We start from the raw sequence: 893,046 nt of genomic DNA, 5'->3' as shown, positions 1-893,046 counted from the left end.
CAGGAGCGATGTGCTTGTGCTGATCGACACGCTGCTCATGCAACTCGAAGCCGACATGCGGGGAGACGAAGAGTGAGCACCAGACACGGCCTGTCCAGGACTGCCACGGCGCACGCGCTGCGCGAAGCGCGCAAGCTGGTCGAAGAGCTGAGCGGCGTGACGGCGGTGGTGGTCGCCACCGCGGACGGCTTCGACGTGGCCTCCGCGTCCGCCGGCGACGCAGACCCGGCGCGCGTGGCCGCCATGGGCAGCTCCATCGTGGCGATCGGAGACGTGGTGTCGCAGGAGGCCCGCCTCGGCCGCCGCGAGAGCGTGATGGTGCTCACCGACTCGGGCTTCGCGGTGTTCCACAGCGTGCATCGCCGCGACGCCGACCTCGTGATCAACGTGCTGGCGCGAGACAGCGCCGTTCCCGCGATGGTGGCGTACCGCGCCGCCCAACTCGCCAAGGCACTCGCCGAGGTGTGACGACCGATTTCCTCGCGCGCGTCTGCGTGGCGCGCGGGTCTCTTCCCGTACGCAGCGACCCCCTCACTCGACTTCAACGACTTTTCTGGAGAAAAACTTGGCTTCCATCAAGCACACGCTCGAAGACATCCTCACCATCGACGGGGCCATGTGCGCTGCCGTCGTCGACGCCGGCAGCGGCATGATCCTCGGCAGCGTGGGTTCGGGCATGGACATGGAGATCGCCGCGGCGGGCAACACGGAGGTGGTGCGGGCCAAGCTCAAGACCATGCGCGCGCTGGGCCTGAGCGACGTGATCGAGGACATGCTCATCACCCTCGGCAGGCAGTACCACATCCTTCGGCCCTCGTCGGTGAAGGAGGGACTCTTCCTCTACGTGGTGCTCGACAAGCAGCGCGCCAACCTCGCACTCGCGCGCCGCAAGACGCAGGAAGTCGACAAGCTGATGGACTTCTGAGAAAGCCGCAGGCAGTCTCCGGTGCTGGATCTCAATGAAGTCGCCATGTTCGTGCAGGTGGCGCGGCTGGGCAGTTTTGCCGAAGCCGCGCGGCACCTGCGCATGCCTTCCGCCACCCTGAGCCGGCGGGTGCGGCAGCTGGAGGCGCACCTGGGCACCCGCCTGCTGCAGCGTTCGACCCGCAAGCTGGCGCTGACCAGCGGCGGGCAGGATTTTCTCGAGCGATGCCTGCCCGCGGTCGACGAGCTCATGGCCGCCGGGCAACTGCAGCTCGCGGGCAGCCAGGAGCCGAGCGGGGCGGTGCGGGTGGCCGCGCCCAGCAATTTCTTCGACTTCTTCCCGATGGATTGGGTGTCCGGCTTCCTCGCCGCGAATCCGCGCGTGCGGATCGACTTCGTCCTGAGCGACGCGGCGGCCGACCTCGTCGCCGAGCGCATCGACGTCGCCTTTCGCGGCGGCCCGCTGCGGGATGCGGGCAGCGCGACGCGCAGGATGTTCGCCAGCTACGGCGGCCTTTTCGCAAGCCCGGGCTACGTGGTCGCGCACGGCCAGCCTGCCAGCCTGCATGAGCTGGGCGAACACCACTGCGTGACGCCGCCGCCCGACGCGGGCAGCTACGCCACCTGGCGCCTGCTGGACGCCGACGGCGCGGAGCAGGACGTGCGCGTGCGGGGCCGCTTCGTCAGCAACATGCAGGACGTTCTGCGCAAGGCCGCGTGCGCGGGGCTGGGCATTGCCGCGCTGCCGTCGATCCTGGTGGCGTCCGACGTCGCCGCCGGCCGGCTGGTGCCGGTGCTGCCGCAGTACAGGCGGGCGGGGCGTGGCCTGAGCGTGATCTACGCCAGCCGCCACCACATTCCGCATGCGGTGTCGGCCTTCGTCGAGATGGCGATGGAGAAGCTTGCCGCCAGCCAGGACTGGGGTTCGGCTTCCGTGGGGGCTCCTGCCGGCTGAGCCGCGCGTCGATCAGCCGGCCTTGGCGGTCCGATCGAGGGCGGGGCAGCTCGACGGCGCGCCTGCCGTGTCAGTGCCGCACCAGTCGCCACCGAGCGCCTTCACCAGGAACACCGATGTCAGCAGCCGCTGCCCCTGCAGCTGCGCGGCTTGCCGCTCCACCGTCAGCAGCGACTGCTGCGCGGTGATCACGTCGAGATACGTCGATGCGCCGCCTTCGTAGCGGCTGGTCGCCATGTCGAGCACGCGCCGCGCCGCCGTCACGGCCGACTGCGCCTGCGTGGTGGCGCTGTCGAGCGCCGAGAGGCCGGTGATGCCGTCTTCCACCTCCTGCATCGCCGTGAGCACGGTGCGGCGGTAGTTGCCCACGGTGACGTCGTAGCCGGCCTTGGCGAAGTCAACGTTCGCGCGGATGCGCCCGCCGTCGAACAGCACCTGCGTGGCCGACACGCCCACCGACCACAGCAGGCTGGGGCCGTTGAACAGCGTCTCGATCAGGCGGCTGTCCACGCCCACGGTGGGCGAGATGACGAAGCTCGGATAGAAGGCGGCCGTGGCCACGCCGATCTGTGCGTTGGCAGCCGCCATTGCGCGTTCGGCCGAAGCCACGTCGGGCCGGCGCTGGAGGATTTCGGACGGCACGCCCAGCGGCACCGCGGGCGGCTTGATTTCGCGCAGGTCCACCGGCAGCGAGAAGTTGGGCGCCGGCGTGCCCGTGAGCGTGGCCAGCGCGTGCTCGTACTGCGCGCGCTGCTTCTTCAGCACGTCGACCTGCGTGAGCGTGGTTTCCAGCAGCGCCTGCTGCTGCGCCACGTCCAGGCCCGATACCGCTCCCAGGTCGTGGCGCGCCGTCACCAGCTCCAGCGCGCGCCGCTGCAGTCCGATCGAGCGCGAGAGCACGTCGAGCTCGATGTCGGTGGAGCGCAGGTTGAAGTAGTTGCTGGCGAGCTCGGCGCTCAGCAGCAGCCTGGTGTTGGTGAGGTCGGCGGCCGATTGCTCGGCGGAGGCCGCCGCGCCCTCGACGGTACGCTGCACGCGGCCCGCAAGGTCGAGTTCGTAGCTGGCGTTCAGCGAAACGGCGAAGTCGTTCTGCACCGTCGACGAATTGGCGGTGGCGTAGTTGGTGAGCGGCCGGTTGGCCGAGATCTTCAGGCGCGAGGCGCGCGCGCCCAGGCCCAGCTGCGGATAGCGGCTGGCCGAAGTGGCGGCCAGCGTGGCGCGTGCCTGCGCCAGCCGCGCGTTGGCGATGGCCAGCGTGGGGCTGCCGGCCAGGGCCTGCGCCTGCAGCGTGTCGAGCGTGGCGTCGTCGAAACGCTTCCACCAGGGGCCCTTGTCGGCGCTGTCGCTGGGCGTGCTCACGCGCCACGGCTCCTCGAGCTTCCAGCTCACGGGCAGGGGGGTGTCGGGCGTCTTGTAGTCGGGGCCGACGGCGCAGCCGGCTGCGAGCATGAGCAGTGCGGCGCAGGCGGCCGCGCAGGGCAGTCGCGCCAGCGTCACGCCGGCTCCTTCTTCGCCCCGGCAGGCGCCGCCTTGGCAGGAGGCTGATCAGGCGCGACAGCCACGATGTCGCCTTCGGCCAGCGAGTCGGAGGGGTTCAGCACCATGCGGTCGGTGCCTTGGAGCCCGTCGATCACTTCCACGTTCTCGCCGTAGTTGCGCCCCAGCGTCACAGCGCGCAGGCCGACGCGGCCCTGTGCATCGACCACCGCGATGCGCGTGCCCTCGGCGCGGAACAGCAGCGCGTTCGCCGGCACGGTGAGCGTGCGGCTCGCCGCCAGCGGCAGCGATACCTGCACATAGGCGCCCGGCAGCAGCGCGCCGTCCTTGTTGGGCAGCGAGATCTCTACCTGCATCATCCGCGTGGTCGTGTCGATGGCGCCCGAGGTTCGCGCCACTTCGCCCTTGAAGGCCTGGCCGCGCAGCTCGGCCTGCGTCACCACCACCGGCTGGCCGGCCTTCACCAGCTGCGCGTAGGCCTGCGGCACGTTGACGTACACGCGCAGCGGATCGGTCTGCGCCAGCATGAAGAGCGCGCGCCCGGCGCCGCCGCCCGCGCCCGCGTCGATCAGGTCGCCCACGTCCACGTTGCGCCGCGTGATCACGCCCGAAAACGGCGCCACCACGCGCTTGAAGCCCTCGGTCTGCTTGAGGCGCTGCACGTTGGCGTCGGCCGCCGCCACGTTGGAGGTGGCCTGCGCGACGGCGCTGCGGCGCTCGTCCAGGTCCTGCTGCGAAACCACGTCCTTCTTGCGCAGCGCTTCCCAGCGATCTGCCGTGCTGCGCGCCAGCTCCAGCCCCGAGGCGGCCTGCGCGCGGGCGGCGACGGCCTGCGAGAGCTGCTGGTCGATCTCGGGCGTCTCGATCTCGGCGAGCAGCTCGCCCTTTTCGACGCGGCTGCCGATGTCCCTGGTCCAGCGCTTGAGGTAGCCGCTGGCGCGCGCCGAGATGGGCGACTGCACGAAGCCCTGCAGCGTGCCGGGCAGCGACAGCGTCTGGCCCGCGGTGGGCATGCGGGGCAGGGCGGTCTGCACGTACTGCTTCGCGCGCTCGGCGGTGCCGGCCTCCAGCGCGCGGGCGTTGGCGATGCGCACGAACACGGTGCGCGCCGCGCCCAGCGCCAGCAGCACCAGCACGATCAGCACCAGCCAGCGCGTGCGCCGCACGATCTGCCGGCGGCGCAGCAGCTGCTCGCCGTCGCCTTCCTCGACGGCGATGGGGTGGATGGCCAATGCCGAATGGCGTTGCTCCGTCATGGAATCAGTTCTCCTGGGGGGCGGTCGTGCCCGCTGGCGGTTGATGCTGTTGATGCTGCGCGGCCTCGCGCGCCGCCCGGCGGTGCGCAAGCCGACTGTGCACTCCCGCGAACACGGCGGGCACGAAAAACAATGTCGACACCGTGGCGAAGACCAGGCCGCCGATCACCGCGCGGCCCAGCGGCGCGTTCTGCTCGGCGCCTTCGCCCAGGCCCAGCGCCATCGGGATCATGCCGATGATCATCGCCAGCGCCGTCATCAGCACCGGCCGGATGCGGGTGGCACCCGCTTCCAGCGCGGCCGACAGCGGCGGAATGCCCGCGGCCAGCCGCTCGCGCGCGAAGGACACCAGCAGGATGGAGTTGGCCGTGGCCACGCCCATGGTCATGATCGCGCCCGTCAGCGCGGGCACGCTCAGCGTGGTGCCGGTGATGAACAGCATCCACGCGATGCCCGCGAGCGCGGCCGGCAGGGCGGTGATGATGATGGCCGCGTCCAGCCACGACTGGAAGGTGACCACGATCAGCAGGTACACCAGCACGATGGCCATCGCCAGCCCCACGCCCAGGCCGATGAAGGACGACTGCATCGTCTGCACCTGCCCGCGGATCTCGACGCGGCTGCCGCGCGGCAGCGTGGGCCGCATTTCGTCGACCAGCTTCTGCACCTTCGAGGCCACGCTGGCGAGGTCGGTGCCCTGCACGCTCACGTAGACGTCGATCACCGGCGCGATGTTGTAGCGCGACATCACGGCCGGCTGGCGCGCGGCCTGCGCGTCGACCAGGTTGCCCAGCAGCTGCTGCGAACCGCCCGCCGCCGGCGTGCCGCTGGCGCCCACCGGGATGTTCAGCAGCGAATCCAGCGAGTCGACCACGTACTGCGGCGACTGCACCGCGATGCTGTAGACCACGCCGTTGGCCGGGTTCAGCCAGAAGGCGGGCGCCGTCTGCGAGCTGCCCGACAGTGCGATGAGCACGTTCTGCCCCACGTTGGCGGCGGTCAGGCCGTATTGCTGCAGCCGGGTGCGGTCCATCTGCAGGCTCAGCGCGGGGCCGTCCAGGCGCTGGTGCACGTGGGCGTCGACCGCGCCGGGGATCTGGCGGATCGCCTTGGTCAGCTCGGCCGCGCGCGCCGCGTTGCCCGCCATGTCGTTGCCGCTGAACTGCACGTCGATGGCCGCGGGCAGGCCGAAGTTCAGGATCTGCGTGACGATGTCCGCCGGCTGGAAGAAGAACTCGATGCCCGGAAAGCGCTTGGGCAGCTCCGCGCGCAGCAGCGACACGAACTGCTCGGTGGGCTTGTGGCCTTCCTTCAGCGACAGCAGCAGCTCGCCGTCGAAGGTGCCGATGGTGCCGGCGTTGCTGTACGAGAGGTTGATACCGCTGTTGGGCACGCCCAGGTTGTCGAGGATGGTCTCCAGCTGGTCGGGTGGCACCAGCTCGCGGATGGCGGCCTCCACCCGGTCGGTGAGGCGCGCCGTTTCCTCGATGCGCGTGCCGGTGGGCGCGCGCAGGTGCAGGCGGATCTGGCCGGCATCCACCGTCGGGAAGAAGTCGCGGCCCAGCGCGGGGTAGAGCAGGCACGACAGCAGGCAGAAGCCGAGGAACAGGCCGATGAAGCCCGCGCGCTTCGACAGCACCGCCGACAGCACCAGCGTGTAGGCGCGGCGCACGCGCTCGAAACGGCGGTCGAAGGCGCGGTAGAGGCGCTGCAGGGCGCTCTGCCTGGCGCCTTCCACCGGTTGCGCCGAATGCGCACCGCCCATCAGCAGCATCACCAGCGTCGGCACCAGCGTGCGCGACAGCAGGTAGGACGCGATCATCGCGAACACCACCGCCTCGGCCAGCGGCACGAAGAGGAAGCGCGCCACGCCCGAGAGGAAGAACATCGGCACGAACACGATGCAGATGCACAGCGTGGACACGAACGCCGCCGAGCCGATCTCGCCCGCACCGACTTCGATGGCTTCCTTCAGCGGCGTGCCCATGTGCAGGTGCCGCTCGATGTTCTCGATGGTCACGATCGCCTGGTCGACCAGGATGCCCACCGAGAGCGCGAGGCCGCCCAGCGTCATGAGGTTGAGCGTCTCGCCCAGCGCGTAGAGCACCAGGATGGACGCCAGGATCGACAGCGGAATGGTCAGCCCGATGATGAGCGTACTGCGCCAGTTGCCCAGGAAGATCAGCACCATCGCGGCCGTGAGGGCGGCCGCCAGGATGGCCTCGAACACCACGCCCTTGACGGCCGCCTTCACGAACACCGACTGGTCGAACAGCGGCGTGATCTTGATGTCCTCCGGCATCGTCTGGGCGGCGATGGGCAGCATCGCGCGGATGTTGGAGACGATGTCCAGCGTGGAGGCGCCGCCGTTCTTCAGCACCGACAGCAGCACGCCGCGCACGCCGTCCTGGCGCACCACGTTGGTTTGCGGCGAGAAGCCGTCGCGCACGTAGGCCACGTCGCGCAGGTAGGTGGTGGCGCCGTTCACCGTGCGGATCGGCAGGTCGTTCAGGCCCGCGATGGCATCGGGCGAACCGTTCATTCGCACGTTGTATTCGGTAGCGCCGAACTTGGCCGTGCCCGAGGGAAGGATCAGGTTCTGCGTGTTCACCGCGTTCACCACGTCGGCCGGTGAGAGGCCGCGCGCCTGCAGCGCCTGGGTGTCGAGGTCGACCGAGATCAGCCGGTTCTTGCCGCCATAGGGAAAGGGAATGGCCGCGCCCGGCACGGTGATGAGCTGCGGCCGCAGCTGGTTGACGGTGGCGTCGAAGAGGGAGTTTTCAGAGCGCGTGGGGCTCGACAGAGCCAGCTGGATCACCGGCACGCTGGAGGCCGAGTACTTGATGACCAGCGGCGGCGTGATGCCCGGCGGCAGCTGCCGCACCTGCGCCTGCATGGAGGCCACCACCTGCGAGATGGCCATCTCGATGTTGGCCGTGGGCTGGAAGAACACCTTGATGATGGCCACGCCCGCCAGCGACTGCGATTCGATGTGCTCGATGTCGCTCACCGTGGTGGTCAGCCCGCGCTCCACCTGGCCCGAGATGCGCTGGCCCATCTCCTGGGCCGGCAGGCCGGTGTAGTTCCAGATGATGCTGACCACCGGGATGTTGATTTCCGGGAAGATGTCGGTCGCCATGCGCGCCAGCACGAAGGGCGTGGCCAGCACGATCAGCATCGCCATGACGATGAATGTGTACGGACGACGCAATGCGAGCTGGACCATGGCGAAGGCTCTCTGCTTCCGGCGGAAAAAGGTTTTGCATCATAAGGAAGTAGATTTAGGTTTGCAGGCGCCCGCGAACGAGGTGTGGCGCTTTACCAAAAGGCCACGTGCGGGCGTGCGGCAGCAGGCCGGGGCCGGGCGCCCAGGGCGAAGGAAGGGGGAAGGTTCGGCCGCCGGCCGGCCGAAGCTCAGGCGGCCGGGGCCAGCGCGAGCCGCAGCCGCGTCACGTTCGGGTTGCCCGGATCGCGCTGCACGCTGAAGCCCAGCTTGCGCGCCAGCGCCAGCATGGCGGTGTTGTCGTAGAGGGTGATGTCGGCCAGCTGCCTCACGCCGGCCGCCCTGGCGGCGTCGATCAGCTTGCGCATGAGCTTGGACGCCAGGCCGCGGTGCTGCCAGGCGTCGGCGATGACGATGGCGAACTCGGCGACCTGCGCCGTCTCCGGCGTCTCGCCCCGCACGTAGCGCGCCACGCCCATCTGCTGCTCGGCGCCGTCGGCCATGGTGGTCGCGATGAGCGCCAGCTCCCGGTCGTAGTCGATGTGCGTCATGCGCCACAGCTCGTCGGGCTGCGGCGTTCGCGGCGAGAGCAGGCGCCGGTAGCCGGTTTCCTTCGAGAGGCCGTTCACGAAGGCGGTGTGCATCGCGAGATCTTCGGCGCGGATCGGGCGGATGCGCACCGGGGTGCCGTCGGGCAGTTGCCAGTCCTCGACCAGGTGGCTGGGGTAGTCGAGGGCCGGCATGGGGTCACACGGTGTTCAGCCGATCACTTCGGGCCAGTCGGTGTGGAAGAACTGGCCTTCGGGCTTGTCCACGCGCTCGTAGGTGTGGGCGCCGAAGAAGTCCCGCTGCGCCTGCAGCAGGTTGGCCGGCAGGCGCTCGGTGCGGTAGCTGTCGTAGTAGGCCAGCGATGCGCTGAAGGCCGGCACCGGGATGCCGTTGCTCACCGCCAGCGCCACCACTTCGCGCCAGCTCTGCTGGGTGCGGTTGAGCAGGTCCTTGAAGAACGGGTCGAGCATCAGGTTGGCCAGCGCCGGGTCGGTGCGGAAGGCGTCGGTGATGCGGTTGAGGAAGCGCGCGCGGATGATGCAGCCGCCGCGCCAGATCGAGGCGATGCCGCCCAGGTCGAGGCCCCAGCCTTTCTTGTCGCCCATGGTCTTGATGAGGTCGAAGCCCTGCGTGTAGCTGATGACCTTCGAGGCGTAGAGCGCGTCGTGCACCTTGGCCACCAGCGCCTTCTTCTCCACCGACAGTTCGATCTTCGGCCCCTGCAGCTGCCTGCTGGCAGCCACGCGCGCCTTCTTCTGCGACGAGAGCACGCGCGCTTCCACGGCGGCGTTGATGGTGCTGATGACCACCGCGTTCTCGGCCGCGTTGATCAGCGTCCACTGGCCCGTGCCCTTCTGGCCGGCCTTGTCGAGGATCACGTCGACGATCGGCTTGCCCGTCTCCGGGTCTTTCTGCTCGAGCGCCTTGGCGGTGATCTGGATCAGGTAGCTCTGCAGCTCCCCCTCGTTCCACTCGTTGAAGATGGCGGCCATCTCGTCGGTGCTGAAGCCGGCGGCCTTGAACAGGCTGTAGGCCTCGCAGATGAGCTGCATGTCGCCGTACTCGATGCCGTTGTGCACCATCTTCACGTAGTGGCCCGCGCCGCCGGGGCCGATGTGGATGACGCAGGGCTCGCCGTCCACCTTGGCCGAGATGCTCTCGAAGATCGGCTTCATCACCTCCCAGGTGGAAAGCGGCCCGCCCGGCATGATCGACGGTCCCTTGCGCGCGCCTTCCTCGCCGCCCGACACGCCCGCGCCGATGAAGCGCAGGCCCTTCGATGCGAGGTATGCGTCGCGGCGCTCGGTGTCGGTATAGAGGCTGTTGCCGCCGTCGATGACGATGTCGTCCTTGTCCAGCAGGGGAATGAGCTGCTCGATCACTTGGTCGACCGGCGCGCCGGCCTTGACCATGATCTGGATCTTGCGCGGCTTCGCCAGGCTTTGCACGAACTCTTCCAGCGTCTTCGCGCCGACCAGCTTCTTGCCCGGGTTGGCGGCGATGAAGGCCTCGGTCGTGGCCTCGGTGCGGTTGTAGACGCTGACCTGGAAGCCGCGGCTTTCCACGTTCAGAACGAGGTTCTGGCCCATCACGGCCAGGCCGATCAGTCCGAAGTCGCTTTGCTTGTTGCTCATGGCCTGTGGTGTCCTTCCTTCGTGTATGTGCAGGCGGGGCGGCGCCCCGCGCACCGGTTTGATTCGAGGGCCATTGTGCCGATGTGGCGCCCGGCGGGGCGTCGGAGGCGGTCTAAACCCGATTGGCAAGCGGGTCCGCCTTGGCTATGTTCATTCCCCCATGAGCCACGACGCCATCCACCGCTGGTCCACCGACGCCGTGCCGCCCTCGCAGCGGCTCGACTACTGGGTGGGCGCCGTCTGCGAGGGCTTCCTGGAGATGGACGTGACGAGCCCCAAAGCCGGCAGCTTCGGCGCCACGCTCGAATCGGCGCCGCTGGGCCCCATCGTGGTCAACCAGGTGCGCGGCAGCGCGCAGGACGTCTACCGCACGCGCCGGGCCATCGCCCACAGCCGGAACAACTACTTCTACCTGCTGTGCAAGGCCGACTCGGCCTGGGTGGCGGTGCAGGACGGCCGCTCGGCGCGGCTTCTCCCGGGCGACGCGGTGTTGGTCGATTCGCGCCGGCTCTACGAATTCCACTTGCTGCAGTCGGCCGACACCATCTCGATCGAGCTGCCCACCGCCTGGGTCGATGCCTGGATTCCCGATGCCGGCGACCAGGTGGCGCGGCGCATCGACGGGCAATCGGGCTGGGGCGGCGTGCTCAGCGGCTTCGTTCGGCAGCTGACGCCCGAGTTGGCGGCGAAGCCCCCGATGCCCGCCGAGCTGCTGAGCGACCAGCTCGGCAGCCTGCTGGCCCTGGCCACGGGCAGCGGCGCCGCAAATGAGCCGGACAAGGGCAGGGCGGCGCTGCGCCGCCGCGTGCTCGACGCCACGCGCGAGCGGCACGCCGAGTGCGGGCTCACCGCGGCGAGCGTGGCGCGCGGGCTGGGCATTTCCGAACGCAGCCTGCACCGCTGCCTGGTCGCCGGCGAAAGCAGCGCACAGGGGCCCACAACCTTCGCCGCCGCGCTCGCCGGTTTCCGCATGGCGGCCGCGCGCCGCATGCTGGCCGATGCACGTTTCGACCGTCTGGGCATCGCCCAAATCGGGTATCGCGTGGGCCTGGCCGATGCATCACACTTTGTTCGCCAATGCCGTGCGCACCTGGGCGCCACACCCGGCGAACTGCGGCGCCGGCGCTGAACTGGCGCGAACCGGCCATCCGCGTGGCAGGCATCGGCCATTCGCGGCATCGCCCCGTTCCTAAAGTCCCTCTGCATCGAAACAACGAAAGAGACTTCCCATGTCCGATACCTATGTCCTGGTCCACGGCGCGTGGCATACAGGCGCCGAGATCGAAGCCGTGGCCGACGGCGTGCGCGCGGCCGGCCACACCGTGTACTGCCCCACGCTGGCGGGCAACAACCCCGGCGACGACCGTTCCAGCACCGGCCTCGAAGACGCCATCGCCTCCGCCGTGCGCTACATCGAGGAGAAGGACCTGACGCAGGTGCGCCTCGTGGGCCACAGCTACGGCGGCATGGTGATCTCGGGCGTGGCCGACCGCATCGCCCACCGGCTCAAGCGGTTGGTGTACATCAACGCCTTCGTGCCGCTGGACGGCGAATCGCTCAACGACATGGTGCCGCCGCACTACGTGACGATGTTCGATGCCGTCGCCGCGGCCAACGGCAACGCGGTGACGCTGCCCTTCGAGATCTGGCGCGAGGCCTTCATCAACGACGCCGACCTCGCGACCGCGCAGGCCGCCTACGAGAAGCTCAACCCCCATCCGTACCGCACCTTCACGGACAAGATCCGCCTGAGCCAGCCGCTGGCGGCGCTGGCGCTGGGCAAGTCGTACCTGAACTGCCAGCAGGACACCGCGATGCCGCACGGCCTGCCGTGGCATCCGCGCCTGTCGGAGCGGCTCGGCCTGTTCCGCCTGGTGGAGTGTCCGGGCAGCCACGAGATGTTCTTCTCGAACCCGCAGCGGCTCGCGCAGGCCGTCATCGAAGCCGGGCGGGACTGAGCACGGGGCTCTTCAGCCGCCGCCGAAGAGCGCGTCGTACACGCGGATCGACGCCCAGGCGTCGTTCGCGGCGTAGCGGATCTGCGCCTCGGTGAGCTGCCGGTTGGCCCAGTTCGAGGTGGTCGCCTTGCGCGACTTGACGAAGCGGCGGCCGAACACCAGCGCCACCGCCGCCTTCACGCCCACCGACCTGCGGTAGCCGCGCCGGCGGAACTCGTCGTCGATGTCGAACACGGCCTTCGGCTCGATGTTCAGCCGGTTGCGGATCAGCGTCAGGTCGCCCGACAGGCCGAAGCCGACCTTGCGCAGCTCGGTCGAGGCGATCAGCGCGGCCACCACCGGATTGCACTCGGTGCGGTGCAGCTGGAACAGCCAGGCCGCATCGCGCGTGGCGAACTGCACCACGTGCGGGCCGCCCGACACTTCGTTCTTCGCGAAGGTGGGCTTCGATTCGGTGTCGAAGCCCGCGATGCCGGCCGCCAGCAGCGTGGCGGCGGCGCGCTCGGCCTCCTGCAGCGTGGAGACGACCACGACGTTCGCGGCGGTCAGGGTTTCGAAGGGGTCGAGCAGCGCGATCTGTTCGCGCTCGGGCAGGGGCGGGAGCGCGGGGTTGTTGCGGCGCTCGTTCACCGGGCGGCTGCTTTCGTCGTGGTCTTTTTCTTCTTCACGGGTGCTTTCTTGGCCGCCGCCTTCTTTGCAGCTGGCGCTTTTTTCGGTTTCTTCGGCTTCGGCGGCTGGCCCGAGCGCAGTGCCGCCTCGTAGGCGAGCCGGCCCCAGCGGGCAGCCTCCTCGCGGTCCTCGAAGAGGTCCGCCGGGGCGAGCCGGTACGACATCGGCATCGCCTTGCCCTGGCGCATGTAGGTGAAGGGCTGCAGGTTCAGCCTGTCGAAGTGCGGGGCGCTCTCGGCGTCGGACTTCAGGTAGAGCGTTTCGTTGGCGACCAGCGCGATCATCCGGCCCTCGTGCCAGACGCCATGGCCGCCGAACATGCGCCTGGTTTCGATGCGGCCCAGGCGCTCGAAGATCTCGTGCAGGCTTTGGACGAACTCGCTCATCGGCGTGCCTTCGTGCTTCGCACTGCGGCGCGAGCTTGCCTGGGGCGGCCCGGCGCGGCACTCATGCGGTGATCTCGATGCGGTTACCGTCCGGGTCGAGCACCACGCTCTCGTAGTAGCCGTCGCCGGTGCGGCGCGGGCCGTCGAGCAGCGGATAGCCGTCGGCCTTCAGGCGTTGCGTGAGTTCGTCCACGGCGGCGTCGGAGCCCACGCTGATCGCCAGGTGCGTCCAGCCCATGCGCTGGGCGCCGGCTTCGGCCGGCAGGGGCGAGAGCGTGCTGGTGGTCATGGCCTCGATGCGCGCGCCGTCGCCCAGGCTCAGGAAGCAGGAGGCGAAGCCCTTGGCCGGGTTGACGTAGCCCGCGCCCGCGGTGGCGCCGAAGTAGTCGACGTAGAAGCGCTTGCAGCGTTCGAGATCGGTGGTCCAGAGTGCGATGTGGTCGATGCGCATGGGGAAGCGAAGAAGGAAGGAAATCGGCCGCTCAGGCGATGCGCCACGGCGGGCGCGAGGGCGACCAATGGTAGGCGATGCGCTCGCGGCCGCTCGTGGGGTGGCGGTCGGCCGCGCCACGCTCCAGCCCGTAGCGTTCGTAGAAGCGCTGCGCCGAGGTGTTGCCGGCCGCCACGTGCAGCCGCCAGCCGTTGGGAATGCGCACGCAAGCCTCGTCGAGCAGTGCCTTGCCCAGGCCCTGGTTGCGCAGATGAGGCTCGACGAAGAGCTGGGCCACGTACTCGCGCCTCACGAGCAGCACCATGAAGGCCAGCACCTGGCCTTCGCGCTCGGCCAGCACCACGTCGGCGGGCGGGCCGAACTCGGTATGCACGCGATGCAGCCAGTGGGCGATGGGCTCGATGTGCGGCACGTCGCGGTTGGCGGAAATCCAGGCGCGCCGCCAGATGCCCGCCAGCACCATGTTCTCCTCGGCGCCGCCTTCGCGCGACCGCAGGTGGAAGACCGGAGTTTGGGCGGCGGACATGATGCGTTTCATGATACGGCGCGGGGCCGCCGCGGTCGATGGGCCGTGCTCTAGCTGGAGGCCCGCAGAGTCTGCGCGTGGTGCGCGATGTGGTCCGCCATGAAGCTCTGGATGAAGTAGTAGCCGTGGTCGTAGCCCGCGTGGCGGCGCAGCGTGAGCGGCTGGCCGGCGGCGAAGCAGGCGGCCTCGAAGGCCTCGGGATGCAGCTGCTCGGCCAGGAATTTGTCGTCCAGGCCCTGGTCGATGAGGATGCCCTGCGGATACGGCGCCGTGACCTGTGACTTCATGAGCGCGCTGGCATCGTGCGCCAGCCATTGCGCGCGGTCGGCGCCGGGCTCGCCCAGGTAGCCCGCGAAGGCCTTCTCGCCCCATGGGCACTGCGTGGGCGCGCAGATCGGCGCGAAGGCCGACAGCGACCTGAAGCGCCCCGGATGCCGAAGCGCCAGCGTGAGCGCGCCGTGCCCGCCCATCGAGTGGCCGAAGATGCCGATGCGCTCGCCGTCGATCGGGAAGTGCCTGGCCACCAGCGGCAGCAGCTCCTGCACGATCCAGCTTTCCATGCGCCAGTGCGTGGCCCAGGGCTCGGCCAGCGCGTCGAGATAGAAGCCGGCGCCGATGCCGAAGTCCCAGTTGTCCCTGGCGCCGGGAATGCCTTCCACCTCCGGGCCGCGCGGACTGGTGTCGGGCGCGATCAGCGCGATGCCCAGGCTGGCGGCCATGCGCTGCGCGCCGGCCTTGATGGCGAAGGTCTCCTCGTTGCAGGTCAGGCCCGCGAGGTAGAGCAGGGCGGGCACGCGCTCGTGCGCGGCCTGCGGCGGCAGGTAGACCGAGAAGCGCATCGGCAGGCCGATCTCGAGCGAATGGTGCTCGACGAAGCGCTGCAGGCCGCCGAAGGCGCGGTGCTCGGAAAGCAGCTTGGGGGTGTTGTCGGTCATTGGGGGTTCTTGTCGTTGCTGCGCAGTGCCGGCACGAACTCGAGCACGGCGTCGGCGAAGGTGCGTGGCGCTTCCTGCGGCAGGTTGTGGCCGGCCCCGGGCACCAGCCGGTGCGAGCGCGGGCCGCCGAAGCGGTTGGCGTGGGCGGAGGCATCGGCCGGCGGGCGCACGCCGTCGTCGATGCCGTCGAAGGTGATGGCAGGCACAGTGATCGTCGGCTGGGCCGCGAGGCGGCGCTCGATGTCGGCGTAAGCCGGGTCACCCGGCACCAGGCCGAACCGGTGGCGGTACGACTGGATCACCACGTCCACGAAGTCGGGATGGTCGAAGGCGGCGGCGCTGCGCTCGAAGGTGGCGTCGTCGAACTTCCAGGTGGGCGACCACAGCTTCCACAGCAGCTTCGTGAACGCCTTGCGGTCTTTCTGCAGGCCGGCGCGCCCGCGTTCGCTGTGGAAATAGTACTGGTACCAGAGGCTGTGCTCGTTGTCGGGCGTGTCGGGTTCCATCGCCTTGGCGATATTCTGGATGTTGTAGCTGTTGAGGGACACCAGCCCCGCGCAGCGCTCGGGCCACAGCGCCGCGACCACGCAGGCCGCGCGGCCGCCCCAGTCGTAGCCGGCCAGCACGGCGCGCTCGATCTTCAGCGCGTCGAGCAGCGCAAGCAGGTCGGCGCCCAGCGCAGCCTGCTCGCCCGAGCGCGGCGTGGCCTCGCTCAGAAAGCGCGTGGCGCCGTAGCCGCGCAGGTACGGCACGATCACGCGGCAGCCGGCGTCGGCCAGCATGGGCGCGACTTCGGCATACGTGTGGATGTCGTACGGAAAGCCGTGCATCAACAGCACCGGCGGGCCGTCGGCGGGGCCGGCTTCGTAGTAGGCGACTTCGAGGACGCCCGCCTCGATCCTGCGCAGGGGTTCCATTCTTTCCATCACGAGATCATCTCCAGTGAATGAGTAGATGCCTTTGCCAGGAACACCGCGGAACCGGCTTTGCCGGGCCGCAGGTGTTGCCCCCTGCAAGGGGGGTTGGCGCAGCGACACGAAGTGCGCGAAGCCTGGGGGTGAGTCCGAGGCCACCGCGGAACCGGCTTTGCCGGGCCGCAGGTGTTGCCCCCCTGCAAGGGGGTTGGCGCAGCGACACGAAGTGCGCGAAGCCTGAGGGTTAGTAAATCACCACGCCGCGGATGGATTCGCCGCGCTTCATCAGGTCGAAGCCGTCGTTGATCTTCTCCAGCGGCATCGTGTGCGTGATCAGGCTGTCGATGTCGATCTTGCCTTCCATGTACCAGTCGACGATCTTCGGCACGTCGGTGCGGCCGCGCGCGCCGCCGAAAGCCGAGCCTTCCCACTTGCGGCCGGTGACCAGCTGGAACGGGCGGGTGCTGATCTCGGCACCGGCCTCGGCCACGCCGATGATGATGCTGCGGCCCCAGCCCTTGTGCGTGCACTCCAGCGCCTGGCGCATCACCTTGGTGTTGCCGATGCACTCGAAGCTGTAGTCGGCGCCGCCGTCGGTCAGCTGCACGATGGCATCGACCACGTTCTCCGTGTCCTTGGGGTTGATGAAGTGCGTCATGCCGAACTTGCGGGCCATGGCCTCGCGCGCGGGGTTCAGGTCGATGCCGATGATCTTGTCGGCGCCCACCATCTTCGCGCCCTGGATCACGTTCAGGCCGATGCCGCCGAGGCCGAACACCACCACGTTGGCGCCGGCTTCCACCTTGGCCGTGAAGATCACCGCGCCGATGCCGGTGGTCACGCCGCAGCCGATGTAGCAGACCTTGTCGAACGGTGCGTCCTCGCGGATCTTGGCCAGCGAGATCTCAGGCGCGACCGTGTAGTTGCTGAAGGTGCTGGTACCCATGTAGTGGGCGATGGGCTTGCCGTCGAGGCTGAAGCGGCTGGTGCCGTCGGGCATCAGGCCCTTGCCCTGCGTGCCGCGGATGAGCTGGCACAGGTTGGTCTTGCGGCTCAGGCAGAACTTGCACTGGCGGCATTCGGGCGTGTACAGCGGAATGACGTGGTCGCCCTTCTTCAGCGTGGTGACGCCGGGGCCGACGTCCACCACGATGCCCGCGCCCTCATGGCCCAGGATGGCGGGAAAGATGCCCTCGGGGTCGGCGCCCGAGAGGGTGTAGTAGTCGGTGTGGCAGATGCCGGTGGCCTTGATCTCGACGAGCACTTCGCCGAACTTCGGGCCTTCGAGGTCCACGGTTTCGATGGTGAGCGGGGCGCCTGATTTCCAGGCGACGGCGGCTTTGGTCTTCATGATGTTCGATCTCGGAAGCGGGGAATGGGAGGGGATTCTCAGGCAGGGCCAGCAGGGAAGATACCCGACATGCCGATGAACCCCGGCAGGTGGCGGAAATCCCAGACCCAGTTTCGCAGCGCGGGAAACTCGTCGAGCGAGATGCCGCCTTCGCCCGCGAGCGCCACATAGGGAAAGCAGGCGAGGTCGGCAATGGTGGCCTCCGGCGCCGACGCGAGCCAGCGCAGGCCTTCGGTGGCTCGCTCGGCGAGGTGGTCGTCGAGCACGCGGAATACGGCGCGCGCGCCCGCGCGGCAGGCATCGATGTCGAGGTGGTGATAGCCGAGCGCATCGTGCAGCCGCGCGGCCGAGGCGGTTCGGGTGATCTCGTCGGCGGTGGCGAGCCACTGGGCGACTTCGCCGCGCAGCTTCGCGTCGGCGGGATACCAGCGGCCCTGCGGGTCGTGGCGGCTCGCGAGGTAGACCAGGATGGCCTGCGCGTCGCGCAGCACGAAGCCGTCGTCGTCGATCACCGGCAGCTGGCCCAGCGGATTGACGTTGGCGAGGAACGCGGCCGACCTGTGCTCGCGGCCGGGAAAGAAATCGACCGGCACCGCCTGGTACGCCACGCCCAGCCAGGCCAGCATCTGCCTCACCTTGAAGCAGTTGCCCGAGAGCGGGTAGTCGTAGAGCTTCAGTGTCGCCGTGCTCATGCCGCGGCCCTCACGCCGAAGCGCATGCCGCGCTCGCGCAGCCATCGCCGGTAGGTGACGGAGGAGGTGTCGCCGCGCGTGGGCGTCTCGGCGCGGCCTTCGAGCGGCATGCGCTTGAAGGCGTGGTTCTCCAGGATGGGCTTGTCCTGCCCGAAGATGGTGTGCTGGAAGGCGATGAGCTCGGCGTCGGTGGAATGGTCGTCGTAGCAGGCCAGCAGGGTGTGGGCGATCACGTGTTCCTCGTCGACCGGCTGCAGGAAGATGCCGATCGCATCGAGCTCGCCCGCGCGGAAGCTGCTCTTGTAGAGCATGGCCGAGAAGGGCTGCATCACGCGGTACTTGTAGAGCACCTCGCTGCCCGAGGCGTCGTGCGCGGCGGAGGCGCGCGGCTGCCAGAAGCGGCAGTCGGTGGCCCAGATCTCGCCGGTGGCGGGCTCCACCTGCACCTGGTACTGCGCCACCTCGGTGTGCGGCACCTTGCCGAGGTAGTCGGCATGCACGAAGGGAAAGTGCGCCATGTCGAGAAAGTTCTCGATCACCCGCAGGCCCGACACCGCGACGCCGATGCCGCCGCAGTCGACGCGACGGCGGCCGGGTTCGCCGTATTCGGGAAAGTCGAACAGCGGGCGAGCGGGGCGGCCGCTCGGGCAGACCCAGAGATAGCCGTAGCTGGATTGCACGGCGAGCGGGGTGTCGCCGAGGCTGCAGCGGGGAGTGCCGTCGGCATCGGTCGACAGCCGCACGGTTTCGCCGAGCAGCCGGGTTTCGCGCGAGGCCGTTGGCGCCGGCGCGGGGCCGACGACCAGCCAGTCGTCGAGCATGTTGGGATCGTCGGTGACGAAGGGCATGGGTTTCTCTTCTTTCAACCCTGGGGCAGGGCTTCGATTTCGGTGCGCAGCTGGCGGGCGGCCGCGTGCAAGGCTTTCATGGCGGCCGAGCCGGGGGCGGCTTCCGTCCACAGGTGGATGAAGGCGAGCCGGGGCTGGGCGTCAAGGACGAGGGCGACGGTTTCCGTGCCGCCGATCCGGCCCCGCCAGGAGGAGGAAACCCTGGCCATGCCGTGGCTCTCCAGCGCTTCACGAGCGGCCTGGGCGGGCGCGCGAACCGTCAGCGTGCGGCAGAAGTGCCAGCCGGTGGGAACGGCATCGCGCAGTTCGTCTGGAACCGGTGCAGCCTCGGGCGAAAGATTCACCCACAGCATCCCGGCCGCCTCCGCCGTGCCGAAGGTCTTCGCGCAGACGTTGCGCGGCGCCTGCATGGCCGGGTGCGCCGGAATGCTGGTGCACTGCCCGCTGCCGGCCTCGTACTGCCAGCCGTGGTACGCGCAAGCCAGGCGGTTGTCGATGACCTGCCCGAGCGTGAAGCGCACGCTGCGGTGGGGGCAGCGGTTTTCCCAGGCTTGGGCGGTGCCGTCGGCGGCGCGCCAGAGCGCAAGTTCCTGGCCTTCGGCGAAGCCGGCGACGATGTTGGCGCCCGGGCGCAGGTCGGCCGAGCGTGCGACGGGGTGCCAGGCGATGACGGTGTTTTCTGGAGTGCTCATGTCGTGGGGAAAGCGCGGAAAGGACGGCTGCGCGCCGGTGATACCGTACCGTTTCCGCCGCACCGATGAAAGTCACATGAAGAGACGCTGCTTTTCATTCCTGCAACGCTGGGCCGCATGAGCCGCATCGATCTCGCCCTGGTCGAGGCTTTCGTGCTGATCGCCAGGAGCGGCAGTCTCACCAAGGCCGAAAGCCTCTCCGGCGTTTCCAAGGCCACCCTGAGCCGGCAGCTCACGCGGCTGGAGGAGCTGCTGGGCGCGCAACTGCTGCTGCGCAGCCCGCGCCGCATCTCGCTCACCGAGGCCGGCCGCGCGTTTCTTGTGCGCGGCGAAGGGCTGCTCGACGAGGTGAAGGGCCGGCTCGAAGAGGCCAGCACCGAAGTCCACGCGTTGACGACGGGCGTGTCGGGCAGCCTCTCGCTGCTGTCGGACACGCAGTTCAGCACCTCCTTCGTCTGCCATGTGGTCAAGCTGTTCCTCGAGGAGCATCCGGACGTGCGCTGCCAGCTCGACGTGGCCAGCGGCTTCCATGCGCCTCGGATCGACGACGTCGACTGCTACGTGTGCTCCGAGCCGCCCGATGCGCCGAACCTCGTGGCTCGGCTGCTGGGGCGGCTGAACTACGGGCTGTACGCGAGCCCGCAGTACCTGGTGCGGCACGGGGTGCCCTCGTCACCCGATGAGCTGGTGGCGCACCAGTCCATCGTGATGAAGGAGCCTTCGGAGCGCTCGCAGGTGCTGCTGGTGTCGGGCGCGGCCAGCTTCGCGTTCGGCCCCGAGCCGGCCTTCGAGACCAACGACCACTGGGTGATGAAGACCTTCTGCATCGACGGCCTGGGCATCGCGCTGCTGCCCGCCTTCTTCGTGCGGCCCGAGCTGGAGCAGGGCGTGCTGGTGCCGGTGCTGCCGCAGTGGCAGCCGGAGCCGCGGCGCATCTACTGCGCCTACCAGCGGCAGCGCTACATGGGGCGGAAGCTGCGCTCCTTCGTCGACCTGATGGCGCGCTGCGTGGTCGACATCGACTCGTACAACTACTACGTCGGCTCGTCCGCCGCGCGCAGGCGCAGGACGGCCGCGAGACCATAATCGGCCTCCGTTCGCCAGATTCCCCCCAGACAACCATCATGAAGAAGATCCTCGTCCTCAACGGCCCCAACCTCAACCTGCTCGGCACGCGCGAGCCCGAACAGTACGGACGCGACACGCTGGCCGACGTCGAGCGCCTGTGCAAGGAAACGGGCGCGAAGTTCGGCGTCGAGATCGAATGCCGCCAGTCGAACCATGAAGGCGTGCTGATCGACTGGATCCAGGAGGCCGGCCGCGAAGTGGCGGCGGGCAACATGATCGGCGTGGTGATGAACCCCGGCGCCTACACCCACACCTCGATCGCGCTGCACGACGCCATCAAGGGCGCGAGCGTGCCGCTGATCGAACTGCACATCTCGAACGTGCATGCGCGCGAGGAGTTCCGCCACCACTCGTACATCTCGCCGGCGGCGAAGGGCATCATCGTGGGGCTGGGCGTGAAGGGCTACATCCTCGCCATCACGGCGCTGGCGGCCTGACCCGGGCCCGCGGCGCGCTCAGTAGAGTTGTTTGGGCGCCGAGGCCTTCCAGCTGCGGCTGATGCGGCCCTGGCTGTCGATGCTCTCCAGGTGCACGTCGAAGCCCCAGAGCCGGGCGACGTGCTTGAGCACCTCTTCGGCCGTGTCGTGCAGCGGCAGGTTGTTGCGCTGCGTGTGGCGCAGCGTCAGCGAGCGGTCGCCGCGCATGGCCACGTTCCACACCTGGATGTCGGGCTCGCGGCTTCCCATGTCGTACTGGCGTGAGAGCGATTCGCGCAGCGCGTGGTAGCCGCTGTCGTCGTGGATGGCCGACACCTCCAGTTCCGATTCGCTCTGGAAGTCGCGGATCGCGAAGAAGCGGAAGTCGCGCATCGTCTTCGGACTCAGGAACTGGCCGATGAAGCTCTCGTCCTTGAAGTTGCGCATCGCGTAGTCGAGCGTGCGCAGCCAGTCGGTGCCCGCGAAGTCGGGGAACCAGCGGCGGTCTTCCTCGGTGGGCTTCTCGCAGATGCGCCGCAGGTCGGTGTACATCGCGAAGCCCAGCGCGTACGGGTTGATGCCGCTGTAGGCGCGGTGGCCCACCGGCGGCTGGAAGATCACGCCCGTGTGGGAGCTGAGCCATTCCATCATGAAGCCGTCGGCGAGCTGGCCGCGGTCGTACATGGTGTTGAGCAGCGTGTAGTGCCAGAAGGTGGCCCAGCCTTCGTTCATGACCTGGGTCTGGCGCTGCGGGTAGAAGTACTGCGCGATCTTGCGCACGATGCGCACCACCTCGCGCTGCCACGGCTCCAGCAGCGCGGCGTTCTTCTCGATGAAGTAGAGCAGGTTCTCCTGCGGCTCCAACGGAAAGCGCTTGGCAGCGTCGGCCTCGGCCGCCTGCTCGCTCTTGCGTGGCAGCGTGCGCCAGAGGTCGTTCACCTGCTGCTGCATGTGGCGCTCGCGCTCGGCGCGCTGGGCGGCTTCCTGCGCCAGCGAGCGCTTCTGCGGGCGGCGATAGCGGTCGACGCCGTAGTTCATCAACGCATGGCAGGAGTCGAGCAGCTCTTCCACCGCGTCCAGGCCGTGGCGCTCCTCGCACTCGGCGATGTAGTGCCGCGCGTACACCAGGTAGTCGATGATGGACGAGGCGTCGGTCCACATCCGGAACAGGTAGTTGCCCTTGAAGAAGCTGTTGTGCCCGTAGGCCGCATGCGCGATCACCAGGGCCTGCATGGCCATGGTGTTCTCCTCCATCAGGTAGGCGATGCAGGGGTCGGAGTTGATGACGATCTCGTAGGCCAGCCCCATGTGGCCGCGCTTGTAGTTCTTCTCGGTCGAGATGAACTGCTTTCCGTACGACCAGTGCCGGTAGATCATGGGCATGCCCACGCTGGCGTAGGCGTCCATCATCTGCTCGGCGGTGATGACTTCGAGCTGGTTCGCGTACACGTCCAGGCCGTAGCCCCGGGCCGTCTTGGCGATTTCCGAGTGGTAGGTCTCGATGAGTTCGAAGGTCCAGTCGGAAGGGCTGGGCAGGCGCTCCAGCCGGGGCAGGCTGGTGGCCGGAGGAGGGGCGGTGATGGCGGTGTTCATGACGTGACCCCTTCCTTCTTGAACAGGTCGCGGAAGACCGGGTAGATATCTTGAGCGTCGGACACCTTGCGCATCGCGAAGTTGGGCTCCACGCCTTCGAGCTGCTGGTATTCCTGCCACAGGTTCTGCTCGGTCTCGGCCACCTGCACGTAGGCGTAGTAGCGCACGACCGGCAGGATGTTCTCGACCAGCAGCTCGCGGCAGCGGCCGCTGTCCTGGTGCCAGTTGTCGCCGTCGCTGGCCTGCGCGCCGTACACGTTCCATTCGCCGCTGGGGTAGCGCGCCTTGATGATCTCGTCCATCAGCACCAGCGCGCTGGAGACCACCGTGCCGCCGGTTTCCGTAGCGTGGAAGAACTCTTCCTCCGTCACTTCCTGCGCCTGCGTGTGGTGGCGCAGGAAGACCAGGTCGATCTTCTCGTAGTGCCGCGTGAGGAACATGTACAGCAGCATGAAGAAGCGCTTGGCCATGTCCTTGCGCGCCTCGTCCATCGAGCCCGACACGTCCATCAGGCAGAACATCACGGCCTTGGCGCTGGGCACCGGTGTCTTCACGCGGTTGCGGTAGCGCAGGTCGATGGGGTCGATGTAGGGCACGTGCCGCATGGTGCGGCGCACTTCGGCGATGCGCTCTTCCGTCTCGCGGATTTCCTTCTGGATGAAGGGCTGCTCGACCTGCGGATGCTTGCGCAGGCTTTCGAGGTGCGCCTCCAGCCGCTTGAGCTCCTTGCGCGGCTCGCCGCCCAGCGCGATGCGGCGGGCGAGGGCGCCGCGCATCGAGCGCACCACGTGCAGGTTGTTGGGCGAGCCGTCGCTGGTGAAGCCTGCGCGGTGGCTCTTCCACTCGGGCACATCGGCGATCTGCGTGCGGATGAGGTGGGGCAGCGCGAGGTCGTCGAAGAAGACGCGCATGAACTCCTCGCGCGTGAGGCGGAAGACGAAGTCGTCCTCGCCTTCGCCGCTGTCGCTGGCCTCTCCGCTGCCGGAGCCGCCTCCGCCGCCGCCTTCAGGCCGCTTGATGCGGTCGCCCTTCAGGTACTCCTGGTTGCCGGGGTGGACGTACTCGCGGTCGCCGCCGCGGGCGTGGCCGAACACGGGCTCCGACACGTCGTGGCGCGGCAGCGTCACATCTTCGCCCTGCTCCAGTTCGCGGATGTTGCGGCCGCTGACGGCGCGCCTCACCGCTTCCTGGATCTGACCCTTGTAGCGCCTGAGGAAGCGCTCGCGGTTGCCGATGGACTTGTTCTTGCCCGACAGGCGGCGGTCGATGATCTGCTGCAGGATGGCCACGATGTTGTCAACGCTCCTTGCAAAGAGAGAACGATCGGAAGGGCCGTTTTTCTATGAGCTTTTACGCACCCGCAGATACCACTCGCAGAGCAGGCGCACCTGCTTGGCCGTATAGCCCTTCTCGACCATGCGGGTCACGAAGTCCTCGTGCTTCTTCTGCTCGTCGGCGCTGCTCTTGGTGTTGAAGCTGATCACCGGCAGCAGCTCTTCGGTGTTGGAGAACATCTTTTTCTCGATCACCGAGCGCAGCTTCTCGTAGCTGGTCCACGCCGGGTTGCGCCCCGCGTTGCCGGCCCGCGCGCGCAGGACGAAGTTGACGATCTCGTTGCGGAAGTCCTTCGGGTTGCCGATGCCCGCGGGCCGCTCGATCTTCTCGAGTTCGGCGTTGAGCGAGGCGCGGTCGAAGACTTCGCCGGTGTCCACGTCGCGGAACTCCTGGTCCTGGATCCAGTAGTCGGCGTAGGTGACGTAGCGGTCGAAGATGTTCTGGCCGTACTCGCTGTAGCTCTCGAGGTAGGCGGTCTGGATCTCCTTGCCGATGAACTCCGCATAGCGCGGCGCCAGAAGCTCCTTGATGTAGCTGATGTACTTCTGCTCGACTTCCGGCGGGAACTGCTCGCGCTCGATCTGCTGCTCGAGCACGTACATCAGGTGTACCGGGTTGGCGGCCACCTCGGAGCTGTCGAAGTTGAAGACCTTGGAGATGATCTTGAAGGCGAAGCGCGTGGAGACGCCGCTCATGCCTTCGTCGACGCCCGCGTAGTCGCGGTACTCCTGGATCGACTTGGCCTTGGGGTCGGTGTCCTTGAGGTTCTCGCCATCGTATACCTGCATCTTGCTGAAGGTGCTGGAGTTCTCCGGCTCCTTCAGGCGGGTGAGCACCGAGAGTTGGGCCATCATGCGCAACGTTCCGGGGGCGCAGGGAGCGTTGGCGAGCGAGGAGTTGCGCACCAGTTTCTCGTAGATCTTGATCTCTTCCGAGGCCCTCAGGCAATAGGGCACCTTGACGATGTAGATCCGGTCGAGGAAAGCCTCGTTGTTCTTGTTGTTGCGGAAAGCCTTCCACTCGCTCTCGTTGCTGTGCGCGAGCACGATGCCGTCGAAGGGTATGGCGCCGAAGCCTTCGGTACCCTTGAAGTTGCCTTCCTGGGTGGCCGTCAACAGCGGGTGCAGCACCTTGATGGGCGCCTTGAACATTTCCACGAACTCCAGCAGGCCCTGGTTGGCCAGGCACAGGCCACCGGAGTAGGAGTAGGCGTCGGGGTCGTCCTGGGCGAAGGTCTCGAGCTTGCGGATGTCGACCTTGCCGACCAGCGAGGAGATGTCCTGGTTGTTCTCGTCACCGGGCTCGGTCTTGGCGACCGCGATCTGCCGCAGCACCGAGGGAAAGCGCTTGACCACCTTGAACTGGCGGATGTCGCCGCCGTACTCCTCGAGCCGCTTGACGGCCCAGGGAGAGAGAATTCGATTCAGGTAGCGGCTCGGGATGCCGTATTCCTTTTCAAGGATCTCGCCGTCCTCGACCGCGCTGAAGAGGCCCAGCGGCGATTCGTTCACCGGCGAGCCCTGGATGGCATAGAAGGGCACGTGCTCCATGAGCTGCTTCAGGCGCTCCGCGATGGAGCTCTTGCCGCCGCCCACCGGGCCCAGCAGGTAAAGGATTTGCTTCTTTTCTTCCAGCCCCTGCGCGGCGTGGCGGAAATAGGACACCACTTGTTCTATGGCGTCTTCCATGCCATAGAACTCCTTGAATGCCGGATAGATCTTGATGACCTTGTTCGCGAAGATGCGCGAAAGGCGGGGGTCGTTGCGGGTGTCGACCAGCTGGGGCTCTCCGATGGCCTTGAGCATGCGCTCGGAGGCAGTGGCGTACGCCATGGGATCACGCTTGCAGGTGTCCAGGTAATCCTGCAGCGAGATGACTTCCTCGCGGGTGCGCTCGTAGCGGGCGGCAAAGTTGCTGATCACATCCATGGTCACGCCTCCTTCAGGTCGGTGGGCTTTTGGCCCGATGGCGTGCAGCAAAGGCCTTGCGCAACATTTAAAGGTGTGCCTGCCCATGGCTGCATGCCGTGGAAAACTCCCTTACAACAATCTGCTAACAATCAGCATAAAGCAAAGATTGAACCCGGCAAATCATTTGTTAATTCAGAACCACGATGCCAAGTAAAGTTCCACAAAAAGCAAGGAACAAATTTCCAGATTTCAGGTAAATTCAAAGGCTCGCTTTCTTGATTCTCTCCGGGTGAAAACACCTATGCCGAATGGCCATCGTCCGTTTTTGCCTTTTCTCCGGGAAAAAATCGCCTATTGAGCTTCGAGGCTCAAAAAACAGGCGTTCCTGTTGCAATAACGCGCGATCTGCCGTTCGGTTTATTGCTCAACCCAAAAAAAATATAAAAGCAAACCCTGAGCCACCTTCGGATAGGTGACTCGCGTGAGTCGGTGTCGGTATCGCGCCCGGGACAGGGTCGGCCTGATCCTCTTGGTGCGGATGCACCGCCTCGGTGCGCTAGAGCCCTAGAGGCTGGTGCGCCGGGTCAATGAGGCCGGATTTGCTTCGGGGATGAAGTGGCCGATGGGGGAGGCTGCTTTCCAGCCACCCCATCTGGAGCGAGGCGGCGAGGTACCCCGGTTCGCATTGAAGCCGTGAAGTGATGGGCCCTGCCTCGCAACGGGACTCCACATCTCGAACCGGCCATTGCGGCCGGCCGTGAGCACAACGCCGGTCTCCTGCGCAGCGGCAGGTCCGGCGGGTGCAGGACGATCAGCTGAAGAATTCCTTCGCCTTGTCGAACCAGCCCTTGTCGGTGGGGCTGTGCTTCTCTCCACCCTTCTTGAGCGAATCGTCGAGGTCCTTCAGCAGCTTGCGCTGGTACTCGGTGAGCTTCACCGGCGTCTCCACACGCACGTGGCAGTACAGGTCGCCCGGGTAGCTTGAGTTCACGCCCTTGATGCCCTTGCCGCGCAGGCGGAACTGCTTGCCGCTCTGCGTGCCTTCGGGAATGTCGATGGCCGCCGCGCCCTTCAGTGTGGGCACGTTGATCTCGCCGCCGAGCGCGGCCGTGGTCACGCTCACCGGCACCACGCAGTGCAGGTTGTCGCCGTCGCGCTCGAAGATGTCGTGCTTCTTCAGGCGGATCTCGATGTACAGGTCGCCCGGAGGGCCGCCGTTGACGCCGGGCTCGCCGCTGCCGGTCACGCGCATGCGCTGGCCGTCGTCGATGCCGGCGCGGATCTTCACTTCGAGCGTCTTGTTGCGCTTGATCTTGCCCTGGCCATGGCACGCGGTGCAGGGCTCGGGAATGATCTTGCCGCTGCCGTGGCAGGTGGGGCAGGTCTGCTGCACGCTGAAGAAGCCCTGGCGCATCTGCACCGCGCCCGCGCCGTGGCAGGTGGTGCAAGTGATGGGCTTGGTGCCGGGTTTCGCGCCCGAGCCGTGGCAGGTCTCGCATTCGTCCCAGGTGGGAATGCGGATCTCGGTGGTCTTGCCCTCGGCTGCTTCCTCGAGCGTGATCTCCATCGCGTAGCTCAGGTCGCTGCCGCGGAAGACCTGCCGGCCGCCGCCACGGCGTCCGCCGCCGAACACGTCGCCGAAGATGTCGCCGAAGGCTTCAGCGAAGCCCCCGAAGCCTTCCGCGCCCGGGCCGCGCATGTTCGGGTCGACGCCGGCATGGCCGTACTGGTCGTAGGCCGCGCGCTTCTGGCCGTCGGACAGCATTTCGTAGGCTTCCTTGACCTCCTTGAACTTGGCCTCGGCCTCCTTCGCGGTGTCGCCGTGATTGCGGTCCGGGTGGTGCTTCATCGCGAGCTTGCGATAAGCCTTCTTGATTTCTTCTTCGCTGGCGTTCTTGGGGACGCCGAGGGTTTCGTAGTAGTCGCGTTTGGTGGCCATGGCAGGTCGATCGGGAGATCAGGGAAGCAGCGGGAACTCGGGTGACTTGAAGCGAGAAAGGCTGGAGCACCCTTTCAGGTGTTCCAGCCTTGGTCGGCGGGCTGGAGATCAGCCCTTCTTGACTTCCTTCACTTCGGCGTCGACCACGTTGTCGTCGGCCTGTGCGTGCGATGCAGCTTCCGCGCCAGCGGCACCGGAGGCTGCCGAGGCGCCGGCCGCGGCCTGCGATTCGGCATACATCTTCTCGCCGAGCTTCTGGCTTGCGGTCATCAGCGCGTTCGTCTTTTCCTCGATCGCGGCCTTGTCCTCGCCCTTGAGGGCTTCTTCCAGGTTCTTGATCGCGGTCTCGATCGCTTCCTTCTCGGCGGCTTCGAGGCTGGCGCCGTGTTCGCCCAGCGACTTCTTCACGCTGTGCACCATCGCTTCGCCCTGGTTGCGCGCCTGAACGATTTCGAGCTTCTTCTTGTCGTCGGCGGCGTTCAGCTCGGCATCCTTCACCATCTTCTGGATCTCGTCTTCCGACAGGCCCGAGCTCGCCTTGATGGTGATCTTGTTTTCCTTGCCGGTGCCCTTGTCCTTGGCGCCGACGTGCAGGATGCCGTTGGCGTCGATGTCGAAGCTCACCTCGATCTGCGGCGTGCCGCGCGATGCCGGCGGAATGCCTTCCAGGTTGAATTCGCCCAGCAGCTTGTTGCCCGCGGCGATGTCGCGTTCACCCTGGAACACCTTGATGGTCACGGCCGGCTGGTTGTCCTCGGCGGTCGAGAAGGTCTGCGCGAACTTCGTCGGGATCGTGGTGTTCTTGGCGATCATCTTGGTCATGACGCCGCCCATGGTCTCGATGCCCAGCGACAGCGGGGTCACGTCCAGCAGCAGCACGTCCTTGCGGTCGCCCGAGAGCACCTGGCCCTGGATGGCGGCGCCGACGGCCACGGCCTCGTCGGGGTTCACGTCCTTGCGCGGTTCCTTGCCGAAGAAGGCCTTCACCTTCTCCTGCACCTTGGGCATGCGGGTCATGCCGCCGACCAGGATCACGTCGTTGATGTCGCCCACGCTGATGCCGGCGTCCTTGATGGCCAGGCGGCAGGGAGCGATGGTGCGCTCGATCAGCTCGTCGACCAGGCTTTCCAGCTTGGCGCGGGTCAGCTTGATGTTCAGGTGCTTCGGACCCGATGCATCGGCCGTGATGTACGGCAGGTTGATGTCGGTCTGCGCGCTGTTCGACAGCTCGATCTTGGCCTTCTCGGCGGCTTCCTTCAGGCGCTGCAGGGCCAGCACGTCCTTGCTCAGGTCGACGCCCTGTTCCTTTTTGAACTCGCCGATGATGTAGTCGATGATGCGCTGGTCGAAGTCTTCGCCGCCCAGGAAGGTGTCGCCGTTGGTCGACAGCACTTCGAACTGCTTCTCGCCGTCGACGTCGGCAATCTCGATGATCGACACGTCGAAGGTACCGCCGCCGAGGTCGTACACGGCGATCTTGCGGTCGGCCTTGTCCTGCTTGTCCAGGCCGAAGGCCAGGGCAGCGGCGGTGGGCTCGTTGATGATGCGCTTGACGTCGAGGCCCGCGATGCGGCCGGCGTCCTTGGTGGCCTGGCGCTGGGCGTCGTTGAAGTAGGCGGGCACCGTGATCACGGCTTCGCTGACGGTCTCGCCGAGGTAGTCTTCGGCGGTCTTCTTCATCTTGCGCAGGATGTCGGCGCTGACCTGCTGCGGGGCGATCTTCTTGCCGCGCACTTCCACCCATGCGTCGCCGTTGTCGGCCTTGGCGATGGTGTAGGGCATCAGGTCGATGTCCTTCTGGACTTCCTTTTCCTCGAACTTGCGCCCGATCAGGCGCTTGATCGCGTACAGCGTGTTCTTGGGGTTGGTCACGGCCTGGCGCTTGGCCGAGGCACCGACCAGCACTTCACCGTCTTCCTGGTACGCGACGATCGACGGCGTGGTGCGCGCACCTTCCGAGTTCTCGATCACACGCGTGGTGTTGCCTTCCATGATCGACACGCACGAGTTGGTGGTGCCGAGGTCGATGCCGATGATCTTTGCCATGTTCTTACTCCTGAAAGCCTGAAAAATATGTTGTTATGAACTTGTGGATAACCCGTCGCGATTCAAGGCATGAAGCGGGGATTTCCTGTGGGAATCTTGTGCGTCGCCGAACGGCGGGTCACTTCGGGGCGCTGACCGTGACCAGCGCCGGGCGCAGCACGCGGTCGTTGATGGTGTAGCCCTTCTGCAGCACGGTGACCACGGTGTTGGGTTCCTGGTCGGCGGGGACCATCGAGATGGCCTGGTGCTGGTGCGGGTCGAACTTCGTGCCGGGCGCGGGGGCCACTTCGATCACCTTGTTGCGTTCGAGCGCGCTCTTGAGCTGGCGCAGCGTGGCTTCGGCGCCTTCGCGAATCTGCTCGGGCGTGGCGTCCTTGACGGCCAGGCCGGCTTCCAGGCTGTCGGTCACCGGCAGCAGGCTTTCGGCGAAAGCCTCGACGGCGAACTTGCGGGCCTTGCTGACTTCCTCGTCCGCGCGGCGGCGGGCGTTCTGCACGTCCGCCTGCGCGCGCAGGTACTGATCGGCAAGCTCGGCATTCTTGGTCTGCAGCGCGGCGAGCTCGCCCTGGGCGACGGCCAGGGCATCGAGCGCCTCGGCTTCGTTGGCGGCTTGCGCTGCCTCCAGTTCTTCGGGGCTGGGCTCGCCTTGCAGCATTTGAGAATTCTGTGCGGATTGTTGCGGGTCAGACATTTTTCAAAGAACCGGCACGTGCCGGAAAACAAACGATAGCCAGCCACTTGGGGCTGGCCGAAGGCATTTCAAGCGAAAAAATGGGGTCGAAACGACCTCCGAGACACGAAAAAGGCCCGAAACCGGGCCTTGGAGCCGTCAGCTGGGAGGCTCAGTGGGCGTCGAGCAGTTCGACGTCGAACTTCAGGGTGGCGTTCGGGGGGATCACGCCGCCCGCGCCGCGAGCGCCATAGCCCAGCGATGCGGGAATGATCAGCGTGCGCTTGCCGCCGATCTTCATGCCGGCCACGCCTTCGTCCCAGCCCTTGATGACCTGGCCCGCGCCCAGCGAGAACGCGAAGGGGTCGTTGCGGTCGCGGCTGGAGTCGAACTTGGCGCCTTGCACGCCGTCGTTGTAGAGCCAGCCGGTGTAGTGCACGTGCACGTGCTGGCCGGCCTTGGCTTCGGCGCCGGTGCCGACTTCGGTGTCTTCGTATTGCAGGCCGGAGGGAGTGGTGGGCATGGGAAACGCTCCTTGCGTCGATGTGAGATCCGTGGATCGAAGGCGCGGAGTTTACCGAGGCCCGACGGGCAGCCCCGCCGTCCGTCAGCCGTGGCTGCTGTCGTCGCCGGACGGCGCGGGTGTAGGCGCAGGCGCCGGAGGAGGTTCGGGGGAGGGCGCTGCCGGGGGCGCAACGGGAGCCATGGCGGGAGCGGCGGAGGCGGTTGCGGCCGGCGCAGCAGGCGCAGTTGCCGCAGCCTTCTTCTGCTGGCCGAGCTGCCATTTGCCGGCGAAGGCCTGCAGGTCGGACAGGCGCTTGAGCAGGTCCTGCCCGCTGAGCGTGAGGCTGTAGCCGTCGCTGCCATGGCCCACGAGGCCGGCCTCGCGCAATTCCTTGATGCGGGTGTTGAGCGTGTTGGGAGTGATGCCGCCGACGCTGTCCTGCAGCAGGCGGAAGGTCTGCGCATGGCCGTCGCGCAGGGCCCAGAGCACGCGCAGCGCATAACGGGCTTCGAGCAGGGCGAGCAGCTGGCTGATGGCTGCGTTTTCCTTGGTACTCATCGACATCATCTCCTCGAAGCTGGGCGGGCCGTCGACCTGCGGGAGCAGGGCGATGCCTCGCGTTCTTGTGGTTGGTTATGAACCGTCTCGTTGGGCGGCGACTATAGCGCAATCGATGAGGATGCTACTAGTTTTGTAGCTGTCAAGGCAAGCTGGATGCGGCTTGTGAGACAAAGCCTCACAAATTGGTGTATTCGGCCATGGCTTCGCCCAACCGGATCGCGCGGCCGGGCGACCACTGCGGGTTGAAAGCCAGCGCGGGCGCCGGGAAGAGCATGACGACGGTGGAGCCCAGCAAGAACCGGCCCATCTCGTCGCCCTTGCGGATGTCGATCTGCTGGTCGGTGTAGTGCCACTCGCGCAGCTCGCCCACGCGCGGCGGATTGACCACCCCATGCCACACGGTGGCCATGCTGCCGACGATGGTGGCGCCCACCAGCACCAGCACGAAGGGCCCGCGCGCCGATTCGAAGACGCACACCACGCGCTCGTTGCGCGCGAAGAGGCCGGGCACGCCGCGCGCCGTCGTCGGGTTCACCGAGAACAGGTCTCCCGGCACGTGGATCATGCGCACCAGCCGCCCGTCGCAGGGCATGTGGATGCGGTGGTAGTCCTTCGGGCTCAGGTAGAGCGTGGCGAAGCTGCCGTGCGCGAACTTCGAGGCCAGGGTGGCGTCGCCGCCCACCAGTGCGGTGGTCGTGTAGTTGTGGCCCTTGGCCTGGAAAATCTGGTCGCCTTCGATCGCGCCGAACTGGCTGATCGCGCCGTCCACGGGGCAGATCAGGTCGGCCTGGGCGATGGGCCGGGCGCCGGGCTTGAGCTCGCGCGTGAAGAACTGGTTGAAGCTCTTGTAGTGGCTGATGTCCGACTCGAGCGCCTCGCCCATGTCCACGCCGTACTTGGCCACGAAGCGCCGGATGATCCACGTCGTCACGGCGCCCCGTTCCTTGCCCGCGACCCAGCCGGCGAAATTGGTCAGGGCCTGCTTGGGAAACAGGTATTGGGGCAGTACGGCGGAGCGGTCGGACACGTGGGAATGATCTGGAAAGCGGATCGGAGGGGCATTCTATAAAGGGCTTTTCGCCCGGGACGTAGGAAGCTTCCCTTGGTTCTTCCGGCCAACCCCGCCGATCGCGCCGGATCAGTCGGGCTTGATTCCCGCAGCCTTGATCACCTGCGCCCACTTCTCCACCTCGGCCTTCTGGAAGGCCGCGATCTGCACCGTGCTCAGGTCGGCCGGCTCCATGCCGAAGCCCTTGAGCTTGTCTTGCATCTCCGGCGTCGCGAGGATCTTGCGGATCTCGGTATGCAGCCGGTCGACCACCGGCGCGGGCGTATGCGCGGGCACGAAGATCGCCTGCCACGACACCACCTCGAAGTCCTGCAGGCCCGGCACGCCCGACTCGGCCACCGTCGGCACGTCGGGCATCGAAGCCAGCCGCTTCGACGAGGTGACCGCGATCGCGCGCAGCTTGCCGCTCTGGATGTGCGGGCCGGCCACCACCGTGGTGTCGAACATCATGTCGACCTGCCCGCCGATCACGTCCTGGATCGCCGGGCCGCTGCCCTTGTACGGGATGTGCGTGAACTTCACGCCCGACTTGTAGGCCAGCAGTTCCAGCGCCAGGTGCTGCGAGGTGCCCGTGCCGGCCGAGGCCGACGAGAGCCCGCCCGCCTTGCCCTTGCTCGCGGCTATCACGTCCTTCAGCGTCTTGTAGGGGCTCGCTTGGTTCACCACCAGCACCACCGGGTTGGTGCCGATCAGCGTCACCGGCGCGAACGACTTCTGCGGGTCGTAGCCGAGCTTGGGGTACAGGCTCACGTTGATCGCGTGCGAGCTGATCGTGCCGCCCACCAGCGTGAAGCCGTCGGGCGCGGCGCGCGAGCCGATCTCGGAGCCCACGCTGCCGCCGGCGCCGCCCTTGTTGTCGATGATCACCGTGGTGCCCAGCGCGGGGCCCAGCTTCTGTCCGATCAGCCGGCCCAGCACGTCGGTGGTGCCGCCCGCCGGAAAGGGCACGAGGTAGGTGATCGGCTTGCCCGTGGGCCAGTTGCTGCTGCCTTGGGCGAATGCCGCCGGAAGCGCGGCGGCGACCGAAGAGGCGAGGGCGGTGCGGATGAGTGTGCGGCGTTGCATGCGAAGTCTCCTTGGGTTGTCAGTTGGCGCCGGCTGCCCTTCAGGGCAGGTCGACGATCTCGATCCAGTTCGGGTTCTTGCCCACCTCCAGGTGCTGGGGCGTGCCCAGCGCGCCGGTGTCGGCGTCGATGGCGTAGAGGGAGATGCCGTTCGATTCCTGTCCCGCCGCGATCAGGTAGCGGCCGGTGGAATCGATGGCGAAGCCGCGCGGCCCCTTCTCGGTCGGCGTCTGGCCCAGCGGCTGCAGCTGCCCCGTAGCGGCGTCGACCTTGAATGCCGAGAGCGTGCTCGAGGTGCGCTCCGACGCGTAGAGGAAGCGCCCGTCCGGCGTCAGGTGCAGGTCGGCGGCCCAGGGCTTGCCGGTGAAACCGGCGGGCAGGGTGGTGGTGCTCTGTTCGAGCCTGAGCGTGCCGCGCGCGGCGTCCCAGGCGAACACGTGCAGCGCGGCGTCGAGCTCGTCCAGCAGGTAGACGTGACGCTGCGCCTTGTCCCACACGAAGTGGCGCGGGCCCGACTTCGCGGCGGTGGTGGTCAGCGGAGGGTCGTTGGGCGAGAGCAGGCCTTTCTCGGCGTCGAAGCGCCAGCTCGACACGTTGTCGCCGCCCAGGCTGGTGGCGAGCACGAAGCGGTTGCTCGCGTCGGCGTGGATGGCGTGCGCGTTGGGCGCCGTCTGGATCAGCTGGTTGATCGGCCCCACCGCGCCGTCCTTGCCCACGGCGTTGACCGTGATCTTGCCGCCCTGGTAGGAGGCCGCGAACAGCCACTTGCCGCTCGCGTCGAGGTCGATGTTGGCCATGCTGTCGGCCAGTGGCGCCTCGCCCAGCTTCCGCAGCCTGCCGCTGGCGCCGTCGATCGACAGCGCGGTCACGCGAAACGGCTGCGAGCGCAGCGCGGCGTACAGCACGCGCTTGTCGCGGCTCACCACCATCGGCATCACCGTGCCGCCCACGTTCAGCGTCTGCACCGGCTTGAGCGCGCCCTGGCTCCTGTCGAGCTCGAGCACCGAGATTTCCTGGCTGTCGGCGTTCGACACGTAGACCCAGGTGGCGGCCGATGCGGGTACCGCCGCGGCCAGCCACAGCAGCGATGCGATGGTCGTCTTCTTCATGGCCGGGGCTCAGGGCTTGATGTTGAGTTTGGTGATGAGCTGCTTGAAGTACACGTTGTCCTTCGCCAGCGTTTCCTTGAACACCGCGCCGTCGGTGTAGACGTAGCCCAGGTTCTGCTTGTCCATCACCTCGTGCATCAGCGGTTCGGCGGCGGTCTTCGCGGTGATCTCGCGCAGCTTCGCCATCACTTCGGGCGGCGTGTTCTTCGGCGCGCCCAGGCCGCGCCAGGTGCCGATCGACAGGTCGATGCCGCGCTCCTTGGCTGTGGGTACCTTCTCGAAGCCCTTCACGCGCTTGTCGGCCATCACCATCAGCACCTTGAGCTTGCCGCCCTGCACGTGCGTCGTCACCTCGGCCGGGCTCACCGCTACGGCCTCGATGTGGCCGCCCAGCAGCGCCAGCACCGCGGGTGCAGCGCCCTGGAACGGGATGTGGCCGAACTTGGCGCCGGTCTTGTCTTCCAGCGCGGCGGCGGCAAGGTGCCAGATCGAGCCGTTGCCCGAGTTGCCCACGCGCACGCTCTCCGGCGATTTCTTCGCGGCGGCCAGGAACTCCTCGATGGTGTTCCACGGCGCGTCGGCCTTCACCGTGATCGCGGCCGGATCGGCGTTGAGCTGAGCGATCGGCTGGAAGTCGTCGTAGTTGAACTTGGCCAGCCCCAGGTGCGGCAGCGTCAGCAGCTCGACCGTGAGCACGGCGAGCTTGTAGCCGTCGGGCTTGGAATTGATCACCTCGGTCCAGCCGATGGCGCCCCCCGCGCCGGGACGGTTGACGATCACGATGCTCTGCGAGATGTGCTTGCGGCTCGCTTCCGAGAAGGCGCGCGCCAGGCCGTCGGTACCGCCGCCGGGCTGGTAGGGCACGAGCAGTTCGATGGTGCGGTTCGGAAAGTCGGCCTGTGCGGCGGCCGGTGCCGCCAGCCCGAGCGAGAGGGCGGCCGTGGCCGAGAGGGCGGCGATGCCGCGAATGAACTGCTTGCGTTTCATGATCCTTGTCTCCGTTGTTGTGGTTGAGCGTTGAAGTGTTGAAAAGCGTGGGTGCGCGTCAGGGCATGTACTGCCCGCCGTTCACCTCGATCACCTGCCCGGTGACGTAGCCCGAGAGTTGTTCCGATGCGAGGTAGAGGAATGCGCCCACGCATTCATCCGGCGTGCCGATGCGGCCCATCGGAATGCCGGCGCGGAAGTTCTCCAGCATCGCGGGAGTGGAGAAGCGGTCCTGGAAGGGCGTCTGGATGACGCCCGGCGCCACCGCGTTCACGCGGATGCGGTCGCCCACCAGTTCCTTCGCCAGCCCGTGCGTCGCCGTGCTCACGAAGCCCTTCGAGCCCGCGTACAGATAGGCCGAAGGCCCGCCGCCGGTGCGTGCCGCGACAGAGGTCACGTTGATGATGTTGCCGCCGCCGCTCTTGCGCATCAGCGGAACCACCTCGCGGCAGAAAGCGAGCACCGAGCGCGCATTGATGTGCAGCACTTCGTCGAAGAGTGCATCGTCGAACTCGGCGATGGGCACGCGCTTGACCAGGCTGCCCGCGTTGTTCACCAGCACGTCGATGCGGCCGCCGAACTGTGCCGAGGCCTGCTTCACGCACTCGCGGATCGCGCCCGTGTCGCGCACGTCGGCCTTCAGCGCGAAGGCGGTGCCGCCGGCCGCGCGGATGGTGTCGACCACCTGGTTCGCCGCGTCGGCGGAGCTGTTGTAGTGCACCGCCACGCGCATGCCGCGCGCGGCGAAGGCGATGGCCACCGCCGCGCCGATGCCGGTGCTGGCGCCGGTGACGAGGGCTGTCTTGTCCTTGAGGTCTTCCATGAGGGGCTCCGTTGATGAAGAGACAGGTCTGAGAAAGGAAATCAGAAAGACGTGAACCCGCGCGTCGCGCAGCGCCTTGCTCAGGTCACGGGCGCGGGGTTGAAAAGCACCAGCGCGTTGTGCAGCTTCCAGTGCTCGGCCCAGGTCTTCTTCCGTCCGCTGGCCACGTCGAGCATCAGGCGGAACATTTCCCAGCCGATGTCCTCGATGGTGGCCTCGCCGTCGGCGATGCGGCCCGCGTTCACGTCCATCAGGTCGTGCCAGCGGCGCGCGAGGTCGCTGCGGGTGGCGACCTTGATCACCGGCACCTCGGCCAGCCCGTAGGGCGTGCCGCGGCCGGTGGTGAACACGTGCAGGTTGATGCCGGCGGCCAGTTGCAGCGTGCCGCAGATGAAGTCGCTGGCGGGCGTGGCCGTGTAGATCAGGCCCTTGTGCGCCGCCTTCTCGCCGGGCGCGAGCACGCCGGTGATGGGCGCCGAGCCCGACTTGACGATGGAGCCCATCGCCTTCTCGACGATGTTGGAGAGCCCGCCCTTCTTGTTGCCCGGCGTGGTGTTGGCGCTGCGGTCGACCGTGCCCTTCTTCAGGTAGGCGTCGTACCAGGCCATCTCGCGGATCATGGCCTCGGCCACCTCGGGCGTGGACGCGCGCGAGGTGAGCTGGTCGATGCCATCGCGCACCTCGGTGGTCTCGGAGAACATCACCGTGGCGCCCGCGCGCACCAGCAGGTCGGTGCAGAAGCCCACCGCCGGGTTGGCGGTGACGCCAGAGAAGGCATCGCTGCCGCCGCACTGCACGCCCACCACCAGTTCGCTGGCGGGCACGGTCTCGCGCCTGCGTGCGTTGAGCCGGGCGAGGTGCTCCTCGGCCTGGCGCATGACCGAATCGATCATCGACATGAAGCCGACGTGCGCGTCGTCCTGCAGGCAGACCACGTCGAGCGCGGTATCGGGCGTGGTGCCGGCACGCTGGTCGGCGATGGGAATGCTGCCCGGCGGCAGCAGCCGCTCGGGCTGCAGCTTCTCGCAGCCCAGGCTCACCACCATCACCTCGCCGCCGAAGTTCGGGTTGAGGCTGATGTTGCGCAGCGTGCGGATCGGCACGACGGCGTCGGGTGCGTCGATGGCCACGCCGCAGCCGTAGGTGTGCTCCAGCGCCACCACGTCGTCGACGTTGGGGTACTTCGGCAGCAGCTCGGCCTTGATGCGCTGCACCGCGAACTCGGTGACGCCGGCCACGCACTGCACCGTCTGCGTGATGGCCAGGATGTTGCGCGTGCCCACCGAGCCGTCGGCGTTGCGGTAGCCCTCGAAGGTGTAGCCCTCCAGCGGCGGCAGGGCAGGGGGCTTGACCGTGGCGATGGGAAGGCCGTCGAGCTCGGGCGCGGTCGGCATCCGCATCACGCGCTCGTGCACCCAGCTGCCGCGCGGCAGCGCCTTCTGTGCGTAGCCGATCACCACGTCGTAGCGGCGGATGGCATCGCCTTCGGCGAGGTCGACCAGCGCGACCTTGTGGCCCTGGGGCACGTTGTCCACCAGCCGCAGGCCGTCAGAGAATTCCGCGCCGGCCTTCAGCCCGCCGTCGTTGGCGACGATGGCCACGTTGTCCGCGGCGTGGATGCGGATGTAGAGCGGAGGGCGGGTGGTTTCGGTCATCGCGGATTCCTTGCCTTGCTTACTTCACGACCATGAACATACTCGGGAGCCAGGTCGAGAAGGCCGGCACGAAGGTGACCACGCCCAGCGCGAAGATCAGCGCGCCGTAGAACGGCCAGATGGTGCGCATCACCGTACCCACCGACACCCCGCCGATCGCGCAGCCGACGAACTGGGTCGTGCCCACGGGGGGAGTGTTCAGGCCCAGCGCGCAGTTGATGAGCATCACGATGCCGAACTGCACGGAGGTCATGCCGTACTGCTGCGCGATGGGCAGGAAGATCGGCGTGCACAGCAGGATGGTGGCGGCCATGTCCAGGAAGGTGCCCAGCACGAACAGGATGATGTTGATCAGCAGGAAGATCACCCACGGCGTGCTCGTGACCTGCGACAGCATCTGGCCCGTGAGCTCGGCCACGCCGTACAGGCTGATGAGGTAGCCGAAGGTGCTGGAGATGCCGATCAGCAGCAGGATCACGCCGGTGGTGCGCACAGCCTTCGAGGCCGCCTTGACGAAGTGCTCCCACTTCAGCGTGCGGTACACGAAGATCGTGAGGGCCAGCGCGTAGAGCACCGCCACCGCCGCCGACTCGGTGGCCGTGAAGATGCCCGACAGGATGCCGCCCAGGATCAGCAGCACCACGAACAGGCCCGGCAGCGCCGCCGCGAACGAGCGCGCCACGATGGCCCAGCCCGGGAAGGTGCCGGCGGGGTAGCCGCGCTTGACCGCCACCAGGTAGGCGGCCGCCAGGTTGCTGACGGTGAGCACCGCCGCCGGCAGCAGCGCCGCGAGGATCAGCGCCGCGATCGACACCTTTCCGCCCGCGGCCAGCGAATAGATGATGAGGTTGTGGCTGGTCGGCATCAGCGCGCCGACCAGTGCCGCGTGGGTCGTCACGTTGACCGCGTAGTCGGCGTGATAGCCCTCCTTCTTCATCATCGGGATCATCACGGCGCCCATGGCCGAGACGTCCGCCACGGGCGAGCCCGAGACGCCGCCGAACAGCGTGCAGGCCACCACGTTCGACATGCCGAGGCCACCGCGCACGTGGCCCACGAGATCGCGCGCCAGGTTGACGATGCGGTCCGCGATGCCGCCGTAGAGCATCAGCTCGCCGGCGAAGATGAAGAACGGGATGGCGAGGAACGAGAAGATGCCCATGCCCGAGGTCATCTGCTGGAAGCCGACCGCCAGCGGCAGGCCTTCATACAGCAGCGTGGCCAGGGCCGACAGGCCGATGGAGAAAGCCACCGGCACGCCCAGCAGGAGGAAGAGCGTGAACGAGAGGCAGAGAATCAACAGAGGAATGGTCATGATCTGGCCGCGTCGCCGGTGGTGGGGGCGCTATGGACTGTTCGGGGAATGCCGCGGAACCGGCTTTGCCGGGCCGCAGGCATTGCCCCCTGCAAGGGGGTTGGAGAAGCGACACGAAGTGCGCGAAGCCTGGGGGTGTGCATTCGTTATCCCCAGGCGGGTTCCACTTCGCGGCCTTGGGCCAGGGCGATGATGTGTTCGATGGAGAAGAGGACGATCAGCACGCCCGCGACCGAGGCCGGCACGTACTTCCAGCCCTCGGAGATCCACAGCGTGGGCAGCCGGTATTCCCAAACCGAACCGGCCAGCTCGGCGCAGTTCCAGGCCATGGCCAGGCCGAACAGCAGGATCAGCGCGTGGATGAGGTATTCCATCTTCAGCCGCAGCCAGTCGGGTGCGAGCACGAGGAAGGATTCGAGCCCGATGTGGCCCGCGTCGCGCACGCCCACGGCCACGCCGAGCATGGTGACGTAGAGCACCAGCAGCAGCGCGAGGCTTTCGGCCCAGGTGGGGGTGTTGTTGAGCACGTAGCGGCCGAACACCTGCCAGCTCACGGCGCAGATGACCGCCACGAGACCGAGGATGCCCAACCACATGCAGGCACGCGCGAGGGTGCGGCAAAGTTTGGTGTACATATTTTCCAGCGCGAGAGATGGTGGGGAGGGCTGCGCATTCGTGAAACACCGAGGAGCCGGCTTTGCCGGGCCTCAGGTGTTGCCCCCGGTAGGGGGTGGCGGCTACACGAAATGAGCAAGCCTGGGGGCGAGCCCTATTTCGTTTCCTGGACGCGCTTCACGAGGTCCTTGAGCTTCGCGTCGGTGATGAACTTGTCGTACACCGGCTTCATCGCCGCCTGGAACGGGGCCTTGTCGACCTCGATGATCTCGGCGCCGCCGGCCTTCACCGTGGCCAGCGACTTCACTTCGCGCTCTTCCCACTGCTTGCGCATGTAGGGCACCGACTCCTTGGCGGCCTGGCGGATCCAGCCCTGCTCCTCGGCGGAGAGCTTGTCCCACACGCGCTTGGAGAACAGCAGCATCTCGGGCGCCATCGAGTGCTCGGTCTTGCTGTAGTACTTGGCCACTTCGAAGGCGCGCGCGCTTTCATAGGTGGGGTAGTTGTTCTCGGCGGCGTCGATCAGGCCGGTCTTCAGGCCCGTGTAGACCTCGCCCATGGGCATGGGCGTGGCGTTGGCGCCCATGGCTTCCAGCATCGACACCCACAGGTCGGACTGCTGCACGCGCACCTTCAGGCCCTTCATGTCGGCGAAGCTGCGCACCGGCTTCTTGGCGGTGAACATCGAGCGCGCGCCGCTGTCGTAGTAGGCCAGGCCCACGAAGCCCTGCTTCTCGCACGACTTCAGGATCTCTTCGCCGATCGGGCCGTCCAGCACCTTGTGCAGGTGGTCGACCGAGCGGAACAGGAAGGGCATGGTCGGCACCTGCGTCTCGGGGCAGATGTTGTTCATGGGCGCGATGTTCACGCGCACCATCTGCAGCGCGCCGATCTTGGCCTGCTCGATCGTGTCCTTCTCGCTGCCGAGTGCACTGTTGTTGAACACCTTGATGCTGTGCTTGCCGCCCGACAGCGCCTTCAGGCGCTCGCTCATGAACTTCACCGCGGTCACGGTGGGGTAGTCGTCGGGGTGGATGTCGGCCGAACGGAACTCGGTGGCGTGTGCAGCCATGGTGGTCAGCGCGGCTGCGGCGCACGCGGAAATTGCGATCAGGGTCTTCTTGGCGAATTTCATTTGTCTCGTCCTCTGGTTTGGTTTGGTGGTTGTTGAAAAAAAGGAATCAGCTGCCGAAGGCCGGCTCGGGCACGCCCTGCGCGCCGGGCCGCAGCGCGAACACGCCGCCGGCCAGCGGCTGGTCCGACAGGTCGATGCCGCCGGGGCGGATCGAGGTGACGAACAGGGTGTCGAGGCCCGCGCCGCCGAAGGCGCACATGGCGGGTTTCTTCACCGGCACTTCGAGCGAGCGGTCGAGCCGGCCGTCGGGAGTGAAGCGGTGCACCAGGCCGGCGTCGTTGCCGCAGATCCAGTAGCAGCCGTCGGTGTCCATGGCGGCGCCGTCGGGGCGGCCGGGCAGGGGCTTCATGTCGACGAAGAGGCGGCGGTTGCCTGGCGTGCCGGTGGCGGTGTCGTAGTCGAAGGCCCAGACGGCCTGCACCGTGGGGTGCGAATCCGAGAGGTACATCGTGCGGCCGTCGGGGCTGAAGGCCAGGCCGTTGGGCACGATGAAGTCGTCGAGGCGCTGGTCGGCCTTCGCGCTGCCGCTGGCGTAGCTGTAGAGGCGGCCGACGCGTGCGCCAGCCGCCATGTCCAGCAGCATGGTGCCGGCCCAGAAGCGGCCCTGGCGGTCGCAGCGGCCGTCGTTGAAGCGCATGGCGGGCGCGGCGTGGTCGACGGAGGCGAGCGGCGCGCAGGCCAGCGTGCCGTCGGCCTGCGGCTTCAGCGAGAAGAGGCCGCTTTCCATGCCGGCGATCCACTCGCCGGGCGCGTCGGCGCGCGGCGCGATGCAGGCGATCATTTCATCGGCCTTCCACTGCGCGTGGCCTTCGCCCGCATGCCAGCGGTTCAGCGTGCGCGCGGGAATATCGACCCAGTACAGCGCCTGCTCGGCGGCATGCCATACCGGGCTTTCGCCGGTGCCGTTGCGCGCGTCGAGGACGAGTTCAGCTTGCATCGCCTCAATCGCCGAATGGCCCCTGTGCAGTGAAGGCTCCGCCCTGGTAGATGGCGTTGGGGTCGGTCGGTGCCACCGCAGGCTGCTGCTCGACCTTGTCGCGGAACACTTCGGAGCTGTCCTGCGGCACGAAGCCCAGGTGCGCGGCGGCGCTGTTGTCCCACCATACGTCGCGATTGTTCGACATGCCGTAGACCACCGTGTGCTTCACGCCGGGGGTGAAGAGCGACTTCTCGATCAGCGTGGTGAGGTCGCGGTAGCTCAGCCAGGTGCTCATCATCCGGCGGTTGGCCGGCTCGGGGAAGGAGGAGCCGATGCGGATGCTCACCGTCTCGATGCCCCAGCGGTCGAAGTAGAACTGCGCCACGTCCTCGCCGAAGGACTTCGACAGGCCGTAGTAGCCGTCGGGCCGGCGTGCGGCATGGGCGTCGATGTGCTCGCTCTGCTTGTAGAAGCCGATCACGTGGTTCGAGCTCGCGAACACCACGCGCTTCACGCCATGGCGGCGCGCTGCCTCGTAGATGTGGAACACGCCCTTGATGTTGGCTTCGAGGATTTCCTCGAACGGCCGCTCCACCGACACGCCGCCCAGGTGGACGATGGCGTCGCAGCCTTCCACCAGCGCATGCACCGCGGCCTTGTCCGAGAGATCGCAGGGCACGGTTTCCTCGTTCGCGCCGGTGGCCGGCGCCAGCGAGGCGATGTCGGACAGGCGCAGCACGTTCGCATAGGGCTTGAGCCGTTCGCGCAGCACCTTGCCGAGGCCGCCGGCCGCGCCGGTCAGCAGGAGGCGGTTCATCTTGTTGTTGTCTGTCATGGTTGGCCGTCCTTGCATGCTGGAGTCATGGTTTCCGAGGGGCTGCCGTCGCGGCGGTTTCGCCGGAGCGGCCGGTACGATGCCGGTGAAGCAAGGTCGAGGTCGCTAGGTCGAAAAGGCGCTGCATTTCGGTGCCGTGGAAACCGAGGGCCGCTGGCGGACAAGCCCGCGACGCTTGGGAGTTGAGTGATAAGTTATCTGTTGTCGTACAACTAGTTTGGAGATTATCATCGTGGCCATGGTTCAGACGACTGCGGGTAATCCCTTGGTGTCGGACGCTCCGGCGGAGGCGGGCTCTTCGGCTTCTTCCTTCGTGGGGCGTCCGCGCCAGCGCGCGCGCGGCCTCGCGCACGGGCTGGTGGAAGACCTGGGCGAGAAGATCCGCAGCCAGTCGCTGCGGCCGGGCGACAAGCTGCCGACCGAGTCGGCCATCATGCAGGCCTACGGCGTGAGCCGCACCGTGGTGCGCGAGGCGCTGTCGAAGCTGCAGGCCGCGGGGTTGGTCGAGACGCTGCACGGCGTCGGCACCTTCGTGCTGCAGCCGCGCACCGGCGGGGTGTTCCGCCTCGATCCGGGCGAGATCGCCGCGTCGGTCGACGTGCTCGCCGTGCTGGAGCTGCGCATCAGCCTGGAGACCGAATCGGCGGGCCTCGCCGCCAGCCGCCGCACCGACGAGCAGCTGGTGGCCATGCGCCAGGCGCTCGACGACTTCGAGCGCAACGTGGTGGCGGCGGGCGACACGGTGGGACCCGACTTCCGCTTCCACCTGCAGATCGCCGAGTCGACCGGCAACCCGTACTTCGCGGACATCATGCGACACCTGGGCACCACGCTCATTCCGCGCACGCGCATCAGCGCCATCCGCACGCACGAGGGCGGGGCGCCTTACCTGAGCCGCGTCAACCGCGAGCACGAAGAGATCTACGCGGCCATCGCGCGGCGCGACCCCGAGTCGGCGCGCGCCGCGATGCGCATCCACCTGACCAACAGCCGCGAGCGGCTGCGCATGGCGCAGGAGGCTGCTCAGCAGAAGGCGAAGGCCGATGCCGCCGCGGCAGGCAGCGTCGATGCGACCGTGCCCTCGGCCCACGGCGCTTCCTCTCACTGATATTTTTCTTGTCCGCCATGCTGGACAAGTCATCTCTCTAGTTGTACGATGACTGATAACTTGTGCGGCTCGTCGCGCGCAAGGCCATGACGACCATCGAACAACTGGAGGCAGCATGACCATCTCCCGACGCGGCGCACTCGGCGCCGCACTGGCAGCCACCCTGGCCGCCACCCTGCCGGCGCGCTCCTTCGCGCAGGCCGCGGCCGGCGCGCAGGGCGGCACCGGCAACTGGCCCTCGAAGCCGATCCGGATCATCGTTCCGTACCCGCCGGGCGGTTCGTCCGACATCATCGCGCGGGCCATCAGCCAGCCGTTGTCCGAGGCGCTGGGCCAGCCCGTCGTCATCGACAACAAGGCAGGCGCCAACGGCAACCTCGGCGCCGACCTGCTGGCCAAGGCGCCGGCCGACGGCTACACGCTGATGCTGTGCGACCTCGGCGCGCTGGCCATCAGCCCGTCGCTCTATCCCAAGCTGCCTTTCGATCCGTCGAAGGACCTGCGCAGCGTTTCCATGCTGGCCTATTCGCCGCACCTGCTGGTGGTGCACCCTTCGGTGCAGGCGAACACGCTGAAGGAACTGGTCGAGCTCTCGAAGAAAAGCGATCTCAACTTCGCCGTTACCGCCAGCGGCAGCACCGCGCACCTCGCGGGCATCGAGCTGCAGCGCCGCATCGGCGCCAAGTGGGAGTACGTGCCCTACAAGGGCGGCGTGCAGGCCGTGCTCGACACCGTCTCGGGCCAGACGCAGGTGCTCATGAACGGCATGCTCGCCACCTACCCGCAGGTGCAGGCCGGCAAGCTCAAGCTGATCGCCGTGTCCAAGGCCACGCGCATGCCGCTGATCGGCAGCGTGCCGACCATCGCGGAGCAGGGCGCTCCCGGCTACGAGTCGGGCACCTGGCAGGGCATGGTCGCCGCGCGCGGCGTGCCCGACGCGATCATCAACCGGCTCAACCGTGAGCTGGTGCGCATCATCCGCACTGCCGACATCCGCGCCCGCCTCGCGGGCCAGGGCGCCGAGGTCGTGACCATGACCGCGCCCGAGCAGGACCAGTTCTTCGCCAAGGAGCGCGCGCGCTGGGCGCAGGTCATCAAAGAGGCGAACGTCAGGCTCGACTGACCGGCCTCATCCATCTTTTTCCTTTCCCAAATCTTCACTGGACTCTTCCCGATGAACCCGCAAGAACTCAAGACCATCATGGGCTCCGGCCTGCTCTCGTTCCCGTTGACCGACTTCGACAGCAACGGCGACTTCAACAAGAAGGGCTACCAGCAGCGCCTCGAATGGCTGGCCCCCTACGGCGCGAGCGCGCTGTTCGCGGCCGGCGGCACGGGCGAGTTCTTCTCGCTGACCGGCGACGAGTACCCCGGCATCATCCAGACCGCGGTCGACACCTGCCGTGGCGTGGTGCCGATCATCGCGGGCGCCGGCGGCCCCACGCGCTTCGCCATCCAGTGCGCCCAGGCCGCCGAGAAGGCCGGCGCGCACGGCATCCTGCTGCTGCCGCACTACCTCACCGAAGCCGGCCAGGAAGGCCTGGCCGCGCACGTCGAGGCCGTGTGCAGGAGCGTGAAGTTCGGCGTGATCGTCTACAACCGCGCCACCAGCCGCCTGAAGCCCGACACGCTGGCCGCGCTGGCCGAGCGCAATCCCAACCTCGTTGGCTTCAAGGACGGCGTGGGCGACATCGAGGCCATGGTCGCCATCTACCAGAAGATGGGCGACCGCTTCGCCTACCTGGGCGGCCTGCCCACCGCGGAGGTCTATGCCGCCGCCTACAAGGCGATGGGCACGCCGGTGTATTCCTCGGCCGTCTTCAACTTCATTCCGAAGACCGCCATGGACTTCTACAAGGCCGTCGCCGCCGACGACCTGCCGACCCAGCACCGCCTGCTGAAGAACTTCTTCATGCCGTACCTCGAGTTGCGCAACCGCGTGCCGGGCTACGCGGTGAGCATCGTGAAGGCCGGCGCGAAGATCGTCGGCCACGACGCCGGCCCCGTGCGCGCACCGCTCACCGACCTGAAGCCCGCCGAGATGGAGCAGCTCAAGGCGCTGATCGACTCGCTCGGTCCGCAGTAAGCCGGCACCCGGCGGACGAACCGACCCTCATCACAACAACGGAGACAAGACGCCATGTTCCTCAAGAAGCTCTTCCTGGTCGCCGCCTCGGCGGCCCTGTTCTCGGCCTGCTCGGTGATGCCCTCGGGCAATGCCGCGTCGGCCGCGCCCGAGGTGGCCGCCGCCGCCGAGCGCCTGCGCATCGCGATGATCGACCCCACCGGCCCCGCGCTCGGCGCGCTGGTGGCCGACGACCTCAGCTACGGCCACTCCGGCGGCAAGGTCGACACCAAGACCAGCTTCATCGCCGACCTGCTCGACGGCAAGTCCGACTTCGTGACCATCGCCATCACCGACCAGACCGTGAAGGTGGTCGACGGCAACACCGCCATCGTGCGCCACACGCTCACGGCCGACACCAACGATTCGGGCAAGCCCGGCAAGGTGGCGCTGAAGATCCTCGGCGTCTGGCAGAAGCAGGGCGGCAGCTGGAAGCTGCTGGCCCGTCAGGCCGTGAGGATCTAGTCCGAATGAAGAAGAGAGTCCTTCTCGGGGCCGCCCTCGCGGCCGCCTCGGTCGCGTTGTTGCCGCTGCCTGCCTCGGCGCAAGCCGATGCATGGCCCCAGCAGAAGCCCGTGACCATCATCGTGCCGTTCCCGGCGGGCGGTTCCACCGACATGGTCGCGCGCACCATCGCGCTGCAACTGCAGACCAAGCTCGGCGGCAGCTTCGTCGTCGACAACCGGCCCGGCGCCACCGGCACCATCGGCACCGGCCAGGTCAAGCGCGCCGCGCCCGACGGCTACACGCTGCTGGTCTCCTCTCTCGGCGCCTTCGTCGTCACCCCGCACCTGCAGAAGAGCGTGCCCTACGACGCGACCAAGGACTTCGACTACATCAGCGTGCCCGTTCAGGCGCCCAACGTGCTCGTCGCGAACGCCGCGCGACCCGAGCACACCGTGGCCGACGTGCTGGCGCTGCTGCGCAAGACGCCGGGCAAGGTCTCGTTCGCGAGTTCGGGCAACGGCTCGTCCGACCATCTTTCGGCCGAGCTCTTCTGGCAGCAGACGAAGACCGAAGGCGTGCACGTTCCCTACAAGGGCGGCGCGCCGGCGGTCAACGACCTGCTGGGCAACCAGGTCGACTTCTCGTTCCAGAACGTCAATGCGGTGCTGCCGCACATCCGCGGCGGCAAGCTGCGCGCCATCGCCGTCACGGGCGACAAGCGCTCGCCGGTGCTGCCCGACGTGCCCACGCTGGCCGAGGCCGGCGTGAAGGGCGCCGAGGTCTATTCATGGCAGGGCATGGCCGCGCCCAAGGGCCTGCCGCCGGCCGTGAAGAAGAAGCTGAGCGACGCGGTCATCGCGGCGATGCAGGACCCGGAGACGAAGAAGCGCATGCTCGACCAGGGCCTGGAGATCGTCGCCAGCACGCCCGAGGAATTCACCGCCTTCCAGTTGCGCGAATGGACGCGATGGAAGACATTGATCGAAGCCCGCCACATCACCGCGGATTAATGGCACTCCCCCAGGCTTCGCGCACTTCGTGTCGCTTCGCCAACCCCCTCGCCGGGGGCAACACCTGCGGCCCGGCAAAGCCGGTTCCGCGGTGTTCCCCGAATGGGGCAGCAAAGGTTTTGGATTGATTCAACGATGACGCTTTCAGATTCCACTTCGTCGCCGTCAGGCGCCCCCGTCGTCACCGGCATGCGCGTGGTCCCCGTCGCGGGCCACGACAGCATGCTGATGAACCTGAGCGGCGCCCACGGCCCGTTCTTCACGCGCAATCTGCTGATCCTGACCGACAGCGCCGGCCACACCGGCGTGGGCGAAGTGCCCGGTGGCGAGAAGATCCGCCAGACGCTGGAGGATGCGCGCGACCTCATCGTCGGCCAGCCCATCGGCCGGCACAACGCCATTCTCAACAGCATGCGCAGCGCCTTCGCCGGGCGAGACAGCGGCGGGCGCGGCCTGCAGACCTTCGACCTGCGCGTGACCATCCACGCGGTCACGGCCGTCGAAGCCGCGCTGCTCGACCTGCTGGGCCAGTTCCTCGAAGTGCCCGTGGCGGCCCTGCTGGGCGAAGGCCAGCAGCGCGACGCGGTGCAGATGCTCGGCTACCTCTTCTACGTGGGCGACCGCAGGAAGACCGACCTGCCCTACGAGAGCGACCCGAACGCCGACAACGACTGGTTCCGCCTGCGCCACGAGGAGGCCATGACCCCCGAGGCCATCGTGCGCCTGGCCGAGGCCACGCACGCACGCTATGGCTTCACCGACTTCAAGCTCAAGGGCGGCGTGCTGGGCGGCGAGGAAGAAGTCGAAGCCATCCGCGCGCTGCACGAGCGCTTTCCCAAGGCCCGCGTCACGCTCGACCCCAACGGCGGCTGGCTGCTGCAGGACGCCATTCGCCTGTGCCGCGACCTGCACGGCGTGATGGCCTATGCCGAAGACCCGTGCGGCGCCGAAGGCGTGTTCTCGGGCCGCGAGGTGATGGCCGAGTTCCGCCGCGCCACCGGCCTGCCCACCGCCACCAACATGGTCGCCACCGACTGGCGCGAGATGGTGCACAGCCTTTCGCTGCAGTCGGTCGACATCCCGCTGGCCGACCCGCATTTCTGGACCCTGCAGGGCTCGGTGCGCGTCGCGCAGCTGTGCCAGGCCTGGGGCCTGACCTGGGGCTCGCACTCCAACAACCACTTCGACGTGTCGCTCGCGATGTTCACGCACGTGGCGGCCGCCGCGCCGGGCAAGGTGACGGCCATCGACACGCACTGGATCTGGCAGGACGGCCAGCATCTGACGAAGGCGCCGCTGAAGATCGAGGACGGCTTCGTGAAAGTGCCAACGCGCGGCGGCCTGGGCGTGGAGCTCGACATGGATGCGGTCGAAAAGGCGCACCAGCTGTACCTGAAGCACGGCCTTGGGGCGCGCAACGATGCACAGGCGATGCAGTACCTGATCCCGGGATGGACTTTCGACAACAAGAAACCCTGCATGATCAGGTAGAGGCGTAGGCTCCGTTTCTCACATCTCGCAGCCGGAGCCCTCGCTCCGGCTTCTTTCTTTCTTTTTTCATCCATCGAGCAGCAAGGAACCCAAGATGCAGAACTTCGACAACCTCATCGGCGGCGAATGGCGTGCAGGCGCCGGCTACAGCCCCAACGTCAATCCGAGCAACCTGTCCGACGTGATCGGCCAGTACACGCAGGGCGATGCATCGCACGTCGATGCCGCCGTGGCCGCCGCCACGGCGGCCTTCCCGGCCTGGGCCACGGGCAGCGTGCAGGCGCGCTCCGACGCGCTCGACAAGATCGGCAACGAGATCCTCGCGCGCAAGGAAGAGCTGGGCACGCTGCTGGCGCGCGAGGAGGGCAAGACCAAGGCCGAGGGCATCGGCGAGGCCGCGCGCGCGGGCTACATCTTCAAGTTCTTCGCGGGCGAGTGCCTGCGCCTGTCGGGCGAGGTGCTGCCTTCGGTGCGGCCGAACATCGGCGTGGAGATCACGCGCGAGCCGGTGGGCGTGGTGGGCCTCATCACGCCGTGGAACTTCCCCATCGCCATTCCGGCCTGGAAGATCGCTCCTGCGCTGGCCTTCGGCAACTGCGTGGTGCTCAAGCCCGCCGACCTCGTGCCGGGCTGCGCGTGGGCGATCGCGGAGATCATCAGCCGCTCGGGCATTCCGGCCGGCGTGTTCAACCTGGTGATGGGACGCGGCAGCGTGATCGGCAATGCACTGGTCAACCACCCCGGCATCCATGCGATCAGCTTCACCGGCTCGGTGGGCGTGGGCCGCAACATCGCGGTGCAGTGCGTCACCAACCACAAGAAGGTGCAACTCGAGATGGGCGGCAAGAACCCGCAGGTGGTGCTCGACGACGCCGACCTCGCGCAGGCCGTGGAGCTCAGCGTGCAGAGCGCCTTCTACTCGACCGGCCAGCGCTGCACCGCGTCGAGCCGGCTGATCGTCACCGAAGGCATCTATCCGAAGTTCATCGACGCCATGAAGGAGCGCATGGCGAAGATCAAGGTGGGCGACGCGCTCGCGCAGGGCACCGACATGGGCCCGGTCTCGTCGAAGTCGCAGCTCGACCAGGACATGGAATACGTCGCCATCGGCAAGAGCGAAGGCGCCACGCTGGCCGCGGGCGGCGAGCTGCTGAAGCTGGAGACCGACGGCTACTACATGTCTCCGGCCCTCTTCAGCGAATCGGCAGCCACGATGCGCATCAACAAGGAAGAGATCTTCGGCCCGGTGGCCAGCGTGATCCGCGTGAAGAACTACGAGGAGGCACTGGCCACGGCCAACGACACCGAGTTCGGCCTCTCGGCCGGCATTGCCACCACCTCGCTGAAGTACGCCACGCACTTCAAGCGCCACAGCCAGGCCGGCATGGTGATGGTCAACCTGCCGACGGCGGGTGTGGACTACCACGTGCCATTCGGCGGCCGGAAGGGCTCCAGCTACGGTCCGCGCGAGCAGGGGCGCTATGCGCAGGAGTTCTTCACGACGGTGAAGACGGCTTACACGCTGGCCTGAGCTTCGGGGACCGGGAGCGGGCAGCCGGACGCAGAGGGCGCGAAGGTTTCGCAGAGGGCGCGAAAGGAATACCAAAAAAATGGTGTTCGGGTTCTTTTGCGACTTTCGCGTAGCTTTGTATTTCTTCTGCGTTCGGCTGTCCGCTCCCGTCTTCGCGACGGCGTCAAGTTGGCATCGACGATGGCGGTGCCCGGCGGCGCCTGCGCATGAGGTATTCGACTAGTTCGAAGACGCCTTCGCTCAGCAGGGCCAGTGCCGCCGCCGGCAGTGCGCCTGCCACCAGCAGTTCGCGGTCGTTGAGGGCCAGGCCGGTGACGATGCGTTCTCCGAAGCCGCCCGCGCCGATGAAGGCCGCGATGGTCGCGGTGCCGATGGCGATCGCCGTGGCCGTGCGCACGCCCGCCAGCAGCGTGGGCAGCGCGAGCGGCAGCAGCACCAGCTGAAGGCTCTGCGGCGGCGTCATGCCCAGCGCGGTGCCGGCCAGCCGCAGGCCGTTGGGTACCTCGGCCAGGCCGGTCACCGTGTTGCGCATGATCGGCAGCAGCGAGTAGAGCGTGAGCGCGATCAGCGCCGGCAGCGCGCCGATGGCGCCCAGCATCGAGATCAGCACGGCCAGAAGCGCCAGCGAGGGCACGGTCTGCAGCAGGCTCGCGAAACCCAGCACCACCGCGCGCAGCCGCATGTGCGGAAACACCAGGATCGCGATCGGCACGCCGACGAGGATGGCGATGCCCACCGACAGCGCCACCAGCAGCAGGTGCTGGCGCGCGAGCTTCCACAGGTCGGGGCCGAACAGCTTGGCCGTGAAGCCCCGGCGTTCTTCCTTCGGCTGCGCCTTCGCGTCCTTGCCGCCCGCGCTCGCCAGGAAGTCGCGCGCGATCACGTCGAAGGGCACGCCCTGCAGTTCGGCGCGCGCATTCATCGCGATCATTGCGTGCTCGTCGACCTTGCCTTCGAGTGTCTTCAGCGCGGCCCAGGCCTTGGGCAGCCGCTTGGGCAGGTCGAGCTTGTAGAGCACCACGGCGTCGTAGCGCGGAAAGTATTTCCTGTCGTCCTCCAGCACGCGCAGGCCGAGGTGGTCGATCTTGGCGTCGGTGGTGTAGATGTCGATCACGTCGATCTGCTTCGCGGCCACCGCGTCGTAGGCCAGGCCGTGGTCCAGGCCGGTGGGCGTCTGCGTGAAGCCGTAGCGCCCGGCCAGGCCCTTCCAGCCGTCGGCGCGGCCGATGAATTCGTTCGACAGGCCGAACTTCAGCTCCGGGTGCTTCGCGAGGTCGCTCAGCGTGCGCAGGCCCAGCCGGTCGGCGTCGGCGGCGCGCACCGCGAGCGCATAGCCGTCGTTGAAACCCAGCGGTATCGCCACGCCCAGGCCCATCGGCGCGAGCGCGGCGTTCATCTCCTCGCGCGTGCCTGCCGGCGCGCCCTTGAGGATCTCGAGCGCGATGGTGCCGGTGTACTCGGCGTAGAGGTCGATGGCACCGGATCGCAGCGCCTCGTACACGATGGCCGTGTTGCCCAGCCCCTGCCGCACGACGGGTGGCGTGGCCGTGTGTGGCGCCGCCGTCTGCGCCAGCAGCTCGGCGAGGATGTACGACTCGGTGAAGCGCTTGGAGCCGACGCGCAACGTCTCGTCCGCCGCCCGCGCGATGCCGCACAGGGCAATCCAGGCGAGGGCGAAGAGCAGGGCGGCGCGCAGGAGGCTGCGGGGCAGGTGCATCCGGGCCAGTGTATAGACAAGCTCCCGTTGCGCGTACCCGTCGATCTCCTACACGCCCTGGTGTGCGGTGCCGATGGGGCTGGCGGCCGTTCGGGACCACAGTGATCCGCGATGAAGAAAAAGACCCCCAAGACCCAGGCCGCGAAGGATGCCCCGCTCCCCGGCCCCGATGTCCACGGCCTGCGCGAACTGCCCGGCCTGCAGGTGGACGGCTACAGCCTCCAGCTGCGCGACAAGGATGGCTTCGTCGGCGACCAGGCCAGCCAGACAGCCTTCCGCGAACTGCTCGAACACTGGCGCAAGCGCCGCCGCCGCAAGGGCAAGGATCCGCTGGGCAACTCGCATTCGCGCGATCTCGGCAAGAAGGAACTCGACCGCGTGCTGCAGGAGAAGAAGGCGTCGGAAGCCACCGACCTGATGCACGTGGCCATCGAGGAGTTCGCGCAGGAGCTGGCCCAGGTCATCCAGCGCTTCATGCGCCAGCCCTCGTGGAAGAAGGTGCAGCGCATCGTGATCGGGGGCGGCTTTCCAGAGAGCGACGTGGGCGAGCGCGCCATTCTGCAGACCGGCGCAATCCTAGAGGAGCTGGGCGTGCACGTGCAGATCGCGCGCCTCTCGCACGACGTGGACGACGGCGGCCTGATCGGCTGGGTGCACCTGGTGCCGCCCGCCATGCTGAAGGGGCACGACGCGATCCTTGCCGTGGACATAGGCGGCACCAACGTGCGCTGCGGCATCGTGAAGACGCGCCACCGCAAGGCACCCGACTTCTCGCTCGCGAAGGTGGTGCGGCGCGAGAAGTGGCGCCATGCCGACGAAGGCCCCAACCGCGGCGGCATGGTCGATCACATCGCCTGCATGCTCGAGGACATGATCCTCTACAGCGAGCGCAAGAAGATCCGGCTCGCGCCCTTCATCGGCATCGGCTGCCCGGGCCTGATCCGCCCCGACGGCTCCATTACGCGCGGCGCGCAGAACCTGCCGGGCGACTGGGAAGGCCACGCCTTCCACCTGCCCAGCCAGCTGTGGCGCCGCATGCCGATGATGGGTTCGGGCCCGACGCTGGTGCTGATGCATAACGACGCGGTGGTGCAGGGCCTGAGCGAGCTGCCCTTCATGCGCGACGTGCGGCACTGGGGCGTGCTGACCATCGGCACCGGGCTGGGCAACGCGAGCTTCACCAACCGGGACTGAGCCGGGTCAGAGGTCTTCGGCGCGCAGGCCCTCGATGCGCATGCTGGCGGAGGTGCTGGCGATGTTCCCCGCCGCGTCCATGGCGCGCACTTCGATGTTCGCGGCGCCGGGGCGCTTCGGCGTCCATGCGCAGACATACGGCGCGGCGCGCAGCGTGCAGGCGGTCCTGCCGTCGACGACGAACTTCAGCTCGGCCACGCCCACGTTGTCGGATGCGTTGGCGGAAAGCCTTGCGGGCACGCCCACCGGCACGCTGGGCGGCACCGCCAGCGCCACGGCCGGCGGCACGATGTCCGAAGGCGCGTTGACTATCACGTTAGCCGACGCCACAGCCGAATTGCCGGCCGCATCGAGCGCGATCACGCGGATGGTCTGCACGCCGGGCGCACTCGGCGTCCAGCTGCAGGTGTAGGGCGGGGCGGTGAAAGTGCAGATCGGAATGCTGTCGCGGCCCACCACCTTCACGCCGACGATGCTCGCGTTGTCGACCACCGCGGGCGCGATGACGGTGAGCTGCCCCACCGTGGCCATCGACGGCGCCGCCACCGACACGGTGGGCGCAGTGGTGTCGGGGCTGCCGAGAGGGAGGTCGATGGTGAACATCGTCTGCCCGTGCACCGCCTTCTGCTCGAAGGCATCGAAGATGGTGAACCAGGTCGCGCCGGGCGCGCGGTTGGCGGCGCGCGCCTTCACCAGCAGGTTGGTCTTGCCGACGGCGAAGCAGCTGAAGCCGCAGTCCCAGTCGAACTGGTAGCGGCCCGAGGCGTCGGCCACGCCGGTCGCGAGCATCACCAGCGGCTTGCCGGGGCCTGGGTTGCGCCATACCGACACCTGTGCGCCGGGCAGGGCGGCGCCGGTGTCGCGGTCGGTGACGCGCACCTGCGTGGCTGCGGTGCCCGCCATGAATTTCGAACTGCCGAGCTTGGGCCAGTCGGTCCAGTCGGTGTCGATGTTGGCCTTGGTGCCGGCGGTGAAGCGGATCATCTCCAGCGTGGCGACGCGGTTGGAGGCCGGGTCGCGGCGCTGCTCGAAGACGGTGCCCAGCAGCGGGTCGAGCCGCCAGTGCTGGCGGCTCCACCAGTAGCGGTCGCTGTCGCTGGCCAGCGCGAGGTCGGTGACGGGCGCGACGCCGGTGGTGTCGGTCACCGCGACGCTGTTGTAGTACTCGCCCGAGCCCGCGCCGAACACGTGCTCCAGTTCGTGCAGCAGGGTCTTGAGCTGGCGGGCGAGGTAGTCCTTCTCGGTGGACTCGGGCGCGCCCGGCGTGGGGGCGCGCGTCAGGCGCAGCGGGTCGTGGATGGCGATCCAGTTCAGGTTCCAGGCCACGCCCTTCTGCGGGAAGGTCCAGCTCGTGGAAAGCCCGCCGTGGCTGTAGCCGCGGATGGATTTCGAGACGCACACCACCACCTCGCCATTGACCAACCCGCTGTAGCTGCACTGCGGCGCGTTGGCGGGCGCGGTCAGCTGCAGGTCGGCGGCGGGGTCGAAGGAGAAGCTGCGCACCGTCTCGCGCGTGAACACGGTGTTGACGTCGGCCACGTACTGCGCGAGCCGGCGGCCGGCTTCAGCGGGGCCGATGTCGGCGGCCAGTTCGGGATCGACGATGAACTTCAGGCGATGGGTGCTCGGGGCGGCCCGGCCGATCTCGTCCATGGCGGCGAAGGCGGTCGACGGGATTCCGGACAGTGCGAAAAGCATTGTCGCCAGCATCAGGGCCGGGTTCGCCAGATTCGCCAGGGCGCGCAGCGAGAAGAAAGCTCGCATCGGTTTTCCCCGGGGACCGGGGCGCAAGACTCCACGAACGGCGCTCCGGCGGGGCCCGGTGAAGGGTCGCGCCCGAGCGGGCTACCCCGCCAGGCAGGGGGTGCCGGGAGATCCGCCGGTGCCCGTCCGGTGATGACCCGGCGGGACGTGAAGGTTTGTCAATCCCCGAAACCGGTGGGTATTTTAGTGTGCTCGTTCAATTGGTTTCAGATTTGTTGCATCTGTACATCTTGAATTACAGAGCCGCTCCGGTCCTTGGGCACCTAGAGCTGGAAAGCAACAGTGAGCAGCAGCCCCTCGGCCACGTCGCGCAGCAGCCCCGGGCGCCGCGCGCGATAGGGCTCGCCGGCCGAAGCCGTGGTTTCGATCCACTCGGCCAGCCATTCGATGTGGTCCTGCCCGTAGAACACGACCGCCGCCTCGTGGTTGAGCAGCAGGCTGCGCAGGTCGAGGTTGATCGATCCGCACATCGCGAGCTCTTCGTCGACCACCACCGCCTTGGCGTGGGCCATAAAGGGCAGCATGCGAAAGCTCACGCCCGCGCGCGCGAGGTCGCGCATGGCGCGTGCGCGCACGAAGTCGGCCAGCCGGTGGTTGGAGCGGGCGGGCATCGCGATGGTCACCTGCACGCCGCGGCGCGCGGCCAGCCGCAGGGCATCGCGCAGGCCGTCGCCGGGCACGAAGTAGGGCGTGATGGCGAGGATGCGATGCTCGGCGCGAAAGCAGGCGTCGATCAGCAGTGCATGTGCCGTGTCTTCCGTCTGGTCGGGGCCGCTCGGCAGGAACTGCGCCATGGCCGTGCCAGGGCCTTCCGCATCGGGCGCGGTGATGGCTCGCGCCTTGCGGCTGCGCACCGACGCCCAGTCGTGGTCGAACTGGCGTGCCGCCGCGGCCGCCACGCTGCCGCGCAGGTCGAAGGAAAGATCGCGCCAGGCCTCTGGATGCTCGTCGTTGCCGGTGAAGTACTCGCCGGCGAGGTTGCGTCCGCCCGACCACAGCCAGCCGTCGTCGGCGATGGTGAACTTGCGGTGGTTGCGCAGGTTGCGCGGCCCGATGCGGCGCAGGCTGAAGAAGGGGCGGAACACCGCCACCTCGCCGCCCGCCGCGCGCAGCCGGTCGAAGTGATGGCGCGGCAGCGAAAGCGCGCCGAAGCCGTCGAGCAGCACCCGCACCTTGATGCCCTCGCGCGCCCGCTGCGCGAGCCGCTCCAGCACCGCGTGGCCCAGCGGGTCGTCGCCGATGATGAAGGTGCACACGTCGATGCGCTCGCGCGCGCCGTCGATCACCTCCCACAGCGCCTCGCGCGCGGCCTCGCCGTCGGCGTGCATGCGGATCGCGCTGCGCCCCGGCGGCGCGAGGCCGAAGCTCTCGATCAGGTCGGCGGCCCAATGGCCCGGCGGCACCGAGCGCGGCGGCCGGGGCGAGCCCGCCGGGCGCAGCTTGCGCTGGCCGAACAGCAGGTACATCGGCAGGATGAAATAGGGCATCAGCACCAGCCCCATGACCCAGGCGATGGCGGTGGTGGGAGCGCGTTGCTCGCGGCGCGCGCGCGTGGTCAGCACATAGACCAGCAGCGCGAAAGTGACGACGAGAAAGTGCTGCGAGGGAGAAGGCAGCCAGTCGAACTCTTTGGTCGGCATGGACTGGGATGATGCCTCAGCGCCTGGCGCGGTGCCTTCAGTGTCCCTTCAGCGCTGCAGGAAGGCCGGTACGCCCCGTCCCTGCGAGGCGAGGAAGCGCATCATCGGATCGACCGACGCGCGAACCGCGGGCCGGTCGCCCACGCGCGTGCGCCATGCCAGCAGTCGCGGCGTGGCCTCGGTCATGCCCGCGCCCTTGCGGTCGGCGAACACGCAGGCCATGTAGAAGGCGATGTCGGCGAAGGAGTAGGGGCCGGCCAGGTACTCGCGCGTGGCGAGCAGGCCTTCCATCTCCTCGTAGAAGCGCGCGCAACCGGCACAGGCCGCGATCGCGGGAGCGCTCTGCATGGCCTCCTGCAGGCCGAAGAGCTTGATCACGTTCGGGAAGAAGACCTCGTCGGACTTCTGCTCCAGCTGCCGCGCACGGGCCCGATCGGCAATGCCTTCGGGCCACAGCGCGGGGCTGGGATAGCGGTCTTCCAGGTACTCGAAGATCTGCGTCGAATCGAAGAGCGAGACCTCGTCGTCCACCAGCACCGGCACCTGCTGCTTGACCGGGTTGACCCGGAGCACCTCGGGGTGCTTGGGCTCATAGTGGTCGCCTTCGATGAAGGGCACCATGACCAGTTCGAAGGGCACGCCTTTCTCGCGTGCCGCGATCTCGACCTTGGCGCCGAACATGCTGAGGGGGCCTGAGTAGATGTGAGTCGTCATGGGCCCCGACTTCAACAGAAAGCGGGCTTCAGGTCGAGCCCCAGACCTCCTGCGCCGTCTCGACCACCAGGCGCAGCTTGTTGCGCTGCGCTTCCACCGCGATGTTGTTGCCGTGCACGGTGCTGGAAAAGCCGCACTGCGGCGACAGCGCGAGCTGGTCGAGCGAGGCGTACTTGGCGGCGTCCTCGATGCGGCGCTTGAGCTCGTCCTTGTCTTCCATCTCGCCGAACTTGGTGGTCACGAGGCCGAGCACCACAGTCTTGCCCTTGGGCAGGTAGCGCAGCGGCTTGAAGTCGCCCGAGCGGGCGTCGTCGTATTCCATGAAGTAGGCGTCGAGGTCCATCTCCTTGAGCAGCGCTTCCGCCACGGGCTCGTAGTTGCCGGCGGCGGCGTGCGTGCTCTTGAAGTTGCCGCGGCACAGGTGCATGGCCAGCAGCATGCCCGGCGGCTTCTGCGCCACCACCTTGTTGATGAAGGCGGCGTAGCGGTGCGGCAGTTCGTTGGGGTCGTCGCCGCGCTTGCGGGCGGCCTCGCGCATGTGCTCGTCGCACAGGTAGGCGAGGTTGGTGTCGTCCATCTGCACGTAGGTGCAGCCGGCGGCGGCCAGCGAGCGCAGCTCGTCGCCGTAGGCCTTGGCCACGTCGTCGTAGAAGGTCGGATCGAGCTCGGGGTAGGCGTCCTTGCTGATGCCGGCGCGGCCGCCGCGGAAGTGCAGCATGGTCGGCGAGGGGATCGTCACCTTCGGCGTGCGGCCCGCCGACACCTGGCTCTTGAGGTACTGGAAGTCGGCCAGCTGGATGTCCTTGACGTGGCGGACCTTGTCGATCACGCGCATCGCCGGCGGGGCCAGCTCCTCGGTGCCGTCGGGCTTGCGGATGGTGACCGGGATGTCGGTCTTCACGCCGCCGAGCTGGTCGAGGAAGTCGATGTGGAAGTAGGTGCGGCGGAATTCGCCGTCGGTGATGCTCTTCAGGCCGATGTCTTCCTGGAACCTGACGATCTCGGTGATCGCCTTGTCCTCGACGAGGCGAAGCTGCTCGGGCGTGATTTCGCCCTTGGCATTCTGCTCACGGGCTTCGAGAAGGTACTTGGGACGCAGGAAACTGCCCACGTGGTCGTAGCGGGCAGGCAAGGCGGCGTGCTGTGACATGGATGACTCCGTCGTGATCTTTGGGAGGAACGAACGGAACATCGTAGCGCCTGAGAAACGTTAATGACTGTATACAGTGAACTCGGTGTTTACCCTCGAATTGCTCAATTTCGCTGGAAATTTCGCCATTTATGTATACATTGGGTATTCATGAAAACGCCCACGACTGCCTTCCCCCTGAACGCCTGGTATGCCGCCGCCTACGACGTCGAAGTGCGCCACGCGCTGCTGCCACGCACCATCTGCAACCAGAAAATGGTGCTCTTTCGCCGCACCGACGGCCAGGTGGCCGCGCTCGAAGACGCCTGCTGGCACCGCCTGATGCCGCTGTCGCTGGGCCGGCTCGAAGGCGACGAGGTGGTCTGCGGCTACCACGGCCTCGTGTACAACAGCCAGGGCCGCTGCACGCACATGCCCAGCCAGGAAACGCTGAACCCCTCGGCCTGCGTGCGCAGCTTCCCGGTGGCGGAGAAGCACCGCTTCGTGTGGATCTGGCCCGGCGACCCGGCCAAGGCCGACCCGGCGCTCATCCCCGACATGCACTGGAACGACGACCCGGCCTGGGCCGGCGACGGCAAGATGATCCGGGTCCACTGCGACTACCGCCTCGTGGTCGACAACCTCATGGACCTGACGCACGAGACCTTCGTGCACGGCTCCTCCATCGGCAACCGCGAAGTGGCCGAGGCGCCCTTCGTCGCCACGCACGGCGACCGCTCTGCCACCGTCACGCGGTGGATGGAGAACATCGATCCGCCGCCGTTCTGGGGCGGCCAGATCAGGCATGCGCGCGGCTACACCGGCAAGGTCGACCGCTGGCAGATCATCCGATTCGAAGGCCCGTGCACCGTGAACATCGACGTCGGCGTGGCCGAGGCCGGCAGCGGCGCGGTGCCCTCCGACGGAAACCCGGGCGACCGCAGCAAGGGCGTCAACGGCTATGTGCTCAACACCATCACGCCCGAGACCGACAAGACCTGCCTGTACTTCTGGGCCTTCGCGCGCAACTACTGCCTGGGAGAGCAGCGCCTGACGCACGAGCTGCGCGAAGGCGTCGCCGGCATCTTCCGCGAGGACGAACTCGTGCTCGAGGCGCAGCAGAAGGCCATCGACGAGCACCCCGACCACCAGTTCTACAACCTCAACATCGACGCCGGCTCGATGTGGGCGCGCAAGCTGATCGACCGCATGGTCGAGAAGGAGAGGCCCGCGCGCGCGGCGATCCCGATCCGGCCGGCCGAGAAGGAGGCCGCGTGAGCCGTGTGAAGGTCGCGGCCGTCTCCGCTGCCGCCGAGCCCGGCGACAGCGGCAGCTCGCAGGCCGTGAAGGCACAGCTGCGGCTGCGCGAGATGATCCTCGCGGGCGAACTGCCCGGCGGCGCGCGCATCGCCGAGGTGGCGATCTCCGAGCAGCTCGGCGTGTCGCGCACGCCGGTGCGCACCGCGCTGATGCGGCTCGAACAGGAAGGCCTGCTCGAGGCGCTGCCCAACGGCGGCTATGCGGTGCGCACCTTCTCCGAACGCGACGTGGCCGACGCCATCGAACTGCGCGGCACGCTCGAAGGCCTGGTGGCCCGGCTCGCGGCCGAGCGCGGCGCCGCGCCGGTGGTGTTGCGCGAGGCGCGCGCCTGCCTGCAGCGCATCGACGAGCTGCTGCGCGAGCCCGCGCTCGACGACGCCGCCTTCTCGCGCTACGTGACGCACAACGAGCGCTTCCACGCGCTGCTGTGCGAGATGGCGGCCAGCCCCGTCATCGCGCAGCAGCTGGAGCGCGTGATCAACCTGCCTTTCGCCTCGCCCTCGGGCTTCGTCGTGGTGCAGGCCAATTCGCCGGCCGCGCGCGACATGCTCGTGGTCGCGCAGGACCAGCACGTGCAGGTGCTCGATGCCATCGAGGCCGGCGAGGGCTCGCGCGCCGAGGCGCTGATGCGCGAACACAGCCGCATCGCGCGGCGCAACCTGCGCGAAGCGTTGCACGGCACGCCCACCGCCGAGCAGCGTCCGCTGCCGGGCGTGCAGCTGATCCGCCGGCGCGGCTGATTTTCCTTCCTCTTCCTGCTTCTTTCTTTTTCCCCCTTGGTGTTCCCCGATGAAAAGCGATCTTCAATGGATGCAGGCGCAGGTCGTCGCTCTGCGCGACGTGACGCCCACCGTGCGCGAGTTCGAACTGCGCCCCGAGGGCGGATTCGCCGCGCCCCATGAACCCGGCGCCCACCTCCAGGTGCAGGTGCTCACGGCGCAGGGCAGGGTGCAGACGCGCTCCTACTCGCTGGTGGGCGAGGGCGACGGCCGCTGCTGGCGCATCGCCGTCAAGCGCCTGGACGACGGCCGCGGAGGCTCGCTCGCGATGTGGCGGCTCGCGGTGGGCGACCGCCTGCAGGTGAGCGCGCCGCAGAACCACTTTCCGCTCGACCTGTCGGCCCCGGGCTACCTGCTGGTGGCCGGCGGCATCGGCATCACCCCGCTGGTGCTGATGGCGCAGCGGCTGGCCGCGCATGCGAAGCGCACCGGCGTGCCGGTGAAGATGCTCTACGGCGCTCGCAACGCCGACGAGTTCGGCTACCTCCCGCACCTGCGCGAGGCGCTGGGAGACGAAGGCGTCGAAGCCCACGAGGGTGCAGCACCCATCGACTTCGCAGCCGCCATCGCCGCGCTGCCGCCTGGCGCCCAGCTCTACACCTGCGGCCCGGTGCCGATGCTCGAGGCCCTCAAGCGCGCCTGGCAGGCGGCGGGCCGTCCCATCGCCGACCTGCGTTTCGAGACCTTCGGCAGCAGCGGCCGGCTGGCCACGCAGTCCTTCGAGGTGCGCATTCCGCGCCACGACCTGACCATCACCGTGCCTGCCGACTGCACGCTGCTCGATGCGCTCGATGCGGCGGGCGTGCAGACGCTCTCGGACTGCAGGCGCGGTGAATGCGGCCTGTGCGCCATGGACGTGATCGCCGTCGACGGCGAGGTCGACCACCGCGACGTGTTCCTCAGCGAGCACGAGAAGAAATCGACCACCCGCATCTGCGCCTGCGTGTCGCGCGCCGTGGGCACGCTCACCCTCGATTCCGCCTACCGCGCCGACAGCTGATGCAAGCGGCCCGTGACGGGCCGAAGACTGCCTTGCGCGATGATCGCGCAGTTCATTTGTCAATCGCGCAACAAAGGTCAGCGACTGTGGCCGGCTAGGTGATTGCCTGCTGCGCCGGATGTTGCAAAGTGTTGAAAATAGCCCCGGTTCGCGTTCCGCCCCTCTAAGGAAAACACATGCAAAGACGCCATCTCATCCAGACCGCCGCCCTGTCGGCTCTTGCACTTTCGATGTCGCTGGCCAGTGCCCAGGACAACAAGTTCAAGATCGGCCTGATCCTTCCGATGACGGGCCAGTCGGCCTCCACGGGCCGCCAGATCGAAGCCGCCGCGCGCCTGTACATGGCCCAGAACGGCGACACCGTGGCCGGCAGGAAGGTGGAACTGATCGTCAAGGACGACACCGGCCTGCCCGACGTGACCAAGCGCCTGGCTCAGGAGCTGGTGGTGAACGACAAGGTCAACGTGCTGGCCGGCTTCGGCCTGACGCCCCTGGCACTCGCCGTGGCGCCCATCGCCACCCAGTCGAAGACGCCCGAGGTCGTGATGGCCGCCGCCACGTCGAGCATCACCGAGGCATCGCCCTACATCGTCCGTTCGAGCTTCACGCTGCCGCAGGTGTCGGTGGCCATGGGCGACTGGGCGCCGAAGAACGGCGTGAAGACCGTGGTGACGCTGGTGGCCGACTACGGCCCCGGCAACGACGCCGAGAAGTTCTTCACCGAGCGCTTCCAGCTCAACGGCGGCAAGGTGCTCGACAAGCTGCGCGTGCCGCTGCGCAACCCCGACTTCGCTCCCTTCCTGCAGAAGGTGCGCGACGTGAAGCCCGACGCGCTCTTCGTCTTCGTGCCCTCGGGCGCCGGCGCCGCGGTGATGAAGCAGTTCCTGGAACGCGGCATGGACAAGGCCGGCATCCGCATGATCGCCACCGGCGACGTGACCGACGACGACCAGCTCAACGACATGGGCGACGGCGCGCTGGGCGTGGTCACCTCGCATCACTACTCGGCCGCGCACCCCTCGGCGCTGAACAAGAAGTTCGTCGAAGCCTTCGAGAAGGCCAACCCCAAGATGCGTCCCAACTTCATGGCGGTGGGCGGCTATGACGGCATGCGCGTCATCTATGAAGCGCTCAAGGCCACCAAGGGCCAGGGCGGCGGCGAGGCGCTGCTGGCGGCCATGAAGGGCCAGGTTTTCGAGAGCCCGCGCGGCCAGGTGCTGATCGACGCGCAGACGCGCGACATCGTGCAGGACGTGTACCTGCGCAAGGTCGAGAAGAAGGACGGGCAGCTCTATAACGTCGAATTCGACGTGATCAAGGGCGTCAAGGACCCGGGCAAAGCCAAGTAATACGGGATCGGGCAGCCGAACGCAGAAGTCGCGAAGGTTCCGCGAAAGTCGCAGAAGGAAACCAAAGATGGTTTTCTCTGCGACTTTCGCGTAGTTTTTGTCTTCCTTCTGCGTTCGGCTGTCCGCTTTCGCGACTGCATCGAAGACCCTCGCATGCTCACCATTCTTTTCGACGGCATCGCCTACGGCATGCTGCTGTTCGTGCTCGCCGTCGGCCTGGCCGTGACGCTGGGGCTGATGAACTTCATCAACCTCGCGCACGGCGCCTTCGCCATGGCGGGCGGCTATCTCACGGTGTTCGCCATGCAGAAGCTGGGCGTGCCGTTCCTGGCGTGCCTGCCGCTCGCGTTCATCGTCGTCGCGCTGGCCGGCGCGGTGCTGGAGCGAACGCTCTACCGGCCGATGTACGGCAAGCCGCACCTCGACCAGGTGCTGTTCTCCATCGGCCTGGCCTTCATGGCGGTGGCGGCGGTCGACTACTTCGTGGGCTCTTCGCAACAGAACGTGCAGCTGCCCGAGTGGCTGCGCGGGCGCACCGAGATCGGCGACGGTGCGCTGCTGCTGGGCATGGGGCACTACCGGCTCTTCATCATCGGCGTGTGCACGGTGCTCACGGTGGTGCTGCAGCTGATCTTGTCGAAGACGCGCTTCGGCAGCCGGCTTCGCGCAGCGGTCGACGACCCGCGCGTGGCGGCGGGGCTGGGCATCAACGTGAACGTCGTGTTCCTGCTGACCTTCGCGGTGGGCTCGGGGCTCGCGGGGCTGGGCGGCGCGCTGGGCGCGGAGATCCTGGGGCTCGATCCGACCTTCCCGCTCAAGTACATGATCTATTTCCTGATCGTGGTGTCCGTTGGCGGCACCTCGTCGATCACCGGGCCGCTCGCGGCGGCGCTGTTGCTGGGCATCGCCGACGTGGCGGGCAAGTACTTCATTCCGAAGATGGGCGCTTTCACTGTCTACCTGCTGATGATCCTGATCCTGATGTGGCGCCCGCAGGGCCTCTTCACGCGCAAGGGAGGACGCTGAATGAGCGCGCCTCTTCCCGTCGTCGCCGATTTCCAGTCGGCCCTGCTGCGCAAGGCGCGCTGGCGCCCGCTCGAATTCGTCGTCTGGGCCGCGGCCTTCGCGCTGCCGCTCGTGATGCCCTCGCACTCGCTGCTGGTCAACGAGATCGCCATCGTCGCGCTGTTCGCGATGTCGCTCGACCTGATCCTGGGCTACACCGGCATCGTGTCGCTGGGCCATGCCGCCTTCTTCGGCTTTGGCGCCTATGCCGCGGCGCTGTTCGCCAAGCTGGTGATGCCCGACCCGACCGTCGGCCTGCTGTTCGCGACCGTGCTGTCCGCGCTGCTGGGCATGGTGGCGAGCGTGACGATCCTGCGCGGCAGCGACCTCACGCGGCTGATGGTCACGCTGGGCACGGCGCTGCTGCTGCTCGAACTCGCCAACAAGCTCGACTGGCTCACCGGCGGCGCCGACGGCCTGCAGGGCGTGGTGATGGGGCCGGTGCTCGGCATGTTCGAGTTCGACCTCTACGGCCGCACGGCCGCCTGGTATTCGCTGGCGGTGATGCTGGTGCTGTTCCTGCTCATGCGCCGCCTCGTGCATTCGCCCTTCGGCGCCACGCTAAAAGCGATCCGCGACAACAGGCTGCGCGCCATGGCCATCGGCATCCCGGTGGTGTCGCGGCTGGTGGTGATCTACACCGTGGCGGCCGGCATCGCCGGCGCGGCCGGCGCACTGCTCGCGCAGACCACCGGCTTCGCCTCGCTCGACGTGCTGGCCTTCGACCGCTCGGCCGACGTGCTGCTGATGCTGGTCATCGGCGGCGTGGGCTGGCTCTATGGCGGCGTGGCGGGCGCCATCGTGTTCAAGCTGCTGCAGACCTGGCTGTCGGCCGTGACGCCGCAGTACTGGATGTTCTGGATCGGCCTGATCCTGGTGCTGCTGGTGCTGGTCGGGCGCGACCGGCTGCTCAAGCCCTGGACCTGGATCGGCGCGGGCGGCAAGAAAGGCGGTGCGGCATGAGCGAAACCGTGCTTTCCACCCACGGCCTGGTGATGCGCTTCGGCGGCATCACCGCCACCAACAACGTGTCGATGGAACTCAGGCGCGGCGCGCGCCATGCCCTCATCGGCCCCAACGGCGCGGGCAAGACCACGCTCATCAACCAGCTCACCGGCGTGCTCACGCCCACCGAGGGCCGCATCACGCTGATGGGCGAGGACATCACCTCGCTCGCGCCGCACAAGCGCGTGGCGCGCGGGCTGGTGCGCACCTTCCAGATCAACCAGCTCTTCGACTCCATGACGCCGCTCGAAACGCTGGCGCTGGTGGTGTCGCAGCACCAGGGCGCCGGCGCGCAGTGGTGGAAGCCGCTGGGTTCGAGCAAGGCCATCGCCGAGCGCGCGGCGCAGCTGCTGGAGCAGTTCCACCTGAGCGACGTGGCGCAGCAGCAGGTGAAGCACCTGGCCTACGGCAAGCGCCGCCTGCTGGAGATCGCCATCGCGCTGGCCTGCGAGCCGCGCGTGCTGCTGCTCGACGAGCCGGTGGCGGGCGTGCCCGCGGGCGAGCGCGAGGAGCTGCTGCAGACCGTGGCCGCTCTGCCGGCCGACGTGTCTGTGCTGCTCATCGAGCACGACATGGACCTGGTGTTCAGCTTCGCCGACCGCATGACGGTGCTGGTCAACGGCACACTGCTGACCGAGGGCGACCCGGAGACCATCGCCAACGATCCGAAGGTGAAAGAGGTCTATCTGGGCCATGGCACGGCAACGGAGGCTGCCCATGTCTGAGCTGCTGAGAATAGAAAACCTGAGCGCGGGCTACGGCGAGGCCGTGGTGCTGCACGACGTGGCCTTCACGCTCGGCGAGGGCCAGACGCTGGCGCTCCTGGGCCGCAACGGCACGGGCAAGACCACGCTGATCAACACGCTCGCGGGCGCGACGCGCCAGCACGGCGGCAGCATCTCGCTGGGTGGGCAGGCCTTGCACAAGATCGCGCCGCACCTGCGCGCGGCGGCCGGCATCGGCTGGGTGCCGCAGGAGCGCAACATCTTCAAGTCGCTCACCGTGCACGAGAACCTCACGGCGGTGGAGCGGCCGGGCAAGTGGACCCCCCAGCGCGTGTACGAGATGTTCCCGCGCCTTGCCGAGCGCAAGACCAACCTGGGCACGCAGCTCTCGGGCGGCGAGCAGCAGATGCTGGCCGTGGGCCGCGCGCTGGTGCTCAACCCCAGGCTGCTGCTGCTCGACGAGCCGCTCGAAGGGCTGGCGCCGATCATCGTGGAAGAGCTGCTGCGCGCCATCCGCCGCATCACGCAGGACGAGGGCCTGGCCGCGATCATCGTGGAGCAGCACCCGCAGGCGATCCTCGCGATCTCCGACGAGGCGGTGGTGCTCGACCACGGCACCATCGTGCACACGGACAGTGCCGCTTCGCTGCGCGCTCAGCCGCAGGTGCTCGACCGGCTGCTGGGCGTGGCGCGGTAGCCAGCGCCGGTTTTTCTTCCGGGTCTCTAGCGGCCCGGCAATCGCGCAAAGACCTTGGCGTTGTCGGGCACGAGGTGGAAGCCGTGCTTCTCCTCGGCCCAGAACACCATCTGCGGACCTTCGAAGACGGCGGGGTCATCCAGCGCACCGACCTTGACGATCAATCCGGCGGGCGCCTTGGGTGAGCGCGAGGCGACATGCACGCCGCACTCGCTGCAGAACTCGCGCGTGGGTGCGTCGGCGGTCTTTGCAAAGCGGCGGGGCTCGCCGCGCGTGTAGCGGAAGTCGTCCGCCATGAGGCCGATGAACAGATTGCCGGCGCCGCCGGAAATCTTCTGGCAGGTCCTGCACAGGCACAGCGCGCGCATCCGCACGTCGCCTTTGATCTCGAACCTCAGCGCTTCGCAGTGGCAGCCGCCGGTCAGTGTCATGCGCGTGCTCCGGAATGGGGTCGCCGATTCTGGCGACCCCGCGAGCGGCGGGCAAGCCTGGCAGGTTCAGGTGCAGCTGTCGGGGCCGCAGACCGGCAACGACTCTTCGGCGCTTGAGGCCGCAGGCTGCGCCGCGCCGATCCAGTTGGCAAGCTGCGCCTTCCATTCGTCCGCGTGGCCGAGCCACGGGCCGATGTCGATGCGGCCGGCGCTGCCGTCGGGCTGCACCACCACGAAGGTCGGAAATCCCTGGCCCCCCGCGCGCTGCAGGAACTGGCGGCTTTCGGCGATGTGGCGGGAGGTGGCTTCGCCCGACTGGCTTTCGAAGGCGGAGGCAAAGGCCGCGGCATCGAAGCCGAGTTCGCCCGCGATCGCCTTGAGCACCTCCACGTCGGCGATGCGGCGGCCCTCGACATAGTGCGCGCGCTGCAGGCTGTGGATCATGTCCAGCCCGCCGCCCGGGCGAAGCGACTCGGCCGCTAGCACGGCGGTTGTCGGCGGCTCCGAGTCCATCACCGCGCCGGTGTCGCGCAGCAGTCCTTCGAAATAGCGCTCACCGAAGGGCTGGCCGGTCATCTCGGCGATGCGGTGGTCGTGCGGCAGCACGTACTCGCGCCACTGCGGCGTGATCGGCCGGCGGTTGGCGCCGGTCATCATGCCGCCGCCGTGGAACTCGACCTTCAGGCCCGGCACCTCGCGCGCCGCATCGACCAGCGGCGCGGCGGCGTAGCACCAGCCGCACAGCGGGTCGAAGATGTAGTGCAGCGTCGCGCCTGCGCCTCGTGCGTCGTTCATTGCGGCCATTTCATTTCTCCCTTGATGACCTTCGCGCCGAGTTCCAGCGAAGAGGCGTCTTCCAGCTTCGGGTAGCGCTTCTTCATCGCGGCGATGAGCGCGCCCGAGTCCTTGGCCTTGGCGGCTTCGACTTCGAAGGCCTTCAGGTAATCGCGCGTGAACTTCACCGAAGCGAGCGAGTAGGGCGCGCTGCCGTTCGCGTTCGGCAGGTAGTGGCCGGGCACCACGGTCTTCGGATGCAGCGCCTCTATGCGGCCCAGCGTCCTGATCCAGTCGCGGCGCGACTCGGGCGTCTGCGTGTCGGCCACCCACACGTGGATGTTTGCCGAGACGGGGATGCCGCCGACCACCGCCTTCAGCGAGGGAATCCAAGCGAAGCTGCGTTCGGGAGTGGGGCCGTCGAGGCCTACGACCTGGATCTTGCGGCCCTCGAGCTCGATGCTGTCGCCGGCCAGCGGCTGCGGCACCACCAGTGCCTTGGGCGCGTTGTCCTTCAGGACCGGGCCCCAGTGCGCGAGCTTGCCGTCCTTGGAGGCCTGGATGGCGGCCACGGTCTGCGGCGTGGCGACGATCTTCGCGTCGGGGAAGGCGGCCTGGATCACGTCGAGGCCGAAGTAGTAGTCGGGATCGCTGTGGCTGATGTAGACCGTGGTGAGCTTCTTGCCCGTGGCCTTGATCTTCTGCACCAGCGCCTCGGCGTCGTTGCGCTGGAACTGGGCGTCGATGAGCACCGCGTCGGTCTGGCCGGTGACGATCTCCGAGGAGACGGGGAACATCGATTTCGCGCCGGGGTTGTACACCTCGAGCTTGAGCGGCTGGGCGGCCTGGGCGGTGAGGCTGAAACCGAGGGCGAGGGCGAGGGCGGAGGAGAGGAGGGTTCTGCGGAACATGGTGGCGGGCTTTCTCTGTGTGATTCGACTGTGTGTGGATGGGTGACAGCGCTGAATGCCTCGAATATTAGGTTGCGCGAATCGAAACAAAAACCCGACGATCCACAACGAATAGTTTCCTAATTCGGTCGAATCAGTCCGTGGCACGGCGTTCCAGATGCGCCACCAGCAGCTGCGCAGAGGGCGACAGTTCCGTGTCGCCCCGGAAGCAGATCGCGAAGCGCCGCCGCGCCCAGGCGTCGGTCAGCGGCATCAGCCGCAGCCCGAAGGCTTCGGCGAAGGGCCGCGCCACTTCGGCCGGCACCACGCTGATCGCCAACCCGGCGCGCACCACGCGCAGCGCAGCATCGAAGTTGGACACCAGCACCCGGTACACCAGCGGCTTGCCCGCCACCGCCGCCTCGCGCGCCAGCATCAATTGCACGGCGCTCAGCGCCGGCATGCCGACGAATTCATGGTCGAGCACCTGCTCGAAGCGCACGCTCTCGCGCTGCGCAACCGGGTGGGAGGGATGCGCCACGATGGCGAGGTGGTCGCAGCGGTAGTCGCGACGCTCCAGGCCCTCGAGGTCGGCCGCGTCCCAGCACAGGCCGATGGAGGCGCTGCCCTCGCGGATGCCGCGCACGATCTCGGGGCTCACGCGCTCTTCCATGTCCACGCGGATGTTGCGGTGCGCCGGGTCCTGCAGGAAGTCGGCCACGTCCTCGGCCAGCGACTCGGCCATGACCGAGGCCGAGGCCAGGATGCGCACGTGCCCGCGCACGCCGCCGGCGTAGGCCGCCATGTCGCGCTCGATGCGGTTCACGCTGCCGAGCATCGCTCGGGCGTGCTCCAGCAGCGTCTCCCCGGCAGGCGTGGGCACCACGCCCCGGCGCTTGCGCAGCAGCAGCGGCGTGCCGACGGTTTCCTCCAGCTGGGCCAGCCGCTTGCTGATGGCCGAGCCGACGATGGCGGCCTGTTCGCCGGCGCGCGCAATGCTGCGCGTTTCGCAGACGGCCACGAAGAGCCGCAGGGTGGTCAGGTCGAGGTCTCTCATGATGTTCCGTTCTGGAATCGGATGGCTTCCAAAATATACCTTCTGGATCGAATTGGAACTCCTACCATCGGTGCCCTAGCCTGGATCACCCAGCATCACCACGGAGACAAGACTTGATTCACGCCTTCCTGCCGCCGCGCGCGGTCGTCCGCGAAGTGGGCCTGCGCGACGGCCTCCAGAGCATCACGCGCGTGCTTCCCACCGAACGCAAGCTCGAATGGATCCGCGACGCGCACGCCGCCGGCCAGCGCGAGATCGAGGTCGGCTCCTTCGTGCCGGCGCGCCTGCTGCCGCAATTGGCCGACACGGCCGAGCTGCTGGCCTACGCGAAGACGCTGCCGGGGCTCTTCGCCTCGGTGCTGGTGCCCAACCTCAAGGGCGCCGAGCGGGCCATCGAGGGCGGCGCCGACCTGATGGTGGTGCCGCTGTCGGCCAGCCACGCGCACAGCCTCGCCAACCTGCGCAAGACGCCCGACGAGGTGGTGGCCGAGGTCGGCCGCATCCGCGCGGCGCGCGACGCCGCGGGCTCCAAGACGCTGATCGACGGCGGCGTGGGCACCGCCTTCGGCTGCACGCTCCAGGGCCACGTCGATCCCGACGAGGTGCTGCGGCTGATGCAGGCGCTGCTCGACGCCGGCGCTGATCGCGTGAGCCTCGCCGACACCGTGGGCTACGCCGATCCGGCGATGGTGCGCAGCCTGTTCGAGCGCGCCCTGCGCATCGCGGGCGACCGGCTGTGGTGCGGCCATTTCCACGACACGCGCGGCATGGGGCTCGCGAACGCCTATGCGGCGCTCGAAGTCGGCATCACCCGCTTCGACGCCTGCCTCGCCGGCATCGGCGGCTGCCCGCATGCGCCCGGCGCCAGCGGCAACGTCGACACCGAAGACCTGGTCTTCATGCTCGAGAGCATGGGCGTCGCTACCGGCGTCGACCTGCCGAAGCTGCTCGACCTGCGCAGGCGCGTGGCCGGCTGGCTCGAAGGCGAGACGCTGCAGGGCACGGTGTGGCGCGCGGGTTTCCCGAAGACTTTCACGGCCATGGAAGGCGTTGCGGCATGAGCACGACGGATACGCAACAGAAGCGCCTGCCGCTCGCCGGCATCCGCGTGGTCGAGTTCACGCACATGGTGATGGGGCCGACCTGCGGCATGGTGCTGGCCGACCTGGGCGCGGAAGTCATCAAGGTCGAACCCATCGAGGGCGACCGCACGCGGCACCTGCTGGGTGCGGGCGCGGGCTTCTTCCCGATGTTCAACCGCAACAAGAAGAGCATTGCGCTCGACCTGCGGCATCCGCAGGGGCTCGAAGCCGCGCTGCGGCTGTGCGTGAGCGCCGACGTGGTTGCGCAGAACTTCAAGCCCGGCACCATGGACAAGTACGGCCTGGGCTACGCCGCCCTGGGCAAACTCAATCCGCGCCTCGTGTACGTGGACCACGCGGGCTTCCTGCCCGGCCCCTACGAACACCGCACCGCGCTCGACGAGGTGGTGCAGATGATGGGCGGCCTTGCCTACATGACGGGCCGCCCCGGCGATCCGCTGCGCGCGGGCACCAGCGTGAACGACATCATGGGCGGCATGTTCGGCGCCATCGGCGCGATCGCCGCGCTGATGCAGCGCATGCAGACCGGCAAGGGGCAGGAGGTGAAATCGGCGCTGTTCGAGAACAACGTGTTCCTCGTCGGCCAGCACATGCTGCAGTACGCCATCACCGGCCAGGCGGCCGCGCCGATGCCCGAGCGCATCTCGGCCTGGGCGCTGTACGACGTGTTCACCGTGAAGGACGGCGAGCAAATCTTCCTGGCGGCGGTGAGCGACGCGCAGTGGAAGACCTTCTGCGACGCGCTCGGCTTCGACGACCTCAAGGCCGACCCGGCGCTGGCCACCAACAACGACCGCGTGCGCATGCGCCCCACGCTGCTGGCCGACCTGCGCCAGCGCCTCGCGCAGCGTTCGGCGGCGGAGCTGTCGGCGATCTTCGAGGCCAGGGGCCTGCCTTTCGCTCCTATCACTCGGCCCGAAGACCTCTACGCCGATCCGCACCTGAAGGCCACGGGCGGCCTTGCCGACATCCGCCTGCCCGACGGCGAGCGCGCCGGAGAGATGGCGCAGACCACGCTGTTCCCGATCACGCTGGGCGGCGAGCGCCTCGGCGTGCGGCTGCATCCGCCGACCCTGGGCGAGCACACCCGCGAACTGCTGGCCGAGTTGGGCTATGCGCGCGAGCAGGTCGATGCGATGCATGCGGAGTCGGCGGTGGCCTGAGCAAGGCGCCTTTCCAGAAACATAAAGAAGAGAGACAAGACCATGACGAACACGCCTCCCCTGAAGATGAACCGCCGCGCGGTGCTCGGCCTCGGCGCCAGCGCAGCCGCGCTGGCCGCATGCCCCGCGTTCGCGCAGGGTTCGGACAAGCCCATCCGCCTGATCCTGCCGATCAGCGCGGGCTCGGGCGTCGACACCATCGCGCGCGCCGCCGCGCCCGCGCTGGGCAAGGCCTTCGGCCAGCCGGTGGTGATCGACAACCTGCCGGGTGCGGGCGGCATCACTGGCGCGGCGGCCATCGTCAAGGCGGCGCCGGACGGGCTCACGCTGGGCATGGTGTCGAACAACCACGTCATCAACCCGGCGGTTTTCAGGAAGATGCCCTTCGACGCGATCAACGACATCACGCCGATCAGCGTGGTGGGCGCGACGCCCCTGGTGCTGCTGGCCAACCCGAAGCTGCCGGCGAAGAACGTGCCCGAGCTGGTCGCGCTGCTGCGCGCGAAGCCGGGCGCCTACAACTACGCCTCGTCGGGCAACGGCACCATCATCCATCTGGCGGGCGAGATGTTCATGGACGAGGCCGGCGTGAAGGCGCGGCACATTCCGTACAAGGGCACCGGGCCGATGATGACGGACATGATCGGCGGCCAGGTCGAGCTGGGCGTGGTGGCGCTGCCGGCGGTGCAGTCGCACATCAAGAGCGGCGCGCTGCGCGCCATTGGCCTGTGCGGCGCGCAGCGCTCGCCGGCCGCGCCGGACATTCCGACCATCGCCGAGCAGGGGCTGCCGAACTACGCGGTCGAGGGCTGGTTCGCGCTGATCGGGCCGGCGAAGATGCAGCCGGCGGACGTCGCCCGCATCCATGCCGCCGTGGTCGCGGCTTTTTCCAGCGCCGAGGTGCGCGAGGCGATGGACAAGCAGGGCAATGTCGTCAGGCCCACCACGCCCGAGCAGGCCGCCGGCTATTTCCGCAGCGAGGCGGCCCGCTACGCGGCGCTGGTGAAGAAGGCGAAAGTGACGGTCGAGTAGGCGGGAAGGGAAGAAGAACTCAACCCTGGCTCGTGAACTTGAGCCCGATGATGCCGGCCACGATCAGCGCGACGCACACGAGCCGCGCCGCGTTGGCCGGCTCGCCGAACAGCACGATGCCCAGGGCCACGGTGCCCACCGCGCCGATGCCGGTCCACACCGCGTAGGCCGTGCCCACGGGCAGCGAGCGCATCGCCCAGCCCAGCAGCACCACGCTGAGCACCATCGAGATCGCGGTGCCCACCGAGGGCCAGAGCTTCGTGAACCCCTCGGTGTACTTGAGGCCGATGGCCCAGCCCGTTTCGAGCAGGCCCGCGATGAACAACACGATCCACGCCATGCGCGTGCTCCTTTCGCTTCAGTTGGGTTCGGGCCGCACGGCGCGGTAGAGGGCGCGCACGAAGTCCGACTGGGTGATCATGCCGGCCAGCCGCTTTTCGTCGTCGATGATGGGAATGTGGTGGTGGCCGCCCTCGGAGAACAGCGGCACCAGGTCGACCACGGGCCGGTCGGCGCTGGCCACGCGCACCTGGCGCGTCATGATCTGGCCCACCACTTCGGGCTTGCTCGACATCACGGTGCGGGTGGCGCGGATCAGGTCGCGCAGCTTGGCGGCGATGCCTTCGTGGTGCTGCAGGTCGAGCTGGCGGAAGAAGTCGGCCTGCGTGACGATGCCCACCACGCGGCGCGTGCGGTCGGTGACGGGCAGGGCCTTGATGCGGCGCTCGTGCATCAGCGCCCAGGCTTCCTGCAGCGGCGTGCCGAACTCCACCGAGATCGGCACGTTGGACATGATGTCCGCGCAGCTCAGCGTGCCCAGCCGGCGCTTGTACGACTCCAGCTCGGTCTCCCGGATCAGCGATTCGAGGTCGTCGCGGCTGATGTCCAGCACCTGGTTGTAGCGGGCGAGCACGGCGTCGATGTCGGCCTGGCTGAAGCGCGCATCGGAGCCCGGCGGGCGCGCGGCGACCTGCACGTGCGGATAGCGCCGCCCGGTCAGCGTGTTGTAGGCCACGCCGGCCAGCACCAGCAGCAGCGAGTTGGTGAAGAAGGGAAAGAGGGCCGACGAGAAATGCGTGGTGTGGGTCAGCACCGCCAGCAGCGCTGCCGCGCCGCCGGGCGGGTGCAGGCAGCGCGCGCTGAACATCAGGCCGATGGCGCCCGCCACCGCGACGGCGGCGGCCAGCTCGGGCTGGGGAATCCAGTTGGCCGCCGCGATGCCGACCACTGCCGACAGCGTGTTGCCGCCGATCACCGACCAGGGCTGCGCGAGCGGACTCGCCGGCACCGCGAAAACCAGCACGGCGCTGGCGCCCAGCGGCGCGATCAGCCAGACCGAGGCGTGCAGCGGCCCGGCCAGCCAGTGCGACAGCAGCGCGGCCACCAGCAGGCCGATGCCCGCGCCCAGGACGGCGCGCAGCCGCTCGCGCGCGTCGACGGTGGTGCGGCCCGGCAGCCAGGCGCGCGCGTGGGTGAGGAGGGCTGCGAAGCGCATGTTCTCAGCCCTCGTGCGCCACCTTGCGCCCGATGTCCGGCCAGCGGCCGTGCAGCCACACCCAGGCGACCAGCCCGATGGCGAGCATGCCCATGGAGGTCAGCGCCAGCGCGAGCGTGGAGTGCATCACCAGCGGCGCCACCGCGCCGGCCACGATGCCGTTGGCGGTGGAGCCGATCACCGCCTGCAGCGACGAGGCCATGCCGCGGCGCTCGGGGTGCAGGTCGAGCACCAGCAGCGTGACCACCGGCACCATCAGCGCCCAGCCGAAGGCGAACACCGCCAGCGGCCAAAGCGCCCAGGCCACGTGTGCGTGGAAGAAGGTGTTGGCCACCACGTTGACCACAGAGGTGGCCAGCATGATCACGAAGCCGTCGCGGATCTGCCGCTTGGGCGCCACCTTGCCGGCCATGCGCCCGCTGGCGCGCGCGCCGAGCATGATGCCGCCGATGGTCAGCAGGAAGAACCAGAAGAACTGCTGAGGCTGCAGCGCAAGGTGGTCGCCCAGGAAGGCGGGCGCGGCCAGCACGTAGAGGAACATGCCATTGAAGGGCACGCCGCTGGCGAAGGCCAGCAGCAGAAAGCGCGGGTCGGAGCACAGGCTCCAGTAGCCGCGCATCAGGTGGCGCACCTGGAAGGGCTGGCGGTGGTCCTTGTGCAGCGTCTCCGGCAGCAGCTTGTAGTTGGCCGCGAACAGCGCCACGCCCACCGCCACCAGGAACCAGAACACCGCGTGCCAGCCCGCGTGCACGAAGAGGAAGCCGCCCACGATGGGCGCGATGGCCGGCGCCACGCCGAAGTAGATCGTGACCTGGCTCATCACCCGCTGTGCCTCGGCCGGCGGGAACATGTCGCGGATCACCGCGCGCGAGACCACGATGCCGGCACCGGTCGACAGGCCCTGCAGCCCCCGGAACAGCACCAGCTGCGTGATGTTCTGCGAGAGCGCGCAGCCCAGTGAGGCCAGCGTGAACACCGCCAACCCCCACAGCACGACGGGGCGGCGGCCGAAGCTGTCGGACAGCGCGCCGTGGAACAGGTTCATGAACGCGAAGCCGAACAGGTAGGCCGACAGCGTCTGCTGCATCTCGGCCGGCGTCGCGCCGATGGACTGCGCGATGCCCGAGAAGGCCGGGATGTAGGTGTCGATGGAGAAGGGCCCGAGCATGCCCAGCACGGCGAGCAGCACGGCAAGCGCCCAGCGCGGGGCCTGCCAGAGTTTGTCTGCATCGGGATTCATGGTGAGGTTTGCTCCATTCTTCTTATGCGAGTCTTGCGAGTACCAAAAAAGAAAGCGCCCTTGCGGGCGCCTCCTCGTCGGGGGAAATACCGGGAGACCGGATCAGAGCGTATCAATAAAGCTGCGCAGCTTGTCCGAACGCGACGGATGCTTGAGCTTGCGCAGGGCCTTCGCCTCGATCTGGCGGATGCGCTCGCGGGTCACGTCGAACTGCTTTCCGACTTCTTCCAGCGTGTGGTCCGTGCTCATCTCGATGCCGAAGCGCATGCGCAGCACCTTGGCTTCGCGCGGCGTGAGGCTGTCCAGGATGTCCTTGACCACGTCGCGCAGGCCGGCCTGCATCGCGGCCTCGATGGGGGCCGTGTTGCTGCTGTCCTCGATGAAGTCGCCCAGGTGCGAATCGTCGTCGTCGCCGATGGGGGTTTCCATCGAGATCGGCTCCTTCGCGATCTTCATGATCTTGCGGATCTTGTCTTCCGGGATCTCCATCTTGGCGGCCAGGATGCCGGCGTCGGGCTCGAAGCCGAACTCCTGCAGATGCTGGCGCGAGATGCGGTTCATCTTGTTGATCGTCTCGATCATGTGCACCGGGATGCGGATGGTGCGCGCCTGGTCGGCGATCGAGCGGGTGATGGCCTGGCGGATCCACCACGTCGCGTAGGTCGAGAATTTGTAGCCGCGACGGTATTCGAACTTGTCGACCGCCTTCATCAGGCCGATGTTGCCTTCCTGGATCAGGTCGAGGAACTGCAGGCCGCGGTTCGTGTACTTCTTGGCGATGGAGATCACGAGGCGCAGGTTGGCCTCGATCATTTCCTTCTTGGCGTCGCGCGAGGACGATTCGCCCTCGTTCATGCGCTTGTTGATGTCCTTGAGCTCCGACAGCGGCACCACTACGCGCGACTGGATGTCGGCAAGCTTCTGCTGCAGTTCCTGCACCGGCGGAATGTTGCGCGCGAGCACCGAGCTCCAGGGCTTGCCCGCGGCGGCCTGCTTCTCGACCCACTTCAGGTTCAGCAGGTTGGAGGCGATGCGGTTGCCGTTCTTGTCGTAGCCGCTGAAGTCACGGATGAACTCGTCCTGCGGGAAGCCGCACTTGTCCACGATGATGCGGCGCAGCTCGCGTTCCTTCTTGCGCACGTCGTCCACCTGCGTGCGCACCAGGTCGCACAGCTTCTCGATGGTGCGCGCGGTGAAGCGGATGGTCATCAGCTCGTCGGACACGGCCTGCTGGGCCTTGGCGTACGCCGGCGTGCCGTAGCCTTCCTTCTCGTAGATCTTGTGGATCTTCTCGAACAGCTCGGCGATGCGGTCGAAGCGCGAGAGGGCCTCGTTCTTGAGTTCCTCGAGCTTCTTGGTCAGGGCCTTGGAGCCGCCCTTGCCGTCGTCGTCGTCTTCCTCGTCGAATTCGTCGAAGTCTTCCTCGGCAACGTAGTCGTCGGCCTCGTTGGGGTTGGAGAAGCCGTCGACGATGGTCGAGATGACGACCTTGCCTTCACGGATCTCGCCGGCCAGGCGCAGGATCTCGGCGATGGTGGCGGGGGAGGCCGAGATGGCCTCCATCATGGCCATCAGGCCGCCTTCGATGCGCTTGGCGATCTCGATTTCGCCTTCGCGCGTCAGCAGCTCGACCGTGCCCATCTCGCGCATGTACATGCGCACCGGGTCGGTGGTGCGGCCGAATTCGCTGTCCACCGTGGAGAGCGCGGCTTCGGCTTCTTCCTCGGCTTCTTCCACCGTGGTGGCAGTGGGCGCGGTGTTGTTCAGCAGCAGGGTCTCGGCGTCGGGCGTCTGCTCGTACACCGCCACGCCCATGTCGTTGAGCATGGTGACCACGACTTCCATGGTCTCGGCGTCGACCAGCTTGTCGGGAAGGTGGTCGGAGATTTCGCCGTGCGTGAGGTAGCCGCGGGTCTTGCCCAGCGTGATCAGGGTCTTCAGGCGCGAGCGGCGCTTGGCCAGGTCTTCTTCGGAGAGCACGGTCTCGTCGAGACCGAACTCCTTCATCAAGGCGCGTTCCTTCGCCTTGCTGATCTTCATGCGAAGCGGCTTGACCTTCTCTTCGGTCGCCGCAGCCGCGGGCTCGTCACCCGCCAGGTCGTCCTCGATGTCCGACAGGTCGATGTCGCTCTCGGGGGCTTCCTTGTCGGCCTTGGGCTTGCGGCCGCGCTTGGCGCCGGTGGTGGCCGACGCGGTTCCGGCAGCCTTGGGCGGGCGGCCGACCTTCTTGGCGGCCGGGGCGGCGGCCTTCTTGGGATCTTCGAGGGAGGTCGATTTCGTGGGCACGGTTTTCACTTTCGTAGCGGCGGCCGATTTGGATGCGGCGGCGGCCGTCTTGGTTGCCGGTTTCGCACCGGCTTTCAACGGTTTTTCTGCTGCGGGCTTGGTGGCGACGCTTTTTGCAAGTGAAGGAGCAGGCTTCTTTGAACTGGGCATACGACCTCGTTACGGCAAGAAAAGACAAGCGGAATCACAGGCGCACCGTCATGCGGACGGCGCCACCAAGCCCGTGCACAGGCACGGACTGGAAACAAATGGGAAAGAGGAAGTGATTCCTCAACAGGCAAGATGTCGGGCGAACATTTGGTGTGCAGTCCTTGCGGTTATTGACCCTTTCCGCCGGAATCTACCGTTGGAGTGCATTGCGCTAGGGGTCGGCCCGGAGGTGCTGCTGTCGCTCTTGCCTATATTTCGCCAATTGCGAAGCCCTACATTATAGCGTGTTGCGCAAATTTCAAGCAGTTTCTGAGCCCGAGGAGCGCAATCTGGCGCGCAATTCGAGCCGCCTTGCCTGAATTGCCCTGAAACGGTTCGGCGCGTCCGGGTCTTTCCCGAAAGCCGCAATTGCCTCGTTTTCCTGCTTTTTCAAGAGTTCCTCAAGCATGAAGTCGAGCACGCTGGCAAGCTCCCGGGCGGCATCGGCCAGGTGTTGCGCTTCTTCTCCCTCGGGAACGGGCCCGGCTTCGGCGACGGACATCAGCCGCTCGGCCAGCGGCTCGAATTCGAGGCCGCGCAGGCCTTCCCGCAAGGCTGCCCAGGGCTGGACGCCGTGCTCGTGCAACTGGCTGTCGAGCCACGTGAAGAGGGCGCCGTGCTGGCCCGGCAGGTCGCACAGCATCACGTGGAGCTCGTGCGACAGCGCCTCCCACTGCGCCATGTTCGACAGCAGCAGCCGAACCGCCACGTCCGGCCGGCTGGGCGGCGTGCCGCGGCCGCGCAGGGGCTCGATCGGCTCCTCGAACTTGCCGCCCCAGCGCTTGCCGCCCTTGCCCGTGAACTTGCGCTGCTGGAACTTGGGTTTGCTATCGTTTTCGTAGCGTGCAGGTTCGTAGTCCTGTGGCGGCGGCATGTCGGGGTAGTAGTCGTCCGCGCCACCGTCGCCGTAGTTCGGAGGCTCGTCGTGGCGACGCTGCTGCTGCGCGGGCCCGCCGCCGGCTTTGCGCGGACCGGGCGCGGAGGCCCACAGCTCCGACAGCGCCGGCGCGTCCAGTTGCACCAGCGTCGCGATTTCGCTCAGCAACTGCCGCTTGAGCGCCCCGTCGGGCATGGCGCTCCAGAGCGGGCGCACGTTGCTCGTCATGTGGGCGCGGCCCTCGGCGGTGGTCAGGTCGCAGCCTTCGCGGGCGGCCTCGATCATGAAGCGCGACAGCGGCGTGGCCTCGTTGACGAAGCGGGCGAAGGCCTCGGCGCCGTGCTCGCGGATGAAACTGTCGGGATCGTGCTCCGCCGGCAGGAAAAGGAACTTGATGCTGCGTACGTCGGTGGCATAGGGCAGGGCGCCGTCGAGCGCCTTGCGCGCGGCGCGGCGGCCGGCGGCGTCGCCGTCGAAGCTGAACACCACCGACTCGGTGAAGCGGAATAGCTTCTGCACGTGGTCCGTGGTGCAGGCCGTGCCCAGCGTGGCCACCGCGTTCGGAAACCCGAGCTGCGCCAGCGCCACCACGTCCATGTAGCCCTCGGTGACCAGCGCATAGCCCTTGTCGCGGAAGGCAGCGCGGGCTTCGTAGAGGCCGTAGAGCTCGCGGCCCTTGCTGAACACGGGTGTTTCGGGCGAATTCAGGTACTTGGGCTTCTCGTCGCCCAGCACGCGGCCGCCGAAGCCGATGCATTCGCCCTTCACGTTGCGGATCGGGAACATCACGCGGTCGCGGAAGCGGTCGTAGCGCTTGGCTTCCTCCTCGCTGAGCTTGCCTTCCTCGTTGTTGACGATCACCAGGCCGCTCTCGGCGAGCAGCGGATCGTCGTAGTCGGGGAAGACGCTGGCCAGCGCGCGCCAGCCTGCAGGCGCATAGCCGATGCCGAACTGCTTGGCCACTTCGCCCGAGACGCCGCGGCCTTTCAGGTATTCGATGGCGCCGGGCGCCTGCCGCAGATGCTTGCGGTAGGCGTCGCCGGCCTTCTCGAGCACATCGGTCAGCGTGGCCTGCTTCTGGCGCTGGCTGGCGGCGCGGGCGCGCTCTGCGGGGGAGACGTCGTCCTCGGGCACCTGCAGGCCGTACTGGCCGGCCAGGTCGTGGACCGCCTCGACGAAGCCCATGCCCCCATGTTCGATCAGGAAGCCGATGGCGTTGCCGTGCGCTCCGCAGCCGAAGCAGTGATAGAACTGCTTGGTCGGGCTGACGGAGAAGGAGGGCGATTTCTCGCCGTGGAACGGGCACAGGCCCATGAAATTGGCGCCGGCCTTCTTGAGCTGCACATAGCGGCCGACGACCTCGACCACATCGGCGCGCGCGATGAGTTCCTGGATGAATGAAGCGGGGATGGTCATGTAGGCGAAGAGCGGCAAATCATACGCAAGCGGCCGAACGTTCACTGCCGGGCGGCATACTGAAAGCGACCGGATTCACGCATGACGACGCCCAAACCCCTGCAACACGTCGCGCCGCTGCTGCGCCACCCCCTGAGGTTCATCTGGGAAGCCCTCAAGGAATTCCGCGCCAACCAGGGCCTGCTGCTCGCTGGTGCCGTGGCGTACTACGCGCTGCTGTCCATCGTGCCGCTGCTGATCGTGAGCGTGATCGCGCTGTCGCACGTCATCGAGCAGGCCGAGCTGCTGCGCACCATCGGGCGGTACCTCGAATGGCTGCTGCCGGGGCAGTCCAAGGCCATCGTGGCGGAGCTTTCGAGCTTCCTGGACCATCGCGACGTGCTGGGGCCGGTGCTGCTGGTGACGATGATCTTCTTCAGCTCGCTGGCCTTCAGCGTGCTCGAAAGCGCGATGGCGGTGATCTTTCACCACCGCAAGGCGGATCACAAGCGCCATTTCCTGGTGTCGGTGGCCATGCCCTACATCTACATCCTGTGCCTGTGCGTGGGGCTGCTGCTGGTCACGCTGGTGTCGGGGGCGCTGCAACTGGTGGGGCAGGAAAGCGTCGACCTGCTGGGGCGCAGCTGGTCGCTGTCGGGCGTATCGGGGCTGCTGCTTTACCTGCTGGGGCTGGGCGGCGAGATCTTCATGCTGACCTCGCTCTACCTCGTGATGCCGGCCGGGCGCATGTCGCTGCGCCATGCGCTGCTGGGCGGGGTGACGGCCGCGCTGCTGTGGGAGGCCACGCGGCGCGTGCTGATCTGGTATTTCTCGACGCTCTCGCAGGTGAACGTGGTCTACGGCTCGCTCACCACGGCCATCGTGGTGCTGCTGAGCCTGGAGATCGCCGCCACGCTGGTGCTGCTCGGGGCCCAGGTGATCGCGAACTACGAGCGCCTGGACCGCACCGGCACCACCAGGGTGCCGGAATCCGAAAGGCTCAGCGGGGAGCCAGTCGAATCGCTCCGTCCAGGCGGATCACCTCGCCGTTGAGCATGTCGTTCTCGATGATGTGCTTGGCCAGCTTGGCGTAGTCCTCGGGCGTGCCCAGGCGCGAAGGGAAGGGTACGCTGGCGGCCAGTGCGTCCTGCACTTCCTGCGGCATGCCGAAGAGCATGGGCGTGCCGAAGATGCCGGGCGCGATGGTCATGTTGCGGATGCCGCTGCGCGCGAGGTCGCGGGCGATGGGCAGGGTCATGCCAACCACGCCGCCCTTGGAGGCGCTGTAGGCAGCCTGGCCGATCTGGCCGTCGTAGGCGGCGACGGAGGCGGTCGAAATCAGCACGCCGCGCTCGCCGGTGGATTCGGGCTCGTTCCTGCTCATGGCGTCGGACGCGAGCCGGATCATGTTGAAGCTGCCGATCAGGTTGACCGTGACGGTCTTGCTGAAGGTGGCCAGCGCGTGCGGGCCGTTCTTGCCCACGGTCTTCTCGGCCGGAGCGATGCCGGCGCAGTTGACGAGGCCGGCCAGCTTGCCCAGCTTGAGCGCCGCGGCGACTGCAGCCTGGCCGTCGGCCTCCTGGCTCACGTCGCACTTGACGAACACGCCGCCGATTTCCCTGGCAACGGCTTCGCCCTTTTCAACCTGCATATCGGCGATCACCACCTTGCCGCCATTGGCGGCCAGCATGCGCGCCGTGCCCTCGCCGAGGCCCGAAGCGCCACCGGTCACGATAAAAACCTTGCCGTCGATCTGCATAAGAAGTCTCCTGGGATAAGCCCGCCATTATCGAAGACGCTCGCAGGACGAAAAAAAGGGCCTCATCCGGAGATGAGGCCCCTGAATTGGATCCGTGAGGACCCAAGGAGACAACTGGTGGTGGTCGGTCGCTTGCTTAGCGCTTGCGCGAGGCGGTAGCGGTCTTGGCAGCGGCGACGGCCTGGCTCGACACGGCGTTGAAGTTGGCTTCGGCGACGTCCGAAGCTTGCTTGACGGCCTTCTGAACCGATTCGAAAGCGTTGTTGGCGGCGGCCACGGCGCTCTTCAGGACGGCAACGGCGGTTTCCGAACCGGCGGGAGCGTTCTTGGAAGCGCTGTCGACCAGGCCGACGAAGGCTTGCTGGGCTTCGGTGGCCTTGGCTTCGAAAGCCTTGGTGAATTCGGCGCCGGTGCCCTGGGCGATGTCGTACAGGTGACGGCTGTAGGCGGCGGTCTTCTCGGCCAGGGGCTGGAACAGGCTGGCTTGCAGCGTCAGCAGCTCTTGCGCGTCCTTCACGCTCAGGGCGGCCTGGGCGGTGTTCTGGGCTTCGGCCAGGGCGGCCTTCGAGGCGGTCACGTTCAGTTCGACGAGCTTCTCGACGCCTTCGAAAGCCTTGGTGGTCAGGCCGAACAGGGTTTCGAGGTTTGCTTTTTGAGCGGCGAGGATTTGGTCAGCGGTCAGGGCCATTTGGGATCTCCAGAAGGGATGATTGAGTGGTCGGTTCACGTTGCGCTGTCTCGCCGTCAATGTTGCGGTGCAGCATGGGCTCAAGTATAGGCAGCTGGTTTCTGCGATCAAGAGGTTTTTGCTGCCATGCAGCAATTTAGAAGCGGCCTTCTAAATTCGGTTGCGCAGCGGTTGCCGGCTGGCTGCGTACCGGTCACCAAGGTTGCCTTCCGCCGCAAAAGCCGCTGGCAGAATGCCGCGCGATGAGCGCACCGACCACCAGACCCACTCCCCATTCGCGCAACGGCTACCGCGCATTCCGCAGCATCCCGACGCGCTGGGCCGACAACGACATGTACGGCCACGTCAACAACGTCGTCTACTACAGCTGGTTCGATACGGCGGTGAACGCCCTGCTCATCGAGCGCGGCGCGCTCGACATCCACCATGGCCAGACCATCGGCTTCGTGGTGGAGACCCAGTGCAACTACTTCGCGCCGATCGCCTTCCCGCAGACGGTGGAGGCGGGCGTGCGGGTGGCGCAGGCGAGCCGCTCCAGCGTGCGCTACGAGATCGCCCTGTTCGCCGAGGGCTGCGACACCGCGGCGGCGCAGGGCCACTTCGTGCACGTCTACGTGGATCGCTCCACCCAGCGCCCGGTACCGCTGCCCGAGGCTCTCCAGCAGGTGGTCGATTCGCTCAAGTCTCGAGACCCCTGAAGCCGTTTCCGCAAAGGAAAACGGCGCCCCGGGGCGCCGTTTTCACTGGGCTCGAGCGAAGACCTTACATCTTCTTCTTCATGGCGTTGATCTCGGCCTTGCCCTGGGCTTCGTCAGCCTTGGCCTGCTTCTCGCAGGCGGTCTTGGCTTCGCCCTTCTGGTCGTCGCACTTTTCCTTCGCGACTTCGTAGGCGGCCTTTACCTTTTCCTCGGCCACCTTGCGGGCGTGGCTGTCGCTGGGCTGGTATTGCTGCTCCAGTTCGGCCTTGGCAACGTCTTCCTTGCCCTTGGCTTCCTTCATGCAGACGTCCTTGGCGTTGTCCTTCATCGTGTCGCACTGGGTCTTGGCGACCTTGTAGTCGGCCTCGATCTTTTCCTTGGCGACCTTGTATTCGTCCTTGGTCATTGCGCTGGCCTGGGTGGCCACGAAGCAGGTGGATGCGAGGGCCAGCATGAGAAGGTGCTTTTTCATGGGATGTTCTCCTTCGGGGATTGGATGGATCGGATTCGGCAGGGATGCCAGGGGGATGTCCGGCGGCGCTCAGTTGCGCTCGAACCAGAGCGCGTCCGGCGAGCGGCCGTCACGCGATTCCCAGTCCTTGACCTGCTTCTCGGCTTCGTCGCGGCTGATGCCGTGGCGTTCCTGGATGCGGCCGAGCAACTGGTCGCGCTTGCCGGCGATGACGTCGAAGTCGTCGTCGGTCAGCTTGCCCCATTGCTCCTTGACCTTGCCCTTGAGCTGTTTCCAGTTGCCTTCGATGGTGTCCTTGTTCATGCGAATCTCCTTTGGGACTGTTGAGCCGGCGGGGCTTGTCCGCCGCCGTGAAAACAATGTCGCCGCGAGGATTCGCCGCGTCGGTAGGACGTGCTGTTCGCCCCCCGTAGGCAGAGGCCGACGCGTCCCGTGATAATCGAACGGCCGCCGAAAGTTTGAGACAACGCGCCCAGCACCATGATCATTCACAGCCTGCTCGACACCGACCTCTACAAGTTCACGATGATGCAGGTGGTCCTGCATCACTTCCCCGGGGCAAGGGTCGAGTACCGCTTCAAGTGCCGCAATCCGGGCGTCGACCTCGCCCAGTTCGCCGGGCAGATCCGCGAAGAGGTGCGCGGCCTGTGCTCGCTGCAGTTCCGCGACGCAGAGCTCGCCTACCTGCGCTCCATGCGCTTCATCAAGAGCGACTTCGTCGACTTCCTCGGGCTCTTCAGGCTCAACGAGAAGTACATCAACATCATTCCCCAGCCCTCGGGCGAGCTCGAGATCCGCATCAAGGGGCCTTGGCTGCACACCATCCTGTTCGAGATCCCGGTGCTGGCCATCGTCAACGAGGTCTACTTCCGCAACACGCAGAAGAAGCCCGACTTCGAGGAAGGCCGCCGCCGGCTCGAGACCAAGCTGGCGCAGCTGCAGGAGGCCGGCCTCGGCGACCTGAAGATCGCCGACTACGGCACGCGCCGCCGCTTCTCCAAGGACTGGCACGAAGAAGTGCTGCGCACTTCGGCCGCGCGGCTGGGCGCCGTCACCTCGCCGCCGGTGCAGTCGCAGCCGGGCGCGCGGCTGCCGCAGCTGGCGGGCACCAGCAACGTGCTGTACGCGATGAAGCTGGGCATGATCCCGCTGGGCACCATGGCACACGAGTACCTGCAGGCCTGCCAGGCACTGGGCCCGCGGCTGCGCGACAGCCAGATCTTCGGCTTCGAGAGCTGGGCGCGCGAGTACCGCGGCGACCTGGGCATCGCGCTGTCCGACGTGTACGGCATGAGCGCCTTCCTGCGCGACTTCGACCTGTACTTCTGCAAGCTCTTCGACGGCGCGCGCCACGACAGCGGCGACCCGTTCGTCTGGGGCGAGCGCATGCTGGCGCATTACATCGCCAACCGGGTCGACCCGCGCACCAAGACGCTGATCTTCAGCGACGGCCTCACGGTGCCGCGCACCATCGAGCTCTACCAGCAGTTCCGCGGCCGCTGCCAGCTGGCCTTCGGCATCGGCACCAACCTCACCAACGACCTGGGCTACGAGCCGCTGCAGATCGTCATCAAGATGATCGAGTGCAACGGCCAGCCGGTGGCCAAGCTGTCGGACACGCCGTCCAAGAACATGTGCGAGGACGAGAAGTACCTGGCCTACCTGCGCCAGGTGTTCGAGATCGAACAACCCCCGGCGTGAAGGCTGTACTGACCTGTCTGGTACGGTACGGCCTCCCCATGCAGAAAAAGATCCGACCGAAGGCGGCCGTGCTGCCGCTGCTGTTCCTGTTTCCCGCCCTGGCCTCGGCCGCCGAATTCGACGGCGGCAGCCTCTCGCCGCTGTGGGGCGTGCCCTTCGCGGGCATCCTGCTGTCGATCGCGCTGCTGCCGCTGCTCGCTCCGGCCTTCTGGCACCACCACTACGGCAAGGTGTCGGCCGCCTGGGCGCTGGCTTTCCTGCTGCCCTTCGCGGCGACCTTCGGCGTGGGCTTTGCGGGCGTGCAGTTCGTGCATGCGCTGGTGGCCGAATACATCCCGTTCATCATCCTGCTGACCGCGCTTTTCACCGTGGCGGGCGGCATCCACATCCGCGGCAACCTGCGCGGCGCGCCGGGGCTGAACACGGCCATTCTTGCCATCGGCGCGGTGCTGGCGAGCTTCATGGGCACCACGGGCGCCTCGATGCTGCTGATCCGGCCGCTTATCCGCGCGAATGACGACCGCGTGCACAAGGTGCACGTGATCGTGTTCTTTATCTTCATCGTGTCGAACGCGGGCGGTGCGCTCACGCCGCTGGGCGACCCGCCGCTGTTCCTGGGCTTCCTGAAGGGAGTGGGCTTCTTCTGGACCGCGCAGAACATCCTTTGGGAAACGCTCTTCATCCTGGCCGTGCTGCTGGTGCTCTTCTACGCGATCGACCGCCACTACTACCGCAAGGAAGGCGTGCTGCCGGTCGACCCCACGCCCGACACGCCCCGCATCGGGTTCGACGGCGCCGCCAACTTCTGGCTGCTGGGCGGCGTGGTCGCGCTGGTGCTGCTGAGCGGCTTCTGGAAGTCGCAGGTGGTCTTCGACGTGTTCGGCACCGAGGTCGGCCTGCCGGGGCTGGTGCGCGACATCGGGCTGATCGCGATCGCAGTGGTCTCGTACAAGCTGACCTCGCCCAAGGTGCACGCCGACAACCAGTTCGAATGGGGCCCGATGGCCGAGGTGGCCAAGCTCTTCGCGGGTATCTTCCTGACCATCATCCCGGTGATCGCGATGCTGAAGGCTGGTACGCAGGGGCCCTTCGGCGCCATCGTCTCGGCGGTGACGCGCGCCGACGGCCAGCCCGATCCGGCGGCGTACTTCTGGGCCACAGGCGTGCTGAGCTCCTTCCTGGACAACGCGCCGACCTACCTGGTGTTCTTCAACACCGCGGGCGGCGACCCGGCGGCGCTGATGACCACCTACGCGAGCACGCTCGCCGCCATCTCCGCCGGCGCCGTGTTCATGGGCGCCAACACCTACATCGGCAACGCACCCAACCTCATGGTCAAGGCCATCGCCGAGAGCCGCGGCGTGCGCATGCCGAGCTTCTTCGGCTACATGGCGTGGTCGTGCGCCATCCTGGTTCCGCTGTTCGTCCTGTCCACCTTCCTCTTCTTCCGCTGAGAGACAAACAAATCATGAGCAAGCCCAAGATCCTGGTCGCGCGCGCGATCTTTCCCGAGACCATCGAGCGCCTGTTGCAGCATTTCGAGGTCGAGTCGAACCAGACCGACGAGAGCTGGAGCAAGGAACAGCTGATCGCGAAGCTGCAGGGCAAGCAGGGCGCCTTCACCACCGGCAGCGAGCGAATCGACGCCGCGGTGCTCGACGCCTGCCCCGACCTGAAGATCTGCGCCAACATGGCCGTGGGCTACAACAACTTCGACGTCGACGCGATGGCCGCGCACGGCGTGCTCGGCACCAACGCGCCCGACGTGCTGACCGAGACCACGGCCGACTTCGGCTTCGCGCTGCTGATGGCCACAGCGCGCCGCATCTCCGAGAGCGAACACTTCCTGCGCGCGGGCAAGTGGCAGAAGTGGAGCTACGACATGTTCGCGGGCTCCGACATTCACGGCTCCACGCTCGGCATCATCGGCATGGGCCGCATCGGCCAGGGCATCGCGAAGCGCGGCGCGCACGGCTTCGGCATGAAGGTGGTCTATCACAACCGCTCCAGGCTCGACGCGGCGCTGGAGGCCGAATGCAAGGCCAGCTACGTGAGCAAGGAAGAGCTGCTGAAGACGGCCGACCACGTGGTGCTGGTGGTGCCGTATTCGGCGGCGTCGCACCACACCATCGGCGCGGCCGAGATCGCGCTGATGAAGCCGACCGCCACGCTGGTCAACATCGCGCGCGGCGGCATCGTCGACGACGCCGCTCTGGCCATCGCGCTGCGCGAGAAGCGCATCGCCGCGGCCGGCCTCGATGTGTTCGAGGGCGAGCCCAAGGTCCATCCCGACCTGCTGACCGTGCCCAACGTGGTGCTGACGCCGCACATCGCCAGCGCCACCGTGCCCACGCGCCGCGCCATGGCCGATCTCGCCGCCGACAACCTGATCGCGTACTTCGGCGGCAAGGGACCGCTGACGCCCGTGACGCCGGTTCCGGCGGCAAGCAAGTAAGCAGCAGGAGCGCAACCGGACCTTGGACTCCTCGCTGATCCTCGTCGGACTGGCCGTGCTCGCGGCCATCCAGCTCGTGCTGGTGATCTGGCTGCTGGCCCGCCGGCAGCCTCCGCCCGACCTCAGCGAGGTGTCGCGCATGCTGGCCACGCTGGGCGCGGCCAACGAGCGCACCGAGCGTGAGCTGCGCAACGACATCGGCGAGAGCTCGCGCGGTGCTCGGCAGGAAACCGCGCAGGCCTTCGCCACCTTCCAGCGGGCACTGGTGCAGCAGGGCGCCGAGGCCACGCGCACGCAGAACGCGCAGCTCGACGCCTTCGCGCTGCAGCTCGCGTCGCTGCAGAAGACGCTGGCGGACACGCTCAACAACCAGCTGCAGGGGCTGAGCGAATCGAACGCGCGGCGCCTGTCGGAAGTGCGCGCGACCATGGAGGCGCAGCTCGCGCAGCTGCAGCAGACCAACGCCGCCAAGCTCGACGAGATGCGCAAGACCGTCGACGAGAAGCTGCAGACCACGCTCGAAGCGCGCCTTGGCGAAAGTTTCAGGCAGGTGGCCGACCGGCTCGAGCAGGTGCACAAGGGCCTGGGCGAGATGCAGACGCTGGCCGTGGGCGTCGGCAGCCTGCAGCGCGTGCTGACCAACGTGAAGACGCGCGGCATGTTCGGCGAAGTGCAGCTGGAGGCGCTTCTCGAGCAGGTGCTCACGCCCGAGCAGTACGCCAGGCAAGTCGAGACCAAGCCGCGCAGCGGGCAGCGCGTGGACTTCGCCATCCGCTTTCCCGGCCGCGGCGACGATGGCGCGCCGGTGTGGCTGCCCATCGACGCCAAGTTTCCGCGCGACGACTACGAGCGGCTCATCGACGCGCACGAGCGCGCAGATGCAGCGGGCGTCGAGCTTGCGGCTAAGGCGCTGGAGGCGCGCATCCGCACCGAGGCCAAGTCCATCGCCGACAACTACCTTGCGGCACCGCACACCACCGATTTCGCGATCCTGTTCCTGCCCGTGGAAAGCCTCTACGCCGAGGTGCTGCGCCGGCCCGGCCTGATGGACGCGCTGCAGCGCCAGCACCGCGTGACGCTGGCCGGCCCCACCACCTTGCTCGCGATGCTCAACAGCCTGCACATGGGCTTTCGCACGCTCGCGCTGGAGCGGCAGGCCTCCGAGGTCTGGAAGGTGCTGGGCGCGGTCAAGACCGAATTCGAGCGCTACGGCGAGTGGGTCGCCCGCATCAAGGAGCAGGTGGCCAAGGCCTCCGACACCATCGACAAGGCCGACACGCGCGCCCGGCAGATGCGCCTGGCGCTGCGCAAGGTGGAGGCACTGCCCGAGGCACAGGCCCAGGCGCTGTTGCCGCCCACCACCTCCGGCACCGAAGCCGACAACAACGAGAAAGAAGAGGGCGAGAACTCCCCGTGAAAGGTTCCGAACTGCTGCGTGTGATCGGCGCCCAGGTGTGCCTGCACGCGACCATGGCCGGCATGCGGCTCGCCACGCCGCTGCTGGCGCTCCAACAGGGCTACAGCGCGGCGGCGGTCGGCGTGCTGATCTCCCTCTTTGCGCTGACCCAGGTTTTTCTCGCCCTGCCGGCGGGGCGCTTTGCCGACCGGTACGGCTTCAAGCGGCCGCTGTGGCTGTCCGTCGTCGCCGCGGTCGTCGGCGCGGGGCTGGTGGTGATCTTTCCGGTGTTCCCGGTGATGTGCCTTGCGGCGCTCTTGACCGGCGGCGCCACCGGCGCGACGGTGATCGCGCTGCAGCGGCACGTGGGGCGCTCGGCCACCAACGCGACGCAGCTCAAGCGCGTGTTCAGCTGGCTGGCCATCGCGCCGGCCGTCGCCAACTTCGTCGGGCCGTTCCTGGCGGGCATGCTGATCGACCACGCGGGCCGCGCGCCGGCCGACATGCTCGCGTTCCGAATCTCCTTCGCGGTGATGGCGGCGCTGCCCATCCTCTGCTGGATGCTTGCGCGCGGCGCGGACGAACCGCCGCCAGCTCCGCCGCCCGCCGGCGCCAAGCCGACGCGCGCCTGGGACCTGCTGCGCGAGCCGATGTTCCGCCGCCTGCTGTTCGTGAACTGGCTGCAGTCGTCGAGCTGGGACGTGCACGCCTTCGTGCTGCCGATCCTGGGGCACGACCGGGGCATCAGCGCTTCGGTGATCGGCTCGATCCTCGGCGCCTTCGCCATCGCGGCGGCGGTGATCCGCGTGGTGCTGCCGGTGATCGCCTCGCGCGCCTCGGAACGCAACGTGATCCTGACCTCGACAGCGGTCACGGCGCTGGTGTTCGCGGTGTATCCGCTGCTGGATTCGGCCTGGACCATGGGCATCTGCTCTGTGGTGCTCGGCTTCGCCCTGGGCGCGGTGCAGCCGATGGTGATGAGCATGCTCCACCAGATCACGCCGCACACACGGCACGGCGAGGCACTGGGGCTGCGGCTGATGACCATCAACGCGTCGAGCGTGGCGATGCCGATGCTGTTCGGCTCGCTCGGCGCGCTGATCGGCATTGCCGGCGTGTTCTGGGTGGTGGGAGGTGTGGTGGCGATCGGAGCGAGAGCGACCTGGGGCCTGAAGGTTTGATCGGGCGGGCGCGTGGCTCGTAATCCACATCCCGGACACGAGTACTTCCCGTCCCTTTGACAATCTACTGACCCGAAGTCAGTATCCAGGCCTTCATCAACGACCCGAAGGCGACGATAGATGACCCCGAGCGGCGACACCGCCACGAATCCCCCCGGCACCGATGGCGAGCTCTCTCAGCGCCGGCGCACCAAGGCCCCCGAGACGCGCGCCGCCGCGCTGATGGAGGCGGCCCAGCGCCTCTTCATCGACAAGGGCATCGCCGCCACGAGCATCGATGACATCGCCGCTGGCGCGCAGGTGGCCAAGGGCACCTTCTATTTGTACTTTCCGTCGAAGGAGGCGCTGCTCGGCGCCTTGCAGCAGCGCTTCGTCGACATCTTCTGCGAGCGGCTGCAGGAGGCCATGGACCGCCAACGGCCGGGCAACTATCACGCCCGGCTGAAGGCCTGGGTGGAGACGGGGCTCGAGATCTACCTCGACAACGTCGCGCTGCACGACGTCGTCTTCCACGAATACCGCCCCGAAGACCGCCGCATGCGCAACGACAACGCCGTCATCGCGCAGTTGGCGGGCTTGCTGAAGCAGGGCGATGGCGCTGGCTTCTGGGACGTGGAGGATGCGACGCTCACGGCCGTGATCCTCTTCAATGCGCTGCACGGCGTGGCCGACGATGCCGTGGCGACCGGGCAGACCGGCGCTTCGGAGCGCAAGCGCCGCGCGCGGGCGCTCACGAGGTTCTTCGAGCAGGCGCTGCATCCGGCGGAAGATGAGGACGACAGCGCCGATTGATGCACCGACCGAGGCGATGAAGCGGCGGCTTCAGGCGTCGTTCAGAGCTTGTAGAAACGCTTGATCGCGCTCCAGGCATCCTCGGGCGCATCGACGTATTCGAAGAGCTTCACGTCGCCCGGCGAGATCACGCCCTCGTCGACGAGGAAGTCGAAGTCGATCAGCCGCTTCCAGTAGTCGGAGCCGAAGAGCACGATCGGCACCGGCTTCGACTTCTTGGTCTGTACCAGCGTGATCACCTCGAACAGCTCGTCGAGCGTGCCGAAGCCGCCCGGGAACGCCACCAGCGCCTTCGCACGCATCATGAAGTGCATCTTGCGGATGGCGAAGTAGTGGAACTTGAAGCTCAGCGCCGGCGTGACGTACGGGTTGGCTTCCTCTTCCATCGGCAGCGCGATGGCCAGGCCCACCGAAAGCCCGCCGCCTTCGTGCGCGCCGCGGTTGGCCGCCTGCATGATGCCGGGGCCGCCGCCGGTGCAGATGAAGAGCTTGTCCTGCGGCTCCCTGTCGTTGCTGTACTGGGCCACCAGCTTGCCGAAGGCGCGCGCCTTCTCGTAGTAGTGCGAGTTGCGCGCCAGCCGGCGCCAGCGCTCGGACGCGGCCGTGTCGCCGCTGAGTTCGGCCTGCGCGATCATGGCCGCGGCGTCTTCCTCGCTGCGGAAGCGCGCACTGCCGAACACCACCACGGTGTTCTCGATGCCATGGGCGCGCTGCTCGATGTCGGGCTTCATCAGCTCGAGCTGCATGCGGATGCCGCGCGTCTCGCGGCGCAGCAGGAATTCGGGGTCGGCGAAGGCGATGCGCGAAGGATCGGGGTCGAGCGGAAGGCCCTGGTCCGCATGGGCCTGGAGCGTGGCCCAGGCATCGGCCAGGCGCTTGTCGTGAAGGTTGTGCGTGTTGTTCATGGAGAAAGCGGACAGGTTGTCCGGGTGATTGTGCAGCGTCGCAACCATCATGCCCGGAAACGAAAAAGGCTCCTTGCGGAGCCTTTTCGGGGTGGTGGTCAGCCGGCGAAGCCGGGACTCAGACGCGCTTGCGGTATTCGCCGGTGCGCGTGTCGATTTCGATGCGATCGCCTTGCGAGACGAAGAGCGGAACCGGCACTTCGAAGCCGGTGGCGATCTTGGCGGGCTTCATGACCTTGCCCGAGGTGTCGCCCTTGACGGCCGGCTCGGTCCAGGTGATTTCGCGCTCGACGCTGGTCGGCAGTTCCACCGAGATCGCCTTGCCTTCGTAGAACACCACTTCGACGGCCATGCCGTCTTCGAGGTAGTTCAGGGCGTCGCCCATGTTCTCGGCTTCGACTTCGTACTGGTTGTATTCGGTGTCCATGCAGACGTACATGGGGTCTGCGAAGTACGAGTAGGTGCACTCCTTCTTGTCGAGCACGATCTGGTCGATCTTGTCGTCGGCCTTGAAGACCACTTCGGTGTTGAAGTTGGCGATCAGGCTCTTCATCTTCATGCGCACGGTGGCGGAGTTGCGGCCGCCGCGGCTGTATTCGGTCTTGAGGACGACCATCGGGTCCTTGCCGTGCATGATGACGTTGCCGGCGCGGATTTCTTGAGCGATTTTCATAACAGGGTCTCTGGATGTTGGCCGCTCGGTGCGCGGGGCTTTGGTTTGCCGTTCGGCTGGCCCCGCGGTACATGTCCCGCGGCAGGTTTAGCGGAAGACATTCCGGATCGATGAAACCCGGGCCGAAATCCGCAAAGCCCGCTATTTTAGCTTTTTTGGGTGACGAATTTTCGCAATTGGGTAATCAGGTCGTCCTGCGCGAGCAGCCGCGCGCGGGCGTTCCGGGCTGTTTCCAGCCACGGGCCGTGCATTTCCGGCTCGGGGAGGGCTGCGTCGCCAAAGCCGTTCCACGCGTGGTGGAAAAGCCTCAGCGAGGGCGGTGCGCCTAGCCAGTCGAGCCAGGCGTTCAGCTTTTCATGGTGGGCGTCGTCGTCCTGCGGATAGATCTGCCAGATCAGCGGCGCTCCGGCCCAGAGCGCGCGCACCAGCGAATCCTCGCCACGCACGAAGTTCAGGTCGCAGGCCCACAACAGGTGGTCGAAGTCGGGCTGTGTGAGATAGGGCAGGTATGAAATTGATAGCGCGCCGCGGCCATGGAGCAGCGGCGCGCTTCCCTGCAGAGCCTGGACCGCCTGCGCGGCACGGCCGGCCGTTACCAGCAGGCGAGTGGGCTGCCTGCTTTCGGCGAGGCGAGCCAGCAGTCCGGCCAGCGCGGGGGGCTCGTAGCAGAAGAGGGAGACGAGGCGTTCGTCCTGCCGCCAAGGGATCTGTCGTGCCGACAGCCAGGATGCGCGATCGAAGCGCGACCTGCGCTCCATCAGGTCGGGCTCGCGAAGCAGTCCGCCGGTGGCGCTCGTGAAGCCGGGATAGAAGAAGCGCTTGGTCAGTCCGGCGCCGGGGCCCTTGAACACCGGCGAGGGCAGGCCGTGCAGCCGCTCCACGTACGGCTCCGCAGACAGGTATTCGAGGTTGATCCAGGCAATGCCCGGTCGCTCGGCGAAACGGGCGACCAGCTCCGGCGCCGGGTCGCAGCCGAAGCCTTCGATCAGCACGTCGGGCGCTGGCTGCGCCACGGCCGCCCGCAGCGCCGAGGGATCGAGCCAATCGATCACTTGCACGCCGTCATGGCCCGACGGCGCCATCCAGCCCAGCGCCGTCGCATCGTCGATCCATAGCCGCACGCGCTCGCCGAGGGCGGCCAGCTGGCGGGCAAGCCGCCAGCAGACGCCCAGGTCGCCGTGGTTGTCGATGACCTTGCAGAAGATGTCCCACTGCTTCGATTGGCTGGATTGCATGGTCGCGAGTGTGCCCGTGTTCGCCGATGGCGCTTGCTATGCTGTCCGGACAACCACCACCGGAGAGAGAACCCATGAGGATGCAGACCTTCCGCGCCGCAAAGACCGTGCTCGCCGTCTCCCTGGCCCTCTGCGGCTTCTGCGGCACGACAGCCGCAGTGGCGCAGCCGCAGGCTCCGCAGTCGCTCACGCCGCAGCAGCAGCGCTTCCACGACATCTACAAGGAGCTGATCGAGATCAACACCACCCACTCGGTCGGCGACAACACCGCGGCGGCGCGAGCCATGGAAAAGCGTCTGATCGAGGCGGGCTTCTCCCCCGGCGACATTCAGATATTCGAACCCTTTCCCAAGAAGGGCAACATGGTGCTGCGCTTGAAGGGCGACGGCAGCAAGAAGCCGCTGCTGCTGCTGGCGCACATCGACGTGGTCGAGGCCCGGCGCGAGGACTGGAAGACCGACCCGTTCAAGCTGCAGGAGACCGGCGGCTACTTCACCGCGCGCGGCGCCATCGACGACAAGGCCATGGCCGCGGCGCTGGTCTCCGTGGTGGGGCAGCTGAAGCAGGAAGGCTTCAGGCCGAAGCGCGACGTCATCCTCGCGCTGACCGCCGACGAGGAACGCGGCGACGCGCTGAGCAACGGCGCCTTCTGGCTCATCAACAACAAGCCCGAGCTGTTGCAGGCCGAGTTCGGCATCAACGAAGGCGGCGGCGGCGAGCTGCGCGGCGGCAAGCCCAACCTGCACCGCATGCAGGTGGCCGAGAAGATGTACACCACCTACATGCTGGAGGCGCGCGACGTGGGCGGCCACAGCTCGGTGCCGACCAAGACCAACCCGATCTACGCACTCTCGGCCGCGCTGGAGCGCCTGGGCAACTACAGCTTTCCGGTGAAGCTCGCCGACGTCACCAAGACCTACTTCGCGCGCAGCGCACCGTTCGCCACCGGCCAGCTCGCCGAGGACATGCGCGCGGTCGGCAGCGGCAACCCCGATGCGTCGGTGATCGAGCGCATGTCGGCCAACCCGGCCTACAACGCCCAGTTCCGCACCACCTGCGTGGCGACGATGGTGCAGGCCGGCCATGCCGAGAACGCGCTGCCGCAGTCGGCCAAGGCCACGGTCAACTGCCGCATCCTGCCGCACGACGACCCGGAAGAAGTCGAGCGCCAGCTGACCCAGGTCGTGGGCAACGACAAGATCGCGGTGCGCAACATGGGCAAGCCGCTGCGCAGCCCGGCCTCGCCGCTGAACGGCGACCTGGTCAAGACGGTGGAATCGATCACCCAGCAGATGTGGCCCGGCGTGCCGGTGATACCCGCGATGAGCACCGGCGCCACCGACAGCCGCTTCATGCGCAACGCCGGCATCCCGATGTACGGCGTGAGCGGCCTGTTCGTGGAGCCCTCCGACGCGCGCTCGCACGGGCTGGACGAGCGCATCGAGATCCAGCGCCTGTACGACGGGCGCGAGTTCCTGTACCGGCTGGTCAGCGAACTCGCGAAGTAGGGCGCAGCCCGCGCCTGCTCTATTGAAGGTTGAAGGGCGCGGCGCGGGAGCAAGGGTTTGCGCGCAGGCGGCCGCCGGGGCCGCATGGCGCGCGCCACAATAGCCGCCATGTCAGACGTGCATTCCGAACAACTGCTCAGCGAAGTCGCGGCCCTGCCGCAACTGCCCGGCGTGTACCGCTATTTCGACGCGGCCGGGGCGGTGCTCTACGTGGGCAAGGCGCGCAACCTGAAGAAGCGGGTCGCCAATTACTTCCAGAAGAACCACGGCGGCACGCGCATCGGGCACATGATCTCGAAGATCGTGCGCATGGAAACCACGGTGGTGCGCTCCGAGGCCGAGGCGCTGCTGCTCGAGAACAATCTCATCAAGACGCTCAAGCCGCGCTACAACATCCTGTTTCGCGACGACAAGAGCTACCCCTACCTGAAGATCGCCTCGCACCAGTTTCCGCGGCTGGCCTACTACCGCGGCGCGGTCGACAAGAAGCACCGCTATTTCGGGCCGTATCCGAGCGCATGGGCGGTGAAGGAATCCATCCAGCTGCTGCAGAAGGTGTTCCGACTGCGCACCTGCGAGGACACGGTGTACGCAAACCGCACGCGGCCCTGCCTGCTGTACCAGATCAAGCGCTGCAGCGGCCCCTGCGTGGGCCACATCGGCCCCGAGGCCTATGCGCAGGACGTGGCCAGCGCCGAAGCCTTCCTGATGGGCGACACGCAGCTCGTGCTCTCCAAGCTCGAGCAGCGCATGACGGCGCATGCCGAAAAGCTCGAATTCGAGCAGGCGGCCGATCTGCGCAACCAGATGTCGGCCATCTCGCGCGTGCTGCACCAGCAGTCCATCGAGATCGCATCCGACAAGGACGTCGACATCCTCGCGGTGAAGGTGCAGGGCGGAAAGGCCTGCGTGAACCTCGCGATGGTGCGCGGCGGGCGGCACCTGGGCGACCGGCCGTACTTCCCGGTGCACGTGGAAGACGCGGCGCAGATCCATCACGGCGAGCTCGACGACGAAGAGGGCGCGCCGCCCGCCGTCGCGGATCCGGTCGAGGTGCAGGTGCTCGAGGCTTTCATCGCCCAGCACTACATCGACGTGCCCGTGCCCGCCACGCTGGTGCTGAGCGAGCAGGTGAGCCGGGAGCTGATCGAGGCCATCTCGCAGCAGGCCGGCTCGCGCGTGACGGCGGTGTTCCAGCCGCGCGAGCAGCGCCGCCACTGGCTGGAAATGGCCGAGACCAACGCCAAGCTTCAGCTGGCCCGGCTGCTGGCCGAAGAGGGCTCGCAGCAGGCGCGCACGCGCGCGCTGGCCGACGCGCTGGAGCTGGCTTCGGACGACCTCGACAACTTCCGCGTCGAATGCTTCGACATCTCGCACACCGCGGGCGAGGCGACGCAGGCCTCCTGCGTGGTGTTCGAGCACCACGCCATGCAGAACAAGGAGTACCGCCGCTACAACATCGAGGGCATCACGCCCGGCGACGACTACGCCGCCATGCGCCAGGTGCTGCACCGCCGCTATGGCAAGCTGGCCGAGGCCATGGCCGCCGAGACCGACGCCCTGCCTCCGGGCGATGCCGAAAGCGATGGCAGCGAGGCGCCGCCCAAGCCGCGCACCGCCCGCATGCCCGACCTGGTGCTGGTCGACGGCGGCAAGGGGCAGGTGTCGATGGCACGCGAGGTGTTCGGCGAACTGGGCCTGCCGCTGTCGCTGATCGTGGGGGTCGAGAAGGGCGAGGGCCGCAAGGTAGGCCTTGAAGAGCTGGTGTTCGCCGACGGCCGCGAGAAGGTCTACCTCGGCAGGGACTCGGCCGCGCTGATGCTGGTGGCCCAGATCCGCGACGAGGCGCACCGCTTCGCCATCACCGGCATGCGGGCCAAGCGCGCGAAGGTGCGCGTGGGCGGCAGCCAGCTCGAAGACATTCCGGGCATCGGGCCGAAGCGGCGCGCGCGCCTGCTGCAGCGCTTCGGCGGCATCCGGGGCGTGGCGGCGGCGAGTATCGAGGACATCGCCTCGGTCGAGGGCATCGCCTCCGACCTGGCGGAAGAAATCTACAAGGCGTTGCATTGAGCGCCTGACCCCCGCGAGGGGGTGGCGCGGCCATGACACAATCAAGCGATGTTCTGGACCCTGCCGACCATCATGACCTGGACGCGCATCGTCGCGATCCCTTTGATCGTCGGTGTGTTCTACCTGCCGATGGCCGAGCCGATGCGCAACCTGATCGCCACGGTCATGTTCATCGTCTTCGCCGCCACCGACTGGCTCGACGGCTTCCTGGCCCGCCGGCTCAACCAGACCTCGGCCTTCGGGGCCTTTCTCGATCCGGTGGCCGACAAGTTCCTGGTGTGCGCGTCGCTCCTGGTGCTGGTGCACCTGAACCGGGCCGACGTGTTCGTGGCGCTCATCATCATCGGCCGCGAGATCGCCATCTCGGCGCTGCGCGAATGGATGGCGCAGATCGGCGCCAGCAAGAGCGTGGCGGTGCACATGATCGGCAAGGTCAAGACGACAGTGCAGATGATCGCCATTCCCTTCCTGCTCTATGACGGGCGCCTGTTCAAGGTGATCGACACCGGCGTCTGGGGCCAGTGGCTGATCTGGATCTCGGCCGTGCTCACCATCTGGTCGATGGTGTATTACCTGCAGAAGGCCATTCCGGAAATCCGGGCCCGAACCAAATAATCAAATGACACCGGCAACCCCGGCCCGCGGCGCGGGCTGGCTGCGGGCGATGCCCGCGGTCTTCGTGCTGATCTGGAGCACGGGTTTCATCGTCGCGCGCTACGGCATGCCGTACGCGCCACCCCTCAAGTTCCTCGCCGTGCGCTTCGCGCTGTCGCTGGCCTGCTTCGCCGCGTGGGTCGCGCTGGCGCGGGTCGAATGGCCGAAGCAGCGGGCCCAGTGGGCGCACCTGGCCGTCACCGGCATCCTGATGCAGGCGGGCTACCTCGGCGGCGTCTGGGCCGCGGTGCGCGAAGGCATGGGCGCGGGGCTGGTGGCGCTGCTGGTCGGCATCCAGCCGGTGCTGACGGCCGTGTGGCTCTCCTTCACCGGCGGGCGAATCACGGGGCGCCAGTGGGTCGGCCTGGGATTGGGCTTCGCCGGCCTGGTACTGGTTGTGCTGCGCAAGCTGGGGCAGGGCGGCGAGGTCAGCGTGGAGACGATGTCGCTCGCGCTGATGGCGCTGCTGTCGATCACCGCGGGCACGCTATACCAGAAGCGCTTCGTCGCGCCCTGCGACGTGCGCAGCGCGAGCGCCGTGCAGATGGCGGCCGCCGTGCTCGTCACCCTGCCGTTCGCGGCGCTGGAGACGGACAGCATCCGGTGGAACCTGCATTCCGGCGGCGCGATGGTCTGGTCGGTGCTGGCGCTGTCGCTGGGCGGCAGCTCGCTGCTCTACATGCTGATCCAGCGCGGAACTGCCACCGCCGTCACCAGCCTGCTCTATCTGGTGCCACCCTGTACGGCAGTGATGGCGTGGCTGCTGTTCGCCGAGCCGATCACGCTGGTGACGGTGCTGGGCATCGGGCTTACCGCCGTGGGGGTGAGCCTCGTGGCGCGAAGCGGCAGCCGCTGAGCTGCCTTCCTTTCTTATATCTAGCGTGATTCGGCCTTGCCCGGCTTCCAGGGCTCGCTGCGCAACTGCTCGACGAGGTGGTCGACCAGCAGGCGCACGCGGCGCGGTGTCTTCGGCCGCCAGGGCGCGATCCAGTGGATGTCGGCCTCCGCCATCGCGTACTGCGGCAGCAGGCGCACGAGCTCTCCGCTCGCGAGCTGCGGTGCGATGTCCCATAGGCTGCGCAGCATGATGCCGTGCCCGGCCATGCACCAGTCGCGCACCATCTCGCCCGAATTGCTGGCCAGCGGCCCCTGCACGCGCACGCGCGCAGTGCTGCCGTCGCGCGCGTGGCGCAGGCTCCAGACCGCGTGCTGGCGCTGGCCGCCGGCGTCGCCGTTCTCGCGGGCGACCAGGCAGTCGTGCGAGGACAGCGCCTCGATGGTGGCGGGCGTGCCGCGGCGCTTCAGGTAGTCGGGCGCGGCGGCCAGCACGCGCTGGTTGCGCGCGATGCGCCGCGAGACCCAGTCGGCAGCGTGGCGCTGCTGCACGGCCCAGAGCCACACCGCGCCGTCGTAGCCCTCGGCGCCGAGATCGGGCAGTTGCTCGGTGAGCACCAGCTCTATCTGCAGCGCCGGATGCCGCGCCTGGAAGGCGGCCAGCGCCGGGCCCAGCCAGACCCTGCCGAAGCCGAAGGTGGCAGCCAGCCGGAGCGTGCCGGTCAGCTCGTTCTGCCGTTCGCCAAGCTCGCTCTCCAGCGCGGCGAACCCTTCGAGCAGCGCCCGCGCATGCAGGCAGATGGCCTCGCCCTCGGCCGTGGCGCTGAGGCGCCGCGTGGTGCGCTCGAACAGGCGCTGGCCCAGGCGAGCCTCCAGCGCGCCCAGCCGCTTGGTGACGACGGATGGCACCACGTCGAGCGTGGCAGCCGCGCCCGCGAGGCTGCCCTGGTCGCGGATCGCGAGCACAAGCGCCAGGTCGCTTCGTTCCATCGAAGGTTGATTCATGCCAGATCGGAAAGTATGAATTGGCCGATTGTTGCTTGATGGCGAGAGGGGCGCAACGCACAATCGTCGCCGTGACGGCCACTTCCTTTCTTTCCTTCCCCACTTTCGACATCGAGCGCAACGGCGTGCGCATTCACGGACGCACCGGCGGGCAGGGGGCTCCCTTGCTGCTGCTCCACGGCCATCCGCAGACGCATGCGATCTGGCACCGCGTGGCGCCGGCGCTGGCCGAGCGGTTCACGGTGGTGGCGGTCGACCTGCGCGGCTATGGCGATTCGGGCCGGCCGGCGGCGGATGCCGAGCATGCGGTCTACAGCAAGCGCGAGATGGCGCTCGACGCGCTCGCGGCCATGCGGCACCACGGCTTCGAGCGCTTCGGCATCCTGGCGCACGACCGCGGTGCGCGCGTTGCGCACCGGCTTTCGATGGACCATCCCGAGGCGGTCGAGCGCATGCTGCTGCTCGACATCGCGCCCACGCTCGCCATGTACGAGCAGACCTCGGAAGCATTCGCCAAGGCCTACTGGCACTGGTTCTTCCTGATCCAGCCGCCGCCGCTGCCCGAGGCGCTGATCGCATCCGACCCGGTGCGCTACGTGCGCAGCGTGATGGGCGGTCGGCACGCGGGCCTCGCGCCCTTCGCGCCCGAGGTGCTGGCCGAATACGAGCGCTGCGCCGCCATTGCCGGCACGGCCGAATCCATCTGCGAGGACTATCGCGCCTCCGCCACCATCGATCTCGTGCACGACCGGGCCGACATCGCCGCCGGGCTGCAGCTGAGGCAGCCCTTGCGCGTGCTGTGGGGCGAGCACGGCGCGGTCGGCAAGGCCTTCGACGTGCTGGCGCTGTGGCGCGAGCGCGCCGCCGATGTGTCAGGCCGGGCCCTGCCTTGCGGCCACTATGTTCCCGAGGAGGCCCCGGACGAGCTGCTCGCCGAGGCCCTGGCCTTCTTTCCTCTTCTTCCATCTTCGCAACACGCACACGCAGGAGACACTCCATGAGCACCCACAGAATCGCAGTCATCGCCGGCGACGGCATCGGCAAGGAAACCATGCCCGAAGGGCTGCGCGTGCTCGATGCTGCGGCGCGCAAATTCGGCATCGACCTGAAGTTCGACCACTTCGACTTCTCGAGCTGGGACTACTACGAGAAGCATGGCCAGATGCTGCCCGACAACTGGAAGGACCAGATCGGCGGCCACGACGCCATCTTCTTCGGCGCGGTGGGCTGGCCCGAGAAGATTCCGGACCACGTGTCGCTCTGGGGCTCGCTGCTGATGTTCCGCCGCGAGTTCGACCAGTACATCAACCTGCGTCCGGCGCGCCTGATGCCCGGCATCATCGCGCCGGTGGTGCGCCGCGACGGCACGCCGCGCGAGCCCGGCGAGATCGACATGTACATCGTGCGCGAGAACACCGAGGGCGAATATTCCAGCATCGGCGGGCGCATGTACCAGGGCACGCCGCGCGAGATCGTGGTGCAGGAGACGGTGATGTCGCGCGTGGGCGTCGACCGGGTGCTGAAGTTCGCGTTCGAGCTCGCGCAGTCGCGGCCCAAGAAGCACCTGACCAGCGCCACCAAGTCGAACGGCATCTCGATCACCATGCCCTACTGGGACGAGCGCGTGGCCGAGATGGGCAGGAACTACCCCGGCATCAAGCTCGACAAGTTCCACATCGACATCCTCACCGCGCATTTCGTGCAGCGGCCCGACTTCTTCGACGTGGTGGTGGCGAGCAACCTGTTCGGCGACATCCTGTCCGACCTCGGGCCGGCCTGCACCGGCACCATCGGCATCGCGCCGAGCGCCAACCTCAACCCCGACCGCACCATGCCGTCGCTGTTCGAACCGGTGCACGGCTCGGCGCCGGACATCGCCGGCAAGGGCATCGCCAACCCGATCGGGCAGATCTGGTGCGGCGCGATGATGCTGGAATTCCTGGGCCACAAGCAGGCGCACGACGCCATCCTGTCGACCATCGAGAAGGTGCTCGCGCCCCAAAGCGGAGCACCGCGCACCCCCGACATCGGTGGCACTGCCAGCACCGCCGACCTGGGCAAGGCCATTGCCGATGCGCTTTGAGAGCCTTTGAAAAAGGACTTCACGAAACGCCCCTAAAATCGCGCGCTCCGCTGCTCTGCATGGCCTCGCGTCTTATTGACACCCTGCAGACCAGTGGTTGTAATCCTCGCTGGCAGCGCGCTGCCGAGGCGTCAGGCCTGCCAGGTTCTTGTGTCGCACCGTTTGCGGCCAGGTCGCAGCTGACGAAAGCCGACCAACTTTTTTCTTCTACAAGGGGCCCTTGTGAACAAGACCGAACTGATTGAGCACATCGCAAAGAACGCCGACATTTCCAAAGCCGCAGCGACCCGCGCGCTCGAATCCACCATCGGCGCCATTCGTACCACGCTCAAGAAGGGCGGTTCCGTTTCGCTCGTCGGTTTCGGCACTTTCGCAGTAGGCAAACGCGCGGCCCGCACCGGCCGAAATCCCCGCACCGGCGACGCGATTAAAATCAAGGCCGCCAAGATCCCGAAGTTCCGTCCCGGCAAGGCGCTGAAAGACGCGCTGAACTGAGGCGTTAGACTCGGAGAGTTTTCCGGTGGGGTGCTTAGCTCAGTTGGTAGAGCGGCGCCCTTACAAGGCGTAGGTCGGGGGTTCGAGCCCCTCAGCACCCACCACCACCCGATGCAAAGGCGAACCACAAGTTCGCCTTTTTTATTGCCGTCCGACTGCTGTCGAAAAAGAGTGTTCAAGCATGTTTGATACCTTCCGCAAGTACAACAAGATCGTGATGATCATCTTGTTCTTGCTGATCATTCCGTCGTTCGTGTTGTTCGGCGTCGAGCGCTATCAGGGCTTCGGTCGCGACGAGAAGGTCGCGCGCATCGAAGGGCACGACATCACCAAGCCCGAGTGGGATCAGCAGCACCGCGTCGAGACGGACCGCATCCGCCAGCAGTCGCCCAACGTCGATCCGACGCTCCTCGAGTCCGACGCCATGCGCTATGCCACGCTGGAGCGCATGGTGCGCGACCGCGTGCTGGCTGCTGCGGCGGCCAAGGCCAACATGACGGTGTCCGAAGAGCGCCTCTCGCGCATCTTCGCGCAGGACCCGGGCCTCGCCACCTTCCGCACGCCCGACGGCAAGTTCGACCGCGAAAGCTTCCAGCGCGTGACCGGCCGCACGCCCGAGCAATACGAAGCCTCCGTGCGCGCCGACATGGCTACGCAGCAGGTGTTGCTGGGCATCTCGGCCACGGCCTTCACGCCGCCCGCACTGGCCGCGACCACCATCAACGCCTTCTACGACACCCGCGAGATCCAGGTCGCCCGCTTCGCGCCCGATGCCTTCGCCTCGAAGGTGACGGTGAGCGATGCCGACATCGAGACCTACTACAAGGATCACACGGCGCAGTTCCAGGCGCCCGAGCAGGCCAGCATCGAGTACCTGGTGCTCGATCTCGACGCGGCCAAGAAGAACGTCGTCGTGAACGAGGCGGATCTCAAGACCTACTACGAGCAGAACGCTTCGCGCTTCGGCACGAAGGAAGAGCGCCGCGCGAGCCACATCCTGATCACCGCGCCGGCCAGCGCATCCGCTGCCGACCGCGAGAAGGCCAAGGCGAAGGCCGAGCAACTGCTGGCCGAAGTGAAGAAGGCTCCCAACACCTTCGCCGAAGTGGCGCGCAAGAATTCGCAGGACCCGGGTTCGGCGGAGAAGGGGGGCGATCTCGACTTCGTGACGAAGGGCGCGATGGTCAAGCCTTTCGAAGACGCGATGTTCGCGCTCAAGAAGGGCGAGATCAGCGGCGTGGTCGAAACGGAATTCGGCTATCACATCATCCACCTGACCGACATCAAGCCGGCAGTGATCCCGCCCTTCGAGCAGGTGCGCGCGACCATCGAGAACGACATGCGCTCGCAGCAGGCCACGCAGGAATTCGCGAAGGCCGCCGAGACCTTCACCGACGCGGTCTACCAGACGCCCGACAGCCTCAAGCCGGCGGCCGAGAAGCTGAAGCTCACGATCCGCACGGCCGACAACGTCGCGCGAACGCCCGCGCCGGGCACCAACGGCCCGCTGGCGAACCGCAACTTCCTGAGCGCGCTGTTCGCGGCCGATTCGCTCGAGCGCAAGCAGAACACCGAGGCGATCGAAGTCGGCCCGAGCCAGCTCGCGTCGGGCCGCGTGACGAAGTACACGGCGGCGCATCCGGTGCCGCTGGCTGACGTGAAGGACAAGATCCGCGCGCAGCTCGTCTCCGAGCGCGCCGCCGTGCTGGCCAAGGCCGAAGGCGAAGCGAAGCTCGCCGCGTGGACTGCGAAGGCCGATGGCGCGACCTTCGGCGCGCCCGTGACGGTGTCGCGCCGCGATGCGCAATCGCAGCCGCTGCCGGTCATCGACTCCGCGTTGCGTGCCGACGCCTCCAAGCTGCCCGTGCTCGTTGGCGTGGACCTGGGCGCGCAGGGCTACACGGTGGTGCGCGTGACCAAGGTGGTTCCGCGCACGCCGCCGCCGGCCGAGCTCGCGAAGCAGGAGCAGACGCAGGTCGGCCAGTCCGTGGCCGCCGCTGAAGACGCTGCCTATTACAACCTGCTGAAGGACCGCTTCAAGGCGGAGATCCTGGTCCCGAAGCCGGCGGATACGCTGCCGGTTGCAGCGGGCCGCTGATACGCGCTTCGCTCCCCCGCGAACGAGCAGACAAGGCCCGGGCCAATGGCTCGGGCCTTTTTCTTTGCCGCGCGAACAGGTCGCACGAGGGACAACCCGCACCTTCGCTTCTTGCCAGAATTCCGCCCATGGGAACCCTCTACCTCGTGCGCCACGGGCAGGCCAGCTTCGGCGCTGCCGACTATGACAACCTGAGCGAACTCGGGCATCGGCAGGCTGCTCGCCTCGGCGAATACTGGCGCGAGCGCGGCATGAAATTCGATGCCGTCATCACGGGCACGCTCAGGCGCCATCGCCAGACCTGGGAAGGCATCGCCAAGGGGCTCGGCCTGGAGCGCGACGACGTGCTGCCGTGGCCCGGCCTCAACGAATACGACAGCGAGGCGGTCATCGCCACCATCCACGAAGGCAAGCTGCAGAAGCCCGATACGCCCGAGATGTACCGCCATCACTTCCGTCTGCTGCGCGAAGGCCTGGGCGCCTGGATGCAGGGCAGGACTTCGCCGGTAGGCATGCCGAGCTATGTCGACTTTCTCGCGGGTGTGACGACGGCGCTCGACCATGTGCGCGACAGGCACCACGGCGCGAAGGTGCTGGTGGTGTCGAGCGGTGGGCCGATCAGCACGGCGGTGGGTCATGTGCTGGGCACGAGCGCGGAGACGACGATCGAGCTCAACCTGCGCATCCGCAATACCTCGGTGACGGAGTTCGCCTTCACGCCGAAGCGGCACATGCTCGTCACGTACAACACGCTGCCGCATCTGGATGGGCCGGCGTATGAGGACTGGGTCACCTACTCCTGAAGAGCTGGCGCCTGATTGCCAGGCTGAGCCTCAGGCCTGCCAGACGCCGTAGCCGGCCTTGCGCAGCGCGATGCCGAGGTCGACTTCCATCAGCCGGGCGTCCTCGTAGGTCATGGGGTTGTAGCGCTCGTAGAGCGCGGGCAGCAGGTGCAGGCCGAACTCCTGCACGAAGCTGTTGGCTTGGATGCCGGCCTTGTGCTTGTCGAAACGGATGTCCGGGTCCAAGCCGGTCATGCCGACGTAGACGAAGGGTTTGCCGAGCTGGTAGTCGGGGTTGGCGCGCCTGAAGCGGCCGTTGTTCCATACGCGGTCGTCCAGCTCGACCACATACACATGATGCTTGGCGCGCGCTTTGCGGGGCATCGCTGGGCGGCCGTGCGCACGAGGCGGCACGGCCTTCTTTCCTGTATCGATCAGCTCTTGCGCTTGATCATTCCGTAGATGAAGAGCAACACGATCGCGCCCAGCACGGAGGCGATGAAGCCAGCCCCCTGGCCCGCGGTGTACCAGCCCAGCGACTGGCCGACGTAGGTGACGATCAGCGAGCCGGCGATGCCGATGATGGTGGTGACGATGAAGCCAGCGGAGTCGTCGCCCGGCTTGACTGCCCGCGCCACAAGACCCACGACGAACCCGATCAGGATAGTCCAGACGATGCTCATGAAGATATTCCTTTGGTGTGGTGAAGTGGTGGAACTGGCCGTAAGCCATGCCCCTGCGCAAGGGGCGCATTCATGATAGCGGAGCGCTGTGCGTGCCGGCCGATGCTGCCGCGCAGCGGGCGCTGCACCCGAGAACTTGTGCCCGACTTCGTGACGCAGGTGCTGCGCGGCGTCCTACAGATTCGCCACTGGCGCGGCGGTACACCGTTCGCATGCTGGAAAAACTACCCGAAGTCATTGGGCAGGCCCTGCAGGGCGTGCGTGCCGGTCTGGACAACATCGTCTTCAATACCCTCGGAATGCGCGAGGGGCTGGGATCGATCGAACTCGCCAGCATGGCGTTCGCCGACCATGCGCCGCTGCCGCAGCGCTGCACCGCCGATGGAGAAGGTGTCTCGCCTCCGCTTCAGTGGAGCGGTCTGCCTGTGGGCACGACATCGTTGCTGCTGATCGTGGAGGACGCCGATTCGCCCACGCCGAATCCGCTGGTGCATGCCATCGTGGTGGACCTGGAGCCGCAGAGTGGGGCGCTGGCAGAAGGAGCGATTCCAAGCCAGGGAAACGAGGGTGCAGCGGGGCTGCATGTTGGACGCAATTCGGCCTTGCAGGCGGCCTGGCTGCCGCCCGATCCGCCACCTGGGCATGGAGTGCATCGGTATGCGTTCCAGCTGTTTGCGTTGGCAAGTCGTCCCGAGTTTTCCGAAACGCCCGGAAGAGACGAAGTCGTCGACGGCTTGCGCGAACATGCCGTCGCCAGCGGACTGCTGGTCGGTACTCACGAAAGATCCGATGGAACGATCAGGATTCCGGATGCCGTGCCACCGGGCGGATCGGCGATTGCGGGGTGAAATGCTGCTCTTTCGGGCTCTTTGTGCATTGCGCCGTCAAAACCGCGATTTTTAACGCTACAATCGTAGGCTCTGTGGTGGCTGTAGCTCAGCTGGTAGAGTCCCAGATTGTGATTCTGGTCGTCGTGGGTTCGAGTCCCATCAGCCACCCCAAAATATCTCCTTTGTGCTATTGCGCAATAGCACATTCAAAGGAACAAAAACGCCGGGTTTCTCCCGGCGTTGTCTTTTTCGGTCCCCGCATCTTCTGCGGTCCCTTCGCGCCGAAGCCTCTTTTTCTCTCTTGCCCAGCTATAGGCCGCTCACCGGCGCCCATCGCTTTATGTTGCGAGTTGTTGCACTAATGCAATGCGGCGCCGTTTTTTCACTCGTTAAGGCACTTGTGTCAAATGTAAACTGAATTAAAATCGCCCCGTTTTCAATTTCAGGAGTCCAAGAATGGCTTCGACCCTCGCCGATATCAATTCCCAGATCAAGAAGCACGACGAGCAGATTGCGCAATTGCGCAAGCAGGCCGAAGACCTGCGCAACCAGGAACGCGCCGGCGTGATCGAAGAGGTGCGCCGGAAGATCGCCGAATACGGTTTGACGGCCTCCGATCTGAAACTGACCGGCCGCGCTGCTGGTTCCGCCAAGCGCGGTGCAAGCGCCGCTCCGGCCAAGGCCGCCGCCAAATACCGCAGCCCGACCGGCGAAACCTGGTCTGGCGGCCGTGGCCGCAAGCCGCGCTGGGTGACCGAGGCGTTGGCTGCGGGCAAGTCTCTTTCCGATTACGAGATCAAGTAAGTGCCCCTGTTTTCGCTGGGCAGATGCCCAATAAAAAAGCCCGCTCATGCGGGCTTTTTTATTGGGGCGCAAGAAGCGCAGAAAGGCGGTGCGCTCAGTTCACCATCACCAGTTTTCCTTTGACGCCGCGCGAACCCATGTGGGCGTACGCGGCCTTCAATTCGGCCATCGGCATCGTGCTGTCGATCACCGGCTTGATCTTTCCCTGGCCGTACCACTGCGCCAATTCGGCCATCATCTGCGCATTGGCCTTGGGCTCGCGCTTGGCGAAATCGCCCCAGAACACGCCGACCAGCGAGGCGCCTTTCAGCAGCGTCAGATTCAATGGCAGAGACGGAATCGGGCCCGACGCAAAACCGACGACCAAATAACGGCCGCGCCATCCGATGGAGCGAAAGGCCGGCTCCGCAAAATCGCCGCCGACGGGGTCGTAAATGACATCCGGCCCTTTGCCGTCGGTCGCGGCCTTGATGGCATCGCGAAAACCGTTGGGCAGGGCGTGCGTCGTGTAGTTGATCGTTGCGTCGGCGCCGATGGAGCGGCAGAGCTCGCATTTCTCATCCGTGGAGGCGGCAGCGATCACCTTGGCGCCGGCGGCCTTCGCGATCTGGATGGCCGCGGTGCCCACGCCGCCGGCAGCGCCGAGCACCAGCACGGTTTCGCCGGCTTTCAGTTGAGCGCGGTCCATCAGCGCATGCCAGGAGGTGGCGTAGATCATGATGAACGCGGCCGCGTCTACATGGCTGAAGCCCTCGGGCAGCGGCATGCACAGCGCCGCGGGTGCCAGAGTGTGGGTGGCGAAGCCACCCGTGCCGGAGAGGCACGCCACGTTCTGCCCGACCTTCAGGTGCGTGACGCCTTCGCCCACCGCCTGGATGACGCCCGCGTACTCGGAGCCCGGAACGAAGGGCAGCGGGGGTTTCATCTGGTACTTGTTCTGCACGATCAGCAGATCAGGAAAGTTCAGGCTCGCCGCCTTGATCTCGATGAGCACCTGGCCCGGGCCCGGCGTGGGGGTGGGCAGTTCCTTCCAGGTCAGCGCGTCGACGCCGACGGGGTTTTCGCAAAGCCATGCGTGCATGCCAGGGGTCTCCTTCAGACAGGTAATGTTGGGGCAATGACTGCGGGCATGATAGGGGTCGCGGCAGGGCGGGCTTGTCCCTGCTGCGACGCACCCGACGCCTACAATCCGGTGCATCCAGAAGCACCATGAAGATACTTATTTCCAATGACGACGGCTTCCAGGCGCCGGGCATCGTCGCTCTGCACGACGCGCTCAAGGACATTGCCGAAGTCGAGGTTGTCGCACCCGAACACAACAACAGCGCCAAGTCGAACGCGCTGACCCTGGCGGCGCCGCTCTATGTGCGCGAGGCGCACAACGGTTTCCGCTACGTGACGGGCACGCCGGCCGACTGCGTGCACATCGCGCTCAAGGGCCTGCTCGACTACCGGCCCGATCTGGTGGTATCCGGCATCAACAACGGCGCCAACATGGGCGACGACACCATCTATTCGGGCACCGTCGGTGCGGCGATGGAGGCCTACCTGTTCGGCATTCCCGCCATTGCCTTCTCGCAGATCGAGAAGGGCTGGGCCCACGTGGATGCGGCCGGCCAGGTGGCGCGGCGTCTGGTGCAGCAGATCGAGCGCGAGCGCATGCACGAAGGTGGAGCCTTTCTGCTCAACGTGAACGTGCCGAACCTGCCGTTCGACGAACTGAAGCCCGTCAAGGTCTGCCGCCTCGGCAGGCGCCATGCGGCCGAGAAGGTGATCACGCAGGACAGCCCGCGCGGCGAGACGATGTACTGGATCGCCGGTGCCGGCGGCGCCAAGGACAGCGGCGAAGGCACCGACTTCCACGCCACCGCGGCCGGCCACATCGCGCTGACGCCGCTGCAGATCGACCTGACCGATCACGCCAACCTTGGCCAATGGCGCGAGACGGTGGCCCGTCTCGGCAACTGACATGGCCACCCAGCGGCCCGGTTTTCCTGTTCGCCTGACACCCACCGCCTCGGCCGCCACGCGCGGGCGCATGCCCGCCGCGCCGGTCAAGCCTGTGGTGCCGTCCACGCCTTCGATGGCGTCCGACGCCGTGCGGGCGCGCATGGTGCAGAAGCTCGCGGCGCAGGGCATTTCCGATGCGCGCGTGTTGCGCGCGATGGGCGCAGTGGAGCGCCACCGCTTCGTCGACAGCGCTCTGGTCAACCAGGCCTATGAGGACACCAGCCTGCCGATCGGACTGGGGCAGACCATTTCCAAGCCCAACGTGGTGGCTCGCATGATCGAACTGCTCATGGGCGCTCCTGCCCTGGCGGGAAAGCCCGAGGGCAAGCTCGGCAGGGTGCTCGAGATCGGCACTGGCTGCGGCTACCAGGCTGCAGTGCTGAATCATGTGGCGACCGAGGTCTACAGCATCGAGCGCCTGCGCGGTTTGCATGAGCGGGCGCGCGCCAACCTGCGGCCCTTCCGGCTCGCAACCGTCCACCTGATATTGGGCGACGGAATGATCGGCTACGCCAAGGGTGCGCCCTATGCCGGCATCATCGCCGCTGCAGGTGGCGAGGCCGTGCCCGAGGCGTGGATCGAGCAGCTGGCGGTGGGCGGCCGCATCGTGGCGCCAACGCATTCCGCGAAGGGTGGCCAGGCCCTTGTCGTCATCGACAAGACTCCCCGTGGACTGGAGCGCCTCGTTCTTGAGGCTGTTCACTTTGTCCCCCTAAAATCCGGTATCGCTTGAAGGAATAACAAATGCAGGGTTTTGGCAATCGGAGTTGGTTCGCTGGCGTCACGTTGGCCTTTGTGCTCGTGATCGCGGGCTGTTCCACACCTCGCGGGCCGGCACCAGTCGAAGACCGCGGCACCATGACGCGCGCTCCAGCCGCGACTGTGCCCGGCGGCCCACCGATCACCACCGACGCCAATGGCAGGCCGCTTGCCGGCATCGAGAACTACGGCAAGCCCGGCTACTACGCAGTGCGCCCCGGCGACACCATCCGCCGCATCGGCGCCGAGACCGGCCAGCGCTGGCAGGACATCGTCCGCTGGAACAATCTCGACAACCCCGATCTGATCGAAGTCGGCCAGGTGCTGCGCGTGATCCCGCCCACCGGCTCGGGCACTGCCGTCGCGGCCGCGCCCGCAACGCCTTCCGAAGGCGCGGTCACGAAGCCGGTGCCGCCGCAGCCCGTGGTGGTGCCGTCCACGCCGTCCAGCGGCGCGACCAAGCCATCGGCTCCGGTCACGGCTTCGCCGGCCAGCCCCGCCAGCGGCGGTTCGGGTGACGAAGACGTGGGCTGGATCTGGCCGGCGAGCGGTTCGTTGATCGCCGGCTTCGACGAAGCGAAGAACAAGGGCTACGACATCGCCGGCAAGGCGGGCGATCCGGTGCTTGCAGCCGCTGACGGGCGCGTTGTCTACGCGGGCGCGGGCCTGCGCGGCTATGGCAACCTGATCATCCTGAAGCACAACAACACCTACCTCACGGCCTACGCGCACAACCAGACGCTGCTCGTGAAGGAAGACCAGTCGGTTCAGAAGGGCCAGAAGATCGCCGAAATGGGCAACAGCGATGCCGATCGCGTGAAGCTGCATTTCGAGATCCGCCGCCAGGGCAAGCCCGTCGATCCCTCGCGCTACCTGCCCAGCCGGTGATGCCATGGCTGCCTCCCGCCCCCGCCGCACGCAGTTGCCTGTGCGCGGGTCGGCGGGCAGGGGCAGCATGCCTTCGGGCAACGGCCATCCCGAGCCTGCCGGCGAGAGTGCGCACGTTCCCGAAGACGACGTGGACGCGTCGGCTGCAGACGCTCCGCTGCCGACGAACAACGCCATGGGCGCCGTGGGTGAGCTGGTCGGCGGCGAAGGCGCCGACGCGCTGACCATCTACCTGCGCCAGGTGCGCCGCACCGAGCTCTTCACGCCTGCCGAGGAATACCAGACCGCATGCGCCGCGCGTGCCGGTGACTTCGCCGCGCGGCAGTCGATGATCGAGCACAACCTGCGGCTTGTGGTCAACATCGCCAAGGCCTATCTGGGGCGGGGCGTGCCGCTGTCCGATCTCATCGAGGAGGGCAATCTGGGCCTGATGCACGCCATTACCAAGTTCGAGCCCGAGCGAGGCTTCCGCTTTTCGACTTATGCGACCTGGTGGATTCGCCAGTCGGTGGAGCGTGCGGTCATGACGCAGGCACGCGCGATCCGCCTGCCGGTGCACGTGGTGCGCGAGCTGCAGCAGGTGCTGAAGGCCCGCCGCACGCTCGAAGGCGACGCCGAATTTCTCGTGCATCGGCCGGACGGCGTTCGGGTGGAAGACATCGCGGCGCTGTTGGGGCGCGATGTGCAGTCCGTGGCCGAGCTTCTGGCGCTGTCCGAAGCCCCGCGCTCGCTGGACGCTGGCGACGCTCGGGGAGACGAGGGGTTCACGCTGGCCGACACTGTGGCCTCCGAGGACGAGCAGGGCAGCCCGACCGACGTGGCGCACACACGCGAGGTGGAGCGCCTGCTCGACCAGTGGGTGCAGGCCCTCGACGCACGTGAGCGCGAAGTGCTGGAGGGCCGCTACGGCCTCCACGACCGCGAGCCCGAAACGCTGGAGGTGCTGAGCGTGCGCCTGGGACTCACGCGGGAGCGTGTGCGGCAGATCCAGAACGAGGCGCTGGCCAAGATGCGGCGCCAGCTCGCCCGCTCCGGCGTGGGGCGTGACGCGCTGTTCTAGGGATATCCGGCCACGCTGAGACAATCGGGGGATGACGGAATCCATCGAAGAAAAGAAAGTCCCCGCGAATCCAGGCGAAGAATGGCTGAAGGTCGAGTCCCTCGACCTCGATGCGCAGGGCGTGGCGCACAAGTCCGACGGCATGGTCGTGTTCATCGAAGGCGCGCTGCCGTTCGAGGAAGTGCGGTTCAACGTCCATCGCCGCAAGAACAACTGGGAACAGGGCACGGTCACTGCCATCCGCCGCGAATCGTCGCAGCGGGTGCGCCCGGGCTGCCCGCATTTCGGCCTGCATACGGGTGCCTGCGGCGGCTGCAAGATGCAGCACCTCGATGCAGCCGCCCAGGTGGCAGTGAAGCAGCGCGCGCTGGAGGACAACCTCTGGCACCTTGGCAAGGTCAAGCCCGAGAACCTGCTGCGGCCGCTCGAGGGCCCGGCCTGGCACTACCGCTATCGCGCACGCCTCTCGGTGCGCCATGTGGTCAAGAAGGGCACGGTGCTGATCGGCTTTCACGAGCGCAAGAGCCGCTATCTGGCCGACATGCAGGTCTGCCCTGTGCTGCCGAAGCAGGTCAGCGAGATGCTGATGCCGCTGCGCGAGCTGATCGGCTCGATGGATGCGCGAGACACCTGCCCGCAGATCGAGCTGGCCTGCGGCGATGCGCCCGATTCTACGCGGCTCGGCACGATCGCTTTGGTGTTGCGCCACCTGGAGCCACTTTCGCGCGCGGACATCGACCGATTGAAGGCCTTTGCGGAGAAGAACGAAGGCGTCCAGTGGTGGCTGCAGCCCAAGGGGCCGGACACCGTGAAGCTGCTGGAAGAGGGGGGCACGCCGCTGGCGTACCGGTTGCCGGAGTTCGGCGTGACGATGCCGTTCAAGCCCACCGATTTCACGCAGGTCAATCCGCACATCAATCGGGCGCTGGTGGGCAAGGCGCTGCGCCTGCTCGACGTCCAATCCGACGAGCGCGTGATCGACTGGTTCTGCGGCCTGGGCAATTTCACGCTGCCGCTGGCGAGCCGGGCGCGCGAGGTGCTGGGCATCGAAGGCAGCGATACGCTGGTGGCGCGCGCGACCGACAACTTCAAGAGGAATCAGCCAGCCACGTCGGCTCGCCGCGAGTTGTCGCCTGCGACGTTCGTGGCGCGCAACCTGTTCGAAATGACGCCGGAGATGCTGGTGGCCGACGGCGGCGCCGACAAGTGGCTGGTCGATCCGCCGCGCGAAGGCGCATTCGCGCTGGCCAAGGCCATCGCCGATCTTCATCAGCAGCCCGATCTGCGCACCGACGGCTGGACGCCGCCGAAGCGCATCGTGTACGTAAGCTGCAACCCGTCGACGCTCGCGCGCGATGCGGGGCTGCTGGTGCATCAGGCGGGCTATCGCTGCACCCATGCGGGGGTGGTCAACATGTTCCCGCACACGGCGCACGTGGAGTCGATAGCGGTTTTCGAGTTGGAATGAAAAAGGGCCCGGAGGGGCCCCTTTCGTTGGACGCGTGTGCGTCGCTCAGTCGCGCTCGCCGCCGAAGATGCCCAGCAGTGCCAGCAGGCTCTGGAACACATTGAACAGGTCGAGGTACAGGGCGAGCGTGGCGCTGATGTAGTTGGTTTCGCCGCCGTCGATGATCTGCTTCAAGTCATAGAGCATGTAGGCCGAGAAGATGCCGATGGCGGCAACCGAGATGACCAGCATGCCGGTGGTCGAGCCGACGAACACGTTGATGATCGCGCCGATCATCAGAACCATTGCGCCGACGAACAGGAACTTGCCCATGCCCGACAGGTCGCGCTTGATGACGGTGGCCAGCGAGGCCATCACGAAGAACACGCCAGCGGTGCCGCCGAATGCCGTCATGATGAGTTCGGACCCGTTCTTGAAGCCGAGCACCATCGCGATCAGGCGCGACAGCATCAGGCCCATGAAGAACGTGAATGCCAGCAGCACGGGCACGCCGGCCGCGGAGTTCTTGGTCTTCTCGATGGCGAACATGAAGCCGAAGGCACCGCCGAGGAAGACGATGAGGCCCAGGCCACCGGTGAGCGAGCGGGTGATGCCGGTGCTGACGCCGACCCAGGCGCCCAACACGGTGGGCAGCAGGCTCAGTGCGAGAAGCCAGTAGGTATTGCGCAGCACGCGCTGGCGCTCAGCCTGCGCCAATGGCTGGCCGTAGCCGGAAGAAGTGTCTAGGGTGGTAACGCGGTCGTTCATGGCCGGAGCTCCTGTGGTTGCTGCATGACGCAGTTGGGCGCATTCTAGGGGGCCGCAAGAGGGGGTACCGGAAAAACCGTATGCGGGGTGTTCCCAAGCCCTGAAGGCGCCCCTAGCGCCATGGCCGTTATGCTCTCGGGTTTCACGCAAACTGAGCTCATCCATCATGAAGACCAAGTCATTCCTCGAACTCGCCGACGTCAAGACCATCGCCGCAGCGGCCGAAGCCGAGGCTCTCAAGAACAACTGGGCAGTGACCATCGCGATCTCGGACGACGCCGGCAACCTGCTCTGGCTGCAGCGCCTGGACGGCGCGGCGGCGCTGTCTTCGCACATCGCTCCCGCCAAGGCCCACACGGCAGCCATGGGGCGACGCGAAAGCAAGGTCTACGAGGACATCATCAACGGTGGCCGGACCGCGTTCCTGACGGCGCCTGAAGTACAGGGCCTGCTCGAAGGCGGCGTGCCGATCGTGAAGGACGGCCACGTGATCGGCGCAGTCGGCGTGAGCGGCGTGAAGTCGAATGAAGACGCGCAGGTCGCCAAGGCCGGCATCGCGGCTCTGGGCGTCTGAATTTTCTCCGCACAAAGCAAAACGCCGACTTCGAGGTCGGCGTTTTTGTTTGGGCTGCTTCAGCGTGGAAAAAAAGCTTGGCTAGTCGGCGAACCGTTGGCTAGCAAAAAACGACCCTTCGGAGATGAATCTCCTTGAGTCGCCCCACGATGAAACTTGCGCGAAGGGCGGGCTGGATGACTTACTTGGTCAGGATCAGCTTGCCGAGTTTGGTGGCTTGCAGCCGATAGAGGGAGCCGTTGTGCATGATGCCGACGGTTTTGCTTCCTTTCAGAAGCTCCGTGCTTTCGAGCATCGGCACCGGACGCGTTGCCTGGATCGACGCATGGCCGCCACCCGACTGGTCGAGCGAAGGATGGTTCAGAACAGAAAAGGCATTCGGTGTGGCTGGCATCTGTGGTTCCCTTATCGAAGCGATGAGCGAATGATAATGATTCGCAAATAGAAGTCAATCGCCGCGATCAACTTTTTTTGCTTGCTCTCTTGCTTTCAGCTCACTTGGGGTCGGGTTCAGTGACAAAACCGATCTTGCGCACGCCGGCTTCGCGGGCTTCCGACATCGCCTTGGCCACTCGCTCGTAGCGAACAGCCTTGTCGCCGCGAATGTGGAGCTCGGGCTGCGGCTCCTTGGCGGCTTCTGCGGCCAAGCGACCGGGCAACTCGCTGTCGTCGATCTTCTGCTCGTTCCAGTAGTAGGCGCCGTCGGCAGTCACGCTGAACAGGATGTTCTGCGGTTTGGGTTGTTCCGGCTCGCTGGTGGCGCGCGGCAGGTCGATGTTGACTGCATGCTTCATCACCGGCACGGTGATGATGAAGATGATGAGCAGCACCAGCATGACGTCGACCAGCGGCGTCATGTTGATCTCGTTCATCACCTCATCGGGTTCGTCTTGTGTTCCGAAGGCCATGATGCTCAGCCCTTCTTGAGCGGAACCACGATGGCATCGCTGCCGCCGCTTTGCACACGCGCGCCGGTCACGAAGTAGGCGTGCAGGTCATGGGCGAAGGCGTTGAGCTTGGTCAGCACGAACTTGTTGCCGCGCACCAGCGCGTTGTAGCCCAGCACCGCCGGAATGGCCACGGCAAGGCCGAGGGCCGTCATGATCAGCGCTTCGCCGATCGGGCCGGCCACCTTGTCGATGGTTGCCTGGCCGGCCGAGCCGATGCTCATGAGCGCGTGGTAGATGCCCCAGACGGTGCCGAACAGCCCGATGAATGGAGCCGTGGAGCCGACCGAAGCCAGGATCGCCAGGCCGGTCTGCAGGCGGGCGGTGAAGGCGTCGATGCCGTTGCGCAGGGCGCGCGTGATCCAGTCGCTCACATCCAGCGCATCGTGCAGGTGGGCCTTGGTGTTGCGGTGGTGCGCGGCTGCCTCGCGGCCTTCGAGGGCGAGTGCGCGGAAGGGGTTACTGTCGTCCTTGCCCAGCTTGTTCAGGGCGGTGGCGAAGTCTTCGCTGTGCCAGAAGTCCTGCGAGTGCTTGGCCAGACGCTTGTAACGGATGACGTCGAGCGCCTTGACGATGATGACGATCCACGACGCGAGCGACATGCCGATCAGCAGCACTGCCACGGCCTTCGTGACGAAATCGCCCTGATTCCAGACGTTCATCAAGCCGAATTGAGAATCCATGCGTACTACTCCAAAAAATTACTGGGAAAGATTGAACCGGATGGGCGCCTTCAGCATGTAGACCGTGGCCTCGTTGGCCCCCGGTTGCTTGAATGGCGTCACTTGCGAAGACATCAACGCTTCGCGCGCGGCCTGGTCGAGCCGCTCGTAACCGCTGGACTTGAAGATTTCCGCCCGCTTGGGAATGCCCGCGCTGTTGAAATACACCGCGATGACCACGACGCCGGATTCGCCCAGGCGCCTGCTCATTGCAGGGAACACGACGCGCGGTTCGCGCACGTATTGCGTCTGGCCTTCGCTGATTTCGACCAGCTTGGGCGCCGGCGGTGCGGGGGGCGGCGCCGGCGGCGGCTCCGGAGCGGGTGGCGGAATGGGCGCTGGAGGCGGAGGCGGCTCGACGCTGCCCGTGGGGGCGTTCGGCGCGGGCGTCGGTTTGGGCTCCCGGATCGCCTGGGGCCGCGGAGGCGGCGGCACCTTGGCCACCTTTTTCTCCGGCGGAGGAGGCGGGGGCGGTGGTGGCGGCGCCGGCTTGGGCGGTTCGACGAGCTGGCTGATGATCTCCACGGGGATCACCACTTCGGCGGCACGGCGCAGCAACCCGCTCTGGAGCGCCCAGAGCGCAGCGGCGTGAAACAGGACGACCCCGCCGGCAATGACGACATTGCGCGAAAGGCCGAAGAGGGAAGGAGGGGGGGCGAAGCGGTCAGACACGATCAACCATTCGAATGCGGGCACCCCCAAAGGTGCCCCGATTGCAGCAAAACCGCTACGAAGACGCCACAGGCGCTACTTGCGAAAGATCCACCAGACCGAGCCTGCGACGAAGATCAGGCTGCCGCCGAGTGCCGAGACGAGTTCCATGCTTTGCTTTCCTTGATGGAGTTGGCAAGCTGGATCGCTCTCGGACCCGATTCGCAATTCAATGCGGCAACCGGGTGCGAAGCGCTGCACTGCGCGACGATATCGCGCGCGCAACCTTCACATTGGCCACATTGGGTGGCGACGCCAAGCTCGAATTGCACTTCGTCGAAAGTCATCCCGGCGCGCACATGGCGTGCGATTTCGCGGTCGGAGACTCGGCGGCAGACACAAACGATCATGGCGGTGAAAGCGGCAGTTGGCTGGCTGTTGGATGTGGGCGATTATAAATAAGAATCCATCGCATTCACAATAACTATGTGTTACTGATTCATGCAACAACCAGGCCGCTTGGAGTCAGACTTCAGACCAGAGCCGCAGCAGGTTGTGGTAATGCCCTGTCAGCGCCACGGTTTCCTCGCATTCACCGAGGCGTGCACGAAGCTTCTGGATGTTCTGGTCGAGCTCGAAAAGCATCCCGCGCTGCTGATCGCTGCGGACCATGCTCTGCAGCCAGAAGAAGGAGCAGATCCGCGCACCGCGAGTCACCGGATGCACCCGGTGAAGGCTGCTCGCCGGATAAAGGATGAGGTCTCCCGCCGGAAGCTTCACCTCGTGCGAACCGTAAGTGTCGATCACCTCCAGCTCTCCGCCCTCGTAGTCTTCCGGATCGCACAGGAAGAGGGTGCAAGACAGGTCGGTGCGCAATTGCTGCCCGGTGCCAGGCAAGGCTCGCACCGCGCCGTCGACATGGACGCCGTAGTGCTCGCCTCCCTCGTAGCGATTGAAAAGCGGCGGCACGAAACGCGATGGAAGAGCGGCCGAGAAGAAGAGCGGGTTCCGCGCCAGTGCCGCCAACACGATGCTGCCCAACTCCTTGCCCACAGGAGAATGCTCCGGCAGCTGGCGGTTGCGCTTGACCTGCGCCCCTTGCGCCCCCACCGTTTCGCGTCCATCGGTCCATTGCGCGGCGTCGAGTGCGGCGCGCATCTCGCGCGCCTGCTCGGGGCTCAGCACTTCGGGCACATGCAGCATCATTTTCAGGAACTCCGCAATGAGAAAAGCCCCGGCGCGGGCCGGGGCTCGAGTGTCGCACCGCACCGGGTTGGCCCGGTGCACGCGAGAAGGACCGTCAGAACGCGAAGTTCGCGGTGATCTTGGCCGATCGGGGGATGCCCGGCGTGTAGCGGTAGCCGCTCTTGTTGATGGCCGCCACGTAGTCCTTGTTGAACAGGTTGTACACGTTCAGCTGGATGTCGATGTTCTTGTTGATGCGATAGGAAGCCATCGCGTCGAACACCCAGTACGAGTCGACATACGCTGGCGTGCCCACCGCGCCGTCGGTGCCGCGCTGCAGCTTGCCGTTGTAGCGCGCGCCGCCGCCCAGCGTGAGGCCGAACGGGAACTGGTAGGTGGTCCAGAGCGTGAAGGCCTTCTTCGGCGTGTAGGCGAGCGCGGTCGAGCCGTCCGCCAGCACCGAGGGGCCGCTCAGCACGCGGGTGTTCATGGTGGTGAAGCCCGAACTCACGCCCCAGTTGTCGGTCAGCGCGCCCGACACGCCGAGTTCCACGCCCTGCACGCGCTTCTTGCCGGTCTGGAAGTACTGCTGCGTGACCGAGTCCTGCACGACCTCGTTGCTCACGTCGGTGCGATACAGCGCCGCCGTCAGGGCCACGCGCTTGTTCAGCACGTCCCACTTGGTGCCGAGTTCGTAGGTCTTGGCCTTCTGCGGAAGGAAGTCGGTGCGCCCGGCGCTGTTGCCGGTGCCGCCGGCGGCCAGCTGGAAGTTGGCGCCGCCCGGGGGCTGCGCGGCGGTACCGTAGGCCGCGTAGACGCTGCTGTTCTCCGTCGGCTTGTAGACCAGGCCGATCTTGCCGGAGAGCAGGTTGTCCGATAGCTTCAGGTTGGTCGGCGTGATCGTCGACGTCTGCGGGCCGTTGCCGGTGCGCGCCAGCGTCAGCGCAGTGGCGTTGTAGGTGGTCGAGTAGTGATCGTAGCGCAGGCCGGCGGTCAGCTGCCATTGCTCGTTGAACTTCAGCGTGTCGAAGGCGTACAGGCCGATGGTGTCGGTGCTGCCGTCCGAGCCGGTGCCGTTGGCGATGCGGTTGTAGCCGGCAACGTACGGGTTCGGGTTGTACAGGTTGGCGGCGGGCCAGGAGCCGGCGGCTGCCAGCGTGGTGCCCACGCTGGCGAAGCCCTGCGTGTAGAAGTTGTTGGCCGTCTGCTTCTCGCGGATGAATTCGAGGCCGCCGTTGAACGAGTGGCTGATGCTGCCCGTGTTGAACTTGGCCGACAGGCTCGTCTGGTTGGTGAAGATCGTGTTTTCCTGGTCCTTGTTGGTGGGCAGGTTGCGCGTGATCGTCCAGCTTGCGGGGATCGTCGGGATGACGGTGTTGATGAAGCCGGAATTCACGGCGGGCAGGGTGCCGACGCCGTTCGTCGAGGTCAGTCCGCCGCCCATGAACGACGTCAGCATGTAGTCCTGCGACGTCTTGCCGTAGCGCGTGGTGTTGCGGATGGTGATGTCGGGCGTGAGGTCGTGCTCGATGCGCGCGGTGAACATGTCGGCCGTCACGTTGTCGAAGTCCGAGCTGGTGCCGTAGAAGTTGCTCGAATCCACGCGCGGCGCGTAGTTCAGGTAGGTGCGGCGGGCCAGGCCGCGGTTGATCGCGGTGGCGTCGGGCGTGGTGTAGCCCGGCAGGCCGATGGTGGGGACGCCACCGTCGGGAACGTTGTTCTGCTTGACGTGCAGGTAGTCGAGGAAGATGCGCGTCGGGCTGTTCAGGCCGAGGGCGAGAGAAGGCGCGATCGCCCAGCGCTTGTTCTTGACGAAGTCGCGGCCGGCCACGCCGCCGTCTTCGCTCACTGCATTGAGGCGGAAAGCCGCTCCGATGCCGTTGGCACCGCTCAGCGACTTGTTCCAGTCGACGCTGCCACGCTTGAAGTCGGCGCTGCCGAAGCTCAGCGAGCCGAGGAAGCTGTCTTCCATCGACGGCTTCTTGGTGACGAGGTTGATGTAGCCGGTGGGCGAGGTGCGGCCCACGTCGGTGCCCGACGGGCCCTTCACGACTTCGACCTGGTCGATGTTGAAGATGTCGCGCGAGACCGAGCCCAGGTCGCGGATGCCGTCGACGAAGATCGCGCTGGAGCTGTCGAAGCCGCGCATGAAGACAGCGTCGCCGGTGTTGGTGTTGCCGTTCTCGCCGAGGAAGAAAGTGCCCACGCCGGGGGTGTTGCGAAGCGCCTCGGTCAGCGTGGTCGCGCCCTGGTCGCGAATGATCTGTTCCTTGATGACCTGGATGGTCTGGGGCGTGTTCACGAGAGGAGCGGTGAACTTGGGGTTGGCCGAGTTGTCGGCCTTGTAGTCGGTGACTGCGGAGTCCTGCACGCGCACTTCAGGCAGCGCCCCACCCGATTGGGCCAGGGCGCCGGGAGCCGCAATGGCCATCAGCGTTGCGGCGGCGGCGCCGGAAAGATGTGGAACGGCACGCGCAACAGGGTGTTTGCGGCTCTTGATGTAGGCCATGAAGTTTTCTCCGAAAGGGCGGGCGTCAGGACTCGACTGGCATGTCCGTACGACCTGGATTCCTTGGAGAAACACGAGGGAGGACTGGCTGGGTGAGTCGATTTGCGAATGTTCACAAATCGCTGCGAATGATATTGGTTCTCAATACTAAAATTGACACCAGAGCGAAACTAAGCCGAAAGTTGTGTCAATTTCGTTGCGGCCCAACAACGCGAGCGAAGCAGTTGGCCTTCTTCAGTAGACGTCTCGCCGATAGCGGCCGCTGGCCGCGAGTTCGATGAGCTGCGCCTCACCCGCGATCTGGCGCAACGCCGCATCCACGCCCGAGGCCATTCCTTGAAGGCTGCCGCAGACGTAGATGGCGGCGCCATCGCGCAGCCACTGCAGCACGGTGTCTGCCGACTGCAGCAGCCGGTGCTGCACGTAGAAGCGATCGGCCTGGTCGCGCGAGAACACCATGTCCAGGCGCTTCAGCGTTCCGTTGGCCTGCCATACCTCGATTTCATCGCGATAGAGGAAGTCGTGCGCCACCTGGCGCTCCCCGAACACCAGCCAGTTGTCGTGCCTGCCCATGGCTGCACACGCGCGAAGGTGCGCGCGCAACCCGGCGATGCCTGTGCCGTTGCCGATGAGAATCAGCGGCCGTGCTTCGTTGCCGTCGAGGCGGAAGCTTCGATGCTCCCGCACGCGCAGCGCAACCGTGTCGCCGATGCCCAGGGTGGACGTGAGCAGTCCCGAGGCCGCGCCGAGCGTGCCGTCCGGATGCCGCTCCTGCCGCACGAGCAACTGCAATTCGCCGTCGGCATGCACCGAGGCGATGGAGTAGTCGCGCGGGCGTTTCGGATCGCTCGCGACGACCACCTGCGCAAGATCGCCCGAGGCCCAGTACGGCAGCGGTCCGCCGGCCTGAGGCACCAGCCCGAGATGGAAGACCGGCCAGCCCGCGCTGCCCGGGTTGAGATGCTCGCGCGAGACGAGCCGCCATGGAGCGAAACCCGCGCCTTCGGCATCGCCTGCGGATGCGGGCGGGTCTCCCCAATGCGCATGCCATGCGGCCAGCGCGGCCGGGTCGCTGTTGTCGACCTCGATGCGATCGAATTCGCGCCTGGCGCCCGCGGCCTGCAGCCACTCGTCGAGCGCACGACCGAAGCCGCAGAAGTTGGCGTACTGGCGGTCGCCGAGCGCCAGTACGGCGTAGCTCAGCGAAGACAGTGCCGGCGATGAATTCATCACCCGTTCGACGAACACGCTGGCGCCGTCCGGCGCATCGCCTTCGCCATAGGTGCTCGCGATGAAGAGCGCGCGGGAGGCGGCTGCCAGCGTCGATGCATCGAGCGCGTTCAGCTCCATCGCGCGCGCCGGCGTATTCGCCGCACTCAGCTGCCGAGCGGTCTGCCACGCGATGGCTTCGGCCTGGCCGGTCTGGCTGGCGAACAGCACGAGAACAGGAGCTTCGCCGCTGCCTGCCGATAACGCCGCCGAGTCGCGCGCGGCTTCGGCCTTGCGGCTGCGCTCGCGCAGGTAGATCGACGCACAGAGCGCTGCATACGCCGCGACGGTGGAAACCGCGCCCAGTGCGCGCCAGGCGAAGTCGTTCATGCAGCGGCCGCTGCGGGCCAGGCGCGCGTGGTCTTCGCCTCTGGCGCCGGATCGCCGTGGCTCACGAACAGCGCGGCGATCTCGTGCCGCTGCGCGAAGTCGAATCCTTCTTCCGGCCCGAGCACCGTCAGCACGGTGGCGAGCGCATCGGCCTGCATGCACTCCGCGTGAAGCACGGTGACGCTGGCCAGCGGGTGCGCGACCGGCTCTCCCGTTCGCGGATCGATGGTGTGCGACCAATGGCGCCCCTCGTGCGAGCGCCGATGCCACCGGTCGCCCGAGGTGGCGATGGCCATGTCCGCGAGCGCCACGCGGCGCGCGCCGTAAGGATCGCCGTCAACGAGCACTTGCCAGGGCTGTCCTCCAGGGCGTTTGCCAATGCCCCGCAGTTCTCCGCCGATTTCGAGAAGCGCGTCGGCGATATCCAGTGTGCGCAGGGCTTCGATGCCGTGGTCCACCGCGAACCCTTTCGCGATGCCTGAGAGATCGAGCGTTGCGCCCCCGGGCTGCAGGAGCGAGCCTTCCGCTTCGTCGAACGCCAGCCGGGACCAGCCGACGCGCCCGCGCGCTTCGGCCAGCGCGGCCTCGCCGGGCAGGCCCGCCTGTTCCGCTTCCGGCCCGAAGCCCCAGCACGCGACCAGCGGACCCACGCTCGGGTCGATCGCGCCGCCGCTTGCCGCTGCCCACCGGGAAGCACATCGCATGACCGCGGCGAACTCCGGCGGCAGCACATGGCGCGACCCGGCCTGCGCGCGGTTGAACCGGCTGATGTCCGAGTCCGGCTCCCAGTGGCTCATTTGCGCGATCACGCGGCCGAGCGCTGATTCCACGGCCTCCCTTACCCGCGCCAGCGGCAGCATTCGCGGATTGTCGAAGCGCAGCGACCAGGTGGTACCCATGGTCTCGCCGCCCAGTTGCTGGAGCGTCGCGGGATCGGCGGGGCGTGGAACGGCCGCGTTGGCGTAGCCGCCAGCGCGCCAGGTGCTGAACGAAAGGCCCAAGGGAGAAGCTCGCTCTATCGCAGCCTCAGGGCATCACTTCGAGCGTGGCCGCGTAGCTCAGGCGGCGCTCCCTGGCCTGCGGCACCGTGGTCTTGTTGTCCTTGGTGCTGGCGTCGAGCCAGTACATGCCGGCGGTTGGCCATGTCACGCTGAACTGGCCCTTGTCGTCGGTCTTGAGCTTGATTTCCTCGAGCTTGTCGCGGTACTGCGTGTTGCCCGCGGTCACCGTCACCTCGAGCCCCTTGGCGGGCTGCCCATCGAGGTTCAGCGTGAAGGTGGCTTTCTCGCCCTTGACCAGATCGGTCGGGCTGCCGGCGGCGATCAGCTCCAGGCCCTGGCCGACCGGCTTGAGCGCGGAAGGCTTGCCGACCGTCACGAAGGTCTCGATGCGGCCCGACGACTGGGTGATGGCCACGTCCTGCGCATCGGCCGGAATTTCCTTGCCGATGGTCTCGGCCGTGCCGCGCGCTCGCTTGGTCTGGCCGGTGGCCTTGTCCTTCCAGCTCGCGAAAGCTCCGGCGTTGATCACGGCGATGCGGTAGGTGCCAGCCTGCGCGACGCTCACGTCGAACACGTTGCGCAACTTGAGCTTGGCCTCGGTCTCCGGCTTGACGGTGCTGCCGTCGGGCGCGGTGATCTGCAGGCCGTCGAGGCGCAGCGGCGCGTGGTTGGCGACGAACAGGTCGTTGGACACGGCGGCGTCGACCGTCACGGTGTCGGCCTTGGAGAACACGGTGGACGATGGCAGCAGCCAGGCGTTGTGCGCCTGGGCGAGCGATGCGGCACTGGAGAGGGCGATGGCGAGGGAGGCGAGGCGCAGGTTGAAGCGGGTCATGGCGGTTCCTTTTGTGATGCGGCGGGCTGGTCGTTGGAGAACAGAAGAGATCAAGGCTTGAGTTCGAGCCTGATCTCGCCGAGTTCTTCCTTGCCCGTGGCGGTCGGCTGCGCCGCTGCCGTCGGGGGCCACTGAAAGGGAATGCTCACGACTTCGCGGCCGCCGACTTCGCGCGCGGCCTCCACCACGAGCTTGTATGCGCCGGGCGCGAGCCTGGGCATGGGCGCCGTGCCCTCGGTGAAGCTCAACTGGTGCTTGCCGGCAGGCTTGGTCGCCCCCGTCACGCCGTCGACCGGCACCGAGAGCTCGCGGCCGCCGCGTCGCCACCACTGGCGCATGTCCTTCAGCCACTTGGTGCCTTCGCCCTCCGGGTTGTTGGTTTTGGTGCGCACGTCGTACCACACGGCCAGCGTGCCGGCGACGGTGTTGTCCGCGCGCTCGATCCAGGTTGCCACGTAGGGACGGTGGTACTCGGAGACGTTCAGCCGTGGGATCTCGATGTTGACGGCCAGCCCCGACGCGAAGGCCGGAGCCGCGAACAGCGCCGACATGGCCAGCGGCGCGAGTGAGTAGCGAACGTGCACGGGAAACCTCTTTCCTGGATCTGGATGAATTGATGAACGAAATCAGTGAATGAACAGCAGCGCGAGCAGCACGGGCACCACCAGCCCCATGCCGACCATCGGCCAGGTGAACGGCCGGTTGCCCGCATGCATCTTGAGAATGAAGAGGCCGGTGATCGAGAACACCAGGGCCGCGCCCGCGAAGATGTCGATGAACCAGCTCCAGGCGGTGCCGGTGTTGCGGCCCTTGTGGAGATCGTTGAAGTAGGAGAGCCAGCCGCGATCGGTGCGCTCGTACTCGATCTCGCCGTCGGACAGGCTCAGGCGCAGCCATGCGTCGCCGCCGGGGCGGGGCAGCGACAGGTAGATTTCGTCGTCGGACCACTCGGCCTCGCGGCTGGCGGTGGAGATGTCCCAGTGCTTCTGCACCCAGGCCTGGAGTTCAGGGGGCAGGGGAGCCTTGCCCTTGAGGGCCTTGGCGGCAGGCTGCTGCTTTTCGAGTTGGGCGCGCAGCGCCTCGTCGATCGAGCCGTTCAGCCGGGTGACGACCGGCTTGGCCTCGATCTGGCTGGCGTGGTTGAGGGTGAATCCCGTCACGCTGAACAGGATCATGCCGATGAGGCAGATGGCCGAGCTCACCCAATGCCATTCGTGCAGGGTCTTGAGCCAATAGGCACGGCGGCGGTTGTCGGGGCGGATCGCAGTCATCGAAGGCGCGGATTCTATCCGTGCGAATGAGAATGACTGTTATTCGTGGCGGGTTAAGTTACGTAAAGCAATAAAAAACGGGACCGAAGTCCCGTTTTGCTGGCGGCAGCGAAGCCGGCCTTATTCGAGCTCGCCCATCTGCGACTGCAGGTAGTTCTGCAGGCCGACCTTGTCGATCAGGTCGATCTGGGTTTCGAGGAAGTCGATGTGCTCCTCGGTGTCGTCCAGGATCTCCTGGAGCAGGTCGCGCGAGACATAGTCGCGCACCGATTCGCAATGCGCGATGCCGTCCTTGATGGTGGCCTGCGCGCCGGTCTCGGCACCGAGGTCGCAGCGCAGCAGTTCGGGCACGTCTTCGCCGATGTTCAGCTTGCCGAGGTCCTGCAGGTTCGGCAGGCCGTCGAGCATGAAGATGCGGTCCATGAGCTTGTCGGCATGCTTCATCTCGCCGATAGATTCCTCGTATTCCTTCTTCGCCAGCTTGTCCAGGCCCCAGTGCTTGAGCATGCGGTAGTGCAGGAAGTACTGGTTGATCGCGGTCAGCTCGTTCTTGAGCTGAGCCTGCAGGTGTTCGATGACTTTTGCGTCGCCCTTCATGGCTTTTTCCTTGTTCTGAAAGCGGTGATTGTCAGAGGCGGAAAGGAGCGCTTGCAAGCAATCCCATGCTGCGCCGGTCTGCATGCGTGTGATGGTGATACACGTTCGTATTGATCGTGTGTCAGGCGTATTTCGCAGTCATCGAAAACATAGCGAGTCCCAATACTTTTAATAGGTGATAACTATGAATATTGGAGGATTGGTAGTTATACTCATGGCTCGCCCTTATCTTTGTTCATCCGCAGCATCCAAGGAATCAACATGTCCCTGATCAATACCCAAGTTCAGCCCTTCAAGACCCAGGCCTACCTCAACGGCAAGTTCATCGAAGTTTCCGACGAGTCGCTCAAGGGCAAGTGGTCCGTGCTGATCTTCATGCCGGCGGCCTTCACCTTCAACTGCCCGACCGAAGTCGAGGACGCGGCCGACAACTACGCCGAGTTCCAGAAGCTGGGCGCCGAGGTCTATATCGTGACCACCGACACGCACTTCTCGCACAAGGTCTGGCACGACACCTCGCCGGCCGTCGGCAAGGCCAAGTTCCCGCTGGTCGGCGACCCGACCCATGTGCTGACCAACGCCTTCGGCGTGCACATCCCCGAAGAAGGCCTGGCGCTGCGCGGCACCTTCGTGATCAACCCCGAAGGCATCATCAAGACCGCCGAAGTGCACTCCAACGAAATCGCCCGCGACGTGAAGGAAACGCTGCGCAAGCTGAAGGCAGCGGTCTACACCGCCGCCCACCCGAACGAAGTCTGCCCGGCCAAGTGGAATGAAGGCGACAAAACGATCGCCCCGTCGCTGGACCTCGTCGGCAAGATCTGAGCGTCACCCGCGCGAAAGCCCGGGCGCTCATAGGCCCCCGGGCTTTTTCAGCCCCATTTGATAGTTTTACGTTATCGAAAGAGAGTCCCTCATGCTCGACGCAAACACCAAAGCCCAATTGAAGAGTTACCTCGAGCGCGCCACGCAGCCGATCGAGATCGTCGCCTCGCTCGACGACAGCAAGGCCTCGGGCGAGATGCTGTCGCTGCTGAAGGACGTTGCCGAATCGTCCCCGCTGGTCAGGCTGACCGAAAGCCGCGACGACAACCACCGCAAGCCCTCGTTCTCGGTCAACCGCCCGAGCGAAAACCACGGCCCGCGCTTCGCCGGCCTGCCGATGGGCCATGAATTCACGTCGCTGATCCTTGCCCTGCTGCAGATCGGCGGCTATCCCCCGAAGGTCGAGCAGGCCGTGCTCGACCAGATCAAGGCGCTCGACGGCGACTTCGAGTTCGAGGTCTACGTCTCGCTCACCTGCCACAACTGCCCGGACGTGGTCCAGGCGCTGAACCTGATGGCAGTGCAGAACCCGCGCATCCGCACCACGATGATCGAGGGCGGCACCTTCCAGGAGGAGGTGAAGGAGCGCCAGATCATGGCCGTGCCGACGGTGTTCCTCAACGGCACCGAGTTCGGTCAGGGCCGGATGAGCCTGGAAGAGATCCTCGCCAAGATCGACACGAGCGGCGTCGAGCGCGAAGCCAAGAAGATCGACGGCAAGGATCCGTTCGACGTGCTGATCGTCGGCGGCGGCCCCGCCGGCGCGGCAGCGGCCGTGTACGCGGCGCGCAAGGGCATCCGCACCGGCGTGGCCTCCGAGCGCTTCGGCGGCCAGGTGCTCGACACCATGGGCATCGAGAACTTCATCTCGATCAAGGAAACCGAGGGACCGAAGTTCGCTCACGCGCTCGAGGAGCATGTGCGCGACTACGACGTCGACATCATGAACCTGCAGCGCGCCAAGGCGCTCGTGCCGGGCGACGGCCTGATCGAAGTGCAGCTCGAGAGCGGCGCCTCGCTCAAAAGCAAGTCGGTCATCATTTCGACCGGTGCGCGCTGGCGCAACATCAACGTGCCCGGCGAGCACGAGTTCAAGAACAAGGGCGTGGCCTATTGCCCGCACTGCGACGGCCCGCTCTTCAAGGGCAAGCGTGTGGCGGTGATCGGCGGCGGCAACTCGGGTGTCGAGGCGGCCATCGACCTCGCCGGCATCGTCGGTCATGTCACGCTGATCGAGTTCGACACGCAACTGCGCGCCGACGCCGTGCTGCAGCGCAAGCTCAAGAGCCTGAAGAACGTCGACGTGTTCACCAACGCGCAGACCACCGAGATCACCGGCGACCAGAAGGTCAACGGCCTGATCTACAAGGACCGTGCGACGGGCGAGTCGAAGAAGGTCGAGCTCGAAGGCGTGTTCATCCAGATCGGCCTGGTGCCCAACACCGACTGGCTCAAGGGCACGGTCGAGCTGTCGAAGCACGGCGAGATCATCGTCGACGCGCGCGGCCAGACCTCGGTGCCGGGCGTGTTCGCGGCGGGCGATGCGACCACGGTGCCGTTCAAGCAGATCATCATCGCGGCCGGCGATGGCGCGAAGGCTGCGCTGGGTGCGTTCGACCACCTGATTCGCACCTCGGCCCCTGCGTAAGCCGCCATTCCGGCGATGCAAAGCGCAAAAAGCGCCCCGGCGGGGCGCTTTTTGCTATCTAAAAGATAGCGATATCAGTAGACGAGCCGCTCCGGCCGCAGTTCCTGCAGGATCGTGGTGGCGATTTCCTCGATCGACTTGGTGGTGGTCGAGAGCCAGCGGATGCCCGCGCGCCGCATCATGGCCTCGGCCTCGGCCACCTCGTGGCGGCAGTTCTCGATGCTGGCGTAGCGCGAATTCGGGCGGCGCTCGTTGCGGATCTCGCTGAGCCGCTCGGGCTGGATCGTCAGGCCGAAGATCTTCTTGCGATGCGGAATCAGGGCTGGCGGGAGCTGGCGGCGGTCGAAATCCTCCGGAATCAGCGGGTAGTTGGCCGCCTTCAGGCCGTGCTGCATCGCCAGGTAGAGCGAGGTCGGCGTCTTGCCGCTGCGGCTCACGCCCACCAGGATCACGTCGGCGCCTTCCAGGTCGCGGTTGCTCTGGCCGTCGTCGTGCTGCAGGCTGAAGTCGATGGCGGCGATGCGGTCGTTGTATTCCTTGCTCTTGCTGACGTCGCTGAAGCGGCCGATGCGGTGGTTCGACTTCACGGCCAGCTCGATTTCTAGAGGACGTACGAAGGTGCCGAACATGTCCAGCAGCATGCCCTTGCAGCCGGTTTCGATCACTTCCAGCACATCCATGTTGGCCAGCGTGGTGAAAACGATGGGCCTTACGCCTTCTATTTCTGCGGTGTGGTTTATCTGCCGCACCGCCTGATGGGCCTTGTCGACCGTGTCCGTGAAGGGCAGCCGCACGTGGCGCGGCTTCATCTCGAACTGGGCCAGAACGGCGTTGCCGAAGGTCTCGGCGGTGATGCCGGTGCCGTCGGAAATGAAGAAAACGGTGCGTGAAGGAATAGTCATGCGGCCTTGTCCTGCGGCGCGGACCACCTTGCCCCGCCTACAATGAGGGCCATTATCGGGAATCCGCCTTCCCAGCCCAATTCTCTCCATGCACACCGCGCCCGCACCCAAAGCAACGAGAACGATCGTGCCGCGCCGTCTGCATGCGGCACAGGTTTCAACTTCTGGAGCTTTCCCATGTCTGCACTTTTCGACGCGACCGCCCTGGTCGTACCGTTTGAAAACCTGAGAATGACCGACGTCGAGGCGGTTGGCGGCAAGAACGCCAGCCTCGGCGAAATGATCTCGCAACTGCCCCAGGGCGTGCGGGTGCCCACCGGTTTCGCGACCACGGCGCACGCTTTCCGCCAGTTCCTGGCCCATGACGGCCTGGCCGACAAGATCAGCAAGCGCCTGGCCGCCCTGAACGTCGACGACGTGCGCGCTCTGGCCGCCGCCGGCGCCGAGATCCGCGGCATGGTCGAGGCCCAGCCGTTCCCGGCCGACCTGCAGAAGGCCATCACCGAAGCCTTCGCCACGCTGAGCGCCGGCAACCCGGCCGCCTCGTTCGCCGTGCGCTCGTCCGCCACCGCCGAAGACCTGCCCGACGCCTCCTTCGCGGGCCAGCAGGAAACATTCCTGAACGTGGTCGGCATCGACGACGTGCTGCACAAGATGAAGGAGGTGTTCGCCTCCCTCTACAACGACCGCGCCATCAGCTACCGCGTGCACAAGGGCTTCGAGCACGACGTGGTCGCGCTGTCGGCCGGCGTGCAGCGCATGGTGCGCTCCGACCTCGGCGCCGCCGGCGTGATGTTCACCATCGACACCGAATCGGGCTTCGAGGACGTGGTCTTCATCACCTCCAGCTACGGCCTGGGCGAGACGGTGGTGCAGGGCGCCGTGAATCCCGACGAGTTCTACGTGCACAAGCCGACCCTGAAGGCCGGCAAGAAGGCCGTGATCCGCCGCAACCTCGGCTCCAAGCTGATCCAGATGGAGTTCGCCACGCCCGAGGAGAAGAAGGCCACGGGCAAGCTGGTCAAGACCACCGACGTGAAGGCCGAGCAGCGCAACCGCTACTCGCTGACCGACACCGAGGTCGAGCAGCTCGCCAAGTACGCGCTGGTGATCGAGGAACACTACGGCCGCCCGATGGACATCGAGTGGGGCAAGGACGGCACCGACGGCCAGCTCTACATCCTGCAGGCGCGTCCCGAGACGGTGAAGAGCCAGCAGCAGGGCAAGGCCGAGCAGCGCTACAAGCTGCTGGGCAAGGGCGCCGTGCTGGCCGAAGGCCGTGCCATCGGCCAGAAGATCGGTACCGGCCCGGTTCGGCTGGTGCACAGCATCAGCGAGATGGACCAGGTCCAGGCTGGCGACGTGCTCGTCACCGACATGACCGACCCCAACTGGGAGCCGGTGATGAAGCGCGCTTCGGCCATCGTCACCAACCGCGGCGGGCGCACCTGTCACGCGGCCATCATCGCGCGCGAGCTGGGTATTCCGGCCGTGGTCGGCTGCGGCGATGCCACCGACCTGCTGAAGGACGGCACGCTGGTCACGGTGAGCTGCGCCGAGGGCGACACCGGCTTCATCTACGACGGCCTGCTCGAGACCGAGGTGACCGAGGTGCAGCGCGGCGTGATGCCCGAGATCGACATCCAGCTGATGATGAACGTGGGCAACCCCCAGCTCGCCTTCGACTTCGCGCAGTTGCCGAACCACGGCGTGGGCCTCGCGCGCCTGGAGTTCATCATCAACAACAACATCGGCGTGCATCCGAAGGCGATCCTCGACTACCCGAACGTCGACAACGACCTGAAGAAGGCCGTCGAGTCGGTGGCCCGCGGCCACGCCTCGCCGCGCGCCTTCTACGTCGACAAGGTCGCAGAGGGCATCGCGACCATCGCCGCGGCCTTCTGGCCGAAGAAGGTGATCGTGCGCCTGTCGGACTTCAAGTCGAACGAGTACCGCAAGCTGATCGGCGGCAGCCGCTACGAGCCCGAGGAAGAGAACCCGATGCTGGGCTTCCGCGGCGCCGCGCGCTACCTGAGCGCCGACTTCGGCGAGGCCTTCGCCATGGAGTGCGAGGCGCTCAAGCGCGTGCGCAACGACATGGGCCTGACCAACGTGCAGATCATGGTGCCCTTCGTGCGCACCCTCGGCCAGGCCGAGCGCGTGACCGGCCTGCTGGCCGAGCATGGCCTGAAGCGCGGCGACAACGAGCTCAAGCTGATCATGATGTGCGAGGTGCCGAGCAACGCCGTGCTGGCCGACGAGTTCCTGGCGTACTTCGACGGCTTCTCGATCGGCTCGAACGACCTGACCCAACTCACCCTGGGCCTGGACCGCGACTCGGGCCTGGAACTGCTGGCCGCCGACTTCGACGAGCGCGACCCGGCCGTCAAGGCCATGCTGAGCCGTGCCATCAAGGCCTGCAAGTCGCAGGGCAAGTACGTCGGCATCTGCGGCCAGGGCCCCAGCGACCACCCCGACTTCGCGTTGTGGCTGGCGGAGCAGGGCATCGAATCGATCTCGCTGAATCCCGACAGCGTGATCGACACCTGGCAGCAGCTCGCCAAGCGCTGAGCCGGCGAAGCCGAAGCTCTGGATTGCGGAAATCCCCATGGGGGGATTCCCGCGACCCGGGCCGGTGATTGAAACAAATTGCGTATTTGATGCCAGACTGGCGGGACTCACGGGCGTATCCCGGAAGGGAAGAACACCATGATCCTCGTCAAGACAGAAGCAGGCCACCAGGCCCTGAAAGACCGCTCCATCCCGCTGTCGCCACGGCAGCGCTCGGCGTTCATCCTGTTCGACGGCAAAAGATCGGTCGATGACGTGCTGGCCGCGGGCATGGGCATCGTGCGCGAAGACATCGACCAGATGGTCGGCCTGGGCGTGCTGGAGCCTGTGGCGGGCAGCGCGACGGCTCCCGCAGAGGCGGCGGCCGCTGCAGCGGCGCCCGCCCAGGGCTCCTCCGGGCGCAGCAGGCAGCAGCGCTACAAGGACGCCTACCCGATCGCGACCCAGCTGACCGGCAGCCTCGGCCTGAAGGGCTTCCGGCTCAACCTGCAGGTCGAGGGCACGACCAGCTACGAAGACCTGCTGGCGCTGGCCCCGAAGATCCGCGCCGCCGTCGGGCCCGAGAAGGCCGCAGCGCTCGACAAGGCGCTCAACGACTGAGAGTCTTGCCGGATCGCTTCCGACAGGGCTATAATCGCCGGCTTTGCCTTGCCACACTGCGCCCGACGCTGCAGGTGGCTTTTCCTCTTCCTCGGAAGAATCCACAAGGAGTGCCATGCGTCACTACGAAATCATTTTGCTGATCCACCCGGATCAGAGCGAACAAGTTCCGGCCATGCTGGAGCGCTACAAAGGCCTGATCACGGCCGGCGGCGGCAAGGTCCACCGCGTCGAAGACTGGGGCCGCCGTCAGCTGGCCTACCAGATCAACAAGCTCAACAAGGCCCACTACCTGTGCGTCAACATCGAAGCTGAGCAGACCGTGATGGGCGAACTCGAACACGCGTTCAAGTTCAACGACGCCGTGCTGCGTCACCTGACCGTCCAGAAGAAGAAGGCCGAAACCGGTCCTTCGTCGATGATGAAGACGGTCGAGCGCGAAGAGGCCCGCAAGGCCCAGCAGGCCGAGTACGCCGCCAACAACAACTGATGGCGTGACTGCCGCCGCTGCGGCAACCGGGGTCAACCAGCTGCTGCTGACCGCCTCCGTTGCCGAACTCGGAAACTTGCGATTCACGCCAGCCGGCTTGCCCGCCCTAGACCTGAAGCTCGAACACGAGTCGACGCTCCAGGAGGCAGGAAAGCCCAGGCAGGTGAAGACGGCCCTCAAGGCCGTTGCCTTCGGCGCCATCGCCGAACGGCTCGCAAGACAGTCGATGGGAAGTCTCTGGCGTTTTCAGGGCTTCCTCGCGACACCGGGCAACGGCAAGCATCCGGTCCTGCACATCCAGGATTTTCAGCAAGATTAATTTTCGACAAGAGGTCCCGAAATGGCCACGTTCAAGAAATTCAACAAAGACAAGCGCCCGAAGCGCAACACCCAGTCGCTGCTGTTCAAGCGCAAGCGCTTCTGCCGCTTCACCGTCGCTGGCGTCGAGGAAATCGACTACAAGGACATCGACACGCTGCGTGACTTCATCAGCGAAAACGGCAAGATCATCCCCGCGCGCCTGACCGGCACCCGCGCGATCTACCAGCGCCAGTTGAATACCGCCATCAAGCGCGCACGCTTCCTGGCCATGGTGCCGTACAGCGACCAGCACCGCGTCTAAGGAGTCGACACCATGCAAATCATTCTTCTGGACAAGGTTGTCAACGTCGGTGCCCTGGGCGACATCGTCAAGGTCAAGGACGGCTACGCACGCAACTTCCTGATTCCGTCGGGCCGCGCCCGCCGCGCCACCGCTGCCAACAAGGCCGAATTCGAAGCCAAGCGCGCCGAGCTCGAAAAGGCTGCGGCCGCCAAGCTGGCCGAATCGCAAGCTCAAGGCGAAAAGCTCGGTGGCACGACCATCAAGCTGACGCAAAAGGCTGGCGTGGACGGCCGTCTGTTCGGCTCGGTCACCAACGGCGACATCGCTGAAGAGCTGGGCAAGCAGGGCTACAAGGTTGCGAAGTCGCAAGTGCGCCTGCCCAACGGTCCGATCAAGATCGTCGGCGACAGCACCGTGAGCGTGGCCCTGCACACCGACGTGGTGGTCGACATCACCGTGACGGTCTACGGCGAAACCGCCTGATCGTCCACAGCGCCTCGTGCGCTGCGCAAAAGCCGCCTTCGGGCGGCTTTTGTTTTTGTTCTTCAAGGCTTGTTCAGTGACTGTCCACAGGGTTTTGCACAGCACGTACACAGCGTTATGCATGGCGTCGCGGCCGCAGCGCGCGTAGCATGCTTTGTTAACTTTCAAGGCCCCATGTCCGCCGTTTTCTCCTATGCCGACAATGATCCGTCGGCCGACCGCCAAGTCGCCCAACTGCGCATTCCGCCTCACTCCATCGAGGCCGAATCGAGCGTGCTCGGCGGCCTGCTGCTCGACAACGGCGCCTGGGACCGCATGGGCGACCTGCTGGTCGACGGCGACTTCTACCGCCACGAACACAAGCTGATCTACGCGGCCATCGGCGGGCTGATCAACGCCAGCAAGCCGGCGGACGTGATCACGGTCTACGAGCAACTGCAGAACCTCGGCAAGGCCGACGAGATCGGCGGGCTGGTGTACCTGAACTCGCTCGCGCAGTACGTGCCCAGCGCGAGCAACATCCGCCGCTACGCCGAGATCGTTCGCGAGCGCTCCATCCTGCGCAAGCTGGTTTCCGCCAGCGACGAGATCGCGACCAACGCCTTCAATCCGCAGGGCAAGGCGGTCGACAAGATCCTCGACGAGGCCGAACAGAAGATCTTCAACATCGGCGAAGAAGGCACGCGGATGAAGCAGGGCTTCCAGAGCATGGATGCCCTGGTGGTCGACCTGCTCGACCGCGTGACCGAGATGGCCGAGAACCCGAACGACATCACGGGCGTTCGCACCGGCTTCAACGACTTCGACAAGATGACTTCCGGCCTGCAGCCGGGCGACATGATCGTGCTGGCCGCGCGTCCCTCGATGGGCAAGACCTCGCTCGCGATCAACATCGCCGAGCACGTGGCGCTCGACGAAGGCCTGCCGGTGGCCGTGTTCTCCATGGAAATGGGCGCCGCCCAGCTGGCGGTGCGTATCGTGGGCTCCATCGGCCGCATCGACCAGGGCCACCTTCGCACCGGCAAGCTCACCGACGAGGAGTGGCCGCGTCTGACCGAGGCCATCGAGAAGCTGCGCACCGTGTCGCTGCACATCGACGAGACCCCGGGCCTTTCCACCAGCGAGCTGCGGGCCAATGCGCGCCGCCTCGCGCGCCAGTACGGGCGGCTCGGCCTGATCGTGGTCGACTACCTGCAGCTGATGTCCACCAGCAGCTCGGGCGACGAGAACCGGGCCACGGCCGTGGGCGAAATCTCGCGCGGCCTGAAGATGCTCGCCAAGGAACTGAAGTGCCCGGTGATCGCACTGTCGCAGCTCAGCCGCGGCGTGGAAAGCCGTACCGACAAGCGTCCCATGATGAGCGACCTGCGCGAATCCGGCGCCATCGAGCAGGACGCGGACATCATCATGTTCATCTACCGCGACGACTACTACAACAAGGAGTCGAAGGAGCCGGGCGTTGCCGAGGTGATCATCAGCAAGCACCGTAACGGCCCCACCGGCACCGTCAAGCTGGCCTTCCTGAAGCCGCTGACCAAGTTCGAGAACCTGGTCGGCTACAGCAACAACGACGAGTACTGACCCGGCGGCGCCTAAGTCAGCTGGCCGCGCTACCGCTGCCGCTATTGCTGCTGGACCACGACGGCTGGCCGTCCGGCTTCTGCGGCACCACCTTGCCATGCGCCGTCTCGGCATCGACCTGCCGCAGAAGGTCGGCCAGCGTCTTGCCCGGCTCGTCTCGAAAGCGGTCGGGCAGCACCTCGATCGCGTCCATGCGATCCAGCCGGAAGCCCCGGAAATCGTCGCGCAGCTCGCACCAGGTCGACAGCGTCCAGACCTTGCCCCAATAGAAGCAGCCCAGCGGGCGCACCGTGCGTTCGCTGGCGTCGCCCGAGACGTCGCGGTAGTGCAGCCGCAGCTTGTTGTGCGACTGGGTCGCCTCGCGCAGCGTCTGCAGCCGCGCGCGGAGGGTGTCGTCCAGGCCCAGTCCGGGCGCGTAGAGCGCCAGCGCTTCGGCCGAGACGCGCGCCGCGGGTGGCAGCACCGACAGGATCTTGCCGAGCCCGGTCTCGATGTCGCGCGCCAGTGCCGGATCGACCCAGCTCTGCGCGAGCCGCGCCGCGGCCACCAGCGCCGCGGCCTCGTCCTGCGTGAACATCAGCGGCGGCAACTCGAAGCCCGCGCCCAGCCGGTAGCCCACGCCAGCCTCGCCCTCGATGGGCACGCCCTGGTGCTGCAGGTCTGCGATGTCGCGGTACACCGTGCGCTCCGACACCTCGAGGCGCTGCGCCAGGAACGCGGCCGTGGTCAGCCGGCGCCCGCGGATGAGCTGCACGAGCTGGAAGAGGCGGTCGGCGCGGCGCATCAGCAGGCCCTGGCGAGCGGGCGGGGATGGCGTGCGGGCGGGTCGCGCCGGCTCTTGGGGGTGATGCTCATGAAACTCCGATGTGGATCGCCACCTTGTCCGGCCCTTCGTAGGCCTCGAAGTCGCTGCGATAGCGGCGTGCGATTTCCGGGTGCGCCTCGAAATACTGCCAGATGCGCTCCCACGTGGCGATCACCATCTGCGGCATCTGCCCTTCGCCGTTGAAGACGAGGTAGTCGCCGGCTTCCACGGCGAGGCTGTTCTCGCCGCCCGACACGGCGACGCCCGCCGTGACGTCGAACGCGCCATCCTCGTCCGATTCGTAGGCCGTGTACACGCTGAAGATGCGCATGTCGGCGGTGCGCTGTGGCGTCGATGCATAGGTTTCCTCGCCGAAGAATCGGCCCCACAATTGGCCGAGGCGAGCGGTTGCGGGGTCGCGTTCCTCGCGGTTGGTGGTGCGGATGGTGAGGCCCGAGACGCGGAATGCATCCTGGCGTTGGCGGACTGGTTCCATGTGCTTTCTCTCCTCAAAGCGATAGTGTTTTCAGGTCGGCCTTCATGGCCTGTGCGATCAGCTTCATGTCGGCGTCGCTGATGTCGAACATGCCGAAGCGGAACTTGTAGCCCCACTGCCTGGGGTTCTCGATGAAGGCCAGCCGCTCGATCAGCGGGGCGATCGGCGCCTCGTGCCCGGCGGCGTAGACCACGTCGCGCCGCCAAGGCACGAAGCCGTTGCCCATGTCGAATTCGTAGGGCTCGCCCGGCTGCACGATGCCGATCGACACGAAGCTCTGCAGCCTGTCCGCGCCGCCGAACATGGTGCCCGGCGAATAGTAGGCGACGCGGTCGCCCGCCGAAAGCCGCTTGAGCGGCGCCTGCTTGCCGTGGCCGACCTGCATGAAGCCCAGCGGCCGGTGGTCGCGCCCGCGCCGCGCATGCTCGGCGCTGGCCACGGCGATCCAGTTGCGCTGCGTCATGGCGAATCACTCCAGCGAGTGCAGGCCGACTTCGTTGCCTTCGGTGTCGCGCAGGTGGGCAATGAAGCCAAGGCCGGGCGGCAGCGCCGCTTTGGGCGACACGATCTGCCCGCCGGCGGCTTCGATCCGCGCCAGCACGGCATCGATGCTTGGATTGCAGTCGAGGTAGATGCGGATGCCCGTGCCGGCGCGCGCGCTGGCATTGGCTCCGGCCTGCAGGGCGCCTCCGGTGGCGGGCTTGTCGTGCGGGAAGATGGCCAGCGTCTCGCCGCCGAAGTCTTCGCGGCGCAGCTTGCGGGCGAGCACGGTTTCGTAGAAGGCCTGTGCGCGATCGATGTCGGTGACAGGGATTTCGAACCAGGTGATGGCGTTCTGCATTCGGGACTCTCTTTCTTTCGTTGCGTTGGAAGGAGTCCGGATGGTGCTGGCGCCCTACTGACAGCGTCTTGTCAGTAGCCTGTCACCACGGATGAAAAAAGCCCGCGCTGCTCGGGGAGCATGCACGGGCTTGTCCGGGGCGCTGCCCCGGAGGGTCAGAGCACGTCGCTGGCGAAATCGGCCAGGCGCGAGCGTTCGCCGCGCGCCAGCGTGATGTGCCCGCCGTGCGGCCAGCCCTTGAACTTGTCGACCGCGAAGGTCAGGCCCGAGGAGCCTTCAGTGAGGTACGGCGTGTCGATCTGCGCGAGGTTGCCCATGCAGATGATCTTCGTGCCGGGGCCGGCGCGGGTGATCAGCGTCTTCATCTGCTTGGGCGTGAGGTTCTGTGCCTCGTCGATGATCACGTACTTGTTGAGGAAGGTGCGCCCGCGCATGAAGTTCATGCTCTTGACCTTGATGCGGCTGCGGATCAGCTCGTTGGTGGCCGCGCGGCCCCACTCGCCGGCGCCGCCGCCGTCGCCCTTGGCCAGGAACTCGAGGTTGTCGTCGAGCGCGCCCATCCAGGGGCCCATCTTTTCCTCTTCGGTGCCGGGCAGGAAGCCGATGTCCTCGCCCACGCTCACGGTGGCGCGGGTCATGATGATCTCGGTGTAGCGGCGGTCGTCCAGCACCTGCGTGAGGCCGGAGGCCAGCGCCATCAGGGTCTTGCCGGTGCCGGCCGTACCGGTCAGCGTGACGAAGTCGATCTCCGGGTCCATCAGCAGGTTCATCGCGAAGTTCTGCTCGCGGTTGCGCGTGTTCACGCCCCACACGGCGTTCTTGCCGGAGCTGTAGTCCTTCAGCGTCTTGAGCACCGCGGTCTTGTCGCGGATCTCGGTGACGCGGGCGTACATGCTCGGTTCGCCCGGAGCCTCGAAGTACACGAACTGGTTGATGTACAGGTTGGGCACCAGCGGGCCGCTGATCCGGTAGAAGGTGCTGCTGCCGCTTTGCCAGCTCTCGACGGTCTTGCTCTGGCGAGTCCAGAAGTCGGCAGGCAGGGCGAGCGAGCCGGCGTAGAGCAGGTCGCCGTCTTCCAGCGTCTTGTCGTTCTGGTAGTCGTCGGCGGCCAGGCCCAGCGCGCGCGCCTTGACGCGCATGTTGATGTCCTTCGACACCAGCACGACTTCCCGCTTGGGTTGGCCCGGACGGTCCTTGGCGTACTCGTCGCGCAGCGCGTGCACCACGCCGAGGATCTGGTTGTCGGCCTTGCCCTGGGGCAGGCTCATCGGCAGCGAATAGTCGAGCGGGGCGGTCTGGAAGAACAGGCGGCCGCCGGCTTCGCGGTGGCCGGTGGTGTCGAGCTTCAGGCCCTTGTCGATGTCGGCGTCCTGGGCGGCGGCCAGGGCGTCGAGCGTGCGGCTGGTCTGGCGGCCGTTGCGGGCGACTTCGGTCGTGCCCTTCTTGTGGCCGTCGAGTTCCTCCAGCACGATCATCGGCAGGAAGATGTCGTGCTCTTCGAAGCGGAAGAGGCACATCGGATCGTGCAGCAGCACGTTGGTGTCGAGCACGAACAGCTTGGCCGGGCCGGTGGATTTGCTGCGCTTGGCGCGCGCAGGGGCCTGCGGCGCCGCTGCCACTGCAGGAGCCGCAGCAGGTTCGGCGGCCGGGGCCTTGGTCTCGACCTGGATGAGTGCCTGGGGCGCCGGCGCGCTCACGGGGGCGGGCGTTGCTTTCGGTCTGGTCCGGCGGGCAGGGCGCACGGCGGCGGCACCGCCGGCGCTCTCGGCGCCGACGCTGTCGAACAGTTCCAGCGGCTGCGGGCTGCGCGCCGCGGCTTCGTCGGCGCGCGAATCACCGGAACGGCGCGAGCCCCGATGCGAGGACCGGGCGGGCGCATCGAGTGCGTCCGGGGAGAGCAATGCAGCGCGTTTCGTGGGGGCGGGGGGCAGTGGCATGTGTCAGATCGCTCGCAGGAAGTGGGAACCAGAAAACGAAAAAGCCGCCTGAAGACCAAGGCGGCTTTGTTCGGAGGATGCGGTCGTGGAGCTCAACGGCATGAGGCCATTATGCACACCGCGGAAGACGCGCCGGGAGCTCTTTACGCACCGCGTGGGGCATTTCCCACGCCACAGCGGAAAAGCGCGCCGCCGGCTCGCCGGAAGGCTCTCAGGCAGCCTTCTTGAGGGCCTTGACGGCCTTGAGCACGTCGTCGACATGGCCGGGGACCTTGAGCCCGCGCCATTCGGCCTTCAGGATGCCGTCGGCGCCGATCAGGAAGGTGCTGCGCTCGATGCCCTTGACCTTCTTGCCGTACATGATCTTGTTCTTGACCACGCCGAACATGTGGCACATCTTTTCTTCGGTGTCGGCGATGAGCTCGAAGGGCAGCTCGAGCTTGGCCTTGAATTCGTCGTGCGACTTCATGTTGTCGCGGGACACGCCGAAGACCGTGGCGCCGGCTTTCTCGAAATCCTTGTAACGGTCGCGGAACTGCATCGCTTCGGTGGTGCAGCCCGGAGTGTTATCTTTCGGGTAAAAATACATGACCAGCACGTGGCCGAGATGCGAGGTATTCGAGACCTTGATGCCGCCCGTGGCGTTGGCGTCGAATTCAGGAATGGGTTTGTTGACAACGATCGCCATGAAACTTGTTTTCTCCGTTAGATTCCGCTCCTGAGCCCTCTCGCCCCGTTTCGCACCGGGCTTGCTCAAAGAGTGGAGGATTGGTCGTTGCTAACTTTGGGGTAGCCGGCCTGTTCGCAACCCGGTATTTTACCCCGAAAACACCCCCATCAGCCAGCCGCAGGGCTCTCCACGAGGAGGGCGGCGATCACGTGCCGGCCTTCGCCGGCCAAGATGTTGTAGGTCCGGCAGGCTGCCGCGGTGTCCATGGTCTCCACGCCGGTGCGCTGGGCCATCAGCGGCTTGAGCCAGACTGGCTGGGGGAAGCGGATCCGGTTTCCGCTGCCGAAGATGATCAATTCGGCGCCCAGCGATGCCAATTGCGCGAAATGTTCGGGGCCGATCTGGTCGAAGCTCGAACAATTCCATTCGAAGCGCTCGCCGCGCGAGCCGACCACCACGCTGCCCTCGACCTTTTCGTTGTTGATCGCCACCCAGCCGGGACCGTGTGCGGTGAGAGACTGAGCGTCGGATTTGTCGGGCTGTAGCTTCATCTGGGCACTGGGAACTGTGGTCAAATTATAGGTTTTCCCTAGTGCCACGGGGCTCGCAAGGGCCTTTGATTCCGCGTAAGCAAACTCTAACCCGCGCCCGGGAGGGCCCTTTGAAGCAGCTCAAGAAATCGGCCAAGCTGGCCAACGTCCTCTACGACATCCGCGGCCCGATCATGGACGCCGCCAAGCAGATGGAAGAAGACGGCCAGAAGATCATCAAGCTCAACATCGGCAACCTGGCCGTGTTCGGTTTCGATGCTCCCGAGGAAATCCAGCAGGACATGATCCGCAACCTGCCCACCTCGGCCGGCTACTCCGACAGCAAGGGCGTCTTCGCGGCACGCAAGGCGGTGATGCACGAGACGCAGAAGCAGGGCGTCGCGGGCGTCACCCTCGACGACATCTACCTCGGCAACGGCGCCAGCGAGCTGATCGCCATGTCCACCAACGCGCTGCTCAACGACGGCGACGAGTTGTTGCTTCCGGCCCCCGACTACCCGCTGTGGACGGCCTCCACCAGCCTCTCCGGCGGCACCCCGGTGCACTACCTGTGCGACGAGGCCAACGGCTGGATGCCGAATCTCGACGACATCCGCGCCAAGATCACGCCGCGCACCAAGGGCATCGTGGTCATCAACCCGAACAACCCGACGGGCGCGCTGTATTCCGACGACCTGCTCAGGAGCATCGTGGCCATCGCGCGCGAGCACGGCCTCGTGATCTTCGCCGACGAGGTCTACGACAAGGTGCTGTACGACGGCGTGAAGCACACCGCCATCGCCAGCCTGTCGACCGACGTGCTCACGCTCACCTTCAATTCGCTATCCAAGAGCTACCGCTCGTGCGGCTACCGCGCCGGTTGGCTGGTGGTGTCGGGCGACAAGCGCAGCGCGCAGGACTACATCGAGGGCCTGAACATGCTCTCGAACATGCGCCTGTGCGCCAACGTGCCGGGCCAGTGGGCCATCCAGACGGCGCTCGGCGGCTACCAGAGCATCAACGACCTCGTGTGCGAGGGCGGCCGCCTGCGCCGCCAGCGCGACCTGGCCTACGAGCTGATCACCGCCATTCCGGGCGTGAGCTGTGTCAAGCCGAGCGCTGCGCTCTACATGTTCCCCAAGCTCGATCCGGAGGTCTATCCCATCGAGGACGACCGCCAGTTCTTCCTCGAGCTGCTGAAGGAAACCCGCGTGATGCTGGTGCAGGGCACCGGCTTCAACTGGGCGACGCCCGACCACTTCCGCATCGTGTTCCTGCCCCACGAGGACGACCTGCGCGAGGCCATCAACCGCATCGCGAAGTTCCTGGAGCAGTACCGACTGCGCCGCAAGTCGCGCCAATGAACTCTGCCCGCATCGCTGCCGCCGCGGCGCTGTCGTTCGCCGCGCTTTCCGCTGGCGCCGCTGGAGCCGCTGGAGCCGCTGGAGCCGCTGGTGCGGCCGGCAAGGAGGGCGTCTCGTTCTCGCACAACGACTGGGAACTGGCCTGCGACAACACGCGCACCTGCCGTGCCGCCGGCTACCAGTCTGAAGGCGCGGACATCACGGAGCCGGTGTCGATGCTCATCACGCGCAAGGCGGGCCCGGACACATCCGTCGAGATCGAGCTGCAGACAGGTGGCGAGAAGCCTGCCAAGGGGCCGGTGCGCTTCAAGGTCGGCAAGGCCACCTTGTCCGGCTTCAAGGACAGCTCCGCCAGCCTCGACCAGGACCAGGTCCGCGCCGTGCTCCCCGAGCTGCTCAGGAACGACGACGCCACGCTCACGGACCGTGGCGGGCAGAAGTGGGTTCTTTCGCTCTCCGGCCTCAATGCCGTGCTGCTGAAGATGGACGAGGTCCAGGGCCGCGTCGGCACGCCGGGCGCGCTGGTGCGCCGCGGCAGCAAGCCCGAATCATCGGTGCTGCCGCCCGTGCCGGCGCCGGTCGTGAAGGCCGTCGTGCCGCCGAAGGCCAGGCCCGGCGACGACGCGCTGGCCGCGCGCATCTTCCCGTCGCTGAAGCAGTCCGACGCCAAGGACGATTGCAACAACCACGAAGACTTCAACGCCAAGTCGCTGAACGTCACGCGCCTGACCGATCGCAAGGTGCTGCTGTCCTTCGGCTGCGGCATGGGCGCCTACAACTACTCCAGCCTGCTCTGGATCGCCAACGACAAGCCGCCCTATGCGCCTGTCGCTATCGAAGCCAACGGCGATTTCGACGAGAAGGACGGCAGCGTCACTTCCTCCATGAAGGGCCGCGGCATCGGCGACTGCTGGTCGAGCGAGACCTGGAGCTTCGACGGCAAGGGCTTCGTGCGCACCGCCGCCGCGGGCGACGGCATGTGCCGCGGCTTCGCGGGCGGTGCCTGGAGCCTGCCGCGCTACGTCACCCGCGTGGAGCTCTCCGAGCCGTCCGCCACCCCATCCAAACCCTGAACGCCATGAGTGCGACTCTCCCAATGAAACCCATCCAAGTAGGCCTGCTCGGCGCAGGCACGGTCGGCAGCGGCACCTTCAAGGTGCTCCAGCGCAACCAGGAAGAAATCAAGCGCCGCGCCGGCCGCGGCATCGAGATCGCCATGGTGGCCGACCTCGACACCGCCCGTGCCCGCGAAGTGGCAGGCGAGGGCGTGAAGGTGGTGAGCGATGCGCGCGAAGTCATCGCCAACCCCGAGATCGACATCGTCATCGAGCTGATCGGCGGCTACGGCATCGCCAGGCAGCTCGTGCTCGAGGCCATCGCGGCCGGCAAGCACGTGGTCACGGCCAACAAGGCGCTGCTGGCGGTGCACGGCACCGAGATCTTCGCGGCCGCGCACGCCAAGGGCGTCATGGTGGCCTTCGAGGCCGCGGTGGCCGGCGGCATCCCGATCATCAAGGCGCTGCGCGAAGGCCTCACGGCCAACAGCATCCAGTGGCTGGCCGGCATCATCAACGGCACCACCAACTTCATCCTCTCGGAGATGCGTGACAAGGGCCTGGACTTCGCGACCGTGCTCAAGGAAGCGCAGCGCCTGGGCTACGCCGAAGCCGACCCGACCTTCGACATCGAAGGCGTGGACGCCGGCCACAAGGTCACGCTGATGAGCGCGCTGGCCTTCGGCATCCCGGTGCAGTTCGACAAGGCCCACATCGAGGGCATCACCAAGCTGGCCGCGCAGGACATCAAGTACGCCGAGCAGCTCGGCTACCGCATCAAGCTCTTGGGCGTCACCAAGCGCACCGCCAAGGGCATCGAACTGCGCGTGCATCCCTCGCTCGTCCCGTCGAAGCGTCTGCTGGCGAATGTCGAAGGCGCGATGAACGCGGTGGTGGTGCATGGCGACGCAGTGGGCACCACGCTCTACTACGGCAAGGGCGCCGGCAGCGAGCCGACCGCCAGCGCGGTGATCGCCGACCTGGTCGACATCACCCGCCTGCACACGGCCGATGCCGCGCACCGCGTGCCGCACCTGGCCTTCCACCCCGATGCGCTGAGCGACCTGCAGGTGCTTCCGATGTCGGAAGTCGTCACCAGCTACTACCTGCGCCTGCGCGTGGCCGACCAGGCCGGCGTGCTCGCCAAGGTGACGGGCCTGCTGGCCACCGCCGGCATCAGCATCGACGCCGTGCTGCAGCGCGAAGCCGACGAGGTGGGCGGCGAGGGCTCCACGCAGACCGACCTGATCATCCTCACGCACGACGCGCGCGAGGGCACGGTCGACGACGTCCTGGCCGAGCTGCAGGCGCTGCCGACCGTGCTCGAACCCATCGTGCGCATCCGCAAGGAAGAGTTGAAGTGAATTACCTGAGCACCCGCGGCCACCCCGACCGCAAGCGCTTCTGCGAAATCCTGCTCGAAGGCCTCGCGCCCGATGGCGGCCTCTACCTGCCCGAGCAATACCCGCAGATCGACACCGCCACGCTTGCCAAGTGGCGCAAGCTGTCGTACGCCGAGCTGGCCTTCGAGATCCTCTCGCTGTACATCGACGACATTCCGCCGGCCGACCTGAAGGCGATCTGCGCGAAGACCTACACGGCCGAAGTGTTCGGCACCGACGAGATCGTGCCGCTGCGCGAGCTGGAAGACGGCGTGTACCTCGAGGCCCTGTCCAACGGCCCCACGCTGGCCTTCAAGGACATGGCGATGCAGTTGCTGGGCAACCTGTTCGAGTACGAACTGGCCCGCCGCGGCGCCGAGCTCAACATCCTGGGCGCCACCAGCGGCGACACCGGCAGCGCGGCCGAGTACGCCATGCGCGGCAAGAAGGGCGTGCGCGTCTTCATGACCTCGCCCGACGGCCGCATGAGCCCGTTCCAGCAGGCGCAGATGTTCAGCCTGCAGGACGCGAACATCCACAACATCGCCATCACCGGCGTGTTCGACGACTGCCAGGACATCGTCAAGGCCGTGTCGAACGACCTGGCCTTCAAGCGCAAGTACCGCATCGGCACGGTCAACTCGATCAACTGGGCGCGCCTGCTGGCGCAGGTCGTCTACTACTTCGCGGGCTACTTCCAGGCCACGGCGGGCAACGACAAGCCGGTGAGCTTCACCGTACCCTCGGGCAACTTCGGCAACGTCTGCGCAGGCCACGTGGCGCGCATGATGGGCCTGCCGATCCACACGCTGGTGGTCGCCACCAACGAGAACGACGTGCTCGACGAGTTCTTCCGCACCGGCGTGTACCGCGTGCGCGGCGCGGTCGACACGCACGAGACCTCCAGCCCGTCGATGGACATCAGCAAGGCCAGCAACTTCGAGCGCTTCGTGTTCGACCTGGTCGGGCGCGATACGGCCAAACTGCGCAAGCTCTTCGTGGACGACCTGGGCCTGAACGGCAGCTTCGACCTGAGCGCCGATCCCGCATTCGCGCAGGCCGCCGCGCGCTTCGGCTTCCGCAGCGGCCGCAGCACGCATGCCGATCGCCTGGCCACCATCCGCGACACAGACAAGCGCTTCGCCACCCTGGTCGATCCGCACACCGCAGACGGCCTCAAGGCCGCGCGCGAGCAGCTCAGCCCCGGCGTGCCGATGGTGGTGCTCGAGACCGCGCTGCCCATCAAGTTCGCGGCCACGCTGGTCGAAGCGCTGGGCGAGGAGCCCGCGCGCCCGAAGAAGTTCGAAGGCATCGAGGCGCTGCCCAAGCGCGTCGTCAAGCTGCCGGCCGACGCGGAAGCGGTCAAGGCCTACATCGCGGAACACTGTGACTGACCACGGCGAGGGCTGCGCATGAAGGTCGTCGGTTTCGCCGGCTACTCCGGCGCGGGCAAGACCACGCTGCTCGAGCGCCTCATTCCCGCGCTGAAGCGGCTGGGCCAGCGAGTGTCGGTGGTCAAGCATGCGCATCACAAGTTTGACATCGACCATCCGGGCAAGGACACCTGGCGCCACCGCGAGGCCGGCGCCTTCGAGGTGGTCGTCGCCTCCGACAAGCGGCTTGCCGTGATGCGCGAATTCGAGGCGCCGGTCGAGCTCAGCGTGCACCAGCTGCTGGCCGAGGTGCTCCCGGTGGCCGACTGGGTGCTGGTCGAGGGATTCCGGCACAGCGACGTGCTCAAGATCGAGATCTGGCGCGAGCCCGAGGCGAGCGAGCCGGCGCGGCCCGTGCTGTACCCCGACGATCCCTTCGTCGTCGCCGTGGCCACCGATGCGCCGGCCAGCCTGCCGCTGCCCACCGGGCAGCCGCTCTTCGACCTCAACGACGCCGAGGCCATTGCGAAGTGGTTGATCGACAGCGGTGAGCGCTTCGAATACAACCCCGATCACCATGGCTGATTCACCCGTTCCCTTCGCCGCTTCTTCCTCGCGCCCGCCGCTGATGCCCCTGGACGAGGCGATCGCGGTGCTGCTTGCGAAGGCGCAGCCGGTGCTGCCCACCGAAAGTGTCGGCACCTTCGACGCCGATGGCCGCGTGCTCGCGCAGGACCTCGTCTCCGGCCTCACGGTGCCGCCGCGCGACAACAGCGCGATGGACGGCTATGCCGTGCGCGTGGCCGACTGCGCCGCGCCCGGCGCCGAACTGAAGGTGGCGCAGCGCATTCCCGCCGGCACCGTCGGCACGCTGCTCGCGCCCGGCACCGCGGCGCGCATCTTCACCGGCGCGCAGATTCCCGAGGGCGCCGACGCCGTCGTGATGCAGGAAGACACGGCAGCCGTGCCGCAGGAAGGCAGCCTGGGCTCGGTGCGCATCGCCATCGTGCCGGCGGCCGGCCAGTGGATTCGCCGCGCGGGCGAGGACGTGGCCGCCGGCGACGTGGTGCTTCGGAAGGGCGAGCGCCTGACGCCCGCCGCACTGGGCCTTGCCGCGAGCGTCGGCTTCGACCGCCTGCAGGTCGCGCGCAAGCCGCGCGTGGCGATGCTCTCCACCGGCGACGAGCTGGTGATGCCCGGCGAGGTCGCGCCCGATGCGATGAAGCCCGGCGCCATCTACAACTCCAACCGCTTCTTCATGCGGGCCCTGCTGCACCGGCTGGGTTGCGAGGTGAACGACCTGGGCATCGTGCCCGACAACCGCGAAGCCACCGTCGTCGCACTGCGCGACGCGGCCGAGGCGAGCGACCTGATCATCACGACCGGCGGCGTTTCGGTGGGCGAGGAAGACCACATCCGCGCCGCGCTGCAGGCGCTGGGCGAGCTGCAGCTGTGGTCGCTGTCGATGAAGCCGGGCAAGCCCTTCGCCTACGGCTCCATCGCGCGCAGCAGCGGGCACGGCGCCTGCCACGTGACGGGGCTGCCGGGCAATCCGGTGTCGAGCTTCCTCACCTTCCTGATGCTGGTGCGCCCCTTCCTGCTGACGCTGCAGGGCGCCGCGCGCGTCGCACCAGAGGCGGTGCGGATGCGCGCCGACTTCGACTGGCCCCGCGCCGACAAGCGCCGCGAGTTCCTGCGCGTGCGCCGCAACGAGGCCGGCGGCCTCGACCTGTTCGCCAACCAGAGCTCGGGCGTGCTCACCTCGATGGTCTGGGGCGACGGCGTGGTCGACAACCCTGCGGGGCGGACGATCAAGTCGGGCGAGCTCGTCGAATTCATTCCCTTCGCATCGCTGCTGGGTTGAGCCGCATGAAAGTCCAGGTCCGTTATTTCGCCTCGGTGCGCGAGGCGCTTTCCAGCAGCGGCGAAGCCGTCGAGACACGAGCCGAGACGCTTGCCGCACTGCGCGACGAGCTCATCGCCAGGGGCGGCGCCTACGCCACCGCGCTGGCGCGCGGCAAGGCGGTGCGCATGGCGCTCGACCAGGCCATGAGCGACGAAGCCGCAGCCCTGAGCGAAGGCTGCGAGGTCGCGTTCTTCCCGCCGGTCACGGGCGGCTGAGGCGCGCGTCCAGCGCCACGAGGCGCTCGCGCAGGCCGTCGGAGGCCCGGGTCATCGGCGAGCGCAGTTCGTCGGCCATCTCGCCCTTGTGCGCCAGGAGCGCCTTCAAGGGGCCCGGGTTGGGTTCGGCGAAGAGCAATTCCACCAGCGGCTGCAGCGGCTGCCATTCGGCGCGCGCCTCGGCCAGGCGGTTCTCCGCCAGCAGGCGCACCAGGCGCACGAAGCGCGGCGTCTGCACGTTGCCGCTGGCCGCGATGGCGCCCGCGCCGCCTTCGGCCATGGTGCCGAAGATCTGGTGGTCCTCGCCTGTCAGCACCTGCAGCCGGCCGTCGGCGATCACCGCGCGTGTCTTGCCCATGTCACCGCCGCAGTCCTTGATGCCGCGAATGCGGGGGTGCGCGGCCAGCGCCAGCATCGTCTCGCGGGTGATGGTGACGCCGGTGCGGTAGGGGATGTCGTAGACCAGCGCGGGCACCGAGCTGGCGTCGGCGATGGCGCGGAACCACTCGAGCAAACCGGCTTGGGAGGGGCGCACGTAGTGGGGCGCGGCCACCAGAAGGCCCGCGATCGGGCGCTCCGAGAGCTTGCGGGCCCACGCGGTGGCCTTGCCCAGGTGGTAGCCCGAGATGCCCATGACGACCGGCAAACCGCCGGCTGCTGCCAGCACCGTGTCGAGCACCGCCAGCTGCTCGGTTTCGTCGAGCGCCGCGGCTTCGCCGGTGGAGCCGCAGGGCACGAAGCCGGTCACGCCTTCGCTGGCGAGGCGGCGGACCAGGGTGGAGAGAGCGGCATGGTCGACCGCGCCGTCGCGGAATGGCGTGACGAGGGCCACCCAGAAGCCGGAAAAGTCGGGAGTGGTGGGGCTTGGTTGTTGGTGAGGCACGCGGGCTTCCTTTCAGGAATCGACCGATGGAAAGAACCATCGTCCGATGCGCGCGCAACCCAATGGGGGCCAGAGCCTTTGGCGGGGTTCCGTCGCTCATCCGACGACGGAACCTCGGCTCCGGTCAGACGAGCTTTGGTTTTTTGGCTTTGTCGTTGCTGCTGCCTTGGCCGGCGCGACGGTCTTCAAGGCGCGAAGGCACCGGGAAGAGCGTGGGCGTGGCAAGGCAGGGCATCGGCAGAGTCTATCGCGATGACACAATTCGGACATGAGCCTTGCCCGTGTTTCGATCCAGACGAACGATTTCGACCTCTCGCAGGAAGTCGCCGCGTTGCGTGCCGGCGACAAACGCGTGGGCGCCGTCTGCAGCTTCATAGGCACCGTGCGAGACCGCAACGACGGCAGCAGCGTCTCGTCGATGGAGCTGGAGCACTACCCCGGCATGACCGAGAAGGCCATCGAGGCCATGATCGACGAGGCGCATCGCCGCTTCGACATCCTGGGCGCGCGCGTGATCCATCGCGTCGGCCTGCTGCAGCCGGAAGACCAGATCATGATGGTGGCGGTGGTGTCGGCCCACCGCGGCCAGAGCTTCGAGGCCTGCGAGTTCCTGATGGACTACCTCAAGACCCAGGCGCCCTTCTGGAAGAAGGAGCAGACGCCCGAAGGCGCCCGCTGGGTCGATGCGCGCGTGGCCGACGACGCGGCCCTGGCGCGCTGGGGCATCAGCGCCCCGAACGCCTGACTTGAATCTGTTCCCTCTCCCTCTGGGAGAGGGTTAGGGTGAGGGCAGCAGCACTCGTTCGACGACTTGCTCTTCTTGCGAAGGCCGCTGGCCCTCACCCCAACCCTCTCCCCGAGGGGAGAGGGAGCAAGACTTCAGAGTGGCTTGAAGCCGCTCGACTGGATGATCTTTTCCCAGGTCTGCGTGTACGTACGCACGCGGCCGGCGAACTGGCCCTGGGGCTCGTAGCCCACCGTCAGGCCCATCGTCGTGAGCTTCTGCTTCACGTCGGGCATGGCCAGCACCTTCTGCAGCGCATCGCCGTACTTGTCGATGATCGGCTGCGGCGTGCCCACCGGCGCGAAGATGCCGTAGTAGGGCAGGTCTTCCAGGTTCGAGAAGCCCAGCTCGGTGAAGGTCGGCACGTTCGGGAGCACGGCCTGGCGCTTGGCGCCGATGGACGCCACGATGCGGACCTTGCCGGCCTTGTGGTTCTCGATGAAGTCCGGCACCGAGGCGATGCCCGCGGTGATCTGGTTGCCCAGCATGTCGGCCGTCATGGGCGCGCTGCCGCGGTAGGGGGCGGGCTGCACGTCGATCTTGTACTTGTCCGAGATCATCTTCACCAGGAACTCGGGGATCGATGCCGGCGCGGGGATACCGATGGTCTCCTTGCCGCCCTTCTGGGTGCGGACCCACTTCACGTATTCGTCGATGCTCTTGGCCGGCGTGCCGCCCGAGACGGCCAGCACGTTGGCGAAGGTGGCGAAACCGGCCACGGGCACGAAGTCGGTGGCGGGGTTGAAGCCCGGGTTCTTCACCACCTGCGGCAGGATCGAGATGGTGTGGTCGTGCGACAGGAACAGCGTGTGGCCGTCGGCCGGGGACGACTTCAGCACCGTCGCCGCGATCTGCCCGCCCGCGCCGGCGCGGTTCTCGACCACCACCGGCACGCCCAGCACGTCCTTGAGCTTTTCGCCCAGCGTGCGGGCGATGGCGTCTGTGCCGGCACCGGCGGGGAAGCCCACCAGCAGGCGCACGGGCGTACCGCTTTGCGCCTGCGCAAGGCTGCAAAGCCCCGCTGCAGCCATAAAGAGACCCACGCTGATCGCCCGGCGCACCGGTTGAACGCGCATTGAAAAAACCATGATCGACTCCATTCGAGAGAGAGAAATGCCTACGGGCGGGAGAGGCCGGGTCCGGTGCAATACCCGTGCCCGCAGCGGCGGGAAGCGCCGGAAGGACCGGCAACCTTGAATCGTGCCTGAACAGCCCTATTTTGGATGCAGGAATACCACCATGCGACAAGACAAACTCACCACCAAATTTCAGGAAGCGCTGGGCGACGCACAGTCGCTGGCGCTGGGCAACGACAACGCCTACATCGAACCGGCCCACCTGCTGGTCGCGATGCTGCGCCAGGACGACGGCCCGCGCGCCCTGCTGGAGCGTGCCGGCGTCAACGTCCTCGGCCTGACGCAGGCGGCCGAGGCCGCCATCAAGAAACTGCCTCAGGTGCAGGGCCACGACATCGTGCAGGTCGGCCCCGAGCTCGGCAAGCTGCTGCAGGCCACCGAGAAGGAAGCCATCAAGCGCAATGACCAGTTCATCGCCGGTGAACTCTTCCTGCTGGCACTGGCCGACAGCAAGGCCGACGTCGGCAAGATCGCGAAGGAAAACGGCCTGAGCCGCAAGTCGCTCGAATCGGCCATCGACGCCGTGCGCGGCGGGCAGGGCGTGAACAGCGCCGACGCCGAAGGCCAGCGCGAAGCCCTCAAGAAATACACCCTCGACCTCACCGAACGCGCCCGGCTGGGCAAGCTCGACCCGGTCATCGGCCGCGACGAGGAAATCCGCCGCGCCATCCAGGTGCTGCAGCGCCGTACCAAGAACAATCCCGTGCTCATCGGCGAACCCGGCGTGGGCAAGACCGCCATCGTCGAAGGCCTGGCGCAGCGCATCGTCTCGGGCGAAGTGCCCGACTCGCTCAAGGGCAAGCGTGTGCTGTCGCTCGACATGGCAGCGCTGCTGGCGGGCGCCAAGTTCCGCGGCGAATTCGAGGAGCGCCTGAAGAGCGTTCTGAACGAGCTCGCCAAGGACGAGGGCCAGACCATCGTCTTCATCGACGAACTGCACACCATGGTGGGCGCCGGCAAGGCCGAGGGCGCCATGGACGCGGGCAACATGCTCAAGCCGGCGCTCGCGCGCGGCGAGCTGCACTGCGTGGGCGCCACCACGCTCGACGAGTACCGCAAGTACATCGAGAAAGATGCCGCCCTGGAGCGCCGCTTCCAGAAGATCATCGTGGGCGAGCCCAGCGTGGAGGCGACCATCGCCATCCTGCGCGGCCTGCAGGAGAAGTACGAGGTGCACCACGGCGTGCAGATCACCGACCCGGCCATCGTGGCCGCGGCCGAACTGAGCGACCGCTACATCACCGACCGCTTCCTGCCCGACAAGGCCATCGACCTGATCGACGAGGCCGCGGCCAAGATCAAGATCGAGATGGACTCCAAGCCCGAGGTCATGGACCGGCTCGACCGTCGCCTGATCCAGCTGCAGATCGAACGCGAGGCCGTGCGCCGCGAGAAGGACGAGGCCTCGCAGAAGCGCCTGGGCCTGATCGAGGGCGAGATCGAGAAGCTGCAGAAGGAGATCGCCGACTACGACGAGATCTGGCAGGCCGAGAAGGCCCAGGCCCAGGGCAGCGCGCAGGTGCGCGAGGACGTGGACAAGATCAAGTTCCAGATCGAGGAATGGAAGCGCAAGGGCGACTTCAACAAGGTCGCCGAGCTCCAGTACGGCCAGCTGCCGGCGCTCGAGAAGCGCCTGAAGGAGGCCGAGGCCAGCGAGGCTAGCAAGGGCAAGTCGAGTGCGCCCACGCTGCTGCGCACCCAGGTCGGCTCCGAAGAGATCGCCGAGGTCGTGGCGCGCGCCACCGGCATTCCGGTTGCCAAGCTGATGCAGGGCGAGCGCGACAAGCTGCTCGTGATGGAAGACAAGCTGCACGAGCGCGTGGTCGGCCAGGACGAAGCCATCGGCGCGGTGGCCAACGCGATCCGCCGCTCGCGCTCGGGGCTGTCCGATCCGAACCGCCCGACCGGCTCGTTCCTGTTCCTCGGCCCCACGGGCGTGGGCAAGACCGAGCTGTGCAAGGCGCTCGCGGGCTTCCTGTTCGACAGCGAAGAGCACCTGATCCGCATCGACATGAGCGAGTTCATGGAGAAGCACTCGGTCGCCCGCCTGATCGGCGCGCCGCCGGGCTACGTGGGCTACGAGGAGGGCGGCTACCTCACTGAAGCCGTTCGCCGCAAGCCCTACAGCGTGGTGCTGCTCGACGAAGTCGAGAAGGCCCACCCCGACGTGTTCAACGTGCTGCTGCAGGTGCTCGACGATGGACGCCTGACCGACGGCCAGGGCCGCACCGTGGACTTCAAGAACACCGTGATCGTGATGACGAGCAACATCGGCTCGCCCATCATCCAGGCCATGGTGGGCAAGCCCTCGGAAGAGATCAAGGAAGCGGTGTGGGACGAGCTGAAGAACTACTTCCGCCCCGAGTTCCTGAACCGCATCGACGAGACGGTCGTGTTCCACGCGCTCGACGCGAAGAACATCGAGTCGATCGCCGCGATCCAGCTCAAGGTGTTGCAGGCGCGGCTCGCGAAGATGGACCTGGGCCTGGAGGTTTCTCCGGCTGCGCTGGCGGAGATCGCCAAGGTCGGCTTCGACCCGGTGTTCGGCGCGCGGCCGCTCAAGCGCGCCATCCAGCAGCGCATCGAGAACCCGCTGTCGAAGCTGCTGCTGGACGGAAGCTTCGGGCCGAAGGACACGATCGAGGTCACGACCGACCCGATCCAGTCGCCGGGCCAGTTCTCCTTCCGCAAGGCGGGGGAACCAACGGCGGCCGCTTCGGCCTAAAGTCGGATGATGAACTTCGTAATACGCGTCATTCTTCTGCTCCTGGGGCTGGTCTTCGCGGCCAGCCTGGCCGTGGCGGTCATGCTGCTGGCGGCTGTGTGGGGTGTTCGCTACGCCTGGGGGCGTCTCACGGGCAAGCCCGTGACGCCGTGGGTCATGCGTTTCAACCCGCGCTCCGGCTTCGACCGATTTCGCAATGCGGCACAGCCCTCGCAACCGACCGCTGCCGACGTGGCGAACGCCCGTGCCCGCGGCGAGTCGGTGGAGCGTCCCGTGCGCATCCGCGGCAGCGTCAGCGACGTGACCGACGTTTCGCCGAAATCGGTCTCTCCGCGCGGCTGACCGGCGGCCCGCGGGCGCTATTTCGGGCGCGACAGTCGGTCGCACCGTTCGCCGTCAGAATCGTCCTCCTGGAGCCGCGGCTCGCCAGCCGCGGCTTTCTGCTTTCATCCAGGAGAGACATTCCATGACTTCGCGCGACATCTTCGTGGTCGGCACCGCCCGCACCGCCATCGGCACCTTCGGCGGCTCGCTGAAGGACGTGCCCAACACCCAGCTTGCCACCACTGCCGTCAAGGCCGCCATCGGGCGCAGCGGCGTCGCAGCCGACGCCATCGGCCACGTGGTCATGGGCAACGTGATTCCCACCGACGTCAAGGACGCCTACCTGAGCCGGGTGGCGGCCATCGACGCGGGCTGCCCCATCGAGACGCCGGCCTTCAATGTCAACCGCCTCTGCGGCTCCGGCCTGCAGGCCATCGTGTCTGCGGCGCAGGCGATCGCGCTGGGCGACTGCGACATCGCCATCGGTGGCGGCTCGGAATCGATGAGCCGGGGCCCGTACTTCGATACCTCGGCGCGCTATGGCGCCCGCATGGGGGATGCGGTGCTGGTCGACTACATGCTCGGCATCCTCCACGACCCGTGGGAGAAGATCCACATGGGCATCACCGCCGAGAACGTGGCAGCGCGCTACGGCATCACGCGCGAGCAGCAGGACGAGCTGGCGGTGCTCAGCCAGCAGCGCGCGGCCGCTGCCATCGCGGCGGGCCGCTTCAAGGAGCAGATCGTTCCGGTCGAGGTCAAGACGCGCAAGGGCGTGGTGCTCTTCGACACCGACGAGCACGTGCGCGCCGACACCACCGTCGAGACGCTGTCGAAGATGAAGCCCGCGTTCAAGAAGGACGGCCTCGTCACCGCAGGCAATGCCTCGGGCATCAACGACGGCGCGGCCGCCGTGGTGTTGGCCGAAGGCGGCCGTGTGAAGGCGCTGGGGCTCAAGCCCCTGGCGCGGCTGGTGGGCTATGCGCATGCGGGCGTGGAGCCCGCGTACATGGGCATCGGCCCGGTGCCGGCCACGCGCAAGGTGCTGGAGCGCACGGGCCTGAAGGTGGGCGACCTCGACGTCATCGAGTCGAACGAGGCCTTCGCGGCGCAGGCTTGCGCGGTCATCAAAGAGCTCGGTTTCGATCCTGCCAAGGTCAACCCGAACGGCTCTGGCATCTCGCTGGGGCATCCGGTGGGTGCGACGGGCGCGATCATCACGACCAAGGCCATCGCCGAGCTGCAGCGGGTGCAGGGGCGCTATGCGCTGGTCACGATGTGCATCGGGGGCGGGCAGGGCATCGCGGCCATCTTCGAGCGGGTCTGATCGCATGCTCCGTCCGTCAGTCCTGATCGATCCCGACGAGGTCGACTTCAGCGCCATCCGGGCGCAGGGCGCGGGCGGACAGAACGTCAACAAGGTCTCGAGCGCGGTGCATCTGCGCTACGACATCCACGCCAGTTCGCTGCCGTCCGATGTGAAAGAAAGGCTGCTCGCGCTGCGCGACAGCCGCATCACCCATGAAGGCGTGTTCGTGCTCAAGGCACAGCAGCACCGCACCCAGGAGATGAACCGTGCAGACGCGCTCGCGCGGCTGCAGGCGGTGGTCGACAGCGTGGCCGTCGCGCCGCGCGTGCGGCGGGCGACCAGGCCCACCTACGGTTCGAAGCAGCGCCGGCTCGAAGGCAAGAGCCAGCGCTCGCAGATCAAGAGCCTGCGCGGACCGGTGCGGGACTGATCCCTCCGGTGCCGCCGCGCAGCCTGCGGATCTGCAGGCCCACGCCGATCAGGTACAGCACCAGCAGCACGCCGGTGATCGCCTTGAGCTCCGGCGCATCGGCGTTCGGCAGCAGCGGGGCGCCGAGCGGCAGGCGCGTAAGCGTTTCGGTGAAGGCCGGAATCCAATGGAAGAGAAAGCTCGCAGAGAACGCGATGGCCTCGACGTAGCGCGCCCACTTCCCGAAGAACAAGCCCCGGCCGGCGAGTGCGCCCACTGCCAGCGCAGCCAGCGTGATGATGCCCAGCGCATGCGGCTTGCCGAAGCCGCTGTGCTGGAAGATGCCGAAGCCGGTGAGACAGGTCAGCACGGTGGTCCACACGAAGAGCCGGCCGAGGCCGGTGCGCATCGTGATTTCCTTGCAGCGGAACAGGGCCGCCAGCCCCGCGGCGACGGCGATCAGGCTGATCGCGGTGTGAACGGTGCCCAGGGACGTGAGTCCCAGCCATCCTGTCGGTGCCATGCGGATCTCCTCGTGTCGTGGTGCGGCATTCTGATGGTTCGCAGCGAATTCGCGCAATCTCGGATGAATTGAGTGCAAAAGGCCCTGCTTTACGGTCCTGAAACATCTCCCGAGGACAATCGCACTCATGAGAAGGCTCTTTCCGCGCGCCGTGCTGGCCGCGTTCCTGCTGGCACCGGCCGCGGCGCTCCTGAGCGGATGCGGCCCGGGAGCCGCAGCGCAACCGGAAGCACGCACCGCCGCAGCCCCCGAACTCAAGTGGGAAGAACTGATTCCCAAGAGCTGGGACCCGACCAGGCGCTACCGCAACATCAGCCTCGAAGCACTGCGCGACAACGACCCCCGCGCGATCCAGATGCTCGACGAGATGCGCGCCGTGTGGGACAACGCCCCCGTCAACGTCGCGCTCGACGGCAAGCCGGGCAAGCTCGCAGGCTTCGTCGTTCCGCTGGACAACACGCAGGAGGGCATCCGCGAATTCCTGCTGGTGCCGTACTTCGGCGCCTGCATCCACACGCCGCCGCCGCCGGCCAACCAGATCGTGCACGTGGTCGCGGCCTCGGTCGTGAAGGGGCTGCATGCGATGGACACCGTGTACGTCAGCGGCACGATGAAGGCCGCGCGCTATTCGTCGGCGGACATGGGCGTGAGCGGCTACGAGATCAAGTCGGCCGCAGTCGAGCGCTTCGTGCCCAGGCAGCCGCAATGAGCGGCCGCGCTCAACCGCCCATTCGCTGCGACAGGAAATCCAGGAACGAGGTGATGCGCGCCGACAGCTGCGTGTTGCGGTAGTACACGGCATTCACCGGCTGGCGCACGTCCGCAGTCTCCTTCGTCAGCACCTGCACCAGCGCGCCGTTGGCGCGGTCGGTGCCCGTCATGAAATCCGACAGGCAGACGATGCCGACGCCCGCCAGCGCGAGCTGGCGCAGCGTCTCGCCGCTCGATGCCACCAGCGTGGGCGCGATGTTCCATTCGTCGCCGTGCACGCCGCGCAGCGGCCAGCGGTTCAGCGACTCGGGCTGCGTGAAGCCCAGCAGCGTGTGTTCGGCCAGGTCGGCCACCTTGCGCGGCTTGCCGTGCGCGTCGAGGTACGCGGGGCTCGCGAGCACGCGCATCCGGTGCGCGCCCAGCGGGCGCGCATGCAAGGTGGAATCGCGCAGCGGGCCGATTCGGATCGCCACGTCGGTGCGGCGCTCCAGCAGGTCGATGGGCAGGTCGTCGGTGTCGAGCTCCAGGCTGATCTGCGGATAGAGCCGGCGGAACTCCGGCACCAGCGGCACGATGGCGTGCAGCATGAAGGGCGAGGCTGCGTTCACGCGCAGCCGGCCGGCGGGTTGCTCGCGGCGCGCGGCCATGTGTTCCTCGGCGTCGTCGATGGCATCGAGGATCGCGCGCGTGCGCTGCAGGAAGGCCGCGCCTTCCTCGGTGAGTTCGAGCCTGCGCGTGGTGCGGCGAAGCAAGGTGGTGTCGAGCTTCTGCTCGAGCCGGCTCAGCGCGCGGCTGATGCCCGAGACGGTCTGAGAGAGCTGCTCCGACGCGGCCGTGATCGAGCCGGTGTCCACCACCGTGCGGAACGCGACGAGCTCTTCGATGGTGGTCTTCATGGGGGCTGGCGATTCAGGCGGCGGCTTCCTGCTGCGCGGGCACTTCGACGCGCGGCATCAGCGCCGCGAGCGCCTCGCCGTCGGTGCGGTAACTGAAGAGCATCGGCCCTGGCGCCAACAGCCCGGCGCTTTCGAGCACCTGCATCGCGGGCAGCTTCATGCCGCTCAGGTGCAGGCGGATGCCCTTGGATTCCATCATCCGGCGGATCGAGCCGAACACCTCGGCGCCGGTGATGTCGATGCGGTTGATCGGCTGCGCGAACAGGCACACGTCGGTGAGGTGGGGCCGCTCGGCCAGCGCCACCGTGAGCGCGCGTTCGAGCGTGGAGGCGGATGCGAAGTCGAGCTCGGCGTCCATGCGCAGCGCATAGAGGTTCGGTGCCAGCGGCGGCAGCTTCCAGAGGTTGCGGTCGCGCAGGCTGCCGTCGGGGTGCAGGCCCACCTCGATGATGCGCGGGTGCAGGTGCCGGTACATGTAGTGCGCCAGCGCCGCCAGCAGGCCGCCGAGCACGCCCCAGTAGATGCTGGGCGCGGTCGCGATGGTCAGCACGAAGGTGCCGAAGGCGATGCCCGCCTCGATGCGCGAGATGCGCCACAGCGCCGTGAAGCTCGCCGGCTTCACCAGCCCGAGGATGGCCGTGACCACCACCGCCGCCAGCACCGCCTGCGGCACGTGATAGAGCAGCGGCATCAGCCACAGCAGCGCGCCCGCCACCACGACCACGCTGAAGAGCGTCGCCCAGCCGGTCTGCGCGCCGGCGTACAGCGTGATCGCCGAGCGCGAGAACGACGAACTCGTGGGAAAGGCGCCCGTGAAACCCGAGGCCAGCTTGGCCAGGCCCTGGCCGATCAGGTCCTGGTTTTCGTTCCAGAGCGTGCCGGCGCGCGCGTTGTCGACCTTGGCGCTCGACGCGGTTTCCAGGAAGCTCACCAGCGTGATCATCAGTGCCGGCAGCACCAGCGCGCTGAAGGTGCCGAGCGGCAGCAGGCCCGGCCAGTAGAAAGAAGGCAGGCCCGAAGGCAGCGTGCCCACCACCGCGCCGCCGCGCAGCGCGTAGTCGGCCAGCCAGCTGATGGCCGCCGCGCCGGCCACCAGCGCCATCGTTGTCGGAAAGCGCGGCATCAGGCGCTTGCCCAGCCACAGCACCGCGATGCTGCCCAGCCCGAAGGCGATGGCCACCAGGTCGGGCAGAGGCCCGCCCTGCAGCACCTGCGGGATGGTCCGCCCCGTGAACCCCAGCAGGGCAGGCAGCTGCGAGATCGCGATCAGCACTGCCGCGCCCTGCGTGAAGCCGATGAGCACCGGCGAATTCACCAGCCGCAGCAGCCAGCCGAAGCGCCCGGCGCCCAGCACGATCTGGATCGCGCCCGACATCAGCGTGAGCCACACCGCCATCGCCACCCACTCGGCGCTGCCCGCCACCGCCAGCGGCGCGAGCGAGGCACCCACCAGCAGGCTGGTGAGAGCCGTCGGCCCCACCGACAGCCGTTGCGAGGAACTGAACATCACCGCGATCAGCGCCGGGAACAGCGCCGCGTAGACGCCCGTGACCAGCGGCATGCCCGCCAGCGCCGCATAGGCCACGCCCTGCGGGATGACCATCAGCGCCACGGTGATGCCGGCCATCGCCTCGTTGCGCAGCAGCGCGGCGGAAGGGCGGGGCCAGGCCAGGCACGGAACCCAGCGGGAGAGGCGCTGGCGCAGGGAGGGAGAGGGGGCAGCCGGGGTCATGGATGTTTGCGGGCGCACTGGAGAGAACTGCAGGCACATGCGCGGTGCGCGGCGCGAAAGCGATGCGGAATGTGGAGCCGGGTCAGATCAACGATGTCGCGTTTTTCAGCACGTAGTCGCAGGCCTTTTCCTTGACCTTCGACGACAGCCCCTTGAAGTTCAGCGACTTGCCGTCGCCGCCTTGCAGCAGGCCCTTGGCGCCGCTGGCGAAGCCGGTCTCCTGCTTCTTCTGGCCGGTGATCCTGGCGAGCAGCTTGTCCTTTACCGAGGCCGCGTCGCCGCCCAGGTAGTTGTTCTTCACGCAGTACTGCAGCACACCGGCCGCGTTGCCCATGGTGCTGGAACCGATGGCGGGCATCTTGAAGCCGAGGCTGCTGCCCAGGTTGCCGAGCGCCGATCCGCCCGTGCTGCCGCCGCTGCCTTGCGAATTGGCGGTGGCGGCTTCGCCGGCCTTTTCCTTGAGCTGGTCGAGCAGGTTGTTGGCCTGCGCCGAGGCGCCCGCGGCGAGCAGCGCCAGGGCGATGAGGGTTGAACGGGCGTGCATGTCGTCCTCCTGTCGGTACGCGTGGTGGAAAGCGGCCATCAGCATAACGGAGACGCCGGGGGCGAAGCCCCGGTTGCACGCGCGCTCTTACTTCGTGCGCGGTGGGCGCTTTTCGAGCAGCGGCGCACTGGTGCCTTGCACGCCAACCAGGCCCAGCACCGTCACCAGCGAGTTCTGCGCACCCTTCCAGCCATCGGTCACGTCGATCCACTCCGACAGCGCGTGGAAGCCGCCGGTCTTGCCGCCGCCGCCGATGATGATGGCGGGGATGCCCAGCGACATCGGCACGTTGGCGTCGGTGCTCGCGCCCGTCAGCAGCGTCTTGTGGCCGAAGGCCGCGTTCGAGCGCGTGGCGGCCTCGACGATCACCGTGTCCGACTGCGTGCGCCCGCCCGGACGGTCGCCGATGAGCTTGGTGCTCACGCTCAGCGTGTTGACGTTCCAGCGCTTGTTTTCCTCGGCCACGGCTTCGTCGATGGCGGCGAGGATCTTCTTCTCGGTCTCGAGCAGCGGCGCCATTTCGTCGGAGCGGATGTCCACCGCCATGCGTGCATCGGGCGCGATGGTGTTGACCGAAGTGCCGCCACCGACCGTGCCGACGGTGAAAGTCGTCTTCGGAAAGCTCGGCGTGCGGATGTCGGCGATCTTCGCAATGGCGCGGCCCATGCCGTGGATGGCGCTGGGCACCTGGCCGAAGGCGCCGTAGCTGTGGCCGCCGGGGCCCTTGAAAGTCACTTCGTAGCGATGGCTGCCGGTGCCCAGCATCAGCACCGAGCCATCGGGCGCGGGCTCCAGGCCGACCATGCCGTCGATGTCGAGGTTGTCGCGGAAGATCGCCTTGATGCCGCGCAGGTTGCCGAGCTCTTCCTCGCCCACGTTGCCGACGAAGAGCAGGTCGCCCACCGTCTGGATCTTGTTGTCGTTGAGCACCTTGAGCCACGACAGCAGCACCGCGAGGCCGCGCGTGTCGTCGGAAATGCCGGGCGCGTAGAGCTTGCCGTCGCGCTCCTTCACCTTCACGTCGGTGCCGGCGGGGAAGACGGTGTCGAGGTGGGCCGAGATCAGCAGCTTGGGCCCGTTGCCCGTGCCCTTGCGCAGGCCGACCACGTTGCCTTCGGCGTCGATCTTCGCGTCGGCGAGGCCCAGCGCTTTCATGCGTGCGAGGAAGGCTTCGGCGCGCTTCTGTTCCTTGAAGGGCGGCGCTTCGATCTCGGTGAGCATCTTCAGGTCTTCCACCGAGCGGTCGTGGTCGGCCTTGACCGCTTCCAGCAGCTTCTGGATGGCGGGCGATGCCATCAGCTGGGTGTAGGCCTTGTCCACCTCGGGCCGCACCTGCGTGGGCGTGGCTGCGACGCTGCCGCCCTGGGCGTGCGCGAAGCCAGCAGCGGCCGAGGCAAGGGCGAGGACTAGGGGGGCGAGGCGTAGCGAGGCGGTGCGGAGCATGGAGGGTGTCCTTTTTTTGAAGCGGGCCAGATCGAGATCGGCGCCGCCGGTGCAACGCCGTCGTCAGCGATTCTTATGGCTGTGTTAGGCGCGTGCTCTGGTTTAATCTGCCGCGTTGTCAGTTTTTCTAACGAAGCCCTCATGCGCCGCCATATTCCGAGCACCCGCGCGCTGCTGATCTTCGACGCTGTGGCCCGCCACCACGGCGTCGGCAAGGCCGCGGAGGAGCTGTGCCTCACGCACAGCGCGGTGAGCCAGCAGCTGCGCCAGCTGGAGACGCAGATCGGCGTGCGGCTGGTACAGCGCACCGCGCGCGGCACCGAGCTCACCGAGGCCGGCCAGCGCTATCACGGGCAGATCTCGGGCGACCTGTTGCGGCTGCAGAACCACACGCTCGAAGCCATGGCGCAGCGCACAGACGGCCTGCGGCTGCTGGTGGGCGCCGTGCCGGTGCTCGCCGAGGGCTGGCTCACGCCGCGCCTGCCGGAGTTCATCGGGCAGAACCCGGGCTGCAGCCTGCATCTGCAGGTGTTTCCCACGCATCTCTACATGGAAGACCAGCCTTTCGACGTGGGCGTGCAGTACGACGATGCGGTATGGCCGGGCGCGAACGCGCTGCCGCTCATGGGCGAATCCTGCGTCGCCGTGTGCTCGCCCAACGCGAAGGGGCGGCCGGCCATGGCGCGCGGCGACTTCCGCGCGGCGCCGCTGCTGCAGCTGCGCACGCGCATGGGGGCGTGGGAAGAGTGGTTCGGCCAGACCCCGCATCTGCGCGCACCCGAGAACTTGGTGGCCGGGCACCGCTTCGACCTGTTCTCCTCGCTGGTCGCCGCTGTGCGTGCCGACCTGGGCGTGGGGCTCGTGCCCGACTACTTCGTCGAACGCGAGCTGCGTTCGGGCGAGCTGGTGCTGGCCTGTCCGCACCGTGCGCCCTCGAGCCGGGGCTACAGCGTTTTCGTGGCGCCCAGCCGCACGGACGACGCGCTGGTCGGCGCCTTCGTGGCATGGCTGTGCGCGGCGGCCGCGCAGGCCGCGCCGCGTGAGCTGAAGGCTGCCTAGGCCCGGCGGAAGAGCAGCACCGAGTTCGTGCCGCCGAAGGCGAAGGAATTGCTGATGGCGGCTTCGAGCGCCGGTGCCGCCGTGTCGTCCTGCATGACGAGGTTCATCCGGCATTCCGGATCGATCTCGCGGCAGTTGGCGTTGGGCGGCAGTTGCCGCTGCTGCAGCGCCATCACGGTGATGAGTGCCTCGATGGCGCCGGCCGCGCCCAGCATGTGGCCATGCAGCGCCTTGGTCGAGCTCACGCGCAGAGAGTCGAAGTCATCGCCCCACACCTCGGCCAGCGCGTTGCGCTCGACCACGTCGCCAATGCGCGTGGCCGTGCCGTGCGCGTTGCAGTAGCCCACGTCGCGCGGCTGCAGCCCCGCCTGGCGCAGGGCGGCGCGCAGCGCGCGGGCCTGTCCTGGAGCGTCGGGCTTGGTGAGATGGGTGGCGTCGCTGCTGAGGCCCCAGCCGGCCAGTGTGGCGTAGCTGCGGGCGTTGCGTGCGCGAGCGCGCTCGGCGGATTCGAGAACGAGGAAGGCCGCGCCTTCGCCCAGGGCGAAGCCGCTGCGGTCGGTGGCGAAGGGCCGCACCGCGCCAGCCGCTTCGCCGGGCTGGAAGCCGGCCAGCGTCTGCATCGCCTGCCAGGCCACCACCACGCCCGGCACGATCAGCGCTTCGCTCCCGCCGGCGATGGCGATGTCGACCTCGCCGCGCTGCACGGCCTTGGCCGCCTCGGCGATCGCGGCCGAAGAGGAAGCGCAGGCGACCGAATAGGTGAGCACCGGGCCCTTCACGCCCTGGCGCATGGCCACATGCGCGGCCGGCGCATTGGGCATGAAGGCGGGAATGGTGAGCGGGGAGACGCGTCCGTTGCCGCGATAGGCCGCTTCGAGCGCTGCGGCGCCGCCCATGCCGCAGCCCGAGAAAACGCCCACCCGCTCGGGGTCGGCATCGGATACCGAGAGGCCCGCGTCGCGCATCGCCATGTCGGCGGCCGCCACGGCCAGCTGGCTCACGCGGTCGACGCCGGCGAGCTGCAGCTTGGTGAACCAGCGGGTCTCGTCGAAGGCCACGGTGGCCGCCGCCGCCGGCTTGGGCAGTTCAGGAAAAACGGGCTGTATGGCCGACCGGCCCTGCAGCAGGGCCTGGAAGAGGGCGCCGGGCTCGTCGCCGTGCGGCGCCACGACGCCCAGCCCGGTGACGGCGACTTCGTGGTTCACGACGCCGACGCGGCCTTCTCGGCCCTGACCTTGTCGACCAGCACGGACAGTTCGGCCAGGGTGTCGATGCTCGCGTCCTCGTCGGGCATGACGATGCCGAAGTGGTCTTCGATGGCGAACAGAAATTCGGCCAAGGCCAGCGAATCGAGCCCGCCGGTTTCACGCATCGAGGCGTGGGGGTCGAGCTTCGACGGTTCGATGCCGTACTTCTCGTGGATCAGGTCCTGCAATTCCTTCAGCGAACTCATCGTGCAATGCCTGTCGTCGTGTGCCGCCGATCGATCGCCGCCCTGTGCGGTCCTTGAGTCAATCGATCCCTTCCTCGTCGGCCAGTGGTGAGTGGTCAGTGTTTACGGATGATATCCGCTCCCACGTGAGGGACATCGTCCCGCTGCCGGGCGCCCGGCCTCCAGCGCATCGAGGGCAGGGCGAAAGCCATACCCAGCAGCGCCCCGGCGGCCACGTCCAGCGCCACGTGCTGCTTGACCGCCAGCGTCGAATAGGCGATGGCGGCGAACCAGGCCCAGTTCAGCACCCGCCACCCGGCGGGGGTGCGGGTTTCGCGCAGCACGTCCTCGATGCGGATGGCCGTGAAGATGGCCACCGCCACGTGCATCGACGGGCAGGCGTTGCCGGCCGCGTCCACGCCCTGCAGCATCGTGAAGCCGGGGTAGCCGGAGGCATCGATGGCCAAAGGGGGTATCTGGGTCGGCCAGAAGTAGAAGATGCCCAGGCCGGTGATGCACAGCCCGCCGATCCACAGCCCGTAGACCACCAGCTCGCGGAAGGTCAGTTGCAGCCCCGGCGCGATGCCCACGTACACCCACAGCGAGAGGTACGGCCCCAGCAGGTAGGGCTGGAAGGGCAGCAGGCGGTCCAGCGGCGTCAGCGGCATCACCTCGACCGGAAAGGACGGATTGCGCAGCAGGTGGAAGTAGCCGATGAAGAAGAGCCAGGTGAAGACCGTGGTGCCGACCGCCTTCAGCAGGAAATGCCGGCGCACGCGCAGCCAGATGTCGGCGGTCCAGGTGGAAGCTTGGGCGCCGGGCGCCAGATGCAGGGGGATCGGTGAGTGCATGGTGTTGCTTGTCGGGCGCCGATCTTGCCAGAGCGACGTGAAGCATCCATTCCTCGATACCCCGGGTGCCCGGGGCGCGCCGCTCAGGCGGGCGCGGGCCGCTTGCGGTGCTGGAACGAGGTGGGCGAGCGGCCGGTGGCGGCCTTGAACATCGCGCAGAAGGCGCTGTCGGTGGCGTAGCCGCTGGCGGCAGCCACCTGGCTCACCGCCATGCCGCGCGCCAGCAGCGGCAGCGCGTGCGCCATCACGGCCTGCTGGCGCCATTGCTGCCAGCTCATGCCGAGCTGGTCGCGGAACAGGCGCGCCACCGTGCGCTCGCTGGCGCCGATGGCGGCGGCGCGCTCGGCCAGCGTGGCGCGGTCGGCCGGGTTGCGCAGCAGCGTCTCGCAGAGCTGGCGCAGGCGCTTGTCGGTGGGCAGCGGCACGTCGATGCGGATCTGCGTGGCACGCTCCAGCTCGTCGACCAGGAGCGGCGCGATCATCCGCTCGCGCTGCGGCGCGTGCACGTCTGCCGGCGGCAGGCCGTCGGGCGTGGTGTCGAGCGCCAGCATCAATGCGCGCAGCAGAGGGCTGATCTCGAGCACCTCGCATTTCTCCCAGGAGGGCGCGATCCAGGCGTGCAGGTAGACGGTGCGCAGTTCGGCATCTTCGATCAGCGTGATGCTGTGCGGCATGTTGGCGGGCACCCAGAGCGCGCGAGAGGGCGGGACGATGTAGCTGCCGTCCTGCGTGCTCAGGCGGATCACGCCGCGGGTGGAAAAGGTGAGCTGTGGCCACGGGTGCTCGTGCAGCTCGACCAGCGTGTCGGCGCTCAGGAAGTGCTCCTTGGCGCGCAACGGCCGCACAGCGTCGGGCGCGTACAGGTGCGGCGTGAGGGAGGCAACGCTGTTGATCGGGGTGGGCCCGCGCAGCCTGGCGGCGGTCGCGGCGCTCCTGGAGGGGGGTGAGGCGGCGCTTGGCATGGTTTCGACAAATGTTGTCGCTGTATCGCCATTCTGCCGCTTCCCCGGCGCATAGCATCGGTGCCTGCCCCGTTTTTTTGTAGCAATCCATGTCTTCCAACTCGCCCGCGAGCGCCGCTTCTGCCCCCGCTTCCCCGCCTTCTTCCAATACCTTGGGCACCGACGCCAAGCTGATCGGGCTGGTCGGCCTGGCCCACGCGGTCAGCCACTTCAGCCAGCTCATCCTGGCGCCGCTGTTCCCGTGGCTGAAGGACGCGTTCAACGTGAGTTATGTCGAGCTGGGCGCGGTGCTCACGGTGTTCTTCGTGGTCTCGTGCATCGTGCAGGCGGCTTCGGGCTTCATCGTCGACAAGCTGGGTCCGCGGCCGGTGCTCTTCGTGGGACTCGGGGCGCTGGGGCTGGCGGCTTTCGGCTATGCCCTGGCGCAGAGCTACTGGATGCTGCTGGTGTGCGCCGTGGTCGGCGGCATCGGCAACGGCGTGTTCCACCCGGTGGACTACACGCTGTTCAACCGCAAGGTCGCGCCCACGCGCCTGGGCCATGCCTACAGCGTGCACGGCATCACCGGCAGCCTGGGTTGGGCGCTGGCGCCGGCCTTCGTGGTGCCGATCGCCATTGCCTTCTCGTGGCGCGTGGCGCTGGCTTCGGCGGGCGCGGTTGCCCTGGTCGTGCTGCTGGTGCTGTGGATCTACCGCAGCGTGCTGTCGCTCGACGCCGCGGCCGTGCACAAGGCCACTGGACAGGGCGAGTCCTCGCCCGCCGGTGGCGAGTTCGACTTCCTGCGCATCCCGGCCGTGTGGATGTGCTTCGGTTTCTTCTTCTTCTATGCCGTGGTCATCAGCGTGGTGCAGACCTTCGCGCCCGTGGCCGCGGGGCACCTTCACGCGGTGCCCGTGGCGCTGGTGGCCGTGTGCCTCACTGTCTACATGGTGGCGAGCGCGGTGGGCATGGTGGCTGGCGGTTTCCTGGCATCCGATCCTTCGCGCTGCGAGCGCATCGTGGGCGTGGGCTTCGGCCTGGCCGCCGCGCTGGCGCTGCTGCTGGCCTTTGCCGACTTCCCGCCGGTCATCGTGCCGGCGCTCTTCGGTGCGATGGGTTTCGTCTCGGGCGTCGCCGGGCCTTCGCGCGACCTGCTGGTGAAGAAGTCGACGCCGCCCAACGCCACCGGCCGTGTCTACGGCGTGGTCTACGCCGGCCTCGACATCGGGCAGGCCGTGGCGCCGCTGGTGTTCGGCCGGCTGATGGACCACGGCCAGTACACGAGCGTGATCGTGGGGCTGGCGATGGTGCAGGGCGTGCTCATCGCCAGCGCGTTCAACGTGCGCCGGGTGCGGCGCACGGCGCTCGTGCCGGCCTGAAGCTGAAGAACCCCGGCCGATATCATCGGCCGCATGCAAGCCCTGTATGTCTATGTGATCGTCGGCGCCGTGCTGGCGGGTTTCGTGCAGGGCCTCTCCGGCTTTGCGTTCGGCATGGTGGCGATGTCCGTCTGGGCCTGGACGCTGGAGCCCCGGCTCGCCGCCTTGCTCGCGCTCTTCGGCGCGATGACGGGGCAGGTGATCGCCGCGGTTACCGTGCGGCGTTCCTTCGACAAGAGCGTTCTCTGGCCTTTCCTGCTTGGCGGACTGGTGGGCGTGCCCTTCGGCGTCTGGCTGCTGCCGCATCTGGATCTCGTCGTCTTCAAGCTGTGCCTCGGGCTACTGTTGGTGCTGTGGTGCCCGGCGATGCTGATGTCGCAGCATCTGCCGAAGGTGGCGTTCGGGGGACGTGTTGCCGATGGGGTGGCCGGTGCCATCGGTGGGGCGATGGCCGGCATCGGCGGGTTCTCGGGGACCATTCCCACGCTGTGGTGCACGTTGCGCGGGTTTCAGCGGGATACGCAGCGGGCGGTGATCCAGAACTTCAATCTGTCGATGTTGCTGGTGGCGTTCGGCATCCACCTGTTCAGCGGGAATATCGGGCGTTCTCTCTTGCCTTTGCTGGGGGTGGTGGCGGTGGCGGTGGCTGTGCCTGTGTTATTGGGGGCGCGGCTTTATATCGGGATCAGTGAGGTTGTGTTTCGGAAGATTGTCTTGGGGTTGTTGACTGCTTCCGGGGTTGCGCTGTTGGCTTCTGCTGTTCCGGCTTTGCTTTCTCGTAGCTGAGCGATTCCTTCCCCGGGGCCGAGACCCGGCCCCGGGAAGCAAACACCCAACAGCCCTCACCGAGGCAAAGCCAAAGCAAACGGCAAGCTGACAACCCCCAGCAAGGTAGACAAAGTCACCAACCCAGCCACATAAGGCCCGTTGTACCCCATGCGAGCAGCCAGCACATAAGCGCTGGAAGCAGTAGGCACAGCAGAGAAAGCCATCAGCACAGCCCCCTGCGCAGCATCGAGCCGAAGCGCCCGAGCCAGCCCCCAGGCCACCAACGGCAGCAACAGATGCCGTATGGCCAGCACAGACACAGCCAGCACCTTCCCCGCTCCCAAGGTGGAGAACTTCATCCCTGCCCCCGCAGCCAGCAGCCCAAGCGCCAGCGAAGCAGCCCCGATCCGCGTCAACGTAGGCGTGGCCCAAGTGGGCACGGTAAGCCCCAGCACATTGGCCAGCAACCCCGCCACGGTCGCAACGATCAGCGGATTGCGCACCAGCTGCCGCACGAACCCGGTCTGCGCATGCCGCGTCATCGGCCACACGGCCGCGATGTTGAAGATCGGCACGCACACGCCGATCAGCACCGCGATCAGCAGCAGCCCCTCGGAGCCTCCGAGCCGTTCCGCCAGCGCCAGGCAGATGAACGAGTTGAAGCGAAAGGCAATCTGCGCGCTCGCCGCGTGGTCGCGCCGGTCGATGTGCGTGCGCAGGCCCGGAACGAAGGGCAGGGCGTAGGCCAGCACGATGCCGCACACGCCCACGCCGACACCTGCGGTGAGCAGGCTCGATGTCGCCCCGAAGTCGAGCGGGCTGCGCACGATCGAGTGGAACAGCAGCACAGGAAATAGAAAGTAGTAAACAAGGCTCTCGACCTGGTCCCACACGCGGCGGTCGAGGGCTGTGTAGCGGCACAGGAGCCAGCCGATGGCGATGAGGGAGAAGTCGGGGAAGAGCAGCTGCGCGTAATTCACCGCTTCGAGGATAAACCCGCTTGACCATGGGTAATCCAGAGCATGGATACGGCCCCCGAGCCGCTAGCATCCGGGCTTCGTTTTTTCGACATACAGCAGAACAAGGAGTTTTTGATGCAACGTCGTCAATGGAGCGCGATGGTGGGAGCCGCGGCACTGATTGCAGTGGCGGGTCAGAGCTTTGCGCAGGGTTATCCCAACAAGCCCGTCGAACTGAGCGTGCCGTTCGCACCGGGCGGCACGACGGACATCGTGGCGCGCGTGATTTCCGATCCGCTGGGCAAGGTGCTGGGCCAGCCGGTGGTGGTGATCAACCGCGCCGGTGGCGGCGGCATCGTGGGCGCGGCCGAAACCGCCCGTGCCACGCCCGACGGCTACAAGCTGGGCATCGCCACGGTGTCGAGCACGGCGGCCAACCCGGCCATCAACCCGAAGACGCCGTACGACCCGATCAACGACTTCACGCCGATCATCAACATCGCGGCCACGCCGAACATCATCGCGGTCAACCCGAGCTTCCCGGCCAAGAACTACGCCGAGTTCGTGGCCGAGCTGAAGAAGAACCCCGGCAAGTACTCGTACGCCTCGTCGGGCACGGGCGGCATCGGCCACCTGCTGATGGAACTCTACAAGAGCCTGACCAACACCTTCGTCACGCACATCCCCTACCGCGGCGCGGGCCCGGCGCTGAACGACGTGGTGGCCGGCCAGGTGCCGATCATGTTCGACAACATCCCCTCGGCCATGCCCTTCATCCAGAGCGGCCGGCTGATCCCGATCGTGGTGTCGGCGCCGCAGCGCCTGGCCGCGCTGCCCAACGTGCCGACCTTCAAGGAAGTGGGCCTGGAGCCGGTGAACCGCATGGCCTACTACGGCATCCTCGGCCCGAAGGGCCTGCCCAAGGAAGTGGTCGAGAAGATCAGCGCCGGCGTGAAGAAGGCGGTCGAAGAGCCGGCGGTGCGCAAGCGCATCGAGGACACGGGCTCGCTGATCGTGGCGAACACGCCCGACCAGTTCGCCGCGCAGATCAAGGCCGAGTACGACGTGTACAAGCAGGTCGTGAAGAAGCAGAACCTGAAGCTCGACTGAGGATCGCTCCTCGCACCAGGGAAGCCGCCCGCATGCCGGGCGGCTTTTTCTTTTTGTTATCTTGCAAGGCATGAGCACAGAGGCAGCCACGCAGACCACACCCGGGATCGACGACTTCATCGACGCACTGTGGCTGGAGGATGGACTCTCGAAAAACACGTTGGCCGCCTATCGCCGCGACCTGACGCTGTTCGCGCAGTGGCTCGGCGCGCAGCGCAGCGGCACCGCGCTCGACACCGCGAAGGAGACCGACCTGCAGGCCTACATGGGCGCGCGCCTGTCGACCAAGGGCAAGGCCACGTCGGCGAACCGCCGGCTCACGGTGTTCAAGCGCTACTACCGCTGGGCGCTGCGCGAGCGGCGCATCGCGGCCGATCCGAGCATCCGGCTCATGCCGGCGCGGCAGATGCCGAGGGCCGTCAAGACGCTTTCCGAAAAGCAGGTCGACGACCTGCTGGGCGCGCCCGACGTCGATTCGCCGCTGGGCCTGCGCGACCGCGCGATGCTGGAGCTGATGTACGCCAGCGGCCTGCGCGTGAGCGAGCTGGTGGCACTCAAGGCCACCGACATGAGCCTCAACGACGGCGTCCTGCGCGTGCTCGGCAAGGGCAGCAAGGAGCGGCTGGTGCCCTTCGGCGCCGAGGCGAGGCGCTGGATCGAGCGCTACCTGGAGGATTCGCGCCCCGCCATCCTCGACGGCCAGCAGACGCCCGACCTGTTCGTCACGGCGCGCGGCTCAGGCATGACGCGCGTGATGTTCTGGATCATCGTGAAGAAGCACGCGACCGCGGCGGGCATCCATGTGCCGCTGTCGCCGCACACGCTGCGCCACGCCTTCGCCACGCACCTGCTGAACCACGGCGTCGACCTGCGCGCGGTGCAACTGCTGCTGGGGCACGCCGACATCTCGACGACGACCATCTACACGCACGTGGCGCGCGAGCGCCTGAAGCAGCTGCATGCGCAGCACCATCCGCGCGGCTGAGCCTTCGCAGGACTGGCGCATCGGCTGCGCCGGATGGAGCCTGCCGCGCGCGCTGTGGCCGGTGTTTCCGGCCGAAGGCTCGCACCTGGAACGCTATGCGCAGCGCTTCGACGCGGTCGAGATCGACTCCTCGTTCTACCGGCCGCACCGGCGCGAGACCTACGAGCGCTGGGCCGCGAGCACCCCAGAGGGGTTTCGCTTCGCGGTCAAGCTGCCGAAGGCGGTGACGCACGAACGCCGGCTGATCGGTGCGATGCCGGCTTTCGAGGCGTTTGCCGCGCAGGTCGAGGGTCTCGGCAGCAAGCTGGGTGCGCTGGTCGTGCAGTTGCCGCCCAGCCTGGCGTTCGATGCTGCAGCGGTGCGCGGCTTCTTCACCGCGCTGCGGCACAGGCACCGGGGCGCGGTGGTGCTGGAGCCGCGCCATCGCAGCTGGTTCACGTCGCAGACCGACGGGCTCCTGTCGGATTTCGAAGTGGCCCGCGTGCTCGCGGACCCGGTGCTGTTCGACGAAGCCGCGGCCCCCGGCGGCTGGTCGGGCCTTGTCTATCTGCGCCTGCACGGTTCGCCGCGGCGCTACTGGTCCGCCTACGACGAGGAACTGCTCGCGCGCCTCGCCCGGCGGCTGCAGCGCGCGAAAGAGGAGGGTGCGCAGTGCTGGTGCGTGTTCGACAACACGGCCGGCGGCGAGGCAACGGGCAACGCGCTGACGCTGCGGCGGCTGCTGGAAAATCAATCATCGACAAGAGGAGACGGAACGTGAAATTCAACAGACTCTGCGCCGGCCTTGGGCTCGGCCTTGCAATGGCCGCAGCCGCCGGCCTCGCCGCCGCCCAGGCCTTTCCGGGCGCCAAGCCCATCCGCCTGATCGTCGGCTATCCGCCCGGCGGCGGCATCGACTTCGCGGCGCGCACGGTGCAGGTGCCGCTGCAGGAGGCGCTCAAGCAACAGCTCGTGGTCGACTACAAGCCCGGCGCGAGCGGCATGATCGCGGCCACCGAGCTCACGCGCCAGCCCGCCGACGGCTACACGCTGCTGCTGGCCAACACGGGGCCCTTCGCCATCGCGCCGTACCTGCAGAGCAAGCCGCCCTATGACCCGATCAGGCAGTTCACCTACATCGGCCAGATCAGCCAGGGAAGCTACATCGCGGTGACGCGGCCCGACCATCCGGCGAAGAATCTCAAGGAGTTCGTCGCCTGGGCCAAGGGCCAGCCGGGCAAGGTCAACTTCGCCTCGGGCGGCAACGGCACCTCCACGCACCTCAACGGCGAGCTCATGAACCAGGTCACCGGGCTCGACATGACGCACGTGCCGTACAAGGGCAGCGCCCCCGCGGTGCAGGACCTGATCGGCGGGCAGACGCAGATCCTCATCGACGCGGGCAGCGTGCTGCTGCCGCAGGTGAAGGGTGGCAAGCTCAAGGCGCTGGCGGTGACCGGCCCGGCACGCGATCCGCAGCTGCCCGATGTGCCGACGGTGAAGGAGCTGGGGTTGGCTGGCATGGAGTCGGTCGGCTTCCAGGGACTCGTGGGACCGGCCAACATGCCGAAGGAAGTCGTCGACCGGCTCTCCGGCGAGCTGGCCAGGGCGCTGGCGCAGCCCGAGATCAAGGCCAAGTTCGCGACGGCGGGGGCCGAGGTGCATTCGCTCGGGCCGGCCGAGTTCGCGGCTTTCGTGAAGGCGGACAATGAGAAGTGGTCCAGGCTGATCAAGGAGCGCAAGCTGCAGCTGGACTGACGCCATCCATCACGCAAGCAGGCAGACGACACGGGCTGCCACACACGACACCATGAATTTCCTCGCTTCCCCGAAGCCCTCGCGCCGCACGGCGACCCGACTCCTCGCCGCCGCCGCGCTGTGCGCCGCATCCGGCGCCTTCGCGCAAACCGTCCCCAAGACCGTGCGCCTCATCGTCGCCTATCCGGCGGGCGGCGTCAGCGACGTGGTCGCGCGTGCGCTGGGCGACCGGCTCGCGGCGCAGATAGGCGTCACGGTGATCGTCGACAACCGCGCGGGCGCGAGCGGGGCCATCGGCATGGACGCCGTCGCCAAGGCCGCGCCCGACGGTGCGACGCTGGGCTTCTCGGCCATCAGCCCGCTCGTGCTGAGCCCGCACCTGGGCAAGCTGCCCTTCGACCCGCTGAAGGACGTGGCGCCGGTGGCCAGCGTGATGTATTCGCCGGTGCTGCTGATCGCCACGCCGGCGAGCAAGGCGAAGGACTTCCGCGCTCTCATCGACGATGCCAAGGCGCATCCGGGCGCGGTGCGCTGGGCTACCTCGGGGCCGGCCTCGCTGGGCCACATCGTGCTGGAGCAGCTGCGCGCTGCGGCCGGCGTCGACATCACCCACGTGCCTTACAAGGGCGGCGGCCAGCAGCTCAACGACGCGATCGGCGGGCAGTTCGAGATTCTTTCGACCAACGCGAGCCCGACGCTCTCCTCGCACATCCAGTCGGGCAAGCTGCGCCCGCTGGCGGTGGGTGCCCCAGCCCGGCTCGACAGCCTCCCGCAGGTGCCCACGCTGGGTGAGCTGGGCTACAAGGCGGCGAACATCAATTCGCTGTTCGGCGTGTTCGCGCCGGCGGCCACGCCGCCGGCGATGGTCGCGAAGTACAACGCCGAGATCAACAAGGCGCTGGCCACCCCCGAGCTGCGCGCCAAGCTCACGGCCACCGACAACGTGCCGACCGGCGGCACCCCGGCCGCGTTCGCGAAGGAAATCGCCAGCGAGTTCGAGAGCAACGGGCGCATCGTCAAGGCGGCGGGCATCAAGGCCGATTGAAAAGCCGCAAAGGCGCGCTGACGCCTGGATGACACCCCGGCTTGTGGCTTGGCCTTGCCTACCTTATAGTAGGTAGATGACCAACGCCACAGCACTCGCCGCCGGCAGCACCCGCGAGCAGATCCTCGCGGTGGCGCGCGGCTTCATCGAAACCCGTTCCTACCTGGGCTTCAGCTTCCAGGACGTGGCCGACGCGGTCGGCGTGCGCAAGGCCAGCCTGTACCACCACTTCCCGACCAAGGAGGCGCTGGGCGTCGCGGTGATCCGCGCGGCCACGCAGGGCTTCAAGGACTGGGACGCCGCCCGGGCGCGCGAGCCGAAGGACGCGCTCGAATCGTATTTCCGCATGTACCGCAACACGCTCAGGGCCGGCTCGGGCATGTGTCCCGCGGGGGCGGTGGCTCCCGGCTGGGGCGTCATCAACGACGAGCTTCGCGTTGCCGTGCAGGAACTGCGCAACACGCAGGTGACGTGGCTCACCGGGGTGCTGGGCGCGCTGATGACGGAGCGCAAGACCGGCGCCTCGGTGGCTTCGCTGGCTGCCTACGTTTTTTCCGTTTGCCAGGGCGCGCTGCTGTCGGCGCGCATGACGGGCCGCGTCGACGACTTCGACGAGGCCATCGCCCAACTCAGGAGTTTCTTGCCGGGCTGAGCGCCCGGCCCCGTGCAGGCACGCTTCGGCGTGCTTATTTTTCGACCTCGAAGCCTACCGATTGGAAGGTAGTCAATCTGCTGGAGAGCATTCATGAAAGCCGTCATTTCCGCCTACGCCCGTTCCCCGTTCCACTTCGCGAAGAAAGGCGCGCTCGCCGAGGTGCGCCCCGACACGCTGGCCGCCGGCGTGGTGCGCGGCCTGCTGCAGCGCACCGACCTCGACCCCGCGCTGCTCGAAGACGTCATCCTCGGTTGCGCCTACCCCGAGGCCTCGCAGGGCAACAACCTCGCGCGCATCGTCGGGTTGCTGGCCGGCCTTCCGCACGAGGTGGGCGGCATGACGGTCAACCGCTTCTGCGGCTCCTCGATGCAGGCCGTGCACATCGCCGCCGCGCAGATCGAGGCGGGCATGGGCGATGCGTTCCTGTGCGTGGGCGTGGAGTCGATGACGATGGTGCCGCAGGGCGGCTTCAACTTCTCGCCGAGCCCGGAACTCAAGGAGAACACCGACGCCTACATCTCGATGGGCGAGACCGCCGAGAACGTGGCGCAGCGCTGGAACGTGAGCCGCGCCGACCAGGAGGCCTTCGCGGTGGAGTCGCATCGCAAGGCGGCCGAGGCGCGTTCGCAGGGGCGGCTTGCCGGCGAGATCGTGCCGGTGCGCCTGGCTTCGGGCGACGTGATCGATGCCGATGGCTGCATCCGTCCGACCACTTCCGCCGAGGCACTGGCGAATCTCAAGCCCGCGTTCCGTCCTGACGGCGTGGTGACGGCAGGCACCTCTTCTCCGCTGACCGACGGCGCGGCCGCAGTGCTCGTCACCAGCGACGAATTCGCGGCGAAGCACGGCCTGAAGGCGCTGGCGCGCATCCGCTCGTTCGCCACCGTGGGCGTCGATCCGGCGATCATGGGCATCGGCCCGATCCCGGCCACGCGCAAGGCGCTGGCGCGCGCGGGCCTGAGCGCGGCCGACCTCGACGTGATCGAGATCAACGAAGCCTTCTCCTCGCAGGCGCTGGCCTGCATCCGCGACCTCGGGCTCGATCCGGCGAAGATCAACCTCGACGGCGGCGGCCTGTCGATCGGCCATCCGCTGGGAGCGACCGGTGCGCGCATCACCGGGAAGGCGGCGTCGCTGCTGGCACGCGAGAACGGCCGCTACGCGCTGGCCACCCAGTGCATCGGCGGAGGGCAGGGCATCGCGACGATCCTCGAGCGCGTCTGAAGGCCGCGCCGCCCGCGAGAATGGCGATCGCCACCCACGACAAAGGAGACCCCATGGCCAAGCTGTATCTCGAAGACCTGAAGGTCGGCGACCGTTTCAAGAGCGCGGAGCACGCGCTCGACGCGGCGCAGATCAAGGCCTTCGCGCAGCAATTCGATCCGCAGCCCTTTCATACCGACGAAGAGGCTGCCAAGAGCACATTCTTCGGCGGCCTCGCGGCGAGCGGCTGGCACACGGCCGCGCTCACGATGAAGCTGCTGGTCGAAAGCGGCCTTCCACTGGCCGACGGAATCATCGGTTCGGGCGGCGAACTGCAGTGGCCCAAGCCGACGCGGCCCGGCGACGTGCTGCATGTGGAGGGCGAGGTCGTCGACATCGTGCCCTCGCGCTCCAAACCCGGCCGCGCGATGGTGGCGATGCGCTGCCAGACGCTCAACCAGCATGGCGACGTGCTCCAGCATTTCATGCCGAAGCTGGTGGTGCAGGCGCGTCCGGCCTGAGCCGAAGAGGAAAGAAGAGCGGCGGCCTCAGGCCTTGTCCTGCGTCTGCGAGAGCTGGCGCAGTTCTTCCGCGCTGAAGCCCGCACGCCCGCGCGCCTCGAAGTTGAAGGGCGGCTTGTGCCGCGGCGCGTCGTAGCGCGCCACGAGCCCCGGGTAGGCCGCTTCCGGGTCGATGCCCTCGCGCTCGCACAGCCAGCGGTACCAGTGGTTGCCGATGGCCACGTGGCCCACTTCGTCGCGCAGGATGATGTCGAGGATCTCCACCGCGCGCAGCGCATCGGGTGTGTTCACGCGCTTGAGCTTGCCCTGGATGAGCGGCGTGGCGTCGAGCCCGCGCGCCTCCAGCGTGCGCGGCACCAGCGCCATGCGGGCGAGCACGTCGTCCTTGGTCTTCTCGCACATGTTCCACAGGCCGTCGTGGCCGGGGAAGTCGCCATAGCGCCAGCCCATGTCCTGCAGGTGCGCGTGCAGAAGGGTGAAGTGCAGCGCCTCTTCATGGGCCACGCGCAGCCAGTCGCGGTAGTAGGCCTCGGGCATGCCGTCGTAGCGCCAGACGGCGTCGAGCGCGAGGTTGATGGCGTTGAACTCGATGTGGCAGATCGAATGGATCAGCGCCGCGCGTCCCTCGGTGGTGAAGGGCGAGCGCTTCTGCACGGCGGTGGCGGCCACGCGCAGCGGGCGCTCGGGGCGGCCCGGCACGCCGAGATCGTCGCCGGGCGTGCGGATCTCCTGGGCTGCTATGGATTCGGTAGCGCCGTCCAGCGGGATGGCACGGGTGGCGGCCACCTTTTCATCGGGGTCTGTAAGGCGAAGCGCGGCCAGTGCGCTCAATCGGGGGTGCATCCCTACAATTCTAGGTTTTGACCTTGCAGGGACCGGAAACAATGGCGCTCTACGAACTCGACGGTGTGGCACCCCAGGTGGGCGAAGGTGCATGGGTGGCCGACACCGCGGAGGTGATGGGCAACGTCAGGCTGGCGGAGAACGCCAACGTGTGGTTCGGCGCGGTGCTGCGAGGCGACACCGAGACGCTGAGCATCGGGCGCAACAGCAACATCCAGGACCTGTCGGTGCTGCACGCCGACATCGGCTGCCCCCTGACCGTGGGCGACAACGTGACCGTCGGCCACCAGGTGATGCTGCACGGCTGCACCATCGGCGACAACACGCTGGTCGGCATCCAGGCGGTGGTCTTGAATAACGCGAGGATCGGCCGCAACTCGATCGTTGGCGCCGGCAGCGTGGTGACCGAGGGCAAGGAGTTTCCCGACAACTCGCTCATCATGGGCTCGCCCGCCAAGGTGGTGCGCACCCTCGACGACGAGGCCGCCGCCAAGCTGCGCCAGGGCGCGGAAAACTACGTGGCCAACGCGCGGCGCTTCGCGAAGGGCCTGAAAAAGATCGCCTGACCATCCCGGCTGCAGGCACATACACAGAAAGAAGACGTTTTGAGCGAGCTGCACAAATTCCTGTTCGATGGCCTGCCGGTGCGCGGCATGATCGTGCGCCTGACGGACGCGTGGCAGGAGATCCTCGCGCGGCGCGCCTCCAATACCGCCACCGGCGCGTATCCGCAGCCCGTGGTCGAACTGCTCGGCGAGATGACGGCGGCTGCCACGCTGATGCAGGCCAACATCAAGTTCAACGGCGCGCTGATCCTGCAGATCTTCGGCGACGGCCCCGTCAAGGTGGCGGTGGCCGAGTCCAAGCCCGACCTGAGCCTGCGCGCGACCGCCAAGGTGATGGGCGAGCTGCCGGCCGACGCGCACCTGCCCGACATGGTCAACGTGAACAACAAGGGCCGCTGCGCCATCACGCTCGACCCCAAGGACAAGCTGCCGGGCACCACCCCCTACCAGGGCGTCGTGCCGCTCTTCGGTGACGACGGCGAGAAGCTCGGCAAGCTCAGCGACGTGCTTCAGCACTACATGCTGCAAAGCGAACAGCTCGACACCACGCTGGTGCTGGCCGCCGACGACAAGGTGGCCGCGGGCCTGCTGATCCAGCGCCTGCCGGTGAAAGGCGAAGGCAACCTCGAGGGCACCGCCGACAAGGATCACGATCAGGCCAACGAAGACCAGATCGGCCGTAACGAAGACTACAACCGCATCTCGATCCTCGCGTCGAGCCTCACGCGCGACGAGCTGCTCACGCTCGACGTCGAGACCATTCTGCGCCGCCTGTTCTGGGAAGAGAAGCTGCTGCGCTTCGAGCCGCAGGCCGGCATGCTCGGACCGCGCTTCGCCTGCACATGCGGCCGCGAGCGCGTGGCGCAGATGATCCGCGGCCTCGGCGAGCAGGAGGCCGAGAGCATCCTCGCCGAGCGCGGCAACATCGAGGTGGGCTGCGACTTCTGCGGCAAGCAGTACCGCTTCGATGCTGTCGACGCCGCGCAGATTTTCACGCCGGTGGGCGACCGGGTTCCGGGCAGCTCCGTCGTGCAGTAGGCGGCGCCGTCGCTGCCTCTTTTTCAGTCAGCGCAGCACCTTGATCATCGCGGCGAGGCGCTCGTGCGCGAAACCGGCCGCCAGCGCGCGGTCGAACATGCCGGCCAGGAAAGCCGGAAAGCTCCCGTCCAGGCCGGCCTCGCGCGCCTGCTTCACGAACAGCCGGCCCGAGCCCGCGCAGGTGGCCATCGAGCTCTGGGGCTCGCCGTAGCTCCCGGCCTCGATGGCATCGCCCTCGGCGCGGATCATCTCCCCCAGCACCGGCGATATCGCACCGATCATCCGGCCGAACTCGCCCACGCCCAGCCCTTCGGCCTCGCAGATGCGAGCGCCGTGGAAGAAGCCGCTCATCGCGCCGAACATGCACGACAGCGTCGCGAGGTCCCAGGCCGCGGCGTTGCCGACCGGCTCGCCCATGTACATGAGGCGGCCGGCGATGGTTTCGAGCACCGGGCGGCAGATGGCCAGCGCGCGCTCCTCGCCCGAAATGAAGAGCGGCGTGTCGGGCCGGCCGATCTGGCCGGGCGTGGCGAGCAGGGCGCCATCGAGGTAGGCCACGCCGTCCGCGGCGGCCCAGGCGTCGCGCGCGTCCTGCGGCGTGCCGGTGCTCAGCTGCACCAGCACCTTGCCGCGCAGGGCCTGCATCACGCCGGGCTGGGCGAGGATCGAGCGGGCCGCGGCGTAGTCGGCCACGCACATCAGCACGATGGGGCTCGCCTCGGCGGCGCTGCGCGCATCCGTGGCGAGCAGGGTGCCCTGGTTCAGCAGCGGGTGGGCGCGCCCGGCGGTGCGGTTCCAGAGCGTCAGCGTGTATTTCGGCTGCAGTGCGCGCGCGAGCGCGATGCCCATGGGGCCGAGGCCGATGAGGGATACGTCGGTCATGTCGTTCTCCGTTCCATGTTTTCGTGTCGATCAGGTGCAGCCAGGCCGCGGCGGGCGTCAGCTTCTGGCCCAGCCCGCCGTCGACGGTGAGCCGCGCGCCGGTCGTGAAGGTCGCCTCGAAGGCGAAGAACAGCACCGCGCGGGCCACCTCGTCGGCGGTGCCGTGGCGCCGCATCGGCGTGATCTGGTCGCCCAGCCGGATGAACTCGGCGCGTTCCTCCGGCGTCGCATCGGCCACGCCCAGCGTGGGCGTGTCGATGAAGCCCGGGCTCACCACGTTCACGCGGATGCGCCGCGCCATCAGCTCCGCCGCGAAGCCCGAGGCGAAGGAGCGCAGCGCGGCCTTGGTGGCGCTGTAGACGCTCATGCCATGCATGCCGCCTTCGTCCGCGATCGATGAAGTGACCACGATGGCGCCGCCCTCGCGGATCAGCGGCGCCAGGCGCTGCACGGTGAAGAACGGACCCTTGGTGTTGATGGCGAAGGCGCGGTCGTAGCCGGCCTCCGTCACCTGTTCGAAGGGCTCCAGCGTGGAGATGCCGGCGTTGATGTGCAGCAGGTCGATGCGGCCGAAGCGCTCGCGCACCGTGGCCGCCAGCGTGTCGATGTCGGTCAGCGAGGCGGCGTCGGACGCCAGCACGTGGGCGCCCGCGCCGAGCGTGCGCCGCGCGGCTTCGAGGTTCGCGGGGTTGCGTCCGGTCACCAGCACTTCGGCGCCGCCCGCGAGCAGAGCCTGTGCGGTGGCCAGGCCCATGCCGATGGTTCCGCCGGTGATGACGGCCTTCTTGCCGCCGTAGATGTCGTTCGTCATGATGATTCGCGTGCCTTGCAATGGATGAAGTTCAAGGCTGCGAATGATCCGGATCGGTGCTCTTGCGGTCGCGCACGTTCGGCCGCGCCGGAGCACGAACGGACAGCGCCGTGCAAGGCGGCGCTCGATAATGTTCCGATGAGCAAAACCGACGCGGACACCCGCCTGCAGGTGGACCTGCGGCAGACGCCCGGCGGCGTGGTCGGCTACGACGCGCTGCCCGACCATCGCATCAAGCTACACACCGGCGGTCCGGTGGCTGGGGCCTGCAGGCTGCACAGCTTCCTCTACACGCGCGGCGACCTCGACATCCTGCCGGCCGGCATCTCCGACGTCTGGCACGAGGAAGCGCCGAGCACCTCGGTCGTGGTGCGCATGCCGCCTTCGCTGCTGAGCCGCACAGCCGACGAGATGGGCCTGCCGCCCGAGCGGGCCGTGCTCGACCAGCGCCACCAGTTCCGTGACGCGCGGATCGAGCACGTCGCTTGGGCGCTCGACGCGGAGCGCCGCGCTGGCTTTCCCAACGGCAGGCTCTACACCGACAGCCTGGGCACCGCGCTCGCGGTGCAGCTGCTGGCGGGGCAGGAGTCGACCGCAGGCACGGCATCAGCGCAGGGGTTGACGCGGCCGCAGCTGCGCCGCGTGACCGAGTACATCGAAGCGCACCTGGACGGCGATCTCTCGCTGGCCGCGCTGGCCGGTATCGCAGGCCTCAGCGCCTCGCACCTGAAGACGCAGTTCAAGCGCTCCATCGGCCTGCCGGTGCACGAGTACGTGGTGCACCGCCGCGTCGACCGTGCGCGCGGCCTGCTGCTGCGCAGCGAGATGCCGGCGAGCCTCGTGGCGCTGGAGAGCGGCTTCTCGCACCAGAGCCACATGGCGCGCTGCATGCGGCGTGTGCTCGGCGTCACGCCGGGCGAAGTGCGGCGCGCGGGCTAGGGGTCTAGCGAGCCGCGTCGTCGAACCCGCCGAACGAGATGTCCGGCGCGCTCGTGTTGTGCTTCGACGGCAGGCTGCGGCCAAAGCGCACCTGCGTGGCCTGCAGGCTCTTCACCTCCGGCAGCGGCAGCACCTGCTGCGCCGCCTGGGGCGATGCCTGCCAGCGCACTTCGCTCACGTCGGCGTTGTCGGGGGTGACGTACATCGAGCGCAGCACCGCGAAGGGCTGGGCGCTTGCGGTGGGCTTCGACAGCGTCACGTCGAGCGCGGTGCGCGCGCGGCTGGTCTCCTCGACCTTCACTGCGGCACTGCCGCCGTCGGTGAAGCGCACGTGGATGGCCAGCGGCCGGGGCACGATGCGGATCGACGCGATGTTCACCACCGGCCGCGCGGCGGCCTCGACCGGGCCGAGCAGGAAGGACGAGCCGTACACCCCGTCGCCGAAGCGCGCCTCGGGCAGCGGCTTGATGCGCCAGTAGCCATCCGACGGATAGAGCACGATGGCTTCGAGCGGCTTACCGTTCTCTTTCCTGAACACCTGCAGCAGATGAAAGCCGCGGTCCTTGCGCTTGCCCACCTGCACGGGCACGCGCTGCGGGCGCCAGAAGCTCGGCAGGGTCATGCCTACGATGCGCCACCGGGCGTTGTCCATCAGCACCACGGTGCGCTTGCGGAAGCGGTAGGCCGGATCGGTGGGATGCTCGCCGCCGTCGAAGTTGCAGCCCGAGAAGTCGGGCGCGGTGACGTCGTTGCCGATCTTGTCGAGGTAGTCGGGCTGCAGCGCCTCGATGCGCATGCGGCGGATGCCTTCGCCGCGCAGGGTCAGCGAGACGTTGTCTTCCTCGGCGCAGGCGGTGGTGGTGGTGCCGTTCTCGACGGTGGCCGCGACAGGTGCCGCGTGGACCGGGCCGGTGGCCGACAGCAGCAGGGTGGCCAGAGCGGAAGGAAGAAGCGCGATGCGCGCGGCGGTCGAAAGGGGCATCGGGTCTCCGGTAAGGGGAAAGGGAGGGCCGCTACTCGCGGCGTGCGATGAGATCGCTGAAGAGCCTATGTTCGCATTCCGGGTCGGAGCATTTCTCGCAAGGCCACGACCAGGAGGCGGGTTTCGCGTCGGACCTGGCGCGCGTGCGCGGCCGGCCCTCGTTGCCTGCGATGGAAACGATGGCGTTCCACGCGTTGGCAAGCCGCTCGCCGCCGCTGCCATGCACCACGGCATACGAGAGCTTCGCGCCCGCGAGCGCGGCGCGCACCAGCGTGTCGGTCGGCTGCTGCGCATGCGGGCCGTCGCGCATGTCGTCGGCCACCCAGGGCAGGTCGAGCGCGGTCAGCAGCGTGATGGCGTAGCGCCGCTGGGCGGCCAGCGCACTGTCGTAGAGGGAGGTGTCCGCGAAGAGCTGCTCGCTGTAGACGGCCGTCATGAGCGCGGTGGTGTCGGCCACCACCACGCCGGTGGCGGCTGCGAGCGCTATGCGGCGGGTCTGCTCGTCGGCGATGGCCTGCTGCTCGTCGGGGCGCGGTGTGCGGCCTTCGCGCTCGCACCATTCGCGCAGGTACTCGCTCACCAGGGTGGTCGGTACGCCGCGGTCCTGCAGGCGCTGCGCGATGGCGCGGGCCAGCTCGGTCTTGCCGGTGCTTTCGGCCCCCACGAGGGCGATGACGCAGCCCGTCGGCAGCACGGGGGTCATGCGCGCACGGCCGCTGCGGCGCTGGACGGCATGCGCTGGCGCCAGGCAAGGTAGCCGGCCACGCTGAGCACGGCGAACACCGCATACAGGCCCACCGTGAGCCACAGGCCCTTGTGGATGAAGAGGCCCACGCTCACCACGTTCACCGCCAGCCAGATCAGCCAGTTCTCGATGAACTTGCGCCCGAGCAGGAACTGCCCGACCAGGCTCAGGCCGGTGGCGAAGCCGTCCCACCAGGGCACGTCGGTGTCGGTGAAGCGGCGCAGGAAGAGAGCGACCGCCGGCCATGCCAGAGCGCAGGCGAGCAGCGTGAGCGCGATGCCGCGCGATGAAAGGCGGCTGACGCGCAGCGCGCTGCCGTCGGCGCGATGGCCGCGCAGCCATTGCGCCCATCCCCATAGGGCGACGAGCGCGAAGAAGACCTGCAGCGAGGCGTCGCCATAGATGCGCGCCTTGGCGAACACCGCTACGTAGAGCACCGAGCTGACGATGGCCAGCGGCCATCCCCAGTGGATCTCGCGCATGTTGCAGCCCACCATGGCGAGCGCCAGCGTCGACGCGACGAGCTCGAGCCAGCTCACGGGAGAGCCCCAGAGCATGAACGCGGGGGCCGAGAGAAGCTCGGTCATCGGCTCTGAGGCGAAGAAAGAAGAGGAAAGGGAGAGGGGAAAGAATGGCCGAGGTCAGTGCGCAATTTGCACGAAGACCTCGTTCGGCTTGACCATGCCGAGTTCCGCGCGCGCGCGCTCCTCGACCATCTCCAGCCCGTCCTTGAGGTCGTTGACCTCGGAGCTCAGGCGCTCGTTGTTCAGCGCGGCCTTGGCGTTGGCTTCCTTCTGGTCGGCCAGCTTGGTCCGCAGCTGGGCCACGTCGCGCACGCTGCCGCGCCCGTTCCACAGCTGCCACTGCAGGATGGCCAGCAGGAGCAGCAGGACGATCGGTGGAACGAGGCGGGCGCGCATGCCGCGTGGCGTCCGGCGTTACTTCAGGTTGTAGAACGCGCCGCGGCCGGGGTACACGGCGATGTCGCCCAGGTCTTCCTCGATGCGCAGCAGCTGGTTGTACTTGGCGATGCGGTCCGAGCGCGAGAGCGAGCCGGTCTTGATCTGGCCGGCGTTGGTGCCCACGGCGATGTCGGCGATGGTGCTGTCTTCCGTTTCGCCCGAGCGGTGCGAGATCACGGCGGTGTAACCCGCGCGCTTGGCCATCTCGATGGCGGCGAAGGTCTCGGTCAGCGTGCCGATCTGGTTGATCTTGATCAGGATCGAGTTGGCGATGCCCTTCTCGATGCCTTCCTGCAGGATCTTGGTGTTGGTGACGAAAAGGTCGTCGCCCACCAGCTGCACGCGCTTGCCCAGGCGTTCGGTGAGCAGCTTCCAGCCGTCCCAGTCGCCTTCGTGCATGCCGTCCTCGATGCTGATGATCGGGTACTTGTCGACCCAGGTCGCGAGCATGTCGGTCCAGCTCTCGGCCGTGAGCGACAGGTTCTCGCCCGACAACACGTACTTGCCGTCCTTGTAGAACTCGCTGGCCGCGCAGTCCAGGCCCAGGGCGATCTGTTCGCCGGCGGTGTAGCCGGCCTTGTCGATGGCTTCCAGGATCAGCTGGATGGCTGCTTCGTGGCTCTCGACGCTGGGAGCGAAGCCGCCTTCGTCGCCCACCGCCGTGCTGATGCCGCGGTCGCCCAGGATCTTCTTCAGTGCGTGGAACACTTCGGCGCCATAGCGCACGGCCTCGCGGAAGCTCTTGGCGCCCACGGGGATGATCATGAATTCCTGCAGGTCGAGGCTGTTGTTGGCGTGCGCGCCGCCGTTGATGACGTTCATCATCGGCACCGGCAGCTGCATGCCGCCCATGCCGCCGAAGTAGCGGTACAGCGGCAGGCCCGATTCTTCTGCCGCGGCGCGGGCCACGGCCATCGAGACGGCGAGGGTGGCGTTTGCGCCCAGGCGGCCCTTGTTGTCCGTGCCGTCGAGGTCGATCATCGTGCGGTCGAGGAAGGCCTGTTCGCTGGCGTCCAGGCCGAGCACGGCTTCCGAGATCTCGGTGTTGATGTTCTCGACGGCCTTCAGCACGCCCTTGCCGAGATAGCGGCTCTTGTCGCCGTCGCGCAGCTCGATGGCTTCGCGCGAGCCGGTCGATGCGCCCGAGGGCACGGCCGCGCGGCCCATGGTGCCCGATTCGAGCAGCACGTCGCATTCGACGGTGGGGTTGCCTCGGCTGTCGAGAATTTCGCGGCCGACGATGTCAACGATTGCACTCATCTTCTGTCTTTCTCTTTCTGGTCTCTTTGGGCGGATGAATAGATGGGGGAACGGGGCAGGAGATCAGAGGCCCTCGACGGCGATCATGTTCATGATCGCGGCGCCGGCACGCGCCTCGCGCGCCTTGAGGTACTCGGGCGTCTCGTAGAAGGCCTTCGCCTTCTCGAAGCTGGGGAACTTGAGGATGACGATGCGCGTGGGCTTCCAGTCGCCCTCCAGTGGCTGCACCTGGCCGCCGCGCACGCACACCTCGGCGCCGTGCGCCTGCATGGCGACGGTCGACCACTTCTTGTATTCCTCGTACTGCGTCGGGTTGCTCACCTCGACGTGGGCGATGACGTAGCCGCTGCTCATGCAACCGCCTTCAGCGTCTTGTTGGTGCTGCCCGAACCCTTTTCCTTGTGCTCGAGCGCGGCCTTGATGAAGGCGTTGAAGAGCGGGTGGCCGCCCCACGGAGTCGACTTGAACTCGGGGTGGAACTGCACGCCCATGAACCACGGGTGCACGTCCTGCGGCAGCTCGACGATTTCGGTCAGGTGCTCGCGCTGGGTGAGGGCGGAGATCACGAGGCCGGCCTTGCGCAGCTCGTCGAGGTAGTTCACGTTGGCTTCGTAGCGGTGGCGGTGGCGTTCAGTGACCACGTCGCCGTAGATGCTGTGGGCCAGCGTGCCCGGCGCCACGTCGGAGCTCTGCGCGCCCAGGCGCATGGTGCCGCCGAGGTCGGACTTCTCGTCGCGGATCTTCACGGTGCCGTCGGCGTCCTTCCACTCGGTGATCAGCGCGATCACGGGGGTGGGCGTCTCGGGGTCGAACTCGGTGCTGTTGGCGTTCTTCAGGCCGGCCACGTGGCGGGCGTATTCGATGGTGGCCACCTGCATGCCCAGGCAGATGCCGAGGTAGGGCACCTTGCCCTCGCGGGCGAAGCGCGCGGCCGAGATCTTGCCTTCCACGCCGCGCTGGCCGAAGCCGCCGGGCACCAGGATGGCGTCGTACTTGGCCAGGCGCGAGACGTCCTGCGGCGAGATGGTCTCGGAGTCGATGTAGTCGATCTTCACGCGGGCATGGTTCTTCATGCCGGCATGGCGCAGCGCCTCGTTGAGCGACTTGTAGCTGTCCGACAGGTCGACGTACTTGCCGACCATGGCGATCGAGACTTCCTTCTGCGGATGCTCGACCTCGTAGACCAGCTCGTCCCAGCGCTGCAGCTTGGCGGGCGGGGTGTTGATGCGCAGCTTGTCGCAGATCAGGCCGTCCAGGCCCTGCTCGTGCAGCATGCGGGGCACCTTGTAGATCGTGTCCACGTCCCACATGGAGATCACGCCCCATTCGGGCACGTTCGAGAACAGCGAGATCTTGGCGCGCTCGTCGTCGGGGATGCGGCGGTCGGCGCGGCACAGCAGGGCGTCGGCCTGGATGCCGATCTCGCGCAGCTTCTGCGCCGTATGCTGGGTGGGCTTGGTCTTGAGCTCGCCGGCGGCGGCGATCCAGGGCACGTAGCTCAGGTGCACGAAGGCCGAGTTGTTCGGGCCCATGCGCAGGCTCATCTGGCGCACGGCCTCCAGGAAGGGCAGCGACTCGATGTCGCCCACGGTGCCGCCGATCTCGACGATGGCCACGTCCACCTCGTGCGCCGTGCCGATGCCGGCGCCGCGCTTGATGTATTCCTGGATCTCGTTGGTGATGTGCGGGATCACCTGTACCGTCTTGCCGAGGTAGTCGCCGCGGCGTTCCTTCTCGAGCACGGTCTTGTAGATCTGGCCGGTCGTGAAGTTGTTGGCCTTGCGCATCCGCGTGTTGATGAAGCGCTCGTAGTGCCCGAGGTCGAGGTCGGTCTCCGCGCCGTCATCGGTGACGAACACTTCACCATGCTGGAAGGGCGACATCGTGCCGGGGTCGACATTGATGTACGGATCGAGCTTGATGAGGGTGACTTGGAGGCCGCGCGATTCGAGGATCGCGGCGAGCGAGGCGGAGGCGATTCCCTTGCCAAGGGAAGAAACGACACCACCGGTGACGAAGACAAATTTGGTCATGCCAGTTCCGGACGCTGTGAATCCGGGCAGTGGGAAATTGCGATTATAGGTGTGCCCTTCGCGACACCTTTCGAGAAGGGCATCTTTCGTGGGGGCCGCCGCGCACGGCCGCCCGAAGCGGCCGGCCCGCCCCCGGTCGGGGGGAGGCGAAGACACGAAGTGCGAAGCCTGGGGGTGAGCAACAATACAGCCCATGCAAGACCTCGCCGGCAAACACATCGTCCTGGGCCTCACCGGAGGCATCGCCTGCTACAAGTCGGCCGAGCTGTGCCGGCTGTTCGTCAAGGCGGGGGCGACCGTCCAGGTCGTCATGACCGAGGCGGCGGAGCAGTTCATCACCCCCGTGACCATGCAGGCGCTCTCGGGGCGCACCGTCTACACCTCCCAGTGGGACACGCGCGAGCCCAACAACATGCCGCACATCAACCTCAGCCGCGAGGCCGATGCGATCGTGCTGGCCCCCTGCAGCGCCGACTTCATCGCCCGGCTGGTGCAAGGCCGCTCCGACGACCTGCTGAGCCTGATGTGCCTGGCTCGCCCGATGGACCGCATCCCGCTGCTGATCGCCCCGGCCATGAACCGCGAGATGTGGGCCCATCCGGCCACGCAGCGCAACCTCATGCAGGTTGCGGCCGACGGCGCGACGGTGCTGGGCGTGGGCAACGGCTGGCAGGCCTGCGGCGAGACCGGCGACGGCCGCATGCTGGAACCGGCGCAGCTGCTGGAAGATGTCACCGCCTTCTTCAGCCCCAAGCTGCTGGCGGGGCAGAAGGTGCTGGTCACGGCCGGCCCGACCTTCGAGGCGCTGGACCCGATCCGCGGCATCACCAACCATTCGTCCGGCAAGATGGGCTTCGCCATTGCCCGGGCTGCCCGCGAGGCAGGCGCCGAGGTCACGCTGGTGGCCGGGCCGGTGCACCTGCTCACGCCGCGCGGCGTGACGCGCGTCGACGTGCTCTCGGCGCAGGACATGCTCGAAGCGACCACCCGTGCGGCCCAGAGTGCTAGCATTTTCGTAGCTACGGCAGCCGTCGCAGACTGGCGGCCGGCCACCCAGAGCAACCAGAAGATCAAGAAGGACGGCAGCGGCAGGACGCCGGTGTTGAACTTCACCGAAAACCCGGACATCCTCCTTTCCGTCGCGAAGAGCGAGCGGGCGCAGTCGAAGAAGCTCTTCTGCGTGGGCTTCGCCGCCGAGAGCGAGAACCTCGCCGAACACGCCAAGGCCAAGCGCGAGCGCAAGGGCATCCCGCTGCTGGTGGGCAACATCGGCCCGCTGACCTTCGGCCAGGACGACAACGCGCTGCTGCTGGTGGACGCAAACGGCGTGCGCGAGCTCCCGCGCGCCCCCAAGCTCACGCTGGCGCGCGAGCTCATGACCGAGATCGCAGCGCGTCTTCCCGACTGGAGGGTCTGATGAATCCCCAATGGAACACACCGCCGAATGGCGATTTCGCCCGCTATGTGGAGCGGCTGTCCGCGCAGGCGGCGCTGCCGAAGCGGACCGCCGCAGCGCCCGGCGAGCACGGGTTGGACATCGGCATGACGCCGACCTCCGGTCCGCAGGCGCAGGGGCCCGTCACCGCCGCGATGCAGCGCGCCGAGCTCCCCAACGGCGAAGTGCCCAGGAAGCAGCCTGGCTCCTTCGATCCGGCGCTGCTCAAGGTGCTGGGCATCTTCGGCGCGGTGGCGTTCCTCGTGCTCTGGGCTGCGGGCGTGCCGTTCGGCGTGCTGATCGTCCTGGCGGCGCTGGCCGCCTGGTTCGGAAGGAAATTGAAGGGCCTGAAGCTCACACCCGGTGTCGCCAAGTGGCAGCAGGTGCTGGAAGAAGCGGCCCGAAAGCAAAGAGAACAGCAACAGAAGCAAGGCAATAACTAGTGAAAGTCGACGTCCGCATCCTCGATCCGCGCATGGTGGATCAATTGCCCGCATACGCCACCCCCGGAAGCGCCGGCCTCGACCTGCGAGCCTGCCTCGATGCCCCCATCACGCTGGAGCCCAACGGCTGGCAGCTGGTGGGCACCGGCATCGCCATCCATCTGGCCGACCCGGCCTATGCGGCGCTGATCCTTCCGCGCTCGGGGCTGGGCCACAAGCACGGCATCGTGCTGGGCAACCTCGTCGGCCTGATCGACAGCGACTACCAGGGCGAGCTGAAGATCAGCGCCTGGAACCGCAGCGACACGCCCTTCGTGCTGAACCCGATGGAGCGGCTGGCGCAGCTGGTGATCGTGCCAGTGGTGCAGGCGCAGTTTCGAGTGGTCACAGAATTTGCACCCACGCAACGAGGCGAGGGCGGCTACGGCTCTACCGGCAAACATTGAGCGAATCCTGAAGATCGGCTGAGTGTCCGGGCGGTAAAGAGCGGAACCGGCAGGGGCCGTACGGCCTCGAAGGTTTCAGTGTGTGAACGGCGTCATCGCGGCCGATGCTGCGGCGTTAGTCAGGCACACGCAGGGTGCATGCATTCATCATCCTTGCATCGTTCTTTCCGAGGAGCCTCCAACATGAAGATCTCAATGCGCTTTGTTTCCGTCACCGCTTCCGTGCTGGCCGTGGCCACGCTCACGGCATGCGTGGCACCGGCGCCGGTCTACCAGACCTCGCGCTATCCCTACCAGGCGCCTCCGCAGGCCATTCCCTACCAGGAAGCTTCCTATGTCGAGTACGGCCACGTGGCCAACATCGAGGTGCTGCGCAGCGAAACCGCCGGCACCGGCACCACGGGCGGCGGTGCCGTCGCCGGTGGCGTCATCGGCGGCGTGGTGGGCAACCAGTTCGGCCGGGGCAATGGCCGCGCCGCGGCGACCGCGCTGGGCATCGTGGGCGGCGCCCTGCTGGGCAACACCATCGAGGCGCAGCAGAACGGTCCGCGCGTCTACGAGATGTACCGCGTCTCGGTGCAGACCGACCGCGGCGGCTATCGCGCCTTCGATGTGCAGAGCCCCGGCGACCTGCGCATCGGCGACCGCGTGCGCATCGACAACGGTCAGATCTCGCGGATGTAAGCCGCGCTTGTTTTAGACGTGAAAAAGCCGGGCATCGCCCGGCTTTTTTCGTATGCGCAGCCTCCGGCCGGATTCGGCGCGTCAGTGCAGCGTCTGGTTGCCCGGCGCCATCGGCGCAATCTTGAAGAAGCCCGTGCCCGCCGTGCCGCGTCCCACTTCTTCCTCGGTGGCCTCGCGCACGGAACGCACGGTGATGTCGAGCCGGATCGCGATGCCCGCCAGCGGATGGTTGCCGTCGAGCACCAGGTGGTCGGGATAGATCTCGGCCACGGTGTAGATCGTGTCCTTCGGAATGTCGGCATTCACGCCCTTGGGCAGTGCGGAGCCGTCGAAGGTCATGCCTTCCTCGGTGCCTTCGGGGAAGAGCGAGCGGGGCTCCAGGAAGAGCAACTGGTCGTTGAAGTCGCCGAAGCCCTGTTCGGGCTCGATCTGCAGTTGCACCCGGGCGCCGGGTTCATGGCCCTGCAGGGCCGCTTCGATCACGTCGAAGAGATCGTCGCCGCCGACCAGGAATTCGACAGGCTCGTCGAGCACATCAAGCACGTCGCCGAGCGTGTCTTTCATCGTCCAGGTCAGGCCGACCACGCATTGTTCAGAGATTTCCATTGCAGAATTCTCCCATGGAGATCAACAAACCGCTGCCCCTGCTGGGCGGCCTGAGCGCCGCGCAGTTCATGCGGCGGCATTGGCAGAAAAAACCCTTGCTCGTGCGGCAGGCTATACCCGCGATGGTGCCACCGATCGAGCGTTCCGAGTTGTTCGCCCTGGCCGAGCGTGAGGACGTCGAATCGCGCCTCATCCGCCACGGCAAGGCCGGCTGGTCGCTCAAGCACGGCCCCCTTGCCCGCCGCGCCCTGCCGTCGCTGAAGCAGCCGGCATGGACGCTGCTGGTGCAGGGCGTCGACCTGCACCACGAGGGCGTGCACGAGCTGATGCGGCAGTTCCGCTTCCTGCCCGACGCGCGCCTCGACGACCTCATGATCAGCTACGCGAGCGATACCGGTGGCGTCGGCGCGCACTTCGACAGCTACGACGTGTTCCTGCTGCAGGCGCACGGGCGCCGGCGCTGGTCCATCGGCAAGCAGAGCGACCTGCGGCTGCAGCAGGGCCTGCCGCTGAAGATCCTCGAGAACTTCGAGCCCGAGCAGAGCTTCGTGCTCGAGCCCGGCGACATGCTCTACCTGCCTCCGCGATACGCCCACGACGGCGTGGCCGTGGGCGGCGACTGCATGACGTATTCCATCGGCCTGCGCTCGTCGGCCCTGGGCGAGTTGGGTGCCGACCTGCTGGCGCGTATGGCGCAGGCCTATGCGGAAGACCTGGAAGACGCGGGCCCGGCCGAACTCGCGCGGTACCGCGATCCGACGCAGCCCGCCGTCGATGCGCCCGCCGCGATGCCCGCGGCCCTGCAGGGTTTCGCGCGCAAGGCCATCGAGGCGGCGCTGCGCGATGCCGATGCCATCGACCGTGCCCTTGGCGAGTCGCTCACCGAGCCCAAGGCGAATGTCTGGTTCGATGAAAGCGGTGAGGCGCCGGCGGCCATGCAGCACGTGAAGCTCGACCGCCGCACGCGCATGCTCTACGACGCGCGGCACATCTACATCAACGGCGAGAGCTTTCGCGCGGGCGGCGCCGATGCGACGCTGATGCGCAAGCTGGCCGACCGCCGCGAGCTCGGTGCGCGCGAACTCTCGCGAGCGAGCGAAGGCGCTCTTGCGCTGCTGGGCGAGTGGTGCGAAGCAGGGTGGCTCCATGCCGGATGAAGCGCCCGGCCCGTCATTGCCCGAGGGCCGCTTCGATGGCCGGGAGGCCTTCGACGTGCTCCTGCGCAACGCACTCTCGGCCGCGGCGCGCGAAGGCTGGAAGGAGGTCGTCTTCAGCGACCCCGATTTCGCCGACTGGCCCCTCGGCGAGCGCGCGGTCATCGAGGCATTGCAGGCCTGGGCCGCGAGCGGCCGCCGCCTGATGCTGCTCGCGCAGCGCTACGACATTCTCGAACGCGGCCATGCGCGCTTCGTCGCATGGCGCCGCATGTGGGACCACATCATCGAATGCAGGGCCGCAGGCAAGGCATCGGGCATGGAAGTGCCGAGCGCCATCTGGACGCCCTCATGGTTCGCGCATCGAATCGACCCAGAACGAAGCAGGGGCGTGAGCGGCGCAGACGCACGCGCGCGCAGCGAATTGCGCGAGGCCATCGAAGAGTGCTGGCGCATGGGCCGGCCCGCGTTTCCGGCATCGACACTCGGCTTGTAAGCCAATGCCGCGAATGCGGCCGCGAGACATATTCAGGCGGATATGCGGGTCTAGAATTTTTTCGTTCCAGACCTTCATTGCCTAAGGAGATTCCATGAAGAAGTCATCGTCCGTCCTGATCGCCTCTCTGATTGCCGCTGCCGCGCTCGTCGCCTGCGGCAAGAAGGAGGATGCAGCGCCGGCTGTCGTGACGCCGCCTCCTGCGCCCGTGACTGAACCCGCACCCGCGCCCGCTGCTCCCGCTCCCGCGCCATCGGCCGATCCGGGCGCATCGTCCTCGTCGTCGACCGCGCCTTCTTCGGGCTCGCAGTCGGCGCTCGATGCCGCGAACGCAGCCACCGAGGCCGCGAAGAAGAATGAAGCGCCGAAGCAGTAAGCAGCAAGGACTGCATCAGCCATGAAAAAGCCGCCATGAGGCGGCTTTTTTTTCTTAGGAGAGCGTGAGGGCCCTGGCGCTCAGACGTCGAGCCAGGGCGAGCCTGCGCTGGCCGTGGCCGTCAGCATCTCCGACTCGTTGCCGCCCAGCGCTTCGGCCATGAGGCGCCGCACGATCTCGGGCCGGTTGTTCTGCTCGCTCAGGTGCGCCGCGACCACATGCCGCAGGCCATCATGCAGCAGCGCGCGTGCGATCTCGGCCGCGGCGGTGTTCGACAGGTGCCCGTAGTTGCCGCCCACGCGGTGCTTGAGGAAGGGCGGGTAGCTCGAGTTCGCGAGCAGCTCGCTGTCATGGTTGAACTCCAGCAGCAGCGAATGCACGCCGGCCAGCCGGGTCAGCACGTGCGTCGTTGCATGGCCCAGGTCGGTCAGCACGCCCAGCGTGCGGTTGCCGTCTGTACAGCGCAATTGCAGCGGTTCGCGCGCATCGTGCGGAACGGTGAAGGGCTGCACGCAGAGGTCGCCGACAGTGAACTCGGCGTCGTCGCGCGCGAGGTTCAGCAGTCCCTCGAAATCGCGCCCGCCGGTCGCGAGCCAGGTGCCTTCGCTCATCCAGACGGGAATGCGGTTGCGCCGCGACAGCGAATGGGCGCAGCCGATGTGGTCGCCGTGCTCGTGTGTCACGAAGACCGCATCGATGTCGCTGGCTGCAAGGCCCGCCTGGGCCAGGCGCAGGTCGAGCTGCTTGAGGCCGAAGCCGCAGTCGACGAGGAGGCGGGAGGTGCGGCCGGCGCTGGTCGTCTCGACCAGCGCGGCGTTGCCCGTGCTGCCGCTGCCGAGGCTTCGGAAGCGGAGCATGCGGGTTATCTCAGGTCGTCTGCGATGACCTTGACGATGCGCTCGGCGTTGACCGAGGTCTCGGGAGCGCCGGCTTCGTTGAGCACCGACACGGTGGTGGATTCGCCCTGGCCCTTGACCGAGATGCGGAACTTCGCGGGCGCTTCGGTCTTGCTCGAACCGCCGAACAGCTTGCCGAAGAAGCCGGGCTCCTTCTTGTCGGGATTCGGCGGCACGTAGCGCACGAAGTAGACGCCGGCGCTGCGGTCGCGGTCTTCCACGGTGAAGCCGGTGCGATCGAGCGCGAGGCCGACGCGGCGCCATGCGCGGTCGAAGCCTTCGCTGATCTGCACGACCGGCTGGTTGCCGACCTTGGCGATGGTGGCGGTCTTGGGCGTCGCGGTGGTCGCGGCCAGGATCTTCGACTGCTCCTGCGACACGCCGAGCTTGACCATCAGGCGGCGCAGGAATTCGGTCTCGAGCTCAGGATCGCTGGGGCGCGGCTGCCACACGGTCTGGTCCTGGCGGGAGTTGTTGTAGACCTCCTGCATGCCGCGATGGCTGATGAAGATCTCGGTGCCGGTGGTGGTGCGCTCCAGGCGGGTGCGGAAGCGGTCGAGCTCGCCGGTGGAGTAGACCGAGTCGACCAGCTTGCCCAGCGTGCCGCGGATGATGTCCTGCGGCAGCTTGGCGCGGTTCTCGGCCCAGTCGGTTTCCATGATGCCCAGGTTGCGCTGGTCGGTGGTCAGCAGGAAGCCGTTTTCCTGCCAGAAGTCCTTCACCGGGTCCCAGAGCTGGTCGGGCGTGCGATTGACCACGATCCAGCGCTGCGTGCCCGAGCGCTCCATGCGCACGTCGCCGATGTTGGCCACCGCGGTGGGGACGCCGGGCGCGTTGGCAATGCCTGCCTGGTACGAGTTTGCGCTCACGGCGCCGCCGGGGATGGCGTAGCGGTTGTCGCGCGAAAGCTGGGAGAGATCGGGCGGGACTTCGAGCGTCGGGGCCTTGCCTGCGCTCTTGTAGTCGATCTTGTCGCTCTCGAGGACGGAGCAGGCGGCGAGGCTGGCAACGAGGGCCAGCAGTGCAAGTCGCGAAAGGTTCTTCAACGTCGTCTTCCTTGTTGGAATGGTTCGGTCAATCTAGGGGCCGCAGTGCCCGCCGCCATCTCTGAGCGCGGTTCGGGCAAAAGGTTGCTTAACCTTGCTGTGGCCAGGGGAAAGGCAGGTCCGGGACGTGCTGGAGAGGAGTGCTCAGCCCTTCAGCAGGCCGGTGGCGCGCAGGGCGCCTTCGACCGCGGGGCGGCTCGCTTCGCCGAGTTCGGTGAGCGGCAGGCGCAGCGCGCCGCCACACAGGCCGAGCCGTGCCATCGCCCACTTCAGCGGGATCGGGTTCGGCTCGACGAACAGGTTGCGGTGCAGCGGCATGAGCTCGAACTGGATCTGCATGGCGCGCTTCACGTCGCCCGCCAGCGCGGCGACGCACAGCTCGTGCATCTTGCGCGGCGCGATGTTGGCCGTGACGCTGATGTTGCCCTGGCCGCCGCAGAGCATGAGCGCGACCGCGGTCGGGTCGTCGCCGGAATAGACGGCGAAGTTCTTCGGCACTTCGCGGATGAGCCACTGGGCCCGCTCGATGTTGCCGGTGGCTTCCTTGATGCCGATGATGCCGGGCACCTGCGCCAGGCGCAGCACGGTGTCGTGCGCCATATCGGCGACAGTGCGGCCGGGCACGTTGTACAGCACGATGGGCAGGTCGCCCACGGCCTCGGCGATGGCCTTGAAGTGCTGGTACTGGCCCTCTTGCGTGGGCTTGTTGTAGTAGGGCACGACCTGGAGCTGCGAGTCGGCGCCCACGCCCTTGGCGAACTTGGCGAGCTCGATGGCTTCCTTGGTGGAGTTCGCGCCGCAGCCGGCCATCACGGGCACGCGGCCCTTGGCCTGCTCGACCGAGACGCGGATGATTTCGCAGTGCTCCTCGACATCGACCGTCGGCGATTCGCCGGTGGTGCCGACCACGCCCAGGCAGTCGGTGCCTTCTTCGATGTGCCAGTCGATGAGTCGCCGCAGGGCGGGGTAGTCGACACTGCCGTCGTCGTGCATCGGCGTGACGAGCGCGACGATGCTGCCTGTCAGTTGCTCCAAGGGGAATCTCTTTGTCGGTGGACGAAAGCGCCGATTCTACTTACTCCGGCGCCCCGCCAGACAGCGGCCCCGGGCCCCTTAGTTTCCCTTAAGGAAGCGGCGCGCCGGCAGACCGGAATCGGCCGCGGGCGGGCGAACGGCCGCGATGCGCTGCACGAAGCGCTCCGGCTGCGCGATGAACCCGTCCTCGTAGGCCACCACGCTCAGTCCGGCGCAGGCCGTCAGCAGTTCGCCCGGCTGCAGCAGGAAGTCGGGCCGCGAGGGCTTGCCGACGGTTTCGTTGCCCGTGGCGAAGGTCTCGTAGAGCAGCACGCCGCCCGGCGCCACAGCGGCAACGATGTCGGCCATGCGCGGGCGCCAGAGGTAGTTGGTGACGACCACGGCACCGAAGGCCCGGCCGGAGAAGGGCCAGGAGCCGGATTCGATGTCGGCCTCGATCACCTTGCCGAACGTGCTTGCCGCCTCGACAGCCTCGGGAGAGCGGTCGACGCCGGTGACCGCGTGCCCGCGTCCGGCGAACCACTTCATGTGCCGCCCGGCGCCGCAGGCCACGTCCAGCACCGACGCGCCGGTCGCAAGCAGGTGCGACCACCGGGCAATCCATTCGGAAGGTGCTCCCAGGCCGTGCACTGGCGCTATTTCTTTCATAGCAATGAGGCTCAGAAGCAGGACCAGATCTGGTCGACCAGCGTCACCAGGAAGTCCGGATGCACGTACAGCGCGAACACGCCGCCCAGCACCGCCAGCGCGGCGGCCAGCCAGCCGGCGTGGACGATGTGATGGCGCATCCGGGTAGTCATGGCCCTGTTTACACGCAAACCGGCTGCGGATCAGCCCGCGGCGCCCACCGGCTGCGGACCGCGCGGAATGGCGCTTTCCTTCACCGGCAGGTTGACCACCGCGGCGAACACGCCCAGCGCGATCGCGATGTACCAGACGATGTCGTAGCTGCCCGTGGTGTCGTACAGGTAGCCCCCGAGCCACACGCCCAGGAAGGAGCCGACCTGGTGGCTCAGGAACACGAAGCCGCTGAGCATCGAAAGATGCGCCACGCCGAAGATGCCCGCCACGATGGCGTTGGTGGCCGGCACCGTGGACAGCCACAGGAAGCCCATCGCCGCGGAGAAGAAGTACACGCTCATCGGCGAGATCGGCGCCATCAGGAAGAGCGCGATCGACACTGCCCGCGCGAAGTAGATGGCCGCCAGGATCTTCCGCTTGGCCAGCTTCTGCCCCAGCAGCCCCACCGTGTAGGTGCCGAACACATTGAACAGGCCGATCAGCGCCAGCGCGTAGCCCGCCACCTCGGCCGGCAGGCTGCGGTCGCGCAGGTAGGTCGGCATGTGGATGCCGATGAAGGCCAGCTGGAAGCCGCAGACGAAGTAGCCCGCCATCAGCAGGCCGAAGCTCGGGTAGCGGAAGGCCTCGCCCACCGCCTGCATCACCGACTGCTCGCGGTGGCCGGCCAGCGCCGCCGTCTTCGGCTCGCGCAGCCCGAAGGCCAGGGGAACGATCACCAGCGCCAGTACCGCCACCACCGCGAGCGCGGTCTGCCAGCCCAGGCTGCCGATCAGCCGGCCCTCGATGGGTGCCATCAGGAACTGCCCGAACGACCCGGCCGCCGCCGCCACGCCCATCGCCCAGGAGCGCCGTTCGGCCGGAATCTGCCGCCCGATCACGCCGTAGATCACCGCGTAGGTGGAGCCCGCCTGCGCCGCGCCGATCAGGATGCCCGCGCTCAGCGTGAAGAGCAGCGGCGTCGGCGAATGCGCCATGCCGAACAGCCCCAGCGCATAGAGGAGCGAGCCGCCGATCAGCACCCGGAACGCGCCGAACCTATCGGCCAGCATGCCCGCGAACACGCCGAAGATGCCCCAGGAGAGGTTCTGCACCGCCAGCGCGAACGAGAAGGTCTGCCGGCTCCAGTCCTGCGCCTGCGTGATCGGCTGGAGCCACAGGCCGAAGCCGTGGCGTATGCCCATCGACAGCGTGACGATCATCGCCCCGCAGAAAAGTACTTGCTTGACCGAGAGGGCGGGGGCGGCTGGGGATTGCATGACTTCGAATGTAACTATTCGCCTGCTCCAGCAGGTGGCACGCCGGCCAAAGCCATTGATGATTTATCGGGCGCATTTCGATGCGGTGGACGCATCAAAGCCGCTGCTGTATGGGCATCCAGTTGTTTGAGCGGCGACTGACTACAATCCGCCCCCATGGCGACTCCCCCCAAGACTTCCCCCAGCTCATCGTCCGCCTCCTCCGGCTATTCGGAAGGCTCCATCCGCGTGCTCAAGGGCCTCGAGCCCGTCAAGCAGCGCCCGGGCATGTACACCCGCACCGACAACCCGCTGCACATCATCCAGGAAGTGCTCGACAACGCCGCCGACGAGGCGCTCGCGGGCCACGGCAAGAAGATCAAGGTCACGCTGCACACCGACGGCTCGGTCAGTGTTGAAGACGATGGCCGGGGCATCCCCTTCGGCCTGCATCCGGAAGAGAAGGCGCCCGTGGTCGAACTGGTCTACACCCGGCTGCATGCCGGCGGCAAGTTCGACAAGGGCTCGGGCGGCGCCTACAGCTTCTCGGGCGGCCTGCACGGCGTGGGCGTGTCGGTGACCAATGCGCTGTCGAAGCGGCTCGAAGTGGCCACGCACCGCGAGGGCTCGGTCGCGAAGCTGGCCTTCAGCGGCGGCGACGTGATCGAGGCGCTGGAGGTCCGCAAGCTCGAATCCGGCGAGCGCAAGCAGGGCACCACGGTTCGCGCCTGGCCCGACGCCAAGTACTTCGAGACCGCCGCACTGCCCATGGGCGAACTCACCCACCTGCTGCGCAGCAAGGCCGTGCTGATGCCCGGCGTGAGCGTCACGCTCGTCAACGAGAAGACCAAGGAAACGCAGCAGTGGCTCTACAAGGGCGGCCTGAGCGACTACCTGATGCAGACGCTCAGCAGCGACCCGGTCATTCCGCTGTTCGAAGGCAGCGGCCATGCCGACAAGAACGCCGACAACTTTGCCGAAGGCGAGGGTGCCGACTGGGCCGTCGCCTTCACCGAGGAAGGCCAGCCGGTGCGCGAGAGCTACGTCAACCTGATTCCCACCAGCGCCGGCGGCACGCACGAAAGCGGCCTGCGCGACGGCCTGTTCAATGCGGTGAAGAGCTTCATCGAGTTGCACTCGCTGCTGCCCAAGGGCGTGAAGCTGCTGCCCGAGGACGTGTTCGCGCGCGCCTCGTACGTGCTGAGCGCCAAGGTGCTCGACCCGCAGTTCCAGGGCCAGATCAAGGAGCGCCTGAATTCGCGCGACGCGGTGCGCCTTGTGTCCAGCTTCGTGCGCCCCGCGCTGGAACTGTGGCTCAACCAGCACGTCGACTACGGCCGCAAGCTGGCCGAACTGGCCATCAAGGCGGCCCAGACCCGCCAGCGCGCCGGCCAGAAGGTCGAGAAGCGCAAGGGTTCCGGTGTGGCCGTGTTGCCCGGCAAGCTGACCGATTGCGAGAGCAAGGACACCAGCCACAACGAAGTCTTCCTGGTGGAGGGCGATTCCGCCGGCGGCAGCGCCAAGATGGGCCGCGACAAGGAAAGCCAAGCCATCCTGCCGCTGCGCGGCAAGGTGCTCAACACCTGGGAGGTGGAGCGCGACCGGCTCTTCGCCAACACCGAAATCCACGACATCTCGGTCGCCATCGGGGTCGACCCGCACGGCCCCGGCGATTCGCCCGACCTCAGCGGCCTGCGCTACGGCAAGATCTGCATCCTGAGCGACGCCGACGTGGACGGCTCCCACATCCAGGTGCTGCTGCTCACGCTTTTCTTCCGGCACTTTCCGAAACTCATCGAAGCCGGCCATGTGTATGTCGCGAAGCCGCCATTGTTCCGGGTCGATGCCCCCGCGCGCGGCAAGAAACCGGCCTCCAAGGTCTATGCTCTGGACGAAGGCGAACTGACCGCCACGCTCGACAAGCTCCGCAAGGACGGCGTGCGCGAGGGCGCCTGGAGCATCAGCCGCTTCAAGGGCCTGGGCGAAATGAGCGCGGAACAATTGTGGGAAACCACGCTCAATCCTGACACCCGGCGCCTGATGCAGGTCCAATTGGGCCGCTTCGATTTCACGTCCACCCAGGGCGAAATCACCAAGCTGATGGGCAAGGGCGAAGCGGCGGCGCGGCGCGAGCTCATGGAGTTGCGCGCCGATGACGTCGATATCGACGTCTGATTCCGGTCGAGACATCTCTCCTTCTCACGACAGGGCATGAACGGGCACAAGATCATTTGCGGTTCGCTGGCAGGGGCTTGCGTTGTGGGCGCGATCGCCATGCTGGCGCGCGCCCGGCCGGAGATCGCGCCGCCGGACATGTTCTTTGCCGGCCTGTTCTTGCTCTTCGTGTTCGTGTTTATCTGGGCGGGCTGGTGGGACGAGGCGGTCAACGACAACGCCGAGCCCAGCCTGGCGGAACGGACCGTCGCCACCACGTGGCTCTGGGTGCGCCGCATTCTTTGCTGGAGTGCCGCACTGGTCTTACTGGGGCTGGCCGTGTCGATGTTCTTCAACGGCGTCGCACTCGAGCGCCTACCCGTCTTCCTCTTCTTTCTTGCATTGGGCGGCGTGTCGTTCTGGGTCGGGCTGAAGGGTGGCGGCCGCGCTCGAAGCATGAGCGACGACGCCGCAGTCCACGCCGAGCGCCGCAAGCGCTACGGCTGGTGGTTCTGAAGGCAGGGCCCGCATCGCCATGAAACGCTGGTTCCGCCCATTCATGCTGTGTGCAGCGCTCGTGCTGTCGCAGCAGGCCGCACACGCCACCGACATCTACGGCTATATCGACGCCAAGGGCAACGCGCACTTCGCCTCCGAGAAGCTCGACGAGCGCTACCAGATCTTCTTCCGCGGCGGCCAGAGCTTCGACACCGCCAACGGCATCGCCCCGCTGGGCCGCGGCGTGGGCAAGCTCGACGGCAAGGTGCCGCCGGCCTCGCAGAGCCTGCTGGCGATGTTCGAGGCCTCGCCCAGCTACAAGACCGCCAAGTCGGCGCTGCGCGACGCGGCGAGCAAGCACGCGATCGACTACGAACTGCTGCAGGCACTGGTCGCCACCGAGTCGGGCTTCGATGCGCAGGCCGTTTCGCCCAAGGGCGCGATGGGTCTGATGCAGCTGATGCCCGCTACCGCGCAGCGCTATGGCGTGTCGGCGGACAAGCGCGCGACCATCGAGAAGAAGCTGTTCGACCCGCGCATCAACATCGCCGCCGGCTCGCGCTACCTGCGGGACCTGATCGCGATGTTCCCGGGGCAGATCGAGCTCGCGCTGGCCGCCTACAACGCCGGCGAGGGCGCGGTGCAGCGCGCGGGCAACAAGATCCCGAACTACAAGGAAACGCAGAACTACGTGCAGACTGTGCTGCAGCTGTACGCGTACCTCAAGCCTTCGGTGGCTTCGGGCGGTGGGAGCGGCGCCGTGCGCGGTGGCAAGACGCCGGGGCGCATCCGCATGGAGCTGACCGTGCCGCAGGGCGGCGCGCTCGGCCGCGGCAACATGCCGTCGGACGCGCCGCGCAACATGCCGGCCATGCCCGACATCCCCGAGCCATCGGCGGTGCCCACGGGCGCGGCCGATGCGCCGCCGGGCACGCCGGTGTCCTGATCGACCGGAGGAGGGAGGAGGCCATGGATCGTCGAAGCTTCGTTCTCGCGACCGCTGCCGGCATGGTGGCGAGCAGCGCACGCGCGCAGCATCCGGCCACGCACGACACGCTGCCGGCCGTGCCTTCCTCGGCCGAGCCCTATGCGCGCCTGCAGGGCGGCGTGCCGCACCACATGACGCCCGAGCAGGAGGCCCAGCGCTTCACCGACAGCCCCGCGCCGCCCGGGCCGCAGGGCCGCTGGGAGCCGCGCGCCGCATTGCCGATCCCGCGCAGCGAGATGGCGTGGGCCACCGCGGCGATGGGGCGCATGCACGTGGTCGGCGGCTACGGCGAAGGCAAGGTCAACCGCGACTACCACCACATCTACGACCCCAAGGCCGACCGCTGGCTCGACGGCGCGCCGCTGCCGCGCGGTGCCAACCACGTCGCGGTGACCGCCGATGGCGGGCGCGTCTACGCGCTGGGCGGTTTCGTCGAGCAGAACCGGCGCTCCGACACCAACGCCTACGTCTACGACATCGCCGCCAACCGCTGGAGCGCCATTGCGCCGCTGCCGCGTCCGCGTGGCGCCGCAGCCGCCGTGATGCTCGACGGCGCGCTGCACCTGATCGGCGGCGCGTCCGAGCCCGCCGCGGAGCGCGCGAGCGTGGGTTGGCACGAGGTCTACGACCCGAAGGCCGACCGCTGGTCGACTCGTAAACCGCTGCCCGGCGCGCGCGACCACGTGGGCTGCGTGTCGCACGGCGGCCGGATCCACGTGATCGGCGGGCGCTTCAACACCTTCGAATACAACACCGACCTGCATCACGTCTACCTGCCCGCGCGCGACACCTGGGAGCTGCGCTCGCCGCTGCCTACCGCGCGCTCGGGCCACGGGCTCGTGGTGTACCGCGGCCGCTTCTTCGCCATGGGCGGGGAGGGCGGCATCCTCGTCGACGGCGTACCGCGCCAGGCGAAGGTGTTCGGCCAGATGGAAAGCTACAACCCCGTCGACGACACCTGGCAGCGACACGCCCCGATGACCACGCCGCGCCACGCCGTGGGCGCGGCCGTCGTCGGCGACTGGATCTACGTGGCCGGCGGCGGCGCGGTGCTCGGCGGCGCCGTACAGTCCGCGGTCCACGAGGCCTTTACGCTCGGCTGAACGCGCAGCCGGCAACAACAAAAGTTTTTCTCACCAGCTCTTTCATGGATTCCCAACCTCCGCTCGATCTCCAGGGTCCCACCGACGGCGACACGACCCTGACCCTCGCCGACTACGCCCAGACCGCCTACCTCGAATACGCGCTGAGCGTGGTCAAGGGCCGCGCGCTGCCCGATGTGTCCGACGGCCAGAAGCCGGTGCAGCGCCGCATCCTGTATTCGATGTCGCGCATGGGCCTGGGCTTCGGCGGCACCAACGGCACTGTGGGCGCCAAGCCCGTGAAGAGCGCGCGCGTGGTCGGCGACGTGCTCGGCCGCTTCCACCCGCACAGCGACCAGGCTGCGTACGACGCGCTGGTGCGCATGGCACAAGACTTCTCGCAGCGCTACCCGCTGGTCGACGGCCAGGGCAACTTCGGCAGCCGCGACGGCGACGGCGCCGCCGCCATGCGCTACACCGAAGCGCGCCTGGCGCGCATCACCAGCCTGCTGCTCGACGAGATCGACGAAGGCACGGTCGACTTCATTCCCAACTACGACGGCAGCACCGAAGAACCGCGACTGCTGCCCGCGCGGCTGCCGTTCACGCTGCTCAATGGCGCGAGCGGCATCGCGGTCGGCCTGGCCACCGAGATCCCGAGCCACAACCTGCGCGAGATCGCCGACGCCTGCGTGGCGCTGATCAAGTCGAACGGCAAGCTCAGCGAGGAAGAACTCTTCGCCATCGTGCCCGGCCCCGACTATCCGGGCGGCGCCCAGATCATCAGCAGCCCGGCCGACATCGCCGACGCCTACCGCACCGGCCGCGGCTCGCTCAAGGTGCGCGCGCGCTGGAAGATCGAGGAGCTGGCGCGCGGCCAGTGGCAGCTGGTGGTCAACGAGCTGCCGCCGGGCGTGAGCTCGCAGCGTGTGCTCGAGGAAATCGAGGAAATCACCAACCCCAAGGTCAAGGCCGGCAAGAAGGCGCTGAGTGCGGAGCAGACACAGCTCAAGGCCTCGATGCTGTCGGTGCTCGACGTGGTGCGCGACGAATCGAGCAAGGACGCCCCCGTGCGCCTGGTGTTCGAGCCCAAGACCTCGCGCATCAGCCAGGAAGAGTTCATCACCACGCTGCTCGCGCAGACCTCGCTGGAAACCTCCTCGCCGATCAACCTCACGATGGTCGGCATCGACGGCAAGCCCACGCAGAAGTCGCTGCGCCAGATGCTCAACGAGTGGATCGCCTTCCGCGAGATCACCGTCGAGAAGCGCTCGCGCTTCCGCCTGGGCAAGGTGCAGGACCGCATCCACATCCTCGAAGGCCGGCAGCTGGTGCTGCTGAACATCGATGAGGTGATCGCGATCATCCGCGCGGCGGAAGACCCGAAGGCGGCGCTGATCGCTCGCTTCAATCTCAGCGAACGCCAGGCCGAGGACATCCTCGAAATCCGGCTGCGCCTGCTCGCGCGGCTCGAGGCCATCAAGATCGAGCAGGAACTCTCCAATCTCCGCGACGAGCAGAAGAAGCTCGAAGACATCCTCGCCAGCCCCGCCGCGCTGCGCCGCCTGCTGGTGAAGGAAATCGAAGCCGACGCCAAGAGTTTCGAAGACCCGCGCCGCACGCTGATCCAGGCCGAGAAGCGCGCCGTGGCCGAGGTGAAGGTGGTCGACGAGCCCGTCACCGTGATCGTGTCGCAGAAGGGCTGGGTCCGTGCGCAGAAGGGCTGGGCCAGCGAGAAGGTGGCCGGCGGCGCGAACGGCTCGGCGCCGGAGTACAGCTTCAAGTCGGGCGACTCGCTCTACGGCGCCTTCGAGTGCCGCAGCGTCGACACGCTGCTGGTCTTCGGCAGCGCCAAGGACAAGAGCGTGCGCGTCTACACCGTGTCCGTGGCCTCGCTGCCCGGCGGTCGCGGCGATGGCCAGCCAGTGACCACGCTCATCGACCTGGATGCCGGCACGCACGTCACGCACTTCTTCGCGGGCCCGGTTGGCGCGAGCCTGCTGCTGGCCAACACCGGCGGCTACGGCTTCATCGCCACGGTCGAGAACATGATGTCGCGCCAGCGCGGCGGCAAGGCCTTCGTCGACGTGGGCGAGGGCGAGCAGCTGTGCCGCCCCTCGCTGGTGGGCGGCGCGAGCGGCGCCGAGCCGATGCCTGCGGCCACGCACGTGGCCTGCGCCTCGACGGGCGGGCGCATCCTTACCTTCGACATCGCCGAGCTCAAGAGCCTGCCCAAGGGCGGCCGCGGCCTCACGCTGATCGACCTGGAAGCCAAGGACACCCTGGCAGGTGCGGCCGCCTACACGCGCAGCGTGAAGATCGAAGGCATCGGCCGAGGCGGCAAGGAGCGCGAGGAAACGCTGGAGATCCGCACGCTCAACAACGCACGCGGCAGCCGCGCACGCAAGGGCAAGGCGGCCGACCTGGGCTTCAAGCCGACCAGCATCGTGCGGGTGCAATAGCCATGGGCGGCATCGACATCAGCGTCATCGGCGTCTTCATCGCCGTGGTCACCGGCATCGGCAGCTACGTGCTGGGCCGGCGCATGCGCGAGAAGCGCATGCTGAAGAAGCGCGAGAAGGACCGCATCGCCTCGCAGGCGAACGAGACGCGCCAGGTGCGGCGCGCCCGCGAGCGCAAGGAGCGCGGCGGGTAGTCCACCCGGCCTTGGGGGAGGGCCGGTCAGCGCAGGCCGACCCACCACCGCGTATTGGTCCGCGCCGCTCCCACCGTCACCACTTCGCCGATCACCGGCGTGGCCAGCTCGATCTTCCTGGCCTCCGTAAGGGCTGCGATGCGGTCCAGCGGGTCGTGCCAGTTGTGGAAGGCGAGGTCGAAGGTGCTGTTGTGCACCGAGAAGAACACCTTGCCGCGCAGGTCCTCGAAGGCCTGCACGCTCTGTTCGGGCGTCATGTGCACGGCGGGCCACATGCTGTCGTAGGCGCCGTTTTCCATCAGTGCGATGTCGAAGCCGCCGAAGCGCTCGCCGATCTGCTTGAAGCCCGGGAAGTAGCCCGAGTCGCCGCTGTAGAAGATGCGCTGGTCGCCGCTTTGCACCACCCACGAGGCCCACAGCGTGCGGTCGCGGTCGCCGAGCGTGCGGCCCGAGAAGTGCTGGGCGGGCGTGGCGGTGAGCTTCACGCCGTCGTGTTCGGCCGACTGCCACCAGTCGAGCTCGGTCACGCGATCGGCCGGCACGCCCATCGCCAGCAGCCGGGAGCGCACGCCCAGCGGCACGAAGTAGCGCTTCACGTCCTTCGCGAGGTATTCGATGGTCGCCACGTCGAGGTGGTCATAGTGGTCGTGCGAGAGGATCACGCCTTCGACGGGAGGCAGATCCTCCAGCGCAATCGGCGCCTTGTGGAAGCGCTTCGGCCCGGCCCATTGCACGGGCGAGGCGCGGTCGCTGAACACCGGGTCGATCAGCCAGTACTTGCCCTGCAGCTTCAGCAGGTGCGACGAATGACCGAGGCGTACCACGTGGTTGGTCTTCGTGTCGAGCGCGTCGAGGGTGGGCTTGTCCAGCGGCTTCACGGGGATGGGGTCGACCGGGACGGTGTCGACCTTGCTGCCCACGATGAAGCGCGACCAGATGCGCCATGCGCTGGCCTGCGCGGGCAGGTCGGGGTTGGCCATGTTGTGGAAGCCGCCGTCCTTGAATTGCGGCGAATTCTCGTAGCGCGTCTCGCCGCCGCCAGCGGCGCTGCAGCCCGCCACGAAGGCGCAGCCGGCTGCGGCGAGCGCGGTGCCGCGGCGCAGGAGTTGGGGCAGGTAGGAGCCTTGCGAGCCGGGGTCTTCAGCCATGGGAGAGCCTTCTGGATTGTGTTTGTGGGATGGATGGAGACTATCGAAGGCGCGTGTTTCAATGGTTTCAGCGATAGAAACATTCGGGCGGGAGGGGCATTCGGGGCTCTATGCCATGCGCCGTATGGCGGGCGCGGCGCGAGCCCGGCACACTGCCGGACTTCATCGGTTTCACCGGAGTTGAGGAGGCTGAAGATCCATGAGCACCAACCGCTATCCCATCATCTACGTGCGCGGCTACGCCATGACCGAGTCGGAGCGCGACGAGACCGCGGCCGATCCGTTCTGCGGCTTCAACATCGGCTCCACCGTGTACCGCGCCACCGTGAAGAAGGAAGCGCCGGCGCAAAAGTTCGTATTCGAATCGCCGATGGTGCGGCTTTTGGCCGACTTCCAGTACCAGAGCGTCTACCAGAACGGCCTGGACATCCTCGACCCTGACTGGAAGCCTTCGCCCGACGCGAACGGCAACGACGTTGACGGCATTCCCTCGGCCTCGGTCATCATCTACCGCTACTACGACTCCGGGTCCGAGCTGCTGGGCGATGGCAAGGCGAAGGACGTCAAGATCTACGCGCAGGGCCTGAGCCAGCTCATCTTGCGCGTGCGCGACCTCGTGGTGCAGCGCGAGGGCCCCTCGGGCTTCGCGCCCGACGACTTCCGCTGCTACCTCGTCGCGCACTCCATGGGCGGGCTGGTGGTGCGCGCCTTCCTGCAGAACCCCGCGCTCGGCGACGCGGCAGCGCGCGCCTGCGTCGACAAGGTCTTCACCTACGCCACGCCCCACAACGGCATCGACATGGGCGGCATCAACGTGCCGGCCTGGCTCACGCTGAACGAGATGAACACCTTCAACCGCGAGAAGATGTCCGAGTTCCTGGCCACGCCCGCGGTCAACGGCCGCATGGACTACCTGCCTGCAGCGGCCTTTCCGCCCGAGCGCTTCTTCTGCATGGTCGGCACGAACCGCGGCGACTACGAGACCGCCAAGGGCCTCTCGCGCATGTTCGCGGGCCACGGCAGCGACGGGCTCGTGCGCATCGAGAACGCATCGCTCTGGGCCGTCGACGACGCCGGCAAGACGCAGCCGGTGGCCACTGCCTACACCTACCGCTCGCACTCGGGCTACTTCGGCATCGTCAATTCCGAGGAGGCCTACCAGAACCTCACGCGATTCCTGTTCGGCGATGTGCGCGTCGACCTGTGGTTCGACGTCGACGGCGTCACGCTGCCGCCCGACCTGCCAAAGGACGCCGACGTCGATGCGCTCTACCAGGTCGAACTGCTGGCCGCGCCTCGAGGCAAGCGCTGGTACCTGAGCCGCCGCATTGCCGAGGAAGACTCGCCCGCCTGCCGCACGCACAAGGAGCTCACCGACCCAGCCAAGGCCGACCGCCGCTCCATCTACCTCTCGACCGTGTTCCTCGCCAACCGGGCCCGCGTGAAGCAGGACAGGCCCACGCTGGCCTACGCGATGACGCTGGGCGTGCGCGTACCCGACTACCAGGTCAACAACAAGTTCTGGCTCGACGGCCACTACGAAGGCAGTTCGCTCTTTCGCGACACGCTGATCATCGAGATCGCGCCGCCCCAGCCCGAAGACCCGGCGCAGAACTGGAACGTCAAGTACGGCTGGCAGACCGACACCGCCGGCCGCGCCTCGCTGCCCATGAGCCCGAAGCAACTGGCGAGCGGCAAGCTGCAGTTCGTGGTGCCGCTGTCGAGCCTTGGAGCGGCGCCTGCCGCGCCCGGCATCAGCGGCAAGGTGCGGCTGGAGGTGAGCGCCTGGGAATAAGGCGTTCGGCAGTAGGGCGCCGGTCAGGCGGGGCCGGGCACAATCGCGCGGTCAAGAACCCGCCGATTCCGCAGCCCATGAAAACTGCCGTTCTCGTCATCGATGTCCAGCGTGGCCTTTGCGACGACCCGCCGCGCCCCCATGAGGCCCACGAGGTGATGCAGCGCATCAACGCGCTCACCGAACGCGCCCGCGCTGCCGGCGTGCCGGTGGCCTTCATCCAGCACGAGAACGCGATCGACCTCGAATTCGACTCGGAGCGCTGGCAGCTCGCGAGCGCGTTGAACACCGACTCGCGCGACGCGCGCATCCGCAAGACCACGCCCGACTCCTTCCTGCGCACGCCGCTGGAAGCCTGGCTCTCCGGGCACGGCGTGAAACGCGTGGTGGTCTGCGGCTACTCGTCGGAGTTCTGCGTCGACACCACGGTGCGCCGCGCCGCCGCGCTGGGCTACCACGTGGTGCTCGCGGCCGATGCGCACACTTCGCACGACAAGCCGCACGCCACGGGCGCGAAGATCCGCGAGCATCACAACGCCACGCTGTCGGACATCACGAGCTTCGGCGTGCCGATCCGCGCAATCGCCAGCGCGGAAGTCGCGTTCGGCGACTGAAGAACACAGCCTGCACGAAGCGCACGGGGCACGTGCGCGTTGCCTGAACGCTCACGCGCTGCGTGACACGGCAACCTTGTGCAGCAGTTCGATCAGGATCATTTGCTCGCCCTTGGAGAGGTTGCCGAGCGCCAGCTGCTCGCCTTCGATGACCGACCGCGTCGCGTTGCTCGCAAGGGTGGCGCCAGTCGGGGTGGTGCGAAGGTGCTGGGCCCTGCGGTCCGTTGCGTGCGGAGTGCGGCGGATCAACTCTCGCCTCTCGAGCCGTTCGAGCCATGCCGCGATGTTGGGCGCCGTGACCGCGAGTGCCTTCGCCAGGCGGGCGGCCGACACGTCGGGGTTTTCGTGGATGAGGCACAGCACCGTGAACTCGACCGGGCGTAGGTCGAAAGGCGTTCCCACTCGCTCGGCGAACACAGCGCCGGTGACGATCGTCGCCTGTGCGAGCTGATAGCCGAGCACGTGATGCAAAGACGCCTCGACCAGCCGGCCGGCGGGTGTGGCATCTACCGGATTGCTTCTGTTCTTGGGCATTCCGGGCATTGTCGTTCTCCCTCCAGGTGATTCACTGCCTGATCTAACTGGATCGGGATGTCGTCTTGGGAGTGAAAACTGCTTAATGGAAAACCATAACTGGTTATCTTTGATAGTTAAGTAGATTAACTATAGGCGTCGCGTCCAGGCGTCGAAGGAGACATTCTTGAAGACCCCCGCATCCCTGATCTTTGTCGCTTCATTGCTGACCGCCTGTGGCGGAGGAAGTAGTGGCGGCGGCTTCGTCGGCGCGTTCCCGACGACCGGCACTTCGACAGTCACCCCGCCTGCCGGCAATGGCAATCCCGTGACGCCTCCTCCCGACAATCCGGCGCCGCCCGTCGAGACGCTGCCGGTGCTCGGCGCGGCCACCGGCGCGACGCTCGGCGATTGCGCCTCGCTCGCCGGCTTCACCTTTGCCAACACGACCATCTCCGCAGCCAATTCGATCGCAGCCGGCACCTTGAGCGTCGCGGGCAAGCCGGTGGGCGCGCATTGCCAGGTGCGCGGATCGATGTATCAGCGCACGAGCCCGGTCGATGGCCAGAGCTATGCGATCGGCTTCGAGATGCGTTTGCCGGTGAACTGGAACGGGCGGTATTTCTATCAAGCCAACGGAGGGCTCGACGGCAGCATCGGCACCGCCACGGGGCCGGTCGGCGGAGGCGGCGTACTGGACAACGCGCTGAACAAGGGCTTCGCCGTGATCAGCTCCGACGCGGGGCACGCGGCGCCCACGCCGTTCTTCGGCATCGATCCGCAGGCCCGCCTCGACTACGGCTACCAGGCGGTCGGCAAGCTCACGCCGATGGCGAAGGCGTTGATCGCATCGGCCTACGGAAAGGGTCCGGACCGCTCCTACATCGGCGGCTGCTCCAACGGCGGGCGCCACACCATGGTCGCCATGTCGCGCTATGCGGACGACTACGACGGCTTCCTGGTGGGCGACCCCGGCTTCCGGCTCCCCCTTGCTGCCTCAGCCAACATCGTCGGCGCCCAGAACTACAACGCCCTGGCAACCACCCCGGGCGATCCGGGCACGGGCTTCACGCTCGCCGAACGCACCCTGGTCTCCAATGCAGTCCTGGCCAAGTGCGATGCCCTCGACGGCACGACCGACGGCCTCGTGCAGGACACCGGCGCATGCCAGGCGGCCTTCTCCATCGACCGCGACGTTCCCACCTGCAGCGGCTCCCGCGATGGCACATGCCTCTCTGCAGACCAGAAGCTTCGCATCGGGCAGCTCTTCGCGGGTGCGCTCGACGGCGGCGGAAAGAAGATCTATGCGAGCTTTCCCTTCGATGCAGGCCTGAACACCACCGGCTGGTCATCGTGGAAGTTCTCGAATTCATTGAACCTCGACTCGGGCGCGGTCGCCTTCGTCTGGCAGGTGCCGCCCGAGAACCCGTCCGGCTTCAACGGCCCCAACTTCACGCTCACGGCCAACATCGATTCGATCCTCTCCAAGATCACCGCGACCGACGGGCTCTACACCGAGAACTCTCTTTCGTTCATGACGCCGCCGAACCCCACCGATCTGAGCCGCCTGAAGAAGCGCGGCGCCAAGGTCATGGCCTACCACGGGACGAGCGACCCCATCTTCTCGAGCGACGACACGCAGCACTGGTATGACCAGCTGGCCGCGGCCAACGGCGGCGATGCGTCCAACTTCGCACGCTTCTATCGGGTGCCCGGAATGAACCACTGCGCCGGCGGCCCGACCACCGACCAGTTCGACATGCTCGCGCCGCTCGTCAACTGGGTGGAGAAGGGCGAGGCCGCCGATTCCGTCGTCGCTTCGGCGCGCGGTGCAGGCAACGTGGGTGGCGTGAACGGGGATGTGCCTGCGGCCTGGTCGCCAGCCCGCACACGGCCCCTCTGCGCCTATCCGAAGGTTGCGCGCTACAAGGGCACGGGCGACATCGAGAAGGCCGAGAATTTCAGCTGCCAATGAAAGGCTTCGCGGCTGGTAGCACTCGGCCCGTGAGCGAACTGCGTGGCTGTACTGCGCCCGTCACGCCGAATGAGGCGTGATCGGGTCTGGCAGCCCGAAGCAATCTCTGCGACGCAATCGACCCGCTTCGGCGGGTTTTTCTTTGCCCGCCGAGTCGGCATGTATTCCGCGCGCAGCGTCAACGGCCTGAGGGCATCCGGCCAGTGGCGAGTGCGCCGGCCCAGTCCGGCCTGCCATTGGCCATTGCAAGCGCCGCCATGCTCGCGTGGTCGTAGGGCACCGAGACCAGCGTCGAAGTCCAATCTCCGTTGGCCAGTCGCTCGGCGACGGCATAGCGCGCATCGGGCGAGCCCGTCTCGACGACGTGCGGATGCGGGTGGATGTCGTCATAAGCCTGCAGCCCGACGCTGCCCGGATTGACGATCAACTGCCCGCCAGAAGCGCGAACCACGCGCGGCACATGCGTGTGCCCGCAGGCGACGAGCCGCACTTGCGCATCGACCGTGCCGAGCCTCGCATCGATCTCGGGCATCGTGGCCGGCCTGAGCAGCGAAGGCTCGACCGTCTCCAGGAAGTAGTGCAGATCGCTGTCCGGCGTGCCATGGCACAGCAGCACTTCGGCGCTCAATCGCAGGCTGTGTTCGAGCGAAGCCATCCACGCGAACTCCTGCGGACCGAGCCGCTCATGGGCGAATTCGTCCGATGCGCCGCGTTTGCCGGCAGGAAGGGTGAGCACCTGGCGCTCGTGGTTGCCCGCGAGATGAATCCAGTCTTGCGCCATCAGGAAACGTGCGGTTTCCAGCGGCATCAGCGGGCCGGAGAGGCTGTCGCCGAGGTTGACGACGGTATCGACGCTGCGGCGGCCGATGTCCTCGACGACGGCTTCGAGTGCGGGAAGGTTCCCGTGGATGTCGGAGACGATGGCAATGCGCATGCGTCGATTCTGGGGGAACCGTGAGCCAGTTCGCCACCATGAACACCATGCCGACCTACACGGCCGTGAGCTAGCTGCGTGGCTATACTGCGCCCGTCACGCCGAGCAAGGCGTGATCGGGTTTAGCAGCCCGAAGCAATCTCTGCGACGCAAGCCGCAGTTTCCCCGCAGGACCTGCGGCTTTGTCATTCGTGCTTCCGGTTTTGGCGGCTCGGATGGGAGGGCTCGCGCCCTGCCGGTTTCTCGCAAGAGGTTGCCCGGTCTGCTAACCCGTCCGAGCTGCCGCCTCGTTTAGCAGCGAGTGCGGCGGTTTCTGCAAATCGCAACCTCTGGAGGTCGTCCGTGACCAAGTCTGCTCGCGTGCTCAAGCACGCGCCGAAAACCGATGCCGGCCCAATGCCGAAGCCGGTTCATCCCCATCCGAATGCAAGTGCCGAGTCGGCCGCCCTTCAGGCGGGCGACGACGTCGAGGGCATTCGACAGGTGTACAGCGCCTATGTGTGCCTCGAAAAGCTCGTCGTTCCGATGCAGGTGAACGAGCGCGAGGAGATCTACCCGACGCGATCCGAATTCGGCGCGCTGTTCCGCCTGGTCAATGAGGAGCTGCAACGGCGAATCGACGCTGCGGACAGCACGATCAGTGCTCTGCGCGATGCTCTGGGGAAATCAGTCAATCCGCCCCAGGCCGCCACACCTTCGCCAGCGCCGCCAGCTTGCCCCTGAACCCGAGCCTGTCGTTCGACAGCGCATCGATGAAGTCCGACAGGCGCTGCGACTTCACCATCGTGTAGATGGTGAGCCAGGTCGTCGCGACGAACACGACGCCGAACCACACGGCCTTGCGCCACAGCGGTGCCTCGGCTTCGGCCAGCAGGTTCATGCCGAGGAAGCCGGTGGTGATGGTGCCGATGAGGCCGAAGAGGGTGACCACGGTGAGCCGCACCACCGTGGCGGCCTGGCGGCGCAGGCTGTCGGCGTCGAGGTACGTGTTCATGTCGGCGATGCGCGCCTTGACCTCGTCGTAGAGCGGATCGAGCCCGAGGTGCGTGGCGCACATGTGGGAGAGGGCGCGCACCTGCGCCTGCTCCGATATCTCGTGGAACCAGTAGCGGTGCGTGAAGCGCAAGAAGCGCTCGAAGCTCGCGCGGATGGCGCGCTTGAACTGCTTCACGCTGGGCGTGCTGCGGATGTCCAGCCGCTTGAGTGCTTCCACCAGTTGGTCGGAGAACATCAGCAGCGAGGCCTTCTGGAAGTGCGCGATGAGGAACAGCAGGAAGTGCTGGTGCCTGAACTGCGCGAGCACGCCGCGGTCGCGGCAGCAGAAGAACTCGGAGCGCGCGTCGCCCACCACGATGAGCGCGTGGCCGTTGCATAGGTAGCGCGTGTTGGGCGCGGCGCCCGCGTTCACCCAGAAGCGGTCGTAGCAGTACTTGTGCTCGAAGTCGGCGAGATGGTGCTCCGCGTAGGGCAGGTGTGCGTCGGAGGAGCCCGCACCCGTGACGAGCGCGAGCCGCACGAAGTCGTCGCGCGTGAGGCGGCGCGGATCGTCCAGCGACAGGTAGGCCATCACCGGCATGCGGTAGTACTCGATCTGCCGGTAGCGCAGCACGCCCGCGTCTTCGGAATGGTCGCTCACCAGCGGCTGCATCAGGTAGGCCCAGTGCGCCGCGATGCGCGGCGCGCGGTGCTGGGCGACGTGCGAGAGGAAGGCCTCGCGCTGCTGCGCGTCGGAGCTCGCGAGCACGCGGCCGTCGACGCCCAGCCACTCGACGCTGGCCATGCAGTGCAGCGCGGAGCCGTCGGCCTCCCAGCCCGAAGGGTAGGCGCGGCCGAAGCGGTAGAGGATGTCCTGCGCCTGCGCGAGGCTCAGGTCGTTCGCGCCGACTTCGAGGTTGAGCATCACCACGTCGACGTCGAAGAAGAAGTACAGGTCGCAATGGATCACGTCGAGCGTGACCGGCGCATCGCCCGGCTTCGACACGAGGCGCACGGCGGCCACGTCGTGGCGGCGGAAGATGCGCATCGGCGAGTCGCCGTCGCCGGTCGTACCGCCGCCGCGCGAGCGGCCTTCGCCGTACAGGAAGCGCTGCACGTACGGCAGGAAGCTCACGAACTCGTTGTAGTGCCGCTCATGGAAGCGGCTGCTGTCGCCCGTGTATTCGTCGACTTCCTCGCGCCAGGGCGATGCGTCGCCCATTTCGCGCAGCACATGCCAGGGCGCGTGATGGTGCCCGGCGTGCGGTGCCGGCATCAGCCGCAGGGGCCACAGCAGCGCCTGCCTGAAGTGCCGCACGGTGGGCGCAGCCGTACCGGGGGAGAGCTCATTCGCCTCTGCGGGCATGTCGGCCGTGGATGGGTTCAGCATGGAATTGAAGTAGGCAGAAGGTGGGACAAAACGACCACCTAGGGGAATCCCTATGAAATCCTGAAACCGGTTTCATATAAGCTGCAAGCATTGCTTTCAGGGTCTGCGCGCGTCCGCGCCGCGCAGCTTCAGGGTCCGCCCACCATGAACTACCAGTTTCAATTCGACGCCGTCTTCGCCGCCTGGCCGCTGCTGCTCAAGGGCACGTGGATCACGATCCAGCTCTCGCTGGTCGCCACGGTGCTGGGGCTGGTGGTGGCCATCTTCTGCGCCTGGGGCAAGACCTCGGGGCCGGGCTGGCTGCGCTTCATCATCAATGCCTACATCGAGGTGATCCGCAACACGCCTTTCCTCGTGCAGCTGTTCTTCTTCTTCTTCGCGCTGCCGGCCATCGGCCTGCGCTGGTCGCCGCAGACGGCCGCACTGGTGGCCATGGTGGTGAACCTGGGCGCCTACGCCACGGAAATCATCCGCGCGGGCATCGAGTCGATTCCCAAGGGGCAGATCGAGGCGGGCAGGGCGCTCAACCTCAAGCCCTGGGAGATCTTCCGCTTCGTCATCATCAAGCCGGCGCTCAAGGCCATCTACCCGGCGCTCACGAGCCAGTTCATCCTGCTGATGCTGAGCTCGGCGGTGGTGTCGGTCATCTCGGCCGACGACCTGACCTCGGTGGCCGCCAACCTGCAGTCGCAGACCTTCCGCAGCTTCGAGATCTACATCGTCGTGGCCGCCATCTACCTCGCGCTGGCGCTGGCCTTCTCGGCCATGTTCAAGCTGATCTACAAGCGCACGCTCAACTACCCGGACCGCCGGTAAACCCCTAGACGACGGACGGAGCACAACACCATGCGCACCTTCGGCTTTCCCGAATTCCTGTTCATCCTCGAAGCGGCCAAGTGGACGCTCGCGCTCTCGGCCATCGCCTTCGTGGGCGGCGCGATCCTGGGGCTGGCGCTGGCCCTGATGCGCACGTCGGAATCGGCGTGGGCGCGCGGCATCTCGACCACTTTCATCCAGATCTTCCAGGGCACGCCGCTGCTGCTGCAGCTGTTCCTGGTGTTCTTCGGCGCGCCGGTGCTGGGGCTGGACATCAACCCGTGGATCGCCGCAGGCGTGGCGCTCATCCTCAACAGCGGCGCCTTCCTCGGCGAGATCTGGCGCGGCTGCATCCAGGCCATTCCGCGCGGCCAGTGGGAGGCGGCGCAGGCCCTGAACCTCAGGTACTTCGACCGCATGCGCGACGTGGTGCTGCCGCAGGCCTTGAAGATCGCGCTCGCGCCCACGGTGGGCTACCTGGTGCAGATCATCAAGGGCACCTCGCTGGCGGCCATCATCGGTTTCGTGGAGGTCACGCGCGCGGGGCAGATCGTCAACAACGCCACCTTCCAGCCGCTCATCGTGTTCTCGGTGGTGGCGGCCATCTACTTCGTGATCTGCTGGCCGCTGTCGCTGCTGGCCGCGAGCATGGAGCGCAAGCGCGCCCGGGCCCTGGCCCGCTGAACCCCTTTCGCTTTCTTGGCTCTTCGTTTTTCGTTCTTCGTTTCTCTTTCTTCCTCAGGAGACATCCCATGACCCGTATCACTTCGCGCCGCGTCGCGCTCGCAGCCCTCGGCCTCGGCGCCGCCCTCACCGTGTTCGCTCCCTTCGCCTCGGCGCAGAGCGTGGCCGACATCAAGAAGAAGGGCGAGATCACCATCGGCATGCTGGTCGACTTTCCGCCCTACGGCACCACCGACGCGAAGAACCAGCCCGACGGCTACGACGCCGACGTGGCCAAGCTGCTGGCCAAGGACTGGGGCGTGAAGGCCAACATCGTTCCCGTGACCGGCCCCAACCGCATTCCCTTCCTGCTGACCAACAAGGTCGACCTGCTGGTGGCCTCGCTGGCCATCACGCCCGAGCGCGCCAAGCAGGTGCAGTTCTCGCAGCCTTACGCGGCCGCCACCATCGTGCTGTACGGCGCGACCAAGACTCCCATCAAGGCCGCAGGCGACCTGAAGGGCCTGCGCGTGGGCGTGGCCCGCGCCTCCACGCAGGACGTGGCCGTGACCAAGGCCGCCCCCGAAGGCACCGAAATCCGCCGCTTCGACGATGACGCTTCGGCCATGCAGGCGCTGATCTCCGGCCAGGTCGACGCCATCGGCTGCTCGGTGACCGTCGCCGCGCAGATCGCCAAGCGCGTGCCCGCCAACACCTTCGAAAACAAGTTCACGCTGGTGCAGCAGTCCATGGGCATCGCGATGCGCCCCGGCCAGGAGGAACTGCACAAGGCGGTGAACGACTTCGTGCAGAAGAACACCGCCAACGGCGAACTGAACAAGCTCTACCAGAAGTGGCTGCAGGCTGATCTGCCGAAGATGCAGTAACACGGAAGCGGGGGCAGAACGCAGAAGAAATACAAAAGCTACGCAAAGGTCGCAGAAAAGACCAAGACAAATTTCTTGTTTTCTCTTTTGCGACCTCGGCGAAACCTTCGCGATTTCTGCGTTCGGCCAAGTCCGATTTCTTGAATCCAACAGAGTGAACACCCCATGAGCGATCCCATCATCCGCATGGAAGCCGTCAACAAGTGGTACGGCGAATTCCAGGTGCTGACCGGCATCGACCTGAGCGTGCGCCAGGGCGAGCGCATCGTGATCTGCGGGCCCTCGGGCTCGGGCAAGTCCACGCTGATCCGCTGCATCAACCGCCTGGAGACGGTGCAGAAGGGCCGTATCGTGGTCGACGGCATCGACCTCACGGCCGGCGGCAAGAACGTCGATGCCGTGCGTGCCGAAGTCGGCATGGTGTTCCAGCAGTTCAACCTGTTCCCGCACCTCACCATCCTCGAGAACTGCACGCTCGCGCCGATGCGTTCGCGCGGCATGACGAAGGCACAAGCTGAAGAGGTGGCGATGAAGTACCTCAAGCGCGTGCGCATTCCGGAGCAGGCCAACAAGTACCCCAGCCAGCTCTCGGGCGGCCAGCAGCAGCGCGTGGCGATTGCGCGGGCGCTGTGCATGGCGCCCAAGATCATGCTGTTCGACGAGCCCACCTCCGCGCTCGACCCCGAGATGGTCAAGGAAGTGCTCGACACCATGATCGCGCTGGCCGAAGACGGCATGACCATGCTGTGCGTGACACACGAAATGGGCTTTGCCCGCAGCGTGGCCGACCGCGTGATCTTCATGGCCGAAGGCAAGATCGTCGAGCAGGCGCCGCCGCAGGAGTTCTTCGGCAACCCCAGGGACGAGCGCACGCGCCAGTTCCTCGGCCAGATCCTCAGCTCGCACCAAAACCACTGACCTGCCCACCGATGTCCTTCGAGGTTCTCGTTTCCCTGTCGTCCTTCGGCGCGGCCGAGGTGGGGCGGCACGGCCAGCTCTGGTGCTCGCAGCTCTCGCGCGCGGCCGGCGCCGACTCGGTGGAAGTGCGCGGCGAGATGCTGCGCGACGCAGACACCGAACTGCCCGCGCTCAACGGACTGGCTTCCGTCTATTCCAGCCCCGAGGGGCTCTGGGCCGAAGGCGGCTGGCTCGACAGCGCCGCGCTCAAGCGCGGCATCGCCGCCGCCACGCGCGTGGGCGCGAAGCGGCTCAAGATGTCCATCGGCGACTTCCGGCCTTCGTCGCACGGATCGCTGTGGGGCCTGAAGGTGGAGCTTGCTGAAACCCGCGTCGAACTGCTGATCGAGAACGACCAGACCGTGCGCGCCGGCACGCTGCCGGCGTTGCAGGCCTTCTTCGACGCGGCCGACCGCGTCGGCCTCACGCTGGGCATGACCTTCGACATGGGCAACTGGCACTGGCTCGGCGAATGCCCGCTGCAGGCCGCGCAGGCGCTGGGCCATCGCGTGCGCTACGTGCATTGCAAGGGTGCGCAGCGCCTGCCGCACAAATGGGTGGCGGTGCCGCTGGGCGACTCGGTCGCGCCGTGGCGCTCGGTGCTGCGCGCGCTGCCGGCCGACGTGCCGCACGCCATCGAATACCCTCTGGTGGGCGACGACCTGCTGGCCGTCACCCGCTCCCAGGTCGACTTCATCCGCGCCGCGCGCGCATAGAGACGAAACACACATGACAGAACCCGCCGCATTCGACGTCGCGCTCTTCGGCGAGGCCATGCTGCTGCTGGTGGCCGACCGGCCCGGTCCGCTGGAGGACGCGCAGTCCTTCCACAAGCGCACCGCCGGTGCCGAGACCAACGTGGCCATCGGCCTCTCGCGCCTGGGCCTGAAGGTGGGCTGGGCCAGCCGGCTCGGCACCGACTCCATGGGCCGCGCGCTGCTGGCCGCGATGCGCGCCGAGGGCATCGACTGCTCGCACGTGATCACCGACCCGACGCAGCGCACCGGCTTCCAGTTCAAGGGCCGCGTCACCGACGGCAGCGATCCGCCGATCGAGTACCACCGCAAGGGCTCGGCCGCGAGCCACATGGGCCCGGCCGACGTCGACGAGGCATGGCTGCGCTCGGCGCGCCACCTCCACGCCACCGGCGTGTTCGCCGCCATCTCCGACACCAGCCTGCAGGCCGCGCTCAAGAGCATGGACGTGATGCGCGCCGCCGGCCGCACCATCTCCTTCGACACCAACCTGCGCCCCACGCTGTGGTCGTCCACCGAGACCATGCGCCACTGGGTCAACGAACTCGCCTCGCGCGCCGACTGGGTGCTGCCAGGCATCGAAGAAGGCCTGCTGCTCACCGGCCACAGCAAGCCGGAAGACGTGGCGAAGTTCTACCGCGAGCGCGGCGCCAGGCTGGTGGTGGTGAAGCTCGGCGCCGAGGGCGCCTACTACGACAGCGACGTGGCCGGCACGGGCCGCGTCGACGGCTTTCCGGTGAAGGAAGTGATCGACACCGTGGGCGCCGGCGACGGCTTCGCGGCAGGCGTGGTGAGCGCACTGCTCGAAGGCCGCAGCGTGCCCGACGCCGTGCGCCGCGGTGCATGGATCGGCGCGCGCGCCGTGCAGGTGCTGGGCGACACCGAAGGCCTGCCGACGCGGGCGCAACTCGAGGAAGCGGGGCTTTGATGACCATGACGAAGAAGAACGTGCTTGTCTTCCGGCCCTTGCCCGAAGACCAACTGGCTCGCCTGCAGGCCGTGCACAAAGTCACCGTGGCCGATCCGCGCAAGGAGCCCGAGGCTTTCTCCGCCGCGCTGCGCAACGCGCATGGGCTGATCGGCTCCAGTCATCCGGTCGATGCCGCGCTGCTCGACGCGGCGCCGCAGCTCGAAGTGATTTCCAGCGTGTCCGTCGGCGTCGACAACTACCCGCTGGCCGAGCTGCACAAGCGCGGCATCGTGCTGTGCCACACGCCCGACGTGCTCACCGAAACGGTGGCCGACACGGTATTCGCGATCCTCATGGCCACGCAGCGCCGCGTGGTCGAGCTCTCGACCATGGTGCGCGAAGGCCGCTGGACCAAGAACATCGGCGAGGAACTCTTCGGCACCGACGTGCACGGCAAGACACTGGGCATCCTCGGCTTCGGCCGCATCGGCCAGGCCGTGGCACGCCGTGCGGCGCTGGGCTTCGGCATGCCGGTGCTGTACCACTCGCGCCGTCCGGTCGACCTGGCTGCGCAGGCGCCAGAGCTGCAGGGCCGCGCCACGCACACGCCGCTGGACGACCTGCTCGCGCGTTCCGACATCGTGCTCGCGATGCTGCCGCTGACCGAGGCCACGCGCGGCATGATCGATGCTGCCTTCTTCGCGCGCATGAAGCCCGGCGCCGCCTTCATCAACGGCGGCCGTGGCGCCACCGTGAACGAAGAGGCGCTGCTGCATGCGCTCGACCACGGCACGCTGCGCGCCGCCGGCCTGGACGTGTTCGCGAAGGAACCGCTGCCCGCCGATTCGCCCCTGCGCACCCACCCGCGCGTGACGCCGCTGCCGCACATCGGCTCGGCCACGCACGAGACGCGGCATGCCATGGCCGAGCTGGCGACGACGAACCTGCTGCAGGTGCTGGCCGGCGAGAAGCCGACGGCGCCGTACGACACGGCCAGCGCATGACCTCCCTGTCTTGCTCCCTCTCCCCTTGGGGAGAGGGCTGGGGTGAGGGCAGGGGCCCTCGCGCGAGCGCTGCCTCCGCCACCGCCGTCGACCCTCACCCCGACCCTCTCCCCAAGGGGAGAGGGATCGAGAGGCGCCGATGAAACCCACCGGCCGCGCCACCATCGCCGACGTCGCCGAGGCCGCCGGCGTCTCCAAGGCCACCGTCTCGCGCTTCCTCAACCATCGCGAGCGCCTGCTGAGCCCCGACATCGCCGCTCGCGTCGAAGTCGCCATCGCCAAGCTCGGCTACTCGCCCAGCCCGATGGCGCAGGCGCTGAGCCATGGCCGCTCACGGCTGGTCGGCCTGATCGTGGCCGACATCACCAACCCATATTCCGTCGCGGTGCTGCGCGGCGCCGAGAAGGCTTGCCAGGACGCCGGCTACCTCGTGATGCTGTTCAACCTCGGCAACGAGAGCGAACGCGAGCGCGAGGCCATCGACGCGCTGGCGGGCTACCAGGTCGACGGCTTCATCCTCAACACGCTGGGGCGCGGCAGCAACGTGGTCGACGCGGTCACGCTGCACGGCAAGCCGGCGGTGCTGGTGGACCGGCGCCATGTGGGCATGCACACCGACTTCGTCTCGCTCGACAACGATTCCGCGATGGCCGCCACCTGCGGCCACCTGGTCGAAGGCGGCTATCGCGAGCTGCTCTACGTCACCGAGCCGCAGAAGGGCGTGAGCTCGCGGCGCGAACGCACGGCCGCCTTCGGCGCCTGCGTGGCCGCGCACGAGCCGCGCGTGGCGGGCGAGGTGTTCGAGAGCGTGGAAGGCGAGACCGATGCGCTCGACGAGGCACTGCGCGCCCTGCGCCAGCGTGCGAAGCGCGGCCGCCGCGCGGCGGTGGTCGCGGGTAATGCGGTGGTCACGCTGCGCATCGCACAGGCGATGGCGCGGCTGGGCTGGCAGTTCGGTGCCGACCTCGGCTTCGTGGGATTCGACGATCCCGAATGGGCCTCGCTCATCGGCCCGGGCCTGAGCACCGTGGCGCAGCCCACCGATGCCATCGGCCGCGCGGCCGCTACATGCCTGATCGAACGGTTGCGTGGGCTGGATGCGCCTGCGCGCCAGTTGCTGCTGCCTGGAGAACTGGTCGTTCGAGGCTCGTCGCGGGCCGTCTAGCATCGAGTTCGGCGCGGTCGAAGGTGAGCGGGCCGCGCATCCACTCGGCGGCACGCTCCGCGATCATGATCGTCGGGGCATTGGTGTTGCCGCCGATCAGCGTCGGCATCACCGATGCATCGACCACGCGCAGGTTCGCGATGCCATGCACGCGCAGCTTCGCATCGACTACCGCCATCGCGTCGGTGCCCATCTTGCAGGTGCCCACGGGGTGGTAGATGGTGTCGGCGCGCGCGCGGATGTGCGAGAGCAGCTCTTCGTCGGTGTTCGCGCCGGCCGTGTAGAGCTCGGCCTGCCGGTACTTCTGCAATGCCGGTGCATGCAGGATCTCGCGCATCTTCTTCACGCCCGCGAGCAGCCGCGCGACGTCGTCCTCGTGCGAGAGGAATTTCGGATCGATGCGCGGCGCCGTCGCCGGATCGGCATCGTTCAGCCGCACGTCGCCACGGGCCTTGGGGCGCAGCACGCAGGCATGGCATGAGAAGCCGAAGCCGCCGTGCAGTTTGCGCGCGTGGTCGTCGACCAGCGCGATCACGAAGTGCAGCTGCAGGTCGGGCTTGTCGAGTTCGGGCGATGTCCTGACGAAGGCGCCGGCCTCGGCGTAGGGCGTGGCGATCAGGCCCTTGCCGCTGCGCCTCCATTCCGGAATTGCCTTCGCGAAGTTCAGCAGTCCCATCGGGCCGAGGCCGGGCAGGTTCTTCTCCTGCGTGCGACAGGAGAGGATGAAGTCGACGTGGTCCTGCAGGTTGCGTCCCACTCCCGGCAGCGCATGGCGCACCGCGATGCCGTGCCGCACCAGCTCTTCCGGATCGCCGATGCCCGAGAGCATCAGCAGCTGCGGCGAGTTGAAGGCCCCGCCGCACAGCACCACCTCGCGGCGCGCGAAGAGGGTGTCGGTCTCGCCGTCGCGGCGTATCTCGACGCCGGTGGCGCGGCGCTCGTCGAGCAGCACGCGCTGTGCCTGCACGCCGGTCATCACCGTGAGGTTGGAGCGCGCGCTCATCACCGGATGCAGGTAGGCGGCCGCCGCCGAGCAGCGTTCGCCGTTCTTCGCGCCGCCGTGGAACTGCGTGACCTGGTAGAGGCCGGCACCTTCCTGCCGCACGCCGTCGTTGAAGTCGTCGTTGCGCGGAATGCCGCACTCCATGGCGGCGCGCACGAAGGCGTTGCTGATTTCGCGCGGCGACTGCTGGTCGGCAACCTGCAGCGGACCGCTCGCGCCGTGCATGGCGCTCTCGCCGCGCTGGTTGCCCTCCGAACGCTTGAAGAAGGGCAGCACGTCGTCGAAGGACCAGCCGATGCAGCCCGCGCGCACCCAGTCGTCGTAGTCGTCGGGATGGCCGCGCACGTAGAGCATGGCGTTGATGGCGCTGGAGCCGCCCAGGCAGCGTCCGCGCGGCTGGTAGCCGCGCCGGCCGTTCAAGCCGGGTTGCGGCACGGTCCGGTAGGCGTAGTTGTTGATGCGAGGGCGCCCCGAGATCATGGCCGCCGCGCCGGCCGGCGCCCGCACCAGGATGCCGCGGCCGTCGCCGCCTGCCTCGACCAGGCAGACCTGTACGGCGGGGTCTTCGCTGAGCCGTCCGGCCAGCGTGGCGCCGCCGGAGCCGCCACCCACGATCACGTAGTCGAACTCCATGATGTGCCGTCCTCTGTGTTGTCTCGGGTACCGGTCTTTGCCGGACGTGCGGCTTTATAACCCTCCATCGGGCCGTGCGCGGATTTCTCCTGCCATTCTCGAAAGGCCGATCACGGTTGGGCGCGCGCACCCCGGGGGCCATGCAGCGGCTCGCATACGGCCAAGCCGACCCTTTCGCCGTCACCCCCAGGCATTGCCGCCACCACCTTTTGACAGCCGCTTTTACCGGCGCTTCACCTGCCGGACAAATTGCGGGGCAGGCTTCATGGCTCAATCGCTCCCATGCATATCCCGTCGGACGTCACCGTCTTCACGCAGGTGCGCTTCTGGTTGCTGGTGCTGTGCTCGCTGGTCTTCCCGGCGGCGATCTTCGTCACGCTCTTCGTGCGGCGGGAGTTCTCGAAGAAGACCGTGCTCGGCTTCGGGCTGCTGCTGATCGTGCTGGCGGGCGTGGACATCTTCGTGCTGCGCGCGCTGTCGCATCAAGCCCGGCTTACGCCGTCGCTGGCCGACGACCTCGTCTTCTCGTCGGAGCTTTCGGTCGCGCTCTACATCTTTCCGGCCGCCTTCGGCACCTTCGGGCTGAACATGGTGTCGCATGTGCTCATGCATTACCTGAAGCAGAAGGAGGCGCGGTTCGAGGCGCATCGGCGGCTCGCGCAGCCTGGGGGAGCCGTGAGGGCAGCGCGGCGTGGCAATCGCCCTGGACCGTCGGGCATGCGGCGAACGCGGCCGGCGGTCGCCTCGAAGCGCCGGCGGCCGGGAGCGCGCCTGGTCGCCGCCCGGCAGGACACCTGAGCCTCCTCGGTGGCCTCGAAACAGAAAAGCCCGGCAGACTGAACCGCCGGGCTTCATCGAAAGGGTAAGGCCGAAGGCCGGTCAGCCCACTTCCGCGATCAGCTCGATCTCCACGCACGCGCCCAGCGGAATCTGCGCCACGCCGAAGGCGCTGCGCGCATGCGCGCCCTTCTCGGGGCCGAAGACTTCGGCGAAGAACTCGCTCGCGCCGTTGGTCACCAGATGCTGTTCGGTGAAGGTGCCGACCGAGTTGACCAGGCTCATCACCTTGACGATGCGCTTGACCTTGTTCAGGTCGCCTACGGCCGCGTGCAGCGTGCCCAGCAGGTCGATGGCGATGGCGCGGGCGGCCTGCTTGCCTTCTTCGGTGCCGATGTTGGCGCCGAGCTGGCCGGTCCAGACCTTGCCGTCCTTCTTGGCGATGTGGCCCGACAGGAACACGAGATTGCCGGTCTGCACGAAGGGCACGTACGCGGCAGCGGGTGCGGCGACGGGCGGAAGAGTGATGCCGAGGCTGGAAAGTTTGTCGTAAACGCTCATGGAGACTCCTTGTCTTGGGAAGGCGATTGTGTCCGTGTTTGCGGCAGGCCATCGACCACTTCCCCCACCGGCTGCACGGTCACGCCGACCCTCAGCGTGTGCCTTGCGCCGCCATGCAGTACGCCGCGCATCGGCGAGACGTCGGAGTAGTCGCGGCCGATGGCGAGGGTGACGTAGTCCTCGCCGGGCTGGCGGCCGTTGGTCGGGTCGAAGTCGACCCAGTCGCCGGGGCTGCCGCCGGTGCCGTCGTCTTCGCCGGGCAGGTACACCGACACCCATGCGTGCGAGGCGTCGGCGCCCACCAGCCGGGGCTGGCCGGGGGGCGGCTGCGTGAGCAGGTAGCCGCTGACGTAGCGCGCTGGCAGGCCCATGGTGCGGAAGCACGCGATCATGATGTGGGCGAAGTCCTGGCACACGCCCTTGCGCTGCGCGAGGGCCTCGACGGCGGGGGTGTTGATCTCTGTGCTGTCGGCGTCGTAGGCGAAGTCGGCGTACATGCGCTCGGTGAGGTCCATCGCCACGTCGAAGGCGGGTCGGCCGGGCACGAAGCTGGCGCGCGCATAGGCCACGAAGTCGTCGTGGCGCGGCACGTAGGGCGAGGGAAAGACGAACTCCGAAGCCGCGTCGAAGGTGGCGTCCTTGCGGAAGCGGAAGCGCTCGCGCACCGATTCCCACGGCAGCTCGCGCGCCACGGCGGGCGAGAGCACGGGCTGCGAAGTCTCGACCACGCTCTCGGCCGTGACCACCAGCCGGTCGTGCGTGGCCTCCAGAGCGAAGAAGGCGCGCGTGTTGCCGTACAGGTCGGCCTGCTCGCTGCGCTGGGCCGGCGCTGGCTCGATGGAGAGCTTGTGGCTCACGAGCTTCTGCGAGCCGGTGGCCAGCGGCTTCAGGTGCGCGAGATGCTGCGCCGTCTCGACCGGCGGCGAGTACTCGTAGCGCGTTTCGTGGGTGACGTGGAGCAGCATGGTGGCCGGCGCCGATTGCGTGGACCGCCCGCTTACTTCGACTCGGAGCCGAAGTACGAGGCGTAGATCTTCGCGTAGGTGCCGTCGGCGCGGATGCCTTCGAGGCCCTGGTTGATCCTGGCGAGCAGCTCGGCGTTGCCCTTCTTCACGGCAATGCCGTACTTCTCGACCGGGAAGCTGGTGTCGCTCACCGTCTTGAAGCCGCCGGCGGTGTTGTTGGCGAGGTAGTGCACCACCACGCCGTTGTCGGCCACCACGGCCTGCACTCCGCCGGCTTCGAGTTCCTTGAGCGCCAGCGGCGTCGATTCGAAGCGCTTGATGGCGGTGTTCGACTTGCCCAGCAGCTTGCCCACGACCTCGTCGCCGGTGGTGCCGTTCTGCACGCCGACCTTCAGCGTCTTGATGTCCTCGAACCTGGCGATGGGCGCGTCGTTGCGCACGGCGATGAGCTGGCGCGCGTCGAAGTACGACTGCGAGAAGTCCATCGTCTGGCGGCGCTCGTCGGTGATGGTGATGGCCGACACCAGCAGGTCGCGGTCGCCCTGGGCCAGCGAATTGAAGATGCCTTCCCATGGCGTGTTGACGAACTTCACCTCGAAGCCGGCCTTCTGCGCGACCGCCTTCACCACGTCGATGTCGAAGCCCACGATCTCGCCCCTGTCGTTCTGCGACTCGAAGGGCGTGTAGGCGGCATCGGTGCCGACCACGAGCACGCGCGCGGGGGCTGGTGCCGCCGGTGTGCCGGCGGCCGGGGCCGATGCCGGCTCCTGCTTGCCGCAGCCGGCAATGGCGAGGGCCGCGAGGAGGCCTGCGGCGGTGAGTGCGAAGCGGCGATTGATGGTGATGCCTGACATGGGGTGCCTCCTTGGAACTGTCTTGAACTGCTTGCCTTGTTGTATGGGAAATCAGGCGCCTACCGAGCGCAGCGACTCGGAGGTCAGCGTGAAGTAGCGCGTGCCGATGGCGTCGGACACATGGTAGGCCGCCGTCTCGCAGCTGGCGAGCAGCTTTACGAGCTCGGGATAGTCGGCGTCAGGCCCTGTAGCGCAAAGGTGCTCCAGCGTCCAGCTGGCCGGATCGGGCAGCTCGTACGACAGCGCCGTCAGCTTGCCCGGCGCGCTGCCCGCGAGCCGCGCGATGCGCCCGCGCAGGGTCTGCGTGACCCAGGCCAGTGAACGTGGGTTCTCGGCGTCGAGCACCAGCAGGTCGACCATAGTGGCGACGTCGCGGCGCTGCTGGTAGCGCGCGTGGAAGGTGATGGTGCTGTCGAAGAGCGCCACCATGGCTTCGAAGCCGCTCACCTCGTGCACCGCGCCGTTGTCGAAGCCGGCCTCCAGCGCATTCGCCAGGAAGCCCAGCCGCTCGATGTGGCGGCCGATGGACAGGAGGCGCCACGCGTCGTCGCGCGTCATGCGGTCGGTCTGCGCGCCGGTCATCGCTGCGAGCGCGTTGCTGGCGGATTCGAGGGCGCGCAGCGCGGCGCTGGCGGCGAAGCTGCCTTCGTCAGCCTGCTCGGCGGCGCGGCGCAGGAAGTCGGCCTCGGTGCGCACGATCTGGTTCCAGGTGTCCTGCGAGAGGCGCTCGCGCACCGCGGCCGCCGCCTGCCGGATGCAGCGCAGGCTGAAGCCCACGCTGCCGCCGCGGGCCACGTCGCCCAGCTCGGCGATGAGCGCACGCTCGAACACGCGGCGCGACTGCGGCGCGCTCGGCACTTCGGCCGGCACCAGCGCATTGCGCAGCGCCATGCGGTGCAGCCAGTCGAGCAGCGGACGCGAGGACTGGTCTTCGCTGCCCAGCAGGCTCAGCGTGAGACGGGCGAGGCGCACGGCGTTCTCGGCGCGCTCGGTGTAGCGGCCCAGCCAGAACATGTTCTCGGCCGCGCGGCTGGTGACCGGCGCGCGATGCCGCGCGAGCGATGCCGGCGTGCTGTGCGGCTGCAGCAGCGTGGTGCGGTCGACCTCGCCGTGCGTCTGAACCCACACGTCGGCACTGCTGCCGCCGCGCTGCATCGAGGCGAACTGCGCATCGGGCTCGGTGAGCCGTGCCAGCCCGCCGGGCAGCACGCGCCACGATTGCGCGCCGTCGCTTACCGCGAACACGCGCAGCATCACCGCGCGCGGCGCGATATGGCCCGGGCCCATGTCGTTGGCCCAGGTGGGCATCTGCGACAGCGGCATGTAGCCTTGCACAGTGTGGACGTCGCCCTCGCGCACGATGCGGCCGGCCCACTCGTCGAGCTCGCGCCGGCCGAGCTGGCTGCCGAGCACCGCGTCGAAGCTCGCGCGGCCGTCGAAGCCGGGATAGGTGGGCTTGATGGCGCTGTCGCCCAACTGCGGCAGCACCGATTCGAGCGCCGCGCGCTCGCCGCACCACCAGGTGGGCAGGGCGGGCAGCATGAGCTTCTCGTCGATCAGCCGGCGTGCCAGCCCCGGCAGAAAGCCCAGCAGCGCGGGCGATTCGAGAAATGCCGAGCCCGGCATGTTCGCCACCAGCACGTTGCCGGCGCGGATCGCCTGCAGCAGGCCGGGCACGCCGAGCGTGGAGTCGGGGCGCAGCTCCAGCGGGTCGAGGAACTGGTCGTCGAGCCGCTTGATGAGGCCGTGCACCGGGCGCAGGCCCTGCAGCGTCTTCAGGTAGAGCCGCTGGTCGCGCACCGTGAGGTCGCTGCCCTCGACCAGCGTGACGCCGAGGTAGCGCGCGAGGTAGGCGTGCTCGAAGTAGGTCTCGTTGTACGGCCCCGGCGTGAGCAGCGCGATGTGCGGCGGCACGCCCGCCGGGCACATGCGCTGCAGGCCTTCCATCATGGCGCTGTAGGTGGCGGCCAGGCGCTGCACGTGCAGCGCCTCGAAGGCCTGCGGAAACTGCCGCGTGATGGCGAGGCGGTTCTCGAGCAGGTAGCCCAGGCCCGAGGGCGCCTGCGTGCGCTGCGAGACCACCCACCAGTTGCCGTCGGGGCCGCGCGCCAGGTCGAAGGCGGCGATGTGCAGCCAGGTGTCGCCCGGAGGCTTCACGCCGTGCAGCGCGCGCAGGTAGCCGGGGTGGCCGCGCACCAGCGCCGGGGGAATGAGGCCCTCGGCCAGCAACTGCTGCGGGCCGTAGGCGTCGGCCATCACACGGTCGAGCACGCGCACGCGCTGCAGCACGCCGGCCTCGATCTGGCTCCAGCTCTCGGGCGAGACGATCAGCGGGAACAGGTCGAGCGACCACGGCCGCTGCGGGCCGTTGGCGTCGGCGTACACGTTGTAGGTAACGCCGTTGTCGCGGATCTGCCGCTCCAGGCTGGCCGCGCGCCGGGGCAGGTCGTTGAAGCCGCCCGGGCCGAGCTGTTCGAAGAAGGCGTTCCAGGCGGGGGTGAGCGGGGGCTGCTCCGGGGACTCAGGGGGCGTGGCCTGCAGCGCGGCCGGTGGCTGCGTCGCCGCGTCGTGCAGCTGCGGCGCAGGGGCGGGCGCCGCGGCCGGCCGGGAAGAGGCTGCCGGCGTGGCCAGCCCGCGCATTTCGTCGAAATGGCCGGGCAGGGCGGGCGGGGCGAGCGCCGACGCCAGGGCGGCCGGAAACTCCAGTGCCTGGGCGTCGAACAGGGATTCGTTCAAAGGTTCCACAGGGGGTGGATTGTCACACCGCCGTCACGGGGGAGCCGTTCGGGCAGTGTGCGGAATATCCCGGTCAACGCCGCAGATCGAGCGTGAACGGGAATTCGCGGCTGCCCGGCAGCTCGATGGTGGCCGGCGGCGTGCGCAGCAGGCCGGGGGTGTGGCCGGTGCGGGTGAAGCGCGAATGGCGGCGGCTTTCGGCCTCATAGGCATTGACCGGGAAGGTCTCGTAGTTGCGCCCGCCCGGGTGGGCCACGAAGTACTGGCAGCCGCCCAGCGAGCGCTTCATCCAGGTGTCGACGAGGTCGAAGGTCAGAGGCGCGTGGGCCCGGATGCTCGGGTGCAGCGACGAAGGCGGGTTCCAGGCCTTGTAGCGCACGCCCGCCACGAACTCGCCGGCCACGCCGGTGGGCTGCAGCGGCAGCACCTTGCCGTTGACGGTGACGACGTGGCGGCTTTCGTTCAGGCCGGTCACGCGCACCTCGATGCGCTCCAGCGACGAATCCACATAGCGCACCGTGCCGCCGATCGCGCCTTCCTCGCCCATCACGTGCCAGGGCTCGAGCGCATTGCGCAGCGAGAGCTCCACGCCCATCGCCTGCATCTGGCCCACCAGCGGGAAGCGGAACTCGAAGTGCGGCGCGAACCAGTCGGGGTCGAAGGCGAAGCCGGCCTGGCGCATCTCGCTGATGACGTCGTCGAAGTCCATCTTCACGAACGTCGGCAGCAGGAAGCGGTCGTGCAGTTCGGTGCCCCAGCGGGTGACGGGCGCCTTGTAGGGGTCGTCCCAGAAGCGGGCCACCAGCGCGCGGATCAGCAGCTGCTGCGCGATGCTCATGCGTGCATGCGGCGGCATCTCGAAGGCGCGCAGTTCCAAGAGGCCGAGGCGGCCGGTGCTGGAGTCGGGCGAGTAGAGCTTGTCGATGCAGAACTCGCTGCGGTGCGTGTTGCCCGTGACGTCGATCAGGATGTTGCGCAGCGTGCGGTCGACCAGCCAAGCCGGCATGTTCTGGCCGTAGATCTCGCGGTTCTTCGCGATCTCCTTCAGCGCGATCTCGAGCTCGTAGACCTGGTCGTTGCGCGCCTCGTCCACGCGCGGCGCCTGGCTCGTCGGGCCGATGAACATGCCCGAGAACAGGTAGCTCAGCGACGGGTGGTTGTGCCAGTACAGCAGCAGGCTTGCGAGCAGCTCGGGCCGGCGCAGGAAGGGGCTGTCGGCCGGCGTGGCGCCGCCCATCACGAAGTGGTTGCCGCCGCCGGTGCCTGTGTGGCGGCCGTCGGTCATGAACTTCTCGGCCGACAGGCGGGTTTCGAAGGCGGCGTTGTAGAGGAACTCGGTGTGGTCGACCAGTTCCTTCCAGTTGTGGGCCGGATGGATGTTGACCTCGATCACGCCCGGGTCGGGCGTGACCTGCAGCAGCTTCAGGCGCGGATCGCGCGGCGGCGGATAGCCTTCCATCACGATGCGCACGCCCAGGTCGCGCGCGGTGGCTTCCACGGCCGCGACGAGGTCGAGGTAGTCCTCCAGGCGGGCCAGCGGCGGCATGAAGACGTAGAGCACGCCCGAGGCGCTGCCCTTCTTCTCGGCGGCGGGGCCGTTGGCGCGGCGCGGGTCGCGCACTTCGACGCACAGCGCGGTGCGGGTGATCCAGTGGGCGGATTCGCCGCGCAGGGGCTGGCGGGTCACGCTGGGATCTGCGGAGCTGGCGGCGTCGTTGTCGTCCTCGCCATGCCCATCGCCGTCGCTCGCGGCGCCCGGCGTCTGCATGCGCAGCGCAGAGGGCACGACGGGCGGCGTGCCGAAGGCGTAGGGCACGGCGCCGAGGCCGGCTCCCGGTCCGCCGGTGTCACCGGTGCCCACGGCGTAGCGCGCCCGGTAGTCGGCCCCGCTCGGTAGCGCGCCGCGGGGCGCGTTCGGATCGCGCTCGATCATGTACGGGTAGTCGCCCTTGCTAGCCCAGGGCTGCGAGTCGAGCGGCAGGCGGTAGCCCATGGGCGAGTCGCCCGGAATGAGGTAGAGCCGGTCGTCGCGCAGGAACCAGGGGCCGGTCTTCCAGGCGGGGCCTTCGAGCGAAGGGGCGTCGCGGTTCGCGTTGCCGGGCTCCAGCGGCAGCATGTAGCCGATCACCGCATCGAGCTTCTGGGTGAACACGCGGCGCAGGCGCATGCGCTCAAGCTCGTCGTCGAGCCTGGAGTCGAAGGGGTCGACGTTCACCGGCAGGCGGCGTTCGCGCCAGAGGTAGTAGTAGATGTCCTCGTAGCCCGGCTGGATGTAGCGCTCGGTCAGGCCCAGCTTCTGCGCCAGCAGGTTGGTGAAGCGGCGCGCGTCCTCGCTGGTGTAGTGCGTGGGAAAGCGCTCGTCGGCGAAGAGGTCGGGGTCGTGCCACAGCGGCTGGCCGTCGGCGCGCCAGAAGATCGACAGCGCCCAGCGCGGCAGCTGTTCGCCCGGGTACCACTTGCCCTGGCCGAAGTGCAGGAAGCCGCCCTTGCCGTATTCGGCGCGCAGCTTGTGCACGAGCTCGGTGGCGTAGCCGCGCTTGGTCGGGCCGAGCGCGTCGGTGTTCCATTCGGGCGCGTCGCGGTCGGTGGTGGCCACGTAGGTGGGCTCGCCGCCCATGGTCAGGCGCACGTCACCGGCCTTCAGGCGCGCGTCGACGGCATCGCCCAGGGCCAGCACGTCGGCCCACTGGTCTTCGGTGTAGGGCTTGGTGACGCGCGGCGATTCGTAGATGCGCGTGACCTTCATGTCGTGGCCGAACTCGACCTCCGATTCGTCCACGCCGCCCTCGATCGGCGCGGCGCTCGAAGGCGTGGGCGTGCAGGCCAGCGGAATGTGGCCTTCGCCCGCCAGCAGGCCCGAGGTGGCGTCGAGGCCGATCCATCCGGCGCCGGGCAGGAACACCTCGCACCAGGCGTGCAGGTCGGTGAAGTCGACCGTGGTGCCGCTGGGGCCGTCGAGCGCCTTCACGTCGGGCGTGAGCTGGATGAGGTAGCCCGAGACGAAGCGCGCGGCCAGCCCGCAGTGGCGCAGCAGCTGCACCAGCAGCCAGCCCGAGTCGCGGCAGGAGCCGCTGCCGTTGGCGAGCGTTTCTTCCGGCGTCTGCACGCCGGGCTCCATGCGGATGAGGTAGTTGACGTCCTTCTGGACCTGCTGGTTCAGGCCGACCAGGAAGTCGATGGTGCGCTGTTCCTTGCGGTCGATCTTGTCGAGGTAGGCCTGCAGCAGCGGCGTGACCGGCTCGGCCACGAGATAGGGGGCGAGTTCCTCGGCCTGCGAGGGCTTGTACTTGAAGGGAAAGTTCTCGGCCTGCGGCTCCAGGAAGAAGTCGAAGGGGTTGTAGACCGCCATCTCGACCACGAGGTCGACGGTGACCTTGAATTCGCGCGTCTTCTCGGGAAACACGAGCCGCGCCTGGTAGTTGGCGAACGGGTCCTGCATCCAGTTGACGAAGTGCTCGGCCGGCTCGACCCGCAGCGAATACGAGATGACGTTGCTGCGGCAATGCGGCGCGGGCCGCAAGCGCACGACCTGGGGGCCCAGCTGCACCAGCCGGTCGTACTTGTAGTGGGTGACGTGGTGGAGAGCGGCGTGGATGGACATGCGTTTTTGTGTGCAGTGCTGGCAGATTGCATCGGGAGAAGATGTCTCTGGTGAGACGCATACTAGCCGAGATGCCAAAGCAATTAACGCGCCACTGAGCGTGATTCGGGGAGGGTTTGCATCATGGATTCGGGAGTTGTCCGATGACGCGGTTTCGCGCGTCAGGCCAGGCTGTGGGCGGCGTTGGCGGGTTCGCGGCGCTGGGTGGTTCGCTGCTGGGAGCGGCCTTGCAGCTGCAGCAGCCGATGCTGTGGCCGGCATGGGTCTATGCCGGTTTGCTATGTATAGGTACGGCCGGAATGTGGTGTCGCCGAGTGACGGGGAGCGCGCTGCTGTTGGTCGCCCTGGCATGTGGAGCGATGGCCGGCGCGGGGCTCGCCGGATGGCGTGCGGTGGCCTATGCGAAGGGCGCACTCGGCCCGTCGCTCGAAGGCCGCGACCTGCGCGTCACGGGCGTCGTGTCGGAGATGCCCCAGCGCAACGAGGCCGGCACGCGCTTCGTCCTGGATGTCGAATCCGCGCAATGGACCGACGCCGACACGCGGGGCCGGCCGGCCGTACCCGATCGCATCGCTCTCGGCTGGTATGCGGACGGCTCCAGCCCCTGGGGGCATACCTCGCCAGCCAGCATCGTTGCCGCTTCCCCGCATGCCGGCGAACGCTGGAGCCTGACGGTGCGCCTGAAAGCGCCGCATGGCAACCGCAACCCGCACGGCTTCGACAGCGAACTCCGGATGTGGGAGCAGGGCCTGCACGCCAGCGGCCATGTACGAGCCGGCGCGCGCGACGCGGCGCCCGTGCTGCTCGGCCCCACCTGGCTGCATCCCATCGAGCGTGCCCGTGAAGCGGTGCGCGACGCCATCTTCGAGCGCGTGCCCGACCGCGCCCGCGCAGGCGTGATCGCGGCCCTGGTCACCGGCGACCAGAACGCCATCGACCGCGCGGGCTGGGATGTGTTCCGTGCCACGGGCGTGGCGCACCTGATGTCGATCTCGGGCCTGCACGTCACGATGTTTGCCTGGCTCGCCGCGCACGTGGTCGGCCTGCTCTGGCGCCGCAGCGCCCGGCTGATGCTTCGGCTGCCCGCCCAGCAGGCGGCGCTGGTCGGCGGCGTGCTGCTGGCCGCGCTCTATGCGCTCTTCAGCGGCTGGGGCGTGCCGTCGCAGCGCACGGTCTGGATGCTCGCGACGGTCGCGCTGCTGCGCCTGACCGGGCGGCGCTGGCCCTGGCCGAACGTGTGGCTGCTGGCCGCGTCCGTCGTGGTCGCGCTCGATCCTTGGGCGCTGATGCAGGCGGGCTTCTGGCTGAGCTTCGTGGCGGTGGGCGTGCTCTTCGCGACGGACGCCGGAATGCCGGGCGAGCAGCAGGCCGGCCCGGCCGCCCGGCTGCTGCGCTTCTTCCGCGAGCAGTGGACCATCACGCTGGCGATCACGCCGCTGAGCCTGCTGCTGTTCCAGCAGGTGTCGCTGATCGGGCTGCTCGCCAACGCGGTGGCGATTCCGTGGGTCACGCTCGTGATCACGCCGCTGGCGATGCTCGGCGTGGCGCTGCCCCCCTTGTGGGACGTGGCCGCCTGGGCCGTGCATGCGCTGGCGCTCCTGCTGCAATGGCTGGCCGGCCTGCCGCATGCCACGCTGTCGATGGCGGCGCCTCCGCTGTGGATGGCCGCCTGCGGCGTGGGCGGCGGCGTGCTGCTGGCAATGCGGCTGCCATGGTCGCTGCGCAGCCTCGGCGTTCCCCTGCTCCTGCCGGTGCTGCTGTGGCAGGCACCGCGGCCCGCGGTGGGCGAGTTCGAACTGCTCGCCGCCGACATCGGCCAGGGCAACGCCGTGCTCGTACGCACTGCCACGCACAGCCTGCTCTACGACGCCGGCCCGCGCTACAGCCTCGAAAGCGACGCGGGCCATCGCGTGCTGGTGCCGCTGCTGCGCGCGTACGGAGAGCGGCTCGACACGCTGGTGGTGAGCCATCGCGATGCCGACCACATCGGCGGCGCGCCCGCGTTGCTCGCGATGCAGCCCGGGGCCGCGCTGCTGAGTTCCATCGAGGCCACGCACCCGCTGCAGGCGATGCGCGCGGCGAAGCGCTGCGAGGCGGGGCAGTCTTGGAGCTGGGACAGCGTGCACTTCGAGGTGCTGCATCCCTTCGAGAGCGACTACCGCAGCTTCGGCAAGCCCAATGCGGTTTCGTGCGTGCTGCGCATCGACAACGGACGCGCGTCGGCGCTGCTGGCGGGCGACATCGAGCGGCTGCAGGAGACGGCGCTGCTCATTCGCACGCCGCAGCTGTTGCGTGCCGACGTGCTGCTGGCGCCGCATCACGGGAGCAAGACTTCGTCGGGCGCGGCGTTCCTCGATGCAGTGCAGCCGCGCATCGCGTTCGTCCAGGCGGGGTATCGCAACCGCTTCGGCCATCCGGCGCGGGAGGTGGTGGCGCGGTACCGCGAACGAGATGTGCGGCTGATCGAGAACACCCGCTGCGGCGCCGCGCATTGGAGCAGCGCGAGGCCTGCCGAGGTGGGCTGCGAGCGCGAGCGCCGGGCGCGTTACTGGCAGCACCGGGAGCCGGACGAGGTTGGCCGTCCGGAGCCCTGAAATCGTGAACTAATTGTCAAAAGTAGCCTGAAAGACCTCTTGTAAAGGCGTTCCCGATCGCGTTCCATGCGTTGTATCGTTTCGCTACAACTCAGAACAAGGGGGCAACATGGACAAGCACAACCGTCGGATCTCTCGTTGGGGCCCGTCTTCCGGGCGCGCCTCATGACGACCGGCGTTCCGGCCATCACCAGCGCGAGCCTCGCCGGCGGCTCCGGCGCGCGTCTCAAGATGCATCGCGAGGGTCCGGTGCTCGTCCTCACGCTGAGCAATCCCGAGGCGCGCAACGCGATCAATCCCTCGGTCTACCGGACGGCCGCCAAGGCGATACGCACCACCGCCGGATTTCGCACGGTGCGCGCCATCGTGCTGCGCGGGGAGGGCGATCACTTCAGCGGCGGCGGCGACCTGCGGCGCCTCGCCCGGCAGCGCAAGCTGCCGCCCGCCGAGCAGCAAGGCCACATCGACGCGCTGCACGAATGGCTCATGGCGATCGAGGAGGCGCCGCAGCCCGTCATCGCCGCGGTCGAGGGCGCCGCGATGGGCGGCGGCTTCTCGCTTTGCCTGGCCTGCGACCTGATCGTGGCCGCCGAAGACGCGAAGTTCGCGATGTCGTACATCAACGTCGGCCTCTCGCCCGACGGCGGCGGCACCGATTCGCTGGCCCGTTCGCTGCCGCCGCAGGCCGCACTCGAAATGCTGCTCGACGGCACGCCCTGCACCGCGAAGCGGCTGCATGAGCTGGGCGTGGTCAACAAGGTGGTGCCGCACGGCGAAGCCGGCGCCGCCGCGCTCGCCTGGGCGCAGCAACTCGCGCGCGGACCGTTCGAAGTGCAGGCGCGCATCAAGCAGCTGGTTTATGCGGCGCGCGGACGCAGCCGCCGCGAGCAGCTGGAGGCCGAGCGCGAGTCCTTTCTGGCCAGCCTCTACAGCGACGAGAGCGGGGAGCGCATCAAGGAATTTCTCTCGCCCCGCAAGAAGCCGGAAACGACCGGGGAGGGCCCCCCGACCTGAGCGCGGAAAGATCATCCGACCCGTCTCCGGCCTTGGCATCAGGGGTTCTACTGGCCCTGAACTTGCTAAGCTACTAACTCAAGGAGATTGGTCGTTCCATGCACAAATTTGACGAGATGTACGAGCAGCTTCCCTATGCTGGAGCTGCGATCCGACAGCATTACAAGCGCTACGACCAATGGCTCGCGAAGCAACCCGGTGAGGTGATGCGTTCGCGACGCGAAGAGGCGGAAATGATCTTCCGCCGGGTCGGCATCACCTTCGCGGTGTACGGCGCCAAGGACGAGGACGGCTCCGGCACCGAGCGGCTCATACCGTTCGACCTGCTGCCTCGAATCATTCCCGCCCACGAGTGGGCGAGCATGGAAAAAGGGCTGGTGCAGCGCGTGACGGCGCTCAACCGCTTCCTTCACGATGTCTACCACGACCAGGAAATCATCAAGGCCGGCATCATCCCGGCCGAGCAGATCCTGAACAACGCCCAGTTCCGCCCCGAGATGATGGGCGTGAACGTGCCGCACAACGTCTACTCGAACATCTCGGGCATCGACATCGTGCGCGCCCCCGATGCCTCGGGCAACGGCGAGTACTACGTGCTCGAAGACAACCTGCGCGTGCCCAGCGGCGTGAGCTACATGCTTGAGAACCGCAAGATGATGATGCGGCTCTTCCCCGAGCTCTTCAACCAGAACCGCATCGCGCCGGTCGCCCACTACCCCGACCTGCTGCTCGAAACGCTTCGCGCCAGCGCGCCGCCGGCCACGGCCGAGCCCACGGTGGTGGTGCTGACGCCGGGCATGTACAACAGCGCCTACTTCGAGCACGCCTTCCTCGCCCAGCAGATGGGCGTGGAGCTGGTCGAGGGGCAGGACCTGTTCGTGAAGGACAACTTCGTCTACATGCGCACCACGCGCGGGCCGAGGCGCGTGGACGTCATCTACCGCCGCGTGGACGACGACTTCCTCGACCCCGAGGTGTTCCGCCCCACCTCGACGCTGGGCTGCGCAGGCCTGATGCGCGCGTATCGCGACGGCAACGTCGTCATCTGCAATGCGGTGGGCACGGGCGTGGCGGACGACAAGTCGATCTACCCCTACGTGCCGAAGATGGTGGAGTTCTACCTCGGCGAGAAGCCGATCCTGAAGAACGTGCCCACCTACATGTGCCGCAACAAGGACGAGCTGCAGTACACGCTCGACAACATGAAGGACCTGGTCGTCAAGGAAGTGCACGGCGCCGGTGGCTACGGCATGCTGATCGGCCCCGCCGCCACGCAGGCCGAGATCGAGGACTTCAAGAAGGCCGTGATCGCCAAGCCCGACGGCTACATCGCACAGCCCACGCTGAGCCTGTCGACCTCGCCCACCTTCGTCGACGCCGGCATCGCGCCGCGCCACATCGACCTGCGCCCCTTCGTGCTCTCGGGCAGCGAGGTGCAGATGGTGCCCGGCGGCCTTACGCGCGTGGCGCTCAAGGAAGGCTCGCTGGTGGTGAACTCGTCGCAGGGCGGCGGCACCAAGGACACCTGGATTCTCGAAGCCGACCGTGTGCCCAAGTCCAAGGCTCCCGCACAGTCGCAAAGCCAATCGCAGTAGGAGCACGAACGATGCTGTCCCGCACCGCAGACCACCTCTATTGGATGTCCCGCTACACCGAGCGCGCCGAGAACACGGCGCGCATGCTGGACGTCAACTACCAGACCTCGCTCCTGCCGCAGTCCGCCGAAGTCGCCAAGTACGGCTGGCAGGGCGTGCTCTCCATCAGCGAGCTGCTGCCCTGGTACAACCAGAAGTACGACCAGATCGCGCCCAAGGAGGTGATGGAGTTCATGGTCAAGGACGAGAGCAACGCCTCGTCCATCGTCTCCTGCCTCAAGGCCGCCCGCGAGAACGCACGCGCCGTGCGCGGCGCGCTCACCACCGAAGCCTGGGAAACGCAGAACACCACCTGGCTCGAAGTCAACCGCATGCTGCGCTCGGGCGATTTCGAGCGCGACCCCGGCCAGTTCTTCGAATGGGTCAAGTTCCGCTCGCACCTGTCGCGCGGCGTCACGCTGGGCACCATGCTGCAGGACGAGGCCTTCTACTTCTCGCGCCTGGGCACCTTCCTGGAACGCGCCGACAACACCGCGCGCCTGGTCGACGTGAAGTTCCACGCGCTCAACAGCGAGTTCTTCGGCGCCGCCACCGAGGAAGACCAGGAATACGACTTCTATCACTGGAGCGCGATCCTGCGCAGCGTCTCGGCCTTCGAGGTCTACCGCAAGGTTTACCGCGACGTGATCAAGCCCGAGCGCGTGGCCGAACTGCTCATTCTCCGGGCCGACATGCCGCGCTCGCTGCATGCGAGCCTGGTCGAGGTGGTCAACAACCTGGCGAAGGTTCAGAACGAGCAGAGCGCCGAAACGCAGCGCCGCGCCGGGAAGCTTCTGGCCGATCTGCAATATGCGCGCGTCGACGAAATTCTGGCGACGGGGCTGCATGCGTATCTCACGCAATTCCTTGATCGAGTGAATGAGCTGGGGGTGCGTATCAGCCAGGATTTTCTGGTTCCGGCGCATTGAAATGCGAAAGCTTCATCTCCCTTGCGGGAGATGACGCCCGCTCCACTCAGCGCGAACTTTTGACAATTGTTGACGCCACTAAATCAGCAAGATCAAAAGTAAGCAATAAGAATTAAATTGCCGAAATTGAATGTTTTCAGGCGTTTAAAAGCGTGAATTAATACCTTGTAAGCAAGCGCCGCGCTCCCATAATCGCGCTCCTCAGTTTTCATTTGGTCACAAATGAAGCTGCGGCATGACAACTGTGAGGGAGCGTAAGAGCGATGAATCGGCACTTGCACCGCGTGGTCTTCAACGCGGCCAGAGGGATGCGCATGGTGGTCCAGGAAACGGCCGCCAGCACTGGCAAGGGCGCCAGCAAGACAACGGCGACGACCGTTTCCGCAGCCGTTGCGGGCGCGCTGATGGCGATGTCGGCACAGGCGCAGATCGTCGGTGCCCCGAACGTTCCCGGCAATCTTCGCCCGACCGTGCTGATGGCGCCGAACGGCGTGCCGCTGGTCAACATCCAGACGCCTTCCGCCACGGGCGTCTCGCGCAACGTCTACAACCAGTTCAGCGTCGGTTCGAACGGCGCCACCCTGAACAACAGCCGGGTGAATGTGCAGACCCAACTGGGTGGGTTCGTTCAGGGCAACCCCAATCTGGCCACAGGCCCGGCGCGCATCATCCTCAACGAGGTCAACGGCGGAACGCCCAGCCAGCTTCGCGGCTACATCGAAGTGGGCGGCCAGCGCGCGGAAGTGATCATCGCGAACCCGGCGGGCATCAGCGTCGACGGTGGCGGCTTCATCAATGCCAGCCGCGCCACGCTCACCACCGGCACGCCGCAGTTCAACGCCGTCGGCGGTCTCGACAGTTTCCTGGTTCGTGGCGGGACCATCACCATCGATGGTGCGGGCCTCGATGCCAGCAAGACCGACTATGCGGCCATCCTTGCGCGCGCCGTGCAGGCCAACGCGAGCATCTGGGCCAGCGAACTCAAGGTGGTGACTGGCGCGAATCAGGTCAGTGCCGACCATACGCAGATCACCCCCACGACAGGAACGGGCGCAGCACCGACCTTCACTCTCGATGTGGCGGCCCTCGGCGGCATGTATGCAGGAAAAATCACGCTTGTGGGCAATGAGGCCGGCTTGGGCGTACGCAATGCCGGCAACATCGGCGCGAGCAACGGCAATCTCATCGTCACAGCAGCGGGGCGTCTTGAAAATACTGGCACCCTCGAAGGCACACGCGTAGAAATCTCCGGTGCCAGCGACATCGACAACCGGGGCGGCACGATCCGCCAGACCAGCAGCGTAGGCCTCGGCATCACTGCACCGGTCCTTTCGAACACCAACAGCGGAGTTATTGGTATCGAGCCGGCACCAACGCCGACCGCTGGCTCGGCAGGCAGCACGAGCACCGGGAGCGGCTCCGGCACAGGCGGCACCACCAGTCCAAACGTTTCCACCACGGGAACCAGCTCCGGAACGGGTTCAGGCTCCAGTGATGCAGCTTCGCCGGCACCGGCACCGTTTGTCCCCACATCGCCTGGCACCATCACCGCGGCGGGAACGATTCTGAACGACGGTGGCCGTATCTACGCTGGTGGTCCGATCGCGCTGCAAACACCGCAGATCAACAACGCGGGTGGCACTTTGTCGGTCGCCAGCATGGCGGTCACCGGGCCCAATTTCTCGAATGCTGGTGGCACTCTGAACGTCAGCCAGAGCTTCGGCGCAAACGTCGGCACCTTCGACAACACGGGTGGCAAGCTCAATGCGGGAAGTCTGACCATTGCCACCAGCGGCGACCTGATCAACACCGACGGCGTGCTGACAAGCGCTTCCGATGCCAACCTTACGGTGGGTGGGAGGGCTGAGAACGCTCGCGGCACGATCTCGGCCACGGGTGTGCTGACCGCGAACGTTGTTGGCGCCACCACCAACAACAGCGGCACGCTGACTTCAAATCAGACGCTGAGCCTGAACACCGGCTCGCTGGAGAATACTGGCGGTAGCGTTCAGTCTGCACAAGCCGGTGTACAGCTTGGCGTAGCCAACACACTGACCAACGGCGGTGGCGGCAGTATCAGCGCGGCCACTGATCTCGGCATCCAGGCCGGCTCGCTCACCAACGGCGGCAGCCTGCGCGGGAGCAACGATGCCAATATTGCGGTTGGCGGGGCATTGACCAACGACGGCAGTGTCACGGCAGGCCGCAACACGACGATCACTGCTGGCAGGGTGCACAGCGGTACGTCCGGTGTGCTCGGAGCTGGCGCCCAGGGCGACGGCAAGCTTGGCGGTGTGGGTGACCTGCGTGTGACCTCCTCCGGCGCCCTGGTCGCCAACGGCTCCAACATCGCGGCGGGCAATGCCGCGCTGCAAGGTGCGAGCATCGATCTGTCGACCAGCCAGACCAGTGCGACCAACATCGCAGTCACGGCCACTCAGGGCAATGTGACCACCAGCAACGCCACGGTCGTCACGCCAGGCACTTTGCGCATCACGGCCAATAGTCACGCGGCGCAGACCCTCGTGAACGACGCTGGCAAGCTCAATGCCGGTCAGTTGCAAATCAACGCCTCGAACCTCGCCAATACGAACGCGGGCGAGATCGTGCAGACCGGCACGGGCGCGACGACCATTGCGACCAGCGGCACCTTGAACAACGACGGTGGTCGCATCGCCAGCAATGGGCAAGACCTCGCGCTGCAAGGCATGGCCATCACCAGCAACGCGGGCAAGATCGAGCACGCTGGCACCGGCACGCTGACCATTGCGGGTGGCAGCTTCAGCGGCACCAACGGCCAGATCACGACGAACAACGCGCTGGCGGTGGCGTTGTCGAGCGCCTTCAATCAGGACGGCGGCAAGACCAACGCCAAGCAGATCGCCATCGATGCGGGCTCCTTGAGCAACAAGGGAGGCCAGATCGTCCAGACCGGCGCCAACGCTACGCGCATCACCGTGATCGGTGCGCTGGACAACGGCAATGCGGGTGCCATTGCGAGCAACGGCAACACGACTATCGCTGCCGGTAGCCTATCGAATCAAGGTGGCTCCATTCGCGTTGCAGAAACCTCCAGCCTCGCTCTGAACGTCGGCGGCCTGCTCGACAACAGCAACAAGGGTGTGATCGGCGCGGGCGGCAGCACCACCATTGCGGCGGGTAGTCTCAACAACAACTCTGGCAGCGTGACGGCTGGTGGCGACCTCGGCGCCACCATTGCGGGCGCCGCAACGAACGTGGGTGGCACGCTCGCGGCCAATGGCAACACCACATTGAGCGCCGGCAGCCTGGACAACAGCGCTGGAACGACTGCTGCCGTCAACGGCAATCTGGGTGTCACGACCACGGGCCAGACGATCAACAACGGTGGCACCCTGCAAGCCGGTGGCATCACCACCTTGAGCAATGGCGGGCTGCTGAACCAATCGGGCAAGGTGTTCGGTGACAGTCTGAGCGTGGACACCCGCGGCAACGCGCTGGACAACGGGGCAAACGGCACGATCGCCGCGACCACGACGGTCGCCGTCAGCTCGGGCGCTCTGACCAACGATGCCGGCCTGATCCAATCAGGCGGCGCGATGACCATCAACACGAACGGTCAGAGCCTGAGCAACGCCAATGCGGCAGGCTACCGCAACAAGCAGGGCGGCATCACCAGCACCGACACGCTCGACCTGAAGACGGGAGCGGTCAACAACACAGCCGGCTTCATCGGCTCGAAGAATGCGCTTACCGCCGACACGCAGGCTTTCACCAACACAGGCGGTGGCCTGGTGCTCGGCCAGTCCTCGGTAGCGATCAACACCCATGGCGCGAGCTACAACAACACCGCGGGTAAAACGCAGGCGGCGAGCGACGTCTCGATCAGTGCCGGAGACATCCAGAACTCCAGCGGCCTCGTGCGCTCGCTGACCACGACGACGTTGAATGCCGGCGCCATCGTCAACACGGACACCCAAGGTACCGACCAAGGCGCCGAGGGCAAGAACGTTGTCATCGGCGCCGGTACGCTGAACAACGACGCGGGAGCGATCCGTGCTGATATCAACGCCACCGTTACCAGCGGAGGTACTGTCAGCAACAAGAGTGGCCTGATCTCGGCCGGCGACACGCTGGCCATCGTGGACCCGAATGCCGCGAATCCCGGTGCGAAGACGCTGAGCCTCGTGAACACGAACGGCACACTGGTGGCCGACAAGAGCCTGAAGATCGACGCCAGCGCCTTCAGCGGCGACGGCAAGGCGGTTTCGGGCAAGGATCTGAGCATTGCGCTCATGCAGGACGTGGTCAACAACGGCGAGGTGGCCGCCAACGGAAATCTCAGTTACTCCACCTCCGGCAACTTCACGAACAACGGCAAGCTGCTGGCGGGCCAGACCCTCACGGTGGGCGGCAACAATGTCGACAACACCGTCAATGCGGAGCTATCGGGCGCGAGCACCGTCGTCAATGCCAGCGGCACGCTGACCAACCGAGGGCTGATCGACAGCCGAGGCGCAACGCAGATCAACGCGGGCACCCTGAAGAACATCGGCACTGGGCGAATCTACGGCGATGCCGTCTCCATTGGCGTCGGTACGCTCGAGAACGACACCGAGACGGTCAACGGCGTGACCAAGGCGGGAACCATTGCCGCACGCGACACCCTGGATATTGGCGCTGGCACCATCACCAACCGCGAGCATGCGCTCATCTTCAGCTCGGGAGACATGTTCATCGGGGGCGGGCTGAACGCCCGCCGCCAAGCAGCCGGTCAGGGTGGAACGCTCAACAATCTGAGTGCCGACATCGAATCGCTGGGCAACATGGATATTTCCATGGCCACCGTCAACAACCGCGACGTGCATATCCAGTTGGGGGCGCCCAAGGTCACATCCGAGGTTCTGACCGGCATTGCCCCGAAGACGCTGGTCGGAAGCGGCATCGGCAGGACCACGACTTACCCGTTGAGCGAAGTCAACGTCGATCCGGCCAGCGGTTCTGTGTTCCGAAAGGACACCGGTGAACTCGTCGGTATCGGCGGCTACGCCATCTGGACCAATAACCTCACGGTCACCGAAGACACTGCGACCAACATGGACCCTGCCCGCCTTGTCGCGGGCGGCAACATGAACGTCAATGGGCGTCTCTACAACGAGAACAGCCAGGTCCTGGCCGGTGGAACGATCACCGCGACCAGCTACGAGTCCAGCCAATTGACGGGCCAGCGCACGGTCACAGGCCTTGCGAATGTGATCGACAACCAGGGCGTCGTACAGGGAGTCAACATCCCGATCTTTACCGCGCCAACAACGGTCTCCCTGGGGGCCTACAAATACCAGGAACACATCAACGCCAACCAAGGCTATAGCGCTGGAGTCGCGCCGGTCGGTGGTGCAACGGGGAATGCAGGCGGTACCGGCGGCGTGAGCGGCGGCAACGGCCCTGGCACCATCGTAGAGGTACCAGCCAACGTCGGTGCGGTCGTGAAGACGTCTGGCACTACGGCAGGCACGGCCGGTGCTGCTGGTACGACCGGTGGCGCCGGAGCCAGCCAGACGGTGTCCATGGTCGTTCGCACCACCACGCCGAACATCGGCATTCCCAACGCCAGCCTGTTCAACATCCGTGCGGGTGGCGGCTACCTGGTCGAAACCGATCCGCGCTTCGTCAACTACCGCAACTGGCTGAGCAGCGACTACCTGCTGAACAGCCTCGGCTTGGACCCCAACAACATCCTCAAACGCCTGGGCGACGGCTTCTACGAGCAGAAACTCATTCGCGAGCAGGTCGCACAGCTCACGGGGTATCGCTATCTGGACGGATACAGCAACGATGAAGAGCAGTACGCCGCGCTGATGAACGCAGGCGCGACCTTCGCACAGCAATACGGCTTGCGCCCTGGCGTGGCCCTGACGGCAGCGCAGATGGCTCAGCTCACCAGCGACATCGTTTGGTTGGTCGAGCAGACCGTGACCTTGCCCGACGGGACGACGCAGCGGGTTCTGGTGCCACAGGTCTATGTGCGCGTACGACCCGGCGACATCGACGGGTCCGGGGCGCTGCTGGCGGGCAACCAGGTCAAGATCGATGGCAAGGACAACAACCTGGTCAACACGGGCACCATTGCCGGGCGCCAGTTGGTCAGCATCAACGCCAACACCATCGACAACCTGGGCGGCCGCATCAGCGGTGGCCAAGTGGGGTTGAAGGCCCAACTCGACATCAACAACCTTGGTGGTGTGATCGATGCCAGGGACAAGCTGACCTTGGAGGCTGGGCGCGACATCAACGTCCGCACGACAACGGCTTCCGGTCCGCTCGGCAACACGGGCATCGACCGTGTCGCGGGGTTGTATGTGACGAACCCTGGCGGCACGTTGGTCGCGAGCGCGGGGCGCGACATCAATCTGGTCGGTGCCATCGTATCCAACCAAGGAGGAGGTGGCCTCACCTCCTTCAAGGCAAAGAACGATATCAACCTGGGAACTGTCACCACGTCCTCGGCGATCCTCGCCTTGGGAGAAAAATGGAGTGGCTACTCCATCACAAACAAGGAAGTCGGCACGACGATCACGACCAATGGCACCACGCTCCTGAATGCCGGCCGCGACATCAACGCTCGACAGGCCACGGTCGATGCGGGCAACGGCCTGTTGAGCATGCACGCCGACCGCGACATCAACATCGCGTCGGGGCAGACCGATGTGTCGGGTGCTTTCATGCGCCAGTGGAAGGAAAAGGGGCTTTTCAGCCGGACCGACAACACGCTCTCCGGCGAATACAACTTCAGCGCCAGCGTGGGAAGCCGTTTCTCGGGCGGAGTCGTGTCCATGGATGCCGGCAGAGACATCAGCATCGAAGGCTCGCACATCAGCGGTACGCAAGGTGTGGCGATTAGCGCCACCAGAAACCTCGCCATCGTCGAGGGCCGCAACACCGGAAGCGTCAGCGCCGAATTGCAGAGCAACAAGAAAGGCATCGGTGGCCTGACAGGATTGCTCGCTGGCACACCGACCATTCCGTCGCTGCCTTATGGCAAGGCCACCACCACAAGCGCTAGCGTCCAGACTGACACGGCGTCCGCAAGCACGATCACCAGCAGCCAGGGAGGCGTGCTGCTCCAGGGAGGCAGCGTCTTCCTTCAGGGGGTGCAGGTCGATGCAGCCAAGGACATCAGCATCAAAGGCGGCAATGTCGTCATTCAGGCCGCGACCAACAGCAGTTCGGTCACCGGGTCGACCAATTCGCGCACCAAGGGCATTGAACCGGGCCAGATCCTCTGGCACGACCCCAGCACAGGTATCAATGCCCGCAAGGCGACTGAGACCAAGGTCGAAGACAGCAGTCTGACGCGCACGACCCTCAACGGCGCGAACGTGTCCATCGAGGCCGTTGATACGCTGGCCATGGCGGGCACGACGGTGAACACGCCCGGTACGCTGAACTTGCAAGCCGATCAACTGCTTCTGGGCACCCAGACCACCGAGCACAGCGAACAGACCACAAGCCAAGGTCGCGACTTGGCCTACCAAAAGAACAAGGACAAGGGGCAGACCGACCAGACCACCAACTACAACCAGTTCAATGCTGGCAACCTGACGGTCACCGCAAACCACATCCAGGCTGGTCTGGGCGCCAGGGATAGCGTCGAACAGTTGGCCAAGCAGCCGGGCATGGGCTGGGTGGAGCAACTGACGAACGACCCCAAGCTCAAGGACAAGATCGACTGGCAGAGGGTCGAAGAGGCCCACAAGACCTGGAACTACGACCAGCAGGGGCTGACGCCGGAGGGGGCGGCCATTGTGACGATCGTGGCCGCGTACTTCACCGCAGGCGCGGCCTCCGAGATCGGCGCCGGCGTTGGCGAGGCGGCAGGTACAGCGGCGACTGGCGGCGTGGCTGCTTTGGGTGAAGGCGGATTCATCGCGGCAGGAGGCATGACTATTTCCACCGCGGTGGGCGGTGCTGTGACCGCAGGCATCACGGCGCTGGCCGGGCAGGCGGCGGTTGCTCTCATCAACAACCAAGGCGATCTCGCTGGAGCTCTGCACGACCTAGGCAGCAGCGCCAATGTGAAGAACCTGCTGACAGCCATCGTCACTGGAGGCGTGCTCGGGGCGATGGACCTGAATCCGACTGGTTCACCGACGCTGAACGGTGGGGCACAGCCGCTTGTTGATCAGTTGCGGCAAAACCTGACCGCGGGCGCTGCGCGGGCGGTGATTGGAACGGCGATCAATGGGGGGAGTTTTGAGCAGAACCTGAAGGACGGCCTGAAGAACGCGATTCTCGATACCGTGGCTGCACAGACGGCATATGAGATTGGGAATCTGACTCAGACCGGTGTACTTGACGATTTCACCAACAAGGTCGCACATGCAATTGCGGGTTGCATGGTCGGGGCTGTGCGGGCGGACAATGCGGCCGGGTGTGGTGCCGGTGCCTTGGGGGCCGCCATTGGCGAGTTGGCTGCCGAGACCTATGGCAAACATGCGGACACGACCCAGTTCGCAGCCATGATTTCTGGGCTTGCCGTTGCCATCACGGGTGGTGACGTTGGGCAGATCACCCTTGGCAGTCAAGCGGGATCCAATGCGGCTGCCAACAACTACTTGAATCATACGGAGGCGGCAAAACTGAACGCCGCCGCAGGCGCTTGCGCAAAGGGGGATACAGAGCAATGCCGAGTGGCTCAGCGGCTAATGGATACGAGCATCGCGCGGGACGCCAAACTCACAGCTGACTGCCAGGCAGACCCCAAGGGCAGTGCATGCGCGGCAGATATCGTCGATTTCAAGATCGCGCAAGCTTCTTACATCGGCACGAGCGATATCCGAGGCGGGTCGGCGGCGTTCAAGTATGCCCAGCAAACAACGCAATGGATCCCAGTGGGATCGCTGCCTGACGTTCAGCCCGGCGAAGTATTTCATGGCTGTGGCGGCCCGACAAACGTCTGCGTCGTAACAAATATCCAGGACGAGCACGGGAACTACATGTTCCGTCCCGCCACGACTGCTGAAGCTCACGACGAGAGCCTTCGACTTGTCTCCATCGGACGCGATGCGATGATTCAAGGCGCAATCAGCTACGGGTTGGATACGGTTGCAATGGCTGCTGGTCTACGCGGCGGTGGTTCCGGTCCTGCCGCTACGCAGGAAGTCGCAGGCTACCGAGTCGTCAATGGCACGGTGGTTGATGCAACCGGGCAAACCGTCGGTAGGGTCAACCCTTCCACGGGAGCACTGGAGCCTGCCGCTTCGCCTGCATCGTCCCAAGGAACTTCTTCGCGCGGATTTGCGCCCGGGTATGCGGCTAATGCTGATGGGACAGTCAGTGGGCCTCGTGGTGGGGTGTATACGCCGACAGGCGTTGTCAACTCCGAGGGGGTTCCCATCTTCCGAGACGCTTCGGGCGGGTATTACACCCTGGACGCAGCCTCAGGTCGAACGCCAGTTCCTAGCCCGATGACGACAAACTCGCAGATTCAGCAGAACTGGACAAACGGACGCGCGTTCCAAGAGGCACTCAACAGAGCAACCGGCTTGCCGGAAAATACGCAGCGAATAACTGTCACGCTTCCGGATGGGACTATCGTGACAACGGTTCCGGACAACATGGGCCGCCCTGCGGGCATCGTGGAAGCTAAAACTGATCGATACCTTACGATGAGTGATCAGTTGCGAGCTCAAATGCAAGTTGCCATAAATACCGGCCAGCCTTATACCTTGGTCGTAAGTGAAAACACAGCCAGCATTGCCCGGCCGGTTCTCGACGAAATCCGGCGAATCGGCGGATCGGTCTATAGATTCGATACGACCACTCAAACCCTTACAGCAATCCCGACGAGATAATTTTGTCAACTATTAAAATATCCATTAATACCAAAATTCCGACGGCGAATTGGGAAATTGGGAAGGCAGTTCTTGAAGCTTTCTCGAATACCAGTGAGAAACTTTTCCCTGAGTTTGTCTCATGGAAACAGCCAGTTCGAACGCCTGTCAAGAGCATTGAGGAATGTCAAGAGCATTGGGCGCCGCTCTCCAGCTACAAGGATGCAACTGGAGTTCACTCATTTGCGACGAACATGCTTTGGAAACGTGCTAGCGCACTCAAAAGCGATTGGCATGTGATGCACACGTCATCGAGCAATGGCGTCGCCAAATTGCATGGCGTTCTGCTTTTTTCCATTAAATTTAATAAATCTGTCGACTTCTTCGGTTTGTTCAAGAGGCTTTGCCAAATCTTGAATCCTGAGGTTGCCACTTTGCATCTATTCACTGAGATCGAGAGCCAAAAGAACCCCTATCCATGCTGGATTGATCGACAAGTCAACAGTGATGGTGTTCGTTGGGAGAGCGATCCAGCAGCAGGCGATTTTTTTGCCGGAGCTTTGCATCCTGAACGTGGAGAGGCAATTCCCAATCTTCCTTGGTCAATATATTTTGGTGCGGCTATCCGGGGAAAGTTTGACGAGAAACATGTTGCGGCGAGCGGTGCGCTGATTGAGGAGTTGAACGACGGATTGTTGCTGCGCGTTTCTTCCGAAATATCGGAGATAGAAAAGGATTTTGGGGGATTTTCAGAGCGCCGTGCCCGTATTAAGAGTCATTTCCCCAGAGAAATGTTTGTAGTAAAGCGCGAGCCAGTGATAAATGCCGGTTAAAGCGGGAGTGGTGTCAGCGCCGGTGTGTCGCACGGCGAAAAGAGGGGCTGTAGACCAAGGGCTGCTTTCACTGGCTACGTCAATCGGGTCTCGGACCAATCATCCAATTTCCATGCGCATCAAACTCTTGGCCTCACTTCTTGCATTCGGCTTTCTGGTGGGTTGCGCTCGATCTCCTGTCACGCCTGTGCAGCAAGCGCCGGTGGCACGCGTCATCGTGGTTCCCGTGGCGCCCATCGAGAAGATGCATACCGAGAACAAAGGCATCCTACTCGGCGTGCTGTGGCAGTCAGTGGCAGACCGCATCAAGAGTGCGGACTTCAATGAGCGTATGGAGGCCGCGCGAAAGGACATGGGACCGAAGTTCACGGCGGCGTTGGTTCGGCAGTTGGTAGCTCAAGGCTACGAAGCGCAAGTAGTCGAAGGTGCCTCGGGACGACCAGCACAGTCTGTGATCGATGAAAGCAAGCTGCCTCCGACCGACGCAGTGCTGCGTGTCTACCTCAACGAGGTCGGCATGTTTTCTGCCCGTTTCTCAAGGGACTATGTGCCGCGCGTCAACCTGAGCGCCTATCTGGTTCGAGGCGAGACGGAAGACAGCCTCTACAGCGAAACGCTCTATTACGGTGCCGACGCAACGAACGAGAACGCATCATGGAGCGTGCCAGCGAACCCGGATCATCACTGGTCGAGCTTCAGTGAATTGGTCGAGCATCCGCAGGAGGTCGCTCAAAGCTATGACCATGCGGTCAATGCACTGGCGACAAGGGTTGCCCAAAACATTCGCGCGCAGGTTTCACCAAGCACGGTGGTTGCGCGATCCGTAGTGCCTTAACTCCTACGTTGTGCGAATGATGTTGCACGCGCGGTCTTGAGCACTGCTTGCATCGCCGCTGTGTGGTGTGAGCATAAGAAATGATGAGGGAGAGAAATTGAGAACGAATTCGCGTGCCATGCTGGCCGGTGTACTGATTGGCAGTCCTCTGCTGGCTCAAGCGCAGGTGCCAAGTGCCCCGCAGCCTTTTGTTGAGCAGCAACGCCAGCAAGAGCGTGAACGCGCCCTGCGCGAGCAGAACGAACGCACCGTCGACCAGCGCCCGCAGGCTGCGCCACCCGCTCCGGCTCAGCGCATTCCTGAATCCGAGTCGCCATGCTTCCGCATCGACCGCGTGCGACTGGTCGGCGAGCAGTCCGAGTCCTTCCAATGGGCTGTTGCCGATCTGTCCGGCCCTGAAGGCAATGATTCGCCTGTCGGTCGCTGCCTTGGTACGGTCGGCGTCAATGTCGTCCTCGCCCGCGCCCAGCAAGCCGCCATCGCCCGCGGCTACGTCACGACCCGCGTTCTCGCAGCACCGCAGGACCTTTCAACCGGCACCTTGACGCTGTCGCTCGTGCCAGGCCGCATCGCCGCCATTCGCACGACCGCGGACTCCTCATCGACCTTGCTCGGCAGCCCAGCCTTACTCGCCTCCGCAATCCCAGCCCGCCCCGGCGACCTGCTGAACCTACGCGATATCGAACAGGGTCTGGAGAACCTGAAGCGTGCTCCGACCGCCGAAGCCGATATCCAGATCGAACCCTCGACCGCCCCCAACGCCAAGCCCGGCGACAGCGACCTCGTCGTCAAGTACGTCCAGTCCAAGAAGTGGCGCGTCACCCTAAGCCTGGACGACAGTGGCACCGAAGCCACCGGCCGCTACCAGGCCGGAGCCACCCTGTCCCTGGACAACCCCTTCGGCCTGAACGACCTGTTCTACGTCAGCGCCAACCACAACATCAACAACCACGTCTTCGGCGATCCGGCCAAGGGCACTGAAGGCCAGACCGTCCATTACTCGCTGCCGTATGGCTACTGGCTGCTGGGCCTCACGGCCTCGAACAGCCAGTACCACCAGAGCGTGGCCGGCCTGAACCAGGACTACGTCTACGCCGGCAAGTCCAACAACGCCGAGGTCAAGCTCTCGCGCCTCGTCTACCGCGACCAGAGCCGCAAGACGAGCATAGCGATCAAGGGCTGGCGCCGCGAGTCGCGCAACTTCGTGGACGACACCGAGGTCGAGGTGCAGCACCGCGTGGTCGGCGGCTGGGAGCTCAGCCTCAATCACAAGGAATACATCGGCGAGGCGACGCTGGAAGGCACGCTGGCCTACAAGCGCGGCACCGGTGGCTTCGGCTCGCGCGTCGCGCCGGAAGAGGAGTTCGGCGAGGGCACTTCGCGCCTGAAGCTCTACACCGCCGACATCAGCCTCAACGCACCGTTCAAGCTGGGCGAGCAGAAGATGCGCTACTCCGGCCTGATCCGCGCCCAGTGGAATCGCACGCCGCTGACGCCGCAGGACCGCTTCGCCATCGGCGGGCGCTACACGGTGCGCGGTTTCGATGGCGAGACGAGCCTGATGGGCGAGCGCGGCTGGCTCATCCGCAACGACATCGGGTGGGCCGCCGGGCAGAGCGGAGCGGAGCTGTACGTTGGTGTCGACTATGGCCATGTGGGTGGCCGCTCGACGGTCGATCTGCTCGGCCGCAGCCTTGCCGGCGCCGTCATCGGTGTTCGCGGCCAGTGGAGCAAGCTCAGCTACGACTTCTTCGTCGGCGCACCGATCAGCAAGCCCGAGGGCTATCGGACCGCCAAGGTCACGCTGGGCTTCAATCTCAATGCAAGTTTCTGATCAGAAAAACGAGGAAGAACCGAGTGAACAATCTCATCGATGGCGTCCGCCGACCGATAGCAAGGCCATCTACGACATTCAATGGCCCCGTCATGAGGGCGCTGACAGCCTTGCCTTTGGCCGCAGCACTTTGGGGTTGCGCCTCTCCTGCAGCTCGGGTTCCCGTCGAAACGGTTCGCTCCAACTACCAAAATCAGTTGGTCAAGCCTGGAGAGCCGTTCGCCACGCTGAGCGGCTACCCGTATAGCCACTACATGGATACGGCGTGGGCCGCCTACGTTCCTTCTCGCGTTGATGGCATTGCTACTGGCATCAGACAGTTTGGAGGCGCGAGCGTTGGCCTCTATAGCCCGCAGGTTACCCTTCTCAGACTCAAGATCCCACCGGGACGGCACAACGTTATGGTTTCTGGTGGGAAGCTCACGGGAGAGCAGACTTTGCTCAAGAACATTGAGTTCAAAGCCGGGGCGAACTACGTGATCACTGAAAAAACAAACGAAAAAGGAAAAAGATTCGTGCTGATATCGGCTTACCGTGCGGACACTCGGTTCTCCATCGATGAGAAGGAGCACTACCTGATCGATTCAGCGGCGCTCGCCGTGGCCCCCTTGGGGAGTACGGAATGAAGCGGTTCTTCCTTCTGCTGCTGGCCGTCGTGCTTGTCGGGTGCACCGCAATGCCGTTGTACAGAAGTGTCGACGAGCTCAAGGCGCGCGCCGAGCACCGCGTGACTCTCAAGACGGATCGCGATTTCGTGTTGGTGTACCGCGACGTCGGGCGTCAAGCCCGTAGAGCATCCGAAACGGTCAACAAAATGCATACCGGCGCTGCAAGTCTTGATATGCGAGAAACATCGGAGCTTGATCGTGCCGGAGGTCGAGGCACCGTGACGATGCTGCAAGGATATACAACGCGCATCGCCCACTATGAGATCACCAAGCTGCCATCGGGCGGCACCGAGGTGAACGCATGGTGGTCCCGTTTCAGCTCTATCTCCATTGAATTCTTGAAATCTGCCATGGAAGGAAAAACACCGCCAGGCGGCACATCAGAGCAGTCCGAGTAGGACGCGGAACCACTCTCGCTTCCGTCAACGGTGGCCGAATCTCTTTCCGCAGATCAAGAATGAAAGTCAAACTGAGAGCACATTGGTTCTCCATCCCGCTTCTCGCCGCGGCGGTGTTGCTGAGTGGATGCCAATTGGCGGGCTATCGCACCCCGGCTGAAGACGAGCCTCACGCTGAGCTCAGGATCGAAACAAGGGATCGCGTTCGCATTCTCTTGCTCGACGAGAAAGGGTGTATGACTCGCTCCCAGGAACTGGCGGACGGGCCATCGCTTCTAGGCACGGTGCCGTCGCGCGCCGATTCGTCAGCGGTGCATTTCCTGCGCGCGGATCAGGAGGCCATCATGGAATACGCGTCGGCGTCAGTTGGCAAGTTTTGTCGAATCCTTTTTGCGTTTCAACCGGAGAACGGCGCGAGGTATCGCTTGTCAGGCAACCGCTTCATCGATCCCAAGGGCGACACCTTCTTTGGCAAAGAAGTCTCGGCAGAGAAATGCGGTGTGTTCATGACGAAGGAGAACGCTGACGGATCGCAGATCCCGGTGCCGCTGCAGGGGCGATCTGCAGACCTTGTATCCCCCCTGTGCACCAGATTCATCACGCCTGAGGAGGTGCGTAGAAAGTATCCCCCGGCAGTTCCTCGGTTCTGACTGGCTCCTATTCGCTCAACACGACTGGCCGGTTCTTTGGAGACCTACGGCCGTGTCCGAGAACATAAGTGCGTGCGGCCAGTGAAGCAAGCTGAGCTACGACTTCTTCGTCGGCGCGCCGATCAGCAAGCCGGAGGGCTATCGCATCGCGAAGGTCACGCTGAGATTCAATCTCAACGCAAGCTTCCGACCAGCTATCGGGAAAACGACTCCACCGCGACGGGGATCACCGGCGCCTGCCATTGGTAGCTTCCCCCCAGCACATCTCGCTCAGCCCTCTGCCCGTCCCACCGGACCCCAAGCAGATTCATCAAGCTCCACCCCGCCCAATCAGCCCGAAAGGGCTGCTGCGCAGCCTCCGCCGACAACACCGGCGACTGACTATTGCGCCACACGACGGCCGGAATGCGGTAGCCCGAAGCAGTCGATGGACTGTGTCCCGCACGGTCGCTCACATGCCCCACCTCCTGCCCGTGGTCCGACAGATACATCCACGCGCGGTACTCGCCCGGCTTGCCCGGCGCGCGCGTCTGCTGCAGCAGCTCCGACACGACGAAGTCGTGATACAGCAGCGCTGCGTCGTACTCCTGCCGAAAGCGCCGCACCCAGGCCGAGCGCCCATCCTTGACCAAACCGTTCTCCACCGCATCGACGTTGTCGTCGAAAGGGTTGGCGTTTGCGGGAAAGCGCAAGCTGTAGTGCGGGTGCGCGCCCATCAGGTGGACGACGATGAGCTTGCGGTCGGTGCTGGTGTCGGCCAGTGCTTCCTGCACGCAGTCGAGGATCTCGCCGTCGAGCGAGGCGCTCGCGCGGCCGGGGGTGCGGTTGACCATATCGACGACGTCGGCAAGGCGAGCGTGCTGCTGTTCGATGGCGAGGTCGTCGTGGTTGCTGATCCACCAGACCTTGTAGCCGGCGGCGCGCGCGAGTGCGAGCACGTGCGGCGGGCTCTCGGCTTCGGGCAGGCCGAAGTGGAACATGTTACGCAGCGCGGGCAGGGTGCTGGCGTCCACCGACCACGCGTTCTTCAGCACCGCCATCTGGTCGCCGGTCTGGGCCTTGTGCGCGAGCAGGCGCGGCGTGGTAGGGCGGCCGTAGCCGTAGAGGGCCATGTTGTCGCGGTTGATGCTGTCGGTGATGACCAGTACGACGGTGGAGGGGGCGGCCTGTGTCATGACGGGCGCGATGGCCTTGGCCTGCGCCATCAGGCGGTCGCGCTGCTTCTGCTGGTCGGCCCAGGCGGAGTGCAGCGCGTGGAGGGAGTCGAACCACTGCGTCCAGAAGATCGCGGGATGCAGCCTGCGCCAGGGCTTGCTGGCATAGGCCACGCACGAGACCAGAAGCAGCAGCGCGATCAGCGCCACCATCCATCGCGAAGGCCGGGCTGAGACAGTCGTGCTCGCGATGGCGCCGCGCCGCGCGAACATGCCCACGAGCACGCCCGCCACGACCAGCACCGCGCCCCACACGGCGGCGGAGCGCCAGTGCATCCACAGGTACTCGGCGCCTTCGCGTGCATTGGTGTTGGCCGCGGCGCCCAGCACCATCGCGCCGTCTGGCGCGGCCTGGTAGGTGTCGAGCAGATAGGCGCGCACTGCGCCGTCGAGCGCGAAGCCCATCGCCCAGAGCCATACCAGCAGCGTGCGAACGCGCCGTATGCGCGCGCTGCGCAGCGGCCACGCGAGCCACAGCACCATCGGCAATGCGAGCACAGCGAGCTGCGCGATGCGGCGGCCGTCATGGCCGAGTGCGATGAGCGCCAGCAGTGTCGCGCCAACCACGCCGCAGGCGAGCAGCGCATTGCGCGACGGAGAAGCTTGTTGGGGCAGGGTGGTCAAGCAGGCGGCGCGGCGAGGCGAGTCGGGAAGGGCGGGCGCATTCTGCCCCTGGGATTGCGCGGCAGCCTTCAGTGCCCCGATGCCGGCGAGGCCCTTTGGCCGGAAGGTGCACTCAGGGATATCCCCGCGGAACTTATCGGGCCTCTGGTGCCCAGACGGGCTTTTCACTGTTCTGCATACAGAAAGGAACCTCCGCTCCATGCTCAGATTCAGCCGGCTCCCCGCGCTCCTGCTTGCTTTCGCTCTTTCGTGGGTGGCACTGCCTTCCGCGACCGCCGCGCAGACCCAGATGGTCAGCGCCGCCGTCAAGACGCTGAACATGCGCACCGGCCCTGGCCAGCGCTACGAGTCGCACTGGACGGTGACCAGGGGCTATCCGTTCCGCGTGATCGGCAGGAAGGGCGACTGGCTCAGGGTGAGCGACTTCGAGGGTGACAAGGCCTGGGTCTTCCGCCCGATGACCAACAAGACGCCGCACCATGTGGTGAAGGCCCAATCGGCCAACCTGCGCCGCGCGCCCGGCGTGCGCAGCCCGGTGGTGAAGAGGGCGGGCTATGGCGACGTGCTGCGCACCATCGAGCGGCGCGGCGACTGGCTCAAGGTGCGGCACGAAGGCGGCGCCACCGGCTGGGTGCAGCGGCGCCTCGTCTGGGGCTGGTAGGCCGCAGGCGGCGGATCAGGTCGCCGTGGCCTGCCGCACGGCGCGCTCCCAGCGCGCCATCGATTCCTCGGCCTGGGCGCGGCCCATGGTCGGCATGAAGCGCCGCTCGATCTTCCACAGCTTCGACAGCTGCCGCGCGTCGGTGTAGACGCCGGTCGAAAGCCCCGCCAGGTAGGCGGCGCCCAGCGCGGTGGTCTCGATGACTTCGGGCCGCACCACCGGAATGCCCAGCAGGTCGGCCTGGAACTGCATCAGCAGGTCGTTCACGCTGGCGCCGCCGTCCACGCGCAGCTCTGCCACGGGCTTGCCGCCGGCGGCCACGGCATCGCGGCTCATGGCCTGCAGCAACGCGGCGCTCTGGTAGGCGATGCTCTCCAGCGCGGCGCGCGCAATGTGTGCCACCGTGGTCCCGCGCGTGAGGCCGGTGATCGTGCCGCGCGCGTCGGCGTCCCAGTAGGGGGCGCCGAGGCCGGTGAAGGCCGGCACCATCATCACGCCGCCCGCGTCGGGCACGCTCTCGGCGAGCGACTGCACCTCGGCGCTGCCCTTGATGGCCTTGAGGCCGTCGCGCAGCCACTGCACAACGGCGCCGCCGACGAACACGCTGCCTTCCATGGCGTACTGCGGCTTCGCATCGGTCTGCGCGGCGCTGGTCACCAGCAGCCCGTTGTGCGAAGGCTGGAACTCGCCGCCCGTGTGCATCAGCAGGAAGCAGCCGGTGCCATAGGTGTTCTTGGCCATGCCGGCTTCGAAGCAGGCCTGGCCGAAGAGGGCGCTCTGCTGGTCGCCGGCCACGCCGCCGATGGGCAGCGTGTGGCCCAGCAGCGCGGCATCGGTGTCCGCGAGGTGCGAGCTGGAGGGCTGCACCTTGGGCATCAGCGAGGCGGGAATGTCGAGCGCCTTCAGCAGGTCGGCGTCCCATTCGTTGCGGTGCACATTGAAGAGCATGGTGCGCGAGGCGTTGCTCACGTCGGTCACGTGCACCTTGCCACCGGTGAGCTGCCACATGAGCCAGCTGTCGACGGTGCCGAAGGCGAGTTCGCCGCGCGCGGCCTGCTCGCGCGCGCCGGGCACGTTGTCGAGCAGCCAGCGCAGCTTGGTGCCGGAGAAATACGCGTCGATCACCAGGCCTGTCTTCTCGCGGATGGTGTCGGTCATGCCTTCGTCGCGCAGCTGCGCGCACAGCGGTTCGGCGCGGCGGTCCTGCCAGACGATGGCGTGGTGCACCGGCTGGCCCGTGGTGCGGTTCCACAGCACGGTGGTCTCGCGCTGGTTGGTGATGCCGATGGCGTGGATGTCGGTGGGCTTGAGCTTGGCCTTGACGAGCACCTCGCGCGCGGTGGCGAGCTGGCTGCGCCAGATTTCCATCGGGTCGTGCTCGACCCAGCCCGGCTGCGGGTAGATCTGCGTCAGCTCCTTCTGCGCGATGGCGACGATGTGGCCCTCGCGGTCGAAAACGATGCTGCGCGAGCTGGAAGTGCCCTGGTCCAGGGCGAGCAGGTAGGTGGTCGTCATTCGTTCTTGTTCCTTCTGTTCGTCTTCAGCTCTCGCGCGCGATCTCCAGGCGCACCTGGGCGGCGTTCAGCAGATCGCTGAAGGGCGCGGGCGGCTCGGCGTCGGTGAAGAGGCGGTCGATCTGCGAGAGCGTGCCCAGCTGGATCATCGCGGGTCGGTTGAACTTGCTCGCGTCGGCGGCCAGCCATACCTCGCGCGCCTGCGCGATGATGGTCTGTGCCACCTTCACCTCGCGCAGGTCGAAGTCGCGCAGCGAGCCGTCGGCCTCGATGCTCGACACGCCGATGAGCGCGATGTCGACCTTGAACTGGCGGATGAAATCGATGGTGGCCTCGCCCACGATGGCGCGGTCGCGCGGGCGCACCGAGCCGCCCGCCACGATCACCTCGCACGAGGCGTTGCCGCTGAGGATGGTGGCCACGTTCAGGTTGTTGGTGATCACGCGCAGGCCCGTGTGGCGCAGCAGCGCCTTGGCGATGGCCTCGGTGGTGGTGCCGATGTTCAGGATCAGCGAACAGTCGTTGGGCACCAGCTGCGCCACGCGGCGGGCGATGCGCGCCTTGCCTTCGGCGTGCAGCGTTTCGCGCTGCTGGTAACCGATGTTCTCCGTGGTCGAACTGGGCACGCGCACGCCGCCGTGGAACCGGGTGAGAAGCCCCTCGTCGGCCAGCCGCTGCACGTCGCGCCGCACGGTCTGCAGGGTCACGCCGAGCATGTCGGCCAGTTGCTCGACGGTGACGGAACCGCGCGCGCGCACGGTGTCCAGGAGGTTGATCTGACGGGGATTGGAGTTCACGGAGGCGTCGTGGAATGCGGGAAGACTGAGGCCAAGAGTACTCGGCGCGTCACTTTAAAGCGAACAAAAACGAATCCAACTAAGGGAAAACTCGGAGGAAAATCGCGCCAAAAGGAATCCAAATGAAAAAACTCGAAAATACAATGGCCGCCGTCAGTGACGAAAGTCACGCTTCAACGGACCCATCTTCTGTGAGCGCTATTCCTTCCGCTTCGCCCGCGCCGGCCACCGACTGCGACGTGCTGATCGTCGGCGGCGGCATCAACGGCTGCGGCATCGCGCGCGACCTCGCGGGCCGCGGCTGGCGCGTGGTGCTGTGCGAAAAGGACGATCTCGCCTCGCACACCTCGTCTTCCTCCACCAAGCTGATCCACGGCGGCCTGCGCTACCTCGAGTACTACGAGTTCTCGCTGGTGCGCAAGGCGCTGCAGGAGCGGGAGGTGCTGCTCAAGAGCGCGCCGCACATCATGTGGCCGCTGCGCTTCGTGATGCCGCACGACCCGTCGATGCGGCCGGCGTGGATGATCCGCATCGGCCTGTTCATGTACGACCACCTCGCCCGCCGCGAGGTGCTGCCGGGTTCGCGCAGCGTCGACCTCCGCGCGCACGCGGCCGGCAAGCCGCTGAAGGCGCAGTACAAGCGCGGCTTCATCTATTCCGACGGCTGGGTCGACGACGCACGCCTGGTGGTGCTCAACGCCCTCGACGCCAAGGCGCGTGGCGCCGAGATCCTGACCCGCACCCGCTGCGTGAATGCCCAGCGCGACGCCGGCGGCTGGACCGCCACTCTGCTGGGCACCGACGGCGCCAAGCGCACGCTGCGTGCCCGGGCGGTGGTCAACGCCGCGGGGCCGTGGGCCGAATCCTTCCTGCGCGGCGTGGCCCAGTCGGCCAAGGGCGAGGCGCTCGCCACCAAGAGCCTGCGCCTCGTGAAGGGCAGCCACATCGTGGTGCCGCGCCTCTTCGAGCACGACCACGCCTACATCTTCCAGAACCCCGACAAGCGGATCATCTTCGCCATTCCCTACCAGGACGAGTTCACGCTGATCGGCACCACAGACATCGAGCTCAGCGGCGACGACCCCGGCGCCGCGCGCATCGCGCAGGAGGAGGTCGAATACCTCTGCACCCAGGCCAGCCGCTACTTCGAGAAGCCCATCGTGCCTTCGGACGTGGTGTGGACCTACTCGGGCGTGCGCCCGCTGCTGGACGACGACTCGGGCGACCCATCGGCCGTCACGCGCGACTACATGCTGGAGTCGAACACCACGGCCGCGCCGCTGCTGTCGGTGTGGGGCGGCAAGATCACCACCTTCCGCAAGCTGGCCGAGGACGCCGCCGACGAGGTCGGCCGGATGCTGGGCCAGTCCGCCCAGCAGCGCCCGGCCTGGACCGACGGCGCCTTCCTCGCGGGCGGCGACCTGTCGTCCTGGATCGGCGCCGCCAGGCGGCCCGACGACGACTTCGAGCGCTTCGTCGAGGCCGTGCAGGCCCGTCATCCGTGGCTCGGCAGCCACCTGGCCCGCCGCCTCGCGCGTGCCTACGGCGCGCGCATCGCCGATCTGCTGGGCGATGCCAAGGCCATGGCCGACCTGGGCTGCGAAGTCGCACCCGGCCTGCACGAGCGCGAGCTGCGCTTCCTGCAGGACAACGAATGGGCCGTGAGTGCCGAAGACGTGCTCTGGCGCCGCTCCAAGCTGGGGCTGCACTACACGCCCGAGCAGCGCGAACAGGTCGCGCGCTGGCTGCGGCAACAGCCGCAACAAGCCCGCGCCGGCAGCAACTAGGCCGGACACAAGGGAAGAGAAGAGGAAGAGCGCCAATGCAATTGACACTCGAGCGCGTCACCAAGAAGGTGGGAGCGCAGACATGGCTCTACGAGCAGAGCATCGCGCCCAAGAGCGGCGCGGTCACCGTGCTCCTGGGCGCCACGCAGGCGGGCAAGACCAGCCTGATGAGGCTGATGGCGGGGCTGGACACGCCCACCACCGGCAAGGTGCTGGTCGACGGCAAGGACGTGACCGGCATGCCGGTGCGCGAGCGCAACGTCGCGATGGTCTACCAGCAGTTCATCAACTACCCGTCGCTCAAGGTGGCGGACAACATCGCCTCGCCGCTCAAGCTGCGCGGCGAATCGAACATCGACGCGCGGGTGAAGGCGCTGGCCGACAAGCTGCATATCGGCATGTTCCTCGACCGCTATCCGCAGGAACTCTCCGGCGGCCAGCAGCAGCGCGTGGCCCTGGCGCGCGCGCTCGCCAAGAACGCGCCGCTGATGCTGCTCGACGAGCCGCTGGTCAACCTCGACTACAAGCTGCGCGAAGGCCTGCGCGAGGAGCTCACGCAGCTCTTCGCCACCGGCGACTCGACCGTGATCTACGCGACCACCGAACCCGGCGAAGCCCTGCTTCTGGGCGGCTACACCGCCGTGATGGATGCCGGCGAGCTGCTGCAGTACGGCCCCACGGCCGAGGTGTTCCATGCGCCGCAGTCGCTGCGCGTGGCGCGCGCCTTCAGCGACCCGCCGATGAACCTGCTGTCCGCCACGGCCGCGGCCGGCCGCGTGCAGCTGGCCGGCGGCCCTGCACTGGCGCTGCCCTTGCCTGAAAGCGTTTCGGGCTCCGTCACCTTGGGCCTGCGTGCGAGCGCACTGAACGTCGACGCGGGGGAGGGCGACATCGCCCTGCCGGGAAAGGTGGAACTGGCCGAGATCTCGGGCTCCGACACCTTCGTGCACGTGGAAACCGCGGTCGGCGAACTGGTGGCGCAGCTCACCGGCGTGCACCGCTTCGAGCTGGGTGCCTCGCTCACGCTGTACTTCAGCGCGTCGCAAGCCTATGTGTTCGATGCCAGTGAAAAGCTGGCGCTGGCGCCCGCGTGGCGCAAGGGAGACTAGCCATGGCACGCATCGACCTCGACCTGGCCCACGCCTACCGCCCGAACCCCACGCAGGACAGCGACTACGCGCTGCTCCCGCTGAAGATGAGCTTCCGCGACGGCGGCGCCTACGCCTTGCTCGGCCCCTCGGGCTGCGGCAAGACGACCATGCTCAACATCATCTCGGGCCTGCTGGTGCCTTCGCAGGGCACCGTGACCTTCGACGGCCGCGACGTGACGCGTGCGACGCCGCAGGAGCGCAACATCGCGCAGGTGTTCCAGTTCCCGGTGATCTACGACACCATGACCGTGGCCGAGAACCTCGCGTTCCCCTTGCGCAACCGCAAGATGCCGGCCGACCAGATCAAGAAGCGCGTCGGCGAGATCGCCGAGATGCTCGACATGAGCGGCCAGCTCAACCAGCGCGCAGCGGGCCTTGCGGCTGACGCCAAGCAGAAGATCTCGCTCGGCCGCGGCCTGGTGCGCAGCGACGTGTCGGCGGTGCTCTTCGACGAGCCGCTCACCGTGATCGACCCGCACCTGAAGTGGCAGCTGCGCCGCAAGCTCAAGCAGATCCACCGCGAGCTGAAGCTCACGCTGATCTACGTGACGCACGACCAGGTCGAGGCGCTCACCTTCGCGGAGGAGGTGGTGGTCATGACCCGCGGCAAGGCCGTGCAGGTCGGCAGCGCCGACGCGCTCTTCGAGCGGCCGGCCCACACCTTCGTCGGGCATTTCATCGGCTCGCCGGGCATGAACTTCCTGTCGGCGCAAAGCGGCAACGGCACCATCGAAGTGGCCGGAACGCCGCTGGTGCCCACACGCGAACTGCCGCAGGGGCCGCTGAAGATCGGCATCCGCCCCGAGTACCTGCGCCTGTCGAACGCGGGCGCTGCCGGCGCCGTGCCGGCGGTTGTGAAGCAGGTGCAGGACGTGGGCACGCACGTGATGCTGACGGTGGAGGCCGGAGGCAGCCTGCTGAAGGTGCGCCTGCATTCGGACGACCGCTCGCCGGCGGTGGGGGACACGGTGTGGGTGAGGGTGCTCGATACCCACACCTGCTATTACAAGGATGAGGAGCTGGTCGCATGAGCGCAGTGCCGGGCCGCCCCAAACAAGCTCGCACCGGAGTGCGAAGCACGGAGGTATTGCTGTGAACGCCACCAATAAGCCGATCAATCAGAAGGCCTGGTGGCTGGTGCTGCCGGTGCTGGTCTGCGTGGCCTTCTCGGCCATCGTGCCGCTCATGACGGTGGTCAACTACTCGGTGCAGGACATCATCTCGCCCGAGCGCCGCGTGTTCGTGGGCACCGAATGGTTCGCCGCGGTGATGCGCGACGACGAGCTGCACCAGGCGCTGTGGCGCCAGCTGGGCTTCTCGCTGTCGGTGCTGCTGGTGGAGATTCCGCTGGGCATCGGCCTGGCGCTGTCGATGCCGGCCAAGGGCTGGAAGTCTTCCGCCGTGCTGGTGGTGGTGGCGCTGTCGCTGCTGATCCCGTGGAACGTGGTGGGTACCATCTGGCAGATCTACGGCCGCGCCGACATCGGCCTGCTGGGCCACGCGCTGCAGAAGCTGGGCATCGACTACAACTACACCGGCAGCGCCGCCGACGCGTGGCTCACCGTGCTGGTGATGGACGTGTGGCACTGGACGCCGCTGGTGGCGCTGCTTTGCTATGCGGGCCTGCGCTCCATTCCCGACGCCTACTACCAGGCCGCGCGCATCGACGGCGCGAGCAAGTTCGCGGTGTTCCGCTACATCCAGCTGCCCAAGATGCGCGGCGTGCTCATGATCGCGGTGCTGCTGCGCTTCATGGACAGCTTCATGATCTACACCGAGCCCTTCGTGCTGACGGGCGGCGGGCCGGGCAACGCCACCACATTCCTGAGCCAGTACCTCACGCAGAAGGCCGTGGGCCAGTTCGACCTGGGGCCGGCGGCGGCGTTCTCGCTGATCTATTTCCTGATCATCCTGCTGTTCTGCTTCGTGCTCTACAACTGGATGCAGCGGGTCGGCACGCAGGAAGCGGAGGTGGAGAAATGAACGAGAAGAGATTTCACAAGCGCAGCATCTTCCTGGTGCTGTACATCCTGTTCGCGCTGTTGCCCATCTACTGGATGATCAACATGAGCTTCAAGACGAACGAGGAGATTCTTTCGAGCTTCTCGTTCTTCCCGCAGCAGCTCACCTGGTCGAACTACGCGCGCATCTTCACCGACGAGTCGTGGTATTCGGGCTACATCAACAGCCTGATCTACGTGGCGATCAACACGGTGATCTCGCTCACCGTGGCGCTGCCGGCGGCCTATGCCTTCTCGCGCTATTCGTTCCTGGGCGACAAGCACGTGTTCTTCTGGCTGCTGACCAACCGCATGACGCCGCCCGCGGTGTTCCTGCTGCCGTTCTTCCAGCTCTACAGCACGGTCGGGCTGATGGACACGCACCTGGGCGTGGCGCTCGCGCACCTGCTGTTCAACGTGCCGCTGGCGGTGTGGATTCTCGAAGGCTTCATGAGCGGCATTCCGCGCGAGATCGACGAGACGGCGTACATCGACGGCTACTCGTTCCCGCGCTTCTTCCTCACGATCTTCCTGCCGCTCATCAAGGCCGGCGTGGGCGTGGCGGCGTTCTTCTGCTTCATGTTCAGCTGGGTCGAGCTGCTGCTGGCGCGCACGCTCACCAGCGTGAACGCCAAGCCCATCGTGGCGACCATGACGCGCACCGTGAGCGCGTCGGGCATGGACTGGGCGACGCTGGCCGCGGCCGGCGTGCTCACCATCGTGCCGGGTGCCATCGTGATCTGGTTCGTGCGTCACTACATCGCGAAGGGTTTCGCGATGGGTCGTGTTTGAGGAGGCACGGAAATGTTCGATTGGATGGTCTGGACCACTCCGGTGGCCGTGTTCTTCGTCTGCATCGCGTTGATGCTGGTCGGCATGACGATCTGGGAATTGAAGTCGCCCACCACGCTGCGGCGCGGCTGGCTGCCGATGGCCACCACGCGCGGCGACAGGCTCTTCATCGGGCTGCTGTCGGCGGCCTACGTCAACCTGGTCTTCGTCGGCCTGGCGGGCAAGTTCCAGGAATGGTTCAGCCTCGAGGCCGAGCCCTCGGTGTGGATCAGCTTCGTGCTGTCGATGGGCCTGCTCGCGCTGGTCATGCGCAAGGGCTGAGCGGGCACCGCATTTTTTCCTTCTTCCAGAAGCGTTCCGGCTCTCCGCCTCCCCGGAGCCGTGATCGGACACAACACCGGGGAAGCAACAACCGAGGAGACAGTTCCATGAAGATGCGCTACACGGCATTGGCACTTGCGGCGGCGATGTTCGCCGCGCATGGTGCGGCAACGGCCGGCGAGGCCGAAGCCAAGAAGTGGATCGACAGCGAGTTCCAGCCATCGACCTTGTCCAAGGACAAGCAGATGGAGGAAATGAAGTGGTTCATCGAGGCAGCCAAGAAGCTGCAGGCCAAGGGCGTGAAGGAGATCTCCGTCGTCTCCGAGACCCTGACCACCCACGAGTACGAATCGAAGACGCTGGCCAAGGCCTTCGAGGAAATCACCGGCATCAAGGTCAAGCACGACCTGATCCAGGAAGGCGACGTCGTCGAGAAGCTGCAGACCTCGATGCAGTCGGGCAAGTCGATCTACGACGGCTGGGTGTCCGACTCCGACCTGATCGGCACGCACTACCGCTACGGCAAGATCATGTCGCTGACCGAGTACATGGGCGGCGCTGGCAAGGAATTCACCAACCCCGGCCTCGACCTGAAGGACTTCATCGGCACCAGCTTCACCACCGCGCCCGACGGCCAGCTCTACCAGCTGCCCGACCAGCAGTTCGCCAACCTGTACTGGTTCCGCGCCGACCTGTTCGCGCGCAAGGACCTGCAGGACAAGTTCAAGGCCAAGTACGGCTACGACCTGGGCGTGCCGCTGAACTGGAGCGCCTACGAGGACATCGCCGAGTTCTTCAGCACCGACGTGAAGACCATCGACGGCAAGCCGATCTACGGCCACATGGACTACGGCAAGAAGGACCCGTCGCTGGGCTGGCGCTTCACCGACGCATGGCTGTCGATGGCCGGTTCCGCCGACAAGGGCATTCCCAACGGCATGCCGATCGACGAGTGGGGCATCCGCGTGGCCGCCGACAAGTGCACGCCCACCGGTGCCTCGGTGGCCCGTGGCGGCGCCACCAACTCGCCGGCCGCCGTGTACGCGCTGACCAAGTACATCGACTGGATGAAGAAGTACGCGCCCAAGGAAGCCATGGGCATGACCTTCGGCGAAGCCGGCCCGGTGCCCGCGCAGGGCCAGATCGCCCAGCAGATCTTCTGGTACACGGCCTTCACCGCCGACATGACCAAGAAGGGCCTGCCCGTGGTGAACGAGGACGGCTCGCCCAAGTGGCGCATGGCCCCCGGCCCGAACGGCCCGTACTGGAAGCAGGGCATGCAGAACGGCTACCAGGACGTGGGCTCGTGGACCTTCTTCAAGGGCCATGACGCCAACAAGACGGCCGCCGCATGGCTCTACGCGCAGTTCATCACCGCCAAGACCACCTCGCTGAAGAAGTCGATCACCGGCCTGACCTTCATCCGCGACAGCGACATCCGCTCGGACTACTTCACGCAGAACGCCAACAAGTACGGCGGCCTGATCGAGTTCTACCGCAGCCCCGCGCGCGTGGCCTGGACCCCGACCGGCACCAACGTGCCCGACTACCCCAAGCTGGCCCAGCTGTGGTGGAAGAACGTGGCCGAGGCCGTGACGGGCGAGAAGACCCCGCAGAAGGCCATGGACAACCTGGCCGACGAGATGGACAACGTGATGGCCCGCCTGGAACGCGCAGGCATGGCCAAGTGCGCGCCCAAGCTCAACCCGAAGGGCGACCCGGCCAAGTACCTGAGCGATGACCACGCCCCGTGGAAGAAGCTGGCCAACGAGAAGCCGAAGGGCGAGACCATCGACTACAACAAGCTGCTGACCGCCTGGAAGGAAGGCAAGGTGCGCTGAGCGCCGGGCCACCCCAGCACTCTGCTGCAGACAGGGCCGTGCCGCGAGGCGCGGCCCTTTTTTTGTGCCCTTTTCCGCATTGCCGGCCGCTCGACCGTCGTTTGATCGCAATTTGACCGCTTCGAGCGTCTGATTGATGCGACGCCATGACCAATGGCAGATGCGTTTGCAGGGTGCTTCGCTTACATTCGACGGCCCCCGAAATGACCGAGCCAGTGAATTCCAGCCTTTCCAGCCCTTCCGACACGTCTTCGAGCGTCAAGCGCGTCCTCGTCCTGCGCTATTCGCAGTCCGGCCAGCTCGACGAGGTCGCCGACCGGATCGTCGCGCCGCTGAAGGCGGACCCGGCCATACAGGTGCACGAGGAAGTACTGCGGCCCCGGCAGCCGTACCCCTTTCCCTGGCCCTTCCTGAGCTTCTTCGACGCCTTCCCCGAGTCGGCCCACATGAAGCCACAGCCGCTGGCGCCGCTCTCGTTGACGGGCGACGAGGATTTCGACCTCGTCGTGCTCCCGTACCAGGTGTGGTTCCTGGCACCCTCGCAGCCGGTGGCGGCCTTCCTCAAGCATCCGGTGGCGGCCCGGCTGCTCAAGGGCAAGCCGGTGGTCACGGTCATCGCCTGCCGCAACATGTGGCTGCTGGCGCAGGAAAAGCTCAAGGGCATGCTCGACGACGTGGGCGCGCGGCTCATCGACAACGTGGTGCTCACCGACCCCGGCCCCACGCTCGCCACCTTCTTCACCACGCCGGCCTGGCTCATCTGGGGCCGCAAGCGCGGCTTCTGGGGCATGCCCGACGCCGGCCTCAGCACCGGGCAGATCGCAGGTACGGCCCGCTTCGGCCGGGCGCTGCGCGACGCGCTGCACAAGAACCTGGAGCGCGGCACGCAGCCGCTGCTGGCCGGCCTCGGCGCGGTACAGGCCAATGCCAGGCTGCTCATCAGCGAGAAGGCCGGCACGCGCAGCTTCTACCTCTGGGGCAAGCTCATCATGGCCGCCGGTGGGCCCGGCGCATGGCAGCGCAAGCCGCTGCTGCTGCTGTACGTGCTGTTCCTGCTGGTACTGATCATCACGGTGGTGCCCGTGAGCCTGAGCCTGCAGGCGCTTCTGCGACCTCTGTTCAGGGGGTGGCTGACTAGAATGACGGCCAAATTCGAGTGCCCGTCGGGCTCAGCCACGGACCGCACCCCTCTCTATGACGACTGATGTCTTCCTGACCCGTACTGCCGCTTTCCTGCCCTTTGCCCCGGTCAGCAATGAAGACATCGAAGACGTCCTCGGTCGCATCGGCGGCAAGGCGTCCCGCGCGCGGCGGCTGATCCTTCGCAGCAACGGCATCCAGTCGCGCCACTACGCCATCGACCGCGCCACCGGCGAGCTGGCGATGACCAACGCCCAGCTAACCGCCAGCGCGATCCGCGCGCTCGGCGACGTGGGGCGCGTCGACTGCCTCGTCACCGGCACCTCGCTGCCCGACCAGCTCATGCCCAACCACGCGGTGATGGTGCACGGCGAGCTCGGCTGGCCGCGGCTCGAAGTGGTGGCCTGCGCGGGCATCTGCCTGGCCGGCGCCGCGGCGCTGAAGCATGCGTGGCTCTCGGTGCGCGCGGGCGATGCGCGGCGCGCGGTGGCCACCGGCTCCGAGCTGGCCTCGGCCGTGATGCGCGGCTCGCGCTTCGAGGCCGAGTTCGAGCACAAGATCGAGGCGCTGGAGGCGCGGCCCGAACTGGCCTTCGAGAAGGACTTCCTGCGCTGGATGCTCTCCGACGGCGCCGGCGCCGTGCTGCTGGAGACCGCGCCGCGCGGGCCGCTGTCGCTGCGCATCGACTGGATCGACCTTTCCTCGGCCGCGCACGAACTGCCGGCCTGCATGTACGCAGGCGCCGAGAAGAACGCCGAAGGCGGCCTCGACGGCTGGGCGCGCAAGTCGCCCGACGAGTGGCGCAGCGAATCCACCTTTGCAGTGAAGCAGGACGTGCGCCTGCTCAACGAGAACATCGTGCGGGCCACGATGGCCGAGCCGCTGGCCGAAGTCATCGAGCGGCGCGGACTGAAGCCGGCGGACGTCGACTGGTTCCTGCCGCACCTCTCGTCGCAGTACTTCGTGGAGCCGGTGAGCCGGGCCCTCGAAGAGCTGGGCTTCCCGATCCCGCGCGAGCGCTGGTTCAGCAACCTCGCGACCAAGGGCAACACGGGCTCGGCCTCGCCTTACATCATGCTCGACGAGCTGTTCCGCTCGGGCCGCATCAAGCCCGGCCAGAAGCTGCTGATGTTCGTGCCCGAGAGCGGCCGTTTCTCCAGCGGCTTCATCCACATGGAGGCGGTGGCATGAGGTACTCCCCCAGGCTTGCCCACTTCGTGTGGCCGCCCACCCCCTCGCCGGGGGCAACACCAGCGGCCCGGCAAAGCCGGTTCCGCGGTGTTCCTGGACCAATACCACTGTTGACGGACGCGGGAGAGTGAGATGGATCTGGATGCAGTACCGCAGGAGGGCAACGCGACCCTCGACGGCCACTCGAAGCTGATGTACGCGCGCGATGCGCAGGGCCGCGTGGTCACCACCACCTCGCGCGGCTGGGAGGCGGAGGAGATCGTCACCAGCCACGCGGTCGACGTGCTGGTCGAGCAGGCCCGCGCCGCGAAGGAGCGCGTGAAGGCCGGGCTGGCGTCGCCGCTCGAATACTGGATGTACGAACGCCGCATGGACGTGGCACTGCTCTCTCAGACCAGCGGCTTCTGGCAGTGGCGCGTGCGCCGCCACCTGCAGCCGCGCCATTTCGCCGCGCTCTCGCCGGCACAGCTCGCACGCTACGGCGAGGCGCTGGGCCTGCCCGTTTCCACCTTGCGGGAGCTACCGTGACGGACTTCAAGCACCAACAGGCGGCGCATTGCGAAAGCGGCGTCATCTCCAGCCTCATGCGCCACCACGGCGCGCCGATGAGCGAGAGCATGGCGCTGGGGCTTTCGTCGGCGCTCTCGTTCGCGTACCTGCCCTTCATCAAGCTGTCGGGCCTGCCGCTCATCTCTTATCGCATGCCGCCCAAGGCCATCATCAAGGGCCTGCTGGCGCCGATGGCCGCGCGCTTCCGCTTCGAGACCTTCGGCAGCGCCGAGGCCGGCCAGAAGCGGCTCGACGCGCTGCTGGCCGAGGGCAAGCTGGTGGGGCTGCAGACCTCGGTGTACTGGCTGCCGTACTTTCCGCCGAACATGCGCTTTCACTTCAACGCGCACAACCTGCTGGTGTACGGCAAGGACGGCGACGACTACCTCATCAGCGACCCCGTATTCGAGGAGCCCGTGCGCTGCCCGAGCGGCGATCTCGCGCGCGCCCGCTTCGCCAAGGGCGTGCTGGCGCCCAAGGGCCTCATGTACTACCCGCAGGCCATCGAGCGCAAGGCGGTGGACGCTGCCTCGGTGGTCAAGGCCATCCGCAAGACGGTGCGCACCATGCTCGCGCCCATTCCCATCGTCGGCGTGCGCGGCATGCGCACGCTGGCCGCGCGCATGCAGAAGCTGTCGCCGGCCGATCCGCGAAGCGTGGACTTCATCGGCCACCTGGTGCGCATGCAGGAAGAAATCGGCACGGGCGGGGCGGGATTCCGCTTCATCTACGCGGGCTTTTTGCAGGAGGCGGCGCAACTGCTCGACAAGCCGCAACTGCAGCAGATGTCGGAGCGGCTCATCGCCATCGGCGACGGCTGGCGCGCCTTCGCGCTGAAGGCGGCGCGCATGGTGAAGGGGCGCGAGGCTGTCGATCCTGTCGCGCTGGCCGCGAAGCTGCGCGAGCAGGCCGAGCAGGAGGAAAGCTTCTTCCGCGACCTGAAGGCCGCCGTCGCCTGATGCTGGAGCTGCGCGAGCTCGCCTACCGCTACCCGCACGCCGACGCGCCCGCGTTGGCCGGGGTGTCGCTGGCGGTGCCGCGCGGCAGCGTGCTGGGCCTTTTGGGGCCGAATGGCGCTGGCAAGACCACGCTGATCTCGCACCTGTCGGGCGCGCTGGCGGTGCAGTCGGGCGAGATCCGCATCGACGGCCAGCCGCTGAAGGAGGTGCGGGCCAGGGCGCCCACGCGCATCGCGGTCGCGCCGCAGGAGCACGCCTTCTATCCGATGCTCACCGTGGCCGAGAACCTTGCCGTGTTCGCCGCGGCCGGCGGCCTTTCGGCGGCGCGCAAGAGGCAGCGCATCGAGGCCTGCACGCAGTTCGCGCAACTGGAGCAGTTCGCCTCCGTGCGTGCCGAGCGGCTCTCGGGCGGCCTCAAGCGCCGGCTCAACCTGGCCATCGCGCTGCTGCCCGAGCCCGAGCTGATGCTGTTCGACGAGCCCACGGTGGGTGTCGATCCGCAGTCGCGCGCCTTCATCCTCGACGCCATCAAGAGCCTTGCGCAGCAGGGTGCGGCGGTGATCTACGCTTCGCACTACATGGAGGAGATCGAGGCGATCGCCGACCGCGTGGCGATCCTCGACCGCGGCCACGTGCTGCGCGAAGGTTCGTTGGAAGAACTGCTGTCGAAGAGCGCGATGCTGCTCACGCTGGCCGCCGACGGGCTCGATGCCGGCATGCTCTCGCGCTTCGGCACGGTGGAGCAGGGGGGCGTGCACTGGCGCATCCACCTGCACCCCGGCAGCGGCCCGGCGCCGGTGCTGGCCGCGCTGGAGGCCGAAGGCGTCGCGGTGCGCCACGCCGAGTTCGGCCGCCATGACCTGGAACAGCTCTTCATGGCGCTCACCCACCGCTCGCTGCGCGACTGAACAGGCCACAGCCATGCTGCTCGCGCTCATCAAGAAAGAATTGATCGCCCTCACGCGCGACATGCACGGCCTGGCCGCGCTGTTCCTGATGCCGATGGTCTTCATCGTGCTGATGTCGCTCACGCTGAAGGACATCTACCGCCCGCCGCTGGCCGAGCTGAGCTATGCGATCGACATGCGAGACACCGCGACGCCCGCGCAGTGGCTCAAGCAGCTCTGGCAGCGCGGCCACGGCGCGCCGCAGCCGCTGGGCGCCGACTGGCAGGAGCGGCTGCGCAACGGCTCGCTGAAGTACGTGATCGTGATGGAGCCCGGCCTTTCCGAAGAGCTGGAGTCGGCCGCGCTCTCGACCGAGGCGCGCATCCGGCTGCTGACCGAGCCGGGCATCGACGCCAACCTGTTCAACGCATTGCGCGCCGAGCTCATCGGCGCATCGGGCGAGCTCAAGGCGCGCCTTGCGCTGGCGGTGCCCGGCACGGCCGGCCCGGCGCCGGATGCATCCATCCAGGCGATGGTGCATGCCGAGCGTTTCTCCACCGCCGGGCCGCGGCCGACCTCGGTGCAGCAGAACGTGCCAGCTTGGCTGGTGTTCGGCATGTTCTTCGTGGTGGCATCGCTGTCCAGCCTGTTCGTGCAGGAGCGCAGTTCGGGCGCGCTCGGCCGGCTGCAGAGCCTGGGCGTTTCGCGCGGCATGCTGCTGGCTTCCAAGGCGCTGCCTTACCTGGGCGTGAACGCGCTGCAGGCGGTGCTGATGCTGGCGGCCGGCATCTGGTTCATGCCGCTGATCGGCGGCGACGCGCTCTCGCTCGCGGGCATCCATTGGGGCGCCTTGCTGCTGTCGCTGGCGGCGGTGAGCCTGGCGGCCGTGAGCCTCTCGCTCGCGCTGGCCTGCCTGGTGCGCAGTCATGCGCAGGCCGCGACCATCGGGCCGATGGTCAATGTGCTGATGGCGGCGGCGGGCGGCATCATGGTGCCCAAGTTCGTCATGCCGGGCTTCATGCAGCGGCTGGTCGAGATCTCTCCGATGAACTGGGGGCTGGAGGCCTTGCTCACCGTGCTGCTGCGCGGCGGCGGCGTGGCCGATGCCCTGCCGCAGATCGGCCGGCTGGTCGCGTTCGCGGCGCTGATGTTCGTCGTGGCCGTTTTTCTTTTCCGCAGGCGCGCATCGTGAGCATCACCGTCACCCCCGAATTCATCGCCAGCCTCAAGGCCATGGTGCTCGAAGCCGTCGAGAAGGGCGAACCGCCCGGCGGCCTTGGCGACGACGAGCCGCTCTTCGGCCCCGAGGCCCGGCTCGACCTCGATTCGCTCGACGCCCTGCAGGTGTCGATGACGATCCAGCAGCGCTTCGGCGTGCGCATGCCCGACAGCAAGGAAACGCGCCGGGCCCTGAGTTCCATCGCTCACCTCGCGGCGCACCTCGCGCAAGCGGGCAAGGCATGAGCGGTGTCCATCTGGCCGGCATGGGGCTGGCCTGCGCGCTGGGCGACGACATGCGCTCGGCGCTTGCGTCGCTCAAGCGCGGCGGAGTGCCGACCAGGCCGGTGACCGTGGCCGACGGCATCCGCTGGCCGGTCCATGCGCTGGCTCCGAGGCCGGGCGACTGGACGCAGCGCCTGCGCGACACGGTGCGCGAGGTGGTCGCGCAGACCGGCGACTGGGGCGATCGCACCGCGCCGCTCTTCGTGGCGTCGTCCTCGCTCGACATCGGCTTCATGGAACACGAGAAGCAGGACCTGCGCCTCGGCGGCGACCTGCAGGACTTCGCCGACGTCGTGGCCGATTCGCTCGGCTGGCAAGGGCCGGTGTTCACCGTGTCCACCGCCTGCACCTCGGCGCTGAATGCGGTGCTGGCTGCCGCCGACCTGATCCGGGCCGGCGAAGCCGATGAAGCGCTGGTGATCGGCGCAGAGATGGGCAACCGCTTCACGGTGGCCGGCTTCGGCGCGATGCAGCTGCTGTCGCCCGCTGGCGCCCGGCCCTTCGGCGAAGGGCGCGACGGGCTGGTGCTCGGCGAGGCGGTGGCGGCGCTGCGGCTGGGCTCGCGTCCGGCGCGCTGGCAGATTGCAGGAGGCGCCAACGTGGTCGACGGACGCAATCCCTCGGGCACCGAGGCCAGTGCCGTACATGCGATGTGCCGCGGCGCGCTGGAGCAGGGTGGATTGCAGCCCGGCGACATCGATCTCATCAAGGTGCAGGCCGCCGGCAGCCCTGTCAACGATGTCATCGAGGCCGAGGCGCTGAAGCAGGTGTTCGGGCCGCTGCCGCCGCTGGTGTCGCTCAAGCCGGCGCTGGGGCATACGCTGGGCGCCTCGGGGGCGGCGGAACTGGCCTTGCTGGTCGGCTGCATCGAAGGAGGGGTGTGGCCGATCGTCGACTATCCGATCGATACCTCGCTCGACATCGAACTCAGTACTCAGCTGCCGCAGAGGCTGCGCAACATCCTGCTGAATTTCGCCGGCTTCGGTGGCGGACATGCCTCGCTGGTGTTGAAGGACACGGCGCCATGACTGCGTGGCGCACCGTTGCTCACTTCGTGGCGCATCCGCCGCCCGCCGACTGGCGCGAGGATCTGGCACGCCGCATCGGCCGCAAGCCGCGCCGCGTCGGCCTGTGGACCGAGCTGGCGATGTATGGCGCGCGCTGCTGTCTCGACGCCGCTGGCGAGGCGGCGTTGCCGGCCGGCGCGCGCATCCGCGTCTCCAGCCAGCGCGGCGCATGGGGCGCGACGCACGCGGGGCTGACGCAGCTCGATGCCGGGTTGCCGATGCCTTTCACCTTCATGCAGAGCCAGCCGGCGTTGATGCTGGCGGAGGTCGGCCGCTGCCTCGATTGGCAGGGCGACGCCAGCTTTGCGCTGTGCCGCGAACCGGAGCGCGTGCTGCAGCTTGCGAAGCTGGGCGCCTCGCGCGACGGGCTGCTGTTCGGAATCGTCGAAGAGGAGCGCAACGGAGAGCCGGCGCGCTCGGAGTGGTGGCGGCTGGTGCCGGCCTGAAGCCTCAGCCTGCGATGGAGCGCTGCAGATTGGCGCGCGCCCGCGCCTCCAGCTGCGCGTGCATGCGCGGCGTGGCGTAGATGGCTTCGCGGTCCAGGAAGCGCTGAAGGATCGCGCGGCGACGCGGCAGTCGCACTTCATCGGGAACGAAGGCGTATTCGGCCTGCACCTGCCGCTCGTATTCGTCGAATCGCGCGCGCTCGGCGCCGAGGATCGACAGGTCGATGTCTATCAGCAGTTCGGCGTCGCGGCCCTGGGGCACGGCGTCGTGGCGCGTCGCCATCACGAGCGCATGGACGCGTTCGGCCGCATTCGCCGCGGCGCCGGCTTCGAGCAGGGCCTGCCGCGCCCAGTCCGCGCTGCGCGCCTCGTTGTCATGTGCATGCACGTCGTAGATCGCGTCGTGGAACCACAGCGCCAGCGCGACTTCGCCGGAGTGCTCGGCCAGCGCCTTCTCGCGCTCGAACCACGCGAGGCATTCGCCCAGGTGCTGCATGGTGTGGTAGCGGCGCTGCGGCTCGGCGTAGCGGCGCTGGAGTTCGTCGCACAGCGCGTCGTCGGGCGAGGCGACGCCCAACGCCTGCCACGCGCCGTTCCAGTTCGCCAGCAGCGCCTCGGGCGTCATCGGGCCGCCTGTTGCTGCTGCTCCATCGCCGCCTTGACTTCCTGTCCCAGGTCGAGCACGGACATGGCGTAGTAGCTGCTCCAGTTGTAGCGCGTGATCACGTAGAAATTGCGCGTGCCGGCCACGTAGGTCGGCGGCATGTCCAGGCCGTTCTGCAGCTCGACCAGCGCGAACAGGCCCTTGTGGTTGATGCCGTCGCCCTCGGGCACCGCGCCCGCAGCCACGAAGCTGTCGGCGCTGAAGGTCGGCAGGATGTCTGGCGCCAGCAGCAGCGCCTTCTGCAGCCGTGCCTCTTCGAAGTGCACGGGGTAGATGGCGGGCACGCCCGGCTGCCAGCCGAAGGCCTTGAAGTAGTTGGCGACCGAGCCGATCACGTCAGCCGGGTTGTTGACAAGGTCGATGCGGCCGTCGCCGTCGAAGTCGACCGCGTACTTGGCGATGCTGCTGGGCATGAACTGCGGCATGCCCATGGCGCCGGCGTAGCTGCCCACGGGCACCAGCGGGTCTTCGGCGGTGCGGCTCTCGGTGCTCAGGAAGCTTTCGAGCTCGCCGCGGAAGAAGGCCCGGCGGTCGGCCGCGCGCGGATGGGCATCGGGAAAGTCGAAGGACAGCGTGGCCAGCGCGTCGATCACGCGGAAGTTGCCCATGTTGCGGCCGTAGATGGTTTCCACGCCGATGATGCCGACGACGATCTCCGGCGGCACGCCGTACACCTGCTCGGCGCGTGCCAGCGTGTCGGCGTTGGCGCGCCAGAAGCGCACGCCGGCGGCGATGCGCACCGGGTCGATGAAGCGGCCGCGGTAGGTCTGCCAGTTCTTCACCGTGCCCACCGGGCCCGGCAGCATCAGCCGCGGCACGTTGGGCAGGAAGCGCGCGCTGCCGATGGTGGCGCGCACCCATTCGCGGTCGAGGCCGCGGCGCTCGGCGACGTCGTCGGCGAACTGCATCGCGTCGTCGCGCGTGGCGTAGGGCGTGCTGCCGCGCACGGGGCTTGCGGCCCCGGCGCGGCCGTTGACGGACTTCTGGGCCAGGGCCCCCGTGGACCATGCGAAGCCGCAGGCGGCCAGGAGGACTGCGGCCGCCGTGGCGGTGCGCGAAGGCTTGGGAAGAAGGAATCGCATGGGCCCATTGTGCCGTCCGCCCGCACGGGCCTTCTTCAGCGACACATGTGGTTTCAGCCCCTTGCCGGATTGGCGCTGGGCCAGGCGAGCCGGCGGAACTCGGTGCGCAGCGCAGAAAGCGACTGCGGCGAGGCCGGCGCATAGCGCTGCGCCTCCAGCTTGAGCAGCCAGTCGCGCACGGATCGGGCGGCGGGGCCGAAGCGGGCGTCGGCCTCCTGCGCCATCTGGCGCGGCGGCGTGGTCTCGGGCAGCTTCAGTCCGGCCTTGGCCAGGCGTGCGCGGGCCTGGCCCAGCAGGCGCAGCCACGGGTCGTGCCGGCTGCGCTCCCACAGCGTCCAGCCGGCACCGGCCAGGCTGGCGGCCACCAGCAGGTAGAGCAGCACATAGGCCAGGTCTTCGAGGCTCGGCGCATCGAAGCCGATGTTCTTCAGCAGGTTGAGCTGGCGGCTCTGCGTGTAGTTGAGCACCCACTGGTTCCAGCCGTTGTTCACGGCCTCCCAGGCGGCGCGCAGGTTCTGCGCGAGCGTGGGGCTCATCGAGCCGATGGCGCCCGCGAACAGGCCGGGTTGCGGGGTCAGGCGCTGGAACTGGCCGATGCGTCCCGGCGCGACGGAGCCGGTGGGGTCCACGCGCATCCAGCCGGTGCCTTCCTGCCATATCTCCGCCCAGGCGTGGGCATCGCTCTGGCGCACGATCCAGTAGTTGTCGACGTTGTTGAGCTCGCCGCCCTGGTAGCCGGTGACGATGCGCGAGGGGACGCCCAGGTTGCGCATCAGCACCACGAAGGCCGAGGCGATGTGTTCGCAGAAGCCTTCCTTGCGGTCGAACCAGAACTCGTCGGCGGTGTCGTTGCCGTAGACGCCCGGCTCCAGCGTGTAGCTGTAGCCGCCGGTGCGCAGGCGGCGCAGCGCGGCCTGCACGAAGGCCTGCGTGTCGGCCTGGGCCAGCGCCGGGTCGGCGCGCATCTCGGCGGCGAGCGCGGCCGTGCGCGGGTTGGTGCCGGGCGGCAGCGTGAGGTAGGCCTGCAGCTGGCCGCCGGTGCGCTTGAGGGGGCCGCTCTGGAACTGCGTGTAGCTCTCGGCGCTGTAGCGCACGAGGTCGTTGATGGGGCGGCTGGCGAACCACTGCAGGTCGGGCGTGCCGCTGACCTCGAAGCCGGGCACCTCGGGCGCTCGCTGCGCGACGTCGAGCGTCAGCAGCCAGGGGCGATTGCTGGCTTCGAGCGTCACTTCGTAGCGCACCGGGGTGCCGCTCACGCGCAGGTTGGAAGCCCACTGCGAGCCGCGCGCCCAAGAGGGCAGCGCGGTCCACTCGCGGCCGTCGAACTGCGCCAGCACCGGTCCGCGGAAGTACAGCTGGCTCTGCGGCGGCGCGCGGCCGTCCTCGAACTTGATGCGCGCGGCGATGCGGTCGTCGAGTGCCAGTTCGGCGATGGTGCCCACGCGCATGGTGTTCGACAGGCCGCTGCGCCCCATCATCGCGTCGCTGGGCGTTCCCCACAGCGGCGCGAAGCGCGGGAACAGCAGGAACAGCGCGAGCATGATCGGCGCGCCCGCCAGCGCCATCCAGCCGGCGGTGCGCGCGGCCTGCATCAGCGGCGGCCGGCCCACCGGCATGTGCGCGTTGACCAGCGCGGTCAAGAGGCCCAGCAGCGCCAGCAGCATGGTGAAGGCCGTCAGCAGCGACTGCGAGTAGAAGAAGTTCGTGAGCATCGCGAAGAAGCCCAGGAAGAAGACGACGAAGGCATCGCGCCGCGCGCGCAGCTCCAGTGTCTTGAGCGCGAGCAGGCTCACGATCAGCGTGACGCCCGCGTCGCGGCCCAGCAGCGTGCGGTGGGTGGCGTAGGTGGCGCCCAATATCAGCGCCAGCAGGGCGAGGCGCCACCACCGGCCGGGAAGCGGACGCGCCTGCACGGCCAGCGAGGCGCGCCACAGCAGCACCATCGCGGTGAGGGACGAGCACCACCACGGCAGGTTCTCGATCTGCGGCAGCAGGATCAGGCCGATCACGCAGAGAAGAAAAAGGGTGTCCCGCGCGTCGCGTGGCAGCGAGGCGAGTTCGCGCATCACTCTGTTCATGCGGCGCTTCCGTTCAGCAGAGGGCCAGGGCCTCGAGGCAGGCCCGGCGGTGGGCCTCGCCCTGGGAGGGCTTCACGACCCGGCCGGCCACCCGCAGGCCGTAATCGACGCCCAGGCGGTCGGCCATCAGCACCCAGGCGCACAGGCGCGAGAGTCGGCCTTCGGTGTCGGCGAGGCCGGTGGCCTGCGCATCGAGCCAGAGCTCCTCGCGCTGGGCCTGCTGGGTATCACGGCTGACCAGGTCTTCGGAGCCGGTCGCCTGCGCGCGCGCGGCCTTCTTCCAGACCACGAGCTTGAGCGGATCGCCGCGGCGGTAGGCGCGCACGCCGTCGTATTCGCCGGCGCTGTGGGCGCGCATCGAGGCGGTCAGCGCGGCCGGCCCGGAAAGGGGCTCGCCCGGCGGCAGCGGCGGCGGGTGCGCCTCGGGCGTGGGGTAGACCAGCATCTGCGCGGCCGGCCGCCAGACCGTCCACACACGGAAGGTGCCGAGCGGAAAGCGCGTCTCTGCCGTGAGCGGCGGCACCGGATGCAGCCCGCGCCGCTCGGGCTGGAAGGCGATCTCGACGGTGGAGGTGCCTTCGGCCGGCACGTCGGTCCAGGCCCATTGCCCGCTGCCGCGCACCGCCATGCCGATGCCGTAGCGCACGCGCCGCCTTGTGTTGTGGAGCACCACCCGGAAGACGGCGGCGGCGCCCGCGTAATGCGCCTCGGGCTGCACCATGTGCATCGCCAGCCCGCGCAAGGTGCCGTGGCACACGTGCATGCCCACGGCCACGCTGCCGGCCAGAAGAAAGGTGAGCAGGTAGCCCAGGTTGAGCTGGTAGTTGATCGACGCGATCAGCAGCACCAGCAGCGTCGCCCCCAGCGTCCAGCCGGCCCGCGTGGGCAGGATGTAGACGTTGCGCTGGGTGAGTTCCAGCGTGTCGGACGGCGCGCGGCGCGACAGGAACCAGCCGTCGATGCGCGCGCGAAGGGCGCCTGCAGGGTTCACGGCAAGGGCACGGCGGCGATCATGGCGCGCACCTGTTCGACGGCGCCCCGTCCGGCATCGCCCACGGGCGTGAGGCGGTGGGCGATGGTCTGCGGCAGCACGGCCTGCACGTCGTCGGGCGCGACGTAATTGCGGTTGGCCAGCAGCGCCTGCGCCTTGGCCGCGCGCAGCACCGCGATGCCGGCACGCGGCGACAGGCCCTGCAGGAACCAGCGGCCGGAGCGGGTCGCCGCGATCAGGTCCTGCACGTAGTTGAGCAGCGCGTCGGCCGCGTGCACCTGCTGCACGCGCTGCTGCAGCGCGGTGAGCTCGCCGGCGGTCAGCATCGCGGGCAGGGTGGCCAGCATCTCGCGGCGGTCGATGCCGGCGAGCAGCTGGCGCTCGGCGGCGCGGTCGGGGTAGCCGAGCGAGATGCGCATCAGGAAGCGGTCGAGCTGCGACTCGGGCAGTGCGAAGGTGCCGAGCTGGTCCTGCGGGTTCTGGGTGGCGATCACGAAGAAGGGCGAGGGCAGGGGGCGGGTTTCGCCCTCGACGGTGACCTGTTTCTCTTCCATGGCCTCCAGCAGCGCGCTCTGGGTCTTGGGGCTGGCGCGGTTGATTTCGTCAGCCAGCAGCACCTGCGCGAAGATCGGCCCGGGGTGGAAGGTGAAGGCCTGCTGGCCCCGGTCGTAGATCGCCACGCCCGAAAGGTCGCCCGGCATCAGGTCGGCGGTGAACTGCACGCGGGAGAACTGCAGCCCGAAGGTGTGCGAGAGCGCGTGGGCGAGGGTGGTCTTGCCCACGCCCGGCACGTCCTCGATCAGCAGGTGGCCGCCCGCCAGCAGGCAGGCCACGCAGTCGCGAACCTGGGCCTCTTTGCCCACGATCACCGTGTTAAGCTGAGTTAACAAAGTGGCTAGCTTTGCGGCAACGTCCATATTTGTATCCATATGCAAACGATACCGTAAGACCCGCCGGCCCCATGCTGCGTGAGGTCTAGACGTGGCGATAGAGACACATGGGCAAGACAGGCTACTTCACACACCGGGACTTCTGGAAGCACGACATGGGCGCAGGGCATCCCGAGTGCCCCGGCCGGCTCGATGCCATCGAGGACCGCCTCCTGCTCACCGGCGTGGGCGACGCGCTGGAGCACCGCGAGGTGCCGCTGGCCACGCTGGAGCAGCTCACCCGGGCGCACAGCGCGGAGCACATCGAGTTCCTGGAGGCCCTGCACCAGCGCCTGGTGGCCGACGAGCCCGCCGGCGGCCCCGACCACGCGCAGGTCGACCCCGACACCACGCTCACCCGCTTCACCCTGCTGGCCGCGCGCCGTGCGGCCGGCGCCGCGATCGCCGCGACCGACGCCGTGATCGCGGGCGACCTGGAAAACGCCTTCTGCTCGGTGCGCCCGCCCGGCCACCATGCCTGCCGGGAGCAGGCGATGGGCTTCTGCTTCTTCAACAACGTCGCCATCGCCGCGCGGCACGCCATCGAGGCGCACGGCATCGAGCGCGTGGCCATCGTCGATTTCGACGTGCACCACGGCAACGGCACCGAGGACATTCTTTCCAACGACCCGCGCGTGCTGATGGTCGGCTTCTTCCAGCATCCGTTCTACCCCTACAGCGGCACCAGCCACCCGGCGCCGAACATGCTTAACCTGCCGATCCCGGCGTACACCCGGGGCATGGATGTGCGCGAGATGATCGAGGCGACCTGGATGCCGCGGCTGGAAGAATTCAAGCCGCAGATGATCTTCGTCAGCGCCGGCTTCGACGCGCACCGCGAGGACGACCTGGGCCAGCTGGGCCTCAACGAGAACGACTTCGCCTGGATCACGGGCCGCATACACGATGTTGCCAGGCGGCATTCCAAGGGCCGTATCGTCTCGATGCTCGAAGGCGGCTACAACCTCGACGCGCTGGCGCGCAGCGTGGAAGCCCACATCCGCGTGCTGGCGGCGCTGTGACGCAGCGGGCGCTGTCGGCGCCCGTTTCTTCTCTCAATAGATGAATTTCAACGACTTTCTCCAACGGCTGAACCAGGTCGACGCGCGTGGCCTGGGCATCGAACTGGTCGCGCTGGTGGCCTGCGTGGCGCTGGCCTGGGCCATCTGCAAGTGGTTCGGCCGCGACCAGCCGAAAGACTCGATCTGGTTCGGCGAGAGCACCTTCGACGGGCTGCTGTTCCCGCTGCTGGCGCTGGTTTTCACCGACCTGGCCCGGCGAGCGGCGCTCGACTTCCAGACCGTGCTGGTGCTGCGCATCGCGGTGCCGGTGTTCCTGTCGCTGGCGGTCATCCGGCTGTTCGCGCGAGTGCTCAGGGCGGTGTTCCCGGCCTCCAACCTCGTCAGGCTGATCGAGCGCACCATCTCCTGGCTGGCCTGGATCGCGGCGGTGCTCTGGATCGTGGGGCTGCTGCCGCCGGTGCTGGCCGAGCTCGACGACATCACGCTGGCCTTCGGCAAGACGCGGGTGAGCCTGCAGACCATCTTCCAGGGCGTGCTGTCGGCGGGCGTGGTGCTGATGATCTCGCTGTGGATCTCCAGCACCATCGAGAAGCGCATCCTGCGCGAGGCGGTTTCCGACCTTTCGATGCGCAAGGTGGCCTCGAACGCGGTGCGCGCCTTCCTGCTGCTGGTGGGCCTGCTGTTCGCGCTCTCGGCGGTTGGGGTGGATCTCACGGCGCTTTCGGTGCTGGGCGGCGCGCTCGGCGTGGGCCTGGGCTTCGGCCTGCAGAAGCTGGCCGCCAACTACGTGAGCGGCTTTGTGATCCTGCTGGAGCGCTCCATCCGCATCGGCGACAACGTGAAGGTCGACACCTTCGAGGGCCGCATCACCGACATCAAGACCCGCTACACCCTCATCCGCGCCGGAAACGGGCGCGAGGCCATCGTGCCGAACGAGTCGCTGATCACCAGCCGGGTCGAGAACCTCTCGCTGGCGGACCGCAAGTTCAACATCACGACCACCATCGTGGTCGGCTACGACAGCGACGTGGCGCAGGTGCAATCCATCCTCTGCGAGGCCGCCAAGGCCCAGCCGCGCGTGATGACCGACCCGGCACCGGTGGCCTTTCTCATGAACTTCGCGCCCGACGGGCTGGAGTTCACGCTCAACTTCTGGGTAGCCGACCCCGACAAGGGCAAGGACAACCTGCGCTCGGCGATCAACATCTCGATCCTCGACGGGCTGCGCGGGGCGGGGATCGACATTCCGTATCCGCAGCGGGTGGTGCGGGTGGAGTCGCTGCCGGCCGGGGCGGAGCCTGGAGGCGCGGCTGCGGACAAATAGCGGCTCTTGTTTTCCCAAGTTCAGGCGCTATCGGCTCGGATGTTGAAGTAGGCGGGGGTGACGAGATTGGCAACCGGCTGCCATGGGCCGATCGGATCGATGTCGGCAGAGAGCAAAGTGTCGATCCCCAACCTGTGCGGGAGAACGGCATGGAATGCCCGACCGCCTCAACACATCGCCCTCCATGGAGCTAGGGCAAGCTAGTCGGACGGAATAGGCCTTTCAAGCCCAAGGAGATCTGGGCGATCCGCGTGCGCTTGCACTGTGGAACGAGTGGGAGCTGGCGACGGTGCTATCTCCGCATCATCCTGAATAGCAGGCACCGGTCCTGAGGCCAGCCTGAAGGGTGGCGAACATGCGGTCGTTCGCTGTACCCCCCGGCTCGTGGACCTCGGCCTCGCGGGCAGGCCAAGTCTTGCACGCATTGTGAAGATGGGCCGAAAACTGCATGCTTGTTGCAAAAAGGCAACCAGCGGCTGGAAATAGTCCAGTCTAGGCGTTCCACCGCATTACTCACACCTCCGCTCCCGACTAGTATCTCGCCGCACTCCGTGGAGGGAGATGCGTGCCTAGATAACAAACGAGGAGTGATCGTGTCGAAAAAAACATTGGCCATCGCCTGCCTGGCGACGTTGGTTACCGCTTGCGGCGGTGGTGGCGGAGGTGGAGGGGGAGGCGGCGGTGTAGGCCTTTTCCCGTTCCCGACACCCGCGCCGGCCCCCGGGCCAGGGGATTTACCAGCGTCGGATCCCGACACGACCCCGCCGAGCGTCGTGGCCTTCGCCCCTACTGCCAGCACCGACGTTCCCCGCAACACAGAGATTTCAGCCACCTTCAGCGAAGCGCTGCTGGCGTCGACGGTCACGAACAGCAACGTGCGCGTCACTCGTGCGGGTACCCCCGTGCCGGGCTCGTTGAACTACGACGCGGTGAGCAACAAGGTGTCGTTCGTGCCAACGCGCGTACTCGATGTGCTGGCCAATTACTCCGTCGCGGTGGGTAGCGGCTTGCAGGATCTGGTCGGCAACCGCCTCGCGGCGGAGAAATCTTGGTCGTTCCGGACGGCCGATGGAAACTGGGGTGCTCCGACGGCGCTTGTGTCGGCGACGTCCGTCGCTACTCAGCCCTCCAGTGCGCAGGATGGGCAAGGCAACACGGTGGTGGTTTGGACACAGCAGGCGATCAGCGGCTTTTATGAGATCCGCGCAGCGATGCAGCGGGCGGATGACAGTTGGGGCAGCTCCAGAACATTGAGCACCCCGGGAAGCTACAACGCGTTCCTCCATCAAGTCGCCTTCGACGGCCATGGGCAGGGCTTGGCGATCTGGCTTCAGGAGAATGGTGCGGGTACGGAACTGTGGTCATCTCGCTTCATCAAGGATAGCGGATGGCAGGCACCGATCAAGCTGGACGACGTCTTCAACTCCGGCCACTCCCCCTCCCTCGCATTCGACGTGCAAGGCAATGCTTTCGCCGCCTGGGTCAAGGTCGTCGCTCCGAACAACAACCCTGATGTATTTGCCGCTCGCTTTACGCCCGCTGGCGGCTGGGAAGCGCCGGTTCGGCTTGGCAGTTCAGCCAACATCGGGGTGTACGACAAGGCCGAACAACCGCAGATTGCGGTAGATGCCGCTGGCAGCGCCTATGTGCTCTGGGTCCAGCGAACCAGCGACGCGCCGGTCTGGGCTGCTCGCTATGTCGCCGGCAGCGGATGGTTGCCCGCGGTGTCGTTGGGTGCGGCTCGACTTGGCGATCCGTATGCGCCGCGAATAGCCGTGAATGGCGCCGGTCAGGTCATGGCGCTCTGGAACTCCTTTGTTCCGACAGGAGGGTCATCGTATCGTTTCGACCTCTGGTGGAGCACGCTTTCTCCGAGTGGCAACTGGACATCGCCGACACTTCTGGAGAACGACGATGCGGGGCATGCGATGAACCAAGCGTTGGTCGCAGACAGTGCGGGCAACTTTCATGCAATCTGGCAGCAGTTCTCCTCCGAGTACAGCAGCGACGTCGTTCACCGTCGCTACACCCCCGGCTCGGGCTGGAGCATTGTCACAGCCGTGAGTACTGTCAGCGGCACCTACGTCAACAATCGCAGTCCCAGCTTGGTGGCAGATCGCAATGGCAACCTGATGGCACTCTGGGGTGCCTACCAATCAGGGGCGGGTACGCTGCAAGAGGGCACCTTTGCAAGACGGTATGCGGCTGGTGATGGATGGACGACCTCCTTCCGTGTCAGCACTGCTGGTGCTGCACCGGCGCTCGCCACCTCACTGGATGTGCACGCTGACGGCTCCATTTCTGCAAGCTGGATGGAGCCTAGGTCAGGCTACAGCGACGGTCCCATCTTGGCAGCCAGGTTCAAGTAACTGACCGCTGACTGGTCTGCGCCTGCGAACTCGAAGACTCCGGCGACAAGCCCGTCAGTAAGCTGAGCATGAAGCTCTTTCGAACGTGCGCAATTGATCAGGATCAGAAAGCGGCTCGTCTGGCTCGTACGAAAGTGGAGCGCAACTATTCAAGCCTACCCAACACCTCGTCCAGCCGCTCGACCAGCAGGTCGGCATGCTCGCGCGTGAACACCAGCGGCGGCCTGATCTTCAGCACGTTGCCCTGCGGCCCGGTCGCGCTCAGCAGTACCTGCCGCTGCCGCAGGCCGTTGACCACCTTGGCCGCCTGCGCGGTCGCAGGCGCCCGCGTGGCGCGGTCGGCCACGAGTTCAAGGCCGATGAAGAGCCCGGCGCCTCGCGCTTCGCCGACCAGTGCGTGGCGCTGGCCGAGCGCTGACAGGCGCTCGCGCAGGTAGTTGCCGACTTGCAGGGCGTTGCGCTGCAGATCGTTCTGCTCGATCACGTCGAGCACGGCCGATGCTGCGGCCATCGACACCGGGTTGCCGCCGAAGGTGTTGAAGTAGCGGCTGGCCTGCCCGAAGGCTTTCATGACTTCGGGGCGCACCGCCAGGCCCGCGACCGGGTGGCCGTTGCCCATGGGCTTGCCCATGGTCACGATGTCGGGTACCACGCCGTGGCGCATGAAGCCCCATAAGGCCTCGCCGGTGCGGCCGAAGCCGGGCTGTACCTCGTCGGCGATGAACACGCCGCCCGCGGCGTGGATCGCCTCCACCGCTTCGCGCAGGAAGCCGGTCGGGGCGGTGAACACACCGTCGCTGGAGAACACCGTGTCCACGAGCAGCGCGGCGGGCGCGATGCCGTGCGCCTTGAGGTCGCCCACGGCCGCGCGCACGCCGTCGGCGAAGCGCTGGCCCGTCGTGGCATCTCCGCCCTCGGGCGCATCCACCAGCCGCACGTGCTCGCCCACGCGCACGTACTGGCCCAGCGAGGGCGAGGCGCAGGCGAGGGCCGAGGTCACGCCGTGGTACGCGAAGCGCGTGACGATCAGGCCGGTGTTGCCGGTGTGCGCCGTGGCGATGCGCATGGCGAGGTCGTTGGCCTCGCTGCCGGTACAGGTGAAGGTGGCGTGGCCGAGCTCGGGCGGCATGGTGGCCAACAGGCGCTCCGCATAGTCGAGGATGCCTTCGTGCAGGTAGCGCGTGTGCGTGTTGAGCACGGCCGCCTGTCGCGCGATGGCCTCGACCACCTCGGGCCGCGCATGGCCCAGCGGCACCACGTTGTTGTAGGCGTCCAGCCAGGGCGTGCCGGCGGCGTCGTAGAGCCACACGCCTTCGCCGCGCACGGGGTGGAAGGGCTCGTCGTAGAAGAGCCTGTAGGCCGGCCCGAGCAGGCGAGCGCGGCGCGCGAGCAGGTCGTCGGTCGTTTTCTTCTCAGTCATGGATGGCTTCCGTGGTGCGGCACGCGGCCTGGATGGCGGCCTGCACCTGTTCGGGCGTCAGCGCGGCGCAGGCCTGCAGCCTTGCCCACGAGGTGGCGTTGTTGCGCATGAGGTAGGCGGCGTTGTCGGGCTGGCGCGCCGCGCGCCAGCCGCTGATGGCGACCACCATCGCCAGCCGCGCGCGCACGAGGTCGAGCAGCGCGTGGGTCTCGTCATCGGTCAGCGGCGAGACGGCGTGGTAGTCGGCCGCGAAGCGCGCGATGGTCGCGAGGGCATCGCCCTGTTCGTCGATGTGGTACGAGGCCGCGACGGCCAGATCGTCCACGAGCGGCGCATGCACCATGTCGCCGAAGTCGAGGATGCCCGCCACGCGCGCCGGCTCGTCCGGATCGACCAGCAGGTTGTAGAGGTTGAAGTCGTTGTGGATGGGCTGGCGGCGAAGCGCGGGCAACGTGGGCTTGGTGCGCTGCACGAAGCCGTCGAGCGCGGTCTCGGCCAGCGCGCGGCGGGCGGGGTCGGCCACATGCACCAGCAGTGCGCGCACGCGGTCGGCGCGCTGGATGTCCCAGGGCAGTTCGCGCGCGCCGGCAGGGTGCTCGAAGCTGGCCAGCGCCAGGTCCAGCCGCGCCAGCATGCGGGCCACGCTGCTGCGCTGCGCCGCCGAGCGCGGCGCCTGCGGCATGGGCAGGCCTTCGAGGTAGCTGAAGAGGCGCGCCACGCGCGTGCGGCCCTCGGCGTCTTCGATCTGCACCGAGGCTGCGCCGGAACGGTCGGGCAGCAGGCGCTGCACCGGCAGGCCGGGGTCCGTGCGCGCGAGGTGCAACAGCGCCTGCGTCTGGAAGTCGGCGACCAGCGGATCTTCGTCGGGGTGCGAGAGCTTGAGCATGCAGCGCGCGCCGCCGCCTTCCGGCTCCAGCAGGAAATTGGCATCGCGCTCGCCCGTGAGCGGCTTGAGGCTGCCCTGCATTCCGTACAGGCGCTGCAGCAGGTCCGCCGCCCAGTCCGTCTCAACGGGTGCGGGCGGCGCAGTCAGCACCACCGCTTCGGGCAGGGCAGTGCGGATGGCGGCGTCGAGGTCGTGCGTCATCAGGCCGCCTTCTCGAAGCCGCCTAGCGCGCTGGCGAGGTTGAGGCCCAGGTCCTCCGACAGGTAGCCGCCTTCCTGCACCAGCACCGTGGGCAGGCCCAGCCGCGCGATCTCGCCGAGGATGCGGCCGAAGCCCGGCGTGCTGACGGCCAGCGCCTGGTAGGGGTCGTTCTCGTGCGCGTCCAGGCCCAGGGCCACGACCAGCGCGCCGGGCGCGAAGGCGCGGATGGTCGCGTGCGCCGTCATGAGCGCGGCCAGGAAGCCCTCGTCGCCGGTACCGCGCGCCAGCGGCAGGTTCAGGTTGTAGCCCAGGCCTTCGCCTTCGCCGGTCTCGTGCGCATGGCCGGTGAAGAAGGGCGTGCAGAAATGCGGGTCGCCGTGCAGAGAGACGGTCAGCACGTCCTTGCGGCGCCAGAAGATGCCCTGCGTGCCGTTGCCGTGGTGCACGTCGATGTCGAGGATGGCCACGCGGTCGTGCCTGCTGCGCAGGTGCTGCGCCGCGATGGCCGCGTTGTTGAGGTAGGTGAAGCCGTTGGCGCGGTCGGCGTAGGCGTGGTGGCCGGGCGGCCGGCACAGCGCGTAGGCCGCGCGCTCGCCGTCCAGCACCAGCTGCGCGGCATGCGTGGCCACGTGCGCCGACCAGGTCGCGGCATGCCAGGTGTGGCGACCGATGGAGCAGGCCATGTCGCCCATGTGGTAGCCGGCCTGGCCGACCAGGCTGTCGGGGTAGGTGAAGGGCTGGCCCGGAAACGGGTGCACGTTGGGCATGACCTCCTCGGAGGCGCCCTCGAGCTGCTGCCAGCGCTCCCAGGCGGTCTCCAGGAAGCGCAGGTACTGCGGCGTGTGGATCGCCGCGCGCGGGCCGGGCCCGTGGTCCTCGGGCGCGACGATGTCGTGGCCCTGCGCACGCGCGGCGTTCAGCAGCAGGGTGCCCCGTTCGGGCTGCTCGTTGCTGCGCTTCATGCGCCCGCGCACGATGAACTGCTGCGGATCGTGGCCAATGTGCTGGTCGCTGTAGATGACTTTCATGTCGGGCTTTCAATATTGGGGTTCGACGGTCCAGCTGATGGGAATCTCGGCGACGCTGGCCGAGGCCGGCAGTTCGAGCACCGTCCGCGCGATGCGGGCCACGTCCTCGGGCCGCGTGGCCTGCCGTTGCTGCTCGGGCGGCAGGCCGGCCGCCATGTCGGTGGCGACGAAGCCCGGGCACAACGCGGTGCAGCGCACGCGCGATTCGGCCCCGCAATGCCGGATGCCATGGGCCAGCGACAGCACCGCCGCCTTGCTCAGCGCGTAGAGCGAGGCATCGGCCGTGCGCACGCGCTTGGCCGCGAGCGAGGCCATCACCAGCACCTTGCCTTCGTCTGCCGCCAGCAGATGCGGCCAGGCCTTGCGCGTGAGCCGCAGCGGCGACTTGACGTTGACTTCCAGCAGCCGGTCGACCTCCGCGTCGTCCGCATCGATGACCGAGCGCGTGCTGAGGATGCCGGCGTTGTGCACCAGCGCGTCGATGCCGCCGAAGTCGCGCACGGTCGCGGCAACCCAGTCGGTCTCGCTGCGCGCGTCCTCGGCGTCGAAGCGATAGGCGCGCACCCGCGCCGGGTCGTGGCCGTCGAAGGCATCGGTGGCGCTGCGCGTGCCCACACTCACGCGCCAGCCGTGCGCGAGCAGTTCGCGCACGATGGCAAGGCCGATGCCGCGGTTGCCTCCGCTGACCATGGCGACGCGGGGCAGCGCGCTCATCTCAGGGTTTGGTGAAGAGGCCGCGCACGTGGTCCTTGGCGGTCTCGAGGTGGTAGCGCAGCGCGTGCTCGACGGCGCCGACGTCGCGCGCCATCATTGCCTTGGCGATGGGCCTGTGCGTCTCGGCCAGCGCCTTCAGGTCGCCGTAGCTGTCCTCGCTGAGCGCGAGGAACATGCGCACCTCGGTCTGCATGTTGTCGAACAGGCGGTGCAGGTAGTGATTGCCCGACAGCGCGCTGATCGCGAAGTGGAAGTCCAGGTCGAGCGCCACCCGCTCGGGTGACGACAGGATCTCGGCGCGCTCCACCATGTCGTCCACGCGCGCGTCGAGCTGGGCCAGCTCGGCATCGGTGGCGTGCGTGCAGGCCAGCGAGGCGCCCAGCAGTTCGAGCTGGATGCGCACCTCGTACAGGTCGTTGACCTGCTTGGGCGAAACCGTGCGCACCGCGAATCCATGGCGCGGACGCGAGATCAGCAGCCCCAGGCTTTCGAGACGGCGTGCGGCTTCGCGCACGGGCGCGCGGCTCACGCCCATCTGCCGGGCCAGCTCGGCCTCGACGATGCGCTCGCCGGGCGCGATGCGGCCCGACAGGATGGCTTGCTGCAGTTGCGCCTCCACCACGCCGACCAGGTCGGGCACCTGGATCGACGAGAAGGCGGGAGGGGTGGCGGCTTCGGCCCGGCTGGTGGTCATCTGAGTTCCTTGTCTCAATCTCTTGTGCGTATCATGCCGGCCGCCTTGGGGCTGCCGCCGCCCGCGCGCGCCAGGTACACGCCCGCCACGGCGATCAGCGCCATGCCCGCCAGCGCTGGCGCGTCGGGCGGGCGCTGGAACCACAGCGTGCTGATCAGCACAGCCAGCAGCAGCTGCACGTAGTTCAGCGGCGCCAGCGTGGCCGCGCCGACGCGGCGGAACGCGGCAAGCAGCAACAGCTGCGCGCAACCGCTGACAGCACCGCCAGCGACCAGCAGCGCCATCTCGGGCCAGGGCGGCAGCGTGACGTGCGGCATGAACAGCACCGGCAGGTTCGTGATGACCAGGCAGGCCAGCGCCATGTGCGCGAACTGCACGGGTGCCGGCACCAGCCCCGAGAGCCGCCGCGTGAGCACCTGGAAGAGCGCATAGCAGACGGCCGACACTGCCATCAGCAGCGTGCCCGCCAGCGGCAGGCTGCCGCCCGGCCGCACGATGCACAGCATGCCGACGAAGCCCAGCAGCACGGCAGTCCACTGCGCGCGGCCCACGCGCTCCCCGAGCAGCCATGGCGACAGCGCGGCCATGATCAGCGGGGCGGTGAAGTAGATGGCCGTGGCCTCCGCCAGCGGCATGGTGACGAGCGCCGTCATGAAGCAGGTGGCCACGATGGCCAGTGCCACGCTGCGCGCGGCCAGCAGCTTCTGGTGCGGCTGGCGCCACAGGCGCAGGTCGCCGTGGCGCAGCAGAAGCACAAGCGCGATGGCGCCGATGGCGCTGTAGCGGCCCAGGTTGACGACGGCCGGCGCATGCGTGGCCACCATCTGCTTGGCGAAGGCGTCGTACACCGCGAACAGCACGAGTGCGCAGAGGAAGAGGGCGATGCCCGCGCCCGCGCTGTTGCTGCCCTGGTCGGCACGCGCGAGTGAAACGGAGGTGGGGGCTGTGCTCATGCCGCCCGCTGCGACAGCATCGCCCACGCAAGCAGGTCGCCGCCCGGCGTCGAAACACTCACGCGCGCAGCCCCTCCAGAAACGCATCGAGCGCGGCGCCGATGGCCCCGACCATGTAGCCGCCTTCCTGCACCACCACCGTTGGCAGGCCCAGCGCGCGCACGCGTTCGCCCGCGAGGCGGAAGGCTTCCATGTCGAACTTGAGCACGCTGATCGGGTCGTCCTTGTAGGTGTCGAAGCCCAGCGGCAGCACCAAGGCCTGCGGCTGGAAGCGTTCGATGGCGGCGGTGGCCTGGTCCAGCGCCTGCGCGAACTCTGCGTTGCCGCTGCCGTGCGCGAGCGGCAGGTTGAGGTTGAAGCCTTCGCCTTCGCCGGTGCCGCGCTCGTGCGCGTAGCCCGTGTACCAGGGGTAGTAGCCGGCCGGGTCGGCGTGCGTGGAAATTGTCAGCACGTCGCCGCGCTCGTAGAAGATCTGCTGCGTGCCGTCGCCGTGGTGGGCGTCGATGTCGAGCACGGCCACCCGCGCATGGCGCCGCCTCAGCGTGGCGGCCGCGATGGCGCTGTTGTTCACGTAGCAGAAGCCTGCCGCGCGCGCACGCTGCGCATGGTGGCCCGAAGGGCGGCACAGGGCGTAGGCAATGGGGCCGCCGTCGAGCACCGCCTCGGCCGCCGCCAGTGCGGCGTGGGCCGAGCGCAGGACGGAGCGCCATGTGTTCGGGCCGATGGGGCATGACAGGTCGCCGACGTACCAGCCCGTCTGCGCCAGGACCGAGGGCGAAGGGCAGGGGCCCACGCGCGGTCCGTGCGGCGACATGTTGGGCAGCACCTCGATGCCCGGCTCCAGCCCGAAGCTCTCGACCTTGCGCCAGCGCTCGAACGCGGTCTCCAGGTAGTCGAGGTAGTCCGTGCTGTGCACCTGCTCCAGCGCGGCGCGGCCGGCATCCGGCGGCACACTGACCGCGATGCCACGTGCGGCCAGCGTTGCCATCAAGGCCTCGGCGCGCGTGGGCAGGTCGGCGGGCTTGCAGATGCGGCCCACGCGCATGTACTGCTGCGGGTCGTGCAGCAGCTGGTCGTCGGAGAAGAAGGCCTGCATCTCAGTGCTCCTTCTCGAAGCGGTCCATGGCGCGCGTCAGGCGCGCGAACAGGTCGTCCAGCTCGGCCCGCGTGATGATGAGCGGCGGGCACAGGCCGATGCTGTCGCCCATGGCGCGCACGATCAGGCCTTCTTCCAGCGCCAGCGCCGCGAAGCGGTAGCCGGCCTTGCGGTCGGCGGCGAAAGGCGTGCGCGCGGCCTTGTCGGCCATGAGCTCGATGGCGCCGATCAGGCCCACGCCGCGCACGTTGCCCACCCAGGGGCGTTCGGCGAAGGCGCGCAGCCCGGCCTGGAACGCGGGGGCGAGTTCGCGCACGTGGTCGAGGATGCGCTCGTCCTCGTACACCTTCAGCGTCTCCAGCGCCACCGCGCAGGCGACGGGATGGCCCGAGTAGGTGTAGCCGTGGCCGAAGCTGCCGAGCTTGCCGCTGTTGGCGGCGATGGCGCTGTGCACCTTCTCGTTGACCATGACCGCCGAGATCGGCACGTAGCCCGAGGACAGCGCCTTGGCGCAGCTCAGGATGTCGGGCTGGATGCCGAAGGTGGTGGAGCCGAACATGTTGCCCGTGCGGCCGAAGCCGCAGATCACCTCGTCGGCGATCATGAGCACGCCGTACTTGCGCAGCACGGCCTGCACCTTCTCGAAGTAGCCGGCCGGCGGCACCAGCACGCCGCCCGCGCCCATCACCGGCTCGGCGATGAAGGCTGCCACGGTCTCGGGTCCTTCGGCCAGGATGGTCTGCTCCAACTGTTGAGCGAGGCGGCTGGAGAAGTCCTGCTCCGTCTCGCCGGGTTCGGCGTAGCGGTAGTGGTGCGGGCAGTCCACGTGCAGGAAGCGCGCGGGCGCGGTGGCGATGGGCAGGTCGAAGTCGCGGTGGTTGCCGTCGAGCCCGCCCATGCTGGCGGCGGCCACGGTTACGCCGTGGTAGGCGTTGCGCCGCGCGATGATCTTCTTGCGCTGCGGCTGGCCGATGGCGTTGTGGTAGTACCAGACCATCTTCACCGCGCTGTCGTTGGCCTCGGAGCCCGAGTTGGCGAAGAATACGCGCGCCATGGGCACGGGTGCCAGCGCCAGCAGCCGCTCGGCCAGGTCGGCCACCGCCACGTTGGTGCGCTGGTTGAACGTGTGGTAGTAGGGCAGGGTGTTCAGTGCCTTCGCTCCGGCCTCGGCCAGGCGCTTGTTGGAGAAGCCCAGCGAGGCGCACCACAGGCCCGACATGGCCTCCAGGTAGCGCCGGCCGTTCTCGTCCACGACGTGGATGCCGTCGCCTTCGACGATGACCAGCGGCGGCGTCTGCGGCAGCGCCGCCAGGTTGGTGTACGAATGCAGGTGGGTGGCGACGTCCTTGTCGCCGGTGCCTAGGGGTTCTGCCATGGGGGTCCTCCGTGGATGGCGGGCGGCGTTTACAGCCGCGCCAGGTTGTCGTGGGTCTGCCGCGCGATGGCCTCGGGCCTTGTGCGTGTCGCGATGTGCGGCGTGACGGTGATGCGCGGATGGCGCCAGAACGGGTGGCCTTGCGGCAGCGGCTCCTCGACGAAGGCGTCGAGCACGGCCGAGGCGATCTGGCCGCTCTGCAGCGCGGCCAGCAGGTCGTCCTGCACGAGGTGGGCGCCGCGCCCGACGTTGACGAGGCGCGCGCCGCGCGGCAGTTGAGCGAACAGCGACGCGTCGAGGATGCCGCGCGTGTCGTCAGTCAGCGGCAGCAGGCAGACAAGGGTGTCGCAGCCGGCCAGGAACTCGGCGCGCGCCGCATCGCCGTGGAAGGCCTCGATGCCCTCGGGCAGATCGCCCTTGGGGCTGCGGCTCCAGCCGCGCACCCGGTAGCCGATGGCAAGCAGCGCGCGCGCGGCCGACTGCCCAAGCACGCCCAGGCCCGCGATGCCCACGCGGTGCCGGGCCGGTGGCTCGATGGGCGCTTCCTCCCAGGCCGCCCGGCGCTGGCTCTCGAGATAGGAGCCCATGTGGCGCTGGCCGTGCACCACGGCCCACGCCACATAGGCGTTCATGCCATCGGCCATGTCCGGGTCGACGATGCGGCGCACCGGCACGTCGGGAAGCGCCGGGTCGCGCGTGATGTGGTCGGTGCCCGCGCCCACCGACTGCACCAGCCGCAGGCGCGGCATGCGCGCGAGCAGCCCCGGCGGCGGCGACCAGCAGACCACGGTGTCGATGCGGTCGAGCGCGTCCAGCTCCTGCACCTCGGTGTCGATGCGGTGCAGCCGGGCCTTCGGAAAGCGCTCGCGGAAGGCGGGCTGCAGGTAGTCCATGGCGATCTGGTCGGAGACCAGCGCGATGTCGAGTTCGTGCGTCATGCGGCCACCGCCTGTTCGGCTGCCGCCGCCGACAGCCTCGGCTGCGCCTCGATCAGCGTGCGCGTGTACGCATGCCGCGGGTTCGCCAGCACCCTGGCGGTCTCGCCGTACTCGACGATCTCGCCGCGCTGCATCACTGCGATGTGGTCGCACATCTCGCCGGCCACGCGCAGGTCGTGCGTGATGAACACCATCGCCAGCTGGAAGCGCTCGCGCACCTCGGCGAAGAGCTTCAGCACCTGGGCCTGCACCGACACGTCGAGCGCCGAGACCGGCTCGTCGGCCACCAGCAGCTGCGGCTCCATGGCCAGCGCGCGCGCGATGCCGATGCGCTGGCGCTGGCCTCCGGAGAACTCGTGCGGAAAGCGCTCCGCCGCGTCGGGCTTGAGGCCCACCAGCTCGAGCAGCTCCATCGCGCGGGCCATGGCCTGCGCCTTGGGCACGCCCTGTGCGATCGGGCCCGCGGCAATGGCCGGGCCGATGCGGTGGCGCGGGTTGAGCGAGGCATACGGGTCCTGGAACACCATCTGGATCCTGCCCTGCGACTGCGCCCGGAACTGCGCGCCCGACTGCAGCGCGCGGCCCTTGAACAGCACGCGGCCGCTGTCGAAGGGCGCCAGGCCCACGATGCAGCGGCCCACGGTCGACTTGCCCGAACCCGATTCACCGACCAGCCCCAGCGTCTCGCCGCGGCGCAGCTCGAACGACAGGCCCTTGGCCGCTTCCACGCGCCGGCCCTTGCTGAACAGGCCGCCGCCGGTCACGTAGATCTTGCGCAGTTCCTGCACCTGCAGCACGTGTTCGACGGGGCGCTGCCCGGAAGGCGCGCGCACCTGGCCGTTCGGAATGGCCGCGATGAGCTTGCGCGTGTAGGCATGCTGCGGCCGGGCCAGCACGGCGGAGGCCGGGCCGGCCTCGACCACCTCGCCGGTCTGCATCACGACGACCTGGTCGGCGATCTCCGAGACCACGCCGAAATCGTGCGTGATGAAGAGCACCGCCGTTCCCTTGCGCTGCTGCAGCTCGCGGATGAGCTTCAGGATCTGCGCCTGCGTGGTCACGTCCAGCGCGGTGGTGGGTTCGTCGCAGATCAGCAGGGCCGGCTCCAGCACCAGCGCGCAGGCGATCATCACGCGCTGGCGCTGCCCGCCGGACAGGCGGAACGGATAGCTGTCGATCAGCACCTCGGGCTCGGGCAGGCCGACGTCGGCCAGCGCCGCGAGGATGCGCTGGCGCTTCTGCGCGGCCGACAGCTTCACGTGGGCGTCGAATACCTCGGCGATCTGCTCGCCGACGCGCATGACCGGGTTCAGCGCCGTCATCGGCTCCTGGAACACCATGCCGATGCGCCGGCCGCGCAGCGTGCGAAGCTGCGTCTCGTCGAGCTGCAGCAGGTCCTGTCCGTCGAAGAGGATGCGGCCGGCCACGGGTTCCACGTGCGGCCGCGGCAGCAGGCCCATGATGGCGTTGGCGATCATCGATTTGCCTGAGCCCGATTCGCCGACCACGCACAGCGTCTGGCCCGGCAGCAGCTGCAGCGAAGCGCCCCGCACCGCCAGTTCGCGGTCGGCGCCGGGGGGCAGGCGGATGTCCAGGCCCTGGACGTCGAGCGCGGGGAGAACGAGCTTTTCCATTTTCATTTGCCCCTCCCGTCGGCGCGCGCATTGAGGCCGTCGTTCAGGCCTTCGCCCACCAGGTTCAGCGCGAGCACCGTGAGCAGGATGGCCACGCCCGGGAACACCGCCATCCACCAGGCCTGGCGCAGCACCGTGCGCGCCGAGCCGACCATGTAGCCCCAGCTCATCTGGTTCGGGTCGCCCAGGCCCAGGAAGCTCAGGCTGGATTCGAGCAGGATGGCCGTGGCCACCATCAGCGAGGCCATCACCACGATGGGCGAGGCGGCGTTGGGCAGGATCTGCGTGAGGATGATGCGCGGCGTGGATTGGCCCGCCAATTGCGCCGCGGCCACGAAGTCGCGCTGGCGCAGCGTCAGGAATTCGCTGCGCACCAGCCGCGCAACCGGCGGCCACGACACGATCGCGATGGCCGTGACGATCGACTGCACCGAAGGCTGGAAGATCGCCACCAGCACGATGGCCAGCGCGAAGCTCGGAATGGCCTGGAACAGCTCGGTGAAGCGCATCAGCGTGGCGTCGATCCAGCCGCCGAAGTAGCCCGAGACGGCGCCGATGCTCACGCCGATCAGCAGCGACACCACGGTGGAGACCACGCCGATCAGCAGCGAGACGCGAGCGCCGGTGACGATGCCCGAGAGGATGTCGCGGCCCATGGTGTCGGTGCCCAGCAGCAGGCCCTGTTCGGCCATGGGCGCCGCGAAGGGCGTGCCGACCATGTCCCAGGGGTTGTTCTGCGCGACGAAGGGGCCGAGCGCCGTGACCAGCGCCACCAGCATCAGCACGATCAGGCCGAAGACCGCGCCCTTGTTGCGGCTGAAGCGCCGCCAGAATTTGCTTTTCATGAAGGGCTCCTTGGCTCAGCTCAGCTCGATGCGGGGATCGACCAGCGTGTAGACGAAGTCGGTGATCAGGTTGAACAGCACGGCCATGGCCGCGGTGAACAGGAAGCAGCCGAGCAGCAGGTTGTAGTCGCGCTGCAGCAGCGCGTCGAACATGAGGCGGCCGATGCCGGGCCAGGCGAACACGGTCTCGGTCAGCACGGCGCCGCCGATCATCCCGCCGGCCTGGATGCCGGCGAGCGTGACCACCGGCAGCAGCGCGTTGCGCAGGATGTGCTTGCGCTGGATGCGCCCGGGCGCCACGCCCTTGGCGCGCGCGGTCTTCACGAAGTCCATCTGCGCGACCTCGAGCATGGAGGCGCGCGTCATGCGCGCATACACCGCCATGTAGAACAGCGCCAGCGTCAGCGAAGGCAGGATCAGGTGCTTGGCGATGTCCAGCGCCTTGTCGATGCCTGTGAGGTCCGCGCCCACGGTGAAGAAGCCGAAGGCGGGCAGCAGGTCGAACTGCACCGTGAAGAGCAGCACCGCCATCATCGCCAGCCAGTAGAGAGGCGTTGCGTAGAAGACCAGCGCGACCACGGTGATGAGGCTGTCCTGCCACTTGCCCGCGTTGCGGCTGGCCAGCGCGCCCAGCACGATGCCGAACAGCAGCGAGAGGCCGAAGGCCGTGCCGGTGAGCAGCAGCGTGGCCGGCAGGCGCTCCAGGATCAGGTCGACCACCGGCTGCTGCTGGCGGTAGGAGAAGCCGAGGTCGAGCTTGAGCACGTGGCCCAGGTAGTTGCCGAGCTGCACGGGCAGCGGCTGGTCGAGGCCGAACTGCTGGCGCAGCTGGGCCACGAACTGCGCATCGGACGCGCCGGCCTCGCCGGCCATGACGGACACCGGGTCGCCCGGCGCCGCGCGAACCAGCAGGAAGTTGACGGTGGCGATCACCAGCAGGGCCATCAGGCCCTGCAGCAAGCGCACGGACATGAACTGCAGTCGTTTCATGGCGAACTCGGTTCGGGCATGCGGTGGTCCGGCCTATTCAGCCAACACAGGCGGGCACCGCATGCGGGGAGGAAAGTCAGGCCAGCTTGACGCGGCCCAGGCTGTCGTTCAGGCCGATGCCGGACGACACCACGTTCTGGATCTTGCTGCGGTACAGCGTCGGGAAGTTGATCTCGTGCAGCCAGGCCACGGGCACTTCGTCGACCAGCAGCTTCTGCACTTCCAGGTAGATCGCGCGGCGCCTGGCCGGGTCGCTCTCGCGTGCGCCGGCCGCGAACAGTTCGTCGACCTTGGGGTTCACGTAGCCCGCCACGTTGTTGAAGGGCGAGCCCTTGGCGATGTTGTCGCTGGTGTAGTTGCGCGCCACGCCCAGGGCCGGGTCGCCGTACTGGTAGACGTAGGTGAAGGCGAGGTCGAAGTCCCACTCGCTGTTGCGCTGGTTCCAGCCGGCCACGTCGGTGGCGACCATCTCGACCTTGATGCCGGCCTGCGTGAGGTTCTGGCGCACGATCTCGGCCTGGCGCTGCCAGGATTCGCCATAGGGCAGCGGCAGCAGGCGCAGCGTCTCGCCCTTGTAGCCCGATTCGGACAGCAGCTTCTTGGCCTTGGCGAGGTCGCGCGGGTACTTGGCGACGTCGTCGCTGGCGTAGGCGATGTGGCTGTTGAAGGGGCCGGTGGCCGGCTTGGCGTAGCCATACCAGGCGACCTTGGCCATGGCCTCGCGGTCGATGGCGGTCCACACGGCCTGGCGGAACTTCACGTTGTTCATGGGCGCCGTGCGGTTGTTCATCCACAGCCAGCTGTGCGGCGCGAAGAACTCCCAGCCCTTGGTGGTCACGGCCGCGCCCGGCAGCTTGGCCAGGCGGCCCACGTCGAAGTACTCCACCGTGCCGCCCGGCGCGATGTCGACCTTGCCCGACTCGAACGCCGCGGCGCGCGCGGCCGCGTCGGGGATCACGTGGAAATACACGCTCTCCACGCTCACGATGCCCGGCTGGTGGTAGTTCTCGTTGGCCACGAGGTTGATGTAGGAGCCCTTGACCCATTCCTTGAACTTGAGCGGGCCCGTGCCGATCGGCGTGGCGTTGGCGGGGTTGGTCGCGAAGTCGGTGCCTTCGTAGATGTGCTTGGGCACCATCGGCATGGTGCCGTTCTCGAAGATGCCCATGAAGGGGCCGAAGGGCTGCTTGAGCTTGAACTCCACGGTGAGCGGGTCGAGCGCCTTGATCGATTCCACCTGCGCCAGGCTGGCGCGGAAGCGCGCGTGCGTCTTGCGCAGGAACACGTCGCACGAGAACACCACGTCGTCGGCGCTGAAGGGCTTGCCGTCGTGCCACTTGACGTTGGGCTTGAGCTTGAAGACGTAGGTCTTGCTGTCCGCGCTCACGGTCCAGGAAGTGGCGAGCTGCGGCTGGGGCTCGAGCTTCTCGTTGTAGCGCAGCAGGCCTTCGTAGATGTTGCCCGCGATCAGCTGCGTGGGGCCGTTCTGCACGATGCCCATCATCAGGCCAGGCGGCTCGGGCTGGACCAGCACGTTGACGACACCCTTCTTGCCTTGCGCCAGGCTGTGCAGGGGCACCCCGGCGATGGACAGGCCTAGGGCGGCGGAGCCGGCTTGGATCAGGTTGCGGCGTTTCATCGGGGCGGACCTTTCGAAGTGGGTAGGGCAGTGAAGAACGGGTGAATCTCAGTCGCGGAAGGAGGCCGGGCTGGCTGGGGCCAGGCGCTGCAGGAGCGCGCGCCATTCGCGGGCGTAGGGGTCGTGCGGTGCGGAGGCGAGGCGGTTGGTGTCGCCGCTTTCGTACTGGCGCGCGGTCAGCTCGCAGACCTCCTCGGGCACCGGGTGCACGGTCTGGCCCGTGCCCTGGATGGCGACCTGCACGCGGCAGGCGCGCTCCAGGTTGTGCATGAGGATGAAGGCCTCTGCCACGCTGCGGCCCAGCGTGATCAGCCCGTGGTTGCGCAGGATCAGTGCGCGCGAATTCGGGCCGAGGTCGGCGACCAGGCGCTCGCGCTCCTCGTGGTTGAGCGCGATCCCTTCGAACTCGTGGTACGTCACGCGGTTGTGGAACTGCAGCGCCCACTGGTTGCACGGCTGCAGCCCGCCGGCCAGCGAGGACACGGCGACACCGGCGACGGTATGGGTGTGCAGCACGCAGACGGCGTCATGGCGCGCGGCATGCACGGCGCTATGGATCGTGAAGCCGGCCGGGTTCACGTCGTACTCGGAGGGCTCGACGATGTTGCCGTCCAGGTCGATCTTCACGAGCGAGGACGCCGTGATGTCGCGAAACAGCATGCCGAAGGGGTTGATCAGGAACTGGTCCGTGGTGCCGGGCACGCGGGCGGAGATGTGGGTGTAGATGCTGTCGTCCATCCCGTAGAGGGCGACGAGCCGGTAGGCGGCTGCGAGGTCCTGCCGGAGCTGGCGCTCCGCGGATGCCATGGGAGGGAGGGTGCCGCCGCGTACGTCCGGGATGCTTCGTTCTGCTGTTTCCATTGAATCTCCGAAGATCGACTGTCATCTGTCGACAGTATTCATCTTGCAGTTTGCGTGCCAGCCCAGATATCGGCGAAAACCCGCAAATTGGCTGCAGTTGGCGTTTCAGCCGGCCTCGCATGCACCGCGAGCGGGCACGCCTGTCGATTTGCGTGCAAGCCATGCAGCTTGATGGCGCGAATGCGCCCCGCCCCGGCGGCCCCACGAATATCTTTGTCGCCCTAAGGCTCAGTGCTCCGGCGCTGCTTTATAATCACGAAAAAGCACGATCGTTCTTTTTTGTGGCGCCAGCGCCGACGGGAAGAATGGAGAGGCGGCAAAGGTCGCGCCCTAGAATGACCGGTTTGCCCTCGAAGCCCCCTTTTTGCAATCCAATGGAGTCAAGTCAATGAAGGTTCTTGTGCCTGTCAAACGGGTCGTCGATTACAACGTGAAGGTGCGCGTGAAGAGCGACGGCACCGGAGTGGACATTGCCAACGTCAAGATGAGCATGAACCCCTTCGACGAGATCGCCGTTGAAGAAGCGGTTCGGCTGAAGGAAAAGGGCGTGGTCACCGAAGTCATCGCCGTCTCCTGCGGCGACGCCAAGAGCCAGGAGACCCTGCGTACCGCCATGGCCATCGGCGCCGACCGCGGCATCCTGGTGGAAACCGCTGAAGAACTGCAGCCCCTGGCCGTGGCCAAGCTGCTGAAGGCGCTGGTCGACAAGGAACAGCCCCAGCTCATCATCCTGGGCAAGCAGGCCATCGACGACGATGCCAACCAGACCGGTCAGATGCTGGCTGCGCTGGCTGACCTGCCCCAAGCCACTTTTGCTTCGAAGGTCGAAGTCGCCGGCGACAAGGCCACGGTGACCCGCGAAGTCGACGGCGGCCTGGAGACCGTGGCGCTGACGCTGCCCGCGGTCATCACCACCGACCTGCGCCTGAACGAGCCGCGCTACGTGACGCTGCCCAACATCATGAAGGCCAAGAAGAAGCAGCTCGACACGGTCAAGCCGGAAGACCTGGGCGTGGACGTGAAGCCCCGCCTGAAGACCCTGAAGGTTGCAGAGCCGCCGAAGCGTGGCGCTGGCATCAAGGTGCCGGACGTCGCAACGCTGGTGGACAAATTGAAGAACGAAGCGAAGGTGATCTGAACATGACCGCACTTGTTATTGCCGAACACGACCACGCCAGCATCAAGCCGGCCACCCTCAACACCGTGACCGCAGCGCTGGCCTGCGGCGGCGACGTCCACGTGCTTGTGGCCGGTGCCAATGCAGCCGAAGCGGCCAAGGCAGCGGCACAGATCGCCGGTGTTTCGAAGGTCATCGCAGCCGACAGCCCGAGCCTTGCTGAAAACCTCGCCGAGAACGTCGCCGCTCAAGTTCTGGCCATCGCCGGCAACTACAGCCACATCCTGTTCCCCTCGACCGCCAACGGCAAGAACGTCGCGCCGCGCGTGGCCGCCAAGCTGGACGTGGCGCAGATCAGCGACATCACGGCCGTGGTGAGCGCAGACACCTTCGAGCGTCCGATCTACGCGGGCAACGCCATTGCCACCGTGCAGAGCAGCGATGCGACCAAGGTCATCACCGTTCGCACGACCGGTTTCGACGCCGCGGCAGCCACCGGTGGCAGCGCCGCCGTCGAATCGGCAGCAGGCGTGGCGGACAGCGGCAAGAGCAGCTTCGTGGGCCGTGAAGTCACCAAGAGCGAGCGTCCTGAACTGACGGCCGCCAAGATCATCGTCTCGGGCGGCCGCGCCCTCGGCAGCGCCGAGAAGTTCACCGAGGTGATGGCTCCCCTGGCCGACAAGCTCAACGCCGGCCTGGGCGCCAGCCGCGCAGCCGTCGACGCGGGCTACGCCCCGAACGACTGGCAAGTGGGCCAGACGGGCAAGATCGTCGCGCCGCAGCTGTACATCGCAGCGGGTATCTCGGGCGCCATCCAGCATCTGGCCGGCATGAAGGACTCGAAGGTGATCGTGGCGATCAACAAGGACGAAGAAGCCCCGATCTTCTCGGTGGCTGACTACGGCCTCGTGGCCGACCTGTTCACGGCCGTGCCGGAACTGGTGAAAGCGCTCTGATCGCATCGCTGCACTGAGCCAGAGGGCATCGTTCGCGATGCCCTTTTCGTATCCGCTGTATCTGGAGACATGACATGAGCTACACCGCCCCCATCAAGGACATGCTGTTCGACATCGAGCACCTGGCCAACATCGGCGAGATCGCGAAGCTGCCGGGCTTCGAGGATGCCGGCCTCGAAACCGCGCAGGCCGTGCTCGAAGAGTGCGCGCGCTTCAACCAGGACGTGATCGCGCCCCTGAACGTGGCGGGCGACCGCAATCCCTCGTCGTTCAAGGATGGCGCCGTCACTACTACGCCGGGCTTCAAGGAAGCCTTCGCGCAGTACGTGGCGGGCGGCTGGCAGGGGCTGCAGCATCCGGCGGATTTCGGTGGCCAGGGCCTGCCCAAGACCATCGGCGCTGCTTGCGGCGAGATGCTCAACTCGGCCAACATGAGCTTCGCGCTGTGCCCGCTCTTGAGCGACGGCGCCATCGAGGCGCTGCTCACGGCCGGCTCCGACGAGCTCAAGGCGACCTACCTCGAAAAGCTCGTGAGCGGCCAGTGGACCGGCACGATGAACCTCACCGAGCCGCAGGCCGGCAGCGACCTCGCCATGGTGCGCAGCCGCGCCGAGCCGCAGCCCGACGGCACCTACAAGGTGTTCGGCACCAAGATCTTCATCACCTACGGCGAGCACGACATGGCGCAGAACATCGTGCACCTCGTGCTGGCCCGCGTGGCCGGCGCGCCTGAAGGCGTGAAGGGCATCAGCCTGTTCGTCGTGCCCAAGTTCCTCGTGAACAAGGATGGCTCGCTGGGCGAGCGCAACGACGTGCACTGCGTGAGCATCGAGCACAAGATGGGCATCAAGGCGTCGCCCACGGCCGTGCTGCAGTATGGCGACCACGGCGGTGCCATCGGCTATCTCGTCGGCCAGGAGAACCGCGGCCTCGAGTACATGTTCATCATGATGAACTCCGCCCGCTACGCCGTGGGCATGCAGGGCATCGCGATCGCCGAGCGTGCCTACCAGCACGCCGTGGCCTACGCGAAGGATCGCGTGCAGAGCCGCCCGGTGGATGGCTCCATCAACGCCAGCGCGCCGATCATCCATCACCCCGACGTCAAGCGCATGCTGATGACGATGCGCGCCTATACCGAGGGCTGCCGCGCCATGTCCAGCGTGGCGGCTGCGGCCTACGACGCCGCGCACCATCATCCCGACGCGGACGCTCGCAAGCAGAACCAGGCCTTCTACGAATTCATGGTTCCGCTGGTGAAGGGCTACAGCACCGAGATGAGCCTCGAAGTGGCCTCGCTGGGCGTGCAGGTGCACGGCGGCATGGGCTTCATCGAGGAGACCGGCGCGGCGCAGTACTACCGTGACGCCAAGATCCTGACGATCTACGAAGGCACCACCGCCATCCAGGCCAACGACCTCGTGGGCCGCAAGACGGCGCGCGACGGCGGCCAGACGGCCAAGGCGATCGCCGCGCAGATCGAGAAGACCGAAGCCGAACTCGCCAAGAGCGACAACCCCGCTGCAGCGGCCGTGCTCAAGCGCCTGAAGGCTGCGCGCCAGGCCTTCGTCGAAGTCGTCGATTTCGTGGCCGGCCAGACCAAGGCCTCGCCCAACGCGGTGTTCGCGGGCAGCGTGCCCTACCTGATGCTCGCGGGCAACCTGGTGGCAGGCTGGCAGCTCGCGCGTTCGCTGATCATTGCGCAGGACCTTGCCTCGCGCAGCTTCGACACCGACTTCATGCTGGCGAAGATCGCCACCGCGCGCTTCTATGCCGAGCACATCCTCAACAAGGTGCCGGGCATCCGAGACAGCATCGTCGACGGTGCCGAGAGCGTGACGGCGCTGGCGCTCGAGGCTTTCTGAAAACGGGCAGCCGAACGCAGAAGTCGCAAAGGTTACGCAGAAGTCGCAGAAGAAAAACCAGAATTTGTCTTCGGGTTCTTTTGCGACCTTTGCGTAGTTTTTGTCTTCCTTCTGCGTTCGGCTGCCCGATCCCGCATTCAACACAACTTTCAAGAGACAAGCATCATGTCGAAACTGCCTCCCGTCCTCGCGAACCTGCCGCTGCCGATCATCGGCTCGCCGCTGTTCATCATCAGCAACCCCAAGCTCGTGATCGCGCAATGCAAGGCGGGAGTGGTCGGCTCGATGCCGGCGCTCAATGCGCGCCCCGCCGCGCAGCTGGAAGACTGGCTCGCCGAGATCACCGAGGAGCTGGCGGCCTACAACAAAGCCAACCCGGACAAGCCCGCCGCGCCGTTCGCCATCAACCAGATCGTGCACAAGAGCAATGACCGGCTCGAGCACGACATGGAGATGGTCGTGAAATACAAGGTGCCGATCGTCATCACCTCGCTGGGCGCGCGCACCGACGTGAACGAGGCAGTGCACAGCTACGGCGGCGTGACGCTGCACGACATCATCAACAACAAGTTCGCGCAGAAAGCGATCGAGAAGGGGGCCGACGGCATCATCGCCGTGGCGGCCGGCGCCGGCGGCCATGCGGGCACGAAGAGCCCGTTCGCGCTGGTGCAGGAAATCCGCCAGTGGTTCGACGGCCCGATCGCACTGTCGGGCTCCATCGCCACCGGCGGGGCGGTGCTGGCGGCACAGGCCATGGGCGCCGACTTCGCCTACATCGGCACGGCCTTCATCGCCACCGAGGAGGCGCGCGCGAGCGACGAGTACAAGCAGGCCATCGTCGACGGCACCTCCGACGACATCGTCTATTCGAGCCTCTTCACCGGCGTGCACGGCAACTACCTCGCGCCCAGCATCATCAAGGCCGGCATGGATCCGGCCAATCTGCCCGAAGGCGACGTGAAGACGATGAACTTCGGCGGCGGCGAAGGCAGCAAGGCCAAGGCCTGGAAGGACATCTGGGGCTCGGGCCAGGGCATCGGTGCCGTGACCGAGGTGGCCACCGCCGGCGCCTTCATCGAGAAGCTCAAGCGCGAATACACGGAGGCAAGGCAGCGGTTGGCGCTTTGACTGCCTTTGCCGACGGCGCCGCGCCCGTTGCGAGCGCGCCGCCGTCTTCATCCGCGGGACGCATGCCGCTGCTCGATGCGGCAAAGGGCGTCGCCTGCGCGGTGATCGTCGGACATCACCTTTCGCGCTACGGCCCGATGCCGGCGGGCGCATACGCGCTCGCACCCGATTTCTTCGCCTGGCTGGCCGACGAAGGGCGGCTGGCGGTTCAGGTGTTCCTGGTGATCGCAGGCTTCCTGGCGGCGGCCAGTCTTGCGCCCGACGGCACGCTGCGAGTGGACCGGCCGGTGGCGCGCATCCTGCAGCGCTATGGGCGGCTGATCATGCCGTACCTCGCCGCGCTCACCGTGTGCGTGCTGGTCGCGGCGGTCGTGCGGCCCTGGCTCGACGAAGAAGTGGTGCCGGCTGCGCCGACTTTCGGGCAATTGATCGCCCACGGCCTGCTGCTGCAGGATCTGCTGGGTTACGAGTCGCTCTCTACGGGCGTCTGGTACGTGGCCATCGACTTCCAGCTCTTTGCGCTGGCGTTGGTGCTGGTGGGGTTGCCGTCGATGCTGCAGCGCACCGGCGGCCCGGCATCGCAGGGCCTGCGGGCGCGATGGCTGCCCGTGGCGCTGGTCTTCGGGCTGGCAGTGGCTTCGCTCGCGCTCTTCAATCGCAATGCGGGGCTGGACGACACGGCCTTCTATTTCTTCGGCACCTACGGCCTGGGCATGCTGGTGTTCTGGATCGGGCGCGCGACGCGATACAGCACGTGGCAGAGCGCGATCGCGCTGCTGGCGCTGGTTGGGGCGGGCGCGCTGGCGATCGACTGGCGCAGCCGCATCGCGACCGCGCTGGTCACGGCGCTGCTGATTGCCATTGCTCAGCGGCGGAACTGGCTGTCGCCGAAGCACTGGCCCGCGACGGCGATGCCGCTGGTGCGGCTGGGGCGGATGTCGTATTCGTTGTTCCTCATCCACTTTCCGGTGCTGCTCGCCATGAATGCGGCGGTTGCGAATGCAGGTCCGCACGGCTCGTGGTTCGACGCGGCCGGCCTTGTGGCGACCTTCGGCCTGTCGGTGGTCGCCGCGGCGCTGCTCTATCGCTGGGTGGAAGCGCGCCCGGCCTCCTGGCGCGCGGTGTTCGCGCTGTTCGCCGCGCTGCTGGTCAGCGGAATAGTCGTTTCTCATTAAAGAACGGGCGCGCCGGCGCAGGCGTACCGTCCGAATCTTCCCGAACCGGTTGCGTTCGCGCGCGGGAGCGTGCAGTCTGCGGGCTCGCCAGCCGCCTCAGTCTCCGGTATGATTGTGGAGATTTCAGTAAATACTGAAAATTCACGAAACTAAGGAATGACCAAGCACTCGCCATCCCGATCGCCGCTGCGGGCTTTCGCGTCGCCTGACGTCGGCGGGATGGTGCAGGGTGCCGCGGCGCTGTTCTGGTTGCCGCAAGCTGCGTTGCTGGCAATGGCTGTGCAGGGGCTGGCTTCGGGGCGCGGTTTCGACGCCGTGATCTGGCCTGCTGCCGCGATCCTGCTGCTGGGCCTGGCGAGAGCGGCTTGCGAGTCCTGGGGCGCGCGCCGGACTTTCACCCGCGCACGTGCACAGCTCACCGCGTTGCGCGCCCAAACCGCCGCCGCGCTGGCCGCCGGCTCTCCGCTGGATCGAAGCCGCGCGCATTCCGGGCTCGCGGCAAGCGTGCTCGCCGAGCAGGCCGAGGCGCTGGTTCCGTACCTCGTGCGGTACCAGCCCGCCCGCTGGCGCGCGACGGTGGTGCCGATCTTCATCCTGTGCGCGGTGGCTGCCTTTTCGTGGGTGGCAGCGCTGGTCTTGCTGTTCGCGGCACCGCTCATTCCGATCTTCATGGCCATCGTCGGCTGGCGAGCCAGGGCCGCGAGCGAAGCGCAGATGGTGGAGCTCGGCGGCATGAACGCCTTCCTGCTCGACAGGCTCCGTGGACTGGCAACGTTGCGCTCCCTGGGCGCTGTGGAACTCACTGCACAGCGCCTGGGCGATTCGGCCCAATCCCTGCGCCGCCGGACGATGGCCGTGCTGCGTATCGCATTCCTCTCTTCCGCCGTGCTCGAACTCTTCTCCGCGCTGGGCGTGGCATTGGTGGCTGCGTATGTCGGCTTCCACCTGCTCGGCTCCCTCGGCTTCGGCACCTGGGGCCGCACGCTGGGCCTCGGTGAGGGCCTGTTCGTGCTGCTGCTGGCGCCCGCGTTCTTCGAGCCGCTGCGCGAGCTGTCGATGGTCTGGCACGACCGCGCCGCGGGCGAGGCTGCGCTGGAGGCACTCGGCCGCCTGCAGCGCAACGACCTGCCTCTGCCCGGTGCGAATGCTTCGCTGACACGCGCCACGAGGAACGCCCACGCAGGCCCGCCGGCAGTCACCATCCACAACCTGCATTTCGCCTGGCCCGGCGAGCAGCAGGAGGTCTTCGACGGTTACGAGCTCCGCATCGCTCCCGGAGAGCACGTCGCCCTGACAGGTTCCAGCGGCAGCGGCAAGACCGTCTTGCTTTCCCTGCTCGCAGGTCTGGTGCCTGCCACGCAAGGCGATATCTCCATCGGCGGCGTCGCGCTCACCAGCCACACGGTGGCCGTACTGCGCCAGCGCATGGGTTGGATAGGCCAGGCGCCGCACGTCTTCGCCGGTTCCGTCGAAGCCAACGTGGCGTTGGGGCGTCCGGATGCCGATAGCCAACGTGTGGCCAATGCAATGCACTTCGCATCGCTCGAAGCCGTGGCGCAGGCCCATCCCGTCACTTCGCTGGGCGAGGGGGGGCAGGGCTTGTCCGGCGGAGAGGCCGTGCGCCTCGCGCTCGCACGCGTCGCAGTCCACCCGCACGCCGATCTGCTGCTGGTCGACGAGCCCACCGCGCATCTGGACACCGAAACCGCCGAGCGAGTGATCGACGCGCTGATCACGCTGGCACGCGGCAAGACCATCGTCGTCGCAACCCACGACCCGGTGCTCGCCGCGCGCATGGACCGCACGATAAGCCTCGGCAGCGCAGAAGCGGTGGAGAAGGCCGCATGAGCAAGCCTTCCCACATCGGCACGAACTGGCGCGACCTGCGCCTGGTCCTGCGTCCCTTCCTCGCCACGCAGCCGCGCCGGCTGCTCCTGGGCTGCCTGCTCGCGGCGATCACGGTTCTCGCAGGAATGGCCCTGCTGGGCCTTTCCGGCTGGTTCATCACCGCGACGGCACTTGCCGGCCTGCATGCCGCCACAGCCTTCACCTTCGACGTATTCATGCCGTCCGCCGGCATCCGCCTGCTCGCGCTGGGCCGCACCGCATCGCGCTACGGCGAGCGTCTGGTGACGCACGACGCCACCTTCGCCGTGCTCGCCGAACTTCGTGTGCGCCTGTTCCGCGGCTGGGCCAGGGCCGAGGCAGCGCGCCAGTTGCTGATGCGCCCGGCGCGCCTGCTGTTCCGCCTCACCGCCGACATCGACGCGCTCGAATCGCTTTATCTCCGCCTGCTCGTTCCAGCGGCCGCCGCACTGGGGGCCGCATTGCTCGCCGGCACGGTGCTCGGCCTCATGCATGTGGCGATGGGCCTCGCGCTGACGCTCTGGCTCGTGATCGCCGGCTGGGGCATCGCATTCCTCGTGGCAAGGCGAGCGCGCCGGCCAGCCGTGCGGCGCGCGCATGGCGTCGAGACGCTGCGCGCACGTGCCGTCGATCTGGTGGCAGGGCAGACCGACCTGGTGATGGCCGGCCGCATCGACGCGCAACGCGAGGCATTGATTGCTGCCGACGCGCAGCTTGCCAAGGCCGACCTCGCACTGAACAAGCTCGAGGCAGCCGCCGGTTTCGCCTACGGCAGCGCAGGCACCCTGACCCTCGTCGGCGTGCTGCTGGCCGTTGGCCTGCTGGTGAATGAGGGGGGCATCGGCGCACCGGCCGCAGCGCTGGCTCTGCTGGTGGCGCTCACGGCGACGGAGCCTTTCGCAGCCTTGCGCCGCGGCGCGCTCGACGCGGGCCGCACCTGGCTGGCGGTGCGGCACCTGGCGCCCCGCATGACTTCTTCCGCGGATGAGCCCGCCGCAACGGCGAAGGCTCCCGATTCCCGACTCGCACTCCAGCTGGAGGAAGTCACCGTAGCCCACGACGGCAACTGCATCCCCGTCCTGACCGAAGCCTCATTGGCTCTGCAAGCAGGCGAGCGCGTCGCCCTCATCGGCGCCAGCGGCGCCGGCAAGTCCACGCTCCTCGCTGCCATCGCAGGCGAGATCGCCCCCCGTTCCGGCAGCGTCCTCGCCCAGCCAGCCTGCCTGCTGACCCAGCGCACCGAACTCTTCCAGGACAGCCTGCGCGACAACCTCCGCCTCGCAGCCCCCGAAGCCACCGACGAACGGCTGCACGCCGTGCTGCAAGCCGCGGGGCTGGAAGAAGAGGTGCGTGCCTTGAGCACCGGCCTCGACACCCACCTCGGCGAAGGCGGCCTCGGCCTCTCCGGCGGCCAGTCGCGCCGCCTCGCGCTGGCCCGCCTGCTGCTGCGCGACGTGCCGTTCTGGCTGCTCGACGAGCCTACGGAAGCGCTGGATGCAGCCACCGCGCACGACGTGCTGGATCGCCTCGCCCGGCATGCAGGCGCCCGAACCCTGCTGATCGCCACCCACTTGCGCCGCGAGGCCGCGCTCGCCGACCGCCTCGTGTGCATGAACCAGGGCCGCATCGTCGCCGACCTGCGGCGCGGCAGCGAGAGCTTCGACGCCGCGCTGCGCAGCCTGCGGCCCGACTGAATCCGGAAACGAAAAACAGGGAACACAAAGGAAGAACCCCCATGGACCTCGACATCGTCGCGCTATCGCGCCTGCAGTTCGCCGTCACGGCGCTGTACCACTTCCTGTTCGTGCCGTTGACGCTCGGACTCTCGATCATCATCGCCATCATGGAGACGGTCTACGTCATGACCGGCCGCGTGATCTGGCGCGACATAACGAAGTTCTGGGGCGTGCTCTTCGGCATCAACTTCGCGATGGGCGTCGCCACCGGCATCGTGATGGAGTTCCAGTTCGGCATGAACTGGAGCTACTACAGCCACTACGTCGGCGACATCTTCGGCGCGCCGCTGGCCATCGAGGGGCTGATGGCCTTCTTCATGGAGGCCACCTTCGTCGGCCTGTTCTTCTTCGGCTGGGACAAGCTCTCCAAGGTCGGCCACCTGATCGCCACCTGGGCCGTGGCCATCGGCTCCAATTTCTCGGCGCTGTGGATCCTCATCGCCAACGGCTGGATGCAGAACCCCGTGGGCGCGGCCTTCAACCCGCAGACCATGCGCATGGAAGTGACCGACTTCGCCGCCGTGCTGACCAACCCGGTCGCGCAGGCCAAGTTCGTCCATACCGTGTCGGCGGGCTATGCGTGCGCGGCGGTGTTCGTGCTCGGCGTTTCTGCGTGGTACGTGCTCAAGGGGCGTCACCTCGAACTCGCCAAGCGCTCGATGACGGTCGCGGCCTCGTTCGGCCTGGCCGCAGCGCTCTCCGTGGCGGTGCTCGGCGACGAGAGCGGCTATCTCTCGGGCGAGCACCAGAAGATGAAGCTGGCCGCCATCGAGGCCATGTGGGAGACGCAGACCGCGCCCGCCGCCTTCACCGTGGTCGGCTTCCCCGACCAGGAGGCTCGCGAGACGCACTACGCGATCCACATTCCTGGCGTGATGGGCCTCATCGGCACGCGTTCGCTCGACACCGTCATGCCCGGCATCGACGAACTGGTGAAGCGCGCGGAGGTGTGCATCCGCGAAGGCATCAAGGCCTACGACGCGCTGCAGAAGATCCGCGAGGCCGGCGGCACCGACAAGGTGACGCAGGGCGTGCGCGGCGACTTCGAGGACAACGGCATCAACATGGGCTACGCGCTGCTGCTCAAGCGCTACGTGGACGACCCGCGCCAGGCCACAGACGAGCAGATCGCCAAGGCCGCGTGGGACACCGTGCCGCAGGTGGCGCCGCTCTTCTGGCTGTTCCGCGTGATGGTGGGCATCGGCGTGCTGCTGATCGTTCTGACCGGCACCTTCTTCGTGCTCTCCGCGCGCCGCAGGCTCGACAGCCACCGCTGGCTGCTGAAGCTCGCCGTGTTCGCGATCCCGCTGCCGTGGATCGCCATCGAGTCGGGCTGGCTGGTGGCGGAGTTCGGGCGCCAGCCGTGGGTGATCGAGGGCGTTCTGCCGACCGCGGTGGCCGTGTCGAACCTCGGCGTGAAGACGCTGCTGCTCACGCTGGCGGGCTTCATCGCGATCTACACCGCGCTGCTCGTCATCGAGATGAAGCTCATGCTCAAGGCCATCCGCAAGGGGCCGCAGGCCGAGCACGCGCCCGACGAGGGCGACACGCTCTCGCACATTCCGCCGGCCCACGCGGGCGCGGCCATCGCAACGCCTTCCACCGGGAGCGCAGCATGATCCTTCACACACTTCTCGACTACGACACCCTGCGCTTCATCTGGTGGCTGCTGATCGGCGTGCTGCTGGTGGGCTTCGCCGTCACCGACGGCTTCGACCTGGGCAGCGGCATGCTGCTGCCCTTCGCCGCGCGCAACGACATCGAGCGCCGCGTCGTCATCAACAGCGTCGGCCCGGTCTGGGAGGGCAACCAGGTCTGGCTGATCCTGGGCGGCGGCGCGATCTTCGCGGCATGGCCGCAGCTCTATGCCGTTTCCTTCTCGGGCTTCTACCTGGCGATGTTCGTGATCCTCACGGCGCTGATCCTGCGGCCCGTGGCCTTCAAGTTCCGCAGCAAGCGCGAGTCTGCGCAGTGGCGCGCGCGCTGGGACTGGGTGCTGTTCTTCAGCGGCTTCGTGCCCGCGCTGATCTGCGGCGTGGCCGTGGGCAACGTGCTGCAGGGCGTGCCGTTCCGCTTCAACTCCGACATGCACATCTTCTACGACGGCAGCTTCTTCGGCCTGCTGAATCCGTTCGCCATCCTGTGCGGGCTGGTGTCCGTGGCGATGCTGGTGATGCACGGCGCCGCGTGGCTGTTGCTGAAGACCGCCGGGCCGGTGGCCGAGCGTGCGCGCAGCTACGGCATGGTTGCCGCCGTGCTCACCGTGGTGCTCTACGCGCTGGCCGGCGTGCTGCTGGCCACGAGCATCGGCGGCTTTCGCATCAGCAGCGTGATCGACGCGACGGGGCCTTCGAACCCGCTGCTCAAGACTGTCGAGCTGCATGCGGGCGCATGGACGGCCAACTACGCGACGCACCCATGGACGCTGGCCGTGCCCGTGGCCGGCTTCGTCGGCGCGCTCGGTGCGCTGCTCGGCCTCGCGCTGCGCCGCCCGGTGCTCGCGCTGCTGACGGCGGCGCTGGGCATCGCCGGCATCATCCTCAGCGTGGGCGCCTCGATGTTCCCGTTCATCCTGCCGTCGTCCATCGATCCGCGCGCCAGCCTCACGGTATGGGACTCGTCCTCGAGCCACCTCACGCTGTTCATCATGCTGGTGGTCACGGCCGTCTTCATTCCGCTGATCGTGGCCTACACGAGCTGGGTCTACCGCGTGCTGTGGGGCAAGGTCGACGAGCAGGCCATCCGCGACGAGAGCGGTCACGCCTACTGACCAATCAAAGGAGGAAATCGAAGATGTGGTACTTCGCCTGGATTCTCGGCCTGCCGCTGGCGGCCGCATTCGCCGTGCTCAACGCCATGTGGTACGAGCTGATGGACGACGAGGCCGTCCGAAAGGCCAAGCTCGGGACGCCCGAGCCGTCATCGGGGCAGGAGCGGCTGTAGCCCCCGGAAGAGGGCGGCCGGCTTACTCGGCAGCCTTCTTTTTCGACGCCGCGCCGCCGGTGATGCGGTCTTTCAGCGTCAGCACCTTCGTCACCGTCGCGCCCATGCCCATGAGCTTCATGGCGGTCTCGGGCGCGAGCCGCTGCACGTCGTCGAACCATTTCATCAGCCTGTCGATGAGGTCGTGCATCTCGCGCATGCGCTCCTGCGCGTGACGTTCGGCGTCGCTGCGGGGCGATTCGAGCAGCGCGTTGCGCAGCATCGAGAGCGTGGGTTCGATCTCGCGGCGGCGGCGCTCCTCGGCCAGCACGCGGAAGATTTCCCACACGTCGGAAGGTGCCTCGAAGTATTCGCGCCGGTCGCCGGGGTGATGCCGCAGGTGCACCAGCCGCCATGCCTGCAGTTCCTTCAGGCCCATGCTGACGTTGGAGCGCGAGAACTCGAGCAGTTCGGCGATCTCGTCGGCGTTGAGTGCGCGCTCCGAGAGAAAGATCAGCGCGTAGATCTGCCCGACTGTGCGGTTGATGCCCCACTTGCTGCCCATTTCGCCGAAATGGGCGACGAACTGGCGGTTGAGGGGCGGGAGATCGGAAGAGTTGGCCATGCGCGGGATTGTCGCGCGGATGGCTGTAATTCCGGAAAGTCCTGAAAACTCAGTCGGCCTGCTGGCGTCGCCTGTACGAGCCCGGCGCGCCGCCGGTCCATGCCTTGAAGGCCCGTTGGAAGGCCGCGCTGTCGGCAAAGCCCAGCTCGTCGGCCAGCGCCGCGAGGGGCACGGTGCTGGTGTTGAGCCGCACGATGGCGAGGTCGCGCCGCAGCTGGTCCTTCAGTGCCTGGAACGAAGCGCCCTCGGTCGCCAGGTGCCGCTGCAGCGTGCTGACCGACATGTGCAGCACGCCCGCGGTGGTGGCGAGGTCGGCCCATGCCGGGCGGTGCTGCTGCAGCACCGCGCGCACCTTTGCGCTCACTGCCTGCTCGGCCAGCCGGGGCAGGATCACGTTGGCCGGAGAGGCCGCCAGGAAGGCCTGGATCTCCTGCGCGTCGCGGTGTACCGGCGTGTCGAGCGCGGCGGCGTCGAACCATACGGCCGACAGGGGCTGGCCGAACTGCAGCGGGCCCGGGAACACCTTGGCGTAGCCGTCGGCATAGGGCGGCGGCTCGAAGCCGAAGTCGAAGCGGCGAGCCTGCAGCCGGCCGCCGTGCAGCCAGGCGAAGAGCCGCCAGTACACCCGCAGCATCAGCTCGTGCAAAAAGTTCTGGTGCTTGGGCGGCTGGATGTTCAGCCGCAGCCCGAAGCCCGCGAGGGGGCCGTCGTGCAGCAGCACCAGCGAGAGGTCGTCCTGGAGCAGGTCGAATGTGCGGGCCACGCGGCGCAGCGCCACCTCGAAGGTGCGCGCGCCCAGGGTGGAGCGCGTCATCAGCGCGAAGCTGCCGCAGCGCAGGCGCCGCGTGAGAAAACCCAGCGCCTCGTCGTCCAGGCGCTCCATCAGCAGCGCGAAGAGGGCCACGTACTGCTCGGCCGTGACGCGGGCTGCGGCCTCGTCGAGGAGTGCCGGGGCGATGCCCGCGTCTTCCAGCGCCTTTTCCACGTCCACCAGCGCCTCGCCGGGCCGCGCACGGATGCCCGACAGCATGCCGAGGACGAAGGCGATCGGGATGGTGACGGGCGGCTGCAGCATGTCTGTGTCGATTGACCTTTTCTGCCATGCGATCGAAGCGAAGTGCAATCGCCGGGCGGCGGCCGGATTTCTACCATGCGTCTGCACAAGAACGAGACGGAGACAAACCCATGTACCTGACCCAGGGCCTTCACCGGGCCGTGCAGCAGCGCCCCGACGCCATCGCCGTGCGTTTCGCCGGCCGTGCCCGGACATTCCGCGACTTTGCCGAACGCGTCGCCCGCCTGGCCGGCGCGCTGCAGCGGCTGGGCATGCAGGCGGGAGACCGCGTCGCCATGCTGTCGCTCAACTCCGACCGCTACCTGGAATACCAGATGGCCGTGCCCTGGGGCGGCGGCGTGCTCAACCCCTGCAACATCCGCTGGTCGGCCGCCGAGATCCTGTATTCGCTGGAAGACTCGGGCTCGGGCATCCTGCTGGTCGACGAGACCTTCCGCGCGGTCGTCGAGCAGATGCGCGGCCAGTCGAAGAGCCTGCGCGAGGTCGTCTACTGCGGCGACGGGCCCGTGCCCGCCGGCATGCACAGCTACGAGGGCCTGATCGACGCGGCGGCCCCGGTGCCCGACGCCGTGCGCCGCGGCGAGGACCTGGCCGGCATCTTCTACACCGGCGGCACCACCGGCTTTCCCAAGGGCGTGATGCTGAGCCACACCAACATCTGCAGCTCGGCGCTCGCTGCGCAGGCGGAAGGGCTGGCACCGGCCGACGGCTGCTACCTGCATGCCGCGCCCATGTTCCACCTGGCCGACATGGGGCTGGCCACGCCGCACTGGTTCACGGGCAACACGCACGCCATCATTCCCATGTTCACGCCCGAGGGCGTGCTCGACACCATCGAGCGCGACCGCGTGACCAGCCTGCTGCTGGTGCCCACCATGATCCAGATGCTGGTGGACCACCCCGCGATGCGACAGCCGCGCGACCTGAGCAGCCTGAAGAACATCACCTACGGCGCCTCGCCGATCTCCGAGGCGGTGCTCAACCGCGCGATGGAGGCGTTCCCGGGCGTGGGCTTCGTGCAGGCCTACGGCATGACCGAACTCTCGCCCATTGCGACGCTCAACCCGGCCTACTTCCACACGGCGGAGGGCCGCAAGCGCGGCAAGCTGCGCTCGGCGGGTCGCGCCAGCGTGTGCATGGAAGTGCGCGTGGTCGATGCCGACGACAAGGAGGTGCCGCGCGGCACCGTCGGCGAGGTGGTGGTGCGCGGGCCCAACGTGATGCAGGGCTACTGGAACAAGCCGGAGCAGACGGCGGCCGCGCTGCGCGACGGCTGGATGCACACCGGCGACGGCGCCTACATGGACGACGACGGCTTCATCTTCGTGGTCGACCGCATGAAGGACATGATCATCAGCGGCGGCGAGAACGTCTACTCGGCCGAGGTCGAGAACGCCATCAACCAGCATCCCGCGGTGGCTGCCTGTGCCGTCATCGGCATTCCCAGCGAAGAGTGGGGCGAGGCGGTGCATGCCGTGCTGGTGCTCAAGCCGGGGCAGGGCATGCAGCCCGAGGAGCTGATCGCCCACTGCAAGACGCTGATCGCCGGCTACAAGTGCCCGCGCAGCGTGGCCGTCGTCGATGCGCTGCCGCTCTCGGGCGCAGGCAAGGTGCTCAAGACCAAGCTGCGCGAGCCCTTCTGGCAGGGCCGCCAGCGCAGCGTGGCCTGAGCCCGCTCTACCTTTCTTTTCGAACTTCCAGACAAGGAGCCTTTCATGAGTCAAGACGTTCACGTGGTCGGGGTCGGCATGATCCCGTTCACCAAGCCGGGCGCGAACCAGCCCTATCCCCAGATGGCCGCACAGGCCACGAACACAGCTCTGAAGGACGCCGGCATCGGCTACGAATTGGTGCAGCAAGCCTACGTGGGCTACGTGTACGGCGACTCCACTGCCGGCCAGCGCGCTCTCTACGAAGTGGGCATGACGGGCATTCCGGTCGTCAACGTCAACAACAACTGCTCGACCGGCTCGACGGCTTTGTTCCTCGCGCGCCAGGCGGTGGCCAGCGGCGCGGCCGACTGCGTGCTGGCGTTGGGCTTCGAGCACATGAGCCCCGGCGCGCTCGGCGCGGTGTTCAACGACCGGCCCAGCCCCTTCGACCACTTCGAGAACATCACCGACGAGCTGGTCGGCAACGAGCAGGTGCCGCTCGCGCTGCGCTACTTCGGCGGCGCCGGGCTCGCGCACATGCAGCAGTACGGCACGCAGATGTCGACCTTCGCGAAGATCCGCGCCAAGGCCAGCCGCCACGCGGCGAACAACCCAGTGGCGCTGTTCCGCACCGTCGTCACCGAAGAAGAGGTGATGGCCGCGCCCGTCATGTGGCCCGGCGTGATGACGCGCCTGATGGCCTGCCCGCCCACCTGCGGTGCGGCGGCGGCCATCGTCTGTTCTCCCCGTTTCGCCGAACGCCACGGGCTGGACCGCAGCGTGCGCATCAAGGCACAGGCCATGACCACCGACCGCCCCATCACCTTCGAGAGCCGCGACATGCGCGAGGTGGTCGGCTTCAGCATGGCGCAGGAAGCCGCGCAGAAGGTGTACGACGCGGCAGGCGTCGGGCCGCAGGACGTCGACGTGGTCGAACTGCACGACTGCTTCGCGCACAACGAGCTGCTGAGCTACGAGGCGCTGGGCCTGTGCCCGGTGGGCGGCGCGGAGAAGTTCGTGGTGGACGGCGACAACACCTATGGCGGCAAGGTCGTCACCAACCCGTCGGGCGGGCTGCTGTCGAAGGGACACCCGCTGGGCGCGACGGGGCTGGCGCAGTGCACCGAGCTGGTCCAGCAGCTTCGCGGCACGGCAGAAAAGCGGCAGGTGGAGGGCGCGCGGCTCGCGCTGCAGCACAACCTCGGGCTGGGCGGCGCCTGCGTGGTCACGCTCTACGAGCGCGTCTGAGAGAAGGGCTGCCAGATGATCGATAGGAAGTGGATCGGCCACGAACTGCCAGCATCGGTGCTGCCCATCGAGCGAAGCCGGCTGCAGTTCTTCGCCAAGGCCATCGGCGAGACCGACCCCGTCTACACCGATGCCGCCGCCGCGCGCGACGCCGGCTACCCCGACCTGCCCGCGCCGCCGACCTTCCTGTTCGCGGCCGAGCTGGACTCGGGCGCCTCCGACCGGCTGCTGGCCGGCCTGGGCATTCCGCTGTCGAAGCTGCTGCACGGCGAGCAGGGCTTCAGCTACCACCGGCCGGCCTGCGTGGGCGACACCGTTACGGTGCGTTCCACCATCACCGACATCTACGACAAGAAGAACGGCGCGCTCGAATTCGTCGTCAAGACATCGCGCGCCACCAATCAGCGCGACGAGCTGGTGGCCGAGCTGCGCTCGGTGATCGTCTGCCGCCATTGACGAAGGAGCCCGCACCGATGACCGAACCGACCTACGACGCCGTGAACGTCGGCGACGAGCTGCCCGCGCTGCAGCTGCCGCCCGTGAACCGCACCACGCTCGCACTGTTCGCGGGCGCGTCCGGCGACCACAACCCCATCCACATCGACACCGACTTCGCGCGCAAGTCCGGCATGCCCGACGTGTTCGCGCAGGGCATGCTGGGCATGGCCTGGCTGGGCAGGCTGCTCACGCAGTGGGCGCCGCAGTCGCAGTTGCGCCGCTTCGACGTGCGCTTCCAGGGCATCACCCACCTGGGGCACGCGGTGCGCTGCGGCGGCCGTGTGGTCGAGAAGCTGGAGCACGAAGGCGAGCGCTGCGTGCGCGTGGAAGTGCACAGCGCCAATCAATACGGGCAGACGCGCATCGCCGGCGAGGCGCTCATCGCGCTGCGCTGAATCAACACGACAAGGAAAGAACGCAGACATGACACCCAAGCTCGACGGCAAGGTCGCCCTCATCACCGGTTCGGGCCGCGGCATCGGCCGGGCCATCGCGCTCAAGCTCGCGTCGGAAGGCGCGCGCATCGTCGTCAACGATCTCGACGCCCAGCCGGCGGAAGAAACAGTGCAGGAAATACGTGCGGCCGGCGGCCAGGCCGTGGCATGCACCGGCAGCGTGGCCGCGCCCGATTTCGCGGAGCGCTTCGTCGGCACGGCGGTGAGCGAGTTCAAGGGGCTCGACATCATCGTCAACAACGCCGGCTACACATGGGACAGCGTGGTGCAGAAGATGACCGACGAGCAGTGGTACGCCATGATCGACGTGCACCTGACCGCGCCGTTCCGCATCCTGCGCGCGGCGCAGCCGGTGATCCGCGCGCTGTCGAAGGCCGAGACCGAGGCGGGCCGGCGCGTGGTGCGCAAGGTGGTCAACATCTCGTCGGTGGCGGGGCTGTTCGGCAATGCGGGGCAGGCGAACTACGCGGCGGGCAAGGCGGGCATCGTCGGCCTCACGCAGACGCTGGCCAAGGAGTGGGGCCGCATGAACGTGACGGTCAATTGCGTGGCCTTCGGCTTCATCCAGACGCGGCTGACGGCCAGCACCGCCGAGGCGTCCACCGCGAACATCGAGGGCCGAGAGATCAAGGTCGGCATCAACCCGGGGCTGCTGGCGATGGTGGAGCAGTCGATTCCGCTGGGGCGCGGCGGCACGCCCGAGGAGGCGGCCGGCGCCGTGTACCTCCTTTGCGCGCCCGAGTCGGACTATGTGAGCGGCCAGACGCTGATGTGCAGCGGCGGCCTGACGGGCATCTGAGCATGCAGACCGCCGAAGGCATCGCCTGGGGTGTGGAGGCGGGCATCGGCCGCATCGTGCTGAAGCGGCCGGAGCGCGTCAACGCGATCGGGGTTCGCAGCGGCCACGCGCTGGTGCGGGCCATCGACGAAGTGCTGGCGGGCAAGCCGCGCGTCATCCTGCTGACCGGAGAAGGCCGCGTGTTCTGCGCCGGTGGAGACATCGACGAGTTCGTGGCGGCGGGCGAAGCGCTGCCGTCGCTGGTCGACGAGATCCTGGACCGGTTGCACCCGGCGCTGCTGCGACTGTCGAACAACCCCGCGCCGCTGGTCGTCGCAGTGAACGGATCCGTCGGCGGCGCGGGCGTGGGGCTGGCGCTGTGCGGCGACTTCGTGCTCGCCGCGGAATCGATGAAGCTGCGTACGGGCTATGCGGCCATCGGGCTTTCGCCGGATGCGGGCGCGTCGTACTTCCTTGCGCGCCGTGTGGGGCCAGTGCGTGCACAGCAGCTGCTGATGCTCAGCGACTCCATCGACAGCCAGCGCTGCCTTGCGTGGGGCGCGGTCGATGCGCTGCATCCGGACGACGAACTCGCGGCTGCCGCCGAAGCGTTGGTGGCCCGGCTCGCGGATGGTGCGGGCGAATCTTTCGCCGGCATCAAGCAGCTCTGCGCCGGCGCGCCCGGCCGGCCCTTCGAGCAGCACCTTGCGCTGGAGCACAGGCTGCTGCGCGAGCGTGCAGCCAGCGCCGATGCGCGCGAGGGCGTGGCCGCCTTCGTGGAGAAGCGAGCGCCCAGGTTCAAGAGAAGCTGAACGCCACGGCCGTCAGCCGTTGCGCTTGAACAGCTTCGCGATGCCCCAGAGCGCCGCGCCGCCGGCCACCACCGCCAGCTTCGCGAACTTGGCGAGGAAGGCCGCGATGATCGCGAACAGGCCCAGCTTCTTCACCGCCGCGCCGGCCACCAGCGCGGCCAGGCCGTAGGCGGCGACCTTGTCCGTGGACGAGTTGAAGTCGGCGTACTTCTTGCCGTCGTCGTACTGGATCGCGCCGAGGAGCTTGCTCGCGTCGGGCTTGTACTTGTCCAGGTCCTTCGCGTTGGTGATGAGGTTCAGGCTCAGGTAGCCCTCGCGGCCCAGCGCGTAGGTGTTGTAGTTGACGCCCTGGTTGCCGTCGGTGGTGCCCTTGCGCTTCGACAGGGCCGACCACACGAGGCGGTGAGAGGAGGCGTCGTACTGCGGCTTCTGTGCCCAGCCCGTCACCTCGATCGAAGGAATGCCGCGCTTGGCGCGTTCCTCGTTCGCGGCCTCGGTGCCTTCCTTCAGGCTCTTGAGCAGGTCGTCGGCGTTCCAGTCCTTGGCGTCGTCGTCCTTGATGTAGCCCTCCTTCACGAACTTCACCACCGCCATCCAGTCGGCGTCGTCGGCGGGGAAGATCGCGCCGATGAAGGTGTCGTCGGTGCGGTTGCCCATGCTGCGCATGAGCTGCGCGGCGGCGGGCGTCGGCACCCACACGTAGCCCGCGGGCAGGTGGAGGTGGGCCTGGTCGCGCAGTGTGATGTCGACGGGGCCGACCTTCTGCACGGCCTTGGCGGCCTTGAATGCGGCGTCCTGTTCGGCTTCCAGCGAACTGGCCGTCGATGCCTGAGTTGATGGAGCGGACGGGGTGGTGGTCGGCGATGCGGCTTGGCTGGTCTGCGCCACGAAAGCGGCGCACGCGAGCAGCACGCCGGCCGTCAGGCGGGTGGTTTGAATACGCAAGTTCTCTCTCCTCGGTTGTTATCAGTCTGGTGAGCCGAGGGAGTTTAGGGGCTGTGCGGAATGTGGCGGGTCGTGGAGCGCGAAGCTGCTACTTCCAGGGCGTCGGCGCCGGCACCTCGCACACCGGTTCCACATCGACGCTCTTGAAGTCCGCCGGCGAGACGATTTCCAGGTATTCCATGTCGGGCGAGTAGTCGAACAGGAAGTGGCGGATGCCCGGGCGCTGGTGCACCACGTCGCCGGCCTCGACCAGCGTTTCCTTGTCCTCGTACATGAAGCGGGCCCAGCCCTTGACCATGATCACGATCTGGAAGTCCGCCTCATGGCGGTGCCAGCCGGTGCCCGTTTCCGGTGCCATGTTGGCCTTGACCAGATGCGCGATCACCTTGCCGTTGGTGGCCTCCGCCACGCCCAGGTCGCGGTAGAGGAAGAAGTCACGCAAACCACCCGATACGAATTCGGTGTCGCCGGGCTTCACATGGGAGAACTGGGTGGCGGTACGGTCCAGCATGGGGCGCTCCTTCGCAGGTGGTGGGTGTTGCGGTGCAACACGCATAAAGCGTTCCCGGGACGGACCCGCCGCGCGCGATTCAGCGGCTTGCGAAGCCGTCGGTTGCGCGCAGCAGCCGGTCGAGGATGCCGGGCTCCGAATAGGCGTGCCCCGCGCCCTCGATCAGGTGGAATTCCGCCTCCGGCCAGGCCTTGTGCAGCGCCCAGGCATAGCGCGCGGGGCAGGGCATGTCGTACCGGCCGTGCACGATCACGCCGGGAATGCCGTGCAGCCGGTGCGCCTCGCGCAGCAGCTGGCCTTGTTCCAGCCAGGCGTCGTGCACGAAGTAGTGGTTTTCCAGCCGTGCGAAGGCGAGCGCGAAATGATCTTCGCCATGTGCCGCGGCAATCGCCGGGCTGGGCAGCAGGGTGATGGTCTCGGCCTCCCACACGCTCCAGGCGCGCGCCGCCTCGATGCGTGCCACCGGGTCGTCGCCGGTGAGCCGCTTGCGGTAGGCGCCGATCATGTCGCCGCGCTCGGCTTCGGGAATGGGCGCCTGGAACTTCTCCCACTTGTCGGGGAACATTTCCGACACGCCGAACTGGTAGTACCACTGGAGCTCCGAGCGGGTCACGGTGTAGATGCCGCGCAGCACCAGTTCGCTCACGTGCTCGGGATGCTTCTGGGCGTAGGCGAGGGCGAGCGTCGAACCCCATGAGCCGCCGAACACCAGCCACTTGTCGACGCCGGCGCGTTCGCGCAGGCGCTCGATGTCGGCGACAAGGTGCCAGGTCGTGTTGGCCTCCAGGCCGGCGTGCGGCAGCGAGCGGCCGCAGCCGCGCTGATCGAACAGCGTCAGGTCGTAGCGTGCCGGATCGAACAGGCGCCGGTGCTCCGGCGAGATGCCGCCGCCGGGACCGCCATGCAGGAACACCGCCGGCTTGGCCCCGGGAGTGCCGCAGCGCTCGTAGTAGATCTGGTGGCCGTCGCCCACGTCGAGCATGCCGCTTTCGTAGGGCGCGATGGGGGGATAGGGCTGGCGCAGTTCGGTCATTGGGGCTTCCTCTGTCGGTGCTGGATGGGCTTGATCGCTGCGCATCGTCGCATGACGTGAAGTGGCTTGACGGCACCGGGGGCCTTCCAGATACTCAACCGCATGGTTCAGTCAGCAACCCGACCCGACAGCGATGCGCTCGACGCAGTCTTCGCCGCGCTCTCCGATTCCACGCGGCGCGCCGTGCTCGAAGCCCTTGGCGAACGCAGCCTCAGCGTGACCGAACTGGCCGAGCCGCACGACATGTCCCTCACCGGTTTCATGAAGCACCTGCGCGTGCTGGAAGACGCCGGCCTGATCTCCCGCACGAAGGAGGGCCGCGTCGTGCGCTGCGAACTCTCGCCCCGGCCCATGCAGGAGGCCGCCGTGTGGTTGTCTCGCTACGAGAAGTTCTGGGCCGGGCGTCTCGATGCACTGGCGCGCTTTCTCTATCACCAGGAGGAGACCGAATGGAGAACCCTTCCGCCGGCGGCGCAGAGCGCCCCTCGCTCACCCTCAGGCGGCACTTCCGCGTCTCGCCCGACAAGGTCTGGCGCGCGTGGACCGACCCGCAAGCGCTGAAGCTCTGGTTCGGCCCAGAGGAAATCGTCTCGGTGCCGATCGCCGAGGTCGACCTGCGCGTGGGCGGCCGCTTCCGGGTCGCCATGCTCGCCAATGACGGCGAGACGCACGACGTGAGCGGCACGTATCTCGAGGTTGTTCCGAACCGCAAGCTGGTCTTCAGCTGGGCCTGGCGCAGCACGCCGGAGCGACAGTCGCGCGTCACGCTGCGCATCGAGCCTGATGCCGAGGGCTGCGAACTGGTGCTGCTGCACGAACAGTTCTTCGACGAAGCCGCGCGCGACGCCCACAACCACGGCTGGACCGGTGCGCTCGTCAAGCTGGAGGCTTGGCTGAACCTCGCCGCCTGAGACCTTTCGCCACGTAACGAATGAAGAACACCCCGCCGCCGGCCCGCGCCACGATGCGCGAGTGGACCGGCCTCGCCGTCATAGCGCTGCCCTGCATGCTCTATTCGATGGACCTCACGGTGCTGAACCTCGCGATCCCATCGATCAGCGAAGAGCTCAAGCCCACGGCCTCGCAGCTGCTGTGGATCGTCGACATCTACGGCTTCTTCGTGGCCGGGCTGCTGGTCACCATGGGCACGCTGGGCGACCGCATCGGCCGGCGGCGCCTGCTGCTGATCGGCGCGGCGGCGTTCGGCGTCGCCTCGGTGCTCGCGGCCTTCTCGACCAGCGCCAGCATGCTCATCGCCACGCGGGCGCTGCTCGGCGTGGCGGGCGCGACGCTGGCGCCGTCCACGCTCTCGCTGATCCGCAACATGTTCCTCGATCCGGGGCAGCGCACCATCGCCATCGGCGTGTGGATCTCGAGCTACTCGGCCGGCGCCGTCATCGGCCCGGTGCTCGGCGGCGTGCTGCTGCAGTTCTTCCCGTGGGGCTCGGTGTTCCTGATCGGCGTGCCGGTGATGGTGCTGCTGCTGGTGCTCGGGCCCTTGCTGCTGCCCGAATACCGCGACCCCGACGCGGCCCGGCTCGACCTTGCCAGCGTGGCGCTCTCGCTGGGCGCGGTGCTGCCGGTGATCTACGGCGTCAAGCAGATCGCCGAGCATGGGCCGGACGTGGTGCCTGCGCTGTCTATCGCGCTGGGCCTGGCCCTGGGATGGGTGTTCGTGCGCCGGCAGCAGCGGCTGGCCGACCCGATGATCGACCTGGGCCTGTTCCGCCTGCCGGCCTTCACCGTCTCGCTCGGCGCCTACATGCTGGCCTGCTTCGTGATGTTCGGCATCTTCCTCTACAACGCCCAGTACCTGCAGCTGGTGCTTGGTCTTTCGCCCCTGCATGCCGGCCTCTGGAGCATGCCGGGGGCGGGCGCTTTCATCGTCGGCTCCATGGTCGTTCCGGCGCTGGTGCGGCGCATGCGCCCGGCCTTCGTGATGGGCGGCGGGCTGGCGGTGGCGGCGCTGGGCTTCGGCATGCTGGCCGTGCTGCCCGCGCAGGGCGGGCTGGCCTGGATGGTGTGTAGCGCGGTCGTCTCCTCGCTCGGGCTGGCGCCGGTGTTCACGCTGGCAACCGACCTGGTGGTGGGCAGTGCTCCGGCGGAGCGCGCGGGCGTGGCCTCTGCGATCTCCGAGACCAGCTCCGAATTCGGCGGGGCGCTGGGGATCGCGATCCTGGGAGCCATCGGCGCCGCGATCTACCGCGGCACCATGGCCGATGCCGTGCCCGCGGGTCTGGCGGGCGTTTCGGAGGTCGAGGCCGCCCGCAGCACGCTGGGCGGCGCCGTTGCGCTGGCCGGGCAGATCGGCGGCAGTGCGGGCGTTGAACTGCTCGACGCGGGCCGCGATGCCCTGATGCGCGGTATGCGGCTCACGGCCGGCGTCTGTGCGGCGGTGCTGCTGTTCGTGGCCGGGCTGGTGGCGATCCGGCTGCGCGGGGCGGGTGGCGCCGGGCAGGCGCTCCCCGTGGATTCCCCGAGTGCCGCCGCATTGCCGGAGCGCTGATGAAACCCCATACTGGGGCTTCCACGACGCGACCACCGGAGCCCCTTCCATGAGCAACGAACTGCGCAAGAAGCTGCACGACCTGGCCGAACTGGGCGACAAGGCCCCCGACCCGCAGACCAAGGCCCTCATCGAGGCGATCCGGCTCCAGACGGCGGTGCTGAACGAGCGGCTCTTCGCCATCGAGCTGCAGGTGGCCGCCCTGTCCAAACGGCTCGAAAGCACGACCGACTGAGAGGGGAGCGCTTTGGCGGGATAATCCCAGCCATGAGCGGCAACACCTTCGGAACTCTTTTCGCGGTCACCAATTTCGGCGAGTCGCATGGCCCGGCCATCGGCTGCGTCATCGACGGATGCCCCCCGGGCATGGAACTCAGCGAAGCTGACATCCAGGGCGACCTGGACCGCCGCCGCCCCGGTACCAGCCGCCACGTCACCCAGCGCAACGAGCCCGACGCCGTGCAGATCCTCTCGGGCGTGTACGAAGGCAAGACCACCGGCACCCCCATCGCGCTGCTGATCCAGAACACCGACCAGCGCAGCAAGGACTACGGCCAGATCGCCCAGCAGTTCCGTCCGGGCCACGCCGACTTCACCTACTGGAAGAAGTACGGCATCCGCGATCCTCGCGGCGGCGGGCGTTCCTCGGCACGGCTGACCGCGCCCATGGTCGCTGCCGGCGCGGTCGCCAAGAAATGGCTGGCCGAGAAGTACGGCATGGTGTTCCGCGGCTGCATGACGCAGATCGGCGAGATCGCCATTCCCTTCGAGAGCTGGGACCACGTACCCAACAACCCCTTCTTCGCCCCCATCGCCGACGTGAGCGCGCTGGAGGACTACATGGACCGCCTGCGCAAGGCCGGCGATTCGTGCGGCGCGCGCATCCGCGTGACCGCCTCGAACGTCCCGGTGGGCCTGGGCGAGCCGCTCTTCGACAAGCTCGACGCCGAGATCGCCTACGCGATGATGGGCATCAACGCGGTGAAGGCGGTGGAAATCGGCGCCGGCTTCGACAGCGTCACCCAGCGCGGCACCACGCACGGCGACTCGATCACGCCCACGGGCTTCGTCACCAACAACGCGGGTGGCATCCTCGGCGGCATCAGCTCGGGGCAGGACCTGGACGTGAGCATCGCGATCAAGCCCACCAGCTCGATCATCAGCCCGCGCCAGTCGATCGACATCCACAACAACCCCGTCGAGGTCGTCACCAAGGGCCGTCACGACCCGTGCGTGGGCATCCGCGCCACGCCCATCGCCGAGGCGATGCTGGCGCTGGTGGTGATCGAGCACGTGCTGCGCAACCGCGCGCAGTGCGGTGATGTGCCACAGGGGCCCCAGGGCAGCAAGACAGAAGCCGCGTCGCCGCAGGCGTCCTTCCTCTAGTGTCGGAACCGCCACCAGTGGCCGCCGCCAGGCGCGGCCACCTGCTGGCATTCGCTGGCCTGTCGGCCAGCTATTTCGCGCACATCGGTTTCTTCAACCCCTACCTGCCGCTCTGGCTGAAGGACCTGGGGCTGCCGATCTTCACCATCAGCCTGCTGGCTTCGGTGCAGTCGATCACGCGCGTGTTCGCGCCCTATGCATGGGGCGCGCTCAGCGACCACACCGGGCAGCGCGTGAAGCTGCTGCGCTTCAGTGCGGCGGTGGCGCTGGCCAGCTCCTTCGGTCTCTGGTGGCACGGCGGTGCATGGTGGCTCGCGCTGGTGCTGCTCGTGATGTTCACCCACACCAGTTCGATGATGTCGCTCACCGAGGCCGCTATGGCGCAACTGGTGGCCGGCGACTGGGGGCGCTACGGCCGCATCCGGCTGTGCGGCTCGGCCGGTTTCCTGCTCACGGTGTTCGTGGCGGGGGAGTGGTTCGACCGCTTCGGCATGAAGCACTTTCCGGCATGGGCGGCGGGCACCTTGGCCATCGTGCTGATCGCGACGATGAAGCTGCCCGACGTGCGCGAGCCTCCGGCCGCGCACGGCACGGTGAAGGAGCCCATCGGACCTGTGCTGCGCAACCGCTCGGTGCAGTGGTTCTTCGCGTCGCTCTTCTTCCAGGTGATGTCGCACTTCTCGGTGTACGCGTTCTTCTCGCTGTACCTCGATTCGATCGGCTACGGAAAGAGCACCATCGGCCTGCTGTGGGCGCTGTCGGTGGTGGCGGAGATCGTGTGGTTCTTCCTGCAGGGCAGGCTCATCGGCCTGATGCCGATGCCGCGCTGGATGCTGGTGTGCGGCATCGCGGCCGTCGCGCGGCTCGGGTTGACTGCGGGCCTGGGCGGTTGGATCGCGGCGCTCGTCGTGGCGCAGTGGCTTCACGCGCTGAGCTTCGCGGCGCACCACACGACCTGCATCGCGGTGGTCTCGCGCCGATTCCCCGGCCATCTGCGCGGGCGAGGGCAGGCGCTGTTCACGGTTATCGGCTATGGCTTCGGTGGCGTGCTGGGTGTTCTGCTCGGTGGTGCTGTCGCGCAGGCGTTTGGATATCGCACGATGTTTACAGCTGCGGCCTTGCTGGCGGCGCTTGGCAGTGTGTGTGCGTGGCGGGTGATGAAGTTGGATCGGATGGAGCGCGCGGTCAGGACCTCCTGATCTCCCGACAAAGTGTCATGGGCCTTACATGCCCACGTCACCGCGGATTTTTACGCTGCGCGCTCCGTAATCTTTTCTCCTGATTTCTCATGTCCGTTTCAGACGACTCGCGCGGCGCACGCACGCCGCGTCTCCTTGCTCCTGCCGCATCGAACGCCTCAGAACAGAACAACGACAACAACACGCCGCCGCGCCGCCAGGTGCTGAAGCTCGGGGCTTCGCTTCTGACGGTCGGCAGCAGCGGCGCCTTGCTCGCGGCATGCGGCGGCGGTGGAGGCGACGGGCCGGCTCTCGGTCCATTCCCGGCTTCGACGCCTGCACCGGCGCCCGCGCCGGCGGCAACGCCCGCTCCGCCCGCGGCAGCCGCCAAGATCTCGAGCTTCTCGATCGCTGTGATGCCCGACACGCAGTTCTATGCGCGCTATGCCACGGCGGCCGAAAGCGACCAGTACAACAAGCGCTTCGGCAGCGCTCCTTTCGCAGCGCAGACGAAGTGGATCGCCGACAACGCCAAGGGACTGAACATACCTTTCACCATCCACCTCGGCGACGTGGTCGACCAGGTCGGCAAGCCCGACCAGTGGAAGGTGGCCGATGCAGCCATGAAGATCCTTGAAGATGCGAAGCTGCCCTACAGCGTGCTGGCCGGCAACCACGACGTGCTGAGGGACGTCGACTACAGCGTCGATTCAGTCGGCGGCACCGACAAGGACCGCACCCCTGCCAACGAACCCTACATCCAGTGGTTCGGCACCGAGCGCGCGAAGAAGCAGGCCACCTTCGGCGAGCGCGACACCAGCGGCTTCCACGAGTACCACGTGTTCGAAGCCCAGGGCCAGAAGTTCATGGTGCTGTCGCTGTCGTGGCGCATTTCCGATGCCGGCATTGCATGGGCCCGCCAGGTGATCAGGAAGAACCCGACGCTGCCGGTGATCCTGGTGAACCACCAGTTGCTCAACATCGCGCCCGATGGCACGAGCCCGCTCGAAACCGACTACGGCAAGATGCTGTGGGAGAAGCTGATCCGCGACAACGACCAGATCTTCATGACGCTCAACGGCCACCACCATGGCGCCGCGCACCTCACGAAGATCAACGACTTCGGCCGCAAGGTCGAGGAGATGGTGGTCGACTACCAGATGGCCTACCAGGGCGGCAACGGCCTCATGCGCCTGTACGAGTTCGACCTGACCAACAAGAAGATCAAGGTGCTGTCGTTCTCGCCGTGGGTTCCGCAGAAGCCGGCGGCCACGCTCAACAGCTTCGACCAGGCGGTGCTCACCACTGCCAACGAGGCCTTCACCATCGACATGGATTTCGCCCAGCGCTTCTCGGGCTTCAACAAGAGCTTCGGTGCCGGCAGCGCCACCATCGAAGGCTCGCTGGTGGACAAGGCCCGCGCGATGATCCTTGCGAACTACAAGGAACCGGCGACGCTCGTGCAGCGGCCGGCCACGAATTCGGACGACTACCCCAAGGTCGCGAACACGCTGGCGCACTGGCGTTTCTTCGGCGGCACGGCCAACCAGCCGGTGCTGCCGGGCACGGTCATCGCCGACGTCGCGGGCAGCAATCCGCTGCACCGCGATGCGCTGAATCAGGGTGGCGTCGTCGGTGCGACAGATGGCGACATCGTGTGGACGGACGACCGTCACTACCTCTCGGCCGCGCCGGGGTCGGTACGTTTCCTGAATACCAACAAGAACACGCCTCGCCTGAGCTATTTCCTTACCGATGCTGCGGCGCCGATCAACGCGCAGACGCTGGAGAACGGCTACACCATCGAAGCATTCATCAAGATCGACAAGAGTTGGACCAGCGCCAACCAGGCGTGGATGAACATCATGACGCGCGACGGCAAGCGCGGCGACCTGGCCGGCTATTCGGGCGGAGACCCCGAATCGCCTCCGATGCTGTTCGCCATCTCGAGCCTGCGCGAAGTGCAATGGGAAGTAACTCCGAGCCCTGCCGGTACCCGGTCGCCCAAGGCCAACTGGTCGGGCGAGGTCATTGCCGACCGCTGGGTGCACATCGCGATCGTGAACGATCCCGTGTCGCACGACACCACCATGTACGTGGAAGGAGCCCCGGTGCTGCGCAATGCGTCCGCCATTCCGGGCCTTGCCACGCTTTCGGCCACCTCGCCATGGGTCGTGGGCGGCGGCTCGTGGGACGGCGCGCGCGCCGATGGCTTCTTCGGCAACATCGGCGAAGTCCGCGTCGTGGCAGCAGCACTGACCCCTGCCCAGTGGCTCACGGCACGCAAGCCGGCATAAGCAGAGCTCCGGCCTTCCCGCGATCAGTGAGTGATGCGGGGAGGCTGCTTTCTCCTATTTCTTCCTGCCGGTCCGCCTTCACGGCACCCTTGCCGTTCTCCTTCTCGAACATCGCAAAGTACTCCGAAGCCCGCTTCCGCAGCGATCGCCCGGTGTTCGCGTAGTCGTATTCGTTGAGATTCGCCGGCGACACCCGCCCGGCAGCACACGATGCCGGTTTCCTCGGCGATGCGGCTGGCCGAATCGGGGTCCACTTCCGGCGGCGGCCGAGCTCACGGTACAGCGCCTCCTTGCGGCGCCGGCGACGAGGGCGGCAATCAATGTGCCGCAGATGCCGCCGAGCTGAATGGGGCCGAAGCGGATCTGCCCACTGCATAGCCAATGGCGAGCACGAGGAATAGCGCAATTTCGGACTGGTTTCCGAGTATTTCGACCAGACCGCCAATCACAAATCAGATCCCTTGCCCGGAATGTGCTTGCAGGCGGGGCGCGGCCTCAATTGGCCGGTGGCTGGTTCGGAGGGCGCCGTAGTTCATTCGAATCTCACCAGCGTGACTGCGGACACCGGCAGCCATGGATCGCGCACTTTATGCTGATTCGAAGAACCGTCTATTTTTCGCATTGATTCTTGCGATAAATCAACACTTAGAATAATTGTGAAAATATGCATCAGGGAGGTGGGCATGCCGCTCAATTTGCAAACAATATTCTTATCAATTGAATTTCAATTAGGCGGTTTGTCTTATCTGCAAACCGAGGCTCAATGACCCGGCGCGTCAATATCGAGACGCCCGCGGGCGAGGCACTGCAATTCCGCCAGCTGGTAGGCCGCGAAGCGCTGAGCCAGCTGTACGCCTTCGACGTCGAACTGCTGGGCAACAGCAACGCCATCGACCCCAAGAGCCTGCTGGGCAAGGCCTGCAACGTGTCGGTGGAGACCGAAGGCGGGGTGAGGTACCTGGGCGGTATCGCCACCCGTTTCGGATTGCAGCAGGAGGATGCGCGCCACTCCTTCTACCGCCTGCGCCTTCGCCCCTGGCTGTGGCTGGCCACGCGGCGCAGCGACTTCCGCATCTTCCAGGGCAAGAGCGTTCCCGAGATCGTCATGGAAGTGCTCGGGCGTTATGGCCATCCCATCGAGCAGAAGCTCAGCCGCGGCGACTACCGGCGCTGGGATTACTGCGTGCAGTACCACGAGAGCGACTTCGACTTCGTCTCGCGCCTGTGCGAACTCGAAGGCATCTACTACCACTTCAGGCACGAGGCCAGCCAGCATGTGCTCGTTTTCGCCGACGACATCGCCAATTCCCACAGCCCGCTGCCCGGCGGCGAGGAGGTGCGCTACCACCCGCTCGAGAAGTCCGGCATGGGCCAGCGCGAGCGCATCTACGCGTGGGAGATCGCCGAGGAGGTGCGCTCGGGCCATCACTACAACGACGACTACGACTTCGAGAAGCCCAAGGCCGAGCTCTCGCACCTGCGCCAGATGCCCCCGGGGCATGACCACGACGCCTTCGAGAACTACGAATGGCCCGGCGGTTTCGTGCAGCACGGCGACGGCGAGACCTACGCGCGCATCCGCAACGAGGAGCAGCTCAGCCAGCGCAGCCGCGTCACGGGCCGTGCCAATCTGCGCGAGCTGGCCACCGGCCACACCCTGCGCCTGACCGGCCACCCCAAGGCCGACCAGAACCAGCAGTACCTGCTCGTGGGCGTGAGCTACCACCTGCAGGAGAACCTGCAGGCCAGCGAAGGCGTGGAAGGGACCGAAGGCTCCGTGCAGCGCTTCGCCTTCGAGGCCCAGCCCACCAGCTACGCATGGCGCGCACCGCGCACCACGCCCAAGCCGCGCACGCGCGGTCCGCAGACCGCCATGGTCGTGGGCCCGGCGGGCGAGGAGATCTGGACCGACCAGTACGGGCGCATCAAGGTGCAGTTCCACTGGGATCGCCTCGGACAGGACAACGAGAACTCCAGCTGCTGGGTGCGCGTTTCAACCGCGTGGGCCGGCGCCACCTTCGGCATGACCAGCGTGCCGCGTGTCGGCATGGAGGTGATCGTCGACTTCCTCAACGGCGACCCCGACTACCCCATCGTCACTGGCTGCGTGCACAACGCCGACACCATGCCGTCGTGGGAGCTGCCGGGGCAGAAGCACCTGTCGGGCATCCGCAGCCGGGAGCTCGGAGGCGGACGCGGCAACCACCTCGTGCTGGACGACACGCAGGGCAAGATCCAGGCGCAGCTGCGCAGCGACCATCAGTCCAGCCAGCTGAGCGTGGGGCACATCGGCCGCATCGAGGACACGGCGGGGCGCAAGGAGCCGCGCGGGCAGGGCTTCGAGCTGCGCACCGACGGGCATGGCGTGTTGCGTTCGGGCAAGGGCCTGCTCGTGACCACCGAGGCCCGGCCGAATGCACAGGCGCATGCCACCGACATGGGCGAGACGGTGGGCCGTCTCACGCAGGCGCGCGATCTGCACGAAGGCCTCAGCGGCCTGGCCCAGGGCGCGCAGGCCCATGAAGCCGGCGACCAGGACGAAGTCACCACGAGCATCAAGGAACAGAACGACGCCATCAAGGGCCAGGGCGGCAACCGCGAGCAGGGCGATTTCCCCGAGTTCCAGGAGTCGCACCTGACGCTGGCCAGCGCCAAGGGCCTGCAGACCGTGGCGCAGGGCTCGACGCACGTCGTGAGCAACGAGCACACCGCGCTCACCAGCGGCGGCCATACGAGCGTGAGCGCGGGCAAGAGCATGCTGGTGAGCGTGCAGAGCGCGATCCGCATGTTCGCCGCCAAGGCCGGCATGCGGCTCGTGGCTGCGGGCGCGGACATCGACATCAAGGCGCTGAAGGACAGCGTCAACGTGCTGGCCAAGCTCAACATCACGCAGACCGCCAACAAGATCACCATCCAGGCGAAGGAAGAAGTGGTCATCAACGGCGGCTCGAGCTACAGCCGCTGGAGTTCGGGCGGCATCGAGCACGGCACGGCCGGCACGTGGCGCGAGCATGCCGCCGTCCACAGCCTCGTGGGGCCGGCCAACGACGGCAAGCCCGCGCTGCCCAACCCGCCGCCGGTGCCCAAGGGGCAGCTCGACCTCTATCACCAGTACATCAAGCCGACCGGCGAAAAGCGCCAGGGCGTGGCGCAGGGCGACTTCACCGTGGTGGATTCGGAAGGCGGCACGCACGCCGGCACCTTCGACCGCAACGGCTTCGCGACGGTGTCGGGCCTGCCCATCGGCACCGCCAAGGTCACGTTCGGCAAGGACCCGCGAGACCCTTGGGAAGAAGGCAGCTATTACGGTACGCCGGAGGACTGGAAGGCGAAAGGCGCGACTGGCGCGGCCGCGGGCGGAGCGGGCGGGGGCGTGTCGGGCATCTCCGGCATCTCCGGCCTCGTGGGCAACGCTGCCGGACTGGCCGGCTCTGCGGGCGGCGCCGCAGGAGCCCTCGCAGGCGTGGCCGGCATGGGCAGCAAGGCGGCGAGCGCGCTGAACCAGGTCACGCAAGCGGCCGGCGTCGCGCAGCAGGCCGTGGGCGCGGCGCAGGCGATCCAGCAGGGCGGTGCCAAGGCGCTGCTCGGCCAGGCGAGCCAGGCGGCGACCGGCATGGCGATCCAGGCGGCCGGTGCCAAGCTCGGCCCGATGGGCGTGCCGATCACCGGCGTGATGAGCGGCATCGCTTCTGGCGGAATGAAGCAGCCAGGCATCGCCACCGCAGTTGCAAATCCAGTCGCCACAGGCCGGACGCCGGGCTTCGCAGGCTGACCCTGCCTAGTCGCCCCGAATGGTCCTCCAGCGGGCCACCCAACCTGAAACGAGAGTTCGAGAGAAAAAGAAAAAATGGCAGAACAGGAGGCGGCGTCGAAGCCGCAGGCAACCGAGCGCGAGCCGCAGACGGCGGTGGCACCGCTGAACACGATCGTGAAGGAGGACGTCGCCGCGGCCAGCAAGGCAGTGGACGACTGGCTGCGCTCGTTCAGCGGCGGCTACGTGACGCTGGAACGATTGACGATGGTGCTGGGCAGCATCCCGATCGTGGGCAACATCATGGCGCTGGTGGATGTGTTCCTGGACATCATCAACATCGTCGAGAAGAAGGCCAAAGACGGCGTCGACGCGTTCCTGAACTGGGTGAGCCTGGGCATCAACCTGATCGGGCTGATCCCGATACCGCCGAGCATGGCTGCTGCGCGCATGAGCCTGCGCCCGACGCTGCATCTGGTGAAGCAAGAGTTGAAGACGGCAGCCTCCAACCTCGGCGAAGCGATCGTCACCACGCTGGTGGGGCACCTGAACGCCACCATCATGGGCGAGCTGGACAAGTTCATCGATGGAGCGATCGCCAAGCTCGACGGCATCCTCAAGAGCTGCGCGGACCTTGCGGACAAGATCATCGACAACCTGGTGGACGTGATGCGTCGCGTGCTGGGGCAGAAGGACCTGTTCACGGTGGGCACGCCTGCATCACCAGAAACCAAGGTGCACGACCCGAAGACGCAGAGCACGTGGAGCCGGATGTGGGGTGCTGCGGTGCGGTACTCGAAGCAGTCGGCGAACTACGTGGCGAAGGCGGCTGCGAGCCAGCTGCCCGATGGCGTTGCCAGCCAGGTCAACAGCGTGATCACGCAGATGCTGGACTTCAAGCAGCAGCTGCGCGGGCAGCTGTCGAGGCTGGCGGACAGGGAAGCGCAGGCCAGCATCATGTGGCTGCTGTACAAGCTGCGGGATGCGCTGCTGAAGAAGAAGGGCAGGAGGGCCGCGATCGTGCCGCCGCAGGCGGGGGCGGTTGCCCAGAAGGACAAGCCCGGTGACCAGTTGGGGCACATCAGCAAGCAGGCGCCCGCGAACGGGCGAGGGTGCAGCATCAAGAACGGTCCGGCGCCGGTGCGCAAGGGCGGCTCCATCAGTCTCGCTCTCGGGGATGAGAGCTTCACCCACACCGACTTCGTACTGGCGGCGCCGCTGCCGATCGAATGGGCCCGCACCTACGCCAGCGACCTCGACGCCTTCGACCGAGGCAGCCTGGGCGCGCGCTGGATCACCCCCTACAGCATGCGCGTGGACATCACCACGCCCGCGCGCGGCGCACGCCAGGGCCAGCCCAGCCTCGTCTACCACGCCGCCGACGGCCGCAGCCACGCCTACCCGGTGCTGGCCGTGGGCCAGAGCTACTTCGACGCGATCGAGGAAGTCCGCGTCTCGCGCCTGAGCGAGAGCCTGCTGGTGCTTGACTTCGGCAAGCCCCTGCCCGAAGGCGACCAGAGCGAGTGGCGCGAGATCTACGAGTACGTCGACAGCAAACAACCCCATTTCCGGCTGGTCGCGCAGCAGGCCAAGGACGGCATGGCCATCGGCCTGCGCTACGACCACGTCATCGCGGCAACGGGCGAGCGCGTGCTCAGCGACATCATCAGCAAGCACGGCGAAGCCGTCATGGCGCATGTGGGCACCAAGCCCGATGCGCAGACGGGGCTCATCCAGTCGCTGTGGGAGCTCAAGGATGGCCAGGTCGTGCGCCAACTCGCCGGCTACACCCACGACGGGGAGCGCGATCTTGTCGCCGCACAGGACGAAGACGGTGCCAGCTGGAGCTACACCTACAGCCACCACCTCGTGACCCGCTATACCGACCGCACCGGCCGGGGCATGAACCTCGAGTACGACGGCACGGGCCCCGACGCCAAGGCCGTGCGCGAGTGGTCCGACGACGGCAGCTTCGCGCTGAAGCTGGAGTGGGACCGCAACATCCGCCTGACCTACGTGACCGATGCGCTGGGTGGGGAGACCTGGCACTACTACGACATCCAGGGCTACACCTACCGCATCATCCATCCGGACGGGCTGCAGGAGTGGTTCTTCCGCGACGACGCGAAGAACATCACGCGCCATGTGCACACCGACGGCACGACGGACGACTACACCTACGACGCCGACGGCAACCTGCAGACGCACACCCGAGCCGACGGCAGCCGGGTGCACTACGAATACGACAGCCTGCATCGGCTCACTGGCATCCGCGATGCGGAAGGCGGCGTGTGGAAGCGCGACTACGACGCGCAGGGCCATCTCGCGGAAGAGATCGATCCGCTGGGCCACAAGACCGAGTACGCCTACGACAAGGCGGGCAGGCCCGTGCGCATCACCGATGCGAAGGGCGGCACGAAGCTGATGAGCTACACGCCTCGCGGTCGGCTCGCGAGCCTCACCGATTGCTCGGGCAAGACCAGCCGCTGGACCTACGACGATCGCGGCCGACTCGCCACGGCCGTCGATCCGGCGGGCAACGTCACGCGCCATCTCTACAGCCTTCCGCAGGAAGACGCGGTACTGAGTGCCCAAGGCAGCGTGCCGGGCCTGCTCCACGAGCTCGTGCTGCCCGACGGCACGCGCGAGCAGACACTGCACGACCCCGAGGGACGCATGCTCGCGCATGTCGACGGGCTCGGGCGCCGCACGCACTACAGCTACAACCGCGCAGGGCTCATCGCCGGCCGCACCGATGCCGACGGGCATTCGCTCAGGTACCAGTGGGATCTGCTGGGTCGTCTTGTCGAATTGCGCAACGAGAACGGCAGCCGCCACAGCCTGCGCTACGACCCCGTGGGCCGGCTGCTGGAGAAGACCGACTTCGCCCGCCGGACCACGCGGTACCGCTACGAGGAAAGCACCGGCCGGCTTGCCGAGGTCGACGCGGGCGGGCGAGTGGTGCAGTTGCAGGCCGATGCCATGGGCAGGATGACCGAGCGGTCCGCTGGCGGCCAGGTCGAGCGCTTCGCCTTCGACCGCAACGGGCGCATGGTGGAGGCGACGAACAGCGACGCGCGCCTGCAGTGGTTCTACGACCCGGCCGGCAACCTGACGCGCGAGCATCAGCACGACCTGCAGGCCGGGCGCACCGCGATATGGCAGCACCGCTACGACGCGCTCAACCAGCGCGTCGCCACGATCCGCCCCGACGGCCACACGACCCAATGGCTCACCTACGGTTCGGGCCACGTGCACGGCCTGCTGCTCGACGGACACGACATCCTCGGCTTCGAGCGCGACGACCTCCATCGCGAAGTGCTGCGCGAACAGCGCAACGGCCTGACCCAGAAGCTGCGTTACGACAGTGCAGGCAGGCGGCAGGAACAGCAGGTCGTGCCGGGCCAGGCGAGCGCAGCCGGCGCGCTGCGGCTGCAGCGCACCTACGGCTACGACAAGGCGGGGCAGCTCGTCGCCATCGTCGACAGCCATCATGGCAACCTCGACTACCGTTACGACCCGGTCGGCCGCCTTGTCGAGGCCAGTAGCCGGTTCGGCCGCGAGACCTTCGCCTTCGATCCGGCGGGCAACATCGCCGAGCCTGACGGCACCACCGGCGCAAGCCGGGCTCCTGCCGTTCCCTTGCTCGACAACCTGCTCAAGGCCTATGCCGGCGTCCGCTATCGCTACGACGAGCACGGCCACATGGTCGAGCGCGCGTGCAACGGCCGGTCGACCACCTTCGCCTGGGACGGTTTCGGGCGCCTGAGCTCCGCCACGGACGAAGATGGCACGCAAACCTCATTCGCCTACGACCCGCTGGGCCGCCGTATCTCGAAACGCTCGCGAGACAGCATCACCCGATTCGGTTGGGATGGCGACACGCTCGCCTTCGAGAGCACGCAGAGCCTCGCCGCGGAGCAGGAAGACGACGGACGCGGCTGGAGCGTGCACTACGTCCACGAGCCGCGCTCCTTCGCTCCGCTGGTTCAACTGCGCCAGGCGCATGCGATCGTGCCGGGCAGGACGCCCGACGTGCGGGAGCTCATGGCCGCCAACGGTGGCGCCTACGATATCGAGCAGGATCCGCTTTGGAACGGCGAGCTCCAGCCGGGGCAGCGCAGCTTCGAGGCCGACGAGATCGCCTTCTACCAGTGCGACCACCTCGGCACGCCGCGGGACCTGACCGATCATGAGGGCCGGGTCGGATGGTCGGCCCAGTACAAGGCCTGGGGCGAGGCACGCGAGGTCATCAGCGAAGCGGGACGACGTGCCGGCATCGTGAACCCGATCCGCTTCCAGGGGCAGTACTTCGATGCCGAAACGGGGCTGCACTACAACCGCTACCGCTACTACGACCCGGCGAGCGGCCGGTATGTCTCGCCCGACCCGCTGGGGCTGGCAGGCGGCCTCAACCTCTATGCCTACGTCGGCGGCAACCCCGTTCGCGGCATCGACCCGCTGGGGCTGGTCGACATCAACCTGTTCCCGCACAACGAGGCGATCCGCCAGTCGGCCGACAACATCCAGAGCCCGCCCGGCACCTTCACGGTCGGCTCCCACGGCAACCCGAGCATCATGACCGACACCGCGCTCAAGGGCATCACGCCCGCACAGATGGCAGAGCGGATCAAGGCGCACCCGTCCTATACGGAAGGCCAGAAGGTGCAGCTGATGTCTTGCGAGACCGGCAAGGGCACCGACCCCTACGCCCAGAAACTGGCCAACGAGCTCAATGCGCCTGTCGTGGCGCCCGACAAGCTCCTGTGGATCTGGCCCCACGGCGCCTACAAGCCTGCTGGCCAGAAGGCCGACGGAAGCATGGACACCGCCGATCCCGGCGTCTGGCATACCTTCAACCCCAAGTCATGAAGAACATCGATCTCAGGTTCGGCACGAAGCTGGCAGTGCTTCTTCCTCTTCTTCTGAACCTCCCAGTCTCTTACGCAACGGAGAACCAAGCCATGGACAAGCCCGACGCCGCACCAGCCTCTTCTTCTTCGCCCATCTCGGGTGCGCAGTCCTACGCGCTGACAGATGCGCAACGAGCCGAACTGATCACGAAGGCCGAGGCCGGTGACGCCGAGGCCGCGTTCCGTCTCTCGCTGTACTACACCTTCACGTCTTCCGACGACGTTCAGCGCATCCGCTGGCTGACGATCGCGGCCAAGGCCGGACACGTCGTCGCGCAGCACAACCTGGCCTACGACCTCTACATGGGCGGCAAGGACCTCGCCGAAGCCGCGCATTGGGCGGCGGAGTCGTCGAAGAGCGGCAATGCGGAGGCAGGAGATCTGCTCAAGGAGATCGAAGCGGCCCGCGCGAAGGCCCGGGGCTCGCGTCCGTGAGCGACGGCCTCGATGGTTCGGCCGCGCCGCTCTTCGAGATCGAGCCGCCGGATCGGCTGCTGCTCAACACCCCGGTGGTGATCGCATTGGGCAACGCTTTCAGGCTGTTCGAGAGGACCGGGCAAGACCTGAATAACTTCGATGTCCGCATTGCCGAAAGGCGGAAAGAGAACGGCGAGGACGAAGACGGTGTCGACACCATCGGCATAGCCTTCTCTGCCAAGCTGCCGCCCGGGCAGAAGGGACTTGGCAACGCCAGCAGGTTGGGGCGGTCGATCATGTACATCGCCTCGAGGATCACGGGCGAAATGCTTCGGGAGCGAGGAAGCAGGTAGTGGTCCCGACGCTGGGACTGTTTCAAAAGACGCCGCGACCGACCGAGTCTGCGGCTTTCAATTTTGAAAGGGAGAAAAGAATGAACGAAATCATCGAAGTCGATGGCCTGGTAGCACAGGCGATTGCAGTGGCCTGGGAGGATGGAAGGTCTTCTGGCCTGCGGCTCGAGAACTACAAGCTTGTGCTGGTCGATGCATCCGACGGATACCGGGTTACGTGGGAAGCGTCGAACAAGCCGCAGGGTCATCGCGGTGCCCTGCCGGGCCTGGCGGAACCGCAACTGCTGATCGACAAGTTCAGCGGCCGAGTCCTTCAGAAGCATCTGTCTCGCTGAAGAGATAGCCAACCGAGGGGCATCGAGTGTCTTCCCAGATCATCATCCTCGCCCACGACATGTGGCGCAAAGGCGCTGGCGGTGCTCCCGCCGGGCTCGTCGGCCAGGCCGACAGCTTCGCCTACGCGGGGCTCGACCTGGGCCTTGCCCAGTTCGCCGCAACGACCTTCGCAGGCACGAGCTTCACCGCCACCAGCTTCAAGCAGGCGGGCTGGAGCGGCTGCCAGTTCACGGGCTGCAGCTTCACCCAGTGCGACTTCAGCAGCATCTCGATCACCGGCTGCACGTTCATCAATTGCAGCTTCACGGGCGCGAACTTCGATGGCGCGAGCATCGGAAGCAGCACCTTCCGCCAGTGCCAGTGGGACGACATCAGCTTCGCGGGCGGCAGCTGGAACGACGTCGGCGTGCTGGACTGCAGCGGCACCGTGGTGCATGCGCAAGGGCTGCAGGGACGCAGCGTGGACTTCACCGGCAGCACCTTCGAGCAGCTCGAGTTCCAGGGCGCCAACATCAACTGAGCCCTGAGGGGCAACCACATCCCATCACTTCATCGATTCCATGTTCATGAAAAACATCAAGACCGTATTCGTCGCCGCTGCTTTCCTCGGCGCTGCTTCCTTGTGTGCCGCGCAAGCCGAGACGAAAACCACGCTGACCAAGCTTCACCAGAGCTACGAGAAACAGGGCCGCCGTGCGCTTGGCATGCCGGAATACGGCAAGCGCGTGCAGTTCCCGGCGGTGGTTGTCGAGGCATCCGATTCCTTCGGCGGTACGTCGCTGATCCGCGCCGCCGATGTGCGCGGCAGCCAGGAGCTGGCGCGCCTGACCCCGGCGGACGACGCACAGAACCAGAAGATGGGTGAGATGCGCAGCGGTGCGAAGTTCACCGCGAGCTGCGAGGTCGGCTTCGCGATGGGGTCGGCGTTTCTCACGATGAAGGACTGCGTGATCCGGCCCTGAAGAGCACGGATTCACAGCACAGCCAGGGTATTCGCTAGAGGCAGGGAGAAAAGATGGCAGGAACAGAAGGCCCGCAACAACAAGGCCAGAAGCCGACCGAGCGCGAACCACAGACGGCGGTGGCGCCACTGAACACGATCGTGAAGGAGGACGTCGCCGCTGCCAGCAAGGCGGTGGACGACTGGCTGCGCTCGTTCAGTGGCGGCTACGTGACGCTGGAGCGGCTGACGATGGTGCTGGGCAGCATCCCGATCGTCGGGAACATCATGGCGCTGGTGGATGTGTTCCTGGACATTATCAACATCGTCGAGAAGAAGGCCAAGGACGGCGTCGACGCGTTCCTGAACTGGGTGAGCCTGGGCATCAACCTGATCGGGCTGATCCCGGTACCGCCGAGCATGGCTGCGGCGCGCATGAGCCTGCGCCCGACGCTGCACCTGGTGAGGCAGCAACTGAAGACGGCGGCCTCGAACCTGGGGGAGGCGATCGTGACCACGCTGGTGGGGCACCTGAATGCCACCATCATGGGTGAGCTGGACAAGTTCATCGACGGAGCCATCGCCAAGCTCGACGGCATCCTCAAGAGCTGCGCGGACCTGGCAGACAAGATCATCGACAACCTGGTGGACGTGATGCGTCGCGTGCTGGGGCAGAAGGATCTGTTCACGGTAGGCACGCCTGCGTCACCCGAAACCAAGGTGCACGACCCGAAGACGCAGAGCACGTGGAGCCGGATGTGGGGCGCGGCGGTGCGCTACTCGAAGCAGTCGGCGAACTACGTGGCGAAGGCGGCTGCGAGCCAGCTGCCCGATGGCGTTGCCAGCCAGGTCAACAGCGTGATCACGCAGATGCTGGACTTCAAGCAGCAGCTGCGCGGGCAGCTGTCGAGGCTGGCGGACAGGGAAGCGCAGGCCAGCATCATGTGGCTGCTGTACAAGCTGCGGGATGCGCTGCTGAAGAAGAAGGGCCAGCGTGCCGCGATCATCGCTCCGCAAACAGGAGCCAAGGCGGAAAAGGAAAATCCCGGAACGCAACTCGGCCACATCAACAAGCAAGCCGATGCACAAGGGACGGCGGGGTGCAAGAACTGCCCTGCGCCGGCGCGCAAAGGGGCTTCCATCAGCCTTGCCACGGGCAACGAAAGCTTCACCCACACCGACTTCGTTCTGGCAGCGCCGCTGCCGATCGAATGGGCGCGCACCTACGCCAGCGACCTCGACGCCTTCGACCGAGGCAGCCTGGGCGCGCGCTGGATCACCCCGTACAGCATGCGCGTGGACGTGACCACGCCCACGCGAGGCGCACGCCAGGGCCAGCCCAGCCTCGTGCACCACGCCGCCGACGGCCGCAGCCACGCCTACCCGTTGCTGGCCGTGGGGCAGAGCTATTTCGACGCGATCGAGGAAGTCCGCGTCTCTCGCCTGAGCGAGAGCCTGCTGGTGCTTGACTTCGGCAAGCCCCTGCCCGAAGGCCAGCAGAGCGAGTGGCGCGAGATCTACGAGTACGTCGACAGCAAACAACCCCATTTCCGGCTGGTCACGCAGCAGGCCAAGGACGGCATGGCCATCGGCCTGCGCTACGACCACGTCATCGCGGCAACGGGCGAGCGCGTGCTCAGCGACATCATCAGCAAGCACGGCGAAGCCGTCATGGCGCATGTGGGCACCAAGCCCGATGCGCAGACGGGGCTCATCCAGTCGCTGTGGGAGCTCAAGGATGGCCAGGTCGTGCGCCAACTCGCCGGCTACACCCACGACGGGGAGCGCGATCTTGTCGCCGCACAGGACGAAGACGGTGCCAGCTGGAGCTACACCTACAGCCACCACCTCGTGACCCGCTATACCGACCGCACCGGCCGGGGCATGAACCTCGAGTACGACGGCACGGGCCCCGACGCCAAGGCCGTGCGCGAGTGGTCCGATGACGGCAGCTTCGCGCTGAAGCTGGAGTGGGACCGCAACATCCGCCTGACCTACGTGACCGATGCGCTGGGTGGGGAGACCTGGCACTACTACGACATCCAGGGCTACACCTACCGCATCATCCATCCGGACGGGCTGCAGGAGTGGTTCTTCCGTGATGACGCGAAGAACATCACGCGCCACGTGCATACCGACGGCACGACGGACGACTACACCTACGACGCCGACGGCAACCTGCAGACGCACACGCGCGCGGACGGCAGCCGGGTGCACTACGAGTACGACAGGCTGCACCGGCTCACCGGCATCCGCGATGCGGAGGGCGGCGTGTGGAAGCGCGACTACGACGCGCAGGGCCATCTCACGGAAGAGATCGATCCGCTGGGCCACAAGACCGAGTACGCGTACGACAAGGCGGGCAGGCCCGTGCGCATCACCGATGCCAAGGGCGGCGTCAAGGCGCTCGCCTATTCCCCTTCCGGCCAGCTGCTGAGCTACACCGACTGCTCCGCAAAGACCAGCCGCTGGGACTACGACGATCGTGGCCGCCTGGTCAAGGCCACCGACGCCGCCGGCAACGCCACCAGCTACCGCTATGCAGCCGGCCAGTTGGAAGAGATCGAACAGCCCGACAGGACGAGCGAGCACTTCGAGCACGACGCCGAAGGCCGGCTGCTTCTGCACACCGACGCACTGGGGCGCGCCACGCGCTACAGCTACACGCGCGCCGGCCTGATCGCCGGCCGCACCGATGCCGCGGGCCGTTCGCTCAGGTACCACTGGGACCTGCTGGGCCGCCTGACCGAACTGCACAACGAGAACGGCAGCCGCTACGACTTCAGCTATGACCCCGTGGGCCGACTGCTGGAAGAAACCGGCTTCGACCGCAAGACCACGCAGTACGTCCACGAAGAAACCACGGGCGTTCTCGCCGAAGTGATCGAGGCGGGCTATAGCACCGAACTCGAATTCGATCCTCTCGGCCGCTTGAGCGAACGCCGCGCCGGTGGGCAGTCCGAACGCTTCGCCTACGACCGCAACGGCCGCCTGCTCGAGGCGACGAACAGCGATGCGCGCCTGGTGTGGTTCTACGACCCGGCCGGCAACCTGACGCGCGAACATCACCACTACCTGAAGCGCAAGCGCACGGCGGTCTGGCAACACCGCTACGACGAACTCAACCATCGCGTCGCCACCGTGCGGCCCGACGGGCACGTCACCCAATGGCTGACCTATGGCTCCGGCCATGTGCACGGCCTGATGCTCGATGGCCAGGACATCCTGGGCTTCGAGCGAGATGACCTGCACCGCGAGGTTGCCCGCGAGCAGGGCAACGGCCTGAGCCAGCGGCAGAAGTACGACCCGGCGGGACGGTTGCTCGAGCAGCAGATATCGCGCACCAGGCCAAGTGCTGTCGAGGCAGTTGGCATCCAGCGCCGCTACAGCTACGACAAGGCTGGCCAATTGGTGGCCATCGGCGACAGCCGGCGTGGCAACCTGAACTACCGCTACGACCCCGTGGGCCGCCTGCTCGAAGCCAACAGCCGCATCGGGCGCGAGACCTTCGCCTTCGACCCCGCAGGCAACATCGTCGATTCGCTCCCGGCCAACGAGCCTCTGAGGCACCCGGCCGGCAAGCTGCTGGATAACCTGCTGAAGACCTACGCCGGCACCAGCTACCGCTACGACGAACGCGGCAACATGACCGAACGCGTGCGTAACGGCTGGCGCACCGTCTTCGCATGGGACGGCTTCAACCGCATGACCGCGGCGACCGACCACAGCGGCATCACCACCACCTTCAGCTATGACGCGCTGGGGCGGCGTCTATCCAAGAGTTCGGGCGACACCACGACCCTGTTCGGCTGGGACGGCGACGTGCTCGCATTCGAGAGTACCCAGAGCAGCTCGGCGATCGAGGAGGGTGGCGAGCACGGCTGGAGCGTGCACTACATCCACGAGCCGAACTCGTTCGTGCCGCTGATGCAGGTGCGCCGGGCGAGCGCGATGGCGCTGAGCGAGACGACGGATGCGAAGGCGCTGATGGAGGCCAACGGAGGCGTCTACGACATCGAGCAGGATCCGCTGTGGAACGGCGAGCAGAGGCAGGTACCGCGGGCGTTCGACAGGAAGGAAATGGCGTTCTACCAGTGCGACCACCTGGGCACGCCGCAGGAACTGACAGACCACGAAGGGAGCATTGCCTGGTCGGCGCAGTACAAGGCGTGGGGAGAGGCGCGGGAGGCGATCAGCGAGGCGGGGAGAAGGGCGGGGTTCAGGAATCCGATTCGGTTTCAGGGGCAGTATTGGGATGAAGAGACGGGGTTGCATTACAACCGGTATCGGTACTACGACCCACGCAGCGGAAGATTTGCTTCTAGCGATCCCATAAAGTTGCTGGGGGGAACAAATCTCCACCAATATGCGCCGAATCCGACAGAGTGGGTCGATCCCTTTGGACTGAGCGGAAACTCGAAGCAGCGAAGACAAGCAACGCGTGCGGCTCAACGTGACTGCGAGAGAGCTGAGGAAAAACGCGATGACTTGATGAACAAGCGAAAACGAAAGCATGCGACTTATGTTGGCGGCACAAAAAATGGCCAATCTGTGGGAGGGTGCTCGACAAATCCAACTGGATGTGCAGAAGACGATATTGCCCGTCAACTCGGCCCTGACGCTACTTTTACAAAAGCGTTTGGCTGGCGCCGAAATCGTGAGACAAACGAGCTTGAGAGAACTGAAATCCCCGTTTGTTGCAGATGCCAATTGAAATATAATCCTTCTCAATTTCCTTCAGATGTTAAGGCTGACCCAGGTGGAGCATGGGAAAAATGATTGATTTTGCATCCGTTGAGTGTTCTAGGATTGATTGGCAGAAATATGAGGAAATTCAAGGGCGAGCGGATTCCATTCCTGCTGTCTTACAAGCGTTGTTGAGTTCTTCAATAGAAAATGCGGAGAAATATTATTGGGGGATAGAGAATCATGTGGTTGTTCAAGGGCAATTGTTTAGTGCGGCTGAGCCCACGTTGCAAGTGCTTATCGCCTCGCTTTTGAATGTTCGCCCTAGGCATACAAAAATCGATGTGCTTGAGCTTATTTTTCAAATAGTTGCTGCTGCTTTTTCCGAGGCGGAAGATGAGAAATACAGGGAAATGCAACGCCGAATTCAATTGCGCGCACTGGAGGGATTGTGGGTTTTTTACGGAGAATTAAACGGGGAGCATTCTGAGGCAGTTGGCGAGATATTGGATTTGATTGATCAATCCCGATTGAAATACTTTATTCAATGAGCCGAGGATGCAATCAAAGGATGATCATTGGATGCATTGATCACTCCGACGTGATAGGGTGAAGTTGAATTGAAATCGACATGATCAACAGGCGCTGCCTGAGGCCAACAGCCGCCTGGAACGCGAGACGTTTGAGTTCGATCAGGCGAGCAACATCGTCGATCCGCCCTCGGCCAACGATCCCCTGAGGCACCCGGCCGGCAAGCTGCTGGATAACCTGCTGAAGACCTACGCCGGCACCAGCTACCGCTACGACGAACGCGGCAACATGACCGAGCGCGTACGCAACGGCTGGCGCACCGTCTTCGCATGGGACGGCTTCAACCGCATGACCGCGGCGACCGACCACAGCGGCATCGCCACCACCTTCAGTTATGACGCGCTGGGACGGCGTCTATCAAAGAGTTCGGGCGACACCACAACGCTCTTCGGCTGGGACGGCGACGTGCTCGCATTCGAGAGCACGCAGAGCAGCTCAGCGATCGAGGAGGGCGGCGAGCACGGCTGGAGCGTGCACTACATCCACGAGCCGAACTCGTTCGTGCCGCTGGTGCAGGTGCGCCGTGCGAGCGCGATGGCGCTGAGCGAGACGACGGATGCGAAGGCGCTGATGGAGGCCAACGGCGGCGTTTACGACATCGAGCAGGATCCGCTGTGGAACGGCGAGCAGAGGCAGGTGCCGCGGGCGTTCGACCGGAAAGAGATGGCGTTCTACCAGTGCGACCACCTGGGCACGCCGCAGGAACTGACGGACCACGAAGGCAGTGTGGCTTGGTCGGCGCAGTACAAGGCGTGGGGAGAGGCGCGGGAGGCGATCAGCGAGGCTGGGAGAAGGGCGGGGCTCAGGAATCCGATTCGGTTTCAGGGGCAGTATTGGGATGAAGAGACGGGGTTGCATTACAACCGGTATCGGTACTACGACCCTCACAGCGGAAGATACGTTTCGAGTGATCCTGCTGGATTTAATGGAGGGATAAATTTAAATAGATATGCTCCCAATCCTATCGGGTGGATTGATCCTTTGGGCTTGACGAAACTCCCTCTTTTTCGTGGTATGAAAAAGGGCGGTGATGGGCTTCCCGTAGTTGAGCCATCTGCAAGAGGTTTGGGAGCCCGTATTCCGGCAGATATTCCAATTGATGAGGACGGCAATGTTCATCCAAATACCGGCGGAATTTCTGTAGCCCCTCGCACCGCCAGGAATTTGCCTGCGCATCGTCGGCCGCCGGCCTTGGGAGGAACTGGAAAGGACGAAGTTTGGCAACTCGATGAAAGCGATCTTGGGCCTGATTTAAAGTATGTCCAAGACTGCGATTCTCATGGAACAATACAGCCATCCCGAAAAATGTCTGCGCAGGAATATCAAAATGCACTGGCAAAGACGCAAGGTAAATGGAGAAATTGATGGGCTCAAAAACCAGCTTAAGAACAGCAATTGACGAAGAATTTTTAAAAGAAGTTCAGATCAATGAGGATTTGATGGAGTTGCGCGAGTATCTGAAGAGATACAAGGAGCTTGGGGTTTCTGCTGAGGAAATGATGGAGTATCTTGTTAGTCTTCGCGACTCTTGTGTGGCAGAAGCTTTTGAAGATAAATTATTGGAGTTAATGGATATTGTTAGCGGATTTTGTTCGCCGTCCCTCCGGGTTTGGTAGTTGACGGGAATGGCATGTCGAGATTTTTCTGTGCTCTGGTTTCTGATGGATTGGGAGCTATTATCGAAGTTGGATCGGATGAAATAAATTGATGCTCCGATGGCGGTTCCGGCAGGGGAGGTCGTAGTTTGATGGTTTTTCGGTTTGGGCCGTTGAGTAAAGATGAATTAGCGATTTATTTCGACGGAGAAGGCGCTGATTTACTTCTCTCGAAGATTTCCGAATTGCTGGATGGAAAAGGTAACGTCGAGCATGTTGGCTGTCTTCGGTTGCTTCGAGGTGATCCAGAAGAAGCGATGATTGAACTGCGATTGAATGTGCTCGATCGCCTCGAAATGAAAAATAATTCGCTCCTCTTGGATATGAGCTCAGATGCCTTGGAGTATGCGTTTCATCAGTTGAGTGAATTTCTGAGAACAGGGTACTTCTTCCCTTCCGAATTCTGGAGCTTTTCAAGAGAGGGCCGAAAGTACGATACGCAGGTTTTCTTCGGCAAGCTCACCTTCGTGAAGATGACTTTTTTGACGCCGGCTTGAGAGGGCCAACTCGGAGGCTGCGCAGACCTCCGTCAGGATTGCGTGCACGACAAACGTCCCCCTGCGCAAAACCCCTCGTTCATCTGGCCGCAGTCTGAGCCACAGGCTTTCACGCCTCTACCCCCGCTGTCTTCGGGTTTTCGATAACTAAATCACCTTGATTTAGTCCTTCCACTGTCCGATAGTCCCCTTGCGCCCGGACGCCCGCTTCCCCTCACGCGATCCGGATCCAAAACCGCAGGCGCAAGCCAACCGCCCGCCCAAGGAGACAACCCATGCACACCAGCCCCCGCTCCATCCTCGCCCTGGCAGCACTCTCCCTCGCCGCAGCCTCCGCGTCGACCGCCGCCTTCGCCGCCGACCAGCCCGTCATCGGCCTCGTCACCAAGACCGAGACCAACCCCTTCTTCGTGAAGATGAAGGAAGGCGCCCAGGAAGAGGCCAAGAAGCAGGGCGCCAAGCTGCTCTCCGGCGCAGGCAAGGCCGACGGCGACAACGCCGGGCAGATCACCGCCATGGAGAACATGATCGCGGCCGGCGCCAAGACCATCCTCATCACGCCGAGCGATGCCAAAGCCATCGTTCCCGCGATCAAGAAGGCGCGCGACAAAGGCGTGATGGTGATCGCGCTCGACAGCCCGGCCGATCCGCCGGATGCGACCGACGCGCTCTTCGCCACCAACAACTACACCGCCGGCGTGCTGATCGGCGAGTACGCCAAGGCCGCGATGGCGGGCAAGCCGGCGAAGATCGTCGCGCTCGACCTGCTGCCGGGCCACCCCGTGGGCGCGCAGCGCCACAACGGCTTCATGAAGGGCTTCGGCCTGCAGGCCAACGACGCGAAGTCGAACGAGCTGTCTAAGGCGCCCGAGATCGTCTGCATGGCCGACAGCTACGGCGACCAGGCCAAGGCGCAGACGGTGATGGAGAACTGCCTGCAGAAGGCGCCCGACGTGAACCTGGTCTACACCATCAACGAGCCCGCCGCCGCCGGTGCGTACAACGCACTCAAGCGCGCCGGCAAGGAGAAGGGCGTGATGATCGTGTCGGTCGACGGCGGCTGCCAGGGCATCAAGGACACGGCCGCCGGCATCATCGCCGCGACCTCGCAGCAGTACCCGCTGAAGATGGCCGCCATGGGCGTTGCCGCGGGCGTCGAGTACGCCAAGACGGGCAAGAAGGCTTCGGGCTACGTCGACACCGGCGTGACGCTGATCGCTGGCAAGAGCGTGGCGGGCGTCGACAGCAAGGACACCAAGACCGGTGCCGAGCTGTGCTGGGGCAAGAAGTAAGCAGCCGAGCTGACGACGAATTCCAGGGAGGCACATCTCGATGGCGAAATCCGCATCAGCCACGCACCACATCCCGTGGGGCGCCCTGGGGCCGTGGCTGGCCCTGCTCGGCGCATGCATCTTCTTCGCGACCCAGTCCGACCGCTTTCTCACGGGCGGCAATCTCTCGCTGATCCTGCAGCAGGTGATGGTGGTCGGCGTGATCGCCATCGGCCAGACGCTGGTGATCCTCACGGCGGGCATCGACCTGTCGTGCGGCATGGTGATGGCGCTGGGCGGCATCATCATGAGCAAGTTCGCCACCGAGCTCGGCCTGCCGGCGCCGGTGGCCATTCTCTGCGGCATCGGGGTGACGACGCTGTTCGGCCTGCTCAACGGCCTGCTGGTCACGCGCATCAAGCTGCCGCCCTTCATCGTGACGCTGGGCACGCTGAACATCGCCTTCGCGATCACGCAGCTGTACTCGTCGTCGCAGACCATCACCGACCTGCCCGGCGGCCTCACGGGCCTGGGCACCACCTTCACCATCGGCGGCGCCGAGGTGGCCTGGGGTTCGGTGCTGATGGTGGTGCTCTATTTCCTCGCGTGGTTCGTGCTGCGCGAGACGGCGGCGGGGCGGCACGTCTACGCCGTGGGCAACAACGCCGAGGCCACACGCCTCGTGGGCATCCCTACCCAGCGCGTGCTGCTGGGCGTGTACGTGATGGCGGGCGTGCTCTACGGCATCGCCTCGCTGCTGTCGGTGGCGCGCACCGGCGTGGGTGATCCGAACGCGGGCCAGACCGAGAACCTCGACGCCATCACGGCCGTGGTGCTCGGCGGCACCAGCCTCTTCGGCGGCCGCGGCATCGTGCTGGGTTCGCTGATCGGCGTGCTGATCGTGGGCGTGTTCCGCAACGGGCTCACGCTGATGGGCGTGTCTTCCATCTACCAGGTGCTGGTGACTGGCATCCTGGTGATCCTGGCCGTCACGGCAGACCAACTCTCGCGCAGGGGGGCTCGCTAGCATGAAGCTCACCCCCAGTCTTCGCGCACTTCGTGTCGCTTCGCCAACCCCCTTCCAGGGGGCAACACCTTCGGCCGGGCAAAGCCCGTTCTGCGGTGTTCCCCGACGGGTCCGCGCCGGTCGCGTCGGCCGCGGCTCGTGTGCCAGCGTGGTGGAGAACTGAAATGAACACGGCTACAAACCGCAAGATCGTGATGCAGGCCAAGGGCCTGGTGAAGCGCTACGGCCAGGTCACGGCGCTGGCCGGTGTCGACTTCGAGTTGCGCGAAGGAGAGATCCTCGCGGTGATCGGCGACAACGGCGCGGGCAAGTCATCGCTCATCAAGGCGCTGTCGGGCGCGATCGTGCCCGACGAGGGGCAGATCCTGCTCGACGGCAAGCCGGTGAACTTCCGCAATCCGCTGGAGGCGCGGCGCGCGGGCATCGAGACGGTCTACCAGGACCTGGCCGTGGCACCCGCCATGACCATCTACGAGAACCTGTTCCTCGGCCGCGAGCTTCGCCGGCCCGGCTTCATGGGCAACGTGCTGCGCATGCTCGACAAGAAGAAGATGCTGAGCGAAAGCACCGCGCGCATGGCCGACCTGAAGGTCGGCATCCAGTCGATGACGCAGGCGGTCGAGACGCTCTCGGGCGGCCAGCGCCAGTGCGTGGCCGTGGCGCGCAGCGCGGCCTTCGCGCGGCACGTGGTCATCATGGACGAACCCACCGCCGCGCTCGGCGTGAAGGAGGGCAACATGGTGCTGGAGCTGATCCGCCGCGTGCGCGATCGCGGCCTGCCGGTGGTGCTCATCAGCCACAACATGCCGCACGTGTTCGAGGTGGCCGACCGCATCCACGTGGCCCGCCTGGGCCGCCGCGCGGCCGTGCTCGATCCGAAGAAGATCAGCATGAGCGACACGGTCGCGGTGATGACCGGCGCGATGACGGCCGACCAGTTGCCCGCGGAGGCGCATGCCTGATGCGCACGCACCCGCTGCTGTGCGCACGCCCGACCTGCTGCGGCCCCGCGGCTCCAACCAGGTCGGCATGCGCCAGTTCAACGAGCGCACGGTGCTGCAGGCGCTGCGCGTTCACGGCAGCCTGCCCAAGGCCGACCTGGCACGGCTGACCGGCCTGAGCGCGCAGACCATCGGGCTCATCACCGCGCGGCTGGAGGAAGACGGGCTCATCCTCAAGCAAAGCCGCGTGCGCGGGCGCATCGGCCAGCCCTCGGTGCCGCTGGCGCTCAACCCCGACGGCGCCTTCGCCATCGGCATCAAGGTCGGCCGGCGCGGTGCCGAGTGGCTGCTGATCGACTTCGCCGCGCAGGTGCGCGAGCGCCACGCCATCGGCTACGACTTTCCCGACGCCGACGAACTGCTGCCCGCCATCGCGCAGCACATCCACCGCCTGCGCGACGGCCTGGGGCCGCTGGCCGCGCGCAACGTGGGCGTGGGGCTGGCCGCGCCGTTTCTGCTCGGCGGCTGGCACCGCACGCTGGGGCTGTCGAAGGCGCAGTCCGACCTGTGGAACCAGATGGACCTGGCCGCCGAGGTGCGTTCGCGCATCGACCTGCCGGTGAGCTTCGCGCGCGACACCGTGGCCGCCTGCGTGGCCGAACTGGTGGGAGGGCGGGGGCACGACCTGAAGAGCTTTCTCTACATCTTCGTCGACACCTTCGTGGGCGGCGGGCTCGTCATCAACTCGCACCTGCATACCGGCGCGCATGGCAATGCGGGCGCGCTGGCATCGCTGCCGATGCAGCCGCCGGGTACCCGCGGCGCGCTGCCGCCGCAGCTGGTCGCGCAGGCGTCGCTGTGGGAGCTCGAGCAGCGCCTGTCGGCCGAAGGCCTCGATCCCATGGCCGCCTACGACGACCGCGCGCTGCAGCCGCCTTTCGCGCAGGCCACGACGGCCTGGCTGGCCAGCGCATCGCAGGCGCTGGCGCATGCCATCGTGTGCGGCACCGCCATGCTCGACTTGTCCGACGTGGTGGTGGACGGCTCCATGTCACGCCCGCTGCTTCAGGCGCTGCTCGACCAGACCCGCGACGCGCTCGACCACTGCAACTGGGAAGGCCTCTGGCAGCCGCAGCTGCACGGCGGCAAGGCCGGTGCGCAGGCCTGCGCGCTCGGCGGCGCGATGCTGCCGCTGCACGCGAACTTCGCGCCGGACCACGACGTGTTCCTGAAGGCGGCCTAGCCCGTACGGCGTGATCGCGCGAGGCTCAGTGCCTCGGCGATCAGCGGCTTGACCGTATCGAAGGTCTTCTCGCTCGGGTTGATCACGCTGACCCAGTACATCTTCGCGTACAGCGGATGCGGCATCAGCGTGTCGAGCGCGCTGTAGTCGGGCGCGGCCGGCTGCTCGCCGAAGAGCGCGCGGAACGTTTCCTTGCCCACGCCGAGGTTCAGCCGGAACACGCCGGCGCGGTCCAGCTTCGAGGCGTTGTCGAACTCGTTGTCCTTCGTCACGATGGTCGCGAAAGGGAACTTGTCGTCGCTGTCGTGGAAGAAGAAGGTGTTGTCGTCGGCGACCTGGAAATGGCCGCCGGCCAGCATGTCGATGATGTGTTGGGTGATCGCGTCTTCGGTCATGGGCGCGATCTTGCCCGCATTCTCATCGGGAAGTCGGCCAGCGCCGCAGCCCCAGTTCGTCCGCCAGCTGCCGGTAGGCCTTGATCTGCGCCTGCACATAGTCGTCGAGCGCGGAGCCGGTAAGGGCGAAAGGGTAGAGCCCGTGCTGTTCGCGCAGCGATGCATAGCCGGGCGCAGCGCTCGCCTCGCGGAACGCGTTGGTCCAGGCGCGCACGGCGGCATCGGGCACGTCCGCACTCAGGTAGAGGCCGCGCACCGTGGGCCAGACCAGGTCCACGCCTTGCTCGCGCGCGGTCGGCACGCCGGTGAGGACGCCGCCCAGCCGGTTCTCCGACAGCACCGCGAGCAGCCGCACGGCCGCTCCGCCCGCGATGGCCTGGAGTGCTTCGGCCGCATCGCCCGGAAACGCGTCGACATGCCGCCCCTGCAATGCGCTCAGTGCGTCGCCGCCGCCCTCGAAGGAGACGAAGCGCATCGCCTTGTGGTCTCGCCCCGCTGCGCGCACCAGCAGCGCGGCCTTCACCCAGTCCTGGCTGCCTACCGTGCCGCCCGCGCCGAAGGCGATGCGCGACGGGTCCTGCCGCAGTGCGGCGACAAGGTCCTGCAGGCGCCTGAAAGGCGAATCGCGGTGAACGGCGATCACACCGTAGTCGGTGCCCAGCGTGGCGATCCAGCGCACGGCCGAGGGCGAATGCGGTCCGAAGCGGCCCTGCGCGAGGTTGAGCAGCGAGCCGCTCGAGAACGCCACCAGCGTGCCCGGCCCGCCGAGCTTGCCGGTGGCGATGCGGTCGAAGGCCACGGCGCCGATGCCGCCCGGCAGGTAGCGCTGCGCGAGCGGTGGGCGCGCGGGGCGCACGGCCTGCAGCGCGTCGCGCGCCAGTGCGCAGGTCAGCGCGAAGCCGCCGCCCGCCTTGGCGGGGATCACGCAGTCGGCCGCTTCTTCGGAAGGATCGCCCGCGGCCATCGCGCGCATGCCGAATGGCGGCGCGAGCAGCGCACACAGCGCGCGCAATGCATGGCGTCGGTTGGAGGTAGCGGAGGAAGGCATGGCGGCGGGCCCGTCAGTCGGAGGCCGGGGCCGATGAAGCGCGCGGCCACCAGATGATCGCATGCAGCCCCGGGCCGGTTTCGCGTGCCTCGAGCCGCAGTTCGCCCCGGTGCCGCTGCGCAATGGAGCGCGCGATGGCCAGCCCGAGCCCGAAGCCGCCCTTGCCGGCGCGTGCGCCACGCCGGAAGCGCTGGCCCAGCGCGGCGCGTTCCTCCTCGTCGATGCCCGGGCCGTTGTCTTCCACGTTGAGGCTCCAGCCCGCGGCGTCGCCGGCAGCAAAAAGCGTGATCGTGCCTTCGGCTGGCGTGTAGGCGATGGCGTTGCTCACCAGGTTGCCCAGTGCCTCGCGCATCAGCCCGCGATCGGCCACGGCGGGGAATTCGGGCGCGGGTGAATGGACGCCCAGGTCGATGCCCAGATCTATGCGTTTTGCGCGCGCCAGCGGCAGCAGGTCGACGGCCACTTCGCGCAGCAGCCCCGCCAGATCGAATTCGGCGGGCTCCACCGACACCGTGTCGCTGCGGCCGAGCGCCAGCAGCTGCTGCGCGCTGCGCGTGGCGCGGCCGATCTCGGTGCCGAGCGCATCGAGCGCCACCTGCACCTGCGCCGGGTCTTCCTCGCGCCGCGCGTAGTCGGCCTGCATCTGCAGCGTGGTCAGGTGCGTGCGCAGCTGGTGCGAGGCGTCGTCGAGGAACTGGCGCTGCTGCGAAACCAGCTCCTGCGTGCGAGACATCTGCTGGTTGACGGCAGCCACCAGCGGCCGAACCTCGGCGGGCAGGTCGGTCTCGGCAATGCGCGTGAGGTCATCGCTGGTGCGCGCGCCCACCTCGCGCGCCAGCCGCGAGAGCGGGCGCAGCGCCGCCGCGAGCGCGATGGCGGTGCCGCACAGCAGCATCGCCAGCACCAGCCCGTCGCGCAGCGCCGCGCTGCGCACGAAGCGCGCGCTGAATTCCTGGCGCGAGCGCGTGCTCTCGCCGACCTGGATCAGCACGCTGCGCCCTGTGCTGCCGGCCGGCGCACGGTCGAGGTCGCGGCGGTAGGCCGCGAGCCGCACGGCCTCGCCGAAGTAGGTGGCGTCGTAGAAGGCCGGCACGCCCATCTTCAGCTCGGCGGGCGGGGCGGGCAGGTCGGCGCTGCCCAGTTCGACCAGCCCGTCGGAGGTCGAGACGCGGAAGAACACCTGTCCGCTCGCCGTAAGCTCGAAGAACTCGAACATCGTGTAGGGCAGCTCGACCGAGAGCCCGCCCGACGCGGTCGAGATGTTGGCGTCGATGGACTTGAGCGCGCCCAGCAGCGAGCGGTCGTAGGCGGCGTTGGCGGCGGCCAGCGCGTCGTGCCGCGTCATCCACAGCTCCAGCGCGGTCACCACGAGCAGGGCGGGAAAGAGCAGCAGCGCGAGCCGCTGCCAGAGGCTCGCGCGCCGCAGGCGATTTGCCAGGCCGGACACCACGCTCACTCAGTCTGCTTCCAGCACGTACCCAAGCCCACGCAGCGTGACGATGCGCACGCCGCTGCCGTCCAGGCGCTTGCGCAGCCGGTAGACGAAGACCTCCACCGCCTCGGGGTGCACTTCCTCGTCGTCGGAGAACACTCGCTCCAGGATCTGCTGCTTCGACAGCGGCTCGCCGCTGCGCTGAACCAGCACCCGCAGCACCGCCAGTTCGCGCGGCGAGAGCGCCAGCGCCTCGCCGTTGAGCGTGAAGTGCCGCCGCGCGCCGTCGTACACCAGCGGACCGCAGGCCTGGCGCGGATGCTCCACGCCGCGCGCGCGGCGCACCAGCGCATGCAGCCGCGCCTCGAGCTCGGCCAGCGCGAAGGGCTTGGCGAGGAAGTCGTCGGCGCCCGCGTTGAGCGAGGCCACCCGCTCGTTCACCGAATCGCGCGCCGTGAGGATCAGCGCCGGCAGCCGCTGGTCGCGCTCGCGCAGCCGCTGCAGCACCGTGTGTCCGTCCAGCCCTGGCAGGCCCAGGTCGAGCACCAGCGCGTCATGGTCGCGCTGCTGCAGCGCCCGGTCGGCCAGGCGCCCGTCGTCCACCCATTCGACCTGGATGCCCGCGTGCTCCAGCGCCTTGCACAGCCAGGTGCCCAGGGTGTGTTCGTCTTCGGCCAGGAGAATGCGCATGGCCCGATGCTAGAGCCGACGGGGCTCAATCCGGCTTGATGTTTGCCCTTGCGATGACCTTCTGCCAACGGGTTTGTTCAGAGGCGATGAACTGCGCGAACTGCTCCGGCGTGCCGCCGATGGCCTCGGCCGCGTCGTTGGTCAGCCGCTGCATCGAGTCGGGCGACTTCACGGCCTTCATCGTCTCGGCCGAAAGCTTGGCGAGCTGCGCCGGCGTGATGCTGGCCGGCGCGAGCATGCCGTACCACTGCGTCATCTCGAAGCCGGGGAAGCCCTGTTCGGCCACGGTCGGCACGTCGGGCAACTGCGGCAGGCGCTTGGCCGAGCCGGTCGCGATGCAGCGCACCTTGCCCGCCTTGATGAACTGCAGCACCGCTGCCGCGCCGATCGCCGAGGCGTCGAGCCGGCCAGAGAGCAGGTCGGTCACCATCGGGCCGGTGCCGCGGTAGGGCACGTGCAGCATGAACACGTCGGCCGTCATCTTCAGGTACTCGAAGGCCAGGTGGCCCGCGCTGCCGTTGCCCGCCGAGCCGTAGCTGAGCTTGCCCGGCTTCGACTTGGCGTAGGCGATGAACTCCTTGAGGTTCTTCGCCGGCACGTCGGGATGCACCACGTAGAGGCTGGGCACCTTGGCCAGCAGGCTTACGGGCTTGAAGTCCTTGTTCGCGTCGTAGGGCAGCTTGGCGAAGATGTACGGGTTGACCGCCAGCGTGCCGATGTGGCCCAGGATGATCGTGTGCTGGTCGGTGGCGCGCGCCACCTCGCCCATCGCGATGTTGCCGGCCGCGCCCGGCTTGTTGTCGACGAACACGCTCTGGCCGATGGTGCGCGAGAGTTCGGCGGCGGTCGAGCGCGCGACGATCTCCGAGCTGCCGCCGGGCGCGAAGGGCACGACGAAGCGGATCGACTTGCTGGGCCACGCGTCTTCGGCGAAGGCCATCGAGGGCAGCAGGCCGCCGAGGGCTGCTGCACCGCCGGCCTGGAGCAGGCCGCGGCGGCTCAGGCGGATGTCATGGGGGAAGAGGGGTGCGGACATGGTGCTTGTGTCTCCAGCGCTTTTTGGATTGAAAGCGCGCATCGTGCCCGGGGGATGCTGTCGGAATGCTGTCAGTCGGGTCAGATCAGGTTGCGCATCGCCTGCGCCGTCTCCCGAAGCACCGGCAGCACCCGCGCCACCGCATCCTCCGAGCTCTCGTGCCCCATCGGCATCGTGATGTTCAGCGCTCCCACCAGCGTGCCGTGCCGGTCGCGCAGCGGCACCGCGATGCCGCGCGAGTTCAGGTCGAGCTGCTGTTCGGAAAGGGCCCAGCCTTGCGCCCGGATGCGCGCGAGTTCGAGCTTCATTCGCTCCATGCTCGCGATGGTGTGCGAGGTGAAGACGGTGAGCTTGCGGGTGGTGAGCCACTCGTCGAGCTCGGCGTCGCTGCGCAGCGCCAGCATCAGCATGCCGGAGGCGGTGACCTGAGCCGGCACACGCGCGCCGAGCACGTAGCCGGTGCTCATGCTGCGGTTGGGTCCGTTGCGGGCGATGTAGACCACCTCGTCGCCGTCCATCACGCTGAGGTAGGCGATCTCGTTGGTGCCGGCGGCCACACGCTGCAGGAAGGGCTGCACCACGCGCGGCAGGCGGGCCGACTCCAGGTACGACTGGCCCAGGCGCAGCACGCGCGGCGTGAGCCAGAACAGCTTGCCGTCGCTGGCGACGTAGCCCATGTGCTGCAGGGTCAGCAGGTAGCGCCGCGCGGCGGTGCGGGTCATGTTCGTGCGCTGGCCGGCCTGGCTGGCGGTGAGGCGCGGGTTGGCGTCGTCGAAGGCCTCGATGATGCTCACGCCGCGTTCCAGGCCGGCGATCCAGTCGCGCTTGTCCAGGCCGGGAGGCGGTGCCGGGTCGTGATTGCTGTCCTTGCTCATGGGCGGAAGTGTGATCTGTGCGGAAGGGTTCGAGTTTGCAATTGGTGCAGGTGAAAACCCTCGAATTGATCGATTATTGAATTTAAAAGATCGATAGTCGCACGTTTTTATGCCCCGAAGGCTGCAGGGGTTGGCTGGAGGGACTATAAAGCTCGCCATCCGCCCTCCAAAAGAGCGATTGACGAACGGAAGCACGCACATGAGCCATTCCATCAGCGGCAGCACCCAGGCCTACCTGATCCCCGGTGACCCGGTTCGCAACGTACGGCTGCCGCGCATGTTCAATGCCGCCTTCGAGCGCTACGGCATCGACGCGGTGCTGCTGCCCATGCAGGTGCCGGTTCGCGACTTCGCGGTGTTCTTCAAGTCGGCCTTTCTCGCGCGCAACGTGCGCGGCATGGTGATCGCGCCGCCCCACAAGCCGCTGGTGGTCGACCTGCTCGAAGGCTGCGGCCTCTTCGGCCGCGTGGCGGGCTCGGTCAACGTGGTGCGCCGCACCGAGGGCGACCAGCTCGAGGGCGATCTCTTCGACGGCGAGGGCCTGATCGGCGCGCTCGACCACTACAACATTCCCTTCCGCGGCAAGCGGGTGCTGATCTTGGGCGCGGGCGTGAGCGCCGCGGCCATCGGCGTGGCGCTGGCCGAGGGCGGCACGGTCAACGGCGCGGCGCACATCGCCATGTACGACAAGGCAGCCGGCAAGGCGGCCGGCGTGGCGGCCAAGCTCGACGCCTTCTTCGACGCGAACGTGGTCGCCGCCGACAGCAACGCGCCCGAGGGCTTCGACCTCGTCATCAACGCCACGCAACTGGGGCTGAGCGACGACGACGCGGCGCCGGTCGATGTGGCGCGCATGGAGAGCCACGCCGCGCTCTTCGACATCCTGCTGCGCAACCAGCCCACGCCGCTGGTGCGCGCGGCCCGTGCGCGCGGGCTCAATGCGCAGGCCGGCTTCGAGATGCTGATCCAGCAGATGCCGCACTACTTCCGCTACTTCGGCCACATGGATGCGGCGGATGCGATGGCTGCCGACGCCGGCTTCCTGCGCGAAATCATCTATCCGCCCGCAATGCACGCCGAGATCGCGCAGCCCTTGCGCTATCGCTCCCCGAGCGTGGCGTAAATGGCTCACCCCCAGGCTTCGCGCACTTCGTGTCGCTTCGCCAACCCCCTTGCAGGGGGCAATGCCTGCGGCCCGGCAAAGCCGGTTCCGCGGCATTCCTGGAAGAAACCTTCATCGACCTTTGATTGCACAGATTGATCCACCAATGATTTCCGGCAAATCCACCCTCATCGCCCACATCGGCTTTCCCACGGAGGCCTTCAAGGCTCCGATGATCTACAACCCCTGGTTCGACAAGCACGGCATCGACGCGGTGGTCGTGCCCATGGGCGTGAAGCCTGAGGACTACGCGGTGTCGCTGCCGCAGATCTTCAAGTTCAGCAACATCCGCGGCGCGCTGGTGACCATGCCGCACAAGGTGACGACGATGTCGCTGGTCGACGAGGTGACGCCCACCGCGCGCGTGGCCGGTGCCTGCAACGCCATCCTCAAGCGCCCCGACGGCACGCTGCTGGGCGACCAGTTCGACGGCGCCGGCTTCGTGCGCGGCGTGGAGCGCAAGGGGCGGCTCTTCAAGGGCACGCGGGTGCTGGTGTCGGGCGCGGGCGGCGTGGGCTCGGCCATCGCCGCGTCGATTGCCGCCGCGGGCGCCGCCGAGTTGATGCTGTTCGACATGAGCGAGGCTTCGGCCAACGCGCTGGCCGCCCGGCTGCGCGAGCACTATCCGCAGATGAAGGTGACCACCGGCTCGAAGGACCCGGCCGGCTACGACGTGGTGGTCAACGCCACGCCGCTGGGCATGAAGGAGGGCGATCCGCTGCCCTTCGATGTCGACCGCATCGACCCTTCGACCTTCGTCGGCGAGGTGGTCATGAAGACCGAGTACACGCCGCTGCTGCAGGCCGCCAAGGCCAAGGGCTGTGCGGTGCAGGTGGGCACCGACATGCTGTTCGAGATGATTCCGGCGTACCTGGAATTCTTCGGCTTCGGCACCGCCTCGCCCGAGGAGCTGCGCGCCGTGGCGCAACTGAAATACTGAAAAAGAAAGGAAGGCTCGCCCGATGAGCATTTTCGAAGGCTTCCTCTCCACATCCGAAACGCTGGGCGCGTTCAGCGACCGCGCCTTCGTCGACGCCATGCTGCGCTTCGAGGCCGCGCTGGCGCGCGCGCAGGCGGCCGAGGGGCTGATCCCCGAGAGCGCCGCCAACTCGATCGTCAGCAGCTGCAAGGTCGAGCTGTTCGACGTCGCCAAGATCGTTCGCGAGAGCGGACGTGCCGGCAGCGTCGCGATCCCGCTGGTGAAGGCGCTGCGCGAGGCCGTGGGCCTCTTCAATGCCGAGGCCGCGGCCTTCGTGCATTTCGGCAGCACCAGCCAGGACGTGATCGACAGCGCGATGGCGCTGGTCACGCGCGAGGCTGTCGCGCTGATCGAGGCCGACCTCGCCAAGGCCGCCGACGCGCTGCTGCGCCTGGCCGTGACGCATGCCGAGACCCCGATGCTCGCGCGCACGCTGATGCAGCCGGCCTCGGTGACCAGCTTCGGCTTCAAGTGCGCCGGCTGGGCCGCGCCGCTGGTGCGCAGCCGCATCCGCCTGCGCGATGCCGCCAAGCATGCGCTGCAGCTGCAGCTCGGCGGCGCCATCGGCACGCTGGCGCAGATGAAGGGGCAGGGCGCGGCCGTGCGCAAGCGCATGGCCAAGGAACTCGGCCTGGGCGACCCCGGCGCGACCTGGCATACACAGCGCGACGAATGGGTCGCGCTAGGCTGCGAGCTGGGCCTCATGACCGGCAGCCTGGGCAAGATCGCGGTCGACATCTCGCTGCTCGGCCAATACGAAGTCAGCGAAGTCACCGAGCCCAGCGAACCGGGGCGCGGCGGCTCGTCGGCCATGCCGCACAAGCGCAACCCGGTGGCCTCGATGGTCGCCATCGCCGCTGCGCACCGCGCGCCGCAGCGCGTGGCCGCGTTGCTCGGCGCCATGCCGCAGCAGCACGAACGCGCGCTCGGCGCATGGCAGGCGGAGCTGGGCGAATGGCCGCAGCTCCTGATGTCGGCGCATGGCAGCGTGCGTGCGATGGCCGGTGCATTGCCTGGCCTGCAGGTCGACGCCGCGCGCATGCGCGCCAACATCGACCGGCTGCGCGCCGAACTCCCGCGCGACGCGGCGGACGAATGGTTCGCCCCCGCGCTCGCCCACGAAGCCGGACAGACCGCGCTCGCCGAAGTGAAGGCGCTGCAGGCCCGGCTCGACGCACACAAGGAACTCTCCCAATGACCACCCCCGAAAACCCGCCCGTGGAGCCCGGCGCCTATGAAGCCGGCCTCGTCAACCGCCGCCGCGTGCTCGGCGATGCCTGGGTCGACAAGTCGCTGGCCAACCGCAACGGCTTCAACGCCGAGTTCCAGGAGCTCATCACGCGCCATGCGTGGAACGACATCTGGGGCCGTCCCGCGCTGGGCGACAAGACGCGCCGCTTCATGGTGCTGTCGATGATGCTGGGCATCCACGCGTACGAAGAATTCGCGATGCACGTGCGCGCCGCGCTCGACGGCCCGCCCGAGTCGCGCCTCACGCCGGACGAGATCAAGGAGGTGATCATGATGGCCGCCATCTACTGCGGCGTGCCCGTGGCCAACCACGCCTTCGGCATCGCGACGGGCATCCTGCGCGAGAAGGGCCTGCTGCCGCCGCTGGCGCAGTGACTGTGCCGCCTGCCCAAGGTAGGGGGCGAACGAAGGGCCGCTTCGACGTCACCTTTGCGCTGCTGCTGCCGCTGCTCCTGGCGGCGCAGCCCGTAGCCACCGACAGTTATCTTCCCGCGCTCCCCGCCATCGCGAAGGAGCTCGGCTCGGCCAGCACCAGCCTCACGCTGTTCGTGCTGGCCTTCGGCTTTGCGCAGCTGCTGTGCGGTCCGCTGGCCGACCGCTTCGGGCGGCGGCCGGTGCTGCTGGCGGGGCTGGGCTGCTACGCGCTCGCGGCGCTGGGCGGCGCCTTCGCGGGCAGCGTGGCGCTGCTCGCGGGCTGGCGCACGCTGCAGGGCTTCTCGATGGCGGCGATCCTCGTGTGTTCGCGCGCCGCCGTACGCGACCTGTACCCGGCGCACGAAGGCCCGCACGTGATGGCGCGCGGCCTCACCGGCCTGGGCATCGTCGGGCTGATGGCGCCGCTGCTCGGCGCGTGGCTGGTGCAGGGCGCGGGCTGGCGCTGGGTGATGGCAGCGATGGCGCTCTACGCCGCGGTGCTGTTCGCGCTGTGCTGGCGCTCGTTCGGCGAGACGCGCCGGCCCCTGGGCGAGGGCGAGTCGTCCGCGCCGCGCGGCAGCACGCGCGCCGTGTTCGCGAGCCGCTCGTTCCGTGCCTGGGCCTCGGTGGCGGCCACGACCTACGGCGGCCTGTTCTGCTTCCTGCTGCTGTCGCCCATGGTCTACATCGGCTACCTGGGCTGGTCGCCTGCCTGGTACGGGTGGATCCCGGCCGGTGGTTCGCTGGTCTACATCTTCAGCACCACCATGTGCCGCAGCCTGCTGCGGCGCTACGGGCCGGTGCGCACTGTGCGGCTGGGCGCATCGCTGAGCCTCGGCGGCGCCGTCATCCAGGCGCTGGGCTGCTGGCTGATGCCGCTGAGCGCGGTGCCGCTGCTGTTCGGCCATGCCGTCTACTGCCTGGGCCACGGCATCCACCAGCCCTGCGGGCAGGCGGGCGCGGTGGGCGACCTGCCGCACCTGGCGGGCCGCGCCGTGTCGTGGTCCGGCTTCGGCATGATGATGGTCGCGTTCTGCGCGGGGCAACTGGCCGCGCGCTTCGTCGATGCCGATTATTCCAACGGCGCCTGGCCGATGGTCGTGCCCATGCTGCTGGCCGGCAGCGTGCTGGTGGCGATCGCGTTCTTCTGGCTGCCGCGTCTGCAACACCCGAAAAAGGAAACCACACCATGACCCGTTTGAATGTCGTTCGCGAGGGCGATGGCCCCATCGTCGTGCTCAGCCATGCGCTCGGCTGCGACCTGAGCATGTGGGACGGCGTGGCCGCGCACCTGGCGCGCGGCCACACGGTGCTGCGCTACGACCACCGCAACCACGGCGCCTCGGAGGTGCTGCCCGGCGAATTGCGCATCGAGACGCTGGCGCAGGACGCGGCCGAGCTCATCCGCCGGGAGGCGGGCGGCGAGCCGGTGCACTTCGTCGGCCTGTCGATGGGCGGCATGACGGCTCAGGCGCTGGCGGTGCGCCACCCCGAGCTGCTGAAGACGATCGTGATCGCCAATTCGGCCGCGCATTACCCCGACCAGACGCCCTGGCGCACGCGCGTCGAGACGGTGGCCGCCAGGGGCGTGGCTGCCATCGCCCCCGGTGCGGTGTCGCGCTGGATCACGCCGGCCTGGGCCGCCACGCCGGAAGGCGCGGAAGCCGCGAAGAAGCTGCACGACGTGCTGGTGCGCACCGACGCGCAGGGCTACATCGAAAGCTGCAACGCGGTCGCCGCCATCGACTTCCGCGAGAGCAACCACCGCGTCGCCGTGCCCACGCTCGTCATCGGCGGGCTACAGGACGAGGCCACGCCGATGGCGATGTCACAGGCCATGGCCACGGCCATTCCGCATGCCCGTCTGGAGACCATCGACGCCGCGCACCTGAGCGCCGTAGAGCGGCCGGAGGAATTTGCGCGGCTGCTGATCGATTTCTGGCGCAGCCTTTGAGAGGCCGGAGCCGGGCGGGCGGCCTAGGTGTATCCCGTATTTCGTGCGAATAACGGTTGAATGTGATCGATGATCGATCAAAACGGCTCTGAATAGATTGTGACGACGCCCGGGTGTTCCTAAAGTCCACCCCCATGCATCGCTCCATCGCCACCGTCTCGCTCAGCGGCACGCTCCGCCAGAAGCTCGAAGCCGTCGCCGCCGCCGGCTTCGACGGCATCGAGCTGTTCGAGGCCGACTTCATCAACTTCAAGGGCACGGCCGCCGAACTGGGCCGCATCGCCGGCGACCTGGGCCTGAGCATCGACCTGTACCAGCCCTTGCGCGACTTCGAAGGCATGCCCGAGGCGCAGTTCCGCCGCAGCCTGGAGCGCGCCGAGCGCAAGTTCGACCTGATGCAGGCCATGGGCGCGCCGACGATGCTGTGCTGCTCCAACACCTCGCCGCTGTCCGTCAACGACCCTTCGCTGGCGGCCGCCCAACTGCACGAACTGGCCGAGCGCGCCGCGCGCCGCAACCTGCGCGTGGGCTTCGAGGCGCTGGCCTGGGGCCGCCACACCTGGCTTTACGGCCAGGCCTGGGAGATCGTGAAGCAGGCGAACCATCCGCACCTGGGGCTGATCCTCGACAGCTTCCACACCCTATCGCTGAAGGACGACCCGGCCGGCATCGCCGCCATTCCGGGCGACAAGATCTTCTTCCTGCAGATGGCCGACGCGCCGCTGCTGTCGATGGACGTGCTGCAGTGGGCGCGCCATCACCGCTCGTTCCCGGGGCAAGGCGACTTCGACGTGGTCGGTTTCTTCGAGCAGGTGCTGCGCGCCGGCTACACCGGGCCGCTGTCGCTGGAGATCTTCAACGACATCTTTCGCGAGACGCCGAACCGCCGCACCGCGGTGGACGCGATGCGCTCGCTGCTGTATCTGGAGAGCGAAACGCGCCAGCGCCTCGCCGAGCCGGCAGTGGCGCAGCAGGTAACGCTGTTCGACCCGCCGCCGGTGCCGGCGCTCTCGGGCCTTTCGTTCATCGAGTTCGCGGCCGACGAGGCTTCGGCCGCGACGCTGGCCACGCTGGTCGGCCAGCTGGGCTTCCGCCGCATCGGCAGGCACCGCTCCAAGGCGGTGACGCTGTACCGCCAGGGCGAGATCAACCTGATCGTCAATGCCCAGCCCGATTCCTTCGCGCGAGAGCGCTTCGAGGCGCACGGCACTTCGGTGTGCGCGCTGGGCGTGCGCTGCGGCGATCCGCTGGCTGCGGTGGGCCGCGCCACCGCCATGCGCTCGCAGCGGCACGACAGTCCGGTCGGGCCCAACGAACTGCGTGTGCCGGCCATCGTGGCGCCGGGCGGCAACCTGATCCATTTCGTGCCCGAGGCGCTGGGCGCCAACGGCCTGTACGAGGCCGACTTCATTCTCGAAGACCAGGGCGCCGGCACCAACGACGCCGGCCTGCAGCGCATCGACCACGTGGCGCTGGGCCTGGCGCTCGACCAGCTCGACACCTGGGTGCTGTTCACGCGCGCCGTGCTCGGCCTGGAGCCCGGCGAGAGCCTGGAGCTGGCCGACCCGTTCGGGCTGATCCGCAGCCGCGGCGTCGCCAATGCCGAGCGCAGCCTGCGGCTGGTGCTCAACGTGTCGCTGAGCCAGCGCACCCGCACCGCGCGCACGCTGAGCGTGACCGGCGGTGGCGCGGTGCATCACATCGCGCTGAGCTGCTCCGACATTTTCGAGACCGCCGCGAAGCTGCGCGCCAACGGCACGCGCTTCGTTCCCATTTCCGACAACTACTACGACGACCTGGCCACGCGCATCGACGTCGAGCCCGCGCTGCTTTCGCGCATGCGCGAGGCGGGCGTGCTCTTCGACCGCTCGCCCGCCGGCGACTACCTGCACATCTATACCGAGAGCTTCGAGGGCGGACTGTTCTTCGAGGTCGCGCAGCGCGTGGGCGACTACGACGCCTACGGCGCCCTCAATGCGCCGGCGCGCATGGCTTCGCAGGCACAGGACTGACCGATCGACAGATTGATCGACCGACAGAGAGCTGATTTCATTTTTTTCGTCACCACTGGAGACAACACATGGCAAGCAACACAGCCCGTGAGCCGCAAGGCAGGCACCAGTCGAGAAAGGCCGCGGCAAGCGGCTGGATCGGCTCGGCGCTGGAGTACTACGACTTCTTCATCTACGCCACCGCGGCGGCGCTGATCTTTCCGCAGATCTTCTTTCCCAAGGGCGACCCGACGACGGCCATCGTCGCCTCGCTCGCGACCTACGGCGTGGGCTACGTGGCACGCCCCATCGGCGCCTTCGTGCTCGGCCACTGGGGCGACACGCATGGGCGCAAGCAGGTGCTGGTGCTTTGCATGTTCCTGATGGGTTTCTCGACCGTGGCCGTCGGCCTGCTGCCGACCTACGACCAGGTCGGCCTGCTGGCACCGGTGCTGCTGGTGCTGCTGCGCCTGGTGCAGGGCTTCGCGGTGGCGGGCGAGATCTCGGGCGCGAGCTCGATGATTCTTGAACATGCTCCGTTCGGGCGACGCGGCTTCTTCGCGAGCTTCACGCTGCAGGGCGTGCAGGCCGGCCAGATCCTGGCGGCCGCCGTGTTCCTGCCGCTGGCGCACTATATGCCGGAAGACGCGTTCAACTCCTGGGGCTGGCGCATTCCGTTCCTGCTGAGCTTCCTGGTGATCGTGGCGGGCTACATCATCCGCCGCGAGGTGGACGAGACCCCGGCCTTCGCCGAGGTCGACAAGAAGGGTGAAACTGCCAAGGCGCCGATCATCCAGGCCTTCACCGACAGCTGGGCCGACATGCTGCGCGTGGTGTGCATGGCGCTGATGAACGTCATTCCGGTGGTGGCCACCGTGTTCGGCGCGGCCTACGCCGTGCAGGCCGCCTACGGCATCGGCTTCCAGAAGGACGTGTACCTGTGGATTCCGGTGCTCGGCAACATCCTGGCCGTGATCGTCATCCCGTTCGTGGGCAACCTGTCGGACCGCATCGGCCGCCGCCCGCCGATCATCGTCGGGGCGCTGGTCTCGGGCCTGCTGTCGTTCGTGTACCTGTACGCCATCAGCATCCGCAACGTGCCGCTGGCCATCTGCATGTCGCTGCTGATGTGGGGCGTGATCTACCAGGGCTACAACGCGACCTTCCCGAGCTTCTATCCGGAGCTGTTCCGCACCCGCAACCGCGTCTCGGCCATGGCCATCTCGCAGAACATCGGCACCACCTTCACCGCGCTGCTGCCGGCGCTGTTCGCCGCCGTCGCGCCTCCGGGCTCGACCAACGTGTGGTTCACCGTGGGTGCCATCACCTTCGCGGTGACGGTGCTCGCCGCCCTGGCCGCCTTCAGCGCCCGCGAAACCTACCGCATCCACATGCGCGACCTTGGCGACCCGAACGCCGTGCCGGTCGACAAGCAGGAATACGACCGCATGCGCGAGCAGACGCTGCAGGACGCGCGCCTGGCAAAGGCCGCGGCCTGAGGGGCGCTCGCAGGCGAAGACCTTTCGCCTGCCAAGGGTTGTGGCGCCGGGAAGAATGGCGCCATGACCTCCACATCCTCCCCCTCCCGCCTCAAGATCGACTTCGTTTCCGACGTGTCCTGTCCCTGGTGCGCCATCGGCCTGAGTTCGCTCGAGGCGGCGCTCGGGAAGGTGGCTCCGGAGATCACCGCGGAACTGCATTTCCAGCCCTTCGAGCTGAACCCGCAGATGCCGCCCGAAGGCCAGGACACCTTCGAGCACCTCAACCAGAAATACGGCTCCACGCGCGAGCAGCAGGCGCAGTCGCGCGAGATGATCCGCCAGCGCGGCGCGGCTGTTGGTTTCGAGTTCAGCCCCGAAGGCCGTCCGCGCGTCTACAACACCTTCGATGCCCATCGGCTGCTGCACTGGGCCGAGCTGGAAAGCCCGGCCAAGCAGGCGGCGCTCAAGAAGCTGCTGCTGAAGGCCTACTTCACCGACAGCCAGAACCCTTCCGACCACGAGGTGCTGGTGCGCGCCGCCACCGAAGCGGGGCTCGACGCGGCACGCGCCCGGCAAATTCTCGACAGCGACGAGTTCGCGCAGGAAACCCGCGAACGCGAGCGCATGTACACCGACGCCGGCATCCACTCGGTGCCCGCGATCATCATCAACGACCGGCATCTCATTTCGGGCGGCCAGCCCGTCGAAGTGTTCGAGCGGGCCCTGCGCCAGATTGCCGGCGCTGCACCTTCGGGCCTTGCCACAGCCTGACTTAGCTGGCGCTTAGGCGCCAGCTTTGCGCAGCGTTACGACGGTAAAGACCGTCAACCCGAAGCGGGCTCCGGCGGTTGAGGAGGCGTCTCCAAACCACTGTCACACACAGGAGCCCCGAAGATGAAGAAGAAAAGCCTAATCGCCGCGCTTGCCCTCATGGCCGCGGCTTCGCTGCCTGCACTGGCGGACGAGTACGGCAGACACCCGTTCTATCTCCACGCCTTGTCCGACCTGCGCACCGCGGCCTGGAAGGTGGAGCACCGCCGCCCCGAGGACGGACAGGTCTCGCGCGACGAGCAGGTGGTGATCGACGAGATCCACGCCGCCATCGGCGACCTGCAGCACGCCGCATGGCTCGACGGCAAGCCCGTCGAATGGCGCGAGCCCACCGATGCATGGCTGCCGCGCGAAGGCCGCCTGCACGCGGCGGTCGACCTGTTGCGCAAGGTTCATTCCGATGTGGCGCGCGAGGAAGACGACCCGCGCTCGCGGCCGTATCAGCAGCGCGGCCTCGAGCATGTCGACCTCGCGCTTTCCACCGCGCAGCACGCCATCGGCGACGTGCGCCGCCACGATCTGCGCAGGGAGTGAGGGCGGTGCCGGCCACCGCTGTTTCGCCGATCTTCTCTTTCCCGATGCGGCGCGCATCGATGGCGCTTGGCGCCTGCGCGCTGGCGCTGCTCGCGGCCTGCGCAACCGCGCCCGGAGACCATCGGCCGCTGGTTTCGGTGTCGCTGCCTTCGCAGCACGTGGACGAGGCCACGCGGCTGCGCTGGCTCGACCGCGTGAGCTGGGGCGCCAATGCGAGCAGCGACGCGCAACTCGCGAAGCGCGGCCTCCCGCTGTGGATGCGCGACCAGCTCAACCCGCGCCCCGCGCCGCTGCCTGCGGCCGCGCAGGCGCAGATCGACGCGATGGAAATCTCGCGCACGCCGCTCGACCAGCTCGTCACCGGGCTCGACGCGCAGCGCAAGGCGGCCGATGCGCTGCCCGACGAAGACCAGAAGAAGGCCGCGCGGCAGGCCTACCAGCAGCACCTCAACGCGCTGGTGCGCGAGGCCCAGCAACGCTTCGTGCTGCGCGCCCTCTACTCGCCCAACCAGCTGCAGGAGCAGATGACCTGGTTCTGGATGAACCACTTCAACGTCAACCTGCGCAAGGACAACATCCGCGCGATGGTGGGCGACTATGAGGAGAACGCCATCCGCCCGCACGCGCTCGGCAGGTTCCGCGACCTGCTCGGCGCCACGCTGCACCACCCGGCGATGCTGCGCTACCTCGACAACGCGCAGAACGCGGCCAACCGCATCAACGAGAACTACGCGCGCGAGCTGATGGAGCTGCACACGCTGGGCGTCGGTGGCGGCTATTCGCAGGCCGACGTGCAGGAGCTGGCACGCGTGCTCACCGGCGTGGGCGTGAGCTACCAGCCGCTCGATGCGCCGCCGCCGAACGTGCGGCCCAACCTACGCGCCGACTACGTGCGCAAGGGCCTCTTCGAGTTCAACCCGAACCGGCACGACTACGGCCCGAAGACGCTGCTGGGCCAGCCCATCCAGAGCCGCGGGCTGGCCGAGGCCGACGAGGCGCTCGACCGCCTCGCTCGCGCGCCGGCCACCGCGCGCTTCGTCTCGCGCAAGCTCGCCGTGTACTTCGTCTCCGACGATCCGCCGCAGGCGCTTGTCGACCGCATGGCTGCAGCCTTCACGCGCAGCGACGGCGACATCGCCGTCACGCTGAAGGCTCTGTTCGAGTCGCCCGAGTTCTCGGCTTCGCTGGGCCGCAAGTTCCGCGACCCGGTGCACTACGTGATGGCCGGCGTGCGCCTCGCGTACGACGACCGCGTGGTCACCAACGTGAACCCGATGCTCGGCTGGATCAACCGCATGGGCGAGCAGCTCTACGGCCACGAGACGCCCGACGGCTATCCGCTCAACGAGGCGGCCTGGGCCAGCGCGGGGCAGATGAACACCCGCTTCGAGATCGCGCGCGCCATCGGCGCGAACGGCGCGGTGCTCTTCCGCGCGGACGACAAGGCGCCACTGGAGAAGCCCGCCTTCCCCCCGCTGGCCGATTCGCGCGCGGTGCGCACGATGCAGGCCGGCATGAGCGCGGACACGCGCGAGGCGCTGGCGCAGGCGAAGAACCCGCAGGAATGGAACACCTTCCTGCTGGCCTCGCCCGAGCTGATGCGGCGATAGAACAGCAAGGAAGAGGGTATCCGTCATGCAACGTCGAGAACTCCTGAAACTCGCGGCGGCCGTGCCGTTCGCGGGCACCGCCGCCAAGGTGATGGCCGCGCCGGCCGCCGAAGGCGCCAAGCTGCTGGTCGTGTTCCTGCGCGGCGCCTACGACTGCTGCAACCTGCTCGTGCCCACGGGCAGCGACTTCTACTACGCCTCGCGTCCCAACATCGCCATCGCACGGCCCGGTTCGCCCAATGGCGCGCTGCCGCTGGACGGCAGCTGGGGCCTGCACCCCGCACTGGCTCAGAGCGTGCTGCCGATGTTCCAGCAGAAGCAGGCGTCCTTCATCGCCTTCGCGGGCACCGACGACCTCACGCGCAGCCACTTCGAGACGCAGGACTCCATCGAGCTCGGGCAGGCGCTCGACAAGCGCCGCGACTACCGCTCGGGCTTTCTCAACCGGCTGGCCGGCGTGCTCGGCGCGGGGCCCGTCACCGACGTGTCGCCCATCGCCTTCACCGACCAGCTGCCGATCTCGATGCGCGGCAACGCCAAGGCCGCCAACATGGCGCTGGCCGGCAATGCGCGTTCGGGCATCGACGCGCGGCAGAGCCAGGTCATCGCGTCCATGTACCGCAATACCACGCTGGCCCAGCCGGTGGCCGAGGGCTTCCAGGTGCGCGACGAGGTCATGCGCGCGGTGCAGGCCGAGATGGACGCCGCCAGCCGCAATGCCATGACCGCCAAGGGCTTCGAGTTGGTGGCGCGCCGCATGGCGCTGCTGATGCGCGACCGCTTCGACCTCGGCTTCGTCGACGTCGGCGGCTGGGACACCCACGTGGGGCAGGGCGGCGCCACCGGCTACCTCGCCAACCGTTTCGAAGAACTGGGCCGGGGCGTCGCCGGCTTCGCGCAGGAGATGGGCGACGACGCATGGCGCCAGACCGTGGTGGTCGTCATCAGCGAGTTCGGCCGCACCTTCCGCGAAAACGGCAACCGCGGCACCGACCACGGCCACGGCACCGTCTACTGGGTGCTCGGCGGCGGCCTCTCGGCGCAGGCCGGCGGGCGCGTGGTGGGCGAGCAGCAGGCGCTGACGCAGGCGACGCTGTTCCAGAACCGCGACTATCCAGTGCTCAACGAGTACCGGGCGGTGTTCGGCGGGTTGTTCCAGCGGATGTACGGGCTGTCGCCGGCGCAGCTGGGGCGGGTGTTCGAGGGCGTGGCACCGAAGGACTTGCGGCTGGTCTAGCGGCGCTACAACCTACCTTCCCTACTGGGTATGACAGGGGTACGAGCAAGTTCGGCAGCCGTTCACTTGGAAGTAGTAGCCTCGCGCAGCTTGCACGGCACTATGGCAGGAGGCATGCCAACCTAGTGGCTGCACATTGGCTGGACTGGGCCAATACATACAGCCTTGAGCATGGACTTCGTGATCGCCGTTGGGTTGAGCGGCGCGATTTACGCAATAGTCGGGCATCTCTATCTCCTTCAGGTTGAGGAGCTCAATCTAAGATTCGGGAGTGCCCTGACCAATCGCGCGTACGCGCGATTGACATTTGATGAACGGTCGCACCGACCGTAGTTTCTCGAGACCCTGTATCTCTCAAAGCAAATGCTAGTGGTGTTGGGCGATGTTCGCGTAGAAACGAGAAAGATGTGAGCATGGCCGTGATCGCCGAACACCTGCGAATGTCCGAGCTGCAGCGGCTCGGAGCATCCGCCCCGCTGATGCAGCTGGCTGCCGGCCAGTGCATCCACGAGGCGTTGCGGGACTCCTGCCTGGGGCCGCCGTTCTACGTCTACAACGGCGCGGACGTGCCCGAAGGGCCCACGCTGGTTCCGCTGTGGGACCACGGCAGCAGGGTCTGCGGCCTCCGGGCGGGAGAGGGCGAGTTGGAGTTCATCGAGTTCAGCATCGAATTGCCTCAGGACTTCGAAAGGGTCGCCGGCACCGAGCAGGGCTTCTGGACGACGCGCTTCGACTTCCTCTACGAATGCGACCTGTCCGATGAAGTGCTGCGCGACGCCGCCGAAGTGGTCGGATTCCGCTTCCTGGAGCGGTACCTGACGGCGAGGGAAGCTTTCGAGGAACAACTGGGCAGCTTCAGCGCCCATCGGGCGTGGCTTCAGGAGCTGGTCGCCGGCATCGACCGGGACGCCACTTCAGCCTGATCGCAGGGCGGGCTGCAACACCGCCGAGAATCCCCGCATGCCTCACGCCGTTTCCCTTCTTCGCGCCGCACGGCTGGCGCGAAGCGCCAAGCCTTTTCTTGCCCGTGGCGGCTTCAAGCGCGAGCGCTGTGCGGGCTGCCGGCTGGTGCCCAGCCACTGCATGTGCGCCATCCGCCCCTCGGTCGCAACGCGCGCGGGCGTCTGCCTGATCATGGCGGACATCGAGCCGCTCAAGCCCACCAACACCGGCTGGCTGGTCGCCGACGTGGTGGCCGACACCTTCGCCTTCGGCTGGGCCCGCACCGAGGTCGATCCTGCGCTGCTGGCGCTGCTGAACGACCCGCAATGGCAGCCCTACGTGGTGTTTCCGGGACAGTACGCGCAGCCGGAGCGGGTGGTGCTGGGCGTGGAGCCGCCCGCTGCGAAGCGCCCGCTCTTCATCCTGTTCGACGCGACATGGGCCGAGGCGCGCAAGATGTTCCGCAGGAGCCCGTACCTCGACCGGCTGCCGGTGCTGAGCCTTCGCCCGGAGCAGATCACGCAGTACAAGCTGCGCAACTCAGGCCGCGAAGACCATTTCTGCACCAGCGAGGTCGCCGCGATGTGCCTGAACCTGGCAGGCGAGCATGCGGCAGGGCAGACGCTCGAAGCCTATCTGCCGGTGTTCTCGCACCACTATCTGCGCGCGAAGAACCAGCAGCCCGTTGAGTGGGACGGTGCCGAGCACCAGCGGCTGCGCGAGGTGGTCGCCGCGCAGGCCTCGTGACGGCCGCCGTCAGGCGATCATCGATTCGAGTTCCGCCGCCAGTTCGCGCGGCGCAGGCATTTCCTGGACGATGTCTTCGGTGATGCCGGCAGCGATGGCCGACTGGCTCGGCCAGACGCCGCCCAGATTGCCCAGGTCCACGCCCTGGCGCTCCAGCGCCACGCGCCACACGGCCAGGTGCAGAACGCCGCCGAGTGCGTCGGCATGCTCCGACTTGTCGGGGCTCACGAAGCTCGAAAGCCCGCCGACCAGGTCGGGCGCGAAGCCCCAGCGCTGCGCCAGCGAGGCGCTCACGTCGCCGTAGTGGTAGCCGAACTCGACCAGCTCCAGCTGCGCGCGCCCCAGCGCCTCGAAGGGATGGAGGGCGTTCAGCGCGGCGATCCGGCCCGGCATCGCCTGGGCCATGATCAGGTGGCCGATGGCATGCATGCTGCCCGCGGTGAACGCCAGGTTGGGGTCCACGTGCCGGGTCTTGGAAGCCAGATACCGCGACGCAGAAGCCACGCGCAGGCTGTGGGCCCAGAAGGCCGGGAGGCTGACGCCTTCCACCTTCCTGAAGGCGCCCGCCAGGCCCGAACTCACCACCACCGAGCGGATCGCCGAGAGCCCGAGCATCAGGATCGCGCCCTGGATCGAGGAAATCTTGCGCCGCAGCCCGAAGAGCGGCGAATTGATCATCTGCAGCACCTTGGCCGCCAGCACCTGGTCGAGTTCGATGCGGTGAGCGACCGCCGAGAAGGACACGTCGTCGTCCCTCAGCATCTCCATCAGGTCGGACACCACCCTCGGAACAGTGGGCAGCGACTCGTCATTGGCAAAGAGTTCGTCGAGTGTCTTCATGGCGCTGGGAGGTGTTATTGCCTTTGTATGCAATGGATTTTCCTCCAGTGCACGCTCCAGTGGGCCCCCGGTTTGCGCCAATCCGTCATTTCTACGGAATCCGGTAGGCATCGAGGGCTGGCGCGCGCTATACCCAATTTCGGCTATGGCATATGAGTCCAAAAGATAACAAGATCTAACAATCTGATACTTCCCGGCCAGCTGGAGGGCTCCGGCGACAGATGGATTCGCGCTTTCCTGTTTGTGCGAATCCGCAGAAAACCAAAGAGGCAGAGGATGTTCCTGAATAGAGTGAGTTCTTGTGGGCGCCGCGGCGCCGTGGCTGGCGCAATCGTGCTGCTGGCCTCCTGCGGCGGTGGCGGCGGAGGTGGTGGCGCAACGGGCTTCGTACCCTTCGTGCCGTCCGTTCCACCGGCCCAGACGCCGGAACCCCCCGTCGTCGTGAAGCACACGGTCGGCGGCACCGTCAGCGGCCTTGCCGGCAGCGTGGTGCTCCAGAACAACGCGGGCGACGACCTGAAGCTCACGGCCGACGGCAATTTCACTTTTGCGACCGCGATCGCCGAAGGCTCGGCCTACGAGGTCAGCGTGCGCACCCAGCCGCTTTGGCAGTTCTGCACCGTGACAAAGGGCAGCGGCAAGGTTTCGGCCGGCGTAGCCGACGTCGCGGTCGCCTGTTCGGCGGCACAGGCGCAGGTGTCGGTGTTCGCCGGCTCCGGCGCCGCGGGCTCCGCTGTCGGCGCCGGCCCTGCCGCATCGTTCTCGCTGCCCTACGGCATCGTCTTCGACAAGGACAGGAACCTGTTCGTCTCCGATGTGCAAACGGGGCTCCTGCGCAAGATCACGCCTGCGGGCGAGACCACGACCATCGCGGGCGGGGGCAGCTTCAACGGCCCGGTGGACGGCAACGGCCCGGCCGCGTACTTCGACGGCCTCGGCGGCATCGCGCTGGACGTCGACGGCAACATCTACGCGACCGAGCTCAGCGGCAATCGAATCCGCAAGATCACGCCGTCGGCCGACGTGACCACCTTCGCGGGCGACGGCGCGAGAAGGACGCTCGACGGCAACGGCACCGCCGCTTCGTTCGCGGGTCCGGCGGGATTGGTCCGCGATGCCACCGGCAACATCTACGTGAGCGAGTACTACAGCCACGTCATCCGCAAGATCACCCCCGCCCGCGACGTCACCACAATCGCCGGCACCCCGAACCTGCCGGGTTTCGCCGACGGCACCGGCGCTGCGGCCCTCTTCAGCGGGCTCTACAGCATGGCGATGGACAAGGACGGCAACCTCTACGCCGCGGACAGTCGCAACAACCGGATCCGCAAGATCACGCCCGGTGGCGTCGTCACGACTCTCGCCGGCTCCGGCACGAGCGGCTCGGCCGACGGCCCCGGCGATACCGCTTCCTTCAATGCGCCGGGCGGCGTCGCGCTGGACAGCGACGGCAACGTCTACGTGGCCGACACGGGCAACAACCTTCTGCGCAGGATCACGCGAGCGGGCATGGTCTCCACGCTGGCCGGCCAGGCGGGAATGACCGGAGCGCAGAACGGCATAGGCTCCGCCGCCAGGTTCAAGCAGCCCTATGGCGTGGTCGTGGACGCCGACGGAACGCTGTACATCGCCGACACGTTCAACAATCTGATCCGCAAGGTCACGCCGGTGCCGGCGTCCTGAAGAAGATTCTTTCTTCCTCTTCTTCTGTCTCAGCGGCTTCTCGCCGGCCCCGAGCGCAGGGGCCGGCCCGCAACCGGCGCATGCCGCGCCATCAGCTCCGCCACCCAATCGATGAACACCCGCAGCTTCGCGCTGACATGCCGGTTCGGCGGAAACGCCACGTACAGCGGCATCGGGTCGAAGCTCCAGCCCTCGAAGAGCGGCACCAGCTCGCCGCTGGGCAGGTGCGCCTTCGCCATGTAGTCGGGCAGCCAGAGCACGCCCAGACCTGCCAGCCCCGCTGCGAGATACGCGTTGCCGTCGTCGACCGATAGCACGTACCGCCCCTGCACCTCGATGCGTTCGCCATCGCGGTACATGGCGTACGGAAAGGTCTTGCCGTTGCGCGACCACAGGAAGCCGACGATGCGGTGGTGCGTGTCTTCCAGTTCGCGTGGATCGGAGGGCGTGCCGGCGCGCTCCAGGTAGCTGGGCGCGGCATACACGCCCAGCCGCAGGTCGCCCACGCGGCGCGCCATGAGCGACTGGTCGGTGAGTTCGCCGCCGCGCACCACGCAATCGACGTTCTCGCCGATCAGGTCGACCATGCGGTCGCTCACGCCCATGTCGAGCTGGATGTCGGGGTAGCGCGCGTGGAACGCGGGCAGCGCCGGCACCAGGATCATGCGGGCCAGCGGGCTGGGCACGTCCACGCGCAGGCGGCCTCTGGGAGAGGCTGATGCGCCCGAAAGGCTGGTCTCGGCGTCGTCCATGTCGGCCAGCAGGCGCACCACGCGCTCGTAGTAGGCCGCGCCGTCGGCCGTGAGGCCGACCTTGCGCGTGGTCCGGTTGAGCAGCTTCACGCGCAGCCTCGCTTCGAGCTGCTGCACCAACTGGGTCACGCTGGTCTTGCTCGTGTGAAGCGTCTCGGCCGCCTTGGTGAAGCTGCCTGCTTCCACTACGCGGGCGAAGGCCTGCATTGCGTCGAAACGGTCCATGGTGCTGTTCCTGAGTTGCCGATTGTTTGGATTCCCCAAACAGTCATTGTCGGCATTGCCCGTTTATCGGCGCGGCGCGAATTCCTAAAGTCCCTTCATCGCATTCATTGAAGAAGAGAGAAAGGAAAGCATTCCATGGCCAAACGCGACGTCGTCTTCCCGCCCGGGCGCCAGGCGCTCTACGAAAAGAACCGTTATTCGCCCGCAGTCCGCTCCAACGGATTCCTGTTCGTGTCGGGGCAGGTCGGCAGCCGCGAGGACGGCTCGCCCGAGCCCGACCTCGAGGCTCAGGTGCGCCTCGCCTTCAAGAACCTGAACGCGGTGCTGGGCGCCGCCGGCTGCACCTTCGACGACGTGGTGGACGTCACCGTCTTCATCGTCGACCCCGAGGAGAACTTCGAGAAGGCCTGGAAGATCGTGCCGGAGTTCTGGGGCGATGCGCCGCATCCCACGCTGACCGGCATCGGCGTGACGTGGCTCTATGGCTTCAAGTTCGAGATCAAGGTGATCGCCAAGCTGCCCGGGAACGGCGAAGGCTGAATCGCTCGCGAAGCCGAAGCGGAGGAATGACGACTTTCTTTGTATGGAGACTGCTGAACAGAGCCCGAACCTCACTTGTTCAAGTGATGCACCGCCCCGCGAATTGACCCACATTCCGCCCTGAGATCCGTGGCTATCGATCGTTCGGCGTGGGGAACGATCACTTCATCACATCGGCAAACCCCCGCATTGAAAGTTCCGGCGCCTTCGATGGAAAGAGGGCGCCTTGCGTCCATTCATCCATCCATCCACTCGAGCAAGGAGCACGGCATGTCTTTCAAGATTCTCTGCTGCGACGGCGGCGGCATTCGTGGCGTCATCACGGCGCTGTTGATCCAGGACCTGGACAAGAGCTTCGGCATCGTCGCGGGCGCGAACGGCTTTGCCGGCACGTCCACCGGCGGGCTGATCTCGCTGGGGCTGGTGAACGGCGTGGCCATCGGCGACATCGTGAACGTCTACGAGAACGACGGCGCCACCATCTTCAAGCCCAACGGCTGGCTGCTGGATGCGCAGGCCAGGCAGCAGGACAGGGCCCCGGCGCAGTCGACGGCAGAACTGCTGGGCAGCGGCCCGGGCATCTTCGAGTGCCAGTACGTCAACACCGGCCTGCAATCGGTCGCGCAGCAGCTGGTGGGCAGCGGCCCGCTGTCGTCGGCGAGCCGCTTCGTGGCCGTCAACTCAGCGCGGCTGTGGGACCCGAGCCAGAACAGCTGGGAGCCCTGCACCATCTCCAACGGCCCGAGCAATGCCTATCGCGGCATCAGCATGGTGGACGCCGCGCTGGCCACCTCGGCCGCGCCGACCTACTTCCCTCCGTACCAGGTGGGCAGCTACGGCTACTTCGCCGATGGCGGCACCTTCGCCAACAACCCGTCGATGACGGCGATGGTGGAAGCGATCTACCAGGGCTACGCGAGCGGCACGTCCGACATCCTGATGCTCTCGCTGGGCACCGGCGTGAACCCGGTGGGCATCTCGCCAAGCTCGGTGTCGAATCCGCTGGACTGGGGCGTCACGCACTGGCTGTGGCCCTTCAGCGATGGAACGGTGCCGGCGACCGCGCTGCTCAACCTCACCATGGACGCCACCGCCGAACTGGCGGCGATCCAGGCCGGCCAGATGCTCGGCGGCAACTACATGCGAGGCAACGTGCCGCTGGCGCAGCCCTTCGGACTGGACGACTACAAGAACGTCGGCGAGCTGGTGAGCGCGACGCAGGACTACATCAAGAACTCGCCCGAGTGGGCGAATGTGCGCAACTGGGTGGAGGCGAACTGGGCCTGAGCCGGCCTCCAGCCGCTGCAATCGCTCAATACTCCTCGAACATCCGCTGAAGCTCCTTCGGATCGTTCGTCTTCGTCAGACCGAGCATCAGGAGGATCCGCGCCTTCTGCGTCGTGTGCATCATCGATGTCACGAAGCCGGCTTCGGTGAACTGCCCGACCGGGGTCACGATGCCGCTCATGGCGCGCGACCCGACGACGATGGCCACGCCCTTCTGGCGCGCGGCCTTCAGGCTCTGCAGCGTGACGTCGGGCATGTTCGCATGGCCGACGCCCGCGTTGACGATGCCCTTCGCGCCGGCTGCGACTGCGGCGTCGACCAGCACGCCGTCGGAGCCCAGGGTCGTGTAGTTGATGTCCACGCGCGGCAGCTTCTGCAGGTTCGACACGTCGAACTCGCTGTGCACGGTGTGACGCTTCAGCGGCTGCGCCACGAAGTAGGGCGTGGAGTTCTGCATGTAGCCCAGGTCGCCGCCGTCCAGGCTCTTGAAGGTGGCGACATTGGTGGTGTTGGTCTTGGTGACGCTGAACGCGCTGCTGATGACCTCGTTCATGCTCACCATCACGCCCTTGTCCCGGGCGCTGGGGTTCGCGGCCAGTGCGACCGCGTTGACCAGGTTCAGCGGGCCGTCCGCGCTCATGCCGGTGCTGGGGCGCATGGAGCCCACGATCACCACGGGCTTGGCGCTCTTGACCACGAGGTTGAGGAAGTAGGCGGTTTCTTCCAGCGTGTCGGTGCCGTGGGTGATGACGACGCCATCCACGTTCTTCGACGCGAGGATCTCGTTGGTGCGCTTCGCCAGCGTCAGCCAGTTGTCGATGCTCAGCTTGGAGCTGCCGACGTTGAAGATCTGCTCGCCCGTGATGTTGGCGAACTTCTGGATCTCGGGAACGGCGGTCACCAGTGCTTCGACGCCCACGGGCTGCAGCCCCTTGCTCAGGCCGTAGTCGGTGAGCGCCAGGCTGTCCGCGCCCCGGCTGGCGATGGTGCCGCCGGTGGCCAGGATCACCACGTTGGGCTTGGCCGGGGCCTGCGCGATGGCATGCCCGGCGCCTCCGAGGAGGCCGATGGCGGTCAGAAACGTCAAGGCGATTTTCTTGGGGTTCATGATTCGACGGTTTTGAAGGAGGGGAACAGAGGAGGGAGAGAGAAAGGGAGGTCCCGGATCAGTGCCGCTGCAGCACCTTGCCCGGCCGCAGGCCGGTGGGGCGCTGCCCGTCCCAGACCCGCTGCCCGTTGACCCACACGCCCTCGATGCCCCGGCTTGCCTGCACGGGGTTGTCGAAGGTGGCGAGGTCCGTCACGCGCTGTGCATCGAAGGCCACCAGGTCGGCCCGCAGGCCCGGGCGCAGCAGGCCCCTGTCGACTAGTCCGTAGTTGCTCGCGGCCAGGCCGGTCATCTTGTGGACGGCGGCTTCCAGCGTGAGCAGTCCCTTGTCGCGAACCAGCCGCGACAGCACGCGCGTGAAGGTGCCCCATTGGCGCGGGTGCGGATGCGGATCGAAGGGCAGCCCGTCGGAGCCGACCATGGTGCGCGGGTGCGCCAGGATGCGCTCCACGTCGCGCTCGTCCATCAGGAAGTAGATGGCGCCCGCGGGTGCGAGCCGCTGCAGCATGGCCTCGTCGTCCAGCCCCCATTCGCGCTGCAGGTCCGCGAAGTCGCGCCCCTGCGCGGACGGCTCGTTCTTCGACCATGCGATGAGCGTGCGGCTCGCCAGCCGCACGCGGTCGAGCCGCAGCATGGTCGAGGTGGCCGGGTAGGGGTGGCAGTCGAGGCAGACAGGCTGCATCGCGCCGGCCTCGTCGATGCGCGAGAGGGTCTGCGTCGACCTGCCATGGTTGCGCTCGCCCGCCAGCTTGTGGTGCGAGAACACGACGCGCGCGGTCAGCGCGCGCCCGATCTCCAGGGCTTCTTCGATCGCCTCGTCGATCCGGTCGGATTCGTCGCGCAGGTGCACCGCATAGACCATGCCTCCTCGCCCCCGCATGGTTTCGCCGATGTCGATGATCTCCTGCGTGGTGGCGTGCTGCGCGGGCGGGTAGAAGGTGCCGGTGGACATGCCGAACGCGCCGGCGTCCAGCGCTTCGGCGAGCAACTGCCGCATGGTGTCGCATTCTTCCGCCGTCGCGGCCCGCTGCAGGTCGTCCATCGCGCTCACCCGCAGGCTGGCGTGGCCCACGAGGGGAATCACGTTGACCGCCGCGGGCGTCTGCCGCAGCGCGTCCATCCAGGAGGAGAAGCTCGCGTAGCGGAACAGCTCGGGCGGCCCCAGCAGGTCGAGCGGCTGGGGCAGGGGGCTGCCGGGCGGCACGGGCGCGAGGCTCACGCCGCAGTTGCCGGTCACCACCGTGGTCACGCCCTGCGAAACCTTGGGCACCATGTCCGGATGCGCCAGCAGGTAGCCGTCGTCGTGGGTGTGGGAGTCGATGAAGCCGGGCGCCAGGGCCAGGCCGTCGAGTTCGACGACTCCGGCGCCAGCGATCTCGCTGCCTGGCGGCAGGATGTCCGCGATGGTGTCGCCCTCGATCAGCACGTCCGCGCGGCGCGGCGGGGCGCCGCTGCCGTCGATCACCGTGCCGCCGCGCAGCAGCAATTGTTGTTGCGCGGATGGGGTCGCGAGGTCCGCCATCAGTCGAGCTTCTCGATGCGGTTGCGCTCGATCAGCTCGCCCCAGCGCTTGGTCTCGCGGTCGATGGTGCGCTGGAAGTCGGCGGGCGTGCCGCCGGCCGGCACGGCGCCGAGCTTGGCGAGGCCCTCGCGCACGCTGGGGGTGGCCAGCGCTGCGTTGATTGCGGCGTTGAGCTTCTCGATCACCTCGCGCGGCGTTCCGCGTGGCGCGACCACGCCGCCCCAGGCCACCGTCTCGTAGCCTTTGATGCCCGCTTCGTCCAGCGTGGGTACGTTCGGCAGCAGCGCGATGCGCTTGGCGCTGCTAACCGCGAGCGCGCGCACCCGTCCGGACGAGACCAGCGGGCCGACCTCGGAAGAGTTGGCGAACAGGTAGTCGATGCGGCCGCCCATCAGGTCCTGCAGCGCGGCGGGGCCGCCGTTGTAGGGCACGAAGAGCACGTCGATGCCGGCCATGCTGCGGAACAGTTCGCCGCCCATGTGGCCCGTGGTGCCGATGCCGGGGGCGCCGAAGGACAGCTTGCCCGGCTGCTTGCGCGCTGTGGCCACCAGCCCGGCCACGTCCTGGATGGGCGAGTCCTTGGGCACGATCAGCACGTTGTAGAGGTCGAAGGCCTGCGCCACCGGCATCAGGTCGTGGTCCACGTCGTAAGGCAGCTTCTTGAACAGCGTGCGGTTGACCGCCAGCGTGTTCACGTTGCCGTAGCCGATGGTGTAGCCGTCGGCCGGCTTGCTCTTGATCTGCAGGATGCCGATGTTGCCTGCTGCGCCGGGGCGGTTCTCGATGACCACCGGCACGCCGAGCGACTTGGAGACCTCGTTGGTCACCAGCCGCGAGAGCACGTCGGGCGAGCCGCCGGCCGCCGAGGGCACGACGAAGGTGATGGGGCGGTCGGGCCAGGCGGCCCACGTCGGGGCCGAAGCTGCCAGCAGGCCGAAGGCGGCGGCCAGCACGGCCATCGGGCGGGAGAACTTGCGATGGATCATCGGAAGGGTCTTTCGTGGAAGTGGAAAAGGAGGCGAAAAGGGGAGGCCGCCTCAGTGCTGCTGGCGGCAGTGCGCGATCGCGGCCAGCGCCAGCGCGTCGATGGAGTCCGTGAGCACGCAGTCGAACGCGCCGCGCCGGTGGTGCGGAACCGCCAATGGCAGCTCGGTACAGCCGAGCACCACGGCCTGCGCGCCGCGTGCGACCAGCGCGCGGATGCCTTGTGCGGCCGGCTCCCAGGCGGCATCGATCTGCCCGGCCTTGACCGCCGCGATGGACGCTACGCAGTGGCGTTGCACGTCGTTAGCTTCGGGAACGATCGCCTCGTACCCCGCCTGCTCCAGCGCTCGCTGGTACAGGCCGAGCGCCAGCGTGGCCGGCGTGCCGAGCACGCCCACCTTGCCTTGCACGACACTGTGGCGCCGCAGGTTCTGCACCACCGCCTCGGCGATGTTCAGCACCGGCAGCCGGGTCGCGCCTTTCAGGTCGTCGAACCAGAGATGCGCGGTGTTGCAGGGCACGGCGATGCAGCCGGCGCCCGCCGCCTCCAGCAGGCGGATGCCGCGCTGCATGGCGGGCAGCGGGCTCTCGCCGCCTTGGAGCATGGCGCTCGAACGATCGGGGATGCGAGGGTCGTTGCACAGGATCGTCGGAATGTGGTCCTGGTCGACGGCAGCCTCTGTCAGCTGCACCATCCGCAGCGCGAAGGTCGCGCCCGCCAGCGGCCCCATGCCGCCGAGGATGCCCAGCGCCCTTGGCGCGGATGGGTGCTGCTGCTGCCCGCTCATGGCAGCGGATCTCCAGCGCCCGTGCGCTCGACGATCAGGCGGTAGTGTTCCGGACGGCGGTGCTTGGCGAAGTTGAAGACGTGCTCGCGGAAGTGCGCGCCCAGCGCAAGGTCGGCGCGCACGCAGATGACCTCGTCTTCCTCGCTCACCGTGCGCGCCACGATCTCGCCGCTGGGCGCCACGATCACGGAGCTGCCGATCATGTGGTGGCCGTCCTCCGACCCGCACTTGGCTGCAGCCGCCACCCAGATGCCGTTCTGGTAGGCGTTGGCCTGCAGCGAGATCAGGTGCGTGGTGGTGCGCAGGTGCACCGGCTCGTTCCAGTGGATGTTGAGCGAGGGCGTGTTGTAGCCGAGCACCACCACTTCGGCGCCCTGCAGCGCCATCACGCGGTAGGTCTCGGGCCAACGGCGGTCGTTGCACAGGCACATGCCCATGCGCACGCCGTCGGTGTCGAAGGCGCGGAAGCCCAGGTCGCCGACCTCGAAGAACTTTTTCTCCAGATGCTGGAAGGGCGCCTCGGGCTTGTGCTCCGAATGGCCGGGCAGGTGGATCTTGCGGTAGCGGCCCGCGATGTTGCCGTCTCGCCCCACGATCACGGCCGAATTGAAGCCGCGCCCGTCCTCGGTGAGTTCCGCGTAGCCGAGGTAGAAGCCCACGCCGAGCCTGCGGGCCTCGTCGAAGAGCGGCTGTGTCGCCGGGCCGGGCATGCTGCGCTCGAAGAAGCGCTCATGGGCTTCTTCTTCGCTCATCCAGTAGCGCGGAAAGAAGGTGGTGAGCGCGAGCTCGGGGAAGGTCACGAACTCCGCGCCGCGGCTGTGGGCCTGGCGCAGCATGTCGACCAGCCGGGCCACCACCGACTCGCGGCTGTCGGACAGGTGGACCGGGCCCATCTGGGCGACCGCAAGGCCGAGAAAACGTGGGGGAATGGCGGGGCGCGATGTCATTTGAACCTTCTTCGTTGCAGCCGTGTGACTGGTGCAATCGATTATTCGAAGCGGTGCCCGTGGCGTCGAATGACGATTTGTCGCTCGGGTTTAACAACACGCTAAAGGTCCGCCTTCCGGTGGTGCGCACGCGCGCGCCTGCACCGGGGCAGGGCGCGGAGGCATCGGATGAGGGCCGCCGCAGCGGGCGGAGAAGAAGGGAGAAGGGGGCGCGGCGCCCCGGCTCGTCAGCGCAGGATCTCGTCGTCGTCCGCGAGCGGCAAGGCCAGCCCGCGCTGCAGCAGCACGCTGTGCAATGCGCGCAGCAGCGCCTGCGCCGCTGGCGACAGGGGCTCGGTCTGCAGGTACACCAGGTCGGCCACGATGGGCAGCGCGTCGCGCACCGGTATCGCCTTGAAAGACGACCCGAGCCAGCCCTGCAGCGAGTACTCGTCCACCAGCGCGATGCCGGCCCCGGCATGCACCAGCGAGCAGGCGTACTGCGGCGAGGTGACCTCCACGCTGATGCGCGGCGCGGCATCGCGCGTCTCGAACATCTGGTCGATGCGCAGGCCCAGCGGCGAGCCGTGCGGATAGCCGATGAACTCGTGGGGCAGCAGTTCGTCGAGGCCGACTTCTTCGAACGCGGCCAGCGGATGGCTGCGTGGGCAGATGCACATCAGCCGGCTGCTCGCCAGCGGCCTCGTCGCAAGGTTCGGATGGTCGACCGGAAAGGTGGAAATGCCCAGGTCGGCCCGCTGCTGCAGGATGCGTTCCTTCAGCGCCTCATGCGTGAGGCAGTGGAAATGAACCTGCACGTCGGGCATGGCGTTGCGCAACTGCGCGATCGCCTGCGGCACCAGCGTCTGCCCGATGCTGGGGCTCGAAAGAATGCTCAGCAGACTGCGCCGCCGCAGCGCAAGCTCGTGCGAAAGACTGCCGATGCGCTGCACGCCGCCGTAGACCTGCTCGACCTCCAGATACAACCGTCGCGCCTCCGCCGTCGCATGCAGCCGCCCCTTCACGCGCTCGAAAAGCAGAAAGCCCAGCCGGCTCTCGGTATGCGAGAGCAGCCGGCTGACGGCAGGAATGGATACGTGAAGCAGCCGCGCCGCGCCGCTCACGGAGCCGGTGATCATCACCGCGCGGAACACCTCGATCTGTCGCAGGTTCATGCTTGAATTTGCAGCCCGAGCTTGAACCGAACTACGCGCCCCGGCCTCCTTTGCCGATTCGGGTGCTGGTCAAGCGTGGCCGGCATGTTCGAAAACCCGATTCCCGAAGGCATGGCGATAGCGGTTGCGGACGGTGAGTACAAAGATATTCAGAATTATCCCCGCCTGACCGAGTTTTCGGGCTTCAGCCAGCTGAACCCTTTTCAGGCAGCAAGGCGTTCATGACGAAACGCGTCGGTCCACTGGCGCCCCGGTCACTGACCGCGAGGCCGAGCTGCCGCCACAGGGCCGGGCTGAGCGGACGCACCGCGATGCGAGGGTCGCGCGCGCTCTGTTGCGATTCCTCCGGCAGCAGCGCTGCGCCGTAGCCCGCGGCAACCAGCGTTCTGATCGCGTCGTTGTAGTTGAGCTCGATGCGCGGCCGGCAATGGACGCCAGCCGCGGAGAACCATTCCGCGGTAAGCCTGTAGAGACGCGTGGAGGAGTCGTTCATGATCAACGGCTGCTGGGCTAGCCACTGCGGGGTCAGCCGCTTCGGTGCCTTCCAGTCTGCCGGCAGGAAGGCGACGACCGCCTCGCGCCGCAGGGGCGTGACATGGACGCCCCGCACGGGCGCCTGCGGCAGCGCCACGACCGCCAGGTCCAGGCTGCCTGCGGCGAGCCGGGCCATGCTCTCATTGGAGGTCAGCACCTGCACGTTCACGTCGATGCCGGGATGGTTGCGGGCGAGGCGTCCGAGCGCGGGCGGCAGCAGATGCGCAATGGCACCCGTCGAGGCACCCACCCGCACGCGGCCCGTCTGGCCCGCGAGCTGGCGTCGGACGTCCTCCACTGCTTCGTCCGCGTCGGCCAGCAGCCTGCGGGCACGCGCGATGAAGCGCTCTCCCAGGGCGGTAGCTTGCGCGGGCCCCCGCCCTCGAACGAGCAACTGGCCACCCAGGCGCGACTCCAGCTCAGCGATCTGGACGGTGACCGTAGGTGCCGCCAGGTGAAGGGCGCGCGCGGCGTTGGCCAGGGAGCCGAGGTCGGCGATGGCGACAAGGGTGCGCAGATGGTCGAGGCTCAGTTCTCGCATGGCGCAAATTTAACTTTTCTTAATTCCGGGTTCCATATATTTAGCTGGAACCATCGAGGGCGGATGCCTACGATCGCTCTCCATGGACCTCAAGATCTTCATCGACGGCGATCAGGGCACCACCGGCCTTGACCTGCAGAACCGGCTCCGGGGCGGGGAATTCCGCATCCACACATTGCCGGCGAACCTGCGCAAGGACGCGGCTGCCCGACGGGCCGCTCTCAACGAGTGCGACATCGCCATCCTTTGCCTGCCCGACGCTGCGGCACGCGACGCGGTGGCGATGATCGAGAACCCTTCGGTGCGCGTGATCGACGCCAGCTCGGCTCACCGCACCAGCCCGGGCTGGGTCTACGGCCTGCCCGAGCTCGATGCACGGCAGGGCGAACGCATTGCCTCGGCAGCGCGGGTCACGAATCCGGGCTGCTATCCCACCGCCGCGGTTGCCCTGCTGCGACCGTTGACGGATGCGGGCCTCTTGCCCGCCGACTATCCGCTTGCCATCCATGCCGTCTCGGGCTATTCGGGCCAGGGCAGGGCGGGGGCGGAAGCACACGAGGCCGGGGCGGGAGCGCATTCGTTGAAGGTTTACGGCCTTGCACTCGAGCACAAGCACGTGGCGGAAATGGAGGCCTACGCCGGCCTGACGGCGCGGCCCATCTTCGTGCCGGCCTATGGCAGCTACCGGCAGGGCATCGTGCTCGCCATCGGATTGCACGCGCGAATGCTTCCCTCTGATGTCTCGGGCCTGCGCATCCACGAATGCCTTGTGGAGCGATACCGCGATGCCGCGCATGTGCACGTGCTGCCGATGTCGTCTGCCGTGCCGATGACCGAGCTGGACCCGCAAGTCCACAACGGCTCAAACGATATGAGTCTGGCCGTCGCGTGCAATGAACGTACAGGTCAGATCGTCCTGGGCGCGGTTCTCGATAACCTGGGGAAGGGAGCCGCGGGCGCGGCATTGCAGAACCTGCGACTGATGGCGAGCGCTTCACGGCGCACGTTGTGAATTCGATGCAGAGCGAACGCTTTCGGACGGGGCCGATGTCTGCAGCAGAGGCAGACCTGCCCGCTATCGAACCCGCCTCGGAACATCGCCAATGATGGTCGCGCGCATCATGTGGCGTTCCGAGGGGTAGTAGTCGGACACCGCGTAGTGCTGGACCGCCCGGTTGTCCCAGAAGACGATCGTGTCCGGCTCCCAGTGCACGCGCACCTGGTATTCCGGGATCTTGGCCTGGCGCACGAGCAGGTCGAACAGTTCGCGAATCTGGGTCGGGGTATCCATGCCCCAATCCGAGCCCAGGACTTCCCGGTAGTTGGCGATGTGCGTGGTGTGGATTTCGTTCACGTACAGGATCGACTCCCCGGTTTCAGGGTGCGTGATGACCACCGGATGTTCCACGGCGCGATGCCGATCCCGATGCGCGGCGCGTTCGTTCGGATCCATCTTCTTGAACAACGCGACATTGACGTCGTTGACTGCCACCATGCCGTCGATCTTGCGCTTGACCTCCTCCGGCAACCCGGCATAGGCCTGAACCATGTTGCAGAAGATGGTGTCTCCTCCAACTTCCGGGCACTTGATGCAACGAAGAATCGAACCCATCGAGGGTTTCTCGTAGAACGCGGTGTCGGAGTGAAAGAGGTTCTCGGCTCCCTTCTTTTCCCTGGAAGCCTTGAGTTGAACAAGCTCGGGAAAATCCGCGTTGGCGGCCAGCAGCGGATTCTGCGTCTCGAGATCGCCGAACTTCCGGGCAAACGCCACATGCTGCGCGGGGGAGACAGGCTGGCGCCGGATGACCAGCACCCGGAAAGCCAGCAGCAGTGCACGAATCCTGGCGATGCCGTCGTCATCGAGATCCGGCAGAAACAGATCCTGCAACTCCAGACCGAGCGACGGGGCCAGTCGACGGGTCTTCCAGCCCGAAGGCAATCCTTCGAGAGCTTGCTTCATGGCCGGGCTCGATTCGACAGGCGTCCAGCGTGAAGCCATTTCATCGGCAATGTTCAATGACATTCTTGTCTCCATTCAATTTATCGATGCAATTCAACGAGCGGAACCTCGGGCCCGGTTCGCACAGCTTTTTCCTATTCCGCAGTCACTCCTGAAACCTTGATGAATTCCTGCCAGCGCGGAACCTCCTCCTGGAGGAACTTGCGGAATTCCGGGGGTGATCGAACCGCTTGTCTTCCTCCAACCTGCTCGATCAAGGCCGTGTACTCGTCGGTTTGCAGGATGGCCTGCACTGCGTTCCAGATCTCCGCGACCTTGTCCGGCGCGACACCGCTGGGCGTCAGCAGGCCGACCCATGGCACGACATCGAATCCCGGAAGCCCCGATTCGGCAACTGTGGGAATCGATTCGAGCTTGGGCAGCCGCTTCGCGCTGCTGATGGCCAAGGCCTTGATGCGGCCGCCTTGCAAGAGCGGCGTCGCGGCAGCCACCCCTTCGAAGGTCACCTGCACCTGGCCTGCGGCAAGGGCCGTCAGGGACGGCGCAGCGCCCTGATAGGGAACGTGCACGAACTTCAGTTGGGTACGCCGGATGAACTCCGTCATCGCGAGATGCGAAACGCTTCCCACGCCCGGCGATGAGAAACTGATCTCCCCCGGATGACTCTTCGCATAGCTGACCAGCGACTCCACCGAATCGATCGGCAGCTTGGAATTGACGAGCAGCAGCAGCGGGGTGTCGTACAGCGTCGCGACCGGCTCGAAGTTCTTCAGCGTGTTGTATCGCACGGCCTTGAAGAGGATCGGATTGATGACCAGCGCCGAAGATGCCGAGAAGGTCAGCGTGTTCAGGTCGCCGGTCGATCTGGCGACGTTGCCCAGCGCGATGCTTCCGCTTTGACCCGGAACGTTCTCGACAAAGAAATTGCGGTCCAGCTTCCTGCTCAAGGCGGATGCCAGGTATCGCCCCACCGTGTCGACGGATTGACCCGGTGGGTAGCCGATGACGATCCGCGACGAGCGCTGGGAAGCGTCGCTTGCCTGCGTCTGCGCCTCTGCCTGAGCCTGACCGGACATGCCGATGGAAAGCAGGCCCATGGACGCAGCAATCCACACGAACAGGAATCGAACTTTCATCCGTTGTCTCCATCGTTGCTCTAAGAGATGGCGCCCAAATCACGTGCACGCACCGTGTGCGTCTGCGCTCAATTGCCCGAATGGCTTGTCATCGAACAATCATCGAACCGGGGTGAGGGCCTCGTCCAATACCGTTTGGCCGGGCAGGCATATGGGAATCGTATGGGGGCGGTCGAGGCCGCCGAAGCGGCGCCCGCCGCGTTCAGAGCTGCGGATGAGCCAGATCGATCCGAGGAGTCTTCGCTGCTCGCGCGCCAGCCTGTGGTGTCGCTGCGCAGCCTGGGCGGGTTGGCCCGCGCCGTCCGACTCGCTACGCGGGCTGCAGCGGCCCGGCGAGCTTGTAGGTATTGAGAAGTAGGCCGGACGGCGTCGTCTTCGTGCTGGCGAGTTCGAAGGAACACCCCGGCGTCCCCTCGGCGAAGAGGCGCTTGCCCGTGCCCACCAGCACCGGGTAGACGATCAGCAGGACTTCATCCGCAAGCCCATGCGCCAGCAGGGCAGATGTCAGCGTGGAACTGCCCCACAGCACAAGGTTGGGGCCGGCCTGCGACTTGACGCGCCGCACGCCCTCGACCAAGTCCGGCCCGACGCCTTCGAACGGCCCCCACGCGAGGCTTTCCGGACGATGGGTGACGACGAACTTGGTGGCCGCATTCAGGCCATCCGACATCGGGCCGCTGGGCGCCTTCGGCCAGTAGTCCGACCACATGTCGTAGGTGCGCCGGCCCAGCAGCAGATCGAAGCGCCCGCCGTGCGCGGCAAGCACCTCGTCCCGGCCGGCGGGAGTCCGGTAGGGCGCGGTCCAGTCGGCATAGGGGAAGCCGTCTTCGCTGGAGGGCTGGATCACGCCGTCGAGCGACACGTGCTCCATGAGCTTGAGCTTTCTCATCCGGGTCTCCGTGTTTGACTGTTGGGGTTGGAGGGACTGCGGATGCTGAACCGTCGTCCAGCTTCGCGCAACTCTGTCGTCCCAAACTTGACTAGCTCTGTCCGCAGCGCTTACATTGCCCCCGCCTCGTGATGAGCGGGGCCGGGTTTGGAAGCCCGCCGACATCCTGCGACGAGAGCCGCAGCCACCGCACTGGTCTGCGGCTTTTTCGTTTGCGCCTAATTTTTAGGCGGCTCGAACGGGAGGGCTCGCGCCCTGCCGGTTTCCGCAAGGATGTCCCGGTCTTCCAACCTGTTCGAGCTGCCGCCCTTGTTTGGAAGCGAGGGCGTCGGTTTCTGCAAATCGACATCCTTGGGAGGCCCAATCATGGCCAATGCTTCTTCAAACGACGCGGCAAGCGCCGACGCTCGCTGCACTTGCACGCCTTATCGCCCCGACGCCCAGTTCAAGCCTTTCGAATGGGTTCAGGGCGACCGGCTCGGAGACTCTTCGCAACAAAGCCAGGCCGCATTCCTCAACGATGCCCGCGACGTGGTGCAGGGCGCGCAGACGCTGATCCAGTTGCTTGGCTGGGACGAAGACCGGCGCGATGCCGCTTCGTCCGACGCAGACCCCGCGCCACTCTTCGATGCCTGCCAGCGCAACTCGCTGCAGCGGCTGCTCTCGGCGACGCTGGGTCTGCTTCATGCCCGGATCGAAATCCAGTGCGAGGCGATGACGGGGTAGGGGCCTCAATTGCCCGGCGGCATCCGCTCGAATCTCGTCAGCGCCGGGTCCTGCGCGTCCCATTCGTGCCCCCGCACTGCATAGGTCACCGCCTGCGGCCTGAACCGGCTCGGGTCATCAAGGCTCGCTGCATGCACAGTGATGACGTCCGGCATCGCCGCATAGGTCATGTAGACGGGCGAGCCGCAGGTGGGGCAGAACGCGCGGGTCTTGACGTTGCCGCTATCGCCGACCATGTCCCACAGCGTGGCGTTGCCGGTCTGCTTCGCGCCGCCGCGCGGAAAGCTCAGGTACGAGCCGTGGCCGGTGCCGCTCTTGTGCTGGCAGTCGAGGCACTGGCAGTGGTTCTGGAAGATCGGCTCGGAGGGGATCTCGTAGCGGATCGCGCCGCATGCGCAGCCGCCGGTGTAGGAGGAGTTCATTTGTCTTGTCCTTTCGAGGTTGCCTGGACAGCGAGAGCTGGCGGGAGGCAACGAATTTATTTGGACAAGGGCAGGGCGGGTGAGTAACAAGTTCGTCGCGAATGGGCGCCGCCCCGGGGGCTCAGGCTTCCTCCTCATTGTCAGCACGACGCGCTTCAACTTGCGCAAAAACACACGTTGTGGGGGCGCGAGGGCTTTGGGCTGGCTGGCGGCACATGCCCGAATCGATACCATGCGCCGGGCATCGCCAGGGCATCTGGCCAATCAAGGGAGGACAATGTCAACAGACATGAATACAGTTGGGCGTGCACAGCACTCGGAGCCAACCTTCACGCTCTATGGGCGGATCGCTGCGACGTATGCGGGGTACATCGGGCGTCCCTACGCCGATCTGCATTTGTCGCTCATCATTGACGATGCCTACAACGGCATCACCGTGATTGATGGACAGCCCACCTTCGGGGAAGCAGGTTTGCACAATCTCTTGCGCATCAGGACCAACATCTACACCAACGAGTTGCCCGGCGGGGTGATCGTCAAGATTCCGCTCGATCCGCCGGCCGGGATGAGTCGCGAGACCTTCGCGCGTGAGTTGGTGATTCGTGCCACCAACTTTGCAAGCTATGTCTCACCCTATCGTCCTCCGGCCAAGCTGCGGGGCGACAAGATGAATCCCGGCGAATACAACAGCAGCTCGTACTTGGCTGCGCTCCTCAAAAGCGTGATGGGTTACGTGCCAGCGGTCCATGTGATCGGCTACCAAACACCCGGGTGGGAGCAACCCATGCCATTGCATTTCTTCAAGGGCGAGGCGCTGCGATGAAGCCGAGCTGGCGACTTGGCTCGCACATTGCGCTCTGGGCGATTGCTTCACCTCTGGTCGAGATGCTGGCAGGGTTCATCGGGACCAAGGCGTTCTCCGCACTGGGAGCGTTTGCACCGACCCTCACCCTTGTCCTCGAGGGCGCGATTCTCTTGGGCTGGGCGGTCTGGATCTATTGGCGTCACGTGCCTGGCGCACCAACGGCCGGCCGCCGCATCGCGTACGCCATTGCCTTCGGGTGCGTGCTGTTGGCTGCCGGTTATGCCGCTCTGTGGGCGGCCTGGATACTGGCGACCCTGCTGTTCGGTGCGTAGGCGGCGCCCGGCGTGACCATCAGGTGCGCTGGAATTTGCTTGATGTAACGCGAAAGAATTGTTATTTGAGCGGCTCCGGCGTTGAAGTTCTTACAACTTCGGCCCCGTTCATGCCGCTTTCAGACGGTAAAGTCCTGTCTCCCGTTTCGGACTATTTCCGAATCTTTTCCTGCCGCCTCCACCCCGGTCGCTTTCCCGCCTTCTCGCGCGCTCTTCTCCATGTCCAACCTCATCGTGCACGGCGGTACGCCGCTGCGTGGCCGCATTACCCCCTCCGCCAACAAGAACGCAGTGCTGCCGGTGCTCTGCGCCACGCTTCTCACCTGGGAGCCGCTGCGCCTGCATGGGGTGCCCGACATCACCGACGTGCGCAAGATCCTGGACATCTTCCGCACCCTCGGCAGCGACGTGCGCATGGACCACGAAACGGGCACGCTCGAACTGCACCACCGCGAGACGGCCTTCGACGCGTCGCGCCACCGGCTGCCGGAGGAGATGCGCTCGTCGATCATGCTGGTGCCGCCGCTCTTGGCGCGTTTCGGCGTGGCGCGTCTGGAGGACAACGTCAAGGGCTGCACGCTGGGCGTGCGCGAGATTGATCCGCACGTGGAGGTGTTCCAGCGCTTCGGCGGCGAGGTGGAGCGCACCGAGGGCTCGCTGCTGGTGCGCAGCAAGGGCCGGCTGATGCCCACCGACCACTGGCTGGACTACGCCTCGGTCACGACCACCGAGAACTTCGTGCTGTGCGCGGCGGCAACCGACGGTACCTCGACGCTGACCAACGCGGCCTCGGAGCCGCACGTGCAGGAGTTCTGCCGCTTCATGTCGATGATCGGCGTGCGCATCGAGGGCATCGGCACCTCGCGGCTCACGGTGCACGGCGGCGGCACGCTCAAGGGTGGCGAGTTCCGCTTCGACGAAGACTTCCACGAGATCACCACCTTCCTGGCGCTGGGCGCCATCACCGGCGGCGACGTGATCGTGCGCAACAGCGCGCCCGAGAACTTCCCGCTGCTGGACCGCACCTTCGCCAAGTTCGGTGTGCAGATCGAGCACAAGGAAGGCTGGTCGCGCGCCATCCGCAGCGGCCCGCTGAAGGTGCAGACGCCTTTCACGAGCAACGTGCTCACCAAGGTGGAGGCCGCACCGTGGCCCTACTTCCCGGTGGACCTGCTGCCGATCTTCATCGCGCTGGGCGTTCGTGCCGAAGGCAACGCGATGTTCTGGAACAAGGTCTACGACGGCGCGCTGGGCTGGACGGGCGAGCTCTCGAAGTTCGGCGCGCACGTGTTCTCGTCCGACCCGCACCGGCTCATCACCTTCGGCGGCAATCCGCTGACGCCGGCGGTGGTCGAGAGCCCGTACATCATCCGCGTGGCGATAGCGCTCTTCATGGTGGCGGCCAGCATCGAGGGCCGCTCCGAGATCCGCAACGCGGCGCCCATCCGTCGCGCGCATCCGCGCTTCGTGGAGAACCTGCGCAGTCTGGGCGTGCAGGTGGAGTGGACGAGCGAGGAGTGAGCTGAAGCGGGGCGATGACCCTGCCGCCGCGGCGACCTCCGGCTTGGCCGGAGAATGGCCGGCATTCGACGAAACAGAAGGAGCGCCCTCGAATGACCACGCTGCAACAACTCCTCGGGACGGAACTTCCGCTCATCCAGGCCCCGATGGCCGGCATACAGGTCAGCGCGATGGCCATCGCGGTCAGCAATGCCGGCGGCCTGGGCTCCCTGCCGGCGGCCATGCTGGGCACCGACGCCCTGCGCAGCGAGATCGCCGCGATCCGCGCTGGCACCGACAAGCCCTACAACGTCAATTTCTTCTGCCACACGCCGCCCGTGCCCAGCGCCGAGCGCGAAGCCACCTGGCGCACAGCGCTGGCGCCTTACTACGCCGAGTACGGCATCGACGCCGCGAGCATTCCGGCCGGGCCGGGGCGCAACCCCTTCAGCGCCGAAGTGGCCGACTTGCTGGCCGAGTTCCGGCCGCCGGTGGTGAGCTTCCATTTCGGGCTGCCTTCCGAGGCGTTGCTGGCGCAGGTGCATGGCTGGGGCGCGAAGGTGCTGGCCTCGGCCACCACGGTCGAAGAGGCGCTGTGGCTCGAGGCGCATGGCGCCGACGCGGTCATCGCGCAGGGGCTGGAGGCAGGCGGGCATCGCGGCCATTTCCTCTCGCACGACCTGACGAAGCAGCTCGGCACCTTCGCGCTGCTGCCACAGCTGGTCAAGGCGGTGAAGCTGCCGGTGATCGCCGCGGGCGGCATTGCGGATGCCGATGGCGTGGCGGCGGCGATGTCGCTGGGCGCGGCGGGCGTGCAGATCGGCACGGCCTACATGCTGACGCCCGAGGCGACGACCAGCGCGCTGCATCGCGCGGCGCTCAAGAGCGAGGCGGCGCGGCACACGGCGCTCACCAATCTCTTCACCGGGCGGCCGGCGCGCGGCATCGTCAATCGCGTGATGCGCGACCTGGGCCCGATCGGTTCGGCGGCTCCTGAGTTTCCGCTGGCCACCTCGGCCATCGCACCGCTGCGCGCCAAGGCCGAGGCGAAGGGCAGCGGCGACTTCTCTCCGCTGTGGTCGGGGCAGAACGCGACCGGCTGCCGCGAGATTCCGGCGGCCGAGCTCACGCGTGCGCTGGCAGAAGGATTCCGCCGATAAGAACGACAAGAGAAAAGTCCAGGACCATGACCCAGCTTCACCTGCCCCTGAAATTCCTCGCGCACGGCGCGCAACCCGGTGTTCGCGAGCCCTGGCTGCTGGTGCTGATGCACGGCGTCGGCAGCAACGAGCAGGACCTGTTCGGCCTCGCGCGGATGATGCCGCCGCAGTTTCACGTGCTGAGCCTGCGCGCGCCCTATGTGCTGTCGCCCGACTCCTACGCGTGGTTCGAGTTCGAGGTGCTGCCCGGTGGCGAGCGCCGCATCGACGAGGAGCAGGAGCGCGAGAGCCGCTTTCTCGTCAGCGAGATGGTCGCCTCGGCCGCGCAGCAGCTCGGCGTGTCTGCCGATCGCGTGATCGTCGGCGGCTTCAGCCAGGGCGGGATCATGGCGCTGTCGCTGCTGCTGACCAAGCCCGAGAGCGTGCGCGCCGCGATGGTGTGGCACAGCCGGCTGCTGTCGCAGATGGTGCCGCACATCGCGCCGCCCGAGGCCTTCGAGGGCAAGGCGCTGTGGGTGAGCCATGGCAGCGCCGACAACGTGATTCCGCCGAGCGCGGCGCAGGCCACGCGCGAACTCGCGCGCACGCTGCCGCTGGCGCTGTCGGGCACGGACTTTCCGGGCGCGCACGAGATCCGTCCGGCCGAGCTGCAGGCCACGCTGGCGTGGCTGCAGTCGCTGAGCGCGCAGGCAGGCCCAGCTTGAACGACTGAACTTCAGCGCGGTCGCCGCGTCACAGGGCGTTACGACGAGGCGGGCCGGCCATGACCCGATCTGGTGCACCATAGCCGCTCGCCTTCCTGACACTCCAGCACAAGGAACCGCCCCTATGTCCGACAGCGACACCCGCGACACCCCCGAGTTCAGGCCCCGCCGCGAAACGCCCATAGGAACCATCGTCGTCGGCGTGCTCGTGCTGCTCGCGGCCGCGTTCTTCGGCTGGCGCTGGTACCAGCAACAGCAGCAGGCCCCCGAGGCCACGCCGGTGGCCACGGCCCCGAACGACGGGGCGCCGCCCGCGCCGGCACCCGCGCCCGCACCTCAACCCCAGGAACCGCGAAACCCGATGGACGGGATCGCGGTGCCCGACGCGGGCCTGACCACTGCCACCGACACCGATACACGCGTGATGAAGGCGCTCGTCGACCTGTTCGGCAGCAAGAACGTGGCCGACTTCCTGCAGTTCGACGGCATCGTGCGCCGCTTCGTGGCGACGGTGGACAACCTCGCGCGCGAGCAGGCGCCCGCGAGCGCGTGGCCGGTGCAGCAGACCAAACAGCGCTTCATCACCTCGGGGCAGGGCGACAAGCAGGTCATCGCCGCCAACAACGCGGCGCGCTACAACCCGATCGTGCTGTTCGCCGAGTCGGTCGATCCGGCGAAGGCGGCCAAGGCCTATGCGCGGCTCTATCCGCTCTTCCAGAAGGCCTATGAAGAGCTGGGCTATCCGGGGCGCTACTTCAACGACAGGCTCGTCGCCGTGATCGACCACCTGCTGCAGGCGCCCGAGCCCGCCGGTCCGGTGCAGGTGCGGCTGGTCGAGGTGAAGGGCGACGTTCCCTCGCAGCGCCCGTGGGTGCGTTACGAGTACGCCGATCCGCAGCTGGAGGCCATGTCCTCGGGCCAGAAGATCATGGTGCGCATGGGCCTGGAGAACGAGCGCAAGGTGAAGGCCGCCATGCGCGCCTTCCGCGAGCAGGTGGCCACGGGCGACGTGGCCAGGAAGAAGCAGCCCTGACGCAGCGGGCGTTCTTCCGGCGCTCCGTGTAGGCGCACACCGATTGCATGCCCTGCGGTTGTCGCGGAGGCTTGGTTGCCGAAACCCAAGCTCCGGAGGACAACCGTATGAACCAGATGAGCGTCGACCTCTACCAGAGTGCCACCGATTCGGAGAAATTCCTCGCGCTTCCCGCGGGCACAGACCCCGCCGAACTCATGGGTCCGATGACCTTCGACCGGGACTACGCGCAGATCAAACGTTACCGCGAGGCATTCATGTTCGATCCGTCGGAGGCCTATGCGGGCGTCAATGCCGCGAAGATCGCGGCCGACATCCTCACCGTGAAGTGGGCGATCTACCGCCGCGACCCTTCGTCATAGAAGGACGCGGCTTCCTTTCCCTCGGTCACTTCGCTCAGGCCTCTTCGGCTTCCTCGCTGTACTCGCTCACAGGCACGCAGCTGCAGAACAGGTTGCGGTCGCCGTAGACGTTGTCGACGCGGCCGACCGGCGGCCAGTATTTGGCGCTCTTGAGTTCGGCCAGCGGGAACGCGCCAAGCTCGCGCGAGTACGGGTGGCTCCACTCGCTGCCCAGCAGGCTCGCGGCCGTGTGCGGCGCGTGCTTGAGCGGGTTGTCCTCCTTCGGCCAGACGCCTTCCTCGATGCGGCGGATCTCGCCGCGGATGGCGATCATCGCGTCGATGAAACGGTCGAGCTCGGCCAGCGGCTCGCTCTCGGTGGGCTCCACCATCAGCGTGCCGGGCACGGGGAAGCTCAGCGTGGGCGCGTGGAAGCCGTAGTCGATCAGGCGCTTGGCTACGTCTTCTGCGGTGACGCCGCTGGTGTCCTTGAGCGGGCGCAGGTCCAGGATGCACTCGTGCGCGACGTGGCCGTTGGGGCTCGCGTACAGCGTCGGGTAGTGGTCCTTCAGGCGAGCGCTGATGTAGTTGGCGCTCAGGATGGCCGTCTCGGTCGCGGCCTGCAGGCCCTTGGCGCCCATCATGCGGCAGTACATCCAGCTGATGGGCAGCACGGCCGCATTGCCCAGAGGCGCGGCCGACACCGCGCCCACGCCGTTCGACGCCACGCCGGCCGTGGCATGGCCCGGCAGGTAGGGCACGAGGTCTTCCACCACGCAGACCGGGCCCACGCCCGGGCCGCCGCCGCCGTGCGGAATGCAGAAGGTCTTGTGCAGGTTCAGGTGGCTCACGTCGCCGCCGAACTCGCCCGGCGCGGCCACGCCGACCAGCGCGTTCATGTTGGCACCGTCGACGTACACACGGCCGCCGTGCGCATGCACCAGCTCGCACAGCTCCTTCACGCGGGTTTCGAACACGCCGTGGGTGCTGGGGTAGGTGATCATCACCGCGGCCAGGTTGGCGCTGTGCTTCTCGCAGGCGCGCTTGAGGTCGTCGAGGTCGACGTTGCCCTGCGCGTCGCAGGCCGTCACCACCACCTGCAGGCCGACCATTTGCGCGCTGGCCGGGTTGGTGCCGTGCGCCGACGACGGAATCAGGCAGATGTTGCGATGCCCCTGGCCCTTGGCCTCGTGGAAGGACTTGATGGCCAGCAGGCCCGCGTACTCGCCCTGCGAGCCGGCGTTGGGCTGCAGGCTGATGCCCGCGTAGCCGGTGGCCTCGCACAGCCAGGCGCGCAACTGGGCGTCGAGCTGGGCGTAGCCCTGCAGCTGGTCGGCTGGCGCGAAGGGGTGGATGTTCGCGAACTCGGGCCAGGTGATGGGGATCATCTCGCTGGTCGCGTTGAGCTTCATGGTGCAGCTGCCCAGCGGGATCATGCTGCGGTCGAGCGCCAGGTCCTTGTCGGACAGGCTGCGGATGTAGCGCAGCATCGCCGTCTCGCTCTTGTGCGTGTTGAACACCGGGTGCGTGAGGAAGGCGCTGCTGCGGCGCAGCTCCTCGGGAATCAGCGGCGTGGTGCTGCCCGAGAGATCGTCGAAGCGCGGCGCCTGCTTGCCGGCGGGCGCGAACAGGCCCCACAGCGTTTCGACATCGCCGCGCGTGCTGGTCTCGTCCAGCGAGATGCCCAGGTGCTGCTGCAGGCGCTGGCGCAGGTTGACGCCGGCCGCGTGCGCGCGTTCGATGATCGCCTGCGTGTCTTCGCCGGTGCGGATGGTCAGCGAGTCGAATGCGGTGGCGTTCACCGGCTCGCGGCCCATCTGCGCGAGGCCCTTGGCCAGCACCGCGGTGAGCGCGGCCACGCGCTGCGCGATGCGCGTGAGGCCGTCGGGCCCGTGGTACACGGCGTACATGCTGGCCACCACGGCCGGCAGCACCTGCGCGGTGCAGATGTTGGAAGTGGCCTTCTCGCGGCGGATGTGCTGCTCGCGCGTCTGCAGCGCGAGGCGGTAGGCGGGCTGGCCGTGCGTGTCGACACTCACGCCCACCAGGCGGCCCGGCAGCGAGCGCTTGAACTCGTCGCGGCAGGCCAGGTAGGCGGCGTGCGGGCCGCCGTTGCACAGCGGCATGCCGAAACGCTGCGTGGTGCCGCAGACGATGTCGGCGCCCCATTCGCCGGGAGGCGCCAGCAGCGTCAGCGCCAGCAGGTCGGCCGCGACGATGAAGGCGGCGTCGCACTGGTGCGCATGGCCCGCGAGCGGTCGCAGGTCGTGCACGTGGCCGGTGGTGGCGGGGTATTGCGCGAGCACGCCGAAGAAGGCGCCGCTCACCATCAGGTGCGGCAGCGTTTCCGACACGGTGCTCACCTTGACCTCGATGCCCAGCGGCGCGGCGCGGGTCTTGATGACTTCGATGGTCTGCGGATGGCAGTCGCCCGACACGAGGAACACGTTGCTCTTGCTCTTCACGCTGCGCTTGGCCAGCGTCATCGCCTCGGCGGCGGCCGTGGCCTCGTCGAGCATCGAGGCGTTGGCGATGGCCATGCCCGTGAGGTCGCACACCATCGTCTGGAAGTTCAGCAGGGCTTCCATGCGGCCCTGCGAGATCTCGGCCTGGTAGGGCGTGTAGGCGGTGTACCAGGCGGGGTTCTCGAGGATGTTGCGCAGGATCACGCCCGGCGTGTGGTTGCCGTAGTAGCCCTGGCCGATGAAGTTGCGGAACACCTTGTTCTTCGACGCCATCGCCTTCAGCTCGGCCAGCGCGTCGGCTTCGGTGACCGGGGCGGGCAGGCGCATCGGCTTCGAGCGGCGGATGGCGGCGGGCACGATGCCCTCGATGAGCTCGGCGCGCGTTTCCGACCCGATCGCCGGCAGCATGCGCGCCTCGTCCGCCGCGTCGATGCCGATGTGGCGGGCAATGAATTCTTCGGCGTTCTCGAGTTCTTGCAGGGTGGGAAGGGCAGCGGGCTTCGACATGGCAGTGCTGTTGATAAGAGCTTGGGGCGGAGGAGCGGGGTCAGAACGCAGAAGTCGCGAAGGTTTCGCAGAGGTCGCAGAAGGAAAACCAAAAGATGATTCGGTTTCTTCTGCGACTTCTGCGTAGTTTTTGTATTCCTTCTGCGTTCGGCTGTCCGATTTCGAGGATCAGGATTCGGCAGCGAACTTGTCGTACGAGGCCGCGTCCAGCAGCGCGTCGAGCTGCGAGGGGTCGCTCAGCTTGACCTTGAAGAACCAGCCGGCGGCCAGCGGGTCGCTGTTGGCGAGCGACGGGTCGGCGCGCAGCGCTTCGTTCACTTCGGTGATTTCGCCCGACACGGGCATGAACACGTCGGCGGCGGCTTTCACCGATTCGACGACGCCGGCGACATCGCCCTGCGCGAAGGTCTTGCCGACTTCGGGCAGGTCGACGAACACCACGTCGCCCAGCGCGTCCTGCGCGTGCACGGTGATGCCGACGGTGGCCGCGTCGCCTTCGGCCGACACCCATTCGTGGTCCTTGGTGTACTTGATGCTCATGGTGGAAAACTCCTCGTGGAAAAAATGGTTCGGGGGTGCAGAGCCTAGCCGGTCGGCCGCGTTCAGCCGCGTTCAGCCGCGGTAGTAGCGTGTGGGCACGAAGGGCATGGTCGAGACCTCCATCGGCACCGGCTTGCCGCGCACGATGGCCTGCACGCGCGTGCCCGGCTCGGCGAACGCGGTGGCCACGTAGCCCATGGCGATGCAGCGGTCGGCCGTGGGGCCGAGCAGGCCGCTGGTGACAGTGCCGATGTCCTGGCCCTCGAAAGACTGCAGCACTGTGCCGTCGCGCACCGGAATGCGCTCCAGCGCGACGAGGCCCACGCGTTTGCGCTTCAGCGTGTCGTGGTCGGTGTGTCCGGCCGCGCCGGCGGTGGAGGCGGCCAACTGCGCGAGCACCTTCGCGGCACCCGGAAAACCGCCTTCGCGCGCGCCGCCCGCGCGGCGCACCTTCTGCATCGCCCAGTTGAGCGAGGCCTCGACGGGCGTGGTGGTGGTGTCGATGTCGTTGCCGTAGAGGCAAAGTCCAGCCTCGAGCCGCAGCGAATTGCGCGCGCCCAGGCCGATGGGCTTGACCTCGGGCTGGGCCAGCAGCAGGCGGGCGAGGCGTTCGGCGTCGGATGCGGCCACCGAGATCTCGAAGCCGTCTTCGCCGGTGTAGCCGCTGCGGGTGACGAAGGCCGCAATGCCGTCGATCTGCACCGCTCCGCCCGTCATGAACACGAAGCGCTCGACGCCGGGCGACAACCGCGCCAGCGTGGCCGCAGCCTGCGGGCCCTGCAGCGCGAGCAGCGCGTTCTCGGGCAGGGGGCGCACCTCGCAGCGCGAGCCGATCTTCTTCTGGATATGGGCGATGTCGGCAACCTTGCAGGCGCCGTTGACGATCACGAAGATCGAGCCGTTGCCCTCGTTGAAGAACATCAGGTCGTCGAGGATGCCGCCCTCGTCGTCCAGCAGCAGGCCGTAGCGCTGCTTGCCGGCGGGCAGGTCGATCACGTCGACGGGCATCAGGGTCTCGAAGGCGGCCGCGGCGTCGGGCCCGACCAGGCGCAGCTGGCCCATGTGGGAAATGTCGAAGAGGCCGGCCGCGTCGCGCGTGTGCTTGTGCTCGGCCATCAGGCCCGCCGGGTACTGGACCGGCATCGAATAGCCGGCGAAGGGCACCATGCGGGCGCCCAGCTCCAGGTGGAGGTCGTACAGCGGCGTCTTGAGAAGTTCGGTAGCGGATGCGGAGGAAGCGGCCACGGGGCACTCCAAAGGGGCAGTCGAAATCCATGACGCAAGCCATGGGCCACCCCTGCTGTCCGCTTTACCTGAGAGATTCGCCCCACGATCGGGGTTTGCTCCTTCGGTGGGCCGCTGCTCCTGTTTTGGATGCGGCGGCCTCTCTCCAGCAAGGAAACGCCGGTTTTCACCGGCGCCTCGTCAGTCCTTTTGCCTGAGCGTTCGGGGGAAATTTGCCCCCTGCGCCTTCGGCGGCCCCGGCATGCGGGGCTCTCTCCTGACCCCGGCGAGTGTAGTTGATCGAGCGGCCCGGCCGGCGGATATGCCTCGCCGCGCTCAACGCGCCCACAGATACCAGGCCCCGAGCCCGGCCGCGATCCAGACGGCCACGACCAGCGCGGCGCCCCAGCGGCTGGTCGGTTTGGAACCCGTGCTCTGCATCCATGCATCGGCCCGTTGGCGGCATTCGACGAGCACGGGCGCCGGAACCATCCGGACCGCGAGCCAGATCAGCCCTGGCAGCAGCAGCACGTCGTCGACGTAGCCCAGCACCGGAATGAAGTCGGGGATCAGGTCGATCGGGCTGAGCGCATAGGCCACCACGAAAACACCCAGCGCCTTCGCATACCAGGGCGTGGAGGCGTGCCGGCAGGCGAACCAGAGGGTGACGCCGTCGCGCTTGAGGCGCCTGGCCCAGCTGCGAAGGCGCTCGGACAACGAGGTGGAGGCGGGAGGCGGGGAATTCACCCGGCGATGGTGTCACAGGCCGTGGCGGCCATCGCCCCGATCGAAGTCCTTAGTGAATCACTTCGGCCGGCGGCAGCAGCCGGTCGATGCGCTCGCGCAGCGACTCGGCGCGCTCCGCGCCCGCGGTCTTCTCGATCTCGGTGAGCATCAGCGCGGCGATGGTCAGCATGGCCTCGCGGTCGCGTGCCTCGCGCAGGGCGTCGCGCATCTGCAGCGCGAACTTCGGGTCGCGGCGCACGAACATGCGCTCGCAGATGTCGAACAGGAACATGCGCGTGGTCGCCAGCGAACGCTTGCCGTCGAAGGTGTCGGCTGAGGTGGCGACCTGGATCGGCTCGACGGCGGGGATGGGCGAGGGCGCGGGCTGTGCGGGGGGCTCGGCTTCCGCCGCCGCGGCCTTCGCGCCCTGCAGGTAGCCCTTCTCGATCAGCGCCTGGATGGTCCGCTCGGCTTCGTCGCGGTTGGCGAAGAGGGGACTGAAGTCGGTCAGGGAGCGCCGGCCGTCGGCCATCAGCAGCAGGGCGCGTTCGCGCTGGGTGAGCGTGCGCTGTCCGCCCTGGAGTTCGTTGCGCGCCTTGTCGGTCTTGGTGGGAAACATGGCAGCCACAGCCTTGGGGAAACGAAGGCTGCAGCATGGTTGCATGTGGTGACATCTTCGTGAACCGTTTGGCCTACAGGGCCATTGAGTCCCGCCTCGTCCGGGCGCCTGCATCAGCCGCCTGCGCCCTCCTTGCGGATGAGCCAGCGGCCTTCCACGCGCTGCAGTTCCAGCGTCTTGCGGCTCTTCTCGCGCAGCTTGTCGGCGCTGTAGGTCTGCTGGAAGCTGGCGGTGGCCGCCTGCCCCTTGAGGCTGATGACGAGGCTGTCGATCTCCACGCTGATGGCGGCCTTCTCTTCGATGCGCGTGCGGCGATCGGTCTCCCATGCCTTGCGGTCCTGGCCGCGCGGGGGTGTGAAGTCGCTCGCATAGGCGGCGAGGTAGCGGGCCACGTCGCGTGCGGACCATGCGGCGGCCCAGGCGCGCACTGCGGCTTCGACTTCGCGGATGTCTGCTGCGGGATCGGCCGGTGCGGCGGCGGCTGCCGGCGCGGTGGTCGCTGCCGGCCCGGCGGCGAAGGCCGCCGGAGCCAGCAGCACGCTCCCCAGTACGCAGCTCAGGAATCGATTCATGGCGCGGTGTCCCTCCTTGTCGTTTCGCCGGCCCCTCGGCCCTGCGCCCGATTCTGGCAGCGAACATGCGCCGGGCCGCTGTCAGGCGGCGGCCCCCTCGGCGTCGGCCGGCATCGCCTGTATGGCGCGGTTGCGCAGCCGCAGCGCGAAGACCGTCGCCACGCACAGCACGCAGAGCACTGCCGTCAGCGTCACGCCGAGGCCGCGCGCGTCCGAGAGCATGCCGAAGAGCGGCGACACCAGCCCGCCCACCGAAAGCGCCAGCCCCAGCGCGATGCCGCTGGCCGTGGCCGGGTTGCGCGGCAGGTAGTCCTGCGCGAGCGTCACCTGCGCGGCGAAGGGCAGGAACATGCACAGGCCGAAGAGCGCGGTGCAGGCAAGCGCCCATCCTGCGCTCGGGGCGAGCACGATGCCCGCGAGCGAGGGCAGTGCAAGCAGATAACCGGCGCGGATCGTGCCCATGCGCCCGATGCGGTCGCCCAGCCAGCCGCCGAGCAGCGTGCCGACGGCGCCCGCCGCCGTGAACATGGTGAGCGCCGCCGCGCCCTGGAGGGCCGAACCTTGCAGGTCGCGCGTGATGCGCAGCGACAGCATCGACATCACCGTGACGTACGGAATAGACCAGCCCACGATGGTCGCCACCAGCAGCCCGAAGGCACGCCAGTCGTTGTGGGGCTTCATCAGGTGGTCGCCGGCCTTGCGGGCCGCTGCTGCGTTGCCCGAGGCCGCGCCGCGCCGCGCGTTCGCGGCGAACCACACCACGCCCATCGCCAGCGCCGGCACGCCCAGCAGGTAGCTGTGCGACAGGCGGCCGCCGCCCACGACGGTGGCCGCCAGTACCGGCGCGAAAGAGGCGCCGATGGTGCCGCCCACCGAGAACACGCTCATCGCCTTCTGCGAGCCGCCGCCGGCCGCGCGCGCCGCCACCGTGGCCGGTGGGTGGTAGGCCGCGATGCCCAGCCCGCACAGCGCCATCGCGATCCAGGTCAGCAGGTAGCTCTGGCCCAGCCCCGCCAGCACCACGCCCAGCGCGGCGACAAGGAAGCCCGTGGGCACCAGCCAGCTGCGCGGGTGCCGATCGGCGTACAGGCCGAAGAGGGGCTGCACCACGCTCGACAGGCCCGTGGCCGCCAGCATCAGCCCGCTGACTGCCGTGTAGCTGTAGCCGCGCTCCAGCACCATGAAGGGCAGCAGGGCGGGCACGAGGCCCTGGTAGAGGTCGTTGACGGCATGGGTGCCGGTGAGCAGCCCGAGTCGGCGCTTGTTCATGACGGATGCTTCTTTCGTTTGCGGGAGGAGTGGAAAAAAGCATCGTAGGAAGCCGTGAGAAGATGTTCCTGCTACGAATTGGCAAGCATCGTCGAGAAATGGACAAAGAAATTGATCTCCGGCCGGAGCACGGCGAGTCGACCCCGCGCGCCGTCGCGGTGCTGGCGACCGACCCGGCGGGCGACGCCTTCATTCCGCCGCACACGCACCGGCGCGGCCAGCTCATCCACGCGATCTCGGGCGTGATGCTGGTGAGCGCCGCAGCCGGCAGCTGGGTGGTGCCGACCGGTCGCGGCGTGTGGGTGCCCGGCGGCATGGAGCACCAGATCCGCATGGCGGGCGAGGTGCGCATGCGCACCGTGTTCGTCGAACCCGGCACGCGGGCCGACCTGGGCAGCGAATGCCGCGTGATCCACGTCGGCGCGCTGCTGCGGGAGCTGATCGTCACGGCCGTGTCGCTGCCGCTGGACTACGCGCCGGGCGGCCGCGACGAGCGGGTGATGGAGCTGATCCTCGACGAGATCGAGGCCGCACCCGCGCTCTCGCTGCACGTGCCGATGCCGCGCCACGCCCGGCTGGCCGCGCTGTGCGAGGAGCTGGTGCGCGACCCCTCGCTGCCCGCAACGCTGGACGACTGGGCCTCGCGCCTGCACATGAACACCCGCACGCTCGCGCGCCTGTTCCAGCGCGAGACGGGCATGAACTTCGGCGCGTGGTGCCGGCAGGCGAGGCTGCTGTTGAGCCTGCCCCGGCTGGCGGCGGGTGCGTCGATTCTTGAAGTGGCGCTGGCCCACGGCTACGAGAGCCCGAGCGCCTTCACCGCGATGTTCCGGCGCACGCTGGGCGTGCCGCCGAGCCAGTACCTGCACCGGCCCGGCTGAGCGCCGCAGCTTGCGGCGCTACTTGAACCCTAGCGTGTGCGGCAGCCAGGTGCTCAGCGCCGGCACGAAGGTCAGGATGAGCAGCACCGCGCCGTGCGCCCACAGGAACGGCACCAGTTCCTTCACCAGCGCCGTCATCGGCACCTTCGACACGTTGCAGGTCACGAACAGCAGTCCGCCGACCGGTGGCGTGATCATGCCCAGCGTGAGGTTGAAGATCACGATCATCGCGAAGTGCACCGGGTCGACGCCCAGCTTCACCGCCACCGGCGCGAGGATCGGCGCCAGCACCATCACGCCGGGCAGCGGCTCGATGAAGATGCCGAAGAGCAGCAGGAAGATGTTGACGATGATCAGGAACATCCACGGCGAGAGGTTCATGCCGATGAGCCACTCGGCCATCTGCTGCGGAATGCCCTCGATGGTCAGGATCCACGCGAACGAGGCCGACAGGCCGATGATGATCAGCACCGAGGCCGACAGCAGGGCCGAGCGCGAAAGAATGTCCGGCAGCGCCTTCCATTCGAGCGTGCGGTAGACGAACTTGCCGCACACCAGCGCGTAGAACACCGCCACCACCGAGGCCTCGGTGGGCGTAAACCAGCCCGCGCGCATGCCGCCCAGGATGACCACCGGCAGCAGGATCGCGGGAATCGCCTTCCAGGTCGTGATGAGGATCTCACGCAGCGGCGGTGTCTGCCCGTCGCCCTTGTAGTTGCGTTTCTTCGAGACGTAGAAGTTCACCAGGCACATCGCTACCGCGATCAGGATGCCCGGCAGGATGCCCGCTGCGAACAGCGTGCCGACCGAGACCGTCTCGTCCTGCAGCGCGTAGATGATCATGATGATCGAAGGCGGAATGATCGGCCCCACGATCGCGGTCGAGGCGGTGAGCGCCGCCGCGTAGGAGCGGTCGTAGCCGGCCTTGTCCATCATCTTGATGAGCATCGACCCCGGCCCCGCTGCGTCGGCCAGCGCCGAGCCCGAGATGCCAGAGAAGAAGGTCAGCGACACCACGTTGGTGTAGCCCAGCCCGCCGCGCCGGTGGCCCACGAACTGGCCCGCGAAACGCAGCAGCACCTCGGTGAGCGAGCCGCCGCTCATGAGCTCGGCAGCCAGGATGAAAAAGGGCACCGCCATCAGCGGAAAGCTGTCGATGCCGGTGAAGGTTTCTTTCAGCAGCACCATCAGCGGATAGTTTTCCGCCAGGATCAGCGTGGTGGCGGTGGAAAGGCCCAGCGCGAAGGCCACCGGCACGCCGATGGCCAGGAACACGCAGGCGGAGACGATGAGAACGAGGCTTGCATCCATGGTCGTTCTCCTTACAGCGACGCGCTGGCGTTGGCGTCGAAGTGCGCGTCGGACGCGAACTCGCGGTTCAGCACGTAGCCGCGCACCACCAGCAGCCAGTGCACGACGAGCAGCACGCCGCCGAAGAGCATCGCGCTGTAGATGTAGGCGAACGGAATCTGCGTGACGGCGGTGAGCTGGAACATCGTGCGCTGCATGTAGAGCCAGCCGTACCACACCATGAAGCCGAAGAAGGCGAAGAGCAGCCCCGCCACCACGATGCGCAGCGCTACCGCGGCGCTGCGCGGCAGCGCGTCCTGCAGGTTCTCGACCGCGATGTGCCCGCCGTAGCGCAGCACCGGCCCGGCGCCCAGGAAGGTGAGCCAGATCATCATGTGGCGCGACACCTCTTCCGCCCATTCGAGCGACTGGCTGGTGGTGTAGCGCAGCACGACGTTGGTGAAGATGATGACCGACATGGCGGCCAGCAGAAGAATCAGCGCCCAGCGGTTGGCGGCGAGAAAGTAGCGCTCGAAGGCTTGCACTTTGAGTTGTTCTCTGTTGTTTCGGGAGAGAAGAAAAAACGAAGCGCCCGGCGCACTGTGGCGGACCGGGCGCGTTGCCGGAAGACCGGCTCGGGACGGCTTACTTGACGTCCGTAATCTTCTTGATGTTGTCCGCGCCGAATTCCTTGGCGTAGCTCACGTACGCCGGCTTCAGCGCCTCGCGGAAGGCAGCGCCGTCGACGGTGCGCGTGACCTTCATGCCGTCCTTCTCGAGCTGCGCGATGCCGTTGTTCTCGTCGTCGTTCACCTTCTTGCGCTGGGCGACGGCGGCCTTCTTCGCGGCCTCGGTAAACACCTTCTTGTCGGCGTCCGAGAGCTTGTTCCACACCTTCGGCGACAGCAGCAGGAGCGCCGGCGAATACACGTGGCCCGTGAGCGAGAGGTGCTTCTGCACCTGCGAGAACTTCGAGGCCAGGATCACCGGAATCGGGTTCTCCTGCCCGTCGACCGTGCCCTGCTGCAGCGCGCCGAAGAGCTCGGGGAAGGCCATCGGCGTGGGCAGGATGCCGAAGGTGCGGTAGCCGTCCATGTGCACCTTGTTTTCCATGGTGCGCATCTTCAGGCCGGCCGCGTCGGTGGGCTTGACGATGTCGCGCTTGCTGTTCGTCATGTGGCGGAAGCCGTTCTCCGTCCAGGCCAGCGCGATGATGCCCTTGCTCGGGAACTTGGTCAGGATGTCCTGGCCGATGGGGCCGTCCATCACCTTGCGCGCGTGGTCGTAGTCGCGGAAGAGGAAGGGAATGTCAACAATCTTCACCTCGGGCACGAAGTTGCCCACCGGGCCGGTCGAGGTGTTGACCAGGTCCTGCGTGCCGAGCTGGATGGCCTCGATCTGCTCGCGCTCGCCGCCCAGCGCCGAGTTGGCGAAGTGCTGGCACTTGTAGCGGCCTTGTGTGCCCTTCTCGATCTCGTCGCAGAACACCGTGGAGCCAACGCCGTAGTGCGACTCCTTGGAGGTCGCGTAGCCGATCTTGAGAACGGTGGGTGCCTGGGCGAAGGCGGAAGCGCCCAGGGCGAACGAAAGGCAGGCGGCGGCGATGTGGCCGAGTTTCATGATGTCTCCGGGGTTGAAGTCAGGTGCGCGTCAGGCGCACCTGACTATGCAACGCCGGGGAGCTTCACCGCGTCGGGATTTTCACGGACGTACTCGCGGATGACCGCCTCGAAACTGTCGTCGGCGGTCAGGCCCAGCGCCTTCGCCCGTGAGGTTTCGATGTGGCCGGGCCAGGTCTTCACGATGCGCATGATCGTCGGGTCGGGCGTGCGGTCGAGCAGCGCGGTGGCGGCCTTGCCGGCCACGCGCTCCAGCGCTGCGGCCATCTCGCCCACCGTGGTCGGCAGCGAGGGCAGGTTCAGCGCGGTGCGTGGGCCCCATTGCGCATCGGTCGCCTCGGCGGCGCGGATGATGCCTTCGACAGTGCGCGCCGGTGACGCAATGGCCACAGGCGTCTCGTCGGGCACCGGGCAGGCCGCGCGCAGCCCCGCCAGCGGCTCGCGGATCATTCCGCTGAAGAAGCCCGAGGCCGCGCCGTTGGGCTTGCCCGGCCGCACGCTCACCGTCATGAGCCGCACGCTGCGCCCGCGCACGAAACCTTTGCGCGTGAAGTCGGCCACCAGCTGTTCACCTATGAATTTCTGGATGCCGTAGCTGGTCTGCGGCGTAGGCAGCGTGTGGTCCTCGATCACCTTCGGCAGCGGCTGCTCGGGCGAATCGCCGAACACCGCGAGCGAGCTGGCGAAGACCAGCACCGGCTTCGTGCCGAGAGCGCGAACCCGCTCGAGCAGCGCATGCGTGGCGGCGAAGTTGCTGCGCATGCCGAGGTCGAAGTCGGCCTCGCATTCGCCGCTCACCGCGGCCGCCAGGTGGAAGATGGCGTCGGCCTCGCGCCAGGGCGTGGCATCGGCCTGCGCCGAGAGCTGGTCGTTCAGGTCGCCGGTGATGGTCTTGATACGCGCGTCGGCCGTCAGGTCGGCCGGCGGGGCCGCGCGGTCGACCAGCGTGATGCGTTCGATGGGACGGGCCGCGGCGCCGGCCAGTGAAAGGCTGCCTTGCGCGAGCAGTGTTCGCGCGAGTCGCGCGCCCAGAAAGCCTGCGCCGCCGGTGATGATGATCTGCATGGGTCGGGTCTCCTGTCTTGTCTCCTGAGAGCTTCGAGGATAAGCGGGCAGCGGCGAGGGCGGGAGGCCTGTGGCATGCTCGATCTCAGCTTGTGCAGCGGAATCCGTCGCGACCGAGCGCCCCTCATCGACAGGAGACACTGCATGCTCACGGTCATCGTCTTGTGGCTTCTTGCCGTGGCATGGCTCGTTGCGAACGGCATGTTCGCCGAGAAGCCTTCGCCACAGTACCGGCGCAGGCGAACCCTGGTGGCCTGGATGTTCCTGGGCGGTTGCACGGGAGCGCTCGCCGGCCTGGCGGGGCCAGGCTTCTCGCTCGTGGGCTCCATCGTTGGTGCCGCGGCCGCCGGGTTCGTGGCGCGCAGCCTCGTTGACGTGCGAAAGCCCGACCCCGGTGCAGAAACAACGACGCCATGACGATCAAGTTCCCGCCCGATTTCCTCGAGACGCTGCGGCAGCCGGTGCGCGTCGACGCCGATCTCGACAGCCAGTCCTCGTTCTTCTCGCGCAAGGAGATCAGGGATTTCTATCTTTCGGTGATCGAAAGCCCCGAGAAGAACGATGTGCTTCAGCTGGCGGCCGACGAACTGCCTCGTCTGCATCCCCACCGGGCCACGTTGCTGGCGCTGTTCTGCGGCGCGCTCGTGGAGGACGGGGCCGACCCGCGCCTGCTCTTCGGCGCGGCGCTCGAACTCATGGCCGGCCTGCTCGTCTCGCTCGAACCGTTCTGCGCGACACAGCCTCAGGACGATGGCGAAGAGGCAGACCCCGAAGAAGTCGCCGAATGGCAGGCTGCGGAGGCGGCCCTTGGCGCGCTGTCTGCACCGGAGCGTTTCGAGGTCGAGGCACGGCAGGCCGCGGCCGGCCTGCTGGTGCTTCCACTCATGACCATGCTCATGCGCGACGTGCGCAACCACCGCGCCCTGCTGGCCGACGGCGAACTGGTGGCGCGCATCGATGCGTTGGCCGTCAACGATTCGCTGCCGATCGACGGCCTGCACTTCCTGCAGGGGGCCGCCGAACTGGCCTACGAGGACGAACTGGTGGTGGTGCTCCCGGCCTCCGGCACCGGCATGGTGGTGAAGGCCCACGCCATCAACAACAACTTCCACGCGTTTTCGCTGCTGCAGAAGCTGATGCGCAAGCGCGCCAAGGCGCTCGGCATCCACCCGCCCGCACGCGAGGCGGGCGCGACCGCAAGCCGCGACAACGACTGCGCCGAGTACCTGTGGCTGCAGGCCGATGCCTTCAGGAACGGCGAGCTGGTCGATCCCATGGCGTGGTCATGGGGCGAAGGCTCGCTGCGCGAGAACGCCCGCAGGCAGGGGCGGCTGGTGCTGGTGGCGCTGGACACGCAGGACAAGCCCAGCCGCACCTGGAACGGATTCAACCGCGTGCTCCATTCGGAACAGAAGTCGCGTGTGTCGCTCGTGCGCATGCTCACGCCTGAGGAAGTCGCTTCTTACCTTGCCTGAAGCGGCGGGTCTTCCGGCCAGGCCAGGAAAAAGGCCCTCCGAAGAGGGCCTCGAGCGGCAAGAGGGCCGGGAGCCTTACATCCCCACGTAGTTCGGCCCGCCGCCACCTTCGGGCGTGACCCACACGATGTTCTGCGTCGGGTCCTTGATGTCGCAGGTCTTGCAGTGCACGCAGTTCTGCGCGTTGATCTGCAGGCGCTGCTTGCCGTCCTCAGTGCCGACGAACTCGTACACGCCGGCGGGGCAGTAGCGGCTTTCGGGGCCGGCGAACTTGGCGAGGTTGATGTTCACGGGCACCGTCGCGTCCTTGAGCGTCAGGTGGGCCGGCTGCTGCTCCTCATGGTTGGTGTTGCTGATGAACACGCTGGAGAGGCGATCGAAGGTGAGCTTGCCGTCGGGCTTCGGGTAGACGATGGGCTTGCACTCCGAAGCTGGCTTCAGGTACAGGTGGTCGGGCTTGTCGCGGCGCAGCGTCCACGGGATGTGGCCCTTGAGCAGCCATTGCTCGACGCCGTTCATGAAGGTGGCGATGCCCAGGCCCTTCTTGAACCAGGCCTTGAAGTTGCGGGCCTTGTTCAGCTCGGTGTGCAGCCAGCTCTTCTCGAAGGCGGCCGGGTAGGCCGTGAGTTCGTCGTGCTGGCGGCCGGCCATGACCGCGTCGAAGGCGGCCTCGGCGCACAGCATGCCGGTCTTGATGGCGGCGTGGCTGCCCTTGATGCGGCTCACGTTGAGATAGCCGGCCTCGCAGCCGACCAGTGCGCCGCCCGGGAACACCGTCTTGGGCAGCGACATCAGGCCGCCGGCCGTGATGGCGCGCGCGCCGTAGCCGATTCGCTTGGCGGGCTTGATGCCCTTGGACTCGTCGCCTTCCAGGTACCAGCGGATGTTGGGGTGCAGCTTCCAGCGCTGCATTTCCTCGAAGGGGCTCAGGTAGGGGTTGCTGTAGTCCAGCCCCGTGATGAAGCCCATCGTGACCTTGTTGTCCTCCATGTGATAGAGGAAGGCGCCGCCGTAGGTGTCGCTCTTCATCGGCCAGCCGGCGGTGTGCAGCACGAAGCCGGGCTGGTGGCGCTTGGGGTCGATTTCCCAGACTTCCTTCACGCCGATGCCGTAGGTCTGCGGGTCCTTGCCGGCATCGAGCTTGTATTTGGCGATGAGCTGGCGGCCCAGGTGGCCGCGCGCGCCTTCGGCGAACACGGTGTACTTGCCCAGCAGCTCCATGCCGAGCTGGAAGTTCTCGGTGGGCTCGCCGTCCTTGCCGACGCCCATGTTGCCGGTGGCCACGCCGCGCACCGAGCCGTCTTCGTTGTAGAGCACCTCGGCGGCTGGGAAGCCCGGGAAGATCTCCACGCCCAGGTTTTCTGCCTGCTGGGCCAGCCACTTGGTGAAGGCGCCCAGGCTGATGATGTAGTTGCCGTGGTTCTGGAAGCAGGCCGGCAGGAAAAGGTTGGGGGTGCGCAGGCCCGACTTCTCGCCCAGGAACACCATCGCGTCGTCGGTGACCGGCTGGTTCAGCGGGGCGCCGAGTTCCTTCCAGTCGGGCAGCAGCTCGTTGAGCGCGCGCGGGTCCATGATGGCGCCCGAGAGGATGTGCGCGCCGGGCTCGGAGCCCTTCTCGAGCACCACGACCGAAATCTCCTTCTCGTGCTGCGCGGCCAGCTGCTTGAGCCGGATCGCGGTCGACAGGCCGGCCGGGCCGCCGCCGACCACGACCACGTCGTATTCCATGGCTTCGCGAGGGCCGAACTGAGCGAGGATTTCGTCGTGGGTCATCTGGGTTGGATCGATAATGATTTTTCGAGACGCGGGGGCTTCCCGGGATTGCGGGGCATTTTATGCGGCGTCCAGGGATGCTCCCTGTCGCGTCCGGCATGCTCCCCAGCGCTCGCGGGCGGGACCTCCCGCGTCACCTGCGCGACTCCACAGGATCCAGTTCATGGCTTACAGCATCGATCTCTCCGGCCGCGTGGCCTTCGTCACCGGCGCCTCCAGCGGGCTCGGTGCCCAGTTCGCGAAGACGCTGGCGCGTGCCGGCGCGGCGGTGGTGCTGGCGAGCCGCCGCGTAGAGAAGCTCAAGGAGCTGCGTGCGCGCATCGAGGGCGAGGGCCACGACGCCCACGTGGTCGAACTCGACGTGACCGACATCGGCAGCATCAAGGCCGCCGTGGCGCGCGCCGAGACCGAGGTGGGCCCCATCGACATCCTGGTCAACAACTCGGGCGTGAGCACCACGCAGCGCCTGCAGGACGTGACGCCCGACGACTACGACTACATCTTCGACACCAACGTGAAGGGCAGCTTCTTCGTGGCGCAGGAGGTCGGCAAGCGCATGCTGGCCCGCGCCAGGGGCACGGCGCCGGGCACCTACATCGGCGGGCGCATCATCAACATCGCCTCCGCCGCGGCGCTCAAGGTCATGCCGCAGATCGGCACCTACTGCATGAGCAAGGCCGCGGTGGTGCAGATGACCAAGGCCATGGCGCTCGAGTGGGGCCGCTTCGGCATCAACGTGAACGCGCTGTGCCCGGGCTACATCACGACCGAGCTCAATGAGGAGCACTGGAGCACCGAGGGCGGCACCAAGCTGGTCAACATGCTGCCGCGCAAGCGCGTGGGCAAGCCGGAAGACCTCGACGGCCTGATCGTGCTGCTGGCCAGCGGCCAGAGCCACTTCGTGAACGGCGCCGTCATCGCGGCGGACGACGGGTTCGCGCTCTGAGCCCGCGAGCGTGGGTCGGCATCGCGGCCGGGCTGGCCGCGGGTGCGCTCTGGGGCCTGACCTTCGTGGCACCGCGCATGGTGGGCCACTTCGGCATGGTCGACATCACCGCCGCGCGCTTCGCCATCTTCGGTGCCGTCTCGGCGCTGGCGGTGTTCGCGCGGCCGGCCGCCGTGCGCTGGCCCAACGGGCGGCAAGCGCTCGCGGCGCTGGGCCTCAGCGTGCTCGGCTTCAGCGGCTACTACCTGCTGCTGGCCTTCGGCATCCAGGCGGCGGGCACGGAGGTGCCCAGCCTCATCATCGGCACGATCCCCGTCTGGATGATGCTGCTGGGCCGCCCCGCGGGCCTGCGCATGAGCGCGTTGCTGCCGGGGCTGCTGCTCACGGGCGCGGGCATCGCGCTGATGATCTATGGCGCATGGTCGGCGCAGCACGGCGCGGGTGAGGCGACCGGTGCCCGCTTCGGCTGGGGCATCGCGCTGGCGCTGGCCGCCATGGCGAGCTGGACGGTGTACGGCCTGCTCAACGCGGCCTGGCTGCAGCGCCACACCGGGCTCAACGCGACCGACTGGGCCAACTGGCTTGGTGTGGCGACCGGGTTGGGCGCCTTGCTGCTGTGGCTCATCGCGGGCAGCGACGTGGCCACGCTCCAGGCGCAGCCCGATGGCATGCTCTTCGTGTGGATCGCGCTGGCCAGCGGCTTCGGCTCGTCGTGGCTCGCGACCATTCTCTGGAACGTGGCCAGCCAGCGGCTGTCGGCCAGTCTCTGCGGGCAGCTGATCGTCAGCGAGACGCTGTTCGCGCTCCTGTATTCCTTCGTCTGGGACGGCCGCTGGCCGCAGGCCACCGAGTGGGCCGCGGCGGTGCTGTTCGTGCTGGGCATCCTCGCATCCATCAAGGCGCACCGATGAGAATCGAAATCCCCGAAAAGAAGAAGCTGGTGTACGAAACCTCCATTCCCATCCGCTGGGGCGACATGGACGCCATGGGCCACCTCAACAACGGCACCTACTTCCGCTACCTCGAAACCGCGCGCATCGACTGGATGCACTCCATCGGCTTCGAGCCGCAGCCCAACGGCGAGGGCATGGTGATCGTCAACGCCTTCTGCAACTTCTACCGGCAGATCGAGTACCCGGGCAACGTGCTGCTCAAGATGTACGTGAGCGATCCGGGCCGCACCACCTTCGAGAGCTGGGCCACCATGGCCCGCGAGGCGGAGCCCGACGTGATCTGCGCCGCCGGCGGCGCGACCACGATCTGGGTCGACTTCCCGAAGCAGAAGGCGCTGACATTGCCCGACTGGCTGCGTGCGCTCGTGAGCGCCGAATGAGAAGAACGCTCCTGGCGGTCGCCTTGCTCGCATCGCTCGCCACCGGCAGCCATGCGCAGACGCCGCCCGGCAAGAACGGTACCGAGTGCACCGCCGGAGCGCCGTACCTGAACGCCGAGGCGCTGAAGAAGGCTGGGTTCGAACTTCCGGTGTTCAAGCGGTACTGCTATTCGGACAAGGCGGGCAGCCACGTCCTGCTGCTCGGCGAGAAGCAGGACCTGCCGTTCCCCGAGGAAAAACTCTCTTCGGCCATCCAGGCCGCGCTCTACAAGGTCGGTGCCGACGGCGGCAGCCTGACGCCCGAGTGGTCGATCCGAGACTTCCCAGGCAGGGACGAGGCTGGCGTCAACTTCCGCTCGAAGCTCATCGAACTCACGGACATCGACGGCGACGGATTGGTCGATCCCATCCTCGTCTACCGCTTCTTCGAGCCAGATGGTGCCGACCGCATCGTCAACGACGATTTCGTCGGGCGCATCAAGATCGTCACCTTCCACCAGGGCCGCAAGGCGACCATCCACGCGATCACCGGTAACCTGGACGGCGACCGCAGGACCACCGCCAACGCCAGCTACTTCGCGCTGCCGAAACCGGTGCAGCAGCATCTCGTGAAGAAGATGGCGGCGATGTATTCCGCCGGCCAATTCGGCTTCGACAACTCCTACGGCTTCGTGCCGAGGAAGGATGTAGCCCGACGCTGAGGTTGTTTCGCGCGGTCAGGCCTGCTGCAGCACGATCCGCGCCTCGAAGCCCTGCGCCGCGCCCGCCGGAGGCGAAGACAGCTCCAGCTTCGCACCGTGCTTCTCGACGATGGTGCCCACGATCGAGATGCCCAGCCCGTAGCCCGCGCGGTCGGAGCTGTGGCGCACATGGCGCTCGCGCAGGGTTGCGAGCTGCTCGGGCGTGACGCCCTTGCCGGAGTCGCGCACGGCCAGCGTGGCGGGGCCCATCACCTCGATGACGACGCGGCCGCCGCCGTAGCGCAGCGCGTTCTCCACCAGGTTGCGCAGCGCGATGGCGAGCGCGTCGACGTCGCCGAGGGCCGCTGGGGCACCGCTGTCCGGTACCTTGAGCGCGAGGCGCTCGCTGTTCTGCGGGTCTTGCCAGAAGTCCTGCGCCACGGTGCCGGCGAGCTGCACGAGGTCGACCCGCGAGCGCGCGAGCGAGGCGCCCGATTCGGCGCGCGAGAGCTGCAGCAGCTTTTCCGTGCGATGGCTCAGCGTGCGCAGCGCGTCGAGCGCGGCCTGCACGTCGTTGCGCTGCAGGTCGTGCTCCAGCGCGGTCTGCAGCCGCAGCCTCGCGGCGGCGAGCGGGGTGCGGAGTTCGTGCGCGGCATTGGCGGCCAGCGCGCGCTCCACGTCGAGCGAATGGGAGAGCCGCTCCAGCAGCCGGTTGACGTGGTCGCCGACGGTGCGCAGCTCCTTTGGCAGGCCGGGCAGGGTGATCGGGCTCAGGTCGGCGCCGCTGCGCTTCTCGATCTCCGCGGCCAGCTCCTGCAGCACCCGGAGTTCGGTGCGGGCCACGTTGCGCAGCACCAGCGCGAGCAGCGGGAGCACCGCGCCCAGCGGAATGATCAAGCCGAAGAGCGTGCGGTTGAGCGCATGGCGCCTCTCGTCCAGCGGGTCGGCCACCTGGAAGAACAGGCCCAGCGTCGGGTGGCGCACGGTGTAGATGCGCCAGGTCGGGTTGTTCGCGAAGCCGGCGGCCAGCGGCACGTCGAAGGTGTCGGCGGGCGTCTCCGCGGAGCGCAGCAGCACATGCTCGTGCAGGTCGACGATCTGGTAGATCACCGCGTCCTCGGAGAACAGCTGCTTGGGCGCGATAAGCGGCTCTCGCGGCTGCTGCTCGCCCGGGTGCTGCAGCTTCTCGAGTTCCTGCACCGCCATCGCGAACATGCGGTGCGAGACCTCGACCAGTTCGTTGTCGAAGTTGTGGTTGATCTCGCGGTCCACGTACCAGACCACCGCGAACACGCAAAGCAGCCACACGCCGCCGACCCACAGGATCAGCGTGCGGGTCAGCCGCCCGGCGAGCGAGTCGCGCCCGGCGGCGAAGCTGGCCGGGGTCATTCGTCCTCGTCCGTCGAGAACGACAGCCGGTAGCCCAGCCCGCGCAGTGTCTGGATGTGGCTGCGGCCGAGCTTGCGCCGCAGGCGGCTGATGAAGACTTCGAGCGTGTTGCTGTCGGCCTCGTCGCCGAAGCCGTACAGCGCGTCGGCGAGGTTCTCGCGCGTGTGGATGCGCTCGGGCCGGGTGGCCATCACGCGCAGCAGCGCCCATTCCTTCTGCGTGAGGGTGATCGGCGAGCCGTGCTTGCGCACCATGTCGTGGGCGAGGTCGATCTCCAGCGTGCCCAGCTGCAGCACCGGCGAGCTGCTGGAGCTGCGCCGCCGCTCGACCGCACGCAGGCGCGCCAGCAGCTCGGCCGGGTCGTAGGGCTTGATCAGGTAGTCGTCGGCGCCGGCGTCCAGGCCGCGGATGCGGTCGGTCACCTGGTCGCGCGCGGTCAGCACGATGACGATGGGGCGCTCGGGCAGGGCGCGTATCTGGGGCAGCAGCGAGAGGCCGTCTCCGTCGCCCAGGTGCAGGTCGAGCAGCACCGCCGCGTACTGCACCGAGAGCAGGGCGCCGCGTGCATCCGCCAGGCTCGGCGCCACGTCGACCACGAAGGCCTTGGCCAGAAGGTAGCTGCAGACGGCATCTGCCAATGCAGTGTCATCTTCGACCAGCAATATGCGCACGCCATGTCCTTTCAACGAGAAAAAGAGTCTAGCGTCCCCGGGCTGAAGCAGGCCTTTCAGTCAGGTTCGGTTCATCTTGCTTCAGGCTCGGTTCATTCCGCAAACGTAGGCTCGCGGCTGTTTTTCAGTCCTGCCTTCGTCCATGACTCGTCCGCCCATTTTTCGTCTGGGGGTTTTCACCCTTGTCGCGCTGGTTGCGCTGATGGCCTGGGACGCGACGGGCGGCGATCTGCTTCTGGCACGCATGGCAGGCTCGCAACTCGGTTTTCCCCTGCGCGAGAACCCCTTCATGGTCCACGTCATGCATGAGGGCGCGCGCAACCTCAGCTGGGCGCTGGTGATCCTGCTGTTCGCCGCGATCCGCTGGCCCTTCGGCGTGCTGCGCCGCCTCGACGCCGGCTCCCGCGCGCAACTGGCCCTGACCGTGCTCGGCTCGGTGATCGCGGTCAGCATGATCAAGCATGCGAGCCACACCAGCTGCCCCTGGGACCTGCAGGAGTTCGGCGGCGTGGCGCGGTACGTGTCCCACTGGTCGTGGGGCGTGAGCGATGGCGGCCCCGGCGGCTGTTTCCCGGCCGGCCATGCTTCGGCGGCCTTCGCCTACGTGGGCGGGTACTTCGTGCTGCGGCGGGTGTCGGCCCGCGCGGCGGCGATCTGGCTCTGGACGGCCGTGGCCGCGGGGCTGGTGCTGGGCTTGGCCCAGCAGCTGCGCGGCGCGCACTACATGAGCCACACCCTCTGGACGGCCTGGGTCTGCTGGACGGTGGGCCTCGTCATCGAGATGGCGGTTGCGCGATTCGGTGCGCGCTCGACCAGCACGGCGGTGCCCGCGCATGCAGGGCCTTGATTTCGCCCTCTTCAGGCTGATCAACGCGAGCGCCACGGTGCCGCCGTGGAGCCTGCGCTTCGCCGAGTTCTGCTCCGATCTGCTGCCGGCCCTGCTGACGCTGGCCATCGGCGTGTGCGCGCTGTTCAGCCGGCGCTGGCGCTATGCGCTGTTCACCGTGCTGCTGAGCGTACTGGCGGCGTGGATCGTCGTGAGCCTTATCCGCATGGTGGCGCCGATCCCTCGGCCCGCCTACTACGGCCTGGGCATCCAATGGGTGCCGCAGGGCGTGCGGCCGGGCTTCCCGAGCATGCACGCGGCCGGCACCTTCGCCGCAGCCTTCGCGCTCTGGTGCCTGCCGTCGCGCGTGCCCATGCTGGCGGCGCTGGTGGTGGCGACCCTTGTAGCGTGGAGCCGGGTGTACCTGGGCCTGCATTTCCCGTCCGACATCGTGGCGGCAACCATGCTGGGCGCGCTGGTGGCGATCGTGGTGGAGCGGGGCGCCAGCCGGCCGATGAGCCAGGCTGCCTCGGGCGCACTGGTGGCGCGGCGGCGCTCGGCAAGATTGCGGCTGCGCAGGACGGCGAGTCTGAACACGGACTGAAGGGGCAATTCAGCCTCGCTTCAGGCGGCGTCGTTACATTCGCCGCATGTCTGTTTCACGAATTTCGCCTGTTCCATTGGAACGGGTGGGTACTTCTGAGTCAAAAACGCCACAGTCGCCTCCTTCGGGCGCCCCGTGGACCCGCTTCGACCTCTGGTTGCAGCGTCCGCGCTCGGCCGCCATGGTCGTCCTCTGGCTCAGTCTCTACCTCGTACTGACCACCAACTGGCCGCTGTGGAACGAGCTGGCCCGCATCGGCGGCGCGCCCAGCAGTTACATGTCGACCGTGGTGTCGATGAGCCTGCTCACGCTGTGCGGTTCGGCGGCCATCCTGTCGTTCACGGCCTGGTCGCGCTGGATGAAGCCGTTGTGGCTTTTGGTGGTAATCCTGGCCGCGGTGGTGCAGCACTACATGCTCGAGTACCGCGTGGTCATGGACCCCACCATGATCGCCAACGCGCTGCAGACCGACCCCAACGAGGCGCGCGACCTGCTGAGCTGGCGCATGGCCTTCAACGTGGCGGTTGTGGTGTTGCCCGCGGCCTGGCTGATCTGGCGCGTGCGCGTCGCGCCGATGCGCTTCCTGCCCAAGCTCGCGCGCAACGTGGGGCTGCTGCTGCTGTCCGTGGCCGTGGCCGTGGGCACGGCCGTGGCCATGAACCGCGAGCTGGCGCCGCTGATGCGCAACAACGTGCACCTGCGCTACATGATGAACCCGATCGCATCGCTCTATTCGACGGGTGCGCTCTTCATCAAGCCGCTCTTCAAGCGCAGCGGCAAGCTGATTTCCATCACCGCCGGAACGGCGCTGGGCGCGAGCTATGCCGCGCAGACCAGGCCGCCGCTCTTCGTGGTGGTGGTGGGCGAGACGGCACGGGCCGACCACTTCGCCCTCAACGGCTACGCGCGCGACACAACGCCGGAACTGGCCAAGCGCGGCGTGCTGAGCTATCGCGAGGTGCGCTCCTGCGGCACCAACACCCTGGCCTCGGTGCCGTGCATGTTCTCGCCGCTGGGCAAGGAAGGCTACGAGTCGCGCAAGGACGACTACGAAACCTTGGTCGACGTGCTGCAGGCAGCCGGCCTCGCCGTGTTCTGGCTCGACAACCAGGCCGGTTGCAAGGGCGTGTGCGAGCGCGTTCCGAACGCTTCGGCCTTCGACGGACTCGACGCAGCGACCAAGAAGGCGCTGTGCGACGGCGACGAATGCCTGGACGATGTCATGCTCAAGGGCCTGGACGCGCGCATCGCCGCGCTGCCGGCCGAGCGCCGCGCCAAGGGCGTGGTGCTGGTCATGCACCAGATGGGTAGCCACGGCCCGGCCTACTACAAGCGCTCGGCGCCCGACGTGAAGCGCTTCCTGCCCGAGTGCAAGACCAACGCGCTCGCCGACTGCGGCCATGCCGAGCTGATGAACGTGTACGACAACTCCATCGTTCAGACCGACCGCTTCCTCGGCCAGACCATCGACTGGCTCAAGGCGCAGTCGAAGCAGTACGACCCGGCGATGCTGTACATCAGCGACCACGGCGAATCGCTCGGCGAGTTCGGCCTGTTCCTGCACGGTGTGCCGTACAGCTTCGCGCCCGATGCGCAGAAGCACGTGCCCATGGTCACCTGGTTCAGCGAAGGCATGAGCGAGCGGCGCAAGCTCTCGCGCTCGTGCATGGAAGCGGGGCTCGATGCGCCGCTCACGCACGACAACCTGTACCACACGGTGCTGGGCGTGATGGACGTGACCACGCCGACCTACAAGCCGGCGCTCGACGCGCTGGCCTCCTGCCGCGCCAAGGGCTGAGGCAGGGGCTTATTCGGGGTCTTGCTTCTTCTCGCGGGGCACCCGCCCCATGAGGAAGAACTCGTTGTTCGGCTGCATGCCGCTGAAGCTGGCCAGGCGGTTGCTCAGTCCGAAGAAGGCGGTGATGGCGGCGATGTCCCAGATGTCCTCGTCGTCGAAGCCGTGCGCATGCAGCGGCGGGAAGTCGCTGTCGTCGATCTCGTGCGAGCGTTCGCAGACCTTCATCGCAAAGTCGAGCATCGCGCGTTGGCGCGGGGTGATGTCGGCCTTGCGGTAGTTCACCGCCACCTGGTCGGCCACCAGCGGCTTCTTTTCGTAGATGCGCAGCAGCGCGCCGTGCGCCACCACGCAGTAGAGGCACTTGTTGGCCGCGCTGGTGGTGGTGACGATCATCTCGCGGTCGCCCTTGGTGAGCGAGCCTTCCTCCTTGAGCATGAGCGCGTCGTGGTACGCGAAGAAGGCGCGCCACTCGGCGGGGCGGCGCGCGAGGCCGAGGAACACGTTCGGCACGAAGCCTGCCTTCTCCTGCACGGCAAGGATCGCGGTGCGGATGTCCTCGGGCAGGTCCTTGAGTTCGGCGAGGGGGTAGCGGTCTGCGGCCATGTTGTCTCCGGTTCGGGTTGCCTTGATGGAGCCATCATAGGCAAGCCGCGCCGAAGACCCTGCGACCGCTCCCGTTCTCTTACTTGAGCGCCTTGCCTTGCGTGGCGCCCAGCGGCGTGTGCAGCTGCGAGCTCACCCACGAGCCGGTGTTGTCGTCCCGACCCTGCAGCAGGTAGCGCGTGTCGGCCTTGCCGTAGTTCTGCACCGCCATGGCGGAGAACCTGCCGATGTCGGTCTTCGGGTCGCGCAGGCGGTTGACGATCAGCACCTTCTTCGTGTCGGCGAAGTCGGCCATCATGTTCTGGTCGCCTTCGCTGTCGCCGGCCACGAAGCTCGGACCGTAGCCGTACTTGCCGACCAGGAAGCGCCGGATGTTCTTCGTCTTGCCCGGGCCCTGCGTCTGGTCGTAGCCGCGGCGGAACTCGGGCTGGATCACGCCCCTGGCGTCGCGCTCCAGCTCCATCGCCAGCACGCGCTCGGGCGGGTTGTTGTAGCCGAAGGCCGGATTCGACGAGATCTCCTTGATCACGTCGACGAACGATGCCGAGCACACCCACACGTCGAAGCCGGCGTTGCGGAAGGCGGCGTACAGCTGCTGCATCTCGGGCTGCAGCCGCAGGCCGTTCTTCCAGCTCACCGAGACCACGCCGGCGCGGCCCGGCAGCGCGGATGGCGAAGTCCACTTGACCTTGGCCACGGGCTCCTTCAACTGCCATGCCACCGTGTCGGCCGTGAGCTTGCGCACCTGCCCCTCGGTCATGCCGGCGAAGAGGTAGGTGACCCACGGGTAGGCCGTGTCGTGGTCGAAGGTGTCGCCGATGGCTTCATAGAGATAGCGCACCTTGGTGGTGAAGGCACCGTAGTGCGGGCTCAATGCCACCACGGCCAGCGACTGGTCGCCCTTCAGCCCCTTGTAGTTCTGGTAGAGCCATGTGTAGCTCGCGACGATGTCGGGCACCACCGCGTCGATGTTCACGGCCTGGCCGGCGGCGTTGTTGTAGGCGGGCAGGAAGTCCTTCTTCGGGATGTTCTTGCGCAGCGCCACTTCGAGCTGCGCGGGCGTGGCGCCGAAGACGAGGTTCTCGAGCTGGTAGATGAGCGCGGCCTCCTCGATGTCGAGGAAGACGCTGGTGTTGTCCCAGTCGAACACCACGTAGGGCGGCTTCGCGGCGTCATAGCCCGGACTTGCCTTGCCGATGCTGGCGATCAGGCCCTCGATCTGCGCGCGGTTGAAGGCGTCCCAGTTGCCGGGCGCGAGGCTCTTTGCGGGCGAGAGGCTGGCACATCCGGCGGCGACGAGCGCTGCGGCCATGGGGGTGAGAAGGAGGAGGCGGCGTTGCATGCTTTTCCTGGTTTTGAGCGTTGCAGATTGAGAGAAACCTCAACCTACGCATCAGCTGTGCCAGGCCGTGCCTGATGGCCATGCATTTCGCCGCACGGCGCGCTAAGCCGCGATGCGTTCGGCCTGCTGTTCGACAAAGCCTGCCACCCGCCGCACCAGTGCCACATTGCCGCCGGCAGCCGCCACGCTCGCCGCCGCATGGACGGCAACCGTTTCACCAATAGCCAGGATGACTTCTTCCGCCGCCGCAGCCGGTAGCCCGAAGTGCGGCGCTGCCTCGCGCGCCAGGGCGAGGCTCGACGCGTGCTGCCCTGGAAGAATGGCGAGCTCCTGATAACCCGTGTGACCGCCAAGCTGCATGACGAGGTCGAACGCAGGCGCCAGGCGCCACCGTCCGTCGTCGCCGCGCAGCGCGCCGTGGTTCTTGACGTGATCGTCGCTGTTCCCCGCCGCCAGGTTGAACACCAGCCGCCGGAACAATTCGGCCAGGTCCTCTTGTGGCTGCGCGGAGATGCGCCGCAGCAACTGGGCCAGTTCGACATAGCTGCCCCGGCTGGATTCATAAGGCACATCGAGCAGCGCCGACGCCGAGAGATAGTGAAAGCGCCGCTCGTCGGTCACCGGTCCCGCGCGATCGAAGCGCTCTACCAGCAAGGCATGCCCGGATGAGAGAGGCTGCAGCAGGAAGGGCGGCACTGCGATCCCGCAGGCATCGGCCAGCCAGAGCGTGGCTGCTTCGATCACTTCCACGTCGTGGTCGTCACCGCGTGATGCGAACTTGGCGATGCAGCGCCGGCCCTCGTGCACGAACGCTGCCTTGGGGCGCGCGCCGCCCAGGCTGCCGCCGCGCAGCAACAGATGCATGTCGGGGCCGATCTCCAGGCCTTGTTCGATGCGATGCGAGGCTTCGGCGAGTTCCTGGAGCGACCGGAGCGCGACCGGTGGTTCGTCGCTGCGGATGGGCAGGGTTTCGGCGAACACCATCGCGCCGACGCGGTCCTCGTTGGTCAGCAAAAGCGCGTCGATGTCCGAGAGCGGCTTGCCCTGGCGTATTTCGAGCACCTTGCGTCCCCAGCTGTCCGGCAGTGCGTCGCGCAACGTGAGCGGCATGGCGCCACCGTCGCGGATGCGGCTTTCGGCCAGCACGAAGGCGGCGTCGCGCAGCGGCAGGTGCTCGGGGTTGAGCGGTGCAGCTTCCGGGTCTTCGAGGTAGCGCCGGCCGTAGGCGAATTCGCCGGACTCCATGACACCACGGCGAACGAGCTTCATCAGCCCGGCCGGTTGCACCTGCGCGCCTGTCCGGTGCGCGAGTCCGACGTAGACACGCCGCTCGACTTCATCGGCTTCAGAAGTCACGCTCGTCCTCCGCGATCACGCCCGCCGCCCCGCGGGTTGCCGACTTGCGCACCCGGCGTTTTGCGGCCAGCCCTGCTGGGGCGGGGGCTACGTTGTCGAGCGAATCGATTTCGCCGAAGAGCCACAGCGCATGGGCAAGCAGGCCGATGCTGGTGCCAGGCTTGCCGGATTCGAGTGCGCGCAGCGTGTTGGGTGAGCACAGCAGCCGCTCGGCCATTTCGGCAACCGTCCATTCGCGATGGATCCTGTGCGCGCGCAGGCGCAAGCCCAGCTGTTCAAGGGGGCGAATGGTGTGCGAAGGCAGGGCCGAGAGGCTGCGGCTGCTTTTTGGCATCAATAAAATGACTGTTAAAAGGCTTAAAAGTCATTTTATTGCATAATTTTCTAACTCGGGAGGCTGCCCGCCCGGCTGATCTCCGGGGTCTCGCGCTGCTCCAGCACCGCAAGGTCGCTCTCGTCCTTGAGCCCCACGCCCGTCAGCCCCCTGCGCAGGGACTCCCGCATGAGCCATGCCAGCTTGAACGCGGCCGCCTCGCTCGACAGGCCCTCGGGCCGCACATTCGAGATGCAGTTGCGCTCGGCATCGTGCCGCCCGCGCGTGGGCGTGTGGGTCAGGTAGATGCCCAGGCTGTCGGGCGAGCTGAGGCCCGGCCGCTCGCCGATCAGCATTACCGACAGCGCCGCGCCGAACAGCTCACCCACCTCGTCGGCCAGCGCCACACGCGCCTGAGTGGCGATCACCACCGGTGCGAAGCGCGTGCCGGCCGGCAGGTGCGGGCGCAGCGCGGCCAGCAGCGGCACCGCATGACGTGCCACGGCGAGCGAGGAAAGCCCGTCGCCGATCACCACGCAGACGTCGCAGCCGTAGCGCCGCTCGGCGAGCAGGCACGTGGCGTCGCTCTCGTCGAGCTGGCGGCCGAGGTCGGGACGGCGCAGGTATTCGGTGCGGTCCGCCGCCCGGCTGCGTGCGCGGGCCACTTCCCAGCGCTGCGCGGTGAGGGCAGCCGCCAGCGCGTCGACGTCGAGCGCGGCATGGATCGCGTCGCGCGCCATCGCGTGCGCCCAGCCGAAGCGCAGCGTCTCGTCGGTGGGCATGCCCGAGCCGGCGCGGCCCAGCGCCAGCCGCGCGGGTGTGGCCGAGCGCCATTGCGACCAGGGGTTGGGGGTGACGGGCGATTCGGGGCTGCTCATGACGTCAGCGCGGACAGCCCGCTCATGTCGGCCAGCAGCCGGTTAGAGGAAGGCGGCGCCAATTTGCCGGCCTCGTCGGTGATCTGCATGCGCTGCAGCCATGCCTCGAACTCCGGCGCGCGCTTCAGGCCCAGCGTGTCGCGCAGGAACAGTGCGTCGTGGAAGGAGGTGCTCTGGTAGTTGAGCATCACGTCGTCGGCGCCCGGAATGCCCATGATGAAGTTGATGCCCGCCGTGCCCAGCAGCACGAGCAGGGTGTCCATGTCGTCCTGGTCGGCCTCGGCGTGGTTGGTGTAGCAGACGTCGCAGCCGATGGGCAGGCCCAGCAGCTTGCCGCAGAAATGGTCTTCCAGCCCGGCGCGGATGATCTGCTTGCCGTCGTACAGGTACTCCGGCCCGATGAAGCCCACCACCGTGTTAATGAGCAGCGGCCTGTAGCGCCGCGCCAGCGCGTAGGCGCGCGCTTCGCAGGTCTGCTGGTCGACGCCGAAGTTGGCGTTGGCCGAGAGAGCGCTGCCCTGGCCGGTCTCGAAGTACATGACGTTGTCGCCCACGGTGCCGCGCTTGAGCGACTGCGCCGCCGCATGGGCCTCGTCGAGCAGTTCCGGCGTCACGCCGAAGGAGAGGTTCGCCTTCTCGGTGCCCGCGATCGACTGGAACACCAGGTCGACCGGCGCGCCGGCTTCGGCGAGCTTGAGCGTGTTGGTCACGTGCGTGAGCACGCAGCTCTGCGTGGGGATCTCGAAGCGCTGGATCACCTCGTCGAGCATGTGCAGCAGGCGGCCCAGCACGGGCATGCTGTCGGAAGCGGGGTTGAGGCCGATCACGGCGTCGCCCGCGCCGTAGAGCAGGCCGTCTAGCGTGGAGGCGGCCACGCCACGCAAGTCGTCGGTCGGGTGGTTGGGCTGCAGGCGCACCGAGAGATGGCCGGGCAGGCCGATGGTGTCGCGAAAGCGCGTGACCACGCTGCACTTCTTCGCGACCGACACCAGGTCCTGGTTGCGCATGAGCTTGGACACGGCCGCGACCATCTCCGGCGTGAGGCCGGGCGCCAGTGCCGTGAGCGTGGCGGTGGTGGCTGCGTCCGACAGCAGCCAGTTGCGGAAGTCGCCCACCGTGAGGTGCGACACCGGCGCGAAGGCCTGCGCGTCGTGGCTGTCGATGATGAGGCGCGTGATGTTGTCGCTCTCGTAGGGAATCAGCGCCTCGGTGAGGAACTGCCTGAGCGGCGTTTCGGCCAGCACATGCCGCGCGGCCATGCGCTGCTGCGCGGTGGCCGCACCGATGCCCGCGAGGTAGTCGCCCGAACGCGCAGGGCTGGCGAAGGCCATGACCTGGCGCAGGTCGTCGAAGGCGAAGACCTGGCCGGCGATGGTGGTGCGATAGAGCATCTTCTGGAGGGGCCCGATGTCAGGAGCCGGTGGTCCGGGAAGACAGCATTTCGTCGGGCGCTGCCGCATCGCGTTGCCCCGATGTCAGCAGGAAGTAGCCGTAGGCGGCGGCCATCAGCACGATGAACAGCAGCGTGAGCATGCCGTTGAACCACACCATCGCGCCCAGGCACACCAAGCCCAGGCCGAAGGCGATGGCCGGAAACACGGGGTAGAAGGGCGCGCGGTAGGTGCGCGGCAGATCCGGCTCGGTGCGGCGCAGCCTGAAGAGCGCGGCCATCGAGATCAGGTACATCACGATGGCGCCGAGCACGGCCATGGTCACGATGTTGGCGGTGAGCGTCTGGCCGCCGAACTGCACCCACTCGTCGCTGAAGATGGCGATGACGCCGATCACGCCGCCGGCCAGCAGGGCGCGGTGCGGCGTGTCGAAGCGCGGGCTCAGCCCCGCGAAGTAGCGCGGCAGGTAGCCCGCGCGCGCCAGCGCGAAGATCTGGCGCGAGTAGCCCATGATGATCCCGTGGAAGGAGGCGATCAGCCCGAACAGGCCGATCCACACCAGCATGTGCAGCCAGCCGCTGTTGTCGCCCACAACGGCCTTCATGGCCTGCGGCAGCGGGTCGTTGATGTTGGCGAGCTTGCGCCAGTCGCCCACGCCGCCCGCGAAGATCATCACGCCGAAGGCCAGCACCACCAGTGTGACGATGCCCGTGGTGTAGGCGATGGGGATGGTGCGGTGCGGGTCGCGCGCCTCCTCGGCCGCCATGGCCGCGCCTTCGATGGCAAGGAAGAACCAGATCGCGAACGGGATCGACGCGAAGATGCCCGCGACGGCCGCGCCGCTCAGCACGCTGCCGCCGGCCCAGCCGTTGGCCACGAAGTTGGCCATGGTCCAGCCGGGCGTGACCACGCCCATGAACACCAGCAGTTCGACGATGGCCAGCACTGTCACGAAGAGTTCGAACGCCGCCGCGATGCCCACGCCGATCCAGTTGAGCCCGATGAAGATCACGTACGCGCCGAGCGCGAACCACTTCGGGTTGATGCCCGGGAACTGCACGTTGAGATACGCGCCGATGGCCAGCGCGATGGCCGGCGGCGCGAAGACGAATTCGATCAGCGTCGCGAAGCCCGCGACGAAGCCGCCGCTGGGACCGAAGGCGCGCCGGGCGTAGGCAAAAGGACCACCCGCGTGCGGGATGGCGGTCGAGAGTTCGGTGAAGCTGAAGATGAAGGTGGTGTACATGGTGGCCACCAGCACGGTGGCGACCAGGAAGCCGAGCGTGCCGGCCGTGTTCCAGCCGTAGCTCCAACCAAAGTACTCACCGGATATGACGAGGCCCACCGCGATGCCCCAGAGCTGAACGGGGCCGAGCACTTTCTTGAGATGGCCTGTGCCTGCGAGGGCAGGCGATGCGGCCGTGCCGGCGGCGGTGGTGGAGTTCATGCGACTTCCTCTCTTCGTGAATGTTGACAGTGCACATTCGCCAAAGCAAGGGTTGTTCCACCGTGGGCCTGCATGGCCGCTGGCCATAATCGAGGTCTCTCAATCCTCGAGGTGTTCCGTGAAGTCTCTTTTCTGTGCCGCCCTGGTTTCCTTCGTTGCCATGCCCGCCGCGTTCGCGCAGTCCGCGCCCGTCACCATGCCGAGCGGCCTGGTCTACCAGTCGATCAAGGAAGGCACCGGCGCATCGCCCGCGGCCACCGACGTGGTCAAGGTGCACTACCGCGGCACCTTCCCCGACAGCGGCAAGGAATTCGACAGCTCCTACAAGCGCGGCGAGCCCACCGAGTTCCCGCTCAACGGCGTGATCCCGTGCTGGACCGAAGGCGTGCAGAAGATGAAGCCGGGCGGCAAGGCCAAGCTGACCTGCCCGCCCTCGATCGCATACGGCTCGCGCGGCGCCGGCGGCGTGATCCCGCCGAACGCCACGCTCAACTTCGAAGTCGAGCTGATCTCCGTCTCGAAGCGCTGAGGCTTCGAGCCGCAGCGCTCGAAGAAATTAACCTGGCTGGTACTGGTACAGCCAGGTCTCAGTGAGCGTCTGGTCGCCGTTCTTCAGGTACATGCGCATGTCGATCGGCTCGTTGCCCTCGGGCGTGAAGTCGAACTGCGCGCGCCAGTGGCCGGGCACGCCGTTGGGCACGGCCTCGGCGAAGACGTACGAGAACTTGCCGCGCGCGGCCGTCAGCACCACCTCCGGCTTCACGCCGAAGGGCACGGTCGTCAGCGGCTGGCCGATGAACTCCACCATGAACTTGCGCACGCCCTGCGGCCGCGGCTGCCCCGGCTGGCCGCCGCGGCCGATGCGCGTGGCCACGCAGCGCGCGAGCGGCGACGGAAAGGGCTCCTGGTCGGTCCAGTGCAGCCGGTACTGCAGGCTGTAGCTGGCGCCGGCCTTCGCGTCGGCCTTGGGCACCCAGAAGGCGACGATGTTGTCGTGGATCTCGTCGTCGGTCGGGATCTCGATGAGCTGCACCGAGCCTTCGCCCCAGTCGCCCAGCGGCTCGATCCACAGGCTCGGGCGCTTCTCGTAGTTCACGCCGTCCTGGTAGTGGTCGAAGGCGCGGTCGCGCTGCAGCAGGCCGAAGCCGCGCGGCTTCGTGTCGGCGAAGGCCGAGGCGCGCGTCTGCGAGGGGTTGTTGAGCGGGCGCCAGATGCGCTCGCCCGCGCCGTTCCAGATCGCGAGGCCGTCGGAGTCGTGCACCTCGGGGCGCCAGTCGATGGCGGTGGGCTTGATGGTCTCCGAGTACCAGTACATCGAGGTCAGCGGCACCAGTCCCAGGCGGGCCACGTCCTTGCGCACGAAGATGCGTGCGTCGATGTCCATGATGACGGCCCTGGTGCGCTGCATGACGAACTTGAACACGCCCGTCACGCTCGGCCCTTCGAGCAGCGCGTAGACCGTCATCGACGTCGTGTTGTTCGCGGCCGGCGTCTCGAAGTAGAAGCGCGTGAAGTTCGGGAACTCCTCGGGCCGGTCGGGCACCGCCACGTCGAGCGCGATGCCTCGCGCCGACAGGCCGTACTGGTAGAGCTCGCCGATGGCGCGGAAGTAAGAGGCACCCAGGAAGGCGACCCAGTCGTTCTTCTGCCAGTCGAGCTTGCCCTGGTCGCCCAGTCGGCTTTCCTGCAGGCGGAAGCCGGCGAAGCCCGCGCCCGGCGGAAGCGAGCGCGCGGGGCTGTCGGGCGGCATCGAGAAGTAGGAGGGGCTGTAGAGCACCTCGCGCGCGAAGGCGTCGCCGTCGGTGTTCTCCAGCACGTTCATGCGCACCGGCGTCTGGAAGAAGCGCCCGAGGTGGAAGAAGGTGACCGGGAACGCGCCCGGGCCGTCGCGGAAGAGTGCGTTGGCCGGGTCGAACTTGATCTTGCCGTGCGCGTCGTAGTCGATGCGGTCGAGCACCTCGGGTGCCAGCGGCGCCGGGGCGGCGTAGGGCTTGCCGGCCAGCGCCTTCGCCTGCGCGACCAGCGCGTCGAAGGAGAAGGGCGTGGGCTGGCTCAGTTGCAGGCCGTTGGCGGCGAGGGCCTCTTCGGGCAGTCCGAGAGCGGCGAGTGCGGCAGCGGCACCGCCGGCGGCAAGGAAGGATCGGCGATCAAGCATGTGGTTCTTGAGGGTTGCGAATCTCTTGGGGAGGAAAAAGGGAGAGGAAAGAAAGAAGGTCTGCTGCGGAAACGATATGGCATTTTCCGCGACCGTAGACACCCCCGAAGCTTGGCGCTTTCCGTTCCCGACCCGCGTCAGCCGATCCGCGCAGCGCGCGCCGGACAAAACCGGCAATCCGCAAAATTGTGCGTTTATGTATCCGCGGCATCCGTCGCCTGCAGCGCGTAGAGCGCATAGAGCGGCACGCCCAGGAACAACATGACCATCGGTGCGAACAGCGTGTAGGGCAGGCCGAAGCCTTCGAGCACCCGGTAGGTGCCCTCGAGGCTCAGGCGCGGATGGGGCTGCGTCAGCTCGGCCGTGCGGCGGATGCCCCACTTGAACTCGGCCCCGGTCACGCGAACCGACGGATGCTGCCTGCCGCGCCCCACCGCCAGCCAGCACATCGCGTCGAAGGCCAGCACCGAACCCGCCGGCGCGCGCTCGCCGAAGGTGGCGAGTACCGCCTCGACTTGCGCGGGCTCCAGGTACATCAGCACGCCCTCTGTGAAGAGAAACACCGGCTGCGCGCTGCGCTTGCGCGGCAGGCCCAGCTGCTCCCACCAGCCGGAGGTGGTGAGGTCGAGCTCGCGCAGGTCATGGCGCTCGCCGGGCTCGGGAAGCAGCTCGTGGCGCAGTTCGAGCACCTCGGGCAGGTCGGCATCGGTCATGCGCGACTTGCCGTCGTCCAGCCACTGGAAGTAGTGGCTGAGGCCGCAGCCCATGTTCACGATGCGCGCACCGGGGTGCAGCTTGAGGAAGTCCTGCGCCAGGCTGCGGAAGCGCCGGGTGCGCGAGAGGATGCCGTAGATGGTGGCCCGGTCTTCCGGGAGCGCGTCGCCCTCGTCGCGGATCTGTTCGAGGATGCCTGCGGCGTAGGCATCGCGCACGGCCACCTGCGGGAACATCGTGTCACCCGAGGCGCGCGCGGCCAAGGGAATCCGCAAAGTGGAAGGAACGGCGGACAGGCGGCGGACGGATTTGCGGGTGGTCATGAATGCTGGAGCGGCGCTTCGCGCAAAGTCTGGCCGCTCCGGCACCACGGGGCAAGTCAGTCTTTGGTTGCGGTCGCCGGTGCGTGCCGGGCATGAATGTGGCCCCGCGCGCGTACGTTCGACGTCAGTTCCCGGCGGGCTTGCCGCGCTGGCGCGCGAGATGCCGGTAGATCGTGCTGCGATGGATGCCCAGCCTGCGCGCGGCCTTCGCGACGTCGTGGTCGCAGGCCTTCAGTGCCTCGTCGAGGGCGTGGCGCGTCATGGCCTGCAGGGGCGCCGCCTGCGGTGCGGCCGGCGTCGGCGCGTGCCCGGCTGGAGGCGCGTGATTGCCGAGCAGATGCGCCGGAAGCATGGCCGCCCTCACCGCATCGCCCGCGTCGGCCAGCGCCACGATGGAGCGCAGCGTGCTGCGCAGTTCGCGCACGTTGCCCGGCCACCGGTATGCAGCCAGGGCTTCCAGCGCGTCGGCCTCCAGCTGCAGATGTTTCGCCGCGCCGCCCGCTTCGAGGAACAGCCGCGAGATCAGCGCATGCCTGTCGTCGCGTTGCCTCAACGCCGGCAGCGTGACGGTGAAGCCGGCCACCCGGTACATCAGGTCGGCGCGGAAGCGGCCGGCTTCCACCAGCGAGGGCAGGTGGCCGTGGGTGGCGCAGACCAGGTCGAAGTCCACCGGCACGCCCTGGCCGCCACCCAGCGGCGTGACCAGGCGTTCCTCCAGCACGCGCAGCAGCCTCGTCTGCAGAGCCAGCGGTATTTCCGCGATCTCGTCGAGGAACAGCACGCCGCCGTGGGCTTCGCGGATGCGCCCCGCCATGCCCTTGCGCTTCGCTCCGGTGAAGGCTCCCTGCTCGTAGCCGAAGAGCTCCGATTCGATCAGCGTCTCGGGCAGCGAGGCGCAGTCCACTGCGACGAAAGGCCCCGCGCTGCGACGGCTGGCGGCATGCAGCCGGCGCGAGAACACCTCCTTGCCGCTGCCGGTCTCGCCGTTGACCAGCACGGAGACGCCTTCGTTGAGCACCCGCACCGCCTTGTGCAGCAGAGGCTGCACGTCGTCGGTTTCGGCCGCGCCCTGGGCATGCATGCCGCGGCGCTGGAGTGGACGAACGCTGCCCGGGTTGCTCGAGCGCTCCATCACCGTCGCGATCTGCCGCCCGCCCGGGAGCGTGAGCAGGCCGCGCCGGTGCTCCATGCGCGGCCAGTTCGCGCCGAGGAAGTCCTCGGCCTCCAGGTCGAGCAGCTCTTTCCAGGAGCGGCCGAAGAGTTCGAGTGCGACGCGGTTGGCCGCGACGATGCGGCCGCCCTCGATCACCATCAGCCCTTCGCGCGCCGTGCCGATCAGCGCCGGCCGCGCATGGAAGCGCAGCACGTGGCCGCCTGCCTCGGCCAGCATCATGCGGTGCTCGACCTGCTGCGCCGCCATGCGCACCAGCCCCAGCGCGTGGGTGTTCACACGCACCGTCTCGCCCGAGATGTCGAGTGCGCCGGCCAGCTCGCCGCGCCCGGTGAAGATCGGCGCCGCCGCGCAGCCCAGTTCGCTGTTCTGTGCCAGGTAGTGCTCGCCGCCCAGCACCATCAGCGCTTCTCGCTCCGCCAGCGCGGTGCCGATGGCGTTGGTGCCCCGATTGTGCTCCGACCATTCCACGCCGGGCTGCAGCGCGATGCGCTGGGCCTTGGGCAGGAAGTCGGCGCTGCCGATCTCCTCGAGGATCAGCCCGCTGGCGTCCGACAGGATCACCACGCAGCCGTTGCCGACCGCGTGCTCGGCCAGACCGTCGAGCTCGGGCTGAGCGCAGTTCAGCAGGCGCATGGCCTGCTCGCGCCGCTCGCTCAGCAGGGCCAGAGCCATCGGCTCGGGGTCGACGGCATGGTGGTCGACCGGGCGGCTGCGCTGCCAGGAGCGCGAGATGTGAGGCGCGATCCACGGTGCCGGGTCGCAGCCCTGGCCGAAGAAGAGCTCCCGGGCCTGTGCCACTGCGATCGACGGCAGCTGCGCTTGTGCACTCATGCGTGTCTCCGATGGGGTTTCGCCTTGTGCGACATCGTAGTCGCCATGTTCGCTGGAACATGTCGCAGATTGCGAATGAAAACCCGCTGACGCGCGCATCTGCACGGCGGAAGTACTCAGGGATTGTCCCGATCCGGCCGGGTACGAGGCTTGCGCTCCAGCGTGCGGCCGCCGCATGTCGCGGCGCCATCACCCTGCACATGGAGACAACGTCATGGACATGCTCGAACCGGGCAAATTCGGTACCGCGGTGCCGTTCAAGAAGCGCTACGGCAACTACATCGGCGGCGAATGGGTTGCGCCGGTGGAGAACCAGTATTTCGAGAACATCACGCCCGTCACCGGCAAGGTCTTCTGCGAGGTGCCGCGCTCCACCGCGGCCGACATCGAGCGCGCGCTGGACGCCGCCCACAAGGCCAAGGCCGCCTGGGGCCGCACCTCTACCACCGAGCGCGCCAACATCCTCAACAGGATCGCCGACCGCATGCAGGAGAACCTCGCCATCCTCGCGGCGGCCGAGACCTGGGACAACGGCAAGCCCATCCGCGAGACCACGGCGGCCGACCTGCCGCTGGCCATCGACCACTTCCGCTACTTCGCCTCGTGCGTGCGCTCGCAGGAGGGCGGCATCAGCGAGATCGACCATGAAACCTTCGCGTACCACTTCCACGAGCCCATCGGCGTGGTCGGGCAGATCATTCCGTGGAACTTCCCGATCCTGATGGCCATGTGGAAGCTGGCGCCAGCGCTCGCGGCCGGCAACTGCGTGGTGATCAAGCCGGCCGAGCAGACGCCGGTGTCGATCCTGGTGCTGATGGAGCTCATCGGCGACCTGCTGCCGCCGGGCGTGCTGAACGTGGTCAACGGCTTCGGCGTGGAGGCGGGCAAGCCGCTGGCGTCGAGCAACCGCATCGGCAAGATCGCGTTCACGGGCGAGACCACCACCGGGCGCCTGATCTCGCAGTACGCGAGCCAGAACCTGATTCCGGTCACGCTGGAGCTCGGGGGCAAGTCGCCCAACATCTTCTTCGCCGACGTGATGGATAAGGACGACGCCTTCTTCGACAAGGCGCTCGAGGGCTTCGCGATGTTCGCGCTGAACCAGGGCGAGGTGTGCACCTGCCCGTCGCGCGCGCTCATCCAGGAGTCGATCTACGACCGCTTCATGGAGCGCGCGCTCAAGCGCGTGGCCGCCATCAGGCAGGGCAGCCCGCTGGACATGGCCACCATGATCGGCGCGCAAGCCTCCAGCGAGCAGCTGGAGAAGATCCTGTCGTACCTCGACATCGGCCGGCAGGAGGGCGCGAAGGTGCTGATCGGCGGCGAGCGCCAGCAGTTCGAGGGCGACCTCGCCGGCGGCTACTACGTGAAGCCGACCGTGTTCAGCGGCAACAACAGGATGCGCATCTTCCAGGAAGAAATCTTCGGCCCGGTGGTCTCGGTCACTACCTTCAAGGACGAGGAAGAGGCGCTGGCCATCGCCAACGACACCCTCTACGGCCTGGGCGCCGGCGTGTGGAGCCGCGACATGAACCGCGCCTTCCGCATGGGCCGCGGCATCCAGGCCGGCCGCGTGTGGACCAACTGCTACCACCACTATCCGGCGCACGCGGCCTTCGGCGGCTACAAGCAGTCGGGCATCGGCCGCGAGAACCACAAGATGATGCTCGACCACTACCAGCAGACCAAGAACCTGCTGGTGAGCTACAGCGAGAACAAGCTGGGCTTCTTCTGATGAGCGGCACCGGCGAAGTCCTGCGCGTCACCGCGACCGATGCCGCGCTCGCGCTGATCGACAGGCTCGCCGCCAGGCACGGCCCGCTGATGTTCCATCAGTCGGGCGGCTGCTGCGACGGCAGCGCGCCCATGTGCTACGCCCGCGGCGAGTTCATCGTGGGCGACTACGACAGGCTGCTCGGGCACATCGGCGGCATGCCGTTCTACATCAGCGGGCCGCAGTTCGAGTACTGGCAGCACACGCAGCTGATCATCGACGTGGTGCCGGGGCGAGGCGGGATGTTCTCGCTGGAGGGGCCGGAGGGCGTGCGCTTTCTGACGCGCTCGCGGCTGTTCACGGACGAGGAGTGGGCGGTGCTGGAGGCCGGGGAATTGCGGTAGGACAGGAAGGGCAGGGGACGGACTGAGCCTCAGGCGGGAGACTCTTCCTCTGCTCGCTCCTCGTCACGCCAGCTTTGCGGATCGGGCGTCCACTGGGCGTCCGGTTCTCGTTCCATCAGGATGCAGGCATAGGCGCCGAGGTCCATGTCGTAGACCTCTCTCGCGGCTTCAGCGCCGCCGTCCTCCCGTTTCGCGCTCGATGCGAAGCGGGTGAAGAGTTCCCAGTTCTGCCCCATCTGTTCCACGAGGATGCGCGCGAGTTCATAGGAGAGCTGGTTGCCTTCATCCGTCCTGAAGAAGGAAGCGCCGGACCAGAATTCCTGGATTCTCGCTTCGTCCCAGAACTTCAAATGGCTGCGCCGCAGTTGTTCACGCTCGCCGAGCGGCAAGACTCCCACACCCGCGAGCTTTCTTTCGGTGTTCACGGCCAGCCCTTCGTCCAGCCACCTCGGCAGCTTCAGGTGCGATAGGGCGCTGTGGGTCATCTCGTGGGCGATGACTGGCTCGATGGCTGCAAGGTCGGCACGCTTGACGAGAAAGTGCGGGCAGCCCGCGTCGATGAACATGCCTCCGCTGAAGGCGAATTCGCCGCTGTCGGGGTAGTAGCCGGAGACGTAGTCGTAGTAGGCATCGTCGTCGTCCATCACGACCAGGATGCTTTTGCCGTGTTCTTCAAAGTGCGCGATGTCGGCCAGCAAACGCTGTATGCGCGTGCGCGTCGTCGCAACGTAGGCGGATGTCGCAACGGCGACCACATCTTCCAGCGACGATAGAACGAAGGCCTTGTCCGATTCATGGAGATGAAAGTGCGGGCCGAGCGCATCCCTGAGATGGAGCAGCCAGGCGCGCTGCGCCAGCAACTTGCCCTTGTACCGTAGGCCGGGATCATCAATTGCGCCGGTCCAGGCGTCGACCGCCTTCCAGTCGAGCAAAGGAAGCCCGTTACAGAGCGTCATGTGCTCGGGCAGGGAAAACGCCGGGCCATCGTCTAGTGCGATGCGCTCCGGCGCAGGGGTGGTGGTGAAGCCCTCGGGCCGTGTCTTGGCCCTTGATGGACGAAGCTGCCTGGGCAGGTGGGTCCACGCGAAGAATGCGCCCACGAATGGAAGGATCCAGACAGCCACGAGCAGCATGTTCTTTCGCAGCGGAATATCTTCGATCGCGCGAATGCGCCGCGCCATGTAAACGTTGATTGCGAGCAGGAGGGTGCACGCGCCGAGCAGAAGGAATGTAGACATCGTCATGTGCTGGCCTGTTTCAGAAGCTGCCCGACCAGCAAGCGGGTCGCGGGGGAGAGTTCGGCACCCGTCTTCGTCGCCATCAGCAGCCGCCGCGTGGCCCACGCATCGCTGAGCCGCACCACCTTCAGGTCGAGCGCCTCCACCTGCGCCTTGCACGCGGCCAGCGGCACCACGCCGATGCCGAGGTTGGCCGCGATCATGTGGCACATCGCGTCGAAGCTGCGCACTTGCACGCGCAGGCGCATCGGGATGCCGGCCTGTTCGGCCGCGCGCGAGGTGAGTTCGAGCAGCGAACTGCTGCGATTCAGGCCGACGAACTCGTGCGCGAGGCAGGCCTTGAAGCTGGTCTGCTTCACGCGGCTGCGTGCCAGCGGATGCTGCCTGGCGCACAGCACCACGAGCTCGTCTGTCTGGAAGGGTGCGACATCGAGGCCGTAGGCGGGCGTGTTCTCGGCGAAGACGCCGACGTCGGCAAGGCCGTCGACGAGTGCGCGCACGATGTCGCCGCTCAGTTGCTCCTCGACTTCGACGCGGATATCCGGATGCTGCGCCAGGAAGGTCGCTAGCGTGGTGGGCAGGAACTCCGTCAGCGCCGACATGTTGGCCCACAGCCGCACGTGGCCGCGCACGCCGCTCGAATAGTCGCCGAGCTCGCGGCTGAACTGCTCGAAGCCCTGGAAGAGCCGCATCGCATGCTGCATCGCCACATGGCCCGCGGGCGTGAGCGCGATGCCCTGCGAGCTGCGTTCGAGCAGCTTCGATCCCGTTGCGGCCTCGAAGTCGGAGAGCCGCCTGCTCGCTGCGGAGAGCGCGAGGTGGCATGCCTCCGCGCCCTTGGTGATGCTGCCCGACTGGGCGACGGCGCAGAACAGGCGCAGCGTCACGAAATCGACACGAGCGGGGTTGATCGGGTTGGCCATCGGCGAATTCTAGGTAGCGCGCCAGTGCCGAAAGTCATGGGCCCGGCGAAAGAAATTTTTTGACATGTTATGTCCGCGCACCTATAGTGAATCCATCGAAGCACCGCTCGCTTCCAACGGTATTCACCACAAGGAGAGGTATGCAACCACTGCTCGATCAACTGAAGGGACTGGATGTGCTGGCAGGCGCCGAGATGGGCGGGCGGTCCGTGCAGCTGCAGCCCATTCCGGGCCACACGCCCGTGATCCAGGTGAGCATCGAGGGGCGCGACGAACTGCCGATCTTCGTCACGAGTTCGGACATGCAGATCATCTGCATCTGCTACCTCTGGGGCGAGGAAGAGGTGAAGCCCGGACGCCGCACCGAGCTGCTCGAATCGCTGCTCGACTTGAATCCTTCGGTTCCCTTGTCTTCCTTCGGCCGCGTCGATGGCCGCTATGTGCTCACCGGAGCGCTGGGCCGCGATGCCAGCGTTCAGGACATCGCACGCGAGGTTGCTGTGCTCAGCGACAACGCGCTCGATGCGCTCGACGCCCTTTCCGAATTCCTGAATTAAGCGGAGGTCCCATGACAGTCATCAAGAAGCTCGTCACCCTGCTGCGCGGCAGCGCGCGCGAAATCGGCGAGAGCGTGGTCGACAGCAACGCCACGCGCATCTACGAGCAGGAAATCATCGACGCCAAGCACAGCATCGAGAAGGCCAAGGGCGACCTCACGGGCGTGATGGCCAAGGAGATGCAGTCGGCCCGCGAGATCGAGCGGCTGAAGAACGAGGCCACGCGCTACGAGGGCCTCGCTCTCGAAGCGCTCAACAAGACGCAGGAGGGCCTGGCGCTCGACGTCGCGGCCAAGGTCGGCGCGCTCGAGCAGGAGCTGGAAGAGCAGGCCAAGGCCCACGCCTCGTACGCGCTGCAGGTGACCAAGCTCAAGGACCTGATCAAGTCCGCCGAGGCCCGCATCCGCGAGCACGAGCGCGAGATCGGCATCGCCAAGACCACCGAGAGCGTCTATCGCGCCACGCAGTCGATCTCCGAGAACATCGGCGCCGGCGGTTCGCGCCTGGCCAACGCGCGCGAGTCGCTGGAGCGCATCCGCGCGCGCCACGAAGACTTGTCCGACCGCATGACCGCCAGCAAGCAGCTGGAAGATGAATTCGGCCACGGCGCGCTCGAGAAGAAGCTGGCCGCCGCGGGCATCGGCGGCGACGCCGACCGTGCCAGCAAGGTGATGGAGCGCATCCGCGCCCGCCAGGCCAAGCCCGCAGGGCCCGAGGCGCAGTAGGCACCATGCGCGTCAAGCCGGTTCGCTGGCAAGGCTCGGACGAGGCGATACGCGCCGTCCAGGTCGCCTTCGACGTGGAAGAAGCCGTGCTCGAGGCCGTGCGCACAGCGGCCTTCAGGCAGCACGTCTCCACGTCCGACCAGATCCGGCAGGTGTTGGGCCTCGCCACTACCGCCAAGCCGAAACGGCCGCGCCTCACGGTGTCGCTGAGCGGCGCCGACTATGAATTCCTGGCGAAGCGCTACGGCCTCGCCGCAGACGACAGACTGGCCATCAAGGAGAGGGCCACGCGCGACCTGATTGCCTTCGCGGGCAAGCCGGCGGCAGCAACGAAGAAGAACACCGGCGGGAGGACGCCGGTACGCAGCAGCAGCAAGCAGAACAACTGACAACAACCCGCACGCGGGAGGATCAATGGGCGATTTCTTGGGAGCGGTGACGGGGTACCCGACCGCGATCTACACGGTGCTGCTCGGCGTCGTGGTGATCTACTGGGTGCTCGCGATGCTCGGCATGGTCGACATCGAACACAGCGGCCTCGATGTCGACGTCGGCGTGCACACGCATGCCGACGGCGACGCCAGCGACATCGGCCACCTTGCCAGCTACGTGGTGGCCCTGGGCCTGAACGGCGTGCCGTTCTCGGTGGCCGTGAGCCTGCTGGTGCTCGTCGCGTGGACCGTGTCCTGCCTCGGCGGCGAGTGGCTGCTGCCGCTGGTGCCCACCATGGCGCTGCAGCTGCTGGCCGGCACCGCGCTGCTGGTGGCCAGCGCGGTCATCGCCATTCCGATCACCGCCGTCGCGATTCGTCCGCTGCGCGGCCTCTTCGTGAGCCACACGGCCGTGAGCAACGCTGCGCTCGTGGGCCAGCTCTGCCGCGTCGTGACCGGCGTGGTCAACGAGAAGGACGGCCGCGCCGAGGTCGCGCGGCGTGGCGCCAGCCTGAACATCCGCGTCTGGGCTCCCACGCCCAATACGCTCAAGCGCGGTTCGCAGGCGCTGATCGTCGAGTACGACGAGGTGGCCGCGCGCTACCTCATCGCCGCGCACGACGACCACCCGGCCTGAGTGCGCGCGCCACGAGGCGCGCCGCACACCAGGCCCTCACCCGTTTCGTTTCTTTCGCTCTCAAGCATTTCTGGAGAAAAAATGGAGCCCATCATCTTCGCCATCGTCATACTGGCCGTCGTCATCCTCGGCCTGTTCGCGATGTTCGCCAAGTTCTATCGCAAGATCGAGCAGGGCCACGCGCTCATCGTGAACACGTTGCGCGCGGAGCCCGAGGTGACCTTCACCGGGCGCATGGTCTATCCGATCATCCACAAGGCCGAGCTGATGGACATCTCGGTCAAGACCATCGAGATCGACCGCTCCGGCAACGAGGGCCTGATCTGCCGCGACAACATCCGCGCGGACATCAAGGTGAAGTTCTTCGTGCGCGTGAACAAGACGGCCGACGACGTGCTCAAGGTGGCGCAGGGCATCGGCTGCGCACGGGCCTCCAACCACGAGACGCTGGAAGAACTGTTCTCCGCCAAGTTTTCTGAGGCGCTGAAGACTGTGGGCAAGTCGATGGACTTCGTCGACCTCTACCAGGCGCGCGACAACTTCCGCGACCAGATCGTGAGCCAGATCGGCAACGACCTCTCGGGCTACGTGCTGGAAGACGCGGCCATCGACTTCCTCGAGCAGACGCCGCTGTCGGAACTCGACGCCAACAACATCCTCGACGCGCAGGGCATCAAGAAGATCACCGAGCTCACGGCGGTGGAGCACGTGCGCACCAACGAGCTGCGCCGCAATGAGGAAATGCAGATCAAGAAGAAGAACGTCGAGACGCAGGAAGCCCTGCTCGAACTGGAGCGCCAGCAGGCCGACGCCACCGCGCGCCAGCAGCGCGAAATTGCCAGCGTGCGTGCCCGCGAGGAAGCCGAGACGGCCAAGATCCAGGCCGAGGAGCGCACCAAGTCCGAGACCGCGCGCCTGCTGGCGGAGCAGTCGGTGTCGGTGCAGCAGGAGAACGTGCAGCGCGAGAAGGAAGTGGCCGAGAACAACCGCAAGCGCGCCGTGGCAGTCGAGGAAGAAAAGGTCATCCGCGCCCGCGACCTCGAAATTGTCGACCGCGAGAAGGAAGTGACACTGCAGCGCATAGAGAAGGACAAGGCCGTCGAAGTGCAGAAGAAGGCCATCGCCGACGTGATCCGCGAGCGCATCGTGGTCGAGCGCACGGTGGCCGAGCAGGAAGAGGCCATCAAGGAACTGCGCGTGGTCGCAGAGGCCGAGCGCACCAAGAAGTCGGTCGTCATCATGGCCGAGGGGCAAGCCGACGAGAAGATGGTGCTCGACCTGAAGGCAGCCGAGACGCAGGAAAAACGCGCCCGCCACAAGGCGGCCGAAGAACTCACGCTGGCCGATGCCAAGCTGAAGGTGGCCGAGCGCGAGGCCGAGTCGAAGAAGCGCGAGGCCGAGGGCGTCGAGGCCATCTCCGCCGCGCCGGGGCTGGCCGCCGCCAAGGTCGAGATCGCCACCGCGCAGGCCAAGCTCGCGAGCTTCGAGGCGGAAGCTTCGGGCAAGGAAAAGCTGGGCTTGGCCGACGTGCACGTGCGCCAGGCCGATGCCGATGCGATCCTCAAGGCCGGCCAGGCCGACGCGCAGGTGATCGAGGCTCGCTCGCAGGCCGAAGCCGCCGGCATGCGCGCCAAGTTCGAGGCCGAGGCTTCGGGCAAGGAAAAGCTCGGCCTCGCCGAGGTCAACGTGCGCACGGCCGATGCCGAGGCCACGCTCAAGTCGGGCCAGGCCGATGCGCAGGTCATCGAGGCGCGCTTCGGAGCCGAGGCCAAGGGCCTGCACGAGAAGTTCGAGGCCATGAAGGCCATGAGCCCCGAGACGCGCGATCACGAAGAGTTCCGCATGCGCCTGGAGAAGTCGCACATCGAGACCCTCAAGGGCATCGACGCGCAGACGTCCATCGCCAAGGAACAGGCCGAGGTGCTGGGCACCGCGCTGGCCAACGCCAAGATCGACATCGTGGGCGGGCAGGGCGACTACTTCGACAGCTTCGTGCGCTCGCTCTCCGTAGGCAAGGGCATCGACGGCGTCATCTCCAAGAGCAATGCGCTTCAGGTTGCCTTCAAGGACCAGCTCTCCGGCGAGCGCGACGTGGTGAAGGACCTGCGCGACATCGTCGGCGCGCTCGGCAGTTCGTCGGGCGAGGTGCAGAACCTCAGCGTGGCAGCGCTGATGAACAGGATCGCCAGCGACGGCAGCGAGAGCCAGAAGAGCGCGCTGCGCAACCTGGTTGCCACCTTCCGCAACGGTGCCGCCGGGGAAGTGGCGCGATGAACCCGAGCCTCACGTGCAGCTGCCCCGCGCACTCGCCGATGCGGCCGGTGGCGCTGGCCGAGGGCCTGCTCGCGGTGCAGTGCGACGACTGCCACGGCATGCTGATGGACATGGACGACTGGCGCGCCTGGAAGGCGGGCGACGCGAGCCGCGTGCCCCAGGCGGTCGACGACGAGGTCATCGAGGTGTTCGATGCCACGGCGGTGCGGCACTGCCCCGAATGCCAACGCCTGATGCAGCGCCTGCGCATGAGCGCGGGCCCCGACTTCCGCGTCGACCGCTGCGTGGCCTGCCAGAACCTCTGGTTCGACCAGGGCGAGTGGCGCGCCATCGTGAGCCGGGGCCTGGCCGGCCGGCTCGACGAGATGCTGTCCGACGGATGGCAGCGCCGCCTGCAGACCGAGGTGGTCCGCGAGGCCCGCGTTGCCGCGCTGCGCCGCCGCTACGGCGACGTATGCATCGACGAGCTGGACCGCATCCGCGCCTGGCTCGATACCCAGCCCCACCGCGACGAACTGCTCGCCTTGCTGCGCGCGGACTGACCGCGCCGATCTATGCAACCAACGGATGAAAAAGGCGCGCCGCCGGGCGGCACCGCCGAATCGCAGACCGAGGCGCTGGTGTCCGGCAGCGGCAGCTACGACCTGCTGAAGAAGCGGCTGGAGAACCAGGGCGAGGGCCTGCTGAAGAAGACGCAGGCGCTCAACGAGCAGCGGCTGGCAGAGTTCGGCCGCTCCGACCAGGCCCTGGTGCTGCGCACCCGCGCGCGCACCGAGAACAACGCCGTGGCACGCGACCTCGTGCGCATCGGCGACCTGCTGCTGTTCGGCTACAACGTGTTCATCGGCCTGCGCAAGGAAACCACGGTCGGCGACGTGTTCGGGCTGTACCGCCTGGTGTCTCCGGGCGAGGCCGGGCAGGGCGCCGACAGCGACGAGCTGCAGCCGGTGCCGCTGGCCGGCAGCTTCCTCGAAGATGCACGCTTCGCCTCCGACTTCCGCGAGCTGTACGCCTACTACAAGCAGGCCACGCTGCTGCAGCTGCGCGTGACGCAGGACAAGCTGCTCGCCTCCTTCCAGATCGGCCAGCAGCTCACCGACGTGCGCGTCTTCCGCTGGGCCATCGAGCGTGACGGCCGCATCCAGTACATCGACAACCGCGGCGAGCGCGACATCGCGCTGCCGCCCAGCCACGACTTCGAGTGGACGGTGGCCACGCGCGAAGACCACGTGGGCGGCAAGCACCCGCACGTCAACGTGCTCGACACCGTCTTCGTCGAAACGCTGGGCGGCGACCTCACGATCAAGATCGAGAACAACACCGAGACCGGGCTGGGCATCTACAGCGAGCCGGTGGAAGACCGCAGCCAGTCGCTCGCCGACGCCGAGATCGCGTGGGCGAAGCTCGGCATGCTGATCCTGCTGCGCGTGAAGCCCTACCGCGAGCAGGTCACGCGCTACCTGGTGTTCAACATCCGTACCCAGCAGGTCGAGCGCATCGACGCCATCGGCGGCTCCTGCGTGCAGCTGCCGGAAGACCACGGCATCATCTTCCCGGGCGGCTACTACCTGCAGTCGGGAGAGCACAAGCGCTTCGACCTGCCGGCCGAGACGGTCGAGAACCTGCGCTTCAAGCGCATGCTGCGCTCGCCCAACGGCGAAGACGTGGCCTACATCTTCTACGACCCCAGGCCCGGGCGCTACGCGCTCTTCAACTACAACCTGATCGAGAAGAAGCTCGCCACGCCGATCATCGCCAACGGATACGCACGCTTCGCCGACGGCCGCATCCTGGTGTTCCACGACAACGACAGCGAGCCGACGCGCGTGCACCCGATGCAGCTGTGGCAGACGCCGTTCGCCAGCGAGGAGCACGTGAGCGCGCAGCCGCCCGCCGCCGGCTTCTTCGGCAAGATCGGCAACGCCGAGCTGGTGCGCGGCGTGAGCGACCTGATGGGCATCGCCCGCGCAGTGCGCGAGCAGGCGCCGACCAAGGCGGCCTACGAGGACCTGATCCGCCAGTGCACCCGGGTGAGCGATGCCTACTTCTGGCTCGATGCACCCGAGGCCACCGGCCTCATGGCCGAGCTGCGCAGCATCGCCGAGGTGGCGCGCAGCACGCTGGCCGAGTTCGAGAAGGTCGACACCATCCGCCGCGAGACGGCCCGTGCGCTGGCCCGCGCGGAGGAAGAGCAGCGCGCGCTGCTGGTCGACATCGCCAGCACGCTCTGGCGCGCACCCGACGACTTCGTGAAGGCACTGGGCCGGCTGCGCGAACGCCGCGGCGCGCTGCAGATGCTCAAGGAGCTGCGCTACGCCGACCTGCCACGCATCGCCGCGATGGACGCCGCGCTCGAATCCGAGCAGCAGCGCATCGGCGAGCGAGCCATGCAGTTCCTGGCGGCCGACACGGCCTTCGCCGGCCAGCGCCAGGCGCTGGACAAGCTCGCGACCGAGCTGCCCAATCTCGCCACCTCGCCGGCGCTGGGGCAACTGCTCGCCACGCTCGACGAACAGGCAGCCGGGCTCGACCTGCTGACCGAGCAGCTGGGCAGCCTGCCGGGTGGCGATGCGGTCGTCCGCACCTCCATCCTCGACCGCATCTCGCTGATCTACGCCGACATCAACCGCATGCGCGCCGATGCGCGTGCGCGGCGCAAGTCGCTGGGCGCGACCGAGGCGAGGGCCGAGTTCGGCGCGCAGTTCAAGCTCTTCGGCCAGGCGGTCGAGAACGCGCTGGAGTTCGCCGACACGCCCGAGAAGTGCGACGACGCGCTCACCCGCCTGCTGGCGCAGCTGGAAGAAATCGAAGGCCGCTTCGCCGAGCAGGACGAGTTCCTCGGCGACATCGCCGAGAAGCGCGAGAACGTCTACGAGGCCCTGTCGGCCAGGCGCCAGACCCTGGTCGAGGCCCGCCAGCGCCGCGCGCAGGGCGTGATCGACGCGGCGGGGCGCATCCTCGACGGCATTCCGCGCCGCATCGCGCAGTTCGCCGAGCTGGGGCAGGTCCACAGCTACTTCGCCGCCGACCCGATGATCGGCAAGCTTCGCACGCTGATCGCCGACCTGCGCACGCTGGGCGCGGCGGTGCCGGCCGACGAACTCGACACCCGCCTGAAGACCGCCCGCGACCAGGCCCTGCGTGCCGTGCGAGACAAGCGCGAGCTGGTGAGCGAGGGCGGCGACACCCTGCGCCTGGGCCGCCACGCCTTCACCGTGCACCGCCAGCCGGTCGACCTGACGCTGGTGGCCCGCGAAGAGGGCATGGCCTACCAGGTGACGGGCACCGACTACCAGAGCCCGGTGGACGACGAGCGCCTGCGCGCGCTGCAGGCTTACTGGAGCCAGTCGCTGGTGTCCGAGACGCCCGAGTTGTCGCGCGCCGAGTACCTTGCCGGTCGCCTGCTCGAAGCCCTGCTCGAAGGCAAGGCCGAGCGCAGCTGGGCCGAAGTGCGCACGCTGCTGGCCGAAGACCCGCAGCATCCGCAGCTGCTCGAAATGGTCCGCCGCTTCGCCGCCGCCCGCTACCAGGAGGGCTACCAGAAAGGCATTCACGACGACGATGCGCTTCGTCTGCTGGCCGCGCTGGTCACCATGCAGGACCAGGCCGGGCTGCTGGCCTGGGGCCCGACCGAGCGCGCGCTGGCCTTGCTCTACTGGCAGCACGGCCATCTCATCGCGCACCGCGAGTCGCTGCTGCGCCGTGCGCGTGCGGCACTGCAGATGCAGGAGCTATTCGGGCGGCGCGACGCCCTCGACCAGCTCGAGGCTGACGTCGCCCGTTCGTTGGGCCATTTCGTGCGCGAGGTGCTGCCCGACCTGCTTCCGCCCACCGGGACGGAGGACGAAGACGAGCACGAATCCCGCAAGGCGCTCGTTGCCACGCTGTGCGACCAGTCGGCGGCCTACCTCGTGCGCGAGCTTGCGGCGCATGGCGGCGAGACCTGGGTGGTCGCGGGCGCGGGCGAAGACCTCGCCGCCGCGCTGCTGCGCGAGCTCGAACGCGGCCGCCGTCGCGAAGCCTGGCAGGCCGACCTCGACGCCGCACCGCCGGCCGAGCGCTGGAGGCTGGCGCGCGACTGGGTGCGCGCCTTTGCCGTGCATCAATCGCCGCAATCGGTCGACTGGGTGGACGACGCCGCCAGCGTGCTCGCCATGCCGCTGCAGCGCACCCGCGTCAACGTGGCGCTCGACCAGACGGTGGAAGGGCTGCGCGGCGAACATCCGCGCGTGGCCGAGGGCCGCCTGACGCTGAACCTCAACGACTTCTGGCGCCGCTTCCTCTTCCACACGCAGCACGCGGTGCCGGGCTTCGAGGCGCTGCACCGGCTGCGCCACGAACTCCTCGAAGGCGAGAAGGCGCGGCTCAAGCTGAGCCAGTTCCAGGCCAAGCCCCTTTCCACCTTCGTGCGCAACCAGCTGATCGACGAGCTGTACCTGCCCATCATCGGCGACAACCTCGCCAAGCAGATCGGCTCGGCGGGCGAGGGCAGCCGCACCGACCGCATGGGCCTGCTGCTGCTGATCTCGCCGCCGGGCTACGGCAAGACCACGCTCATGGAGTACGTGGCCGACCGGCTGGGCCTGATCTTCGTGCGCATCAACTGCCCGGCACTGGGCCACGGCGTGACGGCCATCGACCCGGCGAACGCGCCCAACAGCGCGGCGCGGCAGGAACTTGAGAAGCTCAACCTGGGCCTGGCCATGGGCAGCAACGTGATGCTGTACCTCGACGACATCCAGCACACGAGCCCCGAGTTCCTGCAGAAGTTCATCGCGCTGGCCGACGGCACCCGCCGCATCGAGGGCGTGTGGAACGGCGAGCCGCGCAGCTACGACATGCGCGGCAAGCGCTTCGCGGTGGTCATGGCGGGCAACCCGTACACCGAGTCGGGCGACGTGTTCAAGATCCCGGACATGCTGGCCAACCGCGCCGACATCTACAACCTCGGCGACGTGCTCTCGGGTCGTGAGGCGGCATTCGCGCTCTCGTACATCGAGAACAGCCTGACCTCGAACCCCACGCTGATGCCGCTGGCCTCGCGCGACCCCAAGGACGTGCAGCTTCTGGTGAAGATGGCACAGGGCCACGAGGTGCCGAGCAGCGCGTTGTCGCACGCGTACAGCGCGGTCGAGCTGGAGGAGATCAAGGCGCTGCTGCAGCGGCTCTTCCGTGCGCGCGACCTGCTGCTGAAGGTGAATCTCGCCTACATCGAGTCGGCCGCGCAGCAGGAGTCGTACCGCACCGCGCCGCCCTTCAAGTTGCAGGGCAGCTACCGCAACATGACCAAGCTCGCGGGCAAGATCACCGCGCTCATGCGCGACGACGAACTCGATGCGCTGCTGCGCGACCACTACCGCGGCGAGGCCCAGACGCTGACCACCGGGGCAGAGGAGAACCTGCTGCGCCTGGCCCAGCTCCTGGGCAGCCCGACGCCCGAGGAGGACGCGCGCTGGAAGGAGATCTGCGAGGAGTTCGTGCGCCAGCGCAAGCTGGGCGGGGCCGACGTGGATGGCAGCCAGCGCATCGCCAGCAGCATGCTCGATGTGGCGCGCGCGGTCGACGGGCTCAAGCCCGAACCCGTTGCGCCCGCGGAAGGGCCGAGCGAAGGCCAGCGACTGGCCGATGCCATGCTGCAGATCGCCGTGACTTATCGCGAGCTGATCCTGCCGCTGGTGACCGCCACCGAGCGCCGCCTGGAGCTGGACCGCTCCATCGCACAGAACATGGAGCGGCTGGCGGCGGAGGCGATGGCGACGCGTGCGCAGCCGAAGCGCACGCCCAGGCCGGACAACAAGGAGCAATGAGATGTCGGCCCTGCCCGCGACCACAGAAGCACCGTCCACGCTGCCCGCGTTGCTGGCTCAGCTCGACGACACCCTCGCCGATGCCCGCCTGAGCGACGACGAGCGCCGCGTGCTGGTCCACACGCTGCGCGAGGCCCAGCCGCCGGAAGACGGCCTGCGCCAGCTGCGCAACCGCGCCTTCGACCTGGTGCGTGCGCGCACCGCCGACCCCGAGCAGCTGGCTCTGCTGAAGTGGCTGGAGGGCGTGGTCCGTGCCATCGACACCGGCCGCTCGGCCGACGGCAGCGTGACCGTGCGCTCGCAGGCCTTCTTCAGCCCCGGCACGGCCTGCCTGCAGGCCATCAACCATCAGCTGCGCTCGGCCCGGCATTCCGTCGACCTGTGCGTGTTCACGCTGTCGGACGACCGCATCACGGCCGAGGTACTGGCCGCGCACCGGCGCGGCGTGTCGCTGCGCTGCATCTCCGACAACGACAAGGAGTTCGATGCCGGCAGCGACATCGGCCAGCTGCGCGCCGCCGGCATTCCGGTGGCGGTGGACCGGACAGAGGCGCACATGCACCACAAGTTCGCCATCTTCGACGGCGCCCGGCTGCTCAACGGCAGCTACAACTGGACGCGCAGCGCCTGCGAGTTCAACGAGGAGAACCTGGTGCTGACGAACGACCCTCAGCTCGTGCGGCGCTTCGCCGACGAGTTCGACAGCCTCTGGAAAGAACTGCAGGCCCCCCGATGAGCACCCGACGCATCGACTACGACTGGGAGCTGCCACCCGAGATGCAGCAGCGGCTGGGTGGCTCCAGCTACGGCGCACAGCGCGTCATTCACGAGCAGGGGCACCTGATGGTGATCCTGCACGAGCCGCCCGCGGGCACGGGGTCGGAGCGCAAGTCGGCGGTGTTCCTGCGCAAGCCTGACGGCACCTGGCTGCACAAGGGCAACAACCCGGGCGAGCGCCCCCTGGCCAAGCTGGTGGAGAACTACCGCGCGACCCTGGCCGCCTTCGAGGTCCGGCACGAGGCCGCCGAAAACTCGGAGGCCCTGTTCCAGATCCTCGGGCCGCTGATTCCGCTCTCGCGCGCAGCCTCGAACATGCAGGCCACCCTGCAGGCCGCGCGCGAGGCCGTGCCGGGGGACCCGATGATCACCGACCTGCGCGACCGCGCGGTCGAGATCGGACGCGGGCTCGAACTGCTGCTGGCGGACACCCGCATGTCGCTCGACTACAGGCTCGCGCACGCTGCCGAGCAGCAGGCGCGCGCGGCCAACGAAGTCAGCCGGGCGCAGCACAAGCTCAACACCATCGCTGCGCTGACATTCCCGCTGATGGCCATCGGCGCGGCCTTCGGCATGAACCTGCACAGCGGCGTCGAGAACCTGCCGGGCTGGGTGTACTGGGCGATCTTCGGCGCGGGGCTCTTCATGGGCGTGCTGCTGCGCGGATGGGTGAAGGCGCCCGATGCACCTGCGCCACCGGCCGCCGCCGGATCGGGCATCTCGAAGAGAAAGTAGGGCGGGCAACGCCGCCGTCAGCCGGGTCCTTCGCGTTTCGCGAAGGACTGCTGCCGCCAAAGCAATTCCGCATTCCGCGATCCGTTCCTAGAGTCGGGGCCAGCCCAACAAAGGAGACGGACGCGGACATGAATGCACTCGAAGGCCTGAAGGTGCTGGAACTCGGCCAGCTCATCGCCGGCCCCTTCGCCGGCAAGACGCTGGCGGAGTTCGGCGCCGACGTGATCAAGGTCGAGCCGGCCGGCGTCGGCGACCCGCTGCGCAAGTGGCGGCTGTTGCGCGACAACGGTACCTCGGCGTGGTGGGAGGTCCAGTCGCGCAACAAGCGCTCGGTGTGCCTGGACCTGCGCAGCCCCGAGGGACAGGAGGCCGTGCGCGCACTGGCACTCGAAGCCGACGTGCTGATCGAGAACTTCAAGCCCGGCACGCTCGAAGGCTGGGGCCTGGGCTGGGAGGCGCTGCATGCGCTGAACCCCCGGCTCATCATGCTGCGCATCTCGGGCTACGGGCAGACCGGGCCCTACCGCGACAAGCCCGGCTTCGGTGTGCTCGGCGAATCGATGGGTGGGCTGCGCTACCTGAGCGGCGAGCCGGGCCGTGTGCCGGTGCGCGTGGGGGTGTCTCTGGGAGACACGCTGGCGGCGCTGCACGGCGTGATCGGCGTGCTGACCGCGCTGCACCATCGCACCGCCCATGGCGGCGAGGGCCAGTTCATCGACGTGGCGCTCTACGAGTCGGTGTTCAACGTGATGGAAAGCCTGCTGCCAGAGTACGACGCCTTCGGTGCCGTGCGCGAGCGCGCCGGCAGCGCGCTTCCCGGCATCGCGCCGACCAACGCCTACCGCTGCGAGGACGGGCAGTACGTGCTGGTGGCCGGCAACGGCGACAGCATCTTCCGCCGGCTGATGCGCGCCATCGGCCGCGAGGACCTGGAGAACGACCCCGGGCTGGTGCACAACGACGGCCGCGTGCAGCGCGTGGAGGAGATCGACGCCGCCATCGAGGCATGGACGCTGCATCGCAGCCGCGACGAGGTGCTGGCCGCGCTCGATGCGGCGGGCGTGCCGGTCGGGCGCATCTACACGGTGGCCGACATCGCGAGCGACCCGCAGTACCTAGCGCGCGAAATGATCGTGGAGGTACCGACCTCGGACGGCAGCACGCTGAAGGTGCCGGGCGTGGTGCCCAAGCTCAGCGCCACGCCGGGGCGCATCGCGCACCCCGCGCCACGGCTGGGAGAGCATGACGGCGATCTGCGCGCTGCTGGATGGCCCGCGCGGCGCGCGGAAGGAGTTGCGGCATGAAGGCGGGCAACGGCACGCGGCTGTTCGTCAACGAGGTCGCGACGCGCGACGGCTTCCAGATGGAGAGCCGCTTCATCCCGACGGAGGACAAGATCGCGCTGGTCGACCGGCTCAGCGGCCTGGGCTACGCGAAGATCGAAGTCACGTCGTTCACCTCGGCGAAGGCGATTCCCGCACTGCGCGATGGCGAGGAGGTGATGAATCGCATCGCCCGCCGGCCAGGCCTGGTCTACACCGCGCTGGTGCCAAACCTGCGAGGGGCGGAGCGCGCGCTGGAGAGCCGCATCGACGAGTTCAATATCGTCATGTCGGTGAGCGAGATGCACAACCTCGCCAACCTGCGCATGACGAGGGAGCAGTCGTTCGCGCAGCTGGCCGGCGTCATCGCGTTGGCGAAGAAGGCCGGGGTGCCGGTGAACGTGTCGCTGTCGTGCGTGTTCGGTTGCCCGATGGAAGGCGAAGTGCCGCTCGCGACGGTGCAAGGCTGGATCGACCGCTTCGCCGCGCTCGAGGTGCAGGGCATCACGCTGTGCGACACGACGGGCATGGCCTATCCGACGCAGGTGCGGGAGGTCTGCGAAGCCGTGCTGGCGAGCCACCAGGCGCTGGATTGGACGGCCCACTTCCACAACACGCGCGGCATGGGCCTCGTGAATACCGTGGCGGCGGTGGAGGCCGGCATCCGCCGGCTCGACATGTCGCTCGGAGGCATCGGCGGCTGCCCCTACGCGCCGGGTGCGACAGGCAATGTGGCGACCGAGGACGTGGTCCACATGCTGCAGTGCATGGGCTATGACACCGGCATGCACCTGGAGGGCCTGATCGCCGCTGCGGCGGAACTGGAAGCGCTGGTGCGGCACGAGCTGCCGGCCCAGGTCTCGCGCGCCGGCCACCGGCTGACGCGGCATGCGCCCCCGCCGGACTTCGACGACATCGTCATCCGCGCCCGGGAGCGCGGGCAAGCGCACAAGGAGCTGCAACCATGATCGACCACCTGGACCACCTCGTGCTGACTACCTCGCACGAGGAAGCCTGCATCCGCTTCTATGTCGACGTGATGGGCATGTCGCTGGAGAGCTTCGGCGCCGGCCGCAAGGCCTTTCGCTTCGGCAACCAGAAGATCAACCTGCATGTGAAGGGCCACGAGTTCGAGCCCAAGGCGCAGCTGCCGACGCCCGGCTCGCTGGACCTGTGCTTCATCGCCAGCGCGCCGCTCGACGAGGTCGTCGCGCGGCTTGGCGAGAAGGGCGTGCCGATCCTCGAAGGGCCGGTGATGCGCACGGGAGCCACCTCGCGCATCCGTTCGGTCTATGTGCGCGACCCCGACCAGAACCTGATCGAGATCTCGGAGCTGTCGCCCTGAGGCGAAGCCCCAAGAACAGCCAGCAATACAAAACCACCGGAGACAAAACCATGAAACCCATCCACCGCCTTCTCGCGGTCGGCCTCGTGCTGTCCGCTTCGGCCGCAACCGCCGCGGACGCCTGGCCCTCGAAACCGATCACCATGGTCGTGCCGACCGCGCCGGCCGGCTCGACCGACATCATGGCGCGGCTGGTCGGCGACCCGCTGCAGCGCGCGCTGGGCCAGCCTGTCGTCATCGACAACAAGCCCGGCGCCAGCGGCAACATCGGCACCGAGTTCGTGGCGCGCGCCGCGCCCGACGGCTACACGCTGCTGATGCAGTACTCGGGCTACCACGTCGGCAATCCCTCGCTCTACCCGAACATCCGGTGGAGCCCCACGAAGGACTTCGTGCCGGTGGCGATGGTGATGCGCGCGCCGCACGTGGTCGCGGTGAGCGGCAAGCTGCCGGTGAAGTCGATGAAGGAACTCATCGAGTACGGCAAGAAGAAGGAGGGCGGGCTCTTCTTCGCGTCCTCGGGCAACGGCTCGATCCAGCACATCGCGGGCGAGCTGCTGTCGCGGCAGACGAAACAGGCGATGACGCACGTGCCTTACAAGGGCTCGGGGCCGGCGATCAACGACCTGATCTCGGGCAACGTCGACATGTTCATCACCACGCCGCCCTCGGTCATCGGCCATTTCGCGGGTGGGCGCATCAAGCCGCTGGCGTACACGGGCAGCAAGCGGCATCCGTCGATGCCCGACGTGCCGACCTCGGCCGAGGCGGGACTGCCGGGCTACGAGGTGGAATCGTGGTTCGCGGTGTTCGCGCCGGCGAAGACGCCGCCCGAGGTCGTCAACAGGCTCAGCGCGGAACTCCGCAAGATCGTGGAGAGCGAAGCCTTCCGCAGGAAGGTGGACGAGCAGGGCGCCTTCGCGACCTACATGGACCCGCCGACGCTGGCGAAATTCGTCGACCAGGAGTTGGCTGCATGGTCGAAGGTGATCAAGTCGGCTGACATCAAGCCCGATTGATCGGGCCTTGTGGTGCCGGTGCCCTCCGCCCGGCCTGCCACGGATACGACCGGCTACAGCTTGACGTTGATGATCGACAGGATGATCGCGGAGAGCGTCATCGCGACCGGCAGCTTCCGCACGGCGAGCGCATGGGCGCGGGCGACGGAAGCCTGCGTCTGAAGCAGAAGGCTGCGTTCGGAATGGATGGGTGTGGACATTTCGGACTCCTGTGTGGTTGCGGGCTTGTTGCCCTTGATGGCCTCCACGATAGGCTTCGCAGCCTGCCGTGGCGCGGGCGTTTCGAGGACACGGCGTTTCCGTTTTCGCAACGATCCGTCGGCGTTCGGCCGGAACTTCAGGCTGTTTCTGCGGATCGGCGACGCTTCGTGTGGCGCGAGAATCCGGCGCCGACAACCGATGAAAGCAGACAGAAATAGATGACGAGCAAGAAGGCGGCGCTCCGGCCGCAGATACGCCGCGCCACCCCCGACGACTCGACCCCATGGCCGCTGCTGCTGGCCGCCGATGGCCCGCGCGCAGAGATCCGCAAGTACCTGTCGCGCGGCGAACTCTGGCTGGCGGAAGCTGCCGGCCGGGCCGTCGGCCAGATGGTGCTGCTCGAAACCCGCATCGGCACCTGGGAGATCATGAACATCGCGGTGAGCGCCGATCTGCGCGGCCAGGGTGTGGGCACAGCGCTGCTGCGCAAGGCTAAGGCGCTGGCCGTGGAACGGGGCGCACACCTGCTCGAAGTCGGCACGGGCAACAGCAGCCTGCGCGAGCTGGCCTTCTACCAGCGCTTCGGCTTCCGCATCGCCGGGGTGGATCGCGACTTCTTCGTGCGCCGCGCAGCCGGCGGCAGGCTGCAGAAGCAGGACGGCATCGTGCTGCGCGACATGGTGCGCCTGCGCATCGAGCTCGCCGATTAACCGGCGATCAGCTTCTGCACCAGCTCGGCCGTGGTCGCGGCCGCGTACTTGCGCATCAGCCTGGCCCGGTGCAGTTCCACCGTGCGGTGGCTGATGCCCAGCGCCTTGCCGATCTCCTTCGAAGTCAGCCCGCGCATCACCTGCGCGGCCACCTCGCGCTCGCGTGGCGTGAGCTCTGCCTTCACGGCGCGGCGCGAGCCCAGGTCCTCGAAGGTCCAGATGCCGGCCTCGTGCGGGGCGGCGCGGTTCATGGCGTGGCCGGTGACGTGGCACCAGAAGGTTTCGCCGGCGATGGCGCCGTGCAGCCCGCCGAGCCGCTTCATCATGCGGTTGTCGGCGTAGTGCCCGCTGGCATTCAGAAAGGGCTCCATGCGCTTGCCGATGCGCTCGAACTCGGCCACGCTGGGGTAGAGGATGCTGAACGAATGCCCGACCAGCGCGGAGGGCGTTGCGCCGAAGATCTCGCAGACGCGCAGGTTGCACGCCACGATGGTGCGGTTGCTCGACACCACCATGCCGACGGGGGCGTGTTCAAAGGCCAGCCGGTAATCGATCTCGGGCATCGGGGGTCACCATTACGAAATACTACGTATGCGGGTACGTAGTATCGTTCAGGCCTCTTCCTCCGGCTTTTTTCCTGCTTCCACCTCTCTCATTCATCCATCAAGGAGCACGAGTGAACAAGATTTTTCCCACCGCTGACGCGGCACTCAAGGGAGTCGTCGCCGACGGGCAGATGCTCACGGTCGGCGGCTTCGGCCTCTGCGGCATTCCTGAAGCGCTGATCGACGCGCTCAAGGACTCCGGCGTGCAGAACCTCACCGTCATCTCCAACAACGCGGGCGTCGACGGTTTCGGCCTCGGCAAGCTGCTGGAGACGCGCCAGATCAAGAAGATGATCGCGTCCTACGTCGGCGAGAACAAGGAGTTCGAGCGCCAGTACCTCGCGGGCGAACTGGCCCTCGAGTTCACGCCGCAGGGCACGCTGGCCGAGAAGCTGCGCGCCGGCGGCGCCGGCATTCCGGCCTTCTTCACCAAGACCGGCGTGGGCACCCAGGTTGCCGAAGGCAAGGAGCTGCGCGAGTTCGACGGCGAAACCTACGTCATGGAACGCTCGCTGGTGCCCGACGTGGCGCTGGTGAAGGCCGACGTGGCCGACAAGTCGGGCAACCTGCGCTTCCGCCTCACGGCGCGCAACTTCAACCCGGCTGCCGCCATGGCCGGCAAGATCTGCATCGTCGAAGTCGAGAAGATCGTCGAGGTGGGCGAGCTGGCCCCCGACGACATCCACCTGCCAGGCATCTACGTGCACCGCATCGTGCTCAACGCGAACCCCGAGAAGCGCATCGAGAAGCGCACCGTGAGCGCATCGGTCGATGCCGCCGCCGCGAAGGTCGAGGCCCAGACCGCCATCGCCGCTGCTGCCGCCGCAGGCAGCGAAGTGCCCGCCAAGGTCGTCAACAAGAAAGAAGGAGCCTGAGATGCCCTGGACCCAAGACCAGATGGCGGCCCGCGCCGCGCAAGAACTCGAAGACGGCTTCTACGTCAACCTCGGCATCGGCATCCCGACGCTGGTGGCCAACCACACCGGCGACAAGGAAGTGTGGCTGCAGAGCGAGAACGGCATGCTCGGCATCGGCCCGTTCCCCACCGAAGACCAGGTCGACGCCGACCTCATCAACGCCGGCAAGCAGACCGTCACCACGCTGCCGGGCTCGGCCATCTTCGGCAGCCATGACAGCTTCGCGATGATCCGCGGCGGCAAGATCAACCTGTCGATCCTGGGCGCGATGCAGGTCAGCACCAAGGGCGACCTCGCCAACTGGATGATCCCCGGCAAGATGGTCAAGGGCATGGGCGGCGCCATGGACCTCGTGGCCGGCGTGAAGCGCGTGATCGTGCTGATGGAGCACGTCGCGAAGAAGAAGGACGGCACCGAGGACCTGAAGATCCTCGAGAAGTGCACCCTGCCGCTGACCGGCGTGGGCGTGGTCGACCGCATCATCACCGACCTGGCCGTGATGGACGTGGCGCCCGAGGGCCTGAAGGTCGTCGAGCTGGCGCCTGGCGTCACCTTCGACGCGCTGCAGGCCAAGACGGGCGCCAAGCTGATCCAGTAAAGACGGCATCGACCCGACAGCACGCAAGGGGCCGCTTTCGCGGCCCTTTCCCGTTGGGGTGAGACACTGGGCGCATGGCTTACCTCGACCTCGAAAACCTGCGCACCGTTTTTCTCGACGACGAGGCGCTGCGCGTGCGGCGCCTGCAGCGGCAGTCCTGCGGGTCGCTCCAGGTCACGAGCGGCCGCATCGTGGCGTGCGATCCGCTGGTGCAGCCGGAACGACCCCCTTTCGTGCGCAGCGTTTCCGGCCGGGGCGCTTTCCCTGCCGAGTTGCTTCAACACGAAGGCCGGCATGCGCTCGCGGTGCTCTGGCTGCGTGATCGCCGCGGACTGCAGCCCGCGGACCTGCACTGGGAACCCGCGCTGCTCGATGGCCAGTCGCAGAATGAGTTGGGCGACGACGAGTTCTATGGCTACCCGGTCGACGCCGGCGTCGGCTGCTTCATGGATGCCGACTGCGCGGCCGCCATCGCCGAGCGCGAGGCGCGCGAATCGTCGGCCAACCCCGACTACGGCAGCTACTACGACGACGTGCTCGACGAAGAACTTGGCAGCAAGGACATGGCCGACCACTACCCGCTGGGCGAGGGCAGCGCGAACAACGTGCTGATCTTCAGCTCGGGCTGGGGTGACGGCAGCTATCCGAGCTTCTGGGCGCTCGACGCCGCCCGCGAGCCGGTGGCGCTGGTGACCGACTTCATGACGATGCAAGGCGGCGATGCGCGCAGCGAGGACGACAAGCGAGACGATGCCTACCTGGCGAGCCTGTCGCCCGAAAGGCTCGCGGCCCTCGAAGCCCTCGGAGCCGCGGCGATCAAGGGCGACGCGGCCGCGATCCGGCCTTTGCTCGACGGCGGGCTCGCGGGGGCCAACGACATCGTTCCGTCGCTCGGCGAGACCGCGCTCTTCAGTGCGATCCGCATGAACCAGCTCGAAGCCTTGCGCGTGCTGCTGGGCAGCGCGCCGTGCCCCGCCATGCCCGAGCATCTGCGCATCGAAGGCAAGGCGGAAAGCTACTCGGCCTTTGCGCGATGGCTCAAGAAGCCGCGCGTGCCGGGGCTGGTCGAGCTGCTCGAACAGGCTGAGGCCGCTGCGGCTGCTGAACCTGCAGGGGGCAAGAGTCTCTGGAAGCGCCTCTTTTCCTGAGCGTCAGGCCCCCAGCGCCGCCCGCACCTTGTCTCCCAACCCCCGCAGCCGCTCCACCGGCTCGTTGGAAAACACGAAGCGCAGGTACTGCGCACTGTGCGTCTCTCCCCAGCCCTTCATCGCGGTGGCGCAGACGCGGTGCGCCAGCAGGCGTTCCGACAGCGTCTGCCCGTCGATGCCGAAGTCGCTGGTGCGCAGCAGCAGCGACCAGCCGCCGCCGGGTACGCCCACCGGCAGGCCCTTGAGCTCGTCGAGCACGGTGTCGCGCCGTCGCTCCAGTTCGGCCACGTAGGACGCGAGCGTGTGCGCCGATTGCTCCAGCGCAGTCGCCACCGCGTCCTGCGCGATGCCCACCGGCACCACCACGTTGGCGAGCGACACGGCCACGAGGTCGGGCATGTAGCTCTCGGGCGCCACGGTCCAGCCGACGCGCCAGCCGATCATGCGCAACTCTTTGGCGGATGAGCCCACGGTGATGGTGCGTTCGGCCATGCCGGGCAGGCCCGCGGGGTGGATGACCTTGCGGCCGTCGTACAGCAGGCGCTCCATCGCGGTGTCGAGGATCAGCGTGAGGTCGTGCTGCACGCACAGCGCGGCGATGGCGCGCCAGTCTTCCTCGTCGAAGCAGCCGCCCGAGGGCATCGAGGGCGACATCAGCAGCATGGTGCGCACGCGCGGGCCGATGGCGGCCTGCAGCGCCTCGCGGTCGAGCTTCCATTCGCCGCCGGGCGTGAACCTGAAGGGCACGTACTTCGGCGTGCCGCCCGCAAGGCGGATGCGGTTGAGCAGGCCGGCGTAGGTCGGGTCGGTCACCAGCACCTCGTCGCCGACCTCGACGGTGGCGAGCAGCGCGTTGAGGATGCCCGAGAGGCCGCCGGCCGAGATCACGCAGTTGCGCGCGCCGCTGTATTCCACGCCCGAGAGCGCCGACACATGCCGCGCCGCCACGTCGCGCAGGCGCGACTGGCCTACGAAGGGCAGGTAGCTGTTGTCCGGGTCGAACGATGCCGCGTGCACGGTGCGCGCGACGGCCTCGGGGTCGGGCGGGATGTCGACGTCGAGGTTCTCCAGCCGCAGGAAGGAGGGGCCGTCGGCGTCGTCGGCGATCGCGCCCATGCGGTCGACGCCGATGCCGGCGATGTGTTCGAGGCGGGCGGGGCGGTGGCGTGGCATGGGCGTGTCTCCAGGCTCCGTGTAGGGGATTGCGTTGCTCGTTACGGGGGTGGTGGCTTGCGCGGGCGGGCCGGGCGCTGCGGCGGGCCGCTTGCGCCATTTTCTTCGCCGGGCGGCTGCAGGAGCAACAGCGGCTGCTGCTCCTGCACCGTCTCGCGCAGGAAGTTCCACACCGCCTGCATGCGCGCGAGGTGCTTGGTCTCCGCCGGCATCGACATCCAGAAGGTGCGCGTGAAGTTCGCCTGCCCCGGCAGCACGGGGCGCAGCGCGGTGTCGTGCTCGGCGATGAAGGCCGGCAGCACCGCGATGCCCGCGCCCGCCGCCACCGCGCTGTGCTGTGCGAGCACGCTGGTGCTGCGCAGCGCGAAGGCGTCGGGGCGGTGCAACTCGTCGAGGTACTGCAGCTCCTTGCTGAAGAGCAGGTCGTCCACGTAGCTGATGAAAGTGTGGCCGCGCAGGTCCTCGCGTGTGCGGATGGGCTTGTGCGCCGACAGGTACTGCTTCGACGCGTACAGGCGCAGCGTGTAGTCGGTGAGCTTGGCGACCACCACCGGCCCGCGCGCCGGGCGTTCGAGCGAGATCACGATGTCGGCCTCGCGCCGCGACAGGTGCACCAGCCGCGGCATGGCCAGCAGGTCGATGGTGAGCTTCGGGTGCCGCACCGCGAACAGCGCGAGCTGCGGCGCCAGCACCACCGTGCCGAAGCCCTCGGTGGCGCCGATGCGCACCAGCCCCGAAAGGCCTTCCTGCGAGGCCGGAGCGGTGCTTTCCACAGCCTGGAACGCACTCTCCATCGCCTCGACCTGCGGCTGCAGCCGGCGGCCCGCCTCGGTGAGCCGGTGGCCGCCCGATTCGCGCGAGAACAGTGGCGCCCCGACTTCCTTCTCGAGCGCCTGGATGCGGCGCGCCACCGTGGTGTGGTCGACCTCCAGCCGGCGTGCCGCGCTCATCAGCGTGCCGGAGCGGGCCAGCTCCAGGAAGTACCGCAGGTTGTCCCAATCCATGTGCTTTCGTGCCTCGGGTGGTCTCGAATGGAAGGCTCTGCATTTTTGCAAAGTCGCCGCGCAATTTTGTCTATTGTCATGGCAAATCTGCAAAGCTAGGATGCGTCACCGCCCCGGCTCGTCCGGCGCCGCTTTCACAGGATTCACAGGAGACAAACCCCATGGACGCCACCACCACGCCCTCGACCCAGGTCGCCACCGTCAAGCTGCTGATCGGCGGCAAGCTGGTCGAATCGAAGACCACCGAATGGCGTGACGTCGTCAACCCCGCCACGCAGGAAGTGCTGGCGCGCGTGCCCTTCGCCACGCAGGCAGAGCTCGACGCGGCAGTCGCTTCCGCCAAGGAGGCCTTCAAGACCTGGCGCAAGACGCCCATCGGCGCCCGCGCGCGCATCTTCCTCAAGCTGCAGCAGCTCATTCGCGAGAACATGGGCGAACTCGCCGCGATCCTCACGGCCGAGCAGGGCAAGACGCTGCCCGACGCGGAAGGCGATGTGTTCCGCGGCCTCGAAGTGGTCGAGCACGCATCGAACATCGGCAACCTGCAACTGGGCGAGCTGGCCAACAACGTGGCCAACGGCGTCGACACCTACACGCTGCTGCAGCCGCTGGGCGTGTGCGCCGGCGTCACGCCGTTCAACTTCCCGGCCATGATTCCGCTGTGGATGTTCCCGATGGCCATCGTCACCGGCAACACCTTCGTGCTGAAACCCTCCGAGCAGGACCCGATGGTCACCATGCGCCTGTGCGAGCTGGCGCTCGAAGCCGGTGTTCCGCCCGGCGTGCTGAACGTGGTGCATGGCGGTGAAGCCATCGTCAATGGCATCTGCGACCACAAGGACATCAAGGCGATCAGCTTCGTGGGCTCCACCAAGGTCGGCACGCACGTCTACAACCGCGCCACGCTGGCCGGCAAGCGTGTGCAATGCATGATGGGTGCGAAGAACCACGCCATCGTGATGCCCGACGCCAACAAGGAGCAGACGCTCAACGCACTGGCCGGCGCCAGTTTCGGCGCCGCGGGCCAGCGCTGCATGGCGGTGTCGGTGGCGGTGCTGGTGGGCGAGGCGCGCAACTGGGTGCCCGAACTCATCGAGAAGGCGAAGACGCTGAAGGTCGGCGCCGGCGTCGACAAGGGCGTGGACGTGGGCCCGCTGGTCTCCTGCGCCGCTTACGACCGCGTGAACAGCCTCATCGAACGCGGCGAAGCCGACGGCGCCAAGCTGGTGCTCGACGGCCGCAAGCCCACGGTGCCCGGCTACGAGAAGGGCAACTTCGTCGGCCCGACGATCTTCACCGGCGTGAAGCCCGGCATGACCATCTACGACCAGGAAATCTTCGGCCCCGTGCTGTGCATCGCCGACGCCGAGAACATCGACGAGGCCATCGACCTGATCAACAGCAACCCGAACGGCAACGGCACCGCGATCTTCACGCAGTCGGGTGCCGCGGCGCGCCGCTTCCAGGAAGACATCGACGTGGGCCAGGTGGGCATCAACGTGCCGATCCCGGTGCCGGTTCCGATGTTCTCGTTCACCGGCTCGCGCGCGTCGAAGCTCGGCGACTTGGGCCCCTACGGCAAGCAGGTGGTGCTGTTCTATACGCAGACCAAGACGGTGACGGCTCGCTGGTTCGACGACAGCACCGTCTCGCACGGCGTGAACACGACCATCAGCCTCAAATAAGAAGTCCGGAGGATGGACTTCGAACTTTCCGAGGAGCAGCGCGCCTTCGCCGAGACGGCGCGCGAGTTTGCACAGGCCGAGTTCGCGCCGCATGCGGCGCAGTGGGACGCGGAAGCCATCTTTCCGAGAGAGGCCATCGCCAAGGCCGGCGAGCTGGGCTTCTGCGGGCTGTATGCGCCCGAGCGCATCGGCGGCCTTGGCCTGCCGCGGCTCGATTCCGCGCTGGTGTTCGAGGAGATGGCCGCGGTCGACCCCTCGACCACCGCCTTCATCACCATCCACAACATGGCGACGTGGATGCTCGGCACCTGGGCGACCGACGCAGTGGCGCAGCAGTGGGGCGAGGACCTGACGAGCGGGCGCAAGCTGGCCTCCTACTGCCTGACCGAACCGGGCGCGGGCTCCGACGCCGGCTCGCTCAAGACGCGCGTGGAGCTGCAGGGCGCCGAGTACGTCATCAACGGCGGCAAGGCCTTCATCTCCGGTGCGGGCTCGACCGACGTGCTGGTGCTGATGGCGCGCACGGGCGGCGCTGGCGCCAGTGGCATATCGGCCTTCGCGGTGCCGGCCGACGCGCCGGGCATCAGCTACGGCAAGAAGGAGCACAAGATGGGCTGGAACAGCCAGCCCACGCGCACCATCAGCTTCGACAACGTTCGCATTCCCGCGCAGAACCTGCTGGGCAAGGAGGGCGAGGGTTTCCGCATCGCCATGAAGGGCCTGGACGGCGGGCGCATCAACATCGCGACCTGCTCGGTGGGCGCGGCGCAGGGCGCGCTCGACGCGGCGCGCCGCTACCTGCACGAGCGCCAGCAGTTCGGCAAGCCGTTGGCGAGCTTCCAGGCGCTGCAGTTCAAGCTGGCCGACATGGCGACCGAGCTGGTCGCAGCGCGGCAGATGGTTCGGCTCGCGGCCTCCAAGCTCGACGCCAGCCATGCCGACGCCAGCACCTATTGCGCGATGGCCAAGCGCTTCGCGACCGACGCGGGCTTCAACGTCTGCAACGACGCGCTTCAGCTGCACGGCGGCTACGGCTACCTGGGCGAGTTCCCGCTGGAGCGCCTGGTGCGCGACGCGCGCGTGCACCAGATCCTCGAAGGCACCAACGAGATCATGCGCGTGATCGTTGCGCGAAAATTGCTCGAAGGGGACAGCGACATCCGCTGAAGTCCAACTTCAGAACGCAGAAGTCGCGAAGGTTTCGCAAAGGTCGCAGAAAAGACAAAAGAAAATTGATATTCCTTCTGCGACCTTTGCGAAACCTTTGCGGTCTCTGCGTTCGGTTCCCGTATTCAAGCAACCCCAAAACATGACTGACTCAGTAGTTCTCTTCGACGAAATCAAGACCGCCGGCGGCCAGCGCTTCGCAGTGGCCACGCTCAACGCACCGGCTTCGCTCAACGCGCTGTCGGTGGACATGGTGCGCCTGCTCACTCCGAAGCTGCGCGAATGGGCCGATGATGCCGGCATCGTCGGCGTGCTGCTGCAGGCTGCGGGCGACAAGGCCTTCTGCGCCGGCGGCGACCTGCGCCAGCTCTACCAGACACTGCTCGACTGCGGCCCCGCGCGCAACACCTACGCCGAAGACTTCTTCCGCGAGGAGTACGAGCTCGACTACCTGATCCACACCTTCCCCAAGCCCTTCCTGTGCTGGGGCCACGGCATCGTGATGGGCGGCGGCGTGGGCCTGCTGGCCGGCGCCTCGCACCGCGTGATGACGCTGCAAAGCCGCATCGCCATGCCCGAGATCAACATCGGCCTGTACCCCGACGTGGGCGGCAGCTGGTTCCTGCGCCGCACGCCGGGCCGCACGGGGCTGTTCCTGGCGCTCACCGCCGCGAACATCAACGCGGCCGACACCATCTTCTGCGGGCTGGCCGACGTGCTGGTGCCGCAGGAGCGCAAGGGCGAAGTGCTGGAAGCCATCGCCTCGACGAAGTGGGCCGGCGAGAACAAGGCCGACCGCGCCACGCTGTCGCGCATCCTCGCCAAGGCGGGCGAGGGCGCCGAGATGCCCGCATCGAAGGTGCGCGAGCACTACGACACCATCAACGCGCTGATGGCGGGCGACGACCTGCTCGACATCGCGAAGCGCCTGCGCGATCTGCAGAGCGACGACGCATGGCTGCAGAGCGCGGCCAAGACCTTCGCCAAGGGCGCGCCCAGCTCGGCCGCGCTGAGCTTCGAGCTGTGGCAGCGCGTTCTGCGCATGTCGCTGGCCGAGGTGTTCCGCCTCGAATACTGGGCATCGCTCGGTTTCTGCGCGCACAAGGACTTCGCCGAAGGCATTCGCGCGGTGCTGGTCGACAAGGACCGCAATCCGCGCTGGAGCCCGGCCACGCTCGAGGAGATCACGCCCGCCTTCATCGAAGACCACCTGCGTCCGCGCGGCGAGATGCCGGCGGAGCTGGCATCGCTGAAGTAAATCGGACAGCCGAACGCAGAAGGAAGACAAAAGCTACGCAGAAGTCGCGAAGGAGAAACCTGTTTTTGTGTTTCTTCTGCGACCTCTGCGAAACCTTCGCGACTTCTGCGTTCTGAACCCGTATTCAAACAACCTGGAGACAAAGCAATGAAGATCGCTTTCATCGGCCTGGGCAACATGGGCGGCCCGATGGCCATGAACCTGCACAAGGCCGGCCACGCGCTCGCCGCCTTCGACCTCTCGACGGAGGCCTGCGCGAAGTTCGGCGCGGATGGCCTGCCCATCGCCAAGTCGGCCACCGAGGCGGTGGCCGATGCCGAGGTCGTCATCAGCATGCTGCCGGCCAGCGCGCACGTCGAGGGCCTGTTCCTGGGCGGTGCCGGCAAGCCCGGCCTGCTCGAGAGCATCCGCGCCGGTTCGCTGGTGATCGACAGCAGCACCATCGCGGCGGCCACCTCGCGCAAGGTCGCCGAAGCGGCTGCCGCCAAGGGCATCGCGATGATCGATGCGCCGGTGTCCGGTGGCACGGGCGGCGCCATCGCAGGCACGCTGACCTTCATGGTCGGCGGCGAGACGCAGGATCTGGAGCGTGCGCGCCCCGTGCTCGAAAAGATGGGCGCGAACATCTTCCACGCCGGCGCGGCCGGAGCGGGGCAGACCGCGAAGATCTGCAACAACATGCTGTTGGGCATTCTGATGATCGGCACTTCCGAAGCGCTGGCGTTGGGCGTGGCCAACGGGCTCGATCCGAAGGTGCTGTCGGAAATCATGCGCCGCAGCTCGGGCGGCAACTGGGCGCTGGAGAAGTACAACCCGATGCCCGGCGTGATGGAGACCGCCCCTGCCTCGAAGAACTATGCCGGTGGCTTCGGCACCGACCTGATGCTCAAGGACCTGGGGCTGGCTCAGGAGAACGCCACCGCCGTGCGCGCGGCCACGCCGTTGGGCGGGCTGGCACGCAGCCTGTATGCGGCCCACAGCCTCGCCGGCCACGGCGCGCTCGATTTCTCCAGCGTGCTGAAGCTGGTGCAGAAGGCTTCCTGAGCCTCCTGCACTTGCCGGTTCAGCTGAAGTGGGACTGAAGCAGCCACAGCAGGCCGAGCACGACAGCGAACAGCACCGCGAACATAACCCAGGCGCGCATGAACGCCTGGGTCTCGGTGAGCTCGGGCTGCGCGTCCGCGGCGGGAGGCGGGCTGACGGTAACGTCGGGTTGCGGTTGTGTCATTTCCCCACTGTACAGCGCAGTTCGCCGGCCGTGGCCGGCTTTGCACGGGCATCCATCCGCGACATCGTCCACATGATGGCGGCCGCCACCAGGTTGGCTCCCACGCTGAACAAGATCGGCAGCAGGTAGCTGCGGCTGATGTCGAAGGCATAGCCCGCGGCGGCCGGACCGACCAGCGTGCCGAAGGCCACGCTGGTGTAGAGCACGCCGATGATCGCGCTGATGTTGCGTCCGCCGAAGTAGTCCATCACCAGCGCCGGCAGCAGCGCGACGAAGCCGCCGTAGAACGCGCCGTAGAAGAAGGCGAACACCGCCAGCCCCCGGAAGCCGTCCGATGAGGCCCACACCAGCAGCGAAAGCGCCATGCCGGTGGACATCAGCAGCATGGTCTGCGCGCGTCCCATGCGGTCGGCAAGCCCGCCCAGGAAGAAACGCCCGGCCGTGCTGCCCACGCCGATGGCCCCCAGCAGCAGCACCGCCGACGCGTTCGGCACCCCGTGGTCCAGCGCATAGGGCACCAGGTGCACGAAGGGCACGAAGAGGCCGAACGAGCTGATGAGGCAGGCTACGTACAGGCCGGCGAAGCGCCGCGAGCGCACGGCGTCGCGCACCGTGAAGCCCTCGGGCCGGGCTGTTTGGGCCTGAAGCTGGGGAGCATCGCCATCCGGCGCCAGGCCACGGTCGCGCGGGTCGTTCTCGATCAGCAGCGCCATGCCCACGCCCACCACCACCGCCAGCACACCCAGCGCCAGGTAGGCGTTGCGCCAGCCCAGCGTCTCGATGAATAGCGATGCCAGCGGCGGCATCACCAGCGTGCCCACGCCGATGCCGCTCACCGCCAGCCCCGAAGCGAAACCGCGCCGCCGGACGAACCAGCGCTGCACCGCGCCCAGCACCGGCACGTACGAAGCGCCGACGCCCAGGCCCACGCCGAGCCCATAGGCGAGATAGATCTGCGTCAGGCTCCGTGCCTGCCCTGCGAGCGCAAGCCCCAGCCCCACCAGCACCATGCCCGCCGCGGCCAGCCGCCGCGAACCCCAGCGGTCGGCCAGCGGCCCGCTGAGCACGCCGAGGCCGAAGTAGAGAAAGCCCGCCAGCGAGAACACCAGCGACACCGACCCGCGCGAGGCGCCGAAGTCCTTCTGCAGCGATTCGAGAAAGGCGCTGAAGGTGTAGGCGCAGCCGAAGCCCACGAAGGTCACGGCAAATGCGCCCGCGACCACCAGCCAGCCGCGGAAGAGGCCCGCGCCTTGCTGCGATGCGGAAGAAGGCTGGCTCGGATGTGTGGTCTTCATGCGGTGTACGGATCAAAATATCTAAGCTCGCGAGACTTGTTCTGGCCGCGCGGATGCTGATACTCCTCCTTTGCTGTCTGCGGCACAAACCAGAATTTCTGCCTTTTTCGAATCAGTCTGGCTAAACGATGGAACATCAGCTCCCGCCACTCAACGCACTGCGCGCCTTCGAGGCCACCGCGCGCCATCTGTCGGTGAAGAACGCGGCCGACGAGCTCTGCGTGACGCCGGGCGCCGTGAGCCAGCTCGTCAAGGCGCTGGAGCTGCACCTGGGCGTGCAGCTGTTCCGCCGCGTCAACCGGGGCATCTTCCTCACCGACGCGGGCCAGGCCTACCTGCCGCCGGTGCGCAGTGCTTTCAGGCAGATCAGCGATGCGACGCAGAGGCTGGCCGTGCCCGCCGAAAGCGGCCTGCTCGCCGTGAGCACCACGCCGTTCTTCGCCTCGGCGTGGCTGGTGCCGAGGCTCAAGTCATTCCAGAAGGCACATCCCGACATCGACCTGCAGGTGCAGGCGAGCAACGCGCTGGCCGATTTCTCGCGCGACGGCGTGGATGTCGCCATTCGCCACGGCACGGGACAGTACCCGGGGCTCGTCAGCCAATGCGTGCTGACCGTCGAGGTTGTTCCCGTTGCTGCGCCTTCGCTGGTGGCCGAGCTGGGCAAGCCCGCGAAGCCAGCCGATCTGCTGCGCTGGCCGCGCGTGAACGACGCGCAGCGCAAGGGCTGGCGCCTGTGGTTCGCGGCGCAGGGCGTGGCCGATACGGGCCCGGTGCGCGGACCGTCCTTCGACGATGCCGGCCTTTTGCTGAGGGCTGTGCAGACCGGGCAGGGCGTCGCCTTGCTGCCGGCTGCACTGGTGGCGAGCGACGTGGCCGAGGGCAGGCTGGTGCGTCTCTTCAAGGCCGCGCTGCTCGACGGCTTTGCCTACCACCTCGTGTATCCGCCGGCCAGCCACGACCGGCCGAAGGTGGCGGCCTTCCGTTCGTGGCTCGCCGAGGAGATGGGCGACGGCGGCGCTCAGACCGCCGCGAGAAAGACCCCGGCGTCGCCGCCCTCGCACTTCCAGTCGGCGAAGACGCCGACGAGGCTGCAGCTGGTGCAGCGGCAGCCGAGGTAGTACCAGCGCACGTCGTTGCTCTCGGCGTAGAGCGCAACGCCCGACACCAGCTCGAAGCTTTCCTCGCCGCAGACGCATTCGTGGCCTCCGAACTCGGCCTCGTCCGCGTATTCGGCGCTGTCGCCCATCAGGTGCACGTTGCCGCAGGCCGTGCAGGCGCGGCGGGCCGCGCCGGTCTCCTCGTCGCGTTCCAGACCGAACACGCGATGGCCGCAGATGCATGCCGATGCGGCGAAGCGGGTGGCAGGGTACTTATTGGCCTTGCTGTAGCGCTGGATCTCGGCTTGCGTGTCTTCGGGGCCGTCGCCGTACCAGTAGCGGCCTTTCTTCTTCAGAGCCATGCGGTCTTCCTTTTTCCTCTGTTCGGTGTACGGCAGATTCTGGCGCGCGCCAGCTACAGCAGCTCGATGCCCGGCAGGCTCTTGAAGCAGCTCTCGCGCGTGATGCGCACGAAGTCGGCGAGCCAGGGCTGTGCCGAGGTGCCCTGTGTGCACGCCATGTAGAGCCGGCCGGTCAGCCCCTTGCTGCCCACGCGGCGCGCGGTGACATAGCCGCGGTCCAGGTAGTTCTGCACCGCCCACAGCGGCAGCGTCGCCACGCCACGCCCGCTGGCCACCAGCTGCAGCATCGCGACCGTGAGTTCGGTGGTGCGCCGGTGCGCGGGCTCCACACCGGCGGGGCCGAGCACCTGCCGCACGATGTCGAGCATCTCGTCGGGCACGGGGTAGGTGATGAGCGTCTGGTCGGCGAAGTGCCGCGCCGTGAGGTAGGCCTTGGCAACGAGCGGGTGTTCGTTGGCCAGCAGTGCCACGATCTCGAAGCGGAACAGCGCGTGGTAGTCCACGGTTTCGCCGGGGTCCTGCTCGGACACGATGGCCACCTCGGCGCGGTTCTGCATCACCAGCGCGATCGGGTCGGGGTGGAAGCCCGAGACGATGTCGAGTTCGATCTCGGGCCAGCGCTGGCGGAAGGCGTCCATGGCTGGCATGAGCCAGTCGAAGCAGGTGTGGCACTCGACCACGATGCGCAGCTGGCCGCTGCGCCCGAGCGCAAGCCGGGCCACGTCGCGCTCGGCTTCCTCGATGAGCGGCAGCGCGGTGTCGGCCAGCTGAAGCAGCCGCAGGCCGGTGGTGCTGAACTGCGGCGGCACCGACTTGCGCTCGAACAGCTGCGCGCCGTAGCGGTCTTCCAGCAGCTTGATCTGGTGCGACAGCGCCGATTGCGTGAGGTTGAGCAGCTGCGCGGCGCGCACGAGGCTGCCGGTGTCGCGCAGCGCGATGAGCGTGCGCAGGTGGCGTATTTCAAGGATCGATTGCTGCATGGCGGGCTGCATGAAAAATATTCAATCGAATGGGCAAAAGGTTTCGTTTGAATCATATGCCGCAAACGCCGACCATCCCGGATTCCCAAGATCAGCGACCGGATTACCTTCAAATGACCACCCGTACCCACACCCTCGGCTTTCCGCGCATGGGCGCGCACCGGGAACTCAAGTTCGCCCTCGAGAAGCACTGGCGCGGCGAGATCGACCGTGCCGCGCTCGAAGCGGTCGGCGAGCAGCTGCGCGCCCGCCACTGGCAGGCCCAGCGCGATGCGGGGCTCGACTTCGTGACGGTGGGCGATTTCGCCTACTACGACCATGTGGCCAACCACATCCAGCTGCTCGGCTGCGAGCCGGCGCGCTTCGGCTTCCATGGCGACGAGCCCGAACTTTCGCGCTACTTCAAGATGGCGCGCGGCGTGGAGAGCGAAGCGGCCCACGCGCACGGCGAAGGCTGCGCGCACGGCGGCGAACGCACCTTCGCGCTGGAGATGACCAAGTGGTTCGACACCAACTACCACTACCTCGTGCCCGAGTTCGATGCGCGCACGCAGTTCAGGCTGGCCTCGACGCGCCTCTTCGACGAGGTGGCGCAGGCGCAGCAGGCCGGCCATGCGGTCAAGGCCGTGCTGCTGGGGCCGCTGAGCTTCCTGTACCTCGGCAAGGAGAAGGCGGCCGGCTTCGACCGCTTCTCGCTGCTCGATGCGCTGCTGCCGGTGTACGAGCAGGTGCTCACGCGGCTGAAGCAGCAGGGCGTGGAGTGGGTACAGATCGACGAGCCCATCCTCGGCCTCGACCTGCCCGATGCATGGCGCAACGCCTTCGAGCGCGCCTACTGGCAACTCGCCCGCAGCGCGCCGAAGCTGCTGCTGGCCACGTATTTCTCGCCTCTGTCGGACAACCTGCGCCTGGCCTGCCAGCTGCCGGTGGCTGGCCTGCACGTCGACGCGGTGCGCTCCCCGCAGGAACTCACGGGCGTGGCCGACTGGCTGCCGGCGCACAAGGTGCTGTCGGTCGGCGTGGTGGACGGGCGCAACATCTGGCGCACCGACGTCGATGCGGCGCTTGCCAGGCTCAGGCAGGTGGCGGAGAAGCACCAGGGGGAGCTGTGGATCGCGCCTTCGTGCTCGCTGCTGCATGTGCCGTTCAGCCTCGCAGCGGAGACGAAGCTCGATGCGGAGCTGAAGTCGTGGCTCGCCTTCGCGGTCGAGAAGCTCGACGAGCTGCGCGTGCTGCGTGCGGCCGTCGATGGCGACGAGGCCTCGGTCGCGTCCGAACTCGCGGCGGCCCGCGCCGCGGTGGAAGCTCGCCGCACCAGCCCACGCGTGCATCGTGCAGATGTGGCCCTGCGCCTCGCGCGCAGCGTGGCGGGCGACGACTGCCGCGTCTCGTCGTTCGGAATGCGCCAGCTGGTGCAGCGCACGCGTTTCGCGCTGCCCGCGCTGCCGACCACCACCATCGGCTCCTTCCCGCAGACCGCCGACATCCGCGCCGCCCGCGCCGCCTTCAAGCGCGGCGAACTCGACGCGGCCGGCTACCGCGAGAAGATGCGTGCCGAGATCGCACTGGCCGTGCGCAAGCAGGAGGAGCTGGGAATCGACGTGCTGGTGCATGGCGAGGCCGAGCGCAACGACATGGTCGAGTACTTCGGCGAGCAGCTCGACGGCTTCGCCTTCACCGCCAACGGCTGGGTGCAGTCGTACGGCTCGCGCTGCGTCAAGCCGCCGGTGATCTTCGGCGACGTGGCGCGCCCCGCGCCTATGACGGTCGAATGGACCGCCTACGCGCAAAGCCTCACGAAGCTGCCAATGAAGGGCATGCTGACCGGCCCCGTCACCATCCTGCAGTGGTCCTTCGTGCGCGACGACCAGCCGCGCGCCACCACCTGCGAGCAGATCGCCTGGGCGATCCGTGACGAGGTGGTCGATCTGGAGAGTGCGGGCATCGGAATCATCCAGATCGACGAGCCGGCCATTCGCGAAGGCCTGCCGCTGCGCCGCGCCGGCTGGCCGGCTTATCTGAAGTCGGCCACGCGCGCTTTCCGCATCAGCGCCTCGGGCGTGCGCGACGAGACGCAGATCCACACGCACATGTGCTATTCGGAGTTCAACGACATCCTGCCGGAGATCGCGGCCATGGACGCCGACGTGATCACCATCGAGACCAGCCGCTCAGACATGGAGCTGCTGCGCGGCTTCGGGGGCGAGAACAACGCGGGCGGTTTCCGCTACCCCAACGAGATCGGCCCGGGCGTTTACGACATCCACTCGCCGCGCGTGCCTTCGGTCGAAGAAATCGTGCGGCTGATGCGCAAGGCGGCCGACGTGGTGCCGCCCGCCAACCTGTGGATCAACCCCGACTGCGGCCTCAAGACTCGCGGCTGGCCCGAGACGGAGGCGGCGCTTTCGAACATGGTGGCGGCTGCGAAGCAGCTGCGCAGGGAGCTGGCGCAGGCCTGAAGCACGGAAGAGACCGGGGCGGACGGGGGCGGACCGGGGCAGCGGGAGGGAAACGCCGGCGTGCCAATAATGGCGCCATGCTTTCCCCGAACCGTCTCTTCCTCTTCCGTTTCTCCCTGTTGCTTCTCTTGCTCCCGACCCCCTTGATGGGCTGGGCGCAGAGCCGTGCGGAAGCGCTGCTGCAGTTTGAAGGCGTGCAGCAGCGCTACCAGGCCTCCTACGGGCCTGGCGCCGTCTCGCGTGGTGCGAGAGAGCTGCTGGACCCCGACGACCAGGCCATCGCCGACAAGGCACTCAAGGCGCTGGACACGGCGGCGACGCGCGCCTTCGACACGAAGGCCTCGGTGTCTGCCATCCAGCAGGAAGTTGCATCGGCCGGTAACGGTGGTGCGGCACCCAACCCGCAATTGCTCGCCGCCGTGTCGCGCTTCGTGAAGCTGCGTACCGACTACGCGGCGATGAGCGATGCCGGCAAGGCGGAGTTCTTCAACCGCGAGCGCGCCAAGCCCGTGGACCCCGCGCGCGCGGAACTGCTGGAGCGCATGGCCGTGGCCGAGGTGCGCGAGATCGACTTCTCCAGCCAGTTGCTGATGAGCGCCGTCGTCAAGCAACTCGCGCGCGGCAATGGCGGCCAGTTCAGCTCGCTGCCCGACAGCACGCTCGACATGGCCCTCGACACGCTCTGGTCGCGCGGCGTGACCTCGACCCGCCCGCGCAACCTGATGCTCGTGGCGCGCGAATTCGAGAGGCAGGTGACGCAGGCGCTGCTCGCCGCGCTGCCCGATACCGACGTGGCCGCGCTGCTCGCATGGCGCAATGACCCGCAGGCCGCTGCCGAGCGCGAGGCGCTGGTGGGCACCTATCGCGCCGAGGTCAAGGGCAGCGGCGGCGTGGCGTTGCGCACGCTGATCCGCGCCTGGCCGCGTTCCTGACCGGCAGGCCTCTGGGAGAAATACCGAGGTCAAAGCCGACCCAGGAGCGTGCAATGGGCGCTGTACCTGACAACGACTCACAACACGCAGGAGACTTCCCATGCTTTCCAACCGCATTGCATCGCTCGCCGCCGGGCTGGCCGTGTCCGTCCTCGCCCAAGGCGCCGCCGCGCAGGCCTGGCCAACCAAGCCGATCAGGCTGGTCGTTCCCTTTTCCGCAGGCGGCGCCAACGACCTGATGGCGCGCGCGGCAGCCGAAGGCGCGTCGAAGCAGCTGGGGCAACCGGTGATCGTCGACAACAAGCCCGGCGCGGGCGCGGTCCTCGGCGCCGACGTGGTCGCCAAGAGCGCGCCCGACGGCTACACCTTCCTGGTGAGCGCGGCCGGCGTGGTGTCGAACAGCATGATCAAGAAGAACATGCCGTACAAGGACGAGGCGCTGGTGCCGGTGGCCATGATCGGGCTGGCGCCTTCGGTGGTGGTGGTGCCGGCCGATGCGCCGTACAAGGACCTGAAGGAATTCGTCGCCGCGTCGAAGAAGTCGGGCAACGGCTTCCACTGGGCCACCGCCGGCACGGGCAGCACGCCGCATTTCGTCGAGGGCATCCTGCAGACGAAATACGGCGGCAAGCTCGACGTGGTGCCCTACAAGAGCGGCTCGGAGTCGATCACCGCGGTGCTCGGCAGCCAGGTCGAGGCGACTTCCGAGGCCAGCATCGTGGTGCTGCCCTACGTGAAGAGCGGCAAGCTCAAGGCGCTGGCGGGCACGTGGACGCAACGCATTTCGGCCTACCCTGAACTGCCGACTGCGGCGGAGGAGGGCTTCCCCGAGATCCGCATCGCGCACTGGGCCGGCGTGCACGCGCCGCGCGGCACGCCCGACGCGATCATGGACAAGATGGCCGCGGCAGTCGACGCCGCAATGAAGTCGCCCGAGATCGCGAAGCGCCTGAAGGACATGGGCATCGAGCCCGTCGGTGGCACCCGCGCGAGCTTTGCCAAGTTCGTCGACGAGGAGCGTGCGCGGCTCGGCAGCGTGGTCAAGGCGACCGGCATGAAGGAGGACTGAGCGGGCGAAGCGCTCCGGAATAGGCGCACCGGTTGGCATGCAACCTGCAAGAGCTTGTTGAAAGGCGCGGTGAGGGGCGAGATTGCCTTAGCACCTTTTGCTGAAAGGCCGAGCCAGGCTGCCAGGTTCCGCTTGACGGTCTAGAGACAAAGTATGCAAACTGCCCACGTTCTTGACGGCGCAAGGAGCACTTGGATTAGCGTTGTCAGAAAGTTCCTGGCTATTGTTTCAATTTCGTGAACACTGCGGTTCATTCTTCATAGGGTTTGCCCTAGTAATCCTGGTGCACACTTGCGGCACCGAAAAGCCCAATGAAGAAGGAATTGAAATGAAGACCTCGAACATCCTCGCCGCCGCCGCTCTGACCCTGCTCGCCGCCGCTGGCGCCCACGCAGAAACCTACGAAGGCGTCCAGCCCCTGACTTCCGGCTACAGCCGCGCCGACGTGGCGCCCCAGGCCGTGGCAGCCGCCCGTGCCGGCAACGCCTACAACGACAGCGAAGGCGCCGCTTCGACCGCAACTCCCGCGCTGACCGCTTCGGTCGACCGCGCCGCCGTCCGTAGCCAGGCCGTCGCCGCCGCACACGCTCCGGGCCAGAACCTGCGTCCCGAAACCTTCGCCGGCAGCGTGATCCCCGCGCAAGCCAAGGGCCTGACCTTCACGCGCCAAGCCGGCCTGTAATTCGAAAGCGGCGCAAGCCGCTTCATCGAATCACAAGTCACACATCAGGAGAAACCGGACCTGCGAAAGCAGCGTCCGGTTTTTTCATTGGGCCTTGCCGCGTCCGTGCTTCGTCCCATGCCGGTGGCAATCGTGCGCATGGTCGTCCACGATGCCCGTGGCCTGCATCCACGCATAGACGATCACCGGCCCCACGAACTTGAAGCCGCGCTTCTTCAGCGCAGCCGAGATGTCTTCGGACAGCGGCGTCTTCACCGGCACGCTGCCCGTGCGGTTCACGACGGGCTTGCCGCCCGCCATGCCCCAGATGAATTCCGAGAAGTCCTCGCCCTTGGCCTGCATCGCGAGGTAGGCGCGCGCGTTGCCGATGGTGGCCTCGATCTTCGAGCGAGAGCGCACGATGCCCGGATCCTGCAGCAGCCGCTCGACGTCGGCCTCGGTGAATTTGACGATCTTCTCGGGGACGAAGCCCTTGAAGGCCTTGCGGAAGGCATCGCGCTTTCGCAGGATGGTGAGCCACGAGAGTCCGGCCTGGAAGCCGTCGAGCATGAGCTTTTCCCACAGCGCGCGGCTGTCTCGCTCGGGCACGCCCCATTCGGCGTCGTGATAGGCCATCAGCAGCGGGTCGGTCTGGGCCCAGGCGCAGCGGATCTTGTCGGTGCTGTTGCTCATTGTTCTTTCGATTCTTCGCTCGGCTATCGTCGCGGGATGTTTTCAGAATGAGGGGGAGACCCTGATGCAGCAATCTCGATTTTCATTGTCGGCGCTTTCGCTGGGCCTTGCGCTCGCGCTCGGCTCTCTGGCGCATGCGGAAACGATCAGGAAGCCCCAGCTCGATCAGCTCGCCGCCGCCTGGCAGGCTGGCAAGCCGCCCGCCGACTTCAACGCGTTCCTGGCGCAGGCCGAGAAGACCAACCCGGAACTCAAGCCGGGAGGGGCCGCCTACCGCAAAAAGGCGCCGCTGGCCGGCGACGACCTCGTCAACATCGCGCGCCTGCTCGGCCTCTACAACCGCCTGAAGAACCAGCAGGCCGTGATCGCGAGCATCGGCACCATGGTGGCGATCCCGACGGTGCGCAACGTGCAGGTTCCGCCCCACGAAAGTGCGCCGATCATCGAGTTCGGCCAGCTCGTGCAGAAGATGGCGGGCGATTTCGGCCTGGCCTACCGCAACGTCGACAACCGCATCTTCGAAGTCAGCCTCAAGGGCACGGGCTCCGAAGAGTTCGGCATCCTCACTCACTCCGACGTGGTGCCGGCGGTGCTGTCCGAATGGGTGCTAGACGACGGCACGCGGCTCGATCCGTTCAAGATGACGCGCGTGGGCGACTTCCTCTACGGCCGGGGCACCATCGACGACAAGGGCTCCATCGCGGCGGTGCTCTATGCGATGAAGACGGTGAAGGAAAGCGGCCTGCCCATCGAGCGCAGCATCCGCCTGATGATCGAGACCACCGAGGAAACCGGCGGCGACGCGATGCAGTACTACCGCACCAAGACGCAGCTGCCGGCCTACAACATCGTGCTCGACAGCAAGTACCCGGCGGTGGTGGCCGAGAAGGGCTCGGGCGCGCTGAAGGTGTTTTTCCCGGCGGAAACTGCCGATGGCGCATCGACGGCGATCACAGCCATGAGCGCCGCCGCATCGGCCAACGCGATCTCGCAGACGGCGACGGCCGTGCTCAAGGGCGGCGACCAGGCCGCCGCGCTCGCGAAGCTCGAGGCCGCGAAGCCGGCCTTCCTGCAGAAGTACGAAGGGCAGGGCGGCAAGTTCTCCATCGACATCGCGCGCGGCGCCGACGGCATCGAGCTGAAGGTGACGGGCGTTTCCGCCCATGGCTCGCGGCCCGAGGAGGGCGTGAACCCGCTGCCTCGCCTCGCGCTCTTCCTGCAGGAATCCGGCGTGCCGCTCGCGCCCAATCACTACCTGAAAGCCGTGAAGTACATCGACGCGCTCTACGGCACCGGCTACCTCGGCGAGAAGATGGGCCTGGGCTATGCCGACGACTTCATGGGGCCTCTGACCTTCTCGCCCAACCTCGTGCGCATGGGCAGCGATGGCAGGCTCGAAGTCACGGTCAATGCGCGCATGCCTCGCGGCCGTACGCCCGAAGAACTCAAGGCGCAAGTCACGCAGAAGATCGATGCGTGGGCCAACGCGAACAACGTGAAGCTCGAAGTCGCCTACGAGCAAGGCAACTGGATGGCGCGAGACCCGAAGGGCGCATGGCTGTCCACGCTGCTGAACATCTATGGCGACACCACCGGCCTCGAGGCCAGGCCCGTGCCCACGGCCGGCAGCACCACCGCGAAGCTGATGCCCAACGCCATCAACTTCGGCCCCGCGATGCCCGGCAAGAAGTACACGGCGCACAACGCCAAGGAGTACAAGGAAGTGCCCGACCTCGACGCCGACCTGCAGATGTTCACCGAGATGCTGGTGCGCATCGGCAATCTGAAGCAGATGCAGTAGCGCCAACCGGCTGGGAGGCGAAGCCCCTGAGCTCCAGCAGTTCGTCGAGGATGGGACAGGCGGGTTGATGATTGCCCAGGCACAGGCCGGCGAGGCGCTCCAGCACGCGCTTCGTGGCCTGCAGTTCCTCGATCTGCGATTCGAGTTCCTCGGTGCGCGTCAGCGCGATGAGTTTCACCTCGGCGCTCATGCGGTGCTCGTCCTGCCTGAGCGCGAGCAGCCTTGCGATGTCGCTCATGCCGAAGCCCAGCGCGTGCGCCCTGCGCACGAAGCGCAGCACGTCGACGTGCTCGCTGGTGAATCCGCGGCCGACGGTGCCCTGAATGAGGCCGCGGGCTTCGCACTGGCGCAGCAGCCGCTCGGAGACGCCGGCGCGGGCGATGGCCTCTTCCATTCCGAATCGGCGGCCGGGCTGGGTCGTTGCCGGTGCCGGCTCGGGCGTGCCAAGGGTGCGAGGGTTCATGCGGGCTCCTTCCTGTTGAGAAGGCCCGCAGTCTTCGGCTTCGCATGGTGTCAAGGTCAAGGGGCGAGCCGCTTCCCCCTGAGGGTAGGAGGGGCGATGCGCTCGCCCTCGGGCTCCTATCGGAGGCCGTGCGCGTGCAGTGCTGCCTTGAGCCTCCGCACCTCGTGCTGCAGGTCGAGGATCAGCGCCGCTGCGTCGAGATTCACGCCGAAGTCGCGCTCCAGCCTGCGTGCCTCGAGCGCGCATTGCAGGTCGGTGCTCGAGAACTCCCAGCGCTCTGGCGGCGCCTCGGCGGTTTCGATGCGCAGGATGCCGACTTCGACCAGCTGCACGACCCAGGCGGTATCCGCGCCGACGGCATGCGCCAGTTCGCTCGCGGCGAGCGGCTGCGAGGCACTGATGGCGGTGGTGCTCGTGAGAGTGAAATTCACCATGCTCAGACTCCCAGATGCTGGCGTGGGTGGAAGGAAGAGGTGGCCTGCGCCAGCTGCTCGTAGGCCTTGCGGGCCTCGTCGCCGTCAGCGGGCGGCAGCGCGATGTCGAGCAGAAGGTACAGGTCGCCCGGCGTCTTGCCCGCGAGCCCGCGGCCCTTCAGGCGCAGCTTCAGGCCGCTGCGCGCGTTGCGCGGCACCGTCACCTCGACCACGCCGCCGGTCGGCGTCGGCACCTGCACCTGTGCGCCCAGCGCGGCCTCGGTGGGCGTGACGGGCAGCGTCATGTACAGGTCGCGCTCTTCCACGCGGTAGAGCTTGTGCGGCGCGATGCGCACTTCGAGGTACAGGTCGCCCGCGGGCTCGCCGCCGTGGCCGGGCATGCCCTGGCCGGCAAGGCGGATGAACTGGCCCGGATGCACGCCCGGCGGGATCTTCACGCTCAGCGTGCGATTGGTCCACTGCGGATGGCCCTGCGCGTCGATGGTCTGCGCGCGCAGCGTGATCTCGCGTTCGGCGCCGCTGAGCGCGTCTTCCAGCGTGATCTCGATGGCCGCATGGTGGTCTTCGCCGCGCGCGCGGAAGTTCTGCCGCGCGGCGCCGCGGCGCTCGGCCTCGCCGAAGAGCGACGAGAAGAAGTCGCTGAAGTCGGCATGGTCGGCCGGGCCCTGGCGCGGGCCGCGATGGAACTCGAAACCTTCGTCCCAGCCCGGCGGCGGGCGGAAGTCGCCCTCGGGGCTGCCGCCGCGCGCGACGCGGTCGGCCAGCGCGTCATAGGCGGCGCGCTTTTCCTTGTCGCCCAGTACGTCCTTGGCCTCGTTGATGTCGCGCATGCGCTGCTCGGCATCGGCCTCGGTGCTGACGTCGGGGTGGTACTTGCGGGCGAGCTTGCGGTAGGCATTGCGCACCTCGTCGTCGGACGCGGTACGGTCGATGCCCAGTGCGCTGTAGTAGTCCTTGAATTCCATGGTGCGTGGTGCTTCGTTGGGTGGACGGCATCGAGGTGGGGAATGTCCCCGGCAGCTAGGCCAGGGCCGCGTCGCCGTCGGCGTGCCGCAGCAGCGGCGTCACGGCCCATGTGGGGCCGCGGCGCTCGAAACGCAAGGGCTGGGCGTTGCCGAGCAGGCCGAGGCCGACCGGCACGCCCAGCAGGGCGGCCAGTGCGTAGAGCGTTCCGCCGTGCGCGACCACCAGCACCGGGGCGGGCAGCCGCAGGACGGTGTCGATGGCCTCTCGCGTGCGCGAGACGAACTGCGAGAGCGTCTCGCCGCCCTCGGGCTCGCAGGCCCAGTCGATGTTGGCGGACGAGGTGCCGATGAGCGCGCCGAAGTTGCGCTCGCGCAGCGTGGCCTGCGCGGCGGGCACGAGCTTCAGCGCCGTGGCCACTGCGTAGGCGGTGTCGTTCGCGCGCCGCGCGTCGCTGCAAACCACGGTGCGGATCGGCTCGCCCGCCAGCAGCGTGGCGGCGCGCGCGGCCTGCTGCAGGCCGAGTTCGCTCAGCGGCTCGTCCACGGCCTGGAAGATGCGCAGCGCGTTGCGGCCGGTCTGCCCGTGGCGCAGGAAGTAGAAATGGTCGCAGTCGGGCGAGAGCGGCTGGTCCGCCGCGATGCGGATCAGCTGGTCGAGCCCGCTGGGCCTGGTGTGGGTGGGAGCGGTCTGCAATGACATGGATGAGAGGAAGCGTTGTCGATCAGTACGCGAGCTGCAGCGGCGCGCCCACCCGCTGCGCCTGCACGTCGGCGCGATGGAAGGGCAGCGGGTGCCACTGCTTGGCGGCGAACAGCGGCAGCTGGTCGTAGGCGCGCGGCGAGGCGGGGTCGCTGCTCTGGCCGTAGGTCAGCAGCCCCTGGGCGACGGGGCCGTTGGCGTCGAAGCTCACGACCTGCATGTAGCTGCTGCCGTAGTTGATGTTGTAGCCCTTCGGGTCGATCAGCGACTGGCCCTGCGACTCCAGCTTGTTGAGCACGCCCTCGAACTCGTCGCCGCCGTGCAGCGCGATCTTCTGGCCGCGCACCAGGCGCGACTGCGGCACGCCCAGCGGCACGTCGGCCGCGAAGCCGGCGGTGCGCAGGATGCCGACCGCGTCGCCCAGCGCCTTGAACACGGCCTCGCGCGTGGCCGGCGTGGCCATGTCGAGCCCCGCCGGCGTCGCCACCGGCTGCGCGGGGTCGAAGGGCACGCGCCAGACCTTCGGGATGTCCTTGGCCTTGCGCCAGAACTCGCGAAAGAGCGGCGCGCCCTTCGAGTCGGCATTGCTGGTGCGGTCCCAGGCCGAGAGCACGCGGCAGCCCAGCGCCTGGTCGGTGCCGAGCGAGCCGCCGGCGGCGCGGCAGGCGGCCTGCAGGTCGTCCATCACCAGCATGCCGGCGAGGTTGCGGTCGCGGAAGATCACGCTGCGCAGCTCGGCCGCGCCCATGCGGTTGCCGGGCAGGCCGTCGGTGCCCGCCAGCCGGCCGCGGATTTCCATGATGCCGCTGCGCGTGCGCAGCCGCTGCGGCACGCCGACGGGGCCCACCAGCGGCGAAATGCCCGCCATCGGCGAAATGCCCGCCATCGGCGCGATGTCGGGGTTGCTGAGCCAGAAGCTGTCGTTGCTGTTCTGCACGTAGTCCGGCGTGACGAGCACCGGCATGCGCGCCGGCGCGATGATGCCGGGCGAGGCGGCCGTGCTGTCGCGATTCCATGCGCAGGCGGCGCGCGAGCCGTCGAGCACCGCCAGCCCGGCCGCGTTCAGTAGCGCCGCGGCGGCGGGCGAGGGCGCGCAGCTCTTCAGCATGTCGGCCGACACGTCGGGCACCACCGAAAGATCGGCATACATCGCGTTGCCGTCACGGTCCGTCGCGATGGTGTTGATCCATGGCATGCCCTGGTTGCCCATGGCGGCACGCAGTTCGGCCACGTTGCGGGCCTGCGCCATCTTCATCCAGGCCTCGGCGGAACGCACGTTGAGCGTGTTGGCGTCGCGGATGGCATAGGCCCTCTGCGCGGTCCAGCCGAGGCCGGCGCGCGGCAGCGAGATCACCGGGCCCCACTCGGTCGAATAGAAGGTGTGCTGCACCGCAGGCGCGTTGCCCCCCGTTGCCGCGGCCGGCAGCTTCACGGTGCGCGCGAGCATCTTCCGCGGCTGGCCGTCGACCAGGTACACGGTCGGGTCGGCGGGGTCGAGCTTCAACTCGTACAGGGTGAAGCGCTTGCCGGTTGAGACGGTGTGGGTCCAGGCCACGTCCTTGTTGAAGCCGATCGCCACCACGGGGCTCAGCCCGCCGGTGGCGCCCATCACGTCGAGCTTGCCGGGAATGGTCAGGTGCATTTCCCAGAAGCGGTTGGTGCCGTTCCACGGGAAGTGGGGGTTGCCCAGCAGCAGGCCCCGGCCGTCCGGCGTGGCGTTGCGGCCGAAGGCCCAGCCGTTGGAGCCGAGCTCGCCGCCCTCGGGGTTGGCGTTGAAGCTGTGGCGGCCGATCTCGGCGACGGCTTCCTTCAATTCGACGGGCGCGGCGCCGGTCTTCGCGCCGGGCGCGGGCGGCACGGCGGCCAGCACGGCGCCGGCCAGCGCGCCCAGGCCGCCCTGGATCATCGACATCTCGGTGGCGCGCGCCAGGTCGGAGGCGGTCATCGGCCTCACCCAGGGCTTGCCGCGGCAGGTTTCGGGCAAGCCATTCGGCCCCACGTCCTGCAGGTAGCGGTTGTAGCCGGCCACGTAGCCGCGCAGCGCGGCCTGCACTTCGGGGCTGGTGGTGGCGCCCGCGCGTGCCAGCGCCGCGTCGTCCATGTGATAGCGGATGAACAGGTCGATCTGCGCGTTCGGCGCACGGCCCAGGCCCAGCTCGCCGGTGTTCTGCGCGCCGAGGAACTGCGAGCGCTCGCCGCGCAGCGTGAGCAGGTGCTCGGCCGTCTGGCACACGTTGTCCTGCGCATGCGCATAGGCGCTGCCGTACGCCAGGCCCTCGTAGTCCGGCGCCGTGATGTGCGCGATGCCGAAGGTGGTGCGCTCGATGGTCACGCTTCGCCCGCCGGGCGGCGGCGCGCTGGCACAGGCGGCGAGCAGGGCGGCAAGGCCCAGCGAAAGGGCCGTGAGCGGAAACCGGGAGGGCGTGGCGTTCTTGGATGTCATGCGGGCGTCTCTCTTCTTTCTTGGATTGGAACAAGCAAGCCGATTAAAGAGCGTGCCTTCGCCGCGCGTTGTCACCAGCGCGGCACGCCGCGCCGCGTTCAGCCGAACTTCATGCCCTTGGGGCGGGCCTGCAGCCGGTGGATGTACGCATCGATCTTCGGGCGGTTCGAGCGGCCGCCGAATGCGCGGTGCCAGATGAACATCGAGCCGATCATCACGTCGGCGGCCGTGAACTGCGCCCCGAAGAGGTAGGGGCCGTCGCCAAGTTCGCGTTCGACCGCGTCCTTGGCAGCCTCGAAATTGGTCCAGCCGCGCGCGCTGTTGTTGCTGCGGATCTTCATGATGGCGTCGCCCATCGCGGGCTCGAGCTGCGAGGTCGAATAGACCATCAGCGACAGGTAGCGGCCACGCTCGGGCGAACCCACGGGCGGCGCCAGCCGCTTGCCGGGAAACTTCTCCGCCACGTACATGCAGATGGCCGCGTTCTCGAAGATGCGCGTGCGGCCGTCGACCAGCGCGGGCAGCTTGCCCGCCGGGTTGATCTTCAGGAACTCGGGCGTCTTGTGCGCCTTCTCCCTGATGAGGGTGGGCACGATCTCGTAGTCGACGCCGGCTTCGTCGAGCATCCATTTCGCGACCTGGGCTCGGCTGTGCGGGTCGAAATACAGCTTGGTCATGGGCGTGTCTCCTGTGGCCTTGATCGGCGATGGGTCAGAACTTCGGGATGCGCAGCGTCTTGCTGATCATGAGCGTGCCCGAGAGCGCGAACAGCAGCGCCAGCGGATGCAGCTGCCAGGGCCCCAAGACCCAGGCGCCGCCCCACACGTCGGCGCCGATGCGGCCCTGCCACGCGGCGTACGCCAGCACGCCCACCAGCACCACGCTGGTCGGGATGGGCGTGCCCTCGAAATACTTCACCTTGTCCGAGCCTGCCGAGAGCGCCTCGGCCGTCACGTTGAAGCGCGCGAGCCGGCTCACGCCGCAGCAGACGAAATAGACCAGGATGGCGCAGTCCCAGCCGCCGTTCAGCCCGGCCGCGAAGCCAAGTGCGGCGGGCGCCACGCCGAAGGAGATCACATCGGCCAGCGAGTCGAGTTCGCGCCCGAGGGCCGACTGTGTCTGCCGCCAGCGCGCGATGCGGCCGTCGAGCACGTCGAACACGAAGGCCGTGGGCGCGAGCGCGGCGGCCCACAGGAACTGCGCGAGCGAATGGCTCGCCATGAAGGCCATCGCCAGGAAGACCGCGCCCACGCCGCACGCCGCGTTGCCGAGCGTGAACACGTCGGCGAGGTGGAACTCCCGGATCATCGAGAAATGCTTGCGGGCCGGCACAGGGGAGGGGGTGGTCATGAAGGGGAAGAAAAAGGAACCGGCGGGCGGCCGATGGACCGCACCTTAACCGAAGCGGCGAGCGTAGCCTGTAGTCGCGGTCCGACGCGCGAAAGCCGCCGTCGGACAGGCCGGGTGGGATGGGTGGGTGGGGTGGGATGGGATGGGCGCTCAGGCGCCTTGGTGCGCCTCGACGATCCGCGCGAAACGCCCGAGCAGGCTGGCGGCCGCGCCGGTGTCGACCACGCGCTCGCGCATCGCGGCCGCATCGGCGCCCATCGAGGCCAGCTCGCCGGCCAGCATCTCGATGTAGCCGCGCATGGCGTCCGCGTCGAACTCCGGATGGAACTGCACGCCCCAGGCGTTCCTGCCCGCGCGGAAGGCGTGCACCGGCTCGTGCTCGTTGCCGGCCAGCAGCACCGCGCCTTCGGGCAGGCGCAGCGCGCTCTGCCAGTGCACCGCATGTGCCGGGAACTGCGCGGGCAGGCCCTGCAGCAGCGGATCGGTGGCGGCGGCCTCGCCGAGCGTGACTGTCACCGTGCCGACTTCCGCGCCCTGCGGATGATCGCCGGCCTCGCCGCCCAGTGCGTGCGCCAGCAGCTGGTGGCCGTAGCAGATGCCCAGCACGGGCGTATCGCGCGCGACCAGCTTCGCGAGCCACGCGGCCGTGGCCTCGCTCCAGGGCTCGCGGTGCGACACCATCGCATGAGAGCCGGTCACCACCACGCCCGAAACCCCGGCCGGGTCGGGCAGGGCGTCGCCGCGTCGCGGATCGATCACCAGCAGGGGCAGCGCGTGCGCGCCGAGCCCGTCGGCGATCCAGTGTTCGAAGTCGCCGCCCTGCCGCGCGCGCAGGGCTTCGAAAGTACTTCCCAGTTTGACGATGACGAGGGGATGCGGTCGGGGAATGTCCATCCCGCGATCATGCCGCAGGTGCGCAACCGGCACGCAACGGCTAAAGTGGGCGCCATCGGGAGCCGTTCCCGGTACCTGACCTGACCGAAGAACCCTGCCGGAAACACATCGATGCGCGCACTGGCTGCCTTCCTCGCGATCTCCGCTGCGGCGCTCGGCGCGCATGCGGCCGAGGTGGTGCGCTGCACCGATGCCAGCGGAGCCATCTCGTACACCAATGTCGCTTGCCCGCCGGGCAGCAAGCAGTCGCGGCAGGTGCCCATCCTCGAATCGCCGCCGCCCGACCCGGCACGCCGCGACTACACGCCGCCGCAGACCTCGTCGGCGCCGCCGGTCGTGCCGCCTAGCCAGGTGGCCAGCAATCCGCCCTCGGGCCCGGCCATCATTCCGCGCTACCCGGCCGAGAGCCAGCCGCAGGCCGCGGCCGAGCCACCGGGCGTGGTGATCCTGAGCCCCGATCCGTACTACGACGGCGTGCGTCCCATCCGCAGGCCGCGGCCGCCGCTTGCGCACGACTCCGGTCCGCCGCCGGGCCAGCGGCCCTGCCAGAACCTAGCGGGCATCAAGCGCAGCAACTGCTGAAGTCCCGATGAGCGTGGGAGAAGAACAGGGTTGCGGCAACCTGCCGTGGACCATCTATTGCGACGGCAGCGCCATGCCCAATCCGGGCCGCATGGGCATCGGCGCAGTCATCACCGCGCCCGACGGCAGCCGCCACACGCTGTCGCAGGCCACGCAGACCACGGGCTGCAACAACGAAGCCGAGCTGATGGCGCTGACCCTCGCGCTGCGTGACCTGCGCGAGCGCGGCGCCACCGCTGTGCGGGCCTACAGCGACAACAGCATCCTGGTCGAGCAACTCGGCGCGGCAGGCCCGGAGCCGGTGGCGCCCATCGTCCGGCTGGCCGCCCTGTTCGACGAGGCCCGCGTGCTGCTCGGCAGCTTCGACGACGTGCGCCTGCAATGGATTCCGCGCCATCGCAACGGCGAGGCCGACGCGCTGGCACGCGCCGCGCTGGGCTTCGGCCCCAAGCCGCCGGCCCGACGGACCCGCAAGCGCCGGTAGGCGCCAAAAGGGGAGCCCGATCCGGGAGCCCCTATCATCACGCGCCATGACAGAAGCCACCTCCCGCCCACCTCTTCCCGACCATCTTTCCATCGACCCGCGCAGCCCGCACCACGTGGCCGCCGCCTTCGAGCACGACATCGGCATCCGCTTCAACGGCAAGGACCGCCTCGACGTCGAGGAATACTGCATCAGCGAAGGCTGGATCAAGGTGCCCGCCGGCAAGACGCTCGACCGCAAGGGCAAGCCGCTGCTGATCAAGCTCAAGGGCACCGTCGAGGCGTACTACAAGTAACCGCCGCCGGCCTCTTCAGCGCCACTGCAGCAGCAGCGACCAGGGCTGCCGGCTCATGTGGCGGTCGATGCACCCGGGCACGCCCACCGTGCCCGGTGCGCACCCTTCGGGCAGATAGCTCGGGTCCAGCCGGCGCGTGCCCGGCGCGAAATCGAGCCGGCGCCGCGTGACCGACTGCAGCACGTTGCCGCCCACGGTGTCGAAGCCCGTGGCATCCACCGCCACCACCACGTCGCAATGCATGGGCAGCGGCTCGCCGCCGGTGTCCCGCGCGGCCAGCACTTCGCCGATCTTGTCGAAGGTGTCCAGCCCGGCGCCGGTTCCACGCGCCTGGCAGACCAGGTCTCCGACGCGCGGCGGCGTGCGCCTGAGGTCGCAGGCCCGCAGCGCATGGCGCGTACCGCGGCCCGAAGCTTCATCGATGCCGGCCTGCCACGCGGCTCCCGCGTAGTCGGCATGCGCTTCGGAGAACACGAATTCCTCGTCCGTGAGCCCTGCCTGCCGCGCCAGCCAGCTGATGAAGGCTGCCGACCAAGGCGTGTCGATCACCGCGACCCTTGCCAACGCGGCCTGCACGGCGCGCAGCTCCGCTGAATCCAGCCCCTCGTCGGGGCCCACGCCCATGCCCTGAAGCCGCCCGGCCGTCGCCTCGTTCAGCGCCTGCATCAGCAGATGGCGGTCGGCCGGGCGCAGGGCGCCGAAGCGCACCTGCGAGGGCAGGCGCGGATCGACTGCCTTCCAGTAGCCCAGCACCCGCTGCCAGGGCGCAAGACCAGGCACGGTGCGGCGCGTGTCCTCCGCTTCGGAGTCGCCGGCCTCGGTCATGCGGCCTTCGGCATCCATCGCCTGGCCGCCGAAGGCCTCGTGCTCCTGCATGGCGAAGGTGGCCATCGCGAGCGCGCGCGAGGGCGGCGGGATCCGTGTGGCGGTGTCGAGGCAGTCCGGCGCGGCGGGCGCCAGCGCTGGCACAGCGCCGAGCCACAGTGCCCCGAGAACGGCCATCGTCCGGCGCGGGAAGGAGAAGAGGTCGGTGCGTGGCGGCATTTGGCGGCGAGCATAGCCCTCGTGCCCGTTCAGTGTTGGTCGAGCAGATACCGCGCACCCGCGCACCGGCCGCCACGTCTTCGTGACTTGGGAGCGGCAAGAGGCGGCTGCACCGCCGAGCCGGCGTCAGGCCAGGATCACGCGCTCGCAGGCCTTGCGCAGCCCGGGCAGTCCCGGCAGTTCGCGTGCCTTGGCGTCGGTGACGACCACGTCGATGTCCGCCGTCCGCGCATAGGTCACGCGGCTGGCCTGGCCGATCTTGGCGTGATCGGCCAGCAGCACGAGCTGCTGCGACTGCTCGGCCATGGCTCGCGCCACGGTGGCCTCGTGGTGCTCGAAGCTCATGGCGCCGTGCTTCGCGTGCAGGCCCACGGGCGACAGCAGCGCGATGTCGGCGCGGTAGCGGTGAATGGCCTCCAGCGTGGTGTCGCCGAAGGTGGCCTGCCCCTTCACGTCGATCTGGCCGCCCAGCAGGATGGTCTGGTTGCCGGTGAGCCGGCCTTCGCCCGCGCCAGCGAGCTTGAGCGCAATGCTCAGCGAATTGGTGATGACCGTCATGCCGCTGAGCGTGGCGATTTCCTCCGCGCAGATCGACATGGTGCTGCCCGCGTCCATGAAGATGGTCTGGCCGGGTTGCAGCAGGGCGACGGCGGCCTTGGCGATGGCGCGCTTCTCGCGCTGCCGCGCCACCAGACGCACCGCGAGCGGCGGTTCGGGCTCCGCCTTGACCGCGACCGCGCCACCGTGCACGCGCCGCAGCTCGCCCAGGCCCTCGAGCTCGACCAGATCGCGCCGAACCGTTTCGCGCGACACGGCAAGGTCCTGCACGATGCGCTCCACGCTCAGCCGCGAGAAGGTGGCCAGCAGGCTGCGGATACGCAGGAATCGTTCTTCTTGGAGCATGGAAACGCGGCTTATGGGAAGAAATGAAAAAGGCGGCGTTGCGAGACGGCCGCCCCGGAACAGGCGCGAAAGCCGCGCCATTTTGCCCGCGCCGAATGTCCGGCGCGGGCGTGATCAGGCGACTTCGCGATCACACGATCACACGATCGCGTGATCACGCATCGATGCCGTGGTCAGAGATCGGCCAGACCCATGGCCGGGTCGCTCACCGAGTGCCTGCCCGTTTCGACGCGGCCGGCGAAGCGCCGGTAGAAGGCCGGGTCGGAGTCGCAGGTGACCGCGAAGTCGTACCACTGGCCGCTGCTCGCCAGCACCCAGGCCTGCTCGGCCTTGGCACCGCCCGCGACCGTTGCGGTCCACGGGCCGTCATCGCGGTAGGCCTTGGCGCGCACCGTGAACCTGGCCGTGCCGCTCGCGCCGTTGAGCATTTCCACCGAGACGTTGCCGTTGGTGATGTCGTAGCACACGCGCACCTCGGGGTCGGGCGCGCCGCCTGCGCGCAGCCGGTTCAAGTCGCCCTTGAAGTGGCGGTGGAATCCGTTGGGGCCAAGCACCCAGAGGTCGTAGAACCCGCTGTTGTCGGCGCCCGGGTTCCAGGTGTCGTCGAGCTGCTTGCCGGGCTCGACCATGTAGCGGCGCGGCAGGCGGTCGAGGTTGAGCTTGTCGTAGACATGGAACACGGCAGCGGCCTTGCCGCTGTTCTTGAAGATCAGCCGCATCTGGCCCTTGACGGCGTCGCTGCGTCCGCTCACGTGCAGTTCGTAGGGCAGGGCGCGCGAAGGGCGCGAGCCGGTGGCCTGGCGGGGCAGTTGCGGGTCGAGGGGCAGCGCCACCTGTGCCAGCGCCTGCTGGTCGGCACGCAGTTTGTCGGCGGCGTCCTTGGTGGTGCGCCCCGCCAGCGTGGGCAGTGCTTCGCTGTTGGGCGTTGCGAAGTTGAACGCGCTCGTGAGGTCGCCGCACACCGCGCGGCGGAACGGCGAGATGTTCGTTTCCTTCACACCGAAGCGCGCCTCGATGAAGCGCAGCACCGAGGTGTGGTCGAAGGCCTGCGAGTTGACCCAGCCGCCGCGGCTCCAGGGCGAGATGACGTACATCGGCACGCGCACGCCGGGGCCGTACACGCGTCCGTCGGGTGCGGGCTGGCTGCTGGTGCCCGGCGGCTTCGGGTGCGTGAAGCGCTCCACGGCAAGGTCCGACTCCGGCAGCGTGGTCTTGCCGGCCATCGTGCCGTCGGGGTTGAGCGAGGGTGCCGCGGGCGACGGATAGTGGTCGAAGTAGCCGTCGTTCTCGTCGAAGTTGATGAGCAGCACGGTCTTGCTCCACACCTCGGGCACGGCGGTGAGCGCGTCCAGCGCCTGCTGGATGTACCAGCCGCCCTGCACGGGGCTCGACGGTCCGGGGTGCTCGGAGTAGGTGGCCGGCGCGATGATCCACGACACCTGCGGCAGCTTGCCGTTCTTGATGTCCTGGCGGAACTGTTCGAGGAAGCCGCCGTCGGGCATGGTGTTGGCGATGCCCTTGTAGAGCGGGTTGCCCGCATCGTCGCTGGCCGGGTCGTAGGCGGGCGACGTCGTGTCGTTGCTCACGGGTTTGCCCGAGGCCTCGTTGGCCTTGCGGTACTGTTTGAAACCGGCCAGCGGGTTGTCGGTGAAGTTGTCGGGCATGTTCTGGTAGATGAACCAGCTGACCTTGGCCTCCTGCAGCCGCTCGGGATAGGTCTTCCACTCGTAGCCGCTGGTCGAGGCACCGATGTCGTCCCATTCGTTGACGACCGAGGCCACGCCCGCGGGGCCGGCGGCGGTTTCGCCCGACGGGCCGTTGGTGCCGGTCCAGTGGAACATGCGGTTCGAGTTGGTGCCGGTGTGCATGCTGCAGTGATAGCCATCGCACAGCGTGAAGGCATTGGCCAGCGCGAACTGGAAGGTGACTTCGGCTTCCTTGAAGTAGCCCATCGACGCGTTGTTCTTGTAGCGCGGCCACTGGTAGGCGCGGCCGCCGTCCCAGGCGTTCTGGCCGTCGCTCCACGAGTGCGGCGTGCCGCTCACGCGCTGTGCGTTGCCTTTGCGGCTGTCGAGGTGGTAGGGCAGGATGACCTTGCCGTTGGCATCGCTTTGCTGCCACACATTCATGCCCTTGGGCAGCGGAATGGTGAAACGGTCGCCGAAGCCGCGCACGCCCATCAGGGTGCCGAAGTACTGGTCGAAGGAGCGGTTCTCCTGCATCAGCACGACGATGTGCTCGACGTCCTTGATGGTGCCCGTGGCGTTGTTGGCCGGAATGGCGAGCGCGCGGCGGATGCTGGGCGGAAAGGCCGAGAGCGCGAGGGCGGCGGCGCCGGTGGTGGCGGTGCCGGTGAGGAACTTGCGACGTGAATTCGTCATGGATCTGTTCTTCTCTTGTTGGGGTATGGCGTAGGGCTTGATGTGGAGCTCAGGGGGCGCAGCTCTTCACGGGAGCGGCGCCGGTATCGGGTTGCGTGGGTGTCGTCGGCGTGGTGGGCGTCGTCGGCGTGCCGACGAAGCCGGCACCCCCTCCGCCGCTGCCGCCGCAGGCGGACAGGACGCAGGCCAGGATGAGCGCGGGTGCGAGGCGCACGAGGAGACGTGGGTGAAGTTGCATGGTTGGAGTCCTCTGAAGGCGTCGTTGTCTTGGGGCTGAAGGTGATCGGGGTCAGGGCAGCGTCGACAGGGGCTGCCCCGACTTGAAGATGCTGTTGAGCTCGGCGCTCGTGAGCGCGCGGTTCCAGATCGCGAAGTCGTTGAAGTCCATGGCGCCGCGCGGCGAGCTGCTTTCGCGCTGGTAGTACAGGCCGGTGCCGTCCTCGTTGAGGCCCAGGCCGTTGCCCAGGCCGCCGAGCTTGTCGACCAGCGCGGTGGTGATGGCGGTGCTGTTGGTCTGCGTGCCCCTGACCGGGTCCATCACGTAGCCGCGCATGGTGAGTGCCGCCTTGTCGATGACCACCGCCACGTAGGCCCACTGGCCCGCGCTCAGGCTGTAGCCGTTGCTGTCGGCGCGCGCGCTGCCCGTGCCCACGTTGAAGCGGATCTCGCAGCTGCCGAACAGGCCGATGGCCAGGCCCGCGTTGCCGCCGGTGGTGTAGTTCTTGTTGCCGATCACCGTGCCGCCATTGCTCACCCCCTGGCTGCAGGTCGCATCGGTGCGCACCCAGAACCCGATGGTGAAGGCCGTGACCGCGGCGTTGGTGGTGACGTCGTTGTTCTGCACGAGCCTGTAGCCGGCCATGCCGCTGGCGTTCTTCACCGTGCTGTCGACGCGCAGCGCCTTGGCCTTGTAGGGCGCAGCGAAGCCGTCGTCGACCAGCGAGCCGCCGTTGGCGTCGGACGCCCACGGCGCGAGCGTGGAGGCGTTCTTGGTGTCGACGCCGGGCAGGGCGTCGAGCGGGTAGTAGTTGACCAGTCCGTTCGCCAGCGTGGGGGCGAGCGTCACCGGCGCTTCGGGCGCGACATACGAGATCTGCGCGGCAAGCGCCACGCTGGCTTCGCCCGCGACGACCGTGTACTGGAAGGCGTAGACCCCGTCGCTCGCCGCGACGATGGGATCGGTGTAGGCGGTGGAGCCGGCCGGCAGCGTGGCCACCACCTTGCCGTCGCGCAGCACCTGCACCGCGGAGGTCGTGTTGCCGGCCAGGGTCCACGACAGTTCGATGCTGCGTTTGTCCGCGCCCGTCCTGGCAGCCAGGCTGCGCAACGACGTCGAGGCCTGCAGGGCCTGGCCGGCGAAGCGGTAGTCCGTCGCCGCCGGCAGCGCGCCCAGGTGACGCAGCACGGTCGGGGCGATGTCGGTGGCGGACGCGAGCGCCAGCAGCGTATCGTCGGCCGCAGCGGCGGCGCCGACGCCAGGCTGGGCCGCCAGCGTCTTGTTGCTCGCGATGAAGATGGTCTTGCTGCTGTTGTCCTGCAGGCCGGTGGCGCTGCCGAAGGCATCGAGGCCGTGGCCGGTGGTGAGGATCACCAGCCAGTCTTCCTTCGGGTCGTTGGTGGTGCGCTGCGCGATGCGGGCGAGCAACTTGCCTACGCCGGTGGCGGTGTCGGCGATGGAGCGCTGGTAGGCGTCGCTCTTCAGGCCGTTGCCTGCGGCCGCGGCCGGCGCGCCGTACTGCGCCACCAGCAGGTCGTAGCCGGCGTCGATGAATTGCGCGGTGCGGTCGGTGACGCAGGCGTCGGCGCCCGCACAGTCGACGGCACTGTCCACCGTGCCCGCTTCGTTCGCGAGCAGCAGCGGATAGAGCGAGCCGGCAGTGACGGAGGCCGTCCTGTAGCCGGCTGCCTTGTTGTTCTGCCTGGCGAGAGCGAAGACGGAGGGCGAGAACTTGATGTCGATGCGCTGGTCGGTTGTGTCCCAGCGCACGTTGTGGCGCTGGGCCCAGGTGCCGGTGAGGAGCGTGGCCCAGCCGGGGCCGTCGGTGGTGCGCTGTTCGCTCGGCGTGCCGTTGGCGCCGCCGGTCCAGGCCGGCGCGACCCGCAGCGATTGCAGGGCCGGCACCTTGTTCTGCGCCATCGCATCGCGAAGCGCCGAATGCGTGAGGCCGTCGATCTCGACGACCAGTGCCTTGGGTCCGCTCTTGCCCTGGTTGACCGACGGCGGTGGCGTATTGCTGCCGCCGCCGCTGGCCGGTGGCGTGCCGACGAGCGGGATGCCCGTGCCGCCGCCTCCACCGCCACCGCAAGCCGCGAGAAGCAGCAGTGCACAAGCGCTTCCCCACGCCCGCGCACGACGCGCGTTCATTCCTCTGGTCATGTTTTCCCTCGAAGTATTGAGATGCCGGCCCGTGGCTCGAGCCCTGGGCTTGCTTGTTTCCACATGTGTTTGTGCAAGAGAATGCATTTGCAACAAAACACACAAATGCTCTGAATGCCTCGAATATTGCGTTTGCCGAGTGACAGCGGTTTGACAAGCTCTCCGAACTTCGAAGTCAGAAAAAGAAACGGGGCCCGAAGGCCCCGCGAGAAAGAAAAATGAAAAGGAGGAACGTCGCGGCTCAGCGAATCTGCGTCTCGTATTCCTTCGCGACCTCGGCGAGATTCGTCCAGAAGCCCTGGGGCTTGTTTCCCGCGAGCACGTCGATGAGCACATCGACATGCGCGTGCCAGCCGCCCGCCACGCTGAGCATCCCCTTGCGGCTGGCCAGGCGCCTGTGTGTGAGCACGAGCCGCGTGCTGTCGCCCTGCGGCGTGAGTTCGAAGCTGACTTCCGACGGCGCGGCGCTTCCTTCGTCCCAGCTGATGGTCAGCAGCTTCTGCGGCTCGATGCGCAGCAGCCGCGATTTCTGGTGGATCGGCTCGCGGCACTCGGCGAAGCGGTCGGGCGCCACTTCACCGGTGAGCTTCGTGTGTTCGAAGCGCAGCTCGAAGAGTTCGCCGGACTGCTTCGGCAACACGCCGCCTGCCAGCCAGGCGGCGCGTTTGTCGGAATCGACCAGATAGGCCCATACGCGCTCGATGGGGGCGGGCAGGGTGCGCTCCATGCGCAGGGTGCCGGGCTCGACCTGGGTGCCCAGGCTGTGCTTGATCGTCATTTGCAGTCTCTCCTTGGGTGGATGGATGAATGAAGGAAGGAAGAAAGAGGCTCACTTCCTGCGGGATGCCGCATCGCGCCGCAGTTCCTGCTCCAGCGCGTCGAGACGGTTGCTCCAGAAGCCTTCGTAGTAGCTCAGCCACGCATCGGCCATGGCCAGCGCGGACGGCTCCAGCCGGCAGACGTGTGCGCGGCCCTGCACGGTGCGCGAGACGAGGCCCGCGCGCTCCAGCGTTTTCACGTGCTTGGATGCTCCTGCGAAGGACATGCGAAAGGGCGCGCCCAGTTCCCCCACGCTGCACTCGCCGTGCGACAGCAGCTGCAGCATGGTGCGCCGCGTGCTGTCGGCGAGGGCGTGGAAGACGGCGTCGAGCCGGTCGTCTGCAAGTTCTAGTTCAACCATGAGGTTGAATATAGATCGATTCCGATCGATGTTCAACCGAACGGTTTAGCAAAACAGGGTTGTTACACCCGATACACCCGGGACGAGAAACACCGTCGGGAGGGTGGATCGCCACAAGGGGCGCTCCTAGCATTCGCTTCGTTCCATCCACTCGCAGAAAGAAAGAGAAAACGAAATGAACCCTCTCATCCAGCGCCGAACCCTGTTACTCGGTGCCTCGGTGCTGCCGCTCGCCGGCGCGTGCACCGCGTGGTCCGGCACCGAATCGCAGTCTTCCGCCGAGGCCCGGCTTGCCGCGCTCGAAAGCGCCGCGGGTGGCCGCCTGGGCGTGGTCGGCTTCAACACCGGCAGCGGCGCGCGCATACAGCATCGGGCGCACGAGCGCTTTCCGCTGTGCAGCACCTTCAAGCTGATGCTGGCGGCCGCCGTGCTCGAACGCAGCGCGAAGGACGCCAGCCTGCTGCCGAGGAACGTGAGCTACGGCAAGGGCGACCTGATCGACCATTCGCCGATCACCGAGAAGCACGTCGCCACCGGCATGACGGTGGCCGGGATGTGCGCCGCCACCATCCAGTACAGCGACAACGCCGCCGCCAACCTGCTGCTGAAGGTGCTGGGCGGACCGTCCGCCGTCACCGCCTTCGCGCGCGGCATCGGCGACCAGGCCTTCAGGCTGGACCGCACCGAACCCGAGCTCAACACCAGCATTCCCGGCGATCCCCGCGACACGACGACGCCGGCGGCCATGAGCGACAGCATCCAGCGCCTCGTGCTGGGCGATGCGCTCGGCGCCGGGCAGCGCGACCAGCTGCGCACCTGGCTGCTGGGCAACACCACCAGCACCGAGCGCTTCCTGGCGGGCGTTCCCGCAGGCTGGAAGGTGGGCGACAAGACCGGAGCGGGCTCCTACGGCTCGACCAACGATGTCGGCGTGCTGTGGCCGCCGACCGGTGCGCCCATCGTGCTGTCCGTGTACCTGACCTTCCCGCAGAAGGATGCCAGGAACCGCAACGACGTGGTCGCATCGGCCACGCGGATTGCTGCAGCGGCTCTGGCAGGCTGAGGCTTCGCGGGTTCAGCGCAGGCCGAACAGCCCGGCCGCGTTGCCCCAGGCGATGCGCTGCGCCACGTCGTCCGGCAGATCGCCCAGCCAGGCCCGGTAGCCGCGCATCGTTTCGTCGTAGCTGCTCCAGCGCTGGTTGATCCAGGTGTCGGAGCCGACCATGAAGCGGCCCGGATGCTTGAGGATCAGCGAGCGCCATTCGGGGCAGAGCCTGCCGCCCTCGCAGGTCAGCCCCGGCCGGTACGAGAGCTCGCCCATCAGCAGCGGATAGCGCTCCAGCATCGCCTGCACCCGCTCGACCGGCGTGCCGCCGATGCCCGTGTGGGCCCAGATGAGGCGAAGCGACTGGCCCTTCGAGGGTGCATTCGCCATCAGCAGGTCGACCGCCACGTCGTCGACATGCGCGAGTACCGCGAGCTTCTCGCGCTCCGCCAGCGCAATCAGCTTCTTCGCCACCGGTCCATTGGCGTTCGCACTCTCGTACAGATGGAATTCGCCGAGGCCTCGATACGGGCCGCTGGCGGTGCCGCGCGCGAGTTCGGTCAGCGCCATCTCGTGGATGGTCTCGTCGCGGAACCAGTTGGTGTAGTCCTCGCGGTTGCGATAGAGCCGCACGAAGGGCACGACCGTCACGCCCGCCGCGCGCGTTTCGCGCGACGCAGCCAGCGTCTGCGTGCCGGCGTTGGGGCGCGAGTTCGCGATGATCGCCCGGACGTCGTTGCGCTGCATGCGCGCAAGCGCCTCGGAAGGCGGGAAGGGACCGGTGTTGCCGTCCCAGGCTTCCTGGTTGTAGTGCAGGTGGGTATCGAAGATGGGGCCCTTGTACGGGCCCTGTGTCCCTTGGGCGAACACCGTGCCGGCGGCCAGGAGCATGGCGATGGCGGATGCGACGGCTCTCATGCGTACCCCTCTTGATGAAAGGAGCCGGATTATCCGGCCCTCGACGCGATCCCGGGCGCTAGAGCTTCTTCCAGTTGAGGCCATCGGCCGAACGATAGGTGCCGCCGCTGGCGCAGCAGCCGCCCGCGCCGAAGGCGCGACGCCCGAGCTTCGCCGTGACCTGGCCCGCATCGAAGCTCAGCGACTGGCGCTCGCAGGCGGTAGGGAAGGGATACGGCTCGGGGGCGAGCACGCTCGTCCATTCGATCCGGCCCTGCGCGCCCTGCTGCACGCGAAGGACTTCGCAGTCGTGTACCACCAGATGAACCGGCTGGCCCGCGAGCGTGCCTTGGAACACCTGCTCGGCGGGCGCAGTGCGGATGGCGATTTCTTCGGCGCCGGGTTGCGAAGCGGTGCCGGCGCGGTCGCAGCCGGCGAGGAGCGTGACCACGGCGCCCGCCACGATCGCGAGCATGGTGGGCAGTGGATGCCTGGGCTTTGTCAGCATGGGAAATTGCGTGTTCGAGGAATCGCAGACCGCCAGCGCCCGGTCGCTCGCTCCTCAGGTCTGTATGTATCCCGCGCGCCCGGCCATCGGAGACGGCACAGCCTGCGGCTCCCCCAGCATCTCGCGCAGGGTCGACTCGATGGTGTGCGACATCGCATCCAGCGCAAGGTCGTTGGGCTGCGTGCCGAAGGGCTCCTCGATCTCCGCGCCCAGCGCCTCCAGAGCGAAGAAGGTATAGGCGATGAAGGCGACCACCACCGGCGTCATCGGGCCGATTGCGTCCACGAGCCCGAAGGGCAGCAGCACGCAGTACAGGTAGATGGTGCGGTGGATGATGACGGAGTAGGTGAACGGTATGGGCGTGCCCGCGATGCGCTCGCAGCCGCCCAGCGCCTCGGTCAGGCGGCCCAGCGGGTGCTCCATGGCCTGAGCGAGGGTAGGGTCCAGCCGGCCTTGCTGGCGCTGGTCGCGCAGCCATTCGCCCACCATCAGCAGCAGCATGGCGGGCTTGAAGCGCGCGGCACGCAGGCGCGCGCCGTCTTCCCCGGGCAGAAGCCGGGCGAGATCGGCAGAAGGATCGGTGCCTCGCAGCTGATGACGCAGCGCGTGGACGAAGGCGATGAGCCGCATCGCGGGTGTCGTCGCCTCCGAGGGCGCGTCCGCCAGCGTCAACGCCTGCCGCACCAGCGTGCGCGTTTCGTTGAGCAGCGTGCCCCACAGCGTGCGAGCCTCCCAGTAGCGCGAATAGCTCGTGCTGTTGCGAAAGCCCAGGAAGATGGCCAGCGTCAGGCCGATGAGCGAGAAGGGCACGAAGTTCAGCGGCACCTTCCACTGGAAGAGCCTGCCGTGCAGCACCGTCACCAGCACCGCGAAGGCGGTGGTCCACAGCAACTGGGGCGCAATGTCCGACAGCACGGAGCCGCGCCATACGAAGAGCATGCGCAGCCAGTGGGGACGGGGTCGGACGATCATCGGCGGGGATTATCTCCGCGACGCCGCCGTGGGGACTACAGGACGAACCAGCCCACAGCCACGTAGTGGCTCGTCGTTCCCGCCAGCACGAACAGATGCCACGCCCCGTGGGCATGTTTGAAGCCCGACCGGTTGCGATAGAACACGGTGCCCGTCGTATAGAAGGCGCCGCCGACCAGCAGCCACACCAGTCCCGCTGTATCGAGTCGCGCGGCCAGCGGCGCCGCGGCCAGCACCACCAGCCAGCCCAGGCCGATGTAGATCGGCAGCGACGGCTTCTTCGGCGCGCCGTTCTTCTCCGGAACCAGCTCGCGCCGGATGCCGAAGATCGCCGCGCCCCAGATCGTCGCCAGCAGCAGCAGGCCCCAGGGGCCCTGCATGGTGACCAGCGCGAAGGGCGTGTAGGTGCCGGCGATCAGCAGGAAGATTGCGCAGTGATCGGCGCGCTCCCACATGCGCTTGAGGCGCCCGCGCGTGCTGTGAAAGAGGGTTGAGGCGGCGTACAGCGCCACCGCCGAGAGGGAGAACACCAGCGCGCCGGCGATGCGCGCGGCGTCGCCGGTGGGCACTGTCTTGACGAGAAGCAGCGCCATCGCGGGCAGAGCGAGCAGCAGGCCGAACAGATGGCTGTATCCGTTGAGGCGCTCTCCGGGGTACATCGTGTTCGTCGCCTGCTTTCGCTTTCGGCCTCGCTCAGCGGCCCGTTTCCTTCAGGTAGGTCTTGCGCGCGGCGAACGCGGTGTTCGCGAAATCCGAGAAAACGCCGTCGATGCCCGCTCGGAAGAAGGCGAGGTACTCGGCCGTCGGGTCGCCCTTGTAGACGCCGGCCAGGTACTTGGCTTCGTTGCGGAAGGTGTAGCTGTGCACGAAGAGGCCGGCCTTGTGCGCGTCGGCGATCAGGCTGGTGGGCTTGATCGTGTTCACGTCGGCAAGGCCCTTGCCCGCGACGAAGGGCACGATGGTGTGGGCCATGACCTGCGGCTTCCACGGGCCGATGCCGTCGGCGTAGGTCCTGACCTCGGCAAGGCCGGCGGGCGTGAGCATTTCGCCGAACCACTTCGGGTTGCCTGCCAGCGTCCAGCTGTAGGGGCGGCCATCGACGAAGGTGTAGACGTCGTTGGTGACGTAGATCATCTCGCCGGTCTGGTAGTTGACGTCGTTGCCGTCCACCAGCTGCACAGCGCGGGCCTTCATGCCGGCCGAGCGCAGGTACTTCAGGCTCTCGGGCTCGAAGCTCTGCACGAAGATCGGCGCGTCCTTGCGGTTGAGGTCGTTGAAATTCATGACCTTCAGGAGCGCGTCTTCCAGCGGATGGCTGCCCGCCGGGCCGCAGCCGTTGGCGATGGCCTGGGCGTTGTTCCAGATCGGGTTCTTGGTTTCCGGGTACACGGTGAGCGTGCGGCCGGTGGAGGCGCTCTTGGCCTTGGCGATGTCGATCAGCTCCTGGAAGCTGATGATCGGCAGCTTGCCGTTGAGGTCGGTGGGGCGCTGGTCCCTGGCGTCGTAGGTGGTGCCGCGGATCCACTGGCGCAGCTCGTCCATCGTGAAGTCGGTGATGGACCAGTCGTTGGTGTGGTCCTCGCCGTCGACGATGAGCGACTTGAGCACCGACTTCGGATCGTTCGGGTCCGTCAGGTCGCTCAGGTACTGGGCCGGGCCGTTGGCCGCGATGGGCGGGTACTTCACGTCCACGAGTACGCCGGGCACGGTGCGCTTGCGGCCTGCGACGGTGGCGTTGGTCTTGGCGACCTCGGCGATGTTGGTGTTGTCGCTCAGCCAGGGGTTGTGGCGCGCGACCAGTACGCAGTCCTTGGTGAGGTGCAGGTCGGTTTCGAGCGAGTCGGCGCCGGCGTCGGCGGCGGCTTCGTAGGCGGTCTTCGTTTCTTCCGGATACAGCCCCGGCAGGCCGCGGTGGCCGATGACCAGGGGCACGGAGCCATCGAGCGTGCCCAGCGGCGCGGGGGCGGGCGGAGCCGGCGTGGGGGCCGGGGCGGGAGCGGGCGCCGGCGGGAGCACCGGCAGGGAGATGCCACCGCCGCTGCCGCCGCCGCATGCGGTCATCAGCAGGCTGCCGCCGACGAGCGTGATTGCTGCGATGGTTGCGAGAACGGGACGGGGCGCAGGCGCGGGAACGCTCTTTTTCATATGTGGTTTTCAGGTGTTGTTGAAGAAGAAACGAAAGCCGCCGGATGCTAGGTATGCCCCGTGACGGGACAGTGACCAGCGGGCGCCCTCGAAACTCCATCTGAAACAGCCTGAAAACCAGCGCCGGATCAGCTCCGGCTCGGCTCCGGCGCGGCTCCGGATCAGGGCCGCGTGCCCACCAGCACGGGCTGGAAGAAGGCACCGTCGACGCGCCGCACGTCCTTCAGCCCTGCCTCCTGCATGAGCTCGCACAGCCGCGTCGTCGAAATGGCGTAGTAGCGCGAGCGCATCACCCGCGCGCTCACCGCCTGCGTGGCGAGGTCCTCGGTGACGAAGAAGAAGCCCAGGTCGTAGTGCTCGCCCTTGCCGCCGTCATCGAAGTCCCAGACCTGGAACAGCACGTGGCGCTTGCCGCTGTCAACGCGAGCGCCGTAGTGTTTCACGAGGTTGCTGCCGCGCTCTTCCTTCGCGTAGTCGCGCACGCTGACCACGCAGCCGCCGCCGGGGCGCAGGCAGGCCGTCATCTGGCGCAAGGCGGTCAGCAGGTCGGCATCGGTCTGCAGGTGCGGCATCGAGTTGTCGCAGGAGATCACGATGTCGAAGCCGCCGCCGTGATGCGTGTGCGCCTCGCGCATGTCGCACACCGAGACGTCGATGTCGAGGCCGCGCTGACGGGCCTCGTTCCGCGCGCGTTCGACCTCGTTGGCCGACAGGTCCGAAGCCGTCACCGCATGGCCGAGTGCCGCAAGGCCGAGCGCCTGGGTGCCGATGCCGCAAGACACGTCGAGCACCTTGCGGCTTGCCTCGCCGCACGGCCATTCGGCCTCGAAGAGCTGCGAGAGCTTTTCGCCCTGCACGCGGATGCTGTCGTTCCAGTCCGGATAGATCAGGTGATAGAGCGGGGCGAGTTCGTCGTAGAAGCGGTCGGTCATGCGCCCATTGTGCGGGCGCGCGCCGGCTAGCGCGGCACCTTGCCGGTGGTGTCCGGTGCGCGCAGGAAGTCGAAGTCCACGCCCTTGTCGGCCTGCGTCACGGTCTGCAGGAAGAGCTTTCTGTAGCCGCGCTCGGCGGTGGGCTCCACCACCGGCGATTCCTTTGCGCGCCTTGCCAGCTCTTCGTCGGTCACCAGCAGCGAGATCTCCCGATTCGCCACGCTGAGGCGGATGCGGTCGCCGCTGCGCACGTAGGCCAGCGGCCCGCCGATGGCCGACTCGGGTGTCACATGCAGCACGATGGTGCCGAAGGCGGTGCCGCTCATGCGGCCGTCGGAGATGCGCACCATGTCCTTCACGCCGGCGCGTGCGAGCTTGCGCGGAATCGGCAGGTAGCCCGCCTCCGGCATGCCCGGGGCGCCCTTGGGGCCGATGTTCTTGAGCACCAGCATGTCGTGAGGCGTCACGTCGAGTTCGTCGCTGTCGATGCGCCGCGCCAGGTCTTCGGCGTTCTCGAAGACCACCGCGCGGCCTTCGTGCTCCATCAGTGCCGGGTCGGCGGCCGACTGCTTGATGATCGCGCCGCCCGGCGCCAGATTGCCCCACAGCACGGCGATGCCGCCCTGCGGGTAGATCGGCTGCGCCACCGGGCGAACCACGTCCTGCGCGAAGCCGGGGCCGGCGGCCTCGATCTCCTCGCCCAGCGTGCGGCCCGTGACCGTGAGCGCATCGAGGTGCAGCAGCGGTCTGAGCTCGCGCAGCAGCGTGGCCATGCCGCCCGCGGCGTGGAAGTCTTCCATGTAGTGCTGGCCCGAGGGCTTCAGGTCGAGCAGCACCGGCGTCTCGCGGCCCATGCGGTCGAGCGCGTGCAGGTCGATGTCCAGGCCCATGCGCCCGGCGATGGCCGCGAGGTGCACGATGCCGTTGGTCGAGCCGCCGATGGCCAGCAGCACGCGCATCGCGTTCTCGAAGGCGGCCGGGGTGAGCACCTTGTCGATGGTGAGGCGCTCGCGGGCAATCCGCACCGCCTGCGCGCCAGTCTGCTCGGCGATGCGGATGCGGTCGGCCGTCACGGCCGGCGGCGAGGCCCCGCCCGGCACTGTCATGCCCAGCGCCTCGGCGATGCAGGCCATGGTGCTGGCCGTGCCCATGACCGAGCAGGTGCCCACGCTCGCCACCAGCTGGTTGTTGACGTCGGCCGTTTCCTCCGCGTCGATCTCGCCCGCGCGGTAGCGGGCCCAGTAGCGGCGGCAGTCGGTGCAGGCGCCCACGCGCTCGCCGCGATGGCTGCCGGTGAGCATCGAGCCGGTGATGAGCTGAATGGCCGGCAGCCCGGCCGACGCCGCGCCCATGAGCTGCGCCGGCACGGTCTTGTCGCAGCCGCCGATGAGCACCACCGCGTCCATGGGCTGCGCGCGCACCATCTCCTCGGTGTCCATGGCCATCAGGTTGCGCAGGTACATGCTGGTCGGCGCGGCGAAGCTCTCGTGCACCGAGATGGTCGGAAACTCCATCGGCAGCCCGCCCGCGAGCATCACGCCGCGCTTCACCGCCTCGATGAGCTGAGGCGCGTTGCCGTGGCAGGGGTTGTAGGCGCTGCCGGTGCTGGCGATGCCGATGACCGGACGGTCGAGCGCGGCATCGGTGTAGCCCGCGCCCTTGATGAAGGCCTTGCGCAGGAAGAGCGAGAAGCCGCGGTCGCCGTAGCTGGTGAGGCCCTTGCGCATGCCGGCGTTGGCGTTGCCGTCGTTGTCGTCGGGCTCGAACTTGGATTCGGTCATGGGTGTGGGGGGTGGTTTTTCTTCAGGGGCCTATGCGGCATCAGGCCAGCACGGCTTCATAGATGGCAAGGTCTCCGGCGGAGAAGCAGCAGAAGACCACTTCTTCCACCGGCGATGCGGCATCCGCCAAGGCCTCCCGCACCGTGCTCACCGCCAGCCTTGCCGCCGGCTCCACGGGGTAGCCGTAGATGCCGGTGCTGATGCCGGGAAAGGCGATGCTGCGAACGCCGTGCGCCGCCGCGAGCGCCATCGAACGCCGGTAGCACGAGGCCAGCAGCTCCGGCTCGCCCGAGTCGCCGCCGCGCCACACCGGACCGACCGTATGGATGATGAAGCGCGCATGCAGCCGGTAGCCCTTGGTGAGCTTGGCGTCGCCCGTCTTGCAGCCGCCCAGCAGCCGGCATTCGTGCACCAGCTCGGGCCCGGCCGCGCGGTGGATCGCTCCATCCACGCCGCCGCCGCCCAGCAGCGAGGAGTTGGCGGCGTTGACGATGGCGTCCACCCGCAGGGTCGTGATGTCGGCGCGGATGGCGCGCAGAGTGGTCGTAGGGGTCATGTGCCAAGGCATCGTAGGCGCGCTGGCCGGAGTCGGGCAAACCCGACTACGAAGAAGGTTTCAAATACTTACGATTCCAGCGCCGGACGCATTCGCCCGGCACCCGTCGCCGCGTGGCTTCGATCTTGCATGGGGTGCGGGCTGTTCTCAACCCGAGGGAGAGTCGATGAAAAGCTTGTTGCCGTGGCGCCGCGCCGGTGTTTTTCTTTGCCTGGCGTTCGCGGGCGCGGTGGCTGCCCATGCGCAGGCGCTGCAGTTCAAGTGGGGCCACGTCTACGAGCCCACGAGCATCTTCCACCAGCAGGCCGAGCTGGCGGCGCGCAAGATCGCCGAGCAGTCGGAGGGCAAGATCAGGATCGAGGTGGTGCCTTCTTCCAAATTGGGACAGGAGGGCGACTATCCGCTGATGCTGGCCAACGACTCGATGCAGATCGCCTACGTCGGGCAGGCCACGCTGGCCGAGGGCTATCCGCCGCTGAGCCTGGGGAGCTACCCCTTCGCCTTCAAGGACCTCGACCACATGCGCAAGTACCTGGCGAGCCCGCTGCTGGCCGAGCTGATGAAGGGCTACAACGAGAAGAGCGGCAATCGCATGGTCGCGTCCGTCTACTACGGCGCGCGCCAGGTCACATCGGCAAAACCGCTGGCCAGGCCGGAAGACTTCCGCGACCTGCGCCTGTACGTGCCCACCGCCGCGGCCTACCAGCTCTTCGCCACCGCGGTCGATGCCAAGCCGGTGACGCTGCCCTTCATGAGCCTGTACGGCTCGCTCAAGAAGAGCGAGGTGGAGGCGCAGGAAAACCCGCTGGACATCGTCAAGTCGAAGAAGCTCTACGAGGTGCAGAAGTACGTGCTGCTGACCGCGCACGTCTACGACACGCTGGGCATCGTCATCGGCAAGGCCGCGTGGGGCAAGCTGACTCCGCAGCAGCAGGCGATGGTCGAGAAGGTGCTGGTGGAAACAGCCAAGTGGACCAACGTCGGCGTGATCGCCGGGGAGCTGGAAGACGAGAAGTTCCTGCGCGACAAGGGCATGACCGTGTCGCCGGCCAACCGGCAGCTGTTCCAGGAGCGCGTCGTCAGGCGCTCGACGCCAGAGCAGCTGGGCGCGCGGCCGGGCGACTATGCGCGGCTGCAGGCGCTGGTGAACTAGGGCGCTAGGGCGTTTCGACGAAGGCGCGTTGCAGCGCAATCGACAGCTCCGCCACCAAGGCATCGCGCTGGGGTGACGGGCGCCAGAATCTGCGGGACGCGATGCCGCCGGATTCCCATTCGGGATGGTTGCGCGCCGGCTGCGCGCCACGAACCGCGGCCGCCGCGGCGCGCGTGGGCGCATCGCCGTCCTCTGGCGATTCGGTGGCGATGCGCTGCGTGGCCGCATGGCCGCGCAGTTCCAGCGCCTGCGTGAGCTTCAGCTGCCACGCGGCCAGCGTGAACAGCACGCCGTCTTCCACGGTGAGCTCGTGCACGTCGCGCAGCTTGTTGGCCAGCTTGCGCCCGAGTGGCCCCAGGCCCTGCGACACAGCGCCGCCGATGGCGCCGCCGAGTGCCGCGCCCGCGCCCAGCGAGATGCCGGCTACGGCCAGGTCGGCCACCACGCCCACCGCCGCGCCGATGACGGCGCCCTTGCCCAGGCGCAGGCCGGCGTCTTTCATCGCCTCGGGACTGAAGAAGTCCAGCGTCCAGCGGCCTTCGATGATCGGCAGCGGCGCCTCGTCGGCGTCGCCCTGGCGAAAGCCGTAGAGCGCGAGCAGGTCGTCGGTGCAACGCTGGGCCTTGTCGAACACCTCCTTCTGCAACGCGGCGACCAGGGCCTTGCGGCGCGCGTCGTCGGCGAACTCGGTGGACGACACCGTGCGGCGCACAGCCGCGGCATCGACCAGCAGGCTTGCGATGCGCGAGCACGCCGATTCGCGCCGGCGCACGGCCTCGGCGGCCAGCGAATCGACCACGCCGCGCAGCAGCTCGCGCCGGTCGCGCAGCAGCGTGGCGAGGTCGCCGTACAGGTCCTGCTCGGCGCCGACGAAGGGGGCCGCCGCGTCGAAGCGCACCTGCACGTGCAGGCCATAGGCCGAGAGCAGCTCCTTCCACGCCGGCTCGCGGCTGGCTGCGTCGCGCACGAAGTTGAGCACCGGCAGCACCGGGCGCGCGCAGGAGTTGAGCAGTTCGATCTCGTCGCGGAACTTGGGCAGCACCGGCTCGCGCACGTCGATGACCAGGAAGGCGGCGTCGATCTCGAGCATGGTGCGCAGCACCTTGGCCTCCTGCTCGAACACGCCGTGCGCTTCGGGCCCGCGCAGGAACTGGCGGATGCGCTCCGGTGGCGTCGCCTGCGCGTCGAAGCCGGCGGCAAGGTGCTCGCGCAGCGCAACGGCGTCCTCCAGCCCCGGCGTGTCGAAGAAGCGCACGGCGGCCTCGCCGTTCACGCCGAGATCGACCGATTCGACATGGCGCGTGGTGCCGGGGCGTTGCGACACCTCGCCGAAATCGACGCGCCGCGTGAGGGTGCGCAGCAGCGAGGTCTTGCCGGCGTTGGTGTGGCCGACCACAGCGATGCGGATGGCTTGCTGCGTCATGGGGCGATGGCGCTTTCGGGCAGGGCGGCTTCGAGGCGTTCGCTGGCGGCGACGCGTTCCAGGCCGGTGTCGCGCAGCCAGTCGAGCCAGCGCTGCGTGGCGTTGGCACCGGGCGAGTCGGCCAGCCCCAGGCGGCATTCGCCGCAATGCGCCAGCACCTCGCGCAGGAAGCGCTCGGTACCGCGGTCGGGGCTGGAGGCGGCGTGGCAGACCATCAGCACCGTGCGTGGATGGACCCGGGCCAGCTGGTCGAGCAGGGCGCGGCGTGTGGGGGCGCTGCCGTCGATGCGCTGCGCCTGCGCTGCAATGGCCGCGGGCAGCGCGGCCGGCGGCCAGGGCATGTCGGGAGGCAGCTCGAAGCCGAGCACGAAGATGGCGTCTTGCAGTTCCGATGCAGGCAGGCTCGAAGGCGTGGCGCCGCGCAGGCGGCCCGGGTCGGCATCGACGATGGCGGCAGGCGCCATCGCGGCGAAGCGGGCCAGCAGCTTGCGGTAGTAGGGTTCGTGCCAGTCGGGCTGCAGCGCCTTGCGGCGGCTGCGCAGGACGCCTGCGCTCAGCAGCGCCAGCGCAAGGCGTGGCAGCAGTCCGTAGACCGCGATGCAGCCGGTGAGCCACAGCGCCCAGGTGCGTTGCCCGCCGGCGCTAGCGGCACCAGGGGCGGCCATCACCGTGGCGGCATCGGGCACCGGAAAGCCCAGCTTCGCCGGCAGCCACCCCAGTGCCTGCACGGCACGCACGAAAAATTCCGGCTCGAGGATCGTCGTTTCCCAGCTCAGCGTGTAGCTGCGAAACGCGAGCGCGAACAGCATCGCGGCCAGCACGACCGCGAACGACAGCGACCAGATGCCGTGGCTCACGAGCCCGAAGGCCCAAGGCAGAAGCTTCGCGCGAGACAGCAGCCCCGTGGCCGCGCGCACCAGCACCGGCGCCTGCCCGCGCTTGCCGCCGGCCACGCGCGCAGTGAGCGACAGCCAGATCCAGCCCAGCGAGGCGGTGTTGAAGGAGCCGATCGGCAGCCACAGCCCGACGAGCCACAGCAGCAGCGTCAGCGCATGCAGCCCCAGCAGGCTCGCGAGCGCGACGATCACGTTGATGTGGCGCTCCCCGCCGCCGACCACGTTGCCCGCGAGTCCAAGGCCGGCCACGACGATGAGCGCCGCGAGCCCGAGCAGCACCCAGGGCGCCCATTGCCGGGCACGCGCGAGTTCAGGCTGCAGGCCGATGCGCTCGCCGAGCAGCAGCGCGCGCTCGGTGACCTGGCGGTGGGAATCCGCTGCGCGGGAGGCCGCGGTACGCAGGGCCTGTGCGTCGTCGAGCGGACCGTTCTGCTCGGTCCATCGGATCGCCTCGGTGATCACCGCGTCCGTAAAGGCGGGTTCGCGCAGCGCGGTGTTGGTCAACAGGGTCCCTTCGCAGCCAGTCTGTATCTGTATCAGTCATCGAGGCCCGGCGCAGGGCGAGGCCGCGCAAATTATGCCCGCCGCTTTCCGGCCGGCCACGACGCGGCCACGACGAAGAACGGGGCCGCGAGCGGCCCCGTTTCACGGGATGAGCGGGGGTGGGATCAGCGAAGGCCGAAGAACGAAAGCACGGCAACGACCACCACGACCAGACCGACGATGTAGATGATGGAATTCACGCGAGGACTCCTCTGTGTTGAAGATGAATCCAGCATCGCGCGGGCATTGCGGCCCGACTGTCGGCAGGGGGCGGCGCGTGCTGTAGGCGGGTGTGAAGCGCCGGGCCGGAGGGGGCTGTCAGCGTTTACGAGCGGGGCCTAGCGCGCGCTCCAGCAGCCACAGCATCGCCGTGCGGGTCTCTTCCACATCGGCGCCCGCGTCGATGGCCAGCGCGGCGCGGTCGAAGGCGGCCGAGAGCAGCGGGGTGAGGGCGTCCAGCGAAACCTCGTCCTTGCCCACGCCGGCACGCACGAGGCCCTCGCGCAGCGAAGCGGCCGAGGTGGTGTCGTCCAGCGCCATGATTTCTTCCATGCCGAGCACGGCGGGCCCGTCGATCAGCAGCAGCCGCGTGCGGCCCGGCGCCGTCATCGCGTTCAGGTAGGCCTTGCTGCCTTCCAGCAGCGCCTCGCGCGGCGAGAGCTGCCCGGGCGCGGCGGCCTCGATGTCGGCCGCGACAGCCTGGCTTTCGCGCTGCAGCACCTGGCGGAACAGGTCGCGCTTGTCGGCGAAGTGGTGGTACAGCGCCCCGCGCGTGATGCCCGCGGCCACCGCGATCTCGGGCGTGGAGGTGTCGCCGTAGCCCTTGCCGACGAAGAGGGCACGTGCCGCGTCCAGCAGCGCGAGGCGGGTCGTTTCGGTGCGCTCGCGGTTGGTTATGACCGTCGCCGATGTGGTCTTGCTCATTTACATGCAGTCTGTCTGTAAGTTATATTCAATTTACATGCAGCCTGTATGTTAAATGAAAGGACCCACCGTGAAAGTGACGAGCTACTACCCCGTTCTCATGACCAACGATGTCGCCGGAACGGCGGACTTCTACAAGACGCACTTCGGCTTCACGCCGCTCTTCACGAGCGACTGGTACGTGCACCTGCAGTTGGCTGACGAGCCCTCGGTGAACCTGGCCGTGCTCGACGGCCGGCACGAGACCATCCCGGCCGCGGCGCGCGGTCAGGTGGCGGGCGGCACGCTGCTGAACTTCGAGGTGGACGATCCCGATGCGGTGCACGACCGGCTGAAGGCCGCCGGCCTGCCGATCCTGCTGCCGTTGCGCGACGAGGCCTTCGGCCAGCGCCACTTCATCACGCGCGACCCGAACGGGGTGCTGATCGACATCATCAAGCCGATCCCGCCGAGCGGGGAGTTCGTCGCACAGTACGAGGCCGGCGCACTACCGACCTGATGCCGCTCAGGCGCGCAGCGCCTCGTCCTCTTCCAGGCTGTCGCCCAGGAAACCGCCGCTCTGGTGCGCCCACAGCCGCGCGTACAGCCCGCCCTGGGCCATCAGCGTGCGGTGGTCGCCTTCTTCCACCACGCGGCCTTCGTCGAGCACGATGAGCCGGTCCATCGCGGCGATGGTCGAGAGCCGGTGGGCGATGGCGATCACGGTCTTGCCTTCCATCAGCGTGTAGAGGCTCTGCTGGATGGCGGCCTCCACCTCGGAGTCGAGCGCGCTGGTGGCTTCGTCGAGCAGCAGGATCGGCGCGTCCTTCAGCATCACGCGCGCGATGGCCACGCGCTGGCGCTGGCCGCCCGAGAGCTTCACGCCGCGCTCGCCCACGTGGGCCTCGTAGCCGCGCCGGCCTGTGGCGTCGCCCAGCGTCTGGATGAAGTCGTGCGCCTCGGCGCGTTTGGCTGCCGCCTCGATCTGCTCCTTCGTCGCGTCGGGCCGGCCGTAGGCGACGTTGTCGGCCACCGAGCGGTGCATCAGCGAGGTGTCCTGCGTCACCATGCCGATATGGCCGCGCAGCGAGTCCTGAGTGACGTGCGCTATATCTTGTCCGTCGATGAGGATGCGGCCGCTTTCCAGGTCGTGGAAGCGCAGCAGCAGGTTCACCAGCGTCGACTTGCCCGCGCCCGAGCGGCCGACCAAGCCGATTTTCTCGCCGGGCTTCACGGTCAGCGTGAGGTCGTCGATCACGCGGCGGCCCGCGTCGCCATAGCGGAAGCTCGCGTGCTCGAAGCGCACCTCGCCGCGCGGCACCTCAAGCATCCTGGCATCGGCCGCGTCGAGCACGGTGCGCGGGCGCGACAGCGTCTTCATGCCGTCCTGCACCGTGCCGATGTTCTCGAACAGGCTGGTCATCTCCCACATGATCCAGTGCGACATGCCCTGCAGCCGCAGCGCCATCGCGGTGGCCGCCGCCACGGCGCCGATGCCGACCGCGCCGTGCGACCACAGCCACAGTGCCACGCCCGCCATGCCGGCCGTGAGGCCCATGCTCAGCGTGTGGTTGACGATCTCGAAGGCGCTCACCAGGCGCATCTGGCCGTAGCCCGTCTTCATGAACTCGCGCATCGCGTCGCGCGCGAAGCCGGCCTCGCGCTGCGTGTGCGAGAACAGCTTGACGGTCGCGATGTTGGTGTAGGCGTCGGTCACCCGGCCGGTCATCAGTGCGCGGGCGTCGGCCTGCTCCTTGCCGACCTTGCCCAGGCGCGGCACGAAGTACACCAGCGAACCGATGTAAAGAGCCAGCCAGATCAGGAAGGGCCAGACCAGCTGCGCGTCGAGCACGCCCACAAGAATGATCATGGTGGCCACGTACACGCCCATGGCCACCAGCACGTCGGCCAGCACGAACACCGTGTCGCGCACCGCCAGCGCGGTCTGCATGACCTTGGCCGTGATGCGGCCGGCGAACTCGTCCTGGTAGAAGGCCATGCTCTGGCCCAGCATCAGCCGGTGGAAGTTCCAGCGCAGGCGCATCGGCAGGTTCACCGCGAGCGTCTGGTGCTTCACGATGGTCTGCAGCGCCACCACCACGATGCTGATGACGAGGAAGGCCGCCAGCCACATGAGCGTACCGCCGCGCTCCTGCCACAGGCGCGAGGGCTCCTGGCCCGCGAGCCAGTCGACGATGCGCCCGAGGATCGCGAACAGCGCTGCCTCGAAGATCGACATGGCGGCGGTGAGCACCGCCATCACCGCGATCTTGCCGCGCACGCCGTGCGTGCAGGCCCAGAGAAAGGCGAAGAAGCCCTGCGGCGGCATCGGAGGCTCGGCGGCAGGGTAGGGATGAAGGAGTTTTTCGAAGAAGCGGAACAAGGGCGAGGTCTCCCGGAGAGCTCAGGACTTTAGCCGTGCATGCATGACCTTGCCCCGAAAAGGTGCGTTCTTCAGGAAGCGTTCAGCGTGCCGCGCGGCTTGCCCTGGCTCGCCGCAGGCGGGCCCAGCCGCTCGCCCAGGAAGTCGATGAAAGTACGCAGTTTGGGCGCCATGTACTGCCGGCTCGTGTAGACCGCGAAGAGCGTCACCGGCGTGGCCTCGAAGTCCGGCAGCAGCCGCAGCAGCCGGCCCTGCGCGATGTCGTCGTCGATCAGCCAGGTGGGCATGTAGGCAATGCCCATGTCCGCGCGCACCGCGTGCAGCGTGAGCGTGGTGTCGTCCGAGCGCATGGCCGGCGCCAGACGCAGCGGAAACATCCGCCCGCCCGGGCCCTTGAGCGCAAGGTTGTCCAGGTTCACGTAGCTCGGCACGATGGCGCCCAGCTTCGCGAGGTCGGCCGGCACGGCGGGCACGCCGCCCATGCGCTCCAGGTAGGCGGGCGTGCCGGCGAGGAAGAAGGGCACCCGGCACAGCGGCCGGGCGATCAGCGCGGGCGAGGGCTCCTGCGTGGCGCGCAGCGCGAGGTCGTAGCCGTCGGCCGCGAGGTCGACCTTGCGGTTCTCCAGGTGCATGTCGACCAGCACTTCGGGGTACTTCTCGCGGTAGTCGGCCAGCACCCGGGCGAAGCGCGGCGTGGCGCACCACACGGGCGCGCTCACCTTGAGCTGGCCGCGCGGCGTGTCGCTGGTCTGGCCGATGGCGGCTTCGGCCTCGTCGAGCAGGTCGAGCGCGCGGCGGCTCTGCTCGTACCAGGCGGTGCCGGCCTCGGTCAGGCTCAGGTGCCGGCTGGAGCGGTGCAGCAGCCGTGCGCCCAGCGACTTCTCCAGCTGCGCCACGTGCTTGCTCGCCATCGGCGCAGACATGCCCAGCCGCCCGGCCGCGGCCACGAAGCTGCCCGCTTCCACGACTTCGCGGAACACCCGCAGGCTGGTCATCCGGTCCATGTGCGCATCCTTGTCGAAGATTTCCTGGCAGGAACTGATCCGATGCATCGTAGCCTGTCGATTTCCTTGGAGGAAATGTCTACAGTCGATCCAACGCTTTCATCGAGGAGCATCGACTTGACCCACGACAACACTTCCGCTTCGCCCCGACTGCCCACGTATTTCATCTCGCACGGCGGCGGCCCCTGGCCCTGGATGAAGAAGGAGATGGGCCCGACCTACGACCGGCTCGAAGCCTCGCTGGCCGACATGCCCCGCCAGATCGGCCGCACCCCCGCCGCCATCCTGATGGTGTCGGCCCACTGGGAGGCGCCCGCCTTCACCGTGCAGGGCAACGCCAGGCCGCCGATGATCTACGACTACGGCGGCTTTCCCCCGCATACCTACGAGGTGCACTACGACTCGCCCGGCTCGCCCGAGCTGGCGCAACGCGTGCAGTCGCTCATCGCCGCCGCCGGCCTGCCGGCTCAGATCGACCCCCAGCGCGGCTACGACCACGGCATGTTCTCGCCGATGGCCGCCATCTACCCCAAGGCCGACGTTCCGGTGGTGCAACTGTCGCTGCGCCGAGGGCTCGACCCCGCCGAGCACCTCGCGCTGGGCCGCGCGATCGCCCCGCTGCGCGACGAGAACGTGCTGATCGTCGGCAGCGGGCTGAGCTATCACAACCTGCGCAACTTCGGTCCGCAGGCGCACGGAGTGTCGAAGGCTTTCGATGACTGGCTCGACGCTGCCGTCGTGAAGAGCACGGCCGGCGAGCGCAGCGCGCAACTGCTGCAGTGGGATTCAGCCCCGGCGGCGCGCATGGCGCATCCGCGCGAGGAGCATCTGATTCCGCTGATGGTGGCCGTTGGCGCGGCAGAAGGCGAAGCCGGCGAACGCGTGTATCACGAGGACGCGTTCATGGGCGGGCTGGTGGTGTCGAGCTTCCGGTTCGGCGGCTGAAGCTTCAGCCGCGCCGAACGCCATCGGCATCGACCAGCCCCACCCGCGTCTGCCGGCCCCAGGTTCCGCGCCCCGTCAGGAACATCCACCAGCCCCATGCCGCACCCGTGTGCCGCAGGATCTGGAAGGTGAAGGGCTCGATCAGCGCGGCTGCGAAGGCCTGCACGAAGTTGGCTTCGCTGCCGTTGCCGACCCAGCGCCGGTACAGGTGCACCGACCACAGGTGAAAGACGAGGTCGAGCACGATCTTCGCGCCGATCACGCCGGCCACCGGCGCCAGCACGCCGAGGTTGCCGCGCGCCAGGTACACCAGCAGCAGCCCGAAGGCCGCCAGGCCATAAAGCGGCTGCAGCGTGTCGACGGCCTTCACCGGCAGCATCGCGACGCCGAGCCAGCCGTAGCGCCGGTCGCCGACCATCGCGCGGTACCAGAACTGCGTCTGCAGGAAGCCGCCGAACCAGCGGCGGCGCTGGCGCAGGAAGGCGCCGGTGCTGCTCGGCGCGTCGGTGTGCGCCTGCGCGTCGCCCAGCACGCGCACCGTCCACGGCAGGCCGTGGGCCTGGGCGTGGCGGTGCAGGCGGTGGATGAGTTCGTAGTCCTCGACCAGGCAATCGGTGTCGAAGCCGCCGACCGCGCGCACCGCCTCGGTGCGAAAGCCCGCGAAGGCGCCCGAGATCAGCAGCAGGCCGTTGACGCGCATCCATGCATAGCGCGAGAGGAAGTTGCGGATGTACTCGTAGGTCTGGAACCACTGGAAGCAGCGGCCGGCCAGCGTGCGGCTGCACACGGGCGTGATGACGCCGGTGGCGGCGACCAGTTCCGGCTCCTCCGAGAAGGCCCGGCGCACCGCACCGATGGCGCGGCTGTCGAGCAGGGTGTCGCCGTCGACCGTGAGCACGATGTCGGTGTCGATGCGCAGGATGCCCGCGTTCAGCGCCACCGCCTTGCCGCCGTGCGGCAGCCGCAGCCAGCGCAGCGACGGATGCAGCATGCTGGGCGCGCTCAGCTCGCCGGGCTCGGGAGCGACGAGCCCGTAGCGCGTGGTGAGCAGCTCGGCCGTGCCGTCGCTCGAGCCGTCGTCGGCGATCACGATGCGGTCGGGCAGGTCGGTCTGGGCGAGCAGGGCGGCCAGCGTCACCGGCAGCACGGCGGCCTCGTTGTGCGAGGCGACGATCACGCCCAGGGTGTTGCGCCGGGCGGCCGCAGCGGGTGAAGGCGCCGGCCGGGGCCGCAGGATCGGCAGCGTCATCCACGCGACGAACAGCAGCAGCACCGTGTCGTAGAGCACGTAGGCCACGCCCACGGACCACGCCCCGACATCGACCGCCTTGAACGCCATGGCGAAAAGCAGCGCCCACAGCACGAGCACGCTCCCGTGGATGAGCCAGCTGCGCAGCGGCGTGGCGGGGGGAGACAGGCGCGGCGACGCGGCCAGGAAGGCGCTTTGTAGAGGATCGTTCAAGGGAAGTGGGCCCGGGCGGCTGTCGATCGGTCGGAGGTTGGTGATACGCAAATACTCGGCCTGCGGTTTCGAAAAGCCCGGGGAATGCCCGGACAATCGCACGCGCTCCCGACTGAGTCGGCCCCCGCCCGAAAATTCCCCGCATGCTCGCACAAACCCGCTACACCCGAACCGCGATCGCGCTGCACTGGCTGATCGCGGTGCTCATGATCATCAACATCGCGCTGATCCTGCTGGTCGACCGCTATCCCGACGACTGGGTGCGCCCGGCCGTCGACACCCACAAGTCCATAGGCATCACGGTGCTGGGCCTGGTCATCATGCGCATCCTCTGGCGCGCCACGCACCGGCCGCCGGCCATGCCGGGCTCCTACGGCGCCTTCGAGCGCTTCGCGGCCCACCTGGCGCACGGCGCGCTGTATGTGCTGATGATCCTGCTGCCGCTGTCGGGCTGGATGCACGACTCGGCCTGGAAGGACGCCGCCACGCACCCGATGCAGCTCTTCGGCCTCTTCGAATGGCCGCGCATCGGCTGGATCATGGCCATCGAGCCGACGGTGAAGGAGACCTGGCACACCGTGCTGGGCGGTGTCCACGAATGGGCCGGCTACGTGCTGTACGTGCTCGTCGGGCTGCACGTGCTGGCCGCGCTGAAGCACCAGTTCCTCGACGGCGAACGTGAACTGCAGAGGATGTGGCCATGAACGCCGACCTCATCGCGCGCATCGACGCGCTCTCGACCCATCACGACGCGGTGCACGAGGGCGTGCGCGTGCGCTGGCGCCGCTTCGGCACGGACGCCAGCCGGCCACCGCTGGTGCTGCTGCACGGCGGCCACGGCAGCTGGATGCACTGGCTGCTCAATGCAGAAGCGCTCTCGGCCGGCCGCACGCTGTGGCTGCCCGACATGCCGGGCTTCAACGAATCGGATGCGCCGCCGCGCGTGGCAACCGGCGAAGACCCGCTGCAGCCGCTGCTCGCCGCGCTCGGCGGCACGCTCGACCAGCTCATCGGCGCGGGCACCACCATCGACCTCGGCGGCTTCTCCTTCGGCGGGCTGACGGCCGCGCGCTTCGGCGCCGGTCGCGGTGCGGTCCGCCGCCTCGCGCTGATCGGCAGCGGCGGCCACGGCACGCTGCGGCGCATGACGGCGCAGATGATCAACTGGCGCGCCGCCCCCGACCGCGAAGCCGAGCGCGCCGCGCTGCTGCACAACCTGGCGGCGCTGATGCTGCACGACGCCGCCGCCATCGACGAGCTGGCGTTCGCCATCCACGACGTCTCCTGCCACGGCACGCGCTTTCGCAGCAAGGAGGTGTCGCAGTCGGGTGGGCTGCAGCAGGCGCTGGCCACGATGGGTGTGCCGACGCTGCTGCTGTGGGGCGAGTTCGACGTCACGGCCGACCCGCGCCCGCTGGTGGCGCAGCTCGCCGCCGAGGGCCCGGGGCGCGAGGGCGTGGTGATCGACGGCGCCGGGCACTGGGCGCTGTACGAGCGCGCCGACGAGGTCAACGCGCGGCTCGTGGAGTTCTTCCGCTGAGCCTCGCTGCAGCTGTTATTGCTGCTGCTTCACCAGCCCCAGCTTGCGGATGATGTCGCCCCACTGGTCGTAGGTCGAGCGTGTCAGGTCGGCCAGCTGCTTCGGGCTCGACGACTCGGCCTCGTACGCGCCCTGGCGGAAGAAGTCGCGCGTGGCGGGCATCGCCAGCACCTGGGCCAGCGCGGCATTGAGCTTTTCGACCACCGGTGCCGGCATGCGCGCCGGGCCATAGAAGCCCAGCCAGCTCGGCATGTCGACGCCGCTCACGCCCTGTTCGCCCATGGTGGGCACGTCGGGCAGCATCGGACTGCGCTTCGGTGCGGCCACGGCCAGCATGCGCACCTTGCCGGTGGCCGTGTTCTGGATGGCATTGGGCGCCGCGTCGAAGTAGTACTGCACACGGCCCGCGAGAAAGTCCTTGGCCGCGTCGGCGCCGCCCTTGTACGGCACATGCACCACGTCCAGCCCGGCCTGCCGCGCAAAGGCTTCGCCGTAGATGTGCGAGGAGGTGCCGGTGCCGAAGGAGGCATAGCTCATCTTCCCCGGGTTGGCCTTGATGTACGCCACCAGTTCCTGCACCGTGCGCGCCGGCACGCTCGCATGCACGGTCAGCACCAGCGGGCCGCGCGCGCCGAGCGAGATCGGCGTGAGGTCCTTGAACGGGTCGTAGCGCACCTGCGCCAGCGTCTGCGGGTTCTGCGCCACCACGGAGGAGGGCGCGTACATGAAGGTGTAGCCGTCGGGCGCGGCGCGGATCACCTCCTCGGTCGCGAGGATGAAGCTCGCGCCCGGCCGGTTCTCCACGATCACCGGCGTCTGCAGCACCTCGCCGAGCTTGTTGGCGACGAAGCGCGCCTGCGCGTCAGAGGCGCCGCCGGCCGCCAGGCCCAGCACGATGCGGATGGTGCGGCCCTTGTCCGGAAAGGGCGCGGCGGCATGCGCAAGCAGCGCAGGCATGGCGGCACCGAGCGCGAGGCACGCGGCAATCCGGCGGCGCGAAAGGGGCTTGTCGTTCATTGCTTGACCAGCCCCACCTGCTGCACCATCGCGCCCCAGCTGTCGTAGGTGGAGCGCGTGATGCTGGCGAATTCCTCCGGCGAGGTCGCTCCCGCCTCGTAACCGCCGCTGCGATAGAACTCCTGCACCTGCGGCATCGCCAGCACCTTCGTGAGTGCCGTGTTGAGCTTCGCGACCACCGGCGCCGGCATGCGCGCCGGGCCGTAGAAGCCCAGCCAGCTCGGCAGGTCGAGCCCGGCATAGCCCTGCTCGGCGAACGTGGGCACGTCGGGCAGCGCCGCGATGCGCGCATTGGAGGCCACCGCGAGGATCTTCACCTTGCCGCTGGAGGCGGTGATGATGGCCGAGGAGGCCGAGTCGAACATGTATTGCACGCGCCCGCCGATCAGGTCCTTCGCCGCGTCGGAGCCGCCCTTGTACGGGATGTGCACCGCGTCGATGCCGGTCTTCTTCACGAAGGCCTCGCCGTAGATGTGCGAAGAGGTTCCCGCGCCGAAGGAGGCATAGCTCACCTTGCCCGGGTGTGCCTTCACGTAGGCCACCAGCTCCTTCACGTTGTTCACCGGCACGCTGGTGCTCAGCGAGAGCACCAGCGGCCCGCGTCCGCCCATCGAGATGGCGGTGAAGTCCTTGAACGGGTCGTAGGGCACCTGCGCGAAGGTGTGCGGGTTCTGCGCCATGGTGGAAGAGGGCGCGTACAGCAGCGTGTAGCCGTCGGGCTGGGCGCGCGACACCTCGTTGGCTGCCAGCATGGTGCTGGCGCCGGGCTTGTTGTCGACGATCACGCTGGTGTTCAGAACCTCGCCGAGCTTCTGCGCAACGATGCGCGCCTGCGCGTCGGTGCCGCCGCCGGGCGTGAAGCCCACGACGATGCGGATGGGCTTGCCGCGCGCCGGGAAGTCCTGCGCCATGGCCAGGGGCGCGAGGCCCAGAAGGACTGCGGCGCCGATGGCCGAGCCGAAGGCACGGCGGGTGCCGTGGGGTTTCTTCATCGATGTCTCCGTTGGAATGCTTCTTCAATATTGATCTTGAAATCCATAAAAATCCATATTTACTAGGGAATACCCCAAATATCTGACTTTTAACTTTCAAAAAATGGAAAGAGAAATCAAAATACGACGAAACAAGCCAAGCCGAGAACGCATTCATGAAAACTGTCGTCCGTACCGACGAGCGCATCCTGTCCTCCGACATCTTCGACCGCGACAGCCGCGTCAAGCGGCCTGACCACGGCAGCTGGGCCGAGCCCGGCAAGAGCATCCCGGTCTATCACCGCTGCGGCGTGCTGGTGGTGGGCGGCGGCCCCTCGGGCACCGCGGCCGCCGCCGCCGCGGCCCGCGCGGGCGCCGACGTGGCGCTGCTGGAGCGCTACAACCACCTGGGTGGTCTTTCAACCGGCGGGCTCGTCATCTGGATCGACCGCATGACCGACTGGGAAGGCAAGCTGGTCATCCGCGGCTTCGCCGAAGAGCTGTTCGACCGCCTGCCGGCCGAGGCCATCGCCGGCCCGGCGCGCGAGGACTGGGGCTCGCAGGACGCGGCCAAGGCCGCCCACTGGTCGCAGCGCACCGCCGCCTACCACGGCGTCGTCACCTGGTCGCCCACCATCGACCCCGAGCGGCTCAAGCTGCTCTCGCAGGAGATCGTGCTCGAGCGCAAGGTCAAGCTCATCTATCACTCGTGGGCCGCCATTCCCATCGTGCAGGACGGCGCGGTCAAGGGCGTGGTGTTCGAGAGCAAGGAAGGCCGCATGGCCATCATGGCCGACGTGGTGGTCGACGCCACCGGCGACGGCGACCTGTTCGCCCGCGCCGGCGCGGAGTACGTGAACGACATCGAGGAGGCCGACGTGCATCACTGCATGAACACCTCCTGGCTCTTCGGCGGCGTGGACATGAACCGCTGGATCGAGTTCAAGGCCGGCCAGCCCGAGGCCTTCACCGCCTTCATGGCCGGCGGGCGCGAACAGTGCGGCCTGTTCGAGCGGCCCTTCGTCTCGTGGCGCAACGACGTGGCGCTCTTCATGGGGCCGCGACAGTCGGGCTACTCCGCGCTCGACGTGGACGACCTCACCGCCGTGGAGGTGCGCTCGCACCGCGCCATGGCCGCGCACCTCGACTACTTCCGCGCCCATGCACCCGGTTTCGAGAACGCCTACCTGATGCTGAGCGCGCCGCAGATCGGCGTGCGCCACGCGCGGCGCCTCGTCGGCGTGGGCTCGGTGCTGCGCAGCCAGTGGCCCGACGGCGTGCCGCTGGCCGACGAGATCGGCGTGTCGCCCGCCGTCTCGCCCAAGTTCCCGAACATCTCCATTCCCTACGGCGCGCTGGTGCCCAGGCAGCTCGACGGCCTGCTGGCCTGCGGTCGCCACATCTCCTGCGACCGCAACTCGCACGGCTTCATGCGCGAGATCCCGCAGTGCTGGATCACCGGCCAGGCGGCAGGCGTGGCTGCCGCGCTGGCCTCGCGCGGCGACATCGCGCCGCGCTTCGTCGACGTGGGCGCGCTGCAGTCCGCGCTGCTTGAGCAGGGCGTGTACCTGCGCGCCGGTGCCGGGCAGGGCGACAGCGCTCCGCTGGCCACGGCCGAGGCCGGCGCCTGATGGGCCTGCACTGGAACTCGCGCGGCCATGAACCCGGCAACCCTCCGTCCGCGAGCCTCTACATTCGGGAGTCCCGATCCTGAGAGTCTTGCGAAGGGTTCCTCCATGTCCACCGAAAAGAACGACACCTCTTTCCCCCCGGCCGAACAGCAGGCCGACGCGCGCGGTGAGCGCTCCGACACCGTGAGCGCGCTGGAGCGCGGCATCTCCGTGCTGCGCTGCTTCAGCGAAGACCGTCCGGTGCTCGGCCATGCCGACCTGGCGCGCATGACCGGCATTCCGCGCGCCACCGTCAACCGGCTCGTCGCCACGCTGCTCTCGCTGGGCATGCTGAAGCCCGCGCAGGCGGCCGACCGCTTCATGCTCGGGCCGGGCGTGGTGTCGCTCTCGCGTGTGTTCCTCGGCAGCCTCGACGTGCGCGCCGCCGCGCGACCCAGCATGCAGGCGATGGCTGAAGAAGTCGGCGCCTCCGTCTACCTGGCTGTGCGCGACGGCATGGAGATGGTGCTGATCGAAGCCTGCCGCCCGCGCTCGTCGATGCTTTCTGCGCGGCTGGACGTCGGCTCGCGCGCGCCGCTGGCCAACTCGGCGCTCGGCCGCGCGTACCTCTCGGCGCTGCCGGAGGCGCAGCGCAACCAGCTCATCGATTCGATGCGCCTGCTGCGCGGCCCCGAGTGGGACAGCATCGCGCCCGGCATGAACCGCGCCATCGGCGAATCGAAGCGGCTGGGCTACTGCCTCTCGCTGGGCGAGTTCCACCGCGAGATCAACTCGGTGTCGGTGCCGCTCATCGGGCCCGACGGCGAGGTGATGGCGCTCAACGGCGGCGGCGCCGCCTTCGTCTTCACCGAGGAGCGCCTGCGCAACGAACTCGCGCCGCGCCTGCACGACATCGCGCTGAGCATCGCGCGAGACATCGGCGGCCACGTGCCGACACCCACACCCACACCCTCGCCGGGCTAGCAGGCCCGGCCGGGGCCCGATCCCCACGACACAAGAAAGAACGGAGACACAGGTCATGCACCTGAGCGATGAAGAAAAGGCCATGTACGACGGGCGCGACGGCCCGGCGGTGCAGAAGGCGATGGACCTGCTGGTGCGCTACGGCGAAGCATTGGGCGCCGAGCGACTGGTCGAGACGCGCAACGTCTGCGCGTCCATCACTTCGACCACGCCCTTCCAGCGCGACTTCGCGCTCGCCAAGGGCGGCGGCATGGACGCGGTGTTCTCCGAATTCAGCCTCGACAGCCAGGAGACCGTCGAGATCCCGAAGTTCAAGGTCTTCACCAGCCACCTGCAGCTGGGCTTCGACCCCGGCCAGCCCGAGCGCATGGGCGTGAGCGAGGAGATCGTGCGCTTCTACGAGAAGAGCGAGCGCCATGCCGCCGGACTCGGCGCGCAGATCATGAACACCTGCACGCCCTACCAGGTCGGCAACATCCCGACGCGCGGCGAGCACTGCGCATGGATGGAGTCGTCGGCGGTCGTGTACTGCAATTCGGTGCTGGGCGCGCGCACCAACACCGAAGGCCGCGAGAGCACCGGCGCGGCCATGCTCACCGGCCGCATTCCCTACTGGGGCTACCACCTCGACCAGAACCGCCACGCCACGCACGTGGTCGAGCTCGACATCGATGTCGAGTCGGTGCAGGACTGGGGCCTGCTGGGCTACTACATCGGAGAGCACGTGCAGGAGCGCGTGCCGGTGGTGCACAGCCGGCGCGGCATCTCGCGGGTGCCGAACCTGCCGAGGCTCAAGCACTTCGGCGCGGCGGCGTCGTCTTCGGGCGGCGTGGAGATGTATCACATCGCCGGCGTCACGCCCGAGGCGCTCACGCTCGAACAGGCACTGGGCGGGCGCGCCCCGGTGCAGGTGCTGCGCTACGGCGAGGCCGAGCGCCGCGCCACCTACGAGAAGATCAACATCACGGCGAAGGACGCCGAGGTGCAGTACGTGATGCTGGGCTGCCCGCACTACACCATCGAGCAGATCTGGGAGGCCGCGCAGCTCATCGAAGGGCGCAAGGTGCACCCCGACTGCGAGCTGTGGATCTTCACGCCGCGCGCCATCAAGGCGCTGGCCGACCGCAACGGCTACACGAAGATCATCGAGGACGCGGGCGGCATCATCATGGGCGACAGCTGCTCCGCCATGAGCCGCGCCGTGCCCAAGGGCACGAAGACTGTCGCGCTCGATTCCGCCAAGCAGGCCCACTACCTGCCCGCCATCCTCGGCGTGCAGGCCTGGTTCGGCAGCACGGCTGAATGCATCGATGCAGCCTGCACCGGGCGCTGGAACGGAGGCTATGCATGAACGCCGCAGTCATAACCGAACGAAAGACCAAGACCATCGTCATCCGCGGCCGCAAGGTGGTGGGCGGCGTCGCGGAAGGCGAGGCGCTGGTCACGCGCGACCGCATCTCGGGCTGGGGCGGCATCGACCCGCGCACCGGCACCGTCGTCGAGACGCGGCACGAACTGCGCGGCCAGAGCTTCGCGGGCAAGGTGCTGGTGTTTCCGGGCGCCAAGGGCTCCTCGGGCTGGTCGGCCATGTTCCACATGACGCGGCTCATGAAATCGGCGCCGGCCGCTTTCCTGTTCAACGAGATGACGACCAAGATGGCGCTGGGCGCGGTGGTCACGCACGCGCCTTCGATGACCGACTTCGAGCGCGACCCGCTCGAATGCATAGAGACCGGCGACTGGGTGCGCGTGGACGCCGACCGTGGCGTGGTCGAGATCACCAAGAAGAACAACAAGGGAGCCCAGCCATGACCCGCCCCCTGCGCAGCAACTTCCCGCGCGGCTCCTACCTCTGGTCGGTGCGCAACGCGCACTGGCGCGCGCTCGGCATTCCGGAGGAGGACTGCGAGAAGCCCAAGATCGCGATCGTCAACAGCTCCTCCGAGCTGGCCGCCTGCTTCAGCCACCTCGACCGCGTGGCGGCGGAGATCAAGGAGGCCATCCGCGCGGCGGGCGGCGTGCCCTTCGAGATCCGCACGGCCGCGCCCAGCGACTTCATCACCGGCGCCGGCGCGCGCGGCGCCTACATGCTGGCGGCGCGCGACCTCGTCACCAACGACATCGAGGTGGCCGTCGAAGGCGCGCAGCTCGACGGCATGGTCTGCCTCACCTCCTGCGACAAGACCGTGCCCGGCCAGCTCATGGCGGCCGCGCGGCTGAACATCCCGACGCTGCTCGTGCCCTGCGGCTACCAGCCCAGCGGCGAGTACAAGGGCCACCACATGGACATCGAGGAGGTGTTCATCGGTGCGATGCATGCCGTCACGGGCAACCTGCCGGTGGAAGAACTGGTGGGCATGAGCCGGGAGGCCATCCGCGGCCCCGGCGTTTGCTCGGGCCTGGGCACGGCGAACTCGATGCACATCGTCTGCGAAGCGCTGGGCATGGCGCTGCCGGGCAGCGCGCCGGTGGCGGCGCTGAGCCCGAAGATGATGGCCGACGTGCGCGCGGCCGGCACGCGCATCGTGCAGATGGTGTGGGACGACCTGAAGCCCCGCGACATCCTCACGCCCGGCGCCTTCGCCAACGCGGTGCGCGCGGTGCTGTCCATCGGCGGCTCGCTCAACACCGCCAAGCACCTGCAGGCGGTGGCGACCGAGGGCGAGACCGGTGTCGACGTGTACGGCATGTTCGAGCGCCTCGGCCCCGAGACGCCGGTGCTGGCCGGCGTGCGGCCCATCGGCAACGACTCCATCGAAGCCTTCGAAGCGGCCGGCGGCTGCCGCGCGCTGATGAAGCAGCTCGAGCCGCTGCTCGACACCGGCGTGCGCACCGTCACCGGCGGCACTGTCGCCGACAATCTGCGCGATGCCGAGGTGGCCAATGCCGAGGTGATCCGCCCCATCGGCCGGCCTGTGGCGCCGCTGCCGGCCATCGTGCTGCTGCGCGGCAACCTCGCGCCGGAGTCGGGCCTCATCAAGACGGGCATCGCCGAGCGCAAGGTGCGGCGCTTCACCGGCCCGGCCGTGTGCTTCTGGACTTCGGACGCCGCCATCGCCGCGCTGAAGAAGGGCGAGATCGTGCCCGGCCAGGTCGTCGTGATGCGCGGCGCTGGTGCCTGCGGCGGCCCGGCCATGGGCGGCGGGGCGTCGCGCGTGGTCTTCGCCGTCGACGGCGCGGGGCTGGGCGACCAGGTGGCGCTGCTGACCGACGGGCATCTCTCGGGCCTGGTCTGCAAGGGGCTGGTGGTGGCCGAGGTGTCGCCCGAGGCCGCGCTGGGCGGCCCGCTCGGGCTGGTGCGCGACGGCGACACCATCACCATCGATCTCGACGCGCGCCGCCTCGACATCGAGCTGAGCGACGCCGAACTGCAGGCGCGCCGCGACGACTGGCAGGCGCCGCCGCCGGTGCACGACACCGGCTGGCTGCAGCAGTACCGGCGCAACGTTGGGCCGCTTTCGAAGGGCGCCGTCCTCGTGCGCGTCGAGCGCACCGCGCCCCCGGGCTAGACCTCTTCCGATCACGGCTTTTGCCAACCGGTGCGGACCCCCGTCCGCATCCGGTGGCGCAGCCCTGCGCGGTCGTTCCGAGTTTTTCAACCAAGAGAAGAAGCAGGAGACAAGAAACCATGAAGAGAATCTTGATGTGGTCGGCGCTGGGGCTCGCCAGCAGCGGCGTCGCACAGGCGCAATCCAGCGTGACCGTGTTCGGCGTGATGGACCTCGGCATCCAGTACACGAACGGTGCCGGTCCGGGCGGCGGCTCGGTGAAGGCGCTGTCCAACGGCGGGCTGTCCACCAGCCGGCTGGGCTTTCGCGGCACCGAGGACCTGGGCGGCGGCCTGCGCGCGGGTTTCTGGCTCGAAGGCAGCCTGAACCCCGACACCGGCACCGGCCGCCCGAGCAATTCCAACAACCAGGCAAGCGGCGCGGGCACGGCGGGCCCGATCACCTTCGACCGCATGTCCTTCGTGAGCCTGTCGTCGGACAAGCTGGGCGAGCTGCGGCTGGGCCACGACTTCATTCCCACTCACTACAACAGCATCTACTTCGACCCGTTCAACGCCAACGGCGTGGCGCGCGCGGGCAACCTCACCTTCGCGGCCGTGGGCACCGGGCCGCTGCCCACCACCATCACCGGCAGCAACACGGTGAGCTACTGGCTGCCGCCCAACCTCGGCGGCTTCTACGGCATGGCGATGGTGGGCACCGGCGAGAACGACTCGACCCTGGCGAACCGCCACGACGGCAACTTCGCGGGCGCGCGCTTCGGCTTCGCATCGGGCGCCTTCGACGTGGCGGCGGCCGTCACCCGCTCGAAGTTCAATGCCACCGCCACCGTCGGCAACTACACGCACGCCAACATCGGCGGCTCGTGGGACGCGGGCTTCGCCAAGTTCTTCGCGCTCTACAACAAGGTGACGGTGAAGCTGGCGGCCGGCACGGTGCGCAAGAACACGGCCGAGATCGGCGCGCACATCCCGGCTTTCGAAGTCGGGCGCATCCGCATCAGCTACGCCTACCTCGACGACCGCAGCGACGAGAGCCTGCGCAACGCCAACGGCATGCCGCGCAACCGCGACGACGCGCGGCAGTTCGGCATCGGCTACGTGCACAACCTCTCCAAGCGCACCGCGCTCTACGGCACCTACGCACGGCTGATGAACAGCGGGCAGGCGCGCTACGTGGTCAGCGGCGGCGTGGCGCCGGCGGCCGGGCATCGCTCGACCGGCTGGGAATTCGGCGTGCGCCATCTCTTCTGAAGCGGAGGGCCGTCATCATGCGACGCAGAACACTCGCCCTGGCGGCCCTTGCCGCCGCCACGGCATTGCCCGGCACGGCGGCAAGGAGCGCCGACACATTCCCCAACAAGCCGCTGAAGCTGATCGTGGGCTTCGCGGCTGGCGGCGGCGCCGACGTGCTCACGCGCATCATCGCGGAGGGCCTGTCCAAGCAGCTCGGCCAGCAGGTGATCGTGGAGAACCGCCCCGGCGCCGACGGCGTGCTGGCCGCGCAGGCCACCTCGTCGGCCAGGCCCGACGGCTACACGCTGCTGATGGGCACCAACACCGCGATGGTGGCCGCGCCCACGCTGCGGCCGACGCCGCCCTACGACCCCTTCAAGGCCTTCACGCCGATCAGCTCGGCCGGGCAGTTCTCGATGTTCCTGGTGGTGCCTGCGAGCCTGCCGGTGAAGAGCGTGAACGAGTTGCTCGCGCTGGTGGCGTCGAAGCCCGGCGCGCTCAATTCGGCGTCGAGCAACAGCGCCTCGGAGCTCGCGATGCTGCAGCTGCTGGGCGACCGCAAGGTGGTCAACGCGCGCTACAAGGGCGACATGCAGGCCATGACCGACCTGCTGGGCGGGCAGATCCAGATGATGTTCACCACCGGCACGCTGGCGCCGGGCTTCGTGAAGGAAGGGCGCATCCGCGCGCTGGTGACGCTGCTGCCGCAGCGCAGCGCCCTGTTGCCCGACGTGCCCACGGGCGGCGAGCTGGGGCTGGGCAAGCTCACCATCACGCCGTGGGCCGGCTTCTTCGGGCCGCCGGGGCTGCCGCAGGCGATCACCGACAGGCTCTCGCAGGAACTGCAGAACACGCTCAAGCGCCCCGAGGTGCACGCGCAGTTGGTGCAGCAGGGCTTCGAGGGCTATGGCATGAGCCCCGCGAAGTTCACCGAGTTCTTCCGCACGCAGTACGACGCCTTCGGCGCCACCGTGCGCGAGCACAACGTCAAGTTCGAATAGCAGCGGCCTCGCGGCGCCAGAAGGCCGCGTCGGGAAAGCTGCCCGCGCCGGCGGCCGCGTTGTCGGCCATGTGCTCGCGGCGGCTGGTGCCTGGAATCGTGCATGTCACGGCCGGGTGGCTCAGCACGAACTTCAGCAGCACCTGCGCCCAGCTGTTGCAGCCGATCTCGCCGGCCCAGGGCGGCAGCGGCTTGTCGCGCAGCCGGCGCAGCAGTCCGCCGCCGCCGAAGGGCATGTTGACGATCACCGCCACGCCGCGCTCGGCCGCCAGCGGCAGCAGGCGCTGCTCGGCCTCGCGCGCGTCGAGCGAGTAGTTGATCTGCAGGAAGTCGAGCTTCTCGGCCTTCAGCACCGCCTCGACCTCTCCGTAGGCCGAGGCCGTGTAGTGCGTGACGCCGATGTAGCGCACGCGGCCCTTTTCCTTCCAGCCGCGCAGCGTGGCGAGATGCGTGCGCCAGTCGACGAGGTTGTGCACCTGCATCAGGTCCATGTGCTGCGTGCGCAGCCGCGCGAAGGACTGCTCCATCTGCGCGATGCCGGCTTCGCGGCCCGAGGTCCACACCTTGGTGGCGAGGAAGGGCCTGACCTGCTGCTTCGATGCTGCCAGCAGCTCGCCGGTGGTTTCCTCGGAGCGGCCGTACATCGGCGAACTGTCGATCACCGTGCCGCCGGCCGCGAACAGGGCATCGAGCACGCCGGGCAGGCGCGCGTATTCCTCGGTGCCGGGGCGCTGGTCGAAGCCGATCCAGGTGCCGCAGCCGATCACGGGCAGCGCCTCGCGGGTGGAGGGGATGGGGCGGGTGTTCATGGCTGGCTTGGACTGGGGTTGGGCGAAGGCGGGGAGCGCGGCGCCGGCGCACAGCGCGGCGCCCATACGCAGCAGTTCGGCGCGGGTGAGGTGGAAAGGAATCGTCGGGGGCTGCATCCGTGGCCAGTATCCGACGATGGGAAAGGCGCAGCTCGCCGCAATGTGAAACGCTCTGTGAAGAAGAAACGGCTTTTCCGGCTTCGGGTTGTGGCTCATGAAATACTGTATGAAAATACAGTTAACAGTCATCGCCATGGGCCTCTCTTTCCTCGATTCCTTCTCCGCTGCCGCGGGCCGTGGCGTCTGGCATGCCGACGAACTCGGCCTTGCCGACGCGCAGGTCGTCGCCACCGGCCATGCCGCGCTCGACGCGGAACTGCCGGGCGGCGGCTGGCCGGTCGGCGCGATGACGGAACTGCTGCTGCCTGCGCCCGAAGCCCATGTCTGGCGGCTGCTGCTGCCCGCGCTGGCGCAGGCGGTGGCCGCGCGGGGCGGGCCGGTGGTGCTGATCGGCGCGCCCTACGAGCCCTGCGGCGCCTCCCTCGCGGCGCAGGGGCTGCCGGTGGAGGCGCTGATGTGGGTGCGCAGCGAGGCCCCGGCCGAGCGGCTGTGGGCCTGCGAACAGGCGCTGCGCTGCGCCGATGTGTCCGCTGTCTTGGCCTGGCTGCCGCAGGCGCGGGTGGGCGAGCTGAGGCGGCTGCAGCTGGCGGCCGCGCAGCACGAGGTGCTGCTCTTCGTGTGCCGGCCCGAGTCGGTGGCGCTGTCGGCATCGCCTGCGCGGCTGCGCATCAGGGCCGACCGCAGCCAGGCCGATGTCTCGCAGATCGAACTGAACATCCTCAAGCGACGCGGCCCGCCGCTGGCCGCACCTGTGATGCTGCCGGCGCGCAACGAGCGCATGGCGGCACTGCTTGCCGCCGCCCGGCTGCGGCGCAAGCTGCGCCTGCAGCAGCGGGGCACGGTGCCGGCCGGTGCGGCGTCGGCCACGGTGGTGCGCATCGACGCATGGAAAGGAGGCCCGGATGCACTGGATCGCCTTGCAGTGGTTGCCTGAAGCCGACGCCTCCGACGCCCCGACGCTTCCCACGCTCGAAGCCCTGGGCTGGTGGGCCCTGAAGTACACGCCCCACGTCGCCTGGCTCGACGAAGCCCTGATGCTCGAAGTCTCCGCCTGCGAGCGCCTCTGGGGCGGGCGCATGCAGCTGATGCGCCTGCTGGTGGCCGACAACCCCGTGCCCGACGCGCGCATGCTGGGCGCACAGGGCACTACCAGCCTGATCGCGCTGGCGCGGCTGCGCCTGTTCGCGCGCGAGGAGAAGCGCCCGAAGGACGTGCCTGCCGGCCTTCCGCTCGACACGCTGAGCGCCGCGCGCGAGCACCTCGACCTGCTCGCGCGCCTGGGCTGCCGCACCTGGGGCGAGGTGGCGGCGCTGCCGCGCGGCGGACTCACGCGGCGCTTCGGCGCCGGGCTGCGCGAGGCGCTCGACATCGCCTGGGGCCTGCGTCCCGAAAGCCATTGCTGGCTCACGCTGCCCGACGTGTTCGAGCAGAAGCTGGAGCTGCCCGCGCTGGCCGAGACCGCGCCCGAGCTCATGTGGTCGGCCAACCGGCTGCTGACGGCGCTGCAGATCTGGCTGCGCGCCCGCCAGCGCGGTGCGCGCGCGCTGGAGCTGCAATGGACGCTCGACCTGCGGCGCCTCAACGGCGTGAACCTGCCGCCGCACGAGCAGCTCATCGTGCGCACGGCCGAGCCCACGCAGGATATGGCGCACCTGCGCCGCCTGCTGTCCGAAAAGCTGGCCCTCGCCACGCTGGCAGCGCCCGCGAGCTGGATCAGGCTGCGCACGCTCGAAACCGACCCGTGGGCCGGCGCCAGCACCAGCTTCCTGCCGGAAGACAACCGCAAGGGCGACAGGCTGCACGAGATGGTCGAGCGGCTCAGCGTGCGGCTCGGTCCGCAGCAGGTGGTGGTGCCGTCGGCGCAGGCCGACCACCGGCCCGAGCGCAAGCAGGCGTGGCGGCCTGCATTGCAGAAGGAAAAGGGGAAAGAGAAAGCGGCCGACGACAGGAGCCGGAAGCAGGCTGCCGCAGTGGCTTCGCAGCCCGACGCCGTCTACCCGCCATGGCTGCTGCCCGAACCGCTGCTGCTCGAAATGGATGGCGAGCGCCCGTGCTACCGCGGCCCGCTGAGCCGGCTGATCGGCCCGCAGCGCGTCGAGACCGGCTGGTGGGGCGACAAGGAAGAGGGCGGCCAGCCCGCGATGCGTGACTACTACGTCGCGGAAAGCCCCGAGGCCGGGCTGGTGTGGATCTTCCGCGAGCGGCCCGCCGCGCGCTTTTCTTCCGGCGAGGTCCGCTGGTACCTGCAGGGCTTCTATGCCTGAGCTCAGCGGCAAGCAGGAAAGCAGGCGGCAGCCCGCCAAGGTGCATGCGCTGCCGGTGCCGCTGCGCAAGGCACCTGAGTCCAGGCTGCCCGACTATGCAGAGCTGCACTGCCTGACCAACTTCAGCTTCCAGCGCGGCGCCTCGACGCCCGAGGACATCGTGGACCGGGCCTACCAGCTCGGCTACAAGGCGCTGGCCATCACCGACGAGTGCTCGGTGGCCGGCATCGTGCGGGCGCACGTGTGCTTGCGCGACATGGAGAACAAGCTTTGCGAATACGAGCGCGAGCACCCCGACGAGCCGAAGATCCCGCGCAACCCGAGCTTCCGCCTGCTGTTCGGCAGCGAGTTCCGGTTCGAGCGCTTCAGGCTCGTTGTGATAGCGAACGACACCGAGGGCTGGGGCAACCTCTGCGAGTTCATCACCGCCGCCCGCAACACCGAGCTGCCCAAGGGCGAGTACCGCGTGGGCTGGGAAGAAAGCGACGTGGCCTCGCTGCAGCATTGCCAGATTCTTTTCGTGCCCAACCGAAACCCCGGCGGCGCGATGGATACGGCCACGCTGCACGAAGACCTGCTGGCCGCCAAGGCGCTGTACGGCGAGAACCTCTGGCTGGCGGTTGAACTGTTCAATGAACTCGACGACGACCTCTGGCTCGTCACGCTGATGCAGGCAGGCGAGGACGCGGGCGTACCGCTCGTGGCTGCCGGCGACGTGCACATGCATGCGCGTTCATGCAAGCCGCTGCACGACATACTGACGGCCGTTCGCGAAGGCAAGACGGTGGCCGAGTGCGGCTTCGCGCTGCAGTCGAATGCCGAGCGGCATCTGCGACAGCGCGTGCGGCTTGCGGAGATTTATCTGCCGCAGATGCTGGAGAACACGCTGGTGGTGATGGAGCGGTGCAGGTTCGATCCGAAGGTGATCCGGGATACCTACAAGTACCCGCTGGAAAACCTGGGCAACGATGAGACGCCGGCGCAGACGCTGGTGCGCAAGACGTGGGAAGGTGCGCGGAATCGCTATCCAGGCGGCATTCCCGAGAAGGTACAGGCACAGGTGCAGAAAGAACTCGACATCATCGTCGAGCTCGAATACGAGATGTTCTTCCTCACGGTGGAAGACCTCGTGCGCTTCGCCCGCTCGAAGGACATTCTTTGCCAGGGGCGCGGCTCGTCAGCCAACTCGGCGGTCTGTTTTTGCCTCGGCATCACCGCCATCAATCCAGACAAGGCCACGCTGCTGTTCGAACGCTTTCTGAGCCGCGAGCGCCGCGAGCCGCCCGATATCGACGTCGACTTCGAGCACCAGCGGCGCGAAGAGGTCATCCAGTACATCTACGAAAAATACGGCCGCGAGCGCGCAGCCATCGCTGCCGTCGTCATCTGCTACCGCTCCCGCAGCGCGCTGCGCGACGTGGGCAAGGCCATCGGCATCGACGAGCGGCTGATCGACGAGTTCGCGAAGGACCACTACTGGTTCGACGAAGCTGTGCTCGGCGAGCAGCTGCAGCGGGCGTCGGCGCGCGCAGGCGTGCAGGAAGACGAGCTCAAGCTGGTGCACTGGATCGAGATGACGCGGCGGCTCAAAGGCTTTCCGCGCCACCTGAGCCAGCACGTGGGCGGTTTCGTGCTCACGCACACCAAGCTCACGCGGCTGGTGCCGGTGGAGAAGGCGTCGATGGAGAAGCGCTCCGTCATCCAGTGGGAGAAGGACGACCTCGAGGCGATGGGCATGCTCAAGGTCGACGTGCTGGCGCTCGGCATGCTCAGCGCGATCCGCCGGGGGCTCGCGCACATGAACAGCTGGCGCAACTCGGCCATCGAGATGCATCAGATACCGGCCGACGACCAGAAAGTGTTCGACATGATCTGCGACGCCGACACCATCGGCGTGTTCCAGATCGAGAGCCGCGCTCAGATGTCGATGCTGCCGCGCCTGAAGCCGCGCACCTACGAAGACCTGGTGATCGAGGTCGCCATCGTGCGGCCGGGGCCCATACAGGGCGGGATGGTGCATCCGTATCTCAAGCAGCGGGAGCGGGTCGCCAAGAAATTGCCCATCCGCTACGAGAAGGACGAGCTGCGCCCAGCGCTGGAGCGCACGCTGGGCATACCGATCTTCCAGGAGCAGGTGATGCAGATCGCGATGATCGCGGCCAAATTCACCGCCGACGAGGCCGACCAGCTTCGCCGTGCCATGGCCGCGTGGAAGCGCAAGGGTGGCCTCGGCAAGTTCCACGACAAGCTGGTGGACGGCATGGTTCTCAACGGCTACAAGGCCAGCTTCGCCGAAGCCATCTTCAAGCAGGTCATGGGTTTCGGCGACTACGGCTTCCCCGAAAGCCACGCCGCCAGCTTCGCGCTGCTGGTGACGGTGAGCAGCTGGCTCAAGAACTACGAGCCGGCCTGTTTTCTCGCCGCACTGCTCGATTCGCAGCCGATGGGCTTCTACAGCCCCTCGCAGCTGGTGCAGGACGCGCGCCGCCATGGCGTGGAGGTGCGCCCGGTCGACGTCACGCGCAGCGGGATCGACACCACGCTCGAAGCCCGCGACCCCGGCGCGCCGCGCATGCCGCCCGGCACCGACGAGCGCTATGCCGACCGTCTCGGCAGAGAGAACCAGCCCGCGGTGCGGCTGGGCCTGAACCGCATCGCGAGCCTCAGCGATGGCGGGGCCAAACGCCTGCTGGTGGCACGCGCGCAGGCGCAGTTCACGAGCACCGAGGATCTCGCCCTGCGTGCCGAACTCGACGGCAAGGACATGGCCGCGCTGGCCGCGGCCGATGCGCTGATCTCGCTCTCGGGCCATCGGCGCCAGCAGGTGTGGGACGCCACCGCGCAGCGGCGCGCGCCGGCCCTGCTGCGAGGTGTGCCGATCCACGAGCAGGCGCTGCTGCTGCCAGCCGCGTCGGAGGGCGAGGAGATCGTGGGCGACTACGCGGCGCTGCGGCTCACGCTGCGCCGCCATCCGCTCGCGCTGCTGCGCCCGCGCCTGGCGCGCATGAAGCTGATGAGCGCGGCGGAGCTGCGTTCGCTCTCCAGCGGGCAGACCGTGCGCGCCTGCGGCATCGTCAAGGGGCGGCAGCGCCCGCAGACCGCCAACGGCACCATCTTCGTCACGCTGGAGGACGAGACCGGCAACGTCAACGTGATCGTCTGGAGCCATGTCATCGAGGCCTGGCGCGAGCCGCTGCTCAAGTCGCACCTGCTCGCGGTGCAGGGCACCTGGCAGCGCGACGACGACAGCGGCGGGAAGGTGCAGCACCTGATCGCCACCGGCTTCAAGGACCTGACGCCGCTCATGGGGCGGCTCGCGCAGAGCAACACGAGCCGGGATTTCCATTGACGCGGCTAAAGATCCGGCGGAGGGCTCGAATGCAACCGATCGTTTTGCGCCTCGCGCCTTCCGGCTCTTTTCGCTAACCTGTTTCCGCCATGTCCGAATCCGCCGTTCTCGCACCCCCCGCCGCCGGCCCCATCGGGCCGCCGCCTCCCGCGCCCGACGTGCCCATTCCCGTGCCGCCGCCGCACCAGCCGCCTTTTCCGCCGCCGGAGGGCGATCCGCCTCCGGCCGAGCCGCCGGTGACCGACCCCGGCTTTCCGCCTCCGGTGACGGAGCCGCCGCCGATGCAGCATGCCGAGGCGGCAGTGCCCTTCGGAAAGCTGCATGCGCGGCGCCTGCGCGAGATCTACCGCTCGGCCGGCTGGCCGTGCTGCGACACCATCGAGGTCGAACTGCTCGCGGGCGGCTACCTGGAGCGCGTGCGCACGGCGCATGGCCACGAGACGCTGCGCGTGACCGATGCCGGCATCGCGCGCATCGCCGCCACGCTCACCATCAACCGCGCTGCGCTGTCGCCGCACGAGGCGCTGGTGGAACGCGTGGCGCGAGAGATGACGCGCGGCGGCCGTATCGCCTGGCGCGGCCTGGGCCTGCGGGCGCGCCTGCCGCCGCTGGAAGAGGGCGGCAAGCCGCGCTGGTGCATGGCGCGGCCCGACGTGTTCTCGATCCGCAATACCAGCGTGGAGGCCTATGCGCACCCCATCGTTCACGAGGTGAAGGTGAGCCGCGCCGACCTGCTGGGCGACCTGCGCAAGCCCGACAAGCGCGCGGCCTACCTCGACCTGGGCGGCGAGTGCTGGTACGTGCTGGGCAACGATGCGAAGGGCCGCTGCATCGCCAAGCCGGATGAGATACCTGCCGAATGCGGCGTGATGGTGCTGGAGGGCGATCGCCTGGTGGTGGCGCGCGCGGCGGTGCATCGCGCCTTCGAGCGCATTCCGTTCGCGGTATGGCTGGCGCTGGCCAAGGCCCAGCCGATTCCGGGCTTCGAGGACGACGCGCAGGACATGCTGGCCTGAAGAAACCAGCTCAGGTGATGGCGTCGTAGCTCCGGTGCGCGATGGCGACCACGTCGTCGGGCAGGAACTGGTTCTGCATCTGGCGCAGGCCCTCTTCGCGGTCTTGCGTGCTGGCGGTGCCGTCGAACATCTGGTCGCAGAACTCGAGCAGGTCCTTCACGATGCGTTCGTGGCGGTAGTAGGCGAGGGCCACGGCGTCGATGTCTTCCTTCTTTGCGCCATAGCCTTCGTGGAACAGCGCTTCTTCGTGCGGCTGGTTCCATGCGTGCCCGACGCCGCCGCCGATGAACATCAGGTCGCGCTCCTTCGGCGCGAGGATGAGCGTGTCCCAGTCGACGATGGCCAGGCGGTCGTCGTCGCCGACGAGCACGTTGCCCGCGTGCAGGTCGGAGTGGCACGGCACCAACTGCGGCGGGCGTTCGAGCAGGATGGATGCGAGCTGCTCGCTGCGGTAGACGATGTTGTCGATCTCTTCCGCGTGCTCTTCCCAGAAGGCGAGGAAACGCATGGCGATGTCGTCGCCTTTCACGTCGTTGATGAAGCGGCGCTGATAGCGGCGCACGCCTTCGCGCCAGTGATGGTCGTAGCGTTCTCGGGGAAGGGCGGCCGACAGTGTTTCGGGTAGTTCGGTGCGATGGATGGCGCCCAGCGCAGCGCCGAGCGCAACCCACTGCCGGCTCGTCAACGCGCGTTGGAAGCCGTTGCTGCCCTCGAAGAAGGGATAGAGCGCCCAGTCGAAGCCGTGACCTTGCACGCTCAGTTGGCCGCCGGTTGTCGGCAGCGGCGCCATCACCGCTTCGATGCCTTTGTCGTGGTGCAGGAAAGCCGGCACGGCGACCACGCTCCGGTCAAAGCCATTGCGGCGCAGCTTCAGGAAGCAGGTGGCGCCGTCATTCGCGTCGATGCGAAAGACGGCGGAGTTCACATCGGCGCCCAGCGGCAGGAACTCGGCGCGGATGTCGTGCAGTTTGTAGGCACCGGCAAGGCATTGCGCGATGGCTTCGTGCGGCAGGTCGGGAGGCGTGAGCATCCGGGGACTTTAGCGCCGGACGAAAGGCAGCTTCAGTGCAGCGGGTAGGAGGCGAGCGCTTCGTGGCGGAACGGGCGTGTGAAGTGGGAGCGGACCAGGCGGAATTCCGTTGCGGTCCAACGGATGGGCTTCAGCGAAATGGGCCTTGCGGCTCGCTCGGAGTCTCGCGCGATGGTGACGTGTGGATTCCATCCGCGCCCACGGACCTGGAGGGAAAAGCCCGCTTGCAGCAGCACGCAGCTGATATCGCGCTGAAGACGGCGCAGGCCTTCGTGCTCCGAGGGCTGAACCACCGAGACGTCGTTGTTCCACGTGCAGGAGCTGTTGAGCGTCAGTTGCAGTCGCCGCGCGCACACTGCGGCGAGCGCAGCGCGCAGCCGGCGTTCGGCATCGCCTTGCTGATCGTCGAGATACTGAAGCGTGAGGTGCAGGCGCTCTTCAGGTGGAAAGGAGCAGTCCTTGGGCCACCACCAGTCCTTGCGATGCGCTTCGATTTCGGCCTGCACCTGAATGGTGGGGAAGAGTCCGACGAGAAGTTGATTCGGCTCGGTCACGGCGTGCTCCTTCAGCTGGTTTCAGGATTCCGGCGGCCACCAGCTTTCGGCCGTCGTGCGGATGACGCGCGCCGCCTGGGCGCGGATGTCGCTCGTGCTGTTGTGGCCCACCTTGAAGGGCCAGGTCGAGATGCGGCCTGGACGGGTGCGGGGTGGCTGCAAGCGTTGCAGCCTGGAGAAGAAAAGAACCTGCGCCGTGAGCGCAGGTGGACTGGCGGTGGTCATGGGCGTCGCCTCGATGTTGTTCTTGGAGACGACGAATTCTAGAGAAATACTGTATGTATGTACAGTATCCGGAGGGTCCGCAAACCCTTGAGAAAAAGGTTCCTCAGGGCTGCGCGGATGTGCCCAGAAGGGCCTCCAGATCGACCGCCGCAGCCATCGCCCTGTAACCGGCATCGCCCGGATGCAGGTGGTCGCCGGAGTCCATCGAGGCCTTGAGCCGGGAGGGGTTCGCCGGGTCGCGCAGCAGGGCGTCGAAGTCGACCACGGCGTCGAAGGCGCCGCCTTCGCGGATCCAGCGGTTCACGGCCTGGCGAACCTTATCCTTGGCGGGCGAATGGTGGCCTTCGAGCGGCGTGCCTTGCAGCGCCCGCTCGTTCGGCGGGATGGTGCCGGCCATGATGCGCACGTTGTGGGCGCGGGCCATCTCGGCGAGCTGCCGCAACCCCTGGATGACGGCTTCGGCGCGCATGGCCGGTTCCTCGGGCGCGAAGGGGCCACCGGGCCAGCCGATGTCGTTGGTGCCCAGTAGCACGATCATGGCGCGCACGCCCGGCTGGGCGAACACGTCGCGGCCCGCACGCTCCAGGCCGGCTCGGCCCATGCCGTCCTTCAGCAGGCGGCCGCCGGAGATGCCGGCATTCAGCACCGCCACATTGCGCCCCGCCAGCCGCTCGGCCAGCGCGTCGGGCCAGCGGGTGTTGGCGCCGGGCGTGGAGCCGTTGCCATCGGTGATCGAGTCGCCGAGCGCGACGACGGTGGCCGGCGCCCGGGGTGTCTCGACGATCAGGCCGCTGAAGTAGACGCGGGTGCTCCATTGCGTGGCTGCTGCCGGCAGGCGGGCCGCGCCGGTCAGGTCGCCATCGGCGACGAAGGCGGTCTGGCGCGCGTCGAAGTGGAAGCCCGCGGGTTGGCTGGGCCGTGGCAGGTAGAGCGACACGGCAAGCTCGGCGAGCGCGGGCAGGACGATGTCCACCGGGTCGCTGACGAGGCGCGCGCCGGGCGGCACGGTCACGTCGGCCTGCCCGCCGAAACGCAGCGGCCGGTCCGTGCCCTCGACGATGGCCGAACCCCCGCCATGGCGGGCCACGCGTGCGGCGCCGATGTACAGCGGCGCCGTGCCGCCTTCGTTGCTGATCACCACGCGCAGGCGCGATCCGCCGATGCTCAGGCGCGCGACCTGCCGCACGGTCTGGCGGTTGAACTGGAAGGGCAGGCCCGAGGGCAGCACGAAATCGCCGTTCCAGACGGGCTGCGTGCTGGCCATCCAGCTGGGGCTCCAGTAGCTGGCCGGGGAGGGTTCGGCGGCAGAAGTCGCGGCCGAGCCGACAAGGGCGAGCGCGAGAGCGCCGTGGCGCAGGGCCGAGGCAAGAGCGGATGTGGTCATGGAGTTCTTCCTGATGAAAGTTGAAGCGAGGCCTTCACTTTCATTCATGCTCGTCTGGATGGGTAGAAGGCAAAATTGCATCCAGACCATTCCATATTCGAATACACCATGGACACCCTGCGCGCCCTCGAAGCCTTCGTGCACAGCGTCGAACTGGGCAGCCTCTCGGGCGCGGCCCGCGCGCTCGGCACCACGCAGCCGACGGTCAGCAAGCTGGTCGCGGGGCTGGAGCGCTCGCTGGGCGTGCGCCTGCTGCGCCGCACCGCCGCAGGCCTCAGCCTGACCGAGGAGGGCCAGCGCTTCCACGAGCGCTCCCGGCGCGTACTGGAGGACTACGGCGATGCGGTGGCCGACGCGCGCGAAGGCATCCGGCAGCCGCGCGGCCTGTTGCGCGTGAGCGCGCCGGTGACGCTGGGGCAGCGGCATCTCAACGCGATGGCGCTGGAGTTCCTGGGCCTGTACCCCGACATCGAACTGGAGCTGGTGCTCGACGACCGCTTCGTCGATCCGCTGGAGGGCCGCATCGACGTCTCGCTGCGTGTCGGCGGCACTTTGCCGCCCGACCTGGTCGCGCGCCGGCTCGGTTCGTGGCCGCGCGTGCTGGTCGCTTCACCGGACTACATCGCGTCACGCGGCAATCCGCGCAAGCCGCAGGACCTGCTGTCGCACGACTACCTGCGCTACGCGGCCGGCGACGACGGCGTGCTGCTCGATGGCCCCGAAGGCCCCGTCCCGGTGCCGGTGCGCAGCCGCTATCGGGTGAACAACGCGGTGGCGATGCTCGATGCCGTGCTGGGCGGTGCAGGCATCTCGCTGCAGCCGACCTGGATGGTGGCGGAGCTGCTCGCGCAGGGCCGGCTGGTGCGCGTGCTTGGCCGCCACACCGGCCCCGCGCAGGAAATGCACCTGCTCTATGCGCCGCGTCGCCACCAGCCGCAGCGGGTGCGCGTGCTGGTGGACTTTCTGGCGCAGCGCGTGGCGAAGCTGCCGGGTTCGGCAGCCTGAACTCCCGTCAGTTCAGCGGCAGGCGCAGATAGGTGCCGCGCAGCGCATCCTGGCCCACGCTCGGCTTGCTCCAGTCGCACACGCCTGCGGGGAAGATGGTCTGCAGCCGCGCCAGGTCGGCGCCGGCGATGGTCACCGAGTAATCGGCCGCGTTGACCGGCTTCAGCTGGCACTTGAGCACGTCGTTCACCAGCGGCGAGCCGGCCACGATGCGCGGCGTGCTGAAGCGCGGGTAGACCGCGTTGCAGGCGGCGGCCGGGTCGGTCGACGCGGCCTCGTCGATGCGCTTGCCGGTGGCGTCCCAGCAGGCATCGTTGGCGCCCGCGGGCTTGTTGCGCACCACCTTGTCGATGGACGGCGCCGACGTGTCGGCGGCCATGTTGTCCAGCCACTTGTTTATGAGGTCGAGCGAGGCCGACATGTAGTCCACCGGCGTCTTCGAGCCCAGCGTCCAGATGATCTGGTTGTCGCTGCGGCCGTTGGCGCGCTGCAGGCGGGCGCGGATGATCAGGTCCTGCATCGTGTCGTGGATGTCGCCCACCAGGTCGGCGTTGCCGCGCTGCGTGACGATCGGTATGTTCGCCAGGCCTGGACCCTTGAAGCTGTTCTTGAAGCCGCCCGAGTAGGTGGCCTTCAGCGCGTCGGGGTCGGCCTCGGAGCGCGCGGCCTGCGTGTTGCCGTCGCCGTCGTAGCCGCCGACCTTCTCGTTGAGGTCGAGGAACTCCTTCACCGAGATCGCGCCGCTGTTCAGCGCGGCCAGGCCGTACTGCACGCCGATGTTGTCGATGGGGCGGCGCGCCTCCTGCGTTCCGGCGCGTTTGCCCAGCAGGTTCACGTTGGTCTGGAACAGGTCGCAGCGGATGCCGTTCGGATTGGTCGCGCGGTTGAACACGTTCGACGCGTTGGCCGGCTCCAGGAAGCCGCAGCCCGCCGCGTTGTCGGACTTGATGATGCTCGCGAAGGACAGGTCCCAGCTCGTGCAGGTGTTGGTGTTGAAGCCGTTCACCGCGTTCTGCTTGGCCGTGGTCCAGGTGGCGGTGTCGAGCTTGTAGACGTTGTTGAGCAGCCGGCACTCCATCACCTCGGGCATCAGCGTCTCGGGGAAGGACACGATGGGCTGGATGCCGTCGAGCAGGCCCGGGTAGAGCTGCGCGATCAGGTACTGCTGGATGGCGCCGCCCGAGCCACCGAAGCCGACGGTCCACTTCGGCACGGTGCCGAACTCCTCGATGACGTGCTCCTTCAGCATCATCAGCGTTTCGCCCTGCAGGTGCGGGTTGGCGTGCTGGTTGTTCCACAGCTCGGTCGAGTTCATGAAGGCGAAGCCGCGCGAGAGCTGGATGTGGCCCGCGTCGCCGAGGATCGACTCGATGGGATGCACGCCCTGGTTGTACTGGGCGGAGCCGCAGCAGTCGAAGTACACGACCAGCTTCCTGTTCCAGCCCGGGCCGGGCTTCCAGGTGGCGGGCGCGTCCTTGGCCGGGTTGTCTAGCACCGCGAGCCGGTATACGCCGCGGTTGATGGTGCCGGACTCCACGCGCACGATGTAGGGCACGGTGTTGCCGTCGTTGGTGGTCGTGGTCGCGAGGTCGGCCGGCCGCGTGCCCGTGGGGTCCGAAAGCGGCTTGAAAGTATTGGAGGTGCTGCGGTAGTACCAGACCACCTGCGTCGCGGCCGAGCAGTCGGCATCGAGGGGCGAGCCCAGGCCGTTCTGCACCGTGCGGCATTCGTAGGGCGAGATGTGCGGGCCCGAGAGGATCGGTCCGGTGATCGGGTAGTTGACCAGCTTCACTTCGGTGCGCTGCGCCGAGTTGTCGGCGTTGCTCACGACCAGCGAGTTGCTGCTGCCCGTGGTGCTGGAGGCATCGGTCGTGAGCCCGGTGACGAGCCCGCGCAGCACGCGGGCCGTGCTGTCGGCCACCGGCACCTGCGAGCTCACGTCCTTGCCGTTGAGGCTCACGCGCACCTTGTCGAGCGCAACGCCCACGGGCGCGGTGATCTCGAGCAGCGTGTCTCCGCCGCTGATCATGTCGGGCGACGACGAGAGCGTCTTCACCTGGAAGGCGGCCGGCGTCGGCGCGGACGGCGGCGGACTGGCGCCGGGAATGAACGAGAACCCGGGGCCGCTGCCAGATCCTCCCCCGCATGCGGCGACCAGCAGGGCGCCGGCCATCGCGACGAGCCCGGCTGCAACGGCGCGGGATGGGCGAGGCCACGGAAAAACCCGCTTGCGCGGGCGGCGGGGTGTAGCGAACATCGACGTCTCCTGTGTTGTATGTCCTTGAAAGAATACGAATGGACGTTCCGGGCCGCGGTCGTTGCGACGACAGATGACGCGCGAATTGCTACAGGTAATCCCTGATCCCAATGATCCGGCCGGCCGGCCTGCCGCCCCGCAGGCGATGGAGGAGATGGTGCGGCGCTCCAAGTGGGCGTCGGCGCTTTCGTCCGCCGACCTGGAGCATGTGCTCGGCAGCATGCAGGAGCGGCAGTTCGCGCGCGGCAGCTGCATCGCGCGTGCGGGGCAACTGGTCGAGCACTGGATGGCGCTGATCGACGGCTTCGCCAAGATGTCGGTGGCGTCGGAGGACGGGCGCGTGTCGACGCTCACAGGCGTGTCGGCCGGCGTGTGGTTCGGCGAGGGTTCGCTCTTCAAGCACGAGGCGCGCCGCTACGACGTGTTCGCGCTGCGCCCCACGCGCGTGGCGCTGATGCCGCGCCGCACTTTCGAATGGCTGCGCGGCACCAGCGTGCCCTTCAACCACTACCTGCAGGATCTGCTCAACGCGCGGCTCAGCCTCTTCATCGGCGCGCTGGAGCACGAGCGCCTGCTCGATACCGACGCGCGTGTCGCGAACTGCCTGGCGAGCCTCTACAACCCGGAGCTGTACCCGGAAGCCCCGCGCTCTCTGGAAGTGGGGCAGACCGAGATCGGGCTGCTTGCCAACGTGTCGAGGCAGCGCGTGAATGTCGCGCTGCAGCGCTTCCAGGCGCTGGGGCTCATCCGTCTCGAGAAGCGCGGGCTGACGGTGCTCGATCTTGCCGGCCTGCGCGGCTACAGGGCGTCGTGCGGCTGCGCGCTGGCCGCGGAGGGCGGGCGCCCCGGCTCAGGTGCTGCGTAGCTGTCGCGTGCCGACGGGCGTGTCGGGGCCGGTGCGCACGTTGCGCTCGATGAACTCGCGCGAGATCGCATCCACGTTCGCCGGCGCTGGCGTGTTGAAGGACATGCGGTACTTCAGCAGCTTGCCGTTGCGCACCGCGAGGTAGGTGAACGAGTCATAGGCCTTGCCGTCGCGCGAATGCACGAGGCGGAAAGAGACGGTGCGGAAGGTCAGCCCTTCGATGCGCACGTCCTTCGTCGGGCCGATCTTCGCGCTGGCATACACGCCCTGCGCGGCGGCGCGCTGCACCTCGGCGATGGTGCTTCGGAAGTGATCGTCGAACTGCGGATCGCCGACGCCCGGCTGCCAGCTGCGCTTCATGTCGTAGACGTAGACGTCGATCCAGCCGACGCTGCTCTCGAAGCGATGGCTGTTGCCCAGGCCGGCGTTCGCCGCTTCGTACGACTTGGAATTGATGTAGCGCCACTGCACACCCGTGGGCTGGGCTGGCGCGGATTCGGTCGCCGGCTCCGTGGCCGACGGCGCCGTGCCCGGAGCGCTGGCGCATGCGCACAGAAGCGCGGAGAGAAACGCGGCGATCAGCAGTCTCATGAACTGGCTCCGGGAGTGGGGAAGCCGGATGCTACGTGATCGGGGACGCAGGGTGAAGGCGTCTTCGCGACCCGCTAGGCGGCGTGAAGTCCTCGCAGCGGCATCTCTTCTGTGCGCGCATCGCGGCGTTCCGTCTTCCGCCGCTCGATCGCCTCCGCGAGGAACTCCGCATCGCGCGCCACGCCCGAGAAGCGCCCCGATCCCCAGGTGTGCAGCCACGGCAGTCCGAGGAAGTAGAGCCCCGGCTCGTTCGTCACGCCGCGCAGGTGCACGGGCGCGCCGCGCCCGTTGAACACGGGCGCATCGACCCACGCGAAATCGGGTGAGAAGCCGATGCACCAGACCACGCTGGTGATGCCCGCCGCCGCGAGGTCGAGCCGCGTGCGCTCTTCCGGCGGCTCCCACACCGGCGTGTAGACCGAAGGCGGGGGCGCATCGATGCCCTGCGCGGCGATGTGCCTGTCGATCGATGCGTTGATGCGGTTGTAGGTGTCGTCTGCCCGGTCGAGGTTGTCCCGCAGGTTGGGCTGGAACTCGAAGCGGCCGCCATCGAAGCCTTCCAGCAGCCCGTACAGCTCCATGCCTTCGAGCGCGAAGCGGCGCAGGTCGATGTCGCGGCCGCCGTCGCGGCCGGTCACGTAATGGTTGGTGTTATCGCGCACGCCTTCGCGCAGCGGATGCTCGGTGACGGGCATGTCGTAGTACTTCATGTCGGCGAGCCAGTCGACCACCTCGCGGCCCCGGTAGAAGCGCGCGCAGCGCGGCGCGTTGCCCGTTGCCAGGTGAACCTTTCGCCCGGCCAGGTGCAGGTCTTCCGCGATCTGCGCGCCCGACTGACCGCAGCCCACCACCAGCACCGCGCCTTCCGGCAGCTGCGCGGGGTTGCGGTACTGCGCCGAGTGGAACTGCGCGACGTCCGTCGGCAGCTTTTCCGCTAGGCGCGGCACGATCGGCTTGTGATAGCCGCCCGAGGCCACCACCACCTGGTCGGCGGTGTAGAGGCCCGCGTCGGTCTGCACGGTGAAGCGCTCGTGTTCCCGTCCCCCGGCGCCCGGCACGCGGAACACGCGCTCCACGGTCACGCCCTCGATGGCCGGCGCCTTCACATGCTCGACGAAGCCCGCGAGCCACTCATTGATCTGGTCCTTGACCATGAAGCCGTGCGGATCGCCGCCGATGTAGCCCCAGCCCGGCAGCTGGCACTGCCAGTTGGGCGTGACGAGGCAGAACGAGTCCCAGCGCTGCGTGCGCCAGGTGTGGACCAGGCTGCGCTTCTCGATCACCAGATGGTCGATGCCGCGCTGCTGCAGGCAATGGCTCAGCGACAGGCCGGCCTGGCCGCCGCCGACGATGACGACGCTGTAGTGGCTGCGTCCGCCGTAAGGGTGTGACATGGGTGCTCTTTCCTTATCTCTGTCTCTGGATGTGGGGCGGGTCAATCGTCGAAGGCGACGACGGTGACTTGCGCATCGGCTGTCGCCGAAAAGCGCGCGGCGATGCCTTCGACCTCGGCCAACTGGTCCATCGCCTGCGAACAGGCGAAGCCGTACTTCGCGCGCACCCGCTCCGAGGCAATGCCCAGCGCTTCGCGTGCGCGTTGCAGAAAGTCGTCGAGGGCGTAGCGCTGGCCGGGCGCGAGGTGTTCCCGCACCACGCTGGAAGGCGAGTAGCAGCGGGTTTCGCTGGCGTCGGGCCAGCGCACGCGGAAGTGCGTCACTGGCATGCGGCGGGCTCCTGCAGCGTGGTGGACGGCTGGATGAAAGCATCGCTGCCGAAGTCCCACAGCAGCGCTTCTTCACCTCCCGCGCGCAGACGCACCTGCCGTGTGGCGTCGACCTCGCCGATCACGCCGCAGGCGATGTCGCGGGCCGAGAAGCGTGCCATCACCGCCGCGACCTGCGCGGGTGCCACGCTGAGCACGAAGCCATAGCTCGGAAACGAAGACAGCCACCGCAGCAGCGGCACGCCGTCGGGCCGCGGCAGCGCGTCGAGGTCGATGCGCGCGCCGACGCCCGAGCATTCCAGCAGCATCATGGCCGTGCCCACCGCGCCGGCCATGCTGATGTCCTTGGCGGCGCAGCAAAGCCCGTCCTCGGCGATGGCTGGCAGCAGCTCCAGGTCGGCGCGCAGCCGCGCGGCAGGCGCGCGCGTCGAGGCGTTCCAGTACGGAAACGGCTCTTCGTAGGCGCCGCGCAGGTCGGCCGCCATCACGAGCAGGTCGCCCGGCTTCGCGTCGAAGCTGGTCAGCAGCCGGCGCGCATGCCCGAGGATCGCGACCGCCAGCTGCGGCTTCTCGCTGCGGTTGTTGCTGTGGCCGCCCACGATGGGCACGCCGTAGCGCACGGCCGCTTCGGCGAGTCCGCGCAGCACGTCGTCGGCCGGGTTCATGCCGGTGCTCCAAAGCGCGTCGACCACGGCCGTCGGGCGACCGCCCATGGCGTAGATGTCGCTCACGTTGACCATCACGCCGCAGTAGCCGGCGAACCACGGCATGCGCACGATGAAGTCTTCCACCAGCCCCTCGATGGCGAACAGCAGGTAGCCGCCATGGCCGTCGGGGATGGCGGCGCAGTCGTCGCCGATCGGCACTGCCTGCGCGAGCGCGCCGTGGCCGCCGGGCAGCGAACGGCCCAGCGCCGATACCACGTCGCTGATGTCGCGCTTGTGGGCGAAGCCGCGCGTGGCGCGAAGGGCCTCGGCGATGTCGTGGACGCGTTGCTGCGTCATGCCAGCACCTTCGCGCGCGTGACGAAACCGCTCAGCGGATCGTGGCAGGGCGGATACCAGCCGAGGTCGGCCCGCATGCGTGCGTGCGGGCGGCCGTGCACCGTGGTTTCCTCGAGCGCGGTCCAGCCCAGCTTCTCGAACAGCGGCACGTTCTGCATCTGCACCTGCGCGAGAAAGATCCTGCAGCCCAGCGCATGGGCGCGCGACACCGCGAGCCGGATCAGCGTCGCACCCAGGTGCCCCTGGCTGCGGAAGGCGGGGTGCACCGCAAGGCGCGAGCCCCACCATTCGCCGGCCGCTTCGCCGCGATGGATGCGGACCGTGCCCACCACCTGGTCGGGCATGCCGCCGTTGCACGACATCGCCACCAGCAGCCGCGCATGCTCGTCGACGGCATCGCGGTCGTCGCGCGCGAAGATGCCTTGCTCGATGCAGAAGACCGCGCGGCGCAGCGCCATCGCTTCGTCGCGCTCCCATTGCTGGGCGGCTTCGCGCACCAGGTACTCGACGGGTGCGTAGTGGTCCGCCATCTCGCAGAGGTCGTCGATGCACAGCATGGTCAGCTTTCGCTTTCTTTTTCGTAGATGGAGAGTGACGAGCACGCGCCGCACTTGCCGCAGCCGGCCTTGATGTCCGCCGAGCGCAGGCCCGCCGCCACCACGCGTTCGCCCAGCGGCGCGAGCAGCGACTTCATGAATTCCGGCGAGGGCGCCGGGTGGTCTTCCAGCGGGGTGCCGCTGATGGGCACGAAGGGCACGACGAAGGGGTACACGCCGCGCGCCAGCAGCTGGTCGCAGGTGTCGAGGATGGCTTCGCGCGTGTCGCCCAGCCCGGCCAGGATGTAGGTGCTGACCTGCCCCCGGCCGAAGACGCCCACGGCCGCCTCGAAGGCGCTCATGTAGCGCGACACCGGCACGCTGGCCTTGCCCGGCATGATGCGTTCGCGCACCTCGGGCGTGACCACTTCCAGGTGCATGCCGAGCGTGTCGATGCCCGCGGCCTTCATGCGGTGGAACCACTGGTCGTCGTCCGGCGGCTCGCACTGGCCCTGGATGGGAATGTCGACCGCTGCCTTGATTGCGAACGCGCTCTCGCACAGCACGGCCGCGCCGCGGTCGGTGGCGTTGGGCGTGCCGGTGGTCATCACCATGTGCTTCACGCCGTCGAGCAGCACGGCGGCGCGCGCCACCTCCGCGAGCTGCTCGGGCGTCTTGCGCGCCACGGTGCGGCCGGCCGCCAGTGACTGGCCGATCGCGCAGAACTTGCAGCTCTTCCTGCGGCTCTCGTAGCGGATGCAGGTCTGCAGCACGGTGGTGGCCAGTACGTCGCTGCCATGCAGCGTGGCGATGTGCGAGTAGGGTACGCCGTCGAAGGTCTGCATTGCATAGAAGCGCGGCTGCCTCGGAAAGCTGATGCTCGCGATGGGGATGCTGCCGCGCATCACGCGGCTCACGCCGGTGGCGTCGGGCGCCTCTGCCGTGAATGGCGAGTGCCAGGCGGTCGAGGTGTGGACCGGCACCATGATCGTGTGGCCGTCCACCGTCACGGCCTTGTGGTCCGAGGGGCCCGCGCCGCCGCGCCGGCTCGCGACGCCGGCCGAGGTGTCAGCCAGCCGCAACCCGAAGGACTGGAGTTCGGTCATCAGCTGCCGGCTGTCGGGCTGCTGCATCGTCGAGGGTGTGGTCATGGTCGGGGCTCCGGTGAACGAGGGGTTGCGTGGGGTGCATGGGCACGGTGGTCTGCGCCGGCCGGTCGTTGATGGCGAGCGACAGCAGCTCCGGTCGCGCGTAGTGGCCGACCGAATCCATCATTCGCTTGCGCTTGGCGATCAGCGCCATGTCGAGGTCGGCCACCACCATGCCTTCGCCTTCGGTGAGCGGCGGCGCGAGGTGCTTGCCCTCGGGCGAGACGATGGCCGTGTGGCAGCCGCCGCGCAGTGCCTTCTGCAGGTCGGCGTCGGGCGTGACCGAGCGGACCTGCTCGTCGGTGAGCCAGCCGGTGGCGTTGACCACGAAGCAGCCCGATTCGAGCGCGTGGTGGCGGATGGTCACTTCCATCTGCTCCGCGAAGACCGGCCCGACCAGCGAGCCGGGAAACTGCGCGCAATGGATCTCTTCGTGCTGCGCCATCAGGCTGTAGCGCGCGAGCGGGTTGTAGTGCTCCCAGCAGGCCAGCGCGCCCACGCGGCCGACGGCCGTGTCGACCACCTTGAGGCCGGCGCCGTCGCCCATGCCCCAGACCATGCGCTCGTGGTACGTGGGCGTGATCTTGCGGCGCTTCAGTGCCAGCGTCCCGTCGGCATCGAACACCAGCTGCGTGTTGTAGAGGCTGCCGTGGTCGCGCTCGTTCACGCCGAGCACGACGACCATGCTCCGGGCGCGGGCCCGTTCGGCCACCGCCTGCGTGACGGGGCCGGGCACGACCACCGCGCGCTCCGCCAGCCGCAGGTGCGGCGCGCCCTGCAGCACCGGCGGCAGCACGAAGCTGAAGTAGGGGTAGTAGGGCACGAAGGTCTCGGGAAAGACCGCGAGCTGCGCGCCCTTGGCAGCGGCCTCGTCGATGGCGCCGCACACCCGTTCGAGCGTGCCTTCGGGCCGCTCGAAGTCGGGCGCGATCTGGATCGCCGCGGCGCGCACGATGCGGTGAGAAGAGGTCATGGTCATCCCCTGTCCACGACGGCGAGCGCAGCGAAGCCAATTCGGGGAACACCGCAGAACCGGCTTTGCCGGGCTGCAGGTGTTGCCCCCGGCGAGGGGGTTGGCGAAGCGACACGAAGTGCGCGAAGACTGGGGGTGAGCATTTACAGCGTCCAGGTGTCGATGACGACCGCGCCGGCCTTCTTGTGCAGCAGCACGAGGTCGAGCACGTCCAGCGGGTTGATCGGCGTGATGCCCTCGATCAGCGCGCCTTCCCCGTGGCCGTACAGCGCCTGCAGCGCGAAGCGGCAGGCATACACCTTGCCGCCTTCCTCGATGAACTTCGCGATCTGCTTGTTGAAGTTCTGGTGACCCGGAAAGGCCTCGTCGCCCAGCGTGGGAAAGCCGCGCTGCACGCCCAGCGTCACGCCGGGGCCGTAGAGCAGGACGGAGGTGTCGTAGCCCTTGCGCTTGAGCCGCGTGGCCTGCAGCAGGTTCACGAAACCGATCGAGCCTTCGAAGGCCACGGTGTGGAAGGTGACGAGTGCCTTCTCGCCGGGCTCTGCCTTGACGTCTTCGAACACCTTCTCTTCGTAGTCGACGAGGAACTCGCCTTTTTCGTTGCGGGGGCGGGTGACTTTGGGCATGGGGTTCTCCGGGTTGGGTGGTGGGTACGCAGGTCTTGCGTGCCTTCTCCTTCGCAGGCGATGTGCCAGCGCTCCGGCGGCCTCATGCGATCAATGCGCGATCAACACGCGGCGGCGCGGGCCGCGCGGGCGAAAAAATCTTTTGGGTGCCTTCGAACGCGGGAACGGGGCGAGCTCGGAAGGCCTGTCGCGCACCGTGACGACGCGCATTCCATGCGATCAATGCACCCGATCAATGGGGTTGATCGCACCTGATCGAAGCATTTCTCTCCCGAGGAGCGGGCGCGGTTCATGCATGTTGATCGGCGGCCGGATGCAATCAATGAATGCGATCAATTTCGCCGGAGCGCCCACCATGACCACGATCACCGCCCACTGGCGCAAGCAGCTGCGCAACACCTCGCGTCCGGCCTACCTGCTGCTGGCCGACCTGATCGCGGACGACATCAAGACCGGCCGCCTCGGCGTGCGCGACCGCCTGCCCACGCTGCGCGACCTGGCCACCGAGCTCGAGCTGAACTACACGACCGTGGCGCGCGGCTACGCCGAGGCGCGCAAGCGCGGGCTGATCGACTCGCGCGCCGGCACCGGCACCTTCATCCGCTCGGGCAGCCCCAGCCTGCGGCTGCGCGGCGGCAGCGGCGCCGAGATGACGATGAACATGCCGCCCGAGCCCGACGACGAGCACCTGATGGCGCGGCTGCATGACAGCGCCAGCCGCGCCTTCGCGCAGATCGACTTCCACGACCTGCTGCGCTACCAGGATTTCGGCGGCACCGCGCACGACCGCGCTGCCGGCATGCACTGGCTGCGGCGCTTCGTGCCCGATGCCGGCATCGACCGCATCCTGGTGTGTCCCGGCATCCATGGTGTGCTGACCGCGCTGTTCTCCCAGCTCGCGCGACCGGGCGAGCTGGTCTGCGTGGAGTCGCTCACCTATCCGGGCGTGAAGGCCATCGCGGCGCAGCTCGGCGTCCAGTTGCATGCGCTGCAGATGGACGACGACGGCCCCATCGCCGACGCCTTCGAGCACGCCTGCAAGACGCTCAAGCCCAAGGCGCTCTACTGCAACCCCACGTTGCTGAACCCGACCGCCGCGACCGTTTCGCGCGCGCGGCGAGAGGCACTGGCCGACGTGGCGCTGCGCTATGCGGTGCCGATCATCGAGGACGACGCCTACGGCATGCTGCCGCGCCAGACGCCCGCGTCGCTCGCCACGCTGGCGCCGGGGCTCACGTACTACGTGAGCGGCTTTTCCAAGTGCTTCGGCGCGGGGCTGCGCAGCGCCTACGTGTGTTCGCCGACGGTGGTGCAGTCGCAGCGGCTGGCGGGCGCGATGCGCGCGACCACCGTGATGGCCTCGCCGATCACCAATGCGCTGACCACGCTGTGGGTGGAAGACGGCACGGCCGAGGAGATGCTGCAGGCCGTGCGCGCGGAATCGGTGGCGCGGCAGGCGCTTGCGGTGCGCTACCTGGGCGACAGCGGCCTGCAGGCGCACCCGGAGGGCTTTCATGCCTGGCTGCCGCTCACGCCAGGCTGGAGTCCGGTGGAGTTCGCCTCGTACCTGCGCACGCAGAACGTGGGCGTGGTGGCGAGCGCGGCCTTCTCCACCGACGGCGATCCGCCCGACGCGGTGCGCATCTGCCTGGGCGGGCCGATGTCGCGCGAGCAGTGCGACCAGGCGCTGCGGCTGATCGCCGACACGCTGGCGCATCCGATGCATCCGCATGCGACGCTTCGAGACGGCAATCACGGTGCGTGAGCGGCACCGGAAGGGTGGACTCACACGGGATTGATCACTTGTCGCATCACGATCTGGGGGGCTGGCCGCTCCCACAGCGCGTCGAGCGCCGACTGGATGCTGTCGAAGACCCGCGACCGGCTCCTGGGCGAGGGCAGGTAGTGGTTGAAGTAGCGCCGGCCCTCGGTCGGCACGCCCAGCAGCGTGAGCTGGCGCACAGGCAGGCCTGTCGCGTCGACCGGATGCCCGAGGGCGTCGATGAGCGGAACCGCCATTCGTTCGTCCGCCGGAGGCGGCGGCGACGAGCCGGCGCACAGGCCCGAGCGGCACAGCGCGGCGAGCAGTGAATCGTCCGTGGTGTCGATCGCGCCGTACCCCGCGCGTCCGTGCACCAGATGGTCGAGGCAAGCGACGAAGGGCGTCTCGAAGGCGCTCGATCGCGCCCGCCAGACGCCGAGCGCGGCGTCGCGCTCGAGCGCGGGGGCCGGGCCGAGGTCTACGCGCAGCAGGCCGGCACGCATCAGCGCCAGCCATTCGAGCCCGCGCGAGATCGGCGGCCCCACGACCAGCAGCGAGATCCGCGGCGCCACCACGTCGAAGAAACGGCGGCGGGATGCCGGCGCGAGTGTGTCGAACTCCACCGCCTGGCGGATGAAGCCGCGCAGCACGCGCAGCATTTCCACCGCGTACTTGTACGGGCTGTGCGCCTCGCCCTTGCGCGCCTCGTCCACGTCGAAGCGCAGGCGCGCTGCAAAGGCTGCGCTGAATTCCGCGCCGCTGCGCGGCGAAGGCGCGGGCCTGGGGACGGATTCCGATGCGAGCAGCGTTTCAGGCGAGAACCCGGCCATCGATGGCAGGGTCTTCTCGCACAAGGCCTTCACTTCGGCAGGCGCTAGCAGGGCGAGCACGCGCCGGCAAGCCGCCGCGTCCGCGCCTTGCGACAGCGCCATCGCTCGCATCAGGTAGGCCGCGCGCATCTCGGCCGAGAGCACGGTCAACAGGTCTTCCTCGAGCAGCAAGCCTTCGGGCCCGCGTGCCGCGCGCCGCAGGGCCAGGTAGGCATCGGTGCAGAAGATCGGCGCGAAGCTGCCCGACAGGTCGAGCGATTGCGCCGGCCGGCACGCGAACGGCATGCCGCTGCGGGAGTGCACGAACATGACGGGCTCACGGCCGCTCGGCAAGTACTGCAGCATGCCGTCGTCCTCGCGCACGAAACGGCCGCCACGGCCCGTGGTGAGCGCCGCCACCACGTCCACCGCCACCAGGCCGGTGCCCGAGATGCCCACCGCAGACCCGGCCTCGATGCGCGCCTGCAGCGGTGCCGGCGGGTAGGGGGCCATCGGCCTTGCAGGCGATGCCGGCCGTTCGCCGCCGGAACGTGCCAGACCATGGCCGGTGCAGAGGAAGACGTGATCCACCGTGAGCGCCGAACCGTCGCCCAGACGCACGTGCACCCGCTCGTTGGCCACGAGCGAGACATCGAGCGCGCGATGGCGCACCTCCGAGATTCGAAGATGCGAAGGCGCGTTGTTGCACAGCACCGCGTACACGTGCCGCAGGTAGGCGCCGAAGAGCGCGCGCGGCAGGAAGCCGTTGGGGTCGGCTGCGATGTCGCGCTCTTCGCGCAGCCAGTCGATGAACGACATCGCGCCCGTGAGCGGCGCTTCGCCGAAATGGCGTGCGCTGAAGCTGTCGAGCTGGCCGGTGACGGTGTTGAGCAGCAGGAAGTCTTCCTGCTGCGGCTTGTGCAGACCTGGGCCCGGCTCGTCGGGGTCGATCACGTGCACGGTGAGCGCGAGCCGTGGCTGCCGGCGCGCGACGGTGACCAGCCGGTCGAGTACCGCCAGGCCCCAGGGGCCGGCGCCGACGATCGCGATCTCAACCCGCACGGCGCAGCTCCCTGTCGGGCCTGCCCGGCAGCGTGACCAGCATCACCCCGGCGACGATCAGCGCGCTCGCGGCCAGCAGGCTCCAGCTCAGGGGCTCGGCGAGAAAGACCACGCCGAACGCCACGCTCACCAGTGCCCGCAGATACGCGTTGCTGGTGGTGGTGACCGGGCCCAGCGTGCGAATCAGCCTGAAGAAGATCACGCTGGCCAGCGCGGTCGACAGCACCGCGAGGGCCAGCAGTGCCAGCGTGGCCTCGAGGCTTGGCGTGAGCGTCCAGGGCCGGTCCATGGCCAGGCTGAAAGGCAGCATGGTGAGCCCGCCGCACAGCAGCGAGCCGGCCGCGGTGACCACGGCGGGCTGGTCGCCGAAGCGATGGCCGAACACAGCCCCGCACGCATACGACGCGCTCGCCCCCAGGACCGCCATGACCGCGAGAAAGTCGCTGCCGCCCAGCGCAGCGTGGGAACCGAGGCCGGCGATCCCGGCGACGCCCGCAAGGCCGAGCAGCACGCCCACGAACTTCGTGAACACGAAGGGCGCCGAGCCGACGACGAAGACCGACAGCATGAAGGCGAACAGCGGCACCGTGGCGTTGAGCACGCCCGCGAGCCCGCTTGCGATGTGCTGCTCGCCCCAGCCGATCAGCGTGAACGGCAGCGCGCCCTGCAGCAGCCCCTGCACCCAGAGCGCCCCCCAGCGGCCGGGGCGCGTCGGGAGCGTGAAGCCCTTCGCCAGGGCCAGCGCCGTCAACAGCGCGCCGCCGAGCAGGATGCGCGCCGCAGCCAGCGTGGCCGGCGGATAGTCGGCCACCGCCACCTTGATCAGCGTGAAGGAGCCGCCCCAGAGGATCGCGAGCAGCACCAGCAGCATGTATTCGCTTGGCGGCGCCGGCGCCCTTGTCCCTTGTTTCTCAGGCATGGCTCAGCGCCTCCAGGTGTGAGCAGTAGTCGGTGAAGCACTCCTCGATCTCCGAGGGCGAAAGCAGGCCGGCGCGGTACTGGAACTCGACGTGCGTGGCGTCGTGCCATCCGCGGATCAGCATGAGCAGGTCGTACTTCAGCCGGTAGCCGCGATCGGCGTGCCGCGGCGTCGCAAGTCCGGGCGCGTCGCCATCGGCCTGGGGCATGAAGTTGAGCGAGAAGCCGGTCAGCGGGTTGCGGTCCGCGCCGGGCGGCAGGCCGAGTTCGTCGAGCACCTGGTCGAACTGGAAGTCCTGGTGGCGCGCGGCCAGCGCGATGCCGTCGCGCACGCGCTCGACGAGCTGCCCGGGCGACAGCGCACCCAGCCCCGTGACGCGCAGCGGCACCAGGTTGATGAAATCGCCGATGGCCTGCGCGACCTGCGGGTGGGCACGGCCGGCCAGCGGCGTCACGACCACGAGGTCGTCGCATTCGGTCAGCGCCGCGAGCCAGCGGAAATACGCGCCCACGTACAGCACATAGGGCGTGCACTTCAGGCGCCGCGCCGCCGCCACGACCGCATCGCGCAGCGTGCCGCGCACGGCGGCCTCGATGGCATGGCAGCGTTGCGGATCGTCGCAGCGCAGCCTGTCGGGCAGGTAGCGGTGGCGGTAGGGCGCGGCGAGCAGCTCGCGGAAATGCGAGCGCGCGGCCTGTGCCGAGGCGTTGCGCGCGCCGGCCCAGGCCGCGATGTCGCGCATCGACGGCGGGGCATCCGTCGTCCAGGGTCGGCCCGCGAGGCGCGCGGCCAGCTCGCGCCCGAGCAGGCCCTGGCTCGTGCCGTCGCTGACCAGGTGGTGGACGGTCCACAGCAGCCGGCGCCGCCTGCCGGGCAGGACGAGCAGGGTCGCGCGGAACAGCGGCGCGTCGGAGAACAGCGCGATCTCCGCCTCGCCTTCGGCCACGCGCAGCGCGTCGATGCGGCGCGCCAGTGCTTCCGCTTCGAGAGCGCTCAGGTCGCACAGAGCCACAGGAACGTCTTCCGTCGGCATGATCGACTGGCGCACGGCGCCTTCCTCGTCATGGCCGAAGCGCAGGCACAGGCTGTCGTGGCGCAGCGCGATCTCGGTCAGCGCGCGGCCTACCGAGTAGGCATCGACGCCGTCGGGCAGCTCGAACAGCGCGACCATGTTGCACCAGTTGCGGTTGCCGCCCGCGCAGAAGGTGCGGAAGTAGCGCCGCTGCTGCGGGCTCAGCGCGAACCAGCGGGTGCGCGGGGCGGGCGGGATCGGCGCCGGCGCGGCCGAACCGGCCTCCTGCAGCTGCCGCGCCAGCTCGCGCGCGGTGGGCGCGTGCATCAGCAGCAGCGGCTGCGCATGCATGCCGAGCCGTGCTTCGAGCTCGGCGCACAGCCGCATCGCCGCGAGCGAATCGCCGCCGAGCGCGAAGAAGTCCTCGTCGACGCCGACATGCGCCTGCCGCAGCACCCGTGCAATCGCGTCGGCCACGCCGAGCGCGAGCTCGTCGGCATCCGCGTCGGAGGCGGCGGCGGCGTCCGCGCGCGGCGCAGGCGCGGGCAGGCGTGCGCGATCCAGCTTGCCGTTGGGCGTGAGCGGCAGCGCATCGAGCGCGATCAGGTGGCTCGGAATGGCCGCCGCAGGCAAGCGCTCCGCGAGGAAAGGGCGCAGGCTCCGGCGCACGGCCTGTGCATCGGCCTGCGTGCTGAAGTAGCCCACGAGCTGCGCGCAGCCTTCCTCGTTCGTCACGCACACCACGGCCGCGTCGGTCACCGATTCGTGCGACTGCAGCACCGCCGCGACGCCCGCGGGCTCGATGCGGGTGCCGAGGATCTTCACCTGATGGTCCTTGCGTCCGCGCAGGTGCAGCGCACCCTGCGCGTCCAGAAAGCCGAGGTCGCCGCTCAGGTAGGCCGGCTGCCCGTCGAGCACGATGAAGCGCGCGGCCGAGGGCTCCTCCGGGCCCAGGTAGCCCAGCGAGCGGTGCACCGTGCGGATCGCGACCTCGCCGGGCTCGCCCGGGCCTGACGGCTGCAGCGCCTCGTCGAGGATGCGCACGTCGACCCCGGGCAGCGGCAGGCCGCAGCACTGGATGCCCTCGGGCGCCGGGTCGGGCACGCGGGAGCAGAACTTGGCGAGCGTGGTTTCGGTCGGCCCGTACAGGTTGTAGACCGCGCTCGAAGGAAACGCCGCGCGCCAGCGCCCGACAAGCGCACTGCCCAGCGGTTCGCCCGCGAACAGCGTGTGGCGCAGCGTGGCGTTGCGCGCGCCCGCGGGCAGCGCCGCCAGGCAGGCCTGCGCCAGCGACGGCACCGCGTGGAGCACGCTGACGCCCATCCTGGCGAGCCAGTCCGGCACTTCAGCCGGTGTCGGCGGGGCGTCTGCCGGTGGCAGGCAGCCGGTCACGCCCGCGACGACCGGCAGCAGCAGGTCGCGCAGCACCACGTCGAACGACAGGCGGGTGAGCACACCCACGCGGTCGCCGGGCTGGAGGCCGAGCATGCCGGCTTCCCAGGCCAGGAAATGCGCGAGGCCGCCGCGCCGCCCGAGGATGCCCTTGGGCCGCCCGGTCGTGCCGGAGGTGAAGAAGACGTAGCAGCCCGCATCGGGCGCGATCTCCGGCAGGCCCAGGTCGTCGAGCGTCCACCCGGCCTGCGGCGATGCGGCGCCCGCGACGCGCCGGATGCCGTCGGCCCCGAGCGGCGACTGCATCGCGAACTCGATGGCCAGCGTGGCGGCCGCCGCGTCCAGCATCGCCTGCTTGCGCGCCGGCGGCAGCGCCGCGTCGACCGGCACGGCGACCACGCCCTCGAGCAGGCAGCCCACGAGCATCGCCGCCAGTCCGCGCGAAGCCATGCCATGCAGCACCACGCGCTCGCCAGCCTCCACGCCTTGCCGGCGCAGCAGCGACACCTGCGCGACCACGAGCGCCGCGAAGTCGTCGCGCCTCATGGCGCCTTCGTCGTCGATCCAGAGCGTTGCCGCACCGGTGCGCAGGCCGTCGCGCAGCAGCGCGGTGAGCGATGGTTGCGGCGCGTTCACAGTGTCACCTCGAACACGTCGGCAAAGCGGCGTGGGTGGTAGAGCGTGTGCATCGCATGTGGGCGTGCCTCCAGCGCGCAGGCCACGGCCTCCGCGACGGCCGGCGACTGCGCGAAGCCGCCGGTGTTGTGGCCGCCGCTGAGCACCATCTTGCCGCCTGCGTCCGCTTCCTGAACTTCGAGCACTCCCAGGCCCGAGGGCGTCCAGGGCCGCACGCAGAAGCCCGGACGCTCGCCGAGCATGCCGGACTCCCTGGCACGCCTGAACTTGTCGCCGAAGAGTTCCTCCGCCGTTTCCATCACGCAGCGCGCGAGTTCTGGCAGGTCGGCCAGGCGCACGTCCTCGGCCGAGGCGCCGACGAAGCCGTGCCCCGAGCTGCAGTGCAACACAGGCCGGCCGGCGGCATCGCGCCCGGGCACGACGTTGGCGCCCTGGGCCGCCTCGCTGCTGCCGAAGGCGCGCCGGCGCACCTTGAGCGGCGTCTGCAGCGGCGTGCCATTGTTAGGCAGCGTGACCCACATGCCGACCATCGCGCCGATGGCGGGCAGCCCCGCCGTCCTCGCGGCAAGGGTGTGCGCCTGCGCGCCGGGGGAGAGTACATAGTGGTCGGCCCGCCGCAAGGCATCGTTGACGACGATGCCTGTCACCGCGCCCGAACCTGCATGCCGCACCTCGCTCGCCTCATGCTGCCAGTGGAAGCGCGCGCCGAGGCGCTCGAGCAGCCCGATCAGGTTGCGGCAGAACGAGACGATGTTGAGCGAGAACCCTTGCACATCGAGCGCTCCCGCGATCGCTCCCTCGTCGATCGCGCTGCCCAGCGCGGGCTCGCGCTCGCGCAACCGCGTGAGCGGGACCGCGCCGATCAGCGCACCGATCTCGGCCTCGGCCGTCTGCGCCGCGTGCAGGGACGCCTCGCTCGGGTAGATGCGCAGCAGCCGGCCGACGTGGTGCGTCTCGCGCAGCAGCTCCGGATAGAGGCTGAAGAGCTCGCGCCACAGCCGGTGGCTCTGCCGGTTGAAGCCGACGATGTCGTTGCCATAGAGCAGCGCCGCCCAGGGCGGCACCTGTTCGAGCTGGTCGATCCAGCGGCGGTCGGCGTCCGACATCGTCTGGTAGTCGCGCGACAGCCAGCCGTCCCGCGAAATTCCAAGGCGAAAGCGCGGCGTGTCCCGCGGCGTGTAGAGCGGCGAACAGGCCAGGTGATGGCGCGACTCGTTGTACGAGAAGATGCGCGCGTCCCTGCCGCCGAAGGTCGCGCCGGCGCGCTCGGCGTGCGGCGTGTCGCCCCGGCGCGGATCGGCCATGCGGTCGTACACCGACACGCGATGGCCGCGTCGGCACAGCGTCAGCGCCGTGACCAGGTTGACGACGCCCGCGCCGACCAGCATCACCTCGCCCGGCGCACCGGCCACCGCCTCGGCGGACGGCCCATGCCTCGGCCGGCACATGGATTCCGCAAGCACGAAGGCTTCGTACTCGGCGCGCTCCCAGTTCGATCCGGTCACGAAGGCGCAGCGCCCTTGGAGCGTCGACGGATCGATGGCGACCCGCGAGGCCGAGAGGCCGCAGAAGATGAAGCGGCAGCCGGGGAGCCCGGCCGCGATGGCCGAGACCGCCTCGTACTGCGCCTCGCGCGCGATCACCACGTCGGGCGCGAGCGCGGCGAGCTCCGCGGCGACCTGATGCGGCGCCTTGGCCGCGAGGTCGGGCCTCAGCACGATGTTGCGCGCCACGAAGACATCGGCCGATGTCCGCGCGAGCCAGCACATGACGACGATCTTCATGCGCCGCCCGCCCGGTCGACCAGGTGGCACGCGACCCAGCGGTCGCCAGCGACTCGCGCGAGCGCGGGCACCTCCTCGGCGCAGCGGCGCGTGGAGCGCGGGCAGCGCGGGTGGAAATGGCAGCCGCGCGGCGGATTCAGGGGAGAGGGAATCTCTCCCCGGATCGCCACGAACGTCTTCTTGCGCACCTCCAGCTTCGGCGCCTCGGCCAGCAGGCCTTCGGTGTAGGGGTGCAGCGGCTGCTCGAACAGCGCGTCCGCGCCGGCCGATTCGACCACCCGCCCGAGGTACATCACGACCACCCGGTCGCTGATGTGCCGCACCACGCCGAGGTCGTGGCTGATGAACAGGTAGGTGAGGGCCAGTTCCTCGCGCAGCGCCATGAACAGGTTGATCACCTGGGCCTGGATGGAGACGTCGAGCGCCGCCACCGCCTCGTCGCAGATCAGCAGCCGGGGCTGCACGGCCAGCGCCCGGGCGATGCCGATGCGCGCGCGCTGGCCGCCCGAGAACTGGTGCGGGAAGCGCTGCATGAAGCCGGCGTCGAGCCCGACCTTGCGCATCAGCGCCGCCACGAGTTCTTCCTGATCCTTCGCGTCGATCAGCCCGTGCGCCACGGGTGCCTCGCCGATGATCTGGCGCACGCGCATGCGCGGGTTCAGGCTCGCATAGGGGTCCTGGAAGATCATCTGCACGCCGAGCATGTCGCGGCGGCGCTCGGCAGCCGAGAGCCGCCGCCTGCGCAGCTCGGCGTCCTCTCCCAGCCACCAGCGCTCGCCTTCGCTCAGCGCCTGCAGGCCCGCGGCCATGCGTCCGAGCGTGGACTTGCCGCAGCCCGACTCGCCCACCAGCCCGACGACTTCGCCGGGGCGCACCGCGAGCGAAACGCCGTCGACCGCATGGACGGTGCGCGCGGGCGCCTGGGCGCCGAAGAGGCGCGCGATCCTCGCCGCGGCATCGGGCTTGCGGACGAAACGCTTGGAGCTGGCGCGCAGCTCGAGCAACGGGGTGACGGATTCCATGGTGTCAGTTCGCGATCGCGGCGGAGGAGGAGGGCAGGGGAGTCGGATGGAAGCAGCGCAGCCGGCGGCCGTCGAGCGCCACCAGGGGCGGCTCGTTGCGGCAGACGACATCGGCGTTGGCGCAGCGCGCCTGGAATGCGCAGCCCTGGGGCAGCGCGAGCAGCGAAGGCGTCATGCCGGGAATCTGCTGCAGCGGATGTCCGCGCGGGTTGCGCGACGGGGCGCTGGCGATCAGCCCTCGCGTGTACGGGTGGCGCGGCCGGTCGAGCACCTCGGCCACGGGGCCCTGTTCGACGATGCGCCCGGCATACATCACGCTGACCGTGTCGGCCAGGCCCGCCACCACCGACAGGTCGTGCGAGATCCAGATCAGCGCGGTGCCCGACGCCCGGCACAGGGCCTGCATCTCCGCGAGGATCTGGCCTTGCACCGTGACATCGAGCGCGGTGGTTGGCTCGTCCGCGATGATCACGTCGGGCTCGTTGAGCAGCGCGATGGCAATCGCCACGCGCTGGCGCATGCCGCCCGAGAACTGGTGCGGGTAGGCCAGCAGACGCTCGTGCGGCGACGCGATGCCGACTTTCGCGAGCGCGGCGGCCGCGCGTTCGCGCGCCACGCGCTCGCTGACCTTGTGATGCGCGCGCACCGCCTCGATCATCTGCGTGTCGATGCGAAGCACCGGGTTCAGCGTCATCATCGGATCCTGGAAGATCATCGCGACGCGGTTGCCGCGCACGCCCTGCAGCGCGCGCGGCGACAGGCTCCGCAGGTCGAGCACCTCGCCGGTGCGCAGCGCCAGGCGCAGGCGGCCCGCCACCACGCGGCCCGGCGGGTCGATCAGGCCGATCAGCGAGTAGCCCGTCATCGACTTGCCGGAACCCGATTCGCCGACCAGGCCCATGATCTGCCCGCGTTCGATGGAAAAGGACACGTCGTCCACGGCCTTCACGATGCCCGCGCGCGTGGCGAACTGCGTCTTCAGGCCCTCGACGAGCAGGACGGGGTGAGAGGCGTTCGTCATTGCTTCTGCAGCCGTGGGTTCGACACGTCCCGCAGCTGGTCGGCCACGAGGTTGATCGCCAGGATCGTGAGCAGCAGCAGGATGCCGGGATAGAGCGACATCCAGTACTTGCCCGCGAGCAGGTATTGCTGGCCGTTGGCGATCAGCAGCCCTAGCGAGGGCTCGGTGATCGGCACGCCCAGGCCAAGGAAGGACAGCGTGGCCTCCAGCGAGATCGCGTTGGCCACCTGCAGCGCGGCCACCACGATCACCGGCGGCAGGCAGTTGGGCAGCAGGTGCCGCAGCACGATGCGTGCGTCGCCCAGTGCCAGGCCCTGCGCCGCCTCGATGTATTCCTTCCTGCGCTCGACCAGCGCGGCGGCGCGAACGGTACGCGCGTAGTAGGCCCATTGCACCGCCACCAGCGCGATCGCGACGTTGCCTACGCCGGGCTTGAGCAGCGTGATCAGCACCAGCGCGACCAGGATCGCGGGAAACGACAGCTGGATGTCGACGATGCGCATGAGCAGCGCATCGAGCCGCCCGCCGGTGTAGGCCGCGAGCAGGCCCAGCACGGTGCCGAGCGACAGCGCCGCGATCGTGGCCACCACGCCGATGCCCAGCGAGATACGCAGCCCGTAGAGCATGCCCGAGAGCATGTCGCGGCCCTGGTCGTCGGTGCCCAGCAGGTAGAGCTTGCCGGGGCCGGACGCGTGGTCGGCACCGTGCGAGCCGGGCGGCAGGCGCGAGTCGAGGATGTTGAGCTGCGCCAGGTCGTACGGGTTCTGCGGCGCGAGCAAGGGGGCGAGCAGCGCGGCGAGCAGCAGCGCCAGCAGCACGGCCGCGCCGAGCACGGCGAGCTTGGAGTGGGCGTACTGGCGCAGCAGCCGGCGCAGCGGGGATTCGTCGTCTTCGGTCATGGTCGTTTTCTTCATGCGCCTTGTTCGTCGAGGCGAACGCGCGGGTCGAGGCTCGAATACGCGATGTCCACGAGCAGGTTGAGCAGGGTGAACATCGACACCACCACCAGCAGGTAGGCGACGATCACCGGGCGGTCGAGCGAGGAGATCGATTCGATGATCAGCTTGCCCGCGCCAGGCCAGACGAAGATGGTTTCGGTCACCGCGGCGAACGCCACCAGCGCGCCGAACTCCAGCGCCACCACCGTCACGATCGGCACGAGGATGTTCTTGAGCACATGCACGCCCACCACGCGCGCCGGAGCGAGGCCCTTGGCACGTGCGAACTTGACGTAGTCCTGCGTCAGTGCCTCGTGCGTGCTGGCCCGGGTCAGCCGCGTGACCAGCGCGAGCTTGAAGAGCGCGAGGTTCACGGCAGGCAGAAGCAGGTGCTTCCAGCCCTCCAGGCTGAAGACCGACAGTGACAGCCCAAGCACTTCGCGCGTCGGTCCGCGTCCGCCCGCGGGCAGCCAGGCCAGCTGCACCGCGAACACGACGATGAGCATCAGTCCGACCCAGAAGGTCGGCAGCGAGAAGCCCAGGATCGAGCCGGTCATGATGCTCCTGCCGATCCACGACTGAGGCCGAAGCCCCGCCCAGAGGCCCAGCGGCACGCCGAGCGCGATCGCGATCAGCATCGCGACACAGGCGAGCTCCAGCGTGGCGGGCAGCCGTTCGAACACCAGCGCGATCGCGGGCACGCCGTGGACGAAGGAGTTGCCCAGGTCCCCGTGCAGCGCGTGCCGCAGGAAGTTCCAGTACTGCAGCGGCAGGGCCTGGTCCAGGCCCATGGCCTGCACCAGCCGCGCGCGCTCGGCCTGATCGGCGTCCATGCTGATCAGGATGTCGGCCGGATTGCCGATCAGGTAGACGCTGGCGAACACCAGCATCGACATCGCCAGAAGTACGCCGACGCTCTGCGCCAGGCGGCGGATCACATAAGCCAGCATGATGGTCCCGTGCTGATGGATGCGCGCACGGCCTACAGCGCGTGCGCGGGCACGCGCTGCATCAGGTAGCCGAGGCAGTCCTGGCGGATGGCGCGCAGGTCGCGGGTGAACATTGCGGCGACGGCCTGGGTCGAGAGACAGACGTCGGCGCCCTTGCGCACCAGCATGCCCGCCATCGCCTCGCCGTCGAGCCGGTAGGCGCGCAGCGGCTCGACGTCGGGGTGCGAGAGCGTGGTGGCGATCACGTGTCCCGGCTCGAGCGCCTGGAAATTGAAGGACTCGATCTCGGGCGGCAGCTGCAGGTCGGCGGCCTCGCCGTCGCAGCTCAGCGTGAGGCCCTCGGCGACCTTGAGCATCGCGAAGGCCTGGAAGATGTCGAGCGCCTTCGCGTCGTCGTGCGCCGTGCTCTCGCCGAAATCATCCGCGAGACAGCGCTCGATCAGCTTCGCAGCCTGCGCCACGCCTTGCGCGTTGCCGATCTCGCCGCACTCGCAGCACACCGTGGGGCATATCGACGTGAAAGCGGCGCCCAGCGACTGCGGCGCCTGGATCAGGACGGCCAGCGGCGAGAACATGCGCGCGAGCCGCAGATGCTCGGCGCCGGTGGCGCTCAGGCAGGAATAGAGCGGGTTGCGCCCCGAGTTGTTGTGCAGGTCGATGGCGAGGAAGACTTCGCGCTCGCGCATGGCGTCCATCACGCGCGCGGCCATGTGCTGGTGCGGCGTGGCCGGCGCGCTGCGCGGCCAGATGCGGTTGTAGTCCGGCTGGTCTTCCAGCCGGCGAATGCCCGCCCGTGCGGCTTCGACGTTGCCCACGAAGATCGAGAGCGCGCGAGGCAGCGGGCGGCCTTCGTATCTTGAGAGCACCGACTGCAGCGCGAGCAATCCCACGTCCTCGTTGCCGTGCAGCAGCACCGAGACGAAGACGGGCCGCGGCTGCAGGCCGGGCAGGTGAATCAACGCCGGGGAGGGCACGACCTCGTGGAGCGTGCGCGCCGAAGCGCTCATGAATCCGGATGGCAGGTGATCGAGCACCAGCGGGAGGCTGGACATTCCGCTCACTTGCGGTCCTCCACCTCGGCGCGGACCTGCTGGGCCAGCGTGAACTCGTCGACGCGCGGCACGATGGTCAGCCCGTTGCGCGCGGCCCAGGTCGACACCTGGTGATAGAGCGGGATGATCGCGTAGTCCTTCTTCAGCGCGAGTGCGGTGGCCTTCTGCAGCAGGGCCTCGCGCTTCGCGTCGTCCACCGTGTTGAGCGCTTCGTTCAGCAGCGCGTCGAACTGCGGATTGCTGTAGCTGCTCCAGTTGGTCGCGCCCATGCCGCGTTCCCTGTCGGGCGTGGCGAGCAGGCCACGAAGGGCCCCGGAGGGCTCGCCGCCGCCCACGCCCCAGCCGAGCAGGCCGAAGCCCAGTTCCTTCTTCGACGCTCGCCCGACGTAGGTCGCCATCGGCGAGACCTGCACCTTGGTCACGATGCCGCCGCGGGTGAGCATCTGGCCGATGGCCTGCGTGACCTGCTTGTCGTTGACATAGCGGTCGTTCGGGCCGAACAGCGTGAGACCGAAGCCCGCCGGATAACCCGCCTCGGCGAGCAGCTTCCGCGCGCCCTGCACATCGACGCTGTCGGGCTTGAGCTCGGGGTTGAAGCCGAACATGCCGTTCGGGGCCAGGTTGCCGGCAGGCACGCCGAGCTGATCGAGCACGCGCTCGGCGAGCACTGCGCGGTCGATCAGCAGGGAGATCGCCTGGCGCACGCGCGCATCCCTCATCGGATTGCGCTCGAGCGGTTTTCCGTCCTTGTCCGTGACGAAGGGCGAGGTCTCGCGATGATCGGTATAGAGGAACATCACGCGGCTCGACACCTTGGTGAAGACGCGCAGGTCCTTGCGCTGGCGGAACTGGGAGACCAGGTTGGCCTGCACGTTCTCGACCACGTCCACGTCGCCCGACAGCAGTGCCGACATGCGCGCCGATTCGGCCGGCAAGGCCCGCAGCGTGACGCCAGACCACATCGGCTTTTCGCCCCAGTACCCGTCGAAGCGCGCGAACTGCACGCCGGTGCCGGGCGTGAACTTCACCAGCCTGAAGGGGCCCGTGCCGGCCTGTACCTTCGCCTGGTTGAAGTCGTCGCTGGTGGCTTTCTCGGCCGCCTTCTTCGAGACGATGAAGATGCGCGTGAGGTCGTTCGGCAGCAGCGGTGCGGGCGTGGCGGTCGTCAGCTGCAGCGTGAGGCGGTCGACGATCTTCTTGCCCGTGATGGAGCGCGTATAGGCGGAGAACGAGCTCGGGCTGTTGACGATGGTCGCGGGTCGCTCGAGAGAAAACACCACGTCCTGCGCGGTGAGCGGGCTGCCGTCGTGGAACTTCACGCCGTCGCGCAGCTTGAACTCCCAGGTGGTGTCGTTGATGGCGCGCCACGAGGTCGCGAGCGCGGGTGTCAGGCGCGCATCGGCGTCGAGCGCGACGAGGGTCTCGTAGGCATGGCTCACCACCGCGCTGATCGCATCGTTGTTGACGAAATGCGGATCGACAGACGAAGGATTGCTGCTCAGGCCGATACGCAGTTCCTGCGCATTGGAAAGGCATGCGAGGCATGCGAGAAGCGCACCGCACAGCAGTGCGCGCCAGTGACGCAGGATCGGTCTCATGGGTTCTGTCTCCGTTGGAATTCAGGTTGTCGCAACGGATGGGGATTCATAGAATCCAGCCCGCCATCGACACACATTCATGCGCTCGAATCGTTGGATCCGTGGGCGCAAATCGATGCCGGGACATTAGCAAGCGGCGGCTTTCCCGCCATGTAGATTCTTAGCTTCCATGGAACTTCTTGCATCTTCCTATTGGCGCGACAGAGAGTTGGCAGGCCTGCAGTTCACCGCCAACCGATTCGTTCAGCGAGAGATCCGGGCGCACCGGCATGGGGGCTACACGCTGTCGGTTTCCGACACCGAGTTGCATGTGAGAACCAGCGCCGGCGTCACTGTGGTGCCCCCTGGTGCACTGTTGCGCATCGGTCCGCAGGTCTGGCACTCGATCAAGGCGCGAAGCACGCCGTGGCGAGAGGACGCGATGTATTGCAGCGTGGCGGTTGCGCGCTGCGTGAATCCGGTGCCCGAGGCGGACGACGGCATGCCCGGCGCCGAGCCCGCACCGGTCTCGGTGTTCGCGTGCGAGCCCTGGGGGCGCGAGTTCTCGCAATGCCACAGGCTGCTGCACGAGATCGCGGACACCGGTCGCGAGGACGCGGGCATCGCGGCGCGCGCACTGGTGCGTCGCCTGCTCGCGCAGTGGATACCGTTGCAAGCCGGCAGGACGACCGAGTCAGGTGAAGCGGACGATCGTCTGCGCCGCTCCTACGGCCTGATCGCCACCGGCTTCCAGCAACGCCTGACGCTCGACGACCTCGCCGAGGCGGTCAACTGGCATCCGATCCATCTGCACCGCCGCTTCAAGGACACGTGGGGCTTCACGCCGCACGAACTGCTGGTGGGTCACCGCATCGAATACGCGCGCGACCTCATGGCCGGCGGCGCTCGCGTGACCTATGCGGCGCACGCGGCCGGCTTCAGCGACCAGAGCCACCTGCACAAGACCTTCATGAGCACCTACGCCGTGGCGCCGAGCGAGTACCGGCGGCTGTCGGCGCTCGATGCGCTGCAGCCGCCGGCGGCGAGGAACGGCATCGTCGATTGACGCTGCGCGACCCCACGCGGCCCCGCATGGGGCGCGTCCACGTCAGGCGAGCAATACCTCCGCCGCCTTCGTGCGCTGGGAGTGGCCCGGGTCGACGTTGAGGAAGTCCGACAGTGCCGGGTTGACGGGCTGCAGCGGGTCCTGCGCCGTACCCGCGTCGAGCATCGCCTGGAGTTCGACGGCCGTGGGCTGCATCGTGTCGACGATGAAGCGTACGCCACCACGCTGGGGATGTGTCGGCGTCGGCGTCGGCGTTGGCGTCAGCTTGGGCGTCGGGGTCGGTTTCGGGTTCGGTGTCGGATTGGGCGTTGCCGTCGATCTCGGTATCGGCGTCGGAGTGAACGTCAGGGTAGGGGACGGGGTCGGCACCGGCGTGGTCGTCTGCGAAGGCGTGGGCGCCGGCGTGGGTGAAGGAGCCGGTTGGTTCTGCTGCGGCTTCTTGTTCTTCTCGTGCATCGACCATTCCTCGGCCGCCACCCGTGCAGCGACGGCCACGCCCAGCAGCACGAGCGGCGCCGTGCCGCGGCGGATCCAGCCGTGCGAGGTCTCGGTCGGATTCGTCCTGGCCTCTCCGAGCGGGGCGTTGAAGTAGTTGGTCAGGCGCGAGTGATAGACCATCGGTCCCATCTGCCGGTTCGAGCGGTATTCGTCGAGGTAGTCCTTCTGCGTGCCGCGGAAGATGCCTATGTCGCTCGCCACCTTCAGCAACTGCGGTGTCGCGAGATCCCATTGGCCGGCGCGGATGTACATGTAGGCTTGGATGCTGTCGGAGATCGTCAGGCCGATGGTTCCGCTGGAGTCGCCCCACGACGAGAACTGCGCCAGGCGCTGCGTGAAGGTGCGCTTGACCATCGGGCCGCCATCGGGCGCCACGCCGTCGTGCGTGACGGCCTTCGGGTTGCCCAGGCCGATGAGGGCGCGCCTGAACCACGAGTAGCCGTTGGTGGCCTTGTAGACCGGCAGCGGATTGCCGTCCTTGTCGAGCGGCGGCGTGGTGGCCTTGGGTGGTGGCGTCTCGCCGGCCTTGGGTGCCGGCGCCTCGGTCGATCCGCGCTCGCTCATGACATGCCCGCCGCGCGCCTGCGCGATCGACGCATAGCGGTTCGCCACGCTGGCGCCGAGGCCGGTGGCGTTGCCCACGGCATAGTGCAGGCTGCCTTCGTTGCTGATCCACTGGCGCACGCCGTCGAGCGTGGTGATGTCCCAGGTCCACTGGTGGCTCGGCGCATCGAAGAAGGGGTTCAGGTACAGCCTCGTGCCCGCCGAATGGCTCAACCCGAAGCTCAGCACGCGTGCGCCGAACAGCGCGCGGCCCACCGGCGAGTTCGGCGAGGTGAGCTTGCCGGGGCTCTGGTCCAGCACGGCGCGCGAACGTTCGTCCGACGGGTTGGCGCGCAGTGTTTCCGTGGCCATCGCGATGGTCTGGCGGTCGGCCTTCGGAATGCCGCGGAATGCGCCGCGGGCGCCGGTGGTCTGGCGCGCGACGGTGTCGAGCGGAATGCCCTCGAGCGTCTTGAGCGCGGCGTTGACGTCGCCGGCCTTGTTCGCCATGGTCTGCACCGCGTCGCGGTAGCGCGCGCGGTCCGCGCCCGGCACGTTGCGCAGAAGGCGCCCGCGCACGAATCCCGCATGCTGGGTGCCGCGCCCCACTTCCGGCGCGGTCATCAGCAACGCCGCAGCCTGGGTGTCGCGGGGGTTTGCGTTGAAGGCCTTCAGCGCTTGCGCGTAGTCGTTGCGAAGAGCTGGCGGTATCCGGTTCAGCCAGCCGCGCTTGCCGATCACCGGACGAGCGCTGCGCTCGATGGCGCCCTTGTAGAGCGTGTCGAGGGCGGCTGTGCTGTCGGGGTTCCTCGAAAGTATCCTCAGCGCCTTGGCATAGTCGTGGCGGCCCTGGATGCCGCGCCGTGCCGCGTGCCAGCTGTCGAGCTGGCTCTTGAGCTGGAACAGCGAGGCCTCGCGCTTGGCCGGATCGGCGATGTTGGCGATCAGCGTGAAGGTGTCCTGGTCCTTGGGGTTGAGGTACTTCTGCAGCCGGATCTTGCCGCCCTGCTTCAGGCCCGCGATGCTGCCGCGATAGAAGAAGGCTTCGTAGGCGTAGCGAAGGAACACGGCGCGCGCACCGACGTAACCACCGAGCGAAGCGCCGGCAACGCCGAGCGCCGGATTGGTCATGTGCAGGCCCAGTGCCGCGCCGCCGAAGCGGACCGCGCCATAGAAGGCCGCGCCGGTGCCGACCATGTAGCCGACAGACTTGAGGAAGATCTTCCTCTTCTGCGCCGGCGTCATGACCTGATCGTTCTGCTCCATCGTCTTGTGCGGATCGACGAACACCTCGCCGGGCTTCGGTGCATGCGCGGCCTGGCGGTTGCTGATGCTGACCGGATGTATCGCGCCGTCCGGCCGCACGCCGACGATGCCGTCGACCTGCGCCTGGGTGAAGCGTCCGGTGGCCGCGACCTGCGCCATCTCGGTCTTCGGGCCGATCAGCCGGACCACGCCCACCAGGCTGCTGCCTTCGGCGTTGGCATGCGCGGCCGCTGCCGCGCGCGCGGTCTCGAAGCTGGAGTACACGTGCGAGCGGTCGAGCAGCGAGAAGGTCGCGTCGGGCGCGCCCTGGTTGATTGCCGCGCCATCGCTGGCCAGCACGTAGCGCCCGCCGACGTAGTCCGGAGCACCGATGAACGAGGGCGCTTGGCCGCGTGCCCATTGCATGAAGCGCGAGCGCAGCGGAATGTCGCGCGCGGCATGGCCGTCCGGCGATCCGGCGCCTGCGAGGTAGTGCGTCTGCTCGACGTCCTCGGGCGTGGCCGGGGCCTTGCTCGCCTGGAGTTCGCGCATCGTGGCCGGGCCCGCGTAGGCCGGCCGCGGCTTGGTGTAGTCGCTGCCCCCTTCCAGCAGCGCGTCCATGTCCGGCTCGACCATCGCGAGCCCGGTGGATTCGCCGGCCTGGTGGTTGCCCGCCGCTCTGCTCGGTGCGGCGGGCGCGGTGGCGCCGTCGCGCCATGCGGCCGAATGCACGTTCGGAATGCCGATGGGCATCGGCCGTCCGTCCGCGCCGACGTGCACCGAACCCATGATCTCCTCGGGCGTCGCGCGGCCGCGCTTCGTCAGCGGTGCCATGCTCCCGTCGGGATGGATGCGGTACACCCAGGCGCCGCCCTTCTGCTGCGCCGCGGCGGAGGCCTCGGCGAAGGTCCCGAAGGTGTTGTTGCGCTTGGCGCGCACGCCGGTGCCGCCGTACATGGTCTCGCCCGGCGCCATCGGGTGGACGGCGAAGCGCACGTTCGAACCCGCGTCGGGGTCCTCGGTGATGCGGGCCGTCACCGCGGCCTCGTCGGGTGACGGCTGCAACGGGCGCAGTCCCGAGCCGGGCTCGCCGGCGCGCTGGTGGAATGCGACGAGCCTGTCGCCGCGCAGCGCGATCTGCAGCCAGCTGCGCCCGGTGCCCAGCGTGGTCGGTGGCAGGGGAGCGCCGTGCGCGTCCACGCCGGTGGCAGCGGGGTCCCTTGGCTGGCCACCCGTCTTGACGGAGGGCGTGTCGGTGTCGCCGCGGCCGGTGCCGGCGGTGCGCGGCCGCTCGGGCGCGATCGGCCGTGCCGAGCGCGGAGGCTCCGGCATGGCGGATGCGGCATGCGGCGCGGCGGGTTGCGCACCGGCCGGCTCGATCGACAGGCCCGGGCGAAAGCGCGCGTATACCGGCGCACCCTGCAGCGCGATGTCGTCGTAGACGGTGCGCCCGTTCTCGCGGATTCCGACGATGGGCAGCGACTGCAGCGGCCCGGCCTTCAGCGCGCCCCCGTTGTAGGAGCTGCCTTCGTCGCTCAGGGAGACGCGCCGGGTGTAGACGAAGCCCGGCGCGGTCTGGTCGCGGTTGTTCATCACGACCGACTCGGTCGCCGCGTACACGTCGTGGCCCAGCAGCGTGGCCAGGCGCTGCGCCAGCGGTACCGCGCCATCACCGCTCAGGCACGACAGCATCAGCACCGGCTGGCCGTGATAGTTCTCGTGCGCGACGATGGCCCGCGCCAGCCCTTCGGCCGTGAGCGGATTGCCGTCCGCGCCGGTCATGATGCCCTCGAGCCCGTGCCCGTTGACCGCGAAATAGCCTTCGGGAATCGGAACCGCCTCGCTCGCGGGCTTGCCGTCGCCGCTGCGCACGGGGCGCTCGCCCAGCGCGAAGATGTCGAGATCGGGCACGCGGCGGCGGAAGGCGTTGATCCCCATCTCGCTGCGGCCGGGCTGCGTGTTGAGCAGGTCGACGCGCCGGCCATTGGCACTGGTGTAGATCAGCGGCTGGCCCGGCGCATAGCCCTCCGGATAGGCGATGCGCAGGGCGGGCCTGTCCGGATGGGCGGTGACCTGCGTGGCCTTCGCGGGGCCGCCTTGCGTGGTTTCGACTTTCACGGTGGCCATCACGGCCGAGGGCGGGACGCTGCCGTCCGGCGCAATGCTTGCCGCGTGCACGATCGCGATCTCGTCGCCCAGCGCGACGAAGCCCTCAGGCTGCACCGTCGCGAGCGCTTCGTCGAGGGTGGCGTAGTGGGCGGGCAGAACATTGGAGAAGTCGCCGCTGCTTTCGCCTCGTGCATGGTCGCTGGCGCGCTGGGCGGCACTGGGGCTGTCCGTGCCGGCAAGCAAGCCGTCGCGGTGCGCGGCGAAGACGAAGCCGTTGTCGTCAACGGTGCGCGGATAGACGTAGTAGCGCACGCCCTCGGCTTCGCCGCCGGCGGCGAACACGGTGAGCAGCGAATCCGACCAGTTGGTCTTGCCGAGGCGTTCGGTCGCCGGCAGCGGATAGCTCGTGGGTCCGCCGAGTTCGGGGTCCTGCGCCGGTTTGTAGGCGGGGAAGCTGCCCTCATCGCCCTTGGCGGGCGAGGCCGGCGTGGACTTCACGCTCGTCTGATCCTTCGTGCCTGCGTTCTGCTTCTGCTCGATGCGTTGCGCCGAGCGCACGAAAGGTGCATTGGCGAGCGGCACGTCGTCCACGGCGTTCGTAGTCTCGTTCCCGCGCTTGTCTTGCGGACTGCGTGAGCCCGCCGGTGCGCGAGCGGTTCCCGGCGCGTCGGCGCTGTCGCCCGCGCGCCGCACCGAGGCCATGACCGGGTTGAACGAGGCATCAGTCACGATGGACGGCAGCGCCGCCGGGCCGGCCACGTCGGCGGGTAGCGCGCGCGGCGTCGACGGCCACGCGATGCTCAAGCGTGGCGGCTCGCGGAACGGGGTGAGCGCATCGGGTGCCTCTGCGGGCTTCACGGCGCCTGCAGTATCGGCCGCATCGACAGGCTTGGGCGACGCGGACTGCGCCGGCCGCGCGGGCAGGGCCGCATCGGTGGGCGCCGTGTTCGCCGTCTCGTCGGCCACCGTGCCGGCCGGCCGGTTCGAAACCGCCGGCCGCGCCGTGCTCACGGCCGGCGGCTTGATGGCGTTGTGCACGCGCACATAGCCCTTGGCGAAGACCGGCGAGGCAAAGCCTGCGGCGTTGACGCCGAGCATCATGATCTGCTGCTCGCGCTCGGCCGGGGTCATGTGGTCCCAGTTCTTCGCCAGCGAATACGCGCCTTCGCCGGTGGCGTAGACACTGCCGGCGGCAAGCGGCTTGGAGGCCATCGCCGCGGGCTTGCCCCACGCCTGGGCGGTCTGCGCGTAGCGCGCGAAGTCGGCTGCGCGCGCCTGTGCCGTCACGGCATCGCCGGCGGCTTCCGCGGCCGTGGCCGCCTTGGCGGCGCGGCCCGCGCGCAGCGCGGCCATGGTCGCGCGCGTGGAGGCGCCCACCACCGGCACGCTGACCGTCGACAGGCCGAGGTTCAGCCAGTCCATGCGCGCCTGCTCGCTGTTCGCCGGATTGATGCTCTGGCCGTGCGCGCTGAGCTTGTTCAGGTCCTCGACCGAGGTCGCGACGCCGTAGCCGGCCGCGAGCACGGTGAACGCGCCTGCCGCCAGCATCACGCCCGGCGCCGCGAGCGTGCCGAAGGAGCCCACCGTCAGCGCCACGCCGGCCACGAGGCCGACGCCTGCGACCACCAGGTCCAGGTGGGTCTCGCGCCGGAAGGTCTGCCACCCTGTCTCGGTGCGCGCGTCGCCGGCGAAGAGCTTGACGTTGCCGTTGGCGTCCAGCGAGTAGCTGGCGTCCTCGGGCGTGACGAGCTTCACGCCTTCGACCGGCAGGCTGTTGTTGGCGCGGTAGTCGGTGAGGTCCTTGTAGGTCCAGGCCTGCTCGTCGATGAGCTGCGTCTCGCCGGGCTTGTCCTTGCTCTCCACCTTGAAGATCGCCGTCTTGATGATGCCGCCGTCGTCGCTGTCGAGCGCATAGACCACGGGCAGCACGGTCACGCGCGCGTGCTCGCCGCCGACCTCCACCACCTTGTCGACCATCTTCGAGAGCAGGTCCTTCTGCGCGTCGCCGAGCTTGCCGAAGAGGCGCTCGTTCTGGCGGATGCGGTCGCTGTCGGCCTGGGTCGCGGCATCGAGCGAGCGGCTGGGGTTCCAGCCGAGCGCCAGGCCGATCTCGTTCTCGAGCTGCGTGCGGCTCTTCATCTCGATCGGGCCGCCGCCGTACTGCACGAACTGGTCGTTCATGATGGCCTGCGCCATGACCTGCGGGTTCTGCTCGAAGAGCCGGTAGAGTGCGCGCTTGTCCTCGCGCTGGTTGAACGGCAGGTTCTGGATGGTGAATTCCTGCTGCTGTGCGTAGGCGTTGTCGCGTGCGCCGGCTGCCTGGTAGCGCACGGCCGCGTCCGACTGGGCCTGCGTTGCCTGCAGCTTCTTCCAGGTGTCGCTGCCGGTCTCGGCCAGGCCGGGGTTGGCGCTCTTCCATTTCTCGTGCGCCGACTTTGCCGCGGCGAGATCGCGCGCCGCGGTGTCGGTGTGGAACTTGTTGACCGAGCTGAGCCAGTCCTTGCGCGCGGCGTCGGCCTTGTCGCGCGCATCGTCGGCGGTCTGCTGCGGGGAGGTGGCGTAGCACATCTGCGCGCGGCCCGCGCGCTTGTCGGCTTCGATGCGCTGGCGCGCGTGGTTGGCCTCCTGCCAGGCGATCGCGGCATCGACCGCGAGCTGCTCGTTCTGGGCGATGGTGACGCGCGCCTTGGCGTCGTCGAGGTCGTTGCCCAGCGCGGTGCGGTCGCCGGAGCCTGCGTCGTAGTCGGCCTGTGCCTTGTCGCGCGCCTTGATCGCATCCGTGAGGTTCTGGTCCACCGTCTTCTTGCGCGGCGCGAGGTCGTCGCCGAAGTTCAGCGTGGGCGCGGGCTTGCCGTCGGGCCCGGGCGCCGGCTGCGCGCCGGGCTGCGGCGGCGCATCGGCCGCGGCCTGCGCCAGGCGCTTCTCGACGTCGGCGCGCGCACCGCGCGCTTTGGCCAGGTCGCCGTCGCCGAACTCGGAAGTCTTCCACCGCGCGGCCGTGGCGGGGTTCATCTTGTAGGTGCCGGCACGCACCGAGAAGTCGACCATCTTGCCCTGGTCGGACTGCTGCCACCCGAAGACCTTCGAATCCTTCTTGATCGTGACGTTGTAGCCGCCGTTGCAGTCCGCGTGCACCTCGATGTCGTCGGGCGAGAGGCCACGCGGCAGGCCCTCGGCGCTGACCTTGCCGTCCTCGCCGCGCTTGATGTTCCAGGTCGGGTCGTAGTTCTTCGGGTAGACGTCGCCGGTGGTCGACTTGTCGCCGTCCATGAACATCGTCAGCTGCGGCTTGGCGAAGGTCGTGCGATCGTACTGGTAACGCGCGGCATACCAGGCGCGCTCGGCGTCGATCAGGCCGAGCTGGGTCTCGATGTCGCGCTTGGAGAGGTCCAGCGCGTCGAGTTCGTCGAGCGCCTTCTGCTGCTCGGCCTCGGTGGCCTTGCTGCCGGGCGCGGTGAGCGTCGTCACCTCCGCGGCCTTCTTGTCGTAGGCCTCCTTCGCCGCGGGCAGCTGCGCCTCGCGCATCTTCTTCTCGTCGTCGGCTGAGATCTTCGGCTTCGCGGCGTCGGCCAGGCGCTGGGCCTCGCGCGCGGCCACGCGCAGATCGTCGAGCTTGCCTGCGTCCACGGTCTTGCCCGCGGCCTGGTCGCGCTCGGCCGCGCGCAGCTCCTGCATGGCCTTCAGTGCCTTGGCGTCGGCCTGCGCGGCACGCTGCTGTTCGAGCGCCCGGCCCAGGTCCTCGGGCTTGGCTTTGGCTACGGCGTTGTCGGCGTCGGTGAGCCCCTGGTTGATCTTGTCCGCGCGATCGAGATAGCCGGCCTCGTCGAGCTTGGCGCGGCTGCCGTCGGCGCCGCCGAAGAGATCCTCCTTGACTGAGTTCAGCGCGGTCGCGGTCTGGTCGCTGCGGGCCTTGGCGGCATCGTGCTTCTCGTTCGCGGCGTACAGCGCGGCGGTCAACGGATCGAGCTCGGTCTTCTTGTCGCCGTCGACGTAGAAGTACTTGCCCTCGATGTTCTGGACCTTCTTGCCTTCCTCGCTGCCGGGCTTGGCCCAGAACGCGGGATCGTAGCCATCGGGGTCGATGTTGCGCGTCGTGGTCTTGTCGCCGTCGTGCTCGGTCACCGTGACGCGGGCAGGGCGCTGCAGCGAAGCCGTATTCCATGCGCTCTCGGCGTCGGTCTTGGCGTTCTCCGCGTCGCTGGCGCCGAGCTTGGCGTCGAGGTCGTCGCGCAGCGCGTGCATGTAGCGCTGGCCCTGCTGCGCGTCGCGCAGTGCGGCGTCGGCCTTCTGGATCTCCTTGGCATCGCCGCCGGCCACCGCCTGGTCGTACTTGAAGCTCAGCTCCTTGACCTCGGCGTCGGCAACGCGCGCGTTGTAGTCGGCATCGACCGTACCGAGGGTGTTCGTCTTCGGGTTCTGCGGGTCCGTCGGATCCGTGGTGCCGAAGGCTTTCTCGGCGCTCTGGAGTTCGGACTTGGCGCGGTTGGCCACGGCGCGCAGCCGCTCGGCTTCGCCCTTGGCGTTCTGCTGCGCGGTGATGATCGTGTCGTTGCCGCCGCCGCCGGTGCCGAAACTGGCGGCGTATTTCTCGGCCTTGGTCGCGGCCGCATCGGTGTCCTGCGCGTGGCTGCGCGCATCGGCCACGCGCGCCTTGCCCGCCTGGGCGGCGTCGTATTGCTCGCCGCGCAGCTGGCGCACCTCGGGCGAGTCGGCGCGCACGCCGTCGCGCGCCTTGTCGATGTACTTGCCGATGCTCTTCGGGTCGAACACGCCGCCCTTGTCGAGCGCGTCATGGGCGTCGGCCGCAACCTTGTCGATGGCGTCGTTCGGGTCCTTGCCTTCGGCGATCGCCTTGAGGCTGGCCTTGCGCATGTCCTGCTCGGCGGCCTGCAGCCAGTTCGTCATGGCGGTGTCGACAACGGCCTTCTGTTCCTTGCTGCCGTCGCCGCCGTTCGCCTGCGCCTTGAACACCGGCCTGGCGGCGGTCTGTGCCTTCTCGAGCAGGTCCTGCGTGCCCGGGCTGGTCGCGGGGGGCTGGCCCTTTGGCTGGTTGGCTGGCGGCTCGAAGATGGCGTTCATCTTCTGCGCCGCGTCGACTTCGCCCTGCGCGGCGCGCGTGGCTTCCGAAGGGTTGTTGTCCGCACGGCGCTGCCGGATGTCGTCGAGCTTGGCATCGGCGAGCGTCGACTGCTTCTCCTTGAGGTTGCTTGCCGCTTCCTGCTTCAGGGCATCGCGCTCGGCCGCGTCGCTGGCACCGCGCGCCTTGGTGGCCTCCTGCTGGTCGGCTTCGGCCTTGCTCTTCTCGGCCTTGGCCTCGGCGGCTTCCGCGGCCTTGCGCGCTTCTTCCGCCTTGCGGCGCGCGGCTTCGGCCTGCTTGCGCGCTTCCTCGGCTTGCCGCCGTGCCTCCTCGGCCGCGCGCTTCGCCGCGGCTTCCGCCTGGCGCCGCAACTCTTCGGCAGCCCTGGCGGCCGCCAATGCCTCCATCGCTGCCTGTGCGGCGGATTGCGTTCCCGACCCATCGCTGCTGACTGCTAGAACCATAGGACCCCGGATGAAGTTGCAGATTGAAAGAAGGGCTCGCGGCACAACCCGGCCGGCTCCGATGCCGCGCGAACTCTAAGTGGCGCCCCGTGCGTGGGCAACAACGAGTTCTCGTAGACGGGAGTGCTCGTGCAGCGAATCCGAAGCAGCTTCTCCTGCATGCAGCAACCGAAGAGGCATGCGTGGAGGAAGGTCATCTGTACGACAGCACGAGCCCGTGCACCAGCCTCGTCCAGCCATCGAGCATCACGAACAGCAGCAGCTTGAACGGCAGCGAGATGGTGGTGGGCGAGATCATCGACATGCCCAGCGCCAGCAGCACCGTGGCGACGATCAGGTCGACCACCACGAACACCAGGTAGATGATGAAGCCGATCTGGAAGGCGCGCGTGAGCTCGCTGAGCGTGAAGCTGGGCACCAGCACCATGAAGTCGTCGTCCTTCAGTTGTTCCGCGCGCGCCTTCGGCCAGATGTTGGCCGCCGACTTCAGGAAGAATTGCCGCTCGCGCTCGTGCGTGTGCTTCTGCAGGAACTCCTTCACCGGCGCCTTGGCCGCGTCGATGACGGCCATGATGTCGCCGAGCCCTTCGCCCTTGGCGCCGAAGCTGCGGCCGCGCAGGGCATCGCCGATGTCCATGCCCACCGGCGCCATGATGTAGACCGACAGGATGATCGCGATGCCGTTGAGCACCATGTTGGGCGGTGTCTGCTGCAGGCCCAGGGCAGTGCGAAGCAGGCCGAACACGATGACCAGCTTGGTGTAGCTCGTCACCATCAGTGCCACGAACGGCGCGATGCCGAAGGCGACGATCAGCGCGACCAGGATGAGGGGTTCGGGAAGTCCGCCTTGCATGGGTATGGACCGGATGAGGGGCGGCCCCTCAGACTTCGCCGGGCGCGAACTCCGACACGCGCACGCCCAGCCGGTCGCCCACCGCGACGAGATAGCCCTTGCCCAGCACGTTGCCGTGCGCAAGGATGCGAACGGGGCTGCGGTTGAGCGGCTGGCCCAGGTCGAAGACATGGCCGGCGCGGATGCTTCTGAGTTCGCCGAGCGACACGGACAGGTCGCCCACCTCGAAGCGCAGCGTGACCTCCAGCGCGTCGAGCCGGTCGATCGGCAGGTTGGCGTTGTCCGCGGTATCGGCCGCGAGGGCGGGAATGTCTGGCTTCATGGCACTGTTTCTCGATTGCTGAACGGTGATGCGCGAGCCTTCGGCGAAGGCGGAAAGATGCCGCCCGGCGGAACCTCCCAGCTCCGCTGTGACCACGATGGCGGCACCCGAGGAACTCCACTGCTCGATGCCGACGATGTCGCCGGGCCGGATGCTTCCGACCTCGCGCAGGCGGATCGGCGTGCTGCCGAGGCGAAAGCTCACGGGCAGGCGCAGCGCGTCGAAGGCGTCGGCTGCGTAGGCGTTGTGATGCGCGCCGGTGGCCGTCGGCACCAGCGTGTCGAGCGTGGTCGCGTCCTCGAACTGCACGTAGCCGCGCAGCACGGTGCTGCCTTCCAGGGGCATGGCGACGAAGAAGGCCGCGTGCCCGGGATCGCCCTGCGAAGGCAGCGCCCGATGGCTGTGTTCGTGCATGTCGCGCGTTTCCGCTTCCGAAGGCTGCCACTCGAAATGCAGGCGCAGCGCTTTCTCGAGCGCGTCGATCAGCGGATGAAGCGCATCGGCGAGCAGGATGTAGCGCAGGTCGCGCGGCAGCAGGTCGATGCGGCGTTCTGCCAGCAGTGCCTGCAGGCTCGGTGCGTCCATTGCGAGATGGCCGACGTGCGAGCCCAGCCTGAAGCGGAAGCTCTCGCGCGCGGTGAGGGCGAAGGCCGTGTCGTGGTGCCAGCGGATGCGGTAGCGGGCACCGCGTGCGGCCGCGATGTCCGGCAACGGCGACGCGCCGTACAGACGGTTCAGCGCGCGCACATTGGCGGCGTCGGCGCGCGGCAATGCGCGGGCTTCGCCGAGTTCCGTGATGGCGTCAGGCATGGACGCCTTCGTTCGATGCGCCGATGCGGGCGGCTCTGTTCTTCTTCACCTTCTTCACGCCTTGAAGCAATGCGATTCGGTTCGCATCGGGACCGGCAGCTTAGCCAGAGGTGTTGCGCGGAGGTAGTCCGCAAACACGTAGTGCCGCGCGCGCCACACACGGCGGCGATCTACGAAAACTCGTGGTTGCCGCGAATGGAGGGCGGCGCATAGAGTCCGTCGCGACGCGACATTCCTCGCGACCGACGACGAAGCGAAGCGATGCGACAGGCACCGCCCGGTACTTCGGGACACCCGCAAGACAAAGACACCATGGCGAGTTCTCCGCGATCCTTTGCCGCCTACCGCGGCGGCGTGCGCGACCTTCTGGGCAGCGCCGGCCGCTACAACGATCTGCTGCTGGCGGGCCTGCTGGTGGTGATCGTCGCGCTCTTCGTGCTGCCGCTGCCGACGCCGCTGCTCGACCTGCTGATCGCGAGCAACCTCGCCATCAGCCTGGTGCTGCTGATCGTGGCGATGTACGTGCCATCGGCGCTGTCGCTGTCGACCTTTCCGTCGCTGCTGCTGTTCACGACGCTGTTTCGCCTTGCGCTCAACATCGCATCGACCAAGCTGATCCTCCTGCACGCGAATGCGGGCCACATCATCGACACCTTCGGCAAGCTGATCGTCGGCAACAACGTGGTGGTCGGCGGCGTGGTGTTCCTGATCATCGCGATCGTGCAGTTCATCGTGATCGCGAAAGGCTCCGAGCGGGTGGCCGAGGTGGCGGCGCGGTTCGCGCTGGATGCGATGCCCGGCAAGCAGATGAGCATCGACGCCGACGTGCGAGCGGGCGTGCTGTCGTCCGCACAGGCGCAGAAGCGTCGCCACATGCTGGAGCAGGAATGCCAGCTCCACGGCGCGATGGATGGCGCGATGAAGTTCGTCAAGGGAGACGCCATCGCGAGCATCGTGATCGCGCTGGTCAACATCCTCGCGGGCATCGCCATCGGCACGATGATGCACGAGATGAGCCTGGGCGGCGCGTTGCAGCGCTACGCGATCCTCACGGTGGGCGACGGCATGGTCTCGCAGATTCCGTCGCTGCTGGTGTCGATCGCGGCGGGCATCGTCATCACGCGCGTGAGCACCGGCGAGCGCCGCGACACGCAGCTGGCGAGCCAGATCGGGCAGCAGCTCATGGCGCATCCGCGCGCGCTGATCATCGCGGGCCTCGCGGTCGCGAGCTTCCTGGTCGTGCCGGGCTTTCCGAAGTGGGTGTTCGGCCTGCTGGCGGCGGCGCTGTTGGGCCTGGGCTTCGCGGTGCGCATGCGGCGCCGCAAGAACCAGACGCCGGGTTGGATCTCGCACCGCGAGGGCGACGCCCTGGAGGACGCCGACGGCGACCATGCCATCGCGGCGCCACTGGCGGTGCGGCTGTCCAGCGGCCTGCGCGGCGGCGTCGACCGCCACGCGCTCGACCTGCAGCTGGCCAGGGTCAAGACCGCGGTCGAATCCGATCTCGGCCCGGTGTTCCCGCGCCTGCAGCTCGCCTACGCGGACGGCCTGGCCCAACACGCCTACCAGGTGCTGGTGCACGACGTCGCGGTGTCGCAGGGCACGCTCAGGCCGGGGTGGCGCATGCTCGATCCGGCCGAGGCTGCGGCGCCGCCGGCGGGCGCAGAGGTGGCCGAGCCCTTCGGCCCCTTCGCCCGGGTCGTCTGGGTGCAGGGCGAAGCAGCCGGCTCCACGAGCTGGGACAACGAGGAGGTGGTGGGCCTGCACCTGGACCACGCCGTGCGCCGCAATGTGCGCGAGCTCATCGGCCTGCAGGAAGTACAGCGCCTGCTGCATTCGGTGCAGCGCGACGCGCCGGAGCTCGCGGCCGAGGTGACGCGGGTGGCGTCGAGCCAGCGCATCGCCGAGGTGTTGCGCCGGCTGCTGCAGGAGGGCATTCCGATTCGCAACCTGCACGCGATATTCGAGTGCCTCGCGACATGGGCGCCGAAGGAGCAGGACGCGATAGCGCTGACCGAACTGGTGCGCATCGATCTCGGCCGCTACATCACCAGCCGCTATGTGGGCCCGAACCGCCAGCTCGAGGCCATCCTGTTCGAGTCCAGCCTGCTGGAACGCGTGCAGAACGCCATCGAGCGTTCGCCGCGCGGCAACCTGCTGCTGCTGAGCCCGGCCGTCACGCAGGACATCCGCGAGCAGGTGCGCCGCATCCTCGGATCGGCCGCGACCCGCGTGGTGGCCATCGCCTCGTCGGACGTGCGCCGCTACATCAAGACGCTGATCGAGCCGGTGGCGCCGCTGCTGCCGGTGCTGTCCTACCAGGAAGTCGACGAAGACGTGGCCCTGCAGCCGGTGGGCTGGGTCACCAACCCCCAGGCCCATTGATGAACATCCCGTTGCCTCCGAAGGCGCACCGCGAAAACAACGCCATGACTCCGCAGAACATCCTGGACATCACGCGCGAAGGCCTGCTCCTCGTGCTGTGGATCTCGCTGCCGGTGGTGGCGGTGGCAACGGTCACTGCCCTGGTGGTGGCCGTGCTGCAGGCCGTAACGCAGGTGCAGGACCAGAGCATCGGCCAGTCGATCCGGCTGATCGCGGTAATGGTCGCGATCATCGCCACCGCGGGCTGGATGGGGCGCGACGTGATGCGCTTCGCGGAGCGTGCCATCCAGGCACTGAGTTCCCTGCCGTGAAGATGCATTTCCCCGAAATGACCGCCCCGCGCCTGAAAGCCTTCTGCCAGCGCCGCCTCGTGCTGTGGGGCTGCGCCGCGCTCGTGCTGCTGGCCATGTGCGCGCAGGCCCGTGCGGCCGAACTGCGCTGGAGCAACCGGCCGTTCCAGATCGTTGCCAACGAGAAGCCGCTGGCCGACTTCCTGCGCGAGCTGGCCTCGTCGCAGAACATCACGGCGGTGATCGACTCCAAGGTGGCCGGCACCATCAGCGGCAAGTTCGCCGGCCCCGCCCTGAGCACGCTCAACAGCGTGTGCGCGGTCAACGGGCTGACCTGGTACTTCGACGGCGCCTTCCTGTTCGTCGACCTGGCCTCCGACGCGAAAAGCGAGGTGCTGCCCATCGCGGCCGAGAACGCGGGGCGCATCGCCGAGACGCTGGTGCGCCTGCACATCTCCGACGAGCGCTATCCGCTGAGCATCAGCGAGCGCGACGCCAGCGTGTACGTGACCGGGCCGCGCCGCTACGTCGAGATGGTGCGCCAGGCGGTGAAGCTGGCCGACCAGAAGAGCGCGATGGCCGAGGGCGCCGAGATCCGGCTGTTTCCGCTCAAGTACGCCTGGGCCTCGGACTTCCGGATCAACCGCTCGGGAAAGGACACGGTCATTCCCGGCGTGGCCAACGTGCTGCGCAGCCTCTATGGCCGCAGCGGCGGGAACGCGCCGAGCGGCAGCGGCGGCCCGCGAGGCATGAGCGGCGGCATGTCGCTGGGCCCGAACCGGCAGATCAAGCTGCGCAGCGGCGAGACCATCAACGCGCCCAAGGTCGAGATCGCCGGTGCCGGCAGCGAAGCCATCGCGCAGGGCGGCATCGCGAACCTCGCGGGCGGCGAACTGCCGCAGTTCCAGGCCGATACGCGCATGAACGCCGTGCTGGTGCGCGACATGCCCGACAAGATGGCCCAGTACGCGAAGCTGATCGAGTCGATGGACGTGCGCCCGCGGCTGGTCGAGATCGAAGTGACCATCATGGACATCAGCTCGGACACGCTCAACAGCCTGGGCATCGACTGGCGCCTGCATGGCCGGCATGCCGACTTCCAGACCGGCCGCGGCGATCGCGGGCAGCTGATCTGGGGCGGCACAGGCAGCGAGGCAGGGCAGATCGGCAGCGCCGACGGCTCGGGCAATCCGCTCACGCCGCTGGGCGGCATGTTCACCGCCGCCATCGGCAACAGCGCGCGCAACTACCTGCTGGCCCGCGTGACCGCGCTGGCCACCAACGGCAATGCGAACTTCGTGGCGCGCCCGAAGGTGATGACGCTGGACAACACCGAGGCCGTGCTGGAGAACCTCAGCGAGTTCTACGTGCGGGTGGACGGCTTCCAGGACGCGGGGCTGTTCAGCATCACCGCCGGCACCGCGGTGCGGGTGACGCCGCTGGTCATCGACGAGAAGGCCTCGCGCGGCGTGATGATGTCCATCGACATCGTCGACGGCGACCTCAGTCCGATGTCGGTCGACAAGATCCCGATCGTGCGGCGCCGCACGGTCAACACGCAGGCGCTCGTGGAGGAGGGGGCGAGCCTGCTGATCGCGGGCTACTCGTCGGAGGAGAAGAGCAATGCGGTCACGGGCGTGCCGCTGCTCAAGGACATTCCCGGCGTCGGCGGGCTCTTCAGGTCGACGGAGAAGAAGCAGTCCAACATGGAGCGCTTCTACCTGCTGACGCCGCGCCTGGTGCTGCCGGGCGCCACGGCGAACGTGCCGGCGCTGCCCTTGCCGGAAGTGGGAGGCTGAGCATGCACGACCCGCAAGAGATTTCCTTCGACGACGGCGACGTGCCGGCGGAAGCGGCCGGCATGGCACGGCCGGAGCGCCCCGCGCTGGGCGACGGCTGGTGCCTGCGCTTCCTCAGCGGCGCGGTGAAGGGCCGCACCATCGCGCTCAAGCCCGGGCTCAACGTGCTGGGCTCAGGCGGCGATTGCGAGGTGATGCTGCCCGGCGGCGACGTGCTGCCGCGCCACCTGGCGTTCACCGTGGGCGAGTTGGTGGTGTCGATGCAGCGCCTGAGCACGGCTTCGGCGCGGCTCAACGGCGAGGACATGCGGCAGGCGCGCAGAAGCGTGGTCGCGGGCGACGTGGTGAGCCTCGGGCAGATCGACTTCCAGCTCGACCGCAGCTACGTGCCGGACGTGCGCGAGGACCGCATGTTCGCCCCGGAGTACGAGGCGCGGCCCGGCGAGGGCGCGCTGGCGGGCACGTCCGAGGCTTCCTCGCGGCGGCGCCTCGGCTATTGGGCGGGTGGCGTGATGGCCCTGCTTGCGGTGATCGGGCTGGCCGCCGTGTCGCTCGGCGACGCGGGTGCGAGCGCGCGCCGCGCCGGGCACGTGGACCTGGCCGCGGTGGAAAAGGCGCTCGTGCCGTTTCCCGAGGTGGAAGTGGTGGCCGCGCAGGGCGGGCGGCTCGGCGTGAAGGGCTACGTGGAGTCGAGGCAGCGCCGCGAGGCCCTGCAGCAGGCGATGGAGCCCTTCGGCAGCCAGGTCGGCGTGAACGTGCATTCGGCCGAGGACATGGTCGAGCAGGCGCGCCGCTATGTGGGCGACCCCGGTGTGGCGGTCGCGTACACGGGGCAGGGCCGGCTGGTGCTCACCGGCACGGTGGAGGACGCCGCGGTGCGCCAGAAGATCCGCAGGCTCAGCGAAGACCTGCATCCGTCGGTGCTGGTCTTCGACAAGGTCCAGTACCGGGAGAAGCCCGTGGCCGAGAACAAGGACGCCGACGTGCGCGCGCAGTGGGACGGCTGGCAGAGCGTGCTGCCGGCGCGCATGGTGAGCATCACCGAGGACGGCAACGGCCTGCGGCACATCCAGCTGTCGAACGGCAGCCGCTACTACGAAGGCGCGGTGCTGCGATCCGGTGCCGAACTCAAGCGCATCGACGCCGACGGGCTGGTCCTGAGCGGTGGCGTGCCCGACAGCAACAACAGGCGCGGGAGGTGAAGGCATGGCCATCGGCAGAGCCCGCCTCGCGCGCACCCCGGATTTCATGCGGCGCCGCATCCGTGCGCCGCGTGGAATGGTTCCGTCCCGCCGGGGCGGAGCGCTTCAACCCTCGTAAATCAATCCTTTCTTGACCAGGAGATACACATGGCAGGCGCAGTTGACAGCTCTATCCAGCAGATGAACCAGGCCGCAGCCGACAACGCGCGGCTGATGTCGGCCAGCATGGCCGCTTCCACCAGCATCCAGGGCGCGGCATCCACCGCGCACACGGTCAACGGTGCGAGCGCCGCGGGCGGCGAGGTGGCCAAGTCCACCGGCAACGACATCCGCCAGTCGGCCAAGTCCTCGTAAGCAGGTCCGCGCGATGCCCTGTCGCATCGCGCGGCCTTTTCCCCCAGGAGGTGAACCATGACCGATCCCACCGCGCTGGTCGCGGCAGGCGCGCCGCCGGCCGGCGTGTCCGCGGCCGCCGCGCAGCAGCAGGCCGGCGCGCCTTCGCGCCTCGATCCGGGCGAGACCCGGATGTTCGCCAACATGATGCAGGGCGTGCAGGCGCCGCCGTCCTCGGTGGCCGCGCCCAGCGCGCTCGGCGACGCCGCGAAGGCGCTCGCGGCCCAGTTCTCCGGCAACGTGCGCTCCTACGAGGAGATGCGCCACAGCATGCTCGAGTCGATCGACATGTCCGACCCCATCAAGACCATGTTCGCGATGACCGACCACGCCATGGAGGCGCACATGATGTTCGCGAAGATGCACATTTCCACGGGCCTGGCGAGCGCCGCCACCAGCCTGTTCGGCACCTTGCTGAAGAACCAGCAATGAGGATGCCGTGAAGCCGCTGTCCCGCACTCTTTCTTCATTCCTTGCGCGCCGCGGCCGCTGGCTCGCGGCGCTGGCCCTGCTGGCGGCGCTGGGCGGCTGCAAGGTCGGCCTGTACTCCAACCTCAACGAGCAGGAGGCCAACGAGATCGTCGCCGCGCTGTCGGCCGAGGGCATCGACGCGGCCAAGAGCCGCGTGGAGGGCAGCAACTGGCAGGTCGAGGTGGACGAGAGCCGCATGGGCGTCGCGCTCGACGTGCTGCGTGCCCAGGGCCTGCCCCACGAGCGCTTCGCCACCATGGGCGAGGTGTTCCAGAAGCAGGGCCTGGTGTCCACGCCCTCCGAGGAGCGCATGCGCTACATCTATGCGGTCTCGCAGGAGCTGTCGCAGACGCTGCGCAACGTGGACGGCGTGGTGTCCGCGCGCGTGCACGTGGTGATCCCGGCCAACGACCCGCTGAGCGAGAAGATGCGGCCGTCGTCGGCCGCGGTGTTCATCAAGCACCGGCCGGATGTGGACATCCGGCTGCTGGCGCCGACCGTGAAGGACATGGTGGCGCACAGCATCGAGGGGCTGAGCCACGACCAGGTATCGCTGTCGCTCTTCGAGGCGCGCCGGCCGGTGGCGTCGGCTGCGGCCCTGGCGGGCGGCGCCAGGGAGCGTGCGATGGTGCTGGGCCTGTTCCCCGCGTCGACGGCGATGGTGCTGCTGGGGCTGCTGCTGCTGGCCGCCGTCTGCCTGCTGGTGCTGCCGGCGCTGCTGCGCAGGCGGGGCGTGGACTGGCGCAGCTGGACGCGCCGCCAGGTGTTCAGGCGCTGACCTGGAACAGGAATGCCGGCACCTACTTCCGCCACCCACGAAGCCCCGCAGGCCGGAACCGGCCCGATGGACCTCGTGCGCCTGGTGGTGCGCTTCAACCTGCACCCCGAGATCGGTCTTCACCCAAGCTGGCTGCCTGCCGACTGGCCGTCGCGCCACCGCGTCCCGGCACGGCTGGGGGAGGCGGGCCGCGCGGTGCTCGCCGACCAGCTGCGGCGAGCCCAGGGGCCGGACGCCGGCAGCGCCGACTACAACTTCGACGCACGCTTCAAGCGCGTGGCGCTGCTCGATGCCGACGCGCTGCGGCGGCTCGCCGCCTACCTCGGCTTCTGCGTGCACCTGCCGCTGTTCCGGCTGCGCGGCGGCGCGGGTGCGCAGATCCGCCGCCAGGCCCGCCGCTTCGATGCCGATGCGGTGGATTTCGTGCTCGACCGGGTGCCGTCGCTCACCGAACTGCGCATGGACAACGCGCTGCTGCAGCAGCGGCCCCTGTCGGCCGGCCGGGTCGCCGTCGAGCGCGGCCACCGGCTGCTGCTTGCCACGGCTGCGGCCGAAGGCGAGACGGTCCGCCGCCGCCTGGGGCACAAGCTGCCGCGCCGCGTCTCGGCGCTCGGCGTGCCGCAGTTGCAGCAGCGCCAACTCCAGCAACTCAACGAACTGATGCTCTCGTGCATCGTCCCCGAAAGACTGCCGCAATGGGACTGGCTTTTCTGATCACCACCGAGAACCTGCAGCTCCTGAGCGAGCGCAAGGTCCTGAAGGAGCACGAATACGCGGCGCTGCTCGACGCATCGACCGTGGTCGAGACGGCCCGGCGCGAGGCGCGCCGCATCGTGCAGCAGGCCACGCAGGACGCCGAGGTCGGCCGCAGGCAGGGCTACGAGGAGGGCCTGCGGCGCGCCAAGGAGGAATACGCGACCCAGCTGGTGACGGACACCATGGCCACCGAGCGACAGCTGCATGCGCTGCGCACGTCCATGGCGCAGGTCGTCGTCAAGGCCGTGGGGCAGTTCATCGCCGATGCGGACCCGGCGGCGCTGTTCGAAGCGGCGCTGCTGCGCGTCGACACGCTGATCCGCCAGGAGCCCTTCATCACCGTGCGCGTGGCGCCCGCGCAGGAGGCGATCCTGCGCGGGGTGATCGCGCGCCTGCGCAGCGAGGCCAACTGGAGCATGACCGTGCACTTCGTGGCCGATGCGGCGCTGCCCGTCGGCGCGTGCGTGGTACAGACGGCCTCCGGCGTGCTGGACATCGGCGTGGACGCGCAGCTCGCCGCGTTCCGGCGCGCGGTGGAGCGCGGCGGCCTCGCCGAGACCCGGGAGGGGGCGCAATCGTGAACCCGGTGTCCGACGCGGCGCTTGGCATCGTCGCCGAACTGGAACAGGCGCTGGGCCGCGTCACGCCGGTGGCGATCCGCGGGCGCGTCAGCAAGGCGGTGGGCATGCTGATCGACGCATCGGGCATCCAGGCCCATGTGGGCGAACTGTGCGAACTGGTCACGCCGGGCGAGCCGCCGCTGCTGGCCGAGGTGGTCGGCTTCCGCGACAACACCGCCGTCCTCACGCCGCTCGGGCCGATCACCGGCATTTCGGCTTTGACCGAAGTGCTGCCCACGGGGCGCGGCCACGTCTGCCCGGTGGGCGCGGGCCTGCTGGGGCGCGTGCTCGACGCGCTGGGCCAGCCCATCGACGAACGGGGCCCGCTCAGGACCCGCACGCTGCTGCCGGTGCACCGCGATCCCGTGAGCCCGCTGGCGCGCCGGATGATCGACGCGCCGCTGGCCACCGGCATCCGCGCGGTCGACAGCCTGCTCACGCTCGGCGAAGGGCAGCGCGTCGGCGTGTTCGCGCCGCCGGGCGTGGGCAAGAGCACCCTGCTGGGCATGCTCGCGCGCGGCGCGACGGCCGACGTGAACGTGATCGCGCTGATCGGCGAGCGCGGGCGCGAGGTGAAGGAGTTCATCGAGCACAACCTCGGCGCCGAGGGATTGGCGAAGACGGTGATTGTGGTCTCGACCTCCGACCGGCCGCCGATGGAGCGCATCAAGTCCGCCTATGCCGCGACCACCATCGCCGAGCATTTCCGCGACCAGGGCAAGAAGGTGCTGCTGCTGGTCGATTCGCTCACGCGCTTCGCGCGCGCCCAGCGCGAGATCGGCCTGGCCAGCGGCGAACCGCCCACGCGGCGCAGCTATCCGCCGTCGATCTTCTCGATGCTGCCGCAGCTGCTGGAGCGTGCGGGGCAGGGCAGGACGGGCTCCATCACCGCCGTCTACTCGGTGCTGACCGAGGGCGACGAGGAGAGCGACCCCATCGCCGAGGAGGTGCGATCCATCCTCGACGGCCACATCGTGCTGTCGCGCAAGGCCGCTGCGGCCAACCGCTATCCGGCGATCGACGTGCTGGCGAGCATCAGCCGCGTGATGCCGCTGGTGACTTCGCGCGAGCACCGCGCGGCGGCGGCGCACTTTCGCAGCCTGCTGGCCAAGTACCAGGAGATGGAGCTGCTCGTGCAGATCGGCGAATACAAGGCAGGCGGCGACGCGCTGGCCGACGAGGCAATCGGTGCGCGGCCGGCGATGCTCGACTTCCTGTCGCAGCCGCCGGATGCGAGCCTGCCCTATGCGCAGTCGATCGAGGCATTGCAGCGGTTCGGCGGCGCCTCGTGGGAGCCGGGCCGGTGAGCGCAGGCATCGACTGGAAGCTGCTGGTGGGCGTGCGCGAGCGCCAGAAGACGGTTGCCATGGGTGTCGTCGCGCGCGACCGGGCCGCCGCCGAGCAGAGCCGCGCCGAACTGCAGCAGGCCCAGGCGTGGCAGCAGCAGCAGGTGCAGAGCAAGGCCGCGCACTGGCAGGCGACCGCCGGCGCGCTGACGGACGGGCAATGCAGCGTGGCGCAGCTGCGCCACGCGGGTGCCTGGAGCGCCGCCCTCGATGCGCGGATCGTCGAGGCGAGCCGGCTTGCCGCGCAGGCCGGGCAGGCCCACGCGCTGCGCGAGAGCACGCTGGATGCCAGCCGCCGCAAGCTGCGCGCCGCCAGCGCAGAGGTCGAGAAGGCGCAGCAGATGCAGCAGCGCAGCCGAGGCGAGCGGCAGCGCCTGCAGGAGCAGCGGCTCGACGAAGCGACCGAGGAAGCCACGTCGCAGGCATGGGCCGCGCGGCGCTCGGCGTAGGCGCGCGGGAACGCACGGATCGCCATGGACCCCTCCATCGAACTGGCCAGCTTCGAGAGATTCTTCTCGTCGGTGGTGCTGACCCTGCCGCGGCTCTTCGCGATCTTCGCGGTGGTGCCCTTTCTCTCCGGCGGCATGATCACCGGCACCGTGCGCAACGGCCTGCTGCTGATGCTCGCTCTGTTCATGTCGCCGGTGGCGGGCGACATGCCTGCTGCCTCCATCGGCACCTGGGTGCTCATCGCGGGCAAGGAGGCCTTCATCGGCCTGATGCTGGGGCTGGGTTTCGGCATCTTCATCTGGGCGGTGGAGAGCGTGGGCGACCTGATCGACTTCCAGACCGGCTCCAGCAACGCGTCCTTCTTCGATCCCGTGGCGGGTCACGAGAACGGGCCCACGGGCGAGTTCCTCGGCTGGATGGTGATCACGCTGTTCGTCTCGGCCGGCGGGCTGCTCGCGATGCTGGGCGTAGTCGTCGACTCCTACCGGCTGTGGCCCGTGGCCTCGTTCTTTCCGAACCTGGGGCTGGTGATCGAGCAGTTCGCGATCCGCCAGGGGGACACGCTGTTCCTGTGGATCGTCAAGCTGGCCTCGCCGGTCATCTTCGTGCTGCTGCTGGTGGAACTGGGCATGGGCCTGGTCAGCCGCGTGGCGCCGCAGCTCAACGTGTTCGTGTTCTCGCAGCCTCTCAAGAGCCTGCTGGCGCACCTGATGATGCTGCTGTTCGTTTTCTTCGTGTACGAGTCGCTGCAGGAATTCCTGCGGCCCGAGAACGGCGTGCTCGACTTCCTGCGCGCTACGCTCTAGCGCCCTTCGGCCATGGCGGAGAAAGACCAGGACCCCACTCCCAAGCGGCTGCGCGACGCGCGAAAGCGCGGCGAGGTGGTCTTCAGTTCGGACGTGGCCTCGACGGCGGTGTTCGCCGTGGTCGTGGTCTGCATGTGGCTGGGCGGCGGGGTGCTCTACAGCCTGCTGCGAGAGCTCTGGCTGCACGCCACCAGCACCAGCCTGCTGACGCGGCCGGAGGACCGCTTCGACGAGCTGCTGCTGCATACCGGGGAGGCGCTGTTGTGGGGCACGCTGCCCATCATGGCCATCGCTGCCGTCGCTGGCAGCGTGGGCTCCCTGGCCCAGGTGGGCGGCGTGGCGGCGTGGGAGCGCCTCAAGCCCGACGTGAACCGCATGAACCCGGCCCAGGGGCTGCAGCGCATCTTCTCCACCCGCAATCTCATCAACCTGCTGAAGATGAGCCTGAAGACGATGCTGCTCGCGGGCCTGATGTTCGTGATCGTGCGCGGCTTCGTCGATACCTCGCTCAAGCTCGGCTACGCGAGCCCGGCGGCCACCATGACCGCCGCGGCGCACATGGTGCTCGTGGCCTTCGGCTGGGCAACGGTGATCTATGCGCTGATGGCCGCGGTGGACTACACGCACGAGCACTACGAGTTCATGAAGCAGCAGCGCATGTCGATCGAAGAGGTCCGGCAGGAATACAAGGAGGTGGAAGGCGATCCGGTCAACCAGTCGCGCCGCCGCTCCGCGCACTTCGAGGCGGTGTACGCCAGCCTGGGCGACCGCGTGCGCATGGCCTCGGCCGTGATCCATTCGGCCCGCACCGCCGTCGCGCTGCAGTACCTAGGCGAGAACGACCTGCCGCGCGTGATCGCGCGCGGCGAGGGCGAGGTGGCCGCGCAGATCCGGCGCTTTGCCGGCGAGGGCCTGGTGCCGATGGAGTTCGAGCCCTCGCTGGCCGAGCGCATTTATGCGGAGGTGCCGGTGGACCAGCCGATTCCACGTTCGCTGTATGCACCCGTCGCCAGGCTCCTGCGTTGGGCGCAGGGCATCGGATGAAGCCGGGGCGGCGAGTTAGCCGGCGATGCCGTTCCTGGCCGAGGGCGGTTGGAGCGCATCGAGCGCGGCGAGCCTGCGGTAGTCGCCCGGCAGCACGGCATAGGTGCTCATGAAGGTCTTGTGCAGATGGCTCTGGTCGGTGAAGCCTGCCGCATGCGCCGCATAGGTGACATGGGCGCCGCCGGCGATCAGGTCGCGGGCGTACTCGATGCGGTGGCCCACCAGCATCTCGTGCGGCGTGAAGCCCCATGCGGCGGTGAACCGGCGCTGCACGTGCACGGGGTGCCAGCCGACCGCATCGGCGAGGCTGTCGAGCGTCATGCGCTGATGAAAGCCCGACGCGATGAGGGCATAGAGCCGGTTCAGGCGCTCGTCGCCGCTGTCGGGATGCGGGCGCTCTGCGTCGTGGGCTCCGTCCTCCGTGGGCGAAGGGGCGGGAAGCCATTGCGAGAGGCGCCGGCGAAGCAGTGCACGGCCCGCCGCGATGTCCTCGGGATCGCCGGTGCTCGTGGGGACGAAGAGCAGGCGGTGGCATTCGAGGAATTCGAGCGCCGCGGAGGCGTCGATGAAGACCGAGACTCCCGCATCGTCCTCCAGCCGTGCCAGCGGCGGGGTATCTTCCGCGGGGCTGATGCACCGTGCCACGGCGAGGCTGCAGAAGAGGGCGTCTTCGCGCCAGGTATGTGTGCGCGCCTGCACCGAGTGCCAGACATGCGGCGCAATGCGAAACAGAGCACCCGGCGGCACGACGGTGACGCGGGTGCCGCTGCGCACCTGGAGTTCGGTGTCGGCCACCGCGAGCGTGAAGCCCACGTGCCGGTGTGGCCGGACCTCGCGATGGCGAAACCGGTTGGTTGTGAACTGGAGTCCTGCGAGATCCGTGTCTCGCCAGTACTGGGAGGCGGGCAATGCCATGGAAGGGGGATGTGCGGAGGTTCGGCTTTTGCCTCGCGCTGTGTGCAGCAAGCATGCCAGCGCCGTCGTCATCTGTGAAGCCTCGGCCCGGCGAGGACCCGCGCAGGTCGCGCATTGTTCAAGCAAAGGTACTCAGTTGGATGCGCGAGCCCTGGCAAATGCGTCGGAAGCTAAAAATTTACAAGGCGATGACAACGCCCTTGCGGTACTTTGACCCAGGTCCGTCGTCCTTTCCGGCATGGCGGCACATCCATCAGGCCTTCCATGATTCTGTCCACCTTGTTTCATCGTGCCTCGCCTGCGCCGGCCTCCGAGGCGCAGGGATTCGATCCGGTGCCGCGGCCGCAAGCGGAGCCGCAACCCGCCAATCCGGTTCCGCAGTTCTATGCCGAAGAACACCTGTACATGCCGCGAAGCGTGCCGCCTCACGCCGGCGGCGTGCCGGCCATCGTCGGCAATCTGATGGATGCACCCGGCAGCGAAGCCCGCGCGGCACTGGTGCGCAGCATGCTCCATGCGCTCGATTTCGACTGGCTGGGCTACGGCACGGTGGCGTACATGCGGGGCCACTGGTGGCCGCTGAGCTTCTTCACCGCCTACGCCAATCCCGAGTGGACCAGACGCTACTTCGCGCACAACTATTGCGGCGTCGATCTTCGGCAGCAGGGCGTGCCCGCGTCGAGCCTTCCACTGGCGTGGGACGTGGCCCGGCTCGAGGCGCTGGCGGCGGAGATTTCGGACGAGCTGAGCGAAGAGCGGCAGCGGTTCCTCGACGACCTGTATGCCAGCGGCATCCGCAGCGGGCTGCTGTTCCGCTTGGCGTCCCCCACGCATGTGAACCAGCACACGGTGATCAGCCTGCTGTCGCGCAGGCCCGGGAGCGACTGGATCAGCGACAGCGTGATCGGGCAGGGCCTGATCCTCGGGCTGGGCGTGCACGAATACGTGTCGCGCCACACGCGCATCGTCGGTGCGCCGGGCGCGGGCCGCATCGAGATCTCCGCGACGCAGCAGGACATCCTCCAGCAACTGCTCCAGGGGCGCAGCGACAAGGAGATCGCCAACCGGCTGGACCTGTCGTCCCACACCGTGGACTACCACATGCGGCAGCTGCGGCGCCGCTTTGCCGCGCGCAATCGGGTGCAGCTGGTGAATGCCGTGCAGCAGGGCGACAGCGATTTCGGAGTGCTCAGCGAGAACTGAGTTCGCCGGGAGGCTGTCCGTGCCTTCAATGCCCCAATTCGACTTGCCAGCCGGCGCGTTGACCGGACACCGAACGCGCAATCTCGGACGGGCGGAAGCCCAGGCGGCGGCGAAACATCGTCGAGAACGCGCCAGGGCTGTCGTAGCCGAGTTCTAGCGCGACGGCCGTCACCGGCTGCCCTTCGGCCAATCTGGAAAGCGCCGATATCAGGCAGGCGTGCTGGCGCCACTCGCCGAAGGCCATGCCGGTCTCGGCGCGGAAGAAGCGCGTGAACGTGCGTTCGCTGCGGTGCAGTTGCTGCGCCCATTCGCCGGCGGTGGCGCGGATGTCGGGTGCGTAGAGAAACTCCACGCACAGGGCGTGAAGCGTGCCGTGCCTGGGCAGCGGCGCGAAGATCGGGAGCGTGGCCGCGCGCGCGATCTCCGCGAGCGCGAGGCGCATGACCAGGCCGTCCCTGCCTTGTTCGTCATAGAGCGCCTTCACGTCCGTCGCCTCCAGCAGCAACTGCCGCAGAAGAGGCGAAACGAGCAGCACTTCGCAGCGAGACCCTCCGCGCGGCGCAGCCCTCGGCTCGATATAGAGGCTGCGCGTGCTGACACCCACCATGCGTACGCGATGCGGTTTGCCCGCCGGGATCCACACCCCGCAATGCGGAGGCACGACCCACGCGCCGTCGTCCGTGCCTACCTCCATGAGACCCGTCGCGCCGTAGAGAAACTGCGCTCGACGATGCTGATGCATCTCCAGGAGCGTTCCGCGCGCGTAGTCGGTGCCGATGGCGAGCACTTCGCGTTCTAGTGCGTCGACGCTGTCCAAAGGTACGTTTCTCATCGAAATTCGCGAAATCCGCTGTTGGCTGAAACGCGAACATTCTTGTCCAGACTCCGAAAGCCGGACAGCGCCAGCAGCCATAACCTTTCAGGCATCGAAGGACTGATTGCGATGGAACTCTACTTCTGGCTTGCCGCCTGCGGCACGCTCGCCGGCGTGACCACGGTGCTCTTCGGTTTCGGCGGTGGCTTCGTGGTGGTTCCGCTGCTCTACCACTTGCTGACGCACATGCGCGGACCGGAAACCCCGGCTGCATCCCATGCGATGCAGATCGCGGTTGCGACCTCGACGTGCGTGATGATCTTCGGATCGGCGATGGCAACGGCGAAGCACCAGCGCGCGGGATCGCTGGATTGGGCGGTCATCAAGCCGCTGGTCTTCGCCATTGCCGCCGGCAGCGTGCTCGGGGCAGCAACCGCGGCCGCGGTGGAGGGCAGCTGGTTGCGCTGGGCTTTCATCGCCTACGTCAGCCTGACCGTTCTGGACTGCTGGCTCCGGCCCGGCTTTCTCCTGCAGCCGGCGCGGGAGGCCCGGCCCGCCCGGGCACGAAACGCATTGACGGGCATCGTCATCGGCTGGATCGCGGCCTTGCTTGGAGTGGGAGGCAGCGTCATGACAGTCCCGTTGCTTCGCCGCAGAGGAGTGAGCATGACCGGCGCGACGGCCATGGCCAATCCGCTGACGCTTCCCGTCGCCTTGGCCGGGACGGCGACTTACGCGGCGCTTTCCTGGGGTGGAATGGCGTCCCTGGGGGCCGGGTATGTGGGCTATGTGGACCTGAGGGCGTTCCTTGCCCTGGTCGCGGGCTCATATGCCGGGATACGCATGGCTTCGCCGTTCATCGGGCGGATTCCCGATCAGGTACACGCCAGGGTGTATGTCGGGCTGCTGGTTGCAGTCGTGGCGTCGATGTTGATCGGCTAGGCGGGGTGCCAGAGATCAGCCAGGTGGGGAGCTCCGTCCGATCGGATCGGATTTGGTGAGGACTTCTCGGGAGCCTTCAGGATCGCCTGGGACCCTTGTTTGGAGCGGGTGAAGGGAATCGAACCCTCGTATGAAGCTTGGGAAGCTGCCGTTCTACCATTGAACTACACCCGCATCTGGCAAGCCGCCGATTGCAAGGCTGCAGCCGGCGACAGGCGGGAGTATAGATGCATGCCATCCGAGGTTCGCGCCGCCGCGCGGGCCAGCCGACCCAACACGCCATACCGAGCATGAAATCCAAGCCCTTTCGATTCGCCCTCAACGCCTTCCTGGCCGTGACCGCAGGCTCGGCCTTTGCCGGAACGATCACCTGCGTCCCCGCGCCGGGCGGCACCGGCCCGGCTCCCTGGATCCGCAAGATCGCCATCGACGAGCACTCGCGCACCGTCAACATGGACGTCGTCCGCCACAGGACGAAGGACACGGACACCATGGGCAAGATGAGGGCGGAGTTGCTGGGCATGGAAGAGACCCAGGGCGGCGAGCCCGCCTACGTCTTCAACGCGATTCCGGCTGCGGGCGACGAGGCCACGAACCTCTTCAGGCTGTTCAAGGCGGGCGAGTGGCGACTGATCAGCGCGGGGGTGGTGTTCATCGGCAAGGTGCCGACGCTGCGGGCGATCGAGCCGGGCAGGGTCTTCGATTGCAAGCGGTCGGACCTTGGATAACCGGTCGGCAGGCGGCTGCGAAAATTTTTTCGGGCGCTGCCTCTTTGGTGGGCATCGTGTTGCAAGCCACGCCAGGCAAGGCTTCCGAGCGATGCGCACACAGTTTTCCACAGCATTGTCCCCATCGAGGCGGGAAAACCTGTCATTGGCTTGTGGTATGGCGAATTCGTAGTGAAAAAGGGTAGCCCGAGGGTAGGCGCGCTCCGACAGACTCGGCGGCGAGCGCAGAGGAACATCGTCTGCACCCGCATCCTGCGGAAAGGAGCGTGAAATGACGTTCGACTTCTTGTTTCGCCCGAATCACACCGCGTACCTTCGACGCGCGGCGGCCCTCCTGGAAGAAGCCCAGATGGCGCGCATCGAGCACCAGGCGGCGGCAGAGCATCACAGCGCGCTTGCCCGGATGTACGCCGAACGCGTCAGGCGTCTTGAGAACGAGCTCTATCGCCAGCCGCAGGGCGCGGCACATGGTGCAGCAGGGCTGGCGGCGGAAGCCGGTTCCGCGGACGAACGGCCACAGCTGTACTCGCTGGACGGAAGCCGCAAGCCGGGGCTGACCTCGGCGAGCTGAGCCGGAGCGGACAAAGGGCGGCGAGCCTCGGCCCGTGCCGGGGCCGCGTTGCGGTGCGGCCAAAAAAATACCCGCCGAAGCGGGTTCGAGTTGCCCTTGTGGGCACGCTCTAAGCACTGACAGAGAGCTCTTCTTTTATGCGGCCCTGTTGCGTGACAGCATCGGTATCGTCGGCGCTCGCCCTGCGAGCGCGTGTCAGCCGGAAACAGGTAGTCGCCGTAGGACACTCATTAAAACGTGAACTATTTGACAGATTTGCGAGGAAGCCGGGTCTTTCAGGGCTGCGCGGTCGTATTCCTCACTTCGAAGTGTCGGTCCTGTCCGACAAGGCGGCGGCGCATGAAGCCCTAGATTTTGTGGGCTCGCTTTGAAGTGCGAGTTCTCTGTGCGTGACAGCACCAAGAGGTTCAACCCAGCCTTCGCGCTGGGTTTTTTTTGCTCGGCGTCCGCGTGCTTGCTTCAGAAAAGCTCGAACCGGAAGGTGGTTGTCTGGGGCTGGCTGAGCAGCGGGGTGGCAATCTCGCTGGCGTGCTCCCAGGCCTCGCGCCAGAGGCGGGCGTTGGCGATCTGAGATTCGCTCATCGAGTCGATGCCGGATTCGAGCTGGTTGAGCCAGGCCCGGTAGCACTTCACCAGGCGCGAAGAGGGGCCGATGCGCTGCTCGAGCAACCGCAGGAACGTGAAGCGCACCTCCATCAGGTCCCGGATGGTCAGGCTGGTTCCGTCCAGCCGGATGGTGTAGAGCTGCTCGCGGTTGGCTGAGTGATCGAACATCGGACGCGCATGCAACAGGGCCGCGAGCCGACTTGCCAGCGGCGCATGCAGCCGCGCTTGTCCGAAGGTCTCAGGCCTTGTCTCTATCTGGATAGAAAGGGGTGACCGGAAATATTAGCCAAGCACCTGTTGTGCGAAATGGAATCCGGGTTCCGGTTTGTCGCGATGAGTGAACCACTTGCGCGCTGTTCAGCGCAGGAACACATGCTCCATGAACTGCCTGATCGGGTACTGGATCACCGTTTGTACCTTCGCCGGCAGTTCCAGCGGCCGCATAAGCATCTTGAGCGTGGTGCCCGGGCTCAGGTGGGTGCGGATGGTGCTGTTCATGTCGGCGCTCAGGCGCTGCACGTAGGCGATGTCGTCGGCGCGTTCGGGCGAACGCGTCCTGACCACGTGGCGGATCGCGCAGTCGGCGTCCTCGCTCTTGAGTTCGAGCGTGCGCCGGCCGATGGTTCCCATCACGCGCAGGCGGCCCAGCTTCTCCTGCTCGCGGTAGCGCCGGTAGTAGCGGTAGAAGTGCTTGTAGTGGTTGACCTCATCGGTGGCGATGCGCGTCGCCAGGTCCTGAAGCACAGGCTCGTCGGTACAGCGGGCCATGGCGCGGTAGTAGGTGGCGGTGCCGGTCTCGACCACGCAGCGGGCGGTCATCTCGAGGCCTCGGGTGGGGGCGAGCAGCTCGACCTTGCAGTAGGTCGCGTATTCCTCCAGGAAGTTGCCGTAGGCGGTGTCCCAGTCGAACTCCGGCCATACGTGGCGCACGTAGGCGCGCAGGGCCTTGCCGTGCTGCAGTTCCTCGAGTTCCCAGTGCTGGGAGAGCCAGTCGGTGACTTCCTGGTCGCCCTTGAAGAAGTCCACCAGGTTGTGCGTGTACAGGTCGGAGCCGCTCTCGATGAAGGAGGCGGAGGTCACCAGATAGAAGAGGTTCTCGTCCGGGCGTACCTTGTCGAGCGCGATGCGCGAGAAATCCAGGTCTTCGATCGTCCAGTGCCTTTCGGCATCTTGGCTTGCCATGCGAACTCCTTGATCTTTTTTGTCCGTACAAGTACGGATGGCGCAGACCCTCGTTGGTTCTCGTTTTTTGCGCCAGGACACATATTAGCCGTGGAGCACGGATCGTGTTGCCGTCCGGCAGCCCTTGGCCGGCGCGGGCCGCATGGCCAAACCTATAATCGTTTGTTCAAGCAAATCAAGCAGTTAGGCCGGTTCGCCGCAGTGGGTTCGACATGAGGGTCGCCATCGCCGCGCCGCCCTCGACGGCAGAAGACGAATCCAAAGATGAGCCAGCCCACATTCACGGTCGCGGACATCCGCAAGACCTTTATCGATTTCTTCGCTTCCAAGGGCCATACGGCGGTGCCGTCGAGCCCCCTCGTGCCGGGCAACGACCCGACGCTGATGTTCACCAATTCGGGCATGGTGCAGTTCAAGGACGTGTTCCTCGGCACCGACAAGCGCCCCTACAACCGTGCGGCCTCCGTCCAGGCCTGCCTGCGCGCCGGCGGCAAGCACAACGACCTCGAGAACGTGGGCTACACCGCCCGCCACCACACCTTCTTCGAGATGCTGGGCAACTGGAGCTTCGGCGACTACTTCAAGCGCGAGTCGCTCACCTGGGGCTGGGAGCTGCTCACGCAGGTCTACAAGCTGCCGGCCGACAAGCTGCTGGCCACCGTCTACCACGAGGACGACGAGGCCTACGACATCTGGACCAAGGAAATCGGCCTGCCGCCCGAGCGCGTGATCCGCATCGGCGACAACAAGGGCGGCAAGTACAAGTCCGACAACTTCTGGATGATGGCCGACACTGGCCCCTGCGGCCCGTGCTCCGAGATCTTCTACGACCACGGCCCGCACATCCCCGGCGGCCCCCCGGGCAGCCCCGAGGAGGACGGCGACCGCTTCATCGAGATCTGGAACCACGTGTTCATGCAGTTCGACATGCAGCCCGACGGCAGCGTGGTCAAGCTGCCCGCTCCCTGCGTCGACACCGGCATGGGCCTGGAGCGCCTGGCCGCGATCCTGCAGCACGTGCACAGCAACTACGAGATCGACATCTTCGACGCGCTCATCAAGGCCGCCGCGCAGGCCACCGGCACGCAGGACCTGTCGAACAACTCGCTCAAGGTGATCGCCGACCACATCCGCGCCACCTCGTTCTTGGTGGCCGACGGCGTGATCCCGTCGAACGAAGGCCGCGGCTACGTGCAGCGCCGCATCATCCGCCGCGCCATCCGCCACGGCTACAAGCTCGGCCAGAAGAAGCCCTTCTTCCACAAGCTGGTGCCCGAACTGGTGCGGCTCATGGGCGAGGCCTACCCCAAGCTGGTCGCCGACGAGAAGCGCATCACCGACACGCTGAAGGCCGAGGAAGAGCGCTTTTTCGAGACGCTGGCCAACGGCATGGAAATCCTCGACGCGGCGCTGGCCGGTGGCGCCAAGGTGCTGCCAGGCGACGTGGCCTTCAAGCTGCACGACACCTACGGCTTCCCGCTCGACCTCTCGGCCGACGTGTGCCGCGAACGCGGCGTGAGCGTCGACGAGGCCGGCTTCAACGCCGCCATGGAAAAGCAGAAGGCCGCGGGCCGTGCTGCCGGCAAGTTCAAGATGGACCGCAACGTCGATTACGCCGGCGCGGGCAACGTCTTCACCGGCTACGAGAAGCTGGAAGAAAGCGCCAAGGTCGTCGCTCTGTACTTCGAGGGCTCCGCCGTCGCTGAGCTCAAGGAAGGCCAGCCGGGCATCGTCGTGCTCGACACAACCCCGTTCTATTCGGAAAGCGGCGGCCAGGTCGGCGACCAGGGCGTGCTCGTGGCCGAAGGCGTGCAGTTCGGCGTGGAAGACACGCAGAAGATCAAGGCCGACGTGTTCGGCCACCACGGCACCCAGACCCAGGGCACGCTGAAGGTCGGCGACACGGTCAAGGCCGCGGTCGACACCGCGCGCCGCGCCGCCACCATGCGCAACCACTCGGTCACCCACCTGATGCACAAGGCACTGCGCGAAGTGCTGGGCGGCCACGTGCAGCAGAAGGGCTCGCTGGTCGATGCCGACAAGACGCGCTTCGACTTCGCGCACAACGCGCCCGTCACGCACGAGCAGATCCTGGAGATCGAGAAGCGCGTGAACGCCGAGATCCTCGCCAACACCGAGACGCATGCCCGCGTGATGGACATGGAGTCGGCCCAGAAGACCGGCGCGATGATGCTGTTCGGCGAGAAATACGGCGAGACCGTGCGCGTGCTCGACATCGGCACCAGCCGCGAGCTGTGCGGCGGCACCCACGTGGGCCGCACGGGCGACATCGGCCTGTTCAAGATCGTCAGCGAAGGCGGCGTGGCCGCCGGCGTGCGCCGCATCGAGGCCGTCACCGGCGCGAATGCGCTCTCCTACCTGCAGGATCTCGAATCGACCGTGCAGAGTGTGGCCGCCACGCTCAAGTCGCCGGCCGCCGAGCTGCAGGGCCGGCTCTCGCAGGTGCTGGAGCAGGTGAGGGCGCTCGAACGTGAAGTGGGCGCGCTCAAGGGCAAGCTCGCTTCGTCGCAGGGCGACGAACTCGTGTTGCAGGCTGTGGACGTCAAGGGCATCAAGGTGCTGGCCGCCAAGCTCGAAGGCGCCGACGCCAAGACGCTGCGCGAGACCATGGACAAGCTCAAGGACAAGCTCAAGACGGCAGCCATCGTGCTTGCCGCCGTCGACGGCGAGAAGGTGCAGATCGCGGCCGGCGTCACGGCCGACAGCACGGCCAAGGTCAAGGCCGGCGAGCTGGTCAACTTCGTGGCCCAGCAGGTCGGCGGCAAGGGCGGCGGCAAGGCCGACATGGCCATGGCCGGCGGCACCAACGCGGCAGGCCTTCCGGCCGCGCTGCAGTCGGTGCAGGCCTGGGTCTCCGAACGCGCCTGACGGCCGGCAGCGCCACCGGAACGAGCACGCCACCCATGCCAGAAGCGATCCCCGGTGAAGTGCTTGTGATGGGGGCGGGCACCATCGGGTGCTTCATCGGCGGAAGCCTGGCGGCGGCGGGCGTGCCCGTCACCTTCGTCGGCCGTCCGCGCGTGCTCGAGAAGCTCGCCAAACATGGCCTGACGCTCACCGACATCGACGGCGCGACGCACAGGCTGCCTGCCGACAGGCTGCGCCTGAGCGGGCAGGTGCCCGCCGGCGCACGGCCCGCGCTGGTGCTGCTGTGCGTGAAGAGCGGCGCCACGGCCGAGGCCGCGGGCGAACTGGCCTTCTCGCTGCCGGCAGGCACTGCGGTGATCTCGCTGCAGAACGGCATCTCCAACTGCGCGGCCGCCGCGCAGACCGGCCCTTCGCTCAACGTGCGCGCCGGCATGGTTCCCTACAACGTGGCCGAGATCGGCCCCGGCGCCTTCCACCGCGGCACCGGCGGCCGCCTGGCCGCGGAAGACGACGCGGTGCTTCGCCCATGGCTTCCCGTATTCGAGCGCGCGGGCGTGCCGCTCGACCTGCATGCCGACCTTTTGCCCGTGCAGTGGGGCAAGCTCATGCTCAATCTCAACAACCCCGTCAACGCGCTTTCGGGCCTGCCGCTGCGCGAGGAGCTCATGCAGCGCGGCTACCGCCGCTGCTTCGCTTCGTTGATCGAGGAGGCGCTGGGCATCCTCAACGTCGCGGGGATCGCGCCGGCGCAGGTCGCGGCGGTGCCGGCGCACCGGCTGGCGAGCCTGCTGCGGCTGCCCGACTGGATCTTCCGCATCGTGGCGGCGCGCATGCTGCGCATCGATGCCAAGGCGCGCTCGAGCATGGCCGACGACCTTGCGCTAGGCCGCCGCACCGAGATTGACGCGCTCAGCGGCGAGGTGGTGCGCCTCGCGCAGGAGCACGGCCTGAGCGCGCCGCGCAATTCGCGCATGGTTTCGCTGCTCGAGGCCTGGCCGCAACAGCCGAAGCGCTGGACGGCACGGCAATTGCAGGACGCGCTGGGCTTGTAACGTCCGGCCCTGTACCCTCGGCTGCGTCACGGCAGCTTCAAAAGGGTTGTTCTCATGCGGGTCCTGATTCTCGGCAGCGGTGTCATCGGCACCTCGATCGCGTATTACCTGGCGCGTGCCGGGCACGAGGTGACGGTGCTGGAGCGCCAGCCGGCGCCCGCGCTCGAAACCAGCTTCGCCAATGCCGGCGAGGTGTCGCCCGGCTACTCGGCGCCATGGGCCGGGCCCGGCGTGCCGGTCAAGGCCATCAAGTGGATGCTGATGCAGCACAGCCCGCTGGTCATCAAGCCGATGCTCGATCCGGCGATGTGGCGCTGGGGCCTCTCGATGCTGCGCAATTGCACGCAGGCGCGCTACGAGATCAACAAGAGCCGCATGGTGCGGCTCGCCGAATACAGCCGCGATTGCCTCAAGGAGCTGCGCGCCGACACCGGCATCGCCTACGACGAGCGCATGCAGGGCACGCTTCAGCTCTTTCGCACCCAGCAGCAGCTCGACGGCACCTCGAAGGACGTCGAAGTGCTCCAGGCCTCGGGCGTGCCCTACCAGTTGCTCGACCGTGAAGGCTGCGTGCAGTACGAGCCCGCGCTCGCGGCGGTGAAGGGCAAGTTCGTCGGCGGTTTGCGGCTGCCGGGCGACGAGACCGGCGACTGCTTCAAGTTCACGCAGGCGCTGGCGAAGCTGGCCGAGGCCGAGGGCGTGAAATTCAGGTTCGGCGTCAACATCCAGGCTCTCGAGCACGACGCGGTCAAGGGCATCACTGCGGTGCGCACCGATGCCGGCAGCTTCACGGCCGATCGCTACGTGGTCGCGCTCGGCAGCTATTCGCCCGAGCTGGTCAGGCCGCTGGGCATCCGGCTGCCGGTGTATCCGGTCAAGGGCTTCTCGATCACGGTGCCGATCACCGACGCCAGCGGCGCGCCCGAATCGACGGTGATGGACGAGACCTTCAAGGTGGCGGTCACGCGCCTGGGCGATCGCATCCGCGTGGGCGGCACCGCGCAGCTCTCGGGCTTCGACCTGCGGCTCAACGAGCGCCGGCGCGACACGCTCGAGCACGTGGTGACAGACCTGTTCCCCAAGGGCGGCAACGTGCGCGACGCTTCCTTCTGGACCGGCCTGCGCCCCATGACGCCCGACGGCACGCCCGTGATCGGCTCCACCCGCATTCCCAACCTGATGCTGAGCACCGGCCACGGCACCCTCGGCTGGACCATGGCCGCGGGCACAGGCCGCGTGATGGCCGACCTGATTGGGGGCAGGGCGCCCGGCATCGACATGGAGGGCCTCACCGTGGCGCGCTACGGCGGCTGACGCTTCGCTCCTTCTCCTCGACGCCAGGACAGGGCGGCCCGAAAGGCCGCCCTGTTTTCGTTGTGACACAAGGATTGGGGTTTTCCCTTAGTCATGAAGTTGTCTTCTTCGATATTCTTCGTGGCGTTCCATTAATAAATCGTTGTTTCTTTAGTGAAACAAAACCGAGCCGAACGGACACGATGAAACAGACACGCCGCCTTGCCGTCGCCGCCGCCATTTCCATGGCCGCCGCTTGCGCCTCCGGACTCGCCTGGGCAGCCGACAGCTACCCCGTCAAGCCGATCACGCTGGTCGTCGCCTATCCGGCCGGTGGCGACACCGACGCGCTGGCGCGGCTGTTCGCCGAGAAGCTGTCGACGCGCGTCGGCCAGCCCGTGGTGGTCGACAACCGCCCCGGCGCCAGCGGCATCATCGGCAGCGCCTACGTGTCGAAGGCCACGCCCGACGGCTACACGCTGCTGCTCGCACCCAGCACCTTCTCGATCGCGCAGCTGGTGCTCAAGACCAACGGCTCGGGCTATGACGTGCTCAACGGCTTCACGCCCATCGTGCAGACGGGCAGCCAGCCGCTGTTCCTCGTGGCCGGCGGCAACAGCGGCCTCTCCACGGTGAAGGACGCCGTGGCCGCGGCCAAGGGCGGCAAGACGCTGAGCTACGCGAGCCCGGGCAGCGGCTCGCCGATGCACATCCTGGGCGAGATGTTCGCCCGCGCATCCGGCACCACGCTCGCGCACGTGCCCTACAAGGGCGTGGCGCCCGCCATCAACGACGTGCTGGGCGGCCACGTGCCCGTCACCTTCATCACGCTGGGGCCGGTGGCGCCGTACATCGCCAACGGCAAGCTGCGCCCGCTGGCCGTGGCCTCGGCCCAGCGCTCGCCGCTCGCGCCCAGCGTGCCCACGCTGGCCGAGCAGGGCTACAAGGACGTCGAGGTGACGGCCTGGAACGGCCTCTGGGGGCCGCGCAACCTGCCGCCCGAGATCGTGAAGACGCTCAACGGCCACTTCAACGAGATCCTGAAGATGCCCGAGATCGTCTCTCGCATGGCCGTGCTCGGCACCACGCCCGTGGGCGGCGACGCCGACGTGCTCGGCAAGACCAACGCCGCCGACTACGCGCGCTTCGGCAAGGTGATCAAGGAACTCGGCATCCAGGCCGACTGACCCCCGCGACCGATCCACGGACCTCATTTCCATGACCGAACTCAAAGCCATCGCCGATCCATCGAGCCTGCAGGCACTGCTCGCCGAGCTGCCTGCCAACCTGCTGGCCGGCCGCCGCGTGCTCGTGACCGGCGGCGCGCGCGGCCTGGGGCTCGCCTTCGCGCAGTGCATCGCCGCCGCGGGCGCCAGCGTGGTGCTGGCCGACATCCTCGGCGAGCTGGCCGAGACCGAGGCGAAGGCGTTGCGCGAAGCCGGCCGCAACGCGCATGCGCTGCCCGTCGACCTGGCCAACCCCGGCTCCATCGTGGCCTGCGCCGACGAAGCCATCCGCCTGCTCGGCGGCCTCGACGGCCTGGTCAACAACGCCGCCATCACCAACTCGGGCGGCCGCGACGCGCACCAGCTCGAGATCGACGTGTGGGACCGCGTGATGAACGTCAACGTGCGCGGCAGCTGGCTCATGGGCCGTGCCTGCCGCCAGGCGCTGGCCGGGAGCGGACGCGGCTCGATCGTCAACCTCGCCTCCGACACCGCGCTGTGGGGCGCGCCCAACCTGCTGGCCTACGCGTCGAGCAAGGGCGCCGTCATTTCCATGACGCGCTCGCTGGCGCGCGAATGGGGTGGCGACAACATCACCGTCAACGCCGTGGCGCCGGGCCTCACGCTGGTGGAAGCCACCGAATACGTGCCGATGGCGCGCCACCAGAAGTACCTCGAAGGCCGCGCCATCCCGCGCGAGCAGCAGGCCGCCGACGTGTGCGGCGCCACCGTCTTCCTTCTTTCCGGGCTCGCGCGCTTCGTGACGGGCCAGCTGCTGGCCGTCAATGGCGGCTTCGCGATGCACTGAATTTTTCCGACCAAGGAGTACACCCGATGAGCGACCTGTCCGAACAGCAGAAGATCAACGAAACCGCCGCCAGCAGCCTGGCGCAGCCCGAGGGCAGCAGCCTCGCGGAGTGGATGAACACCCGCGTCGCGCGCTACGAAACCCGCAAGTACGACTGGGACGCGCTGAAGTTCCAGGCCGACTTCGATCCCAAGTTCCGCCGCGCCCAGATGCGCTACGTGGGCACCGGCGGCACCGGCGTCGCGAAGGACGTCAACACCGTCCCCGCCGAGCACTTCACCTTCTCGACCATGGTGATCCCCGCCGGCCACGAAGGCCCGCCGCACCTGCATACCGACGTGGAGGAAGTGTTCTTCCTGATCCGCGGCAAGCTCAAGGTGGTGATCGAGAAGGACGGCGAGCGCTTCGAGACCATCATGACCGACCGCGACCTGATCTCGGTGCCGCCCGGTGTGTACCGCGAGGAGATCAACATCGGCGACGAGGACGCGCTGATGTGCGTGATGCTGGGTGCGAAGAAGCCCGTCACGCCGACCTATCCCGCCGACCACCCCCTGGCCAAGATCAAGCGCTGAGCGGACGCACGGCCATGAACGTCTCCACCGACGCACTGACGACGCTGCCTGCCTCCGAGCTGGCACGGCTCGACGCCAGCTTCCCGGCCCGCGATGTCGCGGTCGGCGGCGGCGCCGTGGTGTCGGTGCGCGAATGTGGCCAGGGGCCGGCCATCGTGTGCCTGCACGGTATCGGTTCGGGCGCCGCATCGTGGATCGACACTGCCGAGCTGCTAACGCCGCAGGCCCGTGTGATCGCGTGGGATGCACCAGGCTATGGCGGCTCGACGCCGCTCGAAGCCGCCGCGCCGTCCGCCGCCGACTACGCGGCCCGGCTGGGCCAACTGCTCGACGCGCTCGGCATCGAATCTTGCGTGCTGGTCGGCCATTCGCTGGGCGCCATCACCGCCGCCTCGGCCGCGTGCACCGATGCGCGCATCCGTCGGTTGGTGCTGGTGAGCCCCGCCATCGGCTACGGCGGGGCGTCGCGTGCCGAAGCGCGCTCCAAGGTCCGCGCCGAGCGCCTCGCCACGCTCGACGAGCTCGGCATCGCCGGCATGGCCGCGAAGCGTTCGGCCCGGCTGGTTTCCGACAAGGCCTCCGAGCACGCCCGCCAGTGGGTGCGCTGGAACATGGCCCGCCTGAACGACCACGGCTACCGCCAGGCCGTCGAGCTGCTGTGCAACGCCGACCTGCTGGCCGACCTGCCGCCGCCCATGCCGGTGCGCGTGGCCTGCGGCGCGCTCGACGTGGTCACGCCCCCGGCGGCCTGCGAAGAAGTGGCGCGCAAGTGCGGAGTGCGGCTCGAATTGGTGGACGATGCGGGCCACGCCGGCTATGTGGAGCAACCGCAGGCCGTCGCGAAGCTGCTGAGCGAATCCCTCGCCGGCTGACCGCAAGCAACCACCAGAGACATCCAAGGAAGGAACCACAGGCATGGCCAGCAACAACAACGACGGCAACGAGGCGATGGAAGAGGGCCCCGACCGCTACAACGTGCCCGCGCTGGAGCGCGGACTGCGCGTGCTGTGCGAGTTCAGCCGCGAAAGCCGCACGCTCTCGGCGCCCGAACTGGCGCGCCGCTTCGACCTGCCGCGCTCGACCGTCTTCCGCCTGCTCACCACGCTGGAGAACATGGGCTTTCTCGAGCGCACCGAGGGCGGCCGCGACTACCGCCTGGGCCTGGCCGTGCTGCGCCTGGGCTTCGAATATCTCGCCTCGCTGGAACTCACCCAGCTGGGCACGCCGCTGCTGAACCGCCTGTGCGACGAACTGCGCACGCCCTGCAACCTGGTGGTGCGCGACGGCCGCTCCATCGTCTACGTGGCCAAGGTGGCGCCGCCCACGCCCTTCGCCAGCTCGGTCACCGTGGGCACGCGGCTGCCGGCCCATGCCACGGTGCTCGGCCGCATCCTGCTGGAAGACCTCACGCTGCCGCAACTGCGCGCCCTCTACCCCGAAGACAAGCTCGAGACCTTCTCGCCGAGCACCCCGAAGACCGTGACCGAGCTCTTCGACATGGTGCAGGCCGACCGCCAGCGCGGCTATGTGCTGGGCGAGGGCTTCTTCGAATCGAACATCTCCAGCATCGCCGCGCCGGTGCGCGACCACAGCGGCCACATCGTGGCGGCGCTGGGCGCCACCGTTACCGCCAGCCACATCGAGGAGAGCCGCATCGACGAGATGGTGCAGCGCGTGCGCGGCACCGCCGACGAGATCTCCGGCCTGCTCAATTACTCGCCCGCGCGCACCGCCAACGTGGTGCCGCTTCGCTCAGCCTGATTCCGGGACCATGACCGCCCAAGCTCTTCCTTCCTTTTTCTTCGCCGCCGATGCGCTGGCCGGCCGCGTGGCCGTGGTCACGGGCGGCTCGTCGGGCATCGGCCTGGCCACTGTCCAACTGCTGCTGGGCTGCGGCGCCTCGGTGGCCCTGTGCGGCCGCAATGCCGAGCGGCTCGACGGCGCCGTGGCCGGCCTGCGCGGGCAGTACCCCGGCGCGAAGCTCTTCGCGCAGACCTGCGACGTGCTCGACGCCGCCTCGGTGCGCTCCTTCGCCGCCGCCAGCGAAGCCGCGCTCGGCCCGGCCTCGATGCTCGTCAACAACGCGGGGCAGGGCCGGGTCTCGACCTTCGCGGACACCGACGACAAGGCCTGGACCGAAGAGCTGAACCTGAAATTCTTCTCCGTCATCAACCCGACGCGCGCCTTCCTGCCGCAGCTCGCGGCGCAGCGCGCAGTGCTGGGCGATGCCTCCATCGTCTGCGCCAACTCGCTGCTGGCGCGCCAGCCCGAGCCGCACATGGTCGCCACCTCGGCCGCGCGCGCCGGCCTCTTGAACCTGGTGCGTTCCATGGCCACCGAGTTCGCGCCGCAGGGCGTGCGCGTCAACGGCATCCTGATCGGCCTCGTCGAATCGGGCCAGTGGCGCCGTCGCTTCGAGGCGCGCGAAGACAAGTCGCTCGGCTGGGCCGCATGGAGCGGCCAGCTCGCGAAGAACAAACACATTCCGCTGGGTCGCCTGGGGCTTCCGACAGAAGCCGCCCGCGCGATCCTTTTCCTCGCTTCGCCCCTCGCGTCGTACACGACGGGCAGCCACATCGACATCTCCGGAGGCCTGTCACGCCATGCATAACCCCAGCAACACCGTCACCGTCGGCGCCGTCGTCGCCGCCTTTCTCGAACAGTGCGGCGTCAAGGCGGCCTTCGGCGTGATCTCGATCCACAACATGCCGATCCTCGATGCCTTCGCGCAGCGCGGCACGGTGCGTTTCATCTCGGCGCGGGGCGAGGCCGGCGCGGGCAACATGGCCGACGCCTACGCGCGCTCCACCGCCAGCCTGGGCGTGTGCATCACCAGCACCGGGCCCGCCGCGGGCAACATCGCGGGCAGCATGGTCGAGGCCCTGACGGCCGGCGCGCCCGTGCTGCACATCACCGGGCAGATCGAGACGCCGTACCTCGACAAGGGCATGTCGTACATCCACGAGGCACCCGACCAGCTCACCATGCTCAAGGCCGTGTCGAAGGCTGCGCTGCGCGTGCGCAGCGTCGAAACGGTGCTCGGCACGCTCAAGCGCGCCGTGCAGCTTGCGCTGACGGCACCGACGGGCCCTGTCAGCGTCGAGATCCCGATCGACATCCAGTCGGCGCTGACCACGATGCCGGCCGACCTGTCGCCGCTGCCCATCGAGCGCCCCGTGCCATCCGCCGCCGCGCTCGACGCGCTGGCCGCGCGCCTCGCCGCCGCCAGGCGCCCGATGCTGTGGGTCGGCGGCGGTGCCCGCCATGCCCGCGCCGCCATCCAGCGCCTGCAGAAACTCGGCTTCGGTGTCGTCACCACGACGCAGGGCCGCGGCACTGTGCCCGAGGACGATGCCGGTTCGCTCGGCGCCTACAACATCCAGAAGCCGGTCGAGGCCCTGTACCAGACCTGCGACGCGATGCTCGTGGTCGGCTCGCGCCTGCGCGGCAACGAGACGCTCAAGTACGAACTGAAGCTGCCGCGCCCGCTGTACCGCATCGACGCCGACGCCGCCGCCGAAGGCCGCTGCTACGCGTCCGAAGCCTTCGTCTGCGGCGATTCCGCGCTTGCCCTCGAAGGCCTGGCCGACCGCCTCGAAGCCGCCAGGTACAAGGCCGACCCGCAACTGCTGGTCGACCTGCGCGCCGCGCACGACCAGGCGGTTGCGGCGCTGCGCGACGGCCTCGGCCCGTACGCCGAGCTCGTGCGCCAGCTCCAGTCGGCGGCCGGCCGCAACTTCAACTGGGTGCGTGACGTGACCGTCTCCAACAGCACCTGGGGCAACCGCGAACTGCGCGTCTTCGAACCGAGCGCCGGCGTGCACGCCACGGGCGGCGGCATCGGCCAGGGCATGCCGATGGCCATCGGCGCGGCCATCGGCGCGGCGGTGACGGGCTCGGGCCGCAAGACATTCTGCCTGGCCGGTGACGGCGGCTTCATCCTGAACCTGGGCGAGCTGGCCTGCATGGTGCAGGAGAAGGCGCCCATGGTGATCGTGCTCATGAACGACAAGAGCTACGGTGTCATCAAGAACATCCAGGACGCGCAGTACGGCGGCCGCCAGTGCTATGCCGAGCTGCACACGCCCGACTACGACCTGCTGTGCAAGTCGATCGCGCTGCCGCATGCCCGCGTGCGGGACCTGGCCGAGCTGCCCGCCCGCCTCGGCGAGGCGCTGGCGGCCGAAGGTCCGTTCCTGCTGGAGATCGACATGCTCTCGATCGGCAGCTTCAAGACCACCTTCGCCGGCCCGCCGACCAACACGGTCACGCAGATCCCGGCGCTCGGCACGGCCGGCAAGTGAGCGAAGCCCGTTCCATGACCACTCCCACGCGTATCGCACTCGTCGGCTGCGGAGCCATCGGCACCTCGGTGCTCGAACTGCTCCACGGCGATCCGGCCCTGAAGGTGGTGGCCGTCGTCGTGCCCGCCGACGCGATTGCCTCCGCGCGGAAGGCGGCGCCCGACGCGCAGGTGGGCAGCGCCTTGCCTGCCGCAGGCATCGACCTCGTGGTCGAGACCGCGGGCCATGCCGCCATCGAGCAGCACGTGCTGCCCGCGCTCGCACGCGGTACGCCCTGCGTGGTCGCCTCGGTCGGCGCGCTGTCGGCCACGGGCTTCGCCGAGAAGCTCGAAGCCGCAGCCGCTGCAGGCAAGACGCAGGTGCAGCTGATTGCCGGCGCCATCGGCGCCATCGACGCGCTGGCTGCCGCCCGCATCGGCGGCCTCGACAGCGTGCGCTACACCGGCCGCAAGCCGCCGCAGGCGTGGAAGGGCACGCCGGCAGAGCAAGGCCGCGACCTCGGCGCGCTGGCACGCGAAACCGTGATCTTCGAAGGCAGCGCGCGCGAAGCGGCCTTGCTTTATCCGAAGAACGCCAACGTGGCCGCCACGGTCTCGCTCGCGGGGCTGGGGCTCGACCGCACCATGGTGCGGCTCATTGCCGACCCCGCCACCGCAGAGAACGTGCACACCGTCGAAGCCGAGGGCGCCTTCGGCAGCTTCGAGCTGACCATGCGCAACAAGCCGCTCGCGGCCAACCCCAAGACCTCCGCGCTCACCGTCTACAGCGCCGTGCGCGCGCTGCGCAATCGCGTGGCCGCGCTGGCCATCTGAGCCCGACATTCCATGATCTCTTCCGAACTCCTTCCGATCTGCATCGCCGGCGAATGGCGCCTGGGCGGCGGCGACATCTACGAAAGCCTCTACCCGGCCACCGGCGAGCCCATCGCGCGCCTGCGGGCCGCGAGCCTGGCCGACGTCGAGGAAGCCATTGCCGGCGCAGACAGCGCCTTCCGCACCAGCGGCTGGGCGCAGCGCCTGCCGCACGAGCGCGCGGCCGTGCTGCACCGCGTGGCGCAGCTGATCCGCGAAGAGGCCGAATCGCTCGCGCAGAAGCAGCGCCTGGACAACGGCAAGCCCATCAACGAGACCCGCAACCTCGTGGCCAGCGCCGCCGGCACCTTCCAGTTCTTCGCAGCCGCGCTGGAAACGCTCGAAGAAACCATCACGCCCTCGCGCGGCGCCTTCGTGACCATGAGCGTGCACGAGCCCATGGGCGTGGTCGCGGCCATCACGCCGTGGAACTCGCCCATTGCCAGCGAGGCGCAGAAGCTGGCGCCCGCGCTGGCCGCCGGCAACGCGGTGGTCGTGAAGCCCGCCGAGGTCACGCCGCTGATGGCGCTGGAGCTGGCGCGCATCTGCGAGAAGGCCGGCGTGCCCAAGGGCATCGTCAGCGTGCTGCCGGGCAGGGGCTCGGTGATCGGCGACGCGATCACCAAGCATCCGCTGGTCAAGCGCGTGTCGTTCACCGGCGGCACCACCACCGGCAAGCACATCGCCCACATCGCGGCCGACAAGATGATGCCGGTGTCGCTGGAGCTCGGCGGCAAGTCGCCGACCATGGTGCTGGATGACGCGGACCTCGACCACGCGGTGAACGGCGTGCTCTACGGCATCTTCAGCTCGTCGGGCGAGTCGTGCATCGCGGGCTCGCGCCTTTTCGTGGCGCGCGGCATCTACGACGAGTTCCTCACGCGGCTGGCCGAAGGCGCCAACGCGCTGCGCGTGGGCGATCCGGCTTCGGAGCGCACGCAGATGGGGCCGCTCATCACCGCGAAGCATCGCGAGGGCATCGAGCGCTACGTGGAGCTGGGCGTTTCCGAAGGCGGCCGGATCCGCACGGGCGGCGTACGCCTGCACGGCGACGGCTATGACCGGGGCTACTTCTACCAGCCGACCATCCTCGAAGGCCTGACGAACAGCGCCCGCATCAGCCAGGAGGAAATCTTCGGCCCGGTGCTGGTCGCCATGCCCTTCGACAGCGAGGAAGAGCTGATCGCGCAGGCCAACGACAGCGTCTACGCGCTGGCGGCCGGCGTGTGGAGCCGCGACTTCAAGCGCGCCTGGAAGCTGGGCCGCGCGGTGCAGGCCGGCACGGTCTGGGTCAACACCTACAAGCAGTTCTCCGTGTCCACGCCCTTCGGCGGCTGGCGCGACAGCGGGCTGGGCCGCGAGAAGGGCCGCGAAGGCATCTTCCAGTACATGGAGCAGAAGAGCATGTACTGGGGCACCAACGAACAACCCCTGCCTTGGGCAGCACCATGAAAACCCCCAGGCTTCGCGCACTTCGTGTCGCTTCGCCCACCCCCTTGCAGGGGGCAATACCTGCGGCCCGGCAAAGCCGCTTCCGCGGTATTCCTGGAACGAGCTGTTCGGCGCCGCGCGTGTGCCGGTCGGCATGACAGAAAGATTGAAATGAGCGTACTTGGCATCGACCAGATCACCTACGGCGCGGACGACCTGCCCGCCTGCCGCCAGTTCTTCCAGGACTGGGGCCTTTCGCTGAAGTCGGAGGCCGCCGACGAACTCGTCTTCGAATGCCTCAACGGCTGCAAGGTGGTGGTCGCCGCGCTGGACAAGCCGGGCCTGCCGCCCGCGATGGAAGAGGGCCCGACGCTGCGCGAAGTGGTGTGGGGCGTGGAAAGCGAGGCCGACCTCGCCCGCTATGCCGACGCCATCGCGCAGGACCCGGGCTTCTTCGACGCCACTGTGGACGGCGCGCGCCGCATCGGCTGCTTCGACCCCAACGGCCTTGCGGTGCGCCTGCAGGTCAGCCGCAAGCATGCGGTGCAGGTCGACTGCGGCGCCATGAACACCTGGAACGCGAAGCTGCGCATCAACCAGCCGGCGCCCATCTACGAGCGCGCCGTGCCCATCGAGGTGGGCCACGTCGTGTTCTTCGTGAGCGACGTGAAGGCCACCAGCGCCTTCTACGCGCAGCGCTTCGGCTTCGTGGGCTCCGACAGCTACCCCAACCGCGGCGCCTTCATGCGCTGCGCGGCGGAGGGCGGCCACCACGACCTGTTCCTGCTGCAGATTCCCTCGGGCAAGCGCGGGCTGAACCACGTGGCCTTCACCGTGCGCGACATCCACGAAGTGTTCGGCGGCGGCCTGCACTTCTCGCGTTGCGGCTGGGAAACGCAACTCGGCCCGGGCCGCCACCCGGTGTCGTCCGCGTACTTCTGGTACTTCAAGAACCCGGCGGGCGGCCTCATCGAGTACTACGCCGACGAAGACCAGCTCACCGCCGACTGGCAGCCGCGCGAGTTCGAGCCGGGCCCGACGGTCTTCGCCGAATGGGCGGTGGACGGCGGCCTCGACGGCAACACCCGCCGCCAGAAGAACGCGGAAGGCCCCAAGGGCGCCTTCCTGACCGAAAAGAAATGAACTCCCCGACTCTCATGCAACGACGTTTCTCCTTCTCCGTCCTGTTCGCCGCACTCGCGGCCTTCACGCTCGCCGCGCCCGTGCACGCGCAGCAGAGCGAGGCGCAGAAGCAGCTCTCCAGCGAGCGCTTCACCATCATCTCGCCGTTCCCGCCCGGTGGCCCGGTCGACACGCTGGCCCGCGTGCTCTCCGAGGGCCTGGCCAAGCGCTACGGCCAGGCTGCGGTGGTCGACAACCAGGTGGGCGCGGCCGGCAACATCGGCATGGACAAGGTCAAGCGTGCCAAGGGCGACGGCCACACGCTGCTGGTGATCCCGGCGGGCAACGTCACCATCAACCCGACGCTGATGCCCAACTTCCCCTTCGACATGGCGAAGGACTTCGTGCCGGTCACCATGCTCGCGAAGGCGCCCAACGTGCTTGTGGCCTCGCCGGCATCGGGCATCAAGAACGCGAAGGACCTCGTGGCGCAGGCCAAGGCCAAGCCCGGCACGCTGTCGTATGCCTCGCCCGGCGTGGGCAGCGGCCTGCACCTGGCGGGCGAGCTCTTCAAGCAGCAGGCCGGCATCGACATGCTGCACGTGCCCTACAAGGGCACGGCGCCCGCGCTCAACGACGTGCTCGGCGGCACCGTGCCGCTGATGTTCAGCAACCTGCCGGCGACGCTGCCCTTCCTGAAGAACGGCAAGCTTGCCGCCATCGGCGTGACCGAGGCCAAGCGCAGCGCGGCGGCGCCGGAGATTCCGACGCTGGCGGAGCAGGGCATCCAGGGCGTGACCGTGACCTCTTGGTACGGCCTGATGGCGCCCAAGGGCACGCCGCCGGCCGTGGTCGAGCAGCTCGCCAAGGACGCGGCCGAGATGCTCTCGAAGCCCGACGTGCGCGAGCGCCTGAAGCTGCAGGGCATGACCGACGCGGCCATGAAGCCCGCCGAGTTCGCCGCCTACATCCGCGACGAGACGGCCGTGTGGGCCAGGATCATCAAGGCCCGCAACATCGTCGCCGAGTAAGCGGAAGAAGGACCCGGGGAGACACCCATGAAGACCATCACCACAAGCGAATCCACCATCGGCATCGTCGGCGCGGGCATCGGCGGCCTCGTGGCAGCCATCGCGCTGCGGCGCGCGGGCCACGACGTGGTCGTGTTCGAGCAGGCCAGGCAGTTCGCCCGCGTCGGCGCGGACATCAATCTCACGCCCAATGCGGTGCGCGCGCTCGACGGCCTCGGCGTGGGCGAGGCGGCCCGCGTAACGGCGGCACGCCCGTCGCACCGCATCAGCCGCACCTACGACACCGGCGAGGAAACCTCGCGCCTGGAAATGGCCGAGACCGCCGAGCAGCGCTACGGCGCGCCGCAGCTCACCATCCACCGCGCCGACCTGCTGGCTGCGCTGGCCGACATGTTCCCGGCGGAGCAGGTCGCGCTCGGCAAGCGCGCCGGGAAGATCGCGGCCGATGAAAAGGGCATCAGCCTCTCGTTCGCGGACGGCACCGAGGCCCGCGTCGGTGCGCTGATCGGCGCCGACGGCATCCACTCCTGCGTGCGCACGGCGATGTTCGGCGCCGAGAGCCCGCGCTTCACCGGCATCGTGGCCTACCGCGCAGTGGTGCCCGCCGAGCGCGTGGCCGGCGTGCCCAACCTCGGCGCCTTCACCAAGTGGTGGGGGCCGAATCCGCAGAGCCAGATCGTCACTTTCCCGCTGAACCGGGGCAGGGACATCTTCATCTTCGCCACCACGCCGCAGGACAGCTGGCACCTGGAGTCGTGGACCGCGCCGGGCAGCGTCGACGAGTTGCGCGAGCAGTACGTGGCCTACCACCCCGAGGCGCGCGCGCTGCTCGACGCCTGCGACACGGTGCTGAAGACCGCGCTGTACGAGCGCGACCCGATGCCCGCCTGGACGCAGGGCCGCATGGCGCTGCTGGGCGATGCCGCGCATCCGATGCTGCCCTTCATGGCGCAGGGCGCGGGCATGGCCATCGAGGACGCCGTGGTGCTGTCGCGCCACCTCGACGGCGTGGCGATGGCCGATGTGCCTGCTGCGCTCAAGGGCTTCGAGACCGCCCGCATCGAGCGCGCCAGCCAGGTTCAGCTCGGCTCGCGCGGCAACAACTGGCTGCGCGAAGGCGGCAACGCCGACTGGGTCTACGGCTACGACGCCTGGGCCGTGCCGCTCGCGACCCCGGCCATGGCGGCTGCTGCAGCAGCAGCCTGATTCTTCATTTCACCTCGCCCCACGGAGGCACACGATGCAAACCCAAGACCGCTACCTGCAACCGCACCAGGCGCGCCGTCGCCCCGCGACCACCTACGAAGACCTGCTGGGCGACGTGATCGAGCGCGCCTTCGCCGACGGCATCCACGACCTGCCGGGGCTGGTGCAGCGCCTGAACGACAGCGGCCTGGCCACGCCGGGCGGCCAGCAATGGACCGAAGAGCTGTATCGCAAGGAACTGGCGGCGCTGGCCGCCTGAGAGGGAAAGGGAACATCATGACCATCGCCATCCAACCCGTCGGCAACGCTGCAGCGGACCCGGTCGACCATCTGCTCGAGATCGGCCTGAAGGACCTCTGGTATCCGATCTGCCCCTCGCACTTCATCAAGGAGAACCCCGTCTCCCTGCGCCGCCTCGGCCGCAAGCTCGCGCTGTGGCGCGACGGCGAAGGCGTGCTGCACGCGCTGGAAGACCGCTGCCCGCACCGCGGCGCGCCGCTGTCGCAGGGCGTGGTGCTGGGCGACCGGCTCTCGTGCCCGTACCACGGCGTGGAAGTGCGCCACGACGGCGTGGTCACGCGCGTGCCCGGCAGCCCCGGCTGCAAGCTCGAGGGCTCGAAGGCCACGATGCACTTCCACGTGCAGGAGCGCGCGGGGGCGGTGTTCATCTACAACTCGAAAGAGCCGGTGGACGTGCCGCCGCCGCTGGTGCTGCCCGAGCAGCTCACCGACGAGGCCGAATACAGCAGCTTCCTCTGCTACACCGAGTGGAAGGGCGACTACCGCTACGTGCTCGACAACGTGATGGACCCGATGCACGGCACCTACCTGCACAAGCAGTCGCACTCGATGGCCGAGGGCGATTCGAGCGCGAAGTTCGGCATCCGCCAGACCGACATCGGCTTCGTCTTCGAGAAGGAAGGCCAGCGCAACGTCAACTTCGACTGGACCGAGTGGGCCGACACCGGCATCCACTGGATGCGCCTGGAGATTCCCTACCCGAAGACCGGCGGCCCCGGCGGCAACTTCATCATCATCGGCGCCTTCTCGCCCATCGTGAAGGGCATGACGGCCACCTTCTTCTGGCGCGTGCGCAAGCTGCAGCCGGGCTGGCAGCGCGACACCTGGCGCTTCCTCTACCGCAACCGCCTGGAGGCGCGCCACTGGCACGTGCTGGAGCAGGACCGCGTGATGCTCGAAGAGATGGAAGCCGACGCCAACCAGCACGAGAACCTGTACCAGCACGACCTGGGCATCGTTCGCCTGCGCCGACACATGCGCAATCTGGCGGTCGCGCAACTCGCCCAGGCGAGCGAGACCGCTACGGCCTGACAGGGGAGAGAGCTTCGCCATGTCTTCCCCAACGCTCAACGCCCTGGTGCACACCATGCGCTACGAGGCCGACGGCATCGTGAGCGTCGAGTTCCGGCCGGCCACGCCCGCGGTGGATTTCCCCGCCTTCGAGGCCGGCTCGCACATCGACCTGCACCTGCCCAACGGGCTGGTGCGCAGCTACTCGCTGTGCAACCCGTCGAGCGACCGCCAGCGCTACGTGGTGGGCGTGCTCAACGACCGCAAGAGCCGCGGCGGCTCGCGCTACGTGCACCAGCAGCTGCGCGTGGGCATGACGCTGCCCATCTCGGCCCCGCGCAACAACTTCAGGCTGGAAGAGGGCGCCGAGCGCTCGGTGCTCGTGGCCGGCGGCATCGGCGTCACGCCCATCTGGTGCATGCTGCAGCGGCTGGTGGCCATCGACAGGCCGGTCGAGATCGTCTACTGCGCCCGCACCCGCAAGGAGGCCGCCTTCTGCGACGCCATCGAGGCGCTGGCGAAAGAGAAGTCGGTGCAGCTGACCTGGCACTTCGACGACGAGAAGGGAGCGCCGCCCAACCTCGTTGAGCTGCTGTCGGGCAAGGGCGCCTCCAGCCACTACTACTGCTGCGGGCCCACGCCGATGCTCGATGCCTTCGAGAAGAGCTGCGAGCAGCTGGGCTATGCCAACGCGCACATCGAGCGCTTCGCCGCGGTGCAGGTGGAATCGGGCGCCGCCTCGCAGGCCTGCGTGGTGGAGTGCGCCAGGAGCGGCAGGAGCGTCGAGGTGCCGGCGGGCAAGTCGATTCTCGACAGCCTGATCGACGCCGGGCTCAACCCCGACCACAGCTGCAAGGAAGGCGTGTGCGGCGCCTGCGAGACGGCGGTGCTCGAAGGCGATATCGACCACCACGACGGCATCCTCACGAAGATCGAACGTGCGTCCAACAAGACCATGATGATCTGCGTCTCTCGCTGCAAGGGCGAGCGGCTGGTGCTCGACATCTGAACAGGGCCGAAGGCCGACAGAAGAAAACTACCCGAGACAAATCAATGAAAAAGTACCTGATCGCGCTGGCTGCGGCCAGCGGGGCTGGCGCAGCGCTGGCCCAATCTTCCCTCACGCTCTTCGGCGTGGTCGATGCGGCCGTCACCTACACCAAGGGAAGCGGCCCCGGTTCGGCCCACAAGACGCAACTGAGCAACAGCGGCAACATGTTCAGCCGCCTCGGTTTTCGTGGCACGGAGGACCTGGGCGGCGGCTACTCCGCCAACTTCTGGCTGGAGATGGGCCTGCAGAACGACAGCGCGCAGGGCTTTCCCTCGAACACCAACAACCAGGCCAGCGGCAACGGGCCGGCGGGCGTGCTGAGCTTCAACCGCCGCTCCACAGTGAGCCTCGCCGGCCCCTTCGGCGAATTGCGGCTGGGCCGCGACTACGTGCCGGCCTTCTGGAACACGGCCATCTTCGATCCCTTCGGCACGGGCGGCGGCATCGGCGCCAACCAGATCTACTTCTCGGGCCTGGGCGGGCTCGTCGCGCCCACCGGTACGCGCGCATCGAACAGCATCGGCTACCTGCTGCCGGCCAGCCTCGGTGGCTTCTACGGCCAGGTGATGTACGCCATGGGCGAGAACGACTCCAGGTCGGTGCTGCCGGGCACGCTGGTGTCGAACAGGCACGACGGCGACCACACCGGCGCGCGCTTCGGCTACCAGGGCGGCGGCCTCAACATCGCGCTGGCCACCGGCCGCACGCGCTATGCGAGCGGCGACCTGCGCGTGACCAACCTCGGCGCCTCCTACACCTTCGACGCCTCGCTCATGAACCTCAAGCTCACGAGCGAGCTGTACAAGGAGTCGAAAGGCACCACCGACGCCAAGGGCGTTCTGGTCGGCTTCCAGCTGCCGATCGGGCCCGGCGAGATCAAGGCCTCGTATGCGCGCTACCGGCTGGAGCCGGCGGGTGCGCTGCTGAAGCCCACCTCGTCGAAGCTGGCCATCGGCTACGTGCACAACCTCTCGAAGCGCACCGCGCTGTACGCAACCATCGCGCGCATCAGCAACAGCAACGGTGCATCGCAGGCCCTCTCGGGCGCGATCACCGCGCCGAACCGTGCCTCCAGCGGCACCGAGTTCGGCATGCGCCACATGTTCTAGGCGCGCGCGCCTCATCACCTTCACCCCGGCAGGAACGGCCATGCAGAGCAGCAGAAACGACAACGACAGCGGCAAGAACGACAGGAGCCTTCGTTGGTACGGCGTCATCACGCTGTTCGTGATCGTCGCCATCTCCTACGTGGACCGCATCAACATCGCGGTGCTGATCACCGACGCGGCCTTCCTGAACCACGTGGGCCTCGCCGCCACCGACCGCGTGAGCCAGGGCTTCCTGGCGACGGCCTTCATGCTGGGCTACGGCGTGTCGGCCTTCGTGCTCACGCCGTTCTGCTCGGCGCTCTTCGGCGTGCGGCGCAGCCTTGTCTACGGGCTGATCCTCTGGGGCGTGGTGACATGGGCATCGCCGATGTTCCACAGCTACGGCCTGCTGCTGGCCTCGCGCGTTCTGCTGGGCGTGTCCGAAGGTCCGCTCTTCTCGCTGGCTTCGGCATACATCAAGGCGCACTTCCGCAGCGACGAGAACGGCAAGCCCAACGCCTTCGTCAACATGGGCACGGGGTTGGGCCTGGCCATCGGCTATCCCCTGGTGGGCTGGCTGCTCACGCAGTTCGCGTGGGACAGCTCCTTCCACGTGCTCGGCGTGATGAACATCGTGCTGGGCATTCCGCTGGTGCTGGCCTTCGTGCGCATGCCGGCGGGGCATGCCGATGGCGTGAAGCCGTCTTCCTTCGGCGAGGCGATGTCGCGCGTGGGCGGCATCGTGAAGGGGGCGCTCCATACGCGGCACCTGTTCCTCATCACGCTGCTCACCTCGGCAGCGCTGGCGTACCTCTGGGGCAGCAGCAACTGGCTGCCGACCTACCTGCGCGAGGCGCGCGGCTTCTCGATGCGCGAGATGGGCTGGCTGGCCTCGCTGCCGCAGTACGCCACCGTGCTCGCGGTGTTCGTGGGCGGCGTGCTCATCGACAAGGTGGGGCGCGAGCGCGTGCCCTTCATCTTCATGGGCGCGAGCGTGGGCGTGGCGCTGTCTGTGCTGATGGCCATCAATGCACGCGACCCTTATGCGGCTGCGTGCTGCCTGGTGGCGGCCAACTTCTTCTGGGGCCTGCAGAGCCCGGCCATTCCGAGCACGGTGCAGTACTGCTCGCGGCCCGAGCACACGGCCAGTGCCTTCGGCGTGACCAACGGCGTGGGCAGCCTCGTGGCGGGCTTCATGCCGGCGCTGATGGGCGGCGTGATCGGCGCGATGTCGCATGGCGCGGGCGCCGGTCCCGCGGCATCGGCGGCTTCGTCGGCCTCCGGTTTCTTCGCGGGCTTCGCATTGCTCATCGGCACGCAGATCGTCGTGTTCGGCTGCGGCTTCATGCTGTGGCTGCGCGACCGCTCGCACGGCGCGCGCACAGTCTCTGGTTCACAGCTTTCATAGGCTTTTCGAAGGCTTGTACCTTCGTACTGTGGCCGTCGCGTCACAGTGTCGCGAGCCGTTTTCCGTCATCTGCGTGAGCAGGTGTTTCTGCGGCTGAACCATCTTCGTATTGCATGGCATGCACCGCATGCCATGACGCCATTCGGCCTATGGCGCGCGAACATTTTGAGAAAGAAAAGTTCCGCGATTCGTTGAGCGCACAGCGTCCATCAGCTACAACTGTGCGACATCAATGGACGAGGGAATGCGCGTGAAATCAACGACAAGAGCCGCAGCAAGTCTTGCCATCGCCAACACGGCCCGCACCGTTTCCGCTTCGCGGACGTGCAGCGCGCCGACGATGCGCATGCACTGACGAAGGCCTTCGCGCTACAAGCCCCGCCTCCACATCCCATCACCCCGCGATCGCCGGGAATGGAACCCCTTACGCCTCGCATCCTGGGACCGCCGCTTCGCGCGCGGTGTGACCCTGCATGACTGTGTGGTCCTGACGAACGGATGAGTTCGCCGGGAGGGCGCCGTGTTGCCCGTTTCTTCCCGATTCCCCCGTTGTTCATCTCACTCATCACCGCGCGCGTCATGCGCATCGCAGGCTATCCGCCGGCGCATGCGGGACGGCGCATGTTTCTTCTTACCAAGAGTACTCAGAGGCGATCATGAAAAGATTCAATACACCCGTGGTCAATCATCTTGCCATCACCGCAGTGACCCTTGCCGTGCTCACGGCTTGCGGCGGCGGCGGAGACAGTGGTGGCGCTTCGTTCGGCGGTGCCGGCACCGGGCTCAGCGCTCCGTCTGACCAGGTCGTTTCCGCTCCCGTTTCCGATCCCACCGCCAAGGCACCCGATGACGGCGCGCCCAACCTCGCCGACAACTCCGCTTCGGCAGTCGACCGCTCCGCAAAGCCGATGGAACTGCCCGACACCGTCTGGCCCAGCAACTACAAGCTCTGGTTCCGGCCCGATGCGGCGCTCAAGACCTTCGTGGGTCGTGGCGACGTGGAGATCGAAGTGCTCAAGCCGGTCGATGCCATCGTCGTCGCCGCGCACAACCTGAACTTCGCGAAGGGCCGCACCACGCTGCGCAAGGTGTCGAACCCGGGCGAGGCGATTTCACTCATTCCCACGCCGCAGACGCTGGGCGACTTCGTGCAGCTGCGGCTGAACGACGGCCAGATCGCCAAGGGCAAGTACCTGCTGCACATGGAGTGGGACGGCAAGATCCAGTTCTCCGACGCCGAGTACTGCCCGCCTGCCGAGGTGGCGCGCAACCCGTTCTGCTCGGCGGCTACCGGCATCTTCAAGGTGGGCCTTTCCACGCCCGAGGGCGTGAGCAGCGACGCCATCGTGACGCAGGGCGAAACCAACTACGCGCGGCAGTGGTTCCCGGGATGGGACGAGCCGGCCTTCCGCCATACCTTCGAGATCTCGGCCGAGGTGCCGGGCGACTGGAAGACGGTGTCCAACGGCGCGCAGATCGAGGCGACGAAGCTGCCCGACGGCTACCAGCGCGTGGCTTTCGAGAAGACGCCCTCGATGCCGATGTACCTGACCTTCTTCGGCGGCGGCAAGTTCGACATCCTGGCCGACAAGTTCAAGAACCCGCTGGACGGCAGCGAGATGCCGCTGCGCTGGTTCACGCCGCCGGGCCGCTCCGACTGGGCCAAGTTCGCGATGGAGTGGACCAAGGTGTCGATGGACTACTACTACAACTACACGGGCATCCCGCTGCCGTTCAAGAAGTTCGACACCGTCGCGGCCAACGACAGCTACGACAACAAGCCCAACACCGGTTTCGGCGGCATGGAGAACTGGGGCTCGATCTTCGAGTTCGCGGACTCGGTGCTCACCAAGCCGGGCGACACGCCCACGCTGTACTCGGTGACGGTCGTGACGCACGAGGTGGCGCACCAGTGGTTCGGTGACCTGGTCACGCTCGACTGGTGGGACAACGTGTGGCTCAACGAGTCGTTCGCGCGCTGGTTCGAAAGGCGCACCACGATCAAGTTCCACCCCGAGTACTACAGCTTCTCCGACTACGTTCTCGACAAGCACAACGTGATCGTGGCCGACCTGAAGAACACGGCCGTGCCGGTGCAGCGCAACCTCAACGACGCGGGCTCGTTCGGCTTCATCAGCCCGTCGATCTTCGTCTACAACAAGGGCAGCCACGTGCTGGAGACCATCCAGAACTACATCGGCGAAGAGGCGATGCAGAAGGGCCTGCGCATCTACCTGAAGGACTACGCCTTCGGCAACGTCACGCCCTCGCGCCTGTGGAGCTCGCTGGAGAAGGCCAGCAACGGCAAGAAGGTGAGCGAGATCGGCGACAGCCTGATCCGCCAGACCGGCATTCCGCTGCTCACAGTAGACGCGCAGTGCGCGGGCAACAGCACCTACGTGAACATCACGCAGGAGGCCTTCCCCAACCAGAACCTGTACCCGGCATCGACCTGGACCATTCCCGTCACGCTGGCCTATGGCGACTCGATGGAGCAGCGCAAGACCTTCGTGATGTCGGGCAACAGTACGCAGGTAGAGCTGCCGGGCTGCACCGCGGTGCTGGCGGGGCCGACCGGGCAGGACTACTACGTGAGCAACTACAGCGCCCCCTCGTGGAGCGCTCTGCTGGCCAAGGCGCAGAACTTCGCGGGCAACAAGCCGCTCTTGCTGAACATCGAGCGCGATGCGTTCCGGCTGCTGAGCGTGGGCCGCATCACGCAGGCGCAGTACGACCAGATCAAGGGCGTGCTGAACCTGCCGGCGCCGCTGCTGGCGAAGACGCAGGTGAGCGAGCAGAAGATGGTGGCGGTGGCCACCGGCGCGGAGAAGGAGTCGTACCCGCATGCGCTGCGCTTCCAGGGCAGCCTGAAGCTGCGCGACAACGAGAAGCGCTGAGCATCGCCTGAACCGGCGCGCGCTGCCCTCGGCGAGAGCGGTGCGCGCCTCTTCGACAAGGACCATCATGAACACAGCATTCCTGAAATGGCTGGCTGCGGGAGCGGCGGCGCTGCTGCTGTCCGCCTGCGGCGCGAACAGCGGCAACAGCGGCGGCCCCGAGGCCGAACTCGTCGGCACCTACGCCGTGAAGCAGAACGGCGCGCTCAAGGAGCTCATCAAGATCGAACGGCAGGGCGACGGCTACGTGATGCGCGACAAGGTGCGCACGGCGGACTGGAGCGAGCCGAAGATGACGATGAAGCCCGTGACGCGAGAGCACTGGAGCCGCATCACCACCGACAAGGAGAACACCGCCTTCGTCGGCGTGGCCAGCGAGCAGCTCGGCATATTCAAGGTGCCGGCGGGCTGGCAGAAGAACGGCTTCCAGACCTCGACCGGCTACTTCCTCTTCTATTCGCGCGGGCCGGTGGAGGCGTACAAGCTCTGAAGCAGCGAGCTCAGCCAGCGGGCGCCACGCTCGCGCCCTCGATGCGGTGGCGCTTCAGCGCATCGGCCACGAAGCCGCTGGCCTTCATCTCCTCCACGAAGGCGGCGAGCAGGGCCTGCGCTTCGGTGCCGCGGCTGGCGGGCGTGCCCATGGCCTGCTGGATGACCATGAAGCGCCCCGGCAGCACGCGCACGCCGGGTGCGCGCTTCGCCTCGCCCTCGAGCATCTGGCGGATGCCGGCCGCCACTTCGACTTCGCCCGAGCGGAGTGCCGCGAGTGCGGGGCCTGCGCCCTGGAGGCGGACGATCTCGGCCGCCTTGATCTCGCGCGTCAGGAACAGGTCGTAGGCGCTGCCTGCTCCGACGGAGATGCGGTTGCCATTGGCATCGACCTGCGCGTTGTCGGTGAGCGCAGAGGCGTCGGGTACGAGGTAGCTGCCTTCGATCAGCACGTAGGGCGCGGTGAACAGCAGCCCTTCGCTGCGCGCCGGGTCGATGGCGAAGAAGCCGATGTCGGCCTTCTCGTTCTTCACCGCGTCGACCGATGCGGCGGCCTTTTCGAACACCACCAGCTCGATGGCCACGCCGAGGCGCCGTGCGAACTCGCGCGCCAGGTCGATGGAGACGCCCACCGGCTCGCCCGTGGCCGCGTCCTTGTTGGCCAGGATCGGGTTGCCGAGATTGATCGAGGCGCGCAGCGTGCCGCTGGGCGCGAAGGCGGAAACGAGGGCGGGGGAGATCGTCGTCTGCTGCTGAGTCATGGCGTCCTGGCGTCGATGGAGGAAGATGCCCGCCAGTTTACGGGTCAGGCTACGACCCGGCCGGCGTCACGATCCCGAGCGAACCCAGCGGCCCGAGCGGTAGCCGCACCGTGACGCGCAGGCCCGGCCCCACGCCGGTGTCGCCCAGCGCGATGGTGCCACCGTGCGCGTCGATCACCGATCGCACGATGGCCAGCCCCAGGCCGCTGCCGGTCTGCGTCTGGTCGGGGTCGCGGAAGAAGCGGTCGAACACGCGCTCGCGCAGTGCCGGCATGATGCCGGGCCCCTGGTCGGACACCGTCAGCACCGCCACGTCGCCGTCGCGCCGGATGCCCACGCTCACCACCGAGCCCACGGGGCTGTACTTGGTGGCGTTGTCGATCAGGTTGTCGATCATCGAGACCAGGCTGTCGCGGTCGCCCATGAGCTCGACGGGCTCGTCCTCCATGAGTTCGATCTCCACCTCGCGCACGTGCGCCAGCGCCGACAGCGCCGCGAGGCGCTCCTGCACCAGGTCGTCCAGCCGCAGCGCGCGCGGCGCCGAGGCGCTGGCGTTGCTGCGCATGAGCCGCAGCAGCTGGCCCACCAGCCGCTCTGCGCGCGCGTTGCTGCTGAGCACGCGCGCGAAGAGTTCGTCCTGCCGCTCGGTGGGAATGTGTTCGATGAGCAGCGACTGCAGCGCCTCCACGTTCACGCGCATCGCCGCGATGGGCGTGCGCAGCTCGTGCGCCGCGTCGGCGATGAAGCTCTGCTCGCGCGCGATGCTGGCGCGCAGCCGCTCCATCAGTGCGTTGAAGTTCTGCACCATCGGCTGCAGCTCGTCGTGGCGCGGCTGCGTCGACACCGGCGCCAGGTCGTGCGGACCGCGCGAGGCGATCTCGCTGGCCACCTTGCGCCACGGCCGCAGCGCCAGGCGGATCGACAGCCACGCCGGAAGCAGCAGGAAGGGCACGCTGATGACCAGCGGCAGGATGTAGTAGCCGCGCGACTGGAAGGTGAGCCACACCTGCTCGGTGCCGGGCGTGACCAGCGTGACGCGCGTCTTGCCGGAAGGAGACTCGATGGTGCGCGCGCGCCAGCTCTTTCCGTTGACCTGCACCGTCTCCCCGATGTCGGGGCGGGTATTGGCGATGCCCTCGGGCGGCAGTCCCCGGGAACGGTAGATCTCGTGGCCGTTCTGCCAGACGATGACGCTGGGCGCCATGGCCGCGTCGTCGTTGTCGTCGCCGCCGCCGAAGGAGTTGCGCAGCGCGATGTCCATGGAGCGCAGGCTCTCGTACTGCCGGGCAGGCTGGTCGGTGAGGTTGCGCGCGACGACGAGCATGCTGCGCTGCGAGGCGTCCATGATCGAGAGGTCTTCGTTGAACGCGGAGTTCAGCAGCACCGCGATGGCGAGGCTCCACAGCAGCGTCATCATCCCGACCTGCGCGAACATGAGGCGGCGCACCAGCGAGGGCCGCCGGACGCGCAGCCAGCCGCTGCGCAGCAGCCGCGCGGGGGCACGCGCTATCGAGGCGAGCACCGCGTTCATGTGTGCTCCAGCGGCGGCGGTTGCTGCTGCTGCGCGGCGAGATAGATCACGTAGCCGATGCCGCGCACGGTGCGGATGTAGCCGTCGCCGATCTTGCGGCGCAGGTTGGAGACGTGTACGTCGAGCACGTTGCTGCCGGGCCCCTGGCCCTGCACGGCGCCCTGGGTGCCCGCCACCATGAGCTGCTCGAGCACGCGGCGCGCGACCACGCGGTCGGCCCGCCGCACCAGCAGGCTCAGCAGGCGGAATTCGCTTCGCGAAAGCGTAACCGGCACGCCGTCCACGCGCACGCGCTGCGTCGGCTCGTGCAGCCACAGGCCTCGCACCTCGAAGGTGGCGCCATCGCCGCCGTAGCTGCGCCGCGCAAGGGCGCGCACGCGCGCGAGCAGCTCGGCCAGCACGAAGGGCTTGACCATGTAGTCGTCGGCGCCGCTGTCCAGGCCCTGCAGGCGGTCGTGCAGGCCGTCGCGGGCGCTGAGGATGAGCACCGGCAGCCGCTTGCCGTCGCGCCGCAGCCGGTCGAGCACGTCGAGGCCGTCGCCGTCGGGCAGGCCCAGGTCGAGCAGCAGCAGGTCGCAGCCCTCGGTTTCGAGGATGCGCCGCGCCTCCTCGACGCGGCGCACCCATACCACCTCCATCCCCTGGGTCTGCAAGGCGACGCGAATGCCGGTGGCAAGGTCGAAATCGTCTTCGGCCAGGAGGATCTTCATGGCGGGCAATCTACCTGCCGAAGCTGAAGGATTCCCAAAGAAACAGATACGCAGACGTGCTCCGGCGCACGGGAGGGAGGGGGGGCGCCAGCCGGCGGAATTTCAGCAGACCTTCATCTATGCGGCTCACCATGCGGGGTGTTCGCCCCACATCACCAGGAAAGAACAGAACGGGACATCGATGAGCCTCTTCGAAGCGCGCCTCTTCGCCGGCAATTTCCGCTCGCCGGAAGCCCATTCCTCGCTGCTGGCTTCGTATGCCCGCGTGCTCGCGCGCTGGCCCGTGCCGCACGAGAGCCGCTACGTCGAGACGCGCTACGGCCGCACGCACCTGCTGGCCTGCGGGCCGGCCTATGCGCCGCCGGTGGTGCTGCTGCACGGCGGCGGCGGCAACGCCACCACCTGGATCCACAACATCGCTCGGCTCGCGGGCTCGCTGCAGGTCTACGCGTTGGACATCATCGGCGATGCCGGCCGCAGCGAAGGGCGCCGCCCCGCGACGGAAGACGGCTACTGCAACTGGCTCGAAGACGTGCTGATCGCCATCGGCCGGCCCAAGGTGGGGCTGTGCGGCGCCTCCTTCGGCGCATGGCTCGCGGCGGCCTACGCGCGCCAGACCATGCGCCGCGTCGGCAAGCTGGCGCTGCTGGCGCCGCCGAACCTGGAGTCGGTGCGCATCGGCACGATGCTGCGCGCGGGCTTCGCCGCAGCCTTCCCGAGCGAGCGGCTGGTGCGCGCCTTCCGGGCGCTGGTGTCGTCTCCGAAGGCGCCCGAGCCGCCGCCCTGGGCCATGGACGACTGGCTCGTGCGCTGGCGCTGCCAGCGCGCCCATCCGAGGCCACCTGGCCGCATGACAGATGCCGACCTGCGCGTGCTGCCCAGGAACACGCTGCTGATGCTCGGCGAGGACGAGGTGCTATTCGACCCGGTGCGCGCCCGCGCCCGTGTGAAGGCGCAGGCGCCGCATGTGCGCGTCGAGTTGCTGCCCGACGCGGGCCACGCCATTGCCTTCGACCAGGCCGACAAGGTTGGCGATGCGCTGGTCGAGTTCTTCCTGCGCGACGGCTGGACGCTCTGACCGTGCGCGCTCAGCGCGCCGGCAGCGGCTCCAGGCCCGTCTTGGCGATGGTGGGCGCCGCTGCGGGCGAGTTGAGATAGCGGATGAGCTGCCGCGCCGCGTCGGGCTGCTTCGAGCCGGTGGCGACGCCGGCGGAGAACACCGTCACGCGCTGCACTTCGGCCGGCAGGGGGCCGATGTAGTCGATACCGGCGATGGGCAGCAGCTCGCTGACCTGCTGCAGGCCGAGCGCCGCGTCGCCGCGGGCCACCACCGAACCGACGCGCTCGCTCAGGATGCGCTTGCTCTTGGGCTTGACCTGGTCCTCGATGCCCAGCTTCTTGAGCAGCTCGGTCTCGTAGTAGGTGCCGCTCGCGCTGGCCGAGTAGGCGATCGACGGCGCGGCGATCAGCGTGCGCTTGAGCGCGTCGACCGTGCTGATGTCGGGCCTGGGCGCGCCCTTGCGCACCGCAAAGCCGATGGAAGAGCGCACCAGGTCGACCTGGCTGCCGGGCACCACCTTGCCTTGGGCCACCAGCGCGTCGAGCGCGGGGCGCGCGAGGATCACGACGTCTGCGGGCTCGTTGCGCGCCAAGCGGCTGGGAATGGAATCGTCGGCATTGCCCATGGAGGCGCCGTAGGCCGTCTTGACGCTGCGGCCGCTGCTGCGCTCGAACTCGGGTCGCAGGTCGTTGTAGGCCGCGGTGAAGCCACCCGAGGTCATGACGTGGATGTCGGCGCCGGCGACGGGCTTGCTGGTGCTGCTGCTGTTGCTGCCGAGGCTGCCGCAGCCTGCGAGCGCGAGGGCCGCGATCAGCGGGAGGGCGGCGCGGCGGGTGATGGAAAGGGCAGGGCTGAAACGGCTGAGAAAAGGTCTGGTCACGATGTCTCCAAGGGGAAGTTGGCTGCAGAAGCCATCGTAGAAGCCGGACCTGTCATTCCGCCCTCAGCGGATTCGGGGTTACTACCGAGGCGCGGCGGGCTCGTCTCCGGGCGCGCTGCCGCCCGGGTCGGCGGCCGGCAGCCGCCCGCGCCGGGCCAGCCCCTCGCGCAGCAGGAACTCGACCTGCGCGTTCGCGCTGCGAAGTTCCTGCGCGGCGAGGCGCTCGATCTCGGCCCACAGGGCCGGATCGATGCGCAGGGGATAGGCTTTCTTGCCGGGACTGGCCATCGGGTGAATACGGATCGGAAGGCGCGTACGGTTCGCGCCTCAGGTGTAGAGCGTACCGGTGTTCACCACGGGCTGAGTCTCGCGGTCGGAGCACAGCACCACCAGCAGGTTCGACACCATCGATGCCTTGCGCTCGTCGTCGAGCACGACCAGGTTGCGCTCCGACAGGCCCCTGAGGGCAGCCTCGACCATGCCGACCGCACCGGCCACGATCTGGTGCCGAGCGCTCACGATGGCCACCGCCTGCTGGCGGCGCAGCATCACCTGCGCGATTTCGGGGGCGTAGGCCAGGTGGGTGAGCTTGGCGTCGAGCACTTCGACGCCGGCGCTGGCGAAGCGGCGGTTCAGGTCGTCCCTGAGGGCGTCGGCCACCGTGTCGAGGCCGGCGCGCAGCGTGGTCTCGTCGCTCGGCAGGTCGTCGCCGCTGTCGTAGGCGTAGAGGGTGGCGAGGTGGCGGATGGCCGCCTCTGCCTGGATGGCGACGAACTTGTTGTAGTCGTCGATCTCGAACACGGCCTGCGCCGTGTCGTAGACCCGCCAGACCACCGCCGCGCCGATCTCCACCGGGTTGCCGCGCTTGTCGTTCACCTTCAGCGGCGGGGTGTTGAGGTTGCGCGCGCGCAGCGAGATCTTCTGGCCGCTTTGCAGCGGGTTGGTCCAGCGCAGGCCCTCGGAGCGGTCGGTGCCCTGGTACTCGCCGAAGAGCGTGAGGATGATGCCCTCGTTGGGCTGCAGCATATAGAGGCCCGGAACCAGCACGAGGCCGACCACGACCAGCAGGATGCTCATGGGCAGCGGCATCAGCCGCTGCACCATCGCCCAGACGCCGACCGCGATGAGCAGCAGCGCCACCGCGGACACGCCGTAGCCGTTGATCGACCGGTAGGGGCGCTCCATGCGTACCGGTCGCGGATTGATGTTGGGGGTCTTCTCTTGCATCGCTGCCTCCGTTGAAAGTGATATCACTCTAATATCTTTTTGAGGCCAGTCAAGATGTTTTCGATGTCCCGGCGAATGCTCCGGATTTCCGCTGCCGCCGCGCTGGCTGCGAGCCTGTTCGGCGCCGAGCCGGCCGGTGCCACCTCGTGCGCCGGCCGCGCCTCTTTCCTCGATTCGGTGGCGGCTGCGCGCGGCGAGCCACGCGCCCGCGTGCTTCGCGTACGCGTCGTGCCCTTCGACCTGGGCGTGCCCGACTACACGCCGCCTCCGCGCTCCTTCATGTTCGAGCCGGTCGAGTTCCTCGATGGCAGGCCAGCCGGCAAGGCCGCAGGCCGCTTCATGGGCAACGGCGTGCTGCACTTCATGCTCAACGCGGCGCCGCCGGGCCGCGAGGAGCCGTTGCCGCAGGGCTCCGAATGGATCGTGCTGGCACGGGATAACGGCGAGGGCGCGCTGGGTATCGGCCCGTGCGGCTCGATCCTCGAAGTCCGAGGCGACACGGTGCATGGCTTCATCCGCGGCGCCCCGACCAACATCGACACCACGCAGGCCCTGCCGCTGCGCGAGTTCCGGCGCTCGCTGCGGGCGCCGAGGTAGAGCAGGCGCGCCCGGTCAGTCGACCAGATCGAAGCAGCAGCCCGCGTAGTAGGGCTTGTCGCCACCCTCGACGAAGGGCACCTCGATGGGCTTGCCCTCGTTGCGCCACACGTCGCGCTTCCGGTAGCCGGAGCGCGAGAGGTCGGCCAGCAGCTCGTCGTGGTGTTGAATGCGATAGGGACACACCGCGATGCCGATGCTGTTGAGCGTGTAGATAGTGCGCTCCGGGTGCACCGCCGTGGTGTTCATCACGATGCGCCGGGGCTTCACCGCAAGCTCCGAGAGGATCGTGTCCATGCGCACCGGCAGGTATTGCAGGCTGCCCGATACGTACAGCACATCGCAGCCGCTGGCGTCGTGGTAGTCGGTGGTGAAGCCGAGCTGCTCCGTGGCCTCGCGCTTGATGGCCATCGCGCGGCCGCTCTCGACCACGCCTGGCACGTCGCACACCGTCCAGCGCAGCGTGGAGGGATAGCTCAGCACGCGCCGGAAGGCGTAGTACTTGATGCCGACGTGCCCGCCCAGGTCGAACACGCGCGTGAGGCCCGCGTCGATCGAGCGGCCCAGCCAGAAGAGACCGGGGTAGTCGTAGAAGTAGATCTGCGGGCTGTAGAGCTCGCCCGCGTCGGCGTTGGCATAGCCCACGGCCTTGGAAGAGGGCGCGCCGGCCTCGGCCGCCGCGAAGCTCTCGAACGAACCCATGAACAGGTTCTCGTCCGTGTTGTTCAGGAACTTGCGCTTGTACGCACTCTCGCGGGCAGGAAATTGCAGAAGGCTGTTGAGCATCTCGTTCTCCGTTGGCATCCCCATTCTGGGCGCAACAGGAGCGGCGCAGGGGTATAGCCCAGTGCGGTTGGGGCAGTTACCCCATGGGGGTTACATACCGCTCGCCAGCGCTGCCGCCGCAGCCCGCGTCTCCACCCCCAGCTTCTCGAAGATGTGCTCCAGGTGCTTGTTCACCGTGCGCGGGCTGGTGCCCAGGATCTCGCCGATGTCGCGGTTGGTCTTGCCCTTGGCGAGCCATGAAAGCACCTCGGTCTCGCGCGGGGTGAGGGCCGCGTCCGCCAGCCGCGCGGCCGGGCCTTCGCGCTGCACGGCGAAGAGCAGCATCGTCTCGCCCAGCGCTGCCGCGCCGAGGTTGCGCACCGACAGCCGCATGCCCGTGGACGTGCCGACCGAGATGACCGCACCCGGCGCCAGCGCCGCCTCCAGCGAGCCCGGCAGAAGGCCAGGCGCTGGCGGAACTTCCAGCGCATGCAGCCACAGCGCGGCCTGCGGCGAGCGCCACGCGATGCGCCCGCGCGTGTCGACGAAGACCACGCCCATGCCCGCCACGTCCACCGCGTCGCGCGCCATGCGGGTGATGCGCGCGTTGCGCGCGTGCGTGTGCAGCCGCGCCAGCACTTCCTGCGCGCGGATCGGCTTCACCACGTAGTCGACGCCGCCGCACTCGAAGCCTTCGACCACGTGCGAAGTCTCCGACAGGCCCGTCATGAACAGCACCGGGATGTGTGCGAGCGCCGGGTTGGCCTTGATGCGCCTGCAGGTCTCGAAGCCGGAGAGGCCGGGCATCAGGCCGTCGAGCAGGATCGCGTCTGGCACCACCAGTTCGAGCCGCTGCAGTGCGGCCTCGCCGTCGGCGGCCACCAGCACGGTGTAGCCGCTGGCCTCCAGCGTGTCGCACAGCATGCCGAGGCTGCTGGGGGCGTCGTCCACCACCAGCACCACGGGGCGTTCGGCCGAAGGCGATTCAGGGAGCGAGGGTGTCTGCATCTTCTGCCAGTGCGTTGCGGAGTTTGTCGAGTTCGAAGCGCGCGACCATGCCGCGCAGCCAGGTGCATGTGGCGGCCGCCGTGGGCGAGGCGGCGGCCAGCCGGTCGAGCGCGGTGTGCAGGCCGCGCACGTGGCCCATCTGGGCGAGGCGCATGAGCTCTGCGCGGTCGTCTTCCGGAAGGTCGAGCTGCCGGGGGCGAGGGGGCAGGGCTTCGAGGTCGTCGAGCGCGACCGGCAATGCATCGCCGGCCGCCAGCCATTCCAGGCCCAGGTGGCGCTCCAGCGTGGCGATGAGCTCCGACTCGATCACCGGCTTGCCCACGAAGGCCTGGCAGCCCGCCGCGCGCAGCCGCTCGGCCTGGTTCTCGAACATGTTGGCCGAGACGATGATGATCGGGATCTCGCCGAAGCCCGATGCTCGCACCGAGGCGGCGGTCTGCCAGCCGTCCATGTCGTCCATCGTCAGGTCGAGCAGTATGGCCGAGGGCAGCTCCTCGCGCAGGCTGTCGAGGCACTCGGTGCCGCTCGCGGCCTCGCGCACCTCGAAGCCCAGCGGCGCGAGCATGCCTGCGAGCATCTGGCGCTGCACCGGCTGGTCGTCCACCACCAGCAGCGTGCGGCGCTCGCCGATGTAGCCCGACACGGGCTGGCGCACGGCGCCCGCCTTGCCGGCCTGCGGGCCGGGGTCGGCCACCTCGCGCAGGTACACGCGCACGCTGAAGGTGCTGCCCTGCGAGGAAGTGGCTGCCAGCTTGAGCTCGCCGCCCATCAGCGAGGTGAGCAGCCCGGTGATGGTCAGGCCCAGCCCCGTGCCCGGCTCGCCGCGCCGGCGGCCGGCAGCGCCGCGCTCGAAGGGCAGGAAGATGCGCTGGTGGTCCTGCGGCGCCACGCCGATGCCCGTGTCGGCCACGTCGAAGCGCAGCACCTCGCGGCGCGCGTCCACGTGCAGCGTGACGGTGCCGCTGTCGGTGAAGCGCACCGCGTTCGTCAGCAGGTTGATGAGGATCTGCCGCAGCCATTTCGCATCGGCATGCACCCACGGCGGCAGCCGGCCCGCGTGCGTGTAGACGAAGGCCAGGCCCTTGTTCTCGGCCTGCGGGCGCACCATGTGCACCAGCTGGTCGAGGAAAGCCGGCAGCGCCAGCGGCGCGGGCTCCAGCTGCAGCCGGCCGGCCTCGATGCGTGCCAGGTCGAGCAGGCCGTCGATCAGGCCCAGCATGTGCTCGCCGCTGCGGTGGATGGTCTGCACCGCTTCGCGCGGCGGCTTCACGGAGTCGCCCTTCAGGAGGATCTGCGAGTAGCCCAGGATGCTGTTGAGCGGCGTGCGCAGCTCGTGCGTCATGCCGGCCACGTAGCGGGTCTTGGCCTGGTTGGCGGCCTCGGCGGCTTCCTTGGCGGCCTGCAAGGCGGCGTCGGTGCGGCGGTGGGCTTCGATCTCGAGCGCCAGCAGGTTGTTGTGCCGGTTCGATTCCTCCTGCGCCATCTGCCGGCTCTCGCTGCCCAGCACCACCCACCATGCTGCCACCGCTGCCACCACGGAGAGCAGCGCGAACACCTTCAGGAAAGCCGTGGCCATGACCGGGTCGCTGGTGCCCGCCAGCGCCTCCTGCGCGTACACCACCCCCACCACGGTGGCCAGCAGCGCGATGAGCGATGCCGCCACCAGCAGGTAGTGCGCCACGCGGAAGTTCAGGCGTGCAGAGAGCGCCGGCGGCAGCAGCGCCTGCAGCCAGCCGCTCATTTGCTCGGCTGCGCGCGAATCGGTCTTGCAGCGGTCGTGGCAGCGCGACTCGAGCGTGCAGCACAGCGAGCAGATCGGCGCGCTGTAGGCAGGGCAGTGCGCCATGTCCTCCGACTCGAAGCTGTTGTCGCACACTGAGCACTTCACGGCCTGGCCCGGCGTCCAGCGTTCGATGTCGTTGCGCGCGAGGTAGTAGCGCCCACGCGTGCGCCAGGCCAGCAGCGGCGACAGCGCCATGGCGGTGGCCAGCGCGATGAAGGGCGAAAAAGCCTTCGCCCATTGCCCCAGCGTGCCGGAGTAGGCCAGCATGGCCAGCGCCGCCGCCGCCAGCATCGACACCAGGCCCACAGGGTTGATGTCGTACAAGTGCGCCCGCTTGAACTCGATGGTGCGCGGGCTCCAGCCCAGCGGCTTGTTGATGACCAGGTCGGCCACCAGCGCGCCGACCCAGGCGATGGCGATGTTGCTGTAGAAGCCCAGCACGTGCTCCAGCGCCGCGAACACGCCCAGCGCCATCAGCAGTATCGCGATGGCCACGTTGAATACCAGCCACACCACGCGCCCCGGATGGCTGTGCGTGAGCCGCGCGAAGAAGTTCGACCATGCCAGCGAACCCGCATAGGCGTTCGTCAGGTTGATCTTCATCTGCGACACCAGCACGAACAGCACCGTGATGCCCAGCACCCAGGCCGGATCGCGCAGCACGTAGGAGAAGCCCGTGAGGTACATCTGCGTGGGCTCGACCGCGTGGTTGGCCGGTATCTCGTGCTGCAGCGCGAGGAAGGCGAGGAAGGCGCCGCCCATCATCTTCAGCATGCCCGGCACGATCCAGCCCGGCCCCGAGACCAGCACCGCCGTCCACCAGCGCACGCGGTTGGCGGCGGTCTTCTCGGGCAGGAAGCGCAGGTAGTCGACCTGCTCGCCGATCTGCACCACCAGCGAGAAGGCCACGGTGGCGGCGGCGCCGAACATCAGCGGGTCGAAGCCGCTGCTGTCGGAGGTGCGGCCCACCAGCCCGGTGAAGTCGGCGTAGAGCTCGGGCTTCTTCACCAGCACCGCGACGAAGGGGCAGACGAACAGCACGATCCAGATCGGCTGCGTCCACAGCTGCAGCCCCGAAATGAGCGTGATGCCCCGAGCCACCAGCGGGATGATGACGATCGACGACACCATGTACAGCAGCCACAGCGGCCAGTCCAGGTACATCTGCAGCGCCAGCGCGAGGATGGCCGCCTCCAGCGCGAAGAAGATGAAGGTGAAGCTCGCGTAGATCAGTGACGTGAGCGTGGAGCCCAGGTAGCCGAAACCGGCGCCGCGCGTGAGCAGGTCCATATCCACGCCATGGCGTGCCGCGTAGTACGAGATCGGCAGTCCGGTGAGGAAGGTGATGAGCCCCACCACGAGGATGGCCCACAGCGCGTTCGAGAAGCCGTAGCTCAGCGCGATGGCTCCGCCGATGGCCTCCAGCGCCAGGAAGGAGGTGGCGCCGAAGGCCGCGTTGGCGACGCGGAACTCCGACCACTTGCGGAAGCTGCGCGGCGTGTAGCGCAGCGCGTAGTCCTCCAGCGTCTCGTTCGCGACCCAGGCGTTGTAGTCGCGGCGGATGCGGAAGATCTTCTGTCCGGAGACGGATTGCATGGCGGGTTCTCGCGGCGGCGGCAGTGGCATGGCGCGGGTACAGCAAGAAGCGCTCCCTGCGGCCCTTTTCACCGATCCTTTTCACCGATGTCTTGCTCGCGAGTCTGCGGGCAGGGCGGGCACCCGCCGCTACGTTGAATGACGTATTCGCGCATACGCCGGTGATTTCTAAAGTTCCAGCCATGGTGCTCGGGGCACCGTCCGATGCACTTCGATGGTGCGCGGCCCTCCTTTCCAACAACCTGCCTGGAGTTTCCTGATGTCGCGTGATTCCGATCCTTCCCTCGATGCCATGGCACTGCGCCGCCGCCGCCTGCTGCAGGGCGCCGCCGCGCTGCCCGTGATGGGCCTGAGCGGCCTGAGCTTCGGCCAGGGCCAGTTCCCCACGGCCAAGGTCAACACGACGAAGCTCGCCGTGACGGACACCGAGGTCACGGTGGGCCAGTTGCATTCGTCCACCGGCACCATGGCCATCTCGGAGACCGGCTCCATCCAGGCCGAGCAGCTCGCCATCGACCAGATCAACGCCATGGGCGGCATCCTGGGCCGCAAGATCAAGGTCATCAAGGAAGACGGCGCCTCCGACTGGCCCACCTTCGCCGAGAAGTCGAAGAAGCTGCTGGTCAACGACAAGGTCGCGGCCGTGTTCGGATGCTGGACCAGCGCCTCGCGCAAGGCCGTGCTTCCGGTGTTCGAGAAGGAGAACGGCCTGCTGTACTACCCCACCTTCTACGAAGGCCTGGAGCAGAGCAAGAACGTGATCTACACCGGCCAGGAAGCCACGCAGCAGATCATCTGGGGCCTGGACTGGGGCGCGAAGGAGAAGAAGGCCAAGACCTTCTTTCTGGTGGGCTCCGACTACATCTGGCCGCGCACCTCGATGAAGATCGCGCGCAAGCACATCGAGAACTTCCAGAAGGGCTCGGTCAAGGGCGAGGAGTACTACCCGCTGGGCCACACCAACTTCAACTCGCTGATCAACAAGATCAAGGTGGCCAAGCCCGACTGCATCTTCGCGGCCGTGGTGGGCGGCTCGAACGTGGCCTTCTACAAGCAGCTCAAGGCCGCGGGCATCACCGGCGACAAGCAGTTCCTGCTGACGCTGGCCGTGACCGAGGACGAGATGACCGGCGTGGGCGGCGAGAACTTCGCGGGCTTCTACTCGTCGATGAAGTACTTCCAGACGCTGGACAACGCGAACAACAAGAAGTTCGTGGAAGCCTTCAAGGCCAAGTACGGCAAGGACGCCGTCATCGGCGACGTGACGCAGGCGGGCTACCTCGGCCCCTGGCTGTGGAAGGCCGCGGTGGAGAAGGCCGGCAGCTTCGATGTGGACAAGGTGGTTGCCGCATCGCCGGGCATCGAGCTGAAGACGGCGCCCGAGGGCTACGTGAAGCTCGACGCCAACCACCATCTGTGGAGCAAGGCGCGCATCGGGCAGGGGCAGCTCGACGGGACGTTCAAGGTGGTGGCGGAGTCGGCCGAACTGATCAAGCCGGATCCGTTCCCGAAGGGCTACCAGTAAGCAGGCCTCCGGCCCTCACCCCAACCCTCTCCCGCAAGCGGGAGAGGGGGTAACTCCAACTTTCCGGACTTCCCGCCATGACTCTGTCGGACATGCTGAACATCGGCCTCATGCAGGGCTTCGCGGGGCTGAGCCTCTTCGCGGTGCTGCTGCTGATGGGGCTGGGCCTCGCGATCATCTTCGGCCAGATGGGCGTGATCAACATGGCGCATGGCGAGTTCATGACCATCGGCGCCTACTCGATCTACCTGGCCGCGCGCGTCACCGAGAGCCTGGCGCCCGGGTTCATGCCGTACTACTTCCCGATCGCCATCGGGCTGGCTTTCGTCTTCGCCTTCGTCACCGGATGGATCGTGGAGTGGGCGTTGATCCGCCACCTCTACAAACGTCCGCTCGACACACTGCTCGCCACCTGGGGCGTGAGCCTGGGGCTGCAGCAGATCTTCCGCACCTTCATCGGGCCGAAGGAGGTGAGCCCGACGCTGCCCGAATGGCTCATGGGCTCGTGGACGCCGCACGAAGGCCTGGACATCCCGATCAACGGCCTGTTCGTGCTCGCGCTCACCGCGCTGGTCACGGGTGGCGTGCTGGTCGCGCTGCACAAGAGCCGCTGGGGCCTGCGGGTGCGCGCCACCGTTGCCAACCGCACCATGGCCAATGCCACCGGCATCGACACGAAAAAGACCGACCGCCTCACCTTCGCCATCGGCTGCGGCATTGCCGGCGTGGCGGGCGCGGCCTTCACCACCATCGGCTCCACCGGGCCGACCTCGGGCTCGCTCTACATCGTCGACGCCTTCCTGGTCGTCACCTTCGGCGGCGCGGCCAGCCTCTTCGGCACGGTGGTCTCGGCCTTCGGCATCGCGCAGACGCAGTCGGTCTCGGAGTTCTTCATGACCGGGTCGATGGCCAAGGTGCTGACGCTGTCGCTGATCGTCTTCATCCTGATGCTGCGCCCCCAAGGACTTTTTGCAGTCAAGGTGCGCCGCTGAATCCGATTCCTTCCTGGAGAACGTTCCGATGAATTTCATCAAGGCCTCGATCCAGCGCTACCAGCTGGGCAGCCTCCTGCTGCTGGTGCTGCTGCTCGCGGTGGTTCTGCCGCTGTCGCTCGACATCTTCCGCCTCAACCTCGTGGGCAAGTACCTCACCTACGCCTTCGTGGCCGTGGGCCTCGTCATGGTGTGGGGCTACGGCGGTGTGCTGAGCCTGGGGCAGGGGGTATTCTTCGGCATCGGCGGTTATGCGATGGCGATGTTCCTCAAGCTCGAGGCGTCCGACCCGGTGTCGACCAAGATCCAGACCACGCCGGGCATTCCGGACTTCATGGACTGGAACCAGATCACCGAGCTGCCCACGCTGTGGCTGCCGTTCAAGAGCCTGCCGCTGAGCCTCGCGCTGGTGGTGCTGGCGCCGATGGCGCTGGCCTGGCTCATCAGCTTCGCGATGTTCAAGCGGCGCGTGGGCGGGGTGTATTTCGCGATCATCACGCAGGCGGTGGCGCTGATCTGCACGGTGCTCATCATCGGCCAGCAGGGCTACACGGGCGGCGTGAACGGCATGACCGACCTGAAGACTCTGCTGGGCTGGGACACGCGCACCGACAGCGCCAAGTACGTCCTCTACTACGTCTGCGTGGCCCTGCTGGTGGGCAGCATCCTGCTGTGCCGCTGGATCCAGACCAGCAAGCTGGGCACGCTGCTGCTGGCCATGCGCGACAAGGAAGACCGCGTGCGCTTCTCGGGCTACGACGTGTCGAACTTCAAGGTCTTCATCTTCTGCCTGGCGGCGGGGCTCTCGGGCATCGGCGGCGCGATGTTCGCGCTGCAGGTGGGCTTCATGTCGCCGAGCTTCGTGGGCATCGTGCCGTCCATCGAGATGGTGATCTTCTGCGCGGTCGGCGGCCGCATGAGCCTGGTGGGGGCGGTGTACGGCGCGCTGCTGGTGAATGCGGGCAAGACGCTGTTCTCGGAGAGCTTTCCGGACCTGTGGCTGTTCCTGATGGCGGCGCTCTTCATCGGCGTGACCATGGCCTTCCCGATGGGGCTCGCGGGCGTGTGGGAAGAAAAGATCCGCCCGTGGTGGAAGTCGCGCCGGCAGGCATTGCGCGACGCGGCCGTCAAGCCGCCGGCACCAACCGTATCGGCAACGCCCGCAGCACAGCCCGTCGAGCCCGCGCTGCCCGAAGGCATCGGCAGCCAGCGCGCCTGAACACACGCGGAGCAACCTCATGAGCAATACCGACTTCGCGCTCGCCGTGGAAGACCTCACCGTCTCCTTCGACGGTTTCAAGGCCATCGACGACCTGACGCTGTACATCGACCGCAACGAACTGCGCGTGATCATCGGCCCCAATGGCGCGGGCAAGACCACGCTGCTCGACCTGATCTGCGGCAAGACGCGCGCCAGCGCCGGCAGCATCAAGTTCAGGAACACCGAACTCACGAAGATGGCCGAGCACAAGCGCGTGCGGCTGGGCATCGGCCGAAAGTTCCAGACACCCTCCATCTACGAGAACCTCAGCGTGTTCCAGAACCTGGAGGTGTCGTTTCCGAAAGGGCGCTCGGTGTTCGGCGCGCTGGCCTTCAAGTGCGACGACGAGGTCAAGGCCAGGGTGCAGGCGGTCGCCGGAGAGATCGGCCTGGCCGACAGGCTCGACACCGAGGCCGGCCTGCTGAGCCACGGCCAGAAGCAGTGGCTGGAGATCGGCATGCTGCTGATGCAGGAGCCCGAACTGCTGATGCTCGACGAGCCCATCGCCGGCATGAGCGCGCGCGAACGCGAGCTCACCGCCGAGCTGCTCAAGCGCATCTGCCAGAACCGCGCCGTGATCGTCATCGAGCACGACATGGCCTTCGTGAAGCAGATCGCGCACAAGGTCACGGTGATGCACCAGGGAAAGATCCTCGCCGAAGGGCCGATGGAGAAGGTGCAGGCCGACCCGAAGGTCATCGACGTCTACCTGGGCCACTGACATGAGCAACATCAACCTGAAGGTCGAGGACCTGCACGTCGCCTACGGCCAAAGCGAGGCGCTGCACGGCATCTCGTTCGACGGCCACGCCAACGAGACCGTCGCCATCATGGGCCGCAACGGCATGGGCAAGACCACGCTGTTCAAGAGCCTGATGGGCGTGCTTCCGCTGAAGAGCGGGCGCATCGAGGTGGCGGGGCAGGACGTGTCGCGCGACGAGAGCTTCCGCCGCGTGGCCAAGGGCATCGCCTACGTGCCGCAGGGGCGGATGATCTTTCCGACGCTGACGGTGGAGGAGAACATCCAGACCGGCCTGGAGAACTCGAAGACACGGCGCATCCCGGAAGAAATCTACGCGCTCTTCCCCGTGCTGTGGGACATGAAGAGCCGCAAGGGCGGCAACCTCTCGGGCGGCCAGCAGCAGCAGCTCGCCATTGCGCGCGCGCTCGTCACAGACCCCAAGGTGCTGCTGCTGGACGAACCCACCGAAGGCATCCAGCCTTCGATCATCAAGGACATCGCGAAGGCGCTCAACGAGATCCGCAAGCTGCGCGGCATCACCATCGTGGTGTCCGAGCAGGTGCTGAGCTTCGCGATGGACGTGGCCGACCGGCTCTTCGTGATCGAGGGCGGGCGCCTCGTGCACGAGACGGCGCGCGACAAGACCGATGTCGACCGCATCAAAGCCTACCTCTCTGTTTAACCACAACCCCAGGAGCCACTGCAAATGACGGACACGCTGATCAAGGTCGACCTGACCAAGCCGCCCACTGAGAACGAGATGATCCACAACCGCTGGCATCCGGACATCCCGATGGCCTGCTGGGTCAACCCGGGCGACGACTTCATCCTGGAGACCTTCGACTGGACCGGCGGCTTCATCAAGAACAACGACAGCGCCGACGACGTGCGCGACATCGACCTGAGCACGGTGCACTACCTCTCCGGCCCGGTGGGCGTGAAGGGTGCCGAGCCCGGCGACCTGCTGGTGGTCGACCTGCTGGACATCGGCGCCAAGCAGGACAGCCTCTGGGGCTTCAACGGCTTCTTCTCGAAGAAGAATGGCGGCGGCTTCCTCACCGACCATTTCCCCGAAGCGCAGAAATCGATCTGGGACTTCAAGGGCATGTTCACCAGCTCGCGCCACGTGCCCGGCGTGAACTTCGCGGGCCTCATCCACCCAGGCCTGATCGGCTGCCTGCCCGACAAGCCCATGCTCGACATGTGGAACGAGCGCGAGAAGGCGCTGATTGCCACCGACCCCGAGCGCGTGCCCGGCCTGGCCAATCCGCCTTTTGCGGGCACGGCCCACATGGGCAAGATGACCGGCGAGGCGAGGGCGAAGGCCGCGGCCGAAGGCGCGCGCACCGTGCCGCCGCGCGAGCACGGCGGCAACTGCGACATCAAGGACCTCTCGCGCGGCTCCAAGGTGTTCTTCCCGGTGTATGTCGACGGCGCGGGCCTGAGCGTGGGCGACCTGCATTTCAGCCAGGGCGACGGCGAGATCACCTTCTGCGGCGCCATCGAGATGGCCGGCTGGGTGCACATGAAGGTCTCGCTCATCAAGGGCGGCATGGCCAAGTACGGCATCAGGAACCCGATCTTCAAGCCCAGCCCCATCACGCCGCAGTACAACGACTACCTGATCTTCGAGGGCATCTCGGTCGACGAGAGCGGCAAGCAGCATTACCTCGACGTGAACGTGGCCTACCGCCAGGCCTGCCTGAACGCCATCGAGTACCTGAAGAAGTTCGGCTACTCGGGCGCGCAGGCCTACTCGATCCTCGGCACCGCCCCGGTGCAGGGGCACATCAGTGGCGTGGTCGACGTGCCCAACTCGTGCGCCACGCTGTGGCTGCCTACCGGCATCTTCGACTTCGACATCAACCCCAGCGCCGCCGGCCCTGTGAAGTTCATCGACGGCAGCATCGACATGCCGCTGTCGCCGGACCTGCGCTGAACATTGAAGAAAGACCCGCCATGCCCACCTACGACTACGCCTGCGGGCATTGCGGCGGCTTCGAGGCGCTGCGGCCCTCGGGCCTGCGCGACGAGCCGGCCGCATGCCCCGACTGCGGCAGCGCGTCGCCTCGCGTGCTGTCGGCCGCGCCCCGGCTCGCGCTGATGGCCGCGGGCACGCGCCGCGCAATGGAAACCAACGAGCGCGCCCGGCACGAGCCGACGAGTTCGCGCGACTATGCGCGGCTGCGGCATCCCGCGGGGTGCGGCTGCTGCGGCTCTTCGTCGAAGCGCGGCGCAACGATGACCGCGCCCAACGGCGCGAAGTCGGCACCGTCGCGAAGGCCCTGGATGATCAGCCACTGAAGGCGTCGGACCGTATCGGCGGGACGCTTTTTCAAGGCCCGCATTGTTTCAATCCCGTGAACGCCGCGGTTCTTTTTGCACGCGTTTTCCGGGGCGATTCAGGATCAAACTTCTCCTCACCAACCAACCCGTTTGCCCTGAAGGAGATTGAAATGAATGCCTCGAAGATCCTCGCCGCTGCTGCTCTCTCGCTCCTGGCTGCTGCCGGAGCACAAGCAGAAACCTATGACGGCGTGCACGTCGTGAATTCCTCGGTGACCCGTGCCGAAGTCGCACCGCAAGCCGCTGCCGCCGCCCGCGCCGGCAACGAATACAGCGATGCCTCCGCCGCCGGTGCACAGAGCTTCACCTCTACCGCCAACCGTGCGACCGTGCAGGCCGAGGCCGTTGCCAAGGCGCACGACCCGCTCGCCAGCCTCGATCGCCGCGCGTTCTATCGCGACGAAGTGCCGCAAGCCTACAAGAAGCCCAGCGTGTCGTTCACGCGCCAGGCTGGCCTGTAATCAGGCGACATCGGCCGCTGCTGCGGCTGCATGGACAAGGACGAGAAGCGGGCCGATCGGCCCGCTTTTTTCATGTGCGCATGTTTCGCCTTGGGGCTTCTAAAATATACGCAATGAGTATATATTTGCGGCTCATGAACATGCCGCAACAGGTGCTCCTCCGCGACGCGATGCGTCAGCTCAACATGACGCGCGACGCTTTCGCCGAGCGCATCGGCAGCCGCAGAAGGGCGCTCGACGCCTGGCTGCTGCCCGACGAATCCAACGAATTCAGAGCCATGCCCGAGGTCGCGCGGCGCTTCGTCAGCGAAATCCTGGCTTCGGATGGTCGGCGCGGTGAATATACGCAAAGCGCACATGAAGGCGCGTTGCGCAAGTCGATGGCCGTCGAGGGCTCGCTGCACCTGCTCTCGGTCAGCCAGTTCAACCGCGACGCCATCGACGAGCTCTTCCAGCTGGCCGACGTGATGCAGCCCATCGCGCGCCGCCGCAAGGTGAGCCGCGTGCTCGAAGGGGCCGTGCTGGCCAACCTGTTCTTCGAGGCCAGCACCCGCACCCGGGTGAGCTTCGGCGCGGCTTTCTGCCGGCTGGGCGGCTCGGTGTGCGACACCACTGGCTTCACCTTCTCGTCGATGGCCAAGGGCGAATCGATCTACGACACCAGCCGCGTCATCAGCGGCTACGTCGACGCCATCGTGGTGCGGCATCCGGAGCAGGGCTCGGTGGCGGAGTTCGCGCGCGCCACCAATGTGCCCGTCATCAACGGCGGCGACGGGCCGGGCGAACATCCGAGCCAGGCACTGCTCGACCTGTACACCATCCAGCGCGAGTCCTCGCGCCTGGGCAAGCTGGTCGACGGCGCGCACATCGCGATGGTCGGCGACCTGAAATACGGGCGCACCGTGCATTCGCTCATCAAGCTGCTGGCGCTGTACAAGGGCCTGAAGTTCACGCTGATCTCGCCGCCGTCGCTGGCCATGCCCGCCGGGGTCGTCGATGCGGTGAGCCGCAACGGCCATGTGGTCGAGATCGCCGCCACCCCGGCGCAGGGGCTGGCCGGCGCGGACATCATCTACGCCACGCGCATCCAGAAGGAGCGTTTCGCCCACGACGAAGTGCTGGAAGGCTTCGACAACGCCTTCGAGATCAACCGCGCGCTGGTCGAATCGGCGTGCAAGCCCGACGTGGTGGTGATGCACCCGCTGCCGCGCGACAGCCGCCCGGGCTCGCACGATCTCAGCGTCGACCTCAACAACGATCCCCGCCTGGCCATCTTCCGCCAGACCGACAACGGCATCCCGGTGCGCATGGCCATCTTCGCCACGCTGCTGGGCGTGGACAAGCTCGTGAGCCGCTCGATGCGCGACGCCGCGTGGACGCCGCCCTCGCACATCGGGCCCGACGACAGCACTTTCCACGGGCTCGACTGACGCCTGCTGCCCCGGGCGCGTCAGGTGTGGACGAGGATGTTGACCAGCTTGCCGAACGGATCGCGCACTAGAAGCGCTCATCCGCGCCTAAGCGAACTCTCACGGCACCCTAAGCAGACCCTCAGCGGCACATAAGTGCCGCGTCCTAGAGTGAACCCATCGTCATCACTCAAGGAGACAGCCATGAGAGTTCGAACTATTGCCCTGTGCATCGCCACCGGGCCCGCGCTGGTGCTGGCATCGCTCGCGCATGCGGGCGGGCGGGCCGATCCGGACTATCCGCAGATCTCGCACTCGACGCAATCGCGCGATGCGGTGGCCGACGAGGCCGCGCGTGCGAACAACGGAGTCCATGCGACCGAGGTCGCCGAATCGCAGCCCGCGCCGAGCGTGTCGGGGGCCGATCGCGCCCAGGTGCAGGCCGAGGCGATTCGCGCGAACAACGGCATCCATCCGACCGAGGTGATGGAGTCGCAGGTGGCACCGCCCGTGGCATCGGCGAACCCATCGGGTTCGCCGGTCGCGCACGCGATGGGCGAATAGATGGGCGAATAGGGGCGCGGTGCCGGCGGGTTTCAATCCCGCGTGAGCACGAAGCGCTTGCGGATGCCGCTCGCGGCCGAAGGCGCCACCCACAGGTCGAACTCGCCGGGCTCCACGGTCGGCTTCATGTCGCGGCCGATGAACGACAGGTCGTCGGCCGTGAGCGTGAACTCGACCGTTTCCGATGCGCCCGGCGCGATCGCCAGCTTGCGGAAGCCCTTGAGCTCGCGCACCGGCCGCGTCACGCTGGCGGCGCGCTCGGCGATGTAGAGCTGCACCACTTCCTCCGCGTCGCGCGAGCCGGTGTTGGTGACGGTGGCGCGCACGCGCAGCGTGCCGGCCAGCGGCATGCGTTCGCTGCTCAGTTCGACGCTGTCGTAGCGCACAGGTGAGAAGCCGATGCCGTGGCCGAAGGGGTAGAGCGCCTCGTTCGTCGCGTCGACGTACCGCGTCTTGAAGGCCGTGCCGGGCGCGCTCTCGGGCGAGGGGCGGCCGGTGCGCTTGTGGCCATAGTAGTAAGGCACCTGCCCGGCCGTCTGCGGAAAGCTCACCGGCAGCCGGCCCGAGGGATTGAAGTCGCCGAACACGACATCGGCGATCGCGTTGCCGGTCTGCACGCCGAGGAACCATGTGACGAGGATGGCGCGCGCATTGCGCACCGCGCCCTTCAGCGCCATCGCGCGGCCGTTGCTCAGCAGCACGACCACCGGCTTGCCGGTGGCGGCCACCGCCTCGGCCAGGTCCTGCTGCGCCTGCGGCAGGCCGATGTCGCTGCGCGAGCGCGCCTCGCCCGACATCTTCTGGCTCTCGCCGATGGCCAGCAGCACCACGTCGGCATCGCGCGCGGCCGCCACCGCCGCGTCGATGCCGCCGGGCAGCGCCGACTCGATGCCCGAGCCGCGCACCACGTTCACCGACGAATTGGGGCCCAGCGCGTTGCGCAGGCCCTGGTCGATGCCCACCGGCGCCGACTGCCCGGGGAACAGGCTCCAGGCGCCCATCAGGTCGATGGTGCCTTCGGCGAAGGGGCCGATCAGCGCGATCTTCGTGCCGGCCTTGGGCAGCGGCAACAGCATGCGATCGTTCTTCAGCATCACGATGGAGCGGCGGGCGCTTTCGCGGGCCAGCGCGATGAATTCGGGGTTCTCGGGGCGCTGCGCGGCGGGCAGCCCGTCGAGCCCGCGCATCGGGTCGTCGAACAGGCCCAGCTTCTGCTTCACGCGCAGCACGCGGCGAACCGCCTCGTCCAGGCGCGCCATCGGAACCTCGCCCGAGGCCACGAGGTCGGGCAGGTAGCGCATGTACAGGCCGCTTTGCATGCTCACGTCGGTGCCCGCCATGAAGGCCTGCTTGGCGGCCTCGCGCGGATTGGCGGCGTAGCCGTGCTCCACCAGTTCCTCGTCGGCCGTGTAGTCGGAGACCACGAAGCCACGGAATTTCCATTCGTCGCGCAGCACGCCCGTGAGCAGCGCCGGGTTGGCGGTGGAGGGCACGCCGCCGATCTCGTTGAAGGCGCTCATCACCGACAGCGCGCCCGCGTCCAGCGCCGCGCGGAACGGCGGCAGGTACACCTCGCGCAGCGTGCGCTCGGAGATGTCGCTCACGTTGTAGTCCAGGCCACCCTCGGCCGCGCCGTAGGCCGCGAAGTGCTTGGGCGTGGCCAGCATCGAGTCGGGCCGGGAAAGATCCGTGCCCTGGAAGCCTCGAACCCGAGCGGCCGCGAACTGCTTCGCGAGGAAGACGTCCTCGCCCACGCCTTCGAGGCCGCGGCCCCAGCGCGCATCGCGTGCGATGTCGACCATCGGCGCGAAGGTCCAGCGGAAGCCGTCGGCCGTGGCCTCCACCGCCGCCGCGTGCGCCGTGCGCTCGGCCAGCGCGGGCTCCCAGCTCGAAGCCTCGGCCAGCGGCATCGGGAACATCGTGCGAAAGCCGTGGATCACGTCGGCGCCGAAGATCAGCGGAATGCCCAGCCGCGACTCCTTGATCGCGATCTGCTGCAGCCGCCGCTTGTCCTCGAGGCCCGCGTTGTTGAACAGGCCCGTGAGCCGGCCGGCGCGCACGTCCGCCGTTTCCTGCTGCGCATTGCGCCAGCTGGCCTGCGGGTTGTTGGGCGTGTCGATGTCCGCCGGGCCGTACAGGCTGAGCTGGCCGGCTTTCTCCTGCACCGTCATGCGGGAGATCAGGGCTTCGATGCGGGCGTGGGCGTCTTGCTGCGGTTGCTCCTGTGGTTGTGGCTGCAGCGTGGCAGCCGTTGACGCATCGGGGGCGGCCGATGCGGAGGGCAGGAGGAGCGCGAGGGAGAGGAGGGCGCAGGCGGGGGCGAGAGAGCGCGCCGGATGGCGCGGGAATCGGACGTGCATGGGCTCCTATTCTGCAGATAACAGTAGCCGCCCTTCCTTGGCGGGTTTTGGCACTGTCGGCTAGAGGAGCGGGAGCGTCGGTTCTCCTTCGGCAGAATGCCGGGAGGAGTAGATCGCGGCCGTTTCAGGCCACGCGGTTGAGCAGCGGCTCGCCGCGCATCCAGCGCTGCAGGTTGTCGAGGAAGATGCCCGCCACGCGCGCCTCGTTGCCGTCCGAATGGCCGGCGGTGTGGGGCGTGACGATGACGTTCGGCAAATCCCACAAGGGCGAGTCGGCCGACAGCGGCTCGTGCGCGAACACGTCGAGATACGCGCCAGACAGCGCGCCGCCGCGCAAGGCATCGATCAGCGCCGGCTCGTCGACCACCTCGCCGCGCGAGACATTCACCAGCCGCGCGCCGGCGGGCATGCGCGCGAGCGCCGCCGCGCCGACGAGGCCGCGCGTGCGCTCGCTCAGCGGGCATGCGAGCAGCAGCCAGTCGGCGCGCGGCAGCACCGTGTGCAGCCGTTCGTAGCTCACGCTCTCGTGCGCGGGAGCGGCCGCCGGCGCCTCGCTGCCGCGCACGCACACGATGCGCAGGCCCAGCGCCGCGAGCAGCGCGCCCAGCCCTTGCCCAATGGGCCCCCAGCCGACGATGACCGCCGTCTGCCCCGCAAGATCGCGTGGCAGGCCGCTGCCCAGGAGCGGCGACCAAGCGTGCACGCGCTGCGCGGCCAGCAGCTGCGGAAACTGCCGCGCCAGCATCAGCACGCCGGCCAGCGCGGTCTGCACCACCACGCTGGCGTTGGCGCCGGAGGAGGTCGTTACTTCCACGCCGCGCGCACGCAACTCGCCGTACACCGGCCGGTCGGCGCCCGCCGAATGCGCATGCACCCAGCGCAGCGACGGCGCATGGCGCAGCGCGTCGTGAAAGGCCTGCGTGTGCGGCAGCAGCTCGTGCTTGGTCGAAAGGCCGGTGACGTCGCGCGAGACGAAGGCGATGTCGGCATCGCCGCCGGGGCTCACCAGCAGATGCGCGCGCCCGTCGAGCGCGGCCTGCAGGCCGGGTGCGGTCTGCGCCGCGGCTTGCGGGCTCATCAGGATCCGCAGTGGCGGGGTGTTCGTCATCCGGTGCCTATTCCGCGGTCGCGCCCGATTCGCGCACGATGGCCTTCCATTTCTCGTACTCCTGCCGCGTGAACTTGCCGAACTGCTCGGGCGTGCCGCCCACCGGGTCGGCGCCTTCGCGGATCATCTGCGCCTCCAGCGGCGGCAGTGCGTCGTTCACCGACTTGTTGAGCAGCGCGATCACCGGGGCCGGTGTGCCCTTGGGCGCGAAGAAGCCGAACCACGAGCCGGCGGAGAAATCGGCGAAGCCCTTCTCGGCCACGGTCGGCACGTCGGGCAGCGAGCGCGAGCGCTTCTGGCTGCTCACCGCGATGGCGCGCAGCTTGCCCGCCTTGATGTGCGAGATGACCGAGGGAATGGTTGCGAACATGAACTGCACCCGGCCCGCCAGCAGGTCGTTGAGCGCGTTCGCGCCCTTGTAGGGCACATGGAGCATGTCGGCGCCCACGCGCTTGCCGAGCATGTAGCTCGACAGGTGAGAGGAGGTGCCGATGCCGGTCGAGCCATAGTTGAGCTTGCCCGGGTTGGCCTTGGCGTAGGCGATGAATTCCTCCAGCGTCCTGGCGGGCACCGCCGGGTTGACCACCAGCACGTTGGGCACGTCGGCGATCTGCACCACCGGCACGAGGTCGGCGAGCGGGTCGTAGGGCAGGTTCTTGTAGAGCGTCTGGTTGACGGCCATCGGGCCGACCGAGTTGACGATCAGCGTGTAGCCGTCGGCAGGCGCGCGCACCACGAACTCGGTGCCGATGTTGCCGCCGCCGCCGGGCTTGTTGTCGATGACGAAAGGCTGGCCGAGCTTTTCCGAGAGCTGCTGCGTCACGGCGCGCGCGAGGATGTCGGTGGTGCCGCCGGCCGTGAAGGCGACGACCACGCGCACGGGCTTGCTGGGGTAGGGCGATTGCGCGGCGGCCTGCATGCCGATGCCGGCGCACAGCAGCGCGGCAGCGCCGAAGGCGGCCCTGCGGGAAAGGAAGGAAAGGGGCTTGTCTCGTGTCATTCTTGTGTGTCCTCGTGGGAGTGGGCGAAGCGGTGGCGGCTCAGTCGCGGAAGCCCGGGTCCATGCGATCGAGCTTGCGCAGCAGCGCAGGCCATTCCATGAGCCCGTAGGGCCGGCGCGTGCCGGGCTGATAGTTGTTCCAGGTCTCTTCCAGGATGTGCTGCGGCACCGCCTTCAGCGGCGTGTTGCACGACATCGCGCCGATCTGCGCGCGGCAGGCCAGCTCCAGCCGGTGCATCCAGTTGAAGGCCTCGCCCACGCTGCGGCCCACCACCAGCGCGCCGTGGTTGCGGAAGATCACGGCCTCGCTCTCGCCCAGGTCGGCCAGCAGCGAGGCCTGCTCCTCGGTGTTCAGCACCACGCCCTGGTAGTCGTGGTAGCCGATCTTCAGGAAGCGCATGGCGGTCTGCGTGAGCGGCAGCAGGCCGCATTCGAGCGACGAGACTGCCATCGACGCCCAGCTGTGCGTATGGATCACGCAGGCCACGTCGGGCCGCGCGGCGTGCACCGCGCTGTGGATCACGTAGCCGGCCTTGTTGATGCCGTAGTCCAGTTCGCCGAAGTCGGGCTTCGACAGGATGTTGCCGTCCTGGTCCACCTTGATGAGACAGGAGGCGGTGATCTCCTCGTACATCATCCCGTAGGGGTTGATGAGGAAGGCGCCTTTCTCGCCCGGCACATGCGAGGAGATGTGGTTGGCCATCATGTCGGACATGCCGTAGAGGTCCACCAGCCGGTAGCAGGCGGCGAGGTCGACGCGGGCCTGCCATTCGGCTTCGGAGCAGCGCTCCTTCATCGATGGAATCCGGAGCACGCCGGGTTGTTGTGTCATGGGTCTTTTCCTTCGCGGGTGGGTGTTCAGTCGGCGCCCAGGCGCAGGCGGCCGGGCAGTCGTTTCTCGATGGCGAACTTCAGCAGGGCGGCGCAGCGGAAGGCGCCGTGCGCGAACTTGCCGTAGGGCAGCGTGAGGAACAGCGCCATCACCACGCCCAGGTGCACCGCCAGCAGCAGCGCCATGAAGCGGGTGTCGCGCCAGGCCAGCAGCGCGAGGCCGGTGAGGCTGGTGAGCAGCAGCAGGGCGATGAAGCCCCGGTCCATCGGGCGCTGCGCGGTGTCGCCATGCGCCGGGTCGCGCCGCAGGTTCAGCCACAGCAGGCCGGCCGGCCCGATCAGCAGGCCGATGCCGCCGGCCGTGCCCAGCAGCACCGGCAGGCTGGTGAGCGCATAGGGCGCATGCAGGCCGAGCAGGTAGTGATAGAGCGTCGCCACGCAGGTCGATGCGAAGCACAGCATGAAGCCGTAGAAGGTGAAGTGATGGAAGCGCCTGCGCCACAGGGTGAAGCGGTCGCTCTCGTTGTTGCAACCTTCGCCGTGGCCGCCGTCGAGGTACTTCAGGCGCAACGCGTCGCGCGCCGCCTCGGCGCCGGCGGGGCCGCGCACGCCGGGCAGGTCCGGCGTGTTCTGCGAGTCGTTCGCCGGCGACACCTCGCGCCAGAAGCGCCGCACGCCCATGGCCAGCGCGAGCATCACGAAGAGGAACACCGCCCCGAACACCAGCGCGAGCAGGTTGTGCGGAAAGATCGCGTAGAAGTCGCCCGCCATCGGCTCGTGCAGCAGCGAGCCCGAGAGCGCCACCGCCAGCACCAGGAAGAGCGCCAGCCCGCCGGCCAGCGCGAGCGCTACCGTGAGGCCCGCCCTGCGGTACAGCATGCCCATGGCGCGCGGCCAGGCGTAGTCGCTGTACGTTTGCATGCGGACCTGCGCCATGGCCCGCGGCACGTTCACCGCGAACTCGTGCGGTGGCGCGTACTGGCAGGCATGCAGACAGGCGCCGCAGTTGTGGCAGAGGTTGGCGAGGTAGTGCGTGTCGGCCTTGTTGCCGAAGTCGAGCCGGCGCGTCATGGCCGGGAACACGGCGCAGAAGCCTTCGCAATAGCGGCAGGCGTTGCAGATCTGCAGGATGCGCGCGACTTCGCCTTCGGCCGCGGTCAGCGGCAGCGCGGGGGCGATGGGGATCACGCGGTGCGCGGGCGTGCCCTCGGCATCGGCCCGTGCGCGCGCGACGAGGTCAGTGAGCTGCTGCAAGCGCGGCCTCCTTGTCGTTCTTCGTGGAGGCCCGCGCGGCTTTCGCCGCCTGCGTGCCCGCGATGCGGCCGAAGGCCGTTCCGATGCTCATGCCGACGCCCGCCGTGTAGCCTTTGCCGAGCACGTTGCCGGCCATCATCTCGCCGGCCACGAAGAGGTTGGGGCTGGGCCTGCCGCCGAAGCGGACAGCCGCGGTTTCGTCCACCTTCAGGCCCAGGTAGGTGAAGGTGATGCCGGGTCGCAGCGGATAGGCATGGAAGGGCGCCGTGTCGATAGGGCGCGCCCAGTGCGTCTTGGCTGGGGCCAGGCCTTCGGTGTGGCAGTCGTCCAGTGCGGTGTGGTCGAAGCGGCCGACGCGGCAGGCGGCGTTGTAGTCCTCCACGGTGCGCACGAAGGTGGTTTCGTCCAGGCCGATCTTGCGCGCCAGCTCGCCGAGCGTGGCGGCCTGCGTGCCGGGAAACACCGGTGGCATGAAGCGCCCGACCGCCTTCTGATCGATGACCGACCAGGCGATCTGCCCAGGCTGCTGCGCCACCAGCCGGCCCCAGATGGCGTAGCGCTTGGGCCAGAAGTCCTCGCCCTCGTCGTAGAAGCGCCTGGCTTCGCGGTTGACCACCACGCCCAGCGACACGCAGTCGATGCGCGTGCAGATGCCGCCGTCGTACAGCGGCGCGCGCGCGTCGATGGCCACCATGTGGCCTTGCGACGGATCGCCGATGCTGTCGGCGCCCGCCTCGATCATGTGCCTGAGCAGCACGCCCTGGTTGAAGCGCGTGCCGCGGATCAGGAAGTTGTCGGCCGGCCACTCGCCGCGCTCGTTCTGCCCCCATGCTTCGCGCAGCCACTCGCGGTTCGATTCGAAGCCGCCGGCTGCCAGCACGCAGCTCTTCGCTTCGATGCGTTCGCCGGCTTCGGTGCGCACGGCCACGAAGCGGTCGCCGTCGAGCTCCACCGAGGCCACGGGCGTGTCGTAGCGGATGCGCACGCCAAGCCTTTCGGCGCTGCGGAAATAGGCGTTCACCAGCGCCTTGCCGCCACCCATGAAGAAGGCGTTGGTGCGCGCCACGTGCAGCGCGCCCGACAGAGGCGGCTGGAAGTGCACGCCGTGGCTGCGCATCCAGTCGCGGCAGTTCGACGAGGCGCGGATCACCAGGCGCGCGAGGCGTTCGTCGGTGAGGCCGCCGGTCACCTTCAGCAGGTCCTGCCAGTACTCCTCTTCAGGGTAGGCATCGACCAGCACGTCCTGCGGCGCATCGTGCATGCAGCGCAGGTTGCGCGTGTGCTGCGAATTGCCGCCGCGCCAGGCCTTGGGCGAGGCTTCGAGCAGCAGCACCGATGCGCCAGCCTCGCGTGCCATGAGCGCGGCGCACAGCGCGGCGTTGCCGCCGCCAACAACAAGAACATCCGTCAATCGTGGGTCTCCGTGGGAACCGGGAGACTCTAGGCACGCAGGCCTTCACGCGAAAGGCCGGATCGGGCAACGGGTGTTCACGTTTCGAGAAGACTGGCGCCGGCCCAGCGGCCCTCGCGCACCAGTGCGCGTGCCGTGTCGGCCGCTACCACGCGCGTGGCCAGCGCGGCGGGGGAGAGTTCGTCGTCCGACAGGCTCACGAGCAGGTTGCGGCGGCCCACGTGGGCGTCGGCGATCTGGGTGAGCTGCAGGTCGTCACGGTCGTGCCGCGCGGTGGCCGCGCCGGGCTGGATGGTGGCGCCGTGGCCCGCGCGCACCGCGTCCATCAGCAGCGCGAGGCCGTCGACCTCGGCCACGATGTTCGGCGCGATGCGTGCCCGCGCGAAGGCGGCCATCAGCGTGGCGCGCAGGCCGTGGCTGCCGCTGGGCAGGATCAGCGGCAGCCCGGCCAGCTGCGCGAGCCGCACGCGCGTGCCGGTCGGGCGCTGCGCCAGCGCGGGCGAGGCGATGACGAAGAGCTTCTCGGCCAGGAGCGGCGTCACGCTCCAGCGCCGTGGCGTGTCGGTCTGGAACAGCACGGCAAGGTCGAGCTGCCTGGCCTGCAGCATGCTGGTGAGATGGCCCGAGAGCGCTTCGACCATGTGCAGGCGTACGTCGGGGTAGCGCTCTCGCATGGCTCGCATCAGCGGCACGCCGAGCACCGTGGCGGTGGTGGGGGCGAGGCCCACGCTCACGTGGCCCGACAGCCGCGCCTGCTGCGCCGCGAGTACCGCGTCGTCGGCATGGCGCAGCACCAGCTGGGCCTGGTGCAGGAAGGCGACGCCCGCGTCGGTGGGCACCACGCCGCTGGAGCTGCGCTGCAGCAGCCGGGTGGCCAGCTCGCCCTCGAGCCGGCTGATCTGCTGGCTCAGCGCCGAGGTGACGACGCCCAGTTCGACCGCGGCGCGGCCCATGCTGCGAAGCTCGCAGACCTTGACGAAGTAGCGCAGTTGCCGGAGTTCCATGCGCCGATCATCGCGCAGGCACGGTGGCCGGCGCCGGGCGGCGCAGCAGCAGCCATCCGAAGAGCGGGGCGGTGATGTACATCACCACCGAGTAGATGGCCGCCGGCAGCGCCAGCTGGAAGCTGCCCAGCACGCTCACCGCGATGAAGATCGCCAGCGTGGAGTTGTGGATGCCGATCTCGTAGCTGATGGCGGTGGCCAGCGGCTTGTCGAGCCCGGCGGCGCGGCTGAGGTAGTAGCCCGCCAGCAGGCTCAGCAGGTTGAACAGCAGCACCGGCACGCCGATCTGCGCGAAGGTGGTCGTGATGGTCTTCCACTCGTTGGCGATGGCCAGCACCGTCACCACCGCCAGCACCACGCCGCTGAAGATCTTGGTGGGCTTTTCCATGCGCGCGGCGAAGCCGGGCCGGCGCGAGGCGACGAACATGCCGAGCGCCACCGGCACCAGCACGATGGCGATCACCTCCACAAGCTTGCGCGTCTGCAGCGGCACCACCTGGCCGCCCTGCGCGAAATGGCCGATGGCCCAGTTCGCGATGAGCGGCAGCGTGACGATGGAAAGCAGCGTGTTCACGGCCGTGAGCGAGATGTTCATCGCCACGTTGCCGCCGAACAGGTGCGAGAACAGGTTGGCCGAGATGCCGCCCGGCGAGGCCGCCAGCAGCATCAGCCCGACCGCGAACACCGGCGGCAGGCCGAAGCCCACGATGATCGCGTAGCAGGCCAGCGGCAGGCCGATGACCTGCAGCGCGAGCGCTATGGCAACGGCCTTTGGGTGCTTGAAGAGCCTCTTGAAGTCGGCGAGCGAAAGCGAAAGGCCCAGCCCGAACATGACCAGCGCGAGCGCGCCGAACAGGAAGCGGGTGACGATGACGGTACTGTCCATGGGGTTTGTCTCCTCGTTGGTTCTTGCTTTTCTTGTAGTTGTCGTGGTGCGAGCGATGAACAAAAAAATGGCCGCCGGCACCTGTCGCGCAGGCGCTGGCAGCCGTGGAAACCGGGAGCGACGAAGCTCTTATTGCTTGTAGCTGTCGTCGATGCGGTCGAGCTTGCGGATCAGCGACGGCCAGACGAACTGCCCGCCCAGGCCGCCGGTCTGAACCTTCATGGCCTGGCCCACGCCTTCCACGATGCGCGGGTCCACGTGCGTGAGTTCACCGCCGCCCGATTGCGCCGCGATCTGGATCTGGCAGGTGGCCTCGAAGGTGTACATCGAGAGAAAGGCGTCGGCAATGGTCTTGCCGCAGGTCAGCAGGCCGTGGTTGCGCAGCATGAGGAAGTTGGCGCTGCCCATGTCGGCCTGCAGGCGCGGCTTCTCGTCGTCGCGGAAGGCCACGCCCTCATAGTCGTGATAGGCCAGCGAGGCCAGCACGAAGGTCGACTGCTGGCTGATGGGCAGCACGCCGTTCTTCTGCGCGCTTACGGCGATGCCGGCGCGGGTGTGGGTGTGCAGCACGCACTGGATGTCTTCCCGCGCCGCATGCACCGCGCTGTGGATCACGAAGCCCGCCGGGTTCACCGGGTAGGGCGAGTCGATGACCTTGTTGCACTGCTGGTCGACCTTCACCAGGCTCGAAGCGGTGATCTCGTCGAACATCAGGCCGTAGGGGTTGATCAGGAAGTGGTGTTCGGGGCCGGGAATGCGCGCGCTGATGTGCGTGAAGACCACGTCGCTCCAGCCGTGCAGCGCCACGAGGCGGTAGCAGGCGGCGAGGTCGACGCGAAGCTGCCACTCCTCGGCGGAGACGAGCTTCTGGATTTCGGGTTGGGCGAAGGCGTTCATGTTGGGGTGTCCTTTTGAGGGAGGAGAAAGCGGGCAGCCGAACGCAGAGGTCGCGAAGGTTACGCAGAAGTCGCAGAAGGAAAAACAGGAAATGGTTTCTGGTTTTCTCTGCGACTTCTGCGTAGCTTTTGTCTTCCTTCTGCGTTCGGCTGTCCGACTTCAGGCGGCCTCTGCAGCAGGCTGCAGCGCCGATTTGTAGATGCTCTGCTTCGGCTGCGCCATCACGCGGCGCAGCATGGGTTCGAACTCGCTGATGGGCAGCGTCTCGGCCCTGGGGTCGAAGGCGGGGTTGTCGTAGAGCGCGCAGAACTCGGCCGTGCGCTCGTAGTGCGGATGGCCCTTGAAGTTGTCGCGCATGTCGCGGTCCAGGCCGATGTGGTGGAAGAAGTAGTGGCCCTGGAAGATGCCGTGGTTCTGCACCATCCAGTGGTTGGCCTCGCTCACGAAGGGCTTGAGGATGGCCGCGGCGATGTCGGGGTGGTTGAAGCTGCCGAGCGTGTCGCCGATATCGTGCAGCAGCGCGCACACCACGTACTCCTCGTCGCGGCCGTCGCGCAGCGCGCGGGTGGCGGTCTGCAGCGAGTGGGTGTAGCGGTCGACCGGGAAGCCGCCGTAGTCGCCTTCGAGGATCTGCAGGTGCCTGATCACGCGTGCGGGCAGGCCGCCCGCGAACTGCATGAATTCGCCACCGATCAGCTGCCAGTCTTCTCGCGTGCTTTCCTGCATGCTCTTGAAACTTGCGCGTGCGTTCATCGCCGGAGTCTCCGTTCTTGTGTCCTGTGGGGAGCTGGTCACTGTATGCCTGCGCTTGACCATGAACTGTCAAGAATTTGACAATGCGGGGTTCTGGTAAACCCCCGTTCGCCTTTCATTTCCCCTTCATGGCCGTCTCTTCGAAGCCGCGCCTTTCCGCCGCGCACCGCGCCGCGCTGGAAGGCAACCCGTGGTTCATGAGCATGCCGCGCGCGCAACGCGAGGCGCTGGTGGGCGCGGCCGAACTGCATCATGTGCGGCGCGGCGCGATGGTGTTCCGCCAGGGCGATCCCATCCACGCCACGGATGGCGGCTTCTACGGGCTGGTGGCGGGCACCATCAAGGTCTCGTCGCTGCGCCAGGACGGGCGCGAGGCCATCCTCGCGGTGCTGGAGCCGGGCAACTGGTTCGGCGAGATCACGCTGATCGACGGCTCGCCGCGCACCCACGACGCCACCGCGCTGGAGGCGCTCGACCTGCTGGTGGTGCCGCCCGTGGCCTTCGCGGTGCTGATGCGCGACGTGGTGTTCTCCAACGCCATCGCCGCGATGCTGGCGGCGCGCGTGCGCATGCTCTACGGCCTCGCGGAGGATGCTACGCTGCGCAGCCTGCGTGCCCGCGTGGCGCACCGGCTGCTGGTGCTTGCGCGCGGCGATGCCACGCAGTCGGTGCAGTTGCGCCACGAGCTGCAGCTGCCGCAGGAGGCATTGGCCATGATGCTCGGCGTGACGCGTCAGACCCTGTCGAAGGAGCTCAACGCGCTGGCGTCCGAGGGTGTGCTCTCGCTGGGCTACGGGCGCATCGAACTGCGTTCGCTCGACGCGCTGCGCGCGCTCGTGAGCACCGGCTAGGAGGGCAGGCGGCCGGCTACCTCAGCACCCGGCCGTCGGCCGAGATGCTGATCAGGTCGATGTTGCGCACGCTGTCGCGCAGGCCCGGGCGCAGGTTGATGCGAAAGCCACCGACGTCGTAGTCGGTCATGCCCGACATCACGCGCATGAGGGCGGCCGTGTTGAAGCCCCGGCCGGCTCGCTTCACTGCCTCGCCGGCGGCCTTGGCCGCGATGAAGCCTTCCAGGCCCTCGTACGAGGCGGTCTGGTCGGAGTTGTCGACGGCCGCGAGGTACTCCTTGACGATCGGAATGGCCGAGGGCCGCGGCGAGGGCACCACCTGCGAGATCACGATGCCGCCGATGTCCTTGCCGAGCGCGGCGTAGAGCGGGTCGATACCGACGATGGAGAAGGCCATGAAGCTGCCCGCGTAGCCGCTCTTGCGCAGCTTGCGGATGGCGTTGGCCGTGGTGCCCGAGAGCGACACCAGCACGATGGCCTGCGGCGACTGCTTCTGCACTTCCTTCAGCGCCGCGTCGAGCTTGTCGCCGTTGGCGGGCACCAGCGCGGTCGCGACCAGCGGCGTGAGCTTGAGTTCACTGATGGCCTGTTCCACGGCCGCCAGGCCTGCGCGGCCCATGGCATCGTCGTCGCCCACCAGCGCCACGCGCGTCTGCCCGACGGTGGCGCATTGCTTCACGATCTTCAGGGCCTCGTCGATCATGCCGGGGCGTACATGGAACACGTTCTGGTGCTCCGCGCCGCGCAGCGTGTCGGAGGCCGCGAATGGCGCGAACAGCAGGCTGCCCCGCTGGGTGGCGACGTTGGCGCCGGCCTCGCTGCTGGCCGTGCCGACGAAGCCGAAGAGCATGTCGGCCTTGTCGTTGGTCAGAAGGGTGCGCGCGTTGGCTGCCGCGCGTGCCGCGTCGTAGCCGTCGTCGAGCTGCAGCAGCTTGAGCTGCAGGCCGCTGGCCGCGTTGCGGTCGTTGAAGGCGCTCACCGCGAGGCGGCTGCCGGCGGCGAAGGCATTGCCGATCTCGGAGGCGCTGCCCGTCAGCGGCACCGACTGCCCCAGCAGCACGACGCGCGCCCCGGTTGCCGCCGCTCCCGTCCGCGCCGTCTGCGCCATGACGGGATGGGCCATGCCGATGCCGCTACCCAGCATCAGCGCGCCTGCCTTGCCCAACCATTCCCTGCGTGACGTGTTCATTGGACACCTTCTTTCACATTAGTAAAAAAGTGTAGCAATATCGGGGCCAGGGTGGAAGGCGGGCTGACGAGGAGGAGGGTTTTGGATCAGCCTCCCTTGACGTAGCTGGCGAGGTGCTTGCCGGTGAGCGTGGCGCGCCTGGCGACGAGGTCCGCGGGCGTGCCCTCGAACACGACCCGCCCGCCCTCGTGCCCCGCGCCGGGGCCGAGGTCGATGAGCCAGTCGGCATGCGCCATCACGGCCTGGTGGTGCTCGACCACGATGAACGACTTGCCCGAATCCACCAGCCTGTCGAGCAGGCCCAGAAGCTGCGCCACGTCGGCCAGGTGCAGGCCGGCGGTGGGCTCGTCGAGCACGTAGATGTCGCCCTTCTCGGCCATCTGCGTGGCCAGCTTCAGCCGCTGCCGCTCGCCGCCCGAGAGCGTGGTGAGCGGCTGCCCGAGCCGCAGGTAGCCTAGCCCCACGTCGGCCAGCCGCTGCAGGATGGCCTGCGCGGCCGGCGTGCGCGCCTTGCCTTCGCCGAAGAAGGCGAGGGCCTCGTCCACCGGCATCGCCAGCACCTCGGCGATGTCGCGCCCGCCGAAGCGGTACTCCAGCACCGAGGCCTGGAATCGCTTGCCGCCGCACTCCTCGCAGGGGGTGGCCACGCCGGCCATCATTGCGAGGTCGGTGTAGATCACGCCCGCGCCGTTGCAGGTGGGGCAGGCGCCTTCGGAGTTGGCGCTGAAGAGCGCCGGCTTCACGCCGTTGGCCTTGGCGAAGGCGTTGCGGATCGGGTCGAGCAGCCCGGTGTAGGTGGCCGGGTTGCTGCGCCGCGAGCCGCGGATCGCGCTCTGGTCGATGCTCACCACGCCCGCGCCTGGCGGGATCGAGCCATGCACCAGCGAGCTCTTGCCGGAGCCTGCCACGCCGGTGACCACCGCGAGTACGCCGAGCGGAATGTCGACGTTCACCTTGCGCAGGTTGTGCGTGGCCGCGCCGCGTATCTCGAGCTTGCCGGTCGGCTCGCGAACCTTCTTCTTCAGCATCGCGCGGTCGTCCAGGTGCCGGCCCGTGACCGTGCCGCTGCCGCGCAGCCCCTCGACACTGCCCTCGAAGCACACGCTGCCGCCGGCCGAGCCCGCGCCCGGCCCGAGGTCGACGACGTGGTCGGCGATGGCGATGACCTCCGGCTTGTGCTCGACCACCAGCACCGTGTTGCCCTTGTCGCGCAGCCGCAGCAGCAGCTCGTTCATGCGCTGTATGTCGTGCGGATGCAGGCCGGTGGTGGGCTCGTCGAACACGTAGGTCACGTCGGTGAGCGAGGAGCCGAGGTGGCGGATCATCTTCGTGCGCTGCGCCTCGCCGCCCGACAGCGTGCCCGAGGGGCGGTCGAGCGAGAGGTAGCCCAGGCCGATCTCCACGAAGGAATCGAGGCTGGCCGACAGCGCCTCCAGCAGCGGCGCCACCGAGGGCTCCTTCAGGCCGCGCACCCACGCGGCTAGATCGCTGATCTGCATCGCGCAGGCGTCGGCGATGTTGACGCCCTTGATCTTCGAGGAGCGCGCCGGCGCGGCGAGCCGCGTGCCCGCGCATTCGGGGCAGGTGGAAAAAGTCACCACGCGCTCCACGAAGGCGCGCACGTGCGGCTGCATCGCCTCCACGTCCTTCGAGAGAAACGACTTCTGGATCGTCGGGATCAGCCCCGCGAAGGTGAGGTTGACGCCGTCCACCTTGATCCTGGTCGGCTCCTTGTAGAGCAGGTCGTGCAGCTCGTTCTTCGTGAACCTGCGGATCGGCTTGTCGGCGTCGAAGAAGCCGCAGCCCCGGAAGATGCGCCCGTACCAGCCTTCCATGCTGTAGCCGGGAATCTTGAGCGCGCCTTCGTTGAGCGACTTGCCGTCGTCGTAGAGCTCGGCAAGGTCGAAGTCGGTGACTGCGCCGCGCCCCTCGCAGCGCGGGCACATGCCGCCGATGCGGTTGAAGGTCTCCTTCACCGTCTTCGTCTTCGAGCCGCGCTCCACGGTGATGGCGCCTGCCGCGCTGACCGAAGGCACGTTGAAGGCGAAGGCGCCCGGCGGCCCGATGTGCGGCTTGCCCAGGCGGCTGAAGAGAATGCGCAGCATCGCGTTGGCGTCGGTGACCGTGCCCACGGTGGAGCGCGGGTCGGCGCCCAGGCGCTGCTGGTCGACGATGATCGCGGTGGTCAGCCCGTCGAGCACGTCGACCTCCGGCCGCGCCAGCGTGGGCATGAAGCCCTGCACGAAGGCGCTGTAGGTCTCGTTGATGAGCCGCTGCGACTCGGCCGCGATGGTGCCGAACACCAGCGAGCTCTTGCCCGAACCCGAGACGCCGGTGAACACCGTCAGCCTGCGCTTCGGTATCTCGATGCTGATGTCCTTCAGGTTGTTCTCGCGCGCGCCGTGCACGCGGATCATGTCGTGGCTGTCTGCGGCGTGCTGCGTGGACGGTGCCGCTTTCGTGGTCGTTTTCGCGGTCGTCTTCGCGGTCTTTTTGGGGGACGTTTTCTTCGCGGCCTTCGTGCTCATCGGTTCGCCTCTGCGCCTCAGCCCTGCTGCTGGATGCGGATCAGGCTGCCCGCGGGGTCGCGCACCGCGCAGTCGCGCACGCCGTAGGGCTGGTCGGTCGGTTCCTGGACGATCTCGGTGTCGCTGGCCTGCAGCTTCGCGAAGGTGCCTTCGAGATCGGGCGTGGCCAGCAGGATGGCGGCGTAGGTGCCCTTGGCCATCATCTCGGCGATGGTGCGGCGCTCCTCGTCGGTGATGCCGGGGTAGGCGGCCGGCGGCGCGAGCACGATGGAGACGGCGGGCTGGCCCTTGGGGCCGACGGTGATCCAGCGCATGCCGCCGTATCCCACGTCGTTGCGGACCTCGAAGCCGAGCAGGTCGCGGTAGAAGGCGAGCGACGCCTCGGGGTCGTTGTGCGGCAGGAAACTCGCGTGGATGCTGATGTTCATCGTGATCGCTCCGGTCGGTTGTTTTGAGGAGCGCTCAGTCTAGGTGCGACTGTGCGGCCGGCGCTTCTCGATTCCTGATCGGTCGCGTGACCTGCTTCGCCACGCAGGACGGCATGCCCTCGGTCTGCTGCGCGGCATCGCGCTTGTAGGCGCTGGGCGACATGCCCACCAGCTCGGTGAAGCGGGTGCTGAAGGTGCCCAGCGACGAGCAGCCGACTTCGAAGCAGACCTCGGTGACGCTGAGGTCGCCCCGGCGCAGCAGCGCCATCGCGCGCTCGATGCGCCGGGTCATCAAATAGGAGTAGGGAGCCTCGCCGTACGCGAGCTTGAACTGGCGGCTCAGGTGGCCCGCCGACATGTGCACGCCGAAGGCGAGGGCCTCGACGTCCAGCGGCTGTGCGTATTCGCGGTCGATGCGGTCACGAACGCGGCGCAGCCGGGCGAGGTCGCGCAGGTGTGGTTGCTCGGCGTCGGTCTTGTTGCTGCTGCTGGTCATCCGCGGGATCGTGCCATGCCGCAACGGCAGGCTCAACCCGGCAGCTCAGGCGGTCCGCTCGAACACCAGGTCCCACACCCCGTGGCCCAGCTTGATGCCGCGGTTCTCGAACTTGGTCAGCGGGCGGTACTCGGGCTTGGGCGCATAGCCCTCGGCGGTGTTGCGCAGCAGCGGCTCGCCCGACAGCACTTCGAGCATCTGCTCGGCGTAGGGCTGCCAGTCGGTGGCGCAGTGGATGTAGCCGCCGGGGCGCAGGTGCTGCGCGAGCTTGGTCACGAACCCGGGCTGGATCAGCCGGCGCTTGTTGTGGCGCTTCTTGTGCCACGGGTCTGGAAAGAACACGTGCACGCCGGCCAGCGTGCCGGGCTGCAGCATGTGGTCGAGCACGTCGACCGCGTCGTGCGCGCAGATGCGGATATTTGACAGGGATTGCTCGCCGATGCGCTTGAGCAGCGCGCCCACGCCGGGCTCGTGCACCTCGCAGCAGAAGAAATTGGTGTCGGGCAGCACCGTCGCGATGTGCGCGGTGGCCTCGCCCATGCCGAAGCCGATTTCCAGCACCGTCGGGCCGGCGCGGCCGCCGAAGGCGGCGGTCAGGTCGAGCGGCTCGGGCTTGTAGGGCACGAGGTAGAGCGGCCCCAGCTCGGAGAAGGCGCGCGCCTGACCCTCGGTGGTGCGGCCGCCGCGCTTGACGAAGCTCTTGAGGCGGCGGTGCAGCGGGTGGGGCTTGGCGGTGCCGTCGCTGGCACCGTCGTCGGTGCCCTCGTCATTGCCGGGCGGGAGTTCGTTGGACACGGTATCGGAAAGATTCATCACGGCCGCGAATTGTAGAGAGCGCGCCATTCGGGCACCCAGCCGGCCAGCGCCGCCGGGCAATCCGAGGCCGTGGCGGGGCCCAGGCCCAGCACCCGCGCCGCCGCATCGAGCGCCGCCAGCGCGGCCGCCGGCGAGCCGGTGTCGATGGAGGTGGCGCCGTTCTGCTTGGAGAGCTTGTCGCCGTCGGCACCGCGCACCAGCGGCGTGTGCAGGTAGGTGGGCGTGGGAAAGCCCAGCGCGCGCTGCAGCAGGATCTGGCGCGCGGTGTTGTCGGTGAGGTCCTCGCCGCGCACCACGTCGGTCACGCCCTGTTCGGCGTCGTCGACCACCACCGCGAGCTGGTAGGCCCAGGGGCCGTCGGCGCGGCGCAGCACGAAGTCGCCGACCTCGCGGCTCACGTTCTGGCACTGGCGGCCGAGGCGGCGGTCGGTGAAGCAGAGCTCGCCGCCGGTGCCTGCGTCGTGGCCGTCTTCTTCCTTTTCTTCCCAGGGCACACCGGGCGTGGGCGGAAGGTCGGCCTCGAACTTCTCGGTGGCGAAGCGCCAGGCGCGCGCGGGCTTGCCGTGCAGCCCGTCGCGGCAGGTGCCGGGGTACACGCGCTCGCCGTGGCGCTCATGCCGCTGGCCGAGCCGGGCGAGCGCCTCGTTGATGTCCTTGCGCGAGCAGCCGCACGGGTAGGCCAGGCCGCGCGCCTTGAGCCGGGCCAGCGCGGCCTCGTAGCGGTCTGTGCGCCGCGTCTGCCACACAGGGGGCTCGTCGGGCAGCAGGGCGCATTCGGCCAACTGCTGGAGGATGTGCTCGCCCATGCCGGGCAGGCAGCGCTCGGTGTCGGCGTCCTCGATGCGCACCAGCCAGCGCGCCTGCGGGCCGCGTGCGCGCACGTCGAGCCAGCTCGCGAGCGCGGCCACCAGCGAGCCCGCGTGCAGCGGGCCGGTGGGCGAGGGCGCGAAGCGGCCGGTCTCTCTCATCTCCCTGTGGCGTTGCCTCAGAGCACGTCCAGCGCGAGCGACAGGCCCGAGAGGAAGGCGTCTTCCACGCGGTGGCCGGTGCACCAGTCGCCCGCGATACCGATGCGGGCCTTGGCGTCCCACAGGTGGGCGGTGCCCACGGGCACCTGCGTCTGCGCTTCATTCCAGCAGATGGCCTGGGCGTGCGCGGGCGTGGCATGGATGCCGGTGATCTCGGCGAAGGCGCGCAGCAGCTTGGCCTCCACGCGCGAGGGCGCGTCGCGCAGGTGCTCCTGCGACCAGGCCGCGCTGGCCTGCAGCGTCCAGCGTTCGATGGGCTCGCGTCCGGGCTTGGACGATTCGCGCGCCAGCCAGGCCACGCGGTGGTGCGTGCTGCGCGCCGCGTTCCACTGCGGACCGAGGTGCGACATGTCGGGCTGGTTCGCCTGGGGGTAGGCGATCATCAGCGTCCAGCAGGGCGCGATGGTCACGGGTTCGATCCTGCGGGCCAGCGTGGGCGACAGCTTGCCGCCGTCGCCCAGCAGGGCGCGGGCGCCGGCCGGCGGCACGGCCAGCAGCACGGCGTCGAAGCCCGAATACACATGCTGCGAGTCGTCGGTGCCGGAGGTGCGCAGCTGCCAGCGCTTCGCATCGAGCGCATCGGGCTCGATCTGCGTGACGCGCGTACCGGTGACCAGGCTCTCGCCCAGCGGCGCGGCCCAGCGGGCCACCAGCGAATCCATGCCGGGCTGGGCCACCCAGTGCGGCTCGAGGGAAGGCAGCGCGGCCTCGGCCACGCGGCCGTGCGCGTCGAGCACGCGCACGAGGTTGGCGCTCCAGCGCTTGCACACGCCGGGGGCGTTCTCCAGCGCCAGGGCAAAGCGCGGGTCGCGCACGGTGAAATACTGGGCGCCGCTGTCGAAGCGGCCGAAGGCGGTGTCCACGCTCGCCATGCGCCCGCCGGCGGCGTCGCTGCGTTCGAACAGCGTGACCTTGTGGCCGGCCTGCACCAGCGTTCTCGCGCAGGCCACCCCGGCAATGCCGGCGCCGACAACGGCGAAATGGCGGGGGGAGCGCGGCTGGCCCGGGCCGGCTGGGGTTCGGTGACGGTCGGCGGCGGCCTTGGCCGGCTTCTTTGCAGTTGCGCGAGTGCTCATGACGGACTCTCTTCTTCTGGATGGAATGCGGATGGATGTGTCTGCACTCTACATCGGTCCGGCAGGCGCTCCGCCTGAGGGCACACCCTTAGCGGCGGCGAGCGATCCTCGGCAATACTGATCGGCTCCTTCATCGAGTTCTACCGGCCCCTGTGCCGTTCGAGCAGCGCGCGCCGCGTGCCCTCGTGCTCGAACTGCGCCAGCCACCATTCGAGCGCGCGCCCCGGCTTGCCGGCGCTGCGCACCCGCCACGCACAGTGCAGCGAGCCCAGCGGCGGCTTGCGCTCCGTCTTCAGCTCGACCAGGTGGCCGGCCTCGATGTACGGCCGCGCCATCGGCTCGGGCAGGAAGCCGCCGCCCAGCCCGTGCAACTGCGCCGCGATCTTGGCCTGCATGCTCGGCACGGTGAGCACGTCCTGCCCACCCACGAGGTGCACCGTGAGGCCCGGCGCCTGGCGGGCCGAGTCGGCCGCTGCCACCGCCCGGTGCTGCCGCATCACCGCGTCGCTCAGCGGCTGCGTGGCGCGCGCCAGCGGATGGTGCGGCGCCACCGCGTAGACGAAGCTCAGCTCGCCGATCGGCCGGCTTCGGATGCCGGTGGTGGTGAAGGCCAGGCTCGCGGCGTCGAGCACGGCGCCGATGGCGAGGTCGGCCTCGCCGGTGGTCAGCGCCTCGATGGTGCCCATCAGCGTCTCGTCGCGCAGCTTCAGCCGCGTGGGCGGCTCCAGCGCGAAGAAGGCGGTGGCCAGGTCGAGCAGCGGGTCGCGCGCGATCACGCTGTCGACCGCGATGGTCAGCATCGGCTCCCAGCCGGTGGCCACGCGCTTGACGCGATTGGCCACCGCGTCGATCTCGCCCAGCAGCCGCTCGGCCTCGCGCAGCAGCTCGGCGCCGGCTTCGGTCAGGCGGGCCTGGCGGGCGCTGCGGTCGAACAGCAGCACGTCGAGCGCGTCCTCGATCTGGCGCACCCGGTAGCTCAGGGCGCTGGGCACCAGGTTCAGCGCCCGGGCGGCGGCGGCAAAGCTGCCGGTGGCGGCCACGGTCTGGAGCATGGCGAGGGAGTCGGGGGTCAGCACGTCTCTGGGGCTGGGCATGGCGGCTCCATTGATCAAAATATTTGAATAGTGCCATCAAACCGCGGCGCCTTTCCGAAGGGGGCGGCGGCCCAAAATTCTTCACATCCGCTGCGCATCCGGCGCGGCATACGAAAGAAGCCCGAGCACCCCGACGGGGCAGGGCAGAAGGAGTCCGACCATGTTGCAAGTCCGTAAATCCCAGGAACGCGGTTACGCCGATCACGGCTGGCTGCGCTCGTTCCACAGCTTTTCCTTTGCCAACTACTACGACCCGGCCCACATGGGCTTCGGCAACCTGCGCGTGATCAACGAAGACCGCGTGGCGGCGGGCGCCGGCTTCGGCACCCACGGCCACAAGGACATGGAGATCATCAGCTACGTGCTTTCCGGCGAACTGGCGCACAAGGACAGCATGGGCAACGTGGAGAGCATTCCTCCCGGCGACGTCCAGCGCATGAGCGCGGGCCGCGGCGTGATGCACAGCGAGTTCAACCACAAGGCCGACCAGACCACGCACTTCCTGCAGATCTGGATCCTGCCGAAGGAGCGCGGCGTCGAGCCCGGCTACGAGCAGAAGAAATTCAGCGACGCCGAGAAGCGAGGCAAGCTGCGCCTGGTGGCTTCGCCCGAGGGCAGCGAAGGCTCGGTGAAGGTGAATGCCGACGCGAGCCTGTATGCCGGCCTCTTTGACGGCGATGAAAAGGCCAGCCTCGCGCTCGACCCGAAGCGCAAGAGCTATGTGCACCTGGTGCGCGGCGAGCTCGAGGTGAACGGCCAGAAGCTCTCCGGCGGCGATGCCGCGATGCTCGAAGGCGAATCGCAGGTGACGCTGGGCGCGGGCAAGGACGCCGAAGTGCTGGTGTTCGACCTGGCCGCCTGATCTTTCTCCCCCTTGCCGGGCGCTGGCCGCCCGGCTTTTTTCATTTCTCTCTCTATCCAATCCAACCGAACCGAGGAGCTTTCAACCATGGCAACCGCAAACACCGCACCGAATCCCGCACAAGACACTCTGGCCCTCGTTGGCCGCATCCTTATCGCCTACCTGTTCATTCCCGCCGGCATCGGCAAGCTGATGGGCTTCGGCGGTACCGTCGGCTACATCACTTCCGCAGGCCTGCCGATGCCCGAGGTGGCGGCGGCGATCGCGATCATCGTGGAGCTCGGCCTGGGCATCGCGCTGCTGCTGGGCTTCAAGACCCGCTGGACCGCGATCGTGATGGCGATCTTCACCGTGGCGACTGCGCTGTTCTTCCACAAGTACTGGTCGGCGCCCGAGGCCATGAAAATGATGCAGCAGATCAACTTCAACAAGAACATCGCGATCGCCGGCGGCCTGCTCGCACTCGCGGCCTTCGGCCCCGGCCGCTTCAGCATCGACAAGCGCTGATCGCGACATCACCATCACCGACAGGAGCACCATCACATGGCAAACATCGTCGTCGTCTTCCATTCCGGCTACGGCCACACACAGCGCGTGGCGCAGGCCGTGGCCGACGGTGCGGGCGCGCAGTTGCTCGCCATCGACGCGGACGGCAACCTGCCCGAGGGCGGCTGGGAACTGCTGGCCGCGGCCGACGCGATCATCTTCGGCTCGCCGACCTACATGGGCGGCGTGAGCTGGCAGTTCAAGAAGTTCGCCGACGCCTCTTCGAAGGTCTGGTACACGCAGGGCTGGAAGGACAAGCTCTTCGCCGGCTTCACCAACAGCGCCACCATGAACGGCGACAAGGTCACGACCATGACCTACCTGTGGACGCTCGCGATGCAGCACAGCGGCATCTGGGTCAGCATGGGCATCCTGCCGAGCAACAGCAAGGCCGCCACGCGCGACGCGATGAACTACGTGGGTGGCTACGGCGGCCTGCTGACGCAGTCGCCGTCGGATGCCAGTCCCGCCGAGATGTCCAAGGGCGATTTCGACACGGCCCGCGCATTCGGCGAGCGCGTGGGTGAAGTGGCAAGATCCCGCAAGTAACCGGACCCCAAGGAGAACCCACGATGACCGACACCGCCCCCGAAACCCGACTGCTCAAGCCGCACGACAAGGACCTCGGAGGCGGCTTCCAGGTCAGGCGCCTGCTGCCCGCGGCGCAGCGGCGCTCGGTCGGGCCTTTCGTGTTCTTCGACCATTTCGGTCCGGCCACTGAGCAGCCGGGCAGCGAGCACGACGTGCGGCCGCATCCGCACATCGGGCTGTCCACGGTCACCTATCTCTTCAAGGGCGCGATGATGCATCGCGACAGCCTGGGCAGCGTGCAGGAGATCCTGCCCGGCGCCATCAACTGGATGACCGCCGGCCGCGGCATCGTGCACTCCGAGCGCAAGCCCGAGCGCCTGAAGGCCGACACCTACGTGAACCACGGCCTGCAGCTGTGGGCCGCGCTGCCGCAGGCGCATGAAGAAATCGAGCCCAGCTTCGAGCACACGCCTGCCGACGCGATTCCCGAGCTGGTGGAGCAGGGCGCGGCGGTGCGCGTGCTGGTGGGCGAGGCCTTCGGCGCGCGCTCGCCGGTCAAGACGCATTCGCAGACCGTGTACCTCGACATCGCGCTGCCCGCGGGCGGACGCTTCGAGCTGCCCCCGCTGGCGCCCGAGCTGGCCGTCTACGCGGTCGATGCCGACCTCGCGGTGAACGGCGAGCCGGTCGCGGTCCACACCATGGCCGTGCTGCCGAACGGGCAGGGCGGCGTGCTCACGGCCGATGCCGCCGTGCGCCTCGTGGTGATCGGCGGCGAGCCGCTCGACGGCCCGCGCTACATCACCTGGAACTTCGTCTCCAGCCGCCGCGAGCGCATCCTCGAAGCCGGCGCCGACTGGGCGGCGCAGCGCATGGGCCACGTGCCCGGCGAGACCGAGTTCATCCCGCTGCCCGGAAAGCCCTTCGGCGTGCGCGAGCCCGACACGGGCACCACGCCGGTCTGAGCCTCCAGCATGCGGCGGTAACGGCAAAGAACAAAGAAAAGGCCCGCGATGCGGGCCTTTCGTCTTCTTGCCGAGGCGGTCGGGGCCGGCTATTTGCCGCCGATCGTCAGGCTCTCCGCAGGCGGTGCGCCCTCGGGCGTCTTCGGCAGCTCGAGCACGGCCTTGCGGCTGCCGCGGCCGCACCATGCGGAGTAGCTCACGCCCAGCAGCAGCAGCGTGCACAGGCCGATGAAGGTGGCGCTGATCGGCCGCGTCACGAACACCGACATGTCGCCGCGCGAGAGCAGCAGGGCGCGGCGGAAGTTCTCCTCCACCATCGGCCCGAGCACGAAGCCCAGCAGGATCGGCGCGACCGAGAACTCCAGCGTCATCAGCACCGCGCCGACGATGCCGAAGACCAGCACTTCCCAGATCTGGAACAGGCTGTTCTGCGTGCTGTACACGCCGGTGGCGATGAAGAACATCGCAGCCGGGAACAGGTACTTGTAGGGCACCTTCAGCAGCTTCACCCACACGCCGATCATCGGCACGTTCAGGATCACGAGGATCACGTTGCCGATCCAGAACGAGGCGATCAGGCCCCAGAAGATGTCCGGATGCTCGGTGATGAGCTGCGGACCGGGCTGGATGCCCTGGATCAGCAGCGCGCCCAGGATCAGCGCCATCACCGCGTCGCCCGGAATGCCAAGGCTCATCGTGGGGATGAAGTCGACCTGCGTCTTCGAGTGGGCCGAGGCCTCCGGGCCGGCCACGCCTTCGATCATGCCGGTGCCGAACCTGTTCGGCGTCTTCGACACCTTTCGCTCCAGCGCGTAGGCGATGAAGGTGGTGATGGTCGGGCCCGTGCCGGGCATCGCGCCGAACACCGTGCCCACCAGCGTGCCGCGGATCATCGCGGGGAAGGCGCGCTTGAGCTCTTCCCGGCTCGGGCGCATGTCGCTGAGCTTGAGCGTGCCGGTGTCGCCGATCGCCTTCATGCGGTTCACGTTGAGCAGGAAGTCGGCCACGCCGAACAGGCCCATCGAGATCGCCACCAGCTCCAGGCCGTCGCTCAGCTCGGGCAGGCCGAAGGCGAAGCGGAAGCTGCCGCTGTTCACGTCGGTGCCGACCACGCCGCACAGCAGGCCGAAGAGCGTCATGGCCACGCCCTTGAGCGGCGAGCCGCGCGACATGGTGGAGCCGGCGAGCAGGCCCAGCAGCATGATCGAGAAGATCTCGGTCGGGCCGAACTTGAATGCGATCTGCACCAGCAGCGGCGAAGCGAAGATCATCACGATGATGCCGACCGAGGCGGCGAAGAACGAGGCGATCATCGTCACCCCGAGCGCAACGCCTCCCTTGCCCTGCTTGGTCATCGGATACCCGTCGAGACAGGTCACCGCATGCGGCGGGTGCGAGGGCATGTTCATCAGGATGGCGCCGATGGCGCCGCCGTACTGCGAGCCGTAGAAGATGCCGGCCAGCATCAGGATGGCGGGCACCGGATGCATCACGTAGGTGAGCGGCAGCAGGATCGAGATGGCCTGCAGCGCACCCATGCCCGGCAGCACGCCGATCAGGTTGCCCACCAGCACGCCGAAGAAGGACCACAGCAGGTTCGAGCCCTGGAAGGCGACGCCGAAGCCGTACCAGAGGTCGTGGAGCGATTGACCGATCATGGCTTCAGCCTCCCCACTGGAACAGGGGCAGCTGAAGCTTCAGCGCCCACCAGAACACCACCACCGCGATGAAGCACATCGCGAGCGAGAGCAGCAACGCCTCGGTCAGCGTGTTGTCGCGGTCACCCAGCGCCGAGATGAACACGATCGCGAAGGTCGCAGGCAGCAGGCCGCCGTATTCGCCGAAGAGCAGGAAGGCGAGGATGCCGAGGATGATGCAGATGCCGCCACGCAGGTCGGGCATGCCGCCCGGGTGCCCGTGCGAGGCCGCTTCCTCGTTCGCGCCTTCCGCCGATTTTTCGCCGCGCGCGGAGACCGCGATGAGCAGCCCCGTGAGTGCCAGCAGCGCGCCGAGCGCGACGGGGAAGAAGCCCGGGCCCATGTGCGCCAGCTCGCCGACGCGGTAACCGACACCGGCATACACGGCGGCCAGGCCGACGACGATCAGCAGCGCGCCGCCGTAGTAGTCTTTCTTGAATTTCGAAGCGGGCCGGGGCGCGTGCGAGGCCGGATCTTCACCGAGCTGGTGCTGCATAAGTCTCCTTAGTCTGGAAGGAGCGCAGTCTAGGAATCGAGACTTTCAATCCCCTTTCGGCAGGGGCTCTCGCGGCCTTGCGGGCCGCAAAATACGTGTAATCACGTACCGGCCTATCCGGTGAAACCCTTGCAAAAACGAGCGTGGATGCGGCTCACGAAGCGCGCAGCGGCAGCCTCAGCGTCGCGCGCAATCCACCGCCGTTGGGACGCTCGGGCGTGTCGGCATTCGAGAGCTCGATCTCGCCGCCGTTGCGCCGCGCATAACCGCGCGCGATGGTGAGGCCGAGGCCCGCGCCTTGTGCCGCTGCGGTGCCCGTGGCGCTGTCGCGGTTGAAGCGCTCGAACACGCTCTCGCGCCGCTCGGGCGCGATGCCCGGTCCGCTGTCGCACACCTCGGCCAGCGCATGCGTGGCGTCGCGCCGCACGGTCACGGTGATGTTGCCGCCGCGCGGCGTGTACTTGATGGCGTTGTGCACGAGGTTGGCGAGCACCTCGTGCAGCTCCGCAGCATTGGCTGCGACGGGAAGCACGGGCGCGTCGTCCTCGTCGTCGTCGCTCGATTCGTCGGTGCCGTCCGCATCGTCCGTGCCGATGTCGCCGCGCGCGTCGACCCAGCCCAGGTCCTGGTCGTTCTCGCGCGCCAGCGGCAGGTATTGCAGCACCACGCCGCGCGCGATGGCGTTGAGGTCGGCCACTGCAGCCCCCGCCGGCGCGGCTTCGTCGCCCGCGGTGGCATGGGCCAGCGCCAGCAGCTGCTCGCTCAGGCGGCGGGTGCGTGCGAGCTGTACGACGATGGCCTGCAGCGATTCGCGCATGCGCGCCGGATCGGTCTCGCGCACTGCGTAGCCGGCCTGGATCGACAGGATGCTCAGCGGCGTGCGCAGCTGGTGCGAGGCGTCGGCCAGGAACTGCGACTGCTCCGCCACCATGCGCCGGTGGCCCGCGATGTGGTGGTTGACCGCGTCGACCAGCGGCGCCACTTCATGCGGCACGCCGCTGGCGTCCAGCGGCGTGAGGTCGTCGCGCGGGCGCTCGCGCAGCGAGCGGCGCAGGCGTTCCAGCGGGCGCAGCGTCCAGGCCACGCCCAGCCACACCAGCAGCGCCATCACCACCACCATGCGTGTGTCGCGCAGGAACTCCTGGCGCAGCGTCTCGGCCTGCGCCTCGGTGCGCGGGCCCGTGCCCTCGGCCGCTTGTATGAGCACGCTGTAGGCCTCGCCGGGATGGACGTTGTCGTACACCGTCTGGCGCAGCGCGGCCACGCGCACCGGGTGCTGCTGGTAGACCGCGTCGTAGAACACCGGCGTGCCGTCGGGCGGGCGGTGCGCCGGGCGGGGCAGGCCGGGCACGCCCATGAGCGTGGTCTCGGGCGAGTTCACATCCAGCGTCCCGCCCTTGGGAATGCGCTGCACTCCGACGTGCAGGTACTTGTAGCGCAGCCGGGTCGACTCGAACATCGCCTGGATCGAGAAGGGCTCCTGCACGCGCACGCTGCCGTCGCTGGCCACCGCGATGCCGTTGGCCAGCGCCTGCACGGGCTCCAGCAGGCTCTGGTCGTAGGCGACGACTAGCGAGTCGGTCAGCGCGCGGTAGTCGCTCCAGCTGTCCAGCGCCAGCAGCAGCACCAGGCCCGGCAGCAGCAGCGCGAGCAGGCGCGCGCGGATGCCGAAGCGCTGCGGCCGCGGCTGCTGTTCAGCCGCCGTCGCCGGGGAGTTCGCTGCGGGCTGGGGCTGAGGTTCCATCGGCAATGCTCTCCAGCATGTAGCCCAGGCCGCGCACGGTGACGATGCGCACGTCGCTGTCGGCCAGCTTGCGCCGCAGCCGGTGCAGCACCACCTCGATGGCATCGGGGCCGGCGGTGCTGTCGTTGGTGAACACCTTGGCGAAGAGCTGCGACTTGCCCACCGGCGAGCCGCTGCGCAGCAGCAAGGCGGTGAGCGCGGCCTGCTCGCGCGGCGTGAGCGACAGCAGCGTGCCGCGCAGCGTGAAGGCGCGGCTCTGGCTGTCGTAGGAGAGCGAGGCGCACTGCAGGCGCGGGTGCTGCTTGCCGCGGCTGCGCCGCACCAGCGCCGAGAGCCGCGCCTCCAGCTCTTCCAGTTCGAAGGGCTTGGTGAGGAAGTCGTCGGCGCCCAGGTTCAGGCCGCGCACCCGGTCTTGCAGAGCACCCTGCGCGGTGAGGATCAGCACCGGCGTGCGGTCGTCCGCCGCACGCATGTCGGCCAGCACGCTCAGGCCGTGCTTGTCGGGCAGGCGCAGGTCGAGCACCACCGCGTCGTACTCGGTGCCGGCCATGAAGGCCTCGGCCGTGCGGGCGTCGGGTGCGTGGTCGGGCACGAAGCCGCTTTGGGTGAGCGCGCGGACCAGCCAGGAGGCCATGTCCAGTTCGTCTTCCACCAGGAGGATGCGCATGGGGCCTGCCGCGTCTCGTTGTCGTCGTTGTTGCCGTTACTGCTTGATGGCGAGGTCGGGGTCTTCCGAGGCGCGGGCGCTGGCGCGTGCCGAACGCGCGCTCAGGTCGGGCGCCAGGGCCTCGCGGCCATCGAAGACGAAGCAGTCGCCCTTGTAGTGCGCGCCGCCGACTTCCTCGAAGTACTTGAGGATGCCGCCTTCGAGCTGCAGCACGTTCTCCACGCCTTCCTCGTGCATCAGGATCGCCGCCTTCTCGCAGCGGATGCCGCCGGTGCAGAAGCTCACCACCGTCTTGCCCTTGAACTCGTCGCGGTGCGCGCGCAGGGCGGGCGGGAATTCGGTGAACTTGCCGATGCGCCAGTCGATGGCGCCTTCGAAGCTGCCGTAGTCGACCTCGAAGGCGTTTCGGGTGTCCAGCAGGGCGATCTCGCGGCCCTGGTCGTCATGGCCCTGGTCGAGCCAGCGCTTGAGCGTGGCGGCATCCACGCCGGGCGCGCGGCCGGCCTCGGGCTGGATGGCGGGGTGGTCCATGCGGATGATCTCGCGCTTGAGCTTCACCAGCATGCGCCGGAAGGGCTGCGCGGCCGACCAGCTTTCCTTGGCCTCCAGGTCGGCGAAACGGGCGTCGGCACGCAGATGGGCCAGGAAAGCCCGCACGCCCTCGGCCGGTCCGGCCAGGAACATGTTGATACCTTCGGGCGCCAGCAGGATGGTGCCCATCAGCCCCAGGGCCTGGGTGCGGGCACGCAGGTCTTCGCGCAGCGCGGGGCTGTCGTCTATGGCCACGAACTTGTAGGCCGCGATATTCAAAATCTCTTGCACGGGGCGGGATTTTAGGTGCCGGCGGAATATCGCCCGGGTACAGGGCCTCTGCCGGGGTGATTCAGGGATTGCCAACCCACATCGTGAAGGGCCCGCTTTCTACAATGGAAGCATGTTTGTTCACCTGCGCCTGCACACCGAGTTTTCCGTCGTCGACGGCACCAACCGAATCGACGACGTCGTCAAGGCCGCCGCTGCCGACAAGCAGCCCGCGCTGGCCATCACCGACCTGAACAACCTGTTCGGGGCCGTCAAGTTCTACAAGCAGGGCCGGGGCAAGGGCGTCAAGCCCATCGTCGGCGCCGAAGCCTTCGTGGACGGGCTGGGCAAGGAGCCCGGCGCTCTCACCCGCATCGTGCTGCTGGTGCAGAACATGGAGGGCTACCTCAATCTGTCGGAGCTGCTCGCGCGGGCATGGACGCAGAACGTGGGCCGGGGCCAGTCGCAGGCGGCCTGCAAGCTCGAGTGGCTGCAGGAGCTCTCGGGCGGGCTGATCGCGCTGTCGGGCGCGCAGGCTGGGCCGCTGGGGCAGCCGCTGCTGCAGGGGCAGGGCGAGCGCGCGGCCGAGCTGGCCTTGCAGCTTGCGGGCATCTTCCCGCACCGCTTCTATATCGAGCTGCAGCGAGCGGGCCGGCCCGAGGACGAGCCGCACGTCGTCGCCGCGGTGCAGCTGGCGGCCCGGCTGCACCTGCCGGTGGTCGCCACGCACCCGGTGCAGTTCGCCACCCGCGAGGACTACGAGGCGCACGAGGCGCGCGTGTGCATCTCCGAAGGCGAAATCCTGGGCAACCCGCGCCGGGTGCGCCGCTTCACCGAGGAGCAGTATTTCAAGTCGAGCGCCGAGATGCAGGCGCTCTTCGCCGACGTGCCCAGCGCGCTGGCCAACACGGTCGAGATCGCCAAGCGCTGCAACCTGACGCTGGTTCTGGGCAAGCCGCAGCTGCCGGACTTTCCGACGCCTTTCATCGCCGAGGGCGTGCGCATGCCCATCGACGACTTCTTCCGCCAGGAATCGTTCTACGGCCTGGAGCTGCGCCTGAAGCACCTCTACCCCGACGAGGCCAGGCGCGACGCCGAGCGTCCGCGCTACGTGGAGCGGCTGGAGTTCGAGATCAACACCATCCTGAAGATGGGGTTCCCGGGCTACTTCCTGATCGTGGGCGACTTCATCCAGTGGGCCAAGAACAATGGCTGCCCGGTGGGCCCTGGCCGGGGCTCGGGTGCCGGCTCGCTGGTGGCCTATGCGCTGAAGATCACCGACCTCGACCCGCTCGAATACAAGCTGCTGTTCGAACGCTTCCTGAACCCCGAGCGCGTCTCGATGCCCGACTTCGACATCGACTTCTGCCAGGGCAACCGCGACCGCGTGATCGACTACGTGAAGGACAAGTACGGCCGCAACGCCGTGAGCCAGATCGCCACCTTCGGCACCATGGCCGCGCGCGCGGCGATCCGCGACGTGGGCCGCGTGCTCGACATGAGCTACATGTTCTGCGACGGCATCAGCAAGCTGATTCCGAACAAGCCGGGCATGTCGGTCACGCTGCAGTACCCGCCCGAGAAGAAGATCGAGGGCGACAAGAACAACTACGCCATCGAGATGGAGCCGCAGCTCGCGGAGCGCATCGAGAAGGAAGAAGAAGTGAAGATGCTGGTCGAGCTCGCGCAGAAGCTCGAAGGCATGACCCGCAACATCGGCATGCACGCCGGCGGCGTGCTCATCGCGCCGGGCAAGCTCACCGACTTCTGCCCGCTCTACCAGCAGCCCGGCAGCGAATCGGCCGTGAGCCAGTACGACAAGGACGACGTGGAGGCCATCGGCCTCGTGAAGTTCGACTTCCTGGGCCTGGCCACGCTCACGATCCTGGAGATCGCGCGCGAGTTCATCATGAAGCGCCACAAGGGCCAGGAGAACTTCGCGTTCGAGAACATCCCGCTGAACGACGGCGCGACCTACCGGCTCTTCTCCGACGGCAAGACCGAAGCCGTATTCCAGTTTGAAAGCCGCGGCATGCAGGGCATGCTGAAGGACGCGCGACCGACCCGCCTGGAAGACCTGATCGCGCTGAACGCGCTGTACCGCCCGGGCCCGATGGACCTGATTCCCAGCTTCGTGGCGCGAAAGCACGGCCGCGAGGACGTGGAGTACCCGCACCCGGCCGTGGCCGAGATGCTCTCCGAGACCTACGGGATCATGGTCTACCAGGAGCAGGTGATGCAGACCGCGCAGATCTTGGGCGGCTACTCGCTCGGCGGCGCCGACCTGCTGCGCCGCGCGATGGGCAAGAAGAAGGTCGAGGAGATGGCCGAGCACCGCGAGAAATTCCGCGCGGGCGCCCTCAAGACCCACGGCATCGAGCAGGACAAGGCCGACGAGATCTTCGACCTGATGGAGAAGTTCGCAGGCTACGGCTTCAACAAGTCGCACGCGGCCGCCTACTCGCTGCTGGCGTACCACACGGGCTGGCTCAAGGTCCACTACACGGCCGAGTTCTTCTGCGCCAACATGACCGTGGAAATGGACGACACGGACAAGCTCAAGCTGCTGTTCGAGGACGCCCAGAAGAACTTCGGCATCACCTTCGAGCCGCCGGACGTGAACCGCGGCAACTACCGCTTCGAGCCGGTCACCAACAAGGTGATCCGCTACGGCCTGGGCGCCGTCAAGGGCACCGGCCAGCTCGCGGTCGAGGCCGTGGTGCGCGCACGGGAGGAGGGCGGGCCGTTCAAGAGCCTGTACGACTTCTGCGTGCGCGTGGACCGCCAGCGCATCAACAAGCGCACGGTGGAAGCGCTGATCAAGGCCGGCGCCTTCGACACCATCCAGCAGAACCGCGCGGCGCTCGTCGCCTCGCTGGACCGCGCCTTCGAATTCGCCAACGCCACGGCGGCCAACGCCTCGCAGGCCGACATCTTCGGCGACTGCGAGCACGGCTCCGCCACCGCCGAGCCCGACCTCGTCGACGCCACGCCCTGGGGCGTGAAGGAGCGCCTGACGCTGGAGAAGACGGCCATCGGCTTCTATCTCTCGGGCCACCTGTTCGACGAGGTCTCGCACGAGGTGCGTCGCTTCTGCAAGCGCGAGATCGCCGACCTGCTCGACAGCCGCGACCAGCAGGTCATCGCCGGCATCGTGAGCGACTTCCGCGTCATCAACGGCCAGCGCGGCCGGCTGGCGATCTTCAAGCTCGACGACAAGTCCGATTCCATCGAGGCCACGGCCGACGAGGCGCTCATCAACGCCAACCGCAACACGCTGAAGGACGACGAGCTCGTCATCGTCAGCGGCCGGCTGCAGCCCGCGCGCGGCGGCTTCGAGGCGCGCTTCCAGGTGCAGCAGGTGTGGGACCTGGCCTCGGCGCGCTGCCGCTTCGGCAAGTTCCTGCGCGTGGCGGTCAACGGCAAGGCGCCCGACATCGCGCGCCTGCTGAAAGACTTTCCCCCGCGCACCGAGCAGACCGAGGTGGGCGACCTGATCCAGGGCCTGCCGGTGCGCCTGTCGATGGCGCGCGCGGGCGCGCAGGTAGAGCTGCAGCTGGGCGACCGCGCCAAGTTCTTCCCGACCGACGCGGCTCTGGCCAGCTGGACCGCGCAGGCCGAGGCGGGCAAGGCGCTGATCGTCTACGACTGATCGATTTCTTCCGGCGCCACGGCAAGTGCCCGGCGGGCGTGGGCTCTTTGGGCTGCTGGCTAGGATTCCTCCCGTCTTTCAACCAAGAAGTTCAGGAGGAACTCCGCATGAAGAAATCGTCCCTCGTCCTCGCGCTTGCTTTGGCATTGCCTTTTGCTGCTTCGGCTCAATACACCGGCCCGAGCACGACCCCGCAGAACGCGGCCGCGGGCACGCCCTACGCCGGCCCGAGCACCGTGCCGACCATGACCGTCAAGCAGCTGATCGACACCGGCAAGGACGACCAGTACGCCACGCTGCGCGGCTTCATCGTCTCGCACGATGGCGGCGAGCACTACACCTTCGCCGACGACACCGGCCGCATCAAGGTGGAGATCGACGCCAGGCACTTCCCTCCGGGCGTGAAGATCGACGACAAGGTGCGCGTCGAGATCACGGGCGAGTTCGACAAGGACCTGATCGGCAGCAAGGTCGAACTCGACGTGAAGCGCCTCAGCGTGCTGCGCTGAGCCCCGGCCCGGCCTTGCGGCCTCAGTGCGCCATCGAGGCCACGGCGAGGTCGGGCACCACGTTCATGATGCGCAGCGTCTGCTGCACCACCTGGCTGAACACCGGCGCGGCCACGAGGCCGCCGAAGTACTTGCCGGCGCTGGGCTCGTCGACCATCACCGCGACGATGATGCGCGGCTTGTCGATGGGCGACATGCCCGTGTACCAGGCGCGGTACTTGTTGCTCGCGTAGCCCTTACCGACCTGCTTGTGCGCGGTGCCGGTCTTGCCGCCCACCGAGTAGCCCACCGTCTGTGCCAGCGGCGCGGTGCCGCCGGGCGCGGCGGCCATGTGCATCATCTGTCGCACCTCGCTGGCCACCAGCGGCGAGAACACCTGCACGCCGGGCGGTTCCTCGCCGTGGTTCTTCAGCAGGCTGATGGGGATCACCTCGCCGTCGTGCGCGAAGGCCGTGTAGGCATGCGCGATCTGGAAGAGCGACGCCGACAGGCCGTAGCCGTACGACATGGTGGCCTGCTCGATGGGGCGCCACGACTTCCACGGCCGCAGCCTGCCCGTGACCGCGCCGGGAAAGGGCGTCTGCGGCTTCTGGCCCAGGCCCACGGCGGTGAGCGAGTTCCACATCTCCTGCGCCGACATGCGCTGCGAGATCTTGGTGGCGCCGACGTTGCTCGACTTCTGGATCACGCCTTCGACCGTGAGCACGCCGAAGTTCTCGTCGTCGTGGATGGTCGCGCCAGAGACGGTGATGCGCCCCGGGTTGGTGTCGATGATGGTCTTGGGCGTGACGCGGCCCAGCTGCAGCGCGGTGGCGATGGTGATGGGCTTCATCGTCGAGCCCGGCTCGAACACGTCGGTCATCGCGCGGTTGCGCAGCTGCTCGCCGGTGAGGTTGCGGCGGTCGTTGGGGTCGTAGCTCGGGTAGTTGGCCATGGCCAGCAGCTCGCCGGTCTGCGCGTCGACCACCACCACGCTGCCGGCGCGTGCCTTGTTGGCGACCACGGCGTCGCGGATCTTCTCGTAGGCGACGAACTGCACCTGGTCGTCGATGCTCAGCTGGATGTCGTGGCCTGGCGTGGGAGGCACCTGGTCTTCCGTGTCCTCGATGATGTGGCCCAGCCGGTCCTTCAGCACGTGGCGCGAGCCGGCCTTGCCGGCCAGGTCGTGGTCGAAGGCGAGCTCGATGCCCTCCTGGCCCACGTCTTCCACGTTGGTGAAGCCCGCCAGATGCGCCGCCGCCTCGCCCTCGGGGTACTGGCGGCGGTAGTCGCGGCGCAGGTAGACGCCCTTGATGTTGAGCGCGGCCACCTGCTTCGCGATGGGCTCGTCGACCTGGCGCTTGATCCAGACGAAGCTCTTGTCCTCGTCCTCCAGCTTCTTGTCGAAGTCCTTCTGCGGCATGCCGAGCAGCTTGGCTGCTTGCTTGAGCTTTTCCAGCGTGGCAGGGTCGTCGCGCTCGATGTCCTCGGGAATGGCCCAGATGCTGGGGGCGGGGATGTCGGAGGCCAGGATCAGGCCGTGCCGGTCGAGGATGCGGCCGCGGTTGGCCGGCAGCTCCAGCGTGCGCTGGTAGCGCACCTCGCCCTGGTGCTGGAAGAAGTCGTTGGCGAAGATCTGGACGTAGGCTGCGCGCCCGGCCAGCAGCAGGAAGCCGAAGGCGACGCTGGCCACGATGAACTTGCTGCGCCACACGGGAGTGGGGCTGGCGAGCAGGGGACTGCTGCCGTAGCGGATGCGGCCGTTGGGGGTCATGAGCCCCGATTATCGAGTTCCGGGTGACGTGAAAGTCACCCGGAAAGGGCCCGTTTTCTTAGCTGCGCGTTAGGCGCAGGCTGCAAATCAGCGCTTGGGCCGCAGCGTGACGATCAGCGACGGGAAGATGCGCCCGTCGGTGTCGCGAGGCAGCTTGTCGGTCTTGCGCAGGCCGCGCTCTGCGGCGTCGTCCCAGCCCGGCAGGCCGCTCGATTTGCTGAGCTTCACGCCGACGATGGTGCCGTCGGGCGCCAGGCTCACCTCGAACTCCGCCGCCGGGTTGCCGTTCACGGTGTCGGCATCCGGGAAGGTGATGTTCGGGCGCACCGCGGCTGCGATGCGGCCTGCATAGCCGCTGGAAGGACCGGACGTGCGCTGGGCCGTGCCGCGCGAATCGTCGCTGCCGGTGGCGTTCGCAAGGCCCTGCATGCGCTTGAGCGCGGCGGCGCGGTCGGCGGCTGCCTGCTTCGCGGCGGCCTCGGCCTTCTTCTGCTCCGCCTGCTTGGCTTCGGCTTCCTGCTGCTTCTTCTGCTCGGCCAGCTTCTTCTGCTGTTCCTTCTTGCGCTCGGCCTCTTCCTCGGCGCGCTGCCTGGCTTCCAGCTCTTTCTTCTTCTGCTGTTGCTGGCGCTCGAGTTCGCGCTCCTGCTGCTCCTTCTGTTCCTTGAGCTTCTTCTCTCGCTCGAGCGCGATGTCAGGGGCCTTGGGCGCGGGAGCGGGCTCCGGCGCCTTCGCTGCCGGAGGCGGCGGCGGAGCAGGGGCGGGCGGCGGCGGAGCGGGAACCGGGGTGGGTGCCGGCGGTGCCTGCAGGCGAGGCGCCGCCTGCTGCACCGTGGACGACCACAGCTCCGCGTCCACAGCGCCCTCGTCGGCGTCGCTGCGCCAGCGCACGCCCCACGTCAGCGCCGCGATCAGCAGCCCGTGGGCAATGAGCGCCAGTACCAGTGCACGCCCGGTGCCGCGCTGCGGCGGCGGTGCGAACTCGGGGCGATCCAGTGCGAGCGACATGCCTTACTTGCCGCCCGTGGTCGTGACGGACAGGCCCACGCGCTCGATGCCGCTGCGCTTGAGCTGGTTCATCGCCTTCACGACGGTCTCGTACTTCACGGCCTTGTCGGCGCTGATGACCACCGGGCGCTGGTCGTCGCCACCCTGCGCCTGTTTCGCGGCCGAGCCGATCTGGGTCATGGGAATCGAGGTGCCGCCCGTGCCGGTGGACGGGTCCTTCTTGATCTGCACTTCGTCCTCGCTCTTGATGACGATCTCGATGGGCTTGTCGGGCTGCTTGCTGGCGCGGTCGACCGAGGGCAGGTTGATCACGCTCGGCGTGATGAGCGGCGCGGTGACCATGAAGATGATCAGCAGCACCAGCATCACGTCGATGAACGGGACCATGTTGATCTCGTTGATCGTCCGGCGGCCGCGGCCCCGGGATGAAACGGCGGGCATGCGCTGCGCCTCCGTTCAGCGGTTGGCCGGAGCCACCGAGGAGCCCGCGCCGCCGGCAGCCGGGTTGGCCGACAGGTTGCGCTGCAGGATGTTGGAGAACTCCTCGATGTAGGTCTCGAGGGCGATGGCGATCTTGTCGATCTCGCGGGCGAAGCGGTTGTAGCCCACGACCGCCGGGATGGCGGCGAACAGGCCGATGGCCGTGGCAACCAGCGCCTCGGCGATGCCGGGGGCCACGGTGGCCAGCGTCACCTGCGCCAGGGCGGCCAGGCCGGTGAAGGCGTGCATGATGCCCCAGACGGTGCCGAACAGGCCGACATACGGAGAGACGGAGCCGACGGTGGCCAGGAATGAGAGGTTCTGCTCGGCCGCATCCAGCTCGCGCTGGAAGCTCGCGCGCATCGCGCGGCGGGCGCCGTCGAGCAGGGTGCCGGCATCGGTGACATGGCGCTCGCGCAGCTTCTGGTACTCGCGCATGCCGGAAGCGAAGATGCGTTCCATGGGGCCGGCGAACTTGGCGTTCTGAGCGGCGGAGGCGAACAGCTCGTTGAGGCTGGTGCCCGACCAGAACTCGCGCTCGAAGTCCTCGTTGAGGGCGCGCATGCGACGCAGCGCGAAGTACTTGCGGATGATCGCGGCCCAACTCGCGATCGAGACGATCACGAGCAGCGCCACCACCAGTTGCACCACGAAGCTCGCATGGAGCAGGAGATTGATGATGGAAAGGTCTTGGTTCATGGCTTGAAAGTTTGAGTCATGGAGCCGCTGTAGCGCTCCAGGGTTCCCGTCACCTGTTTCGGGATGCGTGCGGGCCGCAGCGTGGCGGCGTCCACCCATCCGATGCGGATCGTGCCCTCGCACAGCAAGACGGGTGCCGGGGCCCCGGTTCGCTCTTGCTCTGTTTTCGATAGCACGCGCTGTCCGATTATCAACGACGCCGTGCCCAATTGTTCGAGATCGGCAGTCACGAGCAGTTCGTCGTCCAGCCGCGAGGGCCGATGGTATTTGAGCCGGGTTTCGCTCACCACGAACTGGCCGCCCGTTTCCTCGCGCAGCTTGCGCTGCTCCACGCCCAATGAACGCAGCCACTCGGTGCGGCCGCGCTCCATGAACTTCAGGTAGTTGGCGTAGAACACGATGCCGCCGGCGTCGGTGTCTTCCCAGTAGACGCGGATCGGGAACGCGTAGCTCATCGGTCCTTGTTCTCGGCCATCGCCCGCAGGCGCTCGATGGACTCCTGCAGGTGCGCCATCGAGCTGGCGGTGGAGAAGCGGACGAACTTCGCGGTCTCGGCGGTGCCGAAGTCGCGACCGGGCGTGACGGCCACGTGCGCGCGCTTCATGGTCTCGAAGGCGAAGTCCCAGCTGCCCGAGATGCCGAGCTTCTCGGCGAAGGCGGTGCAGTCCGCCCAGGCGTAGAAGGCGCCATCGGGCACCACGGGCACGTTCAGGCCCAGCGCGTTCAGCTGCGGAATGAACCAGTCGCGGCGCGCCTTGAATTCGGCGCGGCGGCGCTCGTACTCGGCGATGCTCTCGTCCTCGAAGCAGGCGAGCGCCGCGTACTGCGACACCGTGCTCGCGCAGATGAAGAGGTTCTGCGCCAGCCGTTCGACCACCGGCACCAGCGCCTCGGGCACCACAAGCCAGCCGAGGCGCCAGCCGGTCATGTTGAAGTACTTGCTGAAGCTGTTGATGCTGATGACGTTCTCGTCGATGGCCAGCGCCGTCTGCCCGAAGGCGTCGTCGTAGGACAGGCCCAGGTAGATCTCGTCGATCAGCGTGATGCCGCCGCGCTTCGACACCGCTTCATGAATGCGGCGCAGCTCGTCGGGCGCGATGGAGGTACCGGTCGGGTTCGAGGGCGATGCCAGCAGCACGCCGCGTGTCTTGTCCGTCCATGCGGCCTCGACCTTGGCGGCGGTGAGCTGAAAGCGCTCCTCGGCCGTGGTCGGAATCAGCACCGCCTTGCCCTCGGCAGCGCTCACGAAGTGGCGGTTGCACGGATAGCTCGGATCGGGCATCAGGATCTCGTCGCCCGATTCGATCAGCGCCAGGCAGGCCAGCTGCAGCGCGGCCGAGGCACCGGCGGTGACGACGATGCGGCGCGCCGGCACGTCGACGTTGAAGCGCTGGCGGTACCAGGCGCTGATGCGCTCGCGCAGGTGATCGAGGCCGGTGGCCTGCGTGTACTGCGTGGCGCCGGCACGCACCGCGCGGGCGGCGGCTTCCTGCACCAGCGGCGGGGCGGTGAAGTCGGGCTCGCCGATGTTCAGGAAGATCATCGGCCGGTCGGTGTGGGCGACCTCGCGGGCCAGCGCGCCCGCTGCCTTGGCCACTTCCATCACGTAGAAGGGCTCGATGCGCTGCGCGCGCGTGGAAATTCTCATCGCACCCCCTGGCTGCGGCGCCATGCGCCCTCGGTCGGCCGAGCGTTGCCGCTCATGCACTTGCTTTTCCCGAAGCCCGGTCGGCTTCGACCTCGAGCGGGCGAAGCTGTGGCGCCAGGCCGTTGAGCACGGCATTCACGTACTTGTGGCCGTCGGTGCCGCCGAATTCCTTGGCGAGCTCGATGCACTCGTTGAGCACCACGCGCCAGGGCACGTCGGGGCAGTTCTGGAATTCATAGACGCCGATCCACATCACGGCGTGCTCGATGGGAGAGATTTCCTCGAACTTGCGGTCCAGCAGCGGGCGGATCAGCGCGTCGAGCTGCTCGGCGCCTTCGATGGAGCCGTGCAGCAGCGCGTCGTAGTGCAGCGCGTCGGCCTTGTGGAAGCCGGCGAGGTCGCGCGTGAAGTGGTCGATGTCGGTCGGATCGTTGCGGCCCACCAGGTGCTGGTAGAGGGCCTGCAGCGCGAACTCGCGCGCACGGGTGCGGTTCGACTTGGCCGAGGCCTTGCGCGCACCGGTGCTGGTGAGGCCCACGCGCGACTGCCTGGGCTTTTCGCCGGCGGCCTTCAGGGCCTTGAGGGACTTGGAGCTGTCTTCGGTCATGAAAGGGTGGCCAGCAGTTGCGCCATCTCGACAGCCACGCGGGCAGCGTCGCGGCCCTTGTCGGTCTGGCGGGCGACGGCCTGCTCGAGGTTTTCGGTGGTGAGGATCGCGTTGGCGATGGGCAGGCGGTAGTCGAGGGCCACGCGGCTCACGCTGGCGCCCGATTCGTTGGCCACGAGTTCGAAGTGATAGGTCTCGCCGCGGATGATGCAGCCCAGCGCCACCAGCGCGTGGTAGCCGCCGCGCTCGGCGAGCGCCTGCAGCGCCACGGGCACTTCGAGTGCCCCCGGCACCTGCACATGGTGGATGTCGCTGGCGGCCACGCCCAGCGCCTCGAGCTCCGAGAGGCAGGCCGAGGCCAGCGCGTCGGTGATGTCGGCGTTGAAGCGCGCCTGCACGATGCCGATGCGCAGGCCCTTTCCGTTCAGCGGCTTCGATTCCGCTCCCTTGTTTGCACCTTGCATGGTTTCAGTCTTTCGTGAGGTAGCCGGCGATCTCGAGGCCGTAGCCTGCTGCCATGCTGGGCATGCGCCGCGGCGTGCCCAGCAGGTTCATCTTGTGCACGCCGCATTCGCGCAGGATTTGCGCGCCGATGCCGTAGCTGCGCAGGTCCATGCGGCCACGCTCGGGCGCCTGCGCGGGGCGCGCGGTGCCGTCGAACTGCGCGAGCAGCTCGCTCGCGGTTTCGCCGCAGTTCAGCAGCACGGCCACGCCCTTGTCCTCGTTCGCGATGTGCGAGAGGCTGGCGTCCAGGCTCCAGGAGTGCAGCGAGCGATTGATTTCGAGCGCGTCGAGAACCGACAGCGGCTCGTGCACGCGCACCGATACCGTTTCTTCGGGCGCCCACTTGCCGCGCACCAGCGCCAGGTGCACGCCGCGGCTGGGCTTGTCGACGAACGCGTGGGCGGTGAAGCCGCCCCAGGCGGTCTGGATCTCGCGGCAGCCGACTTTCTCGACCAGCGACTCGACGCGGCTGCGGTGCTCGATGAGCGCGGCGATGGTGCCGATCTTCAGGCCGTGCTCCGCCGCGAACACCTGCAGGTCGGGCAGGCGGGCCATGGTGCCGTCTTCGTTCATCACCTCGCAGATCACCGAAGCGGGCGAGCAGCCGGCCATCGCGGCGAGGTCGCAGCCGGCTTCGGTATGGCCGGCGCGCATCAGCACGCCGCCGTCCACAGCCTGCAGCGGGAAGATGTGGCCGGGCTGCACCAGGTCGGCGGCCACGGCGTTGGGTGCCACGGCGGCCTGCACGGTGCGCGCGCGGTCGGCGGCGGAGATGCCGGTGGTCACGCCCTCGGCCGCCTCGATGGAGACGGTGAAGGCGGTGGAATGCTTGGCGCCGTTGCGCTGCACCATCGGCGGCAGCTGCAGCCGCTCGCACATCTCGCGCGAGAGCGTCAGGCAGATCAGGCCGCGCGCATGGCGGGCCATGAAGTTGATCGCCTCGGGCGTGATGTGGTCAGCCGCGATGACGATGTCGCCTTCGTTCTCGCGGTCTTCCTCGTCGACCAGGATCACCATGCGGCCGGCGGCGAGCTCGGCCACGATCTCCTCGACCGACGAGATCGGGGCTGGTGCGCGCGCGGCGCTGGGGGCGGCGCCGATCGGCGTGACGGAGGCGTTCATCTGGAAGTGTCCTTGGGTGTGGTCGTGAGCATGCCGGCTTGAAGCATGCGCTCCACGTAGCGCGCCACGGTGTCGATTTCGAGGTTGACCTTCGAGCCGGCCTTCAGGCCGCCGAGGGAAGTGTTCTCGACGGTGTGCGGGATCAGGTTGATGCTGATCTCCGCGCCGTCGGCGATGTCGCTCACGCTGTTGACCGTGAGGCTCACGCCGTTGATGGTGATCGAGCCCTTGTAGGCGAGGAAGCGGGCCAGCGCGGCGGGCGCGACCACGCGCAGTTCCCAGCTTTCGCCGACCGGCTCGAACCGGCTGACGCTGCCGATGCCGTCCACGTGGCCCGACACGATGTGGCCGCCGAGGCGGTCGCTCGCGCGCAGGGCCTTCTCGAGGTTGATGCGACTGCCCTCGTCGGTCAGGCCCGCGGTCTTGTCGAGGGATTCGGCGGAGATGTCGATGGTGAACTGCTGGCGCTCGGGAGCGAGCGTGGTGACCGTCATGCAGGCGCCATTGAGCGCGATGCTGTCGCCGAGACCGACGTCGTCGAGGTAGCCCGCGGGCACCTCGATGCTGAGTCTCTTGCCATGGGAGGAGGTGGTGCCGAGGTCGTGGATGGCGGCGATGCGCCCCACGCCGGTGATGATTCCGGTGAACATCCCGACATTTTCGCAGAGAACGAAGGGGCTACGCGGCGGCCGGGCTAGAAGGTATCCCGTCCGGCGATCCTGGCGACGATGCGCAGGTCGGGGCCGATCTGCTCGAAGTCTCGGAATTCGAGGGGCAGGGCGCCCGCCAATTCAGTCAGCGGGCCGCCGGCGTGAATGCCGGAGGCGATATCCAGTCCGTCGCCGATCAATTTCGGCGCCAGATAGACCAGCAATTCGTCGACCAGGCCTTCGCGAAGCAGCGAGCCATTGAGCTTGTGGCCGGACTCGACGTGCAATTCATTGACCTCGCGGCGGGCAAGATCCTTCAGCATCGCCACCAGGTCGACCTTGCCCTGCGCATTGGGCAGGCAGGTGACCGTGGCGCCGCGCGCCTCGAGGGCGGCGGCTTTCGGTTCATCCTGCACCGCCGCGTAGATCCAGACTGGGCGGCCGGGCATGAAGAGCTTCGCGCCCGGGGGGGTCTGGAGCTGGCTGTCGACCACCACCACGCGCGGCTGCCGCGTGGTCTGCACGAGGCGAACGTCGAGCCTGGGGTCGTCCTCGATCACGGTGCCCACGCCGGTCAGCACCGCGCTCGCGCGCGCCCGCCAGGCGTGGCCGTCGGCGCGTGCGGGCTCGGACGTGATCCACTGGCTCACGCCGTTGCGCAGGCCGGTCTTGCCATCGAGCGAGGCCGCGACCTTGAGCCGCACCCACGGCGTCTTGCGGACCATGCGGCTGAAGAAGCCGAGGTTGAGCTCCCGTGCGTCGTCGGCGCCGGGTCCGACCTCGACTTCGACCCCGGCGGCGCGCAGCCGCTCGAAGCCTTGGCCGGCGACCAGCGGATTGGGGTCGGCCATCGCCGCCACCACCCGGCCCACGCCGGCCGCCACCAGCGCATCGCAGCACGGGCCGGTGCGGCCGTGGTGCGAGCAGGGCTCCAGCGTGACCCAGGCCGTCGCCCCGGCAACCGAATTGCCCCGCGCCGCCGCATCGCGCAGCGCCATCACCTCCGCATGCGGACCACCGACCTGCTGGGTATGGCCCTGCCCGATCACCGTGCCGTCGGAGGCCACCAGCACGCAGCCGACGCGGGGGTTCGGATCGGTTTCCGGGCCGGCCTGGCGCGCGAGATCCAGGGCCTGGATCATGAAATTCGGATTTTGTTTTGTCATTCTTTGTTAAATCAATTGAATTGCAAATGTCAATTTCGAAATCCATCGAAAACAATTTGCCGCCAGTCCATTTGTTCTGACCGCCTGTCGCGCAATTGGCGTTATTGGCCGGCCAGCGGTAAATCGGATAAATAGAATTCGCGCCCATCGAAATCAGGGAGGAGCGCCCGTCCGGCACGCAGGTGCAAGGCGGCGGGCGGCAAGACATGGACAACAACGGATTCTGCGCGTCCGAACGAGGCTTCACGCTCATCGAGATGATGGTCGTGATCGTACTGATGGCCGTGATGCTGGGACTGGCGCTGCCGAGTTTCAGCGGCCTCGTCGAACGGTACCGGGTCGAAGCCATGGCCAAGGCGCTGATGGCGAGCATCGCCGACGCCCGCGCCGAGGCGGCTCGCCGAGGGGTGAAGGTGACCATGCAGCAGCGCACGGGGTGCCAGGGCCGGGACTGGAGCTGCGGCTGGGAGACGCTGGTCGGAAGCGGCGACGCCGCCGAATTCCTCAAGCGACAGGACCCCGACGGCCGTGTCTCCATCGAGAAGGGCGCGGCTGGCGCCATGTCGTTCGACCCCATGGGCTACTCGACCGGTCCGGGCCGTTTTCGCCTTCGTCCGGCCGGCAGCGCCGATTCATCCAACATCGTCGCGGTATGCCTCGCGCTCGGCGGGCGCATGCGGCTGGTGAAGGGGGACGGCCCGTGCTCATGAAGCGCTTTTGCTTTCGCCGGGTGCAACAGGTGCAGCGGGGCTTCTCGATGATCGAGGCGCTCGTCGCGCTGCTCGTGCTATCGCTGGGCCTGCTGGCGCTGGCCGGCTTCCAGGTTCGCGTGCTGGTCGACAGCGTCGGCGCGAGCAACCAGAACCTCGCGATGCAACTCGCCGGCGACATGGCCGATCGCATCCGCGCCAATCCCGCAGCAGCGGCGACGACGCCCAGCAAGTACGTGACAGACTGGTCGGCCGCAGCAGCCAGCGGCCCCAAGCCGTCCTGCGAGGGAGCCAGGGCTGCATGCAATGCCGCCGAACTGGCGGCGCACGATATCTGGGGCTGGAAGCGCGCGGTAGCTGCTGCCTTGCCCGGCGGGGTGGCCGACGTGAAGGCCAGCGCGACGGCGGGCGGCATGCTGTTCTTGCATGTCGCCTGGGACGAGCCGGCAGTGCTCGACCCGATCGCGCCCGACCCGGACTGGCAGTGCCCCACGGGCAAGGCCTGCCTCGAAGTCGCCGTCGCGGTGCCGCAGCCATGAAGCGCCGAACGCCATCCGGCTTCACGCTGGTCGAGTTCCTCGTCGCGCTGGTCGTCGGCATGCTGATCGTGCTGGCCGCCATCGCGGCCATGCTCGGCACGCGCAGTACCGCCATGACCGGCGACGACGTCAACACGCTCAACCAGTCCTCGGCGCTGGCTTTCAGGCTGCTGGGCCAGCAGATACGGCAGGCCGGCTACATCCCCATCGATCCCACCGAGCCGCTCTACTACTTCAACACCACCGCCGGCCGGGACACCAACCTGACAGACGAGCCCGCCTTCTTCGCGATCAAGGGCGTGGAGTCCGAGAGCGGCTCCGGCAACGACAAGCTGAAGCTGGGCTACGCGCCGAACCCCGACTATTTCAAGGACTGCCTGGGTCAGGAGCCAGGGCGGTCTTCGGGCGGCGAATACGACCGTACCGCCCCCGAAGCGCAGGGCAACGCGCGGCTCATCACCAGCGAGTTCTATGTGTCGAACTACACGCTCAGGTGCCAGGGAAGCGGCAACGCGATTCCACAGCCGGTCATCGACGGCGTGGAGCGTTTCGACGTCATGTACGGGGTCAGCGCCATGTCCGGAAGCCGGCAGGTGGTGCGCTACGTGAAGGCCGACGACGTCGATGAGGGCTTTCGCGACGTCCGGACGGTACGCATCTGCCTGCAGCTCGCGGGCACCTCGAGGAGCAACCCTGCAGGCAGCTACGTCGACTGCGACGGGGTCTCGAAGACGAGCGGCGACGGCAAGCTGCGGCGTGTCTATACGGCAGTGTTCTCGCTGCGAAACGACCTGGGGGCGTTGTGAGCACGGCGAAGGCGACAGGTCCCGCCCACAGGCTGGCCAGCAAACTGCCGGCGCAGCATGGCTTCACGCTGTTCATCGTGATGATCATGCTGCTGCTTTCGGCCCTGCTGCTGATCGGCGGGGCGCGCACCGCGGTGCTTCTCGAGTCGATGGCGGGTAACCAGCGCGAATACCAGCGCGCCTTCGAGGCTGCCGAGGCAGCGCTGCTGGATGCGGAGCGCGACATCCGGCAACTGGCCTTCGATTCCGCGAGCAAGACCTACGTGGCGTGCTCGGCGCTCGCCACGGCGCCTTGCCGAAAGGCGGAGGACGGTCGCGTCTTTCCCGACCGGGATACGGGCTGGGTCACCGTCTACATGAACGACGGCCCCAACAGCTGCGATCGGGGCATCTGTTACTTCTCGGAAGCGGGTTCTGTCGCTGCCGCCCACGGCAGCGAGGCCTACCGCTTCTGGCGCGCAGATGCCTACAAGGCGAAGTCCGCCAGGTACGGCGAGTTCACCGGAGCGCCCAAGGCCAGCAGGCCGGCGCTGGCCGGCGCCAGGTACTGGATCGAGGTGATCGACCGACGGAACAGCAAATACCCGCTGTATCGCATCACGGCGACTGCCACGGGACTGCGCAGCACCGGCAAAGACGGCGCGACGAAAGTCGAGCTGCAGGTGTCCTTCGATCCGGACCCGGTCTCCGGAGTGAACTGAATACAGGGAGAGAAAAAGATGAGGATCATGAAGCTGCCGGGGCGCGCCGTCGTGTCCGGCCTGGTGCTGGCACAGGCCGTCGTGCACGCCGCGCAGTACCCGCTGGCGCAGGTGCCGCGAAATTCCGCGGTCGCGGAGCCGGCGCCGAACGTGATCGTTTCCGTCGACAACTCCGGAAGCATGTACGGCAGCGGCATGGCCGCCCTGCAGGCGGCGCTCAAGGAGAACTTCTCCGAGGCCAGCATTCCCGATCACCGCATCCGCCTCGCCTGGCAGGCGCTGAACGACGATCACACCGACCGAAACTGCGCTGCATTCGCGAGCGGGGCGCGCCCTTGCAAGATTGGCGGACGTGTCAACGCGAACCTGATGCGTTCGCTGGACCGGACGCACCGCGCCAACTTCATGTCCTGGGTCAATGCCATCCAGGCGACGGGGGGCACGCCTCTGCACGAGATGATGACCCGTGCCGGCCAATACATGCAGACCACGGGGCAGCACAGTCCCTTCTCGGATGATCCGGGCGTGGCGGGAGCCTCGCACTCGGGTTGCCGCAGGTCGTTCCACATTTTCATGACCGACGGCGACTACTGGCCGCCCTCGGGGTTGGAGAGCTTCATGCCCATCGTCGCCAACGAAGATGGCACGCACCGCTCGCTCCCCGACGGCACCCTCTATGCGCCGCGCCCACCCTATGCCGACAACTTCGGGAGGATGAAGCGCCCGACGCTCGCCGACTTGGCTTTCGAGTACTGGGCCCGTGACCTGCAACCCGGCGTGCCGAACAACCTGAAGAAGATCATCGCCGAGCCTGGCGACGTGACAGTGGGGCGCGCCAAGGTCTCCGAGTACTGGAACCCCAAGAACGATCCGGCCACCTGGCAGCACCTGACGACCCACTTCATCGGGTTCGGTGCCGCGGGCACCTGGTGGTCTCGACCGAAAATCTCGACGACGGCCTCGCAGCCTACCTACAGCGAAGACTATGCCGGCGTGGTCGATGGCTCGATCCAATGGCTTGATCCGTTCAACGGCAATGCGCGAATGGACCTCTGGCATGCCGCCCTGAACAGCCGCGGCACGTTCACGCCGGCCTCCAATGCCAAAGCCCTGAGCAGCGCATTCAGATCGATCCTCGGACAGGTTCTGGTCAACTCCAGCAAACCGCTGACATCCATCTCGGCAAGCGCTTCCAGGGTCTCGACAGGCACCTCCGTCTATCGGGCCGGCTACGACACGGCCGACTGGTCCGGCAGCCTCGGCGCCACGAAGTTCGGCACCGACGGCAAGCTGGTCGCCAAATCCGACTGGTCGGCGCGCGACCTCCTCGATACCCGAATGGCAAGCGCCGGCGCGCACGACCGGGATCGCGTCGTGCTCAGCTTCTCCGGCACCACCGCCGCGTCGGCGGGCCGCGCGGCGACCACTGGCGCGGGCGTGCCTTTCAGGTGGGCCGACTTGAGCGACGCTCAGAAGGCCGCGCTCAAGGCCAGCACCGACACCGGCGCCGAGAGCACCGCCTTCGGCAGGGCCGTGCTCGACTTCCTGCGCGGCGATCGCAGCAACGAGGGCACCGGCCGCCAGTTCCGCAAGCGCGGCCATGTGCTTGGCGACATCGTGGGCTCCAGCGTCTGGTACGCGGGACAGCCGAAGAGCGGCTTCACCGGCGACGCCTATGCGGCCTTCGCGGCCATCCCCCGCGCGCCGATGGTCTATGTGGGCGCCAACGACGGCATGCTGCATGCCTTCAATGCGAGCACCGGCAAGGAGGCGTTCGCCTACGTGCCCGAAGGCCTCTACGGCACGGCGGCGGCGCCGAATCTCAATCGGCTCAGCGAAGCCGGCTACACCCATCGGTACTACGTCGACGGCAGTCCCTTCGTCGCCGACATCTACATGGGGCCGAAATCCCCGGCCAGGACGACCGACGAGCAGAAGGCGGCGAACTGGAAGTCCTTGCTGGTCGGCACGCTGGGCGCGGGTGGCAAGGGCTACTTCGTGCTCGACGTCACCAGGCCCGAGAACGTCGACGAGCGCAAGGCCGCCAGCATCGCGCTGATCGACACGACCGCGCTTGCGGACGACGACCTGGGCCATCAGTTCCAGCAGCCCGCGCTCGATTCCTTTTCGGGGCGGGTACTTCAGGTCGCGCAGTTGAGCAACGACCGAAAGGCCCTGATCCTGGGCAACGGCTACAACAGCAAGAGCGAGAAAGCCGTGCTGTGGATCCAGTATCTCGATGGCGACAAGGAGATCCTCAAGATTCCCGCCCCGGCCACGCAGGGGAAAGACACGGGCAACGGGCTGTCCGCGCCACGTCCGGTGGACCATGACGGCGACGGCAAGGTCGATCTCGTCTACGCCGGCGACCTGCTCGGCAATCTCTGGAAGTTCGACCTCAGCAGCACCGACAGCCGCCGGTGGACGGCCACCATCGGGCCCTTCGACAAGCGCCGCGCGGCCGGTTCGGAGTCTGCCTCCGGCCTCGACGACAAGCCGTTGTTCGCGGCAGGCGCCAGCCAGCCGATCACGGCAGCGCCCCTCGTGGTCGGGCATCCTCGAGGAGGCTACATGGTGGTGTTCGGCACCGGACGGCTGTTCGCCTCGGGCGACGAAAGCTCCACTGCGGACCAATACCTTTACGGCATCCGTGACCCGGCCAACGGGAGCTCCGGCACCGCGGCCTCCACCGACCTGGTGGCGCAGACCATCGGGGATACCCCCGTCCACGAAGGCGATACCGAATTGCGCACCGTCTCCCGCAACGGCGTGAGCTTCGGCGGTTCGCAGGCCCGGCGCGGCTGGTATCTGAAGCTGCCGACGGCGGGCGAGCGCGTCGTCTATCCCGGCCAAGCATTGGGCAGCGGCATCGGCCTGTTCTCGACAACCATCCCCGGATCGAGCAGCAACTCTGTCGACTGCACGGCGGGAACGGGCGACGACGGGTGGTCGCTGCTGATCGACTTCTTCAGCGGCTCCGCGCCGGCGGGCATTTCGTACACCACGGCCGGCGCGGTGGGCGCCTACGCGGGGTTCCGAAACCGCTCCGGCCGAAGCGACCTCGTCCTGCAGCCGCAGAACCGGCAGAAGGGCACGGAGGTGATCTGCAATGCCGCGGGCGACTGCAAGTCAGTCACCCGGCCGGACAACGTGCGCCGCTTCGGCTGGCGCAGCCTGATCTCGAGCAACTGAAACGAAAGCCATGGACAACCATCCCGGAGCACAAGCCAGCCGGCAAACTCGTTCGCGCGGCTTCACGCTGATCGAACTCATGATCGTGACGGCGGCGATCGGTATCCTCGCCGCCATCGCATATCCCAGCTATACGCGTTATGTGCTGCGGGCCAAGCGTGCCGATGCGAAGCAGCAACTGCTGCAGGCGGCGCAATGGAACGAGCGCTACCTGACGGCCAACGGCAGATATCCGCCCACCAGCGTTGCGTTGCCGGCCGGGCTGAAGCAGTCGCCGTCGTCCGGCTCGGCCAGCTACGACATCGGCTATGTCGACAGGAGCGAGAGCAGCTACACCCTGAAGGCCGTACCTCAGGGCGCTTCAGCCGCAGACGAGTGCGGCACGCTCACGGTGAACCATCAAGGAGTCAAGCTTGCCGGAGGACGCACGAGCGTCGCGGATTCGCTGGTTCAGCTCTGTTGGACCCGCTGAGGGCCGGCCGGGCAAGGGCGGCAGCGTCGATCAGATGTCGCGCAGCAGCTGCCGGAACTCGTCCACGTCCTCGAAGCTGCGGTACACCGAGGCGAAGCGAACGTAGGCGACCTTGTCGAGCTTCTTGAGTTCGCGCATGACGAGCTCGCCGACCTTGGTCGAGTCGATCTCTCGCAGGCCGCTGGCCAGCAGCTTCTGCTCGATGCGCAGCAGCGCGTTGTCGATCTGCTCGATGCTCACGGGGCGCTTGCGCAGCGCCAGCATCATGGAGGCGCGCACCTTGGTCGAGTCGAAGTCGGCGCGACTGCCGTCCTTCTTCACGACCACGGGAAAGTTGACGTCGGGCCGCTCGTAGGTGGTGAAGCGCTTGTCGCAGGCGCTGCACTGGCGGCGCCTGCGGACGAAGTCGGCGTCTTCCGAAACGCGGGTCTCGACGACCTGCGTTTCAAGATGGCCGCAAAACGGGCATTTCATGCGGCCAGGACTTCTTTCTTCTTTCTACGGGCCGACAACAGGTCAGCGGTAGACCGGGAACCGGCTGGTCAGGGCGTGAACCTTGGCGCGCACGGCTTCGATGTTCGCCGCGTCGCGCGGGTTCTCGAGCACGTCGGCAACCAGGTTGGCGGTGATGCGGGCCTCTTCGTCCTTGAAGCCGCGGGTGGTCATGGCGGGGGTGCCGATGCGCACGCCGCTGGTGACCATCGGCTTTTCCGGGTCGTTGGGGATCGCGTTCTTGTTGATCGTCATGTGGGCGCTGCCCAGCACGGCTTCGGCTTCCTTGCCGGTGATGCCCTTGGCGCGCAGGTCGACCAGCATCACGTGGCTTTCGGTGCGTCCGCTCACGATGCGCAGGCCGCGCTGGGTGAGGGTCTCGGCCACGATCTGGGCGTTCTTGACCACCTGCTGCTGGTAGGCCTTGAACTCGGGCGACATGGCTTCCTTGAACGCGACGGCCTTGGCGGCGATCACGTGCATCAGCGGGCCGCCTTGGAGGCCCGGGAAGATCGCGCTGTTGATGGCCTTCTCGTGCTGCGACTTCATCAGGATGATGCCGCCGCGCGGGCCGCGCAGGCTCTTGTGGGTAGTGGAGGTGACGATGTCCGCGTGCGGCACCGGGTTGGGGTACACGCCCGCGGCCACGAGGCCGGCGTAGTGGGCGATGTCGACCATGAAGATCGCGCCGACGTCCTTGGCCACCTTGGCGAAGCGCTCGAAATCGATGCGCAGCGAGTAGGCCGAGGCGCCCGCGATGATCAGCTTGGGCATGTGCTCATGCGCCTTGCGCTCCATCGCGTCGTAGTCGATCTCTTCCTTGTCGTTCAGGCCGTAGCTCACGACGTTGAACCACTTGCCGCTCATGTTCAGCGGCATGCCGTGGGTCAGGTGGCCGCCTTCGGCCAGGCTCATGCCCATGATGGTGTCGCCGGGCTTCAGGAAGGCTAGCATCACGGCTTCGTTGGCCGAGGCGCCGCAGTGCGGCTGCACATTGGCGGCGTCGGCGCCGAAGATCTGCTTGACGCGGTCGATGGCCAGCTGCTCGGCCACGTCGACGTGCTCGCAACCGCCGTAGTAGCGCTTGCCCGGGTAGCCTTCGGCGTATTTATTGGTGAGCTGCGAGCCCTGTGCGGCCATGACGGCCGGGGAGGCGTAGTTCTCGCTGGCGATCAGCTCGATGTGGTGTTCCTGGCGTGCGTTCTCGGCTTGAATCGCGGCCCAGATTTCGGGGTCGGTCTGTTCGACCAGGATATTGCGTTGGTACATGGCAGTCCTTTGAAGACGAGGTCCTTGTTCTTCAACCAAACAAGGGCTGCCCAGGCGAACGGCTGAACGCCTGTGTGACCAGGCGGTACGCTTCCCAGTGGTATTCCACGTCAGCGCGGGGCACCTTGCAGAGTGCTGCGCCTATCGCCAGTCGCGTACCGGGCGAGTGTAGCTCAGGAGGCTGTACCCGCGCGGCGAAAACTCCTTCAGGAAACGGAGGAGAGCAGGGCCACCTTCGCCGGCTCGCTGCCTTCCTCGCGCTTGGCGGGAGGCGCCGCCACCGGGATCGGCTGCGGACGCACGGTCGGCGTGATCGTCGACGGCGCGCGGCCGTTGGCGACCTGCAGCAGGCGCTCGTGCTCGGCCATCACCTTGGCGGCGTAGCCGCCGTCGTCCTCGAGGTTGGCCGCGCCCACGTAGTAGCGCAGGCCGCCTTCCAGGGAGCCGGCGCGGGCGATGCATTCCTGCAGCACCTTCACGCCGACGCGCATGTTGGTGACCGGGTCGAACGCGGTGAGCGTGCCGCCCGCGCTTTCATACTTGTCGCCGTGCACGCGGGTCATGACTTGCATCAGGCCCTGGGCACCGACCTGGCTTTGGGCGAAGGGATTGAAGCTGGATTCGACGGCCATGATCGCGAGGATCAGGGTCGGGTCGATCTTCGTGCGCTTGCCGATGCCGTAGGCCTCGGCCACCAGCACGCTCAGCGGCTCGGCGGCCACGCGGTACTTCTTGCTCAGCCAGTAGGCCACGGCCGCCTGCTGCTTGGGCAGGTCGGCGGGGCTCGCGGCCGTGGTGCGCTCGATGGCGGTCGGCTCGAGGTCGGTGGCTTCGGGCGCGGGCTTGCGCGACTGCAGCCAGCCCATCAGTTCCTCTTCGCCGGTCTTGCGCAGGTCGGGCCGTGCCACCAGGGCGAGGGCCGCGAACACGATGGCCAGACCGACCAGTGCAAACCCGTTGTGGGTGATTTCAAAAAAGCCGTCTGCCACATCGGACAGGAAAGTCCGTAGCCCGCGGGCCGTGACATCAAACGCCTTGTTCATCGCTCTTCCTTTCTGTGCGGCACCCGATTCGCAACGCCATCGAAGGCGAGGGATGAAGGCAGCGGCGCTTGGATTGGTACGAATCAGGCTCCGCGCAAGGAGTGTGGGGTTGGTTGGGAGCGCGGCGGCCTGATCAAGCCGGGGGAATTCGGCAGCGGATTCAGGTGGCCCCTCTGCGTCGGGCAGTCAGGGCAGCGCGGATTCTAGCGTGGCTAAATACCCGGTCAAGTATAAGTATTTGTTTTTTTATGCTAATAGTTGTTTAAAAAATGGCTCTCACCGAGGCGTTTCGGCTTAGGGGAAATCCCTTTGTAAAACACGTTTGCAATCGGAGGGAGCGACGCCTAATCTGGACGGGCCTGGCTTTTCAGGCGTTCTTCCGAGGCCCGGGAAACCCGAGGTGCAAGTCCGAGGGTTCGGCGGTCGAGGAGCCACGGTGGCAATCTCTTGCTGCCAGCACGGCGGGAACCATTGACTTCCCGTCGCGCGAATCGATGGCATGGGTTTTGGGCCCGCCATCAAGCCCGGTGACTAGACATTCCGTCGACTCACCGGGCTTTCTTCATCTGGGAGAGCCGATGAAGACCTTTCTTCGGTAATTCTTCCGGGACGAGGCCTGCGTCCTTTCTGCGTACCTAGCGTCGGCGCATGTTTGCGGCACACTCCAGCGATGGACGTAGCTTCGATCAAACAGAACAAATGGGTGCGGCGTGGGATCGTCGCGTTGCTTTCGTTGCTGGCCATCTGGGTCATCGCCTGGCTGGCAGTGCCGCCGATCGCGAAGAGCCAGCTCCAGAAGATCGCGAGCGAGAAGCTCGGCCGCCAGGTCACCGTCGGCAAGATCGACTTCAAGCCCTGGACCCTCGAACTCACCCTGGACGACCTGCGCATTGCCACCGCCGATGGCAGCAAGCCGCAGGTGGCGGTCAACCGCATCTATGCCGACGCCGAGTTGCAGTCGATCTTCCGCCTCGCGCCGGTGATCGACGCCGTCACCATCGACGGCCCGGCCATCCTGCTCACCCACCTGGCCGACGGCAAGTACGACATCGACGACATCCTGGCCAGGCTCGCGGCCGGCCCGCCGCCCGACCCGAACGCCAAGCCCGCGCGCTTCGCCATCTACAACATCGCGATCAATGGCGGCTCGGTCGACTTCGACGACCAGACCGTCAAGCGCAAGCACGAGCTGCGCGACTTCGTGCTCAAGGTGCCTTTCCTGAGCAACCTCGACTCCAAGCGCGACATCAACACCGAGCCCAAGCTCGCCTTCGCGCTCAACGGCAGCAAGTTCGACTCGGCCGCCTTCACCACGCCCTTCGCCGACAGCCGCAAGACCGACGCCCACGTGCAGTTCAAGGGGCTCGACCTGGTGCCGTACCTCGGCTACATCCCGGGCGGCCTGCCGGTGAAGCTGCAGGCGGGCAGCCTGGACGCCGACCTGAAGATCGGCTTCGAGCAGGCCGCCACTACCGGGCTGAAGATCACCGGCACGGTCGAGGCCCACACCACCAAGGTCGCCGACGCGCGCGGGCGCGACCTGCTGGCCTTCGAGTCGCTCAAGCTGGGGCTGGCCGACGTGCGTCCGCTGGAGTCGGTGTTCCATCTGAGCGAGGTGGCCCTGGCCAACCCTCAGCTCGCCGTGGCCCGCGACGCGGCCGGCAGGCTCAACCTGCTCGCGACCGACCCGGCGACCGGTGCGGCGGAGAAGGTCGCCCCGCCGCCCGCCGCGGCGGCTAGCGCGCCGGCGGCAGGCAAGCCCGCGCCGAAGCCGGCGCTGAAGGTGCAGGTGGACAAGGTGGCCCTGAACGGCGGTCGCATCGGCTGGCGCGACGAAACCGTCAACCCCGCCGCGGCCGTCGACCTGACCGACCTCGGCATCGACGTCGCGGGCGTCACCTGGCCGATGGAGAAGCCGGCCGAGTTCAGCGGCAGCACTGCCGTCGCCGGCGCCTCGCTCAAGTTCAAGGGCAGCGCCACCGACAAGGTGGCCGACGTGCAGACCGAGGTCGACGCGCTGCCGCTGTCGCTGGCCGCCCCCTATCTGGCACAGAGCCTCGAGCCCACGCTCGACGGCAAGCTCAGCGGCCAGATCGACATCGCCTGGGCCCAGCCCGACCTGAAGTTCAAGGCGCGCCGCGTTGCTGCCGACGGCCTGGCGCTGACCCAGGGCAAGACCGCGCTGGCCAGTGTCGGGCGCTTCGAGCTGGTCGACGCCGAGGCCGACATGACGAAGCACACGCTGAACGTGGCTTCGTTCACCGCGACCAACCCCAAGATCCGCGTGGAGCGTGACAGCGAGAAGCGCTGGATGTTCGAGCGCTGGCTCAAGACGCCCGCCAGTGGCAGCACGAAAGAGGCCGAAGCCAAGGTCGCCGCACCCAAGCCCGCGGCCGCCCAAACGCCGCAGCCCGGTGCCAACACCAAGCCCTGGGCGCTGACCGTCGGCACGCTGGCGGTCGACAACGGCGCGCTCTCTTATTCAGACAAGGCAGGCGCAACGCCGGTGACGGTCGAGGTCACGGCCTTCAAGCTGCACGCCCAGAAGCTCGCGCCCGAAACCAATACGACTTCGCCGCTGGAGGTTTCGGGCCGCATCGGCTCCGGGCGTTCCGACCCCGGCCGCTTCGACTACAAGGGCAACATCGTGCTCAAGCCGCTGGCGGCCGAGGGCAGGGTGGAGATCGCGTCCTTCCCCGCGCACGCCTTCAAGGCCTATTACGCCGATTCCCTCAATGTCGACATCCGCCGCGCCTTCGCGAGCTATCGCGGCACGGTGCGCTACGCGACGTCGCCGGCGGGCATGAGCGTCAAGCTGGCCGGCGACACCGCGCTGGACGACTTCCGCGCCAACAGCGTCTCGCTGACCCAGTCGCCCGGCTTCGACCGCAACAACAACCAGCTGCTGAGCTGGAAGACGCTGAGCCTGCGCGGCCTGCAGGTCAGCCTCGCGCCCAACGCCCCGCCGAACGTGGACGTGCGCGAAACCACGCTGACCGACTTCTTTGCCCGCGTGATCGTCGACCCCACCGGCCGGCTGAACCTGCTGAGCCTGACCAAGAAGGGCGAGGCCGAAGCGGCCGCTGCCGCCGCGGCAGCTGGCGAGGCCAGCACCCGCAAGGGCCCGGGCGGCACGACCACCACCACGGCAGCCAAGGCCTCGGCGCCGAAGGCCGCCGGCGGCAGGCCGATGTCGGCCGAGGAAATGGTCGGCGCGGCTCCCGAACCCGCCAAGCCGGCGGCGGCGGCAACCGCTGCCGCGCCGGCGGCCCCAGCCGATTCGGGGCCGGCGCCGGTCATCAACTTCGGCCCGATGAGCCTGGTCAACGGAAAGATCGACTTCACCGACCTGTTCGTCAAGCCCAACTACTCGGCCGACCTGAGCGAGCTGACTGGCAAGCTCAGCTCGTTCTCGTCGAACCCGCCCAAGGGCGAGAGCGGCCGGCCCGCGCTCGCCGACCTCGAGCTGCGCGGCAAGGCGCAGCAGACCGCGGCGCTGGAAATCACCGGCAAGCTCAACCCGCTGGCCAAGCCGCTCGAACTCGACATCACCGCCAGGATGCGCGACCTCGACCTGGCGCCGCTGTCGCCATACTCGGTGCGCTACGCCGGCCACGGCATCGAGCGCGGCAAGATGAGCATGGACGTCAACTACAAGGTCGCGCCGGACGGCCAGCTCACGGCCACCAACAAGCTGGTGCTCAACCAGCTGCAGTTCGGCGACGAGGTGGCGGGGTCCACCAACAGCCTGCCGGTGAAGCTCGCCGTGGCGCTGCTGGCCGACCGCAACGGCGTGATCGACGTCGACCTGCCGCTCAGCGGCTCGCTCAACGACCCGCAGTTCAGCGTCGGCCCGCTGATCTGGAAGGCCGTGGTCAACCTGGTCGTGAAGGCGGTGACGGCGCCGTTCAGCCTGCTCACGGGCGGCCTGGGCGGCGGCAGCGGCGAATCGAGCGCCATCACCTTCGAACCCGGCAGTTCCGAATTGAGCGCCTCCGCCAGGGAAAGCCTGGACAAGGTCGCCAAGGCGCTGACCGACCGGCCCACGCTGCAGATGACGGTGGTGGGCACCTCCAGCCTCGAGAAGGAGCGCGATGCCTACCAGCGCCAGCGGGTGCGCCAGCTTGCCTATGCGGAGAAGCGCCGCGTCGCGGTGCGCGGCGGCCAGACCGGCACCGACGTGCCGCCCGTCACCGACGCCGAATACCCCGAGCTGCTGACCGCCGTGTACAAGCGCGCCGACATCACGAAGCCGCGCAACATCGTCGGCCTGGCGAAGGACCTGCCGCTGCAGGACATGGAAAAGCTGCTGTTCGCCAGCGTGCCCGTCGACGAGGAGTCGATGCGCCAGCTCGCCGTGGAGCGCGGCGCGGCGGTGCGCGACTACCTGCTTGCGAAGAAGCTGCCGAGCGAGCGGCTCTTCCTGGGCGCGGTGCGCACCAGCGCCAGCGGCAGCGACTGGAAGCCGGGCGCCGAGCTCAGCCTGACCATGAAGTAGGGCTGAACAGGCACGGCGCGGCGGCCCGATCCGTTGCGCCGACTTGGTTTTTTCCCAAGGCTTGCTATATATGTAGTCCGCCAGCTTCCCCGCCCACGACCCCGCCGAGCACCTCCGTTTCACGACGGAATTCAGTGGCCGGCCGCAAGTGGGTGAAAATGTCGACGTGCGCCGGCCTTTGCCGGCGCCTTCGCTTTCTCTACCAAGACAACGATTTCGCGCAGTGACCTCTACTCCTTCCAAGCCACACGACATTCAGGCCCTCGACACGCTGACCGGCGGCGCCTTCACCGCGCCGACCTCCGGCGAGCGCGCCGCGCGCATCCGCGACTGGCTCGCGGGCAACCCCGCGCCCGAGCAGATGCAGGAAGTCTTCAAGGAGCTGAGCGGGCGTGACAAGGGCGCCGCGCGCCTGCTGCGCGAAAAGCTCGACGAGCTCAAGCGCGCCAAGGGCCAGGAGGCGATCGCCGCCGAATGGGCCCAGAAGGCGCAAGCGCTGCTCGCCCAGTCCAAGCTCAACATCGCCGACGCGCTCGCCTGGCAGCGCGATGCCGCCAAGGCCGGGGCTCCGCTGTCGCGCGAGCCGCTGGCCGGCCTGAAGCTCAAGCTGTCGGAGCGCGTCAAGGGCATCGAAGACCTGCAGCACCGTGCACAGGTGCATCGCGAAGCCGCAGTGCTGCTGGCGCAGCGCTTCGAGGTGCTGTCCACCAAGGGCTGGCAGGACGCCCAGGTCGCCGAGGAATCGCTGCGCGCCGACGTCACGCACTGGCAGCAGCAGGCCGCCGAGATCGTGGCCGATGCCAACTGGAACAGCCTCGACGCCAAGTTCGCGCCGCAGCTCGAATCGTCCAGGTCGCAACTGCTGGTGGTGTCCGACGCCTTCCACAGCGCGCTGGCCCAGGCCGTTGCCGCCGCCGCGGATGCCGCCGCGCCGCTGCCGCCAGTGCCCGTGTGGGCCGACGAGCTGCGCGCCGCGCGCGGTGAAGTCGTGGCGCCCAAGCCCGCTGCTCCCGCTCGTCCGGCTGCGCCCAAGGTCGACCCGGCCGTGCGCGCCGCCGCCCAGGAAGCCGTGCAGGCCGCGCTCGCCAAGCTCGAGCAGGAAACTGCCGAAGGCCACGGCAAGGCCAGCGCCGGCGCGGCCGCCGCGCTGCGCGCCGTGCTCAAGGAGCACGGCAAGCTGGTCGACGCACCGCTCGAAGCCCGCGTGCATGCCGCGCTGGTCGCCGCCGGCGAACTCGAAGGCTGGCAGCGCTGGAGCGCCGACAAGGTGCGCGAAGACCTGGTCGCCAAGGCCGAGGGCCTGCTCAAGCGCCCTGAAGGCCAGGCCCTCGGCGGCCGCAAGATGCAGGAAACGCTGCGCTCGCTGCGCGACCAGTGGAAGCAGGCCGACCAGGGCGGCGTGCCGAACCACGCGCTGTGGAAGCGCTTCGACGAAGCCTGCAACGAAGCCCACAAGGTGGTCGAGGCCTGGCTCGAGAAGGTCCGCGCCGATGCGGCCGAGCACCGCGCGCTGCGCGTCGCGCTGATCGAGGAGGTCAAGGCCTGGGCGGCCCAGCACGCCGGCGCCACCGACCTGAAGGCACACAACCGCGCGCTGCACCAGTTCGCCGACCGCTGGCGCGATGCCGGCCACGTGGGCGAGAAGGTGTTTGCCGAACTCCAGCCGCTGTGGAACGAAGCCTTCGGCGCCGCCCGTGCACCGTTCGAGACCGCGCAGAAGGCCAGCATCGAACGCCGCCAGGCCATGATCGCCGAGGCGACCGAACTCGGCGCGCAGCCGGTGCTGCGCATCGACGCCGTCAAGGCGCTGCAGCAGCGCTGGCAGGCTGAGGCGCAGACCGTGCCGCTCGACCGCCGCCAGGAGCAGAAGCTGTGGGACGCCTTCCGTGCCCCTATCGACGAAGCCTTCAACCGCAAGACCGCCGAGCGTGAAAAGGCCTCGGCTGCGATGAACGAGCACGACCGCAACGTGCTGGAGGCGTCCAAGGCGCTCGACGCGGCCAATGCCGGCGGCGATGCGCAGAAGATCCGCGCCGCCATCGCTCGCCTCGAAGGCGCGCTGCGTGGCGAGGCGCCGCCGCCCGCGCCCAAGGCCGACGGTCCGTCGGTCGGCGCGACTGAAATCGTGGCGCCGGGGCAGGCGGCCGCCGAATTCAGCGAAAGCGCCGAACAGGCGCCGAGCCCGAGCGACGCGGAAGCATCGCCCGGCACGCCCGCCGAGGCCGCAGCTCCTGCGGCTTCGGCCGACCTCGTTGCACCCGCCGACGGCGCCGACGCTTCGGCCCGCACCGATGGCGCGGCGCACGACGCCGGCGAAGCCGCAGCCGTCGAAGCGCCGGCCGCAGCGCCGAAGGCCGCGCCCAAGCCCGTCGTGGCGATGCGCGGCGACGACCGCCCGAGCAGCAAGAAGGCCGAGCCGGCACCTGCCGCGCGCGGCGGTGCCGGCGGCCGCTTCGGCGACCGTCGCGACGGCGGCCGCCCCGGTGCCGGGGGGCCGGGGCGTCCTGGTGGTGATCGTGGCGATCGCGGTGACCGTGGAGCCCCTCGTGGTGGCGACCGTGGCGCGCCCGGCGGCCGTTTCGGCGACCGCCCGCCGCGCGAAGATCGCGGACCGCGCCTGGGCGATGCAGCCTTCCGCGCGCAACGCGAGGCACTCGAGCGCGCCGACATGGCGCTGCGCAAGCTTGCCGCGCAGGCGCACGGCGAAGCCCTGACGCAGGTGCTGGGCGCCTGGGAGCAGCGCGACGCCAGCCGTCTGCCGAGCATCCAGGAGCTGGGCCGCGCGGTCACGCCGGCAGTGCGCAGCGGCTGGTCGCAAGCCATCGGCTCCGCGCCCTCGGCTGCCGCGAACGACGCCGCCGAAGCGCTGCTGCGCCTCGAAATGGCCGCCGAAGTGCCGACGCCCGCCGAGCAACTCGAAGCGCGCCGTGCCCTGCAGCTCAAGCTGCTGACGAAGCGCGGCGACCCGGCGCCAGCCCAGACCTGGGGCCAGGATGCCGGCAAGGTGCTCGCCGCGGCGCACGACGCCGCCAGCGCACGGCGCCTGCAGAACGCGCTGAAGGCGCTGCTGCGCAAGTAGGGAGCAAGCGGCTTTCCGGCCACGAAAAAGGCGCCCCGCGGGGCGCCTTCTTCTTTGGTGCAGTTGCGCAAGAGCCTTGCAGCCGGGTTCAGACCTTCTCGCCGATGGCTGGTGTCTGCACTGCCGCAGCCTGCTCGGCCAGATAGCCGTCGCGGATCTTGCGGCGGATCAGCAGCCCGCCGATGCCCAGCAGCAGGGCGAGGGCGCCGACGATCAGCGTGCCCTTGTCGGTGGCGCTCGATGCCGCGGCCTTGTCCTTGACCTCCATGATCTTCTGAACGTCGGCCAGCGACACCACGGGCTTGCCCTTGAGCTTCACTTCGTAGACCAGGTTGTTGTCCGAGGGATCGACGCGCACTTCGACGGCTTCGTCGATCAGCGGCTCCAGCTTGCTGCGGCCGACTGCGTAATCGACGCGCCACTTCTCGGTGTTGCCGTCGGACAGCCTGGCGTCGAGCACGAAGTAGCGGCGCGTGCTGCTGCCGCCGCGGCGGCGCTTGGTTGTTTCGGTGACTTCGCTGCCGCTGACGATCGTGCTGCTCTTCGCGACCAGGTCTTCGACGGCGGTGCCGTGCGTGTCCGCGCTGGCCTTGAACTGTGCATACGCTGCCCAGCCCAGGATGCCGATGCCGAACACCAGCGCGATCCACGCCTTGCCCGTGAGCTGATAGAACCAATCCCTCATGTTGTGTGCCTTTTTGGACGAGTTGATAACCCGTCGATGTTAAGGGTTGAATTGCTGTCAAATAGATAGCTGACAACTGAGGCTGGACGTACGTTCAGGGCCTTTTAGGCAGAAAGAATTCATCGAAGATCGCGAGCACTCCGGGGAAGTCGCGCGCGAAGTTCGGGCGGTTCACGAAGTAGGCCTCGCAGGCCACCGCGAAGAACTCGCTGATCGAAGTGGCGCCGTAGGCATCGAGCCACGGCGCTTCAGTGCCGAAGCGCTCGGCCTTGATGGTCTGCTCGCGGAAGTGGTCGTACGCGGGCTGCAGGACGGCCAGCCACGCCTCACGGGCCGCGCGCGAACTGCGCTGGCCGGCGAAGCCCGGCGGCAGGGGCGGGCAGCCGTTGGCGTCGCCGCTGCGCATGTCGATCTTGTGGGCGAACTCGTGGATCACCACGTTGTAGCCGCGCTCGCTGGTGATGCTGCTGGCCAGCACGTCGTCCCAGCTCAGCATGACGGGGCCGCGCTCCATGGCCTCGCCGGCCACGACTTCGCCGTACTCGTGCACTACCTGCGCTTCGTCGATCACCTTGCGCCGCGCCACTACCTCGGAGCGGTGCACGACGATGCCGACGAAATCGTCGTACCAGTTCAGCCCGCCCTTGAGGTGCAGCACCGGCAGCACGGCCTGTGCCGCGATGGCCAGCGCCACTTCGTTGGTGATGGTGAAGCCCTTGGCGCCGTGGAATTCCTTGTCGCGCAGGAACCCGGCGGTGAGCGAGCGCAGCCGCTGCCGGTCGGCTTCGGGCAGCGCGCCGAGGAAGGCGTAGCGCCGGAGCGTGGCCTGCCACGCGGCTTCGGGGATCGGGGGCAGGGCGCGCAGGCGGCGCAGCCACTTGAACATTGCTGGCGGCGGCGCGGCTAGCGCAGGTCGACGCGCTGCGCGCCGGCAGCCGAGAGGCACAGCAACTGCGCGCGCGGCGGGTGCGCGGCGGCATCCCAGTCGCTCAGCACGATGCGGCGCAGGCCGCTGCCCAGGTCGTGGTCGGCCGGGCGGTGCGTGTGGCCGTGCACCAGCGCGTGGGCGTTGGCCTGCCGCAGCCAGTCGCGCGCGGCCGGCGTATCGACATCTGCCCAGACCATCGACGGATTGCGCTTGCGGTCTTCGCTCTGCACGCGCATGGAGCGCGCGAGCGCGCGGCGCTCTTCAAGCGGCCGGGCGAGGAACGCGGCCTGCCATTCGGGCGTGCGCACCTGCGCGCGGAATTTCAGGTACTCGGTGTCCTCGAGGCAAAGGATGTCGCCGTGGCTCAGCAGCCAGCGCTGGCCGTGCAGCACCAGCACGGTCGGGTCGTCGAGCAACGTGAGCCCGCATTGCGCGGCGAACGCGGGGCCGACGAGGAAGTCGCGGTTGCCGTGCATGAAGAACACGGGCATGCGCTGCGCGGTGCGGCGCAGGAGTTCGGCGCACTGGGCCTCGAAGCCTGGCTGTGTGGCGGAATCGTCGCCCACCCACACCTCGAACAGGTCGCCCAGGATGATGAGCGCGTCCGCCGGCGTGGTCTGCAGATAGCCCTGCCAGGTCTCGAAGGTGGCGGGTTCGCCGGCCTGCAGGTGCAGGTCGGAGATGAGGTCGACCGTGCGCCACGCGGGCGGCGCCACCAGCTCCGGGAAGGCTGGGCTCGCCGCCGTGCTCATGCTGCTGTCGCTGCCGCGAGTGCGTTGCGCCGGTTGCGGGTCATTCCGCGGTGACGACGGCCTTTTCGATCACGACGTCCTCGAGCGGAACGTCGTCATGGAAGCCCTTGCGACCGGTCTTCACGGCCTTGATCTTGTCGACCACTTCGGTGCCGGCGATGACCTTGCCGAACACTGCATAGCCCCAGCCCTGGGCCGAGGGAGCGGTGTGGTTCAGGAAGCCGTTGTCGGCCACGTTGATGAAGAACTGGGCGGTGGCCGAGTGGGGCGCGCTGGTGCGGGCCATGGCCACGGTGTAGGTGTCGTTCTTCAGGCCGTTGTTGGCTTCGTTCTGGATCTCGGCGTCGGTGGGCTTTTGCTTCATGCCGGGTTCGAAGCCCCCGCCTTGCACCATGAAGCCGGGGATCACGCGGTGGAACACCGTGTTGTCGTAGTGGCCCTTCTTCACGTACGCGACGAAGTTCTCGACCGACTTCGGCGCCTTGGCGGCGTCGAGTTCGAGCGTGATCACGCCGAGGTTCTTGATGTGCAGTTCGACTTGGGGATTGCTCATGATTGGGCTCCTGCTTGGGAAGGGAAAAACCGATTCGAAAACCGATCCGATTACTTCGCCACGACGGTGGCGGACTTGATGGTGACGGCCTCGAGCGGCACGTTCTGCATGCCGTTCTTGTTGCCGGTGGCCACCGCGCGGATCTTGTCGACCACGTCGGTGCCGGCGACGACCTTGCCGAACACGGTGTAGCCGTAGCCGTCGGGGTTGGGCGCGTTGAGCGAGTCGTTGTTCTTCACGTTGATGAAGAACTGCGAGGTCGCCGAATTGGGGTTGCCGGTGCGGGCCATGGCGATCGTGTACTTGTCGTTCTTCAGGCCGTTGCTCGCTTCCAGCGGAATGGGCGCGCGCGTGGGCTTTTGCTGCAGGTCGGCCGTGAAGCCGCCGCCCTGGATCATGAAGCCGTCGATCACGCGGTGGAACACCGTGCCGTCGTAGTGCTTGTCCTTGACGTACTGCAGGAAGTTCTCGACCGTCTTGGGTGCCTTTGCCTCGTCGAGCTCGACCACGATGTCGCCCGCCGAGGTGGCGAGCTTGACGCGCGGCGTGGCCGCTTGTGCATGGGCGCCGGCGGCGAACGCGAATGCGGCGGCCAGAACGAGGGCGCCGCGGCGGCTGAAACGGGAGAAGGAATTGATCGTCAAATGAGGCTCCGTGTGCGGATGGAGGAACGGTGCCGCGCCGTCGACACCATGGCGGTGCCGCGACAGCGGCGACAGATTATTTGCTGGCGCGGCCGACCGGCTTGCGGATGACCACAGGTGCGGCGGGCAGGGCGGCCGCCTCGGCTTCGGTCTTCGAGGTGAAGATCTGGCGGATCAGCGCGAGCTTGGGCGCGACGCTGGGGTTGGTGCTGGCGAACTGCTGGGCGCGCACGTATTCCTGCGCCGCCAGGCGGGCGTACACGTCACCGAGGTTCTCGTGCGCCGTGGCGTAGTTCGGGTTGAGCTTGATGGCCTGTTCGAGCGCGGCGCGCGCCTGGTCGAACTTGCTTTGCGACGCGTAGAGCGCGGCGAGGTTGTTGTAGGGCTCGGAGAGCTCGGGAAAGTCCTGCGTGAGCTGGGTGAAGGCGATGATGGCCTCGGCCTGCTTGTTCTGCTCGGTGAGGATCACGCCGCGCAGGAAGCGCATCTGCGGGTCGCGTGGCTTGCCGGCGATGTAGGTGTCGGCCTTGGCGAGCGCCTCGTTCGACTTGCCCTGGCGCAGCAGCGCGTTCACGTCGTCGTATTCGTTCGCATGCGCCGCGGAGCCCCAGAGGCTGAACAGCAGTGCGAAGGCAATGGAGAGTCTGGAGAAAGCGGAGTGCTTCATGAAGCCTCGACGGATTTTGGGGAGATGCGGGGAACGAACTCGGGGGCGCGGGCTTGGGGAACACCCGGACGCTACCCGATGGCGGCCGTTTATACTTGACCGGATTGTAACCGAGGGGCCATGTCGACCCCCTCGCGAACACAGTCCCAGTCACCCCTGAAAAACACCGTCTTTCGCCCGTGCCGCACGCGCGCGAAATGACGTTTTCCGAATCTCATGAGTCTGCGCATCTACAACACGCTGTCGCGTGAATTGGAGGAATTCTCCCCATTGCAACCGGGACAGGTGCGCATGTACGTCTGCGGCATGACGGTCTACGACTTCTGCCATATCGGTCACGCCCGCATGATGATGGCGTTCGACGTGGTGCAGCGCTGGCTGCGCGCCAGCGACTACGCCGTGACCTACGTGCGCAACATCACCGACATCGACGACAAGATCATCGCCCGCTCGGTGCAGCGCGGCATCACCATTCGCGAGCTGACTGACGAAGTGATCGCGGCCATGCACGAGGACATCGGCGCGCTCGGCATCGAGCCGCCCACCGTAGAGCCGCGCGCCACCGAATACGTGCCGCAGATGCTCGGCATCATCGAGAAGCTCGAGCAGAAGGGCCTGGCCTACCGCTCCGAGAACGGCGACGTGAACTACGCGGTGCGCAAGTTCCCGGGCTACGGCAAGCTCTCCGGCAAGTCGCTCGACGAACTGCATGCGGGCGAACGCGTTGCCGTGCTCGATGGCAAGCAGGACCCGCTCGACTTCGTGCTCTGGAAGGCCGCCAAGCCGACCGAGCCCGCCGACGCGAAATGGGAAAGCGCCTATGGCACCGGCCGCCCGGGCTGGCACATCGAATGCTCGGCCATGAGCTGCGCCACCCTCGGCGAGACCTTCGACATCCACGGCGGCGGTGCCGACCTGCAGTTCCCGCACCACGAGAACGAGATCGCGCAGAGCGAGGGTGCCAACGGCAAGCCGCTGTCGCGCTTCTGGGTGCACAACGGCTTCGTGCGCGTGGACAACGAGAAGATGTCCAAGAGCCTGGGCAACTTCTTCACCATCCGCGAGGTGCTGCAGAAGTACGATGCCGAGACCCTGCGTTTCTTCCTGGTGCGCACGCATTACCGCAGCGCGCTCAACTACAGCGACGCGCATCTCGACGACGCGCGCAATTCGCTCAAGCGCCTGTACACCGCGCTCGACCTGGTCGTGCCGGCCGAGGTGGCCATCGACTGGGCCCAGCCCCATGCCGCCCGCTTCAAGGCCGCCATGGACGAGGACTTCGGCACGCCGGAAGCCATTGCCGTCCTGTTCGAGCTGGCCGGGGAGGTCAACCGCACCAAGTCCGCCGAAGCCGCCGGGCTGCTGAAGGCGCTGGCGGCTTCGCTGGGCATCCTGCAGGGCGATCCGCGGGCCTTCCTGCAGGCCGGCAGCACGCTCGACGAAGCCACCATCCAGGCCAGGATCGACGCTCGCGCCGCCGCCAAGGCCGCGAAGAACTTCGCCGAAGCCGACCGCATCCGCCAGGAACTCCTCGAGCAGGGCATCGTGCTCAAGGATTCGCCCACGGGCACGACCTGGGCGGCTGCGCAGTGAACGGAACGACGAACCCCATGCCCGCCCCCAGGAAGCCCAGCGTCAAGATATACACGCCGGACTACTGGGAGGAGGCGTGCAAGCACCTCTCGCGCAAGGACCGCGTGATGAAGCGGCTGATCCCGAAGTTCGGCGACGCCTGCCTGGAGTCGCGCGGCGATGCGTTCACCACGCTCGCGCGCAGCGTGGTCGGCCAGCAGATCTCGGTCAAGGCCGCGCAGTCGGTCTGGGACAAGTTCGCCGCGCTGCCGCGCAAGCTGACGCCGGCCAACGTGCTCAAGCTCAAGGTCGACGACATGCGCGGCGCGGGGCTCTCGGCACGCAAGATCGAGTACCTCGTCGACCTGGCGCTGCATTTCGACTCGGGCCTGGTGCACGTCGATGCATGGAAGGACATGGACGACGAGCAGATCATCGAGGAACTCGTGGCCATCCGCGGCATCGGCCGATGGACGGCCGAGATGTTCCTCATCTTCCACCTCATGCGCCCGAACGTGCTGCCCGTGGACGACCTGGGGCTGCTCAACGGCATCAGCGTCAACTACTTCTCGGGCGACCCGGTCAGCCGCAGCGATGCCCGCGATGTCGCCGTGGCCTGGGCGCCTTATTGCAGCGTGGCGACTTGGTATATTTGGCGATCGCTGGATCCCGCTCCAGTAACGTATTAGCAACACCCCCAGGCTGCGCGCACTTCGTGTCGCTTCGCCAACCCCCTCAAGGGGGCAACACCTAAGGCCCGGCGAAGCCGGTTCCTTGGTGTTCCTGGAATGGATGGTGCGGTGGATGCGGGCAGCAAATTGAAATAAACAGGAGAAGACGTTGGCGAAACGAACCTTCCTCGACTTCGAGCAGCCGATTGCCGAGCTCGAAACAAAGATCGAAGAATTGCGCTATGTGCAGACCGAATCCGCGGTCGACATTTCTGAAGAGATCGATCAGCTCGGCAAGAAGAGCCAGCAGCTCACCAAGGACATCTACAGCGACCTGACGCCCTGGCAGATCACCAAGATCGCACGGCATCCGGAGCGCCCGTACACGCTGGACTACGTCAACGAGATCTTCACCGACTTCGTCGAACTGCACGGCGACCGCCATTTCTCGGACGACCTGTCGATCGTGGGCGGCCTGGCCCGCTTCAACGGCGTGCCTTGCATGGTCATCGGCCACCAGAAGGGCCGCGACACCAAGGAGCGCACCGCGCGCAACTTCGGCATGAGCAAGCCCGAGGGCTACCGCAAGGCGCTGCGCCTGATGAAGACGGCCGAGAAGTTCAAGCTGCCGGTCTTCACCTTCGTGGACACCCCCGGCGCATACCCCGGCATCGACGCCGAGGAGCGCGGCCAGTCGGAAGCCATCGGCCGCAACATCTTCGAGATGGCGCAGCTCGAGGTGCCGATCATCGTCACCATCATCGGCGAGGGCGGCTCGGGCGGCGCGCTGGCGATCTCGGTCGGTGACCAGCTGCTGATGCTGCAGTACTCCATTTATTCCGTGATCAGCCCCGAGGGCTGCGCTTCCATCCTCTGGAAGACGGGCGAGAAGGCTCAGGAAGCCGCCGACGCGCTGGGCATTACCGCGCACCGCCTCAAGGCGCTGGGCCTGGTCGACAAGATCGTGAACGAGCCCGTGGGCGGCGCGCACCGCGACCATCGCCAGATGGCTGCCTTCCTCAAGCGCGCTCTCAACGACGCCTTCCGCCAGGTCAGCGACCTCAAGCCGAAGGAACTGCTGGAGCGCCGCTACGAGCGCCTGCAGAGCTACGGCCGCTTCAACGACACCAAGGCCGACAGCAGCGGCAGGTAAATCACAGGCGCCGTCATGAACTCCGCTTTCGAACGCGCCATTGCCGCGTTCGAGCCGGCGCATTGGCCGCTGGCGGTGGGGTTCAGCGGCGGCGCCGATTCGACCGCCTTGCTGGCCGCCTGCGCAGCGCGCTGGCCGGGGCAGGTGGTCGCCTTCCATGTGCATCACGGGCTGCAGGCTGCGGCCGACGGATTCGAGCAGCATTGCCGTTCGATGTGCGAGCGCCTGGGCGTGCCGCTGGTCGTCCATCGCGTCGATGCGCGGCATGCGACGGGCGAAAGCCCTGAAGACGCCGCCCGCCGGGCCCGCTACGCGGCATTCGCCGAGATGGCGCGTGCGGACGAGGCCAGGGGAGCGATCAGGTCCGTCGTGCTGGGGCACCACGCCGACGACCAGGTCGAGACCCTGCTGCTGGCGTTGTCGCGCGGTGCGGGGCTGCCGGGGCTGGCGGCCATGCCGGCGCATGCGCAGCGCAACGGGCTCGACATCTACCGTCCGCTGCTCGCGGTGGCGGGCGCCGAGGTCCGCGAATGGCTGGCCGGCCGCGAGCTGCCGTGGATCGAGGACCCGACCAACGAGGACGCGCGCTACACCCGCAACAGGATCCGCTCCGTGCTGCTGCCCGCTGTGGAGCAGGCCTTTCCGCAGTTCCGCTCCACCTTCGCGCGCAGCGTAGGCCACGCCGCGCAGGCTCAGCAGCTGCTGAACGAGCTGGCGGCGCAGGACCTGGAAAGCGTGGGCAGCCCGCCGCGCATCGCCACGCTGCAGGCACTGTCGCGCGCGCGCCAGGCCAATGTGCTGCGCCACTGGCTGATGCGCTCGCACGGCTGCGGGCCCAGCGCGGCGCAGTTGGAACAGCTGCTCGATCAGGTCCGTGCCTGCACCACGCGCGGCCATCGCATCCACCTCAAGGTGGGCGCCGGTTTCGTCGAACGCAGGGGCGACTTGCTGCATTGGTACAATGTTGCGCCCTCGCCGAAGACTTCGCTCTGACCGCTTGCAGGGCGCCGCCCATCAAGCGGCCCTTTCCTTTTCTCTGATTTCACCCATGGCATTGATCGTTCACAAATACGGCGGTACGTCGATGGGCTCGACCGAGCGCATCAAGAATGTCGCCAAGCGTGTCGCCAAGTGGGCGCGCGCAGGCCACCAGATGATCGTGGTTCCGAGTGCCATGAGCGGCGAGACCAACCGCCTGCTCGGCCTGGCCAAGGAACTGGCGCCCAGCAAACCCGGCGTGGCCCACAACCGCGAGCTCGACATGCTGGCCTCCACAGGCGAGCAGGCTTCGTCGGCACTGCTGGCCATCGCGCTGCAGGCCGAGGGCGTCGAGTCCGTGAGCTACGCGGGCTGGCAGGTTTCGGTGCGCACCGACAACTCCTACACCAAGGCCCGCATCGAGAGCATCGACAGCGAGCGCGTCATGTCCGACCTCAATGCCGGCAGGGTGGTGGTCATCACCGGCTTCCAGGGCGTGGACGACGACGGCAACATCACCACGCTGGGCCGCGGCGGCAGCGACACCTCGGCCGTGGCCATTGCAGCGGCGATGAAGGCCAACGAGTGCCTGATCTACACCGACGTGGACGGCGTCTACACGACCGACCCGCGCGTCGAGCCCGATGCGCGCCGCCTGACGACCGTGAGCTTCGAGGAAATGCTCGAAATGGCGAGCCTGGGCTCCAAGGTGCTGCAGATCCGCTCGGTGGAATTCGCCGGCAAGTACAAGGTGCCGCTGCGTGTGCTTTCGAGCTTCACGCCGTGGGACATCGACATCAATGAAGAGGCCAAGTCCGGCACGCTGATCACTTTCGAGGAAGACGAAAACATGGAACAAGCCGTCGTATCCGGCATCGCTTTCAACCGCGACGAAGCCAAGATCTCGGTGCTCGGCGTGCCCGACAAGCCGGGCATCGCGTATCACATCCTCGGTGCGGTGGCCGACGCCAACATCGAAGTCGACGTGATCATCCAGAACCTCAGCAAGGACGGAAAGACCGACTTCAGCTTCACCGTTCACCGCAACGAGTACGCGAAGACGATCGACCTGCTGCAGTCGAAGGTGATGCCCTCGCTGGGCGCGACCGAAGTGGTCGGCGATACCAAGATCTGCAAGGTCAGCATCGTGGGCATCGGCATGCGCAGCCACGTGGGCGTGGCGAGCAAGATGTTCCGCGTGCTGGCCGAAGAAGGTATCAACATCCAGATGATCTCGACGAGCGAAATCAAGACTTCGGTCGTGATCGACGAAAAATATATGGAATTGGCAGTGCGCGCACTGCACAAAGCCTTCGATCTGGATCAGCCGGGCGCCTAAGTAGTGGCATAATCTCAGCTTCTTTCAGGAACTGTGACCGAGTGGCCGAAGGTGCTCCCCTGCTAAGGGAGTATGGGGTGTAGAGCCTCATCGAGGGTTCGAATCCCTCCGGTTCCGCCAAGATGCGACCCCTGTAGCTCTCCAGCTACAGGGGTTTTTTCTTTGCCGGCTCCATCCGGCGACGGAGCCATCAGGCGCCGTGCAGTTCGGGAAGTCCGGCGAGCACTGTCCGGCATCGCTCGCAGAGCATTCCTTGCTCGCCTTCTTCGTCCACCACGGTGGCGTCGTGCCGCCAGCACCTCCTGCAGCGCAGGAACGAGGTCTGCCTGACCCTCACGTCGACCTTGCTGCCGACCCTCAGGACCTTCTTCTGGCTCAGCGTCTGCTGCATGGCGTAGTCGCGGCACAGCTTCTGCACCTGCTCGGTCGGCAGGCCCCGGCCGTTCATCTGCTCGATGCGGTGCTCGATGGGCATGCCGTGGCAATCCCAGCCCGGAATCCATTGCGAGTCGAAGCCGTCGAAGAAGCGGCTCTTGAAGACCATGTCCTTGAGCACCTTGTTCACCGCGTGCCCGATATGGATGTCGCCGTTCGCGTACGGCGGGCCGTCGTGCAGCACGAACGGCGGGCGCCCGGCGGCCGTTTCGCGCATCCGCCCGTAGATGCGCTGCTGCGCCCAGCGCTCGACCAGTGCGGGCTCGCGCTTCGGCAGGTCGCCCTTCATCGGGAACGGTGTCTTCAGCAGGTTCAGGGTGTCTTTCAGGTCTGGCATGCGGTGTTTTCTTTTTTCGGGAGAGCGGTCGGTTGCGTTGTTGTCGGTCAGTCCCTGTTGCGCAAGGCCGAGCCGGCCGCCAGCAGCGCGACGAGGCTGGCCGCCGCCGCGAACACCACGTACCAGGCGGGAGCGAGCGGATTCCCCGTCCGCGCGATCAGCGCCGTTGCAATGAAGGGCGCGAAGCCCCCGAAGATCGTGACAGCGAAGTTGTAGGCAATGGAAAGACCCGTGGACCGCACCTGCGGCGGATAGAGCTCGGCCATGGCAGCGGGCGCGGGCCCGGTGAAGCCGGCGATCAGCACCGCGAAGACGAGCAGCACGATGGTCAGCGTCGACGGGTTGGGCACGGCCGTGAGAAGCCACAGCGCCGGATAGGCCAGCACCAGGATCGCGGTGGCGAAGCCGATCAGCAGCGGCCTGCGCCCGATGCGATCCGACAGCGCGCCGAAGAAGGGCGCCAGCACCACCAGCACCATCAGCCCCGCGCCATTGGCCCACAGCGACACGCTCTGCGGCAGCTTCAGCGTGCGCACCGCATACGTCGGCATGTAGACCAGGAAGAAGTACGTGCAGACCGTCCACACGATGGTCACGCCGAAGCCGGCGATGATTTCCCTGCGATAGGACCCCAGCGCCTGCCTGAGGGGCGAAGCCTGCTGGCCGGCCGCCGTGGCCTGCCGGAAGCTCTCGGGCTCCTGCGTGCGGGTGCGGATGTACCAGCCCACCGGCCCGATGATCAGCCCGAACAGGAAGGGCACGCGCCACCCCCATGCCTGGAGCTGCTCCGGCGTGAGCACATCGGTCAGCGTCGCGCCGAAGACCGAGCCCAGCAGCAGCGCGCCGGCCTGGCTCGCCTGCTGCCAGCTCGCGAAGTAGCCTCGTCGGCCCTTGGGCGCGTGCTCGACCAGGAAGGCCGTCGCGCCGCCGACCTCGCCGCCGGCGGAGAAGCCCTGTATCAGCCGCGCCAGCACGATCCAGGCGGGCGCCCAGAGGCCCGCGTCGGCATACGTCGGCGCGAAGCCGATCATGGCCGTGCCCAGCGCCATCAGCATGATCGTGGTGGACAGCGCCGCCTTGCGCCCGCGCGAGTCGCCGAGCGCGCCCAGGACCACCGCGCCGACCGGCCGCATCACGAAACCCACGCCGAAGGTCGCTACCGTCAGCAGAAGCGAGGAGGTCTCGTCGCCTGTGGGAAAGAAGAGGCGCGAGATCGTGAGCGCGAAGAAGCCGTAGACCGCGAAGTCGAACCACTCCAGCGTGTTGCCGATGACGGCGGCGAGGATTGTGCGGCGCGTCGCATCCTGTGTTCGTACGGCCTGCACGGGAACTTCGTGGGAAGAGGAAAGGGGAGCGAGGTTGCTCGTGGCGTCCGCCAGCGCGGCAGCGTCAATGTTTTTCATGCTGTCTTGAGAGTTGGAGTCGTTGAACGGGTGGCGGACCTGGAAAGGGCCCAAGCGCCGGCCGATTGCATGAAGCGGTCGGCCGCCTGCAGCTGGCTTGCGGCGATCCATTCGTCGGGCTGGTGCGCCTGCGCGATGGAGCCGGGGCCGCAGACCACCGTCGAAATGCCGACCTGCTGGAAGAAGCCGGCCTCGGTGCCGAAGGGCAGTTCCGCCTCGGGCCAGAGCGCGCCGAGTTCGCGTGCCACGGAGACGGCCGTGTCGTTGTCGCGCGCCGAAAGCGCCGGCACGCCGGCAACCTGGCTGGCTTCGACGGTCACGCCGGCGGGGAGGTCGGCCAGCGCATCGCGGACCGCGTCGCGCACGAGCCGGGCCGTGGCCTCGTCCTGCGGCCGGAACTCCCACAGCACCTCGCAGCAGCCCGGCACGATGTTGATCGCGGTGCCGCCGTTGATCTGGCCGATGTTGATGGTGGCCTCGCCGCCGCGCCCCGCAAGGTTGCGCCGAAGCCCGGCGAGCCGGGTGACGAGATAGGCCGCGGGCTCGATCGCGCTGGCGCCCAGCGACGGGTCGCTCGAATGCGCGGGCAGCCCGGTGAAGAGCGCACGGTGCCCGAAGAAGCCGCGATGCCGCACGCCGACGCGCATCTCGGTCGGCTCGCCGACGATGGCCAGCGCGGGTTCTTCCACCTGCGCCTTCAGTCGCTCCACCAACTGCGGAACGCCCAGGCAGCCGATCTCCTCGTCATAGGAAAAGGCCAGGTGGATCGGCCGGCGCAGCGGCTGCCGCCGCCACGAGGGCACGGCCGACAGGCACGCGGCGATGAAGCCCTTCATGTCCGCCGCGCCGCGCCCGTGCAGGCGGCCGTTGCGCTCGACCAGCGTGAAGGGGCTGGCGCTCCAGTTCTGGCCGGTCACGGGCACCACGTCGCTGTGCCCCGAGAGCACCATGCCGCCGGCGGTGTCGGGGCCGATGCTGGCCAGCAGGTTGGCCTTGCGCCTGTCTTCGCTGTGCACGAGCTGCACCTTCACGCCGTGCCCCGCGAGGTAGTCGGCGATCCAGTGGATCAGCTCGAGGTTGGAACGATGCGAGGTCGTGTCGAATGCCACCAGGGCGCGCAGGATGTCGATGGTGTTCATGCGACGCGCTCGGCAAGGGGCCGCTCGTTTGTGTTGCCGGTGCCTGTGGCGGTGCCGCCCGGCTTGCCGCTGCCGCCCAGCCGCTCCTGCACGAGCCGCATCGCGGCCGCCTGGGTCGGCGTACCCTCGCGGTCGGCCAGCTCGAAGATGCGGCGCAGCGTGGCGCCGATGCCTTCCACCTGCGAATCCACCTTCGCGCGGTTGAAGCCTTCGTGCTCCGACGCCACGCGGATCAGGCCGCCCGCGTTGATGACGAAATCCGGCGCGTAGAGGATCTCCCTCTCGCGCAGCTGCCGGCCGTGCTCGTCGCGCGCGAGCTGGTTGTTCGCGCCGCCCGCGATCACGCGAAAGCGCATCTGCGGCAGTGTCTTGTCGTTGACGACGGCGCCCATCGCGCAGGGAGCGAACACATCGGCCTGCACGGCGTAGATCGCATCGGGCTCGACGATCTTGGCGCCGAACTCGGCTGCGGCCTTGCCCGCGAGTACCGGATCGATGTCGCACACCACCAGGTGCGCTCCTGCCTCGGCGAGCAGCCGGCACAGGCTCCAGCCGACGTTGCCCAGGCCCTGCACGGCCACCGTCAGCCCGCGCAGGTCGCGGCCCAGCCGGTGCGCGACGCCGGCCACGATGCCGTGGTAGACCCCCAGCGCCGTGGTCGGCGATGGGTCGCCGGTGCCGCCCAGTGCCTCCGGCAGGCCGACCACATGCCGCGTGCTCTGCCGTACCCAGGCGAAGTCGTCGACCGTGGTGCCGACATCTTCGGCCGTGATGTAGCGCCCGCCCAGGCGGTTGACCGCCACGCCCATCGCCCGCAGCAGGTCGGGCGTCTTGCTCTTGCGCGGATCGCCGAGGATCACCGACTTGCCGCCGCCCAGGCCCAGCCCCGCGGCAGCGGCCTTGAAGGTCATGCCACGCGAGAGCCGGAGCACATCGCGCAGGGCGGAAGCCTCGTCGGCGTACGGATACATCCGGCAGCCGCCCAGCGCGGGGCCGAGCTTGGTGCTGTGGACGGCGATGATGGCCCGGAGCCCGACCCGGTCATCGGATATGAAGACGACCTGTTCGTGGTCCGCGAAAGACTCGGTGGAGAAGACTGTCATCTGGTTCTTTTTTCGAGTTCGGGTGAACGAGTGCGGAGCTGCTTCGAACTGTGGAAGGCCGCCTTGTCAATGCCTGCAAGAGGAAGCTAGGTAAAGCAGCAGGCGGCGCAGGTATAGAAGCAGCTCCACCGGATGGACATCGGGCTGCGAGCCGCATAGCGGCAGGACTTCAGTGCTTGCCTGGCGGAATGATTGCGTCATGTTTTGGCCTCGCTTTGAGGTCAAGCATGACAGGGAGAGTCGCCGTGATATTGGCGAAAATTTCTGGCGGAGAAAATTCAGGCGCCAGAGGAGAGAAGGGCGTCCGGAATTCCGCCGAAGGCCATCTCCTTGAGAAGTCTGTGCAGCTCGTTAAGCGCGAGCTCTTTCTGTGAATCGCCCAGAGGTTCGATTGAAAGTTTGAAGATCGATACTGCGCCATCCAGCGGTGATGTCCCCTCCGAAGAGGGAATGGAAGGCATCCAGGTCTCGTCCTCGGGAATCAGGCAGGTCCAGATAAGCCCATGCCGCTCGACCGCCGGAAACGCCGTGATCCTGAAGCAATCCGCCGTCTTGGGCGCGAGCTTCTCCGGCACCAGCCGGCATTGCCCATCGGAGCCGAAGCGCAGGCCGTGGTAGGCGCAGACCAGCTCTTCTCCCTCGATGCGCCCGCTGCTCAGCGGCAGCCCGCGGTGCGGGCACATGTCGCGGCCGATGCGCATGCCGTCGGGCATGCGGTAGACGGCGAGCCGCAGGTTCAGCAGCACGACCTGCCTCGGCTTCGCAAGCGGATCGTCGGCGCGCACGAGCGGAAACCACTGCCGCGCGAGCACGGGCCAGTCCTGCTGCGCGTAGCTGCAGCCGGAAGGCAGGAAGCCCTCGGGCAAGGGACGTGGAAGAGCCGCTTCGACCGTCATGTCTTGCCTTCCTCGGTGTGCTGGATCGGTCTACTTGACCAGCCCGATCCGGATCCTCCGGTTGTGCTGTCCCTTGTTCTCGATCTTCATGATGCGCAGCGGCGCCGACTGTGAAGTCTTCGAAAGATGGGTGCCGCCGCAGGCCTGCCGGTCGAGGCCCACGATCTCGATGATGCGGGTGGTGCCGTCGTCCTGGGCCGGCGGCGCGACCGAGCGGCTGCGCAGCACGCCGGGTTCGCGCGCGAGCGCGGCCGAATCGAGATACACCGCGTTCACCTGCAGCCCGTCGGAGATCAGGCTGTTGAGTTCGGGCTCGAGCTTGCGCAGCTCGTTGTTGTCGACCGTGGGCAGGTCGAAGTCGATGCGGGCCGTGCCGTCGGCCGCCATCTGCACGCCGGTGACCAGGGAGCCTTCGAAGCGCTGGTAGACCAGGGCGTTCAGGATGTGCAGGCCGGTGTGCAGCTGGCACATCATCGAGCGGAAATCCTGGTCGACGCTGGCGATGACCTTGTCGCCCGGCACCTTGCCGATGTCCGCCTCGTCGAAGTAGTGCCAGGCGTTCCTGCCCTCCATCTCGATGCGGTCGATCCTGAGCTGGCTGCCGTTCCAATGCAGCGTGCCGCGATCCGCCAGCTGCCCGCCGCCGCCCGGATAGAAGTAGGACTTGTCGAGAAGAACTGCATTCGGCCGGCGCGCGATGACGTCGGCCTCGAATTCGAAGCGCTCGGGTTCGATGTGGCAGAGATACGGAGACATGTATTCCTCGGGTTGTGCGGGATGCTTGATTTCTTGCGGGTTGCTTCTTGCTCAGGAAAAACGCCTGGCCGTCACGATGCCGGCCAGGATGACCACGGCCCCGACGAATTCGGTGGCGCTCAGGTACTCGTGGAACAGGTACGCGCCGAACACGGTCGCGATGACGGGCTGTATCAGCAGGGTGATCGACGACATGGCCGCCGGCAGCTTGGCCAGCGCATAGGCGATGAGGCCCTGGCCGCCCACGTGCGACACCACCGCCAGCGCCACCAGCATCAGCACGCCATGCATCGTGTGCGGCACCAGCGACTCGCCGCGCAGCAGCGTGATGGGCAGAAGGATGATGAACGTGCCCACGCTGCTCCAGGCCATGACGGTCATGGTGCGGTAGTTGGAGCGCACGAGGCTCACCGCCAGCAGGTAGGAGCCGTAGAACACGGCGGTCAGCAGGCCGAGCAGGTTGCCGGCCATGTAGTTCGAGCCGAAGTCGAGCCGGTGGCCTATGAGGATGAACGCGCCGGTCAGCGCGAACAGCATGCCGAACAGGAAGCCCCGCTTGAACCTCTTTCCGAGAAAGATGTTGGAGCCGAGCACCACGAAGATGGGAGCGAGATTCGCGAGCAGGTTGGAGTTGGCCAGCGTGGTCAGCGTCATCGACCAGTGATAGAGCGCGAGGTTGCCCGAGAAGATGAAGCCCACGAGGATGAGCTTGAAGGGAATGCGCGGCGTGGGTTGCTGGCCGGCTTGCTGTGCCCCCCCGGTTACCGGCTCGGACCTCGCCGCGAGCATGTCGAGCAGGAAGAAGATCGGGATTGCCAGCGCAACCCTGTAGACGGCGCTCGCGGTCGGCGGTAGCTCGCTGTGGCGCAGGAAAACGCCGCCCAGCGCCAGCGCCGCCGCGCCCAGTAGTAGCGCGACGAATGAGAAGAAGCTGCTCTTCGAAGCAGCCGGCAGGGCAATGGTTGTCGTCATGTTCGGTATGACACGACCGAGTCTCCATCGGTCGTATCGGGCGATTTGTTGTGAATGAATCTTCAGGAAGAGGACGTGGTGCCGAAGATCTGCCCGGCTAGGCCGGCGGCTCCTCGAACCCCTCGATCACCATGAGCTGCATGTCGACCGCGGCGTCCTTTCGCAACCCTCTTGCGTGGGTGTATTCGGGCGACTCGTAGAACTTCCTCGCCGCGTCCGCGGTCTTGAACTCCACGAGAACCACTCGCCTGTTGTCGTGAGCGCCTTCCAGGTGCATGCGCTCGCCTCCCCGCGTCAGGAACCTGCCGCCGAACTTCTCGACGATGCCGGGCGTGAGTTGCTTGTATTGGTTGTACTGGTCCGGATTCACGATGGACATCCGGCCGATCAGATAGGCGACCATCTGGCGTTCCCGTGGAGGCTCGGCCGCTCGTGCCGTCAGACGTAGGCGACCTTCTTCTGCGTCGCGACGCCGGATTGCAGCAGCGCCGCGTCCAGCACGTCCCACAGGCCGGTCAGCGAGTCGAGGAAGTCGTCCGCGCCTTCGATGACGAGGTGGGCGTATTCCGTCTTCAGCGCCAGCTCGACCGCGGTGCGCGCGTTCTGCTCGTGATGCTGTTCGGCGCCGACTTCGCCCCAGTGTTCCAGCAGGTAGTGCATCTCGGGCTTCTCCAGGTCGGCGTTGTAGATGCCGCTGTCGACCAGGCAGTACTTCTCGCCCGGAATCAGCTGCTGGTTGGAGATCATCTCGAGCGCCAGCGTGGTGCCCAGGTTGCGGTAGGTGTTCTCGATGTCCGTCAGCTTGCGGTGATCGAAAACGCCGATGGCCTTGCGCACCTGCGTGGTCAGGCCGGTCTCCATGTCGTAGCCGGGCAGGGAGCCGAGCAGTTGGTCGGAGAAGGCCTTGAGCTTCGCCTCGACCTTCTCCTGGTTGTAGAGATCGGCGAACACCGGCGCCTCGGCCGACTGGTTGACGATGAAGCCCGCCATCGTCGCGAGTTCGGGGCCGTGGCCCGATTCGCTCTCGACGATCTCCTCGAGCAGCTCGCTCTGCTTGTGCAGGCCGTGCTTCTTCAGCGCGTCGGGAAAGCTCCAGCCCGGACGCGTCGAGGCGCAGAAGCTCTGGATCTGGTGGAACAGGGCACCGACGACGGGTGGTTCCGGTTCCACCCTTGCCCAATTCTTGAAAATCGGGTGTGAATAGCACCGGTGACTTTTGACTCTATCAACCAGATCGGAAATGGTTACGCTCATTTCTTGCTCCTAATCACAGTGGGTTGAAAAAATGCCAAGGGGAGAATTCGATTAACGGTGGTGTGCTTACTTGCTTGCCATCAACATGCGCCCTCCAGGGTGGTCGAGTACCTCGATCCGCACGTTCGAGAATCCCGCGCGGAAAAGCTTTTCGGTCCATTCCTCCTCGCTCAGGAGCCTCCTGGACATGAAATGGTTGTGCAGGTGGTTGAATGCCGCGGCGAACGGTTTTTCCCAATTCGACTGGGCCACCGGAATTGCGTCGACGATGATCAGCGTGCCCTTGATCGCGTGGGTGCAGCAGGCGCGCAGCAATGCGTCGAGCGTTTCCTCTTCCGCCGGAAGAAGGTCGTGCATCACGAAGCCCGCGTGGATGATGTCGGCGTCCTTGATCAGCGACGCGTCTTCCACCAGCACCTGGATGGGGGCCGTCACGAACTTGAGCCGGTCGCTCATGCCGGCCTCGGAGGCTGCGTTCACGGCCTGCTCGGTGGCCGATGCGCTCAGGTCGATGCCCACGCCGGTGGAGCCCGGGATCTTGCGCAGCATGCGGATCAGGAAGCCGCCGGAGCCCGATCCAAGATCCACGATTTTCCTTGGTGCCATCGCGACGATGGCGTTCTCGGGCTGCGGATAGAAGGACTTCTCGCCCATCCACTTCGAGGTGCGCGCCACCAGCCCGCCGCTGCGCGGGTACTTGGCCTGCGCCTCCTCGTTGTGCTCCGAGAACTCCTTCGCGTTGTTGATCAGGGGCGCGCAGGCGCGCAGTGCCCACGAGAGGTAGCCGACCTCGTTGATCAGCTCCTCGAAGTTGCTGCCGACCTTGTAGGTGGCAGGAGCCGTGGGACTCAGCACTTCGATGATTCCCGCCTTGCTCAGGGAGTCGAGATAGGCGGAGATCACCGACTCCTTTATTCCGCAGGATCGCGACGCCGCCGCGGCGTCCACGACCTCCGAATTCTGGAGAAATTCGATGACTCCGTACTCCGCACCGATTTCGAGCAGGATTGCGGAGCCTGCGAGGGAAGAGCCAGTAATACCGCGATCAACGTTTTGCATGGGGCACCTGTTTGTTAAACGCCATTGAAAACCAACTGATTACTTCGCAACAGCCGAGGCCATTTGGTTGCACGATAGACAGCGTGCAGAAGGCCGTATTGGTAAAAATTGCGGCGCCGGGTGATTGCGGCAAAAAGAGATTCGGCCGAATTCAGAAGAAGGTTTCTATTGCGGCGCGCACGCGGCAAGGCCGGCCCCGCGCGGTGCATTCCGCGCGAGCCGGCGAGAAAAAAAGATGCGGAAAGAAGCGCCCGGAAAGAGCGCCGGCGCGTCAGTTGATCCGTGCGCGGACGTACTGGAGCGGCGTCATCCCGAAGGTGCGCTTGAAATGCCGGGTGAGGGCGCTCTGGTCGTAGAAGCCGCTCGCCACGGCGGCCTCGATGAGCGGCCTGCCCGCGGTGAGATGGCTGATCGCCGCCCTGAGCCGCAGCTGCGTGAGGTACATGTGCGGCGTCAGGCCGATCGCGCGGTTGAACGCACCGATCAGCTGGAAGGGCGTGAGGTCCGCGGCCTCGGCCATCGCTTCCAGCGTCAGCCGTTCGGCGAAGGCATCGCGCAGCAACTCCAGCACAGGCGCGAGCACGCTGGTGTCGGCGGGCACCGGCAGCACGCGGTGCCCCTGCTGCGCATGCCGCTGGAAGAGCGTGCCGAAGGTGTGCACGAAGAGCTCCTGCTGCCGCAGCGGATCGCACTGGCCGCCGTCCTCATCGAAGGCGCGATGCAGTTCGAGGAAGCAGCCGATCAGTTCCTCGTCGCAATAGACGTTCGAGTCGAAGTAGCGGGCCTGGTCCATGCCCAACGTCGTCATCAGGTGCCGGATGCCCGGGTCGGCCAGGTAGAAGGAGCGGTAGCGCCATCGCGGGCTGCCGCCCATGCGCCCCGAGTGCGGCTCGGCCGGGTTGAAGACCAGCAGCGCCTGCTGGTGTGCCGCGCCGGTGCGGCCGCGGCTCTTGAACTCCGCGCCGCCGACTTCGGTGACGGCGATCACGAAGGAGTGGTGCACGTGAGGCGCGTACTCGTGCGTGGTGAAGTCCGCGTGCAGCATGTCCATGCCCGGCAGGCCGGGCGCATGCCAGTAGCGCGACGTGTTCAGAGGGTCCAGCTTGGCCAACGAAAACCTCCGTTTGCATCGGCGATTGCCACGCATCCATCCAGCGTCGTCCGACCGATCGATGGCACCTGAATGGTGAGCAAGGCCGCCTTGTTCCGGTGATTACAGCGCGATCTTGGTGGAAGCGGGAAGCCTCCGGCCTCGATGTCCCGGTCAAGCAAAGGCTGTGCCATTCGGCGGCTCACGAAAGGGCCCCGGGAAAGATCAGGTTCACGAACGGCGAGGAATGATTCACCATGCTCCGCGGCGCAGCCACCTTGCCGCCACTCATTGGAGACCTTCATGAACATGCCTCTCGAGAGCACCGAACTGGCGTTCCAGTTTTCGCTCGCCAATGGCGTCGAAACGGGCGTCGAAACGCACAAGGTATTCAACCAGGCCGAGCCATGCATCGGCCACAACGCATTCACCGGCGACGTGGCGCTACGGGAGCTCGTCGAGCGTCATGCACCGTGGAGCATTCCGCATGCGACGGCCCTCGGTGCACTCGCAGGCGACGAGCAGGTGCAGGACCTCGCGCGACTGGCCAACGAGCACAACCCGCAGTTGCGCACGCACGACCGCTTCGGCAACCGGCTCGACTGGGTCGAGTTCCATCCCGCATGGCACCAGCTCATGAGCCTGGCCTTTGCGCATGGCGTGCCCGGCCTTGCGTGGACCACCAGCGAAGGCTCGGGCCACTTCGCGCGGGCTGTGCTCAGCTACCTGTGGAACCAGGTCGAGAACGGCACCGGCTGCCCCACCGGCATGGCGTACGCCGCGTGTGCCGGCTTCGAAGGCAGGCCCGAGTTCGCGCAGTGGAGAGAGAAGACGCTCTCCGGCAAGTACGACCCGCGACGCCTGCCCCTTTCACAGAAGACGGGCGCGGTGATCGGCTACGCCATGACCGAGAAGCAGGGCGGTTCCGACCTGCGCCAGACGCAGACCACCGCCACCTTCGTCGGAACCGAGAAGAACGGCGTGCAGGTCTACAGCATCACCGGCCACAAGTGGTTCTTCTCGGTGCCCACCTCCGACGGCTTCTACACGCTGGCCCAGACGAAGTCGGGCGTGAGCTGCCTCTTCGTGCCGCGCTTTTTGCCCGACGGCAGCGCCAACCGCGTCGCGGTACAGCGCCTGAAGGACAAGTGCGGCAACCGCTCCAACGCATCGAGCGAGGTCGAGTTCAACAGGACCTGGGCGATGCTGGTGGGCGAGGAGGGCCGCGGCATCCGCGAGATCCTCTCGCACGCGCATCTGACGCGGCTGGACTTCGCGGTCGGCTCGGCCGGCCTGATGCGGCAGGCGCTGACGCTGGCGATCGGCCACGCATCGACGCGCGACGGCTTCGGCCGCCGCATGGCCGACCTGCCCATGCAGACCAACGTGCTGGCGGACCTCGCACTCGAAAGCGAAGCCGCGATGCTCTCGGCGATGCGCGTGGCGCGCGCGACCGACGGCATGGTGACTGACGAACGTGAGCGGCTTCTGGCGCGCGTGGCGACGCCGGTGGTGAAGTACTGGAACTGCCAACGCGCAACGTACTTCGTCTACGAGGCGCTGCAGGTCCATGGCGGCAACGGCTTCATCATGGAGAACCCCATCGCGCGCCTGTACCGCGAAGCGCCGCTCAATTCGATCTGGGAAGGCACGACGAACATGATGTGCATGGACGTGGTGCGCGCGCTCGGGCGCGAGAAGGGCTCGCTCGAAGTCTTCCTCGACGAGGTCTCGGTGCCGGAAGCGGCGGGCAATGCGGCGCACGCGAAGTTCATCGCGAGCCTGCGTGACGACTTTGCTGCGGGTGCGATCGATGAAGGCAACTCGCGCGCGATCGTGACGCGCATGGCGCTCGCGCTGCAGGCGAGCGAGATGTGCAAGCACAGCGATGGCGCGATCGTGCAGCGCTTCATCGAATCGCGCCTTGGTGGTCGGCACGCTGGAGTGATGGGCACTCTGGCCGCCGGAGCGGATCTGCGCGGGATCGTCTCGCGCGCGGAAGTCGCTGCCGTCCGTCAGGCCGCCTGAGCTTGCCGCCGCAGCGGCAGCCACAGCACGAAGCGCGTTCCCGTCGAGAGCGCTTCCCAGCTCACGGTGCCGTGGATCGAGCGCGCGCGCCGGCGCTGGTTCTGCAGGCCCCGGCCCGATGACGAGGCCATGGCCTTGTCTACGTCGAAGCCCTGTCCGTTGTCCTCGATGGTCACGCGCACGCCCGCGCCGTCGAGCGAGGTTCCGACGCGGATCTCTGTCGCGCGCGTGTGGCGAAGGATGTTCGAGATGCTCTCCTGCACGATGCGCAGGATGTGCAGCGCGCTCGACGGGTCCAGCCACTCCAGCGCGGGCAGCTCCTGCACTTCCCAGCGCAGCGAGACGCCGGTGCCTTCGAGGCGCGGTTCGAGCCGGTAGCGCAGGGTGGCCAGCAGCAGGAGCAGGTCGGCCTCGATGGGCTCCAGCGAATCGAGCGTGAGCTTCAGGTCGTCCAGGCAGCTCTTGAGGATCTGCGAGACCCTGTCGTCGCTCATGCCGCCGCCCTCGACCGAGCGGATGGCGCTGATCAGAGAGGAGCCCAGCCCGTCGTGCATGTCCTGCATCAGCCGCTGGCGCTCGTCGCTGATGGTCTGCAGGCGCTCGACTTCGCGCAGGCGGCGGTGGCTGAGTTCGAGCTCGGCCTCGCGCGCCTGCAGGCGGTGCGCGAGGCTCGCGTTGAGCTCCTCGACTTCGCCGATGGCGTGCACGTAGCGGCGGTACATCAGCACGCCGAACACGCTGAAGGTGACGGCGTTGGTGTACGCGCCGAGATACCAGCCTTCGGGGCTGATGAAGTTGTTCTGCAGCAGCCAGTCGGTCACGCCGAGCAGCACGCAGATGCCGATGCCGACCGCCACCAGCCGGCCCTCGTGGGAGCGGCGCCATGCGCTGACGCCGCCTACGAGGCACACGGCGGTGCCCATCATCGCGGCCACCGCGTAGATCAGCGGCGTGACCTGCGGCGTGTTCTGCACGATGGCGAGGCCGGGGATCGTGACGATGCCGATGGCCGCCGTCGTCGCGACCACGCCGCGGGTAAGCCACACGAGCTGCCGCCCATGCAGCTGGCGCAGGAAGAAGTGCACGACCATCACCAGCCAGAAGAGCGAGTTGACGGTCAGCCACGCGAACCAGTCGTTGAGCACCGGCAGGCTCACGTAGAAGTGCAGCCCCCGCATGAAGGAAGTGGCCGAGAGATTGAAGAAGAGCAGGTAGCCGGTCTCGTCGCGGCGCCTGAACCAGACGAAGAGGGCGAACACGCCCACCGCCATGAAGGCCGCGCCCAGCATCGCGGGCAGTTCCTGCTGCAGCCACTGGCGCATGCCGTGGCGGCCCCTGAGCGCATCGACCGGGCCGATCCACAGCGAGGACAGCGCCACCTGGGCGCTGCGCGTGTGCTCCAGGCGCAGGAGGATCTCGGCGGGCGGGGCGTTGCCGGCGGCGCCGTGGTCGTCGAGCGGCACCCACAGCGGCGTGCGGGTGCTGTTCCACAGCGGGCCCGACTGCTGCGCGCGATGGACGAGGTGGCCGTCGGCATAGACGGCGATGGTGCCGTCGGTCTTGATGCGCGCGCCGTACAGCGCCAGCGGGCCGGAACTGGCCGGCAGGCCGCGGGTGCCGAGCCTGATCCAGGTGGTGCGGGTGGTGCTGGTGGAAGTGTTTTCGGCCTGGCTCAAAAGCGCGATGGGCAGGGCCAGCGGCAGCTCGACCTTCTTCCAGTCATGCGGCAGGGCGCTGCCGTCCTGCCTGAGGGGCGGCGAGGTGTAGCCCGACGCGTCCTCGACCTGCCAGTCGGCGTGCGTCATGTGCAGCAGCGCGTCGGTCTGCCGCACGCCGGTTGCCCCGACCAGGTAGGCGCCGATGATGCCCAGCAGTGCGATCGAGAGAACGAGCACCACGTTGGCGAAGAAGGGTGCGGGGCGGTAGTTCAAGGGATGCTGGAAAGTGCCGCGGCCGAAGCCGGCGTGGAGGTTTATGTAACCTATTTTCTCACTTTGTTACCGATCGGGCGAGGCCGCACCCCCTGATGGGCCTCAGCGCGGTGTGGGCTGCGACAGGATCCACTGCGACAGCAGCTGCGCATCGGCCTGCGAGACCTGGGGCTGCCTGGGCATGATCACGCGGCCCCAGGTGCCCACGCTGCCGTCGCGGATCTTTCCGGCCAGCCGGGCGGCCGCCTCGGCGTCGCCTCGATAGCGCTCGGCAATCTGCGCGAAACCCGGGCCGACCTGCTTGTGCACCAGGCCGTGGCAGGCCATGCAGGCGTTCCTGCGGGCCAGGTCGGCGGGCGTCTGCGCCGCGGCACAAAGGGAGTGAACGGCCATCACGCAGCCGGTGAGGAAAGGGAGAAGGAGCTTGCCGGGAGTCTGGATCGTCATTTGTGGGAGGTGCCTGTGCCAAGCATCGTCGCATGCCGCTTCCATGGGGCCGGCCGTCGTGCATTCACGACAAGACGATTCAAGAGTAACTATATGTATGGTTAAATCCGCGCAACTATCGCGAAGAAGACGAGGGATTGCATGAAGCTGTTGCTGAGCATTGCGTTTGCCGCCGTGGCCCTGGCCGGTTGCGCCAGCGCTCCGACCACCCCCACCGAACCCGGAACGGGCAGGGGCACCTCCTATGTGCCGATGGTGGCCATGGAAGGCGTGGACAAGGTGCGCTACGACAACGACGTGGCCGAGTGCCGCACCGCCGCCAACCGCATCACCGCACGCAGCGAAACCGGCGACGCCATGTGGGGCGCGCTGGGCCTGGGCCTGATCACCGTGCACGGGCAGGGCATCGTCGCCGCGGCTTCGTACACCGGCATCACCGCGGCCATCATCGACTGGAACGGCCGTCCCAGCTCGGAGCTGATCGCCGAGCACCAGCAGATCGCCATCGTGCATTGCATGGCCAAGCGCGGTTACCGCAACCTCGACCCGAACGTGCGCGACACCTTCTACGGCAACACCTTCGACCCGGGCGTGATCGTCAAGCCGCGCCGCACCGGCGTCGACACCTACAACGTCGAAACGCTGGCCAAGGCCGGCCGCTGCAACCTGCAGCCGCGCGCCGAGCTCACGGCCAAGGGCCCCGGCTACGAAACCTACAACGTGCCTTGCGACAACGGCGGAACCTGGGCGGTGCGCTGCGAGTTCGGCAAGTGCCGCGTGCTGGCGCAGGCGGCAATGCGCCGGTCCTGAAATCCTGCGGCTTGATGAAGAAACGGGCCCGCGATGCGGGTCCGTTTTTCTTCCTACTTGACGATCATTCCCTTGAGGGCAGGATCCGGCGGCGGCGGCTTGAGCTTCATCTGCCGCATCGTCTTCACCAGCAGCTGCGCGATCATCACGTTGCGGTGACGCTTGCTGTTGGCGGGCACCACGTGCCACGGCGCGTGATCGGTCGAGGTGGCGACCAGCGCGTTCTGGTAGGCCTGCTGGTAGGCGCTCCACTTGGTGCGCACCTCCAGGTCGTCCATGCTGAACTTCCATTGCTTGCCGGGCGTGTCGATGCGCGCCTGCAGGCGCTCGCGCTGCTCGTCCTTGTCGATGTGCAGCATGCACTTGACCACCACCGTGCCGGTTTCGGTGAGCAGGCGTTCGAAGTCGTTGATCTGCGCGTAGCGGCGCTTCGCCTCGGCCTTGTCGATCCACCCCTCTACCACGGGCACCAGCACGTCCTCGTAGTGGCTGCGGTTCCACACCATGATTTCGCCGGTGCGCGGCACCACCGCGTGGCAGCGCCAGAGGTAGTCGCGCGCGCGTTCGTCCACGGTGGGGGCCTTGAAGGCCGTCACGCGCACGCCCAGCGGCGAGGTGCGCGAGAACACCCAGCGCACGGTGCCGTCCTTGCCGCTGGTGTCCATGCCCTGCAGCACCAGCAGCAGCTTGCGCTTGCCCTCGGCGTTCAGCAGGTCCTGCAGTTCGTCGAGTTCCACGGCGAGGGCATCGAGTTCGGTGCGCTGCGCGTTCTCGTCGCCCTCGCAGAAGGGCGTGTCGTCGGGGTCGATGTGGGAGAGCTTGAACTTGCCGCCTACGCGGTATTTCTTGAAGCTGGCCATGTAGCGGGACTCCGTGGTGAAGAACAACGAAGCCCACAGCGTAAGCGATCGGTCAGGACTCCTCGTCGTCCGCGGGCAGCGATGCGCTCCAGCGGTTGTCCCATTCGGCATGCTGGCGCACCGCGCCGTCGAGCTCGCGCCGGTCGCGCTTGGTGGGGCGGCCCTGTTCGATGGCCAGGGCCGGCTCGATGCCCGCGCGGCGCATCTCGCGAAAGGCGGCCTGCGCCGCCAGGCTCTCGGCTGTTTCTTCATAGAGCTGCTGCGCCACCGGCGCCGGCCCGCGCTGGCCGCTGAGGCCGCGCACCGTCACCGTCCGTGTCAGCGGGCCCATTCGCATGGCGACGGTGTCGCCCGCCTTCACTTCGCGCGAGGCCTTGGCGATGTCCCCGTTCACCTGCACGCGGTTCTTGCCGATTTCCTCCGCGGCCAGCGAGCGCGTCTTGAAGAAGCGGGCGGCCCAGAGCCATTTGTCGATGCGCAGACGGTCCATGAAAGTCGAGGAGTGGAGGTCAGGCATTTTGCCGCGACAGCGCCTTCTGCGGCGACGCGAGCGGAAGGTGCACGACGGCGTCCAGCCCGACGACCCGTCCGCTGCCGTCGGGGGCGGTGCGGTTGTCCAGGCTGATGCGCCCGCCCAGCGCCAGCACGATCTCGCGGCAGATCGCCAGCCCCAGCCCCGATCCGCTGGAGGTGCTGCCCGCCGCGAAGGGCGCGAAGAGGCGCTGGCGCAGCTCGGGCGAGATGCCGGGGCCGCCGTCTCGCACCACCAGCACCGCGTCGGCGCCTTCGGGGCGCACCGCCACCGACAGCGCGGCGACCGGCGGGCTCTGCTTGATCGCGTTGTGCAGCAGGTTGCGCGTGAGCTCCTGCAGCATCCACTGGTGGGCGCGCACCGGCACGGGCTCGTCGATGGCGAGCTCGAAGTCGAGCGCCTTGTCGGCCACCAGCGGCGAGAGGTCGAGCGCGATGTTGCGCGCCACCTCGCCGAAATCCAGCGTCACCGATTCCGGCTGCTGGCGCAGTTGTTCCACCTTGGCGAGCGACAGCATCTGGTTGGCCAGCATGGTCGCGCGCTCGACGGTGCCGCTGATCTCGTCCAGCGCCTGCCCGGGCGCCACATCGCCGCGCTGGGCGGACTGCACCTGCGCCTTGAGCACCGCCAGCGGCGTTCGCAGCTGGTGGGCGCTGTCGCGCACGAAGCGCTTCTGGTGGTCCAGCAGCCGCTGCAGCCGGCCCATGACCTGGGTGGTGGCATCGATCAGCGGGCGCAATTCGCGCGGCGCGTCGGGCGCGTCGATGGGCGAGAGGTCGTCGGCCTGGCGCCGCTCGATGGCTTCGCCCAGCTCGCGAACCGGCCGCGTGGCGCGCTGCACCACGAACACGGTCACCAGCGCGATCACACCCATCAGCAGCAGCTGGCGCCACAGCGTGTCGATGAGAAGCTTGCGCACCAGCGTTTCGCGCAGCTCCAGCGTCTCGGCCACCTGCACCACGGCCATGCCGCGGCCGGTGGCGCTGGCCACCGGCTGCAGCAGCACCGCAACGCGCACCGGCTGGTTGCGGAATTGCGCGTCGTAGAAGTCGACCAGCGCCGAATACGCGCCCCGGTCCGGAATGCGGCCGTGCCAGAAGGGCAGCTCGGCAAAGCCCGAGATCATCTCGCCGTCGAGCGCCGAGACCCGGTAGAAGAGCCGGCTGCGGTTGTCGGCCTCGAAGGCCTCCAGCGCGGAATAGGGCACGATGGCGCGCAGCCGCGCCATATCGTCGTAGCCCTCCACGTCGAGCTGCTCGCCGATGGTCTTGGCCGACGCCAGCAGCGTGCGGTCGTAGGCCGTGGTGGCGGCAGCCAGGCTCTGGCGGTACAGGCTCACGCTGTTGATCACGATGAACACCGCCACCGGCGCGAGGATGCCGAGCAGCAGCCGCGCGCGAAGCGAGGAGATGCGGGTCATGTCTCGGGTCGCAGCAGGTAGCCCAGGCCGCGCATCGTCATCAGCACGGCGCCGGTGCCCACCAGCTTCTTGCGCAGCCGGTACACCACCACCTCGATGGCCTCGTACTGCACGTCGGTCTCGCCCGGAAACACCAGCTCGAAGAGGCGCTCCTTGGTCACGGCGTGGCCGGGCTTCATCATCAGCGCCTTCAGCAGGGCCAGTTCGCGCGGGGTCAGCTCGAGCAGCTCGGCGCGGTTGTAGATGGCGCCGTTGTCGGGCTCGAAGCGCAGCCCACCGATCTCCTGCGGGTTCAGCCCCGCGTCCTGTCCGGCAACGCCGTGGCTGCGCCGGCGCAGCGCGCGGATGCGGGCTTCCAGCTCGTCGAGGTCGAAGGGCTTGGGCAGGTAGTCGTCGGCGCCGGCGTTCAGGCCGACGATGCGGTCGCCCACCGTGCCGCGCGCCGTCAGCAGCAGCACCGGCGTGCGCAGGCCCTCGGCGCGGGCCTGGGCCAGCACCTGCAGGCCGTCGAGGTTGGGCAGGCTCAGGTCGAGGGCGACCACGTCGGGCTCGATGGCGCGCCACTGCGTGACGGCCTCGGCGCCGTCGCCGCACACGCGCACGTCGATGCGGCGGCGTCCCAGGGTGCGCTGCAGGGTGATTTGCATCGTGGGGTCGTCTTCGACCAGCAGCAGCTTCATACGTTGGCGTCGGGAGGGCGTACTTTGGTGTTTTCCCCAGTCTGGCGGACAGCCAACTGACAGCGGGGCGGCGCATGATAGCGCTCAGCTACAAGTCAGCTTCCTTTCAAGTTCCTTCCAATCAGGAGACCCCAGCATGCGTCGCGACACCTTTCTGAAGTCACTGGCCGCCATGGCCGCCGTCGGAGCCCTGCCACTGTCGGCTCGCGCGGCCGCCAACGTCAAGATGATGATCCCGGCCAACCCGGGCGGCGGCTGGGACACCACCGGCCGTGCCCTGGGCAAGGCGCTGACCGACGCCAAGGTGGCCGACACCGTCACCTACGACAACAAGGGCGGCGCTGCCGGCGCGCTGGGCCTGGCCCAGTTCGTCAACGGCTCCAAGGGCGACGCCAACGCGCTGATGGTCATGGGCTCGGTCATGCTGGGCGGCATCATCACCGGCAAGCCGCCGGTCAACCTGTCGCAGGCCACGCCCATCGCGCGCCTGACCACCGAATACAACGTGTTCGTGCTGCCGGCCAACTCGCCGTTCAAGACCATGAAGGACGTGGTCGAGCAGCTCAAGAAGGACCCGGGCAGCGTCAAGTGGGGCGGCGGTTCGCGCGGCTCCACCGAGCACATCGCCGCGGCCATGATCGCGCAGAAGGTCGGCGCTGATCCGTCCAAGATCAACTACGTCGCCTTCCGCGGGGGCGGCGAGGCCACCGCCGCCATCCTGGGCGGCAACGTCACCGTCGGCGGCAGCGGCTACAGCGAGTTCGCCGAATACATCGCCGCCGGCAAGATGAAGCCCATCGCCGTCACCTCGGCCCAGCGCCTGCCGGGCGTGAACGTGCCCACGCTGAAGGAGCAGGGCATCGACGTGGAAATCGGCAACTGGCGCGGCGTCTACGGTGCCCCCGGCATCTCGGCCGAGCAGCGCAAGGCACTGACCGACATGGTGCTGGCCGCCATGAAGAGCTCCTCGTGGGCCGAATCGCTCAAGAAGAACGACTGGACCCCGGCCGTGCTCTCGGGCGATGCCTTCGCCAAGTTCGTCGACGACGACTTCGCGAGCCTGCGGGCCATCATGACGAAGTCCGGCATGGTCTGACCCCGCGGCGCTTGCACTGCTACTGGCCCGCCCCACGGCGCGCTGTCCTCGCAAGAGACGACAGCGTGCCGTTTTCAAATCCAGCTCCACATTCCCGGGAGAAAAAATGACAACTCCAGACTCCTCGGCCCCGCCGCAACCCGCGGCCACGTGGCCGCAAACCCTGGTCGGCGCCGGCGTGCTGCTGACCGGCCTGGCGCTGGCTTTCGGCGCCATCGGCATTTCCTCCGACGCGGGCTACGGCGGCGTCGGCCCCAACTTCCTGCCCTGGCTGGTGTCCGTGGTGCTCGTGCTGTGCGGCGCTTGGATCCTGTGGGAGGCGCGCACCGGCGGCTTCCGCGAGCTCGACGCACCCTCGGGCGCCGAGCACGCCTACTGGCCCGGCTTCATCTGGGTGTCGGCGGGGCTGCTGCTCAATGCGGCGCTCATCACCACGCTGGGCTTCATCCTGAGCTGCACGCTGTGCTACCTGCTGGCCGTGCAGGGGCTGCGCCGCGCGAGCGGGCAGGCCGGTGTCAATTCGCCGCGGACCTGGGCGACCGACTTCATCACCGGCGCGGTGATCTCCGCCCCGGTGTTCTGGATGTTCACGCAATTCCTGGCCATCAACCTGCCTGGCCTCACCAACACCGGGTGGATTTGATATGACCCCCAACGCTCATCACTTCGTGTATTCGCTGCCCCCCGAGGGGGCGCAGGCCTCCCTTGGGGCGGCCCGGCGGGAGGCCTGACATGGAAATCTTCAACGCCCTCATGGCCGGCTTCGCAGCCGCCATCACCCCCGTCAATCTCCTCTGGTGCCTGGTCGGCTGTGCGCTGGGCACGGCCGTCGGCGTGCTGCCCGGCATCGGCCCTGCGGTGGCGGTGGCCATGCTGCTGCCGATCACCGGCAAGGTCGACATCACGGCCTCGATGATCTTCTTCTCGGGCATCTACTACGGCGCCATGTACGGCGGCTCGACCACTTCCATCCTGCTGAACACGCCCGGCGAGACCGCCAGCATGGTGACGGCGATGGAGGGCAACAAGATGGCCAAGAGCGGCCGGGCAGGCGCGGCGCTCGCCACGGCGGCCATCGGCTCCTTCGTGGCCGGCACCATTGCCACCGTCGTCGTCACGCTGTTCGCGCCCTTCGTGGCCGACTTCGCCGTCAAGCTCGGCCCGCCGGAATACTTCCTGCTGATGCTGCTGGCCTTCACCACCGTGAGCGCGGTGCTCGGCAAGAGCACGCTGCGCGGCATGACGGCGCTGTTCGTCGGCCTCGCGGCAGGCTGCATCGGCCTCGACCAGATCTCGGGCCAGGGCCGCTACACCGGCGGCATTCCCGAGCTGCTCGACGGCATCGAGATCGTGCTGGTGGCCGTGGGCCTGTTCGCCGTGGCCGAGGTGCTGTACGCCGTGCTGTACGAAGGCCGCGTGGTCGAGGGCCAGAACAAGCTCAGCCGCGTGCACATGACCAAGCGCGACTGGAAGCGCTCCATTCCTGCCTGGCTGCGCGGCACCGCCATCGGCACGCCCTTCGGCTGCATTCCGGCCGGCGGCACGGAGATCCCGACCTTCCTGAGCTACGCCACCGAGAAGAAGCTCGCCAAGGACGCGGAAGCCAAGGCCGAGTTCGGCACCAGCGGCGCCATCGAAGGCGTGGCCGGCCCCGAGGCCGCCAACAATGCCACGGTGACGGCCGCGCTGATCCCGCTGCTCACGCTGGGCATTCCCACCTCGAACACCACCGCCATCCTGCTGGGCGCGTTCCAGAACTACGGCATCCAGCCGGGTCCGCAGCTCTTCACCACCTCGGCGGCTCTGGTGTGGGCGCTGATCGCGTCGCTCTACATCGGCAACGTGATGCTGCTGGTGCTGAACCTGCCGATGGTCGGCCTGTGGGTCAAGCTGCTGAAGATTCCGAAGCCCCAGCTCTACGCCGGCATCCTGATCTTCGCGACGGTGGGTGCCTACGGCATGCGCCAGAGCGCTTTCGACCTGTTCCTGCTGTACGCCATTGGCATCCTGGGCGTGGTGATGCGCCGCTTCGACTTCCCCACCGCTCCCGTTGTGGTCGGCATGATCCTCGGCCCGCTGGCCGAAGCGCAGCTGCGCAACGCCATGTCGATCGGCGAGGGCAGCGCGGCGGTGTTCTTCCAGCGCCCGATGTCGATCGTGCTGATCGTCATCGTGGTGGCAGTGCTCATCCTCCCGCGCCTGGCAAAGCGCATGAGCGAACGCAAGCTGGCGAAGCTGGCGCAGATGGACGCCTGATCCCCTCCCGGGCCCGTCCGGGGTCAGGCCAAAAAAAAGCTGCGGCATTTGCCGCAGCTTTTTTGTTTGTGCCGGAAGGTTCCGCTTACCGCCCAGGCGCAGGCGTTTCGACCAGATCGTCGTCGATGTGCGGGTCCGCCGGCTGACCGCGCAACTTGCGCACGGTGCGCTTGATCCAGTGCTCGATGTCGTCGATGTAGGTGAAGACTGCAGGCACCACCAGCAGGCTCAGCACGGTGGAGGTGATGAGGCCGCCGATCACCGCCATCGCCATCGGCGAGCGGAAGCTGGAGTCGGCCGCGCCGAAGCCGACCGCGATGGGCAGCATGCCCGCGCCCATGGCCAGCGTGGTCATGATGATGGGGCGGGCGCGCTTGTGGCAGGCGTCGCGCAGGGCGTCCCAGCGGTTCATGCCGTGGTCGCGGCGCGCCACGATGGCGTATTCCACCAGAAGAATGGAGTTCTTCGTCGCGATGCCCATCAGCATGATCAGGCCGATCAGCGAGGGCATCGACAGCGCCTTCTGCCCGATCAGCAGGCCCACGAAGGCACCGCCCAGCGCGAGCGGCAGCGCGCACAGGATGGTCACCGGGTGCAGGAAGTCCTTGAACAGCAGCACCAGCACGATGTAGATGCACAGCACGCCGGTGAGCATGGCCAGGCCGAAGCTGGCGAACAGCTCGGTCATGACTTCGGCGTCGCCCACCTCGGCGATGCGCACGCCCGGCGGCAGTTTCTGGATCGAGGGCAGCTTCTGCACCGCGTCCTTCGCGTCGCCCAGGCCGACGCCGGAGAGCTCGATCTCGAAGTTCACGTTGCGCGAGCGGTCGTAGCGGTCGATGACGGCCGGTCCACCTTCCATGCTCAGCGAGGCTACCTGGTTCAGCATGACCGGCCCACGCGTGCCCGGCACCGACAGGCGCCCGAGCAGGTCGATGTCCTTGCGGGCCGAGTCTTCCAGCTTCACCACGATGGGCACCTGCCGCTGCGCGAGGTTGAGCTTGGCCAGCGACTGGTCGTAGTCGCCCAGCGTCGCCACGCGCAGCGTCTCGGCGATGGCGGCGCTGGTCACGCCCAGGTCGGCGGCGCGCGCGAAGTCGGGGCGCACGGCGATCTCGGGGCGGATCAGGCTCGCGGTGGAGGTGATGTTGCCCAGGCCGGGGATGGTGCGCAGGTCCTTCTCGACCGCGCTCGCCGCACTCGACAGCGCCACCGGGTCCTCGCCCGTGAGCGCCAGGATGTACTTCTCGCCCGAGCCGCCCAGGCCCACCGTGCTGCGCACGCCGGGCAGGGTTTCGAGCGCCGCGCGGATCTCGTTCTCGATCACCTGCTTGCGCGGCCGGTCGCCGCGCGGGTCGAGCTTGATGGTGAGCGTGGCCTTGCGCGTCTCGGGCGTGCCGAAGTTCGCGAAGGGGTCGCCGCCCGCGCTGCCGCCGGCCACCGTGGTGTAGACGCTCTTCACGTGCCGGATCTTCATCACGCGGTTGCGCGTTTCTTCCGCCGCGGCCGTGGTCTGCGCCAGCGTGGAGCCAGGCGGCAGCGACAGGTAGATCTGCGTCTGCGAGTTGTCGTCGGGCGGAATGAAGCCCGTCTTGAGCAGCGGGATCATCGCCAGCGAGCCGAAGAAGAAGAGGGTGGCGAGCACCATCGTCTTGAAGCGGTTGTGCGTGCTCCACTCCACAGCGCGCATGTACCAGCGCAGCCAGCCCGGCTCCTTCTCGGCACCGACCACGGGTTTGAGCATGTAGGCCGCCATCATCGGCGTGAGCACCCGCGCGACCACCAGCGAGGCGAACACCGCCAGCGATGCCGTCCAGCCGAACTGCTTGAAGAACTTGCCGGCCACGCCGCTCATGAAGGCGGTGGGCAGGAACACCGCGATCAGCGTGAAGGTGGTGGCGATCACCGCCAGCCCGATCTCGTCGGCCGCCTCCATCGCCGCCTGGTAGGGCGTCTTGCCCATGCGCAGGTGGCGCACGATGTTCTCGACCTCCACGATGGCGTCGTCCACCAATATGCCGACCACCAGCGACAGCGCCAGCAGCGAGATCACGTTCACCGAGAAGCCCAGCAGGTGCATGCCGATGAAGGCCGGAATCACCGACATCGGCAGCGCGATGGCCGAGACGAAGGTGGCGCGCCAGTCGCGCAGGAAGAGCCACACCACCACCACCGCGAGGATGGCGCCCTCGTACAGCAGGTGCAGCGAGCCGTTGTATTCCTCTTCCACCGGATCGACGAAGTTGAAGGCCTCGGTCAGCTCGATGTCGGGGCGCGCGGCGCGCATGTCGTCCAGCGCCTTCATCACCGCGTGGCCCACCTCGACTTCGCTGGCGCCGCGGCTGCGTGCCACCTCGAAGCCGACCACCGGCTTGCCGTTGAGCAACGCGGCCGCGCGCGGCTCGGCGATGGTGTCGCTCACGCGCGCCACCTGGTCCAGGCGGATGCGGCGGCCGTCGCTCAGCACGATCTGCATGTCGGCGAGCTGGTCGGCCGACTTCACCGTGGCCATGGTGCGCACCGGCTGCTCGCTGCCGCCCAGGTCGAAGCGGCCGCCCGCGCTCTCGGTCTGCACCTGGCGCAGCTGGCGAGAGATATCGGCCGCCGAGGCGCCCAGCGCCTGCAGCCTGGACGGGTCGAGATCGATGTGCACCTGGCGCGTGACGCCACCCACGCGGTTCACCGCGCCCACGCCGGGCAGCGCGAGCAGCTTCTTGGTGACGTCGTTGTCGACGTACCAGCTCAGCGCCTCGGCGTCCATGGCCGAAGAGGCGATGGTGAAGGCCAGCACCGGCTGCGCCGCGAAGTCGAGCTTGGTGACCACAGGGTCGCGCACGTCGGCCGGCAGGTCGGCGCGCACGCGCTGCACCGCGGAGCGCACGTCGTCCACGGCCTCCTGCACCGGCTTCTCGAGACGGAACTCGACGATCAGCGTGGCGGCGCCGTCCTGCACCTTGGTTGTGATGTGCTTCAGGCCCTGCACCGTGGCGATGGAGTTCTCGAGCTTGCGCGCGACGTCGGTCTCCAGCTGCGAAGGCGCGGCGCCGGGCAGCGAGGCCGAGACCGTCACGGTCGGCAGGTCGATGTCCGGAAAGTTCTGCACCTTCATCGCGTTGAACGACAGCAGCCCCCCGAAGGTGAGCAGCACGAACAGCATCACCGCCGGAATCGGGTTGCGTATGGACCAGGCGGAAACGTTCATGGGCGTGTCCTTTGCATTGCTTACTTCGCCGCGGCGGCGGATGCGGCCGGCTTGGGGGGCTGGGCGGCGGCGGACGAAGAGGGTGCGGGCGCATCGACCACGCGCACCAGGTCGCCGTCGTTGAGGAAGCCTGCGCCCTGCACCACGATCCGGGCGCCGTCGGGCAGCGCGCTCGTGATCTCGATGCGGTCGTTCAGGCGCCGGCCGACCTGCACCTTCAGCTGCGACACCTTGTTGTCGGGCTTCAGGATGAACACGTTGTTGAAGCCGTCGCGCGGCACCACGGCGGCCTGCGGCACCGTCGGCGCCGTGCTGCGGCCCAGCTCGAAGTCGCCGCGCGCGAACATGCCGGCCTTGACGCCGGTGTTCTGCTGCACGTTGGGCAGGTCGACATACACCAGCGCCGCGCGCGTCTGCGGATCGACCGTGGGCGCGATGCTGCGCACCTTGCCGCGCACCTGCGCGCCGCTGGCGCTGACCACGAAGGCGGTGGTGCCGACCGAGACGCGGCTGAGCTCGGCCGAGGTCACCTCGGCGCGCCATTCGAGGCGGCCCTGGCGGATCAGCCGGAACAGCTCGGTGCCTGCCGCGACCACGCTGCCCACGGTGGCTGTGCGCGCCGAGATCACGCCGTCGTCGGGCGCCAGCACCTGCGTGTTGCGCCCGCGTACCTGCTGCGCGGCCAGCACGGCCTCGGCCGCCTCCACGCGCGCCCTGGCGGTCTGCTCGGTGGTCTGGTACTGGTTGATCTGCTGCTGGCTCAGCGCGCCCGTGGCCTGCAGCGTGCGCGCGCGCGCGGCGTTGCCGGCGGCGTCGGCCGCGGTGGCGCGGGCCTCGGCCAGCGAGGCGCGTGCCTGCGCGATGTCGGCCTGCACCGTCTCGGGCGAGAACACCGCGAGCACCTGGCCCTTCTTAACCGTATCGCCCACGTTCACGCGCACTTCGGCCAGCTTCAGGCCGTTGGACTCGGAGCCGACCACGGCCTCCTGCCACGCGGCCACGTTGCCGTTGGCCGCGAGCGTGAGCATCAGCTCGGTGGCTTCGGGCCTGGCCACGGTGACGGTCAGCGCGGGCCTGGGCGACGCGGCGCCGTCCTTGCCCTTGGCAGCCGCGGCGTGATCGCCGGCCTTGTCCGAGGGCTTGCCGCCCATCATGAAGAAGATCGCCGCGATGGCGACGACCAGCGCGATCAGCGCAATGGCGAGAGTGGAACGCTTCATTGTTTTCATGGCGACGTCGCGACCTTGGCGGCCGGGGATGCGGTCATTGAGGACGATTCGGAAGAGGGGCTCGGGGCTGTCTGTCGATTCCAGCCGCCGCCCATCGAGCGGTACAGCGCCACCCATGCTTCGGTGCGCTCGCGCTGCAGCGAGACGCGCGCGGTCTGCGCCGAGAACAGCGTGCGGCGCGAATCCTCCAGCTCGAACAGGCTCGCGAGGCCGCTGCTGTAGCGTGCCTGCGTGGCATCGAAGGAGGCCTGGTAGTTCTTCACCGCGGCGTCCGCGTCGGTGGTGCGGGCGTTGGTGGCGTCGAGGTTGACCAGCGCCTCCTCGACCTCGCGCACCGCCTGCCGCACATTGGCGCGGTAGAGCGACACGGCCTCGGCATAGCGCGCCTTGGCTGCATCGGCGTTGGCCTTGCGAGAGCCGCCGTCGAGCAGCGGCACGGTCAGCGAGATCGGCCCCACCGTCCAGGTTTCGAGCGACTGGTGCACGCCGCTCACGCGGTACTGCGAGCGGCCGATCGAGCCCGACACCGTGAGCTTGGGATAGCGCTCCGCCTCGGCCGAGCCCACGTCGGCGCTGGCCGATGCCACGCCCAGCTCGGCTGCGTACACGTCGGGGCGCTGCGAGATCGCCTCGGCCGGCACGCTGGCGATGCTGCCCACGGCGGGCAGCGGGCGCTGTGCCGGCGCGGCCGCGAGCTTCTGCTCGAGCGTCGTTTCGTCGATGCCGCTGAGCGAGACCAGCGCCTTGCGCAGCACCGCGCACTGGGCGCGCTGCTGCGTGAGCCGGCCGGAGGCGTCGGAAGCGCTGGCGCGGGCGAGCGCCGCATCGGCGGGCGCGGTGAAGCCGGCCTTGGCGGACAAGTCGGTGAGCCGCGAGGTCTCGGCGCGCGAGCGTGCATCCGATTCGGACACGCGCAGCTGCTGCTGGCATGCGCGCTCGGCGAAATAGGCGTTGGCCGTCTCGGCCGCCACCGCCACGCGGGCGTCGTGCCACTTTGCGTTGGCGCTGCTCTGCTTGGCCTCGGCGGCGTCGCGGTCGGCGCGCAGGCGGCCGAACAGGTCGATCTCCCATTTCGATTGAAGGCCGGCCTGAAGCGTGGTGATCGGCGTGCTGGACGAAAGACTGCTGCTGCTGCTACCGCCACCGCTGCTCGTGCCCGAGCCGCCGCTCGAAAGCCCCACCGGCCCGCGGCTCGCCGACGCGGTGCCGTCCAGGCTGGGCAGCAGCGCCGCGCCGGCCTGCACGCGCGTGAAGCGCGCCTCGGCCACGCGCGCGGCGGCGCTCGCGACGTTCGGGCTCGCGGCCTCGGCGGCGGCGATGAGTTCGACCAGCAACGGATCGTCGAGCTGGCTCCACCAGTTCGCCAACGAGGCCAGCGAGCCGCCATGGGGCAGGGGGGCGTGCCATTGCGTGGGCACGGGCGCCTCGACCTGCGCGGGCGGGCGCGTGAGCGAGCAACCGGAGAGGCCGATGCCGAGGCACACGGCGGCCGTCAGTTTGAATCGGAGTTTTCTCATTGTTTCTTCTGCTTTCTCTCGGCACGGCGGCGCGCCGCCTCGGCCTCGACCAGCGCCAGCGCATAGCCCGTGAGGCGGTCGGCCCAGGCGTCGATGGCGCGCGGCGTGCGCAGCAGCGAAGGGCGGATGGCCTCGATGAAATCCTGGCTCACGTAGAGCTGCATCGACAGCCCGGTGATCGCGAATGTCAGGCGGTGGATGTCGTCGTCGGGCCGATCCACCTTCAGGTGGCGGCACAGCAGCTCGGCGATGGCGCGGTGCGGGCCCTTGATGTCGCGCTCCAGCTCCTCGGCCCAGCGGCTCGTGGGCTCCAGCATCTCGCGCATGTGCAGCTGGATGCACTGCCGCACGATCTCGCCCTGCTTGAGCGGATCGATCATCGACACCATGCACATGCGCAGCGTGGCTTCGAGCGGTTGGCCGGGGACGTTGCAGGCGGCGACGAGGTCGCTGGAGTCGCCGCCCATCGGCTCGCTGAAGGTGGCCGCATAGAGCCCCTCCTTGTCGCCGAAGTAGTAGCTGATGGCCGAGATGTTGACCTCGGCCTCGCGGGCGATCTCGCGCGTGGAAGTCTTGGCGAAGCCCTTCTGCGCGAACAGCCGCAAGGCAGTGTGGAGCAGCCGGTGGCGTGCCTCGGCGCCGTCTGCGCGCGGTGCGCGGCGAGGTGCCTGGGTGATCGGATCTCTCGCGTTCATGACCGGCATTACACCACGCACGAAATCAAACGATTGATTAACTTAAGGCTTCCTGAAGGTCTTTGCCGGCCCGTTCTCACCGAAGCGAATCCTTAAGACTTAAGGTGCGGATCCGGCCCGCGCTACGATCCCGCCATGCCAGCAGCCTCCACCGCAACACCCTCGCTTCCTCTCGATGCCGAGGGCATTCTCGCGCTCGCCGCGCGCTCGATGTTTCATTTGTTTTCGAGCATCAGCCAGGGCATGTTCCTGGTCGACAGCACCGGGCGCATCGTGTGGGTGAACGAGGGCTACCGGCGCTTCCTGCCCGCGCTGGGCTTCTCGTCCATCGACGAGTTCATGGGCCACATGGTGGAGGACGTGATCCCGAACACCCAGATGCGCCGCGTGCTCGAAACCGGCGAGCCCATTCTGGTCGACCTGCTGACCAACAAGGCTGGTACTTTCGTCGTCAGCCGCATTCCGCTTCGCGAAGAGCGCGAAGGCGGGGAGGGCGGCATGGGCAAGGTCATCGGCGCGATCGGCATCGTGCTGTTCGACCAGCCCGAGACCACGCTGCAGCCGCTCATCAGCAAGTTCGCGCTGCTGCAGCGCGACCTCGACGATGCCCGCCGCGAGCTCGCGAGCCAGCGCAACAACCCGCTCTACCAGCACTCGGGCGACGGACAGCGGCGCTCCAAATACACCTTCGCGAGCTTCATCGGCAGCAGCCCGGCGGCGGTGGAGGTGAAGCGCCATGCGCGGCGCGCGGCGCAGTCGACAAGCCCGGTGCTGCTGCTGGGCGAGACCGGCACCGGCAAGGAACTGCTGGCGCATGCCATCCACGCCTCGTCCGCGCGGGCCAAGGGCCAGTTCGTCAGCGTGAACATCGCGGCGGTGCCCGACACGCTGCTCGAAGCCGAATTCTTCGGTTTTGCCCCCGGCGCCTTCACCGGCGCCGACCGCAAGGGCCGCGAGGGCAAGTTCAAGCTGGCCGACGGCGGCAGCCTGTTCCTCGACGAAATCGGCGACATGCCGCTGGGCCTGCAGGCCAAGCTGCTGCGCGCGCTGCAGGAGGGCGAGATCGAGCCGCTGGGCTCCAACAAGCTCGTGCCCTTCGACGCCCGCGTGATCGCCGCCACCTCGCGCGACCTGCCCGAACTCGTGCGGCGCGGCCAGTTCCGCGAAGACCTGTACTACCGCCTCAACGTGCTCCCGCTGCGCGTGCCCCCGCTGCGCGAGCGGCGTGCCGACATTCCCGCGCTCGTCGAGGCGCTGGGAGAGGACATGGCGCTGCGCAGCGGCGAAGCGCCGCCCGAGCTCACGCCCGACGCGCTCGCGCTGCTCGCCGGCCAGCACTGGCGCGGCAACATCCGCGAACTGCGCAACGTGCTGGAGCAGGTGACGATGCGAAGCGATTCGCAGCGCATCGATGCCGTGCAGCTCGAACGCATCCTGCGCGAAGCCGGGCTGGAGCAGATCGAGCTGCCGGCCACCCTGCAGACCAGCCACGACGCTGATGAGCAGGCCGCGCTGCTGCGCCCGTTGTCGCAGCAGGTGGCCGAACTGGAGCGCAAGGCGATTGCGGCGGCGCTGGCGTCGACCGGTGGCAACAAGCTGGCGACGGCGCGGTTGCTCGGTATTTCGCGGGCGACCTTGTATGAGCGGATGACGAGCCAGGAACAGTGAGCCTGTGCCCGAGCGATACTCCCGCCCCTGCACACAACCCCGACGCCACACCCGATGAAGAAGGCTCTTGCCCGTACCACCGCCTGTCTCGCGCTCTGCGCCGCCGCCGGCATCGCCGGTGCCGCGCCTCAATGCTCCGGCGAAGCCGTCTCTCGTGCCAAGAAGCTGCTGACCTTTCATTTCGGCGAGGACGACCGCATCCGCATCAGCCCCGAGGTGAAGGAGCTGCCGCCGATCCGCAACCCGGCCAACAAGAAGCAGCAGTTCAAGGTGCTCGAGGTCTGGGGCAGCATCTACAAGGGGGAGTACCGGATGCGGCTCATCTATTTCGTGTCGGGCAACGACTGCACGCTGATGGGCCAGGAGATCCTGGAGTACGCGAACCTGTGAGCGTCAAGGCGCTGCGTTCCACCTTCGGGCCGAACTGCCATTGGTGCGGGCTGCCCATGGACTTCGGCGAGCCCGCGGGCCGGCCGGAGTCGGCCACCATCGAGCATCTCGTGGACTCGACCTTCGGCGGCATCCGCTCGTCGAAGCACCGGCGGCTCGCGCACGCGGTCTGCAACCATGCGCGCAACGAGTTCCGGATGCAGGCCGAGCGCCAGTTCGAACAGTGGATCGCCGAGCGCAAGGCCTCCGCGAAAACCCTGACTGAAAACCAGACATTCGGCTGAAATTCAGACATCTCGAGTGTTCTGAATTCAGCCGGAAGGCGTTTCTCCCAAGTGAAGAAACGTTTGTTATCAATGGCTTAGCGGGTGGCACGAACTGTGCAATATTCAGTCACCTTTTTCAGGAGACAAAGAATGAACCGTCGCCACCTCGTCGCCCTGGCCGCGCTCGCCGCCTGCGCCTCGGCCGCCGCTCCCGCCTGGGCGCAGTCCAATGAAATCCGCATCGCCCATATCTACAGCAAGACCGGCGCGCTGGAAGCCTACGGCAAGCAGACACAGACCGGCCTGATGATGGGCCTGAACTACGCCACCGGCGGCACGATGATGGTCAACGGCAAGAAGCTGGTGGTCATCGAGAAGGACGACCAGGGCAAGCCGGACCTGGGCAAGTCGCTGCTGGCGGCCGCCTACTCGGACGACAAGGCAGCGCTGGCCATCGGCCCGACGGCATCGGGCGTGGCGCTGGCCATGCTGCCGGTGGCCGAGGAATACAAGAAGATCCTGCTGGTCGAGCCCGCCGTTGCCGACTCGATCACCGGCGACAAGTGGAACAAGTACATCTTCCGTACCGGCCGCAATTCGAGCCAGGACGCGATCTCCAACGCCGTGGCCGTCGACAAGCCCGGAGTGACCGTGGCCACGCTGGCGCAGGACAACGCCTTCGGCCGCGACGGCGTGAAGGCCTTCGGCTCGGCGCTCAAGAAGGCCAAGCTGGTCCATGAGGAATACCTGCCGCCCGCCACCACCGACTTCACCGCCGGCGCGCAGCGCCTGATCGACAAGCTCAAGGACCAGCCGGGCCGCAAGATCATCTGGATCGTCTGGGCCGGCGCGGGCAACCCGTTCAAGATCGTCGACCTCGACCTCAAGCGCTACGGCATCGAGATCGCCACCGGCGGCAACATCCTGCCGGCCATGGCCGCCTACAAGGCGCTGCCGGGCATGGAAGGCGCGGCCTATTACTACTTCGGCATTCCGAAGAACCCGGTGAACGAGGCGATGGTGTCGGCCCACTACAAGGAATTCAAGACGCCGCCGGACTTCTTCACCGCCGGCGGCTTCTCCGCCGCGATGGCCGTGGTGACGGCGCTGAAGAAGACCAACGGCGACACCAGCACCAACAAGCTCATCAGCACCATGGAAGGCATGAGCTTCGACACGCCCAAGGGCAAGATGACCTTCCGCAAGGAAGACCACCAGGCGATGCAGTCGATGTACCACTTCAAGATCAAGGTCGACCCGGCGTTCGCCTGGGGCGTGCCGGAGCTGGTGCACGAGATCAAGCCTGAAGAGATGGACATCCCCATCAAGAACAAACGCTGAACACGACAGCGTAGACAGCTCCCCCTGACCCGCGCGGCGCCCGAGGAGCGCCGCCCCGTTTTCGCCCCGGATGGCCGCCGGGCGAAGCGCCAGCCTGCGCCTTTTTCTTCGCGGCGGCGTGATGTTCCCACGGCCGATTCGATTCGTCAGTCAGCAAAGCAAACGTTCGATACCCACAACAGAAGGAGACAGCGATGCCAGCGATGAAATGGAAGAACTGGAAGGGACTCGCCACGGCCGCGGCGATGACGGTGGCGGCGCATGCCGCTCAGGCGGCGGTGCCGCTTCCGGCGCTCGGCGCCAACCCGGCGGAGGTGAGCGTGTCGGGCCTGTCGGCCGGCGGCTTCATGGCGGTGCAACTGCACGTGGCGTACTCGGCCACCTTCAAGCGTGGCGCGGGCGTGGTGGCGGGCGGTCCGTACTACTGCGCCGAGGGTTCGGTGCTCAACGCCACGGGGCGCTGCATGACGCACAGCACCAGCATCCCGGTGGCGTCGCTGGTGAGCACCACCAACAGCTGGGCTTCCAGCGGTGCGATCGACCCGGTGTCGAACATGAGCAATTCCAAGGTCTACATGTTCTCGGGCACCTCGGACAACACCGTCAAGCAGGCGGTGATGGACGACCTCAAGACCTACTACCAGAGCTTCGTGCCCGCAGCCAACGTCGTCTACAAGAACAACATCGGCGCGGGCCACGCGATGGTCACCGACGACTACGGCAGCGCCTGCAGCACCACCGCAGCCCCCTACATCAACAACTGCGGCTTCGACCTCGCGGGCGAGATCCTCACGCAACTGTACGGCCCGCTGAACCCGCGCAACAACGGCACGCTGGGCGGCACCTTCACCGAGTTCAACCAGTCGGAGTTCATCAGCGGCCACGGCATGGCGGCCACCGGCTGGATCTACGTGCCGCAGGCCTGCACCACCGCCTCGTGCCGAGTGCACCTGGTGCTGCACGGCTGCAAGCAGAACTACAACGACGTGAGCGACCAGTACGTGCGCAAGACCGGCTACAACCGCTGGGCCGACACCAACAACATCGTGCTGATCTATCCGCAGACCAGCACCGCCGCCACCAACAGCTGCTGGGACTGGTGGGGCTACGACAACGCCAACTACGCGAAGAAGTCGGGCCCGCAGATGGCCGCGATGAAGGCCATGATCGACCGCGTCACCGGTTCCTCGGGCGGCAGCGGCCTGCCGGCGCCCACCGGCGTGGGCACATCGGGCGCCACCGCCAGCAGCATGGTGATCGCCTGGAACGCCGTGAGCGGCGCCAGCGGCTACAACGTGTACCGCGGCGGCAGCAAGGTCAACGCCTCGCCGGTGGCCGCCACCAGCTACACCGACACCGGCCTGGCCGCCTCGACCTCCTACAGCTGGACCGTGGCCGCGCTGAACGCGAGCAATGTGGAGGGCGCCATGTCGTCGGCCGCGACCGGCACCACCACCGGCGGCGGCAGCGGCGGCACCTGCTATACCGCCAGCAACTACACGCACACCATTGCCGGGCGCGCCTATGCCCTGTACGGCTTCACTTATGCCTATGGCTCCAACCAGTCCATGGGCCTGTGGAACATCTACGTGACGACCACGCTGAAGCAGACCGGTCCCAACTACTACGTAGTCGGCACCTGTTGAGGCCGCTCGGCTTTTCTTCCTTCTTTCGATTCGCAATGACCAACGACGATGCTTGAGACCCGAGATCTGACCATCCGCTTCGGCGGGCACGTGGCCGTCAACAGCGTGAGCTGCGCCTTTGCGCCGGGCACGCTGACGGCCATCGTCGGCCCCAACGGCGCGGGCAAGACCACCTACTTCAACCTGATCTCGGGCCAGCTCAAGGCGAGCGCGGGCACCGTGTCGCTCGACGGGCATTCGTTGTCGGGCCTGTCCCCCTCCGCGCGGACGCACGCGGGGCTGGGGCGGGCTTTTCAGCTCACCAACCTGTTTCCCAACCTCACGGTGCTGGAGAACGTGCGCCTCGCGGTGCAGGCCACGCGCGAGGGCGCGCACCGGCGCGGTCTCAACCTGTGGAGCATCTGGAGCGACCACAAGGCGCTGACCGAGCGCGCCGACCAGATCCTGGCCGACGTCGCGCTCAAGTCCCGCGAGCACGCCACGGTGGCGAGCCTGCCGCACGGCGACCAGCGAAAGCTGGAGGTGGCGCTGCTGATGGCGCTGGAGCCCAAGGTCTTCATGTTCGACGAGCCCACGGCCGGCATGAACGCGGCCGAGGCGCCCGTCATCCTCGACCTGATCCGCAAGCTCAAGAAGGACAAGAGCAAGACCATCCTGCTGGTCGAGCACAAGATGGACGTGGTGCGCGAGCTCGCGGACCGCATCATCGTGCTGCACAACGGCACGCTGGTGGCCGATGGCGAACCCGCCGAGGTGATCGCCTCGCCGGTGGTGCAGGAGGCCTACCTGGGCGTCGCGAAGGAGGCCGCATGAGCACCAACAACCTGCTGACCCTCGAGGGCGTGCACACGCACATCGGGGCCTATCACATCCTCCACGGCGTCGACCTTGCCGTGCCGCGCGGCCAGCTCACCATGCTGCTGGGCCGCAACGGCGCGGGCAAGACGACCACGCTGCGCACCATCATGGGCCTGTGGCATGCGTCGCAGGGCAGGGTGCGCTTCGGTGACAAGGAAATCACCACGCAGCACACGCCGCAGATCGCCGGCCTGGGCATCGCCTACGTGCCGGAAAACATGGGCATCTTCTCCGACCTCACGGTGAAGGAGAACATGCTGCTGGCCGCGCGCGGCGCCAAGAATGCCCAGCAGATCGACGACACGCGGCTGAAGTGGATCTTCAAGCTCTTTCCCGCGGTCGAGAAGTTCTGGAACCACCCGGCCGGCAAGCTCTCGGGCGGGCAGAAGCAGATGCTGGCCGTCTCGCGCGCCATCGTGGAGCCGCGCGAGCTTCTCATCATCGACGAGCCCAGCAAGGGCCTCGCGCCCGTGATGATCAACAACATGATCGACGCCTTCGCCGAGCTCAAGCGCAGCGGCGTGACGATCCTGCTGGTGGAGCAGAACATCAACTTCGCCCAGCGGCTGGGCGACACCGTCGCGGTAATGGACAACGGCCGGGTGGTGCACGCCGGCTCCATGGCGGAGTTCTCCGCCGACGCGCAACTTCAGCAATCTCTCTTGGGCCTCGCGCTATGACGATTTCCGTGTCTTGTTCCCTCTCCCGCTTGCGGGAGAGGGCTAGGGTGAGGGCAGGCGGCCTGTGCAACGGCCATGACCTCGTCTCGTCGCCGTCGGCCCTCACCCCAACCCTCTCCCGCAAGCGGGAGAGGGGGCAAGAGGAGGCGCAGCAATGAAAGCCCTCGACTTCGACTGGCGCCCGCTGCTCCTGGCCCCGGTGCTGGCGCTCGCCGCGTTGCCGCTCACCGGCTCCTTCTCGACCTGGCTCACGCTCACCGTGGCGGGGCTGGCGATGGGCATGATCATCTTCATCATCGCCTCGGGCCTCACGCTGGTGTTCGGCCTCATGGACGTGCTGAACTTCGGCCATGGCGTGTTCATCGCGCTCGGCGCCTTCGTGGCCAGCAGCGTGCTCGGCCTCATGGGCGACTGGACCGGCTCGGGCGAGCTGTGGCGCAACCTCGTGGCGGTGTTCCCGGCGATGCTGGTCGCGATGGCGGTGGCCGGTGCGGTAGGGCTGGCCTTCGAGCGCTTCATCGTGCGGCCGGTGTACGGCCAGCACCTGAAGCAGATCCTCATCACGATGGGCGGCATGATCATCGGCGAGGAACTCATCAAGGTGATCTGGGGCCCGGCGCAGATTCCGCTGCCGCTGCCCGAGGCGCTGCGCGGCTCGCTGCTGGTGGGCGACGCGGCCATCAGCAAGTACCGCCTGCTCGCGGTGGCCGTGGGCGTTGTCGTGTTCGGCGTGCTCGCATGGACACTGGGGCGCACCAAGATCGGCCTGCTCATCCGCGCGGGCGTGCAGGACCGAGAGATGGTCGAGTCGCTGGGCTACCGCATCGGGCGGCTCTTCGTCGGCGTGTTCGTCGTCGGCAGCGCGCTGGCCGGACTGGGCGGCGTGATGTGGGGCCTCTTCCAGCAGAACCTGGTGCCGCAGATGGGTGCGCAGGTCAACGTGCTGATCTTCATCGTCATCATCATCGGCGGGCTGGGCTCGACGGGTGGGGCGCTCATCGGCGCGCTGCTGGTGGGGCTGATGACCAACTACGTGGGCTTCCTGCTGCCCACGCTCACCCAGTTCGCGAGCATCTTCCTGATGGTGGCCGTGCTGCTGTGGCGCCCGCAGGGCGTGTACCCGGTGGCGAACCGCTGAAGAGGAGGACGAAAACATGTTCCTGAAGCGACTCCTCTCCAACGACATGCCACGCAGCCGGCTGCTCGCCGTGCTGCTGCTGGCAGTGTTCATCGCGCTGGCCTTCGCGCCATTCATCTTCCCCGGCGTGAAGGCGCTGAGTGTCGCGGCCAAGATCCTGGTGTTCGTGGTGCTGGTGGCCAGCTTCGACCTGCTGCTGGGCTACACCGGCATCGTGAGCTTCGCGCACACCATGTTCTTCGGCATCGGGGCCTACGGCATCGCCATCTCGGCCTCGAGGCTCGGGCCGAACTGGGGCGCGGTGCTGGTCGGGCTGGGCGCGTCGCTGGCGATCTCGCTGGTGCTGTCGTTCGCCATCGGCCTCTTCTCGCTGCGGGTGCGCGCGATCTTCTTCGCCATGATCACACTGGCCGTGGCTTCGGCCTTCCAGACGCTGGCTTCGCAGCTCTCGGACTTCACCGGCGGCGAGGATGGCCTGACCTTCAAGCTGCCCGAGCTGATCTCGCCGAGCTTCGAGTTCGCGGAAGAGCCTTTCCTCGGCGTTTCGCTCGACGGCAGGCTGCTTTGCTACTACCTGCTGTTCGTGGCGGCGGTGGTGCTGGTGCTGGCGCTGCTGCGCATCGTGAACTCGCCCTTCGGCCGCGTGCTGCAGGCCATCCGCGAGAACGAGTTCCGCGCCGAGGCGATCGGCTACCGCGTGGTGGTCTACCGCACCACGGCCGCCGTGCTGTCGGCGCTCTTCGCCACGCTGGCCGGCGCGATGCTGGCGATCTGGCTGCGCTACAACGGGCCGGATACCTCGCTGAGCTTCGAGATCATGATCGACGTGCTGCTGATCGTGGTGATCGGCGGCATGGGCACCATCTACGGCGCGGCCATCGGCGCGGTGCTGTTCGTGGTGGCGCAGAGCTATCTGCAGGACCTGCTGCGCATCGGCAACGAGGCCGCCAGCGGCCTGCCGTGGCTGGCTGCGCTGCTGTCGCCCGACCGCTGGCTGCTGTGGCTGGGCGTGCTGTTCGTGCTGTCCGTCTATTACTTCCCGACTGGCATCGTCGGAAAACTGCGTGCAAGGGCTGCGCGATGAGCGACAACAACAATCTGATTCCGCTTTCCCGCTACGCGCAGCTCGCCGGCCGCGAGATCCATTGGCTCGAATGGGGCTCGCCCGAGGCGCCCGTGGTCATCGCCTGGCATGGCCTTGCGCGCACAGGGCGCGACATGGACGAACTGGCGCAGCACTTCGCCTCGCGCGGCTTCCGCGTGATCTGCCCCGACACCATCGGCCGCGGCCTGAGCCAGTGGAGCCCGCTGCCGGACGAGGAATACAAGCTCTCGTTCTATGCGCGCATCGCCAATGCGCTTTGCGACGAGCTGCGGCTCGGGCGGGTGCACTGGGTCGGCACCTCGATGGGCGGCGCCATCGGCACCGTCTGCGCCTCGGGCCTGTTCGAGCCGCGCATGAAGGCGCGCATCGCGAGCCTGGTGCTCAACGACAATGCGCCCGAGCTGGCGCAGCCGGCCATCGAGCGCATCCGCGCCTATGCGGGCGAGCCGCCGGCCTTCGACACGGTGGCCGAACTCGAAGCCTTCTTCCGCACGGTCTACAAGCCCTACGGCTGGCTCAGCGACGCGCAATGGCGCCGGCTGACCGAGACCTCCACGCGCCGGCTGCCCGACGGCCGCGTGACGCCGCACTACGACCCGGCCATGGTCCGGCAGTTCAGCGCGCACGACAACGACTACCTGATCTGGCCGCACTACGACGCCATCGAGGTGCCGGTGCTGTGCCTGCGCGGAGCCGAGTCCGACCTGGTGCTGCCGGGCGTGGTCGAGGAGATGAAGCAGCGCGGTCCCGGCGCGGCCGGTCGGCTGCGGGTGATCGAAGTTCCTGCCTGCGGTCACGCGCCCGCGCTGAACGTGCCGGAACAACTTGATCCCATCGAGGGGTTTATCCGCGCCGCCGGCCGCTGAGGTAGCGGCGGCGTGACAATCGCCGCCCACCTCAACCACAAGGCCGACCACAGGCCTCGAACACCATGGCGCTCTCGATGTACGACCTGTCCGTGCCCGTCTTCACGCGCGGACTCGGCCGGCTCACCCATATCCTCGACAAGAGCCTCGCGCATGCGAAGGCCAACGGCATCGACCCGGCCGAGCTGGTCGATGCACGCCTCGCGCCCGACATGCTCACGCTGGCCGGCCAGATCCAGCGCGCCAGCGATGCCTCCAAGCTCGGCACGGCCCGCATCGCCGGCGTCACCGCGCCTAGCTTCCCCGACGAGGAAAAGACCTGGGACGACCTGGTCGCGCGCATCGCGAAGACGCAGGACTTCCTGGTAACGGTCGACCGCGCGCTGATCGACGGCCACGAAGACCGCGCGGTGACCATCAAGACCCGCGAAGGCGAGGCGACCTTCACGGCGCAGCGCTACCTGCTGCAGTTCGCAGTGCCCAATTTCTTCTTCCACGTGACCACGGCCTACGACGTGCTGCGCCACAAGGGCATGCCCATCGGCAAGATGGACTACCTGGGCAAGTTCTGACCTGGGCGGCCCATCACGCCGCCGGGACAAAGTTCAAATTGCCGTGACACATGCGCACGCAGCGCGTGCGCCGCGAACAATCGCGCCTGACCGCTGTCGGTCTGACACACGAGCGAGGTTTGCGATCATGAACATGATGTCCAGAAGGGCGTTCTCGGGGCTCGCCGCAGGTGCCTCCGCCCTGGCGGCAGCCGCGGGTGGCGCCTGGCCGGCACGCAGCGCGCTGGCCGCCTCGCCGGGGCTGCGCGACTACGGCAAGGCCCCCGAATTCACTGGTATCGACAAGTGGCTCAACTCCGAGCCGCTCACCATGAAGGGGCTGTCCGGCAAGGTGGTGCTGGTCGACTTCTGGACTTATTCCTGCATCAACTGCATTCGCACGCTGCCGCACGTGGTGCGCTGGTACGAGACGTACAAGGACCGGGGCTTCACCGTGGTGGGCGTGCATTCGCCCGAGTTCGCCTACGAGAAGCTCACGCGCAACGTGCAGGACGCGATCGAGCGCTTCAACATCCGCTACCCGGTGGCGCAGGACAACGGATTCGCCACCTGGCGGGCCTACAGCAACCAGTACTGGCCCGCGTTCTACCTGGCCGACAGCAGCGGGCAGGTGATGCGGCAGCATTTCGGCGAAGGGGAGTACGCCGAGATGGAGGCTGCGATCCAGGCGCTGCTGGCACGCAGGCCGGCAGCCTGAGCCAGGATCAATTTGCCGATTCGAGGATGCGCCGTACCGCCGCCTTGCCCGCGGGCGTGAGCACCGGGCCGAGCTCGGCGTAGGGCACTTCGATCTCGATCTCGCAGCCGTTGCCGTAGGCGGGCTGGGCGAAGCGCATGCCCTTGGCTTCCAGCGTCAGGTCGTAGTAGGCGCCTTCTTCGTAGTTGGAGCGGCAGTTGTCCTCGGCCTTCGACGCGTCGATGCCCGCGTAGCGGAACAGGAAGCGGCGCAGCTTCGGCGTCATCGAGCCGCCTCCGGTGCCGGATAGCCGTCCCTCGGCCGGACGCGACTTCGACAGCGAGCGCAGGCCGAACCAGGACCATGGGTCGACCTGCTTGCCCGTCTGCAGGTCCCAGGTGCGATGGAACCAGGAGATCCCGTTGCGGCCCATGCCGGCCGCCCAGGTGTAGTTGCGGATGCTGAGCCACTGCGAGCTCCAGTACGAAGGATCGGCGGTGTTCTCGTCTTCCGCCGGTACGCCGACCCGCCCGAGGAACTCGCGGCGCTTGTCGAAGTACTCCTTGATCGTGTCCTTGCTGGTGTCGAAGTCGCGGCGCAGCTCGCGGTTGATGGCTGCCAGCGTGGGCTCGGGGCCGGAGAGTTCGATGGTTTCCTGGCCGGCGAAGCGCAGGCGGCGGAAGCTGCGGCCGGGCGCGAATTCTTCTTTCTTCCCGCTCTCGATCTTCGGCGGCGCTTCGAGCAGGCCCGCATAGCCGTCGCTGCCGCAGGCCTTGTCGCCACCCGTGGCGTCGGACAGGTCGAGCCGGATGGGCAGCGTCACGGGCACGCCCTTCACGCTCTTCCAGGTGCCGGTCAGCGTGTTGCCCTTGGCGGGGTCGAGCGACCACAGGCCGGTGTCGCCGGCTTCATGCCAGAAGCTGTCTTTCTCGACGCGGCTCAGCGGGATCGCCTTCTTGTACTGCTTGTAGAAGTAGCTGCCGCTCGGGAACTCGGCGTTGAAGCAGGCCACGATGGCCTTGGTGCCGAGCGTGCCTTCCCACACGCCCTTGGGCACTTCGGCGGTTCCGGCTGCGCGGGCCATGAAGGGCACCAGCAGAAAAAGGCCACCGAGGGCGCGAAGAGGTTTCATGGCTTGCGTGCGGAGATCGAATACATGAGCGGAATGCGCGGCATGCCCTCGGGCGGTGCCATGCGGCGCCCGCCGATGTCGCGCATGCCTTCGAAGGGCTTCCAGCCGTTGGCGTACGGGTATTCGTCGAGCCGTTCGACGACGAGGCCGGCCTGCGACAGTGCGGTCGTCACCTGGCCCACGCCCCAAGTGAACTCGAAGCTGGGGTGCGGGTTGCTGAAGTTCTCCACGCCGCGCTCGTAGCCTTCGCGCACCAGGCCGTCGCCGGAATCGGCCACGTAGTCGCCCACGCCTTCCTCGGGCACGGGGGCTTCGTTGAAGTAGTCGTAGTGGAACTTCCAGGCCGGGTCGAACACCAGCGCGAAAGGGTGGAACTCGACGAAGACGAAGCGGCCGCCGGGCTTGAGCATCTGCGCCACTCCGCGCGCCCAGGCGGCGATGTCGGAGAGCCAGCACAGCGTGCCGTACGAACAGAAGACGATGTCGTGCTTCTCGCCGCGTGTCTGCGCGTCGCGGAAGTAATCGTAGACATCCGAGCGCACGAAGCGCGCCGCGATGCCCGACTGCTGCGAGAGCCGCGTCGCGAAGTCGACGGCCTCGTCGGAGATGTCCACGCCCGTCACCTCGGCGCCGAGGCGCGCGATGCTCAGGCTGTCCTGTCCGGCGTTGCACTGCAGGTGCAGCACAGACAGGCCTTTCACGTCACCGAGCAGGCGGGCTTCTTCGGGGAAGAGGGTGGAGCCGCCCTTGCGGAAGAAGGCGGCCTGATCGCCCTTGTGGCTGTTGTGTGCGACGGTGGCCGCGTTCCACGAGAGCCGGTTGGCTTCGTGCAGATCCTGTTTCATGGGGTGGCGTTCGTTCTTTGCGTGGGCCAGCCGGCCAGGTTGCGCTCGGCGATGCCCGCGAGCGCGGTGATCCATGCCGGGCTGTCGTTCAGGCAGGGGATGTAGCTGAAGGCTTCGCCGCCCGCGTGCAGGAAGGCTTCGCGGCCTTCCATGGCGATTTCTTCGAGCGTCTCGAGGCAGTCGGCCGGGAAGCCCGGGCAGACCACGTCGACGCGCTTCACGCCGGAGGCGCCGAGTTCGCGCAGCGTGGGCTCGGTGTAGGGTTCCAGCCATTTGGCCTTGCCGAAGCGCGACTGGAAGGTCACGCGGTACTGGGCACTCGAAAGGCCCAGCCGCGCTGCGAGCAGGCGTGCGGTTTCGGTGCACTGCGCCTGGTACGGATCGCCCAGCGCGATGTTGCGCGCGGGAATGCCGTGGAAGCTCATCAGCAGCACCTCGCCGCGGCCTTCGGTTTTCCAGTGCTTCTCGATGCTCTGCGCGAGCGCCTCGATGTAGGCCGGGTCGTCGTGGTAGTCGTTGACGAAGCGGAACTCGGGCACGCGGCGCTGCTTGCGGCTCCACGCGTTCACCGCATCGATCACGCTTGCGGTGGTGGTGCCCGAATACTGGGGGTAGGCCTGCAGCACCACCACGCGGGTGGCGCCTTCGGCCTGCAGCGCGTCGAGCCGGGAGGCGATGGAGGGGCTGGCGTAGCGCATTGCGTCGCGCACCGTGACGCGGTGGCCGCGCTCGCCGAGCCAGCCGGCCAGCAGCGTCGCCTGCTTCTGCGTCCACACCTTCAGCGGCGAGCCTTCGCGCATCCAGATGCTCGCGTACTTGGCGGCCGACTTGGCTGGGCGTGTGCGAAGGATGATGCCGTGCAGGATCGGCGCCCAGAGCAGCTTCGGGATCTCGACCACGCGGGGGTCGCCCAGGAAGTCGGCGAGGTAGGGGCGCACGGCTGCTGCTGTGGGGGCATCAGGTGAGCCGAGGTTGCACCAGAGCACTGCGGTGCGCGGGGTACTCGGGGGAGCGTTCTCGTGAGTCGAAGGCATGCGATATTCTCGGGCATGACTTCCGTTTCCCCGGCGCCCGCGGGCGCCGCGCCTCTCGATCTCAAGCGCATCTCGGCGATCTCGCTGGACCTCGACGACACCCTCTGGCCGATCTGGCCGACCATCGAACGCGCCGAGGCCGTGCTGCATGCATGGCTGCTGCGCGAGGCGCCCAAGACGGCCAGCCTGCTGATGACGCCGGGCATCCTGCGTGAGCTGCGCGAAGCCACCGCCAAGGAGCGTTCGGATCTCGCGCATGACCTGAGCGCGCTGCGCCGCGAGTCGATCCGCAGCGCGCTCACCCGCGCGGGCGAAGACCCGGCGCTGGCCGACCCGGCCTTCGACGCTTTCTTTGCCGAGCGCCAGCGCGTGACGCTCTACGACGACGCGCTTCCGGCGCTGAAGTGGCTCAGCGAGCGCTATCCGCTGGTGGCCATCTCCAACGGCAACGCCGACATCCAGAAGACCGGCGTGGGCCGCTGGTTCCGCACCGCCTTCAACGCGCGCGCCTTCGGCAGCGGCAAGCCGCACGCGCCAATCTTCCGCGCCGCGGCCGCATCGGTCGGCCTGCTGCCCAGGGACGTGCTGCACGTGGGCGACGATGCCGAGCTGGACGTGGTCGGCGCGCTCAACGCCGGCATGCAGGCCGCCTGGCTGGTGCGCGACGAGCGGCCCTGGGTGCACGGCGCGCGGCCGCAGCTGATCGTGCCCAACCTGCACGCGTTGTGCATGGCGCTGGGCGGCTGAGGTACCAACGGGTCCGACAAGAAGCGTGGTTCATTCCAGGAACACCGCGGAACCGGCTTTGCCGGGCCGCAGGTGTTGCCCCCTGCAAGGGGGTTGGCGAAGCGACACGAAGTGCGCGGAGCCTGGGGGTTAGCCAAATACCGGTCTGAAGAAGCTGCGCTCGTAGCTCACGATGCAGCGGGTTTCCTCCGCGTACTTGAATGCGGCCTGGCATTCCGGGTCCTGCATCGAGTCGGCGCGGTACTTCTCATAGGCGGCCAGGCTCGGGAAGGTGAACATCGCCAGCGCCACGTTGTTCGTGCCCTCCGAGGGCAGGAAGTAGCCGTGGTGCTTGCCGCCGAACTTCTCGACCAGTGGAATCCAGAGCTTGCCGTAGTGCTCGAATTCCTTGAGCTTGTAGGCGTCGACGATGTAGCGCAGGTAGCAGGTGACCATGGGAGTCCGTCTTTCGGGATGGGGTAGAGGGGTATTGGCGCGGCGTCTGCAGCCGCGCGCGGGGCTGACTATAGTTTCCGGGCTGTTGTCCCAACCTCCGCGGCCTTGCGCCGGACAGGAACCCCGAAGTGCATCTCTCCAACTGGCTTGTGTTTTGCGGCGTCACGCTGCTCGTCGTCTTCACACCCGGGCCGGCCGTGCTGCTCGCGGTCTCGAACTCGATGAGCGTCGGCCCGCGACGGGCAATGATCAGTTCGCTGGGCAACGCCGCCGGGCTTTTCATGGTGTCGGCCGCCGCGATGGCGGGGTTGGGCGTGGTGCTCTCCACCTCGGCCCATGCCTTCATGGTGCTGAAGCTGGCCGGTGCGGCCTACCTGATCTACCTGGGCATCAAGCAATGGCGCAGCCAGGGCAGCGTTTTCGCCGACGTGCAGGGCGGTCCGTCCGCCGGCACTCCGCGTTCGAGCTGGCGCCTCTTCGGCCACGGGATGACGGTCGCGCTGACCAATCCCAAGGGCATCCTTTTCTTCTCGGCCCTGTTCCCGCAGTTCCTGACGCAGGACGCACCCATCCTCACGCAGTTCGCGGTGCTGACCGGCACCTTCGCCGCTGCCTCGGTGGTCGCCCACTCGTTCTATGTGCTGCTGGCGCGCCTGTTGCGCAGGCAGCTTTCCGATCCGCGTCGCACGCGCATCTTCAACAAGGTGTCGGGCGGGGCCTTCGTGCTGCTGGGGCTGAGCCTGCTTCGGCTGCGCAACAAGGCGGCCTGAGCTGCGCCTTTTCTCAGTCGAGCCCGAAGCGCTCGCGCAGCGCCGTGCAGAAGCCGGCGGTGCCGCTGATCGACAGGGTAATAGTGTCGTAACGCGGATCGTCCTCGCTCGATTCCTGCAGGTCGTAGTCCCACAGGCCGCCTTCGTCGAGGGCGCCGCGTGCATCCGGAAAGGCGGCCTCGGCCCAGGCCAGTACGCGGGCGACTTCGGCCCGCACCTCGGACGTCTTGTCGGGCGAGGTCGAGGCCATGGCGTCGAAGGTGCCGTGGCCTTCGGTGTCTTCGCTGTAGTCGAAGTCGAGATAGCGCAGTCCGGTCGTCATGGCGTCGATTCAGTTCAATGATCTGGCGGCGGCGAGCCCGCTGAGCACCGCGCCTTCGAGCGTGGCGGGGTAGGGGCCTTCGATGTAGTCGCCGCAGGCCTGCAGGCCCGGTGCGATGGACGATGACGGCCGCACGAGGCCGGGCGTGCAGGCGAAGGTGGCGCGCTTCTCGACCACGGTCTGCACCAGCTGCAGGTTCGATTGACCCAGCTGCGCGGCGGCTTGCGCGATGACCTTTTCTTCCAGCACCTCGCGCGATGCCTCGTTCGCGCTCACGACCATCGCGAGCACGCCCTGCAGGCCGCCGAGCTGGCTCCTGTCGAAAACGAACTGGGCCGGCGCCGTGGCCGGATGGCTGCGCAGCGCGAGCATCGGCTCGGCAAGCGGCCTGGCGCCGCGCACGTAGACAGTGGCGATGGCCTCGAAGCGCAGCGCCTCGGTGGTCTCGCACCAGCGATCCGCCGGCAGGCCCGAGGCGCGGACCAGCCGTGCTGCATCCCACGGAGCGCAGGCCAGCACGACCTGATCGAAAGCGTCTCCGTCGACCAGCCACTGCCCGGCTTCGGATGCAATGGCACGCACGCGCGTGCCGATGCGCACCGTGGCGCCTTGCCGTGTCAGCCAGCGAATCGCGGCATCGGGCAGCAGCGCGCCCAGGTCGGCGCGCGGCAGCAACAGGTCGGCGCCGCCGCTTCCGCTGAAGAGCGCGTCCTTCAGCACGCGCAGGAAGACTTCGCCGCTCGACTGCGCCACGGGCGTGTTGAGCGCCGAAACGCACAGCGGTTCGATCAGCTCCCGCATCACGCGCGGAGTGAGCCCGGCGCACAGATCGGCAACCGTCGTGCCGCCGGCACAGCGAAAGCCCGAAAGCCTCCAGCCGATGGCGGTGCGCAGCAACGACGACTTGTCGCGCCACGTCCAGCCCCGCGCCGTGAAGATGCCCGCCAGCAGGTCGAGCGGCGCAGGCAGCCGAGGCAGCTTCAGCCCGCCGCCATCGGCAAAGCGCAGCGAAAGAGGCAGCCGCAGCAGCACGCCTTCGACATCGACGCCGACGTCGCGCATCAGCTGCAGCGTGGCGGTGTACGCACCGATCAGGATGTGCTGGCCGTTGTCCAGCGCCAGCCCGTGCATGTTGTCGACCCGCCGCGCCCGGCCGCCCGGCATGTGCGCCGCCTCGAACAGCGTGATGGCATGGCCGAGCCGCGTGGCCTCCACCGCGCAGGCAAGGCCGGCCCAGCCGGCGCCGATGACGGCGGTCTTCTTCTTGGTCAAGCTCAGATTCGTCCGAGGGCCTGAACCTTCCACGCCAGCCAGAACTTGCGCACCGGCGTCAGGCTCACGCGCTGGTTCAGCACCTGGAAGTTGTCGCGTTCGATCTCCCGCAGCAGGGTGCGGTAGATGCTGGCCATCATCAGGCCGGGCTTCTGCGAGCGGCGGTCAGCCAGGGGGAGCAGGGCGAGCGCTTCGTCGTAGGCGGTGTGGGCGCGGGCGGCCTGGAACTTCATGAGTTCGACGAAACGCTCGGAGTGCACGCGGTTCAGGATCTCGTGCGCCTTCACGTCGAACTTCTGCAGTTCGTTGACCGGCAGGTAGATGCGGCCGCGCAGCGCGTCTTCGCCCACGTCGCGCAGGATGTTGGTGAGCTGCAGCGCCAGGCCCAGCTTGTGGGCGTAGGCAGTGGTCTGGGCGTCGGTCTGGCCGAAGATGCGGGCAGCGACCTCGCCGACCACGCCGGCCACGAGGTGGCAATAGCGAGAGAGGCCCTGAAAGTCGAGGTAGCGCGTCTGTTCGAGGTCCATCTGGCAGCCGTCGATCACCTCGTTGAGCTGGCGTGCCTCGATGCCATAGGCCGCGGCATGCGGCATCAGCGCCTGCATCACCGGATGGCGCGGCGTGCCCGCGAAGGACTGCGAGACCTCGGTGCGCCACCAGGCGAGCTTGGTGGCGGCCACGCCGGGGTCGCTGACCTCGTCGACCACGTCGTCGACTTCCCGGCAGAAGGCATAGAAGGCGGTGATCGCGGCGCGGCGCGACTTGGGAAGGAACAGGAAGGCGTAATAGAAACTGCTGCCCGAGGCGGCGGCCTTGTCTTGCACGTATTGCTCGGGGGTCATCGGGGAGGCGCTGCTTTCATGGGGCGTGATTGTCTCCGCATCCGCACGGCCTTCCAGAGCAGCACCGGCGCGTCGAGCTTGCCGATGGCGGGGCGCTGCGTGAAGGTGTCGAAGCCCAGGTCCTGGATCTTGTCGAGGATGCGCAGGCCGCCCTGCACCACGAGGCGCAGCTCCCAGCCGGCGCGGCCGGGCAGGCGGTGTACGAGGGGGGCGCCCTCGTTCATGAGTTCGCGCGCCCAGTAAGACACGACTGCTATGAGATTGATAGCTTCCTGCGGTGGCTCCGCGCGCGAGAGCGGCGCGAAGACCTTGAAGTGCTCGGGCGAGAGGCCGCGCCGGTCGCAGTCGGTCAGCGGAAAGTAGAAGCGGCCGCGCGGAAGGTCGACGCTCGGGTCCTGCCAGAAATTGATGAGCTGCAGCGCGCTGCAGATCGCGTCGCTCTGCGCCAGGGCCTCGGCGTCGTGCACGCCGTAGAGATGCAGCAGCAGGCGCCCGACGGGATTGGCGGAGCGGCGGCAGTAGTCGAGCAGTTCGGCGCGGTCGGCGTAGGTGCCGCGGTCGCGGGTTTTCTCGATGTCCTGCATGAAGGCGCTCAGCAGGTCGGCGAGCAGGTCTTCGGGCAGGCCGTGGCGGGCGATGCTGTGGGCCAGCGGGCCGAAGACCTGGGGCCAGCGCGATCCGGGCAGCACTTCGCCGCGGGCGGCCGAGGCGAGTTCTGCGCGATAGGCGCGCAGGTCGGCCAGGCGCTCGGCGGGCGAGGCGCTGCCTTCGTCGGCGATGTCGTCGGCGGTGCGCGCGAAGTGGTAGATCGCCGCGATCGGCGGGCGCAGATGCGGCGGGCACAGCCACGAGGCTACGGGGAAGTTCTCGTAGTGCGCAGGCGGCGCGGCATGTTGGGGAGTGGCGGACACGCCACGATTGTCCGCGACGGCGCAATGCCCCCGCACTATGCTCGCAGCGTCGCCACTACGAACTCCCCGCTTCATGAAAGCATCCGCTCCGGCTTCCGGGTCCCAGGTTTCTGCGTACGGCGAGGCGGCGCACCCCACGGGCCCGGCGCTCATGGTGGCGGCGCTGGGCGTCGTGTTCGGCGACATCGGCACCTCGCCGCTGTACGCCTTCAAGGAAACGATGAACCCCGAACACGGCGTGCCGTTCACGCCCGATTCGGTGCTGGGGCTGCTCTCGCTGATCTTCTGGGGGCTGATGTTCGTGGTCACGCTGAAGTACGTGGTGTTCGTGCTGCGCGCCGACCACGACGGCGAAGGCGGCATCCTGGCGCTGCAGGCCTTGGCGCGCCGCGCCGTCGCGGGGCCGAAGACGAAGCCATGGGTGTGGAACGCCATCGGGCTGCTGGGCCTGGTGGGTGCGGCCATGTTCTACGGCGACAGCCTGATCACGCCGGCCATTTCGGTGCTGTCGGCGGTCGAGGGGTTGGAGGTGCAGGCGCCGGTGCTGCAGCGCGCGGTGCTGCCGATCACGGTGGCGATCCTGATCGCGCTCTTCATGGTGCAGAAGAAGGGCACCGGCACGGTGGGCAAGATATTCGGGCCGGTCATGCTGCTGTGGTTCATCGTGCTGGCGGTGGCTGGCGCGTGGCAGGTGCTGCAGCAGCCGCAGGTGCTGGCGGCGCTCGATCCGCGGCGCGCCTTTGGCTTCCTGATCGAGCACCGGGCGCAGTCGCTGGCGGTGCTGGGCGCGGTGTTCCTGGCTTTCACGGGCGGCGAGGCGCTGTATGCCGACATGGGGCATTTCGGCGCGAAGCCGATCCGGCTGGCGTGGCTCTTCATCGCGCTGCCGGGGCTGGTGCTGAACTACTTCGGGCAGGGCGCGCTGGTGCTGGCGAACCCGGCGGCCATCGACAACCCGTTCTTCCGGCTCTTTCCCTCGTGGGGCGTGCTGCCGATGGTGGTGCTGGCCGCGATGGCGACGGTGATCGCCTCGCAGGCGGTGATTTCGGGTGCCTTCTCGCTCACGGCGCACGCGATGCGCATGGGTTATCTGCCGCGCATGCGGGTGATCCAGACCTCGGGCGCGGCCATCGGGCAGATCTACGTGCCGGCGGTCAACTGGCTGCTGATGGTGGGCGTGCTGCTGCTGGTGCTGGGCTTTCGCAGCTCGGGGGCGTTGTCGGCGGCATACGGCATCGCGGTGTCGATCACGATGGTGACGACGACGCTTCTGGCCGGCATCGTGGCCTGGGGCCTGTGGCGCTGGAACAAGGTGGCGGTGGTGATCGGCGTGACGGCCTTCGCGGTGGTCGACCTGACCTTCGTGATCGCCAACAGCCTGAAGGTGGCCGAGGGCGGCTGGCTCACGCTGGCGGTGGCGGCCGTGGTGATGGTGCTCTTCACCACCTGGTCGAAGGGGCGCCGGCTGGGGCTGGAGGCTGCCGCGGCCGAGAGCCTGCCGCTGCGGCCCTTCGTCGAGTCGCTGGCGCAGCACATGCCGCACCGGGTGAGCGGAACGGCCGTGTTCCTGAACCCCGATGCCACGGCGGTGCCGCATGCGCTGCTGCACAACCTCAAGCACAACCAGGTGCTGCACGAGCAGGTGATCGTGCTGCGCGTGCTGGCCTGCGACACGCCGCGCGTCGACGCGCGCATCCGCATCGAGGCCGAGCAACTGATGGAGGGCATCTGGATGGTCACGGCGCGCCACGGCTTCATGGAGCGGCCGGACGTGCCGGAATTCATCCGCATCCTGGCCTACCAGAAGACGCTGGCGATCGATTCGATGAAGACCTCGTACTTCGTCTCGCGCGCCTCGGTGGGCGAGGAGAACCTGCCGGGCATGAACCCGATCCGGCGGGCGCTCTTCGGCTGGCTGCAGCGCAACGCAGGCCGGGCATCCGACTACTTTGAACTGCCCGACAACCGTCTCGTGGAGATGGGCCAGCGCACCTAGTTTTTCGGCGGCCGGCCGCCCTAGTGACCAACGGGTCATTGACACTGGTTCACGTTTACCCTAGATTACTAACCAGTGGGTCAGTAATGGCCCGGGTTCGTCCTACCAGGGTGTCTCATGACCGCCTCCACCGTCTCTCCGTTCCGTGTGCGCAGCGCCGCCTGGCTGCTGCTTCCCGCCGTGCTGCTGGCCGGCTGCTCTCCAAAGCCTGCGGCCGAAGACCCGGTGCGCGCGGTCAAATTCGTGACCGTGGGGACTAGCGAATTCGATGCCCAGCCCGAGTTCTCGGCCGAGGTGCGAGCTCGCGTCGAATCGCGCCTGGGCTTTCGCGTAGGGGGCAAGATCACCAAGCGTCAGGCCGAACTCGGCCAGCATGTGCAGGCCGGGCAGGTTCTGGCCCAGCTCGATCCGCAGGACTACCGCCTTGCCGCCGAAGCCGCACGGGCCCAGCAGGCCGCGGCGCTGACCAATCGTGACCTCGCGGCTGCAGACCTCAAGCGCTACACCGAACTGCGGTCGCAGAACTTCATCAGCGGCGCCGAGCTGGAGCGCCGCGAAACCACCTGGAAGGCCGCGCAGGCCCAGCTCGAGCAGGCGCAGGCGCAACTGGCCTCGCAGGGCAACCAGGCCAACTACACGACGCTGGTGGCCGACGTGGCCGGCATCGTCACCGCCATCGAGGCCGAGCCCGGCCAGGTCGTGCAGGCCGGCACACCGGTCGTGCGCATCGCCCAGGACGGCGCGCGCGACGTGGTGTTCGCGGTGCCTGAAGACCGCGCTACGCTGATCAAGACCGGCTCGCCCGTCACGGTGCGCGGCTGGTCCGGCGGCAATGAACTGCAGGGCCAGGTGCGAGAGGTGGCGGCCAGCGCCGATGCAGTCACGCGCACCTACTCGGTCAAGGTTTCCATCGACGCCGCTACCGCGCCCCCTCTGGGCGCCACGGTCTATGCGCGTCCCCAGGCGCTGGCGCACGCCGGTGCCGCGGTGATGAAGCTGCCGACCAGCGCGCTGCGCCAGGAAGGCAAGGGCACGTCGGTGTGGGTGCTCGACAAGTCGACGATGACGGTGCGCTCGCAGCCCGTGCAGGTGGCCACCGCCGACGGCAATGAAGCCGTGATCGCCGGCGGCATCTCGCCCGGCATGATGGTCGTGGCCGCCGGCGTGCATGTGCTGTCGCCGGGGCAGAAGGTCACCATCTACCAGTCTCGCGAGGCGGCCGCGGCCGCCGCCAACGCAGGCGCCAAGGAGTCGGCCCAGCCCGTCACGGCTGTCGCGGCGACGAACAAGGAGATCGCAGCGGGTGCCGCCAAATGAGCGGCGGCGCGGCGAACCCCAACGACAAGCCCTCCGGCTTCAATCTCTCCAAATGGGCGCTGGACCACGCGCCCCTCACGCGCTACCTGATGGTGGTGCTGATGGTGCTGGGCGCCTTCGCGTACTTCCAGCTCGGGCAGGACGAGGACCCGCCCTTCACCTTCCGCGCGATGGTCGTGCGCACCTACTGGCCCGGCGCCACCGCGCAGCAGGTGGCCGAGCAGGTCACCGACAAGCTCGAACGCACGCTGCAGGAGGCCCCGTACGCCGACAAGATCCGCAGCTACTCGAAGCCCGGCGAGTCTCAGATCATCTTCAACATCAAGGATTCGTCGAAGTCCACCGAGGTGGCCAACGTCTGGTACACGGTGCGCAAGAAGATCGGCGACATGCGTGCCACGTTGCCGGCCGGCGTGCAGGGGCCGTTCTTCAATGACGACTTCGGCGACGTCTACGGCGTGATCTACGCGCTGGAGAGCGACGGCTTCAGCTATGCCGAGCTCAAGACGCTGGCCGACGACGTGCGCCAGCAGCTGCTGCGCGTGAAGGACGTGGCCAAGGTCGACCAGTTCGGCGTGCAGGACGAGAAGGTCTACATCGAGATCTCGCAGAAGCGCCTGGCGCAGCTGGGGCTCGATTTCAACGCGGTGCTCTCGCAGCTCGGCTCGCAGAACGCCATCGAGAGCGCGGGCACCATCCAGTCGCCGCTCGACGTGGTGCAGGTGCGAGTGGCCGGCCAGTTCACCAGCGTCGACCAGCTGCGCGAGATGCCCATCCGCGGCAGCTCGGGCAACCAGCTCAAGCTCGGCGACATCGCCGACATCCACCGCGGCTATGTCGATCCGCCCTCGGTCAAGATGCATCACCAGGGCAAGGAGGTGATCGGCCTGGGCGTGTCGATGGCCAAGGGCGGCGACATCATCGCGCTGGGCAAGGCGCTGAAGGCGACCGCCGTGACCATCGGGCAGCGGCTGCCGGCCGGCGTGAAGCTGGCGCAGGTGCAGGACCAGCCGGTGGCGGTGGCGAGTTCGGTGAACGAGTTCGTGGGCGTGCTGATCGAGGCCGTGGCCATCGTGCTGGCCGTAAGCATCATTTCGCTCGGGCTGCACAAGGGCGGGCGCTTCGGCTGGTACATCGACATGCGCCCGGGCCTGGTGGTGGCCATCACCATTCCGCTGGTGCTGGCCGTGACCTTCCTGGCGATGAACTACTTCGGCATCGGGCTGCACAAGATATCGCTGGGCTCGCTCATCATCGCGCTGGGCCTGCTGGTGGACGACGCCATCATCGCGGTCGAGATGATGGTGCGGAAGATGGAGGAGGGCTACGACAAGGTCCGCGCCGCCACCTTCGCCTACGACGTGACGGCCAAGCCGATGCTCACGGGCACCCTCATCACCGCGGCGGGCTTCCTGCCGATCGGCATCGCCAAGTCGGTGACGGGCGAGTACACCTTCGCCATCTTCGCGGTGACGGTGATCGCGCTGGTGCTGTCGTGGATCGTCTCGGTGTACTTCGTGCCCTACCTCGGCACGCTGCTGCTCAAGGTGAAGCCGCACGACGCGAACGCGCCGCCGCACGAGCTCTTCGACACGCCGTTCTACAACGCCTTCCGCCGCTCGGTGAACTGGTGCGTGCAGCACCGCTGGATGACCATCGGCGCCACGGTGCTGATCTTCGCGCTGGGCATCGTCGGCATGGGCAAGGTGCAGCAGCAGTTCTTCCCGGATTCGAGCCGGCCGGAAATCCTGGTCGACCTCTGGTTCCCCGAGGGCACCTCGTTCACCGCGAACGAGGAAGTGGCCAGGCGCGTCGAGAAGCGTGTGATGCAGGAGGCCGGCGTGAGCACCGTCAGCACCTGGATCGGCTCCGGCGTGCCGCGCTTCTACCTGCCGCTGGACCAGGTGTTTCCGCAGACCAACGTCTCGCAGCTGATCGTGCTGGCCAAGGACCTGAAGGTGCGCGAGACCCTGCGCATCAAGCTGCCGCAGGTGCTGGCGCAGGAATTCCCCGAGGTGCGCGGCCGCGTCAAGCTGCTGCCCAACGGGCCGCCGGTGCCGTACCCGGTGCAGTTCCGCGTGATCGGCCCCGACCCGGCGCTGCTGCGCGGCCATGCCGACGAGGTGAAGGCCGTGCTGCGCGACAACGCCAACATGCGCGGCGTGAACGACAACTGGAACGAATCGGTGAAGGTGATCCGCCTCGAGATCGACCAGGCCAAGGCGCGCGCGCTCGGCGTGACCAGCCAGGCCATCGCGCAGGCTTCCAAGACCATGTTCAGCGGCACCACCGTGGGCCAGTACCGCGAGAACGACCTGCTGATCGACATCGTGCTGCGCCAGGCGCCCGACGAGCGCCAGGCCATCTCGGACATCGGCAACGCCTACATCCCGACGGCCTCGGGCCGCTCGATCCCGCTCACGCAGATCGCCAAGCCGGTGTTCACCTGGGAGCCGGGCGTGATGTGGCGCGAGAACCGCGACTACGCCATCACCGTGCAGGGCGACGTGGTCGAGGGCCTGCAGGGCGCGACCGTGACCGATCAGCTGCTTCCGAAGCTGCGCGAGCTGGAAGCCGGATGGGTCGCGGCCGGGCAGGGCGCCTACCGCATCGAAGTGGCCGGGGCGGTGGAGGAAAGCAGCAAGGGCTCGGCCTCCATCGTGGCGGGCGTGCCGATCATGCTGTTCCTGGTGTTCACGCTGCTGATGCTGCAGCTGCACAGCTTCAGCCGCTCGCTGCTGGTGTTCATTACCGGCCCGATGGGCATCGCCGGCGTGGCGGGCGCGCTGCTGGTGCTGAACCGGCCCTTCGGCTTCGTCGCACTGCTTGGTGTGATCGCGCTGATGGGCATGATCCAGCGCAACGCGGTGATCCTGATCGACCAGATCGAGCTCGACCGCGCGGCGGGTGTGCCGGCGTGGGACGCGATCGTGGAGTCGGCGGTACGCCGCCTGCGGCCCATCGTGCTGACCGCGGCCGCGGCGGTACTGGCGATGATCCCGCTGTCGCGCAGCGTGTTCTGGGGGCCGATGGCCGTCGCCATCATGGGCGGGCTGATCGTGGCAACGGTATTGACCCTGCTGGCGCTGCCGGCGATGTATGCCGCCGCATTCCGTGTGAAGCGTGAGCCGGAAGTGGCCCCGATTAGCGTTTAAAATCGCTGGCTGACCGATTTCAAGCGGATGGTCTTTGGCCCACGGGAATCCGTGGTGCGAAAAGCCCGTCCGCTTTTGCATTCACCTGAAAAAAGATTGGCATCGCGCGGGTGGCGAAATTGGTAGACGCACCAGGTTTAGGTCCTGACGTTCGCAAGAACGTGCCGGTTCGAGTCCGGCCCCGCGCACCAGCCCTGCTATGTAGCCTGATCTATCGAGCAGTATGAAGCCCCGTTTCGAAAGGAACGGGGCTTTTTCTTTTTCACCAGTCGTTGCCGCTGCTGCCGCTGTCGCTGTCGAAGCTGCCGCCGCCGCTGCTGCTTGCGTCGTCCCAGGAGCTCGTGTCCTTGATGCCGAAATCGTTATCGACGAAGCGCTCGGGCTCCTGCGAGGTCGAGGGCGTGGACGACGAGGGCCAGAGGCTGCGGCCCATCTCGGTGTTGCCGCTGTCGGCCATGCGTGTCGTTGTGCCGCTGTCCCTGTCGAACATGCTGTTGTCGCTGCGGTCGTGCATCCAGTGACGCACCGCTTCCTGGGCCACGACCGCGCCGACGCCCACCGCGGCACCGGTGGCAAGGGCGGAGCCCAGACCCATGCCGGGGCTTGCCGCGGGCGGCGGCGCGGGCGTCCAGCCGGGGCCGGAGCCGTAGCTTCCGTAGCCCGCCGGCATGCCTTGTGGACCCGGGGCGGGACCGTACGACGGCTGGGCCGGCGCAGCCGGCGGCGCGACCCGTTTGCGGAAAGCGAGATAGCCGACGACCAGCAACCCCAGGAGAGCGATGGGCATCCACGGCACGGAACTCGTCCTGCTTTCGGTTCTCAGCGGCGCCGGGGCGGGCTCGTCGAGGCGCGAAGACGTGTTTCTCGTCTGTGGGGCGGGGCGGTCGAGCTTGTTCGTGAGTCGTTCGACGGCTTCCGGCTTGGCGAAGTCGAGGCCGGGTGACAGCGCCTTCGCCTTCGCCAGTTCGCTCCTTGCGCCGTCGAGCCTGCCTTCGGCCGCAAGCAGTTCGGCGTGGACGAAATGGGCCTTGGCGCTGTCGGGATGATCCTTCAGCACCTTCGCGATCATGGCGTCGGCATCGGACATGCGCCCGCCGTTGGCCGCTTCGTAGATCTGCTGGATGGTGGGATCCTTGGGCGCGGTCGCGTCGGTCCCGGCCTGCGCGAGCGAGGGCAGGCCGAGTGCCATGGCAAGGGTAAAGGCGAGGGCGGCGAACATTCGCTGGAGCATGAGAGTTTTCCTGTGCGTTCCTGTAGGGGAGGATGACGATGGTCACTCTACGAGCCGAATATTGGCCAAACCTGACCGCCGCCGCGCGGCACTCCGACCCCGTGAAAACCCGCTTTCCCGCCAGATTAGAATCGCGGGTTGCCCAGTTTTGCAGGCGGCACGCACGTGCCTCCGCATAAATCCCGCGAGCGCGTGTAAGTCCTTGATCTGTATTGACAAAGAACGATGCAGGCCCCGCGCACCAGCCCCCTTACCAGGAAGACATCATGACCGTGACCGTTGAAACTCTCGAGAAGCTCGAACGCAAGATCACGCTGACCCTGCCGGTCGGCACCATCCAGTCCGAAGTCGATTCGCGCCTCAAGAAGCTTGCGCGCACCGTCAAGATGGACGGTTTCCGTCCCGGCAAGGTGCCGATGAACGTCGTGGCCCAGCGCTATGGCTACTCGGTGCACTACGAAGTCATGAACGACAAGGTCGGCGAAGCCTTCTCGCAAGCCGCCAACGAGGCCAAGCTGCGTGTCGCCGGCCAGCCCCGCATCACCGAGAAGGAAGACGCACCCGAAGGCGAACTGGCCTTCGACGCCGTCTTCGAAGTGTTCCCCGACGTCAAGATCAACGACCTGTCGGGCGCCGAAGTCGAGAAGCTGTCGGCCGAAGTCGGCGAAGACGCCATCGACAAGACCCTGGACATCCTGCGCAAGCAGCGCCGTACCTTCGCCCAGCGCGCGCAAGACGCCGTGGCTCAGGACGGTGACCGCGTGACGGTCGACTTCGAAGGCAAGATCGACGGCGAGCCCTTCCAGGGCGGCAAGGCCGAAGACTTCCAGTTCGTCGTCGGCGAAGGCCAGATGCTCAAGGAATTCGAAGACGCCGTGCGCGGCATGAAGTCGGGCGACAGCCGCACCTTCCCGCTGTCGTTCCCGGCCGACTACCACGGCAAGGACGTGGCCGGCAAGCAGGCCGACTTCCTGGTCACCGTGAAGAAGATCGAAGCCTCGCACCTGCCCGAAGTCAACGAGCAACTGGCCAAGTCGCTCGGCATCGCCGAAGCCACCGTCGAAGGCCTGCGCGCCGACATCAAGCGCAACCTCGAGCGCGAAGTGAAGTTCCGCCTGCTGGCGCGCAACAAGAACGCCGTGATGGACGCCCTGGTGGCCAACGCCGAGCTCGACCTGCCCAACGCCAGCGTGCAGTCGGAAGTCAGCCGCATGGTCGAAGGCGCCCGCGCCGAACTGAAGCAGCGCGGCATCAAGGACGCCGACAAGGCTCCGATCCCCGACGAAGTGTTCCGTCCGCAAGCCGAGCGCCGCGTGCGCCTGGGCCTTGTGGTGGCCGAGCTGGTGCGTGCCAACAACCTGCAGGCCAAGCCCGAGCAGATCAAGGCCCACATCGACGAGCTGGCCGCCAGCTACGAAAAGCCGGCCGACGTGGTGCGCTGGTACTTCAGCGACAACAACCGCCTGGCCGAGGTCGAAGCCGTGGTCATCGAGAACAACGTGACCGATTTCGTGCTGGGCAAGGCCAAGGTCAACGAAAAGTCGGTCTCGTTCGACGAACTGATGGCTCAGCAGCAAGGCTGATCTCCCAAGCCGCCCGCTACGCCGATGGGGCTTGTGCTTTGCGGCACGAGCCCCATTTCACTCAGGCGTACAGTTCAGACACAGCGAACGATCCCATTTCTCGGAGAGCAAATTCATGAGCGCACAGGAAACCCAGGCCCTCGGCATGATCCCGATGGTCATCGAGCAGTCGGGCCGCGGCGAGCGGTCTTACGACATCTACTCGCGCCTTCTCAAGGAGCGCATCATTTTCCTGGTGGGCGAGGTCAACGACCAGACCGCCAACCTCGTGGTGGCCCAGCTGCTGTTCCTCGAGAGCGAGAACCCGGACAAGGACATTTCCTTCTACATCAACTCCCCGGGCGGCAGCGTGAGCGCCGGCATGGCGATCTACGACACCATGCAGTTCATCAAGCCCGACGTGTCGACCATGTGCCTGGGCTTCGCGGCCAGCATGGGCGCCTTCCTGCTGGCGGCAGGTGAGAAGGGCAAGCGCTTCTCGCTGCCCAATTCGAAGATCATGATCCACCAGGTGCTCGGCGGCGCACGCGGCCAGGCGACCGACATCGAGATCCACGCGCGCGACATCCTGCGCACCAAGGACCAGATGAACCGCATCCTGGCCGAACGCACCGGCCAGCCGCTGGAAAAGGTCAAGGCCGACACCGAACGAGACTATTTCCTGACGGCCGACGAGGCCAAGGACTACGGCCTGGTGGACCAGGTCGTCGCCAAGCGCGGTTGAACGCCGGCGCCGAGGGCGCCAAATGGCAAGAAACGGCGTTTTCCACACGGGAAACGCCGTTTTTGTTTAGTTATCATTGTCCCTACCCTGTAACGAGGCAAATGTCCATGGCCGATAAAAAAGGCTCCTCCAGCGAAAAAACGCTTTATTGCTCGTTCTGCGGCAAGAGCCAGCACGAGGTCAAGAAGCTGATCGCGGGCCCTTCGGTCTTCATCTGCGACGAGTGCATCGACCTTTGCAACGAGATCATCCGCGACGAACTCCCGGCGGGTGAGGAAGCGCGCGAGGCGCGCAGCGACCTGCCGACGCCGCTGGAGATCAAGGCCAACCTCGACAACTACGTGATCGGCCAGGAGCCGGCCAAGCGCATGCTGTCGGTGGCCGTCTACAACCACTACAAGCGCCTGCGCCACAAGGAAAAGGCCAAGGGCGACGACGTGGAGCTCAGCAAGAGCAACATCCTGCTGATCGGCCCCACGGGTTCGGGCAAGACGCTGCTGGCGCAGACGCTGGCGCGCATGCTCGACGTGCCCTTCGTGATGGCCGACGCCACCACGCTGACCGAGGCCGGCTATGTCGGCGAGGACGTCGAGAACATCATCCAGAAGCTGCTGCAGAGCTGCAACTACGAAGTGGAGCGCGCGCAGCGCGGCATCGTCTACATCGACGAAATCGACAAGATCTCGCGCAAGTCCGACAACCCTTCCATCACGCGCGACGTGTCGGGAGAGGGCGTGCAGCAGGCGCTGCTGAAGCTGATCGAAGGCACCATGGCCAGCGTGCCGCCCCAGGGCGGGCGCAAGCACCCGAACCAGGACTTCCTGCAGATCGACACGACCAACATCCTGTTCATCTGCGGCGGCGCGTTCGCGGGCCTGGAGAAGGTCATCGAAAACCGCACCGAGGCCTCGGGCATTGGCTTCGGCGCTTCGGTCAAGAGCAAGCAGCAGCGTAGCCTCACGGAAGTGTTCCGCGAAGTGGAGCCCGAGGACCTGATCAAGTTCGGCCTGATCCCCGAACTCGTGGGCCGCATGCCTGTGGTCGCCTCGCTCGCCGAACTCAGCGAGGACGCGCTGGTGCAGATCCTCACCGAGCCGAAGAACGCGGTGGTCAAGCAGTTCACCAAGCTGCTGCAGATGGAAGGCGTGGACCTCGAGATCCGTCCGGCGGCACTCAAGGCCATCGCCCGCAAGGCACTGGCCCGCAAGACCGGTGCGCGCGGTTTGCGCTCGATCCTTGAACAGTCGCTGATCGACACCATGTTCGAGTTGCCGAACGCGACCAATGTCGACAAGGTGGTGGTCGAGGAATCGACCATCGACGAAAACAAGCCCCCGCTGCTCGTGTACCGCGAAGCGGCGAAAAAGGCTTAAAGCCAAAGACGCGAAGGATTTGCATGTCTGGCCACACCCCCTTGCCTCCCGAAGCCCTCGACCTGCCGCTGCTGCCGCTGCGCGACGTCGTGGTGTTTCCCCACATGGTGATCCCGCTGTTCGTGGGTCGCCCCAAGAGCATCAAGGCGCTCGAGCTGGCCATGGAGGCCGAGCGCCGCATCATGCTCGTGGCCCAGAAGGCCGCGGCCAAGGACGAGCCCTCCGTCGAGGACATGTTCGAGGTAGGCTGCGTCTCGACCATCCTGCAGATGCTCAAGCTGCCCGACGGCACGGTGAAGGTGCTGGTCGAGGGCCAGCAGCGCGCCCGCGTGAACCGCATCGATGACGGCGAGACCCACTTCTCGGCCAACGTGACGCCCGTGGAAGCGCCCGAAGGCGGCGAGAAGGGCACCGAGGTCGAGGCGCTGCGCCGCGCGGTGATGCAGCAGTTCGACCAGTACGTCAAGCTGAACAAGAAGATCCCGCCCGAGATCCTCACCTCGATCTCGAGCATCGACGATCCGGGCCGCCTCGCGGACACCATCGCCGCTCACCTGCCGCTCAAGCTCGACAACAAGCAGGCCGTGCTCGACCTGGACGACGTCAAGTCGCGCCTGGAGAACCTGTTCGGCCAGCTCGAGCGCGAGGTCGACATCCTCAACGTCGACAAGAAGATCCGCGGGCGCGTGAAGCGCCAGATGGAGAAGAATCAGCGCGACTTCTACCTCAACGAGCAGGTCAAGGCCATCCAGAAGGAGCTCGGCGAAGGCGAAGAGGGCGCGGACATCGAGGAGATCGAGAAGAAGATCAAGCTCGCGAAGATGTCCAAGGAAGGCCTGAAGAAGGCCGAAGGCGAGCTCAAGAAGCTCAAGCTCATGTCGCCCATGTCGGCCGAGGCCACCGTGGTGCGCAACTACATCGACGTGCTGGTCGGCCTGCCCTGGAGCAAGAAGACCAAGATCAAGCACGACCTGGCCAACGCCGAGGCGGTGCTCAACGCCGACCACTACGGCCTGGAGAAGGTCAAGGACCGCATTCTCGAATACCTCGCGGTGCAGCAGCGCGTGGACAAGGTCAAGGCGCCCATCCTGTGCCTCGTGGGGCCTCCGGGCGTGGGCAAGACCTCGCTGGGGCAGTCGATCGCCAAGGCGACCGGCCGCAAGTACACCCGCATGGCGCTGGGCGGCATGCGCGACGAAGCCGAGATCCGCGGCCACCGCCGTACCTACATCGGCGCGCTGCCGGGCAAGGTGCTGCAGGGCCTGAGCAAGATCGGCACGCGCAATCCGCTGTTCCTGCTCGACGAGATCGACAAGCTGGGCACGGACTTCCGTGGCGACCCCTCGAGCGCGCTGCTCGAGGTGCTCGACCCCGAGCAGAACCACACCTTCGGCGACCACTACGTGGAAGTCGACTTCGACCTGAGCGACGTGATGTTCGTCGCCACCTCGAACTCGATGAATATTCCGCCGGCGCTGCTGGACCGCATGGAAGTCATCCGCCTCTCGGGCTACACCGAGGACGAGAAGACCAACATCGCGATCAAGTACCTGCTGCCCAAGCAGATGAAGAACAACGGCGTGAAGGACGACGAGCTTGCCGTCACCGAGGAAGCGGTGCGCGACATCGTGCGCTACTACACGCGTGAAGCCGGCGTTCGTTCGCTCGAGCGCGAGCTGTCGAAGATCTGCCGCAAGGTGGTGAAGGGCCTGCTGCTCAAGCAGCTCACGCCGCAGGTCACGGTCACCGGCGCGAACCTCAACGACTTCCTCGGCGTGCGCAAGTTCACTTTCGGCCTGGCCGAGAAGCAGAACCAGGTCGGCCAGGTGGTCGGCCTCGCGTGGACCGAAGTCGGCGGCGACCTGCTGACGATCGAGGCGGTCACCATGCCCGGCAAGGGCGTGATCAGCCGCACCGGTTCGCTGGGCGACGTGATGAAGGAGTCGGTCGAGGCCGCGCGCACCGTGGTGCGCAGCCGCTCGCGCCGCCTCGGCATCAAGGACGAGGTGTTCGAGAAGCGCGACATCCACATCCACGTGCCCGATGGCGCCACGCCGAAGGACGGCCCGAGCGCGGGCGCCGCGATGACGACGGCCTTCGTGTCGGCGCTCACGGGCATCCCGGTGCGCAGCGACGTCGCGATGACGGGCGAGATCACGCTGCGAGGCGAGGTCACGGCCATCGGCGGTCTCAAGGAAAAGCTGCTGGCAGCCTTGCGTGGCGGCATCAAGACCGTGCTGATTCCGGAAGAGAACGCCAAGGACCTGCAGGACATTCCCGAGAACGTGAAGAACGGTCTCGAGATCGTGCCGGTGAAATGGATCGACAAGGTGCTCGAGATCGCTCTCGAGAAATCGCCCGAGCCGTTGTCCGATGAAGAGGTTGCTGCGTCCGCCGCCGCCATGGCCGAACTGGCCAAGCAGCGCACGCCGGCTCCGGCTTCCGAAGGTTCGGTCAAACACTGATCGAACAATCGCAAAAGTTGCGGGACCTTGAAAAATTGGTATATACTTCAAGGCTCGAAACGCGGGAATAGCTCAGTTGGTAGAGCGCAACCTTGCCAAGGTTGAGGTCGAGAGTTCGAGACTCTTTTCCCGCTCCAGTTTTGAAAAAGGGAAGCTCCAGCTTCCCTTTTTTTCGCTAGTTCGATTTCGTATTTCTGCGTGGCGCGATAGCAAAGCGGTTATGCAACGGATTGCAAATCCGTCTAGTCCGGTTCGACTCCGGATCGCGCCTCCACTCTCTCGGTTCAAACAGATTCGACCCCGAACGCCAAGCCCCGCCAACCGACGTTGCCGGGGCTTGTTTTGTTTGGGTTATCGTCGATGTCCAACCTGACGCCCGGATGGTGAAATTGGTAGACACATCGGACTTAAAATCCGCCGCTTCCTTAATCGGGGCATACGGGTTCGACCCCCGTTCCGGGTACCAACTTACAAGGGAGCATCAGATGCCTCGCTACAACGCTCCATTTGAAATTCATGTGCACGGCGACGTGCCGCTGCGTTCGGACGTCACCTTCGAACAGATCCAGGAGGCTCTCAAGCCGCTGTGGAAATACGCCGGTGCCAAGTCGCTGGCCGATGGCGCCACCAGCTCCTACGAAGAAGAACCCGGCATCCGCTACGAGCAGAAGGACCACATGCTCCAGATGTGCTGGACCGTGGCCGGCGATGAAGACTTCCGCCAGGCGCTCGACGAGATGTGCATGGGCCTGAACGAGCTCTCCGAGCGCGGCGCGGCCATCGAGGTCACCTTCTACGACACCGACTTCGACGAGGAAGAGGGCGACCCGGAAGAGGAGTCGCGCGACGACTTCCTGATGCTCTTCGTCGGCCCCAATCCGGCCGCCATCATGCAGGTGCAGCGCGACCTGCTCGTCGAAGACGTCGTCAACCTCATGGAACGCCACTTCGACGGCTCCGAGCTGGGTGGTGTTGTCGCCGAAATCGATCGCCTCTTCAGCGACCGTTTCGACGCGCTCGTGAACTCGCTCGAAATTGGAAAGCGCCCGCGCGGCACCGGTGGACCGGGCAGCGGGGGCAGCGGTGGTGGTCACGGCGGCGGCCGCCGTCCGCGCCACCTGCACTGACTGCCTGACTGGCTCCCGGCACCGCTCGCCGCAGCCCGCGCATGGCCCTGTTCCCCGCCTCCGCGCTGCAGCCGGGCGTGCGCAAGCGCGAGGTGTTCGGCTGGGCGATGTACGACTTCGCCAACTCGGGCTACACCACCGTCGTCATCACTGCTGTGTTCGCCGCCTACTTCGTGGGCGGCATCGCCAAAGGCGCACCATGGGCCGCCTTCGCGTGGACGGCGGCGCTCAGTACCTCCTATGCCATCGTGATGCTCACGATGCCCGCCATTGGCGCATGGGCCGACATGCGCGCGGCAAAGAAGCGCGTGCTGGTTCTCGCGACCCTGGGCTGCGTCTTCGCGACGGCTGCGCTCGCCGTCACGCCCAGCTTCTCCGGCACCGGCGGCGTCGCGCTCGCGATGGCGCTGATCATCGTCTCCAACGCCTTCTATTCCTACGGCGAGTCCCTCACGGGTGCCTTCCTGCCCGAGCTGGCGACGGCCGAAGGCATGGGCAAGGTGAGCGGATGGGGCTGGGCCTTCGGCTATGTGGGCGGCATGCTGGCGCTGGGCATCTGTCTGGCTTACGTGTTGTGGTCCCAATCCAAGGGGCTGACGGCGGCGCACTTCGTGCCGGTCACGATGCTGATCACCGCAGCCATCTATGGCTTCGCCGCCTGCGCCACCTTCGCACTGCTGCCCGAGCGCGCACAGCCCCGCGCCGCCGGCAACGAGCAAGGCGCCTGGCAGCAGTTGCTCGCCACCTACCGTCAGGCGCGCGCGTATCGCGACTTCATGTGGCTGCTGGCCTGCACCGTCTGCTACCAGGGCGGCGTGGCGGTGGCCATCACGCTTGCCGCCATCTACGCGGAGCAGGTGATCGGCTTCGTGGCAAGCGAGACCATGGTGCTGATCTTCGTGCTCAACATCGCGGCTTCACTCGGTGCCTTCGGCTTCGGCTATGTGCAGGACCGCATCGGCCACAAGGTCTCGCTGGCCGGCACGCTCGTCGCGTGGATCGCTGTCTGCGTGATCGCAGCGCTGGTCACCACCAAGGGCGGCTTCTGGTGGGCCGCGACCATCGCGGGGCTGGCCATGGGATCGAGCCAGTCGGCCGGTCGCGCGATGACGGGCTACCTGGCGCCGCCGAAGCAGCTCGCCGAGTTCTTCGGGCTCTGGACCTTCGCCACGCGGCTGGCGAGCATCGTCGGACCGCTGAGCTTCGGCGCCATCACCTGGATGACCGGCGGCAACCAGCGAATCGCGATTCTTTCGACCACGGTGCTGTTCGTGGCGGGGCTGTTGCTGCTGCTCCCTATCGACATGCAGCGCGGCCGCCAGGCCGCGCTGCGCGCCTCCTCCTGACTGCCGGCAATCAGGGCAGCTTGTCGCCGAACAGGCTGCCGTTGGTCAGCGGCCAGCCGACTTCCGGTGCGTAGCGCACCGTCCAGTTCGCCGGGTTCTTCACGCGGGCCGCGAAGGCCGCCAGGTCCGAACGGTCCAGCGAGCCGGTGTAGATCGCGTTGGTCTGGTTGGCGGGGTTCGCCGTGAAGCTGAAGGCGGTGCCGGCCGTCGTGACTGCATCGGGAATGGTGCCAGCGGTGCCACCCAGCGTGATGGTCGCGAGGTAGTCGCCGACGGCGGTGATTTGCCCGGCCACGCCGTCGCCCAGGCCGGCGATGCTGCCTCCCGCGATGGCATAGACGGTCTCCGACTTGCCGATGCCGCCCGGCGACCCGAGCGTGAAGCCCTTGTCCGCGACCGGATTGCCCGTCACGTCGGTCTGGATGGTCACGATGGTGCCGGCCGGCAGGTTGCGGTCGGCGGTCCAGAAGAAGGCCGTCTCGTTGGTGATGCCGGTGAACTCGTTCGTGCCTGATTTGCGGTCGCGGTCGGTGAAGAGCACCTTCGTGCCGCCGTTCACCGCCTTCAGCAGCACGAAGGCGTAAGCGTCGGGCGCCTCGGCGTTGGCGGCCATGAAGAGCAGGTCGCCGGCGGCGAGCGCCGTGGCGCCGTCGGTCGTGGTGAAGCTCAGCTGCGTCGCGTCGCTGATGCCGGCGAAGGCGTTGCCGGCGGGATCGGTGATCGCGTTGGCGTCGATGGTGACGTAGTAGCCGCTGCTGGCTGCAAGCGGTGCCGACGGCACCAGCTTCAGCTTGTTGAAGGCCACCTGCAGGCGGCTGGTCGGGCTGTTGGCGTGAAAGGTCTCGACCACGCTGCCGTCGGCCTTGTGCAGAACGATGCTGCCCGAGCCCAGGCGCACGGCTTCGTTGAACGACAGCGCGATCGAGGCGTCGAGATTCACGCCCACGAGGCCGGCCAACGATGCCTTTTTCAGCTTCGGCGCGGTGGTGTCCACCAGCGGCGAGCCCAGGCGCACCACGAAGCCGTCGAACTTCTGGTCGGCGGGAGGCAGGTCCTTCGAGGCGGTGCTGCCGTCCCACTTGGTGTCGCCGTTGTCCAGCAGCAGCTGGACTTCCGTGCCGGGCTTCACAGGGCCCGGCACCTCGACTGCGGATTCGAAGCTGCCGCCGGTGTCCTTGGCCAGTGCATCGAGGTTGTTCGACAGCTCGACCGGCGCGCTGTTCGGGTTGCCGTCCCACGCGAAGAGCGCAAAGTTGCGATCCACGTCCGGGCTTGCGGCACCCGCGGGGCCGGCGACGATCAGGTAGTTGCCGTCGGTGCCCTTGTCGATCGAGCGGATTCCGCGGCCGCCCAGTTCGAGTTCGATGGGTGCGCCGAAGGTGGCCTGCGTGGCGGTGCCCGCGACCAGCGCGGCGTAGTTCTGCACCGGCACGATCAGCGCCTTGGAACGCACCGTGGTGCCCGTCTGCGGCGCGCGGAAGCCGAGCCACAGCGCGGTGTCGCCCGGCGAGCTGGTCATGCCTTCGATGGAGAAGCCGTCGACGCGCTCGGGCACGATGCCCGCCGCGGCCGACACCGCAAAGCCGAAGCGGTTGGCGCCGAGGCCGTGCGCGTTGCCGGAGTCCCAGGCGACGAGCTGCGCTTCGAGCAGCGAGAACTGGCCGACATAGCTGAATGCGGTGTCGGCACCCGTGCCTGTGACCTTGACCGCGAACAGATGCGAGCGGTCGGCCGCCGCATCGGCACCGTCCTTCTTGTTGCTGTTGGAGCCGGTGAAGTACAGCGTATCGCCGACGCGGGTGCCGGCCTCGAGATCGAGCTCCTTGGTGAGCTTGGGGCCTTCGAGCTCGTAGCTCCATTCCTTCACCGCGGCGCCGCCGCCGCGCGGGTAGACGCGCAGCACGTTCGACTCGTCGTCCGCCACGATCATGAAGTTGCCGGGCAGGGCGAGGGCGGTCGATGCGTCGGAAGAACCTTCGGTGGTGCCTGCATTGGGCGTGAATCGCGCCTTGGAGACGAGCTGGTCGGGCTCAGGCTGCGCTGCGGGCGGTTGTGCCGGCGGCTGCGTGGCCGGCGGCGTGGTGCTCGCGGGCGGAAGGAAGCCGATCGGACCGGAGCCGCCACCGCCGCCTCCGCAGGCACTCAGTGCCAGCGCGAGCGCACCGGCGAGCATCAGGGGCTTGAAGGGAATACGGGCTTGGGGAAGAGGGTTCATTGTGCGCGGCAATACTTTTTGACAAACCGCGCATGCTGGTACTTTTGTGTGACGGCCCGGTGAAAAAGCGGGCTCGAATCAGGTTCCCGTCAGGGGACTTGCTGCTGGAGCGACTTGGGCACCTTGAAGCGCTCGCCGTCGTAGCGCAGCGTGATGGTGTTGAATTTCGGAGGCAGGGACCTCTCGACGCAGCTCTGGTCTTCCTGCTCCTGTGCGCGGCTTTGCAGCAGCGTGCGCGACAGCTGCAGGTCGGCAAGGCCGTTGCTGCTGCCCTTGCCGACCGAGAGCATGGTGCGCAGCTTCTCGAAGTGCCCGGTGCAGGTCGAATCCCATCCGCCGTGGTCGTGGTCGAGTTCGATCTCCTGCAGCACCTGGCGCAGCTGCTTGCCGTGGTGCACGTACAGCCGCACCGTTTCGCTCGCCAGCGGGCTGCCGGGCCCGTTGCTGCCCCTGTAGCGCACGCGCAGGCCGAAGGCGCGCGCCTCCGAAGACAGCACATAGCGCGAGGTGTCGATGCGGATGTCCTGGATCGACGTGGTGGCGTCCTCGTCGAGCGCCTCGGGCTGCAGCAGCCGGCCAATGACGGTGTCGCGGTCGGTGTTGCCGTTGTCGGGGCGCTGGATCAGCAGGATCTCGAGATCGAAGACCTTGGCGCCCCGGTCGGTGGTTTCGCGCGGCATCGGCAGCACCACGATGCTGCGCCCCGGAAAGGCCGGCCACACCTTGCAGGCCGCGAGCCGCTCGTCGAGCTGGCGGTGGGGGTGCAGCTTTGCATGCATGCGCTCGGCAAGGCCGCTTTCGCAGGCCGCGTGGCTCAGGCCGGCGGCCGCAAGGCCCAGGAAGAAGAGGGCGGCGTGGCGCAGCAGCGGCAGGCGCATGGCTCGGTTCAGGCTGTGGCGGTTGCCGAAAGCCCGAGCCACCTGGCGGCCGCGGCCTCGAGCACGGCGACATCGCCGCTGCTCTGCAGCACGAGGTTGCCAGCGGCGCCGGTGCCATCGGCGAGCCGCCCCGCCGATGCGAGCAGGCGCCGCGTCTGCTGCGCGACCGGCACCCCCGTGTCGATGAAGCGCAGCGTCGCCGGCGCATGCTTGCCCAGCTCTTCCTTCACCAGCGGATAGTGGGTGCAGCCGAGCACCACCGTGTCGACCTCGCCGGGCCCGTCGCCGAAGGGACCGGCCTCGGCCATGTAGCGCTCGCTCAGCGCCGCGATGCCGGCCGAGTCGAAGCCCTCGATCGCCTTCACTAGGCCGTCGCAGGGCACGGGCCGGACGTCGGCCGATCCCGCGAAGGAAGCGCGCAGGTTCGCGTACTTGGCGCTGGCCAGGGTGCCCCGCGTGGCCAGCACCGAGATGTGCCCCGTGCGGCTCGAAGCCACGGCAGGCTTGAGGCCGGGCTCCAGCCCGACGATCGGCAGGTCGGGGTGGTCGGCCCGAAGCAGGTGGATGGCGGCGGTGGTGGCCGTGTTGCAGGCCACCACCAGCGCCTTGATTCCGTGCTCGCGCAGCAGGTGTTCGACCACCGCGCGCGAGCGCTCGATCACGTAGGCGTCCCCGCGTTCGCCGTAGGGCGCATAGGCCGTGTCGGCGAAGTAGACGAAGTTCTCGTGCGGCAGCTCGGCCCTCAGCGCGGCCAGCACGCTGAGCCCGCCGACACCGCTGTCGAAGACGCCTACCGGGCTCAACTCAGGCTTCTTCCATCATGATGGTCTTGAACTCACCCGTGGCGATGCGCTTCTGCCACTCGGCCGGGCCGGTGATGTGCGCGCTGGTGCCGCCGGCGTCGACCGCCACCGTCACGGGCATGTCGACCACGTCGAATTCATAGATGGCTTCCATGCCCAGGTCCTCGAAGCCCACCACCTTGGCGGTCTTGATGGCCTTGCTGACCAGGTAGGCGGCGCCGCCCACGGCCATGAGGTAGGCGCTCTTGTGCTTCTTGATGGCCTCGATGGCGACAGGGCCGCGCTCGGCCTTGCCGATCATGGCGATCAGGCCCGTCTGCGCCAGCATCATCTCGGTGAAGCCGTCCATGCGGGTGGCGGTGGTCGGGCCTGCGGGGCCGACGGCCTCGTCCTTCACCGGATCGACCGGGCCGACGTAGTAGATGACGCGGTTGGTGAAATCCACCGGCAGCTTCTCGCCCTTGGCCAGCATGCCCTGGATGCGCTTGTGCGCGGCGTCGCGGCCGGTGAGCATCTTGCCGTTGAGCAGCAGCGTGTCGCCGGGCTTCCAGCTCGCCACTTCGGCGGGCGTGAGCTTGTCGAGGTCGACGCGCTTGCTCTTCTTCTCGTCGGGTGCCCAGTTCACCTCGGGCCACAGGTCGAGAGAGGGCGCCTCGAGGTAGACCGGGCCGCTGCCGTCCATCGTGAAGTGCGCGTGGCGCGTGGCCGCGCAGTTGGGGATCATCGCCACGGGCTTGCTCGCCGCGTGCGTGGGGTACATCTGGATCTTGACGTCCAGCACGGTGGCCAGGCCGCCCAGGCCCTGCGCGCCGATGCCCAGCGCGTTGACCTTCTCGTACAGCTCGACGCGCAGCGCCTCGACCTTGCTCAGTTCGGCGCCGGAGTTCTTCTTGGCCAGCAGCTCGTGCATGTCGAGGTCGTCCATCAGGCTTTCCTTGGCCATCAGCGCCGCCTTCTCGGCCGTGCCGCCGATGCCGATGCCCAGCATGCCCGGCGGGCACCAGCCGGCGCCCATGGTGGGCACGGTCTTGAGCACCCAGTCGACCACGCTGTCGCCGGGGTTCAGCATGACCAGCTTGCTCTTGTTCTCGCTGCCGCCGCCCTTGGCGGCCACCGTGACCTCGAGCTTGTCGCCCGGCACGATCTCCGTGAAGATCACCGCGGGCGTGTTGTCCTTGGTGTTCTTGCGGTCGAACTGCGGGTCGGCCACGACCGAGGCGCGCAGCGTGTTGTCGGGGTGGTTGTAGCCGCGGCGCACGCCTTCGTTGATGGCGTCGTCCAGGCTGCCGGTGAAGCCGCCCCAGCGCACGTCCATGCCCACCTTGAGGAACACGTTGACGATGCCGGTGTCCTGGCAGATCGGGCGCTGGCCGGTCGCGCTCATCTTGCTGTTGGTCAGGATCTGCGCGATGGCGTCCTTGGCGGCCGGGCTCTGCTCGCGCTCGTAGGCGCGGGCCAGGTGGGAGATGTAGTCGGCGGGGTGGTAGTAGCTGATGTACTGCAGCGCGGCGCTGATCGATTCGATCAGGTCGGCCTGCTGGATCGTGGTCGTCATGGTGGGGGGCTTTTGTAGGAGTGTGGAAACGCCCCCCGATTATCTCAGCCGCGGCGCCCGCCCCGCCTACCTTGCCGCGGCCCGGGCTTGCTCCAGCCAGCCGTCGAAGAGCTGCTGGTGCGCCCTGATCCATCCGTCGGCGTGGCGCTCCACGTCCTGCTGCGTGTTTGCGCCCTGGCTCATGCGCAGGTTCTGGGCGTTGATGTCGCCGATCGGCAGCTTCATCACCTCGAACAGCCTGCCGGCGGCCGGATTCTTCTCGACGAAGGCCCGGTTGGCGACGATCTGCTCCTGGTTGGCCTGGAAGCCGTAGTTCCTGCCATTGGGCAGCTGGGTGTCGACATTGCCGCCGTCGCCTTGCGAGGAGGAGAAGGGCACCTGCAGCCACACCACGTCCGCGCCCGGGCGCAGCACCGCGCTCACCCAGTACGGCGTCCACGTGTAGTACAGCACCGGCTTGTCCTGCCTGAAGCGCGCGATGGTGTCGGCCATGAGCGCGGCGTAGCTGCCCTGCCTGTGGGTGACGGTGTCGCGCAGCTGGTAGGCCGTCAGGTGGTTCTCGATGGCCAGCTCGCAGCCCCAGCCGGGGTTGCAGCCCGTGAGGTCGGCCTTGCCGTCGCCGTCGGTGTCGAACAGCTTCGCGATGGCCGGGTCCTTCAGCTGCGCGATGTTGGTGATGTTGTATTGCTCGGCCGTCTTGCGGTCGATGAGGTAGCCCTGCACCGCGCCGTCGGAGTACACGCCCTTGCGCCACAGCTTGGCGTCGCCGCCGCTGTTCTTGTAGAAGTCGGCGTGCAGCAGGCTCCAGTGGTTGGCCATGAAGGTGGCGTCGCCGTTGGCGATGGCCAGGTGCTCGGTGGCGGGCTCCAGGTCCTTCATGGGTTCGACGGTGTAGCCGAGCTTCTCGAGCGCGCGCATCACCAGCAGCGTCTGGAAGGCTTCCTCGGCGAGCGAGCTCTTTAGCGGCAGCACCTTGATGCCCTTGCCGGGCAGGTCGGCGGAGGCCTGGGCGGCAACGCCCGAGGTCACGAAGGCGAGGGCGAGCAGGCCGTGTGCGATGAATCGGGTTTTCCGGTTGATGAAGTTCATGTGGCGGGTTCCTCCGTTCATCGCGCCTGTGCCGACAGGGCGGGGGCGGGTTCGGCATCGGTGCGGCCCGGTGCCACGGCGCGTTGCAGCATGCGCAGCGCAAGGCCCACCGGGCCGGTGTGCCACCAGCGGCGACCGGCGCTGCGGCGCGACTTGCCCATGGCCTGCGTCAGGCGGTCCAGCGAGATCGCCAGCAGCACGATGCCCAGGCCGCCCACGGTCGCCAGGCCCATGTCGAGCCGGCCGATGCCGCGCAGCACCATCTGGCCCAGGCCGCCCACGGCGATCATCGAGGCGATGACCACCATCGACAGCGACAGCATCAGCGCCTGGTTGATGCCCGCCATGATCGAGGGCATGGCCAGCGGCAGCTGCACCTTCACCAGCATCTGCCAGGGCGAGGCGCCGTAGGCGCGCGCGGCCTCGATGAGGTCGGGGCGCACCTGGCGCAGGCCGAGGTTGGTCAGGCGCACCAGCGGCGCCAGCGCGAAGACGATCGTCACGATCACGCCCGGCACGTTGCCGATGCCGAACAGCATCACCACCGGCACCAGGTACACGAAGGCCGGCGTGGTCTGCATCGCGTCTAGCACCGGGCGCATGACGCGCTGCGCCCGGTCGCTGCTGGCCAGCAGCACGCCCAGCGGCAGGCCGATCACCATGCAGAAGACCAGCGAGGTCAGCACCAGCGACAGCGTGACCATCGCCTCGGGCCAGATGCCCAGCATGGCCACCAGCAGCAGCGCCACCGTGGTGCCGATGGCCAGCGCGCGGCCGGCGAACTGCCAGGCCAAAAGGCCGATCAGCGCGATCATCGCCAGCGTGGGCAGGCCGGTGAGCAGGCTCTGCACCGAGTTCAGCGTGCTGTCGATGGGCAGGCGCACGGTCTGGAAGAAGGGACGGAAGTGCTCGACCACCCAGCCCAGGCCGCTGTTGATCCAGGACTCGACGGGCAGCGAGCCGTCCCAGAGGCGGTGGAGCTGGAAGCCGCCGGTGGCGGCGTCGGCGTGGCCGACCAGCTGGTGGGCGCTGTCGAGCTGCGCGGGGGCGTCGAGCCAGGCGCTGGTCGCGGAAGCGTCGGGCGCGGCGGAGAGGGCTTCCCACGGATCGACCGGGGCAGGCGCGGGTGCAGGCGTCGCCAGCACGGTCGCAGCGTCGTTCAGCGGTGCGAGTTCGGAGGGCAGTGCGGTGTCGTTCATCGGTTGTTCCTTCGAAATCGTTCAGGCGGCCGTCGCTGCGGTTGCGGCGGCCACGGGTTGCTGGGGCTGGTGCGCCGGGTCGATAGGCGGCGTGTCGCGGTCGAGGAACTTCAGCAGCGTCGTCTTGCTGATCGCGCCGCAGAAGCGGCCGTCGGCCGCCACCACCGGCATCGCGCAGGGCGCCTGGGCCACTTGGCCGAAGAGGCCGGCCACGGGCGCATCGGCGTCGATGGTGCCGAGGTCGTTCAGGAAGGCGTGGCGCAGGCCCAGCGGGCCGGAATGGCCGTCGAGCGCGGCGCGCAGCGTGTCGGCCGACACCGTGCCCAGGTAGCGCCTGTTGGGGCTGGTCACGTAGGCGAAGTCGCGGTCCTGGTCTTCCAGCTGCTTGAGCGCCGCGCGCGCACCGCGCTCGGGGTGCTCGCAGACCACGGTGAGCTGCTTGCGCGCGATGTCGCCGGCCTTGAACACGGCCGCCGCGTCCACGCCGCGCACGAAGCTGCGCACGTAGTCGTTGGCGGGGCTGCGCAGGATCTCATCGGGCGTGCCGACCTGGATCACCTGGCCGTCCTTCATGATCGCGATGCGGTCGCCGATGCGCATGGCCTCGTCGAGGTCGTGCGAGATGAAGACGATGGTGCGGCGCTGCTCCTGCTGCAGGCGCAGCAGCTCCGACTGCATCTCGGTGCGGATGATCGGGTCGAGCGCCGAGAAGGCCTCGTCCATCAGCAGGATCGACGGATCGGAGGCCAGGGCGCGCGCCAGGCCCACGCGCTGCTGCATGCCGCCGGAGAGCTCGTCGGGGTAGCTGTCGCCCCAGCCCGCCAGGCCCACCTGCGCGAGCGCCTTGTCGGCCTGCGCGAGGCGCTCCTTCTTGCCGGTGCCCGAGAGTTCGAGGCCGAAGGCGGTGTTCTCGCGCACCGTCATGTGCGGCATCAGCGCGAACGACTGGAACACCATGCTGATGTCCTTGCGGCGCAGCGCGCGCAGGCGGGCGTCGGAGTGCTCGTTGATGTCGGCGCCGTCGATCACGATGCGCCCGGCGGTCGGCTCGATCAGCCGGTTCAGCAGGCGCACCAGCGTCGACTTGCCCGAGCCCGAGAGGCCCATGATGACGAAGATTTCTCCGGCCTGGATCTCGAAGGTGGCGTCGAACACGCCGATCGACTGGCCGGTGCGCGCCAGGATCTCCTTCTTCGAAAGTCCTTGCCGGACCAGCTCCAGTGCTTGTTCGGGCTCGTCGCCGAACACCTTGAAGACATGGTCGATGAGAATTCCTTTGGCCATACGTCGGGGCTCTCCTTGGGTGAAGGGTTGACTGTGGGTTGGCCGTCCCGAAGGAGCGGCGCAGCCACGTCCCGGCCCATCGCATCGATGGGCGGCCGGCAGGCACTGAAGACGACAGGGCGACGAAGCCAGTGCCCGCCGGATGCTTCATTCGCAGCGCGACGGGCCTGGTCGAGGGGCGCCGGCTGGAAGAGCGTGACGTGGCAATGGAGCCGGAAAGATCCGGCCGGTTTGCCGGGCATGGCCCGGCGGGAGCACCTTGCACCGCGACGGGATTCGGAGATCCGCGAGTAGTGAAGGCTTGACCAACGCCGTCATCATCATGACTTGTTGGTCGTCAGAAGCTATCGATTATAACTTTTCGACATGATGCGGTCAACCTTGGAGGCGATGCGGCGCCGTCGGAGGCGATGCAATGACCACGTCAGATGAGAGCCACTCTCATTGGGGCGATACTGCGAAGGCGCCGGAAAGCGGCGCGACTTTTCATGATCCTGCGGAGCTTTTTCTCATGACGACTTCCCCCAAGACCCGTGCCGAGCGCGATACCTTCGGACCGATCGACGTGCCGGCCGACAAGCTGTGGGGCGCGCAGACCCAGCGCTCGCTGCAGAACTTCGACATCTCCGGCGAGCAGCAGCCGCGCGAGATCATCAAGGCGTTGGCCCAGGTCAAGCGCGCTTCCGCCGTGGTCAACCACGCGCTGGGCCTGCAGGACGAGAAGAAGACGAACGCCATCGTGGCCGCGGCTGACGAAGTCATCGCCGGCAAGCACCCGGGCGAGTTCCCGCTGGTGGTCTGGCAGACCGGCTCGGGCACGCAGACCAACATGAACGTCAACGAGGTGCTGGCCAACCGCGCCAGCGAGATCCTCGGCGGCGAGCGCGGCGAAGGCCGCCTCGTTCATCCCAACGACGACGTGAACCGCAGCCAGTCGAGCAACGACGTGTTCCCCACGGCGATGCACGTGGCGGCCGTCGAGGCCATCACCCGCAAGCTGCTGCCGGCCATCGCCAAGCTGCGCGGCACGCTGGAGCAGAAGTCCAAGGACTTCGCGGACATCGTGAAGATCGGCCGCACCCACCTGCAGGACGCCACGCCGCTCACGCTGGGCCAGGAGTTCTCGGGCTACGTGGCGCAGCTCGCGCACGGCGAGGCGCATGTGCGCGCCGCGCTGCCGCACCTGTGCGAACTGGCGCTGGGCGGCACGGCCGTCGGCACCGGCCTCAACGCGCCCAAGGGTTACGCGGAACAGGTGGCGGCAGAGCTGGCGAAGCTCACCGGCCTGCCTTTCGTGACCGCGCCCAACAAGTTCGAGGCCATGGCCAGCGTCGATGCGCTGGTGCATGCGCACGGCGCGCTGAAGACGCTGGCCGCCAGCATGAACAAGATCGCCAACGACGTGCGCTGGCTCGCCAGCGGCCCGCGCAGCGGCATCGGCGAACTGAGCATTCCCGAGAACGAACCCGGCTCGTCGATCATGCCGGGCAAGGTCAACCCGACGCAGAGCGAGGCCGTGACGATGCTGGCCGCGCAGGTGTTCGGCAACGACGTGGCCATCAACATCGGCGGCGCCTCGGGGAACTTCGAGCTGAACGTGTTCCGTCCGATGGTTGCGCACAACTTCCTGCAGAGCGTGCGCCTGCTGGCCGACGGTATGGTGAGCTTCAACGACCACTGCGCCGTGGGCATCGAGCCCAACCGCGAGCGCATCACCGAGCTGGTGCAGCGTTCGCTGATGCTGGTGACGGCGCTCAACACCCACATCGGCTACGACAAGGCCGCCTTCATCGCCAAGAAGGCGCACAAGGAGGGCACCAGCCTGCGCGAGGCGGCGATCGCGTCGGGCCACCTGACGGCCGAGCAGTTCGACCAGTGGGTGGTGCCGGAGAACATGACCGGGCGTTGATTTGGCCGGCTCAAACAAAAAAGGACCCGCGAGGGTCCTTTTTTGCAGCCTGCCGCTCAATATCCAATGGTGTAGCGCTGGCGGGAATGAGCGGGCTTTTCCAGCTCGTCGATGAACGCGATCGCGTAGTCCGCGAAGCTGATCCAGCTGCGGCCTTCGGCGCTCACGAGCAGGTCGTCCTTGCCCAGGCGGAACTTGCCGGTGCGCTCGCCTTCGACGAACTCGGCGGAGGGCGAGAGGAAGGTCCAGTCCAGGTCCTTCTCGTTGCGCAGCGTGTCGAGGAACACGCCGCCGGCCGACGCTTCGGCACGGTACGCATCGGGGAAGTTCGGCGTGTCGATGACCTTCAGCCCGGGCGCCGCGAACAGACTGCCCGCGCCGCCGACCACCAGCAGGCGCTTCACGCCGGCGCGCTTTGTCGGCTCGATGATGGCCGCGGGCGGCACGGTGGCGAAATGCGCGGCGCTGAACACGGCGTCGTGGCCGGCCAGGGCCTTCTCCAGCGCAGCGCCGTCGAGCACGTCGAGGTCGACGGCCTTCACGTTGGCGCGGCCCGCCAGCTTGGCGCTGGCCTTGCGCGCGATGGCGGTGACGGTATGGCCGCGGCGCAGGGCCTCTTCGAGAAGCTGGCTGCCGGCGCGTCCGGTGGCGCCGATGATGGCGATGTGGCTCATGGTGACTCCTGTGAAAGATCGGAAGGATCGATAGATCGGGTTGGGATGAAGCGAATCTTAGGTTTCTGGTTTCGAAAGAAATACCTCGATTTGCGCGCTTGTTTATTCCTAAAATCGTTCGAATGGATCGATTGAATGCAATGCGCGTGTTCGTGGCGGTGGTCGATTCGGGCAGTCTTTCGGCCGCGGCCGAGAAGCTCGACATGTCCCGCCCGGTGGTCACGCGCTACGTGGCCGAGCTGGAGCAATGGACCGGTGCCCGGCTGCTGCATCGCACGACGCGCCGCCTGAGCCTTACGGCGGCCGGCGAGGAACTGCTGCCGCGCTGCCGCCAGGTTCTCGAGCTCACCGGCGACATGCAGGCCGCGGTGCGCCATCCGGCCGAGGCACCGCGCGGGCAGCTTCGAATCACCACCGGCACATCGTTCGCGCAGGCGCAGCTTGCCGATGCGATCGCGGATTACGTGCGGCTCTATCCGGCCGTGATGGTCGACCTGGTGCTGCTCGACCGCACCGTGAACCTCGTCGACGAGCGCATCGACCTGGCGATCCGCACGGCGGCCGAGATCGATCCCAACCTCATCGCCCGTCGGCTCACGACCTGCCGCTCCGTGGTGTGCGCCTCGCCGGTCTATCTGGCCCGGCACGGGCATCCGCAGCGCGTGGACGAGCTGGCGCAGCGCAACTGCCTCACGCATTCCTACTTCGGCCGCAGCCTCTGGAACTTCACGCGAAAGAGCGACGGCGAGCCGGTGTCGGTCGCAGTCGATGGGAACGTGTCGGCCAACGACGCGGTCAGTCTGATGTCGCTGGCAGCCGCCGGCGCGGGCATCGCGATGCTGCCGACCTACCTGACCGCGGAGCGGGTGAATGGCGGGGAACTGGTGCCGCTCTTTCCCGATTTCGAGCCGCAGGTGGTGGGCATGTACGCGGTCTACGCCTCGCGCAAGCACATGCCGGCCACGCTGCGCACGATGCTCGACTTTCTTGCCGAGCGCTTCACCGACCCGCCCGCCTGGGACATTGCATCGCAGGCAGGCCAGGGCCGGGGCTAGAAGAGGTCAGTGCGGGTCTGCCGGCGGATGGGCGGGCGCCATCAACCGGTCGGTGTAGGCGATGGCCATCGCCGAGAACAGGAACGCGATGTGGATCACGGTCTGCGCGATCAGCACGCGGTCGGTGTAGTTGTCGGCGTTGATGAAGGTCTTCAGCAGGTGGATCGAACTGATGCCGATGATGGCCGTGGCCAGCTTCACCTTGAGCACCGAGGCGTTCACGTGGCTCAGCCACTCGGGCTGGTCGCGGTGGCCTTCGAGGTCCATTCGGCTCACGAAGGTCTCGTAGCCGCCCACGATCACCATGATGAGCAGGTTGGAGATCATCACCACGTCGATGAGCGCGAGCACCACGAGCATGATGACCGTCTCGTTGAGCGTGCCCACGGGGGCCGTGGTCTTGTAGCCGATGCTGGTGATCAGCGCCTGCAGCGCCTCCTTGGAGCCGAAGGCGGCCTCCACCAGGTGCAGTAGCTCGACCAGGAAGTGCACCACGTACACCGCCTGCGCCACGATCAGGCCCAGGTACAGCGGCAGCTGCAGCCAGCGGCTCGCGAAGATCAGCTTGGGCAGGGGGCGAAGCGGCGAACCACGGCGCGGTACGGGCGGGTTCCGGGTGTCGAAAGGGTCGGGAGCAGACATCTGCAGTGCGGTTGTGGAGGACCGGGAATTCTAGGGGCGTCCCGGTGACGCACTCGTGATAACCCCGAGAGGGCCATCGAACAGGCTCTAACATGGCGACCGTCAGTGACCCGTAAGTGGGCCCGCCGACAGTACGGCCGCACCCATCCTGGAGACAAAGAGCATGAGCAGCAGCGCATCGAAGAACATTGAATCCGTCCTGGTCGAGAACCGCGTCTTCCCGCCGGACGCCCGCGCCACGCAGGGCGCGCGCATTTCCGGCATGGCCGCCTACGAGGCCCTGTGCAAGGAAGCCGAGCAGGACTTCGAGGGTTTCTGGACCCGCCTTGCGAAGGACAACCTGAACTGGACCAAGCCCTTCACGAGGACGCTCGACGAATCGAACGCGCCGTTCTACCAGTGGTTCGGCGACGGCGAGCTCAACGCCAGCGCCAACTGCCTCGACAGGCACATCGGCACCCCGGTCGAGAACAAGACCGCCATCGTCTTCGAAGCCGACGATGGCACCGTCACCAAGGTCACCTACAAGGAACTGCTCGCGCGCGTGAGCCAGTTCGCCAACGCGCTCAAGGCTCGCGGCATCAAGAAGGGCGACCGCGTCATCGTCTACATGCCGATGACCATCGAGGGCGTCGTCGCCATGCAGGCCTGCGCGCGCATCGGCGCCACCCACAGCGTGGTGTTCGGCGGCTTCTCGGCCAAGGCGCTGCAGGAGCGCATCATCGACGCGGGCGCGGTGGCGGTCATCACGGCCAACTACCAGCTGCGCGGCGGCAAGGAACTGCCGCTGAAGGCCATCGTGGACGACGGCATCGCGCTGGGCGGCTGCGAGTCGATCAAGACCGTGTTCGTGTACGAGCGCACGCCCACCGCGTGGAACCGCGTCGAGGGCCGCGACATCACCTTCACCGAGGCGCTGAAGGGGCAGGGCACCGAGTGCGCGCCCGTGGCGGTCAACGCCGAGCATCCGCTCTTCATCCTCTACACCTCGGGCTCCACCGGCAAGCCCAAGGGCGTGCAGCACGCCACCGGCGGCTACCTGCTGTGGGCGAAGCTCACGATGGACTGGACCTTCGACATCCGCCCCGAAGACGTGTTCTGGTGCACCGCCGACATCGGCTGGATCACCGGCCACACCTACGTCGCCTACGGCCCGCTCGCGGCCGGCGCGACGCAGGTGGTGTTCGAGGGCATCCCGACCTTCCCGCACGCGGGCCGCTTCTGGCAGATGATCGAGAAGCACAAGGTCAGTGTGTTCTACACGGCGCCCACCGCGATCCGCTCGCTCATCAAGGCGGCCGACGGTGACGAGAAGGTGCATCCGAAGAACTGGGACCTCACCAGCCTGCGCATCCTCGGCTCGGTCGGCGAGCCGATCAATCCCGAAGCGTGGATGTGGTACCACCGCAATGTGGGCGGCGAGCGCTGCCCCATCGTCGACACCTTCTGGCAGACCGAGACCGGCGGCCACGTCATCACGCCGCTGCCGGGCGCCACGCCGCTGGTGCCGGGCTCGTGCACGCTGCCGTTGCCGGGCATCATGGCCGCCATCGTCGACGAGACCGGCAAGGACCTGCCCAACGGCGCGGGCGGCATGCTGGTCATCAAGCGGCCCTGGCCCTCGATGATCCGCACGATCTGGAACGACCCCGAGCGCTTCAAGAAGAGCTACTTCCCCGAGGAGATGGGCGGCACGATCTACCTCGCGGGCGACGGCGCGGTGCGCAGCGCCGACCGCGGCTACTTCCGCATCACCGGCCGCATCGACGACGTGCTGAACGTGTCGGGCCACCGTCTGGGCACCATGGAAATCGAATCCGCGCTGGTCGCCAAGACCGACCTCGTGGCCGAAGCCGCCGTGGTGGGCCGCCCCGACGACGTGACGGGCGAGGCCGTGTGCGCCTTCGTCGTGCTCAAGCGCGCCCGCCCGACCGGCGAGGAAGCCAAGCAGATCGCCAACGAGCTGCGCAACTGGGTCGCCAAGGAAATCGGCCCGATCGCCAAGCCCAAGGACATCCGCTTCGGCGACAACCTGCCCAAGACCCGCAGCGGAAAGATCATGCGGCGCCTGCTGCGCAGCATCGCCAAGGGCGAGGCGATCACGCAGGACACATCGACGCTGGAGAACCCTGCGATCCTGGAGCAGTTGTCGCAGACGAACTGATCCGGGATCCGGCCGTAGGCCGGTGCGTGCGAAGAGCACGCGAGCAGGTGAAGACGGCACTCATATCGCGCAGCGATGTGATGTGCCGGCAGAACCCTGCGATCCTGGAGCAGTTGTCGCAGACGAACTGATCCGGGATCCGGCCGCAGGCCGGTGCGTGCGAAGAGCACGCGAGCAGGTGAAGACGGCACTCATATCGCGCAGCGATGTGATGTGCCGGCAGAACCCTGCGATCCTGGAGCAGTTGTCGCAGACGAACTGACCAGCAGTGCAATAGTGCTGTAGGACATGGCCGTTTATGCGGCCATTTGCGCCGAACGGGGCTCTTCGCTGAGGTAAAACCATTGGATCACCGCGCGCCTCGAAGCGCGCGGGTTCCAGATGTGTTCGATCTTTCCGAAGGAGGCCTGCAATGGGCGTGAGATCCGCTTTTCTTTTTGTCGTCGTGCTGCTGATCGTGGCGCTTGCCGCGCTCAACTGGGGCACGCTGTCCACGCCCACCGACGTGTGGCTGGGCTTCATGACCGTCTCGGCCCCGCTGGGCCTCATCATGCTGGGGCTGACCGCTGTGCTGGCGGCCTTCTTCCTCGTCTATGTGCTGTACCTGCACAGCTCGGTGCTGATCGACGCCAAGCGCCACACCAAGGAAATGCAAGTCCAGCGCGACCTGGCCGACAAGGCGGAAGCTTCGCGCTTCACCGAGCTGCGCAACTTCCTGGAGGCGCAGGAGAACAAGCACATGGCGCAGAACGCCGATCGCCAGACGGCGATCCTGGCGCGGCTGGAGCAGCTCGAGACGGCGATCCGGCTGCGCTCGGACCAGACCGACAACACGCTGGCCGCTCACATCGGCCAGCTCGAGGACCGCATCGAGCGCCGTCCGGTGCCCGCGGACATCAATCCGCAGGCCTGAGCTTTCCGGGGCTTACTTCGTCGACAGCACCCAGGCCGCTAGCTTCTTCGCGTCGGCTTCGCTGACCTGGTTGTTCGCCGGCATCGGCACCGGTCCCCACACGCCGGAGCCACCCTTCATGATCTTGCTGGCGAGGGTGTCGACGGCACCCTTGTCGTCCTTGTACTTGGCGGCCACGTCCTTGAACGAGGGGCCGAGCACCTTGCGCTCGACCGCGTGGCAGCTCATGCAGTTCTTCGAGGTCGCCAGCGCCAGGTCGGCGAAGGCGGGCGCGGCGAGTGCGGTGAGGCCGAGGCCCAGGACTGCCGGCAGCAAGACTCTTTTCATGGGGTGTAATTGTTAAAGGCTGAGTTACATTCGACTCAACGCGATTGTAGGTAGCGCCGTGCACGGCGCCGGAAGCGTTGCCAATACAACCCTGAGGGATTCGCGATGTGGTTTCTGGGATTGGGCCTGCTTGCTCTGGCCCTCAAGTATTTCGAGATCGGCATGGTCGCCACATGGAGCTGGTGGATCGTGCTGTCGCCGTTCGCGATGGCCGTGGCATGGTGGGCCTGGGCCGATTCGTCGGGCTATACCAAGCGCAAGGTCGTCGAACGTGAAAACCGGCGCCGGCAGGAGCGCATCGACCGGCAGAAGACCAACATGGGCATGAAGACCAGCAACGGGCAGCGCCCGCGCCGCTGAGCCTTTTCCTTCGCCATCTGCCGAAGTCCCGCACCGCATGCACCGCGCTGAAGTGCCATGGACGAGGAAGCCACCACCCGCGCGCTGATCGTCTTCGGGCTTTCGCTGCTGCTCGGCCCGGCCATCGGCGGGCTCGTGGGGTGGCGCACTAACTTCTTCTGGGGTGTGGGCGTGGGCGCCTTGCTCATCGGCTGCGCCGGCCTGTACGGCGCGGCTTCGCTGGGCTGGAGCCGCTACCAGTCGATCGCCGGCACCGCCAGTGTGCAGGGCAGCCTCGTCGAGTTCGTGGACGAGCAGAGCAAGGACAGCAAAGGCCGCGTCACAGTCTCGCGCGCGCCGGTCGTCGAATACGTCACGCCCGATGGCCAGAAGCGCCGCGTCAAGGGCCTTGGCGGCGGCCTTGCGGACAAGGAATGGGGCGACCCGGTCGAAGTGCGCTACCGCGTGGCCGACCCCGCGCAGGCACTGGTGGCTGATTTTCAGAACATGTGGGGCGGCGTCTGGGGGCTCGGCATCTTCGGTGCCTTTCCCATGATGTTCGGCCTGTTCTTCATCGGCATGGCGCGCAGGGAGGCGCGCGAGAAACAGGGCGCTTACGTGCGGCCGGAGTTGCGCGAACCCACCCCTGGCCAGAAGCGCTGGCGTACGCGCGGCACCGTGCTCGCCAACCTGGTCTTCCTGGCCGGCTTCGCGCTCGTGTTCCTCTATCCGGACCCGAGCCCGATGAAGCAGTTCGGCGCCGGCTTCATCACCATCGGCGCCGGCGCGATCCTGCACTTTCTGGTGCAGAGCCTGCCGCCGGCGATGGATTTCCAGTCGCGCAGCATCCTCGCCATCGTGGGCCTGGGCTTTCTGGCCTTCGGCTACGGCGCGTGGATGATGGCTGCTTGAGCGAGCGATCTCAGAACTTGTCGAGCACTGCGCCCGAGCTGGCGCTCGATGCGTTGAACGCGAATTTCGCCTGCACGCCGCGCGTGTAGCGCGGAGCCGGCGCCTTCCAGCCTTCGCGGCGCTTGGCGATCTCGGCCTCGGGCACGTTCAGTTCGAGCTTGAGCTGGTGTGCGTCGATGGTGATCGAGTCGCCCTCGTTCACGAAGGCGATGGTGCCGCCGGCAGCCGCCTCGGGCGCGACGTGGCCCACCACCATGCCCCAGGTGCCGCCGGAGAAGCGGCCGTCGGTGATGAGGCCGACGCTCTCGCCGAGACCTGCGCCGATCAGCGCGCCGGTCGGCGCCAGCATCTCTGGCATGCCCGGGCCGCCCTTGGGGCCGAGGTAGCGCAGCACCATCACGTCGCCGGCCTTGATCTTGCCGTCGAGGATCGCCTTGAGCGCCGACTGCTCGTCGTCGAACACTCGCGCCGGGCCGGTGATGACCGGGTTCTTCAGGCCGGTGATCTTGGCGACCGCGCCCTCGGGCGACAGGTTGCCCTTCAGGATGGCGAGATGGCCTTCTTCATACATCGGGTTGTCGATGGTGCGGATCACGTCCTGGTCGGCGCGCGGCACGTCCGGCACGTCCTTCAGTACCTCGGCGATGGTCTGGCCGCTGATGGTGATGCAGTCGCCGTGCAGCAGGCCCGCGTTCAGCAGCACCTTCATCACCTGCGGAATGCCACCAGCCTGGTGCAGGTCGACCGCGAGGTACTTGCCCGAGGGCTTCAGGTCGCAGATCACCGGGACCTTCTTGCGCATGCGCTCGAAGTCGTCGATGGACCAGTCCACGCCCGCCGCATGCGCGATTGCCAGGAAATGCAGCACCGCGTTGGTCGAGCCGCCCGTGGCCATGATGACGGCCACGGCGTTCTCGATGGCCTTCTTGGTCACGATGTCGCGCGGCTTCAGGTCCTTCTTGATTGCCTCGATCAGCACCTTGGCCGATTCCTTGGCCGAGTTCTGCTTCTCGTCATGCGGGTTCGCCATGGTCGACGAGTAGGGCAGCGACATGCCCAGCGCCTCGAAGGCGCTCGACATGGTGTTGGCGGTGTACATGCCGCCGCACGAGCCGGTGCCGGGAATGGCGCGCTTCTCGATTTCCTTCAGGTCCTCGTCGCTCATGTTGCCGGCGGCGTTCTGGCCCACGGCCTCGAACACGCTGACGATGTTGAGGTCCTGGCCCTTGTACTTGCCGGGGAGGATGGTGCCGCCGTAGACGTAGATGGCGGGCACGTTGGCGCGCAGCATGCCCATCATGCCGCCGGGCATGTTCTTGTCGCAGCCGCCGACCACCAGCACGCCGTCCATCCACTGGCCGCCTACGCAGGTCTCGATGCAGTCGGAGATGACTTCGCGGCTCACCAGCGAGTACTTCATGCCCTCGGTGCCCATGGCCATGCCGTCGGAGATGGTGGGGGTGCCGAACACCTGCGCGTTGCCGCCGGCTTCCTCGATGCCGGCGATGGCCGCGTCGGCCAGCTTCTGCAGGCCCGAGTTGCAGGGCGTGATGGTGCTGTGGCCGTTGGCGACGCCGACCATCGGCTTCTTGAAGTCGCCTTCCTCGTAGCCCATGGCGTAGAACATCGAGCGGTTGGGGGCGCGGCTCTTGCCTTCGACGATGTTGGCGCTGCGGCGGTTGATCTGGATTGGCTTGGTGTCCATGGTGTCTCTTCTGTCGTGGGGAGATCGGGTGGGGGTCCAAGTATCGGACTTCTGATTGATTGCTTCCAATCCATTTTCAATTGCAGATTGATATGCTCGGCATATGAATGAAGCCCTCATCGACCTGCGCGCCTGGCGCCAGTTCGTCGCCGTGGCCGAAGAGCTGCACTTCGGCCGCGCCGCGCAGCGGCTGCACATGACGCAGCCGCCGGTCACGCAGGCCATCGCGCAGCTCGAGAAGACGCTCGGCGTGGTGCTGTTCGACCGCACCCGCCGGCGCGTGGCGCTCACGCCGGCGGGCGAGGCGCTGCTGCCCGACGTGCGGGAGCTGCTGGCGCGCGCCGCAGCGCTGCCCGCAAGGGCCCGTGCCGCGGCGGCGGGGCAGGTCGGGCGGGTGCGCATCGGCTTCGTCTCGACGGTGGGCTTCGAGCAACTTCCCGCCTGGGTGCGCGAATTCCGCGTGCTGTGCCCCGAGGTGGCGCTGGAGCTGGTCGAGGCCACCGGCGACGTGCAGCTCGAGGCCTTCGCGCGCGGCGAGATCGACGCCGGCCTGATGCTGCATTCGCCCGGTGCCGCGCCGCCGGGCCTGGCGCGCCTCGCCGTGTCGCAGGAGCCGCTGGTGCTGGCCCTGCCCGAGCGTCACCCGCTGGCGCGCACCGACCGGCTGCTGCTGGCCGACGTGCTCGCCGAGCCCCTGGTGATCTTTCCGCGCCGCATCGTGCCTTCGCTGCACGATGCCATCTTCGACCTGTACCACGCGGCCGGCCGCACGCCGCAGCTCGGGCAGGAGGCGATACAGATGCAGACCATCGTGAACCTCGTCTCGGGCGGCATCGGCGTGGCCTGGGTGCCCGAGAGCGTCACGCAGTTCCGTCGGGCGGGCGTGGTGTATCGCCGCGCCGAGGAGTTCGCGCCGGCCGCGCGGCGGCGCAGCGCGCCGGAGTTGCCCGGATGCGAAACCAGCCTGGTGTGGCCCGAGGGCGCGGCTAACCCGGCGCTCGAACGCTTCGTCGCCTTCGTGCGCGAGCGGGGAGCGGAGCCGAAGCGGCGCGACGAGGTCTAGCGGGCCTTGCGTGCGCGTCCGCCGGTGGGTTGGGCCGGCTTGTCGAGCGCGTCGGCCAGCACCGTTTCGAGCCAACCCACGAAAGCCTGCATGCGCCGCGACAGGTTGCGCCGGTGCGGGTACACCAGCTGCACGGGCAGCGGCTCGGCGCGCGCGTCGGGCAGCACTTCGACCAGTTCGCCGGCCGCGAGGTGTTCGCGCACGTCGTAGGCCGGGATCTGGATCAGGCCCAGCCCCGCCAGCGCGCAGGCGATGTAGGTCTCGGCGTTGTTCGCCGCCACCTGGCTGCGCATGCGCAGGGTGGAGGTCTCGCCGTCGCGCAGCCATTCCCATGGCGCGGCCCGGCCGCTGGTCGGCGAGGCGTAGTTGACGGCCACGTGCTCCGGCAGGTCGGCCGGCGTGCGCGGCGTGCCGTGGCGTTCCAGGTAGGCGGGGCTCGCGCAGTTGATGAGTGTGAAGTGGCCGAGCGGCCGCGCCACGAGGCTGCTGTTGGCCAGCGGGCCGACGCGCAGTGCGCAGTCGATGCCTTCGAGCACGAGATCGACGGCGCGGTCGCTGGAGCCGAGTTCGAGCTCGATGGCCGGATGGAGCGCGAAGAAGTCCGGCAGCGCCGGTGCGATCAGGCGCCGCGCGATGCGGCTGGGCACGTCGACCTTCAGGCGTCCGCTGACCTGGCCGCGCGCGGGCAGGAACTGCTGCTCCATGTCCTCCATGTCGGCCACCAGCGCACGGGCGCGCTCCAGCATCACCTCACCATCGGGCGTGAGGCCGACGCGGCGCGTGGTCCGGTGCAGCAGGCGCGAGCCGAGGCGGGTTTCGAGCTGCTGCACCGCCGTGGAGACGCTGGCGCGCGGCAGGCCCAGGCGGTCGGCGGCGCGCGTGAAGCTGCCGGTTTCGGCCACGCGAACGAAGACCTGGAGGAGGTCGATGCGGTCCATGGAAGAAGAACGAATTGCTCGTGAAATCCTGAACAGTCTAGCTTCGGATGGCCTATTTATCAGTTTGAAGCCGATCAATAGACTGGCCGCTCCAGTCACACATCCACGCTTCAACCAAGGAGTCCATCCATGTCCGCACGTACGCTCAAGAACAAGGTCGCCGTCATCGCCGGCGGCGGCAAGAACCTCGGCGCCCTTATCGGCCACCAGCTGGTCGACGGCGGCGCCCGGGGCATCGCCATCCACTACAACAGCGACGCCTCGCGCGCCGATGCGGAGAAGACCGCCGCCGAGCTCAAGGCGCAGGGCGCCGACACGCTGCTGGTGCAGGGCGACCTCTCGGTGGTCGAGAACTGCGTCGGCCTGTTCGACAAGGCGGTGAAGCACTTCGGCCAGGTCGACATCGCCATCAATACGGCCGGCGTGGTCATCAAGAAGCCGATCCTCGAGGTCACCGAGGCCGACTACGACAAGAGCTTCGACGCCAACGCCAAGGCTGCCTTCTTCTTCATCCAGCAGGCCGGCCGCGCGATGGCGGACGGCGGCAGCATCGTCACGCTGGTGAGCTCGCTGCTGGCGGCCTACACGCCGTTCTATGCGATCTATCCGGGCTCGAAGGCGGCCGTGGAGCACTACACGCGCGCCGCGTCGAAGGAGTTCGGCGAGCGCGGCATCTCGGTCAACGCCATCGGCCCCGGGCCCATGGACACGCCGTTCTTCTACGGCCAGGAGAGCAAGGAGGCCGTGGAGTACCACAGCAGCGCCGCCGCGCTCAGCAAGTTCTCGAAGAAGGGCCTGACCGACATCGAGGACATTGCGCCCATCGTGCGCTTCCTGGTCACCGAAGGCTGGTGGATCACCGGGCAGACGATCTTCGCGAACGGCGGCTACACCACGCGTTGATCGGGCAAGATGCCGCCAGGAGGAAAGACGACATGCACACGATCATGGTGATGGGCGGCGGCTTCGTGCTGCTGGTGGTGTTCCTGCTGGCCGGGCGCCTGCTGGGCGACGGCTCCCCGGCGGCGCTGGCCGTCGCGGCCAAGTGGTTCATTCCGGCGTGGTTCGTCGGCGCGGGCATCAACATGGCCGTGGGCGTGATCAAGGCCGGGTATTCGGTGGCCGAGGAGCTGCCGATCTTCCTGCTGGTCTTCGCGGTGCCGGCCGTGGTGGCGGCGCTCGTATGGTGGAAGTTCGGGCGCTAGCCCGGCCCGAATAGCCCCGACCCGGCCGTGACATCGGGCCGGGGCACAATCCGCGGATGCTCATGTATCCGCATATCGACCCCATCGCCCTGCAAATCGGGCCGGTGGCCGTCCACTGGTACGGCCTGACCTACCTGGCCGCGTTTGCGCTGTTCTACTTCCTCGGCACGCGCCGCCTCCGGCACGAGCCGTTCCGCAGGCTGGTGGATGCTGGCGTGTGGCAACGCCGGGACATCGAGGACATTCTTTTCCTCGGCGTGATGGGCGTCATCGTCGGCGGGCGGCTGGGCTACTGCCTCTTCTACAAGCCCGAGTTCTATCTCACGCACCCGCTCGAAATCCTCTATGTGTGGCAGGGCGGCATGAGCTTCCACGGCGGTCTGCTCGGCGTGATCGGCGCGATGGTGTGGTTCTCGCACTCGCGCAAGCGGCCGTTCTGGCAGGTGATGGACTTCGTCTCGCCCTGCGTGCCGACGGGCCTCGCGGCCGGCCGCGTGGGCAACTTCATCAATGGCGAGTTGTGGGGGCGCTTCAGCAGCCCCGATCTGCCCTGGGGCATGGTGTTCCCGCAGAGCGGGTCGATGCTGCCGCGCCATCCCTCGCAGGTCTACCAGTTCCTGCTGGAGGGGTTGCTGCTTTTCGTCGTGATGTGGCTCTACGCGCGCAAGGAGCGCAAGCAGGGGCAGGTGGCCTCGGTGTTCCTCATCGGCTACGGCGTGCTGCGCTTCGTGGCCGAGTATTTCCGCGAGCCCGACGACTTCCTCGGCCTGCGTGCGCTCGACCTGAGCCAGGGGCAGTGGCTGAGCATCCCGATGATCGTTACGGGCATCGCGCTTTGGTTCTGGTTCGGCCGCACCGGTGGCAAAGCGGCCAGTGCCGCGCGGGCCTGAGCTTTCACAAAGGGGCCCTTCGGGCCCTTTGTCTTAAGGGTAACTACCCGCCGCACATTCGACGCGCGGCACTTGCGCCGGGCGGATGTCGGGCTCAGAATTACGCGTAATTACAGGAAATTATGCGGTCCTGATCCCATGCGCCTGGTTCCCAACTCCCTGCACGACGAAGTCGCCGCCACGCTGCGCGAGCAGATCTTCGACGGCTCCCTGGCCCCCGGCAGCTTCGTCGACGAAACGGCGCTGTGCGAGCGGCTCTCGATCTCCCGCACGCCGCTGCGCGAAGCGCTCAAGGTGCTCACCGCCGAAGGCCTGCTGCGGCATGAGCCGCGGCGCGGCTGCTTCGTCAACGAGGTGACCGAGCGCGATCTCGACGAGATCTTCCCCGTCATCGCGCTGCTCGAAGGCCGCTGCGCCTACGAGGCGGCCCGCAACGCCAGCGACGCCGAGCTGCAGGAGCTCGACGCACTGCACGAGCGCCTCGTGCGCCACGCCAGGGCCAAGCGCATCAACGACTACTACGCCACCAATCACATCATCCACGAGGCGATCATCAAGCTGGCCGACAACAAGTGGCTGGCGCAGGTGATCGGCGACCTGCGCAAGATCCTCAAGCTCGCGCGCCTGCAGCAACTGCATGCGCCCGGGCGGCTCGACCAGAGCCTGTCGGAGCACCTGGCCGTGTTCGCGGCGCTGAAGGCGCGCGACAGCGAAGGCGCCGACGCCGCCATGCGCACACACCTGACACGCCAGCGCGAGGCGCTGCGCGAGGTCGCGCGCCAGCAGAAGTCCAGGGTGATGTCGTGACGATCCTTACGAGCATTGGAGTGCCCCGATGAGTGCGACCGAATGGTTCCAGGCGCGGCTGCGTTCTGGCGAAAAATCCAAAGTGCCGGTAGCGCCCGAAGGCGCGGCGAAGAGCGCATCGAAGAACGCGCCCAAGCCCAGCGCCCGCCCGACCGCCGAGCGCCTGCAGGCCACGCTGCGCAAGGCCGACGAGGCCCTGTCGCCGCGTGCGCTGCGCCGCGTGCTGGCCGACCTGCAGGCGGTGATCGACCCGCGTGTGAGCGAAGTCGAGGGCGGCCGCCGCGCCCATGCCATTGCCGACGCCTACCGAGCCGCCACGCCCGACGAGCGCCGCGACTACTGGGCGCTCATGAGCGAGCATTTCGCCGCCGATGCGCAAAAGCTCAAGACCGCGCGCGACCAGCACCAGGCGGCCGTCGGCACGCCCGACGAGGGCCAGGCCGAACTGCGCCTGCGTCGCGCGCTGGTGTCGCCGCGCATGCGCCTGCTGCAGCGCTTCGCGGTGGAGCCCGAGGGCATGCGCTTTCTCGTGGACCTGCGCGCCGACCTGCTGCCTTGCCTGAAGGCCGACAAGCGCCTGCTCGCGCTCGACGCAGAGCTCGAACAGCTCTTCTCCACCTGGTTCGACGTCGCCTTCCTCGAACTGCGCCGCATCGACTGGGATTCGCCGGCCTCGCTGATCGAGAAGCTCATTCGCTACGAAGCGGTGCACGACATCAAGAGCTGGTCCGACGTGAAGAACCGGCTCGACGACAGCGACCGCCGCTGCTACGGCTTCTTCCATCCGCGCCTGCCCAACGAGCCGCTCATCTTCGTCGAGGTGGCGCTGGTCGACCGCATCAGCGCCGGCATCACGCCGCTGCTCGACGAAGCCGCCGTGCCGGTGCCTGCCGCACGGGCCACCACCGCCATCTTCTATTCGATCAGCAACACGCAGAACGGCCTGCGCGGCGTGAGCTTCGGCGATTCGCTCATCAAGCGCGTTGTCGAGACGCTGCAGGACGAGCTTCCGCGCCTGAAGACCTTCGCCACGCTCTCGCCGATTCCGGGCTTTCGCACCTGGCTCGCGAAGAACGCCGGCGACCTGCTGCCGCGCCTGGACGAAAAGCGCGAGGCCGAACTGGGCCGCCTCGTCGGCTCGGTGCCGCCCACGGCGGAGCGCCTGCTCGCCGCGGTGGACGGCGCCGCGAGCCTCGACGCCAAGTCGCCGCTGCGCCAGTGGCTGATGCAGGCGGCCGCCGAGTACCTTGGCCGCGCGCTGGTCGACGGCACGCCGGCCGATCCGGTGGCACGCTTCCACCTTGGCAACGGCGCGCGCGTCGAGCGCCTGAACTGGGCGGGCGATCCGTCGGCCAAGGGACAGAAGCAGTCCTACGGACTCATGGTCAACTACCTCTATGACCTCAAGCGCCTGGACAAGCACCGCACCTGGCTGGCCGAGGGCAAGGTGGCCGTATCGGGAGACGTCGAAAGCCTGTATTTCAAAAAAGGCTGAAGTCCGCAAAAGAGAAAGTCGAAGCAGAGCAAGGAGCCGGTGCACCCAAGGCCGGCAGCCGCACGGGGCGGCAAGATCCACAACGACACACAGGAGATGAGACAAATGAACCCAAGCTTTCAGCGCCGCGACGTACTGCGCGTGGCCGCCGCCGGTGCGGCCGTACTGTGCGGCGCCGCGCGGGCCCAGCAGGGCTGGCCGACGAAGCCCGTGACGATGATCGTGCCGTTCCCGGCCGGCGGCGGCACTGATGCCTTCGCTCGGCCGCTGTCGGGGCAGTTCTCGCGCGTGGCGGGCCAGACGTTGGTCATCGACAACCGCGGCGGGGCAGGGGGCACGCTGGGCGCGAGCATCGCCGCCAAGGCGCCGGCCGATGGCTACACGCTCTTCATGGGCGCGGTGCACCACGCGATCGCGCCGTCCATCTACCCCAAGCTCGACTACGACATCGAGAAAGACTTCGTGCCGCTGATGCTGCTGGCCAACGTGCCGCAGGTGGTGGTCATCAACCCCAAGCGCGTGCAGGCCAACACCATCCAGGAATTCATCGCGCTGGTGAAGCGCAACCCCGGCAAGTTCAACTACGGCTCGGCCGGCTCGGGCACCTCGCACCACCTGGCGGGCGAGCTCTTCAAGATCCAGACCGGCACTTTCATCACCCACATTCCGTACCGCGGCGCGGGCCCGGCGCTGTCGGACCTGATCTCGGGCAACGTCGACCTGATGTTCGACGGCCTGGGTTCCTCGGCGCAGCACATCAAGAGCGGCCGCATCAAGGCGCTGATGGTGGCCGGCACCAAGCGCAACCCGGCCTTCCCCGACGTGCCCTGCGCCGCCGAGGTGGGCCTGCCCGAGTACACCGTGACCACCTGGTACGGCCTGTGGGCGCCCAAGGGCACGCCGGCCGACACGCAGACGCGCGCCATCGACGACATGAAGAAGTCGCTGGCCACCGACGACCTCAAGGGCATCTGGGCCCAGAACGGTTCCGAGATCCCGAACCTCACCACCACTGCCTACGGCAGCTTCGTCAATGCCGAGATCAAGCGCTGGGCCGCGGTGGTGAAGGCCTCGGGCGCCAAGCTCGAATGACCGCTGGAAGCGCCATCTCCCTGCGCCACGACGGCGCCATCGCGATCGTCACGCTGTCGAACGCGGGGCGCCTCAACGCCATGACGCGCGCCATGTGGCGTGAACTGCGTGCGGTGTTCGACGGCCTGCGCAGCGATGGCGACAGCGCCCTGCGCTGCGTGATCGTGCGCGGCGAGGGCGGCGCCTTCTGCGCGGGCGGCGACATTTCCGAGTACCCGTCGTTCCGCTTCAGCGAGCCCAGCCTGCGCGAGTTCCACGAGAACGAGGTCTGGGCTGCGCTGCAGGCGATGCTCGATTGCCCGCTGCCGCTGGTCGCGCAAATCGAGGGCGCCTGCATGGGCGCGGGCATCGAGATCGCGAGCTGCTGCGACATCCGCCTGGCCGGCGCCTCCGCGAGGTTCGGCGCGCCCATCGCCAAGCTCGGTTTCCCGATGGCGCCGCGCGAAGCCGCGCTGGTGCATGGCGCCATCGGCGACGTGCTCGCGCGCGACATGCTGCTGGCCGCCGGCGTGCATGGCGCGCAGCGCCTGTACGACGCGGGCTTTTTGCTGCAGGTGCTGCCCGACAACGAAGTGCCGCTCGCCGCCCAGTCGCACGCCGAGCACATCGCAGCACTCTCCCCGCAGGCCGCGCGCCTGCACAAGGCCACCTTCGCCGTGCTGCGTGCCGGCGCTCCCTCGGCCCACGGCCTGCTGGCCACCGCCTACGATTACGCCGATTCCGTGGAGCACCGCGAGGGCATCGCCGCCTTCCTTGCCAAGCGCACCCCGAATTTCTGAAGCCAAGCAATCGTCCGAATGAAGAAGTCCGCCAACGCCAACCTGTTCGCCGCCCTGCGCGCGGCCTTTCCCGCCGACCTCGACGCCATCGCCGTCGAAACCGACAGCGGCCTGTTCTATTCCTGGCGCGACCTCGAACGCGCCAGCGCCATGATCGCCAACCTGCTCGACGCCCTCGGGCTGGAGAAGGGTGCGCGCATCGCGGTGCAGGTCGAGAAGTCGGTCGAGGCCATGCTGCTGTACCTCGCCACGCTGCGCGCGGGCTATGTGTTCCTGCCGCTGAACACCGCCTACCAGAGCGCCGAGATCGAATACTTCATCGGCAACGCCGAGCCGGCTGTGGTGGTATGCACCAGCCGCAACGCGTCGTGGGTCGCGCCCATCGCCACCGCAGCGGGCACCAGGCACGTCTTCACGCTGGACGACGACCGCACCGGCTCGCTGCTCGACGTGGCCGCCCGGTGCAGCGACCAGCACGTGCCGGCAAAGCGCAAGGCCGACGACATGGCCGCCATCCTCTACACCAGCGGCACCACCGGCCGCAGCAAGGGCGCGATGCTCACGCACGGCAACCTGCTGTCGAACGCCGAGGTGCTGAAGGACTACTGGGGCTGGACCGAGGGCGACGTGCTGATCCACGCGCTGCCCATCTTCCACGTGCACGGCCTGTTCGTCGCGCTGCACGGCGCGCTGCTCAACGGCAGCAAGATCCTGTGGTTCGCCAAGTTCGACCCGAAGCGCGTCGCGCAGAAGCTGCCCGAGGCGACCGTGTTCATGGGCGTGCCCACGCTGTACGTTCGCCTCCTGGCCGAGCCGGGGCTCACGCGCGAGGCGGTGCGCAACATGCGGCTGTTCATCGCGGGCTCGGCGCCGCTGCTCATCGAGACCTTCGACGAATGGCGCGAGCGCACCGGCCACACCATTCTCGAGCGCTACGGCATGAGCGAGACGGTCATGCTCACCTCCAACCCCTACCGGCCCGAGCAGGGAGAGCGCCGCGGCGGCACCGTCGGCTTCGCGCTGCCTGGCGTGCAGTTGCGCGTTCGCGACGACAGCGGCCGCGACTGCACCACCGACGAGATCGGCAACATCGAGGTCAGCGGCCCCAACGTGTTCGCGGGCTACTGGCGCATGCCCGAGAAGACGAAGGAGGAGTTCACCGCCGACGGCTTCTTCAAGACCGGCGACGTGGGCAAGATCGACGGCCGGGGCTACATCACCATCGTCGGGCGCAGCAAGGACCTGATCATCAGCGGGGGCTACAACGTGTACCCAGCCGAGATCGAGGGCTACATCAACGAGATGGCCGGCGTGGCCGAGAGCGCCGTGGTCGGCGTGCCGCACCCCGACTTCGGCGAGGTGGGCGTGGCCATCGTCATTCCCAAGGCGGGCGCCGCGCTCGACGGCGATGCCATCGTGGCGGAGCTGAAGTCGAAGCTGGCCAACTTCAAGATTCCCAAGCGCTGCTTCGTGGTGCCCGAGCTGCCGCGCAATGCCATGGGCAAGGTGCAGAAGGCGCTGCTGCGCACCGAGCACAAGGGACTGTTCGCGACCTGAGCCGGTTCAAGCCCCGACTGCTGCTGGCGCGAGTCCGTTCATCAGCCCGCTGCCCGCGTGGCAGTTGACGTACTCGTAGCTCTGCTCGTCGGCCTTGAGCACCGACACCTCGTGATACACGCGCAGCTGCAGCTGGAAGTTCAGCGCCTGCACGTAGCGCATGAAGCTGCCGAAGATCGCGACGTGCGTGGGGTGCGACTCGGCCCAGCGTTCCATGTCGGCCAGCGAGCGCCAGTAGCTCAGCCCGAACGACTTCTGCAGCGGCGCGCTCTGCGCGTCGAGGTGGCGCATGTAGCGGTTGCTGTAGCAGCCGATGCCCAGCCCCTGGTCGCGCAGGAAGTCCATGCCCTCGCGCAGCACCGGTTCCATGTCCTGCAGGTAGAGCGTGCGCTCCTGGCCGGTGGTGTCGGTCCATTCCTGGCCGGAGCGGATCATCGCGACGTTCTCGTGGCCCGCGATGCGCACGCGCTGCCCCGGCGCCGGCACGCCTGCGATCACCGCGCGCGAGCCCGAAGGCGCCATCGCGTCGGTCTGCGACAGCGGAATGCGGTCGCGCATCGAACCCCAGTAGCCGTGCTCCTGCAGCTCGCCGCTGACCCCGCCCATCACCACGCCGACGCCTTCGAAGCGGTCGGGCGTGTTGAACATGGTCTCGAAGTGCTCCACGCGCGGCGAGGCGATCTCGCGGAAATAGCCGAGGCCTTCCGTGAGCCGTTCGTCGGAGCGCCACCAGGCGTCGACAGCGGGCGTCGCGCACCAGCGGGCGTAGGCGGCGGGGTCGTTCCAGTAGGCGATGGCGATCATGTTGTCGAAGCCTTGCGCGTCGACGTAGTGCGTGAGGTCGTGATGGCCGGGGCCGTCGGGCAGGGCGAAGTCGCGCGCGATCTTCATCAGCGCGGCACAGGCGCGGCCCTGCATTTCGGCGCCGCGCGACTGCACGCCGAAGTAGCCCATCACGACCTGCCTCACCGCGACCGGTGCGCGGGCCGACCACACGGGGTAGGGCGGCACGTAGTCGTCTTCCACGCGGCGGTGGCGCGTGCGGGGGCACTTCAGGTGCTCGTCGATGGCGGATTCCATGGTGGTCCTCCGTTGTCTCAAGCCGAGACGGGCTCGGGCATGCTGGCTTCAGGCTCCGGCGACGTCGCCTGCTGCACCACGACAGGTTCGCGGCGCGTCTTGTTGAGCAGCAGCTGCGTGACATCGGGCCGCGAGTAGTGGCCGCTCGGGTCGGCTGCGGCCTTGGCGAGCGAGATCATGCCGAGGTCGATGTCGGCGACGACCAGGCCTTCCTCGTCTTCTGCCAGCGGCGTGCCCAGCGGCGAGCCGTCGGGTGCGTAGATGCGCGCGTAGCCACCGCCGGTGCGCAGCATCTGCTGCTTGCCGGCGTCGGTGCACATCAGCTCGCTCATGGCCTTCGACACGGTGGCGCAGGGCGCGATCACGAAGCACTGGCCCTCGGCCGCGTAGACCTGGCTCGCGGCGTTGTTGACCTCGGGCCCCAGCGCGTAGGCCGCGCCGTGGTAGAGAGAGAAGCTCGGCCATGCGCCGCAGTGGATCTGCTCGTTCTGCGAGTACATCGCGTACTTGCTCAGCGGCTGCAGGTGCTCCCAGCACGAGAGTGAGCCGATGTTGCCCAGCGGCGTGCGGATCACGGCGAGGTCGGAGCCGTCGCCTTCACCGAACACCGTGCGCTCCACGTGCGTGGGCTTGAGCTTGCGCCGCGTCTGCACGGTATTGCCCTGGTCGTCGATGAGCGCCTGCGCGATGTAGAGGCTGCCCGCGGCTTTCTCGCTGTAGCCCAGCGAGACCCAGATGCCGAGCCTGCGCGCGGCTTCGCCGATGCGCTCGAACTCGGCCGAGCCGATCACCAGCGAGTTGTCGTGGTACCGCTGCACGAACTGCATGCCCCAGGCCGGCGAATCGAGCCAGATCCACCACGGGTAGCCGGGCACCCAGGTCTCGGGAAAGGCGATGAGCTTCACGCCCTGTTTCGCGGCCTGCGCCATCAGGTCGATGGTCTTGTCGATGGTGCCGTCGAGGTCGAGGAACACGGGGGCGGCCTGTGCTGCGGCAACGCGCAGCTTGGGGTGGACGGTGGTCGGCATGAAGGTTCTCCAGATGCAATGAAAGTAACGGGGCGTTGGAAAGCGTGGTCCGCAGTCACCGGGTTTGCGCTGTGGCATGCGGGTTGCTTGAAGCGTAGATTCGCGCCGCCGGAACGCCTTGACCCGGTTTGGCGGCGTTCTTGTTCCAGCGTTGCATCCGTTCGTTGCCCAGGCTTTCCGAGGAATCCGATGACCCAGCTGCTCAGCACCGATGCCGTTTCGCGCAACCAGCGGCTCGCCTACTGGACCGACATGATCTGCAACGTCTACGTGCAGCTCGGTTGCGACCCGGTGCGCGAGGGCGATCCGGGCGATTTCGAGGGAAGCATCCGCCAGCACACGTTGCCCGGGCTCGACGTGTCGGTCGTCACCTCGAGCCCGCAGAAGGTGATGCGCACGCCGGGGCACATCTCGCATTCCAGCGACGACTACTTCCTTGTGAGCATCCAGGCGCGCGGCCAGGGCGTGGTGCGGCAGGACGGCCGCGACGCGGTGCTGTCGGCCGGCGATTTCGCTCTGTACGACAGCACGCGGCCCTACCAACTGCTGTTCGACGAATCATTCGAGCAGATCGTGCTCAAGCTGCCCGGTGAACGCCTGCGCAGCGAGTTGCGCGACACCGAGGCGCTGACGGCCACCACCGTGTCGGGGCGCGAAGGCGCGGGACACCTGCTGCTGGGCATGATCCGCACGCTGCGCGAGGACATCGACACGCTGCAGCCGGCCTCGGCCCTCGCGGTGGCCAACGGCGTGCAGAACATCCTGGTGGCGGGGCTGCAGACGCTGCCGGCGGCGAGCGCGCCTTCGCTGAGCAATCTGGCGGCGTATCACCTCGCGCGCGTGAAGCGGCGCATCGACGAGCAACTGGCCGATCCGTCACTCTCGGTGAGCACGCTGGCGACCGGGCTGGGCGTGTCGGTGAGCCACATCCATCGCGTGTTCAGGAGCGAGCCGCTCACGCCGTCGCAATACATCTGGGAGCGCAGGCTGCAGGCATGCAGCCGCGACCTGCTGGAGCCGCGCCTGGCAGGCCGTCCCGTGGCCGATATCGCCTACGGCAGGGGATTCAACGACGCGGCGCACTTCAGCCGCGCGTTCAGGGAGCGATTCGGCTGCTCGCCACGCGAGTGGCGGCAGCAGCGCATGCAGTAACGGATCGAAGGATCGGCTTACTGAACCAGCAGCACGGTGGTGTTCGTCTCGGCGATCACCTTGGTGGCGACGGAGCCCATCAGCGCTCGGCCGAGGATGCCGTGGCCGTGCGTGCCCAGCACGATCAGCCCCGCCTGCGCGGCGGCAGCCGACTTGAGAATCTCCTCGGCGATGTGGCCGTGGCGCGCATCGACCGTGTAGTTGGCGATGCCCTGTGCCGCGAGCTGCGCCTTCACGGGGTCGATCACCTTGGCGCTTTCCTCGGCGTAGTAGTCGGAGACGATCTCCTTGCTGAGGTGGCGCGTGACGTGGCCCGAGATGCCGGTGCACACGTGCACGATGACCAGTTCGTGGCCGTCCACGAACATCGCGCGGTTGGCAACCAGATAAGCCAGCGCCTTCTGCGTGTAGGCGCTGCCGTCGACTGCGATGAGGATTTTCATGGCCCCGTTATACGGCTCGCAGCGCGCGCGGCAACGAGTCGCACCACTTGCGCAAGGGCCTTGGGCCCGAAGGGAATCAGCCGTGCAGGCCCTTCCAGAGCATGTAGGCCGCCAGCAGGTAGAGGATGCTCGCGAACACGCGCTTGAGCTTCTTCACCGGCAGGCTGTGCGCCGCCTTCGCGCCCAGCGGCGCGGTCAGCACGCTGCACAGGGCGATCACCGCCAGCGCGGGCAGCCAGATGTAGCCGAAGGAGCCGGCCGGCAGGCCCTGCACCGACTGTCCGCTCACCGCATAGCCCAGCACGTTCGCCACCGCGATCGGAAAGCCCAGCGCCGCGCTGGTGGCCACCGCGTTGTGGATGGAGATGTTGCACCACGTCATGAACGGCACGCTGATGAAGCCGCCGCCGGCGCCCACCAGGCCCGAGATGAAGCCGATGGCGCCGCCCGCCGCAAGCTGGCCGCCCGTGCCCGGCATCTGCCGCGAAGCCGCGGGCTTCTTGTCGAGGAACATCTGCGTGGCCGAGAAGCCCACGAAGAGCGCGAAGAAGATCGCCAGCGCCGTGCCCTTGAGCAGCGAGAACACGCCCAGGCTGCCCACCAGGCTGCCGATGACGATGCCGGGCGCGAGCCGGCGCACGATGTCCCAGCGCACCGCGCCGCGCTTGTGGTGCGCGCGCACGCTCGACACCGAGGTGAAGATGATGGTCGCCATCGAGGTCGCGATGGCCATCTTCACCGAGAGATCGGCCGGCGCGCCGCGGTGGCCCATGATGATCGTGATGAACGGCACCATCAGCATGCCGCCGCCGATGCCCAGCAGGCCTGCGAGGAAACCGGTGCCGAGCCCGAGGGCGGCGAGTTCGGCGATGAGGATGGGGTCGAGCAGGCTGGAGACGTTCACGGAAATTCTGTATCGCAAAAAGCAACGGCCCCGAGCAGTTTGTGCAGGGGGCCGTGGCGGAATTAGGTGTCTGCAAGTGGGCGCCGGACTCGCATCCTGAACCGGGGTTCAGGTGGGCGAGGGCAGCAGGACTTCGGGTTCATCTGACGCGAGATGATCACACCCGTCGAGCGATTTACCAAGCCCGGCTCCGTAGAGCATTGGAACAAGGACATATAAAGCCCAACGCGCACCGCAGACAGTTCGGATTTTACCGCTGCAGCCCTGCCGGCGGAACCCGCTCAGAGCAAATGTCCATCGCCCGCCAGGGCCTGATCGAGTCTTTGAATGAGCTGGGCAGCCTTCGGGTCGGTCTCTGTGGTATCGGCTGGCGCGGCAGCAGGCGCGGGTGCCGCGGTGGCGGCGGCCTGCTGCGCGGCGAGGTCGAATGCCAGGTTCAGCGATGCCAGCACCGCGATGCGGTCGCGGGCCTTGACTTTTCCCGCGTCGCGGATCTTGCACATGGCGGCATCCACGCGGTCGACGGCTTCGCGCAGCTGCGCCTCGCCGCCGTCGGGGCAGCCGAGCAGATAGCTCTGTCCCATGATCTGTACTTCAATCTGCTTCATGCGGGGGAATCTTCGGAAGGTGGTTCAGCCGGCAACCGTTCGAGCAGGGCATCGAGGCGCGTGCGGGCCGCGACGAGCCGCGACTTCAGGGCGTCGCGTTCGCGCGTGAGCGCATCGACCTGTTCCTGCAGCAGCGCGTTGGTGCGCTGCACCTCTTCGTGACGCACGAGCAGTCGTTCGACGCGCTCGGCGATCTGGTCGATGGGGCTGGAGGCGGGCATGGTTGGCGATTGTAGTTTCCCGGGGAGGCGGTCCCGCCGAGGCCGGACGCGGCGCCCGGCGTGCCCGGGATTCTGCGGCTTTGCCGCCCGCCGATCAAACCCCCGATCAGGTGTTTCAGGCTTCGCTCAGCCGCACGTAGGTGGCCAGCAGCGCGCTCTTGGCGACCACGCCCAGCAGCACCGGGTTGGCGGCGCTCTCTATCAGCGGCAGCCGCTCGCCCAGGTGGTCGAGGAAGCGCTGCAGCGCCTCGCCCAGCCCGGTGTCGGCGGTGATCGGCAGGATCGCCTGCGAGAGCAGGGCGCCGGCCGTCGTCTCCTGCGGCGCCGTGCCGAGCGACGAGAGCGGCACCACGCCGAGATAGCGGTTGTCCGCGTCCACCACGTACAGGTACTTCACGGGGTACTGCAGAAAGAGCCTGCTCATCGCCTCGCGGTCCGCCTGCGGGCCGACCACCGTTTCGGCCGGCTGCACCAGGTCGCGCATGTGTAGGCCTCGCAGACGCATCTGGTCGTCGCGCTGTGCGTTGCGATGCAGCGTGATCTCGTACATCGAGCCCGCGTTGGCCGAGCGCGCCACGAAATACGCGATGACGCTCGCGGCCATCAGCGGCAGCATGACTTGGTAGCTCAGCGTCATCTCGAAGATCATCAATATCGCCATCAGCGGCGCCTGCGTGGCGCCCGCCAGGAACGCGCCCATGCCGACGATGGCGTAGGCGAAAGGCGCCGAGCTCGCCGCTGGCCACAGCGCCTGCACACCCTGGCCGAAGAGCGCGCCGATCATGCAGCCGAAGAAGAGCGCGGGCGTGAACACGCCGCCCACCGCGCCCGAGCCCGCCGTTGCCATGGTGGCGACCGCTTTGGCGAGCAGCACCATCGCGATCAGCGTCCATGCCCACGGCGTGTGCAGCACCGAATTGACCACGCTGTAGCCGTTGCCCCAGACCTCCGGCATCGGCACCGACACCGCGCCCATGACGAGCCCGCCCAGCGCCAGCCGCCACGGCAGCGCGAGCGGCAGCCGCGAGAACAGCGCCCGGCTGCCCTGCAGCGCACGCAGGAAGCCCACCGCCGCGAAGCCCAGCAGCACGCCGAGCACGCAGAACAGCACGACCTCGGTGCCGTGGATCTCCGGGAACGGCGGCATCCTGTAAGGCGGCTGGTAGCCCGGAAGCGCCCGCATCGCGACGTTGGCGACCACCGACGCGATGATGATCGGCCCCACGCTCTCCATCGCGATGGAGCCCAGCACGATCTCCGCGACGAAGAAGGCGCCCGCGATGGGCGCGTTGTAGGCTGCAGTGAGGCCGGCCGCCGCGCCGCAGGCCACCAGCAGCCGCAGCCGTTCGGCCGGGAAGCGGAACACCCGTCCCAGCAGCGAGGAAGCCAGCGCCGCCAGTTGCACCATCGAGCCCTCGCGCCCGATCGAGCCGCCGGTGCCGATGCTCACCAGCGACGACGCGCTGCGCGCCAGCGTCTGCGCCACCGGGATGCGCCCGTCGCCGAGGACGATGGCTTCCATGTAGTCCGACGTGGCGCTGCGCGAAGCCACGCGCCTGGCCAGCACCAGCAGCAGCCCCGCCACCAGACCGCCGAGCGTGGGGCAGGCGATGCGTGCCCACCATGGCAGTTGCCTGGCCATTGCCACGAGCCCTTCGCCAGGCCCCAGCACCAGATGCTCGAAGGCCAGCAGCGCCGCGCGGAAGAATTCGGTCGCCAGCGTCCCCAGCAGCCCCGCCACGATGGACCACAGCAGCATCGACTGCCAGCCCGACACACCGAAGAGACGCTGCAGCGCCGAACGCAGATTCAGGAAGACCGAGGCGGGCTGCATCATGGCCGTCGATGTTAGCGGTGCCGCAACTTTCGACTTAAGCCCCGTTGGCCAGCGCATAAAATCACCGCCGTTGGTGCTCGCGCCGTGGTTCGCACGGCGCAGTTCAACGGGAAGCAGGAGTGAACGCCCCGGTTCTTGCCGGAACAAGGCCGAAGCCGCCTGCGCTGCCCCCGCAACGGTCAAGCAGACGGTGCCGCAAGGCGCCAACCCCTTTCCATCGAAGCCACTGGATGCCCTGAAACAGGCGTCTGGGAAGGCGGCAAGGAGTCGTTCTGCCAGCCCGGATACCGGCCAACAAGGCGGCTGCCGCATGCGTCGAAGATGAATGACGAACGCATGCGCGGCCATTGCGCCCAGGCGCCGGCGGGGAGGCCGGCCAGGGGTATTGACGTTCGTTCGCTTGATCCATGATTTCCCGTGTTTGCTCTTTTCGCGGCCGCGCTCCTGCGCGCCGCTTCCGCCACGCCTGCCTGCCGCTGGCGCTGGTTTCCGCCTTCGGCGGGCTGGCCCATGCGCAGGAGGCTTCCACCCTGCGCGAGACGGTGGTCACCGCCAACCGCACCCCGCAGGCGTTGTCGGAGCTCGTGGGAGACGTCTCCATCGTCGACAGCAACGCCATCGAGCGCAGCGGCGCGACCGGCGTGGCCGACCTGCTCTCGCGCCTGCCCGGCATCGAGATCTCGCGCTCCGGCGGCGTGGGCAACACCACCAGCCTCTTCATCCGCGGCGCCGAGACGCGGTTCACAGCCGTGTATCTCGATGGTGTGCGCATCGACTCGCAATCGACCGGCGGCGCCGGCTGGGAGGGCATCCCACTGTCGCAGATCGACCGCATCGAGGTGCTGCGCGGCCCGGCCGCCGCGGTCTACGGCTCCGACGCCGTGGGCGGCGTGATCCAGCTCTTCACCAGGCGAGGAGAAGAGGGCGTGTCGCCCTACGCCGGCATCGGCTTCGGCAGCAAGGGGCTGCGCAGGATCGAAGGCGGCGTGAGCGGCAAGTCGGGCCTCTTCGACTATTCCTTCGGCGCCGCGCATGAGGAGAGCAAGGGCTACAACGTGCAGCCCGTGAGCAAGCGCAACGTGACCAAGGACGGCTTCACCAGCCCCGACCGCGACGGCTACAACAGCACCTCGGGCAACGCGAAGCTGGGCTTCCAGATCACGCCCGACCAGCGCATCGAGGCCACGCTGCTTTCCAGCGACATCAAAGCCGGCTACGACGCCACGGTGTCCTACAGGACCAGGCTGCCGTTCCTGTTCGCCAACGACATCTCGAGCAACACGCTGCAGACCGCCGGCCTGAGCTGGTCGGCCAGGTGGAACGACGTCTACAGCACCCGCGTGCAGGTGACCGACTCGCAGCAGGTCTACAAGACGCAGCCTTCGTTCTACCGCACCGAAACCCGGCTGCGCGGCTACCTGTTCCAGAACGAATTCCGCTTCGGCCCGCACCTCGTCACCGCCACGCTCGAGCGCCGCGAAGACGCCCTGGAGAACGCTCCCACAACCACCTCGAAGCTGCTCGCGCGCGACCGCTCGCAGGACGCCGTCTCGCTGGGCTACGGCTTCGTGAAGGGCCCGCACTCGCTGCAGCTGCACGTGCGCCACGACAAGGACAGCGAATTCGGCGGCAAGACCACCGGCAGCGCGGCCTACGGCTACGCCATCACGCCGACGCTGCGCTTCACGGCGTCGGCAGGCACCGCCTTCCGCGTGCCCACGCTGTACCAGCGCTTCAGCGAATACGGCCTGGCCACGCTCAAGCCCGAATCGAGCCGCAACCTCGAGCTGGGCTTGCAGTACACCGAGGGTGCGACCCAGCTGGGCGTGGTGGCCTACGCCAACCGCGTGCAGAACCTGATCGTGTTCGACGGCTCGGCCAAGGGCTGCGCATCGTCCTTCGGCTGCTACGCCAGCACCGCCCGCGCGCGCTACCAGGGCGTCACGCTCTCGGGCAGCCACCGCATCGGCGACGTCACGCTGCGCGGCTCCTTCGACTTCCAGGACCCGCGCGACCTCGCCACCCACAACCTGTTGGCGCGCCGCGCTCAGCGCCACGCCACCCTGGGCGCCGACTGGCGCATCGCGGGCTGGACGCTGGGCGCCGAGGTGCAGACTTCCAGCCGCCGCTACGACGACGCCGCCAACAGCGTGAAGCTCGGCGGCTACACCGTGCTGAACCTGTCGGCCACCACGCAGATCACGCGCGACATCAACCTCGTCGCGCGCGTCGACAATGTGGGCAACAAGGACTACCAGTTCGCGCGGCTGTACGCCAATGCCGGCCGTACCGCCTACGTCGGTCTCAAGTGGACGCCTCACTAAGCAGCCAGCCATCCCAGCCGGGCGGCACCGCCGGTGCCGCGGCGGCCACCTGCGCCGCCGTGCTGGTGGCCGCCCCGGCCTCGGGGCAGGGCAAGACCACGGTCGCTGCCGCGCTGGCCCGGCTGCATGCGCGCCAGGGCAGGCGAGTGCGCGCCTTCAAGTGCGGGCCCGACTTCCTCGACCCGCACTGGCTGGCGCTGGCCACCGGCGCGCCGGTGCATTCGCTGGACCTCTGGATGACCGGCGAAGCCGACTGCCGCGCGCGCCTGCACGCGGCAGCGGCCGAATGCGACCTGCTGGTCGTCGAAGGCGTGATGGGCCTCTTCGACGGCACGCCCAGCGCCGCCGACCTGGCGCAGCGCTTCGGCCTGCCGGTGCTGGCGGTGATCGACGCGCACGCCATGGCCGGCACCTTCGGGGCGCTGGCCTACGGACTGCAGAACTTCCGCGACGGCCTGCCGTGGGCCGGCGTGCTGGCGAACCGCGTGGCGAGCGAACGGCACGGCGCCATGCTTCAGCAAGCGTTGCGCAACCCTTCGCAATGGCTCGGTGCCTTGCCGCGCGATTCCCGTTTCGCGCTGCCCGAGCGTCATCTGGGCCTCGTGGCCGCCACCGAACTCGGCGACGCGTTGGCCCGGCTGGACGCGGCCGCCGACGTGCTGGCCGGCACGCCGCTGGGTCGGATGTCCGTTGCCAACCTGCCACAGGTGCGCTTCGAGGCTGCATCCGACGAGCCGCAAGCCATGGCCCCATTGCTGGCCGGCCGCACCATCGCCATCGCGCGCGACGCCGCCTTCTCGTTCATCTACCCCGCGAACCTCGACGTGCTCACGGCACTGGGCGCGAAGCTGAGCTTCTTCTCGCCGCTCGCGGGCGACGCCTTGCCGGCCTGCGATGCCGTCTGGCTGCCCGGCGGCTATCCGGAGCTGCACGCGCAGGCGCTGTCGGCTTGCACGGCGATGCGTGAATCGCTTGCCGCGCATGCCGCAGCGGGCAAGCCGGTCTGGGCCGAGTGCGGCGGAATGATGGCGCTGTTCGACGAGCTGGCCCTGCAGGACGGTGAGCAAGTCCACCGCCTCTGGGGCCTGCTGCCCGGCCGCGTGACCATGCAGAAGCGGCTCGCGGGTCTCGGGCCGCAGCAGCTCTCGCTGGGCAGTCACGTGCTGCGCGGCCACACCTTCCACTATTCGAGCTGCGAAACGCCGCTGGAGCCGGTCGCCCGCACCGCCCGGCCCGGCGCCCCGCAGGCCGTGGGCGCGCGCGCCGGCGAAGCGCTGTACGTGCACGGCCCGGTGCGCGCGAGCTACTTCCATGCGTGGTTCGCGTCCAGTCCGCAAGCCACTGCCCGCCTTTTCGGCGCCATGTCCATCGAGTTGGAGAGCCATGCCGCATTCGACCAAGCCTGAAGCCGTGGTGCACGAGTTCATCCTGGGTGGCCAGAAGAGCGGCAAGTCGCGCCGTGCCGAGCAGCGCGCCATCGACTGGCTCGCATCCGGCTCCCGGCCCCGCCGCGCCGTGCTGATCGCCACCGCCCAGGCCTGTGACGACGAGATGCAGGAGCGCATCGTGCGCCACCAGGCCGACCGCGCCGAGCGTGTGCCCGGCATGCGCACCATCGAGGAGCCGATCGAGCTCGCGCGCGCCATCGTCACGCAGAGCACGCCCGAGACGCTGGTGGTCGTCGACTGCCTCACGATGTGGCTCACCAACCTGCTGATGCCGATGCCCAGCGAAGACGCCCGCCCTGTGACGCGCACCCCCGCGGCGCACATCGCGATGCTGCTGGTCGCGCTGCGCGATGCGCCGGGTCCGGTGGTGCTGGTCGGCAACGAGATCGGGTTGGGCGTGATCCCGATGGGCCGCGAGACGCGCGCCTTCGTCGACGCGCTGGGCCGGCTCAACCAGGACGTGGCCGCCGCCTGCGGGCGCGTCACGCTGATGGCGGCCGGATTGCCGCTGAGTCTGAAGGCGCCTGCTGCATGAAGATGATCCGCATCTCGCTGGCTTCGCTCGGCCTCGCTCTTTTCGCGCTGGCCGCGCATGCGCTCGACGTGGTCGACGAGCGCGGCGTTTCCGTCAACCTGCCGCAGCCGCCGCAGCGCATCGTCACGCTGCTGCCTTCGCTTACCGAGTCGGTCTGCGCGCTCGGCGCCTGCAGCCGGCTGGTGGGCGTCGACCGTTACTCCAATTCGCCCGAGCAGGTGAAGGCGCTGCCGCAGCTTGGCGGCGGCATCGATCCGAACGTGGAGGCCATCGTCGCGCTCAAGCCCGACGCGGTGCTGCTGGCCAAGTCCTCGCGCGTCACGCAGCGGCTGGAGGCGCTGGGCATGAAGGTGCTGGTGCTCGAGCCCAAGAGCCATGCCGACGTGCGCCGCGTGCTCGACAAGCTCGACCAGGTGCTGAGCACGCACGAGGCGCCGAAGGTCTGGCGCGTGATCGACGCCAGCGTGTCGGCCGCCGCGCAGTCGGTGCCGGCGGGTGCGAAGGGCATGCGCGTGTATTTCGAAGTCAACAGCACGCCGTACGCGGCGGGCGAGTCGTCCTTCATCGGCGAGACGCTCTCGCGGCTGGGCATGAAGAACATCGTGCCGGCATCGCTGGGCCCGTTTCCCAAGCTCAACCCCGAGTACGTGGTGCGAGCGAACCCCGACCTCATCATGGTCAGCGTGCGCAGCGCCCAGGGGCTGGAGCAGCGGCCCGGCTGGGCCGGCATCCGCGCGGTGCGCGAGGGCCGCATCTGCCGCTTCAGTGCCGAGCAGTCCGACGTGCTCGTGCGCCCCGGCCCACGCATGGACGAGGCAGCGCGGCTGATGGCGCAGTGCATCACCGACAAGGGCGGCAAGCGATGAATGCGGCCGCCGTCAGGCACACCGCCCATCTGCGCCGCGTGCTGCTGCTCGGCGCCGGCCTGCTGGTGCTGGGCGCGGCGCTGATGCTGCTGGGCCTGGGCATCGGCAGCACCGGCTTCGAGAGCCTGTTCGCGGCGCGCCACGACCCGGTGGCGCTGCAGATCGTGTGGGACATCCGCCTGCCGCGCACGCTCGGCGCATGGCTGGCGGGCGCACTGCTGGGGCTGGCCGGCGCGGTGGCGCAGGGACTTTTTCGCAATCCGCTGGCCGATCCGTACCTGCTGGGCAGTGCCTCGGGCGCCTCGCTCGGCGTGGCGGTGGCGCTGCTGATGTTCGGCGGCTCGGCCGCGAGCACGCAGTGGGTGATGCGGCTCGGGCTCACCGGCGCGGCCTTCCTGGGCGCGGTGCTGGCCGTGATGCTCACGCTGATGCTGGCGCGCGGCGTGCAGCAGACGCTGCGGCTGCTGCTGGCCGGCGTGATCGTCGGCGTCGTGCTCGGCGCGGCCAAAGACCTCATCACCATCGCCTCGGCCGACATCCTCCAGGCCATCCAGGGCTTCATCCTCGGCAGCACCGGCCTCGTTGGCTGGAGCGCTTGCGCGGTGATGGCGATGGTCGGCGCGGCCTGCCTGCTCGCGGGCTGGGCGCTGGCGCCGGTGCTCGACGGGCTCGCCCTCGGCGAGGCCACCGCGCGCAGCCTGGGTCTGCCGCTGGGTGCGATGCGCGCGGCGCTGGTGGTGGTGCTGGCGCTGGCCACCGGCGCAGCCGTGGCGCAGACCGGGCTGATCGCCTTCGTCGGCCTCGCGGCACCGCACCTGGTGCGCTCGGCCGTCAAGACCACGCATGCGCGGCTGATCGTGCTGTCGGCGCTGATGGGCGGCCTGCTGCTGATGGCGGCCGACCTGCTCGCGCGCTGGCTGATCGCGCCGCAGGAACTGCCCGTGGGCGTGCTCACGGCCGTGCTGGGTGGCAGCTATCTGCTGTGGCTGATGCACAGGCGCAGCGCGCGGAGCGGCGTGGCATGAGCCGAAACAACGACGCTCCCGCTGCGCTCGAGGCGCGCCAGCTGAGTGCCACGCTCGGTTCCACCGAGGTGCTGCATGGCATCGACCTGAAGCTCTCGGCCGCGCGCTGGACCAGCATCGTCGGCCCGAACGGCGCGGGCAAGTCGACGCTGCTCAAGGCGCTGGCGGGGCTGCTCGCGCATCGCGGCGAGGTGCGGCTCTTCGGCGAGGCGCTGGGCAAGGTGCCGGCGCGCATCCGCGCGCAGCGCCTCTCATGGCTCGGCCAGAGCGGCACGGGCGAGGGCAGCGCCGACGACCTGATGGTCTACGACGTCGCCATGCTCGGCCGCCTGCCGCACCAGCGCTGGCTCGCCACACCCGGTGCCGCCGACCGCTCGGCCGTGGAACGCGCGCTGCGCAGCACCCAAGCCTGGGACTGGCGCGACCGCCCGCTGGGCCAGCTCTCCGGCGGCGAACGCCAGCGCGTGCTGCTGGCGCGCGCGCTCGCCGTCGAGGCCGAGGCGCTGCTGATGGACGAGCCGCTGGCCAACCTCGACCCGCCCCACCAGTCCGACTGGATGCAGATCGTCCGCGCGCTCGTCGCCGAAGGCCGCACCGTGGTCAGCGTGCTGCACGAGCTGCCGATGGCGCTGGCCGCCGACGAGCTGGTGGTGATGAACCAGGGCCGCGTCGTGCACCACGGCACCTGCGACGACCCGGCCACCCATGCGGCGCTGGAGCAGGTGTTCGACCATCGCATCCGCGTGCATCGCGTGGCGGACCAGTGGATCGCGCTGCCGAGGTAGCTACACGCCAGGAAACACGGAAACAACCTCACCATGCAGATCGAAACTCCCCCCAGCGAAAAGCCCTACGAGAAGCCGGAGGGCGAACGCCGCGGCATCGTCATCGTCAACACCGGCGACGGCAAGGGCAAGAGCACGGCCGCCTTCGGCCTCGCGCTGCGCGCCCACGGTCGCGGCAAGGCCGTGAAGATCTACCAGTTCATGAAGGTGCCGACCGCACGCTTCGGCGAGCACCGCATGTTCGAGCAGATCGGCATCCCCATCGAAGGGCTGGGCGACGGCTTCAGCTGGAAGAGCCAGGATCTCGAACGCTCGGGCCAGCTCGCGCGCGACGGCTGGGAGAAGGCCAAGGCGGCGATCCTGTCGGGCGAGTTCTTCCTGGTGGTGCTCGACGAGATCACCTATCCGCTGATCTACGGCTGGCTGCCGCTCGAAGGCGTGCTCGAAACCCTGCGCGCACGGCCGAAACATGTGCATGTGGCGCTCACCGGCCGGCGCTGCCCGCCGGAGATCATCGAACTGGCCGACACGGTGACCGAGATGACGCTCGTCAAGCACGCCTTCAAGGCCGGCATCCCCGCGCAGCGCGGCATCGAGGACTGAGGCTGATGGCTCAGCAGGCGTTCGCGGCCGACGAGGCGAGGGCGGTGTACCGCGCCATCCACGAGCGGCGTGACATGCGTCACTTCGCGGGCAGTGAGGTCGCGCCCGAAGTGCTGCGGCGGCTGCTGGGCGCCGCGCATCACGCGCCCAGCGTCGGCTTCATGCAGCCCTGGCGCTTCATCCGCATCCGCGGCGAGGCGCTGCGGCAGCAGTTGCACCACGTCGTCGAACAGGAGCGCGTGCTGACGGCCCGAGCCCTCGGCGAGCGCGAGGACGAGTTCATGCGCCTGAAGGTGCAGGGCCTGCTCGATGCGGCCGAGCTGCTGGCGGTGACGCTGGCCGACGGGCGCGAGAAGCATGTGTTCGGCCGCCGCACGCTGCCGCAGATGGACCTGGCCTCGGCCTCCTGCGCCATCCAGAACCTCTGGCTCGCGGCGCGCGCCGAGGGGCTGGGCATGGGCTGGGTGTCGCTCTTCGATCCTGCCGAGGTGGCCGCGCTGCTGGGCCTGCCTGAGGGCGCCGAGCCCATCGCCCTGCTGTGCCTGGGCCCCGTGAATGCCTTCTACGAAGAGCCGATGCTGCAGCGCGAACGCTGGGCGCGGCGCGAGCCGCTGGCCTCGCTGGTGTTCGACGAGGGCTGGGGCCGGCCTTCGGACCTCTTCGACCAACCAACCGCCGTGGAGCGCACCTGATGCTGGCCTTCGACTCCGTTCTCTTCGAGCTCGCGCGCTTGTTTCTCTGGCCGGTGACGCTGGGCGTGCTGCTGTCCTTCGTCTATGCCGTGTATTGCCTGGGCGCATTCGGCATCGAGTATCTGCAGCGCCGCCGCGATCCGTCGCGCGCGCTGGTACTGCAAGGCCACGCGCAGGCCAGCCAGGAGCAGATGGAGCTGGTGGTGCTCAAGCAGCTCGAAGGCGTGCGGCTGTGCAGCCGCGTGGCGCCGATGCTGGGGCTGATCGCCACCATGATCCCCATGGGCCCCGCGCTGGTGGCCGTGGCCTCGGGCGAATCGCAGGGCGTGGCGCAGAGCCTGGCGCCGGCCTTCGCGAGCGTGATCGTGGCGCTGGCCTCGGCCTCCATCACCTTCGTGGTCTACACCGTGCGCCGCCGCTGGCTGATGCGCGAGCTGGTGACGGTGCTCGACGCGCGGGACCGCCTCTCATGAGCCGTCGCCAGTTCTCGATATTGAGCAGCCTGGACAGCGACGACGACGATCCGGTGCTCTCGACCATCAACCTGATCGACGTGTTCATGGTGGTGATCGGCATGCTGATGATCGCGGTCATCAACAACCCGATGAACCCCTTCGCGCAGGACAAGGTGACGATCATCCGCAACGAGGGCCAGCCGAACATGGAGATCGTGACGCGCGAGGGCCGCAAGATTACGCGCTTCAAGGCCAGCGGTGCGACGGGGCAGGGCGATGGCGAAAGGGCCGGCACCGCCTGGCGGCTGAAGGACGGGACGATGGTCTACGTGCCGGCAGATGCAGAGCTGGCCGGGCCGGGCGGGAAGTGACGCGGCTTCTTCTTTCTGTCTGGCTCTTTCTTGTCGGGCTGGGATTGCTCCAGCCGGCGCACGCGCAGCAGCAGGGGCCTGCCCGCATCGTGGTGCTGACCACCTCACTGGTATCGCCGGCGCGCGTGGTGCGGCTTCAGGCTGCGGCGCGCGAGGCCGGGCTGCCCTTGCAGGTGCTGTCGGCTTCGCAGGACTCGCCCGAGGCGCTGGCCGCCGCGATCGACGGCGCCGGCCTGCTCGTGATCGACGCGCCGCACATCAGCGTGGCGCAGGCGGCCGCCGCGCGCTTCGGCGATGCGATATCGCGCAGCGCGGTGCCTTATGTGCTGGTCGGCGAGTTCACGCTGGTGGCCAAGGGCCAGACGACGGCCGCCGCACCGCTCGCGGCCGAGCGCGGCGTCGATGCCGCCTGGGCGCAGCGGCTGCGCGAGTTCTGGCGCTTTGCGGGCGCGGCCAACCTAGGCGCGTCGATGAAGGCGCTGCGCCAGCCTGGCAGGCTGGACGGGCTGCCCGATTCCGTACCGCTTCCGCTCGCAGGCATCTACCACCCGGGCTGGCCGCGCGTCGAAACGGACATCGCCGCCATCGAGCGGCTGCCGGGCAAGGGCACCGTCGCCATTGCCATCAACAGCGCCACGGTGACGGGCGACGACACCGGCTGGCTCGATGCGCTCATCGCATCGCTGGAGGCCCGCGGCCTGCGCGCCTATGCCTTCTACGGCCCGCGTCAGCAGAAGGACTTGTTCTTCCGCATGACGCACGACGGCGAGCGGCGCGTGGCAGACGCCATCGTCAATGCCTCGCTGGTCTTCAGCCCCAACGAGCGCAAGGCCGAGCTGGAGCGCATCGGCGTGCCGGTGCTGCAGACGCTGCCCTCGCTGGCGATGGATGCCACGCAATGGGAACGGAGCAGGGACGGCCTGGCGCAGACCGACATCGCCGCCTACTACAGCCCGAGCGAGCTGGCCGGCATGACCGACCCGATGCTCGTCAGCGCCCGCGACGCGGCCAGCGGCACGCTGCAGCCGCTGCCCGCGCAGATCGAGGCCGTGGCCGCGAAGGCGGCAGCGCTGCTGCGGCTGCAGCGCACGCCGCCGGCCGAGCGGCGCGTGGCGATGCTGGTCTACAACTACCCGCCGGGCGAGGCCAACTTCGGCGCCTCGTTCCTGAACGTGCCGCGCAGCGTCAACAACATGCTGGCGGCGATGAAGTCGGCCGGCTACGTTGCCGAGCTGCCCGGCACCGACGCGCTCATCGCGCAGGTGCAGGCGACGATGCGGGCCTACTACCCGACGGGCCAGGGCGACGAGCTGCAGCCGCTGCTCGACAAGGATCTGGCTGACACGCTGACGCTTTCGGACTACCTCGCATGGTTCCGCGCGCTACCGCAGGAAACGCAGAGCCGCATCGAAAGCTATTGGGGAGCGCCCGAGAAGTCGACCATGCTGCGCGCCGTGGCGGGCGGCCCGGCCTTCGTGATCCCGCGCGTGCGCTTCGGCAACGTCGTCGTGCTGCGCCAGCCGCCGCGCTTCGAGCCCGGCACGCAGGTGGCGGGCAAGGCCGAGCAGGTCTACCACCGCTCGGCCGTTCCGCTGAGCCACGGCTACCTCGCCACCTACCTCTGGCTGCGCACCCGCTTCGGCGCCAGCGCCGTGGTGCACGTGGGCACGCACGGCACGGTCGAGTGGTCGGCGGGCAAGGAGCGCGGGCTGTCGGTGCAGGACGATCCGCTGCTCGCGCTGGGCGACCTGCCCAACGTCTACCTGTACATCATGGACAACCTCGGCGAAGCCACCACCGCCAAGCGGCGCGGCCGCGCGACCATGGTGAGCCACTCGACGCCCATGTTCGCGCCGGCGGGCTTCCGCCCCGGCGTGCAGGAAATGCACGAGCGCATGCACGAGTGGGAGACGCTCTCGCCCGGCCCTGTGAAGACGGCGCTGGAAAAGCGGCTCACAGCGGAGTTCGCCGAACAGCGCTACGACCGCGACCTGGGCTGGACGCCCGCGCGCATCCGCACCGACTTCGCGGGCTTCGTCGCGGTGCTGCATCCGTACCTCGACGAGCTCGCCCAGACCGCCCAGCCGCTGGGCCTCGCGACCTTCGGGCAGGCGCCCGACGCGCAGCGCAGGCGCATGACCATTCTGCAGATCCTCGGCAAGCCGCTGGTCGAAGCGCTTGGTGAGGACATCGACGAAGCCTTCCTGATCGACGCGAAGAACGTCGCCGGCTCACGCCCCGCGCGCTGGGTGGAACAGGCGCTCGCCGACGCGCAGGCCGCGAGCGCCATGGGCAAGACGGCGGCCGACCGGCAGAAGCTGCTGGAGCTGGCCGCGCGCGCCCGCAAGCTCGATGACGTGCTCGCGCACAACGAGGAAATCGAAGGGCTGTTGACGGCGCTCGACGGCCGCTACCTCAAGTCCAGCTACGGCGGCGACCCGGTGCGCAACCCCGACAGCCTGCCGACCGGACGCAACCTCTACGGCTTCGACCCGAGCCGCGTGCCCACCCGCACGGCCTGGGAAACGGGTGTCGCCGCGATGGACGCATGGATCGCGCAGCACGCGAAGACGAATGCCGGCAGGCCGCCCGAGAAGATCGCCTTCACCCTCTGGGCCGGCGAGGCCTCGCGCCACCAGGGCGTGCTGGAGAGCCAGGCCTTCTACGCCATGGGCGTGAAGCCGCGCTGGGACGAGGGCGGGCGCATGGCGGGCATCGAGATCATTCCCGCGTCGCAGCTGAAGCGGCCGCGCATCGATGTGCTGGTCAGCGTCACGGGCTCCTACCGCGACCAGTTTCCGGCCGTGATGCGCTGGCTCGACGAGGCGGTGCAGCAGGTGGCGGCGCTGCGCGAGCCCGGTAACGCCGTCGCCCTGCACAGCGAGGCGATGGCGCGAAAGCTGAGCGCTGAGGGGGCGACGGCGAGCGAGGCGCAACGCTGGTCCACCGCCCGCGTGTTCTCCAACGAGCAGGGCAGCTACGGCGCCGGGCTGGAGGAAGCCGCGCTCGCGAGCGACGTGTGGAAGAACCAGCAGCGCGGCGGCGGCGACGCGCAGATGGCGCAGCTCTACATGGACCGCATGGGCCACGCCTACGGCAAGGGCCTGGACGGCGCCGCGCGGCCGGGCGTCTACGCGGGCAACCTCGTGCAGGTCGATGCGGCGCTGATGGCGCGCAGCTCCAACCTCTACGGCGTGCTCACCAACGACGACCCGTTCCAGTACCTGGGCGGCATCGCGCAGGCGGTGCGGCATCTCACGGGCAAGGACCCGGTGCTGTACGTGCAGAACCTGCGCGACGGCACCGAGGTGCGCACCGACACCGCGGCAGGCGCCATCGCGCGCGAGATGCAGACGCGCTACCTGCATCCGCAGTGGATCGAGGCCCAGAAGGCCGAGGGCTACAGCGGCACGCTGCAGGTGCTGAAGACCGCGCAGTTCCTCTGGGGCTGGCAGGTGACCGCGCCGCAGGCGGTGCGGCAGGACCAGTGGCAGTCGCTGCACGACGTGTATGTGCGCGACAGGTACAGGCTGGGCACTCGCGAATGGCTGGAAGGCGACAACCGCGCGGCCTTCGCGCAGACGCTGGAGCGCATGCTCGACGCGGTACGGCTGAACTACTGGAAGCCCGATGCCGCCACGCGGCGCGAGCTGGCGAAGGCCTATGCGGAGGCTGTGCGGGCTACGGGGCTGCGCGAGCGCAATGCGGGCGTGCAGCGCTTCGTGCAGGCGGAGCTTTCGCCGGCTCCGACTTCGCCCAGGCCGGGGCCGGCCGTCACGCCCGTGGTCGTGCAGGCGCCCGCGCCGGCCGCAGCCCCTGAACCTGCGCCCGCGCCGGACGGCCCGCAGCCCGTCACCGGCCTGAAGCTGGAGCCGACACCAGCGGATGCACCGCCGCCCAAGGCAGGCGAAGCCACTGTCCTGCGGCTCTGGATGGCACTGGGCGCCGCGCTGCTCCTCGCGTTCGGCGCGACGATGCAGTGGCGCCGGGGCAGGGCGCGCGCCTGATTCGCGAGAATGGCGGCTCCCATGCCCTTGCCGAGTTCCGAATACGCCATTGCCTTCGCCGCCGCGCTGTGGATCGCGCTGGCCATCGACAGCTGGCTGGGCGAGCCGCCCGCGCCGCTGCATCCGGTCGTGTGGATGGGGCGCTATCTGGGCATGGGGGCGCGCATCGCGCCGCGCGCGCATCAGGCGAAGGCGGTCGATCTGCCGATGTTTTTCTGCGGCGCGCTGGTGTGGTGCGTGGGGGCGATGTGCGTCTGGGGCATCGCGATGGCCCTGCAGACGCTGGCGGTGCTGCATCTGCCCGCATGGGCGGTGGCGCTGGTGCTGGGCCTGCTGCTCAAGCCGCTCTTCGCCTGGCGCATGCTGCGCGACGAGGTGCTCGCGGTCGAGGCGGCGCTGGGCGTTTCGCTCGATGCCGGGCGCGCTCAGCTGGCGCGCCTTGTGAGCCGTGACGTCGAGCATCTCAGCGAGCGCGAGGTGCGCGAGAGCGCCATCGAATCGCTCGCAGAGAACCTCAACGATTCGCTGGTGGCGCCCGTCTTCTGGTTCGTGCTGCTGGGCCTGCCGGGCGCGGCGCTCTACCGTTTCGCCAACACCGCCGATGCGATGTGGGGTTATCGAGGCGAGCGCAACGGCCGCGCCTGGACCTGGTTCGGCAAATGGGCCGCGCGCGCCGATGACGTGCTCTCGTGGATTCCTGCTCGCATCACCGTGGCGCTGCTCGCGCTGGCCGCATGGCGCTGGCCCGGCGGCCTCGGGTTCGAGGCGCGCCGCACGCCGTCGCCCAACAGCGGCTGGCCGATGGCCGCGATGGCCCTGCTGCTCGGCGTGCGGCTGGCCAAGCCGGGCGTGTATGCGCTGAATGCCGAAGGCGCCGCCCCGACGCCGGCGGATACCGGCCGTGCCGCGCAGCTCGGCCAGCGCGGTGTGCTGCTGCTGGCGAGCGGCGTCCTGTTGCTGGCCGCCGCGCTACTGTTCTTCGTGCCATGACCGACGCCGACTCCCTGTTCACCCACGGCGGCCCGGACGCGCTCGGCGCGCCCGCGCATGACTTCTCCACCAACGCCAACGCATGCGGCCCGAGCCCCGGGGCGATGGAGCTGGTGAGTGCGGCCGACCTGTCCCGCTATCCCGATCCGGCCTACACGGCGCTGCGCGAGCAACTCGCAGCCATGCACGGCGTGGACGCGCGGCGCATCGTGCTCGCGGCCGGGGCCAGCGAATTCATCCGGCGCATCACGACCTGGGTGGCGCTCGAAAACCGGAACGGGCATGGCGAGGCAGCGCTGCCGGCCATGTCATACGGCGACTATGCCGCGAGCGCTCGGGCGCTCGGGTTGCAGGTGGTGCGCGCACCGCATGCGGCGCGGCGGCCCTGGCTGGCCTGGTGCTGCGATCCCTCCGCGCCGCTGGGCCAGGCGCAGCAGGGCATCGGCGAAACCGTCGATGCCCTGCCTGAAGGCGTGCCATGCGTGCTCGACCGCGCCTACGAGCCTCTGCGGCTGGAAGGCCGTCTCGCACTGAACCAGCGGCAGCTGGACCGCGTCTGGCAGATGTGGTCGCCCAACAAGGCGCTCGGCATGACGGGCGTGCGCGCGGCCTATGCGATTGCACCGGCTGATGCGCAGGACGCGGTGCGCACGCTGTTGCGCCTTGCAGCCTCGTGGCCGGTGGGCGCGGATGGCGTGGCGATGCTTTCGGCCTGGACACAGCCCGGTGTGCAGCAGTGGCTGAGCGACAGCCTCGTCACCCTGCGTGCGTGGAAGGCGTCGCAGACGGCCTTGTGCAGCGAGATGGGCTGGCAAGTCTGGCCGAGCGACGCCAACTTCCATGTCGCCAAGCCCAGCGCCGACGATTTCGCAGGTCTGCTGAAGCGGCTGCGCGCGGCGGGCATCAAGCTGCGCGACTGCACTTCCTTCGGCCTGCCGGGCCACGTGCGCATGGGCGTGCTGCCGCCAGCCAGCCAGCACGCGCTGAAAGAAGCCTGGACAGGCGCGGCCTGAACGCATACATACCCACCCTGACCGAAGACCAGAAGAAAAAATGCTCTACGCCATCACCACGCTTTTCCTCTGCCAGCTTGCCGGCGAACTGCTCGTGCAGTGGCTGGGGCTGCCCATTCCCGGACCGCTGATCGGCATGGTCTTCCTGTTTGTCGGCCTGCTGGTGCGCGGCAGCGTTCCGCAGGTGCTGAACGAAACATCGGGCCATCTGCTGCGCAACCTGATGCTGCTGTTCATTCCGGCCGTCACCGGCGTGATGCTGCATTTCGAGCGGGTGGGGCGCGAGTGGCTGCCGTTTCTCGCCGCCGGCATCGCGGGCGCGGCCTTCACCATGACGGTCACCGCGCTCACCTTCCGCTGGATGATCCGCATCACCGGCAAGGACGCCCAATGACCGCGCCCGCCAGGCTCTTCGAGATCTGGGTGTTCCTGGCCCAGTCGCCGCTGCTGTGGCTGTCGCTCACGCTGCTGGCGTACCTGGGGGCGCTGTGGCTGCACACACGCAGCGGGCGCAACCCGATGGTCAACCCGGTGCTGATCTCGGTGATCGTGATCGTCACCGTGCTGCTGCTCACGCGCACGCCCTACGACACGTATTTCGAGGGCGCGAAGTTCGTGCACTTCCTGATCGGCCCCGCCACAGTCGCGCTGGCCGTGCCGCTGTATGGGCAGATCGACCGGCTGCGGCGGCTGTGGCTGCCCATCGGCGTGGCGCTGGTCGTCGGTTCGGTCGCGGCCATCGTGTCGGCCGTGGGCATCGCCTGGGTGCTGGGCGGCTCGCACGAGCTGATGATGTCGCTCGCGCCCAAGTCGGCCACGATGCCCATCGCGATGGGCGTGGCCGAGAAGATAGGCGGGCTGCCTTCGCTGGCGGCGGTGGCCGCGGCCGTGGCGGGCATCTCGGGCGCGATCATGGCCACCGGCCTGCTGAACCTGCTGCGCATCAGGGAGCCGGCGGTGCGCGGCTTCGCGGTCGGCATGGCGGCGCACGGCATCGGCACGGCGCGCGCCATCCAGGTGAACGAGACGGCGGGCGCGTTCTCGGCGCTGGCGATGGGGCTCAACGGCATCGCGACCGCGCTGCTGGTGCCGCTGATCGTGAAGCTGATGGGGGCCTAGAACAGCATGGCGAAGCCCGCTGCGCAACCGCGTCAGATGGAGCTGGTCTGGCCTTCCAAGGCCTATCTGCCAAGCTACGTCTCCGCGCTCAACCGCGGCTGGGCGCGCGACGAGACGCGGCCCGAATCGGGCGCCGAGGACCGCGCCGCCATCAAGGCGAACGTCGACCGCTTCCTTGCGAGCCTGGTCGACCGCGAGGCGAAGGGCGGCCGCATCGTCATGCCCGACGGCTCCAAGGTCCGGCGCCTGCCAAGCTACAAGTGCTGGATGTGGGACGGCGAGTTCTGCGGCAGCATCGACCTGCGCTGGCAGCCCGGCACCGACGCCTTGCCGCTCTACTGCCTGGGCCACATCGGCTACAACGTCGTGCCCTGGAAGCAGCGCAAGGGCTACGCCACGCGCGCGCTCGGCGCGATGCTCAAGCTCGCGGCCGGAGAGGGCCTCAAGCGCGTGGAGATCACCACCAGCCCCGACAACTTCGCTTCGCAGAAGGTGATCGTGGCGAACGGCGGCGAGCTGGTCGAGACCTTCATCACCCTGCCGAGCCAGGGGAGCCTGACGAAGCTGCGCTACCGCATCGCGCTTGTCTGAATCGCGGCTGGCGCAGAATCGCACTCCCGCAAACCGAGCCGGAGAAGAACTTCATGGCCCAGTACACAGCGGAAGTCCTCTGGCTGCGTGGCGAGCAGGACTTCCTCGCGAACACCTACAGCAGGCGGCACTCGCTGCGCTTCGATGGCGGTGCCGAAGTGGCCGCGTCTTCCTCGCCGCACGTGGTGCCGCTGCCGATGTCGGATGCATCGGCGGTCGATCCGGAGGAGATGTTCGTGGCCTCGCTGTCGAACTGCCACATGCTGTGGTTCCTCACGATGGCGGTGAAGCGCAGGTTCGTGGTCGACCGGTATTTCGATGCGGCCGTCGGCGTGATGGAGAAGAACGCCGAGGGCAAGATGGCGATGACGGTGGTCACGCTGCGCCCCGAGGTGATCTTCTCGGGCGAGAACCTGCCCACGCGCGAGCAGATCGGGCAGATGCATCACCGGGCGCACGAGGAATGCTTCATCGCTAACTCGGTGAAGACCGAGGTGCGCTGCGAGCCGGTGTTCTGACCCGGCCGCGCGGGGTCAGCCGACGAGCGAACGGCTCTTCATCTCGAGCCGGGTGACGAGGCGCTGCAGCGCGCTTTCGGCGCCGGGCGGCAGCGCCAGGAAGCGAAAGCCCAGCTGGTAGCGCGGCGTACCGTTGGGCTGCATGCCTGGGCGCAGCGACACCAGTTCCAGGTCGAGCGTGAGGCGCCCGAGCGTGCCCAGCGACAGTTCGCAGTCCCTGAGGAAAGTGCCTACCGGCAAGGCGGCCACGCGCTCGTCGCGGGTGCGAAGGCCTACGCCGCCCAGCGAGAGGTCCTGCACCTCGAAGGAGAAGGCCTCGCGGTTGGGCAGGTTGCCGGAGCAGGTGTACGAATCGGCGATGGGCGCGTCCACGCGGAAGTACTCGCGCCGCTGCAGGTAGACGAGCATCTCGGGAAAGTCGGCCTCGAACGCCGGCATGCCTTCGTAGCGGGTCTCACGCGGCGAGGCGATGGAGAACTCGATGCGCACGCCGTCCTGCTGGGCCTCGAAGTGGCAGCGCGGCGCCGCCAGCAGGCCCTGGTTCTGCTCGGGCGAGGCGCCCCAGTCGAAGATGAAGACGCGGGCGCGGGTGTCCACGTCGAGCAGCTGCGTCACCAGATGGCCGCCCGCGTATTGCACGGTGAGGTTGTCGCGGCGGCCGGCGAGGTTGCGCAGGTGGACGCCGATCTCCGCCGGCGTGCGGCGGCCGAATCCGCTGGTGTGCTCGGCTGCATTCGACTGTTCTGTATCCATGAGCTTGTGTGTCTGTTTTCCGGCGCGCGCATGGGCGGGCTGGCTCCCGGGGCCGGATGCCGGGTGGAGGGGGGCGGGACGGGTTTCCGGCAGGCAGCCGAAGTGATTAACGGCATTTGCCGGCCGGAATTTAGGGCTGCGCGGCGATCTGCAGGCAGATCGCCGCCCGATCGGCCCCCTGCAGCGGCAATTCCCGCGGTCAGCGGCGCTGCAGCCTCGGGTTCTTGGCGAACAACTCGGCGGCCCAGTCCACGAAGGCGCGCACCTTCGCGCTCAGGTGGCGGTTGGGCGGATAGACCACATGGATGGGCAGCGGGTCGCGCTGCCAGTCGGGCAGGATCTGCACCAGCTCGCCGCTTTCCAGCAGCGGCTCGGCCATGAAGGTGATGCACTGCGAAATGCCGAAGCCGCCGAGCACCGCCGTGATGTGCGCGTTGCTCTCGTTCACGGCCACGCGGTAGGGGCCGTTCAGCTCGATCACCTCGTCGCCCTTCTTGAACTCGTGCGGATACACGCGCCGCGTGGTGCCCGAGAAGTAGCTGACCACGTGATGGCGCTTCTCGATGTCGTTCGGATGCTGCGGGATGCCGTAGCGCTTTACATAGGCCGGCGACGCCACGGTGACGAAATCCAGCGTGCCGATGCGCCGGGCCACCAGCGACTGGTCGCTGAGTTCGCCCGCGCGGATCACGCAGTCGACGTTGTCGCTGATGAGGTCGACGGTGCGGTCGCTCACGCCCAGGTCGACCTGGATGTCGGGGTAGCGGTCGCAGAAGGTGGCCAGCGCGGGCAGGATGATCAGCCTCGCCACCGATGTGCCGACGTCGATGCGCAGCCGCCCCGTGGGGTTGGCCTGCGCATTCGTCATGCTGGCTTCCATGTCGTCGAAGTCGTTGAGCAGGCGCGCGGCCCGCTCGAAGTAGGCCGCGCCGTCGGGCGTGACGGTGACGCGGCGCGTGGTGCGGTTGAGCAGCTTCACGCGCAGGCGCGATTCGAGCGCCTGAATCTGCTTGGTGACCGTGCCCTTGGGGAGGGCCAGCGAGTCCGCTGCCCGGGTGAAGGTGCCGGCTTCCACGACGCGGACGAAGATCCGCATGGCCTGGATTTGATCCATCGAATGCCTGTTCTGGGTACCCGGCCCACACCGGGGGAGGCGGATTCTCACACAAGGAGACAATTCCCTCCGGTGGCACCGCCTGTTGCCTTGAGCTGTGCTGATTGTTGTCCGTTTGGAAACAGAGTGGGGTCGGCCGACCCTGTTTATGGACAGATCGGCCGACTTATATTTCAACCATCGCCCAAATCCCCGAGGTCGCCCATGTCACCCGTTCCATCGTCCCGTTCTGCCGAAGCCGCCGCCCGCGCTGCGGCACAAGGCGTGGAAGCCGATCTGTCGATCGAGCTGCCCGGCCGCGAACCGGTCGGTGCCCGTGTGTATGGCCAGCGCGCCAAGGGCGATGTGGCGCCGCTGGTGCTGCATTTCCACGGCGGCACCTTCGTCTGCGGCGGCCTGGACAACGGCCGCAACGTGGCGCGGCTGCTGGCCGGGGCGGGCGCGGTGGTGGTTTCGCTGGCCTACCCGCTGGCGCCCCAGTCTCCGTTCCCGGAGCCCATCGAAGTGGGCTATGCGGCCCTCGAATGGCTCTACAAGCAGCGCACCAAGCTCGGCGGCAAGGGCTCCCAGGTCTATCTGGCCGGCGAGGAAGCCGGCGGCAACCTGGCGGCGGCCGTGGCGCTGATCGCCCGCGACCGGGCCCATCCGCCGATCGCGGGCCAGATCCTGCTGTCGCCCATGCTCGACCCCTGCGCCGGCACCGCCTCGCTGCGCAACGCCACCAACGACGCGGCCGAATGCCGCTGGGCCAGTGGCTGGGAGAAGTACCTGAGCTGCCCCTCGAACGCCATGCACCCCTACGCAGTGCCCAGCGGTTCGCTGCGGCTGTCGGCACTGGCGCCCGCGCTGGTGCTGGTGGGTGCCGACGACGCCATGCACGACGAGGCAATGACCTTCGCCAACCGCCTGCGCGCGGCCGGCATCGAGGTCACGAGCAGCGTGCTGCCCAGCGCGGCCAACTGGCCCAAGGCGCTGTACGACACCGAGAACACGGGCTGCGTAGCCTGTGAAGCGGCGGTGCAGCAGCACTTCCGTGAGTTCTTCAGCGCGACGACGCCGCCGCCCGCGACGGCCAACCACCCCAGCTAGTTCCCGCCGGTCACCGGCTGCCTGATCGACACGCTGCCAGCGCGGCCGCGTGCCGGGGCCCCTTTTTCCCTGAAATCCCGCCTCCTGGTGCCAAAAGCGCCGGGGTGGCTTGTTGCATCCCAAAAGTCATCGAGAAGGACTGAACATCATGTCGAACAACGAGAAAAAGCTGTCTTCCGCCGCCCGCAAGGGCCTCTGGCCTGCCGTGACCGGCCTCACCGCGCTGCTGGCCGTGGCCGCGGCGGTGGTGGGCATGTACAGCTTCAAGGCCGAAGCCAACAACGCACCGGCGGCGCCGCAGGCCACGCCGGTGTCGGTCGCCACGGTGGCGGCGAGCGAGATCAACGCCTGGGACGAGTTCTCGGGCCGCCTCGAAGCCGTGCAGCGTGTCGACGTGCGCTCCCGCGTGGCGGGCGCCGTGCAGGCGGTGCACTTCCGCGAAGGCGCGCTGGTGAAGCAGGGCGACCTGCTGGTCACCATCGACCCCGCGCCGTATGCGGCCGAGGTCGAGCGTGCCGAGGCGCAGGTGGCTTCCGCGCAGGCCCGCCAATCGTTCAGCCGCAGCGAGCAGGAGCGCGCCAAGCGCCTGTGGGACGACAAGGCCATCGCCCAGCGCGAGTACGACGAGCGTGTGAACGCCGGCCGCGAAGCCGAAGCCAACCTGCGCGCGGCGCAAGCTTCGCTGCAGTCGGCGCGCCTGAACCTGGGCTACACCCAGGTGCGTGCGCCGGTGTCGGGCCGCATCGGCCGCATCGAGGTGACGGTGGGCAACCTGGTGGCGGCCGGTCCGGGCGCTCCGGTGCTGACCACGCTGGTGTCGGTGAGCCCGATCTACGCGAGCTTCGATGCCGACGAACAGGTCATCACCCGCGCGCTGAAGGAGCTGCCCAGCGGCTCCAGCGCCCGCGGCCAGATCGAGAGCATTCCGGTGCAGATGGGTACCGCCGGCATGGACGGCACGCCCTTCACCGGCAAGCTGCAGCTGATCGACAACCAGGTCGATGCCCGCAGCGGCACGGTGCGCGTTCGTGCCTCGTTCGACAACAAGGACGGCGCCCTGATTCCCGGCCAGTTCGCCCGCATCCGCATGGGTCAGGCCCGCAACGACACCGCGCTGCTGGTGAGCGAACGCGCCATCGGCACCGACCAGAACAAGAAGTTCGTGATGGTCGTGGGTGACGACAGCAAGGCCGTCTACCGCGAAGTGACGCTCGGTGCCTCCATCAACGGCCTGCGTGTCGTGAGCAAGGGCCTGAAGGCGGGCGACCGCGTGATCGTCAACGGCCTGCAGCACATCCGCCCGGGTGCGGTGGTGGCGCCGCAGCAGGTGACGATGGACGCGAAGGCCGATACGAAGCAACAACAACCGGAACGCGTGGCAGAGGCCGCCAAATCTTGAACCACCCCCAGGCTTGCTCACTTCGTGTAGCCGCCAACCCCCTCACGGGGGCAACACCAGCGGCCCGGCAAAGCCGGTTCCGCGGTGTTCCTGAAATGGGAGCCACTTGGATGCTGCGTGCTTGCACGCGGCGTGGACCGCGCACGACGCGGTGGAGTAAACGAACATGAATCTCTCAAAATTCTTCATCGACCGGCCGATCTTTGCCGGCGTGCTGTCGCTGTTGATGCTGATAGCGGGCCTGATCGCGTTGCGCGGTCTGCCGATCTCGGAGTACCCGGAAGTCGCGCCGCCCTCGGTGGTGGTGCGTGCCCAGTACCCCGGGGCCAACCCGAAGGTGATCGCCGAAACGGTGGCCACCCCGCTGGAAGAGCAGATCAACGGCGTCGAAGGCATGCTCTACATGGGCAGCCAGGCGACCACCGACGGCGTGCTGACGCTCACCGTCACCTTCCGCCTCGGCACCGATCCCGACAAGGCGCAGCAGCTGGTGCAGAACCGCGTCTCGCAAGCCGAGCCGCGCCTGCCCGAGGAAGTGCGCCGTCTCGGCATCACGACCGTCAAGAGCGCGCCCGACCTGACGATGGTGGTCCACCTCGTCTCGCCGAACAACCGCTACGACATCAACTACCTGCGCAACTACGCGGTGCTGAACGTGAAAGACCCGCTGGCGCGCATCGAAGGCGTGGGCCAGGTCCAGATCTTCGGCGGCGGCGACTACTCCATGCGCGTGTGGCTCGACCCGCAGAAGGTCGCGCAGCGCGGCCTCTCGGCTTCCGACGTGGTGGCCGCCATCCGCGGCCAGAACGTGCAGGCCGCGGCCGGCGTGGTGGGCGCTTCGCCGGGCCTGTCGGGCGTGGACATGCAGCTGTCGATCAATGCGCAGGGCCGCCTGCAGAGCGAGGAAGAGTTCGGCGACATCATCGTCAAGAGCGGCGCCGATGGCGCCGTGACCCGCCTTCGCGACATCGGCCGCCTGGAGATGGGCGCCGCCGACTACTCGCTGCGCTCGCTGCTGAACAACGACCCGGCCGTCGGCATGGGCGTGTTCCAGGCGCCGGGCTCCAACGCGCTCGACATCTCGGCCAACGTGCGCAAGACGATGGCGGAGCTCAACAAGAACATGCCCGAGGGCCTGGAATACCGCATCGCCTACGACCCGACGCAGTTCGTGCGCGCGTCCATCGAGTCGGTGATCCACACGCTGCTCGAAGCCATCATGCTGGTGGTGCTGGTCGTGATCCTGTTCCTGCAGACCTGGCGCGCTTCCATCATCCCGCTGCTGGCCGTGCCGGTGTCGGTGATCGGTACCTTCGCGGTGCTGCACATCCTCGGTTTCTCGATTAACGCGCTGAGCCTGTTCGGGCTGGTGCTGGCCATCGGCATCGTGGTGGACGACGCCATCGTCGTGGTGGAGAACGTCGAGCGGAACATCGAAGCCGGCCTGACGCCGCGTGAGGCCACGTACCGCGCCATGCGCGAAGTGTCGGGCCCGATCATCGCGATCGCGCTGGTGCTGGTGGCCGTGTTCGTGCCGCTGGCCTTCATCAGCGGCCTCACGGGCCAGTTCTATCGCCAGTTCGCGGTGACCATCGCGATCTCTACGGTGATCTCGGCCATCAACTCGCTGACGCTGTCGCCCGCGCTGGCCGCCTTGCTGCTGCGCGGCCACGACGAGCCCAAGGACGCGCTGACGCGCGGCATGGACCGCGTCTTCGGCTGGCTGTTCCGCGGCTTCAACCGCTTCTTCCATCGCGGCTCCGAGGCCTACAGCGGCGGCGTCAAGCGCGTGATTTCGCGCAAGGCGCTGATGCTGGGGATCTACGTCGCGCTCATCGCGGTGACCTTCGGCCTGTTCAAGGCGGTGCCCGGCGGCTTCGTGCCGGCGCAGGACAAGCAATACCTGATCGGTTTTGCGCAACTGCCCGACGGCGCCACGCTGGACCGCACCGACGAGGTGATCCAGCGCATGGGTGAGATCATGAAGAAGAACCCGAACGTGGAGGACGCCATCGCCTTCCCGGGCCTGTCGATCAACGGCTTCACCAACAGCTCCAACTCGGGCATCGTGTTCGCCACGCTCAAGCCCTTCGACCAGCGCAAGCGCCCCGACCAGAGCGGCGGCGCGGTGGCGGGCCAGCTCAACGGCGCGTTCTCGAGCATCCAGGACGCCTTCATCGTGATGTTCCCGCCGCCGCCGGTGGCGGGCCTGGGCACCACGGGCGGCTTCAAGCTGCAGCTGGAAGACCGCGGCTCGGTGGGCTACGACCAGATGGACGCGGCGGTGAAGGCCTTCATGGCCAAGGCACAGCAGGCGCCCGAGCTGGCCGGCATGTTCACCAGCTGGCAGGTCAACGTGCCGCAGCTGTATGCCGACATCGACCGCACCAAGGCCCGCCAGCTCGGCGTGCCGGTGACGGATATCTTCGACACCATGCAGATCTACCTCGGCAGCCTGTACGCCAACGACTTCAACAAGTTCGGCCGCACGTACTCCGTGCGCGTCCAGGCCGATGCGCCTTACCGCGCCCGTGCCGAGGACGTGGGCCTGTTGAAGGTGCGCTCGACCTCGGGCGAGATGGTGCCGCTGTCGGCGCTGATGAAGGTGAATTCGACCTTCGGGCCTGAGCGCGCCATGCGCTACAACGGCTACCTCGCCGCCGACATCAACGGCGGCCCGGCGCCGGGCTATTCCTCGGGCCAGGCGCAGGACGCGATCGTGAAGATCGCCGCCGAGACGCTGCCCAAGGGCGTGAGCTTCGAGTGGACCGAGCTGACCTACCAGGAGATCCTGGCCGGCAACTCCGCCTTCCTGGTGTTCCCTCTGGCGATCCTGCTGGTTTTCCTGGTGCTGGCCGCGCAGTACGAGAGCCTGACGCTGCCGATCGCGATCATCCTGATCGTGCCGATGGGCATCCTGGCCGCGATGACCGGCGTGTGGATATCGGGGGGTGACAACAACGTCTTCACGCAGATCGGGCTGATAGTGCTGGTGGGGCTGAGTGCGAAGAACGCGATCCTGATCGTGGAGTTCGCACGGGAGCTCGAATTCGCAGGCCGCACGCCCGTGCAGGCGGCCATCGAAGCCAGCCGGCTGCGCCTGCGCCCGATTCTCATGACCTCGCTGGCCTTCGTGATGGGCGTGCTGCCCCTCGTGCTGTCGACCGGCGCGGGCTCGGAGATGCGCAAGGCCATGGGCGTGGCGGTGTTCGCCGGGATGATCGGCGTGACGGCCTTCGGCCTGTTCCTCACGCCGGTGTTCTACGTGCTGCTGCGCCGCCTCGCGGGCAACCGGCCGCTGAAGCTGCATGGCGAAGTGCCGCATGGCGATGACTTCGTGTCGGCCGGCCATCCGGCGACCCCGGCCTCGCACGGCGGCGCCGGCGGTGGCGGGCTGCACCCGGTGCCTGCCTCTCCGCGTCCCTCGCACGGCGCGCACGACTGACCGATCGGGAAGAAGAAAGCAGAAAGCTGATCATGAAATTCTCAGTACAACCCTTGGTGAAGCCCCTGCGGACTGCCTTGCTGCCGCTGATGGCCGCCCTGGTGCTGGCCGGCTGTGCCACCGTGCCCTCGGGCCTGCCCGAGATCCAGACCACCGCCCAGTTCAAGGAGCAGGGCAAGGAGCAGCAGCAACAAGGCGCCACGCCGCCCGCCGGCTTCACGCGCGCAGTGCCCGCCGAGGCACAGCCGCGCGGCGCATGGTGGCTGGCGTTCAACGACCCGGTGCTCAATTCGCTGGTCGAGAAGGCCGACGTGAACAACGGCAACATCCAGGCCGCTGCCGCGCGGCTGGCCGAGGCCCGCGCGCTGGCGCGCAGCGCCAACGCCGACCGCCTGCCGCAGATCGGCCTGAGCGCCGGCGCCAACCGCGGCGCGGGCCTTGACAAGGCCACCGCCAGCACGCGCCCGGCCACGATGACCAACATCGGCGCCACCTTCTCGTACGAGGTCGACCTGTTCGGCCGGCTCTCGGGCGCGAGCAAGGCCGCGAACCTGGACGCGGCCGGCCGCGAGGCGCTGCTGCAGAGCACGCGCCTGGCGGTGCAGGCCGAGGTGGCGCAGACCTATCTGCAGCTTCGCGCACTCGATGCGGAGCGCGCGCTGGTGCGCGAGCAGGTCGAGGCCTACCGCGACACGCTGCGCCTGTCGCAGCGCCGCGAGCAGGCCGGCGACATCGCCGAGCTCGACGTGGCGCGGGTGCAGACCGAGGTGTCGTCCACCGAGTCGGACGCGCTCGCGCTCGACCGCCAGCGCGCACAGGTCGAGCATGCGCTGGCGGTGCTGGTGGGCGATTCGGCCTCCAGCTTCGGCCTGAGCGGCGCCGACTGGTCGACCACGCTGCCGAGCATTCCGCCGGGCGTGCCGGCCACGGTGCTCACGCGCCGTCCCGACGTGTCGGCCGCGCAGAGCGCCGTGCTCGCGGCGCAGGCCCGCGTCGGCGTGGCGCAGGCCGCGTGGTTCCCCGACATCTCGCTGACCGGCGCCGCCGGCTACGCCTCGCCCGAGATCGGCGACCTCTTCAAGTGGTCGGCCCGCTCGTGGGGCGTGGGTGCGCTGCTGTCGCTGCCGATCTTCGACGGCGGCCGCCGCGAGGCCGGCGTGCAGGGCGCCAACGCCCAGCTCGACGGCGCGCTCGCGAGCTACCGCACGCAGGTGCTGGTGGCCTTCCAGGAAGTCGAAGACCAGCTGGCCGCCATCCGCACGCTGCAGGAGCAGTCGGTGGTGCAGGCGCAGGCCGTCACCTCGGCGACCCGTGCGACGAGCCTGTCGGACACGCGCTACCGCAACGGCTACATCAGCCAGCTCGACCTGCTCGACGCCCGCCGCAGCGAGCTGCGCAACCGCCGCCAGGCGCTGCAGGTGAAGTCGGCCCAGTACCAGGCGGCCGTGGGGCTGATCCGCGCCATCGGCGGAGGCTGGGACGTGCCGGCGCCCGTGGCTGCGGCCGGCACCGCGCAGACGACGGTGGCCGCGCGCTGAATCGCTCGGGAAAGAAATTGACAGCCTGAACGCCGCAAGGCGGTCTTGCGCCGTCGGGGGCTCAGCCGGTTTCGCCGGCGGGGCTTTCGGCGGCGCTTATTTTTTGCAACTCCAGCACGCCCATGGCCAGGGCGTTCGAATAGCTGGCCTGCGGCCGGACGGCCCTGCGGCAGACCCGGTAGTCCAGGGTTTCGGAGGCTTCGTCGGCGTGGTGGGCCTCGAGCAGGGTCCAGAAGAACTGGCCCGGCTCGGGTTCCTCGACGGTCAGCGCCAAATCGTTCAAGGCTGGCATGGTTCCCTGGGGTGTGTTGTTGTGACAGTGTGCGACGCCGGGTGTACGCAGGAAAGCGCCGCCCGGATTCATGGGCCGCATTTGCAGCGCCGGTGTGTGAAAGATGTCGCAGTCCGGCGAGAGGGCCGCGGCGCTCAACGACAATCCGCCGATGAGTTCAAAGGCGAATAGCGGACCGGCGCGCTGCGTCATGGTCCTGGGCACCACCAGCGGCGCCGGCAAGAGCTGGCTGGCCACCGCGCTGTGCCGCTGGTATGCCCGCCGGGGCCTGAGGGTGGCGCCCTTCAAGGCGCAGAACATGAGCAACAACGCCCGCGTGGTCGATGGCGGCGAGATCGGCAGCGCCCAGTATTTCCAGGCCCTGGCCGCCAATGCGGCGCCCGAGGTGCGCATGAATCCGCTGCTGCTCAAGCCCGAGCGCGACACCCACAGCCAGGTGGTGCTGATGGGGCAGGTGAGCGAGGCGCTCTCGGCCTTGCCCTGGCGCGGGCGCAGCGAGCGCGTCTGGCCGCAGATCGCGCAGGCGCTCGACGAGCTGCGCGCCGGGAACGACGTGGTCGTGATCGAAGGCGCCGGTTCGCCGGCCGAGATCAACCTGATGGCCAGCGACATCGTCAACATGCGCATCGCCCGCCACGCCCAGGCGCGCTGCCTGCTGGCGACCGACATCGACCGCGGCGGCGCCTTCGCCCACCTCTACGGCACCTGGGCGCTGCTGCCCGAGGCCGACCGGGCGCTGCTGCGCGGCTTCGTGCTCAACAAGTTCCGGGGCGATGCCTCGCTGCTCGCGCCGGCGCCCCAGCAGTTGCAGGAGCTGACCGGCGTGCCCACGGTGGCGACGCTGCCGATGTGGTGGCAGCACGGCCTGCCCGAGGAAGACGGCGTGTTCGACGACCGCAGCCGCTCCAGCGGCACCGTCACGCGAACGGTGGCCGTGGTCGCGTACCCGCGCATCAGCAACCTCGACGAATTCCAGGCGCTCAAGAACGTGCCGGGCGTGCGGCTGGTCTGGGCCCGTGCGCCCGCCGACGTGGCCGGCGCCGACTGGATCGTGCTGCCCGGCTCCAAGAACACCAGCGGCGACCTGGCCTGGCTGCGCGCCCAGGGGCTGGACCGCGCCGTGGCCGCGCATGCCGAACGCGGCGGCGCGGTGCTGGGCATCTGCGGCGGCCTGCAGATGCTGGGCGAGGCGCTGGTCGATCCGCATGGCATCGACGGCAACGCGCCGGGGCTCGGCCTGCTGCCGCTGGTGACGGTGTTCGAGCGCGAGAAGACGGTGCGGCACCGCACGGCCGCCTTCGGCGAACTGACCGGCGCCTGGAGCCCGCTGTCGGGCGTGCCGGTCGGCGGCTACGAGATCCATCACGGCCAGACCGCCGAGCACCCGCAACTCGCGCACGACGGCAGGGCTGTGATGCCCGAGGGGCTGGCCTGGCAGAACGCGCGGGGCAACGTGCTCGGCATCTATCTTCACGGCCTGTTCGAGGACCCGGGCGCGCTGCACGCGCTCTTCGGCGCCTCGGCGCCCACGCTGGAATCCACCTTCGACGGCCTGGCCGATTTCATCGACACCCACTTCGACACCGGCGTGCTCGCCGGACTGATTGCATGACCGAATTCGTTCCCACGATCCCCGACATTTCCGACGCCGCGCTCGCCGCACGCTTGCAGGCCGCGCTCGACAACAAGACCAAGCCGCTTGGCGCGCTCGGCCGGCTGGAGGCGCTGGCGCTGCGCATCGGCAGCATCCTCGGCACCGACAAGCCCGTGCTGGAGGCGCCGCAGATGCTGGTCTGCGCCGCCGACCACGGGCTGGCGGCGCGCGGCGTCTCGGCCTACCCGAGCGAGGTGACCTGGCAGATGGTCGAGAACTTCCTGGCCGGCGGCGCCGCCGTGAGCGTGCTCGCGCGCCAGCACGGCCTGGCGCTGACGGTGGTGGACTGCGGCGTGCGCCGCGACTTCCAGGCGCGCCCGGGTCTGGTGTCTCGCCGCATCGCCCCCGGCACGGCCGACGCTTCGGTGGCGCCGGCGATGAGCGCCGAACAATGCGCGCAGGCGATCGCCAACGGCCGCGAGGTGGTGCGCGCGCTGCCCGGCAACGCGCTGCTGCTCGGCGAGATGGGCATCGGCAACAGCTCGTCGGCCGCGCTGCTGCTGTCGCGCCTGGGCGGGCTGGACATCGACGCCTGCATCGGCATCGGCACAGGCCTCGACGCGGCCGGCCTGGCGCGCAAGCGCGAGGTGCTGCGGCAGGTGCTCGCGCTGCACGCCGGCGCGACGGCACCGCTGGAAGCGCTCGCGGCACTCGGCGGCTTCGAGCTGGCGACACTGGCGGGCGCGGTACTCCAGGCGGCCAGCGAGCGGCGGGTGATCGTGGTCGACGGCTACATCGCCAGCGCCGCGGTGCTGGTGGCGCAGGCGCTGCAGCCGCACGTGGTGCAGCGCTGCGTGGCCGCGCACCGCTCGGCCGAGCCGGGGCATGCGCTGCTGCTGGAGCGGCTGGGGCTCGATCCGCTGCTGCAACTCGACCTGCGCCTGGGCGAGGGCTCGGGCGGCGCGCTGGCATGGCCGCTGCTCGAATCCGCCTGCCGCATCCTGCGCGAGATGGCGAGCTTCGAATCGGCCGGCGTGTCTCGAAAGGAAGCATGAGCGCCGCGCCGGGCCTCCCCAAGCAAGCTCGCGCCGCAGTGCGAAGCACGAAGGTATTCCTGTGAGCGGCATCCGCCATTTCCTGCTCGCGCTGCAGTTTTTCACCCGGGTGCCGGTGACGGGCTCGCTGGCCGAGTGGGTCGGCTTCAGCCCGCAGATGCTGCGCGCGAGTGCTGCTCATCTGCCCGGCATCGGCTGGCTGGTGGGCGGGGTGGCGGCGGTGGTGTTCGCGGGCGTGGCCTGGGGCCTGCCCGGCGTCGCGGGCGCGCTGGCCGCCGCGGTGCTCAGCACCGTCGCCACGGTGATGCTGACCGGCGCCTTCCATGAGGACGGGCTGGCCGACGTGGCCGACGGCCTGGGCGGCTCGGCGAACCGCGAGCGGGCGCTGGAGATCATGAAGGACTCGCGCATCGGCGCCTTCGGGGCCGTGGCGCTGGTGCTGGCGCTGGGCCTGAAGTTCGCGCTGCTCGCCGCGCTGGCGGGGCGGGGGCTGCAGGCGGTGGCGATCGCCATCGTCGGCGCGCATGTGCTGTCGCGGCTGATGCCGCTGTTCCTGATCCGCTGGCTGCCCTACGTGGGCGACAGCGGCGCGAGCAAGGCCAAGCCGCTGGCGGATGCGATCAGCCCGGGTGCGCTGCTCATCGCCATCGTCTGGGCGGTGCCTGCGGTGGCGCTCCTGCTGCAGGCGCACGACCCGGCGCACGTCGGCGCGGCCGTGCTCGCGGCCATGCTGGCGGCGGGCTGGATGGCGCGGCTCTTCATGCGGCGGCTGCAGGGCTTCACCGGCGACGGGCTCGGCGCGACCCAGCAGGTCTGCGAGCTCGCGATCTACCTCGCGCTGGCCTGGAAAGCATGAGCACGCTCTGGCTCCAGCGCCATGCTCCGGTGGTGGCCGAACCCGGCCTCTGCTACGGGGCGACGGACCTCGAAGCCCATGCGGATGGCACGCTGGCTGCTGCCGGGCGCATCGCGCCGTTGCTGCCGGCGGGCGTGATGCTGTGCAGCTCCCCGCTGAGGCGTTGTGTTGCGCTGGCCGAGGCCATCGCCGCGCTGCGCCCTGACCTGTCGGTCCAGCGGGACGCGCGGCTGGCCGAGATGGATTTCGGCGCCTGGGAGGGCCGGCCGTGGACCGACATCCCGCGCGAAGACTTCGACGCCTGGACGGCCGACTTCGCCGACCTGCGTGCCGGCACCACCGGCGAAAGCGTGCGCGCCTTCATGTCGCGCATCGCCGAGGCGCACGACGAATGGCTGGCTCGGCCGCGCGACACGCTCTGGGTCACGCATGCGGGCGTGCTGCGCGCCGTGACCCTGCTGCAACGCGGCATCCGCTGCCCGGTGGTGGCGAGCGACTGGCCGTCCGGCGAGATGCCCTTCGGCAATTGGCTGGTTTTCGATAAAAAACCCTGACCGGACAGCGGCCGCGCGCTACTTGCCGCCCGCGCCGCTGCCTTCGTCGTTGCGCGCCAGCTCCCGCCGCATCCGCTCGGCGACCGCGCTGCGCCCGTGGGCGTCCAGCTTCAGGTAGATGTTCTTGAGGTGCCACTTGACCGTGTCCAGCGACAGGCCGAGCGTGAGCGCGATCTTCTTGTTGGGCAGCGACTGCAGCAGCAGCTCGGCGATCTCGGCCTCGCGCAGCGTGAGCAGCCGCGTCAGGCGCCGGTCGTCGCGCAGGCGCGGCACCGGCGCAGGCTCGGTGCGCGCGTCGAGCTGCGAACGGGCCTGCGCCTCGATGCGCTCGATGAAGAAGCCCAGCACCGGGTCGAGGTTGGGGATGGACGCCGCCGTGCGGATCAGCGGCAGGACGTTGTCGTGCGCGCCCAGCAGGGTTTGCAGCAGCCCGAGCCGATGGCCCAGGCGCAGGGCCGCGCACACGCGCGCCCTGGACGCCTCGGCGTGGCCCAGCCTGCGTTCGACCTCCGCCGCCTGCAGCTGCAGGGCGGCGACGAGGCCGACCTGACCGAGTTTTTCGTAGTGCCGCGACAGGTTTTCGATTCTTTCCAGCGTGGAGGGCTGGTCGCCGTCGTGCATCTCCATGCGGATGCGCGCGCGCTCCACGACGTCGGCGATGCGCCGCAGCGTGCCGTGGCCGACGGCGGGATGCCGGGCGTGCAGCGCCTCCAGTTCCTGCAGCGATTCGCGCGCGGCGCCGGCGTCGCCGTTCGCGAGCTGGACACCGAGCTGCTCCAGCAGCACGCAGGCCAGCGCGCGGTCCATGCCGTAGCGCCGCAGGAAGCAGCCGGCCTGCGCGAGGTGCTCGAGCGCCTCGCGCTGGCGGCCGGCGGCCTGCTGCGCGCGGTTGGCCACGATGATCATGCGCAGCGTGGTGTCGGGAATCAGCCCGTCGTGCGTGCCCAGCTGCTCCTGCATGAAGCGCGCCGCCACCAGCGGGCCCTGATGTTCGTACAGAACCTCGACCAGCAGCTGGGCGGTGAGCCGCGCCGCCTCGCCGCAGCGCGCGCCGCGCTCCTGCGCCTCGTCCAGCACCTGGCGGTAGATGCGCTCCGCCCGGTGCATCTGGCCTTCGATGGCGTACGACAGCCCGACCAGGCACTGGCCCACCAGCGAGCCGAAGAGCGTGCCGGCGACCGGCTCGCCGTCGATGCGGGGCGCCGGCTCGTCGCGCTGGATGCGGCGCGCCTCCTCGAACTCGCCGCGATGCAGGTGCAGCCAGGTCAGCACGTTGCGCCTGCCGGCCACCGCGAACTCGTCGGCCGCGGGCGGCGGGGCCAGCAGCTCGGGCAGCAGCCAGGAGAGGGCGTCGTCGTCGTCGTTCCGGATGGCGAACAGGCAGCCCAGCAGCGTCAGCCGGTAGCGCATGGCCGGGTCGAGCGCGCCGGGCCTGGCGCGCAGGCGCTCGATGCTGCGGGCGCAGTCGTCCAGCCGGTAGTCGGCCAGCTCGACCCAGCCAATCCAGAGACCGAGATTGGCGTTGTCGCCGACCGTCCGGGCGTCGAGCTGGCGCAGCAGCGCGATCACCTCGCTCATCTTGCCCCGGGTGAAGAGCGCCTCCGCGCCGCGCTCGGCCAGCCGGCCTGCTGTTTCGTGGTTGTTGGCCGCGAGCGCGTGCCGCACGGCCTGGTGGTGCATGCTGCGGGTCGCGAAGGCGTGGCAGGCCGTGGCATGCACCCGCAGGCGCGAAGCTTCGGGCCAGGCCGCGAAGCGCACCAGCAGCACGCTGCGCAGAAGTGGATGCATGTGCCACCAGCGCTCGTGGGTGGCTGTCTCGGACGTTTCCACCACGAGCGACAACAGGCCCTCGCGCACCAGCGGCTCCAGCAGCTCGGCGCACAGGGCCGGCGTGTAGCCGTCGCCGGCCAGGTCGGCGCACAGCGGCGCGCTGAAGCGCGTGGTGGCGGCGCAGCACGTGAGCAGGCGCAGCTGCGTTTCCGACAGGCGAGGGAAGACGTGCGCGTGGAAGTAGGCCGCGAAAGGCTCCGGGTTGGGCTCGCCGTGCAGCAGCGGCGACTGCACGCCGCGCCGGCGGCGCACGTCGGCGCTGGCCAGCCGCAGCAGGGCCGGCCACCCCTCGGTCAACCGGTGGATCGTCGCGGCCGCGCGCTCGTCGAGGTGGGGCAGCCGCATGCCGAGATAGTCGATCGATTCCGGCAGGCTGAAGCGCAGGTCGTCGTTGCGCAGCTCCAGCACCGTCTTGGAGGCGGGGGAGTGCGCCAGCGTCATCGGCAGTTCGTCCTGGCTGGCGAACACGCACAGCAGGTTCGGCGGCGCGTACTCGACGAGCAGCTGCAGCGCGTGCAGCACGTTGCCGCTCTGGGCGCACTGCACGTCGTCCACGATCAGCACCACCCTGCGGCCATGCGCCGCGATGCCGCGCACCAGCGCGATGACCAGCCGCTCCGTCGAGAGCGCATCGGGAACGGCGTGCGCCATGGCCTGCCCGGGAATGGCGGTGTCGATGCCAGCGAGGGCCGACATCAGGCCGGTCATGAAGTGCAGGTCGCCCTCGGGGAGGTCGGCGAGCCTGAGCCAGGCGATGCCGGCGTCCGACGAGACCAGCTCGCGCTGCCAGGTCAGCAGCAGCGAGCTCTTGCCGAAGCCGGCGGGTGCGCGCAGCACAACGCAGCGCCGGGTGTCCGGACCGTCGAGCCTCTCGAGCAGGCCTTGACGAACCAGCAGGCGGCGGCTTCGCGTGCGCAGAGCGGGCGTACCGGGGATTGGGACGGGTTGCATCGCTGCGGATTCTGAGTCATCCCGCGCGCGGATCGGATCCCATATTCGAGGGTTTGCCCCTCCCCACCCTTCGAGGGTGGGGTGGCGCGCGGCCGCGCTGCCGATGAGGCAGCGCAGCCCCCAACAACAAGTCCACTGGAGAAAGCCTCATGTTCGATCTCTCGAATCTCAAGATCGGAGCCCGCCTCGGGCTGGGTTTTGCACTGTTGCTGCTGTTGCAGCTTGTCATCACCGGCATCGGCCTGCGCGAGATGGCGCGCCTCTCGCAGAGCGTCGCCTTCGCGACCGAAGTGGGCCAGCGCAAGCTCGACGAACTCAACAACGTGCAGTCGGCCATCGGCAAGCGGGCCATTGCGGCGCGCAATCTGGCGCTGGTGTCCGATCCGGCGGCGCAGAAGGGCGACATCGACCTCGTCGGCAGTTCGCAGCGCGAGATCGACGCCGGCCTGCAGAACCTCGCCGCCGTGATGGCCGCGCCGGGCGCCTCCACCCCCGAGGAGCGCAGGATGCTCGAGAAGCTGCGCGCGCTCGAGGCGCAGTACCTGCCCATCGCGAAGAACGTCGTCGGCCTGGCCACCTCTCGCCAGACCGACGCGGCCGTGAAGGTGCTGACACAGGAATGCATGCCGCTGCTCAACCAGGTGCTGGCGCATGTCTCGGCCTTCCAGGCGATGCTGCGAAAGAGCGCCGACGAAAGCACCGGCTCGACCCAGGCGGCGTACCAGCGCGCCAAGTGGATGATCCTGTGGATCAGCTGCGCTTCGCTGGCCGGCGGGGTGCTGCTGGCATACCGCATGACCCGCTCCATCACGCGGCCGCTGGGTCAGGCGGTGACCGTGGCCCAGCAGGTGGCCTCGGGCGACCTGACGGCGCGCATCGAGGTGGCCGACGAATCGGAGTCGGGCATGCTGATGCGCGCGCTGCGCTCGATGAACGACGAGCTCGCCAAGGTGGTGGGGCAGGTGCGCGACGGCACCGATTCCATCGCCTCGGCATCGGGCCAGATCGCCTCGGGCAACCGCGACCTGTCGTCGCGCACCGAGGCGCAGGCCAGCTCGCTGGAGCAGACGGCCGCCGCCATGCAGGAGCTCACCGGCACCGTCAGGCAGAACGCCGACAACGCGCGGCTGGCCAACCAGCTCGCCGACTCGGCCTCGCAGGTGGCCTCGCGCGGCGGCGCGGTGGTCGATCAGGTGGTGGAGAAGATGGCGTCCATCAACGCCTCCTCGAGGAAGGTGGTGGAGATCATCGGCGTGATCGACGGCATCTCGTTCCAGACCAACATCCTCGCGCTGAACGCCGCCGTGGAGGCGGCCCGCGCCGGCGAGCAGGGCCGCGGCTTCGCGGTGGTGGCCTCGGAGGTGCGCAGCCTGGCGCAGCGTTCGGCCGCGGCGGCCAAGGAAATCAAGACACTGATCGGCGACTCGGTGGGCGAGGTGGAGGCCGGCAGCACCCTGGTCAACGAGGCCGGCAAGACCATGGAGGAAATCATGGGCAGCGTGCGGCGGGTGACGGACATCATGGCGGAGATCACGGCGGCCAGCCAGGAGCAGGCGGCCGGCATCGGTCAGGTCAACGACGCCATCAAGCAGATGGACCGCACCACCCAGCAGAACGCGGCGCTGGTCGAAGAGGCCTCGGCCGCCGCGCAGTCGATGAACGACCAGGCCGCGGGGCTGGTGCACGCGGTGCGGATGTTCAAGCTGGCCTGAATCCGCCCTTCAGCGGCCGGTCAGTTCGACTTGCGCCACTGTTCGCGCCAGAGCTTGTCGAGCTGCGGCGCGAGCGCGGCGGGCGGCGAGCCCAGCAGGCGGTTGCCGCCGTTGCGCTGCACCAGGCCGTAGATGCGGCCGGAGCCCTGGTCGTACAGCGCGATGGCGTTGTTGTCGTAGCAGTCGTGCGGCTTGCAGAAGGCATGCAGCAGGTAGCGCGTGCCATCGACCGTCACCCATTGCGGTTCGGGCGCCGGGCCTTCGCGGCGCACCAGCCAGCGCTCGTTCTCGCGCGTGCCCAGCGCGGCGCGCCAGGCCTTCTGCATGGCGGGGCCCTGCGCCAGCGCGGCGGGGCTCCCGGTGGGCGGCGGCGGGACCTTGGCGGCAGGCTCGGGGGGAGGCGGCAGCGCGCGGGCGGCGCCGTTGCAGCGCCAGTAGCGCAGCTTCATCATCTCGGGGCCGAGCTGGCCGGCCAGGGGCTTGTCGGCATCCAGCGTGGCGTACTGGCCGCGCGAGCTGCGGTAGACCAGGAAGGTGAGGGCGCCGGCCTTGCCCGTGTCGCCCACCAGCGCCACGTCGAAGCCCGCGGGCGGCGGGCTGTTGCCGAAGAGGCTGTGGACCGTCTGCGGCTCGCGTGTGACCACGCGGCGCTTGCCGCTCTCGGCGATCAGCGAATCCTGCCGCACCTGCAGCGCAGCGGCCGAGTTGTCCGCGCAGTCGGCGGACCAGCGGCCGGTGTACTGGGCGATGTAGTTGGGAAGCTGCTGGCCGCCCTGTTGCGACCAGGCGGCAGCCGGCAGCAGCGCGGCCAGCATGGCGGTGCGCAGCAGGGCCCGGGAGTGGTCGGTGGTCGTCGCTGTGGTCTTGCTTCTCGTCATTCGTCGTCGTTGTCTTGTCTCAGGCCGATCTGGGCGCGGGCGTCTTGGGCTTGTAGGAGCAGAAGGTGGCCACCGCGCATTCCCAGCAGCGCGGCTTGCGCGCCACGCAGATGTAGCGGCCATGCAGGATCAGCCAGTGGTGGGCATGCAGCCGGTACTCCAGTGGGACGCGCTTCTCGAGCTTGAGTTCCACCTCCAGCGGCGTCTTGCCCGGAGCCAGCCCGGTGCGGTTGCCCACGCGGAAGATGTGCGTGTCGACCGCAATCGTCGCCTCGCCGAAGGCCACGTTCAGCACCACGTTCGCCGTCTTGCGGCCGACGCCTGGCAGGGCCTCCAGCTCGGCGCGGGTGCGCGGCACCTCGCCTCCGTGCTGTTCCACCAGCATGCGGCAGGCCTCGATCAGGTGCCTGGCCTTGCTGCGGTACAGGCCGATGGTCTTGATGTATTCCTCCAGCCCCTCCACGCCCAGATCGAGGATGGCCTGCGGCGTGTTCGCCACCGGAAAGAGCTTGCGGGTGGCCTTGTTCACGCCCACGTCGGTGGCCTGGGCCGACAGCAGCACGGCGGCCAGCAGCTCGAAGGGGGTGCTGTACTCCAGTTCGGTCTCGGGCTCGGGGTTGGCCGCCTGCAGGGTGGCGAAGAAGAGGGGGATGTTGTCTTTTTTCATGGGGCTTCGGAAGGGCAGGCAAGGCCGGCAGCCGCAATATATCGTCGAAAGCCGATGGCCTTACGCAGCTTTATTGCCCGCGCTTTGGCGACAATGCCACCCCAGAAAGAGAGACTGACCATGCAATTCGCCTCCCGCCTCGACAACGTCGAGACCTCCGCCATCCGCGAACTCTTCAAGCTGCTGGGCAAGCCAGGCATCATCAGCTTCGCGGGCGGCTTCCCCGACAGCGCCATGTTCGACGTCGAAGGCCTCAAGGAGGCGAGCCAGAAGGCACTCACCGAGGAACCCGGTGGCGCGCTGCAATACGGCGCCACCGAAGGTTACGAACCCCTGCGCACGCAGCTCAGCTCCTTCATGAAGACCAAGGGCGTCGACGTCGACCCCAGCGGCCTGATCGTCACCACCGGCAGCCAGCAGGCGCTGGACCTGCTGGGCAAGACCATGATCTCGCCCGGCGACAAGGTCATCGTCGAAGGCCCGACCTTCCTGGCCACCATCCAGTGCTTCCGCCTCTACGGCGCGCAGCTCATCAGCGCGCCCATCGACGCCAACGGCGTGAAGACCGACGAGCTCGAGAAGCTCATCGCCGAGCACAAGCCCAAGTTCGTCTACCTGATTCCCACCTTCGGCAACCCCAGCGGCGCCATGCTGAGCCTGGAGCGCCGCAAGAAGGTGCTGGAGCTGGCCGTGAAATACCAGACGCTGATCGTCGAGGACGACCCCTACGGCGACCTCTACTTCGGCGAGGCCCCGCCGCCTTCGATCATGTCGCTGAGCAAGGACGTGCCCGGCAGCCGCGAACTGCTCGCGCACTGCGGCAGCCTGAGCAAGGTGCTGAGCCCCGGCCTGCGCATCGGCTGGATGATCGCGCCGCCCGAACTGCTGGCCAAGGCCACCATGTGCAAGCAGTTCAGCGACGCCCACACCAGCACCTTCTCGCAGGCCACGGCCGCGCAATACCTCAAGAGCGGACGCATGCCCGCCACGCTGGCGCATGTGCGAGAGGTGTACGGCCAGCGCGCGCAGGCCATGGGCGCGGCGCTCAAGCGCGAGCTGGGCGACGCGGTGAGCTTCACCCAGCCCAACGGCGGCCTGTTCTTCTGGGCCCGCCTGACGGGCGCCAACGGCAAGCTGGCCGACGCGAACGAACTGGCCAAGCGCGCCATCGAAAAGCTGGTGGCCTTCGTGCCCGGCGCGCCGTTCTTCGCGGAGAAGCCCGATGTGGCCACGCTGCGCCTGAGCTTCGCGACGGCCGACGTGGCGAAGATCGAAGAGGGCGTGAAGCGCCTCGGCCAGGCCCTCTGAAGGTAGCTGGCGCAGGCTCAGGGCGACCGGTGCAGCCGGGGCGCCGCGAGCAGGTCCAGGTTGTCCGTGATGGCCGCATCCACGTTCGGATAGCGGCCCTTCATCTTCGACAGCGTCATGATCGTCTGCAGCGCCTTCAGGTCCTTGACCGAGGGCGCGACCTTGATCTGCGCGATGGCCGCGGTCGGGTTGCCGCCGTTGATCAGTGCCATCACCTTGCTTGCCCAGTCGTTCGCGCGCGCCATGTCGTCACCTGTCCTGTTGTCCGTGGAATGAGGCGACTGTACACAGCGGGTTAGGATCACCCATGAGAAAAACCTTCCAGCTTCAGGTCGAGGGCAAGCACCCCGACCGTCTACTCGAAGCCATCAAGCACGAGATCCGCAAGTACATCAAGCGCGAGCGGCGCCGCGAACTGCCCGAGGGCATGGACTACTGGGACTTCGACTGCCGCTTCGGCGCCTCGCAGGAATCCGCCGAAGTCATCCACCTTTCCGCCATCACCTGCCTGATCGACGGCGTGGCGAAGGAGGGCGGCAAGCAGTTCTACATCGAGATCCTGGCCAAGCCGGCGCAGCGCAAGGCGCGCCCGGCAGGCTCGCCGGAATCCGAATCGCCCGAGGAAGGCTGAGCCCCGCTCAGACCAGCGCCTGCGCAAGCCGCAGGCCGTGGCGCTGCTCCAAATCCTGCAGCGAGCGCGCGATCGACGGGTGCAGCCGCACCCCGTTCTTCGACTGCGATTCCCGACGCTTCAATCCGCCTTCGCCCGGCAGCCGCACAGGCTTCGCCGGGTCGATGGGCGCATTGGCGCGGCAGCGTTCGGCCACGTGGTCCATCTGGCGCAGGAAGGCTTCCTTGCCGCCGAAGGCGTTCAGGTCGTGCAGCGTGACGTGCACCGTTGCGCCCCAGCCCTCGGGCGGATCGGCGCGGCCGTGGCCCGCGAGGCCGGCCGTGAGCGTCTCCACCAGCAGCGCCATGCCGTAGCCCTTGTGGCCGTGGCTCAGGCCGCCCACGGGCAGCAGCGTGCCGGGCGGCTGGTCGAACAGCACCTGCGGGTCGTTCGAAGGCTTGCCGGCGGCGTCGATCAGCCACTCTTCGGCGAAGGTCTCGCCGGCCGCGCGCTTGCGGTTGCTCATGCCGTTGGTGGTGATGGAGGCCGAGATGTCGACCATCACGCCGCCCTGCGACAGCGGAAAGCCCATCGCCAGCGGATTCGGCGTGAACACCGCCTGCGTGCCGCCGAAGGGCGCGACGCTGGCGGCGTTGGGGTCGGAGCAGGCCAGCAGCATCAGCATGTCTTCCTGCAGCGCGCGCAGCATGTAGACGGCCAGGCAGGCGATGTGGTGGCTGCGGCGGATGACCAGCGAGGCCGTGCCCAGCTCGCGCGCACGCGGCACCAGCAGGTTCATGCCCTGGTCCATGAGCCACGGGCCGGGCAGGCGCCTGCCGTCCCACAGCACGGCGGCGGGGCGGTCGGACAGCACCTCGGGCGCGCCGTCGCGCGTCATGCCGCCCGATTCCAGTTCCTTGACGTACCCCGCCAGCAGCGCGAGGCCGTGGGTGTCGTGGCCGAGCAGGTCGCCTTCGACCAGCGTGCGCGCGACCACGGCGGCCTTGGGCGCGGCAAGGCCGGCCTTCTGCAGCAGGGCATCCGCATACTCGACGAGCGCATCGGCGCGATACAGGGGAGCCGATGGAGCAGGCGCGGTGGCGTCGGTCATTTCAGGATTTCCAGCACGCGGTCGAGGCCGCCTTCGTTGATGGCCACCATGGCCTGCTCGCGCACCTTCGGCTTGGCGTGATAGGCCACCGAGAGGCCGGCCTCGCCCATCATCGGCAAGTCGTTGGCACCATCGCCCACGGCGATGGTCTCCTGCGGCGCGATGCCCATGAGCGAGGCCACCTCCAGCAGCGTGCGGCGCTTCTCGGCGCCGTCGCAGATGTCGCCCCAGCTCTGCGTGACCACCTCGCCGGTGAGCTTGCCGTCGGCTTCGTCGAGCAGGTTGGAGCGCGCGAAGTCGATGCCCAGCCGGTCCTTCACCCGGTTCGCGAAGAAGGTGAAGCCGCCCGACACCAGCAGCACCTTGAGGCCGGCCGCCTTGCAGGCCGCAACCAGCTCGGCCGCGCCGGGGTTGAGCTTCAGGCGCTCGTCGTACACCTGCTGCAGCGCCTCGGCCGGCACGCCCTTGAGCAGCGCCACGCGGCGGCGCAGGCTCTCCTTGAAGTCCTTGATCTCGCCGCGCATGGTGGCTTCGGTGATCGCGGCCACCTCCGCCTTCTTGCCGACGGCATCGGCGATCTCGTCGATGCACTCGATGCTGATCAGCGTCGAGTCCATGTCGAAGGCGATCAGCTTGAAGTCGGCGAGCTTCAGCGGCGGCTTCACGCGCTGGATGACGAGGCCGGGGGAGATTTCAGTAGCGCTCATGCGGTGGCGGTTTCCTTGACGGTGGGCTGGCCCAGGCTGCGCAGCACGTCGCGCACCATCTGGGCCCGGTCCTTGGGTTCTTTCAGTTCGCGCTCGATGCGCAGCTTCTCGTTGCCGGCGAGCTTGATGTGTCTGTTCTTCTGGATCAGCTGGATGATGGCCATGCCATCCACCGGCGGATCTTTCTTGAATGTGATGTTGATGATGCCCGGCGCCGCGTCGACCTTCACCACGCCATAGGGCCGCGCGAGCACGCGCAGGCGGTGGGTGTCGATCAGCGTCTGCGCCTGCGGCGGCAGCTTGCCGAAGCGGTCGACGATCTCCTCCAGCAGCGTGTCGATCTGGTCGGGCGTCTTCGCCGTGGCCAGCTTCTTGTAGAACGACAGCCGCAGGTGCACGTCGCCGCAGTAGTCGTCGGGAAGCAGGGCGGGGGCGTGCAGGTTGATCTCGGTGGTGACCGACAGCGGCGACAGCAGGTCGGGCTCCTGCCCGGCCTTCAGCGCGCGCACCGCCTCGCTCAGCATCTCGTTGTAGAGCTGGAAGCCGATCTCCATCATGTTGCCGCTCTGGTTCTCGCCCAGCACCTCGCCGGTGCCGCGGATCTCCAGGTCGTGCATGGCGAGGTAGAAGCCGGAGCCCAGCTCCTCCATCTGCTGGATGGCGTCCAGCCGCTGCGCGGCCTGCTTGGTCAGGCCCTCGGTGTCGGGCACCATGAGATAGGCATACGCCTGGTGGTGCGAGCGGCCGACGCGACCGCGCAGCTGGTGCAGCTGCGCCAGACCGAACTTGTCGGCGCGGCTGATCACGATGGTGTTGGCCGTCGGCACGTCGATGCCGGTCTCGATGATGGTCGAGCACAGCAGCAGGTTGTAGCGCTGCGCCACGAAGTCGCGCATCACGCGCTCCAGCTCGCGCTCGGGCATCTGGCCGTGGGCCACGGCGATGCGCGCCTCGGGAAGGATCTCTTCCAGCTTCTGGCGGCGGTTCTCGATGGTCTCGACCTCGTTGTGCAGGAAGTAGACCTGCCCGCCGCGCTTCAACTCGCGCAGCACCGCCTCGCGTATCACGCCGGTGCCCTCGTTGCGCACGAAGGTCTTGATGGCCAGGCGCCGCTGCGGCGCGGTGGCGATCACGCTCAGGTCGCGCAGGCCCTCCAGCGCCATGCCCAGCGTGCGCGGAATCGGCGTGGCGGTGAGCGTGAGCACGTCGACCTCGGCGCGCATGGCCTTCATCGCTTCCTTGTGGCGCACGCCGAAGCGGTGCTCCTCGTCGATGATGAGCAGGCCCAGGTTCTTGAACTTGACCGACTGCGAAAGCAGCTTGTGCGTGCCGACGACGATGTCGACCTGCCCGTCGGCCAGCCCCTTGGCGGCGGCGGTGATTTCCTTGGCCGAGCGGAAGCGGCTCATCTCGGCCACCTTCACCGGCCACTTGGCGAAGCGGTCGACCAGCGTCTGGTAGTGCTGCTCCGCCAGCAGCGTGGTGGGCGCAAGGAATGCCACCTGCTTGCCGCCGGTAACGGCGATGAAGGCGGCGCGCAGCGCCACCTCGGTCTTGCCGAAGCCCACGTCGCCGCACACCAGGCGGTCCATGGGTTGCGGCGAGATCATGTCCTGCACCACGGCGTGGATGGCCGCCTTCTGGTCGGCGGTTTCCTGGAAGCCGAAGTCGTTGGCGAACACCTCGTAGTCGGCCGGCGAGTAGCGGAAGGCATGGCCCTCGCGTGCCGCGCGGCGAGCGTAGATGTTCAGCAGCTCGGCGGCCGAGTCGCGCACCTGCTCGGCGGCCTTGCGCTTGGCCTTTTCCCACTGGCCGGAGCCCAGCTTGTGCAGCGGGGCCTCGTCGGCGCTGACGCCGGTGTAGCGGCTGATCTGGTGCAGCTGGCTCACGGGCACGTAGAGCGTGGCCTTGTCGGCGTACTCCAGGTGCAGCATCTCCTGCATCAGCGGCTTGCCGTCGGGGCCGTTGCCCTGGCCCAGGTCCATGTGGATCAGGCCGCGGTAGCGGCCGATGCCGTGCGCACTGTGGACCACCGGATCGCCCACGTTGAGCTCCGACAGGTCCTTGATGAGCGCCTCGACGTCGCTGACCTGCTCCTGCTTCTTGTTGCGCCGGCGCGTGGTGGGCGCTGTGGCGAAGAGCTCGGTCTCGGTGACGAAGTCGATGCCCTGTTCGCGCCACGCGAAGCCCGAGGCCAGCGCGGCGGTGGCGATGCCGATCTTCTCGTCGCCGGAGGCCTCGAACTCGGCCAGCGAATCGAAGGCCGGCGGGTTCACGCCGCTGGCGCGCAGGAAGTCGAGCAGGCTCTCGCGGCGGCCCTCGCTCTCGGCGATCAGCAGCACGCGGTGCGGTGTCTTCGCGATGTGCGCCTTCAGGCCGACCAGCGGGTCCTCGGCGCCGCGCACCACGGCGAAGGGCGGCAACCGGTCGAACTCGGCGTAGGGCGCGTCGGTGTCCACGTCGCCGCGAATGGCCAGCTGCGCGTGCGGCTTGGCACGCTGGTAGAACTGCTCGGCGTTCAGGAACAACGCCTCGGGCGGCAGGGCGGGGCGCTCGGGGTCGCCGCGCACAAGGCGGTAGCGCTCGTTGGTGTCCTGCCAGAAGTGCTGGAAGGCGGGTTCCAGGTCGCCGTGCAGCACCACGGTGGCGTCCGGCCCCAGGTAGTCGAACACCGTGGCCGTCTCGTCGAAGAAAAGCGGCAGGTAGTACTCGATGCCGGCGGTGGCCACGCCGTTGCCCATGTCCTTGTAGATGCGGCTCTTGGTCGGATCGCCTTCGAGCAGTTCGCGCCAGCGGCTGCGGAAGCGCCCGCGCGCGTCGTCGTCCATCGGGAACTCGCGGCCCGGCAGCAGCCGCACCTCGGGCACCGGGTAGAGGCTGCGCTGGGTGTCGGGGTCGAAGGTGCGGATGGTGTCGATCTCGTCGTCGAACAGGTCGACGCGGAAGGGCACCGGCGAGCCCATGGGGAACAGGTCGATCAGGCCGCCGCGCACCGCGTATTCGCCGGGGCTCACCACCTGCGTCACATGGGTGTAGCCGGCAAGAGTGAGCTGGGCCTTGAGCTTCGACTCCTCCAGCTTCTGCTTGGCCTTGAAGTGGAAGGTGTAGCCGGCCAGGAAGGACGGTGGCGCCAGCCGGTAGAGCGCGGTGGTGGCGGGCACCAGCACCACGTCGGCCTCCTTCTGGCTGATGCGCCAGAGGGTGGCCAGGCGTTCGCTGATCAGGTCCTGGTGGGGCGAGAAGCTGTCGTAGGGCAGCGTCTCCCAGTCGGGGAAAAGCGCGCAGCGCAGCTCGGGAGCGAAGAAGGCGATCTCGTCGATCAGGCGCTGGGCGTCGTTGGCATCGGCCGTGAACATCGCGGTGGCGCGCCCGGCGGCCTTCTCGCGCATGGCCAGTTGCGCCAGCAGCAAGGCATCTGCCGACAAGGGAGGACGCGGCAGCGTGAATCGCTTGCCCGCCGTGAGGTGGGGGAGGTCCATGGAACGCTTGATGGAAATGCACAACACCCCGCGCCGGCTGGCGAGGGGTGTGCGTAGCGGTCAATTCTAGAATGGCGGCCCTTTATCCGCTTGTCGGCCACGGCCGACGCTGGGCCCTCATGTCCTCTTCCCGACTCTTCGTGCTGATCCCGTGCGCCGGCTCCGGCCATCGCGCGGGACATGCGCAGTCCACGCAGCCCAAGCAGTACCGGCGCCTGGCCGGGCTGCCGATGGTGGCCCACACGCTGGAGGCCGTCCGCGCGATGTCGGGGCGCTTCGCCGGGCTGGCGCTGGTGGTGTCGCCGGACGACCGGGACGTGGATGCGGTGCTGCCGCGCTTTCCCTCGGAGAACGAATACCTGCTGCGCGTGGGCGGCGTGACCCGCGCGGCCACGGTGCGCAACGGCCTGGTGGCGCTGCGGCAGAAGGGCGCCGGCGCGCACGACTGGGTGCTGGTGCACGACGCGGCGCGCTGCCTCGTCACTTCCAGCCAGATCGAGGCGCTGATCGCCGCCTGCGAGCACGACGCCGTCGGCGGCCTGCTGGCTCAGCGGCTGGCGGACACGCTGAAGTCGTCCACCGCCGAGAGCCGAGTGGCCCAGACGCTGCCGCGCGCCGACAAGTGGCTGGCGCAGACGCCGCAGATGTTCCGCATCGGCATGCTGCTCGACGCGCTGGAGCGCGCTGGCGACGCCGTTACGGACGAGGCCAGCGCGATCGAGGCCGTCGGCCTTTCGCCGTTGCTGGTGCCCGGAAGCGCCCAGAACTTCAAGGTGACCTTTCCGGAAGACTTCGCCCTGGCCGAGGCCGTGCTGCTCGGCCGCAGGAAGGAGCTGGCATGACCGCCGCGCCTTTCAACATCCGCATCGGCGAGGGCTGGGACGTCCACCAGCTGGTGGCGGGGCGCAAACTGATTCTCGGCGGCGTCGAGGTGCCGCACACCACCGGCCTGCTGGGCCATTCGGACGCCGATGTGCTGCTGCACGCCATCACCGATGCGCTGCTGGGCGGCGCGGGGCTGGGCGACATCGGCCGGCACTTTCCGGACACCGATCCCCAGTTCCGCGGTGCCGATTCGGCGGTGCTGCTGGCCGAGGCGGTGCGCCGGGTGCGTGCCGCGGGCTGGGAGATCGGCAACGTCGACAGCACGGTGATCGCGCAGGCGCCCAAGCTCGCACCGCACATTCCGCTGATGTGCCAGCGCATCGCCGACACGCTGGGCGTGGAGCTCGGCCAGGTGAACGTGAAGGCCAAGACGGCCGAGAAACTGGGCCCCGTGGGCGAGGGCCGCGCGATGGAAGCTCGCGCGGCAGTTCTGCTGCATCGCTGACGCAGGCGCGGCCGGCGTCGTTCAGGCTGGCTTCTTGCCGCTGCCCTGAGGCTCGCCCGGCCTGACCATTCCCGCCGGCATCGCGCGCGGCATGCGGATGTGCGCCGCCAGGCCGCGGCCCGGTGTGCTGGTCAGCGCGAAGGTGCCGCCCATGCGCTCGATGTTCTTCGCCACGATCGACAGGCCCAGCCCCGCGCCGGCTGCGGATGTGCGCGCCGCGTCGCCGCGGAAGAAGGGCTTGGTCAGCTGCGCGAGCAGGGCCGGCTCGACGCCCGCGCCGTGGTCGCGCACCTTGATGAGCACCGCGTCGTTGTTGGCCTGCGCCTGGATCGTCACGTCCGCCACGCCGGTGGCAGGCGTCTTGCCGTAGCGGCGCGCGTTCTCGACCAGGTTGGAAATGACGCGGGTGAGCTCGACCTCGTCGCCCATCACGCGCAGGTCGGGCGGTACCTCGACCTTGATGTTCATCTCCTCGTAGTCCTGCACGGCATAGGTGCAGGCGTCGACCACGTCGCGCAGCAGCACTGGCTTGGGGTCGACGTGGTCGGGGCGGGCGTAGTCGAGGAACTTGTCGATGATCGCGTCGAGCTGGGCGATGTCGGCCGCCATGTGGTCGCGCGCGTCCTCGTCGGCAACGCTCATCTCGGTTTCCAGCCGCAGCCGGGCCAGCGGCGTGCGCAGGTCGTGCGAGATGCCGGCCAGCATGATGGCGCGGTCCTGCTCGATCTTGGCGAGCTGGTCGGCCATGCGGTTGAAGCCGATGTTGACCGCGCGGATCTCGTTGGTGCGGGCGCGCTCGTCGAGCCGGTGCGCCTCGTACTCGCCCTCGCGCACCTGCATGGTCGCGCGCGACAGTTGCTTGAGCGGCAGGTTGATGAGCCGGGTGATCAGCGCCGCGCCGGCCAGCGACAGCGCCATGGCGGTGCTCAGCCACACCAGCCAGGTGCGCCCGCCCACGCGGCTGAAGCGGGTGGGGTCGAGCAGCAGCCAGTAGGTGTCGCTTTCGATGGTGAAGCCGATCCACAGGCCCGCCTCGTCGTTCACGCGGCTCGCCACCGTGGTGCCTTCGCCGAGCTGGTCGATGAGCTCCTCGGTCACGCGCAGGTCGAGCGCGCCGCTGGTGTAGGGCTGGAAGCGGTCGTTGGGCTCGCGCGGCAGGATGCGCACGCCCTCCTGGTCGGCCAGCGTCTTGATCAGCGACACCCGGGTGATGGCGTCGGAGTACACCAGCGCCGCCCGCGTGAGGTTCACGAGAGAGGCGATCTGGTGCGCCGTTTGAATGGCGCGCGGCTCGTATTCGAGCGAGCGGAAAGTCTGCAGCCAGGCGACCGTACAGCCGATCAGCAGCAGCGCGAGCAGGAAGAAGGTGCGCCAGAAAAGGCTGAAGCCCAGCTTGAGGCCGGGGCGGCGGTCACGCTGCGCGCTCGCTTCGAGCGGGCTCGGCATCGTGACCTGCGCGCCGTCCTCCTGGGCTGCGCCTGGTCCGGGGGGTTGGCCGACGGCCACCTTTCAACGTGGCGTCAGGCCGTGCCGTCCGGCACGAACACGTAGCCCACGCCCCAGACGGTCTGGATGTAGCGGGGCGCAGCGGCGTCGGACTCGACGAGCTTGCGCAGGCGCGAGATCTGCACGTCCAGGCTGCGGTCGAAGGGCTCGAACTCGCGGCCGCGTGCCAGCTGGGCCAGCTTTTCGCGCGACAGCGGCTGGCGCGGATGGCGCACCAGCGCCTTCAGCATGGCGAACTCGCCGGTGGTCAGCGAGAGTTCTTCGCCATCCTTCTTCAGGGTGCGCGAGCCGAGGTCGAAGGCGAACGGACCGAAGGTGACGGTCTCGTTCTCGGTGGAGGGGGCGCCCGGCGCCTCGAGCGGCGGACGGCGGCGCAGGACGGCGTGCACGCGGGCCAGCAGCTCGCGGGGGTTGAAGGGCTTGCCGAGGTAGTCGTCGGCGCCGACTTCCAGACCGACGATGCGGTCCACGTCTTCGCCCTTGGCGGTGAGCATGATGATCGGCGTGCGGTCGTTGGCGGCCCGCAGGCGGCGGCAGACGGACAGGCCGTCTTCGCCGGGCATCATCAGGTCGAGCACGATCAGGTCGACCGTGTCGCGCAACAGGATGCGGTTGAGCGCCTTGCCGTCCTCGGCCACGATCACTTCGAAGCCTTCCTGCGTCAGGTAGCGGCGCAGGAGGTCGCGGATGCGGGCGTCGTCGTCGACGATCACGATCTTGTCAGTGCGAGCGGGAACTTGAGTCATTTCTACAACGTCGAATTTGTAACAGGGCCGATTCTGAAGGCGTTGCGGTCCGGTTGAGCCGGATTTGCTTATGGTTTGACACTAAGTTACAAAACTTGCGGACGTTCGCGGTCTGGTCATCCAACGTTAGTCCGGCAATGGCAAAGTCGCGTCTACCGATGACTTTCGCCTCAATGAGACGTCCTTTTTCCGCACTGCCGCTCATCCTCGTTTTCGCCTGCGGCCCCTCGCTGGCGGTGTCTGGCGACTTCTTCAGGGTGGGTGAAACGCGCCGCAGCGAAGTCCGCGATGCGGTCGCCGCCCACCGGGCCGCGCAGCGTGAGGAAATGAAGCGCGGAGAAGCCATTGCCGGTCGGCGCCTGACTCCCGCTGAGTTGTTCGAGCTGCGCCAGCAGGTCCGCGGCCAATGGACCCCGCCTTCGACGGGTGCTTTGCTCAATTCGGCAGAATCGCAGCCGGCCGAGCGCATCGTGCCGGTGCCGCCGGCCGCGGCAAGCGCATTGCCGCTCGCGCCGCGCAGCCAGCGCCGCTGATCTGCGCGGGTGCGTCCGGCCTGCCGGTGGAGGCTCGGCTGCCTGTCTTTTCATACCAACAACGGGAGTACTTCGCCATGAAGAAAAAGATCAAACTGCTCGCGGCCTGCGCCGCCCTGGCCGCCGCCGGCAATGCGCTGGCCCAGAACGCCGCCACGCCGGCTCCCCAGAACGTGCTGCAGCTGACGGCATCGGGCACGGTCGAAGTCCAGCAGGACATGCTGAGCATGACCCTCGTGACCACCCGCGACGCGACCGACGCCGCCACCGTGCAGACGCAGCTGAAGGCCGCGCTCGACGCCGCGCTGGCCGAAGCGAAGAAGAACGCGCAGGCGGGCCAGCTCGACGTGCGTACCGGCAACTTCAGCCTGTCGCCGCGCTACACCAAGGACGGCAAGATCAACGGCTGGCAGGGCTCGACCGAACTGGTGCTCGAAGGCCGCGACTTCCCGCGCATCACCCAGACGGCAGGGCGCATCACCACGCTCAGCGTGGGCAATGTGGGCTTCGGCCTGAGCCGCGAGCAGCGGGCCAAGACCGAGACCGAGGCGCAGAACATCGCCATCGACAACTTCAAGCAGAAGGCCAATGAACTGGCCAAGGGCTTCGGCTTCGGCGGCTACACGCTGCGCGAGGTGTCGGTGAATGCGAGCGACAACGGCCCGATCCGCCCGCGCATGATGGCGGTGCAGGCCAAGTCGTTCTCGTCGGCGGATTCGGCGGTGCCGGTCGAGGCCGGCAAGACCGCCGTGATGGTGACCGTCTCGGGCTCCGTGCAGCTCAAGTAGAGCGGTCCGTGCTCATATAAGAAAGAGGCGCGTACCGCGGGGCTACCCACTACTGGGCAGTCTTATTGGGCCGTCCAGCCGCCGTCCATGGCCCATGCCTGGCCACGGACCTGGTCGGCGGCCGGCGAGCAGAGGAAGACCGCCAGGCCGCCCAGTTGCTCCACGGTGGTGAACTGCAGCGAAGGCTGCTTTTCGCCCAGCAGATCGTTTTGAGCTTGCGCGACCGTGATGCCTTCGCGCGCGGCGCGGTCGTCGATCTGCTTCTGTACCAGCGCCGTCAGCACCCAGCCAGGGCAGATCGCATTGACGGTAACGCCCGTGGTCGCGGTTTCCAGCGCGACCGCCTTGGTCAGGCCGACTACGCCATGCTTGGCCGCCACGTAGGCCGACTTCTGCGCCGACGCCACCAGCCCGTGCGCCGAGGCGATGTTGATGACGCGGCCCCAGTTGGCTTCGCGCATCGCCGGGATCGCCAGCCGCGTGGTGTGGAAGGCGCTGGTGAGGTTGATCGCGATGATGGCGTCCCAGCGTTCGATGGGAAAGTCTTCCACTTTGGCGACGTGCTGGATGCCGGCGTTGTTCACCAGGATGTCGACGCGGCCGAACCTGGACGCGGCGAACTTCATCATGTCCTCGATCTCCCCGGGCTTGCTCATGTCGGCGCCGTGGTATTCGGCGCGCACGCCGAGGGCTTCGACCTCGGCCTTCGGAGCGGCGGAATCGCCGAAGCCGTTGAGCACGATGTTGGCGCCCTGCTGGGCGAGAGACTTGGCGATGGCGAGGCCAATGCCACTGGTGGACCCCGTGACAAGCGCGGTTTTGCCTTTGAGCATGAAGATCAATCTCCGGATGAATTAGGATGCGACGAGACAATTATCCGCACCAGGACACCATCGTTTCCATGACCGAACCGACGCTTCATTACGTGGCGTGCGATGACGCCCAGGGCGGCCACCGCATGGCCTATTGGCAATGGGGCGACGCGCACAGCGCGCATGTCGTGATCTGCGTGCATGGCTTGACCCGACAGGGGCGCGATTTCGACCTGCTGGCCCAGGCCATCGTGGAGCGTGCGGGCGGCGATGTTCGCGTGGTCTGCCCTGACGTGGTCGGCCGCGGGCGCAGCGACTGGCTGCGCGACCCTTCTCTTTATCAGGTGCCGGTGTACGCGGCCGACATGGTCGCGTTGATCGCGCAGCTGCAGCGCGAGCAGGCGATCGGCACGCTCGATTACCTCGGCACCAGCATGGGTGGCCTGATCGGCTTCGCGCTGGCGGGCCACAAGGAGCTGCCGTTGGCGCGACCCATTCGCCGCTTCGTCGCGAACGACGTCGGTCCGACCATCGAACCGGTCGCGCTGCAGCGCATCGGCGCCTACGTCGGAAAGAATGGCAGCTATGAAAGCGTGCAGGCGGCGGCCGATGCGATGTGGGCTTTGTCGACCACCTTCGGACCGCATACGCCGCAGCAGTGGCTGGCGCTGTCGCGGCACATGGTGGTGCCTGCCTCGCAGCGCACGGCCGACGGCTCGGCGAAGCTCGAATCGACAGTGGTCGGCGACGAGGAGGCCTGGCTTCTTCACTACGACCCGGCCATCGGCGTTGCGCTCCGTGCCATCACTCCCGAGGCCGCGGCGCAGGGGGGCGCGATCATGTGGGGCCTGTACGACGCCATCGAGGCGCGCACGCTGCTCACGCGCGGTGCCGAGTCGGATCTGCTGTCGCGCGAAACCGCGCTCGCCATGACGCAGCGCGGTCCGCATGCGACGCTGGTCGAATTCGAGGGCGTGGGCCATGCGCCGACTTTCGTCGACCCCGCGCAGATCGCCGTCGTCACCAACTTCCTTTTCGACTGATCGAGCGATTGAGTGAGCGAAGCGTGAAGCGCGATTCTTCGAGTCTCCAGACGGCGACAGCGTCCGACGCGGTCATGGTCGACTACCCGCTGTCCGCGGCAACGGCCGAGCGCACCCCGGTGATGGAGAACATGCTGGCGCGCGCCCGTGCCTTCGCCGAACCCCTGATTGCCGACGAGAAGCTCGACACCGGCGAGAACACGCTCGCGCATGCCGACGCCGTTGCCGCCATCGTCGCGAAGATGGGGGGCTCCGAGGCGATGCAGGCGGCGAGCTACCTGGTCTATTCGTGCCAGCACCTGAACCGGCCGCAGGAGGTGATCGCCAAGGTATTCGGCGACAACTTCGCGGCGCTGGCGGTCGAGACGACCAAGCTGGTGCGCGTGCAGGAGCAGGCCCGCTCCGCTTCGCAGGGACATCACGCGGAAAACGCCGGCGCCCAGACGGAGAACGTGCGCAAGATGCTGCTGGCGTTCTCGCGCGACCTGCGCGTGGTGATGCTGCGGCTGGCCTCCCGGCTGCAGACCCTGCGGCATGCCGCCGCCAGCAAGCAGCCGGCGCCCGAGGGCGTGGCGCGCGAGTCGCTGCAGGTGTTCGCACCACTGGCCAACCGGCTGGGCATCTGGCAGGTGAAGTGGGAGATCGAGGATCTCTCGTTCCGCTTCCTCGAGCCCGAAACCTACAAGCTGATCGCGCGCCTGCTCGACGAGAAGCGCATCGAGCGCGAAGGGCATGTGGAGCAGTTGCGCTCGAAGCTGGAGCGCGAGCTGCAGGCCGAGGGCGTCAAGGCCGTGGTGCAGGGGCGACCCAAGAACATCTACAGCATCGTGAAGAAGATGCGCGGCAAGTCGCTCGACTTCGCGCAGGTCTTCGACATCCTCGCGCTGCGCGTGGTGGTGCCCGATGTGAAGGACTGCTATGCGGCGCTGGCCTGGGTGCACTCGCACTTCCAGCCCATCGACGAGGAGTTCGACGACTACATCGCGCGGCCCAAGCCCAACGGATACCAGTCGCTGCACACGGTGGTGCGCGAGCTGGTGGACGGCAAGGCGGGCAAGCCGATCGAGATCCAGATCCGTACTGAAGAAATGCACGACCACGCCGAGCATGGCGTGGCTGCGCACTGGGCGTACAAGGAAGCGGGCCACAAGGGCTACGCGGGCGTGTGGGCCAGCGGCGAGTACGACGCGAAGATCGCTGTGCTGCGGCAGCTGCTGGCCTGGGAGCGCGATCTCTCGGGTGGCCTGCAGGGGCAGGGCCTTTTCGACGACCGCATCTATGTGCTGACGCCGGACGCCGCGATCGTCGAGCTCCCGCAGGGCGCGACGCCGGTCGACTTTGCCTACACGGTGCACACCACGCTCGGCCATCGCTGCCGCGGGGCGCGTGTCGATGGCGCGATGGTGCCGCTGAACACGCCGCTGTCGAACGGGCAGACGGTGGAGATCATCGCGGCCAAGGAAGGCGGGCCTTCGCGCGACTGGCTCAATGCGGAGCTGGGCTATCTGGCCAGCCACCGTGCGCGCGCGAAGGTGCGTGCATGGTTCAACGCACAGATCACCCACGAGACCGTGGCGCGCGGACGAGAGGCGGTCGAGAAGCTGCTGCAGCGCGAAGGCAAGACGGCCATGCGCCTCGAAGACCTGGCCTCGCAGCTCGGCTTCAAGTCGGCGGACCATCTGTTCGAAGTGGTGGGCAAGGACGAGTTCTCTCTGCGCAACATCGAGACGCTGCTGCGTCCGCCGGAACCTGCGCAGGGGCCGGACGATGGCGTGCTCATCAAGAAGGCGCGCGGCAGCGAGAAGTCGGGCAAGGGCGGCGTGCTGGTGGTGGGCGTGTCTTCGCTGATGACGCAGCTCGCCAAGTGCTGCAAGCCTGCGCCGCCCGATGCGATTCGCGGCTTCGTCACGCGAGGCCATGGCGTGAGCGTGCATCGCAGCGATTGCAGCAACTTCCGCACGATGGCCGTGAAGGATGGCGAGCGCGTCATCGACGTGGAGTGGGGCGTCGCGAAGAAGGGCACCGATGCACCTGTATATGCGGTGGACGTGGCCGTCGAAGCGGCCGACCGCCAGGGACTGCTGCGCGACATCTCCGATGTGTTCGCGCGCGAGAAGATGAACGTGATCGGCGTGCAGACGCAGTCGATCAAGGGCACGGCGTGGATGACGTTCACCGTGGAAATCGCCGATGCGGCGAGGCTCACGCAGGTCCTTGGACTGGTCACTGCAGTTATTGGTGTGCGATCTGCACGTCGCCGCTGAAAAACGCGATTTCTCCTGCTACAATAACTGCTTCTCGGACACATCCTTAGGCGCGTAGCTCAGCTGGTTAGAGCACCACCTTGACATGGTGGGGGTCGTTGGTTCGAGTCCAATCGCGCCTACCAATTTCTGTTTCGCCCGGCCAACCACCGGATCAGTCGAACAGATCATGCACCGGGTTCTCCGGTGTGTATATCGTCCCTTGTAGTGATGCAGGCAAAAGCCTTGGCCACGTTCTTGTGCTACCTTGGTCGCTCTGCAACTACATTCCATTTTTCTTGATAAGCGATCCGATGAATACGCGATCAACACTGGTTGATCGGGCTCATGCCGACAAGCGCCTGACCGCATTACTCAAGCAGGCTCCCATCGAGTTTGCGCGTGCTGTCTACGGCATCAACGATTACGCGAGCGGGCGCACCGACACCATGGCTGCGCGCGAAGTGGTGCGCGCCCAACGCCAGGGCATGCCTTTGACCGAAGAGCGTGCCGAGCAGCGTGCTCGCGCCTATCTGCCGACCGTCGGGCAGGAGCACTGCCCGCGTTGCTGGGTGGTCTACGGTCACAAGACGCCGTTGCGATTTCGCGAGGCCGACGAAGAGCGGCCGGAGGTGGCGGCCTGCCATATCTGCGGCGCGGAGTACGCGACATCATCGGATTGAGGAAAGTGCCCGTTCCGGTCAGGGTAAACCTTGTCGCGGCGCAGCAAAACCGCTCCCTAGAATCATCCGACGACATGGGCGTCCATGTGAAGGAGTCCGCAGTGCAGAGCAAGAAGTCCGGGGTCAAGCCGGTACAGCGTGTGATCAAGAAGTACCCGAACCGAAGGCTCTACGACACCGAGACATCCACGTACATCACGCTGACCGAGGTGAAGCAGCTGGTCATCCAGAACGCCCAGTTCGTGGTGCGCGATGCCAAGACCGGTGACGACCTCACGCGCAGCATCCTGCTGCAGATCATCCTTGAAGAAGAGGCGGGTGGCGCGCCGATGTTCACCGAACAGGTGCTGGCCAACATCATCCGTTTCTACGGGCAGGCGATGCAGGGCTACATGGGGCCGTATCTCGAGAAGAACATCCAGGCCATGACCGAGGTGCAGGCGCAGCTCGCCGAAAAGGCCGAAGGCCTGACGCCCGAGATGTGGGCTCGCTTCATGACCATGCAGTCGCCGATGCTGCAGGGGCTGATGGGCAGCTACGTCGAACAATCGAAGAATGTCTTCCTGCAGATGCAGGAGCAGATGCAGAAGAACACCGAGCAGGTGCTGGGGGCCTTTGGCATCAAGCGTTCCTGATCTGAAGCGGGTGCCCGCAAGCGGTGGTTGCCCCGCCGTCTCCGATAGCTGGGACAATAGGGGCATATGAGCGAAGTTGCCTCCCCCGAACGTACGGCCACGTCGACCGCCCCCAAGGTCGGTTTCGTGAGCCTGGGCTGCCCCAAGGCCCTTACCGATTCCGAATTGATCCTGACCCAGCTGAGCGCCGAGGGTTATCAGACCGCCAAGACCTTCGAAGGCGCCGATCTGGTGATCGTCAACACCTGCGGCTTCATCGACGATGCCGTGAAGGAAAGCCTGGACACCATCGGCGAAGCCCTGGCCGAGAACGGCCGCGTGATCGTCACCGGTTGTCTTGGTGCCAAGAGCGGCGACCAGGGCGGGAACCTGGTGCGCCAGATGCACCCGAGCGTGCTGGCCGTGACCGGCCCGCATGCCACGCAGGAGGTGATGGATGCGGTGCATGCCAATCTGCCGAAGCCGCACGACCCATTCATCGATCTCGTGCCCAACACATTCGGCGTCGCGGGTCTCAAGCTGACGCCGCGCCACTATGCCTATCTGAAGATCAGCGAGGGCTGCAACCATCGCTGCACCTTCTGCATCATTCCCTCGATGCGCGGCGACCTCGTGTCACGGCCGGTCGGCGATGTGCTGAGCGAGGCCAAGGCCCTGTTCGAAGGTGGCGTGAAGGAGCTGCTGGTGATCAGCCAGGACACCTCGGCCTATGGAGTCGACGTGAAGTACCGCACCGGTTTCTGGGACGGTAAGCCGGTCAAGACGCGCATGCTCGAGCTGGTGCGCACGCTGGGTGAAATCGCCGAGCCATATGGCGCGTGGGTTCGCCTGCACTACGTGTACCCGTATCCGAGCGTGGACGAGATCATTCCGCTGATGGCGAGCGGGCAGGTGCTGCCGTATCTCGATGTGCCCTTGCAGCACAGCCACCCGGATGTACTGAAACGCATGAAGCGCCCGGCCAGTGGTGAGAAGAACCTGGAGCGGCTGGCGCGTTGGCGCGAGGTGTGTCCCGAGCTCGTGATCCGCAGCACCTTCATCGCGGGCTTCCCTGGCGAGACGGAGCAGGAGTTCGAGCATCTGCTCGACTTCATCCGCGAGGCCGAGATCGATCGCGCCGGCTGCTTTGCCTACAGCCCGGTCGAAGGCGCTACCGCCAACGACATTCCCGGCATGCTGCCCGAGGCGGAGCGCGAGGCGCGCCGTGCGCGCTTCATGGAAGTGGCGGAGGCTGTGTCGATCGCCAGGCTGCAAAGGCGCATCGGCTCGACGATGCAGGTGCTGGTCGATTCGGCGCCCGCCATGGGCCGCAAGGGCGGGGTGGGGCGCACGTACGCAGATGCGCCGGAGATCGACGGCACGGTCCGTCTGCTGCCGCCCGAGAAGATCAGCAAGACGCTGAAGGTAGGTGAGTTCACCCGCGCGCGCATCGTGGGTGCAGAGGGCCACGATCTGATCGCGCTGCCCGTTTGATGCGGATCCGATCGACCATGAAAAAAGCCACCGGAGACCGGTGGCTTGTTTCGGATGACCTGGCGGGGGTCAATTTGGATCTGGTGCCCAGAAGAGGACTCGAACCTCCACGATGTTACTCGCTAGTACCTGAAACTAGTGCGTCTACCAATTCCGCCATCTGGGCTTTCTCTGCTTTTCAGCAAAGACTGCGAGTATACACAATTTGTCGCGGCGGCCTGAAAAAAACGGGTCGCGCGCAAAAAAATTGGCACTGGTCCGGCTCTTGCCTGTCCGGTTGCGCCGACCGTTCGATGCGGATTCGATCGGCAATGAAAAAAGCCACCGGAGACCGGTGGCTTGAATCGAATGACCTGGTAAAGGTCTGTTTAAACTTGGTGCCCAGAAGAGGACTCGAACCTCCACGATGTTACTCGCTAGTACCTGAAACTAGTGCGTCTACCAATTCCGCCATCTGGGCCCACGTAGTTGCAGAAGCAACTGCGTTTTGAATTTCAGGAAAGAAGGAGATCATATCAAAAATAACGTCACTTCCAGCGGACTGCTGGATGAAATTGAAGGAACTGTCCAAGGACATCGCGACGGGCACGGCTTCGTACAGCGCGACGATGGCGAAGCAGACATCTATCTGCCCCCGAATGAAATGCGTGCGGTGCTTCACAAGGACCGCGTCAAGGCGCGCATCGTGCGCCAGGACCGCCGCGGACGTCCGGAAGGGCGCGTGGTGGAGATCGTCGAGCGTCCTGAGCAGCCCATCATCGGCCGCCTGCTGCACGAAGGCGGCATCTGGCTCGTCGCGCCGGAAGACAAGCGCTACGGCCAGGACGTCCTGATTCCCAAGGGGGCGACCGGTCCCGCGAAGGTGGGTCAGGTCGTCGTCGTGCAGCTCACCGAGCCGCCGGCCCTGTTCGGCCAGCCCGTGGGCCGTGTGAAGGAAGTGCTGGGCGAGATCGACGACCCCGGCATGGAGATCGAGATCGCCGTGCGCAAGTACGGCGTGCCGCATGAGTTTTCCGCGGAGTGCCTGGCGGCGTCCAAGGCGCTGCCCGAGAAGGTCCGCCCCGCCGACAAGAAAGGCCGTGTCGACCTCACCGACATCCCGCTCGTCACCATCGACGGCGAAGATGCGCGCGACTTCGACGACGCGGTCTACTGCGAGCCCGCGAAGGTGGGCCGCGGCAAGGGCTGGCGCCTGCTGGTGGCCATTGCCGACGTCAGCGCCTATGTGCAGACCGGCTCGCCCATCGACATCGACGCCTACGACCGCGCCACCAGCGTCTACTTCCCGCGCCGCGTGATTCCGATGCTGCCGGAGAAGCTCTCGAACGGCCTGTGCTCGCTCAACCCCGAGGTTGAGCGCCTGTGCATGGTGTGCGACATGCTGGTCGCCGCCGACGGCGAGATCTACGCCTACCAGTTCTATCCGGCCGTGATGTTCAGCCACGCGCGCTTCACGTACACCGAGGTGGCGGCCATCCTCGGCAACACGCGCGGGCCCGAGGCCGCGAAGCGCAAGGACCGCGTCAAGGATCTGCTGAACCTCGCCGACGTATACAAGGCATTGCTCAAGCAGCGCGGCAAGCGCGGCGCCGTCGACTTCGAGACCACCGAGACGCAGATCATCTGCGACGACGCAGGCCGCATCGAAAAGATCGTGCCGCGCACGCGCAACGAGGCACACCGCCTGATCGAAGAAGCGATGCTCGCCGCCAACGTCTGCAGCGCCGACTTCATCGCCGAGGGCAAGCACCCGGGCCTGTACCGCGTGCACGAAGGCCCCACGCCCGAAAAGAAGGAGATCCTGCGCGGCTACCTGAAGGCCATGGGTGTCGGCCTGAGCATCACCGACGACCCCAGGCCCGGTGAATTCCAGGCGATCGCCGAAGCCACCAAGGACCGCCCCGACGCACAGCAGATCCACACCATGCTGCTGCGCTCGATGCAGCAGGCGATCTACACGCCGATCAACAGCGGCCATTTCGGCCTGGCCTACGAGGCCTACACGCACTTCACCAGTCCGATCCGGCGCTATCCGGACCTGCTGGTGCACCGCGTGATCAAGGCGATCCTCGGCAAGACGCACTATCAGCTGCCGATGCTGCCCACCCCCGGTGAGGCGCATGCCAAGCTGGCCAAGCGCCTCGCCTCGCGCGTGAAGGCGCCCACGGCGAAGCCGCAGAAGGCCACCGTCGCGCCCAGCAAGGAAGTCATGGCGTGGGAGGCCGCGGGCCTGCATTGCAGCGCCAACGAGCGCCGCGCCGACGAAGCCAGCCGCGACGTCGAGGCCTGGCTCAAGTGCAAGTACATGCGCGAGCATCTCGGCGAGGAATACGGCGGCGTGGTCACCGCGGCCACCACCTTCGGCATCTTCGTCACGCTCGATGCGATGTACGTCGAGGGCCTGGTGCACATCACCGAGCTCGGCGGCGAGTACTTCAAGTTCGACGAGATGCGCCAGGAGCTGCGCGGCGAACGCACCGGCATCCGCTATGCCATCGGCACGCGAGTGCGGGTGCAGGTGAGCCGCGTCGACCTGGACGGCCGCAAGATCGACTTCCGCCTCGTGCGCGAAGGCGAGGAGCTGACGACGCGGGCCATGAAGGACAAGGGTGCGGCATCATCGGGAGTGCCCTTGAAGGCCTCGGCCAAGCGCAGCACGCGCAACAAGGCGGAAGCCGGCAAGGCCGAGCCGCGTGGCGAGCGGCCCACCTCGGCCACGGCCGGGGCGCAGTCGGCGATGCAGGCCTTCAAGTCGGCGGTGAAGAAAGCCGCCAGCAAGATGAAGGGCAAGGGGCGCAAGCCGCGCCGTTGACCGGGCCTCACGCCATCGAACGAACCATCGACAACCGAAAAGAAAGAGACAGACAGCATGAGCGCTGAAGACAACAAGGGCCGTATCGCCATCGTCACGGGTGCCGGCTCCGGCATCGGCCGCGCCGCCGCGCTGGCGCTGCTGGGCGACGGCTGGAGCGTGGCACTGGCGGGCCGCCGCCTGGAGCCGCTGGAGCAGGTGGCGGAAGAGTCGGGCGCCGGCGCGCGCGCCTTCGCGGTGCCTACCGACGTATCGAACGCGGCCTCGGTGCAAGCCCTGTTCGCTGCCACCGTCGAGCGCTTCGGCCGCGTCGACCTGCTGTTCAACAACGCCGGCGTCGGCAACCCGCCGGGCCCGTTCGAGGACTGGACGCCCGAGCAGTGGCAGGGCGTGGTCGACATCAACCTGACAGGCATGTTCTTCTGCATCCAGCAGGCCTTCCGCACGATGAAGGCGCAGAAGCCGATGGGCGGGCGCATCATCAACAACGGCTCCATTTCGGCCACGGCGCCGCGTCCGAACTCGGCTGCGTACACCGCGACGAAGCACGCGGTCGAGGGACTCACCAAGACGGCGTCCCTCGATGGCCGCAAGTACGACATCGCCGTGGGGCAGGTGGACGTGGGCAACGCCATGACCGAGCTGGCGGCGCGCATGGCCAAGGGCGTGCCGCAGGCCAACGGCGAACTGGCCATCGAGCCGCTGATCGACGTGAAGATCGTCGGCCAGTCGGTGCTCTACATGGCGAACCTTCCGCTGGAAGCCAACGTGCTCTTCCACACCATCATGGCGACGAAGATGCCCTTCGTCGGGCGCGGCTGAGGCGCTTCAGACCGGCGCGCGGCGGGCCAGCGTGCCAGCCGTGAGCGGGGCTGCGTCGGCCGGCCAGGTGTCTGCGATGTGGCCGTGTTGCCAGACGGCTTCGCGCGCGGCTTCGAAGGCGGGGCGGCCCGCGGCCAGCGCCGCGCCGATCATTCCGGCCAGCACGTCGCCGGTTCCGGCGGTTGCGAGGCGGGCGTTGCCGCTCAGGTTGATGATCGGTGGCGCTTCGCCAGGGCTGGCGATGACGGTGCCGGATCCCTTGAGTACCGCGACCACGCCGAAGCGCGCGGCGAGTCCGCGGGCTGCGGCCAGCCTGTCGGCCTGAACTTCACCGACCGATCGATCCAGCAGGCGAGCTGCCTCCAGCGGGTGGGGCGTGATCACCGTGGGCGAGCCGCTTTTTCCGCGTGATGCCAGCTGGGCTTGCAGCGCGCCGTCGGCAGCGATGGCGTTGAGCGCATCGGCATCGAGCACCAGGGCGGCCGCCGTCGAAAGCACGCGCGGCAACAGTTCGTTCACGGCTTCTCCTCCGCCGCACCCGCAGACTGCCGTCATGTTCGAGAGATCGAGCGTTTGGGCGTCGCGCAGCATCAGCTCGGGTTGCGCGGTGTCGACAGGCGCCGCGCTCGGATCGAGCAAGCCGACGAATACGCGCCCCGCGCCCGCGTGCAGCGCCGCTGAGCCAGCCAGCAAGGCAGCGCCAGCCATGCCGGCGGCCCCGCCGATCACCGCGACGTCGCCATAGCTGCCCTTGTGCGAGGCGTGGTTGCGCGGCTGCGCTTCGGGTGCTCCTGCGATCCGTGCCGTGGGCTGGTCCTTGAAGGCGCCGCACCCCAGGTCGTCGAACCAGACGGTGCCCGCGGCGTCTCGGCCCTGCGCGGTGAACAGGCCGGGCTTCAGCGTGAGGAAGGTGATGCAGGTGCGAGTCGACGCCTGCGCAGGGCTGACGCCTTGGGCCAGCGTGCCGGTATCCGCGTTCAGGCCCGATGGCACGTCGACGCACAGCACGGGCTGGCCGCTGGCGTGCATCTTCTCCAGCCAGTCGGCCATCGCGCCTTCGGGTGGCCGCGTCGAGCCGATGCCGAGCAATGCGTCGATCGCCAGTTCGTAGTCCGAAGGGGGCGTCGATGCGAAGGTGACGCCCGCATCGCGCGCTCGTTGCAGCGATGCCTTGGCGTCCGGCGGCAGCATGCCTTCATCGCCGATGGACGTGACCACCGGAAAGAAGCCCCGGTGCCGCAACTGGGCGGCAGCCTCGAACCCGTCGCCACCGTTGTTGCCCGGCCCGCAAGCCACCCATATCGTGCGCGCGTGCGGCGCGATTGCCATCGCGAGCTTCGCCACCGCAAGGCCTGCGCGTCGCATCAGCGTGTGGGCGGGCAGGGCGGCCGACGCTGCCTGCTCGATGCGGCGCGTGGCGGCGATGTCGAACAGGTCGGCAGCAGTGGCGGAGGTGATGCGTTGCATCGGCGCATTGTGCCGTTGGCCCGGCTCGCTGCTTGCCTCCCTATCATCCGGGGGATGAACTTCAAAGGCGTCGGCTGGCTGCTTGTCCTGCTTCTCGCGGCGCTTGTTTCGTTCGTGGCCGCGACGATGGCGTGGATCGCGGGATTCGGGTGGGTGCTGGGCGTGTTGTGCCTCGTGTGGGGCGTCTTCCTGCTGGCGGAGTTCAGGCGATGGGTGCCTCTGCGAGATGTGGCCTGGGCCGCCAATGTCGGTTTCGGCATCAGCGTGATCCGCTGGTTCGACCTGCCGGCCGAGGGTGCCTCCGGCCTGACGCGGCTGGCGCTGCTGGGCGCCGGTGTGCTGTGCCTGATCTTCTTCGCGTTGATCTGCCCCGGCTTGCTGGCCTGGGGCGCTGGAAGGCTGCGGCCTCCGCCCGAGCCGGGGCTTCCCGTCGAGAAGCCCGCAAGCCCCGAAGCCTTGCGCCGGTGGGGCCCTAAAGACTGAGCCGTTCGACCCCGAGCCCTTCGAGGTCGATGCCCGGCTCGCGTCCGGCGATCAGGTCGCCCAGCACGCGCGCGCTGCCACACGAGAGCGCCCAGCCGCTCGACCCATGCCCGAGGTTGAGCCACACGCCCGGAATGCCGCTAGCGCCCAGCACCGGCGGGCCGTCGGGCAGCATCGGCCGCGCGCCTTTCCATTGCTGGATGCCGGACTGCAGCGTGGCGGCGCCCGGAAACCAGTCGTGCAGCACCTTGTAGAGCGTCTGCACCGCGGCTGGGTTCATCGTGTCCAGCGAGCCGCCAATTTCGGCGCTGCCGGCCACGCGCACGCGTTGGCCCAGCCGGGAGATGGCGACCTTGAAGCGCTCGTCCATCACCGCGCTGCGGGGCGCATTGAGCGGCTCGCGGATCGGCGCGCTCACGGAATGGCCGTAGACCGGCGCCATCGGAATGCGCAGGCCCAGCGGTCGCAGCAGCGAGGCCGATTCCAGTCCGGCGCAGACCACGACGGCGTTGTAGCGCACCGGGTCGGAGCCGCTCGCCAGCGACAGCGAGGTAGGGGCCGCGCGGCTCAGCGGCGCGATGTCGCAGTTGAAATGGAACTGCGCACCGAACGACTCGGCCTCCCACTTGAGCAGCAGCGCGAACTGGCGGCAGTTGGCCACTTCGTCCTCAGGCAGGTGGATGGCGCCTGCCAGCGGGGTGTCGGGGTTCAGGGCGGGTTCGATGAGCCGCGCTTCGTCGGCGTCGACTTCCTTGAAGACGCTGCCAGCCGCGCGCAGCACGTCGAGCCCGGGCTGCACCAGCTTCTTCTCGCGCTTGGAGCGAAGCAGCACGAGATAACCGTCGCTGCGCTCATAGCTGAGTTCGCGCGACTCGGTCACTTCGTGCAGCCGGTTGCGGCTGTAGAAGGCCAGGCGCTGCATGCGGGCGCGGTTGGCGAGGTAGGTGTCGAGCTTGCAGGCCTTCTGCCAGCGGGAGAGCCAGCCGAGGTCGCGCGAGCCCAGGGGCCAGCGCAGCTTGATGGCACCGTGAGAGGAGAGCAGGGAGCGCAGCACCTTGCCGCGCATGCCGGGGCCGGCCCACGGCGTGACGTATCCGGGAGCGACCACGCCGGCGTTGGCGAAGCTGGCTTCCTCGGCGGCGGCGCCGCGGCGCTCGAAGACGGTCACTTCATGGCCGTCGGAAACCAGTTCCCAGGCGGTGGTGACGCCGATGATGCCGGCGCCCACGATCGCGATTTTCATTGAGTGTTCAGGATGAGAGAGATGGCTGGCGCCCGCGGGACGGGCGCCGTCGGCCGTTATTCTTGCAGCGCGCGCTCGGTCTGGAGCGCCACCGCGAGCACGGCGTCGTCGCGCAGCGCCGCGTGCCACAGCATCAGGCCCACCGGCAGTTCGCCTGGAGCCTGGCAGGGCAGCGAGATGGCGCAGCCGTCGAGCATGTTGACGATCGACGGATTGCGCAGGAGCAGCGCATTGACGCGGAAGAATTCTTCGTCGCGCTCCGCGCCCGGCGCCACGCTGGCGATGGACGGCGCGGTGATCGGCACCGTCGGCGACAGCGCGGCGTCGAAGGGCGCGAGCACGGCTTCGACGCGGGCGATCCAGTCGCGGCGGGCGTTGATCAGGTCGATGTACTCGTGCGCCTTCATCGTGGCGCCGCGCAGGATGCGCTGGGCCACGCGCGGGTCGTAGCCCGCGCCGCTGCGTTCCAGCAGCAGGCGGTGCCAGGCGTACGACTCGGCGGCGGAGAAGCCGCCGGTGGCGTTGATGGCGCCCAGCTCGGCGAGCTGGGGCAGGTCGATTTCGACGATGCGGGCGCCAGCGGCGCGAAGCGTCTTCAGCGAGCGTTCGAAGGCGTTGGCCACGGCGGGCTCGATGCCGTCGAAGAACACGTTCTTCACCACGGCGAGCCTGTAGGCGGCGAGCGGGGCGTTGCCGGCGGTCACGCGACGGGCGGCGAGGATCTCGTGCGCGGTGATGGCGTCGCGCACCGAGCGGGTCATGGCGCAGGCGGTATCAAGGGTGGTCGAGAGCGGCAGCGCGCCGGCGGTGGGCGTCAGCCGGGCCGTATTCTTGAAGCCGACGATGCCGTTGAGCGCTGCCGGAATGCGGATCGAGCCGCCGGTGTCGGAGCCCAGGCCGATGAAGGCGGCGCCGCTGGCGACCGAAACCGCTGCGCCGGAAGACGAACCGCCTGGGATGCGCGGTACCGCGGGGTCGCTGGCGTTGGCTGGCGTTCCATGATGCGGATTGACGCCAACGCCTGAAAAGGCGAATTCCGTCATGTTGGTCCGGCCGGTCAGTACGCCGCCGGCGGCGCGCAGCCGGGCCACGGCGGGGGAGTCGGCCTTGGCGGCCGGGGCGTGCGCCAGGACGGCGGAGCCGGCGGGCGTGGCCTGACCCTCGACGTCGAAAAGGTCTTTGGCGGTGAAGGCGAGGCCGGCCAGGCGGCTGGCCGGGTCCGACGTGGAGGCGGACTGCAGGGCCTCGTCGAACATCGTGCGGGTGAAGACGTGCTGGCAGACCGCGGACCTGGAGATGTCGATGGCGCGCTCCATTTCGGTGCGTGCATCGGTGCCACCTGCCAGAAGGTCGAGACGGGTGGCGTGAAGGTCGTTCATGGAAGCTGCGGGTGCCGCCGGGGCGGCTCGGGTTCAGAGGGAGGGGCGACGGCCGTGCTATACTCTTTGGGTTTCGCTGGTCGGGCAACGGCTCCCGTTGCATCCAGCCAGACACATCCGCAAACCGGCCCAATCAAGGTGTTGTGACTCGATTCAAAGAGCGCAAAACGGGCTGGATTTTAGACCCAACCTTTGGAGTAATTTCAATGTCCACCACCATGCGCGAAATGCTGGAAGCAGGCGTCCATTTCGGTCACCAAACCCGCTTCTGGAACCCCAAGATGGCTCCGTACATCTTCGGTCATCGCAACAAGATCCACATCATCAACCTGGAAAAGTCGCTCCCGATGTTCCAGGAGGCGATGAAGTACGCCAAGCAGCTCACCGCCAACCGCGGCACGATCCTGATGGTCGGCACGAAGCGCCAGGCCCGTGAGATCGTGGCGGCGGAAGCCCGCCGTGCCGGCGTGCCCTTCGTCGACACTCGCTGGCTCGGCGGCATGCTGACCAACTTCAAGACCGTCAAGACCTCGATCAAGCGTCTGAAGGACATGAAGGCTCAGCAGGAAGCCGGCCTCGACAGCCTGAGCAAGAAGGAGCAACTGACCTTCACGCGCGAAATCGAGAAGCTCGAGAAGGACATCGGCGGCATCCAGGACATGACCGCTCTGCCCGACGCCATCTTCGTGATCGACGTGGGTTTCCACAAGATCGCCGTGGCCGAAGCCAAGAAGCTCGGCATTCCGCTGATCGGCGTGGTGGACTCCAATCACTCGCCCGAAGGCATCGACTACGTGATCCCCGGCAACGACGACTCGTCGAAGGCTGTCACGCTGTATGCCCGCGGCATCGCCGATGCGATCATCGAAGGCCGCAACAGCGCCACCGGCGACGTGGTCAAGGCCATCGCCGAAGGCAATGACGAATTCGTCGAAGTCGAAGAGGGCGCCTCGGCCTGATTGGCGCGCCCGCGAGCCTGAAGAAGGGGCTTTGGTGCCCCTTTTTTTTAACCTGATTTTTGAATTCACGGAGATACGAAATGGCTGCAATCACCGCAAGCATGGTGGGCGAACTGCGCGCAAAGACCGACGCGCCGATGATGGAATGCAAGAAGGCCCTGACCGAGGCCGACGGCAACATGGAAAAGGCCGAAGAGCTGCTGCGCATCAAGCTCGGTAACAAGGCTGGCAAGGCCTCGAGCCGCATCACCGCCGAAGGCGTGGTGGCCGCATACGTTGGCGGTGACGCCGGCGCGATGATCGAAGTCAACTGCGAAACCGACTTCGTCTCGAAGAACGACAGCTTCCTGGCCCTGGTCAATGCCGCCGCCAAGCTGGTCGCCGAGAAGAACCCCGCCGACATCGCCGCGCTGGGCGCCCTGGCCTACGAGCAGGACGGCTTCGGCCCCACGCTCGAGGACGTGCGCAAGGGCCTGATCGGCAAGATCGGCGAGAACATGACGTTCCGCCGCTTCAAGCGCTTCGCCGGCAACGGCAAGCTGGCCTCCTACCTGCACGGCACGCGCATCGGCGTGATGGTGGAGTTCGAGGGCGACGACACCGCCGCCAAGGACGTCGCGATGCACATCGCCGCCATGAAGCCCGTGTCGGTTGCCGCTTCGGACGTGCCCGCCGAGCTGATCGAGAAGGAACGCGCAGTTGCCGCTGGCAAGGCCGAGGAAGACCGCAAGACGGCCGAAGCCGAAGGCAAGAAGCCCCAGCCGGCCGACATCGTCGCCAAGCGCATCGAAGGCGGCGTGCAGAAGTTCCTCAAGGAAGTTTCGCTGCACAACCAGGCCTTCGTGAAGAACGACAAGCAGACCGTCGAGCAGATGCTCAAGGCCGTCAACACCACGATCAAGGGCTTCACCCTGTACGTGGTCGGCGAAGGCATTGAGAAGAAAGTTGACGACTTCGCCGCTGAAGTCGCAGCCCAAGTCGCCGCAGCCAAGGCTGCCGCTTAAGCCTTTACGGCTCCAGCGACGGTGCGTTCGCGCGCACCGTCGTTTTTTCATCGCCACGTTTTACACTCGTCCCGACCCAACCAAAGGAAATTGCCCATGTCTGATGCCCGCCCAGCCCACAAGCGAATCTTGTTGAAGCTGTCGGGAGAGGCATTGATGGGTGACGACGCCTTCGGCATCAATCGTGCGACCATCGTGCGCATGGTGCAGGAGGTGGCCGAGGTCGTGAACATGGGTGTCGAGGTGGCGGTCGTGATCGGCGGCGGCAACATCTTCCGTGGCGTCGCGGGCGGTTCCGTCGGCATGGACCGCGCAACTGCCGACTACATGGGCATGCTGGCCACGGTCATGAACTCGCTGGCCCTGGCCGATGCGATGGACAAGCAGGGCCTCGTGGCCCGCGTGATGTCCGCCATCGCCATCGAGCAGGTGGTCGAGCCCTATGTGCGCCCCAAGGCGCTGCAGTACCTCGAAGAGGGCAAGGTCGTGGTGTTCGCGGCCGGCACGGGCAACCCGTTCTTCACCACCGACACGGCCGCCGCGCTGCGCGGTGCCGAGATCGGCGCCGAGCTGGTGCTCAAGGCGACCAAGGTCGACGGCGTCTATACCGCCGACCCCAAGACCAACCCCGACGCGACCCGCTACGCCACGCTGACCTTCGACGAGGCGATTGCGAAGAACCTCGGCATCATGGACGCCACGGCCTTCGCGCTGTGCCGCGACCAGAAGCTGCCGATCAAGGTGTTCTCGATCTTCAAGAATGGCGCGCTCAAGCGCGTCGTCATGGGCGAGGACGAAGGCACGCTGGTGCATGCCTAGGAGTATTTGAGATGACCATTGCAGACATCCGCAGTGCGACCGACGCGAAGATGAACCAGTCGATCGCCGCATTCCAGAACAACCTCACCAAGATCCGTACCGGCCGCGCCAACTCGGCGCTGCTCGACGCAATCCACGTCGAGTACTACGGCTCGCAGGTGCCGCTGAGCCAGGTGGCCAACGTGTCGGTGCTCGATTCGCGCACGCTCAGCGTGCAGCCCTGGGAAAAGGGCATGGGAGCCAAGATCGAGAAGGCCATCCGCGAAAGCGACCTGGGCCTGAACCCGGCCTCGATGGGTGACCTGATCCGCGTGCCGCTGCCCGCCATGAGCGAAGAGCGCCGCAAGGAAATGACCAAGCTGGTCCGCAACGAAGGCGAGAGCGCCAAGATCGCCACGCGCAACCTGCGCCGCGATGCGAACGAGTCGGTCAAGAAGCTGGTCAAGGAAAAGCTGGCGTCGGAAGACGACCAGAAGCGCGCCGAAGCCGAGATCCAGAAGGTCACCGACCGCCACATCGCGGAAATCGACCGCCTGGTCGCGGCCAAGGAAGCGGAGATCATGGCCGTTTGAGGCCTGCCATGGCCTCGTCGGCGCCGCGCGTTCCTCACCACGTTGCCATCGTCATGGACGGCAACGGCCGCTGGGCGACGCGGCGCTTTCTTCCCCGCATCGCGGGGCACAAGCAGGGCGTCGAATCGCTGCGCCGCTGCGTCAAGGCCTGCGCCGAGCGCGGCGTGGGCGTGCTCACCGTCTTCGCGTTCTCGTCCGAGAACTGGAACCGTCCCGTCGAGGAGGTTTCCGGGCTCATGGAGCTGATGGTCGGTGCGCTTGCTCGCGAGGTGCCCAAGCTCAGCGCCGACGGCGTGCGGCTGCATTTCGTCGGCGAGCGCGCCGGTCTGTCGCCCAAGATGGTGAGCGGCCTGCTCGACGCCGAAGCCGCCACGGCGCACAACACCCGGCTTGTGCTCAACGTCTGCTTCAACTACGGCGGCCGCTGGGACATCGCACAGGCTGCAGCCAAGCTTGCAGCACAGGGCGAAGCGATTACCGAGCTCAGCCTTGATCGCGCGATGGCCCTGGCCCATGTGCCCGACCCCGACCTGTTCATCCGCACCGGCGGCGAGCAGCGTCTCTCCAACTTCCTGCTCTGGCAGAGTGCCTACGCCGAGCTTTTCTTCAGCGACAAGCTGTGGCCCGAGTTCGACGAGGCAGCGCTGGACGAGGCCATTGCCGCGTTCCAGGGCCGCGAGCGGCGTTTCGGACAGACCTCGGCGCAAGTCTCTTCCACCGCCGCGGCCTGACGGCCAGGCAGCCTCCGCATGCTCAAGCAACGCATCATCACGGCGATCGTGCTCCTCGCGATCCTGCTGCCGGCGCTGTTCTACCCAAGCTATATGCCCTTCGGCTGCGTCATGCTGGTGCTGATCGGCGCCGCCGCCTGGGAGTGGGGGCGTCTGAACGGCTATGGGCAGGGGGTGTCGCTGTTCCTCGGTGCCGAGACGGTGGTGCTGTGTGGGCTCTCCTGGTGGCTCGGGCTGCTGGAGCAACCCCTGGTCGTGATGTGGACCCTGGCGAGCGCTGCCTGGGTGCTGGGCGGCGCGGCTTTGCTGCGCGTGGCAGTGCCGGGCTGGCCCCGCATTCCGCGCGGCCTTCGACTGGTCGGTGGCCTGCTGGCGCTGTGGGTAGCTTGGCTGGCTGCGGTGCAGGCGCGCATGATCGGCATCAACTTCCTGCTGTCGATCCTCGTGCTGGTGTGGGTGGCCGACGTATTCGCCTATTTCGCCGGCCGGGCCTTCGGCCTCAAGTTCACCCGCAACAAGCTCGCTCCGGCGATCAGTCCCGGCAAGAGTTGGGAGGGCGTTTGGGGCGGCATGGTCGGCGTGGTGGTGCTGGCTTTCGCCTGGGTCTGGGCCGACAAGGCCGCGGGCGCCACGGTGGCCAGCCTGTATACCCGTCTCGCCGAGCGTGGCTGGTGGCTGCTGTTGCTGGCCGCGCTGTTCCTCGCGGCCATGAGCGTCGTGGGCGACCTCGTCGAATCTCTCATCAAGCGCAGCGCCGGCGCCAAGGACAGCAGCAGGCTGCTGCCCGGCCACGGCGGCGTCCTCGACCGCGTGGATGCCCTCTTGCCGGCGCTTCCCATTGCCATGATGCTGGCTTTCCTGTGAATTCACCCAGAAGACAACGCGTCACGGTGCTCGGCTCGACCGGTTCGGTCGGCGTGAGCACGCTCGACGTCATTTCGCGCCACCCCGAGCGCTTCGAGGTTTTCGCGCTTTCCGCGGCCACCAAGGTCGACGAGTTGCTGGCGCAGTGCGCCCAGTTCACGCCCAGGTTCGCCGTGATGGCCAGCGCGCCGCACGCCGCGCTGCTGGCCGAGAAGCTCCAGCAGAATGGCCTGAAGACGGTCGTGTTGATGGAGGGCGATGCTCTCGAAACGATAGCGTCGCACGACGAGGTCGATTCCGTGATGGCCGCCATCGTCGGTGCCGCCGGCCTGGGGCCATGCCTGGCTGCCGCGCGCGCCGGCAAGCGGCTCCTGCTGGCCAACAAGGAAGCGCTGGTCGTCGGCGGCGAACTCTTCATGCGCACCGTGCGCGAGGGTGGGGCGACGCTGCTGCCCATCGACAGCGAGCATTCCGCCATCTTCCAGTCGCTGCCCGAGGACCCGTCCACCTGGGCGCGGCGCATCGACAAGATCATCCTGACTGCCTCGGGAGGCCCGTTCCGCACCCGTGCGCCGGAAACCCTGGGCGCGGTGACGCCCGAGCAGGCCTGCGCCCATCCGAACTGGGTCATGGGCCGCAAGATTTCGGTCGATTCGGCCACGATGATGAACAAGGCGCTCGAGGTGATCGAGGCGCGCCATCTGTTCGGCGTCTCGCCCGAGCAGATCGAGGTGGTCATTCATCCGCAGAGCGTGGTGCACTCGATGGTGCAGTTCACCGATGCGTCGGTCATCGCCCAGCTCGGCACGCCCGACATGCGGGTGCCGATCGCGGTGGGCCTGGCCTGGCCCGAGCGCATCGAAAGCGGCGCCGCGCGGCTCGACTTCCGGCAGATGGGCTCGCTGACCTTCGAATCGCCCGATGCGGCGCTTTTCCCCGGGCTGGGCCTTGCATGGCACGCGCTGCGCGCCGCGCCCGGTACGACGGCTGTGCTCAATGCCGCCAACGAGGTCGCAGTTGAAGCATTCCTCAACCGCCGCCTGCGTTTCGATTGCATACACGCGGTCAACATGGAAACTTTGGAAAGAGTCGCCCCCTCCAAGCCGGCATCGCTGGCCGACCTGCTGGCGATCGACGCCAGCGCCCGGGCGGCAGCCAATGCCGCGGCGCTGCGATTCGCTGCCTGACGCCTCCCTCGTAAAGCAAGGACTCCGATGCTGCTTACTGTCATAGCCTTTGTGGTTGCGCTCGGTGTCCTGATCGCGGTGCACGAATACGGCCACTATCGCGTGGCAGTGGCCTGCGGCGTCAAGGTGGAGCGCTTCTCCGTCGGCTTCGGCAAGGCGCTTTTCCGTTGGCAGCCCAGGCGCCAGCATCCGGGCCAGCAGACCGAGTTCGTCATCGGCGCATTTCCCTTCGGCGGCTACGTCAAGATGCTCGACGAGCGTGAAGGCCCCGTGGCACCCGAGGAACGCCACCGCGCCTTCAACACGCAGCCGCTGCGTTCGCGCGCGGCCATCGTGGCCGCGGGGCCGATCGCCAATCTGCTGCTGGCGGTGGCGCTCTACACGGCAGTCAACTGGATCGGCGTGCAGGAGCCGGTCGCCACATTGGCGCGGCCGGTGGCAGGCTCCCTTGCCGAGTCGGCGGGCCTGAAGGGCGGCGAGCACATCTCCCGGGCTGGGTTCGACGGCGAGCTGACGCCGGTCCAGTCCTTCGAGGACCTGCGCTGGCGCATGACGCGCGGAGCGCTCGATGGTCGCGACCTGAAGCTCGAGGTCGCGGGCGAGGGCGGTCGGCCCGCTCGCGAGCTGGTGCTCCCGCTCAGCCGCATGGAGACCAAGGACGCCGATCCGCAGATGTTCCGCAAGATCGGCGTGCTGGCGCCCCTGACGCGCCCCGAGATCGGCGAAGTCATGAAGGGCAGCGCGGCCGAAGCGGCGGGCCTGCTCGACGGCGACGTGGTGCGCGCCATCGGCGGCACGCCGATCATCGACGGGCAGCAGCTGCGCGAGGCGATCCGGGCGTCGGTCGACGGTGGCCAGCCGCGCACGCAGGCATGGCAGATCGAGCGCGGCGGCCGGGCGCTCACCATCGACGTGAAGCCCGAAGTGCGGGAAGAGGGCGGCGCCAAGGTGGGGCGCGTGGGCGCCTATGTTGGCGCGCCGCCCGAAATGGTGACCGTGCGCCAGGGCGTGGTCGACGGCATCTGGCGCGGCGTGGTGCGTACCTGGGAGGTTTCGGCGCTGACCGTGCGCATGATGGGCAAGATGGTCATCGGCGAGGCGTCGATCAAGAATCTCAGTGGTCCGCTCACCATCGCGGACTACGCGGGCAAGTCCGCAAGCCTCGGTTTCACCCAGTACCTGGTCTTCCTGGCGCTCATCAGCGTGAGCCTCGGGGTGCTCAATCTCATGCCGCTGCCGGTCCTCGATGGAGGACACCTGATGTATTATCTTTGGGAGGGCCTGACCGGCAAGAGCGTCTCTGACGCCTGGATGGAACGGCTTCAGCGCGGGGGTGTGGCCCTGCTGCTGGTCATGATGTCGGTCGCACTCTTCAACGACGTCACGCGGCTCTTTGGTTAACTTTCTGCCGGCCCTTTCCGTGCCGGCTCAATTCACAGATGAACAAAAACTTCAGTCGCTTTCGCCTGCGTAGCGTTGTCGCGGTGGTTGCCAGTGCGCTTGCGGCTTCGGCCGCCTGGGCAGTCGAACCTTTCACGGTGCGCGACATCCGCGTCGAAGGCCTGCAACGCGTCGAGGCCGGTACGGTCTTCGCGTCGCTGCCGCTTCGCGTGGGCGATACCTACAGCGACGAGCGCGGCTCCGCCGCGATTCGCGCGCTGTTCGATCTGGGGTTGTTCAAGGACGTGCGCATCGACGTGAATGGCAACGTGCTGGTGGTCATCGTGGAAGAGCGTCCGACCATCGCCGATGTCGATTTCGTCGGCACCAAGGAATTCGACAAGGCCGCGCTGCAGAAGGCGCTGCGCGAAGTGGGCCTGGCCGATGGCCGCCCCTACGACAAGGCGCTGGCCGACCGTGCGGAGCAGGAGCTCAAGCGCCAGTACGTGAGCCGCAGCCTCTACAACGCGCAGGTCGTGACCACCGTCACGCCCATCGAGCGCAACCGCGTCAACCTGACCTTCACCGTGACCGAAGGCGAGTCGGCCCGCATCCGCGAAGTGCGCGTGGTGGGCAACAAGGCCTTCAGCGAATCGACGCTGCTGAGCCTGTTCGACCAGGACAGCGGCGGCTTCATGAGCTGGTACACGAAGTCGAATCAGTATTCGCGCGCCAAGCTCAACGCCGACCTCGAAACCCTGCGCTCGTACTACATCACGCGCGGCTATCTCGAGTTCCGCATCGACTCGACGCAGGTCGCGATCTCCCCGGACCGCAAGGACCTGACGGTGACGGTGAACATCACCGAAGGCGAGAAGTTCGTGGTGTCGAGCGTCAAGCTCGATGGCAACTACCTCGGCCGCGACGACGAGTTCAAGTCGCTCATCACCATCAAGCCGGGCGAGCCCTACAACGGCGAGCAGGTCACGGAGACCACCAAGGCGTTCAACGACTACTTCGGCACCTTCGGCTACGCCTTTGCGCGCGTGCAGGCGCGCCCCGAGATCGACCGCGTCAACAACCGCGTGGCCCTCACGCTACAGGCCGAGCCCTCGCGCCGCGTGTACGTGCGCCGCGTTTCGGTCGGCGGCAACAACAAGACCCGCGACGAGGTGATCCGTCGCGAGTTCCGCCAGTACGAGGCCTCCTGGTACGACGGCGACAAGATCAAGCTCTCGCGCGACCGCGTGGACCGCCTGGGCTTCTTCACCGAAGTGAACGTCGATACGCAGGAAGTGCCCGGCTCGCCGGACCAGGTGGACCTGACCGTCAGCGTGGTTGAGAAGCCCACTGGCAGCCTGCAGCTCGGCGCCGGCTACTCCAGCGCGGAAAAGGTCGCGCTGACCTTCGGCATCTCGCAGGAGAACGTGTTCGGCTCGGGCAACTTCCTGGGCGTTCAGGTCAACACCAGCAAGTACAACCGCACGCTGTCGCTGACGGCTACCGACCCGTACTTCACGGCCGACGGCATCTCGCGCACTTTCAGCATCTACCACACCACGACGCGTCCGTACCAGACCTCGACCGACGGCGACTACAAGCTGGTGAACCAGGGCGCATCCGTGCGCTTCGGTGTGCCGTTCAGCGAGGTCGACACCGTCTTTTTCGGCGTCGGCATTGAGCGCTATGCGTTCGATCCCAACAGCTCGACCGCCTTCTCCGGCCTGTACACGCCGCCGTCGTACCTCAACTACTTCCAGTGCAAGAAGGACCCGACGGGCCTGCTGGTCACCGGCTGCGACCAGAAGAGCGTCTGGGGCATTCCGCTGAGCGTCGGCTGGGGCCGCGACAGCCGCGACAGCGCGCTGATCCCGACCACCGGCCGCCTGCAACGCGCCAACCTCGAGGTGGGTGCCGCCGGCGACATGAAGTACGTCAAGACGAACTACCAGTACCAACAGTTCTTCGCAATCAACAAGCAGTACACCTTCTCGATCAACGGCGAGGTCGGCTACGCCAAGGCCTTCGGCAACAAGGTCTATCCGATCTTCAAGAACTTCTACGCGGGTGGCCTGGGTTCGGTGCGCGGCTTCGAGCAGAACTCGCTGGGTCCGCGTGATGCGCCGCTGTTCCTGCAGAGCGAAGGCGCGGCCATCGGGGGTACGAAGAAGGCGATCTTCAATGCGGAGCTGAGCACGCCGTTCCCCGGCGCCGGCAACGACCGCACCCTGCGTCTGTACGGCTTCTTCGACGTCGGCAACGTCTTCGGCACCCGTGCCGCCGGCGTGACCGACGAGCAATGGAAGGCCGAGAAGAAGCTGCGCGCCTCGGTCGGCCTTGGCGTCAGCTGGATCTCGCCGCTGGGCCCGCTGCGCCTTGCCTACGCCTTCCCGATCAAGTCCCAGAAGGAAGTGGGGCAACCGTTCACGGCAGGCTATATCCCGAAGGATAGAATTCAGCGCCTCCAATTCCAGATCGGAACGTCTTTCTAAATGAAGCATTTGATCCGCGCCGCGGCCGGCGCGTTGTTGATTCCCGCTTTCGCACTTGCCACGGCACCTGCCCAGGCACAGGCGCAGGAAACTTTTCGCATCGGCTTTGTGAACCCGGACCGCGTGCTGCGTGAAGCGCAGCCCGCCAAGACTGCCCAGGCAAAGCTCGAGGCGGAGTTCCTGAAGCGCGAGAAAGACCTTACCGCACAGGGCGATGCCCTGAAGGCTGCATCCGAGAAGTTCGAGCGCGAGGCACCCACCCTCTCTGAAACCCAGCGCGTTGCCCGCCAGCGCGCCCTGGTCGATCAGGACCGCGACTTCCAGCGCAAGCGCCGCGAGTTCCAGGAAGACCTGAACGCGCGCAAGAACGAAGAGCTCCAGCAGGTCTACGAGCGCGCCAACCGCGTGGTGAAGCAGGTGGCCGAGGCCGAGAAGTACGACGCCATCCTGCAGGAAGCGATCTACATCAATCCGAAGCACGACATCACCGACAAGGTGATCAAGGCGCTGAACGCGTCCGTTGCTTCTCCTGCGCCCGCGGCCGGCAAGTAACGCCGCGAACCGGCGTGTCACTGCAGCTCGGAGCCATTGTTGACGCCCTCGGGGGCGAGCTTCATGGCGATGCGGCGCTGTCCATCGAGCGGCTCGCGCCTCTCCAGAATGCACAGCCCGATGCGCTCAGCTTCCTGAGCCATCCCAAATACCAGCAGGAGCTGGCGGCTTCGAAGGCCGCCTGCGTGATCGTGTCGCCCGCCATGCGCGAGGCAGCAGCTGCGCGTGGCGCCTACATCGTCACGCCCGATCCGTACCTCTACTTCGCCCGTCTCACGCAGCTGTGGAAGGCGCGCCATGCGCCCCCGGAGGCCGACCGCGTCCATCCCAGCGCGGTGATCCATCCTGAAGCGCTGGTCGACGCCACGGCGCGCATCGGCGCGCTGTGCGTGGTGGAGCGGGGCGCCCGCATCGGCGCGGGCACCGTGCTGAAGTCGCGCGTGACGGTCAGCGAGGACTGCGTCATCGGCGAGCGCTGCCTGCTGCATCCCGGCGTGGTGATCGGCGCCGACGGCTTCGGCCTCGCTCCACACGAGGGGCGCTGGATCAAGATCGAGCAGCTCGGAGCCGTGCGCATCGGCAACGACGTCGAGATCGGTGCCAACACCTGCATCGACCGCGGTGCGCTGGACGACACCGTCATCGAAGACGGCGTGAAGCTCGACAACCTGATCCAGATCGGCCATAACGTCCGGGTCGGCAAGAACACGGCCATGGCGGGCTGCGTCGGTGTGGCCGGGAGCGCCATCATCGGGGCCGGCTGCACCTTCGGTGGCGGCGCCATCGTGCTGGGTCATTTGACGGTCGCCGACGGCGTGCATGTGTCGGCCGCGACCGTGGTCACCCGGTCCATCCACAAGGCCGGCCAATACACCGGCATGTTTCCCATCGATGACAATGCGAACTGGGAAAAGAATGCGGCAACGCTCAAGCAGTTGCACAGCCTGCGCGAACGACTGAAGGCGCTGGAGAAGGCTCCCTCGAAAAAATGACGACGATGCAGGAACAGAAAATCATGACAAAGCCAGCGATAGCGCTCGATATCCATCAAATCCTCAAGTTGCTGCCTCACCGCTACCCGTTCCTGCTGGTGGACCGCGTGCTGGACATGGAAAAGGGCAAGCGCATCACGGCGCTCAAGAACGTGACGATGAACGAGCCGTTCTTCAACGGCCACTTCCCGCACCGCCCTGTGATGCCGGGCGTGCTGATGCTCGAAGCGATGGCCCAGGCGGCGGCGCTGCTGTCCTTCCATTCGCTGGACATCGTGCCGGACGACAACACCGTCTACTACTTCGCTGCCATCGACGGCGCCCGCTTCAAGCGTCCGGTGGAGCCGGGCGACCAACTCACCCTCGAAGTCGAGATCGAGCGCATGAAGGCGGGCATCTCCAAGTTCAAGGGCCGGGCCCTGGTGGGCACCGAGCTCGCCTGCGAGGCGTCGCTGATGTGCGCCATGCGCCAGATCAACTGATGGCCGGCCGCAGCCAGTTGCTTCTTCACAAGGCATGACCCAGGTTCATTCGACGGCCGTCGTCGACCCCCAGGCACAGCTCGACGCCTCGGTGTCGGTCGGGCCCTATACCGTGATCGGCCCGCATGTGCGCATAGGCGCGGGCACCACCATCGGCGCGCACTGCGTGATCGAGGGCCGCACCACCATCGGGCGCGACAACAGGATCTTCCAGTTTTCGTCCCTCGGCGCCGTTCCGCAGGACAAGAAATACGCCGGCGAGCCTACCGAGCTCGTCATCGGCGACCGCAACGTGATCCGCGAGTTCTGCACCTTCAACCTCGGCGTGCCGGGGGCAGGGGGCGTCACGCGTGTCGGCAACGACAACTGGATCATGGCGTACACGCACATCGCCCACGACTGCCGCGTCGACGACCACACCACGCTCGCCAACAACACCACGCTGGCCGGGCATGTGCACCTTGCCGACTGGGTGACGGTCGGCGGGCTCACGGGCATCCACCAGTTCGTCTCCATCGGAGCCCACGCCATGCTCGGCTTCGCGAGCGCGGTCACGCAGGACGTGCCGCCTTTCATGCTGGTCGACGGCAATCCGCTGGCGGTGCGCGGCTTCAACATCGTCGGCCTGCGCCGGCGCGATTTCTCCGCGCAGCGGCTCGCCGCGGTGAAGCAGATGCATCGCCTGCTGTACCGCCAGGGCAAGACGCTCGACGAGGCGCGCGCAGGCATCGCCGCGTTGGCGACCGAAATGCCCGAAGCGGCCGGCGACGTCGCGCTGATGGAATCCTTCCTCGCCAATTCGACGCGCGGCATCGCGCGCTGAAGTGACGGCCATGCAGAACGACGGACAGCGACGCTTCGCGCTGGTCGCGGGCGAAGCGTCCGGCGACCTGCTCGCCGGCCTGCTGCTAGACGGCCTGCTGGCGCGCTGGCCCGATCTCCAGACCGTCGGCATCGGCGGGCCGCGCATGCTGGCCCACGGCTTCCAGAGCTGGTGGCCGCAGGAAAAGCTCGCGGTGCGCGGCTACATCGAGGTGCTGCGGCACTACGCCGAAATTGCCGGCATCCGCCGCCAGCTCAAGGCGCGGCTGCTGCAGGAGCGGCCCCAGCTCTTCATCGGCGTCGACGCACCCGATTTCAACCTCGACCTCGAAGCCGGCCTGCGCAGCCAGGGCATGAAGACGGTGCACTTCGTCTGCCCGTCGATCTGGGCCTGGCGGCCGGAGCGCATCGAGAAGATCCGGGCAGCGGCGGACCACGTGCTGTGCATCTTCCCGTTCGAACCCGCCTTGCTGGCGGAGAAGGGCGTGGCCGCGAGCTATGTGGGCCATCCCGTCGCAAACGTGATCCCGATGGTGCCCGACCAGGCTGGTGCGCGCGCCGCGCTGGGCCTGGCGCCCGATGCGCCGGTCGTCGCGCTGCTGCCGGGCAGCCGCCGTTCCGAGATCCGCTACCTGGCCGCCCGTTTCTTCGCCGCCGCGGCGCTGATGCACAAGGCGCGGCCGGAACTGCAGTTCGTGGCGCCCATCATTCCGGGCCTTCGCGCCGAAGTCGAAGCCTTGCTGCAGGCCAGCGGCATGGCCGGGCGCGTCAGGCTGCTCGACGGCCAGTCGCATGCGGTGCTGGCCGCCTGCGACGCCACGCTGATCGCCAGCGGCACCGCCACGCTCGAGGCGGCCCTGTTCAAGCGGCCGATGGTCATCGCCTACAACATG

At 67.7% G+C, this 893,046-nt stretch carries 822 protein-coding genes, 11 tRNA genes, 4 pseudogenes and 4 riboswitches (2 of these 841 only partly in view); of the genes and pseudogenes, 453 read left to right on the top strand and 384 right to left on the bottom strand.

Annotated elements, in window-relative coordinates:
• From ABL844_RS21900 to ABL844_RS21885, 4 genes are all read left to right on the top strand, one after another.
• Nucleotides 1-76, top strand: partial view of a GTP-binding protein gene (locus tag ABL844_RS21900; protein ID WP_418128879.1) — the 3' end only. Its footprint begins 467 nt before the window's first position; the window shows 76 of its 543 coding nt (coding positions 468-543); its start codon lies beyond the left edge, outside the window; its stop codon occupies nt 74-76.
• Nucleotides 73-468 carry a roadblock/LC7 domain-containing protein gene (locus tag ABL844_RS21895; RefSeq protein ID WP_418128878.1) on the top strand — a complete coding sequence of 132 codons (396 nt, stop codon included), beginning with the start codon at nt 73-75 and terminating at the stop codon, nt 466-468. Before ABL844_RS21900 ends, ABL844_RS21895 begins: the two co-directional genes overlap by 4 nt.
• Nucleotides 469-565: 97 nt before the next feature.
• On the top strand, nt 566-925 hold the full coding sequence (locus tag ABL844_RS21890; RefSeq protein ID WP_418128877.1) for a hypothetical protein: 360 nt from the start codon (nt 566-568) through the stop codon (nt 923-925).
• A gap of 21 nt (nt 926-946) precedes the next feature.
• Nucleotides 947-1,879 (top strand): LysR family transcriptional regulator, encoded by a 933-nt coding sequence (locus tag ABL844_RS21885; protein WP_418128876.1) that lies wholly within the window; start codon nt 947-949, stop codon nt 1,877-1,879.
• Between the two features lie 12 nt (nt 1,880-1,891).
• Here ABL844_RS21885 and ABL844_RS21880 read toward each other — a convergent pair whose 3' ends face one another.
• From ABL844_RS21880 to gnd, 5 genes are all read right to left on the bottom strand, one after another.
• Nucleotides 1,892-3,328, bottom strand: a complete 1,437-nt coding sequence (locus ABL844_RS21880) for an efflux transporter outer membrane subunit (RefSeq protein WP_418131934.1) — start codon at nt 3,326-3,328, stop codon at nt 1,892-1,894.
• A 44-nt stretch (nt 3,329-3,372) separates the two neighbouring features.
• The gene (locus ABL844_RS21875) at nt 3,373-4,632 is read right to left on the bottom strand and encodes an efflux RND transporter periplasmic adaptor subunit (RefSeq protein WP_418128875.1); all 1,260 of its coding nucleotides are present in this window, start codon (nt 4,630-4,632) and stop codon (nt 3,373-3,375) included.
• 4 nt (nt 4,633-4,636) lie between these two features.
• A complete protein-coding gene (locus ABL844_RS21870; protein WP_418128874.1) occupies nt 4,637-7,858 on the bottom strand; it encodes an efflux RND transporter permease subunit in 3,222 nt (1,073 codons plus the stop codon).
• Between the two features lie 188 nt (nt 7,859-8,046).
• Entirely contained in the window at nt 8,047-8,598 is a 552-nt protein-coding gene (locus ABL844_RS21865) for a GNAT family N-acetyltransferase (RefSeq protein ID WP_369661525.1), read from the bottom strand.
• A gap of 15 nt (nt 8,599-8,613) precedes the next feature.
• Entirely contained in the window at nt 8,614-10,038 is a 1,425-nt protein-coding gene (gene gnd / locus ABL844_RS21860) for a decarboxylating NADP(+)-dependent phosphogluconate dehydrogenase (protein WP_418128873.1), read from the bottom strand.
• A gap of 160 nt (nt 10,039-10,198) precedes the next feature.
• On the opposite strand from gnd, the gene ABL844_RS21855 reads away from it, so the two are divergent.
• Together ABL844_RS21855 and ABL844_RS21850 are read left to right on the top strand one after the other, a co-directional pair.
• Nucleotides 10,199-11,167: a helix-turn-helix domain-containing protein gene (locus ABL844_RS21855; RefSeq protein ID WP_418128872.1), complete on the top strand. Its 969-nt coding sequence runs from the start codon at nt 10,199-10,201 to the stop codon at nt 11,165-11,167.
• 100 nt (nt 11,168-11,267) lie between these two features.
• Nucleotides 11,268-11,996, top strand: a complete 729-nt coding sequence (locus tag ABL844_RS21850) for an alpha/beta fold hydrolase (RefSeq protein WP_126024858.1) — start codon at nt 11,268-11,270, stop codon at nt 11,994-11,996.
• Between the two features lie 12 nt (nt 11,997-12,008).
• Here the strand turns inward: ABL844_RS21850 and ABL844_RS21845 are convergent, their stop codons facing one another.
• From ABL844_RS21845 to ABL844_RS21800, 10 genes are all read right to left on the bottom strand, one after another.
• Nucleotides 12,009-12,626 (bottom strand): 3'-5' exonuclease, encoded by a 618-nt coding sequence (locus tag ABL844_RS21845; RefSeq protein ID WP_126024859.1) that lies wholly within the window; start codon nt 12,624-12,626, stop codon nt 12,009-12,011.
• Entirely contained in the window at nt 12,623-13,051 is a 429-nt protein-coding gene (locus tag ABL844_RS21840; RefSeq protein WP_126024860.1) for a TfoX/Sxy family protein, read from the bottom strand. The genes ABL844_RS21845 and ABL844_RS21840 overlap by 4 nt, the downstream gene beginning before the upstream one ends.
• A 61-nt stretch (nt 13,052-13,112) precedes the next feature.
• A complete protein-coding gene (locus ABL844_RS21835; protein WP_126024861.1) occupies nt 13,113-13,502 on the bottom strand; it encodes a VOC family protein in 390 nt (129 codons plus the stop codon).
• Between the two features lie 31 nt (nt 13,503-13,533).
• On the bottom strand, nt 13,534-14,028 hold the full coding sequence (locus tag ABL844_RS21830; protein WP_240650801.1) for a GNAT family N-acetyltransferase: 495 nt from the start codon (nt 14,026-14,028) through the stop codon (nt 13,534-13,536).
• 50 nt (nt 14,029-14,078) lie between these two features.
• Complete coding sequence (gene fghA / locus ABL844_RS21825; protein WP_184641410.1) at nt 14,079-14,963, bottom strand: S-formylglutathione hydrolase; 885 nt, start codon at nt 14,961-14,963, stop codon at nt 14,079-14,081.
• Complete coding sequence (locus ABL844_RS21820) at nt 14,960-15,889, bottom strand: alpha/beta fold hydrolase (protein WP_418128870.1); 930 nt, start codon at nt 15,887-15,889, stop codon at nt 14,960-14,962. The genes fghA and ABL844_RS21820 overlap by 4 nt, the downstream gene beginning before the upstream one ends.
• A gap of 232 nt (nt 15,890-16,121) precedes the next feature.
• Entirely contained in the window at nt 16,122-17,228 is a 1,107-nt protein-coding gene (locus ABL844_RS21815) for an S-(hydroxymethyl)glutathione dehydrogenase/class III alcohol dehydrogenase (protein ID WP_184641409.1), read from the bottom strand.
• A 38-nt stretch (nt 17,229-17,266) separates the two neighbouring features.
• Complete coding sequence (locus tag ABL844_RS21810; protein ID WP_418128869.1) at nt 17,267-17,920, bottom strand: glutathione S-transferase family protein; 654 nt, start codon at nt 17,918-17,920, stop codon at nt 17,267-17,269.
• On the bottom strand, nt 17,917-18,768 hold the full coding sequence (locus ABL844_RS21805) for an aromatic ring-hydroxylating oxygenase subunit alpha (protein ID WP_184641407.1): 852 nt from the start codon (nt 18,766-18,768) through the stop codon (nt 17,917-17,919). Before ABL844_RS21805 ends, ABL844_RS21810 begins: the two co-directional genes overlap by 4 nt.
• 14 nt (nt 18,769-18,782) lie before the next feature.
• Nucleotides 18,783-19,460, bottom strand: a complete 678-nt coding sequence (locus tag ABL844_RS21800) for a Rieske 2Fe-2S domain-containing protein (protein WP_418128868.1) — start codon at nt 19,458-19,460, stop codon at nt 18,783-18,785.
• Between the two features lie 117 nt (nt 19,461-19,577).
• Here ABL844_RS21800 and ABL844_RS21795 point away from each other — a divergent pair, with 117 nt between their 5' ends.
• Both ABL844_RS21795 and aroQ read left to right on the top strand, forming a co-directional pair.
• Nucleotides 19,578-20,546, top strand: a complete 969-nt coding sequence (locus ABL844_RS21795) for a LysR family transcriptional regulator (protein WP_184641405.1) — start codon at nt 19,578-19,580, stop codon at nt 20,544-20,546.
• A gap of 38 nt (nt 20,547-20,584) precedes the next feature.
• Nucleotides 20,585-21,025, top strand: coding sequence for a type II 3-dehydroquinate dehydratase (gene aroQ, locus ABL844_RS21790; protein WP_126024870.1), 441 nt, complete (start codon nt 20,585-20,587; stop codon nt 21,023-21,025).
• A gap of 18 nt (nt 21,026-21,043) precedes the next feature.
• Here aroQ and ABL844_RS21785 read toward each other — a convergent pair whose 3' ends face one another.
• From ABL844_RS21785 to ABL844_RS21695, 19 genes are all read right to left on the bottom strand, one after another.
• The gene (locus ABL844_RS21785; protein WP_126024871.1) at nt 21,044-22,597 is read right to left on the bottom strand and encodes a SpoVR family protein; all 1,554 of its coding nucleotides are present in this window, start codon (nt 22,595-22,597) and stop codon (nt 21,044-21,046) included.
• Nucleotides 22,594-23,886 (bottom strand): YeaH/YhbH family protein, encoded by a 1,293-nt coding sequence (locus tag ABL844_RS21780; protein ID WP_184641403.1) that lies wholly within the window; start codon nt 23,884-23,886, stop codon nt 22,594-22,596. Before ABL844_RS21780 ends, ABL844_RS21785 begins: the two co-directional genes overlap by 4 nt.
• Nucleotides 23,887-23,937: 51 nt before the next feature.
• Nucleotides 23,938-25,860, bottom strand: coding sequence for a PrkA family serine protein kinase (locus ABL844_RS21775; RefSeq protein WP_126024873.1), 1,923 nt, complete (start codon nt 25,858-25,860; stop codon nt 23,938-23,940).
• A gap of 793 nt (nt 25,861-26,653) precedes the next feature.
• Nucleotides 26,654-27,781, bottom strand: a complete 1,128-nt coding sequence (gene dnaJ, locus ABL844_RS21770) for a molecular chaperone DnaJ (protein ID WP_126024874.1) — start codon at nt 27,779-27,781, stop codon at nt 26,654-26,656.
• 108 nt (nt 27,782-27,889) lie between these two features.
• Nucleotides 27,890-29,827 carry a molecular chaperone DnaK gene (gene dnaK, locus ABL844_RS21765; RefSeq protein ID WP_126024875.1) on the bottom strand — a complete coding sequence of 646 codons (1,938 nt, stop codon included), beginning with the start codon at nt 29,825-29,827 and terminating at the stop codon, nt 27,890-27,892.
• A 118-nt stretch (nt 29,828-29,945) separates the two neighbouring features.
• Complete coding sequence (gene grpE / locus ABL844_RS21760) at nt 29,946-30,482, bottom strand: nucleotide exchange factor GrpE (RefSeq protein WP_240650802.1); 537 nt, start codon at nt 30,480-30,482, stop codon at nt 29,946-29,948.
• Between the two features lie 187 nt (nt 30,483-30,669).
• On the bottom strand, nt 30,670-31,020 hold the full coding sequence (locus tag ABL844_RS21755) for an FKBP-type peptidyl-prolyl cis-trans isomerase (RefSeq protein ID WP_013540334.1): 351 nt from the start codon (nt 31,018-31,020) through the stop codon (nt 30,670-30,672).
• Between the two features lie 84 nt (nt 31,021-31,104).
• Nucleotides 31,105-31,560, bottom strand: coding sequence for a winged helix-turn-helix transcriptional regulator (locus tag ABL844_RS21750; RefSeq protein WP_126024877.1), 456 nt, complete (start codon nt 31,558-31,560; stop codon nt 31,105-31,107).
• Between the two features lie 178 nt (nt 31,561-31,738).
• A complete protein-coding gene (asd, locus tag ABL844_RS21745; RefSeq protein WP_418128866.1) occupies nt 31,739-32,590 on the bottom strand; it encodes an archaetidylserine decarboxylase in 852 nt (283 codons plus the stop codon).
• Nucleotides 32,591-32,701: 111 nt separating this feature from the next.
• On the bottom strand, nt 32,702-33,697 hold the full coding sequence (locus ABL844_RS21740; protein WP_126024879.1) for a Bug family tripartite tricarboxylate transporter substrate binding protein: 996 nt from the start codon (nt 33,695-33,697) through the stop codon (nt 32,702-32,704).
• 40 nt (nt 33,698-33,737) lie between these two features.
• Nucleotides 33,738-34,805, bottom strand: a complete 1,068-nt coding sequence (locus ABL844_RS21735; RefSeq protein WP_126024880.1) for a lactonase family protein — start codon at nt 34,803-34,805, stop codon at nt 33,738-33,740.
• A 9-nt stretch (nt 34,806-34,814) separates the two neighbouring features.
• The gene (locus tag ABL844_RS21730; RefSeq protein ID WP_369661539.1) at nt 34,815-35,792 is read right to left on the bottom strand and encodes a tripartite tricarboxylate transporter substrate binding protein; all 978 of its coding nucleotides are present in this window, start codon (nt 35,790-35,792) and stop codon (nt 34,815-34,817) included.
• A 58-nt stretch (nt 35,793-35,850) separates the two neighbouring features.
• Nucleotides 35,851-36,615 (bottom strand): SDR family NAD(P)-dependent oxidoreductase, encoded by a 765-nt coding sequence (locus ABL844_RS21725; protein ID WP_176667133.1) that lies wholly within the window; start codon nt 36,613-36,615, stop codon nt 35,851-35,853.
• Nucleotides 36,616-36,695: 80 nt separating this feature from the next.
• Entirely contained in the window at nt 36,696-38,270 is a 1,575-nt protein-coding gene (gene garD, locus ABL844_RS21720) for a galactarate dehydratase (RefSeq protein ID WP_418128864.1), read from the bottom strand.
• A gap of 19 nt (nt 38,271-38,289) precedes the next feature.
• Nucleotides 38,290-39,585 (bottom strand): TRAP transporter large permease, encoded by a 1,296-nt coding sequence (locus tag ABL844_RS21715; RefSeq protein WP_126024884.1) that lies wholly within the window; start codon nt 39,583-39,585, stop codon nt 38,290-38,292.
• A gap of 146 nt (nt 39,586-39,731) precedes the next feature.
• Nucleotides 39,732-40,220: a TRAP transporter small permease gene (locus ABL844_RS21710; RefSeq protein ID WP_126024885.1), complete on the bottom strand. Its 489-nt coding sequence runs from the start codon at nt 40,218-40,220 to the stop codon at nt 39,732-39,734.
• 134 nt (nt 40,221-40,354) lie between these two features.
• Entirely contained in the window at nt 40,355-41,335 is a 981-nt protein-coding gene (locus ABL844_RS21705; protein WP_126024886.1) for a TRAP transporter substrate-binding protein, read from the bottom strand.
• 46 nt (nt 41,336-41,381) lie between these two features.
• Nucleotides 41,382-42,272 carry an SMP-30/gluconolactonase/LRE family protein gene (locus ABL844_RS21700; RefSeq protein WP_418128862.1) on the bottom strand — a complete coding sequence of 297 codons (891 nt, stop codon included), beginning with the start codon at nt 42,270-42,272 and terminating at the stop codon, nt 41,382-41,384.
• Nucleotides 42,273-42,276: 4 nt separating this feature from the next.
• Nucleotides 42,277-43,089 carry an NAD-dependent epimerase/dehydratase family protein gene (locus ABL844_RS21695; protein ID WP_418128861.1) on the bottom strand — a complete coding sequence of 271 codons (813 nt, stop codon included), beginning with the start codon at nt 43,087-43,089 and terminating at the stop codon, nt 42,277-42,279.
• Nucleotides 43,090-43,327: 238 nt separating this feature from the next.
• Here ABL844_RS21695 and ABL844_RS21690 point away from each other — a divergent pair, with 238 nt between their 5' ends.
• The 7 genes from ABL844_RS21690 to ABL844_RS21660 all read left to right on the top strand — a co-directional run bounded on the left by ABL844_RS21690 (nt 43,328) and on the right by ABL844_RS21660 (nt 50,801).
• Nucleotides 43,328-44,197, top strand: a complete 870-nt coding sequence (locus ABL844_RS21690; RefSeq protein ID WP_418128860.1) for a FadR/GntR family transcriptional regulator — start codon at nt 43,328-43,330, stop codon at nt 44,195-44,197.
• A 115-nt stretch (nt 44,198-44,312) separates the two neighbouring features.
• Entirely contained in the window at nt 44,313-45,320 is a 1,008-nt protein-coding gene (locus ABL844_RS21685) for a Bug family tripartite tricarboxylate transporter substrate binding protein (RefSeq protein WP_418128858.1), read from the top strand.
• Between the two features lie 51 nt (nt 45,321-45,371).
• Nucleotides 45,372-46,283: a 5-dehydro-4-deoxyglucarate dehydratase gene (gene kdgD / locus ABL844_RS21680; protein WP_126024891.1), complete on the top strand. Its 912-nt coding sequence runs from the start codon at nt 45,372-45,374 to the stop codon at nt 46,281-46,283.
• Between the two features lie 54 nt (nt 46,284-46,337).
• Nucleotides 46,338-46,787, top strand: a complete 450-nt coding sequence (locus ABL844_RS21675; RefSeq protein WP_126024892.1) for a nuclear transport factor 2 family protein — start codon at nt 46,338-46,340, stop codon at nt 46,785-46,787.
• A gap of 5 nt (nt 46,788-46,792) precedes the next feature.
• Nucleotides 46,793-47,779 carry a Bug family tripartite tricarboxylate transporter substrate binding protein gene (locus tag ABL844_RS21670; RefSeq protein ID WP_126024893.1) on the top strand — a complete coding sequence of 329 codons (987 nt, stop codon included), beginning with the start codon at nt 46,793-46,795 and terminating at the stop codon, nt 47,777-47,779.
• Between the two features lie 135 nt (nt 47,780-47,914).
• Nucleotides 47,915-49,270, top strand: a complete 1,356-nt coding sequence (gene gudD, locus ABL844_RS21665) for a glucarate dehydratase (protein WP_418128857.1) — start codon at nt 47,915-47,917, stop codon at nt 49,268-49,270.
• Between the two features lie 94 nt (nt 49,271-49,364).
• Nucleotides 49,365-50,801, top strand: coding sequence for an aldehyde dehydrogenase family protein (locus ABL844_RS21660; RefSeq protein WP_418128855.1), 1,437 nt, complete (start codon nt 49,365-49,367; stop codon nt 50,799-50,801).
• 163 nt (nt 50,802-50,964) lie between these two features.
• Here ABL844_RS21660 and ABL844_RS21655 read toward each other — a convergent pair whose 3' ends face one another.
• A complete protein-coding gene (locus tag ABL844_RS21655; RefSeq protein WP_369661548.1) occupies nt 50,965-52,518 on the bottom strand; it encodes a glycine betaine ABC transporter substrate-binding protein in 1,554 nt (517 codons plus the stop codon).
• Nucleotides 52,519-52,629: 111 nt separating this feature from the next.
• On the opposite strand from ABL844_RS21655, the gene ABL844_RS21650 reads away from it, so the two are divergent.
• The gene (locus tag ABL844_RS21650; RefSeq protein WP_418128854.1) at nt 52,630-53,712 is read left to right on the top strand and encodes an ROK family protein; all 1,083 of its coding nucleotides are present in this window, start codon (nt 52,630-52,632) and stop codon (nt 53,710-53,712) included.
• A gap of 6 nt (nt 53,713-53,718) precedes the next feature.
• Here the strand turns inward: ABL844_RS21650 and ABL844_RS21645 are convergent, their stop codons facing one another.
• The 4 genes from ABL844_RS21645 to ABL844_RS21630 form a co-directional block, all read right to left on the bottom strand.
• Nucleotides 53,719-55,476, bottom strand: a complete 1,758-nt coding sequence (locus tag ABL844_RS21645; protein WP_418128852.1) for an Ig-like domain-containing protein — start codon at nt 55,474-55,476, stop codon at nt 53,719-53,721.
• Between the two features lie 263 nt (nt 55,477-55,739).
• Nucleotides 55,740-57,116: a phospholipase D-like domain-containing protein gene (locus tag ABL844_RS21640; protein ID WP_184641387.1), complete on the bottom strand. Its 1,377-nt coding sequence runs from the start codon at nt 57,114-57,116 to the stop codon at nt 55,740-55,742.
• 48 nt (nt 57,117-57,164) lie between these two features.
• Nucleotides 57,165-57,830 carry a glutathione S-transferase family protein gene (locus tag ABL844_RS21635; RefSeq protein ID WP_418128851.1) on the bottom strand — a complete coding sequence of 222 codons (666 nt, stop codon included), beginning with the start codon at nt 57,828-57,830 and terminating at the stop codon, nt 57,165-57,167.
• A 28-nt stretch (nt 57,831-57,858) separates the two neighbouring features.
• On the bottom strand, nt 57,859-58,980 hold the full coding sequence (locus ABL844_RS21630; protein ID WP_184641385.1) for a 5-methyltetrahydropteroyltriglutamate--homocysteine S-methyltransferase: 1,122 nt from the start codon (nt 58,978-58,980) through the stop codon (nt 57,859-57,861).
• Between the two features lie 150 nt (nt 58,981-59,130).
• Here ABL844_RS21630 and ABL844_RS21625 point away from each other — a divergent pair, with 150 nt between their 5' ends.
• From ABL844_RS21625 to ABL844_RS21590, 8 genes are all read left to right on the top strand, one after another.
• On the top strand, nt 59,131-60,237 hold the full coding sequence (locus ABL844_RS21625) for an aromatic ring-hydroxylating dioxygenase subunit alpha (RefSeq protein WP_184641384.1): 1,107 nt from the start codon (nt 59,131-59,133) through the stop codon (nt 60,235-60,237).
• Nucleotides 60,238-60,242: 5 nt separating this feature from the next.
• Complete coding sequence (locus ABL844_RS21620) at nt 60,243-61,019, top strand: GntR family transcriptional regulator (RefSeq protein WP_418131933.1); 777 nt, start codon at nt 60,243-60,245, stop codon at nt 61,017-61,019.
• A 49-nt stretch (nt 61,020-61,068) separates the two neighbouring features.
• The gene (locus ABL844_RS21615) at nt 61,069-62,058 is read left to right on the top strand and encodes a PDR/VanB family oxidoreductase (protein ID WP_418128850.1); all 990 of its coding nucleotides are present in this window, start codon (nt 61,069-61,071) and stop codon (nt 62,056-62,058) included.
• Nucleotides 62,059-62,234: 176 nt separating this feature from the next.
• Nucleotides 62,235-63,407 (top strand): ABC transporter substrate-binding protein, encoded by a 1,173-nt coding sequence (locus ABL844_RS21610; RefSeq protein WP_418121652.1) that lies wholly within the window; start codon nt 62,235-62,237, stop codon nt 63,405-63,407.
• A 153-nt stretch (nt 63,408-63,560) separates the two neighbouring features.
• Nucleotides 63,561-64,433: a branched-chain amino acid ABC transporter permease gene (locus ABL844_RS21605; protein ID WP_418128848.1), complete on the top strand. Its 873-nt coding sequence runs from the start codon at nt 63,561-63,563 to the stop codon at nt 64,431-64,433.
• Complete coding sequence (locus ABL844_RS21600; RefSeq protein WP_369661553.1) at nt 64,434-65,435, top strand: branched-chain amino acid ABC transporter permease; 1,002 nt, start codon at nt 64,434-64,436, stop codon at nt 65,433-65,435.
• Nucleotides 65,432-66,202: an ABC transporter ATP-binding protein gene (locus tag ABL844_RS21595; RefSeq protein WP_126024907.1), complete on the top strand. Its 771-nt coding sequence runs from the start codon at nt 65,432-65,434 to the stop codon at nt 66,200-66,202. Before ABL844_RS21600 ends, ABL844_RS21595 begins: the two co-directional genes overlap by 4 nt.
• Nucleotides 66,195-66,899 carry an ABC transporter ATP-binding protein gene (locus ABL844_RS21590; RefSeq protein ID WP_418128846.1) on the top strand — a complete coding sequence of 235 codons (705 nt, stop codon included), beginning with the start codon at nt 66,195-66,197 and terminating at the stop codon, nt 66,897-66,899. The genes ABL844_RS21595 and ABL844_RS21590 overlap by 8 nt, the downstream gene beginning before the upstream one ends.
• A gap of 26 nt (nt 66,900-66,925) precedes the next feature.
• On the opposite strand, the gene ABL844_RS21585 is transcribed toward ABL844_RS21590, so the two are convergent.
• From ABL844_RS21585 to ABL844_RS21570, 4 genes are all read right to left on the bottom strand, one after another.
• Nucleotides 66,926-67,330 carry a GFA family protein gene (locus ABL844_RS21585; protein ID WP_418128845.1) on the bottom strand — a complete coding sequence of 135 codons (405 nt, stop codon included), beginning with the start codon at nt 67,328-67,330 and terminating at the stop codon, nt 66,926-66,928.
• 66 nt (nt 67,331-67,396) lie between these two features.
• Nucleotides 67,397-68,134: a DsbA family protein gene (locus ABL844_RS21580; RefSeq protein ID WP_418128844.1), complete on the bottom strand. Its 738-nt coding sequence runs from the start codon at nt 68,132-68,134 to the stop codon at nt 67,397-67,399.
• Nucleotides 68,122-69,015 (bottom strand): MBL fold metallo-hydrolase, encoded by an 894-nt coding sequence (locus ABL844_RS21575; RefSeq protein WP_418128842.1) that lies wholly within the window; start codon nt 69,013-69,015, stop codon nt 68,122-68,124. Before ABL844_RS21575 ends, ABL844_RS21580 begins: the two co-directional genes overlap by 13 nt.
• 133 nt (nt 69,016-69,148) lie before the next feature.
• The gene (locus ABL844_RS21570; protein WP_126024911.1) at nt 69,149-70,051 is read right to left on the bottom strand and encodes a LysR family transcriptional regulator; all 903 of its coding nucleotides are present in this window, start codon (nt 70,049-70,051) and stop codon (nt 69,149-69,151) included.
• Between the two features lie 113 nt (nt 70,052-70,164).
• Here ABL844_RS21570 and ABL844_RS21565 point away from each other — a divergent pair, with 113 nt between their 5' ends.
• Genes ABL844_RS21565 through ABL844_RS21555 form a run of 3 tightly spaced genes read left to right on the top strand, consistent with a single transcriptional unit; the run spans nt 70,165 to nt 73,349 of the window.
• Entirely contained in the window at nt 70,165-71,112 is a 948-nt protein-coding gene (locus ABL844_RS21565) for a hydroxymethylglutaryl-CoA lyase (RefSeq protein WP_418128841.1), read from the top strand.
• On the top strand, nt 71,109-72,317 hold the full coding sequence (locus ABL844_RS21560; RefSeq protein ID WP_418128839.1) for a CaiB/BaiF CoA transferase family protein: 1,209 nt from the start codon (nt 71,109-71,111) through the stop codon (nt 72,315-72,317). Before ABL844_RS21565 ends, ABL844_RS21560 begins: the two co-directional genes overlap by 4 nt.
• A 42-nt stretch (nt 72,318-72,359) precedes the next feature.
• Nucleotides 72,360-73,349 (top strand): tripartite tricarboxylate transporter substrate binding protein, encoded by a 990-nt coding sequence (locus tag ABL844_RS21555; RefSeq protein WP_418128837.1) that lies wholly within the window; start codon nt 72,360-72,362, stop codon nt 73,347-73,349.
• A 19-nt stretch (nt 73,350-73,368) separates the two neighbouring features.
• On the opposite strand, the gene sugE is transcribed toward ABL844_RS21555, so the two are convergent.
• The 4 genes from sugE to rpoD all read right to left on the bottom strand — a co-directional run bounded on the left by sugE (nt 73,369) and on the right by rpoD (nt 78,370).
• Nucleotides 73,369-73,689: a quaternary ammonium compound efflux SMR transporter SugE gene (gene sugE, locus ABL844_RS21550; RefSeq protein ID WP_126024915.1), complete on the bottom strand. Its 321-nt coding sequence runs from the start codon at nt 73,687-73,689 to the stop codon at nt 73,369-73,371.
• 18 nt (nt 73,690-73,707) lie between these two features.
• Nucleotides 73,708-74,844, bottom strand: coding sequence for an HPP family protein (locus ABL844_RS21545; protein WP_369661561.1), 1,137 nt, complete (start codon nt 74,842-74,844; stop codon nt 73,708-73,710).
• A gap of 4 nt (nt 74,845-74,848) precedes the next feature.
• Entirely contained in the window at nt 74,849-76,084 is a 1,236-nt protein-coding gene (locus ABL844_RS21540; protein ID WP_126024917.1) for a multidrug effflux MFS transporter, read from the bottom strand.
• A 102-nt stretch (nt 76,085-76,186) separates the two neighbouring features.
• Nucleotides 76,187-78,370 carry an RNA polymerase sigma factor RpoD gene (gene rpoD / locus ABL844_RS21535; protein ID WP_311737057.1) on the bottom strand — a complete coding sequence of 728 codons (2,184 nt, stop codon included), beginning with the start codon at nt 78,368-78,370 and terminating at the stop codon, nt 76,187-76,189.
• On the opposite strand from rpoD, the gene ABL844_RS21530 reads away from it, so the two are divergent.
• Nucleotides 78,363-78,803, top strand: coding sequence for a hypothetical protein (locus ABL844_RS21530; RefSeq protein ID WP_240650804.1), 441 nt, complete (start codon nt 78,363-78,365; stop codon nt 78,801-78,803). The genes rpoD and ABL844_RS21530 overlap by 8 nt on opposite strands.
• A gap of 15 nt (nt 78,804-78,818) precedes the next feature.
• On the opposite strand, the gene dnaG is transcribed toward ABL844_RS21530, so the two are convergent.
• Complete coding sequence (gene dnaG / locus ABL844_RS21525) at nt 78,819-80,852, bottom strand: DNA primase (protein WP_418128836.1); 2,034 nt, start codon at nt 80,850-80,852, stop codon at nt 78,819-78,821.
• 81 nt (nt 80,853-80,933) lie between these two features.
• Here dnaG and ABL844_RS21520 point away from each other — a divergent pair, with 81 nt between their 5' ends.
• Nucleotides 80,934-81,884, top strand: coding sequence for a YihY/virulence factor BrkB family protein (locus tag ABL844_RS21520; protein WP_126024920.1), 951 nt, complete (start codon nt 80,934-80,936; stop codon nt 81,882-81,884).
• On the opposite strand, the gene ABL844_RS21515 is transcribed toward ABL844_RS21520, so the two are convergent.
• Together ABL844_RS21515 and ABL844_RS21510 are read right to left on the bottom strand one after the other, a co-directional pair.
• Nucleotides 81,832-82,590, bottom strand: coding sequence for a 3-hydroxyacyl-CoA dehydrogenase (locus ABL844_RS21515; protein ID WP_369661564.1), 759 nt, complete (start codon nt 82,588-82,590; stop codon nt 81,832-81,834). The two genes, ABL844_RS21520 and ABL844_RS21515, sit on opposite strands and share 53 nt — an antisense overlap.
• Before the next feature lie 136 nt (nt 82,591-82,726).
• Nucleotides 82,727-83,278, bottom strand: coding sequence for a phasin family protein (locus tag ABL844_RS21510; protein ID WP_019655862.1), 552 nt, complete (start codon nt 83,276-83,278; stop codon nt 82,727-82,729).
• A 242-nt stretch (nt 83,279-83,520) separates the two neighbouring features.
• On the opposite strand from ABL844_RS21510, the gene ABL844_RS21505 reads away from it, so the two are divergent.
• Nucleotides 83,521-83,976, top strand: coding sequence for an acyl-CoA thioesterase (locus ABL844_RS21505; RefSeq protein ID WP_418128835.1), 456 nt, complete (start codon nt 83,521-83,523; stop codon nt 83,974-83,976).
• Nucleotides 83,977-84,040: 64 nt separating this feature from the next.
• Here ABL844_RS21505 and ABL844_RS21500 read toward each other — a convergent pair whose 3' ends face one another.
• Both ABL844_RS21500 and ABL844_RS21495 read right to left on the bottom strand, forming a co-directional pair.
• Nucleotides 84,041-84,448, bottom strand: coding sequence for a hypothetical protein (locus tag ABL844_RS21500; RefSeq protein ID WP_126024923.1), 408 nt, complete (start codon nt 84,446-84,448; stop codon nt 84,041-84,043).
• 69 nt (nt 84,449-84,517) lie between these two features.
• Nucleotides 84,518-84,751: a CsbD family protein gene (locus tag ABL844_RS21495; RefSeq protein WP_126024924.1), complete on the bottom strand. Its 234-nt coding sequence runs from the start codon at nt 84,749-84,751 to the stop codon at nt 84,518-84,520.
• Nucleotides 84,752-84,928: 177 nt separating this feature from the next.
• Here ABL844_RS21495 and pncB point away from each other — a divergent pair, with 177 nt between their 5' ends.
• From pncB to ABL844_RS21465, 6 genes are all read left to right on the top strand, one after another.
• On the top strand, nt 84,929-86,149 hold the full coding sequence (gene pncB, locus ABL844_RS21490) for a nicotinate phosphoribosyltransferase (protein WP_184641368.1): 1,221 nt from the start codon (nt 84,929-84,931) through the stop codon (nt 86,147-86,149).
• Between the two features lie 38 nt (nt 86,150-86,187).
• Complete coding sequence (locus ABL844_RS21485) at nt 86,188-87,603, top strand: sodium:proton antiporter (RefSeq protein WP_418128833.1); 1,416 nt, start codon at nt 86,188-86,190, stop codon at nt 87,601-87,603.
• 14 nt (nt 87,604-87,617) lie between these two features.
• Entirely contained in the window at nt 87,618-88,604 is a 987-nt protein-coding gene (locus ABL844_RS21480) for a 2-hydroxyacid dehydrogenase (RefSeq protein WP_418117108.1), read from the top strand.
• 22 nt (nt 88,605-88,626) lie between these two features.
• Complete coding sequence (locus ABL844_RS21475) at nt 88,627-90,021, top strand: DNA recombination protein RmuC (RefSeq protein WP_126024928.1); 1,395 nt, start codon at nt 88,627-88,629, stop codon at nt 90,019-90,021.
• Nucleotides 90,018-91,181 carry an MFS transporter gene (locus tag ABL844_RS21470; protein ID WP_126024929.1) on the top strand — a complete coding sequence of 388 codons (1,164 nt, stop codon included), beginning with the start codon at nt 90,018-90,020 and terminating at the stop codon, nt 91,179-91,181. Before ABL844_RS21475 ends, ABL844_RS21470 begins: the two co-directional genes overlap by 4 nt.
• Before the next feature lie 120 nt (nt 91,182-91,301).
• Nucleotides 91,302-91,973, top strand: a complete 672-nt coding sequence (locus tag ABL844_RS21465; RefSeq protein ID WP_184641364.1) for a TetR/AcrR family transcriptional regulator — start codon at nt 91,302-91,304, stop codon at nt 91,971-91,973.
• Nucleotides 91,974-92,014: 41 nt separating this feature from the next.
• Here ABL844_RS21465 and ABL844_RS21460 read toward each other — a convergent pair whose 3' ends face one another.
• The 3 genes from ABL844_RS21460 to earP all read right to left on the bottom strand — a co-directional run bounded on the left by ABL844_RS21460 (nt 92,015) and on the right by earP (nt 94,786).
• Nucleotides 92,015-92,878: a TIGR00730 family Rossman fold protein gene (locus ABL844_RS21460; protein WP_126024931.1), complete on the bottom strand. Its 864-nt coding sequence runs from the start codon at nt 92,876-92,878 to the stop codon at nt 92,015-92,017.
• A 118-nt stretch (nt 92,879-92,996) separates the two neighbouring features.
• On the bottom strand, nt 92,997-93,551 hold the full coding sequence (gene efp / locus ABL844_RS21455; RefSeq protein ID WP_126024932.1) for an elongation factor P: 555 nt from the start codon (nt 93,549-93,551) through the stop codon (nt 92,997-92,999).
• Nucleotides 93,552-93,697: 146 nt separating this feature from the next.
• The gene (gene earP, locus ABL844_RS21450) at nt 93,698-94,786 is read right to left on the bottom strand and encodes an elongation factor P maturation arginine rhamnosyltransferase EarP (RefSeq protein ID WP_418128831.1); all 1,089 of its coding nucleotides are present in this window, start codon (nt 94,784-94,786) and stop codon (nt 93,698-93,700) included.
• Between the two features lie 74 nt (nt 94,787-94,860).
• Between earP and ABL844_RS21445 the strand changes: the two genes are divergently transcribed.
• The 4 genes from ABL844_RS21445 (at nt 94,861) to ABL844_RS21430 (ending at nt 99,874) form a co-directional block, all read left to right on the top strand.
• Nucleotides 94,861-96,294 carry a M20/M25/M40 family metallo-hydrolase gene (locus tag ABL844_RS21445; protein WP_418128830.1) on the top strand — a complete coding sequence of 478 codons (1,434 nt, stop codon included), beginning with the start codon at nt 94,861-94,863 and terminating at the stop codon, nt 96,292-96,294.
• Nucleotides 96,295-96,402: 108 nt separating this feature from the next.
• The gene (gene uvrC / locus ABL844_RS21440; protein ID WP_418128828.1) at nt 96,403-98,364 is read left to right on the top strand and encodes an excinuclease ABC subunit UvrC; all 1,962 of its coding nucleotides are present in this window, start codon (nt 96,403-96,405) and stop codon (nt 98,362-98,364) included.
• 48 nt (nt 98,365-98,412) lie between these two features.
• Nucleotides 98,413-98,979, top strand: coding sequence for a CDP-diacylglycerol--glycerol-3-phosphate 3-phosphatidyltransferase (pgsA, locus tag ABL844_RS21435; protein ID WP_093051202.1), 567 nt, complete (start codon nt 98,413-98,415; stop codon nt 98,977-98,979).
• A gap of 4 nt (nt 98,980-98,983) precedes the next feature.
• On the top strand, nt 98,984-99,874 hold the full coding sequence (locus tag ABL844_RS21430; RefSeq protein WP_418128827.1) for a DMT family transporter: 891 nt from the start codon (nt 98,984-98,986) through the stop codon (nt 99,872-99,874).
• A 20-nt stretch (nt 99,875-99,894) separates the two neighbouring features.
• On the opposite strand, the gene ABL844_RS21425 is transcribed toward ABL844_RS21430, so the two are convergent.
• The gene (locus tag ABL844_RS21425) at nt 99,895-100,842 is read right to left on the bottom strand and encodes a LysR substrate-binding domain-containing protein (RefSeq protein ID WP_418128825.1); all 948 of its coding nucleotides are present in this window, start codon (nt 100,840-100,842) and stop codon (nt 99,895-99,897) included.
• Nucleotides 100,843-100,895: 53 nt separating this feature from the next.
• Here ABL844_RS21425 and ABL844_RS21420 point away from each other — a divergent pair, with 53 nt between their 5' ends.
• The 6 genes from ABL844_RS21420 to ABL844_RS21395 all read left to right on the top strand — a co-directional run bounded on the left by ABL844_RS21420 (nt 100,896) and on the right by ABL844_RS21395 (nt 106,336).
• Nucleotides 100,896-101,858: an alpha/beta fold hydrolase gene (locus ABL844_RS21420; RefSeq protein ID WP_418128824.1), complete on the top strand. Its 963-nt coding sequence runs from the start codon at nt 100,896-100,898 to the stop codon at nt 101,856-101,858.
• The gene (locus ABL844_RS21415; protein ID WP_126024940.1) at nt 101,855-102,940 is read left to right on the top strand and encodes a tartrate dehydrogenase; all 1,086 of its coding nucleotides are present in this window, start codon (nt 101,855-101,857) and stop codon (nt 102,938-102,940) included. Before ABL844_RS21420 ends, ABL844_RS21415 begins: the two co-directional genes overlap by 4 nt.
• A gap of 222 nt (nt 102,941-103,162) precedes the next feature.
• Nucleotides 103,163-103,435 (top strand): HU family DNA-binding protein, encoded by a 273-nt coding sequence (locus tag ABL844_RS21410; protein WP_007830705.1) that lies wholly within the window; start codon nt 103,163-103,165, stop codon nt 103,433-103,435.
• Nucleotides 103,436-103,463: 28 nt separating this feature from the next.
• Nucleotides 103,464-103,539 (top strand) — tRNA-Val (locus ABL844_RS21405).
• A gap of 77 nt (nt 103,540-103,616) precedes the next feature.
• Entirely contained in the window at nt 103,617-105,533 is a 1,917-nt protein-coding gene (locus ABL844_RS21400) for a SurA N-terminal domain-containing protein (protein ID WP_418128823.1), read from the top strand.
• A gap of 128 nt (nt 105,534-105,661) precedes the next feature.
• Nucleotides 105,662-106,336: a histidine phosphatase family protein gene (locus ABL844_RS21395; RefSeq protein ID WP_418121633.1), complete on the top strand. Its 675-nt coding sequence runs from the start codon at nt 105,662-105,664 to the stop codon at nt 106,334-106,336.
• 30 nt (nt 106,337-106,366) lie between these two features.
• Here ABL844_RS21395 and ABL844_RS21390 read toward each other — a convergent pair whose 3' ends face one another.
• Nucleotides 106,367-106,699 carry a hypothetical protein gene (locus ABL844_RS21390; RefSeq protein WP_126472778.1) on the bottom strand — a complete coding sequence of 111 codons (333 nt, stop codon included), beginning with the start codon at nt 106,697-106,699 and terminating at the stop codon, nt 106,367-106,369.
• Between the two features lie 50 nt (nt 106,700-106,749).
• On the bottom strand, nt 106,750-106,998 hold the full coding sequence (locus ABL844_RS21385) for a GlsB/YeaQ/YmgE family stress response membrane protein (protein ID WP_019655888.1): 249 nt from the start codon (nt 106,996-106,998) through the stop codon (nt 106,750-106,752).
• A gap of 212 nt (nt 106,999-107,210) precedes the next feature.
• Between ABL844_RS21385 and ABL844_RS21380 the strand changes: the two genes are divergently transcribed.
• The 3 genes from ABL844_RS21380 (at nt 107,211) to ABL844_RS21370 (ending at nt 108,632) form a co-directional block, all read left to right on the top strand.
• Complete coding sequence (locus ABL844_RS21380; RefSeq protein ID WP_418128822.1) at nt 107,211-107,846, top strand: YbhB/YbcL family Raf kinase inhibitor-like protein; 636 nt, start codon at nt 107,211-107,213, stop codon at nt 107,844-107,846.
• Between the two features lie 77 nt (nt 107,847-107,923).
• Nucleotides 107,924-107,999, top strand: a tRNA-His gene (locus ABL844_RS21375).
• Nucleotides 108,000-108,284: 285 nt separating this feature from the next.
• Entirely contained in the window at nt 108,285-108,632 is a 348-nt protein-coding gene (locus ABL844_RS21370; protein WP_126024944.1) for an H-NS family nucleoid-associated regulatory protein, read from the top strand.
• 94 nt (nt 108,633-108,726) lie between these two features.
• Here the strand turns inward: ABL844_RS21370 and ABL844_RS21365 are convergent, their stop codons facing one another.
• Nucleotides 108,727-109,713: an NADPH:quinone oxidoreductase family protein gene (locus ABL844_RS21365; protein ID WP_126024958.1), complete on the bottom strand. Its 987-nt coding sequence runs from the start codon at nt 109,711-109,713 to the stop codon at nt 108,727-108,729.
• Between the two features lie 128 nt (nt 109,714-109,841).
• On the opposite strand from ABL844_RS21365, the gene surE reads away from it, so the two are divergent.
• The 5 genes from surE to rlmD are packed head-to-tail and all read left to right on the top strand — an operon-like array spanning nt 109,842 to nt 114,817.
• Complete coding sequence (gene surE, locus ABL844_RS21360; protein WP_126024945.1) at nt 109,842-110,600, top strand: 5'/3'-nucleotidase SurE; 759 nt, start codon at nt 109,842-109,844, stop codon at nt 110,598-110,600.
• A gap of 1 nt (nt 110,601) precedes the next feature.
• Nucleotides 110,602-111,375 (top strand): protein-L-isoaspartate(D-aspartate) O-methyltransferase, encoded by a 774-nt coding sequence (locus ABL844_RS21355; protein WP_369661578.1) that lies wholly within the window; start codon nt 110,602-110,604, stop codon nt 111,373-111,375.
• An 11-nt stretch (nt 111,376-111,386) separates the two neighbouring features.
• Entirely contained in the window at nt 111,387-112,289 is a 903-nt protein-coding gene (locus tag ABL844_RS21350) for a peptidoglycan DD-metalloendopeptidase family protein (protein ID WP_369661579.1), read from the top strand.
• 4 nt (nt 112,290-112,293) lie between these two features.
• Nucleotides 112,294-113,349: a sigma-70 family RNA polymerase sigma factor gene (locus ABL844_RS21345; RefSeq protein WP_418128821.1), complete on the top strand. Its 1,056-nt coding sequence runs from the start codon at nt 112,294-112,296 to the stop codon at nt 113,347-113,349.
• A gap of 31 nt (nt 113,350-113,380) precedes the next feature.
• The gene (gene rlmD, locus ABL844_RS21340; protein WP_418128820.1) at nt 113,381-114,817 is read left to right on the top strand and encodes a 23S rRNA (uracil(1939)-C(5))-methyltransferase RlmD; all 1,437 of its coding nucleotides are present in this window, start codon (nt 113,381-113,383) and stop codon (nt 114,815-114,817) included.
• 45 nt (nt 114,818-114,862) lie between these two features.
• Here rlmD and ABL844_RS21335 read toward each other — a convergent pair whose 3' ends face one another.
• Nucleotides 114,863-115,564 (bottom strand): Bax inhibitor-1/YccA family protein, encoded by a 702-nt coding sequence (locus ABL844_RS21335; RefSeq protein ID WP_418128819.1) that lies wholly within the window; start codon nt 115,562-115,564, stop codon nt 114,863-114,865.
• Between the two features lie 166 nt (nt 115,565-115,730).
• On the opposite strand from ABL844_RS21335, the gene ABL844_RS21330 reads away from it, so the two are divergent.
• Entirely contained in the window at nt 115,731-116,138 is a 408-nt protein-coding gene (locus tag ABL844_RS21330; RefSeq protein ID WP_418128818.1) for a GlcG/HbpS family heme-binding protein, read from the top strand.
• A gap of 181 nt (nt 116,139-116,319) precedes the next feature.
• On the opposite strand, the gene hemP is transcribed toward ABL844_RS21330, so the two are convergent.
• The 13 genes from hemP to bfr all read right to left on the bottom strand — a co-directional run bounded on the left by hemP (nt 116,320) and on the right by bfr (nt 127,455).
• Nucleotides 116,320-116,532, bottom strand: a complete 213-nt coding sequence (gene hemP, locus ABL844_RS21325; protein WP_019655899.1) for a hemin uptake protein HemP — start codon at nt 116,530-116,532, stop codon at nt 116,320-116,322.
• A gap of 100 nt (nt 116,533-116,632) precedes the next feature.
• The gene (locus tag ABL844_RS21320) at nt 116,633-117,046 is read right to left on the bottom strand and encodes an ExbD/TolR family protein (protein ID WP_126025898.1); all 414 of its coding nucleotides are present in this window, start codon (nt 117,044-117,046) and stop codon (nt 116,633-116,635) included.
• Between the two features lie 5 nt (nt 117,047-117,051).
• Complete coding sequence (locus tag ABL844_RS21315) at nt 117,052-117,768, bottom strand: MotA/TolQ/ExbB proton channel family protein (RefSeq protein ID WP_126025897.1); 717 nt, start codon at nt 117,766-117,768, stop codon at nt 117,052-117,054.
• A gap of 18 nt (nt 117,769-117,786) precedes the next feature.
• Entirely contained in the window at nt 117,787-118,479 is a 693-nt protein-coding gene (locus ABL844_RS21310) for an energy transducer TonB (RefSeq protein WP_311737056.1), read from the bottom strand.
• Nucleotides 118,480-118,595: 116 nt separating this feature from the next.
• Nucleotides 118,596-118,868, bottom strand: coding sequence for a (2Fe-2S)-binding protein (locus ABL844_RS21305; RefSeq protein WP_126025895.1), 273 nt, complete (start codon nt 118,866-118,868; stop codon nt 118,596-118,598).
• Between the two features lie 115 nt (nt 118,869-118,983).
• Nucleotides 118,984-119,664 (bottom strand): Fe2+-dependent dioxygenase, encoded by a 681-nt coding sequence (locus tag ABL844_RS21300; protein ID WP_184641349.1) that lies wholly within the window; start codon nt 119,662-119,664, stop codon nt 118,984-118,986.
• 94 nt (nt 119,665-119,758) lie between these two features.
• Nucleotides 119,759-122,152 carry a catecholate siderophore receptor Fiu gene (locus ABL844_RS21295; RefSeq protein WP_184641348.1) on the bottom strand — a complete coding sequence of 798 codons (2,394 nt, stop codon included), beginning with the start codon at nt 122,150-122,152 and terminating at the stop codon, nt 119,759-119,761.
• A gap of 234 nt (nt 122,153-122,386) precedes the next feature.
• Nucleotides 122,387-123,751 (bottom strand): sulfite reductase subunit alpha, encoded by a 1,365-nt coding sequence (locus ABL844_RS21290; protein WP_184641347.1) that lies wholly within the window; start codon nt 123,749-123,751, stop codon nt 122,387-122,389.
• Nucleotides 123,748-124,752, bottom strand: coding sequence for an FAD:protein FMN transferase (locus tag ABL844_RS21285; RefSeq protein WP_184641346.1), 1,005 nt, complete (start codon nt 124,750-124,752; stop codon nt 123,748-123,750). Before ABL844_RS21285 ends, ABL844_RS21290 begins: the two co-directional genes overlap by 4 nt.
• A gap of 25 nt (nt 124,753-124,777) precedes the next feature.
• Nucleotides 124,778-125,587: a DUF4198 domain-containing protein gene (locus ABL844_RS21280; RefSeq protein WP_221297707.1), complete on the bottom strand. Its 810-nt coding sequence runs from the start codon at nt 125,585-125,587 to the stop codon at nt 124,778-124,780.
• A gap of 50 nt (nt 125,588-125,637) precedes the next feature.
• The gene (locus ABL844_RS21275) at nt 125,638-126,138 is read right to left on the bottom strand and encodes a DUF2271 domain-containing protein (RefSeq protein ID WP_221297725.1); all 501 of its coding nucleotides are present in this window, start codon (nt 126,136-126,138) and stop codon (nt 125,638-125,640) included.
• Between the two features lie 75 nt (nt 126,139-126,213).
• Nucleotides 126,214-126,858: a PepSY-associated TM helix domain-containing protein gene (locus ABL844_RS21270; protein ID WP_184641344.1), complete on the bottom strand. Its 645-nt coding sequence runs from the start codon at nt 126,856-126,858 to the stop codon at nt 126,214-126,216.
• Between the two features lie 120 nt (nt 126,859-126,978).
• Nucleotides 126,979-127,455: a bacterioferritin gene (gene bfr / locus ABL844_RS21265; protein ID WP_126025887.1), complete on the bottom strand. Its 477-nt coding sequence runs from the start codon at nt 127,453-127,455 to the stop codon at nt 126,979-126,981.
• Between the two features lie 261 nt (nt 127,456-127,716).
• Between bfr and ahpC the strand changes: the two genes are divergently transcribed.
• Complete coding sequence (gene ahpC / locus ABL844_RS21260) at nt 127,717-128,280, top strand: alkyl hydroperoxide reductase subunit C (protein WP_126025886.1); 564 nt, start codon at nt 127,717-127,719, stop codon at nt 128,278-128,280.
• 91 nt (nt 128,281-128,371) lie between these two features.
• Nucleotides 128,372-129,928, top strand: coding sequence for an alkyl hydroperoxide reductase subunit F (ahpF, locus tag ABL844_RS21255; RefSeq protein ID WP_369661587.1), 1,557 nt, complete (start codon nt 128,372-128,374; stop codon nt 129,926-129,928).
• Nucleotides 129,929-130,002: 74 nt separating this feature from the next.
• On the opposite strand, the gene ABL844_RS21250 is transcribed toward ahpF, so the two are convergent.
• On the bottom strand, nt 130,003-130,824 hold the full coding sequence (locus tag ABL844_RS21250) for a pyruvate, water dikinase regulatory protein (protein ID WP_126025902.1): 822 nt from the start codon (nt 130,822-130,824) through the stop codon (nt 130,003-130,005).
• 183 nt (nt 130,825-131,007) lie between these two features.
• On the opposite strand from ABL844_RS21250, the gene ppsA reads away from it, so the two are divergent.
• The 7 genes from ppsA to dnaB all read left to right on the top strand — a co-directional run bounded on the left by ppsA (nt 131,008) and on the right by dnaB (nt 137,159).
• The gene (gene ppsA / locus ABL844_RS21245; RefSeq protein ID WP_184641342.1) at nt 131,008-133,401 is read left to right on the top strand and encodes a phosphoenolpyruvate synthase; all 2,394 of its coding nucleotides are present in this window, start codon (nt 131,008-131,010) and stop codon (nt 133,399-133,401) included.
• A gap of 138 nt (nt 133,402-133,539) precedes the next feature.
• On the top strand, nt 133,540-134,001 hold the full coding sequence (locus tag ABL844_RS21240) for a hypothetical protein (RefSeq protein ID WP_126025883.1): 462 nt from the start codon (nt 133,540-133,542) through the stop codon (nt 133,999-134,001).
• 115 nt (nt 134,002-134,116) lie between these two features.
• Nucleotides 134,117-134,491 (top strand): 30S ribosomal protein S6, encoded by a 375-nt coding sequence (gene rpsF, locus ABL844_RS21235; protein ID WP_019655917.1) that lies wholly within the window; start codon nt 134,117-134,119, stop codon nt 134,489-134,491.
• Between the two features lie 4 nt (nt 134,492-134,495).
• Nucleotides 134,496-134,810: a primosomal replication protein N gene (priB, locus tag ABL844_RS21230; protein WP_126025882.1), complete on the top strand. Its 315-nt coding sequence runs from the start codon at nt 134,496-134,498 to the stop codon at nt 134,808-134,810.
• Between the two features lie 21 nt (nt 134,811-134,831).
• Nucleotides 134,832-135,113: a 30S ribosomal protein S18 gene (gene rpsR / locus ABL844_RS21225; protein ID WP_007830781.1), complete on the top strand. Its 282-nt coding sequence runs from the start codon at nt 134,832-134,834 to the stop codon at nt 135,111-135,113.
• 12 nt (nt 135,114-135,125) lie between these two features.
• Nucleotides 135,126-135,578 carry a 50S ribosomal protein L9 gene (gene rplI, locus ABL844_RS21220; RefSeq protein ID WP_126025881.1) on the top strand — a complete coding sequence of 151 codons (453 nt, stop codon included), beginning with the start codon at nt 135,126-135,128 and terminating at the stop codon, nt 135,576-135,578.
• A gap of 174 nt (nt 135,579-135,752) precedes the next feature.
• Nucleotides 135,753-137,159: a replicative DNA helicase gene (gene dnaB, locus ABL844_RS21215; RefSeq protein ID WP_093203332.1), complete on the top strand. Its 1,407-nt coding sequence runs from the start codon at nt 135,753-135,755 to the stop codon at nt 137,157-137,159.
• Nucleotides 137,160-137,175: 16 nt separating this feature from the next.
• Here the strand turns inward: dnaB and ABL844_RS21210 are convergent, their stop codons facing one another.
• From ABL844_RS21210 to ABL844_RS21180, 7 genes are all read right to left on the bottom strand, one after another.
• The gene (locus tag ABL844_RS21210; protein ID WP_418128817.1) at nt 137,176-137,943 is read right to left on the bottom strand and encodes a helix-turn-helix transcriptional regulator; all 768 of its coding nucleotides are present in this window, start codon (nt 137,941-137,943) and stop codon (nt 137,176-137,178) included.
• 67 nt (nt 137,944-138,010) lie between these two features.
• Nucleotides 138,011-138,460, bottom strand: coding sequence for a GyrI-like domain-containing protein (locus tag ABL844_RS21205; protein ID WP_184641340.1), 450 nt, complete (start codon nt 138,458-138,460; stop codon nt 138,011-138,013).
• 13 nt (nt 138,461-138,473) lie between these two features.
• Nucleotides 138,474-138,923 (bottom strand): EVE domain-containing protein, encoded by a 450-nt coding sequence (locus tag ABL844_RS21200; protein ID WP_418121619.1) that lies wholly within the window; start codon nt 138,921-138,923, stop codon nt 138,474-138,476.
• A gap of 6 nt (nt 138,924-138,929) precedes the next feature.
• Entirely contained in the window at nt 138,930-139,301 is a 372-nt protein-coding gene (locus tag ABL844_RS21195; RefSeq protein ID WP_418128815.1) for a VOC family protein, read from the bottom strand.
• Nucleotides 139,302-139,456: 155 nt separating this feature from the next.
• Nucleotides 139,457-141,238, bottom strand: coding sequence for a PhoH family protein (locus ABL844_RS21190; RefSeq protein ID WP_184641337.1), 1,782 nt, complete (start codon nt 141,236-141,238; stop codon nt 139,457-139,459).
• 211 nt (nt 141,239-141,449) lie between these two features.
• Nucleotides 141,450-141,926: a peroxiredoxin gene (locus tag ABL844_RS21185; RefSeq protein WP_019655927.1), complete on the bottom strand. Its 477-nt coding sequence runs from the start codon at nt 141,924-141,926 to the stop codon at nt 141,450-141,452.
• Between the two features lie 149 nt (nt 141,927-142,075).
• Complete coding sequence (locus ABL844_RS21180) at nt 142,076-142,459, bottom strand: Mth938-like domain-containing protein (protein ID WP_184641468.1); 384 nt, start codon at nt 142,457-142,459, stop codon at nt 142,076-142,078.
• A gap of 110 nt (nt 142,460-142,569) precedes the next feature.
• Here ABL844_RS21180 and ABL844_RS21175 point away from each other — a divergent pair, with 110 nt between their 5' ends.
• The 7 genes from ABL844_RS21175 to moaD are packed head-to-tail and all read left to right on the top strand — an operon-like array spanning nt 142,570 to nt 149,733.
• Nucleotides 142,570-143,802: a pyridoxal phosphate-dependent aminotransferase gene (locus ABL844_RS21175; protein WP_126025874.1), complete on the top strand. Its 1,233-nt coding sequence runs from the start codon at nt 142,570-142,572 to the stop codon at nt 143,800-143,802.
• Entirely contained in the window at nt 143,799-144,875 is a 1,077-nt protein-coding gene (locus ABL844_RS21170) for a DUF1176 domain-containing protein (protein ID WP_418128814.1), read from the top strand. Before ABL844_RS21175 ends, ABL844_RS21170 begins: the two co-directional genes overlap by 4 nt.
• Nucleotides 144,876-144,898: 23 nt before the next feature.
• Nucleotides 144,899-146,221 carry a homoserine dehydrogenase gene (locus ABL844_RS21165; protein ID WP_369661595.1) on the top strand — a complete coding sequence of 441 codons (1,323 nt, stop codon included), beginning with the start codon at nt 144,899-144,901 and terminating at the stop codon, nt 146,219-146,221.
• Nucleotides 146,218-147,633, top strand: a complete 1,416-nt coding sequence (gene thrC, locus ABL844_RS21160) for a threonine synthase (protein WP_418128813.1) — start codon at nt 146,218-146,220, stop codon at nt 147,631-147,633. The genes ABL844_RS21165 and thrC overlap by 4 nt, the downstream gene beginning before the upstream one ends.
• A gap of 18 nt (nt 147,634-147,651) precedes the next feature.
• Nucleotides 147,652-148,197 carry a molybdopterin-guanine dinucleotide biosynthesis protein B gene (gene mobB / locus ABL844_RS21155; protein WP_418128812.1) on the top strand — a complete coding sequence of 182 codons (546 nt, stop codon included), beginning with the start codon at nt 147,652-147,654 and terminating at the stop codon, nt 148,195-148,197.
• Nucleotides 148,190-149,476 (top strand): gephyrin-like molybdotransferase Glp, encoded by a 1,287-nt coding sequence (gene glp, locus ABL844_RS21150; RefSeq protein WP_418128811.1) that lies wholly within the window; start codon nt 148,190-148,192, stop codon nt 149,474-149,476. Before mobB ends, glp begins: the two co-directional genes overlap by 8 nt.
• Before the next feature lie 5 nt (nt 149,477-149,481).
• On the top strand, nt 149,482-149,733 hold the full coding sequence (moaD, locus tag ABL844_RS21145) for a molybdopterin converting factor subunit 1 (protein ID WP_126025868.1): 252 nt from the start codon (nt 149,482-149,484) through the stop codon (nt 149,731-149,733).
• Here moaD and dapA (ABL844_RS21140) read toward each other — a convergent pair.
• Entirely contained in the window at nt 149,720-150,616 is an 897-nt protein-coding gene (gene dapA / locus ABL844_RS21140; protein WP_418128809.1) for a 4-hydroxy-tetrahydrodipicolinate synthase, read from the bottom strand. The two genes, moaD and dapA (ABL844_RS21140), sit on opposite strands and share 14 nt — an antisense overlap.
• Nucleotides 150,617-150,884: 268 nt before the next feature.
• On the opposite strand from dapA (ABL844_RS21140), the gene ABL844_RS21135 reads away from it, so the two are divergent.
• Nucleotides 150,885-151,361: a molybdenum cofactor biosynthesis protein MoaE gene (locus ABL844_RS21135; RefSeq protein ID WP_418121610.1), complete on the top strand. Its 477-nt coding sequence runs from the start codon at nt 150,885-150,887 to the stop codon at nt 151,359-151,361.
• Nucleotides 151,362-151,495: 134 nt separating this feature from the next.
• On the opposite strand, the gene ABL844_RS21130 is transcribed toward ABL844_RS21135, so the two are convergent.
• A complete protein-coding gene (locus tag ABL844_RS21130) occupies nt 151,496-152,488 on the bottom strand; it encodes a Bug family tripartite tricarboxylate transporter substrate binding protein (RefSeq protein ID WP_184641328.1) in 993 nt (330 codons plus the stop codon).
• A gap of 151 nt (nt 152,489-152,639) precedes the next feature.
• On the opposite strand from ABL844_RS21130, the gene clpB reads away from it, so the two are divergent.
• The 4 genes from clpB to arfB all read left to right on the top strand — a co-directional run bounded on the left by clpB (nt 152,640) and on the right by arfB (nt 157,324).
• A complete protein-coding gene (clpB, locus tag ABL844_RS21125) occupies nt 152,640-155,261 on the top strand; it encodes an ATP-dependent chaperone ClpB (RefSeq protein ID WP_418128808.1) in 2,622 nt (873 codons plus the stop codon).
• A gap of 9 nt (nt 155,262-155,270) precedes the next feature.
• Nucleotides 155,271-155,603, top strand: coding sequence for a hypothetical protein (locus ABL844_RS21120; protein WP_240650854.1), 333 nt, complete (start codon nt 155,271-155,273; stop codon nt 155,601-155,603).
• A 124-nt stretch (nt 155,604-155,727) separates the two neighbouring features.
• Nucleotides 155,728-156,912 (top strand): acetyl-CoA C-acyltransferase family protein, encoded by a 1,185-nt coding sequence (locus ABL844_RS21115; RefSeq protein WP_418128807.1) that lies wholly within the window; start codon nt 155,728-155,730, stop codon nt 156,910-156,912.
• Between the two features lie 4 nt (nt 156,913-156,916).
• Nucleotides 156,917-157,324 carry an alternative ribosome rescue aminoacyl-tRNA hydrolase ArfB gene (gene arfB / locus ABL844_RS21110; protein ID WP_418128806.1) on the top strand — a complete coding sequence of 136 codons (408 nt, stop codon included), beginning with the start codon at nt 156,917-156,919 and terminating at the stop codon, nt 157,322-157,324.
• On the opposite strand, the gene ABL844_RS21105 is transcribed toward arfB, so the two are convergent.
• Entirely contained in the window at nt 157,293-157,826 is a 534-nt protein-coding gene (locus ABL844_RS21105; RefSeq protein ID WP_184641325.1) for a hypothetical protein, read from the bottom strand. The two genes, arfB and ABL844_RS21105, sit on opposite strands and share 32 nt — an antisense overlap.
• Nucleotides 157,827-157,953: 127 nt before the next feature.
• On the opposite strand from ABL844_RS21105, the gene ABL844_RS21100 reads away from it, so the two are divergent.
• On the top strand, nt 157,954-158,535 hold the full coding sequence (locus ABL844_RS21100) for a DUF3299 domain-containing protein (RefSeq protein ID WP_418128804.1): 582 nt from the start codon (nt 157,954-157,956) through the stop codon (nt 158,533-158,535).
• Between the two features lie 10 nt (nt 158,536-158,545).
• Here the strand turns inward: ABL844_RS21100 and ABL844_RS21095 are convergent, their stop codons facing one another.
• The 4 genes from ABL844_RS21095 to ABL844_RS21080 all read right to left on the bottom strand — a co-directional run bounded on the left by ABL844_RS21095 (nt 158,546) and on the right by ABL844_RS21080 (nt 163,152).
• Nucleotides 158,546-159,433, bottom strand: a complete 888-nt coding sequence (locus tag ABL844_RS21095; protein ID WP_418128802.1) for a LysR substrate-binding domain-containing protein — start codon at nt 159,431-159,433, stop codon at nt 158,546-158,548.
• Between the two features lie 13 nt (nt 159,434-159,446).
• Nucleotides 159,447-161,165, bottom strand: a complete 1,719-nt coding sequence (locus ABL844_RS21090) for a SulP family inorganic anion transporter (RefSeq protein WP_184641322.1) — start codon at nt 161,163-161,165, stop codon at nt 159,447-159,449.
• Between the two features lie 82 nt (nt 161,166-161,247).
• Nucleotides 161,248-161,709: a DUF2501 domain-containing protein gene (locus ABL844_RS21085; RefSeq protein WP_126025856.1), complete on the bottom strand. Its 462-nt coding sequence runs from the start codon at nt 161,707-161,709 to the stop codon at nt 161,248-161,250.
• Nucleotides 161,710-161,796: 87 nt separating this feature from the next.
• The gene (locus ABL844_RS21080; protein ID WP_369661607.1) at nt 161,797-163,152 is read right to left on the bottom strand and encodes a M20/M25/M40 family metallo-hydrolase; all 1,356 of its coding nucleotides are present in this window, start codon (nt 163,150-163,152) and stop codon (nt 161,797-161,799) included.
• A 141-nt stretch (nt 163,153-163,293) separates the two neighbouring features.
• Between ABL844_RS21080 and ABL844_RS21075 the strand changes: the two genes are divergently transcribed.
• Nucleotides 163,294-164,211 (top strand): LysR substrate-binding domain-containing protein, encoded by a 918-nt coding sequence (locus ABL844_RS21075; RefSeq protein WP_418128800.1) that lies wholly within the window; start codon nt 163,294-163,296, stop codon nt 164,209-164,211.
• Here ABL844_RS21075 and ABL844_RS21070 read toward each other — a convergent pair.
• From ABL844_RS21070 to ABL844_RS21055, 4 genes are all read right to left on the bottom strand, one after another.
• Complete coding sequence (locus ABL844_RS21070) at nt 164,208-165,416, bottom strand: beta-ketoacyl-[acyl-carrier-protein] synthase family protein (protein WP_418128798.1); 1,209 nt, start codon at nt 165,414-165,416, stop codon at nt 164,208-164,210. The two genes, ABL844_RS21075 and ABL844_RS21070, sit on opposite strands and share 4 nt — an antisense overlap.
• The gene (locus tag ABL844_RS21065; RefSeq protein ID WP_126025852.1) at nt 165,413-165,664 is read right to left on the bottom strand and encodes an acyl carrier protein; all 252 of its coding nucleotides are present in this window, start codon (nt 165,662-165,664) and stop codon (nt 165,413-165,415) included. The genes ABL844_RS21070 and ABL844_RS21065 overlap by 4 nt, the downstream gene beginning before the upstream one ends.
• A gap of 95 nt (nt 165,665-165,759) precedes the next feature.
• Entirely contained in the window at nt 165,760-166,494 is a 735-nt protein-coding gene (locus tag ABL844_RS21060; RefSeq protein ID WP_418121600.1) for a phosphatase PAP2 family protein, read from the bottom strand.
• 83 nt (nt 166,495-166,577) lie between these two features.
• Entirely contained in the window at nt 166,578-167,456 is an 879-nt protein-coding gene (locus ABL844_RS21055) for an AraC family transcriptional regulator (protein WP_184641316.1), read from the bottom strand.
• Nucleotides 167,457-167,545: 89 nt separating this feature from the next.
• On the opposite strand from ABL844_RS21055, the gene ABL844_RS21050 reads away from it, so the two are divergent.
• Nucleotides 167,546-168,814, top strand: a complete 1,269-nt coding sequence (locus ABL844_RS21050; protein ID WP_418128796.1) for an MFS transporter — start codon at nt 167,546-167,548, stop codon at nt 168,812-168,814.
• A gap of 33 nt (nt 168,815-168,847) precedes the next feature.
• Complete coding sequence (locus ABL844_RS21045) at nt 168,848-169,600, top strand: sulfite exporter TauE/SafE family protein (protein WP_418128795.1); 753 nt, start codon at nt 168,848-168,850, stop codon at nt 169,598-169,600.
• 56 nt (nt 169,601-169,656) lie between these two features.
• Here ABL844_RS21045 and ABL844_RS21040 read toward each other — a convergent pair whose 3' ends face one another.
• A complete protein-coding gene (locus ABL844_RS21040; protein WP_165909770.1) occupies nt 169,657-170,574 on the bottom strand; it encodes an AEC family transporter in 918 nt (305 codons plus the stop codon).
• Nucleotides 170,575-170,676: 102 nt separating this feature from the next.
• On the opposite strand from ABL844_RS21040, the gene ABL844_RS21035 reads away from it, so the two are divergent.
• The 8 genes from ABL844_RS21035 to ABL844_RS21000 all read left to right on the top strand — a co-directional run bounded on the left by ABL844_RS21035 (nt 170,677) and on the right by ABL844_RS21000 (nt 177,797).
• Nucleotides 170,677-171,651 carry a tripartite tricarboxylate transporter substrate binding protein BugE gene (locus ABL844_RS21035; RefSeq protein WP_184641314.1) on the top strand — a complete coding sequence of 325 codons (975 nt, stop codon included), beginning with the start codon at nt 170,677-170,679 and terminating at the stop codon, nt 171,649-171,651.
• A gap of 70 nt (nt 171,652-171,721) precedes the next feature.
• On the top strand, nt 171,722-172,636 hold the full coding sequence (xerD, locus tag ABL844_RS21030; RefSeq protein WP_126025846.1) for a site-specific tyrosine recombinase XerD: 915 nt from the start codon (nt 171,722-171,724) through the stop codon (nt 172,634-172,636).
• Nucleotides 172,611-173,396, top strand: a complete 786-nt coding sequence (locus ABL844_RS21025) for a DUF72 domain-containing protein (protein ID WP_418128794.1) — start codon at nt 172,611-172,613, stop codon at nt 173,394-173,396. The genes xerD and ABL844_RS21025 overlap by 26 nt, the downstream gene beginning before the upstream one ends.
• Nucleotides 173,393-174,373 (top strand): tripartite tricarboxylate transporter substrate binding protein, encoded by a 981-nt coding sequence (locus ABL844_RS21020; RefSeq protein ID WP_311737054.1) that lies wholly within the window; start codon nt 173,393-173,395, stop codon nt 174,371-174,373. The genes ABL844_RS21025 and ABL844_RS21020 overlap by 4 nt, the downstream gene beginning before the upstream one ends.
• A 52-nt stretch (nt 174,374-174,425) precedes the next feature.
• Nucleotides 174,426-175,418, top strand: coding sequence for a Bug family tripartite tricarboxylate transporter substrate binding protein (locus ABL844_RS21015; RefSeq protein WP_418128792.1), 993 nt, complete (start codon nt 174,426-174,428; stop codon nt 175,416-175,418).
• A 76-nt stretch (nt 175,419-175,494) separates the two neighbouring features.
• Nucleotides 175,495-176,070: a TetR/AcrR family transcriptional regulator gene (locus ABL844_RS21010; protein ID WP_418128791.1), complete on the top strand. Its 576-nt coding sequence runs from the start codon at nt 175,495-175,497 to the stop codon at nt 176,068-176,070.
• Between the two features lie 93 nt (nt 176,071-176,163).
• Entirely contained in the window at nt 176,164-177,297 is a 1,134-nt protein-coding gene (locus tag ABL844_RS21005) for a thiolase family protein (protein WP_184641310.1), read from the top strand.
• A gap of 53 nt (nt 177,298-177,350) precedes the next feature.
• Complete coding sequence (locus tag ABL844_RS21000; protein WP_126025841.1) at nt 177,351-177,797, top strand: MaoC family dehydratase; 447 nt, start codon at nt 177,351-177,353, stop codon at nt 177,795-177,797.
• Nucleotides 177,798-177,824: 27 nt separating this feature from the next.
• Here ABL844_RS21000 and ABL844_RS20995 read toward each other — a convergent pair whose 3' ends face one another.
• Entirely contained in the window at nt 177,825-178,640 is an 816-nt protein-coding gene (locus tag ABL844_RS20995; protein WP_418128790.1) for a ferritin-like domain-containing protein, read from the bottom strand.
• 41 nt (nt 178,641-178,681) lie between these two features.
• Here ABL844_RS20995 and ABL844_RS20990 point away from each other — a divergent pair, with 41 nt between their 5' ends.
• Both ABL844_RS20990 and ABL844_RS20985 read left to right on the top strand, forming a co-directional pair.
• Nucleotides 178,682-179,206, top strand: a complete 525-nt coding sequence (locus ABL844_RS20990; protein WP_126021734.1) for a gamma carbonic anhydrase family protein — start codon at nt 178,682-178,684, stop codon at nt 179,204-179,206.
• A 39-nt stretch (nt 179,207-179,245) separates the two neighbouring features.
• The gene (locus ABL844_RS20985) at nt 179,246-180,244 is read left to right on the top strand and encodes an Hsp33 family molecular chaperone HslO (protein WP_184641308.1); all 999 of its coding nucleotides are present in this window, start codon (nt 179,246-179,248) and stop codon (nt 180,242-180,244) included.
• A 27-nt stretch (nt 180,245-180,271) separates the two neighbouring features.
• Here the strand turns inward: ABL844_RS20985 and ABL844_RS20980 are convergent, their stop codons facing one another.
• Both ABL844_RS20980 and ABL844_RS20975 read right to left on the bottom strand, forming a co-directional pair.
• Entirely contained in the window at nt 180,272-181,126 is an 855-nt protein-coding gene (locus tag ABL844_RS20980; protein WP_369661618.1) for an NAD(P)-dependent oxidoreductase, read from the bottom strand.
• A 130-nt stretch (nt 181,127-181,256) separates the two neighbouring features.
• A pseudogene (locus ABL844_RS20975) lies at nt 181,257-181,880 on the bottom strand (SDR family oxidoreductase); the annotation flags it as partial.
• Nucleotides 181,881-182,075: 195 nt separating this feature from the next.
• Between ABL844_RS20975 and ABL844_RS20970 the strand changes: the two are divergent.
• Complete coding sequence (locus tag ABL844_RS20970; RefSeq protein ID WP_418128788.1) at nt 182,076-182,876, top strand: helix-turn-helix domain-containing protein; 801 nt, start codon at nt 182,076-182,078, stop codon at nt 182,874-182,876.
• 4 nt (nt 182,877-182,880) lie between these two features.
• Here the strand turns inward: ABL844_RS20970 and ABL844_RS20965 are convergent, their stop codons facing one another.
• The 7 genes from ABL844_RS20965 to ABL844_RS20935 all read right to left on the bottom strand — a co-directional run bounded on the left by ABL844_RS20965 (nt 182,881) and on the right by ABL844_RS20935 (nt 188,858).
• Nucleotides 182,881-183,858 (bottom strand): hypothetical protein, encoded by a 978-nt coding sequence (locus ABL844_RS20965; RefSeq protein ID WP_418128787.1) that lies wholly within the window; start codon nt 183,856-183,858, stop codon nt 182,881-182,883.
• A gap of 31 nt (nt 183,859-183,889) precedes the next feature.
• Nucleotides 183,890-184,561 (bottom strand): AAA family ATPase, encoded by a 672-nt coding sequence (locus ABL844_RS20960; RefSeq protein ID WP_184641303.1) that lies wholly within the window; start codon nt 184,559-184,561, stop codon nt 183,890-183,892.
• A complete protein-coding gene (gene pnuC, locus ABL844_RS20955) occupies nt 184,558-185,190 on the bottom strand; it encodes a nicotinamide riboside transporter PnuC (protein WP_184641302.1) in 633 nt (210 codons plus the stop codon). The genes ABL844_RS20960 and pnuC overlap by 4 nt, the downstream gene beginning before the upstream one ends.
• A 54-nt stretch (nt 185,191-185,244) precedes the next feature.
• Entirely contained in the window at nt 185,245-185,523 is a 279-nt protein-coding gene (ftsB, locus tag ABL844_RS20950) for a cell division protein FtsB (RefSeq protein WP_093203189.1), read from the bottom strand.
• An 18-nt stretch (nt 185,524-185,541) separates the two neighbouring features.
• Nucleotides 185,542-186,825, bottom strand: a complete 1,284-nt coding sequence (gene eno, locus ABL844_RS20945; RefSeq protein WP_019655973.1) for a phosphopyruvate hydratase — start codon at nt 186,823-186,825, stop codon at nt 185,542-185,544.
• A 63-nt stretch (nt 186,826-186,888) separates the two neighbouring features.
• A complete protein-coding gene (locus ABL844_RS20940) occupies nt 186,889-187,179 on the bottom strand; it encodes a DUF1330 domain-containing protein (RefSeq protein ID WP_369661624.1) in 291 nt (96 codons plus the stop codon).
• A complete protein-coding gene (locus ABL844_RS20935; RefSeq protein ID WP_184641301.1) occupies nt 187,176-188,858 on the bottom strand; it encodes a CTP synthase in 1,683 nt (560 codons plus the stop codon). The genes ABL844_RS20940 and ABL844_RS20935 overlap by 4 nt, the downstream gene beginning before the upstream one ends.
• A 193-nt stretch (nt 188,859-189,051) precedes the next feature.
• Between ABL844_RS20935 and coaBC the strand changes: the two genes are divergently transcribed.
• From coaBC to ABL844_RS20915, 4 genes are all read left to right on the top strand, one after another.
• Complete coding sequence (gene coaBC / locus ABL844_RS20930; protein WP_418128786.1) at nt 189,052-190,275, top strand: bifunctional phosphopantothenoylcysteine decarboxylase/phosphopantothenate--cysteine ligase CoaBC; 1,224 nt, start codon at nt 189,052-189,054, stop codon at nt 190,273-190,275.
• Complete coding sequence (locus ABL844_RS20925) at nt 190,275-190,736, top strand: hypothetical protein (protein ID WP_369661626.1); 462 nt, start codon at nt 190,275-190,277, stop codon at nt 190,734-190,736. The genes coaBC and ABL844_RS20925 overlap by 1 nt, the downstream gene beginning before the upstream one ends.
• Entirely contained in the window at nt 190,736-191,182 is a 447-nt protein-coding gene (gene dut, locus ABL844_RS20920) for a dUTP diphosphatase (RefSeq protein ID WP_019655978.1), read from the top strand. The genes ABL844_RS20925 and dut overlap by 1 nt, the downstream gene beginning before the upstream one ends.
• 183 nt (nt 191,183-191,365) lie before the next feature.
• Nucleotides 191,366-191,866 (top strand): glycine zipper 2TM domain-containing protein, encoded by a 501-nt coding sequence (locus tag ABL844_RS20915; protein ID WP_126021744.1) that lies wholly within the window; start codon nt 191,366-191,368, stop codon nt 191,864-191,866.
• Nucleotides 191,867-191,947: 81 nt separating this feature from the next.
• Here the strand turns inward: ABL844_RS20915 and ABL844_RS20910 are convergent, their stop codons facing one another.
• Nucleotides 191,948-192,472 (bottom strand): FKBP-type peptidyl-prolyl cis-trans isomerase, encoded by a 525-nt coding sequence (locus ABL844_RS20910; protein ID WP_126021745.1) that lies wholly within the window; start codon nt 192,470-192,472, stop codon nt 191,948-191,950.
• 14 nt (nt 192,473-192,486) lie between these two features.
• Between ABL844_RS20910 and ABL844_RS20905 the strand changes: the two genes are divergently transcribed.
• The 3 genes from ABL844_RS20905 to ABL844_RS20895 all read left to right on the top strand — a co-directional run bounded on the left by ABL844_RS20905 (nt 192,487) and on the right by ABL844_RS20895 (nt 194,498).
• Nucleotides 192,487-193,629 (top strand): JmjC domain-containing protein, encoded by a 1,143-nt coding sequence (locus tag ABL844_RS20905; RefSeq protein WP_418117048.1) that lies wholly within the window; start codon nt 192,487-192,489, stop codon nt 193,627-193,629.
• A complete protein-coding gene (locus ABL844_RS20900; protein WP_418128785.1) occupies nt 193,619-194,122 on the top strand; it encodes a hypothetical protein in 504 nt (167 codons plus the stop codon). The genes ABL844_RS20905 and ABL844_RS20900 overlap by 11 nt, the downstream gene beginning before the upstream one ends.
• A 94-nt stretch (nt 194,123-194,216) precedes the next feature.
• Nucleotides 194,217-194,498 (top strand): hypothetical protein, encoded by a 282-nt coding sequence (locus ABL844_RS20895; RefSeq protein WP_019655983.1) that lies wholly within the window; start codon nt 194,217-194,219, stop codon nt 194,496-194,498.
• An 80-nt stretch (nt 194,499-194,578) separates the two neighbouring features.
• Here the strand turns inward: ABL844_RS20895 and ABL844_RS20890 are convergent, their stop codons facing one another.
• The 6 genes from ABL844_RS20890 to ABL844_RS20865 all read right to left on the bottom strand — a co-directional run bounded on the left by ABL844_RS20890 (nt 194,579) and on the right by ABL844_RS20865 (nt 199,532).
• Complete coding sequence (locus tag ABL844_RS20890) at nt 194,579-195,355, bottom strand: MBL fold metallo-hydrolase (RefSeq protein WP_418128784.1); 777 nt, start codon at nt 195,353-195,355, stop codon at nt 194,579-194,581.
• Between the two features lie 5 nt (nt 195,356-195,360).
• Nucleotides 195,361-196,440 carry an outer membrane protein assembly factor BamC gene (gene bamC / locus ABL844_RS20885; protein ID WP_418128782.1) on the bottom strand — a complete coding sequence of 360 codons (1,080 nt, stop codon included), beginning with the start codon at nt 196,438-196,440 and terminating at the stop codon, nt 195,361-195,363.
• 144 nt (nt 196,441-196,584) lie between these two features.
• Nucleotides 196,585-197,433 (bottom strand): 4-hydroxy-tetrahydrodipicolinate synthase, encoded by an 849-nt coding sequence (gene dapA / locus ABL844_RS20880; protein ID WP_240650633.1) that lies wholly within the window; start codon nt 197,431-197,433, stop codon nt 196,585-196,587.
• Nucleotides 197,434-197,553: 120 nt separating this feature from the next.
• Entirely contained in the window at nt 197,554-198,123 is a 570-nt protein-coding gene (locus tag ABL844_RS20875; RefSeq protein WP_418121583.1) for a class I SAM-dependent methyltransferase, read from the bottom strand.
• Nucleotides 198,124-198,134: 11 nt separating this feature from the next.
• Nucleotides 198,135-198,275 carry a hypothetical protein gene (locus ABL844_RS20870; protein WP_369661632.1) on the bottom strand — a complete coding sequence of 47 codons (141 nt, stop codon included), beginning with the start codon at nt 198,273-198,275 and terminating at the stop codon, nt 198,135-198,137.
• 30 nt (nt 198,276-198,305) lie between these two features.
• Nucleotides 198,306-199,532 (bottom strand): MFS transporter, encoded by a 1,227-nt coding sequence (locus tag ABL844_RS20865; RefSeq protein ID WP_126021752.1) that lies wholly within the window; start codon nt 199,530-199,532, stop codon nt 198,306-198,308.
• A gap of 156 nt (nt 199,533-199,688) precedes the next feature.
• Between ABL844_RS20865 and ABL844_RS20860 the strand changes: the two genes are divergently transcribed.
• From ABL844_RS20860 to ABL844_RS20835, 6 genes are read left to right on the top strand one after another with little or no spacing between them, the layout of a single operon-like run.
• Nucleotides 199,689-201,686, top strand: a complete 1,998-nt coding sequence (locus ABL844_RS20860) for a DNA topoisomerase IV subunit B (protein WP_126021753.1) — start codon at nt 199,689-199,691, stop codon at nt 201,684-201,686.
• Nucleotides 201,687-201,722: 36 nt separating this feature from the next.
• Complete coding sequence (locus tag ABL844_RS20855; RefSeq protein WP_418128781.1) at nt 201,723-202,181, top strand: hypothetical protein; 459 nt, start codon at nt 201,723-201,725, stop codon at nt 202,179-202,181.
• 19 nt (nt 202,182-202,200) lie between these two features.
• Nucleotides 202,201-203,109 (top strand): lytic transglycosylase domain-containing protein, encoded by a 909-nt coding sequence (locus ABL844_RS20850; RefSeq protein WP_418128779.1) that lies wholly within the window; start codon nt 202,201-202,203, stop codon nt 203,107-203,109.
• Between the two features lie 23 nt (nt 203,110-203,132).
• Nucleotides 203,133-204,254 (top strand): Kelch repeat-containing protein, encoded by a 1,122-nt coding sequence (locus tag ABL844_RS20845; protein ID WP_418128778.1) that lies wholly within the window; start codon nt 203,133-203,135, stop codon nt 204,252-204,254.
• Nucleotides 204,255-204,298: 44 nt separating this feature from the next.
• Nucleotides 204,299-206,695, top strand: a complete 2,397-nt coding sequence (gene parC / locus ABL844_RS20840; protein ID WP_418128777.1) for a DNA topoisomerase IV subunit A — start codon at nt 204,299-204,301, stop codon at nt 206,693-206,695.
• A 2-nt stretch (nt 206,696-206,697) separates the two neighbouring features.
• Nucleotides 206,698-206,889, top strand: coding sequence for a hypothetical protein (locus tag ABL844_RS20835; RefSeq protein ID WP_369661636.1), 192 nt, complete (start codon nt 206,698-206,700; stop codon nt 206,887-206,889).
• A gap of 26 nt (nt 206,890-206,915) precedes the next feature.
• Here ABL844_RS20835 and ABL844_RS20830 read toward each other — a convergent pair whose 3' ends face one another.
• Nucleotides 206,916-208,037, bottom strand: coding sequence for an MBL fold metallo-hydrolase (locus ABL844_RS20830; RefSeq protein ID WP_418128775.1), 1,122 nt, complete (start codon nt 208,035-208,037; stop codon nt 206,916-206,918).
• A 199-nt stretch (nt 208,038-208,236) separates the two neighbouring features.
• On the opposite strand from ABL844_RS20830, the gene ABL844_RS20825 reads away from it, so the two are divergent.
• On the top strand, nt 208,237-209,832 hold the full coding sequence (locus ABL844_RS20825; RefSeq protein WP_418128774.1) for an esterase/lipase family protein: 1,596 nt from the start codon (nt 208,237-208,239) through the stop codon (nt 209,830-209,832).
• Between the two features lie 77 nt (nt 209,833-209,909).
• Nucleotides 209,910-210,446 carry a cysteine hydrolase family protein gene (locus ABL844_RS20820; protein WP_418117032.1) on the top strand — a complete coding sequence of 179 codons (537 nt, stop codon included), beginning with the start codon at nt 209,910-209,912 and terminating at the stop codon, nt 210,444-210,446.
• Nucleotides 210,447-210,497: 51 nt separating this feature from the next.
• Here ABL844_RS20820 and ABL844_RS20815 read toward each other — a convergent pair whose 3' ends face one another.
• Nucleotides 210,498-210,989, bottom strand: coding sequence for a MarR family winged helix-turn-helix transcriptional regulator (locus ABL844_RS20815; protein WP_418128773.1), 492 nt, complete (start codon nt 210,987-210,989; stop codon nt 210,498-210,500).
• A gap of 298 nt (nt 210,990-211,287) precedes the next feature.
• Between ABL844_RS20815 and ABL844_RS20810 the strand changes: the two genes are divergently transcribed.
• The gene (locus tag ABL844_RS20810) at nt 211,288-212,934 is read left to right on the top strand and encodes a tannase/feruloyl esterase family alpha/beta hydrolase (protein WP_418131932.1); all 1,647 of its coding nucleotides are present in this window, start codon (nt 211,288-211,290) and stop codon (nt 212,932-212,934) included.
• A 178-nt stretch (nt 212,935-213,112) separates the two neighbouring features.
• Here ABL844_RS20810 and ABL844_RS20805 read toward each other — a convergent pair whose 3' ends face one another.
• A complete protein-coding gene (locus ABL844_RS20805; protein WP_418128772.1) occupies nt 213,113-213,868 on the bottom strand; it encodes a metallophosphoesterase family protein in 756 nt (251 codons plus the stop codon).
• Nucleotides 213,869-214,210: 342 nt separating this feature from the next.
• Between ABL844_RS20805 and ABL844_RS20800 the strand changes: the two genes are divergently transcribed.
• Nucleotides 214,211-214,591 carry a hypothetical protein gene (locus ABL844_RS20800; protein WP_418128771.1) on the top strand — a complete coding sequence of 127 codons (381 nt, stop codon included), beginning with the start codon at nt 214,211-214,213 and terminating at the stop codon, nt 214,589-214,591.
• Here ABL844_RS20800 and ABL844_RS20795 read toward each other — a convergent pair.
• Nucleotides 214,539-216,233 (bottom strand): hypothetical protein, encoded by a 1,695-nt coding sequence (locus ABL844_RS20795; RefSeq protein WP_418128770.1) that lies wholly within the window; start codon nt 216,231-216,233, stop codon nt 214,539-214,541. The two genes, ABL844_RS20800 and ABL844_RS20795, sit on opposite strands and share 53 nt — an antisense overlap.
• Before the next feature lie 144 nt (nt 216,234-216,377).
• Between ABL844_RS20795 and ABL844_RS20790 the strand changes: the two genes are divergently transcribed.
• From ABL844_RS20790 to ABL844_RS20755, 8 genes are all read left to right on the top strand, one after another.
• Nucleotides 216,378-217,049: an amino acid ABC transporter permease gene (locus ABL844_RS20790; RefSeq protein WP_126021763.1), complete on the top strand. Its 672-nt coding sequence runs from the start codon at nt 216,378-216,380 to the stop codon at nt 217,047-217,049.
• A gap of 30 nt (nt 217,050-217,079) precedes the next feature.
• Nucleotides 217,080-217,733 (top strand): amino acid ABC transporter permease, encoded by a 654-nt coding sequence (locus ABL844_RS20785; protein ID WP_418117027.1) that lies wholly within the window; start codon nt 217,080-217,082, stop codon nt 217,731-217,733.
• Nucleotides 217,734-217,801: 68 nt separating this feature from the next.
• Nucleotides 217,802-218,599, top strand: coding sequence for a transporter substrate-binding domain-containing protein (locus ABL844_RS20780; RefSeq protein ID WP_126021765.1), 798 nt, complete (start codon nt 217,802-217,804; stop codon nt 218,597-218,599).
• A gap of 165 nt (nt 218,600-218,764) precedes the next feature.
• The gene (locus ABL844_RS20775; protein ID WP_126021766.1) at nt 218,765-219,517 is read left to right on the top strand and encodes an amino acid ABC transporter ATP-binding protein; all 753 of its coding nucleotides are present in this window, start codon (nt 218,765-218,767) and stop codon (nt 219,515-219,517) included.
• An 11-nt stretch (nt 219,518-219,528) separates the two neighbouring features.
• A complete protein-coding gene (locus ABL844_RS20770; RefSeq protein WP_418128769.1) occupies nt 219,529-220,272 on the top strand; it encodes a sugar phosphate isomerase/epimerase family protein in 744 nt (247 codons plus the stop codon).
• Between the two features lie 13 nt (nt 220,273-220,285).
• Nucleotides 220,286-221,239: a sugar kinase gene (locus ABL844_RS20765; protein WP_126021768.1), complete on the top strand. Its 954-nt coding sequence runs from the start codon at nt 220,286-220,288 to the stop codon at nt 221,237-221,239.
• Nucleotides 221,239-222,225 carry a 2-hydroxyacid dehydrogenase gene (locus ABL844_RS20760; RefSeq protein ID WP_418128767.1) on the top strand — a complete coding sequence of 329 codons (987 nt, stop codon included), beginning with the start codon at nt 221,239-221,241 and terminating at the stop codon, nt 222,223-222,225. Before ABL844_RS20765 ends, ABL844_RS20760 begins: the two co-directional genes overlap by 1 nt.
• 139 nt (nt 222,226-222,364) lie before the next feature.
• On the top strand, nt 222,365-223,390 hold the full coding sequence (locus tag ABL844_RS20755; RefSeq protein ID WP_418128766.1) for a LacI family DNA-binding transcriptional regulator: 1,026 nt from the start codon (nt 222,365-222,367) through the stop codon (nt 223,388-223,390).
• Here ABL844_RS20755 and ABL844_RS20750 read toward each other — a convergent pair.
• The gene (locus ABL844_RS20750; protein WP_418128765.1) at nt 223,290-225,026 is read right to left on the bottom strand and encodes a GMC family oxidoreductase; all 1,737 of its coding nucleotides are present in this window, start codon (nt 225,024-225,026) and stop codon (nt 223,290-223,292) included. The genes ABL844_RS20755 and ABL844_RS20750 overlap by 101 nt on opposite strands.
• 282 nt (nt 225,027-225,308) lie before the next feature.
• Here ABL844_RS20750 and ABL844_RS20745 point away from each other — a divergent pair, with 282 nt between their 5' ends.
• Nucleotides 225,309-225,824, top strand: coding sequence for a hypothetical protein (locus tag ABL844_RS20745; RefSeq protein WP_418117020.1), 516 nt, complete (start codon nt 225,309-225,311; stop codon nt 225,822-225,824).
• Nucleotides 225,825-225,905: 81 nt separating this feature from the next.
• Here the strand turns inward: ABL844_RS20745 and ABL844_RS20740 are convergent, their stop codons facing one another.
• The 5 genes from ABL844_RS20740 to ABL844_RS20720 form a co-directional block, all read right to left on the bottom strand.
• Nucleotides 225,906-226,364, bottom strand: coding sequence for a RidA family protein (locus ABL844_RS20740; protein ID WP_126021773.1), 459 nt, complete (start codon nt 226,362-226,364; stop codon nt 225,906-225,908).
• Nucleotides 226,361-227,329, bottom strand: coding sequence for a transglutaminase family protein (locus ABL844_RS20735; RefSeq protein WP_184641274.1), 969 nt, complete (start codon nt 227,327-227,329; stop codon nt 226,361-226,363). The genes ABL844_RS20740 and ABL844_RS20735 overlap by 4 nt, the downstream gene beginning before the upstream one ends.
• Nucleotides 227,330-227,361: 32 nt before the next feature.
• Complete coding sequence (locus ABL844_RS20730; RefSeq protein ID WP_184641273.1) at nt 227,362-228,183, bottom strand: basic amino acid ABC transporter substrate-binding protein; 822 nt, start codon at nt 228,181-228,183, stop codon at nt 227,362-227,364.
• Between the two features lie 51 nt (nt 228,184-228,234).
• Nucleotides 228,235-230,928 (bottom strand): circularly permuted type 2 ATP-grasp protein, encoded by a 2,694-nt coding sequence (locus tag ABL844_RS20725; RefSeq protein WP_418128763.1) that lies wholly within the window; start codon nt 230,926-230,928, stop codon nt 228,235-228,237.
• 64 nt (nt 230,929-230,992) lie between these two features.
• Nucleotides 230,993-234,520, bottom strand: a complete 3,528-nt coding sequence (locus ABL844_RS20720) for a DUF2126 domain-containing protein (RefSeq protein WP_418128762.1) — start codon at nt 234,518-234,520, stop codon at nt 230,993-230,995.
• Between the two features lie 143 nt (nt 234,521-234,663).
• Between ABL844_RS20720 and ABL844_RS20715 the strand changes: the two genes are divergently transcribed.
• From ABL844_RS20715 to ABL844_RS20660, 12 genes and pseudogenes are all read left to right on the top strand, one after another.
• Nucleotides 234,664-237,114: a DNA internalization-related competence protein ComEC/Rec2 gene (locus ABL844_RS20715; protein WP_418128761.1), complete on the top strand. Its 2,451-nt coding sequence runs from the start codon at nt 234,664-234,666 to the stop codon at nt 237,112-237,114.
• Nucleotides 237,115-237,279: 165 nt separating this feature from the next.
• A complete protein-coding gene (locus ABL844_RS20710; protein ID WP_184641269.1) occupies nt 237,280-238,128 on the top strand; it encodes an oxepin-CoA hydrolase, alternative type in 849 nt (282 codons plus the stop codon).
• Between the two features lie 98 nt (nt 238,129-238,226).
• A complete protein-coding gene (locus ABL844_RS20705) occupies nt 238,227-239,723 on the top strand; it encodes a circularly permuted type 2 ATP-grasp protein (protein ID WP_418128760.1) in 1,497 nt (498 codons plus the stop codon).
• 11 nt (nt 239,724-239,734) lie between these two features.
• Nucleotides 239,735-240,691: an alpha-E domain-containing protein gene (locus tag ABL844_RS20700; protein WP_019656032.1), complete on the top strand. Its 957-nt coding sequence runs from the start codon at nt 239,735-239,737 to the stop codon at nt 240,689-240,691.
• 284 nt (nt 240,692-240,975) lie between these two features.
• Nucleotides 240,976-250,524 (top strand): filamentous hemagglutinin N-terminal domain-containing protein, encoded by a 9,549-nt coding sequence (locus ABL844_RS20695; protein ID WP_418131931.1) that lies wholly within the window; start codon nt 240,976-240,978, stop codon nt 250,522-250,524.
• 2 nt (nt 250,525-250,526) lie between these two features.
• A complete protein-coding gene (locus ABL844_RS20690) occupies nt 250,527-251,336 on the top strand; it encodes a hypothetical protein (RefSeq protein ID WP_418128758.1) in 810 nt (269 codons plus the stop codon).
• A 112-nt stretch (nt 251,337-251,448) separates the two neighbouring features.
• A complete protein-coding gene (locus ABL844_RS20685; RefSeq protein WP_418128756.1) occupies nt 251,449-252,171 on the top strand; it encodes a hypothetical protein in 723 nt (240 codons plus the stop codon).
• A 118-nt stretch (nt 252,172-252,289) separates the two neighbouring features.
• On the top strand, nt 252,290-254,005 hold the full coding sequence (locus ABL844_RS20680; protein ID WP_418128755.1) for a ShlB/FhaC/HecB family hemolysin secretion/activation protein: 1,716 nt from the start codon (nt 252,290-252,292) through the stop codon (nt 254,003-254,005).
• Between the two features lie 23 nt (nt 254,006-254,028).
• Nucleotides 254,029-254,631, top strand: a complete 603-nt coding sequence (locus ABL844_RS20675) for a hypothetical protein (RefSeq protein ID WP_418128753.1) — start codon at nt 254,029-254,031, stop codon at nt 254,629-254,631.
• Entirely contained in the window at nt 254,628-255,071 is a 444-nt protein-coding gene (locus tag ABL844_RS20670; protein ID WP_418128752.1) for a hypothetical protein, read from the top strand. The genes ABL844_RS20675 and ABL844_RS20670 overlap by 4 nt, the downstream gene beginning before the upstream one ends.
• Before the next feature lie 59 nt (nt 255,072-255,130).
• On the top strand, nt 255,131-255,721 hold the full coding sequence (locus ABL844_RS20665; RefSeq protein ID WP_126021786.1) for a hypothetical protein: 591 nt from the start codon (nt 255,131-255,133) through the stop codon (nt 255,719-255,721).
• 85 nt (nt 255,722-255,806) lie between these two features.
• Nucleotides 255,807-255,908: pseudogene (locus ABL844_RS20660) on the top strand (peptide transporter); the annotation flags it as partial.
• Between the two features lie 7 nt (nt 255,909-255,915).
• Here ABL844_RS20660 and ABL844_RS20655 read toward each other — a convergent pair.
• Nucleotides 255,916-257,559: a phosphoethanolamine transferase gene (locus ABL844_RS20655; RefSeq protein ID WP_418128751.1), complete on the bottom strand. Its 1,644-nt coding sequence runs from the start codon at nt 257,557-257,559 to the stop codon at nt 255,916-255,918.
• 199 nt (nt 257,560-257,758) lie between these two features.
• On the opposite strand from ABL844_RS20655, the gene ABL844_RS20650 reads away from it, so the two are divergent.
• Nucleotides 257,759-258,220 carry an SH3 domain-containing protein gene (locus ABL844_RS20650; RefSeq protein ID WP_184641263.1) on the top strand — a complete coding sequence of 154 codons (462 nt, stop codon included), beginning with the start codon at nt 257,759-257,761 and terminating at the stop codon, nt 258,218-258,220.
• 15 nt (nt 258,221-258,235) lie between these two features.
• On the opposite strand, the gene glpK is transcribed toward ABL844_RS20650, so the two are convergent.
• Together glpK and ABL844_RS20640 are read right to left on the bottom strand one after the other, a co-directional pair.
• Nucleotides 258,236-259,735: a glycerol kinase GlpK gene (gene glpK, locus ABL844_RS20645; RefSeq protein WP_418128750.1), complete on the bottom strand. Its 1,500-nt coding sequence runs from the start codon at nt 259,733-259,735 to the stop codon at nt 258,236-258,238.
• Between the two features lie 25 nt (nt 259,736-259,760).
• Nucleotides 259,761-260,531, bottom strand: a complete 771-nt coding sequence (locus tag ABL844_RS20640; protein WP_126021789.1) for a DeoR/GlpR family DNA-binding transcription regulator — start codon at nt 260,529-260,531, stop codon at nt 259,761-259,763.
• Nucleotides 260,532-260,653: 122 nt separating this feature from the next.
• Between ABL844_RS20640 and glpD the strand changes: the two genes are divergently transcribed.
• The 16 genes from glpD (at nt 260,654) to ABL844_RS20560 (ending at nt 276,165) form a co-directional block, all read left to right on the top strand.
• Nucleotides 260,654-262,318, top strand: coding sequence for a glycerol-3-phosphate dehydrogenase (gene glpD / locus ABL844_RS20635; protein WP_418128749.1), 1,665 nt, complete (start codon nt 260,654-260,656; stop codon nt 262,316-262,318).
• Between the two features lie 35 nt (nt 262,319-262,353).
• A complete protein-coding gene (locus tag ABL844_RS20630) occupies nt 262,354-263,427 on the top strand; it encodes an ABC transporter ATP-binding protein (protein ID WP_418128748.1) in 1,074 nt (357 codons plus the stop codon).
• A 2-nt stretch (nt 263,428-263,429) separates the two neighbouring features.
• Nucleotides 263,430-264,500: an ABC transporter ATP-binding protein gene (locus tag ABL844_RS20625; protein ID WP_126021792.1), complete on the top strand. Its 1,071-nt coding sequence runs from the start codon at nt 263,430-263,432 to the stop codon at nt 264,498-264,500.
• A 61-nt stretch (nt 264,501-264,561) separates the two neighbouring features.
• Entirely contained in the window at nt 264,562-265,452 is an 891-nt protein-coding gene (locus tag ABL844_RS20620) for a carbohydrate ABC transporter permease (protein WP_184641258.1), read from the top strand.
• Complete coding sequence (locus ABL844_RS20615) at nt 265,449-266,261, top strand: carbohydrate ABC transporter permease (RefSeq protein ID WP_093203041.1); 813 nt, start codon at nt 265,449-265,451, stop codon at nt 266,259-266,261. Before ABL844_RS20620 ends, ABL844_RS20615 begins: the two co-directional genes overlap by 4 nt.
• A 12-nt stretch (nt 266,262-266,273) precedes the next feature.
• On the top strand, nt 266,274-266,582 hold the full coding sequence (locus ABL844_RS20610; protein ID WP_126021794.1) for a DUF2160 domain-containing protein: 309 nt from the start codon (nt 266,274-266,276) through the stop codon (nt 266,580-266,582).
• 107 nt (nt 266,583-266,689) lie between these two features.
• Nucleotides 266,690-268,423, top strand: coding sequence for an ABC transporter substrate-binding protein (locus ABL844_RS20605; RefSeq protein ID WP_418128747.1), 1,734 nt, complete (start codon nt 266,690-266,692; stop codon nt 268,421-268,423).
• Between the two features lie 203 nt (nt 268,424-268,626).
• Nucleotides 268,627-269,628 carry a dialkylrecorsinol condensing enzyme gene (locus ABL844_RS20600; RefSeq protein ID WP_184641256.1) on the top strand — a complete coding sequence of 334 codons (1,002 nt, stop codon included), beginning with the start codon at nt 268,627-268,629 and terminating at the stop codon, nt 269,626-269,628.
• The gene (locus tag ABL844_RS20595; RefSeq protein WP_418128746.1) at nt 269,618-270,754 is read left to right on the top strand and encodes a beta-ketoacyl-ACP synthase III; all 1,137 of its coding nucleotides are present in this window, start codon (nt 269,618-269,620) and stop codon (nt 270,752-270,754) included. The genes ABL844_RS20600 and ABL844_RS20595 overlap by 11 nt, the downstream gene beginning before the upstream one ends.
• 132 nt (nt 270,755-270,886) lie before the next feature.
• On the top strand, nt 270,887-271,282 hold the full coding sequence (locus tag ABL844_RS20590; RefSeq protein WP_418128744.1) for a hypothetical protein: 396 nt from the start codon (nt 270,887-270,889) through the stop codon (nt 271,280-271,282).
• Between the two features lie 56 nt (nt 271,283-271,338).
• Nucleotides 271,339-272,262 carry a BtrH N-terminal domain-containing protein gene (locus ABL844_RS20585; RefSeq protein ID WP_418131930.1) on the top strand — a complete coding sequence of 308 codons (924 nt, stop codon included), beginning with the start codon at nt 271,339-271,341 and terminating at the stop codon, nt 272,260-272,262.
• Complete coding sequence (locus ABL844_RS20580; RefSeq protein WP_418128743.1) at nt 272,262-273,170, top strand: ABC transporter ATP-binding protein; 909 nt, start codon at nt 272,262-272,264, stop codon at nt 273,168-273,170. The genes ABL844_RS20585 and ABL844_RS20580 overlap by 1 nt, the downstream gene beginning before the upstream one ends.
• Before the next feature lie 13 nt (nt 273,171-273,183).
• Nucleotides 273,184-274,341, top strand: a complete 1,158-nt coding sequence (locus ABL844_RS20575) for an ABC transporter permease (protein ID WP_418128742.1) — start codon at nt 273,184-273,186, stop codon at nt 274,339-274,341.
• Complete coding sequence (locus ABL844_RS20570; protein ID WP_369661674.1) at nt 274,338-274,613, top strand: acyl carrier protein; 276 nt, start codon at nt 274,338-274,340, stop codon at nt 274,611-274,613. The genes ABL844_RS20575 and ABL844_RS20570 overlap by 4 nt, the downstream gene beginning before the upstream one ends.
• Entirely contained in the window at nt 274,610-275,680 is a 1,071-nt protein-coding gene (locus tag ABL844_RS20565; RefSeq protein WP_418128741.1) for a beta-ketoacyl synthase N-terminal-like domain-containing protein, read from the top strand. Before ABL844_RS20570 ends, ABL844_RS20565 begins: the two co-directional genes overlap by 4 nt.
• Nucleotides 275,677-276,165, top strand: a complete 489-nt coding sequence (locus ABL844_RS20560) for a hypothetical protein (RefSeq protein ID WP_418128740.1) — start codon at nt 275,677-275,679, stop codon at nt 276,163-276,165. Before ABL844_RS20565 ends, ABL844_RS20560 begins: the two co-directional genes overlap by 4 nt.
• Before the next feature lie 4 nt (nt 276,166-276,169).
• Here the strand turns inward: ABL844_RS20560 and ABL844_RS20555 are convergent, their stop codons facing one another.
• From ABL844_RS20555 to ABL844_RS20535, 5 genes are read right to left on the bottom strand one after another with little or no spacing between them, the layout of a single operon-like run.
• Complete coding sequence (locus ABL844_RS20555; RefSeq protein ID WP_418128738.1) at nt 276,170-276,790, bottom strand: N-methyl-D-aspartate receptor NMDAR2C subunit; 621 nt, start codon at nt 276,788-276,790, stop codon at nt 276,170-276,172.
• Nucleotides 276,787-277,911, bottom strand: a complete 1,125-nt coding sequence (gene mltB / locus ABL844_RS20550; protein ID WP_184641247.1) for a lytic murein transglycosylase B — start codon at nt 277,909-277,911, stop codon at nt 276,787-276,789. The genes ABL844_RS20555 and mltB overlap by 4 nt, the downstream gene beginning before the upstream one ends.
• Nucleotides 277,912-277,964: 53 nt before the next feature.
• On the bottom strand, nt 277,965-279,989 hold the full coding sequence (locus tag ABL844_RS20545) for a transglutaminaseTgpA domain-containing protein (protein WP_418128737.1): 2,025 nt from the start codon (nt 279,987-279,989) through the stop codon (nt 277,965-277,967).
• A 13-nt stretch (nt 279,990-280,002) separates the two neighbouring features.
• Nucleotides 280,003-280,980 carry a DUF58 domain-containing protein gene (locus ABL844_RS20540; protein WP_369661679.1) on the bottom strand — a complete coding sequence of 326 codons (978 nt, stop codon included), beginning with the start codon at nt 280,978-280,980 and terminating at the stop codon, nt 280,003-280,005.
• Entirely contained in the window at nt 280,977-281,897 is a 921-nt protein-coding gene (locus ABL844_RS20535; RefSeq protein WP_184641244.1) for an AAA family ATPase, read from the bottom strand. The genes ABL844_RS20540 and ABL844_RS20535 overlap by 4 nt, the downstream gene beginning before the upstream one ends.
• Nucleotides 281,898-281,977: 80 nt before the next feature.
• Between ABL844_RS20535 and ABL844_RS20530 the strand changes: the two genes are divergently transcribed.
• The 3 genes from ABL844_RS20530 to ABL844_RS20520 all read left to right on the top strand — a co-directional run bounded on the left by ABL844_RS20530 (nt 281,978) and on the right by ABL844_RS20520 (nt 286,624).
• Nucleotides 281,978-282,931: a histone deacetylase family protein gene (locus tag ABL844_RS20530; protein ID WP_418128736.1), complete on the top strand. Its 954-nt coding sequence runs from the start codon at nt 281,978-281,980 to the stop codon at nt 282,929-282,931.
• 40 nt (nt 282,932-282,971) lie between these two features.
• The gene (locus tag ABL844_RS20525; RefSeq protein ID WP_418128735.1) at nt 282,972-284,255 is read left to right on the top strand and encodes a mechanosensitive ion channel family protein; all 1,284 of its coding nucleotides are present in this window, start codon (nt 282,972-282,974) and stop codon (nt 284,253-284,255) included.
• A 773-nt stretch (nt 284,256-285,028) separates the two neighbouring features.
• Complete coding sequence (locus ABL844_RS20520) at nt 285,029-286,624, top strand: Ig-like domain-containing protein (protein WP_418128733.1); 1,596 nt, start codon at nt 285,029-285,031, stop codon at nt 286,622-286,624.
• Between the two features lie 145 nt (nt 286,625-286,769).
• Here ABL844_RS20520 and ABL844_RS20515 read toward each other — a convergent pair whose 3' ends face one another.
• The 14 genes from ABL844_RS20515 to ABL844_RS20450 all read right to left on the bottom strand — a co-directional run bounded on the left by ABL844_RS20515 (nt 286,770) and on the right by ABL844_RS20450 (nt 301,844).
• Entirely contained in the window at nt 286,770-288,044 is a 1,275-nt protein-coding gene (locus ABL844_RS20515; protein WP_418128732.1) for an aspartate aminotransferase family protein, read from the bottom strand.
• Complete coding sequence (locus ABL844_RS20510) at nt 288,037-289,131, bottom strand: phosphotransferase (RefSeq protein WP_418128731.1); 1,095 nt, start codon at nt 289,129-289,131, stop codon at nt 288,037-288,039. Before ABL844_RS20510 ends, ABL844_RS20515 begins: the two co-directional genes overlap by 8 nt.
• On the bottom strand, nt 289,131-290,159 hold the full coding sequence (locus tag ABL844_RS20505) for a histone deacetylase family protein (RefSeq protein WP_418128730.1): 1,029 nt from the start codon (nt 290,157-290,159) through the stop codon (nt 289,131-289,133). The genes ABL844_RS20510 and ABL844_RS20505 overlap by 1 nt, the downstream gene beginning before the upstream one ends.
• Nucleotides 290,160-290,168: 9 nt before the next feature.
• Entirely contained in the window at nt 290,169-290,873 is a 705-nt protein-coding gene (locus tag ABL844_RS20500; RefSeq protein WP_418128729.1) for an SDR family NAD(P)-dependent oxidoreductase, read from the bottom strand.
• Nucleotide 290,874: 1 nt separating this feature from the next.
• On the bottom strand, nt 290,875-291,567 hold the full coding sequence (locus ABL844_RS20495; RefSeq protein WP_126021815.1) for a GntR family transcriptional regulator: 693 nt from the start codon (nt 291,565-291,567) through the stop codon (nt 290,875-290,877).
• 14 nt (nt 291,568-291,581) lie between these two features.
• Complete coding sequence (locus ABL844_RS20490; RefSeq protein WP_418128728.1) at nt 291,582-292,520, bottom strand: DMT family transporter; 939 nt, start codon at nt 292,518-292,520, stop codon at nt 291,582-291,584.
• Between the two features lie 58 nt (nt 292,521-292,578).
• Nucleotides 292,579-293,616 carry a histone deacetylase family protein gene (locus ABL844_RS20485; protein ID WP_418128727.1) on the bottom strand — a complete coding sequence of 346 codons (1,038 nt, stop codon included), beginning with the start codon at nt 293,614-293,616 and terminating at the stop codon, nt 292,579-292,581.
• A 1-nt stretch (nt 293,617) separates the two neighbouring features.
• Entirely contained in the window at nt 293,618-294,991 is a 1,374-nt protein-coding gene (locus ABL844_RS20480; RefSeq protein WP_418128725.1) for an aspartate aminotransferase family protein, read from the bottom strand.
• A gap of 29 nt (nt 294,992-295,020) precedes the next feature.
• Complete coding sequence (locus tag ABL844_RS20475) at nt 295,021-295,929, bottom strand: 2-hydroxyacid dehydrogenase (RefSeq protein ID WP_418128724.1); 909 nt, start codon at nt 295,927-295,929, stop codon at nt 295,021-295,023.
• Nucleotides 295,926-297,563: an ABC transporter ATP-binding protein gene (locus tag ABL844_RS20470; protein ID WP_418131929.1), complete on the bottom strand. Its 1,638-nt coding sequence runs from the start codon at nt 297,561-297,563 to the stop codon at nt 295,926-295,928. Before ABL844_RS20470 ends, ABL844_RS20475 begins: the two co-directional genes overlap by 4 nt.
• 2 nt (nt 297,564-297,565) lie before the next feature.
• Nucleotides 297,566-298,408, bottom strand: coding sequence for an ABC transporter permease (locus tag ABL844_RS20465; protein WP_019656076.1), 843 nt, complete (start codon nt 298,406-298,408; stop codon nt 297,566-297,568).
• Between the two features lie 15 nt (nt 298,409-298,423).
• Nucleotides 298,424-299,398, bottom strand: coding sequence for an ABC transporter permease (locus ABL844_RS20460; protein ID WP_184641233.1), 975 nt, complete (start codon nt 299,396-299,398; stop codon nt 298,424-298,426).
• Between the two features lie 76 nt (nt 299,399-299,474).
• On the bottom strand, nt 299,475-301,037 hold the full coding sequence (locus ABL844_RS20455; protein ID WP_184641232.1) for an ABC transporter substrate-binding protein: 1,563 nt from the start codon (nt 301,035-301,037) through the stop codon (nt 299,475-299,477).
• Between the two features lie 48 nt (nt 301,038-301,085).
• Nucleotides 301,086-301,844 (bottom strand): class II aldolase/adducin family protein, encoded by a 759-nt coding sequence (locus ABL844_RS20450; RefSeq protein WP_184641231.1) that lies wholly within the window; start codon nt 301,842-301,844, stop codon nt 301,086-301,088.
• A gap of 442 nt (nt 301,845-302,286) precedes the next feature.
• On the opposite strand from ABL844_RS20450, the gene ABL844_RS20445 reads away from it, so the two are divergent.
• The 10 genes from ABL844_RS20445 to cydX all read left to right on the top strand — a co-directional run bounded on the left by ABL844_RS20445 (nt 302,287) and on the right by cydX (nt 314,684).
• Nucleotides 302,287-303,036, top strand: a complete 750-nt coding sequence (locus ABL844_RS20445; protein WP_019656080.1) for an electron transfer flavoprotein subunit beta/FixA family protein — start codon at nt 302,287-302,289, stop codon at nt 303,034-303,036.
• 2 nt (nt 303,037-303,038) lie between these two features.
• Nucleotides 303,039-303,971 carry an electron transfer flavoprotein subunit alpha/FixB family protein gene (locus ABL844_RS20440; RefSeq protein WP_301512158.1) on the top strand — a complete coding sequence of 311 codons (933 nt, stop codon included), beginning with the start codon at nt 303,039-303,041 and terminating at the stop codon, nt 303,969-303,971.
• Nucleotides 303,972-304,045: 74 nt separating this feature from the next.
• Entirely contained in the window at nt 304,046-305,836 is a 1,791-nt protein-coding gene (locus tag ABL844_RS20435) for an acyl-CoA dehydrogenase (RefSeq protein ID WP_418128723.1), read from the top strand.
• A gap of 165 nt (nt 305,837-306,001) precedes the next feature.
• A complete protein-coding gene (locus ABL844_RS20430) occupies nt 306,002-306,964 on the top strand; it encodes an NAD(P)H-dependent flavin oxidoreductase (RefSeq protein ID WP_126021827.1) in 963 nt (320 codons plus the stop codon).
• A gap of 62 nt (nt 306,965-307,026) precedes the next feature.
• Nucleotides 307,027-308,139 carry an acyltransferase family protein gene (locus tag ABL844_RS20425; RefSeq protein ID WP_418131928.1) on the top strand — a complete coding sequence of 371 codons (1,113 nt, stop codon included), beginning with the start codon at nt 307,027-307,029 and terminating at the stop codon, nt 308,137-308,139.
• Between the two features lie 156 nt (nt 308,140-308,295).
• Nucleotides 308,296-309,987, top strand: a complete 1,692-nt coding sequence (gene cydD, locus ABL844_RS20420; protein WP_418128722.1) for a thiol reductant ABC exporter subunit CydD — start codon at nt 308,296-308,298, stop codon at nt 309,985-309,987.
• Nucleotides 309,984-311,699: a thiol reductant ABC exporter subunit CydC gene (gene cydC, locus ABL844_RS20415; RefSeq protein ID WP_418128720.1), complete on the top strand. Its 1,716-nt coding sequence runs from the start codon at nt 309,984-309,986 to the stop codon at nt 311,697-311,699. The genes cydD and cydC overlap by 4 nt, the downstream gene beginning before the upstream one ends.
• 41 nt (nt 311,700-311,740) lie before the next feature.
• On the top strand, nt 311,741-313,360 hold the full coding sequence (locus ABL844_RS20410) for a cytochrome ubiquinol oxidase subunit I (protein WP_418128719.1): 1,620 nt from the start codon (nt 311,741-311,743) through the stop codon (nt 313,358-313,360).
• A complete protein-coding gene (gene cydB / locus ABL844_RS20405) occupies nt 313,357-314,511 on the top strand; it encodes a cytochrome d ubiquinol oxidase subunit II (protein ID WP_418128718.1) in 1,155 nt (384 codons plus the stop codon). The genes ABL844_RS20410 and cydB overlap by 4 nt, the downstream gene beginning before the upstream one ends.
• 23 nt (nt 314,512-314,534) lie before the next feature.
• Complete coding sequence (gene cydX, locus ABL844_RS20400; protein WP_093201312.1) at nt 314,535-314,684, top strand: cytochrome bd-I oxidase subunit CydX; 150 nt, start codon at nt 314,535-314,537, stop codon at nt 314,682-314,684.
• Nucleotides 314,685-314,706: 22 nt separating this feature from the next.
• Here the strand turns inward: cydX and ABL844_RS20395 are convergent, their stop codons facing one another.
• Together ABL844_RS20395 and ABL844_RS20390 are read right to left on the bottom strand one after the other, a co-directional pair.
• Nucleotides 314,707-315,288, bottom strand: coding sequence for a GbsR/MarR family transcriptional regulator (locus tag ABL844_RS20395; RefSeq protein ID WP_184636773.1), 582 nt, complete (start codon nt 315,286-315,288; stop codon nt 314,707-314,709).
• Nucleotides 315,289-315,337: 49 nt separating this feature from the next.
• On the bottom strand, nt 315,338-316,363 hold the full coding sequence (locus ABL844_RS20390) for an AraC family transcriptional regulator (protein ID WP_418128717.1): 1,026 nt from the start codon (nt 316,361-316,363) through the stop codon (nt 315,338-315,340).
• A 110-nt stretch (nt 316,364-316,473) separates the two neighbouring features.
• On the opposite strand from ABL844_RS20390, the gene ABL844_RS20385 reads away from it, so the two are divergent.
• Genes ABL844_RS20385 through ABL844_RS20360 form a run of 6 tightly spaced genes read left to right on the top strand, consistent with a single transcriptional unit; the run spans nt 316,474 to nt 321,806 of the window.
• Nucleotides 316,474-318,033: a long-chain-fatty-acid--CoA ligase gene (locus ABL844_RS20385; protein ID WP_418128716.1), complete on the top strand. Its 1,560-nt coding sequence runs from the start codon at nt 316,474-316,476 to the stop codon at nt 318,031-318,033.
• Between the two features lie 45 nt (nt 318,034-318,078).
• On the top strand, nt 318,079-319,263 hold the full coding sequence (locus ABL844_RS20380) for a lipid-transfer protein (RefSeq protein ID WP_418128715.1): 1,185 nt from the start codon (nt 318,079-318,081) through the stop codon (nt 319,261-319,263).
• Between the two features lie 15 nt (nt 319,264-319,278).
• A complete protein-coding gene (locus ABL844_RS20375) occupies nt 319,279-319,719 on the top strand; it encodes a MaoC family dehydratase N-terminal domain-containing protein (RefSeq protein WP_184636781.1) in 441 nt (146 codons plus the stop codon).
• A gap of 17 nt (nt 319,720-319,736) precedes the next feature.
• On the top strand, nt 319,737-320,156 hold the full coding sequence (locus ABL844_RS20370; protein WP_369661700.1) for a MaoC family dehydratase: 420 nt from the start codon (nt 319,737-319,739) through the stop codon (nt 320,154-320,156).
• Nucleotides 320,157-320,184: 28 nt separating this feature from the next.
• Nucleotides 320,185-321,015, top strand: a complete 831-nt coding sequence (locus tag ABL844_RS20365) for an SDR family NAD(P)-dependent oxidoreductase (RefSeq protein ID WP_418128714.1) — start codon at nt 320,185-320,187, stop codon at nt 321,013-321,015.
• A gap of 2 nt (nt 321,016-321,017) precedes the next feature.
• Nucleotides 321,018-321,806 carry an enoyl-CoA hydratase/isomerase family protein gene (locus tag ABL844_RS20360; protein ID WP_418128712.1) on the top strand — a complete coding sequence of 263 codons (789 nt, stop codon included), beginning with the start codon at nt 321,018-321,020 and terminating at the stop codon, nt 321,804-321,806.
• A 12-nt stretch (nt 321,807-321,818) separates the two neighbouring features.
• On the opposite strand, the gene ABL844_RS20355 is transcribed toward ABL844_RS20360, so the two are convergent.
• From ABL844_RS20355 to pip, 3 genes are all read right to left on the bottom strand, one after another.
• Nucleotides 321,819-322,751, bottom strand: a complete 933-nt coding sequence (locus ABL844_RS20355) for a DUF2167 domain-containing protein (protein ID WP_418128711.1) — start codon at nt 322,749-322,751, stop codon at nt 321,819-321,821.
• A gap of 88 nt (nt 322,752-322,839) precedes the next feature.
• Entirely contained in the window at nt 322,840-323,262 is a 423-nt protein-coding gene (locus ABL844_RS20350) for a cupin domain-containing protein (protein WP_093201273.1), read from the bottom strand.
• Between the two features lie 79 nt (nt 323,263-323,341).
• Nucleotides 323,342-324,295: a prolyl aminopeptidase gene (gene pip, locus ABL844_RS20345; protein ID WP_418128710.1), complete on the bottom strand. Its 954-nt coding sequence runs from the start codon at nt 324,293-324,295 to the stop codon at nt 323,342-323,344.
• Between the two features lie 102 nt (nt 324,296-324,397).
• Here pip and ABL844_RS20340 point away from each other — a divergent pair, with 102 nt between their 5' ends.
• The 23 genes from ABL844_RS20340 (at nt 324,398) to ABL844_RS20230 (ending at nt 354,283) form a co-directional block, all read left to right on the top strand.
• The gene (locus ABL844_RS20340; protein WP_418128709.1) at nt 324,398-324,856 is read left to right on the top strand and encodes an ArsR/SmtB family transcription factor; all 459 of its coding nucleotides are present in this window, start codon (nt 324,398-324,400) and stop codon (nt 324,854-324,856) included.
• Entirely contained in the window at nt 324,745-325,206 is a 462-nt protein-coding gene (locus tag ABL844_RS20335) for an SRPBCC family protein (protein ID WP_418128707.1), read from the top strand. Before ABL844_RS20340 ends, ABL844_RS20335 begins: the two co-directional genes overlap by 112 nt.
• Before the next feature lie 20 nt (nt 325,207-325,226).
• Complete coding sequence (locus ABL844_RS20330; RefSeq protein WP_418128706.1) at nt 325,227-326,801, top strand: MFS transporter; 1,575 nt, start codon at nt 325,227-325,229, stop codon at nt 326,799-326,801.
• A gap of 49 nt (nt 326,802-326,850) precedes the next feature.
• On the top strand, nt 326,851-327,036 hold the full coding sequence (locus ABL844_RS20325; RefSeq protein WP_126021843.1) for a hypothetical protein: 186 nt from the start codon (nt 326,851-326,853) through the stop codon (nt 327,034-327,036).
• Nucleotides 327,037-327,068: 32 nt separating this feature from the next.
• Nucleotides 327,069-328,187, top strand: a complete 1,119-nt coding sequence (aroC, locus tag ABL844_RS20320; RefSeq protein ID WP_418116953.1) for a chorismate synthase — start codon at nt 327,069-327,071, stop codon at nt 328,185-328,187.
• A gap of 17 nt (nt 328,188-328,204) precedes the next feature.
• Nucleotides 328,205-329,386 (top strand): MFS transporter, encoded by a 1,182-nt coding sequence (locus ABL844_RS20315; RefSeq protein WP_418128704.1) that lies wholly within the window; start codon nt 328,205-328,207, stop codon nt 329,384-329,386.
• A gap of 89 nt (nt 329,387-329,475) precedes the next feature.
• Nucleotides 329,476-331,662, top strand: coding sequence for a LamG-like jellyroll fold domain-containing protein (locus tag ABL844_RS20310; RefSeq protein ID WP_418116951.1), 2,187 nt, complete (start codon nt 329,476-329,478; stop codon nt 331,660-331,662).
• A gap of 763 nt (nt 331,663-332,425) precedes the next feature.
• Nucleotides 332,426-335,434 carry a type VI secretion system Vgr family protein gene (locus ABL844_RS20305; protein ID WP_418128702.1) on the top strand — a complete coding sequence of 1,003 codons (3,009 nt, stop codon included), beginning with the start codon at nt 332,426-332,428 and terminating at the stop codon, nt 335,432-335,434.
• A gap of 75 nt (nt 335,435-335,509) precedes the next feature.
• The gene (locus ABL844_RS20300) at nt 335,510-340,285 is read left to right on the top strand and encodes an RHS repeat-associated core domain-containing protein (RefSeq protein ID WP_418128701.1); all 4,776 of its coding nucleotides are present in this window, start codon (nt 335,510-335,512) and stop codon (nt 340,283-340,285) included.
• Nucleotides 340,286-340,377: 92 nt separating this feature from the next.
• The gene (locus tag ABL844_RS20295; RefSeq protein WP_184636809.1) at nt 340,378-340,761 is read left to right on the top strand and encodes a hypothetical protein; all 384 of its coding nucleotides are present in this window, start codon (nt 340,378-340,380) and stop codon (nt 340,759-340,761) included.
• Nucleotides 340,758-341,096, top strand: coding sequence for a hypothetical protein (locus ABL844_RS20290; protein WP_418116945.1), 339 nt, complete (start codon nt 340,758-340,760; stop codon nt 341,094-341,096). Before ABL844_RS20295 ends, ABL844_RS20290 begins: the two co-directional genes overlap by 4 nt.
• Before the next feature lie 80 nt (nt 341,097-341,176).
• On the top strand, nt 341,177-341,431 hold the full coding sequence (locus ABL844_RS20285) for a hypothetical protein (protein ID WP_369661713.1): 255 nt from the start codon (nt 341,177-341,179) through the stop codon (nt 341,429-341,431).
• Between the two features lie 26 nt (nt 341,432-341,457).
• Nucleotides 341,458-341,952, top strand: a complete 495-nt coding sequence (locus ABL844_RS20280; protein WP_413316405.1) for a pentapeptide repeat-containing protein — start codon at nt 341,458-341,460, stop codon at nt 341,950-341,952.
• A gap of 46 nt (nt 341,953-341,998) precedes the next feature.
• The gene (locus ABL844_RS20275) at nt 341,999-342,394 is read left to right on the top strand and encodes a hypothetical protein (RefSeq protein ID WP_418116943.1); all 396 of its coding nucleotides are present in this window, start codon (nt 341,999-342,001) and stop codon (nt 342,392-342,394) included.
• 53 nt (nt 342,395-342,447) lie between these two features.
• On the top strand, nt 342,448-347,151 hold the full coding sequence (locus tag ABL844_RS20270) for an RHS repeat-associated core domain-containing protein (RefSeq protein WP_418128700.1): 4,704 nt from the start codon (nt 342,448-342,450) through the stop codon (nt 347,149-347,151).
• Nucleotides 347,139-347,609, top strand: coding sequence for a hypothetical protein (locus tag ABL844_RS20265; RefSeq protein WP_126021853.1), 471 nt, complete (start codon nt 347,139-347,141; stop codon nt 347,607-347,609). Before ABL844_RS20270 ends, ABL844_RS20265 begins: the two co-directional genes overlap by 13 nt.
• A gap of 268 nt (nt 347,610-347,877) precedes the next feature.
• Nucleotides 347,878-349,014, top strand: coding sequence for an RHS repeat-associated core domain-containing protein (locus ABL844_RS20260; protein ID WP_418128699.1), 1,137 nt, complete (start codon nt 347,878-347,880; stop codon nt 349,012-349,014).
• On the top strand, nt 349,002-349,265 hold the full coding sequence (locus ABL844_RS20255; protein ID WP_184638818.1) for a hypothetical protein: 264 nt from the start codon (nt 349,002-349,004) through the stop codon (nt 349,263-349,265). The genes ABL844_RS20260 and ABL844_RS20255 overlap by 13 nt, the downstream gene beginning before the upstream one ends.
• Before the next feature lie 152 nt (nt 349,266-349,417).
• Complete coding sequence (locus ABL844_RS20250) at nt 349,418-349,801, top strand: hypothetical protein (protein WP_184636819.1); 384 nt, start codon at nt 349,418-349,420, stop codon at nt 349,799-349,801.
• A gap of 275 nt (nt 349,802-350,076) precedes the next feature.
• On the top strand, nt 350,077-351,093 hold the full coding sequence (locus tag ABL844_RS20245; protein ID WP_184636821.1) for a sugar ABC transporter substrate-binding protein: 1,017 nt from the start codon (nt 350,077-350,079) through the stop codon (nt 351,091-351,093).
• Nucleotides 351,094-351,133: 40 nt separating this feature from the next.
• Nucleotides 351,134-352,099 carry an ABC transporter permease gene (locus tag ABL844_RS20240; RefSeq protein ID WP_184636823.1) on the top strand — a complete coding sequence of 322 codons (966 nt, stop codon included), beginning with the start codon at nt 351,134-351,136 and terminating at the stop codon, nt 352,097-352,099.
• 164 nt (nt 352,100-352,263) lie between these two features.
• Nucleotides 352,264-353,061: an ATP-binding cassette domain-containing protein gene (locus tag ABL844_RS20235; protein WP_418128697.1), complete on the top strand. Its 798-nt coding sequence runs from the start codon at nt 352,264-352,266 to the stop codon at nt 353,059-353,061.
• A complete protein-coding gene (locus ABL844_RS20230; RefSeq protein ID WP_418128696.1) occupies nt 353,054-354,283 on the top strand; it encodes an ROK family transcriptional regulator in 1,230 nt (409 codons plus the stop codon). The genes ABL844_RS20235 and ABL844_RS20230 overlap by 8 nt, the downstream gene beginning before the upstream one ends.
• Here ABL844_RS20230 and ABL844_RS20225 read toward each other — a convergent pair.
• The 6 genes from ABL844_RS20225 to ABL844_RS20200 all read right to left on the bottom strand — a co-directional run bounded on the left by ABL844_RS20225 (nt 354,280) and on the right by ABL844_RS20200 (nt 359,759).
• A complete protein-coding gene (locus ABL844_RS20225) occupies nt 354,280-354,678 on the bottom strand; it encodes a DUF6194 family protein (protein WP_418128695.1) in 399 nt (132 codons plus the stop codon). The two genes, ABL844_RS20230 and ABL844_RS20225, sit on opposite strands and share 4 nt — an antisense overlap.
• A 22-nt stretch (nt 354,679-354,700) precedes the next feature.
• Nucleotides 354,701-355,726 carry a tripartite tricarboxylate transporter substrate binding protein gene (locus ABL844_RS20220; protein ID WP_418128694.1) on the bottom strand — a complete coding sequence of 342 codons (1,026 nt, stop codon included), beginning with the start codon at nt 355,724-355,726 and terminating at the stop codon, nt 354,701-354,703.
• Nucleotides 355,727-355,739: 13 nt separating this feature from the next.
• Entirely contained in the window at nt 355,740-357,176 is a 1,437-nt protein-coding gene (locus ABL844_RS20215; RefSeq protein ID WP_369662425.1) for a sensor histidine kinase, read from the bottom strand.
• Between the two features lie 6 nt (nt 357,177-357,182).
• The gene (locus ABL844_RS20210) at nt 357,183-357,848 is read right to left on the bottom strand and encodes a response regulator (protein WP_126021863.1); all 666 of its coding nucleotides are present in this window, start codon (nt 357,846-357,848) and stop codon (nt 357,183-357,185) included.
• A 25-nt stretch (nt 357,849-357,873) separates the two neighbouring features.
• Nucleotides 357,874-358,884, bottom strand: a complete 1,011-nt coding sequence (locus tag ABL844_RS20205; RefSeq protein WP_369661723.1) for a Bug family tripartite tricarboxylate transporter substrate binding protein — start codon at nt 358,882-358,884, stop codon at nt 357,874-357,876.
• 80 nt (nt 358,885-358,964) lie between these two features.
• Complete coding sequence (locus ABL844_RS20200; RefSeq protein WP_126021865.1) at nt 358,965-359,759, bottom strand: IclR family transcriptional regulator domain-containing protein; 795 nt, start codon at nt 359,757-359,759, stop codon at nt 358,965-358,967.
• Nucleotides 359,760-359,958: 199 nt separating this feature from the next.
• On the opposite strand from ABL844_RS20200, the gene ABL844_RS20195 reads away from it, so the two are divergent.
• The 14 genes from ABL844_RS20195 (at nt 359,959) to ABL844_RS20130 (ending at nt 374,892) form a co-directional block, all read left to right on the top strand.
• Nucleotides 359,959-360,882: a shikimate dehydrogenase family protein gene (locus ABL844_RS20195; RefSeq protein WP_418128693.1), complete on the top strand. Its 924-nt coding sequence runs from the start codon at nt 359,959-359,961 to the stop codon at nt 360,880-360,882.
• Nucleotides 360,883-361,027: 145 nt separating this feature from the next.
• A complete protein-coding gene (locus ABL844_RS20190; protein WP_126021867.1) occupies nt 361,028-361,861 on the top strand; it encodes a shikimate dehydrogenase family protein in 834 nt (277 codons plus the stop codon).
• A 22-nt stretch (nt 361,862-361,883) separates the two neighbouring features.
• Nucleotides 361,884-363,098 carry a 3-carboxy-cis,cis-muconate cycloisomerase gene (gene pcaB, locus ABL844_RS20185; RefSeq protein WP_418128691.1) on the top strand — a complete coding sequence of 405 codons (1,215 nt, stop codon included), beginning with the start codon at nt 361,884-361,886 and terminating at the stop codon, nt 363,096-363,098.
• Nucleotides 363,095-363,526, top strand: a complete 432-nt coding sequence (locus ABL844_RS20180; RefSeq protein ID WP_126021869.1) for a carboxymuconolactone decarboxylase family protein — start codon at nt 363,095-363,097, stop codon at nt 363,524-363,526. Before pcaB ends, ABL844_RS20180 begins: the two co-directional genes overlap by 4 nt.
• A complete protein-coding gene (locus ABL844_RS20175) occupies nt 363,523-364,758 on the top strand; it encodes a Bcr/CflA family efflux MFS transporter (RefSeq protein ID WP_418128689.1) in 1,236 nt (411 codons plus the stop codon). Before ABL844_RS20180 ends, ABL844_RS20175 begins: the two co-directional genes overlap by 4 nt.
• The gene (locus ABL844_RS20170) at nt 364,755-365,519 is read left to right on the top strand and encodes an alpha/beta fold hydrolase (RefSeq protein ID WP_126021871.1); all 765 of its coding nucleotides are present in this window, start codon (nt 364,755-364,757) and stop codon (nt 365,517-365,519) included. The genes ABL844_RS20175 and ABL844_RS20170 overlap by 4 nt, the downstream gene beginning before the upstream one ends.
• A 134-nt stretch (nt 365,520-365,653) precedes the next feature.
• A complete protein-coding gene (locus tag ABL844_RS20165) occupies nt 365,654-367,531 on the top strand; it encodes a bifunctional sugar phosphate isomerase/epimerase/4-hydroxyphenylpyruvate dioxygenase family protein (protein WP_418128688.1) in 1,878 nt (625 codons plus the stop codon).
• Between the two features lie 68 nt (nt 367,532-367,599).
• Nucleotides 367,600-369,009, top strand: a complete 1,410-nt coding sequence (locus ABL844_RS20160) for an MFS transporter (RefSeq protein WP_126021873.1) — start codon at nt 367,600-367,602, stop codon at nt 369,007-369,009.
• 63 nt (nt 369,010-369,072) lie between these two features.
• Nucleotides 369,073-369,762, top strand: coding sequence for a DsbA family oxidoreductase (locus ABL844_RS20155; protein ID WP_126021874.1), 690 nt, complete (start codon nt 369,073-369,075; stop codon nt 369,760-369,762).
• 123 nt (nt 369,763-369,885) lie between these two features.
• Nucleotides 369,886-370,356 (top strand): hypothetical protein, encoded by a 471-nt coding sequence (locus tag ABL844_RS20150; protein ID WP_418128687.1) that lies wholly within the window; start codon nt 369,886-369,888, stop codon nt 370,354-370,356.
• A gap of 44 nt (nt 370,357-370,400) precedes the next feature.
• The gene (locus tag ABL844_RS20145) at nt 370,401-371,966 is read left to right on the top strand and encodes a DUF1800 domain-containing protein (RefSeq protein ID WP_418128686.1); all 1,566 of its coding nucleotides are present in this window, start codon (nt 370,401-370,403) and stop codon (nt 371,964-371,966) included.
• A 25-nt stretch (nt 371,967-371,991) separates the two neighbouring features.
• On the top strand, nt 371,992-373,203 hold the full coding sequence (locus ABL844_RS20140; protein ID WP_418128685.1) for a DUF1501 domain-containing protein: 1,212 nt from the start codon (nt 371,992-371,994) through the stop codon (nt 373,201-373,203).
• A 413-nt stretch (nt 373,204-373,616) separates the two neighbouring features.
• Nucleotides 373,617-374,126, top strand: coding sequence for a hypothetical protein (locus tag ABL844_RS20135; RefSeq protein WP_418128684.1), 510 nt, complete (start codon nt 373,617-373,619; stop codon nt 374,124-374,126).
• A 37-nt stretch (nt 374,127-374,163) separates the two neighbouring features.
• Nucleotides 374,164-374,892 carry a tRNA-uridine aminocarboxypropyltransferase gene (locus ABL844_RS20130; RefSeq protein WP_184636852.1) on the top strand — a complete coding sequence of 243 codons (729 nt, stop codon included), beginning with the start codon at nt 374,164-374,166 and terminating at the stop codon, nt 374,890-374,892.
• Between the two features lie 9 nt (nt 374,893-374,901).
• On the opposite strand, the gene ABL844_RS20125 is transcribed toward ABL844_RS20130, so the two are convergent.
• Nucleotides 374,902-375,732, bottom strand: coding sequence for an HDOD domain-containing protein (locus ABL844_RS20125; protein WP_369661735.1), 831 nt, complete (start codon nt 375,730-375,732; stop codon nt 374,902-374,904).
• A 318-nt stretch (nt 375,733-376,050) separates the two neighbouring features.
• Between ABL844_RS20125 and ABL844_RS20120 the strand changes: the two genes are divergently transcribed.
• Complete coding sequence (locus tag ABL844_RS20120) at nt 376,051-377,415, top strand: NHL repeat-containing protein (protein WP_418128683.1); 1,365 nt, start codon at nt 376,051-376,053, stop codon at nt 377,413-377,415.
• Nucleotides 377,416-377,444: 29 nt separating this feature from the next.
• Here the strand turns inward: ABL844_RS20120 and ABL844_RS20115 are convergent, their stop codons facing one another.
• The gene (locus ABL844_RS20115) at nt 377,445-378,392 is read right to left on the bottom strand and encodes a LysR substrate-binding domain-containing protein (RefSeq protein ID WP_418128682.1); all 948 of its coding nucleotides are present in this window, start codon (nt 378,390-378,392) and stop codon (nt 377,445-377,447) included.
• A 135-nt stretch (nt 378,393-378,527) separates the two neighbouring features.
• Here ABL844_RS20115 and ABL844_RS20110 point away from each other — a divergent pair, with 135 nt between their 5' ends.
• Both ABL844_RS20110 and ABL844_RS20105 read left to right on the top strand, forming a co-directional pair.
• Complete coding sequence (locus tag ABL844_RS20110; protein ID WP_418128681.1) at nt 378,528-378,932, top strand: RidA family protein; 405 nt, start codon at nt 378,528-378,530, stop codon at nt 378,930-378,932.
• A gap of 270 nt (nt 378,933-379,202) precedes the next feature.
• Nucleotides 379,203-380,219: a patatin-like phospholipase family protein gene (locus tag ABL844_RS20105; RefSeq protein ID WP_418128680.1), complete on the top strand. Its 1,017-nt coding sequence runs from the start codon at nt 379,203-379,205 to the stop codon at nt 380,217-380,219.
• Nucleotides 380,220-380,244: 25 nt separating this feature from the next.
• Here the strand turns inward: ABL844_RS20105 and ABL844_RS20100 are convergent, their stop codons facing one another.
• From ABL844_RS20100 to ABL844_RS20070, 7 genes are all read right to left on the bottom strand, one after another.
• Entirely contained in the window at nt 380,245-381,327 is a 1,083-nt protein-coding gene (locus tag ABL844_RS20100; RefSeq protein WP_418128678.1) for a type II asparaginase, read from the bottom strand.
• 58 nt (nt 381,328-381,385) lie between these two features.
• The gene (locus ABL844_RS20095; protein ID WP_418121492.1) at nt 381,386-382,849 is read right to left on the bottom strand and encodes an N-acyl-D-amino-acid deacylase family protein; all 1,464 of its coding nucleotides are present in this window, start codon (nt 382,847-382,849) and stop codon (nt 381,386-381,388) included.
• Nucleotides 382,849-383,835 (bottom strand): Bug family tripartite tricarboxylate transporter substrate binding protein, encoded by a 987-nt coding sequence (locus tag ABL844_RS20090; protein ID WP_184636863.1) that lies wholly within the window; start codon nt 383,833-383,835, stop codon nt 382,849-382,851. The genes ABL844_RS20095 and ABL844_RS20090 overlap by 1 nt, the downstream gene beginning before the upstream one ends.
• Nucleotides 383,836-383,886: 51 nt before the next feature.
• Nucleotides 383,887-384,621, bottom strand: a complete 735-nt coding sequence (locus tag ABL844_RS20085) for an aspartate/glutamate racemase family protein (protein ID WP_418128677.1) — start codon at nt 384,619-384,621, stop codon at nt 383,887-383,889.
• On the bottom strand, nt 384,618-385,568 hold the full coding sequence (locus ABL844_RS20080) for an N-carbamoyl-D-amino-acid hydrolase (RefSeq protein ID WP_418128676.1): 951 nt from the start codon (nt 385,566-385,568) through the stop codon (nt 384,618-384,620). Before ABL844_RS20080 ends, ABL844_RS20085 begins: the two co-directional genes overlap by 4 nt.
• A gap of 227 nt (nt 385,569-385,795) precedes the next feature.
• Nucleotides 385,796-386,722, bottom strand: a complete 927-nt coding sequence (locus ABL844_RS20075) for a LysR family transcriptional regulator (RefSeq protein ID WP_126021892.1) — start codon at nt 386,720-386,722, stop codon at nt 385,796-385,798.
• Nucleotides 386,723-386,906: 184 nt separating this feature from the next.
• Nucleotides 386,907-387,797: a LysR family transcriptional regulator gene (locus ABL844_RS20070; protein WP_418128674.1), complete on the bottom strand. Its 891-nt coding sequence runs from the start codon at nt 387,795-387,797 to the stop codon at nt 386,907-386,909.
• 82 nt (nt 387,798-387,879) lie between these two features.
• On the opposite strand from ABL844_RS20070, the gene argC reads away from it, so the two are divergent.
• Entirely contained in the window at nt 387,880-388,809 is a 930-nt protein-coding gene (argC, locus tag ABL844_RS20065) for an N-acetyl-gamma-glutamyl-phosphate reductase (protein WP_418128673.1), read from the top strand.
• Nucleotides 388,810-388,872: 63 nt separating this feature from the next.
• Here argC and ABL844_RS20060 read toward each other — a convergent pair whose 3' ends face one another.
• The 3 genes from ABL844_RS20060 to ABL844_RS20050 form a co-directional block, all read right to left on the bottom strand.
• Nucleotides 388,873-389,820 carry a TauD/TfdA dioxygenase family protein gene (locus ABL844_RS20060; RefSeq protein ID WP_418121488.1) on the bottom strand — a complete coding sequence of 316 codons (948 nt, stop codon included), beginning with the start codon at nt 389,818-389,820 and terminating at the stop codon, nt 388,873-388,875.
• A gap of 71 nt (nt 389,821-389,891) precedes the next feature.
• The gene (locus ABL844_RS20055) at nt 389,892-390,893 is read right to left on the bottom strand and encodes a Bug family tripartite tricarboxylate transporter substrate binding protein (RefSeq protein ID WP_184636871.1); all 1,002 of its coding nucleotides are present in this window, start codon (nt 390,891-390,893) and stop codon (nt 389,892-389,894) included.
• A 310-nt stretch (nt 390,894-391,203) separates the two neighbouring features.
• Nucleotides 391,204-391,782, bottom strand: a complete 579-nt coding sequence (locus tag ABL844_RS20050) for a dihydrofolate reductase family protein (protein ID WP_418128672.1) — start codon at nt 391,780-391,782, stop codon at nt 391,204-391,206.
• Nucleotides 391,783-392,148: 366 nt separating this feature from the next.
• On the opposite strand from ABL844_RS20050, the gene ABL844_RS20045 reads away from it, so the two are divergent.
• Complete coding sequence (locus tag ABL844_RS20045) at nt 392,149-392,508, top strand: hypothetical protein (RefSeq protein ID WP_418128671.1); 360 nt, start codon at nt 392,149-392,151, stop codon at nt 392,506-392,508.
• Nucleotides 392,509-392,513: 5 nt separating this feature from the next.
• Here the strand turns inward: ABL844_RS20045 and ABL844_RS20040 are convergent, their stop codons facing one another.
• A complete protein-coding gene (locus ABL844_RS20040; RefSeq protein WP_418128669.1) occupies nt 392,514-392,930 on the bottom strand; it encodes a GFA family protein in 417 nt (138 codons plus the stop codon).
• Between the two features lie 79 nt (nt 392,931-393,009).
• Here ABL844_RS20040 and ABL844_RS20035 point away from each other — a divergent pair, with 79 nt between their 5' ends.
• From ABL844_RS20035 to ABL844_RS20005, 7 genes are all read left to right on the top strand, one after another.
• A complete protein-coding gene (locus tag ABL844_RS20035; protein WP_418128667.1) occupies nt 393,010-393,753 on the top strand; it encodes a hypothetical protein in 744 nt (247 codons plus the stop codon).
• Nucleotides 393,750-394,067: a hypothetical protein gene (locus ABL844_RS20030; protein ID WP_418128666.1), complete on the top strand. Its 318-nt coding sequence runs from the start codon at nt 393,750-393,752 to the stop codon at nt 394,065-394,067. The genes ABL844_RS20035 and ABL844_RS20030 overlap by 4 nt, the downstream gene beginning before the upstream one ends.
• A gap of 219 nt (nt 394,068-394,286) precedes the next feature.
• Nucleotides 394,287-395,588 carry a UDP-N-acetylglucosamine 1-carboxyvinyltransferase gene (locus ABL844_RS20025; protein WP_418128665.1) on the top strand — a complete coding sequence of 434 codons (1,302 nt, stop codon included), beginning with the start codon at nt 394,287-394,289 and terminating at the stop codon, nt 395,586-395,588.
• 92 nt (nt 395,589-395,680) lie between these two features.
• Nucleotides 395,681-396,727 carry an NAD(P)H-dependent flavin oxidoreductase gene (locus tag ABL844_RS20020; RefSeq protein WP_418128664.1) on the top strand — a complete coding sequence of 349 codons (1,047 nt, stop codon included), beginning with the start codon at nt 395,681-395,683 and terminating at the stop codon, nt 396,725-396,727.
• A gap of 26 nt (nt 396,728-396,753) precedes the next feature.
• On the top strand, nt 396,754-397,431 hold the full coding sequence (locus tag ABL844_RS20015) for an alpha/beta hydrolase (RefSeq protein ID WP_418128663.1): 678 nt from the start codon (nt 396,754-396,756) through the stop codon (nt 397,429-397,431).
• A gap of 124 nt (nt 397,432-397,555) precedes the next feature.
• Nucleotides 397,556-398,464, top strand: coding sequence for a DUF3014 domain-containing protein (locus ABL844_RS20010; protein ID WP_418128662.1), 909 nt, complete (start codon nt 397,556-397,558; stop codon nt 398,462-398,464).
• A gap of 107 nt (nt 398,465-398,571) precedes the next feature.
• Nucleotides 398,572-398,826 carry a hypothetical protein gene (locus tag ABL844_RS20005; protein ID WP_418128661.1) on the top strand — a complete coding sequence of 85 codons (255 nt, stop codon included), beginning with the start codon at nt 398,572-398,574 and terminating at the stop codon, nt 398,824-398,826.
• 34 nt (nt 398,827-398,860) lie between these two features.
• On the opposite strand, the gene gcvP is transcribed toward ABL844_RS20005, so the two are convergent.
• The 7 genes from gcvP to ABL844_RS19970 all read right to left on the bottom strand — a co-directional run bounded on the left by gcvP (nt 398,861) and on the right by ABL844_RS19970 (nt 406,726).
• On the bottom strand, nt 398,861-401,776 hold the full coding sequence (gcvP, locus tag ABL844_RS20000; RefSeq protein WP_369661753.1) for an aminomethyl-transferring glycine dehydrogenase: 2,916 nt from the start codon (nt 401,774-401,776) through the stop codon (nt 398,861-398,863).
• A 168-nt stretch (nt 401,777-401,944) separates the two neighbouring features.
• On the bottom strand, nt 401,945-402,316 hold the full coding sequence (gene gcvH, locus ABL844_RS19995; protein ID WP_418128659.1) for a glycine cleavage system protein GcvH: 372 nt from the start codon (nt 402,314-402,316) through the stop codon (nt 401,945-401,947).
• A gap of 72 nt (nt 402,317-402,388) precedes the next feature.
• Nucleotides 402,389-403,561 (bottom strand): glycine cleavage system aminomethyltransferase GcvT, encoded by a 1,173-nt coding sequence (gene gcvT, locus ABL844_RS19990; protein WP_418128657.1) that lies wholly within the window; start codon nt 403,559-403,561, stop codon nt 402,389-402,391.
• Between the two features lie 45 nt (nt 403,562-403,606).
• Nucleotides 403,607-403,720: riboswitch (glycine riboswitch) on the bottom strand.
• Nucleotides 403,721-403,732: 12 nt separating this feature from the next.
• Nucleotides 403,733-403,830: riboswitch (glycine riboswitch) on the bottom strand.
• A gap of 46 nt (nt 403,831-403,876) precedes the next feature.
• Nucleotides 403,877-404,287: a YkvA family protein gene (locus ABL844_RS19985; RefSeq protein ID WP_418128656.1), complete on the bottom strand. Its 411-nt coding sequence runs from the start codon at nt 404,285-404,287 to the stop codon at nt 403,877-403,879.
• Nucleotides 404,288-404,336: 49 nt separating this feature from the next.
• Nucleotides 404,337-404,885: a hypothetical protein gene (locus ABL844_RS19980; protein WP_418128655.1), complete on the bottom strand. Its 549-nt coding sequence runs from the start codon at nt 404,883-404,885 to the stop codon at nt 404,337-404,339.
• 113 nt (nt 404,886-404,998) lie between these two features.
• Entirely contained in the window at nt 404,999-405,457 is a 459-nt protein-coding gene (locus ABL844_RS19975) for a hypothetical protein (protein ID WP_418128654.1), read from the bottom strand.
• 81 nt (nt 405,458-405,538) lie between these two features.
• The gene (locus ABL844_RS19970; RefSeq protein ID WP_418128652.1) at nt 405,539-406,726 is read right to left on the bottom strand and encodes an MFS transporter; all 1,188 of its coding nucleotides are present in this window, start codon (nt 406,724-406,726) and stop codon (nt 405,539-405,541) included.
• Nucleotides 406,727-406,824: 98 nt separating this feature from the next.
• On the opposite strand from ABL844_RS19970, the gene ABL844_RS19965 reads away from it, so the two are divergent.
• Nucleotides 406,825-407,607, top strand: coding sequence for an AraC family transcriptional regulator (locus tag ABL844_RS19965; RefSeq protein ID WP_418128651.1), 783 nt, complete (start codon nt 406,825-406,827; stop codon nt 407,605-407,607).
• 18 nt (nt 407,608-407,625) lie between these two features.
• Here ABL844_RS19965 and ABL844_RS19960 read toward each other — a convergent pair whose 3' ends face one another.
• The 4 genes from ABL844_RS19960 to denD all read right to left on the bottom strand — a co-directional run bounded on the left by ABL844_RS19960 (nt 407,626) and on the right by denD (nt 411,581).
• Complete coding sequence (locus ABL844_RS19960; RefSeq protein ID WP_184636902.1) at nt 407,626-408,918, bottom strand: TRAP transporter large permease; 1,293 nt, start codon at nt 408,916-408,918, stop codon at nt 407,626-407,628.
• An 11-nt stretch (nt 408,919-408,929) separates the two neighbouring features.
• Nucleotides 408,930-409,442: a TRAP transporter small permease gene (locus ABL844_RS19955; protein ID WP_176666913.1), complete on the bottom strand. Its 513-nt coding sequence runs from the start codon at nt 409,440-409,442 to the stop codon at nt 408,930-408,932.
• Between the two features lie 100 nt (nt 409,443-409,542).
• Nucleotides 409,543-410,517: a TRAP transporter substrate-binding protein gene (locus ABL844_RS19950; protein WP_184636904.1), complete on the bottom strand. Its 975-nt coding sequence runs from the start codon at nt 410,515-410,517 to the stop codon at nt 409,543-409,545.
• Nucleotides 410,518-410,561: 44 nt separating this feature from the next.
• Entirely contained in the window at nt 410,562-411,581 is a 1,020-nt protein-coding gene (gene denD / locus ABL844_RS19945; RefSeq protein ID WP_418128650.1) for a D-erythronate dehydrogenase, read from the bottom strand.
• A gap of 144 nt (nt 411,582-411,725) precedes the next feature.
• Between denD and ABL844_RS19940 the strand changes: the two genes are divergently transcribed.
• The gene (locus ABL844_RS19940) at nt 411,726-411,998 is read left to right on the top strand and encodes a hypothetical protein (RefSeq protein ID WP_418128649.1); all 273 of its coding nucleotides are present in this window, start codon (nt 411,726-411,728) and stop codon (nt 411,996-411,998) included.
• Nucleotides 411,995-413,056, top strand: coding sequence for a hypothetical protein (locus tag ABL844_RS19935; RefSeq protein ID WP_418128648.1), 1,062 nt, complete (start codon nt 411,995-411,997; stop codon nt 413,054-413,056). The genes ABL844_RS19940 and ABL844_RS19935 overlap by 4 nt, the downstream gene beginning before the upstream one ends.
• A gap of 75 nt (nt 413,057-413,131) precedes the next feature.
• On the opposite strand, the gene ABL844_RS19930 is transcribed toward ABL844_RS19935, so the two are convergent.
• Nucleotides 413,132-414,829 (bottom strand): electron transfer flavoprotein-ubiquinone oxidoreductase, encoded by a 1,698-nt coding sequence (locus ABL844_RS19930; protein ID WP_126021920.1) that lies wholly within the window; start codon nt 414,827-414,829, stop codon nt 413,132-413,134.
• Nucleotides 414,830-414,992: 163 nt separating this feature from the next.
• On the opposite strand from ABL844_RS19930, the gene ABL844_RS19925 reads away from it, so the two are divergent.
• The 4 genes from ABL844_RS19925 (at nt 414,993) to ABL844_RS19910 (ending at nt 417,809) form a co-directional block, all read left to right on the top strand.
• Entirely contained in the window at nt 414,993-415,775 is a 783-nt protein-coding gene (locus ABL844_RS19925) for an SDR family oxidoreductase (protein WP_126021921.1), read from the top strand.
• A 65-nt stretch (nt 415,776-415,840) separates the two neighbouring features.
• Nucleotides 415,841-416,686 (top strand): DMT family transporter, encoded by an 846-nt coding sequence (locus ABL844_RS19920; protein WP_418128647.1) that lies wholly within the window; start codon nt 415,841-415,843, stop codon nt 416,684-416,686.
• A complete protein-coding gene (locus tag ABL844_RS19915) occupies nt 416,683-417,108 on the top strand; it encodes an acyl-CoA thioesterase (RefSeq protein ID WP_126021922.1) in 426 nt (141 codons plus the stop codon). The genes ABL844_RS19920 and ABL844_RS19915 overlap by 4 nt, the downstream gene beginning before the upstream one ends.
• Nucleotides 417,105-417,809 (top strand): M949_RS01915 family surface polysaccharide biosynthesis protein, encoded by a 705-nt coding sequence (locus tag ABL844_RS19910; RefSeq protein WP_418128646.1) that lies wholly within the window; start codon nt 417,105-417,107, stop codon nt 417,807-417,809. Before ABL844_RS19915 ends, ABL844_RS19910 begins: the two co-directional genes overlap by 4 nt.
• Nucleotides 417,810-417,824: 15 nt before the next feature.
• Here the strand turns inward: ABL844_RS19910 and ABL844_RS19905 are convergent, their stop codons facing one another.
• Together ABL844_RS19905 and ABL844_RS19900 are read right to left on the bottom strand one after the other, a co-directional pair.
• Complete coding sequence (locus ABL844_RS19905; protein ID WP_184636915.1) at nt 417,825-419,177, bottom strand: sensor histidine kinase; 1,353 nt, start codon at nt 419,175-419,177, stop codon at nt 417,825-417,827.
• Nucleotides 419,174-419,848 carry a response regulator transcription factor gene (locus ABL844_RS19900; RefSeq protein ID WP_126021925.1) on the bottom strand — a complete coding sequence of 225 codons (675 nt, stop codon included), beginning with the start codon at nt 419,846-419,848 and terminating at the stop codon, nt 419,174-419,176. The genes ABL844_RS19905 and ABL844_RS19900 overlap by 4 nt, the downstream gene beginning before the upstream one ends.
• Nucleotides 419,849-419,990: 142 nt before the next feature.
• Here ABL844_RS19900 and ABL844_RS19895 point away from each other — a divergent pair, with 142 nt between their 5' ends.
• Genes ABL844_RS19895 through ABL844_RS19885 form a run of 3 tightly spaced genes read left to right on the top strand, consistent with a single transcriptional unit; the run spans nt 419,991 to nt 423,076 of the window.
• Nucleotides 419,991-420,695, top strand: coding sequence for a phosphatase PAP2 family protein (locus ABL844_RS19895; RefSeq protein ID WP_418128645.1), 705 nt, complete (start codon nt 419,991-419,993; stop codon nt 420,693-420,695).
• Entirely contained in the window at nt 420,682-421,278 is a 597-nt protein-coding gene (locus tag ABL844_RS19890; protein ID WP_418128644.1) for a phosphatase PAP2 family protein, read from the top strand. Before ABL844_RS19895 ends, ABL844_RS19890 begins: the two co-directional genes overlap by 14 nt.
• A 46-nt stretch (nt 421,279-421,324) precedes the next feature.
• Entirely contained in the window at nt 421,325-423,076 is a 1,752-nt protein-coding gene (locus ABL844_RS19885) for a phosphoethanolamine transferase (RefSeq protein WP_418128643.1), read from the top strand.
• Between the two features lie 9 nt (nt 423,077-423,085).
• Here ABL844_RS19885 and ABL844_RS19880 read toward each other — a convergent pair whose 3' ends face one another.
• The 7 genes from ABL844_RS19880 to eat all read right to left on the bottom strand — a co-directional run bounded on the left by ABL844_RS19880 (nt 423,086) and on the right by eat (nt 430,406).
• On the bottom strand, nt 423,086-423,679 hold the full coding sequence (locus ABL844_RS19880) for a peroxidase-related enzyme (protein ID WP_126021929.1): 594 nt from the start codon (nt 423,677-423,679) through the stop codon (nt 423,086-423,088).
• Between the two features lie 79 nt (nt 423,680-423,758).
• The gene (locus ABL844_RS19875; protein WP_418128642.1) at nt 423,759-425,021 is read right to left on the bottom strand and encodes a haloacid dehalogenase-like hydrolase; all 1,263 of its coding nucleotides are present in this window, start codon (nt 425,019-425,021) and stop codon (nt 423,759-423,761) included.
• 102 nt (nt 425,022-425,123) lie between these two features.
• On the bottom strand, nt 425,124-426,377 hold the full coding sequence (locus ABL844_RS19870; RefSeq protein ID WP_184636925.1) for a type II toxin-antitoxin system HipA family toxin: 1,254 nt from the start codon (nt 426,375-426,377) through the stop codon (nt 425,124-425,126).
• A complete protein-coding gene (locus ABL844_RS19865; RefSeq protein WP_240650619.1) occupies nt 426,367-426,642 on the bottom strand; it encodes a helix-turn-helix domain-containing protein in 276 nt (91 codons plus the stop codon). The genes ABL844_RS19870 and ABL844_RS19865 overlap by 11 nt, the downstream gene beginning before the upstream one ends.
• A 119-nt stretch (nt 426,643-426,761) precedes the next feature.
• On the bottom strand, nt 426,762-427,568 hold the full coding sequence (eutC, locus tag ABL844_RS19860; protein ID WP_418128640.1) for an ethanolamine ammonia-lyase subunit EutC: 807 nt from the start codon (nt 427,566-427,568) through the stop codon (nt 426,762-426,764).
• Nucleotides 427,565-428,959 (bottom strand): ethanolamine ammonia-lyase subunit EutB, encoded by a 1,395-nt coding sequence (locus ABL844_RS19855; RefSeq protein ID WP_418128639.1) that lies wholly within the window; start codon nt 428,957-428,959, stop codon nt 427,565-427,567. The genes eutC and ABL844_RS19855 overlap by 4 nt, the downstream gene beginning before the upstream one ends.
• 19 nt (nt 428,960-428,978) lie before the next feature.
• Entirely contained in the window at nt 428,979-430,406 is a 1,428-nt protein-coding gene (gene eat / locus ABL844_RS19850; RefSeq protein WP_418128638.1) for an ethanolamine permease, read from the bottom strand.
• Nucleotides 430,407-430,566: 160 nt separating this feature from the next.
• Between eat and ABL844_RS19845 the strand changes: the two genes are divergently transcribed.
• On the top strand, nt 430,567-430,935 hold the full coding sequence (locus ABL844_RS19845) for an FKBP-type peptidyl-prolyl cis-trans isomerase (RefSeq protein ID WP_418128637.1): 369 nt from the start codon (nt 430,567-430,569) through the stop codon (nt 430,933-430,935).
• A 27-nt stretch (nt 430,936-430,962) separates the two neighbouring features.
• Here ABL844_RS19845 and ABL844_RS19840 read toward each other — a convergent pair whose 3' ends face one another.
• The 3 genes from ABL844_RS19840 to ABL844_RS19830 all read right to left on the bottom strand — a co-directional run bounded on the left by ABL844_RS19840 (nt 430,963) and on the right by ABL844_RS19830 (nt 435,603).
• On the bottom strand, nt 430,963-432,561 hold the full coding sequence (locus ABL844_RS19840) for a glucan biosynthesis protein (RefSeq protein ID WP_418128636.1): 1,599 nt from the start codon (nt 432,559-432,561) through the stop codon (nt 430,963-430,965).
• 194 nt (nt 432,562-432,755) lie between these two features.
• Nucleotides 432,756-433,598 carry a class I SAM-dependent methyltransferase gene (locus ABL844_RS19835; protein WP_418128635.1) on the bottom strand — a complete coding sequence of 281 codons (843 nt, stop codon included), beginning with the start codon at nt 433,596-433,598 and terminating at the stop codon, nt 432,756-432,758.
• Between the two features lie 124 nt (nt 433,599-433,722).
• Nucleotides 433,723-435,603, bottom strand: coding sequence for a sigma-54-dependent Fis family transcriptional regulator (locus ABL844_RS19830; RefSeq protein WP_418128634.1), 1,881 nt, complete (start codon nt 435,601-435,603; stop codon nt 433,723-433,725).
• 214 nt (nt 435,604-435,817) lie between these two features.
• Between ABL844_RS19830 and adh the strand changes: the two genes are divergently transcribed.
• Entirely contained in the window at nt 435,818-437,338 is a 1,521-nt protein-coding gene (gene adh / locus ABL844_RS19825) for an aldehyde dehydrogenase (protein ID WP_418128633.1), read from the top strand.
• A complete protein-coding gene (locus ABL844_RS19820; RefSeq protein ID WP_418128631.1) occupies nt 437,338-437,721 on the top strand; it encodes a DUF779 domain-containing protein in 384 nt (127 codons plus the stop codon). Before adh ends, ABL844_RS19820 begins: the two co-directional genes overlap by 1 nt.
• A 29-nt stretch (nt 437,722-437,750) precedes the next feature.
• On the opposite strand, the gene ABL844_RS19815 is transcribed toward ABL844_RS19820, so the two are convergent.
• Together ABL844_RS19815 and ABL844_RS19810 are read right to left on the bottom strand one after the other, a co-directional pair.
• Nucleotides 437,751-438,965, bottom strand: coding sequence for a hypothetical protein (locus tag ABL844_RS19815; RefSeq protein ID WP_418128630.1), 1,215 nt, complete (start codon nt 438,963-438,965; stop codon nt 437,751-437,753).
• A complete protein-coding gene (locus ABL844_RS19810) occupies nt 438,962-439,882 on the bottom strand; it encodes a LysR family transcriptional regulator (protein WP_418128628.1) in 921 nt (306 codons plus the stop codon). Before ABL844_RS19810 ends, ABL844_RS19815 begins: the two co-directional genes overlap by 4 nt.
• A 140-nt stretch (nt 439,883-440,022) precedes the next feature.
• On the opposite strand from ABL844_RS19810, the gene ABL844_RS19805 reads away from it, so the two are divergent.
• The 13 genes from ABL844_RS19805 (at nt 440,023) to ABL844_RS19745 (ending at nt 455,511) form a co-directional block, all read left to right on the top strand.
• The gene (locus tag ABL844_RS19805) at nt 440,023-440,439 is read left to right on the top strand and encodes a YjfI family protein (protein ID WP_418128627.1); all 417 of its coding nucleotides are present in this window, start codon (nt 440,023-440,025) and stop codon (nt 440,437-440,439) included.
• Between the two features lie 11 nt (nt 440,440-440,450).
• A complete protein-coding gene (locus ABL844_RS19800; RefSeq protein ID WP_418128626.1) occupies nt 440,451-441,164 on the top strand; it encodes a PspA/IM30 family protein in 714 nt (237 codons plus the stop codon).
• 5 nt (nt 441,165-441,169) lie between these two features.
• The gene (locus tag ABL844_RS19795) at nt 441,170-441,553 is read left to right on the top strand and encodes a hypothetical protein (RefSeq protein WP_418128624.1); all 384 of its coding nucleotides are present in this window, start codon (nt 441,170-441,172) and stop codon (nt 441,551-441,553) included.
• A 25-nt stretch (nt 441,554-441,578) separates the two neighbouring features.
• A complete protein-coding gene (locus ABL844_RS19790; protein WP_418128623.1) occupies nt 441,579-442,232 on the top strand; it encodes a ubiquinone biosynthesis protein in 654 nt (217 codons plus the stop codon).
• An 81-nt stretch (nt 442,233-442,313) separates the two neighbouring features.
• A complete protein-coding gene (locus ABL844_RS19785) occupies nt 442,314-444,506 on the top strand; it encodes a hypothetical protein (RefSeq protein WP_184636951.1) in 2,193 nt (730 codons plus the stop codon).
• Entirely contained in the window at nt 444,503-445,048 is a 546-nt protein-coding gene (locus tag ABL844_RS19780) for a zf-TFIIB domain-containing protein (RefSeq protein ID WP_126021949.1), read from the top strand. The genes ABL844_RS19785 and ABL844_RS19780 overlap by 4 nt, the downstream gene beginning before the upstream one ends.
• A 12-nt stretch (nt 445,049-445,060) precedes the next feature.
• Complete coding sequence (locus ABL844_RS19775) at nt 445,061-450,313, top strand: DNA repair ATPase (RefSeq protein WP_418128621.1); 5,253 nt, start codon at nt 445,061-445,063, stop codon at nt 450,311-450,313.
• Between the two features lies 1 nt (nt 450,314).
• Nucleotides 450,315-451,049 (top strand): phospholipase D-like domain-containing protein, encoded by a 735-nt coding sequence (locus ABL844_RS19770; RefSeq protein WP_369661780.1) that lies wholly within the window; start codon nt 450,315-450,317, stop codon nt 451,047-451,049.
• Nucleotides 451,046-451,825, top strand: coding sequence for a hypothetical protein (locus ABL844_RS19765; RefSeq protein WP_418128619.1), 780 nt, complete (start codon nt 451,046-451,048; stop codon nt 451,823-451,825). Before ABL844_RS19770 ends, ABL844_RS19765 begins: the two co-directional genes overlap by 4 nt.
• A 128-nt stretch (nt 451,826-451,953) precedes the next feature.
• On the top strand, nt 451,954-453,129 hold the full coding sequence (locus ABL844_RS19760; RefSeq protein ID WP_418128618.1) for a CaiB/BaiF CoA transferase family protein: 1,176 nt from the start codon (nt 451,954-451,956) through the stop codon (nt 453,127-453,129).
• Nucleotides 453,126-454,115 (top strand): hydroxymethylglutaryl-CoA lyase, encoded by a 990-nt coding sequence (locus ABL844_RS19755; protein WP_418128616.1) that lies wholly within the window; start codon nt 453,126-453,128, stop codon nt 454,113-454,115. The genes ABL844_RS19760 and ABL844_RS19755 overlap by 4 nt, the downstream gene beginning before the upstream one ends.
• Nucleotides 454,112-454,492 carry a VOC family protein gene (locus ABL844_RS19750; RefSeq protein WP_418128615.1) on the top strand — a complete coding sequence of 127 codons (381 nt, stop codon included), beginning with the start codon at nt 454,112-454,114 and terminating at the stop codon, nt 454,490-454,492. Before ABL844_RS19755 ends, ABL844_RS19750 begins: the two co-directional genes overlap by 4 nt.
• A gap of 50 nt (nt 454,493-454,542) precedes the next feature.
• Nucleotides 454,543-455,511 (top strand): Bug family tripartite tricarboxylate transporter substrate binding protein, encoded by a 969-nt coding sequence (locus tag ABL844_RS19745; RefSeq protein ID WP_418128613.1) that lies wholly within the window; start codon nt 454,543-454,545, stop codon nt 455,509-455,511.
• A 53-nt stretch (nt 455,512-455,564) separates the two neighbouring features.
• Here ABL844_RS19745 and ABL844_RS19740 read toward each other — a convergent pair whose 3' ends face one another.
• Nucleotides 455,565-455,711 carry a hypothetical protein gene (locus ABL844_RS19740; protein ID WP_301509455.1) on the bottom strand — a complete coding sequence of 49 codons (147 nt, stop codon included), beginning with the start codon at nt 455,709-455,711 and terminating at the stop codon, nt 455,565-455,567.
• A 219-nt stretch (nt 455,712-455,930) separates the two neighbouring features.
• On the opposite strand from ABL844_RS19740, the gene ABL844_RS19735 reads away from it, so the two are divergent.
• Nucleotides 455,931-456,422 (top strand): GNAT family N-acetyltransferase, encoded by a 492-nt coding sequence (locus tag ABL844_RS19735; RefSeq protein WP_418116868.1) that lies wholly within the window; start codon nt 455,931-455,933, stop codon nt 456,420-456,422.
• Here the strand turns inward: ABL844_RS19735 and ABL844_RS19730 are convergent.
• Nucleotides 456,419-456,985, bottom strand: a complete 567-nt coding sequence (locus ABL844_RS19730; RefSeq protein WP_126021958.1) for a LuxR C-terminal-related transcriptional regulator — start codon at nt 456,983-456,985, stop codon at nt 456,419-456,421. The genes ABL844_RS19735 and ABL844_RS19730 overlap by 4 nt on opposite strands.
• A gap of 113 nt (nt 456,986-457,098) precedes the next feature.
• On the opposite strand from ABL844_RS19730, the gene ABL844_RS19725 reads away from it, so the two are divergent.
• The 3 genes from ABL844_RS19725 to ABL844_RS19715 all read left to right on the top strand — a co-directional run bounded on the left by ABL844_RS19725 (nt 457,099) and on the right by ABL844_RS19715 (nt 459,690).
• A complete protein-coding gene (locus tag ABL844_RS19725) occupies nt 457,099-457,902 on the top strand; it encodes a CoA transferase subunit A (protein WP_418128612.1) in 804 nt (267 codons plus the stop codon).
• A 1-nt stretch (nt 457,903) separates the two neighbouring features.
• A complete protein-coding gene (locus ABL844_RS19720) occupies nt 457,904-458,542 on the top strand; it encodes a 3-oxoacid CoA-transferase subunit B (RefSeq protein WP_126021960.1) in 639 nt (212 codons plus the stop codon).
• A 74-nt stretch (nt 458,543-458,616) separates the two neighbouring features.
• On the top strand, nt 458,617-459,690 hold the full coding sequence (locus ABL844_RS19715) for a DUF4241 domain-containing protein (RefSeq protein WP_418128610.1): 1,074 nt from the start codon (nt 458,617-458,619) through the stop codon (nt 459,688-459,690).
• Between the two features lie 3 nt (nt 459,691-459,693).
• On the opposite strand, the gene ABL844_RS19710 is transcribed toward ABL844_RS19715, so the two are convergent.
• Together ABL844_RS19710 and ABL844_RS19705 are read right to left on the bottom strand one after the other, a co-directional pair.
• Nucleotides 459,694-460,863, bottom strand: a complete 1,170-nt coding sequence (locus ABL844_RS19710) for a pyridoxal phosphate-dependent aminotransferase (RefSeq protein ID WP_418128609.1) — start codon at nt 460,861-460,863, stop codon at nt 459,694-459,696.
• A gap of 41 nt (nt 460,864-460,904) precedes the next feature.
• Nucleotides 460,905-461,867 (bottom strand): LysR family transcriptional regulator, encoded by a 963-nt coding sequence (locus ABL844_RS19705; RefSeq protein WP_184636976.1) that lies wholly within the window; start codon nt 461,865-461,867, stop codon nt 460,905-460,907.
• 161 nt (nt 461,868-462,028) lie between these two features.
• Here ABL844_RS19705 and ABL844_RS19700 point away from each other — a divergent pair, with 161 nt between their 5' ends.
• The 4 genes from ABL844_RS19700 to mmsB all read left to right on the top strand — a co-directional run bounded on the left by ABL844_RS19700 (nt 462,029) and on the right by mmsB (nt 467,021).
• Nucleotides 462,029-463,552, top strand: a complete 1,524-nt coding sequence (locus tag ABL844_RS19700; protein WP_418128608.1) for a CoA-acylating methylmalonate-semialdehyde dehydrogenase — start codon at nt 462,029-462,031, stop codon at nt 463,550-463,552.
• A 12-nt stretch (nt 463,553-463,564) separates the two neighbouring features.
• Nucleotides 463,565-464,719, top strand: coding sequence for an acyl-CoA dehydrogenase family protein (locus ABL844_RS19695; protein ID WP_418128607.1), 1,155 nt, complete (start codon nt 463,565-463,567; stop codon nt 464,717-464,719).
• 142 nt (nt 464,720-464,861) lie between these two features.
• Entirely contained in the window at nt 464,862-465,977 is a 1,116-nt protein-coding gene (locus ABL844_RS19690; RefSeq protein WP_418128606.1) for an enoyl-CoA hydratase/isomerase family protein, read from the top strand.
• A gap of 147 nt (nt 465,978-466,124) precedes the next feature.
• A complete protein-coding gene (gene mmsB / locus ABL844_RS19685; RefSeq protein WP_418128605.1) occupies nt 466,125-467,021 on the top strand; it encodes a 3-hydroxyisobutyrate dehydrogenase in 897 nt (298 codons plus the stop codon).
• 19 nt (nt 467,022-467,040) lie between these two features.
• Here mmsB and ABL844_RS19680 read toward each other — a convergent pair whose 3' ends face one another.
• The gene (locus ABL844_RS19680) at nt 467,041-467,205 is read right to left on the bottom strand and encodes a hypothetical protein (RefSeq protein ID WP_184636983.1); all 165 of its coding nucleotides are present in this window, start codon (nt 467,203-467,205) and stop codon (nt 467,041-467,043) included.
• Nucleotides 467,202-468,500: an MFS transporter gene (locus ABL844_RS19675; RefSeq protein ID WP_418121442.1), complete on the bottom strand. Its 1,299-nt coding sequence runs from the start codon at nt 468,498-468,500 to the stop codon at nt 467,202-467,204. Before ABL844_RS19675 ends, ABL844_RS19680 begins: the two co-directional genes overlap by 4 nt.
• A 128-nt stretch (nt 468,501-468,628) precedes the next feature.
• Here ABL844_RS19675 and gcvA point away from each other — a divergent pair, with 128 nt between their 5' ends.
• Nucleotides 468,629-469,618: a transcriptional regulator GcvA gene (gcvA, locus tag ABL844_RS19670; RefSeq protein WP_418128604.1), complete on the top strand. Its 990-nt coding sequence runs from the start codon at nt 468,629-468,631 to the stop codon at nt 469,616-469,618.
• Here the strand turns inward: gcvA and ABL844_RS19665 are convergent.
• Both ABL844_RS19665 and ABL844_RS19660 read right to left on the bottom strand, forming a co-directional pair.
• Nucleotides 469,519-469,959, bottom strand: a complete 441-nt coding sequence (locus tag ABL844_RS19665) for a hypothetical protein (protein WP_418128603.1) — start codon at nt 469,957-469,959, stop codon at nt 469,519-469,521. The two genes, gcvA and ABL844_RS19665, sit on opposite strands and share 100 nt — an antisense overlap.
• A 53-nt stretch (nt 469,960-470,012) precedes the next feature.
• Complete coding sequence (locus ABL844_RS19660) at nt 470,013-470,939, bottom strand: LysR family transcriptional regulator (RefSeq protein ID WP_418128602.1); 927 nt, start codon at nt 470,937-470,939, stop codon at nt 470,013-470,015.
• A gap of 113 nt (nt 470,940-471,052) precedes the next feature.
• On the opposite strand from ABL844_RS19660, the pseudogene metE reads away from it, so the two are divergent.
• The 4 genes and pseudogenes from metE to ABL844_RS19640 all read left to right on the top strand — a co-directional run.
• Nucleotides 471,053-473,395 (top strand): annotated as a pseudogene (gene metE / locus ABL844_RS19655) (5-methyltetrahydropteroyltriglutamate--homocysteine S-methyltransferase); the annotation flags it as partial.
• An 80-nt stretch (nt 473,396-473,475) separates the two neighbouring features.
• Nucleotides 473,476-474,330 carry a hypothetical protein gene (locus ABL844_RS19650; protein WP_418128601.1) on the top strand — a complete coding sequence of 285 codons (855 nt, stop codon included), beginning with the start codon at nt 473,476-473,478 and terminating at the stop codon, nt 474,328-474,330.
• Nucleotides 474,331-474,430: 100 nt separating this feature from the next.
• Nucleotides 474,431-475,399: a Bug family tripartite tricarboxylate transporter substrate binding protein gene (locus ABL844_RS19645; protein ID WP_418121438.1), complete on the top strand. Its 969-nt coding sequence runs from the start codon at nt 474,431-474,433 to the stop codon at nt 475,397-475,399.
• Nucleotides 475,400-475,727: 328 nt separating this feature from the next.
• The gene (locus ABL844_RS19640; RefSeq protein ID WP_184636997.1) at nt 475,728-476,081 is read left to right on the top strand and encodes an alpha/beta hydrolase; all 354 of its coding nucleotides are present in this window, start codon (nt 475,728-475,730) and stop codon (nt 476,079-476,081) included.
• Nucleotides 476,082-476,165: 84 nt separating this feature from the next.
• Here ABL844_RS19640 and ABL844_RS19635 read toward each other — a convergent pair whose 3' ends face one another.
• Complete coding sequence (locus ABL844_RS19635) at nt 476,166-476,753, bottom strand: DNA-3-methyladenine glycosylase I (RefSeq protein ID WP_418116857.1); 588 nt, start codon at nt 476,751-476,753, stop codon at nt 476,166-476,168.
• Between the two features lie 64 nt (nt 476,754-476,817).
• Between ABL844_RS19635 and ABL844_RS19630 the strand changes: the two genes are divergently transcribed.
• Entirely contained in the window at nt 476,818-478,554 is a 1,737-nt protein-coding gene (locus tag ABL844_RS19630; protein ID WP_418128600.1) for a dipeptidase, read from the top strand.
• Here the strand turns inward: ABL844_RS19630 and ABL844_RS19625 are convergent.
• The 8 genes from ABL844_RS19625 to ABL844_RS19590 form a co-directional block, all read right to left on the bottom strand.
• Entirely contained in the window at nt 478,508-479,017 is a 510-nt protein-coding gene (locus ABL844_RS19625) for a MerR family DNA-binding protein (RefSeq protein ID WP_418128599.1), read from the bottom strand. The genes ABL844_RS19630 and ABL844_RS19625 overlap by 47 nt on opposite strands.
• A 116-nt stretch (nt 479,018-479,133) precedes the next feature.
• Nucleotides 479,134-479,451 (bottom strand): chaperone modulator CbpM, encoded by a 318-nt coding sequence (locus ABL844_RS19620; RefSeq protein WP_126021976.1) that lies wholly within the window; start codon nt 479,449-479,451, stop codon nt 479,134-479,136.
• A 2-nt stretch (nt 479,452-479,453) separates the two neighbouring features.
• Entirely contained in the window at nt 479,454-480,416 is a 963-nt protein-coding gene (locus tag ABL844_RS19615; RefSeq protein WP_418128597.1) for a DnaJ C-terminal domain-containing protein, read from the bottom strand.
• Nucleotides 480,417-480,471: 55 nt separating this feature from the next.
• Nucleotides 480,472-481,116 (bottom strand): histidine phosphatase family protein, encoded by a 645-nt coding sequence (locus ABL844_RS19610; RefSeq protein ID WP_418128596.1) that lies wholly within the window; start codon nt 481,114-481,116, stop codon nt 480,472-480,474.
• A gap of 22 nt (nt 481,117-481,138) precedes the next feature.
• Entirely contained in the window at nt 481,139-483,559 is a 2,421-nt protein-coding gene (locus ABL844_RS19605) for a penicillin acylase family protein (RefSeq protein ID WP_418128595.1), read from the bottom strand.
• 98 nt (nt 483,560-483,657) lie between these two features.
• Nucleotides 483,658-484,236, bottom strand: a complete 579-nt coding sequence (locus ABL844_RS19600; protein ID WP_369661803.1) for a glutathione S-transferase family protein — start codon at nt 484,234-484,236, stop codon at nt 483,658-483,660.
• A gap of 34 nt (nt 484,237-484,270) precedes the next feature.
• A complete protein-coding gene (locus ABL844_RS19595) occupies nt 484,271-484,909 on the bottom strand; it encodes a CDP-alcohol phosphatidyltransferase family protein (protein ID WP_418121433.1) in 639 nt (212 codons plus the stop codon).
• Nucleotides 484,910-485,059: 150 nt separating this feature from the next.
• Entirely contained in the window at nt 485,060-485,803 is a 744-nt protein-coding gene (locus ABL844_RS19590; RefSeq protein ID WP_126021982.1) for a glutamine amidotransferase, read from the bottom strand.
• A 111-nt stretch (nt 485,804-485,914) separates the two neighbouring features.
• Between ABL844_RS19590 and ABL844_RS19585 the strand changes: the two genes are divergently transcribed.
• The 3 genes from ABL844_RS19585 to ABL844_RS19575 are packed head-to-tail and all read left to right on the top strand — an operon-like array spanning nt 485,915 to nt 487,164.
• Nucleotides 485,915-486,385, top strand: coding sequence for a hypothetical protein (locus tag ABL844_RS19585; protein ID WP_418128593.1), 471 nt, complete (start codon nt 485,915-485,917; stop codon nt 486,383-486,385).
• A 7-nt stretch (nt 486,386-486,392) separates the two neighbouring features.
• Entirely contained in the window at nt 486,393-486,869 is a 477-nt protein-coding gene (locus tag ABL844_RS19580; RefSeq protein ID WP_418128592.1) for a ribonuclease HI family protein, read from the top strand.
• A 46-nt stretch (nt 486,870-486,915) separates the two neighbouring features.
• Nucleotides 486,916-487,164 (top strand): DUF3297 family protein, encoded by a 249-nt coding sequence (locus ABL844_RS19575; RefSeq protein WP_126021985.1) that lies wholly within the window; start codon nt 486,916-486,918, stop codon nt 487,162-487,164.
• Nucleotides 487,165-487,179: 15 nt separating this feature from the next.
• On the opposite strand, the gene ABL844_RS19570 is transcribed toward ABL844_RS19575, so the two are convergent.
• The 7 genes from ABL844_RS19570 to ABL844_RS19540 all read right to left on the bottom strand — a co-directional run bounded on the left by ABL844_RS19570 (nt 487,180) and on the right by ABL844_RS19540 (nt 495,049).
• Nucleotides 487,180-488,208 carry a DUF2272 domain-containing protein gene (locus ABL844_RS19570; protein ID WP_418128590.1) on the bottom strand — a complete coding sequence of 343 codons (1,029 nt, stop codon included), beginning with the start codon at nt 488,206-488,208 and terminating at the stop codon, nt 487,180-487,182.
• Nucleotides 488,209-488,334: 126 nt separating this feature from the next.
• Nucleotides 488,335-489,111, bottom strand: a complete 777-nt coding sequence (locus ABL844_RS19565; protein ID WP_184637019.1) for a DeoR/GlpR family DNA-binding transcription regulator — start codon at nt 489,109-489,111, stop codon at nt 488,335-488,337.
• 173 nt (nt 489,112-489,284) lie between these two features.
• A complete protein-coding gene (locus tag ABL844_RS19560) occupies nt 489,285-491,492 on the bottom strand; it encodes a phosphocholine-specific phospholipase C (RefSeq protein ID WP_418128589.1) in 2,208 nt (735 codons plus the stop codon).
• Nucleotides 491,493-491,541: 49 nt separating this feature from the next.
• Complete coding sequence (locus ABL844_RS19555) at nt 491,542-491,730, bottom strand: hypothetical protein (RefSeq protein WP_184637023.1); 189 nt, start codon at nt 491,728-491,730, stop codon at nt 491,542-491,544.
• A gap of 51 nt (nt 491,731-491,781) precedes the next feature.
• A complete protein-coding gene (locus ABL844_RS19550) occupies nt 491,782-493,869 on the bottom strand; it encodes a LamG-like jellyroll fold domain-containing protein (protein ID WP_418128588.1) in 2,088 nt (695 codons plus the stop codon).
• A gap of 241 nt (nt 493,870-494,110) precedes the next feature.
• Complete coding sequence (locus ABL844_RS19545) at nt 494,111-494,647, bottom strand: SRPBCC family protein (RefSeq protein ID WP_184637025.1); 537 nt, start codon at nt 494,645-494,647, stop codon at nt 494,111-494,113.
• A gap of 51 nt (nt 494,648-494,698) precedes the next feature.
• Nucleotides 494,699-495,049 (bottom strand): ArsR/SmtB family transcription factor, encoded by a 351-nt coding sequence (locus tag ABL844_RS19540; RefSeq protein ID WP_126021990.1) that lies wholly within the window; start codon nt 495,047-495,049, stop codon nt 494,699-494,701.
• Between the two features lie 175 nt (nt 495,050-495,224).
• On the opposite strand from ABL844_RS19540, the gene bla reads away from it, so the two are divergent.
• Entirely contained in the window at nt 495,225-496,112 is an 888-nt protein-coding gene (gene bla, locus ABL844_RS19535) for a class A beta-lactamase (RefSeq protein ID WP_418116844.1), read from the top strand.
• A gap of 12 nt (nt 496,113-496,124) precedes the next feature.
• Here the strand turns inward: bla and ABL844_RS19530 are convergent, their stop codons facing one another.
• The 8 genes from ABL844_RS19530 to ABL844_RS19495 all read right to left on the bottom strand — a co-directional run bounded on the left by ABL844_RS19530 (nt 496,125) and on the right by ABL844_RS19495 (nt 503,885).
• Nucleotides 496,125-497,012, bottom strand: a complete 888-nt coding sequence (locus ABL844_RS19530) for an amidohydrolase (protein WP_418128586.1) — start codon at nt 497,010-497,012, stop codon at nt 496,125-496,127.
• Between the two features lie 58 nt (nt 497,013-497,070).
• Nucleotides 497,071-497,499 (bottom strand): hypothetical protein, encoded by a 429-nt coding sequence (locus tag ABL844_RS19525; RefSeq protein WP_418116842.1) that lies wholly within the window; start codon nt 497,497-497,499, stop codon nt 497,071-497,073.
• A 54-nt stretch (nt 497,500-497,553) separates the two neighbouring features.
• Nucleotides 497,554-498,471: a bestrophin family protein gene (locus tag ABL844_RS19520; RefSeq protein WP_418128584.1), complete on the bottom strand. Its 918-nt coding sequence runs from the start codon at nt 498,469-498,471 to the stop codon at nt 497,554-497,556.
• Nucleotides 498,472-498,506: 35 nt separating this feature from the next.
• The gene (trhA, locus tag ABL844_RS19515) at nt 498,507-499,130 is read right to left on the bottom strand and encodes a PAQR family membrane homeostasis protein TrhA (RefSeq protein ID WP_418128583.1); all 624 of its coding nucleotides are present in this window, start codon (nt 499,128-499,130) and stop codon (nt 498,507-498,509) included.
• Between the two features lie 34 nt (nt 499,131-499,164).
• Nucleotides 499,165-500,616: a glycerophosphodiester phosphodiesterase family protein gene (locus tag ABL844_RS19510; protein ID WP_418128582.1), complete on the bottom strand. Its 1,452-nt coding sequence runs from the start codon at nt 500,614-500,616 to the stop codon at nt 499,165-499,167.
• A gap of 161 nt (nt 500,617-500,777) precedes the next feature.
• Nucleotides 500,778-501,548, bottom strand: a complete 771-nt coding sequence (locus ABL844_RS19505; protein ID WP_418128580.1) for a class I SAM-dependent methyltransferase — start codon at nt 501,546-501,548, stop codon at nt 500,778-500,780.
• Nucleotides 501,549-501,574: 26 nt separating this feature from the next.
• Nucleotides 501,575-503,329 carry an IlvD/Edd family dehydratase gene (locus tag ABL844_RS19500; protein WP_418128579.1) on the bottom strand — a complete coding sequence of 585 codons (1,755 nt, stop codon included), beginning with the start codon at nt 503,327-503,329 and terminating at the stop codon, nt 501,575-501,577.
• 40 nt (nt 503,330-503,369) lie between these two features.
• On the bottom strand, nt 503,370-503,885 hold the full coding sequence (locus ABL844_RS19495) for an O-acetyl-ADP-ribose deacetylase (RefSeq protein WP_184637045.1): 516 nt from the start codon (nt 503,883-503,885) through the stop codon (nt 503,370-503,372).
• A gap of 166 nt (nt 503,886-504,051) precedes the next feature.
• On the opposite strand from ABL844_RS19495, the gene ABL844_RS19490 reads away from it, so the two are divergent.
• Nucleotides 504,052-505,038 (top strand): sialic acid TRAP transporter substrate-binding protein SiaP, encoded by a 987-nt coding sequence (locus ABL844_RS19490; RefSeq protein ID WP_418128578.1) that lies wholly within the window; start codon nt 504,052-504,054, stop codon nt 505,036-505,038.
• A gap of 4 nt (nt 505,039-505,042) precedes the next feature.
• On the opposite strand, the gene ABL844_RS19485 is transcribed toward ABL844_RS19490, so the two are convergent.
• From ABL844_RS19485 to ABL844_RS19475, 3 genes are all read right to left on the bottom strand, one after another.
• A complete protein-coding gene (locus ABL844_RS19485) occupies nt 505,043-506,461 on the bottom strand; it encodes a GTPase/DUF3482 domain-containing protein (RefSeq protein WP_418128577.1) in 1,419 nt (472 codons plus the stop codon).
• A complete protein-coding gene (locus tag ABL844_RS19480) occupies nt 506,458-507,861 on the bottom strand; it encodes a DUF2868 domain-containing protein (RefSeq protein WP_418128576.1) in 1,404 nt (467 codons plus the stop codon). The genes ABL844_RS19485 and ABL844_RS19480 overlap by 4 nt, the downstream gene beginning before the upstream one ends.
• Before the next feature lie 357 nt (nt 507,862-508,218).
• Nucleotides 508,219-508,824, bottom strand: coding sequence for a TetR/AcrR family transcriptional regulator (locus ABL844_RS19475; RefSeq protein WP_184637052.1), 606 nt, complete (start codon nt 508,822-508,824; stop codon nt 508,219-508,221).
• A gap of 70 nt (nt 508,825-508,894) precedes the next feature.
• On the opposite strand from ABL844_RS19475, the gene ABL844_RS19470 reads away from it, so the two are divergent.
• A complete protein-coding gene (locus ABL844_RS19470; protein WP_184637054.1) occupies nt 508,895-509,323 on the top strand; it encodes a VOC family protein in 429 nt (142 codons plus the stop codon).
• Between the two features lie 6 nt (nt 509,324-509,329).
• On the opposite strand, the gene ABL844_RS19465 is transcribed toward ABL844_RS19470, so the two are convergent.
• Nucleotides 509,330-511,132, bottom strand: coding sequence for an ABC transporter ATP-binding protein (locus tag ABL844_RS19465; RefSeq protein WP_418116831.1), 1,803 nt, complete (start codon nt 511,130-511,132; stop codon nt 509,330-509,332).
• 125 nt (nt 511,133-511,257) lie between these two features.
• Complete coding sequence (locus tag ABL844_RS19460) at nt 511,258-512,190, bottom strand: LysR substrate-binding domain-containing protein (RefSeq protein ID WP_418128574.1); 933 nt, start codon at nt 512,188-512,190, stop codon at nt 511,258-511,260.
• A 117-nt stretch (nt 512,191-512,307) separates the two neighbouring features.
• Between ABL844_RS19460 and ABL844_RS19455 the strand changes: the two genes are divergently transcribed.
• Nucleotides 512,308-513,135, top strand: coding sequence for a DODA-type extradiol aromatic ring-opening family dioxygenase (locus ABL844_RS19455; RefSeq protein WP_418128573.1), 828 nt, complete (start codon nt 512,308-512,310; stop codon nt 513,133-513,135).
• Between the two features lie 4 nt (nt 513,136-513,139).
• Here the strand turns inward: ABL844_RS19455 and ABL844_RS19450 are convergent, their stop codons facing one another.
• Nucleotides 513,140-514,597, bottom strand: coding sequence for a glycosyltransferase family 2 protein (locus ABL844_RS19450; protein ID WP_184637062.1), 1,458 nt, complete (start codon nt 514,595-514,597; stop codon nt 513,140-513,142).
• A 143-nt stretch (nt 514,598-514,740) separates the two neighbouring features.
• Here ABL844_RS19450 and ABL844_RS19445 point away from each other — a divergent pair, with 143 nt between their 5' ends.
• Both ABL844_RS19445 and ABL844_RS19440 read left to right on the top strand, forming a co-directional pair.
• A complete protein-coding gene (locus ABL844_RS19445) occupies nt 514,741-515,301 on the top strand; it encodes a cytochrome b (RefSeq protein ID WP_418128571.1) in 561 nt (186 codons plus the stop codon).
• Nucleotides 515,298-516,137, top strand: a complete 840-nt coding sequence (locus ABL844_RS19440) for an alpha/beta fold hydrolase (RefSeq protein WP_418128569.1) — start codon at nt 515,298-515,300, stop codon at nt 516,135-516,137. Before ABL844_RS19445 ends, ABL844_RS19440 begins: the two co-directional genes overlap by 4 nt.
• Before the next feature lie 15 nt (nt 516,138-516,152).
• On the opposite strand, the gene ABL844_RS19435 is transcribed toward ABL844_RS19440, so the two are convergent.
• Nucleotides 516,153-517,154, bottom strand: coding sequence for a Bug family tripartite tricarboxylate transporter substrate binding protein (locus ABL844_RS19435; protein WP_418116824.1), 1,002 nt, complete (start codon nt 517,152-517,154; stop codon nt 516,153-516,155).
• The gene (locus ABL844_RS19430; RefSeq protein ID WP_418121412.1) at nt 517,151-518,146 is read right to left on the bottom strand and encodes a Bug family tripartite tricarboxylate transporter substrate binding protein; all 996 of its coding nucleotides are present in this window, start codon (nt 518,144-518,146) and stop codon (nt 517,151-517,153) included. Before ABL844_RS19430 ends, ABL844_RS19435 begins: the two co-directional genes overlap by 4 nt.
• 155 nt (nt 518,147-518,301) lie before the next feature.
• On the opposite strand from ABL844_RS19430, the gene ABL844_RS19425 reads away from it, so the two are divergent.
• From ABL844_RS19425 to ABL844_RS19395, 7 genes are all read left to right on the top strand, one after another.
• Complete coding sequence (locus tag ABL844_RS19425; RefSeq protein WP_418128568.1) at nt 518,302-519,756, top strand: FAD-dependent oxidoreductase; 1,455 nt, start codon at nt 518,302-518,304, stop codon at nt 519,754-519,756.
• Between the two features lie 105 nt (nt 519,757-519,861).
• A complete protein-coding gene (locus ABL844_RS19420; protein WP_418121410.1) occupies nt 519,862-520,719 on the top strand; it encodes an IclR family transcriptional regulator in 858 nt (285 codons plus the stop codon).
• A gap of 55 nt (nt 520,720-520,774) precedes the next feature.
• On the top strand, nt 520,775-522,070 hold the full coding sequence (locus ABL844_RS19415) for an aconitase X (RefSeq protein ID WP_418128567.1): 1,296 nt from the start codon (nt 520,775-520,777) through the stop codon (nt 522,068-522,070).
• Nucleotides 522,067-522,531, top strand: a complete 465-nt coding sequence (locus tag ABL844_RS19410) for an aconitase X swivel domain-containing protein (RefSeq protein ID WP_418128565.1) — start codon at nt 522,067-522,069, stop codon at nt 522,529-522,531. The genes ABL844_RS19415 and ABL844_RS19410 overlap by 4 nt, the downstream gene beginning before the upstream one ends.
• Nucleotides 522,528-524,228, top strand: a complete 1,701-nt coding sequence (locus tag ABL844_RS19405) for a dihydroxy-acid dehydratase (RefSeq protein ID WP_418128564.1) — start codon at nt 522,528-522,530, stop codon at nt 524,226-524,228. The genes ABL844_RS19410 and ABL844_RS19405 overlap by 4 nt, the downstream gene beginning before the upstream one ends.
• A 119-nt stretch (nt 524,229-524,347) precedes the next feature.
• Nucleotides 524,348-525,481, top strand: coding sequence for a porin (locus tag ABL844_RS19400; protein ID WP_418128562.1), 1,134 nt, complete (start codon nt 524,348-524,350; stop codon nt 525,479-525,481).
• A gap of 17 nt (nt 525,482-525,498) precedes the next feature.
• The gene (locus ABL844_RS19395) at nt 525,499-526,464 is read left to right on the top strand and encodes a Bug family tripartite tricarboxylate transporter substrate binding protein (protein WP_418128560.1); all 966 of its coding nucleotides are present in this window, start codon (nt 525,499-525,501) and stop codon (nt 526,462-526,464) included.
• Here the strand turns inward: ABL844_RS19395 and ABL844_RS19390 are convergent.
• Nucleotides 526,451-527,389 carry an aldo/keto reductase gene (locus ABL844_RS19390; protein WP_418116816.1) on the bottom strand — a complete coding sequence of 313 codons (939 nt, stop codon included), beginning with the start codon at nt 527,387-527,389 and terminating at the stop codon, nt 526,451-526,453. The genes ABL844_RS19395 and ABL844_RS19390 overlap by 14 nt on opposite strands.
• A gap of 136 nt (nt 527,390-527,525) precedes the next feature.
• Between ABL844_RS19390 and imuA the strand changes: the two genes are divergently transcribed.
• The 4 genes from imuA to ABL844_RS19370 all read left to right on the top strand — a co-directional run bounded on the left by imuA (nt 527,526) and on the right by ABL844_RS19370 (nt 534,021).
• A complete protein-coding gene (gene imuA / locus ABL844_RS19385) occupies nt 527,526-528,326 on the top strand; it encodes a translesion DNA synthesis-associated protein ImuA (protein WP_418128559.1) in 801 nt (266 codons plus the stop codon).
• Nucleotides 528,295-529,656, top strand: coding sequence for a Y-family DNA polymerase (locus tag ABL844_RS19380; RefSeq protein ID WP_418128558.1), 1,362 nt, complete (start codon nt 528,295-528,297; stop codon nt 529,654-529,656). The genes imuA and ABL844_RS19380 overlap by 32 nt, the downstream gene beginning before the upstream one ends.
• Nucleotides 529,649-533,005, top strand: coding sequence for an error-prone DNA polymerase (locus ABL844_RS19375; protein WP_418128557.1), 3,357 nt, complete (start codon nt 529,649-529,651; stop codon nt 533,003-533,005). The genes ABL844_RS19380 and ABL844_RS19375 overlap by 8 nt, the downstream gene beginning before the upstream one ends.
• A gap of 89 nt (nt 533,006-533,094) precedes the next feature.
• Nucleotides 533,095-534,021 carry a hypothetical protein gene (locus ABL844_RS19370; protein WP_418128556.1) on the top strand — a complete coding sequence of 309 codons (927 nt, stop codon included), beginning with the start codon at nt 533,095-533,097 and terminating at the stop codon, nt 534,019-534,021.
• Nucleotides 534,022-534,031: 10 nt separating this feature from the next.
• Here ABL844_RS19370 and ABL844_RS19365 read toward each other — a convergent pair whose 3' ends face one another.
• The 4 genes from ABL844_RS19365 to ABL844_RS19350 form a co-directional block, all read right to left on the bottom strand.
• Nucleotides 534,032-535,051, bottom strand: a complete 1,020-nt coding sequence (locus ABL844_RS19365; protein WP_418128555.1) for a phosphotransferase enzyme family protein — start codon at nt 535,049-535,051, stop codon at nt 534,032-534,034.
• 32 nt (nt 535,052-535,083) lie between these two features.
• Nucleotides 535,084-535,605 carry a 2'-5' RNA ligase family protein gene (locus ABL844_RS19360; protein ID WP_418128554.1) on the bottom strand — a complete coding sequence of 174 codons (522 nt, stop codon included), beginning with the start codon at nt 535,603-535,605 and terminating at the stop codon, nt 535,084-535,086.
• 21 nt (nt 535,606-535,626) lie between these two features.
• Nucleotides 535,627-535,830, bottom strand: coding sequence for a hypothetical protein (locus tag ABL844_RS19355; RefSeq protein ID WP_418128553.1), 204 nt, complete (start codon nt 535,828-535,830; stop codon nt 535,627-535,629).
• A 103-nt stretch (nt 535,831-535,933) separates the two neighbouring features.
• Nucleotides 535,934-537,214, bottom strand: coding sequence for an SGNH/GDSL hydrolase family protein (locus tag ABL844_RS19350; protein ID WP_418128552.1), 1,281 nt, complete (start codon nt 537,212-537,214; stop codon nt 535,934-535,936).
• Nucleotides 537,215-537,322: 108 nt separating this feature from the next.
• Here ABL844_RS19350 and ABL844_RS19345 point away from each other — a divergent pair, with 108 nt between their 5' ends.
• Nucleotides 537,323-538,219 carry a LysR family transcriptional regulator gene (locus tag ABL844_RS19345; protein WP_369661844.1) on the top strand — a complete coding sequence of 299 codons (897 nt, stop codon included), beginning with the start codon at nt 537,323-537,325 and terminating at the stop codon, nt 538,217-538,219.
• A 7-nt stretch (nt 538,220-538,226) separates the two neighbouring features.
• Here the strand turns inward: ABL844_RS19345 and ABL844_RS19340 are convergent, their stop codons facing one another.
• On the bottom strand, nt 538,227-540,476 hold the full coding sequence (locus ABL844_RS19340) for a DUF6351 family protein (protein ID WP_418128550.1): 2,250 nt from the start codon (nt 540,474-540,476) through the stop codon (nt 538,227-538,229).
• Nucleotides 540,477-540,630: 154 nt separating this feature from the next.
• On the opposite strand from ABL844_RS19340, the gene ABL844_RS19335 reads away from it, so the two are divergent.
• Nucleotides 540,631-541,341 carry a Crp/Fnr family transcriptional regulator gene (locus ABL844_RS19335; RefSeq protein ID WP_418131927.1) on the top strand — a complete coding sequence of 237 codons (711 nt, stop codon included), beginning with the start codon at nt 540,631-540,633 and terminating at the stop codon, nt 541,339-541,341.
• Here the strand turns inward: ABL844_RS19335 and ABL844_RS19330 are convergent.
• From ABL844_RS19330 to ABL844_RS19295, 8 genes are all read right to left on the bottom strand, one after another.
• Entirely contained in the window at nt 541,327-541,932 is a 606-nt protein-coding gene (locus tag ABL844_RS19330; protein ID WP_418128549.1) for a hypothetical protein, read from the bottom strand. The two genes, ABL844_RS19335 and ABL844_RS19330, sit on opposite strands and share 15 nt — an antisense overlap.
• Before the next feature lie 74 nt (nt 541,933-542,006).
• Nucleotides 542,007-543,326: an MSMEG_0569 family flavin-dependent oxidoreductase gene (locus ABL844_RS19325; protein ID WP_418128547.1), complete on the bottom strand. Its 1,320-nt coding sequence runs from the start codon at nt 543,324-543,326 to the stop codon at nt 542,007-542,009.
• A 41-nt stretch (nt 543,327-543,367) separates the two neighbouring features.
• Complete coding sequence (locus ABL844_RS19320) at nt 543,368-543,655, bottom strand: MSMEG_0570 family nitrogen starvation response protein (protein WP_369661848.1); 288 nt, start codon at nt 543,653-543,655, stop codon at nt 543,368-543,370.
• Nucleotides 543,646-544,659: a sll0787 family AIR synthase-like protein gene (locus ABL844_RS19315; RefSeq protein WP_418128546.1), complete on the bottom strand. Its 1,014-nt coding sequence runs from the start codon at nt 544,657-544,659 to the stop codon at nt 543,646-543,648. Before ABL844_RS19315 ends, ABL844_RS19320 begins: the two co-directional genes overlap by 10 nt.
• Complete coding sequence (locus ABL844_RS19310; protein ID WP_369661850.1) at nt 544,656-545,216, bottom strand: MSMEG_0567/Sll0786 family nitrogen starvation N-acetyltransferase; 561 nt, start codon at nt 545,214-545,216, stop codon at nt 544,656-544,658. The genes ABL844_RS19315 and ABL844_RS19310 overlap by 4 nt, the downstream gene beginning before the upstream one ends.
• A 2-nt stretch (nt 545,217-545,218) precedes the next feature.
• A complete protein-coding gene (locus tag ABL844_RS19305) occupies nt 545,219-546,301 on the bottom strand; it encodes an MSMEG_0568 family radical SAM protein (protein ID WP_418131926.1) in 1,083 nt (360 codons plus the stop codon).
• On the bottom strand, nt 546,264-547,316 hold the full coding sequence (locus ABL844_RS19300; RefSeq protein ID WP_184637118.1) for a Nit6803 family nitrilase: 1,053 nt from the start codon (nt 547,314-547,316) through the stop codon (nt 546,264-546,266). The genes ABL844_RS19305 and ABL844_RS19300 overlap by 38 nt, the downstream gene beginning before the upstream one ends.
• A gap of 143 nt (nt 547,317-547,459) precedes the next feature.
• Nucleotides 547,460-547,942, bottom strand: coding sequence for an MSMEG_0572/Sll0783 family nitrogen starvation response protein (locus ABL844_RS19295; RefSeq protein WP_126022040.1), 483 nt, complete (start codon nt 547,940-547,942; stop codon nt 547,460-547,462).
• A 355-nt stretch (nt 547,943-548,297) separates the two neighbouring features.
• Between ABL844_RS19295 and ABL844_RS19290 the strand changes: the two genes are divergently transcribed.
• Nucleotides 548,298-549,707: a PLP-dependent aminotransferase family protein gene (locus ABL844_RS19290; RefSeq protein WP_126022041.1), complete on the top strand. Its 1,410-nt coding sequence runs from the start codon at nt 548,298-548,300 to the stop codon at nt 549,705-549,707.
• Nucleotides 549,708-549,727: 20 nt separating this feature from the next.
• Here ABL844_RS19290 and ABL844_RS19285 read toward each other — a convergent pair whose 3' ends face one another.
• Genes ABL844_RS19285 through ABL844_RS19240 form a run of 10 tightly spaced genes read right to left on the bottom strand, consistent with a single transcriptional unit; the run spans nt 549,728 to nt 563,899 of the window.
• Nucleotides 549,728-551,575 (bottom strand): FAD/NAD(P)-binding protein, encoded by a 1,848-nt coding sequence (locus tag ABL844_RS19285; RefSeq protein ID WP_418128545.1) that lies wholly within the window; start codon nt 551,573-551,575, stop codon nt 549,728-549,730.
• On the bottom strand, nt 551,565-552,494 hold the full coding sequence (locus ABL844_RS19280) for a DMT family transporter (protein WP_418128543.1): 930 nt from the start codon (nt 552,492-552,494) through the stop codon (nt 551,565-551,567). Before ABL844_RS19280 ends, ABL844_RS19285 begins: the two co-directional genes overlap by 11 nt.
• Nucleotides 552,487-555,534, bottom strand: a complete 3,048-nt coding sequence (locus ABL844_RS19275) for an AMP-binding protein (protein ID WP_418128541.1) — start codon at nt 555,532-555,534, stop codon at nt 552,487-552,489. The genes ABL844_RS19280 and ABL844_RS19275 overlap by 8 nt, the downstream gene beginning before the upstream one ends.
• Nucleotides 555,531-557,318, bottom strand: a complete 1,788-nt coding sequence (locus ABL844_RS19270) for an NAD(P)/FAD-dependent oxidoreductase (protein WP_418128540.1) — start codon at nt 557,316-557,318, stop codon at nt 555,531-555,533. The genes ABL844_RS19275 and ABL844_RS19270 overlap by 4 nt, the downstream gene beginning before the upstream one ends.
• Complete coding sequence (locus ABL844_RS19265; protein ID WP_418128538.1) at nt 557,315-558,340, bottom strand: ABC transporter ATP-binding protein; 1,026 nt, start codon at nt 558,338-558,340, stop codon at nt 557,315-557,317. The genes ABL844_RS19270 and ABL844_RS19265 overlap by 4 nt, the downstream gene beginning before the upstream one ends.
• Before the next feature lie 4 nt (nt 558,341-558,344).
• Nucleotides 558,345-559,361, bottom strand: coding sequence for an ABC transporter ATP-binding protein (locus ABL844_RS19260; RefSeq protein ID WP_418128537.1), 1,017 nt, complete (start codon nt 559,359-559,361; stop codon nt 558,345-558,347).
• Nucleotides 559,358-560,275, bottom strand: coding sequence for an ABC transporter permease (locus ABL844_RS19255; protein WP_369661858.1), 918 nt, complete (start codon nt 560,273-560,275; stop codon nt 559,358-559,360). The genes ABL844_RS19260 and ABL844_RS19255 overlap by 4 nt, the downstream gene beginning before the upstream one ends.
• Nucleotides 560,272-561,249, bottom strand: a complete 978-nt coding sequence (locus tag ABL844_RS19250) for an ABC transporter permease (RefSeq protein WP_126022049.1) — start codon at nt 561,247-561,249, stop codon at nt 560,272-560,274. The genes ABL844_RS19255 and ABL844_RS19250 overlap by 4 nt, the downstream gene beginning before the upstream one ends.
• A 32-nt stretch (nt 561,250-561,281) precedes the next feature.
• On the bottom strand, nt 561,282-562,310 hold the full coding sequence (locus ABL844_RS19245; protein ID WP_418128535.1) for a M14 family metallopeptidase: 1,029 nt from the start codon (nt 562,308-562,310) through the stop codon (nt 561,282-561,284).
• Entirely contained in the window at nt 562,307-563,899 is a 1,593-nt protein-coding gene (locus tag ABL844_RS19240; RefSeq protein WP_369661861.1) for an ABC transporter substrate-binding protein, read from the bottom strand. Before ABL844_RS19240 ends, ABL844_RS19245 begins: the two co-directional genes overlap by 4 nt.
• Nucleotides 563,900-564,209: 310 nt before the next feature.
• On the opposite strand from ABL844_RS19240, the gene ABL844_RS19235 reads away from it, so the two are divergent.
• Nucleotides 564,210-564,944, top strand: a complete 735-nt coding sequence (locus ABL844_RS19235; protein WP_418128533.1) for a helix-turn-helix transcriptional regulator — start codon at nt 564,210-564,212, stop codon at nt 564,942-564,944.
• Nucleotides 564,945-564,986: 42 nt separating this feature from the next.
• On the opposite strand, the gene ABL844_RS19230 is transcribed toward ABL844_RS19235, so the two are convergent.
• The 3 genes from ABL844_RS19230 to sctQ form a co-directional block, all read right to left on the bottom strand.
• Nucleotides 564,987-574,823 (bottom strand): DUF4781 domain-containing protein, encoded by a 9,837-nt coding sequence (locus tag ABL844_RS19230; RefSeq protein WP_418128532.1) that lies wholly within the window; start codon nt 574,821-574,823, stop codon nt 564,987-564,989.
• A 250-nt stretch (nt 574,824-575,073) separates the two neighbouring features.
• Complete coding sequence (sctR, locus tag ABL844_RS19225; RefSeq protein ID WP_184637146.1) at nt 575,074-575,733, bottom strand: type III secretion system export apparatus subunit SctR; 660 nt, start codon at nt 575,731-575,733, stop codon at nt 575,074-575,076.
• A gap of 28 nt (nt 575,734-575,761) precedes the next feature.
• The gene (sctQ, locus tag ABL844_RS19220; protein ID WP_418128531.1) at nt 575,762-576,865 is read right to left on the bottom strand and encodes a type III secretion system cytoplasmic ring protein SctQ; all 1,104 of its coding nucleotides are present in this window, start codon (nt 576,863-576,865) and stop codon (nt 575,762-575,764) included.
• A 312-nt stretch (nt 576,866-577,177) separates the two neighbouring features.
• On the opposite strand from sctQ, the gene sctV reads away from it, so the two are divergent.
• The 13 genes from sctV (at nt 577,178) to ABL844_RS19155 (ending at nt 589,205) form a co-directional block, all read left to right on the top strand.
• Nucleotides 577,178-579,250 carry a type III secretion system export apparatus subunit SctV gene (gene sctV, locus ABL844_RS19215; RefSeq protein WP_418128530.1) on the top strand — a complete coding sequence of 691 codons (2,073 nt, stop codon included), beginning with the start codon at nt 577,178-577,180 and terminating at the stop codon, nt 579,248-579,250.
• A gap of 44 nt (nt 579,251-579,294) precedes the next feature.
• Nucleotides 579,295-579,561, top strand: coding sequence for a type III secretion system export apparatus subunit SctS (sctS, locus tag ABL844_RS19210; protein WP_126022057.1), 267 nt, complete (start codon nt 579,295-579,297; stop codon nt 579,559-579,561).
• Nucleotides 579,562-579,578: 17 nt separating this feature from the next.
• On the top strand, nt 579,579-581,339 hold the full coding sequence (gene sctC / locus ABL844_RS19205) for a type III secretion system outer membrane ring subunit SctC (RefSeq protein ID WP_418128529.1): 1,761 nt from the start codon (nt 579,579-579,581) through the stop codon (nt 581,337-581,339).
• A 2-nt stretch (nt 581,340-581,341) separates the two neighbouring features.
• The gene (locus ABL844_RS19200; protein WP_418128528.1) at nt 581,342-582,541 is read left to right on the top strand and encodes an FHA domain-containing protein; all 1,200 of its coding nucleotides are present in this window, start codon (nt 581,342-581,344) and stop codon (nt 582,539-582,541) included.
• Between the two features lie 147 nt (nt 582,542-582,688).
• Complete coding sequence (locus ABL844_RS19195; protein WP_021004014.1) at nt 582,689-582,895, top strand: hypothetical protein; 207 nt, start codon at nt 582,689-582,691, stop codon at nt 582,893-582,895.
• A 57-nt stretch (nt 582,896-582,952) separates the two neighbouring features.
• Complete coding sequence (locus tag ABL844_RS19190) at nt 582,953-583,366, top strand: hypothetical protein (RefSeq protein ID WP_184637153.1); 414 nt, start codon at nt 582,953-582,955, stop codon at nt 583,364-583,366.
• 7 nt (nt 583,367-583,373) lie between these two features.
• Nucleotides 583,374-584,183: a type III secretion system inner membrane ring lipoprotein SctJ gene (gene sctJ / locus ABL844_RS19185; RefSeq protein WP_418128527.1), complete on the top strand. Its 810-nt coding sequence runs from the start codon at nt 583,374-583,376 to the stop codon at nt 584,181-584,183.
• A gap of 12 nt (nt 584,184-584,195) precedes the next feature.
• Complete coding sequence (locus ABL844_RS19180) at nt 584,196-584,897, top strand: type III secretion system protein (protein WP_418128526.1); 702 nt, start codon at nt 584,196-584,198, stop codon at nt 584,895-584,897.
• Nucleotides 584,879-585,520 carry a type III secretion system stator protein SctL gene (gene sctL / locus ABL844_RS19175; protein WP_418128525.1) on the top strand — a complete coding sequence of 214 codons (642 nt, stop codon included), beginning with the start codon at nt 584,879-584,881 and terminating at the stop codon, nt 585,518-585,520. The genes ABL844_RS19180 and sctL overlap by 19 nt, the downstream gene beginning before the upstream one ends.
• Nucleotides 585,517-586,866: a FliI/YscN family ATPase gene (locus ABL844_RS19170; protein WP_418128524.1), complete on the top strand. Its 1,350-nt coding sequence runs from the start codon at nt 585,517-585,519 to the stop codon at nt 586,864-586,866. The genes sctL and ABL844_RS19170 overlap by 4 nt, the downstream gene beginning before the upstream one ends.
• Complete coding sequence (locus tag ABL844_RS19165) at nt 586,863-587,354, top strand: serine kinase (protein ID WP_418128523.1); 492 nt, start codon at nt 586,863-586,865, stop codon at nt 587,352-587,354. The genes ABL844_RS19170 and ABL844_RS19165 overlap by 4 nt, the downstream gene beginning before the upstream one ends.
• A 24-nt stretch (nt 587,355-587,378) precedes the next feature.
• Nucleotides 587,379-588,161, top strand: coding sequence for a type III secretion system export apparatus subunit SctT (sctT, locus tag ABL844_RS19160; protein WP_418128522.1), 783 nt, complete (start codon nt 587,379-587,381; stop codon nt 588,159-588,161).
• Between the two features lie 12 nt (nt 588,162-588,173).
• Entirely contained in the window at nt 588,174-589,205 is a 1,032-nt protein-coding gene (locus tag ABL844_RS19155; RefSeq protein WP_418128521.1) for an EscU/YscU/HrcU family type III secretion system export apparatus switch protein, read from the top strand.
• Between the two features lie 15 nt (nt 589,206-589,220).
• Here ABL844_RS19155 and ABL844_RS19150 read toward each other — a convergent pair whose 3' ends face one another.
• Complete coding sequence (locus ABL844_RS19150) at nt 589,221-590,120, bottom strand: helix-turn-helix domain-containing protein (RefSeq protein WP_418128520.1); 900 nt, start codon at nt 590,118-590,120, stop codon at nt 589,221-589,223.
• A 264-nt stretch (nt 590,121-590,384) separates the two neighbouring features.
• Here ABL844_RS19150 and ABL844_RS19145 point away from each other — a divergent pair, with 264 nt between their 5' ends.
• The gene (locus ABL844_RS19145; RefSeq protein WP_126022065.1) at nt 590,385-591,323 is read left to right on the top strand and encodes a helix-turn-helix transcriptional regulator; all 939 of its coding nucleotides are present in this window, start codon (nt 590,385-590,387) and stop codon (nt 591,321-591,323) included.
• 25 nt (nt 591,324-591,348) lie between these two features.
• On the opposite strand, the gene ABL844_RS19140 is transcribed toward ABL844_RS19145, so the two are convergent.
• Complete coding sequence (locus tag ABL844_RS19140) at nt 591,349-592,155, bottom strand: AraC family transcriptional regulator (protein WP_418128519.1); 807 nt, start codon at nt 592,153-592,155, stop codon at nt 591,349-591,351.
• Between the two features lie 111 nt (nt 592,156-592,266).
• Between ABL844_RS19140 and ABL844_RS19135 the strand changes: the two genes are divergently transcribed.
• Nucleotides 592,267-593,079 carry a sulfite exporter TauE/SafE family protein gene (locus ABL844_RS19135; RefSeq protein ID WP_418128518.1) on the top strand — a complete coding sequence of 271 codons (813 nt, stop codon included), beginning with the start codon at nt 592,267-592,269 and terminating at the stop codon, nt 593,077-593,079.
• Between the two features lie 100 nt (nt 593,080-593,179).
• Here ABL844_RS19135 and ABL844_RS19130 read toward each other — a convergent pair.
• Nucleotides 593,180-593,253: transfer RNA gene (locus ABL844_RS19130), tRNA-Gly, on the bottom strand.
• A 116-nt stretch (nt 593,254-593,369) separates the two neighbouring features.
• Between ABL844_RS19130 and ABL844_RS19125 the strand changes: the two genes are divergently transcribed.
• Together ABL844_RS19125 and ABL844_RS19120 are read left to right on the top strand one after the other, a co-directional pair.
• Complete coding sequence (locus ABL844_RS19125; RefSeq protein ID WP_418128517.1) at nt 593,370-593,807, top strand: hypothetical protein; 438 nt, start codon at nt 593,370-593,372, stop codon at nt 593,805-593,807.
• 271 nt (nt 593,808-594,078) lie between these two features.
• Nucleotides 594,079-594,378, top strand: a complete 300-nt coding sequence (locus ABL844_RS19120; RefSeq protein ID WP_126022069.1) for a hypothetical protein — start codon at nt 594,079-594,081, stop codon at nt 594,376-594,378.
• Between the two features lie 459 nt (nt 594,379-594,837).
• On the opposite strand, the gene ABL844_RS19115 is transcribed toward ABL844_RS19120, so the two are convergent.
• Nucleotides 594,838-595,152, bottom strand: a complete 315-nt coding sequence (locus ABL844_RS19115; protein WP_126022070.1) for a hypothetical protein — start codon at nt 595,150-595,152, stop codon at nt 594,838-594,840.
• Between the two features lie 189 nt (nt 595,153-595,341).
• Nucleotides 595,342-596,166 carry a ferritin-like domain-containing protein gene (locus tag ABL844_RS19110; RefSeq protein WP_418121363.1) on the bottom strand — a complete coding sequence of 275 codons (825 nt, stop codon included), beginning with the start codon at nt 596,164-596,166 and terminating at the stop codon, nt 595,342-595,344.
• 264 nt (nt 596,167-596,430) lie between these two features.
• Here ABL844_RS19110 and alaS point away from each other — a divergent pair, with 264 nt between their 5' ends.
• The 20 genes from alaS (at nt 596,431) to ABL844_RS19010 (ending at nt 618,812) form a co-directional block, all read left to right on the top strand.
• Entirely contained in the window at nt 596,431-599,055 is a 2,625-nt protein-coding gene (gene alaS, locus ABL844_RS19105; RefSeq protein ID WP_418128516.1) for an alanine--tRNA ligase, read from the top strand.
• Between the two features lie 35 nt (nt 599,056-599,090).
• On the top strand, nt 599,091-600,107 hold the full coding sequence (locus ABL844_RS19100) for a 2-dehydropantoate 2-reductase (RefSeq protein ID WP_184637171.1): 1,017 nt from the start codon (nt 599,091-599,093) through the stop codon (nt 600,105-600,107).
• A gap of 54 nt (nt 600,108-600,161) precedes the next feature.
• Entirely contained in the window at nt 600,162-601,421 is a 1,260-nt protein-coding gene (locus ABL844_RS19095) for a D-amino acid dehydrogenase (RefSeq protein WP_418128515.1), read from the top strand.
• 182 nt (nt 601,422-601,603) lie between these two features.
• Nucleotides 601,604-602,587 (top strand): Bug family tripartite tricarboxylate transporter substrate binding protein, encoded by a 984-nt coding sequence (locus tag ABL844_RS19090; protein ID WP_418128514.1) that lies wholly within the window; start codon nt 601,604-601,606, stop codon nt 602,585-602,587.
• Between the two features lie 31 nt (nt 602,588-602,618).
• Nucleotides 602,619-603,434: an SDR family oxidoreductase gene (locus ABL844_RS19085; protein ID WP_418128513.1), complete on the top strand. Its 816-nt coding sequence runs from the start codon at nt 602,619-602,621 to the stop codon at nt 603,432-603,434.
• A gap of 26 nt (nt 603,435-603,460) precedes the next feature.
• Complete coding sequence (locus tag ABL844_RS19080; RefSeq protein WP_418128512.1) at nt 603,461-604,009, top strand: cupin domain-containing protein; 549 nt, start codon at nt 603,461-603,463, stop codon at nt 604,007-604,009.
• Between the two features lie 14 nt (nt 604,010-604,023).
• Nucleotides 604,024-604,881 (top strand): alpha/beta fold hydrolase, encoded by an 858-nt coding sequence (locus ABL844_RS19075; protein ID WP_418128511.1) that lies wholly within the window; start codon nt 604,024-604,026, stop codon nt 604,879-604,881.
• Between the two features lie 43 nt (nt 604,882-604,924).
• Nucleotides 604,925-605,770 carry an IclR family transcriptional regulator gene (locus ABL844_RS19070; RefSeq protein WP_418128510.1) on the top strand — a complete coding sequence of 282 codons (846 nt, stop codon included), beginning with the start codon at nt 604,925-604,927 and terminating at the stop codon, nt 605,768-605,770.
• Between the two features lie 10 nt (nt 605,771-605,780).
• Nucleotides 605,781-606,620, top strand: coding sequence for an SDR family oxidoreductase (locus ABL844_RS19065; protein ID WP_418128509.1), 840 nt, complete (start codon nt 605,781-605,783; stop codon nt 606,618-606,620).
• Nucleotides 606,613-608,313, top strand: a complete 1,701-nt coding sequence (locus ABL844_RS19060; RefSeq protein WP_184637184.1) for a thiamine pyrophosphate-binding protein — start codon at nt 606,613-606,615, stop codon at nt 608,311-608,313. The genes ABL844_RS19065 and ABL844_RS19060 overlap by 8 nt, the downstream gene beginning before the upstream one ends.
• A gap of 14 nt (nt 608,314-608,327) precedes the next feature.
• Nucleotides 608,328-609,125: an aspartate dehydrogenase gene (locus ABL844_RS19055; protein ID WP_184637186.1), complete on the top strand. Its 798-nt coding sequence runs from the start codon at nt 608,328-608,330 to the stop codon at nt 609,123-609,125.
• Between the two features lie 12 nt (nt 609,126-609,137).
• A complete protein-coding gene (locus ABL844_RS19050; RefSeq protein WP_418128508.1) occupies nt 609,138-610,616 on the top strand; it encodes an aldehyde dehydrogenase in 1,479 nt (492 codons plus the stop codon).
• Nucleotides 610,617-610,766: 150 nt separating this feature from the next.
• The gene (locus tag ABL844_RS19045) at nt 610,767-611,738 is read left to right on the top strand and encodes a VOC family protein (protein ID WP_418128507.1); all 972 of its coding nucleotides are present in this window, start codon (nt 610,767-610,769) and stop codon (nt 611,736-611,738) included.
• Nucleotides 611,735-612,748, top strand: a complete 1,014-nt coding sequence (locus ABL844_RS19040) for a Bug family tripartite tricarboxylate transporter substrate binding protein (RefSeq protein ID WP_418128506.1) — start codon at nt 611,735-611,737, stop codon at nt 612,746-612,748. Before ABL844_RS19045 ends, ABL844_RS19040 begins: the two co-directional genes overlap by 4 nt.
• A 27-nt stretch (nt 612,749-612,775) precedes the next feature.
• Nucleotides 612,776-613,954: an FAD-dependent monooxygenase gene (locus ABL844_RS19035; protein WP_418128505.1), complete on the top strand. Its 1,179-nt coding sequence runs from the start codon at nt 612,776-612,778 to the stop codon at nt 613,952-613,954.
• A gap of 34 nt (nt 613,955-613,988) precedes the next feature.
• Complete coding sequence (locus tag ABL844_RS19030; RefSeq protein WP_126022084.1) at nt 613,989-614,213, top strand: recombinase-like helix-turn-helix domain-containing protein; 225 nt, start codon at nt 613,989-613,991, stop codon at nt 614,211-614,213.
• A gap of 17 nt (nt 614,214-614,230) precedes the next feature.
• Entirely contained in the window at nt 614,231-615,286 is a 1,056-nt protein-coding gene (locus ABL844_RS19025) for a Rieske 2Fe-2S domain-containing protein (RefSeq protein ID WP_418128504.1), read from the top strand.
• A 19-nt stretch (nt 615,287-615,305) separates the two neighbouring features.
• Entirely contained in the window at nt 615,306-616,274 is a 969-nt protein-coding gene (locus ABL844_RS19020) for a PDR/VanB family oxidoreductase (RefSeq protein ID WP_418128502.1), read from the top strand.
• A gap of 44 nt (nt 616,275-616,318) precedes the next feature.
• Nucleotides 616,319-617,425 carry a porin gene (locus ABL844_RS19015; protein ID WP_126022087.1) on the top strand — a complete coding sequence of 369 codons (1,107 nt, stop codon included), beginning with the start codon at nt 616,319-616,321 and terminating at the stop codon, nt 617,423-617,425.
• Between the two features lie 40 nt (nt 617,426-617,465).
• Nucleotides 617,466-618,812, top strand: coding sequence for an MFS transporter (locus tag ABL844_RS19010; RefSeq protein ID WP_418128500.1), 1,347 nt, complete (start codon nt 617,466-617,468; stop codon nt 618,810-618,812).
• 213 nt (nt 618,813-619,025) lie between these two features.
• On the opposite strand, the gene ABL844_RS19005 is transcribed toward ABL844_RS19010, so the two are convergent.
• Entirely contained in the window at nt 619,026-619,160 is a 135-nt protein-coding gene (locus ABL844_RS19005) for a hypothetical protein (protein WP_418128499.1), read from the bottom strand.
• A 308-nt stretch (nt 619,161-619,468) separates the two neighbouring features.
• Between ABL844_RS19005 and ABL844_RS19000 the strand changes: the two genes are divergently transcribed.
• Both ABL844_RS19000 and ABL844_RS18995 read left to right on the top strand, forming a co-directional pair.
• Entirely contained in the window at nt 619,469-621,709 is a 2,241-nt protein-coding gene (locus ABL844_RS19000; protein WP_184637206.1) for a M1 family metallopeptidase, read from the top strand.
• A gap of 67 nt (nt 621,710-621,776) precedes the next feature.
• On the top strand, nt 621,777-622,199 hold the full coding sequence (locus ABL844_RS18995; RefSeq protein ID WP_369661904.1) for a hypothetical protein: 423 nt from the start codon (nt 621,777-621,779) through the stop codon (nt 622,197-622,199).
• Nucleotides 622,200-622,209: 10 nt separating this feature from the next.
• Here ABL844_RS18995 and ABL844_RS18990 read toward each other — a convergent pair whose 3' ends face one another.
• Genes ABL844_RS18990 through ABL844_RS18980 form a run of 3 tightly spaced genes read right to left on the bottom strand, consistent with a single transcriptional unit; the run spans nt 622,210 to nt 625,200 of the window.
• Nucleotides 622,210-622,959, bottom strand: coding sequence for a transporter substrate-binding domain-containing protein (locus tag ABL844_RS18990; RefSeq protein ID WP_418128497.1), 750 nt, complete (start codon nt 622,957-622,959; stop codon nt 622,210-622,212).
• A gap of 49 nt (nt 622,960-623,008) precedes the next feature.
• Nucleotides 623,009-624,490 carry a sensor histidine kinase gene (locus tag ABL844_RS18985; RefSeq protein ID WP_369661906.1) on the bottom strand — a complete coding sequence of 494 codons (1,482 nt, stop codon included), beginning with the start codon at nt 624,488-624,490 and terminating at the stop codon, nt 623,009-623,011.
• Nucleotides 624,487-625,200 carry a response regulator gene (locus ABL844_RS18980; RefSeq protein WP_418128495.1) on the bottom strand — a complete coding sequence of 238 codons (714 nt, stop codon included), beginning with the start codon at nt 625,198-625,200 and terminating at the stop codon, nt 624,487-624,489. Before ABL844_RS18980 ends, ABL844_RS18985 begins: the two co-directional genes overlap by 4 nt.
• Nucleotides 625,201-625,381: 181 nt before the next feature.
• Here ABL844_RS18980 and ABL844_RS18975 point away from each other — a divergent pair, with 181 nt between their 5' ends.
• Nucleotides 625,382-626,278, top strand: coding sequence for an alpha/beta fold hydrolase (locus tag ABL844_RS18975; RefSeq protein ID WP_418128494.1), 897 nt, complete (start codon nt 625,382-625,384; stop codon nt 626,276-626,278).
• A 10-nt stretch (nt 626,279-626,288) separates the two neighbouring features.
• Here the strand turns inward: ABL844_RS18975 and ABL844_RS18970 are convergent, their stop codons facing one another.
• The 3 genes from ABL844_RS18970 to ABL844_RS18960 form a co-directional block, all read right to left on the bottom strand.
• A complete protein-coding gene (locus ABL844_RS18970; RefSeq protein ID WP_418128492.1) occupies nt 626,289-627,140 on the bottom strand; it encodes a substrate-binding domain-containing protein in 852 nt (283 codons plus the stop codon).
• Between the two features lie 81 nt (nt 627,141-627,221).
• A complete protein-coding gene (locus tag ABL844_RS18965; protein WP_126022096.1) occupies nt 627,222-627,428 on the bottom strand; it encodes a hypothetical protein in 207 nt (68 codons plus the stop codon).
• 39 nt (nt 627,429-627,467) lie between these two features.
• On the bottom strand, nt 627,468-628,367 hold the full coding sequence (locus ABL844_RS18960) for an SPFH domain-containing protein (RefSeq protein WP_184637218.1): 900 nt from the start codon (nt 628,365-628,367) through the stop codon (nt 627,468-627,470).
• Between the two features lie 75 nt (nt 628,368-628,442).
• Here ABL844_RS18960 and ABL844_RS18955 point away from each other — a divergent pair, with 75 nt between their 5' ends.
• Nucleotides 628,443-628,964 carry a hypothetical protein gene (locus tag ABL844_RS18955; protein WP_418128491.1) on the top strand — a complete coding sequence of 174 codons (522 nt, stop codon included), beginning with the start codon at nt 628,443-628,445 and terminating at the stop codon, nt 628,962-628,964.
• 15 nt (nt 628,965-628,979) lie between these two features.
• On the opposite strand, the gene ABL844_RS18950 is transcribed toward ABL844_RS18955, so the two are convergent.
• From ABL844_RS18950 to ABL844_RS18940, 3 genes are all read right to left on the bottom strand, one after another.
• On the bottom strand, nt 628,980-629,750 hold the full coding sequence (locus ABL844_RS18950) for a TIGR04325 family methyltransferase (RefSeq protein WP_369661911.1): 771 nt from the start codon (nt 629,748-629,750) through the stop codon (nt 628,980-628,982).
• A 90-nt stretch (nt 629,751-629,840) separates the two neighbouring features.
• Nucleotides 629,841-630,737, bottom strand: a complete 897-nt coding sequence (locus ABL844_RS18945) for a response regulator transcription factor (RefSeq protein ID WP_184637224.1) — start codon at nt 630,735-630,737, stop codon at nt 629,841-629,843.
• Nucleotides 630,715-634,116: an ATP-binding protein gene (locus ABL844_RS18940; RefSeq protein ID WP_418128490.1), complete on the bottom strand. Its 3,402-nt coding sequence runs from the start codon at nt 634,114-634,116 to the stop codon at nt 630,715-630,717. The genes ABL844_RS18945 and ABL844_RS18940 overlap by 23 nt, the downstream gene beginning before the upstream one ends.
• A gap of 259 nt (nt 634,117-634,375) precedes the next feature.
• Between ABL844_RS18940 and urtA the strand changes: the two genes are divergently transcribed.
• The 10 genes from urtA to ABL844_RS18890 all read left to right on the top strand — a co-directional run bounded on the left by urtA (nt 634,376) and on the right by ABL844_RS18890 (nt 643,416).
• Complete coding sequence (gene urtA, locus ABL844_RS18935; RefSeq protein WP_418128489.1) at nt 634,376-635,641, top strand: urea ABC transporter substrate-binding protein; 1,266 nt, start codon at nt 634,376-634,378, stop codon at nt 635,639-635,641.
• A 77-nt stretch (nt 635,642-635,718) separates the two neighbouring features.
• Entirely contained in the window at nt 635,719-636,633 is a 915-nt protein-coding gene (urtB, locus tag ABL844_RS18930; RefSeq protein ID WP_418121343.1) for an urea ABC transporter permease subunit UrtB, read from the top strand.
• 28 nt (nt 636,634-636,661) lie between these two features.
• Nucleotides 636,662-637,852 (top strand): urea ABC transporter permease subunit UrtC, encoded by a 1,191-nt coding sequence (urtC, locus tag ABL844_RS18925; RefSeq protein ID WP_418128487.1) that lies wholly within the window; start codon nt 636,662-636,664, stop codon nt 637,850-637,852.
• A gap of 19 nt (nt 637,853-637,871) precedes the next feature.
• On the top strand, nt 637,872-638,615 hold the full coding sequence (gene urtD, locus ABL844_RS18920; RefSeq protein WP_126022105.1) for an urea ABC transporter ATP-binding protein UrtD: 744 nt from the start codon (nt 637,872-637,874) through the stop codon (nt 638,613-638,615).
• Nucleotide 638,616: 1 nt separating this feature from the next.
• Nucleotides 638,617-639,318 carry an urea ABC transporter ATP-binding subunit UrtE gene (gene urtE, locus ABL844_RS18915; RefSeq protein WP_184637236.1) on the top strand — a complete coding sequence of 234 codons (702 nt, stop codon included), beginning with the start codon at nt 638,617-638,619 and terminating at the stop codon, nt 639,316-639,318.
• Between the two features lie 24 nt (nt 639,319-639,342).
• Nucleotides 639,343-640,575 carry a formamidase gene (fmdA, locus tag ABL844_RS18910; protein WP_369661917.1) on the top strand — a complete coding sequence of 411 codons (1,233 nt, stop codon included), beginning with the start codon at nt 639,343-639,345 and terminating at the stop codon, nt 640,573-640,575.
• A gap of 20 nt (nt 640,576-640,595) precedes the next feature.
• Nucleotides 640,596-640,940 (top strand): zinc ribbon domain-containing protein, encoded by a 345-nt coding sequence (locus ABL844_RS18905; protein WP_418128486.1) that lies wholly within the window; start codon nt 640,596-640,598, stop codon nt 640,938-640,940.
• Nucleotides 640,941-641,092: 152 nt separating this feature from the next.
• On the top strand, nt 641,093-641,443 hold the full coding sequence (locus tag ABL844_RS18900) for an alpha/beta hydrolase (RefSeq protein ID WP_126022109.1): 351 nt from the start codon (nt 641,093-641,095) through the stop codon (nt 641,441-641,443).
• Nucleotides 641,444-641,577: 134 nt separating this feature from the next.
• Nucleotides 641,578-642,873, top strand: coding sequence for an aspartate carbamoyltransferase (locus ABL844_RS18895; protein WP_418131925.1), 1,296 nt, complete (start codon nt 641,578-641,580; stop codon nt 642,871-642,873).
• Between the two features lie 183 nt (nt 642,874-643,056).
• Nucleotides 643,057-643,416 (top strand): hypothetical protein, encoded by a 360-nt coding sequence (locus ABL844_RS18890; RefSeq protein ID WP_369661921.1) that lies wholly within the window; start codon nt 643,057-643,059, stop codon nt 643,414-643,416.
• Between the two features lie 32 nt (nt 643,417-643,448).
• On the opposite strand, the gene ABL844_RS18885 is transcribed toward ABL844_RS18890, so the two are convergent.
• The 10 genes from ABL844_RS18885 to ABL844_RS18840 all read right to left on the bottom strand — a co-directional run bounded on the left by ABL844_RS18885 (nt 643,449) and on the right by ABL844_RS18840 (nt 654,920).
• Entirely contained in the window at nt 643,449-645,776 is a 2,328-nt protein-coding gene (locus tag ABL844_RS18885; RefSeq protein WP_418128484.1) for a glycoside hydrolase family 3 N-terminal domain-containing protein, read from the bottom strand.
• 124 nt (nt 645,777-645,900) lie between these two features.
• Complete coding sequence (locus ABL844_RS18880; RefSeq protein ID WP_418128483.1) at nt 645,901-646,854, bottom strand: D-2-hydroxyacid dehydrogenase; 954 nt, start codon at nt 646,852-646,854, stop codon at nt 645,901-645,903.
• A 37-nt stretch (nt 646,855-646,891) separates the two neighbouring features.
• Entirely contained in the window at nt 646,892-647,884 is a 993-nt protein-coding gene (locus ABL844_RS18875) for a Bug family tripartite tricarboxylate transporter substrate binding protein (protein WP_418116728.1), read from the bottom strand.
• A 40-nt stretch (nt 647,885-647,924) separates the two neighbouring features.
• Complete coding sequence (locus tag ABL844_RS18870; protein WP_126022118.1) at nt 647,925-648,716, bottom strand: class II aldolase/adducin family protein; 792 nt, start codon at nt 648,714-648,716, stop codon at nt 647,925-647,927.
• A gap of 26 nt (nt 648,717-648,742) precedes the next feature.
• Complete coding sequence (gene tcuB / locus ABL844_RS18865) at nt 648,743-649,969, bottom strand: tricarballylate utilization 4Fe-4S protein TcuB (protein WP_418128482.1); 1,227 nt, start codon at nt 649,967-649,969, stop codon at nt 648,743-648,745.
• The gene (gene tcuA / locus ABL844_RS18860) at nt 649,953-651,380 is read right to left on the bottom strand and encodes an FAD-dependent tricarballylate dehydrogenase TcuA (protein ID WP_418121336.1); all 1,428 of its coding nucleotides are present in this window, start codon (nt 651,378-651,380) and stop codon (nt 649,953-649,955) included. Before tcuA ends, tcuB begins: the two co-directional genes overlap by 17 nt.
• Before the next feature lie 77 nt (nt 651,381-651,457).
• Entirely contained in the window at nt 651,458-652,384 is a 927-nt protein-coding gene (locus ABL844_RS18855; protein WP_418128481.1) for a LysR substrate-binding domain-containing protein, read from the bottom strand.
• A gap of 7 nt (nt 652,385-652,391) precedes the next feature.
• Nucleotides 652,392-653,270: a bile acid:sodium symporter family protein gene (locus ABL844_RS18850; protein WP_418128479.1), complete on the bottom strand. Its 879-nt coding sequence runs from the start codon at nt 653,268-653,270 to the stop codon at nt 652,392-652,394.
• 129 nt (nt 653,271-653,399) lie between these two features.
• Complete coding sequence (locus ABL844_RS18845; RefSeq protein WP_418128478.1) at nt 653,400-654,167, bottom strand: class II aldolase/adducin family protein; 768 nt, start codon at nt 654,165-654,167, stop codon at nt 653,400-653,402.
• Between the two features lie 159 nt (nt 654,168-654,326).
• Entirely contained in the window at nt 654,327-654,920 is a 594-nt protein-coding gene (locus tag ABL844_RS18840; protein ID WP_369661929.1) for an HD domain-containing protein, read from the bottom strand.
• Between the two features lie 128 nt (nt 654,921-655,048).
• On the opposite strand from ABL844_RS18840, the gene ABL844_RS18835 reads away from it, so the two are divergent.
• On the top strand, nt 655,049-655,771 hold the full coding sequence (locus tag ABL844_RS18835; RefSeq protein WP_418128477.1) for a Crp/Fnr family transcriptional regulator: 723 nt from the start codon (nt 655,049-655,051) through the stop codon (nt 655,769-655,771).
• Between the two features lie 16 nt (nt 655,772-655,787).
• Here the strand turns inward: ABL844_RS18835 and ABL844_RS18830 are convergent, their stop codons facing one another.
• The 8 genes from ABL844_RS18830 to ABL844_RS18795 all read right to left on the bottom strand — a co-directional run bounded on the left by ABL844_RS18830 (nt 655,788) and on the right by ABL844_RS18795 (nt 664,426).
• Complete coding sequence (locus ABL844_RS18830; protein WP_418128476.1) at nt 655,788-656,960, bottom strand: ABC transporter substrate-binding protein; 1,173 nt, start codon at nt 656,958-656,960, stop codon at nt 655,788-655,790.
• An 86-nt stretch (nt 656,961-657,046) separates the two neighbouring features.
• Nucleotides 657,047-659,488 carry an ATP-binding cassette domain-containing protein gene (locus ABL844_RS18825; protein WP_418128475.1) on the bottom strand — a complete coding sequence of 814 codons (2,442 nt, stop codon included), beginning with the start codon at nt 659,486-659,488 and terminating at the stop codon, nt 657,047-657,049.
• A gap of 17 nt (nt 659,489-659,505) precedes the next feature.
• Nucleotides 659,506-659,916 carry a VOC family protein gene (locus ABL844_RS18820; protein WP_126022128.1) on the bottom strand — a complete coding sequence of 137 codons (411 nt, stop codon included), beginning with the start codon at nt 659,914-659,916 and terminating at the stop codon, nt 659,506-659,508.
• Nucleotides 659,917-659,950: 34 nt separating this feature from the next.
• Nucleotides 659,951-660,412, bottom strand: a complete 462-nt coding sequence (locus tag ABL844_RS18815; protein ID WP_418128474.1) for a helix-turn-helix transcriptional regulator — start codon at nt 660,410-660,412, stop codon at nt 659,951-659,953.
• Nucleotides 660,413-660,457: 45 nt separating this feature from the next.
• On the bottom strand, nt 660,458-661,225 hold the full coding sequence (gene trmB / locus ABL844_RS18810) for a tRNA (guanosine(46)-N7)-methyltransferase TrmB (RefSeq protein WP_418128473.1): 768 nt from the start codon (nt 661,223-661,225) through the stop codon (nt 660,458-660,460).
• Nucleotides 661,225-662,196: a tRNA glutamyl-Q(34) synthetase GluQRS gene (gluQRS, locus tag ABL844_RS18805; RefSeq protein WP_418128472.1), complete on the bottom strand. Its 972-nt coding sequence runs from the start codon at nt 662,194-662,196 to the stop codon at nt 661,225-661,227. Before gluQRS ends, trmB begins: the two co-directional genes overlap by 1 nt.
• 17 nt (nt 662,197-662,213) lie before the next feature.
• Nucleotides 662,214-663,332: an NAD(P)/FAD-dependent oxidoreductase gene (locus ABL844_RS18800; RefSeq protein WP_418128470.1), complete on the bottom strand. Its 1,119-nt coding sequence runs from the start codon at nt 663,330-663,332 to the stop codon at nt 662,214-662,216.
• Between the two features lie 140 nt (nt 663,333-663,472).
• Entirely contained in the window at nt 663,473-664,426 is a 954-nt protein-coding gene (locus ABL844_RS18795; protein WP_126023822.1) for a LysR substrate-binding domain-containing protein, read from the bottom strand.
• 160 nt (nt 664,427-664,586) lie between these two features.
• On the opposite strand from ABL844_RS18795, the gene ABL844_RS18790 reads away from it, so the two are divergent.
• The 4 genes from ABL844_RS18790 to ABL844_RS18775 all read left to right on the top strand — a co-directional run bounded on the left by ABL844_RS18790 (nt 664,587) and on the right by ABL844_RS18775 (nt 667,330).
• On the top strand, nt 664,587-665,288 hold the full coding sequence (locus ABL844_RS18790; protein WP_126023823.1) for a pirin family protein: 702 nt from the start codon (nt 664,587-664,589) through the stop codon (nt 665,286-665,288).
• Between the two features lie 87 nt (nt 665,289-665,375).
• The gene (locus tag ABL844_RS18785; protein WP_184637278.1) at nt 665,376-665,795 is read left to right on the top strand and encodes a DoxX family protein; all 420 of its coding nucleotides are present in this window, start codon (nt 665,376-665,378) and stop codon (nt 665,793-665,795) included.
• A 36-nt stretch (nt 665,796-665,831) separates the two neighbouring features.
• Nucleotides 665,832-666,383: a flavodoxin family protein gene (locus ABL844_RS18780; protein WP_126023825.1), complete on the top strand. Its 552-nt coding sequence runs from the start codon at nt 665,832-665,834 to the stop codon at nt 666,381-666,383.
• 23 nt (nt 666,384-666,406) lie between these two features.
• Complete coding sequence (locus tag ABL844_RS18775) at nt 666,407-667,330, top strand: pirin family protein (protein ID WP_418128469.1); 924 nt, start codon at nt 666,407-666,409, stop codon at nt 667,328-667,330.
• Nucleotides 667,331-667,419: 89 nt separating this feature from the next.
• On the opposite strand, the gene ABL844_RS18770 is transcribed toward ABL844_RS18775, so the two are convergent.
• From ABL844_RS18770 to ABL844_RS18750, 5 genes are all read right to left on the bottom strand, one after another.
• On the bottom strand, nt 667,420-668,988 hold the full coding sequence (locus ABL844_RS18770) for a tripartite tricarboxylate transporter permease (RefSeq protein ID WP_418128467.1): 1,569 nt from the start codon (nt 668,986-668,988) through the stop codon (nt 667,420-667,422).
• Between the two features lie 4 nt (nt 668,989-668,992).
• The gene (locus ABL844_RS18765; RefSeq protein ID WP_418128466.1) at nt 668,993-669,523 is read right to left on the bottom strand and encodes a tripartite tricarboxylate transporter TctB family protein; all 531 of its coding nucleotides are present in this window, start codon (nt 669,521-669,523) and stop codon (nt 668,993-668,995) included.
• A 154-nt stretch (nt 669,524-669,677) separates the two neighbouring features.
• Nucleotides 669,678-671,267: a sensor histidine kinase gene (locus ABL844_RS18760; RefSeq protein ID WP_418128465.1), complete on the bottom strand. Its 1,590-nt coding sequence runs from the start codon at nt 671,265-671,267 to the stop codon at nt 669,678-669,680.
• Nucleotides 671,218-671,934: a response regulator gene (locus tag ABL844_RS18755; RefSeq protein ID WP_369661938.1), complete on the bottom strand. Its 717-nt coding sequence runs from the start codon at nt 671,932-671,934 to the stop codon at nt 671,218-671,220. The genes ABL844_RS18760 and ABL844_RS18755 overlap by 50 nt, the downstream gene beginning before the upstream one ends.
• 36 nt (nt 671,935-671,970) lie before the next feature.
• Complete coding sequence (locus ABL844_RS18750) at nt 671,971-672,756, bottom strand: sulfurtransferase (protein WP_418128464.1); 786 nt, start codon at nt 672,754-672,756, stop codon at nt 671,971-671,973.
• Nucleotides 672,757-672,868: 112 nt separating this feature from the next.
• Between ABL844_RS18750 and dnaE the strand changes: the two genes are divergently transcribed.
• Both dnaE and ABL844_RS18740 read left to right on the top strand, forming a co-directional pair.
• Complete coding sequence (dnaE, locus tag ABL844_RS18745) at nt 672,869-676,387, top strand: DNA polymerase III subunit alpha (protein ID WP_418128463.1); 3,519 nt, start codon at nt 672,869-672,871, stop codon at nt 676,385-676,387.
• Nucleotides 676,388-676,494: 107 nt separating this feature from the next.
• Complete coding sequence (locus ABL844_RS18740; protein WP_418128461.1) at nt 676,495-676,896, top strand: YgiW/YdeI family stress tolerance OB fold protein; 402 nt, start codon at nt 676,495-676,497, stop codon at nt 676,894-676,896.
• 22 nt (nt 676,897-676,918) lie between these two features.
• On the opposite strand, the gene ABL844_RS18735 is transcribed toward ABL844_RS18740, so the two are convergent.
• The 11 genes from ABL844_RS18735 to ribD form a co-directional block, all read right to left on the bottom strand.
• Nucleotides 676,919-678,649: a peptidoglycan D,D-transpeptidase FtsI family protein gene (locus ABL844_RS18735; RefSeq protein ID WP_126023834.1), complete on the bottom strand. Its 1,731-nt coding sequence runs from the start codon at nt 678,647-678,649 to the stop codon at nt 676,919-676,921.
• A gap of 87 nt (nt 678,650-678,736) precedes the next feature.
• Nucleotides 678,737-679,654, bottom strand: coding sequence for a cell envelope integrity protein TolA (locus tag ABL844_RS18730; protein WP_126023835.1), 918 nt, complete (start codon nt 679,652-679,654; stop codon nt 678,737-678,739).
• Between the two features lie 3 nt (nt 679,655-679,657).
• Nucleotides 679,658-680,095, bottom strand: a complete 438-nt coding sequence (locus tag ABL844_RS18725; RefSeq protein WP_184637307.1) for an ExbD/TolR family protein — start codon at nt 680,093-680,095, stop codon at nt 679,658-679,660.
• Between the two features lie 15 nt (nt 680,096-680,110).
• Nucleotides 680,111-680,833 (bottom strand): protein TolQ, encoded by a 723-nt coding sequence (gene tolQ, locus ABL844_RS18720; RefSeq protein WP_126023837.1) that lies wholly within the window; start codon nt 680,831-680,833, stop codon nt 680,111-680,113.
• Nucleotides 680,830-681,288, bottom strand: coding sequence for a YbgC/FadM family acyl-CoA thioesterase (locus tag ABL844_RS18715; RefSeq protein ID WP_126023838.1), 459 nt, complete (start codon nt 681,286-681,288; stop codon nt 680,830-680,832). The genes tolQ and ABL844_RS18715 overlap by 4 nt, the downstream gene beginning before the upstream one ends.
• Entirely contained in the window at nt 681,285-682,481 is a 1,197-nt protein-coding gene (locus ABL844_RS18710) for a pyridoxal phosphate-dependent aminotransferase (RefSeq protein ID WP_418128460.1), read from the bottom strand. Before ABL844_RS18710 ends, ABL844_RS18715 begins: the two co-directional genes overlap by 4 nt.
• A gap of 52 nt (nt 682,482-682,533) precedes the next feature.
• The gene (gene nusB, locus ABL844_RS18705; protein WP_418128458.1) at nt 682,534-683,088 is read right to left on the bottom strand and encodes a transcription antitermination factor NusB; all 555 of its coding nucleotides are present in this window, start codon (nt 683,086-683,088) and stop codon (nt 682,534-682,536) included.
• Nucleotides 683,085-683,552 (bottom strand): 6,7-dimethyl-8-ribityllumazine synthase, encoded by a 468-nt coding sequence (ribH, locus tag ABL844_RS18700; protein ID WP_126023840.1) that lies wholly within the window; start codon nt 683,550-683,552, stop codon nt 683,085-683,087. The genes nusB and ribH overlap by 4 nt, the downstream gene beginning before the upstream one ends.
• A 4-nt stretch (nt 683,553-683,556) precedes the next feature.
• Entirely contained in the window at nt 683,557-684,714 is a 1,158-nt protein-coding gene (gene ribBA / locus ABL844_RS18695) for a bifunctional 3,4-dihydroxy-2-butanone-4-phosphate synthase/GTP cyclohydrolase II (RefSeq protein ID WP_418116700.1), read from the bottom strand.
• Nucleotides 684,711-685,364 (bottom strand): riboflavin synthase, encoded by a 654-nt coding sequence (locus tag ABL844_RS18690; protein ID WP_418128457.1) that lies wholly within the window; start codon nt 685,362-685,364, stop codon nt 684,711-684,713. Before ABL844_RS18690 ends, ribBA begins: the two co-directional genes overlap by 4 nt.
• 44 nt (nt 685,365-685,408) lie before the next feature.
• On the bottom strand, nt 685,409-686,530 hold the full coding sequence (gene ribD, locus ABL844_RS18685) for a bifunctional diaminohydroxyphosphoribosylaminopyrimidine deaminase/5-amino-6-(5-phosphoribosylamino)uracil reductase RibD (protein WP_418128456.1): 1,122 nt from the start codon (nt 686,528-686,530) through the stop codon (nt 685,409-685,411).
• A 206-nt stretch (nt 686,531-686,736) separates the two neighbouring features.
• Between ribD and ABL844_RS18680 the strand changes: the two genes are divergently transcribed.
• The 6 genes from ABL844_RS18680 to ABL844_RS18655 are packed head-to-tail and all read left to right on the top strand — an operon-like array spanning nt 686,737 to nt 692,950.
• Entirely contained in the window at nt 686,737-687,240 is a 504-nt protein-coding gene (locus ABL844_RS18680) for a GspH/FimT family pseudopilin (protein WP_418128455.1), read from the top strand.
• A complete protein-coding gene (pilV, locus tag ABL844_RS18675; RefSeq protein ID WP_418121316.1) occupies nt 687,237-687,779 on the top strand; it encodes a type IV pilus modification protein PilV in 543 nt (180 codons plus the stop codon). The genes ABL844_RS18680 and pilV overlap by 4 nt, the downstream gene beginning before the upstream one ends.
• Complete coding sequence (locus ABL844_RS18670; RefSeq protein WP_418121315.1) at nt 687,776-688,585, top strand: PilW family protein; 810 nt, start codon at nt 687,776-687,778, stop codon at nt 688,583-688,585. The genes pilV and ABL844_RS18670 overlap by 4 nt, the downstream gene beginning before the upstream one ends.
• Nucleotides 688,582-689,286: a pilus assembly PilX family protein gene (locus ABL844_RS18665; protein WP_418128454.1), complete on the top strand. Its 705-nt coding sequence runs from the start codon at nt 688,582-688,584 to the stop codon at nt 689,284-689,286. The genes ABL844_RS18670 and ABL844_RS18665 overlap by 4 nt, the downstream gene beginning before the upstream one ends.
• 27 nt (nt 689,287-689,313) lie before the next feature.
• Nucleotides 689,314-692,478: a PilC/PilY family type IV pilus protein gene (locus ABL844_RS18660; protein ID WP_418128453.1), complete on the top strand. Its 3,165-nt coding sequence runs from the start codon at nt 689,314-689,316 to the stop codon at nt 692,476-692,478.
• Between the two features lie 10 nt (nt 692,479-692,488).
• Nucleotides 692,489-692,950: a type IV pilin protein gene (locus tag ABL844_RS18655; RefSeq protein ID WP_418128452.1), complete on the top strand. Its 462-nt coding sequence runs from the start codon at nt 692,489-692,491 to the stop codon at nt 692,948-692,950.
• A 30-nt stretch (nt 692,951-692,980) separates the two neighbouring features.
• Here the strand turns inward: ABL844_RS18655 and nrdR are convergent, their stop codons facing one another.
• The 3 genes from nrdR to ABL844_RS18640 form a co-directional block, all read right to left on the bottom strand.
• Complete coding sequence (gene nrdR / locus ABL844_RS18650; protein WP_007836918.1) at nt 692,981-693,424, bottom strand: transcriptional regulator NrdR; 444 nt, start codon at nt 693,422-693,424, stop codon at nt 692,981-692,983.
• 42 nt (nt 693,425-693,466) lie between these two features.
• Nucleotides 693,467-694,711: a serine hydroxymethyltransferase gene (gene glyA / locus ABL844_RS18645; protein WP_126023850.1), complete on the bottom strand. Its 1,245-nt coding sequence runs from the start codon at nt 694,709-694,711 to the stop codon at nt 693,467-693,469.
• A gap of 41 nt (nt 694,712-694,752) precedes the next feature.
• Nucleotides 694,753-694,876, bottom strand: a riboswitch (ZMP/ZTP riboswitch).
• Between the two features lie 41 nt (nt 694,877-694,917).
• Nucleotides 694,918-695,754, bottom strand: a complete 837-nt coding sequence (locus ABL844_RS18640) for a lytic transglycosylase domain-containing protein (RefSeq protein WP_126023851.1) — start codon at nt 695,752-695,754, stop codon at nt 694,918-694,920.
• Nucleotides 695,755-696,424: 670 nt separating this feature from the next.
• On the opposite strand from ABL844_RS18640, the gene ABL844_RS18635 reads away from it, so the two are divergent.
• Nucleotides 696,425-700,252 carry a DUF748 domain-containing protein gene (locus ABL844_RS18635; protein WP_418121312.1) on the top strand — a complete coding sequence of 1,276 codons (3,828 nt, stop codon included), beginning with the start codon at nt 696,425-696,427 and terminating at the stop codon, nt 700,250-700,252.
• A gap of 223 nt (nt 700,253-700,475) precedes the next feature.
• Entirely contained in the window at nt 700,476-703,331 is a 2,856-nt protein-coding gene (locus ABL844_RS18630) for a DUF349 domain-containing protein (RefSeq protein ID WP_418128451.1), read from the top strand.
• 88 nt (nt 703,332-703,419) lie between these two features.
• On the opposite strand, the gene ABL844_RS18625 is transcribed toward ABL844_RS18630, so the two are convergent.
• From ABL844_RS18625 to ABL844_RS18600, 6 genes are all read right to left on the bottom strand, one after another.
• Complete coding sequence (locus ABL844_RS18625) at nt 703,420-704,016, bottom strand: hypothetical protein (protein WP_418128450.1); 597 nt, start codon at nt 704,014-704,016, stop codon at nt 703,420-703,422.
• Between the two features lie 94 nt (nt 704,017-704,110).
• Nucleotides 704,111-704,902 carry a zinc-dependent peptidase gene (locus ABL844_RS18620; protein WP_184637333.1) on the bottom strand — a complete coding sequence of 264 codons (792 nt, stop codon included), beginning with the start codon at nt 704,900-704,902 and terminating at the stop codon, nt 704,111-704,113.
• Between the two features lie 17 nt (nt 704,903-704,919).
• Nucleotides 704,920-705,696, bottom strand: coding sequence for a UDP-2,3-diacylglucosamine diphosphatase (locus ABL844_RS18615; protein WP_418128449.1), 777 nt, complete (start codon nt 705,694-705,696; stop codon nt 704,920-704,922).
• 40 nt (nt 705,697-705,736) lie between these two features.
• Nucleotides 705,737-706,249 (bottom strand): peptidylprolyl isomerase, encoded by a 513-nt coding sequence (locus ABL844_RS18610; protein WP_184637337.1) that lies wholly within the window; start codon nt 706,247-706,249, stop codon nt 705,737-705,739.
• A 50-nt stretch (nt 706,250-706,299) separates the two neighbouring features.
• The gene (locus tag ABL844_RS18605; protein WP_126023858.1) at nt 706,300-706,893 is read right to left on the bottom strand and encodes a peptidylprolyl isomerase; all 594 of its coding nucleotides are present in this window, start codon (nt 706,891-706,893) and stop codon (nt 706,300-706,302) included.
• Nucleotides 706,894-706,969: 76 nt separating this feature from the next.
• Nucleotides 706,970-707,560 (bottom strand): tetratricopeptide repeat protein, encoded by a 591-nt coding sequence (locus tag ABL844_RS18600; RefSeq protein WP_126023859.1) that lies wholly within the window; start codon nt 707,558-707,560, stop codon nt 706,970-706,972.
• A gap of 216 nt (nt 707,561-707,776) precedes the next feature.
• On the opposite strand from ABL844_RS18600, the gene cysS reads away from it, so the two are divergent.
• The 6 genes from cysS to ABL844_RS18570 all read left to right on the top strand — a co-directional run bounded on the left by cysS (nt 707,777) and on the right by ABL844_RS18570 (nt 713,393).
• Nucleotides 707,777-709,153 (top strand): cysteine--tRNA ligase, encoded by a 1,377-nt coding sequence (gene cysS, locus ABL844_RS18595; RefSeq protein WP_418128448.1) that lies wholly within the window; start codon nt 707,777-707,779, stop codon nt 709,151-709,153.
• 17 nt (nt 709,154-709,170) lie between these two features.
• A complete protein-coding gene (locus ABL844_RS18590; RefSeq protein WP_176666692.1) occupies nt 709,171-709,821 on the top strand; it encodes a DNA-3-methyladenine glycosylase family protein in 651 nt (216 codons plus the stop codon).
• 151 nt (nt 709,822-709,972) lie between these two features.
• Nucleotides 709,973-710,956: an acetyl-CoA carboxylase carboxyltransferase subunit alpha gene (locus ABL844_RS18585; protein ID WP_126023862.1), complete on the top strand. Its 984-nt coding sequence runs from the start codon at nt 709,973-709,975 to the stop codon at nt 710,954-710,956.
• Nucleotides 710,957-710,971: 15 nt separating this feature from the next.
• Nucleotides 710,972-711,949, top strand: a complete 978-nt coding sequence (tilS, locus tag ABL844_RS18580; protein WP_418128447.1) for a tRNA lysidine(34) synthetase TilS — start codon at nt 710,972-710,974, stop codon at nt 711,947-711,949.
• A gap of 55 nt (nt 711,950-712,004) precedes the next feature.
• Entirely contained in the window at nt 712,005-713,273 is a 1,269-nt protein-coding gene (locus ABL844_RS18575) for an aspartate kinase (protein ID WP_418128445.1), read from the top strand.
• Between the two features lie 27 nt (nt 713,274-713,300).
• A tRNA-Ser gene (locus ABL844_RS18570) sits at nt 713,301-713,393 on the top strand.
• Between the two features lie 229 nt (nt 713,394-713,622).
• Here ABL844_RS18570 and ABL844_RS18565 read toward each other — a convergent pair.
• The 11 genes and pseudogenes from ABL844_RS18565 to ABL844_RS18515 form a co-directional block, all read right to left on the bottom strand.
• Nucleotides 713,623-714,045: pseudogene (locus ABL844_RS18565) on the bottom strand (class I tRNA ligase family protein); the annotation flags it as partial.
• A 47-nt stretch (nt 714,046-714,092) separates the two neighbouring features.
• A complete protein-coding gene (locus ABL844_RS18560) occupies nt 714,093-715,448 on the bottom strand; it encodes an MFS transporter (RefSeq protein WP_418128444.1) in 1,356 nt (451 codons plus the stop codon).
• Complete coding sequence (gene argE, locus ABL844_RS18555; RefSeq protein ID WP_184637353.1) at nt 715,445-716,587, bottom strand: acetylornithine deacetylase; 1,143 nt, start codon at nt 716,585-716,587, stop codon at nt 715,445-715,447. The genes ABL844_RS18560 and argE overlap by 4 nt, the downstream gene beginning before the upstream one ends.
• Nucleotides 716,584-717,690, bottom strand: a complete 1,107-nt coding sequence (locus ABL844_RS18550; RefSeq protein WP_418128443.1) for a Leu/Phe/Val dehydrogenase — start codon at nt 717,688-717,690, stop codon at nt 716,584-716,586. The genes argE and ABL844_RS18550 overlap by 4 nt, the downstream gene beginning before the upstream one ends.
• Before the next feature lie 278 nt (nt 717,691-717,968).
• Entirely contained in the window at nt 717,969-718,586 is a 618-nt protein-coding gene (locus ABL844_RS18545; RefSeq protein WP_418121280.1) for a Rieske 2Fe-2S domain-containing protein, read from the bottom strand.
• 30 nt (nt 718,587-718,616) lie between these two features.
• Nucleotides 718,617-719,342: an alanyl-tRNA editing protein gene (locus tag ABL844_RS18540; protein WP_369661969.1), complete on the bottom strand. Its 726-nt coding sequence runs from the start codon at nt 719,340-719,342 to the stop codon at nt 718,617-718,619.
• Between the two features lie 51 nt (nt 719,343-719,393).
• The gene (locus ABL844_RS18535; protein ID WP_418128442.1) at nt 719,394-720,314 is read right to left on the bottom strand and encodes a DMT family transporter; all 921 of its coding nucleotides are present in this window, start codon (nt 720,312-720,314) and stop codon (nt 719,394-719,396) included.
• A gap of 97 nt (nt 720,315-720,411) precedes the next feature.
• A complete protein-coding gene (locus ABL844_RS18530; protein WP_418128441.1) occupies nt 720,412-720,717 on the bottom strand; it encodes a DUF1330 domain-containing protein in 306 nt (101 codons plus the stop codon).
• A 35-nt stretch (nt 720,718-720,752) separates the two neighbouring features.
• On the bottom strand, nt 720,753-721,568 hold the full coding sequence (locus ABL844_RS18525; RefSeq protein ID WP_126023873.1) for a hypothetical protein: 816 nt from the start codon (nt 721,566-721,568) through the stop codon (nt 720,753-720,755).
• A 66-nt stretch (nt 721,569-721,634) separates the two neighbouring features.
• Nucleotides 721,635-722,627 carry a class I SAM-dependent methyltransferase gene (locus tag ABL844_RS18520; RefSeq protein ID WP_184637363.1) on the bottom strand — a complete coding sequence of 331 codons (993 nt, stop codon included), beginning with the start codon at nt 722,625-722,627 and terminating at the stop codon, nt 721,635-721,637.
• A gap of 271 nt (nt 722,628-722,898) precedes the next feature.
• A complete protein-coding gene (locus ABL844_RS18515) occupies nt 722,899-723,738 on the bottom strand; it encodes an AraC family transcriptional regulator (protein ID WP_126023875.1) in 840 nt (279 codons plus the stop codon).
• A 282-nt stretch (nt 723,739-724,020) separates the two neighbouring features.
• Here ABL844_RS18515 and ABL844_RS18510 point away from each other — a divergent pair, with 282 nt between their 5' ends.
• A complete protein-coding gene (locus ABL844_RS18510; RefSeq protein ID WP_418128440.1) occupies nt 724,021-725,745 on the top strand; it encodes an acyl-CoA dehydrogenase family protein in 1,725 nt (574 codons plus the stop codon).
• Here the strand turns inward: ABL844_RS18510 and ABL844_RS18505 are convergent.
• Together ABL844_RS18505 and ABL844_RS18500 are read right to left on the bottom strand one after the other, a co-directional pair.
• The gene (locus ABL844_RS18505) at nt 725,733-727,676 is read right to left on the bottom strand and encodes an ATP-binding protein (RefSeq protein WP_418128438.1); all 1,944 of its coding nucleotides are present in this window, start codon (nt 727,674-727,676) and stop codon (nt 725,733-725,735) included. The two genes, ABL844_RS18510 and ABL844_RS18505, sit on opposite strands and share 13 nt — an antisense overlap.
• 102 nt (nt 727,677-727,778) lie before the next feature.
• A complete protein-coding gene (locus ABL844_RS18500; protein ID WP_418128437.1) occupies nt 727,779-728,123 on the bottom strand; it encodes a c-type cytochrome in 345 nt (114 codons plus the stop codon).
• A gap of 141 nt (nt 728,124-728,264) precedes the next feature.
• Here ABL844_RS18500 and ABL844_RS18495 point away from each other — a divergent pair, with 141 nt between their 5' ends.
• On the top strand, nt 728,265-728,933 hold the full coding sequence (locus ABL844_RS18495) for a hypothetical protein (RefSeq protein ID WP_126023879.1): 669 nt from the start codon (nt 728,265-728,267) through the stop codon (nt 728,931-728,933).
• A gap of 53 nt (nt 728,934-728,986) precedes the next feature.
• On the opposite strand, the gene ABL844_RS18490 is transcribed toward ABL844_RS18495, so the two are convergent.
• From ABL844_RS18490 to ABL844_RS18475, 4 genes are read right to left on the bottom strand one after another with little or no spacing between them, the layout of a single operon-like run.
• On the bottom strand, nt 728,987-729,793 hold the full coding sequence (locus ABL844_RS18490) for a PPK2 family polyphosphate kinase (RefSeq protein WP_126023880.1): 807 nt from the start codon (nt 729,791-729,793) through the stop codon (nt 728,987-728,989).
• A gap of 52 nt (nt 729,794-729,845) precedes the next feature.
• Entirely contained in the window at nt 729,846-730,283 is a 438-nt protein-coding gene (locus tag ABL844_RS18485; protein WP_126023881.1) for an RNA-binding S4 domain-containing protein, read from the bottom strand.
• A gap of 19 nt (nt 730,284-730,302) precedes the next feature.
• Entirely contained in the window at nt 730,303-731,745 is a 1,443-nt protein-coding gene (locus tag ABL844_RS18480) for a sensor histidine kinase (protein ID WP_418128436.1), read from the bottom strand.
• Complete coding sequence (locus tag ABL844_RS18475; protein ID WP_418128435.1) at nt 731,742-732,425, bottom strand: response regulator; 684 nt, start codon at nt 732,423-732,425, stop codon at nt 731,742-731,744. Before ABL844_RS18475 ends, ABL844_RS18480 begins: the two co-directional genes overlap by 4 nt.
• Before the next feature lie 136 nt (nt 732,426-732,561).
• On the opposite strand from ABL844_RS18475, the gene ABL844_RS18470 reads away from it, so the two are divergent.
• The 3 genes from ABL844_RS18470 to ABL844_RS18460 all read left to right on the top strand — a co-directional run bounded on the left by ABL844_RS18470 (nt 732,562) and on the right by ABL844_RS18460 (nt 735,777).
• The gene (locus tag ABL844_RS18470; RefSeq protein ID WP_126023884.1) at nt 732,562-733,521 is read left to right on the top strand and encodes a Bug family tripartite tricarboxylate transporter substrate binding protein; all 960 of its coding nucleotides are present in this window, start codon (nt 732,562-732,564) and stop codon (nt 733,519-733,521) included.
• Between the two features lie 106 nt (nt 733,522-733,627).
• Nucleotides 733,628-734,164, top strand: a complete 537-nt coding sequence (locus tag ABL844_RS18465; RefSeq protein ID WP_418128434.1) for a tripartite tricarboxylate transporter TctB family protein — start codon at nt 733,628-733,630, stop codon at nt 734,162-734,164.
• An 89-nt stretch (nt 734,165-734,253) separates the two neighbouring features.
• Nucleotides 734,254-735,777: a tripartite tricarboxylate transporter permease gene (locus ABL844_RS18460; RefSeq protein WP_126023886.1), complete on the top strand. Its 1,524-nt coding sequence runs from the start codon at nt 734,254-734,256 to the stop codon at nt 735,775-735,777.
• Between the two features lie 85 nt (nt 735,778-735,862).
• On the opposite strand, the gene ABL844_RS18455 is transcribed toward ABL844_RS18460, so the two are convergent.
• From ABL844_RS18455 to ABL844_RS18440, 4 genes are read right to left on the bottom strand one after another with little or no spacing between them, the layout of a single operon-like run.
• On the bottom strand, nt 735,863-738,979 hold the full coding sequence (locus tag ABL844_RS18455) for an efflux RND transporter permease subunit (RefSeq protein ID WP_184637374.1): 3,117 nt from the start codon (nt 738,977-738,979) through the stop codon (nt 735,863-735,865).
• 20 nt (nt 738,980-738,999) lie between these two features.
• Entirely contained in the window at nt 739,000-740,208 is a 1,209-nt protein-coding gene (locus ABL844_RS18450; RefSeq protein WP_369661977.1) for an efflux RND transporter periplasmic adaptor subunit, read from the bottom strand.
• Entirely contained in the window at nt 740,205-741,725 is a 1,521-nt protein-coding gene (locus ABL844_RS18445) for an efflux transporter outer membrane subunit (RefSeq protein WP_418128432.1), read from the bottom strand. Before ABL844_RS18445 ends, ABL844_RS18450 begins: the two co-directional genes overlap by 4 nt.
• Complete coding sequence (locus ABL844_RS18440; protein WP_240650744.1) at nt 741,722-742,420, bottom strand: TetR/AcrR family transcriptional regulator; 699 nt, start codon at nt 742,418-742,420, stop codon at nt 741,722-741,724. Before ABL844_RS18440 ends, ABL844_RS18445 begins: the two co-directional genes overlap by 4 nt.
• A 135-nt stretch (nt 742,421-742,555) precedes the next feature.
• Between ABL844_RS18440 and ABL844_RS18435 the strand changes: the two genes are divergently transcribed.
• From ABL844_RS18435 to ABL844_RS18380, 12 genes are all read left to right on the top strand, one after another.
• Nucleotides 742,556-744,088: a sigma-54 interaction domain-containing protein gene (locus ABL844_RS18435; protein WP_418116676.1), complete on the top strand. Its 1,533-nt coding sequence runs from the start codon at nt 742,556-742,558 to the stop codon at nt 744,086-744,088.
• Between the two features lie 54 nt (nt 744,089-744,142).
• Nucleotides 744,143-744,478, top strand: a complete 336-nt coding sequence (locus ABL844_RS18430) for a hypothetical protein (RefSeq protein ID WP_184637382.1) — start codon at nt 744,143-744,145, stop codon at nt 744,476-744,478.
• Entirely contained in the window at nt 744,475-744,762 is a 288-nt protein-coding gene (locus ABL844_RS18425; RefSeq protein ID WP_418128431.1) for a hypothetical protein, read from the top strand. Before ABL844_RS18430 ends, ABL844_RS18425 begins: the two co-directional genes overlap by 4 nt.
• A 132-nt stretch (nt 744,763-744,894) precedes the next feature.
• Nucleotides 744,895-746,085: a substrate-binding domain-containing protein gene (locus ABL844_RS18420; protein ID WP_126023894.1), complete on the top strand. Its 1,191-nt coding sequence runs from the start codon at nt 744,895-744,897 to the stop codon at nt 746,083-746,085.
• A gap of 194 nt (nt 746,086-746,279) precedes the next feature.
• Complete coding sequence (locus tag ABL844_RS18415) at nt 746,280-747,731, top strand: fibronectin type III domain-containing protein (RefSeq protein WP_418128429.1); 1,452 nt, start codon at nt 746,280-746,282, stop codon at nt 747,729-747,731.
• Nucleotides 747,732-747,779: 48 nt separating this feature from the next.
• The gene (locus ABL844_RS18410) at nt 747,780-748,544 is read left to right on the top strand and encodes an ABC transporter ATP-binding protein (RefSeq protein ID WP_184637390.1); all 765 of its coding nucleotides are present in this window, start codon (nt 747,780-747,782) and stop codon (nt 748,542-748,544) included.
• A complete protein-coding gene (locus tag ABL844_RS18405) occupies nt 748,541-749,269 on the top strand; it encodes an ABC transporter ATP-binding protein (protein WP_184637393.1) in 729 nt (242 codons plus the stop codon). The genes ABL844_RS18410 and ABL844_RS18405 overlap by 4 nt, the downstream gene beginning before the upstream one ends.
• A gap of 154 nt (nt 749,270-749,423) precedes the next feature.
• Entirely contained in the window at nt 749,424-750,407 is a 984-nt protein-coding gene (locus ABL844_RS18400) for a branched-chain amino acid ABC transporter permease (protein WP_126023898.1), read from the top strand.
• Between the two features lie 16 nt (nt 750,408-750,423).
• Entirely contained in the window at nt 750,424-751,491 is a 1,068-nt protein-coding gene (locus ABL844_RS18395) for a branched-chain amino acid ABC transporter permease (protein ID WP_126023899.1), read from the top strand.
• Entirely contained in the window at nt 751,488-752,378 is an 891-nt protein-coding gene (locus tag ABL844_RS18390; protein WP_418116673.1) for an alpha/beta fold hydrolase, read from the top strand. The genes ABL844_RS18395 and ABL844_RS18390 overlap by 4 nt, the downstream gene beginning before the upstream one ends.
• Before the next feature lie 65 nt (nt 752,379-752,443).
• Nucleotides 752,444-752,950, top strand: coding sequence for a DUF1993 domain-containing protein (locus ABL844_RS18385; RefSeq protein WP_418128428.1), 507 nt, complete (start codon nt 752,444-752,446; stop codon nt 752,948-752,950).
• A 133-nt stretch (nt 752,951-753,083) separates the two neighbouring features.
• On the top strand, nt 753,084-753,647 hold the full coding sequence (locus ABL844_RS18380; protein ID WP_369662432.1) for a thioredoxin family protein: 564 nt from the start codon (nt 753,084-753,086) through the stop codon (nt 753,645-753,647).
• A 7-nt stretch (nt 753,648-753,654) separates the two neighbouring features.
• Here the strand turns inward: ABL844_RS18380 and ABL844_RS18375 are convergent, their stop codons facing one another.
• From ABL844_RS18375 to hemH, 3 genes are read right to left on the bottom strand one after another with little or no spacing between them, the layout of a single operon-like run.
• Nucleotides 753,655-754,758 (bottom strand): hypothetical protein, encoded by a 1,104-nt coding sequence (locus ABL844_RS18375; protein WP_418128427.1) that lies wholly within the window; start codon nt 754,756-754,758, stop codon nt 753,655-753,657.
• On the bottom strand, nt 754,755-755,603 hold the full coding sequence (locus ABL844_RS18370; RefSeq protein ID WP_418128426.1) for a class I SAM-dependent methyltransferase: 849 nt from the start codon (nt 755,601-755,603) through the stop codon (nt 754,755-754,757). Before ABL844_RS18370 ends, ABL844_RS18375 begins: the two co-directional genes overlap by 4 nt.
• Nucleotides 755,600-756,637, bottom strand: a complete 1,038-nt coding sequence (hemH, locus tag ABL844_RS18365; RefSeq protein WP_418128425.1) for a ferrochelatase — start codon at nt 756,635-756,637, stop codon at nt 755,600-755,602. The genes ABL844_RS18370 and hemH overlap by 4 nt, the downstream gene beginning before the upstream one ends.
• A gap of 15 nt (nt 756,638-756,652) precedes the next feature.
• Between hemH and ABL844_RS18360 the strand changes: the two genes are divergently transcribed.
• Nucleotides 756,653-757,384, top strand: coding sequence for an HAD family hydrolase (locus ABL844_RS18360; protein WP_418128424.1), 732 nt, complete (start codon nt 756,653-756,655; stop codon nt 757,382-757,384).
• 129 nt (nt 757,385-757,513) lie between these two features.
• Here ABL844_RS18360 and ABL844_RS18355 read toward each other — a convergent pair whose 3' ends face one another.
• On the bottom strand, nt 757,514-757,819 hold the full coding sequence (locus tag ABL844_RS18355; RefSeq protein ID WP_418128423.1) for an NIPSNAP family protein: 306 nt from the start codon (nt 757,817-757,819) through the stop codon (nt 757,514-757,516).
• A 128-nt stretch (nt 757,820-757,947) separates the two neighbouring features.
• Here ABL844_RS18355 and ABL844_RS18350 point away from each other — a divergent pair, with 128 nt between their 5' ends.
• On the top strand, nt 757,948-758,589 hold the full coding sequence (locus ABL844_RS18350; RefSeq protein ID WP_418128422.1) for a LysE family translocator: 642 nt from the start codon (nt 757,948-757,950) through the stop codon (nt 758,587-758,589).
• 13 nt (nt 758,590-758,602) lie between these two features.
• On the opposite strand, the gene ABL844_RS18345 is transcribed toward ABL844_RS18350, so the two are convergent.
• From ABL844_RS18345 to hpnC, 4 genes are read right to left on the bottom strand one after another with little or no spacing between them, the layout of a single operon-like run.
• Nucleotides 758,603-758,911, bottom strand: coding sequence for a hypothetical protein (locus tag ABL844_RS18345; protein ID WP_418128421.1), 309 nt, complete (start codon nt 758,909-758,911; stop codon nt 758,603-758,605).
• 9 nt (nt 758,912-758,920) lie between these two features.
• On the bottom strand, nt 758,921-760,183 hold the full coding sequence (gene hpnE / locus ABL844_RS18340) for a hydroxysqualene dehydroxylase HpnE (protein WP_418128420.1): 1,263 nt from the start codon (nt 760,181-760,183) through the stop codon (nt 758,921-758,923).
• Between the two features lie 2 nt (nt 760,184-760,185).
• A complete protein-coding gene (gene hpnD / locus ABL844_RS18335) occupies nt 760,186-761,025 on the bottom strand; it encodes a presqualene diphosphate synthase HpnD (protein WP_418128418.1) in 840 nt (279 codons plus the stop codon).
• Nucleotides 761,022-761,936 (bottom strand): squalene synthase HpnC, encoded by a 915-nt coding sequence (hpnC, locus tag ABL844_RS18330; protein ID WP_369661996.1) that lies wholly within the window; start codon nt 761,934-761,936, stop codon nt 761,022-761,024. Before hpnC ends, hpnD begins: the two co-directional genes overlap by 4 nt.
• Nucleotides 761,937-762,087: 151 nt before the next feature.
• On the opposite strand from hpnC, the gene ABL844_RS18325 reads away from it, so the two are divergent.
• The 4 genes from ABL844_RS18325 (at nt 762,088) to ABL844_RS18310 (ending at nt 768,595) form a co-directional block, all read left to right on the top strand.
• Complete coding sequence (locus ABL844_RS18325) at nt 762,088-763,932, top strand: potassium transporter Kup (RefSeq protein WP_418131924.1); 1,845 nt, start codon at nt 762,088-762,090, stop codon at nt 763,930-763,932.
• 117 nt (nt 763,933-764,049) lie between these two features.
• On the top strand, nt 764,050-765,249 hold the full coding sequence (locus tag ABL844_RS18320; protein WP_418116664.1) for an efflux RND transporter periplasmic adaptor subunit: 1,200 nt from the start codon (nt 764,050-764,052) through the stop codon (nt 765,247-765,249).
• Complete coding sequence (locus ABL844_RS18315; protein WP_418128416.1) at nt 765,246-768,404, top strand: efflux RND transporter permease subunit; 3,159 nt, start codon at nt 765,246-765,248, stop codon at nt 768,402-768,404. Before ABL844_RS18320 ends, ABL844_RS18315 begins: the two co-directional genes overlap by 4 nt.
• A 104-nt stretch (nt 768,405-768,508) precedes the next feature.
• Nucleotides 768,509-768,595 (top strand) — tRNA-Leu (locus ABL844_RS18310).
• A 71-nt stretch (nt 768,596-768,666) separates the two neighbouring features.
• Here the strand turns inward: ABL844_RS18310 and ABL844_RS18305 are convergent.
• A complete protein-coding gene (locus ABL844_RS18305; RefSeq protein ID WP_184637421.1) occupies nt 768,667-769,635 on the bottom strand; it encodes a tetratricopeptide repeat protein in 969 nt (322 codons plus the stop codon).
• 266 nt (nt 769,636-769,901) lie between these two features.
• Here ABL844_RS18305 and tig point away from each other — a divergent pair, with 266 nt between their 5' ends.
• The 9 genes from tig (at nt 769,902) to ABL844_RS18260 (ending at nt 778,253) form a co-directional block, all read left to right on the top strand.
• Nucleotides 769,902-771,218 (top strand): trigger factor, encoded by a 1,317-nt coding sequence (gene tig / locus ABL844_RS18300; RefSeq protein ID WP_184637423.1) that lies wholly within the window; start codon nt 769,902-769,904, stop codon nt 771,216-771,218.
• A gap of 115 nt (nt 771,219-771,333) precedes the next feature.
• A complete protein-coding gene (clpP, locus tag ABL844_RS18295; protein WP_126023915.1) occupies nt 771,334-771,942 on the top strand; it encodes an ATP-dependent Clp endopeptidase proteolytic subunit ClpP in 609 nt (202 codons plus the stop codon).
• A gap of 107 nt (nt 771,943-772,049) precedes the next feature.
• Complete coding sequence (clpX, locus tag ABL844_RS18290; RefSeq protein ID WP_126023916.1) at nt 772,050-773,315, top strand: ATP-dependent Clp protease ATP-binding subunit ClpX; 1,266 nt, start codon at nt 772,050-772,052, stop codon at nt 773,313-773,315.
• A 23-nt stretch (nt 773,316-773,338) separates the two neighbouring features.
• Nucleotides 773,339-775,780: an endopeptidase La gene (gene lon / locus ABL844_RS18285; RefSeq protein WP_184637425.1), complete on the top strand. Its 2,442-nt coding sequence runs from the start codon at nt 773,339-773,341 to the stop codon at nt 775,778-775,780.
• A gap of 61 nt (nt 775,781-775,841) precedes the next feature.
• Nucleotides 775,842-775,917, top strand: a tRNA-Gly gene (locus ABL844_RS18280).
• Nucleotides 775,918-775,980: 63 nt separating this feature from the next.
• Nucleotides 775,981-776,054 (top strand) — tRNA-Cys (locus ABL844_RS18275).
• Nucleotides 776,055-776,154: 100 nt separating this feature from the next.
• Nucleotides 776,155-776,246 (top strand) — tRNA-Leu (locus ABL844_RS18270).
• A 19-nt stretch (nt 776,247-776,265) separates the two neighbouring features.
• Complete coding sequence (locus tag ABL844_RS18265) at nt 776,266-776,907, top strand: DUF6806 family protein (RefSeq protein ID WP_126023918.1); 642 nt, start codon at nt 776,266-776,268, stop codon at nt 776,905-776,907.
• 41 nt (nt 776,908-776,948) lie between these two features.
• Nucleotides 776,949-778,253, top strand: coding sequence for an MFS transporter (locus ABL844_RS18260; RefSeq protein ID WP_418128415.1), 1,305 nt, complete (start codon nt 776,949-776,951; stop codon nt 778,251-778,253).
• Nucleotides 778,254-778,263: 10 nt separating this feature from the next.
• Here ABL844_RS18260 and ABL844_RS18255 read toward each other — a convergent pair whose 3' ends face one another.
• From ABL844_RS18255 to proV, 7 genes are all read right to left on the bottom strand, one after another.
• A complete protein-coding gene (locus ABL844_RS18255; protein WP_418128414.1) occupies nt 778,264-780,468 on the bottom strand; it encodes an Ig-like domain-containing protein in 2,205 nt (734 codons plus the stop codon).
• An 89-nt stretch (nt 780,469-780,557) separates the two neighbouring features.
• Complete coding sequence (locus ABL844_RS18250; protein WP_418128412.1) at nt 780,558-781,346, bottom strand: hypothetical protein; 789 nt, start codon at nt 781,344-781,346, stop codon at nt 780,558-780,560.
• Between the two features lie 8 nt (nt 781,347-781,354).
• Complete coding sequence (gene murI / locus ABL844_RS18245; RefSeq protein ID WP_418128411.1) at nt 781,355-782,149, bottom strand: glutamate racemase; 795 nt, start codon at nt 782,147-782,149, stop codon at nt 781,355-781,357.
• A gap of 1 nt (nt 782,150) precedes the next feature.
• Nucleotides 782,151-783,704, bottom strand: coding sequence for a fumarate hydratase (locus ABL844_RS18240; RefSeq protein WP_418128410.1), 1,554 nt, complete (start codon nt 783,702-783,704; stop codon nt 782,151-782,153).
• Between the two features lie 66 nt (nt 783,705-783,770).
• On the bottom strand, nt 783,771-784,793 hold the full coding sequence (gene proX, locus ABL844_RS18235; RefSeq protein WP_418128409.1) for a glycine betaine/L-proline ABC transporter substrate-binding protein ProX: 1,023 nt from the start codon (nt 784,791-784,793) through the stop codon (nt 783,771-783,773).
• 17 nt (nt 784,794-784,810) lie between these two features.
• Nucleotides 784,811-785,992, bottom strand: coding sequence for a glycine betaine/L-proline ABC transporter permease ProW (gene proW, locus ABL844_RS18230; RefSeq protein WP_418121254.1), 1,182 nt, complete (start codon nt 785,990-785,992; stop codon nt 784,811-784,813).
• 21 nt (nt 785,993-786,013) lie between these two features.
• Nucleotides 786,014-787,276 (bottom strand): glycine betaine/L-proline ABC transporter ATP-binding protein ProV, encoded by a 1,263-nt coding sequence (gene proV, locus ABL844_RS18225; protein WP_418121253.1) that lies wholly within the window; start codon nt 787,274-787,276, stop codon nt 786,014-786,016.
• Nucleotides 787,277-787,787: 511 nt separating this feature from the next.
• Between proV and fumC the strand changes: the two genes are divergently transcribed.
• Nucleotides 787,788-789,185 carry a class II fumarate hydratase gene (fumC, locus tag ABL844_RS18220; RefSeq protein ID WP_418128408.1) on the top strand — a complete coding sequence of 466 codons (1,398 nt, stop codon included), beginning with the start codon at nt 787,788-787,790 and terminating at the stop codon, nt 789,183-789,185.
• Between the two features lie 56 nt (nt 789,186-789,241).
• On the opposite strand, the gene ABL844_RS18215 is transcribed toward fumC, so the two are convergent.
• A complete protein-coding gene (locus ABL844_RS18215) occupies nt 789,242-789,859 on the bottom strand; it encodes an NAD(P)-dependent oxidoreductase (protein ID WP_418116653.1) in 618 nt (205 codons plus the stop codon).
• Nucleotides 789,860-789,981: 122 nt separating this feature from the next.
• On the opposite strand from ABL844_RS18215, the gene ABL844_RS18210 reads away from it, so the two are divergent.
• Entirely contained in the window at nt 789,982-790,914 is a 933-nt protein-coding gene (locus ABL844_RS18210; RefSeq protein WP_184637444.1) for a LysR family transcriptional regulator, read from the top strand.
• A gap of 6 nt (nt 790,915-790,920) precedes the next feature.
• On the opposite strand, the gene ABL844_RS18205 is transcribed toward ABL844_RS18210, so the two are convergent.
• Nucleotides 790,921-791,556: a YqhA family protein gene (locus ABL844_RS18205; protein ID WP_126182026.1), complete on the bottom strand. Its 636-nt coding sequence runs from the start codon at nt 791,554-791,556 to the stop codon at nt 790,921-790,923.
• Between the two features lie 163 nt (nt 791,557-791,719).
• Between ABL844_RS18205 and acs the strand changes: the two genes are divergently transcribed.
• Both acs and ABL844_RS18195 read left to right on the top strand, forming a co-directional pair.
• Nucleotides 791,720-793,720 (top strand): acetate--CoA ligase, encoded by a 2,001-nt coding sequence (acs, locus tag ABL844_RS18200; RefSeq protein WP_418128407.1) that lies wholly within the window; start codon nt 791,720-791,722, stop codon nt 793,718-793,720.
• Nucleotides 793,721-794,132: 412 nt separating this feature from the next.
• Nucleotides 794,133-794,633 (top strand): LapA family protein, encoded by a 501-nt coding sequence (locus ABL844_RS18195; RefSeq protein WP_126023931.1) that lies wholly within the window; start codon nt 794,133-794,135, stop codon nt 794,631-794,633.
• Between the two features lie 12 nt (nt 794,634-794,645).
• On the opposite strand, the gene ABL844_RS18190 is transcribed toward ABL844_RS18195, so the two are convergent.
• Nucleotides 794,646-794,960 carry a c-type cytochrome gene (locus ABL844_RS18190; protein ID WP_126023932.1) on the bottom strand — a complete coding sequence of 105 codons (315 nt, stop codon included), beginning with the start codon at nt 794,958-794,960 and terminating at the stop codon, nt 794,646-794,648.
• Nucleotides 794,961-795,065: 105 nt separating this feature from the next.
• Between ABL844_RS18190 and ABL844_RS18185 the strand changes: the two genes are divergently transcribed.
• Both ABL844_RS18185 and ABL844_RS18180 read left to right on the top strand, forming a co-directional pair.
• A complete protein-coding gene (locus ABL844_RS18185; protein ID WP_126023933.1) occupies nt 795,066-795,320 on the top strand; it encodes a TIGR04438 family Trp-rich protein in 255 nt (84 codons plus the stop codon).
• 57 nt (nt 795,321-795,377) lie between these two features.
• A complete protein-coding gene (locus tag ABL844_RS18180; protein WP_418128406.1) occupies nt 795,378-796,211 on the top strand; it encodes a DUF3592 domain-containing protein in 834 nt (277 codons plus the stop codon).
• Nucleotides 796,212-796,221: 10 nt separating this feature from the next.
• On the opposite strand, the gene ilvD is transcribed toward ABL844_RS18180, so the two are convergent.
• Nucleotides 796,222-797,916 (bottom strand): dihydroxy-acid dehydratase, encoded by a 1,695-nt coding sequence (gene ilvD, locus ABL844_RS18175; protein ID WP_126023935.1) that lies wholly within the window; start codon nt 797,914-797,916, stop codon nt 796,222-796,224.
• A gap of 103 nt (nt 797,917-798,019) precedes the next feature.
• Between ilvD and ABL844_RS18170 the strand changes: the two genes are divergently transcribed.
• Complete coding sequence (locus ABL844_RS18170) at nt 798,020-798,979, top strand: LysR family transcriptional regulator (protein WP_418128405.1); 960 nt, start codon at nt 798,020-798,022, stop codon at nt 798,977-798,979.
• Here the strand turns inward: ABL844_RS18170 and ABL844_RS18165 are convergent.
• Complete coding sequence (locus ABL844_RS18165; protein ID WP_184637456.1) at nt 798,976-799,917, bottom strand: LysR family transcriptional regulator; 942 nt, start codon at nt 799,915-799,917, stop codon at nt 798,976-798,978. The genes ABL844_RS18170 and ABL844_RS18165 overlap by 4 nt on opposite strands.
• A 129-nt stretch (nt 799,918-800,046) precedes the next feature.
• Between ABL844_RS18165 and ABL844_RS18160 the strand changes: the two genes are divergently transcribed.
• The 8 genes from ABL844_RS18160 to ABL844_RS18125 all read left to right on the top strand — a co-directional run bounded on the left by ABL844_RS18160 (nt 800,047) and on the right by ABL844_RS18125 (nt 807,742).
• A complete protein-coding gene (locus tag ABL844_RS18160) occupies nt 800,047-800,820 on the top strand; it encodes an SDR family oxidoreductase (RefSeq protein ID WP_418128404.1) in 774 nt (257 codons plus the stop codon).
• Nucleotides 800,821-800,852: 32 nt separating this feature from the next.
• Nucleotides 800,853-801,122 carry a hypothetical protein gene (locus ABL844_RS18155; RefSeq protein WP_418128402.1) on the top strand — a complete coding sequence of 90 codons (270 nt, stop codon included), beginning with the start codon at nt 800,853-800,855 and terminating at the stop codon, nt 801,120-801,122.
• Nucleotides 801,123-801,178: 56 nt separating this feature from the next.
• Nucleotides 801,179-802,012, top strand: a complete 834-nt coding sequence (lgt, locus tag ABL844_RS18150; RefSeq protein WP_418128401.1) for a prolipoprotein diacylglyceryl transferase — start codon at nt 801,179-801,181, stop codon at nt 802,010-802,012.
• A gap of 138 nt (nt 802,013-802,150) precedes the next feature.
• Nucleotides 802,151-802,819 (top strand): GntR family transcriptional regulator, encoded by a 669-nt coding sequence (locus tag ABL844_RS18145; RefSeq protein WP_184637460.1) that lies wholly within the window; start codon nt 802,151-802,153, stop codon nt 802,817-802,819.
• 28 nt (nt 802,820-802,847) lie between these two features.
• Nucleotides 802,848-804,314, top strand: a complete 1,467-nt coding sequence (locus tag ABL844_RS18140) for a malonyl-CoA decarboxylase (RefSeq protein WP_126023942.1) — start codon at nt 802,848-802,850, stop codon at nt 804,312-804,314.
• A 105-nt stretch (nt 804,315-804,419) separates the two neighbouring features.
• Nucleotides 804,420-805,406, top strand: coding sequence for a Bug family tripartite tricarboxylate transporter substrate binding protein (locus tag ABL844_RS18135; RefSeq protein ID WP_126023943.1), 987 nt, complete (start codon nt 804,420-804,422; stop codon nt 805,404-805,406).
• Entirely contained in the window at nt 805,403-806,185 is a 783-nt protein-coding gene (locus ABL844_RS18130) for an enoyl-CoA hydratase/isomerase family protein (RefSeq protein ID WP_418128400.1), read from the top strand. Before ABL844_RS18135 ends, ABL844_RS18130 begins: the two co-directional genes overlap by 4 nt.
• 18 nt (nt 806,186-806,203) lie before the next feature.
• Nucleotides 806,204-807,742: a malonate--CoA ligase gene (locus ABL844_RS18125; RefSeq protein ID WP_418128399.1), complete on the top strand. Its 1,539-nt coding sequence runs from the start codon at nt 806,204-806,206 to the stop codon at nt 807,740-807,742.
• A 6-nt stretch (nt 807,743-807,748) separates the two neighbouring features.
• Here ABL844_RS18125 and ABL844_RS18120 read toward each other — a convergent pair whose 3' ends face one another.
• Together ABL844_RS18120 and ABL844_RS18115 are read right to left on the bottom strand one after the other, a co-directional pair.
• Complete coding sequence (locus tag ABL844_RS18120; protein WP_418128398.1) at nt 807,749-808,822, bottom strand: phenylacetaldoxime dehydratase family protein; 1,074 nt, start codon at nt 808,820-808,822, stop codon at nt 807,749-807,751.
• Nucleotides 808,823-808,839: 17 nt separating this feature from the next.
• Entirely contained in the window at nt 808,840-809,850 is a 1,011-nt protein-coding gene (locus ABL844_RS18115; protein WP_418128397.1) for a carbon-nitrogen hydrolase family protein, read from the bottom strand.
• Between the two features lie 189 nt (nt 809,851-810,039).
• Between ABL844_RS18115 and ABL844_RS18110 the strand changes: the two genes are divergently transcribed.
• Nucleotides 810,040-811,002 (top strand): helix-turn-helix domain-containing protein, encoded by a 963-nt coding sequence (locus tag ABL844_RS18110; RefSeq protein WP_184637472.1) that lies wholly within the window; start codon nt 810,040-810,042, stop codon nt 811,000-811,002.
• 17 nt (nt 811,003-811,019) lie between these two features.
• On the opposite strand, the gene ABL844_RS18105 is transcribed toward ABL844_RS18110, so the two are convergent.
• The 5 genes from ABL844_RS18105 to ABL844_RS18085 all read right to left on the bottom strand — a co-directional run bounded on the left by ABL844_RS18105 (nt 811,020) and on the right by ABL844_RS18085 (nt 815,015).
• Nucleotides 811,020-811,445: a universal stress protein gene (locus ABL844_RS18105; protein WP_126023949.1), complete on the bottom strand. Its 426-nt coding sequence runs from the start codon at nt 811,443-811,445 to the stop codon at nt 811,020-811,022.
• Between the two features lie 76 nt (nt 811,446-811,521).
• The gene (locus tag ABL844_RS18100; RefSeq protein WP_418128396.1) at nt 811,522-812,349 is read right to left on the bottom strand and encodes a sulfite exporter TauE/SafE family protein; all 828 of its coding nucleotides are present in this window, start codon (nt 812,347-812,349) and stop codon (nt 811,522-811,524) included.
• A 281-nt stretch (nt 812,350-812,630) separates the two neighbouring features.
• Entirely contained in the window at nt 812,631-812,957 is a 327-nt protein-coding gene (locus tag ABL844_RS18095) for a cell division protein ZapA (protein ID WP_418116639.1), read from the bottom strand.
• On the bottom strand, nt 812,954-813,178 hold the full coding sequence (locus tag ABL844_RS18090) for a hypothetical protein (protein ID WP_019652365.1): 225 nt from the start codon (nt 813,176-813,178) through the stop codon (nt 812,954-812,956). The genes ABL844_RS18095 and ABL844_RS18090 overlap by 4 nt, the downstream gene beginning before the upstream one ends.
• 115 nt (nt 813,179-813,293) lie before the next feature.
• Entirely contained in the window at nt 813,294-815,015 is a 1,722-nt protein-coding gene (locus ABL844_RS18085) for a ClcB-like voltage-gated chloride channel protein (protein ID WP_418128394.1), read from the bottom strand.
• Between the two features lie 54 nt (nt 815,016-815,069).
• Nucleotides 815,070-815,326, top strand: a riboswitch (cobalamin riboswitch).
• Nucleotides 815,327-815,422: 96 nt separating this feature from the next.
• Between ABL844_RS18085 and ABL844_RS18080 the strand changes: the two genes are divergently transcribed.
• Genes ABL844_RS18080 through ABL844_RS18000 form a run of 17 tightly spaced genes read left to right on the top strand, consistent with a single transcriptional unit; the run spans nt 815,423 to nt 832,357 of the window.
• Nucleotides 815,423-817,339 (top strand): TonB-dependent receptor domain-containing protein, encoded by a 1,917-nt coding sequence (locus tag ABL844_RS18080; protein WP_418128393.1) that lies wholly within the window; start codon nt 815,423-815,425, stop codon nt 817,337-817,339.
• Entirely contained in the window at nt 817,324-818,745 is a 1,422-nt protein-coding gene (locus ABL844_RS18075) for a cobyrinate a,c-diamide synthase (RefSeq protein ID WP_418128392.1), read from the top strand. The genes ABL844_RS18080 and ABL844_RS18075 overlap by 16 nt, the downstream gene beginning before the upstream one ends.
• Complete coding sequence (locus ABL844_RS18070) at nt 818,723-819,322, top strand: bifunctional adenosylcobinamide kinase/adenosylcobinamide-phosphate guanylyltransferase (protein WP_418128391.1); 600 nt, start codon at nt 818,723-818,725, stop codon at nt 819,320-819,322. The genes ABL844_RS18075 and ABL844_RS18070 overlap by 23 nt, the downstream gene beginning before the upstream one ends.
• Nucleotides 819,319-820,188: an ABC transporter substrate-binding protein gene (locus ABL844_RS18065; protein ID WP_418128390.1), complete on the top strand. Its 870-nt coding sequence runs from the start codon at nt 819,319-819,321 to the stop codon at nt 820,186-820,188. Before ABL844_RS18070 ends, ABL844_RS18065 begins: the two co-directional genes overlap by 4 nt.
• The gene (locus ABL844_RS18060; RefSeq protein WP_418128388.1) at nt 820,185-821,213 is read left to right on the top strand and encodes a FecCD family ABC transporter permease; all 1,029 of its coding nucleotides are present in this window, start codon (nt 820,185-820,187) and stop codon (nt 821,211-821,213) included. The genes ABL844_RS18065 and ABL844_RS18060 overlap by 4 nt, the downstream gene beginning before the upstream one ends.
• Nucleotides 821,210-821,998 carry an ABC transporter ATP-binding protein gene (locus ABL844_RS18055; protein WP_418128387.1) on the top strand — a complete coding sequence of 263 codons (789 nt, stop codon included), beginning with the start codon at nt 821,210-821,212 and terminating at the stop codon, nt 821,996-821,998. Before ABL844_RS18060 ends, ABL844_RS18055 begins: the two co-directional genes overlap by 4 nt.
• Before the next feature lie 33 nt (nt 821,999-822,031).
• Entirely contained in the window at nt 822,032-822,601 is a 570-nt protein-coding gene (gene cobO / locus ABL844_RS18050) for a cob(I)yrinic acid a,c-diamide adenosyltransferase (RefSeq protein WP_019652373.1), read from the top strand.
• A gap of 5 nt (nt 822,602-822,606) precedes the next feature.
• Entirely contained in the window at nt 822,607-823,293 is a 687-nt protein-coding gene (bluB, locus tag ABL844_RS18045; RefSeq protein WP_418128386.1) for a 5,6-dimethylbenzimidazole synthase, read from the top strand.
• A complete protein-coding gene (locus ABL844_RS18040; protein WP_418128385.1) occupies nt 823,293-823,766 on the top strand; it encodes a MotA/TolQ/ExbB proton channel family protein in 474 nt (157 codons plus the stop codon). Before bluB ends, ABL844_RS18040 begins: the two co-directional genes overlap by 1 nt.
• Entirely contained in the window at nt 823,763-824,119 is a 357-nt protein-coding gene (locus ABL844_RS18035; RefSeq protein WP_418128384.1) for a DUF2149 domain-containing protein, read from the top strand. The genes ABL844_RS18040 and ABL844_RS18035 overlap by 4 nt, the downstream gene beginning before the upstream one ends.
• 44 nt (nt 824,120-824,163) lie before the next feature.
• Nucleotides 824,164-828,126 (top strand): cobaltochelatase subunit CobN, encoded by a 3,963-nt coding sequence (gene cobN, locus ABL844_RS18030; protein ID WP_418128383.1) that lies wholly within the window; start codon nt 824,164-824,166, stop codon nt 828,124-828,126.
• A gap of 21 nt (nt 828,127-828,147) precedes the next feature.
• The gene (gene cbiB, locus ABL844_RS18025) at nt 828,148-829,116 is read left to right on the top strand and encodes an adenosylcobinamide-phosphate synthase CbiB (RefSeq protein ID WP_418128382.1); all 969 of its coding nucleotides are present in this window, start codon (nt 828,148-828,150) and stop codon (nt 829,114-829,116) included.
• On the top strand, nt 829,113-830,129 hold the full coding sequence (locus ABL844_RS18020; protein ID WP_418128381.1) for an aminotransferase class I/II-fold pyridoxal phosphate-dependent enzyme: 1,017 nt from the start codon (nt 829,113-829,115) through the stop codon (nt 830,127-830,129). The genes cbiB and ABL844_RS18020 overlap by 4 nt, the downstream gene beginning before the upstream one ends.
• 40 nt (nt 830,130-830,169) lie before the next feature.
• Nucleotides 830,170-830,523: a CidA/LrgA family protein gene (locus ABL844_RS18015; RefSeq protein ID WP_418128380.1), complete on the top strand. Its 354-nt coding sequence runs from the start codon at nt 830,170-830,172 to the stop codon at nt 830,521-830,523.
• Nucleotides 830,520-831,248: an LrgB family protein gene (locus ABL844_RS18010; protein WP_184637503.1), complete on the top strand. Its 729-nt coding sequence runs from the start codon at nt 830,520-830,522 to the stop codon at nt 831,246-831,248. Before ABL844_RS18015 ends, ABL844_RS18010 begins: the two co-directional genes overlap by 4 nt.
• A 6-nt stretch (nt 831,249-831,254) precedes the next feature.
• Nucleotides 831,255-831,839 (top strand): GNAT family N-acetyltransferase, encoded by a 585-nt coding sequence (locus tag ABL844_RS18005; protein ID WP_418128379.1) that lies wholly within the window; start codon nt 831,255-831,257, stop codon nt 831,837-831,839.
• A 53-nt stretch (nt 831,840-831,892) separates the two neighbouring features.
• Nucleotides 831,893-832,357 carry an OsmC family protein gene (locus tag ABL844_RS18000; protein ID WP_126023967.1) on the top strand — a complete coding sequence of 155 codons (465 nt, stop codon included), beginning with the start codon at nt 831,893-831,895 and terminating at the stop codon, nt 832,355-832,357.
• A gap of 15 nt (nt 832,358-832,372) precedes the next feature.
• Here the strand turns inward: ABL844_RS18000 and ABL844_RS17995 are convergent, their stop codons facing one another.
• Nucleotides 832,373-833,110: a flagellar brake protein gene (locus ABL844_RS17995; RefSeq protein ID WP_418128378.1), complete on the bottom strand. Its 738-nt coding sequence runs from the start codon at nt 833,108-833,110 to the stop codon at nt 832,373-832,375.
• Nucleotides 833,111-833,309: 199 nt separating this feature from the next.
• The gene (locus ABL844_RS17990) at nt 833,310-834,224 is read right to left on the bottom strand and encodes a LysR family transcriptional regulator (RefSeq protein ID WP_126023969.1); all 915 of its coding nucleotides are present in this window, start codon (nt 834,222-834,224) and stop codon (nt 833,310-833,312) included.
• A 204-nt stretch (nt 834,225-834,428) separates the two neighbouring features.
• On the opposite strand from ABL844_RS17990, the gene ABL844_RS17985 reads away from it, so the two are divergent.
• The 4 genes from ABL844_RS17985 (at nt 834,429) to ABL844_RS17970 (ending at nt 841,695) form a co-directional block, all read left to right on the top strand.
• Nucleotides 834,429-835,313 (top strand): alpha/beta hydrolase, encoded by an 885-nt coding sequence (locus ABL844_RS17985; RefSeq protein WP_184637512.1) that lies wholly within the window; start codon nt 834,429-834,431, stop codon nt 835,311-835,313.
• Between the two features lie 148 nt (nt 835,314-835,461).
• On the top strand, nt 835,462-836,712 hold the full coding sequence (locus ABL844_RS17980; protein WP_184637514.1) for an efflux RND transporter periplasmic adaptor subunit: 1,251 nt from the start codon (nt 835,462-835,464) through the stop codon (nt 836,710-836,712).
• A gap of 166 nt (nt 836,713-836,878) precedes the next feature.
• Nucleotides 836,879-840,157, top strand: coding sequence for an efflux RND transporter permease subunit (locus ABL844_RS17975; RefSeq protein WP_418128376.1), 3,279 nt, complete (start codon nt 836,879-836,881; stop codon nt 840,155-840,157).
• 32 nt (nt 840,158-840,189) lie between these two features.
• The gene (locus tag ABL844_RS17970; RefSeq protein WP_418128375.1) at nt 840,190-841,695 is read left to right on the top strand and encodes an efflux transporter outer membrane subunit; all 1,506 of its coding nucleotides are present in this window, start codon (nt 840,190-840,192) and stop codon (nt 841,693-841,695) included.
• A 61-nt stretch (nt 841,696-841,756) separates the two neighbouring features.
• On the opposite strand, the gene ABL844_RS17965 is transcribed toward ABL844_RS17970, so the two are convergent.
• On the bottom strand, nt 841,757-842,179 hold the full coding sequence (locus ABL844_RS17965) for a hypothetical protein (RefSeq protein ID WP_260319256.1): 423 nt from the start codon (nt 842,177-842,179) through the stop codon (nt 841,757-841,759).
• Here ABL844_RS17965 and ABL844_RS17960 point away from each other — a divergent pair.
• From ABL844_RS17960 to ABL844_RS17945, 4 genes are all read left to right on the top strand, one after another.
• On the top strand, nt 842,139-843,599 hold the full coding sequence (locus tag ABL844_RS17960) for a cobyric acid synthase (protein WP_418128374.1): 1,461 nt from the start codon (nt 842,139-842,141) through the stop codon (nt 843,597-843,599). The genes ABL844_RS17965 and ABL844_RS17960 overlap by 41 nt on opposite strands.
• The gene (cobT, locus tag ABL844_RS17955; RefSeq protein ID WP_369662092.1) at nt 843,596-844,636 is read left to right on the top strand and encodes a nicotinate-nucleotide--dimethylbenzimidazole phosphoribosyltransferase; all 1,041 of its coding nucleotides are present in this window, start codon (nt 843,596-843,598) and stop codon (nt 844,634-844,636) included. Before ABL844_RS17960 ends, cobT begins: the two co-directional genes overlap by 4 nt.
• 61 nt (nt 844,637-844,697) lie before the next feature.
• Complete coding sequence (locus tag ABL844_RS17950) at nt 844,698-845,492, top strand: adenosylcobinamide-GDP ribazoletransferase (RefSeq protein ID WP_418128373.1); 795 nt, start codon at nt 844,698-844,700, stop codon at nt 845,490-845,492.
• Complete coding sequence (locus ABL844_RS17945; RefSeq protein WP_418128372.1) at nt 845,489-846,046, top strand: histidine phosphatase family protein; 558 nt, start codon at nt 845,489-845,491, stop codon at nt 846,044-846,046. Before ABL844_RS17950 ends, ABL844_RS17945 begins: the two co-directional genes overlap by 4 nt.
• Nucleotides 846,047-846,064: 18 nt before the next feature.
• On the opposite strand, the gene ABL844_RS17940 is transcribed toward ABL844_RS17945, so the two are convergent.
• Nucleotides 846,065-848,827 (bottom strand): LuxR C-terminal-related transcriptional regulator, encoded by a 2,763-nt coding sequence (locus ABL844_RS17940; protein ID WP_418128371.1) that lies wholly within the window; start codon nt 848,825-848,827, stop codon nt 846,065-846,067.
• Between the two features lie 149 nt (nt 848,828-848,976).
• Here ABL844_RS17940 and ABL844_RS17935 point away from each other — a divergent pair, with 149 nt between their 5' ends.
• Complete coding sequence (locus ABL844_RS17935) at nt 848,977-850,539, top strand: methyl-accepting chemotaxis protein (RefSeq protein WP_418128370.1); 1,563 nt, start codon at nt 848,977-848,979, stop codon at nt 850,537-850,539.
• A 20-nt stretch (nt 850,540-850,559) separates the two neighbouring features.
• On the opposite strand, the gene ABL844_RS17930 is transcribed toward ABL844_RS17935, so the two are convergent.
• Both ABL844_RS17930 and nth read right to left on the bottom strand, forming a co-directional pair.
• The gene (locus ABL844_RS17930) at nt 850,560-851,417 is read right to left on the bottom strand and encodes an Ivy family c-type lysozyme inhibitor (protein ID WP_418128369.1); all 858 of its coding nucleotides are present in this window, start codon (nt 851,415-851,417) and stop codon (nt 850,560-850,562) included.
• Nucleotides 851,418-851,436: 19 nt separating this feature from the next.
• Nucleotides 851,437-852,084, bottom strand: a complete 648-nt coding sequence (gene nth, locus ABL844_RS17925) for an endonuclease III (protein ID WP_369662097.1) — start codon at nt 852,082-852,084, stop codon at nt 851,437-851,439.
• A 120-nt stretch (nt 852,085-852,204) separates the two neighbouring features.
• Between nth and ABL844_RS17920 the strand changes: the two genes are divergently transcribed.
• Nucleotides 852,205-853,392 carry a PLP-dependent aminotransferase family protein gene (locus ABL844_RS17920; RefSeq protein ID WP_126023983.1) on the top strand — a complete coding sequence of 396 codons (1,188 nt, stop codon included), beginning with the start codon at nt 852,205-852,207 and terminating at the stop codon, nt 853,390-853,392.
• 17 nt (nt 853,393-853,409) lie between these two features.
• Here the strand turns inward: ABL844_RS17920 and ABL844_RS17915 are convergent, their stop codons facing one another.
• On the bottom strand, nt 853,410-853,637 hold the full coding sequence (locus ABL844_RS17915; protein ID WP_126023986.1) for a hypothetical protein: 228 nt from the start codon (nt 853,635-853,637) through the stop codon (nt 853,410-853,412).
• Between the two features lie 62 nt (nt 853,638-853,699).
• Between ABL844_RS17915 and ABL844_RS17910 the strand changes: the two genes are divergently transcribed.
• The gene (locus ABL844_RS17910) at nt 853,700-854,023 is read left to right on the top strand and encodes a DUF6172 family protein (RefSeq protein WP_418128368.1); all 324 of its coding nucleotides are present in this window, start codon (nt 853,700-853,702) and stop codon (nt 854,021-854,023) included.
• Nucleotides 854,024-854,030: 7 nt separating this feature from the next.
• On the opposite strand, the gene ABL844_RS17905 is transcribed toward ABL844_RS17910, so the two are convergent.
• Genes ABL844_RS17905 through mfd form a run of 3 tightly spaced genes read right to left on the bottom strand, consistent with a single transcriptional unit; the run spans nt 854,031 to nt 859,299 of the window.
• Complete coding sequence (locus ABL844_RS17905) at nt 854,031-855,113, bottom strand: Ldh family oxidoreductase (RefSeq protein ID WP_418128367.1); 1,083 nt, start codon at nt 855,111-855,113, stop codon at nt 854,031-854,033.
• A complete protein-coding gene (gene serB / locus ABL844_RS17900) occupies nt 855,110-855,820 on the bottom strand; it encodes a phosphoserine phosphatase SerB (protein ID WP_418128366.1) in 711 nt (236 codons plus the stop codon). The genes ABL844_RS17905 and serB overlap by 4 nt, the downstream gene beginning before the upstream one ends.
• A complete protein-coding gene (gene mfd, locus ABL844_RS17895) occupies nt 855,817-859,299 on the bottom strand; it encodes a transcription-repair coupling factor (RefSeq protein ID WP_418128365.1) in 3,483 nt (1,160 codons plus the stop codon). Before mfd ends, serB begins: the two co-directional genes overlap by 4 nt.
• 119 nt (nt 859,300-859,418) lie before the next feature.
• Here mfd and ispD point away from each other — a divergent pair, with 119 nt between their 5' ends.
• A complete protein-coding gene (gene ispD, locus ABL844_RS17890) occupies nt 859,419-860,141 on the top strand; it encodes a 2-C-methyl-D-erythritol 4-phosphate cytidylyltransferase (protein ID WP_418128363.1) in 723 nt (240 codons plus the stop codon).
• Nucleotides 860,138-860,629, top strand: a complete 492-nt coding sequence (gene ispF, locus ABL844_RS17885) for a 2-C-methyl-D-erythritol 2,4-cyclodiphosphate synthase (RefSeq protein ID WP_418128362.1) — start codon at nt 860,138-860,140, stop codon at nt 860,627-860,629. The genes ispD and ispF overlap by 4 nt, the downstream gene beginning before the upstream one ends.
• Before the next feature lie 21 nt (nt 860,630-860,650).
• Here ispF and ABL844_RS17880 read toward each other — a convergent pair whose 3' ends face one another.
• The gene (locus ABL844_RS17880) at nt 860,651-862,075 is read right to left on the bottom strand and encodes a sensor histidine kinase (RefSeq protein ID WP_126023995.1); all 1,425 of its coding nucleotides are present in this window, start codon (nt 862,073-862,075) and stop codon (nt 860,651-860,653) included.
• A gap of 74 nt (nt 862,076-862,149) precedes the next feature.
• A complete protein-coding gene (gene ompR, locus ABL844_RS17875) occupies nt 862,150-862,881 on the bottom strand; it encodes a two-component system response regulator OmpR (protein WP_007837017.1) in 732 nt (243 codons plus the stop codon).
• Nucleotides 862,882-863,039: 158 nt separating this feature from the next.
• Here ompR and ABL844_RS17870 point away from each other — a divergent pair, with 158 nt between their 5' ends.
• Both ABL844_RS17870 and ABL844_RS17865 read left to right on the top strand, forming a co-directional pair.
• A complete protein-coding gene (locus tag ABL844_RS17870) occupies nt 863,040-863,414 on the top strand; it encodes a hypothetical protein (RefSeq protein ID WP_240650748.1) in 375 nt (124 codons plus the stop codon).
• A 77-nt stretch (nt 863,415-863,491) separates the two neighbouring features.
• Complete coding sequence (locus ABL844_RS17865; protein ID WP_126023996.1) at nt 863,492-864,202, top strand: SIMPL domain-containing protein; 711 nt, start codon at nt 863,492-863,494, stop codon at nt 864,200-864,202.
• A gap of 62 nt (nt 864,203-864,264) precedes the next feature.
• Here the strand turns inward: ABL844_RS17865 and ABL844_RS17860 are convergent, their stop codons facing one another.
• Entirely contained in the window at nt 864,265-865,035 is a 771-nt protein-coding gene (locus tag ABL844_RS17860; protein ID WP_418116592.1) for a 3-hydroxybutyrate dehydrogenase, read from the bottom strand.
• A 26-nt stretch (nt 865,036-865,061) separates the two neighbouring features.
• On the opposite strand from ABL844_RS17860, the gene ABL844_RS17855 reads away from it, so the two are divergent.
• The 6 genes from ABL844_RS17855 to rimO all read left to right on the top strand — a co-directional run bounded on the left by ABL844_RS17855 (nt 865,062) and on the right by rimO (nt 871,091).
• On the top strand, nt 865,062-866,057 hold the full coding sequence (locus ABL844_RS17855) for an alpha/beta fold hydrolase (RefSeq protein WP_418128360.1): 996 nt from the start codon (nt 865,062-865,064) through the stop codon (nt 866,055-866,057).
• Nucleotides 866,058-866,131: 74 nt separating this feature from the next.
• The gene (locus tag ABL844_RS17850) at nt 866,132-868,321 is read left to right on the top strand and encodes a RelA/SpoT family protein (RefSeq protein ID WP_418131923.1); all 2,190 of its coding nucleotides are present in this window, start codon (nt 866,132-866,134) and stop codon (nt 868,319-868,321) included.
• 48 nt (nt 868,322-868,369) lie between these two features.
• A tRNA-Val gene (locus ABL844_RS17845) sits at nt 868,370-868,446 on the top strand.
• 168 nt (nt 868,447-868,614) lie between these two features.
• A complete protein-coding gene (locus tag ABL844_RS17840; RefSeq protein ID WP_184637556.1) occupies nt 868,615-868,983 on the top strand; it encodes a hypothetical protein in 369 nt (122 codons plus the stop codon).
• Between the two features lie 74 nt (nt 868,984-869,057).
• Entirely contained in the window at nt 869,058-869,618 is a 561-nt protein-coding gene (phaR, locus tag ABL844_RS17835; RefSeq protein ID WP_019652414.1) for a polyhydroxyalkanoate synthesis repressor PhaR, read from the top strand.
• Nucleotides 869,619-869,684: 66 nt separating this feature from the next.
• Nucleotides 869,685-871,091, top strand: a complete 1,407-nt coding sequence (rimO, locus tag ABL844_RS17830; protein WP_418128358.1) for a 30S ribosomal protein S12 methylthiotransferase RimO — start codon at nt 869,685-869,687, stop codon at nt 871,089-871,091.
• A gap of 81 nt (nt 871,092-871,172) precedes the next feature.
• On the opposite strand, the gene ABL844_RS17825 is transcribed toward rimO, so the two are convergent.
• Together ABL844_RS17825 and ABL844_RS17820 are read right to left on the bottom strand one after the other, a co-directional pair.
• A tRNA-Leu gene (locus tag ABL844_RS17825) sits at nt 871,173-871,257 on the bottom strand.
• Between the two features lie 209 nt (nt 871,258-871,466).
• Nucleotides 871,467-871,551 (bottom strand) — tRNA-Leu (locus ABL844_RS17820).
• Nucleotides 871,552-871,632: 81 nt separating this feature from the next.
• Between ABL844_RS17820 and rnr the strand changes: the two genes are divergently transcribed.
• Together rnr and ABL844_RS17810 are read left to right on the top strand one after the other, a co-directional pair.
• A complete protein-coding gene (gene rnr / locus ABL844_RS17815) occupies nt 871,633-873,903 on the top strand; it encodes a ribonuclease R (RefSeq protein ID WP_418131922.1) in 2,271 nt (756 codons plus the stop codon).
• A gap of 57 nt (nt 873,904-873,960) precedes the next feature.
• Entirely contained in the window at nt 873,961-874,725 is a 765-nt protein-coding gene (locus ABL844_RS17810) for an SDR family oxidoreductase (protein ID WP_126024007.1), read from the top strand.
• 6 nt (nt 874,726-874,731) lie between these two features.
• Here ABL844_RS17810 and ABL844_RS17805 read toward each other — a convergent pair whose 3' ends face one another.
• The gene (locus tag ABL844_RS17805) at nt 874,732-876,192 is read right to left on the bottom strand and encodes an NAD(P)H-hydrate dehydratase (protein WP_418121212.1); all 1,461 of its coding nucleotides are present in this window, start codon (nt 876,190-876,192) and stop codon (nt 874,732-874,734) included.
• A 54-nt stretch (nt 876,193-876,246) separates the two neighbouring features.
• Here ABL844_RS17805 and ABL844_RS17800 point away from each other — a divergent pair, with 54 nt between their 5' ends.
• On the top strand, nt 876,247-876,675 hold the full coding sequence (locus ABL844_RS17800; protein WP_418128357.1) for a hypothetical protein: 429 nt from the start codon (nt 876,247-876,249) through the stop codon (nt 876,673-876,675).
• On the opposite strand, the gene ABL844_RS17795 is transcribed toward ABL844_RS17800, so the two are convergent.
• Both ABL844_RS17795 and ABL844_RS17790 read right to left on the bottom strand, forming a co-directional pair.
• On the bottom strand, nt 876,665-877,918 hold the full coding sequence (locus ABL844_RS17795; protein WP_418128355.1) for a D-amino acid dehydrogenase: 1,254 nt from the start codon (nt 877,916-877,918) through the stop codon (nt 876,665-876,667). The two genes, ABL844_RS17800 and ABL844_RS17795, sit on opposite strands and share 11 nt — an antisense overlap.
• A gap of 56 nt (nt 877,919-877,974) precedes the next feature.
• A complete protein-coding gene (locus ABL844_RS17790) occupies nt 877,975-879,297 on the bottom strand; it encodes an amidase (RefSeq protein ID WP_418128353.1) in 1,323 nt (440 codons plus the stop codon).
• Nucleotides 879,298-879,503: 206 nt separating this feature from the next.
• On the opposite strand from ABL844_RS17790, the gene rpsB reads away from it, so the two are divergent.
• The 14 genes from rpsB to lpxB all read left to right on the top strand — a co-directional run.
• Nucleotides 879,504-880,256 (top strand): 30S ribosomal protein S2, encoded by a 753-nt coding sequence (gene rpsB / locus ABL844_RS17785; RefSeq protein ID WP_126024014.1) that lies wholly within the window; start codon nt 879,504-879,506, stop codon nt 880,254-880,256.
• Nucleotides 880,257-880,336: 80 nt separating this feature from the next.
• A complete protein-coding gene (gene tsf / locus ABL844_RS17780) occupies nt 880,337-881,260 on the top strand; it encodes a translation elongation factor Ts (RefSeq protein WP_418128352.1) in 924 nt (307 codons plus the stop codon).
• Between the two features lie 96 nt (nt 881,261-881,356).
• Nucleotides 881,357-882,079 carry a UMP kinase gene (gene pyrH / locus ABL844_RS17775; RefSeq protein WP_093202350.1) on the top strand — a complete coding sequence of 241 codons (723 nt, stop codon included), beginning with the start codon at nt 881,357-881,359 and terminating at the stop codon, nt 882,077-882,079.
• Between the two features lie 11 nt (nt 882,080-882,090).
• Entirely contained in the window at nt 882,091-882,651 is a 561-nt protein-coding gene (gene frr / locus ABL844_RS17770; RefSeq protein ID WP_418128351.1) for a ribosome recycling factor, read from the top strand.
• Nucleotides 882,652-882,659: 8 nt separating this feature from the next.
• Nucleotides 882,660-883,382 carry a polyprenyl diphosphate synthase gene (gene uppS / locus ABL844_RS17765; RefSeq protein ID WP_418128349.1) on the top strand — a complete coding sequence of 241 codons (723 nt, stop codon included), beginning with the start codon at nt 882,660-882,662 and terminating at the stop codon, nt 883,380-883,382.
• Between the two features lie 18 nt (nt 883,383-883,400).
• Complete coding sequence (locus ABL844_RS17760) at nt 883,401-884,246, top strand: phosphatidate cytidylyltransferase (protein WP_184637567.1); 846 nt, start codon at nt 883,401-883,403, stop codon at nt 884,244-884,246.
• On the top strand, nt 884,243-885,433 hold the full coding sequence (ispC, locus tag ABL844_RS17755; protein ID WP_184637569.1) for a 1-deoxy-D-xylulose-5-phosphate reductoisomerase: 1,191 nt from the start codon (nt 884,243-884,245) through the stop codon (nt 885,431-885,433). The genes ABL844_RS17760 and ispC overlap by 4 nt, the downstream gene beginning before the upstream one ends.
• A gap of 27 nt (nt 885,434-885,460) precedes the next feature.
• Entirely contained in the window at nt 885,461-886,834 is a 1,374-nt protein-coding gene (gene rseP, locus ABL844_RS17750) for an RIP metalloprotease RseP (RefSeq protein ID WP_418121206.1), read from the top strand.
• 38 nt (nt 886,835-886,872) lie between these two features.
• Nucleotides 886,873-889,305, top strand: a complete 2,433-nt coding sequence (gene bamA, locus ABL844_RS17745; protein WP_126024025.1) for an outer membrane protein assembly factor BamA — start codon at nt 886,873-886,875, stop codon at nt 889,303-889,305.
• Entirely contained in the window at nt 889,306-889,857 is a 552-nt protein-coding gene (locus ABL844_RS17740; RefSeq protein ID WP_126024027.1) for an OmpH family outer membrane protein, read from the top strand.
• Between the two features lie 14 nt (nt 889,858-889,871).
• Nucleotides 889,872-890,849 carry a UDP-3-O-(3-hydroxymyristoyl)glucosamine N-acyltransferase gene (gene lpxD / locus ABL844_RS17735; RefSeq protein WP_418128347.1) on the top strand — a complete coding sequence of 326 codons (978 nt, stop codon included), beginning with the start codon at nt 889,872-889,874 and terminating at the stop codon, nt 890,847-890,849.
• A 23-nt stretch (nt 890,850-890,872) separates the two neighbouring features.
• Nucleotides 890,873-891,331 (top strand): 3-hydroxyacyl-ACP dehydratase FabZ, encoded by a 459-nt coding sequence (gene fabZ / locus ABL844_RS17730; protein ID WP_418128346.1) that lies wholly within the window; start codon nt 890,873-890,875, stop codon nt 891,329-891,331.
• A 34-nt stretch (nt 891,332-891,365) separates the two neighbouring features.
• On the top strand, nt 891,366-892,154 hold the full coding sequence (gene lpxA / locus ABL844_RS17725) for an acyl-ACP--UDP-N-acetylglucosamine O-acyltransferase (RefSeq protein WP_184637578.1): 789 nt from the start codon (nt 891,366-891,368) through the stop codon (nt 892,152-892,154).
• A 10-nt stretch (nt 892,155-892,164) separates the two neighbouring features.
• Nucleotides 892,165-893,046, top strand: partial view of a lipid-A-disaccharide synthase gene (lpxB, locus tag ABL844_RS17720; RefSeq protein ID WP_126024032.1) — the 5' portion only. The gene runs 267 nt beyond the window's last position; the window shows 882 of its 1,149 coding nt (coding positions 1-882); it begins with the start codon at nt 892,165-892,167; the stop codon falls past the right edge of the window.

The organism is Variovorax sp. 278MFTsu5.1 (assembly GCF_048305045.1).
GTDB lineage: Bacteria > Pseudomonadota > Gammaproteobacteria > Burkholderiales > Burkholderiaceae_C > Variovorax > Variovorax guangxiensis.
Note: the sequence above shows the minus strand (reverse complement) of the source record. Positions and strands in the feature narration are given on the sequence as shown.

Excerpts from the sequence above, each read along its gene's own strand:
- ABL844_RS20545 (WP_418128737.1), bottom strand. The coding sequence starts at position 279,989 with ATGAACAGAGTGATGCGCGAACTCGCCTCGCTGCCACGCGACGCGCGG.
- ABL844_RS18070 (WP_418128391.1), top strand. The coding sequence starts at position 818,723 with ATGCCGCATTCGACCAAGCCTGAAGCCGTGGTGCACGAGTTCATCCTG.
- ABL844_RS20555 (WP_418128738.1), bottom strand. The coding sequence starts at position 276,790 with ATGACGCCCGAGGCGCTGCTGGCGAACTGGAACGGCGCGTGGCAGGCG.
- ABL844_RS20575 (WP_418128742.1), top strand. The coding sequence starts at position 273,184 with ATGCTGCTCGCGCTCATCAAGAAAGAATTGATCGCCCTCACGCGCGAC.
- ABL844_RS18430 (WP_184637382.1), top strand. The coding sequence starts at position 744,143 with ATGAAGAAGGCTCTTGCCCGTACCACCGCCTGTCTCGCGCTCTGCGCC.
- ABL844_RS18840 (WP_369661929.1), bottom strand. The coding sequence starts at position 654,920 with ATGAACGCACGCGCAAGTTTCAAGAGCATGCAGGAAAGCACGCGAGAA.
- ABL844_RS21835 (WP_126024861.1), bottom strand. The coding sequence starts at position 13,502 with ATGCGCATCGACCACATCGCACTCTGGACCACCGATCTCGAACGCTGC.
- ABL844_RS21345 (WP_418128821.1), top strand. The coding sequence starts at position 112,294 with ATGGCTGCCTCCCGCCCCCGCCGCACGCAGTTGCCTGTGCGCGGGTCG.
- gcvA (WP_418128604.1), top strand. The coding sequence starts at position 468,629 with ATGGAACATCAGCTCCCGCCACTCAACGCACTGCGCGCCTTCGAGGCC.
- ABL844_RS18940 (WP_418128490.1), bottom strand. The coding sequence starts at position 634,116 with ATGCAATCCGTCTCCGGACAGAAGATCTTCCGCATCCGCCGCGACTAC.
- ABL844_RS19530 (WP_418128586.1), bottom strand. The coding sequence starts at position 497,012 with ATGAGAGCCGTCGCATCCGCCATCGCCATGCTCCTGGCCGCCGGCACG.
- ABL844_RS19615 (WP_418128597.1), bottom strand. The coding sequence starts at position 480,416 with ATGGAATTCAAGGACTACTACAGCGCACTGGGCATCGACCGTACCGCG.
- grpE (WP_240650802.1), bottom strand. The coding sequence starts at position 30,482 with ATGCTGCAAGGCGAGCCCAGCCCCGAAGAACTGGAGGCAGCGCAAGCC.
- ABL844_RS17995 (WP_418128378.1), bottom strand. The coding sequence starts at position 833,110 with ATGGATACAGAACAGTCGAATGCAGCCGAGCACACCAGCGGATTCGGC.
- ABL844_RS19310 (WP_369661850.1), bottom strand. The coding sequence starts at position 545,216 with ATGCTGTGCATCGACGACCTCTGCGAGATGGCGGACCACTACGCACCC.
- ABL844_RS19720 (WP_126021960.1), top strand. The coding sequence starts at position 457,904 with ATGCCCTGGACCCAAGACCAGATGGCGGCCCGCGCCGCGCAAGAACTC.
- clpX (WP_126023916.1), top strand. The coding sequence starts at position 772,050 with ATGGCCGATAAAAAAGGCTCCTCCAGCGAAAAAACGCTTTATTGCTCG.
- ABL844_RS18005 (WP_418128379.1), top strand. The coding sequence starts at position 831,255 with ATGGCGAAGCCCGCTGCGCAACCGCGTCAGATGGAGCTGGTCTGGCCT.
- proX (WP_418128409.1), bottom strand. The coding sequence starts at position 784,793 with ATGAACTTCATCAACCGGAAAACCCGATTCATCGCACACGGCCTGCTC.
- ABL844_RS20360 (WP_418128712.1), top strand. The coding sequence starts at position 321,018 with ATGCAGACCGCCGAAGGCATCGCCTGGGGTGTGGAGGCGGGCATCGGC.
- ABL844_RS21815 (WP_184641409.1), bottom strand. The coding sequence starts at position 17,228 with ATGAAGACCAAAGCCGCCGTCGCCTGGAAATCAGGCGCCCCGCTCACC.
- ABL844_RS18955 (WP_418128491.1), top strand. The coding sequence starts at position 628,443 with ATGCTCCGGATTTCCGCTGCCGCCGCGCTGGCTGCGAGCCTGTTCGGC.
- ABL844_RS20080 (WP_418128676.1), bottom strand. The coding sequence starts at position 385,568 with ATGACATCGCGCCCCGCCATTCCCCCACGTTTTCTCGGCCTTGCGGTC.
- ABL844_RS20285 (WP_369661713.1), top strand. The coding sequence starts at position 341,177 with ATGAACGAAATCATCGAAGTCGATGGCCTGGTAGCACAGGCGATTGCA.
- bla (WP_418116844.1), top strand. The coding sequence starts at position 495,225 with ATGAACCCTCTCATCCAGCGCCGAACCCTGTTACTCGGTGCCTCGGTG.
- ABL844_RS17790 (WP_418128353.1), bottom strand. The coding sequence starts at position 879,297 with ATGAACGACCTTCACGCCACCCGTCTCGACCTTCTGGCAGGTGGCACC.
- ABL844_RS17855 (WP_418128360.1), top strand. The coding sequence starts at position 865,062 with ATGCGACGAGACAATTATCCGCACCAGGACACCATCGTTTCCATGACC.
- ABL844_RS18400 (WP_126023898.1), top strand. The coding sequence starts at position 749,424 with ATGAAAGCCCTCGACTTCGACTGGCGCCCGCTGCTCCTGGCCCCGGTG.
- phaR (WP_019652414.1), top strand. The coding sequence starts at position 869,058 with ATGGGCGTCCATGTGAAGGAGTCCGCAGTGCAGAGCAAGAAGTCCGGG.
- ABL844_RS19120 (WP_126022069.1), top strand. The coding sequence starts at position 594,079 with ATGACGTTCGACTTCTTGTTTCGCCCGAATCACACCGCGTACCTTCGA.
- ABL844_RS20270 (WP_418128700.1), top strand. The coding sequence starts at position 342,448 with ATGGCAGGAACAGAAGGCCCGCAACAACAAGGCCAGAAGCCGACCGAG.
- ABL844_RS18790 (WP_126023823.1), top strand. The coding sequence starts at position 664,587 with ATGTTGCAAGTCCGTAAATCCCAGGAACGCGGTTACGCCGATCACGGC.
- ABL844_RS19180 (WP_418128526.1), top strand. The coding sequence starts at position 584,196 with ATGCCGGCACCTACTTCCGCCACCCACGAAGCCCCGCAGGCCGGAACC.
- gcvP (WP_369661753.1), bottom strand. The coding sequence starts at position 401,776 with ATGTCGAAGCCCGCTGCCCTTCCCACCCTGCAAGAACTCGAGAACGCC.
- ABL844_RS18015 (WP_418128380.1), top strand. The coding sequence starts at position 830,170 with ATGCTCTACGCCATCACCACGCTTTTCCTCTGCCAGCTTGCCGGCGAA.
- ABL844_RS19420 (WP_418121410.1), top strand. The coding sequence starts at position 519,862 with ATGTCCACCGAAAAGAACGACACCTCTTTCCCCCCGGCCGAACAGCAG.
- ABL844_RS19150 (WP_418128520.1), bottom strand. The coding sequence starts at position 590,120 with ATGGCATTGCCCGCCTCCCAGTACTGGCGAGACACGGATCTCGCAGGA.
- ABL844_RS21800 (WP_418128868.1), bottom strand. The coding sequence starts at position 19,460 with ATGAGCACTCCAGAAAACACCGTCATCGCCTGGCACCCCGTCGCACGC.
- ABL844_RS21190 (WP_184641337.1), bottom strand. The coding sequence starts at position 141,238 with ATGCCACTGCCCCCCGCCCCCACGAAACGCGCTGCATTGCTCTCCCCG.
- ilvD (WP_126023935.1), bottom strand. The coding sequence starts at position 797,916 with ATGGACACCAAGCCAATCCAGATCAACCGCCGCAGCGCCAACATCGTC.
- ribBA (WP_418116700.1), bottom strand. The coding sequence starts at position 684,714 with ATGAACGCCTCCGTCACGCCGATCGGCGCCGCCCCCAGCGCCGCGCGC.
- ABL844_RS19700 (WP_418128608.1), top strand. The coding sequence starts at position 462,029 with ATGGACGCCACCACCACGCCCTCGACCCAGGTCGCCACCGTCAAGCTG.
- urtD (WP_126022105.1), top strand. The coding sequence starts at position 637,872 with ATGAGCAATACCGACTTCGCGCTCGCCGTGGAAGACCTCACCGTCTCC.
- ABL844_RS21065 (WP_126025852.1), bottom strand. The coding sequence starts at position 165,664 with ATGAGTTCGCTGAAGGAATTGCAGGACCTGATCCACGAGAAGTACGGC.
- ABL844_RS20010 (WP_418128662.1), top strand. The coding sequence starts at position 397,556 with ATGTCCGACAGCGACACCCGCGACACCCCCGAGTTCAGGCCCCGCCGC.
- ABL844_RS20480 (WP_418128725.1), bottom strand. The coding sequence starts at position 294,991 with ATGGCAGAACCCCTAGGCACCGGCGACAAGGACGTCGCCACCCACCTG.
- uppS (WP_418128349.1), top strand. The coding sequence starts at position 882,660 with ATGGCCTCGTCGGCGCCGCGCGTTCCTCACCACGTTGCCATCGTCATG.
- ABL844_RS21500 (WP_126024923.1), bottom strand. The coding sequence starts at position 84,448 with ATGAAAAAGCACCTTCTCATGCTGGCCCTCGCATCCACCTGCTTCGTG.
- ABL844_RS18890 (WP_369661921.1), top strand. The coding sequence starts at position 643,057 with ATGAGAGTTCGAACTATTGCCCTGTGCATCGCCACCGGGCCCGCGCTG.
- ABL844_RS18315 (WP_418128416.1), top strand. The coding sequence starts at position 765,246 with ATGAGCGGCGGCGCGGCGAACCCCAACGACAAGCCCTCCGGCTTCAAT.
- aroC (WP_418116953.1), top strand. The coding sequence starts at position 327,069 with ATGAGCGGCAACACCTTCGGAACTCTTTTCGCGGTCACCAATTTCGGC.
- ABL844_RS19585 (WP_418128593.1), top strand. The coding sequence starts at position 485,915 with ATGCGCGCACTGGCTGCCTTCCTCGCGATCTCCGCTGCGGCGCTCGGC.
- ABL844_RS21830 (WP_240650801.1), bottom strand. The coding sequence starts at position 14,028 with ATGTCCGCCGCCCAAACTCCGGTCTTCCACCTGCGGTCGCGCGAAGGC.
- ABL844_RS18615 (WP_418128449.1), bottom strand. The coding sequence starts at position 705,696 with ATGAGCACGGCGGCGAGCCCAGCCTTCCCGGAGCTGGTGGCGCCGCCC.
- ABL844_RS21395 (WP_418121633.1), top strand. The coding sequence starts at position 105,662 with ATGGGAACCCTCTACCTCGTGCGCCACGGGCAGGCCAGCTTCGGCGCT.
- ABL844_RS19440 (WP_418128569.1), top strand. The coding sequence starts at position 515,298 with ATGAACGCCGACCTCATCGCGCGCATCGACGCGCTCTCGACCCATCAC.
- ABL844_RS17940 (WP_418128371.1), bottom strand. The coding sequence starts at position 848,827 with ATGCAACCCGTCCCAATCCCCGGTACGCCCGCTCTGCGCACGCGAAGC.
- ABL844_RS21370 (WP_126024944.1), top strand. The coding sequence starts at position 108,285 with ATGGCTTCGACCCTCGCCGATATCAATTCCCAGATCAAGAAGCACGAC.
- ABL844_RS18160 (WP_418128404.1), top strand. The coding sequence starts at position 800,047 with ATGTCCGCACGTACGCTCAAGAACAAGGTCGCCGTCATCGCCGGCGGC.
- ABL844_RS18485 (WP_126023881.1), bottom strand. The coding sequence starts at position 730,283 with ATGGACCGTCTGCGCATCGACAAATGGCTCTGGGCCGCCCGCTTCTTC.
- ABL844_RS19975 (WP_418128654.1), bottom strand. The coding sequence starts at position 405,457 with ATGAATCGATTCCTGAGCTGCGTACTGGGGAGCGTGCTGCTGGCTCCG.
- ABL844_RS20835 (WP_369661636.1), top strand. The coding sequence starts at position 206,698 with ATGGGCGGCATCGACATCAGCGTCATCGGCGTCTTCATCGCCGTGGTC.
- ABL844_RS21585 (WP_418128845.1), bottom strand. The coding sequence starts at position 67,330 with ATGACACTGACCGGCGGCTGCCACTGCGAAGCGCTGAGGTTCGAGATC.
- proV (WP_418121253.1), bottom strand. The coding sequence starts at position 787,276 with ATGGCCAAAGGAATTCTCATCGACCATGTCTTCAAGGTGTTCGGCGAC.
- ABL844_RS21430 (WP_418128827.1), top strand. The coding sequence starts at position 98,984 with ATGACACCGGCAACCCCGGCCCGCGGCGCGGGCTGGCTGCGGGCGATG.
- ABL844_RS19015 (WP_126022087.1), top strand. The coding sequence starts at position 616,319 with ATGAAAAAGTACCTGATCGCGCTGGCTGCGGCCAGCGGGGCTGGCGCA.
- ABL844_RS21645 (WP_418128852.1), bottom strand. The coding sequence starts at position 55,476 with ATGCGAGCTTTCTTCTCGCTGCGCGCCCTGGCGAATCTGGCGAACCCG.
- ABL844_RS20230 (WP_418128696.1), top strand. The coding sequence starts at position 353,054 with ATGCCTGATGCGCACGCACCCGCTGCTGTGCGCACGCCCGACCTGCTG.
- ABL844_RS20960 (WP_184641303.1), bottom strand. The coding sequence starts at position 184,561 with ATGACCCCCGTGCTGCCGACGGGCTGCGTCATCGCCCTCGTGGGGGCC.
- ABL844_RS20455 (WP_184641232.1), bottom strand. The coding sequence starts at position 301,037 with ATGAAACGCCGCAACCTGATCCAAGCCGGCTCCGCCGCCCTAGGCCTG.
- ABL844_RS18105 (WP_126023949.1), bottom strand. The coding sequence starts at position 811,445 with ATGAAAATCCTCATCGCAGTCGACGGCAGCGCCTACACGCAGAAGGCG.
- ABL844_RS19370 (WP_418128556.1), top strand. The coding sequence starts at position 533,095 with ATGTCCGAATCCGCCGTTCTCGCACCCCCCGCCGCCGGCCCCATCGGG.
- ABL844_RS18440 (WP_240650744.1), bottom strand. The coding sequence starts at position 742,420 with ATGAACGCGAGAGATCCGATCACCCAGGCACCTCGCCGCGCACCGCGC.
- ABL844_RS20915 (WP_126021744.1), top strand. The coding sequence starts at position 191,366 with ATGAAGATCTCAATGCGCTTTGTTTCCGTCACCGCTTCCGTGCTGGCC.
- ABL844_RS21730 (WP_369661539.1), bottom strand. The coding sequence starts at position 35,792 with ATGAAACGCAAGCAGTTCATTCGCGGCATCGCCGCCCTCTCGGCCACG.
- ABL844_RS21735 (WP_126024880.1), bottom strand. The coding sequence starts at position 34,805 with ATGAAGAAGACGACCATCGCATCGCTGCTGTGGCTGGCCGCGGCGGTA.
- ABL844_RS18450 (WP_369661977.1), bottom strand. The coding sequence starts at position 740,208 with ATGAAAACAATGAAGCGTTCCACTCTCGCCATTGCGCTGATCGCGCTG.
- ABL844_RS21480 (WP_418117108.1), top strand. The coding sequence starts at position 87,618 with ATGAGCAAGCCCAAGATCCTGGTCGCGCGCGCGATCTTTCCCGAGACC.
- trmB (WP_418128473.1), bottom strand. The coding sequence starts at position 661,225 with ATGAATCTTTCCGATACCGTGTCCAACGAACTCCCGCCCGGCAATGAC.
- ABL844_RS20165 (WP_418128688.1), top strand. The coding sequence starts at position 365,654 with ATGCATCGCTCCATCGCCACCGTCTCGCTCAGCGGCACGCTCCGCCAG.
- dnaG (WP_418128836.1), bottom strand. The coding sequence starts at position 80,852 with ATGACCATCCCCGCTTCATTCATCCAGGAACTCATCGCGCGCGCCGAT.
- ABL844_RS20855 (WP_418128781.1), top strand. The coding sequence starts at position 201,723 with ATGAACGGGCACAAGATCATTTGCGGTTCGCTGGCAGGGGCTTGCGTT.
- nusB (WP_418128458.1), bottom strand. The coding sequence starts at position 683,088 with ATGACCGAAGACAGCTCCAAGTCCCTCAAGGCCCTGAAGGCCGCCGGC.
- rplI (WP_126025881.1), top strand. The coding sequence starts at position 135,126 with ATGCAAATCATTCTTCTGGACAAGGTTGTCAACGTCGGTGCCCTGGGC.
- ABL844_RS20970 (WP_418128788.1), top strand. The coding sequence starts at position 182,076 with ATGAGCAAAACCGACGCGGACACCCGCCTGCAGGTGGACCTGCGGCAG.
- ABL844_RS19940 (WP_418128649.1), top strand. The coding sequence starts at position 411,726 with ATGCTCACGGTCATCGTCTTGTGGCTTCTTGCCGTGGCATGGCTCGTT.
- cbiB (WP_418128382.1), top strand. The coding sequence starts at position 828,148 with ATGCCCTTGCCGAGTTCCGAATACGCCATTGCCTTCGCCGCCGCGCTG.
- eno (WP_019655973.1), bottom strand. The coding sequence starts at position 186,825 with ATGAGTGCAATCGTTGACATCGTCGGCCGCGAAATTCTCGACAGCCGA.
- ABL844_RS19835 (WP_418128635.1), bottom strand. The coding sequence starts at position 433,598 with ATGACCACCCGCAAATCCGTCCGCCGCCTGTCCGCCGTTCCTTCCACT.
- ABL844_RS18040 (WP_418128385.1), top strand. The coding sequence starts at position 823,293 with ATGCTGGCCTTCGACTCCGTTCTCTTCGAGCTCGCGCGCTTGTTTCTC.
- ABL844_RS19330 (WP_418128549.1), bottom strand. The coding sequence starts at position 541,932 with ATGAGACTGCTGATCGCCGCGTTTCTCTCCGCGCTTCTGTGCGCATGC.
- ABL844_RS18035 (WP_418128384.1), top strand. The coding sequence starts at position 823,763 with ATGAGCCGTCGCCAGTTCTCGATATTGAGCAGCCTGGACAGCGACGAC.
- ABL844_RS21775 (WP_126024873.1), bottom strand. The coding sequence starts at position 25,860 with ATGGATGTGATCAGCAACTTTGCCGCCCGCTACGAGCGCACCCGCGAG.
- ABL844_RS20425 (WP_418131928.1), top strand. The coding sequence starts at position 307,027 with ATGCCGCTGCTCGATGCGGCAAAGGGCGTCGCCTGCGCGGTGATCGTC.
- ABL844_RS20005 (WP_418128661.1), top strand. The coding sequence starts at position 398,572 with ATGAACCAGATGAGCGTCGACCTCTACCAGAGTGCCACCGATTCGGAG.
- ABL844_RS19315 (WP_418128546.1), bottom strand. The coding sequence starts at position 544,659 with ATGACGCAGCAACGCGTCCACGACATCGCCGAGGCCCTTCGCGCCACG.
- ABL844_RS18115 (WP_418128397.1), bottom strand. The coding sequence starts at position 809,850 with ATGCCGACCACCGTCCACCCCAAGCTGCGCGTTGCCGCAGCACAGGCC.
- ABL844_RS18600 (WP_126023859.1), bottom strand. The coding sequence starts at position 707,560 with ATGAAGCACTCCGCTTTCTCCAGACTCTCCATTGCCTTCGCACTGCTG.
- ABL844_RS18130 (WP_418128400.1), top strand. The coding sequence starts at position 805,403 with ATGACCGCTGGAAGCGCCATCTCCCTGCGCCACGACGGCGCCATCGCG.
- ABL844_RS19050 (WP_418128508.1), top strand. The coding sequence starts at position 609,138 with ATGATCTCTTCCGAACTCCTTCCGATCTGCATCGCCGGCGAATGGCGC.
- ABL844_RS19305 (WP_418131926.1), bottom strand. The coding sequence starts at position 546,301 with ATGACCGAACTCCAGTCCTTCGGGTTGCGGCTGGCTGACACCTCGGCC.
- ABL844_RS21080 (WP_369661607.1), bottom strand. The coding sequence starts at position 163,152 with ATGCTCCGCACCGCCTCGCTACGCCTCGCCCCCCTAGTCCTCGCCCTT.
- ABL844_RS18655 (WP_418128452.1), top strand. The coding sequence starts at position 692,489 with ATGGACAACCATCCCGGAGCACAAGCCAGCCGGCAAACTCGTTCGCGC.
- ABL844_RS17880 (WP_126023995.1), bottom strand. The coding sequence starts at position 862,075 with ATGCCGAGCCCGCTCGAAGCGAGCGCGCAGCGTGACCGCCGCCCCGGC.
- ABL844_RS19800 (WP_418128626.1), top strand. The coding sequence starts at position 440,451 with ATGACAGTCATCAAGAAGCTCGTCACCCTGCTGCGCGGCAGCGCGCGC.
- ABL844_RS20715 (WP_418128761.1), top strand. The coding sequence starts at position 234,664 with ATGACGCGGTTTCGCGCGTCAGGCCAGGCTGTGGGCGGCGTTGGCGGG.
- ABL844_RS20090 (WP_184636863.1), bottom strand. The coding sequence starts at position 383,835 with ATGATCCATCGCAAGTTCTCCCGCCCGATGGCCGTGCTGGCCGCCGCC.
- ABL844_RS19895 (WP_418128645.1), top strand. The coding sequence starts at position 419,991 with ATGACTCGTCCGCCCATTTTTCGTCTGGGGGTTTTCACCCTTGTCGCG.
- ABL844_RS18965 (WP_126022096.1), bottom strand. The coding sequence starts at position 627,428 with ATGGCCAGTCCCGGCAAGAAAGCCTATCCCCTGCGCATCGATCCGGCC.
- ABL844_RS21305 (WP_126025895.1), bottom strand. The coding sequence starts at position 118,868 with ATGATCGTTTGTGTCTGCCGCCGAGTCTCCGACCGCGAAATCGCACGC.
- ABL844_RS17905 (WP_418128367.1), bottom strand. The coding sequence starts at position 855,113 with ATGACCGACGCCACCGCGCCTGCTCCATCGGCTCCCCTGTATCGCGCC.
- ABL844_RS21650 (WP_418128854.1), top strand. The coding sequence starts at position 52,630 with ATGAAGAAAAAGACCCCCAAGACCCAGGCCGCGAAGGATGCCCCGCTC.
- ABL844_RS18080 (WP_418128393.1), top strand. The coding sequence starts at position 815,423 with ATGATTTCCCGTGTTTGCTCTTTTCGCGGCCGCGCTCCTGCGCGCCGC.
- ABL844_RS19340 (WP_418128550.1), bottom strand. The coding sequence starts at position 540,476 with ATGTTCGCTACACCCCGCCGCCCGCGCAAGCGGGTTTTTCCGTGGCCT.
- trhA (WP_418128583.1), bottom strand. The coding sequence starts at position 499,130 with ATGTACCCCGGAGAGCGCCTCAACGGATACAGCCATCTGTTCGGCCTG.
- ABL844_RS18870 (WP_126022118.1), bottom strand. The coding sequence starts at position 648,716 with ATGACACAACAACCCGGCGTGCTCCGGATTCCATCGATGAAGGAGCGC.
- ABL844_RS18375 (WP_418128427.1), bottom strand. The coding sequence starts at position 754,758 with ATGAAACCTCTTCGCGCCCTCGGTGGCCTTTTTCTGCTGGTGCCCTTC.
- ABL844_RS18945 (WP_184637224.1), bottom strand. The coding sequence starts at position 630,737 with ATGCAGACACCCTCGCTCCCTGAATCGCCTTCGGCCGAACGCCCCGTG.
- ABL844_RS19415 (WP_418128567.1), top strand. The coding sequence starts at position 520,775 with ATGCACCTGAGCGATGAAGAAAAGGCCATGTACGACGGGCGCGACGGC.
- ABL844_RS18185 (WP_126023933.1), top strand. The coding sequence starts at position 795,066 with ATGTGGTTTCTGGGATTGGGCCTGCTTGCTCTGGCCCTCAAGTATTTC.
- ABL844_RS20755 (WP_418128766.1), top strand. The coding sequence starts at position 222,365 with ATGAAACCCACCGGCCGCGCCACCATCGCCGACGTCGCCGAGGCCGCC.
- ABL844_RS18380 (WP_369662432.1), top strand. The coding sequence starts at position 753,084 with ATGATGTCCAGAAGGGCGTTCTCGGGGCTCGCCGCAGGTGCCTCCGCC.
- glp (WP_418128811.1), top strand. The coding sequence starts at position 148,190 with ATGGCTGATTCACCCGTTCCCTTCGCCGCTTCTTCCTCGCGCCCGCCG.
- ABL844_RS20130 (WP_184636852.1), top strand. The coding sequence starts at position 374,164 with ATGCCTCACGCCGTTTCCCTTCTTCGCGCCGCACGGCTGGCGCGAAGC.
- ABL844_RS19600 (WP_369661803.1), bottom strand. The coding sequence starts at position 484,236 with ATGACCAAGCTGTATTTCGACCCGCACAGCCGAGCCCAGGTCGCGAAA.
- ABL844_RS19880 (WP_126021929.1), bottom strand. The coding sequence starts at position 423,679 with ATGGCCGCAGACCGCTACCCCCTCGCCGAACTCAAGGACCTGCCCGAG.
- ABL844_RS19570 (WP_418128590.1), bottom strand. The coding sequence starts at position 488,208 with ATGCCGCCACGCACCGACCTCTTCTCCTTCCCGCGCCGGACGATGGCC.
- ABL844_RS18260 (WP_418128415.1), top strand. The coding sequence starts at position 776,949 with ATGGCCCTGTTCCCCGCCTCCGCGCTGCAGCCGGGCGTGCGCAAGCGC.
- ABL844_RS19300 (WP_184637118.1), bottom strand. The coding sequence starts at position 547,316 with ATGACCTCTTCTCACCGCATCGTGCGCGCCGCGGCGATCCAGATCGCG.
- ABL844_RS19965 (WP_418128651.1), top strand. The coding sequence starts at position 406,825 with ATGGACAAAGAAATTGATCTCCGGCCGGAGCACGGCGAGTCGACCCCG.
- ABL844_RS19045 (WP_418128507.1), top strand. The coding sequence starts at position 610,767 with ATGAGCGTACTTGGCATCGACCAGATCACCTACGGCGCGGACGACCTG.
- ABL844_RS21295 (WP_184641348.1), bottom strand. The coding sequence starts at position 122,152 with ATGGCCTACATCAAGAGCCGCAAACACCCTGTTGCGCGTGCCGTTCCA.
- ABL844_RS19425 (WP_418128568.1), top strand. The coding sequence starts at position 518,302 with ATGAAAACTGTCGTCCGTACCGACGAGCGCATCCTGTCCTCCGACATC.
- ABL844_RS19010 (WP_418128500.1), top strand. The coding sequence starts at position 617,466 with ATGCAGAGCAGCAGAAACGACAACGACAGCGGCAAGAACGACAGGAGC.
- ispD (WP_418128363.1), top strand. The coding sequence starts at position 859,419 with ATGTCCTCTTCCCGACTCTTCGTGCTGATCCCGTGCGCCGGCTCCGGC.
- ABL844_RS19915 (WP_126021922.1), top strand. The coding sequence starts at position 416,683 with ATGAGAATCGAAATCCCCGAAAAGAAGAAGCTGGTGTACGAAACCTCC.
- ABL844_RS19695 (WP_418128607.1), top strand. The coding sequence starts at position 463,565 with ATGGACTTCGAACTTTCCGAGGAGCAGCGCGCCTTCGCCGAGACGGCG.
- ABL844_RS18265 (WP_126023918.1), top strand. The coding sequence starts at position 776,266 with ATGCCTCGCTACAACGCTCCATTTGAAATTCATGTGCACGGCGACGTG.
- eat (WP_418128638.1), bottom strand. The coding sequence starts at position 430,406 with ATGAACTCCACCACCGCCGCCGGCACGGCCGCATCGCCTGCCCTCGCA.
- ABL844_RS18420 (WP_126023894.1), top strand. The coding sequence starts at position 744,895 with ATGAACCGTCGCCACCTCGTCGCCCTGGCCGCGCTCGCCGCCTGCGCC.
- ABL844_RS18190 (WP_126023932.1), bottom strand. The coding sequence starts at position 794,960 with ATGAAAAGAGTCTTGCTGCCGGCAGTCCTGGGCCTCGGCCTCACCGCA.
- ABL844_RS18815 (WP_418128474.1), bottom strand. The coding sequence starts at position 660,412 with ATGACCAGCAGCAGCAACAAGACCGACGCCGAGCAACCACACCTGCGC.
- ABL844_RS18510 (WP_418128440.1), top strand. The coding sequence starts at position 724,021 with ATGAACATGCCTCTCGAGAGCACCGAACTGGCGTTCCAGTTTTCGCTC.
- ABL844_RS20820 (WP_418117032.1), top strand. The coding sequence starts at position 209,910 with ATGAAAACTGCCGTTCTCGTCATCGATGTCCAGCGTGGCCTTTGCGAC.
- ABL844_RS17975 (WP_418128376.1), top strand. The coding sequence starts at position 836,879 with ATGAATCTCTCAAAATTCTTCATCGACCGGCCGATCTTTGCCGGCGTG.
- ABL844_RS21675 (WP_126024892.1), top strand. The coding sequence starts at position 46,338 with ATGTTCCTCAAGAAGCTCTTCCTGGTCGCCGCCTCGGCGGCCCTGTTC.
- dnaJ (WP_126024874.1), bottom strand. The coding sequence starts at position 27,781 with ATGGCCACCAAACGCGACTACTACGAAACCCTCGGCGTCCCCAAGAAC.
- dnaK (WP_126024875.1), bottom strand. The coding sequence starts at position 29,827 with ATGGCAAAGATCATCGGCATCGACCTCGGCACCACCAACTCGTGCGTG.
- ABL844_RS19560 (WP_418128589.1), bottom strand. The coding sequence starts at position 491,492 with ATGACGAATTCACGTCGCAAGTTCCTCACCGGCACCGCCACCACCGGC.
- ABL844_RS18195 (WP_126023931.1), top strand. The coding sequence starts at position 794,133 with ATGGGCGTGAGATCCGCTTTTCTTTTTGTCGTCGTGCTGCTGATCGTG.
- ABL844_RS20600 (WP_184641256.1), top strand. The coding sequence starts at position 268,627 with ATGACCGAGCCAGTGAATTCCAGCCTTTCCAGCCCTTCCGACACGTCT.
- mfd (WP_418128365.1), bottom strand. The coding sequence starts at position 859,299 with ATGGACCTCCCCCACCTCACGGCGGGCAAGCGATTCACGCTGCCGCGT.
- ABL844_RS18405 (WP_184637393.1), top strand. The coding sequence starts at position 748,541 with ATGAGCACCAACAACCTGCTGACCCTCGAGGGCGTGCACACGCACATC.
- ABL844_RS20375 (WP_184636781.1), top strand. The coding sequence starts at position 319,279 with ATGATCGATAGGAAGTGGATCGGCCACGAACTGCCAGCATCGGTGCTG.
- bamA (WP_126024025.1), top strand. The coding sequence starts at position 886,873 with ATGAACAAAAACTTCAGTCGCTTTCGCCTGCGTAGCGTTGTCGCGGTG.
- lgt (WP_418128401.1), top strand. The coding sequence starts at position 801,179 with ATGCTCATGTATCCGCATATCGACCCCATCGCCCTGCAAATCGGGCCG.
- ABL844_RS20445 (WP_019656080.1), top strand. The coding sequence starts at position 302,287 with ATGAAGGTTCTTGTGCCTGTCAAACGGGTCGTCGATTACAACGTGAAG.
- ABL844_RS19505 (WP_418128580.1), bottom strand. The coding sequence starts at position 501,548 with ATGACCGACCGCTTCTACGACGAACTCGCCCCGCTCTATCACCTGATC.
- ABL844_RS21725 (WP_176667133.1), bottom strand. The coding sequence starts at position 36,615 with ATGGAAGACCTCAAGGACAAGACAGCCCTCGTCACCGGCGCCAGCACC.
- ABL844_RS21465 (WP_184641364.1), top strand. The coding sequence starts at position 91,302 with ATGACCCCGAGCGGCGACACCGCCACGAATCCCCCCGGCACCGATGGC.
- ABL844_RS21315 (WP_126025897.1), bottom strand. The coding sequence starts at position 117,768 with ATGGATTCTCAATTCGGCTTGATGAACGTCTGGAATCAGGGCGATTTC.
- pyrH (WP_093202350.1), top strand. The coding sequence starts at position 881,357 with ATGTCTGATGCCCGCCCAGCCCACAAGCGAATCTTGTTGAAGCTGTCG.
- ABL844_RS20255 (WP_184638818.1), top strand. The coding sequence starts at position 349,002 with ATGGAGAAATTGATGGGCTCAAAAACCAGCTTAAGAACAGCAATTGAC.
- dnaE (WP_418128463.1), top strand. The coding sequence starts at position 672,869 with ATGTTTGTTCACCTGCGCCTGCACACCGAGTTTTCCGTCGTCGACGGC.
- ABL844_RS20430 (WP_126021827.1), top strand. The coding sequence starts at position 306,002 with ATGTCGAAACTGCCTCCCGTCCTCGCGAACCTGCCGCTGCCGATCATC.
- ABL844_RS20380 (WP_418128715.1), top strand. The coding sequence starts at position 318,079 with ATGAGTCAAGACGTTCACGTGGTCGGGGTCGGCATGATCCCGTTCACC.
- frr (WP_418128351.1), top strand. The coding sequence starts at position 882,091 with ATGACCATTGCAGACATCCGCAGTGCGACCGACGCGAAGATGAACCAG.
- ABL844_RS18180 (WP_418128406.1), top strand. The coding sequence starts at position 795,378 with ATGGACGAGGAAGCCACCACCCGCGCGCTGATCGTCTTCGGGCTTTCG.
- ABL844_RS21750 (WP_126024877.1), bottom strand. The coding sequence starts at position 31,560 with ATGAGTACCAAGGAAAACGCAGCCATCAGCCAGCTGCTCGCCCTGCTC.
- ABL844_RS19630 (WP_418128600.1), top strand. The coding sequence starts at position 476,818 with ATGCAGCAATCTCGATTTTCATTGTCGGCGCTTTCGCTGGGCCTTGCG.
- cobO (WP_019652373.1), top strand. The coding sequence starts at position 822,032 with ATGCAGATCGAAACTCCCCCCAGCGAAAAGCCCTACGAGAAGCCGGAG.
- ABL844_RS20075 (WP_126021892.1), bottom strand. The coding sequence starts at position 386,722 with ATGAACCTGCGACAGATCGAGGTGTTCCGCGCGGTGATGATCACCGGC.
- ABL844_RS19345 (WP_369661844.1), top strand. The coding sequence starts at position 537,323 with ATGGACACCCTGCGCGCCCTCGAAGCCTTCGTGCACAGCGTCGAACTG.
- ABL844_RS21385 (WP_019655888.1), bottom strand. The coding sequence starts at position 106,998 with ATGAGCATCGTCTGGACTATCCTGATCGGGTTCGTCGTGGGTCTTGTG.
- ABL844_RS21380 (WP_418128822.1), top strand. The coding sequence starts at position 107,211 with ATGCTGGAAAAACTACCCGAAGTCATTGGGCAGGCCCTGCAGGGCGTG.
- ABL844_RS20735 (WP_184641274.1), bottom strand. The coding sequence starts at position 227,329 with ATGCTGCTCCACGTCACCCACGAAACGCGCTACGAGTACTCGCCGCCG.
- ABL844_RS20765 (WP_126021768.1), top strand. The coding sequence starts at position 220,286 with ATGACAGAACCCGCCGCATTCGACGTCGCGCTCTTCGGCGAGGCCATG.
- ABL844_RS20305 (WP_418128702.1), top strand. The coding sequence starts at position 332,426 with ATGACCCGGCGCGTCAATATCGAGACGCCCGCGGGCGAGGCACTGCAA.
- ABL844_RS19930 (WP_126021920.1), bottom strand. The coding sequence starts at position 414,829 with ATGACCCACGACGAAATCCTCGCTCAGTTCGGCCCTCGCGAAGCCATG.
- ABL844_RS18640 (WP_126023851.1), bottom strand. The coding sequence starts at position 695,754 with ATGAACAAGGCGTTTGATGTCACGGCCCGCGGGCTACGGACTTTCCTG.
- ABL844_RS18535 (WP_418128442.1), bottom strand. The coding sequence starts at position 720,314 with ATGACGACAACCATTGCCCTGCCGGCTGCTTCGAAGAGCAGCTTCTTC.
- ABL844_RS19690 (WP_418128606.1), top strand. The coding sequence starts at position 464,862 with ATGACTGACTCAGTAGTTCTCTTCGACGAAATCAAGACCGCCGGCGGC.
- ABL844_RS20055 (WP_184636871.1), bottom strand. The coding sequence starts at position 390,893 with ATGAAAGTTCGATTCCTGTTCGTGTGGATTGCTGCGTCCATGGGCCTG.
- ftsB (WP_093203189.1), bottom strand. The coding sequence starts at position 185,523 with ATGCGCGCCCGCCTCGTTCCACCGATCGTCCTGCTGCTCCTGCTGGCC.
- ABL844_RS17935 (WP_418128370.1), top strand. The coding sequence starts at position 848,977 with ATGTTCGATCTCTCGAATCTCAAGATCGGAGCCCGCCTCGGGCTGGGT.
- ABL844_RS20740 (WP_126021773.1), bottom strand. The coding sequence starts at position 226,364 with ATGAGCGTTTACGACAAACTTTCCAGCCTCGGCATCACTCTTCCGCCC.
- ABL844_RS18165 (WP_184637456.1), bottom strand. The coding sequence starts at position 799,917 with ATGGACCGCATCGACCTCCTCCAGGTCTTCGTTCGCGTGGCCGAAACC.
- ABL844_RS20050 (WP_418128672.1), bottom strand. The coding sequence starts at position 391,782 with ATGAGAAAGCTCAAGCTCATGGAGCACGTGTCGCTCGACGGCGTGATC.
- ABL844_RS20475 (WP_418128724.1), bottom strand. The coding sequence starts at position 295,929 with ATGACGCACGAACTCGACATCGCGCTGGTCTCCGACCAGATCGCCATG.
- ABL844_RS20295 (WP_184636809.1), top strand. The coding sequence starts at position 340,378 with ATGGACAAGCCCGACGCCGCACCAGCCTCTTCTTCTTCGCCCATCTCG.
- ABL844_RS21085 (WP_126025856.1), bottom strand. The coding sequence starts at position 161,709 with ATGCACGCCCGTTCAACCCTCATCGCCCTGGCGCTGCTCGCCGCGGGC.
- ABL844_RS21415 (WP_126024940.1), top strand. The coding sequence starts at position 101,855 with ATGAGCACCCACAGAATCGCAGTCATCGCCGGCGACGGCATCGGCAAG.
- acs (WP_418128407.1), top strand. The coding sequence starts at position 791,720 with ATGAGCAGCAGCGCATCGAAGAACATTGAATCCGTCCTGGTCGAGAAC.
- ABL844_RS21195 (WP_418128815.1), bottom strand. The coding sequence starts at position 139,301 with ATGCAGAACGCCATCACCTGGTTCGAAATCCCTGTCACCGACATCGAT.
- ABL844_RS21575 (WP_418128842.1), bottom strand. The coding sequence starts at position 69,015 with ATGTTCCGCAGAACCCTCCTCTCCTCCGCCCTCGCCCTCGCCCTCGGT.
- ABL844_RS20385 (WP_418128716.1), top strand. The coding sequence starts at position 316,474 with ATGTACCTGACCCAGGGCCTTCACCGGGCCGTGCAGCAGCGCCCCGAC.
- mmsB (WP_418128605.1), top strand. The coding sequence starts at position 466,125 with ATGAAGATCGCTTTCATCGGCCTGGGCAACATGGGCGGCCCGATGGCC.
- ABL844_RS19040 (WP_418128506.1), top strand. The coding sequence starts at position 611,735 with ATGAACTCCCCGACTCTCATGCAACGACGTTTCTCCTTCTCCGTCCTG.
- ABL844_RS20030 (WP_418128666.1), top strand. The coding sequence starts at position 393,750 with ATGAAGCCGAGCTGGCGACTTGGCTCGCACATTGCGCTCTGGGCGATT.
- ABL844_RS18445 (WP_418128432.1), bottom strand. The coding sequence starts at position 741,725 with ATGAGAAAACTCCGATTCAAACTGACGGCCGCCGTGTGCCTCGGCATC.
- ABL844_RS19190 (WP_184637153.1), top strand. The coding sequence starts at position 582,953 with ATGACCGATCCCACCGCGCTGGTCGCGGCAGGCGCGCCGCCGGCCGGC.
- ABL844_RS19640 (WP_184636997.1), top strand. The coding sequence starts at position 475,728 with ATGAAGACCTCGAACATCCTCGCCGCCGCCGCTCTGACCCTGCTCGCC.
- ABL844_RS21755 (WP_013540334.1), bottom strand. The coding sequence starts at position 31,020 with ATGCCCACCACTCCCTCCGGCCTGCAATACGAAGACACCGAAGTCGGC.
- ABL844_RS20805 (WP_418128772.1), bottom strand. The coding sequence starts at position 213,868 with ATGCGCATTGCCATCGTCTCCGACATCCACGGGAACCTTCCCGCACTC.
- ABL844_RS20670 (WP_418128752.1), top strand. The coding sequence starts at position 254,628 with ATGAAGCGGTTCTTCCTTCTGCTGCTGGCCGTCGTGCTTGTCGGGTGC.
- ABL844_RS21425 (WP_418128825.1), bottom strand. The coding sequence starts at position 100,842 with ATGGAACGAAGCGACCTGGCGCTTGTGCTCGCGATCCGCGACCAGGGC.
- ABL844_RS20060 (WP_418121488.1), bottom strand. The coding sequence starts at position 389,820 with ATGTCATTGAACATTGCCGATGAAATGGCTTCACGCTGGACGCCTGTC.
- clpP (WP_126023915.1), top strand. The coding sequence starts at position 771,334 with ATGAGCGCACAGGAAACCCAGGCCCTCGGCATGATCCCGATGGTCATC.
- ABL844_RS21055 (WP_184641316.1), bottom strand. The coding sequence starts at position 167,456 with ATGCCAAGCGCCGCCTCACCCCCCTCCAGGAGCGCCGCGACCGCCGCC.
- ABL844_RS19620 (WP_126021976.1), bottom strand. The coding sequence starts at position 479,451 with ATGGTGAATTTCACTCTCACGAGCACCACCGCCATCAGTGCCTCGCAG.
- ABL844_RS18625 (WP_418128450.1), bottom strand. The coding sequence starts at position 704,016 with ATGAGGGATTGGTTCTATCAGCTCACGGGCAAGGCGTGGATCGCGCTG.
- ABL844_RS18635 (WP_418121312.1), top strand. The coding sequence starts at position 696,425 with ATGGACGTAGCTTCGATCAAACAGAACAAATGGGTGCGGCGTGGGATC.
- earP (WP_418128831.1), bottom strand. The coding sequence starts at position 94,786 with ATGCAATCCAGCCAATCGAAGCAGTGGGACATCTTCTGCAAGGTCATC.
- ABL844_RS21130 (WP_184641328.1), bottom strand. The coding sequence starts at position 152,488 with ATGGTTTTTTCAATGCGCGTTCAACCGGTGCGCCGGGCGATCAGCGTG.
- ABL844_RS21165 (WP_369661595.1), top strand. The coding sequence starts at position 144,899 with ATGAAACCCATCCAAGTAGGCCTGCTCGGCGCAGGCACGGTCGGCAGC.
- ABL844_RS21300 (WP_184641349.1), bottom strand. The coding sequence starts at position 119,664 with ATGATGCTGCATGTGCCCGAAGTGCTGAGCCCCGAGCAGGCGCGCGAG.
- ABL844_RS20140 (WP_418128685.1), top strand. The coding sequence starts at position 371,992 with ATGCAACGTCGAGAACTCCTGAAACTCGCGGCGGCCGTGCCGTTCGCG.
- ABL844_RS20170 (WP_126021871.1), top strand. The coding sequence starts at position 364,755 with ATGACCCGTTTGAATGTCGTTCGCGAGGGCGATGGCCCCATCGTCGTG.
- ABL844_RS18980 (WP_418128495.1), bottom strand. The coding sequence starts at position 625,200 with ATGAAGATCCTCCTGGCCGAAGACGATTTCGACCTTGCCACCGGCATT.
- argC (WP_418128673.1), top strand. The coding sequence starts at position 387,880 with ATGGACCTCAAGATCTTCATCGACGGCGATCAGGGCACCACCGGCCTT.
- ABL844_RS18460 (WP_126023886.1), top strand. The coding sequence starts at position 734,254 with ATGGAAATCTTCAACGCCCTCATGGCCGGCTTCGCAGCCGCCATCACC.
- ABL844_RS18390 (WP_418116673.1), top strand. The coding sequence starts at position 751,488 with ATGAGCGACAACAACAATCTGATTCCGCTTTCCCGCTACGCGCAGCTC.
- ABL844_RS18950 (WP_369661911.1), bottom strand. The coding sequence starts at position 629,750 with ATGCTCAACAGCCTTCTGCAATTTCCTGCCCGCGAGAGTGCGTACAAG.
- ABL844_RS19635 (WP_418116857.1), bottom strand. The coding sequence starts at position 476,753 with ATGAGCAACAGCACCGACAAGATCCGCTGCGCCTGGGCCCAGACCGAC.
- ABL844_RS18780 (WP_126023825.1), top strand. The coding sequence starts at position 665,832 with ATGGCAAACATCGTCGTCGTCTTCCATTCCGGCTACGGCCACACACAG.
- ABL844_RS18960 (WP_184637218.1), bottom strand. The coding sequence starts at position 628,367 with ATGCAAGAGAAGACCCCCAACATCAATCCGCGACCGGTACGCATGGAG.
- ABL844_RS20335 (WP_418128707.1), top strand. The coding sequence starts at position 324,745 with ATGGAGAACCCTTCCGCCGGCGGCGCAGAGCGCCCCTCGCTCACCCTC.
- ABL844_RS20435 (WP_418128723.1), top strand. The coding sequence starts at position 304,046 with ATGAGCTACACCGCCCCCATCAAGGACATGCTGTTCGACATCGAGCAC.
- ABL844_RS19785 (WP_184636951.1), top strand. The coding sequence starts at position 442,314 with ATGGAGCCCATCATCTTCGCCATCGTCATACTGGCCGTCGTCATCCTC.
- ABL844_RS17965 (WP_260319256.1), bottom strand. The coding sequence starts at position 842,179 with ATGACGCAGCGCGCCGGTCCGCTATTCGCCTTTGAACTCATCGGCGGA.
- ABL844_RS20310 (WP_418116951.1), top strand. The coding sequence starts at position 329,476 with ATGTCCGTTTCAGACGACTCGCGCGGCGCACGCACGCCGCGTCTCCTT.
- ABL844_RS19660 (WP_418128602.1), bottom strand. The coding sequence starts at position 470,939 with ATGCAGCAATCGATCCTTGAAATACGCCACCTGCGCACGCTCATCGCG.
- ABL844_RS18055 (WP_418128387.1), top strand. The coding sequence starts at position 821,210 with ATGAGCCGAAACAACGACGCTCCCGCTGCGCTCGAGGCGCGCCAGCTG.
- ABL844_RS18000 (WP_126023967.1), top strand. The coding sequence starts at position 831,893 with ATGGCCCAGTACACAGCGGAAGTCCTCTGGCTGCGTGGCGAGCAGGAC.
- ABL844_RS20585 (WP_418131930.1), top strand. The coding sequence starts at position 271,339 with ATGCGCCACCACGGCGCGCCGATGAGCGAGAGCATGGCGCTGGGGCTT.
- ABL844_RS21330 (WP_418128818.1), top strand. The coding sequence starts at position 115,731 with ATGAAGACCAAGTCATTCCTCGAACTCGCCGACGTCAAGACCATCGCC.
- ABL844_RS21640 (WP_184641387.1), bottom strand. The coding sequence starts at position 57,116 with ATGCCGACCAAAGAGTTCGACTGGCTGCCTTCTCCCTCGCAGCACTTT.
- ABL844_RS21740 (WP_126024879.1), bottom strand. The coding sequence starts at position 33,697 with ATGCAACGCCGCACACTCATCCGCACCGCCCTCGCCTCTTCGGTCGCC.
- ABL844_RS19075 (WP_418128511.1), top strand. The coding sequence starts at position 604,024 with ATGAACGTCTCCACCGACGCACTGACGACGCTGCCTGCCTCCGAGCTG.
- ABL844_RS18775 (WP_418128469.1), top strand. The coding sequence starts at position 666,407 with ATGACCGACACCGCCCCCGAAACCCGACTGCTCAAGCCGCACGACAAG.
- ABL844_RS17740 (WP_126024027.1), top strand. The coding sequence starts at position 889,306 with ATGAAGCATTTGATCCGCGCCGCGGCCGGCGCGTTGTTGATTCCCGCT.
- rpsF (WP_019655917.1), top strand. The coding sequence starts at position 134,117 with ATGCGTCACTACGAAATCATTTTGCTGATCCACCCGGATCAGAGCGAA.
- ABL844_RS18530 (WP_418128441.1), bottom strand. The coding sequence starts at position 720,717 with ATGGTCGCCTATCTGATCGGCCGGATGTCCATCGTGAATCCGGACCAG.
- ABL844_RS19875 (WP_418128642.1), bottom strand. The coding sequence starts at position 425,021 with ATGCAACGCCGCCTCCTCCTTCTCACCCCCATGGCCGCAGCGCTCGTC.
- ABL844_RS19295 (WP_126022040.1), bottom strand. The coding sequence starts at position 547,942 with ATGCCCAAAGTCACCCGCCCCCGCAACGAAAAAGGCGAGTTCCTCGTC.
- ABL844_RS20980 (WP_369661618.1), bottom strand. The coding sequence starts at position 181,126 with ATGACCGACGTATCCCTCATCGGCCTCGGCCCCATGGGCATCGCGCTC.
- ABL844_RS18355 (WP_418128423.1), bottom strand. The coding sequence starts at position 757,819 with ATGGTCACCTGCTACCTGCGCTACATCGTCGACGCCTACAAGCTCAAG.
- ABL844_RS21690 (WP_418128860.1), top strand. The coding sequence starts at position 43,328 with ATGGTTCAGACGACTGCGGGTAATCCCTTGGTGTCGGACGCTCCGGCG.
- ABL844_RS20895 (WP_019655983.1), top strand. The coding sequence starts at position 194,217 with ATGAAGAAGTCATCGTCCGTCCTGATCGCCTCTCTGATTGCCGCTGCC.
- ABL844_RS19400 (WP_418128562.1), top strand. The coding sequence starts at position 524,348 with ATGAAGAGAATCTTGATGTGGTCGGCGCTGGGGCTCGCCAGCAGCGGC.
- ABL844_RS18770 (WP_418128467.1), bottom strand. The coding sequence starts at position 668,988 with ATGATCGGTCAATCGCTCCACGACCTCTGGTACGGCTTCGGCGTCGCC.
- ABL844_RS18575 (WP_418128445.1), top strand. The coding sequence starts at position 712,005 with ATGGCATTGATCGTTCACAAATACGGCGGTACGTCGATGGGCTCGACC.
- ABL844_RS20200 (WP_126021865.1), bottom strand. The coding sequence starts at position 359,759 with ATGAGCAAGGACAGCAATCACGACCCGGCACCGCCTCCCGGCCTGGAC.
- ABL844_RS18240 (WP_418128410.1), bottom strand. The coding sequence starts at position 783,704 with ATGACGACCACGATCCAGCAGGCCGACCTGATCGAATCGATCAGCGCC.
- dapA (WP_240650633.1), bottom strand. The coding sequence starts at position 197,433 with ATGCACGACGACGGCAGTGTCGACTACCCCGCCCTGCGGCGACTCATC.
- ABL844_RS19490 (WP_418128578.1), top strand. The coding sequence starts at position 504,052 with ATGAAAAGCTTGTTGCCGTGGCGCCGCGCCGGTGTTTTTCTTTGCCTG.
- ABL844_RS19110 (WP_418121363.1), bottom strand. The coding sequence starts at position 596,166 with ATGGCAAGCCAAGATGCCGAAAGGCACTGGACGATCGAAGACCTGGAT.
- fghA (WP_184641410.1), bottom strand. The coding sequence starts at position 14,963 with ATGACCGACAACACCCCCAAGCTGCTTTCCGAGCACCGCGCCTTCGGC.
- ABL844_RS19380 (WP_418128558.1), top strand. The coding sequence starts at position 528,295 with ATGCACTGGATCGCCTTGCAGTGGTTGCCTGAAGCCGACGCCTCCGAC.
- ABL844_RS20300 (WP_418128701.1), top strand. The coding sequence starts at position 335,510 with ATGGCAGAACAGGAGGCGGCGTCGAAGCCGCAGGCAACCGAGCGCGAG.
- urtA (WP_418128489.1), top strand. The coding sequence starts at position 634,376 with ATGTCGCGTGATTCCGATCCTTCCCTCGATGCCATGGCACTGCGCCGC.
- ABL844_RS19765 (WP_418128619.1), top strand. The coding sequence starts at position 451,046 with ATGAGCACCCGACGCATCGACTACGACTGGGAGCTGCCACCCGAGATG.
- tilS (WP_418128447.1), top strand. The coding sequence starts at position 710,972 with ATGAACTCCGCTTTCGAACGCGCCATTGCCGCGTTCGAGCCGGCGCAT.
- rpsR (WP_007830781.1), top strand. The coding sequence starts at position 134,832 with ATGGCCACGTTCAAGAAATTCAACAAAGACAAGCGCCCGAAGCGCAAC.
- ABL844_RS21100 (WP_418128804.1), top strand. The coding sequence starts at position 157,954 with ATGAGAAGGCTCTTTCCGCGCGCCGTGCTGGCCGCGTTCCTGCTGGCA.
- ABL844_RS20240 (WP_184636823.1), top strand. The coding sequence starts at position 351,134 with ATGGCGAAATCCGCATCAGCCACGCACCACATCCCGTGGGGCGCCCTG.
- ABL844_RS19430 (WP_418121412.1), bottom strand. The coding sequence starts at position 518,146 with ATGAAGAAACCCCACGGCACCCGCCGTGCCTTCGGCTCGGCCATCGGC.
- ABL844_RS19115 (WP_126022070.1), bottom strand. The coding sequence starts at position 595,152 with ATGTTCGATCACTCAGCCAACCGCGAGCAGCTCTACACCATCCGGCTG.
- ABL844_RS21795 (WP_184641405.1), top strand. The coding sequence starts at position 19,578 with ATGAGCCGCATCGATCTCGCCCTGGTCGAGGCTTTCGTGCTGATCGCC.
- ABL844_RS21710 (WP_126024885.1), bottom strand. The coding sequence starts at position 40,220 with ATGTACACCAAACTTTGCCGCACCCTCGCGCGTGCCTGCATGTGGTTG.
- ABL844_RS19085 (WP_418128513.1), top strand. The coding sequence starts at position 602,619 with ATGACCGAACTCAAAGCCATCGCCGATCCATCGAGCCTGCAGGCACTG.
- pncB (WP_184641368.1), top strand. The coding sequence starts at position 84,929 with ATGATCATTCACAGCCTGCTCGACACCGACCTCTACAAGTTCACGATG.
- ABL844_RS19980 (WP_418128655.1), bottom strand. The coding sequence starts at position 404,885 with ATGTTTCCCACCAAGACCGACAAGGCGCGCAACGAACTCCAGGGCGGA.
- ABL844_RS18800 (WP_418128470.1), bottom strand. The coding sequence starts at position 663,332 with ATGAGCACTCGCGCAACTGCAAAGAAGCCGGCCAAGGCCGCCGCCGAC.
- ABL844_RS19645 (WP_418121438.1), top strand. The coding sequence starts at position 474,431 with ATGCTTTCCAACCGCATTGCATCGCTCGCCGCCGGGCTGGCCGTGTCC.
- fmdA (WP_369661917.1), top strand. The coding sequence starts at position 639,343 with ATGACGGACACGCTGATCAAGGTCGACCTGACCAAGCCGCCCACTGAG.
- ABL844_RS21850 (WP_126024858.1), top strand. The coding sequence starts at position 11,268 with ATGTCCGATACCTATGTCCTGGTCCACGGCGCGTGGCATACAGGCGCC.
- ABL844_RS19465 (WP_418116831.1), bottom strand. The coding sequence starts at position 511,132 with ATGCCGCCGCAGGGCTTCTTCGCCTTTCTCTGGGCCTGCACGCACGGC.
- ABL844_RS19565 (WP_184637019.1), bottom strand. The coding sequence starts at position 489,111 with ATGCTCCAAGAAGAACGATTCCTGCGTATCCGCAGCCTGCTGGCCACC.
- pgsA (WP_093051202.1), top strand. The coding sequence starts at position 98,413 with ATGTTCTGGACCCTGCCGACCATCATGACCTGGACGCGCATCGTCGCG.
- pip (WP_418128710.1), bottom strand. The coding sequence starts at position 324,295 with ATGACCGAACTGCGCCAGCCCTATCCCCCCATCGCGCCCTACGAAAGC.
- ABL844_RS20785 (WP_418117027.1), top strand. The coding sequence starts at position 217,080 with ATGCGCACCTTCGGCTTTCCCGAATTCCTGTTCATCCTCGAAGCGGCC.
- moaD (WP_126025868.1), top strand. The coding sequence starts at position 149,482 with ATGAAAGTCCAGGTCCGTTATTTCGCCTCGGTGCGCGAGGCGCTTTCC.
- ABL844_RS18215 (WP_418116653.1), bottom strand. The coding sequence starts at position 789,859 with ATGAGCCACATCGCCATCATCGGCGCCACCGGACGCGCCGGCAGCCAG.
- ABL844_RS20045 (WP_418128671.1), top strand. The coding sequence starts at position 392,149 with ATGGCCAATGCTTCTTCAAACGACGCGGCAAGCGCCGACGCTCGCTGC.
- ABL844_RS20015 (WP_418128663.1), top strand. The coding sequence starts at position 396,754 with ATGACCCAGCTTCACCTGCCCCTGAAATTCCTCGCGCACGGCGCGCAA.
- ABL844_RS20850 (WP_418128779.1), top strand. The coding sequence starts at position 202,201 with ATGAAACGCTGGTTCCGCCCATTCATGCTGTGTGCAGCGCTCGTGCTG.
- ABL844_RS21655 (WP_369661548.1), bottom strand. The coding sequence starts at position 52,518 with ATGCACCTGCCCCGCAGCCTCCTGCGCGCCGCCCTGCTCTTCGCCCTC.
- ABL844_RS19270 (WP_418128540.1), bottom strand. The coding sequence starts at position 557,318 with ATGAAGATCGTCGTCATGTGCTGGCTCGCGCGGACATCGGCCGATGTC.
- ABL844_RS18830 (WP_418128476.1), bottom strand. The coding sequence starts at position 656,960 with ATGAACACGTCACGCAGGGAATGGTTGGGCAAGGCAGGCGCGCTGATG.
- ABL844_RS20815 (WP_418128773.1), bottom strand. The coding sequence starts at position 210,989 with ATGCCCGGAATGCCCAAGAACAGAAGCAATCCGGTAGATGCCACACCC.
- tig (WP_184637423.1), top strand. The coding sequence starts at position 769,902 with ATGACCGTGACCGTTGAAACTCTCGAGAAGCTCGAACGCAAGATCACG.
- ABL844_RS21400 (WP_418128823.1), top strand. The coding sequence starts at position 103,617 with ATGTTTGATACCTTCCGCAAGTACAACAAGATCGTGATGATCATCTTG.
- ABL844_RS17800 (WP_418128357.1), top strand. The coding sequence starts at position 876,247 with ATGAACTTCAAAGGCGTCGGCTGGCTGCTTGTCCTGCTTCTCGCGGCG.
- ABL844_RS18825 (WP_418128475.1), bottom strand. The coding sequence starts at position 659,488 with ATGAGCACGAAGGCCGCGAAGAAAACGTCCCCCAAAAAGACCGCGAAG.
- ABL844_RS20465 (WP_019656076.1), bottom strand. The coding sequence starts at position 298,408 with ATGAAAAGCAAATTCTGGCGGCGCTTCAGCCGCAACAAGGGCGCGGTC.
- ABL844_RS18900 (WP_126022109.1), top strand. The coding sequence starts at position 641,093 with ATGAATGCCTCGAAGATCCTCGCCGCTGCTGCTCTCTCGCTCCTGGCT.
- glyA (WP_126023850.1), bottom strand. The coding sequence starts at position 694,711 with ATGTACCAACGCAATATCCTGGTCGAACAGACCGACCCCGAAATCTGG.
- rseP (WP_418121206.1), top strand. The coding sequence starts at position 885,461 with ATGCTGCTTACTGTCATAGCCTTTGTGGTTGCGCTCGGTGTCCTGATC.
- ABL844_RS20490 (WP_418128728.1), bottom strand. The coding sequence starts at position 292,520 with ATGAGCACAGCCCCCACCTCCGTTTCACTCGCGCGTGCCGACCAGGGC.
- ABL844_RS18435 (WP_418116676.1), top strand. The coding sequence starts at position 742,556 with ATGCCAGCAGCCTCCACCGCAACACCCTCGCTTCCTCTCGATGCCGAG.
- ABL844_RS17760 (WP_184637567.1), top strand. The coding sequence starts at position 883,401 with ATGCTCAAGCAACGCATCATCACGGCGATCGTGCTCCTCGCGATCCTG.
- cobT (WP_369662092.1), top strand. The coding sequence starts at position 843,596 with ATGACCGAATTCGTTCCCACGATCCCCGACATTTCCGACGCCGCGCTC.
- ABL844_RS18305 (WP_184637421.1), bottom strand. The coding sequence starts at position 769,635 with ATGCTCCAGCGAATGTTCGCCGCCCTCGCCTTTACCCTTGCCATGGCA.
- ABL844_RS18975 (WP_418128494.1), top strand. The coding sequence starts at position 625,382 with ATGAGCCTCTTCGAAGCGCGCCTCTTCGCCGGCAATTTCCGCTCGCCG.
- ABL844_RS21275 (WP_221297725.1), bottom strand. The coding sequence starts at position 126,138 with ATGTCGGCGCTGTTCGCGGCTCCGGCCTTCGCGTCGGGGCTGGCCGTC.
- ABL844_RS20905 (WP_418117048.1), top strand. The coding sequence starts at position 192,487 with ATGGAGATCAACAAACCGCTGCCCCTGCTGGGCGGCCTGAGCGCCGCG.
- sugE (WP_126024915.1), bottom strand. The coding sequence starts at position 73,689 with ATGGCGTGGATCGTGTTGTTCATCGCGGGCCTGCTCGAAACGGGCTGG.
- ABL844_RS20180 (WP_126021869.1), top strand. The coding sequence starts at position 363,095 with ATGACCACCCCCGAAAACCCGCCCGTGGAGCCCGGCGCCTATGAAGCC.
- ABL844_RS21460 (WP_126024931.1), bottom strand. The coding sequence starts at position 92,878 with ATGAACAACACGCACAACCTTCACGACAAGCGCCTGGCCGATGCCTGG.
- ABL844_RS21785 (WP_126024871.1), bottom strand. The coding sequence starts at position 22,597 with ATGAACACCGCCATCACCGCCCCTCCTCCGGCCACCAGCCTGCCCCGG.
- ABL844_RS21180 (WP_184641468.1), bottom strand. The coding sequence starts at position 142,459 with ATGAAGCTACAGCCCGACAAATCCGACGCTCAGTCTCTCACCGCACAC.
- ABL844_RS21700 (WP_418128862.1), bottom strand. The coding sequence starts at position 42,272 with ATGCAAGCTGAACTCGTCCTCGACGCGCGCAACGGCACCGGCGAAAGC.
- ABL844_RS20260 (WP_418128699.1), top strand. The coding sequence starts at position 347,878 with ATGACCGAGCGCGTACGCAACGGCTGGCGCACCGTCTTCGCATGGGAC.
- sctR (WP_184637146.1), bottom strand. The coding sequence starts at position 575,733 with ATGCAAGGCGGACTTCCCGAACCCCTCATCCTGGTCGCGCTGATCGTC.
- ABL844_RS20470 (WP_418131929.1), bottom strand. The coding sequence starts at position 297,563 with ATGGAAAAGCTCGTTCTCCCCGCGCTCGACGTCCAGGGCCTGGACATC.
- ABL844_RS21715 (WP_126024884.1), bottom strand. The coding sequence starts at position 39,585 with ATGACCATTCCTCTGTTGATTCTCTGCCTCTCGTTCACGCTCTTCCTC.
- ABL844_RS20245 (WP_184636821.1), top strand. The coding sequence starts at position 350,077 with ATGCACACCAGCCCCCGCTCCATCCTCGCCCTGGCAGCACTCTCCCTC.
- ABL844_RS20135 (WP_418128684.1), top strand. The coding sequence starts at position 373,617 with ATGGCCGTGATCGCCGAACACCTGCGAATGTCCGAGCTGCAGCGGCTC.
- ABL844_RS19485 (WP_418128577.1), bottom strand. The coding sequence starts at position 506,461 with ATGACGCAGCAAGCCATCCGCATCGCTGTGGTCGGCCACACCAACGCC.
- ABL844_RS21495 (WP_126024924.1), bottom strand. The coding sequence starts at position 84,751 with ATGAACAAGGACACCATCGAAGGCAACTGGAAACAGCTCAAGGGCAAG.
- ABL844_RS20070 (WP_418128674.1), bottom strand. The coding sequence starts at position 387,797 with ATGCGAGAACTGAGCCTCGACCATCTGCGCACCCTTGTCGCCATCGCC.
- ABL844_RS19320 (WP_369661848.1), bottom strand. The coding sequence starts at position 543,655 with ATGCCAGTGACGCACTTCCGCGTGCGCTGGCCCGACGCCAGCGAAACC.
- ABL844_RS20235 (WP_418128697.1), top strand. The coding sequence starts at position 352,264 with ATGAACACGGCTACAAACCGCAAGATCGTGATGCAGGCCAAGGGCCTG.
- ABL844_RS18525 (WP_126023873.1), bottom strand. The coding sequence starts at position 721,568 with ATGAGCGTAACCATTTCCGATCTGGTTGATAGAGTCAAAAGTCACCGG.
- ABL844_RS21630 (WP_184641385.1), bottom strand. The coding sequence starts at position 58,980 with ATGTCACAGCACGCCGCCTTGCCTGCCCGCTACGACCACGTGGGCAGT.
- ABL844_RS18710 (WP_418128460.1), bottom strand. The coding sequence starts at position 682,481 with ATGAGAATTTCCACGCGCGCGCAGCGCATCGAGCCCTTCTACGTGATG.
- ABL844_RS21005 (WP_184641310.1), top strand. The coding sequence starts at position 176,164 with ATGAAAGCCGTCATTTCCGCCTACGCCCGTTCCCCGTTCCACTTCGCG.
- urtE (WP_184637236.1), top strand. The coding sequence starts at position 638,617 with ATGAGCAACATCAACCTGAAGGTCGAGGACCTGCACGTCGCCTACGGC.
- ABL844_RS19460 (WP_418128574.1), bottom strand. The coding sequence starts at position 512,190 with ATGGACCGGATGACCAGCCTGCGGGTGTTCCGCGAAGTCGTGGAAGCG.
- ABL844_RS20265 (WP_126021853.1), top strand. The coding sequence starts at position 347,139 with ATGGGAAAAATGATTGATTTTGCATCCGTTGAGTGTTCTAGGATTGAT.
- ABL844_RS21545 (WP_369661561.1), bottom strand. The coding sequence starts at position 74,844 with ATGCGCTTCGCAGCCCTCCTCACCCACGCGCGCGCCTGGCTGCCGGGC.
- ABL844_RS21660 (WP_418128855.1), top strand. The coding sequence starts at position 49,365 with ATGCAGAACTTCGACAACCTCATCGGCGGCGAATGGCGTGCAGGCGCC.
- ABL844_RS18410 (WP_184637390.1), top strand. The coding sequence starts at position 747,780 with ATGCTTGAGACCCGAGATCTGACCATCCGCTTCGGCGGGCACGTGGCC.
- ABL844_RS19135 (WP_418128518.1), top strand. The coding sequence starts at position 592,267 with ATGGAACTCTACTTCTGGCTTGCCGCCTGCGGCACGCTCGCCGGCGTG.
- sctT (WP_418128522.1), top strand. The coding sequence starts at position 587,379 with ATGGACCCCTCCATCGAACTGGCCAGCTTCGAGAGATTCTTCTCGTCG.
- ABL844_RS20370 (WP_369661700.1), top strand. The coding sequence starts at position 319,737 with ATGACCGAACCGACCTACGACGCCGTGAACGTCGGCGACGAGCTGCCC.
- ABL844_RS21625 (WP_184641384.1), top strand. The coding sequence starts at position 59,131 with ATGAAAACGCCCACGACTGCCTTCCCCCTGAACGCCTGGTATGCCGCC.
- ABL844_RS19840 (WP_418128636.1), bottom strand. The coding sequence starts at position 432,561 with ATGCTTGATCGCCGATCCTTCCTTGCCGCCGGCGGTGCCGCTGCCGCA.
- fumC (WP_418128408.1), top strand. The coding sequence starts at position 787,788 with ATGACGACTTCCCCCAAGACCCGTGCCGAGCGCGATACCTTCGGACCG.
- ABL844_RS19405 (WP_418128564.1), top strand. The coding sequence starts at position 522,528 with ATGACCCGCCCCCTGCGCAGCAACTTCCCGCGCGGCTCCTACCTCTGG.
- ABL844_RS21200 (WP_418121619.1), bottom strand. The coding sequence starts at position 138,923 with ATGACGCAGCGCAACTGGATCGCCGTGGCCAGCGCCGAGCATGCGCGG.
- ABL844_RS21865 (WP_369661525.1), bottom strand. The coding sequence starts at position 8,598 with ATGCCGGCCCTCGACTACCCCAGCCACCTGGTCGAGGACTGGCAACTG.
- ABL844_RS20935 (WP_184641301.1), bottom strand. The coding sequence starts at position 188,858 with ATGACCAAATTTGTCTTCGTCACCGGTGGTGTCGTTTCTTCCCTTGGC.
- ABL844_RS18545 (WP_418121280.1), bottom strand. The coding sequence starts at position 718,586 with ATGACGGTCGAAGCGGCTCTTCCACGTCCCTTGCCCGAGGGCTTCCTG.
- ABL844_RS17920 (WP_126023983.1), top strand. The coding sequence starts at position 852,205 with ATGCAATTCGCCTCCCGCCTCGACAACGTCGAGACCTCCGCCATCCGC.
- ABL844_RS18725 (WP_184637307.1), bottom strand. The coding sequence starts at position 680,095 with ATGCCCGCCGTTTCATCCCGGGGCCGCGGCCGCCGGACGATCAACGAG.
- ABL844_RS17910 (WP_418128368.1), top strand. The coding sequence starts at position 853,700 with ATGAGAAAAACCTTCCAGCTTCAGGTCGAGGGCAAGCACCCCGACCGT.
- ABL844_RS19550 (WP_418128588.1), bottom strand. The coding sequence starts at position 493,869 with ATGACCAGAGGAATGAACGCGCGTCGTGCGCGGGCGTGGGGAAGCGCT.
- cydX (WP_093201312.1), top strand. The coding sequence starts at position 314,535 with ATGTGGTACTTCGCCTGGATTCTCGGCCTGCCGCTGGCGGCCGCATTC.
- pilV (WP_418121316.1), top strand. The coding sequence starts at position 687,237 with ATGAAGCGCTTTTGCTTTCGCCGGGTGCAACAGGTGCAGCGGGGCTTC.
- cydC (WP_418128720.1), top strand. The coding sequence starts at position 309,984 with ATGAGCAAGCCTTCCCACATCGGCACGAACTGGCGCGACCTGCGCCTG.
- ABL844_RS18795 (WP_126023822.1), bottom strand. The coding sequence starts at position 664,426 with ATGCCCAGCCCCAGAGACGTGCTGACCCCCGACTCCCTCGCCATGCTC.
- ABL844_RS20205 (WP_369661723.1), bottom strand. The coding sequence starts at position 358,884 with ATGTCCGCACCCCTCTTCCCCCATGACATCCGCCTGAGCCGCCGCGGC.
- ribD (WP_418128456.1), bottom strand. The coding sequence starts at position 686,530 with ATGACAAAACAAAATCCGAATTTCATGATCCAGGCCCTGGATCTCGCG.
- ABL844_RS20710 (WP_184641269.1), top strand. The coding sequence starts at position 237,280 with ATGACGACCGGCGTTCCGGCCATCACCAGCGCGAGCCTCGCCGGCGGC.
- ABL844_RS21025 (WP_418128794.1), top strand. The coding sequence starts at position 172,611 with ATGCGCAGCACCATCCGCGCGGCTGAGCCTTCGCAGGACTGGCGCATC.
- ABL844_RS18255 (WP_418128414.1), bottom strand. The coding sequence starts at position 780,468 with ATGAACCCTCTTCCCCAAGCCCGTATTCCCTTCAAGCCCCTGATGCTC.
- ABL844_RS21335 (WP_418128819.1), bottom strand. The coding sequence starts at position 115,564 with ATGAACGACCGCGTTACCACCCTAGACACTTCTTCCGGCTACGGCCAG.
- ABL844_RS19950 (WP_184636904.1), bottom strand. The coding sequence starts at position 410,517 with ATGAAACTCGGCCACATCGCCGCCGCCTGCCTTTCGTTCGCCCTGGGC.
- ABL844_RS18090 (WP_019652365.1), bottom strand. The coding sequence starts at position 813,178 with ATGCCCGCCTCCAGCCCCATCGACCAGATCGCCGAGCGCGTCGAACGA.
- proW (WP_418121254.1), bottom strand. The coding sequence starts at position 785,992 with ATGAACGACACCGCACTGCCCTCCGAACTCGCACCGCTGAACGACGCT.
- ABL844_RS19350 (WP_418128552.1), bottom strand. The coding sequence starts at position 537,214 with ATGACCACATCCGCTCTTGCCTCGGCCCTGCGCCACGGCGCTCTCGCG.
- ABL844_RS19830 (WP_418128634.1), bottom strand. The coding sequence starts at position 435,603 with ATGAGTGCACAAGCGCAGCTGCCGTCGATCGCAGTGGCACAGGCCCGG.
- ABL844_RS20095 (WP_418121492.1), bottom strand. The coding sequence starts at position 382,849 with ATGGCGGACCTCGCGACCCCATCCGCGCAACAACAATTGCTGCTGCGC.
- ABL844_RS18500 (WP_418128437.1), bottom strand. The coding sequence starts at position 728,123 with ATGACGATCCAGACTCCCGGCAAGCTCCTTCTCCCTTTCCTCACCGGC.
- ABL844_RS19100 (WP_184637171.1), top strand. The coding sequence starts at position 599,091 with ATGCCAGAAGCGATCCCCGGTGAAGTGCTTGTGATGGGGGCGGGCACC.
- ABL844_RS21570 (WP_126024911.1), bottom strand. The coding sequence starts at position 70,051 with ATGAGAGACCTCGACCTGACCACCCTGCGGCTCTTCGTGGCCGTCTGC.
- ABL844_RS19775 (WP_418128621.1), top strand. The coding sequence starts at position 445,061 with ATGCAACCAACGGATGAAAAAGGCGCGCCGCCGGGCGGCACCGCCGAA.
- ABL844_RS19885 (WP_418128643.1), top strand. The coding sequence starts at position 421,325 with ATGTCTGTTTCACGAATTTCGCCTGTTCCATTGGAACGGGTGGGTACT.
- ABL844_RS18550 (WP_418128443.1), bottom strand. The coding sequence starts at position 717,690 with ATGACAGTCTTCTCCACCGAGTCTTTCGCGGACCACGAACAGGTCGTC.
- ABL844_RS19745 (WP_418128613.1), top strand. The coding sequence starts at position 454,543 with ATGAAACCCATCCACCGCCTTCTCGCGGTCGGCCTCGTGCTGTCCGCT.
- ABL844_RS21000 (WP_126025841.1), top strand. The coding sequence starts at position 177,351 with ATGGCCAAGCTGTATCTCGAAGACCTGAAGGTCGGCGACCGTTTCAAG.
- fabZ (WP_418128346.1), top strand. The coding sequence starts at position 890,873 with ATGACAAAGCCAGCGATAGCGCTCGATATCCATCAAATCCTCAAGTTG.
- ABL844_RS18540 (WP_369661969.1), bottom strand. The coding sequence starts at position 719,342 with ATGTCTCCGTATCTCTGCCACATCGAACCCGAGCGCTTCGAATTCGAG.
- ABL844_RS20860 (WP_126021753.1), top strand. The coding sequence starts at position 199,689 with ATGGCGACTCCCCCCAAGACTTCCCCCAGCTCATCGTCCGCCTCCTCC.
- ABL844_RS18495 (WP_126023879.1), top strand. The coding sequence starts at position 728,265 with ATGAAGCTGTTGCTGAGCATTGCGTTTGCCGCCGTGGCCCTGGCCGGT.
- ABL844_RS18835 (WP_418128477.1), top strand. The coding sequence starts at position 655,049 with ATGGCCGTCTCTTCGAAGCCGCGCCTTTCCGCCGCGCACCGCGCCGCG.
- ABL844_RS21855 (WP_418128872.1), top strand. The coding sequence starts at position 10,199 with ATGAGCCACGACGCCATCCACCGCTGGTCCACCGACGCCGTGCCGCCC.
- ABL844_RS20650 (WP_184641263.1), top strand. The coding sequence starts at position 257,759 with ATGCTCAGATTCAGCCGGCTCCCCGCGCTCCTGCTTGCTTTCGCTCTT.
- ABL844_RS18060 (WP_418128388.1), top strand. The coding sequence starts at position 820,185 with ATGAATGCGGCCGCCGTCAGGCACACCGCCCATCTGCGCCGCGTGCTG.
- ABL844_RS18985 (WP_369661906.1), bottom strand. The coding sequence starts at position 624,490 with ATGAACGCGGTGCTCGCCTCGATAGCGCGTGCCCCCGCGCGGCTGCTG.
- ABL844_RS17945 (WP_418128372.1), top strand. The coding sequence starts at position 845,489 with ATGAGCACGCTCTGGCTCCAGCGCCATGCTCCGGTGGTGGCCGAACCC.
- pnuC (WP_184641302.1), bottom strand. The coding sequence starts at position 185,190 with ATGACCGAGCTTCTCTCGGCCCCCGCGTTCATGCTCTGGGGCTCTCCC.
- ABL844_RS19090 (WP_418128514.1), top strand. The coding sequence starts at position 601,604 with ATGAAACAGACACGCCGCCTTGCCGTCGCCGCCGCCATTTCCATGGCC.
- cydB (WP_418128718.1), top strand. The coding sequence starts at position 313,357 with ATGATCCTTCACACACTTCTCGACTACGACACCCTGCGCTTCATCTGG.
- ABL844_RS21560 (WP_418128839.1), top strand. The coding sequence starts at position 71,109 with ATGAGCACGACGGATACGCAACAGAAGCGCCTGCCGCTCGCCGGCATC.
- ABL844_RS20760 (WP_418128767.1), top strand. The coding sequence starts at position 221,239 with ATGACCATGACGAAGAAGAACGTGCTTGTCTTCCGGCCCTTGCCCGAA.
- ABL844_RS18845 (WP_418128478.1), bottom strand. The coding sequence starts at position 654,167 with ATGAACGCCTTCGCCCAACCCGAAATCCAGAAGCTCGTCTCCGCCGAG.
- ABL844_RS19555 (WP_184637023.1), bottom strand. The coding sequence starts at position 491,730 with ATGCAACTTCACCCACGTCTCCTCGTGCGCCTCGCACCCGCGCTCATC.
- alaS (WP_418128516.1), top strand. The coding sequence starts at position 596,431 with ATGAGCCAGCCCACATTCACGGTCGCGGACATCCGCAAGACCTTTATC.
- ABL844_RS20775 (WP_126021766.1), top strand. The coding sequence starts at position 218,765 with ATGAGCGATCCCATCATCCGCATGGAAGCCGTCAACAAGTGGTACGGC.
- ABL844_RS19750 (WP_418128615.1), top strand. The coding sequence starts at position 454,112 with ATGATCGACCACCTGGACCACCTCGTGCTGACTACCTCGCACGAGGAA.
- ABL844_RS21590 (WP_418128846.1), top strand. The coding sequence starts at position 66,195 with ATGTCTGAGCTGCTGAGAATAGAAAACCTGAGCGCGGGCTACGGCGAG.
- ABL844_RS20870 (WP_369661632.1), bottom strand. The coding sequence starts at position 198,275 with ATGACTACCCGGATGCGCCATCACATCGTCCACGCCGGCTGGCTGGCC.
- gcvH (WP_418128659.1), bottom strand. The coding sequence starts at position 402,316 with ATGAGCATCAAGTACACCAAGGACCACGAATGGGTGTCGGCCGAAGGC.
- sctQ (WP_418128531.1), bottom strand. The coding sequence starts at position 576,865 with ATGCCTGACGCCATCACGGAACTCGGCGAAGCCCGCGCATTGCCGCGC.
- ABL844_RS20115 (WP_418128682.1), bottom strand. The coding sequence starts at position 378,392 with ATGGACCGTTTCGACGCAATGCAGGCCTTCGCCCGCGTAGTGGAAGCA.
- ABL844_RS20365 (WP_418128714.1), top strand. The coding sequence starts at position 320,185 with ATGACACCCAAGCTCGACGGCAAGGTCGCCCTCATCACCGGTTCGGGC.
- ABL844_RS19960 (WP_184636902.1), bottom strand. The coding sequence starts at position 408,918 with ATGGATGCAAGCCTCGTTCTCATCGTCTCCGCCTGCGTGTTCCTGGCC.
- ABL844_RS21605 (WP_418128848.1), top strand. The coding sequence starts at position 63,561 with ATGCTCACCATTCTTTTCGACGGCATCGCCTACGGCATGCTGCTGTTC.
- ABL844_RS20145 (WP_418128686.1), top strand. The coding sequence starts at position 370,401 with ATGCGGCGCGCATCGATGGCGCTTGGCGCCTGCGCGCTGGCGCTGCTC.
- ABL844_RS20705 (WP_418128760.1), top strand. The coding sequence starts at position 238,227 with ATGCACAAATTTGACGAGATGTACGAGCAGCTTCCCTATGCTGGAGCT.
- ABL844_RS19735 (WP_418116868.1), top strand. The coding sequence starts at position 455,931 with ATGACGAGCAAGAAGGCGGCGCTCCGGCCGCAGATACGCCGCGCCACC.
- ABL844_RS19000 (WP_184637206.1), top strand. The coding sequence starts at position 619,469 with ATGAAAAGATTCAATACACCCGTGGTCAATCATCTTGCCATCACCGCA.
- ABL844_RS18785 (WP_184637278.1), top strand. The coding sequence starts at position 665,376 with ATGGCAACCGCAAACACCGCACCGAATCCCGCACAAGACACTCTGGCC.
- ABL844_RS21705 (WP_126024886.1), bottom strand. The coding sequence starts at position 41,335 with ATGAAATTCGCCAAGAAGACCCTGATCGCAATTTCCGCGTGCGCCGCA.
- sctL (WP_418128525.1), top strand. The coding sequence starts at position 584,879 with ATGGGACTGGCTTTTCTGATCACCACCGAGAACCTGCAGCTCCTGAGC.
- ABL844_RS21685 (WP_418128858.1), top strand. The coding sequence starts at position 44,313 with ATGACCATCTCCCGACGCGGCGCACTCGGCGCCGCACTGGCAGCCACC.
- bfr (WP_126025887.1), bottom strand. The coding sequence starts at position 127,455 with ATGAAGGGCGACGCAAAAGTCATCGAACACCTGCAGGCTCAGCTCAAG.
- ABL844_RS19325 (WP_418128547.1), bottom strand. The coding sequence starts at position 543,326 with ATGTCACACCCTTACGGCGGACGCAGCCACTACAGCGTCGTCATCGTC.
- ABL844_RS21505 (WP_418128835.1), top strand. The coding sequence starts at position 83,521 with ATGAGCGCACCGACCACCAGACCCACTCCCCATTCGCGCAACGGCTAC.
- ABL844_RS19260 (WP_418128537.1), bottom strand. The coding sequence starts at position 559,361 with ATGACGAACGCCTCTCACCCCGTCCTGCTCGTCGAGGGCCTGAAGACG.
- ABL844_RS20780 (WP_126021765.1), top strand. The coding sequence starts at position 217,802 with ATGACCCGTATCACTTCGCGCCGCGTCGCGCTCGCAGCCCTCGGCCTC.
- ABL844_RS19020 (WP_418128502.1), top strand. The coding sequence starts at position 615,306 with ATGTCTTCCCCAACGCTCAACGCCCTGGTGCACACCATGCGCTACGAG.
- ABL844_RS21090 (WP_184641322.1), bottom strand. The coding sequence starts at position 161,165 with ATGACCCCGGCTGCCCCCTCTCCCTCCCTGCGCCAGCGCCTCTCCCGC.
- ABL844_RS19760 (WP_418128618.1), top strand. The coding sequence starts at position 451,954 with ATGAATGCACTCGAAGGCCTGAAGGTGCTGGAACTCGGCCAGCTCATC.
- ABL844_RS18875 (WP_418116728.1), bottom strand. The coding sequence starts at position 647,884 with ATGACACGAGACAAGCCCCTTTCCTTCCTTTCCCGCAGGGCCGCCTTC.
- ABL844_RS18690 (WP_418128457.1), bottom strand. The coding sequence starts at position 685,364 with ATGTTCACCGGAATCATCACCGGCGTGGGGCGCATCGCCGCCATCCAC.
- ABL844_RS20450 (WP_184641231.1), bottom strand. The coding sequence starts at position 301,844 with ATGGCATCCGCGGAGCGCCAGCTCCGGCAGGACCTCGCAGCCGCCTAC.
- ABL844_RS18610 (WP_184637337.1), bottom strand. The coding sequence starts at position 706,249 with ATGAGCAATCCCCAAGTCGAACTGCACATCAAGAACCTCGGCGTGATC.
- ABL844_RS18370 (WP_418128426.1), bottom strand. The coding sequence starts at position 755,603 with ATGAAACAGGATCTGCACGAAGCCAACCGGCTCTCGTGGAACGCGGCC.
- ABL844_RS19890 (WP_418128644.1), top strand. The coding sequence starts at position 420,682 with ATGCAGGGCCTTGATTTCGCCCTCTTCAGGCTGATCAACGCGAGCGCC.
- ABL844_RS18995 (WP_369661904.1), top strand. The coding sequence starts at position 621,777 with ATGAACACAGCATTCCTGAAATGGCTGGCTGCGGGAGCGGCGGCGCTG.
- ispF (WP_418128362.1), top strand. The coding sequence starts at position 860,138 with ATGACCGCCGCGCCTTTCAACATCCGCATCGGCGAGGGCTGGGACGTC.
- ABL844_RS20515 (WP_418128732.1), bottom strand. The coding sequence starts at position 288,044 with ATGACTGAGAAGAAAACGACCGACGACCTGCTCGCGCGCCGCGCTCGC.
- cydD (WP_418128722.1), top strand. The coding sequence starts at position 308,296 with ATGACCAAGCACTCGCCATCCCGATCGCCGCTGCGGGCTTTCGCGTCG.
- ABL844_RS19155 (WP_418128521.1), top strand. The coding sequence starts at position 588,174 with ATGGCGGAGAAAGACCAGGACCCCACTCCCAAGCGGCTGCGCGACGCG.
- ABL844_RS18385 (WP_418128428.1), top strand. The coding sequence starts at position 752,444 with ATGGCGCTCTCGATGTACGACCTGTCCGTGCCCGTCTTCACGCGCGGA.
- ABL844_RS18010 (WP_184637503.1), top strand. The coding sequence starts at position 830,520 with ATGACCGCGCCCGCCAGGCTCTTCGAGATCTGGGTGTTCCTGGCCCAG.
- ABL844_RS20330 (WP_418128706.1), top strand. The coding sequence starts at position 325,227 with ATGAAGAACACCCCGCCGCCGGCCCGCGCCACGATGCGCGAGTGGACC.
- ABL844_RS17870 (WP_240650748.1), top strand. The coding sequence starts at position 863,040 with ATGACTTTCGCCTCAATGAGACGTCCTTTTTCCGCACTGCCGCTCATC.
- coaBC (WP_418128786.1), top strand. The coding sequence starts at position 189,052 with ATGCAAGACCTCGCCGGCAAACACATCGTCCTGGGCCTCACCGGAGGC.
- ABL844_RS21420 (WP_418128824.1), top strand. The coding sequence starts at position 100,896 with ATGGCGAGAGGGGCGCAACGCACAATCGTCGCCGTGACGGCCACTTCC.
- ribH (WP_126023840.1), bottom strand. The coding sequence starts at position 683,552 with ATGCAAGGTGCAAACAAGGGAGCGGAATCGAAGCCGCTGAACGGAAAG.
- ABL844_RS19525 (WP_418116842.1), bottom strand. The coding sequence starts at position 497,499 with ATGCTGACAAAGCCCAGGCATCCACTGCCCACCATGCTCGCGATCGTG.
- ABL844_RS19905 (WP_184636915.1), bottom strand. The coding sequence starts at position 419,177 with ATGACCCCGGCCAGCTTCGCCGCCGGGCGCGACTCGCTCGCCGGGCGG.
- ABL844_RS20830 (WP_418128775.1), bottom strand. The coding sequence starts at position 208,037 with ATGGCTGAAGACCCCGGCTCGCAAGGCTCCTACCTGCCCCAACTCCTG.
- ABL844_RS18670 (WP_418121315.1), top strand. The coding sequence starts at position 687,776 with ATGAAGCGCCGAACGCCATCCGGCTTCACGCTGGTCGAGTTCCTCGTC.
- ABL844_RS17960 (WP_418128374.1), top strand. The coding sequence starts at position 842,139 with ATGAGTTCAAAGGCGAATAGCGGACCGGCGCGCTGCGTCATGGTCCTG.
- ABL844_RS20965 (WP_418128787.1), bottom strand. The coding sequence starts at position 183,858 with ATGCCCCTTTCGACCGCCGCGCGCATCGCGCTTCTTCCTTCCGCTCTG.
- ABL844_RS19390 (WP_418116816.1), bottom strand. The coding sequence starts at position 527,389 with ATGCAGCCCCCGACGATTCCTTTCCACCTCACCCGCGCCGAACTGCTG.
- mltB (WP_184641247.1), bottom strand. The coding sequence starts at position 277,911 with ATGCGATTCCTTCTTCCCAAGCCTTCGCGCACCGCCACGGCGGCCGCA.
- ABL844_RS20505 (WP_418128730.1), bottom strand. The coding sequence starts at position 290,159 with ATGAAAGTCATCTACAGCGACCAGCACATTGGCCACGATCCGCAGCAG.
- ABL844_RS21635 (WP_418128851.1), bottom strand. The coding sequence starts at position 57,830 with ATGACGACTCACATCTACTCAGGCCCCCTCAGCATGTTCGGCGCCAAG.
- ABL844_RS19810 (WP_418128628.1), bottom strand. The coding sequence starts at position 439,882 with ATGGCCAACCCGATCAACCCCGCTCGTGTCGATTTCGTGACGCTGCGC.
- ABL844_RS21695 (WP_418128861.1), bottom strand. The coding sequence starts at position 43,089 with ATGACAGACAACAACAAGATGAACCGCCTCCTGCTGACCGGCGCGGCC.
- ABL844_RS20220 (WP_418128694.1), bottom strand. The coding sequence starts at position 355,726 with ATGCCTTCCTCCGCTACCTCCAACCGACGCCATGCATTGCGCGCGCTG.
- ABL844_RS21600 (WP_369661553.1), top strand. The coding sequence starts at position 64,434 with ATGAGCGCGCCTCTTCCCGTCGTCGCCGATTTCCAGTCGGCCCTGCTG.
- arfB (WP_418128806.1), top strand. The coding sequence starts at position 156,917 with ATGCTCCGTCCGTCAGTCCTGATCGATCCCGACGAGGTCGACTTCAGC.
- ABL844_RS19790 (WP_418128623.1), top strand. The coding sequence starts at position 441,579 with ATGGGCGATTTCTTGGGAGCGGTGACGGGGTACCCGACCGCGATCTAC.
- ABL844_RS20325 (WP_126021843.1), top strand. The coding sequence starts at position 326,851 with ATGAGCAACGAACTGCGCAAGAAGCTGCACGACCTGGCCGAACTGGGC.
- efp (WP_126024932.1), bottom strand. The coding sequence starts at position 93,551 with ATGAAAATCGCTCAAGAAATCCGCGCCGGCAACGTCATCATGCACGGC.
- ABL844_RS18325 (WP_418131924.1), top strand. The coding sequence starts at position 762,088 with ATGGTGGCGGCGCTGGGCGTCGTGTTCGGCGACATCGGCACCTCGCCG.
- ABL844_RS21390 (WP_126472778.1), bottom strand. The coding sequence starts at position 106,699 with ATGCCCCGCAAAGCGCGCGCCAAGCATCATGTGTATGTGGTCGAGCTG.
- hpnD (WP_418128418.1), bottom strand. The coding sequence starts at position 761,025 with ATGACCCCCGAGCAATACGTGCAAGACAAGGCCGCCGCCTCGGGCAGC.
- ABL844_RS21185 (WP_019655927.1), bottom strand. The coding sequence starts at position 141,926 with ATGGCGATCGTTGTCAACAAACCCATTCCTGAATTCGACGCCAACGCC.
- ABL844_RS18820 (WP_126022128.1), bottom strand. The coding sequence starts at position 659,916 with ATGAACATCAGCATCCACGCGAGTTTCCTGCCGCACAACGACCCCGAG.
- ABL844_RS21555 (WP_418128837.1), top strand. The coding sequence starts at position 72,360 with ATGACGAACACGCCTCCCCTGAAGATGAACCGCCGCGCGGTGCTCGGC.
- ABL844_RS19230 (WP_418128532.1), bottom strand. The coding sequence starts at position 574,823 with ATGGAGGCATTGGCGGCCGCCAGGGCTGCCGAAGAGTTGCGGCGCCAG.
- ABL844_RS20530 (WP_418128736.1), top strand. The coding sequence starts at position 281,978 with ATGGGCAAGACAGGCTACTTCACACACCGGGACTTCTGGAAGCACGAC.
- ABL844_RS17805 (WP_418121212.1), bottom strand. The coding sequence starts at position 876,192 with ATGCAACGCATCACCTCCGCCACTGCTGCCGACCTGTTCGACATCGCC.
- ABL844_RS18465 (WP_418128434.1), top strand. The coding sequence starts at position 733,628 with ATGACAACTCCAGACTCCTCGGCCCCGCCGCAACCCGCGGCCACGTGG.
- ABL844_RS19355 (WP_418128553.1), bottom strand. The coding sequence starts at position 535,830 with ATGACCACCGCCAGTCCACCTGCGCTCACGGCGCAGGTTCTTTTCTTC.
- ABL844_RS21060 (WP_418121600.1), bottom strand. The coding sequence starts at position 166,494 with ATGCACTCACCGATCCCCCTGCATCTGGCGCCCGGCGCCCAAGCTTCC.
- ABL844_RS21010 (WP_418128791.1), top strand. The coding sequence starts at position 175,495 with ATGACCAACGCCACAGCACTCGCCGCCGGCAGCACCCGCGAGCAGATC.
- dnaB (WP_093203332.1), top strand. The coding sequence starts at position 135,753 with ATGTCCGCCGTTTTCTCCTATGCCGACAATGATCCGTCGGCCGACCGC.
- ABL844_RS18455 (WP_184637374.1), bottom strand. The coding sequence starts at position 738,979 with ATGAACGTTTCCGCCTGGTCCATACGCAACCCGATTCCGGCGGTGATG.
- ABL844_RS21875 (WP_418128875.1), bottom strand. The coding sequence starts at position 4,632 with ATGACGGAGCAACGCCATTCGGCATTGGCCATCCACCCCATCGCCGTC.
- ABL844_RS19080 (WP_418128512.1), top strand. The coding sequence starts at position 603,461 with ATGAGCGACCTGTCCGAACAGCAGAAGATCAACGAAACCGCCGCCAGC.
- ABL844_RS19675 (WP_418121442.1), bottom strand. The coding sequence starts at position 468,500 with ATGAAGACCACACATCCGAGCCAGCCTTCTTCCGCATCGCAGCAAGGC.
- ABL844_RS19475 (WP_184637052.1), bottom strand. The coding sequence starts at position 508,824 with ATGAGCAAGACCACATCGGCGACGGTCATAACCAACCGCGAGCGCACC.
- ABL844_RS19705 (WP_184636976.1), bottom strand. The coding sequence starts at position 461,867 with ATGGATTGGGACAACCTGCGGTACTTCCTGGAGCTGGCCCGCTCCGGC.
- bluB (WP_418128386.1), top strand. The coding sequence starts at position 822,607 with ATGGCTCAGCAGGCGTTCGCGGCCGACGAGGCGAGGGCGGTGTACCGC.
- ABL844_RS18760 (WP_418128465.1), bottom strand. The coding sequence starts at position 671,267 with ATGGAACCTCAGCCCCAGCCCGCAGCGAACTCCCCGGCGACGGCGGCT.
- ABL844_RS20440 (WP_301512158.1), top strand. The coding sequence starts at position 303,039 with ATGACCGCACTTGTTATTGCCGAACACGACCACGCCAGCATCAAGCCG.
- ABL844_RS19445 (WP_418128571.1), top strand. The coding sequence starts at position 514,741 with ATGCTCGCACAAACCCGCTACACCCGAACCGCGATCGCGCTGCACTGG.
- ABL844_RS21210 (WP_418128817.1), bottom strand. The coding sequence starts at position 137,943 with ATGCGCCGCGCCGACCGCCTCTTCCAGCTCGTGCAGCTCATCCGCGGG.
- ABL844_RS19070 (WP_418128510.1), top strand. The coding sequence starts at position 604,925 with ATGGCCAGCAACAACAACGACGGCAACGAGGCGATGGAAGAGGGCCCC.
- nrdR (WP_007836918.1), bottom strand. The coding sequence starts at position 693,424 with ATGAAATGCCCGTTTTGCGGCCATCTTGAAACGCAGGTCGTCGAGACC.
- ABL844_RS18360 (WP_418128424.1), top strand. The coding sequence starts at position 756,653 with ATGACTTCCGTTTCCCCGGCGCCCGCGGGCGCCGCGCCTCTCGATCTC.
- aroQ (WP_126024870.1), top strand. The coding sequence starts at position 20,585 with ATGAAGAAGATCCTCGTCCTCAACGGCCCCAACCTCAACCTGCTCGGC.
- glpK (WP_418128750.1), bottom strand. The coding sequence starts at position 259,735 with ATGACGACCACCTACCTGCTCGCCCTGGACCAGGGCACTTCCAGCTCG.
- ABL844_RS21095 (WP_418128802.1), bottom strand. The coding sequence starts at position 159,433 with ATGAAGACCACCATCGAAGAGCTCGTCGCGTTCCGCACGGTGGTGGAC.
- ABL844_RS20625 (WP_126021792.1), top strand. The coding sequence starts at position 263,430 with ATGGCACGCATCGACCTCGACCTGGCCCACGCCTACCGCCCGAACCCC.
- nth (WP_369662097.1), bottom strand. The coding sequence starts at position 852,084 with ATGAAAAAAGACAACATCCCCCTCTTCTTCGCCACCCTGCAGGCGGCC.
- ABL844_RS21270 (WP_184641344.1), bottom strand. The coding sequence starts at position 126,858 with ATGACTGCGATCCGCCCCGACAACCGCCGCCGTGCCTATTGGCTCAAG.
- ABL844_RS19540 (WP_126021990.1), bottom strand. The coding sequence starts at position 495,049 with ATGGTTGAACTAGAACTTGCAGACGACCGGCTCGACGCCGTCTTCCAC.
- ABL844_RS20825 (WP_418128774.1), top strand. The coding sequence starts at position 208,237 with ATGAGCACCAACCGCTATCCCATCATCTACGTGCGCGGCTACGCCATG.
- gluQRS (WP_418128472.1), bottom strand. The coding sequence starts at position 662,196 with ATGAGAGAGACCGGCCGCTTCGCGCCCTCGCCCACCGGCCCGCTGCAC.
- ABL844_RS21365 (WP_126024958.1), bottom strand. The coding sequence starts at position 109,713 with ATGCACGCATGGCTTTGCGAAAACCCCGTCGGCGTCGACGCGCTGACC.
- urtC (WP_418128487.1), top strand. The coding sequence starts at position 636,662 with ATGAATTTCATCAAGGCCTCGATCCAGCGCTACCAGCTGGGCAGCCTC.
- gudD (WP_418128857.1), top strand. The coding sequence starts at position 47,915 with ATGACGCTTTCAGATTCCACTTCGTCGCCGTCAGGCGCCCCCGTCGTC.
- ABL844_RS21355 (WP_369661578.1), top strand. The coding sequence starts at position 110,602 with ATGGCCACCCAGCGGCCCGGTTTTCCTGTTCGCCTGACACCCACCGCC.
- ABL844_RS18855 (WP_418128481.1), bottom strand. The coding sequence starts at position 652,384 with ATGGAACTCCGGCAACTGCGCTACTTCGTCAAGGTCTGCGAGCTTCGC.
- ABL844_RS20535 (WP_184641244.1), bottom strand. The coding sequence starts at position 281,897 with ATGGACGTTGCCGCAAAGCTAGCCACTTTGTTAACTCAGCTTAACACG.
- ABL844_RS21610 (WP_418121652.1), top strand. The coding sequence starts at position 62,235 with ATGCAAAGACGCCATCTCATCCAGACCGCCGCCCTGTCGGCTCTTGCA.
- ABL844_RS19680 (WP_184636983.1), bottom strand. The coding sequence starts at position 467,205 with ATGACACAACCGCAACCCGACGTTACCGTCAGCCCGCCTCCCGCCGCG.
- rlmD (WP_418128820.1), top strand. The coding sequence starts at position 113,381 with ATGACGGAATCCATCGAAGAAAAGAAAGTCCCCGCGAATCCAGGCGAA.
- ABL844_RS21580 (WP_418128844.1), bottom strand. The coding sequence starts at position 68,134 with ATGGCCGCAATGAACGACGCACGAGGCGCAGGCGCGACGCTGCACTAC.
- ABL844_RS21840 (WP_126024860.1), bottom strand. The coding sequence starts at position 13,051 with ATGAGCGAGTTCGTCCAAAGCCTGCACGAGATCTTCGAGCGCCTGGGC.
- ABL844_RS21135 (WP_418121610.1), top strand. The coding sequence starts at position 150,885 with ATGAGCCTTGCCCGTGTTTCGATCCAGACGAACGATTTCGACCTCTCG.
- ABL844_RS18210 (WP_184637444.1), top strand. The coding sequence starts at position 789,982 with ATGGATCGATTGAATGCAATGCGCGTGTTCGTGGCGGTGGTCGATTCG.
- ABL844_RS18415 (WP_418128429.1), top strand. The coding sequence starts at position 746,280 with ATGCCAGCGATGAAATGGAAGAACTGGAAGGGACTCGCCACGGCCGCG.
- ABL844_RS19855 (WP_418128639.1), bottom strand. The coding sequence starts at position 428,959 with ATGCTCTATCGCACCACCATCGCCGGCCAGGTCTTCGCCTTCGACGAC.
- ABL844_RS20025 (WP_418128665.1), top strand. The coding sequence starts at position 394,287 with ATGTCCAACCTCATCGTGCACGGCGGTACGCCGCTGCGTGGCCGCATT.
- ABL844_RS19710 (WP_418128609.1), bottom strand. The coding sequence starts at position 460,863 with ATGCCACGCCACCGCCCCGCCCGCCTCGAACACATCGCCGGCATCGGC.
- ABL844_RS19055 (WP_184637186.1), top strand. The coding sequence starts at position 608,328 with ATGACCACTCCCACGCGTATCGCACTCGTCGGCTGCGGAGCCATCGGC.
- ABL844_RS18885 (WP_418128484.1), bottom strand. The coding sequence starts at position 645,776 with ATGCACGTCCGATTCCCGCGCCATCCGGCGCGCTCTCTCGCCCCCGCC.
- ABL844_RS17990 (WP_126023969.1), bottom strand. The coding sequence starts at position 834,224 with ATGGATCAAATCCAGGCCATGCGGATCTTCGTCCGCGTCGTGGAAGCC.
- ABL844_RS20790 (WP_126021763.1), top strand. The coding sequence starts at position 216,378 with ATGAACTACCAGTTTCAATTCGACGCCGTCTTCGCCGCCTGGCCGCTG.
- ppsA (WP_184641342.1), top strand. The coding sequence starts at position 131,008 with ATGTCTGCACTTTTCGACGCGACCGCCCTGGTCGTACCGTTTGAAAAC.
- ABL844_RS20605 (WP_418128747.1), top strand. The coding sequence starts at position 266,690 with ATGAAGATGCGCTACACGGCATTGGCACTTGCGGCGGCGATGTTCGCC.
- ABL844_RS19395 (WP_418128560.1), top strand. The coding sequence starts at position 525,499 with ATGCGACGCAGAACACTCGCCCTGGCGGCCCTTGCCGCCGCCACGGCA.
- ABL844_RS20085 (WP_418128677.1), bottom strand. The coding sequence starts at position 384,621 with ATGAGCGGGCAGCAGCAGCACCCATCCGCGCCAAGGGCGCTGGGCATC.
- ABL844_RS19665 (WP_418128603.1), bottom strand. The coding sequence starts at position 469,959 with ATGGCTCTGAAGAAGAAAGGCCGCTACTGGTACGGCGACGGCCCCGAA.
- ABL844_RS19925 (WP_126021921.1), top strand. The coding sequence starts at position 414,993 with ATGGCTTACAGCATCGATCTCTCCGGCCGCGTGGCCTTCGTCACCGGC.
- hemP (WP_019655899.1), bottom strand. The coding sequence starts at position 116,532 with ATGCCAGCCACACCGAATGCCTTTTCTGTTCTGAACCATCCTTCGCTC.
- ABL844_RS20630 (WP_418128748.1), top strand. The coding sequence starts at position 262,354 with ATGCAATTGACACTCGAGCGCGTCACCAAGAAGGTGGGAGCGCAGACA.
- ABL844_RS18205 (WP_126182026.1), bottom strand. The coding sequence starts at position 791,556 with ATGTCTGCTCCCGACCCTTTCGACACCCGGAACCCGCCCGTACCGCGC.
- ABL844_RS19650 (WP_418128601.1), top strand. The coding sequence starts at position 473,476 with ATGCTTTCCCCGAACCGTCTCTTCCTCTTCCGTTTCTCCCTGTTGCTT.
- ABL844_RS18110 (WP_184637472.1), top strand. The coding sequence starts at position 810,040 with ATGACCCAGCTGCTCAGCACCGATGCCGTTTCGCGCAACCAGCGGCTC.
- ABL844_RS20525 (WP_418128735.1), top strand. The coding sequence starts at position 282,972 with ATGAATTTCAACGACTTTCTCCAACGGCTGAACCAGGTCGACGCGCGT.
- ABL844_RS20875 (WP_418121583.1), bottom strand. The coding sequence starts at position 198,123 with ATGAAAGAAATAGCGCCAGTGCACGGCCTGGGAGCACCTTCCGAATGG.
- ABL844_RS18125 (WP_418128399.1), top strand. The coding sequence starts at position 806,204 with ATGAAGAAGTCCGCCAACGCCAACCTGTTCGCCGCCCTGCGCGCGGCC.
- ABL844_RS19030 (WP_126022084.1), top strand. The coding sequence starts at position 613,989 with ATGCAAACCCAAGACCGCTACCTGCAACCGCACCAGGCGCGCCGTCGC.
- clpB (WP_418128808.1), top strand. The coding sequence starts at position 152,640 with ATGCGACAAGACAAACTCACCACCAAATTTCAGGAAGCGCTGGGCGAC.
- ABL844_RS18470 (WP_126023884.1), top strand. The coding sequence starts at position 732,562 with ATGCGTCGCGACACCTTTCTGAAGTCACTGGCCGCCATGGCCGCCGTC.
- ABL844_RS19140 (WP_418128519.1), bottom strand. The coding sequence starts at position 592,155 with ATGAGAAACGTACCTTTGGACAGCGTCGACGCACTAGAACGCGAAGTG.
- ABL844_RS18590 (WP_176666692.1), top strand. The coding sequence starts at position 709,171 with ATGCCCGCCCCCAGGAAGCCCAGCGTCAAGATATACACGCCGGACTAC.
- ABL844_RS21015 (WP_418128792.1), top strand. The coding sequence starts at position 174,426 with ATGAATTTCCTCGCTTCCCCGAAGCCCTCGCGCCGCACGGCGACCCGA.
- ABL844_RS20770 (WP_418128769.1), top strand. The coding sequence starts at position 219,529 with ATGTCCTTCGAGGTTCTCGTTTCCCTGTCGTCCTTCGGCGCGGCCGAG.
- ABL844_RS20275 (WP_418116943.1), top strand. The coding sequence starts at position 341,999 with ATGAAAAACATCAAGACCGTATTCGTCGCCGCTGCTTTCCTCGGCGCT.
- ABL844_RS21240 (WP_126025883.1), top strand. The coding sequence starts at position 133,540 with ATGATCCTCGTCAAGACAGAAGCAGGCCACCAGGCCCTGAAAGACCGC.
- ABL844_RS18395 (WP_126023899.1), top strand. The coding sequence starts at position 750,424 with ATGTTCCTGAAGCGACTCCTCTCCAACGACATGCCACGCAGCCGGCTG.
- ABL844_RS19410 (WP_418128565.1), top strand. The coding sequence starts at position 522,067 with ATGAACGCCGCAGTCATAACCGAACGAAAGACCAAGACCATCGTCATC.
- ABL844_RS20105 (WP_418128680.1), top strand. The coding sequence starts at position 379,203 with ATGTCTTTCAAGATTCTCTGCTGCGACGGCGGCGGCATTCGTGGCGTC.
- ABL844_RS18065 (WP_418128390.1), top strand. The coding sequence starts at position 819,319 with ATGAAGATGATCCGCATCTCGCTGGCTTCGCTCGGCCTCGCTCTTTTC.
- ABL844_RS20460 (WP_184641233.1), bottom strand. The coding sequence starts at position 299,398 with ATGAAACGACTGCAGTTCATGTCCGTGCGCTTGCTGCAGGGCCTGATG.
- ABL844_RS20750 (WP_418128765.1), bottom strand. The coding sequence starts at position 225,026 with ATGGAGTTCGACTACGTGATCGTGGGTGGCGGCTCCGGCGGCGCCACG.
- ABL844_RS21485 (WP_418128833.1), top strand. The coding sequence starts at position 86,188 with ATGCAGAAAAAGATCCGACCGAAGGCGGCCGTGCTGCCGCTGCTGTTC.
- ABL844_RS19250 (WP_126022049.1), bottom strand. The coding sequence starts at position 561,249 with ATGCTGGCTTATGTGATCCGCCGCCTGGCGCAGAGCGTCGGCGTACTT.
- ABL844_RS18250 (WP_418128412.1), bottom strand. The coding sequence starts at position 781,346 with ATGCGCCTGCCGCTGCTGCGCCACGCCGCCCTCTTCTTCCTGGGCCTT.
- ABL844_RS20900 (WP_418128785.1), top strand. The coding sequence starts at position 193,619 with ATGCCGGATGAAGCGCCCGGCCCGTCATTGCCCGAGGGCCGCTTCGAT.
- ABL844_RS19715 (WP_418128610.1), top strand. The coding sequence starts at position 458,617 with ATGGCTTACCTCGACCTCGAAAACCTGCGCACCGTTTTTCTCGACGAC.
- tsf (WP_418128352.1), top strand. The coding sequence starts at position 880,337 with ATGGCTGCAATCACCGCAAGCATGGTGGGCGAACTGCGCGCAAAGACC.
- ABL844_RS21350 (WP_369661579.1), top strand. The coding sequence starts at position 111,387 with ATGCAGGGTTTTGGCAATCGGAGTTGGTTCGCTGGCGTCACGTTGGCC.
- ABL844_RS19730 (WP_126021958.1), bottom strand. The coding sequence starts at position 456,985 with ATGCCCGAGATCGATTACCGGCTGGCCTTTGAACACGCCCCCGTCGGC.
- serB (WP_418128366.1), bottom strand. The coding sequence starts at position 855,820 with ATGAGCGCTACTGAAATCTCCCCCGGCCTCGTCATCCAGCGCGTGAAG.
- ABL844_RS19595 (WP_418121433.1), bottom strand. The coding sequence starts at position 484,909 with ATGACCACCCCCTCCCCTGTGCCGGCCCGCAAGCATTTCTCGATGATC.
- ABL844_RS19365 (WP_418128555.1), bottom strand. The coding sequence starts at position 535,051 with ATGCTCACGCCTCCCGACCTGCCGCACGAAGCCATCGCGCAATGCCTT.
- urtB (WP_418121343.1), top strand. The coding sequence starts at position 635,719 with ATGACTCTGTCGGACATGCTGAACATCGGCCTCATGCAGGGCTTCGCG.
- ABL844_RS20150 (WP_418128687.1), top strand. The coding sequence starts at position 369,886 with ATGAAGAAGAAAAGCCTAATCGCCGCGCTTGCCCTCATGGCCGCGGCT.
- ABL844_RS20795 (WP_418128770.1), bottom strand. The coding sequence starts at position 216,233 with ATGCTGAACCCATCCACGGCCGACATGCCCGCAGAGGCGAATGAGCTC.
- ABL844_RS20590 (WP_418128744.1), top strand. The coding sequence starts at position 270,887 with ATGGATCTGGATGCAGTACCGCAGGAGGGCAACGCGACCCTCGACGGC.
- ABL844_RS20100 (WP_418128678.1), bottom strand. The coding sequence starts at position 381,327 with ATGAACCCCAAGAAAATCGCCTTGACGTTTCTGACCGCCATCGGCCTC.
- ABL844_RS20040 (WP_418128669.1), bottom strand. The coding sequence starts at position 392,930 with ATGAACTCCTCCTACACCGGCGGCTGCGCATGCGGCGCGATCCGCTAC.
- ABL844_RS17915 (WP_126023986.1), bottom strand. The coding sequence starts at position 853,637 with ATGGCGCGCGCGAACGACTGGGCAAGCAAGGTGATGGCACTGATCAAC.
- ABL844_RS19815 (WP_418128630.1), bottom strand. The coding sequence starts at position 438,965 with ATGACGATGTCTACATTCCTTCTGCTCGGCGCGTGCACCCTCCTGCTC.
- ABL844_RS18135 (WP_126023943.1), top strand. The coding sequence starts at position 804,420 with ATGAACCCAAGCTTTCAGCGCCGCGACGTACTGCGCGTGGCCGCCGCC.
- ABL844_RS20685 (WP_418128756.1), top strand. The coding sequence starts at position 251,449 with ATGCGCATCAAACTCTTGGCCTCACTTCTTGCATTCGGCTTTCTGGTG.
- argE (WP_184637353.1), bottom strand. The coding sequence starts at position 716,587 with ATGAACACCATCGACATCCTGCGCGCCCTGGTGGCATTCGACACGACC.
- ABL844_RS20665 (WP_126021786.1), top strand. The coding sequence starts at position 255,131 with ATGAAAGTCAAACTGAGAGCACATTGGTTCTCCATCCCGCTTCTCGCC.
- ABL844_RS19575 (WP_126021985.1), top strand. The coding sequence starts at position 486,916 with ATGACAGAAGCCACCTCCCGCCCACCTCTTCCCGACCATCTTTCCATC.
- ABL844_RS18895 (WP_418131925.1), top strand. The coding sequence starts at position 641,578 with ATGAACATGCCGCAACAGGTGCTCCTCCGCGACGCGATGCGTCAGCTC.
- ABL844_RS20155 (WP_126021874.1), top strand. The coding sequence starts at position 369,073 with ATGACCTCCACATCCTCCCCCTCCCGCCTCAAGATCGACTTCGTTTCC.
- ABL844_RS21280 (WP_221297707.1), bottom strand. The coding sequence starts at position 125,587 with ATGACCCGCTTCAACCTGCGCCTCGCCTCCCTCGCCATCGCCCTCTCC.
- ABL844_RS19290 (WP_126022041.1), top strand. The coding sequence starts at position 548,298 with ATGACCACGATCACCGCCCACTGGCGCAAGCAGCTGCGCAACACCTCG.
- ABL844_RS20745 (WP_418117020.1), top strand. The coding sequence starts at position 225,309 with ATGCATATCCCGTCGGACGTCACCGTCTTCACGCAGGTGCGCTTCTGG.
- ABL844_RS20495 (WP_126021815.1), bottom strand. The coding sequence starts at position 291,567 with ATGACCACCAGCCGGGCCGAAGCCGCCACCCCTCCCGCCTTCTCGTCG.
- tolQ (WP_126023837.1), bottom strand. The coding sequence starts at position 680,833 with ATGAACCAAGACCTTTCCATCATCAATCTCCTGCTCCATGCGAGCTTC.
- ABL844_RS18480 (WP_418128436.1), bottom strand. The coding sequence starts at position 731,745 with ATGACCCGCATCTCCTCGCTTCGCGCGCGGCTGCTGCTCGGCATCCTC.
- ABL844_RS21870 (WP_418128874.1), bottom strand. The coding sequence starts at position 7,858 with ATGGTCCAGCTCGCATTGCGTCGTCCGTACACATTCATCGTCATGGCG.
- ABL844_RS19495 (WP_184637045.1), bottom strand. The coding sequence starts at position 503,885 with ATGACCCCTACGACCACTCTGCGCGCCATCCGCGCCGACATCACGACC.
- ABL844_RS21880 (WP_418131934.1), bottom strand. The coding sequence starts at position 3,328 with ATGCTCGCAGCCGGCTGCGCCGTCGGCCCCGACTACAAGACGCCCGAC.
- ABL844_RS18475 (WP_418128435.1), bottom strand. The coding sequence starts at position 732,425 with ATGAAGCTGCTGCTGGTCGAAGACGACCCCACGATGCAAATCACCCTG.
- ABL844_RS20125 (WP_369661735.1), bottom strand. The coding sequence starts at position 375,732 with ATGAAGACACTCGACGAACTCTTTGCCAATGACGAGTCGCTGCCCACT.
- ABL844_RS19935 (WP_418128648.1), top strand. The coding sequence starts at position 411,995 with ATGACGATCAAGTTCCCGCCCGATTTCCTCGAGACGCTGCGGCAGCCG.
- rpsB (WP_126024014.1), top strand. The coding sequence starts at position 879,504 with ATGTCCACCACCATGCGCGAAATGCTGGAAGCAGGCGTCCATTTCGGT.
- ABL844_RS19265 (WP_418128538.1), bottom strand. The coding sequence starts at position 558,340 with ATGGAATCCGTCACCCCGTTGCTCGAGCTGCGCGCCAGCTCCAAGCGT.
- ABL844_RS19910 (WP_418128646.1), top strand. The coding sequence starts at position 417,105 with ATGAGAAGAACGCTCCTGGCGGTCGCCTTGCTCGCATCGCTCGCCACC.
- ABL844_RS18120 (WP_418128398.1), bottom strand. The coding sequence starts at position 808,822 with ATGGAATCCGCCATCGACGAGCACCTGAAGTGCCCCCGCACGCGCCAC.
- ABL844_RS20580 (WP_418128743.1), top strand. The coding sequence starts at position 272,262 with ATGCTGGAGCTGCGCGAGCTCGCCTACCGCTACCCGCACGCCGACGCG.
- ABL844_RS19755 (WP_418128616.1), top strand. The coding sequence starts at position 453,126 with ATGAAGGCGGGCAACGGCACGCGGCTGTTCGTCAACGAGGTCGCGACG.
- ABL844_RS21540 (WP_126024917.1), bottom strand. The coding sequence starts at position 76,084 with ATGAATCCCGATGCAGACAAACTCTGGCAGGCCCCGCGCTGGGCGCTT.
- ABL844_RS17840 (WP_184637556.1), top strand. The coding sequence starts at position 868,615 with ATGAATACGCGATCAACACTGGTTGATCGGGCTCATGCCGACAAGCGC.
- ABL844_RS21445 (WP_418128830.1), top strand. The coding sequence starts at position 94,861 with ATGAGGATGCAGACCTTCCGCGCCGCAAAGACCGTGCTCGCCGTCTCC.
- ABL844_RS21510 (WP_019655862.1), bottom strand. The coding sequence starts at position 83,278 with ATGGCCCTGACCGCTGACCAAATCCTCGCCGCTCAAAAAGCAAACCTC.
- ABL844_RS19820 (WP_418128631.1), top strand. The coding sequence starts at position 437,338 with ATGAGCGGCACCGGCGAAGTCCTGCGCGTCACCGCGACCGATGCCGCG.
- imuA (WP_418128559.1), top strand. The coding sequence starts at position 527,526 with ATGGGCCTCTCTTTCCTCGATTCCTTCTCCGCTGCCGCGGGCCGTGGC.
- ABL844_RS20845 (WP_418128778.1), top strand. The coding sequence starts at position 203,133 with ATGGATCGTCGAAGCTTCGTTCTCGCGACCGCTGCCGGCATGGTGGCG.
- ABL844_RS21810 (WP_418128869.1), bottom strand. The coding sequence starts at position 17,920 with ATGAGCACGGCGACACTGAAGCTCTACGACTACCCGCTCTCGGGCAAC.
- ABL844_RS17795 (WP_418128355.1), bottom strand. The coding sequence starts at position 877,918 with ATGAAAATCGCGATCGTGGGCGCCGGCATCATCGGCGTCACCACCGCC.
- ABL844_RS20730 (WP_184641273.1), bottom strand. The coding sequence starts at position 228,183 with ATGTCAGGCATCACCATCAATCGCCGCTTCGCACTCACCGCCGCAGGC.
- ABL844_RS21290 (WP_184641347.1), bottom strand. The coding sequence starts at position 123,751 with ATGAACGACTTCGCCTGGCGCGCACTGGGCGCGGTTTCCACCGTCGCG.
- ABL844_RS19770 (WP_369661780.1), top strand. The coding sequence starts at position 450,315 with ATGTCGGCCCTGCCCGCGACCACAGAAGCACCGTCCACGCTGCCCGCG.
- ABL844_RS17980 (WP_184637514.1), top strand. The coding sequence starts at position 835,462 with ATGTCGAACAACGAGAAAAAGCTGTCTTCCGCCGCCCGCAAGGGCCTC.
- ABL844_RS18755 (WP_369661938.1), bottom strand. The coding sequence starts at position 671,934 with ATGCGCATCCTCCTGGTGGAAGACGAACTGGACATGGCCTCCTGGCTG.
- ABL844_RS20020 (WP_418128664.1), top strand. The coding sequence starts at position 395,681 with ATGACCACGCTGCAACAACTCCTCGGGACGGAACTTCCGCTCATCCAG.
- ABL844_RS19605 (WP_418128595.1), bottom strand. The coding sequence starts at position 483,559 with ATGACATCCAAGAACGCCACGCCCTCCCGGTTTCCGCTCACGGCCCTT.
- ahpC (WP_126025886.1), top strand. The coding sequence starts at position 127,717 with ATGTCCCTGATCAATACCCAAGTTCAGCCCTTCAAGACCCAGGCCTAC.
- ABL844_RS21035 (WP_184641314.1), top strand. The coding sequence starts at position 170,677 with ATGCAACGTCGTCAATGGAGCGCGATGGTGGGAGCCGCGGCACTGATT.
- ABL844_RS19740 (WP_301509455.1), bottom strand. The coding sequence starts at position 455,711 with ATGTCCACACCCATCCATTCCGAACGCAGCCTTCTGCTTCAGACGCAG.
- ABL844_RS20390 (WP_418128717.1), bottom strand. The coding sequence starts at position 316,363 with ATGCTGCAGCCGCCCGTCACCATCCCGATCGCCTTCGTCCTCGGCATG.
- ABL844_RS20910 (WP_126021745.1), bottom strand. The coding sequence starts at position 192,472 with ATGGAAATCTCTGAACAATGCGTGGTCGGCCTGACCTGGACGATGAAA.
- ABL844_RS20925 (WP_369661626.1), top strand. The coding sequence starts at position 190,275 with ATGAATCCCCAATGGAACACACCGCCGAATGGCGATTTCGCCCGCTAT.
- ABL844_RS21515 (WP_369661564.1), bottom strand. The coding sequence starts at position 82,590 with ATGCAGATCGACGGCAAGGTTTTTATCGTGACCGGTGGCGCTTCGGGC.
- lpxA (WP_184637578.1), top strand. The coding sequence starts at position 891,366 with ATGACCCAGGTTCATTCGACGGCCGTCGTCGACCCCCAGGCACAGCTC.
- ABL844_RS21820 (WP_418128870.1), bottom strand. The coding sequence starts at position 15,889 with ATGGAAAGAATGGAACCCCTGCGCAGGATCGAGGCGGGCGTCCTCGAA.
- ABL844_RS20410 (WP_418128719.1), top strand. The coding sequence starts at position 311,741 with ATGGACCTCGACATCGTCGCGCTATCGCGCCTGCAGTTCGCCGTCACG.
- ABL844_RS20565 (WP_418128741.1), top strand. The coding sequence starts at position 274,610 with ATGAGCGGTGTCCATCTGGCCGGCATGGGGCTGGCCTGCGCGCTGGGC.
- glpD (WP_418128749.1), top strand. The coding sequence starts at position 260,654 with ATGAAAAAACTCGAAAATACAATGGCCGCCGTCAGTGACGAAAGTCAC.
- ABL844_RS19795 (WP_418128624.1), top strand. The coding sequence starts at position 441,170 with ATGCGCGTCAAGCCGGTTCGCTGGCAAGGCTCGGACGAGGCGATACGC.
- ABL844_RS19780 (WP_126021949.1), top strand. The coding sequence starts at position 444,503 with ATGAACCCGAGCCTCACGTGCAGCTGCCCCGCGCACTCGCCGATGCGG.
- ABL844_RS19145 (WP_126022065.1), top strand. The coding sequence starts at position 590,385 with ATGATTCTGTCCACCTTGTTTCATCGTGCCTCGCCTGCGCCGGCCTCC.
- ABL844_RS19195 (WP_021004014.1), top strand. The coding sequence starts at position 582,689 with ATGGCAGGCGCAGTTGACAGCTCTATCCAGCAGATGAACCAGGCCGCA.
- ABL844_RS18735 (WP_126023834.1), bottom strand. The coding sequence starts at position 678,649 with ATGACCCCCAACGGCCGCATCCGCTACGGCAGCAGTCCCCTGCTCGCC.
- ABL844_RS21050 (WP_418128796.1), top strand. The coding sequence starts at position 167,546 with ATGTCTTCCAACTCGCCCGCGAGCGCCGCTTCTGCCCCCGCTTCCCCG.
- ABL844_RS18715 (WP_126023838.1), bottom strand. The coding sequence starts at position 681,288 with ATGAGCTACGCGTTCCCGATCCGCGTCTACTGGGAAGACACCGACGCC.
- ahpF (WP_369661587.1), top strand. The coding sequence starts at position 128,372 with ATGCTCGACGCAAACACCAAAGCCCAATTGAAGAGTTACCTCGAGCGC.
- ABL844_RS21205 (WP_184641340.1), bottom strand. The coding sequence starts at position 138,460 with ATGGAACCAGTCCGCCAACGCCAGGATGCATTCCGCGTCTCGGGCCTC.
- ABL844_RS18620 (WP_184637333.1), bottom strand. The coding sequence starts at position 704,902 with ATGTTCAAGTGGCTGCGCCGCCTGCGCGCCCTGCCCCCGATCCCCGAA.
- ABL844_RS20990 (WP_126021734.1), top strand. The coding sequence starts at position 178,682 with ATGGCGCTCTACGAACTCGACGGTGTGGCACCCCAGGTGGGCGAAGGT.
- ABL844_RS20940 (WP_369661624.1), bottom strand. The coding sequence starts at position 187,179 with ATGAGCAGCGGCTACGTCATCGCCCACGTCGAGGTGAGCAACCCGACG.
- ABL844_RS20610 (WP_126021794.1), top strand. The coding sequence starts at position 266,274 with ATGTTCGATTGGATGGTCTGGACCACTCCGGTGGCCGTGTTCTTCGTC.
- ABL844_RS20110 (WP_418128681.1), top strand. The coding sequence starts at position 378,528 with ATGGCCAAACGCGACGTCGTCTTCCCGCCCGGGCGCCAGGCGCTCTAC.
- rimO (WP_418128358.1), top strand. The coding sequence starts at position 869,685 with ATGAGCGAAGTTGCCTCCCCCGAACGTACGGCCACGTCGACCGCCCCC.
- ABL844_RS18990 (WP_418128497.1), bottom strand. The coding sequence starts at position 622,959 with ATGACTCAGCAGCAGACGACGATCTCCCCCGCCCTCGTTTCCGCCTTC.
- ABL844_RS20720 (WP_418128762.1), bottom strand. The coding sequence starts at position 234,520 with ATGTCCATCCACGCCGCTCTCCACCACGTCACCCACTACAAGTACGAC.
- denD (WP_418128650.1), bottom strand. The coding sequence starts at position 411,581 with ATGCAGATCATCATCACCGGCGGCGCAGGCTTTCTGGGCGCGCGACTC.
- ABL844_RS18880 (WP_418128483.1), bottom strand. The coding sequence starts at position 646,854 with ATGAGCCCGCAAGCCGCGGCGCAGACCGCACCCGGCCTGCAGGCCGCG.
- ABL844_RS20595 (WP_418128746.1), top strand. The coding sequence starts at position 269,618 with ATGACGACTGATGTCTTCCTGACCCGTACTGCCGCTTTCCTGCCCTTT.
- adh (WP_418128633.1), top strand. The coding sequence starts at position 435,818 with ATGGACATGCTCGAACCGGGCAAATTCGGTACCGCGGTGCCGTTCAAG.
- ABL844_RS20395 (WP_184636773.1), bottom strand. The coding sequence starts at position 315,288 with ATGGCCAACTCTTCCGATCTCCCGCCCCTCAACCGCCAGTTCGTCGCC.
- ABL844_RS19970 (WP_418128652.1), bottom strand. The coding sequence starts at position 406,726 with ATGAACAAGCGCCGACTCGGGCTGCTCACCGGCACCCATGCCGTCAAC.
- kdgD (WP_126024891.1), top strand. The coding sequence starts at position 45,372 with ATGAACCCGCAAGAACTCAAGACCATCATGGGCTCCGGCCTGCTCTCG.
- ABL844_RS20190 (WP_126021867.1), top strand. The coding sequence starts at position 361,028 with ATGATTTCCGGCAAATCCACCCTCATCGCCCACATCGGCTTTCCCACG.
- ABL844_RS18520 (WP_184637363.1), bottom strand. The coding sequence starts at position 722,627 with ATGCAAAACGTTGATCGCGGTATTACTGGCTCTTCCCTCGCAGGCTCC.
- ABL844_RS20500 (WP_418128729.1), bottom strand. The coding sequence starts at position 290,873 with ATGAGCGCGCTGCCCCGCGTCGCCATGGTCAGCGGAGGCAACCGCGGC.
- lon (WP_184637425.1), top strand. The coding sequence starts at position 773,339 with ATGTCTGGCCACACCCCCTTGCCTCCCGAAGCCCTCGACCTGCCGCTG.
- ABL844_RS18490 (WP_126023880.1), bottom strand. The coding sequence starts at position 729,793 with ATGGCCAGCTTCAAGAAATACCGCGTAGGCGGCAAGTTCAAGCTCTCC.
- ABL844_RS18140 (WP_126023942.1), top strand. The coding sequence starts at position 802,848 with ATGAGTGCGACCGAATGGTTCCAGGCGCGGCTGCGTTCTGGCGAAAAA.
- ABL844_RS20485 (WP_418128727.1), bottom strand. The coding sequence starts at position 293,616 with ATGCAGGCCTTCTTCTCCGACGACCAGCTGCTGCACGACCCGCAGCAG.
- ABL844_RS18345 (WP_418128421.1), bottom strand. The coding sequence starts at position 758,911 with ATGACGACCGGACTGCGCTATCTCGACTTCGACTACAGCGAAGACACC.
- ABL844_RS21105 (WP_184641325.1), bottom strand. The coding sequence starts at position 157,826 with ATGGCACCGACAGGATGGCTGGGACTCACGTCCCTGGGCACCGTTCAC.
- ABL844_RS19005 (WP_418128499.1), bottom strand. The coding sequence starts at position 619,160 with ATGCGCATCGTCGGCGCGCTGCACGTCCGCGAAGCGGAAACGGTGCGG.
- ABL844_RS19125 (WP_418128517.1), top strand. The coding sequence starts at position 593,370 with ATGAAATCCAAGCCCTTTCGATTCGCCCTCAACGCCTTCCTGGCCGTG.
- ompR (WP_007837017.1), bottom strand. The coding sequence starts at position 862,881 with ATGACTCAAGTTCCCGCTCGCACTGACAAGATCGTGATCGTCGACGAC.
- parC (WP_418128777.1), top strand. The coding sequence starts at position 204,299 with ATGGATTCCCAACCTCCGCTCGATCTCCAGGGTCCCACCGACGGCGAC.
- ABL844_RS18560 (WP_418128444.1), bottom strand. The coding sequence starts at position 715,448 with ATGAAAAACATTGACGCTGCCGCGCTGGCGGACGCCACGAGCAACCTC.
- surE (WP_126024945.1), top strand. The coding sequence starts at position 109,842 with ATGAAGATACTTATTTCCAATGACGACGGCTTCCAGGCGCCGGGCATC.
- ABL844_RS20890 (WP_418128784.1), bottom strand. The coding sequence starts at position 195,355 with ATGCTCCGCTTCCGAAGCCTCGGCAGCGGCAGCACGGGCAACGCCGCG.
- ABL844_RS19200 (WP_418128528.1), top strand. The coding sequence starts at position 581,342 with ATGCACGACCCGCAAGAGATTTCCTTCGACGACGGCGACGTGCCGGCG.
- hemH (WP_418128425.1), bottom strand. The coding sequence starts at position 756,637 with ATGCCTTCGACTCACGAGAACGCTCCCCCGAGTACCCCGCGCACCGCA.
- ABL844_RS19335 (WP_418131927.1), top strand. The coding sequence starts at position 540,631 with ATGGTGCGGCGCTCCAAGTGGGCGTCGGCGCTTTCGTCCGCCGACCTG.
- ABL844_RS18730 (WP_126023835.1), bottom strand. The coding sequence starts at position 679,654 with ATGTCGCTCGCACTGGATCGCCCCGAGTTCGCACCGCCGCCGCAGCGC.
- ABL844_RS21170 (WP_418128814.1), top strand. The coding sequence starts at position 143,799 with ATGAACTCTGCCCGCATCGCTGCCGCCGCGGCGCTGTCGTTCGCCGCG.
- ABL844_RS21805 (WP_184641407.1), bottom strand. The coding sequence starts at position 18,768 with ATGCCCTTCGTCACCGACGATCCCAACATGCTCGACGACTGGCTGGTC.
- ABL844_RS19060 (WP_184637184.1), top strand. The coding sequence starts at position 606,613 with ATGCATAACCCCAGCAACACCGTCACCGTCGGCGCCGTCGTCGCCGCC.
- ABL844_RS19255 (WP_369661858.1), bottom strand. The coding sequence starts at position 560,275 with ATGAAGAAAACGACCATGACCGAAGACGACGAATCCCCGCTGCGCCGG.
- ABL844_RS19500 (WP_418128579.1), bottom strand. The coding sequence starts at position 503,329 with ATGACCGAATCCAAGTTCGAGCCCGACGACAACGACGGCAACGCCAAC.
- ABL844_RS19545 (WP_184637025.1), bottom strand. The coding sequence starts at position 494,647 with ATGACGATCAAGCACAGCCTGGGCACCCAGGTCGAGCCCGGCACCCTG.
- ABL844_RS19845 (WP_418128637.1), top strand. The coding sequence starts at position 430,567 with ATGCCCGCCGCGTTCGCGCAGTCCGCGCCCGTCACCATGCCGAGCGGC.
- ABL844_RS18020 (WP_418128381.1), top strand. The coding sequence starts at position 829,113 with ATGACCGACGCCGACTCCCTGTTCACCCACGGCGGCCCGGACGCGCTC.
- ABL844_RS20225 (WP_418128695.1), bottom strand. The coding sequence starts at position 354,678 with ATGACCGAAGACGCGATCACCCAACACATCATCGACATGCTGGCCGGC.
- ABL844_RS20160 (WP_126021873.1), top strand. The coding sequence starts at position 367,600 with ATGGCAAGCAACACAGCCCGTGAGCCGCAAGGCAGGCACCAGTCGAGA.
- ABL844_RS18095 (WP_418116639.1), bottom strand. The coding sequence starts at position 812,957 with ATGAAGCAGATTGAAGTACAGATCATGGGACAGAGCTATCTGCTCGGC.
- ABL844_RS18145 (WP_184637460.1), top strand. The coding sequence starts at position 802,151 with ATGCGCCTGGTTCCCAACTCCCTGCACGACGAAGTCGCCGCCACGCTG.
- ABL844_RS19435 (WP_418116824.1), bottom strand. The coding sequence starts at position 517,154 with ATGAACGACAAGCCCCTTTCGCGCCGCCGGATTGCCGCGTGCCTCGCG.
- pcaB (WP_418128691.1), top strand. The coding sequence starts at position 361,884 with ATGAGCATTTTCGAAGGCTTCCTCTCCACATCCGAAACGCTGGGCGCG.
- ABL844_RS21670 (WP_126024893.1), top strand. The coding sequence starts at position 46,793 with ATGAAGAAGAGAGTCCTTCTCGGGGCCGCCCTCGCGGCCGCCTCGGTC.
- ABL844_RS19510 (WP_418128582.1), bottom strand. The coding sequence starts at position 500,616 with ATGAAAAAGAGCGTTCCCGCGCCTGCGCCCCGTCCCGTTCTCGCAACC.
- ABL844_RS19095 (WP_418128515.1), top strand. The coding sequence starts at position 600,162 with ATGCGGGTCCTGATTCTCGGCAGCGGTGTCATCGGCACCTCGATCGCG.
- ABL844_RS19520 (WP_418128584.1), bottom strand. The coding sequence starts at position 498,471 with ATGATCGTCCGACCCCGTCCCCACTGGCTGCGCATGCTCTTCGTATGG.
- ABL844_RS20340 (WP_418128709.1), top strand. The coding sequence starts at position 324,398 with ATGGTTCAGTCAGCAACCCGACCCGACAGCGATGCGCTCGACGCAGTC.
- ABL844_RS20615 (WP_093203041.1), top strand. The coding sequence starts at position 265,449 with ATGAACGAGAAGAGATTTCACAAGCGCAGCATCTTCCTGGTGCTGTAC.
- eutC (WP_418128640.1), bottom strand. The coding sequence starts at position 427,568 with ATGAGCAGCCCCGAATCGCCCGTCACCCCCAACCCCTGGTCGCAATGG.
- cysS (WP_418128448.1), top strand. The coding sequence starts at position 707,777 with ATGAGTCTGCGCATCTACAACACGCTGTCGCGTGAATTGGAGGAATTC.
- uvrC (WP_418128828.1), top strand. The coding sequence starts at position 96,403 with ATGTCAGACGTGCATTCCGAACAACTGCTCAGCGAAGTCGCGGCCCTG.
- ABL844_RS17970 (WP_418128375.1), top strand. The coding sequence starts at position 840,190 with ATGAAATTCTCAGTACAACCCTTGGTGAAGCCCCTGCGGACTGCCTTG.
- ABL844_RS19025 (WP_418128504.1), top strand. The coding sequence starts at position 614,231 with ATGACCATCGCCATCCAACCCGTCGGCAACGCTGCAGCGGACCCGGTC.
- ABL844_RS17850 (WP_418131923.1), top strand. The coding sequence starts at position 866,132 with ATGGTCGACTACCCGCTGTCCGCGGCAACGGCCGAGCGCACCCCGGTG.
- ABL844_RS20700 (WP_019656032.1), top strand. The coding sequence starts at position 239,735 with ATGCTGTCCCGCACCGCAGACCACCTCTATTGGATGTCCCGCTACACC.
- ABL844_RS18085 (WP_418128394.1), bottom strand. The coding sequence starts at position 815,015 with ATGATGCAGCCCGCCTCGGTCTTCCTGAATCTGCGTTCGGCGCTGCAG.
- ABL844_RS19590 (WP_126021982.1), bottom strand. The coding sequence starts at position 485,803 with ATGGACATTCCCCGACCGCATCCCCTCGTCATCGTCAAACTGGGAAGT.
- ABL844_RS20865 (WP_126021752.1), bottom strand. The coding sequence starts at position 199,532 with ATGCAATCCCCAGCCGCCCCCGCCCTCTCGGTCAAGCAAGTACTTTTC.
- ABL844_RS17985 (WP_184637512.1), top strand. The coding sequence starts at position 834,429 with ATGTCACCCGTTCCATCGTCCCGTTCTGCCGAAGCCGCCGCCCGCGCT.
- ABL844_RS17930 (WP_418128369.1), bottom strand. The coding sequence starts at position 851,417 with ATGACGAGAAGCAAGACCACAGCGACGACCACCGACCACTCCCGGGCC.
- ABL844_RS18905 (WP_418128486.1), top strand. The coding sequence starts at position 640,596 with ATGCCCACCTACGACTACGCCTGCGGGCATTGCGGCGGCTTCGAGGCG.
- gnd (WP_418128873.1), bottom strand. The coding sequence starts at position 10,038 with ATGAGCAACAAGCAAAGCGACTTCGGACTGATCGGCCTGGCCGTGATG.
- ABL844_RS19580 (WP_418128592.1), top strand. The coding sequence starts at position 486,393 with ATGAGCGTGGGAGAAGAACAGGGTTGCGGCAACCTGCCGTGGACCATC.
- ABL844_RS21520 (WP_126024920.1), top strand. The coding sequence starts at position 80,934 with ATGACGACGCCCAAACCCCTGCAACACGTCGCGCCGCTGCTGCGCCAC.
- ABL844_RS19065 (WP_418128509.1), top strand. The coding sequence starts at position 605,781 with ATGACCGCCCAAGCTCTTCCTTCCTTTTTCTTCGCCGCCGATGCGCTG.
- ABL844_RS21045 (WP_418128795.1), top strand. The coding sequence starts at position 168,848 with ATGCAAGCCCTGTATGTCTATGTGATCGTCGGCGCCGTGCTGGCGGGT.
- ABL844_RS18680 (WP_418128455.1), top strand. The coding sequence starts at position 686,737 with ATGGACAACAACGGATTCTGCGCGTCCGAACGAGGCTTCACGCTCATC.
- ABL844_RS20195 (WP_418128693.1), top strand. The coding sequence starts at position 359,959 with ATGAGCCATTCCATCAGCGGCAGCACCCAGGCCTACCTGATCCCCGGT.
- ABL844_RS19280 (WP_418128543.1), bottom strand. The coding sequence starts at position 552,494 with ATGCCTGAGAAACAAGGGACAAGGGCGCCGGCGCCGCCAAGCGAATAC.
- ABL844_RS17860 (WP_418116592.1), bottom strand. The coding sequence starts at position 865,035 with ATGCTCAAAGGCAAAACCGCGCTTGTCACGGGGTCCACCAGTGGCATT.
- ABL844_RS19035 (WP_418128505.1), top strand. The coding sequence starts at position 612,776 with ATGAAGACCATCACCACAAGCGAATCCACCATCGGCATCGTCGGCGCG.
- ABL844_RS21120 (WP_240650854.1), top strand. The coding sequence starts at position 155,271 with ATGAACTTCGTAATACGCGTCATTCTTCTGCTCCTGGGGCTGGTCTTC.
- ABL844_RS18155 (WP_418128402.1), top strand. The coding sequence starts at position 800,853 with ATGCACACGATCATGGTGATGGGCGGCGGCTTCGTGCTGCTGGTGGTG.
- ABL844_RS21615 (WP_418128850.1), top strand. The coding sequence starts at position 61,069 with ATGAAAAGCGATCTTCAATGGATGCAGGCGCAGGTCGTCGCTCTGCGC.
- ABL844_RS18740 (WP_418128461.1), top strand. The coding sequence starts at position 676,495 with ATGAAGAAATCGTCCCTCGTCCTCGCGCTTGCTTTGGCATTGCCTTTT.
- xerD (WP_126025846.1), top strand. The coding sequence starts at position 171,722 with ATGAGCACAGAGGCAGCCACGCAGACCACACCCGGGATCGACGACTTC.
- ABL844_RS19610 (WP_418128596.1), bottom strand. The coding sequence starts at position 481,116 with ATGTCATTGCAGACCGCTCCCACCCACACCAGGCCCAGCGGGCTCGAC.
- mobB (WP_418128812.1), top strand. The coding sequence starts at position 147,652 with ATGAAGGTCGTCGGTTTCGCCGGCTACTCCGGCGCGGGCAAGACCACG.
- ABL844_RS18765 (WP_418128466.1), bottom strand. The coding sequence starts at position 669,523 with ATGCAGCACCAGCTCGGTGAAGATCCGGCCTCGCACGCGCCCCGGCCC.
- sctV (WP_418128530.1), top strand. The coding sequence starts at position 577,178 with ATGGCGAGTTCTCCGCGATCCTTTGCCGCCTACCGCGGCGGCGTGCGC.
- ABL844_RS20510 (WP_418128731.1), bottom strand. The coding sequence starts at position 289,131 with ATGACGCACGACCTCGACGCCGCCATCCGCACTGCCCTGCCCGAAGCG.
- ABL844_RS19805 (WP_418128627.1), top strand. The coding sequence starts at position 440,023 with ATGCAACCACTGCTCGATCAACTGAAGGGACTGGATGTGCTGGCAGGC.
- ABL844_RS21320 (WP_126025898.1), bottom strand. The coding sequence starts at position 117,046 with ATGGCCTTCGGAACACAAGACGAACCCGATGAGGTGATGAACGAGATC.
- ABL844_RS20995 (WP_418128790.1), bottom strand. The coding sequence starts at position 178,640 with ATGCACCCCCGATTGAGCGCACTGGCCGCGCTTCGCCTTACAGACCCC.
- ABL844_RS18660 (WP_418128453.1), top strand. The coding sequence starts at position 689,314 with ATGAAGCTGCCGGGGCGCGCCGTCGTGTCCGGCCTGGTGCTGGCACAG.
- ABL844_RS19375 (WP_418128557.1), top strand. The coding sequence starts at position 529,649 with ATGCCTGAGCTCAGCGGCAAGCAGGAAAGCAGGCGGCAGCCCGCCAAG.
- ABL844_RS19625 (WP_418128599.1), bottom strand. The coding sequence starts at position 479,017 with ATGAACCCTCGCACCCTTGGCACGCCCGAGCCGGCACCGGCAACGACC.
- ABL844_RS18850 (WP_418128479.1), bottom strand. The coding sequence starts at position 653,270 with ATGGACAGTACCGTCATCGTCACCCGCTTCCTGTTCGGCGCGCTCGCG.
- ABL844_RS21595 (WP_126024907.1), top strand. The coding sequence starts at position 65,432 with ATGAGCGAAACCGTGCTTTCCACCCACGGCCTGGTGATGCGCTTCGGC.
- ABL844_RS20350 (WP_093201273.1), bottom strand. The coding sequence starts at position 323,262 with ATGCTGGACCGTACCGCCACCCAGTTCTCCCATGTGAAGCCCGGCGAC.
- sctS (WP_126022057.1), top strand. The coding sequence starts at position 579,295 with ATGACTCCGCAGAACATCCTGGACATCACGCGCGAAGGCCTGCTCCTC.
- sctC (WP_418128529.1), top strand. The coding sequence starts at position 579,579 with ATGACCGCCCCGCGCCTGAAAGCCTTCTGCCAGCGCCGCCTCGTGCTG.
- garD (WP_418128864.1), bottom strand. The coding sequence starts at position 38,270 with ATGACCGAAACCACCCGCCCTCCGCTCTACATCCGCATCCACGCCGCG.
- ABL844_RS17810 (WP_126024007.1), top strand. The coding sequence starts at position 873,961 with ATGAGCGCTGAAGACAACAAGGGCCGTATCGCCATCGTCACGGGTGCC.
- ABL844_RS21115 (WP_418128807.1), top strand. The coding sequence starts at position 155,728 with ATGACTTCGCGCGACATCTTCGTGGTCGGCACCGCCCGCACCGCCATC.
- ABL844_RS18170 (WP_418128405.1), top strand. The coding sequence starts at position 798,020 with ATGAATGAAGCCCTCATCGACCTGCGCGCCTGGCGCCAGTTCGTCGCC.
- ABL844_RS21075 (WP_418128800.1), top strand. The coding sequence starts at position 163,294 with ATGCGCCGCCATATTCCGAGCACCCGCGCGCTGCTGATCTTCGACGCT.
- ABL844_RS20210 (WP_126021863.1), bottom strand. The coding sequence starts at position 357,848 with ATGCGCATTCTCCTGGCCGAAGACGAACACACCCTGGGCACCTGGCTG.
- ABL844_RS19240 (WP_369661861.1), bottom strand. The coding sequence starts at position 563,899 with ATGAGACCGATCCTGCGTCACTGGCGCGCACTGCTGTGCGGTGCGCTT.
- ABL844_RS18320 (WP_418116664.1), top strand. The coding sequence starts at position 764,050 with ATGACCGCCTCCACCGTCTCTCCGTTCCGTGTGCGCAGCGCCGCCTGG.
- ABL844_RS17865 (WP_126023996.1), top strand. The coding sequence starts at position 863,492 with ATGAAGAAAAAGATCAAACTGCTCGCGGCCTGCGCCGCCCTGGCCGCC.
- ABL844_RS20680 (WP_418128755.1), top strand. The coding sequence starts at position 252,290 with ATGCTGGCCGGTGTACTGATTGGCAGTCCTCTGCTGGCTCAAGCGCAG.
- ABL844_RS20560 (WP_418128740.1), top strand. The coding sequence starts at position 275,677 with ATGACTGCGTGGCGCACCGTTGCTCACTTCGTGGCGCATCCGCCGCCC.